A 901,724-nucleotide genomic window follows, 5' to 3' on the forward strand; every position below is an offset into this window, starting at 1 on the left:
GCATGCGCGTGGTGTTCGCGACCAAGGACATCGCCTCGCCCACCGACCTGAAGGGCATGAAGCTGCGCATCAACCCCACGCCGGTGTACCGCGACTTCTACCAGTTGCTCGGCGCCGCGCCCACGCCCATTCCCACACCGGGCGTGTTCGACGCCATGTCCAACGGCCAGGTCGACGGGCTCGAAGCCGACATCGAGTTCTCGTGGAACCAGCGCTTCGACCGCGTCTCGAAAAGCCTGCTGCCGATGAATGCGCTGTTCATGCCCTTCGCCCCGCTGGTGTCGGGCCGCATCTGGCAGACGCTCGACGCGAAGGACAAGGCGCTCATCACCGACCTCGTGAAGCAGCAGCTCGACGCGCAGATCAAGGACATCGTGACCACCGAGCTGGGCCTCATCGACAAGTTCAAGGCCAGCGGCATTGCGATCAAGAGCGCCAGCAACTACAACCCCGCGCCGGTCATCGCCGAATTCGACAAGGTCTGGCTGCCCAAGGCGCCGCAGATTGCCGAGCTGCGCAAGATCGGCGCCGCACTCTGACGGCGGCCCGAGACCCCGATTCCCAGGCGCGGTGCACGCCGCACACGCCCTGGGCGCACCGCGCACCTCGGTGATTCACCGGAAGGGTTCGCACCAATCGCGTGCGGGCACCGTTTTTGCTTGAATGCCGAAGCATTCACCTTCACGGAACCCGCATGAACAAGCGTCAACTGATCCAGTCCTTCCTCGCCGCCTCGGCCCTCAGCTTCGGCCTGTCTTCGGCCATGGCCCAGAGCCCGACGCCGATCAAGTTCCAGCTCGACTGGCGTTTCGAAGGACCGGCCGCGCTGTTCCTGCACCCCGCGGCCAAGGGCTACTTCAAGGCCGCCGGCCTGGACGTGACCATCGACGCCGGCAACGGCTCGGGCGGCACCGTGACGCGCGTGGCCTCGGGCGCCTACGACATGGGCTTTGCCGACCTCGCGGCGCTGATGGAGTTCCACGCCAACAACCCCGACAGCCCGAACAAGCCGGTGGCCGTGATGATGGTCTACAACAACACACCGGCCTCGGTCATGGCGCTCAAGAAGAGCGGCATCACCAAGCCGGCCGACCTCGCCGGCAAGAAGCTGGGCGCGCCGGTGTTCGACGCGGGCCGCCGCGCGTTCCCCATCTTCGCCAAGGCCAACAACATCGGCGCCGTGAACTGGACCGCCATGGACCCGACGCTGCGCGAGACCATGCTGGTGCGCGGCGACATCGACGCCATCACGGGCTTCACCTTCACCTCGCTGCTCAACCTGGAGGCGCGCGGCGCCAAGGCGGCCGACGTGGTGATCCTGCCCTACCCCGACTACGGCGTGAAGCTGTACGGCAACGTGATCATCGCCTCGCCCAAGCTGCTCAAGGACAACCCGGCGGCGGTGAAGAAGTTCCTCTCGGCCTTCGCCAAGGGCGCCAAGGAAGTCATCGCCAACCCGGCGCTGGGCATCGAGTCGGTGAAGGCGCGCGACGGCATCATCGACAGCAAGCTCGAGACGCGCCGCCTGCAGCTGGCGATCGACACCGTCATCAACAGCGCCGACGCGCGCACCGACGGCTTCGGTGCCGTCAACGCGGGCCGCATGTCGCTCATGGCCTCGCAGGTCTCCGACGCCTTCAACACCAAGACGCGCGTGAGCCCCGATGCCGTGTGGACCGCGGCCATGCTCCCGCCCGCGGCCGAGCTCAGCGGAATCCTGCGCAAGTGATGGCGGCCGGCGCAACGACACCCGACGCGGCCGCCCCCTTCGTCGATTTCCAGGACGTCTGGCTCGCCTACAACGAAGAGCTGCTGCGCGCCAACCACTTCGCGGTCGAGGCCATCGACCTGAAAGTGACGCGCGGCGAGTTCATCGCCATCGTCGGCCCCTCGGGCTGCGGCAAGTCGACCTTCATGAAGCTCACCACGGGGCTGAAGATGCCCTCGATGGGCAAGATCCGCATCGACGGCCAGCCCGTGACCGGGCCGCTGAAGATCTCGGGCATGGCCTTCCAGGCGCCTTCGCTGCTGCCGTGGCGCACCACGGTCGACAACGTGCTGCTGCCGCTGGAAATCGTCGAGCCCTACCGCTCGAACTTCAAGGCCAAACGCAAGGAATACGAAGAGCGCGCCCGCCGCCTGCTGCAGAAGGTGGGCCTGGGCGGCTACGAGGACAAGTTTCCGTGGCAGCTCTCGGGCGGCATGCAGCAGCGCGCGAGCATCTGCCGTGCACTCATCCACGAGCCCAAGATGCTGCTGCTGGACGAGCCCTTCGGCGCGCTCGACGCGTTCACGCGCGAGGAGCTGTGGTGCATCCTGCGCGACCTGTGGACCGAGCAGCAGTTCAACGTGATCCTGGTCACGCACGACCTGCGCGAGTCGGTGTTCCTGGCCGACACGGTGTACGTGATGAGCAAGAGCCCCGGACGCTTCGTGGTCAAGCGCGAGATCGACCTGCCGCGCCCGCGCGAGCTGGAGCTGACCTACACCAAGGAGTTCACCGACATCGTGCTCGAGTTGCGCGGCCACATCGGCGCCATCCGCGGCAACGCCACCACAACCTCCGCCGCGGCGGCGGCAGCGCACTGAGGAGGCGGCGATGAAAAACACCAAACAACTCGAGCGCTGGTCGCCGTGGCTGCTGCTCGTGGCGGTGCTCCTGCTGTGGCAGGTGATCTGCGCGGGCTTCGGCGTGTCGGACTTCATTTTCCCGAGCCCGCTGCGCATCTGGGAGCAGTTCTGGGAGTTCAAGGAAATCATCGCGGGCCACGCGTGGCGCACCTTCTGGGTCACGATGGCGGGCTTCGGCCTGGCGATCGTGGTGGGCGTGTTGCTGGGCTTCGTGATCGGCAGCTCGCGCCTGGCCTATGCGGCGATCTACCCGCTGATGACGGCCTTCAACGCACTGCCCAAGGCGGCCTTCGTGCCGATCCTGGTCGTGTGGTTCGGCATCGGCATCGGACCGGCGATCCTCACGGCGTTTCTGATCAGCTTCTTCCCGATCATGGTGAACATCGCGACCGGCCTGGCCACGCTCGAGCCCGAGCTGGAAGACGTGCTGCGCGTGCTGGGCGCCAAGCGCTGGGACGTGCTCGTCAAGATCGGCCTGCCGCGCTCCATGCCCTACTTCTTCGGCTCGCTGAAGGTGGCGATCACGCTGGCCTTCGTCGGCACCACGGTGTCGGAGATGACGGCCGCCAACGAGGGCATCGGCTACCTGCTGATCTCGGCCGGCTCGGCCATGCAGATGGGCCTGGCCTTCGCGGGCCTGATGGTGGTGGGCGCGATGGCGATGGTCATGTACGAACTCTTCAGCCTCATCGAGAAGCACACCACCGGCTGGGCGCATCGCGGGTCTCAGAACCAATAAATAATCGGGGCATGACTCCCGAACAGATCACCCGCGCGCTGCGTCGCGCCGACGCCGTGGCGCGACGCGCCATGGCCATGGGCCGCCACCCCTTCGGCGCCGTGCTCGTCGCGCCCGACGGCGAGACCATCCTCGCCGAGCAGGGCAACATCGACACGGTGCATCACGCGGAGGCCACGCTCGCGCGCCACGCGGCGCAGAACTGGCCGGCCGAGTACCTGTGGCAATGCACGCTGGTGACCACCTTCGAGCCCTGCGCCATGTGCGCGGGCACGAGCTACTGGGCCAACATCGGGCGCGTGGTGTACGGCGCGGAAGAATCGGCGCTGCTCGCCCTCACCGGCGACCACCCCGAGAACCCGACGCTGAGCCTGCCCTGCCGCGAGGTCTTCACGCGCGGACAGAAACCCGTCGAGGTGATCGGCCCCGTGCCCGAGGTGGCCGACGAGATGATCGCCACGCACCGGGGGTTCTGGGAATCGCGCTAGTGGTTCCGCACGGCGTGTTCGCGCCTTACCTGCAACGCTGGCAGCTCACGCCCGACGGCGAGGCCTTCGCCTCGCTGAGCGGCACGCTGCTGCCCGTGCGCCAACAGGGCATTGCGGCCATGCTCAAGGTGTCGCACGAAGCCGAGGAACAGGCAGGCAGCCTGCTGATGGCCTGGTGGAACGGCGACGGCGCCGCGCCCGTGCTGGCCCATGACGGCGAAGCCCTGCTGATGGTGCGCGCGCAAGGCACTGGCTCGCTCGCGCAGCTGGTTCACGAAGGCCGCGACGACGAGGCCACGCGCATCCTGTGCGCCGCCGCCGCGCGCCTGCATGCCCCGCGCGACACGCCGCCGCCCCCGACGCTGGTGCCGCTCTCGCGCTGGTTCGAATCGCTGTGGGCCGGCGCGGCCACGCACGGCGGCATCTTCGACCACAGCGCACGCACCGCACGCGAGCTGCTGGCCGCGCCGCGCGAGGTGGTCGTGCTGCATGGCGACATCCACCACGGCAACGTGCTCGACTTCGGCCCGGCCGGTTGGCTCGCCATCGACCCCAAGGGCCTGCACGGCGAGCGCGGCTTCGACCACACGAACATCCTGTGCAACCCGGATGGCGAGAGCGCATTAGCGCCCGGGCGCTTCGCGCGCCGCATCGAGGTCATCGCGGAGGCCACGGGCATCGAGCAGCGGCGATTGCTGCAGTGGGTGCTGGCGTGGGCCGGGCTGTCGTCGGTGTGGATGCTGGAAGACGGCGAGGCACCCGGGAGCACGCTGGAGGTGGCGAAGCTGGCGGCTGCGGCGCTCGGGATCGCCGGCTAGATTCGGACGCATGTCTCGCCCTCACTCCTACCTCGATGTCCTCGCGCGGGTTCTGGCGCTGCCGGTGTCGGAAGGCCTTGCGTCTTCTGACGAGCGCTTTCATGCGGCATCGGCGGGTGCGGACACGCTGATCGTCGACGTCGAGAAGCGCCGCTACCACCGCGTGCCCGATGCGCGTCCTCTGAGCTTTGAAGACGCGACGCACGACGGCGTCGCGCAGGCCGCGCTGCAGCTTGAACACCGCGATGGCATCCGCACGATCGCGCTGGCCGCGCAGGACGACAGCTTCTGGACACCGCTGCCCGATCCGCGCGTGATCGGCCTGCCGCGCATCGTGCAGCGGCATGACACGGCGTGGGCGTCTCCAGCGCCGCCGCCTTCAGATGCTCCCCAACGGACCCGCATCACCGACTGGCTGGGGTCGCTGGTCGCGCTGGCGGTGCTGGCCTTCTTTGCCGCCTTCGGTTTCAACGCACTGCGCTGGTCGCTGGAGGGCGGTTGGAACCTGCTGTGGCTGCTGGTGGGGCTGCCGGTGTTTCCGGTCTTCACCGTGCTGACACTGTCGACCGCCTACGGCCTTTTCCGAACTGCGGTGCCACCGCGCCAGGCCCTGAACGCGATCGATGTCAGTCGCGACGAGCGCTTTCGCATCGGCGAACCCCTGGCGTTTCGCGTGGATGCCACGGTGCCAGCGTCAGTGGGCGATCAACCCGCGGAACCGCCGCCCCAAGTCTTCGCTCGCCTGATCGTCCAGACGGTGAACGACAAGGAGGATGGCAGTTGGTCGGTGAACGATTGGGCCTGGGACGCGGACCCCGCCGACTGCGTTTCATCGACGCTCACCGGCACAGGTGAACGCCACGTGCACTATGCCGGCACCGTGACGGCATCGCGCAACATGCCGCGCAAGGCACAGGAGCGCTGGCACCTGGCGTTGTCCGCCAACCAGGAAGCGGGAACCGAGCCGTTCTATGTCACCAGCCTCGCCACGCCGCCCTTGATCACGCCCCACCGGATGGTGCAACCGCCGGATCGCCTGGCACAACTCAATGCCCTGCTGCACGACGATGAGTTTGAGTTGGCCCGCACGGCCTACGGCAGAGAAGGCAGCAGGGCATTCTTCGACGACTTCACGCTGGAAGATATCCGGGCAGTGTTCACGGTCGACGCCGAGGCAGTGGTGGACCACGCGATGGCCACTGCTTGGTACGAAGGCAAGATCAAGACCGAGCGAGTCGGCGGCGACAGCTCCTACTACCTGCTGAAGGAAGGCTCTGCCTACAAGGTGATGTTCACCGAACGCTGGTGGACCGAGTCACTGTACGAGTCGACCGACCTGCGCAGCGCCGTGGCACGCTACCTCGTGGCAACCAACCTCTTTGTCCGACGCCTGCCGGGCGCGCAAGCGCTGGAGATTCCAGCGCCCTACAGCGACATGAGGTCCGACTCAGCCCCTTCGGTTTCCGCGACCGACGAAACGCCCCCTCAATCCAGCAGCAGCGACGCCTCATCCCGCCAATAGGCCACCGCCGCCAGCCACCCTTCCCACACGCACCCATTGCAGCCGCGCCCGCAGCAGGTGGTGGGCTCGGGCGGCGGCGCGCGCATCGCCACGCCTTCGGCATCGAGCATCGCCTGCACGCGCGCGATCAGCGCTTGCGCGCCGGCGAGGTTCGTGGGTTCGGGCAGCCGGTCGATGGCGTTCATGGTGGGCGGGTCTTCTTCAGGCCTCGAGGTTCATCAGTTCGAGCCGCATCTTCGCGCCGCCCGATTCGCTCGAGCCGATGCTCAGCTGGCCGCGGTGCAGCCGCGCCACCTCGGCCACGAGGTGCAGGCCCAGCCCGGCGCCGCGCCCGCGCGGCACGAGCCGGTGGAACGGCGCCACCACGCGCTCGCGGTCGGCCTCGGGGATGCCCGGGCCCGAGTCGCGCACCTCGATGCACGAGGGCTCGCACAGCCGCACCTGGATGTCGCAGCCCGGCCCGCCGTGCTCGATGGCGTTCTGGATCAGGTTGGTGAGCGCGCGTTCCAGCGAAGGCGCGTCGCCGCGCACCGTGAGCGGCTGCGGCGCATCGACCGACAGCGTGCAGCGGCTGCGGATGGCGAGCGGCGCGATGTCGGCCGCCACGCGCTCGCACAGCGACTTCAGCTCCACCTGCTGGTCCAGCGACAGGCCGTGGTCGAGCCGCTGCAGGTCGAGCAGCTGCTCGGCCAGCGTGGCCAGTCGCGCCGAGGCCTGCATGAGCTTCATCTTCAGCGGGTCGTTGGGCAGGCCTTCGAGGTGGATCTGCAGCGTGGTGATGGGCGTGCGCAGCTCGTGCGCGGCATCGGCCAGGAAGCGCTCCTGCCGGTCGTAGCCTTCGTTGAGCCGGTCGAAGGCGCGGTTGACCGCGTTGACCAGCGGGCGGATCTCGCTGGCCACGTTGGCCAGCGGCAGGCGCGTGGTGCGCTCGTGCACGTCGATGCCCTCGGCATGCTCCGCCGTGGCCACCACGCCCTTCAGGCCGCGCTTGACCACGAACGGCGTCGCCAGGATCACGCCCAGGCAGGTGACGAGCGCCATCGGCGCCACCAGGAACAGGAAGGCGATGCCGGTGCCCTTGAGCGTGTTCTCCACCGTGAGCGGACCGCCGGTCTGCGCCATCACGGCCACCGGGCCGGCGCGCGATTCGATGCGCTCGAAGCGGGCCTTGGGGCGGGTGCCGTCGCTCTCGGGGTCGATGGCCACGCGCTCGGTGTCGTCGAGCGCATCGAGCAGCCGCAGGTAGGCGGGCGGCACCTCGCCGTGGCGCAGCTGCACGCCGTTCGGGTCGCGCACGATGAACCAGAACTGCGGGTCGGCCTTCTGCAGCCGCCGCAGCGCGCTCGTGGGCTCGACCACCAACTGGCCGTCGGTGCCGCGCATCAAGGCGCGCTGGATGGCCGCCACCGTCTCGTGGCCGGTCTCGTCGACCACGCGGCCCAACGCCCACGCCAGCCCGAGGAAGCCGCCCATCACCAGCAGGCCGACCACCACCTGCAACAGGATCAGGCTCCAGATCAGTCGCCAGCGCAGCGAAAGCAAGCTGAGGCTCATGCGGACTGCGGCGCGCACATCAGGTAGCCCACGCCACGGATCGCATGGATCTCGACCTGCGCGCCCGCCTTGTCGAGCTTCGAGCGCAGGCGCGAGACGTGCGTGTCGAGCGCGTTCGACTGGATGTCGTCCTTGTGGCCGTACACGCGGTCTTGCAGCGCCTCGCGCAGCACGGTGCGGCCTCGGTGTTCGAGCAGCGTCTCGAGCACCAGCAGCTCGCGCCGCGGCAGCGTGAGGCAGGCCTCGCCCACATGGGCCTGGCGCGTGTGGTGGTCGAAGCGCAGCTGCCCGAGCGTCATGATGAAGTTGGCGCGCACCGCGGGACGGCGTGCCAGCGCGCGCACGCGGGCCAGCAGCTCGTCCATCGAGAAGGGCTTGGCCAGGTAGTCGTCGGCGCCGCCGTCCAGGCTCAGCACGCGCTCGGCCACGTCGGTCATGGCGGTGAGCACGAGCACGGCGCAGGCGATGTGGTTCTGCGCGAGGAACGCGACGAGCGAGAGGCCGTCGCCGTCGGGCAGCCCGCGGTCGAGCACGACCACGTCGTAGGGCGCGCCGAGCGCGGCCTCCTCGGCCGCGCGCAGCGAGCTCGCCACATCGACCACCGCCTGGTTCTGGCGCAGCGCCGACGCGAGCGCCTGCGCCAGGTCGGCTTCGTCTTCGACAAGCAGGATTCTCATGGGGGGATGGGGAGAGACCGGACAGGCGGGTGATTCTAGAGAGCCCCACATGAGGTAACGCAATGTTCACGCAATGCATGCGCCTACGCTGTGGCGCTTCCCTCTCCTGAAAGCGCACCGGTGACGCTGCCCTCCCGCCCGAACCCCGCCGCCCTCCCCGTCACGCCCTGGCACCTGGCGCTGGGGCAGCGCTTCGCCACGCTGTGGGTCGTGAAGATGATCGGCACCACGCTCGGCATCTCGGGCTTCTTCGTCCTGTACTTCTGGGTGATGCACCACCCGCCCTCGGTGCCCACGGTGATGCCGCTCACCCCCATCGACCACTGGGTGGACGTGAGCGACGACGCGATGCTGCTGTACAGCTCGCTGTGGTTCTACATCTCGCTCGCGCCGGCCTTCACGAAAAACAAGGCCGAGCTGTGGGCCTGCGCGCGTGGCGCCGCACTCATGGCGGCCACCGGCCTGGCGGTGTTCTGGTGCTTTCCGACGGTGGTGCCGAGCTTCGCGATCGACTGGTCGCAGTATCCGGCGCTGCAGTTCCTCAAGAGCGCCGATGCGGGCGGCAATGCCTTCCCGTCGCTGCATGTGGCCTTCGCCGTGTTCGCGGCCGTGTGGCTCGGCCGCCAGCTGCGCAGCGTGCAGGCGCCCGCGTGGACGCAATGGGTGAACGTGCTGTGGGCCGCGGGGATCGTCTACTCGACGCTGGCCACGCGCCAGCACGTGCTGCTCGACGTGCTCGGCGGTGTGCTGCTGGCGGGCCTGGTGTGCTGGCGTCGCACGCCGCGTGCCCGTTTGATACTGGCTGAGGCCTGAGCAGCGCTGTCAGGCTGGATCCTTCAAGAACCACCGCGGAACCGGCTTTGCCGGGCCGCCGGTGGTGCCCCCGGTAGGGGGTTGGCGCAGCGACACGAAGTGCGCGTAGCCTGGGGGCGAGCCTAGTTCACCAGAAGATCCAGAGCGCCAGGCCGCCGAAGATCGTCCACTTCACGAGGTAGTACGCGCGCTTGTCCCAGGCCTTCAGGCGCTTGCCGACCACGCGGATCTGGTAGATGTACTTGAAGGCGCGGTTCAGGCCGCCCGTCTTGTCGCCCGCGTCGTTGGGCGAGGCGGCGGCGGCCAGCAGGTTCTTGGCGAACCAGCGGTTCACGGCGCTGGCCCAGCGGTACTTCAGCGGACGCTCGATGTCGCAGAACAGGATCACGCGGTCGTGGTCGGTGGTGTTCTCGGCGTAGTGGATGTAGGTCTCGTCGAACACCACGGCCTCGCCGTCGCGCCAGTGGTAGCGCTGGCCGTCGACGTCGATGTAGCAGCCTTCGACGCCCGGCGTCCACAGGCCCAGGTGGTAGCGCAGCGAACCGGCGAACGGATCGCGGTGGCGCACGAGGCGGCTGCCCGGGGGCAGCTCGGCGAACATCGCGGCCTTGATGGTGCCGATGCCTTTGAGCAGCTCGGTGGTGCGCGGGCACAGCACGGCGGCCGAGGGGTGCGCCTCGTCGTACCACTTCAGGTAGAAGCGCTTCCAGCCGCTCTTGAAGAAGGAGTTGAAGCCCACGTCGTTGAACTGGCTCGAGGCCTTGATGCTGCCGCCGTTGCGCATGGCCAGCGCCTCTTCGCGGATCACTTCCCAGTTTTCCTCGAGGATGCGCATCTCGGGGAACTGCGCGGGCGACAGGTACGGCGTACCGGGCACCTTCGAGAAAAGGTACATGAAGACGTTCAGCGGCGCCAGGAAGGTCGAGTGATCAGAGAGCTGTCTGAAGAACTTGTGCCGGACCTGGCCGCGGAAGTGAACGTAGAGTGCGCTGAGCACGAAGATGGCAAGAATGACCCACTTCATTGGTGAAAGTGTCCTGTAGACGAGCGCCGGGGGAGCCGGCTAGTGTAAATCCTTGCCCCGAAACAAGCCCGGCCGGGGCCTTTTCCCCCGGGCTCAGGCGCCGACGAGCAAGGGCTGCGGCACATCGGCCTGCGCCAGCGGCAGCCGCACCGTGGCCAGCAGGCCGCCGCCCGGGGCCTCCCCCAGCACCGCGTCGCCGCCGTGCCGGTCAACCACCGACTTGACGATGGCCAGGCCCAGCCCGCTGCCGCTTTGCGTCTGGTCGGGGTTGCGGAAGAAGCGGTCGAACACGCGCTCGCGCAGCGCGGGCGGAATGCCCGGGCCCGTGTCGGCCACGGTCAGCAGCGCCCGCGCGCCCTCGCGCGCCACGTGCACCGTCACGGTGGCGCCGCAGGGGCTGTACTTGATCGCGTTGTCGATCAGGTTGTCGATCATCGAGACCAGGCTTTCGCGCTCGCCGAGCACCGGCACGGCGTCGTCGCACACCAGTTCGAGCTCCACGCCGCGCGCACGCGCCAGGCCCTCGATCATGGCCAGCCGGTCCTGCACCAGCCCGTCGAGCGACAGCATCACGGGCAGCGCGTTGGTGGCGACGGCGTCGCTGCGCATGAGCTGCAGCAGCTGCCCCACCAGCCGCGCCGCGCGGTCGTTGCTGCGCAGCAGGTTGGCCATGAGTTCGCGCTGGCCCTCGTCGCTGCTCTGCTCCTTCAGCGCCTCGACGTTCACGCGCATGGCCGCCAGCGGCGTGCGCAGCTCGTGCGCCGCATCGGCGATCAGGCTGCGCTCGCGCGTGGTGCTGTCGCGCACCCGCAGCAGCAGGCTGTTGATGCTCTGCACCATCGGCTTGAGCTCCTTGTGCGGCGGCGTGTACGACAGCGGCGTCAGGTCGTCGGGCCCGCGCTCGGCGGTCTCGCGGCTCACCTGGCGCCACGGACGCAGCGCCAGCCGCACCGACAGCCAGGCGGGAAAGACCAGGAACGGCAGGCTGATCACCAGCGGCAGCAGGTAGTAGCCGCGCGACAGCACGGTGACGGCCAGCCGCCACACGCTGGGCTCGGCCAGCACCACGCGGGTGTCGGCGATGGGCGAGGCCATCGTGCGCGCGCGCCACTCGCGGCCGCCCGCTACCACGGTCTCGTTGCGGTCGGGCACCGAGTTCAGCAGCACGGGCACACCGGCGCGCGAGTTGTAGATCAGCTTGCCGTGCTGCCACACCTGCATCACCGCCAGGGCTTCGTTGGTTTCGTCGCCGTCGCTGAGCGCCTCAATGAGCGCGGCGTCGAAGGCCTCGAGCGCTTCTCGCTGCCGCTCGGGTTGGTCCTCCAGCTTCTGCGCAATGGAGATCGCCGCCTTGAAGATGCTGGTGAACCGGAGCAGCCCCGGGTCCTTGTACGAGTCGTACAGCAGCAGCCCCACGGCCGAGGTCCACAGCAGTGCGACCACGGCCATCTGCGCCACCAGCAGGCGGCGCATCAGGGACGGCTGGTTCCAGTTCTTCCAGCCGCGCGCCAGCTGGCGCATCATTTGGACGGGCTCCGCACCAGCGACTGGGTGTCGATCACGTAGCCGATGCCGCGCACCGTGCGGATGTAGCCCTGCCCGATCTTCTTGCGCAGGTTGGAGATGTGTACCTCGAGCGAGTTGCTGCCGTTGGCCTGGCCGCCGGGCAGCACCTGCTCTTCCATCACGCGGCGCGTGACCACGCGGCCGGTGCGCTTGAGCAGCAACGCGAGCAGGTCGAACTCGCAGCGCGACAGCTCCACCGGCTCGCCATCGACGATCACGCCGCGCGTGGGCTCGTGCAGCGCCAGGCCGCGCATGCGGATGGTCTCGTCGTTGAAGCCGTAGCTGCGCCGTGCCAGGGCCCGCACGCGCGACAGCAGCTCGGCCAGCGCGAAAGGCTTCACGAGGTAGTCGTCGGCGCCGTCGTCCAGGCTGCGCAGGCGGTCGTTGAGCGCATCGCGCGCGCTCAGCACCAGCACCGGCAATATCTGGCGGGTGCGGCGCAGGCGCAGCAGCAGGTCGAGCCCGTCGCCGTCGGGCAGGCCGAGGTCGAGCAGCACCATGTCGAAGGCGCCGTTGTCGAGGGTGCGCAAGGCGTCGTCGAGCCGGCGGACCCACACCACGTCCAAGCCCTGGTTGGCGAGCGCAATGCGCACGCCGTTGCCAAGATCAAGATCGTCCTCAACAAGCAAAAGATTCATGGGAAGGATTCCAAGCGAACAAGCCCGGTTCCGGGAAGTGGCCGAAGTATCTGCCACACCCCGTCGCTGCGCTTCAGGAAGCCTTCATGAAGGCTGCAGGGCTTCTTCAGGCGGCGTGCCCACACTGCAAGGCTCCTGTTTTCTTCTTCATGCCTGGAGCCCCGACGTGCCTCGCCCCTGTCTTTCCACGGTCCGCCCGCACTGGGCGAACCCGCTTCACTTCCAGCGCCGCGACCTGCTGCGCGCCGTGCTCCTGGGCAGCGCGGCCGGGCTGGCCGCTTGCGGCGGCGGTGGTGGTGGTGGCGGCAACGCCGGCCCTGCCCCCATCGGCAACGACCTTCCCGTGGCGGCCACCGACCGCCGCGTGAAAGTGTCGACCACGCCCGACGTCTCGCTGCAAGTGCGCGACTGGCAGCGCAGCGACGACGGCGGTCCCGTGCTCGTGCTGCTCGCCGGCCTGGGCGGCAACGCGCGCTGCTTCGACAGCCTGGCGCCCGCGCTGGTCGCGGCCGGCGCCGCCTCGCGCGTGCTCGCCGTGAGCCGGCGCGGCTACGGCCTGTCGGACAAGCCGCTGCCGGTGAAGAGCGCCACGCAGCACTACGAGGTCGACACGCTGGTCGACGACCTGGCCGCGCTGTGCGATGCGCTCGGCCTCACGCGCGTGGTGCTCGGTGGCCATTCGATCGCCGGCAACGAACTCACGCGCTTCGCGGGCCGCTTTCCCGAGCGGGTGCGCGGCCTGGTGTACCTCGATACCACCTTCGACTACACGAAGGACGCCGACACCGGCGGCGAAGACCCGCCGCTGAACCGCCGGCTCGACGAGCCCGCGCCCACGCCCGACGACGGCCGCTCGATGAAGGCGGCCATTGCGTACCTGCGGCGAAAGTCCAAGAACTGGTGGCCGGCGCTCGAGGCCAACCTGCGCGACGCGCTCGACGCGCTGGCCGACGGCAGCGTGCGACCCAACACGCCCGACGCGGTGGAGACCGCGATGGACACCGCGGCCCACCGCTTCTCGCCCGACTACCGGCCGGTGCGCGCGCCAGCGCTGGTGGTGACCGCGCTGCCGTTCGACCAGCGCGACCTGTTCCCCTGGCTCGAACGGCCGCTCGACGCGCAGACCGGCCAGGACGCCGCCGACTTCCTGCGCATCTTCCGCCGCGTGCGCCGCGCCGACGCCGACCGCCTGGCTGCCGCGCTGCAGACCTCGCACCGGCTCACGCTGGACCACTGCAACCACACCGACTTCTTCATGGAACGCGAGGCCGAGGTGGTGCGCGCGATCCAGTCGATGCGCTGGGCCTGATCCTTACTTGCGCAGCAGCTTGATCAGCGCCGCCAGTTCCTCGCCGCCGAGCCCCGCCGCATCGGCGCGCCGGAACAGGCCCGCGGCAAAGGCCGGGAACTCGGTGTTGATGCCCGCCTCCTTCGCGGTCTGCAGGATGCGCTGCGTGGCCTCGACCGAGATGCGCATCGGGCTCTGCGTGATCGCGAAGTCGCCCGACTGGATCACCGCGCCCTCGTGCTGGAGAAAGCCCGCGAAGGTCGGCATGATGCCGGCCACGATGCGGCCGTACTCGGCCACGTCGAAGCCTTCGTGCTCGGCGATGCGCGCGCCGTGCAAAAAGCCGAGCATCGTGCCGTAGATGCTGGACAGCGTGGCCAGGTCCATGGCCGCGGCCGCACTGGCCTTGTCGCCGAGGTAGACGATGCCGCCGGCCAGCACCTTCAGCAAGGGCTCGGCCTCGGCGAACACGGCCTGCGCACCCGACACCAGCAGCGGCGTGTCGGGCCGGCCCATCTGGTCCGGTGCGGCCTGGATCGCGCCTTCGAGGTAGGCGGCGCCGTGGCGGTGCGCCCAGGCCTCGGCCTCGCGCGCGTCCTTCGGGCTGCCCGTGGTGAGCTGCGCGAGCAAGCGGCCGTCCATGGCGGCGGCCACGCCGTCCATCGCGAAGATCGCGTCGGCGGCGCGGTAGTCGTACACGCACATCACGGCCATGCGGCTCGCGCGCAATGCCTCGGCCGCGCTGCGCGCCAGCACGGCGCCGCGGGCGACCAGCGCGTCGGCCTTGTCGGCCGTGCGGTTCCACAGCGTGACCTTGTAGCCCTGGTCGAGAAAGAGCCGCGCGATGACGACGCCCATGGCGCCCAGGCCCAGAACCGAAACTTCCTTGTTGGTGTTGCTCATGGCAATCCGATGCAGTGGTGGTTGATGACGCCTGCATGGTAGAAATTACACTTCCACATGGTCAAGTACCTACGATAAAGTAAGGTACTTACCAAATGGAAAGTATTGGAATCGCAAGGAGCAAGAGATGGCAGCGAAGAAGCCCTACAACTGCGGCATCGGCCCCGCGTTCGAGGTCATCGGCGGCAAGTGGAAAGCCGTCATCCTGTGGGAGCTGCACCTGCAGCCCTACCGCTTCGGCGAGCTGAAGCGGCTGCTGCCCGAGATCAGCGAGAAGATGCTGATCCAGCAGCTACGCGAGATGGAAACCGACGGCCTCGTGCACCGCGAGGTGTTTCACGAAGTGCCGCCGCGCGTCGAGTATTCCGAGACCTCGCTGGGCGCCACGCTCAATGCGGCGCTGGGGCCGCTGGCCGATTGGGGCGACCGCTATGCCAAGCGCGTGGCGGCGGCGCGCAAGCAGGCCGAAGCGGCGAAGTAGGAACGCAGCGCGTTCAGTCGGCCCAGCCGGTTTCGATCTCGGTCTTGACCTCGGTCATCAGCTTGTGCACCGGGCACTTGCCCGCCACGCGCAGCAGCTCATCGCGCTGCGCCTCGCTCAGATCGCCCGTCAGGCGCAGGCCCGACTTCAGGCGGTAGATGCCCTTGCGTTCCTCGCTGTCGTCGCGGTCGACCACGACCTCGATGTCTTCCACCGGAATGCCCTTGCGGCGCGCGTAGAGCAGCACCGTGAGCGCCTTGCAGGCCGCCAGCGACGCGTCGTACAGGTCGTGCGGCTCGGCGCCACCGTCGCTGCCGCCGCCCGCGGGCGAGGCATCGACGGGGATCTCGTGGTTGCGGATCTTGAGGATGTGGCGCGTGCCGGTGGTGCCGTCGCGGCGGATCGAGAGGGTCATGCCGATGTCCTTGAAGGGGTGAAAAGAAAGCTCAGGCCAAGTCTTTCACATACAGGATGGTCGTGAATCCGCTGTGCCATTCGAGGTCGGGGTAGCGGCCGGCCTCGCGGTAGCCGAGCGCGCGATACAGGCCCTGGCTCTGCGTGTTGAAGGTGTCGGTCTCGAGCCGCGCCTGCGCCACGCCGTCGGCGCGCATGCCGGCTTCGGCAAAGGCCATGAGCGCGCGGGCGATGCCCTTGCGCTGGTGCGCGGCGGGCACGTGCAGGGCCTGCACGAAGTCGTGTTCCCAATGGACCATGCCGACCACCTCGCCGTCGAGTTCCGCCACGAAGAAGGCCGGGCCGCTCTCGTCGATGTAGCCCACGGGCTCACCGCTGTCGGCATAGGCCTTGGCGGCCTCGGGCGTGAGCTGCGGCAGCCAGGTGCTCGCGAAGGTGTCGTCGAGGATGGCCTTCACGGCGTCGAAGTCGGCCAGGCGCCAAGGCCGGATGACGATAGCGGCCCCGCTCACCGGTCCACCGCCAACATCAGCGTTTCCTTGATCTCTTCCATCACCACGTAGCTGTGCGACTCGGCCGCCACCGGCAGCTTCTTGAGGATGTCGCCCAGCAGGTGCCGGTACTCGCTCATGCCGCTCAGGCGCGCCTTCACGAGGTAGTCGAAGCTGCCCGACACCAGGTGGCATTCGAGCACCTCGGGCATGTGCAGCAGCTCCTGCTTCACCTTGTCGAACACGTCGCCCGACTTGGCCGAGAGCTTGATCTCCACGAACACCAGCAGCGTCTTGCCCAGCGCCTCGGGCGACACGTGCGCGTGGTAGCCGGTGATGACGCCGTCGCGCTCCATGCGCTTGACGCGCTCGGCGCAGGGCGAGGCCGACAGGCCGATGCGCTCGGCCAGTTCGGTCATGGAAATGCGCCCCTGGCGCTGCAGCAGGTCGAGGATCTTGCGGTCGATTCGGTCGAGTTCGGGCATTTCACTCCGCGCGGGGCCTTGGACGGTTTTCGACAGCGATTTTCACTGCCAAAGACCTAAGAACAATGGAATCCACTGCATTGTGCACTTTAGATTCACATCATTCCATTCAGATCAGCGGATACACCATGAAAGTCATCGTTCTCGGCGGCGGCGTGATCGGCACCACCACGGCGTACTACCTCGCGCGCTCCGGCGCCGAAGTCACCTTGCTCGACCGGCAGGCCGGCCCGGCCGAGGAAACGAGCTTCGGCAACGCCGGCCAGGTGTCGCCCGGCTACTCGACGCCGTGGGCCGCGCCCGGCATTCCGCTGAAGGCGATCAAGTGGATGTTCCAGAAGCACGCGCCGCTGTCGATCCGACCCGACGGCACGCTGTTCCAGCTGCGCTGGATGGCCGCGATGCTGCGCAACTGCTCGCCCGAGCGCTATGCGGTCAACAAGGAACGCATGATGCGCGTGGCCGAATACAGCCGCGGCTGCCTGCAGCAGCTGCGCGCCGACACCGGCCTGCAGTACGAGCACCGCACCGGCGGCACGCTGCAGCTGTTCCGTACGCAGGCGCAGCTCGACGCGGTGCAGCGCGACATCGCCGTGCTCGAGGAATGCGGCGTGCCTTATGAACTGCTCGACCGCGACGCCCTGGCGCGCGTCGAACCCGGCCTGGCCGGCGCGCGCGAGCGCCTCACGGGCGGCCTGCGCCTGCCCAACGACGAAACCGGCGACTGCCACCTGTTCACGCGCGGCCTCGCCGAGATCGCGCGCGGCCTGGGCGTGGACTTCCGATTCGGCCAGACCATCGACGGCCTGGAGACCGACGGCGGCCGCATCACCGGCGTGCGCACGCGTGCCGGCAAGATCCTCACGGCCGATCGCTATGTGATGGCCTTCGGCAGCTACTCGCGCGCCGCCATCGCCTCGCTGGGCCTGGACATCCCCGTGTACCCGGTCAAGGGCTACTCGCTCACGGTGCCGCTGCTCGACGAATCGCTCGCACCGCAATCGACGGTGCTCGACGAAACCTACAAGGTGGCCGTCACGCGCTTCGACAACCGCATCCGCGTGGGCGGCATGGCCGAGCTCGGCGGCTTCGACCTGCGCCTGAACCCGGCGCGCCGTGCCACGCTCGAGAAAGTGGTGAGCGACCTGTTCCCGGGTGGCGACCTGCCCAACGCCAGCTTCTGGACCGGCCTGCGCCCGATGACGCCCGACAGCACGCCCATCGTCGGCGCCACGCGCTACCCCAACCTGTTCCTGAACACCGGCCACGGCACGCTGGGCTGGACCATGGCCTGCGGCTCGGGCAAGCTGATCTCGGACCTGGTGACGGGCCAGCGGCCGGAGATCCGCACGGACGGGTTGGCGATGGACCGCTACACGCAAGGGCCGTCGCGTTCGGCGCGCCCGAACCCGACGACGGCGCCGGCCTGAGCGACGCCTGGGATGCGACGGGCCGCCCGAGCCCGCGCTGACCTACTCGTCGCTCGCGTCGTTGCCCGTCATCGCGAGCACCTCTTCGACAAAGGCCTCGAAGCGCGGCAACGCGGCAGGCAGCCCGTCGGGCGAAGCGGCCTCGCCCGCATCGAAGAAATGCGGCGCATCGGCGGGCATGGCGACCCACTCCCCGCCCTCGACCAACAGCCCCAGATACCCCTCCGCCGTCGGCAGGTAGAACAGCCCCGCGCTGTCGAGCACGCGCTGGCCGTCGGCCTCGCCGCGCCCCCAGCGCACGCCGTGGCGCGCGAGGTGGTCGCTGATCCAGCCGTCGCACACGTGCGTGTCGCGCCAATTGGCCTGGCCATCGAACACGGCGAGCACGGGCATGGGGCGTCCTTCGCTGAAGCGTGGTGGATTACTGCAGGAAGCTGGGCTTGGCGTAGCCCTGGAACTTGCTGTCGACCACCGTCTTGAATTCCTTCGAGCGGTAGGCCTCGGCGATGTCCTTGGCCCAGGCGGCGTTTTTGTCGGCGCTCTTCACGGCGACCACATTCAGGTAGTAGTCGGGCGTCTTCTCGAGCACCACGGCTTCGGTGAGCTTCAGGCCCGACGAGATCGCGAAGTTGCCGTTGACGATGGCGTACTCGGTGTCACCCAGCGAACGCGGCAGCTGCGCGGCCTCGAGCGGAATGAACTTGAGCTTCTTCGGGTTCTCGGCCACGTCCTTCTCGGACGCGCGCAGCGGATCGATGCCGGCCTTGATCGTGACCAGCTTGTTCTGCTCCAGCAGCACCAGCGCGCGCGCCAGGTTGCTCGGGTCGTTCGGCAGCGTCACGCGGTCGCCTTCCTTCACGTCGGCCAGCGTCTTGCGCTTGGTCGAGTACACGCCCATGGGCGCGATCGGGCCCTGCACCAGCTCGGCGAGGTCGAGCTTCTGGTCGGCCGAGAACTTCTGCAGGTAGACCCGATGCTGGAAGAAATTGGCGTCGAGCGAGCCCTGGGCCAGCGCGAGGTTGGGCTGCACGTAGTCGTTGAACTCGACCAGCTTTACCTTGTAGCCCTTCTTCTCGAGGATCGGAATGATGCCGGCCTTGAGCTGGTCGGCGTTGGAGCCGGCGGTGCCGCCGATCACGAGGTTCTTCTTGGCGTCCTGCGCCTGCGCCGACAGCGAGAGGCCGCCGAGCGACAGCGCGACGAGGGAAACGGCGAGGACGGAACGGCGCAGCAGTGCGGTTTTCATGGAATGAGCAGAAAGAAGGGAGAAGAAAAAGAAGAAAGAAAAATCAACGCTTGTCGAGCCGGCGCGCCGTGGTGTTGCCCACGAACTGCAGGATCTGCACCAACACCACGAGCAGCGCCACGGTAAGCACCATCACGTCGGTCTGGAAGCGGTAGTAGCCGTAGCGGATGGCCAGGTCGCCGATGCCGCCGCCGCCCACCACGCCGGCAATGGCCGAGTACGACAGGAAGCTCACGGCCAGCACAGTGAGCGCGAGCACCAGGCCCGAGCGCGCCTCGACGATCAGCACGCGCCAGACGATCTGCAGCTCCGAGGCGCCCATGGCATGCGCCGCCTCGATCACGCCGCGCGGCACCTCGCGCAGGCACTGGTCGACCAGCCGCGCGAAGTACGGAATGGCCGCGAACGACAGCGGCACCGCGGCCGCCAGCGGGCCGATGGAGGTGCCCGCGATGATCCGCGTGAACGGCACCAGCGCCACCAGCAGGATGATGAACGGGAAGGAACGCACCGTGTTCACGATCCAGTTGAGGATGTGGAACGCGGGCTTGTTCTCGAGCGACTGGCCCGGGCCGAGCAGGAACAGCAGGATGCCCAGCGGCCCGCCGATGAGCACCGCCGCCGACAGGCCGATGGCCAGCATCAGGAAGGTCTGGCCCGTGGCCGTCCACAGCTCGGGAAGGATGGGGGTGATGTTCTCAAACATAGGCCAGCTCCTGCGCGTTGCGCTGTGCGGTCGCCACGCGCGGCGCCACGGGTTCGCGCGCCTCGCGTTCGCGGCGGCGCACCAGTTCGTCGATCTCGCGGCCGAGCGCGGTCTTGCGTTCCTCGCTCGGCGCATCGACAGCGAACTGCTCGATGAGGCGGCCCTTTTCGAGGATGGCCACGTTGCGGCACAGCACCTCGACCACCGAGAGCTCGTGCGTGACGATCACGATGGTCACGCCGATCTTCTGGTTGATGTCGCGCAGCGTTTCGAGCAGCGCGCGGGTGGTTTCGGTGTCGAGCGCCGAGGTGGGCTCGTCGCACAGCAGCACCTGCGGGCGCGGCGCCAGCGCGCGGGCGATGGCCACGCGCTGCTTCTGGCCGCCCGAGAGCTGGGCCGGGTAGGTGTCGATCTTTTCAGCCAGGCCGACGAGGTCGAGGCATTCGCGCACCCGCTCGTTGATCTCGGCCTTGGAGTGGCGGCCATGGATCTTCAGCGGGAAGGCCACGTTGTCGAACACCGTGGCGTTCTGCAGCAGGTTGAACTGCTGGAAGATCATGCCGATGTTCTGGCGCGTGTCGCGCAGCTCGCGGCGCGAGAGCGTCGTGAGGTCGCGCCCGCCGACGAACACCCGGCCCGCGTCGGGCCGCTCCAGCAGGTTGATGAGGCGCAGCAAGGTCGACTTGCCGGCGCCGCTCTTGCCGATGAGGCCGAACACGTCGCCCTGCTGGATCTCGAGCGAGAGAGATTGCACGGCGTCGAACACCTCGCCGCTGGGCAAGGCAAACGACTTCTGCACCGATTGAAGACGGATGACCGGCGCCGCGTTGCCGCGTGCCGCATCAGGCGAAGGGAAGGTCATGAAAGAAGGCGCGGGCCGCACAGGCGCGACCGCGCAGGTTCGCAAAAAGGTGCCGAGTATGAAAAGAAACAAGCCGAAAGGGAACGAACAAATCGGCTCGTGCTTATATGAAAAATCAGATAAGAAAGACCACATGGAGCGAGTGGACGCCATATCGATATGAGGATTGGTTCGTTCCCGATCCGCGGCGGCAATGCCACATTCGGCGCCTTCATTTCTTCGATTTCGCGCCACCATGCATTCCACTTTCCGCCGCCGCGGCCTCATGCTCGCCACCCTCGTCACCGCCCTTTTCGCTGGCGGCACCGCCTTTGCGCAGGACAACAAGAACACCGTCAAGGTCGGCATTTCCGTCGGCAGCGCCGAGCAGGTGTTCGAGGTGGTCAAGAAGGTCGCAGCCAAGGACGGCCTGACCGTCCAGGTCGTGGTGTTCAACGACTACCAGCTGCCCAACGCGGCGCTGGCCGCCGGCGACCTGGACGCCAACGCCTTCCAGCACCAGCCCTTCCTGGACAACCAGATCAAGGCGCGCGGCTTCGACCTCGTGCCCGTGGGCCTGACCATCACCGCGCCGCTGGGCTTCTACTCGCGCAAGATCAAGTCGATCGACCAGCTGGCCGACGGCGCCTCGGTCGGCATCCAGAACGACCCGTCCAACGGCAACCGCGCCCTGCTGCTGCTGCAACAGGCCAAGCTCATCACCCTCAAACCCGAGGCCGTGAAGAACAACAACGCCACGCCGCTGGACGTGGTGACCAACCCCAAGAAGCTCAAGCTGGTGTCGCTGGACGCCGCCCAGCTGCCGCGCTCGCTCGACGACCTGGCCATTTCGGCCATCAACAACGACTACGCCGAGAAGGCCGGCCTGTCCTTCGGCAAGGACGCCGTCATCAAGGAATCGGCCCAGAGCCCCTACGCCAACCTGATCGCCGTGCGCCGCGCCGACAAGGACAAGCCCTGGGCCAAGCGCCTCGTGGCGGCCTACCAGTCGCCGGAGGTGCGCAGCTTCATCGAGACGCAGTTCAAGGGGTCGCTGATTCCGGCGTTCTGATTCCGGTGCCCGCGCCTTCCCCCCGAGAGGGAAGGCGCAATACAGGGGCGCTGCCTGGCGGGTTGGCGGACCGTGAGAAAATGACGGGTTCCCCCGAACACCAACCTCACACAGTCAGGACACCCCATGGACGCAGAACAGATCAACCAAATCGGCGCAATGCTCGCGGACCTGAGCGTCCGTACGGTCGATTTACGGAGGTATCTTTGACTACGATGCCAAAGCTGAACGACTGAGGACAGTCAACGCATCGCTCGAAGACCCGAACGTCTGGAACGACCCCAAGAAGGCCCAGGAACTGGGCAAGGAAAAGAAGTCGCTCGACGACGTGGTCGTCACGCTCGACCGGCTCACCAACGGGCTGTCGGACAACACCGAGCTCTTCGAGATGTCGAAGGAAGACGGCGACCTCGATGGCCTGCAGGCCATTGCCGATGACGCCGCCACGCTCGAAGCCGACATCAAGCAGCTCGAATTCCGCCGGATGTTCAACAACCCGGCCGACCCGCTGAACGCCTTTGTCGACATCCAGGCCGGCGCCGGTGGCACCGAGGCCTGCGACTGGGCCAGCATGCTGCTGCGCCAGTACCTGAAGTACGCCGAGCGCAAGGGCTTCAAGACGCAGATCGAAGACGAAACGCCCGGCGACACCGCCGGCATCAAGGGCGCGACCATCAAGGTCGAGGGCGACTACGCTTTCGGCCTGCTGCGCACCGAGACCGGCGTGCACCGCCTGGTGCGCAAGTCGCCGTTCGACTCGTCGGGCGGGCGCCACACCAGCTTCGCATCGATCTTCGTGTACCCCGAGATCGACGACTCGATCGAGATCGAGATCAACCCTTCGGACGTGCGCACCGACACCTTCCGCGCCTCGGGCGCCGGCGGCCAGCACATCAACAAGACCGACTCGGCCGTGCGCCTGACGCACATCCCGACCGGCATCGTCGTGCAGTGCCAGGACGGCCGCAGCCAGCACAGCAACCGCGACGTGGCGTGGAAGCGCCTGCGCTCGCGCCTGTACGACCATGAGATGCGCAAGCGCCAGGAAGAGCAGCAAAAGCTCGAGGACAGCAAGACCGACGTGGGCTGGGGCCACCAGATCCGCAGCTACGTGCTGGACAACAGCCGCATCAAGGACCTGCGCACCAACGTCGAAGTCTCGGCCACGCAGAAGGTGCTCGACGGCGACCTCGACGTGTTCATCGAAGCCTCGCTCAAGCAAGGCGTCTGACCGATGAGCCTGAACACCGGCAGGGTCGAAGCCCTGATCTTTGACATGGACGGCACCATGATCGACTCCATGCCCTGGCATGCGCGCTCGTGGGTGACCTTCGCGCAGCGCCACGGCGTGCAGCTCGACGTGAGCGAGATCCTCGCGCGCACCACGGGCCGCACCGGCACCGAGAGCATGCGCGAGCTGTTCGAGCGCGAGCTCTCCGATGCCGAGTGCCAGGCGATGGTCCACGAGAAGGAAGAGATCTACCGCGAGCTCTTCCACGACAACTTCACCGAAGTGGCGGGCTTCACCGCCTTTGCCAAGGCCGCGGTGGCACGCGGCCTGAAGGTGGCGGTGGGCACGGCCGGCGACCGGCACAACATTGCGTTCGCCATGTCACGCCTGAAGATGGACCCGCTGCCGCTGGCCATCGTCGGCGGCGACGAAGGCTTTTCGGGCAAGCCCACGCCCGCGATCTTCCTGGAAGCCGCGCGCCGCATCGGCGTGGCGCCCGAGCGCTGCATCGTCTTCGAAGACGCGCCCTTCGGCATCGAAGCCGCCCGCCGCGGCGGCATGCGCGCCGTGGCCGTGTGCAGCACCCATACGGCCGCCGAGCTGGCCGGCCCCCACGTGATCGCCGCCGTTCGCGACTACAACGAACTGGCCCATTCGAATTTTCTGGAGACCCTCGATGCTGCTTCAGCGTGACGCCCAAGGGCAACCCATTGCCATCCGCCGCGAAGACTATGCCGCGCCGGCGTTCTGGATCGACACCGTCGACCTGACCTTCGACCTCGACCCCGCCAAGACCCGCGTGCTCAACCGCATGCAGCTGCGCCGCAACCCCGAGGTGCCGGCCCAGCCGCTGCGCCTGGACGGCGACGAGCTCAACCTGGCGCGCGTGCTCGTGAACGGCCAGGGCGCCTCGTTCCGCATGGAAGGCGACCAGCTCGTCATCGACGGTCTGCCCGACGCGTTCGAGCTCGAAATCTTCACCACCTGCTGCCCCATCAAGAACACCAAGCTGATGGGCCTGTTCGTGAGCGAAGACACCTTCTTCACGCAGTGCGAGGCCGAGGGCTTCCGCCGCATCACCTACTTCCTCGACCGTCCCGACGTGATGGCGATGTACACCGTCACGCTGCGCGCCAGCAAGGCCGCCTACCCGGTGCTGCTGTCGAACGGCAACCTGGTCGACCAGGGCGAGCTGCCCGAGGGCCGCCACTTCGCCAAGTGGGTCGACCCCTTCAAGAAACCCAGCTACCTGTTCGCCCTGGTGGCGGGCAAGCTCGTGGCGCGCGAGCAGCGCATCACCGCGCGCAGCGGCAAGGAGCATCTGCTGCAGGTGTACGTGCGCGCCGGCGACCTCGACAAGACCGAGCACGCCATGAACTCGCTGGTCAACTCCGTGCTGTGGGACGAAGCCCGCTTCGGCCTGCCGCTCGACCTCGACCGCTTCATGATCGTGGCCACCAGCGACTTCAACATGGGCGCCATGGAGAACAAGGGCCTGAACATCTTCAACACGAAGTACGTTCTGGCCAACCAGGCCACCGCCACCGACGCCGACTACAGCAACATCGAAAGCGTGGTCGGCCACGAGTACTTCCACAACTGGAGCGGCGACCGCGTGACCTGCCGCGACTGGTTCCAGCTCTCGCTGAAAGAAGGCCTCACCGTCTTCCGCGACCAGGAGTTCAGCCAGGACCTGTGCGCCGATGCCTCGGCCCGCGCCGTCAAGCGCATCGAAGACGTGCGCGTGCTGCGCACCGCCCAGTTCCCCGAAGACGCCGGCCCCATGGCCCACCCGGTGCGGCCCGACAGCTACATCGAGATCAGCAACTTCTACACCGTCACCATCTACGAAAAGGGTGCCGAGGTCGTTCGCATGATGCAGACGCTGGTCGGCCGCAAGGGCTTCGAAAAGGGCATCACCCTGTACTTCGAACGCCACGACGGCCAGGCCGTGACCTGCGACGACTTCGCCCAGGCCATTGCCGACGCCAACCCCGATTCCGAACTGGCCCGCCTGCTGCCCCAGTTCAAGCGCTGGTACAGCCAGGCCGGCACGCCCCGCCTTGCGGCGCACGGCGTGTACGACGCGCAGAACCGCAGCTACACCCTGAGCGTGGTGCAAAGCTGCCCGCCCACGCCGGGCCAGCAGACCAAGGAACCCTTCGTCATCCCGCTGAACATCGGCCTGCTCGACGCCGCCACCGGCCGCGAGCTGCCCATGCAGCTCGAGGGCGAAAGCGACGTCGCACGCGGCACCCGCACCATCGTGCTGTCGCGCGCCGGCGAGCAGATCACCTTCGTGGGCCTGGACGCCGAGCCCGTGCCGTCGATCTTGCGCGGCTTCAGCGCGCCGGTGATCCTCGACTTTGCGTACACCGACGCCCAGCTGCTCACCCTGCTGGCCAACGACCCCGACCCGTTCAACCGCTGGGAAGCCGGCCAGCGCCTGGGCCTGCGCGCCGCACTGCAAGCCATTGCCGCGCACGCCACCGACACCACGCCGGTGCTGAACGACGCCTACCTCGACGCCATGCGCGGCGTGCTGCGCCACCCGCAGCTCGACGCCGCCTTCAAGGAACTGGTGCTCACGCTGCCGTCGGAAACCTACATCGCCGAGCAGCTCGACGTGGTCGATCCGCAGCGCGTGCACCTCGTGCGCGAAGCCATGCGCGCCCAACTCGCCACCACCCTCTTCGCCGACTGGGAACAGGCCTACGAAGACAACAAGGACACCGGCGCCTACACGCCCGACCCGACCTCGTCGGGCCGCCGCGCGCTGGCCGGCATGGCGCTCAACTTCCTGTGCCTGGCGGCGCGCGCCTCGGGCGACACCGTGTGGCCCGGCAAGACCCTGCAGCGCTTCAAGGACGCGGGCAACATGACCGACCGCTTCAACGCGCTCAACGCCCTCGTGTCGTCGGGCCACACCCTGGCGGCGCAGGCGCTCGCGCGCTTCCACGCCATGTTCAAGGACGAGGCGCTGGTCATCGACAAGTGGTTCTCGCTGCAGGCCGGCGCCAGCGACCGCGGCGGCGACATCCTGCCACTGGTGAAGCAGCTCATGAAGCACCCCGACTTCTCGCTGAAGAACCCCAACCGCGCGCGCAGCGTGATCTTCAGCTACTGCAGCGGCAACCCCGGCGCCTTCCACCGCGCCGACGCCGCCGGCTACGTGTTCTGGAGCGACCGCGTGATCGAGCTCGACGCCATCAACCCCCAGGTGGCCGCCCGCCTGGCGCGCGCGCTCGACCGTTGGAGCAAGCTGGCCGAGCCGTACCGCAGCGCCGCACGCGAAGCGATTGCCCGCGTGGCCGCCAAGCCCGACCTCAGCAAAGACACCCACGAAGTCGTCACCCGCGCCCTTGCCGGAAACTGAACCCACCGAACCCCACAAGATCCATGGCTCAACAAAAAATCTCCTTCACCCGCTACCTCGTCGAGCAGCAACGCGCCGACGGCCTCATTCCCGGCCAGCTGCGCCTGTTGCTCGAAGTGGTCGCCCGCGCCTGCAAGAGCATCAGCCAGGCCGTCAATAAGGGCGCGCTGGGTGGCGTGCTCGGCACCGCCGAGAGCGAGAACGTGCAGGGCGAAATCCAGAAGAAGCTGGACATCATCGCCAACGAAGTGCTCATTGAAGCCAACGAATGGGGCGGCCACCTCGCGGCCATGGCCAGCGAAGAGATGGAAACCATCCACGTGGTGCCCAACCGCTACCCGCAGGGCGAATACCTGCTCATGTTCGACCCGCTCGACGGCAGCAGCAACATCGACGTCAACGTGAGCATCGGCACCATCTTCAGCGTGCTGAAGAAGCCCGACGACACCCCCGGCGTGCAGGAAGCCGACTTTCTGCAACCCGGCAGCCAGCAGGTGGCTGCCGGTTACTGCATCTACGGCCCGCAGACCACCCTGGTGCTCACCGTGGGCAACGGCGTGGCCATGTTCACGCTCGACCGCGAGCAAGGAAGCTTCGTGCTCACGCAGGAAGACATCCAGATTCCGGCCGATACGAAAGAATTTGCCATCAACATGAGCAACATGCGCCACTGGGACGAGCCCGTGAAGCGCTACATCGACGAATGCCTGGCCGGCAAGGAAGGCCCGCGCGGCAAGGACTTCAACATGCGCTGGATTGCCAGCATGGTGGCCGACGTGCACCGCATCCTGATGCGCGGCGGCGTCTTCATGTACCCGTGGGACAAGCGCGAGCCCGAAAAGGCCGGCAAGCTGCGCCTGATGTACGAGGCCAACCCCATGAGCTGGCTCGTCGAGCAGGCCGGCGGCGCCGCCACCAACGGCAAGCAGCGCATCCTCGACCTGAAGCCCACCAAACTGCACGAGCGCGTGAGCGTGATGTTGGGTTCGCGTCACGAAGTGGAGCGTTTGACGCAGTACCACGCCGAGAAGCCTTGATTTCTTGGCTATAATCTGAGGCTTCGCCGGTGTAGCTCAGTCGGTAGAGCAGCTCATTCGTAATGAGAAGGTCGGGTGTTCGATTCATCTCTCCGGCACCAAATAAAAAGCCCCTGATTCGCAAGGATCAGGGGCTTTTTTCATTTGCGATAGACAAAGCTGCACTCACCGGCACGCATCTCTTGGCAAGTCGCGCAATCAGCGCACCGTGACGGCCGGCCTGTTGATTGCCGCCGAAATTTGACCCAGTTAACGCAGTAATTTCCGTCTAAGACTGACCCACGTAAAACCCTACCCTGCTGATTTTTAGAGCAGGGGATCCTAGGAGTGATAGACGTGGCGACATTGAGTGTCATCAGACGCTGGGCCCTGCGCGAGCAGATGTCCATTCGCGAGATAGCCAGGCGTACAGGCCTGTCTCGCAACACCGTAAAGAAGTACCTGCGAGCCGGCGATGAAGAGCCGCGCTACGCCAAGCGGACGAGTTCAAGCAAGCTCGATCCCTATGCCGAGAAGCTCGCAACCTGGCTCGCGATCGAGGCCACCAAATCGCGGAAACAGCGGCGCAATCTGCGGCAGATCCACACACTCAATCTAAAAAGGAGAACATCAAGCACTTATCCACACCGTGAAGCCGTCAGGCTCACAAAGCGGGTGGGTCAGTATTGAATGGAAATCTAGGGTCAGAGGTCGGCGGAATCCAACACGCATGGATCTGATTCATATCACCAGGGTATGAGTACTCAATGGCGGCCTCAAACAGGGCTGCTTCTCGTGCGGCCGCACCCTGATCGAGTGCCAAGAGTTCGCTGAACCGAACTTCGTCCATCGTCTTCAGCAAGATGAGATATGCGGAAACCCTCGGCCACTGATCAGTGCTCAAGATGGCTATCTGAGCAGCAAACTGGATTGCTTTTTGCAGAGCTCGGAGACTTGGATTCAAGACGCCACTTGCCTGAACCATGGCAGCGCGAAAGTCATGGCTGGCAGCCGCGCTCGGCAGGTGTATATCTGCAACCGCTCGAACGAAGTTCTCGTATCTGCCGCCGACCCCGTTAGTCCTAGATTCTCCTAACTGAAGCGGCACATTGAACGCGACGAACTTTGCGAGGTAGTTGGTTGCATCGGTACGACGGCCGTAAGTGTGCCGAATTGATTCGTGAATCGAGTGAGAATTCCAGAAGAGCATGAAGACGACGTTCTCTGCGCCGAAAAGGTGCTTGATCCGTTCAAGCACTTCTAACGCAAAAGATGGGCGGCATCTGTCAAGCTCGTCAACCAGCACGACCAACGGGTGATCCAGCTTACCGGTTAGCTCGCTGAGCATCTGCATGAAATTTTTCTGAACGCGCTCGGTGGCGGAGTAGGAATCGAAGAGCTTCTCGACGGCTTTTTCCGAGAACGACCCTGCGCTGTCTTTGAGCGCACCTACAGCGCCTTTGGTCAACTCGTCAGTGTCGTCCGCGGAGAGCCCGATGGCTCGGGCGCCAAGGGTAATTCCTGCCTTGGCCGCGACTGGAGCTGCGCTCTTGAGCACCGCTCCCGCCGCAGCTAGGAACTTCTTCTTCACGGCTGAGGTCGGCTTGAGTGCTTCATAGATCGCTGCCGCAATCACCGCGAATGGGTCATCGTGGTGGTCATATCGGAAGACATCAATTGAAACTACCGGCCGTGCCCCTTCGGGGCCACGAAGCCGCCGAGCCAGTTCGGTTGCGATCCAAGTCTTGCCGTCGCCCCATTGAGCATCGATCGCAATGACTCTGGGTGTGGCCAGGTGCTCCGAGGGCACCTTCGCGAGTACCTCGATGTTGCTCTCCAGCGCGGCCAGGAACGCCCCTCGATTGAGATGGTCGGGGGATTGCGGCTCTGAGGGGGGCGACATTCGTGGGCTCCAACTGAAAGCGGGAATCCTAGCGTTAGAGGGTAGGTTCATCACGACCGAAAAGCCCGTGTTCAAGCTTTCTGAGGATCAGCGCTAGAAAGGCGCATGCCTGAACCCCTCGGCCGCCGCCACCCTCTGTTCCTCCGGCTGACCAAGTCGATCGATCCGATCTACCCCGACGCAGTGACTCCCGTGGCTTGGGACGATGACGAAGCGCTGGAAGAGGTGGAGGGCGTGGTCTATATCGTCACGCGGCAGTGCGCTCGGATGCGAGCCTGGGCGCGACAATTACGCGCGCTGCACCAGGCCGACGAGACCTACAAGACGGAGGAGGGCATCAGCCCACTCAGTGCGGCGCCGTTGAGGGAGCCCGATTCGATGTTCCCGATCGAGCTTTGGGTAACGCCTGCCTCGTCGGCCAGTCGCACCTGGCTCCAGCCAATCGCGCATCTTGATTCTTTGATGCGGCTGCCAATGGACATGGGGTGCTATCGCTTCGCACCGTTGAGGCCGCGTGCCATCGTGAGCATTGCGACTTGGTGCCCATCGTTGAGCGAACGATAGATCTGGAGCAGCTCTGCTTCTTCAGGGCTGACGACAGCTTGAGCTGGAAACGACGTTGTGCCCGCATGCGGCTCGATGTCGCGCTCGATGCGGCTCGCTGCTTTCGTTCGAGCCACGCCGCGCTGGCCAGCCTCACGCTGCTGCTGCCCGTGCCCGAACCGGGGCTCGATTGGCAACTGGCCGGCGACGCCGATGCAGTCCGGATGCTGGTGGCCGCTGCAGCGGGCGCGTCGCCGTCCGCTGCAGGCCTTTGTGACTCGGTGACCCGGTTTTCCGGTGTCGGCCGGCTCCGGCGGCCAGCGGGGCGCCAACCGCTCGACCGCCGACGTGTACGCCGCGTGCGAATGGCCGCAGGAGCTTCAGGCCTTCAGGGCCTCGCTCGCCGCAGCGCGAATCCGGTCCGCCGATTGCCGCGCGCGCCGCATGATGCCGCGCGTGTCGTAGGCCAGCAACCGCCCGTTGCGCTTCACGATCCGCCCGTCGACCATCACGGTGTCGACGTTGGCCGCACTGCCGCTTTGCACGATGGCGGTCTCGACGTTGCCGACCGGGCCCATGTTCAGGTCCTGCGTGCGCACCAGGATGAGGTCGGCGCGCTTGCCTTCGGTGATCGAGCCGGTGACGTCGCCCAGCCCCATCGCGATGGCGCCGTTGAGGGTCGCCATCTCGATCGCCTCGGGCACGCCGATCGCCTTCGACTGCGCGCTGGGCGTGCCGGCCCACGGCACGCCCAGGTTCCAGGTGAAGCGCATGGCCTCGAACATGTCGGGTGGTGCGATGGAGGTCGCATCGCTCGACAACGAAATGGTCAGGCCCGCGTTGCGCATCGCGAAGAGCGCGGCGCGTGCATCGCCGGTGCTGCTGAGCCGCAGCTCGGAATGCGTGGCAAAGGACAGCGGCGTTTTCGTGCGTGCCATGGCCGCCAGGTCGGCCGTGCTGGCGGGCACGTAGTGCGCGAGCATGAAATCCGAGCCCAGGTAGCCGCGCCGTTCATAGTCGACGGCATCGACGTTGTTCGGTGCCTCCTGCGGTGCGTGGATCGCAACGGGCAATCCGCTGGCCTTGGCGGCCTTCATCTCTTCGTGGAACACGGCGTCGGTGCTTTGCTGCGGGCCGCGCAGGTTCAGCCCCAGGTGCACCAGCCCGTCGAAAGGCGAACGCTCGCCGAACCATTCGCGCCGCACGCGCGCCAGGTCCTCGTAGCGGTTGAGTTCGTCGGCGGGCATCTTGTCGACGTGGCCGTAGGCGTAGCGGGCGCGCAGCAGCGAGTGCTGGTGCGCACGCAGTTCGGCATCGGCATGGGCGGGGGAGCGGGTGTTGTGCGACCAGTTGTGCACGGTGGTGGTGCCGCCGTTCGCCAGCTCGGCGCAGCCCAGCATCACGCTGTTGTAGAAGTCGTCGGGCGTGTACAGGGTCGAGGTCGCGTTCTTGGCGGGGTAGTACGAGAAGCCGCCGTCGCGCGCGGTGAAGCTGCGGCCGATGGCGCTCCACATGTGATAGTGCGAATTGACGAAGCCCGGCATGACGATCATGTCGGTCGCATCGATGATCTCCGTGCCAGCCGGTGCGCTCAGGCCGCGCCCGATCTTCTCGATCACGCCGTTGCGGACCCATACGTCGGCGCGCGGCAGCACGCCCTTGCTGCGGTCGACCGTGATGACCGCGCCGTTGCGGATCAGGTAGCTGCCGCGCCGGATGGCGGGCGATGCGGGCGCACGCGCTGTGCGGGCCGACACCGACGCCGAGCCGACGAGCGCCGGCGCACCGGTGGCGGCGACCATCAAGGCGCCTGCAAAACGGGTGAAGTCTCTTTTGGTTGTTTGCATGTCCAGACCCAATAGTTGCCAGTGATTGAAGTGATGGAAAGAGGAGGCGAAAGCCCCGCTCAGTACGCCTTGAGAAGAAACGCCGCGGTCATCGCCAGCCCCGTCAGCACGACGAAGCCGCGCACCACCTCGGGCTTCAGTCGCCGTGCGAGCATGCCGCCGGCATAACCACCCACCGTGGCACCGAGGGCCATCCACAGCGCGTGCGTCCAGACGATCGCGCCGCTGGCCGCGTAGATGGCGACGGCGATCAGCGTCAGGATCGCGGAGACGAAGTTCTTGATGCCGTTCATGCGGCCCATGTCCGTGTGCCCCAGTGCACCAAGCACGGCGAGCAGCAGGATGCCGAGGCCGCCGTTGAAGTAGCCGCCATAGACGGCGACCGCGGCGATGCCCAAGTCGGCGATCCAACGGCCTCGCGGCTTGTGGTTGTTGTCGGCGGCGGCGAGCCTTCGGCGTACCAAGCCGGGCCCGATCGCGAAGAGCAGCGTCGCGGCCAGCAGAAGCCACGGCACGATGCGGGCAAAGGCATGGTTCGAGGTCGACAGCAGCAGCACCGCACCGGCCGCGCCGCCGAGCACCGACAGCACGCCCAGCCGCAGGAGCGAAGGCGACATCGGGCCCGACAGCTCCTTGCGCAATGCCCAGGCACCGGCCAGGTAGCCCGGCAGCAACGCGGCGGTTCCGGTGGCGTTGGCCGACACCAGCGGCACGCCGACCATCGCCAGTGCCGGCAGCGTCAGGAAGCTGCCGCCGCCCGCCACGGCATTGAGTGCGCCGGCCAGGGCCGCGGCGCCGCCGAGCAGCACCCCGTCGAGCAGCATCACGGCTTGCGTGCCGGCAGCGACATGCGGTCGGTGTGCAGCAGCAGCGTGAGCAGCACGCCGACAGCCGCCAGCAGCGTGATCTGCACCAGCCCGGCCGTGCTCCAGCCGAAGCGCGAGGCGATGCCGCCGATGACGAAGCCCGCGACCGCACCCGCGCCGTACAGCGTGGTGACGAACACGCCGGTGGCGCGGCTCGTGAGCGAGGCATGCACCGCCTTGATGTGATACCCCGCCAGGTTCACGTACAGCACGCCGCTCACCACGAAGCCCCACGCGAAGGAAAGCGCCGACTGCGCCACCATGTCGGTCGGGCCCGAGAACATCAGGAAGCCCAGCAGGCCGGTGCCCACGAAGCTCGCCGACAGCACGAGCTTGGGATGGAAACGGTCGCCGAGCCAGCCGCCGAAGATCGATGCGAACACACCGAAACCGAAGGTGCTCATCACGCGGCCGGTGTCCGACGGCGTGTAGTGCAGGTGCTCGCGCAGGAAGGTCGGGTACATGCCCAGGTAGCCGTAGATGCAGAGCCCGCCGATGACGCTCATGCCGGTCAGCAGGGCCGTGTTGCGGTTCCACAGGGTGGTGGCGCCGCGCTGGTCGACGCGCCCGCCGGTGGCCGCCACGTTCTCGGTCATGCGCTTGCTCACGGTGAGTGCGATCACCGCCATGGCCGCGAAGCCCGCGACGCCGAACACGATGAGCGGCAGGCGCCAATCGCGCTCGACGCCGATCAGGTGGCCGCCGAGCAGCGGCCCCAGGATCGCGCCCATGCCGAAAGAGAAGTTGATGGCGCCTACGGCGGTGGCCCGGTAGCGCGCGAAGTAGCTCGCGGCAATGGCGATCACTACCGTCAGTTGCATCGCTTCGCCGATGCCGGTGACGGCCCGGTAGACGATCATGTCGGCGAAGCCGTACGAGTAGGCCGCCAGCAGCGTACCCAGCGAGAAGATCGCAATGCCGATCTGCAGCACCGTCTTGCGCGACAGCCGCGCCAGCAGATAGCCGGTCGGAATTCCGGCCACGGCCATGCCCAGCGTGAAGATGGTCGACAGCAGGCCGGTGTCGGCCAGGCTGAAGCCGAACTCCTTGCGCACGTCCGCGGCGATGAGTGGAAAGATCTGCCGGTCCATCGCGTTGAGCGCGTACGAGGCGAGCAGCACCAGGAACATGCCGATCTCCAGCGCGGTGATGGGCGCCTCGCGGCGCGCGCCACCGGCCGGTGAAATGACCGAGGTTGAGGAATGCACGTGTTGTCTCCTTCTCGTCGAGCGAGAAATCTGTTTGTTGTTCGTTCGTTGCCCAGAGTCGCCGGCGCTGTGCCGGCGAAGGTTCACGCGGCGGTGCTAGCTGGGCTTGCCGCGCCGTACCAGTCGAGGATCTGCTCGCCGGTCATGAAGGCCACGCCGTCATGCGTCTGGATGTGCGCCAGCGCTTCTCGGAAGTAGCGCAGGCGGTGCGGCGCGCCCATGATGTAGGGGTGCACCACCAGCGCCATGACGCGGGCCGAGTCTTTCGCGTCTGCGTAGAGCTGTTCGAACTGGTCGATGGCGCGGTCGCGGTATTCGCTGGCCTTGTGGTGCTGGATCAGCATCATTGCCACGTCGTTGCATTCCTGCGTGTAGGGCACGTTCACGATCGTGCCGCCGTCGCGTGTCTTCAGCCGTACCGGCTGATCGTCGAGCACCCAGTCGCACACGTACTCGTAGCCCTGCTCGGCCAGGATGTCGGGCGTGTGCCAGGTCTCGGTGAGCCCCGGGCCGAGCCAGCCGCGCGGGCGCTTGCCGGTGTAGGCGCGAATGGCCTCGGTGGTCTTGGCGATGTCCTCGACCTCGTCGGGGACCTTTTGCATGTTGCGCTGCCCGAAGCCGTGGCCGATGAACTCCCACTGGCGTTCCTTCGCCGCCTTGGCGATGGGCTCGTAGGCGCCGATGGCCGAACCGTTGATGGCGAGCGTGGCGTTGATGCCGAGTGCGTCGATCACTTCGAGCATGCGCCAGAAGCCGACGCGGTTGCCGTACTCGTGCCAGGCCCAGTTCGGGATGTCGGGCATCGGCGAACCACCGGCCGGTGGTGTCAGCACGGTGCGGGGCATGGTCTCGTCGATGTTCCATTCCTCGACGTTGACGATCACCCAGACGGCCAGTCGTTTGCCGCCGGGCAACTTCAGTGCGGGGCGATCCGCGATGGACGAGTACGAGATGCGTTCGAGTGGTTTCATGGTGTCTCCGTGTGCTGTTGCGGGCTCAGACGATCTCGACCTGCAGGGGCGCGAGCCCGTCGATGCGGCCGGTGAGCTTGTCGCCGCGCTGCACCGGGCCGACCCCTTCGGGCGTCCCGGTGAAGATCAGGTCGCCGGGCAGCAGGCGGTATTGCTTGGACAGCTCGCTGACGATCTCGTGGACATTCCAGATCATCTTTTCGAGCACCGAGTCTTGCCGCACCGCGCCGTTGACCGAGAGGTTGAGTGTTCCCGAGCGGATGTGCCCGACCTTCGCCACCGGATGGATCGGGCCGCAGGGCGCCGAGTGGTCGAAAGATTTGCCCTGTTCCCATGGCAGGCCGCGCTTGTTGCATTCGCGCTGGCGGTCGCGCCGGGTCATGTCCAGGCCCGCAGCGTAGCCAAAGACGTGATCCAGCGCGTCCTCGGGCGTCACGTTCGACGCATGAGTGCCGATGGCCACGACGAGTTCGAACTCGAACTGGAAATCGTCCGTCAGCGTGGGGTAGGGCACGCGCCCGTCGGTCACCACCGAGTCGGACGGCTTCTGGAAGAAGAACGGCGGATCGCGCTCGTCGCCTTCCTTCATCTCCCGGATGTGGGCCAGGTAGTTGCGGCCCACGCAGTAGACGCGGCGCACCGGGAAGCGTTGGTCGCTGTCCACGATGTCGATGGACACGGGCAGGACTTGCAGGGCGTCGGTATTTGCGGGGACATCGGTCGCTTGCGCGAATTCGGCCGTCGGTTGGGGGGACATGGGTTTGTCTCTCTGGAAGGTTGGGAAAGGAGTGGCTAGAGTCTAGGAACGAGGCCTTCTCACCTCAACGCGCAGGCTTGCGCAAAGATATGCAATCCTTGCGATCTTGAGATCAGCTCTTCATGCCACCCACGCCTTCCCTCGACGAATTCGTGCCGCCGCCCCGCGCCGGTGCCGCGCGTGCCACCATCAGCAACTACACGATGGCGGCGCGGGCACAGCGCGCCTATTTCGGTATCCACGACCAGAGCAACTGCCTGCCGAACCCGGTGCCGCACCGGCATGAGTACTTCCAGATCTACGTCAACACGCGGGGCGAGACCACGCACTACATCGGCGGCAACCAGCGCGCCATCGGCGCCGGCACGGTGAGCTTCGTGCTGCCCTTCCTGGTTCATTACATTCCGAACGCGGCCGACGGCGTGTTCCATGTGATCAACATCAGCAAGGATTACCTGCTGCCGTCGCTGGACCTCGACGTGTTCGAGCTGTCGGAGGTGCCGTTGTCACGCGCGCCCGAGCTCGCGCCTTTCCGGTTCCAGCATTGCCTGGATTTCCGCTTCGATGAAACCGAGACCCACCAGCTCCAAGCGCTGTGCGAACACATGGCGCAGGAAGCGCAGCGGCCGCCGGGCGAAGACACCGCCAGCCACCTGCTGATTCGCAGCCATCTGCTTCACCTGATCGGCATGGTGTGGCGACGTTACGGCGAGGAGTTTCGCAACTGCGAGGCGCAGGGGATGGCCCTGCAGTCGTACCGGCCGGCGGTGCTGCGCTGCATCCGCTACATCAGCCGCAACCTCGCGCAGGAGCTGACGTTGGGCGATGCGGCGCATGCGAGCCATGTGTCGCCAACGCATCTGGCCCACCTGCTGAAGAGCGAAACGGGCAAGACCTTCCTGGAGCTGGTGACCGAACGCCGGATCGAGCGCGCCAAGACGCTGCTGGTCTTTACCGGCGCCTCTGCGGCGGAGATCGGCGAAAGCACCGGTTTCGGAGAGCCGACGCAGTTCGCGCGCCGTTTCGGGCAGATCGTGGGGGCGACGCCTTCTGCGTACCGGCGGCAATTTCAGCGAGGAGGGAATCGGACGTGGGACTGACGGCGCGATGCTCCCAGTAGCAATCAGGCTCTCGAGCTTGACGTCGGTGGCTGCGAGTCCGACGTGGGCATTCGTTGCATGGCAGTCCTTCGCGTACGGCGGCTCCAGACGGGTTGCTGACACTCAACGTAGCCCACCTGAGTCTCCGCTTCCACTTGTGTTGCAGCCCCAGCCTGGCTTCTTCAGAACGAGCGCGGCAGACCGAGCAGATGTTCCGCGACATACGCGAGGATCAGGTTGGTCGAGATCGGCGCCACCTGGTAGAGCCGGGTCTCACGGAATTTGCGTTCGACGTCGTACTCGTTGGCAAAGCCGAAACCGCCATGAAACTGCAGGCACGCATTGGCGGCCTCCCAGCTGGCCTTGGCGGCCAGGTACTTCGCCATGTTCGCTTCCGCGCCGCAAGGCTGCCGGGCGTCGAAAAGCTCGCAGGCACGCCAGCGCATGAGGTCGGCGGCTTCCACCTCGATGTGGCTCTCGGCAATCGGGAACTGCACGCCCTGGTTCTGACCGATCGGGCGGCCGAAGACGACACGGTCTTTCACGTACCCGGTCACGCGGTCAATGAACCACTTGCCGTCGCCGATGCATTCCGCGGCAATCAGCGTGCGCTCTGCGTTGAGTCCGTCGAGGATGTAGCGGAAGCCCTGGCCTTCCTCGCCGATCAGGTGGTCCGCCGGAATCTCCAGGTTTTCGATGAACAGCTCATTGGTCTCGTGGTTCACCATGTTCGCGATCGGCTGTACGGTCAGGCCGTTGCCGATGGCCTGGTGCAGGTCGACCAGAAAGATCGACATGCCTTCGGATTTCTTCTTCACCTCGGCCAGCGGCGTGGTGCGCGCCAAGAGGATCATCAGGTCGGAGTGCTGCACGCGCGAAATCCACACCTTCTGCCCGTTGACGACATAGGTGTCGCCCTTGCGCACGGCCGTGGTCTTGATCTTCGTGGTGTCGGTGCCGGTGGTGGGCTCGGTCACGCCCATCGACTGAAGCCGCAGCTCGCCGCTGGCGATCCTTGGCAGGTAGCGGCTTTTCTGCGCCTCGCTGCCGTGGCGCAGCAGCGTGCCCATGTTGTACATCTGGCCGTGGCAGGCGCCGGAGTTGCCGCCGCAGCGGTTGATCTCCTCCATGATCACCGAGGCTTCCGCGAGCCCGAGGCCGGAACCGCCGTAGGACTGCGGGATCAGCGCTGCCAGCCAGCCCGCGGCAGTCAGTGCATCGACGAAGGCTTCGGGATAGGCGCGTTGCTCGTCGATCTTGCGGTGGTAATCGTCGGGAAATTCGGCGCACAGCGCGCGCACGGCGTCACGGATGTCCTGGTAGTTGTCGGAAGAACGGTTCATGGTGTATCTCGATGGCAGGGTGAGTGGGGCATTGGCCGCGCGAGCGCGCGCATCCCTTGCGGCCACGAGGGCGCAATGAACGACCGATGCAGGGAACGGAAAGAAGCGAAAGGGGCCGAGCGGCCCCGGGGTGTCAGGCGGGCGCCGTCATAAGTGGGATGAGTTCGCGCACGTCAGGCAGTTCTTCGAGCCGGCGCAGTGCCGAATCCAGTGTTTCGGCCTGGGACGGCGGCAGCCGCGGCTTGGCCGAGGCGCAGCAGGCCATGAACTTGGCCTGCTGATCCGGTGCGGGCAGCGGCCGGCCGGGGCTGCCGAGAAAGTGCGGCACGGCCAGCCGCAGCGTGTCGCCCCGTTTGAGCACCACCTCGACCACTTGCGGACCCAGGGCGTTCGGATTGGGGTTGCCGTCGTCCAGCACCTCGACCCGGCGTGCCAGTTCGAAGGTGCGCGTGTCGTTCAACGCGGGCGGGTCGAAGGCCTCGATGCCCACCCGGCCCTTGCGCAGTGCCGTGGCCACCACGTAGCCCATGCTGAGCTTGGCGCTGGCCGAGTCCATGCCAGGCTGCGCCGGCCGCCCCACGAGTCGCGCGATCAGCGCCGAGGCATGCACGCGCACGGTTTCCACGTCGTCCGCTCCGAAGCCGTGCGTGGCCATGAGATCGACGACCGCATCGACGCCCGCATGGGTCGCGCGGCCGGTAGGGTAGGGCTTGTGGCTCATGCGCGCGATCTGGAAGACCTGGCCGACGTCGTTCGCCACGTCGGCCCAGCGCGACTGGCCGAAGTCATAGAGCGCGAAGTAGCCGAACGGGCCCTCCAGGATGTCTCGCGGTCCCGGGAAGCCGGCACGCGCCAGTTCGAAGGCGGTGACGGCTGCGCGTGCGTTCAGGCCCACCTGCAGGCCGACCGCGGGCGAGCCCTCGGCATGGGCCTGCATGGTGCCGGAGAGATGGCTGTACATGAGGCCGAGTGCGTTGTGCATCGTGTCGGCGTCCATGCCGGCGAGCTTGCACAGTGCGGCCGTGGCGCCGAGGCCGCCGCACATGGCAGGGCGGAAGAAGCGCATCGGCGCACGCTGCGCCAGCGCGACGTAGATGGCCACGTCGAGTCCCAGCGTCACCGCCGTGATCAACGCCTTGCCCGAGACGCCGCCTTCGCGTTGGGCATAGCCGAGCGCGGCCGGCACGATGCAGGCGAAGGCGTGGACCACGGCGACGTCGTGCACCGCATCGAACTCCTGGTTGAACACCTGGTAGGCGTTGAGCATCACGGCCGACGGAAAGGGCAGCTTCTCGCCGCTGCCCCAGACCGTGACAGCGTCGCCGTCGCCCAGGGACTGCGCGGCTTGCTTGAGGGCCGGCATGCGCGGATGGCGCGAGCCGGAGATGCCGACGCCGATGGTGTCGTAGATGAACATCCGTGCCGCATTCACCGCTTCGGGTGGCAGGGAGTCGAAATCGCGCGAGCGCACGTGGGCGATGAGGGTGTCGATGGCGTTCATTGAGGCATCGGGACAAAGGGGACGTCGCCGGACCGGGCAACGAGCGGCGCCGGCGCGGGGACCTGCGCGGCGTACCAGTCATGGAGGGATGAGCCCGTCACCACCCGCACCATCGGGTGCGCGAGCAGCAGGTCCAGCATGGCTTCGAAATCGCCGAAGCGGTGGGGCACGCCCATCAGGTGCGGATGCAGCCCGATGGCCAGCACCCGGGGCTGGCCCAGGCGGGCGACCTCGCGCGCAAAGACCTCCAGGGTGCGTTCGAGCCGCAGCTTCATCTCGGGCGACGAGTGCTTCTCGACCGCATAGATCACCGAATCGTTGACCTCCAGCATGTAGGGCAGGGCCATCAGCGAACGGTGCTCGGTTTGCATCCAGCACGGCAAGTCGTCCAGGCACCAGTCGAACACATGGTCGATGCCGGCGGCGGCGAGGATGTCGGGTGTGTCCGCCGCTTCGCGCAGCCCGGGCGAGAGCCAGCCGCGCGGACGAACGCCGGTGAAGGCGGCGATGCGGTCGAGCGACTTCACGATGGCTTCCGCCTGGGCGTGCCCGTCGAGTTGCGCCAGCGACTGCTGCTGCACCCCGTGGCCGATGAACTCCCAGCCGGCCTCCAGGATGGCCTGCGCGGCACTCGGGTGCGAGTCGATCACGGAGGCGTTGAGGCTGGCGGACGCGCGCAATCCGCGACTGCGCAGCGCCTCGATCATGCGCGGCAGCCCGCAGCGCAGGCCGTACTCGGCCCAGCTGAAGTTCGGCACGTCGGGCACCGTCTCCTTGCCGTGCGGCGGCGTCAGCAGCGTGCGCGGCATGGGGCGGTCGAAAGGCCAGTGCTCCACGTTCACGACGATGTGCGCGAGGATGTGGCCGCCGTCCAGCGGCATCAACGGCGGGCGCTCGGACGAGAGTTGAAAGGGGACGCGTGGATTGCTCATGACAGGTTCTCTTGCAGGGTGGCGGTCATCGGTTCAGCTCCCTTCGAAATGCGGCGCGCGCCGCTCGGCAAATGCAGCCTGGCCCTCGGCGTAGTCCCGGCTGGCGAAGCACTGGCGCACCATCGCGTCGATCGCTTCCCGGGCCTGCGCTGTCGGGGGCTCCAGCGTAGCGAGAATCGCGGCCTTTGCGGCCCGCAACGCCAGCGGCGCGTTCTGGGCGATCAGCGCCACGCGTGACGCCACTTCGGCGGCGAAGATCTCGGCGTCGATGCAGTCGTTGACCAGGCCCAGGCGCATCGCCTCGGGGGCGTGGAGGCTGCGCGCCGTGTAGAACAGGTCGAAGGTGGCCGGTGCGCCCAGCAATCTCACCAGCCGCTGCATGCCCTCGAACGCGTAGCCCAGGCCGATGCGCGCGGCCGGCATGCGAAAGCGCGCGTTCGATGCGGCGAAGCGAAGGTCGCAGGCGAGGGCGATGCCCATGCCGCCGCCCATGCAGATGCCCTGGATGCGCGCCACTGTCGGCTTGGCACATTCGGCCAGCACGCGCTGGGCGGTCGCCACCGCGTGGTCGTAGGCGGCGACGGCGTCGGTGCCACTGCGCTGTTGCGCAAACTCGCTGATGTCGGCGCCCGAGACGAAAGCGGCGTCGCCTTCACCGGTGACGACAATCACGCGCACGGCGCGGTCGTCGGCCAGCACCTGTACGGATTCGGCGAGCTGCTGCCACATGGCCAGCGTCATCGCGTTGTGTTTGCGCGCATGGCTGATCACCAGGGTTCCGACCCCCGCTGCGGTCTCGGTCCGGATGTGTCCTTCGCTCATACCGCGGCCTTCGCTTGCAGCTGTTCGATGTCGGAAGGCGTGTAGCCGATCTCGGTCAGCATCTCGGTGGTGTGCTCGCCCCAGGCCGGGGCGGCGTGCGCGATGCGCGCTGGCGTGCGCGCCAGCGTGATGGGCTGCGACACCAGCCGGTAGCGCCGGCCATTGCCCGCCTCCACATCCTGCGCGATGCCCAGGTGGTTCACCTGGGCGTCCTCGAAGACTTGCGGAATCGAATAGACGGGGCCCGCGGGCACGCCGGCGCGGTTCAGCAGTTCGACCCAGTGCGCAACTGTCTGGCTCTTGAAGACCTCGGCCAGGGCCTCGTTGAGTGCCAGCCGGTGTTCGACACGCAGCTTCTCGGTGGCGAATTCGGGCACCGCCCTCAGCTGCGGAGCCTGCAGGCATTCGCACAACCGCACCCAGTTGCCTTCGCCCGACGCGCCGAGATTGAACACGCCGTCGCTGGCCTGGAAGAGGCCCATCGGGCTGCTCGTCGGGTGGTCGTTGCCTGCCTGGGCGGGCACGTCGCCGTCGTTGAGGTAGCGCGCGGCCTGGAAGTCCATCAGCGCCACCTGCGTGTGCAGCAGCGAGCCGTGCACCCATTGCCCCTGCCCGGAACGCTCGCGCTCCAGCAGCGCGATCAGGATGCCCGCTGCCGCATAGACGCCGGTGCCCGAATCGGCCACCGCGAGGCCGGCGCGCACGGGGCCCTGTGCCGGGAATCCTGTGACCGACATCAACCCGCCCATGCCCTGGATGATCTGGTCGAAGCCCGGGCGCCAGGCATAGGGACCGTCCTGGCCGAAGCCCGAGATGCTCGCGAGGATGATCCGGGGATTGACCGCGCGCAGCGCCTCGTAGTCGATGCCCAGTCGCGCCTTGACGTCGGGGCGCCAGTTTTCCACCACCACGTCGGCTGTTTCCACCAGCCGCATGAAGGCCTCGAGCCCTTCCGGCTTCTTGAGGTTCAGCGTCATCGATCGCTTGTTGCGGTTGAGGTTCTGGAAGTCGCCGCCCCAGCGGTCGGCTGCGAACATCGCCTCGTTCGGGTCGACACCCGCCGGGGGCTCGATGCGGATCACGTCGGCGCCGAAATCCGCAAGGATGCGCACGCATGTGGGGCCGGCGCGAACGCGGGACAGGTCGAGCACGCGAAAGCGCGCGAGGGCAGGGGAGGCGTTGATCTTGGGCATGGTTTCTCCGTGGGAAGTCAATGAAGCGGGGTGCTGGCGCGATGGGCGGTGCGCGCCGCGGGAATGGAAGGAGCGCCCGTCGGTGCGGCGAACTGGTGTCCGAAGGCCAGCAGCTCGGCCTCGGTGCCCGGCGCACCGATGGCCTGGATGCAAACGGGCCGGCCGCGCGCATCGGTGCCGATCGGGAACGACAACGAAGGGAGCCCGAGGTAGTTCACGAAGGCGTGATAGTGGTGAAGCGCGACCAGTTCGCGCGGGTCGAAGCGGTCGGAGGTGGTGGTCACCGCTTGCGCGTCGGGCACGCCGCGCGGCAGCGAAGGCAACAGCAGCACGTCGGCTTGCGCAAGGTGCCTGGTGACGAAGGCGTCTCGCCAGCCCGCGCGGGCTTCGCAGGCGTGCCGGTACCAGGCGGCCGGAGCGGCCCAGCCCGGCAGGAGGATCGCCTGCGTGATCGGCGCCAGCGAGCCGAGTGCGTGGCGCACGCTGTGCGCATGCGTGGCCGCGGCCTCGACGTGCAGCACGATCTGGGCAAGACACGACAGTTCGTCGAGTCCACGCAAGGACGCGCGGTGCCATGCCACCGCGTGCGAGGTGGCGCGAGATTCGAAGGCCCCGAGCCGGCTTGCAACGTCGTCGCGCAGGTCGGGCTGGTCCAGTGCCGACGCCACACGCCAGCGGCGGTGGCGCGACAGGTCTTCCTCGATGCCTTCCAGGCTGAGCAGACGCTGCGCCATCGGCGCTTCGTCGGGCAGCAGCGCCGCGAACACATGGGCCGCATCCGACACCGAGCGCGCCACCACGCCGACGGTGTCCAGCGACGGCGCCAGCTGCGACACGCCATCCGCGTCGATCACGTCGGCGCCGGGCTTGAATCCGACCACGCCGCAGGTGGATGCGGGAATGCGCACCGACCCCGCGGTGTCCGTCCCCAGCGAGGCCCGGCACAAGCCGGCAGCCACCGCCACGGCCGAGCCGCTGGATGACCCGCCGACCGCCGCCGCCGGGTCCAGCGGATTCAGCGGTGCGGGAAAGTGCGGGTTCTCCGCGGTGGCGCCGCAAGCGTACTCCGCCATCACAAGGGCGCCGAGGTAGGTCGCGCCACGCTCGGAGAGGCGTCGCAACGGGGCGGAAGGAGGGCTGGTCACCGCATCGGCCGCAGCGCCTTCCGGTCGTCCTTGCCCTGCGGCGCGCAGCCCTGTGCCGAACACATCCTTGTGCGCCATCGCGATGCCGGAGAGCGGCGCATGTGCGACCGGCCGGCTGTGTGTCGCGCGCTGGACCACGCAGCGATGGACGGCAGCGCCGCGCTCGAAGGCGTCGCGCTGCAAAGCCAGCGCTTCGTCGGCCGAGCTGGCGCCCGTGGCAATCGACCGGCGCAGCGCGGCAATGGAGGGCGTGCCCGTATCACTCATGCGCGTGCTCCACGGGGCGGATATCGAACGGCGGTGTGGTGCCGGCGGCCAGACGACTCGCCATGGGCGCCAGCCGTGCCAACGTGCGCGCCGCGCGGACCTGAAGTCCGGGTGCGGCATCGATGCCATGCAACTGCAGGCTCAGCGTGACCCATGTCTTCCATGGCTCGAGGGTGGGGTCGGTCAAAGCGGTCTCCTGGCACCGTGCGCTCTCTCTGGAGCAGGTAAAATTAAAAGATGGATGAGGCCTATAAATATATTTATAACTCACAAAAATGTTTTATTCAATCGTTGTTTTACGGGAGCTCGCCCCATGAAAACCGCTGAACGCATCCGCCTTGCGGTCGAGGAGTCCATCCGCGACGGCACGCTCTTGCCTGGAGACACGGTGGACGAACAGGCGCTGATGACGGCCTACGAGGTCTCGCGCACGCCGGTGCGCGAGGCGCTGCTTCAGTTGCAGGCCCAGGGGCTGGTGGAAAGCCTGCCGCGTGGCGGCATGGTCGTCGCGAAGATGGACATGACCCAGCTGCTGGCCATGTGGGAGCTGCTGGCCGAGCTCGAGGGCCTGTGCGTGCGGCTGGCCTGTGAGCGCATGACGCCCGAAGAGCGGCTCGACCTCGCCAAGTCGCACGAGCGCGCCGCCGCCGCGGTCAAGAAAGAAGACGTCAAGGCCTGGCAGGAGCACAACAGGCGCTTCCACGAGGCGCTTTACCAGGGGGCGCGCAATCCCTACCTGCGCCAGGAAATCCTGCGGATGCGTTCGCAGACGGGCGCCTACAGGCGCCACGCCTTTGCCGCGTTCGGTCGCCTCAAGTCGTCATGGGAGCAGCATTCCAAGCTGCTCGACGCGATTCAGCGGCGCGATGCCAGGGCGGCGGCCGAACTGATGGTCGAGCACATGAGCCCCGGCCAGGGCTCGACCAACTTCGCGTCGTTCATGGCGGCGCTGCCGAAGGAACTGATGGGGTGAGCGGCGGCAACTGCTGCTTCAGGAAGGTGACCAGCGCGTGCACCTTCAGCATCAGGTGGTCGCGCGTCGGGTAGACCGCAAAGAGGCGCCGAGGCGGCGCCACGTAGGCGTCGAGCGCGGTCTGCAACGAGCCATCGGCCAGTGCATCCTTCACCATCACCGACGGCACCAGGCCCAGCCCGACGCCCCGGCGCATCGCGTCGATCAGCAGCAGGCTGTTGTCGGCGCGGAACGTGCCGCTCACCCGCACACGCGCGCGCCCGTCCGGTCCGTCGAACACCCATTCATCGCGGTCGTCGCCCAACAGGTACTGCAGGCAGTTGTGGCCCGACAGGTCGGCGGGTGTCGAGGGCCGGCCCTGGCGCTCCCAATAGGCGGGTGCGGCGCACACCACGCGGGCCAGGTCCATCAGCGGCATCGCGACCAGGCTCGAGTCTTCCAGCCGTGCCTGGCCGCGCAGCGCGACGTCGATGCCTTCACGCACCAGATCGACCGGCCGGTCGTTCAGCCGCATCTCGAGTTCGATGCCCGGGTGTTGCGCCTGGAACGCATGCAGATACTCGTGGAGATGCGACAGCGTGAGAGACACCGGCGCCGCCACGACCAGCCGCCCGGTCAACCCGCGGCTCACCGAGCGGACATCGGTCAGCGTGCGCTCGGTGTCTGCCAGCGTTCGCTGGCAGAAGCTGTAGAAGCGCTCGCCGGCTTCGGTGAGCTGCATGCTGCGCGTGGTTCGCGCGAGCAGGCGGCAATCGGTCCAGGCTTCCAGCGACTGGATGGCCTTCGTGACGACCGAGTTCGAGAGGTTCAGCGCGCGGGCGCCCGCGGCCAGGCTGCCCTGCTCGACGACGCGGCAAAAGTACTGCATGGCAGCGTAGCGATCCATGGCGCCGAGCGTACCAGCCGACGAGGCCAACGCAGCACGCGCGAGCGTCTCAGCGCCGCAGCGGGATGGCGATGGGGCGCATCGGTGCGGCGTCGCCGCCACGCAGCTTGAGCGACGCGCCGATGAACGCGAACTCGTAGACGCGGTCCTTGGCGAGCGCTTCCAGGTTGACCAGCTCGATGATCGGCGCGCCCTGCTGTGCGAGCAGGTAGGTGTGCACCGGCACGTAGTTGTCATCGGCATCGGGCGGGAAGGTTTCAAAGCTCAGGTTGTCGGCACCCACGACCATCGCGCCACCCGACTCCACGAGAAAGCGCGCGGCATCCACGCTCATGCCCGGTGGCGAATCCATGTAGGCATCGGCCTTGTCGTAGAGCTTCATGCGGCCGGTGCGGATCAGGACCACGTCGCCGGTCTCCAGCTTCACGCGCTGCTTGTCGAGCGTCTCCTGCAGATCGGCCCGGGTGACGCGGTAGCCGGGCGCCAGCATCTCGACGCCCTTGGCGGCTGCAACGTCGATCAGGACGCCGCGGGCCACGATCGGCGGGATGGTCTCGGCGCCGGTCTTCTTCCAGCCGCGGTCGCCCAGGTGTTCGCGCGCCTCGAAGCCGTTCCAGATCTTGCCGTCGAGGCCGAAATGGTTGAGCGCGTCGATGTGCGTGCCCATGTGGGTGTACATCGAGATGGCCGCGCCGGTGTAGCTCACGTGCTTGTTCTGCGTGTGGCCAACGCCCATGGGGTCATCGACCACGGTGCCGTGCGGCGTGTGCGTCATCCAGATCTGGTAGCGCGGATCGCCGATGCCGTGCCAGCTCGGCATGCCGACGAAGTACTCGACCGACAGGTCGTACACACGCGCACCGTCCGCGCGGGAAAGCACCTGGGCCTTGGTGCTCGCGGTCATGAGGTTGAGTCGGCCGAGTTCGTCGTTCGGGCCCCACGGGCTCTTGCCCACGACGGGGGCTGCGAAGGCGAGGGTGACGCCCATTGCACCCCATAGAGACGCTGCGGCGCCGATCTTGCGTATCCATTGCGACATTGAAAACTGCTCCATTTCGTTCGGTTGCTTGGTTGGCTAGGCACGCACTGCGCGGTGCCAGGTGCTGACCTTAGGAGGAACGAAGTCGCGCGGAAACCGCGCCGGCGGCAAAGGTCCTTTCTCGATTCGCGAACGATGAAACCGGCGGAGACAGATCCCACGGAGGGTAACTACCAATGTGCGATGGAATGCCTATAAATATATTTATAAACATTATGCGTACACCATGAAGGGCGACGCATTCCTGGAGTTCTGTCATTGAAGAAAAAGGAAACTGCTGTGGACGCTACCTCTGTCTCATCCCTCGCGCGGCCTTCGGCCGGCGCCCATTCCCTCTCGGACCACGACCGCATGCATCGCAAGATCGCATGGCGGTTGGTGCCGTTCCTGGTGTTCCTGTTCCTGCTGGCGTGGATCGACCGCGTCAACGTGGGCTTCGCCAAGCTGCAGATGCTGCAGGACCTGCAGTTCAGCGAAGCGGTCTACGGGCTGGGTGCCGGCATCTTCTTCATCGGTTACTTCCTGTTCGAGGTGCCGAGCAACCTGCTGCTGCAGAAGATCGGCGCGCGCAAGACGCTCGCGCGCATCACGATCCTCTGGGGCCTCACGTCGATGGCGATGATCTACGTGGAAACGCCCACGTCCTTCTATGTGCTGCGCTTCCTGCTCGGCGCATTCGAGGCCGGATTCTTCCCGGGCGTGATGCTGTACCTGACGTACTGGGTGCCGGCGCATCGCCGCGGCAAGATCAACGGGCTCTTCATGACCTCGTTTGCCATCGCGGGCGTCGTCGGTGGGCCGCTCGCAGGGCTGATCATGAGCGGCATGGAAGGCGTCGCGCCGTTTCGAAACTGGCAGTGGCTCTTCTTGCTCGAAGGCATTCCTTCGGTGCTTGCCGGCTTCGCGGTGCTGGCCTGGCTGCCGGACCGGCCCCAATCCGCACGCTGGCTGACCGAGGCCGAGAAGCACGCGCTGGCCGCCGAACTGCAGAAGGAGAACGCCGACGTCCCCAAGCAATCGAGCTTCGGCCGGGCGTTGCGCAACCCCATGCTGTGGCTGTGCACCGCCGCCTATTTCTGCATCGTGAGCGGCAACGCCACCATTGCGTTCTGGACGCCCTCGATCGTCAAGGAGCTGGGTGTGAAGGGCACGCTGAACATCGGCCTGCTGTCGGCCATTCCGTTCATTTTGGGAACGGTCGCGATGGTGCTCAACGGCATGCATTCGGATGCCACCGGTGAGCGGCGGCGGCACTGCGCCTATGCGACGCTGATCGCCGGCGTCGGGCTCGTGGCCACCGGCGTGTTGATCGAGCAACCTGTGTTCGCCATGGTCGCGTTGAGCTTCGCGACCATCGGCATCCTCGCCGCCTTTCCCGTGTTCTGGTCGATCCCCGCTTCCTTTCTCACGGGCACCGCTGCGGCGGGGGGTATCGCTTTCATCAACTCGGTCGGCAACCTGGCGGGGTTCGCTGCGCCCTTCACGATGGGGTGGCTGAAGACGTCGACGGGAAGCGTGGCCGCGGGCCTCTATGCGGTCGCGGGACTGGAGATCATCGCGACGCTCGTGCTGTTGTATGCGATGCGCAATCGAGCACGCTAGACAGTGATGCATCGCTCCTTCTGGATCCTTGCCGTTGCACCGCATGCGCCTTGTGAGTCAAGGAGCGTTGCCCTTCCGGGGCGGAAGAGACGGCCCCTGTGCGGGCCTTCTCTTTGCCCGGCAAGCGCGCAATGCCGCAGTACTCGAAAGTTCCGGGCCGACGACCGGAACCGTCCGCAGCGCGAGTCAGAGCCCTCAGAAGGCGTGCCGAATGCCCATGTCGTAGCCGGTGGTGCTCGAGGGGACATAAGGTGCGCTGATCCCGGCAACGCCGTTCGCAAACCTCACCCCGCCTCCGGGACTGATGGCCATCGCCGCATTCACGGACCCGTTCCACTTCATCTTGGTTCGCGCAACAGTGGCATAGAGCGCGGTGCGCTTTGACAGGTTGTGCACATAGCCGACGGCGAACTTCTCGATCCTGGCGTCGTTGTCTTGCAGCCATGTCGTGGGATTCAAGGCATTCACCGTACGGGGAGAGGCGTAGTTCACGCGCGAATAGGACGCACGGATCAATCCAGGCCCGACCGGGGCCGTGATGCCGATCAAGCCGCCGGTGTACTTCCCATTGCTCTCGTTCCTGAAGGGATGCGGAATGCCGCCGATGTTGGCTACGTTCATCTTGCTGCGCTCATCCCTGATCTGCGACAACTGGCCGAACAATTTGACGACATCGAAATCGTAGGAGACCCCAGCGTTGAGGATCTTCAAACGGTCCTTGTCGAATCCGCTGAGATCGTCCTTGGTGTCTTCCTGGTAGGCGATGGCCAGGTTGAGCGGTCCACGTTGATAGCCGAACCGCCCCCCGACGTTTCGCCCTCCCTTGCTCGGACTGTGGCTCACGCCACTCTGCTTCGGGTTCTCATGCAGCGAGTACATGACCTGGCCGTAGAACCCGCCAAGATGGCCCGGCAGGAAATAGCCGACGCTGTTGGAGGCGCGAACGTAGTTGTCAAAGGGCATCAGGTTCGCGGGCGACTTTCCGTGGCTGGTGGTGAGCCCCGTGCCGATCGGATTCCATAGGTTCGCGCCAACCCCGACCGTACCGAAGGGATCGAAGACCGTCAGATTCCAATAGGTCGGTACATAGTCCCGGCCCAGGCGCACTTCGCCGAACGGCCCCGACAGGCTGACCGTCGAGCGGCGGTCGAAAACGCCAAGCCCCTGGGCTCCGTCGTCCGGTGTGAGTGTGGATTCCAGCCAGAAGCCTGCAGCAAGCCCGCCGCCCAGATCCTCCTGTCCGCGAATGCCCAAGAGAGAAGGGGTGTGCGCGCCCGACGCGAGCTTCGTGGCGGCTTGCGAGATGGATGCCGGCGCTGCCAGCGACCACCAAGGCAGGCCTGCGGACAGCACGCTCTTGGTCTGGTAGTGGCTCACCGAGATGTCAATGACGCCGAAGAGCGTCACAGAAGACTGCGCCCAGCTCGAAGGCCCGATGAACAGCGATGCAAGTGAGATGGGAAGAAAAAGCTTACGCCCGCGGTTGTGCATGAATGTCTCCTTCGTTGTTGTTGATTGCGCAGGGGGAAAACGGCCTGCCGCCGCCTGCGCCCAGGTCTTGTGTCTAGGCTGAGGGCGCCTCGAACACGGTCGCGACCGTCCCGTCGCGCAGCCATTCCTCCAGAACCCGCGCCAACGGCTTTTCCGACGCGGTCTTGGGGATCGCTTCGATGGCCATCAGCCGTCCGGGAAGGGCGTTCTTCGACAGCGTCTCGCGCAAACGCGCATGGAGCACCGAAAGGTCCAGGTCGGCGCGATGCGGGACAACGGCTGCGACGACATCGCGTTCGCCAGGCGCCCCCGAGGCCGCTGCCGTGCCGAACACAAACGCATCGCGGACCAGTCCGGTGTCCGCGATGGCTTTCTCGATCTGCGCCGGGTCGATGAATTCGCCGTTGCGGCGAATGCCATGGCCGCGGCGGTGCTCGAAGTAGAGCCAGCCGTGCGCATCGGCGCGCACGATGTCGCCGGTCCAGAGCCAACCGTCCTTGCCTTTGCTCTGCGAGGCCTGCGGGTCTTCGAAGTACGCGATGTCGAAGGGCGCGCCGCTGGCCGGCCGGAACGCCAGTTCGCCCGGCGTGCCCGCAGGCGCATCGCTGCCGTCTTCGGCAACGATGCGGACGGAGAACGCCGGGTGCGGGCGGCCGATGCTGCCGATCGGACCTTTCCCGAAAGGGTTGACCGTCAGCCCGCCTTCGGCGGTGCCGTAGAACTCCAGAACATGGACGCCGAAGCGCTGCTCGAAGTCACGCCAGATGGCCTGCGGCATGCCCGCGGCGACGACGAAGCGCACGACATGATCCCGGTCGCTGGGCGACGGCGGCTCGCAATAGACGGCGGTGGTCATGCCGCCCAGCAGGGTGAAGGCGGTGCACCGGTGTCGACGCACGATCTCCCACAACCGCGATTTGGTGAAGCGGCGCGACATGACGCAGGCGATCCCGAGCCTCAGGGCTGCACCCAGCGTGACCAACTGGGCATTGGCGTGCGTCAGCGACAGGCCGGAGTAGAGGCGATCGTCGCCGGTGTAGCCGAAGGCGGACGCCGCAAGTGCCGCCGTGTCGACGAAGCGGCGGTGGGTGATCACGATCCCCTTCGGCTCTCCGGTCGTGCCGGAGGTGAAGAGAATCTGCATGGGGTCATCGGGATCGACGGGCGTGAAGTGCGCCGAGGGGAGGTCTGCCTGTGTGTGGCGGGCCAGCAGTTGCGCGTAGTCCAGCGCTTCGCAGGCGCGCGGCGCATCTGCCGCAAGTTCGCCCGAGACCACACGCACGACCCAGCGCAGGTGGGTGGCGCGCGATCGAATCTGCGCGACCGCAGCGGCGGCATAGTCCGCCGCGATCACACCCACGCAGTGCGTGCGATCGATCAGTGCGGCGAGCCTGTCGCCTTGCGCCCGCGCATCGATCGGTACCAGCACCGCCCCGAGGTGCGCGGCCGCCACCATGGCTTCGACGAACTCGGGGTGGTTCGCCATCACCAGCGCAATGGCGTCGCCACGTCGGATGCCCAGGCCTTGCAGGGCCCGGGCCAGCGCCAGGCCGTTCTCGTGCAGTTGCAGGAAGCTGCGCTGCTGCTCGGGCAAGGCCGGGCCCGCCTCGAACGTGAGGGCGATCGCATGGGGACGTGTGCGCGAATGGTGGCCGACGAGATCGGCCAGGGTCTTGAAATCCGTCATGTCAGTCCGCCTTGATGCCCGTCTTGTCGATCAGGGCCTTCCATTGCGCCGTCTCTTGCGCCGTCAGCGCAGCCAGTTCGGCCGGCGTCGAGCCCTCGGGTGTCAGGCCGAGTTGCAACAGATGGCTTCGGAATGCGTCGCTCTTCAGGATCTGCTGCACTTCGGCGTTGAGTCGCACGATGACCGGCGCGGGCGTGCCCGCCGGTGCCCACAAGGCGTTCCAGCCGCTCAGCTCGAATCCGGGCAGGGTCTCCCGGACCGTCGGCACTTGCGGCAGGACGGGGAGTCGCGTGGGTGTGGTCACCGCCAAGGCCTTGACGCGACCGCCGCGAACGAGCGCCAGCGCCGAGGCCTGGGGCTCGAGCCGGACCTGCACGCGCCCCGCCATCAGCTCGGTGTTGGCATTGGCGCCGCTGCGGTAGGGCACATGCAGCAGATCGATGCCGCACTGCGCCTTGATCAGCTCCATGCCCAGGTGGAATGCGCTGCCGTTGCCCGTGGAGGCATAGGCCAGCTTGCCGGGCTCGCGCTTGGCCAGGGCAATCAGCGACGGGAGATCGGAGGCCGGCAGGCCACTGTGAGCGAGCAGCACATACCCGCCGCGCGCGACCAGGCTGATCGGCGCCATGTCCCTGGCCGGGTTGTAGGGAAGCCGCGGGTAGAGGTGCGGGTTCATCGTCGCCACCTGGTTCATGGCGTAGAGCAGCGTGTGCCCGTCGGCGGGCGCCTTGAGCGCCTTGTCGGTGCCGATGATCCCCGAGGCCCCCGGCATGCCTTCCACATAGACGGGGTTCGACAGGCGTGCCGACAAAGCTTCGGCGATCAGACGAGCCACGATCTCGGGTGCGCTGCCGGTGGTTGCGGGCACGATGATCTGGATCGGCTTGGATGGCCAGGCCGCCGTGGCGGCTCTGGCAGCGTTGTCGGCAAGGCCGGACAAGCCCAAGGCGAGCGATCGCCCGAGGAGAGTGCGTCTGGAATACATGGTGGCGTGCTTCATGTGCGTTGTGCAGCCCGTTCAAGAATGGTGATGGTTGCGGCCGCTTCCTCGTGGCCCAGGAAGCCGCCGCCGTTCTCGGCGAGGGCCAGGCGCGCATTGGCCACCTGTCGCCCGCCGGCCTCGCCGCGCAATTGCAGGACGAGCTCATGGATCTGCATCAGGCCGGTGGCGCCGATGGGATGCCCCTTCGACTCCAGTCCTCCCGAGGGGTTGACCGGCCGACGGCCGCCCAGTGCGGTGTGGCCATGCTCCGCGAGCCATCCGCCCTGGCCGGGTTCGCACAAGCCCAGGTGTTCGCACTGGACGATTTCTCCGAAGGCCGTGGCGTCATGGACCTCGCTCACGTCGATGTGCTCAGGCCCGACGCCCGCATCAGCGTATGCGCGCAGTGCCGCGCGGCGGCTGATGGGCGTCTCGCTTCCGCCGGCGCGTGCCGACCCGCTGGCCAGAACGCTGGCCCGCACGCGCACCGCACGCTTCGCATCGAAGCGCTCCAGGGCGTCCTCGCGCACGATCAACGCTGCAGCCGCGCCATCGCCGATCGGCGCGCACATCGGCAGAGTCAGGGGCCAGGTGATGGCGCGCGCCGCGAGCACCTCGTCGACCGACATCGCGACGCGATGCTGGGCCAACGGGTTGTGCACGGAGTGGCTGTGGTTCTTGGCGGCCACATGGGCCAGCTGCCGCTGCGTGGTGCCGTGGCGTGCCATGTGCGCGCGGGCCAGGGCCGCATAGATGTCCATGAAGACGCTGCGTTGCTGTGCGACGGGGGCTTGTGTGGGGTCCTCACCAGCTTGTTGTGCGAGAAAGCGCAGCAGTGCCTCAGGCCTTTCGGCGTCATGGGCGCCATCGAAGATGGAAAAGGTGCGGGCCTTGTCCGGGTGCGACAGCTTCTCCGCCCCCACCGCCAATGCGACGTCACACAGTCCGGCGCGCAGATGGGCGCAGGCGAGGTAGAAGGCGGTCGACGCACTGGCACATGCGTTCTCGACGTTGATGATCGGAATGCCATCCAATCCTGCCTCGCGCAGCGCCACCTGACCACCGATCATGTGCTGTCCCTGCAGCAGCGACTGGCCGACGTTGGCAAAGAACGCGGCACCCACCTGGTCGGCCGTCGCACCAGCGTCGGCCAGGGCGAGATCGATGGCCTGGCGGGCCATCGTGCGCAGCGCAACGTCCGCGAAGCGGCCCGTGGGCGTGCTGCCCACGCCCACGATGTACAGCGGAACCGTCATCTCAGGCCTTCGCTGCCGCGGCGGGCGCTGCCGTGCGGCGGATCCGGTTGCGCAGCGTGCCGATGCCCTGCGCCTCGAGTTCGATGACATCGCCATCGCGCAGCAGCCGGCCGGTCTCCACGCCACAGCCACCTTCGAAGGTGCCCGAGGCGAATAGTTCGCCAGGGTGCAGCGTGCACGAGCGACTGGCATAGCTCACGATGTCCTCGAAGGTCAGCTGCATGTCGGCGGTGCTGCGGGTGGTCTGGACGAGGCCATTGAGCCTCGACTGCACCTGCAGCTGATAGAGGTCGGGGATCTCGTCCAGCGTGGCGATGCAGGGGCCGATGGCATAGGCGCCGTCGAAGTCCTTGCTCTTGCCGGCCGGACTGCCTTCAGCCACTTGCGTATCCCGCGCGGTGAAGTCGTTGAACAGCGTGACCCCGAAGATGTGGTCGCGTGCTCGCGACACGGGGATGTCCTTGCCACCCGCGCCGATGACGACGGCCAGTTCGAGTTCGTAGTCCAGCGATTCGGCGAAACCCGGCCAGGCGATCTCGGCATCCGGCCCGGTCATGTTGAGCGGATTGCCGGTGTAGAAGCGAGGCACGGTGAACCAGTTCGGGGGCAACTCGAGCGAGCCATCGGCTTGTGCGGCGGCCATGGCGGCCTCCGGGTCGGCTGTTCGGGCGGCCAGTTGCTCGGCGCGTCGCCGCAGGAAGAACCTGGGGTGCTCGATCATGGTTCCCCAGTCCCGGATCAGCGGCGGATTGGGCAGCGGGGGAAGCAACGCGGCGCCGGCCAGGGACTCTGCAGCGCCGCCGTGCTTGGCGACCTGCGCACGCGCAAGGTCCCAGGATGCAGGGCCTGCGCGCAGGAAAGCCAACGCAGAGCCGAAGGCCTCTTCGCCAGGGTGGCGAGCCGTGAGGTCCAGCACGCCGTCGACGCCGATGAGGGCACCGAGGCGAGATGCGTCAAAGCCCTCACGCACGAAAGTCACGATACGCATTGAAGTCGCTCCTCAGTTGGACAGGAAGGCCACGGCACGGGCGGGGGCGGCGCTGGCGCGTGCCAGCTTCAACGGGAAGAAGCCGACGTGGAAGCCGCGAAGCGGCAAGGCGCCGAGGTTGCACAGTTGCTGGACGATGAAGGCCTCCTTCTCGCGGATCGCCTTGTGGCCGTCCCACAGCTGCTGCTTGTCGCCCGTTTCCTTGAAGGCCTGGGCCATCACGGCGAAGGGACGATCCCATCCGACCGCGTCCGTGCCGAGCACGGTGGCGCCTTGCTCCGACAGGAACAGCGTGCCTTCGCGGCTCATCCCCGGGTACTGAAAGAAGGCCGGCTCGCCCAGGCGATATCGCTCTTGCCCGGTCCGGATCAGCACGGCGTCGCCGGGACGGATGGGCTCGCCCACTGCGGACAACGCCTGGCGAAGCGCATCGACCGGGATGGCCTGCCCAGGCTGCGCCCAAGGGCGCACATCGAGCACCTTGCCGGGGCAGAAGAGCTCGTTCAGTTCGACCTGGTCGATGGTGCGTGAGGTTCGTCCCTCGCAGGTCGATCCGCTGTGCAGCGGTGCGTCCACGTGCGTGCCGCAATGCGACGACATGTCGTTGAGCACCTCCGAACCCCAACCCTCGCCGTCGGGCAAGTCATCGTGGCTGCAGCCGAAGAAGTGGCAGAAGCGGTCGCGGCCGTCCGGCGTCGCCGGGTGGGAATAGTCCACCCGGGGCGCCACCACGCCCGCGGCGGCGGCCATGGCGGGAGGAAGCAGATCGCGGTCGTGCGGGTCCAGCGTCGAGGACAGATCGATCAATCTCATGAAGTCTCCTTTAAGTCATACGTACGTATAAATATACAACTGTATGATTTCAAGGATTGGCTGTCAACGAACTTCAATACCTCGCCACTTCCCCCATGCCCAAGCCCACCGCAGCGAAAACCGCCGTCTCTTCGAAGCGGCAGGCGCTTTCCGACACCACCGCAAACCAGATCCTCGACGCCGCCGAGGCCCTGTTTGCTGCACATGGCTACGGGGGCACCAGCATGCGAGCGATCGCGGAGCGGGCCAACGCCAACCTGGGAGCCTTCCACTACTACTGGGGATCGAAGCAGGCGCTGTGCAAGGCCGTGCTGGAGCGCCGCCTGGGGCCGGTGATGAAGGAGCGCAAGGAGCGCCTGGATGCATTCGAGGGTCGGAAGGTCCCGTTGCGAGACATCCTGCGGGCCTCCATGGCGCCCTCACTGCTTGTCGCGGGAGCCAGTGTCCAGGAGCGCGAGTCGTTCCGTGCGTTCTATGGCCGCATGTTGATGGACCCTGCCGATGAAGTGCATGCGCTGACAGCATCCATCGTGGACGACTTCGCGCGACGCTTCGTGGATGTCGTGAGCCACGAGCTTCCTCACTTGAGCAGCGAAGAGTTCTACTGGCGCGTCATCTTCGTCTACGGCGCCTTCTTCTATGCGCACAGCACGCACACGCGGGTGCAGGCGCTGTGGCCCGAGAAGCTGCAGCAGACCAGCATGGAGGCCGGCGTCGACTTCCTGGTGAACTTCATCGAGGCGGGCCTGAAGGCAAAGCCGGCGCCCAGGTCCGCGGGTTGACGGGCCACCTGACAGACAAGCGTCTGGGGGGGCAGCACTGAGATACGTGATTCGAATGTTCCGGTCGCGCTGGCGGCCATGGCACTGCTCGTCCGAAACAAGAGGCCGGAGCGCCAATAACAGGACCCTGCACGAACACCGGCCGCAGTGATCGAGATCGAAAGCGACCCGATCAAATGACGCTCAGGAAATGCGACTTCGCTCTCTACGCCGCGTATTCCGGCATGCCACCAGCACCAAATGCGACACCGCGCTCTTCCAGCTTCTCGCGCGCGGCGTGGTGCACCACGCCGCGTTTGCGCGTGTCGGACTCCAGCAGCCTGCGCAACGTGGCCTGGCTGACATTGGCATTGCGCACCACTTCCATGCGGACGCCCCAGAACTTGTCATTCGCAAAACGATCCAGGATCTCTTCGTCTGCATCCGAGTTCATGGCCGCCACGGCGCGTATGGCCTGATTGGGATCAGTCAAGAAGGGCTCGAGCTCAACCGCATTGGCCGCTCCACTGGCAGCGATGTAACGAAGCGCCTCTGCAGCTTTCTGTTCAGTTGTCTTTTTGACCATTGCGCTCTCAAAGTGATGAAGCTCACCGAGCTTCTCATGCGCAATGGTTGATGCATCCGAATTCCGGCTGCCCGGGTCGGATATGCGGCCATGAATCCCGCAACAATCTTCGCGAGCTGTGGGGGACGAAACGACTTTTCTCCAGCTTTCGGCTCAAGCCGGCGACGGGCGCGCAGCCAGTGCCAATGGGGCGGCAGGGATGCCGCCAGCATCGGGCCATGAGGCATGCCGGGAAAGGTGAGGTACTGCGCACGCACGCCTGCGCGGTCGAGTCGTCCCGCCAGGTCCCGGCCAGCCTGCGGTGGCACGGCGGCACGCTGGTGTCGCAGGCGTTCGGCGCGCGCCGCGCTGACACCTGCAGGAGATGGCGCGGCAGGACTCTCGCCTTCGGTCGAGGCGCCCTGCATGAACAACAGCATGGTCTCGCGTCCCGCCGGCAGGGGGCGGGGTGTTCGGCCTCGCGCAGGATGAAGCCGTCCTGCCACCACAACGAGGGGTCCGCCGCCGCGCAGCGCGAGAAGAACTGCGGCCGGCGCAACAACGCGTGCAGCGCGAACAAACCACCGTACGAGTGTCCCGCACAGCGTGCGGCGTCGCGGATCCAGCGGTGCGCGCGCCGCCAGGGCCGGCACCGCTTGGGCGACGATGAAGTCGAGAAAATGATCGGCGCCGCCGCCTGGTCGGCCAGGTTCCTCGTCGTCCCAGGTCGGACCGTCCGCGCGCACCGACGGCGTGTAGTCATCGGCGCGCATCGCCACGTCGAAACGCAGATCACTGTCGGGGCCGATGGCCAGGATCATCGGCGCGTCGCCGCGAGCGCTCAGTGCATCGAGTCGTGCATTGCCGAGCGAGCAGGCGGCAGTTGCTGCGATCGCACAGGAAATTTCAGGTCAAGGGGAGTTCCAATGCGGTCTACGACAGGCCGTTCTACGGACCTGCCTGTCGGGATCGTCCTTCAAGCAGGCATCGGCGGCCCCCGAGTCCGGCGGCGGAAATCGCTGCAAAGCAGACAAGCGCGACTGGCTACATGCAAAGAAGGCGGGATGAGAATGAGCTTCTCACAAGCCACACAGTCGATAGCTGAAAACGGTGGCCGATCAGTGCGCAGGATCCATGCGCAGCCGGTACGCCACGCCATCGCGGCCAGGGTCGGCGCCGCCATGCAGGCCGTCGGCCTGTACCTGCACGCCGTGCACCCAGCCGATGGTGTAGTTGTACGGGTTGCGGCCAATGGCGTAACCCTGCGCTTCCAGCGCGCGCGTGGTGGAGCGCGGAATGCGGTTGCACACGTCGATGGCGTTGCTGGTGGACGAGAAGCGAGGTGCCGACACGGCGGCCTGCATCTCCATGCCGTGATCGATCACGTTGAGCAGCACCTGCAGCACGCCCATGGCGATCTGCGTGCCCCCCGGGGCGCCGAGCACCACGTCGAGCTCGCCGTCTTTGAAGGTCATGGTGGGGCAGGACGAAGTGAAGCGGCTCTTGCCCGGCTGGATGCTGCCGGCGCGGCCCGGACGCGGGTCGAACACGCCCATGCAGCCGTTGTACAGAAAACCCATGCCCGGGGTGATGATGCCCGAGGGCATGGCCAGCGAGTGGGTCAGGGACACGGCGTTGCCGTCGGCGTCCACCACGCTCAGGTGGGTGGTGTCGCGCGGCACGGGTGCGCCAGGGTTCACGCGCTCCACGTTGAAGCGATGGCCCGTGCGGATCTGCTCGGCCACTTCCCAGGCCATGTCCTTGGACAGGAGCTGATCCAGCGGCACATCGAAGAAATTCGGGTCGCCGATGCAGCGGTCCTTGTCGATCGTCGCCTTCTTCATGGCCTCGCACACCCGCTGCAGGTAGGCGGGGCTGTTGTGCTCCAGGCTCGCCAGATCGAAGTGCTCGAGGATGTTGAGCATCTCCAGCAGCATGGCGCCGCCGCCCGGGGGCTGGTTGGTCGTGATGGTGCGGTCGCGGTAGCGGCCCACCAACGGCGGGTTGCGCTGCACCTGATACCGGGCCAGGTCGTCGAGCGTGATCAGCGCCCCCAGCGACTGCAGGTGCGTCACCATTTTTAGCGCCAGGTCACCCTGGTAGAACGGGCGCGCACCTTCTTCAGCAATTTGGCGCAGCACGGCGGCCATGCCTTCGTTGCGCAGTGGTGCGCCGATGGGCTTGGGGCGGCCATCGGGGCGGCAGTACAGCTGGCGGCTTTCCTCGCAGTACTGCAGCCGCTCCAGGTTGCCGACGCGGCCCATGGTGGGCTCGTCGATCCAGAAGGCGTGCATGCCGGGGCGCACAAAGTAGCCGTCCGCTGCCCAGCGGATGGCGGGCTCCACCACCTGCCGCCACGGCAGGCGGCCGTGCGCCTGGTGCATGGCCTCCAGGCCCTTGAGCGTGGCCGGCGTACCGATGGACTGGGGGCCGATGTCGTTGACGCGGCCCTTGAGGATGAAACCGAAGCCGTCCTTGGTCTCGCCCTCGAGCAGGTGCTCCCACATGTTTTCCTTGGCCGCCAGCGGCGCGGGCGAATGGAAGTCGAAATATTCATGCACCTGGGCGCCCGGCAGGTAGACGGCGGCGGTGCCGAAACCTGCGATGCCGCACATCAGCGGATCGACCACGGTCTGGGCCAGCGCGGTGGCCACGGCGGCATCCACCGCGTTACCGCCCGCGCGCAGGATGTCGATGCCGGATTCGGCGGCCTCCGGCTGCGGACAGACCACCATTGCTTCTTTTTTCATGAGGTGTGATGACGAGCCCCTTGCTGCATCGGCGATACGGCAAGGGGTGAAGATGGGAGAAAAAGGGGGCGGCGCTTGTGCGGTCGCCGGCTTACTTGGCGCTGAGGTTCAGTGCCCCGAGCGTGGGCCCCCAGGCCTTGGCGTCACGCGCCGCCGTTTCCATGACCAGCGCGGAAGGGCCGGACATGGGGATCACGCCCATGCTTTTGAGCTTGGCCTGCACGTCGGGACTCTGGTGGAAGGCCGTCGTCGCCTTGTTGAGCTTTTCCACAATGTCGGCCGGCGTGCCGGCGCGCGCCACCACGGCACTCCAGCCCATGTTGTCAAAGCCCTTCACGCCCAGCTCGCCCAGGGTGGGCACATCGGGCAGCTCAGGGGTGCGTTGCGGCGACAACACGGCCAGTGGATTGAGCTTGTGGTTCTTGATGTGGGGCAGGGCGGTGCCATACACCGGTGCCATCACCTCGGTTTGTCCGCCAATGGTGGCCAGGATGCCGTCGGCCTCACCCTTGTAAGGGATGTGGGTCATCGAAATGCCCAGGGCATTGGACACGAGCTCGACCGCCAGGTGGGTGGAGTTGCCCAAGCCGGCGGACGCGAAGTTCAGCTTGCCGGGTGCCGCCTTGGCTTTTTCCGTCAGATCCTTGAGCGTCTTGATGCCCGTGGCCGGGTTGGCCGACAGCACGAACGGCACCGTCGTCAGCATGGTCACGCCAACAAAATCCTTCTCGGGGTTGTAGGGCAGTGGCTTGTAGGTGAACTGATTGAGCACCATCAGCGACACGCTGCCCAGCAGCAAGGTGTAGCCATCGGCGGGCGCATTCAGCGCGTTCTGTGCGGCAATGAGGCCGCCCGCACCGGGCTTGTTCTCCACCACGATGGTGGCGCCAATGGCCTTGCCTGCGTGTTCAGCCCACATGCGCGCGATCGTGTCGCTGCTGCCGCCCGGGGCCTGCGACACGATCAGGCGCACGGGACGACTGGGGTAGGAGGCTTGCGCGAACACGGTGGTGGCCGTGGCGGCTGCGACTGCGACACCCATCAGGATCTTGTAGACGTTCGTGATTGCTTTGGGCACAGGGATTCCTCAGAGGGTCTGTCATGGAAGATGAAGTAATTTTCATGACAACCCCTGCCATCTGCCTAGTGAAAATGCAAAATAGATGCATGAAGGTTTACTCATGATCGAGCGTTCGGAAGGCCTGTCATGGGCACGGGGCATCAAGGTCCGGCATCTGGAGTCCTTTCTGGTGCTGGACGAGGCGGGCACGCTGACCGAAGCGGCGGCGCGGCTGCACATGACGCAATCTGCCATGTCGCACTGGCTGGCAGAGCTCGAACGCGTGGCGGGCACGCCGCTGGTGGTGCGCGGGCGCAAGGTGCAGCTGACGCCTGCCGGGCATCTGCTCAAACGCCTGGCCATCACGGTGCTGGGCGATATCGCCCGCACCGGCCTCGAAATGCATGCGGTGGCTGCGGGACGCGTGCCGCGACTGAACGTGGGCAGCGTCTGGGCAGGCATCGCCGGCGGCCTGCCCGAAGCCGTGACCGCGTTCCAGCAGCGCCATGCCGATGTGGCCGTGTCCATCCACGACGGCCTGTTCGACGACCTGCTCAAAGGCCTGGACACGCGTGCCATGGATGCCGTGATCGGCGTTCTGGATGCGCGGGCGCACCAGCCGCAACTGGCGCACCACGTGCTCTTTGACGACCGGGTGAGCATCGTCATCGGCCAGGGCAGCAAGCACTGGGACCGCAACCTGCCGCTGGGCTTTGCCGACGTGCTGCGCGAGCATTGGGTGATGCCACCCCTTGGCACGCTCACTCGCATCCAGATGGATGCCTACCTCATCGAGCAACAGGCATCGTGGCTGGTGCCCAAGGCAGAAACCGCCTCGTTGGCCATGATGCAGGCGCTGCTGCAAAAGGGCGACTATGTCGGCGTGTGTGCGGAATCCATGGCGGACTACATGGCCTCGCTGGGGCTGTTCCGGAAGGTCGCCATCGATTCGAACATCCGCTTCGGCCCCATCACTGTGGTGTGGAACCGCGAGCACGTCTCGGCCACGCTCATGGACTTCATTGCCTGCCTGAAGGCGCACGCGCGGGGCTTGCCTGCTGCACACGTGCAGGAGGCGCCCAGCGCTTAGCGGCTGGGCAAGGCAAGTGTCTCAGATCGAATCGGAAGCTTCGTAGACCACCACTGCCGCGGCCAGGTCCTCCAAGGCGGTGCCCACGGCCTTGAAGACGGTCCGCCCGTCACCATCGGCGCGTCCCTGGATCCGGCCCGCGGCCAGATCGGCCAACTCCCCTGCCACATCGTCGGCGGCGAACACGCCGCGCGACAGGGGCCCGAGCAATTCGCCACTCTTTTGCAGCGCTTCCTGCGTATCGACAAACAGACGCGCACCCGCAAAGCAGGCATCGTCGGCCTCGCGCATCTGTGGCGTGAAACTGCCGATCAGGTCGAGGTGGCTGCGAGGCCGCAGCCACGCGCCCTGCACCACCGGCTGCGTGGCGAGCGTGGCACAGCTCACGATGTCGACGTCGTTCACCGCCTTGGCGAGATCCGGCGCAACGGCCGCCTCGATGTCCTGCGCGCACAGCCGCGCAGCGAGTGCCTTCGCCGCAGATTCGTCGCGGTCCCACACCACCACGCGTTCGATCGGACGCACGGCGCGGTAGGCCTCGGGAATCAGACTGCCGACACGCCCGCAGCCGACGACCAGCAGGCTGCGCACATCGGCAGGCGCGAGATAGGACGCGGCCAGGGCCGAGGCCGCAGCGGTGCGGCGCGACGTGATCTCGTTGCCGTCGATCTGCGCCAGGGGCTCACCCGTGCTGGCGTCGTACAACACATAGGTCGAGAACAGTCCGGGCAGGCCGCGTTGCGCGTTGTCCGGGAAGATGGTCACTGTCTTGATGCCCAGGTAGCGGTCGTGCTGCCACGCCGGCATGACCAGCACGGTGCGGGGCGAGGTGTGCGTCCCGGCCTGCAGCGAATGCGTGTGTCGCAAGGGCACCTCGCAGCCAGCGATGAACATCTCCCTAAGCGCCGGGATCAGGCAGTCGAAGGGCAATGCACGGCGGGTGCTTTCGGTATTGATGATTTTCATGGGGTCACGGATGGAGTCAGTTGAGTGAAAGTGCCGGCCGTTATGCCTCGAGCACCACGTCTTCGAGCGGGATGGCCTGGCAGGCCAGGCACACGGCCGGGTCTTCCGGTTCGCTGCCGTGCAGATGGCGCACCTTGCCGCTCAACAGGCGCACGGCGCAGCTCTCGCACTGGCCCACACGGCAGCCGCTGGCCATCTGCACGCCGAGCGATTCGCCAAAGGTCAGTAACGTGCCCTGCTGGGACGTCCACGTTGCGGGGGCGCGGCCTGAGCGCGCAAAGCTGACGGTGAAACGCTGGTCGCCGTCGGTGGGCGGCGTGGTGGGCGAACGGAAGACCTCATTGAAGATGTCGAAGCGCGGAACGCCCCGCGCCACGAGGCCGGCGGTCACCGCGTCCATCATGGCCGGCGGTCCGCACAGGTAGAAACGGGCGCGCTGCGCGATCAACGCGTCGTCCACCACGCTCGCGTCGATGAAGCGGTCCGACTGGTAGTCGATGCCCTGGCGCTCCTGCGGCCGTGGTGCGTTGTAGTGATCGACAACCTGCAACTGCGGCAGCCGCGCGCGGTGCTGCGCGATGCGCTCGCGAAACGCGTGGGTCGTGCCGTTCTGGTTGGCGTAGTAGAGCCAGATGGCCGGCCCCTGCGCGCCGTCGGGCAGCGATTCGAGCAGGCTGATGAAGGGCGTGATGCCGATGCCTCCCGCGAAAAAGACCAGCGGCTGCGGCGAGTGGCGCGGCAGCACGAAGCCGCCGGACGGCGCCCGCAGCGAGAGGGTGTCACCGACCTTCAACGCGCGGTGCAGATGGCTCGACACGCGCCCCTCGTGCGGCGTGCCGTCGGCCGAGCGGCCGCGCTGGTGGCGCACGGCCACGCTGTAGCTGCGCCGGCCCGGCACCTCGGCCGCGCCCGTGAGCGAGTAGGCGCGCGTGACCTGCGTGCCATCGTCCAGATGCAATTGCATCTCGATGTGCTGACCGGGTCGGTAATCGGGCAGTTCGCCGCCGTCGACTGGCTCGAAGTGGATGCCCAGCACGCCGTCGGCCTCGGGCCGCAGCGCGCTGATGCGGAAGGGGCGGTAGCCGGACCACTTGCGCTGCCGCACCTCTGTGGCCGGGTCGCGTTCGATGTCGCAGAGAAACGAGCGATGCGGCACCGAGCCGCTCACCGGGTCGCAACTGTCGGCGGATATCAGCGCGTTGAAGTTGCTGCCCAACGCGCCTTCAATCGGCAGGCCGTCGCGGTCGAGCTCGGGGCAGCTCTGCCACCAGCCGAACTCGGCCACGATGACGTCGTCCGCCAGTTGGGGCGTGACGCAGGCGACGAAGCGGGCCTCGCCCACGCGCGTGCGGATGCGCATCCAGTCGTCGTCCACGATGCCCTTGGCGGCCGCGAGCGCGGGGCTCAATTCGGCCACCGGATCGGGCGCGCGCTTGCGCAGCGAGGCCAGACTGCGGTGCTGGCTGTGGCAATAGAAGCCGTTCTTGGCCGAACTCAGCACATAGGGAAAGCGGCCCTGGCGCGTGGCCTTCGCATCGCGCGGCGTGTCTGCCGGTTCGACGAAGGTGGCGACCGGCGGCTGGCCGTGGCGCAGCAGGGTTTCGGAATAGAGCTCGACGCGTCGCGTCGGGGTGTCGAAGCCGCGCACGCCGGTGGGCGTGGCGCGGGCGTACTTCTGCTCGCTCGCGTCGATGGCGCAGGCCATGCCTTCGGGCCGGGCACGCAACTGGTCGACCGTGAGGCCGAGCGGCTCGAGCATGTGGTTCCAGCCCGCGTCGAGGCTGCCGCCGAAGAAGTCGTCGCCCATGCCCAGGCGAACGGCCAGATCGAACAGCACGTCGTTGTCGGCGCGCGATTCACCGCGCGGCGTCACCATGCGCTGGCGCAACTGCACCCAGCCGGCCGCACGATCGTCGATCTCGAAGCCGATGCGCAGGCCTTCGCGCTCCCAGGGGGTGTTGACCGGCAGCAGGATGTCGGCGTACCGGGCGGCGGGTGTTTCGAACAAGTCACAGTGCACGTGGAATTCGAGCTGCGACAGCGCCCGGTGCGCGAGCGCCGTGTCGGCCTGCGATACGGGCAGGTTGGTGCCGAAGGCCATCATCGCGCGCACCTTGTAGGGCTCGCCTTCGAGAATCGCGCGGTAGGTGTCGCGCGCCGTCACCCAGCCGTGTGCGGGAGGGCCGATCGGGCGCTGCGCCAGGCCGAGCGCCTTGGCGCGCTGCGCGTCGGGCAGCAGTGAGAGCGAGTTGACGGCGTTGACGCGCGGACCGACGCGAACGCGGTTCGCGCCGATGCGGTCGAAGCTGCCGCACAACGCATACAGCGTGGCGACAGCGCGCTCGGCTTGCGTCGCGTTGGTGTGCTGGCCGATGCCAGTCCAGGCGTGATAGGCCACGCGGCGGCAAGTGCCGAAGAGGTCGGCGACTGCGTGCAACGAAGCTTCAGCAACGCCGGTGATGCGTTCGACATTCGACGGCGTGTAGTCGGTGCAACCCTGGGCCAGCAGTTCGAAAGCTGGCGCGCACGACACGCGATGTGCGCCCACATCGATCTCGACCGCGCCGCGCAGGCGGAAGTGGGCTGCGTCCTGGGATTTCGCTGCCTGCTCGGTGTCATAGGGCACCGCGCAGGCGAGCGCGTCGTTCCAAGCCATGAAGCGGTTGCCCTGGGCATCGGGCCACAGGTCCTGCTCGCGCAGGAAGTGTCCGTTGTCGCTGCGCACCAGCAACGGTGCGTTGGTCCACGCGCGCACGAAGCCTTCGTCGAAGCGCGCGTCCGCGATCAGCAGGTGGATCAGCCCCAGCGCTAATGCGGCATCGGTGCCCGGCCGCACAGGCAGCCAGGTGTCGGCCTGCCGCGCGAGCGCGGTAGGGCGCGGATCGATCACCACCATCTTCGCCCCGTTCGCGCGGCCACGGCCGATGGCGTTGGCCTGCGCCAGCCAGGTGTTCGCTGGGTTGTGCCCCCACAGCACGATCAGTTCGGCCTGCGCGTAGTCGGCCGCGGGCATGCCGCAGCCGAAGGTGAAGGCGTGCGCGAAGTCCTTGTGCCAGTTGCAGACCTCGGTCGCGTAGCAGATGTTGGGGCTGCCGAAGAGGCGCACGAAGCGCTCGATCCAATCGATGCTGTCCGTCAGCGGCGTGCCGCTGGGGGTGGTCACTGCGAACACCACCGACTCGGCACCGCTCTCGGCCTTGATGGCGCCCAGGCGCTGCGCGGTCTCAGCCAGTGCCTCGTCCCAACCGATGCGCACCCAGCCCGGATCCGCCTCGGTCTTGGGCCTGGTGCGGCGCATCGGGTAGCGCAGCCGGTGCGGGCTGTGCACCAGTTCGGGCGCGGCCTTGCCCTTCATGCACATCGCCTGGCCGGTGGGGTGCGAAGCGTCGGGCCTCACCGACACCAGCATGTCGTCACGCACCTCGTTGAGCGTGCCGCAGCGCGAACGGCAGAGCGTGCAGTAGCCCTGCTTGGTTTGCGTGGGCGCCGTCGTCGTCATCACTTGCATCCGGTATCTGCGTGACTCAAGGCATCACCGGCGCGACATAGCTCAGCGTGCGCCCGAAGGCCCAGAGCATGAAGAGCACCAGCGGTGCATGCACCAGCAATTGCAGGAAGGTAAAGCCCACGATGTCGCGTGCCTTCAGCGACAGCACGCCCAGCAGCGGCAGCATCCAGAACGGGTTGATCAGGTTGGGCAGCGCCTCGGCCGCGTTGTAGACCTGCACGGCCCAGCCCAGGTGGACCTTCAGGTCGTTGGCCGCTTGCATGACGTAGGGCGCCTCGATGATCCATTTGCCGCCACCCGAGGGAATGAAGAAGCCCAGCACGGCGGAATACGCGCCCATCACCACGGCGAAGCTGTCGACGCTGGAGATGCTCACGAACAGATGCGCGATGCGGTCCGACAGCGTGATGCCTGCGTCGCCCTTGGCGCCGGTCAGCATGGCCGCGATGGCGCCGTACAGAGGAAACTGGATGATCACGCCCGCCGTCGACGGCACCGAACGCGACACCGCGTCGAGAAAGCTGCGCGGGCGCCAGTGCAGCAGCAGCCCGATCATGAGGAACAGCAGGTTGTAGGTGTTGAGGCCCGAGATCGCGATCAGCGGGCTCTTGGCCATGAACTCCTGCGCCAGCCAGCCGAAACCCAGCGCGCACAGGAGCAGCGTGAGCAGCGGACTGCGCTCGAACCACTCGCCGGGGCGGCGCTCGGCGGACTCTGGGGAAGCGGGCTTGGCTTCCGTGAGGTCCACGCCCAGGTCCTGCGCCGTGACCGCGTGCTTCGCGTCGGGCGCCGACCACAGTGCGATGGCCACCGACACGACCATCAGCACCAGCGCCATGGCGACCGACTGCCACAGGAAGATGGTCTGACTGAACGGGATCACGCCGGTGATGTCAAGAATGCTCTTGGGCAGGCTGCTGGCGTTGGCCTGCAACTGCGCCGCCGACGAACTGAGCCCCAACGCCCAGGTCGCGCCCATGCCGAGGTAGGCCGCCGCGCCGCCGGCGCGGTAGTCCATGCGCAGGTCGAGGCGGCCGGCCAGCGCGCGCACATAGAGCGCGCTGAAGATCAGCGAGATGCCCCAGTTGAAGAGTGACAGGATCATGCTGATCGCCGCCACATACGCGATGGCCTGGCGCCCCGACACGGGCAGTGCGGCCAGCTTGCGGATGAGTCGCGCAGCCGGCGGCGAGGTCGCCACCACGTAGCCGCCGACGGCCACCAACGCCATCTGCATCGTGAAAACAATGAGGCTCCAGAAGCCGTCGCCGAAAGACTTGGCCACCGCTTGCGGGCTCGACCCGTTCAGGAGCGCGGCGCCCGCGACCACCACCACGGCGATGGCCGCGAACACGAAAGCGTCGGGAAACCAGCGCTCGGCCCAGGCGGTGAAGCGCAGGCCCAGGCGGCTCAACAGCCCGGCATCGGTCGAAGCCTCCTGGGGTACAGAAGGGTGGGCGCCGTGGCCGGCGGAAGTGTGTGATGTCGATGGCATGGGGGTCTCCTGCTACTGCTGCTGGAACGGTGGGCGTCCTCGTCACACGCCTGAAATGGCGTGCTGTCCGGATGTTAGGAATTGCCATCGACAATTCATAATCTCTATTTTCAATAGAGCGATATAGGATGTATCTATGTCGATAACGATCAAGCAGCTGCAGCACTTCGTGGCCGCAGCGCACACGGGGCAGGTGTCCCGCGCAGCCCAGCGCTGCTATGTGAGCCAGCCGTCGCTGACCACTTCGCTCAAGAACCTGGAGTCGACGCTGAAGGTGCAGCTCTTTACGAGACACTCCGACGGGCTGCGGCTCACGGTGCAGGGCGAGGGGTTCCTGCGGCATGCGGAGCACATGCTGCACACGCTCGATGCGGCGGTGGAGGAGACGCGCAACTCGGTGTCCTCGGTCGAGGGGCGGGTGCAGATCGCCATCACCGACACCGTGTCCGAATACATGCTGCCCAAGATCATCGGCGCGATGCGCAGGCAACTGCCGTTGGTCGAATTCGAGCCCGTGGAGCGCAACCGGCTCGAGATCGAGAACGGCTTGCGCAGCGGCGAATTCGACCTGGCTGTGGTCCTGGTGTCGAACCTCTCGCGCGCGCCGGACATCCGGCGCGAGAACCTGCTGAAGTCGGAGCGTCGTCTGTGGACTTCGTTCGACCATCCGCTGGTGGCGCAGAAGTCGGTGTCGCTGCGCGAGATCGCGCAGATGCCCTTCGTGCTGCTGGACATGGACGAGCACGTGGACACCGTGGGCCGCTACTGGAGCGCGATGAAGCTCAAGCCCAAGGTCGTGTTCCGCACCAAATCGATCGAGGCCGTGCGCAGCCTCGTCGCACAGAACGTGGGTGTGACCATCCTGTCGGACCTGGTGTTTCGCCCCTGGTCGCACGATGGGGGGCGCATTCGCAGGACGGTGGTGTCGAGTGCGGTGCCCTCGATGGACCTGGGGCTGGCCTATCGGCGTGGAGCCGTTCTTTCCGAGGCCACGGCAGCCTCTGCAAGCACCTTGCGGTTGTTGGCCAAGACGCTGACGAGAGAGTCACAGCCGCGGATGGATGACGAGCCGCTGTAGCTTTCGAGAAGGCCGCTTCAGTTGCAGGTCCAGTGCTCGCTGATGCACTTGAAGGTTGGCCGACTGTAGCCAGCCGGGCGGAAGCTTCGGCACCGCTTCACGGCCGCCGAGCCCGGTGCATCACGGTCACTCGGTGGCCATCCGACGTGATCAGCTCCACTGCCGCTCATAGGCTGCGACACGCATGGCAGGCGTGGGTTGAGCGACAGCTACCGGCAGTTGTCGCCCAGTCGCCGAAGGCGGGCTTATCGCAAGCCAGAAGAATCGCGTCCAGGACCGCGTCTCTGGCAGCCTCATCGGCATTGTCCCGGCAGGCCGCGCAATACGGGCAGCAGTTGCTGCGTTCGCACAGGATATTTCAGAACAGCCGGAATTGCGGTGCGTCACCCTGTTAAGAAGGCGGAAGGGGGCGGTTCGCACTGCGCCGACCGATCAGGCAGTTCCGGCTTCAGCCACGCGCAACCGGTAGAGGCCGACGTCGACGAGCCCCGCGTGGAAGCCGGCCTCGCAGTAGGAGAGGTAGTAGGTCCACAAGCGCTTGAACGCGGCGTCGAAGCCGAGTGGCTCGATCTGCGGCCAGGCGTCGAGGAATCGGCGACGCCACTCTGCCAGGGTTCGCGCGTAGTCCTTGCCGAAGCAGCGAGAAGCCTCGATCACCAACCCTGCGCGTTGCGCCTGTTCCCGCAGCACGCGCGGGCTGGGCAGCATGCCGCCGGGAAAGATGCAGTGCTGGATGAAATCGGTCCCCTGGCGGTAGCTGTCGAACTGCGCATCGGCGATCGTGATCGCCTGCAGCACCACGACGCCACCGGGCTTGAGGCGCTCGCGCAAGGTGGCGAAGTAGGTGGGCCAGTAGGCCTCGCCGACGGCCTCGATCATCTCGATGGACACGATGCGGTCGAACCGGCCCTGCACGTCGCGGTAGTCCTGCAGCCGCAGGTCGACCCGGTCGGCCACGCCCCAGTCCTGCGCGCGTTCGCGGGCGAAGGCCAGTTGCTCGCTCGACAGCGTGACGCCGGTGATGCGCGCTTCGTGCCGGTGGGCCAGGCTCGCGGCCAGCGTTCCCCAGCCGCAGCCGATCTCGAGCACGTCGCCCCCTTGCGGGGTGTCGAGCATGTCGGCGATGGCAGCGAGGCGACGCGCCTGGGCGGCTTCCAGCGTGTCGTCGTCGGCATCGCTGAACATCGCGCTCGAATACAGCATGCTGTCGTCCAGCCAGTGCCGGTAGAACGCGTTGCCCAGGTCGTAGTGGAACGCGATGTTGTGCCGGCTTCCGCGCCGGCTGTTGCCGTGGGTCAGGTGCCGCAGCCGCGCCGCCCAGCGCGCCAGCCCGCGCCCCTTGAGCAGCGATCCCCAGGCCGACTCGTTGGCCAGGCCGAATTCGAACAAGGCCAGCAGGTCCGGACTGTCCCACTCGCCATCGCGGAACGACAGGGCCAGGCCCAGATCGCCTTGCAGCGCCAGGCGCAGCAGAGGGCGCCAGCTCAGCAGGCGCAGGCTCGCGTGCGGCCCGGGTTCGCGGCCGGCCACCTCGATGCACCGGCCGCCCGGAAGGCTCAAGGACAGCCGGCCGAAACGCGTGCGGGCCAGCAGCCGGCGCAGCGGCGAGAAGACCGGCGCGGCATCGAGCGCGGGTGCGGAAGGTGTGGTCAGGCTCATGGGGTCTTGTTCGAAGGAACGATGGTGAGGTCGTGGTCGGGGGCAGCCGGTCGCGGATGCAGCGGCACGCGCTTGATCCACAGACGCAGGGCCTGCCAGTGGATGGCGGCCACCACCTTGAGGGTCAGCAACGGATGCGTGATGAACACGCGCAGCAGCGCCAGGTCGCTCAGGGGGGCGCGTTGGCCGTCGAGCCGCGCGTTGAGTACGGCGCCAGCCGCGTCGTGCACGCTGATGCCGACCGAGACCGCCTCGCCCGGCGGTGCGACGCGGAACCGGTAGTGCAGGTCCATGCCGTTGAAGGGAGAGACGTACATCTGCTTGTCGCAGTGCTGCTCGACGATGGACGCGCCGTCATCAGCGACGGGGATCAGGTAGCTGTGCCGTTGCCCGAAGGTGTTGTTGACCTCGTACAGCAGCGCCTGCAGCGCGCCGCCGGGTGCATGGCAGAACCAGACGCTGAGCGGGTTGAACACATGGCCGAGCAGCCGCGGCATGGCCAGCAGCCGGATCGCGCCGCCGGTCGGAAGGCCGGCCTCGCGCAGCCGCGCTTCCACCTGGGTCCGCAGGTCGCGGCCCGAACCGTCGCCGTGGTCGGCGGCATGGAAGCTGAACAGGTTGAACCGGTCCACCGAGAAGCAGCGCAACCGGGCGTGCAGTTGCGGCAGTTCGTCGATGTCGATCAGCAGGTTGTAGACCCGGTAGCTCAGCCGATGCCGCTTCGGCCGCAGCCGCTGGTGCATGACGCGCCCGATGTAGAGTGCCGAGCCTCCGTGCGCATTCATGAGGCGACGGTCTGTGCGCCTTGCGGCAGGTGGATGCGCCCGGACTCCTGCGCCACGCGCCAGGGTCGGCGCACGCCGCCGAGCGCTTCGGCGACGGCCAGGCCGGCCTGCAATCCGTCCTCGTGGAAGCCGGCGCCGAAGTAGGCGCCGCAGAACCAGGTGCGGCGCTGGCCCTGCAGCTGCCACAGCTGGCGCTGCGCGGCCATGGCCGCGGCATCGAACAGCGGGTGGTCGTAGACCTCTGTGCGGATCAGGTGCTCGGGCCGCGGGTCGATCGCCGGGTTCAGGGTCAGGAACAGCGGCTCGGCCGCCGCGCCCTGCGGCAGGTGGGGCTGCAGGCGGTTCATCCAGTAGGTCACCGTCGGGGCCGCCCCGCTGCCGCGCGTGCCGAGGTAGTTCCAGCTCGACCACACGGCGCGCCGCGTTGGCATCAGGGCGGGGTCGCGGTGCAGCACGGCCAGGTTGCGGCTGTAGGGCAGGGCACCGAGCAGGGCCCGTTCGGCACCGGTGGGCGCGTCAAGCAGCGCCAGCGAGCGGTCCGCATGGGTGGCCAGGACCACCTGGTCGAAGCGCTCGGGCCACCAGCCGGCGCTCGTGCGAAGCCGCACACCCGCCGGCTCGCGATGCAGTTCGAGCACGGCCCGGTCCAGCTGGATGCGGTCGGCGAAAGGCTGGCTGAGGCGCCGCACGTATTCGCGGCTGCCGCCCACCACCGTGCGCCAGATGGGGCGGCCGCTGATCTGCAGAAGCCCATGGTTCTCGCAGAACCGCACAAAGGCGGCAACCGGATAGCGCCCCACCTGCGCCGCTGGCGTGGACCAGATGGCCGCAGCCATGGGATAGAGGTGGTCGTCGCGAAACGCGCGGCCATAGCCGTGGGCATCCAGGTAGTCGTCGAGCGCCTGGTCGCCTGCGACCTGCGCATCGTGCGGAGCCTCGCGGTAGAACCGCAGCAGGTCGCGCAGCATGGCCCAGAAGCGGGGGCGCGCCAGGTTGCGCTTTTGCGCGAACAAGCCGCGCAGGTCGGTGCCGGCGTATTCGAGCCCGCCGGCGTCCAGGCTCACTGCGAACGACATGTCCGAGGCCGCCGTCGGCACGGCCAGGTGCTGGAACAACGCGGTGAGGTTCGGGTATGCGGGCTCGTTGTAGACGATGAAGCCGGTGTCCACCGGCACCGGGCCTTCCCGGCCCGGCGCGTCCACGGTATGGCTGTGGCCGCCCAGCCGGGGCTCGCTCTCGAACACCGTGACCTCGTGGCGCTGGGACAGCAGCCAGGCACAGGACAAGCCCGAGATGCCGGTGCCGACGACGGCGATGCGCTGCTCGGGAGGCACGGAGGCAGGCGTCGGCAAGGCGGCAGACGGGGCAAGAAGAGGCAGCATGGAGAGTCTCCGTCGGGTCGTGCTGCCTGTACGCAGGAAATGGCCGTTTGGATTACCGGCGTGTCGCTGCGATGATCCGAACGCGGCTTCCTTGCGTATGACAGCACATGACCGCGGCTCCTGATCCGTCCAACCCCTCTGCGGGCACTCCGGTGCCCCGCAGTCGTCGAGCGTCCCTCTTGACCGTTGTCTCCCCCGATTCCGAGCCATCTGCCTTGCCCGACGACCTCTGGGTCGAGGCGATGGCCGCCGTGGCGCAGCGACAGGACCGGGACGCGTTCGCGCAGCTGTTCTCGCATTTCGCGCCGCGCATCAAGCACTACCTGATGCACAGCGGCAGCCCGGCCATCCAGGCCGAAGAACTGGCCCAGGAAGCCCTGGTCACCGTCTGGCGCAAGGCCGCGCTGTTCGATCCGGCCCGGGCGGCCGCCACGACCTGGATCTTCGCCATCGCGCGGAACCTGCGTGTGGACGTGCTGCGGCGGCGCCAGGGTGTGCAGTCGTCTGAGGACGCGTTCGACTTCGACCTGCTCCCCTCGGATGACCCGGCCGTCGAAGACCAGCTGCACGACGCGCGCCTGAGCGAACGGCTGCGCGGCGCGCTGCGCCAGCTTCCGCCCGAGCAGCAGCAGGTGCTGCACCTTTCCTATTTTGAAGACGCGCCGCATGCCCGCATCGCGGCCCAGCTGTGCATTCCGCTGGGCACGGTGAAGTCGCGCGTGCGCCTGGCGGTCGCCCAACTGCGCCGCCTGCTGGAACATTGACGATGGACATCCGACACCACCCCGACGACGACCTGCTGCTGGCTGGGTCCTCCGGCCACTTGCCGGCTGGCATGCGACTGGTCCTGGCCAGCCACCTGGAACTGTGCCCGCTGTGCCGCGAGCGCGCGCGCGCACTCGATGCCGTGGGCGGCATCCTGCTCGATGACCTGGAAGCGGTCCCGCTTGCCGATGACGCGCTGTCGCGCACCTGGGCCCGGATCGATGCGCACGAAGGCGCTGAACCCGCCCCCGTGCGGGTCAGCGCGCCCCCACCGCTGCCGCCCGGTGCGCGCTGGCCGCGCGCGCTCGCTCATTGCAGTGCCACGCCCTGGCGCTGGATCGGCCCCGGCATGCGCTGGAGCCGTGTGACCGTGCCCGAGGCCCCGGAGGCCAACGTCTTTCTTCTGCGCATCGCGGCCGGCAAGTACCTGCCGCAGCACACGCACCAGGGGCAGGAGTTCACCCAGGTGCTGCACGGCCGCTTCCACGATGGCCGGGCCTTGTTCGGCGCCGGCGATTTCGATGCGGCCGATGCCGAGATCAACCACCAGCCGGTGGTCCAGGACGGCAGCGAGTGCATCTGCCTGGCCTCGCTGGACGGCCGGCTGCGCTTCGACGGGGCTATTGCGCGTTTCTTCGGCGCGCTGGTCGGGATGTGAGGCGCGCCGCGACCCACGCCGACACGCCGCTCACGGCCGTGCCCCATGCCAGGTCGGCGGCCGTGACGGCCCAGGGCCAGTCGCGCAGCGTGGCCTGGTTCGTCAGGTCATAGGTCGCGTAGGCCACGAGCCCGAGCAGCGCGCCGCGACGCAACGCCACGGCGGGCTCGCCAGCCTCCAGTGCCGGCGCGATCGCCAAGACGACCAGGCCGACCAGGTAGAGCGCATAGAACAGCGCCGCCGCCGTCCAGTCCACCTGCGGCGCCATCAGCGCACCGAGCGCGGGCTGGTACAGGCGCGGTCCCATGACCGACAGCCAGACGGCGTCCAGCACCAGAAAACACACGAGCGCCCACAGGTAGGCAGCGAGCAAGGTACGCGGGGATGGCTTCATGGGGTGCTCCGTGCAGGAGAGGTCAGTCGGTAGCTCAGTGGGCGATCGCCCTTGGTGTCGGCGTCGAGCCCGATCCAGCGTCCGCTGTCGGCGGCATACCAGATGCGGATGCGCTGCTGCGCCGCCTGCAGTCGCCAGCCGCGCGCCCGCACGGGCTGACCGCGGACCTCGAGGGTCGCATCGGGCAGCGGCTCGAAGCGGACCGGCTCGACCTTGCCCGTCTGGGGGTCGATCAGGCGCTGTTGTTTCACCAGCCGGGGATTCCAGTAGGCAAAGCTCATCGGGCAGTCGCCGTCGAAGCGCTGCGCGATCTGCTGGCGGGTGCCGTCGTCGTCGGTCTCGGCGCGCAGCTCACGCAGGCAGTCGCCGGCCCAGCGCTCCTCGGCCTGGTGCCGGTAGCGGTAGACCGGGATGCCGAGCATGCGCACGGTGAACAGGGCACGACTGTCGACGCTGCGCGTCGCCGCCGTGCCGCCGACGACAAAGCGATGGGTCCCGATCGGCTTGCCATCGAGCATGGCGGTGAAGTGCCATTCGCCCGCTTCCTCGTCGCCTTCCTGCGCCAGCGCCAGGCAGGTCACCAGTGCCAGCATCAGCCCCAAGGCGCGGTGCTTCATGGACGGGCGCCGCGCCGCGGCGGCCAGGGGATGAAGGCGCTGGTGCGTGCCGCGTAGCTGCGGTAGGCGGGCCGGCGCTCGGCGATGTCGTGCTCCAGCAGCGCCACGCCCGACACCTTGAGCAGCAGGACGGTCATCAGCAGCGGAGACACCAGGCACCACGCCATCGCCCATCCGCCCGCCGACAACGCTGCCAACCCGAGGCCCCACCAGACGCAGGCCTCGCCGAAGTAGTTGGGGTGGCGCGACCAGGCCCAGAGGCCGCGGTCCATCACCGCATCCTCGCGGCGCGGGTTGCGCAGGAAGCGGGCGAGCTGGGCGTCGGCCACGGCCTCGAAGACCACACCGCCGCCGGCCAGCAGCAGGGCCAGCACATCCAGCCAGGACAGGGGCGACGGGTGCGCGAACGCGGCCAGCAGCGGCCAACCGACGATCCATGCCAACACCGCCTGGAGCCCGAACACGAGGTAAAGGCTTTTCAGGCCGAAGTGTGGTTCGTTGCGCGCACGCATGGCTTGGTAGCGGCGGTCTTCGCCGTGGCCCCAGTTGCGACGCCCGATGTGCAGCGCCAGCCGGCAAGCCCATATCAGCAGCAGCCCGAGCATCCAGACGCTGCGGGCGTCGAGCGCGCGGGCATGGGCGCCGGCGTAGGCCAGGGCCGGCGCCGCGATCATCAGGGGCCAGATCCGGTCCGCCAGGCTGGCGTCGCGCACCACGACGCTGAACACCCAGACCGGCACCGCCAGGCCGAGGGCGATCGCCAGACCCAGGCATGCGAGCGACAGCATCACCGTTTCTCGAACAGGTAGTGACCGACCCACCACTGGCCGCCCTCGGCGTAGCCGAACAGCTCTTCCACCGAAATGAAGAAGAGCCGCCAGCGGGTCCACCACACCGGCGCGTCGCGCTCTCCGTAGACGGCGGCCAGCAGGGGCATGAGGGTGACCCGCTGGGCGTCCATGCGCGCCAGCCAGGCGGCCGAGGTCCGCGCGTAGTGGCGGCCATCCCAGCGCCAGCGGTGCAGCAGGCGCAAGTCGTCCTGGCAGCGCAGGGCGAGATCGTCGCTCGGCATCATGCCGCCGGAGAAAAAGTGGCGGCTCATCCAGTCGCTGGCATCGCGCGCCTCGAACGGGTAGGGCGCTTCGCGGTGAACGAAGACGTGCATGAAGAACCGCCCCTGCGGTTTCAACCAGCGGGCCACGTGCGAAAAGGCGCGCGGCCAGTTGCGCAGGTGCTCGAACATCTCCACCGACGCGACCCGGTCGAAGCGCTCGCCGGTCTCGAAATCATTGAAGTCGCAGGTGATCACCTCGAGGTTGTCTAGGCCGCGTGCGGCGGCCTCGGTCGTAATGAACAGCCGCTGCGAGTGCGAATTGGAGACCGCCGTGATGCGAGAGCGTGGGAAGTGTTCGGCCATCCACAGGCTCAGCGAGCCCCAGCCGCAGCCCAGCTCCAGAATGCGCAGCCCGTCTTCCAGGCCGGCGCGGGCGCAGGTCTCGGCCAGGGCCGCCGCCTCGGCCTGCTCGAGCGTCTGCACTCCTTCAGGCCACCAGCAGCAGCTGTACTTCCGGTGGGGCCCCAGCACGCCTGTGAAGAACTCGGCGGGCAACTCGTAGTGCTGCTCGTTGGCTTTTTCGGGCAGCAGGGCCAACGGTGCCTCCCGCAGTCCATCGAAAAATGCCTCCGAACGCAGGGCGACGGCTTCCGGGTCGCCGCTGTCCAGCTCGACCAGGCGCTGGCGCAGCAGCCGCCGCACGCCCAGCCGAACGGCGCCGTCGGGCACCAGGCCTTGTTCAACCCAATGGATGGCAGTGGAGGTGCTCGAGGCTTGGGGCATGGCGGTGGGTGCAGGAGGAGAGTCTCTTCTTCCTACGCCAGGCCGGCCGCAATGGATCACTGTTCGTCGACTTCAGCGCATGGGGACTGGGGCGACGGTGCGAAGTACGGCGGTCGGACACTTGGCGGCGCTACAGGCCAGGCCCACTATCTCTGGACAAACTGGACATGCACCGCAAGAGCTGCGAAGCGGACGTAGCTGTGCACACGGCTCCTGGCGTCAAGAGAGGGCTGAGCCCGCGCCTACGTTGATTTCACGAGGCTTGATGCATCGGCGCGTGGCGCGACCGGCCGACGATCCGGATCGCAGACGCAGGGGCCGTCTGAATCGCCGGATGGGCGGGCAGGTGCAAACCCTGGGTGAACGGCTAGACCACGCCCCGGAACAAGGGCAGGCAGGCCATTGCAAGCTGTTTGACGTGGCGGTCGTCGGTGCCGCAGCAACCGCCCATGACATTGAGGCGCTTCAACCGGTGCATCTTGAGCGCGGCATAGGCCTGCCCCAACTCCACCGGGTCGCCCGCATCCAGTTCGGGCGCCTCGTTCAACTCGGCATGGCTCATCCTGGAGGCGTTCGCGCGCAGACCGCGAATCCGCTCGGCCCACGGCGCGTCGCCATGCACTACCTGCTGGAAGTGGCTGGGGTGGGCGCAGTTGATCATGAAGTAGGTCGGATAGCCCGCGGTGGCGCCGTCCACCTGCTGGATGGCGTCCGCCAGGGACTGCCCCGTCGGCAGCCTGCCATCGGTCTCCACCGTGAAGGAAATGACGACGGGCATGCTCGCCTGCTTTGCGGCCAGCGCGATCCCCGACGCCTCTTCGACGTAGTTCATGGTGATGGCGGTCACCAGGTCGGCCGCGGTGCCGGCGAAGGTCTCGACCTGCGCACGATGGTAGTCCTGCGCTTCGCGCACCGACATGGCACGGTCCGGGACATAGCCGTCGCCGCGAGGTCCAAGGCATCCGCTGATGACGATCGGCGTCCGGCGGGTCTGGTAGGCATCGCGGATGTCCTCCAGCAGACCCACCAGCTGTCGGTTGACCGCCGCGAGCTCCTCGAGGCTGTAGCCCAGCCTGCTCCCCCAGTCTGGATTGGACCGCCAGGTTGCCGTTTCCAGAATCAGCCCGACGTCGAAGCTTCTGGCCAGCGCCGCGTAGGTCCGGAAATACTTCCGCAGCACTCTTTCGCCTTCCGGCGTCCGGAGCAGGTGAAAGGCGGCAAAGTCGGGAAGTTCCTGCCCCTCCAGAAAGATCAGGGTGGTCTCGATGCCGCCGTCGGTCATGAAGAAATCATCGCCGAGCTGCGGCAATGCGCTCCTGTAGGTTGCCATCGCTGACTCCTCTCATTCGGGTGTCCGAATGGCCGCGGCCGCCAAGGCGCCGGGCCCGCGAAGCGGATGATGACAGTGAGCGCCTCGCGGGCCAAGTGCTTGGCCAGCGGCGCGCCTTTTCCCCCTTCAGGCTTCGGCTGTCGTCGGCGGACACGCCGCAGGTGATTCTCGATGTTGCGTTCGGAAAGGCCCATGCTGGATGCCGGCTTCCGCCGGCCGCTTTCCGGCAGCCATCCAGCGCATGACCGTTTGTTCGCGCGGAGTCAGGCGATGCTCGAACCGCTGAGCCTTTCCGGTCGACGCCTGCACCCGGCGGCTCCGTGCAACGGCGTCAGCTCGTTCGGCGCTTCACATTCGGAACCAAGGCCTTGATCACCGCGTCAGCCATCCGATGCAGAGACGGCGCGTTCTGATAAACCCGCTCCATCACTGCCAGGCCTCGGGTGAATGTGATGACAACCTGCGCGGTTTCCTTGGGGGACAGCGAAAGCTGTGTCGACATGTCTTCCTTCGACATGGCGGCTGAGACGACGCCCTGGAGCTCGTCGAGCAACTGACGCAGCCGCTCCTGGATGCGCGGGCCTGCACCATCGACCTCCGTTGCCGTCTTCGTGGTGAGACAGCCCCGAGGCGGTACGCCTTGCGTCATGTTGGCGATCGCGACCTTGAAGAAGGCGCGCAACGCCGTCTCTGCACGGGGTTTGTCGAGGGCTGTGCGCGCGTTGTCCAGAAACCTGGTGGCGTAAGCCTCGAAGGCCAGCAAGAACAGCTCCTCCTTGCCGCCATAGGCGTGATAGAGCGAACCGCGCTGCACATCGGCGGCCTCTGCCAGATCGGCCATGGACGTGGCCCGCCAGCCTTTTTGCCAGAACACGTCCAGCACGGCGTCCAACACCTTGGCCTCATCGAACTGCCTGACTCCTGCCATGAGAAATCCTCGCGCTTTCTATTTTTGACAACAGCGTCAAACTTGACAATACTGTCAATGATAGTCCGTCCGCCACGCAGGCGATGCCCGCGGCGCCAGGCAAGACACTTCCATCGTTCTGAAGGAACCTCACTCGATGACTCGGCTTTCTGCCTCACCGCCAGTTTCCCAACTCGGCATCGATCGTCGATGGGTGGGTGTGCTGTTCGGACTCGCTTCGGCCCTGATCTGGGGCGCCTTCCCGGTCGTGACTCGCTTCGGGCTGACCCACACGGCCTTGGACGTCTACGACATCACCTGCATCCGGTACACGGTCTCGGGCGTGATGCTGCTGCCGTTTCTCGTACGACGAGGTCTCATGGGGCTGAGCTGGACAGCCATCGCATTCATGACCGCCGGCATTGGCGCGCCCTACATGCTGGTGGTCGCCTTCGGCCTCGGCATGGCGCCGGTGGAGCAGTTCGCCGTGGTCACGCCTGGCAGCATGATCCTGTTCTCCGCGCTCATCAGTGCTTGGGGACTCGGCGCCAGGCTCTCGCGCAGGGAGACGGCGGGCATTGCGCTGATCATCCTCGGGGTCGCGCTGGTCGGCTTCCACAATTTCAGCGCCGTCCGCTCCTCGCCGTGGGCCTACCTGATCTTCCTGCTGGGCGGGCTGCTGTGGGCCATCTACACGGTCTCGTCCAAGCAGTTCTCTGCGTCGGCGCTGCACGCCACCGCCATCGTTTCGGTGTTCTCGATGATCATCTACCTGCCCGCCTACCTCGCGACGCGCGGGGTGCACCTGTTGCAAGCGCCGCTGGGCGATATCGGTGTGCAGGCGTTCTATCAGGGGGTCATGGTCTCCACGGTGGCCTTGTTCTTTTTCAGCAAGTCCGTCCAAATTCTGGGCGCAGCCGTCGGTGCCACGTTCGCTGCACTCGTTCCCGGCGCAGCGACGCTGCTCGCCCTGCTGGTCCTTGACGAGCGGCCCAGTGCCACAGCCATTGCCGGGCTGGTCATCGTCACAGGCGGCATGACGGCGATGCTGATACAGCAACGTCGATCCTCGTCCCCCGTTGAATCCAGAGGACATTGAGTCCCTGAATCCGGCAATTTCCGTCGAGGCGTTTCTGCATTGAAGGGCGCAGCTTCCTCGGTGGTTCATTCATCGAACAGGCGGCGCAGCCGCGAGGCCGTGGAGCAGCACCGTCCAGTGCTGCAGTCGGGCCATGGCGGTCTCGCGGCCTTTCTGCGCCGCTTGTGGACCGCTGCCGTCGTCGGCCAGCGCGATCAGTTCATGGGCAGCCGTCGTCACGGCCCGCGCGAAGTCCTCGGTGCGGCCCTGCCACACCACGATGCGATGGTGCAGGCCCATTTGCGCGGCGCGCTGCGCATTGATCGCCTGCTCGGGCTGGTCGGTCAGCAGCAGCAAGATCGGCTTGCGGTACACCGCCGCGACCGACAGCGCCGCCATGCCGGGCGCGGAGACGATGAAGGCGCTGCGCGCAGCCCGCTCGATCCAGTGCTCGTCCTGCGCGTGCCAGCCCGCGCGCTGTGCATAGCCTTCGCCGACGAGATGCGCCGGCGTGCGCGCCTCGGCCAGCCCGCGCTCCAGGCCGTCGGCCAGTGCGGCTTCCTTGAAATGCGGGTTGAGGTACACGGCGGCCTGCGGTGCGAGGTCGTCGTGCGCTTCCGTGTCGACGCCCACTACGGCCACCGGCGTGGCGAGCCGGTGGCCGCCGCGTCCGTCGGCCTGCGGCTCGCCGTAGGCGAAATCGTGCGCGATGCGCGCGCGGCTGCGGTCGATCTGCCACGCGACGATGCGGCCGAAGATGTTCGCCATCCACGCCGGCATGCGCCCGCTGAAGTTGGTCTGCAGCGCGTGCCGCAGGCTCGCGCCGTACACATGCACCACCTTGCGCCGCCAGACCGGCATCCAGCCCATGAACAGCAGCGCGGGGTGGAAGGAGTCGTTCACCACCAGGTCCGCATCGCGGAACCACGCGCGCAGCCGAAGGATGTCGCGCAGCATGCGCTCCGGACGGAACACGTAGTGCGCCACGTTGCGGTCGGTTTCGCGGCGCAGCATGTTCTGCTCGCGGTCGAACTGCACCGCGTAGTGGCGCGAGAGCACCGGCGCCTCGATGCCGAAGCCGGCAAGAAAACGCGCGCCTTCGTCGGAGGTGGTGAGCACCTGCACGCTGGCGCCCGCGGCGCGCAGCGAATGCGTGAGCAGCTGCACGCGCATCAGGTGGCCGCGCGCGTCCGCAGTCGCGAGGTAGACGATGCGCGGCGGCATCGACGGACTCAGGCCGCCACCGGCCGCGCACGGCCGGGGCGCAGGCGCAAGGCCACGCCCGCGAGGTACATGCCCAGCGCGCCGGTGATGCCGAAGCCGCGCTCGGTGTCGCGCACCTCGCGCATCAGCTGTGCGAGCCTCGCTTCCTCATGCGGCGCCACGCAGCGCTGCAGCGTGTGGCTGCACAGGCGGATGTGGCGGTCTTCGTCGGCCAGCACGCGCGTGAGCAGTGGGTGCAGCGCGTGCCGTGCGCCGATCAGCGCGCAGTGGCGCTGCAGGATGCGCGAGGCCATCTGCTCGGCGGCGAGGCCGATCGCATACGCTGGCACGAGGCCACCGTGCGCGAAGTGCGGCGCATGGCGCTGGATGAGGCGCTGCCAGCGCGCGAGCTTGCGCTGGCTCAGCCAGTCGGGCTGCGGTGCCTCTTCCGGTGATGCGGCCGCCTGCGCGGTGCTGCCGCGCGCGACGATGGCGTCGGCGAAGAGCCGCGCATGCAGTTGCTCGTCGGCCAGGTGCTGGTCGAGCTGACGTGTGAGCCACTCGGGCGCGTTGGTGCGCAGCTCGCGCTGCAGCGCCTGCTCGGACGATTCCTCGCCGATCAGATAAAGGCGCAACAACATCACTTCACCGGCGCGGCTCGCATGCATCTGGCGCAGCGCGGCGCGCTTGATGTGGTGGACCAGCCGGGCCTGCAGCGCCGGCCAGCCACGCAGTTGCGGCGGTGCGAGGCAGTCGAATGCCGCGTTCGCCGGGGCAGTGTCAGCGTCCATCGGATTTTTTGGCCACCGGGGTTTGCGGCTGCAGTTGCTGCCAACCGAGCACGAGGCCGATGAAGCTGCCTTGAAGGAAGGCGCGCGCCGATGCATCGGCACCGGCGAACTCGCGCTGCTGGCCGTCGTAGCGCACGTAGCCCTTGCCGCCCGCGGCACCGAGCACCAGCTTCTCGTTCTTGTGGAAGCCACGCTGCATCAGCGGCAGCAGCAGCGACTGCGACTCGAGGCCATAGAGGAACAGGTCGCGCTGCACCACCTGGCGCGGAATCTGTCCGCTCAGCGCCTGCAGCTCGAGCGACCAGTCGCCTTGCCGCATCGTTTCGGACAGCTCGCTGCCCTTGGCCCCCGGCGCGTGGAAATGCGCGCGGGCCACCGACTTGGAGGCACGGCTCAACCCCAGCCCGACAGTGATGTCCGCATCGGTGGCGCCGCCTTTGCGGTTGTCCCGCACCTGCACGAACTCGTTGGCGAGCCGCGCGGCGATCGAGGGCCTGGAGAGCGTCTCGGCGATCTGCGCCGGCGTGAGCACCACGCGCTCGGCGCCGCCTTCGATCACCACGACCTGGTACGGGTCGATGCGGATGTCGCTGAACTCGCCACCGACGGGCGAGTGCGCATGGCTGCTCACCGACCACTCGTTGCCTGAGCGGCTCAGCAACGCATGGAAGGTCAGCGGCACGGGCTGGCCACTGTGGCGCGACTGGCCGGAGCCTTGCAGCAGCACGTCGCCCACGATGGTCTTGCGGCCGTAGCTGCGCGGGTTCGCAAAGCGCAGGGTGTGCGCCGTGCTGTCGAGTGCGGCGCGCGTGTCGGCGTCGTCGAGGGCGAGGCGGTTGCACTCGTTGGCGGGGCCCGCGAGCGCGGAGAAGGGGCAGCCGCTGTCGGACTTGAAGTTGAAGACGCCGCGCCCGGTGAAGTCGGCGGCGCCTGCCGTGGCGCATGCGCCGGCCAGCACGAGAAGGCTGAAGATGTTTTTCTTGTTCATGTCGGGCGATGGTAGGACAGCGCCTGCGCATCCGCGTTCGTGCGGCCCGTCGTGTGCAGGCCGATGCCGCGCGCGAGGGCGCCCAGCATGTCGATGGCCGAGAAGCCCACGATCAGCGCCACGCCCGCGAGCCAGCGCAGGCCGCGCAGGGGAGGCAGGTCCTGGTGGTTGAGCGCGCGCACGCTGAAACCCAGCCGCGTGAACAGCACGCACAGCGGCCCGATCGGCCCGCTCTTCGCGAGCCACTGCCAGCGCGCCGACACATAGCTGCGCAGGAGGTGCGGCGTGAGCGAGTACGTGTCCTGCCCGCGCATCCAGCGCAGCTTGAGCGCTTCGGCGCGCGTGTCGGGCAGGCGGTGCTCGGTGTGGGCCGCGGCCGCGTAGTGAATGGGAACGTTGGCCGCCTTCAGCCGCATGCCCAGCACCTGGCAGTGCGCGCGGTACACGCCATCGAGCGCCTGGTAGCTGTGCAGCTCGAACACGTCGCGGCGAAAGGCCACGTTGTTCGCGTAGAAGTTGCTCGTCGCGCCCGCGTGGTCGGCATTGGGAAAGTACATGAAGTCGATGGTCGTGAGCGCGGTGCCCACGATGTTGGCCACGTAGCTCGTGCGGCCGGCCACCACCGCGGGCGCGTCGGCGCCGCGCGTGAAGGGCGTGAGCATCTGCAGCAGCCAGTCGTCGTCGGGCAGGCAATCGGCATCGGCGAACACCACGTGGTCGCAGCGCGTCGCATCGGTGGCCGCGAAGCCGACGTTCTTGGCGTCGTAGTAGCCGGTGGCGGCGTCGATGCGCACGAAGTCGATGGGGCGGCCCGCCAGCGCCATGACGGCCTCGCACGACGCTGCGCTCAGTCCGTCGTGCGTGATGACCACCTGGGCCAGGGCCGTGAGCGGCAGCTTCTGCTTGGCCAACAGGGCGATCAGGCGCTGCAGGCTGGTGCTTGCGGCGGCTTCGGCATCCGCTCCGCCGCGCAGGTTGTTGGTCTCCAGGACCAGCGCGCAACGCGCGGCAACGTGATCGGGCATCATCGAATTTTCCTGTCGGGACATTGTTTTGAAGGCTTGCATCCTGCTTTTATCTCACAACCGCCGCGGCTGCCAGTGCCTGAAGGGAGGGGCTTACGCATGAAGCTCGCCATCTTCGGCGCCGGTTATGTGGGCCTCAGCTTCGCCGCCTGCATGGCCGAAGCGGGGCACGAGGTGCTGTGCGCGGATGCCGATGCCGGCCGCATCGAGGGGCTGCAGCAGGGCCGGATGCCGCTGCACGAGCCGGGGCTGGAGGCGCTGGTGTCCGCAGGTCTCTCGACGGGGAAGCTGCGCTTCACGGCCGACGAGCGCGCGGCGAGCCTGCACGGCGACGTGCTCTTCATCGTGGTCAACACGCCGGCCGATGCACAAGGCGATGTCGACCTGCGGCATGTGATGGCCGTGGCCCGCAGCATCGGGCAGCACCGGGACCGCGATGCCGTGGTCGTCTGCAAGTCCACCGCACCGGTTGGCACCGCGGAGCAGGTCGAGGCCGTGCTGCGCGCGGCGCTTTCGCAGCGCGGTGCGGCCCATCGCGTCGCGGTGGCGGTGAACCCCGAGTTCCTGCGCGAGGGCTCGGCCGTGCGCGATTGCCGGCAGCCCGACCGCGTGGTGATTGGTGCGACGGACCCCGCGGCCATCGACCTGCTGACACGGCTCTACGAACCCTTCGTGCGCGACCCGGCGAAGCAGCTGCTGGTGATGGACCGGCGCTCCGCCGAGCTCACCAAGTACGCCGCCAACGCGATGCTCGCGACCCGCATCAGCTTCATGAACGAGATGGCGCGCGTGGCCGAGCATGCGGGCGCCGACATCGAGATGGTGCGCCGCGGCATCGGTTCGGACCGGCGCATCGGCCCCGACTTCCTGCAAGCGGGCGTGGGCTATGGTGGTTCGTGCCTGGCGAAGGATGTGCGGGCGCTGCGGCATGCGGCCGATCGCGAAGGGCAGCCGCTGCGCCTCCTCGCGGCCGTCGAGACCGCGAACCACGAGCAGAAGGGGCGCCTCTTCGACCTGATGACGCATCACTTCGAAGGCCGCATCGCGAACAAGACCATCGCCCTCTGGGGCCTGGCCTTCAAGCCCGACACCGACGACATGCGCGATGCGCCGAGCCTCGTGCTGCTGGAGCGCTTGTGGGCGGCGGGCGCGCACGTGCGGGTGCACGACCCGGCGGCGATGCCGAATGCGCGCGCCATCGTCGGCGAGCGCGCCGATGTGCGCTGGTGCGACACGCCCGAAGACGCATTGCGGGGCGCCGACGTGCTGGCGCTCGTGACCGAATGGCCCGTGTTTCGTCGCCCCGATCTGGCGCGCATCGCCAGCACATTGAAGGCGCCCGCGATCTTCGACGGCCGCAACCTCTACAACGCCACCGAGGTCGAAGCTGCCGGCATCGCGTATTACGGCATCGGGCGCGGCCGGTCAGTGCGGCGCTGAATCGTCGTCCGCAGCGCATGCCGGTCACTCGCCGGCTTTTGATCCATTGAAAACGTCAACCCCATGTCGGAACGCATCGAACTGAAGCTTGATTGGACAAGAGAACAGGTCCGGCAACTGGCGGCAAACGGCGAGGTGTCCATCCTGCAATTTTCCGCCGCACTGGAGGTGCCGCCTTCGCTGCTGGAAATCCTGAACGAGGATCTCTTCAGGGATCGGCCGGACATCACATGGCGGATGTATGGAAGCTACGCGCGCGTGTGCGATCTCTCTTGCCTGAGGCTCATGCCCCATGTCGAAAGGTTGAGCCTTGACTGCCTCACTCGCGTCAGCAATGCGCATGCCATAGAGGCCTTGCCGAAGCTGAAGGAGTTCGTCTTTGATGTGTACGAAGCAGATTCACTGGGTGTGTTGAACGCAGTGCCCGCAGACCTGCAAAGACTCCGAATCGGCAAGACGAAAACGAAGAAGACCGATCTTTTCGGACTGGAGCGCTTTTCCCATCTGAGACAACTCGTGGTTGCCGGCCACACGCATGGCCTCGAGGTGATTGGAAAGCTGTCGACCTTGAATGAGGTGTCCCTCATGGGGATGCCTCTGTCGAACCTGGTCTTTCTACGGCATCTTCCCCACCTGCATGCGCTTCAACTGGGATTCGGAAGCGCGCAGAACCTGGACACGCTTGCGGGCCTGAACGCCCTGAGACACCTGGCACTGCTGCGGATCAAGGATTTGTCGGACCTGTCGGTCGTCAGCCAACTGGAGACACTGCAAAGGTTGACCGCGCAAGATCAGCCACACCTTGCCAGCTTGCCCTCGTTGGCTGCGCTCGAGGATCTGGCGCTGATCGTCCTCAACAACGTGGGGCTGAAGAACCTGAGGTGGGTGGCCTGTGCACCGGCGCTCGAAAGCCTGGCCATGTTTCAGATGCCAACGCTGGCGCACGGTGACATCCAGAGTCTCCTGCGTCAGCCCGGCCCCCTGAGGCGCCTGATGGTGGGGTTGAAAAGCGCCCGCGAGCACAAGCTCGCGCGGCAGGCGATCGAGGATTCAGGCCTGTGGGACGATGGCGGATGGTGGCGGTGACATCGCGACCCTTGGTGTGGTCGTCGCATTGAACTGCGAGGTGACGTCTGTACTCATCAATTCGGAGACGGCCTGCATGAGCATGGCCGCACTGACCGGCTTGGGCAGCCTCACTCGCATATTCGGGCCTACGCTCATTCTCGGCGCGCGTGGCTTTGGCACACGGCTTGCAGATACCCGTCCAATGCCAGCAGGACCTCCTGAACCATGACGTCCGCGCTCGGCAACACGGCGCTCACCAGCAGCGTCTGCTTCACCAAAGCATCGACGACGGTGTAGGCGCCGAAGGCCACGCGCGCATCGTGCAGCCCTTCGGGCCAGTCCACCGCGCTCGTCAGTGCCTTGCCGAAGAGGTTGACGTTGTGCTGGTACAGGCGGTTGTAGACGAGCTGCGGCGAGACGCGGCGCTCGATGGAGCTCAGCACCCGCCAGCGTCCGCCGCCCTCGAGCATCGTGTGCACCTGGGTCTGCGCCAGCAGACGCGTGATCTCGCGCAGCGTGCGTTGGCCTTCCGCCTGGACGACCTCGTCCACCGCGCTCGACAGCGCCGTCGAGAGCTTGCGCACCCAGGTGCGCACCGTCATGGCCGCGACCGCTTCCTTGCCGGGGAAGTATTGGTAGACGCTGCCGACGCTGACGCCGGCCACGTTGGCAATGTCGCGCATCGACGTCTTCTCGTAGCCCTTTTCCAGCAGCAGGAGCACGAACGCGTCCTGGATGGCGATGGAGGTCATCCATGCGCGTGACTGGGAGGGCTTGCGTCGGGGTTTGAGGGCGGTCGTCATGGCTGAAAAGCGAACACCGGGACGGCGCACGCAAGGAGGAGGGCCTCGTTGCAGAGGGAAATCGAGGCCTCGGGGTGCGTCCCGAAAACTGAACATGCCTGCCCGGTCGATTTCCTAGACTTCTTTCTTCCAACCCAAGGCAGCCGGTGGCCGCGAGCCCCGAACCTCACTTCAATCCAAGGCCAACGCGCGCACTCGTCATTCTTGCATGTCACCTCCTGCGACCTACAAAGCACCTCTGCGCGAACTGCGCTTCGTCCTGAACGATCTGCTCGGCATCGATGAAGAACTGACGACGCTTCGTCCCGCCGACGTCCCGCACCGCCTCGCGAGGGCGAAGGGAGACCCGACGCGAGGCGTTTGCCCCGCGCCATGACCACCATCTACATCGACGAAAGCGGCCACAGCGGCGACATGGTCGACAGCGGCACGGGCTACGACTTCAAGCGGCAACCCTACTTTGCATTGGCGGGCGTGGGGCTGCAGGACGAAGAGGAGTGGGATGCACGCCTCCAGGCCTTGCGCGATCGCCACCGCATTCCCTCGGGCGAACCCGGTGCCCGATCGCTGGCATCCAGGCCGGAGTTCTCCGCTGCGGTGATCCACGCCTTGCTCGACCGGCGAGCCCCGCTTTTCGTGGAGCTGGTCGACAAGCGCTACTTCATCTGCAGCTGCATCACGTCGTTCCAGCTGCTGCCGTCCTGCCTTGGCTACCCCGAGTCGATGCGGCTCGACTTCCTCAGGAACGCCGTCGCGGATTTCCTGCACGTCCATGCCGATGCGCAGGTGCTGGACAGCTTCGTCGCGTCCTGCCTGACGCCCGAGGCTGGAACACTTCACGCATCGTTTGCCAGCCTGCGCGACCTGGCCACGCAAACCGCCGAGGAGGAGGAAGAGGCCGCGGCGCAGGTCGCGAAAGGGTTCGGCCGCATCGTCGAAGCGGCGAACACCGAGTACCACGCGCTGAGCGAGGCCCAGCACCAGCCCTGGCTGGAGTTTCTTCCGCCTCCCGAGCTCAACACGTCGTCGACGCAGGCCTGGACGCTGCCGAACCTGACGTCGTTCATGCGCATCTACGCGCGGATCCACCTCTACTACCGGCACTGCCTGGCCGATGTCCGGCTGGTGCACGACCAGAATTTCGAGGTGCAACGCATCCTGGGCCAGGGGAAGGCCGCGGCCGAAGGAGCGGACCGTGCGATGGAACTGCTGTGCACGCCCCCGTCCGACCACCGCTTCGAGGACGTGGTCGCCCTCGATTTCAGGCAATCGCACGAAGCGGCTGGCGTGCAGATGGCCGAGGTGGTGGCGGGCGCCACGATGCGGTTCTTTCGTGACCTGCACGCAGGCACAGGCGTGTGCCCCGCGCTGCGCGAGGCCATGCTGCGGCTGATCTCCGAAGGGGACGAGCGCACGGGGTACGGCCTCAAGCAGGTGGTGCCGACCCGCCAGGTTCGCATCGGTGCCGAAGAGGCGTGGGCCTGAGCGGACGATCGCGTCTCGTCGACCGCCGACGCGGAACCTTCGGGCGAGCAGGGCCTCCTATCTGGCTTCTCCGCTTCTTTCCCCACCCCGTTTCGCCCGATGAATGAAATCCGCAATGCCGCCGCCGAGCTCGCTCTTTTTCGCCGCCGCGTGGTGGTGGTCGGCTGTGCGGTGCTGTTCGGATTCGGGCTGATCGGCGCGCGGCTGGTCTATCTGCAGGTAGTGCGCCATGAAACGCTGGCGGACCGGGCCGAGAGCAATCGCACCGCGATCGTTCCCGTGGTTCCCAACCGCGGCCAGATCCTGGACCGCAACGGCGTGGTGCTGGCGTCCAACTACGCGGCCTACACGCTGGAGATCACGCCGTCGAAGGTGGGCGACATGGCCACGGTCATCGACGAGCTGGGCGAGCTGCTCGAAGTGACGCCCAGGGACCGCCGTCGCTTCCAGCGCCTGCGCGAGGATTCGCGCAGCTTCGACTCCCTGCCCATCCGCACCCGCCTGAGCGACGAAGAGGTGGCGCGCTTCGCGGCGCAGCGCTACCGCTTCCCCGGCGTGGAAATCCGGGCGCGGCTGTTTCGCACCTACCCGCACGGCGAGGTGGGCGCGCACGTGATCGGCTACATCGGCCGCATCAACCAGCGCGAGAAGACCGCGATGGACGACTGGGAAGAAGACGAGCGCGCCAACTACCGGGGCACCGACTACATCGGCAAGGTCGGCATCGAGCAGAGCTACGAAAAGGCGCTGCACGGCCAGACCGGCGTGGAGCAGATGGAAACCTCGGCCGGCGGACACGCGGTGCGCCGCCTGTCGCGCCACCCCGCCAGGCCGGGCCAGACGGTGATGCTGTCGCTCGACATCAAGCTGCAGAAGCTCGTGGAAGACATGTTCGGCGAACGCCGGGGCGCGCTCGTGGCCATCGACCCGAAGACTGGCGAGGTGCTGGCCTTCGTGAGCAAGCCCACCTTCGATCCCAACCTGTTCGTCGAGGGCATCGACACCGAGAACTGGAAGGCGCTGACCGAGTCGCCCGACAACCCGTTGCTCAACCGCGCGCTGCGCGGCACCTACCCGCCGGGCTCCACCTACAAGCCCTTCATGGCAATGGCGGCGCTGCAGACCGGCAAGCGCAGCGCCGACAAGGTGGAGAACGACCCGGGCTTCTACAACTTCGGCGGGCGCACCTTCCGCAGCCACCGGGGCGGGCTGGGCGGCGTCGACATGCACCGCGCCATCCAGTTTTCAAGCAACACGTATTTCTATTCGCTGGCCGCCGAGATGGGCGTGGACCTGATCCACGACTTCATGGCGCCCCTGGGCTTCGGGCAGTTCACCGGCATCGACCTGCAGGGCGAGTCGCGCGGCGTGCTGCCCAGCAGGGCGTGGAAGCGCGCGGCCTACCGGCGTGCCGACATGAAGACCTGGCACCCGGGCGAGACGATTTCGCTGGGCATCGGCCAGGGCTACAACAGCTTCACGATGCTGCAGCTGGCCTCGGCCAACGCCACGCTGGCCAACGGCGGCGTGCGCTACCAGCCGCACCTGGTGCGGGCCATCCGCGATACGGCGACCGGCGAGGTGGTGCGGCAGGTCCAGCCGCCGGCGCAGGACCTGGGCTATGCGCGCAAGCACGTCGAGGTGGTGCGCGACGCGATGGTGGCGGTCACCAAGGGCGGCACCGGCACGCGCGTGTTCGCGGGCGCGGCGTACACCTCGGCCGGCAAGACCGGCACCTCGCAGGCCGTGGGCCTGAGCCCGAAGGCGCGCGCGAGCGGCAAGGCCCTGGAGGCGCGCCAGCGCGACCACGCGCTGTACATGGCGTTCGCCCCGGCCGAAGACCCGACCATCGCGGTGGCCGCGATCGTCGAGAACGCGGGCTTCGGCGCGGCGCACGCGGCACCGATCGTCCGGCGGGTGTTCGACTACTGGATTGCGGGGCAGTACCCGAACGATGCCGACATGGCGGCGGTCCAGGTGGGGAAGGCCGGCGCGCCCATCGGCAAGCCACTGGTGGCCAGCGAGGTGCCGGTGCTGGACGACGGTGTGCAGGGGGATGAGGCTGGGGTGCTTTGAGGGGCCGGGGGCGAAGCGTCAACCCGGCGCGAGCCGCTGGGCAAACCAGTCCGCAACAAAGGCGGTTCGTTCCGCAGAGTGGTTGTAGATCGTGTGTTCGCCGTCCTCCCACACGCGCAAGGTGACGTCGGAATTCGTCGCGGCGTCCAGGAAGGGTTGCTGGTCTTCCATTCGAACCAACGGATCGGCACCGCCATGCAGCACCAGCAAAGGACAGTCGATGCGGTCCCGCCCGGGGCGAAAGCGCATGCGCTCGAAGTTCTGCTGGATGGCTTGCTCGTCGTCGGTGCCCAGCATGGCCGCGGCCTGCTCCGCAAAGGTCCGGAAGGGCAGCAGCGTCGGCGCGGCCAGGCTGCCGTTGATGCAGCAGGCGCGAATGCGTGCATCGGCCGCGGCCGTGCGCGCGGCCCACAGGCCTCCGACGCTGTTGCCCCAGATGCCGGGCGCACCGAGCGAGGCGTCGTTCGCGATGAAGTTGACGAACTGGCTGTAGGCCGCTTCCATGTCCACATCGACATGGATGCCCTGATTCATGCGCGTCTCGCCCTGGCCCGGCCCTTCGGCCAGCAGGGTGGCCAGGCCGCGTCGCGCGAGCGCGCGGGCAATGGGCAGGTAGGCCACGCCCCAGCCGCTCTGGCCGCCGAACACCAGCACGGTGCCGCGCGCCGGCGTTGCATGCGGCCGCACCAGCCAGCCGACGAGATGGCTCGGGCCGAAGGGCACCTCGACCCGCGTCATGCGCCCTTCGGACCCCTCGCACAGCTGGCGCGTCGCCATGGCCAGCTGGTGGTAGAGGGCACGCTTGCGCGGGGTGTCGTGGTTGAAGGCCATCTGGGCGAACAACAGGTCGGCCAACGCCGCCGCCTGGGCCTCGGCCGCCGTCACGCGATGGCCGGCGGCCTCGGCCTGGCGGGCGCACTCCAGCTGCGCCTGCGCCAGTGCCTCGGCCACCTGGTCCCATGCCTCGCCGGCGCTGGTGCGCTGGAACAGGGCCTGGGCGTCGGCGAAGTCCATCCCGCAGTCCAGCAGCCGCGTCATCGGCATGGCCCGCTGGAAGGCCAGCGTGGCGGAAGAAGAGGGAGAAGAGGGCGCGCTGCTCATGCGGCCTGCTCCGCGGCAAGCGGGGCGGCCCGTGCGCCGGTGTCGTCGCTGTCGAGCCAGTGCAGCTTGTTGCGCAGGTCGTCCACCAGGGCCGCGAGCGCATCCATGCGGGGCACGGAGCCGAAGACGATGAAGTCGGGCCGGCCGATGTAGGCTTGGAGGCCGTGCTCGGCCATGAACCCGGACATCTCGCCGTCCAGCTCGACCACCGCACCGGGCACTCGCTCGTCCTGGGTCAGCACCACGACGTGGCAGCCGAGTTGATCCAGGAACGCCTTCTGGCCGGCGCCCAGGAACGGCGTCGGGTCCTCGTGCGCCACCAGCAGGAAACCATGGCCCACGACATCATCCAGCAGGCCTTCGGCCTCGCCACGGCGCACGAGCGCCTGCGGCCCCGGCACGCCGGTGGACGCCAGCAGGCTGCCGTCGGCCTCGCGGTGCAGCACGCCGTTCTCCACCTTCGGGAAGGGCGGCATCGGCGGCATGGTGTGGGTGCGGAAGGCTTCGTCGCGCGCAGCGGCTTTTTCCACGTCGTCCTCGTTGGTCACCTGGCCGAGGAACAGCGACATCTCCATGATCTGCTGGGCGTGCGGCCGGCGCTCGGCTTCGTAGCTGTCCAGCAGTGCGGGCGACGCGCGGCCGCTGAGCACCAGGTCGAGCTTCCAGGCCAGGTTGATGCCGTCGCGCATGCCCGAGCAGGCGCCCTGTCCCATGTAGGGCATCATGGCGTGAACCGCGTCGCCACCCAGCAGCACGTTGCCTTCGCGCCAGCGTTCGGCCATGCGCGTCTGGAAGGTGTAGACCACGTGGCGCAGGAACTTGAAGTCGCTCGGCCCGACGCCGTACTTCTCGCCCAGCCAGCGCCAGCCGTGAGCCGGGTTTTCCCACGCCTCGATGCTTTCGCCGTCCAGCAGGCGCACTTCGAAGCGCGTGCGGTTGTCGCCGATGGGCATGTACATGTGGCCGCGTGCCGGGTCGCAGAAGATGGTCAGACGCTTGAAGCGCTCGGCGGCGTCCGACAGGTTCTCGGAATCGAGGTTCAGCCAGCGGTGCTTGTGGCCGTAGTCGTTGCGCTCGATGCCCAGCGCGCGGCGCACGAAGCTGTTGGCACCGTCGGCACCGATCACGTAGCGGGCATTGAACGTGCGCGCAGGCTCGGCCCATTGCTCCTCGCGGGCCTCGGGCGCGCCGTCCTTTCCGCTGTTCGTGCGCTGGATGGCCACCGTCACCCCGTCGGCGCCCTGCTTGAGGAACACGGCCTCCCAGCCGCGCAGCAGCTCGACATTGGGCAGCGTGGCCACGCGGTCGTGAATGGCGTCCTCGATGTCGGGTTGGTAGATCGAGTTGTGCGCCGCGTAGCCGCACTGCTTGCCTTTCCACTCCAGCTCCAGCAGCAGTTCGCCGGTGGCATTGACGTAGTGGTAGGTGTGCAGCGGAAGCGAGTCGCGCATGGCCTGGTCGACATTGCCGCAGGCCTGGACGATGCGCGCCGCCTCGCCGTCGATGTGCGTCAGGCGCGGCAGGCCGTACATGGTGGGCCAGCGTTCGACGACCACGACCCGGTGGCCGGCCTGGCCCAGCAGCGAGGCCGCCACAAGGCCGGTGGGGCCGTAGCCGATCACGGCCACGTCGTAGGACGCGTTGGCGTCGGGTTGCGGATTCGCTTGAGGGGGATTCATTGTTTGTCTCCTGGAGATTTTTGAGGGGCGCAACCGGGCTGCGCCATGAACGAACGAGCGAAAGAAAAGAACGGGAAATTCAGTCCGGCCTGACGCCATCGAAGGCCGCCTGCAGCACGGCGCGCACGGCGGCCCGGTCGACTGGCCGCGGGTTCCAGTACGGGCGCTCGGTGGCGATGCCGGCGGCGCGGTCGAGATCACTCTCGGCCATGCCCAGCTGGCGCAGCGAGGTTGGCGCGCCGTTGCGATGGGCCAGCTCCCACACGCCGGCAGCGGCACTGCCGTGCGTGCCCAGTGCCTCGGCCATGCGGCGCATCGCTTCTTCGGCATGCGAGGCGTTGAATGCAAGCACATACGGCAGCACGACCGTGTGGGTCGGCGCATGCGGCAGGTTGAAGCTGCCACCCAGCGTGTGGCACAGCTTGTGGTGCAGCGCCATGCCGCCGTGGGCCAGCACCGTGCCGCACAGCCAGGCGCCGTACAGGGCCGAGCCGCGTGCCTCGAGGTCCGTCGGGTCGGCGTGGAGGGCCGGCAGCCCGGAGGCCAGCGCGCGGATGCCTTCCTGCGCCATCAGGCGCGTGACCGGATTGCCGTTGGCGGCATACAGGCCCTCGGCCGCGTGTGCGATGGCGTTGATGCCGCTGGTGACCGACAGGCCCACCGGCAGCGTCAGCGTCAGCTGCGGGTCGTAGATGACGGTGCGGGGCAGCACCCGCGCATCGGTGCCGGTGCGTTTCTCGCCGTCCTGCGTGATGCCGTAGATGGGCGTCATCTCGCTGCCGGCGTAGGTGGTCGGGATCGCCACGATCGGCAGGCCACTGTCGAGCGCGATCGCCTTGCCCAGGCCGATGGTGGAGCCGCCGCCGATGGCGATGGCGCAGTCGGCGTTGCGCTCGCGGGCCACCTCGCGTGCCTCGCGCGCCACCTCGAGCGGAACGTGCATGGTCGCCCGGTCGAACACGCCGGCGGCGCGGGCGCCGAGCCGCGCGGCGATCGCTTCGGCCGCGTGCCGCTGGTCGGGCGTGCACAGCACCAGCGCGCGCCGGACGCCGAGTGCGTCGAGTTCGGCTTCGAGTTGCTGCAGGGCGCCTGCGCCGAAGACGACGCGGCCCGGCAGCGCCTGGTAGACAAAGGATGAAGGCATGCGAGGCTCCTGTCTCAGCGCTGGTAGTCGACCTGGTGGCGCGACGTGCGCAGCGCACCGAGTTCCTGGCGCACCCGCAGGTGCTCGGGGTGGACCGCGTACGAGTCCAGTGCTTGCTGCGACTCGAAGTCGGCCACCAGCACGGCGTCGCAGGCATGGTCCACGTCGCTGCGGTCGATGCCCACCTCGATGTGGTGCAGGCCGGGAATGCGTCCGACTAGACTTTCGAAGGCCTGCTTGACGCGTTTGCGTGCCTGCGTCCTTTCTTCCGGCGACTCGCCTGCGACGCGCCACATGACGATGTGCCGGATCACGCCTGCACCTCGGCCTTGGGTGCCTTGGGGTTGAGCACGAAGTCGTACTGCAGCGTGTGGAACGGCACGTCGGAGTGCGTCCCGTCCGGCGCCGGGCCGGCCTCGTGGCGCACCCAATCGGCCACCAGCGTCGAGCGCACGCCGAAGACCGCATCCGAATCGAGGTAGCTGTCGCCCTCGCGGAAGATGTGGGTGATCAGCCGCTCGCAGCCGGGCGCGTCGATCATGAAATGCAGGTGCGCCGGGCGCCAGGGATGCCGGCCCAGCCCCGACAGCATGCGACCCACCGGGCCGTCGTGCGGAATCGGGTAGGGCACCGCCAGGATCGAGCGGAAGTGAAAGCGCCCATCGACCCCGCTGCGCAGTCGACCCCGCGCCCGGTGCTCGTGGGTGCCCGAAGCATCGGGAAGCTGCACGTCGTACAGGCCGTCCTCGTCCGATTGCCACACATCGATCCACGCGCCGGCGATGGGGCGACCTTCCAGGTCGCGCACCTGGCCGCTGACGTGGCAGGGCTCGCCGTGCGCGCCATTGGCGATGTCGGCGCCGTGCTCGTACACCGGCGCGTCTTCGACAAAGAAGGGGCCGAAGACCGTGGCCTCGGTGCAGGCCGGCGGCTTGGCGTTGTTCTGCGCCGTGACGAGCGTGGAGAGACCCAGGGTGTCCGACAGCAGGATGAACTCCTGGCGCTTGTCGTCCGTGATGTGTCCGACGTCGGTGAGGAAGCGGATCGCTTCCATCCACTCGGCCTCCGTCAGCCGGACCTCGCGTGCAAAGGAATGCAGGTGCTGCACGAGGCTCGTCATGACCGTCAGCAGCCGCGGATTCTCGCAGCGGCACATCGCGGCGATCACGGCCTGGGTGATGGTGTCTTCATTGATGTTGCGCACGGTGCTTTGCTCCTGGTGAACCAACCCTGGCCCTCGATGGGCGAATGATGTACCGTCAAAGAACGGAAAAAAAGAGCCAAATATGAAATGTCATTTCCTCAAAATGGAAGAATCCTTTGAGCATGGACCGCTGGGCGCAGATTGAACTTTTCGTGCAGGTCGCGGAGCTGGGCAGCCTCACCAAGGCGGCCGAGCGGCTCGGCCTGTCGAACGCGGCGGCAAGCCGCTACCTGACGGGGCTCGAGGAACGGCTGGGCGCGCGGCTGGTGGAGCGCACCACGCGCCGTATGTGGCTGACCGACGCCGGGCGCAGCTACCACCAGCGCTGCAGCGGCATGCTGGCCGAGATGGCGGAGGCCGAGGCCGAGGTCAATTCGGCCAGCACCAACCCCAGCGGGGTGCTGCGCATCACGAGCTCCGTGTCGTTTGCGATGATCCACCTGGCGCCGGCGCTGCCGGAGTTCCACCGGCGCTACCCCAAGCTCACCGTGCAGATCACCGCGGCCAACCGCTACCCCGGCTTCATCGAGGCGGGCATCGATGCGGCCATCCGCACCCGGGAGCACGAAGGCGACTCGGGCATCACCGTGCGCCGCCTCGCGCAGATGCGGCGCGTGCTGGCCGCATCGCCGGCCTACCTGTCCGCGCACGGCCAGCCCGCCTCGCCCCGGGAACTGCCCGCTCACCGGATGCTCGTGTACTCGCTGGCGAACGATCCCTACGTGCTGCACTTCAAGCGCGGCAAGGAGGCGCAGGCGATCGGCATCGCGCCGACCCTGGACGCCAACGAAGGCCAGGTCATCCGGGCCGCGGCCCTGGCGGGCCTGGGCATCCTGATCCAGCCGCAGTACATCATTCACGACGACATCGTGGCGGGCCGGCTGATCCCCGTGCTCCGGGACTGGGAGCTGCCGCAGCTGACGATCAACATCGCCTACCAGAGCCGCCGGCACCAGCCTGCGAAGCTGAAGGTCTTCACCGAGTTCCTGGTCGAGCGATTCGAGAAGCTCGACCTCGAGAGAAAGTGGGCCTCTTGGGCGAAGGCTTCGGGATGAAGCGCTCCGGCTCGCGCTGAGGCGCGGCCATCGGCTTCACCGACAAGGAGGCCGCCCTCGAATTCCCGAAGTCCGATCAATAGCTGGGAGGCGCCGGGGCGTCGGCGGGGATGGCGCCGGGTTGGAAAACCTGCGTGAAGTCGCAGCACTCCTGTGCAAGCAGCACCGTGGAGTCGATCAACGTGCTTCGCTGCTCGCTCCTGCTCATTGCGACGTAGGTGATGTCGGGGATTGCCGGCGTGACCTTGATGGGTTGCAGCAAACCCAGGTCGACCATCGGAGCGAGGCAATCACGAGGAAGGGGACTGATCCCTATGCCAGACACGGTCATGCCGATGATGGCAATGATGCTGTTGCTGGGCAGCGATTGCTTCGGGGTGAGGCCGAAGGACTTGAACCAGTTCTCCGAGGCGAGGCCCGCCCCCGAGCGACTGCCCTGGGTCAGGATGCGATGCGAGGCCAGTTCGTGGAGGCGCAACGTCCTGTCCGCAGGCAGCATGCCGGGCTTGCACATCCAGGCACTGACCACCTTGCCGATGGCTTTCTTGGTGATCCGGCTGTCGTCTTCCGCGTCGGGAACGATCGCAAGATCAATCTCGTCGGCCAGGAGTCTCTTGCGAATGGTCACGCTGCCGTCGACGTCGGGCTCCAGGACAACGCGGGGGTGATGGACCTGCATCATGCCCACCAGCCGCGGGAACCAGGTCATTGCGGTGAGTTCGGTGAGGCCGATCCGCAGTCTGCGCTCGACAACCTGTGCCTGTGCAAGCTGCTCCATCGCCTCGTCGCGCTGGGAAAGAAGCCGCTTTGCGATCGCAAAGGTCTGCTGCCCCTTCTCCGTCAATCGGGCGGCGCGTGAAGAGCGGTCAAACAGTGAAGTGTCCAGGAGGCTCTCCAGTTCCTGGACTCGCCGCGAGATCGCCGACTGCGTGGTGTGAAGCTTCTCAGCGGCCTGCGAGAAGCCGCCAAGCTTGACCACCCAATAGATCGCCTCAAGTTGCTTGAACGACATCATGTTCGTTCTGCCGGTGGGACTTCATGCACTGCGGGTTCCCCCTTGGTATATGTGTAAAACAGATGCAATTCTATAAAAATAAATCGTTTTTTTAAATTTTTCAAAGTCTCCAGAATGCGGGCTTCCACCTCATTTCTAGGCCTCTGGCATCAAGCCGCTTCAGGAGTTGCGCTCATGTTCCGATTGACTTTCACTCGCGTCATCGCCGTCGCTCTTTGCGTCTGCGCCACCACGGCACAGGCCGATCGCCTCAGCGACATCAAGGCGCGCTCCAAACTGGTGTGCGCCACGCTGACGGGGGCGGAACCCCTTGCGTTCCAGAACCCTGCCACCCGCGAGTACGTCGGCTTCGACGTGGATACGTGCAAGAGCCTCGCAAAGCACCTCCACGTTGAATTGGAGCACCGCCCGATTTCCGTCGAAGCTCGCATTCCCGAGTTGGCGCTGGGGCGCGTGGATGTGGTGGCGGCCTCCCTGGGCTACACGAAGGAGCGTGCCGAGCAGATCGCCTTTTCGGACATCTACTACCAGCTGCCCTTGAAGATCATCGTGGCGAGCAATTCGCCCATCCAGACGTTCGCCGACCTTGCGGGGAAGAAGATCGCCGCCAACAAGGGCTCGACCTCGGAGCTCAACGCTCGCAACAAGCTTGCGGGTTCCGAAGTGGTGACCTACCAGGACGGCACCATGGCCTTCCTGGCGCTCGCACAGGGAAAGGTTCAGGCCTATGCCATTTCTCAAGCACCCGGCGCGCGACTGCTCCACGAAAGCTCGGGCAAGTTCCGCTTCCTCGACGAGTCCCTCGTCTACGAGCCCACGGGCCTGGGTGTGAAGAAAGGCGAGAGCGAACTGCTCGATGCGGTGAACAAGGCGCTGCGCGACATGGAGTCGTCTGGGGAACTCGACGCGTTGTGGCGCAAGTGGTTCGGGCCCGACACGAAGCTGAAGATCGTTCGCGAGAAGAAGCTGACGCCGCTCAGTGCATTCTGATCAAGCTCGCAAATCAGAGCCACGAGCACATCCATGCTTGATCTGAATTTCGGGGCCGTGTTGAACGGCCGCTATCTGGACTGGTTGATCGCCGGTGCATGCAACACACTCGTGCTCTTCGCCGCTGCATGGGTGTCGGGCCTCCTTCTGGCACTTGTCGTCGTTTCCATGCGGCAGTCCGGGTTGACCGGACTCCATGCGGTCTCCAAAGGGTTCGTTGGCTATCACCGGAACGTGCCTGGCCTGGTCCAGATCTTCATCTGGTACTTCGGCGTGCCTCAGGTGTTGCCCGAGGCCTGGCAGGCGTGGATCAATGCCCATGGGAGCGAATTCATCTTCGTCTGGATCGCGCTGACGCTGAACGCGGCGGCCTTCATGTCGGAGGATCTGCGCAGTGGTGTGCGGTCCCTGTCGCCCACGCAGATGGAGGCGGCGCGAGCGCTGGGCTTGTCCTACGCCAAGGCGATGCGCTTCGTCGTTCTTCCGCAGGCACTTCGCGTCGCAGTGCCGCCTTTGACCAACCAGTCACTGGGGCTGTTCAAGGCGACGAGCTTGGCCATGGCGATCGGCCTCGCCGAACTGACCTACGCGGCCCACCAGATCGAGAGCGAGAGTTTTCGCACCTTCGAGGTCTACGCCATTGCGTCGATCTTCTACTGGGTCTGCTCGTTCGCGCTGATGGGCATCGGCCACGCCTGGAGCGTTCGCCTGGATCCGCTGCGAGGTGTCCGATGATCGACATCCTTCGTGACTATGGCCTTCTGCTCCTGGTCGGCCAATTTCCGAACGGTCCCGTTGGCGGCTTGGCGCTCACGCTGTTTCTCGCCGTGTCCGGGCTTGTGCTTTCGTTTCCCCTCGCCATCGTGATGGGGGTGGCCCGAACGTCCCCCATCAAGGTCGTTCAGTACCCGGCGACCGCTGTCGTTTACGCCGTGCGCGGCCTGCCTGTCCTGATGCTGATCTTCTGGGCCTACTTCATCGTGCCGATGGTCGTGGGGCACAGCATCTCCGGGATCACCACCTTGATCGTCGCACTTGTCGTCTACGAGCTCGCCTTCATGGGCGAGGTCGTGAAGGCGGGCATCGTGGCCGTCCCCAAGGGCCAGGTCGAGGCCGCTCGATCGTTGGGAATGACCTACTTTGCAACGATGCGCAAGGTGATCCTGCCGCAGGCACTCGTCAACATGATTCCGAGCATCCTGAACCAGTTGATCAACCTGATCAAGAACACATCGCTGGGCTACATCATCAGCGTCGGCGAACTGACCTATTCGGCCTCCTGATCGCTCGACCCACCTGAGTCGGCGATCCGCCATGCAACTCGTGACCGCCGGTCTGGCGGTGTGGACTGCAGGTGCATGGGCGGCGTCGGCGCAGAGCGATGCCTTTCCCGTGCGGCCCATTCGCATGGTCATTCCATTTCCTCCGTCGGGCGCCGCCGATCTCGTCGGCCGCGTGTATGCCAAGGCTCTGGCAGAGCTCTCGGGCCAGCCGGTGGTTCCTGACAACAGGCCTGGTGCGAGTGGCCTGATCGGTGCACAGAACGTGCTCGCCTCTGCGCGCGACGGATATTCGCTGCTGATCGGGAGTTCGTCGACGCTTGCAGTGAACGCCGCCATCGCCAAGAGCTTGCCCTACGATCCCCTGACCGACTTTATACCCGTGGGCGTCCTGGCAACGGGGCCCGTTGTGCTTGTGACGGGGGCATCCTCGGGAATCAAGAGCTTCGAAGACCTGGTCCAGAAAGCACAGGCCCGTCCCAAGACCCTGAACCTGGGCATCGGCTCCACGGCCTTGCAGCTGCAAGCCGAGTGGCTCAACGAGACGGTGGGCATCAAGACCACGACCATTCCGTACAAGGGTGGCAGTGAAGTGGCCTCCGCCTTGTTGGCAAACGCCGTCGACGTTGGAATGCTGGATGTGTCGGCAGCACATGCCCTCAGCGTGTCGCTCAATTGGCCACTGCGTTTCGAATGCAGACGATCGCGGTGAGTCGATCGCCCGGCGTCTCCCGCGAGCTGAACTGGTGGCGCGGCATGGAGGCTCTGCCGACCCTCCTTGCGCAGAGCGACTATGTTCTTCTGTGTGTACCGGGTGGCGCAGAAACGCTGAACCTGATCGACAAGGATGAGCTGTCTCGCATGAAGTCGAACGCCATCCTGATCAACGTCGCACGCGGGCCGGTCGTCAACGAGGCGTCACTTTTTGGAGCGCTTCAACGGCGCGAAATTCGTGGTGCCATCGTTGACACCTGGTACACGTATCCGCCGCCGTCTTCGATGATGGGCGCGCCCGGCAGCCTGGCGTTCGAAACCTTGGACAACCTGGTGATGACGCCGCATGCCGCGGGATGGACGGATGCGCTGGAAACGCGCCGGGTTGAAACTGTCGTGCGCAACGTGCACTGCTACCTGCATCGCAAGGCGCTCACCGACGTTGTCATCGACAAGCGCTCAGCGACGAGCGAATGCCTTTGATTTCCTGGAAACCGCTCACTGTGTCTGGAGAAGAACGATGCAATTGACAGCAGCCTGCCTGCCGCCGCCGGAGAACTATGCGGCCCCCGACTTTCAGGTCCCCGCGCGGGCGTGCGATTCTCATTGCCATGTCACGCCTGAAGATTTCTTGAACACGGTGACGGACGCGAGCTACGAGCCCGCACCGGCACCGCCTGCGGAACTGCGCCGCCTGCGCCGATCGATCAAGTTCGAGCGATCGGTGGTCGTTCAGGCCAGCGTGTATGGCAAGGACAACCGCGCCGTCGAGCAAGCGCTGCGCGCTGAGCCGCAGGTGCTGCGTGGCGTGGTCGTTGGTGATGCGGACACGACCGATGCACAGCTCGATGCCTGGCACGCCATGGGCGTCAGGGGAATGCGATTCATCATGTCGGGCCAGCTTGGCGGTACCGTCGATCTCCATGACCTGAAGGTCCTGGCGCCGAAACTGGCGGACCGTGGTTGGCATGCCGAGATTCTTCCCAGGGAGGATCAGTGGCCCTCGCTCAAGTCAACGCTGGAGCAGTTGCCCTGCACGCTGGTCGTCGACCATCTCGGCGGGTTGTCCTTGGGGGCGCAGTCCGGTGAGGCTGAGCGCGTCTTGTCGTCGCTGCTCTCGACGGGCCGCGTGTGGGTCAAGCTGATCGGCTATCGCCTGTCGGCCGACCTTCGAGATCCTCGCATCGCTCACCGCGCCCAGCGCTTGTACTCCGAAGCGCCAACTCGCATGGTCTGGGGAACCGACTGGCCCCATGTGGGCTTCTCGGTGGAGCAGGACGCTGGCATCTTGCTCAATGCTCTGGCGAGTTGGTTTGACCACGATGCAAGCGCCATCGAGAGGATCCTTGCCTCCAATCCTGAGGAGCTTTTCGACTTCCCGCGCGCTGCCGTTCGCATGGATCCCGTCGATCCGATCATCGTTACTGGAACCCCACAGCGCCGAACTTGACGCTCGGGGCGAGAACGGGGAAGGCGATTCGGCACGGTCAGCGCATCTGTTCAATCCGGTAGCCCCGCTCGGACGGGTTGCGATCACCGGGCGCCAGCTGGCCGGGCCGGGCGAGAATCCTCCGATTCCCCGTCCGCCTTCCCGCCCCACCCGAATCGCCCAGCGCCCGTGACCTCCACCGACCTCCAGGGCTTCATCCTCACGCGCCACTGGCGTGATGCACCGACCGGCACCGAGATCGAGTACTGGCTGGCCACCGAGGCAGGGCCGAGGAAAGTCGTCCTGACCTCCCGCAGCAGTGTCGCGTTCGTCGCCGCCCGGCACAGGGCGGCGGTGGAAGCCCACCTTGCGGCCATGTCGGGCGTGCAGCTGCGTGAGCTGGAACTCCAGAATTTCCAGCAGGAATCCGTGCTCGGCGTCTATGCGACGCACTTCCGCCAGATCGGCCGGTTGGCGCGCGCCCTGCAGGCGCAGGGCATTCCCTTGCTCGAAGCCGACGTGCGCCCGCACGACCGCTACTTGATGGAGCGCTTCATCACCGCCGGTGTGCGGGTGGAAGGCGGGCGCGGCGAGGGCGCCACGCTCGTCGACTGCAAGCTCAGCCCCGCGCCCGAATTCCGGCCGGTACTCAAGGTCGTGTCGCTGGACATCGAGACGAGCCAGCATGAAGGGCTCTATTCCATTGCGCTGGACGGCACGGCGGAGCGCGTCGTCTTCATGCTCGGCGAGCCGCCGCCCGAGCCGGGCGACCCCATGGACTTCTCGCTCGTCTACTGCCCGACCCGCAAGGCGATGATCGAGCAGCTCAACGACTGGTTCGAGCGCAACGACCCCGACGTCCTCATCGGCTGGAACGTGGTCCAGTTCGACCTGCGCGTGCTGCAGAAGACCGCAAACGACTGCGGCGTGCCGCTGCTGGTGGGGCGGGAGCGCCGGCCCATCGAGTGGCGCACGCACCCGGGCAAGCAGGGCTACCTGTTCGCACCCACGCCGGGGCGGATCGTCCTCGATGGCATCGAGGCGCTCCGGGCCGCGGTGTGGAGCTTTCCGTCGTTCAGCCTCGAGAACGTCTCGCAGACGCTGCTGGGCGAAGGCAAGGCCATCGGCGACGAGTACGACAAGATGGCCGAAATCGAACGGCGCTACCAGCACGACAAGCCCGCGCTCGCGCTGTACAACATCCGCGACTGCGAGCTGGTCCTGCGCATCTTCGACAAGGCAAAGCTGCTGCAGTTCATGATGGAGCGTGCCCAGGTCACCGGCCTGCAGGCCGACCACTTCGGCGGCTCCATCGCCGCGTTCAGCCACCACTACCTGCCGCGGATGCACCGCCTGGGCTACGTCGCGCCGAACGTGGGCGAGATCGCGAGCAAGGCCTATCCGGGCGGCTACGTGATGGACTCGAAGCCGGGCTTCTACGACTCCGTTGTGGTGCTGGACTACAAGAGCCTCTATCCCTCGATCATCCGCACCTTCCTGGTCGATCCGGTGGGCCTGGTCGAGGGCTCGAACGCCGCCGATCCGACCGGGCTCATCCACGGACCGCAGGAGACCGTCTTCTCTCGCGACAGGCACTGCCTGCCGCAGATCGTGACCACGCTCTGGCACGCGCGGGACGAGGCCAAGCGCGCGAAGAACGAGCCGCTGTCGCAGGCGCTGAAGCTGCTCATGAACTCCTTCGCCGGCGTGCTGGGCGCGTCCGAGTGCCGCTTCTTCAACCCGAAGCTGGTGTCCGCCGTGACCCTGCGCGGGCACGAGATGATGAAGCTCACGCGCGAGTTCGTGGAGCAGCGGGGCTACGAGGCGATCTATGGCGACACCGACTCGATCTTCATCTGGCTCCGGCGCACCCACACCAACGAGGAGGCGCATGCCGTCGCGGCGCGCCTGGCGGCCGACATCAACGAATGGTGGGTGCGCACGCTGCGCGAGGAACAGGGCCTGCAGAGCTTTCTCGAGATCGAAGTCGACACGCACTACAAGAAGTTCTTCATGCCCACCATTCGCGGCTCGGAGGTCGGCAGCAAGAAGCGCTACGCCGGTCTCAGCGTGGATGCGGCGGGCAGGGAGGAGATGGTGTACCGCGGCCTCGAGATGGCGCGCAGCGACTGGACCCCACTGGCGCGCCAGTTCCAGGAGGGCCTGCTGTCACGCATCTTCCAGGGCGAGCCCTACAAGGCCTTCGTGACCGACTATGCGAAGGCGACGCTGGCGGGCGCCAAGGACGACCTGCTCATCTACCGCAAGCGCCTGCGCCACCGGCTCGACGACTACCTGGTCAACGTGCCGCCGCAGGTGCGGGCCGCGCGCATCGCCGACGAGCACAACGCCCGGGTCGGCCGGACCCAGCAGTACCAGAAGGGCGGCTGGATCCAGTACGTCATGACCCGCAACGGGCCGGAGCCGCTGGAAACCCGCCACTCGCGCATCGACTACGAGCACTACCTCACCCGGCAGCTGCAGCCGATCGCCGACGCCATTCTTCAGCCCATGGGAGACAGCTTCGCGGCCTTGACGACGTCGCAGCGCGAGCTCTTCGAGCCAGGATCGCCGTGAAGCGACCGCAGGATCAGGTGCCGGGCCGCGGGTCCTTGTCCGTGATGGACAGGTCGACCGGCACTCGCGTCTCGTGCCGGATGTTCCCGGGCATCTCGAACACCACCGTGAGGTGCCCCTTGACGCGCTCGAAGGGCTTGTCCAGCTTCACGTAGAAGCCCCGCTGGCTGCTCAGGGCGTTGTCGTAGGTCCAGAGCGAGAAGTCCTGCAGCGACGGCGCGCCGCCGTCGTCCTTCAGGCGCAGCTTCTCGTTCTTCTCGTTCGTCAGCGCGTAGTCCTTGATCCGGTAGGTGGCGACGTCGGCGATGTCGTCGTTCGTGTTGACGATGTGGCCGTTGCGCTTGTATTCGTCGACCTTGGCCTTGGGCAGCGGGTAGTAGGTCAGCACGTCGAACGCGCTCGCCGGCTTCTTCTTGATCAGCGTCTGGTCGGAATTGATGACCATCACGTGCGCACCGAGTTGCGTGAGCAGCGCCCGCGCCTGGTCCGGGGTGTACGGCTGGCGCGGTGCGGCGTGGGCCTGGGAGGCGGGCAGAACGAACAGGGTGGACAGGACCAGTGGCAGCAGTTTCTTCATCGGGGAGCCCGTGCGGGATGAATGGCGGATGCGAGCCATTAGGCCATGGCGACGCCACGCCCCCGGGTGCTCCTAGTCGTCGTCGCGCACCCGGTACTGCCCCATCAGCGTGCGCTGCACGGTCGGCGGCACGGCCTCGTAGTGCGACAGCGCGATGGTGTAGCGGCCCTGGCCGCTGGTCATCGCGTTGAGGCGCGACTGGTAGTTGGCCAGCTCGACCTCGGGCACCTGTCCGCCGATGGCCACCGTGCCGGCCCCCAGGCCCGACGTGCCGGTGACCAGGCCGCGCCGCGCCGACAGGTCGCTCGTGACGTCGCCCACGGCATGCTCGGGCACGGCGATCTCGATCTGCACGATCGGCTCGAGCACGGCCGGTTGCGCCTCGCGGATCGCCGCCATGAAGGCCTTGCGGCCGGCGGTCGCGAAGGCGATGTCCTTGCTGTCCACACTGTGGTGCTTGCCGTCGTAGACCACCACGCGCACGTCGACCACGGGGTAGCCTGCGATCGCACCGTAGGCCAGCACCTCGCGCACGCCTTTCTCGACCGCGGGAATGAACTGGTTCGGAATGGCACCGCCCCGGACTTCGTCCGCGAACTCGAAGCCCGCGCCGCGCGCCAGCGGCTCGATGCGCAGGAAGACCTCGGCGAACTGGCCGGCGCCGCCGGTCTGCTTCTTGTGGCGGTGGTGGCCCTCGGCCGGCGCGGTCACGGTCTCGCGGTAGGCGATGCGCGGCGGCCGCGTCTGGACCTCGAAGCGGTACACCTCGCGCAGGCGTTCGAGCACGAGGCGCAGGTGCAGCTCGCCGAGGCCGTAGAGCACCGTCTCGTTGGTCGCGGCCACATGTTCGATGCGCAGGCACGGGTCTTCGGCCGCGAGCTTGCCCAGGATTTCCCAGGCGCGCTGCTCGTCGCCATGGCGCTTGGGCTCCACGGCCAGGCCGTACACCGGCACCGGGAACGGCAGCGGCGCGAGGTGCACATGGCTGTCTTCGGCCGCATCGTGCAGCACGGCATCGAAGTGGATCTCGTCGACCTTGGCCACCGCCACGATGTCGCCGGGCACCGCGTGCGACACCTCGACATGGTCCTTGCCCTGGAGCATGAACAGATGCCCCACCTTGAACGGCTTGCGGCCGTCGCCGATGTAGAGCTGGCTGTCGCGCGTGACCGTGCCCTGGTGCACGCGAAAGATGCCCATCTTGCCGACATAGGGGTCGATCGTGACCTTGAACACATGCGCCAGCACGTGCAGCGACGGGTCGGGCCGGGCCTGCATGGGCTGGGCCTGCGCGCCTTCGCCGACGAGGAACTCCGGCGGGTTGGCCTCGGTCGGGTCGGGCAGGAGCTTGACGATCACGTCCAGCAGCTCGGCCACGCCGGCGCCGCTGCGCGACGAGGTGAAGCACACCGGGATCAGGTGGCCTTCGCGCAGCGCCTGCTCGAGCGGCGCGTGCAGCTCCGACGGGTCCACGTCGCCTTCTTCGAGGTAGCGGTCGACGAAGGCCGCGTCGACCTCGACCACCTGCTCCACCAGCGCGCGGTGCGCCGCTTCGACGGGGCCGAAGTCGGAGCGCCCGAAGCGGTTGAAGAAGCAGTCGATCACCTGCCTGTTGACCCCGTCGGGCACGTTCAGCGGCAGGCATTCGCGGCCGAAGGTGGCCTGGATGTCGGCCAGCAGGCCTGACAGCGAGACGCCCTGCGAGTCGATCTTGTTGACGATGAGCATGCGGGCGAGGTGGCGCGAGGCCGCGTACTCCATCATGCGCACTGCCATCGGCTCGATGCCGGTGGCGGCATTGATGACCACCGCCACCGTTTCGACCGCCTCCAGCGCCGGCAGGCTCTGGCCGAGAAAGTCGGGGCCGCCGGGCGTGTCGATGAGGTGGATGCGCGTGGCGGCATGCGTGAGGTGCATCACCGAGGCGTTGAGCGAATGCAGCATGCGGCGCTCGAGCGGGTCGTGGTCGCTGACGGTGCTGCCGCGCTCGACGCTGCCGCACGCGCCGACGGCGCCCGCCTTGAACAACAGGGCCTCGGCCAGGGAGGTCTTGCCAGCGGCCGCCGCGCCCACCAGCGCCAGCGTTCGCACTGCTTCCATTTCGGCCGCGAGGCCGTTCGATCGGCTTGGCATGGCGGGACTCCTTTGCGCGTCCGCAAGGCCGGCCCGGCGGCCCGCAAGGGCTCGGGTGCTGCGCATCGACGCCGGGCCAGCGTACGGGATTGACCGTGCCGATGCAAGCCGGGGAGGGCGCGCCGGTCGGCCGCTCAGGGCTCCTGTGGCGCGGTGCCTTCGGATGGCGGCCGGTCGGCGGGCAACCTGCCCAGCCGCGACGAGGTTGCGCGCTCCGTGCGGATCTTTCGCAACGTGTTCGTCAACGCCTGCGGGCTCGTGTTGAGCTGCCTCGCCGCCTTGGCCGGGCGCATGCCCTCGACCAGCACCAGCCGCGCGGCGGCGAGGGACGGGGTGGCCTGCAGGTGCAGCAGCTCGGCCACCTGCCAGAACTCGGCCGAGGTGAAGGTGCCGAGGTCCGGCGGCAACGAGCGCGAAGGGACGGCCTGGCGTTTCTCGAAAACGCAGTGGGGCGCCGGGTCCATCTGCCCGACCCGCACGACCAGCGCCTCGAGGTAGGCCTGCGTGGCGGGGGTGTTGGAAACCCAGTTCGAATGGATGACCAGCTTCGTCCCGTCGTCGGGGAACGTGTGCTCCCAGCTGACCCTCAACTCCGTCATGGCTGGCTGCGGAACGGGCGCATCGTGGGGCGGCTCGTTTCCATGTGATTTTTTTGCATTCGTGCAGTATGTCGCGACATCTCGCGCATTCTTTTGTCGATGTCGCCAGTGTGACCGATGAAGGTGGGTTTTACCCCGTGCTTTCGGTGTAGGCGAATGGAAGGACGGGCCGCCTCGCGGCGATGTGGCACGCGAGGCCCGGCGGTCACCGGAGGCGAGCCAAGAAGGGCGCACGAACACGCGCCGCGCGCGGCCGGCGCGGCGAGGGCTGTTTTCCTTGCGGTCTGTCCGCCCTAGGCCGATGCGGCCGATGGCTGGGCGGATGCGGCCTGCGGTTGTTCCTGCGAGGTGCGAACCGGCGCGGGGGGACCGCAGTCGTCCGGCATCTTGCGCGAGGTGCCTCTCACGAGGTGGCGGGGCACGTGGTGTGTCTTGATGAAAAGCGCCAGCGCCTCGCTGCGCGCGGGCTCGGAGACCGGTAGAAACATGTGCAAAGCGCTCATGGTGTCGTTCCGTCGATGCCAGGCAGGAAGGCGGCGCACCCGCTTGTGCCGGGTGGCTGGCGACCCCTGGCATGGCCGCCCGCCGAGCATTATGAGCGTCTGGATCAACCCCGTTGGCGCTGATGTTTTCAGGCGTTCGGCCGCGCCAGAATGCTTGCTTGTCAACAGGAGCACACCCATGGGCCACACCGCAACGATCGTCTCCACCGAAGTCAATTTCAACCACCGCATCCAGGTCGGCAAGTTCCAGCTCGTGGCAGACGAGCCGGCGTCGCTGGGCGGGCAGGGCGCGGGGCCGGCGCCCTATGACTACTACCTGGCCGCGCTGTCCGCCTGCACCGCGATCACGCTGCGGATGTACGCCCAGCGCAAGGGCTGGGAGCTGGGCGAGTTCAAGGCCGAACTGAGCTTCACGAAAGACGCGGACGGCAAGGCGCACATCCACCGCGTGCTGCACGCCAGCGCACCGCTCACCGATGCGCAGTGGAGCCGGCTGCTCGAGGTGGTGGCCAACACGCCGGTCACGAAGACCATGCGAGAAGGTGCCGAGATCACGAGCGAGCGCGGGGTGGCGGCGGCCTGATCCAGGCCGCAGGCGCGGCGCTGTTCAGCGCCGCGAGATCACGCGAACGACCGGTTCGCTGTGCACGCGGAAGCCCATGCGCTCATAGATGCGTCGCGCGCCCGCGTTGCCCTGCATCACATGCAGCACCGGCACTTCGCCACGCTGCATCTGCTGCGCCACCAAGCGCGTGACGAGCCGCTTCGCATAGCCCTTGCCCTGCGCATCGGGGTGCGTGCAGACACCACTGATCTCGCGCAGCGTGCCGGCGGCCATGCGCTCGCCGGCCATTGCGACGAGGTGGCCATCGGCGTCGAAGCAGCCGACGTACTCACCGAGTTCGATGGTGCGCGTGGAGAAGGGACCGGGGCGCGTCAGGTCGGCCAGGGCCAGCACTTGTTCTACATCTGCCGCGCCGAGCCGGACCACATCAGGAAGCGTATCGGCCACGGGCGCAGGCGCGTCCCAGATCATCTTCACGATGACCGACTCCATGTCGACCTGCCAGGTGGACGGCGCGGGGCCCGACCAGCCGATGGCATAGAAGTGTTCGTCCGGCGTGCAGAAGGGCAGCAGCGCGTCGAGGTCGGGGTGCAGTGCGTCGGCAAAACCGACGATGGGGGAGAAGCCTGTGGCGTACCGGCGTGCGGTCGATGTACCGCTGGCATAGGGCGCATGCGGGCCCGAAAGGGCGTGCCAGGTGAGATTCGTGAGGAGGTCTGTCATGGGACTGGATTCTTTCGGCCTGACAGGGACCGTTTTGCGCCGACCGTTGTGGGGGCGGCGCCTCCTCGTCGGTGACGAGGAGGTGTGTCGCATCGCGCGGCGAGGACTGCGTCAGCAACCTCGCCGGCGTCAGCGACTCAGTGCATCAGCACTTCATGGCCGTGGCTTGTGCGGCGAAGGCGTCGGAAGCGGCCTTGCAGGCAGCGCCGAGTTGGGCGGCGTTGGCGCCGTAGCTGGCCCAGGTGGCCTTTGTCTGCTCGAGGCTGCCCTTGAGCGCGTCGGCGGCGGCACCGCTTTGCTTGCCCACGCAGGCGCTCACCTTGTCCAGGTACTCCTGGCATTCCTTGGGCACGTCGGCCGATGCCGTCGTGGTGGCTGCAGGCGCGGCAGCAGCCGGTGCGCTGGCGGCCGGTGCGGGTGCCGGCGTGGCCGGTGCGGTGGCAGCAGGTGCTGCGGGAGCGGCCGGCGCTGCGGGCGTGGACTCTTGCTTCGAGCAAGCGGTGATGGCGGCAGCCACGAAGATGAGTGCGAGCAGTTTGTTCATTTTTTCTTACATGAGCGAGTTGGATGATGTGCCACGCCTCGTGTCCTCCGGCGCGCAGTGCGCACACCAGGAACGCAAGATTCGGGGCCGGAACAGTATCACCGCGCCCTGTGCAACAGACCCTCGCGAAGGCAGGAATCGGGGGGCTGCAGATGCTCCAAAAACGTAACAATTATCTTGAATCGTTAAATATTGCCGGGTTAAGCAGTCGAAGCTGCGCGGGCGCACACAGGGGGCGTGATGGCCCGTCGAACCGGGTGCTCGACCGGTCTCGCATCTGCAAGCGGATGTTGTTGATTCTTTCGAATTACATCGAAGCGACGAGGCCGCGCGAAGTTTCCTGAAGGCGGGCGGCGGTCCATTTCCGGAGTCGGCCGAGCAGCCTGCCGTGCCTCTTCGGCGGTCACGCACATGGTTACAACCCCGTGCCGCAGACCCGCTCCTCGCAGCGCGCGGCAGCCGGCAGGACATGGCCGGACGGGGCCAGGTTCCCGGTCGATCGAATTGCGTCCGGACCCTCGGCTTGTGCATTGCATCAATTAATTCTTATGGCAAAGGTTCTCATTGCAGGATGGCATGCACATGCTCTTTCAGTTGTGAATCGGCTGCGATGAATTGAGGCGTTGGCGCGCCATTCATGACGAGCGATTTCTTTGCCATCAAGGAATAGGGAATTCCCGCCCCAATTTTCTACGGAATCCCGTAGTTGAAAATCGGAAATAAATCGGGTAATTAAATCGGGCGAAATTTGCAAAGGCTTCGATCGCCTTGCTGTCGAGAGAGGATCGCCTTGTGCGGAGAGGAATACGGCGATGGATATGCCTCGCATATGAGCCGGCGAATGGCTCACTATGAGCGGGTAACAATTAATTTCAAATTGAGGCGAAAAGCAAAGGAAGCCGTTGTTTTTGCGATTTTTTGACGGTATTGGCTCGAAAAGATAGAACGTTAATGGTGGACACATTTGCATATTTGTCGTCACACTTTGAGCCATGCCAAGGTCTCAATCGCCCCAATTCCTTCGCCCACGCGCTCATCGATTTGCGCTGGAAAGCCGGCAGCTATTTGATGGCGCCGCTTTTGTGGAGGCCGCCGCGGCGGCACCGGCGGACGCGCCGCAGGGCCCGCACGGGGATGCGCCGCATGCCGCCGACGCGGCGGCGCCCGTTGCCGTGCCGCACGGGCGCGAAAACACGCCCGAAGCGGACGCGCGATCAGGGCCCGGCCCGGCTCCGGCCTCGTCCAGCGAGGTCTACGTCGTCGACAAGAACGTTGCCAATTGGCAGCAGCTCGCGGCTTCGGTGCCGCAGGGCGCCGGCCTGATCCTGCTGGACACCGGCTCGTCCGGCGTCGAGCAGCTGCGCCAGGCGCTCGAGGGGCGCAGCGGCCTCACGGCGCTGCACATCCTCAGCCACGGCAGTGCGGGCGAGATCACGCTGGGCAACGAAACCCTCGACGTCGCCGGCCTGGCGCGCTCGGCCGGCGCCTGGCAGGCGATCGGCGCGAGCCTGGGCGCGGACGGCGACATCCTGCTCTACGGGTGCGACGTGGGCGCCGACGGGCAACGCTTCGTGCAGGCCCTGGGCCGCGCCACGGGCGCCGATGTGGCGGCGTCGAGCGACGCCACCGGCGCGGCGTCGCGCCAGGGCGACTGGTCGCTTGAAGTCGCGACGGGTCTCATCGAGTCGCGCGCCTTCGCCGCCGCCGACTACGACGGCCTGCTGGCCGCGCCCACCGTGTCGACGACCACGCCGCGCATCACGGTCAGCGAACCCAGCGCGCTCAACGCGCCGGGCGCCGACCGCGCCACGCTCAGCGGCTGGACGCTCACCGACGACGGCGCGGGCAATGTCACGGTCGACGTGACCGTCGAGAACCCCGCGCTGGGCGCGTTGTCCAGCGCCAGCATGAGCGGCGTCACCACCGTGCCCGGCGGCTACCGCTTCGTCGGCAGCGTGGCCGATGCCAACGCCTGGATCAACCAGCTGGTGTTCACCGCCGCCGACACCGAACTGGGCAACGCCACGGCCACCACGCGCATCCTGGTGTCGATCACCGATTCGGAAACGCCGGCGCTCACCGCCAACCGCGCGCTCGACGTGACGATCACGCCGTCGAACGACCCGACCACGGTGGCCGACGCGGCGCAGACGGTCTCCGAGGGCGGCACCACGCTGCTGACCGGCACCACGCTCGACGCCATCGACCCCGAGGTGACGATCGGCTCGCAGAACACCGGCCAGATCGTCTACGGCATCGCGACCAACACCACGCACGGCTACCTCACGCTCAACGGCGAACGCATCGGCGTGGGCTCGGTCTTCACGCAGGCCGACGTGCTCGCGGGCCGCGTCGCCTACGTGCACACGGCCACCGGTGCGGACCAGAACCTGGACGACAGCTTCGTCATCGTGGTCAACGACGGCGCCACGCCGCTGGCCGGCTCCGACCACGCCACCATCACGCTGAACGTCACGCCGCTGAACCAGCCGCCGGTGGTCTCGGGCGGGGGCAGCGTGTTCGAAGGGCAGCCGCCCAACGCCATCGACCCTGGCGGCAACCCGGCCTCGGTCGTGGGCAACTTCATCGTCGCCGATGGCGGTGGCGACGACGCCAGCGGCGACCTCACGGTGCGGCTGACCAGCCTGCCCACCGACGGCACGCTGTACTTCACGGGCACGGTGCTGATCGGCGGCGTGCCCCAGAACGTCACCAACCGCGCCATCACGCAGGCCGACATCGACGCCGGCTTCGTGTTCGGCTACGACGACCGCGGCGGCCTCACCTACGGCAACAACGGCCAGCGCGACAACAACGGCCAGAGCTACCCGTTCACCGACGGTTTCGGCGTCACGGTGAGCGACGCCGGCGGCGGCACGGGCACGCCGTCGTCCACCTCGGGCACCATCGCCATCAACGTGCGCCCGGCCAACGACGACCCGGTGCTCGACCCCGGCAGCACGCTGGAGGCGAGCGTCGATCCGGCGGGCGGCGGCTACACCGTCACGCTCACGCCCGGCATGCTCGGCGCGACCGACGTCGACTCGAGCGACGACAACCTGACCTTCGCCGTCACCTCGATGAACGGCCTGAACCAGGGCTACCTGCTGCTGGACGGAAAGATCCTGCCGCCAGGCGGCACCTTCACCATGGAAGACGTACGCTCGGGCCGCGTGCAGTACGTGCAGACGCAGGGCGCGGCGGCGGGCGACACCGATACCTTCAGCTTCCAGGTGGTCGACAACACGCTCGGGCCGACCTGGGACGCGAACGGCAACACCGTGATCCGCGAAGGCGCCGACCGCAACCCCGACGGCACGCTGAAGACCTACGAGTTCACGATCAACCTCGTCGAGACCCCGGCGGGCAACGGCGATCCGCTGCAGACCATCGACGGCACCGTCACCACCTCGGGCTCCAACCACGCGGGCACCGACCAGAACGGCGCCACGCGCGGCACGCTCAGCGAGGGCGGCTCGGTGGTGCTGGGCGGCACCGGCTCCGACTTCAACACCGTGCCGGGCCTGAGCTACGTGGTCGAAGGCGTGCCGCCGTCGCAGGTGATCTACACCGTCACCGACTACACCGGCACCACGGGGCCCGTGCGCAACGGCGTGCTGCAGCGCTTCGACGGTGCGGCCTGGGTCGACATCGACACCTACGAGACCTTCACGCAGGAAGACCTGAACGCCGGGCGCATCCGCTTCCAGCACGACGGCGACGTGGAAGACTTCGAATCGGCCGTGTCGCTCTCGGTGACGGCCGGCGTCGCCGTCGGCGGCGTGCGCAACGTCTGGAACACCAGCTTCTCGTTCTTCATCACGCCGGTCAACGACGTGCCCGTGGCCACCGGTTCGTCGAACACGGTCATCCGCGAAGGCGAGACCGCCTACCTCACGACCGGGCAGATCCGCGTGGTCGATGCGGACGATGCCGCCAGCGAAGGCTACCTCGAAGGCTCGGCCACGCTGCTGAACGGCGACCCGAACTACGCCTTCAACAACGCCGGCAGCGGGCCGGGCGCGATGCAGTTCGAGTTCGACAGCCTGCCCACGGGCGGCCAGCTGGAGTACTGGAACGGCGCCGCCTGGGTGGCCGTGGGGCAGCGCATCGACGCGTCGCTCATCACCGGCAGCGCCGGCACCACGGGCCTGCGCTTCGTGAGCGACGGTTCCGAGGTGCGCACCACCCAGTTCAACGTGCACGCCGTGGACCGCTGGGGCGCCGCGTCGAATCCCGTCACCGTCGGCATCCAGATCACCAACGTCAACGACGCACCGGTGATCGCGCCCGACCCGACGCAGCCCGACCCGCCCGGCACCGCCAACCAGCCGCTGACCGTGGCCGAGGGCGGGCGCGGCCAGATCACGCCGGGCATGCTCCGGGCCTTCGACCCCGACAGCACGCTCACGCAGCTGCAGTACACGATCACCTCCGTCACCACGCACGGGCGCATCATGTACTCGACCGACGGCGTCAACTTCGTGGCGCTGGGCGTGGGCTCCTCGTTCACGCAGGCCGACGTGAACGCCGGGCGCATCTACTACTTCAATTCGGGCGACGAATCCGACGGCCACACCGAAGCCAACGGCGATCCGCCGAGCGACCGCTTCACCTTCACGCTGAGCGACGGCGACAAGGAACAGGCCGGCGGCCAGTTCTGGATCTACGTCACGCCGCTGAACGACGCACCCACGGTGACGGCGCCGGCCGGGCCCATCGACATCGACAGCAGCAACCCGGCGCACAACCCCGTGCCCGGCTTCAATGTGGGCGACACCGACCTGGACGCGGTGATCCAGGGCGAGACCGACTTCGTCCAGGTGACGGTGCGGCTGCTGGACGCCAACGGCAACCCGTTGAATGCCGCGGCCTACACGGGCGCCACCATCGGCTCGACCTCGATGGGCGGCGTGACCGTCGACGCCGACAAGAACGGCAGCGGCGACTTCCTCACGCTGCGCGGCACGCGCGCGCAGGTGAACGCCGCGCTGGCGGGCCTCACGCTCACCTTCGACACCGACCGCGACCAGGCCTACCGGCTGCAGGTGATCGTGGACGACCGCCTGCGCGACACCGCCACCGGCGTGCTGCAGCCCGGCGCCAACGGCGGCCCGCAGAACGAGCCGAGCGTGCCGGGCGGGCCGAACATCGCGATCCCGGCCACCGAGTACGACTGGTACGCTGACACGGTGCCCACCACCGGCGACATCACGGGCAACATCGCGGCGGCCTCGGTGCTGGTGCGCGCGTCGAGCGAGAACGACCCGGGCGTGCTGGTCGTGCCGCCCGTGCACACCGTCTATGAAGACCAGCCGACCTACATCGGCACTGGCTTCGTGGTGTCCGACCCCGAGTCGGCCGCCTTCGGCACGCCCATCACGCTGCGGCTGACCGTGCCCAACGGCACGCTGGGCATCGGCGGCACCGGGGGGCAGACGAGTTTCACGCTACCCAGCGGGCGCGTCGTGACCATCGCCGGCGACAACACCGGCGCGCTCACGCTCACCGGGCGCGCCAGCGACATCCAGGAGCTGATCACCAGCGGCGCCGTCACGGGCCTGACCTACCGCAGCGCGACCCACGTCAACCACGACCTCAACGGCGCCGACGCTGGCGACGTGACACTCACCGTCTCCTTCGACGACACCGGCTCGCAGATCGGCGGCGACACCGGTGGGGGCAGCGTGTCGAACAACCCGCCCGACATGACGATGGCGCTGACCATCGTGGCGGTCAACGACGCGCCGACGGCCGGGCTCACACCGGGCACCAACCCGAACACGCCGCTGTACCTGACGGGCGGCAGCACGCCGTCGGCCGTGCCGGGCTTCGTCGTGCGCGACCTGGACATCGACGGCGACGGCGGCGGCATCGCGCCCGGCGAAGCCGATTTCCTGCAGGTCACCGTGCGCATCACCAGCGGCACGGGCGTGCCGCTGGGCGCGGCGCAGTACACGGACGGCGGCAGCGACGCCATCACCATCACCTCGGGCAATGCAGCCGGCTCGGGCGTGACCATCGACAGCACCTACGACGGCACCGGCAGCGCGCTCGTCATCCGCGGCACGCGCGCGCAGGTGCAGGCCTACCTCGATGGCCTGCAGGTGGCGCTGGGCGGCAGCCTGGCCAACACCGACCAGACCTACCGCGTGCAGGTCATCGTGGACGACCGCCTGCGCGAGAACAGCAGCGGCGCGCTGGCGGGCGGCGCCAACGGCGGCGAGAACAACAACGCGAACGGCGGCACCGTGGCGGTGCCCACCACCAACGTCAACCCCTACGCGCTGATCCCCGCGGGGCTGACGGCCAACGTGGCCTCGGCCTACCGCACGCTGTTCCCGTCGTCGATCAACGACCCGGCCCACATCGCGGCCGGCAACCCGACGGTGGACGAGGGCAACGGCAGCGTCACGCTGACCGGCCTCACGGTCACCGACCAGGACGCGGCCGCCACCGACGTGCTGACGGCCACGGTGTCGGTGCCCCCGGGCTTCGTCATCAACGGCGTGGGCGGCAGCGGCGGCTCGGTCGGCCCGTTGGGCGGCGGCAGCATCACCATCACCGGCACGCTGGCGCAGATCAACAGCCGCATCAACGCCATCTCGATCGCGCTGCCCGACGCCCCCGGCGCCGCGCTGCCGGCCGACTGGAACGGCGCCTTCACCGTGACCGTGGTGGTCAACGACGAGGGCCACACCGGCGGGCGTCCGGGCGTCCTGGCGCCCGGCGACAACAGCACGACCGGCACCTTCGCCTACGCGGACGGGGTCGGCAACCGCTTGGTCACCACGCGCACCTTCGTCTTCACGGTGGCGCCGGTCAACGACGCGCCGGTGGTGGTGGGCGGCACCACCCAGACGCTGCCGAACGTCACCGAAGACGTGGGCAACAACGCGGCCGGCACCCCCGTGGGCACCCTGTTCGGCTCGCACTTCGACGACGGAGCCGACCTGATCGACAACAGCGGCAACGGTGGCACCGGCGGCAGTTCGTCCGACACCTTCTTCGGCGTCGCGATCACGGGCCACGTTCCGGACCCCGCGCAGGGGGCTTGGCAGTACTCGCTGGACAACGGCGCCACCTGGCTTCCCGTCGGCGCACGCACCGACGGCACCGCCCTCGTGCTGGCCGCCGACGCGCAGCTGCGCTTCGTGCCGGCGGCCAACTTCCACGGCACGCCCACGACGCTGACCGTGCGGCTGGTCGAGACCGACACCAACAATGACAGCGCCACCGCCGACCCCACCTCGGGCAGCCAGGTCGACGTGTCCGGTGCCCGCAACGGCGGCACCACCGTCTACAGCGCCGGCACCATCGTGCTCAGCACCACGGTGATCAACGTGAACGACCGGCCGACGGCGACCGATGCGACCGTGCCCGCCGGCGTCGAGGACGTGACGGGTGCCGGCGTGCGCGTCGACACGCTGCTGGGCGGCGGCTACGGCGACGCGACCGACAACCAGACGTCCATCAGCGGCGGCGGCGATGCATCGACCTCGTTCGGCGGCATCGCCATCGTGGGCAACAACGCCAATGCCGCGCAGGGCGTGTGGGAGTACAGCCTGAACGGCACCGACTGGCTCGCCGTGCCGACGGGTGCCTCCGACACCAGCGCCTTGCTGCTGCCCACCAGCGCGCAGCTGCGCTTCGTGCCGGCGGCCGACTTCAACGGCACGCCCGGCGGGCTGGTCGTGCGCGTGTCCGATGCGCCGGTGGCGGCGGGCAGCGGCGACATCAGCGCCACCGTCAACGACGCCACCAGCCAGTGGTCGGTGCTGCGCAACGTGTCGACCACCATTGCGCCGCGCAACGACGCGCCGGTGATCGGCGGCACCACCGGCGCGACCGCGGTGGAGAACAACCAGACCGGCACCGGCGTCAGCATTCCGCCCGTGGCGCTGGTCAGCGGCGGCACGGTCGGCGACCTCGACCTGGCGACCACGCCCGGCCTGGCCGCCGGCGTGTTCGGCGCGGGCTCGCTCACCGTGAGCCTGGACGGCTACCAGCCGGGCGACCAGCTGTTCGTCAACGGCGCGCTGCCCCCGGGCGTCAGCGTCTCGGGCGGCAACGGCGCGCCGCTGGTGGTGCAGTTCGACGCCGACACCACCGTGGCCGAGGTGCGGGCGGTGCTCGACCAGCTGTCCTACCGCAGCAGCAGCGACAACCCGACGGCGTTCGGCACCGACAACGAGCGCGTCTACACCATCGTGCTCAACGACGGCAACAACGTGCAGCCCGGCGGCAACGCGGGCGGCCCGCAGCCGCTGAACAGCAACGTGCTCACCGGCACGCTCACGATCACGGCCGTGAACGACCCGCCGACCGCGGTCGACGACACGCACAGCATCGACGAAGACACGCCCTCGGTGGGCAGCAACGTCATCAGCGGCCGCATTCCCGGCGAGGCCGACCACGACCCCGACAGCACCACGCTCACGGTCACCGGCATCCGCACCGGCCCCGAGGCCGGCGCCGGCACGGCCGGCACGCTGGGCAGCCCGCTGACCGGCACCCACGGCAGCATCGTGCTGAACGCCGACGGCAGCTACACCTACACGCTGGACAACAGCGACCCGCGCGTGCAGGCGCTGATCGCCGGCGAGACGCTCACCGACCTGTTCACCTACGCCATCTCCGACGGCGCGGGCGGCACCGACATCGCGCAGATCACCATCACGATCCGCGGCGCCAGCAACGACGTGCCGGGCATCACGGTGACCGACGCCAACGGCAACGCGACCGGCCAGGTGACGGTGCACGAGTCAGGCCTGACGAGCGTCGGCGACACCAGCGAGACGGCGGGCGCGGGCTTCAACATCACGGCGGCCGACGGCGTGGCGAGCCTCAACGTGGGCGGCACGGTGGTGACGCTGGCGCAGCTGCAGGCCCTCACGCCGGGCGCACCGATCACGATCAACACGCCCGACGGCCAGATCCGCCTCACGGGCTTCAGCGGCACCACGCTGGCCAACGGCGTCGTGATCGGCGGCACGGTCAGCTACACCTACACGCTGACCTCGGCGCAGAACCACAGCGCGGGCGAAGTGACCGAGGCGGTGGCGCTGAGCGTGACCGACCGCGACGGCGACGTGGCCAGCGGCACGCTCACGGTGCTGATCGTGAACGACGTGCCCACCGCGAACCCCGACACGAACAGCGTCACGGAAGACACCGCGCCGAACCCCGTGAGCGGCAACGTGAAGACCAACGACCGCGAGGGCGCGGACACGGCCGTGCCGGTGACGGGCGTGAGCTTCGGCGGCGCGGCCGGCACGGTCGGCAGCGCGCTGGACACGGAATACGGTGCCATCGTGCTGAACGCCGACGGCAGCTACAGCTACACGCTGGACAACACCGACCCGCGCGTCAACGCGCTGAAGGACGGCGAGACGCTCACGGACACGGTGAGCTACACCCTCACCGACGCGGACGGCGACACCTCGACCACCACGCTGACGATCACCATCCACGGCCACTCCGACGCCAGCCCCGAGATCGTGCCCGTGGACGGCAACGGCGCGGCCACGGGCCAGACCGAGGTTTACGAGCGCGGCCTGGTCGACGGCCCGGGCGGTCCCGATGCGCGCGAGAACGGCAGCGGCGTCGTCACGGTGTCGGCGGCCGACGGTCTGCGGACCGTCACCGTGGGCGGGCGCACGCTGACGCTGGCCGAGCTGGCCAACCTGGGCACCACGCCGGTCGTCATCACGACGCCGCTGGGCACGCTCACGCTGACGGGCTTCACGGCCACCGCCTCGGTAGGCGGCGTGCCCACGGCGGGCAACCTGGCCTACACCTACACGCTGCGCGCGCAGGTGCCGCAGCCGGGCGCGACCGAGAGCACGGAAGCCATCGCCCTGCAAGTGACCGACGCCGGCGGCGCCACGGCCACGGGCACGCTCACCGTGCGCATCGTGGACGACGTGCCGCAGGCCACCGACGACGCGGCCGCCATCACCGAGGACGCCGCACCGAACACGGTGTCGGGCAACGTGGCGACCAACGACACCATCGGCGCGGACGACCGCAACGTCGCGCCGGTGACGGGCGTGAGCTTCGGCGGCGCGGCCGGCACGGTGGGCGCGTCGATCACCACGACCTACGGTTCCATCGTGCTGAACGCCGACGGCAGCTACACCTACACGCTGAACAACGCCGACGCGCGCGTGCAGGCGCTGTCGGTGGGCGAGACGCTGACCGAGCAGGTGCGCTACACGATCACCGATGCCGACGGCGACACCAGCACCGCCACGCTCACGATCACCATCCGCGGCGCCAACGACCTCCCGGGCATCGCCGTCACCGACGCCAACGGCGCGGCGACCGGGCAGGTCACGGTGTTCGAGTCGGGCCTGGTGAGCATCACCGACACCGGCGAGCGCGCCGCCAGCAGCTTCAACATCACGGCGGCGGACGGCGTGGCCAGCATCAACGTCGGCGGCACGGTGGTGACGCTGGCGCAATTGCAGGCGCTCACGCCGGGCGCGCCGATCACGATCACCACGCCCGACGGCCAGATCCAGCTGACGGGCTTCAGCGGCACCACGCTGCCCAACGGCATCGTGACCGGCGGCGCGGTCAGCTACACCTACGTGCTGGGCGCGCCGCAGAGCCACCGCTCCGGCGGCGTGTTGACCGAAGTGACCGAGCAGATCGCGCTGTCGGTGACCGACCGCGACGGGGACGTGGCCAACGGCACGCTCACCGTGCTCATCGTGAACGACACGCCGCAGGCCACCGACGACACGGCCGCCATCACCGAGGATGCGGTGCCCGACACGGTGAGCGGCAACGTGAAGGCCAACGACCGCGACGGTGCGGACAACGGCAACGGCGTGCCGGTGACGGGCGTGAGCTTCGGCGGCGCGGCCGGCACGGTGGGCGTGTCGCTCACGACCACGTATGGCGCCATCGTGCTGAACGCCGACGGCAGCTACACCTACACGCTGGACAACGACAACGCCGCCGTCAATGCGCTCAAGACCAACGAGCAGCTGACGGAGACGGTGCGCTACACGATCACCGATGCCGACGGCGATACCAGCACCGCCACGCTGACGATCACCATCCATGGCCGCCTGGACGGCGACCCGGCCATCGGCGCGGTGGACGGCAACGGCGCGGCCACGGGGCAGACCGAGGTGCACGAGCGCGGGCTGGTCGACGGCCCGGCCGGCCCCGACACCCGCGAGCACACCACCGGCACGATCGTGGTCTCGGCGAGCGACGGCATGCGCAGCGTCACCGTGGGCGGGCGCACGCTGACGCTGGCCGAGCTGGCGAACCTGGGCACGACGCCGGTCACCATCGACACGCCGCGCGGCACGCTGGTGCTCACCGGCTTCACGCCCACCAGTTCGGTGGGCGGCGTGCCGACGACGGGCGAACTGGCCTACACCTACACGCTGGACGGGCAGGTGGCGCAGCCGAACGCGACCGAGAGCACGGAAGACATCGCGCTGGTGGTGACCGACGCCGGCGGCGACACGGCCACGGGCACACTCACCGTGCGCATCGTGGACGACGTGCCCGAGGCCGTGAACGACACCCATGCCATCACCGAGGACGGCGTGCCGAACACGGTGGGCGGCGACGTGAAGGCGAACGACACCCTCGGCGCCGACGACGCCAACGGCGTGCCGGTGACGGGCGTGAGCTTCGGCGGCGTGGCCGGCACGGTGGGCGTGCCGATCACCACCACCTACGGCCGCATCGTGCTGAACGCCGACGGCAGCTACACCTACACGCTGAACAACGCCGACCCGCGCGTGCAGGCGCTGGTCGTGGGCGACACGCTGACCGAGGTGGTGAGCTACACGCTCACCGACAACGACGGCGACACCAGCACCGCCACGCTGACCCTCACCATCCACGGCGCCAACGACGGCGTGACACTGGTGATCGGCGACAACAACGGCCCCGACACGGCCGGGCAGGCCACCGTGTACGAGCGCGGCCTGGTCGAGCCGGGGGACGCGAGCGAGACGGTCTCGGGCAGCTTCTTCGTCACCGCGCCCGACGGCCTGGGCAGCATCGCGGTGCACGGCACCACGCTCACGCCGGCGCAGCTGGCCGCGCTCGGCACGAGCCCGGTCACCATCGCCACCGACCGCGGGCGCATCACGCTCACCGGCTTCGATGCGGCCACGGGCACCGTGCGCTACACCTACGTGCTGGGCGCCGCGCAGAGCCACGCGGGCGGGCAGGTCACCGACGACATTGCGCTGCAGGTGACCGACCGCGACGGCGACACCACGCAGGGCACGCTGCGCGTGCTGGTGATCGACGACGTGCCCACGGCACGCAACGACGTCACCTCGATCGGCACCACGCGCCCCGGCGCCACGGCCACCGGCAACGTGTTCGGCGGCAGCGGCATGGGCGCGAACGACGTGGCCGACCGCCTGGGCGCGGACGGCACGCCGACGCCGGTCACGGGCGTCTCGTTCGAGGGCGTGGCCGGCACCATCGGCGGCTCGACGGCAGGGCGCTACGGCAACCTGCGCCTGAACGCCGACGGCAGCTACAGCTACTCGGTGAACGCCAGCAATGTGCGCGTGGCCTCGCTGGGCGACGGCCAGACGCTGACCGAGGTGTTCGACTACGTCATCACCGACGCCGACGGCAGCACCAGCACGGCGAAGCTGGTCGTCACGATCAATGGCACTTCGCAGCACCGGCCGCTCACGGGCGACCAGGTGTTCCCGGCGGACTTCGGCGACACCAGCCGCCGCATCGACCAGTCGATGACGCCGGCGCTGTTCGTGCAGATCGCGGTGCAGGAATCGCAGCGCCTGAGCCAGATGCTGTCGGGCGCGATCGCCGCGCGCGCGCTGGGCGGCGACCGCCTCTTCGGCGAGGACCGTCCCACCGACCTGTGGGGCGAGCCGCAAGGCGTGGACTACGCCGAGCACGTGAGCCGCGACGGCGTGGCCTTCTCGCTGCGCATGGTGCGCGACGTGGAGCAGACGCTCGCGCTGCGCGGTGTCACGGCCGGCAAGCTGGCGGACGGCGCGAGCCCGCTGTTCGGCGACTTCGACGGCTTCTCGGCGCCGCAACAGCCGCCGCCCCCCGAAGTGCCCGAAGCACCCGCGCGCGAGGGCGGGCGCATCGTGGTGCCGCGCGCCGATGCGGCGCCGGCGGCCGGTGCCACTGCGCCTGTGGCCACCGACACGGCGCGCTCGTTCTCCAGCCGCGTGGCCGCGGCCGCCGCGGAGCGCGACGCGGTGCGCGAGCTGCTGCGGCATCCGCAGCGCGCCACGCCCACCGTGCGCGTGCCCACGAGTTGATCGACGCCAAAGAAACGCCTGCCGGAGCCATCGAACCATGTCCTATCCATCGAGCACCATGACCGACATTCACAAGCAACCCGCGTCGACCCTCCGTTTCCCCCTGTCGTGGACCGCCGCCGCGGCTGCGCTGATGCTGGCCGGCTGCAGCATGACGCCGGTGCAGCTCACGCGCGACGAGATCGTGGTGCGCGTGCGCCACGACCAGAAGCAGCTGTACAAGGACCAGGCCGCGGTCGCCACGCCGATGACCTATTCGGAGGTGCTGGCGCGTGCGCTCAAGTACAACGCCGACTACCGCCTGAAGCTCATGGAGTCGGCCCTGGCGCGCGGCCTGCTCGACGTGTCGGCCGCCGACATGCTGCCCAAGCTGGTGGCGGACGCGGGCTACAACGACCGCAGCAACGATTCGGGCGGCACCAGCATCGGCATCGAGGACCGCGTGGTGAGCCTGCGGCCCTCGACCTCGGAGCAGCGCTCGCACTACTACGGCCGCGCCACGCTGTCGTGGAACGCGCTCGACTTCGGCATCAGCTACTTCCGCGCCAAGCAGGCGGCCGACGAAGTCAACATCGCCGAGGAGCGCCGCCGCAAGATCCTGCAGAACATCGCGCAGGACGTGCGCAGCGCCTACTGGCGCGCCATCGGTGCGCAGCAGCTCATCGGCGATGCCGACCGGCTGGCCGTGCGCATCGAAGACGCCCTGAAGAAGTCGCGCGAGGCCGAGCGCGCCGGCGTGCTGCCGCCCGCGCAGGGCCTGGCCTACCAGCGCGCGCTGCTCGATGCGATGTCGCTGGTCAACGCCAAGCGCCAGGAAATGCAGTTCGCCAAGCGCGAGCTGGCCGCGCTCATGAGCCTGCCGCCGGGCGTCGACTTCACGCTGGTCGAAGGGCCGCAGGACGGGCGCGCGCCGGTCACGCTGGACATCGACAAGCTCGAGGTCGCCGCGCTGGAAAACCGCGCCGAGCTGCGCGAGGAAGACTACAAGGCGCGCATCGGCATCGCCGAGACCAAGAAGCAGATCGCCTCGCTGTTCCCCAGCCTGAACCTGTACGCCGGGGCGCGCTACGACTCCAACTCCTTCCTCTACAACAGCAACTGGAGCGACGCGGGCGTGAGCCTGTCGATGGACCTGTTCCGGCTGGCGGCCATCCCGGCCATCAACCGCACCAACGACGCGCGCAAGAAGACCGACGAGGCCCGCCGCCTGGCGCTGACCATGGCGGTGGTCACGCAGGTGCGCGTGTCGGCCGAGCGCTACAAGCTGGCGGTGGTCGACCAGGAGCTGGCGGCCGAATCCAGCCGCGTCGACCAGCGCATGGCCAGCGTGGCGCGCGCCGGTGCCAGCAACCAGCTCGAGAGCGAGCTCGAGGCGCTGCGCGTCGATGCGCGCGCGCTGGTGTCGCGCTTCCAGCTGGCCACGGCCTATGCGGCCACGCAGACCTCGTACGGCCGGGTGCTCAACTCGGTCGGCATCGACCTGATGCCGGCCACCGTGGCCAGCACCGACATCAAGACCGTCGCCAGGGCCATCGAGCAGAGCATGGCCGAAGGCGAGAAGGCGGTGTTCCTCGAGGCGGCGCTGATCCCGGTGCGCAACCGACCGGTGAGCGTGCGCGTGCGCGACCTGCCGTCGGGCGTGAGCGAAGCGGCGGTGCGCAGCGCGGTCGAGCGCATCGTCACGCGCAACGAGCTGGTGTCCTCGGGGTCGGCCGATGCCCTCGTGCTCACGCTGGCCTTCCAGCGCAACGTGCCGCAGCAGCGCGGCACCACGCGCGCCCAGTGGCGGCTCACGCTGGCCGAGCCGGGCGGGCGCGAGCTGCTGTCGCAGAACTACGCGAGCTACGTGCCGGCCGTGACCACGGAGAGTGCCGTGAGCGCCTTCGCCGAGGCGGCGACGCTGTCGGTGATCACGGACGTGCGGCGCCTCGCGCGCACGGGCGCCACGGTGACGCAGAAGTGAAAGCGAGCCTGCCCTTGAAACCGTCGTCCTTCTCCGTGCTTCGCATCGGCGTGCTCCTGGCCTGCGCCCTGGGCGGCGCCCTGCAGGCCGGCGCCCAGCCGGCCCCCGCGCCGCGCAGCGCCCCGGCGGGCGCGCCGGGCAACCTGGCGCCCGTGCGTTTTCTCGTGGTGGCCGCGCAGGAAAGCGTGCTCTCGGCCTCGGCACCGGGCCGCTTCGCGAAGGTGCCGGTGAGCCTGGGCGACACGGTGCGCGCGGGCCAGGTGCTGGCCGCCTACGAATGCGACGAGATCCAGGCGCGCCGCGCCGCCGCGCGGGCCGAGCACGAGGCCGCCAAGGTGCAGTACGTGGGCAAGCTGAAGCTGCAGGGCCTGCAGTCGGCGGCCGAGATCGAGGTCGAGCTGGCGGCAGCCAACGTGAACAAGGCGCAGAGCCAGGTCCGCATCTTCGATGCCCAGATCGCGCAGTGCAATTTCGTGGCGCCGTTCGCCGGCAAGGTGGCGCGCGTGCACGTGAAGGTGGGGCAGGGCGTGAACCCCGGCGCGCCGGTGGTCGAGCTGGTGGGCAACGGCCCGCTGAAGGCGCGCATGAACGTGCCCTCGCAATGGCTCGCGTGGCTGAAGACCGGCCAGCGCCTGGACGCCACGGTCGACGAGACCGGCGCCGCCGTGGTGCTGAAGGTCACGCGCGTGTCGGGCCGCGTGGACGCGGTGAGCCAGACCATCGAGATCGAGGCCGAACTCGCGGGCGACGCGGCCGGCCAGGTGCTGCCGGGCATGAGCGGGCAGGTGCGCGCGCCGGTCGGCAGGGGATGAGCGCCGCGCGCGGCAAGGGCGGAGCGTCGTGACCGATCTCGCGTTCCATGCGCTGGCTGCGAAGGTGCGCGCGGCGCAGCGTCCGGCCGACCTGGCCTTCCTGATCTGCAACGAGACCCACGCGATCGCGCCGTACCGGCAGGCCGCGCTGGTCGGCTTCTTCGGTGCGCGCCGCACGCGGCTGGTGGCGCATTCGGGGCTGGCCGATGTCGAGTCCGACTCGCCCTATGCGCTGTGGCTGGCCTCGGTGGCCGATCACCTGAGGGCGCGGCTGGACGAGCTGCCGGCCGCCGCGCGCGTGCTGGCGCTGTCGCCCGGGATGCTGCCGCCGGCGCTCGCCGCCTCGTGGGCCGACTGGCTGCCCGACCAGGTGTGGGTGCTGCCCATGGCCGACCCCGACGGCCGCGCGCGCGCCGCGCTGTTCCTGGCGCGCGAGGCGCCGTGGCCCACCGAGTTCGACGCCAAGGCGCCCGAGTTTTTGCTGCTCCAGGCCGCCGCGATGTACGGCCATGCGTGGTGGGCGCTGACCGGGCGCCGCCGCTCCATCGGAACGCTGCTGCACGACGCGTGGGCGCGCAAGCCGCTGCGCTGGGCGCTGGCGCTGCTGCCGCTCGCGCTGCTGGTGCCGGTGCGCGAGTACGCGTTGCTGCAGGCCGAGGTGATCTCCACGCGCAGCCAGGTGATCGCCTCGCCGCGCGACGGCGTGATCCGCCGCATGACCGTGCCGCCCAACACGCCGGTGGTGGCCGACCAGACCATCGCCGAGCTCGACGACACCACGCTGGACAACCGGCTGGCCGTGGCGCGCGCGGCGCTGTCGACCGCGCGGCTGGAGTTGCACCAGGCCTCGCAGCGCGCCATCGAGTCGCAGTCGGCCAAGGCCGAGCTGAGCCTGGCCGAAGGCAAGCTGCGCGAACGCGAGGTGGAGGTGGGTGCGCTGCAGCGCGAAGTGGCGCAGCTGCAGATCAAGGCGCCGGCCGCGGGCGTGTTCGTGTACTCCGACCCCGACGACTGGGCCGGCCGCCCGGTGCAGACCGGCGAGCGTGTCGGTCTGCTGGCCGACCCGGCCGTGCTCGGCGTGCAGGCCTGGGCGCCGGTGAGCGAGGCGGTCAACCTGGCGCCGGGCGCGCCCATGACCCTGTTCCTGCGCGTGGCGCCGCTGGACCCGGTGTCGGCCCGGCTCGACCACGCCGGCTACCAGGCGGTCGAGGCGCCCAACGGCGTGGCGAGCTACCAGCTGCGCGGCCACCTGAGCGAGCCCTCGGGCGTGGCGCGCATCGGCCTGCGCGGTACGGCGCGCGTGTCGGGCGAGTGGACCGTGCTCGGCTACCTGCTGCTGCGCCGGCCGTTCGCGGCGGCGCGGGAGTGGTGCGGGTGCTGAGCGGCACGGCGCCCGCAGGCCGCGGCGCTCCTGCGGGTGCTGCAGCGCCGCCGCCCTGGCCGGCGCTGCGCGAGGAACTGCAGATCCATCCGGCCGGCGCCAACGGCGACGGCTCGCCGGCCTGGCACGTGTGCGACCCGGTGCGCAACCTGTTCTTTCGCATCGGCTGGCTGGAGTTCGAGATCCTGCAGCGCTGGCCGATGGCCGATGCCGCGCGCATCGCGCAGGCGATCGAACGCGACACCCCGCTGGCACCGGACGCCGACGACGTGGCGCGCTTCCAGGGCTTTCTCGAACAGCACCAGCTGCTGCGCACCGTGCGCCGCAAGCCGCCGATGCCGGCGTGGCGCTGGCTGCTCAACAACTACCTGTTCGTGCGCATTCCGCTGGTGCGGCCGGCGCGCCTGCTCGAGAAGATGCTGCCCTGGGTCGAGTGGCTCTACAGCCGCTGGTTCGTGGCGCTCAGCGCGCTCGCCGCCGGCGTCGGCATGCTGCTGGCCGCGCGGCAGTGGGACACGGTGGCGGCCCAGCTGCGCGGCGCCATCAGCTGGGAGGGCGTGCTGGGCTTTGCGGGCGCGCTCGTGGTGTCGAAGCTGCTGCACGAGATGGGGCACGCGCTCATGTCCACGCGCCACGGCGTGCGCGTGGGGCACATGGGCGTCGCGTTGCTGGTGATGTGGCCGATGGCCTACACCGACACCGGCGAAAGCTGGAAGCTGGCGCGCTCGCGGCACCGCCTGGCGATTGCGTCGGCCGGCATCTGCGCCGAGCTGGTGCTGGCCGCGTGGTCGACGTTGTTGTGGGCCTTCATGCCCGACGGCGACCTGCGCAACGCGCTGTTCTTTCTGGCGACCACGGCCTGGGTGCTGACGCTCGCGGTGAACGCCAGCCCCTTCATGCGCTTCGACGGCTACTACATGCTGACCGACGCGCTCGATTTTCCGGGCCTGCACGAGCGCGCGGGACAGCAGGCCAAGCGCGCGCTGCGGCGCTGGCTGCTGGGCTTCGACGATCCGTCGCCCGAGATGCTGACGCCGGGCTTTCGCCGCTTTCTCATCGCCTTCGCTTTCGCCACCTGGGTCTACCGGCTGGTGCTGTTCATCGGCATCGCGGTGGTGGTCTATCACGCGTTCTTCAAGGCGCTGGGTGTGTTCCTTTTCATCGTCGAGATGGGCGTGTTCGTGGTGCGGCCGGTGATGGCCGAGCTGCGCGTGTGGCACGCGCGGCGCGGCGAGATCAAGCCGCGGCGGCGCGTCGTGGCCGTGCTGCTGCTCGCGCTCATCGCGGTCGTGCTGCTGGTGCCGTGGCACGGCGGCATCTCGGCGCCGGGCGTGATCCGGGCCGGCGTCGAACAGCCTGTGTTCTCGCCTTACGCGGCGCGGCTGGCGGCGATGGAAGCCAGCGACGGCGCGGCCGTGGCGGCGGGGCAGTCGCTGGTCACGCTCGAAGCGCCCGGCCAGACCGAGGAGCGCGAGAAGGCGCGCGTGATGTCCAGCGCCTACGCGCGCGCGGCGCGCGGCGCCATGGGCCTGGAGGAGCGACCGGCGGCGCAGCAGGTGCTGGCCGAGCAGCAGGCCAGCCGCTGGGACACCGAACGCCGCGCGCGCGACGCCGAGCTGCTGCGCCTGCGGCTGGTGGCGGCGCACGGGGGCACGCTGCGCGACGTCGATCCGCTGCTGCAGTCCGGCACGTGGGTGGCGCCGTCGCAACTGATGGCGATGGTGGTCGACGGGCGGCGCTGGCGCGTGGAAGCGCTGGTGCCCGAGCACGACCGCCAGCGCCTGGCGGCCGGCAGCCGCGCGGTGATCCTCGTCAAGGGCCGCACGCGCAAGCTCGAAGGGCAGGTGCGTGCCATCGACAACAGCCCGGTGCGCCGGCTGCCGCACCTGCTGCTGGCGCAGGACCACGGCGGCCCGATCGCGCTCAACCCGACCGCGCAGAAGAAAGACCTGCGCCCGGCCGAAGCCTGGTTTCGTGTGACGGTGGAGGGCGAAGACGACGCGCCGGTCGACGGGGTGCGCGAGGTGCGCGCGCATTTCGAAGGCACCCGCGAGAGCCTGGCCCGCCGCTGGGTCCATGCGGCGACCGCGGTGCTGATCGAGCAGTCGGGGTTCTGAACAAGCGCGCCCGCTTGCGCCGGCCGGCCACGGGCCGGCAGGCGATGCCCGCGGTCTGCCTTACAGCCGGGTGTGCTCGGAGCGCGGCAGGCGGTCCTGGTCGGAACGCAGGACCGCCAGCATGCTCATGAGCGTCACGCCCGCGGCAAGACCGACCAGGAAAGCAAGCACAACGAGGGAGGGGTCGGTTGTCATGCGGTTCTAACGCCGACCCATCCCGCAAGGTTTACGAGTGTTTACACTTATTTGTCATGTCTGCAGGTCCGGGGTAAACAGGCGTCCGCAAAAGGGTCCCTGTGCTTCGGCACCCACCTGCCACACGGCGTGGCTATAGTCGTTCGACCATGCAGAAACGGATCGAGGTTGTCTTTGTCTCGCGGCGCAATTCGCTGCGCAGCGTGCTGGCCGAGGCCTGTCTTGCCCACCTCGATGCGAAGCGCTTTTCGGTGCGCTCGTGCGGGCAGCCGGGGCGGCTGGCGGCGGACGTGCACCCCGCGGCCGTCGAGGCACTGGGCAGCGCCGGCATGGCCTTGCCGACCTCGCCGCCGCGCAGCTGGGACCTGCTGGCGCGCGCGGGATCGCACAACGCCGATGTCGTCATCACGCTCGACCCCTCGCTCGAACCGCTGCAGCCGCGCTGGCCCGGCCAGCCCGATGCGGCGCTGTGGCCTTACCCCGACGTGGCCGGCGCCAACACCGGCCCGGACGACGCGGCGCATGGCGCGCTCCAGGTGCTGTACTCGCTGCGCCGCCGGCTCGAATTGCTGGTCAACCTGCCGCTCGTGGGCGCCGACCGCAGCGCGCTGCGCTCTGACATCCGGGACATGGCGCACATGCGCTGACGCGCGCTAGGGAGCGGCGAGCCGCAGCACGAAGGTCTTGGTGTGCGGGTCGGTGAGAAACACCTGCGCCACCTGCCAGGCCTGCGCATGCGCGTCGCGCCAGGCGGTGGCGTACTTGATGTCCAGGCGGGTCATGGGCGGTTCGTCGAGCCGCTCGAGCCGGCGCCAGAGCCGGTAGCAGTGCGCGACCTGCCGGGGCGAGCCGAGCAGTTCCTCGAGCTTGATGCGGTAGGTGAATGCCGCCACCATCACGTCGCGCACCGTGACGTTGCGGCCCTCGACTTCGATGGTGTAGAGGTGCTCGGCGGAGTGGATCTCGTCCTTCATGCGGCGGCGCGGAAATCGGGGCGGACGGTGTCGACCTGCGGGGCAGGCCGGTCGGGAGGATGCGCAGAAAGAGGGAGACGGATCACGGCCGCTCCATCCTAGATGGCACGCTGTTTCGGCGCGAGTGCCGAAAGTCATGCGGATGTTCACACATGGTGTCCCTTTGCGCGAAGCGCGTGAAATTGTTATTAAACGAAATTAAATGCTAATACCTAGGAACTATGTCCTAGGGCGGCGCCGGCAGTAGCCCTAAGCTCCTCACTGACATGAGCGCCACACAGCAACATCTTTTCGTCGAACTTTCCGACGGTTGGTCCAGCGAGATCGACATCCGCCAGACCACCGGCGGCCGCTATGCCGGCGTGGCCGAACTCCGCCTGCGCGGGCTCAAGCGCGGCGTGCTCGTCTTCATGCAGCAGCCCTCGCTGGACGCCGCGGTCGCGCGCGTGCGCCTGCGAGCCAGCCAGTTCGCCCGCGAGCGCCTGTCGCTCGCCGAAGCCCGGACCGGCGCACGGGCGAGCTGAGCGGGTTCATCCGCACCCGCCGCACTCGCGCTTGAAGTTTTTCTATCCCGGCCATCGGGATTGCCAAACCCGCTGCGCCCGCAAGCGGCGCACCATCGAGGCTCACGGATCTCACCGATGGAGCACACGACATGTTGAAGACCTTCAGGAAAGCCGTGGGCGTCGCCATTTCGCTGGCCGGGTTCGTGGTGCTGGTGACCCAGCAACTCTGAACGCCCGGCCTCTTTTCCCGCATGCCGCCGCTCAGGGCCGGGGCGGCAGCAGCGGCGAGGTGTACACCGCCGGCGGCGGACGCTGCGGATACACCGAGGTGCCGAAGGTGTTGCCCATGCGATGCCCGGTCGCCGCGCGATTGAACAAGCCCAGCTGATTGCCCGGCCGCTGCGTGATCGCTTCCGAGGCCAGCCCGGGCGCCGCGTCGTCCGGCCCGCGTGCCGGCATCGTGGGTGCGAGCTTGCGGGTCAGGCAGTCGTAGGCGGGCGTGCGCTCGCCGTTCACCACCACTTCGACGCAGCTGCCGTCGGCCTCGCCGCCACCGGAGGGCGGCGTCTGCGCCGCCGCGCCAGTGCCGATCACCGAGAGCATCACGCCGAACAGCCACACACCGACGCGCATCGTTGCACCCCAGGAAAAAAAAGAAGAAGAAACGCCGTACCGCGATCACGGCCAACCCGGCAGTCTGGACCGCGCGCAAGTCAGGAAGAAGACGGAATCTCGCGAGCTCGGAAGTGTGAACGAAACGTCACATGTCGGTCATGCACGGTCGCTAGTCTCGCCCGCACGCTCACCCGGGCCGCACGGCGGACGGCCGCTTTCCAGACCCTTCGTTGCTGCTGTTCATCCTCCGTCACATGACACGTACATCCGCATCGGGCGGTGGCCTGACACTGTCCTGGTGCCTGGTCATGGCGCTGGTGATGTGCGCCGCCCACGCCGCGGCAGCCGACGGCATGGCGAGCGACGCGCCGGCGCTGCATTTCGATCTGCCGGCGCAGCCGCTGGCGCGCTCCCTCGCCGTCTTCGGCCACCTCACCGGGCATTCGGTGCTCGTCACCAGCCGCCTCACCGACGGCCGCGAGGCGTCGCCGGTGCAGGGCGACTTCGCGCCGCGCGACGCGCTGCAGCGGATGCTCGTGGGCACCGGGCTGGTGGCGCGCTACACCGGCGCCAGCGCGTTCACGCTCGTGCCGGCACCGTCGGCGACTGCCGTCCCCGACGAACGCGTGCCGGCGGGCGTCCCCACGGCCGGCAACGTCCCGGCCTTGCAGGCCTACGCGGCCGTGCTGCAGGGGGCGGTCACGCGCGTGCTGTGCATCGCGCAGCCCGACGCCTTCGGCCGCTACCGGCTCGCGGTCCAGCTGTGGATCGACCCGGCGGGCGCCGTCACCGAGGCCCGCCTGCTCGAGGGCAGCGGCGTGCCGGCGCGCGACGCCACCGTGCTCGCCAGCCTGCGCACGCTCGGCCTGGACACGCCGCCGCCGGCCGCGCTGCCGCAACCCGTCACGCTGCTGCTGACCCCGCGCCCCGACCCGGCGCGCGACTGCCGGCCGTACCTGCGCGCGCGCGCGGGCTGAGTCGCATGTCCGAATCGATCAAGGCCTCGCTGCGCGCGCTGTTCCTCGCGCGCTATGCGCAGTTCCGCAAGCACCTGCACCACCGCCTCGGGTCGGAAGACCTTGCCAACGACGCGCTGCAGGAGGCCTACCTGCGCGTGGAGAACTCGACCGTGCGCAGCGCCGTGCGCTACCCCTCGGCCTACCTGTTCCGCATCGCGCTCAACGTCGCGGAAGACCAGCGCAAGAGCAATTCGCGGCTGCTGAGCGTGGGCGAGGTCGAGGCGCTGTACGACATGGCCGACGAGGCCGCCGACCCCGCGCGCGGCGCCGAGGCGCGCAACGAACTCGAGGCGCTCGAGCGCGCGCTGGCCGAACTGCCGCGCCGCCGCCGCGCCATCGTGCTGGCCGCGCGTGTCGACGAGATGCCGCACAAGGACATCGCGGCGCGCTACGGTGTGTCGGCGCGCACCGTCGAGAAGGAATTGCGCGCCGGCCTGGAGCATTGCTGCGAGCGGCTCGGCCGGGATTTCATCCAGCGCTTCGGTCCTGGCGCCGGAAAACAGTCTCCCCATGATGACCGCTGAAGAACCCCAGGCGACCGAGGCCATGAAGCAGACCCTGCAACGCGAAGCGCAAGCCTGGGTGGTGCGGCTCGGCTCGCAACAGGCCACCGAAGACGACGCCCAGGCCTTCCGGCGCTGGTGCGCGCGCAGCCGCGAGCACGCGCAGGCCTTCGTGCAGGCACGCCAGGTGTGGCAGGCCATGGCGCCGGCCGCGCAGCGCGTGCGCCAGCAGGAAGCGCGCGAGGCGGCCCACCGCCGCCTGCCGTTGCCCGGACGCCGTGCCTTCCTGGGGGGCGCGGTCGCGGCGTCGGTCGCCTACCTCGCGGTGTCGCCGCCGCTGGCGCTGTGGCCCTCGGTCACCGAGTGGGGCGACGACTACCGCACCGCCACCGGCGAGCAGCGCGAGGTTGCCATGGGCGACGGCGTGGTGCTGCAGATGAACACGCAGACGCGCATCAACCTGCGCCGCGGCGCGACGGAGAGCGCGGGCGAAGCCATCGATCTGGTGTCCGGCGAGGCCGAAGTGCTGGCCGGCGGCCCGGCCTCGGCGCGCGTCACGGTCGCGGCGGGCGGCGGCACGGTGTCGGCGACGCGCGCGCGCTTCAACATCCGCCACCTGGACGGCGAGGTCTGCGTGACCTGCCTGGCGGGCCAGATCGACGTGGCGCAAGGCACGCAGCAGGCGCGGCTCGACGCAGGCCGGCAGCTGCGCTACGGCCCCGCGGGGCTCGGCGTCGTCACGGGCGTGGACACCGGCCCCGTCGTCGCGTGGCGCCGCCGCCAGCTGGTGTTCGACCAGGTGCCGCTGTCCGAGGTGGTGGCCGAGGTCAACCGCTATCGCCACGGCCGGCTCATCCTCACGAACGAGGCGCTGGGCCGCAGCCGCGTGCAGGCCAGCTTCTCCATCGACCGCCTGGACGACGTGGCCTTTCTCGTGCGCGACGTGTACGGCGCCGAACTCACGCAGTTGCCCGGCGGCATCGTGCTGCTGGGCGCCGCCAGCGCCTGAGGTGTGTTGCAGCGTGCCGATCCGCGTGTTCGTGAAGATTTCGTGACATGGTGCAGTCGCGCCGGACCTTCGCTGTCATAGCTCGGTAGTCCACGGGCCCTTGCGCTTCGTGGCCCCGATCGAGCAACGAAACACGAACCCATGGAAGTCCGCATGCAACGCAGCAGCCGCCGCACGGTGTCCCGGCGCAATCCGCCGAACGCGTCCTCTTCTTCTTATTCGTCTGCCGCATTCGCGCAGGTCCGGTTCACGCCGCTGGTGCGCGCCATCGCGCTGCTGCTGGCCGGCGGCGCCGCGTTCGATGGCGCGCAGGCGCAGCAGGCGTTCAGCGGCGCGTGGATGGCGCAGAAGAACATGGCGCAGAGCACCGCGCTCGCCACCGGCCGCCTGCCCAACGGCCTGCCCGCCGCGATGCTCGCGGGGCCGCAGGCGCAGCAGCAGCGTGCCAATGAACAGCTGCAGCAGTCCCTCGGCAACCTGAACCTGGCGGCGCGTGCCATCGCGGCGCAGCAGTCGGTGCAGGCCGCGGCGCGCGCCGCCGCGCAGCACGATCCGTCGGTGCCCGACGGCCTGGCCGAAGGCGGCCTGAAGGTCGACACGAACGCGCTCACCGCCGGCTGGCACAACGCGCGCCCGCTCACGCCCGATTCGCAGCGCCAGGCCGCGGGCCGCACGGTGGTCACGGTCGAGCAGACGGCCGACAAGGCGATCCTCAACTGGGAGACCTTCAACGTCGGGCGCAGCACCACGGTGAAGTTCGACCAGCAGGCCAGCTGGTCGGTGCTCAACCGCGTGAACGACCCGAAGGCACGGCCCTCGCAGATCCAGGGGCAGATCCAGGCCGACGGCACGGTGATGGTCGTGAACCGCAACGGCATCGTGTTCAGCGGCAGCAGCCAGGTCGACACGCGCAACCTCGTGGCCGCGGCCGTGGGCATGAGCGACGCGCAGTTCAGGCGCGGCCTGTACAGCGAAACGCGCGGCAGCACCCAGGTGCCGGTGCTGGCCAACGACCTGGTGCTCCACGCCACCGGCGCCACGCACGGCGCGGCCACCGCCGACGTGGTGGTGGAGCCCGGCGCGCGCATCGCCACGCGCCGGCCCACCAGCGTGACCGAGGGCGGCGGCTACGTGCTGCTGGCCGGGCGCGAGGCGCACAACCACGGCAGCATCGCGACCGCCAACGGCCAGACCGTGCTGGCCGCCGGCGACGCCTTCGTGATCCGCAAGGGCATGGGCACCGACGGCAACAGCGACTCGAGCACGCGCGGCAACGAGGTCGATCCGCTGCGCCTGGCCGGCAGCGCCGCCGGCCGCGTGCGCAACACCGGCCTGATCGCCGCGCCGACCGGCGACGTGACCCTGGTCGGCAAGACGGTGGAGCAGCAGGGCGTGCTGCTGTCCAGCAGCTCGGTCAACACGCGCGGCACGCTGCACCTGCGGGCGGTGGGCGAGGCCGGCGAGGCGCGCGTCACGCTGGCGCCGCAGAGCACCAGCGCGATCGTGCTGGAGAACGACAGCGCCACCGCGCTCGACGTGCAGCGCGACACCCTGCTGAAGGACTCGATGCGCCTGAGCGACGGCGGCTACAACCGCCGCGACCAGTCGCTGGTGAAGATCGACTCGGCCGGCGACATCGACTTCGACGGCGGCTCGCTCACCCTGGCCACCGGCGGCCAGGTGCAGGCGCGCGCCGAGCGCCGCACGCGCGTGGCCAGCGGCGCCGCCATCGACGTGGCCGGCGCGGTCGGCGTCGGCGTGGCCATGGCGTCCAACAACGTGAAGATCAACGTGCAGGGCAACGAGCAGCGCGACGCGCCGCTCAACCGCGACGGCAAGCGCCTGAACAACCTGGACATGTGGATCGACCGCCGCGACCTCGTGCGCGTGGCGGCCGGCGTCAACGGCTACGTCGGCGAGCGCTGGTACACCGGCGGCGGGCTGCTGGAGGTCGGCGGCTACCTCAACACCGACGGCCACACGGTCGGCGAATGGGCCGCGTCGGGCGGCACGGTGGCCTTCGCCGGCGGCGAGCTGGTCACGCAGCGCGGCTCGCGCATCAACGTGGCCGGCGGCACGCTCGACGTGCAGACCGGCCGGCTGCAGCAGAGTTGGCTCAAGGGCCCCGACGGGCGCCTGTACAACCTGTCGACCGCGCCGGCCGACATCGTCTACACCGGGCTGTACCGCGGCTTCGAGGACGAGCACGCGCGCTGGGGCAAGACCACCACCGGCTACTTCTACAACCCGCTGATCGCGCCGCGCGAACGGCTGGAAAACGGCTACACCGTGGGCCGCGATGCCGGCCAGGTGCAGGTCGGCACGCGCGCCGCAGTGCTCGAGGGCGACATCGACGCCACCGTGTTCCAGGGCGAGCGCCAGCAGCGCAAGCGCGATGCCGGCCTGGACAGCTACCGCCAGCTGCAGACCGCGGCCCCGCTGGCCGGGCGCCTGGTCATCGGCGGCGTGGCGCCGGTCTACGACGCCGCCACCGGCCTGCTGCGCGACAACCCTTCCGCGCGGGTCGACCGCGTCACCTTCGCCGAGGCGCCGATCTCGCCCGCCGCGCTGGCCGATGCGCTGGCCGCCGGCGAGGCGCTGCCGAAGGAGCTCGCGGGCCATGTGCGCATCGACAGCCAGTGGCTGCAGCGCCAGCGCCTGGGCGGCGTCGTCGCCTATGCGAACGACACGGTGGCGGTGACGTCGGCCCTTGCCGTCGCGCCCGGCGGCAGCATCGCGCTGCACGCACCTACGGTGGCGGTGGAGGCCGACCTCGTCGCGCGCGGCGGCAGCATCGCGCTGGGCGACCTGGTCAGCCGCTTCGCCAGCGCCAACGGCGGCAGTTGGGTCGACATCTCCATTGCCGACGTGCTGCCGGTCGGCTACGCGCCGCGTGTGGCGGTGGGCGAGGGCGTGCGGCTGGATGCGCGCGGGCTGTGGAGCCACATCGCGCAGTCGCCCGACCGCATCGAGGGCCTGCCCTATGTCGATGGCGGGCAGGTGACGCTGCGCAGCACCGGCGATGTGGTGCTCGGTGCGCGCAGCCTGGTCGACGTGTCGGGCGGCGCGGCGCTGCTGGCCGGCAACGAGCTGCGCGGCGGCCGTGGCGGCGACGTGACGCTGATGGCGGCCCAGCCCGGTAACGAAGGCGCGGGCCCCGGCACGCTGCGCATGGACGGCGAGGTGCGCGGCCACGGCGTGAAGGGCGGCGGCAAGCTGACGCTGGCCAACGGCGCGGCCATCGGCATCGGCGAACTGCCCGCCGGCGGCGACGGGCAGCTCGCGGCCGGGCGCAGCAGCACCGTGCACCTGCGGCTGGCCGGCGACTACGTGATCGCGGCCGGCAGCGAGATTCCGATGGACTTCGCCGTCACGGTGTCGCGTGCGCTGCCGGGCGAGGCGCTCAAGGAGAGCGTGCAACCCGGCGTCAGCAACGCGCGCACCGTCATCACCGGCGCCGACTGGGTGGTGCCGCCGGGCACGCAGGCGTTCCTGCTCGACGGCAAGGGCTACGAGCCGGGCCAGACGGTGCCGGCCGGCAGCGTGCTGGCGGCCATCACCCTGCTGGCCCAGGGCTACGTGCTGCCCAAGGACGTGTTCCCCTCGGGCCTGCCGATCCCGCCCAAGACCACGTCGTACAAGGCCGGCACGGTGGCCGCCGCCGACACCGTGATGCCCGCGGGCACGCCGATCGTCGCCGGCACCGCGCTGCCGCGCGCGGTCGCGGTGCAGCCGCTGCTGCGCCTGGACACCGGCTTGTTCCACAGCGGCTTCGCGCAGTACACGGTGCGCGGCCAGGACGGCGTGGCCGTGGCCGACGGCGCGCGCGTGGAGGTGCGCATGCCGGTGCAGCGCTTCGACCCGGTCGCCGGCGCGCTCGCGCCCACCGGCGCCGACCCGTCCGTCGCGCTGCCGCTGTGGATGCCGCCGGTGTACCAGGACGACCCGGTGAAGCAGAAGCTCACCCAGCGCGCCGGCGCCGACCTGACGCTGGAGGCCGGCACGCTCTACCAGCGTGCGCCGCTGGTGGTGGGCGAGGGCGCTCACATCGCGCTCGACCCCGGCCGCACGCTCACGCTGCGCGGCAACGACCAGATCACGGTCGATGGCACGCTCTCGGCCTGGGGCGGGCGCGTCTCGCTGCTGCCGGGCGAGCACGGCATGGGCAACGCACGCAATCTGGCCGACGGCATGCCCAACGCACGCTCGTACTGGATCGGCGAGCACGCGCTGATCGACGTCGCTGCGCGCCCGGTGGTGGCCACCGACGCGCGCGGCCACCGCTACGGCCAGGTGGCCAACGGCGGCACCATCGAGATCGGCGCGCGCCATGTGCTCGATGCCACGCAGGTGGACGCGGCCGATGCCTTCGTGGTGCTGCGCCCCGGTGCACGGCTGGAGGCCTCGGGCACGTCGGTGACGCTCGACCTGCCGGGCCGTGGCGCGAGCGAGGTCGCCAGCCACGGCGGCACCATCGCGCTGAGTTCTTTCCGCGGCCTGTTCCTGGACGGCGACATGCGCGCCGCCGCGGGCGGCGCGGGCGCGGCCGGCGGCATGCTGGCGCTGAACCTGGATACGCCCATCTACGGCACGGTGGCGCGCTACAACCTGAAGGGCGAGAACGTCGACGACGCGGTGCGCGTGCCGCGCGAGATGCTGCTGGCGCAGGTGCAGGGCCGCAGCGCGGTGGCCGACGCCGCCGGCCTGCGCCCCGGCCAGGCGCACGGCGCGCTGGCCTACGGCACGGCGCGCATCGGCGTCGACCGCATCCACGACGGTGGCTTCGACAACCTGTCGCTGCTCAGCCATGGCATGCTGTCCTTCGACGGCAGCGTCGATCTCTCGCTGGACCAGAGCCTGCGCCTGACCACCACCGCGCTGGCCCTGGCAGAGGCGTCCGCACCCGATGCGCGTGTGGCCCTGGCGGCGCCCTACATCCGCCTGGCCGCCAGCGGGCGCACCCAGATCGACGACTACATCCTGCCCAACCCGGTGCTCGGCTCGCGCAACGCGGGCGGGGGAGCCGGCACGCTGGGCGTGCCGCTGGTGTCGGCCGGCAGTTCGCTGCGGCTGGACGCGCAGCTCATCGACCTGGCGGGCATGGTGCAGCAGGGCGTGCGCGGCACCATCGTGCGCAACGTGCCCGAGGACCTGGTCGTGGAGCGCAACGCCTTCGACCGCACGCTGCTGCGCAGCAGCGGCGACCTGCGCTTCTCGAACAACGCCAGGTTCTACGTGCCGGGCGACCTCACGCTGGCGGCGGCGCAGATCTACCCGGCCACCGGCGACAGCGGGCTGGTGCAGGTCGGCCAGCGCAACGTCATCGACAAGTGGGGCACCCGCCAGGCCGAGATGGACATGAACCGCCGGCTGGTGATCGAGCGCGTGGGCGACACGCCGGCCATGCCGCAGTCGGCCTTCGGCTCGCTCACCTTCCACGCCGCCCACATCGAGCAGCGAGGCGTGCTGCGCGCGCCGCTGGGCGGCATCGCGCTGGGCAGCGTCTTCGGCGACACCTCCACCAGCACCGTGCAATTGCATGCGGGCAGCCTGACCTCGGTCAGCGCCGACGGGCTGCTGATGCCTTACGGCGGCACGCAGGACGGGCTGACCTATCTCTTCAACGGCAAGGACGTGGCCTACCGCGTGCCCGGCGTCGGCCCGGCCATCACGCTGTCCGGCCACGCGGTGGACGTGCGCGAGGGCGCGGTGCTCGACATGTCGGGCGGCGGCACGCTCACCGGCACCGCCTTCCTGGCCGGACGCGGCGGCTCCACCGACGCGCGCATGCACCCGCTGGTGCAGGTGGGCGCGCAGCGCAAGGGCTTCGTGCTGCCCGGCCTGGCCACCAACCCGGTCTATGCCATCGTGCCGGGCGTGCAGCCGCTGCAGGCGCCGCTCGGCGCCGAGAAGGGCGCGAGCGATCCGGCAGTGGGCCGGCAGATCACCATCGGCGCCGGCGTGCCCGGCCTGCCGCCGGGCCGCTACACGCTGATGCCCTCTACCTACGCGCTGCTGCCCGGCGCCTTCCGCGTCGAGCTCAACGGGCTGGCCGCGCAGGTCGGCGCGCCGGGCAGCGCGACGGCGATGCGCAACGGCTCCTACACCGCGCCCGCGCAATTGGGCGTGGCCGGCACCGGCATCCACGACGCGCTGCCGCTGCAGGCGGTGTTCACGCCGGGCGACGTGCTGCGCACCTACGCGCAGTACAACGAGACCGGCTATGCCGACTTCGCCGTGGCGCAGGCGCTGCGCGACGGCGTGCCGCGCCCGCTGCTGGAGCGCGACGCCAAGGCGCTGCGCTTCCAGTTCGGCCTGAAGGGCTCGGCGGGCGAGATGCCCGGCGAACCCGCGCTGCGCTTCGCCGGCACCGCGCGCTACGCCACGGTGGGCGACGGCATGGGCGGCACGGCGCTGGTGATCGGCGGAACGGCGCGCTCCTTCGAGGTGCTGGGCGACGGCGCCGCGCCCACGCCGGACTTCAAGGGCACCTCGCTGCATGCGCGCGACCTCAATGCCATCGGTGCCGCGCAGCTGGCCATCGGCGGCGCGCCGGCGGGCACCTTCGTGCAGGACGCCACCGCGGCCGACCGGCTGAGGGACGCCAACCGCCTGGGCTTCAGCAGCGCGGCCGAGGGCATCGTGCTGCGCGAGGGCGCGGTGTTGCGCGCGGGCGAGGTGTTCCTGGTCACCGACCGCCGCGACTCGGGCATCACCGTCGAGTCCGGTGCCGGCATCGACACGCTGGGCCGCGGGCCGGCGGCCTGGGACTCGCGCCGCGGCTACATCTACGAGCCGGGGCTGCGCAGCGTGCTGGCGGTGTCCAACGGCTGGATCGACATCCAGCCGCCGTCCGCATCGAGCGGCGGCCAAACGGGCCCCGGCCGCATCGACATCGGCGTGTGCACCCCCAGCGGCAGCTGCAGTGCCGGCGCGCGGCTGTATTCCGAAGGCACCATCACCGCCGCCACCGACCAGGCCTTCACGCTGGGCGAAAGCACGCGCTACGGCACGCGCAACCTGGTGCTGGCGCTGGGCGGCATCAACGTGGGCGGCGAACGCGCGCTGGGCGACGCCGCCGCGCGCGGCGCGCTGCCGCCGGGCCTGACGCTGAACCAGTCCGTGCTCGACCGCCTGCTGCGCGGCGACACCAGCACCGGCGCGCCGGCGCTGGAGAACCTGGTGTTCACCGTGCGCGACGCGGTCAACTTCTTCGGCTCCACGCAGCTGTCGACCATCGACCCCGCCACCGGCCGGTCGACGATCTCGCGCCTGATGCTGACCACGCCCGCGATCTACGGCTGGGGCGATGCCGACAGTGTGGCGCGCATCCACACCGACGTGCTGGTGTGGAACGGCACCCGCACGCCGCCCGGCCTGGTGGCCACCGGCGGCGCAGGCACCGGCAGCGGCCGGCTGCAGATCGACGCCCGGCACATCGAACTGGGCGCCGCGCGCGACATGCGCGTGGACACCGTGCACGACATGGACCGGCTGGTGCTGGGCTTCGGTGAGGTGCAACTCAACGCGAGCGAGCAGGTCACGGCGCGGCAGAAGGGCTCGCTCTCGGTCTACCAGTCGCAGGGCGCGTGGGACGAGGCGGCCAAGGGCTACGTGCGCACAGGCGGCTCGCTGCGCATCGACACGCCGCTCCTGACCGGCGAGGCCGGCTCGGTGATGCGCTACACCGCCGGCGGCGACGTGCGCGTGGCCGCGCCGCAAGGCATGCAGCCGGCCACGATGACCGACGCCGAAGCGTCGCGCGCGCTGGGCGCCGAGATCGCCATCGACGGACGCAGCGTGGCGCTCGACACCGCCGTGGTGCTGCCCAGCGGCAAGCTGGTGCTGCGCGCCGACGGCGACGTGCAGCTGCACGACGGCGCGCGGCTGGACCTGGCCGGGCGGCGCCTGCGCTTCTTCGACGTCGACAAGTACAGCTGGGGCGGCGACGTGGAAATCGAAAGCCGCACGGGCAACGTGCGCCAGGCGGCGAGCGCGCAGATCGACCTGTCGGCGCAGAACAACCGCGCCGGCCGGCTGGCCGTCACCGCGCTCGGCGCGGGCGCCGGCCAGGTCGAGCTGCTGGGCCGCATCGCGGGCGGCAGCAGCGGCGAGTACGACGCGGGCGGCACGGCGGTGCCCTACGCGGCCGGGCGCATCGACGTGCGCGCGCAGCGCCTGGCCGACTTCGCCGGCCTGAACCGCCGCCTGACCGACGGCGGCGTGGTCGGCGAGCGCAGCTTCCAGCTCAAGCAGGGCGACCTGGTGGTGGGCGACGAGCTGAAGGCGCGCGAGATCAACCTCTCGGTCGACGGCGGCCGCCTCACCGTGGCCGGCACCGTGGACGCCGGCGGCGTGCAGGTCGGCAGCATCCGGCTGGCGGCGCGCGACGGCGTCACCATTGCCGGCAACGCACTGCTCGACGCGCACGGCACGCGGCTGCGCGTGGACAGCTACGGCCAGGCCATCGAGGCGCCCAACCGGGCCACCATCGAGATCGACAGCGGCCAGGGCCGCCTGGTGCTGGAGAGCGGCGCGCGCATGGACCTGCGCGCCGGCACCGACGGCACGCCGCGTTCCTTCGGCACGGTGGAACTCAACGCACCGCGCCTGGGCGGCGCGCGCGGCAACGACATCGACATCGACGCCGGCAGCACGCAGCGCATCGAGGGCGCGCGCACGATCACCGTCAACGGCTTCTTCCGCTACGACGACGCGCCCACGGGCACCGACCCGGACATCAGCGGGCGGCCCTACCAGCGCATCGACCAGGCCTACCTGCAGGCCAAGCACGAGGACAGCACGGCCTTCATGCGCAACGTGCTGGCCAACGGCGCGCTGGTCGACGGCCGGCTGGCCGGCCTGCGCGCGTACGGCGATGCCTTCCACCTGCGCCCCGGCGTGCAGATCGTGAGCCGGACGCCCGACGGCGACCTGCAGATCGACGGCGACCTCGACCTTTCGGCCTTCCGCTACGACAGCCTCAATGCGCGCACGCAGCGCACCGGCGTCTACGGCTCGGGCGAGGCCGGCGCGCTGGTGATGCGCGCGGGCGGCAACCTGAAGATCCACGGCAGCATCAACGACGGCTTCGACACCTCGGCGCTGCCGGCCACGCGCGACGACGACGGCTGGGTGCTGCTGAAGGGGCGCGTGCCCTTCGGTGGCGACGTGGTGGTGCCGCGCGGCGGCGTGGTCACGTTGGCCGAGAACACCTTCCTGCAGCCCGGGCGCGCGCTCAACTTCCAGGCGCCGCTCAAGGCCATGAGCCTGGCCGCCGGCACCGTGCTGCCGGTGCGCGCGGTGCTCACCGAGGGCTACACGCTGCCCGCGGGCACCGTGCTCGGTGGCGCGGTGCGCGATGCGTCCGGCCAGGTCCTTCATGCGGCCGGCACCGTGCTGGCGCAGCCGCTCGTGCTGGGCGCGAACATGCAGCTGGACCCCGGCGTGCGGCTGGCGGGCGCGGCCAAGGTCGGCCCGATGCTGTGGCCGGTCGGCGTGCCGCTGCCGTTCCCCGACGGCGCCGTGCTGGACGTCAACCAGCCGCCGTTCTACCGCTACAACGGCCCGGTGCTGGCGCGCGAGGTGCCGCTGCAGCGCGGCGCCGTCATCCCGGCCGAGACGGTGGTCGTGCTGCCCGGCGGCGCGGCGTCGGTGCGGCTGCGCCTGGCCGATGGTGACGGCAACCAGGGCCGCAACTTCGCCATCGCGCCGATGCTGGCCGAGGGCTCGCAGTCGTGGTCGATGCGCCTGGTGGCCGGTGCCGACACGCAGGCCGCCGACAGCCGCGCGCTGCAGCCGCGCGGGCCGCAGCGCGACCTGCTGCTGGCCGACACGCACTACGGCAACGCCTTCACGAAGGAGCTGGTCTCCGGCGGCAAGGTGTGGGCCTGGAACCAGCAGGCGGCCGACGAAGGCTGGGGCAGCTTGGGCAGCATCCTCACGCCGGAGGAGGTGTCCTGGGGCATGTGCGACATCGGCTACTGCGACCTGGTCTCCGAGACCCCCGAGGTCTGGGACTTCAAGTCCTACCCCGTGCGCCAGCCGCTGTTCAGCGTGGTGCGCACCGGCACCGGCGACCTGGACCTGCTGGCCGGGAACGACTTCACGCAGCGCTCGCCCTACGGCATCTACACCGCCGGCACCCGCGCCGCGGCGCGCGCGGACGACGCCGACTTCCACCTGCCGCGCGCCAAGGGCCCGCAAGGCACGGTGCTCAACGGCGGCTACGACATCTTCGAGCAGTTCGTCGACAGCCAGAGCCTGTACCGCGCCTGGTACCCCGACCACGGCGGCAACCTGCGCATGCGCGTGCAGGGCGATGCGCGCGGCGACACCATCGGCGTGCGCGGCAACATGCGCCGCACGACCGACGAACTGGGCGTGTTCCGCAAGCAGATGCCCAGCGCCATGCTCGGCAACTGGCTGTGGCGCCAGGGCACCGGCAGCGTGGTGCCGGGTGCCGAGGGCGTGCCCACCGCGTGGTGGATCAACTTCGGCAGCTACGTCGCGGGCCACGAAGGCACGACCTACGACCTCGGCGGCCTCTGGCCCTACCTGGTCGGCTTCACCGGCATCGGCACGCTGGGCGGCGGCAACCTGGTGTTCGAGACCGGCGGCAACGCCGGGATGATGGAGCAGATGGGCGACCACAGCGCCACCTACGTGGCACGCAGCCAGGGCCTGCATCTCGCCGTGGGCAGCACCGGCCGCGTGACGCGCGCGGGCGAGCTGCTGCTGACCGGCGGCGGTGACCTGGACGTGCGCATCGGCGGCACGCTGAACCCGGCGCCCGAGGTGCGTGCCGTGCCCGCCAGCACCACCTGGCAGGCCGGCAGCCTCCAGCGCTACGACCGCATGCGACTGGACCTGAACGGGGTCTTCGCCAACCTGCGCGGCGCGCTGCGGCTGGAAAGCGGCGCGGTGGGCGGCATCGAGCTGGACTTCGGCACGCCCGGCCCGAAGGACTCGCGCGCGCTCAGCCCCTACGTCGCCGGTTCGTCGATCGCCTCGGGTGGCCCGGTGCTGATTCCCGGCGACGCCGGCGTGCGGCTCGATGCGCGCGGCGACCTGGTGCTGGGCGGCGTGGCCGATCCGGGGCGCGTGCCCACGCTCACGCACGGCACGCCCTTCAGCGCCAACGGCACGCAGCACCCGGGCGAGGGCTGGACCTGGTTCTCGCTGTGGACGCCTTCGACCGCGATCGACCTCTTCAGCGCCGGCGGCAACCTCACGCCGACGCTGGGCTGGACCGACCTGGGCGATCGCACCAACCACCAGGCGACCGACGGCCGCTTCGTCTACCCGGCCGTGCTGCGCGCGCTGGCGGCCAGTGGCAGCCTGTACTACGGCAGCGCGAGCTCGGGCGTGCGCGACGAATCGAGCAACGGGCCGGTGCTGTCGCCCTGGAGCCTCACGCTGGCGCCGTCGCCGGTCGGCCCGCAGTACGCGGTGAAGCGCACCGCGCAGCTGGAGCTGCTGGCGCGCGACTCCATTCATGCGGCGGGCTACACCATCACGCCCTCGGGCGCCGATCCGTCGCGGCTGGTGGACCCGTTCCAGCCGGGCTTCGCCGCGCTGGGCGGCGAACTCTGGTACGGCCGCGAGCTGATCCACAACACGGCCGCCGACGCGCTGCTGCCCTCCATTGCACTGGACGGCCAGAATTCGTGGCTGCGCTTTCCGCTGTTCACGCTCACCTCGCCCAGCGTGGCCGACGTGGCGCCGGCGGGCCAGCCGCCGTCGCGCTTCTATGCGCTGGAGGGCGACATCGTGGGCCTGCGCACCGGCTCGATCGTCTACCGCGGCTCCAACACCGGCGTGGCGACGCCGAACGGGCTCTGGTACGAAGGGGCGGGCCCGGTGGCGATCCGCGCCGGGCGCGACATCGTCGGTGCCGGCACCGCGCTGGGCGAGGTCGATCTCGTGCCGTCGGAGGGCGCGGGCTGGCACGGGCGCGACTTCCCCGGCCGACCGGAACTGCCGCCGCAGCCGCAGACGCTGAACGCCGCCTCGGCGCGCGGCAACCTGATCGTGCACCGCCACGCCGACGACGTGTCGGTGGTGGAGGCCGGGCGCGACATCCGCAACAGCAGCTTCCACATCGCCGGCCCCGGCGAGCTGGTACTGAGCGCCGGGCGCGAGCTGTACATGGCCGACAAGGGCGAGCTCAAGAGCCTGGGCGCCATCGTCAACGTGAAGCCGGGCGACCGCAGCAGCGGCGCCGGCATCTCGGTGGCGGTGGGCGTGGGCCGCGACGGGCCGGACTGGGCCGGCTTTGCCGCGCGTTATCTCGACCCCAAGCGCCGCGCCGCGAGCGGCCAGCCCTTCGCCGACCAGCCCGGCACCGCGCTGTACAGCTACGGCGGCGAGCTCACGCTGGCCGGCTGGCTGTCGCAGCAGTTCGGCTACGGCGGCGACGAGGCCGGTGCCGACGCCTACCTGAAGCGCAAGCAGGCCGAGATCGATGGCCAGCGCAGCGAAGGCGGCGGCAGCACGCGCCGCGACCTGGTGCGCGAGTTCGGCCTGGCCGAAGGCCTGCACCTGGTGAACTGGCTGCGCGATCGCTTCGGCGGCAGCAACAGCCAGGGCCGCCACTTCGACGCCGCCACCATGGACGCGCAGGCCTTCTTTGCCGCGCTGCCGCCCGAGCAGCAGCAGGTGTACCTGCGCAACGTGTACTTCGCCGAGCTGCGCGCCGGCGGGCGCGAGTACAACGAGGAGGGCGGCCCGCGCCGGGGCAGCTACCTGCGCGGGCGCGAGGCCATCGCCACGCTGTTCCCCGCGCAAGGCGCCGACGGCGGCGCGCGCCGCTACCAGGGCGACCTGACCATGTTCAGCAGCGCCAACTACTACGCGAGCAGCTCGGACCCGTTCACCAAGCGCCCGCAGGCCGGCAAGAGCTACCTGCGGCGCGACGCCTGGACGGCCGCCGGCCGGCCCAGCGACATCGGCGTGTACGACGCGCTCGATGCCGGCATCCACACCAACTTCGGCGGCAACGTGAACATCCTGGTGCCGGGCGGGCGCACGCTGGTGGGCGTGGACGGCGGCTTCGTGCCGGGCGAGGGCTCGGGCGTGCTGACGCAGGGCGCGGGCGAGGTGCAGATCTACTCGCTGGACAGCATCCTGCTGGGCCAGAGCCGCATCTTCACCACCTTCGGCGGCGGCATCCTGGCCTGGTCGGCGCAGGGCGACATCAACGCCGGTCGCGGCTCGAAGTCGACCGTGGTCTACACGCCGCAGCGGCGCCTGTACGACGACGCCGGCAACGTCAGCCTGTCGCCGACCACGCCCAACACCGGCGCCGGCATCGCGACGCTGAACCCGATCCCCGAGGTGCCGCCGGGCGACATCGACCTGATCGCGCCGCTGGGCACCATCGACGCCGGCGAGGCGGGCATCCGCGTGTCGGGCAACGTGAACCTGGCGGCGCTGCGCGTGGCCAATGCCGAGAACATCCAGGTGCAGGGCAAGTCCACCGGCGTTCCGGTGGTGGCGGCGGTGAACGTGGGCGCGCTCACCAACGCCAGCGCCGCCGCCTCGCAGGCCGCCACCGCGGCGCAGGACGCCGTGCAGCGCGACCGCGCGGCGCAGCGCCAGGCGCTGCCCTCGGTGTTCACCGTGCGCGTGCTCGGCTTCGGCAACGAACCCGCGGGCGGCGAGGGCGGTGGCGGCGGTGCCGGCCGCGAGCGCAGCGGCGCGGCCTACGACCCCAGGGGCGTGGTGCAGGTGCTCGGCGCGGGCGCGCTCACGACCGCGCAGATGCAGTCGCTCACGCCGGGCGAGCAGCGGGGGCTGAAACGCTGAGGCGCTGAACCTTTGCGCTACCCGCGCAGGCGGAAAAAACAGAAGGGCCTCCCATGCGGAGGCCCTTCTTCTTATGTGCGCGAAACCCACCGCGCCGGGCCTCGTGCCGATTTCTTGATGAAGTTTTCGTGACAAACGACAGTCGCCGCGCACGCCGTGCGTCTAGGTATCGGTACGCAGCAGCGACATGAAGGCTCTCCACCATGAGCCGCTGCCACGCGAGCTTCATCCTTGAGAACCGAGCTGTAAATGCATGACATGAAGAAGAACGCCCCACCGACCTGCTGGAGAGCGGTGTGGCTGGCGGTGATGGCGATCGGTGCCCCGGCGGCAGCGTTCGCACAAGCACCTGCCGCTGTCTCCACGCCGGCCGCGACCTCGGCCACCCCACCGGCCGCGCCCGCGGCCACCGAACCGGCCCGCAAGGTCGACATCGCCGAATACATCGTGCGCGGCAACACCGTGCTGGACGCCCGCGCCATCGAGAAGGCGGTCACGCCCTTTCTCGGCCCCGAGCGCACGCTCAAGGACGTGGAGGGCGCGCGCGACGCGCTGCTCGCGGCCTACCAGGCGGCGGGCTACCAGTCGGTGTACGTCGACCTGCCCGAACAGCAGGTCACGCAGGGCGTGGTGTTCCTGCAGGTCAACGAGACCCGCGTGGGCCGCGTGCGCGTGGTGGGCGCCGAGTACAACTCGCCGCTCGACGTGCGCGACCAGGTGCCGGCGCTGAAGGAGGGCGGCGTGCCCGACTTCAACAAGGCCCAGGCCGAGCTCACCGCGCTCAACCGCAGCCCCAAGCGTCAGGTGATGCCGCTGGTGCGCCCCGGCAGCATGCCGGGCACGATGGACGTCGACCTGAAGGTCGAGGACCAGAGCCCGTGGCGCGCCAGCGTCGGCCTGAACAACGACTACAGCGCCGACACGCGCAAGCTGCGCGCCAGCGCCTCGCTGGGCCACGACAACCTCTGGCAGATGGGCCACAGCGCCTCCATCAGCTTCTTCGGCGCGCCGCAGGACCTGAACCAGACGCAGGTGTTCTCGGCCTCGTACAACGCGCCGCTCAAGGGCACGAACTGGAGCCTGGAAGCCAACGCCTTCGTGTCCGACAGCAACGTGGCCACCGTGGGCGGCACCACCGTGCTGGGCAAGGGCCACTCGATCGGCCTGAAGGCCACCTACACCGTGCCCAACACCGGCAACTGGTGGCATGCCTTCAGCGTGGGCGTCGACTTCAAGAACAACAAGGAAGCGCTGACGCTCAAGGGCAGCGGCGACACCGTGCCGCTCAAGTACGCGCCGATCACGCTGTCGTACTCGGGCTTCCGCCAGACCGACAAGAGCCAGTACGGCGTGGGCGTGTCGCTGGTGGCGGGCACCAGCAGCTCGTTCAAGTACGGCAGCGACTGGGCGGCCTTCGACTACAAGCGCTACAAGGCCTCGCCCAGCTTCATGGTGCTGAAGACCGACCTCAACGGCGCGCACAGCTTCGAGGGCGGCACGCAGGTGGCCTTCCGCGTCAACGCGCAGATGACCGATTCGCCGCTCGTCTCGAGCGAGCAGATCGCCGCGGGCGGCATGAACTCGGTGCGCGGCTACCTCTCGGCCGAGGCCACCGGCGACTACGGCGTGGTCGGCTCGGTCGAGCTGCGCAGCAAGCCGCTCGCCTTCCTGGGCAGCACCGTCGAGAACTGGCGCGTGTACGCCTTCGCCGATGCCGCGCGGCTGCGCCTGAAGAGCCCGCTGCCCGAGCAGGCCGACCGCTTCTCGCTGTATTCGGTGGGCGTGGGCACGACCTTCAAGGTCGGCACGTATTTCTCGGGCCGCGTCGACATCGGCTATCCGCTGGTCGACGGGCCACGCACCAGGAAGCACGACACGCAGGTGAATTTCAGCATCACCGCGAGCTACTGACCGAACGAACGACCGACGGCAACAGCCATTCCTCTTTTCGATTTTTTTCTCATTCCACGAGCTTTCCGGAGAACCCTGTCATGCGACGACTTCTTTTCATCGCGCTCACGCTGCTGAGCACGCTCCTGCCGGGCCTGGCCCATGCCTGGTGGCAGGCCGAATGGGCCTACCGCAAACCCGTCACCATCGACGGCGGCCCGCAGGCCGGCGCCATCGGCAGCGACGCCGGCCGCGTGCCGGTGCTGGTGCGCCTGCACACGGGCAATTTCAAGTTCGAGGGGGTGAGCGAGACCGGCGCCGACCTGCGCTTTGTCGCGGGCGACGACAAGACCGTGCTCAACCACCAGATCGAGCAGTTCGATCCGCTGCTGGGTATCGCGCTGATCTGGGTCGACGTGCCCAACGTCTCGGCCGGCACGCCGCAGAAGCTCTGGATGTACTACGGCAATCCCAAGGCCCCGGCCTCGGGCAACGGCCAGCGCAGCTTCGATCCCGACTACACGCTGGTCTACCACTTCGCCGAAGGCGCAGTGCCGCCGCGCGACACCACCGCCTACGGCAACAACGGCCAGACCGCGGCGGTCCCCGTCGAAGGCACGGTCATCGGCAAGGGCGCCCAGCTCGGCAACGGCGCGCTGATGCTGCCCGCCACGCCCTCGCTGGCCGTGACGGCCGGCGGCACGCTGACCTTCTCGGCCTGGATCAAGCCCGACTCGCTCGGTGCGCGCCAGGCGATCTATGCGCGCCGCGACGGCGCCGGCGAGCTCGTGGTCGGCATCGACCAGGGCGTGCCCTTCGTGCAGGTGAACGGCCAGCGCAGCACGCCAGGCCAGCCAGTGCAGGCCGGCCAGTGGGCGCACCTCGCGGTGAAGGCCGAGGGCGACAGCGTCGCGCTGTATGTGGGCGGCCGTCCGGCCGTGTCGCTGGCCGCGAAGCTGCCCGCGCTGAACACCGCCGCCGCGCTCGGTGCCGATGCACCGACCACCGCACCCGCTGCACCGGGCGCTGCACCCGTCGCCGGCTTCGCTCCGTTCACCGGCGCGATCGACGAAGTGCGCCTGTCGAAGGTCGCACGCCCCGACGCGCTGCTGCTGGCCGATGCCGTGTCGCAAGGCGCCGAGTCGCGCCTGGCCGCTTTCGGTCCCGACGAGCAGCAGGCCGGCAAGAGCCACTTCGGCTTCATCCTGGCCGCGATGCCGCTGGACGCGTGGATTGTGGTCGGCCTGCTGGGCCTGATGATGGCGCTGTCGTGGGCCATCATGATCGGCAAGGGCCGCAACTTCGGCGCCACCTCGCGCGCCAACGCCACCTTCATCGAGCACTTCCGCGAAGCCGCCGGTGCGCCGCTGGACCGCCTGGCCACCAACAACACGGTGCCGCAGGAAGTGCGTGCCGATTCCTCGCTGTGGCGCCTGTACGAAGTGGCCATCGAGGAGATGCGCCGCCGCCATGACCGCGGCTACGACCTGAACGCCGTGTCGGCCTCCACCATCGGCGCCATCCGCGCCGCGATGGACGGCGTGATGGTGCGCGAGACCGAGCGCATGTCCAAGCGCATGAACTGGCTGTCGACCACCATCGAAGGCGCGCCGTACGTGGGCCTCTTCGGCACCGTGATCGGCATCATGCTGGTGTTCGTGGTGGCGGCCATGGCCGGCGCCGTGGACATCAACTCGGTGGCGCCCGGCATGGCCGCCGCGCTGCTGTGTACCGCCGCCGGCCTGGGCGTCGCGATCCCCGCGCTCTTTGGCTACAACTGGCTGGCCTCGCGCTCGGACGCCATCGGCGCCGACATGGCCGTGTTCGTCGACGAGTTCGTCACGCGCCTGGCCGAAGAGCAGGGCGAGGGCCGCTCGCTGCCGGTGGCCGTGCAGGCGCGCCGCGCCTGAGGACCGCGCACCATGGCAAACACAGCCGCGAAGTTCGCCGTGCGCAAGCGCACGGGCGGCATCAACATCACGCCCTTCGTCGACGTGCTGCTGGTGGTGCTGGTGATCTTCATCCTCACCAGCAACGCCAGCATCCCGGGCATCAAGGTCGACCTGCCCAAGGCCAGCGCCTCGGTGGCGCTGGAAAAGCCCAAGACCAAGGCCATCACGATCGACAACGCGGGCAACGTGTTCCTGGACGCCTACCCGGTCACGCTGCCCGAGCTCGAGGAGCGCCTGCGCACCGAGAAGGCGCTGTCGCCCGACTTTCCCGTGATCGTGCGCGGCGATGCCAGCGTGCAGTACGCGAAGGTGGTCGACGTGCTCGACCTGCTGCGCCGCATCGAGCTGAACCAGATCGGCCTCGTGACCGGCAAGCAGAAGTGAGGACCGGAGCGTGAACCCTCGCGACCCGATTTCTTCTGCCTCGCCCGCGTCGCGCTCCAGCGGCACGGGTGGAACGGCCGCGCTGTGGCGCCGCTGGGGCGGGGTGGTCATCGGCCTGGCGATCGTCGTGGCGCTGGCGCTGCTCGTGTGGCGGCTGCTGTCCGACACCGCGAGCCAGAAGCGCGTGGTGGCCGACGCGCCCACGCTGATGCTGCCGCCGCCCCCGCCACCGCCGCCCGAACCCGAGAAGCTGCCCGAGCCCGAGCCGGAAAAGATCAAGCCCGAAGTGGTCGAGCCCGAGCCCAAGCCGGTCGAGCCGCTGGAAGCGCCGAAGGACGACGCGCCGCCCAGCCCCTCGAAAGACCTGGGAGACCCGGTGACCATGGACAGCGCCGGCCAGGCCGGCAACGACGCCTTCGGCATCCAGGCCGGCAGCGGCGGCGGCATGAGCGGCACCGGCGCCGGCGGCGGCCTGGGCAGCGGCTCGTATGCGCGCTACGTGTCGAGCATGTTGCAGCAGGCGCTGTCGCGTGATCCGCGCACGCGCCAGCTGGTGTTCGACGACATCCAGATCGACCTGTGGCTCGGCGCCGACGGCAAGACCACGCGCGCCCAGCTGGTGCGCGGCACCGGCACCGAGGACATCGACGAGGCCGTGCTGGCGCTGGTGCGCGGGCTCGATCGCGTCGACGAACGTCCGCCGGCCTCGATGCGCTTTCCGATGCGCGTGTCGATGAAAGGCCGCCGGCCATGACTTTCCACACCTGTACGGCCGACGCCCGGCCCGACTCCTTTCCTCCAGTGAACGAAGCGATGAACACCCTGCACAACACCCTCCCGCGCCGGGGCGCGATGCCGGCCCTGCGCCAGTGCGCGCTCGCGGCGGCCGTGGCCTCCGCCTTCGTGCTGTCGGCCGGCACCGCCATGGCCCAGACCGCCGCCGCGCCCGCGGGCGAATCGGCCATGGTCAAGCTGATCCGCGGCCTCATTCAAAGCGGCACGCTCGCCAAGGACGTGGGCGAAGCGCTGCTGGCGCAGGCCCAGACCGAAGCCATCGCCGCGCAGCAGGCGCAGCGCCAGGCGGCCGTGTCGGCCACCGCTGCGTCGGCCACCGTCGCGGGCGGCATGCGCCTCGAAGCCGGCGACGTGCGCGTGCCCTACATCTCGCAGACCGTGCGCGACCAGATCCGCGACGAGGTCAAGGCGCAGGTCATGGCCCAGGCCAAGGACGAAGGCTGGGCCGCGCCCAACGAGACGCCCGAGTGGAGCAAACGCATCCGCTTCGAAGGCGACGTGCGCGTGCGCAACGAGTCGCGCAGCTACGCCGGCAACAACAGCGACATCGAGATCAACTGGCCCTCGCTCAACCAGGGCAGCGGCTACGACGTCAACCCGAACACCAACCTGTCGCTGCCGTCGATCCTGAACACGCGCCAGGACCGCCGCAACCTGTTCCGTGCCCGCGCACGCGTGGGCCTGCTGGCCGACCTGTCGGAGAACACCAAGGCCGGCGTGCGCCTGGCCTCGGGCAGCGACGAAAGCCCCGTCTCGACCACCACCACGCTGGGCGGTGGCCTGGGCAAGAAGAGCGTGTGGCTCGACCAGATGTGGATCTCGCACAAGCCGACCGACTGGCTCACCGTGACCGGCGGTCGCTTCGGCAACCCCTTCATGTCGACCGACCTGCTGTATTCGAGCGACCTGAACTTCGACGGCATTGCTGCGCAGTTCGACAAGAAGCTGGCTGCGAACCGCGACCTGTCGCTGTTCGGCACGCTGGGCCTCATTCCGCTCGAGTACACGGCGGACGGTTCGCCCACGCGCAGCCAGCGCAAGATGAAGAGCGAGAACAAGTGGCTGCTCGGCGCGCAGGTGGGCGCCGACTGGAAGATCAACGAAGACAACCGCGTGCGCGGCGCGCTGGCGTACTACAACTTCCGCAACGTCAGCGGCCAGGTCTCCGAGCCCTGCGCGCTGTACGCGGGCGCCGACGGCTGCAGCACCGACTGGTCGCGCCCGGCCTTCATGCAGAAGGGCAACACGCTCATGCTGCTGCGCGACATCTCGCTCGACCCGCTCAACCCGGCCGGCACGCCGCAGCCGCAGTACGTCGGCCTGGCCTCCAAGTTCCGCCTGATCGACCTGAACCTGCGCTGGGACACCCAGGTGGCCGGCAACAACCTGCGCCTGGACGCCAACTTCGTGCGCAACACCGCCTACGACGCCAACGACATCTGGAAGCGCGGCGGCATTCGCGGCGCCATCGTGAACAACTTCGGCCCGACCGGCGGCACCACCCAGTCCGACTTCAAGAGCGGCGGCAACGCCTACATGCTGCAGGCCACCTACGGCAAGCCGGCACCGGCCGCGCGCGGCGACTGGAACGTGCTCGCGGGCTACAAGCGCATCGAGCCCGACGCCATGCCCGACGGCTACAACGATTCGAGCTTCCACGGCGGCGGCACCAATGCGCGCGGCTACTTCCTGGGCGGCTCGTACGCGATCGACAAGAACATGTGGTTCACCGGCCGCTGGATCTCGACCAAGGAGGTCTACGGCCCGCCGCTGTCGATCGACACCCTGCAGCTCGAATTCAATGCGCGTTTCTAAGAAGGAGTCCGCCGTGTCCCGAACGATCTTCCCGGCGCTGGCCCTGGCCGCGCTGGCCGCCACGGCCGGCGTCGCGCAGGCCCAGCAGCCGCAGGGCCAGAGCATGGAGGAGCGGCTGCGCGCGCAGCTGCGCACCACCACCACCCAGCTGCAGCAGGCGCAGAACGAGCTGGCCGCGCTCAAGGCCGGCCAGCCCGCGGGCAAGGCGCCCGCGGCACCCGGCGCGCCGCCGCCCGCGTCCGAGCTCGAGACGCTGAAGAAGGAACTGGCCGCCAGCCAGGCCCAGCTCGCGTCCGAGCGCCACGCGCGTGGCCAGGCCAGCGCCGGCAATGCGCAGCTGCGCGAACAGGCACAGGCCGCCAGCGAGAAGGCGGGCGCGCAGATCGCGCAGTTCCGCGGCGCGTACGACGAGCTGCTGAAGATGGCGCGCTCTTCCGAGGCCGAACGCCAGCGCCTGGCCGGCGAGGCCGCGCTGCAGCGCACCGCGCTCACGCAGTGCGAGGCCAAGAACACGCAGCTGTATGCCGTCGGGCAGGAAGTGCTGCGCGCCTACGAAACCATGGACGTGGGCAGCGTGCTCGCCTCGCGCCAACCCTTCGCGGCGCAAAGCCGCGTCAAGTACGAACAGATCGCGCAGCAGTACGGCGACAAGCTCTACGAGAGCCGCTTCGACGTGCGCGCCGTGAGCGCGCCGGCGCCTGCGGCTGCTGCATCCGCTACGGAAGGAAAGCCCCAATGAACCCCGCACAAGCCACTCCCGCAGCCGGGCTCGGCCGCCGCCTGCGCGCGGCAGCCGGCGTGCTGCTCGTCTCGTCGGTCGGCGTCGCCGCCGCGCAGCAACCCGCCGCACCCGGCCCCGCCGTGGTCGCGCGCATCGGCGAAGTGACCATTGGCCAGGACGAGATCGAGAAGCTGCTGCAGACCCTGCCCGAGACCGAACGCGCCGCCGTCAAGGCCGACCGCGCGAGCCTCGACGGCTGGCTGCGCCAGCGCCTCGTGAGCGAAGCGCTGCTGCGCGACGCCCGCGCCAAGGGCTGGGCCGACCGGCCCGACGTGAAGGCCAAGATCGACGCCGCCACGCGCGAGATCACCGCGCGCATCGTCGCCACCAGCTACCTCGAATCCGTGAGCCAGGTGCCCGCGGGCTTCCCGTCGGACGCCGAGGTGAAGGCTGCCTACGACCAGGGCAAGACCGGCTTCAACCTGCCGGCCGCCTACCGCGTGGCGCAGATCTACCTGGCCACGCCCGAGCGCGACCCGGCCGCCATCGCCAAGGTGCGCGACGAAGCCAACCGCCTCGCCAAGCAGGCCCGCAGCGGCGACTTTGCCGCCGTGGCGCGCGCCAGCTCGCAGGACCGCCGCAGTGCGGAACGCGGCGGCGAGGTCGACACGCTGCCGCTCGCGCGCATCCTGCCCGAGCTGCGCGACACCGTGGCCAAGCTCAAGCAGGGCCAGGTCAGCGAACCGGTGCAGGCCGAAGCCGGCTTTCACATCGTCAAGCTGCTCGACACCCAGCCCGCGCGCACCGCCACCCTCGAGGAGATGAAGCCGCAACTGCAGGCCGCGCTGCGCCAGCAGCGGCAGCAGCAACTTGTGCAGGCCTACATGGCCCAGCTGGCGCCGCCGGCGCAACTGAGCATCGACAGTGCCGCGCTCGACGCCGCGCTCAAGAAGACCAACTGAACCCATTCCCCCTTTTCAGAAAGAAGAAGCACACCATGAACACCACCGCCACGACCCCGCAAGCCGACGACCAGGCCGCCACGCCTGTGCCTTTCGACATGCTCGACGCCGTCACGCCCGACCAGGTGTCGGACGCCATCAAGGCCGCCGGCGGCGCCGTCACCGCCATCGAACAGGATGGCGTGGTGCGCCTGCACAGCGCCAGCCACGGCATCGGCTTCCAGGTGCTGTGGGGCAACGCCGTCACCACCACCCAGTACACCGACTTCACCCTGAGCTGCCCGCTGCGCGTGCAGGGCGGCACGCTGCCCGAGGCCGTGCTCGCCGCCTGGCACCGCAGCAAGCGCTTTGCGCGCGTGGCGCAGCACGGCGACTTCGTCGTGCTCGAGATGGACGTGGTCGTGGCCGGCGGCGTCAGCCCCGCCTACCTGGCCTTCGCCGTGCGTCTGTGGATGCAGATGATGGGCGAGTTCTTCCTGCACCTGCGCAACTACGGCCCCGCCGCCGAGACGCGCGGCGATGCGGCGAATGCCGACGCCGCTGCTGCCACCGCCGCCGTCCAGGGTGTGCCCGCCGCCGCGTGATGCCACTGCCCATGCGCGCCGCATCCGGCCTGTCCGTGGACGACCACCACCATCCCTCGCACGACTCGCCCACGGGCCGCGCCATCCAGGCCGCGGCGCGCCAGGCCCAACGCGCACGCCGCGCCGAGACCGTGCGGCTGCGCCAGCGCGCCGCGCTGCTCGAGCTGCTGGTGCAGACCATGGCGGAGCTGCACATCTCGATGGCCGAGCTCAATGCGGCGCGCAAGGCGCTGGCGCCTGCTTGGCGGCAGGTGGGGGACGGGGGCGCTTCGCTCGATCACGATCTGGAGCGTTGACGCCATGCGGCGAGGCGGCGCAGGGTAGGGCAGAATCGCGCGCCCCACGCTCCCGAAAGGCCGCACCCGTGACGACGCCCGCCCGCTCTGCCCAGATCGCACAGACCACGCCCACGGGCGCCGCCATCGCGGAGAAGGTGGCGCAGGCCTACGACTTCGGCGAGGTCCGGTCGTGCGAGCTGCTGCGGCGCAGCTTCAACCATGTCTACGGCCTGCAGTTTGCCGACGGCCGCCACGCCGTCGCGCGCCTGAGCGCCGACCGCCCGCGCGGCGCCCCCAACATCGGCTACGAAACGGCACTGCTCGTGCACCTGAAGGCCAAGGGCGTTCCGGTGGCCGGCGCGCTGGCGGCACGCGACGGCGCACATGCCGTCGCGATGGACCTGCCCGAGGGCGAGCGTCCGCTGATCCTGTTCGAGCACCTCGACGGCGACGTGCCTGGCGACGTGCTGCCCGACGTCGAAGCCACCGGCCGCGGCCTGGCGCTGTTGCACGAAGCCGCGCAGGATTACCACGGCCCCGCCAGCCGCTACACCCTGGAACTGCCCGACCTGCTGCACGCATCGCTGGAGCGCCTGCACGCCGCGCCCACCATGACCGACGCGCTGCGCCCGGAGTTCAGCGCCATCGCGCGCGCGCTCGAAGCCCGCATCACCGCGATGCCGGCCCTGACGCGCGTTCACGGGCACGGCGATTGCCACGGCATGAACAACTTCGTGACGACTGGTCTTGAGGGCGCGCGTGTCGCCTCGTTCTTCGACTTCGACGATGCAGGCCCCGGCTGGCTGGCCTACGACCTGTGCGTGTACCTGTGGGCGATGCACCCGCGCACCGTGGGCGGATCGCTCGACGCGACGTCGCTGGCGCGTTGGCGCAGCTACCTGGCGGGCTACCGCAGCGCGCGTCCGTTGCCTTCGGCGGATGTCGACGCCATCGCCGCCTTCATGGCGGTGCGGCAGTTCTGGCTCATGGGCGAACACGCAGGCCGCATCGCGGTGTGGGGCACGCAGTCGATGCCGACGAGCTGGCTGCGCACGCAGGTGAAGATGTTGACGGCGTGGGCGGAATTGCAGACGCCGGAGTGAGGATTCGGCTCAGGCTTGCGCCACCCAGCCCCTGAAGGCCATGCCTGCATAGAACAGGCGGACGTTGATGAAACCCGTCTCTTCAAGCAATGCCTCTTCCTGCGCCGGGCTGAGCAGCGTCAGCGTGGAACCGATCGCGGAGGCCGCCTTGCGCGCGTTGTCCGGATCGACGCCGGAAGCCGCCGCGAAAGCGACATAGCGCGAGAGCCACAGCTCTCGTTCTTCATCGGACTGGGGAAAACTGAGATGCGCCATGACGAACGGCGCACCGGGCTTCAGGCGACGACGAATTTCCATCAACGTCGACTTGCGTTCATCGAGCGTCAGGAAGTGCATCGTCAACAGGCAGGTCGCCGCATCGAACGGGCCTTCGGGTGCGGTGTCGGTGTAGCCGTGGTGCAGCGCGACCCGCTCGGCGAGCGGGCCGAGCGTTTTCGCGGCGAGGTCGAGCATGGGCTGCGACGGATCGACGCCGACGAAATGCCATCGGGGATGCGCCTGCGCGAGCACCTTCAACTCCATGCCACCACCGGCGCCGATGACCAGCACGTGGGCCGCATCCGGCGCGCGTTCGGCGACGAGCAGGGCTGCCATCGTCTGCAGGTCGTGCAGGCCTGGCACCAGGCGGGCGGTTTTCTCGGCGTAGTTGTTGGTGGTGGACGACGTGCTGAAGGCGGGGGTGGGTTGGGACATTTCCACAGTCTATGTGGGCGTCGCGCGCTTCGCAGGCGCAGGGCTGCGGGAGGGCCCAACCAGCCTGCGACCGTCTCAGGCCAGCGTGGAAGCGCGCCCCGCCTGAGACACCCTCGCAAGCCGCCACGTCATCCCGATCCCCACAACCGTCGCGATCAACCCCACCAGGAACACACTGTCGTGACCGTAGTGGTCGGCAATCAGTCCCGCCATCGGGCCTGTGACGCCGTATGCCAGGTCCTGGAACGCCGCGAAACCGCCGATGGCCGTTCCGCGCAGGTGGGCGGGTACGCGCTTGACGGCCTCCAGTCCCATGGCGGGGAAGACCATCGAGCATCCCATGCCGGTCAGCAGTGCGCCCACCATCGCCACGACGGGATGGGGCGCGAGCCACAGCAGCGCTTGACCCACGGCCTCGATCGCCAGAGAGACCAGCGCGACCTTGGTGCCGCCGATGCGGTCGGGCAAGCGGCCCGCCAGCAGGCGCACCAGGACGAAGCCCAGGCCGAAGCACGTCAGTCCATAGCCGGCACCTTGCCAGCCATGGGCCAGGAAGTACAGGGGAAAGAACGCGCCCAAGGCGGCAAAGCCAACGCCTTGCAGGCCCACGACCGCGCCTTGCTTCCAGATGAGTCCCAGCACATCGGAGAAGGGCGCGCGGCGCCCCTGTGCGGACATGGCGGGCGCGATGGCCCACAGCATTGCACCGCTGACCAGCGGCAAGGCGATGCTGCCCGCCATCAGGCCGGCGAAGCCGAGCCGCTCCAGCAGCCAGAGGCCCAGCGGGCCGCCCACCGCGAAAGCGCCGTACATGCCGGTGCCGACGAGCGCCATGACCTGCCCGGAACGCGCGGGGCCCATGGCCGCCATCGCCCAGCCCAGCATGCCGACGAGCGCGAAGCTTTCGCCGAGGCCGAGCACGAGACGCCCGGTCAGCAGGACCAGGTACGCGCCGACGCCATGGCCCAGCACGGGCAGCGAGGACGCCCAGCACAGGAGCGAAGCCGCCGCATAAAGGACAAGGCCCCGGAACATGGCGAACTTGCCGCCGCGTTCGTCAGCGAGCCGACCCGCCCAGCCGCGACTCAGGATGGTGGACAAGAAAGCAATGCCGACGCCCAGGCCGGACGCGACATTGCCCATGCCCAGCGTCTGCGACACATGGAGCGTCACGGCCGACATCGACATGGCGACAGACAGGTAGGCGAGAAATAGCGCGAGGGTCATCCAGACCAACGTGCGCAGGGAGGAAGAGTTTGTTTGGACGTTCGTCATCGAGCGCCGCTCCTTGAGTTTTCAAAGGCGGCACCAGCCGGTCGAATGGGCGGGACGATGAGCACCGAAGCGACCAACGTACACCGCCAGTCGGCATGCAGGTGCCACTGGTGATGCGTTGGTTGACGTAAACGCTTACGGCTGGATGGAGCTCTGAACAGGTCAGAGTCGATTTTTGCAGCGGCGATTCTAGCAACGTGATCGAGACGGGATCGCACGTTCGCAGACGTCGGCCTCGGTCTTCAAGCGCCTGCCGCTCGCTGGCTCTCCCTGTCCGGCTACAGTCGGACGGCTCCATGTCCCTGACCCTATGAACAGCATCACTCCCTGCGATCCCGCCCGAACGGCGCGGCGCTTCGCTGCACTCCCTCTCCTGTCGACGCCCACCCTGACGATGGAGCGCACATAGCCATGCACGAAATCATCTGCCCCCATTGCAGCAAGGCATTCAAGATCGACGAAGCCGGTTACGCGGACATCCTGAAGCAGGTGCGCGACAGCGATTTCGAGAAGCAGTTGCACGAGCGGCTGGAACTGGCCGAGCGGGACAAGCGCGCCGCCGTCGAACTCGCCCAGACCCGGGCCGCCGGCGAACTGCAGAAGGCCGCCGCCGCCAAGGATGGCGAGATCCAGGAACTCAAGGCGAAGCTCGAGGCCGGCGATGTCGCGCGCAAGCTCGCCGTGAGCGAGGCCCTGGGCGCCGTGGAACGGGAGCGCGATGCGCTCGCGAACGAGCTTGAGAAGGCCAAACAGGACAAGCTGGCCGCCACCGCGCTTGCCGAAGCACGGCATGTGGGCGAGCTGCAGAAGAGCGCCGCCGCGAAGGACGTGGAAATCCAGGAACTGAAGGCCCGGCTCGATGCCATCGAGGTGGCGAAGAAGCTCGCGATCAGCGAGGCCGTCAGCGTGGTCGAGAAGGAACGGGATCAGTGGAAGAGCGGCCTCGAGCGGGCGGAGCTCGAGAAGCAACTCGCCGAGAAGTCGCTCAAGGATAAGTACGAAACGCAGATCAAGGACCGCGAAGGCGAGATCGAGCGGCTGCGCGACATGAAGGCGCGCCTGTCGACCAAGATGGTCGGCGAGACCCTGGAGTTGCACTGCGAAACCGAGTTCAACCGCATCCGGTCGATGGCGTTTCCCCGCGCCTATTTCGAGAAGGACAACGACGCGCGCACGGGCAGCAAGGGCGACTACATCTTCCGCGACGCGGACGAGGCCGGCACCGAGATCGTCTCGATCATGTTCGAGATGAAGAACGAGAACGACCGCACGGCCACGAAGAACAGGAACGAAGACTTCCTGAAGGAACTCGACAAAGACCGCACCGAGAAGGGCTGCGAGTACGCGGTGTTGGTGTCGCTGCTCGAGCCCGACAACGAGCTCTACAACACCGGCATCGTCGATGTGTTTCATCGCTACCCGAAGATGTATGTCGTGCGCCCGCAGTTCTTCTTGCCCATCATCACGCTGCTGCGCAATGCGGCGATGAACTCGCTCAAGTACAAGTCGGAGCTGGCGCTGGTGAAGGCGCAGAACATCGACATCACGAAGTTCGAGACCGAGCTGGAAACCTTCAAGGCCGCCTTCGGCAGGAACTACGACCTGGCCCACGGCCACTTCCAGAAGGCGATCGCGGAGATCGACAAGTCGATCGACCACCTGCAGAAGACCAAGGAAGCGCTGCTTGGCACCGACCGGAACCTGCGTCTTGCGAACGACAAGGCGCAGGACGTGACGATCAAGAAGCTGACACGCGGCAACCCGACGATGGCGGCCAAGTTCGCTGAACTCAAGAAGCTCGGGTCTTCCGAGACGGAATGAGCCTGGGAGCTACGCAAAGAAATTCATGAACAACATCACCATCGACTACCGCCAGGACGTGCCCCTGGACCCGGCCGACGTCGCCCGCGTCTTCGACCGTTCCGGCATCAAGCGCCCCACGAACGACCTCGCCCGCATCGCGCGGATGTTCGCCGCGCCCAGCCTCCTGCTGTCGGCCTGGGTCGACAACGAACTGGTGGGGCTGTCGCGGTCGCTGACCGACCACGCGTACTGCTGCTACCTGTCGGACCTGGCGGTGGACAAGAAGTACCAGGGCCATGGCATCGGCCGGGAACTCGTGCAGCGCACGCAGGCCATCATCGGCGACGAGGTGTCGCTGATCCTGCTCTCGGCACCCGACGCGATGTCTTACTACCCGACACTCGGCTTCGAGCTGGCGCAGAACGCGTACGTCATCCGGCGCAAACGCTAGAAGCCGCTACGGCGACCGCCGTGATCCCGCCAGCCCCGCTTTGGCATCCAATAAGTGCCCGAGCGGCAGTGCCGTCTCCGACTTGATCTCGCGCAGCACGATGCTCGAACGCACGTGCGTCACGCCGGGCAGGCTGAACAGCACCTCGTGCAGGAAGCGCTCGTAGTGCTTCATGTCGGGCACGGTCACGTTGAGGATGTAGTCCGCGGGGCCGGTGGCCGACACGCAGCGGATGATCTGCGGGCTCGCGGCCACGGCTTCTTCGAAGCGCTGCACCATCGCCTCGCTGTGGCGGTCGAGGTTCACCTCGGCCACGGCCGACACGTGCAGGCCCACGTGCTCGGGATCGACGAGCGCGGTGTAGCCGCGGATGACGCCGGCCGCCTCCATGTCCTTGATGCGCTTCCAGCAGGGCGTGGGTGACAGGCCCACGGCCTCGGAAATCTGCTGCACGGTCTGTCGGCCGTCATGCTGCAGTGCAGAAAGAATCTTGAGGCAATGCTCGTCAAGAGAAACAGAACCGACGTTCATCGTGATTTTTGAGTGAATTCTTCTTCAAACAAGGGTCTGCGCCAGTGTATTGAAGAAACACTTACTTGGGGGGGCGCAGAACAATTCCGGGCATGAACGCCCCACTTGACGCGACCGCACTCCGACGGCCCGACTACCAACTTTCCGACAACCTCTGGGCCGATGCCGGCTCGGTCTTCCTCACCGGCACGCAGGCGTTGATCCGCATCCTGGTGATGCAGAAACAGCGCGACGCGGCGCGCGGCCTGCACACGCAGGGCTTCGTGAGCGGCTACCGCGGCTCGCCGCTGGGCATGGTCGACCAGGCCATCTGGAAGGCCGGCGAGCGCTTCAAGAAGACCGGCATCCGCTTCGTTCCCGCCGTGAACGAGGAACTCGCGGCCACGCAGGTGTTGGGCACGCAGCGCGTCGAATCCGACCCCGAGCGCACGGTCGATGGCGTGTACGCCATGTGGTACGGCAAGGGCCCGGGCGTGGACCGCGCGGGCGACGCGCTCAAGCACGGCAATGCCTACGGCTCGTCGCCGCACGGCGGCGTGCTGGTGGTGGCGGGCGACGACCACGGCTGCGTGTCGTCGTCGATGCCGCACCAGAGCGACCACGCCTTCATGGCCTGGCGCATGCCCGTGATGCAGCCCGCCAGCGTGGCCGAGTACCTGGAGTTCGGGCTGTACGGCTACGAGCTGTCGCGCTATTCGGGCGCGTGGGTGGGCATGGCGGCGCTGTCCGAGATTGTCGAGAGCGCGGGCACTGTGGACCTCGATGCGGTGAATGCGCGCGTGGCCGCCTGGGAAGACGCCGACGCCGTGCGCGCCGCCACCGGCCACGCCGCGCCGCCCGACGGCCTGCACTACCGCTGGCCCGACCTGCCGTCGCTGCGCATCGAGTCGCGGCTGGAAGACAAGCTCGCGGCCGTGGCCGCCTTCACACAACGCAACAGCATCGACCGCCACGTCATCGTGAGCCCGCATGCCAAGGTGGGCATCGTCACCTGCGGCAAGGCGCACCACGATTTGATGGAGGTGCTGCGCCGGCTCGAACTCTCGCCCGATCAGCTCGCGCGCGCCGGTGTGCGGCTGTACAAGGTGGGCCTGAGCTTTCCGGTCGAGCAGACGCGCCTCAAGGAATTCGCGCGCGGGCTCGGCGAGATCCTCATCGTGGAAGAGAAGGGCGCGGTGGTCGAGACGCAGCTGCGCGACATCTTCTACAACGCGCCGCCCGATGCGCGTCCCGTGCTCGTGGGCAAGCACGACCACGCGGGCCAGCCGCTGGTGTCGGCGCTCGGCGAGCTGCGGCCTTCGCGCCTCATCGAACTGGTCGCGCACTGGCTGGCCGCGCACTTTCCCGAGAACCACGATCTGGGCGATCACCTGCAGCATGTGCGCGACTTCACGCCGCCCGAGCTGCTGGCCAATGCGAGCGATGCGGTCAAGCGCCTGCCGTACTTCTGCGCCGGCTGCCCGCACAACACCAGCACCAAGGTGCCCGAAGGCTCGACGGCGCGCGCGGGCATCGGCTGCCACTTCATGGCCAACTGGATGGACCGCAGCACGGCGGGCCTGATCCAGATGGGCGGCGAGGGCGTCGACTGGATCTCGCACGCGATGTTCACGAAGACGCCGCACGTGTTCCAGAACCTGGGCGACGGCACCTACTACCACTCGGGCTACCTCGCGATCCGCCAGGCCGTCGCGGCCAAGGCCACGCTCACCTACAAGATCCTGTTCAATGACGCGGTCGCGATGACCGGTGGCCAGCCGGTCGACGGCGTCATCAGCGTCGACGCCATTGCGCGGCAGGTGGAGTCGGAAGGCGTCACCAAGGTGGTGGTCGTGAGCGATGCCATCCATCACTACGACGCCATCAAGAACAAGTTTCCGGCGGGCACCGAGTTCCACGACCGCGCCGCGCTTGACGAGGTGCAGCGCCGCCTGCGCGAAATGCCCGGCGTGACCGTGCTCATCTACGAACAGACCTGCGCCGCCGAGAAGCGCCGCCGCCGCAAGAAGGGCGAGCTGGCCGATCCGCCCAAGCGCCTGTTCATCAACGAGGCCGTGTGCGAAGGCTGCGGCGACTGCACCGTGCAGAGCAACTGCGTGGCCGTGCTGCCGCACGAAACGCCGATGGGCCGCAAGCGCAAGATCGACCAGACCAGCTGCAACAAGGACTATTCCTGCGCCAAGGGCTTCTGCCCCAGCTTCGTGGGCGTCACGGGCGGCAAGCTGCGCCGCAAGAGCGGGGCGCTCGCGGCCGGGCGCGATGCCTTCCTGCACCGCGTGGGCGCGCTCGCGCATCCCGCGCCGCACGCATGGACCGGCCCCTACGACCTGCTCGTGACCGGCGTGGGTGGCACCGGCGTGGTGACGGTGGGCGCGGTCATCGCGATGGCCGCGCACCTCGAGGCCAAGTCGGCCAGCGTGCTCGACTTCATGGGCTTCGCGCAGAAGGGTGGCTCGGTGCTGAGCTTCGTGCGGCTGGCCGACACGCCCGAACGGCTGAACCAGGTGCGCATCGACACGCAGCAGGCCGACGCCATCCTCGCCTGCGACGTGGTGGTGGGCGCCTCGGCCGACGCACTGCAGACCGTGCGGCACGGGCGCACGCGCGTCCTTGCGAACATCCACGAGATTCCCGTGGCCGAGTCGCTGCGCAACCCCGATGCGGACCTGCATGTCGACCTGCTGCTGGAGAAGATGCGCTTCGTCGCCGGCGAAGAGCAGGTCGAGACCTTCGATGCGCAGAGCCTGGCCGAAGAGTTCCTGGGCGACACGCTGGCCGCGAACATCGTCGCGACCGGCTATGCGTGGCAGCGCGGCCTCGTGCCGCTGAGCCTCGAAGCGCTCATGCACGCGATCGAACTCAACGGCGTGGCCGTGGCGGCCAACCAGTCGGCGTTCTCGCTGGGGCGGCTCGCGGCCGGCGACCCGGCGGCGCTCGACCAGCTGCGCGCGGCACCGGTCGAGGCGGCGGCGCACCAGGTCGACGACCGCCCGCTGGAAACGCTGCTCGCCGATGCGCGCCGCCATCTCACCGGCTACCAGAACGCTGCATGGGCCGAGCGCTTCGATCAGCGCATTCGCGCACTGCAGGCGGTCGAGTCCCGCCTCCAGGGCGGCGATGCGAGCCTGCCTTTCACGCGCAACGCCGCGCGCAGCCTCTTGAAGCTCATGAGCTACAAGGACGAGTACGAGGTTGCGCGCCTGTACACCGACGGTGCGTTCCTGCAGAAGCTGGAGGACCAGTTCGAAGGCGATCTGAAGCTCGAGTTCCACATGGCGCCGCCACTGCTCTCGCGCCCCGCGCACGGACAGGCACCCGCCAAGGTGCGCCTCGGTGCATGGATGCTGCCGGCCATGAAGTGGCTGGCCCACGGCAAGCGCCTGCGCGGCACGCCCTTCGACCTGTTCGGCCACACGGCGGAGCGTCGCACCGAGCGCGCGTTGATCGAGCACTTCGACCGCCTGCTGCAGGAGATGGCCACCGCGCTGACCCCCGACAACCAGCCGACCGCCGCACGCATCGCGGCGCTGCCGCTGTCGGTGCGTGGCTTTGGCCATGTGAAGCTGGCGAACCTGGATTCGGCGCGCCTGCGCGAGGCCGAGCTGCTGCACCGCTTTGCGCCGTCGCGCTACGCGAAGCCGGTGGACGCGCCCAGCGCCGGGCAGATTCGGGGCATCGCCATCGTGGCCAGCGCCCGGTAGCGGGCGCGGGTGGCGCGCGTGAGTTGCTCGGCTACGATCCTTGCCGAAGCACTCACGCCCGCCACACCCCGACGATCACAGGACCCATGCGCGCCTTCCTCTACTACGCCCTGATGCTCCTGCTCGGATATGCCTGGTACAGGTACGGACAGAAGCTGCTGCGCAAGGGCTATCGCGATGAGAAGGGCGAACTCACCCAGGGGCTCGTAGGGCCCGTCGGATTCCTGCTGACCGCTGGCGTGACCTGCTACCTCTTCTTCGCCATGCTGCGCGCCCTGGTTCGCGGCGAGGTGCCCTGCGTCGGAAAGGGCTGCGTGGGGCAGGTCTACACGCTGGCGGCGCATGCGGGCGACTACTGGGCCAACCTGTTCTTCCTGGCGTGGTGCGTCCTGGGCCTGGGCTATGCGATGTACGTGACGCTCAGGATCTGGTTCCGGGCTTAGCCCGCGCAGTGCGCGCAGCCGGTTCCCGCGCCAGCATCTCGACGACCAAAGCAATGAACCACTGGTGCAGTGCCGAGGTCTCGTGCCGCTCGTGCCAGACCAGCTCGACGGTGCGCGCCGGCGCCGCCAGCGGTGGCGCCACGCGCTTCAGGCCTGTCATGCGCATCGTCTCCAGGCCCTCGGACCAGGGCAGCACGGCGATCAGGTCGGAGCGGCGCACGGCCTCGTAGGCTGCGGAGTAGTGACTCACCGTGCTGACGAGGTTGCGCTGCAGGCCGCGGCTTTGCAGCACGCGGTCGTAGATGCCGCCGACACGGCCCGCCAGGCTCACGTCGAGGTGGCGGGCGGCCAGGAATTTCTTCAGCGGAATCTTGTCCAGCTTCGCCAGCGGATGGTCGTTGCGCATGAAGCAGGCGAAGTCCACCGACCACAGCCGGCGTGAGCGCATGAAGCCGGGGCGCTGCACGTCGTCGTTGTAGGCGCCGATGGCGAAGTCGGCGCGGTTGTCGTCCAGCGACTGCCCGAAGTCCACGACCGTGCCGGGGTGGGTGTGTAAGCACATGCCCGGCGCGAGCTCGCCGAGCCGCTCGAGCAGGCGGGGGGCGACGATGCAGGCCACGTAGTCGGTCATCGAAACTGTCAGGCGGGCGTCGCTTTGCGAGGCATCGAAGCTCTCGCCCTCGAGCGTGCCCCGGATGGTGCGCAGCGACCGCGCCAGCGGTGCCCACAACTCCGTGGCGCGCCGCGTCGGGCGGATGCCCGCGCCGTTGCGCACGAACAGAGGGTCGCCGTAGGTCTCGCGCAGCCGGCGCAGCGCGTTGCTGACCGTGGGCTGTGTCAGCGACAGCTTGGACGCGGCACGCGTCACGTTGCCTTCGTTCATGAGGGCTTCGAAGACCTTCAGCAGGTTGAGATCGGCGTTGCGGTAGTTCATGGGCAGGGGAGGCTGAAACCATTCACACGGTCAATGGAGTGGATTCAGTATATAAATTTTTCGGAATTGTGACGCGATCCTACGATCCCGTCATTCCTCACCGCCCATGCCCTCGGAACCCGGCAAACAGACCCATGACTCAGATCCTCGTCAAGAACGCCCGCCTGCTCGATCCGCTGAAGCCCGAGCTGCAGGACCGCCACGACATCCTGATCGAGGGAGACACCATCCGCGAGGTGTCCGACCGGCCGATCGTGGCGCGCGATGCGCGGGTCATCGACGCCGCCGACAAGACCGTGATGCCCGGCCTGATCGACCTGCATGTGCACGTGGTGGCTGTCGACCTGAACCTGCAGCGCCAGGCGCTGATGCCCAATGTGTTGGCGACGCTGCGCAGTCTGCCGATCCTGCGCGGCATGCTGCGCCGCGGCTTCACGACCGTTCGCGACGCCGCCGGCGCGGGCGATGCCTTCAAGCAGGCGGTGCAGTCGGGGCTGGCGCAGGGGCCGCGCCTGTTCGTCTCGGGCCGCGCGCTGAGCCAGACCGGCGGCCATGGCGACGGCCGCGCGCGCTCCGACTATCTGGTGGCCAATGCCGTGTGCCCCAACTGCGCCCGTGTGGGCATGCTGGCCCGCGTGGCCGACGGCGTGGACGCCGTGCGCAAGGCCGTGCGCGAAGAACTGCAGATGGGCGCGGACCAGATCAAGATCATGGCCGGCGGCGGCGTGGCGTCGCCCACCGACCCGGTCGACGCCCTGGGCTACAGCGAGGACGAGATCCGCGCCATCGTCGGCGAAGCGGCGGCCCGCAACACCTACGTGCTGGCCCACGCCTACACCCCGGCCGCGATCCAGCGCGTGGTGCGCTGCGGCGTGCGCACGATCGAGCACGGCAATCTGGTCGATGCACCCACCGCCGCGCTCATGGCCGCGCACGGTGCCTATGTGGTGCCCACGCTGGTGACCTACGACGCCCTCGCCAACGAAGGCGCAGCGCTGGGGCTGCCACCGGCCAGCGTGGCCAAGGTGGAGGACGTGCGCGGCGCCGGGCTGCGCTCGCTCGAGATCTACAAGGCGGCCGGCGTGAAGATGGGCTTCGGCACCGACCTGCTGGGCGAATCGCATCGCCTGCAGAGCGACGAGTTCCGCCTGCGCGCGCAGGTGCTGTCGCCGGCCGAGATCATCGCCAGCGCCACGCTCGTCGGCGCCGAGGTGCTGGGCATGAGCGACCGGCTCGGCCGGCTGATCCCGGGTGCGCTGGCCGACCTGTTGCTGGTCGATGGCGACCCGATGCGCAACCTCGATTGCCTGCTGGGGCAGGGCGAGCGCATTCCCCTGGTGATGAAGGCCGGTGTGGTCGAGTTCGACGCGCTGTAGCCCGCCCCCCGAGCTGTTCAGACAACCCGCCGGATGCCTCCGGCCCCTTCAAGGAAACGACACATGCCCAAGCTGACGCAAGCCGTCTGGCGGTACCGCCACGACCAGATGGTCCGGTTGATGGACGAACTCGCCGTCGATGCGCTGGTGTTCACCACCGCGGATTTCTTTCAGTTCGCCACCAACTTCCACACCGACGTGCAGCCCTGGGAGCGGCCGATCTTCGCGGTCGTGCCGCGCCAGGGCGAGGGCTTCCTGGTCATGAACGAGCTGTCGACGAACCACATGCGCTTCTCGATGGAAGCCCACAAGGTGTGGATCACGGACGTCACGTTCTATGCCGAGCATCCGATGGTGAGCAACCGCCTGCCGCTCGTGTCGCAGCTCCCCGAGATCCTCGCCGAACGCCTGAGCCGCGCCGGCCTGCGCCGCTCGCGCATCGCGCTGGATGCCGGCAACGGCGTGATGGCGGCCGTGCAGCGCCTGCTGCCCGACCTGAACGTGCGCGTCGCCACCGCGGAAGTGCGCAGCCTGCGCTGGCAGAAGCACGCGGAGGAACTGGCCGTCATGCAGGCCATGGCCGGGCTGACGGACTGGCTGCAGGACCGCTACCGCGAAGCGATCAAGCCCGGCCGCCTGGTGCAGGAGATGGACTGCGCCATGGCCAGCCTGTTCGTGCAGGAGGCCGCCGAGCGCTTTCCCGGCGAGCAGTTCGAGGTCGTGCGCTGCTGGACGCTCAGCGGCCCGGCGTCGGCCTCGCCGCATGGCGACGGTGCCTCCTGCGGCGCGCGCATCCGCGAAGGCGACGTGCTGGTCAACATCGTGATTCCCCGGCTCAACGGCCTGACGATCGAGAACGAGCGCACCTGGTTCTGCGGGCGCCCCGACGACCAGAAGAAGGCGCTGTGGACGGCCGCGCGCGACGCGACCGATGCGGCCATCGGCGCGGCCGTGACAGGCCGGCCCGTGTGCGCGATCGACGCCGCGGCGCAGGCCGTGATCGAGCGCGCCGGCTTTGCCGACTGCATCCGCCACCGCACGGGCCACGCCATCGGCATCGTGCACCACGAGTACCCGGAGGACATGGCCTTCAGCCAGCGCCCGCTGCTCGACAACGAGGTCTATTCGGCCGAGCCCGGCCTGTACGTCTACGGCGTGGGGGGCTTTCGCATCGACGACACGGTCGTGGTGGGCGCGACGCCGCGCGTGCTCACCGCCACGCCCAAGTCGCTCGACTACGCCACCGTCGGTTGATACCGCTCACACCTTTCGCAACCACCGACCTTGACTTCATCATGACCACCCGCCGCACCATGCTTTCCGCGTTGGCCGTTGCAGCTTCGCTGCTCGCCGCACCCGCCTTCGCGCAGGGCTTTCCTTCCAAACCGATCAAGTTCGTGGTCCCGCAGCCGGCTGGCTCGGGGCCGGACACCTTGGCGCGCACGCTGGCCGACGTGCTCGCCAAGAGCATCGGGCAGAGCGTCGTGGTGGAGAACCGGCCCGGCGCGAACGGCACGCTGGCTGCGGCCTATGTGCTCTCGCAGCCTGCGGACGGCTACACGCTGTTCCTGGCCGGCGTCTCGAACATGTCGTGGAACCCGCACCTGTACAAGTCGCTGGGGCACCAGCCGGCCCGCGACTTCACCGGTGTCGCCGTCATTGCCAACACGCCGTTCGTGACCGTCGTGGCGCCGAGCCTGGGCGTGAAAACACTGCCCGACCTCATCAAGATGGCCAAGGCCGAGCCGCAGCGGCTCAGCTTTGCATCCGCCGGCATCGGCAACTCCACGCACCTCGCGAGCGAGCTGCTGAAGTCGCGCACCGGCATCCAGATGCAGCACGTGCCCATCAGCGGCGCGGGTGGCCCCAACGCGCTGACCAGCGTGATGGCGGGCGACACGCCGGTGATGACCACCGTCCCCGTTGGCGTCGTGCCGCTGGTCAAGAGCGGCAAGCTCGTGCCGCTGGCGGTCACCGGCGAACGGCGGTTGCCGCAACTGCCCGACGTGCCCACGTTCAAGGAGCTGGGCATCGACATGGAAGTGCCCGGCTGGTACTCCCTGGTGGCCCGTGCGGGCGCACCCGGCGACGCGGTCGCGCGGCTCAACGCCGAGATCAACAAGGCCCTGGACACGCCCGAGATGAAGGAACGCCTGGCCGGCCAGATGCTGATCGGCGTCAAGTCGACCCCGGCCGATGTCTTGAGGTTCACGCAGCGCGAGTCAGCCGCCTGGGGGCCCATCATCGATCGGCTGGGCATTGCGCAGTGAGAGCCATCGAGCCGGCTTCCTTCGAGGCCCTGGACCACGCGCTGCGGCGGTTTCCGGGGCACCGGCTGTTCACCGTGCTGGCGATCGACCCCAGCCTTGCGGCGTCCCGGCGCCTGTACACGAGCGACCCGGTGGCGTATCCGTGCGGCGGTACCAAGCCACTGCACCATGACAACGACTTCTTTCGCGAGGTGGTGCAGGGCGGTCGGGCGCGCATCTGCGTTGATCAGGAAGACTGCCGCCGCGCGTTCCCGGACCATGCGCTGATCGATGCGCTGGGCTGCCGGTCTGCCATCAACGTGCCGATCCGGCACGACGGCCGCACGATCGGTTCCCTGAACCTCCTGCATCAGGAACACTGGTATCAGTCCGACATGGTGCCCGCGTTGATGCGCGTCGCCGAACAGGCCGCATCCTTGCTTCTTCCGCTCAGATACGTTGAGATGCCTGCATGACGATCCATCGCCGAACCTTCGTGCTGAATGCTGCCGTGTCCCTGTGTGCGGCATCTCTCGCCACCGCGGCGCGTGCAGCCGGCCCAGGCTACCCCAGCAAGCCGATCACCATCGTGTTTCCTTATGCGGCAGGCGGTGCCACCGACGCCATGACGCGGCAGATCGCGGACCTCATGGCCAAGGCGCTCGGCCAGCCGGTCATCGTCGACGCGAAGCCGGGCGCCGGTGGATCGATGGCGCTGCAGCAGGCTGTGCGCGCCAACCCGGACGGGCACACGCTGGTGCTCATGGCCAGCGGAACGATGGCCGTCAACCCTTACCTGTACGACCTGAAGTACAAGCCGGTGGAAGACCTGGCGCCCATCACGATCCTGGTCGACATTCCCTTCGTGGTCGTGACAAGGCCGGACTTTCCCGCACGCACCCTCAAGGAATTCATCGCCCATGCCAAGGTGAATCCGGGAAAGATCTCGTTCGCGAATGCAGGCGTAGGCACGCAGGCCCACCTGACGCAGATGATGTTCATGAAGGAGGCCGGCATCTCGGCCAACGTCGTTCCCTACAAGGGCGGCACGGGCGCCATCGCCGACCTGCTCGGCGGGCACATCGACGCCATGATCGACAACGCCGCCGCGCAGGTTGCGAACGTGCAGGCCGGCAAGGTGCGCGCGCTGTTCGTCACCACGCGCGAGCGCAGCGAATCGCTGCCCGGCGTGCCCACGGCGCAGGAGGCGGGGTTGCCGGGCTTCGTGACCTCGGGATGGTTCGGGCTGGCCGCGCCCAAGGGCACGCCGCAGGCCGTCATCGACAGGCTCAACGCGGTGATCGTCCAGGGCATGGCGCGGCCCGAGGCGCACCAGCGCTTGATCGATGCGGGGTGGATGCCGGTTGGCAGTTCGCCCTCTGAGGCAGCGGCGCGGGCCCGGTCAGACCTTGCGCGGTTTGGGCAGATTGCGCTGCAGATCGGGCTGAAAAAGGAGTAAAGGTCTGCTGGTGAGTTGACTTTCGTCACTTTCGGCCGGCGGCGCATGACCCTAACATGCGCGCCATGAGCATTCCTGTGTCGACCCGGGCATCAGCCATCCTGATCGTGGACGACCACGACCTGGTGCGCCTGGGCGTGCGTGCCTTGCTCCAGGCGCAGGCCTCGCCCGACGGGCCTGCGGTCGAGGTCTTCGAAGCCAGCAGCATGGCGCAGGCACTGGCTGTGTATGAGCGCTCTCAGGCGAGCATCGGGTTGGTGTTGCTCGATCTGGCACTTCCTGACACACGAGGCCTGAGCGGCGTGTCCGTTTTTCTCCAGCGTTATCCGCAGGCCCGCGTGGTCGCGTTGTCGGGCGCCGGCGCCACCGCGCTGGCCCAGAACGCCATTGCGCAAAGTGCGTTGGCTCAGGGCGCCAGCGCGTTCTTGCCGAAGTCGGCCAACCTCAAGGAGGTGGTGAGCTTCATCCGTGCCTGCGGCCTGCTCGGGCGGGACGTTGTCGATGGCCTGCCAGGTACGTCCAGGTGGGTTGCGCGGGCACCCCGCCGTTGCGCCGGTGGCGCCCTGAGTTCGCTGACAGGAAGCCAGGCGCGTGTGCTGCAGATGATTCTCGAAGGCAAGTCCAACAAGGAGATCGCGCTGTTGGCCGAGTTGCGCGAAGGCACGGTGAAGAACTATGTCTCGACGATCCTCTTGCTGTTCGGTGTGCAATCGCGCGCGGAACTGATCAGCAGCCTGCGTTGATTCACCGCAGGAGGTGCAACGCGATCGTCGAAGAAACAAGAACGAAGGGCCAATTCATGAATGACGCTGCCCGGTCGATGCATCAGGCCCCGGCGGCCGCCGATCTGGACCATCGGGTGCTCCGCGAACACGTGGCCTCGGTGTATGCCGCGCACACGACGGCCACCTGTGCGCACATCGGCTTCGCCATTGCCATTGGCATCTTCGGCTACTTCAACATCGATTCGACCCACCACCTGCTGGTGATCGGCATGGTCGCCGCCGTCGTGTCGATGAATCTGTATGCCTTGCTTGCGCCGCGGTGGACGCCGGATGTCCCCTTGTCCGAAAGCCACCATTGGGCGCGCCGCTACACGTGGATCGTCACGCTGGTCAGCGTGACCACGGCGCTGCCATGCGCCTTGTTCCTCGTGCTCATCCAGAGCCCGGCAATGACGACCGTTGTGATCGTCGTGATCATGGTCAGTTGGACCCGGGCCATTCAGGCCCGTTGGCCGATCAAGGGGGCCATGTTCGGCTGCGGCATCCCCGTGATGGGCGGGCTGATTCTTGCCTTGATCTGGCACGGTGGCACGCTGCACTGGTTTCTGGCGCTCTTCAGTTTCGCCAATCTGGTACTGACACTGCACGAAGGGGTGAAGCAGAACAAGCGGCTGACAGCCTCCTTGATGTTGCAGTTCGAGAACGAGATGCTCGCCGCACAGTTGCGCGAACGCATCGCCGCCGTGGAGCGCGCCAGCGCGGAAAAGACCCGCTTTCTTGCCGCGGCCAGTCACGACCTGCGCCAGCCGATGCATGCCATTGCACTGTTCGGCGCGGCCATGGAAACCGCACTGCACGACCATCCTGAAAGAACGAATGCCAAACGCCTGATGCGCGCCGTCGACGCGCTCGGCGCGTCGCTGGACACCATGCTCGACGTGTCGCATCTGGATGCAGGCGTTGTCGTGTCCGAACCGCAGGCACTGGAACTCGATGCGCTGCTTCTTGTCCTCAACCAGACCTTCACCCCCTACGCTGAGCAGAAGGGTCTGCAATTGCGCATCCGTGCCAGTGGCATGTGGGTGCGCAGCGACATCCAGCTGCTGTTCCGCCTGCTTTCGAATCTGGTCGACAACGCCTTGAAGTACACCCACGAGGGCGGTGTGAGCGTGGTCGCGCGGCGGCGAGGCGACAAGGTGTGGCTGGAGGTTCGCGACACCGGCGTCGGCATTGCGCCTGAACAGTTGAGCCGCATCTTCGAAGAGTTCTATCAGATCGACAACCCGGGCCGCGACCGGGCACGCGGACTCGGGATCGGACTGTCGATCGTCCAGCGCCTGTCGCACCTGATGTCTCACCCGATCGAGGTGCACTCGCGACCGGGACGTGGCACGCATTTCCGCGTGGTCCTCCCGCAAGCCGATGCAACGATCACCGCGCCCGCTGAACTGCTGCTTGATGAACTGGAGATTCCCGCGCATCGCAGCCTTGCGCCGCCGAACCTGCACGGGCCCGTGCTGCTGATCGACGACGAAGCGGAGATTCGCCTGGCCATGGCGGCACTGCTGCGTGCGCACGCCGTCGATGTGGTGGCTGTGACGGACGAATCGCATGCGGTCGAAGCATTGACGCACCCGGATGCGAAAAGCCTTCCGTTCTCGATGCTCTTGTGCGACTACCGGCTGGCCGACGGGGGAGATGGACTCGAGGTCGGCCTGCGCTTGCTCGAGCGCTTTCAGCTCGACATTCCCCTGCTCCTGATCACGGGAGAGACGGCCCCGCATCAACTGCGGCGTGCACAGTCCTCGGGGGTGCCGATGCTGTTCAAGCCGGTGAGCGCCGCTGCGCTCCTGCAGGCGATGGCGGAACTGACATCCGTCACGGGGCAGACGCGGATTTTTTCTCCAGCGACCCGGTACTTCAGAGACCCGTCGCCGGTTACCTGATTGCCTTCCTCGCCATTGCCACGGCGCTGTTCGTGGGTCGATGCTGGTTTCAAATACGCCTTGCCAAGTCGTTCCTTTCAAAGTCAGGAGAGAAGAATAGATCGGGGAAGAAAATCCTCAATCATCACGTGCATCCTCTCGATATTGGAAAGAGAGGACGCCGTCTCTCTTCCGATCTCATGGTTCTCATTAGTCATAACTGCCTCACAAAAAAATATCAATTTCCCACAGCTTTCAGGTTGTGTGACTTTCGGCATGGGTAAATTTCTCCCGCCAGCCATACAAATGTCGACGGCGATATGACGGGCCATGCTGGGAGGCCCGATCGCCATGGACAACGTTGCCATATCGGCAGCATTGGCTTCGACAAAATTGAAAGGCAAGGGAATGAAATTCAGAGAATCTGCAGTGGCTGCTGCAACGGCAGTCGCCTTGATGCTTGCGGCATGTGGTGGTGGCGGAGGAGGAGGGGGCGGCGGTGGGTTCCCACCGGGGTCTTTCGGGCCTGGAACGGACGACTCCGGTACACAAGGGCCAGGAACACCAGGCCCTGGAACGCAAGGGCCCGGGACGCAGGGGCCTGGAACGCCAGGCCCAGGAACGCAGGAACCTGGAACCCAGGAACCCGGAACACCTGCACCCGCGCAATATGAGACGCTCCCGTCCGCCTGGGACGGGGACAAGGATTCCTACATTGCATCCGTGCCGGCCGTCGTGCAGCAACTGAACGACCAGGGCGCCAAGGGCAGTGTCCGCATGCGCCCCGTGGGAAGCAATTCGCTGTATGTCAATCCGCAAGCCACCAACCACAAATACAGCTACAAGGAATTCACGCTCACCTTCTCCGGTCGCGATGGCTGGGACGGAGCCAGCAACGCGCTGCTGCAGCGGTTGGAAGACGAGGGCGCCAAGGGCTATGTGCTGCACCACCTGGTGGGGGAGACGCACACCCTGGACGATTCCCTCAACGCCATCCGCAAGGCCAGCTTCATCCTGGTCAAGAACGAAAGTCAGCCCGTCACCTACACCTATCGGAAGTTCAGCTTCGATCTGATGATGCCGGCAGACTTCATCGCCCAGTTGAATGCGTGGGGACAGGAAGGCTATCGCTTCCTGAATACGGAGCTGGGTCTCAGCCCGAGCGTGAATGCGATCGTCGTCAAAAGCTCTGCAGCCGCAGGGGCGACCTACAGTTACGCGTTCGAACCCATCGTCTCCGATCCCAAGCCGCAACTCACCAGCCGCGGTCAAAGCGGATTCCGCTACAGGGGCTATTTCGAGTACTTTGCGAACCGCAGCGGACAGCCCGTCCGAGGCGTTTTCAATACCTACGAACTCGACAGCAGCAAGCCCGCGGCGGTGGCCTATCGCTTCTCGGATGAAATGCCTGGAGGCCCGGTCGATATCAATACGACCGAAGGACTCGCGCGACTTAATGACCAGGCGAGCCAAGGATTTTTCTACGCCGGCCTGAGTGTTCCTACCGGAGCGAGCGGGGGCGCCGCGATGTTCTTCGCCGACTATGCGGTCTATGTTCAGGGCGCATTGCTGGCGGACCTCAATCGCGGAGGCGCCGTTCTTTTCCCCTAGACATCTGGCATGGGGGCCGCCTGCCTGGGCAGGCGGCCATCCTGTCTAGAAGTTGCCGCGCAAGGTCACCATGGCGCTGCGCGGTTCGCCGTAGACATTGCCCCAGGCCGGCGCGCCGACGGTCTGGTAGTAGGTCTTGTCGAACAGGTTGTTCACGTTCAGTGCGGCCGACCAGTTGCGGTTGATCTGGTAGGCAACGCGCGCGCTCCAGACTGCGTACGAGGCCTGCTCCAGCTTGATCGCGCCCGTGGTGCGTGAACTCGCGGTCTGGAAGTTCACGCCGCCGCCCAGCGTCCAGGCGTTCAGCGCGCCGGGCAGTCGGTACTCGGTCCACACGCGCACCATGTGCTTGGGTGAATACGTGCTGGCGAAATCGATGCCGGCATTGGCCGTGTCGTTCAGGTACTTGAAGTGGTTGAACGTGTAGCCCGCGAACACCTGCCACCCGCGCGCCACTTCGCCGCTGATCTCCGCGTCGAGTCCCTCGCTGCGCACCTTGCCGGTGGACACGGAGCAGTAGGTGCTCCTCGTGCAGACATTGACCAGGTCTTCCTGCGCCCGGTTGTTCTGGTCGAGTCGGAACAGCGCCAGCGAAGCGTTGACCTTGCCGTCGAGCAGTTCGCCCTTCAGACCTGCCTCGTAGTTGCGGCCCTTGACGGGAGGCAGCATGTCGCCGGCGGCGGTCATCGCGTTCTGTGGCTGGAAGATGTCGGCATAGCTCACGTACGCCGACCATTGCGGAGTCAGGGCGTAGATGAGTCCGCCATAGGGCGTCAGAACGCCGTTTTCGCGATAGGGCGCGGTCGCCGGGTCGCCGGTGATGCGGTCGCGATCGCTGGCCCGGTAGCGCGTGACACGGGCGCCGGCGACCAGCGTCAACGGATCGCTGAGGCTCAGGCGTGCGACACCGTAGGCGCCCGATTGCGTGATGCGCGTCTCGGTGTCGCCGCCGCGGTAGCGCCTGGCGACGAAGGTCGCGTCGCTCGGCTCGGCGATCGCCGAGACCGGTGCGAAGACGTTGTTGGCAACGCCCGCCAATTGCATCAGCGAGAAGTCGCTGTGGTTGAACATGCGTCCGGTGTTGGCGCCGAAACTCACCGAGTGCCTTCTGCCGAAGGCGTCGAACTTGCCGTCGACGGCGAGGTCGAGCGTCTTGTTGTCGGTCTTGAAATCGAACAGGCCGCCGTACATCACGTTGCCCGCCAGGGTCACCGGATTCACGGCACCCAGCGGGAAGGCGTACTTGATGTCCTGCTGCTCGCGCACGTAGCCGGCGGTGACCTTGAGCGACCAGTCGGCATCGAAGCGGTGCGCGAGTTCGGCGAACGCCGAGGTCTGCGCGCTTTTCCAGCGGTTCCAGTCGGCCGCCAGGTAGGTCGACCGGCGCAGGCGCAGGTCGGCGCCGTTGCTGTAGCTCGGCAAGCCCTGGAAGAACGGGGTGGCGCGCAGTTTTTCGTGGCTGACGCCGAGGGTGAGCACGGTCTGCGGCCCGATGTCGGCGGCGAGCACGCCGTACAGCACGCCGGTGCGGCTCTTCGCGGTGTCGTAGAAGTAGTCGCGGTCGTTGCCGCTCGCGACGACGCGGCCGCGCAGCGTGCCGGCTTCGTTCAGGGGGCCGCTGGCATCGACCTCCGCGCGGTAGTTGTTCCATGAACCCGCGCTGGCCGAGAACTGCAATTGCTTGTCGGCCGTCGGACGCTTGCGCACCATGTTGATCGTGGCGCTGGGCGAGCCGGCCCCTTGCAGCAGGCCCGTGGCGCCGCGCACCACCTCCACGCGATCCAGCGTGGCGGCACTGCTCGTGAAGCTGTTGGCCTGGGGATAGTAGAAGGCGCGGTTCACCCCGTCGTACTGGTAGCTGTCCACGCGGAAGCCCCGGGAGTAGACATAGCGCCCGCCCATCGGGCTGTCGTACATCGTGATGCCCGTGGTCTGGGCCAGTACGTCGTCGATGGTGTGCAGGTTCTGGTCGTCCATCTTCTGGCGCGTGACCACCGTGACCGACTGGGGGATCTCCTTGAGCGTCTGCTCGCCCTTGCCGACGGTGACGATGCGGCTGGCATACGACCCCGAGCCCTCGGTGATCGCACTGCGCTCGGCCTGCGCCGTGACGCGCACTTCACTGAGCAGGTTGCTCTGCGCGTCCGCCGGTGCGGCCGATGGGGTCGCGCCGGGTGCCGGATGACGCAGCGTGTAGCCGCCGCCCGCGCGTGCGACCGCTTCGAGGCCGGTGCCCGCGAGCAGTCGCGAAAAGCCGTCGCCCACCGCATGGGTGCCGCGCAATCCACCGGTGCGGCGGCCTTCTGTCAGCGAGGGCTCGAAGGACAGCGTGACGCCGGCCTGTGCGGCGAAGCGAGACAGCGCCGGGCCCAGTGCGCCTGCGGGAATGTCGTAGGCCGCGGTGGCGGCTGCCGGCGGGTTCGCCTGTGCGGTCGCGGCGCCCGAAGCGGCGAGCGCGAAGGCCAAGCAGAGGGTTCTCACGCCGTGGGTCACGGCGCTCGGGCGCGCGGGCATGCAAAGGGAAAGTGGCCGCATGGGCGCGGTGCGGGAGGAGGGCAATGCCATGGTTCGGTGGTCCTGTTCTTGCCGTACTCACAGCACGGCTCCATGGCTTGCCCGACCAGGCTTCAAAAAGGGACAGGGATCAGCGAAAAAATTTTCGATCTCAGGCCGGCACCACCGTCACCCACCACCGCGTGCGCGTGAGCACCTGCACGGGCAGCGTGGTGGCCACCATCGAGAGCACGTAGTCGGTATCGCGCAGCTGGAACGCACCGGAGATGCGCAGGTTCGCCACCTCCGGGCTGCAGTGCAGAAGGCCGGGCCGGTAGCGCGACAGCTCGGCGCAGAAGTCGGCCAGGCGCATGTTCTCGGCGTAGAGCACGCCCTGTGTCCACGCCTGGCTCTCGGGCGAGACGGCGGTGAGGGCCGAGGCGCCCTGGGCGTTCAACACGGTCTGCCGGCCGGCCGCAACGATCCCCGCAGGCGACGACGCGCCGCGCAAGGTGACCTCGACCGCGCCTTCGGTGACGGCCAGACGCACATCGGGCGATGCGGTCTCGTGCGCGTCGTCGCCCAGGCGCACGGTGAAGCGCGTGCCGAGCGCGCGCAACTGGCCCTGCACCGTTTCCACGATGAAGGGCCGCGCGTCGGCCGCGGTCGTGACCCGGATGGCGCCCGCGCGCAGCCGTACCGTGCGTTGCGTGCCGTCGATGCGCACGTCGATCGCGCTGCCGGTGTCGAGCAGCACGCGGCTGCCGTCGGCCAGCCGCACCTCGCGCCGTTCACCGGTGGCGGTGGCGTGGTCGGCGGTCCAGCTGTCCCACGGCGCCAGGCGCCAGGCGAGCCAGGCGGTCGGCGCGGCAGTCGCCAGGACGGCCAGCGTGCGCAGTGCGGCCCTTCGGTTGCCGCGTGCCTGGCGCGCCAGCACCGGCACGCCGATGTTCGCCGGCACGGCGCCGAACTGTTGCGACAGGCGCTCGGCACGCTGCCACGCACGTTCGTGCGCCGGGTCCGCACGGCGCCAGGCCGCGCAGGCCGCGTGGTCCGCTTCGCCTGCCCGGCCGGAGTGCAGCCGCACCAGCCATTGAGCGGCCTCGCCCAGCGCGGCGCTGTCGGGTGCGGATGCGGGTGGCCGTGCGCTCATTCCACCAGCGCCAGGCAATGCGCGAAGCCCAGGGCCATGTGGCGCTTGACGGTGCGTTCGCTGATCGCCAGCCGCTGGGCGATCTGTGCGTAGGTCAGGCCTTCGAGCTGCGACAGCACGAAAGCCTCGCGCGCCTTGGGCGGCAGGCCGTCCAGCATCGCGTCGATGGCGTCCAGCGTCTGCAGCAGCTGCAGGCGGTCTTCGGGCGACAGCGCCAGCGCCTCGGGCACCTGCGCGAGCGCATCGATGTACGCGCGCTCCAGTGCCTGCCGGCGCCAGTGTTCGCTGACCACGCCCTTGGCCAGCGTCGTCAGGTAGGCGCGCGGCTCCCGCAACGTGGGCAGCACCTGCGGTCGCAGCAGGACGCGAACGAAGGTGTCCTGCGCCAGGTCGGCGGCGCTGTGCGCACAGCCCAGGCGCCGGCGCAGCCACGTGCTGAGCCAGCCGTGATGCTCGGTGTAGAGCGCGTGCACGGTGTGGGTGTCGGCGGAAGGCATGAAGAGGGAAGGCGATGCAATTGAGAATTACTCTCATTTTAAGAGCATCGCGGCCTGGCGCGCTGAGCGCAGCGTTCGGCATGCTGCGCAGCGCAGCCAGACGCCGTCCCGGTACAGATCACGAATCCCGCAATCCGCACGCCCTCACCGCAACCCCGACTGCCGGTCCGCCGCCTCCACCAGCTGCATCAACCCCGGCCCGATCGTGTCCAGCAGCTGCGCCTTCTTCCAGCGAAACCCTGGCACCGCGCAGTTGAACAGCAGCCGGCGCGGCCCGTAGCGGATGCGTGCGGCGGCGCCCGCAGCAAGCACGCCGAAGCCTGAATCGCCCAGGTTGATGGCGAAGCCGCGCTTGCCGTAGTGCGCCACGCTCTCGCGCACGCCTTCGAGGCAACGCGCGTGCTCGTCGGGCCGCTCGTGCTTCACGCGGGCCAGGAACTCCTGGCGCTCACCCGTAGGCAGCTGCGCGAGCCATGCACGCCCCATGGCGGTCTCGACGATGCCGCGCACGGCGCCCACGCCGGGGCGCTTGAGGGTGCCGCCCTCGTGGGCGCAGGTTTCCAGGTAGACCACGTCCAGGTCGCTGGTCACGCCGACCGACACCGCGCCCTCGACGCGGTCGGCCAGTTGCTGCATGGCCGGGCGCAGCAGGGCCAGCATGGGCGTGTTGATGACGTAGGGGTAGCACAGCGCCACGGCGGCGGGGCCGATGAAGTAGCGGTCCAGGCGTTCGTCGTGGTCCAGGAAACCCATGGTCAGCAGGGTGCGGCACAGGCGCGAGACGGTGGGGCGCGACAGGCCGAGCTTGGCCGCGAACTCGCTGTTGGCGTGCGCGCGCGGGTCGCCCACGAAGGTCTGCAGGATGAGCAGGCCCTTGGCCAGGGTGCCGGCGATGTACGGGTCTTCGTCCCGCACGCGGCGCAGGTCGTCGGAATGCTTCATGGGCTGGCGGCGATTCTGGACAGGGCGGGGCATGGGAGTGAATCGCAGTTTCAATGATTGAAATTCAGTGCCGGCAATTGTGGACCTGCTTCCTACAGTCGCGGCCACCATGATCCGAGACACCCCCCACTTCGAGGCCCTGCGGGCCGATATCCGCGCCTTCGTTCGCGAACGCTGGCATCCGCTGGAAGACCAGGTCAGCCGCGACAACGACATCCCGCCCGACGTGGTCGACGAGTTGCGGCGCAAGGGCTACTTCGGCTGGAGCATTCCCGAGGCGTACGGCGGCCTGGGCCTCACGACCGAGGAGCTGGTGCTGTGCGCGATGGAGCTGTCGCAGTCGTCGGTGGCGCTGCGCGCCCGCGTGGGCACCAACACGGGCATCGGCTCCGAAGCGCTGGTGGCCGACGGCACCGAGGCGCAGAAGCAGCGCTGGCTGCCACGCATGGCCACGGGCGAGCTCACCGGCTGCCTGGCGCTGACGGAGCCCGAAGCGGGCTCGGAGGCCAGCAACGTGCAGACCACCGCGCGCCGCGAGGGCGACCACTACGTGCTCAATGGCAGCAAGCGCTTCATCACCAACGCGCCGGTGGCCGATGTGTTCACCGTCATCGCCCGCACCGAAGACGGCTCGAAGGGCAGCAAGGGCGTGTCGGCGTTCCTGGTCGAGCGCGGGCCGGGCCTGACCACGGGCGCGCCCTATCGCATGATGGGCCAGGCCGGCTCCTTCGTGTCGGACGTGCACTTCGACGAGTGCCGCGTGCATGCCGACCAGCTCATCGGTGGGCGCGAGGGCATGGGCTTCCAGACGGTGATGAAGGTGCTCAACAAGCAGCGCCTGCATCTGGCAGCGCTGTGCACGGGCCCGGCCATCCGCATGCTGGACCTGGCCATGGCGCACACCAGCGGCCGCAACCAGTTCGGCCAGGCGGTGGCCGACTTCCAGCTGGTGCAGGCCATGATCGCCGACAGCCGCACCGAGATCTACGCGGCGCGTTCGATGATCCTCGAGGCGGCGCGTGCGCGCGATCGCGGCGAAGACGTGGCCCTGTCGGCGTCGATGTGCAAGTACTTCGCGTCGGAGATGTGCGGCCGCGTGGCCGACCGCGCGGTGCAGATGTTCGGCGGCTCGGGCTACGTGGCCGACTTCAGCCCCATCGAGCGCTACTACCGCGACGTGCGCCTGTTCCGCCTGTACGAGGGCACGAGCCAGATCCACCAGCTCAACATCGCCAAGCTGGCATTGCGCGAGGCGGGGGCGCGATGAACGTGCACGCGGACCTCGTTGCACGGGTGCGCGACTTCGTCGAGCGGCATTGCATCCCGCTCGAATCGAATGCCCACGTGCACGACCCGCTGGCGCTCGACGCCGCGCTGTCGCAGCTGCGCCCGGTCGCGCGCGAGCTGGGCCTGTACCTGCCGCAGATGCCGGCAGAGGAGGGTGGGCTGGGCCTGTCGTGGGTCGAGCGCGCGGCGGTGTTCGAGGAGGCCGGCCGCAGCTACCTGGGCCCGGCCGCGCTCAATTGCGCCGCGCCCGACCAGCCCAACATGATCAGCCTGCTGCGCCAGGGCACGCCCGCGCAACGGCAGCGCTACCTGCGGCCCTTGGCCGAGGGCCGCATCCGCTCGTGCTTCGCGATGACCGAGCCGGCGCCCGGCGCAGGCTCCGACCCGTCGATGCTGCGCACCACCGCGCGGCGCGAGGGTGATGGCTGGGTCATCGACGGTCACAAGTGGTTCATCACCGGGGCGGTGGGCGCGGCCTTCTGCATCGTGCTGGCGCAGACGGAAGAGGGGCCCACGCAGTTCATCGTGGACATGGAACACCCGGGCCTTTCGCTGGTGCGCGCCATCAAGGCCATCGACCCGTTCGCCGTCGGAGGTCATGGCGAGCTGCGCTTCACGGCCTGCCGCGTGGGCGCCGGCGCGGTGCTGGGCGAGGTGGGCTCGGGCTTCGTGGCGGCGCAGCAGCGGCTGGAGCCCGCGCGGCTGTCGCACTGCCTGCGGCTCATGGGCCGTGCGCGGCGCGCGCTCGAGATCGCGCAGGCCTACGTGTGCGAGCGCACGTCGTTCGGCGAGCGGTTGGCCGACCTGCAGCAGGTCCAGGCGATGGTGGCCGACTGCCACATCGACCTGCATGCCAGCCGGCTCATGAGCCTGGACTGCGCGCGCCGCATGGACGAGGGGCTGTCGGTGAAGACCGAGTCGGCGATGACGAAGGTCTTCGTGTCCGAGGCCCTGAACCGCGTGGCCGACCGCGCGGCGCAGATGTGCGGTGCGCTGGGCATGGCGGAAGACGCGCCCATCGCCCTCATCGTGCGCGAGCTGCGGCCGTTTCGCATCTACGACGGCGCCTCCGAGCTGCACCGCGCCACGCTCGGGCGCCGCTTCCTCACGCACTGAAACGCTGAACACACAGAGAAACTGGAGACTGACGATGACGTCCTTGATCAAGAAAATTTCGCACCTGGCTGCAGGCCTTGCATTCGGCCTGGCCGGCTCGCTGGCGATGGCGGCCTTCCCCGACCGCCCCGTGAAGCTGGTCGTGCCTTTCCCCGCCGGCGGCAGCACCGACCTGGTGGCGCGCGAGGTGGCGCTGGAACTGGGCCACGCGCTGGGCCAGCCGGTCATCGTGGAGAACAAGCCCGGCGCCGGCAGCCTCATCGGTTCGGAGCTCGTGGCCAAGTCCGCGCCCGACGGCTACACGCTGCTCATGGCGGGCCTGACCAACATCTTCCTGCCTTACGTGCACAAGGGCCTCACCTGGAACCCGGTGGACGACTTCGTGCCCGTGGGCCTGGTGGCCGACCTGCCCAACGTGATCGCGGTCAACGCGAAGACGCCGTACCAGAAGCTGCCCGAGCTCATCGCCGCCGACAAGGCCAAGCCGGGGCAACTCGCCTTCGGCTCCGCCGGCCCGAGCACACCGTCGCACCTGGTGTGCGAAATGATCAACCACCAGGCCGGCATCAAGATGCAGCACGTGCCCTACAAGGGGAACGCGCCGGCGGTGAACGACCTGATCGCCGGCCACATCCCGGTGATGTGCAACAACCTCGGCGGCACGCTGCCCTACATGAGCAGCGGGCAGATCCGCATCCTGGCGCAGACCGGCCGCACGCGTTCTCCCTCGGCGCCCGACGTGCCCACCTTCGCCGAGCTGGGCCTGCAGGGCTTCGACAGCGGCCTGTGGGTCGGCATCGTCGCGCCCAAGGGCACGCCCGATGCCGTGATGCGTCCGCTGCGCGCGGCATTGGCCAAGGCCTTGCCCGCGGTGAAGGACAAGCTGGCCAAGCTGGGCGCGGCCGCGCTCGACCCGTCGCAGCCCGCCTACGGCCAACGCATCGCCGCCGACCGCAAGCTGTGGGACCCCGTGCTCAAGCGCGTCGACCTGAAGGGCAACTGATGGGCCAGCCTGCCGACCACGCGCCCCTGCACGGGGTGCGCATCCTCGACATGGCGACCGTGCTCGCCGCGCCGTTCTCGGCCACGCTGTGCGGCGACATGGGCGCCGACGTCGTCAAGCTCGAACTGCCGGGCGGCGGCGATCCGCTGCGCGGGCTCACGCCGGTGCACGAGGGCCATCCGCTGTTCTGGAAGACGGCCAACCGCGGCAAGAAGGGCATCTCGCTGGACGTGCGCAAGCCCGAGGGCCGTGCGCTGTTCCTGCGGCTCATCGCCGGCTTCGACGTGCTGGTGGAAAACTTCCGCACCGGCACGCTCGACAGCTGGGGCCTGGACATCGCCACGCTGCACGCGGCCAACCCGCGCCTCATCGTGCTGCGCCTCACGGGCTTCGGCCAGACCGGCCCGTATGCGCGCCGGCCGGGCTTTGCCCGCATCTTCGAAGCGATGAGCGGGTTCACGCACCTGACCGGCGAGCCCGATGGTCCGCCGCAGCACATGAACTACCCGCTGGGCGATGTGGTGGCGGGCCTGTTCGGCGCTTTCGCCATCAGCACCGCGCTGGCCGAGCGCAATGCGTTGCCGCGCGATCGGCAGCGGGGCGCCGAGATCGACCTGTCGGCCACCGAGGCGATGTCGCGCCTGCTCGATCCGCTGGCGGCCGAGCACCGCATCGGCGGCGTGGTGCGCGAACGAACCGGTTCGCGCGCCACCTACACCGCGCCGTCCAACGTGTTCCGCGCGCTCGACGGCGTGTGGTTCACGCTGGTGGGTACGGGCGGGCCGATCTTCGCGCGCATCTGTCGCGCGATCGACCGGGAAGACCTGCTCACCGACGTGCGCTTTGCCGACAACGCCGCGCGCATCCGCCACCTCGAGGCGCTGGATCGCATCATTGCCGACTGGTGCGGCAGTCTTCCATTCGCGGAACTGGCCGTGCGGCTGGACCGCGAAGACGTGCCCTACAGCAAGGTGTATTCGATCGCCGACCTGCGGGCCGACCCGCACATGCAGGCACGCGGCGCCTTCATCGATGTGCCCGACGAACAGTTCGGCACCGTGCCCGCGCCGGCGGCCGTGCCGCGCTTCGTGGGGCGCGAAGGCGTTCGCCCGGCCGCCACGGGGCCGCGCACGGGGCAGCACAACGCCGAGGTGTATGGCGAGTTCGGCCTGGGCGAGGCACAGCTCGCAGCGCTGCGCGACGCGCAGGTGATCTGAAGCGCGCCTGCGCTTTCGCCTGCCCTGCGGGGTAGGCGTTTTGTCATGCCTGTCCCCGTGCCGTCGCGGGACACCTGACTCCCCCAGAAAAGGGCGCTCCGCTCATGTGCGAAGGCGGTGCGATTCCTACAGTCATCCCCATGCCGAACGCTTCTTCCCACACCGGGAAGGCCAGCGGCTTCGGCCGGCCACGATCACCGGGGACACCGCATGGAACCGCTCGAAGTTCTGCCGAGAACCGCCCTGAGCCTGCTGCGCGAAGACGCCGGCATGTCGTTCATGGAGGTTGCGTTGATCGGTGCGCTGGTGATGGTCGTGGCCATTTTGCTGGTGCTCGCCCTGCGGCGCAGTGCCTGAACACGGGGAGCCCGCCATGCAGGAATTCAACGCTGTTCTCGAACTGCTCGCGATGCTGGCGACCGACATCCGCATGCTGGCGCTCTTCGCGCTGCTCGGCGTGGCGGCTGTCAGCGACTGGCGCTCTTATCGCATTCCCAACTGGCTGACCTTCGGCGGCGCGTGCTTCGCCCTCATCTACGGAACGATGGCGGCACGCACGCCGACGTCGGGCGCGCTGAGTGCGTTCGGCGGCCTGGGCGTGGGCTTCGCCGCGATGCTGCCGTTCTATGTGCTCGGAATCATGGGCGCGGGCGACGTCAAGCTGATGGCCATGACCGGGGCCTTCCTGGGACCCCAGCAGACGCTGATGGCCTTGCTCTTCACTTTCATCGCGGGCGGCGTCGCGGCGCTGGCCTTCGCGATCCATCGCCGCCGCCTGGTCCACATGCTTGGCAACGTCAAGGCCACAGCGCAGGGCATGGTCATTTCCACCATCGCAGGCATGCGGCCCGACGGGCGCCTGCAGGCGGGCCAGTCCGTGGGCAAGTTGCCCTACGGCGTCTGCATCGCGGCGGGCACGGTGGTCCAAGTGCTGGCGCACCAGCTGGGCTTTGTCTAGCTCCTACATGTTTCACCCCTGGCGGAGGTTCGTATGAAGAACATCAAGGCGATCGGGCTGATCTTTCTGGCCCTGCTGTTCGGGCTGGCGGCCGCGGTCTACGCGACCGGCTGGATCTCCCGACAAAGTGGCATCGCGTCCAACAAGGTCGTGGTGGCCGCCGTCGACATCGACCTGGGCAGCCGCGTCAATGCGCAGATGCTGTCCACGGTCGACTGGCCCAGCGGCTCGGTGCCGAACGGCTCCTTCAGCGACATCAAGGCGCTGAACGACCGCGTGGTGAAGGTCGGCGTGCTGCGCGGCGAGGCGCTCATGGAGGGCAAGCTGGCGCCGGTGGGCACGCAGGGCGGGCTGTCGGCAGTGATCGCCAGCGGCAAGCGGGCCATGACGGTGCGCGTCAATGACGTCGTCGGCGTGGCGGGCTTCGCGCTGCCGGGCAACTACGTCGACGTGATGGTCAACGCCCAACAGGACAAAGGGCGCGGCGAAGACGCGCTGCAGATCAGCAAGACCGTGCTCGAGAAGGTGCTGGTGCTGGCGGTGGCCCAGGAGGCCAACCGCGACGACACCAAGCCGAAGGTCGTGAGCGCGGTGACGCTCGAGCTCTCGCTCGAAGACTCCGAGAAGCTCGACCTGGCGCGCAGCGTGGGCACCCTGTCGCTCGTGCTGCGCAACCAGATGGACAAGACCACGGTCGCCACCCTGGGCATCACCAAGGGGCAGCTGTTCGGCGAGAAGAAGGACATCGTGCCGGTCTCCACCGCGGCGGCTCCGGATCGCCCGCGGGTGCGGCTGGCAGGTCCCGCCACGCCGCGAGCCACCGAATGCGTGGAGGTGATCCAGAGCGCCGCCCGTTCGGTCACCTGTTTCTGATCGTCCATCAGGAGGAACACCAAGTGCGCCCACTCACAACAACCATCGCCCGTCTGCTGGCGACCCTCGCGACAGTGGCGACCCCCGCCATGGCCGCGGAGGTCGTGGCAGCCGCCCCGGCCACGGCCGTCGCCATGCCTGCGCCTGCTGCAACCGCTGCAGCAGCAACTGTTGCGGCAGCACCCGCAGCCCCGGCCAGCCGGCGCTGCACTGCCATCATCCCGGACTCCGAGCCGACCTATGCCGTGCTCGGCAAGTCGGTGGTCATTCCGTTGAAGGCGCGCGTGGTGCGCATCGTGTTCGGCGGACAGCCGCAGGGCCGGGCGACCGCGCCAGCAGCACCGGCGCAGCCCGGAGCAGCGATGCCGGCGCCCAATGCGAACGTGGGCGACGGCGTAGCTGACATCGAGGTCACGCTGCTGAGTCCGACCGACCTGTTCTTCCGCGGCCGCCAGGCCGGCTCGATGAACGTGGTGCTGCAAAGTGCCGACGGCACCTGCTACATCAAGGATGTGGTCGTTACCGTCGACCCCGGGGCGCTGCAGTCCAAGCTGGCGGAGTTGATGCCGGAAGAGAGCCGCATCCGAGTGCGCAGCGCGGAAAAATCCATTGTGCTCACCGGCGAGATCAGCGACGCGCTCAAGCTCGATGACGTGATGAGTCTGGCCTCGGCCTACGGCGCCGACGGCAAGAAGGTGGTGAACCTGCTGCGTGTCACTGCGCCACAGCAGGTCATGCTCGAAGTGAAGATCGCCGAGATCAGCAAGAACTTGCTGGACCGCCTTGGCGCACGCGTCGGGCTGGCCCGCTCCGGTAACGGTGGTCTCAACAGCTATTCGCTGATCTCCAATTTCCTGAGCGGCGGTGGCGGCCTGATCGAGGCGTTGAGGATCGGTCGCACGTCGATCTCCATCGACGGCCAGAAGGACGACGGCCTGGTGCGCATCCTGGCGGAGCCCAACATCATGGCCATCAGCGGCCAGCAGGCGAGCTTCCTGTCGGGCGGCAAGATCTTCATTCCGGTGGCGCAGAGCTCCTCCAGCGGCAATGGCACGAACATCACGCTGGAAGAAAAGGAGTTCGGCATCGGGGTCAAGTTCACCCCGACCGTGCTCAACGGCGGCCGCGTCAATCTCAAGATGGTCTCGGAGGTGTCGGACCTGTCGCAAACCGGCTCGCCTTTCACCACCATCGGCGGCGTGACCGCCGTGCTGCCATCGCTCACGGTGCGCCGTGCCGACACCACCGTGCAACTCAACGACGGGCAGAGCTTCGTCATCGCAGGGCTCATCAAGAGCAACGTCACGGAGTCCATCAAGCGCTATCCCGGATTGGGCGAAGTGCCGGTGATGGGGGCGTTGTTCCGCAGCACGGAGTTCCAGAACGACCAGACCGAGCTGATGTTCGTGATCACGCCCCGCCTGGTCCGGCCGCTGGCCGAGTCGCCTCGCCTGCCGACCGACAACCACGTCGTTCCCAGCCGTGCGGAGGTTTATCTGAACGGCAGCCTCGAAAGCGCCACCCCGGCACCGGCCGCACCGGCCACCAATACCCAGTGAGGAGCATCACCATGTTCATCAAGTCGACGACTCTCGCATTGACGCTGCTCCTGGGCACCGGATGCTCCCACGTCACTCCCAACTACGACGCGCGCTTCGGCGACGCGGTGCGCGACGCGAAAAGGAAGATGACGATCAATCCCGATGCCGGCAAGGACGGCAATCCGGTGGCGGGCATGGACGGCCGGGCGGCACGGGAGTCGATGGTGCAGTACCAGAAGTCCTACAAGGCGCCGCCGCCGGCGGTGAACGTCATCAACATCGGTGGCGGGATTGGTGGTGGAGATAACGGCGGCGGGGGTCGTTAGGCGGCCCTCGAACGATTCTTGAATTCGATCAGAAAGGAGTTGCCACGCAAAGATAGAAGTCAATCAACCCAAGAACCAACGCAAGATTTTTCTGTTTTCTTACTGCAATTCAAAGGTGAAAAAAATGAACCAACTTTTTGTCCGTGCCGGCAACTTCATGTCCTCGTTCGTCAAGGAAGAGGATGGTGCTCAAGTGATCGAGTACGCGCTCATCATCGCAGTCGTGTCGATCGCCCTGGTCATTGCACTGCAGGGCCTGACCACCGGAGGTTATTTCACAACCTTCATTAACCGCGTGGCCGCTTGCCTCCAGGGCAACATGGCCGTCTGCAACCCTTAAGCCCGGCAATCGCATCTATTGGAACGATGGCTATGGCGGTGGCGGTGGCGGGGCCGGCTTGTCCGTTGCCCGCCGCCGCCCAGTACAAAGCGAGGTACTCATCATGTTCAAGTCATTCTTGCGGGATGAGAGCGGCGCCCAAGTGATGGAGTACGCGCTGGTCATTGCCGTGATCTCGATCCTGCTGGCCATCGCGTTGCGGCCATTGGTGACGGACACCGACCTCAGCAATGTTGTCGATCTCGTCCGCACCTGCCTTGGCGGCGTGACATGTGGCTGAAGCACAGAGCTTTTTCGAACCGCCACCCACACTCAGGAAGCCGATCATGAAAGTCCACACTTCCGGCCACAGCCAAGGCGGAGCGGTAATCGTCACCGTCGCTCTGGTCCTGCTGTTCCTCCTCGGGTTCATGGGCATCGCACTGGACTTCGGTCGCCTCTTCATCGTGAAAACGGAGCTGCAAACCGCCATGGACAGCTGTGCCCTGTCTGCCGCGCAGGAGCTCGACGGCGCCAGCGATGCGTTGACGCGTGCCACCAGCGCAGGAAAGACCGCGGCCGATCTCAACAAGATCAATTTTCAAGGTGGGGCGACCGGCATCGCCCAGACCGATATCGTGTTCAGTGACTCGCTGATCGGCACCTACAGCCATACCTTTACGCCCGTAGCGAATGCCAGGTACGCCAAGTGCCTGCATACGAAGTCGGGCATCGCGCCTTGGATCCTCAATGCCCTGGGCGCGTTCAGCGGAAGTGCTACTTATGGGGCATCGCACAGCGTGGCCGCAGTCGCCGTTGCCACCAGGGCTCCGTCCCAGTCCAACTGCCTCATTCCAGTCGGTATCTGCCAAAAATCCACCGCCCCCGGCTGGGGGTTCACGCGGGGGGAATGGGTCGAGGGCGTGACCAATGACAACGACGATGTGGAGTCCGGTCAGTTCCACTGGGTGGATTTCACCGGCAGCGGCGGCGGGGCGCGCGAGATCAAGGATCTCCTGACCAGCAGTGGGCAATGCGGTCTTCCCGGTATGGATACAAACATCGGCAAGGCGGGCAAGACCAATGGAGCGGTTGCAGCGTGGAATACCCGCTTCGGCATCTATCAGGGCAGCCTCAACGCCGCGACTGCCATTCCCGATCAGACCGGGTACGCCTGGTATGCCGACAGCGCTGCCGCCGTGAATCCAGGCAGGTATGACGACCCCGGCTCGAACGGATTTGCTGCCAAGCGCAATTCATTCGCGCCTTACGAAGGGGACAACAAGAACCCCGACACCAAGAACCTCAAGACTCAGGGAAATTTCAATGCCACCGACTACACCAAGGGTGCCAATCGACGTGTGGTCACGACTGCGGTGGTCGACTGCCCGTCGATCACGCTCAAGGGTTTCGGCTGCATGCTGATGCTGCATCCGCTGGAAAAGAATGCGAGCGGAAAGAAGTCGAAGATGTGGCTCGAGTTCATTGGCGATGCGACGCTCGCCGGCAGTCCATGCGCCACCGCGGGATTGGCCGGCGGCACAAACGGACCCCGGGTCCCGACGCTCGTTCAGTAGGAGCTGGCATGAAAAAGAAACAGAACGGCGTGGCTCTGGTCGAATTCGCCCTGATTCTTCCCTTGCTGCTCATCCTGACGTTCATCACGACCGAATTCGGGCGGGCGCTGTACCAGTACAACACCATCGCGAAATCGCTGCGCGACGCCTCTCGCTATCTGTCCACCCAGGACCCGTCGATCGCAACCACGGATCCCTCCAAGATCACGACTGCCAGGAACCTGGTGGTCTATGGCAACCCGACCGGTGGCGGCTCGCCATTGGTCCTGGGCCTCGACACTTCTCACGTCCCCACCCCGACCTGGCAATTCAAGGGCAGTGGCCCGGCCATCAATACCGTGACCATCAAGGTCACGGGATACAAGTTCCGCCCGCTGCTCACCGGCGCGTTCGGGCTTGGTTTTGGTGATGCGAACGGAGAAATTCCCTTCGGAGATATCAGCGCCACCATGCGAGGTCAATCATGAATCGAACAAGACAGATGGGTGCGACTGCGGTGGAGTTCGCGCTGGTCCTGATGTTCTTCCTGACCTTCCTGCTGGGCATCATGGATTTCGTGCGCATGTTGTGGACGTGGAATGCAGCCGCCGAAGCGACGCGCTGGGGTGCGCGTGCGGCCGTCGTGTGCGACCGAAACGCCACGGTCGTGCTTTCCAACATGCAGAAATTCCTGCCCCAATTGACGGCAGCCAATGTCAGTGTCGACTGGTACGACGCGGCAGGCAGCATCAGCGCGACCTGTACTTCCGCCAATTGCAGCGGCGTGAACGTCCGCATCGTCGATCTCGACTACCGATGGATTTCGCCCATCGGATTCGGAACTCGTTCTCCGATCCCGATGCCGGGCTTTTCCACCTACCTGCCGCGCGAAATCATGGGGCAGGACCCGAACAGCAACGCCGTCTGCTCCTAGCAACACACCGGACACGACCATGACCATGAAGATCGCCATCGTTTCCCCCAATCCGAACCACCTGCAGGACATGCGCAAGGTGCTGGAGCCGCGCGGCCATGCCGTGTCGCTCTTCGAAGGCGGCAAGAGCCGCATGCAGGCGGTCGTCGACAAGGTCGGGCCCGACCTGCTGCTGGTCGACGGCATGTGCTGCGACCCGCAGGAGCTCTCGCTGGTCGAGGCCCTGACGCTTCGGCATCCGGCGGTGGCGGTGGTGCTGCTGTGCGCGATGCAGACACCCGAGTTCCTGATCCACGCGATGCGCGCAGGCGTGCGCGAGGTGCTGCCGTCGCCCGCCGACACCGCCGCGCTCGAGGCCACCGTCGATCGCATCGCGCTCAAGATGGCCGGTTCGCAGGCGCGCAGCCCCGGGCGGGTGGTGGCGTTCATGCCCTGCAAGGGCGGCAGCGGCGCGACCTTTCTCGCGACCAACATCGCGCACCAGCTGTCGCGCGAGCGCTCGGTGCTGCTGATCGACCTGAACCTGCAGTTCGGCGATGCGCTGTCGTATGTGAGCGACCTGCGCCCGACAGCGACGATGGCCGACGTGGCGCGCGACATCGGGCGCCTCGACGCCTCGCTGCTGGCGGCGAGCGTGGTGCGCGTGTCGCCGAGCTACAGCATCCTGCCCGCGCCCGAGGACCTGGCGCGCGCGATGGATGTCAAGGCCGAGCACATCGACGCCATCCTGCAGGTGGCGCTCGCGCAGTACGACTTCGTGATCTTCGACCTCGGCACGCGCATCGACACGCTCACGCTGCGCGTGCTCGACCGCGCGGAGCGCATCTTTCCCGTGATGCAGACCAGCCTGCCGCACATTCGCAACGTGACGCGCCTGATGCAGGTGTTCAAGTCGCTCGGCTACGCCACCGGCAAGGTCGAGCTGCTGGTGAACCGCAGCACCGGCGGCGGCGAGATCGGGTTGTCGGACATGCGCCGGTCGTTGCCCGGCGCGACATTCACGACGGTGCCGGACGGCGGCAAGGACGTCGACGCCTCCATCAACCGCGGCGTGCCGCTGGCGGAGATGTCGCGCGGCAGCGCACTCGCCAAGCGCCTCGACGAGATCGCCCACACACTCAGCCCGCGGCCGGAGGCGACGCCCGGCTTCATGGGGCGGCTGTTCCGCCGTGCCTGAGACAGGGCGGATTCCCATCAATACCCAGGCGGAGGTGCCAACATGTCATTCAGGGACCAACTCAATGCGATCGACAGCGATGCGGGCGCGCGGCCGGCGGGGCCGGCAGGGCCGGTCCTCGAGCTGACCACGTCGCCTTTCGCCTCTGACACCTACAAGCTGCTGAAGGAGCGCATGCACCTGAAGCTGCTGGACCGCTTCGACCTGGCGGCGCTCGAAACCCTCCAGCCCGACGCGCTGCGGCAGGAAATCTCGACCATGGTCGGGCGGCTGCTGCAGGAAGAGCCCGAGGCGCTCAACGACATCGAGCGGCGCACGCTGATCCGCGACATCCAGCACGAGATGCTGGGCTTCGGCCCCATCGAGCTGCTGATGGCCGACCCGACCGTCTCGGACATCCTGGTCAACTCGCCCACCAGCATCTACGTGGAGCGGCGGGGCCGGCTGGAGCTGACCAACGTGAGCTTCACCGACGAGAAGCACCTGCTGCGGATCATCGACAAGATCGTCTCGCTGGTCGGGCGCCGCATCGACGAGTCCAGCCCGATGGTCGATGCGCGGCTGCCCGACGGCTCACGGGTCAACGCCGTCATCGCACCGGTGGCGCTGGACGGGCCGATGATGTCGATCCGCCGTTTCGCGAAGATCCCGCTGCGCATGAACAACCTCGTGAACGATCTCAAGTCGCTCACGCCGCCGATGGCGCAGATGCTCGAAGGCCTGGCCCAGGCCAAGGTCAACATGCTGATCTCGGGCGGCACCGGGGCAGGGAAGACCACGCTGCTGAACATTCTCTCGGGCTTCATTCCGGAGTCCGAGCGCATCATTACCATCGAGGATGCGGCCGAACTCCAGCTGCAGCAGCCGCACGTTGCGCGCATGGAGACGCGGCCGACGAACATCGAAGGCAAGGGCGAGATCACGCAGCGTGCGCTGGTGCGCAACGCGCTGCGCATGCGGCCCGACCGCATCGTGATCGGCGAGGTGCGCGGCGCCGAGGCGGTCGACATGCTGCAGGCGATGAACACCGGCCACGAAGGCTCGCTCACCACCATCCACGCCAACACGCCGCGCGATGCGCTGGCCCGGCTGGAAAACATGATCGGCATGGCGAATCTGAACCTGCCCCACCGCACCGTGCGCCAGCAGATCGCCTCGGCGATCACGGTGGTGGTCCAGGTGCTGCGGCTGATCGACGGGCGGCGCAAGGTCACCAGCATCCAGGAGATCACCGGCATGGAGGGCGAGATCGTCACCATGCAGGAGATCTTCACCTTCCACCAGACGGGCATGAGCCCCGACGGCCAGGTGCGCGGCCATTTCCACGCGACCGGCGTGCGGCCGAAGTTCATGGAGCGGCTGCAAGCGTACGGCGTGGAGCTGACCGACAGCATCTTCGATCCCGAAAAGCACTACGAATAGGAGCACGCCATGTTCGACAACCTGGGTGGTGACACGCTGATCACGGTCGCGGTGCTGGTCTTCGTGACCGCGCTGCTCATGATCGAAGGGGTCTATCTGCTGTGGCGGTCCTACAAGGGGCCCGACGCGCGCAAGATCGAGAAGCGGTTGCAGGCGATGTCCGCCGCGGTCGACCGCACGCCGCAGGCCCATCTCGCGAAGGAGCGCATGCTCAGCGACGTGCCCTGGATGCAGCGCCAGTTGCTGGCGCTGCCGCGGGCGCACCGGCTGGACCGCTTCATCCTGCAGGCAGGGCTGGACTGGACGGTGTCCAGCTTTCTGCTGGCCTGCGGTGCGCTCGGCGTGTTCGCGTTCTGCGCCGTGTGGTTGGCGCACCAGCCCGCGTGGCTGGCGCTTCTGGCCGGGGCCGTGGCGGCGGTGCTTCCCGTGCTGTACCTGCAGCATCAGCGCAGCCGCCGGCTGGATCGCCTCGAAAAGCAGCTGCCGGACGCGCTGGACCTCGTGACACGCGCCCTGCGCGCGGGCCATTCCTTTGCCAGCGGCGTGCAGATGATCGGCGAGGAAATGCCCGACCCGATCGCGACCGAGTTCCGCCTGGTGGCCGACGAGGTGAATTTCGGCGTCTCGCTGCAGCAGGCGCTGACCAACCTCAGCGAGCGCGTGCCGCTCACCGATCTGCGCTACTTCGTGGTGTCGGTGCTGATCCAGCGTGACTCGGGCGGCAACCTGACCGAGGTGCTGGGCAACCTGAGCCGGCTCATCCGCGCGCGCTTCAAGTTGCTCGCGCGGGTGCGGGTGCTGTCGTCCGAAGGGCGGCTGTCGGCCTGGATCCTGGGCATCATGCCGTTCGCCCTGGCGGGGCTCATGAACATCTTCAATCCCGAGTTCATGTCGCCGCTGTGGACCGACCCGATCGGCCAGACGGTGCTGCGCTACATGCTGGTGCTGATGCTGGTGGGCATCGTGCTCCTGCGCAAGATCGTGAAGATTCGCGTCTGAAGGAGAAGCGTCATGGCCATGCTGTTCCCCATCCTGGTTTTTCTGTCCGTGTCGCTGACGGTCATCGGCCTGGCGGTGTGGTTCTCCCCATCGCGCACCGCGCAGCGGCTGCAGGCGGTGGCGCTGCCGTCCGACAAGTCGGCCTGGACCGAGACCGCCGTCAAGCTCGTCGGGCCGTTCGCGCAGCTGTCGTCGCCGACCGGCGACGCCGAACTGTCGCCGATGCGCGTGCGCTTTCTCAATGCCGGTATCCGCCATCCGGATGCGTACCTCATCTACTTCGGCCTGAAGACGCTGCTGCCGCTGGGCTTCGCGGCCGTCGTGTTCCTCATGCTGCGCGCGGCGGGGTCGGCGGGCGGCATGACGATGCTGCTGTGGCTCGCGCTGGCGGCGCTGGCCGGCTGTTACCTGCCCAACGCGCTGCTGTACCTTCGCATCCGCGCGCGGCGCCGCGAGATCTTCGAGAACTTTCCCGACGCCGCCGACCTCATGCTGGTGTGCGTGGAGGCGGGGCTCGGACTGGACGCCGGGCTGGCCAAGGTCACCGAGGAAATCCAGATCAAGAGCCGGGCGCTCGCGCAGGAGCTGCACTGGACCAACCTGGAAATGCGCGCCGGCGGCACGCGCGAGAAGTCGCTGCGCAACCTGGCGCTGCGCACCGGCGTGGAAGAAATAGGCACCTTCGCCACCATGCTGACCCAGGCGGACCGCTTCGGCACCAGCATCGGGGAGTCGCTGCGCGTGTTCTCGGACGACCTGCGCCACAAGCGCCAGGTGCGCGCCGAGGAGCTGGCGGCGAAGGTGCCGACCAAGATGCTGTTGCCGCTGGTGCTGTGCATCTTCCCGTGCATCTCGCTCGTGATCCTCACGCCGGCGGCGATCCGCGTGATCCGGATGATCGGGCCGATGCTGACCGGGCATCAGTGAGGAGGCGACCGGGCCGGAAGGCCGGCCGGGCGCCGCTGCAGCGGATCAGGCCGCCAGCGTGTCGAGCTGGTGCTTGATCGCGTAGATGTACAGCTCGAGCCGGTTCGTGACGCCCAGCTTCTGGTAGATCGCGCACAGGTGATTGCGCAGCGTGTGCTCGGTGACGAAGGCGCGCTCGGCGAGCGCCTTGTTGGAGGCGCCGCAGCCCGTCGCGACGATGCGGATGATCTCGCGCTCTTTGTGCGTCAGCGTGGCCTGGCGCGCCGTGTCGGGGTCGGCCTTCGGCGGCTTCCTGGCCGACGTGAGTTCGGAGAAGACACGGCCCATGGTCTGCGCGTCGACGCACAGCTCGCCACGGAACACGCGCTCGATGGCGTCGAGCAGCTGCTGCGCCGAGGCGTCCTTGCCCACCACGCCGCGCGCGCCGCGCAGCACGGCCAGATCGAGCGTGCGCTGTTCTTTCTCGGCCGTCAGCACCATCACGCGCGACACCTCGTTGGTCAGCAGCCGGGGCAGGATGTCCAGCGCGCTGTGGCCGTCCAGGTCGAGGTCGAGCACGATGACATCGGGTGCGAGGCTTTGCGCCGTGGCCACCGCCTCGTCGCAACAGCTGGCCGTGCCGACCACCTTCATGCGCGGCTGCTCGCCGTCGATCAGCTTCGACAGGCCCCACAGCATGGTCTTGTGGTCGTCCACGAGCAGCACGGCAATGGGATGGTCGGGATGGTCGAGGGTTTGCATGACGGACTCCTTCCTGTGTCTGCGGCGGGCGGTCAGATCGGGATTTCGATCCGTACCGCCGTGCCGCCATTTGCGCATCGGTCGACATGCGCCTGGCCGCCCAGGGCCGCGGCGCGCTCGGTGAGGGAGCGGGGGTGGAAGGCGGTGAAGCTTTCCTGGCAGGCGTCGTTCTCGATGCACAACGCCAGCTGGCCGTTCTTGCAGTCGATGCGCACGCTGCCGTGGCGCGCATGGGTGTGCTTGCAGATGTTGTTCAGCCCTTCGCTGACCATCTGCAGCAGCTCCGCGGTCACGCGGTCGTCCAGGTGCAGCGGGCCGTCGACGGCCATCACGATGTCGATGTCGATGCCGTACAGGCCCTTGATCCGCGCGGCCTGGCGTTCCAGGTGGGGCCGCACGAGCCCGCCGGAATCGTCGTTCGCACCGTGCCTGACTTCGCCGGCGTAGCGGCGCAGGTCGGCGATCACGCCGTCGGCCACGTCCGCGAGCTTGTCCAGGTCTTCGCGCAGCGGGTTGTCGGCGGCGGCCCGCTTGCGCAGCGCGCACAGGCCCATGCGCAGGCCGATGTAGGGCTGGATGGCGGTGTCGTGCAGGTCGAGCGCGATCTTCAGGCGCTCCGTCGACGCGGCTTCCGAGGCCATGCGGTCGAGCACCTCGATGGTCTCGATGACCGGGAAGATCTGTTCCATGAGGTGGGCAAGAAACAGCGCGTCGGACTTGCTCAGCCGCCCGTCGCGCGACGAGATGAACACCCGGCCTTCGCCCAGGCGCATCGGCAGCGGCGCGCTGATGAAGGCCCGCGCCTCCAGTAGCGCGGCGATGGTGGTGCAGTGCGCAGCGCCGGCTTCGTCGGCGCTGCGCCACGCGGTAGTGCCCGCTTCGAAGACACGGTGCTGCGCGCGCAGGTGGTTCAGCGGCCAGGGCAGGCGGTTGCTCAGCACGACGCTGTCGGGCGCCAGGGCCATGAGCGGCGATTCCGCGAGGCGGCCGATGGTCTCGATGCTCACCTGTTCGCAGGTGTCGTCCTCACGCAGCGTGCGCAACAGCCAGGTGCCGGTGGCGCGGTCGCGCGTCAGCAGGATGCAGTGGCTGGCCCGGAAGAAGGCCAGCGTGCGCTCCATCGTGCGGGCGATGGTGCGTCCGGCGCCGAAGCGCGGGTTCGACAGCTGGCTCACCTCGCCCAGCAGCGCAAGGCGCCGTTGCAGCGCCAGCTTGGAGCCGCCCCAGTAAACGATCATGTGCCCGAGCGCCAGCAGGAAGGCAGTGCGCATCAGCAGCTGCGGCGTGTCGTCCGTGCCCGTGGCCAGTCCGCAGGCGGCGAAGGAGGCGACCGAGGCGATCGTCACGCGGGCGCCTTCCTCGAAGCCCCAGCGGAACGACGAAGTGAGGATGGCGAAGAAGTAGAAAAGGAAGAACAGGCTGTGGGTGCCGTCGGTCACCGCCATGATCAGCGTGAACCACAGCACGTCGGACCAGTGGATGGTTCGGCCCAGGAAGTAGGGCCGCCCCATCGCCGTGCAGACGTGGATCAGCAGGCTGTGAAGGATGTAACCGAAGAAGGCCAGCCAGACCGCCGGGGGGACCTGCTGCCGGCTATCGGCGGCGTCGACCGTGATCGCCAGCAGGGCCGAGATCGACAGCACGAGCCGCATGCGTCCCACCATGAGCGCATCCGCCGCCAGGCTGGCGTCGAGGCTGGGGGCGGAGCCGTGCGCTCGCATGGGGATGCATCCGGTGCATGGACCATGTCAGGCACCGCGGGAGATCGCGGTACGGACGGGAGCGCTCGGCAGTGACAGTTTGGAATACATTTTTCTTGCCAGAGACCACAACGTGTGACGAGTTCACATTACTACTTTGGTGTTCAGATGCAATTGAAATCTCGTTCCATTAACGTTTGGTAACTATATTTGCATTGGATTGCATGCGGATAAATGAGGCCGCTGCACAGGGCGGCGAGAGGGCGTGGTGCCGGTTGGGGAGGCCTCGGAGAGGGCGAGGTACCTCAACGGGGCGTCCGCCTGCCTTGGCGAAGGCGCAGGCCGCGGGGTAACCCCGTTGCGCGGCCTCAGGGCAGGAACAGCAGCATCCCGTACACCGCAAACAGCATCAGGTGCATGAGCCCCTGGATCGGCGAGGTGCGCTGCCCGTTGAAGCTCAGCAGGCTCAGCACCGCCGTCACCGCGAACAGCAGGGTTTCGGCGCCCGAGATGCCCATGAGCACCTGCTTGCCCGTGACCAGCCCGATGACCAGCACGGCAGGCACCGTGAGCCCGACGGTGGAGACGAAGGCGCCCAGGCACAGGTTGATGGCGCGCTGCATCTCGTTGTTCATCGCGGCGCGCACGGCGGTGATCGACTCGGGCGTGAACACGATGATGGCGATGAGCACGCCGCCCACGGCCGCGGGCACGCCGGCCGCGGCAATGCCGTAATCGGTGACCACCGCGAGGTAGTGCGCGAGCAGCACGATGGGCAGGATCATCGCGAGCAACAGCAGCGAGCGAACGACCACGGCGCGTTTGTCCAGGCGGGCGTGATCGGCCTGCGCGGCAGGCGAGGGTGCGGTCGCCCGCACTGACATCCGCCCCGGCGCCGGCTGGATGAAGAAGCGCTGGTGGCTGCGCATCTGCATCCAGAGAAACGCGCCGTACAGCACGGCCGTGAGCACCGACATGCCGATCGCCTGCACCGGCGTGAACTCGCCCGCGCCCGAGCTGTGGTTGGGCAGCACAAGCGCCGTGCCGGTCAGCAGCAGGATCATCGACAGGTAGGCGCCGGCGCCCTGCGCGTTGTATTCCTGGTCGCCGTGGCGGGCTGCGCCCGCGATCAGGCAGATGCCGATGACGAGGTTCAGGATGATCATCATCACGGCGAAGATCGAGTCGCGGCCAATGGTCGGAAACTCGCCCGGGCCCAGCAGCACCGAGGCGATGAGGATCACCTCGATCGACACGATCGAGAGCGTCAGGATCAGCGTGCCGTACGGCTCGCCCAGCTGGTGCGCCAGGTGGTCCGCCTCGCGCACCACGCCGAACGAGGCGGCCAGGATGGTGACGAACAGCGCCAGGAAGACGCAGCCGGCCACCACGGGGCTGATCGGCGCGGCCAGCCAGCGGTCGCCGAAGGCGACGAAGAGTCCGACCACGAGCCAGGCGGCGGCGATCAAGGCCCAGGTGGCGGGCGGCACGAGGCGGGCGGGGGAGGGTGTTGTTGTCATGGGCGTTGTCACTCCGACATCAAGAGGGAAGCCAGGGCCAAGAGGCCGCTGCCGGCGAGGCTCAGCCCGCTGGCAGCCCACAGGGCCTTCACGTCGCGTAGCTCGCAGTCTTCGCGGCGCGCATGCCAGGCGGCATAGGCCAGGGCCACCGCCATGGTCAGCGCGGGCCAGTGCAGATCAAGACCGTTCATCGCGCGGCTCCCGATGCGGTGGGCGCGCGCGGGCATTCGGCGCGGTAGGACAGCCGCGTCGCGCCCGTGCGCACGTGCAGGCGCACGGCGCCGAGCGTCAGCCGGAAGGCATCCGGCACGGTGGCACGAGAAAGACGGAAACGGGAGAAGAAGCGTTGCGCGGCGAGGCGCCAGGAAGGAAGCAGTGCGGCCATGTCGAAACTTCGCGAGAAGTCAGGAAAGGGCCGTCCCTTGCAAGGTGGAGGTGCAAGACCGAGGTCGTCCTCGGCCCGGTTCGCGCAGGGCGCGCGAACGAAAAAATGATAGCAGGGAAATCGGGGGCGACGCCCTCAGCCTCCGCGTGCGCGCACCTGGGCCGCATGCAGGAGGCGGGCGCTGTCTACCTTCTGCTTGGACAGGAGCCGCATCCTGCTGCAGCTCGAGCAACGGTACAGGCGCAGCCAGGGCAACAGGCGCATCCACCCTCTGCGCGGCTGGCGGTCCATGTCCTGAAGGTGGCAGGGGCAGGCGGAAACCGAATGAGTCGACGACATTTGTCAGAGTGACCATGCTGTCCAGATCCCACCCTGACCAAGCTCTGCGGCTCTTCGGCTACTGGGAATTGAAAGTATTCATTCTTACGACAAATGTAAACAAGCACACTCACCTGATTTAGGTATTCGCGCCCCGATTTCCTCGGTTTCGGTCACACCCCGTTTCACTTCTCCCGCGCTTCCTGTGCACCAGTTCACAGAGGGAAAGCCGCCAGTTGACCGGTGTAAACTGCCCGGTTTTCTCCCTCTCTCGCGGTATGGTGCAAGTGTCACGGCGCACAGGCTTCACCGGCTCGGCGCTCACTCGCTTGCTCGCTCAACTGAGCGACATCGACGTTCCCGAATCCAGGCAAGCCCTCGCGGATCGTTTGAGTCAGTGGTTCAGTTGGACCGACGCCATCTCCTTGTCTGCAGCTTTGGATTCCGATCTGGGCGTCGCCGTGTCCGGCGTCCGGGCGTCCGAGGGTGCCGAGGAGGCGCAGGAGTGCGCGCGCCTGAAGGCCGCGCTGGCCAAGGGCAATGCCGATGGCGGCGTGGCCTCGGTGCTGCCGGGCGCGAACGACGACTTCCCGCCGTACCGCCGTCGCTACTTCGCGCGGCAGCAGGCCATGGAAACGGCCATCGAACCGCTGCGCGCCCGCCTGCGGGCCCGGCTTGCCACCCGCTCGCCCGAGCTGGCCCGGCTGGCCGCGGTGGACGCCATCCTGGAACAGGTGGTGGGCGCGCGCGAACGCAGCCTGCTGGCGACCGTGCCCACGCTGCTGGAGAAACATTTCAAGCGTTTGCGTGAGGCCCATCAGGCCGCGCAGGACGCCACCCCCGACAACCCCCAGCCGCCAGCGACCGCCGTCGCCGGCTGGCTGGACGTGTTCGGCCGCGACATGCAAAGCGTGCTGCGGGCCGAACTGGACATTCGCATGCAACCGGTCGAAGGCCTGCTCGAGGCCCTTCGCGACCGCTAGTCTGCCGCCCTACAAGAGACAACAAGCTTCCATGAACAGATTTTTCCATTACGCCGTCTTCCTCGTGGGCCTGGCCGTCGTGTGCTGGGTCGGTGCCAGCTATGTCGGCCACAACCCGCTGGCCCTGGTGATCACGGCGCTGATCGGCGCGTTCTACCTGATGGGCGCGCTGGAGCTGCACCGCTTCCACCAGGCCACCGGCACGCTCTCGCATGCGGTGAACGACCTGTCGGCGCCGCCGGCGAGCCTCGGCGACTGGCTCGCCGGCCTGCATCCCTCGCTGCGCAACGCGGTGCGCCTGCGCATCGAAGGCGAGCGCGTCGGCCTGCCGGGCCCGGCGCTCACGCCGTACCTCGCGGGCCTGCTGGTGCTGCTGGGCATGCTGGGCACCTTCCTGGGCATGGTGGTCACGCTCAACGGCACGGGGCTGGCGCTCGAAAGCGCGACCGACGTGCAGGCCATCCGTAACTCGCTGTCGGCGCCCGTGCGCGGCCTGGGCCTGGCCTTCGGCACCTCGGTGGCGGGTGTGGCCGCATCGGCCATGCTGGGCCTGGCCTCGGCGCTGTGCCGGCGCGAACGCCTGCTGGCCGGGCAGTCGCTCGACACGCTCATCGCCACGTCGCTGCGCGGCCATTCGCTGGCGCACCGCCGCGAAGAGTCGTTCAAGCTGATGCAGCAACAGGCTCACGCGATGCCCGCGCTGGTCGACCAGCTGCAGGCCATGGTGGCCGCGATGGACCGCCAGAGCCAGTCGATCAACGAACGCCTCGTCGCCAGCCAGGACCAGTTCCACCAGAAGACCGAAGCCGCCTACACGGGGCTCGCCGCCTCGGTCGACCGCTCGCTCAAGGACAGCCTGGCCGACAGCGCCCGCATCGCCGGCGAAACCATCCAGCCCGTGGCGAAGGTGATGCCCGAACTGGTCGGCCAGCTGCAGACCATGATGGCCGCGATGGAGCGCCAGACCCAGGCGCAGAACGACCGCCTCGTTGCCAGCCAGGACAGCTTCCACCAGAAGGCGGAAGCCGCGTACACAGGGCTCGCCGCCTCGGTCGATCGCTCGCTGAAGGACAGCCTGGCCGACAGCGCCCGCATCGCCGGCGAAACCATCCAGCCGGTGGCGAAGGTCATGCCCGAGCTGGTCGGCCAGTTGCAGACGATGATGGCCGCGCTGGAACGCCAGGGCCAGGCGCAGAACGAGCGCCTCGTCGCCAGCCAGGACAGCTTCCACCAGAAGGCCGAAGCCGCCTACAGCGGCTTGGCCGCCTCGGTCGATCGCTCGCTGAAGGACAGCCTCACCGACACTGCCCGCATCGCCGGCGCGACGATCCAGCCCGTGGTCGAGGCGGCCATGCTCGGCATCGCGCGCGAAGCGGCGTCGCTGCAGGGCGGCATGGCGCAGGCCGTCGAACGGCAGCTCGAAGGCCTCACGGGCCGCTTCGAGGCTTCGACCGCCGGCGTGGCCGACACCTGGAAGGCCGCGCTGGCCGAACACGAGCGCGCGAGCGGGGCGCTGTCGAGCGACCTGCGCGGCACGCTCGAACGCTTTGCCGAAACCTTCGAGCTGCGCTCGGCCGCGCTGGTCGACGGCGTGTCGGCCCGCCTCGAAAGCACCGTGGGCAGCGTGTCCGACACCTGGGGCAGCGCGCTCGCGCAGCACCAGCGCGTCAGCGAAAAACTGTCGGGCGATTCGCACCAGGCGCTCGCCGCCGCGGCCGCCACCTTCGAACAGCATTCGGTGTCGTTGCTGCGCACCGTGGGCGAAGCGCACACCAGCCTGCAGACCGAACTGGCGGCGCGCGATGCGCAGCGCCTGTCGGCCTGGAGCCAGTCGCTCGAAGCCATGGCCGCGTCGCTGCAGAAGGAATGGCAGCAGGCCGGCGCGCACACGCTGAGCCAGCAACAGCAACTGAGCGACACGCTGGCGCAGGCCGCGCGCGACGTGTCGGCGCAGGCCGAGGCGCACGCCAAGCAGACCGTTGCCGAAGTCGCGCAGTTGCTGCAGGCCGCGTCGGACGCACCCCGCGCCGCCGCCTCGCTGCTCGACACCGTGCGCGAGGCGCACGCCAACCTGCAGACCGAGCTCGCCACGCGCGACGCGCAGCGCCTCGCGGCCTGGAGCGGGTCGCTCGAGACCATGGCCGCGTCGCTGCAGAAAGAATGGCAGCAGGCCGGCGCGCACAGCCTGAGCCAGCAGCAGCAGATGAGCGAGACGCTGGCGCAGACCGTGCGCGACATGTCGGCGCAGGCCGAGGCCAATGCGAAGCAGACCGTGGCCGAAGTCGCGCAGCTGCTGCAGGTGGCCGCCGAAGCACCGAAGGCCGCGGCCGACGTGATCGCCGAGCTGCGCCAGAAATTGTCGGACGGCATGGCGCGCGACAACGACATGCTCGAAGAGCGCAGCCGCATCCTCGGCACGCTCGAGACCCTGCTGGGCGCGGTGAACCATGCTTCGACCGAACAGCGCAGCGCCATCGACGCGCTCGTCACGGCCTCGGCCGACATGATGGAACGCGTGGGCAGCCGCTTCACCGAGAAGGTCGAGAGCGAGACCGAGAAGATGGCCGGCATCGCCGCGCAGATCACCGGCGGTGCGGTCGAGGTGGCGAGCCTGGGCGAAGCCTTCGGCTTTGCCGTGCAGCGCTTCGGCGAATCGAACGACAAGCTGGTGGCGCACCTGCAGCGCATCGAAGGCGCGCTGGGCAAGTCGCTGGCGCGCAGCGACGAACAGCTGGCCTACTACGTGGCGCAGGCGCGCGAGGTGATCGACCTGAGCATCATGTCGCAAAAGCAGATCGTCGAAGACCTGCAGCAGTTCGCCAGCCGCCAGACCGCAGTGGGCAGCGAGGCCTGAGATGGTGCGCGACGAGATCGACCTCGACGCCGGCCTGGAGCCGACCGTCCCCGTGTGGGCGGTGTTCGGCGACCTGATGGCGGGCATGCTGGGCGCGTTCGTGCTGATCCTGGTGTGCGTGCTCGGCATGCAGCTGGACCTGGCGAGCCGCCTCGAAACCGAGGTGCAGCAGCGCCGCGCCGAATCGCAGCGCCGCGAGGCGCTCGAACAGGCGCTGGCCGGTCCGCTCGCGGCGGGCCGCGTGACGCTCAACAACGGCCGCATCGGCATCAGCGGCAGCGTGCTGTTCGCCTTCAACTCCGCCGACCTGCAACCCGGCGGCCGGCAACTGCTGAAAAGCCTGGCCGGTCCGTTGGGCGCCTACCTGAAGGCGCGCGACGAGATCCTGATGGTGAGCGGCTTCACCGACGACCGGCAGATGCGCGAGGGCGCGCGCCTGTTCGCCGACAACTGGGAGCTGTCAGCCCAGCGCGCGCTCACCGTGACGCGCGCGCTGATCGAAGAGGGCGTGCCCTCGTCGTCGGTGTTCGCCGCCGCCTTCGGCGCCGAGCAGGCCGTGGCCTCGAACAACGACGCCGAAGGCCGCGCGAAGAACCGCCGCGTGGAGATGGCGCCGACGCCCCGGCCCAAGAACGCACCCGACGCTGCGAAGCCCCGTGAGTAACGACGCCGCACCGGACGACCAGGTCGACCCCGTCGCGGCGCTCGACGCCTGGCGCGCGCGCGGCGACGACCGCTTCGACCCGGTGCGCTTCCGCTTCATCGAGGCGATGGCGCAGCGCGCGGCGGCGCACGAGGGCGAGGCGCGGCGCCTGCTCGATGCGCGGCTGGCCAGCCTCATGGCGACCTACCGCGCCGATCTGGAGAAGGTCGAACCCGAGGCTGAAGTGCCGGTCGATGCGCCGCTGCACACCGCGCTCGCCGAGCTGATGAACCACATCGCCCAGCTCGCGCCGCTGCCGCCGCCGCCCGACGCGGAGGCGACCGACGGTGACGCCGTGCCCAGCCTCTCGACCGCGCCTGAGCTCAAGACGCTGAGCTACTTCCGCGGCACCTGGTCCAGGCTCGCCGCCGACCAGCGCGTGACGCAGTCGCTCGCCAAGGTGCCGAAGAACGCCGGCCCGCTCAACACGCACCACCTGGTGCAGCGCGCGCTCACGCTGATGCGCGACCTGTCGCCGCAGTACCTGCAGCGCTTCATGGCGCACGTCGATGCGCTGCTGTGGATCGAGCAGGTGAACGCCGCCGCCGAGGCCGCGCGCGTGGCGCGCACCGAGAGCCCGCGCAAGAGTTCGCGCAGCCGCGCGAGCTAGAAGCTCAGCCCGCCGCGTCGTGGCACACGACGCACAGCTTGTTGCCGTCCGGGTCGCGGAAGTACGCGCCGTAGTAGTCGGGGTGGTAGTGCGTGCGCAGACCCGGCGGGCCTTCGCAGGTGCCGCCGTGCGCGAGCGCGATGCGATGCACCGCGTCGACCATCGCCCGCGTCCTGGCGGTGAACGCCGCCATCTGGCCGTTGCCCGCATCGTGCGGCCGTCCGTCGTGGGGCTTGCAGATCACGAAGAAGGGCCGTGCGCGCCCCGCGCTGTGCCAGCCCGCCCAGGGTTTCTCCGGCTCGCAGAAGCGGCGCTCCAGGCCGAGGCCGTCCATCACCGCGTCGTAGAAGGCCAGCGCGCGGTCGAAATCGGAGACGCTGAAGAAGACATGAGAGAACACGTCGGCTCCTTGTAAAGAGGATGAACTTCCAGCGGATTGTCGTCAGCGCGGCCAGAGCCACCAGGCCAATCCGGCCGCCACCAGCACCCAGATGCCGATGACCAGGGCCATGCCGGTTTTGCTCGTCGGCTTGCTGCCCGTGCGCGCCATCCATTCCTCGGCCCGCGCGCGGCCGCGCACGATGACCTCGGGCGGCAGCAGGCGCACCGCGAGCCAGATCAGCGCGGGCAGCAGCAGCACGTCGTCGAGGTAGCCGAGCACGGGAATGAAGTCGGGAATCAGGTCGATGGGGCTGAGCGCGTAGGCCACGGTGAACCAGCACAGCGCCTTCGGAAGCCATGGCGTGGCGGGGTCGCGGCAGGCGAACCAGAGGGTGACGGCGTCGCGCTTGATGCGGCGCGCCCAGTCGCGCAGGTTCATCGCGGCCACGCGCCTCAAGCCGCGCTGCGCGGCCCGAACATGATGATGCCCATGCCGACGAAGCACACGGCCACGCCGACCCAGTCGCTGGTGGACGGCGTCACCTTGTCCACGGCCCACAGCCACAGGATGGCCACGCCGATGTAGACCCCGCCGTAGGCCGCATACACGCGGCCGGCAGCCGTCGGGTGCAGCGAGAGCAGCCACGCGAAGAGCGCCAGGCTCAGCGCGGCGGGCAGCAGCAGCCAGGCCGACTGGCCTTGCTTGAGCCACAGGTAGGGCAGGTAGCAGCCGACGATTTCCGCGAGCGCGGTCGCGACGAAGAGGCCGAGGGTCTTGAGCAGGTCCATGGCCGCCATTGTGGCGGCCCGCTGCGGGGTATCAGGGCTGTCGGCCTGGGCCCGTGCCCGGGCGCGACGACGGCTCCCACACATCGGGCGTGGTGGCGACCAGCGACTTGAAGTCCTTCCATGGCCGCGCGCCCGGCACCGTGCGCCCGCCGACGATCACCACCTTGGCGTAGGCCACCATGCGCTCGCGCAGGTAGCGGCGCTCGGATTCGGGCCAGGTCTCGATGGCGTGCGGCCCGCGCGACAGCACGATCTCCTTCACGCCGCGGATGCGGTTGTAGGCGGCCACGGTGCCTTCGAGCGATTCGGCGCGGTCCCACAGGCCCTTGCCGAAGAAGGCCGCGGGCCAGCGGTCCATGCCCGCGAGCGTGGCGGAGTTCGGATAGAACAGGATGTGGTGCTCCGCCGCCATGCCGCCCAAAAACAGGTTGCGGTCGGCCAGGTCGGGCGCATCGGGCAGGTAGCCCGCGCCGCTGGCGAACGACGACAGCAGGATGGCCCCGCGGATGTTGCGCCAGCCGCGCGCCGGCGTGCAGTTGGGCACGGGCATGTCGAAGCTGCAGGCGGCCACGTAGTTGCGCGTCAGGGCCCAGGCGGTCGACATGGAGCCGCGCGAGTAGCCGCCCAGCACCAGCGGAATCTCGCTGGCCTTCTGGCCCGCCAGCAGCCGGCCGCGCGCGGCATTGCCTTCGAGCAATTGGCCCGAGGGCGTGAGCAGCCGCAGGCCCTGGCCGTGTTCGAGCTGGGCGAGCACGCGGAACACGTCCTCGCCTTGCTCCAGCGTGTTGGTGTCGCTCACGCCGCCCGACAGGCCTTCGCCGCGCCGGTCGTAGGCCAGCACGTCGAAGCCGGCCTGGTTCAGCGCATGCAGGTTCTCGCGCCACCAGCGCTGCCCCATGGCCTCGGTGGTGCCGTTGGGGAAGGACACCGGCACGGCCTTGCCGCTGGCGCCCTCGATGCGGTAGGCCACCTCGTCCGGGTGCTGGAGGGCCGTGAGCTGTCCGCCGCCGCCCGCCGCCATGACCGCGAGGGCGCGCACCTTGCGGCCGCGCCCGTCGTCCACGCCCGCGCCTTCGAGGTACCAGCCGCGCAGCTTGATCGGGTCGGTGAGCTTCAGGTCGAGCCGCTCGAAGGTGTCGCGCGGCACGGTGAACTCGACGATGTGGGTGCGCGCGTCGGCCTCGGCAATGCCTTCGCGGTAGGGCGCCTTCGCGAAGAAGGCGGGGCGGCGGATCTGCCTGAGGTCGACGTTCGGGCTGTCGGCATCGATGCGCCCGGCCGGATCGACCGCGCCCGTCACGCGCGTGGCGCGCGCCTTGTTGGGCGGCAGCCAGCGCTGCATCTGCGCGTTCACGCGATCGAAGCAGGCCGGTTCGGCCTTGCAGGTGCGCCAGCGCGCCTTGAGCTGGTCGTCGGTGAACGCGCCCACGTAGTAGTCGCCGCCTGCATAGTTGGTGGGCACGGGGTAGGCGCTCATGAGCACCGGCACGCACACGCGCGGACCGCCGGCGTTCACCGCGGTGCCGGCCTGCGGCAGCAGGTAGCCGCCCACCCGCGCGTTGCGGTCGGCGCCGACCCAGGCCATGCAGTCGGTGGGCGGCGGCTTGCTGGCGGCGGCCTGGCGCTGTTCGGCGGTGGTGCCGGTGGTGCAGGCGGACAGGCCCAGCAGGGCACCGAGCAGGGCGAGCGGAAGGGTGGCGCGGGAAGAACGCATGGGGCGGGAAACGCTCGCGGAATGAAGAACCATGTGATTGGAGCGCAGGCGGCGCGCAAAAAGGGATCGCGCAGGGCCAAGCGTGAACAAATGGATGCCGATACTGTTGCAGAAGGCATGCCAGCGCGGCGGGTGTGAACGCCGCGTTCTGGCGCAGGAGGGTTCCTACTGCTTGTGACCGGACGCGGCCTCCCGAAGCATCGGCTGGCGCGCCATCACCTCGTCGCGCGGGCCGTGGTCGCGCACATGGCCGGCTTCCATGAGGATCACGGTGTCGAAGCGCTCGAGCAGGCTCAGCCGGTGCACCGACGCGATCACGCAGGCCTGCGGGAACGCCGCTGCAATGCGCCCCAGCACGCGCGCCTCGGTGGCGGCGTCGAGCGCGCTGGTCGGCTCGTCGAGCAGCAGCAGCGAACTGCCTTCGGCCGCGAGCACGCCGCGCGCCAGGCACAGCCGCTGGCGTTGGCCGCCCGACAGGTTGAAGCCGCGTTCCGAGATCGCGCTGTCGAGGTCGCCGTGCGTGGCCTGCAGCACCTCGTCGAAGGTGCTGGTGTGCAGCGCGGCGCGCAGGCGCTCGTCGTCGCAGGGACGCCCGAAGGCCAGGTTCTCGCGCACGCTGGCCTCGAACAGCTCGGTCTCCTGCGGGATCAGCGTGGCGAGCTGGCGCAGCCGGGGCCAGTCGGTGGGCGCGCTGTCGAGCGAGAGCGTGCCGCCGTGCGGCGCATACAGGCCGGCCAGCACGCGCAGCAGCGTGCTCTTGCCACCGCCGCTGGGGCCCACGAGCGCCACGCGCTGGCCCCGGCGCAGCGAGAGCGCCACATCGTGCAGGCCGCTGCGCGCGGGCGCGGCCGGATCGTCGGCGACGGCGCCGCGCGGGGCATAGCGCCATTGCAGTTGCGCGACCTGCAACTGCGTCCACGGCGCCTGCACGTCGATGCGTTCGTGCGCCGGCACTTCCTCGGGCGGGGCCTCGAGCGTGGCACTCGTCGGCGCGTGCCAGATCGGTTCGGCGCTGCTGTAGTCGGTGTGCATGCGCGCAAAGAAACTGAAGTTGGCCGCCACCGAGGTGACCACGCCCGCCGCCTGCTGCGCGTACTGGTAGATCATGAACACCGCGCCCAGCATCACGGTCTGGCCCGGCGCGCGCGCCTGCCACACATAGATGACGACCAGGCCCCAGGTCAGCGCCAGCCCCATCAGGTCGACCGCGAACCACTTGCCCTCGTTGAGCACCACGGTGCGCTTCAGCGGCAGCGACACGGCCGCCATGCGACGGCGCAGCAACAGGCGCGACGCGCCCTGCAGCCGCAGGCCGATCACCGTGGAGGCATTGCCCAGGAAGTCGAGCAGCGCGGCCACGTAGCGCCGGTCGGCGTCGTTCTCGGCGCGTGCGAGCTTCATGAGCGCGCGGTCGATGCGCACGATCACCACGCCGATCAGCACATAGCCCGCGAGCGCCGTCACGCCGCTGGTGCGCGACAGCAGCGCCAGTGCCACCAGCGGCCCGACGAAGTTGACGGCGTTGGTGAGCCAGATGAACTGGTTCTGCGCGAAGTCGGCGAGCGCGCGGCTGGCCTGGTGCACGCGGTGCTGCAGCTCGCCCGAGTGGTGGCTGTCGTGCCAGGCGAGCGGCGCGGCGGCGATGCGCGCATAGAGCTGGTCGGCCAGCGTCTCGCGCACCTTCAGGCCCACGTTGCGCTCGAGGATGCGGCCCGGTCCGTGCAGCGCCCACGCGCCGACATACACGGCCGCGAGCGTGGCGATCCAGCGGCCCGCCGCGGGCAGGTCGCCGCGTTGCAGCGCGTTGATGGCCTGGCCGGCGAGGTAGGGCAGCGTGAGGCGGATCAGCTGCGAGCTCGCGAGCAGCGCGGTGGCGGCCAGCAGCTGCGCACGCGCGCCGGCCGCGAAGTGCCATAGCGCGGCGTAGAGCGCGCGGATGGCGCGGCCAGGGGATTCGGTGGAGGAGGTGGTCGAACTCGTCATGCGCGCATCAGCCCGCCTTGCGGAAGGTGAGGTTGATGCGCTGCGCGCCGAGCCGCGCCTGCAGCGGATGCGGTGCGTCCTTGAGCGGCAGCACGCCATGAAAGCGCAGCCGGTCCACGCCGCCCCACGCCACCACGTCGCCGTGCACCAGCGGAATGCGCACGGTCTTGTCGCCGCGCGCGAGCCCGCCGAACTGGAACACCGCCGGCATGCCCAGCGACACCGACACGATCGGCGCGCCGTGGTCGCGCTCGTCGCGGTCCTGGTGCAGCGAGAGCCGGCTGCCCGGCTGGTAGCGGTTGACCAGGCAGGCGTCGGGCGCAAAGCCGTCGAAGCCGGCCAGCGCCGCCGCGTCGCGCGCGAGCTGCGCAAAGGCCTCGGGCATCGCGGGCCAGGGCACGCCGCTGTCGGGGTCGACCGCGCTGTAGCGGTAGCCGCGCCGGTCGCTGGTCCAGCCGAGCGCGCCGCAGTTGGTGAGCGCGACCGACATGGTGAAGCCGCCCGGCGTGACCAGGTGGCGGAACGGCGCGCGTGCCGCCACGTCGTCGATGGCGTCGAGCAGCGCCTCGGCGCGCGGCAGCGCAAAGCCCGGCAACACGAAGGCGGCCGGGCCGATCGGCTCGCGCGCGGCGCGCGGCGGGGCGTCGAAGAGGTCGAACGTCATGGGGGCATTGTCGCCAGCGGCAGGGGCGCTTCGGACCGTGGCGGTGGCTGCGATGCATTCAAGCTGTCACAAAGCGTCACTAGCATTCCGAGCACCAAAGCAGTACGCGGCACCGGCCCGGCGCCTGCGATTCCTCCTTCGTCACAGGACCCGGCATGTCTCGCGTTGCTCGGTCACGGTGGGTGTGTGTCTTGACCCTGATCCTCGGAATTCTGTCCCTCGCGGCCGTGTCGCATGCCGGCGAACATGCGCCTTCGCCCGATGCGGCGGGGCGCATCGCCTTCGACCTGCCGGCCCAGCCGCTGGCCACCGCCGTGCAGGTCTACGCGCAGGCGACGGGGCAGTCCGTGTTCTTCGACGGGCAGCTCACCGCCGGCCTCGAATCCGCCGCGTTGCACGGCCTGTTCACCCCGCGCGAGGCGCTGCAGCGCCTGCTGGCCGGCACGCGGCTGGCCGCGCGCCACACCGACGCGCGCACCTTCACGCTGGTCGAGGCCGAGGCGCCGCCGCCCGTGGTTGCGACGGCGCCGGCCGCGCCCGCCGTTCCCGCCATGTCCCCGCGCGACGCGCGCGTGGTGCAGCAGGCGCTGGAGCGCACGCTGTGCCACTGGCCGCACGCGCGCCCCGGCACCTACCGCGCGCTCGTGCAGCTGTGGGTCGGGCCCGGCGGCCATGTGCGGCGCACGCGGCTGCTCAGTTCCACCGGTTTGGCGCAGCGCGACGCCGCGCTCGAAGCCGCGATGAACACGCTGGTGCTCGAGCGCCCGCCCGAAGGCGAGGCCGACCAGCCGCTGACCGTGCTGCTGCTGCCGCGCACCGGCGACCGTCCCGACGTCTGCGACACAGCGGTTTCTCCCTGAGCACGCCGTGGAACAGGACACCCCCGGCTTCCTGCGAAGTCTGCTGACCAGCCGCTACATCGACTTCCGCAACCGCCTGCGCCGCCGCCTGGGCTCGGAAGAGCAGGCCGACGACGTGCTGCACGAGACCTGGCTGCGCGTGCAGCGCATGAGCGACCCCGGCCCGGTGCAAAGCCCCATGGCCTACCTGCTGCGCATCGCGTCGAACGTGGCGGAAGACCGGCGCATTTCCCACAGGCGCCTGCTCGACTTCGTGGAGGTCGAGGAGCTGCTGCATTTTTCGGACGACAGCCACGACCCGGCCCGCCTCTCGGAGGCGCGCAGCGAGGTGCAGGCGCTGGAGCGCGCGCTCGAGGAGCTGCCGCGCCGCCGCCGCGACATCTTCATCGCCTCGCGCGTGGACGAGACGCCGCATGCCGACCTGGCGCGGCGCTACGGCGTGTCGGTGCGCATCGTCGAGCGCGAAGTGAAGGCCGCGCTGGTGCATTGCGCGGGTCGTTTGGGGCGCGATGTGATCCAGCGGTTCGGTCCCGGCGCGGGAAAACAGTCAGAGAAGGTGTGAACGAACCCGCCATGCCCGCTCATCCCGCCCAGACACGCCCCCTCCGCGTTGCAAATGCTCGCCATAGCCCTGGCTATGGCTGCGCTTTGCGCCTTGATGGGACGTGCCTGGACGGGCTGCTCGGCCACGGCGGATCCATTCACACCTTCTAAAGACATGATGGCCGCTCCCACCCCGACCGATCGCGAACGCGCCGCGCTGGAAACGCAGGCGCACGACTGGCTCGTGCGCCTGACCTCCGGCCGCGCCACCACCGGCGACGCGCAGGATTTCCGCCGCTGGTGCGCCCGCAGCCCGCAGCACGCGCAGGCCATGGCCGAGGCGACGCGCCTGTGGGACCTGACCCGGCCCGCTGCCGAAGCGGTGGCACAACGCATGCCCGCGATGGACACACCGCCGCGCGCGGCCATCGCCATGTCGCGCCCGCCGATGTTCGGCCGCCGCCAGTTCCTCGGCGCCGCGCTCGCGGCCGGGGCCGCCGCCTTCGTGGTGGTGCGCCCGCCGGCCGGCCTGTGGCCCGCGCTGTCCGACATGACGGCCGACTACCGCACCGGCACCGGCGAGCAGCGCCGCGTGGTGCTGGCCGATGCGGCGGCGGTGGTCGAGATGAACACGCAGACCAGCCTCAACCTCGCGCGCGGCGCCGAGGGCGAGCCGCCCGTGCTCGACATGCTCGGCGGCGAGGCGCAGGTGCAGCTCGACGCGGCGCGCCGCGCGCCCTTCACCATGACGGTGGGCGGCGCGCGCCTCGTGGCCGCGGCGGCCAGCCGCTTCAACGTGCGCGCCACCGGTGGCGAGGTGTGCGTGACCTGCTTCGCGGGCTCGGTCGAGCTGCGCGACGGCGAGCGCGTGCTGGTGGCGGGCGAGGCGCAGCAGATCCGCTACGGCGGCCGGCGCGAGGCCGAGGTGGCGCGCGCGTCCGACCTCGCGGCGGTGGCCGCCTGGCGCGAGCGCGTGCTGGTGTTCGACGACACGCCGCTGGCGGCCGTGGTCGACGAGATCAATCGCTACCGCCCGGGCCGCCTCATCGTTACGCGCGCCGAACTCGGCCGGCGCAAGGTGCAGGCGCGGCTGCGGCTGGACGAGTTGCCGCATGTCGAGACGCTGATCGCCGTGAGCTACGGCGCGAAGCTCACCAGCCTGCCTGCCGGCATCGTGCTGCTCGGATAGCCGCGCAGTGTGACGCGGCTGTGAAAAAAACAGTGCCGCGTCCGCGTTCGCAAATTCTCCCGAACTTTTGCAGCGCGCGTGTCGGTCGCATCCGGTGAGCCCGGTCTCTTCTCCAGAACGGTTTTTCTCTGGGGTATGACATGAGCAACAAGACATTCCGCCGCGCGCCGGTCGCGCACGCCGCCGCCCTCGCGCTGGCCATGGCGGGCCTGGCGGGCAATGCACAGGCGCAGCGCGCCTTCAGCGCCGCATGGATGGCGCAGAAGAACGTGGCGCAGGGCACCGCCGCCGCGACGGGCTACCTGCCCAACGGCACGCCGGCCTCGATGCTGACGAACCCGCTGGCGCAGCAGCAGAAGGCCAACGAGCAGCTGCGCCAGTCGCTCGGCAACCTAGGCCTCGCGGCGCAGGCGATCGCCGCGCAGCAGGCCGCGCAGGCTGCCGCACGCGCCGCCGCGCTGAACGAGCCCTCGGTGCCCGACGGCCTGGCCGACGGCGGCCTGAAGGTCGACACGAACTCGCTCAGCGCCGGCTGGCTCAACGCCCGCGCGCTGAACCGCGATTCGCAGAAGCAGGTCGACGGCCGCACCGTCGTCACCGTGGAGCAGACGGCAGACAAGGCCATCCTGAACTGGGAGACCTTCAACGTCGGGCGCAACACCACGGTCGATTTCAAGCAGCAGGCCGACTGGGCCGTGCTCAACCGCGTGAACGACCCGAAGGCGCGGCCCTCGCAGATCCAGGGCCAGATCAAGGCCGACGGCACGGTGCTCATCGCCAACCGCAACGGCATCGTGTTCAGCGGCACCAGCCAGACCGACACGCGCAACCTCGTGGCCGCCGCCGCCCACATCGGCGACGACCAGTTCAAGGCGCGCGGCATCTACTCGAACGACACCGCGCCGAGCTTCACCACGCGCAAGGAAGACCAGGGCAAGGTCGAGGTGCAGGCCGGCGCACGGCTGACCACCAAGGAGCCCGGCTCCGTCACGCAGGGCGGCGGCTACGTGCTGCTGCTGGGCAAGGAGGTGGCCAATGCCGGCGAGATCGCCGCGCGCAAGGGCCAGGCGCAGCTCGCGGCGGGTGACAGCTTCGTGATCCGCAAGGGCATGGGCACCGAGGCCAACGCTTTCTCGACCACGCGCGGCAACGAGATCGCGCCGCAGTTCGCGGCCGACAGCACGGCGGGCACGGTGCGCAACACCGGCCTCATCGTGGCGCGCGAAGGCGACATCACGCTGGCCGGCCGCGACGTGCGCCAGGACGGCGTGGCGCTGGCCACCTCCACCGTCGCCGTGCGCGGCACGGTGCACCTGCTGAACTCGGCGGCCGACACGCGCGGCAACGTGGCCGTCGGCAAGGGCGCGGTCACGGCCGTGCTGATCGAGGACGACGGCAAGGCCAGCGCGCTCGACAGCCAGCGCGACGCGCTCATCAAGGAATCGGCCGTGCAGGACGCCGCCCGCGCGCTCGTGCCGCCCGCGCTCTTCGACAACCTCTCGCGGCTGTCGGACCGGCGCGACCAGTCGCGCATCGAGATCGTCTCGGGCGGCGACATCCGCTTCGAGGGCGAGTCGCTCACGCTGGCCACCGGCGGGCAGATCGCGGCCAGCGCCACGCGCCGCAGCTTCGTGGCCGACAAGGCGCGCCTCGATGTGTCGGGCGCGGTGGGCGTGAACGTGACGATGGAATCGAACAACGTCAAGGTCAACGTGCAGGGCAACGAGATGCGCGACGCCCCGCGCAACCGCGAGAGCGGCAAGCTCTTCAACAACGACGTGTGGATCGACCGGCGCAAGCTCGTGCGCGTGGCGCCCGGCGTGGGCGGCTACGAGGGCGAGCGTTGGTACGCGGCGGGCGGCCTGCTGGAGGTTGGCGGCTACCTGGGCAACCAGGGCCACGGCATCGGCGAATGGGCCGCGCAGGGCGGCACGGTGGTGCTGGGCGGCAGCGAGGTGGTCACGCAGGCGGGCTCGACGGTCAACCTGTCGGGCGGTTCGCTCAACGTGCAGACCGGCAAGATCTACCAGACCTGGCTCAAGGGCAGTGACGGGCGGCTGTACAACCTGAACAGCGCGCCGTCGGACCTGCTGTACGACGGCGTCTACAAGGGCTTCGAGGCCGAGCACGTGCGCTGGGGCAAGGCGAACACCGACTATTTCTACAACCCGCTGATCGGGCCGCAGCGCAAGCTGGAGAACGGCTACACCGTCGGGCGTGACGCCGGCCGGCTGGTGGTGAGCGCGCCCACGGCGGTGCTCGAAGGCGACATCGTGGCCGAGGTGTTCAACGGCGCGCAGCAGACGCGCGCCCGCGACGCCGCGCTGGACGACGGTTACCGCCAGTCGCAGACGGCGGTGGCGCGCGGCGGCGTGCTGGCGGTGGGGCGCTACGGCGCACTGGGCCGCATCGACCTGTTCGACACCGACGTGCGCTTCGGCGACGTGGCACCGGTCACGCAGCAGATGGCCGCGGCCGACGCGCTGGCCGACGAGCGCATCGGCACGCTGTGGCTCGACGCGGCGCACCTGAATGCGCAGCGCCTGTCGGTGCTCGACATCGGCACGCGCGGCAGCATCAACGTCGAGAAGGCGCTCACGCTGGCCGACGGCGGGCGCATGGCCCTGCTCGGCGCGTTCATCGACATCGGCGCCGACGTCACGGTGCGCGGCGGCGCGCTGGAGGCCGGCAATGTCTTCATGTCGCCGGTGGCGGGCGCCCAGCCGCGCGTGCTGGCGAAGGACGCCGATTCGTCGCTCACCGTGCGCGACGGCGTCACGCTCGATCTGCGTGGACGCCGCGTCGACATCGGCACGGCGCCTGAAGACTCGGCCACGCTCGCGGTCATCGACGGCGGCACGGTGCGCCTCGAATCGACGCACGGCGTGACGATCGGGCAGGGCAGCCTGATCGACGTGTCGTCGGGCGCGGCGCTGCTGGCCAAGGGCAAGCAGAAGGGCGGCAAGGGCGGCAACGTGACGCTGGTGGCCGACTCGGCCGCGTCGCCCACCGATGCGAAGGGGCGCCTGTCGCTCGGCGGCGAGATCCGCGGCCATGGCGTGAACGGCGGCGGCACGCTGAAGATCGAAACGGGCCACGCGCTGCTCATCGGCCCCGACCCGGCGCTGTCGGACGCGACGCAGCTCGTGCTCGACGCGTCGCGCCTGCAGTCGGGCTTTTCCACCTACGACTTCAACGGCCATGCGGGCCTCACGGTCGCGCCGGGTGCGCAGCTCGACGTGCTCATGCCGGTCTACCGCATTGCGCCCGGGGCCGGTGCCGACCATGAAGGCGGCATCGCTTTGCCACTGTGGACGCCGCCGCTGCTGCAGCAGGACACGGTGAACCGCCAGGCCGTGCAGCGCCAGGGCGCCGACCTCGTGCTGCGTTCGCAGCGCCGCATCACCGAAGGCGGTAACCTCGCCATCGGCGCGGGCGCGGTGGTGACCGTCGATCCGGGCCGCTCGATCCAGCTGCTCGGCGGCGGCCTGAGCAGCTTCGTGGTCGATGGCCGGCTCAACGCCTGGGGCGGGCGCATCGCCATCGACATCGAGGCGCCGGCTTTCAACTCGCCGCTGAGCACGTCGTTGCAGCCGCACAACCGCTCGGTGTGGATCGGCGAGGGCGCGGTGCTCGACGTGGCGGCGCGCGCGCAGACCGGCATCGACGACGACGGCCGCCGCTACGGCAGCGTGCGCAACGGCGGCACCATCTCCATCGGCGGCGCGCTCGACTGGGAAGCCAAGGGCGCGGCGAACGCGCCCGACGTGGCGATCGTCATCCGCCCCGGCGCGCTGCTCGATGCCTCGGGCAGCCACGCGCGCATCGACGTGCCGGCCGTGGGCGGCCTGTGGCGCGAACTCGACGTGGCCAGCGACGGCGGCAGCATCGTGCTCAAGTCGGCGCACAGCCTGTACCTGGACGGCACGCTGCGTGCCCACGCGGGCGGCGCGAATGCGGCGGGCGGCACGCTCGCGGTGGCGCTCGAAGCGCCGGTGTTCTCGAAGATCTACACCGTCGACGACGCCGTGCGGCAGGCGCGCGAGCTGGTGATCTCGCAGGTGCAGCAGCCCAGCGGATTGCCGGCCACCCTCAAGCCGGGCCATGCCGATGCGGCGCTGGCCTACGGCAAGGGGCGCCTGAGCGCGGACCAGGTGCGCGACGGCGGCTTCGGCAACCTCTCGCTGCTGGTCAACGGCCTGCTGAGCTTCGACGGCCACGTCGACCTCACGACCGCGCAGAGCCTGCGCCTGTACGCCGGCAGCTTCGCGCTGGCCGATAGCGCGCCCACCGATTCGAGCGTGCGGCTCGCCTCGTCCTACCTGCGGCTGGCCGGCGTGACCGGTGCGCCCAAGCAGGACAACGAGGTGATCTACACCACCACCTGGCGCCACGGCGCATCGACCCGCACGAGCGAGGCCACCTTCACGGCCGAGGCCGACCTGATCGACATCCGCGACCGCGTGGGCTTCGGCGCGCACGGCGAGATCGCCATGAAGACCGGCCCCGCGCAGGTGGTGGACCGCCGCGGCTTCGACGCCGTGCACATGACCAGCCGCGGCGACCTGCGCCTGCTGGGCGGCACGCCCACGCTCGGCCTGCTCGGCGCGACCACGACCGAGCTGGCGACGCTGGGCGACCTCACGCTCACCGCCGCGCAGATCTATCCCGCCACCGGCGCCAACGCGCAGATCCGCGCGGGCTACGACGAGGGCCGCGTGCTGGACATCCGCCGCCAGGTCGAGGGCGACGTGGCGATGCCGCAGTCGGCATTCGGCACGCTCGCGCTCGGCGGCGGCACGGTGCGCCAGGGCGGCATCGTGCGCGCGCCGCTGGGCAACCTCATCGTGGGGCAGGACGGGCGCAGCACCTTCGAGGCGCGCGCCACCGTGGTCGACCTGCTGCCGGGCAGCATCACCTCGGTCAGCGGCGCAGGGCTGCTCATGCCCTACGGCGGCACGACCGACGGCATCGGCTACAGCGTCGCGGGCGCGCCCATCGACAAGCGCGCCATCGGCAGCAGCGGCATCCTGCTCACGGGCGACAGCGTGGTCGGGCACCAGGGCGCGCTGCTCGACCTGTCGGGCGGCGGCGAGCTCACGGGCGCGGGCTTCGTGAGCGGGCGTGGCGGTTCGGTGGACGTGCTGCGCACGCCGCTGGCCAATGCCAACCCGGCCAACACCTTCAGCAAGGCGGGCAACGGCGTGTACGCCATCGTGCCGGGCTTCCAGGGCGGCTACGCGCCGGTGTCGCCCGACATGGGCGCGGGCGAGCCGGTCATCGGCCGGCAGGTCACGCTCGATCACGACGTGGGCGGGCTCAAGGCCGGCACCTACACGCTGCTGCCTTCGACCTACGCGCTGCTGCCCGGTGCCTTCCGCGTGGAAGTGGGGGCGCAAAGCGCGCTGCCCGCGACGCCGCTGCCGGCGGGCTACGGCTCGTACATGGCGAGCGGCTACCTCGGCGTGGCGAACACGGCGGTGAAGTCGTCGCTGGCCAGCCAGCTGGTCGTCACGCCTGCGGCGCTGGTGAAGCAGCACGCCAGCTACAACGAGATGGGCTACGACGCCTTCGTGGTGGCCGACGCGGCACGCCGCGGCGGCGTGCGCGGCGAGATCGCGGCCGACGCCCGCAACCTGCTGCTGGACTACTTCTATTCCAAGCCGAAGGACGGCGTGTGGATGCTGCAGTTCGACGGCCAGGCGCTGTTCAACCCGGCGGCCGGCAGCGCGGGCTTCGGCGGCACGCTGTCGGCGAAGGGCATCGCCATCGAGGTGACGGCACCGGGTGCGCAGCGCACGGCCGGGTTCACGGGCGCGTCGCTGCAGGCCGACCAGCTCAACGCCTTCGGCGCGCCACGGATGATCCTGGGCGGCCAGATCGACCTGCCGTATGCCGACAACTACGCGACCTTCAAGTCGAACACCGGCCATGTCGTCGTGCGCAGCGGCGCGACCTTGCGCGGCGCCGAAATCTTCCTCGTGGCCGGCGGCTACGGCGACGGCATCCAGGTGGAGCAGGGCGCATCGCTGAACACGCTGGGCGCCGGTGCGCCGGCCTACGATTCCACCGACGGCGTGGTGTTCTCGGCGGGCCTGGGTGGGGTGCTGGGCCTGTCGAACGGCTGGATCAACCTGCTGCCGCCCGTCGCCGGAGGGATACCCGCCACGGTCCAGATCGGCGCGTGCCCCAGCGGCGCCTGCACCGGCCACACCACGCTGTACGGCGAGGGCACGCTGGCCGTGGCCACCAACCGCTCGTTCACGATGGCCGACAACGTGCGCTACGGCGCAAAGAACCTGCTGCTGGCGGTGTCCTCGGTCAACCTGGGCAGCGACGCGGCGCTGCAGCAGGCGGCGGCCAACGGCCAGCTGCCGTCGGGCCTGTCGATGAACCAGGTCATCCTGGCGAACCTGCTGGCCGGCAACAAGGGCGAAGGCGTGCCCGCGGTCGAGACGCTGGTGCTGAACGCGCGCGAGTCGGTGAACATCTACGGCGCGGTGTCGCTGGACACGCTCGACCCCGCCACCGGCGTGTCGTCGATCGAGCGGCTGGTGCTGGGCACGCCCGCCATCTACGGCTACGGCGGCGCGGGCGACACCGCGAAGATCACGACCGGCGAATTCATCTGGACCGGCCTCACGCCGCGCCCGCCCGGCAACGACGAGATCTTTCCCGGCGGGAACGCACCGGGCGGCGCCATCGGCAGCCTGCTGGGCCACGGCACGCTCGACGTGTCGGCCGCGCGCATCGTGCTGGGCCACGCGCCCAACACGCAACCCGACGCGGGCTACTCGGCGGACCGGCTCGCGCTGGGCTTCGGCACGGTCAACCTGAACGCGAGCGAGCGCATCACCGCCAACGGCAAGGGCACGCTGGGCGTGTACCACCAGCAGGGCGAGTTCGTGACGGGCAAGGGCTACGACCACACGGGCGGCCAGCTGAACCTGCGCACCCCGCTGCTCACCGGCGAGGCCGGCTCGAACAACCGCATCACGGCAGGCGGCGACATCGTCGTCAGCGCACCCGCAGGCGGCGCGCAGCCGGCCGGCGATGCGGCGCTGGGCGCGCAGCTGGCGCTCACCGGCCGCAACATCACCATCGACGGCACGGTGGGCCTGCCCTCGGGCAAGCTGCAGCTCACGGCCAGCGGCGACGTGACGCTGGGCGCCGCGTCGCGCATCGACCTCGCGGGCCGCGCCGTGAAGTTCTTCGAGCAGACGCGCTACAGCCGCGGCGGCGACCTGGAGGTGACGAGCACGGCCGGCAACATCGCGCAGGCGGCGGGTTCGGTGATCGACCTGTCGGCCACGCACAACCGCGGCGGCACGCTGCAGGCGACGGCGCTGGGCGCCGGCGCGGGGCGCATCGACCTGGGCGGACGCATCCTCGGCACCGCGAGCGGCACGTACGACGCGGGCGGCACCATCGTGCCCTACGACGCAGCCGAGATCAGCCTGCGCGGCCAGACCGTGGCCGACTTCGCGGGCCTGAACACGCGCCTGAACGAAGGCGGCGTGACCGGCGCGCGCCGCTTCCAGATCAAGCAGGGCGACCTCGCCATCGGCGACGAAGTGAAGGCGCGCGTGGTCGAGGTCACGCTCGACGGCGGCAGCCTCACGGTGAACGGCCGCATCGACGCCAGCGGCTTCCAGGTGGGCGCGATCCGCCTCGCGGCCAAGGGCGACCTCACGGTGAACGGAACGCTCGACGCGCACGCCACCGGCCTGCGCGTGGACAGCTACGGCAAGATCATCGACAGCCCGAACCGGGCCATCGTCGACCTCACGAGCACGCACGGCACGCTGACCCTGGGCGGCGGCGCGGCCATCGACCTGCGCGCGGGCACGGCCGTGAGCGCGGCGCAGGGCAACGACGGCATCGCGCGCGGCACGCTCGCACTGAACGCGCCGCGGCGCGGCGACAACGATGTGGCGGTGAATGTCGCCGGCACGCCCACCATCCAGGGCGCGAAGAGCATCGCGGTCAACGCCTTCCGCACCTACAGCGACGCACCGCTGGCCGACGCGCCCGACGTCACGGGCCACGTGCCGCAGCTCATCACGCAGAAGTACCTCGACGAGATCGACGGCCACAGCAGCGCCTTCATCGACAAGGCGCTGGCCAACACCTCGCTGTCGGCGCGCCTGGCGGGCCTGGGCAGCTACCACCTGCGCCCCGGCGTGGAAATCGTCAGCAGCACCAGCGAGGGCGACCTCAGCGTGGTCGGCGACATCGACCTCTCGGGCTACCGCTACGGCCCGGGCGCGAACCGCACCGACCCGGCGCGCCGCGGCTTCGGCGAGCCCGGCGTGCTGGTGATCCGCGCGGGCGGCAACCTCAACGTGTACGGCAGCATCAACGACGGCTTCGCGCCGCCGCCGGCCACGCCCGACGACAAGGGCTGGTACCTGACCGAGCAGCGCACGAAGTTCGGCACGCCGTTCACGCCCGACGGCGGCGACATCGTCGTGCCGATCGACGGCGTGGTGCTCGACAAGGGCACCGTGTTCCCGAAGGACGCGCTGCTCAACTACGACGTGCCAGCCGAAGCCATGGCGCTGCCGGCCGGCACGGTGCTGCCGGTGACCGTGACGCTGGGCGCGGCCTACACGCTGCCCGCCGGCACGGTGCTGCGTGCCAACGTCTACAACGCCGACGGCAGCGTGCGCCTGAAGGCCGGCACGGTGCTGGGCGAGGCCGTGGTGCTGGACAGCGGCATGAAGCTGGGCGCGGGCACCGCGCTGCGCGCCGAGGCCAGCGTGCAGGCGATGGTGTGGCCCAAGGGCGTGCGCCTGCCGGTCGCGATGAAGGCCGACGGCACCATCGCGCTGGCGCGCGGTGCGGTGATTCCGTCGCTGACCGATGTGCAGCTGCCGAACGACGCGGCCGTCAACCTGCGGCCCGAAGTCGACGGCGTGCAGGGCCGCAACTGGGCCGTGGCGCCGATGCTGGGGCAGGGCGCGACGAGCTGGAGCCTGCAGCTCACGGCCGGCGCCGACCTGGACTCGGCCGACCGCCGCGCGGTCGATCCGGCCAAGCACGGCGCGCTCATCCTGGCCGACAGCCACGCGATGTACAACGTCAAGCTCACGCCGGGCGGCAGCGGCTTCCTGTGGGGTCCGAACGGGCCCATGTGGGGCCACGACGAGGGAACGCCGATGGACCCGCTGGATTTCGAGGCGGGCTACTGCGACTGGGGCGGTGAGGGCACCTGCGTGGTCGACCCGGCGCGCCTTTCCTACTTCTGGGGCCCCAACGGCGACGACTGGGACCCGAGCTTCGTCGAGGGCACGCCGGTGCTGCCCGAATACGTCACGATCTGCGAGTGGGGGCCGGGCATCTGCACGACGGTCATCAACCCCGTCAAGGACGTCACCAAGTACACGCCGCTGTCGCCGATGTTCAGCGTGCTGCGCACCGGCACCGGCGACCTGGGCCTGGCGGCGGCCGGCAACTTCGTCATGGAGTCGCCGTTCGGCGTCTACACGGCCGGCACGCGCTCGGCGCCGCTGCTCGACGCCAACGGCCTGGACCCCTTCAACCTCGCACGCGGCAAGGCCGTCGGCGGCTCGGTGGTCGGCCCGCAGACGGCGGACTACAGCGCCGCGCTCGCGGCCTACCAGGCCTGGTACCCCGAGCAGGGCGGCAACCTCGACATCACGGTGGGCGGCAATGTCGTCGGCGACGTCTGGGGCCACTTCTCGGGCGACCGCGGACAGGCGCCGAGCGCCGCGGTGGGCAACTGGCTGTGGCGCCAGGGCTCGGGCACGGCCCTGGCCGGCAGCGACCGCATCGCGACCTCGTGGTGGATCAACTTCGGCGCCTACGCGCTGCCGGCCGGTGCGCAGTTCAGCACCGACAGCAGCCCCGAGCCCTTCCTGGTGGGCTTCACCGGCATGGGCACGCTGGGCGGCGGCAACCTCACGCTGCGCGCGGGCGGCGACGCGGGCCTCACCACGCGGCTGGGCAACGGCCAGGTCTGGCAGCGCAGCGAGGCCATCGTGGCGGCGGTCGGCAGCACGGGTCGCGTCGACGCGAACGGGCAACTGACGCTCACCGGCGGCGGCGACCTGCAGCTGCGCATCGGCGGCGTGGTCAATCCGAACCTGGCCGCGGCGCAGTACGGCAGCTCTGGCACCAATACGCAGTACCAGGACCTCAACGGCGCCCTGGTCAACCTGCGCGGCGCGGCCACCGTGTCGGCCTCCGCCATCGGCGGCGTCGAGGTGCGCTACCGCAAGTACGCGTTCTCGCTGCCGGGCCAGGAGGGCGATGTGAAGGACACGCGCCCCATCGACCCCTTCACCCCGACCATCGGCGTCGGCAATGCCGGCATCGTGCTCGTGCCGGGCGATTCGGCGATGTACCTGGACACGCCGGGCGACCTGGTGCTCACCAGCGTGGCCGACGCGGGCCGCGCGCGGGTGCCGAACAGCTCGGCGTTCAGGCTGGGCGGCACCGAGTACGGCATCGGCCAGGGCTGGTTCACGCTGTGGACCGAGCGCACCGCGATCAATCTGTTCAGCGCGGGCGGCAACCTCACGCCCGGCACCGACCTGGCGAACCGGGAGGCCGCCGGCCGGTACCTGGGCAGCATCAACATGAGCGACAACGTCACGGTCTACCCGTCGATCCTGCGCGCGACGGCGGCCTCGGGCAGCCTGTACTACGGCTTCTCGGCCACGCCCGCCACGCAGGCGCCCGGCCGTGCGCTGGTGCTCGCGCCGTCGCCCTCAGGCGCGCTCGAGTTCCTGGCGGGCAACTCGCTGTTCGGCGGCGGCTATCCGGTGGGGATGTCGGGCGCGGTCACGCCGCTGCCCACGCCCTGGGCGCCCGCCTTCGTGGGCTATGACCGCTTCCAGCGGCCGGTGGTCTACAACACCAGCCCGGAGGGCTCGATGGTCGGATCGCCCGGCGTGCCGAACTACGGGGTGGTCGACAACCACCCGCTGTTCGCCTTCGGACCGGACACGCTGGGCCCCCGCGCGCTGCACCCGGCCGATGCGCCGCCCTCGCTGTTCTACGCCGTGCGCGGCGACATCCTGGGCCTGGCCAGCGGCACGGCGCGCAAGGTGCAGGCCAGCGGCGAACCCGCGCCCGAGACCTGGTACCGCTCGGCCGCGCCGGCGCGCATCCGCGCCGGGCGCGACATCGTCGGCACCGAGGCGCTGATCGTGAACAACGACCCGCGCGACGTGTCGCTGGTGCAGGCCGGGCGCGACATCCTGTACGCGAACCTGCAGGTGGCGGGCCCCGGCACGCTGGAGGTGTCGGCCGGCCGCCACATCACGCAGGACGACCGCGCCAGCGTAATCAGCCGCGGCGCATTGGCCGAGGGCGACACGCGCCCCGGCGCGAGCATCGCGATGATGGCCGGCATGGGCCCGATGGGCGTGGGCGGGCCGGACTTCTCGGCCATCGCCGACCGCTACCTCGACCCCTCGAAGCGCGCCGAGTCGGGCCCTGGCCAGTCGCTGGCGAGCCAGCCGGGCCGCGTGGTGAAGACTTACGACGTCGAGCTGGCCGCATGGCTCAAGGAACGCTACGGCTTCGTGGCCACCAGCGCCGACGCGAAGGACCCGGGCAGCGCGCTCGCGTACTTCAAGGCGCTGGCGCCCGAGCAGCAGCGCGTGTTCCTGCGCGGCGTGTACTTCGCCGAGCTGCGCGCCGGGGGCCGCGAGTACAACGACGTGGACGGCCCGCGCTACGGCAGCTACCTGCGCGGGCGCGGCATGATCGCCACGCTGTTCCCCGACCTCGACGCGGCGGGCCAGGAGATCGTGCGCACCGGCGACATCATCCTGTACGGCCCTTCGGGCGTGCACACGGACTTCGGCGGCGACATCCAGATGCTCGCGCCGGGCGGGCAGATCGTGGTGGGCGTGCAGGGCGCGGTGCCGCCGGGCAGCGCGGGCGTGATCACGCAGGGCATGGGCCACATCCAGCTGTTCAGCGAAGGCAGCCTGCTGCTGGGCCTGTCGCGCGTGATGACCACCTTCGGCGGCGACGTGCTGGCCTGGTCGGAGCAGGGCGACATCAACGCCGGCCGGGGTTCCAAGACCACGCTGGTCTACACGCCGCCCAAGCGCGTGTACGACAACATCGGCAACGTGAAGCTGTCGTCGCAGGTGCCCAGCTCGGGCGCGGGCCTGGCCACGCTGGCGCCCATCGCCGAAGTGCCGGCGGGCGACATGGACCTGATCGCGCCGCTGGGCACCATCGACGCGGGCGAGGCGGGCATCCGCGTGTCGGGCAACGTGAACCTCGCGGCCCTGCAGGTGGTGAACGCGGCCAACATCCAGGTCAAGGGCGAGTCGGCCGGCCTGCCGGTGGTGGCTTCGGTGAACGTAGGCGCGCTCACCAACGCCAGCGCGGCGGCCTCGCAGGCCGTGGGCGCGGCGCAGGAGGCGATGCAGCGCGAACGCGCGGCGGCGCGCCAGGCGCTGCCGTCGGTGTTCTCGGTGCGCGTGCTGGGCTTCGGCAACGAGGCCGCCGACGGCGCCGCCGCGCCGGCCGATGCGGGCCGCGCCACGGCGCGCCCGGTGGGCTACGACGCGCACAGCCCGGTGCAGGTGCTGGGGCGCGGGCCGCTGGGCGACGCGCAGAAGACGAAGCTCACGGCGCAGGAGCGGCGTCTGCTGGGGCAGTGAGAGGGAAGGGCGGCAGATGAAATTTTTGTGACAAACGACATTCCGGGGCGCGCAGTTCCGTCTTTGTCTCAGAGCTTTCGTGACTGTCCGATGCCCCCTCTGCTGTTGTCTTCTGCCGGCCCGCGCCCGCGCCCGTGGGCGTCGTTCCTGCTGGCCATGGCGTTCATCGCCCTGGCCGGCGCGGCGCATGGCGCGCCGCCCGAGGCCAACGCCAGCGGCGTGTTCCTCAACGCCGCCGGCGACGTGCTGACCGCGCGCCATGCGGTGGCGGACTGCCGTTCGCTGTTCGCCCTCAAGGGTGCGCAGGTGGCGCAGGCCCGGGTGATCGCCGAGAGCGCCGAGCTCGACGTCGCGGTGCTGCGCACCACCCTCACGCCGTACCTGCACGCCACGCTCGCGGCGGACGCGCGCACGCAGGCCCCGGGCAGCGTGGGCGTGTTCACCGAGGCTTATGCGGTGCTGCAGCGCATGCCCGATCGCGCGGCGTTGCTCAGCAACGCTATGACCGTGCCCGGCGTGGAAGGCCTGCAGCTGCTGTCGGGCGTGCAACCCGGCGCCAGCGGCAGCGCGGTGCTGGGTGCCGACGGCCTGCTGCTCGGCGTGGTGGTCGAGCGTGTCGCCGCCGCGCCGCATGCGTCGGGCATGGTGCTCAGCCGCGCGGCCTCGGCCGCGGGCGTGGCGGGCGGCGTGACGCGCGTGCGCGCGGTGCCGGCGGCGCGCCTGCGCGATTTCCTGGATGCCCACGGCATCGCCTACACGGAAAGCCGCGAACCGCAGCTCGGCCCGCAGCAGTCGCCCGCCGCGCGGGCCTCGACCCTGTCGGTCGGCGTGCTGTGCGGCTGAGCGTCCTTCTTCGACTTTTCATTGGAACTCCCATGACCTTTTCTTTCGGCAAGACCCGCGGCTGGCGCCGCCTGCGCCTGGCGCTCGGCGGGCTCGGCCTCGGGCTGTCCGCCGCCGCCGCGCCCCTGGCCGCATCGGCGCAGGCCCAGCCGCAGGTGCCGCAGCACTGGATCAGCTACGCCAACCTCGCGAGCAACCAGCTGCAGTCGTCGCTCAGCGACCCGGCCAGCGACACCGTGGTGCGGCTGCACACGTGGATGCAGGACCGCATGCTGAAAGAAGGCCAGCCCGTGCCGCCCGCGCCGGTGGTGGTGCGCGTGTGGGTCGCGGGCAGCGGCAAGGTCGAGCGCGTGGCCTTCGATTCGCTGGGCGATGCGCAGGCCGACACCGACCTGCGCGCGCTGCTCACCGCGCAGCCGCTGGCCGAGCCGCCGCCGCGCGACATGCGCCAGCCGATGGTGCTGCAACTCACGCTGAGCTTTGTCGCGCGCACCTGACCGATCGCGCCGCCTCTGCGTGGCGCTGCTGGGCCTTGCGGCTGCAGTGCCGCTGCACGCCGCCATGCCCTGGCCCGTGCCGGGGCTCGCGGCGCTGGTGAAGGCCTTCGGGCCGGCCGTGGTCCACATCGGCGTGGAGCGGCCGTCGGCGCCGGCGCGCCGTTTCAGCGACCGCTGGCTGCTGCGCGCACCGCCGGCCGAGGCCGACGAGAGCAGCCTGGGCAGCGGCTTCCTCGTGAGCGCCGACGGGCTCATCCTCACCAACGCGCACGTGGTCGCGCACGGCACGCAGATCCGCGTGAAGCTGCCCGACCGGCGCGAGTTCCGGGCGCGGCTCATCGGCCTGGACGCACTGGCCGACGTGGCCTTGCTGAAGATCGACGCGACCGGCTTGCCCACGGTGCGCATCGGCGACCCGGCGGACGTGGAGCCCGGCGACGGCGTGGCCGCCATCGGCTCGCCCTACGGCTTCGGCAACTCGGTGACGGCCGGCATCGTCAGCGCCAAGGGGCGGTTGCTGCCGGGCGCGGAGTCGATGCAGTTTTTACAGACCGACGTGCCGATCAACCCCGGCAATTCGGGCGGGCCGCTGTTCAACCTGCGCGGCGAGGTGATCGGCATCAACTCGCGCATCTACAGCCGAAGCGGCGGTTACCAGGGGCTGTCGTTCGCCATTCCCATCGACGCCGCCATGCGCATCAAGGACCAGCTGCTGGCCACCGGCACCGTCACGCGCGGGCGCATCGGCGTGTCCGTGCAGGAGGTGGGGCAGGCGCTGGCCGACACCTTCCGCCTGCCGCGCCCGGCCGGCGCGCTGGTCACCGACGTGGAGTCGCGCGGCGCGGCGGCGCGGGGCGGGCTGAAGACCGGCGACGTGATCCTGTCGGTGCAGGGCCGCGAGGTGGTGCAGGCGGCCGACGCGCTGGGCTTCATCGCCGAGCAGGTGCCGGGGCAGCGCGCGCGCCTCATGGTGTGGCGCGACCGCGCCGAGCACGTGGTCGAGGTGAAGGTGGAGGGCTACGACACGCCGCGCCTGCAAGGCGATGCGGCGGCGGCGGCCTCGGTGCCTTCGCGCCTGGGCTTCGCGGTGCGCCCGCTGGCGCCGGCCGAGCGGCAGTTCCTGCGCGTGGAGGGCGGGCTGCTGGTGCAGCGCGTGAACGTGGCGGCGTCGCGCGCGGGCGTGCAGCCGGGCGACGTCATCCTGGCGCTCAACGGCCAGCCGATCGACAGCGCCGAAGCCCTGGCCCAGGCGCTGGAAGGGGCCGACGGCACGGCGGCGTTGCTGGTGCAGCGCGCGGGGGCGCGGATCTTCGTGCCGATCTGCGCGCAGGCCGGGTCGCCGAAGTGCTGAGAAGGCCTCGCGCTGACCGGCCAAGTCATCCGAACGTCATGCAGCGAACCTAGCATCCGCTTCGACATGCCCCCCGGGCCGTGGCTTTCGCCGGGCGTATCGAACTCATGCGGCATGCACCTCCTTCCTTTCCTCTCGTCTCCCTGGCCGGCATCGCGCTGGTCGCCTGCATGACCGGGCCGTGGATGAGCGCCCGCGCGCAGTCCGACGCGGCGCCGCTTCGGCCGCAGGCCGCGCGCATCGCCTTCGACATCGCGGCCCAGCCGCTGGCCGCCGCGCTGGAGCAGTACGGCCGCGCGACCGGACTGCCCGTGTTCTTCGATGCCGAACGCGTGGCCGGACGTCACGCCGCGCCCGTGCACGGCCTGTTCGATGCGCAGGCCGCCCTCGATGCGCTGCTCGCGGGCACGGGCCTGGTCGCCGACGACGCCGGCGTGGGGGCCACGACCGCCTTCGTGCTCCGACTCGCTCCGGCAGTGCCCGCGCCGGCACGCCCGGCTGATGCGGTGCAGGCCGCGCCCGCCACCCCGCACCGCGGCTACGACGGGCTGGTCCAGACCCGCGTCTGGGAAGCCCTGTGCGCCCACCCGCGCGCAGCACCGGGCGGCTACCGCGCCGCGATGCGCTTCGTGATCGACGGCACCGGCCGCATCGCCCATGCCTTCCTGCTGCACACCAGCGGCGAGCGCGCGCGCGACGACGCCATCCTCGACACGCTGCGTCAGCTGCGCATCGACCGCGCGCCGCCGCCGGACATGGCGCAGCCGCTCACGATGCTGATCCTGCCGCGCTCGCAGACGCCCGGGCTCGAGTGCCCGGTGCGCCACTGACGCCACCGCCATGCCCGAGAACGCGCTGCCCGCGTTGCGCGACTTCCTGGTCGCGCGCTACGACGAGCTCAAGCAGCGGCTTGCGCGGCGGCTGGGCAATGCCGAGCGCGCCGGCGATGCGCTGCAGGACACCTGGCTGCGCCTGGAAAGCCGCGACGACATCGACGGCGTGCACGACCCCGCCGCCTACCTGCTGCGCGTGGCCGTCAACCTGGCCTACGACCAGGTCGCGAAGCAGGGGCGCCTGGCCACGTCCGACGAGATCGAGGCGCTGCTCGACGAAACGCCCGACCCCGCGCCGGGGCCCGCGCAGATCGCGCAGGACCGCGCGGAGCTGGCCGCGCTGCGCGCGCTCATCGAGCGGCTGCCGCCACGGCGCCGGCAGGTGCTGGTGATGGTGCGCTGGCAGCACCTGCCGCAGCGCGAGGTGGCGGCGCGGCTGGGCATCTCGCTGCGCACGGTGGAGAAGGAACTCAAGGAAGCGCATGACCACATCGCCGCCCGCATGGGTCGAACGCCCGAAGCAAAGGAGCCGCATGAAAAATAAAGTGCGGTTCACCGCGTCGAGAGCCGTCTCATGGGTATGCGACATCTTTCAGCGCGCACGGGTTGAAGCCCCGATGACCCCGCCCGATGCACACGCCCAGGCCTTGCGCGAAGCGCAGGCCTGGCTGCGCCGGCTGTCGTCCGGCGCGGCCACGCAGCACGACGTCGAGGGCTTTCGCCGCTGGCGCGATGGCAACCCCCAGCACCAGCCCGCGCTGGCGCAGGCCCGACGCCTGTGGCAAGCGCTCGACCCGGCCATCGGCGGCATGCCGGCCGAGGTCCAGCGACCCCCTGTGCTGTCGGCGCGGCCGGTGGCTGCGCGCCGCGCGTTCCTCGGCGCGGCGGTGGGCGCGGCCGGCGCCGCGGGCGTGGCGGTGGTCTCTCCGCCGCTGGGCCTGTGGCCGTCGCTCGGCGAATGGAACGCCGACTACCGCACGGCCACTGGCGAGCAGCGCGCGGTGCAGGTGGCCGAGGGCGTGGACTTGGTGCTCAACACGCAGACCAGCGTGCAGCGTCGCAGCGTCGAGGGCCGCGTCGTCGGCATCGACCTGATCGCAGGCGAGGCGGCCCTCGACCTGGTGGCCGGGCCGCAGCCCTTCGGTGTGGTGGCGGGTGCGGCCCGCAGCGAGGCGCAGGCCGGTCGCTTCGAGGTGCGCTACCTCGCCGGCCGGGGCTGCGTGACCTGCCTCGAAGGGCGCGTGCGCGTCACGCACGCGAAGGGCACGCGCGATCTGCAGGCCGGCGAGCAGGTGCTGTACGACGCGGCTTCGCTCGGGCCGGTGGCGGCTGTGGCCACCCGCGAAGCCTCGGCCTGGCGCAGCGGCGTGCTGGTGTTCCGGCAGACGCCGCTGGCGCACGTGATCGAGGAGATCAACCGCTACCGGCCTGGCCGCGTGGTGCTGCTGGCGCAGCGCCTGGCCGGGCGCGAAGTCAGCGGGCGTTTCGCCATCGCTTCGCTCGACACGGTGCTGGTGCAGATCCAGCGCTCGTACGACCTCGAGGCGCGTGCGCTGCCGGGCGGCGTGCTGCTGCTTAGCTGATGAATGTGACAGCCTGATTGGCCCTCGCGTGCACTCAGGATTGGTCCAGAAACTTAGCGGTTTTGTTTGCGTCTGTCGGTCTGTCCAGTAAGGGGCACGGATTCCGTGCCGGTGCATTTCATTCTTTACTGGGCGTCAGATGAACACACACGAGGGACACCGCAGCCGCCGCCAGGGCGCTGCCGTGCAGGCGAGGAGCTTCCGGATTTCGCCGCTGGCACAGGCCATGGCGCTGGCACTGGCCGCCGGCGCGGCCACCGCGCCGGCGCATGCGCAGCGCGCCTTCAGCCCGACCTGGTTCAACGCCAAGGGCGCGGCGCAGGCCACGGCCACGGCCACCGGCCTGATGCCCAACGGGTCGCCGGCGGCGCAGCTCACGAGTCCGCTCGCGCAGCAGCAGCGCGCCAGCGAGCAGCTGCAGCAGTCGATCGGCAACCTGAACCTGGCGGCGCGCGGCATCGCGGCGCAGCAGGCGGCACAGGCGGCCGCGCGGCGCGCCGCGCAGAACGACCCCTCGGTGCCCGACGGCCTGACCGAAGGCGGCCTGAAGGTCGACACGAATTCGCTGACTGCCGGCTGGTCGAACGCGCGCGCACTGACCGGTGATTCGCAGCGGCAGGTCGACGGCCGCACGGTCGTCACCGTCGAGCAGACGGCCGACAAGGCGATCCTCAACTGGGAGACCTTCAACGTCGGGCGCAACACCACCGTGGCCTTCGCGCAGCAGAAAGACTGGGCGGTGCTCAACAAGGTGAACGACCCGCAGGCGCGACCTTCGCAGATCCAGGGGCGGATCAAGGCCGACGGCACGGTGATGGTCGCCAACCGCAACGGCATCGTGTTCAGCGGCAGCAGCCAGGTCGACACGCGCAACCTCGTGGCCGCGGCGGCGCAGATCGACGACGCGCAGTTCCAGGCCCACGGCGTCTACGCCAACGGCAGCGCGCCCAACTTCAAAAACGCGCAAGGCCGCGTCGAGGTGCAGGCCGGTGCCAGGCTTTCCACGCCCGCACCCGCTTCGGCCACGCAGGGCGGCGGCTATGTGCTGCTGCTGGGCGCCGAGGTGCACAACGCCGGCGAGATCGCCACGCCCGGCGGGCAGACGATGCTGGCGGCAGGCGATCACTTCACCATCCGCAAGGGCGTGGGCACCGACGGCAACCTGGGCTCGACCACGCGCGGCAACGAAGTCGCGGTGACGCTGGACACGAACAGCCCGGCGGGCACGGTGCGCAACACCGGGCTGATCCAGGCGACCACCGGCGACGTCACGCTGGCCGGGCGCGAAGTGGTGCAGGGCGGCGTCGTCCTTTCCAGCACTTCGGTCAACACACGCGGCACGGTGCACTTGAACGCGACCGGCGCTGCGGGCCAGGTCCGGTTCGGCGAAGGCAGCACCACGGCCATCGTGCTCGACACCGGCGGCGCGACCGCGCTCGACAGCCAGCGCGCCGGGCTCATGGCGCCGGCGGTCCAGCTGGGCACCGGCAGCATCGTGCTGGCGGGCAACGACCGCCGCGACCTGTCGCGCGTCGAAGTCGCCAGTGGCGGCACGGTCGAGTTCCAGGCCGGCTCGCTCACGCTGGCCACCGGCGGCCAGGTGGTGGTCGACGCGAAGCAGCGAAGCCTCGTGCGCGAGGGTGCGCGCATCGACGTGTCGGGCGCGGTGGGCGTGAAGCTCGCGATGGAGTCCAACAACATCAAGATCAACGTGCAGGGCAACGAGCAGCGCGATGCGCCGCTCAACCGCGACAGCAAGAACCTCAACAACAACGACCTGTGGATCGACCGGCGCTCGCTGGTCTTCGTGCCCGGCGGCACCGGCGGCTACCAGGGCGAACGCTGGTACACCGGCGGCGGCCTGCTCGAGGTGGGCGGCTACCTGGGCACGCAGGCGCACGGCGTCGGCGAGTGGATGGCGCAGGGCGGCGTGGTGGGCTTCAGCGGCGGCGAGCTGGTCACGCAGCGCGGCGCGAGCATCAACATTTCGGGCGGCACGCTCGACGTGCTCACGGGCAAGCTCAACCAGAGCTGGCTCAAGGGCGCCGACGGGCGGCTCTACGAAGTGTCGAAGGCGCCGGGCGACCTGCGCTACACGGGCGTCTACAAGGGCTTCGAAGACGAGCACGCGCGCTGGGGCAAGAAGACGACGGGCTTCTTCTACAACCCGCTGATCGGCCCGCAGACGCGGCTGGAAAGCGGCTACACCGTGGGCCGCGATGCCGGCCTGCTCATCGTCGGCACCCAGGCCGCGGTGCTCGAAGGCGCGATCGTCGGCGAGACCTTCCAGGGCGACCGGCAGACGCAGGCGCGGCAGGCGGGGCTCGACGGCTACCAGCAGTCGACCGGCGCGGTGGCGCAGCGCGGGCAGCTCGTCGTGGGCCGCTACGACGCGTACTACGACAAGACGGCCGGTGCGATCCACCGGCGGCTCGATGCAGCGGGCATCAAGAACGTGGTGCTCGGCGACACGGCCGAAGGCATTGCGGCCGGTCTCGACCTCGCGACGGTGTTGCCGGCGGAACGCCGCGACACGCTGGTGCTCGATGCGGCGCAGCTCAGCGGCTTCCGACTGGGCGCGGTGCGCATCGCGGCCACCGACAGCATCGCGGTCGACAAGGCGCTGCAGGTCGGCGACGGCGGCCACCTTGTGCTGTACAGCCCGAACGTGAAGGTCAACGCCGACCTCGTCGCGCGCGGCGGCGACATCCATCTGGGCAACGTGCTCGAACAGATCAGCCTCAACTACCTGAAGGACACCAGCACGCTCAACGCGCCCGACGGCGGCACGACCTCGGTGGTGCTCGCAGGTGGCGCGACGCTCGACACCCGCGGCCTGTGGACCAATCTGCCGAAGAACCCCGCAGACGCGGGCGGCGTGGCCTACCGCAACGGCGGCAGCGTGTCCGTGCGCAGCACCGGCGACGTGGTGCTGGGCACCGGCAGCGTCATCGACGTGTCGTCCGGCGCGGCGCTGTTGTCGAAGGCCAAGCCGCAAGGCGGCAAGGGCGGCAGCGTCACGCTCGAGGCGGACGGCTTCAACACGGGCAGCGGCCATGTCGCGCTCGACGGCGCGGTGCTGCGCGGCCACGGCGTGGACGGTGGCGGCACGCTGACCGTGCAGACGATGCGCGTCGCCATCGGCGACACCTCGGGCACGGCGCAGGCCGACACGTTGATGCTCGACGCCGGCTTCTTCGACAAGGGCTTCAGCCGCTACGCGCTCATCGGCAACCACGGCCTCACCGTGGCCGACGGTGCGCGGATCGACGTGACGATGCCGGTGTACCGCTTCGGCGCCCACGCGCAGGACGTCGCCACCGGCAGCCGTCCGGCCGACGCGCTCGAGGTGTGGACGCCGCCGCTCTACCAGGAAGACGCCACCAAGGCCGTACTCACGCAGCGCAAGGGCGCGAGCCTGTCGCTGCAGGCCGGCACGACGACCACGCTCGCCCAGGAACTGCCGACGGTGCAGGCCGTGGTGGGCAAGGGCTCCGCCATCCACGTCGACCCGGGCCAGGCCATCGAGGTGCGCAGCGCCGGCCAGCTCACGGTGGACGGCACGCTGCGCGCGAACAGCGGGCGCATCGTGCTGAAGACGGTGGACATCAGCGACCTCGAGGCCGACATTGCCAATGCAACGGCCCATGCCCGCTCGATCTGGATCGGCGGGCAGGCGGTGCTCGATGCGTCGGCGCACGCGGCCACCGCCACCGACACCACCGGCAAGCGCTACGGCCTGGTGCGCGACGGCGGCAGCATCGTGGTCGGTGGAGAGATCGATGCGGTGGGGAGCAAGGCCACCGCGTCGCAGAACTTCGTCGTCGTGCGTCCGGGCGCGCTGCTCGATGCCTCGGGCACGCACGCGGTGCTCGACGTGCCCGGCATGGGCGCCACCGACGTGGCGAGCAGTGGCGGCAGCATCTCGCTCGCGTCGTACAACGGGCTGCAACTGGACGGCACCCTGCGCGCCGTCGCGGGCGGCGAGCGCGCGGCCGGTGGCACGCTGGCCGTGGTGCTCGGCACACCGGGCCTGCGCCTGCACCTGGACCCGCTGCAGCAGGCGGAAGACCGCGTGCGCCAGCACCGCGTGCTGGTGCTGGGTGTGGAACAAGGCGCACCGCTCGCGCCCGACACCCTGCAGGCCGGCGTCGACGACGGTGCGCTCGCCTACGGTCAGGGTCGACTGGGCACCGACACGGTCCGGCGCGGCGGCTTCGACAGCCTCTCGCTGTTTGCCGGCTCCACGCTCGCCTTCGAAGACGGCGTTGACCTGCGCATGCGGCAGGGCCTGCAGATGTATGCCGGCGGCCTTGCGCTTGCCAAGGACGCACCCGACGACGCGCACGTGGCGCTGTCGGCCGCGCACGTGCGGCTGGCCGGCGCGATGCCGTCGTTCTCGCGTGAAGTCCTGAGGGCGCCCGTCGCCGAAGGCGGTGTGGTGCGCGTGCCGTCCGGCACCCGCCTCGATGTGGCCGGCGACCTGATCGACATCCGCGACGGCATGGGCTTCGGCGTCAACGGCAAGGTCCCCGTGCTCGACGGCGCGAGCGAAGCGCCCACGGTCGACCTGGCCGCCTTCGGCCATGTCACGCTGGCCAGCAGCGGCGACCTGCGCTTTCTGCAAGGCCGGCAGGACGTCGGCGTTTCCACGAGCCTCGTCGTGCCCGGCAGCCTGACCCTGCGCGCCGCGCAGATCTACCCGGCCACGGGCGTGGTGGCGCTGGTGTCCGCGGGCCTGGCGCCGGACGGCACCTACCGGCCCGACACGGCGCTGCGCATCGAGGGCACGGGTGCGAGCCCGGAGGTGCCGTACTCGGCCTTCGGTGACCTGTCGCTGCGCGCCGGCGTCATCGAGCAGGGAGGCGTGGTGCGGGTGCCGCTCGGGCAGCTGACGCTCGGCGATGCGCTCACCACGCAGGTCAGGCTGCTGCCCGGCAGCCTCACCTCGGTGAGCGGCGAGGGGCTGGACATGCCCTATGGCGGCACGGTCGACGGCATCAACTACCTGTACGACGGCAAGCAGGTCAAGCTCACCGGCGTGGGCGCGGGCGACACCTACAAGCGCAACCAGACGATCGGCCTCACGTTCATGGGGGCCAGCGTGCAAGGCCAGGAAGGCGCCACGCTCGACCTGTCGGGCGGCGGCAACCTCCGGGGCGCGGGCTTCGTGAGCGGACGCGGCGGCTCGACCGACGCGCGCTTCAGCCCGCTGATGCAGGTCGGCGCCCGCGGCGGCTTCACGCTGCCGGGGCTCGCGACGAACCCCGTGTATGCCATCGTGCCCGGCGTGCAGCCGGCGGTGGCACCCACCGGCGCGGAGAAGGGCGCGGTCGATCCGCTCGTGGGTCAGCACATCACCATCGGCGCCGGCGTGCCGGGCCTGCCCGCGGGCACCTACACGCTGATGCCCTCGACCTATGCGCTGCAGCAAGGCGCCTTCCGCGTGGAGCTGAACGGCGCGGCCGGCCTGGGCGCGCCCACCGGCACGCTGGCGATGCGCAACGGCTCGTGGCTCACGGCCGCGCAGCTGGGCGTGGGCCGCACCGGCATCGGCGACACGCTGTTCCGTCAGGCGATCGTGACTTCGGGCGAGGTGCTGCGCAGCTACTCGCAATACAACGAGATGGGCTACGGCGACTTCGTGCGCGCCGACGCGCTGCGCGTGGGCGTGCCGCGCGCCATGCTGCCGGCGGACGCGCGCAACCTGCACCTGAAGCTCGCGCCCGGCGCGGGCGCCGAGGCCTTGCGCTTCGACGGCACGGCGCGCTTCCAGGTGGGCGAGGGCGGGCGGGGCGGTTCCGTGGTGGCCACGAGCAGCGAGGAGCAATTGGGCCTCGAGATCGTCGCGGCCGGCGCGCCGGCGACGGCGGGCTTCCAGGGCGTCACGCTGGATGCGGGCGCGCTCAGTGGCATGGGCGCGTCGCGCCTGGTCATCGGCGGGTTGCAGGGCGCCGACTATGGGCAGAGCGGCAACGTCATCCAGACTGGCGACGGCGGGCAGAGCGTGGTGCTTCGCCAGGGGGCGGTGCTGTCCGCACCCGAGGTGTTCCTGGCCGCGGTGGGCGCGACCGAGGGCACGCCGCTCGGCGTGGTGGTCGAGCAGGGCGCGCGCATCCACACCCTGGGCCGTGGCAAGGCGGCCTACGATGCCGGCGACGGCTTCGTCTACGCCGCGACCGGCCAGATGCTGATGGTCTCCAACGGCCGGGTGAGCACGCTGCCGGTGCCACAGACCCAGGCCGCGTCGGACAACCGCAGCCTGCAGATCGGCGTGTGTGCCAGCGCGTCGTGCAGCGGGCAGACCGAGCTGTATTCCGAAGGCACCATCGCCATGGTGACGCCCGACCGCTTCGAGATGAACGAGGCGGTGCGCTATGGCACGCGCCACCTCACGCTGGCGGTGCGCGGCATCAACGTGGGCGACAGCGCCGCGCTGGCCGCCGCCGCACAGAACCACACGCTGCCGCCAGGACTGGCCATGAGCCAGGCCCTGCTCGACCGCCTGCTGCGCGGCGACCGGCAGTACGGCGCGCCCGCGCTCGAAACGCTGGAACTGAGCGCCAGCGGCGGCGTCAACTTCTTCGGCACCGCGGCGCTGGACACCATCGACCCCGCCACCGGCAAGGCGACGATGGCGCAGCTGGTGCTGGCCACGCCTGCCATCTATGGGCAGGGCGGCGCGGACGACGTGGCCACCATCCGCACCGGTCGCCTGGTGTGGCAGGGCGCGACCACGGCGCCTGCTGCCGTGGTGCGCGACGGCGCGGGCACCGGCAGCGGCACGCTGAACATCGAGGCCGAGCACATCGAGTTCGGCTACGGCCCCCACAGCCAGCCGAGCGGCCTGGAAGACGCGGGTCGCCTGGTGCTGGGCTTTGCCGACGTGAACCTCAAGGCGTCCGAGCGCGTGAGCGCCAACCACAAGGGCAGCCTCTCGGTCTACCAGTCGCAGGGCGCGTACGAAGCGGGCAAGGGCTACGCGTACAGCGGAGGCAACCTGAACATCGTCTCGCCGCTGCTGACGGGCGAGGCGGGCTCGGTGAACCGCATCACGGCGGGCGGCACGCTGCGCGTGGCCGCACCCGCGGGCGCGCCGGCGGCGGCCACCGGCGATGCGGCGCTGGGCGCCGAGCTGAGCCTGCGCGGACGCGATGTGACGCTCGACACCGCCGTGGCGCTGCCCAGCGGCAAGCTCACGCTGAGCGCCGAACGCGACCTCACGCTGACCGACCGCGCGGTGCTCGACCTGTCGGGCCGCGAGGTGGTGTTCAACGACGTGAGCAGGTACAGCGCCGGCGGCGACGTGGTGCTCGAAAGCCTGCACGGCAACCTGCGGCAGGCGGCGGGTTCGGTGATCGACATCTCGGCGAAGAACAACCGCGCCGGCACGCTGAAGGCGATGGCGCTCGACGATGCCGCCGGGGCAGTCGACTTGCAGGGCCGCATCCTCGGCGCGAGCAGCGGCCACTACGACGCGGGCGGCACGCGGGTGCCGTTCGCGGCGGGCAGCGTGGACGTGCGCGCGCGGCAGCTCGGCGATGCCGAATTCGCGGCGCTCAATCAGCGGCTGAACGACGGCGGTGTGTTCGGCGCGCGCAGCTTCCAGCTGCGCCAGGGCGACCTCGCCATCGGCGACGGCCTGAAGGCCGGCGAGGTGAACGTGTCGCTCGACAACGGCAGCCTCACCGTCACCGGCACCATCGACGCGAGTGGCGAGCGCGTGGGCCGCATCAGCCTCGCAGCGAAGAACAACCTCACGCTGGCCGGCAGCGCGGTGCTCGACGCGCACGGCCGCACGCTGCGCGTGGACAGCCACGGCCAGATCATCGATTCGCCGAACCGCGCGATGGTCGAACTCACGTCGAACGACGGGCAGCTCACGCTGGCCTCGGGTTCGCGCATCGACCTGCGCCACGGCACCGACGCCACGGTGGGCGGCGAACCGGGTCAGAACGATGGCAGGGCGCGCGGCACGCTGGAGCTCAACGCGGGCCGCACCGGCGAGACCGTGGGTGACATCCGCATCGACGCCAGCGGCACTCTCGCCATCGAGGGCGCGCGCTCCATCGCCGTGAACGGCATGTGGCGCTACGACGATGCGCGCTTCGGCACCGACGCCGCGGCCACCGGCCGGCCCTACCAGGTCATCGACCAGGCGTACCTCGACGCCAAGCACCTGCAGAGCACGGCCTTCATCGACCACGCGCTGGCCAACGGCGCGCTGATGAACGGCAAGCTCGCGGGCCTGAACAACGCCCGCTATGCCGATGCCTTCCACCTGCGCCCCGGCGTGCAGATCGTCAGCAAGACGCCCGACGGCGACATGGTGGTGCAGGGCGACATCGACCTGTCGGGCTACCGCTATGCGAGCGCCAACCCGCACACACCAAAGACCGGCGTGTACGGCTCGGGCGAGGTCGGCACGCTGGCCCTTCGCGCGGGCGGCAACCTCGACATCTTCGGCAGCCTCAACGACGGCTTTGCGCCGCCGCCCGCCACGCCGGACGACGGCGGCTGGCTGCTGCTGCCGGGCGTCAACCTGCTGCGCGGCGACACCGTGCTGCCGCGGGGCGGCGTGGTGCTGGCCGACGGCACGACCTTCGAGGGCGGCGCCGGCACGCTCAACTACGACCTGCCGATCAAGTCGACGGCCTTCGGGGCCGGGCAGGTGATGCCGGTGGCCAGCGTGCTGGCCAAGGCGCTCGAACTGAAGGTGGGCACGGTGCTGAGCGCCGACGTGCGCAACGCCTCGGGCGCGCTGCTGTTCGCGGCGGGCAGCATCGTGAGCGGCGCCAACGTGACGCTGCCGGTGGGCACGCGCCTGGGGGCCGGCATGCGCCTGCCGTCGGCAGCCACGCTGTCGGGCGTGGTGTGGCCCAAGGGCGTGCCGCTGCCCGGCGACGGCAAGAAGTTCGTGCTCAACGGCGCCCTCACGCTGCCGCTGGGCGCGCTGCTCCCGGCCGCGACCAACATCAAGCTGCCCGCCGGCGTGACCTCGGTGAATCTGCGCCCGGACGGCGCCGGCAGGCTGTGGGCCGCGGCGGCGATGCTGCCCGAAGGTTCGCAGTCGTGGTCGGTGCGGCTGGTGGCGGGGGCGGACCTGAACGCGGCCGACAACCGCATCGTGCAGGTGCATCCGGCGGCGGGCCGGGGCGACCTGCGGCTGGCGGACAGCCACTACGGCATGTTCGGCAAGCTGAAGCCCGGCGGCGAGGTGTGGAGCGTGGAAGGGTCCATCAACTTCGTGGGCGACGAGAGCATGGCTGGCAAGCCCATCGATTTCGCGGACATCCAGTACCCGGAGCTTTGCGTGGACCTTCCCAGCTATTGCGTCATCACCGCCCCGGAGTACAGCTACCTGCCGGGCAGCACGCGCTTCAGCGTGGTGCGCACCGGCGCGGCCGATCTCGACCTGCTGGCCGCTGGCAACCTGCGCATGGATTCGCTGTTCGGCGTGTACACCGCCGGCGCCTCGTCGCAGGCCACGCGGGCCGGCGACCCCTACAACCTGCCGCGCGCGGTGGGCGCCGAGGGCACGGTGCTCAACGACGCGAGCGGTGGCTACGAGAAGTTCGTCGATGGCGGCACGCAGAACCTGGCACGCGCCTGGTACCCCGCCTCCGGCGGCAACCTGACGCTGAAGGCCGGCGGCGACCTGACCGGCGACATGATGCTGGTCGCCGGGGGCAGCGGTGCGGGGCGGCCAAACCCCGCCGACAAGGGCTTCAGCAGCGGCGCCATCGGCAACTGGCTGTGGCGCCAGGGCACGGGCGACAGCTTCGGCGGCGCGCAGGACCAGCCCACGGCGTGGTGGATCAACTTCGGCTCCTATGTCGGCACGACCGGGGCGGCCGACAAGTTGCTCGGCTTCACCGGCTTCGGCACGCTGGGCGGCGGCGACCTGCGCGTGGACGTGGGCGGCAACGCGGGGCTGCAGGGACGGCGCGGCGCCAAGACAGATTCGTACGCCGACAGCCGGCGCAGCCAGGGCCTGGTGCTGGCGGTGGGCGGCACCGGCCGTGTGCTGGCCGACGGCAGCCTGAGCCTGACGGGCGGTGGCGACGTGCTCGTGCGCGTGGGAGGCGCCTTCAATCCGCTCCACACGCCCTACGTCGAGGGTGCCGGTGGCGACTCCGACGCCGGGCTCAACGGGGCCATCGTCAACCTTCGGGGCGACGTGCAGCTGCAGGCCGGCACCCTCGGCAGCCTGCCCCGGGTCTATGGGCTCTCCGAGCGGGCGCAGTCGCCCCGCGAGACCCGCGCCTACGACCTCTACACGGCAACCCGCGGCATGGCGCAAGGCGGCATCGTGCTGGCCCCGGGCGATGCGAACTACACGCTCGCCACGCGTGGCGACCTGGTGGTCAAGGGGGTGATCGATCCGACGCGCGTCGACCTCCCCAATGCCACGCCGTTCAGCGCCAACGGCCTGGAAGGACGGGGCCAGAGCTGGTTCACCCTGTGGACGCCGCACACGGCCATCCGCCTCTTTGGCGCAGGCGGCAACCTGGTGCCGGTGACGGGTGGCGCGGGCGTGCCCGTGACCGACTCGGCCTTCGTGTACCCCTCGATCCTGAGTGCGGTGGCCGCCAGCGGCAGCCTGTTCTATGGCGATGCGGCGACCTTCGACAACACCGGCACGGGCACGCCGCTGGTGCTGGCGCCCTCGGCCCACGGCACGCTGGAGTTCCTGGCCAGCGACTCGATCTATGCGGGAGGCAACACCGTGAGCCAGTCGGGCGCGGCGGCCTCTGCGCTGGCGACGCCGCGGCGTCCGGCGTTCCAGGGCACCGCCAGCAACGGCACGGTGCTCGGCAACCTGTCGGGTGGCAACAACCTGGACGGCGGCGGCGTGCGTCCGCTGTTCGCCTTCGGCCCCAACACGGTGTCGGGTGAAGCGGTGGGCACGCAGCCGGCGCGGTTCTACGCCGTGCACGGCGACCTGGTCGGCGTGAGCAGCGGGCGCATCCTGCGCTTCGGGCCTGACGATGCGACGCGTGCCGGCCAGACCTGGTACGAGGGCGCGCAACCGGTGTGGATGATGGCCGGGCGCGACATCGTCGCGAGCGGCACGCCCGTCGGGCAGACCGAGGCTTCGAGCGGCGTGGCGCAGACCTACTTCGAGAGCAGCGGCAACCTGTTCGCGCACGCAAGGCCGGGCGACATCTCGGTGATCTCGGCGGGCCGTGACATCCTGTTCAGCACCTTCAACGTGGCCGGCCCCGGCACGCTGGAGATCACGGCCGGGCGCGACATCCGCATGGAGAACAGGGCCTCGGTCAGCAGCCTCGGCGCTGTGGTGCCGGGCGACAGCCGGCCTGGTGCGGGCATCGCGATGTTGGCCGGCGTGGGCGCCCACGGGCCCGACTACGCGGGCTTCGCGCAGCGCTACCTCGATCCGGCCCACCTGATGCAGAGCGGCCAGCCGCTGGCCGACCAGGCCGGCAAGGTGGTGAAGAACTACAACCGCCAGCTCACGCTGGGCGACTGGCTGCGCGCCGAGCATGGCTACAGCGGCGACGACAACGACGCGGCGGCCTGGATGGCGCAGCAGCAAGCCCGTCTCGACGCGGACACCGGCACGCCGCGCCGCGTGCTCGCCAACGACTACCGGCAGGCGAGCCAGCTGTACCTGGTGAACTGGCTCGAAGCCTCGCAGGGCTACAGCGGCAAGGGCGGCGCACAGGAGGCGCTGGCCTTCTTCAACGCACTGCCGCCGGAACAGCAGCGCAGCTACCTGCGCGGCGTGTACTTCGCGGAGCTGAAGGAAGGCGGGCGCGAATACAACGACGAGAGCGGCGTGCGCTACGGCAGCTACCTGCGCGGGCGCAACGCCATCGCGTCGCTGTTCCCGGGAACGAGCTACAGGGGCGACATCACGATGTTCGGTGCGGCCGGCATCAACACGCTGTTCGGCGGCGACATCGCGCTGCTCACGCCGGGCGGACGCCAGGTGTTCGGCATCGAGGGCGCGGCGCCCAAGGCCGTGGGCACGCTGATTCCGGGCGTCATCACGCAAGGTGCGGGCGACATCTCGCTCTATGCGCTGGGCAGCATCCTGCTGGGCCAGAGCCGGATCATGACCACCTTCGGCGGCAGCGTGCTGGGCTGGTCGGCCGAGGGTGACATCAACGCGGGCCGGGGCTCGAAGACCACGGTGGTCTACACGCCGCCCAAGCGCGTGTACGACCGTTGGGGCAACGTGGTGCTGTCGTCGGACGTGCCGAGCACGGGCGCGGGCATCGCCACGCTGAACCCGATTCCCGAGGTGCCGGCCGGCGACATCGACCTGATCGCGCCGCTGGGCACCATCGACGCGGGCGAGGCGGGCATCCGCGTGTCGGGCAACGTGAACCTGGCGGCGCTGCAGATCGTGAATGCCGACAACATGGCGGTGCAGGGCAAGAGCACGGGGCTGCCGGTGGTGGCGTCGGTGAATGTCGGTGCCCTGACCAACGCCAGTGCAGCGGCGTCGCAGGCCACGGCGGCGGCGCAGGACGTGATGCAGCGCGAACGCGCGGCGGCGCGCCAGAGCCTGCCGTCGGTGTTCTCGGTGCGCGTGCTGGGCTTCGGCAACGAGCCCGCGTCGGGCGCGCTAGAGGCCCCCGAGATGCGGCGCAGGCCGGCGGAGCAGGCGAGCTACGACCCGTCGGGCTTCGTCCAGATGGTCGGGCACGGTGCGCTCACCGACGCGCAACTGGCGCGCCTGAGCGAGTCCGAGCGGCGCGGCCTGCCGCGCGGCCGCTAGCCGGCGACGCACCATGTCGCACGCCTGCCTGCTGCCCCGCGGCGATGCCGCGGGAGCCGCCCCTGCGCCGCCGGATGTCCAGCAACAGCTGGTGGCGCACTACGCGCAACTGCACCGGCGGCTGTCGCTGCACCTGGGGTGTGCCGATGCGGCCACCGAAAGCCTGCACGATGCCTGGCTGCGCCTGGGCGAGGCCGCCTTCACGGACACCTTGCAGCACCCCGTGGCCTACATCTTCCGCGTGGCGTGCAATGCCGCGATGGACCGCCTGCGCGCCGAGCGCCCCTGGCAGTACGCTGGCGAGGCGGAGGACACGCTGGCCCAGGTGGCCGATCACGCACCGGGGCCCGAGCTGATCGCCGAGGCGCGCTCCGACCTGAAGGCGGTCGAACGCGCGATGCAGGGGCTGCCGCACCGCCATCAAGACATCTTCGTGGCCTTGCGCGTGCACGAGCTGACGCGGCACGAGGTGGCGGTGCGGCACGGGCTGTCGCTGCGGCGGGTGGATTCCACGCTGCGCCAGGCGCTGCAGCGCCTGCCGACCGGTCGCCGCTCGGACATGCACGCCTGAGCCGTTGCTTTTGTATGCAATGTTTGCAAATGAAAACTAAAGGCCTATGATGAATTCATCATGGACTCCGCCCGACTCGACCTTCACGTGCCAGGTGGCTGGACGGGATGGTTCGAACTCACGCGCACCCCGAAGGGCACCTACGCCGGCATCGCGGCGCTGAGCCTGGACGGCATTCCGCGCTGCGCGCTGGTCATCACCCAGCAGTTGTCGTGGGACTCGGCCGTGGCGCGCGCGAACGTGCGCGCGGAGCACTTCGTGCGGCAGTGGTCCGAGCGCGCGCACTGACGAAGGCATTGGCTGCGCGCTCGCGCCGCGCGTGGTAGAAACCGCCACCCGTGGGCGCGGTCGTGCACCGCGCCGCGCGGCAGCGGCGTTTTTTCTCCTTCGCTCCCGTGCCCTTGCCCTCCCTCTTTTCTGTCGTTCATGCGCAACCTGTCCCCCCGGGCTGACGTGCCGCGCGCCCGGTGGTTCGCCTGGCTGCTGTGCAGCCTGGCGATGCTCGTGCTCGCCGGTTGCGCCGGCCTGCCGACCGAGGTGGTGCGCAAGCCCTCGAGCGCCATCACCGACGGCGCGGACACCGCGCTGGGCCGCCTCGTGCAGGCCGCCGCGCCGCCGGGCGAGCCGCTCAGCGGCTTCCGCCTGCTGCCGATGCCGCAGTTCTCGCTGCACGCGCGCATCGAGCTGGCGCGCCGCGCGCAGCGCTCCATCGACGTGCAGTACTACCTCGTGCAGAACGACGAGACCGGCCGCTACCTGCTGCGCACGCTGCGCGACGCGGCCGACCGCGGCGTGCGCGTGCGGCTGCTGGTGGACGACCTGTACACCGCGGGCGCCGACCCGCTGTTCACCAGCTTTGCCTCGCACCCGAACGTCGAGGTGCGCCTGTTCAACCCGTTCCCGGCCGGGCGTTCGCGCTTCGGCACGCGCTGGGCATGGTCGATCCTGGACTTCGACCGCGTGCACCGCCGCATGCACAACAAGCTGTTCGTGGTCGACAACACGATGGCGGTCATGGGCGGGCGCAACATCGCCAACGAGTACTTCCTGCGCGACGGCGGCTCCAACTTCATCGACATCGACACGCTGGTGGCCGGCGCCGTGGTGCCGCGGCTGTCCTCGCTGTTCGACATGTACTGGAACAGCCCCTACGTCTACCCCATCGAGTCGCTGGTGCCGCGCGGCGGCGAGTCGGCGCAGGCGCTGCGCGAGCGCTTCGACCGGCTCACCACGGGGCCCGAGACGCTGCACCCCGAAGAGCCCGAATCGACCGACCTGCTGGGCCACAACCCGCTGGCCAAGGACCTCAACGCCGGCAAGCTCGCGCTGAGCTGGGCGCGCGCCGAGGCGTACGCCGACGCGCCCGCCAAGGCGCTGGCGCCCACCGACGAAGGGCGCGGGCTGCCGGCCGACCAGGCCGCCGACAGCGTGCTCTACAACGTGCAGCGCTACCTGCGCGGCGCGCAGCACGGGGTGCTGCTGACCACGCCGTACCTGATCCCCGGGCGGGGCGGCATGGAGACGATGCAGATCGTGCGCGGCAACGGCGTGGGCTACACCATCGTCACCAACTCGCTGGCGGCCACCGACGAGTCGCTGGTGCACATCGGCTACCGGCGCTATCGCGCGCAGATGCTGCGCCTGGGCGTGGAGCTGTACGAGCTGAGCCCCAAGCGCGTGGAGCAGACCAAGCGCTTCGGCATCTACGGCTCGGCCAGCGGGCGGCTGCACGGCAAGTCGGCCGTGATCGACGGGCAGGTGGTGTTCGTCGGCTCGATGAACTTCGACCCGCGCTCGGCGCTGCACAACACCGAGATCGGCCTGTTCATCTTCAGCCCGCAGATCGCGCAGCAGCTGACCAGCCTGATCGGTTTCATGCGGCTGGACGGCGCCTACCAGCTGCAGCTGGGGCCGCGCGGCGGCATTGAGTGGGTGAGCCCGGCGTCGGGCGACGGGGCGGACACCATCCTGCACACCGAGCCCGAGACCCATTTCTGGGCCCGCTGGCGGCTGGAGCTGCTGGCGCCCCTGGTGCCCGAAAGCCTGCTGTAACGGCTTTTACGTTTACTGCTGCAAACGGCCGTTGAGGTACGGCTCGGGATCGACGGCGGTGCCGTTCTTGCGGATCTCGAAATGCAGCTTCACGCGGTCGGATTCGCTGTTGCCCATTTCGGCGATCTTCTGGCCCTGGCGCACCACGGCGCCTTCCTTCACCAGGATGGTCTTCGCGTGGGCGTAGGCCGTGAGGAAGGTTTCGTTGTGTTTCACGATGACCATGTTGCCGTAGGAGCGCAGTTCGCCGCCCACGTACACCACGCGGCCGTCGGCCGAGGCCACGATGGGGTCGCCCAGGTTGCCCGCGATGTCCAGGCCCTTGTTGCGCACGCCGTCGAAGCGGCCCACGGTGGTGCCGGCGGCGGGGCGGATGAAGAGGGCCTGGCGCGGTGGCGGCGGCGTGGCGCCTGGAACAGGCTGCTGCGGCGGCGTGGGGCCGGGCGTGGTGCAGGCGGCAATGCCCCCAGCCACGAGCAGCGTGGCGGCGGTTCGGAAAACAAAAGTCTGAAGGTGCATGACGCTGTTGGAACGGATTCGTTGCGGAGGGTTCCGTCGAAGGCCGACATCTCGGTGTCGGCCGCTCGGACGATGCTAGCAAACTCGCATCGCCGAGCCGTTCAGCAGCCCCTTCACTTGAGCGGAATCGGCGTGCCGCGATCGACCGGCACGGCCGTCACGCTGTTCTTGGGCGAGCCGTCGATCAGCAGGTCGGAGTAGGTCAGGTAGACCAGCGTGTTGCGCTTGGGATCGACCATGCGCACCACGCGCAGGCGCTTGAAGAGCACCGACAGGCGTTCGCTGTAGACCTCTTCGCGCTTGGGCAGCGGCTGCGTGATGCTCACCGGGCCGACCTGGCGGCAGGCGATGGAGGCCTCGGCCTTGTCCTCGGCCACGCCGAAGGCACCGGCGATACCGCCGGTCCGCGCGCGCGAGACATAGCAGGTGACGCCGCTGACCTTGGGGTCGTCGTAGGCCTCGACCACGATCTTGTGGTCGGGGCCGATGAGCTTGAAAGCGGTGTCGACCTCGCCGACCGTGTCGGCCTTGGCCGCCGAGGCCGCCAGGGCGAAGCCGAGGCTGGCGCCACAGAGGAGGGTGGCGCGCAGGGTCTTGAGCATGGGGAAATTTTTCAAACGATGCTGAGTTCGTGGACGCGGTCGAAGCTGCCGCGCTTGCGGTCTTCGAAGTAGTGTTCGAGCGCCTGGCGCACGGTGCGAAAGGCGATCTCGTCCCAGGGAATCTCGTCCTCGGTGAACAGGCGCGCCTCGATCGTCTCGTGGCCCGGGTCGAAGCGGTCGTCGAGCAGGCGGGCGCGGTAGAACATGTGGACCTGGCCCACGCGCACCACGCTGATCACGGCGAACAGGCCCTCGATCTCGAAGTTCGCGCCGGCCTCCTCGTCGGTCTCGCGGGCCGCGCCCTCGGCGGTGGTTTCCTCGAGCTCCATGAAGCCCGCGGGCAGCGTCCACTTGCCCCAGCGCGGCTCGATGTTGCGCTTGCACAGCAGCACCTTGTCGCCCAGCACGGGGATGGTGCCCACCACGTTCAGCGGGTTCTCGTAATGGATCGTGTGGCAGGCCGGGCACACCGCGCGCTGCTTGGTGTCGCCGTCGTCCGGCACGCGGTAGACCACCGCCGTGCCGCAGTTCTTGCAATGCTTGATGGGTACGCGAAGGAGCATGAAGCGGGACCGCGCGGGCGTCAGACGATCTTGACGGTCAGCGCGGGCAGGCCCGCGACCTGGCCCACCAGCGTGTCGCCGGCCACCACGGCCGCGACGCCTTCGGGCGTGCCCGTGAAGATCAGGTCGCCGGGCTGCAGCTCCCAGGCCGCCGACAGGTGCTCGATGGTCTCGGCCACGTTCCAGATCAGCTTGCTCACGGTGCTGCGCTGGCGGTCTTCGCCGTTCACCTGCAGCGAGATCTCGGCCTGCTCGGCGTTGCCGGCCTGCGCCACGGGCACGATCGGGCCGATGGGCGCGCTCTGCTCGAAGCTCTTGCCGATGTCCCAGGGGCGGCCCTGCTTCTTCATGTCGTTCTGCAGGTCGCGGCGCGTCATGTCCAGGCCCACGGCGTAGCCGTAGATGTGCTTGTGGGCGTCGGCGGCTTTGATGTTCTTGCCGCCGGTGCCGATGGCCACCACGAGTTCGATCTCGTGGTGCAGGTTCTTCGTGAGCGTGGGGTAGGCCATGGTGCCGGTCTGGCCCGCATCGACCGTCACCAGCGCATCGGCCGGCTTCATGAAGAAGAAGGGCGGCTCGCGGCCGGTGAAACCCATTTCCTTGGCGTGATCTTCGTAGTTGCGGCCCACGCAGTAGATGCGGTGCACCGGGAAGCGTGCGGGCTGACCGGCCACCGGCACCGAAACGGTGGCCGGCGGGGCGAAAACAAACTCGGAAGCCATGGGAAGGTGTCCTTTTTCAGCGAAGCGGGAGGGGAGACCGGCAGTGTGCCAGAGGCGGCACGGGCTTGCCGGCACGCCGGACTCGGGATTTTGCGGCGGCCCACAATAGGCGCTTCTGCGCGTTTCCCCGACCTCTTTTCTCTCTCGCTCCACCATGCCCATCCGACTCGGCAAAGCCGGCAAGGCCACCGCCTTCAACGAACTCGGCCGCGAACGCGACGAGGCCGGCGACCAGGACGGCGCCCTGGCCGCCTATGCGCAGGCCAGCGCCATCCATCCGTACTGGTCGGCGCCCTGGTACAACGCCGGGCTCATCCACAAGTACCGCGGCGACTGGGCCGCGTCGTTGCAGGCCAACGCCCGCGCCGTGCAGTGCGAGCCGGGCAACGAAGGCGCGCTGTGGAACCTGGGCATCGCGGCCACCGCGCTGGGCGACTGGCCCACGGCGCGGCGCGCATGGCGCCAGTACGGCATCGGCATCCCGGACGGTGAAGGGCCGGTCGACTATTTCGTCGGTCTCACGCCCATCCGCGTGCACGGCGACGAGGCCAGCGAGGTGGTCTGGGCCGACCGCATCGACCCGGCGCGCGCCATCCTGCGCAACGTGCCCACGCCCGCCAGCGGCCACCGCTACGGCGACCTGGTGCTGCACGACGGCGCTGCCAACGGCTACCGCCGCCGCGGCGAGCGCGAGGTGCCGGTGTTCGACGCGCTCGCGCTGATCGCGCCGTCGGACCACGCGACCTACGAAGTGTTCGTCGAAGAGGTGCAGGCCGAGGCGATCGATGCGCTGGTGCGCCGCTTCGAGGACGCGGGCCTCAGCGCCGAGAACTGGACCAGCAGCATGCAGGTGCTGTGCAAGGCCTGCTCCGAAGGCCGCCCCGACGACCAGCACAACCATGCGCCCGGCGAGCCACCCGCGGCCGAAGGGCCGTGGCACCTGGGCATCGCTGCACGCGAAGAAGCCGCGGCGCGCGGCCTGCTCGATGCGTGGCAGCAAGAACACCCCGAAGCCCGGCTGCGCGATTTCCGCTGCGCATTGCCGGCCACACCACGCTCCTGAGAGGGCGCTATCCTCGAGAAATCATGAAGCTGCATAACTATTTCCGCTCCTCCGCCTCGTTCCGTGTCCGCATTGCCCTGAACCTCAAGGGCCTGGACTACGACTACGTGCCCGTGCACATCGCGCGCGGCGAACACCGCACCGGTCCGTACTCGGCGATCTCGGCCGACATGCTCGTGCCGCTGCTCGAAGACGAAGGCGAGCGCTTCTCGCAGTCGATGGCCATCATCGAATACCTCGACGAAACGCACCCCGAGCCGGCGCTGCTGCCGACCGATCCCGTGGGCCGCGCCCATGTGCGTGCGCTGGCGCAGTCGATCGCCTGCGAGATCCATCCGCTGAACAACCTGCGCGTGCTCAAGTACCTCGTGAAGGAACTGAAGGTCGACGACGAAGCCAAGAACACCTGGTACCGCCACTGGGTGCGCGACGGCCTGCTGTCGTTCGAGCGCCAGCTCGCGCAGCACCCGGGCGGCACCTACTGCTGGGGCGACACGCCCACCATCGCCGACTGCTGTCTCGTGCCGCAGATATTCAACGGCCGTCGCTTCGACTGCGACTTCAGCGGCCTGCCGCGCACCATGGCCGCCTTCGACGCCTGCATGAAGCTCGACGCCTTCCAGCGCGCACAGCCCTCGCAGTCGCCCGACGCGGAACCCTGAGCCGGCACGTTGCGATGAATCCGCAATGGCTGGTGCCCGAGTGGCCCGCGCCGCCGAACGTGCGTGCGCTGTGCACCACGCGCGACGGCGGCGTGTCGACCGGGCGCTATGAGAGCCTGAACCTCGGCGACCACGTGGCCGACGACGCCGCGCTCGTCGCCGAGAACCGCCGGCGGTTGCAGCAGGCGATCGGCACGCGGCCGGTGTTCCTGCAGCAGGTGCATGGCACGGGGCTCGTGTCGCTCGACGATGCGGTGCACGACGGCACCGTCGCCGATGCCTGCGCGGCGACGACTTCCGCGCGCGCCTGCACGGTCATGGTGGCCGACTGCCTGCCCGTGCTCTTCACCGACGAGTGCGGCCACCGCGTGGCTGCCGCGCATGCGGGCTGGCGCGGGCTGGCCGGCGGCGTGCTCGAGCAGACCGTGCGCGCCTTCGCGCAGGATGAAGGCGCGCCGCGCCTGATGGCCTGGCTCGGCCCCTGCATCGGCCCGAAGGCCTTCGAGGTGGGGGCGGAGGTCAAGGCCGCCTTCGAGGCGCAGTCGCCCGAGGCGGCGTCGTGCTTCACGCCCGCGGCCGAAGGCAAGTGGCTGGCCGACCTGCCCGCGCTGGCGCGTCAGCGGCTGCGTGCGGTGGGAGTCGCGTCGCTTCACGGCAACGACAGCGGCGATGCGTGGTGCACCGTCGCGCAGCCGTCACGGTTCTTTTCGCACCGGCGCGACGGCGTCAGCGGGCGCTTCGCCGCGCTGGTCTGGAAGGTCTGAACCCGCAGCCTCCGCGGCGGCGCGGCGCGCGGCCTCCTGGGCCTGCGCCTCGCGTTCCTTGATCGCCCGCCGGCGCGCCGGCGTGGCCATCAGGTAGATCACCAGCGCCACCGGCGCGAGGCCGTAAAGAAGAAATGTGAAGATGGCGCCCAGCACCGTGCCCGTGGTGTTGGTGGCCTCGGCCACCGCCATCATCACGGCCACATAGAGCCAGCCGATCACGATCAAATGGATGAACACAGGCGCAGACGTTTTGTTTCAAGGGATTAGTGAAAGCGCGGCGTTGTGAGTGCCTTGCGAATGCAGCATACTCAAAACACGCAAGCCATCCGTTCGTATCGACCCAGGCCACGGCCAGGAGACATGATGAAGCAACAAGACACGGGGGCCGATGCGTTCGCGCCCTTTCAAAAAGCCCTCACGCAGGGCTGGACCCAGGCCATGGAGGCTTTCCAGAAAGCTGCAGGTCCAGGAGGTTCCGCCGCTTTCGACGTCGGCGGCACGCCGCTATGGCAATTGCCACAAATGGCGCAATTCCCGGGCGCAGCCGCCATGCCCGAGCTGCCCAAGTTCTCCATCGATCCCGAGCAGCTCCAGTCCATCCAGCAGCAGTACCTGAGCGACGCCACCGACCTGTGGCGCCGCGGCTTCGGTGCCCGGCCCGAGGGCGACAAGCGCTTTGCCGCCGAGGCCTGGGGCAGCAACCCGCTGGCGGCCTTCTCGGCCGCCGTCTATCTGCTCAACGGCCGCACCATGATGCGCATGGCCGAGGCCATCGACGCCGACGACAAGACCAAGGCGCGCCTGCGCTTCGCGGTCGAGCAGTGGATGGCCGCGGCCTCGCCCAGCAACTCGCTCGCCTTCAACGCCGAGGCGCAGAAGAAAGCCATCGACACGCAGGGCGAGAGCATCGCCAAGGGCATCCAGAACCTGCTGCACGACATGAAGCAGGGCCACGTCAGCATGACCGACGAGAGCGCCTTCGAAGTGGGGCGCAACGTGGCCACCACCGAAGGCGCCGTGGTGTTCGAGAACGACTATTTCCAGCTGCTCGAATACAAGCCGCTCACCGCCAAGGTGTACGAACGGCCGTTCCTGCTGGTGCCGCCGTGCATCAACAAGTTCTACATCCTCGACCTGCAGCCCGACAACTCGCTCATCCGCTATGCGAACGAGCAGGGCCACCGCGTGTTCGTGGTGAGCTGGCGCAACCCCGACGAGTCGCTGGCCCAGGCCACCTGGGACGACTACATCGAGAACGCGGCCATCAAGGCGATCCACACCGTGCAGGAGATCAGCGGCAGCAAGCAGATCAACACGCTGGGCTTCTGCGTGGGCGGCACCATCCTGAGCACTGCGCTGGCCGTGCTCGCGGCGCGCGGCGAGAAGCCGGCCGCGTCGGTCACGCTGCTGACCACCTTCCTCGACTTCAGCGACACCGGCATCCTGGACATCTTCGTGGACGAGCCCATGGTGCAGTACCGCGAGATGCAGCTGGGCAAGGGCGGCCTGCTGCCCGGCGGCGACCTGGCCTCGACCTTCAGCTTCCTGCGCCCGAACGACCTGGTGTGGAACTACGTGGTCGGCAACTACCTCAAGGGCGAGACGCCGCCGGCCTTCGACCTGCTGTACTGGAACAGCGACGCGACCAACCTGCCGGGCCCGTTCTACGCCTGGTACCTGCGCAACACGTACCACGAGAACAAGCTGGCCAAGCCGAATGCGCTCACCGTCTGCGGCGAGAAGGTCGACCTCGGCAAGATCGACATCCCGGCCTACATCTACGGCTCGCGCGAAGACCACATCGTGCCCATCGGCGGCGCCTACACCTCCACGCAACTGCTCACGGGCAAGAAGCGCTTCGTGATGGGCGCTTCGGGCCACATCGCCGGCGTGATCAACCCGCCCGCCAAGAACAAGCGCAGCCACTGGCTGCGCGAGGACGGCAAGTTTCCCAAGACCCAGCCCGAATGGCTGGCCGGCGCGCAGGAGCAGCCGGGCAGCTGGTGGACCGACTGGGCACAATGGCTCAAGGGCCACGCGGGCAAGCAGATCCCCGCGCCCAAGGGCTACGGCAACGGCAAGGCCTACAAGGCCATCGAACCGGCGCCGGGACGCTACGTGAAGGCCAAGGCCTGAACGGGCGCCAGCTCCCGCAAGATCGCAACCGATTTCAAATCACCTCAACGGAGAGAACCTCATGGAAGACATCGTCATCGTTTCGGCTGCGCGTACGGCGGTCGGCAAATTCGGCGGCTCGCTCGCCGGCATTCCCGCCACCGAGCTGGGCGCCCTCGTGATCAAGGAAGTGATCGCGCGCGCCAACCTCACGGCCGACCAGGTGGGCGAGGCCATCATGGGCCAGGTGCTCGCGGCCGGCGCTGGTCAGAACCCCGCGCGCCAGGCCTGGCTCAAGGGCGGCGGCACCAAGGAAACGCCGGCGCTCACCATCAACGCCGTGTGCGGCTCGGGCCTGAAGGCCGTGATGCTGGCGGCGCAGGCCGTGGCCACGGGTGACAGCGAAATCGTGATCGCCGGCGGCCAGGAAAACATGAGCATGGCGCCGCACGTGCTGCCCAACTCGCGCAACGGCCAGCGCATGGGCGACTGGAAGCTGGTCGACACCATGATCGTCGACGGCCTGTGGGACGTGTACAACCAGTACCACATGGGCATCACGGCCGAGAACGTGGCCAAGAAGTACAACATCGACCGCGCCTCGCAGGACGAACTGGCCCTTGCCAGCCAGACCAAGGCCGCCGCCGCGCAGGACGCCGGCAAGTTCAAGGACGAAATCGTCGGCGTGAGCATTCCGCAGAAGAAGGGTGACCCCATCGTCTTCAACCAGGACGAGTTCATCAACCGCAAGACCAACGCCGAAGTGCTGGCTGGCCTGCGTCCCGCCTTCGACAAGGCAGGCGGCGTGACCGCGGGCAATGCCTCGGGCCTGAACGACGGCGCCGCCGCCGTGATGGTCATGACGGCCAAGAAGGCCGCCGCCCTGGGCCTGAAGCCGCTGGGCCGCATCGCCAGCTACGCCACCGCCGGCCTGGACCCGACCATCATGGGCATGGGCCCCGTGCCGGCGTCGCAGAAGGCGCTGCAGCGCGCCGGCTGGAAGGCCGCCGACCTCGACCTGCTCGAGATCAACGAAGCCTTCGCCGCACAGGCCTGCGCCGTGAACCGCGAAATGGGCTGGGACGTGAACAAGGTGAACGTGAACGGCGGCGCCATCGCCATCGGCCACCCCATCGGCGCGTCGGGCTGCCGCATCCTGGTGACGCTGCTGCACGAAATGCAGCGCCAGAACGCCAAGAAGGGCATCGCCTCGCTGTGCATCGGCGGCGGCATGGGCGTGGCGCTGACGATCGAGCGCTGAGCCTGATCACCGGGTGAACCGGTACGGGGAGGGGAGGCAGGGGCTCTGCAAGGGCCGATGCCTCCCCTCCTTTTTTTGTGCGCGCTGTTTGCGGGTTTCGCCTGCGGCTTACTTCGACCGGTCCGAGTCCACGAGGTCCCAGGCCAGGCCCGCGAGCCAGCCGATGCCCACCAGCCACGCGCCGGCGTGCACCGTGTCGATGTCGGCCGGGGCCAGCCAGTGGACCCCCAGGGCGATCAGCAGCCCGGCGATGGCACCGAGGCAGGACCAGGGGGAGCTGAGCGCTTCGAGCATGTCAGGGCGACTGTAGCGGCCCTCTTTCGCGCCTCGCATCGACCCGATTCGGCGTGCTGAGAACCTTTGGGTTCATTTGGGCGACGGTCACCCGACTGGCTGACGCTCTTGTTCACCGCTCAAAAATTGAGCAAAGTGTGGAATCCCTTTGTAAAACAATAACTTGCATTCGTTTTACAAAGCTCCACCCGAGTTACCCCCAAAGTTGCCCACAGAAAGTGGGGATTGCAGCGGACTTCTTCACAACCCGCCGCAAGTCGTTGGTTTCAAAGGGCGGCCTAGCACAGGCAACCCCCTGTTTTTTCGCTTGACTTTCCTGTTTTCGAGCGATTTTCAGGCCCCTCGGCGGCCCGACTTGTGCACTGCAAGATTTTTAAGCAGACTAACTATTCCCTTTATAAAACAACGACTTGCGTTCGCTTTACAACGCTGCCCCTGACTTACCCCCAAAGTTGTGCACAGAAAATGGGGAAGACATCGGGTTTCTCACAAGCCGCGCGCAAGTGCCTGTTTTTGGCCGAAAAACCGGCCGTCAGGCGGTCTCGGCCTGCGCGTCGGCGTAGTGCTTGCACAAGGTCTCGACCAGCGCCTGGGCGTACACGGGCAGGGCGGCGCGGTCCCGCACGAGCAGGTAGCGCTCGCGCACGCACCACGGGTCGCTGAGCTCGACCAGCGCGAGCCGCATGCTCTCCTGGTTGCGCCGCGCGGCCGACTCCGGCACCACGCCGATGCCCACGCCGCTGCCGATCATCCGGCACATGGCGTCGAAGCTGCCGAGCTGGATGCGCAGCTTCTGGCGCTTGCCCAGGTGGTCGGTGATCTGCCCCAGGAAGGCCTGCAGTGTGCTGCCTTGCTGCATGCCGATGGCGTCTTCGTCGAGCGTCTCGGCGAACGAGATGCGGCGGCGTCGCGCAAAGCGGTGCTGGCGCGAGGTGACGAGCACCAGCCGGTCGGTGCTGAAGTGGATGGCGTCCAGGCCCAGCGTGTCCATCTGGCCCGCGACGATGCCGATGTCGGCGCGCCCGTCGCGCACGCCGCGCGGGATCTGAGCATTCGGTTTTTCCTGAAGGTCGACGTTGATGCGTGGGTTGGCGGCCAGGAAGCCGGGCAGGATCTCGGGCAGGAAATCGGTCACTGCCGTGGTGTTGGCGAACACGCGCAGGTGGCCGCGCAGGCCGCCGCCGTACTCGAGCAGGTCGGCGCGCAGCTGGTCGGCCTGGTGCAGCACCAGCCGGGCGTGGTGCAGGAAGGCTTCGCCCGGCGGCAGCAGCCGCACGCCGCGGGCCTCGCGCTGCAGCAGCTGCAGGCCGGCCTGGTTCTCGAGCGCCTTGATGCGCGCGCTGGCCGCGGCCAGCGACAGGTGCTGGCGCTCGGCCGCCCGCGTGAGGTTGCCGAGTTCGGCCGTGGCCACGAAGAGGCGCAGGTCGGTGAGGTCGAAGAGCATGGGGCGATGGTAGCCAAGCCTTCGGAATTTCAGAAGCCTGGCTTCCGAAATCGCAGATTGCGCCGGCGGGGTAGGCAGAAGACCATGCGGCGATGGAGACACAACACAAGCCAACCACCAGCGGATTGAAAGTCCGTTGCTCTGCCCCGATGAGATTCCGCGCCCGCGCGCTGTTCGCTTTCGGCCTCGCCGCCATCACCTTGCTGGCCACCAGCACCGCCACCGCCCAGACCTACCCCTCGCGCCCCATCACGCTCGTCGTGCCTCAGGCCGCGGGCGGTACCAACGACATCGTCGGCCGTCTCGTGGGCCAGAAGCTCGGCGAGGTGCTGAACAACGCCAGCGTGGTGGTCGACAACCGCCCCGGCGCGGGCGGCAACATCGGCACGCAGTTGGTCGCCAAGGGCCCGAAGGACGGCTACACGCTGCTCATGACGATCAGCAGCAGCCAGGCCATCAACCCCGCGCTCTACAAGAACCCTGGCTTCGACCCCGAGAAAGACTTCAAACCCGTGGGCCTGATCGGCGCCGTGCCCAACGTGCTGCTGGTGAACCCGTCGTTCCCCGCGAAGAACTTCGCCGAATTCTTGAAGCTGGCGCGCGAGAAGGGCGCCAACTACCAGTACGCCTCGGCCGGCAACGGCACGCTCAACCACCTGCTGGGCGAAATGCTCAACAGCATGGGCGGCATCTCTTTGCAGCACGTGCCGTACAAGGGCGTGGCACCTGCCATCAACGACGTGCTGGGCGGGCAATTGCCCATCGTGTTCGCGAGCCTGCCTTCGGCGCTGGCCCACATCAAGGCCGGCAAGCTGCGCGCGCTGGCCGTGAGCGGCGAAAAACGCTCGCCCGTGCTGCCCGACGTGCCCGCCATCGCCGAGCAGGTGCCGGGCTACAACGGCACGCTGTGGATCGGCCTGTTCGCGCCCGCGGGCGTGCCCGCCGACGTGCTCGCCACCCTGCAGGACGCCACGCGCAAGGCGCTCGCGGCCAAGGACCTGCGCGACAAGCTCGACCAGCAGGGCGTCGAGATCGCCGCGCCCACCTCGCCCGAGCAGTTCTCGGCGCTGCTGCATGCCGACCTCGCCAAGTGGGCGCGCATCGTCAAGGCCTCGGGCGCCGCGGTCGACTGACCTCGCCACTCATCCTTCTTCCCGACACACACGACATGACTTCTCCCCTGATCGACGCCGAAGCCCTCGCGCGCCTGCAGGCCTGGCAGGGCCGCACCGAAACGCTGCGCGACGACCTCACGGCCGCGCCCGTGCGCGGCCTGTCCGCCACGCTCGACCGCGACGACCCGCTGCCCGAGGCGGGCACGCGCCTGCCTGCGCTGTGGCACTGGCTCTACTTCCTGTCGCACCACCGCCAGTCGGAGATCGGCGAAGACGGCCATGCCAAGCGCGGCGGCTTCCTGCCGCCCGTGCCGCTGCCGCGCCGCATGTGGGCCGGCGGCCGGCTGACCTGGGAACCGGGCAATCCGCTGCAGGTGGGCGATGCAGTCGAGCGCACCTCGACCATCGCCTCGGTCACGCACAAGGCCGGCCGCACCGGCGAGCTGGTGTTCGTGCTGGTGCGCCACGAGGTGCGCAACGCGCGCGGGCTCGCACTCACCGAAGAGCACGACATCGTCTACCGCGCCGCCGCCGCACCAGGCGAAGCCACGCCGCCGCCCACGCCCGCACCGAAGGACGCCGCCTTCAGCCGCGACCTCGTGCCCGACGACGTGCTGCTGTTCCGCTACTCGGCGCTGACCTTCAACGGCCACCGCATCCACTACGACCGCCGCTACGTGACGCAGGTCGAGGGCTACCCGGGCCTCATCGTGCACGGGCCGCTCATCGCGACGCTGCTGGTCGACCTGTTGCGCCGCAACGCGCCGGCCGATGCGCAGCTCGCGCGCTTCGAGTTCCGCGCCGTGCGCCCGACCTTCGACATCGCGCCGTTCCGCGTGCACGGCAAACCCGCCGAAGGCAGCACCGACGGCAAGACCTTCAGCCTGTGGGGCGAAGACGCCGACGGCTGGCTCACGATGCAAGCGACCGCCGTGCTCGCCTGACGCAAGGAAAGAAAGAAGAAGCCCATGACCAGACCCCTGGACGGCATCACCGTCATCTCGCTCGAACACGCCATCGCGGCGCCGTTCTGCACCCGCCAGCTCGCCGACCTCGGCGCGCGCGTCATCAAGGTCGAGCGCCCCGGCGGCGGCGACTTTGCGCGCGCCTACGACGAGCGCGTGAACGGCGAGGCCTCGCACTTCGTGTGGGTCAACCGCTCGAAGGAAAGCCTCACGCTCGACCTGAAGCAACCCGCCGCGCTCGCCGTGCTGCAGGAGCTCGTGGCCGGCGCCGACGTGCTGGTACAGAACCTCGCGCCCGGCGCCGCCGCGCGCATGGGCCTGGGCGCGCAGGTGCTGCAGGAGAAGCACCCCGCGCTCATCGTCTGCGACATCTCGGGCTACGGCGAAGACGGCCCGTACCGCGACAAGAAGGCCTACGACCTGCTCATTCAGAGCGAGGCCGGTTTCCTCTCGGTGACGGGCACGCCCGACGACCCGTGCAAGTCGGGCAACTCCATCGCCGACATCGCGGCGGGCATGTACGCCTACACCGGCATCCTCGCGGCGCTGATGCAGCGCGGCAAGACGGGCAAGGGCTCGCACATCGACGTGTCGATGCTCGAATCGCTTGCCGAGTGGATGGGCTACCCGATGTACTACGCCTACGACGGCGCGCCGCCGCCGCCGCGCAGCGCCGCCTCGCACGCCACCATCTATCCCTACGGCCCGTTCCCCGCGGGCGACGGCGGCACCGTGATGCTCGGCCTGCAGAACGAGCGCGAGTGGCGCGCCTTCTGCGACAAGGTGCTGCTGCGCCCCGAGCTCGCGAGCGACCCGCGCTTCGACAGCAACGCGCGGCGCAACGAACACCGCGAGGCGCTGCGTGCGCTCATCGTCGACACCTTCGGCGCGCTCAGCGCGGCGCAGGTGCTCGAACGGCTCGACACCGCGCAGATCGCCAATGCGCGCATGAACGACATGGCCGGGCTGTGGGCGCACCCGCAGCTGCAGGCGCGCGAGCGCTGGCGCCAGGTGGGTTCGCCGGCCGGCGACATCCCGGCGCTGCTGCCGGCTGGTCGCCAGAGCGCGTTCGACTACCGCATGGACCCGGTGCCCGCGGTCGGCCAGCACACCGACGCCATCCTGCGCAGCCTGGGCCGTGGCGACGACGCGATCGCGGCGCTGCGCGTGGCCGGCGCGGTATGAGCGGGCCCGCGAACGCCGCGCTCGCCCTGGCGCGCGCCTTTCTCTTCGTGCCGGCCGACCGGCCCGAGCGCCATGCGCGCGCACTGGCGACGGGCGCGGGCGGCGTGATCATCGACCTCGAAGATGCCGTGGCGCCCGCGCGCAAGGCCGAGTCGCGCGATGCGCTCGGCGCCTCGTTGGCAGCGTTGCCCGCCGAAGGGCGAGGGCGGCTGCTCGTGCGCGTGAACGCGAGCGGCACGCCGTGGCATGACGACGACTGCGCGCGCGCTGCGGGCTGGATCGCCGACGGCCTGATCGCCGGCGTCGTGCTGCCCAAGGCCGAGCACGCCGACGAACTGCATCGGCTGGCCGCCACGGCCGGACCGACGGCCGTGCTGGTGCCGCTCATCGAATCGGCCGCGGGGCTCGCGGCGCTCGATGCCATCGCGGGCGCGCCGCAGGTGCTGCGGCTGGCTTTCGGCCACCTCGATTTCCAGGCCGACCTCGGCATGGCCTGCGACGCCGACGAGGCCGAGCTGGTGCCCGTGCGCCTCGCGCTCGTGCTGGCCTCGCGCCGCGCCGGGCTGGCCACGCCCATCGACGGCGTGTCGCCCGACTGGCGCGACGCGCAGCGGCTCGCCGCCGACACCGCGCGCGCGCGGCGCGGCGGCTTCGGCGCCAAGCTGTGCATCCATCCCGAGCAGGTCGCACCCGTGCAGGCCGCGCTCGGGCCCACGGCCGACGAGGTGGCCTGGGCGCACCGCGTCACCGAGGCCGTGCGCGCGGCCGGCGGCGGCGTCGTGAGCCTCGACGGCCGCATGGTCGACGGGCCCGTGGTGCGGCTGGCCGAGCGCTGGCTGGCGCTGGCCGCATCCCACGGCCCGGGCGATTCATCCGTGACGCACTGATCCACAGACAAACCACAAGGAGACAAAGAAGTGAACGCAACGAAGACCTGGAAACTGAAAGCCCTCATCGCCGCATCGGCGGGCGCCTGCCTGCTCGCCGCCGCATCGCCCGCCGCCGCGCAGGCCGCGTGGCCCGACAAGCCCATCGTGATGGTCGTGCCGTACTCGGCCGGCGGCCCCACCGACGTGGTGGCGCGCATGCTCGCCGTGCCCATGGGCAAGTCGCTCGGGCAGACCGTGGTGGTCGAGAACACCGTGGGCGCGGGCGGCACCATCGCGCCGACCCGCGTGGCCAAGGCGGCGCCCAACGGCTACACCATCCTCATCCACCACATGGGCATGGCCACCGCGCCCGCGCTGTACAAGAAGCTCAACTACGACCCGCTGAAAGACTTCGAGTACGTCGGCCAGGTCATGGACGTGCCGATGACCCTGCTGTCGCGCAAGGACTTCCCGGCCAACAACTTCAAGGAGCTGCTGGCCTACGTGAAGGCCAACAAGGACAAGGTCTCGCTTGCCAACGCCGGCATCGGCGCGGTGTCGCAGCTGTGCGGCATGCTCTTCGCGCACCAGATCGGCGTGCAGCTGACGACCGTGCCCTACAAGGGCGCAGGCCCGGCGCTCAACGACCTCATGGGCGGGCAGGTCGACCTGCTGTGCGACCAGACCACGCAGACCGCGCCCGTCATCAAGGACGGCCAGCGCGTGAAGGTCTTCGGCGTGACCACGCCCAAGCGCCTGTCGAGCATGCCCGACATTCCCACGCTCGACGAGCAGGGCCTCAAGGGCTTCGACGTGAAGGTGTGGCACGGCGTGTACGCGCCCAAGGGCACGCCGCCGGCCGTGATCGAGAAGCTCAACGTGGCCCTGCGCGCCGCGCTGCAGGACGACAACGTGAAGAAGCGCTTCGCCGAGCTGAGCACCGAGGCCGTGCCGATGGACAAGGTCACGCCCGAGGCGCTGCGCAGCCACCTGGCGGCGGAGATCGAGAAGTGGGGGAAGGTGATTCGGGCTGCGGGGGTGCAGGCGGATTGAGCGCGACAGCTTGAGAGGTTCGGGGTCGGGGGCCGCAATGCCCCGGGCTCAGAGCTTTTTCTTCATGTAGGCGAGGTAGTTGCCGCGCGCGTAGTTGTCGATGCGGGCGAACTCTTCGTAGCCCTGCTTCAGGTAGAAGCCTCGCGCCTGCCACTCGAAGGTTTCGAGTGCGGCATTCCCGGCACCCAGCGCCTTGCCGCGCGCTTCCGCCTCCGCGAGCAGGCGACGGCCCAGGCCGGTGCCCCGGGCTTCCTCCTCGACGAACAGCACGTCGATGCGCAGCCATTCGAGGAAGACGAAGCCACGCAGCCCGCCCATCAGGCGGCCCTGCGCGTCCTTCGCGTTCAGCCACACGGGTTGCGTATCGGGGTACTCGCCGACGAAGCCGTAGTTGAACTCGCGCAACCGGCGGCCCAGGACGCCGGAGCGGACCTCTTCTTCGGAAGCGGTCGAAATCACTGTTTCGGTCATGCGTCGCCGTTCGCCAGCAAGGTCTCTTCGAACAACTTCAGCAACAGCCGCGCGAACACATCCATGTTCCATGGCCGGTTGGTTGCCCCGGTCTCGATCGTGCGGCTGACCACGAGGCCGTCCGCGCCGGTCACGGCGATGCAGACGTGGCCCGGCGCATCGCCGTACGGGCTGCCCGACGGCCCCGCCGCGCCGCTCTCGCAGATGCCCCATTTCGAGCGGTGGGCATCGCGGATGCGGCCCGAGATGAAGCGCGCGTAGGGTTCGGTCTCGCCGCGCATGTCGCCCATGTCCTCGGGCGTGAGGCCGAGCAGGGCCTTGCCGGCGCGGCGCGAGTAGATGACCGCGCCGCCCAAGAAATAGGCCGAGGCGCCCGGCAGCGCGAGCAGGGCGGCCGAGACCAGGCCGCCGGCCGACGATTCGGCCACCGCCACCGTCTGGCGCCGCTCGCGCAGCGTCGCCCCCACGCGGGCGGCGAGCACGGAAAGCGGTTCGAGGTCGGTGAGGTCGGGCGTGGGCATGGAGGTCGAAAGAAGTAAGAAAGAAGAAATGACCGACCGTTCGATCGATCAAGGGAACGCGTGAACGGATGAACGAACGGTCAGGCGAGGCCCGCGCGCGAGCCCGGTCGCCGCACATACGACGGCGCGCGCTCGTGGCTCGAGGTGTGGCCGTACACCGTGTCGGCCGGGTAGTACTCGGCCTGCAGCTGCACCTTGGCCGCGGCCTCCTCGCCCGCCACATGGGCGATGAAGGCCAGCATCAGGTCGGTGCCGGCCGAGACGCCGGCCGAGGTCCAGACGTGGCCGTCCTGCACGAAGCGCTGCTCCACCACCTTCACGTCGCCGAGCGCGCGCAGGCGGTCGAGCGATCCCCAGTGCGTGGTCGCGGTGCGGCCCGAGAGCAGGCCGGCCGCATGCAGCACGAAGGCGCCGGTGCACACCGACAGCAGCGCCTTGCAGCCCGGTGCCTGCGCGGCCAGGAACTGCACCATGGCGGGGTTGTCGACCTCGCGCCGCGTGCCCATGCCGCCGGGCACGAGCACGAAATCGAGCGGCGGGCAGTCGGCAAACGAGACATGCGGGTTGATCGACAGCCCCTTGGCGCAGACGACCGGGCCGTGCGTTTGCGCCACCACGAGGCAGTTCGCGGGGCCGCCGGCCAGCTTGCTCCACATGGTGAGCATTTCCCAGGGACCGACGAAATCGAGCTCCTCGACCTCGGGGAAGACGACGATTGCGAAATTCATGCGTGCGAACTCCTGGTGGGGTGCCGGCAGGGGCCGTGTCACGGGCGCGAAGCCGCAAGCATATAGAGTGCCGCCGAGGTGATGTCCGTGACAGCTGGTTGCAAGCTTGGCTCAGTGTTCTCCCTCAGAGTTGTGTGGCCTGAAAATGGCTAGAGTGAAGGCGGCCGTTCAGGCTTTTTGCTAGCTTCAATCAAGGAAATCTCATGAGCAAGAAAGTTGCATATGTCACCGGAGGCATGGGTGGCATCGGAACAGCCATCTGCCAGCGTCTCTACAAAGACGGGTTCACCGTGGTCGCAGGTTGCGGCCCCACGCGGGACTACGCCAAGTGGCTGGCCGAACAGAAAGCCGAAGGCTTCGAGTTCCACGCGTCGGTCGGCAATGTCGGCGACTGGCAATCCACCGTCGAGGCCTTCTCCGCCGCCAAGGCGGCCCACGGGGCGATTGACGTGCTCGTCAACAACGCCGGCATCACGCGGGACCGCATGTTCCTCAAGATGACGCCAGAGGACTGGAGCGCGGTGATCGAAACCAACCTCAACAGCATGTTCAACGTCACCAAGCAGGTGGTGGGCGACATGGTCGAAAAGGGCTGGGGCCGCATCATCAACATCAGCTCGGTCAACGGCGCCAAGGGCCAGGCCGGCCAGACCAACTACTCGGCGGCCAAGGCCGGCATGCACGGCTTCACGATGGCGCTGGCGCAGGAGCTGGCCAACAAGGGCGTCACCGTGAACACGGTGAGCCCGGGCTACATCGGCACCGACATGGTTAAGGCCATCCGCCAGGAAGTGCTCGACAAGATCGTGGCCACGATCCCGGTCAAGCGCCTGGGCGAGCCGAGCGAAATCGCTTCCATCATCGCGTGGCTCGCCACCGACGAAGGCGGCTACAGCACCGGGGCCGACTTCTCGGTCAACGGCGGCCTCCACATGCACTGAGCATGCGCGCCACGCCCTGAAAACAAAAACCCGCTTCGGCGGGTTTTTTCATTTGGGCCGGAACCACACCCACAGGACACACGACTTCAACCATCGAAAGCAACCCGGCACGAACCCTTTCTTCTGCGTTTTCCTTCATCTTTTCAGGAGGCAGTCATGGCACATACAACAAGCACAGTACCCAGGAAGCTCCCCCTTTACCGTTCCCTGTACGTGCAGGTGATCACCGCGGTGATCGTCGGCGTGCTCCTGGGGTACTTCTACCCCTCGCTCGGCGAGTCGATGAAGCCCTTGGGCGACGGCTTCATCAAGCTCATCAAGATGATCATCGCGCCGATCATCTTCTGCACGGTGGTGGTCGGCATCGCCGGCATGGAAGACATGAAGAAGGTCGGCAAGACCGGCGGGCTGGCGCTTTTGTACTTCGAGATCGTGAGCAGCATCGCGCTGGTGGTCGGCCTCGTGCTGGTGAACCTGCTCAAGCCGGGCGCGGGCATGAACATCGACGCGTCCACGCTCGACACCAAGGCCATCGCGGCCTACACCGGCCCCGGCAAGATGACCGGCACGGTCGACTTTCTGCTCAACGTGATTCCCTCCACCGTGGTCGACGCCTTCGCCAAGGGCGAGATCCTGCAGGTGCTGCTGATCGCGGTGCTGTTCGGCTTTGCGCTGCACCGTTTCGGCGGGCGCGGCACGCTGGTGTTCGACGTGATCGAGAAGGGCTCGCACGTGCTGTTCGTGATCGTCAACTACATCATGAAGCTCGCGCCCATCGGCGCCTTCGGCGCCATGGCCTTCACCATCGGCAAGTACGGGCTGGGCAGCCTGCTGTCGCTGGGCAAGCTCATGGGCACCTTCTATCTGACCTGCCTGCTGTTCATCTTCGTGGTGCTGGGGCTCATTGCGCGCTTTCACGGCTTCAGCATCTGGAAGTTCATCAAGTACATCAAGGAAGAGCTGCTGATCGTGCTGGGCACCTCGTCCAGCGAATCGGTGCTGCCGCGCATGATGGAGAAGATGGAAAACCTGGGCGCCCACAAGACCTGCGTGGGCCTGGTGATTCCGACCGGTTACTCGTTCAACCTGGACGGCACCTCGATCTACCTGACGATGGCGGCGGTGTTCATCGCGCAGGCCACCAACACGCCGATGACGCTCACACAGGAGATCACGCTGCTGGCCGTGCTGCTGCTCACCTCGAAGGGGGCGGCCGGCGTCACGGGCAGCGGCTTCATCGTGCTGGCGGCCACGCTGTCGGCGGTGGGGCACGTGCCGGTGGCGGGGCTGGCGCTCATCCTGGGCATCGACCGCTTCATGTCGGAGGCGCGCGCGCTCACCAACCTGATCGGCAACGGCGTGGCCACCATCGTGGTCGCCAAGTGGACCAACGAACTGGACACCGAGCGGCTGCAGGCCGGGCTCAACAACGAGAGCTGGGTCGAGTCGCAGGAGCCCGAGGAGCTGGTGAACGCGCGCGAATCGAAGATGGCGCAGTAGCGGGAGCAGGGCGCCGGCCCGCGCGTTTCGGTGCGGTGCGGCGCGTTTCGGTGCGCTTCAGTGCGCGTCAGTGCACCAGGGCCACCGCGAGCAGCGGCTGCGCCCTGGCATCGAGCTCGCGTTCGTGCAGCGGGGCGGCCTTGGCGTAGGCGCCCTGGGCGCGATGGGCCGCAGCCAGGTTCTGCCGGCTGTACAGCACGGCGTGTGCGTCGGGGCGCCGCTGCTTCTCGTGGATCGCCAGGGCGCGTTCGTACAGCGCAATGGCCTGGTCGAAGGCCTCGCGGCGGTAGTGCAGGCCGGCCAGCGCGCTCAGCGTGAACGCCACCATCGGGCTGTCGGGTCCGGCGGTCTTTTCCTGGATGGCGAGCGCAGCCGTGTACGACTGCGCGGCCCGGGTCAGCTGCCCCTGTCGCTGGTGGACGTGGGCCAGCAGCACGAGGCTGAGGGCCGCGTCGGCGGACTCGACCCCGCCCGTGCGTCGCGCCGTCTGCAGCACCTGCTGCGCCAGCTCGAGCGTGCCGACGTCGTAGCAGTTGGCGTTGATGCGTTGCACGAGTTCCTGGCGCAGCGCGCGCCATTCGGGGTTGCCGTCCTGCGCGTGCAGCGCGCCGAACTGCGAGGCCGCCAGGACGACGCCGGCGGCAAGCCATGCCTTCGCGAATTTCATGGGGCCGAATCTAGTGGCCCGGCCCGAAAAACGAATACCTCGTTCATGGGAGTCCGCGCCCGCGGGGCAGGGCCCCGGGGCGTGGACGGCGCTGGCGCCCCGCCTCAGGCGAGATCGAAGCGGTCCAGGTTCATCACCTTGGTCCAGGCGGCCACGAAGTCGTCGATGAACTTCTGCTGGCTGTCGGAAGCGCCGTAGACCTCGGCGATGGCGCGCAGCTGCGCGTTGGAGCCGAACACCAGGTCGACGCGTGTGCCGGTCCACTTGAGGGTGCCGGTCTTGCGGTCGCGGCCTTCGTATTCCTCCTTGGCGTCCGACACAGCCTTCCACTCCGTGCCCATGTCGAGCAGGTTCACGAAGTAGTCGTTGCTCAGCGTGCCGGGCGTCTTCGTGAAGACGCCGTGGCGCGCCTGGCCGACGTTGGTGTCGAGCACGCGCAGGCCACCGACCAGCACCGTCATCTCGGGCGCCGTGAGCGTGAGCAACTGCGCCTTGTCGATCAGCAGCGCTTCGCCGGGCACGCTGTAGCGGCCCTTCAGGTAGTTGCGGAAGCCGTCGGCCGCGGGCTCCAGCGGCTCGAACGAGGGCACGTCGGTCTGTTCCTGCGAGGCGTCGGCACGGCCCGGCGAGAAGGGCACCTTCACTTCACGCCCGCCATTGCGCGCGGCCTGTTCCACGCCCGCACCGCCGGCCAGCACGATCAGGTCGGCCAGCGAGATCTTCTTGCCGCCGGTCTGTGCCGCGTTGAACTCGCTCTGGATGCCTTCGAGCACCTTCAGCACCTGGGCCAGCTGCGCGGGCTGGTTGACGGCCCAGTCCTTCTGCGGTGCCAGCCGCACGCGGGCACCGTTGGCACCGCCGCGCATGTCGGAGCCGCGGAAGGTGGAGGCCGAGGCCCACGCCGTCGACACCAGCTGTGCGGGCGTGAGGCCCGAGGCCAGCACCTTCTTCGTCAGCGCCGCGACGTCGTTGGCATCGACCAGCGGGTGGTCGACGGCCGGGATCGGGTCTTGCCAGATCAGCTCTTCGGCCGGCACCTCGGGCCCGAGGTAGCGGGCGCGCGGGCCCATGTCGCGGTGCGTGAGCTTGAACCAGGCGCGCGCGAAGGCGTCGGCGAGCTGGTCGGGGTTGGCCAGGAAGCGGCGCGAGATCTTTTCGTAGGCCGGGTCCAGGCGCAGCGACAGGTCGGTGGTGAGCATGGTCGGCGCGTGGCGCTTGGAGGCGTCGTGCGCGTCGGGGATGGTGCCGGCTCCGGCGCCGCCCTTGGCCACCCACTGGTGCGCGCCTGCGGGGCTCTTGGTCAGCTCCCATTCGAAGCCGAACAGGTTCTCGAAGAAGTTGTTGCTCCACTTCGTGGGCGTGGTGGTCCACGTCACTTCGAGGCCGCTGGTGATGGTGTCGCCGCCTTTGCCGGTGCCGAAGCTGTTCTTCCAGCCGAAGCCCTGGTCTTCGAGGCCGGCGGCTTCGGGTTCCTTGCCGACGTTCGAGGCCGGCCCCGCGCCGTGCGTCTTGCCGAAGGTGTGGCCGCCGGCGATGAGCGCCACGGTTTCCTCGTCGTTCATGGCCATGCGGGCGAAGGTGTCGCGGATGTCGTGGGCCGCGGCGATCGGGTCGGGGTTGCCGTCCGGGCCTTCGGGGTTCACGTAGATCAGGCCCATCTGCACGGCGCCCAGCGGGTTCTCGAGGTTGCGCGTGTGCGGCACCTTGCTGTCGTCGTCCTTCACGAGCACGCCGCGGTCTTTCTCGACGCCGGGCGAGCCCTGTGCGTATCGCACGTCGCCGCCGAGCCAGGTCTTCTCGCGGCCCCAGTACACGTCCTGGTCGGGCTCCCACACGTCGGGGCGGCCACCGCCGAAGCCGAAGGTCTTGAAGCCCATGGTCTCGAGCGCGACGTTGCCGGTGAGGATCAACAGGTCGGCCCAGGAAATCTTCTGGCCGTACTTCTGCTTGATCGGCCACAGCAGGCGGCGCGCCTTGTCCAGGCTCACGTTGTCGGGCCAGCTGTTGAGCGGCGCGAAGCGCTGCTGCCCGCGGCCGGCACCGCCGCGGCCGTCGCCGATGCGGTAGGTGCCGGCGCTGTGCCAGGCCATGCGGATGAAGAGCGGGCCGTAGTGGCCGAAGTCGGCGGGCCACCAGTCCTGCGAGTCGGTCATCAGTGCGGCGAGGTCTTTCTTCACCGCGGCGAGGTCGAGGCTCTGGAAGGCCTTGGCGTAGTCGAAACCGGCGCCCAGGGGATCGGATTTGGAGGAGTGCTGGTGCAGCAGGTCCAGGCGCAGCTGCTCGGGCCACCAGTCGCGGTTCGTGGTGCCGGCGCCGGTGGCCTGGCTGAACGGGCACTTCGCTTCGGTTTTCTCGTTGCTCATGGGGAGGCTCCTGTTGTTGGGGGGACGGGGGGACCGCTCAAATTCTGGATGAGAAAGGTGTCGATGCGAATAGAAGTGCTTTATGCCTACGATAGTTCGCGTCGCTTCCGTAGGGGTGTAGACGCAGGCCCGTAGAAGCCTGCGGGCTTCAAAGGTTGGGGGCCGTTCCTGCAAAATGGACCGATGCCCCACAGCGTCTCCCTCATCAATACGATTGCCGCCGGCCTGGGGTTGGCGCTGGTGTTCGGCTTTCTCGCGGCGCGGCTGCGATTGCCGGCGCTGGTGGGGTACCTCCTGGCGGGCGTGATCATCGGCCCGTTCACGCCCGGCTTCGTGGCCGACGCGGGCATTGCCGCGCAGCTGGCCGAGATCGGTGTGATGCTGCTGATGTTCGGCGTGGGCCTGCATTTTTCGCTGGCCGACCTGCTCGCGGTGCGCAAGATCGCGCTGCCCGGCGCCATCGCGCAGATCGTCGTCGCCACGCTGCTCGGCGGCGGCCTGGCGGTGTGGTGGGGTTGGAGCTGGGGCGCGGCGCTGGTGTTCGGGCTGGCGCTGTCGGTGGCGAGCACGGTGGTGCTGCTGCGCGCGCTCGAGAGCCTGGGCATCCTCGATTCCTTCACCGGTCGCATCGCGGTGGGCTGGCTGGTGGTCGAAGACCTCGCGATGGTGCTGGTGCTCGTGCTGCTGCCGCCGCTGGCGGGCGCGCTGGGCAGCACCAAGGTCGACACCAGCGGCGACCCCGTCTGGCAGACGCTGGGCCTCACGCTGCTGCAGGTTGGCGGCTTTGTGGTGCTGATGCTGGTGGTGGGGCGGCGCGTGTTCCCGTGGATCCTCTGGCAGGTCACGCGCACCGGCTCGCGCGAGCTGTTCACGCTGTGCGTGGTGGCGGCGGCCGTGAGCATCGCCTTTGCCTCGGCGGCGCTGTTCGGCGTGTCGTTCGCGCTGGGCGCCTTCTTCGCCGGCATGGTGATGCGCGAGTCGCAGTTCAGCCACCGCGCGGCGCAGGAGTCGCTGCCGCTGCGCGATGCCTTTGCCGTGCTGTTCTTCGTGTCGGTCGGCATGCTGTTCGACCCCTCGGTGCTGCTGGAGCGCCCGCTGCAGGTGCTGGCCGTGGTGCTGGTGATCGTGCTGGGCAAGTCGCTCGCGGCCTGCGCGCTGGTGCTGGTGTTCCGCTACCCGCTGGCCACGGCGCTCACCGTGAGCGCGAGCCTGGCGCAGATCGGCGAGTTCTCGTTCATCCTGGCCGGGCTGGGCGTGTCGCTCGGCCTGCTGCCGGTGGAAGGCCAGAGCCTGGTGCTGGCGGGCGCGCTGATCTCCATCGCCACCAACCCGCTGTGGTTCAGCCTCATCGCACCGCTGCAGAAATGGCTGCACGCGCATTCGAAGTTCGCACGCGAACTCGACGCGCGCAGCGACCCGCTGGCCGAACTGCCCATGACCACCGAGGCCAAGTACCTGTCGCGCCAGGTGGTGCTGGTCGGCTACGGCCGGGTGGGCCGGCGCATCGCCGCCGAGCTCGAGACCAACGACATCCCCTACGTTGTGGCCGAGCAGAACCGCGAGCTGGTCGAGAAGCTGCGAGAGGCCGGCATCCCCGCCGTGTGGGGCGACGCGGCCGACCCGGCGGTGCTGATCCAGGCGCACGTGGCGCGCGCCCGCGTGCTCGTGGTGGCCACGCCCGACGCCATGAACGTGCGCCAGATGATCGAAACCGCGCGCACGCTGAACCCCACCATCCAGACCGTGGTGCGCAGCCACAACGAGCAGGAAGCCCGCCTGCTGGCCGCCGAAACCGACGCGAAGGTGTTCCTGGGCGAACAGGAACTCGCCCAGGCCATGGCCCGCGATGTGGTGCAGCGCGCCGCCGCGATGGCGGTGCCGGCTTGACGATTCAAAGGTCCTCGATCACCAGCGTGCGATAGCGCTCGGCGATCGAGTAGGGCACGGTACGCACCAGTTCCATCACGCGCTCGGCGATGGCGCCGTCCTTGGTGCGGATCAGCAGGCCCGTGTGGCCTTCGTGGGCCAGCTGGATGAAGGCGCGCACCGTGTCGCCGTCGGTGCCGGCGGAGGGCAGGGGACTGTGCGAGGCATGCACGGTCGGCGCGATTTCCGCCAGGACGGTTTCGGCCGGTATCAGGTAGACCTCGTCGCCGCTCACGATGCCTTTCGCGATCAGCCCGTGGCCGATGCGGCTGGCGTCTTCGACGCTCGGAAACATCACCAGGGAGTAACCGGTCGGGTAGAACGCGCCACCGAAGGCGGCGCGCATGTTGGGTTCAAGCGTGAAATGTTTCATGCTGACTCCTTGTTCTGATGCAACTCCCCACCCCTAACATTAGGCCGCGCGGCGTCCATGCACTGTAGGAGAAGCCCTAGTACTGACAACCGCGCCGGCCCCTTGCCCGTTCAAAGGCGGGTTCATTTCCTGTTTCATTTCTCTGATCGTCATGCCTTCGCCGAGAGACATCGCACTCACCGTCCACGAACTGGAAGAAGGGGAGTTCTACTGGGTGCTGATGGAGGCCGTGGACGGCTCGCCCGGCGACTCCACCCATGTGTACGTGCCGCTCGAAGCCGCCCACGAGCCCTACGCCACGTATTCGAACGCACTGGTGGCCGGCGTGGCGGTGCTGCGGCGGCTGTTCGGGCCCGACGGCAAGCCCGTCTGACGGGGCCCGCAAGGGCGTTGCCGCAGGGCGCTCCCTATAATCCCGGCGGTTGGAAACATTGGTTCACACCGGTGTCGTCCAACACCCCACGGTTCGAAGGTGCCCTGCACGACCAGTCACAGGATTGGCGGCGGGGTTAAACGGGAAGCAGGTGCGAGGCGTCGTTTTTTCGAACGACCCTTCCATTCCTGCGCTGCCCCCGCAACGGTCAGCGGACATCGACACCCTCAGGTCCCGGCGATTCTTCGCCCGGGCAGCCACTGCGCTTCGGCGTGGGAAGGCGAGGGCTTCGGCGCCGAGGTGCATGCATTGCATCCCGACGCACTCCGCGAGCCCGGATACCGGCCTTCGCAACCGCCTTCGGATGCTGCGGGAGTGCGTGTCCGGGCCTGCCGCTTTTCCCTCGCGCGAAACGGCACCGCCCCTCGTCTCTTCTCCCTCGGCGTCCGCGATCGGTCAGGAGCCTGCGGGGACGCGGGCCGGAGGAGAAGTCGGATGAATCGCATTGCATCGCCGCCGCGCGATCGCTCGGGCCCGCCCCTGCAACGGGCGCGCCTTTCGGGTCTTTCAGGTCTTTCGCTGGGGCTCGGCCTCGCTTGCGGGCCAGTTCTCGCCCAGTCGGGCGACACGGCCGGTCGCCCCAGCCTCACCCCCGTGCAGGTCGAAGCCAGCCGCCACACGCCGCTGGCCCTGGACGAGCCCACGCAGACCGGCAGCCGCCTGGGCCTCACGCCGCTCGAAACGCCGGCCAGCATCGAGGTGCTCACTGGCGACGCGATCCGCGCGCGCGGCGATGTGTCGGTGGTCGAGGCCGCGAGCCGCGCCACGGGCATCACGGGCTCGCCCGCGCCGGGCAACGGCGGTTCGTCGCTGTCGGCGCGCGGCTTCAACGGTCATGGCTCGGTGATGCAGCTGTACGACGGCACGCGCCTGTACGTGGGCGCGGGCACCGTCACCTTCCCGTTCGACACCTGGTCGACCGACCGCATCGAGGTGCTGCGCGGCGCCGCCTCGGTGATGTTCGGCGAAGGCGCCATCGGCGGCGCGATCAACGTGGTGCCCAAGAAGCCCACGCGCGGCCCGATTCGCAACGAGGCGCTCGTGACCGTCGGCTCCGACGCCACGCGCCAGGTCGCCTTCGGCAGCGGCGGGGCGATCAACGGCATGCTCTCGTACCGCTTCGACATCAGCCACCGGAAAACCGACGGCTTCATGCGGCGCGGCGAGGCCGAGAGCCTGGCGGTGGGCGGCGCCGTGCGGCTCGACGTGTCGCCGCGGTTGCAGTTCACGCTCTCGCACGACGAGGGCCGCCAGACGCCGCAGCGCTACTTCGGCGTGCCGCTCGTCAACGGCCGCCTGAGCAGCCTGAACCGCGAACAGAACTACAACCTCGACGACGCCGAGGTCAAGTACCGCGACCGCTGGACCCGCCTCGATGCGCAGTGGACGCCCAACGACGCCGTCACCGTGCGCAACCAGCTCTATCGCCTGGACAGCAAGCGCCACTGGCGCGACAGCGAAACCTACACCTACAGCGCCACCACGAACCGCGTGACGCGCGGCGACTACCTGGAGATCGGCCACGACCAGGAGCAGATCGGCAACCGCACCGACGCCACCTTCAAGCACGCGCTGTTCGGCCTGAAGAACCAGGTGCTGGTGGGCTTCGATGTGAACCGCATCGACTTCCTGAACTCGAGCGACACGCCCTACGGCGGGCGCTCGGTGGTCGATGCCTTCGTCTTCAACCCCGGCACCTACGTTTCGCCCACGCCCTACCTGCCGCGCTACAAGACCAAGACCCGCACCTACGCCTTCTTCTCCGAAGACAAGCTGGCCTTCAACGAACACTGGTCGGTGGTCGGCAGCCTGCGCTGGGACCACGCGAAGATCGTGCGCACCGACCCGCAGAACCGCGCCCCGCGCCTGGACAAGACCTTCGAGTACGCCACCGGCCGCCTCGGCGTGGTCTATGCGCCCGACGCCGCGCAGTCGTTCTATGCGCAGGTGGCGCGCGCGGCCGATCCGCTCACCGGGCTCATCAGCACCTCGGCCACGCAGGTGCCGTTCGAGCTCAGCGTCGGCAAGCAGGTCGAGGTCGGCTACAAGCGCCAGCTGGCCGAGGGCCGCGGCGCCTGGAGCGTGGCCGCCTACCGCATCGAGAAGACCAAGCTGCTGTCGCGCGACGCGAACGACCCGACCGTCGTGCAGCAGATCGGCAAGCAGTCGTCCGAAGGCATCGAGGCCACGCTCGACCTGGCGCTCACTTCCACGCTGCGTCTCGAAGCCAACGCCGCGCGGCTGCGTGCGCGCTACGACGACTTCAACGAGGCGGTCGGCAAGTCGCTGGTCTCGCGTGCGGGCAACACACCGGCCGGCGTGCCCCAGGTGGCGGCCAACCTGTGGCTGCACTGGCGCTTCCTGCCGCAGTGGGAGGCCGAGCTCGGCGTGCGCCACGTCGGCGCGCGGCAGGTCGATGCGGCCAACACGCGGCAGATCGGTTCGTACACCGTGGCCGACGCGGGCGTGAGCTGGCAGGCGAACCCGTCGCTCAAGCTCGCGCTGCGCGCCTTCAACCTGGCCGACCGCAAGTACCCGGTCTCGTTCTCGAACGGCGGCAACCAGTGGTTGCTGGGCCGGCCGCGCTCGTTCGAGCTGTCGGCGTTCGTGACCTTCTGAACACGCACGGCCCCATGAGCACCACATGGCAACGCGCATGGCCCCCGCTGCGGCGGGCGCTGTACTGGACGCACCGATGGCTGGGCATCGGCGGCTGCCTGCTGTTCGTCATGTGGTTCGTCTCGGGCGTGGTCATGATGTACGTGGGGTACCCGAACCTCACGGACGAAGAGCGGCTCGCGGGGCTCGGCCCGGTGCGCTTCGCGCAGGCGGTGGTCACGCCGTCCGCCGCACTTGATGCGTTGCCGCCCGCGGTGCGCGCGCAGCAGCCCAGGCGCATGGCGCTGGAGATGCAGGCCGGCGCCGACGCGCAGCCCGTGTGGCGCATCGTCGATGCACGCGGCGGGCGGCATGTCGTGTCCGCGCGCGACGGCCGTGTGCTCGGCCCGGTCGATGCGGCGCAGGCCGAGGCCATCGCCCGCGACTTCTCCGCACAGCCCGGCGCACGCTGGGCCGAGACGCTGGAGCGCGACCAGTGGACCGTGCCGCAGGGCCTGAACCCGCTGCGCCCGCTGCACCGCATCGAAACCGGCGACGCGGCGGGCACCGAGCTGTATGTGTCCTCGCGCACCGGCGAGGTGGTGCGCGACACCACGCGCACCGAGCGCTTCTGGAACTGGCTGGGCGCCGTGCCGCACTGGATCTACTTCACGCCGCTGCGCGCCGATCCGCCGCTGTGGCACGACGTCGTCGTGTGGCTGTCGGCCGCGTGCATCGTCTCGGCCGTGACGGGCATCGTCATCGGCATCCTGCGCATCCGGCTGCGGCGGCGTTTTCGCAGCGGCGCGGTCACGCCGTACACCGGCTGGATGGCCTGGCACCACATCGCCGGGCTGATCGGCGGTTTCTTCGTGCTGACCTGGATCGTGAGCGGCTGGCTCTCGATGAACCCCAACGGCTGGTTCCAGCGCGCGCCCGCCGATGCGGCTGCGATGGCGCGCTACACGGGCGCCGGTGCATCGCCGTTCCCCTGGCCGCCGGCCGTGGTGCCGGCAGGCGAGGGCGCTGCCGCACCGCGCGAAGTCTTGCTGATGGGGTTCGACGGCAAGCCGCTGCTGCAGCTGCGCGATGCGCAGGCCCGCGTGCAGGTGGTCGATGCCGCCACCGGCGCACCAGCCGTCATCGCCCGCGAGGACATCGTGCGCGCCGCCGCCCGTCTGCGTCCCGGCGCGACGATCACGCAGGCCACCTTGCAGACGCACGAAGACTTCCACTGGTACGGCCACCACCGCACGCGCGTGCTGCCCGTGTGGCGGCTCGAGTTCGACGACGCCGCGCGCAGCTGGCTCTACATCGACCCGACGAGCGGCCAGGTGGCCGGCAGCAACGACCGCAACGCGCGGCTGCGCCGCTGGCTCTTCAACGCCGCGCACAGCCTCGACTTTCCCTGGCTCATCCAGTACCGGCCGGCCTGGGACTTCGTGGTGTGGTTCCTGTCGGTCATCGGCGTCGTCGCTTCGGCGAGCGGCGTGGTGATCGGCTGGCGGCGGCTGCGGCGCAAGCCAGGGCCTTCGCCTGTTCAACGGGGGCTGCAAGGCTCCCGGGTTTCATGACGGGGACTTGCGCAAGCCAGTCCATCCCCCAACAATCAACTTTCGCACTGCGGTGCATTTCAGGAGGTGCGCATGCACATCGAACCCGGACTCGTCGACGGATCCAAGATCTTCCTCAGCTATGCCACGGGGGCGGCTGCGCTGGCTTACACAGGCAAGGTCGCCTTCGACACCTTGCGCAAGGACGGCCCCATCGGCCTGCTGCTGCGCTCGGTCTTCACCGTGATGCTCGTGTTCTGCTTCTTCGAGGTGTTCCCGCACCATCCGGTGGGCGTGTCCGAGGTGCACCTGATTTTGGGCACCACGCTGATGCTCCTCTTCGGGCTCGCGCCCGCGGCCATCGGCCTGGCCGGCGGCTTGCTCATCCAGAGCCTGTTCTTCGCACCGCCTGACCTGCCGCAGTACGGCATGAACGTCACCACCTTGCTCGTGCCGCTGTTCGCCACCGCCGCGCTGGCCCGCCGCATCATTCCCGCGAACATGGCCTACGTGGACATCAGCTACCAGCAGGCCTTCAAGCTGTCGGTGGCCTACCAGGGCGGCATCGTGGTGTGGGTAGGCTTCTGGGCGCTCTACGGCCGCGGCACGGGCCTGGAAAACCTGGGCCAGATCGCCAGCTTCGGCGCGGCCTACATGACCGTCGTGCTGGTCGAGCCGCTGGTCGATCTGGGCGTGCTGGCCGCGGCCAAGGCCTGGCGCCGCCTGCAGGGCACGGCCCTGGTCGAGCGCCGCCTGTACAGCGCCGTCTGATTCGCGCCGGCAGCCCCTCGTTGAAGAGGGCGTGCCGTTCGCCGGCGCGTGCGCCACGCACGCGCCGCGCGCCCGATTCCCCGTGCGCCTTGCGCGCCTGAAAGCATTCACTCCATGACACAAAGCAACGCCAAGATCCCCGTCACCATCGTCACGGGCTTCCTCGGCAGCGGCAAGACCACGCTGCTGCGCCACATCCTCGGCAATGCCGAGGGCCGCCGCATCGCGGTGGTGGTCAACGAGTTCGGCGAACTCGGCATCGACGGCGACATCCTGCGCGGTTGCGGCATCGGCTGCGACGACGAGGGCAACGAGCGCGAAGGCGCGCTGTACGAGCTGGCCAACGGCTGCGTCTGCTGCACCGTGCAGGAAGAATTTTTGCCCGTGATGCTGCAGCTGGCAGAGCGCCGCGACCAGATCGACGCCGTGCTCATCGAGACCTCGGGCCTGGCGCTGCCCAAGCCGCTGGTGCAGGCCTTCCAGTGGCCCGACATCGCGAACATCTTCACCGTCGATTCGGTGGTCACCGTGGTCGACGGCCCCGCCGCCGCCTCGGGCCAGTTCGCGGCGAACCCCGCGCAGGTCGACGTGCAGCGCCGCGCCGACCCCAACCTGGACCACGAATCGCCGCTGCACGAGCTGTTCGAAGACCAGCTCTCGGCCGCCGACCTCGTGGTGCTCAACAAGACCGACCTCATGGACGCCGCCGCGCGCGCGCAGGTCGAGGCGCTGGTGCGCGAAGAGCTGCCGCCCGAGGTGAAGATCGTCGGCGCCACCGAAGGCAAGCTGCCGCTGGCGCTGCTGCTGGGCCAGGGCCGTGCCGCCGAAAGCACCATCCACCTGCGCGAGAGCCACCACGACCACGAGGAAGACCACGACCACGACGAGTTCGACTCGCTCGTGATCGAGCTGCCGCCCGTGGACCGCGACGGCCTCATCGCCGTGCTGACCACGTTGGTCGAGCAACACACCATCTACCGCGTGAAGGGCTTCGTCGCCGTGCCGAACAAGCCGATGCGCCTGCTGGTGCAGGGCGTGGGCCGCCGCTTCGACCACCACTTCGACCGCCGCTGGCGCGACGGCGAGGCGCAGCGCACGCGCCTCGTGTTCATCGGTGAAGACCTGGACGAAGGCGCGTTGCGCAAGGCACTGGAAGGCGTGGCGGCCGTTCCCGTCTGACCGCATGCACCTGCTGAGCACCCAGCCCGGCCGCTTCGTCGAGGACGATCCGAGCGTCGTCACCCGGCTCGACCAGACGCCGGGCGACATCGTGGTGCTCAGCTCGGCCGACACCACGCTCGCGCTGCTCGCCGCCGCACGCACGGCGCTGGCGGCCACCGACCCCGGCTACCCGTCGCTGCGGCTGGCCAATCTCATGCACCTGCGCCAGCCTGCGTCGCTCGACCTGTACGTCGACGAGGTGCTGCGGCATGCGCGCGTGGTGGTGGTCGACCACCTGGGGGCCGAATCGGCCTGGGCCTATGGGCTGCAGCAACTCGAGAAGCTTGCGAAGCGCCAGGGCCAGCAGCTCGCGATGTTCTCGGGCGACCTGCAGGAAGACGAAGACCTGCTCGCGCGCGGCACCGCGGCGCGCGGCGTGAGCCGGCAGCTGTGGCAGTACCTGCGCTCGGGCGGTGCGGGCAACGCGGCGCAGTTCCTGCGCGCGGTGGCCTTCCACGGACTGGGCCACGGCGAGGCGCCCTTGCCGCCGCGCAGCCTGCCGCAGGTGGCGCTGCATGTGCCGGGCGGCATGGACGCGACGCACACGGTCGCGGGCATCGACGACCTGCGCGCGGGCTGGCATGCGGATGCGCCCGTGGTGGCACTGGTGTTCTATCGCTCGCACCTGCTGTCGGGTAACACCGAAGCCTTCGACGCGCTGGCCGCCGCGCTGCATGCGCAAGGACTGAACCCGCTGCCCGTGGCGCTCGAATCGCTGAAAGACCCGCTGTGCCTCTCCGCACTGCGCGCCCTGTGCAGCGAACACGACGTGCAGCTGGTGCTCAACACCACCGCCTTCGCCGCGCTGGGGCAGGGCGCTTCGGACGAGAGCGGTGAACCCATGGCATTGGCCGGCGACGCCCCCGTGCTGCAGGTGATCGTGAGCGGCGGCAACCGCGAAGACTGGCTGGCCGACAGCCAGGGCCTGCGCCCGCGCGACATCGCGATGCAGATTGCCCTGCCCGAGATGGACGGGCGCATCGTCACGCGTGCCGTGAGCTTCAAGGGCCTGTCGCACCGCTGCGAACTCACGCAGACCGAGGTGGTCGGCTACCGGCCCGAGCCCGACCGCATCGCCTTCGTGGCCGAACTCGCGCGCCGCTGGTGCAGCCTGCGCCGCCTGCGCGCCGACGAGAAGCGCGTCGCGCTCATCCTGGCGAACTACCCCGGCAGCGAAGGCCGCATCGGCAGCGGCGTGGGGCTGGACACGCCGGCCTCGGTGATGGCCATCCTGCGCACGATGCAGGCCGAGGGCTACACGCTCGACACGCTGCCTGTGGACGGCGACGCGCTGATGCGCACGCTGCAGGAGGGCATCGCCAACGACCCCGCGCAGTGGGCCGCGCGGCCTGCGTGGCAGAGCTACGCGCTCGCCGACTACCGGGTCCGCCTCGCAGCGCTGCCCGAGGGCATGGCCGCCGCCATCGATGCGCAATGGGGCCCGCCCGAGCACGACCCGATGCTGCGCCAGGGCCGTTTCATGATCGCCGGGCTGCGGCTGGGCCGCGTGTTCGTGGGCATCCAGCCCGCGCGTGCGCTGGGACCGCTGGGCCTGGCCGACTATGCGAGTTACCACGACGCCGAGCTGGTGCCGCCGCACAGCTACCTCGCGTTCTACTTCTGGCTGCGCGATGTGTTCGCCATCGACGCGGTCGTCCACGTCGGCAAGCACGGCAACCTCGAATGGCTGCCGGGCAAGAGCCTCGCGCTGTCAGCCACCTGCTGGCCCGACGCCATCCTCGGGCCGCTGCCCAACGTGTACCCCTTCATCGTCAACGACCCCGGCGAGGGCGCGCAGGCCAAGCGCCGCACGCAGGCCGTGATCGTCGACCACCTGATGCCGCCGCTCACGCGCGCCGAGAACCACGGCCCGCTGCAGGACCTGGAGCGGCAGGTCGACGAGTACTACGACGCCCTGCTGGTCGACGCGCGCCGCGCCAAGGTGCTGCGCGCCCAGATCCTCGCGACCGTGCGCGCGCAGCACCTGGTCGAAGAACTGGGCCTGCCGGGTGCGGAAGACGATGCCGTGCTGGCGCGCGTCGATGCGTACCTGTGCGAGCTGAAAGAAACCCAGATCCGCGACGGCCTGCATGTGTTCGGCGATTCGCCGCGCGCGCGGCTGCGGCGTGACACGCTGCTCGCGCTCGCGCGCTTTCCGGCCGGCGACGGCGCAGGCGAGAACGCCGGGCTGCTCGGCGCGTTGGCGGCCGACCTGTTGCCCGGCGACGCCTTCGACCCGCTCGACATCGACGCGGCGAAGCCCTGGCAGGGCGCGCGGCCCGCGCTGCTGGCGGCCGTGAGCGACGAAGCGTGGCGCCACCAGGGCGACACGCGCGAGCGGCTGGAGCTGCTGGCGCAGCAGCTGCTCGAAGCGAACAGCTGTCCGCCCGGACTGCCGCGCACCGCCGCCGTGATGGGGCGCATCGCGCACCGTCTCGCGCCCGCGCTCGATGCGTGTGGCGGGGAAGAACTGCGTCAGCTGTCGCGCGCACTGCAAGGCCGCTTCGTGCCGCCGGGACCGAGCGGTTCGCCCTCGCGCGGCCGGCCCGACGTGCTGCCGACCGGGCGCAACTTCTACGCCGTCGACACGCGCGCCATCCCCACGCCCACGGCCTGGATGCTCGGGCTCAAGTCGGCCGCGCAGCTGGTCGAACGCCACCTGCAGGAGCATGGCGACTACCCCGTGGCGCTGGGCCTGTCGGTCTGGGGCACGGCCACCATGCGCACCGGCGGCGACGACCTGGCGCAGGCCTTCGCGCTCATCGGCGTGCGGCCCAAGTGGGCGCCGGGCAGCCAGCGCGTGGTCGATTTCGAGGTGCTGCCCACGGTCGGCATCGGTCGTCCGCGCATCGATGTCACGCTGCGCATCTCGGGCTTTTTCCGCGACGCCTTTCCCAATGCCGTGCAGATGTTCGACGCGGCCGTGCAGGCCGTGGCCGCGCAGGAGGACGAAGACGCCGAGCGCAACCCGATCCGCGCCCGCATCCTGCGCGAGGCCGCCGCGCTCGAAGCGCAGGGCCTGGCACCCGGCGAGGCACGCACGCAGGCCGGCTGGCGCGTGTTCGGTTCTGCGCCCGGCAGCTATGGCTCGGGCCTGCAGCCGCTGTTCGACCATGGCGACTGGCAGACCGACGACGACCTGTCGAAGGCCTACGTCGGCGGCAGCGCCCATGCCTACGGCCAGGGCAGCGACGGCGTGCCGGCGGGCGATGCGCTGGTGCGCCGGCTGCGCGCCATGAACGTCGTGCTGCAGAACCAGGACAGCCGCGAGCACGACCTGCTCGACTCCAACGACTACTACCAGTTCCAGGGCGGCATGGCCGCCGCCGTGCGCCACCTGAGCGGGCAGCAGCCTGCCATGTACCACGGCGACCACGGCAACCCGCAGGCCCCGCGCGTGCGCACGCTGAAGGAAGAAATCAGCCGCGTGATCCGCGCGCGCGTGGTCAACCCCAAGTGGATCGACGGCGTGAAGCGCCACGGCTACAAGGGCGCCTTCGAGATGGCCGCCACGGTCGACTACCTCTTCGGCTTCGACGCCACCGCGCGCGTGGTGGGCGACCACCAGTACGCGATGGTGGCCGACGCCTACGTGCTCGACGCCGCCACCCGCGACTTCGTGAACGCGCACAATCCGCGCGCGCTGCAGGACATGCTCAACCGCCTGCTCGAAGCCATGCAGCGCGGCCTCTGGCAGTCGCCCGGCGACTACAAGGACCAATTGGAAAACCTGCTGCTCGACCACGAGCAGCAGATGGAAGGAAGCCCCCGATGACCACAGCCGCCCCGATGCCGGTGCCGTTCCCCTTTGCCGCGATCGCCGGCCAGCCGCAACTGCGCCAGGCGCTCTTGCTGGCCGCGGTCGATCCCGCGCTGGGCGGCGTGCTCATCGAAGGCCCGCGCGGCACCGCCAAGACCACGGCCGCGCGCGCACTCGCCGAGCTGCTGCCCGGCGCGCCCTTCGTCACGCTGCCGCTGGGTGCGAGCCTCGAGAGCCTCGTGGGCACGCTCGACCTCGGGCAGGCGCTGGCCGGCCACGAACTCAAGTTTGCGCCCGGCCTGCTGGCGCGCGCGCACGGCGGCGTGCTGTACGTCGACGAGATCAACCTGCTGCCCGACGCGCTGATCGACTCGCTGCTCGACGCGGCGGCCAGCGGCGTCAACGTGGTGGAGCGCGACGGCATCTCGCATCGTCATGCCGCGCGCTTCGTGCTCGTGGGCACCATGAACCCGGAGGAGGGCACGCTGCGCCCTCAGCTGCTCGACCGCTTCGGCCTGTGCGTGCGGCTGCGCAACCTGCAGGACGCGGCCGAGCGCCAGGCCATCGTGCGTGCGCGGCTGGCCTTCGATGCCGATCCGCATGGCTTTCGCGCGGCGCATGCGAAGGAAGAGGCTGAACTCGCGGCGGCGCTGGTGCGTGCGCGCGCCCTCGTGGCGGACGCGGCGGCTCTGCCGTACGGCGATGCGGTGCACGAAGCCGTCGGCGCGCTGTGCATTGAGGCCGGCGTGGACGGCCTGCGCGCCGACCTCGTGATGCTGCGCTCGGCGCGTGCGCTCGCGGCGTGGGAAGGCGCGGCATCGATCACCGACGACCACGTGCAGCGCGTCGCCGAGGCGGTGCTGCTGCACCGGCGCCACCCGGCGGCTGATGCGGCGGTGGCGCCTCCCATGGCGTCCCCCGCACCTCACCGCAACCCGGGCGATGCGCCCGCACGCGATGCCGGCGACGGCGACTGGGGCGCGATGCCGCCCGAGCCCGTCGGCATCGAGCGCGTGAAGCCGCTGCGCCCGCTGATCTCCGCTTCCCAGGCCGCCCCAAAAAAAGCCTGAGCCTCCGGGACGCCGCACCCGCTGGCGCACGCCAGGGTGACCGGAGGCAGGGCACGCAACGGGACGCCTGGCACGGCGCCGCCGCGCCCGGCACCGCGTTCGACTGGCCGCGCACGCTCGTCGCCCGCGGCGCGGACCGCCTGCAGGCCGCGCACCTGCGCCACCGCCCGCAGGAGGCGCGCAGCGGTGCCTTGCATTGCTTCCTGCTCGACTGTTCGGCCTCGATGCGCCACGACGGCCAGCTCGCGCGCGCCAAGGGCCAGCTGCTCGCGCTGATGCAGGAGGCCTACCAGCGGCGCGACCATGTGGCGCTGCTGTGCTTTGCCGGCGACGTGGTCGAGCTGCGCCTGCCGCCGCGCCGCGCCAGCGCCTGGAACGACGACTGGGTCGCGCCCATCGTGGCCGGTGGGGGTACGCCGTTGGCGCTCGGCGTGCTGCGCGCGCAGCAGCTGCTGGCAAAGCACGAGAGCCGCCAGCGCTGGCTCTGGCTGCTGACGGACGGCCGCAGCAACGAAAGCCCTGCGCGCCCCGCCGCGGCGGACGTCGCCTGCGTGATGGACTTCGAGCGCGCCCGCACGCCGCTGCACCGGGCCCGGCAGCTGGCCGCACAGTGGGACGCGCGCTACCTGAGCGCCTGAATCACAGGATCGCGATGCGCGCCCCGGCGCTCGTGGATCGACTTGGGGCGAGAAGGGGCATCCGCCGCGCGGCGTACCGCTGCAGGCGGCGCCTTCGATACTGCGTCGCTCCCAACGAACCCCAGGAAACCCCATGTCCGTCACTCCCCGCCGCGTGGTGCGCGAAGGCGCGTTCAAGCACATCATTGCCGACGGTGTGGAGGTCGGTGACACGATCTATCTTTCGGGCCAGGTGAGCGTGGACGACGAGGGCCGCACCGTCGGCGCCGGCGACATCGCGGCGCAGGTGCGGCAGGCCTACGCCAACGTGCGCAGCGTGCTCGCATCCTTCGGCGCCTCGATGGCCGATGTGGTGGACGAAACCCTGTTCGTCACCGACATCGACGGCTTCCTCGGCCAGGCCGAGGCGCTCTTCGCCTTGCGCGCCGAGATGTTCGGCGGCGAGCCGCAGGTGTCGCAGACGCTGGTGCAGGTGGCGCGGCTCGGCAGCCCGGACTGGCTGATCGAGATCAAATGCATCGCCAGAACAGCTGCAGCCTGAAGGGCTGAAGGCCTGTTCCGCCAGGCAGTTCGGGTACCGTACGGCATGCGTCCGAAACCCCGTCTCCTGGCCCTTGCGTTGACCCTGGCCATGCCCGCCGCCTTTGCCCAAACCGAGGCGGCCGCGCAGCCGTTGAGTGCCGAAGAATGCAAGGCGCAGGAAGCCGTGCTGGAGCGCGACATGGCCCTGGCCCGTTCCCGCGGCCAGATGCTGCGCCGGCGCGAGCTGGCCGACACCTTGAGCGCGCTGCAGCTGCGCTGCCAGGCGTTGGCGCCGATGAGCCGCGAAGCGCGCATCGAGAAACTGGAACGCGAGATCCGCGCGCTGCGCACCGAGCTCGAACGCGCGGAGGCGCAACTGCGCAGCGTGAAGAGCGAGTCGCCCTGAGCCTTGGCGGCTCGCCGCTAGGTCACCAGGGCAGGTCGCTGAGTTGCCTGCGCGGGTCTGACGCAGCCGGCGCCACATCGGCCGCTGTGGCCGGCCCGTCTTTTTCCGCCACGGCCTCGACCGGCGCCAGCATCGTCCCGCGGCAGTTCGGCGAGCCGCAATGGCAGGGGTACTTCGATGGCGGCGAGCCGTCGTCGGCCGTGAGCGAGTAGTCGATGAAGAGCTCGTCGCCGGCCTCCACCGCCTCCATCGTCTGGAAGCGCAGCACCATCTCGCCCGCCTCGTCGTACTCCTCGACCGCCTCGCAGTTCGGCTCGCAGGAATGGTTCAGGTGGCGCGTGGCGTTGCCGCCCTTGGCGCCGTCGATGGTCTCGCCGGTCGTCAGCGTGAACAGGTAGGTGAGCTGGTCGTCCCAGAGCTTGGAGGCGACTTCCTGCTTGGTGTAGCGGCGGCCTTCGTACAGGCCCAGGAAGGCTTCGGCCGGCAGGTCGCGCGTGGCGAAGGCGCCCAGGCCATGCACGCCGCTGGGGCCCACGCGGATGAAAGGGGTGGACGAGGTTCGCTTGGGGGACTTCATGAACGGACGGGGCGCGAGGGATCGGAAGAAAAGGTGGGCTGGGGCTGGAGTGTCGCGGTCATCTCGATCTGGCGTATGACAACGGTGGCGCCGCGTGCGGTCAGAGCGCGGTGCAGCGCGCTGCCCTCGGGCTCGTCGACCAGCCGCCAGCGCGCACCGGGGCGGGCCTGCGCGAGCATGTCGAGCAAGGCGTGGGCCGAGGCTTCATCGGGCGCGGCGGCGTCCAGCAGCATGTGCAGCGGCAGGGCCGGCGGCAGGAGGATGGCGTAGCCGCCCGTGGCCCCGCCGAGGGCCACGGCGCCGTCGTGCGCGAGCGCGCCTTGCACGGTCGGCCACTCGCGGCGCCAGGTGGGGCGCGAGACGGCGGTGCAGGCCGCATGCAGGGCGGCGAGTGCGTCGGTGTCGGGCGCCGTCGAAGCTGCATCGGCGCGAGGTTCGAAGCTGCCTTCGAGCACCTCGAGCGTGCGGGTTTCGATGAAGCCCGCCTGCCGGTAGAGCTGCCGCGCCGGGTTCTGTTCGATGACTTCGAGCTGCACTTGCGCGATGCCGGCCGCCGACAGGTCGCGCAGCTGCGCCTCGATGAGCTGCTTCGCCAGCCCCCGGCGGCGCTGTGCGCTCGCGATGCCGAAGCCCGCGAGGTAGGCGCGCGGCCCGCGCCGGCCGACGAGCGAGAGGCCGCAGGCCTCGCCGTCGACGACGCTCACGCGCGAGAGGCCAAGGTCGGCCTGGGCGCGCCGCACGTGCCGCTCGAACATCGCGCGGTCGAATGCGATCGGCACGAAGTAGTCCTCGTAGGCGCGGTTCCAGAGGGCGGTGAGTTCGTCGGTGCCGAAGTTCGCGGCGGGAACGATGTCGAGATGCATGGCGTGCTTGCGGATCAGTTGCGCGGCGCGTCCAGCGACGCGAGGCAGTTCACGATGGCGTCGGCCGCCTCGTCGAGCCGGGGGCCGGGCCGCATCATCAGGTCGAAGCGCGCCGAGGCAAAGCTGCAGACGCGCCCGCGCTGGATGGCCGACATGGCCGACCAGCCGGGGCGCCCCGCCATGGCCGAGATTTCGCCCAGGGCCGAGACCATCAGCACGTCGGGGTTGGCGCGCACCACGAACTCGGGGTTCATTCGGGGGAAGGGGCCGAGCGAGCCCGGCACCGCGTTGGCCAGGCCCAGGCGCGCGAGGGTCTCGCCGATGAAGGAGCTTTCGCTCGCCGCCGCCACGCCGCCGTGCACCTCGAAGTACACGCGCCGCCCCTGCCAGTTCAGCGGCACGCGGGCGCGCGCTGCGTTCAGCCGGGCATCGAGGGTGCGCCAGAAGGCCTCGCCCGCGCCCGGCTTGCCGGTGGCGCGGGCCACGGTTTCCATCACGCGGCGCATGTCGGCATGGGTCTTGGCGTCGAGCGCCAGCACCTTGATGCCCAGGCGCTCCAGCGTCTCGGCGGCGCGGCTGCGCGGGCGCAGCAGCACGAGGTCGGGTTTGAGCGCGACGATGCGCTCGATGTTCGCGTCGTCCATGCCGCCCACCTGCGGCAGGCCCTTCACCGCCACCGGCCAGTTGGCGTGGCGGTCGATGCCCACGAGCCGGTCGCAGGCGTCGAGCGCGCAGACCGTCTCGGTGAGCGAGGGCATCAGCGACACGATGCGCCTGGCGGGCGCCTGCAGCTCGAGCACGCGGCCGCGGTCGTCTTCCAGCCGGATGGCGCCCGCGTGCGCGGCCGGGCCGAGGCCCAGTGCCACGAAGGCCGCGGCCCGGGCGATGTGGCGGAAGGCGGTTGAAAAGGGCGGGCGCTGGGGCAGGGCGTTGGAAGTCATCGGGGCGGGCGGAGTCAGCCCGCTATTGTCGCGGCGCTTGCATCCGCAGCTGGCGCGCCGCTTCTTCCGCCCGTGCGTCGTCCACTTCGCGCAGCACGTTGCTGAGGTCGACCGGGCCGGTCTCGCGCACGAAGGTGCCCGTGAGCTCGGTCTCGGGGCGCAGCAGGCCGCGCTCGTAGAGCTGCCAGATCTCGTCGCCGTAGTGCGTCTTCAGCAGCGCGGGCGCGTACTGCCCGAAGAAGTTGCGCAGGTTCTCCACGTCGCGCAGCAGCATGCGCTTGGCGTGGTTGTTGCCGGCCGCGTCCACGGCCTGCGGCAGGTCGATGATCACCGGGCCGTCTTCGGCCAGCAGCACGTTGAACTCCGACAGGTCGCCGTGCACGATGCCTGCGCAGAGCATGCGCATCACTTCCTTGAGCAGGCTCGCGTGGTGGCGCAGCGCGTCGTCGGGCGCGAAGGCCACGTCGTTCAGGCGCGGGGCGGCGTCGCCGTTCGCGTCGGTCACCAGGTCCATGAGCAGCACGCCTTCGAGGAAGTTGTGCGGCGTGGGCACGCGCACGCCGGCAGCGGCCAGGCGGTAGAGCGCATCGACCTCGGCGCTTTGCCAGATGGCTTCGGTCACCTTGCGGCCGAAGCGCGTGCCCTTGGCCATGGCGCGCGCCTCGCGGGTGTTCTTCACGCGGCGGTTCTCGGTGTAGTCGACGGCCTGGCGGAAGCTGCGCTTGTCGGCTTCCTTGTAGATCTTGGCGCAGCGCGTTTCCTCGCCGCAGCGCACGACGTAGACCATGGCCTCCTTGCCGCTCATGAGCTGGCGCACGACGCTGTCGATCAGCCCTTCGTCGACGAGGGATTGCAATCTTTGGGGTGTCTTCATGCGCGCGCCTCCGGCACAGCCAGGGGGCGGGTCGAGAGGAAGGCCCTCAGGCTTTCCGTGCCGATCTGGTAGGCGCCATCATGCCTGTGTGGGGCAAAGCCCAGCTGGCGGTTGATGGCGAGCATGGGCGCATTGACCTCCGCGTTCTGCGTGACGGCGATCACCACCTCGGGATGCCGTTCGCGCACGAGCTGCAGCATGATCGCCTTCACGCCCTTGGCCAGTCCCTTGCCGCGCCAATGGCGGGCAACCCCGGTGAGGCGCTGGAACATGCGGTCGGGGTACAGCTGGTTCCAGCTGGCGTCGCACACGGCGGCCACCTCGTCATTGGCATCGCGCAGCAGCACGAGAAAGTGCTCGCCACCGCGCCGGTCGATCTCGGCGTACCAGGCGTGGAAGCCTTCGAGCTCGAAGCGCAGGGGCGCGCGTTCCAGCGCGCTGGTGGGCGCGTCTTCGAGCAGCGCGGACAGCGGCGCCATCAGCGTGGCCAGCCGATCGAAGGGCACGCGGCCTGCGTGGATCTCCAGGCGCAGCCCGTGCGTGGGCGCGAGGGCGTCGGCGCGCCAGCGTGCGAGCGCCGCCCAGTCGAGGCCGGCGAAGGCCATGCGGTTCTCGATGCTGCGGTGCTTTTCGGTCGCGCCGATGGTCGCGAGAAACGCCCGGCCTTCCGGCAAGTGGGTCTTGAAGGTCGCAGTGGAGGGGCCACGCGCCTCCATCAGCGCCAGAAGCCGGTGCAGCAAGGTGCTGGCCACGCCCTGGCGCTGGTGCGATCGCAGCACGCCGCCCCACACGTCGATGAAAGGCGCGAAGGTCGCATAGTCGGGCGAGCCTTCGCGGCGCACGCCCATGTTGAGGCTGCCGACGATGCGCCCCTGTGCGTCCCGCGCGAAGGCGTGGTGCACCACATGCAGCGGCGTGTGCTGGCACACGTTCTGCTGGGTGTGGGCGTCCTCGGGCTGCGGCTCGCCCGGAAAGTCTTCGTCGTGGCGCTGGCGCCAGTAGGCCAGCGCCTGCGCCCACTCTTCAGCGGACGCCCGCTGCGGATCGAAAGAAGAAGTCGTGAACTGCCGCGCATCGGCGGCACGGGTTTCAAGCATGGTGAGCCTTGATTCGAAAAGGGAACGGACCGCGCGCGGCACTCATGTGCCGGCGTGGCGTTGTCTGAATCGGACGGCGTGTCGCGGCAGAACACCGCGAGGGTCGAACGGGCTGGCTGGTGGTGCCTTCAGCGGCACCTGGAGCGTGGAAAGCGCTTCAGCAGCAGTTCGGATGCGACCCGACGAACCGTACGTGGGAGGGAGAGTGAATAGCAGTGTCTTCCATCGCGCACCTCCAGTCCGGTTTGTTGATCGAGGCGTCGAATGTAGCGAGGTTCGCGCGGTCTGTGAAGTGCAAGGCGCCTGCGGCAGAATCCAAAAACCAACAGGGAGATGCCATGAATCCGAAGAAGATCTTCGACGCGGCGGGCGAAGCCGATGTCGACACGGTGCGCGCCTGCATCGCGGCCGGAGCCGACCTGGCCGCCGTGAACAAGCAGGGCTTCACCGCGTTGCAATGTGCCGCGGCGGGTACGAACGAAGCCGAGCTCGAACCGATCCTCGCCGTGCTGCAACTGCTGCTCGAGGCCGGCAGCCCGCTCGAATACACCGGCACCGGCGGCCGCACCGCGCTGTACCTCGCGGCCGAGTTCTCGCCGACCACAGAGCCGGTGCAACTGCTCATCGACGCGGGCGCCAACCCCGACGTGCGCGACAGCCACGGCAACCACATCACGGAGAACGCGATGGAGGAAGAGGTCGCCGAGTTGTTGTCGCGCATCACCGGCCACGCGCTGCCCGAACCGCCCCCGCCCGAGCCCGACCCGGTGAAGATGAGCGCCGCGCAGTGGCGCGCCGCCGAGGCACGCATCGCCGAGGTGTTCGCCGCGCTGACGCAGGCGGGCCTGGTCGCGCTGCAGGACGCGGGCGACACGCAGTCCGACGGCTTCTCCGATTGCTCCGAAGCGTTCCGCGAACGCGGCGGCAAGAAGGCCGGCGTGCACGGCTTCTGCTTCTACACGCGGCAGGACCAGAACCGCGCCAAGCGCACCAGCCAGCTCTCGCTCGCGTTCTGGGGCGCGCCCGAAGGCAGCGATGCCGACATGCAGCGCGTCGGCGAACTGGTGGTCGGCCAGTTCCGCGGCGCGGGCTTCGAGGTGCGCTGGAACGGCGCGTCGTCGATGCGGCCCGAAGTCGATCTGCGCGCCTGAGCCTCAGCCCAACGCCGCGCGCAGCCGGGTTGCGAGCTGTCGCACCTGGGCGGACGAGGCGACGTTGGTGAAGCCCATCAGCAGCCCCTGGCTTTCAACGGCCGTGGTGTCCCGGGCTGTCAGTGGCTGGCAGTTCAGACCGGCCGCCTGTGCGCGGCGCGCCAGCACCACGTCGCTGTCGCGGTGCCCTTCGAAGCGCGCGATCAGGTGCATGCCGCCGGCCTGCAGGTCGATGCGCACGCCGTCGCCGAAGGCCCTGTGCAAGGCCTCGACCAGCAGGGCGCGGCGGCGCGCGTAGAGCAGGCGCATCTTCTTCAGGTGGCGCGAGAAATGGCCGTCGCGCATGAAGTCGGCCACCGTGGCCTGCGTGATCTGCGGGCAGCCGTTGGACGCGATGCGCGCCGCGTCCTCGAAGCGTTCACGCAGCGATTCGGGCACCACCAAGTAGCCCAGCGCGAGGCCCGGGTAGAGCACCTTGGAGAAGCTGCCCGCGTACAGCACGCGGTCGTGTCCGTCGAGGCTCTTGAGCGCGGGCAGCGGTGCGCCGGCGTAGCGGTACTCGCCGTCGTAGTCGTCCTCGACGATCCAGGCCTTCGCACGCGAGGCCCAGTCGAGCAGCTGCAGTCGGCGCGCCAGCGACATCGACACCCCCAGCGGCGCCTGGTGCGAGGGCGTGACGACCGCCATGCGCGCCTTCGGCGAGCGGCGCACGCCGCGCGCGACCACCAGGCCTTCGTCGTCCACCGGCACGGGCACCACGCGGTGGCCGGCGCTGTGCAGCACGTTGCGCGTGGGCGCGTACCCGGGGTCTTCGATCCATACGCGGTCGTCCCTGGCGAGCAGCGTGCGCGCCACCAGCGCCAGCGACGCGCGGTAGCCGCCGGTGACGAAGACCTGCGCCGGCTGGCAGGCCACGCCGCGCGACACCCGCAGGTAGGCTGCGATGGCCTCGCGCAGCGGCGCATGGCCTGCGGGGTCGCCGTAGAACAGGTCGGCCGCGCCCATGGCGCGCGCACGGCGGGCCATCAGCCGCGCCCAGAGCTTGCGCGGAAAGGCGTCGAGTGCCGGGATGCCCAGTTGCAGCGGTGGCGGAACGGCGGGGCCGGCCAGTGCGGGCGCATCCGCGACGGGACGCGAACCCGCGCGCACCGGCCGCTGCTCCGGCAGTGACGGCGACACCACCGTGCCCGCCTGTCCCTGCGCGCAGAAATAGCCTTCGCCCGCGAGCTGGCTGTAGGCCGCTTCCACCGTGCCGCGCGCCACGCCCAGCTCGCTGGCCAGGCTGCGCGCCGAGGCCACGCGGTCGCCGGGGCGCAGCACGCCGTGCTCGATCGCCGTGCGAAAGCGCTCATAGACCTGGCGATGCAGCGGGGTCGCCGTGGAGCGGTCGATGCCGGGGAAGGCGTTGTCTGGCGGTTCGATCATGGCCCATTCATTTTGACGATTCTTGGTTCTTTCGTCTGGTGCATCCCGATCCTAAGCTCGTGGCTTCGAGCAGCCAGTAGGAAAGAAGGACACGCAATGGGCGAGAAGGTATTCGTGGCGGGCGCGACCGGGGCCGTGGGCTCGGCGCTGATCCCGCTGCTGCTCGAGGCCGGCCACACGGTGTACGGCGGCACCCGCCGCGCCGAGCGTGCGGCGGCGCTGGAGGCGCGCGGCGCCACGCCGGTCGTCGTCGACGTGTTCGACGCGCAGGCCTTGCGCGACGCGCTGGTGCGCATCGCGCCCACGGTCGTCATCCACCAGCTCACCGATCTGCCCCGGGACCTGGCTCCGGCGCTGATGGCCGAGGCGGTGGTGCGCAATGCGCGCGTGCGCATCGAGGGCACGCGGAACCTCGTGGCGGCGGCGCTGGCGGCCGGTGCGACGCAGCTGATTGCGCAGAGCATCGCCTGGGCCTATGCGCCCGGGCCGACGCCGCACACCGAGGGCGACCCGCTCGACCTCGGGGCTGAAGGCGGTCGCCGCATCAGCATCGACGGCGTGGCGGCGCTGGAGCGCAGCGTGCTGGGTGCCGTCGGCCTCACGGGCACGGTGCTGCGCTATGGGCAGCTGCATGGGCCGGGCACTGCGAACGCGGCACCGAAGGGCGCGAGCCCGGTGCATGTCGAGGCCGCGGGCTGGGCGGCGCTGCTCGCGATGCGGCATGCGCGCGGCGGCATCTTCAACATCGCGGAGGACAGCGCCGAGGTCAGCAGCGAGAAGGCAAAACGCGAACTGGGGTGGCATGCGGCGCTGCGGTTGTCGCAGGAGGTCGTGTCGTGAAGGCCGAACGCTGGCATCGCACGCCGTCGATCGGCGCGGGCCTCGCGGGGCTGTCGCTGGTGCTCGCCGCCGGCTGGGCGCTGATGCCGCGCACCGGCCAGCAGGAGGCCGTGCAGTGGTTCGCCGACGTGTGCAGCTCGGTGGCGCGGCCGATGTTCGCGTCCGCCCCCGTGCCCGCAGGCTCGGAGGCGACGGCGCGGCCGGCGACGCAGGTCAAGGTGCTGTCGTGCGAGGCGCTGCCGCATGTGCCCGGGAAGTCGGTGACGACGGTGCTGGTCGACTTTCCGCCGCTGGCCTATTCGCCCGCGCACCGTCACCCGGGCTCGGTGACCGCGATCATTGTCGAAGGCACCATCCGCTCGCAACTGGGCGGCGGCCCGGTGGGCACTTTCAAGAGCGGCGAGACCTTCTTCGAGCCGCCGAATACGCTGCACATGTTCGCGGAGAACCCCGACCCGGTGAAGCCCGCGAAGCTGATGGCGGTGTTCGTCACCGATACCAACTGCGGACCGTTGTTGCTGCCGCCCTGAAGCTTCTGGTGCTGTGCGCACAGCTTCGAGAGAGCGTCAAACGCACGCGTCTTCGGCCCCGGATCACGCAAGGCCACCGGGGCCGCACGGACTGCGCGCGATTAGAGTCCGGCGATGACCCTGACCTATGCATACCTCGCTGTCGCGATCGTCGTCGAAGTGCTCGCGACCAGCTTCCTCAAGGCCTCGGACAGCTTCACCCAGCTCTGGCCCAGCGTGGCCACGGTGGTGGGCTACGCCGTGTCGTTCTACTTTCTCTCGCTCGCGCTGCGCGTGCTGCCCACCGGCATCGCCTATGCGATCTGGTCGGGCGTGGGCATCGTGCTGATCTCGGTGGTGAGCTGGCTCTGGTTCGGCCAGACGCTCGATGCGCCGGCCATCGTCGGGCTGGGGCTGATCATCGCGGGCGTGGTGGTGGTCAACGTGTTCTCGAAGTCGGTGGGGCACTGAGGCATGAGCACTGTCGAACAGCTGCTGCCCCGGTTGCCCGCCGGCACGACGTGGACCCCGGCCAGCGAGGGCGAGTCGGGCGATGCGGTGTTCCGCCGCAGCGACGGCGCGGCCTTCGCGAAGGTGTCGCTCGGTGCGGGCGCCGCGCAGCTCGACGAAGAGCGTCGCCGCACCGAATGGCTCGCGCCGTACAACGTCGGCTCCGCGCGCGTGCTCGACTGGCGCGCGACGCCCGAAGGCGCCTGCCTGGTCACGGCCGCGGTGCCGGGCGTGCCGGCCAGCGACCTGCCGGCGGCCGAGTTGCTGCGTGCCTGGCCGTCGATGGCGCGGCGCCTGCGCGCGCTGCACGAGATCTCGGCGGGCGAGTGCCCCTTCGCGCGCCCGCTGTCATCCATGTTCGACCGCGCCGCCGATGTCGTCGCACGCGGCGCGGTGAACCCGGAGTTCCTCGACCCCGACCAGCAGGACGTGTCGCCGCCATTGCTGCTGGCGCGGCTGCACGCCGACCTGCAGCACCGGCTCGCGCAGGAAGCGCAAGACTGCGTCGTGTGCCACGGCGATGCCTGCCTGCCGAACTTCCTGGTCGATCCGCAGACGCTGCAATGCACGGGCCTCATCGACGTGGGGCGGCTGGGCACGGCGGACCGGTATGTCGACCTGTCGCTGCTGCTGGGCAATGCGCGCGAGAGCTGGCGCGATGCGGCCGACGCGCGCGCCGCGCATGCCTTGCTCTTCGCGCAGTTGGGCATCGACGCGCCCGACGACGGCCGGCTCGACTTTTATCTTCGGCTCGACCCGCTGACCTGGGGGTGATGGCGGCGCCGCCGCGCCGCATTGTTTCCTTTTCGGGAACGCCGTGGTTCTTTTTGCCGCGGGTTTTTACCTAGATCCCGCCGCACAATTCATCTCACGGACCGGCCCCCAAAACCGATCCGGATGAACAGGCCCCGAGCGAGTTGGCCGCCCTTCAAGAAGAGGGACGGTGACCCACCCAAGACCGGTTCAAACCATCCAAGCAAACACTTGTACTACTGAACTGAATTGAAGAAGGAAACCGCCATGAACGCCTCGAAGATCCTCTCCGCCGTTGCTGTTGCCCTGATGGCCGTCGCCGGTGCCGCCCACGCTGAAACCTACGAAGGCGTGCATCGCCTGACCTCGGCCGCCAGCCGCGCCGATGTCGCCGCACAAGCCGTCGTGGCCGCGCACAGCGCCGACCCCTATGCCACCGGCGCCGAGGCAGGCCCCGCACAGGTGTTCGTGTCGACCGTGAGCCGCGACGCCGTGCGCGCCCAGGCCGTGGTGGCCGCTCGCAGCGAGAACCCCTACAGCGAGGCCGTGACCTCCCGCGTGGCCCCGGTGCTGGCCAGCGGCCTGGACCGCGCCAGCGTGCGCGCCGAAGCCCGTGCCGCCGCACGCGGCGAAGCACTGCCGCTGTAATCGATCGGTCTGACAGGCAGGCACGCGCACTCGGCCCCACGGGGCGGGTGTCGGCGGGCCAGGGAAAGAAAAACCGGCCTTGCGAAAGCAAGGGCCGGTTTTTTCACGAACGGGGTGGAGCGGTCGTCAGAAGCAGCGTTCTTCGATCGTGCCCACGCGGTCCGGATAGAAGGCCACGTAGTCCTTGATCGGCGCGACCGATTCATAGGGTGACTCGTAGGTCCACACGGCATTCACCGAGCGCTCGCCGCCGGCTGGAATGCTGTAGTAGGCGCACTCGCCCTTGTACGGGCAGTAGGTCGCATGCGTGGTGCGCTCCAGCAGCGACATGCGCACGTCCTTGCGCGGAAGGTAATGCACCGTGCCGAAATGCGATTCACGCAAGGTCAGCGCTTCGCGCGAGCTGGCAATGACATGGCCTCCCACCGACACCACCACGCGCAACGGATTCGGCGTGATGGTGATCGCATGGTCGGGGCCCGGAATCTTGACGGTGCGTTCTGGCGTAGCGAACATGGACAAGCTCCTTCGGACGAATCGGCGGATGCGCATCTTGCTGCGTTGTCGCGACGATTTGAAGTCTCTTGCGAATCCACCTGTTCCCGGCGTGGTTAAAGGCGGCCGGGCTCGAAAACCAAAGTTTCAGATTCGCTGTTTTTGCGGTGCACACCGAAGCCCGCGCGGCCCGGCGCGATGTGTTCGCGCAGCGTGAGCGCCGGAATTTCGTAGTCGCCGCCGTTCTGCGGGCGGAACGCAATCGGGTCGGTGGTCCACAGCGTGTCGAGCCGCTCGCCCAGCTCGCCGGTGATGCGTGCATAGGCTGCGGCATCGACCTTGCCCGTGCGGTGCACCACGAAGGGCGGCAGCACGTCGAAGCCGGGGTAGTAGAGGATGCCGTGGTGAATGGGGAACAGCAGGTCGTCCATCGGCCCGTTGATGCCGCGCGGGGCGTAGTGCGAGGCCCAGCCGCCGGTCGTCACCACCAGCATCGCGCGCTTGCCGGCCAGCGTGCCTTCGCCGAAGCGGTCGCCCCAGTGTGTATCGGAATGTTCGCCCACGCCGTAGGCAAAGCCGTAGGCGTAGATGCGCTCGATCCAGCCCTTCAGGATGGCGGGCATCGAGTACCACCACAGCGGGAACTGCAGGATCACCGCGTCGGCCCACAGCAGCTTCTCCTGCTCGGCGGCGATGTCGGCGGTCTGCGTGCCGCCTTCGAAGGCGCGCAGCGAATCGAGCACGGGGTCGAAGGGCGCGGCGGTGTCGCGCGCGGGAAAGTCGTCGGCGTCGAGCGCGGGCTTCCAGCGCATCGCGTACAGGTCGGACACGCGCACGGAATGGCCCGCGCTCGTGAGGCGTTCGACCATGAAGCGATGAAGCGAGCCGTTCAGCGAGGCGGCTTCGGGATGGGCAATAACCAGCAGGATGTTCACGGTGTCAAAGGGTTCGAGTGAAGATGCCCTCAGGTTAGGTATTGCCAAGCTATATTGGAAATGAATAGTTTGAATGCCAGGTATCGCCATGAACAATTTCAGCCGCATTGACCTCAACCTGCTGGTCACGCTCGACACCTTGCTGGCCGAGCGCAACGTGACCCGCGCGGCCGAGCGCCTGAACCTCTCGCAGCCCTCGGTGAGCGTGCAGCTCGCCAAGCTGCGCGAGCTCTTCGATGACCCGCTGCTCGTGCCCGCGCAGCGCGGCATGCGGCCGACCGCGCGTGCGGACGAACTGCGCGAGCCGCTGCGCGAAGCGCTCGCATCGCTGGGCCGCGCGGTGGCGCCCAGCCAGCCCTTCGACCCGGCCAAGGCGACCACCACCTGGCGCGTGGCCGCTGCCGACTACGCCGAGTCGGCCATCCTGCTGCCCGCGCTGGCCGGCCTGCGCGCGGCCGCGCCGAACACCCGGCTGGCCGTGGTCGAGGCCGTGCCGACGCGCATGGCGCGCCAGCTCGAGCAGGCGGAAATCGACCTGTTCTTCCACACCAGCGTCGGTGCACCGCCCGGCTTGCACCGGCGCGTGCTGTTCCACGAGCGCTACGTGCTGGCCGGGCGGGCAGGGCACCCGCGCCTGAAGCGCCGGCCCACGCTGGCGCAGTTCTGCGCGCTGGAGCATGTGGTGGTGTCGCTCAGCGGCGGCGGCTTTGCCGGGCCGACCGACGAGGCGCTGGCGGCGCAGGGCCTCACGCGGCGCGTGGCGCTGTCGGTGCCGCACTTTCTTTTCATGATGTCCGTGCTGGCCAGCACCGACATGGTCGCGATGCTGCCCGAGCGCCTGGCGCGCGGCGCGCCGGGGCTGCGCGTGGTGGAAGCGCCGCTCGACGTGCCGGGCTACGAGATGGCGATGCTGTGGCACGAGCGCCGGCATCGCGACCCGGGGCATCGGTGGCTGCGCGAGCAGATCGCCCGCAGCTTGTAGCCTCAGCTGGCGCGCCAGCCGCCCCCTTCGCCGGCATCGGCTTTTCGCCATGACGACGCAGAGCTTGCCGCTGCGGGCGTACAGTCGAAGCGTGGGCCGTCGGGGCTCTCTCTGCACGAATGGAGGTCGAAGATGGCCCAGCACGCAATTACCGCTGTTCACTTCAAGGACGGAAAGGTGGACCTCGTCGCCATTCACCCGGTCGTGGAGAAGGAGTTCGGTTCGACGGAGTTTTCTCTTGGCACGGCACAGCGCGTCAGCGTCGGCGAATGCGTCAAGCTCCTTGCGGCCGGCGAGGAGGTGTGCCTGGCCCGGCGCACTGAAAACCACGGCTGGGAAGTCATTTGCGACGCCCGGCTCTTGCCGGGCGGGACCGCTTTCGCTGGCGTCGACATCCTGGACCGTCCCACGGATGCCTTGCTGCAGCTTCCTGCGTGGGACTAGGTCACCGGGCGCCCGCGCTGAATGCACCTGTGAAGGGCCGTCAACAAGTCGCCGACGATCGGTTCAGCCGGAGACGCTCTTTGTGTGACGGAAGAAGTTCTCGGGGTCGTACCTGCGCTTGAGTGCTGCGAGTTTGTCCAGGTTGGCCCGGCCGTACGCGGCTTCGATGCGGTCCTGACCCTCTTCCTCCGTCAGGAAGTTGATGTAGGCCCCGCCTGTCGAGCAGGCGCGCGTCGCTTCGAAGCAGTCCCGCGCCCACTGGATGTGGATGTCGTCGTCGCCCGGCTGCTCCCAGGAGCCCGCGATGTTCAGCACATAGGCCGCGTCCCGGTTGCCCGCTGGCGAATGCCCGGCAGGCAGCTCGCCCAGCGCACCCTGTATCTGGAACAGGAGGATGGCCGAATGGGGCGATTGAATCCGGCCCGCATGCGTCACGGCGAGGTCGATGCTCCGCTGATCAATGCCTGGCAGGTAGTGCGACTTCCAGTAGTAGCGCCGTCCCTTGGGCTGCGTGGCGTCGAGCAGGCTCTGCATCTGCGTGTAGGGCCGGCGCGTCACGATGTCGGCCACCGGCCGGCCAAGCGCGCGCAGCGGTGCGATCAATGCCTCTCCCTCTTCGACCTTGCCGGTGTAGCAGACGAAGATGGCCACGATCGGCTTGCCGTGCACCTCCTTCGGGAGCCAGGGGGCCGGCGGCGCGATCCGCAGAACCGCCACGCTGGTCAGTTCGCGCGGGGCCTCTGCGCTGAACGCACGGTAGGCGTCGAGAACCTGCCGGGCGTCGTCGCCGCTCCATGCGATCGCACCGCCCAGGATTTCGGGGCCGACGGGAAAGAGCCGGTACTCGAAGGAGGTGACGACGCCGAAGTTGCCGCTGCCACCACGCAGCGCCCAGAACAGGTCCTCGTTCTCGTCCGCAGACGCACGCAGGACCTCGCCGCTGGCCGTCACGACCTCCATCGAGACCACGTTGTCGCAGGTCCAGCCGTGGCGACGCGTGAGGTAGCCGAATCCGCCGCCGACGGTGAGGCCTGCAATCCCGGTGGCAGACACAAAACCGAGCACGGCGGCGAGCCCGTGCAGCTGCGTCTCGCGGTCGACGTCGCCCAGCGTGCAGCCCGCTTGCGCGCGCGCCGTGCGACGCGCCGGATCGACCCAGACACCTCGGAGCAGCGACATGTCGATCATGAGGCCGCCCTCGCAGACCGCGAGCCCTGCGATGTTGTGGCCGCCGCCGCGCACGGAACTCAGAAGCCCGTGCTGGCGCGCGAACCGGACAGCCTGCACGACATCGACCGTGCCGGTGCAGCGCGCCACCAGGCCCGGGCGGCGATCGATCATCGCGTTCCAGACCTTGCGCGACTCCTCGTAGGCCGGGTCCTCCGCGGTCAGCACTTGGCCTTTGAACGTGGCCTTGAACGACTGCAGGATCTCCGGCGAAAGGTCCACGGTCCCGCCGTCCATGCGTGTGAGTTGGATCGTCATGAGTCGTCTCCGAAAAGAGTGAGGAAGTCGGGGGCAGCTTGCGCGTGACCAGGCGAGCGAACAAGTCCAGAATCTGAAGCGTTGCCGCTCTGGAGACGAGGCGATGGAAAACACCTACGGTCAGTTCTGCACCGTCGCCAGGGGGGCCGAGGTGTTGTGCGAGCGATGGACGCCGCTGGTCGTGCGCGAATTGCTGTGCGGCAGCAAGCGCTTCAACGACCTGCATCGCGGGGTACCGCGAATGTCCACCAGCTTGCTGGCGCAGCGGCTTCACCGCCTCGAGGAATTCGGTGTCGTGCACCGCAACACCGTCGGCAAGGTGTGGGAATACAGCCTCACCGAGGCCGGCGAGGAACTTCGACCCATCGTCATGGCGCTGGGCCATTGGGGTGCGCAGTGGATCGGCAGCCGCCTGCGCGACGACGAACTGGATGCGGGCCTGCTCATGTGGGACATGCGCCGGTTCGCGTGCATCCAGGAGTTCCCGCCCCGGCCTGTGATCATCCACTTCCAGCTGCGCGACGCACGGACGCGCGAGCGCACGTGGTGGCTCGTGGTGGAGGACGGCGTGGCCGATCTGTGCCGCGACGACCCGGGGCGCGAGCTGACGCTCGTGGTGGATGCCTCCGTGCGCGCCTTGACCGAAGTGTGGACGGGCGATCGCACGCCTGCGCAAGCGCTTCAGTCGCGCGAGATCCGTGTCGATGGGGCGAGGTGCGACGCGCAAGACCTGTGGCGGTGGCTGGGCACCAGCGTGTTCGCCTCGACGCGTCGCGCTGCGGGACGGAAGTTGCCGGACGGCCAATCTTTGGCGCCGTAGCTGCTCACGGCGAGCCAGCTACGTCGGCGCAAGGTCCTCGTGGATGCACAGGAAGTTGCCTTCCGTGTCCTTGAACCACGCCGCCTTTTCCGAACCGAGCACGCAGACATGGTCGACCGTCTTCAGATCGGGAAAGTCGTAGTCCTCGAACACCACGCCGGCGCGCTTGAGCTTGTCGATGCTGGCGGCGATGTCCGGCACCTGGAAGCTGATCGCCGTGTGGTCGGCCTTGGTGCCTTCGGGCTTGGGGAACAGTGCGAGCGTGCTGCCGCCCACCGTGTAGACGAACTTGCCGTCGGGCCGCAAGCCACCGGCCTTCAGGCCCAGGCAGCCTTCGTAGAAGGCACGCGCGCGGTCCATGTCCTTCACGGGAAGCATGGTCGTGACAGACGAATCGGACAGCATGGTGGGTCCTTTCGCACAGTTCGGCGCAGCGGGTGCCGCTTGGCGGCATGGCCTTGGCTGGCCGGGCGGTGGTCAGCTTACGCCTGAGGCGGGTGCGATGCCAGTGCGGTGGGTAACCTGTTTGGTGACGCGAGGCCCTTCGCGAACTCGCCTTAGGTGTTCAGGAAGCATCGCGTCGTCGCCATCATCCGCACGTTCTTCGTCGAGTTGACGGAGGGCGTGTGCAAGAGGCGCAGGTCCATCAGGAAGACGTCACCGGCGCGTCCTGACATCTCGACGAGGTCGATGCCCAGCGGGTGAAGGCTTTGCGCCAGGTCGCCGGTCGTCTTCAGAAGCTGCCGCAGCTCGGAGGCAGCAACCCGCCCCGGCGCGCCGACGCGATGCGACCCGGCCAACGCCAGCGTCGCGCCGCCGCCGGGTGCCACGTCGTCGATCAGGAAGAAGGCCTGGATTCCCGGCAGCGGATCTTGCGGTCGGGTCGAGACGTCGACGTGCCAGTTCAGGCCCGTGAGGGTCGAGGCGCCTTGAAGGGGCGGGGACAGCAGCAGCTGCGTGCCCTGGATGGCGGTCGGGGCGCGCCCACCGAGTCGGGTGACGCAGTCGATCAGCGCGGGCGTCACCAGCGCTTCGTGCACGCCGGGCACCTTGGCGAGCGCGGACAGCTTGCCGATCTGCTGGAAGACGGGGAGTTTTTGCAGCGCGCCGGGCAGGCTCTTTCCACCGGACAAGGCTTTCAGGCGTTTGATCTCGTCGAGCAGTTTCTGCCGCAGGCCCGCGATCTGCTTTTGCGGATGGAAGCCTTCCAACCGCACATAGCCCTTGTCGGTGAAGAAGTCGGTGTGAGAGGGAGTCATGGCTTGAAGCGGCCGCGCAGTCGGTCAATGAATGCGGCGCGGCGTGGAAGCAAGAATACAAGAGCGGCTGCACAGGGCGGGCATGGCTAACATCGGCCGACAGCAGATCAGGGAGGACACAGGATGACGGTGGTGGGAGAGACTTTGCGGGTGGCGACACTGCAGCAGCTCGGCGCGTCCGCGCCCTTGGTGCAGCTGGCGATGGGCGAGTGCCTCCATGAAGTGTTCCGCACGGTCTGCCTGGGGCCGCCGTTCCTCGCGTACCACGGTGCCCGCACACCCGACGGGCCGCCATGGGTTCCGTTGTGGGATCGCAGCAGCCGGGTGACGGGTCTGCGCGCTCACTCGGACGGCCTGGAGTTCGTCGATTTCAGCGTGGAAGACCCTCGCGCGTTCGAGCGCATCGCGTTGACCGAGCAAGGCTTCTGGGTGACCCGGTTCGACGTGCTGTACGAAAACGATGTGCCCGAGAGCGTCCTGCACGAGGCCGCACGGCGGGTCGGGTTCCGGTATCTGGATCAGCACCTGGCTGCGAGGGAAGAGGCCGAGGAGCGATTGAGTACCTTCAGCGATCACCGCCTGTGGCTGCAAGGCCTTGTGGTGGGCATCGATCGACAGGCCAGCGAGGCCTGACCGCAGTGTTCACACGAAACCCATCCTTTCATTGGTGCATCGCCTTCGCAGCAGCTCTCATGCTCCACATGCCGGCGCACCCGGGCGAGGCCGAACCCGCGCGTGACACGACGTCCGCGCAAGCGCAGATCCCGTTCTTCGATGCCGTGGAGCGCGGTCGCCTGCGCGAGGTCGAGGCATTTCTTGCGCAGGGCTTTGGTGCCAACGATGTGCAGGGCTACGGTTTCAATGTGGGCGACTCCCCGCTGATGAAGGCTGCGCAGCAGGGCAACGCGCAGATGGTGAAGTTCCTGCAGCGTCGCCATGCCGATGTGAACTACCGCAACGCCAACGACGGCGAGACGGCACTGCTGCGCGCAGCCAAGTTCGCGGGCTCCGGCGGCATCAGCGACACGCACGCCATCGACTACCGCCAGACCCTGGCGCTGCTGCTGAAGGCGGGCGCGAACCCCGACACGCCCGATCGCAACGGCGGCCTTCCGTTGTTCTTCGCGCCCACGACCTGGGCCATCCAGGCGCTGCTGGCTGCGGGCGCGGACCCCAATGCTGCGACCAGTAACCCACCGCTGATCGAGCACGCGCACGACCCTGCGCGCGTGCGGCTGCTGCTGGCCGCCGGCGCGCGGCCGGATGTGCGTGATGCGCAGGGCGTGTCGGCCCTGGCGGTAGCGGCGGAGAAGGGCAGCCTGGAAAGCGTCCGGCAGCTCCTGGCGGTCATGTCGCCGGACGCGGTGCGGGGCGCCGATGCCGATGGGCACAACGCGCTCGATGCGGCGGCCGGGGGCGGCGATGCGGGGATCGTTCGCCTGCTGCTGGCGCAGGGCCTGCCGGCGACCGAGCGCGCCGTGCGCGCAGCGGCGACGCAGGGGCATCTGGAGGCCGCCCGCCTGCTGCATCGGGCCATGGACCCGCCGCAGTGGCCGTCGCTCGAAGCGGGTGCACCGGCCGAGGCACGGGTCTACCTGCTGATCCTGCAGCAGAAGCCGCAAGAAGCGTTGGCCGCCTACCGCGCCTTCGAGACGGTCGCTTGCGGACGCATGACGCCGTTGGCGTCGGCGGTCGATGCCGGCAACGTGGAGGCCGTGCGCGTCTTGCTGGCCCTGGGCGTCGACGTGAACCACCAGACCCCCGCGCCGCTGCGCAGCGAGCTGGTGCCGCAGCCGCAGACCTCGTCGGGGCTGCCCCGCCTAGTCCATGTGCTGCCGCCTCCTTGCGACAACGCTTCGCTCGCACCGCAGGCAGGTGCATCGACATCGCCGCAGGCCGCGCTACCTGTCGGCCGGTTGCCGTTCGCACCCGCGCCCGGCACTGAAAGCGCCTTGCCGCCAGCGGGGTTCTGGACGGGCAACGCCTTGATGCGCGCCGTGGAGCACGACCACCTCGAGATCGCGCGGCTGCTGGTGGCGGCCGGTGCCGATCCGGCGCTGCGAAGCCACTATCCGCCGCACGCATCGGCGCAGACATGGCTGCAGGCGCACCCGCCATCGCATGGCGCGTCGCTGGCCGCATGGAAGAAATTGCTGAAGCTGAGTCGGCCCTGAGATGCAAACCCTGTCGCTCGATATCCGAGGTTGGCTTTGGTAGATTCCGCCACTCCGATCTCCACTGACAGGAGCGCTTCATGAGTACGCAAAAAGAACTGCATCGCGGCCGCCTGATCGACCACATCGGACTGGTCGTTCGCGATCTGGCGGCCAGCAAGGCCTTCTACAGCGCCGTCTTCGAAGCGCTGAAGATCCCGATGGGCGGCTCCGACGCGCGCAACTTCTGGGCCGACGAACTATTCGTGTCGACGCGCGACAGCGACGAAGTGCAGGGCGAACTCACCGGGCGCCACCACATCGCATTCCAGGCGCAAGACCGGGCCATGGTGGACGCCTTCTACAAGGCCGCATTGGCGCACGGAGGCCGGGACAACGGCCCGCCGGGCGAACGCACCTACCACCCGGGCTACTACGCGGCCTTCGTGCTGGACCCGGATGGCAACAACATCGAGGCCGTGTTCCACGGCGAAGCCGATCGCAGTGCGGCTTCGGTGCGGATCAGGTTCTGATCCGTTCGAGGTACGTCGTGAAGGCGAGGGCGGTCGTCAGGCCCAGGGGTACTTTCCCTGCAGCGACGCCAGCTCGTCCTGTTCTGCCTGCGTAAGCAGGGCGCCGAGCCGCAGCTTTCGCTTGAGGCTGCGCAGGCGCTTCAGGTCGTGTCGGAGCCAGAAAACCGTGCCGCCCAGCAGGACCAGGAGGCCGATGGCACCCCATACGAAGTTCAGCTTTTCACTCATGCATGACGCGTCCAGCGTTCGCCCGTACCCACGCAGTCGTTTCGGGGTTACTCATCATCAGGAGGCGTTCGTTGTGTCTCTCGCTTCGGGGCCATGCACTGATCAAAGAGCCTGCGCGGAGCGAGGACGAGCCTTTTTGAACAGCACTGTCATTTCTTCGCTCGGGCTGCGATAGCCGCATGCCTCGAAGAATCGCTTCGCATTGCCCAGTGCCTTCACGTAGACAGGGACACCAGGAAACTCCGCTTCAACGGCGCTCAGTAGCGCCCGGCCGATGCCCGAGCCCTGGGCGTTCGGGTGGACAACCAGTTCACCGAGCATCGTCGTGAATGCCCCGTCGCTGAAGGCTGAGACATAGCCGAGAAGCGCGCCGCTGCCTGCACGTGCGTGGACGACGAGCGGGTAGGCCCGGTGGGAGCGTTCGAACGATGCTTCGTCGTACCCGCTGCCCCAACCGACCGACGCCATCAGATGGCCAAACTCCTGCCAGGTGACGGTTCGTTCGTTCGAAATCGTGTAGTTCATGCCGAGGCGATTTTCCGCGCTTTGGTAGCGAGAGACCGAAAAAGGGCCACGCCAACCGCGTGCCCCTTCTCCACAACTCACAGCTTCGGCGTGTACCTCACCGTGAACAGCACATTGCGCGGATCGCCATAGTTGTTGTTCCCGTTGGCCTCGCTGTAGGCCGGGATGTAGTAGCGCTTGTCGAAGATGTTGTTGATGTTGACGGCCAGCGCCACCTCCGGCGTCAGCTGGTAGGCCAGGCGTGCGCTCCACACGGCGAAGCCGGGCACCTTGTACGTGCGGTCGTAGCCCAGCGTGTGGCTCTGGATGCTGAAGCCGCCGCCCACGCTGAGCCGGCTCCAGTCGCCCGGTAGCTGGTAGTTGGTCCACACGCGCAGCATGTGCTTGGGCGTCCACTGGCTGAAGATCTTGCCCTTGTTGTCCGGGTCTTCGAGGAATCGGGTTGTGTTGTAGGTGTAGCCCGCCGTGAGCTGCAGCCGCAGCGCGACCTCGCCGCTGACCTCGGCTTCGAAGCCCTGGCTGCGCACCTTGCCCGACGACTTGGAGCAATACCAGCCGTCGCAGGCAAAGCCGCCGTCGCGGTCGGTCACGGCGCGGTTGGTGTGGTTGTAGCGGAACACGGCCAGCGAGGTGTTCAGGCGGCCGTCCATCAGCTCGCCCTTCAGGCCCACCTCGTAGTTGCTGCCGATGATGGGCTTGAGCCCGTCGCCCGAGACGGTGCGCTCGGTCTGCGGCTCGAACACGTCGGTGTAGCTCGCGTAGGCCGACCATTGCTTGTTGAGCGCGAACACGAGGCCGACATAGGGCGTCACTTCGCCCGACGTGCTGACGGTGCTCGTGAAGCCTGCGGACTGGCTCGAGTAGAGGTAGTCGTACCAGCTCAGGCGCGCGCCGACGATGGCCGTGAGCGGCTCGGCCAGTTGGGCCCGCCAGCTGCCGTAGATGCCCTTTTGCCGCACGTCGTAGTGCGTGTGGCTCTTTCCGCCGCCGGCGGCCATGATGGTGTCGTAGTTCTGCGCCGGGCGGTTGTGGTCGATGGCGAAGATGTTGCCGCCGCCGCTGAACCGGCGCGCATACCGGTCGGTCGACTCGAACTTCGAGTAGTTGGCGCCGATGGTCAGGTCGTGCTGCATCGCCAGTGCGTCGAAGCGTCCGCGCAGGTAGACGTCGAAGCCGAGCTTGCGCGAATCGAAGCGGGTGTCCCAGTCGGCGAAGTTCAGCCCGCTGCCGTCGGCTTGCACGTCGCCGTGCATGCGCTGGTGCTGCGCGCTGTTCTTCTCGTTCATGCCGAGCGCGGAGAACTTCAGCTTCCACTTGTCGTTGAAGCGGTGTTCGGCGTCGACATACACCGTGGTCTGCTCGATGTCGCTGTGGTTCCACAGGGCACCCGTGAACACGGAGCGCGGCAGGCCGATGTCAGTGCCGTCCGGGTAGCGCGGAAAACCGCGCAGCATCGGACGCCCCTTGGCGTGCGAGTGGCTCACGCCGAAACCGACGGTGGTGTCGGGCGAGATGTCGTAGTCGATGGCGCCGTAGAGCGAGCGCGTCTTGCGCCACACGTAGTCGGTGAACGAGTGGCTGCGGTCTTCGTCGACCACCACGCGGCCGCGCAGCGTGCCTTCGGCATTGAGCGGACCGCCGGCGTCGAGCTGCGCGCCGTAGTGGTCCCACGAGCCCGCCTTGCCCGTGAGCGTGAGCGTCTTCTCGGGCTGGCCGCGCTTGCGCACGAGGTTGATCGCGCCGCCCGGGCTGCCGGTGCCTTGCAGCAGGCCCGAGGCGCCGCGCAGCACTTCCACGCGGTCGAAGAACACGGTGTCTTCGGTGGCCCAGTTGCCCAGCGAGTACATGTTGCGCGGCACGGGCACGCCGTCGTACTGCCAGGCGTCGATCTGGAAGCCGCGCGACGTGAGGACCATGCCCGGCCCCACGCCCTTGACGCCCACCACGCCCGTGACGTTGTTGACCGCATCGCGCAGGTCGACGAGGCCCTGGTCGTCCATGCGCTGGCGCGTGATCACGCTCACCGATTGGGGAATGTCCTTGAGCGCCTGCTCGCCCTTGCCGAGCGTCAGCGCGCGCGCCGTGTACGAGCGCGTGCCTTCGGTGGTGGCGCTGCGTTCGGCCTCGGCCGTGACGGTGACGGGTGCGAGCGTGGTGCTGCCGTCGGCGCCGGTGTCTGCAGGGCCGCCGATGCTCGAGCGGCGCAGCGCATACGCGCCGCCCGCGCCGCCCGCCGCCTCGAGGCCCGAGCCGGCCAGCAGCCGCGCGAAGCCTTCGCCCACGGCGTGCTGGCCCTGCAGGCCGGGCGAGCGCTTGCCCTGCGCGAGGGCCGGCGGAATCGTGATGCTCACGCCGGCGGAGGCGGCGAAGCTCGACAGCGCCTCGTCGAGCGGGCCGGGCGCAATGTTGTAGGCCTTGCGTGCTTCGGCCTGCGTGGCCGGTGCGTTGGGCAAACCCGGTGTCTGCGCGGCGACCGTCCCGGCGGCGGCGCACGCCATGGCGAACAACGCGCCATGCACGGCGAGCGACAGCGCACGCAACGAGACGGCGTCGGAATCAAGGGGGGACGGTCGGCGACGGGCCATGGGTTTCTCTCTCTCCTACAAGGGTGTGAAGTTGCTGTTCCTCAAGGCTTCACACGCGAGGAAAGAAAAGGGGACAGGCCGCGACAGAAAAAATCGCAGCGGCCGAAATCGCCGCCGGCACCCGATGCCTCAACCGCCCGGCGCCACCACCGTGACCCAGTAGCGCGTGCGAAAGAGCACGTCCACCGGCAAGGCCTGCGGCAGGCTGTCGAGCACCGGACCGGTGTCGCGCAGCTGGAACACGCCCGACACGCGCAGGTCGGCCACGGCCGGATCGCAGCGCAGCACGCCGGGCCGGTAGCGGCCCAGCTCGGCGAGGAAGTCGTGCAGCCGCATGCTCCTGGCGCGCAGGACACCGCGCGACCAATCGTCGGCATCGGGCGCTGCTGCCGTGACCTCGCCGACGGCCGTCGAAGAAAACATGGCCTGCTCGCCGGCACGTACCACCGCCGCCAGGCTGCGTGCGCTGTCGGGGCGAACCTCGACCGCGCCGTCGAGCACCGTCAGCTGGCTGCGATCGCCTTCGTGCTGCCGGACCACGAAGCGCGTGCCCAGCGCACGCAGGCGCCCCTGCGCGGTCTCGACGATGAAGGGGCGGTAGGAGGCGTCGGAGGAGGGCACGGCATCGGGTGCCGTGTCGATGAGTATTTCGCCCGCATGCAGCCGTACCACGCGCTGCGTCGCGCCGTAGGCCACGTCGATGGCCGTTGCGGTGTTGAGCTGCAGGCGCGTGCCGTCGGCCAGTCGCAGTTCGCGGCGCTCGCCCGTGGCGGTGCGGTGGTCGGCCAGCCATTCGCGCGCCGGCGACGCGCGCCAGGCCAGCCAACCAGCGGGCGCCGCGGTCAGCAGCATGGCGAGTGCCTTGGCGGCCGTGCGGCGGTCGCTTCGCACCGCGCGGCCCAGCACCGGCATCGACAGCGCGCCCGGCAGCCTCCCGAACTTGCTGCTGACTTGCTCGGCGCGCTGCCAGGCCGCTTCGTGCGCGGGGTCGGCCGCCCGCCAGCGCGTCCATTGCGTGCGCTCGGCCGCCGTGGCCTCGCCCGACTGCAGCAGGACGAACCATTGCGCTGCCTGCAGGGCGACGGCCTTGTCGACCTCGACCGCCATCGTGCGTTGCACCGTCACGCGACCAGCAGGATGCAGCGGGCCATGGCCTCGGCCATGTAGCGCTTGACCGTGCGCTCGCTCACGCCCAGCTTCGCGGCGATCTCGGCATAGCCCAGCCCTTCGAGCTGCGCCATCAGGAAGGCCTGGCGCACCGGCGGCGCCAGGCCGTCGAGCATCGCGTCGATCTCCTGCAGGGTCTCGAGAATGATCGCCTGCTGCTCGGGCGAGGGCGCGAGCGGCTCGGGCAATGCGCTCAAAGCCTCGAGGTACGCCTGCTCCAGCGAACGCCGCCGGTACAGGTTGGCCAGCAGCCGCTTGGCAACGACCGTCAGGTAGGCGCGCGGCTCCCGCAATTGCCAGTCGCACTGCTTCTCGGGCGTGTGGTCTGGCGCGGTGAGGATGCGCAGGAAGGTGTCTTGTGCGAGGTCTGCCGCATCGAAGGCATTGCCGAGCTTCCTGCGCAACCAGCCCTGCAACCACCCGTGGTGCTCGCTATAGAGGGTGTGGATGTGCGGGTGCAGAGCGGGATCGGCGGCCATGGCGGACGTAGTGCGGTGGCCAGGCCATCCAAATAAGAATTATTCTCATTGTATGACGAGTGTGCACCAATGGCTACGTTCGGGGCTGCTGTACCAGTGGGAGCTCGTTGCCGGCGGGGATTTGCTTCGACACGTTCGACCGGCAAGCTCATTGCGGAACAAGCGTCCGTGCTGTTCAGTGAAGGGCGCCCGCAAGGCGCTCGAAGTGGCGCTGGTAGACATTCGCGTAGTTGTTGCCGACTTGGCAGCACGTGATGTCTCGGTAGCTCACCAGGGATGGGCTGCCTGCCCAGTTGCCGGCCCCCGTGAAATGCTCGATTTGCAGCGAATCGCCTTCGGTCTGAACAACTCGCCCGATCAAGAACTCGTTGATTTCGCCGGCCTCGCATTCCACGATCATCAGCGCGTGACGCAAGGTCAGTTGTGCAATCAACGTGCGCCAACTGCGCACGTCAAACTCGAAGCCAAAGGGAACCTGCTGCCCCAAGCCTTCTTCGAAGATCAGCTTCTTCTGGAGGCTGTGAGTGGCCGTCAATTCCACCTGTGTGATGTCTTCAGTTCGCAGCGCCATCAAGCCGTCCAACCGGAAGTCGTAGACGTACTGAATCAGGACCAGTTCTGACGATACCGCCAGCGCGAAGCCTTGGATCTGCGAATCGTCGATGCCCGTCCGATAGATCGAGACGAGATCACGGTTTTCCAAGTGCTGTTCGAGCTGCTGCTTCTGGGGTGTCATCGAGGAGCGGTCGGGCCCGTGCTACTTCTTCGCAAGAAACGCGGCCACCAAGGCATTCGCATGCCCGTGACCCATCTGGTGCTGGGTCTTGAGCTGGCTCACGAGCTCCATGTGCTTGAGGGGCCCCGCAGCCTGAAGAAGGTCCATCCAATGCGCGATCGGCTGGCCGTAGGTCTTCTCGATGGAGGGGAAGTACGAGGCGGGTCCTTTTACCTTGGCGGTCTCGGTCATGGGCGGTTCTTTCGCGGGTGGAGAGTGAGGTTCGTGCAACGGCGGGAGGGCATTCTTACAGCTGCCAGCTCCTGTTGCTGGCATTGGGCTGGATCAGGTCCCACATGTTTCCGCACAAGTCCTTGAAGACAGCCACGACCCCGTGCGGCTGCTCTTCGGGCGGGCGGACGAACTCGACGCCTGCAGCCTTGTACTTTTCGTAGTCGCGCCAGAAGTCATCCGTGTACAGGAACAGGAGCACACGGCCGCCGGCCTGGTCGCCGATGGCGCGTTGCTGTTCTGGCGCTGACGCCTGTGCCAGGAGAAGGCAGGCCCCTTGCCCGCCCTGCGGCTTGACGACGACCCACCGCTTTCCTTGTGCAGGCACGGGCGTGTCTTCGACGAGCTCGAAGCCGAGTGTGCCGACGAAGAATTCGAGTGCCTTGTCGTAGTCGGGCACCACGAGGGACACCAAGCCGAGTGATTGATGCATGGGGTGCGATCGCAAAAATCAGTGATGGTAAATCGCTGAGCCGCCGCACACGAGGCCTGGATTCAGTCCGTCACCCGCCGCATTCGGAATCCGTGTTCGGCACGCTCACCAGAAACCCGACGCCGCGGTCATCGAGGCCTGTGGTGAGTCTCGCATTGCCGCCCATGCTGCGTGCGGCTTGCTGCACGATGGACGGCGCGAAAGGGGCGCCTGAGCCGACGTACAGCTTCAACCGAGCTTCTTGAGCAGGCTGACGTATCCAGACTGCTTGTAGCCGAGGCCCTCATAGAATTTCCTCGCGGGAACCGATTCGCCTGTTTGAAGATTCGCACTCATGAATCCGCGCGCTTGAAGGTGTTCCTCGAAGCCCCGCATAAGCTTCGCGCCGAATCCCTGCCCTTGGTAACGTTCATGGATGCACATCTCTTTGATGTGAAAAACCCAGCCTTGCACCCAACGCTCGCCCCAGCCCAGAACAAGGCCAATGGCTTCTCCATGCATTGACAAGCCCATGCCTTGAAACGCGGGTGATTGCGCAAAACTTGCAAGCCGCTCTGCAGCGACTGCCTCCGTCCAGCCATCATTCCAAGGGGGTGCATTAAACACTGAGCGATACAGTGGCACGAACTCAGAAATGTTCTCCGGAGAAAGTGATCTGATGCTTTCCATTCGATGAGGGGAGGTTGCGAGTGGCTAGGTTGGACAAGGTACGTCGGAAGGTCCGCTTCTGGTCGGCTCTAAGCAAGCGAGCCAGTCGCAGGCTTGGTTCCGACCAAGACAGGCTGATAGAACGCGGCGTCGAGTCGCTTCACATTCTCGAAGCCAGCCTTTCGCATCAGCTCGCAAAGACGATCGACTGGGATTGCGTAGTACCTGGAGCGCATGACACGGGTCTTCACCAGCCCGGTGGCCAGTGCGTCTTCGACGACGAAGAAGGAAAGGTCGTAGTGGTCGCCGTCGAAATCCCAGACCTGGAACAGCACGTACCGCTTGCCGTCCTCAACCCGCGCGCCATAGTGCTTGACCAGGTTCGTCCCGCGCTCTTCCTTGTCGTAGTCCCTGACCGTGATGACGCATCCGCCGCCGGGGCGCAAGCATGCGAAGAACTGGCGCGACGCAAGCAGCAGGTCCTCGTCGGTCAGCAGGTGAGGGACCGAGTTGTCGCACGAAATGACGAGGTCGTATCCAGTACCGTGGTCCTCGTGGGCCGTGCGCATGTCTGCGACCTTGAAATCGATGGTCAAGCCACGAAGGTCTGCTTCGCGTCGCGCACGCTCGATTTCCCTGGTCGACAGGTCTGACCCGACGACGGAGTAGCTCCGTCCGGCAAGCGCGAGAGTCTGGGTGCCGATGCCGCAGGAGACATCGAGTACCGTGCGATGCCCGGGCCATTCTGATTGGATGACGCTGTCGAGCTGCTCGCCCTGCCGCCGGATGCTGTGGCTCCAGTCGGGGAAGATCAGGTGATACAGCGGGGCGAGGTCGTCGTAGAAGTCCATGGTTTGACGTCAGGCTGTGAAGGGAAACCAGTTTAGAAATGAGCGGCTTAGTGAGCGGCTGGTCTTGGCCGAATCGGGCTGGTCGGTGGTAGTCAACGCGTAGCGTTGGAACGGCCGCGTGGCGCGCTGCAAGCCGCGCAATAGTTTGCGGCGGGCGTCCGAAGTGGTTTCCCGCATTCAGCGCAAGGTGGCCCATAGAGGCTCAGGCGATGGTGGTAGAGAGCAAGGGGATTGGTTTCTTTGAAACCACTGATGCGCTCATAAGTCGCTAGCGCTCGCTCGCCAACGTCCGCCTGTGCCTGACGTAAATCAGCCCCGGTTTTTTCGCGATATTCCCGGATCTGCTCCATGAAACTCGTAGGGAGGACCTGTCGATATTCCTCCTCCGTGAGAATCGGCAGATCGATCTTGCATCGCCAGCAATACATGGTGGTGGCCACTCTTTGTTGATCCCTTCTAGGTGATACGCGATGGCCTACGCTGTCGCGCTCATCTTCGCTGGCGGACGTTCGTCGCCGCTAAACGCTTTGCAAGCTCCAATAGATTTCGGTTTCAGGAGCGCACACGAAACCTTCCAGGGTGGGGTGTCGGGCAAGGCGTTCGACGTTCAGTCTGGACGAACAAAAAATCGTGAAGTGGCTATCCCAATGGACAGTCCAGAGGTTGGCCTTGTCTGGGGTGAACACACTTCCGCTCAAGAGCGCGACCTTGGCGCTTGCGGGTTTTAGATCGTCGATCCAGCAGAGCTTACGTTCAGTACAGAACTCGTCACCCACCCAAAGCCATTCCTGCGCGAGTGACTGTATGAATGACAGGACTGGCTCCTGAATCAACTCTGGAAACAGACCTTCAACAGGAGGGAGCAATCTGTGCTGGCTCAGCGAATTCGCTAGTACATCGGCAAGCTCCTTGTCGGCACGGTCCTTTCTCAAACCTCCGATCATTGTCCTCAGTGCCACGTCGATTGACGCGATCGAAGGAAATCCACAGAGGTCACGCACCTGGGACCACCGGACTGATTCAAATGCTCGGTAAATCTCGTCCGCGCTTTGTTTTTCCGGCGCGGCATCGGTCAAGTCAAACGTGTCCGAATTGGGACGCATGAACGGATTAAGAAGCACATAGGCGGCTTCAAATGCACCGTCGTAGAAGGGCAAGACAGGGCCTTCCCGTGGGCAGATGGCGTATCGGTCCGGGTCGGGAAGCACGCGTTGATTCATGGGCCCAGTTTAGAGCGGTCGAACCTGCCCGGTTGGGTGCTCAGGTCCGCGAGATGGCGCGGCGGATTGCTCAGCCATTTGCAGTCAAGCCATCTTTCCCACGGAAGATTGCGGCCAGTGCTTCCTCAACATTCTGTCGGCTCCAGTTTCCTGGCAGAAACTCGATCTCATATTTGGAGTGGCCGTCGAGCAACGAAGCCGCCTGCGTGCTCAGCGTTGCGATAAGGCCCGACGCATGAAGGGCAACCTCCAACCGGTCGACACGATGCACTACTTGGTCGACAACCATCACCTCGATGTCGCCGGAGTCGACTCTACGAGTTAGCGAGAAACAATAGTCCTGCTTCGGGTCGTGGCAGTAGATGTATGCCATTCCATCGTAGGCATCGCTTTTTACCGAGGCACTGACAGTTGCAAGTAACCGCATTTGTTTGGTCGGAGCGAAGTATCGAAGTTGCCCGGAAGTATCGCCGAGCCTCCTGCGCGAGCATCCAGTTCGATGAACATGCCTGAAGATGGCGCTTCACGCTGTCGCCGCACAACCTTCAGGCTTGAAAACCCGCGTCGTCGAACCCGGAAACTTCTCAAGCTTGGCCGCCGGCCGCGACGGACGCGGAAGCAACTCGCCACCACAGTTCGGGCATGTGCCTGCAAGGCGTCCGCTTGCGCACTCGCTGCAGAACGTGCACTCGAAAGAACAGATGCGGGCATCGGCTGAATCCGGCGGCAAGTCTCGGTTGCAGCATTCACACCCGGGGCGCATTTGGAGCATGGCGAAACCTCAGAGAGAGTTTTGTCAGTTGAGCTTAAACGAAGGCAAGGCGGCCGATGGCGGAATTCAGTCCGTCGAGCCAACGGGCCCGAGTGCAAGGCTCATCGGCTGCACCATCAGATGCGAGTGTTCCCGCAGCGGCTCCAACGCACCATCGGGTCGGAAGCCGAACGCCATGTACAGGCGCATCGCGGGCGTGTCTGCGACAGTGGCACCCAGGCCCACGCGCTTCATCCCTGCGTGTGCGGCCCAGGAAACCGCCGCTTCGAGCAAAGCGCGACCGGCCCCCAGTCCTCGTGAGGCGGGGTCGACCCACATCTGAAACAGATGAGCGACAGCCGGTTCATCGCCGGACACCTTGCACCAGATCAGGCCGCAGGCGTCGTTGCGGTTGAACGCGAAAAGCACACGGTCTTTCCCGGACGAAGTCGCCGCGGCAACGCGGGCGGACCACATCGCATCGGTTCTCGTGGCCTCCGCCTCGTACGTGCTTCCGAAGGCGTCCGGGGAATCGAGCAACGCCCGCAGGCGCAGGTCTCGATAGGTCGTCCATTCATCGGGTTTCGCTGGTTGCACCGAGATATCTGCGGTCGGGTTCATGGACGATCGTTCATTCCTAAATTCATTGGCGGATGTCGCGACGCATGCGCTTCAAGCGGCTGCTCATGATCCACGCAACCACCGGCCCGAGCACCATGCCAGCCAGGCAGCTCCACACAACGACATGGCTTTTGAGTTCGAGCAGCCAGGTGAGCATCGGGTACTGCGCGGCCACGGCGTCCGGGAAGCTCCACCAATAGGAAGAGCCGCGGCTGGCGCCCGTGCGATGCTTGGTGCCGTCGAGCCAGTACGAGGCCAACGGTGCAAGGCCCAGATAGGCAAACATCGCGGCCCAAGGCCCGAGCACGATGGCGCGCAGGAAGGCGTCGATGAAACGGGAGCGCATCGATTTACCGCTCACGCATGCGCCGCCAGATCAGGTCCGCCGCCTCGCTCGCACTCACCAGCGCCGAGTCGATGACCAGCCGGCTCGTGCTCCAAGCCTCGTAGTCATGCCCAAGCACGGCCTCCCAGCTCGGCAGCGCAAAGCCCGCCATGTCGGCTTCCCGGCTCTCCACGCGTCGGCGGTGTTCAACAACGTCAGAGCACACGACCTCCACCTCCACCAGATGCGATGACGTCTCGGCCGCCACGGCCCGCCACGCCTCACGCGTGACCGACAGCGGGTTGACGCAATCAGCGACCACGGACATGCCGAGCGCAAGGTTGGACCGAGCCAGCGCGTAGGCCACGACGTAGCCCGCCGGGCCCACGTCGTCAGTGCGCCCGCTTGCGGTTTTCAATGCGTGCTCGATGGCGTCGATGCGCAGGTACACCGACGGGGCACGCGCCACGAGTTCGCGCGCGATGGTGGTCTTGCCTGTGCCAGGCAGTCCGCTCAGGACGATCAGGGTTCGAGGTTCCGAAGTCGATCTCATGGAAGGGGATGGCGGCTGCGAAGGGCCGTTCGTCGGCGATCGTACCCACCGTTCGGTCATGCGGGCCCGTCGATTCGTCAGATCAGCGGCACCGTCGCTTCCTTCAGCACCCGCAGCACGAAGTGCGACTTGCTATGGCGAATGCCGGGGATCTTGTAGAGCTTCTCGCGCAGCAGCCGCTCGTAGTCGCGCGTGTCGCGCACGGCGATGCGGATGTAGTAGTCGTAGTCGCCCGACACGAGGTAGGCCTCCTGGATCTCGGGAATGGTGGCGAGGGTGCGGCCGAAGTCGTACAGGGTTTCGTCGGTGTGGCTCTCGAGCGTGACCTGCACGATGACCGAATCGTGGTACCCGAGCTTGGCCGGGTCGACGTCGACGGTGTAGCGCTTGATGACGCCCGAGGCCTCGAGCTTCTTGATGCGCGTCCAGCAGCTGGTGGGCGACAGGCCGACCTCGTTGCCGATCTCCTGCAGGGTCTTGCGCGAGTCGAGCAGCAGCACCCGCAGGATCGCCAGATCGGTCTTGTCGAAAGATCCTTCGTTGTCTGTCGATGTTTGGCGATTGTTTTTCATGTTTCTAGCTTAAACGGCCAAAAGAAAGAAGCAAATTCTGCCTCAAGAGCGGAAGAATTGACGGCATGCGACTGCTCGACCTTCCCCCCACATCCTCGCCCTCCCTCTCGCCGGCCATGCCCGAGACCCCACCCCGCGTGCGCAACGGCGCCGAGGCGCTGCTCGACACGTTGGTCGAATGCGGCGTCGACACGATCTTCGGCTACCCCGGCGGCGCGGCGCTGCCGCTGTACGACGCGCTGCACGGCGAACCCCGGCTGCGCCATGTGCTGGTGCGCCACGAACAGGCGGCGGTGCATGCGGCCGAGGGCTATGCGCGCAGCACGGGCCGCGTCGGCGTGGTGCTGGTCACCTCGGGGCCGGGCGTGGGCAACACGATCACGGGGCTGCTCGACGCGATGAGTGATTCGGTGCCGGTGCTGTGCATCAGCGGGCAGGTGTCGACGGCGGTGATCGGCACGCAGGCTTTCCAGGAAAGCGACGCGCTGGGCATGTCGCGCCCGGTGACCAAGTGGAACCGGCAGGTGCGCGCGGCCGACGACGTGCCTGCGCTGGTGCGCCGCGCACTCGACATCGCCACCACCGGCCGCCCCGGCCCGGTGCTGCTCGACGTGCCGAAGGACATCCAGCTGATGCGCCTCACGCACGGCGCCGCACCGGCCCCGCTGCGCGCGCTGCGCACGGGCCGCGCGCCGCTGCCGCCGCGGGCGATGCTGCAGCGCGCCGCCGACCTGATCTCGACCGCGCGCCGGCCGGTGCTCTACGGCGGCGGCGGGCTCATCAACTCGGGGCCGGCGGCCTGCGAGGCGTTCACGCAGCTCGTGCATCGGCTGCACGCGCCGTGCACGCTCACGCTGATGGGGCTGGGCGCGTTCCCCGCGTCCGACCCGAAGTTCGTCGGCATGCTGGGCATGCACGGCATGCTCGAAGCCAACCTTGCGATGCACGAGGCCGACCTGGTGGTGTGCGTGGGCGCGCGTTTCGACGACCGCGTGACGGGCAAGCTCGACGAGTTCTGTCCGCACGCCCGCAAGATCCACATCGACATCGACCCCGGCAGCATCAACAAGGTGGTGCACGTCGACGTGCCGATGGTGGGCGACTGCGGAGCCATCGTCGAAGCGCTGTTGGGGCTGCTGCCCGACGAGTTTGCGCCCGAGCGGCTGGCGCCGTGGTGGGCGCGCATCGAGCGCTGGCGTGCCGAAGACTGCCTGGCCTTCACGCCGTCAACCGAAGAAATCCTGCCGCAGCAGCTCATGTCGTCGCTGCAGCGGGCCATCGCGGGCCGCGATGCGATCGTCTCGACCGACGTGGGCCAGCACCAGATGTGGGCCGCGCAGTACCTGCGCTTCGACAGCCCGCGCCACTGGCTCACCTCGGGCGGCGCCGGCACCATGGGCTACGGGCTGCCCGCGGCCATCGGCGCGCAGATCGGTCACCCCGACGCGCTCACGGTGTGCGTGAGCGGCGACGCCTCGGTGCTGATGAACATCCAGGAACTGTCGACTGCCATGCAGCACGGCACGGCGGTGAAGCTGGTGCTGAGCAACAACGGCTACATGGGCATGGTGCGCCAGTGGCAGGAGCTGAACCACGGCAACCGCCTGAGCCACAGCTGGAACGAGGCGCTGCCCGACTTCGTGGCGTTGGCGAAGGCTTTTGGTTGGGGGGCGCGGCGGGTGTCGGACCCGGCGGAGCTGGAAGAGGCGCTGGTCGAATGCCTGGAGAGCAAGGGGCCGTTTTTTCTCGACGTGCAGGTGGCGGCGCAGGAGAACTGCTTTCCGATGATGCCGTCGGGGTGCGGGCATCACAGGGTGATGCTGGCGAAGGACAGGTGGTACGAGGGGGAGTGAGGGCAGGGGCCTGACAACATCGCGCGGCCTCCATCGCCGCTCACCGCCGCAGACGGCGGCTGACGCGGCGACGCGCTCGGTGCACGTCGCCGCAGCATGCCTCAGGGCGCCCGAACCGGCGTGACCTTGCGGATCAAATTGCCGAAGGTGTCGGCGACATACAGCGTGCCCGCTGCGTTGATCGTGAGCCCCTGAGGCTGATTGAACGTGGCAGCCGCGCCGATGCCGTCTTGCCCACCCGTGACACCCTCTTGGCCGGCGAGCGTGGAGACCACCCCTGCCGGTGTGATCCTGCGCAACAGGCTGCTCCCGAAATCGGCCACGTAGACATTGCCGTCCGCATCGACGGCGACGCCGCGGGGATCGGAGAAAGTCGCGGAGTTCCCGGGTCCATCGGTGGCGCCGGGCGTTCCCGTCCCTGCAAGGGTTGTGACCACCCCGGTGGGGGTGATCTTGCGAATTCGATGGTTGCTGCTGTCGGCGACGTAGAGGTTGCCTGACGCGTCGATGGCCATGTTGTAGCCGAGCCCGAATTTCGCGGCGCTTCCCGTGCCGTCGGCAAAGCCCCGCGGGCTGCTGCCGGCCAGCGTGGTGACATCGCCGGTGGGGGTGATCTTGCGAATGACGCCGCCGAAATACTCCAGAACGTACAGATTGCCGGCAGCATCCACGGCCACCGAGATGGGCGTGTTGAAGGTGGCGGCGGTTCCGTTGCCATCGGTCGTGGTGTTCGTGCCATTGCCCGCCACCGTGGTCACATCGGCCGCCGGTGTGACCTTGCGGATTCGATGGCCTTGGGCGTCCGCGACGAAGGCGGTGTCGGTCGCGTCCACGGTGAAGCTGGCGAGGTCCTTGAACGAAGCGTTGAGGCCGTTGCCGTCCACCGACGCCAGGTTTCCGTTGCCGGCAAACGTGGTGACGTCGGCCTCGGGCGAAATCTTGCGCAAGAGGTTGTTTGACCAGTCGCCGATGAGCAGACCACCGTTCCTGGTGAGGGCGATGCCGTAAGGGAGATCGAACGATGCGGCCCTGCCCTTGCCGTCGGCGGTGCCCGAGACGCCGGTGCCGGCGAGCGTCTCGACCTTGGCGGCGGTGGCCGAGCAGGCCACCGTCACGTCGCTCACGTCGGTCGAGGCCTTGCCGGTGTCCTTGGTGACGGTGCAGAACTGCCACAGGGGTTGCGTACGGATGCTGACCTTGTAGTCCGAGCCCTCGACCAGGGTCGTTGCAAAGGTGAACTTGCCATCGGCCGACAGCTGGAGGTCGTCGCCGGCATTGTTTTGCAGCACCAGGCGGCCTTCAAGGCCGGTGACCGTGCCGCCGATGGAATGCTTCACGACGGGCGGCACTGTCGCCGGAGGGGGCGGTGCGACCATCGGCAGAAAAGCACCGCCACCTCCACCCCCGCCGCACGATGCCACCAACATGACCGCACCGGCCACGGCGCCGATTCGCGCGACCGAACTTGCTTGACTGAAAAGCATCTTGACTCCTCTTTATGGTTGTATGACTCAACAAAAAGAAGCCCCCTGCCGACGGGCGTGCAGGGGGTTTCTAAATGTCAATCATTGTTAAAAAAAGTGTCCGATGACATCCCTGGAACTGGGTATTTTTTGCGGTCGGCCCTCTCATCTGGCGCCAGCAATGGCTCCCTGGTCCGCCAGCCAGGGGGACCCGACAACATCGCGCGGCCTTCATCGCCGCTCACCTTCACCCCAACGCTCTCCCGCAAGCGGGAGAGGGAGTCATTCATTCGGGAGCCGTACGGGAGCCCCCTTCACGAATGCCCGTCCACCCGCATCTGGAACAGGAAGTAGGGCGGAATGCACGCCCCGCGTCCTTCGGGTTGGCCTTCGGCTTGCGCGCAGATGTAGTCCTCGCGGCAAGGCTGTTGCGCCGAGCAGCTGCGCAGGTTGCCGGGTCGCGTGTGCTTGCTCAGGCAATCGCCGAAGGGTTGCTTGGCTGCCAGGCACTGGTTGAAGTCGCTGAGGATGGCGATGCCACCGCAGGTGCCGTTCGGGTCTTTCGGATCGCAGCGGCCCGAGCACATGCCGCCGGGGAATCCGACCGAGGTTTTCTCGCAGACCGAATCCGCGCCTTCGCACGTCGTGGTGGCGGTGCGCGGCAGCTTCTGCGCGCGGTCGCGCCATGGGTCGGCCGAGGCTGTGATGCGCGTGGGCTCGCAGCTGGCGCCGACGGTGGCTTTCTCCGGCAAGGCGTTCGCATCGTCCGGCGAGGCCAGCGGGCGGAATGCGTCGGGCAGGGGCGTCGTCAGCGCGGCCTTCACATAGCGTTCGCGCCGCGCCAGCTCATCCTGCAAATGCGGCGAATGCGGCAGCGCGAGCGCGTTGCCGGTCGTGAAGGTGCGCGAGGCGCCGCGCCGGTCCACGCCCAGCAGGTGAAAGCCCGCGACCGCGCGACTCTGGTGGCAGCCGGCGCAGCTCAGGTCGTCGAGCCGGCGCAGCACGGCCTGCGGGGACTGCAGCGTGCGGCTGCCGGGCACGGGCTGCCAGTCGCCGGGCGCGAACAGCTGTTCGAAGGGGCGGTTCGCCAGGCGCTCGAGGCCGCGCGGCGCGACGGAGACCGACTCGGTCGCCAGGAAGCGATCGGGGATGCGCACGGTGGCGCTGTCGAGCGCGCGCAGCGTGTCGGGCTGTTGCAGCCACTGCAGCAGCGCCTTGCGCAGCGGGGCATCGGCCTTGAGCTTCACGACGTCGGGCGTGTTCTCGAGCGGGCCTGCGTCGAAGCGCTGCGTGCCCGCGTTCCAGCGGAAGGCGCGCAGCAGGTACTCGGCATGGCCGCCGAGGTCGGGCCGCACGGCCGAGGGCCAGCGCACGCTCTGCAGGTTGGTCGTCACCTGCACGATGCGGGCCTGCGCGAGCCGCGGCGGCGCGAGCGGGCCGTCGGCCGACACGAGCCAGCGGCCGAGCGCTTCGTCCTTCATCGACGCCTGCGGCGGCTGCCAGCGCCGCGCGGCGCCCGCGCAGCTGCCGTCGGCATCGGGTGCATCGCCGCGCAATTCGACGGCGACGGTCATCGGCAGGCGCGACTGCATCGCAGCTGATCGATACGCCAGCCGGTACACGAGCCGCGTCTCGCCGCAGGCGCCGGGTTGGAAGGGGCGGCGGTCCATGCGGTTGGCCACGCCGACCAGCTCGAAGAAGGCGTCGGGGCTGGCGAGCCAGCGCGCATCGAAGATACGGTGCGGGTAGCGCGCAATGCCGACACCGGCCTGCGGGTCGCGGCGTTGCAGGGCGGCGAGGCTGGTCTTCAGTGGGTCGGCAATCGACTGCCAGGCGGGCGAGCGTGCGAGTGCCTGGTTGGTGGTGGTACCGCTGGCCGCAGAGGGCACGTCGAACCAGCGGCCGAAACCGGCGCCGGCTTTCTCGGTGGCCTGCAGCGCGACAGGCGAGGTGACGAGCAGTACCGGGTCGGCCGCGTGGGCGAGGGAGGATGCGAGCGCGAGGCCGGCGGTCAGAAGGTGAAGTAGGCGTGGCACGCGGACGATTGTGCCGCCGCGATTCAGCACGCCACCGTCAACGCCATCTGCTGCCGCATGAGCCCCGCCACGGCCACGCCCTGCGGATCGCCCAGCCGCTCCAGCGCGGCGATCACGCCCTTGCGGTCTTCTTCCGAGCGGTCCTGGTTGAGCTTGAACTTGCCTTCGAGCACGCGCACCGGAATCTCGACCGCCGCGATCATGTCCAGGCGCGGCGCCACGAAGTCGAAGGGCATGGCGTCGAAGTCCCAGGTGCCGCCCAGCGGCGTGTCGTACAGCGCGACGGTGCGGCGCAGCACGGCGTGGATGGCCATGCGGTCCTCGATCACGCGGGGCGTGCCGCGCGCGTGGATCGCGGTGTAGTTCCAGGTCGGGAAGGTGCTCTGCTTCACGTACCAGCTGGGCGTGACGAAGGCATGCGGCCCCTGGAAGATGGCGAGCACTTCGGCGCCCGCGCGCAACTCGTCGAACTGCGGGTTCTTCTTCGACAGGTGCGTGGTGAGCAGGCCGGGGCCGTCGTCCGGTGCGTCGAGCAGGAAGGGCAGGTGCGTGGCGCTGGCGCCCGACGGGCCGACGGTGATGAGCGTGCCGAAGCTCCACGCGCGGATGCCGGCGTGCAGCGTCGCGAGGTCGTCTTCGATGTACGGCTTGGGCGTGTACATGGCGAGGGTTTCAGCGCGCGGCCAGCGCGTGCATCCAGCGGGCGGCATCGTCGAAGGCGCGGCCCGCCACGTCGGCGATCGACACCGCTTCGAGAAAACCGTGGATCGTGCCGGGGTAGAGCACATCGGTCACGGCCACGCCGGCCTCGCGCAGCCGCGCGGCCATGAGCACGCTGTCGTCGTGCAGCGGGTCGCACTCGGTGATCGCGAGGCACGCGGGCGGCAGGCCTTCGAGCCGCGCCGTGAGGCTGGCCAGGCGCGGGTCGCGAAAGTCTTCGGGCCGGCGCAGGTACAGGCCGTAGAACCACACCATCATGTGCAGCGACAGGCCGTACTCGCCCGCGCCGTAGCGCACCACCGACTCGCGGTACAGCTCGGTGCTGTAGGCGCCGTAGTTCAGCAGCATGCCCAACGGCAGGGCCTCGCCCGCGTCGCGCAGCACGAGGCAGGCACCCACCGACAGGTTCGCGCCCGCCGAGTCGCCGCCGATGAAGAGCTGCGCGGGGTCGATGTCGAGCGTGTCCGCATTCGCCGCGAGCCAGCGCATCACGTCGACGCACTCGTCGTGCGGCTGCGGAAACTGCGCCTCGGGCGCCCGCGTGTAGTCGATGCCGATGACGGCGATGCCCGCGCGGCCCGCGTACTCGCGCATCACGCGGTCGTGGGTGTCGAGGCTGAACAGCACGAAGCCGCCGCCGTGGATGTAGACCAGTGCGCCCTGCAGCCTGCGGTGCTGCGGATAGTGCACGCGGATGCGCACGTTGCCGTGGCGCGTGGGCACTTGCTGTTCGACCGTGCGTGCCATCGTCGGGCCGCCTTCGGTCCACGGCGCGCGCACCTTCTCGGCGTTGGCGCGGCCTTCGGCGATCGGGATGGTGTGGCGCTTCGGGTAGCGGCCGCCCTCGGCCGCCATGAGGCGCATGAACTCGACGATCTGCGGATCGAGCGGGGGCGGTGCGGTGGGGTTCAGCCAGGTGGCGGGCAAGGAGGAGGCGGTCACGCAAACACTTTCTCGGAAGGGCGGGAGACAGATTCGGCCAGCGACGCGAGCGGCCGCGGCGTGGCCGCCAGCAGCGCCTGCGTGTAGGCATGGCTCGGCTGGTCGAACACGGCGTCGCGCGGGCCTTGCTCGACGATGCGGCCGCGCTCCATCACGACGACGCGGTCGGCGATCTGCTCGACGGCCGCGAGGTCGTGGCTGATGAACAGGCACGCAAAGCCGTGGTGCGCCTGCAGGCTTTGAAAGAGCCGCAGCACCTGCGCCTGGATGGTCATGTCGAGCGCGGACACGGGCTCGTCGGCCACCACGAAGGCGGGCCGGCGCACCAGCGCGCGCGCAATCGCCACGCGCTGGCGCTGGCCGCCCGAGAGCTCGTGCGGGTAGCGCGCGCCCAGGCCGTCCAGGCCGACTTCGTCGAGCGTTTCGTGCACGCGCTTCACGCGCGCGGCGGCATCGAGTGCGGGCAGGTGGCGCAGCGGTTCGGCCACGATCTCCTGCACGCGCATGCGCGGGTCGAGCGACGAGAACGGGTCCTGGAACACGAGTTGGCAGGCGAGCCGGAAGCGGTGCAGCGCGGCGCGGTCGGCGCTGCGCACGTCGTCGCCGCGAAACAGAATCTGCCCCGCGTGCGACGGCGCGAGCCGCAGGATGGCGCGGCCCAGCGTGGTCTTGCCCGAGCCGCTGCCGCCCACCAGCGCGACCATCTCGCCGGGGTGGATGTCCAGGTCGAGCCGGTCGATGACCTGCACCGGCGCATGGCGCTTGAAGAAGCCCGCGCGTGGGCCGGGGTAGCTCACGCACAGGCCGCGCACCTGCACCAGCGGCTGCTGCGGCGTGGCCGGGGCCGGCTTCGCGGCCTGGCGGCGCGGCAGGGCGTCGACCAGCTTCCGGGTGTAGGGCTGCTTCGGGTCGACGAGGATGGCGGGCACGTCGCCCGTCTCCACGAGCTTGCCTTTTTCCAGCACGATGGCGCGCTGCGCATAGCGCCCGACCAGCCCGAGGTTGTGCGTGATGAGCAGCACGGCCGTGCCCTGGTCTTTCGCGAGGCCGACCATGAGGTCGAGCACTTCGCGCTGGCTCAGCGTGTCGAGCGCGGTGGTCGGCTCGTCGGCGATCAGCAGGCGGGGCTTGAGCAGCATCACGCTGGCCAGCATGATGCGTTGGCGCATGCCGCCCGAGAACTCGTGCGGGTAGGCGTGCAGGCAGCGCTCGGGGTCGGCGATCTGCACGCGGCGCAGCATGTCGAGGCAGCGCGCGCGAATCTCGGCGGCCGACAGCTTCGTGTGCATGCGCAGGCCCTCGGCCATCTGCTCGCCGATGCGGTGCACCGGGTTGAGCGAGACCATCGGCTCCTGGAACACCATGCCGATGCCGGGCCCGCGGATGGGGCGCATGGCCTTCACGTCGCGCGTGCTCAGGTCTTCGCCGTCGAACACGATCTGCCCGCCGCTTTGCGCGATGCCGGGCGGCAGCAGCTGCAGGATGGCGCGCGCGGCCATGGTCTTGCCGCTGCCCGATTCGCCCACCACGGCAAGGAACTCGCCGGGGCGCACGTCGAACGAGAGGTCGTGCACCAGCGTCTGGGCGCCGCCGTGCAGGTCGATCTTCAGGTGCCGCACCGAGAGCACGGGTGCTGCGGAAGTGGAGGGATGGGTCATGACTTCTCCGTGCGCGGGTCGAGCCGGTCGCGCAGCGATTCGCCCAGGAGGTTGATGCCCAGCAGCGTGAGCGCGATGCACAGGCCCGGCACCAGGCACAGCCACACGGCCGAGGCCATGTAGGGGCGTGCGCTGGAGAGCATGTTGCCCCAGGTGGGCGCGGGCGGCGGCACGCCCAGGCCGAGGAAGCTCAGGGCGCTTTCCGACAGCAGCACCCAGCCGAACATGCTGGTGGCCAGCACGGCGACGGGCGCCACGCAGTTGGGCAGGATGTGGCGCCACATGGTGTAGATCTCGCCGTTGCCGATCATGCGCGAGGCCTCGACGTACTCGCGCTCGCGCAGCGACAGCACGGTGCCGCGCACCACGCGCACCACCGAGGGCGCGTAGGCCATGCTCAGCGCGAGCACGATGCCCCACTGGTTGGCGCCCACGATCACCATCACGCCCAGCGCCAGCAGCAGGCCCGGAAAGGCCAGCAGCGTGTCGTTGAAGGCCATGAGCACGCGGTCGGTCCAGCCGCGCACGAAGCCGGCGAGCACGCCCACCACGAGGCCGACGGCGGTCGCCAGCGCCACCGTGAGCAGTGCGATGAGGCAGCTGGTGGAGGCCGCACGCATGGCGCGGCTGGCCACGTCGCGCCCGAACTCGTCGGTGCCCAGCCAGTGCGCGGCCGAGGGCGGCTGCAGCTTGCCGCGCAGGTCGATGCCCAGCGGGTTGTAGGGCGTCCACAGCGCGGCCACCAGCGCCAGGACCAGCAGCACGCCGATGAGCACGCCGCCCACGAGGGTATGGGTCTTGATCTTTTTCACTGCACCGACACCCGGGGATCGAAGAGGGGATAGCACATGTCCACGATCAGGTTGATGACCACGTAGATGCAGGCCGTGAACAGCAGGCAGCCCTGCAGCACCGGGTAGTCGCGCGCGAAGATCGAATCGATCATCAGGCGGCCCAGGCCGGGCAGGGTGAACACCGTTTCGAGCACCGCGATGCCGCTCAGCAGATGGCCCAGGATGAGGCCGATCATGGTGAGCGTGGGGTTGAAGGCGTTGGGCAGCACGTGGCGGCGCAGCACCTGCGACTCGGGCACGCCCTTGGCGCGCGCGTGCGTCACGTACTCGAGCCGCAGCACCTCGATGGTGCTGGCGCGCGACATGCGCGTGAGCACGCCGGTCTCGACCAGCACCAGCGTGACGATCGGCAGGATCACGTAGAGCAGGCCCTGCGAGAAGTCTTCCGACATGGGCACGTAGCCCACCACCGGCAGCCAGTGCAGGTACTGGCCGAAGAACATCAGCAGCAGCAGGCCGAGCCAGAAGCTCGGCACCGACAGCATCAGCGTGGCCGCGCCGATGATGGCGAGGTCGGTCGGCCGGTCCTTGCGCCAGGCGGCGACGAGGCCGGCGGGCACGGCGATCAGCGAGGCCAGCGCCACGGCGGTGAGCACGATCACGGCGCTCACGTGAAAGCGCTCCCAGATCAGCGGCAGCACGGCCAGGCCGTTGGTGGTCGACACGCCCAGGTCGCCGGTGAGCGCGTGACGCAGCCACACGACGTACTGGGTGACCAGGGGCTGGTCCAGCCCCATCTGCTGGCGGGCGAGTTCGAGCTGCGCGGGGTCGGCGCCTTCGCCGAGCATGAGCTGCACCGGGTCGCCCGGAATCAGCCGCATGAGCGTGAAGACGGCAATCGACACCAGCAGCAGCGTCGGGACCGTCATGGCGATCCGGCGCAAGAGGTAGGCAAGCATGGCGGCGGTGCCCCGTCAGCCGCGCGCGTCGAGCCGGACGTTCCAGAACCGCGGCTTGGCCGGCGCCCAGCCCTTGAAGCCGGTCACGCTCTTGCGCATGGCGGTGGCGTCGCTGGCGTTGAAGAGCACGACCATCGGCACGTCCTGCAGCATCTGCTTGTGCAGCTCGTCGAACAGCACCTGGCGGCGCGCCTTGTCGCGCGAGACCATGCTCTCAGTGAGCCGGGTCTGCGCGGCGGGGTTGTCCCACACCTTGCGCGGCTGCGCGGCCTTGTCGCCGGTGACCATCTCGTAGTTGAGCGAGGGGTCGATGCGCGCCGAGTACACGAAGGCCATGCTCTGGTACTGGCCCTTGGTGTAGCGGTCGAGCTGCGTGGCCCAGTCGAGCACTTCGAGTTCGACGTTGATGCCGGCCTCGGAGGCCATGGCCTGCACCAGCACGGCGGCCGAGTACAGCGCCTCGTAGCGCTTGTTGGCCACGAGCTTGATCGGCTGGCCGCGGTAGCCGGCTTCGGCCAGCAGCTTCTTGGCACCGGCGATGTCGCGCTTGTAGCCGCCGGCCTGCACGGCGCTGTAGAACGGGCTGGACGAAGGCACGACCGAGTTGTTGACGGCCGACAGGCCCTCGGTGACCGACTTGGCGATCTCGGGCGTGTCGAGCGCCAGTGCCAGCGCGCGGCGGATGCGCACGTCCTTCAGCAGCGGGTCGGTGGTCTGCAGCAGCAGCGCCACCATGGTCATCACCGGCGTGGTGTCGACGCGCACGTCGCTGCGCCCGCGCATCTCGACCACGTCGGCAGGGCTGGGGCTGATGAAGGCATCGATGCCGCCGCTGTAGAGCGCGGCCTTGGCCGCGGCCGAGTCGGGAATGACGACGAAGCGCAGGTTCTCGATCTCGGCCTTCTTGCCGCCTGTGAGGCCGTCGCGCGCTTCGGGGCGCGAGGTGTAGCCGTCGAAGCGCGTGAGCTCGATGTACTGGCCGCGCTTCCACTCCTTGATCCTGTAGGGGCCGGTGCCTACGGGCTCCTTCCACTGGCCGTCCGCGCCCAGCGAGCTGCGGTGCAGGATGGCGGCGCCGCCGCAGTCGGGGCGCGCCATCATCGTGAGGAACAGTGCGCTCGGGCGCTCGATCTTGAAGACCACGGTCTTCGGCGTGGGCGCTTCCACCGCGAGCACCTTGGTCATGCCCTTGCCGTCGAACTCGGGCAGGCAGCGCCAGCCGCTGGTGGGCTTGAGGTAGCGCTGCCAGCTCCACACCACGTCGTCGGCCGTGAGCACCGCGCCGTTCTGGAACTTCACGCCGTCGCGCAGGGTGAAGGTGTAGGTCAGGCCGTCGGCCGAGGTGTCGACCTTGCTCGCGAGCATCGGGCCGACCGAGGTGTCTTCGCGCAGCGCGACCAGGCCTTCGACGACGTGGATGAGCACGTTGTCGGTGTTGTCGTCGCGGTTGCCGCCGGGGTCGGTGGAGCGGATGTCGGAGTTGATCTGGATCCGCATCGTCTGGCCGGCACCGGCCGGGGCCGGGGTCTGGGCAAAGGCCGCGCTGGCGGCGAGGCCGAGACCGAGGGCCAGTGCGGCAGCGGCGCGCGCAGCGGGAGGGAGGGACGGGGGCGTGGGCAGGTTCATGGCAACACTCCTGGCGAAAGCTGGGCGGGGCGGGCGGATCAGAGGGAATACTCGGTGAAGCGGTGCGCCTTGAAGGGCGCCGGCGCGATGCGCATCTTTCGTGCCGCCGGGTCCATGACGATGGTCGCCACGGTGGCCGACGAGGCACCGCCGGGGCCCGCGCTCGGGCTGCGGCACACGGCGCGCGGCGCGCCGAAGCGGTCCTGCAGCGCGTCGAGCACGTCCTGCTCGGTGAGCAAACCTGCAGCGCGCCGGTTGTGCAGCGCCTCGGTCACGCGGCGGTCGCGGTAGAGCGAATCGGGCGTGGTCTCCAGGCTGCGGTCGACCACGCGCGCCAGCGCCGCCGGGGTCTTGAAGTGGTTGGCGTGCACCAGGATGCCGCCTTCGGGTTGCTGCCAGAACACCTGCTCGGGGCAGGTCTCCAGGCTCACGGCCTCGCCCTCGGCGTGCGTGATGATCATGTTGTTGGAGATCGAGCGCGCGCTGCGGCACACCACGCCCAGCGCGTTGGCGTACAGCGTCGACTGCAGGATGCCGCGGCGGATCAACGCCAGCGGCACGCCTTGCTGCTTGCCGTCGTTGTCGGCCTTGATGAAGTTGCCGGTGACGGCGATGCCCGCGCTGTTGAGCCCCGCGCGCGCCAGCGTGCCGGCCTCGGCGAAGGTGAGCATGGCCGGGCCTTCGTCCGGCTGGATGCGCAGCACCACGCCGAGTTCGAGGCTCTCGACGCGCCAGTCCCAGTTCTGCGCATGGATGAGCTTGCCGTCGCGCGCGGCCGAGGGCATGACGACCACGCCGGTGCAGCCGTCGGGCGGCTCGGTGGCTTCGAGCTGCTGGAAGGCGTAGAGCATTTCGCTGCGCGCGTTGAGCGCCACGATGTCCTCGGCCGGCACGCCCGCGCCTTCGCCCACGCCCTCGATCTCGCGCAGCATGCCGGCGTCGAAGGCCTCGACCATCGGCATGAAGCGGCGCGCCAGCGCGCGCGTGCGCTCCCAGCTCAGGCCCACGCGCTCGAAGGCGGCGCGGTAGGTGCGCAGGCTCAGGTCGATGCGGTCGCCGGCGGCGCGGCCGTACTGGCGCCCGCGCTGCTGCGCGTCGCCTTCGATGTCGTACAGGGGGAACGATTCGATGTCCATGGTGTGTCTTGTCTCCGGGGCTTGTCTCGTCGGTGCAGCGTGAGGGGCTCAGGCTGCGGTGTCGGTGGCTTGTGCGGTCTGCGCGATGGCGACGCGCAGGCTGTCGATGATCTGGTCGATGTGCCGGCGCTCCAGCGTGAACGGCGGCGACAGCGCGATGGTGTCGCCCACCGAGCGCACCAGCACGCCGCTTTCGTCCAGGCAATGTTGCGCCACGGCCTGCGCATGCGTGCCGGGGCCCGAGGCCCAGCCTTGCAGCTCGATGCCGGCCAGCAGGCCGACGTTGCGCACGTCGATCACGCCCGGCAGGCCGCGCAGGCTGTGCAGGCCGTCTTCGAAGTAGGGCGACAGCTCGGCGGCGCGGGCGATCAGGCCGTCTTCGGTGTAGGCGTCGAGCGTGGCCATGGCGGCGGCGCAGGCCAGCGGGTGGCCCGAGTAGGTGTAGCCGTGCGAGAGCTCGACCGCGCTCACGCTGCCTTGCATGAAGGCGTCGTGCACCGCGCCGCGCATGAGCACCGCGCCCATGGGCACGGCGCCGTTGGTCAGGCCCTTGGCGGTGGTGATGAGGTCGGGCGTCACGCCGAACAGGTCGGACGCGAAGTTGCTGCCCACGCGGCCGAAGCCGGTGATGACCTCGTCGAAGATCAGCAGGATGCCGTGCTTGTCGCAGATCTCGCGCAGGCGCTTCAGGTAGCCGCGCGGCGGCGGCAGCACGCCGGTGGAGCCGGCCACGGGCTCGACGATCACGGCGGCGATGGTCGAGGCGTCGTGCAGCGAGACCAGCGCTTCGAGCGCGTCGGCCTTGTCGATGCCGTGCGGCGGCTCGCCGCGCGAGAAGGCGTTGCGCGCCAGGTCGAGCGTGTGCGGCAGGTGGTCCACGCCATTGAGCAGCGGCCCGAAGGTGCTGCGCTGGCGCCCGATGCCGCCCACCGAGATGCCGCCGAAGCCCACGCCGTGGTACGAGCGCTCGCGCCCGATGAGCCGGTAGCGGCCTGCGTCGCCGCGCGCCCGGTGGTAGGCCACGGCGATCTTCAGCGCGGTGTCGACCGACTCGGAGCCCGAGTTGGTGAAGAACACGTGGTCCATGCCGGCCGGCGCCATCTGCGTGAGGCGCTGCGCCAGCGTGAAGGCGGCGGGGTGGCCGATCTGGAAATTGGAGGCGTAGTCGAGCACGTCGATCTGCGCCTTCATCGCCGCACTGACCCGTGGGTTGCGGTGCCCGGCATTCACGCACCACAGGCCGGCGATGGCGTCGAGCACGCGGCGGCCGTCGGCCAGGTCGTAGTACAGGCCCTCGCTGCCGACGATGAGGCGCGGCGCCTGCTTGAACTTGCGGTTGGGCGTGAAGGGCATCCAGAACGCGTCGAGCGAACCGGGTGGCGTTGTCAGGGTATCGGCGGAAGCCACGGTGTTTTTCTCCTTGGGAAACGACCCGTCGTCCGGGTCGGCGTGGGGCCGATCTTGAAATCCAAATTGTATTTTTGGCGTGAGATGTACATGGTTTTTTAGGGCCAAAAATACAAAGAACCCGCGATGATCGGCACCCAGCCCGTGTTTCCGGAGACCCATGGATGGCCCCGCAGCAGCAGATGCAGACGCAGATGGACAACAAGTCGGTCCCGCCGCTCACCCAGCGCGTGAGCCGCTACATCCTCGACCAGGCCTTGGCCGGCGGCTACGAGAACGGCCGCCACATGACCGAGACCGACCTCGCGGGTCGGCTCGGCATTTCGCGCACGCCGGTGCGCGCCGCGCTGCGCCTCTTGCACGAGCGTGCGCTGCTGGCGCACGTGCCCAACCGCGGCTACACGCTGGTGGCCGACCGCGAGGCGCTCGACCGCGCACGCCGCGAGATGCCGGAAGACGAGGAGAAGACGCTCTACTACCGCGTGCTGCGCGACCGCCTCGCGGGCAAGCTGCCGACGCGCGTCAACGAGCTCGAGCTGGCCCAGACCTACGGCGTGCCGCGCCCGCTGCTGCGCAACGTGATGACCACGCTGCTGCAGGACGGCGTGCTGCGCGGTCGCCACTACCAGCGCTGGGAGTTCACCGAAACCCTCGACTCGGTCGAGAGCGAGCGCGAGAGTTACCGCTTTCGCCTGGTGGTGGAATGCGCGGCGCTGCGTGAGCCGGGCTTCAAGGTCGAGCACGAGCGGCTGTTCGCTTGCCGCGAACAGCAGCAGACCTTGCTGACGCACGCCTCGCGCCATTCGTGGATGGAGTTCTTCGAGGCCAACGCGCAGTTCCACGAGCTGCTGGCCAGCGCCTCGGGCAACCGCTTCATCCTCGATGCGGTGAAGCAGCAGAACCGGCTGCGCCGCATCTCCGACCTGTCGGACTACCCGCTGGTGAACATCGACCTGCTGCGCAAGTCGTGTCGCGAGCATTTGCAGATCCTCGACGCGGTCGAGGAGAACAAGCTCGAAGTCGCCGCGAAGCACATGCACGCCCACCTGAGCCGTGCCAGCGACATCCTGGAGCGCCGCGTGATGGGCGACCTCGACGCGCTCGGCGAATGAGCCATCGCACCCCTATGACCACCCAAGAAACGACGGCTCCCGATGCCGCGCTGGCCGACGGCTGGCGCGATGGTTTTCCTACGGCCGGCACCGCGGTGCAGCGCCCGCGCGAACGCCCGATCTTCCAGGCCCCCGAGAACCGCTGGGCCTTCTCGCACCTGCGCGAGCTGCAGCCGACGCGCAACGTGTCGCGCGGTACTGGCCCGGTGTCGGTGCTGCCGCGCGCCGAGCGGCCCGAGCTCGACACGCTGGCCTTCACCTTGCCCGCCGACGGTTCGCGCACCGACTGGCTCAGCGCGCTCACAACGATCTGCGCCGATGGTGCGGTGGTGCTGCACCGCGGGCGCATCGTGTACGAGCGCTACTTCGGCGCGCTCGACGAACACGGGCAGCACATGGCGATGTCGGTCACCAAGTCGGTCGTCGGCACGGTCGGCGCGATGCTCGCGGCCGAGGGTGCGCTCGATGAACATGCGCAGGTGCGGCACTACATCCCCGAGCTGGCGGCCAGCGCCTTCGGCCACGCCACCGTGCGCCAGGTGATGGACATGACGACGGGCATCGACTACTCGGAGGACTACACCGACCCCGAGGCCGGCGTGTGGAAGCATGCGCGCGCGGGCCAGCTGCTGCCGCGCCCCGCGGGCTACGCGGGCGCCGAGGGCTACCGCCAGTTCCTGCAGACCGTGCAGGGGCAGGGCACGCACGGCGAGGCCTTTGCCTACCGCACCGTCAACACCGATGTGCTGGGCTGGCTCATCAGCCGCGTGGCAGGGCAGCCGCTGGCACGGGTGTTGAGTGAGCGCATCTGGTCGCGCCTGGGCGCCGAGCAGGACGCGGCCTTTGCCGTGGACGGGCAGGGCGCCGAGTTCGCGGGCGGCGGCCTGTGCACCGGCCTGCGCGACCTCGCGCGGCTGGGCGAAATGATGCGGCTGGGCGGCGCCTTCAACGGCGCGCAGATCGTGCCCGAAGCCGTGGTGGCCGACATCCGCCGCGGCGCCGATCCGGCGCGCTTCGCGCTCGCGGGCTACACGCGGCTGGCCGGCTGGAGCTACAGAAACATGTGGTGGGTGGCGCACGACGCGCGCAGCACCTTCACTGCGCAAGGCATCCACGGCCAGGCGCTGCACATCGACCCCGAGGCCGAGATGGTGGTGGCGCGCTTTGCCTCGCACCCGCTGGCCGCCAACGCACACCTGCCGACCTCGATGCACGCCTTTCGCGCGCTGGCCGAGCACCTGATGCGCGGCTGATTTCCGTCTCTTCTCTTTCTATTTTTTCTTCATGCTCACCCAAGTCACGACCAACGCGAGCCTGCAGGCCCGCAAGAACGCCGCCTGCGCGCAGGGCATCGGCACGCTCACGCCGCACTTCACCGCCCGCGCCGACAACGCCGAGCTGTGGGACGTGGAAGGCCGGCGCTTTGTCGACTTTGCCAGCGGCATCGCCACACTCGCCACCGGCCATCGGCACCCGCGCATCGTGGCCGCCGTGCGCGCGCAGCTCGACGACTTTCACCACACCTGCTTCCACGTCACGCCCTACGAGGAATACGTGGCGCTGTGCGAGCAGCTGAACCGCCTCGTGCCCGGCCCCAGCGCGAAGAAGAGCGCGCTCTTCACGACCGGCGCCGAGGCCATCGAGAACGCGATGAAGGTCGCGCGCGCCGCCACCGGCCGCAGCGGCGTGGTGGCGTTCTCAGGCGCGTTCCACGGCCGCACCTTCATGGGCATGGCGCTCACCGGCAAGGTCGCGCCATACAAGGCGGGCTTCGGCCCGATGCCGGGCGATGTGTGGCACGTGCCGTTTCCGGCCGCGCCGCTGGGCGTGACGGTGGACGACAGCATTGCAGCGCTCGACCGGCTGTTCAAGACCGACGTCGATCCGCAGCGCGTGGCCGCGATCGTCATCGAGCTGGTGCAGGGCGAGGGCGGCTTCTACGTGGCGCCGCCCGCACTCATGGAGCACCTGCGCGCGGAATGCGACCGCCACGGCATCCTGCTGGTCGTCGATGAAATCCAGACCGGCTTCGGGCGCACCGGCAAGCTCTTCGCGCTGGAGCACTACGGCATCGAGGCCGACCTGGTGACGACCGCCAAGAGCCTGGCCGGCGGCTTCCCGCTGTCGGCCCTCACGGGGCGCGCCGAACTCATGGACGCCACGCGCGTCGGCAGCCTCGGCGGCACCTACGCGGGCAATCCGCTGGCGGTGGCGGCAGCACTGGAGACGATGCGCGTGATCGAGGACGAAGGGCTGGTCGCACGCGCCCGCATGCTCGGCGAGCGGCTGACGGCGTGCCTCGCGGCACTGCGCATCGAGGTGCCGCGCATCTGCGATGTGCGCGGCCTGGGCGCGATGGTGGCGGTGGAGTTTCGCGATCCGCACAGCGGCGAGCCTGACGCCGAGTTCACGAAGCGCGTGCATGCGGCGGGGCTCGAGCGCGGTCTGCTGCTGCTGACCTGCGGCGTGCACGGCAACGTGGTGCGCTTCCTGTTTCCGCTCACCATTCCGGAGGCGGTTTTTGAAGAAGGGCTGGGGTTGCTGGCCGAATCGATTCGCGCGGCCAACGTCTGAACGACTAACGGCGCGGCGCAATGCCGAGCGTGCGGCAGAAGTCGTAGAAGTCTTCGAGCTGCAGCGACTTGTCGAACACCGCATCGACGCCCGCCGACAGCGCGCCTTCACGCACCTCGGAGGTCGCGTGGTTCATGAACACCACGGTGCGCTGCGCGGGCGACTTGCGTTCCCTCAGGTGGTTGGCCACGGTCAGGCCGTTGCCTTGCGCAAGGAACACGTCGATCACGGCGGCGTCCCAGGCGTCGGGGTTCGCGTCGAGCCAGTCGATGGCTTCGTCGCTGCTGCTGGCGGTGGCGACGACTTCGCATCCGGAGAATTCCCTCAGTCCATCGGTCAGGGTGGTGGCGATCAAGGGGTTGTCTTCTATGAGGTAGATGCGGGTCATCGGTGCGTAGCCTGGAAATGAAATGCGTCGGCTCGTCTGCGCTTGTGGCGCGGGTCTGCCGGGCCGGTCCATTGTCACGAGGCGAGGGCGGGGCGGAGTCGGACAACGCCGCCACATGGCGTCCCCCGTGCACGCGAAAGCGCTGTTTGTGCATTGCATCACTGGCGTACAAGACGCGGGCGCGGGGCGGAGGCTCCCGTGACGCTACAGACGCAGTAGGCAGCGTGCGCCTAGCCGATTGGCAAATCTGCGGCGGTGACGGACTCCGAGCTTCGGATCTCCAATAGAGGCCATGGATTCAGTGTTGAGTTTCTCGGGATGTCTGCTGACTCATGAAGTTTCCCGTTGGCCTCCGGGAGGGACACGCATGTCTAGAAAGCGGGGGTGACTCAGTCATCCCTCTTTCTTGATCCGTGTTAGGTGCTCCTTCAGGTCCTCAACGGTCATCAATGGCCTGATGCGATGGAGCATGCGATGGCAGTTTGAGCACACCAAGGCGAAATCCTTGACGCGTACTTGGACTGGCGCGTCGAGTGAGGCTACTGGTATCTTGTGGTGCGCTTCGATGAAGCCGTTGCCGCGCTCACCGTAGATCTTCCTAAAGTTGAAGTTGCACGCTTCGCATTCGAGCTTTCCGGTGGCCTTGAAACGCCTCAGCTTGGCGAGACCGACCACTTTTCGATTGCGTTCCCGGGTCTTGTGCTGCTTGAATTTCTCTGAGCCTTCAGGGTAGCTCTCGTCTTCGTCATCGCCCTCCATGCCTTCCGCAGGGCAAAGCTCCCCATGGGGCGCTTCGTCGTCCCATACCGTGCCGACGCGATTTCCTTGCGGCGGAACGCGATCTCCAAGAAAGTGTTTGACCTTCGAAAGGATCGAATCCAACCGATAAAAACGCTCGACTTGGAAGAGAGTCCCGCCTCCCTTGGTGGGGCGTTTGGGCGTTTCGCTCAAGACACCGCAAAACAGTTCTCGTGGATAGCCTCCGGCGCCCTGTCGGCTTGGCAAAAGAACAAACAGCGCATCACCTTGTTTGATACGCCCGTCCCGCAAGACCCAATATCCGGACTGGTTCCTCGCTAGAAGACGCCGATTTAGAGCGTCATGCTCTGGCTTACCTGTGACGAGGAATGCGCGCGAGCAGTCGATGAAGCGATCGTCGTCGCGATAGCGAAGAATACCCGCCTCGGACTCGATCGAAGAATTCGCCTTGTGTCGAATTTCGAAGCCTAAGCGTGTGAATTCGCTATGCCATTTCCCCTCCCAGGTTCCTGAAAAATCGCTGGGCCTCAAAACGCCGTTTCCAGCTATCTCATTTGCGAGCGATGCGATGGCTTTAGGAGGATAGGTTTTTCCATCGATCACAACGTCATATAGCCGACTCTTCTGAAAGCCTCCCCGGCCTGGTTGATCGCGCCAGAGCTTTGCGGCTTGTCGAACCTGTCTCTTATTAAGGATTGGAGCAGCGGGTCGGGGCATGGATTTTCAACGAGATTTGGCGAGTTCGAATGATCACTCAAAAGCAATCGATGCGGACGGGCGGCTAGCTGTGAGGTGGATGTTGACTGATGATCTTGATTTCGTCGAGTCTTCGGGTGTCGAGTGAGAATTCCGCTTCGCCTAAATAGAGTGAGTGCTTGGAGGGGCTCGCAATGATCGATGAAAGGGGGGCTGCGGTTCGCAACAACACACCTCCCTTTCCAACGGCATTAAGTCCCGTCGCGAACTGATGCGCCTTCTTCGAAATCTCCGTCCACGCCGTGCCGATTCTTCCCGCCTCATACCGGTCGATGTTTTCGCCGCGGTAGAGCACAAGACTCGGTCCCTCGTATCTCGGTAGCCAAACCCAGAGTGCATCCATTAGCAACTCGTCGTCGGCTACGAGCTCTCGAATGAGATGGTGTGAGGCATGCCACTGCGTATGGAAGCATTCGGCCATCGTCGCATCCTCTGGGGGACGGGATTTCAACGTTTTGAAGAGGCCCCGCCAGGCGGTTCGGTGCTGTTCGACCTCGGGACTGCTGAGAAGCGGGCGATAGTGCCCACCATCCAGGATGTGACTCAAAAGAGCGGGGTAAGGTACCGGTTTCATGGAACTCCGATTGCGGGTTTCCGATCGTATCCATGACTTGCTTCTCACCGAACTCGCCTTGCATGCTTGCGAACGACTCTGTCCATCGTTCTCTTGCCGACTTGCTCGTATGAGTGCCTAGCGGGTCTCATATTTTTCACTTGGGACGCTAAGTGCCGTCCGGGAGGCGGTAGGCGCTGGGGATTTTCTTGCATTACGAGCACGCCGACCATTTGCGGCACGCGACCGGGAACAGTCAACGTGATTCGTGGTGTCGGGGATGCGCTACCCTTCCAATTGCGCGCTTGTTTTTGGTAATGACGCCCAAGGGGCCCTGTACGGCGGTATGCGCCGTTCTTTCTCATGGGGGCATTGCTGAGACCAAAAAGTAGCGCTGAACTAGATCCAATGACACAAAACGAGAACCGCACAAACAATGGGCTGCAAGACGCGTTGCCTCGAAAGGCCACCGCGATTGAGGCTATGCGCCTGTCCGTCGCGCCCATGATGGACTGGACCGACAGGCATTGCCGCGTCTTCCACCGCCTCATGACGCGCCATGCGCTGCTCTACACGGAGATGGTGACCACCGGCGCGCTGATCCACGGCGACGTGCCGCGCCACCTGCGCTTTCATGAAGAAGAACACCCCGTCGCGCTGCAGCTCGGCGGCAGCGAGCCGCACGACCTGGCGCACTGCGCCAAGCTCGGCGAAGAGTGGGGCTACGACGAGATCAACCTGAACTGCGGCTGTCCGAGCGAGCGCGTGCAGCGCGGCGCGTTCGGGGCCTGCCTCATGAACGAGCCGCAGCTGGTGGCCGATTGCGTGAAGGCGATGGTCGACGTGGTCGATGTGCCGGTCACGGTGAAGCACCGCATCGGCATCGACAAGATCGAGAGCTACGAGTTCGTGCGCGACTTCGTCGGCGCGGTCAGCGAGGCCGGCTGCGGCACCTTCATCGTGCATGCGCGCAACGCCTGGCTGCAGGGCCTGAGCCCGAAGCAGAACCGCGAGATTCCGCCGCTGCGCTATGCGTTGGTGCACCGCCTGAAGCACGACTTTCCGGCGCTGCAGTTTTCGATCAACGGCGGCATCGCCACCAACGCGCAGGTGCACGAGCACCTGCGGCTGCTCGACGGCGCCATGATCGGCCGCGAGGCGTACCACAACCCCTGGTGGCTGGCCGAATGGGACGCCGAGTTCTACGGCGACGCCCCGCAGACGCTCACGCGCGAGGACATCGAGGCGCGGATGTGCGACTACATGGTCCGCGAGGCGGCCGAACACGGCACCAACTGGTGGTCGATCGCGCGTCACATGCTGGGTCTGCGCAACGGCCTGCCCGGCGCACGCCGCTGGCGCCAGGTCTGGAGCGACCACCGCCTGAAGACCCGCCCGCCGCACGAAGTGATGGCGCTGGCGCACGAACCTGCCGCCCAGGCCGCCTGAATTCCGGCCTCGCCGCCCCGACTTTGTAGACAGTCAACACAATTGAGCGAAGTTGACGCTCGATGGAACACAGTTTCATGACAATGCAACAACAAGTGTGAGCGAAGCACCTGTTTTTGCTCAAGAATAAGGCGGTCAGGGAAACAAGAAAAAGGTTCTGTCTTATGAGTGAAGCTGCAGGCAGCAAGGAAGAAGTCAGTGCGCTTGCCAGGGGGTTGTCGCTGCTGAAGGTCATCGGGATGGCGGCAGCGCCCGTCGGAAACCGGGAATTGGCCGACACCACCGGCATTCCGAAGGCCACGGTGTCGCGCCTCACGGCGACGTTGGTGGGGGCGGGGTATCTGCGGCAGTCGCAAGACAGCGAGCGTTTCAGCCTGGGGCCGGTGTTGCTCGACATGAGCAGCCGCTACCTGCGCAATTTCGACCTGAGGGCGCTGGCGCGCCCCCATCTGAGCAACCTGGCCGAACTGTCGGGCGCCAGCATCCACATGGCGGTGCGCGACGACCTGGACATGCTGGTCATCGATTCGCTGCGCCCGCGCTCGGCGCTCATCAGCTCCCGCATCGACGTCGGCTCGCGCATGTCCATCGCCACCTCCGCCTCCGGCCGCGCCTACATCGGCGCCTTGCCCGGGCCCGAGCAGTCGGCACTGCTGGAGCAGATCCGCCTCGAAACCGGCGAGAACTGGCACGCCATCGAGCCGCGCCTCATCGCCAGCCTCGAAGAGCACGCCCGCCTGGGCTACTGCACCTCCTTCGGCGAATGGAACCCCCAGATCCACGCCCTGGGCTTCGCACTCGAAGGCCCGCGCGGCGAACGCTACGGCGTGAGCTGCGGCGGCCCCGCCTACCTGCTGCCGAGGGAAGCCATGCTCAGCCGTGTCGCTCCGCGCATGCTGGAAATCGCCCAGCGCATCGCGACAGAGGCAGGGACCCTCACACTAGGCTGAACGAGGCCGCGCCCAGGGGCGCAGGCCCCTTCGTGAGACGCCGCGGAACCGGCTCTGCCGGGCCGCAGGCGTCGCCCCCGGAAGGGGGTTGGCGAAGCGACACGAAGTGCGCGAAGCCTGGGGGAGAGCCCTATACAGCGGCTTCTAGGCCGTTGAGGAAGTGCTCGCGCATGCGCGCCATGGCCGTGGCGGCGTCGCGCGCCTCGATGGCCGCCATCACCGCACGGTGCTCCGCCAGCGACTCGCCAATGCGCCCCGCCTTCAGCAGCGAGTTGTGGCGATTCAACTTCATCACCTTGCGCAGGTCGGCCACCATCTGGTCGCGCCACTTGTTGTTGGCAATGGCCAGCAGACTCATGTGGAAGCGCTCGTTCACCGCAAAGAAGTGCTCGCGATCTTCCTTGCCGGGGGCGGCGGCGGCTTCCAGCTCGGCGTGCAGCGCCTTCAGCTCGGCGCGCTGGGCGTCGGTGGCGCGCTCGGCCACCACGCCGGCGGCGTCGCTCTCGAGCAGGGAGAGCAGGTGGTACACGTCGGCCAGATCCTGCTCCGACACCTCGGTGACGTACGCGCCGCGCCGCACCTTCATCGTCACCAGGCCCTCGGCGGCCAACACCTTCAGCGCCTCGCGCAGGGGCGTGCGGCTGATGCCGTATTCCTCGGCCAGCTTGAGTTCGTCGATCCAGCTGCCGGGCTCCAGCTCGCGGCGGAAGATCCGTTGGCGCAGGAGCTCGGCCACCTCTTCATAGAGGGCGCGGGGGGTCAGGGTGACGGCGGACATGGGCTGCACTGTACTTCAAAAAATGCGTTTGAATTAATAATTACGGATGGGTTAGACTTGTGAACGGCTTGCAAATCCGTGCAAGCGACCTTGCGAATCCCGTCAGACCACCGCCTGGAGCGGCGCCTTCCATGAGCAGCAGCACACCCGAACCCACCTACAAGCCGGCCGACCTCGACGCCTGGGCCAAGTCCGCCGCCAAGTCGGCGCCCGGCGGCGACGTGAATGCGCTGAACTGGATCACGCCCGACGGCATCAGCGTGAAGCCGCTGTACACCGCGGCCGACCTGCAAGGCCTGAAGTACACCGACACGCTGCCCGGCTTCGAGCCCTACCTGCGCGGCCCGCAGGCCACCATGTATGCGGTGCGCCCCTGGACCATCCGCCAGTACGCCGGCTTCTCCACGGCCGAAGAATCGAACGCGTTCTACCGCAAGGCGCTGGCCGCCGGCGGGCAGGGCGTGAGCGTGGCCTTCGACCTGGCCACCCACCGCGGCTACGACAGCGACCATCCGCGCGTGACCGGCGACGTCGGCAAGGCCGGCGTGGCGATCGATTCGGTCGAGGACATGAAGATCCTGTTCGACCAGATCCCGCTCGACAAGGTGAGTGTCTCGATGACGATGAACGGCGCCGTGCTGCCGGTGCTCGCGGGCTACGTGGTCGCGGCCGAAGAGCAGGGCGTGGCGCAAGACCAATTGAGCGGAACCATCCAGAACGACATCCTCAAGGAGTTCATGGTCCGGAACACGTACATCTTTCCGCCGGCGCCGAGCATGCGGATCATTGGCGACATCATCGAGTACACGGCGCAGAAGATGCCGAAGTTCAACTCGATCTCGATCAGCGGCTATCACATGCAGGAAGCCGGCGCCAACCAGGCGCTGGAGCTCGCGTTCACGCTGGCCGACGGCAAGGAATACGTGAAGACCGCGCTGGCCAAGGGCCTCGACGTCGACGGCTTTGCCGGGCGCCTGAGCTTCTTCTGGGCCATCGGCATGAACTTCTACCTCGAAGTGGCCAAGATGCGCGCGGCGCGCCTCCTGTGGTGCCGCATCATGAAGGAGTTCAACCCCAAGAACCCCAAGAGCCTGATGCTGCGCACTCACTGCCAGACGTCTGGCTGGTCGCTCACCGAGCAGGACCCGTACAACAACGTGGTGCGCACCACCATCGAGGCGATGGCTGCGGTGTTCGGCGGCACGCAGTCGCTGCACACCAACGCGCTCGACGAAGCCATTGCGCTGCCCACCGAGTTCAGCGCCCGCATCGCGCGCAACACGCAGCTCATCATCCAGGAAGAGACGCACATCACGAACGTGATCGACCCCTGGGCCGGCAGCTACATGATGGAGAAGCTCACGCAGGACATGGCCGATGCCGCCTGGACCATCATCGAAGAGGTCGAGGCGATGGGCGGCATGACCAAGGCCGTGGACAGCGGCTGGGCCAAGCTCAAGATCGAGGCCGCCGCCGCCGAGAAGCAGGCGCGCATCGACTCGGGCAAGGACGTGATCGTCGGCGTCAACAAGTACAAGCTCAAGAACGAAGACGCGATCGACAGCCTGTCGATCGACAACGTCAAGGTGCGCGAGCAGCAGGTGGCGCGCCTGCAGAGCATCCGCGCTTCGCGCGACAACGCCAAGGTGCAGGCCGCGCTCGACGCGCTCACCGACGCCGCCGAGAACAACACCGGCAACCTGCTGGCGCTGAGCATCGACGCGGTGCGCGCCCGCGCCACCGTCGGCGAGATTTCCGACGCCCTCGAAAAATCCTTCGGCCGCCATCGCGCCGACACGCAAAAGGTGACCGGTGTGTACGCTGCCGCTTATGACTCGGCCGAAGGCTGGGAAGCGCTCAAGACCGAGATCAACGACTTCGCCGAAGCGCAAGGCCGCCGCCCGCGCGTGATGATTTCCAAGCTCGGCCAGGACGGGCACGACCGCGGCGCGAAGGTCGTCGCCACGGCGTTCGCCGACCTGGGCTTCGACGTCGACATGGGCCCGCTGTTCCAGACGCCCGAAGAGTGCGCGCGCCAGGCCATCGAGAACGACGTGCATGCCGTGGGCGTGAGCACGCTCGCCGCCGGCCATAAGACTCTTGTGCCGGCCATCATCGAAGAACTGCGCAAGCAGGGCGCGGACGACATCATCGTCTTCGTCGGCGGCGTGATTCCGCGCCAGGACTACGACTTCCTGTACGAAGCCGGCGTCAAGGGCATCTACGGCCCGGGCACGCCCATCCCGGCCAGCGCCAAGGACGTGCTGGAGCAGATCCGCGCGGCCGTCGCAGTCTGAGACGAATCGACGTGGGCGATCTCTTGTCGCGGCTGTCGCTGCAGCCCGTGGATTCCAGCGATTTCGAAGACATGCTGGCCGTGCGCATCGATGCGATGCGTCCGAGCCTGGAGCGCGTCGGCCGTTTCGACCTCACGCGCTCGCGCGAGCGCCTGTCGGCCGGTTTCGTGGTGCCGTACATGCACCACATCGTGCTCGACGGTGAGCAGCGCCTGGGCTTCATCACGCTCAAGCCTGAGGACGCGGATGCGCTGCGCCTCGATCACCTGTACCTGCGCACCGGCTTCCAGGGGCGCGGCATCGGCGAATGGGCGCTGCGCTGGGCCAAGGCGCAGGCGCGCGAACAGAAGCTGGACATCAAGCTCACCGCGCTCGTGCAGAGCGACGCCAACCGCTTCTACCAGCGGCACGGCTTCGTGCTCGAAGGCGAGGAGGGCGTCGACCTGCACTACCGCTGGCGCGTGGCGTCGGAGGCCGCGTGCTGAACACCGTCGGCGCGCTCGAACGCGCGCTCGCCGATGCGCCGGGCATGGCGCAGCGGCGTGCCATCGCCAAGGCGATCACGCTGCTCGAATCGACGCGCGCCGACCACCGCGCGCAGGCCGACGAACTGCTCACGGCGCTGCTGCCGCGCACCGGCGCATCGTTTCGCCTCGGCATCTCGGGCGTGCCCGGCGTGGGCAAGTCGACCTTCATCGAAACGCTGGGCCTGCTGCTGATCGGCAAGGGCCACCGCGTGGCGGTGCTCACCATCGACCCCTCGTCTACCGTGTCGGGCGGCTCCATCCTGGGAGACAAGACGCGTATGGAGCGCCTGTCGGTGCACGAGCGCGCCTACATCCGGCCCAGCCCCTCGAGCGGCACGCTCGGCGGCGTGGCCGAGAAGACGCGCGAGGCCATGCTGGTCTGCGAGGCCGCGGGCTACGACATCGTGATCGTCGAGACCGTGGGCGTGGGCCAGAGCGAAACCGCCGTGGCCGGCATGACCGACATGTTCGTGCTGCTGCAGCTGCCCAACGCGGGCGACGACCTGCAGGCGATCAAGAAGGGCGTGATGGAGCTGGCCGACCTGGTCGCCATCAACAAGGCCGACATCGACCGCGACGCCGCCACGCGCGCGCAGGCCCAGATCACCTCGGCGCTGCGCCTGTTCGGCCACCAGGGCAACCCCGACCATGCGCACGCCGTGCATGACGCCCACAGCGGCGTGGAGCGCCGCTTCTGGCTGCCCAAGGTGCTGCAGCTGAGCGCGCTCGCCGGCACCGGCGTCGACGCCTTCTGGGACGCCGTGCTCGAATTCAAGGCGCTGCAGACCGCCAACGGCAAGCTCGCCAAGCGCCGCGAAAAACAGGCCACCGCGTGGATGTGGGAACGCATCGACGCCGGGCTCAAGCAGGCGTTCCGCCAGCATGCGCAGGTGCGCGAACTGCTGCCGCAGCTCACGCAGCAGGTGGCCCAAGGCAGCCTGCCGGCCTCGACGGCGGCGCGCCAGCTGCTCGCCGCGGCCGCCATCACCGCCCGGGTGTGACACCCCGGCCCCCACAAGACTCTCCCAGCAATCCAGAACCACAGCTTCGGAAGCACACCATGCAAGAACTGATCGAACAACTCGAAAAGAAGCGCGCCCAGGCGCGACTCGGCGGCGGGCAGAAGCGCATCGACGCGCAGCACGCCAAGGGCAAGCTCACGGCGCGCGAGCGCATCGAGCTGCTGCTCGACGACGGCACGTTTGAAGAGTGGGACATGTTCGTCGAGCACCGCTCGGTCGATTTCGGCATGGCCGAGCAGAAGATCCCCGGCGACGGCGTGGTCACGGGCTACGGCATGATCAACGGCCGCCTCGTGTTCGTGTTCAGCCAGGACTTCACGGTCTTCGGCGGCGCGCTCAGCGAAGCCCACGCCGAGAAGATCTGCAAGGTGATGGACCAGGCCATGAAGGTCGGCGCACCGGTCATCGGCCTGAACGATTCGGGCGGCGCCCGCATCCAGGAAGGCGTGGCCTCGCTGGGCGGCTATGCCGACGTGTTCCAGCGCAACGTGATGGCCTCGGGCGTGGTGCCGCAGATCAGCATGATCATGGGCCCCTGTGCCGGCGGCGCCGTGTACTCGCCCGCCATGACGGACTTCATCTTCATGGTGAAGGACAGCAGCTACATGTTCGTCACCGGCCCCGAGGTGGTGAAGACCGTGACGCACGAGAGCGTGACGGCCGAAGAACTGGGCGGCGCCATCACCCACACCACGCGCAGCGGCGTGGCCGACATGGCGTTCGAGAACGACGTCGAGGCGCTGATGATGCTGCGCCGCCTGTACAACTACCTGCCGCTGAACAACCGCGAGAAGCCGCCGGTGCGCCTGGGCAACGACGGCCAGGGCGACCCGGCCGACCGGCCCGACTACTCGCTGGACACGTTGGTGCCCGACAACCCGAACAAGCCCTACGACATCAAGGAACTGATCCTGAAGGTGGTGGACGACGGCGACTTCTTCGAGCTGCAGCCCGACTACGCGAAGAACATCGTGATCGGCTTCGCGCGCATGGAAGGCCAGACCGTGGGCATCGTGGCCAACCAGCCGCTGGTGCTGGCGGGCTGCCTGGACATCAAGAGCAGCATCAAGGCGGCGCGCTTCGTGCGCTTTTGCGATGCCTTCAACATCCCCGTCATCACCTTCGTCGACGTGCCCGGCTTCATGCCCGGCACCGGCCAGGAGTACGGCGGCATCATCAAGCACGGCGCCAAGCTGCTGTATGCGTACGCGGAGTGCACGGTGCCCAAGATCACCGTCATCACGCGCAAGGCCTACGGCGGTGCATACGACGTGATGGCCTCCAAGCACCTGCGCGGCGACGTCAACCTGGCTTGGCCGCGCGCCGAGATCGCGGTGATGGGCGCCAAGGGCGCGGTGGAGATCATCTTCCGCGAAGACAAGAACGACCCCGAGAAGCTCGCCGCCCGCGAGGCCGAGTACAAGGCCCGCTTCGCCAACCCGTACGTGGCCGGCGCGCGCGGCTACATCGACGACGTGATCCTGCCGCACGAGACGCGCAAGCGCATCTGCCGCTCGCTCGTCATGCTGCGCGAGAAGAAGCTCGAGAACCCGTGGCGCAAGCACGGAAACATTCCGCTCTGAGCTGCACGGAGAAAGAAAAACATGTTCAAGAAGATCCTGATTGCGAACCGCGGTGAAATCGCCTGCCGCGTGATTCAAACGGCCAAGAAGATGGGCATCCTCACCGTCGCCGTCTACTCCGACGCCGACAAGGAAGCCCGCCACGTCGAGCTGGCCGACGAGGCCGTGCACATCGGCGCCGCGCCCAGCCGTGAGAGCTACCTGCAGGTCGACCGCATCATCGCGGCCTGCAAGAAGACCGGCGCCGAAGCCGTGCATCCGGGCTACGGCTTCCTGTCGGAGAACGAAGCCTTTGCGCGCAAGGTCGAGGAAGAGGGCATTGCCTTCATCGGCCCGAAGCACTATTCGATCGCGGCCATGGGCGACAAGATCGCCTCGAAGAAGCTCGCGAACGAAGCCCAGGTCAACACCATTCCCGGCTGGAACGACGCCATCGAGACGGCCGAGCGTGCCGTCGAGATCGCCAAGGACATCGGCTACCCGGTGATGATCAAGGCCTCGGCCGGCGGCGGCGGCAAGGGCCTGCGCGTGGCCTTCAACGACAAGGAAGCCTTCGAAGGCTTCACCTCGTGCCGCAACGAGGCGCGTAACAGCTTCGGCGACGACCGCGTGTTCATCGAGAAGTTCGTCGAGGAGCCGCGCCACATCGAGATCCAGGTGCTGGGCGATTCGCACGGCAACGTCATCTACCTGAACGAGCGCGAGTGCTCCATTCAGCGCCGCCACCAGAAGGTGATCGAGGAGGCGCCGTCGCCCTTCATCACCGATGCCACGCGCAAGGCGATGGGCGAGCAGGCGGTGGCGCTGGCCAAGGCCGTGAAGTACCAGAGCGCGGGGACGGTGGAGTTTGTGGTCGGCAAGGACCAGAGCTTCTACTTCCTGGAGATGAACACGCGCCTGCAGGTGGAGCACCCGGTGACGGAGTGCATCACCGGTCTCGATCTCGTCGAGCTGATGATCCGCGTGGCGGCCGGCGAGAAGCTGCCGCTGGCGCAGGCCGACGTGAAGCGCGACGGCTGGGCCATCGAGTGCCGCATCAATGCCGAAGACCCGTTCCGCAACTTCCTGCCCTCGACGGGCCGGCTGGTGAAGTTCCAGCCGCCGGCCGAGAGCATGTTCGCGAGCGACACCGGCCACCTGCACGGCGTGCGCGTGGACACCGGCGTGTACGACGGCGGCGAGATCCCGATGTACTACGACTCGATGATCGCCAAGCTCATCGTGCACGGCAAGGACCGCAACGAAGCCATCGCGCTCATGCGCGAGGCACTCAACGGTTTCGTGATCCGCGGCATCAGCAGCAACATCCCGTTCCAGGCCGCGCTGCTGGCGCATCCGAAGTTCGTGGCGGGCGATTTCAACACCGGCTTCATCGCCGAGCATTACGGCAAGGGCTTCCACGCGGAAGACGTGCCGCACGCTGATCCGGCGTTCCTGGTGGCGCTGGCCGCCTTCGTCAACCGCCGCTACCGCGCGCGCGCCTCGGGCATCAGCGGGCAGCTCGCGGGCCACGGCGTGAAGGTGGGCGAGCAGTTCGTGGTGGTCGAGCTGGGCCCCGAGGGAAAGCACGTGCACCACGCGGTGTCGGTGAGCGACTTCCAGGACAAGACCGGCGCCAGCGCCGTCACCGTGGGCGACAAGCGCTACCAGATCGAGAGCGACTTCGCGCTGGGCGCTGTGCGCGTGCAGGGCACGGCCAACGGCAAGCCCTTCACGGCGCAGGTGGAGCGCGGCGCGGGCAAGAACCCGCTGGCGCTGCGCGTGTCGCACGACGGCACGCAGATCGAGACCATGGTGCTGTCGCCGCTGGGTGCGCGCCTGCTCGAGCTGATGCCCTACAAGGCGCCGCCCGACCTGAGTAAGTTCCTGATGTCGCCGATGCCGGGCCTGCTGGTCGAGGTGTCGGTCCAGCCGGGGCAGCAGGTCCAGGCCGGCGAGAAGCTGGCTGTGATCGAGGCCATGAAGATGGAAAACGTGCTGTTCGCCACGCAGGACGGCGTGGTGGGCAAGATCTCGGCGGCCAAGGGCGAATCGCTCGCCGTCGACCAAATCATTCTGGAGTTCAACTGATGGGTGCCAACGACCTGCAACAAGCGGCAATCACGCTGCACCGCCCGGCCAAGGCCGTGGCGACGCCCCAGGGCCCCTGGTCCGTGGAGGCCATCCAGGCGCTGCTCGACAAGCCCTTCATGGAACTGCTGTTCGAGGCGCAGACCGTGCACCGCCGGCATTTCCCCGAAGGCGACATCGAACTGGCCACGCTGCTGTCGGTGAAGACCGGCGGTTGCCCCGAGAACTGCGGCTACTGCCCGCAGTCGGCCGAGTTCGACACCGGCGTGAAGGCGCAAAAGCTCATGGAGGTCGACGAGGTGGTGCGCGCCGCGCAGGCCGCCAAGGACGCCGGCGCCACGCGCTTTTGCATGGGCGCCGCCTGGCGCGCGCCCAAGGACCGCGACGTCGAGAAGGTGGCGGTGCTGGTCGAGGCCGTGAAGGGCCTGGGCCTGCAGACCTGCGCCACGCTGGGCATGCTGGAGCCGCACCACGCGCAGCAGCTCAAGGCCGCGGGCCTGGACTACTACAACCACAACCTGGACACCGCGCCCGAGTACTACACCGACGTGGTCGACACGCGCACCTACCAGGACCGCCTGGACACGCTGGCGGCCGTGCGCAGCGCCGGCATCAGCGTGTGCTGCGGCGGCATCGTGGGCATGGGCGAGCAGCCGGTGCACCGCGCCGGGCTGATCGCGCAGCTCGCGAACATGGACCCGTACCCCGAGTCGGTGCCGATCAACAGCCTGGTGCGCGTGCCCGGCACGCCGCTGGCCGACTCGGAGCCGGTCGATCCCTTCGACTTCGTGCGCATGATCGCCGTGGCGCGCATCACCATGCCGACCGCGCGCGTGCGCCTGTCGGCCGGCCGTCAGCAGATGGGCGAGGCGGTGCAGGCCCTGTGCTTCATGGCCGGCGCCAACTCGATCTTCTACGGCGACAAGCTGCTGGTCACCGGCAACCCCGACGTCGATGCCGACGTGCAGCTGCTGCGCAAGCTCGGCCTGCGCTCGCACCGCACGCAGGAGCAGGCGGAAGAAGGCGGCTGCGCATGACCACGCCCGCCACGCCGCGTCCCTTCAAGGTGCTGGGCATCCAGCAGATCGCCATCGGCGGCCCCGACAAGCTGCGCCTGCAGAAGCTGTGGGTCGACATGCTGGGGCTCGAGGTGACGGGCACCTTCCGCAGCGAGCGCGAGAACGTCGACGAAGATATTTGTTCGATGGGCAGCGGCCCGTTCAAGGTCGAGGTCGACCTGATGCAGCCGCTGGACCCCGAGAAGAAACCGGCGGTGCACACCACGCCGCTGAACCACGTCGGCCTGTGGATCGACGACCTGCCCAAGGCCGTCGAGTGGCTCACGGCGCAGGGCGTGCGCTTTGCGCCGGGCGGCATCCGCAAGGGCGCGGCCGGTTTCGACATCTGCTTCCTGCACCCCAAGGCCAACGACGAGTTCCCGATCTCGGGCGAGGGCGTGCTGGTCGAGATGGTGCAGGCGCCGCCCGAGGTGGTGACGGCCTTCAACGCGCTCGCCGCTACGCGCTGAGTGCCTTGCGCACCGGCGGCTTCACGTCGGCGCGCTGCGGCGGCAGCATCGGCTGGTGCTCGCGCGCCGGGTTCAAAATGATCGAGGTCGCGGTCTCGGTCAGGATGCAGAACTTGGCGAGCACCGCATCGAGGTGCGGCACGTCGATCACGGCGATCTCGAGGATCCAGCTGTCTTCGCCGGTCACGTTGTAGGCGTTGACGCATTCGGGCGTCTCCTGGACCAGCTTCACCACGAGGTCGTAGTCGGCACGACCGACGCGGATGATCCCGCGGATCCCGTAGCCCAGCCGCGTGAGGTTCACGGTGGCGCGGTAGCCGGTGATGACGCCGGCGGCTTCCAGCTTTTTCACGCGCTCGGTCACGGCCGGCTGGCTCAGGTGCACGCGGCGGCCCAGCTCGGCCATGCTCAGGCGCGCGTCGGCCTGCAGTTCGGCCAGGATGCGGGTGTCGTGGGCGTCCAGCGTGGGGGTCAAGGTGAAGTCCATGGAAGTCCTTTAATTCGACGGTGTGGTGCGAGCAGAACCATGAATTTCGCATGGCTGCCGGCCCATGGCTTTCATACCATGACGGGCATTCCATACCAAGAATAGACACCCTCGATATGTCGACACTCGCCACACCCGCGCAGGCTGCGCCTGCCGCTTCCTCCTCGCGCCCCCGGCTAACGCCGCTGCTGTGGCTGTGCCTGGCCGCCACCTGGGTGGTCTGGGGTTCGACCTACCTGGCCATCAAGTACGCGCTGATCAGCTTTCCGCCGTTCCTGCAGATGGGCTCGCGCTTCCTGGTTGCGGGCGTGCTGCTGGCGGCGTGGATGCGCTGGCGCGGCACGCCCTGGCCGTCGCGCCTGCAGTGGCGCAATGCGCTGGTCGTCGGCGCGCTGATGCTCGGCGGCGGCATGGGCGGCACGGCGCTGGCCGAGGTGTCGATCGGCTCGGGGCTGGTGGTGGCGTTCATTGCCGTCATCCCGTTGCTGATTGCGCTCTTGAACCTGATCTGGGGCGTGAAGCCGGCGCGGCTCGAAGCGGCGGGCATTGCGCTGGGGCTCGTCGGCGTGCTGATGCTCACGCAGGGCAGCGGCTTCAAGGCCTCGCCCGAGGGGCTGGTGGCGATCTGCGTGGCCTGCATCTGCTGGTCACTCGGCAGCGTGCTGAGCCAGCGCAAGCTGCCGCTGGCGCCCGGTGCGATGGGTTTTGCGAGCGAGATGCTGTGTGGCGGCGTGGTGCTGATGGTGCTGGCCGCGGTGTCGGGCGAAACGATGAGCTGGCCGCCGCAGCCGGTGGCGCTGGGGGCGTGGGTCTACCTCGTGGTGTTCGGCTCGCTGATCGCGTTCAACGCCTACATGGTGCTGCTCGCGCAGGCGCCGGCCGGGGTGGCGGCGAGCTACACCTTCGTCAATCCGGTGATCGCGATGCTGCTGGGCGTGTGGATCGCCCACGAGACGGTCACGCGCTTCGAGTGGTACGCCGTGGGCGTGGTGCTGGCGGGCGTGCTGCTGTTGCTGTTCAAGCGCCCGCAGAAGGGCTGAGTTCGACGAGGCTCAGGCGGGGCGGCGCCAGAATGCGAGGGTGGCGGCCAGCAGCCACATGCCGACGGCACAGCTGCGGTTGAGCGCCTTGAGGCCACGGCGCGAGAGCCAGCGCACGGCCTGCGTGCCGGCGCCGGCATAGGCCAGCATCACGCAGGTGTCGAGCACCACGAAGATCGCGCCCAGCACTAGGTACTGCATGCCCTGGGGCTTGGCCGTGTCGATGAACTGGGGCAGGAAGGCGGCGAAGAACAGCACCGTCTTCGGGTTGGACAGCGCCACCATCAGGCTGCGCACGAGCGCGATGCGACCGTGCGGACGGACCTCGATGGCCGACTTGGCCAGCGCGGTGCCCAGGTCGGTCGCTTCGCTGCGCCACAGCTTGATGCCGAGCCACACCAGGTAGGCCACGCCCGCGACACGGATCGCGTTGAAGAGCCATTCCGAGGCCGCGAGCAGCGAGCCCAGCCCGAGCGCCACGACCGCGATCAGCGAGACGCTGCCCAGCGACGCGCCCGCGATGCCCCAACTGGCGCGGCGCATGCCGCCGTCGATGCCGTTGGACAGCGCCAGCAGCATGGTCGGGCCGGGAATCACCGCCAGGGCGAGCGAGGCGACGGCATAGATCAGCAGGGTGTCGAGGGTCATGGTTTGGTGGCGGCCTGGCGTTGTTCGGCGGCAGCGCGGGCACGCGCCAGGGCAGCTTCGACGATGGAGCGCTTGCGCGTGTCGGCGGCTTGCGGTTCGGTGGCAGCGGGCGCCGGTTCGGCTTCGCGTTTTGCCGTGTCGCGATGTTGGGCGTGCAGCTTGTAGCGCTGCAGGGCGGCCTGCGCCTGTGCCTGCGACCACGCCTGCCAGCCGCTGCGGCCGGGCGTTTCGACTTCGAGCGAGATGCAATCGACCGGGCACACCGGAATGCACAGCTCGCAGCCCGTGCAGTGCGCCTCGATCACCGTGTGCATGCGCTTGTGGATGCCGATGATCGTGTCGGTCGGGCAGGCGTCGAGACAGAGCGTGCAGCCGATGCACCAGGCCTCGTCGATGACGGCCATGGCGCGTGGGCCTTCGGTGCCGAACTGCGGATCGAGTGGCAGCGTGGGGCGGCCCGTGAGCAGCGCGAGGCGCTCGATGCCCTCGGCGCCGCCGGGCGGGCACTGGTTGATGTCGGCCTCGCCGTCGGCGATGGCCTGCGCATAACCCGCGCAATCGGGGTAGCCGCACCGTGTGCACTGCGTTTGAGGCAGTGCGTCGTTGATGCGTGCGGCCAGCCCGTTCACGGTGGGTGATGCGCGCGGCTCAGCGCGCGGCGCTGGCGCGGGGCTTCTTTGCCGCTGCGACCGGCTTCTTGGCAGCCGGCGCGGCCTTCACGGCGACGGCCTTCTTGGCGGCGACCGGCGTCTTGCGGGCCGCAGCGGTGGCCACGGCCTTGAGCTTCTGGCCCGGCTTGATGCGGTCTTCGGCCGGCAGCTCTTCGCGCGCACCGGCGCGGCGCTGGGGCTCGTCGCTGGCTGCGATGAAGTTGCGCACCTTCGGGTAGACCAGATCGCGCCAGCGGCGGCCGCTGAAGATGCCGTAGTGGCCCGCGCCCTTGACCTCGTAGTGCTCGCGCTTGGCGTCGGCGATGCCGGTGCACAGGCTGTGCGCGGCCTGGGTCTGGCCCGAGCCGGAGATGTCGTCGAGCTCGCCTTCGACGGTGAGCAGGGCGGTGGCGTGGATGTCCTGCGGACGCACGCGCTCCACCTGGCCGGCGGGGCTCTTCACGTCCCAGGTGCCGTTGACCAGGTCGAAGTCCTGGAACACGGTGCGGATGGTCTCGAGGTAGTAGTCCGCGTCCATGTCGAGCACGGCGTTGTACTCGTCGTAGAACTTGCGATGGGCTTCGGCGCTGGCGTCGTCACCCTTGATCAGGTCCTTGAAGTAGTCGTAGTGGCTGCTGGCGTGGCGGTCGGGGTTCATGGCCACGAAGCCCGTGTGCTGCAGGAAGCCCGGATAGACCTTGCGGCCCGCGCCCGGGAAGCCTTGCGGCACGCGGTAGATCACGTTGTTCTCGAACCACTCGAAGCTCTTGTTGGTCGCGAGGTTGTTCACGGCCGTGGGCGATTTGCGCGCGTCGATCGGGCCGCCCATCATGGTCATCGTGAGAGGCAGCGGCTCGCCGCGGCTGGCCATGAGCGACACGGCAGCCAGCACCGGCACGGTGGGCTGGCACACGCTCACGACGTGGCAGTTGCCGTACTCGGCCTGCAGGCGGCGGATGAACTCCTGCACGTAGTTGATGTAGTCGTCCAGGTGGAACTCGCCGTCCGACAGCGGCACCAGGCGCGCGTTCTTCCAGTCGGTGATGTAGACCTTGTGGTCCTGCAGCATGGTGCGCACGGTGTCGCGCAGCAGTGTGGCGTAGTGGCCCGACAGCGGCGCCACGATCAGCACCACGGGCTGGCTCTTGAGCGTCTTGAGGATGTGCGGTTCGTCGGTGAAGCGCTTGAAGCGGCGCAGTTCGCAGAAGGGCTTGTCGAGCTCGACGGCCTCCTGGATCACGACCTCTTCGCCGTCGACCTTGACGGACTTGATGTTGAACTCGGGCTTTTCGTAGTCCTTGCCCAGCCGGTACAGCAGGTCATAGCCGGCGGCCATGCGCTGTGCCATCGGCAGTTGGCTCCAGACGGCGCCGGGGCCGTAGAGCTTGGAGGCGGCCTGGGCGAAGTCCGAAAAGGGCTCCATCAGGGAACGCTGGGCTTCGTAGAGTTGATAGAGCATCGCGGGTCTTTGAGTGGATGTTGCAGTGCAATATATCAGTGCATTTGCCGCGGCGCAGGGGGCCGAACCCTAGCCCGGAGCGGGCTGGATTCGGCTTCTGTGGCCGAATGTGAACGAATCGTCAAAAAGTCGATTCAGTCACACCCGGTTGTCACCTAGATGACCTTCGCAATCGACGCGCAGACGTAGTCGATGTTCTTGCTGTTGAGCGCGGCGACGCACATGCGGCCGGTGTCGGTGCCGTACACGCCGAACTCGTTGCGCAGGCGCACCATCTGGTCCTTGCTCAGGCCCGAGTAGCTGAACATGCCGATCTGGGTGGTGATGAAGCTCATGTCTTCCTTCACGCCGGCGGCCTTCAGGCCGTCGACCAGTTTCTGGCGCATGGCCTTGATGCGCACGCGCATCTCGCCCAGTTCCTTTTCCCACAGGGCGCGCAGCTCGGGGGTGCCGAGCACCGCGGCCACCACGGCGCCGCCGTGGATCGGCGGGTTGCTGTAGTTGGTGCGGATGGCGATCTTGAGTTGCGACAGCACGCGGCCGGCTTCTTCCTTGTTCTCGCACAGCACCGACAGGGCGCCGACGCGCTCGCCGTACAGGCTGAAGCTCTTGGAGAACGAGGTGGAGACGAAGAAGGTCAGGCCGGCGTCGACGAACTTGGCAACCGCCGCGCCGTCTTCCTTCAGGCCGTAGCCGAAGCCCTGGTAGGCCATGTCGAGGAAGGGCACGAGGCCCTTGGCCTTGACGGCGGCGACCACCTGGTCCCACTGCGCGGGCGTGATGTCGTAGCCGGTCGGGTTGTGGCAACAGGCGTGCAGCACGACGATGGTGCCGGCCGGTGCCGCGTTCAGGGCGGCCAGCATGCCGTCGAAGTTGATGCCGCGCTGGGCGGCGTCGTAGTAGGGGTAGCTCTCGACCGTGAAGCCGGCGTTGGTGAACAGCGCGCGGTGGTTTTCCCAGCTCGGGTCGCTGATCAGCACGGTGGCGTTGGGGTTGAGCTTCTTGAGGAAGTCGGCGCCGACCTTCAGGCCGCCGGTGCCGCCGATGGCCTGGATGGTGGCCACGCGGCTGGAGGTGACGGGCTCGCTCTCGGGGCCGAAGACCAGGCCCTTGACGGCGTTGTCGTAGGCCACGATGCCGTCGATCGGCAGGTAGCCGCGGGCCGAGGGGGCCTTCATCATGTTCTGCTCTGCGGCCTGCACGCACTGGAGCAGGGGCAGCTTGCCGTTGTCGTCGTAATACACGCCGACGCCGAGATTGACCTTGAGGGGGTTGGTGTCGGCTGCAAATTGCTCGTTGAGGCCGAGGATCGGGTCGCGCGGCGCCATTTCGACCGCGGTGAACATAGACATGGAAAGGTCCTTTGGGATGAAAGCTTCGCTGGCAACCGGAGGAGGCTTTATCCTTTCCGGTTGCCTTGAATTTTACCGGCGCCACGCCACCTGTCGGGAACAGCCATGCCAGAGAACACCGAAGCCATAGCAGACCTGAAGAAACTCGACCCCATCGGGCCGGCGAAGCAGGGCGAATTCATCCGCTACCCCGATTCGCCGTTCGAGCTGTTCCAGCCCTATCCGCCGGCGGGCGACCAGCCCGCAGCCATTGACGGCCTGGTGGCCGGGGTGCTCGACGGCGAGGTGTTCCAGACCCTGCTGGGCGTGACGGGCTCGGGCAAGACCTTCACCATGGCCAACGTGATCGCCCGGCTGGGGCGCCCGGCCATCGTGTTCGCGCCCAACAAGACACTGGCGGCGCAGCTGTACAGCGAATTCCGCGAGTTCTTCCCGAAGAACGCCGTCGAGTACTTCGTGAGCTACTACGACTACTACCAGCCCGAGGCCTACGTGCCGCAGCGCGATCTGTTCATCGAGAAGGACTCCTCGATCAACGAGCACATCGAGCAGATGCGCCTGTCGGCCACCAAGAGCGTGCTGGAGCGGCGCGACACGGTCATCGTGGCCACGGTGAGCGCCATCTACGGCATCGGCACGCCCGAGGACTACATGGAGATGCGGCTGATCGCCCGCGTGGGCGACAAGGTCGGCCAGCGCGACCTGATCTCGCGGCTCATCCGCATGCAGTACACGCGCAACGAGCAGGACTTTGCCCGCGGCACGTTCCGGGTGCGCGGCGACACCATCGACGTGTTTCCGGCCGAGCACAGCGAACTGGCGATCCGTTTCGAGCTGTTCGACGACGAGATCGAGTCGCTGCAGCTGTTCGACCCGCTCACCGGACGCATCCGCCAGAAGGTGCCGCGCTTCACGGTGTACCCGTCGAGCCACTACGTGACGCCGCGCGACAAGGTGCTGGCGGCCGTGGAGACCATCAAGATCGAACTGGCCGGCAGGCTCAAGGAACTGACCGGCTCCGGCAAGCTGGTCGAGGCGCAGCGGCTGGAGCAGCGCACGCGCTTCGACCTCGAGATGCTGGCCGAGATCGGCCACTGCAAGGGCATCGAGAACTACACGCGGCACCTCTCGGGCGCGCAGCCCGGCGACCCGCCGCCCACGCTCACCGACTACATGCCGAAGGACGCGCTGATGTTCCTCGACGAGAGCCACCAGATGGTCGGCCAGCTCAGCGCCATGTACAACGGCGACCGGGCGCGCAAGGTCACGCTGGTCGAGTACGGCTTTCGGCTACCGAGCGCGCTGGACAACCGGCCGCTCAAGCTTGAGGAGTTCGAGCAGCGGGTGCGCCAGTGCATCTTCGTGTCGGCCACGCCCGCGCAGTACGAGAAGGACCACGCCGGCAACGTCGTCGAGCAGCTGGTGCGGCCCACCGGGCTGATCGACCCCGAGGTCGAGGTGCGTCCCGCCACGCACCAGGTGGACGACGTGCTGGGCGAGATCCGCATCCGCGTCGACAAGAACGAGCGCGTGCTGATCACCACGCTGACCAAGCGCATGGCCGAGCAGCTCACCGACTACCTGGGCGACAACGGCGTGAAGGTGCGCTACCTGCACAGCGACGTCGATACGGTCGAGCGGGTCGAGATCCTGCGCGACCTGCGCCTGGGCACCTTCGACGTGCTGGTGGGCATCAACCTGCTGCGCGAGGGGCTGGACATTCCCGAGGTGTCGCTGGTGGCGATCCTCGATGCCGACAAGGAGGGCTTCCTGCGCGCGGAGCGCTCGCTGATCCAGACCATCGGCCGCGCGGCGCGCAACCTGAACGGCAAGGCCATTCTCTATGCCGACCGGATGACCGAGTCGATGAAGAAGGCCATGGGCGAGACCGAGCGCCGCCGCAACCGGCAGATCGCCCACAACGAGGCGAACGGCATCACGCCGCGCAGCATCGTGAAGCAGGTGCGCGACCTGATCGACGGCGTCTACAGCGAGAAGACGGGCAAGGAAATGGCCAAGCTCGACCTGGAACGCGCCAAGGTCGAGGACATGAGCGAGAAGGACATCGCCCGGGAGATCAAGCGGCTCGAGAAGCAGATGCTGGAGCACGCCCGCAACCTCGAGTTCGAAAAAGCGGCCCGGGTGCGCGACCAGCTGGCGCTGCTGCGCGAGCAGGCGTTTGGGGCGTCGGGCGGCGACAACATCGCCGGTTTGGCGTCCTGATTTCGGTTAGGTCATAAGTTCGCTTTCTTCAAGCGAGCCGCGCTGGGGTTTACCCGAGCAGATCTCAGGGGCTTCTGCTATACTTGACCGAAATACTCAACAACAAAGAACTTCGCGATGAAGGACCGACTCCTACCGGCTGGTTCACCAGCGTCGGGGTCGGGCAGGGCGGAGACGAAGTCACCGCGGCCCAAGGCTGTGGTGTCATTTCAACGGTAAGCACTTGAAGGAGCTTGCGATGCGTCTCACTACCAAAGGCCGTTTTGCGGTCACAGCAATGATCGATCTGGCGTTGCGTCAGAACACCGGTCCGGTCACGCTGGCTGCGATCAGCCAGCGGCAGCAGATTTCGTTGTCGTACCTCGAACAGCTGTTCGGCAAACTGCGCCGCCACGAGCTGGTCGAGTCGACCCGCGGTCCCGGCGGCGGCTACAGCCTCGGACGCAAGGCGGCGGACATCACGGTCGCCGACATCATCGTGTCCGTCGACGAGCCGATCGATGCCACCCAGTGCGGCGGCAAGGAAAACTGCCTCGGTGAGCAGGGTCGCTGCATGACGCACGAACTCTGGGCCTCGCTGAACCAGCGCATGGTCGAGTTCCTCGACTCCGTCACGCTGCAGAAGCTGGTCGACGACCAGATCGCCAAGGGCGTGCAGATCGAGAACAAGCCGGTCGTCAAGCGCGCCATCTCAGCCCAGCCGGTGGTCAAGCCCATCCGCGTGAACGCACCGAATTCGGTCTTCGCCCTCGGCAACGTCTTCGCGAAGTCCTGACCCCCGATGAGTCCGGCGATGCCTGCGGGCATCGCCCTGAGTTTGCCCTGATCCCAGAACACAACCCCCCACGCCAGCCCGAGCCAGCCATGGACGTCACTCCTCATTTCCCGATCTATCTCGATTACGGCGCCACCACGCCGGTCGACCCGCGTGTGGTCGACGCCATGATTCCCTGGTTGCGCGAACATTTCGGCAACCCGGCATCGCGCAGCCACGCCTGGGGCTGGGAAGCCGAAGAGGCGGTCGAGAAGGCGCGCGGCCAGGTGGCCGACCTGATCAACGCCGACCCGCGTGAAATCGTCTGGTCGTCGGGCGCCACCGAGTCGATCAACCTGGCGCTCAAGGGCGCGGCCCACTTCTACAAGGGCAAGGGCAAGCACCTGATCACCCTGAAGACCGAGCACAAGGCCGTGCTCGACACCATGCGCGAACTCGAGCGCCAGGGCTTCGAAGTGACCTACCTCGACGTCGAGGAAAACGGCCTCGTCGATCTCGAGAAGTTCAAGGCGGCCATCCGCCCCGACACCATCCTGGCCAGCGTGCTCTTCGTGAACAACGAAATCGGCGTGATCCAGGACGTGGTCGCGCTGGGCAATGCCTGCCGCGAAAAGGGCGTGATCTTCCACGTCGACTCGGCCCAGGCCACCGGCAAGATCGACATCGACATCACGAAGCTGCCCATCGACCTGATGAGCCTGGCGTCGCACAAGACCTACGGCCCCAAGGGCATCGGCGCGCTGTACGTGCGCCGCAAGCCGCGCATCCGCCTCGAAGCGCAGATGCACGGCGGTGGCCATGAGCGCGGCATGCGCTCGGGCACGCTGCCCACGCACCAGATCGTCGGCATGGGCGAGGCCTACCGCATCGCCAAGCTCGAGATGAAGGACGACATCGCCCATGCGGCGCGTCTGCAGAAGCGCTTGCTCGACGGCCTGAAGGATGTCGAACAGGTCTTCATCAACGGCGACCTCGAGCGCCGTGTGCCGCACAACCTGAACATGAGCTTCAACTACGTCGAAGGCGAGTCGCTGATCATGGGCATCAAGGGCCTGGCGGTGTCGTCGGGTTCGGCCTGCACCTCGGCCAGCCTGGAGCCCAGCTATGTGCTGCGCGCCCTGGGCCGCAGCGACGAGCTGGCCCACAGCAGCCTGCGCATGACCATCGGCCGCTTCACAACCGAAGAAGAAATCGACTACGCCATCTCGACCATCAAGCACAACGTCGCCAAGCTGCGCGAGCTGAGCCCCCTGTGGGAGATGTTCCAGGACGGCGTCGACATCAGCACGATCCAGTGGTCGGCCCACTGACCCAGGCCAGCCCAAGGCTCCACGATTGAACAAAGTTTGAGAGGTACACCATGGCATATTCTTCCAAGGTCATCGACCACTACGAAAATCCCCGCAACGTCGGCTCCTTCGAAAAGGGCGACGACTCGGTGGGCACCGGCATGGTCGGTGCACCGGCTTGCGGCGACGTGATGAAGCTGCAGATCAAGGTCAACCCCGAAACCGGCGTGATCGAAGACGCACGCTTCAAGACCTACGGCTGCGGCTCGGCCATCGCCTCGTCGTCGCTCGTGACCGAATGGGTCAAGGGCAAGACGCTCGACGAAGCGGCGGCCCTCAAGAACGCGCAGATCGCCGAAGAACTGGCGCTGCCGCCGGTCAAGATCCACTGCTCGATCCTCGCGGAAGACGCCATCAAGGCGGCCGTGAGCGACTACAAGGCGAAGCACGGCGCCAAGACCACCGAGTCGACCGCCGAAGCTGCTGTTCACTGAGATGGCCGTCACGCTGACCGAAGCCGCTGCGCGCCACGTCACCCGCTACCTCGGCAAACGGGGCAAGGGCGTGGGCGTGCGGCTGGGCGTGAAGACCACCGGCTGCTCGGGCCTGGCCTACAAGCTCGAGTACGTCGACGAGTTCACGCCTGAAGACGTGGTGTTCGAAGACCACGGCGTGAAGGTGCTGGTCGATCCGAAGAGCCTGGCCTACATCGATGGCACGCAGCTCGACTTCGTGCGCGAAGGCCTGAACGAGGGCTTCAAGTTCATCAACCCGAACGAACGCGACCGCTGCGGCTGCGGCGAAAGTTTTCGCATCTGATGCGTCGTCGCTGACCGCGACCACAGCCGCCACCATGTCATGTGCTGGCGGTTTTTTCTTGCCATGAATCTGAACGACACCGACTTCCAACTGTTCGCCGTCCCGGCGACCTTCGCGCAGGACCGCGCCGTGCTCGACGCGCGCTGGAAGGAGCTGCAGCGCGAGGCGCACCCGGACCGCTTTGCCGCGCAGGGCGCCGCCGCGCAGCGCGTGGCCATGCAGTGGTCGGTGCGCATCAACGAGGCCTACCAGCGGTTGAAAGACCCGATCCGCCGCGCGAGCTACATCTGCGAACTCAATGGCGCACCGCTGAATGCGGAGAACAACACGGCGATGCCGGGTGCCTTTCTCATGCAGCAGATGGAGTGGCGCGAAGCGCTTGATGACGCCCGCGACATCGCCGCTGTCGAGGTGCTACAGGAGGACGTCGAAACCACGCGCGCCCGCGCACTCTCGTCGCTCGACTGGCTGATCGACGAAAAGGGCGACTACCCCGGCGCCGTGCAGCAGGTGAGAGCCCTCATGTTCATTGAGCGCTTCGGCCAGGACGTCGAAACAAAACTCGATCAGTTGGGACAATAAGCCCTTATGGCTCTTCTTCAGATTTCCGAACCCGGCCAGGCGCCCGACCCGCACCAGCGCCGCATCGCCGTGGGCATCGACCTGGGCACCACGCATTCGCTGGTGGCCTCGGTGCGCAACGGCGTGGCCGAATGCCTGCCCGACGACCAGGGCCGCGTGCTGCTGCCCTCGGCCGTGCGCTACCTCGACGGCGATCGCCGCCAGATCGGCTTCGAGGCCGTGGCTGCACGCGCACAGGACCCCGCCAACACCATCACCTCGGTCAAGCGGCTCATGGGCCGCGGCTTGGCCGACATCGCGAACCGCGATGCCATGTCGTACCGCATCGGCGGTGACGACGGCGGCATGGTCAAGGTGCAGACCTCGGCCGGCGAGAAGTCGCCCGTCGAGATCAGCGCCGAGATCCTGGCCACGCTGCGCTACCGCGCCGAAGACACCTTCGACGACGAGCTCTACGGCGCTGTCATCACCGTGCCGGCCTACTTCGACGAAGGCCAGCGCCAGGCGACCAAGGACGCCGCGCAGCTCGCGGGATTGAACGTGCTGCGCCTCATCAGCGAGCCGACCGCCGCCGCCATTGCCTACGGCCTGGACAACGCCAGCGAAGGCGTCTATGCGGTCTACGACCTGGGCGGCGGCACTTTCGACATCTCGATCCTGCGGCTCACGCAGGGCGTGTTCGAAGTGATTGCCACGGGCGGCGATTCGGCCCTCGGCGGTGACGACTACGACCACGCGATCGCCGACTTCGTGCTCGCGCGGACTGGCCGTCAGGCCGGCAGCGACAACGACCGCGCGGCACTGCTCGTGGCCGCGCGCGCCGCGAAAGAAGCACTGACCGATGCCGACTCGACCCTCTTCAGCGCCGCGCTGGCGGGCGGCAATGCCGAGTTCACGCTGACCCGCGCGCAGTTCTTTGCCGCCACGCAGGCGCTCACCGACCGCACCCTCGCGGCCGTGCGCAAGGCACTGCGCGACGCCAAGCTCAAGCCTGAAGAGCTGCAGGGCATCGTGCTCGTCGGCGGCTCCACGCGCATGCCGCAGATCCGCAGTGCGGTGGCCGCCTATTTCGGGCGCGAGCCGCTGATCAACCTGAACCCCGATGAGGTCGTGGCGCTCGGCGCCGCCATCCAGGCCAACCAGCTGGCCGGCAACAACGGCGCGGGCGAACTGCTGCTGCTCGACGTGATCCCGCTGTCGCTCGGCATCGAGACCATGGGCGGCCTGGTCGAGCGCATCGTGCCGCGCAACCAGACCATCCCCACCGCGATGGCGCAGGACTTCACGACCTACCAGGACGGCCAGACCGCGTTGGCGCTGCACGTGGTGCAGGGCGAGCGCGACCTCGTGTCCGACTGCCGCAGCCTCGCGCGCTTCACGCTGCGCGGCATCCCGCCGATGGCGGCCGGTGCGGCGCGCATCCGCGTGACCTTCACCGTCGACGCCGACGGCCTGCTGAGCGTGAGCGCCAAGGAGCAGGGCAGCGGCGTCGAGGCCAGCGTGGCGGTCAAGCCGTCGTACGGCCTGTCGGACGACCAGATCGCGACCATGCTGCAGGAAAGCTTCTCCACCGCCCAGCAGGACATGCAGGCCCGCGCGCTGGTGGAATCGCGCGTCGATGCCGACCGCATGCTGCTGGCCACGCAGAGTGCGCTCGATGCCGACGGCGATCTGCTGAGCGCTGAAGAGCGCGCCGCCATCGACGCCTCGATGGCGCGGCTGCGCGAAACCGCCAAGAGCAGCAACGAAGCTGCCGCGATCGAAGCCGCCACGAAGGCGCTGGCCAACGACACCGAAGCCTTCGCCGCCCAGCGCATGAACGCGGGCATTGCACGCGCGCTCGCGGGCCGCAAGGTCGAATCCCTGTAGACAGAACCATTTCATGCCCACGATCAAGATCTACCCGCATCCCGAGTACTGCCCGCAAGGCGCCGAGATCACCGCGCCCGCCGGCACCTCGATCTGCGAGGCCCTGCTCGACCACGACATCAACATCGAGCACGCCTGCGAGATGAGCTGCGCCTGCACCACCTGCCACGTGATCGTGCGCGCGGGCTTCGACTCGCTGAACGAAGCGGAAGAGGGCGAAGAAGATTTGCTCGACCGTGCCTGGGGCCTGGAGCCGCAATCGCGCCTGAGTTGCCAGTCGATCCTGGCGCAGGAGAATGTGACGATCGAGATTCCGAAGTACTCGATTAACCACGCCAAGGAAAACCACTGATGTCGCGCCAGATCGTTCTCGATACGGAAACCACGGGGCTCTCTGCCGAAAATGGCGACCGCATCATCGAGCTGGGCTGCGTGGAGCTGTTCGCGCGCAAGCTCACAGGCAACGACCTGCACATCTACTTCAACCCGGAGCGCGAGAGCCACGAGGACGCGCTCAAGGTCCACGGCCTGACCACCGACTTCCTGCGCGACAAGCCGAAGTTCGCCACGCTGGGCAAGGACATCATCGAGTACCTGCGCGACGCCGAACTCATCATCCACAACGCGGCCTTCGACGTCGGCTTTCTCAACAAGGAATTCGAGCGCGCCGGCCTGCCGCCGCTCAAGACCTTCGTGAGCGAAGTGACCGACACGCTGGCCATGGCCAAGCTGGTCTACCCGGGCAAGCGCAATTCGCTCGACGCGCTGTGCGACCGCTTCGGCGTCGACCGCTCGAACCGCACCTTCCACGGCGCCAAGCTCGACGCGCAGCTGCTGGCCGACGTCTACATCAACCTCACGCGCGGGCAGGACGCCTTGCTGATCGACGTGGCCTCGAACGAGCCTGCGCAGGGCACCACCGTCGTGGCCATCGACCTGAGCCAGTTCGAGCTGCCGGTGATCGTGGCGGCCGAGCATGAGCTCAGCGCGCACGAGGCCGTGTTGTCGCAACTCGACAAATCCAGCGGCGGAAAAACTTTATTTCGCCAAAACGGCTGAAAAGCTATGGCATAATCTGAGGCTTCGCACAACGCGATACGTGTTCAAGACACTGAACTCAAAAGCAGTGTCTCAGGGCGGTTAGCTCAGGGGTAGAGCACAGCATTCACACTGCTGGGGTCGGAGGTTCGAAGCCTCCACCGCCCACCATTTCAGACCTACGACAGACGGCACCATCAGGTGCCGTTTTCGTTTCAGGCGGCACCTTCGGGTGCCGTTTTTGTTGGTCCCGCGCAAATCCCGATGCCATCAGGACGGGTCTGCCGCGCTCAGAAGGAGCGGCCTTCGCGGTTGCGCCGCAGATCGGCCTCCACCATCATCGCGCACAGCTCCTCCAGCGTCGTCCGGGGCTCCCAGCCCAGCGTCTTCCTGGCATGCGACGCATCGCCGATGAGCAGTTCCACCTCCGCCGGGCGATAGAACTTCGGATCGACCCTCACGAGGACCTTGCCGGTCTCGCGGTCGATGGCGACCTCTTCCTGCGCCGACCCTTCGAACCGGAGTTCGTAGCCCGCGGCCCTGAACGCCATGTCGACGAAATCCCGCACGGTTTCCGTGCGGTTGGTGGCGAGCACGTAGTTGTCCGGCTTGTCGGCCTGCAGCATGCGCCACATGCCATCGACGTATTCCTTCGCATAGCCCCAGTCGCGCTTGGCGTCCATGTTGCCCAGCGTGAGCACATCGAGCTTGCCGAGCCTGATCTTGGCCGCCGCGTCGGTGACCTTGCGCGTCACGAATTCGCGGCCGCGCAACGGGCTCTCGTGGTTGAAGAGGATGCCGCAGCAAGCGAAGAGCCCGTAGCTCTCGCGGTAGTTCATCGTCATCCAGTGGGCGAAGAGCTTGGAGACGCCGTACGGGCTGCGGGGATAGAAGGGCGTGTCTTCCTTCTGCGGAATGGCCTGCACGTTGCCGAACATCTCCGACGTCGAGGCCTGGTAGTACCTGATGCCGCGGTCCGTCAGGCGGATCGCGTCGAGCAGGTGGAGGGTGCCCAGTCCGTTGATGTTCGTGGTGGCTTCGGGCTGGTTGAAGCTCGCGCCCACGTAGCTCTGCGCCGCCAGGTTGTAGACCTCGTCGGGCTGCGCATCGCGAATGAGCGTGATCGAACTGCCCAGGTCCGTCAGGTCGTACTCCACGAGATGAAGCTCCGGATGGTCCTGGATGCCGAGCGACTCGATGCGCCAGAAGTTCACCGAACTGGTTCGGCGGAAGGTTCCGTAGACGGTGTATCCCTTGCCCAGCAGCAGCTCGGCCAGGTACGCCCCGTCCTGTCCGGTAATGCCAGTGACGACAGCACGTTTTTTCATGGCTTCAATGAGGTGAGAGGAAGGGAAGGGACGGGTCAGGCCGGCGCATCGACGCCACGTTCAGTCGTGGGCTGCAGGGCCGCTTGCAACGCGAGTGCCTCGCGCTTCTCGGCCGCGGGGCAGCGGCCGTAGGTGTCGTCGAAGCGCACGATGTCGTCTTCGCCGAGGTAGCTGCCGGTCTGCACCTCGATCACTTCCAGCATCGTCTTGCCGGGGTTTTCCAGCCGGTGGATGGTGCCCGAGGGCAGGTAGATCGACTCGTTCTCCCGCACCAGCAGCACTTCGCCGCCGCGCGTGGCCTTGGCCGTGCCCTTGACGACGATCCAGTGCTCGGCGCGGTGGTGGTGCATCTGCAGCGACAGCTTGCCGCCGGGCTTGACGGTCAGGTGCTTCACCTGGAAGCGCTCGCCGGTGTCGATGCTGTCGTAGGCGCCCCAGGGCCGCACCACGCGGCGATGCTCGGTGGCTTCGACCGTGCCCTCGCGCGCCAGCATGCGCACCACCTCGGCCACCTGTTCGGCGCAGTCCGCGCCCGCGACCAGCACGGCGTCCGGCGTGTCCACGATGATCAGGTCCTCGGTGCCCAGCGCCACCACCGGCCGGTGCGGCGCATGGACGAAGGTGTTGCGCGAGTTCAGCACGCTGCCCGCGCCGCTCACGCGGTTGCCCGCCTCGTCGGCCGGGTGCAGCTGGGCCACCGCGTTCCAGCTGCCTACGTCGCTCCAGGCGCCCTCGAAGCGCACCACCGCGACGTCGGCGTGCTTTTCGAGCACCGCGTAGTCGATGCTGTCGCTGCGGCAGCCTTCGAAGGCCTCGCGGTCCAGCCGCACGAAGCTGCCGTCGACCGACACCGCGGCGGTCGCGCGTTCGCAGGTGGCGAGGATGTCGGGCGCATGCGTGCGCAGGGCCGCGACCAGCGTGCGCGCCTGGACCAGGAAGATGCCCGCGTTCCAGCAGTAGTTGCCCTGCAGGATCAGCGTTTGCGCCACCGCCGCCGTCGGCTTCTCGACGAAGCGCGCCACCGCGTGGCTGGGGCCATGGCCCGTGGCCCCGGCCGCCTCGATGTACCCGTAGGCCGTGCTCGGAAAGCTGGGCGCGATGCCGAAGGTGACGATCTTGCCTGCCAGGGCTGCTTCGACGCCGCTGCGCATCGTGGCTTCGAACAGCGCCACGTCGGGAATGTGGTGGTCCGCGGGCGCAAAGAGCAGCAGGTCGTCGGGCTCGGCCAGCAGGGCCGCCGCGGCCATCGCGGCGGCCGTGTTGCGGGGCACGGGCTCGAGGATCTGGCGGCCCTGCGCGTGCGCGTTCTCGATCGCCTCGCGCACCAGGAAGCGATGCTCTTCCGACGCGACGCAGGTGATCGTCCGGTTCAGCGTCGCGAGCCGTTCGAGCGTGAGGTGCAGCAGGCTCTTGTTGCCCACGATCGGTGCGAACTGCTTGGGAAAGGCCTTGCGCGACAGCGGCCACAGCCGCGTGCCGCTGCCGCCGCACAGGACCACGGGATGAATGGTGGGGGTGTTCATGGTGACCAGCCTTTGTGTGTGCAGTGGGTGATGAACCGGATCGCTTCGAGGGCGTGCCGCTCAGATCAGGCCCGTGTGAACGGCGAGGTTCACCGCCTGGGCGCGCGAATGCACATGCAGCTTCTTGTAGATGCTCTTGATGTGCACGTTGACCGTCTGGCCGGTGATGCCGAGCTTGGCGCCGATCTCCGCCGAGACGTAGCCCGACGCCACGTGGCGAAGGACCTGGCTCTCGCGCGGTGTCAGCGTCGTGTCGCGCGGCGGTGATGCGTCGTCGGCGGGCTGCGGCTCGCGGGGCTGGTGGTTCAGGCGGTGCAGCAGGCGCCGCGCGAGCCGCGGCGTGATGACGGCGCCGCCGTTCACCACATGCAGCACGGCATCGGCAAAGCTCTGCAGCCAGGCGTTCTTCAGCAGGTAGCCCGTGGCGCCCAGCTCGAAGGCGCGCAGCACGTGGGCATCGTCCTCGAGCGCGGAGATCACGATGATCTCGCCGTTGCCATGGTGACGGCGCGCCTCGGCGATCAGCTCGAAGCCCATGCCGTCGCTGAGCCGCAGGTCGACCATCAGCACGTCGAACGCATGCGTGGCCAGCAGCTTGCGCCCCTCGCGGATGCTGTCGGCCTGGCCTTCGAGCTGGATGCGCAGGTCCGACAGCAACTCCTGGGCGATCACCCGGCGCATGTACTCGTCGTCGTCGATGAGCAGCACGCGCACCGGCGATTTTTCCTGGCCCGTCATGAAGTCCGGCCACAGCCTCGCGGCGGGCGCGCACACGGGGGCGGACGGGCCCGGGCGGCGCGGCGCCATCACGGCGGGGGTGGGGTCGCCAGAGGGTGTGAGCGTGTTTTCAGCCATGTTCTTGCCCCGGTTGAAGTGAGTGAGTGACGGCGGTCGGTGCGGTGCCGTCGGCGGCGCGGACCGGGAAGCCCGGCATCGGTTCGTCGAAGCCGCGCGGGTTCGCCAGCTGCCAGCGCCAGCTGTCGGCGCACATCTGGTCCAGGCTGCGCTGTGCGCGCCAGCCGAGCCGGTCCTGGGCGTGCTGCACGTCCGCCCAGTAGGCCGCGGCGTCGCCGGGACGGCGCGGACCGATGTGCACCGCGATGCGGTGCCCGCATGCGCGTTCGAAGGCCGCGATCACGTCGAGCACCGAGGCGCCGTGCCCCGTGCCCAGGTTCACCGTGAGCAGGCCCCGATGCAGCGTCGCGTACCGCAGGGCCGCCACATGGCCTTCGGCCACGTCCATCACGTGCACGTAGTCGCGCACGCCCGTGCCGTCGTGCGTCTCGTAGTCGTTGCCGTGCACGACGACGTGCCCGCGCTCGCCCACCGCGACCTGCGAGACATACGGCACCAGGTTGTCGGGCGGCCCCTGCGGGTGTTCGCCCAGCAGGCCGCTCTCGTGCGCGCCGATCGGGTTGAAGAAACGCAGGCATGCGATGCCCCAGCGCGGATCGGAGCGGGCGAGGTCCGCGAGCATGCGCTCCACCATCACCTTGGAGCGCCCGTAGGGGTTGACGGCCGCGTACGACGCGCTCTCCCGTATCGGCGAGCGGGGGATGTCGCCGTAGACCGTGGCCGAGGACGAGAAGATCAGCGTGCGCACGCCGGCGCGCTCCATGGCCCGCGCCAGCGCGAGGCTGCCCGCCACGTTGACGTCGTAGTAGCCGAGCGGGTCGCTCACCGAGCGGCTGACCGCCTTCAGCCCCGCGAGATGCAGCACCGCGTCGACCCCGTGCTCGGCGAACACGCGGTCGAGCACCGCCGCGTCGCGCACGTCGCCGCGCACCAGCTGCGGCTGCACACCGCAGATGCGTGCCACGCGCTCCAGCGAACGCGGGTCGCTGTTGACCAGCGTGTCCAGCACCACCGGCAGGTAGCCGGCCGCGATCAACGCCACGCAGGCGTGGCTTCCGACGAAGCCGGCGCCACCCGTCACCAGAATCTTTGAGTGGGTCATGGTTGGGACTCGCGCAGTGGGGATGGCGTGGCCGTGCCTCGGTCCGCCACGCAGCGAAGCAGCTCTTGTTCGAGGCGCGACTGGATGGCGTCCTGGTCGAGCTCCGCCAGCGCGAACGCGCGGCCCGCCGCACCGAGCGCTTGGCGCAGGCCCGGCGAGCACGCGAGCTGCGCGATCGCGTCGGCCAGCACGGCCGCATCGCCCGGGGGCACCACGAAGCCGCGGTCCGCGACCACGCGGGCGAGTTCGGTGCCGGGGTGCGCCGTGGCGATCACGGCCTTGCCGCTCGCGAACATGCCGGCCAGCTTCGAGGGCATCACGAGGTCGGCGGCATCGGCACGCTGCGGCAGCACGTGGATGTCGGCCATGCCCAACAATTCGTTGAGCCGTTCGGCGGGCTGCAGCTCGAGAAAGTGCACGCGGTCCAGGCCGGCGCAGGCCGACATCAGCGAGGCGCGGCTCGGGCCGTTGCCGCAGATGACGAAGTGAATGTTCCGCCGGTCGGCCAGCAGGCCCGCGGCCTCGGCCAGCAGCTCGATGCCCTGCTTGGCGCCCAGGCTGCCCGCATAGAGCACGACCACGGCATCGGGCGCAATGCCCAACTCGGCCCGGTAGCCATCGGTCGCGCGGGGAGCGGGGCGGATCGCCGAGACGTCTACCCAGTTCGGGAAGAGCACCAAGCGACCTTCACCGATGCCCTTGCTCCTGGCTTTGTCGACCATGGCCGCTGAAATGGTCGACACGCGGTCGAACCTCGTCAGCAGCCATCGCTCCAGCGACAGCGCGACGCGCCGCACGCCCGCGCCGCGCACGAGGCCCAGGCCGAACGCCGCATCGACTTCGAAGTCCTGGATGTGCAGCCACGACCTGATGCCGAGCAGCTTCGCGAAGCACAGCACCGCGGGCGCGCAGAAAAGCGGCGGCTCCACGACGAACACAAGGTCGGGCTTCCAGCGCGCCTGCGCCAGCAGCAGCGGCAGGCTCGACAGCATGAACGAGCACAGGTGTGCCACGCGCGCCAGCGCACGCGGCTGCGAAGGCACCCAGGTGGGCGCGCGCCAGACCGTGAGGCCGTTGCGCTCGGTGGTCCTGCGATAGGCCCAGGCCGAATGGCCCTCGAACACCGCCCAGTGCGGAAAGAAGGGCGGCGCCGCGATCACGCGCACGTCGTGGCCCCGGGCCTGAAGCCAGTCGGCCATCTCGCCCGAGTACTTGCCGATGCCGGCCAACTCGGGCGCGAAGTTCATCGAGTACAGCAGGATCTTCACGGCGAGCTCCCCAGGGCCGGGTGCAGCAGGCGCACGATCGGAAAGAAGCCGAACAGCGCGCGCATGCGCAGCTCGTACAGCACGAAGTCGGTGACGAAGGCAATGAAGAAGACGTAGTGCGGCTTGTCCGGAAAGAGCGAGATCACGACGCCATACGAAGCCAGCCGCAGCGCGAACTCCAGCAGCGTCCACCACCCGAGCGAGCCCATCGTGGCGTTCAGCGCGAGCATCGTTTCGTGATGGACCGTGTAGGTCCTCAGCAGGAAGTACGGCGCGATGCACACGAAGATGTCGCGCGCCTCGGGGCCGAGCTTGAGCAGTGGCGCGGCCACCGCCATCAGCCCCGCCAGCCCCACGAAGAGCACGCAGCCGAGCAGGAACGAATGCCGCGCCAGCCGCAGCTTCTCGATCGTTAGGTTGGTCGCGTTGGCGTCCAGCATCGCCGGCGTCTTCGTGACGAGAAAGGCCTGCACGAACTGCGAGGGCGCCTCCGCGAGAAGGAAGGCCAGCTTGAACGCGCCCACGTAGCCCAGCGGCATGAAGAGCGCCACCAGCAGCAGGTCCGACTTGCGCAGCAGGAAGGTCAGCAGCGCATACACCGTGGCGCTGGCCTGCGACGCGAGCGCCAGCACGGGCGGCCCGGCCGGCGGCGCCACGCCGTTCGCCGGCAGGAAGATGGCCGCGCCCACGAGCACCAAGGCCAGCAGATTGATGGCGAGCAGGTGCGCCACACCGATCTCCAGGCCGAGCGCAGCGAGCGTCGCCACGCCCAGCACCAGCACGGTTGCGCGCACGCCCGACTCCAGGTTGAGCAGGCCCGCATGGCCCAGGCCCCGGCTGTACGACAGGCGCAGGCTGTTGAAGGCGAAGACCGCGAGCGACAGCACGATCAGCACGAAGGGCGCGCCGGCCACCGGCAGGCGCTGCGCGCCCACGACGCCGGCCGCGAGCAGTGCGGCCAGCGGCAGCCCGATCGCCAGCGTGCGCACCAGGTCGCCGCGCGTCACCCGGGGCGGCACGCTCGCGGCATTGCGCGAGAACAGCAGCGAACTGCCCAGCGTGCCCACGACCAGCGCCACCTCGAGCACCGACTGGTAGACGGAGTACTCGCCGAAGCGCGCGGGCGCCACCTGCGCCGCGATCAGGAAGATCGCCAGGAAACCCGACAGGTACACATACAGCCGCGACGCGAGCGCTCCCAGCCCCAGGCGCTGCGCCAGGCGGATGCCGGGCAGGGCGAACGAGGTGCCGGCGGCGGGCTTCATGGCGTGCTCCCGTCCGCGGGGTGCTTCGGTGTTGGCGCATCCGCGAAGCCCAAGGTGTCGGCCATGCGGCGCGCGCGCGAGGCGATCCGGTGCGCGTTGTTCTTGGCCCGGCGCGCCATCTGCAGTGCCCAGGTCAGCGCCGCGACCGTGTACACGCGGCGATGCAGCGCGGGCTGCATCGCCAGCTTGGCGGCGCCCTGGAAGTGCAGCGCGAGCACGCGCACCGTGTCGCCCGCCGGCGTCTGCAGGCAGGGCTGGCCGTCGATGAAGGCAAGGCGCTTGGCGCCGCCGCGCACGCGGAACTCGCGCACGAAGTGGTTGGTGCCGCCGTTGACGTTGTGGTCGATCACCTGGCCGTCGAACACCCGGTTGATCGGCACGGTGTTGCCGCTGGCCTGCGCCCACAGGTACAGCAGCGTCATGTCGGACACCCCGCCGCGCACGCTGCGGGCCGCGAAGCGCTCGGCAATGTCGCGCAGCTGGTGCAGGCCCGCGGGCGTGCTGTACATGCGCAGGAGACAGGCGACGAAGTCCTGCAGGCCGGCCGCCGTCCAGTAGCTCACGTGCGGCGAGATCTGGCAGGGGTTCCAGCCGTCCGTGGGCAGGATGCTGGAGCCGGAGAAATCGGCGTGGCCCACCAGGCGCGCAATGTGGGCGCCGACGCCGTTGAACAGCAGCACGTCGCTGTCGATCAGCACGAAGGCGCGGCAATCGGGGTGCGCCGCGAGATGGTTCGCCAGGAGGAAGTAGCGCCGGAAGCAGATCTTCTCGAACGCCGGCGTGTTGCTCGACAGGTGCACGTAGGCCTGGCAGAAGCGTTCGTATGCTGGCCCGGCGTCGGTGTCCGACAGGACGACCAGCTGCTCCTGCGCCATGGCCGCGGATTCGCAGCACAGGCGCAGGGCCGTGTTCTGGCGGTCTTCCACAACGATGAAGGGGAGGGCGTGGTCCATGGTCGGGCAAGCGGGTTGGTACGGGTCAGGGCCGCGGCGCGGTGGCGCTGCGCACCAGCGCGACGTGGGCGGGAAGAAAGTGGAAGTCGGCGTCCAGCGGCATGTCGAGCGTGAGCATTCCGCCCCGGGCGCTCGCGTCGCCGATCCAGCTGCGCAGCTGCGCGGCCGAGAAGCGCGGCGCACTCGGCTGGGCCCAGGAGGCGCCCAGCGGTGTCAGCACATGCAACCGGAGTTCGGAGGGCGGCGAGGCCAGGCGTGCGGTGGGCTGCAGGTACTCGCCCGCCATGAGGTTCTGGCACGGCGCGCTCTTGAGGCTGAAGCGCGCCGCCCCCTCGCCGGCATTGAAGGCCAGCCACCGGGTGGGTGCGCCGCTGCGCGCGGCCGCGCAGAACCGGTCCCAGTCGCGCGTCGTCATGCCTGTCGTGTTGTAGACACCGTCGAACCACCAGCCCGTGGCGAGTGGGCCGTAGTGCTGCGACCAGCTGTCGATCACGGCCGACCAGGCCGCGATGAAGCGCTGCGGCGGTGGCTGCTGTTCGGAGACGTCGCCCAGGCATTCCATCAGGTAGGCATCCCCTTGCGGCGCGCGGAAGGGCAGGTAGAGGATCAGCGCGATGCCGTGGCGCCGCAGCGCGCGGCCGATCTCCATCGGCAGGTCGCGCGGCGAACGGTGCGCGGCGCTGCGCGGGCACAGTGCTTCGAGGGCGGCATTCGGTGCGATGAACTGGCCGTTGTTCTGCCCGAGCGTGAGGATGAGATGGCTGGCGCGCATCTCCGCGAGCGAGGCGGCGAAGGCGTCGACGTCGAAGCGCCCGATGCCGGCGATGGACTGCTTGTCGGGCAGGTAATGCACCATCACGCCGAAGCCCGGGACGCCCTGCGTTTCCGGCAGTGCGGCGGCGGTGGGCTGTGCCCAGCCGGTCAGCCCGAACGCCAGCACCGCGAGCGTGCGAAGCAGGGAGCGTGCGCGGTTCGTCATGGCGTGGCCCTCGCCAGCGACGCGTCGCCGCGCTTCAGCCTGAGGTAACTCGCGGCCACCGCGCCCGGCGTGCAGACCCGCGAGAGCGACCACGCGGGGCGCGTGCGCTGGTGCGCGGCCAGGTAGCGCTCGATGCCGCCGAGGCCGACGAATTCGTTGCCGATGAAGAACGCGTAGCCCGCGAAGAGCTCGCGGTGCACCGGAAGGTCCGAGAGCAGCAGCGGCACGCCCAGCGTGGCCGCCTCGGCGGCCGACAGGTTGAAGCCCTCGAAGGTGGACAGCGAGATGAAGGCCGTCGCGCCCCGGTACAGCCGCAGGAGTTCTTCCCGCGATACCAGCCCCCGGTGCCGCACGCAGCCGCGGAACGCGGGCGCCATGGCCGAGATCATGCGTTCGACCTCCTTGGCGCCGTTGCCGGTGATGTCGAGGTAGTCGACCAGGCCCTGGCGCTTCATGCGCACGAAGAGCTTCAGGATGCCCTCGAAGTTCTTGTGCGGGTAGTAGTGGTAGGCCGCGATCAGGTAGCGTCCGTCGGGTGCTGCCGTGCGGTCGGCGTTCGCGGCGACGGCGCCCGCATCCACGGGATTGAAGATCACCGCCGGGTGCTCGCAGCGCCTGAAGTGCCGCTCGAAATCTTCCTGGCTGCTGCGGCTGATGAAGACCACGTCGGCGGCGCTGCGTGCGACGCGGTGCAGGTTCCAGTCGAGCCAGAGGCGCTTGCGCGCGCTGAAGTACTGCGGGTACGACTTGTACTGCACGTCGTGCACCACCACGATCGAATCCCGATGGCGGCCGAAGGGCGCCAGCAGCGAGAAAGGCAGGAAGTAGTTCGGGAACAGCGAGTACACGCGCTCCCCGCGCAGCCACCCGCGCACCAGGTGGATGTTGTAGAGCAGCGTGTCGAGGATGAAGCGGCTGATCTTCAGCCGCCGTGCGGCCGCGTACAGGTGCGGATGGCGCTCGCTGATCGGCTGCACCTCGTGGCCCGGCGCGTCGCGCATGCTCTCGAGCAGCACCTCGGACACGTTCAGCACCCCGCCCGCCGACGCGTTGAGCCGGATCGTGTCGTAGAAGAGGTAGGTGGCCATGGTCGCTCCTGCGTGCGTTCTCATGCGGTCGGCAGGCTGGCGCGCGCCGGGCGGGGGGCCGGCCTGCGGAACCACGCCGCGAGGCTGCCGGCGACGACGGCCGCGACCAGCCCCGAGACCGCGAACGGTCCCCAGCCCAGGATCGGCCCGCGCAGGAACGGCACATAGGCCGCCAGCAGCACCAGCGCGCACAGGTAGCCGGCCGTCAGTGTGCGTTGCGGGTCGATGGCCTTGTCGACGAGGCGAAAGAGCGCCGAGACCGCGAAGCCCAGCAGGGCCGGGCCCGCCAGCCCGAAGTCGAAGTAGGCGGTGGTGAAGGGCGGCAGCGACAGGTTGCTCTGCGAGAAGTTGCCCAGCACCGCCGGCCAGCCGAGCGGGTCGTAGCCCGGGAACATCTTCAGTTCGCGCGGCAGGATGAAGGAGAAGGCCGAGAGCAGGTAGCGCCCGTAGCCGAGGTCGGGCGAGGGCGCGCGCTCCAGGATGCCCGCGACGACGAACATCGCGTCGAAGTCCTGGCTGAAGGGGTACGACGCCAGCTCCGCGCCCCACATGGCGTCCCGCGAGATCAGGTTCAGCACCGGCCCCAGGCCCGCGATGGCGCCGAAGATCACGGCGGCGAGCGTCCACCGGTGGCGCCGCCCCAGGGCGTGGATGAGCAGCGGCAGCAGCCCGATCAGGATGACCTGGCGCGCCGTGTTGACCGGGTTGGCGGCGATGGCGGCCAGCGCGAAGGCGAGGCCCGCGACGCACCAGGCCCACAGCGTGCGCTGGCGCGTGGCGTGGATCGCGAGCGCCACGCAGCACAGCAGCACCATGAGCTTGGGCAGCGTGGAATAGACGATGTACTGGACCGGCGCGGCCTCCTCTTCGGAAATCACGCCGCGCGCCGTGAAGTTCATGTCGGGGCGCAGGAAGAGCATGGCGAACGCCACCTCCAGGCAGGCCAACAGCAGGAAGGGGTGGGCGACGCCGGCACTGAGCGCGCGCTGCGCCGGCCGGGGCGTGGCGGGCGGCTCGGGCAGGCCCAGCCGGGCGGCTTCCACGCCGGCCATGTACAGCAGCACGAGCATCAGCCCCTGCGTGTGCGCGGCCTGGCCGACGATGCCGACCTCCCAGAAGTCGGTGTCGGTCGCGATCTGCATCGCCGGCGCCAGCGAGAAGTAGATGAGAACCGCCGTGTAGTGGATCAGCAGGAACACGCTGTCGCTGGCGGTGCCCAGCATCGACAGCTGCACCACCGTCAGCACGAACACCACCCCGTAGCCCCAGACAGGATCGATCAGCCCGCACAGCGCGGCGCAGACGATGCCGGACCAGAAGACGAGGGTTCTCATGGCGAGGTCCGTTTCTGCTTCAGGCGTGCTCGGCCTCTGCGGCGGTCCGGCGCGCCGTCTGGTAGTCCGCATAGGTGCGGCGCAGCCCTTCGGCCAGCGGCACCGTGGCGCGCCACCCGAAGCTGGCCGCGCGCGACACGTCCAGCAGCTTTCGCGGAGCGCCGTCGGGCTGGGCCAGGTCGTAGTGGATGCTGCCCTCGTAGCCCACGACCTCGCGGATGTGCTCCACCAGCTCGGCGATCGAGACGTCCTCGCCCGTGCCGAGGTTGATGTGGCCGCGCATCGGATCGGTGTGCTGGTCGTAGGCGGCGCGCGACAGGTTCATCACGTCCAGGCAGCCTTCGACCATGTCGTCCACGTACAGGAACTCGCGCCGCGCCCGGCCGCTGCCCCAGATCAGCACGCTCGGCGTGCGGCTGATCTTGGCCAGGTGAAAGCGCTGGATCAGCGCCGGCACCACGTGGCTGTTCTCCAGGTGGTAGTTGTCGCCGGGCCCGTAGAGGTTGCTCGGCATCACGCTGCGGAAGTCGACGCCGTGCGTGGCGCCGTACTGCCGGTTGTAGCTCTCGCACAGCTTGATGCCCGCGATCTTGGCGATCGCGTAGGGCTCGTTGGTGGGCTCGAGCTTGCCGGTGAGCAGGGCCTCTTCGCGGATCGGCTGCTCGGCCAGCCGCGGGTAGATGCAGCTCGAGCCGAGGAACAGCAGCCGCTTGACGCCGGCGAGAAAGGCCTGGTGCGTGAGGTTGGCCGCGATCAGCAGGTTCTCGTAGATGAACTGCGCGGGGTAGGTCATGTTGGCGTGGATGCCGCCGACCTTGGCCGCCGCCACGTAGACCTGGTCGATGCGCTCGGTCGCGAAGAAGCGCGCGACGGCGGCCTGGTCGAGCAGGTCGAGCTCGGCGTGGCTGCGCGTCACGACCTCGTGGCCGAGTTCGCCCAGGCGCCTCGTGAGCGTCTGGCCGACCATTCCGCGATGACCTGCAACATAGATTCGCATGGCGTTCTTTCAGTGAAGGGAGAGGGGGCTTCGGGTCTCAGCGCGAACCGCGCGCCCCGAGCACGACGCGGAAGGTCTTCAGCAGGATCACCACGTCGCGCAGCAGCGACAGCGTGGCGACGTACTCGGCGTCCATGGCCGCGCGGCGGCGGTAGCTCACCTCGTTGCGTCCGCTGATCTGCCACAGGCCCGTGATGCCCGGGCGCACGGCGCAGTAGTACGCCCAGTACGGGCCGTAGAGTTCCTTCTGCGCAAACATGCAGGGGCGCGGGCCGACCATGCTCATGTCGCCCTTGAGCACGTTCCAGAACTGCGGAAACTCGTCGATGCTGTAGCGGCGCAGGAAGGCGCCGAAGCGGGTGATCCGCGGGTCGTGCTCGAGCTTCTGGAACTTCTCCCATTCGCGCCGCGCCGCGTCGTTCTCGCGCAGGTGGCGGGCCAGCAGGGCATCGGCGTCGGGCGCCATGGTGCGGAACTTGTAGAAGCGGAAGATCCGCCCGTCGCGGCCGTAGCGCGGCTGCACGTAGATGGCCGGGCCGCCCGAGGTCAGCAGCACGCCGAGGGCGATCAGCGCGTAGGCCCAGCCCAGGAACAGGAAGAAGGCGCCCGCCAGGAGGATGTCCATGGTGCGCTTGGCGGCCTGCAGGAGCCGCGAGCCGCCCACCGGCACGGGGCGGGCGGCGGTGCGGTGCGGCGTGCGTGAAAGGTGCGTGCTCATGATGTCGCGCGCTCCGGTTCGGCGCGGGGGGTGTGCCCCAGCGCGGGCGGATAGATGTTCGGCGGCAGGCCGTAGGGCCCGTAGTCGTAGCCGTAGGCGTTGTGGCGTTGCCGCGCGTCCTGCGCGTTGAGCACCACGCCGTGGAACGCCGCGCCCACGTGCGCCAGCCGCTTCGCGCTCTCCACCAGGTCGCCCAGCTCGCTGTCGCCGGCGCGGGCCACGAGCATCAGGGTGCCCACGTCCGGTGACATCGCCACGGTCTCGGTCGCCAGCAGGATCGGCGGCGCATCGATGACCACGGCGTCGTACAGCGCCGAGAGGGTCTCCAGCAACCGCGTGAACGCAGTGGAACCCATCATCGTGGCCGGATCGAGCGGCAGCTTGCCGGTGGTGATCACGTCCAGGTGCGGCAGCACCTGCGCATGCACCGCTTGCGCGAGCGTGGCGGTGCCGGCGATCAGCTCCGACAGGCCGGTGGTCGCCTTGAGCCCGAACTGGCTCGCCAGCTTGCCGCGGCGCATGTCGGCGTCGATCAGCAGCACGCGCCTGCCGGAGGCCGCCAGCACGGCCGAGAAGTTCGCCGACAGGAAGGTCTTGCCCGCGCCCGGCGTGGCGCTGGTCAGCAGGATGCGGTTGTTCTGCGCGCCCGCCATCAGGAAGCCCAGCGCGGTGCGCAGCCTGCGCACGCCTTCGAGCGCCGGGTCGTCCGGGTGCGAGGCCGCCAGCAGCTTCACGCCGGGCTTGCCCTGGCGGATGGCGCGGTCGAGCGTGCCCTGCCGCGTGCTGAGTGCGATCGTGCTGTAGACGTTCAGGCCGGTGCGCATCTCGATCTCGTCGGGGGTGGCGACCGTGTTCTTGAGCACCTTGCGAAGCACCGACGTGACCGCGCCCAGGAACAGCCCCACGACCAGCGCCAGCGCCATCACGATCACCGCCTTGGGCCGCACCGGCTTCTCGGGCGACAGCGCCTGGTCGAGCACGCGCACGTTGCCGATGCGGCCTTCGCGGGCCAGGCGCATCTGCAGCGAGCTGTTCAAGAGCGACGAATAGAGCTCGGTGTTGACCTTGATGTCGCGCTGCATGCGCAGCGAGTTCTGCTGCAGCATCGGCATGCGGCGGATGCGGTTGTCCACGCCGCCCAGCTCCTTGCGCAACGAGGCGATCTGCGCGTCGAGCGTGATCAGCATCGGGTGCTGGCTGGTGAAGCGGCTCGCCAGGTCCAGGCGCTTCTGGCGCGCGTCGAGCAGCTTGGCCTGCAGGTCGACGTTCTGCGACAGCGCGTTGCGCGCCTCGTCGTCCAGGCTGATGGTTCCGTTCTGGTTGCGGTACTGGTTGTAGGCCTCTTCCGACTGTTCCAGCTGCTGCTTGAACTTGGGCAGCTCGGTGCCCAGGAAGTTCAGCGTGCGCTCGGCCTGCGCGGTCTTCTGGTCGATGTTCTGGCGCATGTACAGGCGCGCCACTTCGTTGAGCAGGTTCGCCAGATGCTCGCGATCGTCGGTCTGCCAGCTCACGTCGATCACGCTGGACTGCTTGCCTTTCTCGATCACGCGCAGCTCGCGCTGCAGCTCGAGCATGGTGAGCTGCGTGGAATGCCGCGTCAGCTCGAAGGCGCCGCCGGGCCGGGCGTCGATCGAGGCCACCAGCAGGTGGACCGTTCCGCCCGGCACCGAGCTGTCCTGCGGCTCGCCGACCCGGCCGTGCAGCGGGGTGTCGAGGTCGGGGTGGATCAGGGTGTAGGTGCCGTCCTTGCCGGCGGTCAGCAGGAACTTCTTGCCCTCGAGGGCCGGCGGCACGTCCATCTGCGCGACCGCGATCCGCTCGGTGCCCGACACATAGCCGCGCATGCCGAGGAAGCCCGGCCTGGACAGCGTCTTCGAATGCCGTGCGATGAAGGCGCCCACGACCGGGATGTAGTGCGGCCGTGCCTTGATGAACAGCTTGGTGTTCTCGATCGCCTGGCCGAGCACCATGCGCGACTTCAGGATCTCGGCCTCGCCCGAGGTCGGCGTCTTCACGCCCACGCCGTTGACCGCGGCATCGCCCGCGCCGCCGGGCGAGCGCTCGGCATCCTCGAGCTGGATCAGCACGTTCGCTTCGTACACGCGCGGCCCGAAGAGCGCGTAGCCCGCGCCCAGCACCAACACCGCGGCGGTGACCGAGGCGATCAGCCATCGGTTGTCCAGCATCAGGTCGACGTATTCCTTGAACCGCGAGTGCGGGCGCTCGGGTTCCGGGCTGTACGGTGCGGGAAGCGGGGGGTACCAACGCGCATTCATGGGCTTCACCTTCTTTGTCGTGTTCGGGCCGGGGCTGCGCGGCCTACCTGCTGCGGGCGGTGTCGCGCGCGAGGTTGATCACCTGGGCGGCGGGAAGGATCAGGTTGGCGACCCGGTTCCACGAGACCAGCGGCACGCGGTCGACATAGACGACGTCGCGCGGCCGCAGCTCGAAGCGGTCGGCCAGCGCGAGCGCGGCCGGGTTCTTCGCGTTCAGGCTGAAGATCTGCGGCGTGTCGGGCGTCTGCGGCGAGTTGCGGATCACGTAGATCTGCCCGGGGTCGGCCGTGAGCAGGTCGGGCCCGCCCGCATCGCCGAGGGCCTCGTTCAGGCTCATGCGGCCGTTGCGCATCAGCAGTGCCGAGGGCCGCAGGATCTCGCCCATCACGTAGATGCGGCTGTCGTCGCGGCTGCCGACGTACACGATGTCGCCGTTGCGCAGCGGGATGTTGTTGGCGTCGGCGCCGAAGCGCTTGAGCTGCATCAGGTCGATGACCACCGTGCGGTCGCCGCGCGTGAGCGTCACATGCGAACGGTCGCCCCCGGCGGTGATGCTGCCTGCCCGGTTGAGCGCCTCGGACAGCGTCATCGGGATGTCCGTGAAGATCTGCAGCCCGGGCGTTCGGACCTCGCCCTCGACATAGGCGCGCTGGCTGCGGAACGACTGGATGCGCACGCTCACCAGCGGTGCCTTGATGATGCTGCCGATGCGCTTGGCGATCAGCTCGGACGCACCGCTTTCCGTGAGGCCCTGCAGCCGGGTGCGGCCGATGTAGGGAAAGCTGATCTCGCCCGCGGCATCGACGATGAAGCCCGGTGCCACGGTGACGCCGGTCGGGTCGCTCTGCTGCGCGATCACCGCGCCCAGGTTGGGCTGCAGCTCGGGGTTGTTGTAGACGGTGATGCCCACCACGTCCCCCGGCCCGATGGTGTAGGGCGCGGGCCGGCCGAACAGCGCCTTCACCTCGGGCGGGATGCCCGTGTTGCCGGCGAGCTGCGCGCGGACCAGCTCCGGCGTGATGGCCGCGATCCGGCCGCCGGCCGTGCCGTCGGCCGACTGCAGCGGGCCTGGCGTGCCGAAGCCGGGTGCGCAGCCGCACAAGCCGAGCGACAGCAGAAGCGCCATGGCGCGCGACCGGAAGCGGCCACCGGGAAGGGCGCGGGCGCCCTCGGTGGCGAGGAGGCGCTCGCCGCGCGGGTTCGCTGGGGTTGCGGATGTCATGGCAATCTCCTTGGCTTCGGTTGTTGTTTCAGGGCGCGGCGAGCGTGGCCGGAATCGCGCGCGGGGTACCTGTCGCCGGACGGTCCTGCCGCTGCGGGCTGCCGGTGGCCAGACAGTGCTCGACGACCCAGTCGCCGACGGACTGCAGGAAGAGCTGCTGGCCCTTCACCGTGCAGACGGTGTGGTCCACGTCCCGCATGAACTCGTACTGCAGGCCCTGCATGAACGGTTCGCGGCGCAGGGCGCCGAGCTGGTCGCGGTCGCGGTCGCAGACATGCAGCGATCCCGAATACAGCAGCTGCACCGCCACCTCGCGTTCGACCAGCCGCTTCATCGTGGCTTCGAACCAGATCGCATTGACGTTGGGCGGCCGCCGGTCCACGAAGTAGCCCGGCAGCGGCTTGCCCACCGTGCTGCCCGGCAGATGGCGCAGCACCCAGCGCCGCGCCTTGCCGGGGAACGACGGGTGCAGCGGCGCCGCGAGCGCGCGGCGCACCGTGAGCTCCCAGCGCGTGCGCCGCTGGGGGAAGGCAAAGCCGTCGAACAGCGAGAGCGCCACCATGCGCGCGTCCACCGCGGCGGCCGACATGGCGTGCTCCACGCCCGAGCACATGGCCACGGTCGCGAACTGGCCGATGCCCTGCATGCGCTGCACGAGGTCCATGGCGGCCTGCAGGCTGTGCACCGCGCGCGTCTGCAGGTCGGGCCCGGTGTCCAGCGCCTCGCTGTCGCCGATGCCGCCCAGGTCGAAGCGCAGGCTGCCCACGCCGCGCGCGGCCAGCAGGTGCGCCAGCTTCACGTTGATGCGGCGCGGCCCGACGCGGTGGTTCGCGCCCATGTTGAACATCAGGCAGGCGACGGGGGCCGGCACGCGCTGCGCGGGGAGGGTGAGCATGCCCATCAGTGCGTTGCCGGGGCCGAAGCACACCGGGGTCTGCGTCATGTCATTCATGGATGGCTCCCTGCAGGCGGTTGAGCGCATCGGCCGGCACCATCGCGCTGTGGGGAAAGGGGTCGGACGTCCAGTCCAGCGGGTGGCTCAGGTAGGCCAGGCGCACCGGCATGTGGCGCGACTGCTGCTCGGCCGCCCATTGCGCGGTGGACGTGTCGTCGGGCGGGGCCAGCACCAGGGTGTCGTGCAGGGCCGTGAGCGGCAGGGACTGCGGCGTGAGGGCGCGCAGCTGCGCCTGCAGCGCCGGCGAGAGACGCACGCCCAGCGCCTCCTCGGGCAGCGCATCCGGTTCCCGCGCGAGGCTGCGGCGCCAGGACAGGTCGGGAATGCAGAAGGTCGTGTCGATCGCCTCGACGTGGCGTTCGCGCAGCAGGCGCGCGTAGCCAGGCCCGTCGATCACCGGCTCCCAGAGCACCAGCCGCGCCGGGTCGCAGCGTCCGTTGCGCGCGGCCAGCACGGCCAGGGTGGCGCCCAGGCGCGCGCCGATCCACACGATGGCGGCATGGGGTGCGTGCCGCCGCAGCTCCTCGTGCGCCGCGCACAGGTCGCGGCGCCAGCCGTCGAGCTCGCCCTCGCTCTCGTCGCCCGGCGAGTCGCCGGAGCCGTAGAAGTCGAAGCGCAGCGTGGCGATGCCGGCGCGCGCGAGGCGTTCGGCCAGCACCTTGAAGAAGCGGTGGGTGCGCAGGCCCTCCTGGCCGAAGGGCGGGCACAGGAGCACGGCGGTGGGCTCGCCCCGGTGGTCGTCGGCGGCGTGGAACGCGCCGAAGACCTGGCGCGAGGCCGGCCCGAACATGAGGGGCGTGAAGAGGGTCATGCGACCCCCCCTGCGCATCGCGCCTCGCTCATGCCCTTGCGCGGATTCAGGGGGCGCATGCGGCGGCCTTCGGGGTCGGCCTGCGAGGGCCGGGCGCGGGCTTCGGTATGGCGCCATTCGGCGAGCGAGCCCACGCTGTCCGCCCGCGCGGGCGCGGGCCCCAGCGCCAGCACCAGGATGCGTCCGGCCACCGGCAGCTCGACGCTGCGGCTGTCCGGTGCCAGGCCCACGTCGAAGCTCTGCGGCGACACCAGCAGGCCCACGCCGATGGCCTTCAGGCAGGCTTCCTTGCGGGTCCAGCAGGTCAGGAAGGCCTGGTCGCGTTCGTGCGCGGGCAGGGCGGCCAGCGCCTCCTGTTCGCGCCGCGTGAAATGCGCCGCCGCCAGGTCGGCCGCGTCCGGCATCGGGCGCAGCAGTTCGACGTCGGCGCCCAGCGGGCCGCGACCGCCGATGGCGATCAATGCCAGGCCCTGGCTGTGGCTCAGCGAGAACTGGGTGCGCGGATGCCCCGCCAGCGACGGCTTGCCGAAGGCGCCGGTGGCCAGCGTCAGTGCGTCGGGCGCCAGGCCCGTGTACGCGCACAGCGCCTGGCGCAGCGCGACATGGGCCGCCACGAAGCGCTGCCGGTCGACGGGAAAGCGCAGGTTCTCGGCGCGTGCGCGCTCTTCCTCCGACAGGACCTGCGCGGGCAGGGTGTCGGTGAAGTTGTCCAGCTCGACGTACCGGCAGACCGGTGCGTCGATGGACAGTGCGTTGGCGGCGCCGGTCATGGTCACCCCTTGCGCAGCCAGCTGCCGAGTGCGCCGAGCAGCCCGCCGCGCTGTGCATGCGCGGCCGTGCCGGCGGCCAGGTCGGCGAGGTCCGAGGGCACGCCGTGCGGCGTGCCGTGCGCCGAGGACGCGATCTGCCCGAGGTTCTCGAACAGGTAGCGGCGCGGCTCCACGCGGTGCCCCAGCGTCTGCGCCGCCTGCTGCACGGCGCGCAGCACCAGCAGCGAGTCGCCGCCGAGGTCGAAGAAGTTGTCGCTGGCGCGGATCTCGTCGACGTCGATGCCGATCACGTCGGCCCAGATCTGGGCCAGCTGGGCGTGCTCGGGGCTGAGCAGTCCGCGCTTCGCCTCGCGCGCGTCGCCGTTGAGGGGATCGGCCGGCGCACTCTTGTCCGCCTCGTCGGCCACCAGCTTGCGCAGATAGCGTGCGCTGGCCGAGCCTTCGGCGCTGGCGATCTCGGCGAGCGTGGCATTGGGGTGGTCGGCGACGCGGGCCAGCACCTCGAGATAACGCTCGCGCAGCTGGGCGCCGGTCTCGCGCAGGTACACGTCGGCGTTGTAGAGCAGCGCGCCTTCCAGGCCGTGCGGCTTGTCCATCAGCCACACGCCGACGTCGTCGGTGGCGCCGTGCTGCATCACGTGCACCTGGCGGGTCTGCAGGCTGCCGACGGTGCGCGCGCGTTCGCGGGCGTCCTGGAACGAGAACATCGCCTGGTAGGGCCCCGAGGCCTTGATCTGCCCCGCATAGCCGGGCTCGGCCATCAGGCGCTCGAACGGCACCTGCTGGTGGTTCATCATCGACAGCAGCTCCTGCTTCACGTAGCGCATGAAGTCGGGCAGCGGCAGCGCCATGTCGACCGCGAGCGAGACCGGCAGCACGTTGTTGAAGAAGCCCATGACGTCTTCCGTCTCGGCCTGCTGGCGCCCGCGCACCGGGTTCGCGATGACGATGGCGTCGTTGCCGGTCGCCTGGGCCATGGTCAGCGCGTAGATGCCGAAGGTCAGCATGCTGAGCGTCACGTCCATGTCGCGCGCCACCTCGCGCAGCCGCTGCGTGCTCTGCAGGTCGATGTGGATCCAGTGCGCGCCGCCCTGGCCGCTCTTGCCCGCGCGGCGCGGCATGTCGGTGCGGGGCGGGCGCACGGCCCTGGCGCTTGCGAGCCGGCCGCGCCAGAACGCGAGCTGCTCCTCGCAGGCGGGCTCGGTCAGCCATTTCTCGAGCCACTCGGCATAGTCGCCATGGGTGGTGGCGAGCGCGGGCAGGTTGTGCGGGCGGCCGCGTTCGGCGGCGTCGTAGAACGCGCCCAGTTCGCGCTGCATCAGGTCGAAGGACCAGCCGTCCCAGATCAGGTGATGCGGCACGAACAGGAAGACGTGTTCGTTGTCGTCGAGCTGGAACAGGGTCGCGCGCATCATCGGCGCGCTGTGGATGTCGAGCGGCCGGTCGGCCAGCTCCTGCATCTGCTCGACCAGCTCGGCCTCGCGCTGGTCAGCGGGCAGGCCGCGCAGGTCGACCAGCGGCAAGGCGAACTCCACCGACTCCGCGATCGATTGAATGGGCCGCCCCGTGTCCTCGTCGAAGCCGATGCGCGTGCGCAGCGACGGCTGGCGGCGGATCATTTCGCGCAGCGCACCTTCGAAGCGCGCGGCGTCGAGCTTGCCGGTGAGCCGCTGGGCCGAGGGCGCGTTGTAGACCGAACGGCCCGTGTACAGCTGCTCCATGAAGCGGATGCGTTCCTGCGAAGGCGTGAGCGGTGCGCTGCGGCGATCGGGGTGGCAGGCAATCGGCGCCTGCAGGCCGACGCCCGCGCCCTGCAGGGCCTCGATGACCGCGGTCAGCTTCTCGGCCGTGGGCGCTTCGAACAGCGCGCGCAGCGGCAGCGTGACCTGGAACTCGCGGCTCAGCAGCGTGGTGAGCCGCGCGGCCAGCAGCGAGTGGCCGCCCATGGTGAAGAAGTTGTCGTGCATGTCCAGGCCCGGCAGGCTCAGCACCTTCTCCATGACCGCGAGCACCTTGCGCTCGTGCGCGTTGCGCGGACCCGCGCCGCGCCGCACTTCGTTGCGCGCCACCGCCTGCGGCGGCGGCAGCGAGACGCGGTCGACCTTGCCGTTGGCCAGCGTGGGCAGGGCATCGAGCGTCACCACGTGCTGCGGCAGCATGAAGGCCGGCAGGTGCTTGCGCAGGTGCACCATCAGCGCATCGAGGTCGAAGCCGCCCTCGGGCGCCAGCGCCAGGTAGGCCACCAGGCGCACGTCGCCGGGGTTGTCCTCGCGGGCCACGACCACGCTGCGCGAGACACCGGCCACTTCGCAGCAGCGCACCTCGATCTCGCCGGGCTCGATGCGGTAGCCGCGCACCTTGACCTGGAAGTCGAGCCGGCCGAGGTGGTCGAGCAGCCCGTCGTTGCGCCAGCGGCCGCGGTCGCCGGAGCGGTAGACCTTCTTCGTGGCGCCGAAGATGCGCACCGTGACGAAGCGCTCGGCGGTCAGCGCGGGGCGGTCGAGGTAGCCCAGCGAGACGCCTTCGCCCGCGATGCAGATTTCGCCGGGCACGCCGATCGGGCAGGGCTGCAGGTCGGCATCGAGGATCCAGATCTCGGTGTTGTCGACGGGCCTGCCGATCGAGATGCCGCGCGAGGCGATCTCTTCGGGACGCACATGCCAGGCCGTGGAGTACACCGTCGTCTCGGTCGGGCCGTAGCCGTTCCACAGGCCTTCCATGCGCTCGCACAGCGCCAGCGCCATGCTCGGGCGCAGCGCCTCGCCGCCGGTCCAGCCGCGGAAACCGGGCGTGCCGCCGGCCCACTGGGCATCGAGCAGCAGCTGCCACATGCCGGGCGTGGCCTGCAGCAGCGTGATCTGTTCGTCGTCGAGCGCCTGCGACAGGCGGTTGCCGTCCATGGCGACCTCTCGCTGCACCATCACGAGTTCGGCGCCCGCCGCCAGCGGCAGCAGCAGGTCGGGCACGGCCATGTCGAACGACAGCGTGGTGACGGCGGCGATGCGATCGGACGGGCCGATGCCCGATTCGCGCTGCATCCACTGCAGCAGGTGCGCCACGCCCCGGTGGTGCGCGATGACGCCCTTGGGCAGGCCGGTCGAGCCGGAGGTGTAGATCACATAGGCCGCGTCTTCGGAGCCCGGGTCGTCGCTGCTCGGCGGCAGCGCGTCGCCCGAGAGCTGGCGCCAGGCGGTGTCGCGATCGATCTCGAAGACGCGCTGGTCGGCGTCGGCGCGCCAGTCGCGCGGCGCCACCGCGATGTCGGACGAGGTCAGCATCAGGCTGAGGGTGGCGTCGCTGGCGTAGTGGTCCAGCCGCGCCTGCGGAAATGAGGTGTCCATCGGCACGTAGGACGCCCCCGCCTTGAGGATGCCCAGCATGGCGACGACCATCTCCAGGCTGCGTTCCAGGCACAGCCCCACGCGCTGGCCGCGGCCCACGCCGCGCGCGCGCAATGCACGCGCCAGGCGGTTGGACAGCGCGTCGAGCTCGCCGTAGCTGCAGCTGCGCGCGCCGTCGCGCACCGCCGGGCGGTGCGGCTGCTGCGGCACGCGCGCCACGAAGCCGGCATGCGCCAGCGGCGCGCCGCGCAGCGGCACGCGTGCGGGCTGCAGCGCCAGCAGCGCACGCGCGGCACCGGCGGACAGCACGTCGAGCCCGCCGATGGTGTCGTCGGTCTTGTGCGCGGCCGACTGCAGCACGCACTCGAACATGTCGAGCCAGCGCTGCACGCTCACGTCGTCGAACAGGTCGGTGTTGTATTGCGCCTCGACCTGCAGGCTGCCGGCGTGCGGGCGCAGGTTCACGAAGAGTTCGAAGTTCTCGTAGCGCCGGGCGATGGTGTCCTGCACCACGTCGAGCGTGGTGAAGGCCTGCGCGCTGCTCGCCACGTCGGGGTCGACATTGAAGGTCACGCTCACCAGCGGCAGCCGGCTCGGGTCGCGCTCGAGCGACAGCTGGCCCAGCAGCGCGCCGTAGGTCAGGGCCTGGTGATCGAACGCGTCGAGCACGGCGGTGCTGCATTCGTCCATCAGCGCGTCGAAGCGCATGGCCGGGTGCGCGGCGATGCGCAGCGGCAGCAGGTTCACGCAATGGCCGACCAGGCCGGGCACGTCGTGCGCGAGCTGGCCCGAGGTCGGGATGCCGACGACGATGTCTTCCTGGCCCGTGAGGCGGTGCAGCGTCGCCACGAAGCCGCTGAGCAGGCCCGTGAACAGGCTGACGCCGGCCTTGGTGCTCGCGATGCGCACGGCGCCCACCACGCGCCGGTCGAGCAGGCGCTCGGCGCGGCGCGAGTTGAAGGTGCGCGCGGCCGGGCGGGGGCGGTCCAGCGGCAGGTCGAGCACGGGCTGCGTGTTGCCGGCAAAGCGCTCCAGCCAGTAGTCGATGTGCGCCTGCATGTCGGGGCTCGCGGCCGCGACGGCTTCCTCGGTGGCGAAGTCCGCGAAGAGCGGCGCGGCCTTGAGCTTGAGCCCGATGCCGGTTTCCTCGGCATAGAGGTGGCCCAGCTGCTCGGTGATGACCGCCCACGACCAGCCGTCGCAGACCACGTGGTGCGCGGACATCACGAGCTCGTGCTCGTCATCGCCCAGGCGGTACAGCACCGCCCGGAACAGCGGTCCGTGTTCGAGCGAGAACGGCGTGCAGACCGCCTCGTCGTGGGCCGCGTGCAGCGCCTGCGCGAGGGCTTCGGGCGCGAGCCCGCCCAGGTCGTGGCGGACCAGGTGGTTCCCGGCCGGCGGGCTGACCAGCATGAAGGTGCCGTCCGGCGAGATGGTGGCGCGCAGCGCCTGGTGGCGTTCGAGCAGCCGGTCGGTGGCGCGCGCCAAGGCGTCGCCGTCCAGCGCGCCGCGCAGGCGCAGCACGACCGACTCGTTGTAGGCCATCGAGGCCTCGGGGCTCAGCGTGGCGCCGAGCCAGATTTCGCGCTGCGACTCGGTGGTCGCAATGATGCATTCGACGAGGCCACCGCTCGCGGTGGGCTTGAGTGCGGCGTTCATGCTGCGGCCTTTCCGTTGATGAGGAGGCGCTCGTGCGAGGCGGCGTCTTCGGGTACGTACCAGTACGGCTGGCCGTCGCTGTCGCGGGCCAGCACGCTGCCGTCCTCGACGGGCTTGCGCGCGTCGAAGCGGGTGGGGGCGGGAGCGCGGCGCGGAAGGAAGCCGGATTCCTGCATCTCGGCGACCGATTCCTTGAAGGCGCGCTGCAGGAAGGCGATGTCCTCGGCGCTGTGCGCGCTCGTGAGGAAGCACGGGAAGTTGTCCAGGATGTGCACGCCGCGGCTGCGCATCATGGCGAACAGCAGGTCCTGCAGCGGCTGGTCTTCGAGCCAGCTCACGCGCCACAGCGACGCGAAATGGCGGATCTCGATCGGCGCGCCGACCTCCTGGCACCAGCCCGAGAGCTCCGTGGCCATGGCGGTCGTGCTCGCGTTGAGCCCGGCCTGCAGCGCGGGCCCGGCCTCCTTCAGGTGCGTGAGCGAGGCCTTGGCCGCGGCGAGCGCGAGCGGGTGGCGCACGAAGGTGCCGGCGAAGTAGGTCACGCCCACGCCCGGGATCGAGTCGTCGCCGTACTGCCAGGCGCCGCCGTCGAGCGCATCCATGAACTCGCGCTTGCCGGCGATCACGCCGACCGGAAAACCGCCGCCGATCACCTTGCCGTAGGTGGCCAGGTCGGCGCGCACGCCGAACAGTTCCTGCGCACCGCCCAGCGCGCTGCGAAAGCCGGTGATGACCTCGTCGAAGATGAGGCAGCAGCCGTTCTTCGCGGTGACGTCGCGCACGTCGTGCAGGAACTCGCGCGGCTGGAAGTCGGGGCGGCGGCTTTGCACCGGCTCGACCAGCACGGCCGCCAGGTCCGCGGCGTTGTCGCGGATGAAGGCCAGCGCCTCGGGCGTGCCGTAGTCGAGCACGCGGATGTCGCCGAACATGCCGCTCATCACGCCGGGCGCGGCCGACAGGCCCTTGCCGCCCTTGCCGGCGCGCACCAGCACTTCGTCGAAGGTGCCGTGGTAGGAGCCCGTGAAGGCCACCACCGTGCTGCGCCCGGTGACGGTGCGCGCGATGCGCAGCGCCGCCATCACGGCCTCGGAGCCGGTGTTGCACAGGCCGGCGCGCTCGCTGCCCGTGAGTTCGCAGATGAGGCGCGTCACGTCGGCCGCGAGCGGATGCTGCGGCCCGATCTCGTAGCCCGCATCGAGCTGGGCCCGCACGGCGTCCTGCACGAAGTCGGGTTGCCAGCCGAACAGGTTCAGCCCGAAGCCGTTGAGCGCGTCGACGTACTCGTTGCCGTCGAGGTCCCACAGCCTGGAACCCTTGGAGCGCTCGATCACGATCTGGTAGGTGATCTCCTTGGTCAGCGGACGGAAGCCGTTGACCACGCGCGGGTCCGCCATGTGGGCGCGGTTGTCCTCGGTGAAGCGCTTGCTTTTTGGCGTGCGCTCGACATAGCGCCGCACGAAGGTCGCCAGCCGCGCCTTCTGCCGCGCGCTGGGTTCGGCGGTGCGCTGGGTGTGGATGCGGGCGATGGCGCCGAAGGCCTTGTTGACGTCGTAGCGAAGCGGGGCTTCGGCGGGCGGCTGCGGCTGCGCGGCGGGTGCGGCCTCGGCCGACACGGGCATCGCTGCCACCGCCACTGGCGCGGCGGCGCCGGACAGGAGCGCGAGCTGCTGGCGCATCAGCTCCATCTGCTGCGCGATCACCTGGTTCAGCAGGCCGGTGGGCTGCGCAAGCCCTTGCGGTGGCGTTGGCATCGACACCTGCACGGCGGATGCCGCAGGCATGGAGGGCATGGCGGGCGTGGGGGGCGCGGCCACCGGCTCGGCCTCGGGCGGCAGGCTCTGCAGCAGGTACGCGGCCAGCGCGTCGAAGCTGCGGTAGTTCTCCATCAGCTGCCGGAAGCTCAGCTCGACCTTGAAGCGTTTCTTGATCTGCGTGGCGGCCTGGGTCAGCGTGAGCGAGTCCATCCCGATCTCGCCGAACGGGGCCTGGCCCTCGGCCTGGGCCATGTCGATGCCCGAGATGTCTTCGAACAGGGCCCGCAATCGGCTGTCGACCGACGCCGCGCGCGACGCCTCGGGCGGCGGGGAAGAAGGCAGAGGAAGGTCAGGCGAGGGCGCTGCAGCGGTCACGATCGGCTCCAATGAAACAGGCAGGACGGGCGCCAGGGCGGGCGACACCGGCGCGGCGGGCGCGATGTCGACCCAGAGGCGCTTGCGTTCGAACGGGTAGGTGGGCAGGCACACGCGCCGGGCGCCGGCGCGCGGTGCCAGCAGGGCGAGATCGACCTCGGCGCCGCAGGTCCACAGGCGCGCGGCGGCCAGGCGCAGGGTCCGGGTCTCGTCGGCCGGCTCGCCGTGCAGCAGCGACACCGCCACGGCGCCGGCCTTCGAGGCCGGGGCCAGGCCCGGCAGGCGGTGCTGGCGCACCAGCGCGGCCAGCGTGTTGCGGGGACCGACCTCCACGAACACCGGATGGGTGGCGTCGTCCGCCGCGCTTTGCAGGGCGGGCGAGAAGCGCACGGTGCCGCGCAGGTGCTGCGCCCAGTAGGTCGGGCTGGTGGCCTGTGCGTCTTCGAGCAGGCGACCGGTGAACGTGGAGTAGAGGGGGATCTGCGGTGCGTGCAGCGCCACCTGGCTCACGAGCGCCTCGAAGGGCGCCACCGCGGCGTCCATCATGGCGGAGTGAAACGCGTGCGAGGTCTGCAGCAGCCGGCAGGCGACGCCCTCGGCTTCGAGCGCGGCCTGGAGTTCGGCGATGGCCTCGGTGGGGCCGGCGGCCACGCAGGCGCCGGGTGCGTTCTCCGCGGCGAGCGAGACCTGGGGCGAGGACGCGAGCCGCGAGGCCAATGCGTCCGCGCCCAGGCGCACCGACAGCATCGTTCCTGCGGGCTGTGCCTGCATGAGCGCGCCGCGGCGGGCAATGAGCCGGGCGGCATCTTCCAGGCGCATCACGCCGGCGATCACGGCCGCGACGAATTCGCCGACGCTGTGGCCGATCAGCGCGTGCGGACGCAGGCCCAGCGACAGCAGCCGCCGTGCGAGCGCGTACTCGAGCGTGAAGAGCGCGGGCTGCGTGACGGCCGTCGGCGCGAGCGCCTGCGGGTCGTCTGCGAACAGGCGCTCGCGCAGGTCGAAGTCCAGCGCGCCCTCGAAGGCGCGCAGGCAGTTGTCGAACGCGGCCGCGAACACCGGGTCGCCCGCATGCAGCGCGCGGCCCATGCCCGGGTACTGCGCGCCCTGGCCCGGGAACATCAGCACGGGCTGCGGCGCGCGCTCGGCGATCCGGTCGCTCACGCGCCACGCCGTGTTCTCCGAGCGCAAGGCCTCGATGGCCTGCGCCGCATCGCCGGCCACCACGGCGCGGCGGAAGGCATGGGCCTTGCGGCCGACGCACAGGGTGAACGCCGCGTCGGCCAGGCAAAGCTCGGGCTGTTCCTCCAGGTGCGTTGCCAGCTGCTGCGTCGCGACCGCGAGCGCGGCCTCCGAGCGGGCCGACAGCGCCAGCACATGGACGCCCGGCTGCGTGGTGCGCGCCTGCCGCGCCGGCGCTTCCTCGAGCACGACGTGTGCGTTGGTGCCCCCGACACCGAAGGAGCTGACGCCCGCGCGGCGCGGCAGCGCGGCCCGCGGCCACGGCTGCAGCTGGTTGCTGACGTGGAACGGCGTGCGCGCGAAGTCGATCGCCGGGTTCGGTGCCGTGAAGTGCGCGGTGGGCGGAATCAGTTCGTGGTGCAGCGACAGCGCCGTCTTGATGAGGCCGGCGGCACCCGCGGCCGTGACCATGTGGCCCACGTTGCTCTTGAGCGAGCCCAGCGTGCAGTAGCCCCGCGCGTCGGTGTGTTCGGCGTACGCGACGGCCAGCGCTTCGACCTCGACCGGGTCGCCCATCGGCGTGGCGGTGCCGTGCGCTTCCACGTAGGAAATGCTGCGCGCGTCCACGTCCGCCGCGGCCAGCGCGGCGCGGATCACGGCCGCCTGGCCGTCCACGCTGGGCGCGGTGAAGCTGGCCTTGGCGCCGCCATCGTTGTTGACGCAGGCGCTGCGCAGCACGGCATAGACGGTGTCGCCGTCGGCCTGCGCGTCGGACAGCCGCTTGAGCAGCACCACGGCGGCGCCGTCGCTGAACACGGTGCCCTTGGCCTGCGCGTCGAAGCTGCGCGTGTGGCCGTCGGGCGAGAGCATCGAGCCCTCGTTGTAGAGGTAGCCGCTGCGCGGCGGGCAGGTGACCGAGGCGCCGCCCGCCAGCGCCATGTAGCACTGGCCCGTGCGCAGCGCGTGGAAGGCCTGGGCCACCGCGACCAGCGAGGTCGAGCACGCGGTGTTGACGCTCACCGCCGGCCCGCGCAGGTTGAGCCGGTTGGCCACGCGGGTGGTGATGTAGTCCTTCTCGTTGGCCAGCATCACCTGGAACTCGCCGACGGCCTCCACGAGGTCGGGCCGCGAGGCGACGTGGCGCTGGAAGTAGGTCGCGTTGTACGTGCCCGCATACACGCCCACCGGGCCCGGCGCTTCGTCGGGCACGTAGCCCGCGCGCTCCAGGCACTCCCAGCAGATCTCGAGGAACACGCGGTGCTGCGGGTCCATGAGCGCGGCTTCCTTCGGGCCGATGCCGAAGAAGGCGGCATCGAAGCCCTCGATGCCGTCGATCACGCCGCGTGCCCGCACGTAGGCCGGGTCGCGGCGCAGCGACTCGCTGACGCCGGCGTCCAGGCTGGCGTCGTCGAAGAAGCTGATGGTGTCGCGCCCGGCGACGAGGTTGTCCCAGAACTGCTCCACATCGCCCGCGCCGGGGAAGCGACCGGCGGTGGCGATGAGAGCGATGGGCTCGGGGACGCTGGCGGCGTCCTCGCGCACGGGCACGGGTTGTGGCGCCTGCGGCGCCTCGCCAGCGGACTGCAGTTGCGCCGCGATGGCGCCCGGCGTCGGGTGGCGGAAGAAGAGGTTGGTCGACAGCGGCGGCGCGCCTTCGCGCTGCAGGTCCGCCAGCACCTGCAGCACCAGCAGCGAGCTGCCGCCCAGGTCGAAGAAGTTGTCGTGACGCCCGGCCTTGTCGATGCCCAGGGCGCGTGCGAAGGCGTCGCACACCTGCTGCTCGAGCGCGTCGCGCGCGGCCTCGAAAGGCTGCGCGAGTTCGGGGCGCTGGGCGGCCGGCTCGGGCAGGGCGTTGCGGTCGAGCTTGCCGTTGGGCGTGACGGGGAGTTGCGCAAGCCACACCTGCGCCGACGGAAGCATCACCGCGGGCAGGCGGGCCGCCAGGTGCGCGCGCAGCGTGTCCCACGCCAGCTTCTGCGTGCGTGCGACCAGGTACGCGACCAGGCGCAGCTGGCCGTCGCGACCGGGCCGCGCGACCACCGCGCAAGACTGCACCGCGGGGTGCGCGAGGATGGCCGCCTCGACCTCGCCGGTCTCGATGCGGTGGCCGTGGATCTTGACCTGGCCGTCGATGCGGCCGATGAATTCGAGGGTGCCGTCGGGGAGCCAGCGGGCAAGGTCGCCGGTGCGGTAGAGCCGCTCGCCCGGCGCGCCGAAGGGGTCGGGCACGAAGCGCGCGGCCGTGAGTTCGGGCTGCCCCAGGTAACCGCGCGCCAGGCCGTGTCCGCCGATGCACAGCTCGCCCACGAGTCCGCTGGGCAGCAGCTCGAGCGTCGGGCTCAGCACGCGCAGCACGGTGTCCTTGATCGGGCGCCCGAGCGGTACCGAGCGCGGGCCCGCTGCGATCGCGGCGCGCTCGATGCGATGGGTCGCCGCGAAGGTCGTGCACTCGGTCGGCCCGTAGCCGTTGCTGAGCGTGAGCCCGGGGAGTGCGTCGAGCGCGCGCCGCACATGGGGTACCGACAGCGCTTCGCCGCCCGTGAACAGGTGCGCCAGGCCCGCGAGATGCTGCGGATCGCCGTCGACCACGGCGTTGAAGAGCGAGGCCGTGAGCCAGGCGGTGTGGACCTCGTGGCGGGCGATGGTGCGTGCGAGGCCGGCGCCGGTGGGTACCCGTTCGCCGTGGATCACGCAGCGCCCGCCGTTGAGCAACGGCCCCCAGACTTCGAGCGTCGAGGCGTCGAAGGCAAGCGGCGCCGCGTGCAGCATCGCGCGCCCGGGTGCCAGTTCGATGTAGTCGACATCGACGACGAGCCGAAGGATGGCGCGATGGCTGATCTCGATGCCCTTGGGTACGCCGGTCGAGCCCGAGGTGTACATGAGGTACGCCAGCGATTCGCCGTCGAAGGCCGGCGGCGTCCACGGCGTGGGGGCCGCGCTGTCTTCGGGCGCGTCGATCCGCACGGCGGTGCAGTGGGCCGGCACGAGAGAGGCCAGTGCCTCGATCGTCACGACCCGGGTCACGCCGGCCTGGTCGAACATCGTGGCGACGCGTTCGGGCGGAAAGTCGGTGGGTACCGGCACGTAGGCCGCGCCCGCCTTGAGGATGCCGAGCATGGCGACGATGGCGGCCATCGAGCGCTCGAACACCATCCCGACGGGGTCGCCTGCCTGCACGCCCGACTGCTGCAGGCGCTGTGCGAGCCGGTCGCTGCGCGCGTCGAGCTCGGCGTAGGTCATCGTTTCGTCGCCTTCCACCAGCGCCACCGCGTCGGGCGTGGCCGCGGCCCGGCGGCCGAACACGGCGGGCACGGTGAGCGACAGGTCGGGCGCGGCGGGCGGCGTGGCCCATGCGGCGAGCTGGTCGCGGCGGTCGGTGTCGGGCAGGGCGCGGATGTTGTGGAGCGCCGCACCGGGATGCGCCAGCAGATCGGCGGCGGTGTCGGCGATGGCTGCGAGCAGGCGGCTGGCGCAGGGCGCGTCCATCAGGCTCGCGTCGACGTCCAGATGCAGGCTGGCGGGGAGTTCTGTCCGGGCTTCGAGCCGCAGGGGTGACTGGGTGTCGGCGGTGTGCGGCGTGGCCCGCCGGTCGAGGTCGAGCTGGGTCAGCCACGCGCTGGCGGTGCCGGGCAGCGACGTCGGCATGCCGTGAGACCCCGGCAGGGCCGCGCCCAGCCAGCGCGATTGCAGCAGCAGCCAGGCACCCACGAAGAGCGTGTCCGGCAGGTACCCCGTGGTGCCCAGCGACGCGAGCCAGCGCTGCGCGAACCCGGCGTCGAGGGCCAGCGAGACGCCGAGCCGTTCGCCTGCCGCCGTGCGCGCGGGCGGCGACACGAACAGATCGCCCAGCGCGGCCAGCGAGGCCACGGCGGCCTCCGGCGACGAAGCAATGTGGGTTTCCATGCAATTACCCGGCTGCAGACTGTGAATGGAAAATTCAATTGAAGGAATCGAATTGATTTCAATTGGATTTGGTTCTTGGTTTGTCGCGATCCTATGAACTTGGTGAGCCTTCTGTTTGTCTCTTTTCTCCATGTTTACATTTTGATATAAATATTTCCGAATCGAACTACCTAAGCCATGACATTTGAGGTACCAAGGCCATTTGTAGTGGGCGTTTTGTCACCCCTGTAGGAAGCCATGATGGAACGTCGATTCAAAAAAATGGCCATTCTTCTTCGCTATGTCTGCAGACCTGCGAGTCTGAGTTTCGGCATCAATTTGATGAAAATTTCTAAAGTCAGACAAGTTTTGACGATTGACAAGAAACTTTTCGCGAACTGAGGCAGTTGGAAGGAATCGGCATTCGAGCGTTGAGCACTCAGAATGGGGTAGATATTTTTCTTCCGTGGAATGGATTTTTGTCTTTTGGGTAATTCGAGGGTGAATTTGAAAATTCTCAAAGGGCCTAAAAGATCTAATGAAAAATGTTACTTGTCATCTGATTTTTGGTGCCTGGGTTGCAATTTTTCGTGATTCTTGGCGATCATTGAAATTCAAATGATGTCCATTGTTTTAATGAAATAGAGAGCAATGGGGGTCGAGGTACTTTCCCCTCTGTCAGCGCGCGGAGCGCGGGGATGCATTGCGACAATCGCCGGCAAATTTCGGAAAGACGGTCGCGCCATGGGTACCGGCATTGATCCCGGTTGATTTCCGTCGCGCCGGCGGGAAGGCCTGAGCCGGGTCGGGGCATCGACGCAGCGGGCCCGTCATTTCGTCCGCAATTCACCGTCGGACCGCGGCGCGAGTGCTTTACGGGCACGGGTTTTTCAGGCCGGACGGACGGCGTTTTTCTCGACGCGACCGGCGGATCGTGGGGGCCGCGCCAGGTACCCGGTCCCAGGCAGGCGCTTTGTCACGCTCGCATGCACGCCGGGCAGGGCGCATGGCTCCCTCACCAAAGGGCGCTTCGCTCATGTGCGAAGGCGCGGCGATGCCTAGACTGGCCCTGCCATGCATCGTCCACTGTGATCCTCCCTGTGTGGTGTGGGAGGGGCGAGGACACAGCAGCGTGCGTGGCCCTGTTGCTGGAACGCCTGGGCGAGGGCCTGTTGTCGGTGCGCACCGACGACGCCTTCCGCCACGGGCCGCTTGCAGGCGCGTGAGAACGCGCTAGAACGAAGAGATGGAACGAAGGAGTGCAGCCATGGCCACCCAACCCGATCTTCCGTCTCCGATCACACCCGACCTGCCGGTCGAGCCCGACGAAGGGCCGGAGCACGCGCCCGACGAGCCCACCGACCCCGAGCCGCCGCCCAGCGCGAGGTAGGCCGAACGCCCGTCGCGCCGCGCTAAGCTCGCGCGATGGATGAAATCGATTGCGCCGTCATCGGTGCCGGCGTGGTGGGTCTGGCCGTGGCGCGCGCATTGGCGCTCGCGGGCCGGGAGGTGCTGGTGCTGGAGTCCGAAGGGGCCATCGGCACGGGAACGAGTTCGCGCAACAGCGAGGTGATCCACGCGGGCATCTATTACCCGCAGGGTTCGCTGAAGGCGACGCTGTGCGTCGAAGGACGCGACGCGCTGTACACCTACGCGCAGGCGCGCGGCGTGCCGCACAGCCGCTGCGGCAAGCTCATCGTGGCGACCTCGGCCGAACAGGTGGGGCAACTCGACGTGATCCGCGCCAAGGCCGCGGCCAACGGCGTGGACGATCTGGTGCTGCTCACCGCACAGCAAGCCAACGCCATGGAGCCGCAACTGCATTGCGTGGCCGCGCTGCATTCGCCGAGCACGGGCATCGTCGACAGCCACGCGCTGATGCTGGGCCTGCTCGGCGATCTCGAGAACGCGGGCGGCATGCTGGCGCTCAAGTCGCCCATCGAACGCGCCGAATGCGTGGATGGGGCCGTCGTGCTGATCGCCGCCGATGGCACGGCCCTGCGTTGCCGCACCGTGGTCAATGCCGCGGGGCTGGGCGCACCGGCGTTGGCGCGTCGCTTCGAAGGCATGCCGGCGTCGGTGGTGCCGCGCGAGTACTTCGCCAAGGGCAGCTACTTCACGCTCGCGGGCCGCGCGCCTTTCGGTCGGCTCATCTATCCCGTGCCGGAACCGGGCGGGCTCGGCGTGCACCTGACGCTCGACCTCGGTGGACAGGCCAAGTTTGGGCCCGACGTGCAATGGGTCGAGGCGGCCGACGATCTCGTGGTCGATCCGACGCGCGGCGAGCGCTTCTACGACGAGGTGCGCAGGTACTGGCCGGCCTTGCCCGACGGGGCGTTGATTCCCGGCTATGCGGGCATGCGCCCGAAGATCTCGGGGCCGGATGCGCCCGCGGCCGACTTCGTGATCGCGGGGCTCGCGTCGCATGGTGTGCCGGGGTTGGTCCATCTCTTCGGCATCGAGTCGCCCGGACTCACCAGTTGCCTGGCCATCGGACGGCACGTTGCGGACCTGCTCGCCGACGCCTGATGCATGCACTCGGGCACAACTGAGCACATCTGTCGCGCATGAGGGGCTTTCGAGCCTGTAACATGACAGCACGCCATATGCTGGCGTGAAGCCGCCGGCGCGGTGCCGGTGTCATCACGGAGGAAAGATTCCAATGAGTGCATCCAACAATCTTGAAGCAGCAGCCGAAGACATCGCAAGCGACGTGCGCGGCGTGCTGGCCAGCAAGGACCTGGATTCGGTTCCCCACATCAAGGCGCTGCGCCAACGCATCGACACCAAGCTCGCCATCGCGCGCGAGCTGGCTTCCGAAAAGAGCAAGCTGGCCGCCAAGAAGGCGCGCCAGGCGGCCACCGCCACCAACACCTACGCCCACGACGAACCTTGGCAGGTTGCCGGCGCCGCACTGGCCGTCGGCGTGCTGGTGGGCCTGTTGCTTGGCCGCCGCTGAGCGTCACTGCACCGGCCTGAGCGCGCACCGCCGTCCCTTCGTTCGCCGTTGCCACACTGTGGCCGGTGAGGGCGGAGGCGGCGCATGAGACTGCTGTCCCTGTTCGGGCTCGATGCCCGCATCCGCCGGTTGCGCATCGCCGCCGCCGAAGGTGCGCTGGCGGCCGAGGACCGGGTGCAGTTGCTGCGCATGGCCTGGGAGGACGAGAAGCAGCGCCTGAAGCTGACCCTCGTCCTGGTCGTCGCCGTGCTGGGGCTGACCACCGTCGCGGTGGCGTTGCTTTCGATGGCGGTGGTCGTGCATTACTGGGACACGCCGTACCGCGTCACCGCCGCCTGGGTGGTGGCCGGTGTCTGGGCGGTGCTGTGGCTGGCGGCCGTCATCGGCCTGATGCGCAGCCTGAGCAACGCTTCCAACAGCTTCGTTCCGACCTTTCAGGAGTTCGAGCGCGACTGGGCCTGGGTCCAGGACCGCTTCAACCTCGGCAAGGACCCGGAGCTGGACGACGAAGCGCCGCGTCCGCAGCGCCCCGCCACGCGCGAAGAGCTGCTGGCCCGCATGGACCGCCAGCGCGAGCGCATCGCCACCCTGCAGGGCGGTCGCGAGACGCAGCCGGCCTCGGGCGAGCACGTCAACGAATCGGCCGCGGCAACCGCGTTGCGCATTGCGCGCGAACACCCGGTGGCCGCGGGGGTGGTCGCTGCCGCTGCTGTGGCGGTGATCCGTCCGAAGCGGCTACTGCGCTGGGCCACGGTCATTGCACCGGTGCTCTGGCGCATGCGCTGAGCCACCGGCAGCAAAGAGAAGAACCGGCTCAGGCCTTGCGACGATCCCGTTGCAGCGCCTGGGCCGTTTCGCGGACCAGCCCGGGGCCGCGATAGATCAGGCCGGTGTAGATCTGCACCACGTCCGCGCCCGCGGCGATCTTGGCCTTGGCATCGGTCGCACTCAGGATGCCGCCCACCCCGATGATCGGAAAGTCCTTGCCCAGCGCCGCGCGCAGTTGCGCGATGACGCGGTTGCTGGCTTCGCGCACCGGCGCGCCCGAAAGGCCGCCGGCTTCCTGTGCGTGCGGCAGGCCGGCCACCGCGTCGCGCGCGAGCGTGGTGTTGGTGGCGATCACGCCGTCCATGCCGTGGCGCTGCAGCGTGGCGGCGATCACCGCGACCTGGGCGTCGTCGAGGTCGGGGGCGATCTTCACGAACAGCGGCGCGCGCTTGCCGTGGCGCGTGGCCAGCGCTTCACGCCGCTCGGCCACGGCGCCCAGCAGGGCGTCGAGCGCTTCGTCGCTCTGCAGCGAGCGCAGGTTGGCCGTGTTGGGGCTGGAGATGTTGATCGTCACGTAGTCCGCGTGCGGGTAGACGCCATCCAGGCAGGCCAGGTAGTCGTCCACCGCGCGCTCGATCGGCGTGGCCGCGTTCTTGCCGATGTTCAGGCCCAGCAGCATCGGCGACTTGCCGCCGCCGGCCTGCTTGCGAAAGCGCGCCTTCTGCACGTTGGCGAGGAAGGCATCGAGCCCTTCGTTGTTGAAGCCGAGCCGGTTGATCAGTGCATCGCGCTGCGGCAGGCGGAACATGCGCGGCTTCGGGTTGCCGGGCTGGCCCTTGGGCGTGACCGTGCCGACCTCGACGAAGCCGAAGCCCATGGCCGCGAAGGCGTCGATGCAGCGTGCGTTCTTGTCCAGCCCGGCGGCCAGGCCGACGCGGTTGGGGAAATTCAGGCCAGCCAGCTGGATCGGGTCTTCGACGCGCGTCGCCGCGTAGGCGCAGGCCAATGGCGTGTTCTGGGTGCGGGCCAGCCCGTCGAGGGTGATTTCATGGGCGTGCTCGGGGTCGAAACCGAACAGAAAAGGGCGGGCCAGGCCATAGAGCGAAGAGGGCAACAGCAGGGGCATCGGATAATTCTCGACTTCAATGAGCCAAGGATTCTCCGCGATGACCGCACCCGCCTCCCCAACCCCTCTTTCCCAGGATGAACTCAAGGCCCAGGTCGGCCTTGCCGCGCTGGCCTACGTGGTCAAGGGCGAGATCGTCGGCGTGGGCACCGGCTCCACGGTCAACAAGTTCATCGACGCACTGGCCACGATCAAGGACCAGATCAAAGGCGCCGTCTCCAGTTCGGTCGCGTCCACCGAGCGCCTGCGCGCACTGGGCATCCCGGTGTTCGACAGCAACGAGGTGGAAGAACTGGCCGTCTACATCGACGGCGCCGACGAGATCGACCACCGGGGCTTCATGGTGAAGGGCGGCGGCGCGGCGCTCACGCGCGAGAAGATCGTCGCGGCGCAGTCCAAGCGCTTCGTCTGCATCGCCGACGCCTCCAAGCTGGTCGAGACGCTCGGCGCGTTTCCGCTGCCGGTGGAAGTGATCCCGATGGCCGTGCGCCGCGTGATGCGCCAGTTCGCCGGCTTGGGCGGCATCGCCCAGGTGCGCGAAAAAGACGGCCTGCCGCTGGTGACCGACAACGGCCAGCACATCGTCGACGTGACCGGCCTGCGGATCACCGACCCGCGCGCCTTCGAATCCGAAGTGAGCCAGTGGCCCGGCGTGGTGACGGTGGGGGTCTTCGCCCACCAGAAGGCCGATGTGTGCCTGCTGGGCACGGCGTCGGGCGTGAAGACGTTGCAGTTCGCCGGCTGAACGGCGGCGATGCAGCACGGGGAGCACGGGGGCGGGGCCCCCGTCGTTCCTAGAACTTGATGCCGGCCGGGTTGTTCGGGCCTGGTGCGTTCGAGGGCGGTGCCGGCGCGGGATTCGGCGGCTGCAAGGGCGTGTCGGTCGCACGGGGTGCGGCCGCCGCCGGTGCCTGCTGCGCGACGAGCGGGCGCGCGGCCGGCGGCCGATAGCCTGGGGGCAGGCTGTTGCTCTTGGGATAGCCGGCCGCGTCGAGGTAGCGCGACCATTCCACATCCGAGAAGCCCTTGAGCTGCTGCGACCCGACGGTGAGCAGCGGCAGCGCGTTCTGTCCGCTCAGGCGCTGCAGGGCGTCGACGTCCTCGTTGCTCTTGATGGTGCGTTCCTCGAAGGGAATGCCGCGCGTGGTGAGCAGCGTGCGCGCCTCGTTGCAGGGGCCGCAGCCTTCGCCGCTGTACAGCGTGACGGGGTAGCGCTGTGCCACCTGGCGCAGTTCGTAGGGAAGCCCGCTGTTCGTCGGCGCGTTGACGCCAGCGGGCTGGGGCCCGCCCGTCGGTGCGTTGGTGACGACGGGGGGCTGGTCCGAGAACGTGACCTTGCCGTTCTTGTCGACCTGGCGGTAGACCGCCTGCGCCAGCACGCTGGCGGTCGACAGCACGAGGACCAGGCCGATCAGGCCGCGCATCGGGAGTTTGTAAAAAGTCGGATACATATCTCCCGAGTATCGCAAGCTTCAGCGCCGTATCAAGCGGGCTGGGCCTGAGCCATGCCCTGATGTCGCAGCAGCGCATCAAGCTGCGGCTCGCGGCCCCGGAAGGCCTTGAACGAATCCATGGCGCTGCGGCTGCCGCCGGCCTCCAGGATGGCCTGGCGGTATCGGCGGCCGGTCTCGATGTTGGGCTCGCCGTCGGCGCCCACGGTTTCCTCGAAAGCCGCGTAGGCGTCGGCGCTCAGCACCTCGGCCCACTTGTAGCTGTAGTAGCCGGCCGCGTAGCCGCCCGAGAAGATGTGGCTGAAGGTGTTCGGCGTTCGGCTGAAGGGCGGCGAGGGCATCACGGCCACTTCCGCGCGCACCTGGCCGAGCAGCGCCATCACGGCGCCCGGGGCGGCGGCGGCAGCCTGGTGCTCGGTGTGCAGCAGCATGTCGAACAGCGAGAACTCGATCTGGCGCAGCGTCTGCAGCCCGCTCTGGAAGTTCTTGGCGGCGGTCATCTTGTCGAACAGCGCGCGCGGCAGCGGCTCGCCGGTGTCGACGTGGGCCGTCATGTGGGCGAGCACGTCCCACTCCCAGCAGAAGTTTTCCATGAACTGGCTCGGCAGCTCGACCGCGTCCCACTCGACGCCGCTGATGCCAGACACGTCGCGCTCGTTCACCTGCGTGAGCATGTGGTGCAGGCCGTGGCCGAACTCGTGGAAGAGGGTGGTCACGTCGTCGTGCGTGAGCAGCGGCGGCTTGCCGTCGACGCCGCTGGCGAAGTTGCACACCAGCTGCGCCACCGGCGTCTGCAGCACGCCGTCGTCGGGGCGCAGCCAGCGGGCGCGCACGTCGTCCATCCAGGCGCCGCCGCGCTTGGCGGCGCGGGCGGAGGGGTCGAGGTAGAACTGGCCGACCTTCTGGCCGGCCCGCTCGATGCGGTAGAACTCGACGCTCGGGTGCCAGGTGGGCGCGTTGTCGCGGCGGATCGACACCTCGAACAGCGTTTCGACGATCTTGAACAGGCCGGCCATCACCTTCGGCGCCGGGAAGTACTGCTTCACCTCCTGCTCGCTGAAGGCGTAGCGCGCTTCCTTGAGCTTTTCGCCGACATAGGTCCAGTCCCAGGCTTGCGGGTCGACGAGGTTCAGCTGCTCGGCCGCGAAGGCGCGCAGGTCGGCCAGGTCGCGCTCGCCGTAGGGCTTGGCCTTGGCGGCGAGGTCGCGCAGAAACTTGACGACCTGCTCGGGCGATTCGGCCATTTTGGGCACGACCGAGAGTTCGCCGAAATTCTTGTAGCCCAGCAGCTTCGATTCTTCCTCGCGCAGCGCGAGGATCTCGGTGATGAGCGCGGTGTTGTCGAACTTCGGATCGCCGAGTTCGCTGGCGCGCGTGACGTAGGCGCGGTACAGGGTTTCGCGCAGTGCGCTGCTCTTGGCGAACTGCATCACCGGCAGGTAGCACGGCATCTTGAGCGTGAGCTTGTAGCCCTTCTTGCCTTCGGCCTCGGCGGCCGCGCGCGCGGCGCTCACCACGTCTTCGGGCACACCGTCGAGTTCACCCAGCTGCGCGTAGTGCGCGAAGGCGTCGGTGGCGTCGAGGGCGTTTTCGCTGAACTTCTGGCTCAGCTCGGCCTGGCGTTCCTGGATGTCGGCAAAGCGCTGCTTGGCCTCGCCCTGCAGCTCGGCGCCGCCGAGCACGAAGTTGCGCACGGCGTTCTTGTGCGCCTGGCGCTGCTCGGGGTTGAGCGTGGCCGGGTCGATGGCCTTGTACTTGGCGTACAGGCGCTCGTCGGAACCCAGGCGGGTCCAGAAGGCGGTGACGCGCGGCATGGCCTCGTTGTAGGCGGCGCGCAGCTCCGGCGTGTCGGCCACGGCGTTGAGGTGACCGACAGCGCCCCAGGCGCGGCTGAAGCGTTCGGAGGCCACGTCGAGCACCTTGGAGATCGCGATCCAGTCGGCCGGGAATTCGGGCGCCGTCACCGTCTGCAGCGCGGCCTCGGCATCGGCCAGCAGCGCGTCGACCGCGGGCGACACGTGTTCGGGCTTGATGCGGTCGAACAGGGGGAGGTCGGTGAAGTCGAGGAGCGGATTGGTCATGTGAAAGATCCTGGGCGAGCGTAGCGAAGCCATTTCGGGAACCACCGCGGAACCGGCTTTGCCGGGTCGCCGGTGGTGCCCCTTGAGGGGGAGGCGGCTACACGCAGTGAGCCAACAACGGGGTGGTTCTTATCTTGCGGCGCGTTCGGCCGCTTCAAGGGTGTTGACCAGAAGCATGGCGCGCGTCATCGGGCCGACGCCGCCGGGCACGGGGGTGATCCAGCCGGCCACTTCCTTCACGCCGTCGAAATCGACGTCGCCGGCCAGCTTGCCGTCGGCCTTGCGGTTCATGCCCACGTCGATGACGACGGCGCCGGGCTTCACCATGTCGGCGGTCAGCAGGTCGAGCTTGCCCACGGCGGCGACGACCACGTCGGCCTGGCGCGTGAGGGCGCCCAGGTCTTTCGTGGCGCTGTGGCAGATGGTCACGGTGGCGCTCTTGGCCAGCAGCATCATGGCCATCGGCTTGCCGACGATGTTGCTGCGGCCGATGACCACGGCGTGCTTGCCGCGCAGGTCGTAGCCGATCGATTCGAGCATCTTCATGCAGCCGTGCGGCGTGCAGGGCCAGAAGCCCGGGGCGCCGGTCATCAGCGCGCCGGCGCTGGCCACGTGGAAGCCGTCGACGTCCTTGGCGGGCGAGATGGTCTCGATGACCTTCTGGCTGTCCATGTGCTTGGGCAACGGCAATTGAACGAGGATGCCGTGCACCTTGGGGTCGTCGTTGAGGGCGCGGATGCGTGCCAGCAGGTCGGCCTCGCTCAGGTCGGCGGGGTAGGTCTCGAGCGTGGCCTGCAGGCCGGTTTCGGTGCTGTCGTTGACCTTGTGCTTGGTGTAGACCTGGCTCGCCGGATCGCTGCCCACCAAAATGATGGACAGGGCCGGGTTCACGCCGCGTGCCTTCAGCGCAGCGGTGCGGCCGGACACCTCGGCGCGGATGGTTTTGGCGAGGGCGTTGCCGTCGATCAGTTGGGCGGTCATCGGTTTTGATTTTCCAAGTAAAAACGCCCGCTTGCGCAGGCGTGGGGAAGGTGCGTGGCTATCGCAGGGATAGCTGCGGCTCAGGAGGCCTTGGCCGCGGGGGCCGCTTGCCCGAGCGCGATCTTGAGCAGATCGGCCACGGTGTTGGCGTTGAGCTTTTCCATGATGTTGGCGCGGTGCGCCTCCACCGTCTTGATGCTGATGCCCAGGTCGTCGGCGATCTGCTTGTTCAGGCGGCCGGCAACGATGCGCTCAAGCACCTGCGCCTCGCGGCCGGTGAGCTTGGACAGCAGCGCGTCGCGGCTGGCCGACTGCTGGTGCTGCGTGAAGGCGCCGCGTGCGTGTTCGAGCATGCGCTCGACCAACGACACGAGTTCTTCGTCGTTGAAGGGCTTCTGGATGAAATCCATCGCGCCCTTCTTCATGCTGTCGACCGCCATCGGCACGTCGCCGTGGCCGGTGATGACCACGATCGGCAACGGAGAACGCCGTTCGATCAGTCGATCCTGCAATTCGAGGCCGGTCATGCCGGCCATGCGGATATCGACGATCAGACAGGCGACTTCGCGCGGGTCGTATCGGGAGAGAAAGGATTCGGCGGACTCGAAACAGCGGACTCTGTAGTCCTTGCCTTCGAGCAGCCATTGCAGCGAATCGCGTACGGCTTCGTCGTCATCGACGACATAGACCGTGCCCTTCTTCGGAATCAAACTCATGCAGGTACCTTTGCCTCGTCGCTTGCTACGGAACTGATAGCGTCCAACACCGGAATCCAGAAGGAAAAACGGCATCCGATCACATCCGGGCCATTGTAGATGTTCTCCGCCTGCATCCGGCCGCGGTGCGACTCGACGATGGTGCGGCACAGGTTGAGCCCGATGCCCATGCCCTCGGGCTTGGTGGAGAAGAAGGCTTCGTAGAGCCGGTCCATGACCTCGGGGGAGAGCCCTTTGCCCGTGTCCTGCACCGAGAACTCGATGGCATTGTGCCCCTCGATCACCTTGGGCAGCACGCGCAGTTCGACGCTGCGGCGCGCCAGCGGGCGGTCGGCAATGTCGATGGATTCGGCCGCGTTCTTCAGCAGGTTGACCATCACCTGCTCGATGAGGATCGGGTCGACGCGCACCACCGGCAGCCGCGCGGCCACGTAGTGGTTCAGGCGCACGTTGCGCCGGCGCAGCTCGATGCCCGCGAGTTCGACCGCCTCGCTCACCATGGTGGCGACGTCGGCCGGCGTGCGGTTGGGTTCGCTGCGTTTCACGAAGGAGCGGATGCGCTGGATGATCTGGCCCGCGCGCTGTGCCTGCTTCGAGGTTTTTTCGAGCGCGGCGAGCAGGGCGTCGTTGTCGATCGTCTGCCCCTTGATGCGCGACATCATCCCGTTGCAGTAGTTGGCGATGGCGGTGAGCGGCTGGTTCAACTCGTGTGCCACGCTCGACGCCATTTCGCCCATGGTGATCAGGCGGCTCGCGGCCTGGGCCTTGTCGGCCTGCGCGGCGGCCTGCTCTTCGGCGTCGCGGCGCGGCGTGATGTCGGTGGCGATCACGAGCTGCGCCAGGCGCCCGTCGACCCAGGTCAGGTAGCGCGAGCGCACCTCGAGCCACTTGCCCAGGTGCGGCACGAAGATCTCGTTGTTCGCGGTCTGGGCGGCGGTGAGTGTGTCGATCGGCAGGCCGGCGTAGGGGTCGACGTCGTCCAGGCCTTCGTCGTGCGCGTTCGACGGCGGCACGCCGGCCTGCGCCACCATGCCCAGGTGGCCCACGGTGTCGGAGCCGAACCACAGGCGGTACAGCTTGTTGGCGAACAGCAGTTCCTCGCTGCCGATGGGTGCCACCGACACGGCAGCGTCGAGCGCCTCGAGCACGGTGGTGAAGCGTTCGTACGAGGCGGACAGCTGCTCGCGGATGCGCGTCGGTTCGGTGATGTCGGTCATCGACGTCATCCAGCCGGTCTGGTGGCCGCGCGCGTCGATCAGCGGCGACACATACAGGCGCGCGTTGAACACGCTGCCGTTCTTGCGCTTCACGCGCACCTGGAAGCCGCCGGGCAGGGCGCGGCCGTGCAGCTCTTCTTCGAGGCGCTCGTTCATCACCTCGCGGTCGGATTCGAGCCAGTAGGGGAAGGGCGGCGTCTGGCCGACCAGCTCGTCTTCGCTCCAGCCCGTCATGGCGCAGAACGCGGCGTTCACGTAGGTGATGCGGCCTTGCAGGTCGAGCACGCGCATGCCGGTGAGCATGGAGTTTTCCATCGCGCGGCGGAAGTTGGTCTCGGCGACCAGCCGCTGCTGCGCCTGCAGGCGGCGGCGCGTGTGGCGCCAGGTGCCGATCAGCATCCAGCTGGTCATCACGCTGAGGGCGCACACGAGCCAGAAGAGGCCGTTGCCCACCACCCCCTGCGAGGTGCGGTAGGCCTGCGCGCGCAGCATCAGCGCATTGCCCACGGGCGACACCGGCACTTCGTATTCGTTGGTGGCTTCGGTCCAGGGCAGCAGGCGGGTGCCGCTGTTCTTCAGCGGCGTGGTGTTGCCGGCGATGACGTTGCCCTTGGCGTCGAGCAACGAGACGGCGTAGCGCGCCTGCACCTCGGAGGGCATGCCGTAGCGCAGCAGGCCGTCGATGGAGAACTCGCCGAGCACGACGCCAGCGAACAGGCCCTGGTCGAACAGCGGGATGTGAAGCTGCAGCATCGCAGCGGGCTCGCCGCCGGCCACGGGCTGCGAGTACACCGGCTGGCGCAGCTCGCGCGCCAAGGCGTAGTTGCTTTCGATGTCGCCGGGGCGCAGCACGTCGCCGATCAGGTGCTGTTGCGCCGGATGCACGCTGGGCGCGGCATAGCCGGCCTTGAAGCGGCGGCGATCGTCGATCCAGCTGATGGTCTGCAGCTCGGGGAACTGGCTCACCAGCGACTCGGCGCGGCTCGTGAACTCGACCGGGTCGATCTCGCGGTTGGAGGCATCGCGCGCGATGCGCATCAGCTGTTCCTGCCGCTCCAGCAAACGCAGGCGCATGCGCTGTTGCGCGTACTCGACATCGCGTCGCACCGACTCCTGCTCGCGCTCGACTTCTTCGGAGCGCAGGTACCAGAACGCCGACACGATGGCCGCGAGAAACAGCAGCACGGCCGCCATCGGCGCGAGCATCGCGACGGCGTCCTGCAGCACGGGTGTCTGCTTGCGCCACCACGTGCGCCACCAGGACAGCGGCGAGGCTTTGACGGCACTGCGGGCGACCGCGAGCGGGGAGGAAAGGGGCATGGGCGGAGTTTAGGTGATGGCCCTCCCGGGCAAGAGGCCCTGCAGGGGACGTGCTTCCTTGATATTTCATAATAAGAAATCAACAAGCACTATTTGAAATAGGGAAACTTCTATGCGAAACTCCGGCGCGCTCGGTGCCCAGCGCACTAAATTACAGCCACAGCCCTAAAAGGAGAGACAAGCATGTCGGCAAATCCCGAGAACCTGTTCGGCTCGGCCGCAAACGATGCGGACGCCCAGGAGACGCGTGAATGGATGGATGCACTGTCTTCCGTCATCCAGAGCGAAGGGCCCGAGCGGGCGCACTTCCTGCTCGAACAACTGCTCGAACATGCGCGCCAGAACAGCGTCGACATGCCGTTCTCGGCCAACACCGGCTACGTGAACACCATCGAGCCGGGCGTGGAAGCCCGCAGCCCCGGCAACCTCGAGATCGAACAGCGCCTGCGCGCCTACATGCGCTGGAACGCCATGGCCATGGTGGTCAAGGCCAACCGCATCCACCCGCCCGAAGGCGGTGACCTGGGCGGCCACATCGGCTCCTTCGCCTCGCTGGCCAGCATGTTCGGCGCCGGCTTCAACCACTTCTGGCACGCCGAGAGCGAAAACCACGGCGGCGACCTGCTGTACATCCAGGGCCACGTGTCGCCCGGCATCTACGCCCGCGCCTACCTCGAAGGTCGCCTCTCCGAAGACCAGTTGCTCAACTTCCGCCAGGAAGTGGACGGCAAGGGCCTGTCGAGCTATCCGCATCCGAAGCTGATGCCCGAGTTCTGGCAGTTCCCCACGGTGTCGATGGGCCTGGGCCCGCTGATGGCGATCTACCAGGCGCGCTTCCTGAAGTACCTGCACGCCCGCGGCATCGCCAACACCGAGAACCGCAAGGTGTGGGTGTTCTGCGGCGACGGCGAAATGGACGAAGTCGAATCGCTCGGCGCCATCGGCCTGGCCGCGCGCGAGAACCTCGACAACCTGATCTTCGTCATCAACTGCAACCTGCAGCGCCTGGACGGCCCGGTGCGCGGCAATGGCAAGATCATCCAGGAGCTCGAAGGCGAGTTCCGCGGCGCCAACTGGAACGTCATCAAGCTCATCTGGGGCAAGGGCTGGGACGCCCTGCTCGAGAAGGACCATGACGGCGCGCTGCGCAAGATCATGATGGAGTGCAACGACGGCGACTACCAGTCGTTCAAGGCCAACGACGGCGCCTACGTGCGCAAGAACTTCTTCGGCCGCGATCCGCGCACGCTGAAGATGGTCGAGCACCTGACCGACGACGAGGTCTGGAACCTGCAGCGCGGCGGCCACGACTCGCAGAAGGTGTACGCCGCCTTCCACGCCGCCCAGAACCACAAGGGCCAGCCCTCGGTGCTGCTCGTCAAGACCGTCAAGGGCTTCGGCATGGGCAAGATCGGCGAAGGCAAGAACACGGTCCACCAGACCAAGAAGCTCGGCGACGAGGACATCAAGGCCTTCCGCGACCGCTTCAACATCCCGATTCCCGACAGCCAGATCGCCGAGCTGCCGTTCTACAAGCCGGCCGACGACACGCCGGAAATGCGCTACCTGCACGAGCGCCGCAAGGCCCTGGGCGGTTACCTGCCGCACCGCCGCGTCAAGGCCGACGAGAGCTTCACGGTGCCCTCACTCGACACCTTCAAGGCGGTGATGGAGCCCACGGCCGAAGGCCGCGAGATCTCGACCACGCAAGCCTACGTGCGCTTCCTCACGCAGCTGCTGCGCGACAAGGCCCTGGGCCCGCGCGTGGTGCCCATCCTGGTGGACGAGGCCCGCACCTTCGGCATGGAAGGCCTGTTCCGCCAGATCGGCATCTACAACCCGCACGGTCAGCAGTACACCCCGGTCGACAAGGACCAGGTCATGTACTACAAGGAAGACAAGGCCGGCCAGATCCTGCAAGAGGGCATCAACGAAGCCGGCGGCATGTCCAGCTGGATCGCGGCGGCCACGTCGTACAGCACGAACAACCGCATCATGGTGCCGTTCTACGTGTACTACTCGATGTTCGGCTTCCAGCGCATCGGCGACCTGGCCTGGGCGGCCGGCGACATGCAGGCCCGCGGCTTCCTGCTGGGCGGCACCTCGGGACGCACCACGCTGAACGGCGAAGGCCTGCAGCACGAAGACGGTCACAGCCACATCCTGGCCAACACCATCCCGAACTGCGTGAGCTACGACCCGACCTTCGCGCACGAAGTCGGCGTGATCCTGCACCACGGTTTGAAGCGCATGGTCGAGAAGCAGGACAACGTCTACTACTACCTGACGCTGCTCAACGAGAACTACGCGATGCCCGGCCTGCAGCCCGGCACCGAAGAGCAGATCATCAAGGGCATGTACCTGTCCAAGCAGGGCCCGGTGGTCAAGGCCGCCAAGGGCGCCAAGGAAGCACCGACCGTGCAACTGCTGGGCAGCGGCACCATCCTGCGCGAGAGCTTTGCCGCGCAGGAACTGCTCGAGAAGGAGTGGGGCGTGTCGGCTTCGGTGTGGAGCTGCCCGAGCTTCAACGAGCTGACCCGCGACGGCCAGGACGCCGACCGCTGGAACCTGCTGCACCCCGACCAGACGCCGCGCGTGCCCTTCGTGGCCGAGCAGCTCGGTGCCTCGACCGGCCCGGTGATCGCGTCGACCGACTACATGAAGGCCTACGCCGAGCAGATCCGTCCGTTCGTGCCCAAGGGCCGCAACTACAAGGTGCTGGGCACCGACGGTTTCGGTCGCAGCGACTTCCGCGCCAAGCTGCGCGAACACTTTGAGATCAATCGTCACTACATCGTCGTGGCCGCGCTCAAGGCGCTGAGCGAAGATGGCACCGTGCCGGTGGCCAAGGTGGTGGAAGCGATCAAGAAGTACGGCATCAATGTCGACAAGGTCAACCCGCTTTACGCTTGAACATCAACAACCAACGAACGAACGGCGCCTGACGGCGGGAGACAACGATATGGCAGCAGTGGAAGTGAAGGTGCCGGACATCGGCGATTTCGATGAAGTCGCGGTGATCGAGGTGCTCGTGAAGGTGGGCGACACGGTCAAGGCCGAACAGTCGCTCATCACGGTCGAATCGGACAAGGCGTCGATGGAAATCCCGTCGTCCACGGCCGGTGTGGTCAAGGAAATCAAGGTCGCCGTGGGCGACAAGGTCAAGGAAGGCTCGGTGGTGCTGGTGGTCGAGGCCGAGGGCGCGGCTGCCGCCGCCCCGGCACCGGCCGCTGCGCCTGCTGCCGCGGCACCCGCTGCGGCGGTTGCAGCGCCCGCGCCCGTCGCCGCCGCACCGGTTGCCTCTGGCCCGGTCGAAGTCAAGGTGCCGGACATCGGCGACTTCAAGGACGTTGCGGTCATCGAGCTGCTCGTGAAGGTGGGTGACACCATCGCCGCCGAGCAGTCGCTGATCACGGTGGAGTCGGACAAGGCCTCGATGGAAATCCCGTCGTCGGCCGCCGGCGTGCTGAAGGAACTCAAGGTCAAGGTCGGCGACACCGTCAACATCGGCGACCTGATCGCGGTGCTCGAAGGCGCCGCAGGGGCTGCCGCACCCGCATCGGCGCCCGCGCCGGCACAGGCTGCCGCTGCCGCGCCCGCCGCCGCAACCGCCAGCGCGCCGGCTGCCGCAGCGCCTGCTGCAGCCGCCCCGGCCCACCAGCCGACCTCGGCCCCCACCGGCAGCCTGCCGCACGCCTCGCCCTCGGTGCGCAAGTTCGCGCGCGAACTCGGCGTGCCGCTCGAAGAGGTCAAGGGTTCCGGCCTCAAGGGCCGCATCACGCAGGAAGACGTCCAGAACTTCACCAAGGCCGTGATGAGCGGCCAAGCCAGCACCAAGGCCTCGGCGGCCAAGGCGCCGGCCGGTGGTGGTGGCGACGGCGCGGCGCTGGGCCTCATCCCGTGGCCGAAGGTCGACTTCACGAAGTTCGGCACCGTCGAGCGCAAGGACCTGTCGCGCATCAAGAAGCTCAGCGGCGCGAACCTGCACCGCAACTGGGTGATGATCCCGCACGTCACCAACAACGACGAAGCCGACATCACCGAGCTCGAGGCCTTCCGCGTCTCCACCAACAAGGAGAACGAGAAGTCGGGCATCAAGGTCACGATGCTGGCCTTCGTGATCAAGGCGGTGGTCGCGGCGCTGAAGAAATTCCCCGACTTCAACACCAGCCTGGACGGCGACCAGCTCGTCTACAAGCAGTACTACAACATCGGCTTCGCGGCCGACACGCCCAACGGGCTCGTGGTGCCGGTGCTGAAGGATGCCGACAAGAAGGGCATCCTGCAGATCAGCGCCGAGATGGGCGAACTCGCCAAGAAGGCGCGCGACGGCAAGCTCGGTTCGGCCGACATGCAGGGCGGCTGCTTCTCGATCAGCTCGCTCGGCGGTATCGGCGGCACGCACTTCACGCCCATCATCAACGCCCCCGAAGTGGCCATCCTCGGCCTCTCCAAGGGTCAGATGAAGCCGGTGTGGGACGGCAAGCAGTTCGTGCCGCGCCTCACGCTGCCGCTGTCGCTGTCGTACGACCACCGCGTGATCGACGGCGCCCTGGCTGCGCGTTTCAACGCCTACCTGGGGCAAGTGCTCGCGGACTACCGTCGCATCCTGCTATGACCACCGTAGTGGCCGTCCGCAAAGGCGGCCAGGTCACGATGGCGGCAGACTCGCTGGTGACCTTCGGCGACACGCGCATGTCGCACAACGCCGAAGCGAACCAGAAGATCTTCACCGTCGAGGATGCCGCGGGCCAGAGCCTGTTCGCGGTGGCGGGCGCTGCTGCGCACCAGCTGGTGCTCCAGCATGCGCTGGCCGCCCAGCCGCGCGAGGCGCTGCAGTTCGGCAGCAAGCACGAGGTGTTCCACACCTTCACGCTGCTGCATCCGGTGCTGAAGGACTCGTTCTTCATGCAGACCAAGGAAGACGAGCACGAGCCCTACGAGTCCAGCCAGTTCACCATGCTGCTGGCCAACCCGAGTGGCATCTACGGCATCTACAGCTACCGCGAGGTGTTCGAGTTCAAGCAGTACTGGGCCATCGGCTCGGGACGCAGCTTTGCGCTCGGCGCCATGCACGCGGCCTATGACAACAAGTCGCGCAGCGCGCGCGACGTGGCGGAGGCGGGCATCGCCGCCGCCTGCGAATTCGATCGCAATTCGGCCCTGCCGGCCGACGTTCTCACACTCAAACTGAAAGTGTCCAAATGAGCGAACAACACATCAAGGTGCCGGACATCGGCGACTTCGACGAAGTCGCGGTGATCGAGGTGCTGGTCAACGTCGGCGACACGGTCAAGGCCGAGCAGTCGCTCATCACGGTCGAATCGGACAAGGCTTCGATGGAGATTCCCTCGTCGGCCGCCGGCGTGGTGAAGTCGCTGGCCGTGAAGGTGGGCGACAAGGTCAAGGAAGGCTCGGTCGTGCTGACGCTCGAGGTCGACGGGGCCGCTGCGCCCGCGCCGGCTGCTGCACCCGCACCGGCGGCAGCTGCGCCTGCGCCCAAGGCGGCCGCACCGGCCCCTGCTGCGGCGGCGCCCGTGGCGGCATCCAGCTACGGCGGCAAGGTCGATGTCGAGTGCGACGTGGTCGTGCTCGGCGCCGGCCCCGGCGGCTACTCGGCCGCCTTCCGCGCGGCCGACCTCGGCCTGAAGGTCGTGCTCATCGAACGCTACGCCACGCTCGGCGGCGTGTGCCTGAACGTCGGCTGCATTCCCTCGAAGGCGCTGCTGCACGTCGCGTCCGTCATGGACGAGGTCAAGCACTTCGCCGACCTGGGTGTGAGCTTCGCTGCGCCCACGGTCGACCGCGCCAAGCTGCTCGGCCACAAGAACAAGGTGGTGGGCAAGCTCACCGGCGGCCTCACGGCCATGGCCAAGATGCGCAAGGTGACGGTGCTGCGCGGCGTGGGCAACTTCATCGACCCGTACCATCTGGAAGTCGAAGAGACCTCCGGCACGAGCTGGGACACCACCGGCAAGAAGCAGACCGTCAAGTTCCGCAACGCGATCATCGCGGCCGGCTCGCAGTCGGTCAGCCTGCCCTTCATGCCGAAGGACCCGCGCGTGGTCGACTCGACCGGTGCGCTCGAGATGGGCACCGACCCCAAGCGCATGCTGGTGCTGGGCGGCGGCATCATCGGCCTCGAAATGGGCACGGTGTATTCGACGCTGGGTGCGCGCCTCGATGTGGTCGAGATGCTCGACGGCCTCATGCAGGGCGCCGACCGCGACCTCGTGAAGGTCTGGCAGAAGATGAACGCGCCGCGCTTCGACAACATCATGCTCAAGACCAAGACGGTCGGAGCCGAAGTCACGAAGGAAGGCATCAAGGTCACCTTCGAGGGCGAGAATGCGCCGAAGGAACCGCAGGTGTACGACCTCGTGCTGCAGGCCGTGGGTCGCAGCCCGAACGGCAAGAAGATCGGCGCCGAGAAGGCCGGCATCACGGTGAGCGATCGCGGCTTCATTCCGGTCGACATCCAGATGCGCACCAACGTGCCCCACATCTTCGCCATCGGCGACATCGTGGGCCAGCCCATGCTGGCGCACAAGGCGGTGCACGAGGCGCATGTGGCGGCCGAAGTGATCGCCGGCGAGCAGAAGGGCGACAAGGAGCTGTCCAGCGCCGCCTTCAACGCCCGCGTGATCCCCAGCGTGGCCTACACCGACCCCGAAGTGGCATGGGTCGGCCTCACGGAAGACCAAGCCAAGGCCGAAGGCATCAAGGTCAAGAAGGGCCACTTCCCGTGGACCGCATCGGGCCGCGCCATCGCCAACGGTCGCGACGAAGGCTTCACCAAGCTGCTGTTCGACGCCGAGACGCACCGCATCCTGGGTGGCGGCATCGTCGGCACGCACGCCGGCGACATGATCGGCGAGATCGCGCTGGCCATCGAGATGGGCGCGGACGAGATCGACATCGGCAAGACCATCCATCCGCACCCGACGTTGGGCGAGAGCATCGGCATGGCGGCGGAAGTGGCGCACGGCACCTGCACGGACCTGCCGCCGGCGAAGAAGGCGGCCTGATCGAGAGGCGCTACGGCGCCTGTCGAGCGCCCACAAAAAATCCCGCCGCGGCGGGATTTTTTTCGTCCTGGATTCGGTGTGCCGAATCAGTCGCTGGCGGTGCCCATGGCCGCGGCCTTGACCTCGTCGCCCTGGCCGCTGAGCACGCGGCGGGCACCGTCGAAGCGACGCTGCCAGTAGCTGCCGTTCATGTCTTCGACGCGGACCTGGGCGCCGGAGCGGGGGGAGTGGATGAACTTGCCTTCGCCGACGTAGATGCCGACGTGGCTGAAGGTGCGGCGCATGGTGTTGAAGAACACGAGGTCGCCGGGCTTGAGCTGGCTGCGGTCGATCTTCTCGGTGGCGGCGGCCTGTTCTTCGGCGCGGCGCGGGAGCACGTGGCCCACGGTCTGGTTGTACATGGCGCGGACGAAGCCGCTGCAATCGAAGCCGGATTCGGCGGTGTTGCCGCCACGGCGGTAGGGGACGCCGAGGAAGCCGATGGCGGTCACGACGAGGTCGGACGTGCGCTCTGCGACGGTCTGACGAACCTGATGGAACTGGCCGACCAGGCCGCGTTCGGCAAGGATTCGGTCCATCTCATCCGATCGATCCTGTTGAGGGGGGGCGGCGTGGACGGCCACGGCGAACAGGAGGGATACGGGTAGGACGAAAAAACGCATGGCGCGTAGGATATTGATGACGCGCAGTTATGTCAATTTAATCTGAATTGTTGAATGCGTGCGTAAGTCATTGATTTACATAAACTTTTTCGATCCGGCGGAAGAAAAAATGTAACGGTGAACGTTTATGCGGCATAAGGATTCGAATGTAAACACCTCGGCCGATATGACTTCGAAGTCTTAAAAGTCGATATGTGCATTCCATTTGTTGTCAAGACGGCCTCAAATTCAGGAAATCTTCATGAACCTGCGAAATCGTTCCTTTCTTCGCTCCCTGGGAAGCCTCTTGGTGCTCGCGGGGTGTGGCCTGGCTGGCGCGGCCACGGCGCAGGTGCGCACCGAAACCGTCGCTTCCGGTCTTGAAAACCCCTGGGGCGTGGCCTTCCTGCCGGAGGGGCGTTTCGTGGTCACCGAGAAGCCCGGCCGCCTGCGGCTGGTGGCGGCCGACGGCAAGCTGGGCGCGCCGATCCAGGGCCTGCCGCCCATCGCGGCGGGCGGGCAGGGCGGGTTGCTCGACGTGCTGGCCGACAGCGGCTTCGCGCAGAACCGCACCCTGTACTTCTGCTATTCGGAGCCCGAGGCGTCCGGCGGATCGGCCAACAGCACCGCGCTTGCACGCGCCCGCCTGTCGGCCGATGGCACGAAGCTGGAAGCGCTGAAGGTCATCTTCAGCCAGAAGCCCAAGGTCGCGAGCCGCGCGCACTTCGGCTGCCGCATCGTCGAAGCCCGCGACGGCAACCTGTTCCTCACGCTCGGCGACCGCTTCAGCCGCAAGGACGATGCGCAGACGCTCGACAACCACCACGGCAAGGTGGTGCGCATCGCCAAGGACGGCAGCGTGCCGAAAGACAACCCCTTCGTCGGCAAGCCGGGTGCGCTGCCCGAGATCTGGAGCTACGGCCATCGCAACAGCCAGGGCGCGACGCTCGCGCCCGATGGTCGCTTCTGGATGACGGAGCACGGCCCGCAGGGCGGCGACGAAATCAACATCCCGCGCGCCGGCGTCAACCACGGCTGGCCGGTGATCACCTACGGCGAGAACTACGGTGGCGGCAAGATCGGCGACGGCATCACCCGCAAGGACGGCATGGAACAGCCGCTGCATTACTGGGTGCCGTCGATTGCGCCTTCGGGCATGGCCTTCCTGACCAGTGACCGCTACGGCGCCGGCTGGAAGGGCAACCTGTTCGTGGGCTCGCTGAAGTTCGGGTACCTCGATCGCATCGAGCTGAAGGACGACAAGGTGGTCGCCGAGCACAAGCTGCTGGCCGACGGCCGAGCCCGCATCCGCGACGTGAAGCAGGGGCCGGATGGCCTGCTCTACGTGCTCACCGAGGAGTCCGACGGCAAGCTGCTGCGCCTGCGGCCGAACTGAAGGGCGCCTCAGCCGGGGCAGCCTGGCAGTGGCAGCGTTGGCAGCAGGCGGCGCCAGAGCCGCCGCCATTCAGGCCAGTCGTGCCCGCCTTCGGTCGTGACCACGCGTTCCGCCGGCAACGCCCCGACCAGCAACCGGTGGCTGAAGGCGAAGCGGTCGTCGAGCGCGTAGCCCAGGTACAGCGGCGGCCGGTCGCCGAAGGTGCGTGTGTGGCCGACGTAGCCGCGCAGCCATTGCCACAGCTGCGTGTCGCTGGGCGTGCGTGGGTCGCTGCCGGGTGGTGCTTCGAGCGGGCCGCGCCAGCGCGCCACGCCGCCGGCATTGGCGATGTCCTGGCTCAGCACGCGTTCGCCCAGGTAGGGCGCCAGCACGACCAGGCCCGCGAGATCGCCAGGGTGCGTCTGGGCATACAGCAGTCCGCCGAAGCCGCCGACCGAGATGCCCGCGATCCAGATCGCCTTGTAGCCTTGGCGGCGTGCCGGTGCGATCACGTCCCGATCCAGCCGGTCGAGGATGGTCTTGTTGCGGTAGTAGCCCATGTGGGCATCGACGCGCAGGGTGTCGACGGCGAGCCGGTTCTCGTTCAGCGCGTCGATGAAGCCTTCGCGCACGAACTCCTCGGGCGCCGAGTAGGCGCCGGGCAGCAGCACGATCAGCGTGTCGGCGTTGCGGGTGCAACTGCTCTTTTCCAGTGTGCTGGCCAGTGGTGCCTCGGCGGTGCGCAACCCGCCGCAGCCGGCGAGCAGCAGCAACGAGGCGGAGCCGAGGAGCAGGGCGAGGCGGCGGCGCAGGAGTGACAGGGTCTGCATCCGCCGGAGTCTAGGCGCGCGACACCGGAACCGGCAGGTCGACCATCACGGGTTGTCCCGGCACAGTGCAGCCGGTGTCGCAGCACTTGCCGGGCTGGCGGTTCTTCGTGATGGCGCGGCGCGGGTCGTGCGGCGCGGCGGCCGGCGTGCCGTCGGCCGCGATGCCGCGCTCGAGCAGGCGCTCGACCAGCTCGACCTTCGAGCCGACCGGGTAGTTGCGCCAGATCTCCTGCTTCATCGCCGCCGGCGAGCCGCCGCCATGCAGGCTGATCACGCTGTACCAGCCGCCCTGATAGCCGGCCGTGAGGTCTTCGATGAAGCGGGCCGTCTCGATGCGCTGCTCGTAGGGAATGGCGGGGTTGGCACGCAACACGTCGGACAGCCGCGCCGCGGTCTCGGGGTTGTGGTCTTCGTCGGGGCCGGGCAGGGTGACGATGAGGCCGCCGCTCACGTAGTGGGCGATGCGGTGCATGTCATAGATCTTCGTGGCCAGCAGCAGCTTGCCGATGTTGCTGAACACCGGGTCGGGCATGAAGACCTCACAGTGGTCGTCGGCCTTGCCGTAGACGCTGGCCGCCACGCCGCAGGCAAAGAAGCTCTCGGTGATGGTGATGAGCTCGACCATCTGCTCGCGCAGGTGGCTCTCCTTGCCGGGGTCGAAGCCGTTGGCCTCGCACATCAGCGCGCCGGCGCCGATCAGCAGGTCGCCGAAGCCGGCGCGGGCCGCGATGCAGCTGTGGCGGTGGTGCGTGGCGTAGCTGTAGGTCAGGTGGCCCGAGTGCTCCCATTCGCCGGCATAGAACACGCGCTCCCACGGCACGAACACCCGGTCGAACATGCACACGCCGGTGCTCTGGCCGTACTTGCGGCTGAAGAGAGCGTCGCCGTGTTCCAGCTTTTCGCCGGGGCGGCCCGCCGGGCGCGCGACGATGGTGAGGCCGGGCGCATCGAGCGGAACGGCGCAGCAGACGGCGAAGTCGGCGTCTTCCTTGCCCATGTTGCGGCAGGGCATGACCAGCAGCTCATGAACATACGGCGCGCCGGTCACGATGGCCTTGGTGCCCGAGATGACGATGCCGCGCGCGTTGCGCTCGACCACGTGCAGGTAGCTGTCGATGTTCGCCTGCTCGTGCGGCCGGCGGCTGCGGTCGCCCTTGGCGTCGGTCATGGCGACGCCCAGGGTCAGGTCCTGGTCCTGGATGCGGTGCAGGTAATTGTGGAAGCGCGCGGTGTGCTCGGTGCTGCCGCGCGCGTCGTCGATGCGCGCCGACACCTGCGCGATGGCGTTGAGCGCGTCGTGCGTCAGGTAGCGCTGGGCGCAGCCGGTTTCCTGGCACACCAGCCGCACGGCCTCGAGCTTGTTGAGCAGGTCGCCCGAGCTCGTGTTGATGTGCGAGAGCCGGTTCACCCGTTTGCCGCTGGTGTGCTGCACGGCGGTCATGAGCGGCGCGTACTCGGACTTCAGCGCGTGGTCGTAGGTGAGGGCGATGGCGTTGATGCCGGGCTGGAAGGCGGGCTCGTCGGCCACGCTGGCGACGCGGCGGCCGTCGACGAACACCGTGGGCGTGTAGCGGCGCAGCGATTCACGGTAGTCGGCGCCGGACATGAGAAGGGCGTCGGAAGGCGGGGCATTCATGCGTGTTGTCTCCAGGGGCTCGTGGGGGTTTTTGGACCGTTTGGCACGAAGATTTAAACACTGTTCAATTTTTAGATCAATGTTCGAAAAAGTGATCGGCGACCAGATCGAGGGCTATAGTCCCGCCCATGCACGCCAAGCTCCAACGCCGCCAGACCCTCACCGACGCCCGCCGCGCCCTGGTGCTCGACGCCGCTCGAACGGTGTTTGCCGAGGCGGGCATCGAGGGCGCGAGCATCCGGGAAATCGCGAAGAAAGCCGGCTACACGCCGGGCGCCATCTATTCGTACTTCGAGAGCAAGGAGGCGATCTACGCGGCCTTGCTCGACGAGTCGCTGCTGCGCCTGCAGGCCGCGGTGGCCGAGGTGGCGGTGTCTGAGCGCCGGCCCGACCAGACCCTGGCCGCCAAGGCCCAGGCCTGGTTCAACTTCTACGCGGCGAACCCGCGCGACCTCGACCTCGGCTTCTATCTGGTGCACGGCATGCGTCCCCGGGGACTGACGCACGCGCTCGATCACGAATTGAACGACCGCCTCTACGATGCCCTGCGCCCCTGCGAGGAGGCGCTGCTGGCGTTGGGCCTCGATGCCGACCTCGCGCAGCAGGAGAACACGGCGCTGTTCGCGCACGGCGTCGGCCTGCTGCTGATGCAGCACACGGGGCGCATCCGCATGTTCAGGCAGTCGGCCGATGCGCTGTTCAAGACCTACCTCGCGCAACTGGCACAGCGATCGACCCCTGTCGCAACAGCGGAAGACGCGGTGAAACCCGCGCTTTTCAGTGGTACGGTTCAGCCCAGTTCAACCGATACCTGAAAGAAGAAGTCCATGCTGCTCGACGCCACGCAATCCCAACTCGTCCTGGTCGATTACCAGGCGCGGCTGATGCCGGCGATCTTCGAAGGCGAAGCGGCGGCGCGCAACGCGGCGCGCCTGGGCCAGATGGCGCAATGGGTCGACGTGCCGGTCTGGGGCACCGAGCAGAACCCGTCCAAGCTGGGCGAGAACCTGCCCGAGATCCGCGCCTTCTGCCGCAAGACGCTGGCCAAGATGCATTTCAGCGGCGTGGAAGAGGGGCTCGGCGAATGGCTGCGTCCGCCCGCCAAGGCGGCACCGCAGGGCAACGCCCGCAGCCTGCCCAAGCACCTGCAGAAGCCCCCAGCCGCGGCCGAAGAGCGCAACACCATCGTCATCGCCGGTTGCGAAGCCCATGTCTGCCTGCTGCAGACCGCGCTCGACCTGCTCGAGGACGAGTTCGACGTGTGGGTCGTCACCGACGCCTGCAGTTCGCGCACCGAGCGCAACCGCGACGCGGCCTTCGACCGCCTGGCCGGCGCGGGCGCGGAGCTCGTGACCACCGAGATGGTCGGCTTCGAGTGGCTGCGCACCGCCGAGCATCCGGCGTTCCGCGACCTGCAGGCGCTGATCCGCTGATCTACTGAATTGCTGTCGAAGGGCGGCCCGGCAAGGGGGCGCCCGGATTGCCGCGGCTGTCAGCTTCCCGCAAGATCGGTCCCCATAATTATGAATTCAGTTTCGGCGCGAGTCCGGAACGGCATCCATAAAACAGGAGACAGATCCCGATGAGCCGCTATGAAGAGTTCTACCGCCAGTCCGTCGACGCGCCCGAGGCCTTCTGGGCCGAGCAGGCGAAGCTGATCGACTGGCACACGCCCGCGCAGCAGATCCTCGACGCCAGCCAGCCGCCGTTCGCGCGCTGGTTCGTCGGCGGCACCACCAACCTGTGCCACAACGCCGTCGACCGGCACCTGGCCGATCGGGGCGACCAGTCGGCGCTGATCTTCGTGTCGACCGAGACCGGCACCGAGAAAAGCTACAGCTTCGCCGAGCTGCATGCCGAGGTGCAGCGCACCGCCGCCAGCCTCGTCGAACTGGGCGTGGGCAAGGGCGATCGCGTGCTCATCTACATGCCGATGATTCCCGAGGCCGCCTTCGCGATGCTGGCCTGCGCGCGCATCGGCGCCATTCATTGCGTGGTGTTCGGCGGTTTCGCCAGCGGCTCGCTGGCCACGCGCATCGAGGACGCCGAGCCCAAGGTGGTCGTGAGTGCCGACGCCGGTTCGCGCGGTGGCAAGGTCATCGCGTACAAGCCGCTGCTCGACGAAGCCATCCGCCTGTCGAAGCACAAGCCCGAGGCCGTGCTGCTGACCGACCGCGGCCTGGCGCCGATGACGCTGGTGGCCGGTCGCGACCATCTGGCGGGCGAACTGAGGCACAGGCACCTGGATGCGCAGGTGCCCTGCACCTGGCTCGAATCGACCGAGATCAGCTACACCATCTATACCAGCGGCACCACCGGCAAGCCCAAGGGCGTGCAGCGCGACGTGGGCGGCTACGCCGTGGCGCTGGCCGCGAGCATGAAGCACATCTTCGACGGCCGCCCCGGCGAAACCTACTTCTCGACCAGCGACATCGGCTGGGTCGTGGGCCACAGCTACATCGTCTACGGCCCGCTGATCGCGGGCATGGCCACCATCATGTACGAGGGTCTGCCCACGCAGGGCCTCGACCAGCAGCCTGACGGCGGCATCTGGTGGCGCCTGGTCGAGAAGTACAAGGTGACGGTGATGTTCAGCGCGCCCACCGCGGTGCGCGTGCTCAAGAAGCAGGACCCCGCGCTGCTCAAGAAGTACGACCTGTCGACCTTGCGCGCGCTGTTCCTGGCCGGCGAACCGCTGGACGAACCGACCGCGCGCTGGATCAGCGACGGCCTGGGCGTGCCGATCATCGACAACTACTGGCAGACCGAGTCGGGCTGGCCGATGATCACCATCGCCAACGGCGTGGAGGCCAAGCCCAGCAAGTTCGGCAGCCCCGGCGTGCCGATGTACGGCTACCGCATCAAGATCCTGCACGAGTCGACCGGCGAGGAGCTCACCGGCGCGAACGAGAAGGGCGTGGTCGTGGTCGAGGGCCCGACGCCGCCCGGCTTCATGCAGACCGTGTGGAAGGACGACGCCCGCTTCGTCAACACCTATTGGAAGAGCGTGCCGGGCAAGATGGTCTATTCGACCTTCGACTGGGGCATCCGCGATGCCGACGGTTACTTCTACATCCTGGGCCGCACCGACGACGTGATCAACGTCGCCGGCCACCGCCTGGGCACGCGCGAGATCGAGGAGAGCATCTCGGGCCATGCCAACGTGGCCGAAGTGGCCGTGGTCGGCGTGGCCGACACGCTCAAGGGGCAGGTGGCGATGGCCTTCGTCGTGCCGAAGGACGGCCTGGCCGTGACCGACGCCGATGCGGCGCTCAAGCTCGAGGGCGAGATCATGAAGGTCGTGGCCGACCAGCTCGGCGCTCTGGCGCGGCCCGCGCGCGTGCGCTTCGTGAGCGGCCTGCCCAAGACCCGCAGCGGCAAGCTGCTGCGCCGGGCGATCCAGGCCGTCTGCGAGCAGCGCGACCCGGGCGACCTGACCACCATCGACGATCCGGCCACGCTGCAGCAGATCAAACAGTTACTGTCCGCCACCTGACCGCGGGCGCGAATCGGGGTAGGGTTGCGGGCCTTGCGCAGCCGCGTTCTGTCGTCATATGGTTGACGTGGCACAATGCCAAGGTACTCAGGCCCTTCCCCAGCCACAGTCGCATCCGCCAATCGGTCCAGCCGTGTCGCGGAAGGTTTCTTAACCAACTCGTGCTTCCTCCAGGGAAGCGAAGGTCAGCGGATCATGAGCGATTCCTCTACGCCCACGGCGTACACCGCCTATCAAGGCAACACCTACCTCTTCGGCGGCAATGCGCCCTATGTCGAGGAGATGTACGAAAACTACCTCGCCAACCCCGGCAGCGTTCCCGACAACTGGCGCACGTATTTCGACGCCCTGCAGAACGTTCCCGCCGCCGACGGCACCAGCGCCCGCGACGTCCCCCACCTGCCGGTCATCAACGCCTTTGCCGAACTGGCCAAGCAGGGCACGACCCGTGTCGTGCAGGCCAGCGGCGCCGACTCCGAACTCGGCCGCAAGCGCACGGCAGTCCAGCAGCTGATCGCCGCCTACCGCAACGTCGGCGCCCGCTGGGCCGACCTCGACCCGCTCAAGCGCGCCGAGCGTCCCGCCATTCCGGAACTCGAGCCCTCGTTCTACGGTTTTGCCGACGCCGACCTCGAGACGGTGTTCAACACCAGCAACACCTTCTTCGGCAAGGAGACCATGTCGCTGCGCGACCTGCTCAATGCCCTGCGTGAAACGTACTGCGGCACGATGGGTGCCGAGTACATGTACACCACCGACCAGAACCACAAGCGCTGGTGGCAGCAGAAGCTCGAAAGCGCCCGCACGAACCCCAAGCTCAGCGCCGAGCAGAAGAAGCACGTGCTGAACCGCCTGACGGCCGCCGAAGGCCTCGAGCGCTTCCTGCACACCAAGTACGTCGGCCAGAAGCGCTTCTCGCTCGAAGGCGGCGAAAGCTTCATCGTCGCGATGGACGAGCTGATCAACCAGGCCGGCGTCAAGGGCGTGCAGGAAATCGTGATCGGCATGGCCCACCGCGGCCGCCTGAACGTGCTGGTGAACTCGCTGGGCAAGATGCCCGCCGACCTGTTCGCCGAGTTCGACCACACCGCCCCCGAAGACCTGCCCAGCGGCGACGTCAAGTACCACCAGGGCTTCAGCTCGGACGTGACCACCCCCGGCGGCCCGGTCCACCTGAGCCTGGCGTTCAACCCCTCGCACCTGGAAATCGTGAACCCCGTGGTCGAAGGCTCGGTGCGTGCCCGCATGGACCGCCGCGGCGACCCGCTGGGCAAGCAGGTGCTGCCCGTGATCGTGCACGGCGATGCCGCCTTCGCAGGCCAGGGCGTCGTGATGGAAACGCTGGCACTGGCCGAAACCCGTGGTTATTCCACCGGCGGCACGGTGCACATCGTCATCAACAACCAGATCGGCTTCACCACCAGCGACCCGCGCGACAGCCGCTCGACGCTGTACTGCTCGGACATCGTCAAGATGATCGAAGCGCCGGTGCTGCACGTGAACGGCGACGACCCCGAAGCCGTGGTGCTCGCCACCCAGTTCGCTCTTGATTTCCGCATGGAATTCCAGAAGGACGTGGTCGTCGACATCATCTGTTTCCGCAAGCTGGGCCACAACGAGCAGGACACGCCTTCGCTCACCCAGCCGCTGATGTACAAGAAGATCGCGGCCCACCCTGGCACGCGCAAGCTGTACGCCGACAAGCTGGCCGCGCAAGGCCTGGGCGACACGCTCGGCGACGACATGGTCAAGGCGCAGCGCGCCGCCTTCGACGAAGGCAAGAACACCGTCGACCCCGTGCTCACCAACTTCAAGAGCAAGTACGCCGTCGACTGGAGCCCGTACCTCAACAAGAAGTGGACCGACGCCGGCGACACCGCCATTCCCTCCGCCGAGTGGAAGCGCCTGGCCGAGCGCATCACCAAGGCACCCGAGAACTTCACCGTGCACCCGCTCGTGAAGAAGGTGCTGGACGACCGCGCAGCCATGGGCCGTGGCGACGTCAACGTCGACTGGGGCATGGGCGAGCACATGGCCTTCGCCTCGCTGGTGGCCAGCGGCTACCCGGTGCGCCTGTCGGGTGAAGACTCGGGCCGCGGCACGTTCACGCACCGCCACGCGGTGCTGCACGACCAGAACCGCGAGAAGTTCGACACCGGCACCTACACGCCGCTGCAGAACGTGGCCGAGAACCAGGCCCCGTTCGTCGTCATCGACTCGATCCTGTCCGAAGAAGCCGTGCTGGCCTTCGAATACGGCTACGCCTCGAACGACCCCAACACGCTCGTCATCTGGGAAGCCCAGTTCGGCGACTTCGTGAACGGCGCGCAAGTGGTGATCGACCAGTTCATCGCCTCGGGCGAAGTGAAGTGGGGCCGCGTCAACGGCATCACGATGATGCTGCCGCACGGCTACGAAGGCCAGGGCCCCGAGCACAGCTCGGCACGCCTGGAGCGCTTCATGCAGCTGAGCGCCGACACCAACATGCAGGTGGTGCAGCCCACCACGGCCAGCCAGATCTTCCACATCTTGCGTCGCCAGATGGTGCGCAACCTGCGCAAGCCGCTGATCATCCTCACGCCCAAGTCGCTGCTGCGCAACAAGGACGCGACCTCGCCGCTGTCCGAGTTCACCAAGGGCAGCTTCCAGACCGTCATTCCCGACAGCAAGGGTCTGAAGGCCGAGAAGGTCAAGCGCCTGATCGCCTGCTCGGGCAAGGTCTACTACGACCTGGCCAAGAAGCGCGAAGAGCAGGGCAGCGACGACGTGGCGATCATCCGCGTCGAGCAGCTCTATCCGTTCCCGCACAAGGCGTTCGCCGCCGAGGTCAAGAAGTACCCCAACCTCGTGGACATCGTGTGGTGCCAGGACGAGCCGCAGAACCAGGGCGCCTGGTTCTTCGTGCAGCACTACATCCACGAAAACATGCAGGAAGGCCAGAAGCTCGGCTACTCCGGCCGTGCCGCTTCGGCATCGCCTGCCGTCGGCTACTCGCACCTGCACCAGGAACAGCAGAAGGCGCTGGTCGATGGCGCATTTGGCAAGCTCAAGGGCTTCGTGCTGACCAAGTAAGAACCGTCCCTTTTCACACGAACACCCTCAAGAACAAAACGGAGCTCACTCCAAATGTCTATCGTAGAAGTCAAAGTCCCCCAGCTTTCCGAATCCGTGGCCGAGGCCACCATGCTCACGTGGAAGAAGAAAGCCGGCGAAGCCGTCGCCGTCGATGAAATCCTGATCGAGATCGAAACCGACAAGGTCGTGCTCGAAGTGCCCGCACCCTCGGCTGGCGTGCTGGTCGAGATCGTTCAGCCCGACGGCGCCACCGTGGTGGCCGAGCAGCTGATCGCCAAGATCGACACCGACGGCAAGGCCGCCGCCGCACCCGCTGCTGCTGCAGCCCCCGCCGCCGCACCGGCCGCTGCTGCTCCCGCAGCGGCAGCCGCCGCCACCGGCGGTTCGAAGGCCGACGTGGCCATGCCCGCCGCCGCCAAGCTGCTGGCCGACAACAACCTGAAGACCAGCGACGTGGCTGGCACGGGCAAGGATGGCCGCGTGACCAAGGGCGACGTGCTCGGCGCCGTGGCTGCCGGCGCCAAGCCTGCCGCCACCATCGCCGCACCGGCTGCCAAGCCCGCGCTGCAACAGGTGGCTGCGCCTGCCGCGCCTGACCTGGGCGAGCGCCCGGAACAGCGCGTGCCGATGAGCCGCCTGCGCGCGCGCATCGCCGAGCGCCTGATCCAGTCGCAATCGACCAACGCCATCCTGACCACCTTCAACGAAGTGAACATGGCCCCGGTCATGGACCTGCGCAAGAAGTTCCAGGACGCGTTCACCAAGGAACACGGCGTGAAGCTCGGCTTCATGAGCTTCTTCGTGAAGGCCGCCGTGCACGCCCTGAAGAAGTACCCGGTGCTCAACGCCTCGGTCGACGGCAACGACATCCTGTACCACGGCTACTTCGACATCGGCATCGCCGTCGGTTCGCCGCGCGGCCTGGTGGTGCCCATCCTGCGCAATGCAGACCAGATGAGCTTCGCCGACATCGAGAAGAAGATCGCCGAGTACGGCAAGAAGGCACAGGACGGCAAGCTGGGCATTGAAGAAATGACCGGCGGCACGTTCTCCATCTCCAACGGCGGCACCTTCGGCTCGATGCTCTCGACCCCGATCATCAACCCGCCCCAGTCGGCCATCCTGGGCGTGCACGCCACCAAGGACCGCGCCGTGGTCGAAAACGGCCAGATCGTCGTTCGCCCGATGAACTACCTCGCCATGAGCTACGACCACCGCATCATCGACGGCCGCGAAGCCGTGCTGGGCCTGGTCGCCATGAAGGAAGCGCTGGAAGATCCGTCGCGCCTGCTGTTCGACATCTGATCCGGGGAGCAAGAACCAGATGGCAAACAAGCAATTCGACGTCGTCGTCATCGGCGGCGGTCCTGGCGGCTACATCGCGGCGATCCGCGCTGCGCAGCTCGGCTTTAACGTGGCCTGCATCGACGAGTGGAAGAACGGCAAGGGCGGCCCCGCACCGGGCGGCACCTGCACCAACGTCGGCTGCATCCCCTCGAAGGCGCTGCTGCAATCGTCGGAGCACTTCGAGCAGGCCGGTCACCACTTTGCGGACCACGGCATCAAGGTCGAAGGCCTCGGCCTGGACATCGACAAGATGCTGGCCCGCAAGGACCAGGTCGTGAAGCAGAACAACGACGGCATCCTGTACCTGTTCAAGAAGAACAAGATCAGCTTCTTCCACGGCCGCGGTTCGTTCGTGAAGGCGGACGACGCCGGCTACGAGATCAAGGTGGCGGGCGCCGCTGAAGAATCGATCAGCGGCAAGCACATCATCGTCGCCACGGGCTCCAACGCCCGCGCGCTGCCGGGCACGCCGTTCGACGAGGAAAACATCCTCTCGAACGACGGCGCGCTGCGCATCGGTGCGGTGCCGAAGAAGCTGGGCCTGATCGGCTCGGGCGTCATCGGCCTCGAAATGGGCTCGGTGTGGCGCCGCCTCGGTGCCGAGGTCACGGTGCTCGAAGCACTGCCGACCTTCCTGGGCGCCGTGGACGAGCAGATCGCCAAGGAAGCCAAGAAGGCCTTCGACAAGCAGAAGCTGAAGATCGAACTCGGCGTGAAGGTCGGCGAGATCAAGTCGTCGAAGAAGGGCGTGAGCGTCGCCTGGACCAACGCCAAGGGCGAAGCCCAGACGCTGGAAGTCGACAAGCTGATCGTCTCGATCGGCCGCGTGCCCAACACCATCGGCCTGAACGCCGAAGCCGTGGGCCTGAAGCTCGACGAGCGCGGCGCCATCGCCGTGGACGACGACTGCAAGACCAGCCTGCCCAACGTGTGGGCCATCGGCGACGTGGTGCGCGGCCCGATGCTGGCGCACAAGGCCGAGGAAGAAGGCGTGGCCGTGGCGGAGCGCATCGCGGGCCAGCACGGCCATGTGAACTTCAACACCGTGCCGTGGGTGATCTACACCAGCCCCGAGATCGCGTGGGTCGGCCAGACCGAGCAGCAACTCAAGGCCGCGGGCCGCGCCTACAAGGCCGGCACCTTCCCGTTCCTGGCGAACGGCCGCGCACGCGCGCTGGGCGACACGACCGGCATGGTCAAGTTCCTGGCCGACGCCGCCACGGACGAGATCCTGGGCGTGCACATCGTGGGCCCGCAGGCCAGCGAGCTGATCTCCGAAGCCGTGGTGGCGATGGAGTTCAAGGCCAGCGCCGAAGACATCGCGCGCATCTGCCATGCGCACCCGTCGCTGTCGGAAGCCACCAAGGAAGCGGCCCTGGCCGTGGACAAGCGCACGCTCAACTTCTGATCTCCGGTTCTTGAGCGAACCCGGCCCCGATCGACCCTCGCGGGGCGGTCGGGGCTCTCCATTTTTGAAGCGATCCGATCCCTTGAGCGTCAAACAGGCTTACGAAGCGGAACTCGCGGCACGCGGGTTCAAGAGCGATCCCGCACAACTGGCGGCCGTCGAGGCGCTCGACCGCTGCGCCACCGAGTGGGGCGAGTACAAGGCCCGGCGCTCCAACGCGCTGAAGAAGCTCATCAACCGGCCGGAGCTGCCGCGCGGCGTCTACATGTACGGCGGCGTGGGGCGCGGCAAGAGCTTCCTGATGGACCTGTTCTTCAACGCCGTGCCGCTGCGGCGCAAGACACGCCTGCACTTCCACGAGTTCATGCGCGAAGTGCACCGCGAGCTGCGCGACCTGCAGGGCACCGTGAACCCGCTCGACGAGCTGGGACTTCGCATCTCCAAGCGCTACAAGCTGATCTGCTTCGACGAGTTCCACGTCGCGGACATCACCGACGCGATGATCCTGCACCGGCTGCTCGTGGCGCTGTTCGACAACGGCGTGGGCTTTGTCACCACCTCGAACTTCAAGCCCGACGACCTGTATCCGGGCGGCCTGCACCGCGACCGCATCCTGCCCGCCATTGCATTGCTCAACCAGAAGCTCGAAGTGCTGAGCGTGGACAACGGCACCGACTACCGGCGCCGCACGCTGGAGCAACTGCGCATGTACCTCACGCCGAACGACGCGGCGGCCGAGAAGGAAATGCGCCACGCCTTCGACAAGCTGGCCGAGACGGCCGACGAAAACCCGATCCTGCACATCGAGCAGCGCGAGATCCGCGCGCTGCGCAAGGCCGGCGGCGTGGTGTGGTTCGACTTCAAGACGCTGTGCGGCGGCCCGCGTTCGCAGAACGACTACCTCGAGATCGCGAGCCAGTTCCACACCGTGCTGCTGTCCGACGTGCCGCACATGCCGGTGCGCATGGCCTCGGAAGCCCGGCGTTTCACCTGGCTGGTCGACGTCTTGTACGACCGGCGCTGCAAGCTCATCATGTCGGCCGAGGTTCCGCCCGAGGCGTTGTACACCGAGGGGCCGCTGGCGCACGAGTTTCCGCGCACGGTGTCCCGGCTCACCGAAATGCAGTCGAGCGAATTCCTCGCCCTGGAACGCCGCATCGTCGACACTCGACTCACATGAAAAAAACCGCTCTTGCCCTGTTTCTGGCCTTGGCCAGCCTGCCGCTGTGGGCCCAGTCCAATGCGGCGGCGGGCAACGCCGACCTCGAAGCCGAACGCAGCCGCCTGGCGGCCGAGCGGGAGGTCATCGAGTCGCGCTACGCGAAGGAGCGCGCGGCCTGCTACAAGAAGTTCGCGGTCGAAGACTGCCTGCGCGAAAGCCGCAGCCGCCGTCGCAAGGAAACCGACCACATCAAGCGACAGGAAACCGCGATCAACGACATCCAGCGCCAGCGCAGCGGCGCGGCCGAGCTGCAGAAGCTCGACCAGAAGGCCTCCACCCAGCGCCCGCAGGATTCGCGCGAACAGCGCGAGAAGTCGCAGGAAGACCAGAAGGCGCGCGAGCAGCGCGCCGCCGACCACGCCGCGAGCCGGGCCGCGACCGCGGCCGACGCGGCCGAGCGCCAGCGCCAGTTCGAGAACAAGCAGAAGGCCCATGCCGACGAGCAGGCCAAGGCGGCCCAGCGCCGCGCCGAAGCGCCGGCCGCGACCACGCGCTTCGAGGACAAGCAGAAGCGGGCGGCGGAACACCGCGCCAACCGCGAACGCCAGAACGCCGAGCGCACCAAGCCGCGCGGCGCACCGTTGCCACCGGCACCGGCGGCTTCCTCGCCCTGATCCTTGAAAGAGGGCGGGCGCTCAGGCCGCCGCGGGCAGCCGGTCGAGCTTGAGCACCGCGATCGAGATGTTGTCGCCCGTGCCGCGCGCACGGCGCCGCGCTTCTCCCACCAGGATTTCCACCGCATCGCGCGGCGGCTGCGCGTACAGCACGCTGGCCAGTTCCTCGGGCGAGAAGTAGTGCCACAGCCCGTCGCTGCAGGCCATGAGCAGGTCGCCCGGCTGCAGCTTGGCGATGTGGTGCGGATCGACGGGCGGCGGCGTGGTCGTCATGCCCAGGCAGCCCAGCAGGATGTTGCCCTGCGGATGGATGTTGGCCTCGGCCTCGCTGATCTGGCCGCGATCGACCAGCGCCTGCACGTACGAATGGTCGCGCGTGCGCTTGACCAGCGCGCCGTCGTTGAAGTGATAGATGCGCGAGTCGCCTGCGTGGATCCAGGCGCAGTCGCCTTTCGGGTTCATCAGGAAGGCGGCCAGCGTGCTGTGCGGTTCCTGCTCGCTCGACAGCGCCGTGAGCTTGATCACGGTGTGGGCGTCTTCGAGCAGCTGGCGCAGCACGACGGCGGGGTCGTCGCGCTCGGGGCTGTAGCGGGTGAAGAGCTGGCGCGCGGTCATGAGCACCTGGTCGGACGCCTTGCGCCCGCCGCTGCGTCCGCCCATGCCGTCGGCGATGACACCGAGCACGCAGCCCGGCGTGCGAGGGTGGCTCATCAACAGCACCTGGTCCTGCTGGTAGGGGCGATCCCCCTTGTGGAGGCCGGTGGCGGCGGCGAGTCGAAAGCCTTGGGTCATGAGCGCTGGGGCGCCAGAGGCGCGCTTTCTGTCTTCTCTGGGGTTCGTGTCAGGACGTATTATCGAATGAACACGCGCGGCCCCATGCGGCACGCGCACCCCCACCGTTGGACTCCAATCTTCATTCCCTTTCCCGTCAGCTGATCGAGCTGCGCATTGCGCATGCCGACCTCGACGCCACCATCGACCGGCTCTCGGAAGACGGCACGCCGCAGGACGAACTGCTGATGCGCCGCCTGAAAAAGCGCCGCCTCGCCCTGCGCGACCAGATCGCCCAGCTCGAGAACGCGCTCGACCCGAAAGAACCGGCGTGACGTCGCCGCTCGAAAACCAGGTGCGCGATGCGTTCGCGCAGGACGGGGTGCTGTCGCAGGCCGCCGAGCAGTTCCGCGAACGCGGCGGCCAGACCGAGATGGCGATGGCCGTGGCCCGCACCATTTCCGACGGCGGCATGCTCGTGGTCGAGGCCGGCACGGGCGTGGGCAAGACCTTCTCGTACCTCGTGCCGGCGCTGCTGAGCGGCGAGCGCGTGCTGCTCTCGACCGCCACCAAGACCCTGCAGGACCAGCTGTTCGGCCGCGACCTGCCGCGCCTTGTCGAGGCCTTCGCGCTGCCGATACGTACGGCGCTGCTGAAAGGGCGGGGCAGCTACCTGTGCCTGCATCGGCTCGACATGGCGCGCCACGACGCCTCGCTGCCCGAGCGCGGCAGCCTGCGCACGCTGGCAAAGATCGAGCAGTGGTCGAAAGCCACGCGCACCGGCGACCTCGCAGAGCTGCCGGGGCTCGACGAACGTTCGCCACTGATCCCGCTGATCACCTCCACGCGCGAGAACTGCCTGGGCGCGCAATGCCCGCAGTTCAAGGCCTGCCACGTCAACCTGGCGCGGCGCGAGGCGCTGGCGGCCGACATCGTGGTCATCAACCACCACCTGTTCTTTGCCGACCTCGCGGTGCGCGAGACAGGCATGGCCGAGCTGCTGCCGACCGTGAGCGTCGTCGTGTTCGACGAGGCGCACCAGCTCAACGAAACCGGCGTGCAGTTCCTGGGCGCACAGCTCGGCAGCGGGCAGGCGCTCGACTTCGCGCGCGACATGCTCGGCGCGGGCCTGCAGCATGCGCGCGGGCTGGTCGACTGGCAGCAGCTGGTGGCGGGCGTGGAACGCGCGGCGCGCGAGCTGCGGCTGGTGGTCGGCAAGCAATGGCCGGGCGCCAAGCTGCGCTGGATCGGCCCGGCCCCCGAGGGCGTGAATGCCGAGGCCTGGCAAGGCGCGCTCGACGACCTGCAGGACGCCTTCGTGCTGGCCGCCGACGGGCTGGACACGGTGAGCGAGATCTCGCCCGACTTCGTGCGCCTGCACGAGCGCGCGCGCCAGCTCGCCAAGCGCACGGCGCGTTTCGCGCAGCCGTGCGAGCTCGACTCCGTGCGCTGGGTCGATGTCGGCACGCAGCTGCGGCTGATCGAGTCGCCGCTCGACATCGCCGATGCGATGCGCAAGCGGGTGCTCAAGCTGGCCGACGAGCCTGTGGAGTCCGAGCTGCCCTACGGCGACGACGAGGAAGACCCCGAGCACGGCGCCGTCCCGCCGCCACCGCAGGAAGACAGCCGCCGCGCCTGGGTCTTCACCTCCGCCACGCTGGGCGACGACCCCACGCTGCGCTGGTTCACCGAGCCCTGCGGCCTGCGCGATGCCGAAGTGCTGCGCGTGCAAAGTCCGTTCGACTACGCCTCGCAGGCGGCGATCTATGTGCCGCGGGCCTTTCCGAAGCCCAACGATCCCACGCACAGCCAGCAGGTGGCCAAGCTGGCCGCGCACGGCGCCGCGGAGCTCGGCGGGCGCACGCTGGTGCTGACCACCACGCTGCGCGCGCTGCGCACCATCGGCGACGCGATGCGCCAGCAGTTCGAACTGCTCCAGACAGAAGCACGACCCGAGGTGCTGGTGCAGGGCGAGCTGCCCAAGCGCGTGCTCATGGACCGCTTCCGCGAAGGCGCGAGCAACGGGCGTGCGGGCTGCGTGCTGGTCGCATCGGCGTCGTTCTGGGAAGGCTTCGATGCGCCGGGCGACGCGCTGCAGTTCGTCGTGATCGACAAGCTGCCGTTCCCGCCGCCCAACGATCCGCTGGTGGAGGCCCGCTCGCAGCGGCTCGAAGCGCAGGGGCGCAGCTCGTTCAGCGACTATTCGCTGCCCGAAGCGGCCGTGGCATTGAAGCAGGGGGCGGGGCGCCTCATCCGCCGTGAAACCGACAGCGGCGTACTCGCGATCTGCGACACGCGCCTCGTGGCGATGGGCTATGGCCGGCGGCTGCTGGCGGCGTTGCCGCCGATGCGCCGGCTGGAAACCGAAGCGGATTTCGAGAGCGCGATCGACGCGCTCAGGAAATCGGACTGATATCTACCGGGTGGGGCGCTGGATTACCAGAGCTTCCACCAGGGGTCGGTGCTGCCCTTGAAGCCGTTCGCCAGGTAGGTGCTCTGCGGGTAGTTGGTGGTCAGCACGCGTTGTGCATCGTCGCGCAGGTCCTTCATGCCGAGCGCGTCGTACGACTTCACCATGATGTACAGGGCTTCTTCGAGCGCCGGCACTTCGCGGTAGTCGGACAGCGCGATCTGCGCCCGGTTGATGGCCGCCAGGTAGGCACCACGCGAGTAGTAATAGCGGGCCACGTGAACTTCGTACTGCGCGAGCGAGTTCACGATGTAGTTCATGCGCTGGCGCGCGTCGGGCGCATAGCGCGACTCGGGGAAGCGCGTCACGAGGTCGCGGAAGGACTCGAACGATTCCTTGGCGGCCTTCTGGTCGCGCTCGGACAGGTCCTGGCGCGTCAGGAACGCGAACATGCCCAGGTCGTCGTTGAAGTTGATCACGCCCTTCAGGTAGAGCGCGTAGTCGAACGCCGGGCTGGCCGGGTGCAGCTTCATGAAGCGGTCGAGCGTGGCGATGGCGTTGGCCTTTTCGCCGGCCTTGTGCTGGGCGTAGGCCTTCTCGAGCTGGGCCTGCTGGGCCAGCGGCGTGCCGGCGGCACGGCCTTCGAGCTTCTCGTACAGCGGCACGGCCTTGTCGTAGGCGCCGGAGCCGACTTCGTCCTTGGCTTCCGAGTAGATGCGGTTGGGGCTCCAGTTCGCGGTCTTGTCTTCCTTGGTGGTGGAACCGCAACCGGCGACGAGAAGGGCCGCCGCGCTGAGCGCGATCCAGGCAGGGACCGATAATTTGGCGCGAAACATCACATACGGCTTTCGTGAAACAGTTGCCCTCAATTATATCGACCGACCCCCTGACCGATCCCCCGGAAGGGCCTGAACCTGAAGAGGGCGCTGATCTCGCGGAGCCCAGCGAGCTGCGTCCCTTCGCCATCGACCAGGCGCAGCACGGGCAGCGGCTCGACCGCGCCCTGGCGGCGCTGGTGCCCGAGTTCTCGCGCAGTTACCTTCAGCAACTCATTGAGGCTGGCGCCGTCGAGCTGCAAGGGCGCACGCTCACCAAGGTCTCTGCCACGGTGCGCGCGGGCCAGTCGGGGCGCATCGAGCTGCGGCCGACGCCCCAGAGCCAGGCCTTCCGGCCCGAGGCGATGGCGCTGGTCACGGTCCACGAGGACGAGCACCTGCGGATCATCGACAAGCCGGCCGGCCTGGTGGTGCATCCGGCGCCGGGCCACTGGAGCGGCACGCTGCTGAACGGGCTGCTGGCGCTCGACCCGAAGGCCGTGCTGCTGCCGCGCGCGGGCATCGTGCACCGCCTCGACCGCGACACCAGCGGCCTGATGGTGGTAGCGCGCACGCGGGCCGCGATGGACGCCATGGTGGCGCTGATCGCCGCGCGCGAGGTGAAGCGCCAGTACCTGGCGATGGGGCACAAGGCCTGGGAAGGTGCGGCGGCGCGGCAGGTCGATGCGCCGATCGGTCGCGATCCGCGCAACCGGCTGCGCATGGCCGTGGTCGACCTGGAGCGCCACGCGGGCAAGACCGCGCGCACCCTGATCGAGCGGCTCGACAGCCACACCGAAGGCTGCGCGGTGCGCTGCACGCTCGAAACCGGCCGCACCCACCAGATCCGCGTGCACATGGCGTCGATCGGTCATCCGCTGGTCGGCGACGCTCTGTATGGCGGCGCGCCCGCAGCGGGTCTGTCGCGGCAGGCGCTGCATGCGTTCCGGCTGGCGTTCGTGCATCCCGTCACGCAGCAGGCGATGGAGTTTCGTTCGCCACCGCCGCCCGATCTGGCCCAGGCTTTGCAGACCTGGGGGCTGGATTACAATCGCGCCTGACGGCCCGAGGGCCGCGCCGGCCACCCGATGCCGGCCTTGCGTTGCACTCGCCGCGTGCCGGCAACGCCTACCCCTTCCATCCATCTGAACAAGCGTCGCCAGGCGCCTTTTTCCGGATAACGCGAACCATGAATACGGCGGATGCCAAGCGCATTCTCGAAACCGCCTTGATCTGTTCGAGCCAGCCGCTGCCGGTGCGCGACATGCGCGTGCTGTTCGACGACGAGCTGGGCGTGGACACGATCAAGGTGCTGTTGCTCGAACTGCAGGAAGACTGGGCGCAACGCGGCCTGGAGCTGGTGAGCGTCGGCAGCGGCTGGCGTTTCCAAAGCCGGCCCGAGATGCGCGATGCCCTCGATCGCCTGCATCCCGAGAAGCCGCCGCGCTACACGCGCGCCGCGCTCGAGACGCTGGCCATCATTGCCTACCGGCAGCCGGCCACGCGCGGCGACATGGAAGACATCCGCGGCGTCACGATCAACTCCCTGATCCTTAAGCAGCTCGAAGACCGCGGCTGGGTCGAGGTGATCGGCCACCGCGAAACGGTCGGCCGGCCCGCGCTCTATGCGACCACCCGCCAGTTCCTCGACGACCTGGGGCTGGCCTCTCTGGACCAGCTGCCGCTGGTGGAAACGCCCGCGCAGCAGGCGGCGCTGGTTGACGCACTGCAGCAGGCCGCGGGCGACCAGCCGGGGCTGCCGATCGACGGCGATGCGGCGGAAGAGGCCGTTGCGGAATCTGCAGAGCCCGCAGCGCTGGTGGATGGAGAAGAAGGTGTGCAGCCCGAACTCGCCATGGTCGATGCGCCGCCCGAGTCGGCTGAGTTGGCGGAAGTCGTCTCGACCGATGCGGCGGAGTTTGCCGAAGAGGTGGTGGCGATCGCCGAGGCCGTTGAGCCCGTCGATGAGGCGCTGCCTGTGCCCGAGCCAGAAACCGGCGAGCCGCCCGCCGAACCCGACGTGGCCGCCGCGCCCGAAGAACCCGAATCCGACGTCCCGTCCCCCGCAGCGGACGAGACCGACCCCCACGACCCCCACGCTGTTTCTCCCGGAAAAACCCCATGAGCTCATCCGACACCGACGACGCAGCGATGCTGCCGGTCGAACCCGAAGTCAAGAAGCGGAAGCGGGCCGCCACGCCCAAGAAGGTGACGGAAGTTGCTGTTGAATCCGTCGCTGCGCCCGCAGAGCCGGCAGGGGCCGAGGCCGGGGAAGCACCGAAGAAGCCGCGTGCGCCCCGCAAGAAGAAAGTGGTCGAGGCGCCTGCTGCGGATGAGCAATTGGTGAGTGCGGCGGAAGTCGCTCCTGCGGCCGAGGCTCCCTCGACGGTCCAGCCCGATGTGGCGCCCGTGGCTGCGGAAGTGGTGGCAGCCGAGGCAGACGAGCCGGCGCCGGTCGAAGCACAGCGTCTCCAGGCGTCCGACGAAGACCAAGACGACGACCGTGGGGACGACGAAGACGACGAGGAAGACGAGCCCGACGAAGAGGAAGACGACCTCGACCGCGCCCGTCGCGCCGCCGAGCGCGAGCAGCGCAATGCGCCGCCGACCGAGCCGATCCGTTTTGCCGACGTCATTTCCGGCCAGTTCGACGCCGACGAGGAAAGCCCCGAGGTGCCGCCGCTCAAGCGCGTGCTGCTGCCCGAGGCCGATTCGCCCAAGCTGCACAAGGTGCTGGCGCAGGCCGGTCTCGGTTCGCGCCTCGAGATGGAGCAACTCATCTTGCAGGGCCGCATCTCGGTCAACAACGAGCCGGCCCACATCGGCCAGCGCATCCAGTACGGCGACCAGGTCAAGATCAACGGCAAGCCGATCCGCTACCGCATCGCACCGCCGCCGCCGCGCGTGATCGCGTACCACAAGCCCGTGGGCGAGGTCGTCACGCACGACGATCCGCAGAACCGCCCGACCGTGTTCCGCAAGCTGCCGCGTCTGCAGCAGGGCAAGTGGCAGTCGGTCGGCCGGCTCGACCTGAACACCGAAGGCCTGCTGCTGTTCAGCAGCTCCGGCGACCTGGCCAACCAGCTCATGCACCCGCGCTTCGGCCTGGAGCGCGAGTACGCGGTGCGCGTGCTGGGCGCGCTCACCAGCGAAGAAAAGAAGAAGCTGCTCGAGGGCGTGCGACTGGACGACGGCATGGCGCAGTTCGGCACCATCGAAGACGGTGGCGGCGAAGGCTCCAACTGCTGGTACCGCGTGACCATTTCCGAAGGCCGCAACCGCGAGGTGCGCCGCCTGTTCGAGTCGGTGGGCCATGCGGTCAGCCGGCTGATCCGCATCCGCTACGGCGCGATGGTGCTGCCGCGCGGTCTCAAGCGCGGTGCCTGGATGGAGCTCGACGAGCGCGACATCCAGGCGCTGTTCCAGGCCTCGGGCGGTGCGCAGGCGCGACCGGCGGGTCCGTCGCAACGCGGTCCCGGCGGGCCGGAGGGTGGCGGTCGCAATGGGCGGAACAAGAAGCGCCGCGGCAACAACAACCGCAACGGCGGCATGGGCGGTGGCCAGCCGCGTGAAGCGCGCGGCGAAGCACCGATTCCGAGTCCGCTGGGGGACGGTCGTCCGCCGCGCGGCGAGCGCGGAGGGCGCGGTGGTCCCAACCGGGGCGGTGGCAACGGTGGCCCGCCACAGCAGGGGCGCCGCGGCAACGCCGGTCCCGGCAACCGTCAGGGCGGCCAGGGGCAAGGGCAGGGCGGCGGTGGCAACCGGTCGACGGGTGCTGGCGGTGGCGGCGGTGCCAACCAGCCCGATCCGATGAAGACCTCGCTCGGCTACATCGGTGCCGACAGCTTCTCGCGCCAGCGCAAGGAACAGCGCGGCGGTCCGGGACGTCGCGGCGGTGGTGGCGGCTCGCAAGGCGGCGGTGGTGGCTTTGGCGGTGGTGGCGGCGGACGCCGTCGCGGACGCTGAAAGCCAGCCGTCGGAGCGCGGCCTTTCGCGGGGTTTTCACCAATCCCGCAGGTCGCGCCGGTTAAAATCAGAGGCTTTGTCGACGTGCCACGAAACAAACTCGTTGCAGTTGTGACAAAACACTTCAAAATCAAAGCTCAGGAAGCATTTCAATGGCTATCGAACGTACCCTTTCCATCATCAAGCCCGACGCCGTCGCCAAGAACGTCATCGGCAAGATCGTTTCCCGCTTCGAGGCTGCTGGCCTCAAGATCGTCGCCGCCAAGCTGGTTCACCTGTCGCGCAACGAAGCCGAGCAGTTCTACTCGGTGCACAAGGAGCGTCCCTTCTTCAAGGACCTAGTCGAGTTCATGATCTCGGGCCCCGTGTTCGTGCAAGTGCTCGAAGGCGAGAACGCCATCGCCAAGAACCGTGACCTGATGGGCGCCACGGACCCCAAGAAGGCAGCCGCCGGCACCATCCGCGCCGACTTCGCCGACAGCATCGACGCCAACGCCGTTCACGGCTCGGACGCGCCCGAAACGGCTGCCAACGAAGTGTCGTTCTTCTTCGCCGGCCTCAACGTCTACGCACGCTGAAGCCGTTGCTCGCCTGAATTCATGACCACAGCCAATCTGCTCGAATTCGATCTCGACGGGCTGGCTGCGTTCTGCGAAAAACTCGGCGAGAAAAAATTCCGCGCCACGCAGCTGTTCCGCTGGATCCACCAGCGTGGCGCCAGCGACTTCACCCAGATGACCGATCTGGCGAAGTCGCTGCGCGAGAAACTCGCGACCACCGCGCGCGTGGAGGCCCTGTCGGTCCTCACGCAGCATGAATCCAAGGACGGCACGATCAAGTGGCTGTTCGACGTCGGCGGCGGCGATGCGGTCGAGGCCGTGTTCATTCCCGAAGACGATCGCGGCACGCTGTGCGTGTCGTCGCAGGCCGGTTGCGCTGTCGGCTGCCGCTTTTGCTCGACCGGGCATCAGGGCTTCAGCCGCAACCTCACCACGGGCGAAATCGTCGCCCAGCTCTGGTTCGCCGAGCACTTCCTGCGCAAGCACCTCAAGCGCGACGAGCGCGTCATCTCCAACGTGGTGATGATGGGCATGGGCGAGCCGCTGCAGAACTACTCGGCGCTGGTGCCCGCCTTGCGCACCATGCTCGACGACAACGCCTACGGGCTGTCGCGTCGCCGTGTCACCGTGTCGACCTCCGGCGTGGTGCCGATGATCGACCGCCTGGGCACCGATTGCGCCGTCGCCATGGCCGTCTCGCTGCATGCGCCCAACGATGCGCTGCGCGACGACCTCGTGCCGCTCAATCGCAAGTACCCGATCGCCGAACTGCTCGAGGCCTGCAAGCGCTACCTCGTGCATGCGCCGCGCGACTTCATCACCTTTGAATACTGCATGCTCGACGGCGTCAACGACCAGCCCGAGCATGCGCGGCAACTGATCGAACTCGTGCGCACCCATGGGGTCTCGTGCAAGTTCAACCTGATCCCGTTCAACCCCTTTCCGGCGTCGGGCCTGCTGCGCTCGCCGCAACCGCGCGTGCTGGCCTTTGCCCGCACGCTGAGCGAAGCGGGCCTCGTGACCACCGTGCGCAAGACGCGCGGTGACGACATCGATGCCGCCTGCGGACAGCTCGCCGGTGACGTGAAAGACCGCACCCGTGCGGCCGAGCGCATGGCCCAGCGCCGTGCGGCGGTGGCCGAGCGTCCCGTCGTTCTGCACCCGACCCGCGCCAAGACCCCCAAGACCACCGTTCCCCAGGAGCATTGACGCAATGAGCATGGCCTTTCCGACGACGACCGCGAGCGTGCAGCGAGTGCTGAGCGCAGGAATCGCGAGCGTCGCCGTGGCGCTTCTTCTCGCGGGCTGCGTCAACACGCGAACCACCACCACCGGGCTTGTCGGCAGTGGGGCCGACAGCGGCACCAGTGTCGTGACCGACGTCGACGAAAACAACCGTCGCCGTGCCCGCCTGCGGATGGAGCTGGCGGCCGGCTACTTCGAGCACGGCCAGCCCTCGGTCGCCCTCGAAGAGCTCAAGCAGGTGCTGGCCATCGACCCGAACTACGCCGACGCCTACAACCTGCGGGGCCTGGTCTACATGCGACTGGACGACGCCGGCCAGGCCGAAGACAGCTTCCGCCGCGCGATCGCAATCAATCCTCGCGACGCCAACACGCGCCACAACTATGGCTGGCTGCTGTGCCAGCAGAACCGCTACGGCGACGCCGCGCAGCAGTTCGCCGCGGCACTGGCCGTGCCCAGCTATGCCGACCGTGCCAAGACGCTCATGACTCAGGGGGTCTGCGAGCTCAAGGCCGGCCAGCGGCCGCAGGCCGAGCGCAGCCTCCTGCAGGCCTACGAGCTCGACGCCGGCAATCCGGTGGTCGGCTTCAACCTGGCCTCGGTGCTGGCGCAGCGCGAAGAATGGTCGCGCGCGCAGTTCTACGTCCGCCGTGTCAACAACAGCCCCTCGGCCAATGCCGAGACGCTCTGGCTCGGCATCAAGATCGAACGGAAGCTCAACAACCGCGAGGCTGTCGCGCAGCTGGGCGGTCAACTGCAACGACGTTTCCCTCAATCGCGGGAGGCAATGGCGTACGAGCGCGGGAATTTCAATGACTGAACGGGTTTCGGAGTTCGGGACGTCCGCGGCACTGCCGCTGGCAGAAGGCGACGTCGCGCACAAGACGGCCGGTGACATGCTGCGCGAGGCGCGCGAAGCGCATGGCCTGCACATCGAGATGGTGGCCGCGGCGCTCAAGGTGCCGCCGCAAAAGCTGATCGCGCTCGAGGCCGATGACATCGCCTCGCTGCCCGACCCGGTGTTCGCCCGGGCCCTGGCCAGCAGCGTGTGCCGCGCACTGCGCATCGATCCGGCGCCCGTGCTTGCCAAGCTGCCGGGCGCACAACGCGCACCACTGGCCGAAACCAATCGCACGTTGAATGCCCGCGTCGTGTCCGACACGCCGCGCTGGAACGGTGGACGCTCCGGCGGCCTGCCGTCGCGCGCGCTGCTGACGGTCGTGGTGCTGCTCTTGATCGGTGCCGGCGTGCTGTTCTGGATGCCGCAATCGGCGTTCGACCAGATCGGCGCCTCCGTCGCGCGGCTGACCGCAAAGAACGAGGGCGAGACCATGCCGCCGCCCGCCGATCCGGCCGATGTCTCGGAGCCCGTGCCGACGCAGGCCGTGGCGCCGACCGGCCCGGTGGGCGCCGCACCGGCCGCCGGCGTGGCGGCTGCTGCGCCAACCGCCCCGGCTTCCGCGCCCCTCGCGGCCGTCGCCAACACCAGCACCGCCAGCAGCCAGCAGCTCGTCTTTGTGGCGCGCGAGGAGTGCTGGATCACTGTGACCGAGGCCGGCGGCAAGCAGTTGCTGCGCCGCAGCCTGCAGGTTGGCGAGACCGTCGGGCTGTCCGGCACGCTGCCGCTGTCCGTGGTGGTGGGGCGTGCATCGGCCGTCGATGTGCAGGTGAACGGAAAGCCCTACGATCTGAAGCCTGTCACCCGCGGCGGCGGCGTGGCGCGTTTCGAGGTGAAATCGTGACAACCGACTGCACTCCCCAACCCATCGAATCGGCGGCGCCCAAGGCGCGCCGCTCGCGCCAGGCCAGCGTCGTCTGGGGCCCGCGCATCGTCACGGTGGGGGGCGACGCGCCCACGCGCGTGCAGTCGATGACCAACACCGACACGGTCGATGCCATCGGCACCGCGATCCAGGTCAAGGAGCTCGCCATTGCGGGCTCCGAGATGGTCCGCATCACCGTCAACACGCCCGAGGCCGCCGCGCAGGTGCCCTACATCCGCGAGCAGCTCGACCGCATGGGCATCGACGTGCCGCTGATCGGCGACTTCCACTACAACGGCCACCGCCTGCTCACCGACTATCCGGCCTGCGCCGAGGCGCTGAGCAAGTACCGCATCAACCCCGGCAACGTGGGCAAGGGCGACAAGAAGGACAAGCAGTTCGGCCAGATGATCGACGCGGCCATGCGCTGGAACAAGCCGGTGCGCATCGGTGTGAACTGGGGCAGCCTCGACCAGGAACTGCTCGCCAGCCTGATGGACACCAACAGCCAGCGCGCCGAGCCTTGGGACGCCAAGCAGGTGATGTACGAGGCGCTGATCACCTCGGCCATCGAGTCCGCCAAGCTGGCCGAATCGATGGGCATGGCCGGCAACCAAGTCATCCTGTCGTGCAAGGTGAGCGGCGTGCAGGACCTGATCTCGGTCTACCGCGAGCTTGCAAAGCGCTGCGACAACCCGCTGCACCTGGGCCTGACCGAAGCCGGCATGGGCACCAAGGGCACGGTGGCCTCGGCCACGGCGCTGTCGATCCTGCTGCAAGAGGGCATTGGCGACACGATCCGCGTGTCGCTCACGCCGCAGCCGGGCGAGTCGCGCACGCAGGAAGTGCTGATTGCCAACGAAATCCTCCAGGCCCTGGGCCTGCGCGTGTTCGTGCCGAGCGTCACGGCCTGCCCGGGCTGCGGCCGCACCACGAGCACCACCTTCCAGGAACTGGCCAAGCAGATCGACGACTACCTGCGCCTGCAGATGCCGGTCTGGCGCAAGAAATACCCCGGCGTCGAGACGTTGAAGGTGGCCGTCATGGGCTGCATCGTCAACGGCCCCGGCGAGAGCAAGCACGCCGACATCGGCATCAGCCTGCCCGGCACCGGCGAGGCACCGGCCGCGCCGGTCTTCATCGACGGCGAAAAGGCCCTCACGCTGCGCGGCGACAATATCGCCAACGAGTTCCACCAACTCGTCGAAACCTACATCGAAAAGCGCTTCGGCAGCGAACACGCTGTCCTGGCCTGACACCTCCGCAGACTCATGGCTGAAAAATTGAATGCCGTCAAAGGCATGAACGACATATTGCCGCCCGAATCGGCGCGCTGGGAGTGGCTCGAAGCCACCGTGCGCGAGCTGATGGGGCGCTATGCGTACCGCAACGTCCGCACCCCGATCCTGGAGCACACGGCGCTGTTCGTGCGCGGCATCGGCGAGGTGACGGACATCGTCGAGAAGGAGATGTACGCCTTCGAAGACCGTTCGGACAAGCATGGGCAGTCGGAGCACCTGGCGATGCGCCCCGAGAACACGGCCGGCCTCGTGCGTGCCGTGATCGAGCACAACATGCTCTACGAAGGTCCCAAGCGCCTCTGGTACACGGGCCCGATGTTCCGCCGCGAAAAGCCGCAGCGTGGGCGCTTCCGCCAGTTCCACCAGATCGGCGCCGAGGCGCTCGGCTTTGCCGGCCCCGATGTCGACGCCGAACTGATCCTGCTGGCCACCGCGTTGTGGAAGGCCATCGGCCTGACCGATGTGCGCCTGGAACTCAACAGCCTGGGCCAGCCGGCCGAGCGCGCGCTGCACCGCGCCCAGCTCATCGCCCACTTCGAACAGCACGCCGACAAGCTCGACGAGGACGGCAAGCGCCGCCTGCACAGCAACCCGCTGCGCATCCTCGACACGAAGAATCCGGCGATGAAAGAGGTGGTCGAGTCGGCCCCGAAGCTGATCGACTTCCTCGGTGCCGAATCGCTGGCGCACTTCGAGGGGCTGCAGGCCATCCTCAAAGCCAACGACATCGCCTTCACGATCAACCCGCGCCTCGTGCGCGGGCTCGACTACTACAACCTCACGGTGTTCGAGTTCGTGACCGACCGTCTCGGCGCGCAGGGCACGGTGTGCGCCGGCGGCCGCTACGACGATCTCATCGCGCAGATCGGCGGCAAGCCGGCGCCCGCCGTGGGTTGGGCCATCGGCGTCGAGCGCGTGCTCGACCTGCTGAAAGAGCAGGGCGCCGAAGTGCCGGCACCGGTGCCCGACGTCTATGCCATCGTGCCCGACGCCGCTTCGATGCCCGTCGTGCTGCGCGCCTTGCAGCAGCTGCGCGAAACCGGCGTGCGCGTGCAGATGCACGCCAGCACCGCCGAAGGCCTGGCGAGCTTCAAGGCGCAGATGCGCAAGGCGGACGCCAGCGGCGCCACCTGGGCCCTGATCTTCGGTGCCGATGAACTTGCACGCGGTGAAGTGACTCTCAAGGCCTTGCGCGACGCCAGCGTCGCGCAGTCCGCCCGTTCACTTGCTGAAGTGACCACCTGGGCCGCCACCCTACAATCGCCGGCTCCCAACCTCTGACAGCGCATGGCCACCCATCTCGACCTCGAAGAACAGGAACAGCTCGACCAGCTCAAGCATTTCTGGAACACCTACGGCACCCTCATCACCTGGGCCGTGCTGCTCGTCGCCGGCGCCTTCGTGGCCTGGAACGGCTGGCAGTACTACCAGCGCACCAAGGCTGCCCAGGCCGCGGCCCTTTATGACGAGGTCGAGCGCAGCACGCAGTCGGGCGACGTCGAGCGCATCCAGCGCGTGATGACCGACATGAAGGACCGCTTCGCAGGCACCGCCTACGCGCAGCAAGCCGGCCTGCTGGTCGCCAAGACGCTGTTCGACAAGGGCAATGCCGACGGCTCGCGCGCGGCGCTGGGCTGGGTCGCGCAGAACGCCGTCGACCCGGGCTACCAGGCCATCGCCAAGCTGCGTCTCGCGGCCGAACTGCTCGATGCCAAGTCCTACGACGACGCGCTCAAGCAGCTCGACGGCAAGGTGCCGACCGAATTCGAACCGCTGGTGGCCGACCGCAAGGGCGACATCTACATGGCGCAAGGCAAGCGCGACGAGGCGCAGGCCGAGTACCGCAAGGCCTGGACCGGCCTGGGCGCCGGCTCGGACTACCGCCGGCTGGTCGAGATCAAGCTCAACGCGGTCGGTGTCGACCCGAAGACCCTGGCGCCGACCGTCACCGTGACGCCCGCCGTCCCCAAGAACTCCTGATCGCACACCCTCATGAATTTCAAGCGTTTCATGCCTGAATCGACCGCCCTGCGCGCGGGTTCTGCTCTTGTTCTGGTAGCGCTCCTGGCCGCCTGCTCGGGCTCCGGCAAGCCCAAGCCCGCCGAGCTGCCGGCCAACCCGTCCCTGATGGGTGTGCGCCAGGCCTGGAACGTGCGGATTCCGGGCGTCGAATTCCCGCTCACCGCCGATGTCAGCGGCGACATCGTGACCGTGGCCGGCAGCGACGGCACGGTCGTCGCCATCGACGCCCGCGCCGGTCGCGAAACCTGGCGCGCCAGCGCCGGCGCGCCGCTGGCGGCCGGCGTCGGCAGCGACGGTTCGCTGACGGCCGTGGTCACCACCAACAACGAAGTGGTCGCCATCGAAAACGGCAAGGTGCTGTGGAAGCAGCGCCTGTCGGCCCAGGCCTTCACCGCACCGCTGGTGGCCGGCCGCCGCGTCTTCGTGCAAACCGCCGACCGCAGCGTCAGCGCCTGGGACGGCCAGAGCGGCCGTCGCCTATGGCAGCAGCAGCGCCCGGGCGAAAACCTCGTGCTGCGCAAGTCGGGCGTGCTGATCGCGGTGGGCGACACGCTGGTCGCCGGTCTGGGTGGCCGACTCGTCGGCATGAACCCCGGCAACGGCAGCTCGCGCTGGGAAGCCCCCATCGCTGCGCCGCGCGGCACCAACGACGTGGAACGCCTGGTCGACCTGACCGGCAGCGTGAGCCGCTACGGCGACACGGTCTGCGCACGCGCCTACTACGCCAGCGTCGGCTGCGTCGACACGCTGCGCGGCCAGCTTCTCTGGAGCAAGCCGGCTTCGGGCGCCGATGGCGTGAGCGGCGACGAGCGCTTTCTCTATGGCACCGAATCGGATGGCAGCGTTACCGCCTGGCGTCGCGCCGACGGCGAACGCGCCTGGCAGATGAGCCGCCTGAAGAACCGCGAACTGACCGCGCCGCTGGCCGTGGGCCGCTCGCTGATCATCGGCGAGAGCACCGGCACGCTGCACTTCGTGTCGCGCGAAGACGGTGCGCTGCTCAACCGCGTCACGCCCGATGGCTCGGCCATCACCGTGACGCCGGTCCTGGCCGGCAACACGGTGGTCGTCGTGACCGCCAAGGGTGGCGTGTTCGGCTACCGTCCTGAATAATCATTTTTTGTCTTTCTCTTACTTCCAAGGCCCGACCATGAAAACCGCGCCATCGAAAGGCCGGCCATGAAGCCGGTCGTGGCCCTGGTCGGCCGTCCCAACGTCGGCAAGTCGACGCTCTTCAACCGCCTGACCCAGACGCGCGACGCCATCGTCGCCGACTTCGCAGGCCTCACGCGCGACCGCCACTACGGCAACGGCCGCCTGGGCAAGCACGAGTTCATCGTGATCGACACCGGCGGCTTCGAGCCCGACGCCGGCAGCGGCATCTACAAGGAAATGGCCAAGCAGACGCGGCAGGCCGTGGCCGAGGCCGACGTCGTGATCTTCGTGGTCGATGCCCGCGAAGGCCTCTCGGCACAAGACCACGACATCGCCAACGAGCTGCGCCGGCTGGGCAAGCCCTGCGTGCTGGCGGCCAACAAGGCCGAAGGCATGCACGACGGCACCAAGCTGGTCGACTTCTACGAGCTGGGTTTCGGCGACGTGCACGGCGTGTCCGCAGCGCACGGGCAGGGCATGCGCGACCTGGTCGAGCTGGCGCTCGCGCCGCTGAACCTGGCCGACCCGGACGACGAGGAAGACGAAGACGACGTCAACAAGCCGATCAAGCTGGCCGTGGCCGGCCGGCCCAACGTCGGCAAGTCGACGCTGATCAATACCTGGCTGGGCGAAGAGCGTCTGGTGGCCTTCGACATGCCCGGCACGACGCGCGACGCGATCTCGGTGCCCTTCGAGCGCAACGGCCAGCGCTTCGAGCTGATCGACACCGCCGGCCTGCGCCGCAAGGGTCGGGTATTCGAGGCGATCGAGAAGTTCTCGGTGGTCAAGACGCTGCAGGCCATCGAGTCGGCCAACGTCGTGCTGCTGCTGCTCGACGCCACGCAGGGCGTGACCGACCAGGATGCGCACATCGCTGGCTACATCCTCGAAAGCGGACGGGCCGTGGTGATCGCCATCAACAAATGGGACGCGGTCGACAGCTACCAGCGCGAGCAGATCCAGCGGCAGATCGAAACCCGCCTGCCGTTCCTCAAGTTCGCGTCATTGCATTTCATCTCGGCCATCAAGCGCCAGGGCCTGGGCCCGGTGTGGCAGGCCATTGCGCAGGCCCACAAGTCGGCCACGCGCAAGATGTCGACGCCGGTGCTGACGCGCCTGCTGCTCGAGGCGGTGCAATTCCAGGCACCCCAGCGCGGCGGCATGTTCCGGCCCAAGCTGCGCTATGCGCACCAGGGCGGCATGAATCCGCCCGTGATCATCATCCACGGCAATTCGCTGGAGCATGTGACCGACGCCTACAAGCGTTTCCTGGAAGGGCGTTTCCGCAAGGAATTCGACCTGGTGGGCACGCCCTTGCGGATCCAGTTCAAAAGCTCGCAGAATCCGTTCGTGGACAAGGACAACTGAGGGCGCTTGGCTGCCGATGGCAGCCGTTGAGCCGCAGCAGGAGCGGAAGTTCCGTCTTTTGAGAACCGTTATTTTCTCAAGGCTTTTGACCCCGATTGCTGCGGCGCAGAAACCCTGTGTTAAGGTCATCTCTCCAACAACTACTCTTGAACACGGAGAATATCGTGAGCAATAAAGGGCAACTTCTGCAAGACCCGTTTCTGAACACCTTGCGTCGCGAGCATGTGCCGGTTTCCATTTATTTGGTGAACGGCATCAAGCTGCAAGGCCAGATCGAGTCCTTCGATCAATACGTCGTGTTGCTTCGCAATACAGTGACGCAAATGGTCTACAAGCACGCCATTTCCACCATCGTGCCGGGTCGTGCCGTCAACTTCTCGGCCAACGAGAACGACGACGCCGCCGCCTGATCGCGCGGAGCGCGGCGGCAACCCCGCCGCGCTTTTTCCATATCTGATTCCGCTTGTCTGATTCGATCCCCCGCCAGGAAGGCGCCGCCGTTCTCGTCGGTGTCGATTTCGGGCTGCCCCATTTCGACAGCGAGCTCGAAGAACTCGGCCTGCTCGCACAAACCGCGGGCCTCACGCCCGTCGCCCGCCTGGCCTGCAAGCGCAAGGCGCCCGATGCGGCGCTGTTCGTCGGCAGCGGCAAGGCTGAAGAGCTCAAGGAGCTCGCTGCGATGCACCGGGCGAGCGAGGTCATCTTCGACCAGTCCCTGAGCCCTGCGCAGCAGCGCAACCTCGAGCGCCAGCTCGATGTCGCGGTGTATGACCGCACCTTCCTCATCCTCGAGATCTTCGCCCAGCGTGCCCGCTCGCACGAAGGCAAGCTGCAGGTCGAGCTGGCTCGCCTGCAGTACCTGAGCACGCGGCTGGTCCGTCGTTGGTCCCACCTGGAGCGCCAGACCGGCGGTGCAGGTGTGCGCGGCGGCCCGGGTGAGAAGCAGATCGAGCTCGACCGCCGCATGATCAACGAGTCGATCAAGCGCACGCGCGAGCGCTTGGCCAAAGTGCAGAAGCAGCGCAGCACGCAGCGCCGCCAGCGCGAGCGCCGCGAGACCTTCAACATCTCGCTCGTCGGCTACACCAACGCGGGCAAATCGTCGATCTTCAATGCGATGGTCAAGGCGCGCGCCTATGCGGCCGACCAGCTGTTCGCCACGCTCGACACCACCACGCGTAACCTATACCTGGGCGATGCGCGCCGGCAGGTGTCGATCTCCGACACGGTGGGTTTCATCCGCGACCTGCCGCACGGCCTGGTCGATGCGTTCAAGGCCACCTTGCAGGAGGCGGTCGATGCCGACCTGCTGCTGCATGTGATCGACGCCTCCAACCCGCACTATCCCGAGCAGATGGCCGAGGTCCAGTCGGTGCTGCAGGACATCGGCGCAGGCGACGTGCCGCAACTGCTGGTGTTCAACAAGCTCGACGCCCTTGAAAGCGCGCAACATCCGCTGCATCTGCAGGACGAGATGGAAATCGACGGCGTGCAGGTTCCCCGCATCTTCCTCAGCGCCAAGACCGGCGAAGGCCTGCCGCTGCTGCGGGCCGAGCTGGCCCGGCAGTCGGGTTCCGTCGCCGATACGATGACCCCTGAGGCGGACGCTGAATTGCACGATGCGGCCCCTTGATTGGGCACAATCCCGCCACTGACACGAGAACGAAGCGAATGAATGCAAAGCCAGCGCGGAGAGGGTTTCTGGGCATGTTCAACCTGAACGATGGCCGATGGGGTCGCGGCGACGAGCCGTCCTCCAACGGCGACCGCCCGGCCGGCAACCGGCCGCCCGATGCCGATCCCCCCGGCGCCCCGATCCCGCCGCCTTCGAGCGGCAACCAGAACAACAACGGCAACGGCAATCGCCCGCGCGGCCAGGGTCCCAATCAGGGCCCACCCGACCTCGACGAACTCTGGCGCGACCTCAATCGCAAGCTCGGTGGTTTCTTCGGCGGCGGCAAGGGTGGCGGCAATCGCCCCAATGGCACCGGCGGCGGTGGCGGCAACGGCTACAAGCCCGACATGAAGAACGCCGGCTTCGGCATCGGCCTCGTGGCCGCCGTGGCGGTCCTGATCTGGCTCGGCACCGGCTTCTTCATCGTGAACGAAGGCCAGCAGGCCGTGGTCACGCAATTCGGTCGCTACAAGTCGACGGTGAACGCCGGCTTCAACTGGCGCCTGCCGTACCCCATTCAACGCCACGAAGTGGTGGTGACCACGCAGATCCGTTCCACCGACGTGGGCCGCGACGCCATCGTGCGTTCCACCGGCCTGCGCGAATCGGCCATGCTGACCGAAGACGAGAACATCGTCGAAATCAAGTTCGCCGTGCAGTACCGCCTGAGCGATGCGCGTGCCTGGCTCTACGAGAGCAAGTCGCCCGCTGAAACCATCGTGCAGGTGGCCGAGAGCTCCGTGCGCGAAGTGGTCGGCAAGATGAAGATGGACGCGGCGCTCGCCGAAGAGCGCGACCAGATCGCGCCCCGCGTGCGCGCGCTGATGCAGACCATCCTCGACCGCTACAAGGTCGGCGTCGAAGTCGTCGGCATCAACCTGCAGCAGGGCGGCGTGCGTCCGCCCGAGCAGGTGCAGGCCGCCTTCGACGACGTGCTCAAGGCCGGCCAGGAACGCGAACGCGCCAAGAACGACGCCGAGGCCTACGCCAACAACGTCGTGCCGCTGGCCACCGGTACCTCGTCGCGCCTGAAGGAAGAGTCCGAGGCCTACAAGGCCCGCATCGTGGCGCAGGCACAGGGTGACGCCGGTCGCTTCAGCTCGGTGCTGACCGAGTACCAGAAGGCGCCGCAGGTGACGCGCGACCGCATGTACACCGACGCCATGCAGCAGATCTACGCCAGCACGACCAAGGTGCTGGTCGACAGCAAGCAGGGCTCCAACCTGCTGTACCTGCCGCTCGACAAGCTGATGCAGCAAGGCGGCGGCAACACAGCCACGCCCGTGGATGCCGCCAGCCCCAGCGTGGCCGGCACCGCACCGACCCAGTCGTCGGTGATCCCGGTGGCGCCCGCCACCACCGACGTGCGCGCCCGTGACGGCCGCTCGCGTGACCGCGACGTGCGCTGAGAAAGGCCCGGAACAACATGAACAGAATCGGTTTCATCGCCACCTCGGTCCTCGTCCTGCTCGTGCTGCTGAGCTCGACCCTCTTCGTGGTCGACCAGCGCCAGTTCGGCGTGGTCTATGCCCTCGGCCAGATCAAGCAGGTCATCACCGAGCCCGGCCTCAACTTCAAGCTGCCGCCGCCGTTCCAGAACGTGTCGTACATCGACAAGCGCCTGCTGACGCTCTCGAGCCTCGACACCGAGCCCATGCTCACCGCTGAAAAGCAGCGCGTGGTGATCGACTGGTACGTGCGCTGGCGCATCTCCGACCCGCAGGCCTACATCCGCAACGTCGGCCTCGACGAGAACGCGGGTGCCATGCAGCTGAACCGCGTGGTGCGCAACGCCTTCCAGGAAAACATCAACAAGCGCACCGTGCGCGACCTGATCTCCGTGCGCCGCGAAGCCCTCATGGCCGACGTGCAGCGCGAAGTGCTGGCCGTGGTGAAGGGCGCCAAGCCCTGGGGCGTCGACGTGGTCGACGTGCGCATCACCCGCGTGGACTACGTGGAAGCCATCACCGAATCGGTCTACCGCCGCATGGAAGCCGAGCGCAAGCGCGTGGCCAACGAGCTGCGCTCCACCGGCACGGCCGAAGGCGAGAAGATCCGCGCCGACGCGGACCGCCAGCGTGAAGTGATCGTGGCCAACGCCTACCGCGACGCCCAGAAGATCAAGGGCGAGGGCGACGCCCAGGCTGCCGCGACCTACAGCGAGGCCTTCGGCCGCGATCCGCAGTTCGCCCAGTTCTATCGCAGCCTCGAGGCCTACAAGCAGAGCTTCAACAAGAAGAGCGACGTGATGGTGCTCGACCCGTCCTCGGACTTCTTCCGCGCCATGCAGAGCTCCGGCTCGGCGCGCAAGTAACAACAGGCCGTCCGTTTCCGCTGTCCTGCCTGGAGCCGTGAGCGCCGACACCTTCTGGAGCGCGTTGGCGCTGGTCCTGGTGATCGAAGGCATCCTGCCTTTCGTCTCGCCGGGCGGGTGGCGGCGCGGCTTCAGCCAACTGCTGCAGCTGCGCGACGGCCAACTGCGTTTCTTCGGTCTTTGCAGCATCCTGCTGGGTTTGGTACTGCTCTGGGTTCTGGGGTAGCTCGGGCCCGGTAGAATCCCGGTTTAACCACGCCCCCGATCCCCATGTCCGCCTGGGTCCTCCCGGATCACATTGCCGATGTGCTGCCCTCCGAGGCGCGCCACATCGAAGAACTTCGACGCCAGCTGCTCGATACCGCCCGTGGCTATGGCTACGAGCTGGTGATGCCGCCGCTGCTCGAGCACCTGGAGTCGCTGCTTTCGGGCACCGGCGAGGCGCTCGACCTCCAAACCTTCAAGCTCGTCGACCAGCTCTCCGGTCGCAGCATGGGCCTGCGTGCCGACACCACCCCCCAGGTGGCGCGCATCGATGCCCATCTGCTGAACCGCGACGGCGTGGCGCGCCTGTGCTACTGCGGCCCGGTGGTCCACACCCGGCCCGACCGCCCGCACGCCACCCGCGAGCCGCTGCAGTTCGGCGCCGAGATCTACGGCCACGCCGGCCTGGAAGCCGACACCGAAACCCTGTTGCTGGCGCTCGACTGCCTCGACGCCGCCGGCCTGCGCGACGGCGTGATCGTCGACCTGGCCGACGCCCGCATCGTGCGCGCGCTGTTCGCCGGCGTGCCGGTCGATGCCGCCGCGATCGCCCGCGTGCACGCCGCGCTGGCCGCCAAGGACGCGAGCGAGCTGCAGGCGCTCACCCAAGATTTCCCGGCTGCGTCACGCGACGGCCTGCGCGCCCTCGTGGGCCTGTACGGCGATGTGGCCGTGCTCGACGAGGCCGCCAAGGCCCTGAAGGGCACGCCCACCGTGGCCGCAGCGCTGGCCGATCTGAAGCAATTGGCCGCCGGTCTGAACGGCACGGCAGGGCGCCAGATCAGCTTCGACCTGGCCGACCTGCGCGGCTACGCCTACTACAGCGGCATGCGTTTCGGCATCTACGTGCCGGGCGCGGCCGACTCCCTGGTGCGCGGCGGCCGCTACGACGAAGTGGGCGCCGTGTTCGGCCGCAACCGTCCGGCCGTCGGCTTCAGCCTCGATGTGCGCGAACTCGTCGGCGTGCTGCCGGCGCGTCCGCTGCGCGCCGCCATCCGTGCGCCCTGGAGCGACGCGGCCGGCCTGCGCGAGGCCATCGCCCAACTGCGCAAGGCCGGTGAAACGGTTGTCTGCGTGCTGCCCGGACATGGCAGCGAAATCGATGAATTCCATTGCGACCGCGAGCTCGTCGAGCAGGCCGGCCAATGGAGTGTCCGAGCGATCTGAATTTTTAAGCAATGGAACGAGCATGAGCGTAACCACCGGAAGAAACGTGGTCGTCGTCGGGACCCAGTGGGGCGACGAAGGCAAGGGCAAGCTGGTTGACTGGCTGACGGAAAGCGCCCAGGGCGTGGTCCGTTTCCAGGGCGGCCACAACGCGGGCCACACGCTGGTCATCAACGGCGTGAAGACCGCGCTGCACCTGATCCCGAGCGGCATCATGCGGCCGGGCGTCAAGTGCTACATCGGCAACGGCGTGGTGCTGTCGGCGGCCAAGCTGTTCGAGGAAATCGAAGGCCTGGAGAAAGCCGGCGTCGAAGTGCGTTCGCGCCTGCGCATCAGCGAGGCCTGCCCGCTGATCCTGCCGTTCCACGCTGCGCTGGACATCGCGCGCGAGGCCTACCGTGAAAAGGGCGGCATCGAGAAGATCGGCACCACCGGCCGCGGGATCGGCCCGGCCTACGAAGACAAGATCGCCCGCCGCGCGCTGCGCGTGCAGGACCTGAAGCACCCCGAGCGTTTCGCCGCCAAGCTGCGCGTGCTGCTCGAGCTGCACAACCACGTGCTGACCCAGGTGCTGGGCGCGCCCGCCATCGACTACGACACCGTGTTCGACGAGGCCATGCGCCACGCTGCGCTGCTCAAGCCCATGATGGCCGACGTGTCGCGCGAGCTGAACGACGCCCACAAGGCCGGCGCCAACCTGCTGTTCGAAGGCGCGCAGGGCACGCTGCTCGACGTCGACCACGGCACCTACCCGTACGTCACCTCGAGCAACTGCGTGGCCGGCAACGCCGCCGCCGGTTCGGGCGTGGGCCCGGGCATGCTGCACTACGTGCTGGGCATCACCAAGGCCTACTGCACCCGCGTGGGCGGCGGTCCGTTCCCCACCGAGCTCGACTGGGCCACGCCGGGCACCCCCGGCTACCACATGAGCACCGTGGGCGCCGAAAAGGGCGTGACCACCGGCCGCAGCCGCCGTTGCGGCTGGTTCGACGCCGCGCTGCTCAAGCGTTCGGCGCAGGTCAACGGCCTGTCGGGCCTGTGCATCACCAAGCTGGACGTGCTCGACGGCCTCGAGAAGCTCGAGCTGTGCACCGGCTACGAACTCGACGGCGAAACCACCGACATCCTGCCGATGGGCGCGGACGAGATCGAGCGCTGCACGCCGATCTACGAAACCCTCGAGGGCTGGACCGAAAGCACCGTGGGCGTCACGCAGTACGACAAGCTGCCGGTCAATGCGCGGCTGTACCTGCAGCGCATCGAGCAGGTCACCGGCGTGCCGATCCACATGGTGTCCACGAGCCCTGACCGCGACCACACGATCATGATGCGCCATCCTTACTTGGCCGACTGAAGAGGAAGAAAAGACCCATGTTGACCGAAGACGGCAAACATCTCTACGTCAGCTACGACGAGTACCACAACCTGATCGAGAAGCTCGCGATCAAGGTGCACCAGTCGGGCTGGGAGTTCGACACCATCCTGTGCCTGGCGCGCGGCGGCATGCGCCCGGGCGATGTGCTCTCGCGCATCTTCGACAAGCCGCTGGCGATCATGTCGACCAGCTCCTACCGCGCCGACGCCGGCACGATCCAGGGCCATCTCGACATCGCCCGCTACATCACGACCCCCAAGGGCGAGATCGCCGGCAAGGTGCTGCTGGTGGACGACCTGGCCGATTCGGGCCACACGCTGCACGCCGTGATGGACATGCTGCGCAACAACTACCAGCCGATCACCGAGCTGCGCAGCGCGGTCATCTGGACCAAGGCACTGTCGACCTTCACGCCCGACTACTCGGTCGAGTTCCTGGCCACCAACCCGTGGATCCACCAGCCCTTCGAGGGCTACGACTCGCTCGGCGCCGAGAAGCTGATCGAGAAGTGGTCGGTCTGACGACCGGTCCTGGCACCACCGGCCGGCGCGCTCAGCTGCTGCTGCAGCTGCCGCCGCCGGGGGTGTCGAACATCGCGGTGTAGCGCCGCTGCATTTCCTCCGGCGTCAGCTTCTCGATGCTGTGCCCCACGTTCCACCGGTGACCGAAGGGGTCGCGGAAGACGCCGGAACGCTCCCCATAGAACTGATCCTGCGGTGCCATGTCCAGCGTGGCGCCGGCGGCGACCGCGCGCGCGACCAGCGCGTCGGCATCGTCCACATGCAGGTGCAGCGAGACCGCGCTGCCGCCGAGCGCCTTGGGCGAGCGGATGTTGAATTCGGCGAACTCGTCCGAGATCATCAGGATCGCACCGTTGTGAAAGTCCAGTTCGACGTGCCCGATGCGGCCGCTGGGCTCGGTCAGCCGAAAGATTTCCTTCACCTCGAACACGTGGCAATAGAAGTCGACGGCGGCAGCGGCGTTGTCGACGCAGAGGTACGGAAATAGTTCGTGGATGGCCATGGCGGGACCTGCCTTTCTTTTTCGAATCGGGTGTTGAAACGGGGGCTGTGGCGCCGATTCTGCGCAGCCTCGGCGCTAGCGTCTTGAAGGAATTTGACCTGCCGCGCCGACAGCCGGCACATGACGCGGCGACGTCGCACCTGTCTGTCGCCAGGCCTGCGGCGACAGGCCGGCCAGCGCGGAGAACTCGCGGCTCAGGTGCGCTTGGTCGCTGTAGCCCGCGGCGAGCGCGATGTCGGCCCAGGCGCGCGCAGGATCGTCGGCGGCCAGCGCCAGCACGCGGTCGAAGCGCATCACGCGGGCGTATTCCTTGGGCGCGAGCCCGACCGCCGTGCGGAACAGCGCGATGAAGCGCCGGTGGCTGTAGCCGCTGCGCGCCACCAGCGTGGCGATCGACGCGGGCGTGTCGCGCGTCATCTGCCCGAGCGAGGCGGCCACGGCCGGGTGCAGGCCGCGCGGGCTGGTGCGGGGCAGGGCGGCAGCGGCCAGGCGCCGGGTCAGCAGGGCCTCGAACACGTCCAGTTGCCGGGCCGGGTCGTCGGACGATGCATGCAGCTGTTCGAGCGCGTCGGCGGTCTGGCCTTCGCCCCACAGCGCGTCGAGCGGCGTGTGGCGACCACTCAGAGCGTCTTCAGGTGCGCCGAGCAGCAGCCGGGCCGCACCGGGGTGCAATTGCGCGCCGACCGAGCGTGTCGCCACCGACACATCGCGCAGGTAGAAAGCGGCGCGCGCGCCGCCGACGATGGCATGGCCGACCGTGTGGCCGCGCAGGTCGCGTGTGTCGTCGAAGAGTCGCAGCGGCGGCCCCGAAAGCCGGAACACCAGGTGCATGCCGCCCGTGGGCAGCACGTGCTCGCGGGCGCCGGTGCGTGTGTCGGGTGTGCCCTCGGGCGCCGAGGCCCACAGCAGCCGCAGGAAGGGCCGCAGATGAGGGGACGGGGGCCGCGTCAGCTGCATGGCGCGACGGGCCCCGGCAAGGGCGGGCGGGTGAGCATCGGCGCATTGTGCGCCGAGGAACCGCCTCGGCCCAGGCTGCTTACTTGCTCGTTGCGAGGCGCTTCTGGATGTTGGCCGCGCGGTCGCCGGAGGCCGGGTGCGAGCTGAGCATCGAGCTCTTGCCGCCGTCGAGCTTGGCCAGCTTCTGGAACGCGGTGACGAGGCCTTCGCGCTTGAGCTTCTGCGTGGTCAGCAGGTCGAAGGCGTAGTTGTCCGAGTCGGTTTCCTGCGATTGCGAGAACTGCGCGTTGACCAGCTTCTCGGCGAAGTCGCCGATCTGCGAGGACGACAGCTGCGTGATCGCCGCATTGCCGGTGGCGCCGGCCAGGCCGCGCGCGGCCGACACGGCGTAGGCGGTCTGCATGGCCTTCTTGCTGTGGCCCAGGGCGACGTGGCCGATCTCGTGGCCGATGATGCCGCGCAGCTCGTCGTCGTTCATGAGGTCCATGAGGCCGCTGTAGACGCGGATGCAGCCGTTGCCCATGGCCCAGGCGTTCACGTCCTTCGTGAGGTAGACCTTGTAGCTGGCAGGCTGGCCACCGATGGTGGTGGGCAGGCCCTGGCGCACGCGCTCCAGGCGCTTGCTGTAGGCATCGGCGGGGCCCGCGACCTTGGAGCTCTTGTCGAGCTCGGCGCAGGACTGGTTGGCCAGGGCCTGCACGTCGCCGTCGGTGAGCGACATAGCCTTGAAGGCGCTGCCGCCGGCGCCCGCGAGCGCGTTCGAATCCAGGTTCTTCATGCCGCCGCAGGCGGACAGGGCCGCAGCGGCCGTGATGGTGATGAGCAGATGACGCATCGAGAAAATCCTCCCTTTATTTTCGGAGGGGCAACTCTATCCGCAATGCGCGTGCGATCCGGCCAAGGCCGTCGACATCGAACGGAGAATGTCACGGCCGTCGAGGGTTCCTCGCGGGGCGCTAGCATCGGCACATGAGCAAGCCTTCCACGACCCTGATCCACCATCCCTACACGCCGCCGGCCACCTTCGCTGCGCCGCAGCCCGGCGTGTTCAAGGCCTCGACCGTGTTCTTCGCCGACGTCGCCGCCATGCGCGCGCGCGACTGGAAGACCAAGGCCGGCTACACCTACGGCCTGCACGGCACGCCCACCACCTTCACGCTCGAGGAGCGCCTGGCGACGCTCGAAGGCGGCACCGAATGCCTGCTCGTGCCGAGCGGGCTGGCCGCGATCTCGCTGGTCTCCTTCGCGTTCCTCAAGACCGGCGATGAAGTGCTGATTCCCGACAACGCCTACGGCCCCACCAAGGCGCTGGCCACGGGCGAGCTCGCCAACTTCGGCATCACGCACCGCCTGTACGACGCGATGAATCCGTCCGACCTCGAAGCCAAACTCTCGCACCGCACGCGGCTGGTGTGGCTCGAAGCGGCCGGCTCGGTGACGATGGAATTCCCCAACCTGCCGGCGTTGGCCGAAATCTGCCGCGAGCGCGGCGTGATGACGGCGCTGGACAACACCTGGGGCGCCGGCCTGGCCTTCGCGCCTTTCGATTTCAACGGCACGGGGCAAGGCGTAGACGTGTCGGTGCACGCGCTCACCAAGTACCCGAGCGGCGGTGGCGACGTGCTCATGGGCAGCGTCGTTACGCGCGACGAGCGCTTGCACCGCGCGCTCAAGCTCACCCACATGCGCACGGGTTTCGGCATCGGCGTGGGCGACGTCGAAACGCTGCTGCGTTCGCTGCCGAGCATGGCGCTGCGCTATGGCGCACATGACCGCGCCGCGCGCGAGCTGGCCGGCTGGCTCAACGGCTGCGAAGAGATTGCGCAGGTGCTGCACCCCGCGCTCGAGGATTCGCCGGGCCACGCCAACTGGCGCGCGCTGTGCGGTGCCACCGACCTGGCCGCGGGCCTGTTCTCGGTGGTGTTCGACGAGCGCTTCAGCACCGAGCAGGTCGATCGCTTCTGCGACAGCCTGAAGCTCTTCCGCCTCGGCTATTCGTGGGGAGGCCCGATCAGCCTCGTCGTGCCCTACGACATCGGCCTGATGCGCGACGCCAGCGTGGCCCGCTGGCCCTACAAGGGCACGCTGGTGCGTTTCTCGGTCGGCCTGGAGGATGTGGACGACCTGCGTGCCGACCTGCAGCAGGCGCTGCTGCAGATGTAGGCGCTGTTGCGCGCAGTGGGCAGGAAACACCGCAAGAGCCAGCGCGTCGCGCCGCCGGCTGCGCGCGATGCGGCGGCGCCCGCGTCACGGGCCGTCGCGTCGCGGGTGCTGGGCGTGCCCGCGCAGGTGCTGGAGGCGCTCGCGCAGTCCGGCCCGCTGGAAGGCGTGCCCGACCTGCGCGGTACGCGGCTCTTCATCGGTGGCTTCGTGGCGTTTTTCGCGTTGATCGCGGCAGGGCTCGTCGCTGCCGTGATGCTCGAGGAGGACTGGTCCAACGCGCGCGGCAACGAAGCGATCCTCCTGCTGCTCGGACTGTTGCTCTTCGGGGTGCTGGGCGGCGGCATCTGGTATTTGCTGCGCCAGTTTCCGCGCGTGGGCGAGGGGATGCTGCGGATCGACGCGGACGGCATGTGCTGGGGCGATCCGGCATCGCCGCAGGCGGTGCACTGGCGCGAGGTGTGCCGTGCGCACGTGGGTTTCCATGACGTGAAGACCGAGTTCGTATCGAGCCAAGCCATCGTCAAGCGGCTGGTGTTCCAGCAGGTGGCGCGGGGTGGCGAACCCACGGAGATCCGGCTGCCCCTGGCGCTGACCGTCGACACCGGCCGTGTCCTTCGCTTTCGCAACCGGGCCGTGCTGCTGCGTGCGCTGTTGCTGCACCTGGCCACCCAGCCGAGGCCACGCCTGCGCTTCGACGCCGAGGTGTTCATCGATGCCGGCATCGACCCGCAAACCTGGGCGCCCATGCCCGCCCCGAGGCGCTGGATGTGGCTGTCATCGCTCGCCGGGCTGTTGCCGGTGCTGGCCGTGATCGTTCTCTGGCCGATGGGCGAACACATCGGATGGATGGTGGCCGCGTCGGTCCTGGCCCTGGTGGCCGGCGCGGGGGCCATGGGCTGGTTCATGCACCAGCGTTACCTGGGTTTGCAAGGTGTGTTCGAGTTCGAAACGGCCGCCGGCGCCGCGTCTTGAGACTGCACCGTTATCGCTTACAGTAGGCTGAAGCGCAGTCACCCTGACTGCCTCGCCTGAAGGAGAAGCAGTGGCAACACCCAATTACGGCTACGAGAAGCGCCAGAAAGAGCTGGCCAAGAAGAAAAAGAAGGAAGAAAAGCTCCGGGAGAAGGCGAACCGCAAGCTCAATCCGAGCAGCGACGGGCTGGCCCCCGGAGACCCGGAGACCGACGTGGCATCGCTCGAACGCGATCCCCCCACGGCGCCCGAGTTGCCGACCAAGAACGGATGACCCCTCGTTCCTGGCACCCCTGAAAACAGAAAAGCCGCTGCAGGCGCAGGCCTGCGGCGGCTTTTTCTTTGGGGCGCGCGCAAGGAGGCGAGGCTACTTGGGCAGCAGCTTGCGCAGCTCCGGCCAGACGTTGTCCAGGATCTGCGGCTGCGCCGCGGCGGTCGGGTGGATGCGGTCGGACTGGAACAGCGTCATGGCGTCGGGCGCATCGGCCACGCCCTTGAGCAGGAACGGCACCAGCGCCGACTTGGTCGCGCCCGCCACCTTCGCGAACACGGCCTCGAAGCGCCGCGTGTAGTCGCCGCCGTAGTTCGGGGGCACCTGGATGCCGACGATCAGCACCCGCGCGCCCGCGGCCTGCGCAGCCTTGGTGATCTGCAGCAGGTTGTCTTCGGTGTTGGACAGCGGCAGGCCGCGCAGGGCATCGTTGGCGCCCAGCTCCAGCACCACGTGGCTGGGCTTGTGCTGCGCCAGCAGGGCGGGGAAGCGGGCGCGCCCGCCGGAGCTGGTGTCGCCGCTGATGCTGGCGTTGACCACCGAGGCCGCGATCTTCTGCTGCGCAAGCCTTTTTTCCAGCAAGGGTACCCAGCCTTCGCCGCGCTTGAGGCCGTACTCTGCGCTCAGCGAATCACCGAGCACCAGGATCACCTGCTTGCCGGCCGGAGCCTGGGCCGCCGCAGCCGTCCATGCCCCCGCGCTGCCGAGCGCGGCGGTGGTCAAGATAAAGTCACGTCGATTCAAAACGAAAAGCCTTTCATGTCCCAACCCCCGTCTGATGCCATTGTCGCCGTCGAGCATGTCTTCAAGTCCGTCACCGACTCGGCCGGCACGCTGGACATTCTGCAGGACATCCATTTCACCCTGGGCGCGCGGGAAACCGCCGCCATCGTCGGCGCCTCGGGCTCCGGCAAGAGCACCTTGCTGTCGATCATTGCCGGGCTGGACACGCCCACGCGCGGCACCGTGAAGCTGGCGGGCGACGACATCTTCGCCATCGACGAGGACGAGCGCGCCGCGCTGCGCGCCCAGCGCGTGGGCTTCGTGTTCCAGAGCTTCCAGCTCTTGGGCAACCTGAGCGCGCTCGAGAACGTCATGCTGCCGCTGGAGCTGGCCAACCGCAAGGACGCGCGCAAGGCCGCCACCGAGATGCTGGGCCGCGTCGGGCTGGGCCAGCGCCTGGGCCACTACCCCAAGGTACTGTCGGGCGGCGAGCAGCAGCGCGTGGCGCTGGCGCGGGCCTTCGTGGTGCAGCCGGCCCTGCTGCTGGCCGACGAGCCCACCGGCAGCCTCGACTTCGCCACCGGCGAGCAGGTCATGAAGCTCATGTTCGACCTGAACCGCGAGCTGGGAACCACGCTGGTGCTGGTCACGCACGACCGCAGCATCGCCTCGCAGTGCGAGCGGCGCATCACCATCGAGGCCGGGCGCGTGGCGCTCAACGAGACAACACCCGTATCGACGGTCGCGCAGGCGGCCTGAGCCCGCAAGAAAACAGATGGCGCCCGGCTCCCGCGGCGCTCCCCGAACACAGAGGAGAGTTCATGACCCAGCTTCCCCCCGAAGCCATCGCAGCGCTCGAGCGCGGCAACCTGATCGAGGCCATCAAGATCGTGCGCGACCGCACTGGCATGGACCTCAAGTCGTCCAAGGAGGCCGTCGAGCGCTATGCCAACAGCGGCGCGGTCGCCGCAGGCGCGCCTGCGGACTGGCAGGAAGGCGACTGGGGCCGGGGCGAGGCTGGGGCCGAGACTGGCAGCGGCATGCAAGGCAACGGCCCCGCCGCGGTGCCGGCCGCCGCGCTCGCGGCCCTGGCGCGGGGCCAGAAGGTCGAGGCCGTGCGCCTCACGCGCGAGGCCACCGGCCTGGGCCTGGCCGAGGCCAAGCAGCTGGTCGAGGCGCACCAGAACCCGGCCGCCGGCGACTTCGGCCACCTGCCGTCGAGCCCGGCGGTGAACCCGATGGCCGAGCCGGGCCGCGTGACGGGCGGCGGCTTCAAGTGGCTGCCGGTGATCGTCGTGCTGCTGATCGCGGCGGCGGCGTGGTCGTATTTCAAGGGCGCCTGAGGCCGTGATCGTTCCCCAGTTCTGGGCCGAAGGCCGCATCCAGGAGCGGGTGGCCGGCCGGCAGGTCACGGTGCGCCGCTTCGGCTGGTCCGACGACAGCCCGCTGGCCGCGCAGGCCCATGCCGACCAGCGCACGCGCGAGGCCTATGACCGCATCGTGGTCGACGGCGAAAAGCTGGAGCGCCGCGAACGCAAGCTGGCCTACAACGGCGCCAACGGCGTGCCGATCCGCGAGGAGATCGTCGAACGCCAGGGCGACAGCGTCGTCACCCGCAACGGCTACGGCGCGCGCTGCCTCAACACGCCCGACGTGCTGTTCGTCGACGTCGACTTCGAGGTCCAGGATTTGCGCGACAGTACGCGCGGATTGACGGTGATCGGCATGGCGTTCATTGGGGCGCTGGTTGCGGGTTACGGCACGCGTTCGGCGATGGCCGGAGTGGTCGCGTTCATTCTGGTGGCGGCCTTCGGCTTCTGGCGCGCCCGCTACGAGGGGCTACGCCTCACCGAGGACAAGAGCGATCCGCTGGAGGGCGCACGGGCGCGTGTCGAGCGCTTCATTCACCAGCATCCCGACTGGCACCTGCGGCTGTACCGCACGCCGGCCGGGCTGCGCGTGCTGGCCATGCACGATGTCTTCTCGCCGTCCGACGCCGCCGTGACCGACGTGTTCCAGACGCTGGGCGCCGACAAGGTCTACGCGCGCATGTGCCGCAACCAGAACTGCTTTCGCGCCCGCCTGAGCGCCAAGCCCTGGCGCGTGGGCATCGGCGAACACCTGCGCCCGCGCCCGGGCGTCTGGCCCGTGTCGCCCGACCGGCTGCCCGCGCGCGACGCCTGGGTGGCACGTTACGAAAAGGCCGCCGAAGGGTATGCCGCCTGCCAGTACCTGGGCAGCGTGGGCAACACGCTGAAGGTGCACATGAACGCCCTGGTGGTGCAGGAACTGCACGACGAACGCACCCGCGCGAACAGCGGCTTGCCGCTGGCCTGAGGGCGAGGGCGCCGCGCCCTCGATAATGAGGGGATGTCTTCCCCCAAAGTGATCTTCGGCTTCCATGCCGTGGGCGTGCGCATCAAGACCGCGCCGAAATCGGTGCTCGAAGTGATGTTCGACGCCAGCCGGCGCGATGCGCGCATGAAACAGTTCATTGCGCGTGCGCAAGAAGCCGGTGTGCGGCTGGTCGAAGCCGACGGCCTGCGGCTGTCCAAGCTCAGCGGCAGCCACGGCCACCAGGGCGTGGTCGCGCGGGTCGAGCCCGTGGCCCAGGTCCGCTCGCTCGACGAGCTGCTCGAAGGCCTCGAAGAGGCCGGCACCGTGCCGTTGCTGCTGGTGCTCGATGGCGTGACCGATCCGCACAACCTCGGCGCCTGCCTGCGCGTGGCCGACGGCGCCGGCGCCCATGCGGTGATCGCGCCCAAGGACCATGCGGCCGGCATCAACGCCACCGTCGCCAAGGTGGCGAGCGGCGCGGCCGAGACCGTGCCGTACTTCATGGTGACCAACCTCGCGCGCACGCTCAACGAGCTCAAGGAACGCAGCATCTGGTGCGTGGGCACCAGCGACGACGCGCCGGGCACGATCTACCAGAGCGACTTCAAGCGTCCGCTGGCGCTGGTGCTGGGCGCCGAGGGCGAGGGCATGCGCCAGCTCACGCGCAAGACCTGCGACGAGCTGGTGAGCATCCCGATGGCCGGCGCGGTCGAGAGCCTGAACGTGTCGGTGGCCAGCGGCGTGTGCCTCTACGAAGCGATGCGCCAGCGCGGCGGTTGAGAGGGGGCTAGCGGGCCACGGGCCCGCTGCCCTTGCGGTGGAAGTACACCAACTCCGCCGCACGCCGCATCGGCGCCGTGCCGAGCAGGCGGTTGAACATCCAGTCGCTCTGGAAGTGGTCGAAGGCCCAGCGCAGCGTGCGCTTCATCAGAAAGCGCGGGTAGCCGCGCACGAACCACGTCGCGGGGTCGTCCGCCTCGCCGCGCACGAAGCGCGCCACGGCCTCGCCGGCGCGCTCGCCGTGCTGCAGCGCCGTGTGGATGCCGCCGGCCGTCACCGGCGACACCATGCCCGCCGCATCGCCCACCAGCAGCGCCCGTTCGCGGGCCACCACCGGCAGCACGCCGCCGCAGGGGATCATCCCGGCGCGCACGGCGACCGGCGGCGCCTCGCCGGGCGACACCACGGCGGCGATCTTGCGCAAGAGCGGATCGAGGCGCAGCGCGCCCGTGTCGTGGCGGCCCATGCGGCGCGCCAGGCCGATCTGGCTCACGCCGACGCCGTCGAGCGCCCAGCCGATGTAGCCCGGCGCGAGCCGGCGGTCGATGAAGCAATGCAGCAAGTCGGGCGCCATGCGCGCGCCCTGGTACTCGTGCTCCACGCCGTAGAGAAAGCGCGTGTTGCGCGACAGGCCCAGCGCCTTGGCGACGCGCGAATGCGGACCGTCGGCGCCCACGAGGTAGGTCGCGCGGATGCACGGGCCCTGCGCCACCGGCACCTCCCAGCGGCCATTCGCCCACAGCGCCTGCTCGAACAGCGTGCCCAGGCGCACCTCGACGCCGCAGGCCCGGGTGGACTCCACCATCCAGTCGAGCAGCGCGGGCGCGTCGGTGGCCCAGAACCAGTAGCCGGGCGCGTGCAGGTCGACGTGGTGCATGTCGGGCGCGTACAGCCGCACGCCCTCGATGCGGCGCACCAGCGCGGGCGGCACGTCGGCCAGCCACGGCACGCTGTCGACCGCGTCCTTGACGATGATCCCGGTGGTGTGCAGCTTGGCGCCGGCGGCGGCCTTCTTCTCGAGCACCATCACGCGCAGGCCGGCCTTGGCGGCGGCGCGGGCGCAGGCCAGCCCGGCAAAGCTCGCGCCAATGACGAGCAGGTCGACCTGGGTGCAGGCCGTACCCGGGTCGCTCACGAAGGCCGGTGCGGGGCAGGGCGCGACCGACGAGGACGGTGCGTGGGGAGAAAAGAGACAGGAAGAAGAGGCGTGCATGGGAGGCTGACTTGCAAAGCGCACCACGGGGTGTGGTGCGCCTGCGAAGTTAGCGACGCCATGTGCGCCGGGCGTGAAGCCTGTGTGAACTGAGCTGTGAAGCGAACAGGCTCGTTCAGGACGGGTCTTTGCTGCGCGTGCGGGCCACGGCGCTGAAGACGCCGATGCCCAGCAGGATCAGCGCGCCGATGCCGATGTAGAGCGTGGGCACGCCGGCCACCGAGGCGCCCCAGGCGACCCCGGCCAGGAAGATCAGAAAGCCGATCATGTAAAGCGCAAAGGACATCGTGCGGCTCCGGTAGCTGAGATGCCTTGCAGTATCCCGACGCTCCCCGTGGCCCGGACCGGCCTGAGTCGTCTCTGCGTGTGGGAGCTTGCCTACCGCATCGGTCAGGCAATCGTTCAATCAATCAATCGGGAACGGCGACCAGCAGGTAGCGGCAGGCGGTGGGCCCCAGCGCCTTGAAGACCAGCGGCCGGTCGACGCCGAAGTCGAGGCAGTCGCCCGGGGCGAGTTCGAAGCGCTCGTCGCCGTAGTCGACCTGCAGCGCGCCTTCGAGCATCCACAGGCTCTGCCGGTACGGCGTGCCGCTCCATCGCGGGTAGCCGACCTGCGCGGCGCGCGGCAGTTCGACCTCGACCAGCTCCACGCCGCTGCCCGCGCCGCGCTCGGCGACCTGGCGGCGCACATAGCCGGCTTCGGGGTCGCGCCAGACCTCCTGCGCGGCCCGTTTGCGCAGCCGTTGCGGCTGGGCCTTGTCCTCGGTGAGAAGCTGCGCCAGCGAGACACCGAGGCCGGCGGCCAGCTTGCCCAGCAGCACAGCGGTGGGGCTGCTCTGCGCGCGCTCGACCTTGGAGATCATCGCCTTGCTCACGCCCGACAACCCGGCCAGGTCGGCGAGGCTGAGCCCCTGCGCCTGGCGCAGCGCCAGCAGCCGGGTGGCGATGAGCGCGTCGATGTGGCCATCGGCCGGCGCCGGCGAGGGGGTGGAAGGTGAAGTGTTTCCCATATGAGATTATTATTCTCTTATATTGAACGACAGAGAAACACCATGCGTCTCATCGCCTGCACCGAAGAAGCCCATTCAGGCGCCATCCTGGCGATCCTGAACGAGGCCATCGTCAACTCCACCGCGCTGTACGACTACAAGCCGCGCACGCCCGAGAACATGGTGACGTGGTTCGCCGCCAAGCGCGCCGGCGGCTTTCCCGTGATCGGCGCGGTGGACGACAACGGCAAGCTGCTGGGCTTCGCAAGCTACGGCACGTTCCGCGCCTTTCCAGCCTACAAGTACACGGTCGAGCACTCGGTGTACGTCGATGCCGCACACCGCGGCGAGGGCCTGGGCCGCACGCTGATGGAGGCGATCGTGGCCGAGGCGATCGCACGCGAGGTGCACGTGATGGTCGGCGCCATCGATGCGTCGAACGCCGGCAGCATCGCGCTGCACGAGCGCCTGGGCTTCACGCATGCAGGCACCGTGCAGCAGGCCGGCTTCAAGTTCGGCCGCTGGCTCGACGTGGCGTTCTACCAGCGCATCCTGGCGACGCCGTTGAACCCGGTCGACGGCTAGCCGAGGCTCAGGCCGGCGTCTCGGCGCTGGCCCGGTCGAGCATGTCGATGGTGCCCGCGTCCAGCTTGAGCTGCGTGGCCACTACCAGTTCTTCGAGCTGCGCCAGCGAGGTGGCGCTGGCGATCGGCGCCGTCACGCCGGGCCGTGCGATCTGCCAGGCAATGGCGACCTGGCCGGGCTTGGCGTTGTACTGCTGGGCCACCTTGTCGAGCGCATCGAGGATGCGCAGGCCGCGCGGGTTGAGGTACTTCTTCGTGGTGTTGGCGCCGCGTGCGCTCTTGGCCGCATCGGCCTCGGTGCGGTACTTGCCGGTGAGAAAGCCCGCCGCCAGCGCGTAGAAGTTGATCACGCCCACTTCGCGCTTGAGGCACAGCGGCTCCAGCGCGTCCTCGAACACCGCGCGGTCGTACAGGTTGTACAGCGGCTGCAGGCTCTCGTAGCGCGCGATGCCCAGGCGTTCCGACACGTCGAGCGCCTCGGCCAGCCGCGGCGCCGTGTGGTTCGAGGCGCCGATGGCGCGCACCTTGCCCTCCTTGATGAGCGCGTCGAAGGTGCCCAGCGTGCCTTCGAGCGGCGTGTTGGCATCGTCGTCGTGCGACTGGTACAGGTCGATGTAGTCGGTCTGCAGGCGCTTGAGCGACGCCTCGACGGCCTCGCGGATGTACTTGGGCGACAGGCCCACCTTGCCTTCGCCCATCGGCTTGCCGACCTTGGTGGCCAGCACCACGCGGTTGCGCTTGCCGCTGTGCTTGAGCCACTTGCCGATGATCGTCTCCGATTCGCCGCCCAGATGGCCCGGCACCCAGGCCGAGTAGACGTCGGCGGTGTCGACGAAGTTGAAGCCGGCGTCGAGCCAGGCGTCGAGCAGCTTGAACGAGGCCGCCTCGTCGACGGTCCAGCCGAACACGTTGCCACCGAAGGCGAGGGGAGACACCCGAAGGCTGGAACGGCCGAGCGGACGAAGTTGCGACATGGCAGAGGGCTCCTGAAAGAAAAAGTATGCAGAAAGGAAAAAGGCTCAAACGAAGCCTACCGCGCCCAGCGCCGCGCCGCAGCCCAGCAGCCACAGCAGGTGGATGCGCGTGCGCCAGACCACCAGCGCGGCCACGCCGCTGAGCAGCCACAGGTGCCAGGCCGGCACGCCGGTCGACTGGTTGCCGCCGGCCAGCACCCAGCCGGTGGCGATGAGCAGCCCGACCACCACCGGCGCCATGCCCTGCTTGAAGGCGCGCACTTCGCGGCGCGTGCGGTTGCGGTGGCCCCAGCGCGTGGCGACGTAGGTGAGGGTGGTGCTCGGCAGCATGATGCCGACCATCGTGACCATCAGGCCGAAGAAGCCCAGCAGCCAGGCCATGGGCCCGGCGCCGATGCCGCCGCCCGCGTTGAGCCCGACGTTCCAGCCCATCAGCGCGACGAACAGCACGTTGGGCCCGGGCGCGGCCTGGGCGATGGCGACCGAGGAGGTGAACTGCGCCTCGGTGAGCCAGCCGTGCTGCGCCACGAGGTAGCGGTGCATGTCGGGCACCGTGGTGATCGCGCCGCTGATCGACAGCAGCGACAGCAGCAGGTACTGGCCGAAGAGGGCCAGCCAGTCGTGCCATTGCATCGCGATGGTCATGGGGAAATCTTCTTCCAGGTCCACACGCAGGCCACGCCGCCCACCGCGAGCAGCACCCACCCCAGCGGAATCTTCAACAGCGCGATGGCCGCGAACACCAGCGCCACGAACGCCAGGCAGGTCGCAAAGCCCAGTGGGTGCTTGCGCAGCTGCGGGATCAGCTTGATGCCCGTGGCCGCAATGAGCCCGCCCGACACCGCGCCCATGCCGCGCAATGCGGCGGCCACCTGCGGGTTGGCGGCGTAGTGCGCGTAGAGCACGGCCAGTGCGAGGATCACGAACAGCGGCACGGTGAGCATGCCCGCCACCGCGGCCACGGCGCCGCGCAGGCCGAAGTAGCGGTCGCCGATCATCAGCGCGAGGTTGATCACGTTCGGCCCCGGCATCACCTGGGCCACGGCCCAGTCCTCGAGGAACTGGTCGGGCGTGAGCCATTTCTTCTTCTCGACCATCTCGCGCTGGACGATGGCGAGAACGCCGCCGAAGCCCTGCAGCGCGAGCCAGGTGAACGAAACAAAAAGGTCGCGTGGCGACGCGGGCTGCGGATGGTCGGGCGGCGATGCCGCGGCGGGGGCGGACGGATGCATGTGGAACGATTATCGTAGGCGCACTGCTTCACCGGGACCCGACGCCATGCTCATTCGACTTCGCGCACTCTTCGATCTCTGCCGGCGCGCCTTCGCTTCCTGGTCCAACGACTACGCACCGAGCATGGGCGCGGCGCTGGCCTACTACACGGTGTTCTCGATCGCGCCGCTGCTGCTGATCGTGATCGCGGTGGCCGGCCTGGTCTTCGGGCAGGAGGCCGCGCGCGGCGAAATTTTTGCGCAGCTCTCGGGACTCATGGGCGAGCAGGGCGCGGCGGCGGTGCAGGGCATGCTGAAGGCGGTCAACAAGCCGACCGAGGGCATCGTGGCCACGGTGGTCGGCATCGCGCTGCTGATCGTGGGCGCGACCACCGTCTTCGGCGAGCTGCAGGACGCGCTCGACCGCATCTGGCGTGCCCCCGCGCGCACCCGCAACAAGGGCGTCTTCAACATGCTGCGCGTGCGGCTGCTGTCGTTCAGCATGATCATGGGCATCGGCTTCCTGCTCATGGTGTCGCTGGTGGCGAGCGCGGCGCTGGCCGCGCTGGGCAAGTGGTGGTCGCCGATGTTCGGTGCCTGGGCCACGCTGGCGCAGGTGGTGAACTTCGTCTTCAGCTTCGCGATGGTCACGGTGATCTTCGCGATGATCTACAAGATCATGCCGCGCGCCAAGGTGCAGTGGCGCGACGTGTGGGTGGGCGCGGCGGTGACGGCGCTGCTGTTCACCGTCGGCAAGCACCTCATCGGCCTGTACATCGGCAAGAGCAGCGTGGCCTCGGGCTACGGCGCGGCCGGCTCGCTGGTGGTGGTGCTGGTGTGGGTGTACTACTCGGCGCAGATCTTCCTGCTGGGCGCCGAGTTCACCTGGGTCTATGCGCGCACCTACGGCTCGATGAAGGACGCCATCGGCGAGCCGGCGGGGCAGGCGTCGCCGACGCGCGACGTGCCGCTGCCGGCGCATGTCGACGCTGCTTAGCCTGCGAAGCCGCCTTCGTCGAGAAACTTCTGCTCCTCGGGCGTGGACGTGCGCCCGAGCATCCGGTTGCGGTGCGGAAATCGTCCGAAGCGCGCCACGATGTCGCGGTGCAGCACGGCGAAGTGCTGCGTGTTGGCGTCCTGCGTGGCGTTGAGTTCGACCGAACGCTCCTGCTCGGCCAGCACCTCCGAGTGCATGAAGGGCAGGTAGAAGAAGCGCTGCATCAGAGCGTCGGCCTGCCGGTCGAAGCCGGCCTCGACGGCGCGGCGCGCCACGGCCAGCGCGAGGCCGTCGGTGGCGAGCATGTGCGGGTTCTGGCGCCAGGCGTTGCGCGGGAACTGGTCGAGCAGCACGAGCAGGGCCAGGGCGCCTTCGCCGGTGTCGGCCCAGTGGTCGAGCCGGCCGCTGGCCGCGGCCTGGTGGGCGGCGGCCAACTGGTCGATGCAGGCGGCATCGAAGGCATCGCTTTTCGCGAACCAGCGCTCGGGGCCGGCATCGCGCCAGAAGGCGACCACGTCGTGTGCGGAGGGGAGTTTGTCGTCGGAAATCATCGTTGCATTCTCTTGCACAGGCGTGCGAAGAAGGGGCGCTGGCCGACAAGGCCGCAGGCGTCGTCTGCCTATGCTGAATGCTTTCATCCACAGGAGACCCCGACCATGAACAACACTCGCACACTCTGGCGCAGCACCCTCGTCGCGGGCCTGGCCGCCGTCGCACTGGCCGGCTGCGGAATGATGTCGAAGTCGAACGTCGCGAGCTTCAGCGGCGCGATGAACGCGGCCAGCCAGGTGCCGCCCAACATGACGCGCGGCAGCGGCATGGCCGAGGCCTGGCTCAACCGTGACACCAACGTGCTCAAGTACAAGATCACCTACGAAGGCCTGAGCGGCCCGGCCACGGCGGCCCACTTCCACGGGCCCGCCGCCGCGGGCGCGAATGCCGGCGTGGTGCTGCCCTTCGCGAGTCCGGCAAGCCCGATCGAGGGCCAGGCCACGCTCACGCCGGCGCAGGCGGCCGATCTCGTGGCCGGCAAGTGGTACGCCAACATCCACACGGCCGCCAACCCGGGCGGCGAGATCCGCGGGCAGATGCTGCCGAAGATGTGAGATTCGTCCGGGCTGAAGCCGCGAAAAGGCCCCTGGTCAGGTGGCTGTCGCGGGGCTGGTGTCCAATGACCGCATGACGACGACACCCAAGAAAAAGCCTCGCGCCGCCACCGCTGCTTCCTCTTCTTCGCACGCACCACCCCATCCCTTCATCGCCCGCCGCGAAGGCATGCGCGCCGCCCGCAAGGCGCTGGTGCTGCAGGGCGGCGGTGCGCTCGGCGCCTACCAGGCGGGCGTGTACGCCGCGCTCAGCGAGACCGACCTGCAGCCGCACTGGATCGCGGGCGTGTCGATCGGCGCCATCAACGCCGCGCTCATCGCCGGCAACGCGCCCGCGCAGCGGGTCGACCGGCTGCGCGAGTTCTGGCACCTGGTGTCCTCGGGGCCGGCGCAGCGCCTGCCGTCGTGGCTGGGCGACCGCGCCACGCAGAACCAGTGGAGCGCCACCATGGCCTCGCTGGTCGGCATTCCGGGTTTCTTCGAGCCGCGCTATTCGCCGGCCCTGCTGCTGGGCGGCGCCGCGCCGCTCTTGAGCTACTACGACACCTCGCCGCTGAAGGCCACGCTGGAGCGGCTCATCGACTTCGACCGCATCAACGCCTGCGAGGCGCGCTTCAGCGTCGGCGCCGTCAATGTGCGCACCGGCAACTCGGTGTACTTCGACAACACACGCCAGCGCATCGGCCCCGAGCACATCATGGCCAGCGGCGCGCTGCCGCCGGGCTTTGCGCCGGTGCACATCGACGGCGACGACTACTGGGACGGCGGCATCGTCTCGAACACGCCGCTGCAGTACGTGCTCGATACGCACCCGCGCTCCGAGGCGCTGGTGGTGCTGCAGGTCGACCTGTTCAATGCGCGCGGCGAGATGCCGCACACGCTGTCGGGCGTGATGGAACGCCAGAAGGACATCACCTACTCGAGCCGCACGCGCCTGAACACCGACGCGCTGGCGGCCAACATGAACCTGCAGCAGGCCATCGCCGACCTGATCGCCAAGCTGCCGCCCGGCCTGCGCAACGACCCGAGCGTGGTCGAGGTGCAGGCGCAGCTCACGCACGAGCCGATCGACATCTTTCACCTGATCTACCGCGACAAGTCGTACGAGCTTGAGTCGAAGGACTACGAGTTCTCGCGCGCCGCGGTCGAGGAGCACTGGGAATCGGGCGTGCGCGACATGGGCAAGACGCTCGCGCACCCCGAGACGCTGCGCGCCGACGCCACGGTGAACGGCGTGACCACCTTCGACCTCGGCGAGCCGGGCACCGGGCGCATCAAGCGGCCGGGGCTGTCGCGCTGAGGGAGGTCAGCCGGGCGCGTGCCCGGTTCTTGCTCGTTTTTTTTCCTATCCACCACTTCCAAGGACGCTTCACCATGCAACTCAAGGACAAGGTCGCCTACATCACCGGATCGGCCAGCGGCATCGGCAAGGAAATCGCCATCCTGTTCGCGCAGGAAGGCGCGAAGATCATCATTGCCGACCTCAACAAGGAAGCGGCCGACGCCACTGCCGCCGAACTGAAGGCCACGGGCGCGCAGGCCATCGGCGTGGGCGTCGACGTGACGAACGAAGACCAGGTCAATGCCTCGGTGGAAGAGGGCGCGAAGGCCTTCGGCGGCATCGACATCCTCATCAGCAACGCCGGCATCCAGATCGTGCATCCGGTCGACGAGTTCAGCTTCGCCGACTGGAAGAAGATGCTCGCCATTCACCTGGACGGTGCGTTCCTCACCACCAAAGCCTGCCTGAAGCACATGTACGCACAGGGCCGCGGCGGCAGCGTGATCTACATGGGCTCGGTGCACTCGAAGGAAGCGTCGCTGCTGAAGGCGCCGTACGTGACGGCCAAGCACGGGCTCATCGGCCTGGCCAAGACGGTCGCGAAAGAAGGCGCCAAGCACGGCGTGCGTGCCAACGTGATCTGCCCGGGCTTCGTGCGCACGCCGCTGGTCGAGAAGCAGATTCCCGAGCAGGCGAAGACGCTGGGCATCACCGAGGAGCAGGTCGTCAAGAACGTGATGCTCAAGGAGACGGTGGATGGCGAGTTCACCACCACCGACGATGTGGCGCGCGTGGCGCTGCTGTTCGCGGCCTTTCCGACCAACGCGTTGACCGGCCAGTCGCTCGTCGTGAGCCACGGCTGGTACATGCAGTAAGCGCTACAGCTTCAGCTCCCACGTCTCGCCCACCTGCGGCTGGCCGTAGCCCTCGTGCGGCTCCGTGTGCGTGAGCTGGAAGCCGCGCTTGGCATAGATGCTGCGCGCGGCCGTGAGGCAGCTGTTGGTCCACAGCGTCATCTTCTTGTAGCCCTTGCGGCGCGCGAAGGCGATGCACTCGTCCACGAGGCGTCCGCCCAGGCCCAGCCCGCGCGCGGCCGGCGTGAGGATCAGCATGCGCAGCTGCGCCACGGTGGCCGACTTGCGCACCACGAAGATCGCGCCGACGCGCTCGCCGTTGAGCTCGGCGATCCAGCAACGCTCCCATTCGGGCTGGAACTTGAGCAGGAACTCGCCCGCGATGCCCGCCACGAGCGCTTCGAAGCGGTGGTCCCAGCCGTATTCGCGCGCGTACAACTCGCCGTGCTGCTGCACCACCCAGCCGATGTCGCCGGGCGCCGGGTCGCGCAGCACGGCGGCCTGGGGCCGGGCCGGCGGCGCGACCGGTTCGAGCAGCGCCTGCACCGTGTCCATGGCCTGCACCAGCTGGTTCTGCTGCGCCGGCGGCAGTGCGGCGAGCAGGGCGGCGGCTTCGTCGCGCGATTTCTGTTGCAGCGGCGCAAATGCGGCATGGCCGGCCTCGGTCAGGCGCAGCACGCTCTGTCGCGCGTCGCGCGGGTGCGGCTCGCGCGTGAGCCAGCCGTGGGTTTCGAAGCGGCGCAGGATGCGGCTGAGGTAGCCGGCGTCGAAGCCCAGGTCGCGCCCGATCTCGCTGGCGACGGGGGTTTCGCGGTGCGCCAGCTCGTAGAGCACGCGCACGTCGGTCAGCGACAGGTCGCTGCCCAGGTAGGGGTCGAGGGCGCCGATGCGGCGCGTGTAGAAGCGGTTGAACCGGCGGATGGCCTTGACGGCGGACGGGTCGACGGAGGGCGTTGGCGTGGACATGATTGCCATTGTCATTCAAATTAATTGACTTTGGCAATCAAATAAGAGCCCTCTCATTCCGGGGCAAGGGATCTTCGGGGCGACAGAAATGCTGGAAAACCCTAAAATCGAGGGTTGCCCACACAGGCGGCGCCCCGGCGCTGTCCGCTCCCACCGATGAACGCCCCCGTCGACGTCTCCTTTTTTGCGCGTGCCGCCAAGCCGCTGACCAGCTACCGCAAGTACTGGGCGGCCCGTTTCGGCACGGCCAAGTTCCTGCCGACCTCGCGCAAGGAGATGGACGCGCTCGGCTGGGACAGCTGCGACATCATCGTGGTCACGGGCGACGCCTACGTCGACCACCCCAGCTTCGGCATGTCGGTCATCGGCCGCATGCTCGAGGCGCAGGGCTTTCGCGTGGGCATCATCGCGCAGCCCGACTGGCAAAGCGCCGAGCCCTTCAAGGTGCTGGGCAAGCCGAATCTGTTCTTCGGCGTCACGGCCGGCAACATGGATTCGATGATCAACCGCTACACGGCGGACCGCAAGATCCGCAGCGACGACGCCTACACCCCCGGCGACGTCGGCGGCTCGCGCCCCGACCGCGCGGCCATCGTGTATTCGCAGCGCTGCAAGGAAGCCTGGAACGACGTGCCGATCATCCTGGGCGGCATCGAAGGCAGCCTGCGCCGCATCGCGCATTACGACTACTGGTCGGACAAGGTGCGCCGCTCCATCGTCGTCGACGCCAAGTGCGACCTGCTGCTGTACGGCAACGCCGAGCGCGCCATCGTCGAGATCGCGCACCGCCTGGCCGCCAAGGAGCCGGTGCAGCAGATCACCGACGTGCGCGGCACCGCCTATGTGCGCCGCGAAACGCCCGAGGCCTGGTTCGAGATCAACTCCACCAGCGTCGACGAACCCGGCCGCGTCGAGGCGCACGTCAACCCGTACCTGATGGTCTCCGACCAGGCCAAGGCCAACGGCGCCACCTGCGCGAAGGAAGACGAGGCGCAAGCCGTCGCCAAGGCCGCCGAAGCCGCGGGCTCTGCCGCCGGCTCGGTCGTCAACCCCGCCATCAAGCCGCTGAACTTCGTGCCCAACCCGGCGCTGCAAGGCCGCGGCAAGATCGCCGTGCCGCCGCGCGACCGCTCGGTGATCCGCCTGCCGTCGTACGAGCAGGTGCGCAGCGACCCGGTGCTCTACGCCCACGCCAACCGCGTGCTGCACCTCGAGACCAACCCCGGCAACGCCCGCGCGCTCGTGCAGGCGCACGGCGAGGGCGCCACGGCGCGCGACGTGTGGATCAACCCGCCGCCCATTCCGCTCACCACGGCCGAGATGGACCACGTGTTCGACCTGCCGTATGCGCGCAGCCCGCACCCGCGCTACGCCGACGAGAACGGCAGCCACGACGGCGCGACCAAGATCCCCGCGTGGGAAATGATCCGCTTCAGCGTGAACATCATGCGCGGCTGCTTCGGCGGCTGCACCTTCTGCTCGATCACCGAGCACGAGGGCCGCATCATCCAGAGCCGCTCGGAAGACTCGATCATCAAGGAGGTCGAGGCCATCCGCGATTCGGTCAGCGGCTTCACCGGCACCATCTCCGACCTGGGCGGCCCCACGGCCAACATGTACCGCCTGGGCTGCAAGAGCCCCGCGATCGAGGCGGCGTGCCGCAAGCCCAGCTGCGTGTACCCGGGCATCTGCCCGAATCTGGGCACCAACCACGACCCGCTCATCAAGATCTACCGCCGCGCGCGGGCGCTCAAGGGCATCAAGAAGATCCTCATCGGTTCCGGCCTGCGCTACGACCTGGCCGTGCAGTCGCCCGAGTACGTGAAGGAGCTGGTGCAGCACCACGTCGGCGGCTACCTGAAGATCGCGCCCGAGCACACCGAGCAGGGCCCGCTCACGAAGATGATGAAGCCCGGCATCGGCAGCTACGACAAGTTCAAGCAGATGTTCGAGAAGTACTCGGCCGAGGCGGGCAAGAAGCAGTACCTCATTCCGTACTTCATCGCCGCGCACCCGGGCACCAGCGACGAGGACATGATGAACCTCGCAATCTGGCTCAAGAAGAACGGCTTCCGCGCCGACCAGGTGCAGACCTTCTACCCGTCGCCTATGGCCACCGCGACGACGATGTACCACACCAACAAGAACCCGCTGCGCAAGATCACGCGCGAGAGCGAGACGGTGGACATCGTGCGCGGCGACAAGCGCCGCCGCCTGCACAAGGCCTTCCTGCGCTACCACGACGCCAACAACTGGCCGCTGCTGCGCGAGGCGCTCAAGAGCATGGGCCGCGCCGACCTCATCGGCAACGGCAAGCACCACCTGATCCCGACGTGGCAGCCGCTGACCGATGGCGGCTACACGAGCGCACGCCGCAAGAACTCGACCTCCGCGCCGGTGGCCGCCAAGGCCGCGGCGCCGGTCAGGCTGTCGCCGGTGAAGCCCTCCAAGGGCCGCATCCTCACGCAGCACACGGGCCTGCCGCCGCGCGACAACGGCAGCGGAGGCAAGCCGCTCAACAAGCCTTCACGCAAGGTGCGTTGAGGCCTGGTCGAAGGCGCGGTCAGCCCAAGGCCGCGTGCTTCGACAGCCAGAACACCCACGCACCCAGCGCCGCGCAGTGCAGCGCGACCGTGACGTAGAACCTCCACAGGAAACTCTCCTTGCTCGACTTGTGCCGGAGCAGTTGCTGCGCGCACCACGCGCCCGGCCAGCCGCCTGCGAGGGCGAGCAGGTGCAGCGTGCTTTCCTGCGTGCGCCAGCGCCCGGCCTGCGCCGCGCTCTTGTCGAAGGCATAGGCCGCGAAGGTGAGCAGGCTCAGCCCCGCGACGACTGCCAGCGTGAGCAGCGGCAGGCGGCCGAGCCACACTGCGGCGCCCAGGCCGACGGCGTAGACCCCAATCAGCCAAGCGCCCCACGGCGTGCCGGCTGTGCTGCGCCCCGAAGGCCGGCGCGGCTGCGCGCGTGACGCTGCACGAGGCACGGCAGCCGCCGAGGCCGCAGCCGCTTCCACGGCCACCGCACGCGGCCCCTTGCCGCCGACATGGATCTCTTCGAAGTGCACCGCCATGCCGACCTGCGGCTTCAGCTGGCGGTCGCGAAAGTCGCGCAGGTGCACGAACACGTCGGCCGACACCTCCGGGCTGCGGATGAAACCGAAGCCGCGCTCGGCCTCCCAACGAACGAGTCGACCTTGGCGCTTCATGGCAGGCGGTGATAGAGAGCAGGGCACATGCCGGCGATTCTCTCTTGTGGGCGCGGGGCGCCGCTCCTATCATCGGCCGCTCATGCACCTGCATCACTCTCCCCCTTCCTCGACCTGCCGCTGACGTTCGCGCGCGCTTCGCGCCGCGCCCGTCAGGCCTGCAAGTGGTCGCTGCCGTCCGCCTTCTTCCGCTGAGCGAAGACAGGCCGGGCGGTGGCCGGATGGTCATGCCCGCCCCCGGCAATGCGTCGACGCGACGCCGAGGCGACGGGCCTCACGGAGAGTTTCAACATGAATGCAAGAACAACGGCCGCCCTGGCCTGGGGCGGCGTGCTGCTGGCCGGCGTGCTCTGGGGCGGCGGCGCCCTGGTGGCGCAATTCCTGATCGACGGCGGCATTGCGCCGCACAGCCTGTCGCTGGCGCGCTTCGCGCTGGGCATGCCGCTGCTGTGGTGGCTGCACTGGCAGGCGACGCGGCGCGCGCCGGCCACCGATGCCGGCTGGCGCCATCTGACGCGCCGCGAGCAGGGCCACGTCATCGGCACCGGCGCAGCGATGGCGCTGAACGTGAGCTGCTGGTTCGCCGGCATCGCGCACCTGGGCGCCGCGTTGCCGACGGTGATCTCGATCTGCTGCGCGCCGCTGATCGTGGCCTGCGTGTCGGTGCTGCGCGGCTACGAACCCTTCGGTGCGCGCCTGCTCGGCGGCCTCGTGCTGGCGCTGGCGGGCGTGCTGCTGCTGGTGATGCCGGCCGCTGGCTGGGGCGCCTTGCCGACGGGCTACGGCGCAGGGTTGGCGTGGTCCTTCGGCTCGGCCGTCTGCTACGCGCTGGCGGTGCTGGGCAACGCGCGCATGCCGGCGCGGGTGCCGGCCGTGACCGCGTCCGCCTGGGGCATGAGCGCCGCGGCGCTGTGCATGCTCGGCGTCGCGGTGGCGAACGGCATCACCTGGCCCGAGGGCACGGCGCAATGGACGGGCGCGGCCTACACCGGCGTGGCCACCACCTCGGTCGCCTACCTGGCCTTCGCCTGGGGCGCGCGCCGGCTCTCGCCGACGGCGGCGGTGGTCGGCACGCTGATCGAGCCGCTGGTGGCGGCCTGGCTCGCGGCGCTGTGGCTGGCGCAGCCGATGGCGCCGCGCCAATGGCTGGGCGCGGCGCTGCTGGCGGGGGCGATGCTGCTGCTGGTGCGGCGGAACCGGGGTATCGTGTAGCCCCATGATGAGCAGTTCGCCCCCCGTGCCGGTTTCGTGGAAGCGCATCCTGGCGGTGGCCGCCTGCTGCGGCGTGTCGCTGCTGGCGCAGGCGGCGGCCCCCGAGGCCTCCGCGCCCGCGGGGGCCCAGGCCCTGCGCGCCGAGCACCAGAAGCTCAGCGACAAGCTCGACCAGAGCCGCTTCGGGCGCCCCGTGCAGCTCGACTCCACCGAGACGCCCGGCGGCCTCGAGGGCGACATCTACGCCGTGGTCGAGCATCCGCTGTCGAAGGTCAGCGCGGCGCTCAAGGGCTCGGACCACTGGTGCGAACTGCTCACGCTGCACATCAACAACCGGCGCTGCCGCATCAGCACCTCGCCGCAGGGCAAGGAGACGCTCACGCTGTTCGTGGTGCGCCGCTACGACAAGCCGGTCGACCAGGCCTTCGAGCTGCCTTTTGCCTACCGCGTGGCCAGCGCCACGCCCGAGCACCTGCAGGTCGAGATGTCGGCCGACACCGGCCCGTTCGGCACCAGCAACTACCGCGTGCGGCTCGAAGCGGTGGCGCTCGACGAGCGCAAGACCTTCCTGCACTTCAGCTACGGCTACAACCACAACACGATGGTGCGGCTTGCCACGCAGGCCTACCTCGCCACCTTCGGCAGTTCCAAGGTGGGCTTCACCGTGGTGGGCAAGGGCGCCGACGGCCAGCCCGAGTACATCCGCGGCCTGCGCGGGCTGGTGGAGCGCAATGCGATGCGCTACTTCCTCACGCTCGATGCCTACCTGGCCACCGGCGCCAACGACCCGGCCGAGCGCCGGCAGCGCTACTGGTTCGCGGCGGCCGAGCGCTACCCGCGCCAGCTGCACGAGGTTGACCTGGACACCTACCTCGCGGTGAAGCGCGAAGACCGCCAGCGCGACGGCAGCGGTCGCTGAGCACCGCAACCTTTCGGTTGCAGTTTCACGGGCTTGTCATCTGCCTCGGCATTAATCGCCGGGGCTTGCGCCTTTGCGCGGGCGCATCACAAGGACAACAAGCAATGCGCAAGACAACAAGAGGATCGAGGATGGGATGGCTGGCGCTCGTGGGCGCTGGCGCGGTGCTGACCGCCTGCGGCGGCGGCAACGGCGGCGGGGGCGGCTGGTCGTTCCCGGTGGGCGGCGGCACGACCAATCCGCCCGCTGCACAGTCGAAGACCGGCACCTTCCTCGATGCCGCGGTGGAAGGCCTCGACTACGTGGCCGGCAGCGCCGCCAAGGCCGCCACCAACGCCAAGGGCGAGTTCACCTGCAAGGACGGCGAGACCGTCACCTTCAGCGCCGGCGCGCTGGCCCTGGGCAGCGCCGCATGCGGCGAAGCGATCACGCCGCTCACCCTGGCCGGCGGCAGTGACGTGAAGGCCGATGCCGTGGTCAACCGCCTGCTCGCGCTGCAGAGCTTCGACGAGGACCGCGACCCCGCCAACGGCATCCGCCTGACGCCCGCGCTCAAGGCTGCGCTGACGGCCGGCGCGCTCGATTTCAACGCCGCGCCCGACGCCTTCCACACCGCGCTCAACGCGGTGCTGGCCGCGTTGCCCGCTCCCTACAATGCCCGCATGGTCGACTCGAACCGCCGCATGCTGGCCCGCGAACACTTCGAGGACACGCTGGCCTCGCGCCTGGCCGCACCGGTCACCGAGGCGTCGACGCAGACGAACCAGCTCGGCACCATCGGCATCGCTGTCACGCGCTACCAGCTGCAGGCCGACACCCGCTTCCATGTGCCCTACGAGGGCGACAACCCGGACATCAAGGCCGACTTTCCGCAGGGCTTCCTGCCGGCCTACGGCTCGGGCCTGGCGTTCAAGGGCAAGGCCGACGACGGCGCGCTCGAGTTCTACGCCATCACCGACCGCGGCCCCAACGGCGACGGCCCGACCGCGCCCGTGCCCGGCGGCGGCGACGGTGTCACCAGCATCAGCAAGGTGTTCCCGGCGCCATCGTTCGCGCCGAGCTTCGGCATCGTGCGCGTGGGCAAGACCGGCGCGGTGCTCAGCACCAGCGTGCCGCTCAAGCGCGACGCGAACACCAAGATCACCGGCCTGCCGCCGCGCTCGGGCGTGGGCTCGACGGGCGAGACCCCGCTGACCGACCAGTACAAGTTCGACGAAGCCAAGGCCGGCTACGACGCCAACGGCCTCGACCCCGAGACCCTGGTGCTCGACAAGGCGCGCAACGTGCTGTGGACCAGCGACGAGTACGGCCCCTTCATCGCGCGCCTGAACATCGCCAGCGGCGTGGTCGAGAAGAAGTACGCGCCCGGCCCCGGCGCCACCGACCTGCCGGCGGTGCTGGCCCAGCGCCGCCCCAATCGCGGCATGGAAGGCCTGACGCTCGACGCGGCCAGCGGCGTGCTGCACGGCTTCCTGCAGAGCCCGATCGATCCGCGCGACGCCAACGGCAAGTCGATCAAGGCCAAGCCGCCGGGCGGCAGCAACACCGATGTGCGCCACATCGCGAAGTTCACGCGCTGGCTCGCGTTCGATCCGGCCACCGAGACCTCGAAGCTCTACGCCTACCCGATCGACGGCAGCCAGTACGACAAGGACCGCACCGGCAACGCCAAGCTCGGCGACATGGTGAGCCTGGGCAACGGCCGCTTCATCGTCATCGAGCAGGGCGCGCGCAAGGGCGACGGCAAGGTGTTCAACAAGCTGATGCTGGTGGAGCTGCCGGCCAACGCGACGAACATCGCCGCCCCGGAGTTCAACCACAACCTCGAGATCAGCAGCATCACGCAGGCCCCCTCGAATGGCGTCGACTATTCGACCGTGGTGACGATGCGCAAGACCGAGCTGCTCGACCTCAACGTGCTGGGCTGGCTGGCCGAGAAGGCCGAGGGCCTGACGGTCGTCGATGACCAGACGCTGGCGCTGGTGAACGACAACGACTTCGGCCTGGGCACCGTGCTGCTCGGCGCCGATGGAAAGACCGTGGCCGGCAGCGTCGAAGACTGCACGGTCGATGCCACCGGCAAGCTCTTCAGCGGCTGCCCCGCGGGCGCCACCAGCGCGCGCATCACGCGCGGCTCCGACCTGGAGCGGCCGACGCGCATCTGGCTCATCAAGCTCGACCGCAAGCTGAGCGACCTGCGCCTGCCGGCGTCCTGAGCGCCGTCAGTCGGCCAGCGTGAGCAGCGGCACGTCGCGCTCACGGCCCATGGCTTCCAGCTCGGCGCGCGTGCGCGTCGCGAGCCAGGCGGCCAGCGCCGCGTGCGTGGCCGGCGCCATCATGTCCGGCGGCGCCACGCCGGCCACGTCGCACAGGCGCGCCGCGAAGTGCGGTTCCAGCGCCGCCACCGCCACGCGGCCGTCGGCGCAGGGGTAGACCCGGTAGCCGGCGTGTGCGCCGCCCACCGCGCCGTCGGGCTTCGTCAGCCCCCAGGTGCGGGGCTGGGCGAGCCAGTCGGCCGAGGCGTTCAGCGCCACCTCGAGGTACATGCCGCCGCGCTGGCGGGTCTGTTGCAGCACGGCCTTCAGCACCGCCTCGCTCGCGAGCAGCGCGCCGCCCATGTCGGCGTACAGGGTGGGCGGCAGCGCGGTGCCGGTGACGAGGCCGCTCTCGGCGAGGTAGGTCAGGTCATGGCCCGGCTCCTCGGCGCGTTCGCCCGGTGCGCCGACGATGGCGACCTGCGACAGCGCCGGATGCCGCGCCTGCAGCGAGGCCCAGTCGAGCTTCAGCTTCTGCAGCGCCGACGGTCTGAACGAGGTCAGCAGCACGTCGGTGCGGGCCAGCTCGGCATGCAGCTGCGCCTGGCCGGCCTCGGTCTTCAGGTCGACCGTGCGGACCTCGACGCCCTCGTGCAGCGCGGTGTACGCGGGCCGGTTGTACAGCCCCATCGGATCGCCGCCGGGCGGCTCCAGCTTGAGGCAGGCCGCGCCCATCGTGCGGCAGCGAAGCAGCGCGGCGGGGCCTGGCAGGTTGAGCGCCAGGCTCAGCACGCGCACGCCGTCGAGCGGCAGGAAGGAAGCATCGGAGGAACGGGGCATGGGTCGTGTGTCCGGAAGGTCCAGGGGTGAAAGGGAAGGGGGCGCGGCCATTTTCACCCGCCGGCAGAGCCAGATTCCGCAAGCCATGGCGCCCTGGCAGTCGTAGCATGCGGCCGATGGCAGCACGCGCTCCTGCCGCTGCCGCAACGCCAAGGAGACCCCTCATGTTCGAAGCATCCCTGATGCGCGGCCAGCGCATCCTCGTCACCGGTGGCGGCACCGGCCTCGGCCGTGCCATGGCCGAGCGCTTTCTGAGCCTGGGCGCTGACGTCGCCATCTGCGGCCGGCGCCAGGCGGTCTGTGAAGAAACCGCCGCCGCCTGGCGCCAGCAGTTTCCCGATCGGCGCATCGATGCCTTCGGCGTCGACATCCGCATCGCGCAGCAGGTCGACGACATGGTCGAGAGCCTGTTCCAGAGCGGAGGGCTCACCGGCCTTGTCAACAACGCGGCGGGCAACTTCGTCTCGCCGACCGAGAGCCTCTCGCCGCGCGCCTTCGACGCCGTGGCCAACATCGTGTTCCACGGCAGCTTCTACGTGACGCAGGCGGTGGGCAAGCGCTGGGTGGCGCAGGCCAAGTCGGGCGCGTGGAAGCCGGGCGATGCCTTTCGCAGCGTGATGAGCATCATCGTCACCTGGGTCGACAACGGCAGCCCGTACGTCGTGCCTTCGGCCATGAGCAAGGCGGGCATCGAGGTCATGACCAAGTCGCTCGCGGTGGAGTGGGCGCGCCACGGCATCCGCCTGAACGCCGTGGGCCCCGGCGAGATCCCGACCGAAGGCATGAGCAAGCGCCTGAACCCCGGCGAGGAACCCGGCGCGCGCAGCATCAAGACCAACCCGATGGCGCGCGTGGGCCGCATGAGCGAGCTGCAGAACCTCGCGTCCTTCCTGATGGCGCCGGGCCAATGCGACTGGCTCACGGGCCAGAGCATCATGATGGACGGCGGCAATGCGCTGGCCACCGGCGGCAACTTCTACGAGCTGCGCGAGTGGAGCGACGCCGACTGGCTGGCCGCGCGCGAACGCATCGAGGCGCAGAACCAGAAGGACAAGGCGCAGCGCTGACGCTTACTTGCGCGGCGGCTTCGCGGCGCCCACGGTGACCTGCTTGCGCACGGGGCTCGACAGCACCAGCGAGGTGGTCACCGAACCATCGACCGCGAGTGCATCCACCACGCGCTCCAGGTCGGTCGGCTCGGCGATGGCGCAGCGCACGAAGAAGCAGTCGGCGCCGGTCACGCGGTCCACCGCGAGCACCTCGGGCATGGCCTCGAAGAGCGCGAGGTAGCGCGCAATGGCCGCGTGCGTGGTGTCGATGCGGATGATGGCCTCCAGCCCCACGCCCAGCGCGCGCAGGTTCACGCGCGCACCGTAGCCTTCGATCACGCCGGCGTGCTCCAGCTTGCGCACGCGCTCGCTCATCGCCGGCTGCGACAGGCCGATGCGCTTGCCGATCGCGGCCAGGCTCTGGCGCGCATCGGTCTGCAGGGCTTCGAGGATGAGGCGGTCTTTCTTGTCGAGGGTCATGGCGTGCGGCGAAAGAAGAGGGGACCGATGATCGATCGGTAAGGTGCGCCGATTTTCGATGGGTTGCCCTTCTGCGCGCGCGGCGCGGGCGCTATGGTGGCGGTCATCTTTTTCCAGGAGACCCCATGCAACTCGTCGGCATGCTCGACTCGCCCTTCGTTCGCCGCGCCGCGATCTCGCTGCGCCTGCTCGGCCTCGGTTTCGAGCACCGCTCGATCTCGGTCTTCAGCACCTTCGAGCAGTTCCGCGCGATCAACCCGGTGGTGAAGGCCCCGACGCTGGTGTGCGATGACGGCACGGTGCTGATGGACTCGACGCTCATCATCGACCACGCGCAAGCGGTCACCGGCCGCAGCCTGTGGCCTGCCGGCCCGGCGGGTCGGCTGCGCGACCTGCGCCTCACGGGGCTCGCGCTCGCGGCCTGCGAGAAGACGGTGCAGATCGTCTACGAGCGCAACCTGCGGCCCAGCGAGAAGCAGCACCAGCCGTGGGTCGACCGCGTGCAGGGCCAGCTGAACACGGCGTATGCGGAGCTGGAGCGCGAACTGGCCGCCGCACCGCTGGCGGCGCCGGACGAGCGCACGATCACGCAGGGCGGCATTTCGGCGGCGGTGGCCTGGACCTTCACGCAGTTCATCCTGCCCGACGCGGTGCGCCCGTCGGACTTTCCACTGCTCGCCGCCTACACGGCGCAGGCCGAGCAGCTGCCCGTGTTCGTCGGCGCACCGCTGGCCTGAGCGACCGCGCTCAGGCCGCGATGTCCGCGCCGCGCTCGGCCAGCAGGCCGCGCAGCAGTGAGCGGTGGCAGTGCGACTCGTCCTCGCAGTAGCAGCCGACCGCGAGCGCAGTGGTGTGCGAGAGCGCCGCGAGCAGGTCGAGGCTGCGGCTCGCGTCGGCCTCGGCCATCTCGGCCTTGTACTTGCGCATGAAGGCGTTCCATTGCGCCGGGGTCTCGGCTTCCTGCCCCAGCTTCATCGTCTCGGCCGACGGCGCGAGGTTGGGGTACCACACGTCGTACCAGTTCTGCGAGGCGAACTCGGTCTTCGGCACGCCGCGCGGCGGGCGGCGCACGGTGCCGATGCGCAGGCCCTCGCCGGGCGCGCGCGGGGTGCCGAGGCGGACGATGCGGATGCTCATGACGGGGATCTCCTGGGGCTGTTGTTGTGATGTGTTCGACTGTCAGGTGCCGACGATACCGCCGTCGCGTCGGCGGATCGCCAGCGTGGCCGAGCGCGGGCGCGCGCTGCCGGGTGCCGCGCCGTCGGGCCAGGCGCTGTTGTGCTTCGCGTCGCCGTCGTCGCGCGACTCGCCCGGGTGCTGGATGTTGACGAACAGCGTGCGCCGGTCGGGCGTGACCACGCAGCCCGTGATCTCGCAGCCGTTGGGCCCCGTGAGGAAGCGCTGGACGCGGCCCGTGGCCGGGTCGGCGCACAGCATCTGGTTGTTGCCGAGCGCGGCGTAAGGCGGCTTGCCCATGGACTGCCCGCTCATGTCGGTCTGGATCCACAGCAGCCCGCCGCTGTCGAAGTGCAGGCCGTCGGGGCAGCCGAAGACATCGGCGTGGTCGCCGGGGTAGCGTGTGCCGGCGCCGGGCTGCGCGGGGTCGCCTGCGAGCGCGTAGTGGTCCCAGGCGAAGGCGGTGCTCGCCGCGTCGCCACCGTCCTCGCGCCAGCGCAGGATGCCGCCGAAGAAGTTGGGCGCGCGCGGGTTGGCGGCATCGGCGCCGGGCTTGCCGAGGTCGCCGCGCTGCGAGTTGTTGGTGAGCGTGACGTACACCTCGCCGCTGTGCGGATGCACGGCGATCCATTCGGGGCGGTCCATCTTCGTGCCGCCGACGATGTCACCCGCCAGCCGCGCGTGGATCAGCACTTCGGCTTGGTTGGCGAAGCCGCTGGCGGAGTCGATGCCGTGGAGGCCGTGCACGAGCTCCACCCAGCGCCCGCGCCCATCGGCGTCGAAGCGCGCGACATGCAGCGCGCCCTCGTCGAGCAGGTGCCGGTTGGCCGCGCGTGCGGCGGCATCGGTGCCGGGGCGCACGGGGTCGCGGCTCACGAACTTGTAGATGTATTCGAAGCGCGCGTCGTCGCCCATGTAGACCACCACGCGGCCGTCCTTGGCCACGGTGCAGGTCGCGCTTTCCTGCCGCTTGCGGCCGAGCGCGGTGCGCTTGACGGGCACCGATTCGGGGTCGAAGGGATCGATCTCGACCACCCAGCCGAAACGGTGCGGCTCGTTCGGGTGGCGGCTCAGGTCGAAGCGTTCGTCGAAGCGCCAGTACTCGACCCACTGCGCGCCCGGCACCGTGCCGTAGCGGCGCTGCGCGGGTGTCGCGTGATTCGCTGCCTCCTTCGGGCCACCGAAATAGCCGTGGAAGTTCTCCTCGCAGGTCAGGTAGGTGCCCCAGGGCGTGACGCCCATCGCGCAGTTGGCGAAGGTGCCGAAGACGCCGGTGCCTGCCGGGTCGGCGGCGGTGCGCATCAGCGGCGTGCCCGCGGCGGGGCCGGCGATGCGCATCGGCGTGCGGCCGTGCACGCGGCGTGCGTAGGGCGAGGGCAGCACCTGGCGCCAGCCTTCTTGTGTGCGGCGGACCTCGATCACCGACACGCCCATCGCATGCAGCGACTTGCGGACCTTGTCGGCGTTCCAGGCCTTCACGCCGTCGGTGTGCAGCAGTTGCTCGTCGGTGTACTCGTGGTTCATCACGAGCAGGCCGCGTTCGCCGCGCGCGTCGAGCGCGAAGAAGTGCATGCCGTCGTGGTGCATGCCGGCCTGCAGGGCCTGCTCGTCGGCGCTGTTGCCGGCATCGGGCGCGAAGGCCGGCATGCGGCCCGCAACGCCCGTGGGCGCGCCCCAGGGGTAGAGCATCTGCCACTCGTACTCCGGCGGCACCACCACCGCGTCGCGTTGCGAAATGGGCACGCTGGTGAAGAAGCCCGCCGGGCTCGTCGCGCCCGTGGAAGGCGGCAGTTGCGAGCGCGCGCAGCCCTGGCCGAACAGCGCGACGACGGCGGCGGTGGCGCCCGATTGCAGGAGAAAGTGACGGCGGTCCAGGGGCATGGCGAGGCGGCGGAGGTGTTGGGTCGGCGACAGTGCGCATCATCGCCCAGCGGCCCAGTCGCGCGATACTGAGCCGATACCCCGACACCGACAGGAGACGTGCAATGAGCGACCGTATCGAATGGACCCGCCACGCCGACGGCGTGGTGGAACTGCAGCTGGCGCGCGCCGACAAGATGAACGCGCTCGACCCCGCGATGTTCGACGCGCTGGTCCAGGCGGGCGAGGCGCTGCGGGGCGACAAGAGCGTGCGCGCCGTGGTCATCGCGGGTCGCGGCAAGGCCTTCTGCGCGGGGCTCGACATGGCGTCGTTCGAACGCATGGGGCAGGGCGCCGCCAGCGACGTGCTGGGCGCCTCGGCCGGCGGCACCGACCTGGTCGCGCGCACGCACGGCCTCTCGAACGCCGCGCAGCAGGTGGCGATGGTGTGGCGCGAAGTGCCGGTGCCGGTCATCGCGGCCGTGCACGGCGTGGCCTTCGGCGGTGGGCTTCAGGTGGCGCTGGGCGCCGACATCCGGCTCGTGGCCGCCGACACCAAGCTGTCGGTGATGGAGATCAAGTGGGGCCTCGTGCCCGACATGGCCGGCATGGTGCTGATGCGCGAACTGGCGCGCACCGACGTCGTGCGCGAACTCACCTTCACCGGCCGCATCTTCTCGGGCGAAGAGGCCGTGCGCCTGGGCCTGGCCACGCGCGTGGCCGCCGACCCGCTGGCCGAGGCGCTGCAGATGGCGCACGAGATCGCCGCCAAGAGCCCCGACGCCATTCGCGCCGGCAAGCGGCTGCTGAACGCGTCGCTCGCGCACAGCGCCGCCGAGCTGCTGATCGCCGAGTCGGTCGAGCAGCAGGCGCTGATCGGCAGCCCGAACCAGCTCGAGGCCGTGAAGGCCAACATCGAGCGGCGGGCGCCGCAGTTCAGCGCGCCGGCCTGAGTTTCTTCTTCTCGTTTTTTCTTGCGTTCCTCGCGGTGCGGACACCGCGAGGCGCAGCTGTTTGCGCGCCTGTTTCGGTGGGCCGAAGGGGCGGTCGCAACATTTCGTATGCCAAAAATCGTACACAAAGCGCGCCATCCGTGTCTTTGTGTAAGAATTAAGTAGTTGTTTTCCCGAGTAATTCGGCGGAATTGACCGCACTTTGTGTGCAGAAGGTCACGTCTTGCCGTATGCCCTCGGTCGGGAAAATGACTATCGGAGTCACACTCGAAAACAATTAATCAACTTTTGCTTTGGCTAGCGACGGCGTTCCGCATGTCGACGAATACGTTTTTTTGCAATCTCAGCGTGCCCATCCTCGTGGGCGAGGACCGCTACAAGTACGTCCCGATCGTGGGGGTGTTTCGCAGCATCCCCATCGAGCAGGTCGACGAGTGGGTGATGCACCCCGACGGCCGTCCGCGCAGCGATCGCGAACTCGCCGCCGAAGTGCTGGTCGAAATCCGCAAGCCGCTCGGCACCAGCGGCCACACGGCGCCGAACGCCTTCGACGTCGCCGACATCCTGCAGCTCGATCGCGCGGCTGCCATCGTGGTGTCGACCTTTCTCGCAGCGCTGCCGCGGGTCTGAACACCGCCTCGCGGCGTCTTCCTTTTTCTTCCCGTCTCAGCTCGCGATGGCGCCGACCGCCCAGTAGAAGGTCGGCCGCGCACCGTTGAGCAGGTGGTCGCCCACCACGCGTCCCTTGTAGATCGTCGGGTTGTGCGACGCCAGCGTGCGCGCATTGCGCCAGTGCCGGTCGAGCCGCCGGTCTTCCTGCAGCGCCGAGGCGCCGCCGATGTCGAACAGCCGCGTGCCCGCCTGCAGCACCGCGTCGACGATGCCGGCCTGCGCCTTGGCGGTGTTCAGCTCCACCTCGAACAGCAGCTGCTCGGGCACGGCCTCGCCGCGCTGCAGGTGGCGGTCGACCTCGCCCAGGCCGCGCGCCACCGCCTGCACGGTCGACGCGGCCACGAAGGCCGTGCTCGCGAGCTGGCCGATCACCTGCTGCACCAACGGGTCTTCGCGCGGCGTGGCGCCGCTGCCGTGGCTGTAGACGCGCTTGCGCGGCTGCACGAAGGCCACGGCATCGCGCACGATGGCGCGTGCGATGCCCGCCAGCGTTGCCAGGTGCGTGAGCTGGAAATGCGCGGTGAGCGGCGTGGGCTGGTCGCGCACGTACAGCAGCACGTGCTCGGGCTTCACGCGCACCTGGCGAAAGCGCGTCGTGCCCGAGGCACTCAGGCGCTGGCCGAAGCCGCGCCAGTCGTCGACACGCTCGACGCCCGCCGCTTCCGCCGGCACGAGCGCGATCACGCGGTCGCTGCTGCCGTCGTCGTTCAGGCGCTGGGCCGCGACCGAGATCCAGTCGGCGTAGAGCGTGCCGGTGCTGTAGAACTTGTCGCCGTCCAGGCGCCACGTGTCGGCGCTCTGCGCGTCGCGCGTGAGCGTGGTCTGCAGCGCGCCGAGCGCGCCTTCGCCGAGCTCGGTGGTGGCGTTGCCGAAGATCACGCCGTCGGCCGCCAGGCGCATCCAGGGGCCGTGCAGCGCAGGATCGATCTCGGCGAACAGGCGTTCGATGAAGCCGAAGTGCGCGCGAAGGATCTGTGGCAGGTTGGAGTCGGCTTCGCCGAGTTCGATCAGCAGGTCGTACAGCTGCTCGACCGATGCGCCCAGCCCGCCGTGCGCGAGCGGCACGCGCAGTGCGCCGAAGCGGGCGGCCTTGAGCCAGGCCACCGGCGCGTAGGCCAGTTCGCGGTCGTTCTCGCGCTGCGCCGCGTGCTCGGCGATGCGCGCGAAGACGGGGCGGAAGCGCTCGGCGAGTTGCTGGGAAGAGGGGGCGAGCGTGGAAGGGCGGGCGGGGGCCGTGGGCGCGGCGGGGCGCGTCGGCGTGTCGTGGATGGATGCCATGGAGAGCCGGGCGGCCCCGAGGGCGCGCCGGAAAAAGAGCGATACAGGCGTGGGACTGTGCCCGCGCCATGCCGTCGCTGGGAAATACGTTTTTCGTGTTTTCTTATGCGCGGCGGGCGGGCTGCGCCGTCGCGTCAGAACTCGCCCTTGAGCCCCACGCGCACGCCCACCGATCCGTTCGACCCGCTGACCCCGGCGGAGAGCGCCAGCGGCATGTCCGTCGCGAGGCGGTGCACGACGCTGGCACCCATCGCGGAGTGGCCCTTGTAGTTCGCCAGCTGCGCGGCCCAGCTGGTCTTGCCCGGTGCGGACGGCATCGGCGCGTCGCCCATCGCCATCGCCGCGGCCACGCCCTTGGCCGCGAAGCTGCGCGCCTCCGACACCGCGGCCGCCGTCAGCTGCTGTGCCTGCTGCAGGTTGACCGCGTCGGTGGGCAGCACGCCGGGCGCCACGTTGGCGATGCTGCGCGTCTGGCCGGTGGCGGCATTGCCCACCGACACCGAGTTGTCGCGCGTGGCCACGGAGCCCTGGCCGAGGGCGACCGAGTTCGATCCCGCGGCCAGCGTGTTGGCGCCCAGTGCCACCGCGTTGTTGCCCGTGGCGACGGCGTCGTTGCCGACGGCGGTCGTCGGATCGGCCAGCGCCTTCGCGCCCGCGCCGATCGCCACCGAGCCCGCGTAGCGCGCCTGCGCCCCGTTGCCCATCGCCGTGGTGTTGTCGCCGTTAGCAGTGGCGTTGGTGCCCAGCGCCGTGGCGCCCGTGCCCGTGGCCTGCGTGCCGGTGCCGCAGGTCACGTTGCCGCCGCTGAAGCTGCACAGTCCGTTGGACAGCGCCTGGTTCATGACACCCTGCAAGGCGGCGATCTGCTGCATCGTGAAGGTATTGGCCGTGGTCAGCGCGCCTTGCTGCACCTGCTGCAGCTGGCCGACGTTGGCGGCATCGGTGGCGGCGACGCCCGCGCGCACGTTGCTCAGCGTGGTGCCGGCGCCGCCGTTGGCGTTCAGCGCGACCTGGGCACCGCCCGCGCCGTACTGCACGGAGTTGTTCGCCACGCCCAGTGCGGTGTTGGCCGTGCCTTGCGCAGCGACGGCGGTGGCCTTGGCATCCGTGGCGCTGGCTTGCGCACCTTGCGCCGCGCCGAGGGCCGTGTTGGCGGTGCCCTGGGCCGTGGCTGCGGCCGTGGTTGCGGTGTTGGCCGTGCCCTGGGCGGCCGCCGCCGCGGCCTGCGCGGTGGCGACGCCCGCCTGCGCGGTTTGCGCGGCGCCCAGGGCGGTGTTGGCGGTACCTTGCGCCGCGCTCGCGGCGTCCCTGGCGAGGACGGCCGTGCCATTGGCCGCGGAGGCCGCGGCCTGTGCGGTGTCCGCGGCCTGCCGCACGGTGTACAGCTGGCCGCCGTTGACGGCATCGGTGCTGGTGGCGTTCACCGCGCCGGCGCTCACGTTCACGAGGCCGCGCGTCTGTCCCGCGTTGCCGAAAGACACGGTGTTGGCCGATGTGGCGACCGAGTTCGCGCCGATGGCCACGCCGCCGTTCGCACCGTTCGCGACCCGGCTGCCCGAGCCGATCGCCACGCCGCCCGCGGCCAGTGCTGCGGCGCCCGAGGCTGTGTCGCTCGCGCCGCCGATGGCCGTGCTGCCGTTGCCGGAGGCCTGGGCGCCCTGTTGGGAGCCCAAGGCGCTGCCGATGGCGACGGCGGCGTTGCCCGATGCCTGTGCGCCGCTGCCGCCCGACGGGGGGGAAAAGCCGCAGCAACCGCTAGCGCCGGTGCCTCCCGCGCCGAGCGCGATGGCCCCGCTGGTCGATGCCTGTGCGCCACGTCCTCCGGCGCCGCCCGTGCCGCCTGCGCTGCCCTCTCCACCGGTGCCTCCGCCTCCGATGGCCGTCGTGCCGCTTGCGGTGGCGCTGGCGCCGGCCCCTCCTGTGCCGCCGGTCCCGCCGGACGTTCCCACGCCACCATCGCCGCCCGCACCCAGCGCTGTCGCACCGTCGCCGGAGGTCGAGGCGGCACCTCCGCCGACACCGCCGAATCCACCCGACTGCACCGCGCCCACATTGCCCACGTTGCCGTGGACCAGGCCGGCCGCATGGGCACTGCCGGCAACCAGCAAGGCCACGGCAGTCAGGTGCTGAAGTGCGCGGACGCGCGATGGTTGTCCATGGACACCGTGGATGTGGACGTGGATCGGCATGGACTCTTCCCCTGTGAAAGCAAACAAGACAAACGCGTCGAAGTGTGTCTTTTTGCCCTCGAGGGAGCCATCACCGAAAACTGGTACGAGCCCTCGCCAGGGTGCTAGATCGCCTTGACTTCGAAGTACGCCTCGTCGGTATCGCCCAGGTCGCGAAAGCCCGCCGTGCGCGCGGCGTCGTAGGCCTTGACCCAGCGCGCGGCCAGCGCGAGTTCGCCCTTGGTGAGGTCGGTGTCGCTCGACTCGCTGGCGTTCTGGAACGCGCGCATCGCCGGCAGCACGTCGGCGCCCAGCTGCTTTTCGAGTTCGCGCCGGAAGCGTTGCTCCGCGACCCTGACTGCGTCGGCCGACGAGTGGGGGTAGTCGATCAGCTTGGCGGAAAAGGCGTCACGCGGCTCGTCCTCGGTGTCTTCGAGCGCGACCGCAGCGGTGACGGGCTCGTGGAAGTGGAAGAGGGGCGAGGGCGGCGCTGCCGGCCGGGGGAAGAAGAGCTCAGCTTGGGTCATGGTTCACCCACGCGGTGGACTGGGATGCGTTCTTCGGCATGTGGATTCCTTGAGAATACTGTTTAAATATACAGTATTGAATCCAGAATTCAAATGACAGACGGCGCGCATCTGGCGCGTGGAGCCCTCTGCTTTAATGGCGCCTTGCCGGGGGAGGGCCCGGGCTTGTGTCACAGAGGAAGGCGACGTGCAGATGGATTGGATGACCGTCCTGGGGACCGTCGGAGTGATCGTCCTTCAAGGGCTGTCGTTCTGGTTCCTCTACTGGCTCTGGAAGAAGCTCCGTACGCCCAAGGCGCCCCGGGCGGGGGCTGCGCCCCTTGCAATCAAGGGCGGCGCGGTGCCCGTCGTGGCCACCTTCACCGGCCTGCGCGGACTGCCGTGGGTGGCGCTGGCGACCAACAGCCTGAACCCTGTCTTGCGCATCGAAAGCGAGCAGCTGGTGTACCGCGTGCTGCGCCAGCGCGAGCGGCCCTTCGCGGACATCCGCCAGGTCGATGTGCGCGAGGCCTATGGCACCTTCAACCTGATCTTCGAGTTCCACGACGCGCGGCGGACCTTCGTGGCCAATTTGGGCACTGCGGCGCGCGGGGCGCAGGCGCTGGCGCTGCTGCCCGAGCGCGTGCCGCTCTCCGCCCGTGCGCGAGAGGCGTTGCGTCCAGCGGGCGCCAAGGCCGGCGTGTGACGGGGGCGCGCGGTGCATCGGCGCGGCCGGCGTCGATGACCTGTGCACTGCGAGGCATCGCTACTACCATCGCGTCCATGCGCCTCACCTTCCTCGCCAGCCTTCTCCTGATCGCCAGCGGCATGGCCCATGCCCAGCAGGTCTATCGATGCGGCAACCAGTACAGCGGTGAGCCGTGTGGCGGCAGCGGTGGCCGCGTGGTCGACGTGTCGCCGCCGGTGCGCAATCTCGAGGCCGCAGGTGCGTCCCAGGTGTTTCTCTGCGTCAGCAACAGCGGAGGGCGTTTCTGGTCGCCGAATCACTGCCGCGAGCGGGGCGCGCTGGTCGAGCGCATCGAGCCGGTCCCGGCAGGATTGCCGTGGGAGCAGCAGGTGGAGATGGCCGACCGGCAAACCCGGCAGGGCTATGCGGTCCAGCAACAGGCCGCGCAACAACGCGGTGCGACGTCACCGGGCGTGACGGGCACCAGTGGCGACACGTCGCGCTGTGCGCACTTCAACGAGCGGGTGGCCCACTACGACCGTTTGGCGCGGCAACCGCAGAGTGGCGCGACGCAATCCTGGATTGCGGAGCAACGCAAGGAGGCCCGGGATCAGCAGTTCAGGGCAAGGTGCTGAGGCCCGCGAAAAGCGGCTGCGCGTGAGGCCGTGAGGCCTGCGCTCGCAGGCGTCAACGGCCGGGGCCGAAATGATTCTGCGCAACGCACCGGCGCCCCCCGGATTGCACGGCATTGCAGGCGTTCTCGGCGGCAGCGTATTGCTGCTGGCGCGTCTGGCGTTCCGCGGCGATCTGGGCGGGTGTCACGCCGGGCTCGGTGGGGCAGTTGGCGGCGATCATGTCCAGCACGGTCTTCGTCATGAACATCACCGTTTCCTGGCTGGCGGTGATCGAGGCATTGGGTGCGACCTTCGTCGCGATGACCGACTGCTTCATGGCTTCGCAGGTCTGGCTGGAAAGGCGCGTCCCGGCAGGGCGGCTGGCCGCGTTGGCCGTGCCCGCGGACGACGAGCCTCCACCCGCGGCCGTGCTGCCACCCGACTCACCCGTCATCTGCCGCGCCGTCGTGGCCGCCAGCGGATGGTCGGGGAAGCGGCTCATCAAGGTGCGCTGCACTTCGCGCGCGCGGGCGCGGTCGCCCTGGGCGTTCAGCTCGTCGGCGCGGGCGAACAGCTGGCCTGGGTTCATCGTCTGCAGGCTGGTTCGGAATTGCTGTTCGGCCTGGGCCGCCTGCTCGCGTTTGCGCTGCTGTTCGGCTTCGGCCGCGAGCCGGTTCTTTTCTGCTTCGGCGCGTGCGGCGGCCTCGCGGTCGCGCGGCAGGTTGACATCGATCCGGTTGCCCTCGGTGTCGATGCGCGCGCCTACCGACAGCACGCCCTTGTCGTAGCGGCCTTCCTCGGATAGCGACCCGTCGGCGCGGTACTCGCGGCCCTGCGCGGGCTTGCCGTCCACGCGCAGGCCTTCGAAGCGTGAGCCGTCGGCGCGCGTGAAGGTGCCCTGCACGGCGCCTGTGTCGGTCCAGCGGCCGACCAGGGTGGCGCCGTTCTTGAAGCCGTACGCGCCCGCGCCGACACGCTTGCCGTTCACATACTCGCCCACGAACCGGTCGCCGGTGGGGTGCAGGACGTCGAATGCCCCCTGCCTCTCGCCTTGCCGGTACTGGCCGCGCTGGATCTCGCCGCTGGAAAAGATCGTCGTGCCGGCGCCTTCTTCCTGGCCGTCCCGGGTCTGGCCGTAATAGACCCAGGTGGTGCCGTTCTTGCCATTGCCGCTCAGGGTATCGCCGGTGCCTGCATCGCGCACGCGGTTGCCGATGTCCTGTGCGCGGGGCTGGACGTCGGGTCGGGCGCCCAGCGCACGCTCGTTGCTGCGCTCCTCGCTGTTCAGCTCTGCCGTGAAGATGGCATCGGGTGTGACTTCCTTGCGATAGCCGAACAGCAGCGTGCGCGTGCCTTCGCCAATGGCCGCCTGCAGCCGCTCCAGGTAGCTCTTGGCGCGTGCGCAGGTCTTCTGCACGTTCAGCACGAAGCGGCAGCCGACATGCGCGGCGCAGAGATCGGCCTGGGTGACTGTGGCCTCGTCCTTGAGCTCGGCGCAGTTGGCGATCTCGGGATTGACTTGAGCCCGAGCGTCCGCAGGAACAGCCAGTACACAGGCCGAGAGGACGAGCACCGACAGGAAGTGGGTGGGGATCCGGATTGCGTGCAAGAGGCCATGCCGACCTCGGCGGTTGGAGGTGGCGTTAGGTTCTTGCGCGGTGGTCTTTATCGTCATGGCGTCATCCCCTCGATTTGAGACCAGTCGAATCTAGTCGCTCGATTTGCAAGCGAAATACCTCTTTTGTGGGAGTCCACGGAAACCGGTGGGCTGGGACTGCGCTGGCCAAGAAAAAGCCCGCACGAAGGCGGGCAAGGGTGGTCCTGAGGAGAGGAGAGAAAAATTGGGCCACTGAACTCAGTCTGGTGACCGATCTTCTCGATCAGCGCACCGAGGCATATTGGCTATTGCATGTTCCCCCGGTTGTATTGGTCAAGCCCACGCTGAAAAGCCGTTTTCCCGTTGTACGCCTGATCATTCTCCCGAAAATATTGGGCAGCAGTCTGAAAATCCTTGGCGCATTGCTTGTAATGGTTGGCCGCCATCGGTCGGCGATTCTTCTCAGCCTCGTGAGCGGCAGTTTCACATTTTCTTTTATTGTCCATGGATGTCGTCCAATTGCTGGCGAGTGCATGAGAAGAGACGAATGCCAGCAAGATAGCGAGAGAAAATCGAATCATGTGAACTCCTATAAAACCCTGTTTGGTCAATGATGAATTGAAAGATTTATTTCGCCTCAGGGTTCCCGCCGGATACGATTTGAGCGCTCCCTGGCTTCTTGAACGGATCCCGCTCCCCGGGTGTTGAATCGAACAAGGCACGAGGCGTGTGCGTCTTGGGCGCGCTTGAGCCTAGTGGCTGCGCAGTACTCTCTGTCGTCCTGTGTTCGCTCGCGCTGGCATTGCGCGCGCGTTGTCATGACGGCGCTGTCGAAGTCTCCGCACGCGCGTTGCGCTTCATTGGCGCCCGCAAGGGCGGCGTAAAGAAAAAGGCCGAATGCCAATAGCGGGCTCTTGTAATTCATCGACGTCTCCTCGTGGTGGAAGACCCGAATCTATCCATGCCATTTTGCAAACCAAATACCGCATTTGTGGGAGTCAACGGATACCGGTAGCACGGCAGCGATCACCTTTCGGAGGATGACTGGGCAGTCTTGGGAGAGATCGGAGGGGCTGTACCGCGAGGGAGTGAGCAGGCGACGGGCGGGTTAAACCTACCGCCGCATCCGTCGGCAGCAAGTGCGTCGACTGGACGGTAGCTCGCGCATGCGTGCTCTGTGCGTTGTCCTTCCGAGCGCAAGGACAGCGTGCGCCAGTCTGGCGATATGCCGAGGGTCATCGGGGAAGGCGATGGGGTAGACGACGCAGCAGACCATGGTGAGCCAGTCGCTGTCGACCAAATCCCCCGCCAGCTCTTCGGGGCCGGAGCAACTGCGCAAAAGTTGGAGAAACCCGTTGCGGTTAGAGACGCAAATGGCCCCGGAGGGGATTGAAGGTCGAGCTGCAGACCGCGCCAGCATTCGCTTCCCTTCGTTGGCGTTCGAAATGTTCCCCCGTCTGTTCCCCCGCATTGGATGCCCTTGTTTTTGATGCGATCGCAGGGCGAGTAGATGCGCTGCAAGAAGGCATCGAGGCCGAATGTGATCTGGCCTGAGGGAACCCAATTGCTTGTGGTCCGTTGCTGCAAAGAGCAGTGGCGCCTACGCCGCCGCACCTTGCTCGCGCAGCCAGGTCGTCACGTCGCCGGCGCGCCAGCGCGTGCATCGCGCACCGTTCTTGATCGGCTGCGGGAAGTTGGCTGTGGCCATCTTTCGGCGGATCGTCGACTCGCCGAGGCCGGTGAGATGTTCGACAACGTCGATGCGCAAGAGTGCGTCGGGTATGAGAGCCACCTGCAGGGTCTGGGCGGGTGGTCGACGGGGCCTTTGCGTCGGAATCGAGGATGGAAATTCACTGGGTTCATTCAGCTCGATGGCGGCTTGAATCTTTTCCCACAGCTCGGCCGGCACGTTCACGGTGACCCACTTTCCGGCGCCAGTGCGTCGGTGGTTGGGATCGCTATGGTTGCATTGCCGCAGCTCTTGGAGCAGGTGCTTCATGCTGGCACCTCCCTGCACTTGCGAATCGAAGTCCGAGAAGAAGCAGGATGAGGAAGGCGAGCTCGATCACGAGGCGTTCACTTGGATCGGTTCAGTGGGCCAGCCCATGCGCTTGCGAAGCGCCAGCCGCAGAGGGGTGTAGTGGGCTTCTGCGGCTTCCTCGTCGTCGCCGTATTCGGCCACTACCACGCCATCGACGCAGATCCAGAACGGCGCAAACATGCTGCGTGCCAAGACTGTGGGCGAGCCGTCGCGATCGGTGACGAGAGAGCCCAGGGCGAAGGGCGCTTCGGATTGAGGCGTGTCGGCAACCGCTCGTTGCGCTTTCGCGGCACCACCTCTGCACGATCGCGTGCAGCACCTCCGCTCAGTTGGGCCCGCTGCAAGTTTGCGGGCGGTGCTGCATGAACGAGCAAGGTCTTCCGGCGCTGCGCGCGCGTCGCATTGCTGCAGCGGTGCTGCAGGCGGCTCAGCGCGAGTCCACCCAGGCGGCCATTGCCGCGGCCATGGGCGTATCAGAAAGCACGATCTCGCGCCTCCTGAGTGACCACCTCGACAAGTTCGCCAACGTACTGGCGCATGCCGGTCTGAAGGTCGTGGATTCCAGTTTCCGATGCGTTGACGCCCGCACGTTCCAGGCGTTCGAGGTCTTGTTCGAAAAAGCGATGCGACAGACCACGCCCGCCCGATTGATTTTTGAGGATGCAGACTGATGAGCACGAACACCAAGCCGCGCAGCCCGGCTGCGCAATCCATCCTGGCAGCCCAGATTCCCGACGCGCTTCTCCGCATCGAGGTTGTGAAGACCATTACGGGCTTGGGCGAGTCGACGATCCGCAGGAAGATGGCAGCAGCCGGCTTCCCGCAGCCGATCAAAGATGGGGCCCGCTGTACACGGTGGCGTGCGGGCGACGTGACGGCCTGGTTGCGCGAACGGGCGGGTGCAGCATGAGCACTGCCACCGCAGTGCTCGTTTGCGCCAAGGCCTGCCAGGATGCGCAGAAGCTCATCACGCAGATCAAGACCGGCGACGCACTGCCGGATGCTCTTCATGCGGCGCTCCAAGCGATTCGTGCGACAGGTGACGGAGACAGGCTGCGTGCATTTACGCGCCAGATCGCCAAGGCAATTGAGGGCGCTCGTTGATGCCGCGCACTGCCATCGCTTCGAGCGTGACCGTGACGGACAGGATGTTCGAGCAGCTGCGCACGCGCGCGGCGCGCGCCGGCCACACGATCTACAAACGCTTCGAAGATGGCCGGGACTGCTATCTGGCTACGTGCTGGGGGCAGTGCCGCCGATTCGAGAGGCTCGACCACCTGCAGATATTCGTAGATCTGGTGACTGGCGCCATCGATGCCAAGGTGCATGCGCACGAAGGGATTCGATGAGCAACGCGGCTATCGATTGGGCAGAGAAGCAACCCACTGGCAGCAGTGGCGCGCGACAACTCTTGGTGACATTGGCCAACGTGGCCAGCGATCGCCCATCCGTTTCGAGGTTCGGCAAGGAGTGGCCGGCGCTACACGCCTATCTGTCGATCGCCAGCATGTGCGAGCGCACCCTCCAAGATCGCAAGACCGTCATCGCGAACATCAAACGCCTGAAGGAAGCAGGCTTTATCAGGGCTGTCGGTACCGATGGTGCAACCAATCAGACCATCGTCTTCGTGCTGTGCATGGAAGCAGTACCAGAAGCGGGACCGGTCCCGACTTTGGCACCGGTACCTGCTTTGGTACAGGTTCCAACTTCGGGACCGGTGCCAGAAACGGGACCGGGACAGGTGCCGCAACTGGAACTGGCACCAGAAGCGGGACCGGTCCCAAATTTCCCGAGTACCAGTACCGTTTTTCCCGGTGACCAGTACCGTTTTTCCCTGCCACCGGTACCAAAAACGGGACACGAAACCCAAGAGAACCCAATAGAACCCAAGGAAGAAACCAAGAGCGGTTTGGCAACACAGTTGCCTGCGTGTCCACACAAGCTCTTGATCGAACTCTGGAAGCAGAAGGCTCCGGTCAACCCGGCACCGATTGCGTCACTGTGGAAAGGTAAGTCAGCTGATGCGATGCGCGCGCGCTGGGATTGGTTGATGACAGAGACCGACGACGCCGGCGTGCGCCTCGCTAGCACGGAAGCCGAAGCAATCGCGTGGTTCGCGGATTTTTTTACTCGGGTGGGCAAGTCCTCGTTCCTGACCGGCCACAACGACCGGAAGTTTCAGGCGTCGCTGCAGTGGGTCCTGAAGGCTGAGAACTTCACGAAGACCTTGCAGGGCAACTACGACAACCGTGGTGCTGCGAAAGCTCGCTCCACGCACACCGGCTTCGCTGACATCGACTACACGGAGGGCATGAATGCCGACGGATCAATTCCAGCCTGAGACCTCCGGCGTGCGTGAGCCGCTCAATTGCGAGGTCCACGGCACGTATATGGCCGTGGAGCGCGCCGGCCGCTTGTGGAAGAGGTGCCCCGCATGTGCCGCGGAGGAGGAGCAGCTTCGTGTCGCGCGAGAAGCCGAGGAACAGCAGAGGCAAGCGGATGCGCGAGCGGTGGCAGACCTTGCTCGTCGTCTCAGTCTTAGCGGCTTGGTTGGCAGGTTCTCGCGCGCGACGTTTGACACCTATACCGCGGATTTTCCCGTGCAGGCCGCGGCGCTGCAGGCGTGCCGCGTGTTCGCCGAGACGTTCAACGCCGATGCTGGCGGCGGGCTCTGGCTGATCGGGCCGCCTGGCACTGGCAAGACGCACCTTGGCTCGGCCATCGTCTCGCACGTCATTCGTCAACGTCTGCGGAGCGCCAGCATTCACGCCGTTCACCAGGTCATGAAGATGCTTCGTGAGAGCTTTGGACGAAAAGAGGGCGCAGGCTGGAATGAGCCTGAAACCGCGGACGAGCTCCTATACCGGCTCAGCAATCAATCACTACTGGTGCTCGATGAGATCGGTGTGACGCGTGATAGCGAGTGGCAACGCGAGCAATTGTTCGCCATCGTCGACGAGCGGTACCGACTAGAGCGGCCGACCGTCGTCATTTCGAACCTCGCTGTCGCAGATTTGAAGGCGGTGTTGGGGGATCGCGCGTACGACAGATTGCGCGAGGGTTCTCGCATCGTGCCGATGAGCTGGCCGAGTCATCGCGGGAGCCGTGCATGAGAGTTTTGAGTTTGATCGGAAACCAATCCAACTAGGAGTTCCATATGGATAGAGTCATTAACTACCCCGGGCAGGTGCCGCTCGAAACGGACCTGCTGCTCACAAACCAGTCGGTCATGGTGGGGCTGGCTAAGCTGAGCCAAGCCATCTTCGGCACCGGTGGCATGGCCACAGGCTTCGGCACTACGCAGACGGTCGTGCCGTCGCTGAACGTGCTCGTTGCTCCAGGCGAGATCTACAGCCAGCAGAACCTGGAGGCGACGGCCGTCAGCTCGCTGCCTCAGGACACGGCGCACCTGATCGTGAAGCAGGGTATCTTGCTGGATGCTGCGACCATCGCCATCGCGCCGCCGGGCACGCCGGGCTTCAGCATCAACTACCTGATCCAGGTTGGCTACCAGGACAGCGATAGCGGCTCGACCGTGCTGGCGTACTACAACGCCAGCAACCCGTCGGTGGCCTATTCGGGCCCAGCCAACTCCGGTGCCGCGCAGCCGACCGTGCGCAAGGGCATCGCCGTGGTCAGCGCAAAGCCAGGCACCGCGGCAACGACCGGCACGCAGACCACGCCGGCGCCGGACGCCGGCAAGCTCGGACTCTTCGTGGTGACTGTCGCCAATGGTGCGTCGACCGTCGTGAACGCGAACATCAGCGTCTACCCGGCGGCGCCGCTGGTGGGCGCGCAGCCCATCACCAAGGGCCGCCTTCTTGGCGTGCAGGTCTTCACCGCGAGTGGAACCTACACGCCGACGCCTGGGATGACGTTCATCATCGGCGAAGCGCAGGCAGGCGGCGGCGCAGGGGGTGGTGCTGGCACGGCGTCCGCAGGCAATATCAGCTTGGGCGCGCCGGGTGGTGCCGGTGCCTATGGGCGCGGCCTTTTCACTGCCTCGGCGGTCGGAGCTTCGCAAGCGATCACGGTTGGCGCCAAGGGCGTGAAAGCGTCAGGCACCACAGGAGGCAATGGTAGTTCCAGTTCGATCGGTTCGCTCCTAACCGTGCCCGGCGGCATCGGTGGCGGCACGCTGAACAACCAGACGCCTCCAGCGGTGAACGGCAACGGCGTACCGACATCAGCGCCCACAGGCGCAAATCTCTATGGCGTGCGCGGCGCCGCTGGCAATCCGTCCTTTGGCGGCTCGGCTTCGGCTAACGGCGGCTTCGGAGGCAATGGCGGTGGCAGCCAGTTCGGTTTGGGCGCTGCAGGTCCCGCCGGGAATAACGCGGGCATCGACGCTGTCAACTATGGCGCCGGCGGCAGTGGCCTCGTGCTGAACAACTCTGGGGGGGCCGCTGCAGGCGGCGATGGCTTCGCCGGCATCGTGATTGTTTGGGAGTACGCATAAATGAAGACCTACGCACTGATGACGGCCGGCCGCGTCGTCGAAATCCTTCCCCCCGTGTTCAATGCGCTGGACAACGAGATCCCCATCCAGGAACGGTTTCATCCGGACTTCGTGGCAACGCTGGTGGAGTACGACCCTCTGAACCCGCCGGCCGAACCGCCGGAGCCGGAACCGGTGGTGGTTGTGCCCGCGGCAGTGACGATGCGGCAGGCCCGCCTGGCTCTGCTGGGCGCCGGAAAGCTGCAGGCCGTCAGCGACGCCATCGCCGCGCTGCCCAGCCCGCAAAAGGAGGCGGCCGAGATCGAGTGGGAGTTCGCCGCCTCGGTCGAGCGCGCATCGCCGTTCCTGGCCAGGCTTGCTGCACAGATCGATCTCGACGACGCCGCGCTCGACGCGCTGTTCGTTGCTGCGGCGCAGCTTTGACTTGGTGACCTCGATGCACATTGAAGGACAGGAAATGACATATGCACATATCGAAAGCGGCGTGGTCACTAACTTGATCGAACGCGAAGGCGATCTCAAATCATCGGGTACTTCAGCCGGGGCGACCATGGTTGAGGTCCCGGCGGGCGTGATGGTCGCGATCGGCTATCACTACGACGGCGAACACTTCACCGCACCTCGTGAGCTTTGCCTCATGTATGGATATGCAAGAGCCGCTGACTACCCGCCGGTGATCGAAAGGACGAGTGGTGTTTGAAGCATATTCTGTGGGCATCACGCTCCGGCTGAACAACCTTGTCTCCCCGCAGCTCGCGTTGCTGGCGCGCGACTTCGAGAAGATCGAAGCGCTGACGGTCGCCTACAAGAGCACGCTGCGCACCATCGGCGCAGAGGCGGCTGGTCTGCGCGCCATCGCGACTGCCTCGAACGCATCCGCCGTGGCCATGGACCGCGCCACGCGCAGCGCCTCGGTGCTGAATCAGCACATGGCGGCCCTGCGCGCCAACGCGGCGACCATGCCCCACTTGGCGGGCGCGGCTGCAGTTGGGGCCTCTGGAGGCGGCGGTGGGGCTGCTACGGCGGCTGCAGGCGCTGCAGCCGGTGGAGGCCGGCGCGATGGCCGCGGTGGTGGTGCTGGCGGCAACTGGAACAACACCGGGCTGCACGGCGGCAACATCCGCATGGGCCCCGGAGGCATCGGTGTTGGCTCCATGGGCTTCGGGGTGGGCGGTGCGATCGTGCCGCTGGCGACTACCGCAGCCACGGTGTACGTGGCGAATTCGATGTACCAGGCCGCAAAGGACTACGAAACCGCCTTCGTCCGCTTCAAGACCCTGAATCTTGGTGACGAGGTCAACAAGCAGGCCAGCGCCTTCGCGCGGGGCTCGCGCATTTTTGGTGTCTCCAGCAAGGACACCCTCGATACCGTGCGCGAGTCGGTCGGGATGCTGGGTTCTCTAGATTCAGCTAGGCAGGTCGCGCCGCTTATCGCTCAGCTCAACGCCGCGAACTCTGGGCTGTTCGCCGGAAAAATCGGAGTGATCGACAAGGGCGCTTCTCAAGCTATTTCACGTGTCAACGACATGCGCGGGCTGACCGATAGCCCGGCGGATTTCGCCAAGGGCTTGAACTTCGTGCAGCAACTCATCACCGGCTCTGGTGGTGCACTTGACTTTGCAGGGATTGAACAGTTCTATAAGAAGGGCGGAGCGGCTGCGAAGGGCCTCAGTGCTGAGGGCGTCATGCGCCTGATGACTGTGGCTCAAGAGCAGGGCGGTGCGACGACTGGTACTGCGATCATGTCCCTCTATCAGAACTTGGTAGCAGGTCGGACCACAAAGAAGACAATGGCGGCGCTGCAAGAGGCAGGGCTTGTGACTCTCGGAACGGTAGTCAGCGGTGCGGTCGGCTCGAAGCAAACTCGCTCGACACAGATCACCTCAATCAAAGATGAAAAGATGGCCCGGGAAGACCCTGGACTGTGGCTGATGACCTACGGCACCGCGGCAGCGAAGGCCGCGGGCGCGAAGACCGACTCTGAGGTCATCTCGTTCATGAACAGACTGTTGTCGAACCGAACCGGCAGCAACTTGGCCGCTACGTTTACGACGCAGCAAGGCCAAGTCATGCGCGATTTCAACATGGCTAACCGAGCAATGAATGGTGAGCAAACCATCGAAGCTTGGAAGAAGTCCCTCACTGGAAAAGAGTCCGAATTCATTGCTGCGTGGACAGACTTCAAGACCAATTTTGGCATCACGATGTTGCCTGCGTTCTCGAATATCTTGACGAACTCGAGCACATTCATGCGTGGCGTTTCCTCGTTCATTGCCGACAACGAGAAGGCGGTGAACACGTTGGTCTCCGGTGTTGGTTGGCTCTACAAGCACTCGCCGCTCAATCCCCTCGGAAACATGATCAGTGGCTTGATCGGAGAGAAGCCGGAGACGTGGGGTAACGAGGCCAGGCGCGGATCGAAGCCGATGAACCCCGTTGGTGAATTCGCGTCCAACGGTGGCGGCGCGGCATTCGGCAACCCGACCATCCGCGGCGCGGCCCCGCAAATGGTGCAGGTTGAAAGCACGACGGTGCTGGACGGCAAGGTGTTGGCCCGCACGGTGTCGAACTACCAGGCCAAGGAACTGAGCCGGCCGAGCACCGGGCCGCGCACCGCCGACGGCCGCATGTCTCTTCGCGCATTCGACGTGTCTACAGGAGGTTGAAGATGCAATACCGAACCGCCGTGGATCTTGTGCGGTTTCAAGCAACTGCAGCAGCCCTTCTCTGTGAGGTAGAAGATCAGAAAGGGCAGTTGGCGGACTTGGCAGCAAGTCTCGTGGTTCAGACGGCTAGGGGCGCCACAAGCGGTCTACAGGTGGGTGACGCGGCGGAGGCTTTGCGCGAGCGCATCAAGGCCCTTGTTATTCCGTACGAGGCCGCGGCCGTGCGCTTACTGGGCGAAGCGCGGTGGGTTGGAGAGTCCGACGTTGGCTACGTGCAAAGGATCGGCGGGTTGGACATCCAGTCAACCATGCGTCGCAACGGCCTTGTGCTGGTGTCATCGTAGATTTCTCACGCGCAGCGCTAGACGGTCCTCGCCGCCTTTCAGGTAGGCAACTCACGGCAGAGTCGTTCCTTCTACGAGCATTCGAGGAGGAGAAGGGCTATGAAAGTTAGACGAGTCATCGCGATCACATCGCTGATCGTAGGGAGCGCAGCCACATACGCCCAAGGGCAGATCGTCGGAGTCGGAAGTATGTCTTGTGGCCACTGGAGCGAGGCGCGCTCCAAGCAGATGCGCACGGGCGCGGATAGCTGGACTATCAACGAAACGGTTTGGATGCAGGGCTTCCTTTCTGGGATGAATGCAATGCAGCTTGCGATGCCCGGAGGCAAGACGATCAATCTTCCAGATGCCGCTGCAGTACGAACGATGGTCGACAGCGCGTGTCGTGACGACCCTGCGCAGAACCTTGCCGGCGCGGGGATAGCGGCGATGGCCAAACTGGTAAGGCGATGAGCAAGCAACGGCCGGCCCTGAAACGAAAAGGAGGAGGGTGGAGGAAGAAAGTTCTGGGCCGCTTCGGGAGCTGGCGTTGTAGATCAACTCGCGGCACCTGGTCAGGGGTCGAGGTCATCCGAGCGATCTCATAGTTTAAAAATCCTTCATAGCGTTTCTAAACTGTTCAGGTTGCGCTCGCCCCTCTGTAGAACCTCTTTGTGGGCACGTTCAAATGCCTCGTTTCGAAACGGTTTCCGGCTTGGCTTCACACCCTGCATGTCCGAGGGACGCCGGACGCGGCCCCCTCCTAGAATCTCGCGACACCAACCAAGGGGCCGCGATGTCTGCTGATCTCGAACTCGAGCTGTACCGCCACCATCGTGCTGGTCTGGAGAAGTACACATACTTCCTGCTCGCGGCCGTTGGCGCGTGCATTGGGTTCGCCGCGACGCAGACTAAAGACGCAACCCTTACGCCACTACAGGTGCCGCTGGCCTTCGCAGTGGCATGTTGGGCGGCGAGCTTTTGGTGCGGCTGCGTGCACATCAACAGGGTGGCGTCGGTTGCAAACGTCAACATGGGCCTTCTGAAGCTGCGAGATGGCCGCGACCCGCTTGTGGGGCGCCATCCGGAAGGCATCGCCATCGGCGTAGAAGCGCTTACTGACATTGCCGAGAAGCACAACCGACTAGCAGTGCAGGCCGCCTCGTGGCAGTTCAGGTTCCTCATTCTGGGCGTCACTGCGTACTTGGGTTGGCACGTTCTCGAAATGTGGGGACGGACCCCCCACTAACCTCGTTCGCACAGTCGTAGAAGCCGCCTCAGGGCGGCTTTTGCGCTTTTTGGACGATTGCCATGGGACGTCCCTCCAAGCTCAGCGACAAGCAGTGGGAGCAGATCGCGAAGCGTGTCCTCGAAGGTGAGAAGGCGCGAGCCCTCGCACGAGAGTTCGGCATCTCTGAATCTGCGCTGCGCGGAAAGCTATCCGCGCAGTTGGAATTGGTGAAAACCGTTGCGAATCAAATGGTTAGCACGCGCGAGCAACTGACCTAAATGCCTGTTTCCGCGCAGCTCGTCGTGTTTACGTTGGCCGACTACATCCTCGTTGCCAGGGCCTCCGATTTCAGCGCTCCGGGCCCGCTGAGCCCACTATGGCAACTCGCCTCCGACCAATGGCAGGAAGCGCGCCAAGCCTGGGAAGCCGATCCCACGCTGACCTTCGAAGGCCTCGCAAGAAGCTCGGCTGCTCGCGTCAGGTGGTGTTCAAGAAGGCCAACGGCGACAACTGGACGAAGGTTGATGCGCAGCGGAAAGTAGCAGAGAGAGCGCAACTGAAGGCGGACGGCAAAGTTGCGCAAGTTGCGGGCGCAACCCCTAAAAGCGCCGAAGACGCAACTTTCGAGGCGTCCAGAGGAACGCGTCGACCGCGCGGTGCAGCTCGCTGAAGTCCGCCTTTTCCATGCTGTCGAAGTCGAGCGAGCGCGGGATCGCGTTGGGCTGACCGTCGAAGCCGGGCACCAGGTCGAAGTAGCCGGCGCCCATCACCGCCCAGTAGCGCAGCTTGTCCAGGTCGGTCCATGCCTCGGCGCGGTCCAGTAGGGTACCGACTCGCTGCCCGGTGACTTTAGAACCCAGTCTCGAGTGCGATGGACACAATCTCCACGATTTTCTTTTCGTACGCGCTTGCTATCTTGTTGAAGACCTTGAATCGCACCCTGACAGTGGACAGTCGTGTATCCGCATGATTCGCATTTTCTACATGCGCCTCGTAGCGGGTATCTGCAAACACAACCTCAAGTTTTGGCGCCACCCGCATTGGAGCCGCGGCGATGCACGTCCACACGCCTTGCTGATTGGGTGGATAGACGAACGGCCCAAGTGCGATCATCGCTTCCACTGGCAATGCGTCGCTTTCTTCGGCGGACTGTGCTGAAGCAACGTTGCCGCTCAAATTGCTGGTGTACCTCGCCCGATGGAATCGGAGAAAAGCGACTTCTTCTGCAATCACTTGGGAAGGCAGCATCCCGGTTGGACGAACGGTTGTGAATCCACTTTCAGGGACTCCGCCTCCAAGCGGAACACCACCATTGCCTGAGGAGGCAATGCATGAGAGAGCGAACAGGCCTTCAACTCCGAATCGGCAAAGCTCCTGCTTTTCAGGCGGACTCACTGCCGGCAGGATATCGAAGCGGAAGCTCAATCTCCCGACTGCCTCACCGGGGATGACCTCAAGAAAATCTGCAGACTCTGGCTTTACCTGCTCGTCGAGCAGCGCGAGTGCTGGGATCGAATACATGACAACAGGCACGGGCCCTTCCAGATCCATCAAGCATGGCGCGTAGTTAGAGTGTTTGGGATGGAAGTGGTAGTTGATTCGCCCGGTGGTATGGATGGTGATCGACTTGGTCTTTCGCTCCTCGACCGCGAGGTGGTTTGTCGGGCCCGCATGCCCATTTACTCCCGTCCGAGTCCATTTCACGCTCCCTTGGCCATTGCGCACCAAGTCGAGCTTTATCGACCCGTCGTGTGTAACGTTGACCGAGGCAAGATGGCGCACAACGCCGTTCTGCTGCAACAAGATTCTGGGCACCTTGGGCCTTCCAAGCTGAAATGGTGATCACACGAATTGTGGCCGGCAACCTTGGCGCTCGAACTGCCCGGCGCGGTCGTGAACACGCTAAAGGATCTGCTGGCGGGAAAGACCAGAGACTTCGGTGCGGAAGCCCGTGGCCACGGCGTCCAGCTTCAGTCCCTCTCACGGGGAATGGTCGCTCCTGATGGTGATCGGTCAGGCGGCCAAGCACAGTGCGCGCGCGGCCTTGCGTCACGACGCAGTAGCTTCATCAGCGCCGCACATAGCTCTTCGCGCCGGTGTCGCTCAAGCAGTACTGGCCACCACGTGGGCCCGTGCAGATGTTGTTCGAGCGGCATGAGCAATCGCCCCCGGCCGCTGCACGTTGAGGGGCGATCAGGTTGAGCGCCGGCGCGCCTAGCTCGGCCGAGCAGTTCTTCTTTGAGCCGCTGATCGATCCGTCATTGCAGATAAACAGCGCACCGTTGCACCGGGCGACTCCACCTTTCCCACCGGAACATGGATAATTCGCTGAAGAGACTCCGCTGACGATCAGTGCTGCTGCGGCCAGAAGCACTTGTAGGCATCGCGTGCAGCTTCGTGCTCGGCCGCGGCGGCTCATCAACGGAAGGTGCGATTGACGTGCTTGGTGGCCATGACAAGCCACACGCCCACGGCAGCAATGCCAATGCTCAAGGCGAAGCCAGCCGCGCTTTCAGGAATCCACCAGGTGGGTAACGCGGGGTAGGCATCGGCCAGACTGCGCGTGACGGCGTTGGTGCTTCGCAGCTTGGCCGGCACCGCAATTGCCCGGAGGGCGAGCACCCCCCAGATTCCCACTATCGTGGCAAGCCCCCCAGCATTGAAGAGCGCCTTGCCCCACCCCCTGACCGCCTTGGGCTTTTCGAGCATCAGGATCGTCAACCATTCCATTCTCCTACCCCTAAATTCATGAATCTCCGATGAACCTCATTCTTTGGGATTCGCGACATGGACGCAATGAGGGTTGCCTCGCGCACCGTGATCTCTGTTCACCGTGTTGTCGTTCGAGCGGAAGCTTTTGCAGTTGCCGCTGATAAACGTGCGTCGCCGGCATCATCTGCAAGTGACACGCCGACTGGGTGACCCATGCCCTGGCGCGGCTTCAGATTTCCGTCGTTGTTGGGCGTGGGCGGCGCTAACGTGTGCTGGGTGTTGCCGCCGTTGACAAAACCCGGGCTATAGGAAGACTTACGTCTATGAGCAGAATTCGTTACCACCACGTTCAGGACGCTGATCCGCGCGAAGCACGTATTGCGCACCTCGAGGCCCAACTTTCCGAAGTGCGCCATTTGGTCTTGGACATGACAACGGATCCGTTTCCGCGACTTTTGAATGGGTTCTACCTCTGCGACAGCCGAGAAGCGGGAAGGCGGTGGGCTCACGAGTTGGTCGAAGAGATCATCGAACTCGCGAAGCCCGTCGAGGGGGCGTCGGGCGGGTTGACAAGAAGTGCCTATTGCCCTCTCTGTGGTGACGGTTCGTCGAGCCCCTATGCCAGTGGCTATACGCTGCCAGAAGGGCTTCGACGGCATCTAACGGGGTGGGGCAACACTTGGAAGTGCCGGGTAATGGAAGTCTCCGCAACCATCGCTCGAGCGCATTTCAATGGCAAATTTGCCGAGGCTGAAGCGGCTGCCGAGAAGGCGAGCCAAGACCGGCATCAAGAACGCGTTGCTGTAGAGCCCCTGTATTTGATCGACCCCAATCTTCCCGCAGTTCTTATCGATGACTCGGAGCCAAGATGGCGTCCTCATCGCAGGGCCGACGGCGAGGGGCCGCTAGGCATTGAATGGGCAGTGGAGCGTCTAGCAGGCATGGGCTTCGAGCGGATCGTCGATGGACGCGTCCACTCGTTCGTAAAGCGGCACGAGAATTCCGCGGGTGTGTTCGTGGTGTATGCGGATCCACGTACGTCTGGCGATATCTGCTTGCGTGTCTTTGGCCTTACGCCAAAAGGGAACCCATCAAAGAAGCTGCACACGACGACAGCTATTCGGGATTCGTGGAAGAACGGTCTTGCCGTCAAGCTTACCAAGCGCCTTGATGAGGGGACGGGGGCCGCTTGAAAGCCCCGGCAGTTGGTCGAAGCCTGGTCACGCGGTTGTGTCCGTCATGCCGGACTCCTCGCCCGGGCCCTTGGCAACCCAGGTGTGCAGGGCGGCTCCGGCCACGCGCTCCGGCCATAGCGATCGGTCTTCGGGCAGTCTCGAGCTCGACGTCTTTCATGTAGACCAGGTCGGAGAATGCTTTCTTGGCGCGCTGCCCGAAGAGCCGCTTCTTCTTTCTTGGTCGGCTTGCGAGTTGCCATGCTCGCGAGTGTTCCGGGCGCATGGCGAGGGGTCGAACCCTATAGGGGGTGCAGAATCCCCGTCTGGAGCGCAGGGATGTTCCTGCGCGGGAAGTTAGATCAGGAAGCCGAACACCATGACTGACGAATCGCCTGAGGACCTAGCCGCGCGTGCGGTGCACAGTTCAGCGGAAGCGGCGACAGCAATCCTCAACAAGATGGGAGACCTTCCCCCATTCGGGATCGCCTTCTTCGCGGACGGAAGGCGCCAACTCGTTGCGCCATTCGAGGCGGCGGAAACAGCTGAGCAAGCCACGCACGAGTCGCTTCGAACCCAAGTCGCCAAACAGCTCGAAGCCGTTGTTCGCCAGCGTGATGACGTTGTCGCTGTGACTACCATCCTGGCCGACGATGGCCCTGCGAAGGTCTACATCCAGTTGGAAACGCGCGCATCGTTGGCCGCACCGTTCGCCTTTCCGGTCACATTGTGCGACGGGACACGCGACCTCGAGGACCCGCATGTCTTCGAACAGCTGATCGCCGCACCGATCTTTCCTCGATAAAAAAGCCCGCTCGGGCGAACCCGGCGGGCGAATCACCCGCAAGGTAGCAGGCGAGGAGACAACGGTCCGGCAAAGGCGCCGAGGGGAATGTTCTCGCAGGTCGGCCGAGTGGCGAATCCCTACAAGGGGATGGCGGCTGGCGTTCGACGCAAAGGCTCCCGCTCCTAGGCATGTAAAGTAAGAGACTGCGACACATTCAAGAACAGCGCCCGTGACCATCCACGTTTCCCCAGGCAAGCTTCATTGGAACTACTTCCTGGCGCTTGAGCGCGACCTAGAGGTCATGACGCGCTACGTGGAATTTGACGACAGGAATCAAGACGTCTTCTTCATCGAGTTGGCACACCTACTCTTTGCAGCGGCATCTGAGGTCGATGTGGTCGCAAAGCTGCTCTGTGAGGTCGTCCACCCCGGGGCCCGACCAGGCAATATCAACGACTACCGGGATATCTTGCTTGCGGCTCTTCCCGACCTGCCCAACGACCAAATAGTCATTGCGCGCTATGGGATGCGCTTCAAGCCGTGGGACAACTGGGGCCACCCTGGCCCATCTGCGCCTGGTCAACCTGTTCCGCCACCCGCCAACCCGTTCTGGTGGCGGAGCTACAACAATGTCAAACATCAGCGCGACGCACACTTTCACGAGGCGACTCTGAAGCATGCACTGAACGCCCTTGGGGCACTGCTCATTTTGATTTATCACTTGTACGCCAGGACGATCGACCCGTCCGTCAAGGTTGCGTCTGCGAAAGTCACGACAGGCGAAATGGTGCCGAAATCGACGCTACTGAAGCTTGACGGCGACTACTACTATGCGACTCTGGTCGCTTGATCTATAGGCAGACACATGGAGTACTTGGAGGCGGCCGGAAAGATACTCGCGCTGCCGGGTGCCTTAGCGACGATTGTGGGAATCGTTTGGCAGTTCAGGCGGTGGCAGCGGCCGCTCGACGTTGAGCCGAAATTTAGTGTCCGATTTGGCGAGGATGCGCACGAGACCATCGGTACGACCATCACCAACAGGAGCAAGGTGCCCGTCTACGTCGTGGAGTGCTATGCGAAGCAAGCGTACTCACGGCCTTATGTATGGCGACGGCATCTTGAGCACCCGTTGGCGCGACCCACGTTCTATCAGGTCTTTCGCTATCGAGCCGTCGTGTTTGACCTCATGAAGGACAAGCCGCTCAAGCTCGAGGCGTACCAGCCCGTTACGTTGAGCCACCGCGTTGGGAGCAATATGCTAAGCCGTTTCGATGGCCCGCTCCTTCAAGTCGAGGTCACTCTTTCAACGGGCAAGCGAATGCTAAGCAAGAAACTCCGGATTAGAGGAGGCGATATGCCCCATCTGAGAGATCGATCCCGTTGAGATGGCGAGCAAGTCCGTCCTACAGCGGGCTCGTGGCAACGGAGCATGCTTGTCGCTCGCGATAACATCATTCAACTCGCTTGGAAGCCCGATGATCTTGACCCTCGACATCCACAAAGATGTGCCTGGCATTTACACCGCTCGGCTGCTGAACGCCGGTGCACTGGTTACTGACCCGCGCGAGCACAACTCAATCGAGGCTGCCATAGCTGGCGAGGCAAGCGATGTACCGGACGGCCAACAACGATGGAGCGCCACCGGTAGCCCTTGCTGGGCATCGAGCAGGACACCCAGCAGGTTGTAGTGCGCGGCTTTTGAAATTGGGCGCGCAGTGGACAATGGGTTCATGCAATCCACTCGATACATTCTTCTGGCCGTCATGCTGGCTGCTACGGGCTTGGCTTGGGCCGAGTCGGCTATTGGCGGTATCGGTGTCGTGAAATGCGATGTCTGGCTACAGGTCCGGAAGACACCGCAGCAGGACAACGAGGTCCTCACGGAAGCGATGGTGCAGTCCTGGGTGCAGGGCTATCTGTCGAGCAGGAACTCGGATGGCTCCGAAGACAAGATGGTTTTAGCGGTGCCCAATCACAAGTTAATCAATAGGGTCTTGGACACGGTGTGTGCAAAAAATCCAGAGGCGCCAATCCACGCCGTCGCATACGACTTTGCGAACTCTGCGATGGAGTTGTACCAAAACAAGAAGCGCAAGTAACCAGATTTCATTGCAGCGGCACCTCGGTGTCATCCGCGGCCACCATCACGCCAGGCGTGTTCTCGGCCACTTCGATAGAAGCGCCCGTGTGCCTGATCAGTTCGAGAGATCGCGCACGCAGCGAGTGGGCTTGAGGTTGCTGCGTAGCGTCACATGGTTGACCCCGGAAACACTGTACGAATTGGCGGTCGTGACCGACGGCGGATTCCCCTGGGGTTGCGGGTCCGCCAGCCAATAGAAGATCGACGGGTCGTCGCTTCCAAAATACCGCGTCAGCAGCGTGCGGCCCATTGGCTGGCTGCAGTCCAACACTTCGCACAATCCCGGCAGATACCAATCCGAATAGCCGCCAGCGGAACTGCTGGTGCAGGTCTTCGCCGCCGAGGACTGGCCCTGAAACAGGGCGACGAGGGCCTGTGTCGTCGCCCGTCCGTCGCCGTAGGGCACGCCGGTGGTCGACCCATCCGGGCCCCATATTTCTCCGTTCGAGGCGGGCGACAGGGCCAGCACCTTGCCGCCAACGCTGCCGGTTGGAGCCGTGGTGTCGTCCAGGTTGAAGACATAGCCCGCTTGGTACACGCTTCCATAGCTCAGGATGTGGATGTCGGTGATCGAGAGGTTGGTGTTGTCGCCCGCGACACGCAGCGTGGACGGCGCGGGTGCCACGACCAGCGCCGCCGCCGTGGGCGTCAGGCCGGGCGACACGGTGACCTGGCAGCTGCCGCCGGATGGCAACACGCCGCCGCAGTTCGTGGAATACGAGGCTCCGGCGGGCAACGCCGGCGAGACAGCCGCCGTGAGCCCCTTGGCATCGTGGAGCCCCGTATTCGTGATGGTGATCGTGCGCATCGCGCCTGTAAGTGCTGCATTCAGTCGCGGGTTGTTTGCTGACAGCGCGAGCCTGTCGACGCTGGGCACGAGGGTCGTTGTTTGTGCTGCTGGCGGCGGAGTAACGGCCGGTGGCGGTGCAGCCGGCGGCTCAGGAGGCGGTGGGGGCGGCGGGATGTCTGGAGTAGGCGCCACGGCGATGGGGGCAAATGGCGCGCCCCCGCCACTACCGCCTCCGCAGGCGAAAAGGATTGCGGGCAGCATTGCGCTCAGCATGAGGCGCGATATTGGGTTGAGCTTGAGCTGCACCCGAAGGCTGAGGCCCGCGGCGCGGGAAGCAGATGACATGAGAAGACCCCTCCAAGGACGCGCGATCCTAGGTGGGCGTTCCATCGAGCGCATTGGACTAAAGTCCTATGTGGCTGCCTTCAGCTACTTGAGCGGAGTCGACCCGTTGTTGAAGGGCGAGACAACGAAGTGCAGCTTCTGCTCGGCACCGTGAAGAACGACCGGGCGCTGCTGGCTCAATAGCCGCCAACAACGACTTGACTTCCGTCAGCGCGTACTCGAGGCCGGCTCTGTTTTCAGGGTGCTGACAGTTCAATGCTCGCGGTGTGTCATTGAATCTTGTTGCGTATCGAGCCCGTCAGGCCATTGGGCGTCAGATTACGGTCCAGGCACTTCATGCTTTCCCCCGGATCAAAGCTGTTCACACAACGCATGTTCGATGAGGTCTTGTAGCAAGGCCGCCTATCGTCACACGCCTTATCGAAACCGGTGAGTGCCTGCAGCATGCTTTTAACTGGGCGGGTCGTGTACTGGGACATATAGGTCTCTGCAGCGTAGGAGCCAAATCGTCCGAACTCGGAATTGCCCATCTGATAGATTGCTGGATTCCAGGAGGTGCTGCCGCTCAGCACCAGCACGATGTCAACTTGAGATTGCCCACAGTCCTGGCCTTGGGGGGATCGCTGCCGACAAGCGATGTAAGCCCCTTCGATGGCTGCAGCCGGGGTGTTGGCGCAGGCGCCGCCCCACCAAGCGCTGTGTATTTGGACCACGGCGCCCCATGCCGGACCGATGCACTCGCGGCCTGCGAGGAGTTTGTAGCTACCAGCGGTCATAGAGCGGTCCTTCGCCCGAGCAGTTTGTACCCGCGCCACCGCCTCTTGTCCGCTAAGGGCAGAAACCATGATTGGCGCATACTCTTCTTGTCCGGTTCCGGTTTCAACAACGAAATAGACGTTGCCGGGTTCCATGTCGGACGGCCAGATAGGGCGCGCGCCGCTACTGGCATTTGTCGCAGGGCTCCCGGCCTTGAGGCGGTTTCTGCTGTTATCCGGGGGCACGGAATTGGCCCCGCTCGCCTGAACCGTTGGGCGTTCAAGAGCATTCAAAGGGTCGCAGTTTCTGCCTCTGGCTCGCTTGCACTCTGCTGAAAGTTGGCGATACGAGTCTAGAAATTCTTTCTTGTGGGCCTCGGTGGCTTTTCCGCAGCCTCGGTTGGCGTATGCGTACAACTTCGCCGCACGCTCGGTGTTTACCTCCAGGGTATTCGGAAGGCTGTTCATTCCTTCCAAATCTTTCGCCATGACTTCGCAGCCGTGAGGCGACGCAATGGAAGTGTCACTTGAGGGGGATGCGTGACCCGGTGAGCCGACCCAAAGCAAGACTGCGAGCGCAAAGAGGTGATTGACCCTCATCCTTATCTCCTCCAACTAGGAATGGCCAAATCTAGTGGAAGGTCTTGCAGACCCAATACCCCATTTGTGGGAGCCCACGGAACCCGGTGGCGACGGATCGGCGCCCACGAAAAAGCCGCCCAGAGACGGTGAGCTCCGAACAAGGTGTCGCAGATCATCCTGTATGGGCGGTGGTAGCGGGCCGGGAGGGCGCCGTGGATATAGTCGTACTGAACAAGCACTCAGCAAGGCACCATGGATCTCTCGCTCCTCAGCTTCATCGTCGGCACAATCATCGCGCTCGTCGGTCTTTCGATACCTATTGCCGCCCTTGAGGAGAGCAAGCGCGACAACCTGGTTCGTTTCTGGAAGCGATGGATAAAGATCGTCTTTTTGATCGTGCTCGTCGTCAACTCCACCTTCGGCATTTGGCTGTTCTGGCACTCCACCACTGGACCTACACGTGGTGAAGTGCTGGTCCTGTTGATGCACATATTCAACTTGTTCGGAGTGCCGTTCATTCTGTTCATGACAGCGATGGACAACGTGCTCGACGTGCGGAATGCAAAGAGGAGCGAGCTGGAGGAGAAGGTCAGGAACCTCGAGCTTCAGGTCCAAGCATTGACCTCGTTCAAAGCACTCCCTTCTGCGGCGACAAGCGTCAGCAAGCCAATCTGATTCCGACATCGGATCGCAGATCAACGAGTGCCCATGAAAAAGCCGCCTCAAGGGCGGCTGTGCGAGATCAGCTTCGAGTTGTTCGACACCGGGCCCGTCGAGGCCTGAGCTACCCGCGCTGCCGCCACGGACCCGGGCAGCGAGACTTCCATGGGCCGGACGCCTTCAGGTGGAGCGTTTGGGCGCGGGCCGCGTGCTGACGCTCCACGAACTCCGCGGGCTCGAACTTCAGGATGACGTGGGCGATCTGTGCCATGTGCTTCGGGTCGACGTTGCGCGCGAGCGGATAGAGCTCGTAGCAGATCATGGTCAGCCAGTCGCCATCGACTGCGCCGTTGCACAGGTCATAGAACTCGTCCATGAACTCGTGCCACCAAGCCTCCTCATCGTCCAGGGTTTGGCCTGCAATCACGATGGGGCTAGCGGGCTTCCACATGGGCGCATGCTACTTCGCGACCCGCGGCGATGACGGCAAGCTCGTGTGGAGCTTCACGAGCCGCATCGACCCAAAGGCCGGGGTGAAGGTCTACTTCTTCGTCCAAGGCTTGGCCAACCGCCGTGCGGACGAGACGCGGTACTGTCTTGGGAACCTGGAATGAGCCCCATCATCTGGGCGATGCTGGTGCGTTGGTGGAAGTGGTGACGTTCATTTTCCTTACGCAACAAAAAATCGATGCGCGCCGTGCGCTTTTCGTTCGCGGCCGATCGACGCGGATGCAGAGCGTCGCTGAAAATCAATTCACCAGAACGTAGCCTATTGTGTTTTGGTACGAGTAACCAGCATTCAAACCCTCTTGATAGTCGGTTGTATCTAGGTGATCGTGATCTGCCGCTTTGTAAAATCGATACAAGGCGGTGAAGCCTGTGCGAGGCGTGGGAGAAATGAAGCCGAAAGGGCCATCGAGATTTACGCCTTCGCAATTGGAGTCGCCTGAAATAAAGTGATCGCCGTCACCGGTGACGCAGCGATATATCTGCACCATCGTTCCATCAAAATTGGTGGAGTGGATCTTGAATGCTGTTGCCTCGAAGTTGTACCCCGCACCAGCACCCTCTCCATATGTGGATGTTAGAAGATGGTCTTTGCCGTTGTAAAATCGGAATACAGGCATCGGCAGGCTACCACTTGAATATAGAGAATTTTGCGCTGCCATAACCTCATCCACAGTACCAATTGCTACATAGCAGGTGTAGGTGTGCTTTCCTGCGGAAATAGCACCTTCGCGAAAAACGCAATTAAACTTACTTGTCTCTCCCGGAAATCGAAAGCGTCCATAAAATCGGCCGCGCGTGAAGGGTGACGAGGCTGTGTGAGGGAGATCGAAAGAGGTAACGCCCATCGCGTGGCGTCCATCTTTTGTGGCAACTATCACGGGCCACGCCTGTTCGCCCATTTGTTCGGAGGGAGTGGATAACGTACTGGACAATGTGCGTTTGACGGGGTCGTAAATCCGAAACTCTGTAAAGTCCGGCGGCATATAGCCTGCTACAGCTTCGAAGGTGGCTTGTTGATGCGCTTCGGGCACATTGAATGAAGCCTCATAACGCACAACGTTTGGAATGCCTTGATGGCCAATCGACACTGATTTTTCAAATATATGGCCCGAGACGATTGTGGTATTTTGCGATACTGTGGCCCCACTATCAGCACACCCTTCATTGGGTGTCGTGTTTGGCGCTAACCAGAACGCCATGTTGGTGCTTGTTTGCAGCACGTTGTTCGGATTCGAGTAATTTATTGGCACGCTTGAACTGGTCAGTCCAACGCCATCTGCATCACGGCCAGCTTCAGTAGGATTGAAGCATTCCCCAAATCTATCGAAAGACGATGCTGATTGCAATTCGCGCCCATGATCCTTGGAGTTTATGTATTCTTTCCCGCGAAAAGTCACCGAATAAATTGCTCCTGCAAAGCGATCTGTTGATGCCGTAATGCGCAAGTTGGAGTTAAAAACGTTCTTCTGAATTGCTATGTCACTGGCCCAGACAGATTGGACTAAGCCCAATATCGAGAGTGCTAGGCAGAGTTTGATTTTCATGTGAAGGGTTTAGGTTACAAGCGCAATGCTTGGATCAGCGGGGAAGGCTGGAGTCCGCCGAGCGGCTTTCGTGAAGTGATGGAAGACCGCCATCGGCGTCAAAGCCAGCTCGCGGTCGATTGTTAAGACTGTGGGCGATGGCGTCCAGCTCATTTCTGGCTGTAGATGTCGATGCTGCCAAGAACTGCAGGCTCCCGGCTGGGAGCGCTCTTGGCTTTCGGGAGGACGGAGCTGACGAGCACCCAAGAAAAAGCCCGCACGAAGGCGGGCAAGGCGATCCCCGGAGGAGGGAGGATAGAGAGATGGGGATCGCGATATAAGTCTAACGCCTTAATGTTCGAGCGACGGGCGCTCATGAAAAAGGCCCGCGCAAGGCGGGCCGGGCCCTAGTTGAAAAGGCCGTGAGGCGCCACAGCAATGTGAGGGGCGAGAACCGCCAAGCATTCGGCAAGCTCCTCCCGTTCGAGCCAGTCCAAATTTCTGGGGTCCACTACTGCTGGCGCAGGTACTGTTTCTGCTAGTTCCACAGCGAGTGCGACGATCGATGGTTTCATGAAAATTCTCCGAGTAGTTGCGAAGTTTTCATGGTGGCGCGCGTCTTCTGACGAAAGTCAAGACGGGAATCGTGTGGGGCGCCCATGAAAAAGCCGCCTCGAGGGCGGCTGATATGGGTAGAACCGGGAAATTGGACAAAGGGCGATGCTTGAAAGTGCTTCCGCCGCGTCCTCCTAAGCCTTCCCGTTATCAAACCTCTTCATATTTTTCCCTCTTCAATTGGCTCCGGCGTTCCTGCTATGTTAAATGAAGGGATTGCCTTTAGCTGGTTTAACAGCCTGTCTTGCCATGCTTTGGTAGGGCCTTCAATCATTGGGCGGGTGTTTGCTATTTGATTTAAAAGAACTACCGCCATGTCAATCAATGCAGTTGTGGGCATTATTAATTCGCATGCAATTTGCCTGGTTTCTGGCTGATCTCCATTCGCGGGCATGACCATCGAATGTAGAATGACTCGACTATTTGGAACGCCAACCAGTATTTGACTCAAGCCTTCCACATAAATAGTCGGTGTCGAGGCGCTTTTAACAAAGCGCGGCGGTGTGGGGTTTGATTTTTCAGGCATCAAAGTTCCTCAATGCAGTACTGAAGTTGGCCCATCGTCTGATGGAAGATAATGCTTTCCGCTGCGATGGGGAAAACTTCCAGAAGTAGTGGAGGAGGGCTTGATACCTCGATAGTCACAGGAGCATAGGACTTGTCTTCGTCGTAGAAATCAATATTCTTTGCTTCCTCTTCAAAGCTCTCGACAATTCTTACTTCTGGATTCGGAATAAAGGTCTCGCTGAACATTGATGCAAACGAGATAAATTGAACCTTCAATCCAGTATCAAAGGCTTTCATTAAATCGAATAGGGTTCCAAGCGTGTACTTTCCATATGAAGGGTCCTCCAAACGAGAAACCCCAGTTTGGGTTGTGCCAATGCGCTTTGCCAATTCTCTTTGAGTCCAACCTCGCTGCAGACGTATGGCCTTTATTTGATGTGCCAACCCTGTAACAATCTCTGCTTCTGCGTATGCATGGCGCGCGGAAGGCCTAGCCCTCATTCGGAGGAAACTCTTCTCCATCGATTTGGAGAATAGCTGACGTGGCAACTCCGATTTGAACTTGGCGAGCCCTCTTCTCTGCTGTACTGAGTGCGTCATGAGGCGAATAGATTTTTTGCTTATGATTGCAAATCAGGGTGATAAGAAATGTGGAATCGTCGCGGAAGCAGCCAATTGCGCGAGTTGCACACCGATTGGCTTGATACCTCACCTCATAAAGAGGGTGGCCATGAAGCTTCTTGGCATGAGGTTCGTTCCAGTGAGATTTATCGCTAACTGCCAGATGAGCTACCGCACGACTGAAGGCCTGCTGCGCATAGTCGTCATAGCGATCGATAGTGGCTTGAACATCGTTCCGTCCAGTCGAAGAGACGTAGGTCTCGAAGCGCCATAGTAGCATAGCAAATTTGCGATGATCGAGAGGAGGGCGCTGAGCTTTCGCGCACCCGGCTGATGTCGTTGAGCGTGGGCTGATAGGAGGGGGGAAACAACGAGTAACAAGGCTAACAGGGAATCCGCTTCATACCCTGACTGGGCCGCTGCCGAGGGGGCCGGGCTCGATCCTTCTAAGTGCTGACGAGAACCGTTCCATACCGCGCCGCCACGATAGCCCGTCCAACAGCCACGCACGGGTTCGGCCCTTCCTTCCACGGGCCACGGCCTTCCAGCAGTCGGCTGCTAGGCCCTTCAGGGAGCTGGCCGTCGAATCCCTTCCAAAATTACGCAGCCTTGAAAGCCAGGATCTTTGCCCCTTGGCGCAGCTCGTCGAGATGGTCGGCCCATAGCTGCATCATCTTGCGGCGCTTGACCACGAACTCTGCGCGATCGTAGGCGGCGCCGAGCGGGCCGCTCTTTCCGTGCGCGAGCTGCGCCTCGATGACCTCGGGCTCGACGTCCATCTGCTCGACCATGATCGTGCGCGCCATCGCTCGGAAGCCGTGGGCTGTCATCTCGGTGTTGTCGAAGCCCATTCGGCGCAGCGCTGTGTTCACGGTGTTGTCGCTCATCGGCCGCTCGCCGGTTAGCAGACTTGGGAACACGTACTGGCCGTGACCCGTGAGTGGCTTGAGGTCGACAAGGACGTCGACGGCCTGCTGTGGCAGCGGCACCAGGTGCGGGCGCCCGTTGATCTTTGCGGTCTTCGTGCGCTTCATGTCCGCTGCCGGGATGGTCCATAGCGCCTTCTCGAGGTCGAGGTCCGACCAGCGCATTTGCCGGATGTTGCCGGGCCGCTGAAAGAGCAGGGCGGAGAGGTGCAGTGCCGCGCGCGTCGCAGGTTGGCCAGCGTATGCGGCGATTGCGCGCATCAGCTCGCCGGCCTTCACTGGCTCCAGCACCGCGGCCATGTGCTTGACCTGCACCGGTACGAGCGCGCCTTGCAGGTCGGGTGCTGGGTTGCTGGTGCATCGGCCGGTGGCGATGCCGTGGCGGAACACTTGGCCGGACCATTGGCGCAACGTGTGGGCAGTCTCATGCGCGCCGCGGGCCTCGATGCGGCGCAGAACCTGCAGCAGCATTGGCGCGGTGATGCTGGACAGCGGCAGGCTGCCAAGCCAGGGGAAGGCGTCCTTCTCCATGATGGAGAGCCAGCGCTCCGCGTACCGCGGGCTCCATGCCGAACTCTTGGTCTTGTGATACTCGCGCGCCACCGCCTCGAAGCTGGCGTCGGTGTCGACCTTGCGCTCGAGCTTCTCGAGTTGCCGGCGCTGCGCGGGGTCGATGCCTTGCTGTTGAATCTTGCGGGCGTCGTCGCGGCCGGTGCGCGCTGCCTTGAGCGTCACCTCGGGATAGCTGCCCAGTGCCAGGCGCTTTTCCTTGCCATCGAAGCGGTACTTCCAGAACCATCGCCTCGAGCCGCTGGGCTCGATCTGCAGATAGAGGCCTCCGGAGTCAGCGAGGCGCAGCCGCAGCTTGTCGGCAGGGCAGAGGGTCTTCTTGCAGGCGGTGTCGGTGAGCATGGGGGAACAATTTCGGCGACTGGGGCTGAAACTGTACCCGTTCCCCCGTTTGTTCCCCCAAATTGGAGGAATCTCAGCGGTTTTTCGTGGTTGCTCGTGAAGCAATGCCGCTGGTCTCTACAGAGGGGAAATGGCTGTTCGCGGCTCTTTGTGGGGGAACGTGAAGCCAAGAAATGGCCTGCCCGGAGGGGATCGAACCCCCGACAACCTGCTTAGAAGGCAGGTGCTCTATCCAACTGAGCTACGGGCAGATTCCGGTCGAGAAGCGAGGGCCGGAGCCTTCGGTCCTCGGGCCGCCGGCGAGGCGGCAACAGACCCGAAAAATCAACGGTCTGGACGCTTCTGCCTCTGACCGGGGAAGCGCGGATTCTACCTACATCCCTCCATGCACGACGCCTTCGGCGGCGGTCGTTGAGAGGGCGAAAGGGCGGGGCTGGCGCCGGAGGACACCCTGGCGGTCTCGGCGGCCTGCTTCGACACGAGCTGCTTCTTGCCGCAGGTGCTGCACCGGTAGAACCTGAGGGCCGGCAGCATCCTCATCCAGGTTCGCCGCTCGATGCGGCGAAGGCCGGCCAGGCCGCAGGAACATCGGAGAAACAGATTCAGCAGCATCACAGAAGAGTTCAAACCGGGAAGGTGTCGACACTCTTTCCCCGACGCTGCTTCGCGGTTTGCGCAACCGTGAAGCACCCGCGTTCGATTCTGTGGGGGCGCAGGGCATGCAGCGAAAGGGCTGCACGCGCAACAGATTGCTAAGGACGGCGTTTCGACCGTCCGATGCCTTTGTTGATCGCTGGGGCCGAAGGGGCGTCAGACGTTTTCCGAGCGGTACTTCCAGACCGCGTCGTTCACCGCGCGTTCGGACGCCAGTTGCTTCTTTCCGCAGGCGCTGCATTGGTAGAAGCGCAGGCTCGAGAAGAGTCGCATCCATGGCCGGCGCTCGATGCGTGCGAGATGCCTGAGGCCGCAAGAACAGCGGGAAAAGTAATTCAGCATCGGAAAAGGGTCCAGGGGTGAGGGTTCTGTTGCGACGTCCATCCCTGACTCAGCTCTTCGGCTTTGTAAACGCGATTTCGCTTACTTTGTAAACACGATCACGATTGGCTCGATTCTGCGTGAGCGCCGAGGGCCTCGCGGGTAGTTCCTTAAGAAAAAGGTTGTCTTGACGGTGTAACAACAAGGCAGCGGCGTTGCCTGATGTACGGAAAACCGTGGGTCGTGCTACGAAACGTCTAAAGGGCGGTGAGATTCGCGGCGATCGCGACCGGCCCGGAAAAGAAAAAAGCCTGCAACGACTTTCATCGTTGCAGGCTTTCACTTTTCTTTTGGTCGGGGCGAAAGGATTCGAACCTTCGACCCTCTGGTCCCAAACCAGATGCGCTACCAGGCTGCGCTACACCCCGCCAAGCCTTCCATTCTAGCCCGAATAAGGGGCTGCTCAGCGCTTCTCGTACTGTGTCTTGCCAAAAAGGATCTCGCGCGCCTTGTCATCGGTGATGGGGCGGCGCAGGTCGGCCAGCACTTTCACGCCGCGCTGCACGGCGGGGCGCGCGGCGATGCCGTCGAACCAGGCCTTCAGGTGCGGGTAGTCGGTGAGGGTGATGCCCTGGTTCTCCCAGCTGCGCAGCCACGGGAAGATGGCAATGTCGGCAATCGAATAGCTCGTGCCGGCGATGAACTTGTGCTTGGACAGCTGCCGGTCGATCACGCCGTACAGGCGCCGGGCCTCGTTGGTGTAGCGGTCGACGGCATAAGCGATCTTCTCGGGCGCGTAGATGCGAAAGTGGTGCGCCTGGCCGAGCATCGGACCGACGCCGCCCATCTGGAACATGAGCCACTGCAGCACGTCGTAGCGCTCGCGGTCGCCCGTGGGCAGGAACTTGCCGGTCTTGCCCGCGAGGTACACGAGGATGGCGCCCGATTCGAACAGCGAGATCGGCTGGCCGTCCGGTCCGTCGGGATCGGTGATGGCAGGGATCTTGTTGTTCGGGCTGATCTTCAGGAACTCGGGCGCGAACTGGTCGCCGGTGCCGATGTTCACCGGGTGCGCGTGGTACGGCAGGCCGCACTCCTCGAGCATGATGTGAATCTTGTGGCCGTTCGGCGTGGGCCAGGAATAGACCTCGATGGGTGATGCAGGCATGTCGCGGACTCCGGATTTGAGAGGGTTGTGACGGGAGAGCGGCAGCATATACACGCCCCTGCGGTCGCGTGCGGGTGCGGGCATTGGCCGCACGGCCGTTCGCTTACCCCACCTGCCGCTCGTGCGCGTTGCACCACATCCAATGCTCGCCGGGCTCGATCGACTGGATCACCGGATGCCCTTCGGCCCGCGCATGTTTCGTGGCGTGGCGGTTCTTCGACGAGTCGCAGCAGCCGACGTGGCCGCAGTGCACGCACAGGCGCAGGTGCACCCAGGTGTCGCCGGTCTTCAGGCAGTCTTCGCAGCCGCGGGGCGCGTACGGTTGGGCGAGGTCGGCGGGAACGTGTTCGCAAGCGTGGATGGGCATGGGTGTTTCAGGACAAGAAGGGTTCAGGCCACGGCCGAGGCCGACGACAGGTGCTGGTGAATGAGCGCCACCACCGCGGCGCCTTCGCCGATCGCGCCGCCCACGCGCTTGACCGAGCCCGAGCGCACATCGCCCACCGCGAACACGCCCGACACGCTCGATTCAAGCGCTGTGGCGGGGCGTGCCGGAAAGCCGCTGCTCGCGGCCGCGCCGGTCAGCACGAAGCCGTGCTTGTCGACCGACACGCCGCAGCCTTCGAGCCATGAGGTCTCGGGCTCCGCGCCGACGAACAGGAAGATGTTGCGCGCCGGGCAGTCATGCTCCTGGCCCGAGGTGTGGCAGCGCCACGTGGCGCCGGTCAGGCCTTCTTCGGGCGCACCGTGCAGCCGCACGAGTTCGGTGTGTGGTTGCAGCGAGATGTTGGGCGTGGCCTCGATGCGGTCGATGAGGTAGCGCGACATGCTGGCCGCCAGCGACGGCCCGCGCACCAGCACGTTGACCTTGGCCGCATGGCGCGACAGGAACACCGCCGCCTGACCGGCCGAGTTGCCGCCGCCCACCAGCGCCACTTCCTGCTGCGCGCAGATCTTGGCTTCGATGGCCGAGGCCCAGTACCAGATGCCGCGGCCTTCGAATTCGGCCAGGCGGGGCACGCCGGGGCGGCGGTAGCGCGCGCCGCTCGCGATGACCACCGTGCGCGCGCTGATCGTGCGGCCGTCGGTGAGCTTCAGAGCGAGGCTGTCCAGCGCGTTCTCGCGCGAGCAGTCGAGCGCCGCCACCTGCGCCGGGATCAGCATCTCGACGCCGAACTTCTGCGCCTGCACGAACGCGCGGCCCGCCAGGGCCTGCCCCGAGATGCCGGTCGGAAAGCCCAGGTAGTTCTCGATGCGCGCACTGGCGCCGGCCTGTCCGCCGAAGGCGCGGCAGTCGAGCACGATCACGCGCAGCCCTTCGGAGGCCGCATACACCGCGGTCGCGAGGCCCGCCGGCCCGGCGCCGACCACGGCCACGTCGTACAGATCGTCGCGCGCCGCGGTGTCGACCATGCCCAGGCAGCGCGCCAGGCCCTCGTCGCTCGGGTTGACCAGTACCGAGCCGTCGGGGCAGACGGCCAGTAATTTGTCGGGACCGTATTGGGCGAGCAGGGCGGCGGCATCGGGGTCGGCGGCGGCATCGACCAGGTGATAAGGGTGGCCGTTGCGGCGCAGGAAGTTCTCCAGCCGCGCCATCTCGGGCGCATCGGGCCGTCCGATCAGTACCGGCCCGGCCGCGCCCGATTCGATCAGCGCCACGCGCCGCAGGATCAGCGCGCGGGTGATGCGCTCGCCCAGATCGGCCTCGGCCACCAGCAGCGCGCGCAAGCGGTCCGGCGGCACGACCAGCGCCTCGACCTCTTCGTCGGCATGCCCGTCGACCAGGGCAGGGCGTCCGCTGAGCTGGCCGACCTCGGCGAGGAATTCGCCCGGCCCCTGGCGTGCGATCGGCACCACATGGCCCAGGCCGTCGCGCTGCGTGACGGCGACCACGCCCTTGAGCAGCACGAACATGCCGGCGCCGGTCTCGCCGGCGGTGAACAGGCGCTCGCCGCGCGCAAAGCGCTGCACGCTGCCGAAGCTGGCGATGCGTGCCATCTCGGCGTCACTGAGGACGGGGAAAGTCTGGTGCAGGCGGCTGTTGGCGCCTGGTGCGTCGGTGGCCATGGGGTCGAACTCCGTGTCGCGAATGCCCCGCATTAGACGCCGAAGCGGCGCCAAAGCGACGCTGACGCGCGTTGTAACAACGTCATGTGTCTGCCACGCCGCTGACATGCCGGTTTCATTGCGCGTGTCCAGACTCGGTCAGCAGAAAGGGATTTCCCATGAAAGAACTGCCGAACCCGACGTTTCCGCTCTCGCAGCTCGGACTGCGCGCAGCCTTGTGGCCCGCACCCGCTGCCGGAACCCCCGCCGTTGCTGCTGCTGCCGCCGCCACCGTCGCCGCACTGGCCACCCGCACGGCGGTGCCCGAGGCGCCGCTGGCCGTCATCGTGCCGCCGGTGGTCGAGGCCAAGCCGGGCATCACGGTGAGCTGGGCGCGTCATCAGGACGACGTGCGCGCCGCGCAACGCCTGCGTCACGACGTGTTCGTCGGCGAGATGGGCGCACGTCTGACCACGCCGCTGGCCGGCCACGACATCGACCTGTTCGACGACTTCTGCGAACACCTGCTGGTGCGCGACGAACTCACGGGCCAGGTCATCGGCACCTATCGCGTGCTGACCCCCGCGCAAGCGCGCCGTGTCGGCAGCACCTACAGCGACACCGAATTCGACCTGACCCGCCTGCGCGACCTGCGCGAGCGCATGGTCGAGCTGGGCCGCAGCTGCGTGCACGCCGAGCACCGCCAGGGCGGCGTGATCCTCGCGCTGTGGGGCGCGCTGGCCGGCTTCATGCACCGCAACAAGCTCGACACGATGATCGGCTGCGCGAGCATTCCGATGTCGCACAACGGCGTGACCAGCGGCGACGCGGCGGCCAGCATCTGGCGCCAGCTCTCGGCCAGCCACCTGGCGCCGATCCAGTACCAGGTGCAGCCGCGCCTGCCGCTGCCGGTCGAGCGGCTCGACAGCGCGCTCGACGTGGAACCGCCCGCGCTCATCAAGGGTTACCTGCGCCTGGGCGCCAAGGTGCTCGGCGCGCCGGCCTGGGACCCGGACTTCAACACCGCCGACCTGCCGATGCTGATGCGCATCGATGACCTGCCGGCGCGCTACCGCAAGCACTTCCTCGGCGCATGAAGCCGGCGGCCATCCGGCCCGACGCCGGGCCGCACGCTGCTTCGCCGTCGCCGAATGTGTCAGGTTTGCTCTCTGTGGGGCAGGGTGCGTCACGCGAATGTCATGGAACTGTCACGGACGAAGTTGACACTGTCATATTTCAGCCGTCGTGTTCTCCCGTGCCGCTTGCTCCAGAATCAGTGCCCATGCCCTCCCTCTCCGCTGACCCGTCGCGCGCCGGCGAAGCGCCTTCGTTCGCGTTGCTGGACCGCGACCACAGCATCCTCTCGTTCAACGAGCGCGTGCTCGACTGGGCCCACCGGCCCGAAGTGCCGCTGATCGAACGGCTGCGCTACCTGTGCATCGTGTCGTCGAACCTCGACGAGTTCTTCGAGGTCCGCGCCGCACCGCACCTGAGCGCGGGCAGCGCCGGCGATCGCAAGGGCACCTACACGGTCGAGTCTTTCGAACGCCTGTCCGAAGCGGCGCATGCCCTCGTGGCGCGCCAGTACGCGCTGTACAACGACGAGCTGATGCCGACCTTTGCCACGCACGGCATCCACATCGTGTCGCACGGCGAACGCAACCCGGCCCAGCGCAAGTGGGTCAGCGAGTATTTCGAGCGCGAAGTGCGCCCGCTGCTGATCCCCGTGGGGCTCGATCCGGCGCACCCGTTCCCGCAGGTGGCGAACAAGTCGCTGAACTTCATCGTGCGCCTGGGCGGCAAGGACGCTTTCGGCCGCGAGAACCCGATCCAGATCGTCAAGCTGCCGCGCGTGCTGCCGCGCCTGATCAAGATGCCGGCCAAGGTGTCGGACGGCAAGACGCTGTTCGTGGCGCTGTCGAGCGTGGTGCGCGCGCACCTGGCCAGCATGTTCCCGGGGCGCGAGGTGGGCGACTTCTCGCAGTTCCGCGTGACGCGCCACTCCGACCTCGCGGTCGACGAGGAAGACGTCAAGAACCTGCGCACCGCGCTGCGCCAGGGCCTGCAGCACCGCCACTACGGCCAGGCCGTGCGACTCGAGGTGTCGGCCAGCTGCGCCGAATCGCTCGCGAGCTTCCTGCTGGCGCAGTTCAACCTGCCGCCGCAGGCGCTGTACCGCGTGCACGGGCCGGTGAACCTGGCGCGGCTCACGCAGCTCATCGACCTGATCGGCGAGCCGCAGCTGCGCTTTCCTCCGTACGCGCCGTCGTTCCCCGTCACGCTGTCGCCCGCCCAGTCGTTCTTCGAGCGGCTGCAGCGCGGCGACGTGCTGATCCACCAGCCCTTCGAGAGCTTCGACGGCGTGCTCGCGTTCCTGCGCGAGTCGGTGCTCGACCCGCAGGTGCTCGCTATCAAGCAGACCATCTACCGCACCGGCGCCGACTCCGAGCTCATGGACCTGCTGCGTGAAGCCGTGCGCCGCGGCAAGGAAGTGACGGTGGTGGTCGAGCTGAAGGCGCGCTTCGACGAAGAGGCCAACATCAACTGGGCCGAGATGCTCGAGTCGATCGGCGCGCAGGTGGTGTACGGCGTGGTGGGCCTGAAAACCCACGCCAAGATGCTGCTGGTGACGCGCCGCGAGGGCAAGCAACTGCGCCGCTACGGCCACCTGTCCACCGGCAACTACAACCCGCGCACGGCGCGGCTGTACACCGACATCAGCCACCTCACGGCCGACCCGGCGCTCACGGCCGACATGGAGGCCGTGTTCGTCCACATGGCCAGCCAGAGCCGCCTGCCCAAGCTCAACCGCATGTGGCTCGCGCCCTTCGACCTGCACAAGAACCTGGTCGCGCGCATCGATGCGCTGGGGCAGGCCGCCGCCAGCGGCGAGCCCACGCGCATCGTCGCCAAGATGAACGCGTTGACCGACGAAGAGATCATCGGCGCGCTCATCCGCGCGGGGCAGAAGGGCGTGAAGATCGACCTCATCGTGCGCGGCGCCTGCACGCTGCCGGCGCAGGTGCCGGGGCTCACCGACAACGTGCGCGTGCGCTCGGTGATCGGTCGCTTCCTCGAGCATTCGCGCGTGTTCTATTTCCGCCATGGCGAGGACGAGTCGCTGTACCTGTCGAGCGCCGACTGGATGAACCGCAACATGATGCGGCGCATCGAGCTGGCCTGGCCCGTGACTGACCCCAACCTGCGCCAGCGCCTCATCGACGAGTGCCTGGTGGCTTACCTGCACGATGGGCGCGACGCCTGGGACCTGGGCGGCGACGGCATCTACCGGCGTGTCGACCATGACACCCACCCCGGCGAGGCGGGTGCGTCCCCCGCGATCGAAGCGCATGGCGCCCAGGCCGCCTTGATGGGCCGCTATGCATCACGAGGAAACCACCGTGATGCGTCCGGCAATTGAAATTGAAGAAGAAGTTCGAAAGACGATGAGCATGGACTTGATCTTCTGGCGTCACGCCGAAGCCGAGGACTGGACCGAAGGGTGTGACGACATGCAGCGCTCGCTCACCCCGCGCGGCGAAAAGCAGGCCAAGCGCATGGCCATCTGGCTCGACCGGCAGCTGCCCGACGGCACGCGCATCGTGTGCAGCCCGGCGCGCCGCTGCGAGCAGACCGCGCTCGCGCTGGGCCGCAAGTACAAGCTGCGCTCCGAGCTGTCGCCCGACACCACCCCCGACGCACTGCTGGCCGCCACGGGCTGGCCCAACGGCAAGTCGGTGGTGCTGGTGATCGGCCACCAGCCCTCGCTGGGCCAGGCCATCTCGATGCTGCTCGGCCTGAAGCAGGACAGCTGCCCGGTGCGCAAGGGCTCGCTGTGGTGGATCCGCACCCGCGAGCGCGACGGCGACGTGCAGACCGTCGTCGTGACGGTGCAGGCGCCCGAGCTTCTCTAGCTGCTACAGCGGTCCTCCGCGGCGAATACCCCTGCCTGGCGCTTGCGGACAGGCGCTTTGTCACGGTCGCGGGCAGAGGTGGCAGGGCGCTTGTCTCCCGGAAAAAGGGGCGAAGCACTCATGCGCGAGCGCGGCGTAATTTCTACAGTGTGACTCCACGGCAGCGTGCTTTTGACGCCGATGCGGGAAAGAAGCGGTGCCGGTCGACCACATCACTGGGGAAGACGCATGAAACCGCTCAACACACTGCCAGGAAGCTTCATGAACATGCTGCGTGCAGACGCGGACATGCGGTTGAAGGCGCTGATTTTTCTGCTTGTTGCCGCAGCCCTGCTGTCGGGGTGCGCGACGAACACCGCCGCGCCTGTGGCGCCGACCCGTCACGATGTCGCCCGGTCGATCGAGAAGGTCGAGCTCATCTACAACCAGGAAGACCAACTGATCGTCACGGATGGCGGCGGGTCGGGGCTGACGGGCTTCGCAGGGTTTCTGGGACCCCTCGCTGCACTGGTGGCCATCTCCGTCGATACCAACAGCCGACTGACGATGGCCGCCCGGACCGACCAGCGCAGCAAGGAGTTCACGGCCGCAGTGAAGAACAGCGGAGTGACCATGGGGCTGAACAGGCAGTTCGCAGAGCGACTGGCGGCGCGCCTGCGGGACAGTGGCCGCGAGGTGAAGCTGACGCCTTTCTTCCGCGCGACCGGAGAGCACGCGCAGATGCAGGTGCAGGAACTCCAGCCGACGCCCGGCTACAGCACATTGATCTTGCGGATCACGACGTCTTATGGCGCGGCCGATGCGACATCGAGCTTCAAGCCGTACGTCTGGGTGGAGCAGTTGCTCAGGGACGAGAAGCAGTCCGTCGTGGGCCAGACGTTGCAGGTCGCCGACGTGAGCGAGCCGACCTATCTCCTGTACGACGGCCTGCTCAAGGACACCGCAGGCGCTCGCGAAGGGTTGAAGCGCGGGCTCGACCAGATCGTGCAGCCGGCCTATGTCAGCCTGTTCGGGGAAGACGAGCCGCGCAAGGCCAGCGCTGCGGCAGTCACGCAGACGGCCGGCATCGACACGAAGTGAAACGGCTCAGGCGCCGCTGAGTTCCACGCGCCAGTTGCCGGTCTTTTGCCAGGCCAGCACTTCCTCGCGCAGGAGGTGCGCCGACTGCGGGTACATCTCGGCCCAGTCGGGCGCGCAGGCGATCGTGAAGGCCCTGGCGCCGAGTGCCGCGAGGTTCAGCGCCTGCGGCTCGGGATCGCGGCGCGCGTGGCACAGGATCACCGCCAGGCGCAGCGCCAGCAGCTGCATCACGAAGGTCTCGTCGTCCAGCGAGGCTTCGAGCTTGCGCAGCTTGCCGCGCTGGCCCAGCACCAGCTGGCCGAGGGCATGCAGTTCGTTCACTGCAAAGCCCGGCGCATCGGTGTTGTCGAGGATGTAGGCGCCGTGCTTGTGGTAGTCGCTGTGCGAGACCAGCGCGCCGATCTCGTGCAGCTGTGCGGCCCAGCCGAGCTTGCGCAGTGCGCGCCCGGCGCGGCTCGAGGTGCTGCCGCCGCGCGCGGCGGGGGCGAGCTGCACGAACAGCGCGGCGGCGGTGTCGCTCACGCGCTTGGCCTGCGCCGGGTCGACCGCGAAGCGGGTGGCGAGCCGCGCCACGGTGGCGCTGCGCATGTCGGCCACGCTCTCGTCGCGTTCGAGCAACTCGTAGAGCACGCCGTGGCGCAGGGCGCCCTGGGCGACCTTCATTTCCTGGATGTCGAGCAGGTCGAACACCGCGCGCAGCACGCTCAGGCCGCCGCCGATCACGGCCTTGCGGTCTTCGCGCATGCCGTCGATGCGCAGCTTGTCGATGCTGCCGGCCTTGAGCAGGCGGTCGAGCAGCCAGTCGAGGCCCTCGCGCGTGACCAGGCCAGCCTCGCCGCCGGCGGCAGCGAGCACGTCGCCCACCGCGCCGATGGTGCCGGAGGCGCCGTAGGCCACGTCCCACTGGTCGCGGGTGTAGCTGGAGAGCGCGTCGTCCAGCACGGCCTTGGCCGCGACTTCGGCGGCGCGGAAGGCGGGGGCGGTGAACTGGCCTTCGCCGAAATGCTTCATCGACCAGGCGACGCTGCCCACGCGGTACGACTCCATGCGCTCGGCCTCGAGGGCGTGGCCGATGATCATTTCGGTGGAGCGCCCGCCGATGTCGATGACGAGGCGGCGTTCCTGGTCGGAGGCGTCGGTGTGCGGCAGGTGGTGTGCCACGCCCTGGTAGATCAGGCGGGCTTCTTCCCGGCCCGGGATCACGTCGATGCCGAAGCCCAGGATGGTGCGCGCGCGCAACAGGAACTCTTCGCGGTTGCGCGCTTCGCGCAGGGTCTGGGTGGCCACGGCGCGCACCTGCGAGCGCTTGAAGCCGGCCAGCCGCTCCCCGAAGCGGGCGAGGGCGTCCCAGCCGCGCTGCATGGCTTCGGTCGTGAGGTTGCGGGCGCTGTCCAGGCCGTTGCCCTGGCGCACGGTTTCCTTGAGGTACTCGGTGCGGTGGATCTGTCCGTGGTCGACCTGGCCGATTTCCAGCCTGAAGCTGTTCGAGCCGAGATCGACCGCTGCGAGGCGGGTGCCGTTTTGCATGTTGTAGTGAAGAGGGCGGTTCTCTGATCGTAGCGCCGTGACAGCAGGCGCCGCCTCCCAAGTCACGTCACGGCGAGGGCTGGAGGTTAGGCGGGGTGAATGACGGTTGTGTGACAGCGTCACACACAACAGGGGTGGCGCAGCGGCATTTTCCCTCGACAGAAGGGGTGTCACATCGATGTCACAAAAGCTTTTTAGAGTCCGTTCGAGCCCCCAAAGGGACTACTTCTTACTTCTCAAGGAAGCTTTATGAAAACGACGTTCAAATTTGCAACCGCCGGCCTCGTGACCGCGCTGTTCTCCATTTCCGCCTTCGCACAAGACGTGACCGGCGCCGGCGCCAGCTTCCCCGCACCGCTGTACGCCAAGTGGGCTTCCGACTTCAACAAGGCCACCGGCGTCAAGATCAACTACCAGTCGGTCGGCTCGGGTGCCGGCCTCAAGCAGATCGAAGCCAAGACCGTCGATTTCGGCGCTTCGGACGCTCCCCTGAAGGACGACGAACTGCAAGCCAAGGGCCTGATGCAGTTCCCCACCGTCATCGGCGGCGTGATCCCCGTGGTGAACATCCCCGGCATCAAGCCGGGCGAGCTGAAGCTCAACGGCCAGGTGCTGGGCGACATCTACCTGGGCAAGATCACCAAGTGGAACGACCCCGCCATCAAGGCACTGAACGCGTCGCTGGCCCTGCCTGACGCCGCCATCGCCCCGGTTCGCCGCGCCGACGGTTCGGGCACCAGCTTCCTGTTCACCAACTACCTGAGCAAGGTCAACGCCGAGTGGAAGAGCAAGGTCGGCGAAGGCACGGCCGTGAACTGGCCCACCGGCGCGGGTGGCAAGGGCAACGAAGGCGTCGCCGCTTTCGTGAACCGCCTGCCCAACTCGATCGGCTACGTCGAGTACGCCTACGTCAAGCAGAACAAGATGACCTACGCCCAGCTGCAGAACGCCGCCGGCACGTTCGTCTCGCCCGACGACAGCGCCTTCAAGGCCGCCGCCGCCGGTGCCGACTGGAACAAGAGCTTCTACCAGGTGCTGACCAACCAGGCCGGTAAGGATTCGTGGCCCATCACCGGCGCCACCTTCATCCTGATGCACAAGGTGCAGGACAAGCCCGCCAGCGCCACCACCGTGCTGAAGTTCTTCGACTGGGCCTACAAGGGCGGCGACAAGACGGCCGACGAGCTGGACTACGTGCCGATGCCCGACGCCGTGAAGGCCACCATTGCCAAGGCATGGGGTGAAGTGAAGGACGCATCGGGCAAGCCGGTCGCGTTCAAGTAAGAAGCAACCCTTCATCCACCCTCCAGGACGGCGCGCCCATGAGCAACTCTTCGCTCCAGGACGCGCCGCTTTCGTCTTTGCCGGAGCGACCCGTGTCATCCACCCTCCCTGCTGCCGCCTCCCTCGACCTCGCGGCCGAGCGCGCGCGCACCTCCGCCGCTCCTCCGCCGCCCGTCAAGGCGGCACGTTCCGGCCCCATGGCCGACCGCCTCTTCGGCTGGGCCGCCAAGGGCGCCGCGCTGCTGACGCTCGCGATGCTGATCGGCATCCTGCTGTCGCTCGTCGCCGGCGCCTGGCCCGCCATTTCGAAGTACGGCCTCGGCTTCCTCACGAGCAGCGTGTGGGACCCGGTGAAGGACGAGTACGGCGGCCTCGTGATGATCTACGGCACGCTGGCCACCTCGTTCATCGCACTGGTGATCGCCGTGCCGGTGAGCTTCGGCATCGCGCTGTTCCTGACCGAACTCTCGCCCAACTGGCTCAAGCGCCCGCTGGGCACCGCCATCGAACTGCTGGCTGCCGTGCCGTCCATCGTGTACGGCATGTGGGGCCTGCTGGTCTTCGGCCCCATTCTTTCCACGTGGGTGCAGCAGCCGCTGCAAAAGCTGCTGGCCGGCGTGCCGTACCTCGGTGCCCTGGTGTCCGGCCCGCCCGTGGGCATCGGCATTTTGTCGGCCGGCATCATCCTGGCCATCATGATCATTCCGTTCATCGCCTCGGTGATGCGCGACGTGTTCGAAGTGACGCCCGCGCTGCTCAAGGAGTCGGCCTACGGCCTGGGCTCCACCACCTGGGAAGTCGTCTCCAAGGTCGTGCTGCCCTACACCAAGGCCGGCGTGATCGGCGGCATCATGCTCGGCCTGGGCCGCGCACTGGGCGAGACCATGGCCGTCACGTTCGTGATCGGCAACATGAACCAGCTCAACTCCCTGTCCGTGTTCGAGGCGGCCAACAGCATCACCTCGGCCCTGGCCAATGAATTCGCCGAAGCCGGCGCGGGCCTGCACCAGGCCGCGCTGATGTACCTCGGCCTCGTGCTGTTCTTCATCACCTTCGTCGTGCTGTCGCTCTCGAAGATGCTGCTGGCCCAGATGAAGAAGAGCGAAGGAACCAAGTCGTGAGCACCGCGCAAAACCTGATCAACGCCAAGACCCTGGCAGAGACGCGCCAGGCGAAGTTCGCCGCGCGCAATCGCGTCAACAAGATCGCGCTCACGCTGTCGCTCGCCGCGATGGCGTTCGGCGTGTTCTGGCTCGTGTGGATCCTCTGGGAAACGCTGCGCCAGGGCGTGGGCGGCCTGGCGCTCGCCACCTTCACCGAGATGACGCCGCCGCCGAACGAGGCGGGCGGCATCGCCAACGCCATCTTCGGTTCGTTCGTGATGGTGATGCTGGCGACCTTCGTGGGCACGCCCATCGGCATCATGGCCGGCATCTACCTGGCCGAGTACAACCCCAAGGGCCTGCTGGCCTCGATCACGCGCTTCGTCAACGACATCCTGCTGTCGGCGCCCTCGATCGTGATCGGCCTGTTCGTCTACGCCGTGGTGGTGGCCTACTTCAAGACCTTCTCGGGCCTGGCTGGCGCACTGTCGCTGGCGCTCATCGTGATTCCGGTGGTGATCCGCACCACCGAGAACATGCTGCAGCTGGTGCCGCCGGGCCTGCGCGAAGCGGCCTACGCTTTGGGCACGCCGAAGTGGAAGGTCATTCTGAGCATCACGCTGCGCGCCGCGCGCGCCGGTGTGGTCACAGGTGTGCTGCTGGCCGTGGCCCGCATCGCCGGCGAGACCGCGCCGCTGCTCTTCACCGCGCTGAACAACCAGTTCTGGACCGCCGACGTGAGCCAGCCGATGGCCAGCCTGCCGGTCACGATCTTCAAGTTCGCCATGAGCCCGTACGAGAACTGGCAACAACTGGCCTGGGCCGGTGTGTTCCTGATCACCGTCGCCGTGCTTGCCCTCAACATCCTGGCGCGCGTGCTGACGCGCAACAAACACTAAATCAAGAAGGCGCCAACATGCCAAACACCGTCGCACAACAACAACCGTCGCGCTCGAAGATCTCGGTCAAGGACCTGAACTTCTACTACGGCAAGTTCCACGCGCTCAAGGGCATCAACCTCGAGATCCCCGAGAACAAGGTCACGGCCTTCATCGGCCCGTCGGGCTGCGGCAAGTCGACCCTGCTGCGCACCTTCAACCGCATGTTCGAGCTGTACCCCGAGCAGCGCGCCGAAGGCACCATTGCGCTGGACGGCGAGAACCTGCTCACGTCCAAGCAGGATGTGGCGCTGATCCGCGCCAAGGTCGGCATGGTGTTCCAGAAGCCCACGCCGTTCCCGATGTCGATCTACGACAACATCGCCTTCGGCGTGAAGCTGTTCGAAAATCTCTCGGCCAGCGAAATGGACGACCGCGTCGAGTGGGCCCTGAAGAAGGCCGCCCTGTGGACCGAAGTGCGCGACAAGCTGCAGCAAAGCGGCTCGGGTCTCTCCGGCGGCCAGCAGCAGCGTCTGTGCATTGCACGCGGCATCGCGATCAAGCCCGAAGTGCTGCTGCTCGACGAACCGTGCTCCGCACTCGACCCGATCTCGACAGCGAAGATCGAAGAGTTGATCGCCGAGCTGAAAAACGAGTACACCGTGGTCATCGTGACCCACAACATGCAGCAAGCCGCCCGCTGCAGCGACTACACCGCCTACATGTACCTCGGCGACCTGATCGAGTTCGGTGCCACCGAACAGATGTTCTTCAAGCCGCAGCGCAAGGAGACCGAGGACTACATCACCGGCCGCTTCGGTTGAAGTCAAAGGAAACACCATGACCGAGAAACACCTTTCCAGCCAGTTCGACAGCGAACTCAACGGCGTCTCGTCGCGCGTGATGGAGCTCGGCGGCATGGTCGAGTCGCAGATTCACCAGGCCGTGTACGCCCTGCTGCAGTTCGACGCCGAAGCCGCCGACCGCGTGATGGAGACCGAGCACCGCGTCAACGCGATGGAGATCGAGATCGACCGCGAGCTGTCGTCGATCATCGCCCGTCGCCAGCCCACGGCACGCGACCTGCGCCTCTTGATCGCCATCAGCAAGACCACCGCCAATCTGGAGCGCGTGGGCGACGAGGCCAACAAGATCGCGCGCATGGTCAAGTCGATCATCGAGAGCGGATCGGCCCGCCAGCTGCCCACCACCGAGCTGCGCATTGCCGCCGACCTGGCCTCGAACCTGCTGCGCACCGCGCTGGACGCCTTCGCGCGCCTGGACACGGCCGCCGCGCTGTCGATCCTCAAGGACGACGACCTCATCGACAAGGAGTTCGACGGCTTCGTGCGCAAGCTGGTCACCTACATGATGGAAGACCCGCGCACCATCTCCGCCAGCCTGGACCTGCTGTTCCTGGCCAAGGCCATCGAACGCATCGGCGACCACGCCAAGAACATCGCCGAGTTCATCATCTACATCGTCAAGGGCGCCGATGTGCGGCACACTTCGATGGAGGAAATCGAGTCGGCATTGCAGTGACGACCGTCGCCGCAAAGACTCCCCATAACGCATGAAGAAACCAAGAGTCCTGATCGTCGAAGACGAATCCTCGATCGCCGAGCTGATCGCCGTCAACCTGCGCCACAACGGCTTCGAGCCGATCTGGTCCGAAGACGGTGCTGCTGCCCAGCGTGAAATCGACGCCTTCCTGCCGGACCTGATCCTGCTCGACTGGATGCTGCCGGGCCAGAGCGGCCTGCAGCTCGCGCGCCAGTGGCGCAAAGACCCGCGCACCAAGGCCATCCCGATCCTGATGCTCACGGCGCGCGGCGATGAGCCCGACAAGGTCGCCGGCCTCGATGCCGGTGCCGACGACTACATCACCAAGCCGTTCTCCACCCAGGAAATGCTGGCGCGCATCCGCGCCGTGCTGCGCCGCCGTGCGCCCGAGGTGGTGACCGAGCGTGTCGAGATCGGCGAACTGGCCCTCGACACCTCCACCCACCGCGTCACTTGGCAGGGCGGGGCGCTGAAGGTCGGCCCGACCGAGTTCAAGCTGCTGGCCTACCTGATGCAGCATGCCGAGCGCGTGCACAGCCGCGCGCAGCTGCTGGACAAGGTGTGGGGCGACCACGTCTACATCGAGGAACGCACGGTCGACGTGCACGTCAAGCGCCTGCGTGAGTCGCTGGGCGTGGCCGCGCCGATGGTGGAAACCGTTCGCGGAGCGGGTTACCGGCTGACGGCCCAAGTCACGGTGTGAGCAGCGCCGTGAGCCTCGGCGGCGGGCGCGGATAATCGCCCGCCATGCCTTTTCGTATTGCTACGTTTTTAATAGCGTCCCTCGTAATTGCGGCGGGCGCTGTCGGCCTTTTCGGCTGGAAGTACGGCTGGCTGGGCGCCTGGCTGGGCGCGGTGCTCTGGCTGGGCTTCGATGCCTGGCGCGCCGAACGCCTGCTGCGCGTGCTGCGCAACGACGCGGCCGGGCTGCCGTCGCGCGGGCCGGGCGTGTGGGGCGAGCTTTCGGAGCGCATCCGCAAGCTGCTGCGCGACCGCGAACAACAGACCCGGCAGGCCGAAGACCGGCTGCAGGAGTTCCTGGCCGCGATCCAGGCGTCGCCCAACGGCGTTGTGCTGCTCGACGAGCAGGGCCGCATCGAGTGGTGCAACCAGACGGCGGCGGGCCAGTTCGGCATCGATGCCGAGCGCGACCTGCTGCAGCACCTGGCGAACCTCGTGCGCGACCCGGCGTTCGTGGCCTACCTGGCCTCGTGGAACTACAGCCGCGACGTCGTCATCGATGCGCCCGGTCTCGTGCATGCACAGCATCGCGGCCATCCGGTGCGGCTGTCGGTGCAGGTGCATCCCTACGCCGGCAACCGGCGCATGCTGCTCACGCGTGACATCACGGCGCTGGAGCAGGCCGAGGCGATGCGGCGCGACTTCGTGGCCAACGTGTCGCACGAGATCCGCACGCCGCTCACGGTGCTGGCGGGCTTTGTCGAGACGCTGCAGAACCTGCCGCTGGATGCCGACGAGCGCACGCGCTACCTGTCGCTGATGGGGCAGCAGTCGCATCGCATGGAAACGCTGGTGAACGACCTGCTGACGCTGTCGCGGCTGGAAGGCAGCGCGGCGCCGTCGGGCAACCAGTGGGTGCGCATGCGCGCGCTGCTGGCGCAGTGCGAAGACGAGGGGCGTGGCCTGTCGGGCCGGCTCACGCCGCAGGGGCACCGGCTCACGTTCACGTCCGAGGCCGAGTCCGAGCTGTCGGGCGCGCCGACCGAACTGCAGAGCGCGATGTCGAACCTCGTGAGCAACGCCATCCGCTACACGCCCGGCGGCGGTGAGGTGGTGGTGACCTGGCGGGTGCTGCCTGACGGGCGCGGCGAATACGCCGTGCGCGACACGGGGCCGGGCATTGCCGCCGAGCACATTCCGCGGCTCACCGAGCGCTTCTATCGCATCGACCGCAGCCGCTCGCGCGAAACCGGCGGCACGGGGCTCGGGCTGGCGATCGTGAAGCACATCGCGCAGCGCCACGGTACCGAGCTGCGCATCGAAAGCACCGTGGGCAAGGGCAGCCGCTTCGCGCTGCTGTTCCCGGCGACGCGCGTGCGCGAAGCGCGCGTGATGACCAAGTAAGCGAGTCGCGTGGCCTTCAGCGGGCCCGCGCCTTCATCGTCCAGCGCAGCAGCGCGACGAACAACAGCGCGGTGAGCGCCAGCGCCGCGGCGCTCATGAGCCAGAAGGCCAGTGGCGACTGCATGGCCGGCCACGGCCCCAGGCCGCGGTAGGCCAGCAGGTAGCTGCCGCCCAGGCCCATGCCCCAGAGCATCGCGCAGTAGATGACCAGCGGCGCCAGCGTCACGCGGTAGCAGCGCAGCACGAAGACGCACAGCGTCTGGAACGCATCGGCGATGTGATACAGCGCCACGGTGGTCAGCAGCGCCGCCGCCATCGCGATCACGGCGGGGTTGTCGGAGTACACGTTGGCGAGTTGCGTGCGGAACACGGCCATCGCGCCGGCATAGAGCAGCGCGAACAGCGCGGTGAGCTCGAAGCCCAGCCGGCAGGCATGGCGCGCCCGGACGGTGTCGCCGGCACCGAGCCAGAAGCTCACGCGCGCGCTGGTTGCGATGGCGAGCGACAGCGGCGTCATGTAGGCCACGGCCAGCAGGTTCGAGGCGATCTGGTGCGCGGCCGCGGCCGCGGTGCCCAGGCGCGCGATGAAGAGCGCCATCAGCGTGAACGAGGTCACTTCCACCAGCACCGCGAGGCCGCCGGGCACGCCCAGCCGCGCGAACAGTCGGATCTGGCGCCAGTCGGGCGCCTCGATGCGCTCCCACAGCTGGTAGCCGCGGTAGAACGCGCCGTGGCGCAGCAGCCAGACCGCGCAGCCGAGCATGGCCCAGTTCACGCACAGCGTGGCCCAGGCGCAGCCCACCAGCCCCATCGCCGGCAGGCCGGCGCCGCCGAAGGTGAACCAGACCGACAGCGGCAGCTTCACGAGCAGCGAAGCCAGCTGCAGCCAGGTCACGAGCTTGGGCTTGCCCAGGCTCTGGTTCAGCGTGCTGAAGAGACGAAAGAGCAGGGCGGGCGCCAGCGCAAAGGCCAGCACCGCGAGGTAGGCCTCGACCTCGCCGCGCATGTCGGCGGGCACCTGCGTCCAGCGCAGCGCGGCGCCGGGCAGCAGCAGCACGGTCATGCCGACCACGACGGCGATGGCTGCGAGGTAGAGCGACTGGCGCACCGAGCGGCCGATCTCGCTGCCCCGGTTGGCGCCGTGCAGTTCGGCCCACACCGGCAGCAGCGCCTGCAGCACGCCCATCAGCGAGACATACACGCTGACGAAGATGGCGGCGCCCACCGACAGCGCGGCCAGTGCGCCTTCGGAATAGCGGCCCGCGATGATGGTGTCGGCCACGCCGAAGGCCATCACGGCCAGCTGGCCGATCAGCACCGTGCCGGCGTGCCGTGCGATGAGTCCGCGTTCGTTCCCGTGCGTGCTGCTGCTCACGGGTCAGCGCACGATCTTTTCGTAGAGCAGCAGGTCGTCCGCGGGGCTGCTGGGACGGCGCAGGGTGCCGCTGAAGCGCCACTGTTCCAGCGGGATGATGGTGTGCAGCCGCTCGATGGTGTCGGGGCTCACGAGCAGCCACGGGCAGTCGTTGCCCAGCAGCAGCGGCTGCAGGTTGAGGTTGCCGTGGTGGCGCAGCGCCGCGACGTGCGGCCGGCTCAGCGCCAGCTCGGCGACGCAGCGCGGATGGCCGATGCGCTCGGTCACGGCGCGCACCTGCGGGACGTAGCTGCGCGCGTAGTCGATGGACGGCAGCCACAGCGTCATCAGCAGCATCCAGCACAGCGCGGTGCCGCCGGCCGGCAGCACCAACGTCTTCCAGAGCGCGGCGCGATGGCGCCCGGTGCGCCAGCGCACCAGCCAGCACCAGGCCAGCGTGGCGGCCAGGGCGAGCACGAAGGCGACCGGCGAGAACTCGGCCACGAAGCCCGGCACCAGCCGCGCCACGCTGGCGGCCGGCTTGCGCGGCGCGCCGGTCAGCATGGCGATCCAGTACATCCAGCCGAGCACGGCCAGGCCGCTGAAGAACAGCACGTTGAACCAGTCGATCAGCGCCGCGGCGCTGCGCCGGAAGGTCGGCAGCGCGAAGGCCGCCAGCGTGGCGAAGGCGGGCAGGGCCAGCAGCAGCGAGCGGTCGGAGAAGTCGGTGGTCCAGGTGGCGGCCAGCGGCACCAGCGCGAACCACAGCGGCAGCGCCACGTGGCGCTCGAGCCACTGGCGGCGCCAGCGCCAGAGGGTCCAGATCGCGAGCGGCCAGACCGGCCAGGTGAACCACAGCAGCAGCTTGGCCTGGCTGCGCACGTCGGACAGCAGCGAGTGGCCCAGCGTGATCTTCCATTGCGCCAGGCCCAGGCCGAAGACCAGCGCGGCGGCCAGCACGGTGATGCCGAGCATCGTCAGCAGGGCGGGCAGGGTGAAGCCGGGGCTCTCGTCGTCGCTGTAGCCTTCCGCTGCACGGGTGGCGCGCTGGTGGCGTTCGTAGGCCATGTACACGGCGCTGCCGATCGCCAGCGCGAGGCCGACCGTCGGCCCGCCGCTCAGCGTCATGCCGAGGGTGCCGACCACGAGTGCGATCACCGGGCCGACGCGGCGGTAGGGCAGTGCGGCGACGCCATAGAACAGGTGCGAGGCGAAGTACAGCTGCGCCAGCGCGGGCGTGGTTTCATGCCCCAGCTGGGCCAGGCCCAGCGAGGCGATCAGCGCCAGCAGGCCGCCATCGGCGATGGCGCGGGCGTAGTCGGTCGGGCGCGCCTCGCCGCCGAAGGCAAAGGCCACGGGCTGCGCGCGCGGGGTGCGGGCGAGGTAATAGACGGCGTACCAGGTCGCGGTGAAGGTGCCCCACAGCATCAGCGCGAACACGAAGCGCACGGCCAGGTCGGGGTTGACCCACGACGGGGCGAGCTGGATCGCCCAGGCGCCGATCCAGTACGGGATCAGCGCGGGGGTCTCGGGGCGCATGCCCAGAAGCAGCGGGTCGAACCAGCGGGCGATGCCCTCGGTGCTGCGGGCCAGCTCGGCCATGTAGCCGAAGGCCGTGATGTCGGCGCTCTTCCAGGGGCCCCGGCCGAGCAGGCCCGGCAGCAGGTAGGCTGCGCACAGCAGCAGCAACGCGACGCGCGGCAGCCGGCGTACGGCATTCTGGGCAACGATCGCGGGGGTCGGCTGGTTCAAGGGCGAGGCGGAAGAGGCGAAGGGGTGATTGGAAAGAAAAAGGGCAGCGCGGTAAACCGGGCTGCCCTCGACGCCAGAGCGCGTGCCTGATTACTTGGCAGCGGTCTTGCCGAAGCGGTTGCGGAACTTCTCGACGCGACCACCCATGTTGTCCACCGACTTTTGCGTGCCGGTGTAGAAGGGGTGCGATTCGCTCGTGGTGTCGAGCTTGAACAGGGGCAGCTCGCGGCCGTCGTCGGTCTTGCCCATTTCCTTGGTGTTCGCGCACGAACGGGTCACGAACTTGAAGCCGTTCGACATGTCGACGAACAGAACTTCGCGGTAATTCGGGTGGATGCCTTCTTTTGCCATGGTGTTTCCTTTTGCGCTGTTGGAATCAATGCGCGGTCGATGCGAGAGCCACCAGCGTGCCAGCAATCTGGCGCGCCGCCCTGAGGTCTTGACGTGAAGTGAAGGCCAAGGAAGCCGGGCGACGTGCCCAGCCGCACTTTTCGCGGAGCCCATGATTATCGCATACTGCCCCAATTGCGAGCAAACCGGGCCCTCCCATGACTTCTACACCCCTTCGCGCCGGCCTTGTCGGCTACGGTTTCGCCGGCCAGACCTTCCACGCGCCGGTGCTCTCGGCCGTTCCGGGACTCGAACTGGCGGCCGTGGCGAGCTCGCAGCCGCACAAGGTGCATGCCGACTGGCCCAGCGTGGCCGTGGTGCCCGACGTGGCGGCGCTGGTGGCCCGGGCGGACATCGACCTCGTGGTGGTGGCGACGCCCAATGCCCAGCATCATCCCGTGGCCAAAGCGGCGCTGGAGGCGGGCAAGCACGTGGTGGTCGACAAGCCTTTCACGCTCGACGTGGCCGAAGCGCGAGAGCTCGAGTTGTTGTCATATCGCAACAATCGCGTGCTCTCGGTCTACCAGAACCGGCGTTTCGACGCCGATTTCCTGACGCTCCAGCAGGTCCTGGCGTCTGGCGATCTGGGGCGCCCGGTGTACCTGGAGTCGCATTTCGACCGCTTCCGTCCCGAGGTTCGCGAGCGCTGGCGGGAGCAGCCTGTGCCGGGCGCGGGCCTGTGGGTGGACCTGGGTTCGCACCTGCTCGACCAGGCCGTGCAGCTGTTCGGTCGGCCCGACACGCTGCAGCTCGACACGGCCGCTTTGCGCGACGGCGCGCGGGTCGAAGACTATTTCCACGCCGTGCTGCGCTACGAGAGCGGCCCTCATGCGCCTTTGCGCGTGGTGCTGCACGCCACGACGCTCGCGGCCCATGCGGCGCCGCGCTACATCGTGCACGGCACGCGCGGGAGCTACGTCAAGCACGGCGTCGACACGCAGGAAGACGCGCTGCGCGCCGGCCAGCGGCCGCCGGCGGAAGGGTGGGGGGGCGATCCGCTCGACGGCGAACTCACGCTGACGGGCAGCGACGGCGCCCCGCACTTTCGCGCGGTGCCGATGCAGGCCGGCAACTACGTCGCCTACTACGCGGCGGTCCGCGATGCGATCCTCGGCAAGGGGCCCAATCCCGTGCCACCCGCGCAGGCCGTCGCGCTGATGGAACTGCTCGACATCGGCCGCCAGAGCGCCGCCGAAGGCCGCGCCATCCGCATCGAGCGCCCATGAAAAAAGCGCGTTGACCCGTGAGGGCCAACGCGCTTTTGCGGAAGGGCCTGACGCTCAGCCGCCGCGACGCATCATGTCGAAGAACTCGACATTGGTCTTGGTCGCCTTCATGTTCTTGAGCATCAGCTCCATCGACTCGATCTCGTCCATGTTGTACATGAGCTGGCGCAGGATGCGGGTCTTCTGCAGGATCTCGGGGGCCAGCAGCAGTTCCTCGCGGCGCGTGCCGCTGCGGTTGAGCTGGATCGAGGGGAACACGCGCTTTTCGTACAGGCGGCGGTCCAGGTGGATTTCGGAGTTGCCGGTGCCCTTGAACTCTTCGAAGATCACTTCGTCCATGCGGCTGCCGGTGTCGATCAGCGCGGTGCCGATGATGGTCAGCGAGCCGCCTTCTTCCACGTTGCGCGCGGCGCCCAGGAAGCGCTTGGGACGCTGCAGCGCGTTGGAGTCGACACCGCCGGTCAGCACCTTGCCCGACGAGGGTACGACGTTGTTGTAGGCGCGGGCCAGGCGCGTGATCGAGTCCAGCAGGATCACCACGTCCTTCTTGAGTTCGACCAGGCGCTTGGCGCGCTCGATCACCATTTCGGCGACGTGCACGTGGCGCGCTGCGGGCTCGTCGAAGGTCGAAGCAATGACTTCGCCCTTCACCGTGCGCTGCATTTCGGTCACTTCTTCAGGGCGCTCGTCCACGAGCAGCACCATCATGTGCACGTCGGGGTAGTTGGCGCTGATCGCGTGGGCGATGTGCTGCATCATCACCGTCTTGCCGCTCTTGGGCGGCGCCACGAGCAGGGCGCGCTGGCCTTTGCCGATGGGGGCGATGATGTCGATGATGCGGCCGGTGAGGTTCTCTTCGCCCTTGACGCCTTCGCGTTCCAGCTTCATCTGTTCCTTGGGGAACAGCGGCGTCAGGTTCTCGAACATCACCTTGTGCTTGTTGGCTTCGGGTGCGCCGTCGTTGACCTTGTCCAGCTTGGTCAGTGCGAAGTAGCGCTCGCCGTCCTTGGGCGTGCGCACTTCGCCTTCGATCATGTCGCCGGTGTGCAGGTTGAAGCGCCGCACCTGGCTGGGCGAGATGTAGATGTCGTCGGTGCTGGCCGTGAAGCTGGTGTCGGGGCTGCGCAGGAAGCCGAAGCCGTCGGGCAGGATTTCGAGCACACCGTCGGCGAAGACCTGTTCGCCGGCCTTGGCGCGCTTCTTGATGATCGCGAACATCAGCTCTTGCTTGCGCATGCGGCCGATGTTTTCGATCTCAAGCGCCTCAGCCTGCTTGAAGACTTCAGACACGTGGAGTGCCTTGAGTTCGTTTAAGTGCATGGAACGACCCCTGGAGGGGTAATCGAATCGGGAACGGGGGGAGGTTTGATGTGGGGCAAGAACTGCCTCACGAACCGGGGAACTCGAACCGGTTGCCTGATGAAAGGCCCGGTGAACTGAGGGCGATTATGACAGGAAAATCGCCCCGGCCAACGCATTGCGCGCTGGCCGGAAGAAATGCATCAGGCGAGTTGCTGGTCGATGAAGGCCGTGAGTTGCGCCTTGCTCATGGCGCCGACCTTGGTGGCGGCCAGCTGGCCGTCCTTGAACAGCATCAGCGTGGGGATGCCGCGAATGCCGAACTTGGCGGGGATGTCGCGGTTCTCGTCGACGTTGAGCTTGGCGATCTGCAGCTTGCCTTCGTAGGTGGCCGAGACTTCGTCCAGGATCGGGGCGATCATCTTGCAGGGACCGCACCATTCGGCCCAGTAGTCGACCAGAACCGGCTGGCTGGACTTGAGCACGTCGGCCTCGAAGGAAGAATCGGAGATGTGTTTGATCAGTTCGCTGGCCATGTGATGTGTCCTTGTGCGCAGAGAGAGTTTCGGTGCAGCTAAAGTGCTGGTCATTGTGACAGAAACCAAGGGGTGACGTGCCATGCGGCCCGGCTATGGCGGCGATAGCCAAAGCCCTTTGCGGCCCTGCCGCCGACCCCCTCAACCCCCTCGATAGAACATGAACGAAGGCCACCCCGTCCAGGCCCTGTGGTGCGATCCCGCCGACGGCGTCGTCGCGCGGATCGTGCGCGCGCTCGGCGAACGGCAGCTGCATGCGGCGCGCACCGTGGTGCTGGTGCCGTATGCGCAGCTGATGGCGGTCGCGCGCGGCATGTGGGCGCGCTGCGGCAGCCCGGGCTTCGTGCCGCGGTTCGAGACCACGCACAACTGGGCGCGCAGCGCGGGTGGGTTCCTGCCGTCCGGCTACGACATCGCCTTCGACATGGCGCGCGACCTGGTCACGGCCCAGGGCCTGCTCGCGCAATCGGGCTTCCAGGCCGAACGCTTCGCGCTCGCGGGGCGCGTGGTCGAGCTGGCCTACCAGCTGGCGCCGCTGGCATCCGCCGTGGCGCCTGAGGTGCGGGGCGGCGACTGGGCCCAGGGGGCGTCCAAGGTGGCCGATGCAGGCAGCGAGTCGGAGTGGTTCCGCATCGAGAGCGCGCTGATCCGCGTCGCCGTGGCCTGGGCCGCGAACTCGGGCTACGCCACCGACGTGCTGCTGCGCGACGCGGCGCGCACGCAGGCCGATGCGCTGATCGTGCTCGAAGGCTTCCAAACCGATCCGCTCACGCAGGCCCTGTGCGCGCTGTGGGGCGACCGCGCGATCCGCATTCCGCTCGTGCCCGCCGATGCCCCGCCGTCTGCGGCCCACGCGCACGTGGCGCTCGACCCCGAGGACGAGGCCCAGCTGGCCGCCGCCTGCGTGCTGCAGCATCTGGCCGAGGGTCGCGCGCCGGTCGCGCTCGTCGCCACCGACCGCGCGCTCACCCGCCGCATCAGTGCGCAGCTGAGCACCCAGGGCATCGTCACGCACGACGAAACCGGCTGGAAGCTGTCCACCACGCGCGCCGCCGCCACGCTGATGAGTGCCTTGCGCGCTTGCGCGCACGACGCAGCCACCGACCAGGTGCTCGAATGGCTCAAGAGCGGCGCCGAGGTCGATGGGTTCGCCGTGCAGTCGCTCGAAATGCGCCTGCGGCGCGAAGGCGTGCGCGACTGGCAGGCCTGGTGCGCGTTGATCGCGCGCAGCGACAAGCCGCAGGACGAAGGCCTGCGCACGTTCACCGCCACCATCGAAGCCCGCCGCGCCCCGATGGCGCGCGCGCGCTCCCTGGCCGAGTGGCACCGCGCACTGCGCGAGCTGCTGACGGCCGGCGAGCAGTGGGACGCGCTCGCCGCCGACTTCGCGGGCGCCAAGGTGATCGCCGCCCTCTGGCTCGATGCCGACGCGCATGGCGAGGAAGACGAATTTCCCGGCGGGCGCCACAGCCTGGCCGAGTTCACGGCCTGGGCGCGCGACGTGCTCGAAGACGCCAGCTTCGTGCCGCCCGCCGGCGACGAGGCGCCCAAGGTGTCCGTGCTGCCGATGTACCAGCTGCTGGGCCGCGTCTTCGGCGCCGTCGTCATTCCCGGCTGCGACGACCGCCGCATGCCCGCGTCGCCCGAGCCGCCGGGCAACTGGAGCGCGGCGCAGCGCCTCGACTTGGGGCTGGCCTCGCGCGAGGTGCTGGAGACCGCGCAGCGCGCGGCCTGGGCCATGGCCACGCGCAACCCGAACTGCGACCTGGTCTGGCGCCATTCCGACGCCAGCGGCGAGCCCGTGCGGCCGAGCCCGCTGGTGCAGGCCCTGCAGCTCGCCCACGCGCTGCAGCCGGGCGTCGATCCGCGCACGCCGCGCGACGTCGCCGTCACACCGACCCTGCGGCCCACGCCCTCGGGCGCGCTGCTGCCGCTCACGAATGTGTCGACCAGCGTCTACGAAGACCTGCGCCGCTGTCCCTATCGCTTCTTCGCGCTGCGCCAGCTGGGCCTGCGCACCGCCGATGAGCTCGATGCCGAGGTCGACAAGCGCGACTTCGGCAACTGGCTGCACGCGGTGCTCGGGCAGTTCCACGAGACCTTGCGCGACGCGCCGACAAGCGATGCGCAAGCGCGCGCCACGCTGCTCGCCGACACTGCGCGCGATGTCACGCAGACGCTCGGCTACTCCGACGCCGAGTTCCTGCCCTTCGCCGCCGCGTGGCCGGCGGTGCGCGACGGCTACCTCGACTGGCTCGCGAAACATGAAGCAGACGGGGCGGTCTTCGTCGAGGCCGAGCCCTGGAAAGAGCAGCCCCTGGGCACCCTGCGGCTGGTCGGCCGGCTCGACCGCGTCGACCGCACGGCCGACGGCCAGCCCTTCGTGATCGACTACAAGACCGAGACCGCCTCCGTCACCAAGGAGCGCGTGAAGGACCCGACCGAGGACACGCAGCTCGCCTTCTACGCCGCGCTGGTGGCCGACGACACCTTGCGCGCGGCCTACGTCAACGTGGGCGAGAAGTCGTCCGGCACGCAGACCGTCGAGCAGCCCGCCGTGGTCGAGGCGCGCGATGCGCTGGTGGCCGGCATCATCGACGACTTCGCGCGTATCGCGCAGGGCGCGCCGCTGCCGCCACTGGGCGAGGGCAGCGTCTGCGACTTCTGCGCCGCGCGCGGCCTGTGCCGCAAGGATTTCTGGGAGGTCACGCCATGAACGGCGCTGCCTACGAACACAACGGCCGGCACGTCGCGCGCGAGGCCTTCTACACCGTCGCCTGCGATCCGCGGCGCTCGGTCGCGGTCGAAGCCTGCGCGGGCGCCGGCAAGACCTGGATGCTGGTGTCGCGCATCGTGCGCGCGCTGCTCGAAGAGGGCGATTCCGCCTGCGAGCCGCACGAGATCCTGGCCATCACCTTCACCAAGAAGGCCGCCGGCGAGATGCGCGAGCGGCTCGACCAGTGGCTCGCGCTGTTCGCCGAGCTCGATCCGGCGGCGTCGCAGCGCGAGCTCGTGATGCGCGGCATGACACCCGAAGCCGCGCAGGCGGCCGTGCCGCGGCTGCAGGGGCTCTACCGGCGCCTGCTCGAAGGCGGGCGCCCGGTGCAGTTCCGCACCTTCCACGCGTGGTTCGCGGGCCTGCTGCGCAATGCGCCGCTCGCCGTGCTGCGCGAGCTGGGACTGCCCGCGAACTACGAGCTGCTCGAAGACGATGCCGAGGCGCGCAACCACACCTGGCGGCCGTTCTTCGAGGCTGTGACCGGCGACGCGCGCGCGCTGGCCGACTACTACGCGGTCGTCGCCACGCACGGCCGCTCTCAGACGGCGAAGGCGTTGGGCGAAGCGCTGTCGAAGCGGGTCGAGTTCTCGCTGTCCGACCCCCAGGATGCGGTGACGCCGTTCGACGTGCTGTACCCGGCCCTGCAGGGGTTGGAGGTGCCGACCGACGCGTTGCGCGGCGAGGCCGTGCGCCGCCGTTGGCTCGACCGCGCCGCCGCCCTCGGCCGCGAGGCCAACAAGACACCGCAGAAGGCGGCCGAAGCCATCATCGACGTGTTCGGCACCAGTGAGCCCGCGACCGATGCGCTGACCGATGCGCTTGCCGTGCTGCGCAAGACCTTCTTCGTCGCCACCGAAGACCGGCTCACCAAGAACCTGCAGAAATTCCCCGCCGCGCAAGAGGCCGAGACCGAACTGCAGCTGCTGTGCGCCGCGCAGGCCCAGCACGCGGCATGGCTGTACCAGCAGCGCATGACGCGGCTCACGCGCCTGCTGATCACCGCGTTCGGCGAGGTCAAGCGCGCGCACGGCTGGGTCGACATGAACGACGTCGAGCAGGCCGCGCAGCTGCTGCTGGGCCAGTCGGCCCTGTCGGGCTGGGTGCAGGAGCGGCTCGACGCGCGCGTCGCGCACCTGCTGATCGACGAGTTCCAGGACACCAACCCGCTGCAGTGGCAGGCGCTCTACGGCTGGCTCAGTGCCTACACCGGCGCGGGCGGCAGTGCGCCGCGCGTGTTCATCGTGGGCGACCCCAAGCAGAGCATCTACCGTTTTCGCCGCGCCGAGCCGCAGGTGTTCATCGCCGCCAAGAAGTTCGTGCGCGAAGGGCTCGGCGGCGAACTGCTCAACTGCGACCACACGCACCGCAACGCGCGCGCCGTGGTGGGCCTCGTCAACAGCGCGATGCTGGCCGCGCAGGCGGTCGGCGAGTTTGACGGCTACCGCGCCCACACCACCGAGCGCGGCGACGACGGCGAGCTGCTGAAGTTGCCCGCCATCGACCGCGATGCGCTCGACACCACGGTGGCCGCCGCGCCGGCCGACGACGGCATGCTGCACTGGCGCGACAGCCTCGTCACGCCGCGCGTGCTGCCCGAAGAACAGCTGCTGCAGAAGGAATGCGAACAGGCCGCGCGCTGGGTTGCGCAGCGCATCGCCGACGGCACGCCGCCGCGCCAGATCATGGTGCTGGCGCGCCGCCGCAGCCGGCTGTCGGCCATGCAGGACGCGCTGCGCCGTCGCCACATCCCCGTGCAGCAGCCCGAGAAGAACGACCTGAACGATGCACCCGAAGTGCAGGACGTGGTCGCGCTGCTCGACGCGCTGGTGTCGCCCGCGCACGACCTGTCGCTGGCGCGCGCACTCAAGTCGCCGCTGTTCGGCATCGACGACGACACGCTGGTGCAGCTGGCGCGCTGCCAGCGCGAGACGCCGGTCGCCAGCTGGTTCTCGCTGATCCAGAAGGGCGAAGGCCTGCCGCCCGTGCTGACCGAGGCGGGCGTGCAGCTGCGCCGCTGGCAGCGCTGGCTGATGGCAATGCCGCCGCACGACGCGCTGGACGCGATCTTTCACGACGGCGACGTGCTCGCGAAGTTCGGCGCCGCGGTGCCGGCGGCCTTGCGCCAGAGCGCGCTGGCCAACCTGCGGGGGCTGGTCGCCGCCTCGCTCGACATCGACGGTGCGCGCTTCGCGACGCCTTATGCCCTGGTGCGAGCCTTGCGCGCGGGCGGTGTGCGCGCGCCCACCGTGGCCGCGCCCGAGGCCGTGCAGCTGCTGACCGTGCACGGAGCCAAAGGCCTTGAAGCCGACACCGTGCTGATGCTCGACTGCGACGCGCCGCCGCCGCGCGCGCAGACCATGGGCGTGCTGGTCGAGTGGAAGGGCAGCGACAGCGCGCCGACGCGCTTCGTGTTCCTGGCCAGCGAGAAGACCCCTCCGGCCTGCGCCGCCGCGCTGCTCGAAGAGGAGCAGCGCGCGCGTCACCGCGAAGAACTCAACGGGCTCTACGTGGCGACCACGCGGGCGCGCGAGCGGCTGGTGCTCTCGTCGGTGAAGCCGTCGCGTGCCAACGAGGGCAGTTGGTGGGCGCGGCTGGAGCCGCTGTGCGAGCCGACCGAGGCCGATGAGCCGCTGGTCGAAGCCTCCGCCGCCGGCGAGACCGGAGTGGGCACCTTCGCGATGAAGCGCCTGCCCGCACCGCTCGTGGCTGCAACCGGTGCGCCGCCCGAAAAGAAAAAGGCACAAGACGCCACGGTCGACGCACGCGCCGCCGCGTTCGGCCAGGCCATGCACCGGCTGCTCGAATGGGCGGTGCCCGGCGAAGCCTTGCCACCGGCCCATGTGCGGGCGGCTGCGCGCGAATTCATGCTCGATCCGCAGCAGGCACGTGGCGCCGCGGCGCTGGCCCAGCGTATCCGCGCGGGCGCCGGGGCCTGGGTGTGGGACGATCGCAGCATCGACTGGCATGGCAATGAAGTCACGCTGGTCCACGAGGGCGATACCTTGCGCATCGACCGGCTGGTGCGCGAGCGCGCCACCGGCGCATGGTGGATCCTCGACTACAAATCGGCCGCGCGCCCCGAACGGGACGCGGCCCTGATCGCACAGATGCAGCGCTACCGCGCTGCCGTGCAACATGCCTACCCCGGTGCCACGGTGCGCGCCGCGTTCCTGACCGGGCAGGGCGAACTGGTGAATCTCGAATGACTGTTTCTTCTACCGTCGCCGTCATCGGCGGCGGACCTGCCGGCCTGATGGCGGCCGAAGTGCTGAGCGCGTCCGGCGCGCAGGTGCATGTGTACGACGCGATGCCCTCGGTGGGCCGCAAGTTTTTGCTGGCCGGCCGCGGCGGCCTCAACCTCACGCACTCCGAGCCCTTCGACGTGTTCGTGACCCGCTTCGGCGAGCGCCGCGCGCAGCTCGAGCCGCTGCTCGCCAAATTCGGTCCGCAACAGGCGCGCGAGTGGGCGGCCGGACTGGGCATCGAGACCTTCGTCGGCACCTCGGGCCGCGTGTTCCCGACCGACATGAAGGCCGCGCCCTTGCTGCGCGCCTGGCTGCATCGTTTGCGCGCTGCGGGCGTGCAGTTCCACATGCGTCATCGCTGGGTGGGTGGCGGGGCCTTCGATGCGAACGCGCTGCGCTTCGCAACGCCGGCGGGCGAGGTCACCGCCAGGGCCGATGCCGTGGTGCTGGCCCTGGGCGGCGCGAGCTGGGCGCGCCTGGGCTCCGACGGCGCGTGGGCACCGTGGCTGCAAGCGCAGGGCGTGGTGGTGGCGCCGCTGCTGCCCGCCAATTGCGGCTTCGACGGCGCAGGCTGGAGCGAGCATTTTTCGAGCCGCTTCGCGGGGCAGCCCTTCAAGTCGGTCGCGATCGCCTTCACCGACAGCCAGGGGCGTCACTTTGCGCGCAAGGGCGAGTTCGTCGCGACGGCCACGGGCATCGAAGGCAGCCTGGTCTATGCGGCGTCGGCGCTGCTGCGCGACGAGATTGCAGCGAACGGCAGTGCGACGCTGCTGCTCGACCTGCTGCCTGACCGCAGCGCCGAACAGGTGCTCGCCGCGGTGAAGCATCCGCGCGGCGCGCGTTCGCTGAGCAGCCATCTCAAGAGCCGTCTCGGCATCGAGGGCATCAAGGCGGGCGTGCTGCACGAAGCGCTGAGCAAGGAAGCGATGCAGGACCCGGCGCAGCTGGCGGCCACCATCAAGGCGGTGCCGCTGAAACTCGTCGCGACGCGGCCGGTCGACGAGGCGATCAGCACGGCGGGCGGCGTGCGCTTCGACGCGCTCGATCCGGCTTTGATGGCGACGGCGCTGCCCGGCGTGTTCGCGGCAGGGGAAATGCTCGATTGGGAAGCGCCGACCGGCGGCTACCTGCTCACGGCGGCGATGGCCAGCGGCGCGGCTGCGGCGCGCGGCGCGATCCAGCGGCTGGGGCTTTGAGCGAAGGCGCGCTCAACGCGAGCGCACGCACGGCCAGAAGAACACCTGCTCGGGGTCGTCCGCATCAAGGTTCTCGATGTGGCCGCTCTCCCTGAATCCGGCTTCTTTCAGCAGCGCGTGCATCGCCGTGTTGGAGCGGTTCGTGGAGGTGAAGAGCTTGGGGCGTTCGCAGATCGACTGGAAGTGATCGACGAGCCGCAGACCAAGTCGCCTGCGACGAAATCTTTCGCCGACCATGAGCATCTCGATGAAGCCGCAGTCGAAGAAGTGGTGGTGCAGCACGCCGTAGGCGGCGACCTCGCCATCCACCTCGATCACATGGCAGAAGCGATCCTCGATCCAGCCTTTGATCTGCACGGCGCGGCGCGCATCGTGCGCGGCCACGGTGTCGAGGCGCACCAACGCTTCGAGATCGCTGAGGCGGGCGGGCCGGATGTCCAAGTTCATGGATGGCTGCGCGAAGTTCTGGGAGTTTGAGGTGTCCGGGGTTGGTAACCCCTGGACACGGCGCGTAAGTTCTCTGCAAAGGAACTCACGGCTTCTGGATGTTAGGTTGACGAGCCTTACCCCTGGCACTGACTACGCAGTTAGGGCTGCTTGGTTCCCCACCTGACCCGGTTGGCCACTTCACCATGCAGGGAGGCCCGTCAGCCTGCATTCTAACCGCGCGGATTTGCCCCCTTGGCCGGGGCGTGAATCATTTCGACGGCGGATGGGAAACAAGCGTGAAGTGACCCCCGCCGCGCCTTTTAGAATGCCCGCAATGTCTTATCTCGTGCTCGCTCGCAAGTTCCGTCCGAAAACCTTCGGTGAGATGGTCGGTCAGGGGCATGTGGTCCAGGCGCTGGAAAACGCGCTGACGACGCAGCGCCTGCACCACGCCTATCTGTTCACCGGGACGCGGGGCGTGGGCAAGACCACGGTGTCGCGCATCCTGGCCAAGTCGCTCAACTGCCAGGGCCCGGACGGGCAGGGCGGCATCACGGCCACGCCCTGCGGCGTGTGCCAGGCCTGCCAGGACATCGATTCGGGTCGCTTCGTCGACTACACCGAGCTCGACGCGGCCTCCAACCGCGGCGTCGACGAAGTGCAGTCGCTGCTCGAACAGGCGGTCTACAAGCCGGTGCAGGGGCGCTTCAAGGTCTTCATGATCGACGAAGTGCACATGCTCACGAACACCGCGTTCAACGCGATGCTCAAGACGCTCGAGGAGCCGCCCGAGTACCTCAAGTTCGTGCTGGCCACGACCGATCCGCAGAAAGTGCCGGTGACGGTGCTGTCGCGCTGCCTGCAGTTCAACCTGCGGCCGATGGCGCCCGAGACGGTGCTCGAACACCTCACCAGCGTGCTGCAGACCGAACAGGTGCCGGCCGAGCCGCAGGCGCTGCGCCTGCTGGCGCGCGCGGCGCGCGGCTCGATGCGCGACGCGCTCTCGCTCACCGACCAGGCCATCGCCTTCGGCAACGGCGAGCTGCTCGAGACCGGTGTGCGCCAGATGCTCGGCAGCGTCGATCGCGGCCATGTGTTCCGCCTCATCGAAGCGCTGGCACAAGGCGACGGCAAGACCGTGGTCGACACCTCCGAGGCGCTGCGCCGCGACGGCATGTCCGCCGCGTCCACACTCGAAGAAATGACGTCTGTGCTGCAGGCCATGGCCGTGCTGCAGGCCGTGCCTTCGCGCGCCGAATCGGCCGACGCGGCCACCGATCCCGACGCGGCCGACACGGCGCGCCTGGCGTCGCTGATGCCCGCCGACGAGACGCAGCTGCTGTACAGCCTGTGCCTGCATGGGCGCGGCGAGCTGGGCCTGGCGCCCGACGAGTACGCGGCGCTGACCATGGTGCTGTTGCGGCTGCTGGCCTTCAAGCCCTCCCACGCGGCCGCCTCGACGGCCTCCACGGAAAAAAAAACTCTGAATGACGCCGGTGGCGCCGCGCCGCGGGCTCCCGCGCGCGAAGCTGCCCCGGTTTCCCGGCCTTCGGTGCCCGATTCGGCACCTGCCGCTGCGCCTTCGCAACCGCCCGCGCAACCCGCGCCGGCCGGCCAGCGGCTCGCGGTGGTCGATGCCCCGCAGCGCCAGCCCATGCCCCGGCCTGCCCCGCAGGAGGCGTCCGACGCCCCCGCGGCCCATGTGGTCGGCGTGCCGATCCGCGTGCAGCCGCCGCCCGGCCAGCGCGACGTGCCGCGCGAAGAAGAACAGCGCAGCACCTACACCCCGATTCCGCCGAGCGAAGAGGGCGACTTCTGGCATGCCACGGTCATGCAGCTGGTCGCCGCCGAAAGCGTGGCGGCGCTGGCGCGCGAGCTCGCGCTGCAGTCGCAGCTGGTGGCGCGCGACACCGACCAGTGGATGCTGCGCATCGAGCGCGAAACCCTCAACCAGCCGTCCAGCCGCGAGAAGCTCACGGCGGCGCTGCAGGGCCTCGGCCACAATGTGAGGCTGGCCATCGAGATCGGCGGCGTGGTCGACAGCCCGGCGCGCCGCAACAAGCAGGCGGCCGACGAGCGCCAGCGGGTGGCCGAGGAAGCCATCCGCAGCGACCCCGAGGTGCAGATGCTGATGCGCGACTTCGATGCGAAGATTGTTCCCGGATCGCTGAAGCCCCTCTGAAGCCGGCGCCGCAGTCGCCGCATTTTTCGACCGTATTCTTTCCATCACCAACCCATCACAGACAGGACCAACGATGTTCAACAAAGGACAACTGGCCGGCCTCATGAAGCAGGCGCAGGCAATGCAGGACAACCTCAAGAAGGCCCAGGAAGAACTGGCGCACATCGAGGTCGAAGGCGAGTCGGGCGCCGGTCTCGTCAAGGTCGTCATGACCTGCAAGCACGACGTCAAGCGCATCACCATCGACCCCAGCCTGCTGGCCGACGACAAGGACATGCTCGAAGACCTCGTGGCTGCCGCCTTCAACGCCGCCGTGCGCAAGGCTGAAGAAACCAGCGAGCAGAAGATGGGCAAGCTGACGGCCGGCATGCCCGGCCTGCCGCCCGGCATGAAGCTCCCGTTCTAAGCGACGCATGGCAGACGCCAGTTCGCTCGATGCGCTGGTCGATGCGCTGCGCCGGTTGCCCGGTGTCGGCGTCAAGTCGGCCTCGCGCATGGCCTTCCACCTGCTGCAGCACGACCGCGAGGGCGCGCAGTTGCTCGCGCGCGCGTTGCAGCAGGCGGCAGGCCAGGTGCGGCACTGCGAGCTGTGCAACACCTTCACCGAAGCGCCGATCTGCCATGTCTGCATGGACTCGCGGCGCGACGGCACCAAGCTGTGCGTGGTCGAGACGCCGGCCGACCAGGCCGCGCTCGAACGCACGGGCGCCTTTCGCGGCTATTACTTCGTGCTCATGGGCAAGCTCAGTCCGCTCGACGGCATCGGGCCGAAGGACATCGGCCTGCAGAAGCTGTTCGACCGCGCACGCGACGGCACGGTGAGCGAGGTCATCCTCGCGACCAACTTCACCGCCGAAGGCGAGGCCACGGCGCACGTGATCGGCGAGGCGCTCAAGCAGCACGGGCTCACCGTGACGCGTCTGGCGCGCGGCGTGCCGGCCGGCAGCGAGCTCGAGTACGTCGACCTCGGCACGATCGCGCACGCGCTGGTCGATCGCCGCTGACGCGCGGCCTGTTCAAGGCCGCGTTCGTTCTTTCCTTTTGTTGTCGTCACCATGACCTTCTCACTGCTCACCGTCGCCTACTGGTGCGTGTTCATCGCCTGCGGGCTGCCGTACCTCGCGGCATGGATCGCGAAGGCGGGCAGCTTCGGCGTGCGCGACAACATGCATCCGCGCGACTGGGCCGCCAAGCAAAGTGGCTGGCGCGCACGCGCCAACAGCGCGCAGGCCAACAGCTTCGAAGGCCTGCCGTTCTTCATCGGCGCGGTGCTCATCGCGCACCAGCTCGGCGTGGCGCAGGCGCGGCTCGACATGCTCGCGGTGGCCTACGTGGTGCTGCGGGTGATCTATCTCGCGCTCTACATCCGCGGCGCGCCGAGCGCGCGCAGCGCGGTCTGGGCACTCGCGTTCCTGGTCAATATCGCGATACTTTTTCTGGCGCGATAGCGCCTTGGCGAAGGCTTCTCCAGGAGGCCTTCGTGCTTACGTGAAAACCCGCACGGGATGACCCCGATGCAGGCCCACAGGGCGCACGCCTAAGCTCGATTCAGTTCACCAGAATCACAGAGCCCGCAGGACCGCGCCATGCTTCATCGCAGAACCCTCATCTCCGCCTCCGCAGTCGCTGCCGCAGCGATTGCATTGCCGCGGGTCTTTGCGCAGCAGGCCAAGCTGGAGAAAACCAAGGTCTCCATCGCGGTGGGCGGCAAGGCGGCGTTCTACTACCTGCCGCTCACCATTTCCGAGCAGCTGGGCTACTTCAAGGCCGAAGGGCTCGAGGTGGAAATCTCCGACTTCGCCGGCGGTGCGCGTGCATTGCAAGCGGTGGTGGGTGGCTCGGCCGACGTCTGCTCGGGCGCCTACGAACACACGATCAACCTGCAGGCCAAGAACCAGTTCTTCCAGGCCTTCGTGCTGCAGGGCCGCGCACCGCAGATCGCGGTGGGTGTGTCGACGAAGAACATGGCGGGCTACACCGGCATCCAGGACCTGCGCGGCAAGAAGATCGGTGTCTCGGCGCCGGGCTCGTCGACCAACATGGTGGCCAACCTCGTGCTCTCGCGCGGCGGCCTCAAGGCCAGCGACGTGAGCTTCATCGGCGTGGGTGTGGCGGCCGGTGCGCTCACCGCGCTGCGCTCGGGCCAGATCGACGCCATCAGCAACACCGACCCGGTGATGACGATGCTGGAGCAGAAGGGCGACGTGAAGATCATCAGCGACACGCGCACGCTCAAGGGCACCGAGCAGGTGTTCGGCGGGCCGATGCCCGCGGCCTGCCTCTACGCGCCGATCGATTTCATCCAGAAGCATCCCAACACCTGCCAGGCGCTGGCCAACGCGATCGTGCGCGGCCTCAAGTGGCTGCAGACGGCGGGGCCGGGCGACATCATCAAGACGGTGCCCGAGACCTACCTGCTGGGCGACCGCGCGCTGTACCTCGCGTCGTTCGACAAGGTGCGCGAGTCCATCGCCACCGACGGCCTCGTGCCGGCCGAGGGACCGAAGACGGCGCTCAACGCCATCGCGAGCTTCGACACCTCGGTCAAGGCCGACAAGATCGACCTCGCCAGGACCTACACCAACGATTTTGCAAAGCGTGCGAAAGACAGGTTCAAAGCCTGATTGCGAACGTTCAGCAACCCGGCTTCGGCCGGGTTTTTTCTTCCGGAGCGCCATGTCCGACTACGCCCTCGAACTCCTTTCCATCCGCTGCACCTTCCATTCGAAGGACGACCCGGGCCAGCGCTACACGGCGGTGGACGACACCACGCTGCGCATCGGCGCGGGTGAGTTCGTCTCGGTGGTCGGGCCCACCGGCTGCGGCAAGTCGACGCTGCTGAACGTGGGCGCGGGCTTGCTCGAGCCATCGTCGGGCGGGGTGAAGGTGTTCGGCCAGCCGCTCACGGGCGTGAACAGGCGCGCGGGCTACATGTTCCAGACCGAGGCGCTGATGCCGTGGCGAAGCGCCATCGACAACGTGAAGGTGGGACTGCAGTACCGCGGCGTGCCCGACGCCGAGGCGCACGCGCAGGCCGAGGCGTGGCTGTCGCGCGTGGGCCTCACGGGCTTCGGCGACCGCTACCCGCACCAGCTCTCGGGCGGCATGCGCAAGCGCGTGGCGCTGGCGCAGACGCTGGTGCTCGACCCCGACATCATCCTCATGGATGAGCCCTTCAGCGCGCTCGACGTGCAGACGCGGCAGCTGATGGAAAACGAAGTGCTCGAACTCTGGAGCGCGAAGAAGAAGGCCGTGCTCTTCATCACGCACGACCTTGACGAGGCGATTGCGATGAGCGACCGCGTGGTGGTGCTGTCGGCCGGCCCGGCGACGCGGCCGATCGGCGAGTTCGTGATCGACCTGCCGCGTCCGCGCGACGTGGCCGAGGTGCGCACGCAGCCGCGCTTCGTGGAGCTGCACCGCCAGATCTGGGAGGTGCTGCGCGACGAGGTGCTCAAGGGCTACGCGCAGCAACTGAGGAAGGCCGCATGATGCCGCGCCTCGATGCACGCCATGCGCGCTTCTGGCAGCTCGCGCTGCTCGCCGTGATTCTTGTGCTGTGGCACGTGGCCTCGCGCAACGACCAGATCGCGTTCTTCCTCGGCCAGCCGATCGTGGTGGCGGGGCGCATCTGGAGCTGGTTCCTGCCCTTCGAGGTGCCGCCGAACCTGCTGTTTCCCGAAGGCCTGAAGGGCAACGCCGACATCTACCGCCATCTGGGCACGACGCTGCTCGAAACGGTGCTGGCCTTCGGCATCGGCACGGCGCTCGGGTTGGGTTGCGGCCTGTGGCTGGCGCTGGCGCCCACGGCGAGCCTGATCCTCGATCCGTACATCAAGGCCGCCAACTCGATGCCGCGCGTGATCCTCGCGCCGATCTTCGCGCTGTGGTTCGGCCTGGGCATCTGGAGCAAGGTGGCGCTGGCCGTCACGCTGGTGTTCTTCATCGTGTTCTTCAACGTCTACCAGGGCGTGCGCGAAGTGAGCCCGGTGGTGCTGGCCAACGCGAAGATGCTGGGCGCCAACCAGCGGCAGCTGCTGCGCACGGTGTACCTGCCCAGCGCCACGAGCTGGGTGTTCTCCAGCCTGCACACCTCCGTGGGCCTGGCCTTCGTCGGTGCGGTGGTGGGGGAGTACCTGGGCTCGGCGCGCGGCGTGGGCTACCTGATCCTGCAGGCCGAGGGCACCTTCGACGTGAACACGGTCTTTGCCGGCATCGTGGTGCTCACGGCCTTTGCGCTGGCGCTCGACGGGCTCGTGGGGCTGATCGAGAAGCGGCTCATGAAGTGGCAGCCGCGCAGCGGGGAGACCGAGAAGCTCTGAGCCGCGCGCCCAATACCTTCAGTGGGTCTGGCGCGTCTCGGTGTTGACCTGCACCAGCGCGCGTCCCGCGAAGAGGCCGCCGGACATCTCGAGCACCAGCCGTTCCTTGTCGCGGCGGCGCAGGTCGTCGATCACTTCGTCGGCTTCCTCAGGCGTGGCGCCCAGCGCGACCACGCCTTGCCGGCCGAAGGCCATCGCCGATTCGAAGGTCTCGCGGATCTGGTAGTCGACGTCGAGCTTCACGAGCTCCACCGCATGCTCGCGGTCGAAGGCGCGCACCATCAGGTGCGCATGCGGGAACTCGGCCTTCACGTGTTCGGCGATGCGCGTGGCCACGGCGCGGTTGTCGATGCACACCATGATCGCGCGGGCGTTGTGCGCGCCCGCCGCGTGCAGCACGTCGGCGCGTGCGCCGTCGCCGTAGTACACCTTGAAGCCGAAGTCGGCGGCGTCGCGGATCACCTGCGTGTCGTTGTCGATGATCGAGATGGACGCACCGCGCGCCAGCGCGCCCTGGATCGCGATCTGCCCGAAGCGGCCGAAGCCGATCACGAGCACGTTGCCGGCCAGTTCCTCGGCTTTCTCCACGCCCTCCATCGAGGCCTGCGCGGTGGGCGCGAAGCGGCGATGCACCAGCACCACCAACGGCGTGAGCGCCATCGACAGCACGACCACCGCCGTCATGTTGGCGTTGACCGTCGGGCTGATGACCTTGGCGGCGAGCGCCGACGAGAACAGCACGAAGGCGAACTCGCCGCCCTGCGCCATCAGCACGGCGCGGTCGAGCGCATCGGCGGGCGAACTCTTGGCGAGCCGCGCCACGCCGTAGATGCACAGCGCCTTGACCACCATCATCGAGATCACGCCCGCGACGATGAGCTGCCAGTTCTGCGCCACCACCGCGAGGTCGAGCGACATGCCCACGCCGATGAAGAACAGGCCCAGCAGCAGCCCGCGGAAGGGTTCGATATCGGCTTCGAGTTGGTGGCGGAAGGTCGATTCGGACAGCAGCACGCCGGCCAGGAAGGCGCCCATGGCCATCGACAGGCCTCCGACCTGCATCAGCAGCGCCGCGCCCAGCACCACGAGCAGTGCCGCGGCCGTCATCACCTCGCGCGCCTTGGAGTTGGCGAGCACGCGGAACAGCGGATTGAGCAGCCAGATGCCCGCCGCCACCAGCGCCGCGAGCGCACCCACGGCAATGCCGATGCCGATCCAGCGCGAAGGTGCAATGGCCTGCTGCGCCGCATCGACCGGTGCGATGAAGGCGACGATGGCCAGCAGCGGCACGATCAGCAGGTCTTCGAAGAGCAGCACGGCGACGATCTTCTGGCCGCGCGGCGCGGCGATGTCGCCGCGCTCGCCAAGCAGCTGCATCACGATGGCCGTGGAGGTGAGCACGAAGCCCATCGCGCACACGAACGAGACGGCGAGCGGGAAGCCGAAGGCCATGCCCACGCCGGTCAGCAGGATGCCGCACACCACCACCTGCAGGCTGCCCAGTCCGAAGATGTCCCGCCGCATGCTCCACAGGTGCGACGGGCGCATCTCGAGCCCGATCACGAAGAGGAACATCACGACGCCGAGTTCGGCCGTGTGAAGGATGGTCTGCGGGTCGGTGAAGAGCCCGAAGCCGAAGGGCCCGATGGCCAGGCCCGCCGCCAGGTAGCCGAGCACGGAGCCCAGCCCGAGCCGCTTGAACAGCGGCACGGCCACGACGGCGGCCCCCAACAGCGTGACGACCTTGATGAGATCGCCCGCGCTTCCTTCGACTGCCATGGCCTGTCCTCCTGATGTCGCTTTTTTCGTCCGGGCCCGGCACCACCCGCCGGCAGGGCAGGGGTCAGCGCTTGCGCTTGGACGGCGTGCCGCCGCGCGGCTGGCGCACCACCGCCTGCTTGGCGCTGCTGCTGCCGCGTGCGGCGGCCTTCACCGGTGCGCCGCCGCGCTTGGACGTGACCACCGCCGCGCCCCGGCCGCGCGCGGGTGCCGCGCCCGAGCCGACACGCGCCGCGGGCGTGGCGCGCACCGGCAGGTACACGACCACGCTGTAGCCGCGCTTGAAGGCGTGGTTCGTATTGACGTCGTTCCAGTCGGCCACGGCCGCGGGCTTGAGGTTGTAGCGGCGCGCGATGCTCGCCACGTTGTCCGAGCGGCCGGCCTTGACGGTGGTGCGGCGCGTGATGATCTCGGGCTGGAAGCTCAGGTGGCCGCCGTCGGCCACGACCGCCGCCACGTCTTCCTTCACGCGCGCGCCGCGCGGCACGATCAGCGTGGAGCCGGCCTTGATGAGCATGCGCGGCGGCACGTTGTTGAGTGCGCGCAGGTCCGACTCGCTCATGCCTGAGCGCTGGGCGGCGTCGGCCACCGTCATGGTGGTGGGCACGACCCAGGCGGTCCAGCTGGCGTACTGGCCCTGCGTGTAGGCGTCGAAGTTGCGCTTGAAGACCGCCGCGTTGTCCCAGGGCAGCAGGATCTCGGAGGTGCCGGCCGCGATCAGCACGGGCTTGTGGGCGGCGGGGTTGAGCGCGCGGAAGTCCTCGATGCGCACGTCGGCCAGCTTGGCCGCCAGTTCCACGTCGAGGTCGCGCGTGAGCGGCACGGTCTGGAAGTAGGGGTGGTTGGCGATCAGCGGCAGCTCGGCGTTGAAGGCCTGCGGATTGGCCACGATGTTCTTCACGGCCTGCAGCTTGGGCACGTACAGCCGGGTCTCGGCCGGCATGGACAGGTCGCTGTAGGTGGTGGGCAGGCCCAGGCGCTGGTTCTTGGCGATGGCGCGTCCCACGCTGCCTTCGCCCCAGTTGTAGGCGGCCAGCGCGAGCTGCCAGTCGCCGAACATGCCGTAGAGCTTTTGCAGGTAGTCGAGCGCGGCGCGGGTGGAGGCCACCACGTCGCGGCGGTCGTCGCGGAAGATGTTCTGCTTGAGGTCGAAGTCGGTGCCGGTGGCGGGCATGAACTGCCACATGCCGGCGGCGCGCGCGCTGGAGACGGCCTGCGGGTTGAAGGCGCTCTCGATGTACGGCAGCAGCGCCAGCTCGGTCGGCATGTTGCGGCGCTCGAGCTCCTCGACGATGTGGAAGATGTACTTGTTCGAGCGCTCGGTCATGCGCTGGATGTAGTCGGGCCGGCTGGCGTACCACTGCTCGCGGTCGCGCACCAGGTCGCTCTCGAGGTTGGGCATCTTGAAGCCGCGGCGGATGCGGTCCCACATGTCGGCCGGCGGTGCCAGCGTGACCACGCTCTGCGAACGCGCCTGGCCGCTGGTCAGCGGGCTGAGGTTGCTGTCGCGCGGATAGATGGGCGTGGCGCTGCCCGAGGGGCGGGCGCCCGTGCCGCCGGCGGAGGCGCCAGCCTTGGCGGAGGTGGAGGAAGAAGCGCTGTTGTCCGTGCCCGCGCAGCCCGCGAGTACCAGGGAGCCTGCAAGGCAGGTGGCAACGATAAATTTCATCGGAAGTCGTTTTTCCATTGGCGCAGGGCGGCGAACACCTCGGCTTCGGCGGCATCCGCGGAAAGCTCGGCATGGGCCCGCACTGCTCGAAAGACGGTGGCTTCGCGGCTGCGAAGAAAGGGGTTGATCCGGCGTTCGATCGCCAGTTGTGAGGGCAGCGTGGGCTGCCCCTGTGCGCGCAGGCTTTCGCAATGCGCGTTGTAGTGAGTGAGTTCGTCGTTGCCGGGTTCCACGGCGCGGGCGAACTTCAGGTTAGCAAGTGTGTATTCGTGCGCACAGCACACGCGCGTGTCGTCGGGCAGCGCCGCCAGGGCGTCGAGCGAGGCGAGCATCTGCGCGGGCGTGCCTTCGAACAGGCGGCCGCAGCCGCCGGAGAAAAGGGTGTCGCCGCAGAACAGCACGGGGGCCTGCGCGGCCGAGGCCGGCAGGAAGTACGCGATGTGCCCGGCCGTGTGGCCCGGCACGTCGATGACCTCGAAGCGCAGGCCCAGGGCCTGCGCGATGTCGCCCTGCACCAGTGGCGTGAAGGGCTCGGGGATGCGCTCGCGCGCCGGGCCCCACACCTTCGCGCCTGTGGCCGCATGCAGCGCGGCCACGCCGCCCGTGTGATCGGGGTGGTGGTGCGTGACTAGAATCGCGGCCAGCTGCAGCTTGTGGTGCGCCAACGCATCGAACACCGGTTGGGCATCGCCCGGGTCCACCACGATGGCGTGGTGCCCGTCGTGCAGCATCCAGATGTAGTTGTCAGCAAAAGCGGGCAGCGGAACAAGGGTCATGAGCGGTCAAATTATAGGTTTGCAGGATTGGTTCGCGACCCCCCCCGGCCGCTACCTCCTGGCCTGGGAGCAGGCCCAGTTCGACGAGGCGGTGGCCGATGTTTTCGGTTACCACGCCTTGCAGCTCGGGGCCGCCGAGGTCGATGGGCTGCGCGCCAACCGCATGCCGCACCGCTGGCTGGCCCTGACCGACCCGGTGCGGGCTGGCAAGGCGACGCTGGTGACCGATTTCGCCGCCTTGCCGTTCGCGGCCAACAGCCTCGATCTGGTGGTGCTGCCGCACGCTTTGGAACTCAGTCCCGATCCGCACGCCACGCTGCGCGAGGTCGAGCGGGTGCTGGTGCCCGAGGGCCGGGTGGTGATCTGCGGCCTGAACCCGACCAGCCTGTGGGGCCTGCGGCAGCGCCGCGGGCACCTGTACCGCCGGCTGGGCCTGGGCGAGACCTTCCTGCCCGAGGCCGGCGAGTTCATCGGCTACTGGCGCATGCGCGACTGGCTGCGCCTGCTGAGCTTCGAGGTGGAGTCGGGCCGTTTCGGCATCTACCGGCCGGCGGTGCGCAGCGACGCCTGGCTGGAGCGCTCGCGCTGGATGGACGCCGCCGGCGAGCGCTGGTGGCCGATCTTCGGCGCCGCCTACTTCCTGGTGGCGGTGAAGCGCGTGCGCGGCATGCGCCTGCTGAGCGCCGACTGGCGCCGCAGCGGCGCGCGGGCGACGGCGCCGGTGCCCATCGCGGGCAAGGTGCACCGCAGCAAGCAGTGAACGAACGAATCCATGGACGCGGGCGGCATCGCCCGCATGACGCTAGAGAAAAAAGGAACAGTCAGTTTGAACGAAGTCGTGATCTACACCGATGGCGCGTGCAAGGGCAACCCGGGACCGGGCGGCTGGGGCGCGTGGCTCAAGTCGGGCCCCACCGAGAAGGAACTGTTCGGCGGTGAACTCAACACCACCAACAACCGCATGGAACTCACGGCGGTGATCGAGGGCCTGGCCGCGCTCAAGCGGCCCTGCAAGGTGCTGCTGTACCTGGACAGCCAGTACGTGCGCATGGGCATCACCGAGTGGATTCGCGGCTGGAAAGCCAAGGGCTGGCTTACCTCGACCAAGCAGCCCGTGAAGAACGTCGAGCTCTGGCAGAAGCTCGACAAGCTGGTGTCCGAGGGCGGCCACCAGATCGAGTGGCGCTGGGTCAAGGGGCACTCGGGCGATCCGGGCAACGAGCGGGCCGACATGCTGGCCAACAAGGGCGTGGACAAGGCCTTGGGCCGGATCTGACCCTCAGCGGCAGGGCCAGGGGCTAGATCAGCCCTTCGAAGACCATCACGTCGACCTCTTGCCCGGCGTCGACATGGCCCTGCTCGTGAGGCAGCACCACGAGCCCGTTGGCCTCGAGCATCGAACTCAGCACGCCCGACCCCTGGTGCGCCGCCACCCGCACCTCGGGCAATGACCCCGGCACCTGGCGCACGACGCCGCGCTGGTACTCGGTGCGCCCCGGCTTCTTGCGGATGGGCCCCGCGCTGCGCGCGCGCAGCAGCGGCGGCGGGGCGCAGGCTTCGTCGTGGCAGCCCATCAGCCGCAGCAGCGCCGGGCGCACGAAGGCCAGGAAGGCGACCATCGCCGCCACCGGATTGCCCGGCAGGCCGAACAGCACGGCCGACGTGGCCGTGGCCTCGCGCGGACGCGGAATCAGCCCCACCGCCAGCGGCCGCCCGGGCCGCATCGCGACCCGCCAGAAGGCCATGTCGCCCAGTTGCTGCATCACGTCGCGTGTGTGGTCGGCCGCGCCCGCGCTCACGCCGCCGCTGGTGACGATGGCGTCGGCCTCGCGCGCCGCGCGCTGCAGCGCGGCCGCGAGCGTGGCGGGATCGTCGTGCACCAGGCCGAGGTCGACCACCTCGCAGCCCAGCCGCGTGAGCAGGCCGAACAGGGTGTAGCGGTTGCTGTCGTACACGGCGCCTTCGCGCGGCGTGTCGCCCAGGCAGAGGATTTCGTCGCCGGTCGAGAAGTACGCCACGCGCAGCCGCCGCCGCACGGTCACGCGCGCCAGGCCGAGGCTGGCGACCATGCCGAGCGCGGCCGGCGACAGGCGCTCGCCGCGCCGCAGCGCCGCCTGGCCCTGCATCAGGTCTTCGCCGGCGAGGCGGCGGTTGTCGCCGCGGCCCAGCACGCGCGCCGGAAAGCAGACCTGGTCGCCGTCGACCTTGCAGAACTCCTGCGGGATCACGGTGTCCAGGCCGGCCGGCATCATCGCGCCGGTCATGATGCGCACCGCGTCGTTCGGCCCGAGCGCGCCGCGCCAGGTCGAGCCGGCCAGCGCCGTGCCCGCCACGCGCAGCGTGAGCGAATGGTCGATGGGCGCATCGGCCGGCAGCAGCGCGCCGTCGAAGGCGTAGCCGTCCATGGCCGAGTTGTCGTGCGGCGGCACGCTCACCGGCGAAACGAGGTCGTCGGCCAGCACGCGGCCGAGCGCGTCGCGCAGCGCGACCTCTTCGGTGTCGGCCACGGCCAGCGGCGCGACGAGGCGCGCGAGAAAGGCGGCGACGGTGTCGACGTCGAGGTCGCCCGCGTCGTAGTCCGCGAGGTCGGCGGCGATGGCGGCGATGCGGCTCATGGCTGTTCGAGCGTCTGCAGATCGGCCAGCGTGTTCGCGTTGAAGAAGGCGTCGGGCGCGTCGCCGGGGCGGTCGAAGGGAACGGTCAGGGCGTTGTGCTGCGCGGTCCAGGCGCCGACCTTGCGGCCGCCTTCCTCGACAAAGCGGCGCAGGCTGTCGCGCAGTTCGATGTGCAGCAGGCAGAACACCGGCTGACGACGCAGCACCGTGCGGCCGTCGGCCTCGGTTTCAGGCGCGGCGGCCATGGCGATGCGCGCGTGGGCGCCCTCGGCGGCCAGGGCTTCGGCCAGCCGCGCCGCCAGGTCGGGCGGAAAGCGCGGCGTGTCGCAGGGCACGGTGAGCAGCCAGGGCGTGGGGCAGTGCTCGAGTCCGCTCAGCATGCCGGCCAGCGGGCCGGGGTGGTCGGGCACGCTGTCGGCGAACACCGGCACGCCCAGCGCTTCGTAGGCCGCGAAATTCCGGTTGGCATTGACCAGCACGCCGCCGACCTGCGGGCGCAGCCGCCGCACGGCATGTGCGGCGAGCACTTCGCCCTGGAGCAGTTGCAGGCCCTTGTCGACTCCGCCCATGCGGGTGCCGCGCCCGCCGGCGAGCACGAGGCCCGTGATGTCGGCCGCTGCGATGGCCGGTGCGGTACCCATGGCTGGCGGCCTCATCCGCCGATGTAGCTCATCTCGACGCGCCGGGGCGCTGCCGCGTCGGGGGGGCTGTCGTCGGGGCCGCGCAGCGCGCGCAGCTCGGAATAGCGGTCGGCGCGGCCCTGCCAGATGTGGCCGATGGCGGAGGCGATGTCGCCGTCGCTCGCGCCGTCGCGCAGCATCGGACGCAGGTCGTGGCCCTGGCTTGCGAACAGGCACAGGTACAGCTTGCCCTCGGTCGACAGGCGCGCGCGGCTGCAGTCGTGGCAGAAGGCCTGGGTCACGCTGCTGATCACGCCGATCTCGCCGCCGCCGTCGGCATAGGCCCAACGCTGGGCGGTCTCGCCGGGCGTGGTGGCTTCGAGCGGCACGAGCGGAAACTCGGCCGCGATGCGGGCGATGACCTCGGCCGAGGGCAGCACCTCGTCCATGCGCCAGCCGTTGGTGGCGCCCACGTCCATGTACTCGATGAAGCGCAGCACGACCTTGCCGCCGTGGTGCTCGCGGAAGTAGCGCGCCATCGGCAAGATTTCCTGCTCGTTGGTGCCGCGCTTGACCACCATGTTGACCTTGATCGGGCCCAGGCCCGCGGCCAGGGCGGCGTCGATGCCGGCCAGCACGTCGGCCACCGGAAAGTCGACGTCGTTCATGTGGCGGAACACGGCGTCGTCCAGGCTGTCCAGGCTCACGGTCACGCGCTGCAGGCCGGCGGCTTTCAGCGCGGCGGCCTTGCGTTTCAGCAGCGAACCGTTGGTGGTGAGCGTGAGTTCGAGCGGGTCGCCGTCGGGCGTGCGCAGCTCGGCCAGTTGGGCGATGAGCCCCTCGATGTGCTTGCGCAGCAGCGGCTCGCCGCCGGTCAGGCGGATCTTGTGCACGCCGTGCGAGGCGAACAGGCGCGCCAGGCGCGTGATTTCCTCGAAGCTCAGCAGGGCGCTGTGCGGCAGGTACTGGTAGTCCTTGTCGAACACGTCCTTGGGCATGCAGTAGCTGCAACGGAAGTTGCAGCGGTCGGTCACGCTGATGCGCAGGTCGGTCAGCGGGCGGCCCAGCCGGTCGGCCAGCAGGCCGGTGGCGGGCACGGCGATGTCCGGCGCGGCCACGACGGCGTGGCCGGCCTGAGCGATCGGAATGACGGTGCTGCTGCTTTTCTTCATGGGGCGATGCCGATTTTGCGCCATGGCCCGCGACCGCGCGCCATGCGGGCTACTTCAGCACCGCGGCATAGACCATGTTGCGCGCGAGGCTTCGGTAGTGGGTGCGGTACTTGGGCGACTGCAGCATCAGCACGACGAACATCTCGTTCTTCGGATCGACCCACATGTAGGTGCCGCCCGCGCCGCCCCAGTTGTACTCGCCGCCGCCGGACGGGTAGGGCGCCTCGCCGTCGTTGCGGCGCACCGCGAAGCCCAGGCCGAAGCCGTAGCCCGGGCCCGGCAGGTACAGCGGGCCGGGCACGATGCCGGCGCCGGCGTTCGAATGGTCGGTCGTCATCAGCGCCAGCGTGCGCGGGCCGAGGTAGCGCGTGCCGTCGAGCGTGCCGCCGTTGAGCAGCATCTGCAGGAAGCGCGCGTAGTCGGATGCGGTCGACACCAGCCCGCCGCCGCCCGATTCGAACTTGCGCACGATGCGCGGGTCGTTCAGGTCGGCGCCCACGCCGAAGCTGCGATCGCTCGGCAGCGGCTCGGCGATGCGCGGCTGGCGCGCCGGCTCGGGCACGTAGTACGTGGTGTCCTTCATGCCCAGAGGGTCGAACAGGCGCGTCTTTTCGAACTGGTACAGCGACTGGCCCGACACCACCTCGACCACGCGGCCCAGGATGTCGGTGGAGTAGCTGTAGTCCCAGGTCGTGCCGGGCTGGTAGGCCAGCGGCAGCTTGGCCAGGCGCTGCGAGAACTCGGCGCTGGTCGGATCGCCGTCCGCCAGGTTGGCGGCGTTGTAGGCCTGCTTCACCAGCCCCGGCCCGAAGAAGCCGTAGGTCAGGCCCGAGGTGTGGCGCATGAGGTCCTGCACGGTGATCGGGCGGCGCGCGGGCACGGTCTCGAGCACCGGCTTGCCGTCGGTGCCGGGCTTCTCGATGCCGACCGTCATGCGGGCGTACTCGGGCAGGTACATCGCGACCGGGTCGTCCAGCTTCATGCGGCCGTCTTCCACCAGCATCATCGCGGCGACCGTGGTGATGGGCTTGCTCATCGAGTAGATGCGGAAGATGCCGTCGCGCGGCATCGGCGTGCCGGCGGTGGCGTCGAGCTTGCCGACCGGTTCGAACCACGCGACCTTGCCCTGGCGCGCGACCAGCAGCACCGCGCCGGGGATCTTGCCGGCGGCCACATCGGCCTTGAGCACGTCGGTGAGCTTCTGCAGGCGTTCGCTCGAGAGGCCCACCGACTCGGGCCGGGCGGTGGGCAGCGACTGGGCGGTGGCGAGCAGCGGCAGGGCGAGGCTCAGGCCGAGCAGGGCCGTGCGCACCAGGGCGCGGCGCTTCAGGAAGGTCATGCGTGTTGTCTCCGTCGGTGGTGGAAGGATGGAACCGGCAGGACGGTCTTGGCGCCGTCCGTTCGAACCGGTCGCGGGGCAGTGTATCGGTGGATGGGCCATAGGGCGGCACGCGACCAGCTGGCCGATTGGCGGCATCTATGGCGCCGATATCTTGACGCAGACAATGAGAATTACTATCATTTGAGCGCCTGAGTACGCAGCACAAGCACCACGCAAAGGGCTCTTTTCCAACAAGGAGCTTCCGAACCGTGCCGTACACCCTGCCAGCCTTGCCCTATGCCTTCGACGCGCTCGAACCCCACATCGACGCGCAGACGATGGAGATCCACCACGGCAAGCACCACCAGACCTACGTGAACAACCTGAATGCGGCGTTGAAAGACACGCCGCATGCGGACACGCCGGTCGAAGCCCTCATCGCCGGTGTCGAGGAACTGCCCGAGGCGCTGCGCGCCCCCGTACGCAACAACGGCGGCGGCCACGCCAACCACAGCCTGTTCTGGACCGTCATGGCCCCGGTGGGCGAGGGTGGCGGCGGGGCGCCTTCGGGCGCGCTCGCGCAGGCCATCGACGCCGACCTGGGCGGCTTCGACGCCTTCAAGGACGCCTTCACCAAGGCCGCGCTCACGCGCTTCGGCAGCGGCTGGGCCTGGCTGGTCGTCGGTGCCGACGGCAAGCTGACCGTGGAAAGCAGCGGCAACCAGGACAGCCCGCTGATGCGCGGCACCGGCTCGGGCAAGACCCCGATCCTGGGCCTGGACGTGTGGGAGCACGCCTACTACCTGAAGTACCAGAACCGCCGCCCCGAGTACATCGCGGCCTTCTACAACGTGGTGAACTGGGCCGAGGTGGCCCGACGCCATGCCGCCGCGACCGGCGGCCGATGAGCCGAAGAGGAGCCCGCCCATGAACGACACGCAGCTGCAGGGCACGGTGGCCGCAGCGCCGCCGCCCAGGTCGCCGCGCTCGGTGCGCGAATGGATCGGCTTTGCCATCGTCGCGGCCGGCGTGCTGGCGCTGGCGTCGCAGTTCTGGTCCTTCGTGCGCGCCGACCCGCTGGTGTGGCACGCGCTGCGCGGCGGCTCGGTGGCGGCGCTGGCGACCGCGCTGGGCACGCTGCCGGTGCTGTTCTCGCAGAAGCTGCCGGACCGGCTGCAGGACACGCTGTTCGGCTTCGGCGCCGGCGTGATGCTCGCGGCCTGCGCCTTCTCGTTGATCATTCCCGGGCTGGATGCCGCCAAGTCGATCGGCGTCTTCGGCGGCGGCGACTGGGCGGCCGGCGGCGTGATCGGCGCGGCCATCCTGCTGGGCGGCCTGGTGCTCATGACCATGGACCGCGTGCTGCCGCACGAGCATTTCATCAAGGGTCGCGAAGGACAGAGCGGGCGGCAGCTGCGCCGCACCTGGCTCTTCGTGTTCGCGATCGCGCTGCACAACGTGCCCGAGGGCCTGGCCATCGGTGTCGGCTACGCGGCCAACAACGGCGTGCGCGCCGATGCGCTCGCCACCGGCATCGCGATCCAGGATGTGCCCGAGGGGCTGGTGGTGGCCGTGGCGCTGCTGGCGGCGGGCTACAGCCGCCTGTTCGCGGTGCTGATCGGCATGGCCTCAGGGCTGGTCGAGCCGCTGGGTGCCGTGCTCGGCGCTGCGGTGGTGGGGCATTCGGCGATGCTGCTGCCCTGGGGGCTGGGCTTCGCGGCGGGTGCAATGCTGTTCGTGATCAGCCACGAGATCATTCCCGAATCGCACCGCAAGGGGCACGAGGCCTATGCGACCAGCGGGCTGATGATCGGCTTCGTGCTGATGATGCTGCTGGACACCGCGCTGGGCTGACGCCCGGAGCGCGGCGTCGTCAGCCTCAGCCGTGCTTGACGGCGATGGTCTTCAGGGTCGTGAAGCCGTACAGTGCCTCGAAACCCTTTTCGCGCCCGTAGCCCGACGACTTCACGCCACCGAACGGCAGTTCCACGCCGCCGCCCGCGCCGTAGTTGTTGATGAACACCTGGCCGCTCTTCACGCGCCGGGCCATGCGGAATTGGCGCGCGCCGTCGGCCGTCCAGACGCCGGCCACGAGGCCGAACTGGGTGGCGTTGGCCAGGGCCACGGCTTCGTCCTCGTCGGCGAACTGCATCGCGGCGAGCACAGGGCCGAACACTTCTTCCTGCGCCAGGCGATGGCCCACGGGCACGTCGCGCAGCAGGGTCGGGGCCTGGTAGAAGCCGGTCTCGGGCGCTTCCTCGACCACCACGCCCTGCGCCACCATCGGGATGCCGGCGTGCTGCGCGTCGCTCAGGAAGTCCCACACGCGCTGTTGCTGCGTCTGGCGGATCAGCGGGCCGACGTCGAGGTCCATCGCGGCGGGGCCGACGCGCAGGGCTTCGAAGGCGTGGCCCAGGCGCTCGAGCAGGGGCTCGTAGATGTCGCGCTGGATCAGCACGCGCGAACCCGCCGAGCAGGTCTGGCCGGCGTTCTGCACGATGGCGTTGATCACCACGGGAATCACCGCGTCCAGGTCGGCGTCGGCGAACACGATCTGCGGGCTCTTGCCGCCCAGTTCGAGCGTGACCGGGCAGTGCCGCTCGGCCGCCACCTGCTGGATCAGCGTGCCGATCTTCGGGCTGCCCGTGAAGCTGATGTGGTCGATGCCTTCGTGCCGCGCGAGCGCGTCGCCGACCTCGTGGCCGTAGCCCGTCACGATGTTGAGCGCGCCGGCCGGAAAGCCCACCTCGGCCGCCAGTTGCGCCACGCGGATCAGCGACAGGCAGGCGTCTTCGGCGGGCTTCACCACGCACACGTTGCCCGCCGCCAGGGCGCCGCCCACGCTGCGCCCGAAGATCTGCATCGGGTAGTTCCACGGAATGATGTGGCCCGTGACGCCGTGCGGCTCGCGCCAGGTGAAGACGCTGTAGCCGTCCTGGTAGGGAATGGTCTCGCCGTGCAGCTTGTCGCAGGCGCCGGCGTAGAACTCGAAGTAGCGCACCAGCGCCACGGCGTCGGCGCGGGCCTGCTTCACGGGCTTGCCGCAGTCGCGCTGCTCGATGAGCGCGAGCTCGTCGACGTGCTCGGCGATCTTCTGCGAGAGCTTGAAGAGCAGGCGGCCGCGGTCGGCCGCACTGACCTTGTGCCACACGCCCTCGAAGCAGTCGCGCGCGGCGCGCACGGCGGCGTCGATGTCGGCAGCGTTGCTGCGCTGGATCTCGTCGAAGGGCTGGCCGTCCGACGGGTCGATGACGGGGAGGGTGCGGCCGGAGGCGGAGGGAACGTCCGCGTTGGCGATGTAGTTGAGCTGCATGGGGCGAGATTTTGCGCGAAGCCCGCCCCGCGCGTGGCGCCCCGGCCGGCCCGCCTTACTTCGCCGCGGTGGCTTTGGGCAGCGCGCGCACGGCGTTCAGCATGCGCTCGACGTGCTTGTCGGGGTTGAGGTTCTGGTAGTAGTAGGCGACCTTGCCGTCGGTCGCGATCACGTAGGACAGGCGGTTGGCGAAGTCGGGCCGGGTCTGCATCAGCGCGTCGAAGCCCTGGATCACGGTCTTGCCCTGGTCGGAGGCCACCGGAAAGCGGCTCTGGCAGGACTTGACCGAGAACTTGGAGAGCGTGTCGATGTCGTCGGCCGACACGCCGATCACCGAGGCGCCCAGCGCGGCGAACTGGTCGACCGCCTCGGCGAAGGCGTGGGCCTCGATGGAGCAGTCGTTGGAGTCGGCCGCCGGAAAGAAGTACAGCACCACCGGCCCCTTGGCCAGCGCCTCGGCCAGCGAGTAGCGGAAGGTCTTGCCGCCGAGCGCGGCCGTGGCCGTGAACTTGGGCACCGGGTCGCCGATGTCGAGTGCGGCGTGGGCATGGGGTACCCCGGCGGCGAGGGCCGCGGCCCACAAAGCGGTGCGCAAAAGGAGCGATCGGGCCATGATGTAACTCCGAAGCGAAGTGAATCGAATTCTAGGACGACGCTTCGCCAAATGGGCCCCGTTGAAACCGCCGCGGGAGGACTGGCGTACATCAGGGCAGTGGCATCCACAACGACAAGAGGAACCCGACCATGAACGCCTGGGCCCGATCTCTTCTGCGCACGGCGCTGGCCGGCGTGCTGCTGGCATTGCTCGGCGCGTGCGGCTCGCTGCCGCCGGCGCGCGAACGCCCGGCCGAACACGCCGCCGCGGCCGATCCGGGCACCGCGCTCGCGAAGATCGTCGCGGCCTCCACGCCGCCCGGCGAGCATTCGGGCTTCCGGCTGATGCCGCTGGGCGTGTACTCGCTCGACGCGCGCCTGCAGCTTGCGCAGCGCGCCGAGCGCTCGCTGGTGGTGCAGTACTACCAGCTCGAGAACGACGCCACCGGCCGGCTGCTGCTGCGCACGCTGCGCGAGGCGGCGGCGCGCGGCGTGAAGGTGCGGGTGCTGGTGGACGACCTGTACACGGTGAAGAGCCAGCAGCTGTTGCTGGCGCTGTCCGAGACGCCCAATGTGTCGGTGCGCCTGTTCAACCCGTTCTGCTGCGCGCGCGACGGGTTCCTGTCGCGCTTCGTGGTGTCGATCTTCGACATCCACCGGCTCAACCACCGCATGCACAACAAGCTCTTCATTGCCGACGGCGCGATGGCGGTGGTGGGCGGGCGCAACATCGCCGACGAGTATTTCGTGCTGAGCGAGGCGCAGAACTTCATCGACATGGACGCGCTGGTGGTCGGCAAGGTGGTGCCGCAGCTCGAGAGCATCTTCGACGCCTACTGGAACAGCGACCAGATCTGGCCCATTGCCGAGATCGTGCGCAAAGAGGCCGGCGCCGCCACCTTCGATGCCGAGATCGGCATGTCGGGCCCGCCGCCGAAGGTCGTGCTGCCGCCTTCCGACATCCTCGGTTACGGCCCCATCGCCGAAGAGCTCGACGGCGGCCGCATGGGCCTGCTGTGGGGCGAGGCCCGCGCCATCGCCGACCCGCCCTCCAAGCCCACGACGTTGACGGCCGAAGATGCCATTGCCACCAGCGTGACGATGAAGGTCTGGGCGCTGCTGCTCGACGCCAAGACCGAGGTCGACCTGACCTCGCCCTACCTCGTGCCGGGCGAGCGCGGCATGGCGGCCTTCGAGGACCTGGCCAAGCGCAAGGTCAAGCTCACGCTGCTGACCAATTCGCTGGCCGCCAACGACGAGCCGCTGGTGCACACCGGCTATGCGCGCTACCGCGAGCGCCTGCTGAAAGGCGGCGCCGACCTGTACGAGCTGAGTCCGCAGCGCACCACCGCGAGCATGCGCTTCGGCAGCTTCGGCAACTCGCTGGGCCGGCTGCACGCCAAGACCGCCGCCATCGACAAGACGCGCATCTTCATCGGCTCGATGAACCTCGATCCGCGCTCGGCCAGCCAGAACACCGAGATGGGCGTGGTGGTCGACAACCCGCAGCTGGCGCGCGAGATGCTGCGCATCATCCATGTGAGCAAGCTGCAGAACTCGTACCGGCTGCGCCTGTCGAAGGAGGGCGGCACGCTCGAATGGCTCACGAACGACGGCGAGAAAGAGGTGATCCTCACTTCGGAACCCGAGTCGGGTTTCTTCCAGCGCCTGTACAACACCCTGATCTCCCCGCTGGTGCCCGAGATGCTGTTGTAGCCTCGGGGGATGGCGCAGACCTTCACTTCTCTTTCGGCCCCGCAGGTCATGCTGTGGGGCCTGCTGTTCTTCGGGGGCATCTACCTGGGGTTCGGCGCGCTCACCTGGCTGCTCACGAAGCGGGTGCTGCCGGCGCTGGGCATCGGGCGCGCGCTCGACCCGCGACCGCTGCAGCCCGGCCAGCTGCGACGCGAGCTCACGCAGTCGGGCATCTCGGTGCTGATCTTCGGGCTGGGCATGGTGTTTCCGTGGGGGCTGCTGCAGCTGGGCTGGGCGCGGCTGGAGCCCGACGCGGGCTGGCGCCGCATCGGCATCGAGATCCTCGTGCTCGCGGTGTGGAACGACGTGCATTTCTGGCTCAACCACCGGCTGCTGCACACGCGCTGGCTGCGGCGTTTTCATGGGCCGCACCATCGCTCGTTCGTGACCACGCCGTGGGCCACCTACAGCTTTCACCCGATCGAGGCGCTGATGCTCGGCAACGTGATCCTGCTGCCGATGGTGTTGCACGATTTCAGCTTCTGGTCGCTGGCGTCGGTACCGGTGTTCAGCCTGTTCTTCAACTGCGTCGGGCATTCGAACTACGACTTCGTGCCCGGCGTGTCGTACAGCCACTGGTTCGCCGCGAGCCGCCGGCACCACCTGCACCATGCCGTGCACAACGGCAACTACGGCTTCCAGTTCACCTTCATGGATCGGTTGTTCCGCACGCGCATCGCGGCCGACGCGGCCGAGCCGCTGTTCCAGGCGTTTCGAAAGAAGCATGGCGCCACGACGGCCTGACGCGCGCCATCGGCTGCCGCGGCTGCGCCACTGGCGCGACTGGCAAAGCCTCGCGTACCTCGTCGCCTTGCCCGCGCTGGCGGCGTGGCAGTGGGTGCACGGCTTCCAGGTGGTGCTGTATGCGCTGATGCTGTTCCTCACGCTCGGCATCGGCGTGATCCACCACAACCACGTGCACCTGCGCATGTGGTGCGGTCGGCGCATGAACCGGTTCACCGACTTCTGGATCACGCTGCTGCAAGGCCACCCGACCTTCGTCTTCTGGCCCGCGCATGTGGCCAACCACCATCGCCATCGTCATGGACCGAAGGACGTGGCGCGCACCTACCGCTTCGGCGGCGACACCAACCACCTGTGGGGCTACCTGCTGCATCCGTTCCAGGCCGTGTGGGTGCTGATGCCGCTGTTTTTCGGCTGGCTCGCGCGGCTGCACCAGCATCACCGCGGTGCCTGGCGCTACTGCATGGCGCAGTACGCGCTGTGGCTGGTCAGCTGGACCGTGCTGCTGGCGATCGACTGGCGCAAGGCGTTGCTCTTCGTGATCGTGCCGCAGCTGCACGGCCTGCACTGGCTGCTGGCCACCAACTACCTGCAGCACGCGCATGCCGACGGCCGCAAGACGCCGCGCAAGGGGGCTCCCGGCGATACCCGCGGTAGCCAGCTGAACTACGCGCGCAATTTCGAGGGGCTGGTGAACCCCTTGCTGTTCAACATCGGCCTGCACACCGCACACCACGAGAACCCGCATGCCCATTGGTCCGAGCTCACGCACCTGCATCACACGCGCTACCGCGCGCAGGTGGCACCCGCGCTCAACGAGGGCGGGCTGGTGCCGTACATGGTGCGCGTCTTCGTGCTGGGGACCGTGTGGCCGCGTTTTCGCAGCCGCTCGCTGATGCCTCCCGATTCACCCATCTCCTGAACCCATGCCCGTTTCATTCCAACGCGTGTACCTCGAAAGCGCCGGCTACTTCATGCCCGGCGAGCCTGTTCCCAACGACCGCATGGACGCGTACATCGCGCCGCTCAACCGCATGTCGGAGCGCATCAAGCGCCGCATCCTGGCCGAGAACGGCATCCTCACGCGGCACTACGCGATCGACGAAGAAGGCGTGACGCGCCACACCAACGCGCAGCTGGCGGCGGGCGCGATCCGCGACTGCCTGCAGCGTGGCGGGGCCGAGCTGTCGCGCGTGTCGCTGCTGGCCAGCGGCTCCTCGGGCGGCGACACGCTGATGCCCGGCTTCGCCAACATGATCCAGGGCGAGCTGGCGGCGCAGCCGATGGAAACGCATTCGGTGCACGGCATCTGCGCGGCCGGCGTGTCGGCGATCCAGACGGCGGCGCAGGGCATCGAGCTGGGCGCGCACCGTTCGGCTCTGGCGGTGGCGAGCGAAATGCCGTCGCGCCTGTTCAAGCGTTCGCGCTTTGCCGCGCGCGGCTACGAGACCGACTTCGACTCGCACTTCCTGCGCTGGATGCTGTCCGATGGCGCAGGCGCGCTGCTGCTGTCCGACGGCACGCCCGCGCTGGCCGGCAAGCCGGGGCTGCGCCTGAAGCTGAAGTGGGTGCACCAGCGCGCCTTCTCGGGCGACTATCCGGTGTGCATGCAGCTGGGCCTGACCGAAGACCGCGCGCGCGGACACCTCGATTTCGGCTCGTGGGCCGAGGCCGAGGCGGCCGGCGCGCTGTCGCTGCGCCAGGACATCCGGCTCTTGCCGCACCTGTTCGACATCGGCATCCACGAGTACGCGGGGCTGGTGCGCGACGGCTGGGTCGATCCGAAGCGGGTCGACCATTTCCTGTGCCACTACTCGTCCGAAAAATTCATCCCGGTGGTCGAAGACCTGATGGCCAAGGCCGACCTGGCGATTCCGCGCGAGCGCTGGTGGAGCAACCTGGCGTGGCGCGGCAACACCGGCGCGGCGTCGATCCTCGTGATGCTGGCCGAGTTCCTGCACACCAAGACACTGAAGCCGGGCGAGCAGATCTTCTGCTACGTGCCGGAGTCGGGGCGCTTCATGGCGGCGTACATGCTGCTCGAGGTCGAGGCCGTCGATGCGGCGCCTGTCGTGATCGCGCCCCGCGCGGCGGCGGTGGCGCCCGACGACGACCTCGTCATCGCGCCCCCGCACGACCCGGCCGCCGCGCCCGAGGGCCTGGGCGCCTTGCTGACCGAGCTGGCCGCCATCTGGCACGACTACCGCTCGCGCGTGTGGCGCACGCCGCTGATCCGCCAGATCCGCGAGCGCCGTTTCGCCGTGCCCGACTACCTGAACTGGATGGAACAGTGGGTGCCGCAGGTGCGCGAAGGCAGCCTGTGGATGCGCGAAGGCGCTGCCTCGCTGAGCGAGCCGTACCGCATGCTGTCGTCGCTGATCGACGTGCACGCGGGTGAGGAGCAGAACGACTTCAACATCCTCTTCAGCGACTACCGCAAGGCCGGCGGCACGGTCGAATCGGTCGACGAACTGCGCCGCAACCCCGGCGGCGAGGCGCTCAACGCCTACCTGCACGGCCTGGCCGCCACGCGCGACCCGATCGGCCTCCTGGGCGCGATCTACATCATCGAAGGCACGGGTCAGCGCATCGTGCCGGCGCTGCTGCCGCTGCTCAAGGCCAGCCTGAAGCTGCCGCCCGACGCGTTCCGTTTCCTCGAGTACCACGGCCACAACGACGAGCACCACCTGAATCGCTGGCTCGCCGCGGTCGAGATGGTGATGGCCGTGGAAGGGCAGGCCCGCGCCGCCCGCCAGATTGCCGACACCGCGCGCCATACGGCGGCGCTGTACCTGATGCAGTTCCAGCACATCACCGAACGAATGCCCCATGGATCGAACCCCTGAATTCCTGAAGCAGGCGCACGACGAGCGCGACCCCAGCCCCTGGCTGGCGCTGTACCTCGACCAGAGCACGCCGCTGCCCGACGACGTGAAGGCCGCGTGGCTGGCCGATTCGAGCTCGGCCTCGCGCCAGTACCTGCTGCCGTTCCTGCGGCCGATCGCACGGCTGACGATCATCCTGATCCAGATCGTGAAGGTGTTCGTGCCCCGCAACTGGTCGCATTCGGTGCTGCTGCACCGCTTCCTGGCGTGGGGGCTCAAGCGCTTCGTGTCGCCCGAGGCGAACTGGCTGATCCTGCGGCACTTTCACCTGGGCTCGCAGGTGCTGGCCTTCATCGGGCGCAACTCGCCCGCGCCCGTGGGCACGTCGCCGCTGGAGCCGGCCGACATCGACGCGCTGAAGGACGAGATGTTCCTGAAGCACGACCTGAACTTGTTCAACTTCGTGATCCGGCTGAACACGGCGTTGCGCGACAAGGGGCTGGCGCTGTGCAAGGCCGAGCAGGTCGATTTCTCGATGATCCAGCCGCCGGCATTGCGGCTGGAAGACATGCCCCAGGGCAAGCTCAATTTTCTCGACCTGCAAAGCGCCATCGAGCTGTTCACGCCGCTGTACCAGCTGATGCTGACCGACAACGATTTCTGGCGCGCCGCCAACTCCTTGCAACTGGACGAAACCATCGGCATCTACGCGGCGACGATCCTGAACGCGCCGGAGCACCTGATCCTGGTCAACAACAAGCATCCGTTGGTGCCGCTGTCGACTTTGCGGGCCGGGCACCGGCTGGTGATCCACGGCCTGTCGACCGAAATGCTTCACAGCCTGCTCCAGCGCATGCGCGCGGCGCAGGAAGCCATGTCGGCAGAGACACTTCCGCGCGACCCGCCCCTTGCATAGGGGTATGCTGTCCCCACATGCAAACCATGAACACGACCCGAAATCCGTCTCCCAAGACCGATCTGGCAGTGACCCACGTGCTGGCTCAACTGCTGGAGAGGCTTGAGCACAGCGCCGTGCCGGTTGGTGCCGAGCAGTACCGCTCGGTGGTCGAGCACCTGGTGCATGAATTCGAAGACGTCGAGCCCGGTGCCGAATTGGGGCAGTTGCTCGATGCCTATCCGGCCGCCTCCGAGGTCTACGAAAATATGAATTACCAGCACGCCGGCCTTTGCCGCTCGGCGCTGGACGTTTCCCTGGCCGCCGAAGGCGCAGCCAGGGAAGCCATTGCCCGCGCCATGCGCGGTGACGAATCGAACAAGGACAAGATGCATGGCCAAGGGTGAAGTGAAAACGGCAGTGGTGGCGGACGGGCTGCGCTACAAATCGAAGGCGCCGGGCTCTCCGTTCCGCGCCTCGGCGTCGTTCAGCGGGGCCACGATGTCCTGCTTCATGTGCGGCAAGCACCGCGTGCGTTCGCAGCTGCGCACGCGTCAGGTGCTGGGCAAGTCGCAGACCGTCTGCGCGCCTTCGTGCAAGGCGCTCGACGAGGCCCTCGAGGCCGAAGCATCGTCGAGCTGAGCGCCTAGCACGGCGCCGCGTCGCGTTGGCGACATGGCCTCATCGGCATGTCGTCGATTGCCTTCCATCCCGGTCGCAATCGATATACAGTTGGACACAAATGATGCAAGTAATTGCATTTAATCTAAAGTTCTAATTTGTAGCCGATGACCACTCAAATCCAGCAAGAAGGCGATCGGTGCCCCGCAGCGGGCGTGGATTTTTCTCTGCGTGGAGGGCCTGAGCTGTGAACAAGCCACGTCACGTCGTCATGCAGGTCGTCAAGCGCTCGTCCGGCAGCGCCACGCACCATGTCGAATTCCTCATGGACGACAACTTCGCCGAGCGCCTGCGCCAATTGCGCTCGCTGGTGCCGCCGCTGGGTGCCCTCAACAAGCAACGCGACCTCGTGATCGACAAGGTGCGCGTGCGCCTGCCCAACGCCATCTGGCGCTCGGGCAACGAGATCGCCATCGACGGCGGGGTGGACGGCTCCTGCATCGTGATCGCGGCCGAGGGCTCGTTCAACTGCGGCGGCAAGGACCGCCGCACGCGCGAAAAGCTCGTGACCTACAACTTCTCGATCGCACGCCTGATCGAGCTGCACGGCGAACGCCCCGAAGGCGAAACGCTCTACATCCGCGACGGCGTGTTCGCCAACGACGAACCGGCCGAATCACCGGCCGGCCGCTGGGTGGCCTCCATGCACGAACTCGAAGTGGTGATGCGCGTGCCCGATGCGCCGTCCGATTTCGACACGCTGCACGACCTCACGTTGCGCGCCGACGGGCAGCCGACGCAGGCGGGCGCGTTGAGCCCGCACCGCGCCAGCATCTACTGACGAACTCAGGCCGACGTGGCTGCAGGCGCGCCCACGGGCGTGAACTGCGCGCCGTTGTCGGCCAGCCAGCGCGCCGAGAGGCTGCTGTCCTGCTGGTCGGGGTGGAAGTCGCTGCGCAGGTACTGGCGCCAGCCCGCGAGATTGCCCCGCAGCAGGCCGCCGCGACCCAGCAGGATGCGCGCGGCGCTCTTCCAGGTGGCCCATTTCCACAATTGCTTTTCATGCCGCAGGTTGTCGACCGTCTGGCGCATCAGGTCGCCGAGGAACATCACCGTCACGCGGCGGAACCAGCGCGTGCGCCATTCGTCGGAGCCGCCCGCGGCCTTGTAGATGTCGAAGGCCACGCTCTTGTGCTCCAGCTCTTCGGCGCTGTGCCACAGCCACATCGTGCGCAGCCGGGGCTCGGCGCCGTCGAGGATCTCGGGGCGGGCCAGCAGCCACTCGGCGAACATGGCAGTGAAGTGCTCGGTGGCCGCCGTCACGGCCAGCGCGTGGCGCGGATCGGCGCCGTCCATCAGTTCCATGCGCTGGCTGGCGCGCGCGGTCCAGCGATCGACCAAGCCTTGTTGCTCGAGATGCGCGTTGAACAGCGAATGGATGCGCCGGTGCGTCGCCTCCTGGCCGATGAAGCCGCGCACGTCGGCGCGGTGGCGTTCCTGCACCTCGGGCGGCAGCGTGGCCATGGCGTCGCGCACGGCGTCGATGAAGAACTGCTCGCCGAAGGGGAAGCTCATCGACAGGGCGTTGAAGAAAGCGGTCGAGAAGGCATCGCCGCCGCACCAGTCGCGCGAGAAGGGCGGTTGCAGGTCGATCAGCAGGCGGCGGACTACGAGTTCGGTCATGGGGTGGCAATTCCTGGGTTCGTGGGTAAAAGTTGGTACAACTCCGTACCGCGTGCCGCCATGGTGCAATTGTGAACTGGTACTGTCAAGTACCAAGGCGTAGGAAAATGAATCGCACATGACTGCCACCATCGACAAAACCGCCACGCCCGATGCCGCCGAAGGCGCGCCCAGCGAGCACTACGCGCGGCTGCTCCAGGGCATGGCGCATGCCGTGGCGGCCAAGGGCTACGCCGACACCACCATCGCCGACATCGTGCGCGAGGCCGCCGTGTCGCGGCGCACGTTCTACGAGCACTTCAGCACCAAGACCGAGTGCCTGATCGCGCTGTACGAAACGGCCAGCCGGCTCGGCCTGCAGGCCGTGAGCGAGGCCTTCGACCCGGCCCAGCCCTGGCACACGCAGGTGGAGCAGGCGATGACCGCCTACATGGACTACCTCGCCCAAGACCCGGTGCTGCTGCGCACGCTGTTCGTCGAGATCCTCGGGCTGGGCCTGCCGGGCCTGGCGGCGCGGCGGCGCGTGAACGGCGAGATCGCCAACTTCATCCAGGTGGCGATCAACAGCAGCGATTCAGGCGAGGTGCCCGCGGCGCACATGAGCAGCCAGATGGCGATGACGGTGGTGGGCGGCATCAACGAACTGGTGCTGCAGGCCATCGAGCAGGACCGCGTGGGCGACCTGCGCGAGCTGGTGGCGCCGGCCACGCGGCTGGTGCGCGCGGTCGCGGCCGACAGTCGACGCTAGGCCTGTTCGGCCTTGCGGGGCGTGGCCGCAGCCCACAGCACGAGCAGCCCCGCCACCACCATCGCCGCCAGTGCCCCGAGGTACGGCAGCACGTCGTGCAGCGGTGCGCCCATCTGGTTGAGCCGCAACGAAGCCTGGATGCCCGCCGTGCTCGGGAACAGCCAGCGCAGCGCCTGCAGCGGCGCGGGCAGGGCCTCGACGGGCCATGAGAAGCCCGAGAGAAAAGCCATCGGCAGCGCAGTGAAGAGCAGCACCTGCAGTGCGCGCTCGCGGTCGCGGAACCAGCAGCCCAGCAGCAGTCCGAGCACGCAGATCGCCGGCACGTAGAACATCAGCAGCACCAGCGCTCCGAACGGATTGCCGCCGCGCGGGTAGTCCTGCAGGAAGAACACCCAGCCGAAATAGAACAGGCCGCTCAGCACGCCGAAGCCCGACAGCGCGCCCAGCCGCCCCAGCCACGCGCCCATGCCGGCGCGCAGCCGGCCGGCTTCGGCCCAGGTGCCGGCCAGCATCGCGGCGTCCATCAGCAGCGTCTGCTGCAGGATCAGCAGCGCCACCGCCGGCACCACGTAGCTGCCGTAGCCCTCGGTCGGGTTGAACAGCGCCACCAGCTGCGTGTTGAGCGGGCTGCGGCTGCGCGCGGCCTGGACCGCGCTTTGGCCGCCGGCCTGCAGCTTGCGGATCTCGACGCCGGCCGACACCGTGCCCACCGCCTCGGAGAAGCCGTACAGCACCGCCTTGTTCAGCAGCGCGTAGGCGCCGTTGCCCTCGATGCTCACCACCGCCGGCGTGCCGCGCAGCACGTTGCGCTTGAGGTCCTGCGGCAGCAGGGCGTAGCCCTCGATCTCGCCGCGCCACAGCGCCTGCTGCGCCTCGTGCACGTCGGACGTGACCATGCGCACATCGAGCCGCGGGCTGGCCATGGCGAAGCGCGCGATCTGCCGCGACAGCCCGCTGTGGTCCTGGTCGACCACCGCCACCGGCACCCGCGTGACGGCCTGCGTGCCGTAGGGCCATGGGTAGAAGAAGCCGTAGATGATGGGTGCGAGCAGCATGATCAGCAGCACGCCCTTGTCGCGCAGCACGCCGAATGCGGTGTCGCGCCAGGCGTCGGCGAAGCCTGGGATGCGCGCACTCATCAGCGGCCTCCCCACGTCTCGGGCGCCGCGGCGGCGCGCACCAGCAGCGTGGCCGACACGGCCAGCAGCACCGCGGTGCCCACCACCATCCACAGCGGCGTGGCGGCCGAGTAGGCCAGGGGTGCGCCCATCTGCAGCTGCTCCATCTGCACGCGGATGTAGTGCGTGTAGGGCAGCAGGCCGGCCCACAGCTGCGCGAGCACCGGCATGGCGACCAGCGGAAAGCCCACGCCGCCGAACGCGAAGGCCGGCGCGGTGATGAAACCGGTGGCCGACAGCGCCGTGCGCAGCGAGCGTGTGAGGCTGGCCGCGAAGGCGCCGAGCGCGATCGACAGCGCCAGGAACACCATCAGCGCGAACAGCGTACATCCCACCGAGCCGACCGGGTGCCAGCCGCGGCCGGCCGTGATCCACAGCATGGCGGCCAGGCCCACCGCCGACAGGCTCGCGAACGGCAACACCAGCTTGCCCGTGAGCGCGGCCAGTGCCTCGGGCCAGCGCGGCGCCGCGCCGAGCCAGCCGCCCAGGCTGCGGTCGCGCAGCTCGCGGCCCACGGCCCAGGCGCCGGCCGTCATCGCGAGGATGTGCAGCAGCGCCGGAATGAGCGCGGCGCCGAGAAACTGCTCGTAGTCGGTCGAGGTGTTGAACAGCGCCACCATGCTGGCCTTGACCGGGTCCATGCTCACGCGCGCGGCCTTCATCGACTCGCCGCGCTTGTTGCGCACCGCGAGCTCGACGCCGGCCGACACCGTGGCGATGGCGGTGCGCACGTCGCGCTGGATCAGGCTCGAATGCGTGCCCAGCTGCGCGTTGTGCAGCAGCACGACCTGCCCGACGCGGCCCTGCTTGACGTCGCGGCTCAGCTCGCGCGGCAGCTGCACCGCCGCATCGACGGCGCCGCTGGTGAGCGCGCGCTGCATCTCGCCTTCGTCGGCGTACTGCTGCGCCACGCGCAGGCCCGGCGTGGCGTCCAGGAAGCGCACCAGCTGGCGCGAGAGGGCGGAGTGGTCCTGGTCGAGCACGCCGATCGGCAGGCGCTCGGGCAGGCCGGCCGAGAAGATCCACCAGATCAGGAACACCGCGAGCAGCGGCACCCACGAGATCATGGCCAGGTCCCACGGGCGCGTGCGCAGCAGCGCGAATTCGCGCCGGGCGCTGGCGGTGGAAAAGCCGCGCAGGCTCATGGCGGGTGCGGCCTCAGTCGACCAGAACGCTCATGCCGGGGCGCGTGCCTTCGATCGGCTTGAGCGGCCGGGCGCGGACCTCGAAGGTGCGCACGTCGAAGCCGGCACCGCCGCGCGTGGCGCGCCAGGTGGCGAAGTCGGGCAGCACGCCGCTGTAGTAGACCTTGAAGCGGGCCGTGCGCCGGTCCTCGGGCAGGGCGGGCAGGCGGGCGTCGAATTCCTTGTCGAGCGCGAAGCGGGCCAGCCGGTCTTCGCGCACGTTGAGCACCACCCACTGGTCGTTCAGGTCGACCACCGTGACCACGGCCACGCCCTGCGGCGAGAGTTCGCCGACCTTGGCGAGCACCTTGGCCACTTCGCCGGCGACCGGGCTGCGCAGCTCGGTCTCGGCCTTGGCGGCTTCCACCTCGGCGACCACGCCGGCCACCTGCCGTGCCTGCGCGCTGGCGGCGGCCTTGTCTTCGGGACGGGCGCCGGTGCGCGCCATGTCGTACTGCGCCTTGGCGGCCACGGCGGCGTCGCGCGAGGCCTTCCAGTTGGCCTCGGCCTCGTCGCGCTTCTGGTCGGCCACGAGGCCGTCGCGCGCCAGGCCGTCGACACGGCGGAACGAGGTCTGCGCGAGCTGCGCGGCGGTCTCGGCGCGCTGCCACTGCATGCGCGCCATTTCGATCTCCTGCGGGCGGGCGCCGTTCTGCGCCTTGTCGGCCACGGCCTGCGCGGCCTGTTCGGCGGCGGTGGCCTGCGCCAGCTTGGCGCGCACCTCGGGGCTGTCCATGCGCACCAGCAGGGCGCCAGCCTGGATGCGGTCGCCTTCCTTCACGGCCACTTCGGCGATGCGGGCCGTGACCTTGCCGGCCACGTCGGTCTCGCGCGCCTCCATCTGGCCCTGGAACACCTCGGGCGCCGGCTGCGCGGCGCGCCAGAAGCCCCAGACGAGCAGCACCAGCACGAGCAGTGCGGCGGCGATGGCGATCAGTCGGCGGGTCTTGGCACTCATCATGGTCAGTTCACCTTCACGTCGGCGCGCGCGATGTAGTCGGAAAAAGTCTCGGACAGGCCCGCGCTCTCGAGCAGCTGCGCGAGCGCCTGCACGTAGTCGTTGGCGGCCTGCGCGCGTTCGGTCAGCACCTTGGCCTGGTTGGTCTCGGCATCGATCAGGTCGAGCGTGGTGCTGGTTCCTTCGCGCAGCCCGGCGGTGCGCAGCTTGACCACCTCTTGCGCGAGCTCGACCGAGACCTTCATCTCGAGGTACTGGCGGCGCGCGTTGTCCAGCGCGCGCCAGTTGCGTTCGACCAGCAGCGAGATGTCGCTGCGCGCCTGCAGGTCGGTGCGCTCGGCCTGTTCGACCTGCTTGTGCGAGGCGGCCGACAGCGCGTTGCGGTCGACCGAGTCGTACAGCGTCCAGCGCACGCCGAGGCCGGCCACCCAGTCGGCGTTGCCGCTCTTGATTTCGCGCGTACCGAAGGCAATCACCTGCGGCCGGCGCAAGGCTTCTTCGCCTTCGTGCAGCTGCTCGGCCTGTGCCTTCTTGGCTGCGACCTTGCCCAGGCCCGGATGCCGCGTGAGCGCCGCATCGATGAAGTGGCCGAGCGGTTCGATCGGCGCGCTGATGAGAAACAGCGGCGTCTGCGGCGTGACGCTGCCCTCGGCGCGCACCGTGCGCGCCAGGGCCACGCCCGCCAGCGCGGCGTCGTTCTCGGCCTTGCGGGCGTTGCGGCGCGCTTCTTCGTACGCGGCGCTGGCTTGCAGCCGCTCGACGCGGGAAATGACGCCGGCCGCGAGCATCTTCTGCGCGGCCGCGTCGTGTTGTGCGATGGTGCGCTCGGCCTGCAGGCGCAGCGTGGCGGCGCGCTGCGCGAGCTGGGCGCCGAAGTAGCGCTGCACCAGCAGCGTATCGACCTCGTGGCCGGCCTGTTCGGCATCGGCCTGGGCTTCGCGCGCCTGCGCCGAGACGAAGCCGCGCACCGCGTCGGTCGCGCCGCCCAGGTAGAGCGGCCACACGGCCGACACCGAGGCGTTGGCGCCGGTGTCGTGGCGATTCAGCGTGTAGCTGTTGGGCAGCTGCGGAATCGGCACGCGCGAGACGAAGCTCTGGATCGACGGCGGCAGCGACGAGCCGATCTGGCCGAGCTTCTGGTTGAGCGGGTCGAGGTCGAGGTTCAGGTTCGCGTTGTACGCATAGGCCAGCCCCGAGATGCTGACCACCGGCCCGCCCAGGCGCTTGACGCCTTCGCTCTGCAGTTCCTTGGCCTCGACGGCCATGCGCGCGGCGGCCAGCTTGTCGGAGCGCTCGACCATGCGCTGGCGCGCGGCATCGAAGCTCAGTGCCAGCGTGGAGGTGGTGTCGCCGCGGGCCTGCTGCTGCGCGAAAGCCGCGCCGCCGAGGAAGGCCGGCAACAGCAGCAGGGACGGAAGAAGGGCGAGGCGAGGTCGTGTCATCGGCATCAGGCGGTCTTGTGCAGCAGGGCGTCGAGCTCCTGCTGCAGGATCACGGGAAAGGCGGCCTGCACCGCCCCGGTGGCCAGCGGCCGTGCTTTCTCGAGCAGCTGCGCGGCGCGGCCGGCATCGAGGGTGTCGCCGGAAAGCAGGCTGTCGGCCAGCGTGCGCAGCCAGCGCCGCGCCACGGTGCGCAGCGTGCGGACCATGGTTTCCTGCATGCCGATCACCGCTTCGAGCGGCAGGCCCAGCGCGGCCAGTTGCTCGGCGACCTGACCGAGCGCCGGGCTCAGCACCTGCACCTGGCCGTCGGGCAGTTCGCGCATGAGGCCGGCGCGGGTGGCGCGGCCGAGCAGGGCGGGTGTCATCTGGCCCTGCCACTTGGTGGCCAGCGCCTGGGCCGACACCACCACGGGCGTTTCTTCGGCGAACAGGCTGCCCGACACCGAGCGGGCCACGGCCAGCAGGTCGGGCCAGGTGGAGGCCGGCGCGCGCGTGAAGATGCGGCGGATCGCCTCGATGCCGAAGCCCTGTTCACGCAGTTCGCGGATCAGCGCCAGGCGTTGGACGTGGTCGGCGCCGTACAGGCCGAGCCGGCCCTGCAGCCGCGGCGGCGGCAGCAGGCCGCCCGTGGTGTAGGCGCGAATGTTGCGCACCGTGACACCCGTGCGCGCCGCCAGGGCCTCGATGGAGAGGTCCTGCGGGGCCGTGGAATCGGGTGTGGCGGTGGATGCGTTCATGTGACAGTTTCAATGTTACATCGAAAATGTTGCATAAAACCAGCCCGGATCGCGCGATCCGGGCGGGGCATCCTCAGCCCGGCTTGCGCTGCGCCGGGTCGTAGAAGAACTGTTCTTCGGCGATGCGCTCGCCGTCCCAGCGCTGCCAGGCGATCTCTTCCATGCGCATGCGCCCGCCGCCTTTGAACGTGAACTCGAAGATCCAGTGAATGCCGACGTGGTCGCCGTTCACCAGCACTGGCCGCACGCAGGTCGATGCTACCGACTCGGTGCGTGCGAGCACGGCGCTTTCCTGCGCGACCAGCGTGCTGCGCCCGCGCCGCGGCTCGGCCTGGTTCTCGCGCATGGTGGCGTCTTCGGTGTAGAAATCTTCGATGACCTGGGCATGCGCGCCGCCTTCGACGGCGGCAATGAAGGCTTCGAGCCGGGCGGGCGTGGGCATGTCAGGACTTCACTTTCACTTCGACGCGGCGCGCTTCCGAGGCCGGCCCGACGGCCTGCGACTGCTCGGGCTTGGCGAGTTCGATCTTGTCTTCGGGCGCGCCCGCCGCCTTGATGGCGTCGCGCACGGCCATGGCGCGCTGCTTGGCCAGCTCGGCGTTCTTGGCCGCGTCGCCGCTGGCGTCGTGGTAGCCGCTCACCAGCACGGTGCTGCCGCTCTGCACGGCCTTGATGACATCGGACAGCGCCTCCTTGGCATTGGGTGCGACCTCGGCGCTGGCGCTCGCGAAGTAGAACTTGACGATGCCGTTCTCGACCTTCACGGCGGCGGCTTCGGTGGCCCCGACGGCCGCCGAGGCGAGGGTGGCGGCCGGCGTGGCCGCCGGCGCCATCGCGGCGGGAGCGGTGGCAGCAGGCGGCGTCTCGACCTTGGTCGGCACGGCCGCTGCCGCATCGCCGGCGTGGAACTTGACCACCAGCGGCACGATCAGCAGCGCCACGATGTTGATGATCTTGATCAGCGGGTTCACCGCCGGGCCGGCCGTGTCCTTGTAGGGGTCGCCCACGGTGTCGCCGGTGACGGCCGCCTTGTGCGCCTCGGAGCCCTTGCCGCCGTGGTGGCCGTCTTCGATGTACTTCTTGGCGTTGTCCCAGGCGCCGCCGCCCGTGCACATGCTGATGGCGACGAACAGGCCGGTGACGATGGTGCCCATCAGCAGGCCGCCCAGCGCCTTCGGTCCCAGTACCAGGCCGACCAGGATCGGCACCACCACCGGCAGCAGCGACGGGATCATCATTTCCTTGATGGCCGCGCCGGTCAGCATGCCCACGGCCTTGCCGTACTCGGGCTTGCCGGTGCCTTCCATGATGCCGGGGATCTCGCGGAACTGACGGCGCACTTCCTCCACCACTGCACCGGCCGCGCGGCCTACCGCCTCCATGGCCATCGCGCCGAAGAGGTAGGGGATCAGGCCGCCGATGAACAGGCCGACGATCACCATCGGGTCGCTCAGGTTGAAGCTGATGTTCAGCCCGAAGCTCTCCAGCTTGTGGGTGTAGTCGGCAAAGAGCACCAGCGAGGCCAGGCCAGCCGAGCCGATGGCGTAGCCCTTGGTCACGGCCTTGGTGGTGTTGCCCACCGCGTCCAGCGGGTCGGTGATGTCGCGCACGCTGGCGGGCAGCTCGCTCATCTCGGCGATGCCGCCGGCGTTGTCGGTGATGGGACCGTAGGCGTCCAGCGCCACCACGATGCCGGCCATGCTCAGCATCGACGTCGCGGCCACCGCGATGCCGTACAGGCCCGCGAGGGCGTAGGAGGCCAGGATCGCGATGCACACGAAGATCACCGGCCAGGCCGTCGAACGCATCGACACGCCCAGGCCCGCGATGATGTTGGTGCCGTGGCCGGTGGTCGAGGCCTGCGCGATGTGCTGCACGGGCTTGTACTGCGTGCCGGTGTAGTACTCGGTGACCCACACCAGCGCGGCCGTGAGCGCCAGGCCCACGAAGCAGGCGCCGAACAGCTTCAGCTGGCTGCCGCTGGCGGCAATGGCGTTGTCCGGAATGATCCAGCTCGTGACGAACCAGAACGCGATCAGCGACAGGATGCCCGCCACCGCCAGGCCCTTGTAGAGCGCCGGCATCACGTTGACCATGCCCGGCGAGGCCTTCACGAAGAAGCAGCCGATGATCGACGCGATGATCGACACGCCGCCCAGCGCCAGCGGGTACAGCACCGCGTCTAGTGGTGCCGCCGTGACCATCAGCGCGCCCAGCACCATGGTGGCGATGAGCGTCACCGCGTAGGTCTCGAACAGGTCGGCCGCCATGCCGGCGCAGTCGCCGACGTTGTCGCCCACGTTGTCTGCGATCACCGCCGGGTTGCGCGGGTCGTCTTCCGGAATGCCCGCCTCGACCTTGCCCACCAGATCGGCGCCGACGTCAGCGCCCTTGGTGAAGATGCCGCCGCCCAGGCGCGCGAAGATCGAGATCAGCGAGGAGCCGAAGGCAAAGCCGATCAGCGGATTGAGGATGGCCGCCAGGCTGTGGTCCGCCTTCGGCGCACTGCCGGCCAGGAACCAGTAGAAGCCCGTCACGCCCAAGAGGCCCAGGCCCACCACCAGCATGCCGGTGATGGCGCCGCCGCGAAACGCCACGTCGAGCGCCGGGCCGATGCCCTTGGTCGCGGCTTGCGCGGTGCGCACGTTGGCGCGCACCGACACGTTCATGCCGATGAAGCCGCAGGCGCCCGAGAGCACCGCGCCGACCACGAAGCCGGCGGCCGTGGTCAGGTCGAGGAAGAGGGCGATGAGCACCGCGAGCACCACGCCCACCACCGCGATGGTGGTGTACTGCTTGGCGAGGTAGGCCGAGGCGCCGGCCTGGATGGCCGCGGCGATTTCCTGCATCCGGGCGTTGCCCGGGTCCTTGGCGAGAATCCAACTTCGGGCCCAGAAACCGTAGCCTACGGCCACCAGGCCGCAGACGATGGCAAGAATCAGGGGGGTGTTGCCGCTCATGCTTTGCTTCTCCATTCGTTCGTTGTGACTTGTGGAGACGGACAGCCTGGGCCCTGCGCGCAACGCGTACGGGACCATGTTCTCCGCCGCGTTGCTTCCTCGAAGCTCGCTGCACCGAAGGTGCGGAGCCGATTGGCCAACGCTTGCAATTTACAGGCAAAAACACACACGCGTACGACCGGCCCGTGACACGGAAAGTAAACTCCGGGTTTGTCCCCATCCGTCTCATACTTTTCAACTACTCGAAAAACGTCATGTCCTTCGACAAAGTCTCCCCCGGCAAGAACGTCCCCGACGCCTTCAATGTCGTGATCGAAATCCCGATGAACGCCGACCCGATCAAGTACGAAGTCGACAAGGAATCGGGCGCGATCTTCGTGGACCGCTTCATGACGACGGCCATGTACTACCCCGCCAACTACGGCTACGTGCCGCAGACCCTGTCGGGCGACGGCGACCCGGTCGACGTGCTGGTGATCGCCCCGTACCCGCTGCTGCCGGGCGTGGTCGTGCCCTGCCGCCCCCTGGGCATCCTGATGATGGAAGACGAAGCCGGCGTCGACGGCAAGGTGCTGGCCGTGCCCACCGACAAGGTGCTGCCGATCTACAGCCACTGGAAGTCGGTCGACGACGTGAACCCGATGCGCCTGAAGGCCATCAGCCACTTCTTCGAGCACTACAAGGACCTGGAAGCCGGCAAGTGGGTCAAGGTGCTGGGCTGGGAAGGCATCGACGCCGCCAAGAAGGAAGTTCTCGACGGCATCGCCGCGTACAAGAAGTAATTTCTTTCGCTTGAAAGAAACGGCCTGGAGGCTCCGGGCCGTCAGCCCCGGACCGCATCCCCGGCCAGCCGCATCCATTCGCGGTTGACGCCTCGCGCATGCGCGTTCCAGTGGCGCGCTGCCTGCTGCAGCTCGTTCCAATGGCGCTGCGCACCGGCTGTGTCGCCTTGCTGCGCCAGCCACGCGATGTAGCGGGCACGCGTTTCCACCGTGTTGTAGGTGCTCAGCGCCGCCTCGAAGGCTTCGCGCGCTTCCGACGTGCGGCCCTCGGCGGCCAGCGCGCGGGCGTTCAGCACGGCGACCTCGTCCTTGCGGTAGTCGTCGCGCGTGGCGCGCAGGCTCTGCAGCGCCTGCGAGGCGTCGCGGGCCGAGGCCGGGCTGCCTTCGGCGATCAGCGCACTGGCCAGGCCGAACTGCAGCTCGGGGTCGGAAGCGAAGGGGCCTTTCAGCGCGTCGCGGTAGTGCCCGACGGCATCGGCCGCCTGGCCGCGGTCCAGCGCCGCCTTGGCCAGGCGCAGCTTGTTCTGCGCCGTGGGCGCCAGGTCGTAAGCCTCGGCGGCGGCGCGGTACTCGCGCTCGGGGTCGATGAAGCCGATGGCCGCGTTCGCCACCTTGCCCGCGGTGCGCTGCATGCGCGAGGCCGGCAGGTACTCGACCACGAAGTACACGATGCTGCCGAGCAGCGGAAAGCTGAAGAGGATGATGAGCCAGTACATCTGCTTGCCGTGGCGCATGGCATGCACGGCGAAGTACAGCGCGATGAGGATGTGCAGTCCCAGTCCGACGAATGGCATCGGTGCTCCCTGTGTGTTGTGTGTGGTTGTTTGAGTGCCGGGCGGCTTTATAGCAGCCCCCGGCGCTCCCGCGCCGCTCAGGTCGCCTTGAACGGGCTGCGTTCGCCGAGGTGGTCCATGTAGTTCTCGATGCCCGCACCTTCGCGCTCGAGGAAGCGCTCGACGGCATCGGCGAACGACGGGTGCGCGAGCCAGTGGGCGCTGGTGGTGCGCACCGGCATCAGCGCGCGGGCCATCTTGTGCTCGCCCTGCGCGCCGCCTTCGAAGCGCACCGCGCCGTGCGCGATGCACCAGGCGATGGGCTGGTAGTAGCAGGCCTCGAAGTGCAGGCAGTCGACGCGCTCCAGCGCGCCCCAGTAGCGGCCGTAGGCCACCAGCGGCTGGGCCTCGTCGGTAGAGAGTGCGATCAGGCTGGTCGCGACGGGGCGCCCGTCGCGCTCCGCCACGAACAGCAGCCACGCCTCGGGCAGCGTGTCGGCCATGCGCTGGAAGAAATCGCGCGTGAGGTAGGGCGGGTTGCCGTGCTCGCGGTAGGTGCGTTCGTAGCAGCGGTAGAAGAAATCCCAGTCGGCGGCGGCGATGTCGGTGCCGCGCGACCAGCGGAAGCTGACGCCGGCCTCGGCGACCTTGCGGCGCTCCTGACGGATCTTCTTGCGCTTGTCGTGCGAGAGGCTTGCCAGGAAGGCGTCGAAGTCGGTGTAGCCGGGCTGCGTGTTCGTCCAGTGAAACTGCACCGTATGGCGCCGCATGAGCCCGGCTTCGGTGCACGCGGCGATGTCGGCGTCGGCGCCGAACAGCAGATGCAAAGACGAAAGTTCCTGTTCCTTGCAGACCGCCACCAGCGCCTGCACCAGCAGCGTGCGGCTTGGCGCGTCGCGTGCCAGCAGCCGGGCGCCCGGCACGGGCGTGAAGGGCGCCGCCACCACGGCCTTCGGGTAGTAGGCGAGCCCGTGCTGCTCGTAGGCGTTGGCCCAGGCCCAGTCGAACACGTACTCGCCGTAGGAATGGTCCTTGAGGTAGAGCGCGCAGGCGGCTTCGAGCACGTCGCCGCGCCACAGCGTGACGAACTGCGGCGTCCATCCGCGCTCGGGCGAGGCGCTGCCGCTGTCGTGCATCGCGGCGAGGTACTCGTGGCTCATGAAGGGCGAGGGCTCGGGCTGCGCGGCGAGCAGGGCGTTCCAGGCTTGCGGGTCGATGTCCGACGGCGACGCCAGAACCCGAATGACATAATCGTTCAAGCCTTTTTCTTCCTTCTGTATGACGCTCAAGCTCGCCATCGCGCAACTCAATTTTGTGGTGGGCGACCTCGTCGGCAATACGCAGAAGATCGTCGGCGCCGCACGCGAGGCCTACGCGCAAGGCGCGCGCCTTCTGCTGACACCCGAACTCTCGATTGCCGGCTATGCAGCGGAGGACCTGTTCCTCCGTCCCGCCTTCACCGAAGCCTGTGATGATGCCGTGAAAGGCATCGCCGCCGCGCTGGCTGACCTCAAAGACATGGTCGTGGTGGTGGGGCATCCCAGCGGCGGCAGCCTGCGCAGCCGGTCTGTGGCCGTGCAGCTGCGTCACAACGCGGCCAGCGTCATCAAGGAAGGCCGCATCCTCGAGACCTACGCCAAGCGCGAGCTGCCGAACTACCAGGTGTTCGACGAGCGCCGCTACTTCACGCCGGGGCAGGGCACCTGCGTGTTCGAGGCGGGCGGCGTGTCGGTCGGCCTGCTGATCTGCGAAGACGCCTGGTTCGACGCGCCGGCCGAGCTGGCGCGCGCCGGCGGCGCCGAGGTGCTGGCGGTGATCAACGCCTCGCCGTACCACGTCGGCAAGGAAGGCGAGCGCGTGGCGCGCATGGCCGACCGCGCACGCGCCGTGGGCCTGCCGCTGGTCTACGCGCACCTGGTGGGCGGGCAGGACGAGGTGGTGTTCGACGGCGCCTCCTTCGCGCTGCAGGCCGATGGCACGCTGGCCGCGCAAGCCGAGAGCTTTCGCGAGCGGCTGGTCTTCATGGAGCTCGCGCGCGGGGCGCAGGGCGGCGTCGCCGTCGTGGCCGACCCGTCGGCCATCGCCGCGCCGCGCGACGCCGAGGCGCAGCTGTGGGACGCGCTGGTGCTCGGCGTGCGCGACTACATCGGCAAGAACGGTTTTCCGGGCGCGATCCTGGGGCTGTCGGGCGGCATCGACTCGGCGCTGGTGCTCGCGATCGCGGTCGACGCGCTGGGCAAGGACAAGGTCCGCGCGGTGATGATGCCGTCGCCCTACACGGCCGACATCAGCTGGATCGACGCGCGCGACATGGCCGGCCGGCTGGGCGTGCGCTACGACGAGATTTCGATCCGGCACACCTTCGAGTCCTTCAAGGCCGCGCTGGCCGGGGAGTTCGCGGGCCGGCCGGAAGACACGGCCGAGGAGAACATCCAGGCCCGCATCCGCGGCACGCTGCTCATGGGGCTGTCGAACAAGTTCGGCGCCATCGTGCTGACCACCGGCAACAAGAGCGAGATGGCCACCGGCTACTGCACGCTCTACGGCGACATGGCGGGCGGCTTCGCGGTCATCAAGGACCTGCTCAAGACCACGGTGTTCGCGCTGGCGCGCTGGCGCAATGCCCATGATCCGTACGGCACCGGGGCGGCGCCGATTCCCGAGCGCATCATCACGCGGCCCCCGAGTGCCGAGCTGCGCCCCGACCAGACCGACCAGGACAGCCTGCCGCCGTACGACGTGCTGGACGGCATCCTGGCACGCTACATGCAGGACGATGAAGGCATCGATGAGATCATTGCCGCGGGCTACGACCGGGCGGTGGTCGAGCGGGTTGCGCGGCTCATCAGGATCAACGAATACAAGCGGCGCCAGGCGCCCGTAGGCATCCGGGTCACCCACCGAAGCTTCGGCAAGGATTGGCGTTACCCTATCACCAGCAAGTTCAACGAAACCGCCGGAGCACAAAAACCATGAAGCAGATCACCGCCATCGTCAAACCCTTCAAGCTCGAGGACGTGCGCGAAGCCCTCGCCGAGGTGGGTGTCACCGGCCTCACGGTGACCGAGGTCAAGGGCTTCGGCCGCCAGAAGGGCCACACCGAGCTGTACCGCGGCGCCGAGTACGTGGTCGACTTCCTGCCCAAGATGAAGGTCGAAGTGGTCGTCAACGAGAGCGACGTGGAGCGCTGCATCGAGGCCATCGTGAGCTCTGCGCGCACCGGCAAGATCGGCGACGGCAAGATCTTCGTGACCGAGGTGGAGCGCATCGTGCGCATCCGCACCGGCGAAGAAAACGAAAACGCAGTTTAGGCTCGCCCCCAGGCTACGCGCACTTCGTGTCGCTTCGCCAACCCCCTGCCGGGGGCAACACCTGCGGCCCGGCAAAGCCGGTTCCGCGGTGTTCGCTGGAATGGGACCCCGAGGCTCTTGGGGCTTTCGGGTCAGAGGTTTTCTGAAAGCTTGTCGTCGCGGGGGTGCAGGGGGACTTCGGCGCGCAGTGCTGTCAGCAGTTCGGGCACGTCGGTGCCGGTGCGCACCAGGTCCATCTGCCATTCACCCATGAAGCCCTCGCGCACGCTGTGCGCCAGAAAGCTCAGCAGGCCGTCGTAGTAGCCGGCGGTGTTGAGAATGCCGGTCGGCTTGTCGTGGTAGCCGAGCTGGCGCCAGGTCCAGATCTCGAACAGTTCTTCGAAGGTACCGATGCCGCCCGCCATCGCGAGGAAGGCGTCGGCGCGCTCGCCCATCATGGCCTTGCGCTCGTGCATGGTGTCCACCACGTGCAGCTCGTCGCATAGGGGATTGGCCAGTTCCTTGTCGACCAGGGCCTTGGGGATGATGCCGACGACGCGGCCGCCGGCCTGGCGGGTGGCCTCGGCCACCGTGCCCATCAGGCCGGTGCGGCCGCCGCCGTAGACGAGCTGGCCGCCGTGGCTGCCGATCCACTGGCCCACGGCCTGGGCGGCCTGGGAAAACTCGGGGCGCTCGCCGGGGCGCGAGCCGCAATACACGCAAATCGAAAATTCAGGGGTCATCCTGCGATCATGCCGCAGGCGGCGGACCTGCTCATGACACGAAGCGTTGCCACAGGGCCGCGGCCCAGATGCCGCCGCACAGCGTGAGCGACAGCAGGACAGCGGCGCTGCCCATGTCCTTCGCGCGCTTGGAGAGGTCGTGCCATTCGGGGCCGATGCGGTCGATGGCGGCTTCCACTGCCGTGTTGAGCAGCTCCACGATCATCACGAGGACGGCGCTTCCGGCGAGCAACGCCACCTCGACCCAGCTGCGCCCGAGCCAGAAGGCGGCCGGGATCATCAGCATCGACAGGATGGCTTCCTGACGGAACGCCGGCTCGCTCCAGCCGGCGCGCAGGCCGTGCAGCGAGATCAGGGTGGCATGCCAGACGCGCTCGAAGCCCTTGCGGGCCTTCTGCGGATTCACGGCGGGGTCGGGCAGGGCACTCATTGGCGGCTCATCGGCTTGGAGGTGATGAGCCGCGTACCGGCCCAGGCGTCGTGCCAGAACTGGCGCTCGGGGTGAAAACGGGCCAGCAGCGCCCAGATGGCGACCCAGCCGAAGATCAGGACGGTCGATTCGCCGCCCGACAGCTTGAATGGGGCGATGGCGGCCAGCGGCGGCAGGAACCACACCCAGCTCAGCAGGTAGCGCGCGAGTGCGCGGCCCTGGCTGACGGGGCGGCCGTTGCGGTCGACGATGCGGATGTTCCAGGTCTTCATGGCCAGCGTCTGGCCTTTGGTCCAGAACCAGACGAAGTAGACGCCGAACACCACGAAGAGGAAGGCCTGCAGCAGGTGCCGCCGCTCGTCCATGGCGTCGCGCATCTGGCCCAGCGTGCTGAACAGCCAGCCGGACACGAACACGACCGCGAACAGCAACATGCCCTCATAGAGCCAGCAGGCCATGCGCCGCCACAGGCCGGGCACCGCGGGAGCGTTGGGGGTGGATGAAGAGGGCGAGGCGGACTGGCCGGGTCCCGAGGCCTCGGGCGAACTGGAAACCATCGAAACCTTCGGTCAGGGGGCGGAGGACGAGGCCGCGGGTGCCGTGGCCGCGGACGGCGCCGGCACCTGGGCCTCGGCGGGCACTGGCGGCGGCGTGAGGCTGCTCGGTGCCGACGCCGCTGGAGCGACGACGGTGCTGGCCGGCATGGCAGGGCGTTCCACGGCGGCAGGTGGCGTCGCCGGCGAACTCACCACGATGGCCGCCGGCGGCAGCACGGGCGTGGGGGGCGTGGCCGGCACGATGCGGGGCGTGTGCTGCCCGGGCGGCGTGACGGCCGGCACGGGCACGAGCTTCTGCGACGAGACCGGGCGCACCGGCAGGGCGGCGCCGCGGGGCTTGGGCGGGGCACTCTCGGCGAGCTTGCGTTTTTCTTCTTCGCTCAGCGCCTGGTACTGCTCCCACTTGAGCTTGCGCTCGTCGGCAGGCACGCGCTTGACCTCGGCGAAATTCAGGCGGGCCTGGGCGCGCTGCTGGTTACTCAGCGCCGCCCATTCGATCATGCGGCTGTGCAGCGTGACCTGGTCGTCGGCGGGCATGTTCGCGTAGTTGCGCGACAAGGCCAGCCACTTGCGCTTCTGGCCGGCGTTCAGCGTGTTCCAGTGCGAAGCCAGCGGCTTCAGGGCGTGCTGCTGCTCATTGCTCAGTTCGTTCCACAGGGGCTTGGTCGTGGCAACGGCCTTGGGGCTTGCCGCGCCATTGGTGGCTGCGGCGTGCGTGGCGGGCTTGGCGGTTTCGGGCAGCGTCTGTGCATCGGCCAGCGTCAGGCCGAAGGCAGCGGCTGCCAGCGCACCCGCCCAAACGACGGCGCCCGCCGGGAGCGGGCGCAACGGAAGCAGGGCTTTCGCACGGGAAACGGAGCGGCGTCGCATTCGGTCGGGCAAGGTGTTCAGTCGGAGGCGCTGTCGGACTTCAGGAATTGGGCGAAGCCGGGGTCGGTGTAGGCGGCGGGCGGCAGGTCGCCCGTCAGCAGGGCCGAGTCGACCTCGGCGAGTTCGCTGGCGCGGTCGTCGTCCTGCAACACGCTGATGGTGATCAGGCCGGCCACCAGGGCGATCAGGGGCACCACGGAACCGATGCGGGTCCACCAGCTGCCGCCCAGTGTGACCGTGTGGCCCGATTGGACCGCCACGGGCGCCGTGCGCAGCTGCGGCGCCTGCTTGCGCGCGGCCACGGCCTGCGAACGGGCAACGCGCAGACGCTCGCTGATGTCGTGCGGCAACGCTTGATTGCCGTCCGACAGCCGGGCCGCCAGCCGTTGGCCGAAGCGGTCTTCTGCTGCGCTGGATTGAGAGGTTGGAACCTTAGTGTTCATAGCGATATTCCCTTGGCCTTGAGCGCCTTGCTCAGAGCGTGGACAGCTCGCGAACAATGGGTTTTGACGCTGCCCTCGGAGCAGCCCATTGCGGCGGCCGTCTCTGCGACGTCCATTTCCTCCCAGTAACGCATCAGGAAAGCCTCGCGTTGACGGCCGGGCAAAGCCGCGATCTGTTCTTCGATTTCGTGAAAGACCTGGCTTCGTCGCGTGGTGTCTTCGGCGCTCTCCGATTCTCTGGAGTCGGTTGGCGAGACGAAGTTCTCCAGCAGGTCGAAATCTTCGCCGTTGTCGGCCGGTTCGAAGTCGCTCAGGTTGGAAAAAAGGGCGCGGCGGGTCTTCTGGCGGCGGAACCAGTCGAGCGTGCAGTTCGACAGGATGCGCTGGAACAGCATCGGCAGTTCCTCGGCAGGCTTGTCGCCGTAGTGCTGGGCCAGCTTCATCATGCTGTCCTGCACGATGTCCAAGGCCGCTTCTTCGTCCCGCACGTGATAGACCGAGCGCTTGAAGGCCCGTCGTTCGACGTTTTTCAGGAAGTCGGAGAGTTCGTGTTCAGTAGCCAAATGAGAGGGGGCGGCGGGACGCGCCGCGTGGGGAGGATGTTTGGCGAACGCTCATGTTTTTATGCCGCGGATTATGCCTTTGTGCCAAGACAGGGCACCTGAAGCGAGTCTGAACGCGCCGGTAGTGTCATAATCCGCCTTGCAAGTCAAAAGGCAAACGGGTCACGGTCCGGCGGAACATCAGTCCGCTCATGGCTTTGGCCTCAAGTCCTGGCGCGGCCCCACAAGGGCTGGCAAGGGGCACCCAAGGTTTTTCGTTCCCGAAAAAACACAAAGGTTGATCATGGAAATCTCGAAGGCGGAACTCGCTTCCGCAGCAGCCGCGTCCTCTGGCGCCGGCAACACCACGCAAGAACTCATGGGCGCTGAAGTGCTGGTCAAGGCACTGCAGGCCGAAGGCGTCCAGTACATCTGGGGCTACCCGGGCGGCGCGGTTCTCTACATCTACGACGCGTTCTACAAGCAGGACACCATCCAGCACGTGCTGGTGCGCCACGAACAGGCCGCCGTGCACGCAGCCGACGGCTATGCGCGCGCCACCGGCGAAGTCGGCGTGGCACTGGTCACTTCCGGTCCCGGCCTGACCAATGCGGTCACCGGCATCGCGACGGCGTACATGGACTCGATCCCGATGGTGATCATTTCCGGCCAGGTGCCGACGGCCGCCATCGGCCTGGACGCCTTCCAGGAATGCGACACGGTCGGCATCACGCGCCCCATCGTCAAGCACAACTTCCTCGTCAAGGATCCGAAGGATCTGGCCATGACGATGAAGAAGGCCTTCCACATCGCACGCAGCGGCCGTCCCGGCCCCGTGGTGGTGGACGTGCCGAAGGACGTCTCCTTCAAGAAGATCCCGTACAGCGGCTATCCCGACAAGGTCGAGATGCGCTCGTACAACCCGGTGCGCAAGGGCCACGGCGGGCAGATCCGCAAGGCGCTGCAACTGCTGCTGGCGGCCAAGCGCCCCTACATCTACACCGGCGGCGGCGTGCTCCTGGGCAACGCCACGAACGAGCTGCGCACGCTGGTCGACATGCTGGGGTACCCCGTCACGAACACGCTGATGGGCCTGGGCGCCTATCCGGCGAGCGACCGCAAGTTCCTGGGCATGCTGGGCATGCACGGCACCATCGAAGCCAACAACGCGATGCAGAACTGCGACGTGCTGCTGGCCGTGGGTGCGCGCTTCGACGACCGCGTGATCGGCAATCCGAAGCACTTCGCGCAGAACGAACGCAAGATCATCCACGTCGACATCGACCCGTCGAGCATCTCCAAGCGCGTGAAGGTCGACATCCCGATCGTCGGCGACGTGAAGGACGTGCTCACCGAGCTCATCTCGATGATCCGCGAGAGCACCACCAAGCCCGACGCCGGTGCGCTGGCCGACTGGTGGAAGACCATCGAAGGCTGGCGCTCGCGCGACTGCCTCAAGTACGACCGCGACAACAAGGACGTGATCAAGCCGCAGTTCGTGGTCGAGACCCTCTGGAACATGACCAAGGACGCCGACACCTACATCACGTCGGACGTCGGCCAGCACCAGATGTGGGCCGCCCAGTACTACCGCTTCGACGAGCCGCGCCGCTGGATCAATTCGGGCGGCCTGGGCACCATGGGCGTGGGCATTCCCTACGCCATGGGCATCAAGCTCGCCAAGCCCGACTCGGAAGTGTTCACCATCACCGGCGAAGGCTCGGTGCAGATGTGCATCCAGGAGCTCTCGACCTGCCTGCAGTACAACACGCCGATCAAGATCTGCTCGCTCAACAACCGCTACCTGGGCATGGTGCGCCAGTGGCAGGAGATCGAATACTCCGGCCGCTACAGCCACAGCTACATGGACGCGCTGCCCAACTTCGTGAAGCTCGCCGAGGCCTATGGCCACGTCGGCATGCTGATCGAGCGTCCACAAGACGTGGAGCCGGCGCTGCGCGAGGCGCGCAAGCTCAAGGACCGCACGGTGTTCATGGATTTCCGTACCGACCCCACCGAGAACGTGTTCCCGATGGTCAAGGCCGGCATGGGCATCACCGAGATGTTGCTGGGTTCCGAAGATCTCTGATCCGGAACATTCGTTCGTTCAACCTTTACTGACGAATCTATTGCCCGCCAAGCCCGCGCATTACCGTGCACGGGGGAGGGCGGCGAAAGCGAAAGCTTCCGCGTAGGCGAAAAGAGGAGTCACGCCAACATGAAACACATCATTGCAGTGCTGCTGGAAAACGAGCCGGGTGCTCTTTCCCGCGTGGTGGGCCTGTTCTCGGCCCGTGGCTACAACATCGAATCGCTGACCGTGGCGCCGACCGAGGACGCAAGTCTCTCGCGCATGACCATCGTCACCAACGGCTCGGACGACGTGATTGAGCAGATCACCAAGCACCTGAACCGCCTCATCGAGGTCGTGAAGGTGGTCGACCTGACCGAAGGCGCCTACACCGAGCGCGAGCTCATGATGGTGAAGGTGCGCGCGGTGGGCAAGGAACGCGAGGAAATGATGCGCATGGCGGAAATCTTCCGTGGCCGCATCATCGACGTGACCGACAAGAGCTACACCATCGAGCTGACTGGCGATCACGGCAAGAACGACGCTTTCCTGGAAGCGATCGACCGCGGCGCCATCCTCGAGACGGTGCGCACCGGCGCCAGCGGCATCGGGCGCGGCGAACGCATCCTGCGGGTCTGACACCATGATTCGGAGCTCAGTCGCTGCCCGTTCGGGCTGAGCTTGTCGAAGCCCTCGCGCGAGCGGGGACTGCATTGAGCCCTTCGACAGGCTCAGGACGAACGGCACAACAACACACTGCAACTCGCTTATCTATCTGGAGAACATCATGAAGGTTTATTACGACAAGGACGCGGACCTCAGCCTCATCAAGGGCAAGACGGTTGCCATCATCGGCTACGGCTCGCAAGGTCACGCACACGCGCAGAACCTGAACGACAGCGGCGTCAAGGTCGTGGTCGGCCTGCGCAAGGGCGGCGCTTCGTGGGACAAGGTCGGCAAGGCCGGCCTGCAGGTCGCTGAAGTCGCTGATGCCGTGAAGTCGGCCGACGTCGTCATGATCCTGCTGCCCGATGAGCAGATCGCCGCCGTCTACAAGAACGACGTGGCCCCGAACATCAAGGAAGGCGCTTCGCTCGTCTTCGCGCACGGCTTCAACGTGCACTACGGTTTCGTGCAGCCGCGCGCCGACCTCGACGTGTGGATGGTCGCTCCCAAGGCTCCGGGTCACACCGTGCGCGGCACGTACACGCAAGGTGGCGGCGTGCCGCACCTGATCGCGGTGCACCAGGACAAGAGCGGCAAGGCGCGTGACCTCGCGCTGAGCTACGCCACCGCCAACGGCGGCGGCAAGGCCGGCATCATCGAGACCAACTTCCGCGAAGAAACCGAGACCGACCTGTTCGGCGAGCAAGCGGTTCTGTGCGGCGGCACGGTCGAGCTGATCAAGGCTGGTTTCGAAACGCTGGTGGAAGCCGGCTACGCGCCCGAAATGGCGTACTTCGAATGCCTGCACGAGCTGAAGCTGATCGTCGACCTGATCTACGAAGGCGGCATCGCCAACATGAACTACTCGATCTCGAACAACGCCGAATACGGCGAGTACGTCACGGGCCCGCGCATCGTGACCGACGAGACCAAGAAGGCCATGAAGAAGGTCCTGCAGGACATCCAGACCGGCGAATACGCCAAGAGCTTCGTGCTCGAAGCCGCTGCCGGCCAGCCGGTGCTGATCAGCCGCCGTCGCCTGAACGCTGAGCATCAGATCGAAGTCGTCGGCGAAAAGCTGCGCGCGATGATGCCCTGGATCAAGAAGAACAAGCTGGTCGACCAGACCCGCAACTGATCTTCAGAGGCAAGAGCCAACAGGGTGCTTCGGCACCCTGTTTCGGAGGGCCACCCGTCGCGGTGGCCCTTTTGTTTGAAGGGGAGTGCACGGGTCCCCTGAACTACACTGCGAAGCATGCGATTCACAGACCAAGATGCTATCGAATGGATAGCTGATCGGGCAGTTCCCACGAGGGACGGAGGCTATTTCAATGCATGACGACACCGTCCCCGACGACGCGCAGCCGCGTAAGCGTCGCAAGGGCATCTACATCCTGCCGAACCTGTTCACGCTGGCGGCGTTGTTCGGCGGCTTCTACTCGGTCGTGATGGCCATGAACGCGCGTTTCGACCTGGCCGCGCTCGGCGTGTTCGCCGCGATGGTGCTCGACAGCCTCGACGGGCGCGTGGCCCGCATGACTAACACGCAAAGCGCGTTCGGCGAGCAGATGGACTCGCTGTCCGACATGGTGTCCTTTGGCGCCGCGCCCGCGCTCATCGCCTACGAGTGGTCGCTCAAGGGCCTCGGACGCTGGGGCTGGATCGCCGCCTTCGTGTACTGCGCCTGCGCCGCGTTGCGGCTCGCACGCTTCAACGTCAACACGGGCGTGGTCGACAAGCGCTGGTTTCAGGGCCTGCCGTCGCCGGCGGCCGCGGCGCTCGTGGCGGGCTTCATCTGGCTCGTCAACGAATGGGGCAAGCGTGGTGGCGAGGTGCTGTACCTCTCGTGGACGCAGATCACCTGGGTCACTTTTGCCTTCACGCTGTACGCGGGCCTCACCATGGTGACCAATGCGCCGTTCTACAGCTTCAAGGACATCCAGATGAAGAAGAGCGTGCCCTTCGTCGTGATCGTGCTGATCGCGCTGGGCATCGCAGTCATCAACATCCATCCGCCGACGGTGCTGTTCAGCCTCTTCGTGGCCTATGGATTGAGCGGCTACGTGGTGTACGCGTGGCGCAAGGCCAAGGGCCAGCCGGTGAGCGTGATCAGCACCTCGACCGAAGAGCCCGACGAGCGGGGGCTGCACAACTGAAGAAGCCCCGGGCCTTCACAGGCCCGCGAAGGCTGTGCTACATTCGCAACCCTCATGACCAAGATTTCGCTGCTGGCCCTACTAGCCCTCCCTCACGGGCGGAGACGGTAGCGCACGCGCTAATCCCTCATCACGGCCCGTTCGCACCAGCAACGGGCCGTTTGTCTTTTGGGGTTGCTGGTTGAGTTCCAACCATCACAGAGAAATCGACATGCTCAAGCAACCTCAAGCCAAATACCGCGCATTCGCCCCGATCGGTCTCAAGGACCGCACCTGGCCCGATGCCGTGCTGACCAAGGCCCCGATCTGGCTGTCGACGGACCTGCGCGATGGCAACCAGGCCCTGGTCGAACCCATGGACATCGCGCGCAAGATGCGCATGTTTGAAACCCTCGTGACCATCGGCTTCAAGGAAATCGAAGTCGGCTTTCCCTCGGCGTCGCAGGTCGAATTCGACTTCGTGCGCAAGCTCATCGAGGAAGACCGCATTCCCGACGACGTGACGATCCAGGTGCTCACGCAGGCGCGCGACCACCTCATCGAACGCACCTTCGAAGCGTTGCAGGGCGCACCGCGCGCCATCGTCCACCTCTACAACGCGGTGGCCCCCGTGATGCGCCGCGTGGTGCTCGGCATGGACGAAGACCAGATCGTCGAACTCGCGAGCAGCCACGCCCGCATGTTCAACGACTTCGCCGCAAAGCAGCCGAACACGAAGTGGACCTTCCAGTACTCGCCCGAAATGTTCTCGGGCACCGACGTGGTCTTCTCCAAGCGCGTGGTCGATGCGGTCACCGAAGTCTGGGCGCCGACGCCCGAGCGCAAGTGCATCGTCAACCTGCCCACCACGGTCGAGCATTCCACGCCGAACATCTTCGCGGACATGATCGAGTGGATGCACCGCAACCTCGCGCGCCGTGACTCGATCGTGCTGTGCGTGCACCCGCACAACGACCGCGGCACCGGCACCGCAGCCGGCGAACTGGCCTTGATGGCCGGCGCCGAGCGCATCGAAGGCTGCCTCTTCGGCAATGGCGAGCGCACCGGCAACCTCGACCTCGTGAACGTCGCACTCAACCTCTACACGCAGGGCGTCTCGCCCGAACTCGACTTCTCGAACATCGACGAGATTCGCGCCACGGTCGAGCACTGCAACCAGATTCCCGTGCACCCGCGCCATCCGTACGTCGGTGACCTCGTCTACACCTCGTTCTCGGGCTCGCACCAGGATGCGATCAAGAAGGCCTTCGCCGCGCGCAAGGACGGCGACATCTGGGACATTCCGTACCTCCCCATCGACCCGAAGGACGTGGGCCGCAGCTACGAAGCCGTGATCCGCGTGAACAGCCAGTCGGGCAAGGGCGGCATGGCCTACCTGCTCGAGAGCGAGTACGGCCTTGAGATGCCGCGCCGCCTGCAGATGGAATTCATGCAGGTCGTGCAGCGCGTGATGGACGTGGGCGGCAAGGAACTCACCGCCGCCGACCTCTGGCAGATCTTCGTGAACGAATACGGCATCGAGACCGCCAAGGCCTTGCAACACCGCGTGATCCAGGAAGAAGGCGAAGGCGCCGAGGCCACGGTGGTGCTGCGCGGCGACCTGCCGTGGGACGGTGAAACGCGCGCCATCGAAGGCCGCGGCAACGGCCCGATCGACGCCTTCACGCAGGCACTGAGCCAGGCCACCGGCCACACGGTGCGCGTCATGGATTACCACCAGCACGCCATCGGCGCGGGCGCCGACGCCAAGTCGGTGGCCTACCTCGAACTGCGCGTCGACGAGTCGCAGACCCTGTTCGGCGTCGGCATCGATGCGAACGTGATCTCGGCCTCGCTGAAGGCGATCGTGTCGGGGGTGCAGCGGGCCAGGGGCCGGGGCGCGCGCAGCGCACAATCGGTGGCTGAAGTCGCCTGACGCACCGGCACCAGCCGCACGCGCAAGGTGGGAACGAACCAAGGAGATCCACGATGACCGACCAACTCATTATTTTCGACACCACCTTGCGCGACGGCGAACAGTCGCCCGGCGCCTCGATGACGCGCGACGAAAAGTTGCGCATCGCCAAGCTGCTGGAGCGGCTCAGGGTCGACGTCATCGAAGCCGGCTTTCCGGCCAGTTCGAACGGCGACTTCGAGGCCGTGAAGGCCATCGCCAATGCGATCAAGGACTCGACGGTGTGCGGCCTCTCGCGCGCCAACGACCGCGACATCGCGCGCGCGGCCGAGGCCCTGAAGGGTGCGGCGCGCGGGCGCATCCACACCTTCATCGCGACCTCGCCGCTGCACATGGAAAAGAAGCTGCGCATGTCGCCCGACGAGGTGCATGAGCAGGCCAAGCTGGCCGTGCGCTTCGCGCGCAACCAGATCGCCGACGTGGAGTTCAGCCCCGAAGACGGCTACCGCAGCGACCCCGACTTCCTGTGCCGCGTGCTCGAGACCGTGATCAACGAGGGCGCCACCACCATCAACGTGCCCGACACCGTCGGCTACGCCATTCCTGAGCTGTACGGCAACTTCATCAAGATGCTGCGCGAGCGCATTCCCAACAGCGACAAGGCGATCTGGTCGGTGCATTGCCACAACGACCTGGGCATGGCCGTGGCGAACTCGCTGGCCGGCGTGAAGATCGGCGGCGCGCGCCAGGTCGAGTGCACGATCAACGGCCTGGGCGAGCGCGCGGGCAACTGTTCGCTCGAAGAAGTGGTCATGGCCGTGAAGACGCGCAGGGACTACTTCGGGCTCGACCTGAACATCGACACCCAGCACATCGTGGCCGCCAGCCGCATGGTCAGCCAGACCACCGGCTTCGTGGTGCAGCCCAACAAGGCGGTGGTGGGCGCCAACGCGTTCGCGCACGCCTCGGGCATCCACCAGGACGGCGTGCTCAAGGCGCGCGACACCTACGAGATCATGCGCGCCGAAGACGTGGGCTGGACCGCCAACAAGATCGTGCTGGGCAAGCTCAGCGGCCGCAACGCCTTCAAGCAGCGCCTGCAGGACCTGGGCGTGACGATGGAAAGTGAAACCGAGGTCAACGCCGCGTTCGCGCGCTTCAAGGAGCTGGCCGACCGCAAGTCCGAAATTTTCGACGAAGACATCCTGGCGCTGGTCAGCGCGGAAGAGCTTTCGCACGTTGGTGAACAGTTTGCTTTCGTCTCTCTCTCCCAGCACAGCGAAACCGGCGAACGGCCTCAAGCCAAGATCGTGTTCACGGTCCAGGGCAAGGAAGTCACCAGCGAATCCGACGGCAACGGGCCGGTCGATGCGTCCCTCAAGGCCATCGAGGCCCACGTCAAGAGCGGCGCCGAGATGGTTCTTTACTCTGTAAACGCCATCAGCGGCTCGACGGAAAGCCAGGGAGAAGTTACAGTCCGGTTACAAAACGCAGGGCGGGTGGTCAACGGTGTGGGTGCAGACCCCGACATCGTGGTCGCTTCGGCAAAGGCTTATTTGAGTGCGCTCAACAAGTTACAGAGCCAAGCTGAGAGAGTGGCGGCACAAGGTTAGGTTTTCAGGCGTTCCTTGGTATTCGAATGAAGAAGAGGATGCAAGTAACTGATATTGCGTGTCTTTTTTGATTTCGATACACTGCGGTCCTCGTTTGTTGCCGCTGGAGATTTATTGATGCCTGAAACCCGTCTACGTCGAGTTTCCATCCAGCGGTTCCTACCCGCCTTCAAGTTCCTCGCCGTGGCGCTGTGCGCCTCGGCGTTTTTGCTGCCTGGCGCCCAGGCCGCGAAGAAGGAAAAACCCGCTGCCGCCAAGTCCGCCGTCGCCAAGAAGGCGAAGGCCCCCGCCGAAACCAAGCAGCGCAATGCGTCCGCTTCCAAGGTGGCACGCGGCGGTCGCGCCGAGCAGGCCGACAAGGTCGTGCGCGGCGGTCGCAATGTTGTGGCCACCATCCACAAGAAGAACGGCAAGACCGTCGTTGCCGTGCAGCGCCGTTCGGTGGTGCGCGTCGAGACGCCAGCCCGCCAGTCCTTCGGCCAGATGGCCGGCCTGCACAGCACCGACGACGCACTCGACCTGAAGTCGAGCGTCGCCCTGGTGATCGATCAGGACACCCACGAGGTGCTGTTCAGCAAGAACGACCACGCCGTGCTGCCGATCGCTTCGCTCACCAAGCTCATGACCGGCCTGCTGATCAGCGAAGCCCACCTGCCGAACGACGAGCTCATCACCATCACGCAGGACGACGTCGACACCGAAAAGGGCAGCCGTTCGCGCCTGACCGTCGGCACCACGCTGTCGCGCGGCGAGCTGCTGCACCTGGCGCTGATGTCGAGTGAAAACCGCGCGGCGCACGCGCTGGGCCGCACCTACCCGGGCGGTCTCACGACCTTCGTGAGCATCATGAATGCCAAGGCCCGCATGCTCGGCATGAAGGACACGCGCTACGTGGAGCCCACGGGCCTGTCCAGCCGCAACCAGTCGAGCGCGCAAGACCTGGCGCTGCTGGTCAATGCCGCCTATTCGGACGCCACCGTGCGTTCGCTGTCCACGTCGCCGGAATACCAGGTCGAAGTCGGCAACCGCGTGCTGCAGTTCAACACCACCAACCGCCTTGTGAAGAGCCCGGAATGGGACATCGGCCTGCAGAAGACCGGCTACATCTCCGAAGCCGGCCAGTGCCTCGTGATGCAGGCCAAGGTGGCCGGGCGCAAGCTAATCATGGTGTTCCTGGATTCGGCCGGCAAGTTCAGCCGCATCGCCGACGCCGAGCGGGTTCGCCGCTGGGTCGAGGCCACGCACGCCGTGTCGGGTCCGCGCGGCTTCCAGGTTGCCGGCTGAGATCGATTGAGCGGGGAGGCCGTTAGCGGCCTGCCTGCTGCCCTCGTGGAGGGCTTACCGGCCGGCTCGCTGGAAAGAAGAAGAGTCGAAAGCAATCGGGCGCTCAGGCGCCCGTTGTCACGTTCGTGCCCGACGCAGGCGTCGCGGCCATTCCGTCCTTGAAGCCCAGCGCGCCCGAGATTTCATTGGCGGTCGCCTGCAGCTTGGGCAGCCAGCCTTCGTCGAGGCGATCGGCCGGGGCCGAGATCGACAGGCCCGCCACCAGCTTGCCCTGGTCGTCGTAGATGCCGGCGGCCATGCAGCGCACGCCCAACTCCAGTTCTTCGTTGTCGCGGGCGATGCCGTACTGGCGCGCCTTCGACAGCTCGCGCTCGAGCGCGGGCAGCTGGGTGATGCTGTTGCGGGTGTGGCCGGCCAGGCCGGTGCGCGTGGCGTAGCTGCGCACGCGCTGCGGATCGTCGGCGGCCAGGAACAGCTTGCCGGTCGAGGTCAGGTGCAGGGCGGCACGGCCGCCGATGGCGCGCACCACCTGCATGCCCGAACGTTCGCTGTAGGCGCGCTCGATGTACACGATCTCGTCGCCCTGGCGCATGCTGAGATTGACCGGCTGCTGCGTGAGCTTGTGCAGCTCGCGCATCGGCCCCAGGGCCGCGTCGCGCACGTTCAGCCGGCCCTTGACCAGGTTGCCCAGCTCCAGCAGGCGCATGCCGAGGCGGTAGCTGCCGGCTTCGGGTCGGTCGACGAAGCGGCCGACCGCGAGGTCATTGAGGATGCGGTGCGTGGTCGACGGGTGAAGCCCCGTCTTTTCGCTGATTTCCTTCAGCGAGATCGCTTCTTCGCGCGAGGCCAGGACGTCGATCAGCGAGAACATGCGCTCGATGACCTGGATGACGGGAGTGGCGGGAACGTCGGATAGGTTTTTTCTCATGGCGCAATGCGGTGATGACCGTGCGCCATTTTACCTTGTGAAATCGCTCGGTGCCTGCCAGTGGCCGTCCACCAACACTTCGTGCGGGGAAAAGCGGGCCTTGTAGTGCATCTTGGGGCTGCGCTCGATCCAGTAGCCCAGGTAGACGTGCGGCAGCCCCAGCTTGCGGGCCTGCTCGATCTGCCACAGCACGCTGTAGGTGCCGTAGCCGGCGCCGTCCTCGGGTTCGTAGAAGGTGTAGACGGCCGAGATGCCGTCGCTGAGCACATCGAGGATCGACACCATCTTCAGTGCGCCGGGGCTGCCGTCGGGCAGGGTTTCGCGGAACTCAACCAGCCGCGAGTTGACGCGGCTTTGCAGCAGGAACTGGGTGTACTGGTCGATGCTGTCGTGGTCCATGCCGCCGCCCGAGTGGCGGCCGGTCTGGTAGCGCAGGTAGAGCTGGTAGTGCTCGGGCACGAAGCACAGCTTGAGCACGCGCGCCTGCAGGTCGGCGTGCTGTTTGGCGGTGCGGCGCTGGCTGCGGTTCGGCTTGAAGCTGTGCGCCAGCACGCGCAGCGGGATGCAGGCGCGGCAGCCGTCGCAATAGGGCCGGTAGGTGAACATGCCGCTGCGCCGGAAGCCGCTGAGCACCAGGTCGGAGTAGGCGTCGTTGTGGATCAGGTGGCTGGGCGTGGCCACCTGCGAGCGGGCCTGGCGATCCGGCAGGTAGCTGCAGGGATAGGGCGCCGTCGCGTAGAACTGCAGCGTGTGAAGCGGGAGATCCTTGAGGTGCGTCACGTCACGTCACGTCGAAAGAGGAGGTCGCTCGGAAAGGAGTTCGGACCAGTATACGGGGTCGAATTGCCACTGCGGGTCCTCCTGTTTTCGGGCCTGGGCCACGTGCGCGACGAAGCGTGCGCGCGGCATTTCGCGGGCGCCGAGGCTGGCCAGGTGCGCGGTGTTCTGCTGGCAGTCGATCATTTGGATGTCGGCGCGGCGGCACAGCGCGACCAGGCCGGCCAGCGCGATCTTCGAGGCGTCCGGGCGGCGCGTGAACATCGATTCGCCGAACACGGCCCGGCCCAGCGCCACGCAGTAGAGCCCGCCCGCCAACTCGCCGTCGATCCAGGTTTCGACGCTGTGCGCGTGCCCGGCGTGGTGCAATTGCGTATAGGCCTTGACCATGTCCGGCACGATCCAGGTGCCCGACTGGCCGGCCCGCGCCGACTGCGAACAGGCCTGGATCACCGTTCCAAAATCGTGATCGATGCGCAGCTCGCAGCCGGGCGTCGCGGCAAAACGGCTCAGGGTCTTGCGCAGCGAGCGATGCAGCCGGAAGTCGTCCACCCGCAGCACCATGCGCGGGTCGGGGCTCCACCACAGGATGGGCTGGTCGTCGCTGAACCAGGGGAAGACGCAGCGGCTGTAGGCCTGCATCAGAGTATCGACATCGAGGGAGCCGCCGGCCGCCAGCAGGCCGGGCACCGGGTCCCGTTCGTCCCACGCCGAAGCGGGGTCGGGCAGTGCATCTCCGGGTTCGAGCCAAGGCAGTTGTCGCATGGATGCAGGTATACACGGCTTCTCGAAAACGCAAGCCAGTTGAGGGAAAATCCCGCTCACACGGGAACAGTCCACAAGGCTGCGGCCCTGGTGCCACCGCCGATGGCACGCGAGACAACCCCACAAGACCCGTCGAAAAACCTATAGTGCACAGCTTGCTTTCGCAGTACCACAGCGGATCCGGCAGGCATGTGCAGGGCGCCGGGGATCAGCACAAGAGGACCACGTTGACCACTGAACCCAACCCCACGCGCTTCGGCAGCGGCCAGGCGGTGCGCCGCCTCGAGGACGAAAGCCTGCTCGCAGGCGCCGGCCGTTACACCGACGACGTCACGCTCTCCGAGCAGGCGCATCTCGTCTTCCTTCGCTCCCCCTATCCGCATGCGCGCATCGTGTCCATCGACACGTCCGCGGCCGTCGGCATGCCCGGCGTGCTGCGCGTGATCACCGGGGCCGACCTGGCCGAGGCCGGCGTCAAGCCGATGCCCGGCGCCGCCGGCTTCAAGCGCGCGGACGGCAGCGACAGCGCCAGCCCGCCGCGCCGCGCCCTGGCGCACGAGCGCGCGCGCTTCGTCGGCGAACCGGTGGCGGCCGTCATTGCCGACACCGTGCAGCAGGCGCGCGATGCGGTCGAGGCCGTCATGGTCGACTACGAAGAGCTGCCGATGGTGGTCGACCTGCCGGGCGCGACCGCCGATGGCGCGCCGCTCCTGTGCGAGGAGGCCACGGGCAACATCGCCGCCGAGATGCGCCACGGCAGCAGCGAAGCCGCCACCGCCGCCTTCGAGCGCGCCGCCCACGTGATCGCCCTGGACGTCAACAACCAGCGCGTGGTCGCGCTCACCATCGAGCCGCGCGCCGTGCTCGCCACGCACGACAGCAAGACCGACCGCCTCACGATCCGCATGAGCACCCAGATGCCGTCCGGCGTGCGCGATTCGGTCTGCGCGGCCATCGGCCTCGCCAAGGAAAAAGTGCGCGTGGTCGTGGGCGACGTCGGCGGCGGCTTCGGCATGAAGACCGGCGCCTACCCCGAGGACATCGCGGTCGCCTACGCCGCACTGCAGGTGGGCCGGCCCGTGAAGTGGGTGGCCGACCGCAGCGAAGAGTTCCTCTCGAGCGCGCATGGCCGCGACATCGAGGCGCGTGCCGAAATGGCCCTGGACGCCGACGGCAAGATCCTGGCCCTGCGCATCAAGACGCTCGCCAATGTGGGCGCCTACGCCACCGGCACTGGCGTCGCGATCCAGCTGCTGATCGGCCCCTGGGTGCAGACCAGCGTCTACGACATCCAGACCATCGACTTCCATTTCAAGGCGGTGCTCACCAACACCGCGCCCACCGGCGCCTACCGCGGCGCGGGCCGGCCCGAGGCCATCTTCACCATCGAGCGCCTGATGGACGAGGCCGCGCGCCAGACCGGCATCGATCGCATCGCGCTGCGCCGGCGCAACTTCATCCGCCCTGAGCAGATGCCCTACAAGAACCCGATGGCGCAGACCTACGACACCGGCCAGTTCGAGTCGGTGATGGACCAGGCGCTGCAGCTGGCCGACTGGCAGGGCTTCGAGGCCCGCGCGGCCGAGTCCGCGGCGCGCGGCAAGCAACGCGGCCTGGGCATTGCCACGTTCCTCGAATGGACCGGCGGCAACGTGTTCGAAGAGCGCGTGACCGTCTCGGTGCAGGCCGATGGCGTGATCGAGGTGTTCTCGGCCGTCAACGCCATGGGGCAGGGCATCGCGACCTCGCTCGCGCAGCTGGCCGTCGATGCCTTCGGCGTGCCCATCGAGAAGGTGCGCGTGGTGCTCGGCGACACCGACCGCGGCGACGGTTTCGGCAGCGCCGGCTCGCGCTCGCTCTTCACCGGCGGCTCGGCCGTTCGCATCGGCGCCGAGCGCACCATCGACAAGGCGCGCGAACTCGCGGCGCAGGAGTTCGAGGCGTCCATCGACGACATCGTCTACAGCCGCGGCACCTTCATCGTGGCCGGCACCGACCTCGAACTCGACCTGTTCACCCTGGCCGCCAAGCAGCCGGGGCGCGAGATTTTCGTCGACTCCACCAGCACCGTGGCCGGCCCCAGCTGGCCCAACGGCTGCCACATCTGCGAGATCGAGCTCGACCCGCCCACCGGCGAGATCAGCGTCGTGGCCTACAGCTCGGTCAACGACGTGGGCCGCGTGGTCAACCCGATGATCGTGCGCGGCCAGCTCGAAGGCGGCGCGGTGCAGGGCATCGGCCAGGCGCTGTACGAACAGGTGGTGTACGACAGCGAAACCGGCCAGCCCGTCACCGGCAGCCTCATGGACTACGCCGCGCCGCGCGCCGACATCGTCGACACCATGTTCCAGATGGAAATGGACGAATCGACGCCCTGCAAGAACAACCCGCTGGGCGTGAAGGGCGTGGGCGAACTGGGCACCATCGGCGCCACGCCGGCCATCGTCAACGCGGTGGCGGACGCCTTCGCCCGCAACGGCCTCGGGGCCCGCGCGCCCCGACTGCACATGCCGCTGAGCCCGTCGCGGGTCTGGCAGGCGATGCAAACGATCGACTGAGCGCCGCCGGCCGGTGATCGAAGGGCGACGAAAGTCATCATGCGCGTCACCACCGAACTGCAGACCGACGCAATCCGCGTCTCGACCTACCGCTGCGACGCGGGCGTCGGCGCGGCGCCGTTCACCGAGATGCACGAGACGCACTCGGTCTCGTACGTGCGCAAGGGCAGCTTCGGCTGCCGCGCGCTCGGCCGCGATTACGAGCTGGTGGCCGGCGCGGTGCTGGTCGGCGCACCGGGCGACGACTACGTCTGCACCCACGAGCACTTCGCCTGTGGCGACGAGTGCCTGTCGTTCCACTTCTCGCCGGGCTTCGTCGACCTGATCGGTGCCGACCGGCGCAGTTGGCATGCCTCGGCGTTGCCGCCGCTGCCCGAACTCATGGTGCTGGGCGAACTCGCGCAGGTCGCGGTCGAAGGCGGCAGCGACGTGGGCCTGGACGAGCTGGGCATGGGCTTCGCCAGCCGTTTCCTCGATGTGGTGAAGGGGCGCGGCAAGCCGGCAGCACCGCCGTCGGCCACGCCGCGCGACCGCCGCCGCGCGGTCGAGGCCGCGACCTGGATCGAGGCCCACGCCGCAGGCGAGATCGGCCTGGAAGACGCGGCCGCCCAGGCGGGCCTGAGCGCTTTCCATTTCCTGCGATTGTTCTCCCAGGTGCTGGGCGTCACGCCGCACCAGTACCTCGTGCGCTCCCGGCTGCGCCGCGCGGCGCGCCTGCTGGCGGACAGCGACCTTGCCGTGACCGACGTCGCCCTCGAGGCCGGTTTTGCCGACCTGAGCAACTTCGTGCGCACCTTCCACCGTGCGGCCGGCGTGTCGCCGCGCGGTTTCCGGCTTGCTGCCAAGGGCGACCGCAAGATTTTCCAAGACCGCCTGGCCGCGCTGCTTCACGATGACCGCTTGATCCACCCTTCAAGCAGGAAGTCATCGCCATGTACGACCACATCGGACTGAAAGTCAAAGACCTCGCCGCGAGCCGGCGCTTCTACGAAGCCGCGCTCGCGCCGCTCGGCCACGTGCTGGGCTCCCACGACGACAGCTACGCGGGCCTCGGCCCGGCCGGCGAACCGGCGCTGTGGCTCTATGCCGCGAAAGGTGCGAAAGGCCCGGGCACGCACATCGCGTTCCGCGCGCCCGACCACGCGGCCGTTGCCGCCTTTCACCAGGCCGGCTTGAAGGCCGGCGGCACCGACAACGGCGGCGCAGGGCCGCGCGCCGACTACAGCCCGACCTACTACGCGGCCTTCCTCATCGACCCCGACGGCAACAACGTCGAGGCCGTCTGTCCCTGACACGAAAGGCACCGACCCCATGGCCACCGTCTACAAGGAATTCATCGTCGAGCGTGATGTGGCGCAGGTGTGGGACGCGCTGCGCGACTTCGGCGCGGTGCATACGCGCCTCGCGCCGGGCTTTCTCACCGGCTGCGAACTCGACGGGCAGGGCGCCCGCATCGTCCACTTTGCCAACGGCCTCGTGGCGCGCGAGCTGCTCGTGGCCCTCGACGAAGAGAACCGGCGGCTGGCCTACACCGTGACCGACGGCAAGGCCACGCACCACCACGCTTCGGCCCAGGTGTTCGCACACGGCGAAGGCCGGTCGCGCTTCGTCTGGATTACCGACGTGCTGCCCGACGGGCTCGCGGCGTACGTCGAACCCATGATGGCGCAGGGCGGCGCCGCGATGAAGAAGACGCTGGAGAAAGCCAGCGAACGATGAACACGCCGACAACACCGGCTTCGAGCGAGATCCGGGCGGTCGTGCAGCGCTACGCACAGGCCTGGGCCGCCAACGACCTCAAGGCCATCGTCGACTGCTACCACGACGAAGTCGTCTTTCACTACTTCGGTCGCAGCCCGCTCGCGGGCACGCACCGGGGCAAGGCGGCCTGCCTCGCGGTGCTCAAGCAGGTGAAGGAACGAACGAATCGCCGGCTGGTCGCGATCCGCGATGTGCTGGCCGGCGAGCATTTCGGGCTGATCGTCGCCGTCGAGCAGTTCGAGCATCAGGGGCGCCCGGTCGAACTCGAGCGCCAGCTGCGCTACGCCGTGAAGGACGGCAAGCTCAGCGAATGCTGGATCTACGACGAAGACCAGCGATGGGTCGACGAGGTGTTGTCGTCGCCCGCCGCTCAGAAGTCCTCGAGCGGCAGCCCCACGTAGTTTTCCGCCAGCGCGGTGGACGCCGCGCGCGAGTGCACGAGGTAGTCGAGTTCGGCTTCCTGGATCTTCTGGCCGAAGGCGCCCGTCTCGGGAAAGCGGTGCATCAGCGAGGTGAACCACCACGAGAAGCGCTCGGCCTTCCAGACGCGGCGCAGGCACAGGTCGGAGTAGCGGTCCAGCGCCGAGGCCGATTTTTCGTTGTAGAAAATCTCCAAGGCGCGCGACAGGTACCCCACGTCGGCCGTCGCAAGGTTGAGCCCCTTGGCGCCGGTCGGCGGCACGATGTGCGCGGCGTCGCCGGCCAGGAACAGCGAGCCGAAGCGCATCGGCTCGGCCACGAAGCTGCGCAGCGGCGCAATGCTCTTTTCGAGCGACGGGCCCGTTACCAGCCGTTCGCGCGCTTCGGGGTCGAGGCGTGCGCGCAGCTCGTTCCAGAAGGCCTCGTCGCTCCAGTTTTCCACTTTCTCTTCGGTCGGCACCTGCACGTAGTAGCGCGAGCGCGTGGCGCTGCGCATGCTGCACAGCGCAAAGCCGCGCTCGGTGTTGGCGTAGATGAGTTCGTGCGACACCGGCGGCACGTCGGCCAGCACGCCGAGCCAGCCGAAGGGGTAGACCTTCTCGTAGGTCTGGATCGCGTCGGCCGGCACGCTGGCGCGGCTCACGCCGTGGTAGCCGTCGCAGCCGGCGATGAAGTCGCACTCGATCTCGTGCGTCTGGCCGTCTTTCTCGTAGCGAACGCGCGGCTTGGCCGAATCGAAGTCGTGCAGGCTGACGTTGGCTGCGCTGTAGATCGTCGTGAGGCCTTCGGCCGTGCGCGCTTCCATCAGGTCGCGCGTCACCTCGGTCTGGCCGTACACCGTGACCTGCTTGCCGCCCGTGAGGCCGTGCATGTCGATGCGATGGCGCGCGCCCTTGAACAGCAGCTCGATGCCGTCGTGCGGCAAGCCCTCGGCCTTGGCGCGGGTGTCGACGCCCGCGCGCGCCAGCAGGTCCATCGTGACCTGCTCGAGCACGCCGGCGCGGATGCGGCCCAGCACGTAGTCGCCGCTCTGGCGCTCCACGATGACGTTGTCGATGCCTGCCTTGTGCAGCAGCTGGCCGAGCAGAAGGCCGGCGGGGCCTGCGCCGATGATGGCGACCTGGGTGCGCATGTTCGTGTCTCCGAAAGGGTTTTGCCAAGCGTAGGGCGCGGGCGGCCGGTTGGGGCGGCGGCTGGAGAGGCTCTGTGCGATCATGCGAACGCGTGCGCGATGATCGCGCAACACTTCATCAGCCGACCGATCCACGACGAACTCCCGACGACGAATGACCATCGCCCGCGCCGACTTCATCGAGGGCATCGCCAAGGGGATGGCGGTGCTCGAAAGCTTCGACACCGAGCGCCAGCGCCTGAACGCCACGCTGGCGGCCGAGCGTGCCGGCCTCACGCGCGCCGCCGCCCGGCGCCACCTGCTCACGCTGGCCCACCTGGGCTACCTGGAAACCGACGGCAGCTACTTCTGGATGGCGCCGAAGGTGCTGCGCTTCTCGGGCAGCTACCTGGCCTCGTCGCGCCTGCCGCGCGCGCTGCAGCCCACGCTGAACCGGCTCGCGGCGCAGACGGGCGAGTCGTTCTCGGCCGTGGTGCTCGACGGCGAAGAGGTGGTCATCGTCGCGCGCAGCGGCAGCTACGGCACGCCCACGCGCGTGCTGGCCTACGGCCTGCACCTGGGCGCGCGCCTGCCGGCCCACGCCACCTCGACCGGGCGCGTGCTGCTGGCCGCCATGGCCGCCACGCAGCTCACGCAGTGGCTCAAGGGCCGGCACCTGGCGCGGCTCACGCCACACACCATCACCCAGGCACGCGCGCTGCGCCAGCGCATCGCGCAGGTGCGCAAGGACGACTACTGCTTCGCCAGCGAAGAGCACGAACTCGGCGTGCAGGCGCTGGCGGTGCCGCTGCGCGACATGCAAGGCCACACGGTGGCGGCGCTCAACGTGGTGCTGTCGGGCACGCGCTACCAGGAAGAGACCTTGCAGCGCGAGATGCTGCCGCTGCTGTTCGAAGCGGCGCGCGAGGTGCGCTCCCTCCTGTGAACGCAGGCGCGCTGAACTTTCGGCGCCGGCGCGGCCTCGAACCCCCGAAACGGACACCACCATGCGACTCCTGCTTCTCGAAGACGACGTGATGATCGGCGAGGCCGTGCTCGACCTGTTGCGGGCCGAACAGTACGCGGTCGATTGGGTGAAGGACGGCGACGCCGCCGAATCCGCATTGCGCACCCAGCAGTACGACCTCGTGCTGCTCGACCTGGGCGTGCCGCGCCGCGACGGCCTGGAAGTGCTGCGCGCCTTGCGTGCGCGCAAGCAACGCATGCCGGTGCTGATCGCCACCGCGCGCGACTCGGTGCAGCAGCGCATCGAAGGGCTCGATGCCGGCGCCGACGACTACGTGCTCAAGCCCTACGACCTCGACGAGCTGCTGGCCCGCATCCGCGCCTTGCTGCGGCGCGCATCCGGACGTGCCGAGCCGGTCTACGAGCACATGGGCGTGAGCATCAACCCCGCCACGCGCGAGGTCGCGGTGAACGGCGAGCCCGTGGTGCTGTCGGCGCGTGAGTGGGCGGTGCTCGAGCCGCTGCTGGCCCGCCCGGGCATGGTGCTCTCACGCGCCCAACTGGAAGAAAAGCTCTACGGCTGGAAGGACGAGATCAGCAGCAACGCGGTCGAGGTCTACGTGCACGGCCTGCGCAAGAAGCTGGGCGCGGAGCTGATCCGCAACGTTCGCGGCGTCGGCTACATGGTGCCCAAGGCATGATGCGCCGCGTGATGCGATGGACCGGATCGCTGCGCGCGCGGCTGCTGGTGTTTCTGCTCGCGGCCATCGTGCTCGCGGCCGGCGCGCAGGCGCTGGTGGCCTACCGCACGGTGCTGAAAGAGGCCGACGACATCTTCGACTACCACATGCAGCAGATGGCGCTGTCGCTGCGCGCGGGCCTGCCGCCGAGTGCGGCCGTGGGCGGGCTCGGCGGCGCGGAGCAGAACTTCGATTTCGTGGTGCAGGTGTGGACGGTCGACGGCGTGCGCATCTTCGAATCGGCCGAAGAAGCCGCGCTGCCGCAGCTCGCGGTGCTGGGCTTTGCCGACGTGCGCGCCCGTGGCACGACCTACCGCGTGTTCTCGATGCAGACGCGCGGGCTGGTGATCCAGGTGGCGCAGGACATGGCGGCGCGGCGCCACATGGCGGGCTCGCTCGCGCTGCGCACCATCGTGCCCGTGGCGCTGATGGCGCCGCTGTTGATGCTGGTCGTGTGGTGGGTGGTGAGCCTGTCGCTGGCGCCCGTGGCGCGCGTGCGCCGGCAGGTGGCATCGCGGCAGGCCGACGACCTCTCGCCCGTGAGCGAAGAGAACCTGCCCGAAGAAGTGCGCCCGCTGGTGCAGGAACTCAACCTGCTGTTCGGCCGCGTGCGCCATGCCTTCGATGCGCAGAAGCACTTCGTGGCCGATGCCGCGCATGAACTGCGATCGCCGCTGGCGGCGCTCAAACTGCAGGTGCAGGGCCTGCAGCGCGCCCCCGACGACGCGGCGCGCGCGCTGGCCGTGAGCCGGCTGTCGGCCGGCATCGACCGCGCCACGCGCCTCGTCGAGCAGATGCTGGCGCTGGCCCGTCACGAGGCCAGCGTGGCTGCGGGCGCGAAGCCCGAGGCGGTCGACCTGGCCGAGGTGGCGCGCCTGGCGATCTCCGATGCGGTGGCGGCCGCGCAGGCGCGCCGCATAGACATCGGCGTGGCGCAAGCCGACGCGGGCGCCACTGTGAGCGGTCAGCCCGAGGCGCTGCGCATGCTGCTGCGCAACCTGATCGACAACGCCGTGAAGTACACGCCCGAAGGCGGGCGGGTCGATGTCGGCCTCGTGAAGCGCGCCGACGCGGTGGAGCTGCGCGTGGACGACAGCGGCCCCGGCCTGCCCGAGGCCGAGCGTGCGCGCGTGCTCGATCGCTTCTACCGCTCGGGTGAGCCGCAGGCGCCGGGCAGCGGGCTGGGGCTGGCCATCGTGAAGTCGATTGCCGACCTGCACGGCGCCACGGTGGCGTTGGAAAAATCCGCAAGCCTCGGTGGGCTGTGCGTGCGCGTGGTGTTCGCTCCCCCAGAGAAAGTAAATTCCGTTTAAGCGACGCCTAAGTCAAGGCCGCGACATTCCTTTCACCGTGTTTGCGCTCCGGCGCAGGATTGAAAGGAATCGAAGAATGAAAACCGCCCTGACTTCCCCCCGTGCCCTCGTGATCGCGCTGGCCGCAGCCGGTGTGATCGGTGCCGTCGGCGCCGGTGCCTACACCAGCGCCCGCGCCGTGGGTGCGCCGGCCACCACCGCCGCCGTGGCAGCGCCGGCCGCGATGGTCACCTTGCCCGACTTCTCGACCATCACCTCGCGCGATGGCCCGGCCGTGGTCAACATCAGCGTGACCGGCACCGAGAAGGCCCCGGACGACGACACCATGGCACAGCTGCAGGGCATCGATCCGGACGATCCGATGTTCCAGTTCTTCCGCCACTTCCAGGGGCAGATGGGACCGCGAGGCCAACAGCAGCAACAGCAGCGCGCCGTGCCGGTGCGCTCGCAGGGCTCGGGCTTCATCGTCGACCCGAGCGGGATCATCATGACCAACGCCCACGTCGTGAAGGACGCGAAGGAAGTCACCGTCAAGCTGACCGACCGCCGCGAGTACCGCGCCAAGGTGCTGGGCGCCGATGCCAAGACCGACATCGCGGTGCTCAAGATCGACGCCAAGAACCTGCCGGTGCTCGCGCTGGGCAACACCAAGGACCTGAAGGTCGGCGAATGGGTGCTGGCCATCGGCTCGCCCTTCGGCTTCGAGAACACCGTGACGGCCGGCGTGGTGAGCGCCAAGGGCCGCTCGCTGCCCGACGACAGCTACGTGCCCTTCATCCAGACCGACGTGGCCGTGAACCCCGGCAACTCGGGCGGGCCGCTGCTCAATGCGCGCGGCGAGGTGGTCGGCATCAACTCGCAGATCTACAGCCGCAGCGGCGGCTACCAGGGCGTGTCGTTCGCCATTCCGATCGACGTGGCGGTGCAGGTGAAGGACCAGATCGTCGCCACCGGCAAGGCCACGCACGCGCGCCTGGGCGTGGCGGTGCAGGAGGTGAACCAGGCCTTCGCCGATTCGTTCAAGCTCGACAAGCCCGAGGGCGCGCTGGTCTCGAACATCGAGAAGGGCGGCCCCGGCGACCATGCCGGCCTGAAGGCGGGCGACGTGATCCGCAAGGTCGACGGCCAGGCCATCGTGTCGTCGGGCGACCTGCCGGCCGTCATCGGCCAGCAGGCGCCGGGCAAGAAGGTCACGCTCGAGGTGTGGCGCCAGGGCGAGCGCCAGGAGCTGCAGGCCAAGCTCGGCGATGCCAGCGACAAGCCGGCGCAGGTCGCCAAGGCCGACAACACGGCGGGGCAGGGCAAGCTCGGCCTGGCGCTGCGCCCGCTGCAGCCGCAGGAACAGCGCGCGGCCTCGGTCGACGGCGGTCTGCTGATCGAGGACGTGGCCGGCCCGTCGGCGATGGCCGGGGTGCAGGCCGGCGACGTGCTGCTGGCCATCAACGGCACGCCGGCCAAGAGCCTGGAGCAGGTGCGCCAGGCGGTGGCCAAGGCCGACAAGTCGGTGGCGCTCTTGATCCAGCGCGGCGAGGACAAGATCTTCGTGCCGGTGCGCCTGGGCTGACCGGCCCGGCCGGGCTCAGGGCAGCGCGCAGGGCCAGTCGAGCGACACGCGCGTGCCGCCGGCCTGCGCGTCGGCCCGCTCGATCTGCAGCCGCGCCCCGATGGCCTGCGCCCGCGAACGCATGTTCGCGAGGCCGTGGCCACCGGGGCGTTCGTTCGCCGGCAGCCCGCGGCCGTTGTCGGTGAGCACGATGCGCACCAGAGGCGGCGTCTGCTCGCCGTGCCAGCCGACGTGCATCACGATGCGCGTGGCGCCCGCATGCTTCAGCACGTTGGTGAAGGCCTCCAGCAGGATGCGTTGCAACTGCAGTGCAGCCTGCGCGGCAAATGGCGCGAGCGTGGGGATGAGGGCGACGTCCCACACCAGTTCGATGCCGGCCGCGTCCAGCCGGGGCTGCAGGCGGTAGCGCAGCGTGGCCAGCACGGTGGTCAGGTCGTCGTGCATGGGCTGCAGCGAATCGACCGCCATGCGCATCTCGTCGAGCGCCAGCTTCACGTGCTCCTCGACCACGTCGCGGTCGGGCGCAGGCTGGTTCACCACGTTGAGCAGGCCCACGAGCTGCGAGCCCACGCCGTCGTGGATCTCCCGCATGATGCGCTGGCGCTCCAGCAGCACGGCCTGTTCCTCCTGCTGCTTGCGCACGGTTTCGAAGGCGCCGCGCAACTGCTCTTCGCGCTCGGCCACGCGCGCGGCGAGGTTGGCGTTGAGTGAGCGGTAGTCGGCCACGGTGCGGCTGTAGCGCTCCACCACGAGGCCGGCCAGGATCATCACGAAGAAGAAGATCGCGTGCGAGGTGAGCGTGTAGTAGGCGCCGCCGAACAGGCCCATGCGCACCAGCAGGAGGTCGTGCGCGCCCGCCAGGATGGCCAGCGTGCCCGCCGCCATCAGCACGCCCGCGATGCGCCGCCGCGCCACCAGCGCGCCGTGCACCACGTAGGGCAAGCAGATGGTGCTCGTGACCTGCAAGATCGCCAGCCCCGTGGTCCACAGCGCCGGCAGCGCGAAGGCGAAGGAGGCACAGGCCAGCACCACCGACAGCGCCAGCGCCCCGTAGATGGAGCGCACCAGCCAGGGCGGGTTGCGGTCGAGCACCAGCAGCACGAAGCGCGCGATCAGCCCGATGTGGCAGGCATAGCAGACCGCCACCACGGCGCCCCACAGCGGCCAGGGCACGGGCCCTTCGGTCAGCACGCGGTCGAGGTTGCGCGCCACGCCCGAGAGCGCGGCCAGTGCGAAGCAGCCGTAGAGCGCGTCGCGCTGGCGCAGCCACAGCCCGGCGGCCAGGCCGCCCATCAGCAGCAGGCTCACGGCGTAGACGATGGCCGAGGTGTTGCGCCAGTTCTGCTGCGAGCGGTGCAGCGGGGCCAGGGAGGCCTCGGGGCCGTAGAGCACGCTGGCCAGCCCGCCGCCACGCTGGCGCTGGATGGTGGCCTGGATGAGCAGCTCCTGCGGCTGGCCATCGCCGCGCCGCAGCGCGGCGGCCAGCGGGATCAGCAGGTTGGCCTTGCCGGCGTCGTAGGCCGGGTCGCCGAGCACGCCGTAGTTGGCGACCAGCGCGCCGTTGAACCACACGGCGGCCTGGTTGCCCAGGCCCGACATCAGGAGCGCCTGGGCGTCGTCCGCGCGGGCGGCGTCCGGGGGCAGCACGATGCGGTAGCTGGCCTTGCCGCCGCGCCCCGGAAACTCGTGGTCCCAGCGAAAGGGCAGCGCCACCTGCCGCACCTGCAGCGGCAGGCCGTCGGGTTCGAGGCTGGCTTCGGCCCAGTCCACATCGGTGGTGCCCGGGGGGGTGGCCGCATGGGCGAAGGGGGCTGCGAGCACCAGCCACAGCAGCAGTTGCAGCACGGCTTGCATGCGGGAAAAGAAGGGGCGGCTCACGCGGCTAGGAAAGCCGGCCTGGAGGGCGGGTCGCCAACACGGCGTCCGAGGGTGGGGGCGCATCCAGCTTGCCGTAGATGTTTCTGATATGGGTTTGAACCGTCGATGCGGAGACTCCCATCTGCGCGCCGATTTCGGCATAGGTGAAACCACGAGACACCCGGTCGAGCACGTCAGCCTCGCGCGACGAGAGCTGCCCGGGCGCACTGTCTGTGGCCTGCCAGCGCCGCAGCAGCTGCCGCGCGATGCCCGGCGGCAGCGGCGAGCCGCCGGCGCCCAGGTGGCGCAGGTGTGCGGCCAGGTCGGCCTCGGTGCCGTCCTTGAGCAGGTAGCCGCGCGCACCGGCCTCGAAGGCCTGCACCATGTGGGTCTCGTCGCCGAAGATCGTGAGCACCATCACCGCGCAGGCCGGCTGCATGCGGCGGCACTGGCGGATCACCTGCAGGCCGGGGTGGTCGGGCAGGCCGAGGTCGACCAGCAGCACGTCGACCGGGTTGTCCGTGAGCCAGTTCAGGATGTCGACCGCGTTCGAGGCGCTGAAGGCCAGCGCCAGCGCGGGGTCGGCGCCGATCACGCGGGCGATGCGCTCGCGCATGCCGCTGTCGTCCTCGACCACGGCGACCTGGGTGGCGGTCAGGGGCATGGCGGGCTTCCGCAGGCGAGACCGGGGCCGAGGCGCATGGGCAGATCCGTTTCCGTTCGGAGGTTGCAGGTGCCGCAAGCCTATCGGCCGGTATCGGGCGAGCCCATCCTATAGACGGGGGATGGGGGTACCCTGCCGGCGCGCGATGGTGTCCAGCCGTGTCGCGACGCGCGCCACGTGCTGCACCAGTTCGGGAGGCGACTCGATTTCGATGTCGTGGCCCAGGCAGCCCAGCCACACGGCCAGCGCGTCGAGCGAGCTGGCGCCGGTGACGACGCGTGTGCGGTCCGCGTCGAGGGCTTCGGGCACGCCGCCCACCCAGCCCAGGTGCGGTTCCAGCGCCGCGAGCGGGGCATGCACGATCACGCGTGCGTGGTGCAGGTAGGGCGAAACCTTGAGCGCGTGTTCCATGTAGGCCTCGACGTCGCCCAGCGGCAGGTGGCGCGCAGTGAAGCGTGCGCCCGTCGGTTCGGCGTCGACGATGCGGTCGAGACGGAAGGTGCGCCAGTCCTGGCGCGCCGTGTCCCAGGCCAGCAGGTACCAGCGCTGGCCGGTCTGCACCACGCGATGCGGCTCCACGGTGCGCGCCGTGGCGGTCTGATGGTGGTCCTGGTAGCCGAAGCGCAGTTCGCGCCGCTCGGTGCAGGCCTCGGCGAACATCGACACCGCCTTCACGCGCACGCCCGACTTGCTGCGCATCACCGGCACCACCGAGGCGCGCACGCTGCCCAGGCGGCGCTGCAGGCGCGGCGGCATCAGCTGGTCGAGCTTGGCGAGGGCGCGCATCGAGGCGTTGCCGATGTCGCCTTCGCCCGTGCCGGCATGGCCGAGCGCCAGCGCCACCGCAATGGCTTCTTCGTCTTCCAGCAGCAGCGGCGGCAGGGCACTGCCCGCACCCAGTCGGTAGCCGCCGGCCACGCCCGAGGTGGAGTCGACCGTGTAGCCGAGGCTGCGCAGCCGGTCGACGTCGCGGCGCAGCGTGCGCTCGGTGATCTCCAGGCGCTCGGCCAGGGCGGCGCCGGTCCAGGCGCGCTGGGCCTGGAACAGCGCGAGCAGGCGAAGCAGGCGGGCGGAAGCGGACAGCATGGGCCGCATCATGCCTGCGATCGAGGACAGCACCTGTCCGCAATAGGTCGTAGCCTTGGGTTTCCTCCACTCGTTTCCACGGACACCGACCATGAAGAAGACCTATCACGGCAGCTGCCACTGCGGCAAGGTGCGCTTCCAGGCGCTCATCGACCTCGCCGCGGGCACCGGCAAGTGCAACTGCTCGATCTGCATGAAGTCGCGCGGCTGGGGCGCCATCGTCAAGCCGGACGACTTCACGCTGCTGTCGGGCGAGAACGACCTGTCGAGCTACCAGTTCGGCTCGTTCAGCGCCGAGCACCTGTTCTGCCGCCATTGCGGCGTCAAGTCCTTCGGGCGCGGCAACGTGCCGGAGATCGGCGGCGCGTACGTCAGCGTGAACGTCTCCTGCCTGGACGACGCGACGCTCGAAGAGCTGTCCACCGCGCCGGTGCGCTACATGGACGGTCGCCACAACAACTGGTTCGAGGTGCCGGCGGAGGTGCGCTACCTCTGAGCGGGTCAAGGGCAGGGGCACGCTTTCGGATGAGAATGTCCGTTGCTTCACCTGCTGCGAACGAAACCAATGAACGACGAACTCGAAGCCCGCATCCGTTCGGGCCAGGCGCTGTCCGAATCGATGGGCAACTTCCACGTGACCGGCTGGGACGCCGAGCACAAGACGCTGAAGGCCGCCTTCACCGTGCGGCGCGAGTACTGCCACACGAACGGCACGATCGCCCAGGGCGGCTTCATCACCGCCTGGCTCGACGCCGCCATGGCCCATGCGGTCATGCACGACACCGAGCAGGCGCAGACGGTCTTCAGCCTGGAGATCAAGGTGAGCTTCTACGAGAAGGTCGGCCCTGGCGAAGGCCGGGTCGAGGGGCGCGTGATCCGGCGCGGGAAGCGCGTGGCGTTTCTCGAAGCGGCGCTCTACAACCCCGATGGGAAGTTGGCCGCAGAGGCCACGTCGACCGGGATACTGGCGAGCCTCTAGGCTAGGCCCGCCCGACCTGGGCCTGTATCTCGCGGATCACCGCTTCCTTTTCCCGGTTGTAGACATGCGGGTTGGCCGGGTCGATGCTGTGGGCGCGGTCCTTGGCTTCTTCGTACTTCCTGCGCAGGTCCGGGCGCCGGTCGAGCACTGCCATGAATGCCAGCGAGTCCACGTGCACCGGGTCGCCGCGATGGCAGATGTGCAGGTTGACATTGAACCTGCGCCCGTCGTGCAGCACGGACGCGCAGACGTAGGGCTTCTCGTCCGTGTCGACCCACACGGGGCGGCGGTGAAACCCGAGGGCTTCGAATTCCGCCTGAGCCATGCGCAGGTCGTCATGAAGCATGATCGCCGCGATGTCGACCATCGGCTTTCCTCGCAGGCCGACGATGGCCGTGCTCCCGATGTGCACGAGTTCCACGCCCTCGAGCTGCGCTTGCACATGGCGCTGCACCTGCGCGAACACCTCGGCGTACGCCGGGTCGTAGGGCAGGATGTGGCGCTGGTCCAGGCTCTCGTCGAAGGCGAGGAGCTTCATCGCACGATGCGCGCGAGCCAGGCCAGCAGCACGGCCACGACTTCGTCGCGGTTGGTCTCGTTGAGCGTCTCGTGGCGCGCGCCGCCGAACACATGGCACGACACGTCGCGCAGGCCGGCCTCGCGGTAGCGCTGCACCAGCGGGTAGAACCACTCGGCCTTGTTGCTGACCGGGTCCTGGTCGCCGGTGAACAGGTACAGCGGCAACTCGGCCCGGATGCGCGTCTGCATTGCGGCGGGCGTGAGTTCGTCGAGGTTCGCGAACATGGAACCCATGCCTTCGGCCGACACGGTGAAGCCGCACAGCGGGTCGGCGATGTAGGCATCGACCTGGGCCGGGTCGCGGCTGAGCCAGTCGAAGGGCGTGCGCACGTCGGGCAATGCGGCGTTCATGTCCTCGAGCCGGAAGCCGCTTTGCAGCGCGCCGCCCAGCAGGTCGAGCGCCGTGGTGCCCGACAGCACCGCGCCCGACAGCAGCTCGCTGTGTCGCACCAGGTAGTACTGCGTGGCGAACGAGCCCATGCTATGGCCGACGAGGACCAGCGGCAGCCCGGGGTGCTCGGCGCGTGCGTGGCGGCTGAGCAGCGCCATGTCGTCCACGAGGCCGGCGAATCCGCGCGGGCCGAACTCGCCGAGTTCGTCGCGCGCGGCGGCGCCGGGGCCGTGGCCGCGGTGCTCGTTCGCGTAGACGACGTAGCCGGCCTGCGTGAGCGCATCGGCCAGCGGCCGGTAGCGCAGCGAATGCTCGCCCATGCCATGCGCCAGCTGCACGATGGCGCGCGGCGCGGTGCCCTGCCAGCGGTGGGCCTCCACCGGATGGCCGTCGTTGGCGGTCAGTTCGAAGTGGGTCTCGGTGCTCGGCATGCGGGGTCCTCCAGGGAAGTGGACTTGCATCCTAATCGTTGACGGCCCGCAGCATGGCCTTGCGCAGCCACGCCTGCGCCGGGTCCTTGTCGGTCACTGCGCGCCAGGCCATCCGCAGCGGATAGCTGGGGCTGTCGAAGGGCAGGGGCTCGCAGCGCAGGCCGGTCTGCGCCGACAGCGCCAGCGCCACATGCTCGGGCACCGTGGCCAGCAGGTCGGTGCCGGCGAGCACGGCGGGCAGGCTGCCGAACTGCGGCACCGAGAAGAGCACGTCGCGCTGGCGTCCGAGTTCGCCCAGCGTTTCGTCGACGGTGCCGCACAGGTCGCCGGCATAGGTCACGAGCAGGTGGCGCCGGCGGCAGTAGTCGTCGAGCGACAGCCTGCCGGGCGCGGTGTCGGCCCGGAGCACGGCAAAGCGCGCGGTGCGGACCTTGCGCACCTTCGCATCGGCGGGCAGGTCTTTCAGGAACGACATCACCGCGCTGACACGGCCCTGGTCGAGGTAGCGCATGGCGTTGCGGTAGCAGACCGTGAGCGTCACCAGCTTGGCGCCGGGCACTTCGGTGCTCAGGGCGCGCAGCAGGCGGGGCAGCATCGCGATCTGCAGGTCGTCGGTCAGGCCGATGCGGAACACCGGCGCGGCGCGTGCCGGTTCGAAGTCGGCCTGCGCGCGGAACGTGGCCTCGATCTGCGCGAGCGCGGGGCCCAGGCCCTGCATCAGGGCGAGCGCCCGTGCGGTGGGTTCCATCACGCGGCCCTGGCGCACCAGCAGCGGATCGCCCGTGAGATCGCGCAGTCGCGCGAGCGCATGGCTCACCGCGGGCTGGCCGAGGTTCAGCCGCTCGGCAGCGCGGCTGACATGGCGCTCGCGCATGAGCGCGGCCAGCACGGTGAGCAGGTTCAGGTCGATGCGGTTGAGTTCGATGGGTTTCATCGGGGTCCTGGCGTTATCGATGGTGCGCATAGCGACTATCCCGCGAATCGATTTCCTTGATGACGCCGCGGCCTCTAGATTGAAGCCATCGGTCATTCAAGAAAGAAGGAGAGTTGTCATGAGCAGGATGGTTCGCTTCCACGCATTCGGTGGTGCCGAGGTTCTGAGGCTCGAAGAGGTCGCGGTGCCCGCGCCGGGCATTGGCGAGGTGCGCATCGCGGTGCAGGCCATCGGCCTGAACCGGGCCGACGCGTTGTGGCGCGAGAACCTGTACATCGAAGACGCGACGTTGCCGGCGGGGCTGGGCAACGAAGCCGCCGGCGTCATCGAGGCCGTGGGCGAGGGCGTCGAAGGGCTGGGCGTGGGCGACCGGGTCGCGGTGCTGCCGGGGGCGAGCCAGGGGCTGTATCCGACCTACGGCGACCGCATCCTCTTTCCGGCCGCGCATGTGGTGCGGCATCCCGCCAACCTGTCGGCCGTGCAGGCTGCGGGCGCCTACATGGCGTATCTCACGGGCTACTTCCCGATGTTCGAGATCGCACGGCTGCAGCGCGGCCAGGTCATGCTGGTCACCGGGGCGTCATCGGGCACCGGCATCGCGGCGCTGCAGATGGCGCGCGTGGCGGGCATCGTCGCCATCGCGGTCACGCGCACGGCGGCCAAGCGCGACGCGCTGCGGGAAGCGGGCGCTGCGCACGTGGTCGTGACGGACGAAGAAGACGTGGTCGAGCGCGTGCTGGCGCTCACCGAGGGCCGCGGTGTCGACCTGGTGTACGACGGCGTAGGTGGCGCGCAGGTCGAGCGGCTCGGCGACGTGGTCGCGCATGGCGGCTGGTATGTGCTGTATGGCTTGTCGGGCGGCGCCGAATTCAAGTTTCCGGTAGTTGCGCAGTTCCGCAAGAGCTGGCGCTTCCACGTCTACAAGGTGCTGGAGCACACGGGTGCCGCCACCATGGGGTTGCCGCGCGACGCGGCCGCATTGGGTCGCGCGCTGGCCTTCATCGATGCAGGCCTTGCCGATGGCACGCTGCATGTGCGCATCGACCGCAGCTTCGCGCTCGACGACGTGGTGCAGGCCCATCGCTACCTCGAGCGCGCCGGGCATATCGGCAAGGTCGTGCTTGAGGTCTGAGCGGCGCTCAGGCGGCGGACGTCAGTCGGTACCAGGCCACCCCGTCGTCGGCAATGTCGCACGCGATCTCGCCGCGGTGGCGCAGGTAGTTGAGGCAGGCGAGGCTTTCACCGGTCGCCATGCCCAGCAACGGCACGTCGGATTCGGCGATGCTGCGCGCGAACAGGCTCGTGAACACATCGACCGCGCGCTTCGGCGTCTTCAATGCGTTGCGCAAGCGGTCGAGCGAGCGCTCCTGCCCGTGCTGCAGCCGGTCGATGCGCGCATGCAGGCCGCGGAAGCACTCGTTGTGCGACGGCAGCACCAGCACGTCGTCGGGCACTTCGCGCTTGAGCTTGGCGAGCGACGCGAGCCAGTCGGCCATCGGGTCGGCATCGGGTTCGACGGGCGAGACCGAGACGTTCGACGAGATGCGCGGCAGGATCTGGTCGCCCGAGATCAGCACCTTCAGGTCGGGGCAGTACAGGCACGCATGCTCGGGCGAGTGGCCGTTGCCGGTGACGACGCGCCAGTCGTGCGCGCCGATGCGCAACACCTCGCCATCGCGCAGGCGCCGGAAGCTGTCGGGCAGCGGGTGGATGTGCTTGCCGAAGTTGCCGAAGCGCGTGCGGTAGGTCTCGATGGCCGCCTCGCCCCAGCCGGCGCGCCGATAGAAGGCGATGGCGTCGTCGGGCGCTTCGCGGCCGGTGTCGGACACCATCACGCGGCACATGAGGTATTCGGAGCGGGTCATCCAAAGCCGCACGCCGAACTTGCGCGTGAGCCAGCCGGCCATGCCGACGTGGTCGGGGTGCATGTGCGTCACGAAGACGCGGGTGAGGCCGCGCGTGTCGGGCGAATTGGCGAACAGCTCGCGCCAGACCGCCACCGTTTCCTCGGTGCGCACGCCGGTGTCGACCACGGCCCAGCCGTCGCCGTCGTCCAGCGCCCACAGGTTGATGTGGTCGAGCGAATAGGGCAGCGGCATGCGGATCCAGTGGACCCCGTCGGCGACCTCGATCGACTTGCCGCGTGGCGGAAGCTCCGCAAAGGGATAAACAAGCTTGCCCTTGGCTGCTTCCGCCGACTCTTCCAAACCATCCATCGTGTTTCACCTCCAGAGGGATGAATTGTGAACCCGACCGGCATTCGGCCCGGGTCACATCGAAGACGATGGACGGCCGCGCTTACTTGCGGCGCGGGCGGGCGGCGCCCGGCGCCGAGGTCTGCGACGGGGCGGCACCGCCGTCCACGCCCAGCCGGCCGCCGCCGCCCAGGCCCTGGCCGCGCACCGTCTGCGCCTTGTAGTTGCGCAGCGAACGGACCATCTGGTTGAAGGCGTCCATGAAGGCCGCGGCGATCACCTTGCCTTGTGCGGTATTGGTGTAGCCGCCGATGCCGCCCGCACCGCCGCGGCCACCGAGGCCGCCGAAGCCTGCGAAGTCGGTCTTGGAGGCACTGCCTTCGGCCGCAGCCACCTGCACGCCCGAGCGGTTGTCGATGAGCGTCAGCAGCGCGCTGGCTTCCTTGGTCTGCAGGCTGGCGCCGACAGCCGCGATGGCACGGCCACGGCCGCCGCCCACGAGGCCGCCGAGCGCGCCGCCGATGCCGCCGGCGTCGTTGTTGCTGAACACGATCTCGGGCGACAGGCCGTAGTCGGAGGCCACCATCTGGCCGCGGCCGAAGTTGCTGCCGCCGCGCATCTCGCCCGATTGCATCAGCGCGCGTTCGCGCGTCATGGCGTTCATGCCGGCCGCGCCGCGCTCGACCACCACGAAGCAGTTCGACTGCTGCACCAGCAGGCGCAGCAGGTTGGCCGTGGGCGGCAGGCGGTATTCACCGGTGAGGATGGTGTACCAGCCGGCATTGACGTTCTCGATCAGCGAGACGGTACCGAGCGGCGAGTCGCAGCGTTCGAGCTGGCTGCTCTCGCCCGAGGTGGCGCCGCCGGCGGCGCTGCCCGTGGCCGTGGTCTTGGCCGCCGGAGCGCCCATCTGCATGTCCATGGTCTGGCAACCGGAAAGCGCGAGCAGGCCCGCGAGTGCGCTGGCGAGAGAGAGTTTGGAAAAAGGCATGTCCCTGTCCGTCAAATGAAAACAATGTGGCGTCCGCCCCACCGGCGGGCGCCGCGCCCGCGCGACGATACGGGCCGCCCGATGCGCGGGCCAGTGTCGAAAGTCACACGGTCAGGAACATTTGTGGCGCTTGTCGGGGCTTGGTTACAGTCCGAACTCCATTCGCAGGAGTTTTCAGATGGCCACAAAGAAGAGGAATATCGTGGGAGAAGCCGCCGTCGAACTGACGACGCAGCAGGTGGCGCAGGCCCTGGCCATTGCCGGGGCGTCGGGCTACAGCGGCAGCGCCGATCCGTCGTTCGTGGGGGCGGTGCTGGTGGCGCTGGCGGTCAACACGAGTTCCGTCAGCGCGACCATCGACAGTGCGAAGAGCAGGGGCCCCGGCGTCGCCGGCGTGCTGCAGCACTGACCGGCCGGCGGGGCGCCGGCCTCCGGCCTTAACCGGCGCACTTTCAGGTCGTGTAGTCGCCGCTGGCTTCCGGCTGGAACAGCACGGCGATCACGCGCGCGCTGTGTTCGCCGCCGCCGGGCGTCTTCCAGCGCGCGACCGCGCCGGTCTTCTGGCCCAGCAGGCCGATGCCGACGGGCGAGAACACCGAGATGAAGCCCGTGGTCGGGTTCGCGTCGGCGGGATAGCAGATCACGATCTTCTGCCGCTGTCCGGCGGGCAGGTCTTCGATTTCCACCTGGGTGTACATCGTCACGATGTCCGAGGGCATTTCCCGTGACGGAAGGATGTCGGCCGTGTCGAGCAGATCGACCAGGGCCGGGGGAAGAGGCGTGTCCGCGAATTTGCTGAGGCGGACGTAATCGAGTTCGGTGAGCGTGCGCTCCCCGTGAACGGTTGAAAGCATGAAGCACTCCAGATGAACGCAACCCGCCTTTCCAACAGACAGGGTCGCTACCGCGCGGTGTGGTGCCCGGCGGTCAAGGTGTGCGCATCAAGAAGAAGGTAGCGGACCGCCGGGCTCAGGAATGTGCGGACGTGCGTCGGAGGACCGACGTGGCCGCCGCGACGACGGCGCCCACACGACGACCGGCCGCTGCCATGGGCAGGGCTGCGCGCGCAGGGTGTCGACGGGGCGAGAGGAGAGCCATGGGGCGCGAGTGTAGGGGATTCTGGCCAGATTGGCCAATTATGGCCCTACGGGTGCAGCGAGGAATTGCCGTGGAATCTCTGGATTCAATCAGTAGAACGCCTGAATTGAAATCAAGAGCCTGTGATTCGAGATGACGTGAATGAGTGATGGGAAAAGGGTGGGCAAGCGCTCATATTTACCGGATTCTTTGCGAGTTCGATATTTTCCTGACCACCGGGATTTCTCTGTAATTCATCGATGAATAATTTCTTGTGCCGCATTGAATGAGTGATTTCAAATTAATCTTATGGGTTCGAATTCATTGAGAATATTATTTGGTGCATAAGGGGTACGCCTGGGGTTGCTGTTGTTGTCATTCGATCTCAATTGTTTTGACTCTCCCAGAAGCTTGAAAGCTTCAATTGAGGGGGCTTCAGGTCGAACGAAATGGTGGATGCATTTTGTTTGTTCAATATGTCTCATTTGCGCATCCTCTGTTCTTTTGTTTGATTGCCATAAAAGCCCCGAGACATAAGAATTCAGTACGCAAAAATCTAAGTGGCCGATTGCCTTCAATTGCAAGCAATGTTGGCTATTTGTTTGCAATAAGAGGTTGATTGCAAATTTTGCGACGTGAATTTCAAATATTGTTAATTGGGGTTTGAATGACAGCATCCACATGGGACTTGTTCTTGTCGTCGTCGCGAGGCTGCGCAGGGGCGGTCCACCCGCTGATCCGCGCAGGCTTGGTCCTGCTTGCCGCAGGCGCCGCGACCGTCGCGTTCGCGCAACCCACCGCTTCGCTGGAGGCGCCGCGCGCACCTGTCGCGGCCCAGGCCGTGACCGTCGTCCTCGCCCAGTCGAAGGTGGTCAAGGGGCCCGACGGCAATGAACAGTTCCAGGACGCGGCCACCATCAAGCCGGGCGACGTCATCGAATACAAGGCCACCTACACCAACAACACCGGCAAGCCCGTCAAGGGCCTCGTGGCCGATCTGCCGATCCCCGAGGGGCTGGAATACCTGCCGCGCAGCGCCAAGCCAGGCGCCAGCCTCGTGAAAGCCGCCACCAAGACCGCCGTCTTCGAGCCCGAGCCGCTCGTTCGCAAACTGCCCGGCGGCAAGACCGAACCCGTTCCCTACAGCGAGTACCGCATGCTGCGCTGGAGCCTGGGCCAGTTGCCCGCCAACGGCAGCCTCGCCGTGAGCGCGCGCGCCAAGGTCGAAACCGTCGCGCCGCCAACGGCTGTGCCTCCCACGCCCGCCACGCCGCCCCCGCGCGGCAAGTAAAGGCCGCGCCGGCCCTCGCGCGCTGCGCGAGGCGAGGGCGCCCGCCTTTTCCATCGATCTCTTGTTTCCGAGTGCCAGTCGGCAGGTACGCGTTCGCCCGTCGAAACGTACCGGCCAGGTTCTTTCGTGTTTCCGTTCATCGACAACAGAGGAGAAAACTACGTGATTCCCACCCAGCCAACCCAACGCGCCAGCGGCTGCAAGCCGTGCGCGCCCTGGGCAGGCGCCGCAGCGTTGACGCTGGGCTTCCTTTTCGGAAGCCCGGCGGCACTTGCCGCGTCGCCGCCCGCCAACACCGTCATCGGCAACCAGGCGTCCGCCAGCTATTCGGACGCCGCCGGGACGACCCAGGTCGCCACCTCCAACCTGGTGCAGACCACCGTTCTCCAGGTGGGCTCGTTCACGCTCGACAGCGTCAACCAGGTGACGACGACCATCGTCAACACCAAGTCCGGCGCGGCCGGCGCCACGGTCTATGCGCCTCACGTGCTGACCAACACCGGCAACGGCGTCGACACCTTCGCCCTCACGGTCAAGGCCGATGCGGGCAAGTTCTCGCGTGTCGAGGTCTTTGCCGATGCCGACGGCAACGGGCTGCCCGACAGCACGACGGCGCTGTGCTCGGCCACCGATGCGAACGTCTGCACGGTGACCCCGGCGCAGAGCGTGCCCGGCAACAACGGCGCGTTCCGCTTCGTCGTGGCCTACACGATCCCGGGCTCAGCCACCGGCACCGGCAACTTCGATGCCGCAACGATCACCGCCACCCCGGGCACTCCGGCGCTGTACACCGCGCCGAACACCTCGGCGGCCGACAAGGACGAGGTCAAGCTGGCCACCGATGCGGTGTTCAACCTCACCAAGGTCATCGGCACTCCGTCGGTCGCAGCACCGGACAACGGCGTCTGGCCGACCGCGCCGACCAGTGGGCCGCGCTCTTCCGCCGCCTGCACGGCCACGAGCTGGACAGCCGGTCTCGCGTCGAACGCGAACTGCCAGTACTCGGTCTACACCCTCACGTTCAACAACACGGGCGGCGCACCGGGCAAGTTCGCGCTGTCCGACGTGTTGCCGGCAGGGTTGACCTACGTCACGGGTTCGGCAGTGTGGAGCGGTGCGTCGGGTACGGCGCTGGGTGACGGTGCGGGCGGCGATCCGTCGGGCATCGACTTCCAGGCGACCGGCAACACGCTGAATGCCGTGGTGGCTTCGCTGAATCCGAACGTGACGCAAACGCTGAGCTTCGTGGTGCTCGTGAACAGCACCGCGGCGGTCGGTACGTCCACCACCACCAACGTGGCCCGCTACAACCCCGCGAACGCGCCGGCTGGCGTGACCGCAGCGTTGATCGGCACCGTCGGTTCGACCTCCAACCCGTCGGCGTACACCGTCCTGGCGCGTTTCGGCATCGTGGTGGGTTCCAACCCGTCCACGGCTGCAACGGCGCTCGACGCGACACCCGGCACGCCCAACCCCGCCGGGCAAGACCTGACCACGAGGCAGTTGGCCGTGGCAGGCAGCAGCGTCCGGTTCCCGCAAACCGTGTTCAACACGGGCGGCGCGACCGATGCCGTGAACCTGTCGATCTCCGCCAACACCTTCCCGGCCGGCACGAGCTTCCAGTTCTTCGCGGCGGACACCGGCGCACCGCTGCTGGACACGAACGGTGACGGCGTGCCCGACACCGGTCCGATCCCGGCTGGCGCGAGCTTCAACATCGTGACGCAGGTGCAACTGCCGCCGGCCACCGTGGGCGGCGCCTACGTGGCCACCGTGCTCGGTCGTTCCGTGGGCGACAACACGAAGATCGATGCGACCGAAGACCGCCTCGAACGCGTGATCGAGACCCTGGTCGACCTGACCAATACGAAGATCGGTACAGGTACCGGCAGTGTCGCCAACGGTGACCTCGGCGCGGGCCCCAGCCCGTTGCCAACGCAGGTTCATGACACGGGCGCCGGCACCGGCACGGTCTTCACGCTGTGGGTGAAGAACCATGACGTGATCGACGCGACCTACAACCTTGCCGCCAGCCAGACGACCGGTTTCCCGGGCGCGCTGCCGGCAGGCTGGACGGTCAAGTTCGTGGCGTTTGGCGGCACCTGTGCATCGCCGGCCATCTCGAACCTCGCGGTCATCGCCGGGGGGCAGCAGGCGGTCGAAGCGTGCGTCACGCCGCCTTCCTCGCAAGCCGCAGTCACTGCAGTGAAGATCTACTTCAAGGTGCAATCCACTGCGGTGGCCTCGACCGGCGGCATCGCTTCCGACGTCAAGACCGACGCCGTGACGGTGACCTCGACGGCCCTTCAGCTGGGCGCCTCGCTCACGCCGAACAACAACGGCCAGGTCGCACCCGGCGGCACCGTGGTGTATGCCCACACGCTGACCAACATCGGCGCCCAGAGCTGCGGCGCGTACACGCTGACAGCCAAGGTGCCTGCGGCAGATGAGGCGCAAGGCTGGACCACCGCGGTCTACCTCGACGTCAACGGCGACGGACAGATCGACGCTGGCGACACGCCGGTGAACGGTCCGCTGGCAAGCCTGCCGGCAGGCGCGGCGCAGAAGCTGCTGGTGCGTGTGTTCGCGCCGGGGGGCGTGAGCGCGGGTGTCAGCAACACCACGACGGTGACGGCCACCTTCACCGACCCGGCCCCCAACTGCGGTACGCCTTCGGCCACCGACATCACGGCCGTGATCACCGGCCAGATCCGCGTCCTCAAGACGCAGGCGGCCGATGCGACCTGTGACGGCGTGGCGGACACCGCGTTCGCGGCAACGTCACTGCAGTTGAAGCCGGGCCAGTGCATCGTCTACCAGGTCGTTGCCACCAACGAAGGCATCGTGCCGGTGACCAACATCGCCATCAACGACGCACTGCCGGCGTACACCGTCCTGAGCGCGAAGCAGCCTGCATTGCAGTGCGAAGCCCCGGGCATTGGCGGTACGGCGCCGGCCTTCGCATCGACCGCCACCGCGGTCAGCTGCGGCAGCGCGGCCAACACCGTGGCCCCAGGTGGAAAGGTCACGCTGACCTTCGCCGTGCAGATCAACCCCTGATCTGACATCGGCGCCGCCGACGGTTCCGCAAGGGCCGTCGGCCGTTTCCCGCGAGGCCTGGGTTCGCCCCGGTGCCTCGCCTGTTTCCCCTGCTGCTTTCGCGCACATCGCTGCATGCAAGCCGTGCCTTGCCGGCCTTCGAGGCGGCAGAGGAAAGAGTTCTTCGACTGTTTGACGTGTCTCCCGCAGCGGGAGGTGCGAGGGAAGGTTCACCGCGTGCCATTTCTTCTTTCTTCTTCGCGTGCCGGCTTGCCTCGAAGGTGGGGCTGCGCGGCGCCTGCGCGCAGCGCGATGGCAGTCTTCGGCCTCGCACTTGCATTCGCCATGTTGTTCGCACCGGTCGCGCAAGCGGCGCCCGCTCCCGGCGGCGTCGTGATCCGCAGCATCGCGACGGGCACCTACGTCCCGGCCGGCCTCGGGCACAGCGAGACGGCCATCTCCAATGCCGTGACCGCCAGCGTGCTGCCCGTGGAGGCGCTGTCGCTCACGCAGGACCAGCGCGTGAACCGTCCGCCCGGCACCGTCGTCACGCTGAGCCACCTGCTCACCAACACCGGCAACGTGGCTTCGCGCTACACCCTGGGGCTCGTCAACGACGGCGCGGGGTGCCCGGCCGACGGGCTCGACCTGTCGGCGTTGCGCGTGGCGCGCGACGGCAACCACAACGGCGTCGTCGACGCCTCCGATCTCGTGCTGTTGCCCGGTGCCGCCAGCACGCTCGCGCTGGAGCCGGGCCAGACGGCCGAACTGCTGGTGCAGGGCACCATTCCCGCCGCGGCCAGCGGCAGCGCCTGCGTGGTGCTGAGCGCGACCACCGCCCTGCAGGGTGCGAGCGCGAGCAATCGCGACACGGTCGACGTGGGCAGCGTCGCCGTGCTCGCTCTGGTCAAGTCGGCCAGCCATGCGGGTGCCGTCGTGCCCGGCAGCACGCGCATCGACTTCAGCATCTCGGGCACCAACACCGGCGCGCGCGACGCGCAGCCCGGCGGCGCGGCCGCGCCCACCGGCACGCAGGTGCTGGTCAACGGCAGCCCGCGCAGCCTGCTGCTGCTGCGCGACCTCGTGCCCACCGGCACGCGCTACCTCGCTGGTAGCCTGCAGAGCACGGCGGCCGGCGCGGTGCGCCTGTTCCGCATGCCCGGCGACGCCGACTTCAGCTACCGCACCGCCGAAGACGGCGCGGCGATCGAAGTGGCCATCGGCGTGCCCACCGCGCTCGCGCGCAACGCTTCCATCGCCATGCAGTTCGCGGTGCAGGTCAAGGCCGATCACACCGGCGATATCCGCAACACCGCGCACAGCCAGTACAACGACGGCGTCGCACCTGCCGCGTCGCCGTCGAACACGGTGGTGATCGCGATGGCGCCGCCGCAAGGCCAGGGCCGCATCGGCGTCGCCAAGGCCGCCTCCACGCCGCGCATGCACCGCGGTGCGGACGGCCAACCCGACGGCACGGCCACCGTCACCTTCGACGTCAACGTGCGCAACTACGGCACGACCGCGCTGCACGGCGTGCAACTGGCCGACGTGCTCGAAGGGCAGGGCGCCACGCAGTTCGGCACCCGCACGACCGCTGCGGTGCCGGGCGCGCGCCAGTACGCCGTGGTGCCCGGGACCCTGACCATCGTCGGTGGTTCGGACAATGGCGTGGCGGGCACGGTGGCGGCCGTCAACGCCGCATTCAACGGCACGGCCTCCGCGCAGGACCTGCTCGCACCCGGTGCGGTGCTGCCCGTGGGCGGCCAGTTCACGGTGCGTTTCGACGTGCGCTTTCACGTGTCGGGCCGCGTGGGCACGCTGCTCAACACCGTGCGCGCACAGGCCGCGCTCGCTGCCGGTGGCCCGCCCACGGTCTTCGACGACTCCGTCAACGGCAGCAACCCCGACGCCGACGGCGACGGCAACCCCGGCAACGACACCTCGCCCACGCCGGTGCAGCTGCAGCAGCCCGTGCTCTCGCTCGTGAAGAGGGTCTCGCAGCCGCGCCGCGTGGCAGAGGGCGTCTACGAGCTCGACTACCGTTTCAAGGTCGGCAACACCGGCGCGGCCCCGGCCCCGAACGTGCGCGTGATCGACAACCTCGATTGCACCTTCGACATGGACAAGCCCGAAGGCCTCGTCGCCGCCTGGGAACTCGTCGGCGCGCCGAAGGTGCGCAACGGCGTGCTGCAGATCGCATCCGGCTTCACCGGCCGCGCAGCCTGCGACCGCGAGGCCGCCGCCAGCGCCGATCCCTTCCGGCTGCCGATGCAGGCCGCGCTCGGCCTCACCGACGGCAGCCGCGCCCTCGCACCGGGCCAGAGCGAGGACATCGAATTCACCGTGCGCGTCACCCGCAAGCCGTCGAGCAACGGCGCCCGCGTGCCGTTCACCAACAAGGCCTGGGCGGCCGCCTTCGAGCAGAACACCGCTTCTGCGTCGTCGGCCGCGCTCGTCACCGCGAGCGCCAGCAGCGCGCCCTCGATGCTGGCCGACCCGCAGGGCGTGGTCTACAACGCCGTCACGCGCCAACCGGTGGCCGGCGCCGTCGTCACCTTCACCCGCCAGTCCTGCAGCGACGGCGCTGCCCGGCCGATGGCCCTGGCCGAGGTGTTCGGCGGCGACAGCGGCGTCTACCGCGCCAATGCCGACGGCAGCCTGTCGATGACCACCGGCGCCGACGGCGGCTACCAGTTCTATTTCCTGTCGCCGCCGGTCACCGGCAGCTGCACCTATGCGCTGGGTGTGGCGCCGCCCGCGGGCAGTGCCTACGCGGCGCCTTCGCAGCTCATCCCCGCCACGCCCGGCACCTTCGACCGCTGCGGCGCCATCGTCCCGAACGCTGCGTCGCCGCAGGGCGCGGAGCCCACCACGCACCACTTCTCGCTCAAGGCCGGTTTCGAGCCCTCGGGCGCGGCCTGCGACGTGGTGCACAACCACATCCCGCTCGACCCGGGCAACGTGCTCGGCCTCGTGCTGCGCAAGGAAGGCAGCAAGCGCCAGGTCGAGTTCGGCGATTTCCTCGACTACGCGCTGGTCGCCACCAACAAGACCGGCTTTCCCGTCACCGGCCTTAGCCTCTCCGACCAGTTGCCGCCGGGCTTCGCCTACGTGGCCGGCAGTGCGCGGCTCAACGGTGCGGCCACGGCCGATCCCGTGGGCGGGGCCGGTCCGCGGCTGGTCTTCAACCATCCCGGCCTCGCGCTCGGCATCGACCAGTCCGCAACGGTGCGCTACCGCGTGCGCGTCGGTGTCGGCGCGCCCACCAACGGCGACGCCGTCAACCGTGCCCGCGCCAGTTCCGGCCCCATGCAGTCGAACCTCGCCCAATGGACTGTGCGCGTGACCGGCGGCGTGTTTTCCGACGATGCCTTCCTCTTCGGCAAGGTCTACATGGACTGCCGCCGCGACGGCCGCCAGCAGGGCGTCGACGAAATCGGCGTGCCCGGCGTGCGCCTGTACATGGAAGACGGTACGCACGTCATCACCGACGTCGAAGGCAAGTGGAGCCTGTACGGCCTCAAACCGGTGACCCATGTGCTGCGGCTCGATGCCACCACGCTGCCCGCCGGCGCGCGGCTCGAAGCGCTCGACAACCGCAATGCCGGGCGCCCCGACAGCCGCTTCGTCGATCTCAAGAAGGGCGAATTCCACAAGGCCAACTTCGTCGTCACCAACTGCGACTCACCGGCGGTGATGAGCGACGTCATCGCGCGGCGCGAGGCCATCGCCGCCGTGCCCGACACCGAGGCCGAAGCCCAGGTGCGCATGCGCCTGGACCCGGAGGGCCGGATCGTCCCCGTGGGCGACCGGCGTGCGCTGCCTGCCAGCGGCGAGGTGCGCGCGGGCGGCAGCACCGGCACCAGCACCACGCAGGCCAGCTCGGCGCCGCTGATCGCGATGCCCGCCGCATCGGCGTCGCCCAGCAGCTTCATCGGCGGCGCGTCGGGCAGCCAGGGCAGCACGCTCGGCGCGGTGACCGGCGGCGCCGCGGTGGATGGCGCATCCCCCGTGGGCAGTCTTTTCTCCGGCATGCGCGTGTCCCGCGGTATTGCGCAGCCGACCACCGCGGTGGCGCCGCCGCAGGCCGTCCCCAGCCCCATCGACCTCGAGGCCCTGCTGCCCCGCATCGAAAGCAACGCCCTCGGCTTCATCGACCTGCGCGATGGCGACACCTTGCCCTCGACCTCGCTCAACGTGCGCGTCAAGGGCGAAGCCGGCCTGGCGCTGCGCCTGAGCGTCAACGGCCAAGGCGTCGAGGAGCGCCGCGTCGGCAAGAAGACCGAGCAGGCCAGCCGCCGGATCGGCGCCTGGGAGTACATCGGCATCGTGCTGCGGCCCGGCGTCAACCGCCTCGTGCTCGAAGCTGTCGATCCGTTCGGCAACGTGCGCGGCGCCGCGCAGCAGATCAGCGTCACCGCGCCCGACAAGCTCGGCGCCATCCACATCGACGTGCCCGCCTCGGCGCAAGCCGACCTGCGCACGCCCGTCGTCGTGAAGGTGCGCCTGACCGACGCGGCCGGCGTGCCAGTGACCGCGCGCACGCAGCTCACGCTCGAGACCGACCGCGGCCGCTGGCTCGACGAAGACCTGAACCCCGCCGAGCCCGGCACCCAGGTCTTCATGGACGGTGGCGTGGCCGACTTCCGCCTGCTGCCGCCCGGCGAACCCGGCGATGCCCGCCTGCGCGTGACGGCCGCGAGCTTCACGAGCGAGGCGCGGCTGGCGCTGCTGCCCGAGCTGCGCCCGATGATCGGCGTCGGCATCGTCGAAGGCGTGCTCGACTTCACCAAGCGCGGCCAGGTGCCGCTGGGTGCGATGCCCGCGGGCGCGGCCTTCGAGGCCGAGCTGTCCGGCCTGGCCGACGAGGGCAACGACAAGCGCCGCGCGGCTGCGCGCGCTGCCTTCTTCTTCAAGGGCGCCGTCAAGGGCGAGTACCTGCTCACCGCCGCCTACGATTCCGACAAGACGCGCAAGGACCGCCTGTTCCGCGACATCCGCCCCGACGAGTTCTACCCCGTGTACGGCGACTCGTCCGCGAAGGGCTTCGACGCCCAGAGCACGCGGAAGCTCTACGTGCGCATCGACAAGAACCGCTCCTACCTGCTGTACGGCGACTTCAGTACCGCCAGCAGCACCGAGGTGCGCAGCCTGAGCCAGGTCAGCCGCTCGCTCACCGGCCTCAAGCACGTCTACGACGATGGCGAGGTGCGCACCACCACCTACGCCTCGCGCACCGCGCAGACCCAGCAGGTGGAAGAATTCCGCGCGGTCGGCACCTCGGGCCCGTACTACCTGGGCGCCCGGGGCGGCGAGTTCGTCGAGAACAGCGAGCAGGTCGAGATCGTCGTGCGCGACCGCAACCAGCCCGACCTCGTGCTGCAGCGTTCGACCGTGACGCGTTTCGTCGACTACACCGTCGAGCCGCTCACGCGCCGCCTGCTGTTCACGCGCGCCATCGCGTCGGTCGATGTGAACCTCAACCCGCAGTCGATCCGCGTGACCTACGAGGTCGACGCGGGCGGCCCCAAGTTCACCGTGGCCGGTGCCGACGTGCAGCTCAAGGTGGCCAAGAACCTGCAGGTCGGTGTGGTCGCGGCCATCGACGAGAACCCCGAGAACTGCCGCAAGCTCGGCGCCGTCACCGCCCTGGCGCGCCTGGGTGATCACACCACCGTCGCCGGCGAATGGGTGCAGACCGACTCCGACCGCAACGGCAAGGGCAGCGGCGCCCGCGTCGAGTTGCGCCACCAGGGCGAAGACCTGGCCGTGGCCGCGCTCGCAAGCAAGACCAGCACCGGCTTCGACAACCCCGGCGCGAGCTTCTCGGCCGGGCGCACCGAAGCCTCGGCGCGCGCCGAGTACCGGCTCGACGCCGCCACCGCGCTGCGCGGCGAACTGCTCTACGGCCAGGACGCCCTGCGCGAAGGCACCCGCCGCGGCATCACCGCCAGCGTGCAGCGAAAGTTCGGCGAGCAACTGGTGGGCGAGTTCGGCCTGCGCCACGGCCACAACGGCACCGGCCTGGGCAGTGGCTCGGGTTTCGACTACGGCCAGGTCTCCACCTACAGCGGCAACCTCGGCAGCGGCGTGGCCGCCAACAACGTCACCGCGCTCGGCGCGGCGGCCAACGCCGGTACCCAGGCCAACGCCAACGACGACAACCTGACCACCGTGCGCGCCCGCCTGTCGGCGCAGGTGCCGGGCGTGCCGCAGGCCCACGTGTTCGTCGAGGGCGAGCAGGACATCCGCAAGTCCGACCGCCACGTGCTCGCGGTGGGCGGCAACTACGCCGTCACCGACAAGACGCGCCTGTACGGCCGCTACGAGCTGGTCTCCAGCCTCTACGGGCCGTACGAGCTGAACGCGGGGCAGTCGAACAACGTGGGCATCCTCGGCATCGAGAGCGCCTACATGGAGGGCGGGCGCGTGTACAGCGAGTACCGCCTGGCCGACAGCCTCGACGGGCGCGCCGCGCAGGCCGCCACGGGCGTGCGCAACACCTTCAGGGTCGACGACCACTGGCGCCTGACGGGCGGCGTCGAGCACACGCGCCAGATCGGCGGGCTGCGCAACAGCGGCAACAACGGCACCGGCCACGCCAGCGGCCTGACGGGCGACTCCACCGCCATCACCGGCGGCGTGGAATACACCGACGCGCGCATCAAGGCCAGCGGCATCCTCGAAGGCCGCCACGGCGACGACGCCGACACGCGCCTGTTCAGCGCGGGCTTCGGCTTCAAGATCGATGCGTCATGGAGCCTGCTGGCGCGCAGCGTGATGAGCGCCAGCGAAGGGCAGGGAGCCAACGCCGGCAACGCGCACCACCTGGCGCGCCACCAGATCGGCCTGGCCTACCGTCCGGTGGACACCGACAGCTGGAACGCGCTCCTGCGCTACGAGCGCCGTTCCGAGCGCGTCACCGGCACCGGCAGTTCGACCGGCGCACTCGACGGCGCCAGCGTCTTCGGTGCGGGCAACGGCAGCGCAGCGCTGCCCGGGCGCACCAGCGCCGACATCGTCTCGGCCCACCTCAACTACAACCCGCGCCCCGGCACCGTGATCAACGGGCGCTACGCCGCCAAGTGGTCGCGCGCCGACGACGGCCTGCTGCGCAGTACCTACTGGGCGCACCTGCTGCAGGCGCGCTACACGCAAGACCTCAACGACAGCTGGGACCTCGGCGTGCAGGCCGGCCTGCTGCGCGGCAAGGGCGGCGGCCTGCAGAAGACCTTGGGCATCGAAGTCGGCTACCAGGTCATGAAGGACCTGTGGGTGTCGGCGGGCTACAACTTCGTGGGCCTGAAAGACCGCGACCTGGCGGCCAACGACTACACGAGCAAGGGCGCGTACATCCGGCTGCGTTTCAAGTTCGACGAGACGGCGCTGGGTGCCGCGTCGGCGAGCGCAGTTGCCCCCGTGAAAGACGACCGGACCGATCGATGAAGTCGCGGATGAATGGCCAATGAAAATGCAAAAAACTGATTCGATGCACTGCGCGACGGCGCTTCGCTGCCTACCCGTGCGGACGCGTGCGATGTCACTTGCGAGAAGCGTGGCGCACTTCTTTCATGCCTTGCGCGGCGTCGTCTTTCTGGCACTGACCTCGCTCCTGATCGGCACGCAGGCCACGGCTGCAGATCTATGTCTATGGAAGAGCGGGACCTACGGGGGCGTCGCTGTCACCACGGAGGGCGAATGCGGGGTGGAGGACAAGTTCGCATGGGGTACTTATCTCTGGCTGGGAAGGCCCAACGTGCGGCAGGCATGCACGTTCAATTTTTCTGTGCCGGTGAAGAACCTGAGCGTTCGAACCTACGTGCTCAACTGCAACCCAGCAGATGGGTGCGAGAAGATGGTGGTGTCCGTCAACGGAAATCACTATCCGTTCACTGCGGCGGAGGTCAAGACGCCTGCCGCCGAGCAAGTGGCCGCACAGATAGGTGGCCTTACGCCGGTAAAAATCGATGCAGACGGCAATCTTGAGGGGGCAACACCCAGTTCTGGGGGCTCTGCATGGGCCGTTGTTTCGAGAACATCCGCGTCTTCCGTCACGCTCTCGCTCGAGCCAAGCTACGGTCAGCCGAATGGGTCGTACAACGTGCTGTGCTTCTTCGTGCCAGACCCCCCAGCCCCCCAGTTGGCGCTCAAGAAGGAAGCCAGCACGGCCCCATGGGTAGTGGCCCAGCCTGCCAGCTACACACTCACGCTGACGAACACGACTGGCGCCGCGACCACTGCCGATACGGTGGTGACCGACAGAGTGCCGCCTTCGCTGACCATCGGCGACCTTCCCCCGGGGTGCAGCCGAGTGGGCCAGAACGTCAGTTGCCTGGTGCCCCCAGGGTTCACATCGTCCGCGTCCTTCGTCATTCCGGTGACGCCCCAGCCTTCGGCCGTGCCCGGCGTGACCAACACGGCCACGGCATCGGGGGGGGGAGACGCCACTTGCAACGGCACGGGGGCGTGCACGAGCACGGTGACCACGCCGGTGGCCCTTCCGCCTCTGCCCGTCATCACCTCGACCAAGACGGTCAGCGCCAGCCCGCTGGTGGTGGGGGCGCCCGACCAGTTCTACTCCCTGTTCATCACCGTGGCCAACGGGACGACCACGGCGCCCATTGGGCTGACGGACTTCTTGCCCGCGGGCATGAACCTGCGTGGCGGGCCGACGCTGATTCCGGGAACGACCACCGGCACGCTGGTCGGGTGCCCGACGATCGGCGGCGGCGTCTTCTGCAACGTGGCGGCCGGTGTTGCACCGGGCACCTTCGAAATCAGGATTCCCGTCAGCGTCAGCACACCGGCCGCGGGCCTGAACAAGGGCACCAACATGGCGAACCTGAGCGGTGGGGGAGACCTGGCATGCACGACGGCGGTCAACGAGGCCTGCGACTCGACCACGCCGCCCACATCGGTCGACATGATGCAACTGAAGCTCCAGAAGACGGCCAGCGTCGCCAAATTCTTCGTCGGCGTGCCGGCCAGCTACACCCTGAAGCTCAGCAGCAACGGCAGCCCGACCACGGCGCCGGCCGAGATCACCGACGCCATTTCATCGTCCCTGCGCATCGGCACGCTGCCCGCGGGCTGCACGGCCGTCCAGCAGAACGTGACCTGCACGGTGCCCCCCGGCCTGATGACCTCCCATTCGTTCGTCATTCCCGTGACGCCGCTGCCGTCTGCCGTGACCGTGGGGGCCCCGGTGTCGTACATCGTCAATGTCGCGATGGCCTCCAAGGGCGGGGATCCGTATTGCGCCGGAATCGGCGTGTGCCGGAGCACGACGAATACGCCCGTGGCCTTTCCGCTGGCCATCACCTCGACGAAGACCGCGAGTGCGAATCCGTTGATCGTCGGCGCGGCGGGCCAGTTCTACACGGTCGCCGTGAAGGTGGAGCATGAACCGACCACGGCGCCGCTGTTCGTGGAAGACATGCTGCCCACCGGCATCACGCTGGCCGGGCCGCCCGTGCTGATCGCCAGGACCACCACCGGCGTCCTGAGCGGCTGCCCTGCGGCAGGCTCGCTGATTTCCAATTGCAGCGTGGCCGCCGGTGTGGCGCCGGGCACCTTCGACATCCGCATTCCCGTCGAGGTCGACAAGACGGCCGTGGGCGCGCAGTCCGGCACGAACACGGTGAACCTGAGCGGCGGCGGCGATGCGCTCTGCACCCCGCTGGTGACCGATCCCTGCGATGCCACGACGCTGCCCATCGGGGTCCGGCTGGGTGACCCGAAGGTCCGCATCGTCAAGGCGGCGTACGTCGGTTCGGGCACCCACCGCTTTCGCTTTGCGCTGTCGGGCCTCAGCGTGAGCAGCGACACCATCACGCTCACCGTGCCGGGGGAGGAGTTTGGCGCGCAGACCATCACCGGCAGGGTCGGCGTCCCGGTCACCATCACCGAGACGTCGCCCGCCGGCTGGCCCGTGAACCCGGTGAGCGCCAGCTGCTACGACGTGAAGGACGCCATTGCGCCGTCGCCCATCCCCGGGGTGTCCGCTTCGAGGCGGGCGGCAGCGGCTGCAGCGGCGTCGCTGCCGCCGGTGGTGCTGGCCGGCAACGTGCTGACGATTCCCGCCGAATGGATGGTGGGCGGCGCGGACATCGTATGCACCTTCGTCAACAGCGACGCCTACGCCATCACCGGCCGCGTCTTCAGCGACAACGGCAGCGGCGCGGGCGTGCCGAACGACGGCGTGGCCAACGGCGGCGAAGCGGGGCTCGTGGGCGTGCAGATGCGGCTCACCAACTGTGCGGCGGGCGTGTGGTCCACGGCCGTGACCGACGGCTCGGGCCACTACCGCCTGGAGGTGCCGTCGCAGCCTTCGTCGCCGTCCAACGGCGATCCGCTGTGCGTCGAAGAGAGCACGCCGGCGGGTCATCTGTCCACGGGGGCGTCGGCCGGCAGCACGCCGCTGCCTTCCGGCACGGGCGTGGCCGTGGGCGGGCGGACCTACACCTACACGCGCACCGCCGCGGGGGCGCCGGATCACATCGCCTTTGCATGGAACGACGCCCGGGTTGGCGAACTGAACTTCGGCGACGTGGCCCTCAACCGCTTCGGCGCCGACAGCGCCCGCACCGGCTCGCCCGGCAGCAGCGTGAGCCACGCGCACACCTTCGTGGCGCAGACCGGCGGAACGGTGAGCTTCGGCGTGGCCGGCGCGGTGGCCACGCCGGCAATCGACGGCTGGAGCGCAAAAATCTACGAAGACCCGGGCTGCACCGGTGCCTTGCAGGCCGGCGCCTCTGTGCTCTATCCGCCGGCGGTGCCCAGGCCTGTGACCACAGGGCAGAACCTGTGCGTGGTGGTGCAGGAGTTCATTCCGGCCGGCGCGCTCGCCGGCTACAACGACAAGCGCTCGGTGCAGGCGAGCTTCGTGTTCACGAACGCATCGCCCGCGTTGAGCGCGAGCTACCTCGTGCTCGACACCACGACCGCGTCGAGCACGGCGCTGGAGCTCAAGAAGGAAGTGCGCAACCTGACGAAGAACGGCAACTTCGGGCTCAACAACGAAGCCAAGTCGGGCGAGACGCTCGAGTACCGCATCACATACACCAACAACGGCGCGACTCCGATCAGCGGCCTGACGGTGAGCGACGTCACGCCGGTCTACACCAGCTTCGTCGCCTCGCAGGAAGGTTCGACCCCGGCGACGCTGACCGCATGCACGAAGCGCACACCGGCCAATGCATTGCCTGCGCCGGCCGTGGCATGCGCGGCCGCACAAGCGCCGGGCGGAACGGGGCCATTGGACTGGAAGTTCACCGGGCAACTCGCGCCCGGCGGTACGGGCAGCGTGCGATTCAGGGTGACGGTGAACTGACGGCTTGCGCGTCAGCAGGCGCGCAAGCTGCTCCTGCTGCTGCTATCAGCAGCGTCCCTTTTTCGCCTGGCCGGGCGGGCAGTGGCCGCCGCCGCGGTGGTCGTCGTCATGGTCGTAGCGGTCGTGGTCGCGGTCATGGCGGCGGTGGTGGCGGTCTTCGCGGCGTTCTTCACGACGCTCGGCGCGGCGCCAGTCGCCTTCGCGCCAGCGCCAGCCGCCGTCGGCGCGCACCCAGCCGCCCGGGGCGTAGGCGTAGTCGGGGCGGGCCGCCACGTAGTAGCCGGGGCGCCATGCGTAGGCGCGGTCGTTCCACTGCCAATGGCCGGGCACCCAGACCTGGCCGCTGCGCGGCCGTGGCGCGGGCTCGTAGCGCGGTGCGGGCGGCGCGACCTGGATCAGGCCGGGCACGTTGATGTTGACGGACACCTGCGCCACGGCGGGCAAGGTGGCGGCGGCCACGGCGGCGGCCAGAAGAATTCTTGTGAGTTTCATCGTGATGCCCTTGATGGTTGTTATTTGTGAATGACTGAGCTCAAACAACGCCTGAGCGGCGTGTCGCGTGCACGGGTTTGCCCGGGGCAGGGCAGCACAAGTCATTAACAAAGAGGGAGTTTTGCACGCAGGGCGGGGCCTGCGTGTCGGACAGGCCCGCGAGCGGGCAGGTGGCGGCCGATGTGTGGCGCCAAAGCAAAAGGGCCGCAAAGCGAAAAGGCCCCCGCAAAGCGAAAAGGCCCCCGCAAAGCGAAAAGGCCCCCGCAAAGCGAAAAGGCCCCCGCAAAGCGAAAAGGCCCGTTACCTTGTGAGTAACGGGCCTTCAGCAAATGGTGGCTCCTCGACCTGGGCTCGAACCAGGGACCTACGGATTAACAGTCCGGCGCTCTACCAACTGAGCTATCGAGGAACAAGCCTTCAATTATATTCAATGGAATCGCCGTTCTGAACGGCGACCCTCAATTTTTGCCAATCGAAGTGCGTGGGGCGATTTCTTTCCATCGCTTGGCACACGTCTTCGTTCGACGGTCGTCTCACAAATGAAAAGGCCCGCTACCTTGTGAGTAGCGGGCCTTCCAGAGGCCTTGCGGCTTTGTGATGGCTCCTCGACCTGGGCTCGAACCAGGGACCTACGGATTAACAGTCCGGCGCTCTACCAACTGAGCTATCGAGGAACAAGCCTTAGATTATAGCGTGATTTTTGGGGCTTCCAAAACAACGCGGCGCCGGTGCAACGAATTCGTGGCAACGACGCCGCGATGACGAAGACGAAGCACCCCACTCATGTCGTCACATCGCGATGCTCACGCCCAGGCGCAGCGTGCGCGGCGCACCTGGGAACAGGTAGACGTGGCTGAACTGGTAGGGCGATTCCTTCCAGTAGCGGCGGTCGAACAGGTTGTCGACGGCCAGCGTCCAGCTCGTGGCCATGCCGGCCAGCTTGGTGTCGTAGCGCAGCACCGCATCCAGGCGCGTCCACGACGGCAGCCGGATGGAGCCATCGGGCAGCACGTTGCGGCGGCCTTCGTACGACAGCTGTCCCGCGAGCTCGAGGCCCGGCACCGACGCGAAGCGGTACGCGGCCTGCGCGCGCAGCACCTGCTTGGGCACGTTGGTGGGCGCCTGTCCGTTGAGTTCGGGCGCGGTCGTGCTGCCGCGCCGCTTGGCGTCGATGAGCGCCACGCTGCCGCCCAGGCGCCAAGGGCCGCCGGCCCATTGCGCGCCGGCCTCGAGGCCGCGATGCACCGCGCGGCCGTCGTTGCGCACCGTGCAGAACGCGCCGCACAGGTCGAGGTTGGTCATCGGGCGCGAGATGTCGAACCACGCGAGCTGCCAGTTGAACGCCGCGTCGCCGCCCTTCAGGCCGAGCTCCCATTGGCGCGATTGCAGCGCGGGCAGCGCCTCGCCCGCGTTCGCGTACTGCGAGCTCTTGTTCGGCACGACCTGCGATTCGACGCCCTTGCCCCAGCTCGCATAGGCGAGCAACCCGGGCTGGATCGTGTAGCTGGCCGCGATCCACGGCGTGGTGATGCTGTCGCTGTAGCCGGTGGGGCGCGAGCCGTCGGTGCGGATGCTGTCGCGTGACAGCCGCGTGTGCCGCGCGCCGATCCAGGTCGTGAAGCGGTCGTTCCAGCGGATCGCGTCCTGCACCGACAGCTCGGTCGAGCGCTCGTTGCGGTTGGTGTTGGCGTCGGTCAGGCGCGGGTCGGCCGGCGTCATCGCGGTGGCCCAGATGTTGCCGGTGCCGACGTAGTTGTAGGCCTGGTCCTGGAAGCGGTTGCGCACGCGGCTTTGCAGCAGGCCGAAGCCCAGCTCGTGGCGCACGCTGCCCGTCATCACGTTGCCCTTGAGGTTCAGGCTGCCCGCGGTCTGCGTGCGGCGCTCGTTCTCGCTGCGGAAGTCGTACACGTCGAAGGTGCCGTCGGAACAGTAGCGGTCGTAGTTGCCTTCGGCGCCGCAACCGAAGGCGTAGGCCAGCCGGTCGTCGGTCTTCAGGCGCTGCTGGCCGATCTGCGCGCTCCAGCGCCAGTCGGCATTCAGTGCCTGGCTGAAGCGCACCGTGCCGGTCAGTGCCTTGAACACCGAGGGCTGCGACCACGGCTGGTTGTTCAGATTGATGCGCGGATCGACCGGCCGGGGCAGCGTGTTGCCCAGCAGGCTGTAGCCGTTCTGGCTCGGCTGCTGCTTGTGGCTTTGCTCCACCTCGAACTCGAGCACCGAGTCGCGCGTGATGCGCCAGTCGGCCGCGAGCGAGAAGAGACGGCGGCTGCCGTCGAGGTTGTGCGTGAGCGGTTTGAGCTTTTCGCCGGCCACGTTGAGTCGGTAGCCGAACTGGCGGTTCTCGCCGAAGCGCCCGCCGAAGTCGAGCGCGCTGAGCACGCTGCCGCGGCTCGTAGTTTCGAGGCGGATGGTGCGCAGCTCCTGCTCGGTCGGGCGTTTGACGACGTAGTTGACGAGCCCGCCCGGCGCACTGGTGCCGGCCTGGATGCCGCTGGTGCCGCGCAGGATCTCGATGCGCTCCTTGTTGTCCAGCGGAATCGCCGTCTCGGCGCTGATCGGCAGGCCCTCGCGCCGGTAGTTGAAGCGGTTGTCGAGCACGAAGCCGCGCACCGTGAGGTAGTCCCAGTAGCCGGCCGAGTTGTAGGCGTCGGTGACCGAGGCGTCGAACTGCGTCAGGTCGGCGAGGCGGCGTGCGCCGCTGCTGCGCAGCTGCTGGCTGTCGATGATGGTGGCCGACAGCGGCAGCTCACGCAGCGGCACGTCGCCGAAGCCGCTGATCTCGGCCTGCGGCGCGGCGGCGCCGTCGTTCACGGTGACCTCGGGCAAGGCCTGCGACTGCGATTGCGCATGCGCGCCGCAAGCACCGAAAGTGAGAAGGGCGGCGGCAAGCGCGCGCGAAAGCGGGGAGTGCGAGAAAAGTCGAGCGTTCATTCTGTGCGTTCAGGGGAACCGGGGGCGGCGTGCATCGCCGTCATCCATTGCGCGGCCGTGGCCTCGGGGTCGTCGGCGGCGACCAGCGCGCGCACCACGGCGACCGAGCCGACGCCGGTGGCGAGCACCTCGGGCAGCCGCACGGCATCGACGCCGCCGATGCCCACCTGCGGGTAGCCGCGCAGCAGCCGCGCGTAAGCCGCGAGCCGCGCCACGCCCTGCGGCGCGGTCGCCATCTTCTTGAGCGTGGTCGGGTAGATGGCGCCCATCGCGATGTAGCTCGGGCTCACCGCGTCGGCACGCACCATCTCGGCATAGCCATGGGTGCTCACGCCGAGCCGCAGGCCCGAGGCGCGCAGCTGCTGCAGTTCATCGGGCGACAGCGCGTCGAGGTCTTCCTGTCCGAGGTGGATGCCGTAGGCGCCGGCCGCGATGGCGACCTGCCAGTGGTCGTTGATGAACAGCAGCGCATCGGTGCCGCGCACCGCGTCGACGGCGGCCTGCACTTCGCGCGCGACGGCCTCGGCGTCGTCCGACTTGAAGCGCAGCTGCACCGTCGGCACGCCGGCGCGCGCCATGCGGCCGACCCATGCCGCGTCGGGCAGCACGGCGTAGAGGCCGAGCCGTTCGGGGCAGGGCGGAAAGGCGTCGGCGCGCACGGTCGGCGGAAACGGGCCCATGCCGAAATCGACCGGCGCATCGGGCCATGCCGATGCGTCGAACTGGCTGAGCCGTTCGGTCTGCGCACGCCACGCATGAGCGAGGCATTCGGCATCGATCTCGATGAAGCCGAGTGCGGTGCAGGCCTGCTTCGCGCCGCGGTAGATGGCGTCGTCAGACGTAAAGCGCGGCGAGCCGCTCACGGGCGCGGACGTGGCGGCGCCGAAGCGCAAGCCGTGGGCCGCGACGATGGCTTGCGCTACGGCGCGGGCGTTGGCGGTATCGATGTTGTTCATGGTGCGTGGTGCCAGAAGGGCGTGCCGAGCACGGGCGTGCTGGGCTGCGCGGCGTCCTGCGCGGCCATCGCGCCGGCGCGGTAGGCGGCGCGGCCGGCCTGTACCGCATCGGCGAACGCGCCGGCCATGGCGACCGGCTCCTGTGCGAGCGCGACGGCGGTGTTGAGCAGCACGCCGTCGTAGCCCCACTCCATCACCTGGCACGCATGCGAGGGCAGGCCGAGGCCCGCGTCGACCAGCATCGGCACCTGCAGCCGCTCGCGCAGCAGGCGCAGCGCATACGGGTTGACCGGCCCGCGCCCCGTGCCGATGGGCGCGGCCCAGGGCATCACGGCCTGGCAGCCGACATCGACGAGGCGCTGGCACAGCACCAGGTCTTCGGTGCAGTACGGCAGCACGTGGAAGCCGTCGCGGATCAGCTGCGATGCCGCATCGACGAGGTTCAGCGTGTCGGGCTGCAGCGTGTAGTCGTCGCCGATGAGCTCGAGCTTGATCCACGGCGTGTCGAACAGCTCGCGCGCCATCTGCGCGGTGGCGATCACTTCCTGCACGCTGTGGCAGCCGGCGGTGTTGGGCAGCACCGGCACGGCCAGCTTGCGCAGCAGCTCCCAGAAGCCGTTGCCGAGGTCGCTGTTGCCGGAGCCCTGGCTGGCGGTCTGGCGGCGCAGCGAGGCGGTCAGCATCGCGGGCTTCGCGCGCTGTACAGCCGCTTCGAGCACGTCGGGCGACGGGTAGCGCGCGGTGCCGAGCAGGAGGCGGCTGTGGAAGGTCTGGCCGTAGAGGACCAGGGGATCGGCAGGGGTGGTCATGGTTGTCGTCTCCATCGTCTTGTCTCTGTGGTGTCGTTCAGCCGCCGGTCACCGGGCGGATCACCTCGACGCGGTCGTCGGCGTGCAGCGGGTGCGTGGCATAGGCCGAGCGCGGCACGAACTCGCGGTTCACCGCCACCGCGAAAGGCGGCACGGCCTGCAGCACGGCGAGCGCATCGGCGAGCAGCGCGCCCTCGGGCAGCGTGCAGGGCTTGTCGTTGATCAGGATGTTCATCGGGGTCGTCGTTGTCGTCATGCGTCGGGCACGTCCATGCCGAAGCCGCGTGCGATCGTGGAGCTGCCTTGCGCCAGCAGTTCCATCGCCGCGTCGAGCAGGGCGGGCGCGATCATGAAACCGTGGCGGTACAGGCCGTTGATCTGCAGCACGCGCGGCTGCGGCTGGCGAATGGCGGGAAGGTTGTCGGGCAGCGTGGGCCGGCATTGCGTCGCGATCTCGACGATGCGCGCCTCGGCAAAGCCGCTGTGCACCGCGTAGGCCGCGCTCAGCAGCTCGAGCGTGGAGCGCACGCTGGCGGGCGACAGGTCGTCCGACTCGATCTCGGTCGCGCCGATCACGAACAGGTGGTCGGGCTTGGGCGCGATGTACAGCGGGTAGCGCGGATGCACAAGGCGCGTGGGGCGCTGCAGCGTGACCTCGGGTGCATGCACGCGGATCACCTCGCCGCGCACGCCGCGCAGCGCGTTCCATTGCGGCTTGGCGCCGAGGCCGCGGCAGTCGATCACCCAGTCGGGCTGGCCTGGCGTGCCGGGCGAAAAGTCGGAGGGCGCACGCGGCGACTGCCAGTGCAGCGTCACGCGCGCATCGGCTTCGAGCGTGGCGCGCAGCGACGCCAGTAGCGCACGGTTGTCGAGCTGGCCTTCGCCCGGCAGGTACAGGCCACGGGCGAAGCGCGTGCCCAGCGAGGGCTCCAGCGCGGCGATGGCGGCGGGCGTGTCGAGCGCCTGCATCGGCGCGAGTTCGGGCACCTGCGCGCCGGTGCGCGCCAGCACGCCCGCGAGCCGCGTGGCCTCGGCGGCGTCCTGCCGGTGCCACAGCACCAGCGTGCCTTCGCGCTGGAAGAACACGGGCTGCGCCAGCGGCGCCAGCAGCTCGGGCCAGCGCGACAGCGCGTGCTGGCCCATGCGCACGACCGACACCGGCGCCACGGCCGATTCGGCCAGCGGCGCGAGCATGGCCGCGGCCACGCGCGCGGCCGCGCCTTCGGCTTCGGGGCTGCCGGCTTCGTACAGGTCGACGCGGCAGCCGGCGCGCGCCAGCTCGACCGCGAGCAGGCGGCCCATCAGGCCCGCGCCGAGGATCGCCGCCGAGCCGAAAGGCAGGGGATGCGGTGTGCTCATGCGGCACCTCCGTCGGCTCGCCGATAATTTTCGACATGACCCAAGCACCCACCCAGCGCTACGCACGCGTGCTCTCCATCGCCGGCTCGGACAGCGGCGGCGGCGCCGGCATCCAGGCCGACCTCAAGACCTTTGCGGCCCTCGGCTGCTACGGCATGACGGCCATCACCGCGCTCACCGCGCAGAACACGGTGGGTGTCTCGGGCATCCACGGCGTGCCGCCCGATTTCCTGAAAGCGCAGATCCAGGCCGTGGTGGAAGACATCGGCGTCGACGCCGTCAAGCTCGGCATGCTGCACGCGCCGGAGGTGGTCGAGGTGGTGGCCTGGGCCATCGACCGCTACCAGCTGAAGAACGTGGTGCTCGACCCCGTGATGATCGCCACCAGCGGCGACCGCCTGATCGCGGCCGAGACCGTGCAGGTGCTGGTGCGCGAGCTGTTTCCGCGCGCCGTGGTGGTCACGCCCAACCTCGACGAAGCCGCCTTGCTGGTCGGCCATGCCATCGGCGGCATCGACGCGCTCGACGGCGCGGCCGACGAATTGCTCGCGCTCGGCGCCAAGGCCGTGCTGCTCAAGGGCGGCCACCTGCCGGGCGACGAGGTGGTCGACGTGCTGCTGGAGCGCAGCGGCGCGCGCAAGCGGCTCGCGTCGCAACGCATCGCCAGCCGCAACCTGCACGGCACCGGCTGCACGCTCTCGTCGGCCATCGCCGCGCACCTGGCATTGGGTTTGGCGCTGCCCGAGGCGGTCGAGCGCGCACGCGCGTACATCCTCGGCGCGATGAGCGCCGGTGCGGATGTGTTGGTCGGCGCGGGCCACGGTCCGCTCAACCACGGCTTTGCGCCAGTGCCGACCCACCGCGTGCCGCTGTCGGCCGGCTGAGCCAGGCCAGCACGAAGGTCGCCGCCAGCGTCGGCAGCGCCGAGCCGAACTGCGGCGCCCACTTGGCCAGCACGTGGTAGGCCGCGATGCCCGCGAGCCAGATCAGCGCCGCGCCCCAGTCGATGGTGCGCGTGCCGCTTGCCGACACGGCGTGGCCGCTGCCCAGCCGCCCCAGGATCACGCCATACAGCGGCACGAACACCGAGCTCAGCAGCAGCAGGAAGGGTTCGAGCGTGTGCATCGGCAGCACCAGCGCGAGGCCGATGCACAGCACCGCCAGCAGCAGGCCCCAGCGCTTCACGCTCCAGCGCGGCAGCAGGCTGTGCGTGGACACCGAGCCCGAGTACACGTCGCCATAGGCGTTGTCGAGTTCGTCGATGAGGATCAGGCCCAGCGCCACCAGCCCGCCCTGCGCCAGCAGCAGCGCCATGACCAGGCTGGTGCCCGGCTCGGCCACGCTCACCACCATCACGCCCAGCGCGTAGCACCAGATGTTGGCCAGTGCGTAGCCGATCCAGGTGCCGCTGAACGCGCTGCCCAGACCACCGGCGGCACTGCGCTTGCCGTGGCGCGCGTAGTCGGCCACCAGCGGCAGCCATGACACCGGCATCGCAATGACCAGGTCGAGCGCGCTGAACATGCCCATGCTGCCGTTGCCCGGCCGTGCCCAGAAGGCGTCGAGGCCCTTGGCGTGAAGCTGCGTGGCGAACTGCCAGCTGAGCCACAGCAGCGACAGCACCACCAGCGGCAGGCCGAAGCGGCTCACGAAGCGGCGCACCAGCTTCACCATCGAACCGGCCAGCAGCGCCAGCAGCACCGCGCCCCACAGCAGCGTGGTCAGCACGCCGCCCCAGGCCGTGCCCAGCGCGGGGCCGAAGGCCTGCTGCCCGATGGCCTGCGTGCCTTCTCGCATGATCACGAGCTCGAAGGTGGTCCAGCCCACCAGCTGCACGATGTTGAGCAGCACCGGCAGCCGCGCGAAGGCGCTGCCGTAGGTGGCGTGCATCAGTCCGGCGCTGGCCAGCCCGGTTTCGCAGCCCAGCCGCGCCGTCCAGGCCAGCAGCCCGGCGCCGAGCAGCGAGCCCAGCACGATCGCCAGCGCCGCGTCGCGCGTGCCCACGGCCGGCACCAGGTAGGCGCCGATCTGCATCACCAGCAGCCCGACGCCGAGGCTGAACCACAGCGAGGCGTGGTCGTGCCAGCCGAAGACGCGCCGGGCGGCGGGCAGGGGCGTGAGCGCTTCGTTGCCGGACGAAGCGGAACTGTCGTTGTCGTTGTGTGCCATCCGTTTGCTCCAGTGCAAAAGGTTTGGCAGGTGGGCGAGGCTCCAGTGGCGTGGCCGTCGCGCGAGACAACGCGACAGGCCACCGGACCAGCTTCCCTGCGCGAGGATTACCTCAGTCAGGTTCAAAGGGACTTTCTCAGCCACACCGGTCGAAACCGGCGCAGCACCCCTAGCGAAATGTCATTTTAGGCGCGTGTGTCGCAGACGCACCGAAAAGTTCCTGCGCACGGAAGAATCCGGCCACGGCGGGCCTTGCACCCGCCGCACCGATGGCGTGCCGGGGCCGAGGGCCTATTCCTCGTGCTTTCCCGCGCCCTCGGCGGAAAAATTCTCGACCACCGATTCGAGCCACCGGCCGACGATTGCCATCTCTTCGTCGCTGAAACCCTGGGTCAGCCGTGCGTTCAACGCGCCGAGCCCGGCCTTTGCACGCTGTCCGGCAAGCCGTCCTTCCTCGGTCTGGTACAGGCGGAATGCGCGCCCGTCGTTCGGGTCTTGCGCGCGGGTCACGTAGCCGGCCTTTTCGAGCCGGGCGGCAAGGCCGGACATGGCCGGGGCACCGATGTTCAGTGCCTGCGCGACTTCTCCCGTCAGGGCGCCATCGTTGGCCGACAGGAAAAACATCGTACCGGCCTGGGCTGCCGACAGCGCGGGCAGGGCGTCGCCGCGGGTTTCTTTCCAGCGCTGCACCGCCCGCTGGGCGACGTTCAGAAGAAACACCAGCCTGTATTTTTTTTGAGCTTTCATCGGATTCCTGTGGCCTGGGCGAAGGCGCTGCAGGTTACATCTTATCCGTATTTATTTCGCAAGCGAAGCATATACTTCGCATACGAATTAAATGCCATCCCTCTCGCACGGTGCGAGAGGGCAACCAGGAGAATCTATGACCGAATACGTGACCGTCGAATCCACCCAGGGTGTCCTGACCCTCACGCTGGCCAGGCCGGAGAAGATGAACGCTCTGACCAATGCGATGTATGGCCGCCTGGCCGATGCCATCGCAGGCGCCGAGAGCGACCCGTCCGTGCGGGCCATCGTGATTCGAGGCGAAGGCGGCATGTTCACCTCGGGCAACGACCTGGGCGAATTCGCTGCCGTGGCTGCCGGCAAGGCCGACAACGAAGAACGCCATGTCGCTCGCTTCCTGCGTGCACTGGTGAGTTCGACACGCCCGCTGATCGCGGCGGTCAACGGGCGCGCAGTCGGCGTGGGGACCACCTTGCTGTTGCATTGCGACTTCGTGGTGCTTGCTGAAGATGCGCTGCTGTCCACGCCGTTCGTCAATCTGGCGCTGGTCCCCGAGGCGGCGTCGAGCCTGCTGCTGCCTGCCCGCATCGGCCATGTTCGCGCCTACGAGATGTTCGCGCTGGGCATGCCGGTGTCCGCTGCGCAGGCCCTGGCCTGGGGCATCGCGAACCGGGTCGTGCCCGTGTCGGACCTGCACGGCGAGGCGCAAAAGGTTGCCGAGCTGCTCGCCAGCCGTGCCGCGGGCTCGTTGAAGCTGACGAAGGGCCTGATGAAGCAAGGCGCCGCCGTTGCAGCCCAGATGGACCTCGAAGGCGCACAGTTCGTGGAGCGCCTTCAGAGTCCCGAAGCGCGCGAAGCCTTCACGGCGTTCGCCGAGAAGCGGGCCCCTGATTTCTCAAAGACTGCGGCGTAGCGGCAAGCGGGCCGGTCATCGTCCAGATGTCGGCCGACCCGTGATGCGCCGGTCCGCGGGCCCACGGCCCGGGTGAGAATCTCCGCCACGAGGGCGCCTTCGAATGCCCTGGAGGCTCCCCGCACATGACAGACGACCGCAAGCACCCGGAACCACCGGCCTCATCGCCCGCACCCCACGCGCGGCTGAGGCGCTTCCGCGTCGACGTCGGCACCATCATCTGCGCGGTCGCGCTGCTGCAGTCGCTGCTGCTGGTGGCCTTCGGCTACTGGGGCGCGGAGAAGCTGGTGTCGAAAGTGGGCGAGTCGGCGCACAAGGTCAATCATGACCGGGTTGAAGACAACATCCTCGCCTTCCTGGCCAAGACCGAGGGCCTGGTGCGCGCCATCGCCCACACGCCCGACCTGCATCCGGCGGGCCACGACGGCGAGCAGACCGCCGAGCTGCTCTGGGCCGCGCTGGAACAGACACCCGAAATCGACAGCATCGGCGTGGGCAGCGACGACGGCCATTTCTTGATGGCCATGCGCCACCCCGTGTCGGTGGTGCGGCAGGTGCTGCGCGAGAAAGACTTCACCACCGAGACCTGGGAGTACAAGTCGCCGCCCGACAGCGACGACGACGAAGACCCGCGGCGGCGCTACGAGACCACGCGCATCGAGGCCTTTCGCAGCGAAGACGACCCGGTGCACCAGGACTGGTTCACGCAGGCCGAGAAAGCGCAGCGCGCCGTGTGGACCGCGCCCTTCGTGCTGCCCTCAATGAAGGAGCTCGGCGTGAGCCACGCGCGGCCGAGCCGGCGGCAGGACGAGGAGGGCGTCACGCAGACGATCGTGGCGGTCGCCAGCGTGTCGCTCGGGCATCTCTCCAACCTCGTGCGCCTGTTCGGTGGCACGGGCCACGGCCACAGCGCGCTGTTGAGCGCCGACCACCACGTGATCGCGCGCAGCGACCATCCGCATTCCGTGCGCGTGCTCGAAGACCCGGACGAGGGCGTGCTCGGTGCGCTGCACACCCACATGCTGGCCAACGGCAGCCGCGGCTGGACCGAGGACATGGCCTTTGCCCTCGTGCACGAGGGCACCCACTACCAGGTGCAGACCTCGCGCATTCCGGCCACCGACTGGCATCTGGTCAGCTGGGAGCCCGAAGAGGCGCTGCTGGGTGCGCTGCATCGCAACGTGCTGTGGTCGCTGCTGCTGGTGCTGGCGTTCCTGGCGATCGCGCTCTTCATTTCGCTGCGCCTGTCGAAGCTGGTGACCGCGCCCATCGAAAGTCTCTCGCGCACGGCGCGGCGCATCGGGCGGCTGGAGCTCGACGACCTGCCGCGCGAGTCGAGCCGCGTGCTCGAGATCCAGCACCTGAACCAGGCGCTGGACGAATCCGCGCGCAGCCTGCAGGCCTTTCGCAAGTTCGTGCCGGTGGACGTGATCCGCCAGCTCATCGCCGAAGGGCATGCCCTCGAACCCAACGGGTCGCCGCGTCGCATCACCGCGATGTTCACCGACGTGGAAGGATTCACGGCCATCGCGGAATCGATGCCGGCCGATGTGCTGATGCGGCAGCTCACCGACTACTTCAACCTCGCCACCCGCGTGTTCGCGCGCCACGGCGGCGTGATCGACAAGTTCATGGGCGACGGCATCATGGTGCTGTGGGGCGCGCCCACCGACCTGCCCGACGCGGAGTACCGCGCCTGCGCGGCCTCGCTCGAACTGCACGCCGAGATGACCGAGCTCAACCGCCGCTGGCAGGCCGAGGGCCTGCAGCCCTTTCGCACGCGCATCGGCATGCACACCGGCGTCGTGATTGCCGGGGTGCTCGGCTCGAGCGACCGGCTGTCCTACACGGCGCTGGGCGACGTGATCAACGCGGCCAGCCGCATCGAGGGCACCAACAAGCAGCTGGGCACGCGCACACTGATGTCCGAGGCGACCTTCGAAGGCCTGGGCGGGCGCCTCGCCACGCGGCGCATCGAGGAGCAGATCGAACTGCGGGGGCGGCAGACGCGGATGGTGCTCTACGAGCTGCTAGAGGTCGAGCACCAACCTCGGTGAGCGGGCCCGCGAGCAGCAGGGCAGGAAGCAGTCGTTGGCCGCCTGCTCGGCGGGTGTCAGGTAGAGGTCGTGGTGCGCGACCTCGCCTGCGAGCACACGCGTGAGACAGGTGCCGCAGACGCCCTGCGCGCACGAGACCGGGATCTCGATGCCCTCGGCGGCGAGCGCGTCCAGCACCGTCATCGTCGCGGGGATGCGGACGACGCGGCGGGAGCGGTGCAGTTCGACCTCGAAGCTGCCTTGTCCATCGGCCGGCGGTGCGGCGCCGGAGAACGATTCGAAGTGCACCTGCGCGTCCGTCCAGTGCAGGGCGCGCGCTGTCGTGCGCACGGCCTCGAGAAAGCCCGAGGGGCCGCAGACATAGACGTGCTTGCCCGGAGCCGGACTGCCGAGGGTGGTGGCGAGGTCGAGGTGCTGCGCGGGCGGGCCGTCGTCGTGGTGAAAGAACACCTTGTCCGCGAACGTGCTGTCTTCGAGCCGACGCCGGTAGGGCGCGCGCGCCGCCGAGCGGCTGCAGTAGTGCAGCGCGAAGTCGGCCCCCAGCGTGGCCAGTCTCTGCGCCATCGACAGCAGCGGCGTCACGCCGATGCCGCCGGCCAGCAGCAGGCTGTGCGTTGCGCTTTCGTCGAGCGCGAAGAGGTTGCGCGGTAGGCCGATCTGCAACACCGAGCCTTCATGGACGGCGTCGTGCATCGCCCGCGAACCGCCGCGCGAGGCGGCGCCGCGCAACACGCCGATTTCGTAGTGCCCCTCGTCGCCAGGGGCCGATGCGTTGCACAGCGAATATTGGCGCACCAGCCCGCCGGGCAATGAGACGTCGATGTGCGCGCCTGGCGTGAAGGCCGGCAAGCGCTCGCCATCGACGGGTACCAGCCTGAAGCCGGCCACGCCTTCGGCCTCGACCGTCTTGCGCGCCACCCGCACCGCGATGCCTGCGCCGCTCGACACGCCATTCATTCCTTGGGCACGAGGAAGTTGCCGGCCTCGAACTGCACCGGCGGCGCCGCGGGGTCGAAGCTCACGCCGGCCGGGTCGCGGCCTTCGCGCAGCGCGTCGAGCTGGCGTTGCAGCAGCCGGCGCAGCATCACGATGCCGCGATCGGACGAGGCCAGGTGCTCTTCCGAATGCGCCGTGATGGCGCCCTGGCTCACCTGCGCCTCGTAGTCGCCGGGGAAGGCGCGGTGCTCGGCCTCGCTCAGCTCTTCCCACAGCTTGCCGTTCAGGCGCGAGCGCACGCGGGCGAGATCGCCCGGGGTTTTCACGCGGCCGACGGTGTAGATGCGAAAGCTGTGGTCGTCGATCGGCAGCACCCAGCCGATCGATTCGACGCGCCCGTAGGCGGCCACGCGCGGGTTGGGCACCACGCGCAGCGTCGGCAGCACGGGGCCGGCCACGCGGCGGAAGGTGCTGCCGTCCTCGAGCGTGCGGATCGAGGTGATCGTCACGCCGGTCTCGGTGCTCTCGAAGCTCACGTCGGGCATCTGACCCATGAGCGCCACGAACTGCGTGCCGCTGAAGCTGCCGTGCAGCACGGGCACGTGGAAGGGGTCGGCCACGTTCTCGTAGTGCTGCAGCCAGTTGCACGGAATGACCTGCGGCCCGCCGCCGCCGATGCTGTTGCCGTCGGCTTCCAGGGTCTCGCCGTCGTCCATGGTTTCGAGGCAGTCGTAGCGCGGCAGCACGGGCTTCTTGTCGGCCGGGCCGAGGTAGGCCCAGACCAGGCCGTATTGCTCCTGCACCGGGTACCAGGGCTGGCGCACGCGGCCGCGGCTGCGCGCACCGCCGTCGGGTTCGCAGGGCTGCTCGACGCAGTGGCCCTGCACGTCGAACATCCAGCCGTGGTAGCAGCAGCGGATGCCTTCTTCTTCCACGCGCCCGTAGTAGAGCGAGGCCCCGCGGTGCGCGCAGCGCCAGTGCACAAGGCCCGCGTGACCTTTCTTGTCGCGGAACAGGATGAGGTCTTCGCCCAGCACGCGCACCTGGCGCGGCGTGTCGGTGGCGTCGGCGGCCAGGCCGATGGGATGCCAGTAGCGGCGCAGCAACTCGCCCATGGGCGTGCCCGCGCCGACCTCGGTCAGCTCGGGTTTGTGGCTCGGCGCCTTGCGGCCGTAGGCGGTGCCGGTGTCGAAGGCGATGGGTTGCCACTCGGACGTGGCGGAAGGGGGGGCGACGGCGCTCATTCGGGGGTGACTCCTGCGGCCTTGATCAGGTCCGCCACGCGGGGAAAGTCGGCCTTGTAGCCGGCACGGAATTCGGCGGGCGTGCTGCCCAGCGGCTCGAAGCCGTAGCCGGCCAGCCGCTCCTGGATGTCGGGCAGCTTCGTGATCTCGCGCAGCGCGAGCGACCATTCGTCGAGCACGGGCTGCGGCGTGCGGGCGGGCGCATACACGCCGATCCAGCTGTCGAGGTCGAAACCTGCAAAGCCCTGTTCGGTGAAGGTCGGCACGTTGGGCATCGAGCGCACGCGCTGGCGGCCCGTGATGCCCAGCACCTTGATGCGCCCGGCCTGTGCGAGGCCGCGTGCGGTCGCGGGGTTGGCCCAGGCCACGCCCAGCGCTTCGCCGAACATGTCGTTGTGCGCGGCGGCCTCGGCCTTGTAGGGCACGTGCACCAGGTCGATGTGGTTCTGGCGCGCCAGCAGTTCGCCGAAGAGGTGCGCGTTGGAGCCGTTGCCCCAGGTGCCGTACGAAACGCCGGGATGCGCCTTGGCGTAGGCCACGAATTCGCGCACGGTGGAGAAGGGCGCCGAGGCACGGGCGATCAGCATCGGGCCGCCCGTGGCCAGCTGCGACAGCGGCTCGAAGTCTTTCACCGGGTCGTAGGGCAGCTTGGGCTGCAGCACCACGTTGTTGATGTGCGTGAGCGGCAGCGTGAGCAGCACGGTGTAGCCGTCGGGCGCGGCCTTGGCGACGGCGTCGGCCGCGATGGTGCCGCTGGCGCCGGGACGGGCCTCGACGATCACCGGCTGGTTCCAGCGCGCCTTGAGCTTCTCGGCATAGACGCGGGCGATGGCGTCCATCGGTCCGCCGGGCGAGCCGAAGGGCACGATGCGCACCACGCGGTTGGGAAAGGGCGCGGGTTGCGCGAAGGCGGGGCCGGCGGCGAGGGCCGCGATGCCGGCACCGAGCACACCGAGTGCATGGCGGCGCGCGGTGCACTTCTTGTCCGCCGCATGTGCTTCGGGCGGCGAGGGTCTGAACCGATTCATCGTGTCTCCAGTCGTGTTGTACTTGTGCGCTGGACGATACGGACAGCCTGCCCCGCGGGCAATTCGAAGCTTTGAATATGAGATATGGCCCAACGTGATATCCGCAGCCTCGACGTCGGCATGCTGCGGACCTTCGATGCCCTGATGCGCGAACGCAGCGTGTCGCGTGCGGCGACCCGGCTCTTCCTGAGCCAGCCGGCGGTGAGCGCTTCGCTCAACCGGCTGCGCGACACCTTCGGCGATCCGCTGTTCACGCGCACGGCCCACGGCGTGGAGCCCACCGCGCGCGCCCATGCGCTGGCCGGTCAGGTCGAGCGCGTGCTGGCCGACCTGTCGGCGATGCTGGAGCCCGGCGAGGGCTTCGAGCCGGCGGCGTCGCAGCGCATCTTTCGCATCTCGGGCAGCGACTACGCCAGCCACCTGCTGTTGCCCACGCTCGCCAACGAACTCGCGGCCTGCGGCTCGCGCATCCGCCTGCACTGGGAGACCAGCTCCTTCCTCACGCTCACCGAGCGCCTGCGCAAGGGCGACTTCGACGTGGCCGTGCTGCCGCGCCTGCAGCCGCCGAGCGATTGCGAATCGGCGCTGCTGTACGAGGACCGCTACGTGGTCGCGGTGCGCCGCGGCCATCCGACGCTGGGCGAGGCCGCCACGCTCGATGCCTTCTGCGAAGCACCGCACGTGTTCCTGGGCTACGGCAGCTCGGCGCTGGACGACCTCATCGATCAGGTGCTGGCGCGGCAAGGGCGCACGCGCAGCATGCGCGTGGCGATGACCAGCTTCGGCCAGATCGTCGACCTGCTGGCGCAGACCGACCATGTGGCCGTGCTGCCGCTGCGCGTGGCCGAGCGCTTTCGCGATCGCCTCGCGGTGCACCCGCTGCCCTTCGAGCTGCCGGGCTACCGCTCGGTCGTCTGCTGGAACCGGCGCTCGAATTCCGACGCGGGCGTGCTGTGGCTGAAAGACGCGCTGCTGCGCATCGCGCTCACTGCGCCGGCTTGAGCCTGCGCGCGAAAGCCTCCAACCCGTCGATCGTGATCTGGATGTGCCGCTCGAAGCTGCTGTCGAGCGGCACGGTGGTGCCGTTGTCCCAGCGCAGGATGAAGGCCTTGTTGGCCAGCTGCGGCAGGTGGTGCGAAAGCACGGGATGGTCGAGCGGGCGGATCGTGTGGACGCGCTCGCGCAGCTCTTCGGCCCAGGCCTGCGTGTTGTCGGCAGGCAGGGGCGAAAACTCCATTGTCAGGAAGCCCAGCATCGCGGCGATCACGCAGTTGTAGGCCTCGCGCAGCGGCTCGCCGTCGAAGCCGGCCTCGGTCAGCGCCGCCAGCACGCCTTCGACCAGCTCGGTCGGCAGGCTGCCGTTGGACACCAGCTGCGCCCCGAGCAGCTGCGCCACGTTGGGGTGCTGCCGCACCGCGGCGCGGCAGCGGTGGAACAACTCAGTGATCCAGTCCTGCCAGGCGAGCGTGCCCTTGGGCGGCGTGACCTGCGCCATGACCGTGGCGGCGACTTCGGCCAGCAGGGCCTCGCGCGTGCTGACATGCCAGTGCACCGTGGCCGGGTACACGCCGAGCTGCGCCGCGATCTCGCGCATGCTGAAGGCGCCGAGGCCGAAGGCGTCGATGTGTGCCAGCGCGGCTTCGGCGATGCGCTGCTTCGACAGTGCCGCACCGCCGGCAGGGCGGCCGGCCGTCCGGGGGCGAGGCTCGGGGGCTTTTTTCTTCATGGATGCGGCCATTGTGCAGCGGGTGAATTGATTGTATAAATATTATTAATTGAGCATTGATCAATTAAACGGGCCGGGCGCTCCCGGCACGTTCCACTCCCAAAGGATGTCTCCCATGACGACCGCCATCGACCAGGCCCTGGCCCAGGCCCATCAACGCTTCACCGACGGCAACCCGGAAAGCCTGCGCCGCTTCGAAGCACAGACGCGCTACATGCCCGGCGCCAACAGCCGCTCGGTGCTGTTCTATGCGCCGTTCCCGCTCACCATCGCCAAAGGTGAAGGCGCGGCGCTCTGGGACGCGGACGGCCATCGCTACACCGACTTCATCGCGGAGTACACGGCCGGCGTCTACGGCCATTCGGCCCCCGAGATCCGCGAGGCGGTCATCGAGGCGATGCAGGGCGGCATCAACCTCACGGGTCACAACCTGCTCGAAGGCCGGCTCGCGCAGACGATCTGCGAACGCTTCCCGCAGGTCGAGCAGCTGCGCTTCACCAACTCGGGCACCGAGGCGAACCTGATGGCGCTCACGGCCGCGCTGCGCTTCACGGGGCGGCGCAAGATCGTGGTGTTCTCGGGCGGTTATCACGGCGGCGTGCTTGGCTTCGGCGACCAGCCGTCACCGACGACCGTGCCCTTCGACTTCCTCGTGCTGCCCTACAACGACGCGGACACGGCGCGCGCGCAGATCGACGCGCACGGCGCGGACATCGCCGCCATCCTGGTCGAGCCGATGCAGGGCGCGAGCGGCTGCATTCCGGGGCGGCGCGATTTCCTTCAGGCATTGCGCGACGGGGCCACGCGGGTCGGCGCGCTGCTGGTCTTCGACGAGGTGATGACGTCGCGGCTCGGGCCGCACGGGCTGGCGAACGGGCTGGGCATTCGCTCCGACCTCACGACGCTGGGCAAGTACATCGGTGGTGGCATGTCCTTCGGCGCCTTCGGTGGGCGGGCCGACGTGATGGCGCAGTTCGATCCGCGCACCGGCGCGCTCGCGCACTCGGGCACCTTCAACAACAACGTGATGACGATGGCGGCCGGCTACGCGGGCCTCACGCAGCTGTTCACGCCCGAGGCGGCGGGGGCGCTGGCCGAGCGCGGCGAGGCGATGCGGTCACGGCTCAACGTGCTGTGCGAACGCGAAGGTGTCGCGATGCAGTTCACCGGCGTGGGCTCGCTCATGAATGCGCATTTCCTGCGGGGCGAGGTGCGGCGCGTGGCCGACCTGGCGGCGGTGGACGGGCGCTTGCGGCAGCTGCTGTTCTTCCACCTGCTGAGTGAGGGGGTCTACACCTCGCCGCGCGGATTCGTCGTGCTCTCGCTGCCGTTGTCGGCGCAGGATATCGACCGCTACGTCGCCGCCGTGGGCAGCTTCATCGAGGCCTACCGGCCGTTGCTGCTCAGCGCGGGGTAGTGCCCGCCACGCCCAGCAGCTCGTGCAGGCGCGTGCTGGTGGTCGTGTACTGCAGCGGGATCGCCTTGCCGGGAAACACCCGCGCGGCAGCGCCCCAGGCGGCCAGCGTCGCCTCGTGGAAGCCGCAGACGATGAGCTTCTTCTTGCCCGGGTAGGTGTTGATGTCGCCCACCGCGAACACGCCGGGCTCGCGGGTCTCGTACTTCTCGGTGTCGACCGGCACCTGCTTGCGCTCCAGCTCCAGGCCCCAGTCGGCGATGGGGCCCAGGCGCGGCGAAATGCCCAGGCAGGCGATCAGCGCATCGAGCGGAAGCTCGACCGTGGTGGCGTTGGGCGTGGTGATCTGCAGTTGCTTGCCGTCGAAGGCGCTCGGCTGGCCGACCCGGAAGGCCAGCTTGCCGTCGGCCACGAGGGCGCGCATGGCGGCTACGTTCGCCTCGTCGGCCTGGAAGCCGTCGCGCCGGTGGACCAGCGTGACCTGCCTGGCCAGGGCCGTGAGGGCGATGGCGGTTTCCAGCGCGATGTCGTCGCCGCCGTTGACCACGACCGTCTGGCCGGCGAAGCGGTCGAGCGAATCGGGGTGATAGAACAGCGTCGAGCCTTCGAACTGCCCGATGCCGTCGACTGCGATGCGCTTGGGCACGAAGGCGCCGACGCCGGCCGCGATGAACACGGTCTTCGCGAGGAAGGCGGTGCCGGCCGAGGTGGTCAGCAGCAGGCGGTCATCGGCCTGGCGGGCCAGCGTAGAAACCTGCTCGCCGAAGTGGAATTGCGGCTTGAATGGCGCCACCTGCTGCAACAGCGACTGCGCCAGATCGCGCCCGCTGGTGACCGGGGTGCCGGGAATGTCGTAGATCGGCTTGTGGCCGTACAACGCCACGCACTGGCCGCCCGCGGCGGGCAGCGCATCGACGATGTGGCAGGAAATCTCGAGCAGGCCCAGCTGGAAGGCCTGGAACAGGCCGACCGGACCGGCGCCGATGATCAGCGCGTCGGTCTCGATCGGTGCGGGCGCCTGGCTCAGCGCACCAGCTCCGAGATCTTGCCCGTCTTGTCCTTCCACTCCTCGGCTTCGGGCAGGGCGGGCTTGCGCTTGGTGATGCTCTTCCAGCCGTCGGCCAGGGCCAGCTCGGCGTTCAGCTTGATGAAGGCGATCTGGTCGGCCGGCAGGTCTTCCTCGGCGTAGATCGCATTGACCGGGCATTCGGGGATGCAGACGGCGCAGTCGATGCATTCATCCGGGTCGATCACCAGCATGTTGGGACCTTCGCGGAAACAGTCGACGGGGCAAACGTCCACGCAGTCGGTGTATTTGCAACGGATGCAGGCTTCGGAGACGACGTGGGTCATTTGTCTTTTAGCGTCAGGAGAAGGGGCTGGAAAACCCTAGATTTTAGGCCTTTGCGGCGGGCGGCTGCACGAGCACGGCGGCGGAGGTGCGATGAGAGGCCGTATCGACCAGCACCAGCGACCCCAGGGCACGCGATTGGGCGAAGGGCAGCACGGCCAGCGGCTGCTGCAGCGCGAGCACCACATCGCCGATGGAATTGGCCTCCAGCTGGGTCGCCGGCTCGGATTCGAGGGTCGTGATGTTCACGCGATCGACGATGCGCGCCACCTTGGCCTTGACCCAGCGGTGGCCCTGCAGCGCCCAGTACACGCGGCCCGCAACCAGCGGCTCGTCGTCGAGCCAGGCCACGGTGGCGGTGATCTCGCGCACGGGCTCGAAGGCCTCGGGTGCCAGCAGCCAGTCGCCGCGCGACACGTCGAGTTCGCGGTCGAGCACGATGCCGGCGCTGTGGCCCGCATGCACGGTCTTGGGCTGGCGCGTGTGGCTCAGCACCTGCGCCACGGTGGCGGTCTGGTTGCTGGGCAGCACCGTGACGCGCTGGCCGGGTTCCACATGGCCCGAGGCGACGCGGCCCCAGAACACGCGGCGGCCCTGCGTGGTGTCGGCCGAGGCCGAGAATTTCTCGACCCACTGCACCGGGAAAGCGAAGGGCACGGCTTCGTCCTGCGCGGTCACGGGCAGGTCTTCGAGCAGCTCGAGCAGGCTCGGGCCTTCGTAGCCGACCCAGTCGGCATGGCGCGTGGCCACGTTCCAGCCCTTGAGGGCCGAGATCGGCACGATGGCCGCGACCTTCACGCCGGCCGCTTCGGCAAAGGCGTTCAGCGCGGTCGAGATGCGCTCGAAGGCGAGGGCGGCGTCGTCGATGGCGTCGAGCTTGTTGACCGCGAACACGATCGACTGCACGCGCAGCAGGTTGGCGAGCAGCGTGTGGCGGCGCGTCTGCGGCAGCAGCTCGCGCTTGACCACGGTGCCGTCTTCGACCTCGGCGGCCCAGGCCAGCTTGGTGGCATCGACCAGCACGACGGCCGCGTCGGCGGCCGAGACGGCCGTGACCATGTTGCGCGTGTACTGCTCGTGGCCCGGCGCGTCGCCGATGATGAACTTGCGCTTGGCGGTCGAGAAGTAGCGGTAGGCCACGTCGATCGTGATGCCTTGCTCGCGCTCGGCCGAGAGGCCGTCGGTCAGCAGGGCCAGGTCGGTTTCGCCGCCGCGCTGCACGCCAGCCAGCTGGTCCTGCAGCACGGTCTTGCTGTCGACCAGCAGGCGGCCGATGAGCGTGCTCTTGCCGTCATCGACCGAGCCGCAGGTGATGAAGCGCAGGGCGGTGCCGGTGTCGCCGTGGACGTCGGACGTGGCGGGGGTTGCGATCGTTGCGCTCATCAGAAGTAACCGTCTTTCTTGCGTTTTTCCATCGAAGCTTCGGAGGTCATGTCGTCCATGCGCGTGGCGCCGCGCTCGCTGACGTCGACCGACAGCGTCTCCAGCACCACGTCGCCCGCACCCGCAGCCAGGCTCTCGACCGGGCAGGTGGTCGTGATGTCGCCCACGGTGCGAAAGCGCACGTCGCGCACCTGCACGGTCTCGCCGTCGCGCGGCGGCGTGAGTTCGGTCACGGGCACCAGCAGGCCGCGGCGCTCGACCACTTCGCGCTTGTGCGTGTAGTAGATCGACGGCAGGCCGACGTTCTCGCGCTCGATGTATTGCCACACGTCGAGCTCGGTCCAGTTCGAGATCGGGAACACGCGGAAGTGCTCGCCAGGAGCCAGGCGCGTGTTGAACAGCGTCCACAGCTCGGGGCGCTGGTCCTTGGGTTGCCACTGGCCGAAGCTGTCGCGGTGCGAAAAGATGCGCTCCTTGGCGCGGGCCTTTTCCTCGTCGCGGCGGGCGCCGCCGATCAGCGCGTCGAAGCGGAATTCTTCGATCGCCTCGAGCAGCGTCACCGACTGGTGCGCGTTGCGCGACTCGCCGGGATGGGCCAGGCGCACGGTGCCGCGCTTCATCGAGTCTTCGACGCTGCGCACGATGAGTTCGGCGCCCAGCTCCTGTGCGCGCTGGTCGCGGTAGGCCGTCACTTCGGGGAAGTTGTGGCCGGTGTCGATCATCAGCAGCGGGTAGGGAATGCGGCCGACGCCGAAGGCTTTTTCAGCGCACTTGAGCAGCACCAGCGAGTCCTTGCCGCCCGAGAACAGCAGGGTGGGGCGCTCGAAGGCGGCAGCCACTTCGCGCAGGATGAAAATGGTTTCTTCTTCCAGCGCGTCGAGGTGCGTGTTGGACAGGTTCGCGGGTGAATGCATGGGCGGCTGCAGCAGGTCGGCTTCGGTACGGGCGTTCATCGGATGGGGTCCTGGAGGCGGAGAGCGATCGTTCAGTGCGACAGGTGCAAGCCGCATTCGCGGTTGTCCTCGCCCTTGGTCGGGTCCACGTAGTCGAAGTTGTTGGGCAGGCCGTTGGCTTCGCAGTATTCGTACAGGTCCTTGGACGACCAGTGCAGCAGCGGCGCGACCTTGATCAGGCCGTCCGGGTTCACGCTGACCGGGTCCATCTGCGCGCGCACGGCCGTGTCGGTGGCCCGCAGCGCGGTGAACCAGACCTTGGGCGCGGTTTCGCGCAGGGCGCGAGCAAAGGGCTCCAGCTTCACTTCTTCGGTGAAGGCGGCGTGGCGCGGATCGTCCAGCGCCGGCGTGGCGCCTTCGACCGCTTCGCGGTGCGCGCGCGAGCGGCGCGGCAGGTAGATGTGCAGGTCCAGGCCCAGGAGCTTCGTCACCTCGTCGGCAAAACGGTAGGTGGCCTCGGTGTTGTAGCCGTTGTCCATCCAGACCACCGGCACGTCCCGCTTGGCGCGCGTGACCATGTGCAGGATCACCGCCTCGAAAGGGCGGAAGTTGGTGGTGATGATCGCGGGCTGGCCCAGGCCGACGGCCCAGTCCACCAGGCCCTCGGCGTTGCGGCCGAGTTCGGTGTTGATGCGTGCGAAGTCGATGTCGGTGGCGATGCTCATGGGGCTCTCTTGTCTGCTCAGGCGCCGGCGACGAAGTGCGGCGCGGTCTTCACCGCATCGCCCTGGTAGAACGTGGCGAAGCGGTCGAACTGGCGCTGTGCGTCGGAGGCGTCCACGCCTTCCTTGAGCACGGCGCTGGAGAAGCCGGTGCGTTCCATCTGCACCAGCTGGTCGATCAGCACGTCGCCCGTGGCGCGGATGTCGCCCGTGAAGCCGAGGCGGCGGCGCAGCAGGAAGGCCTGGCTGTAGGCGCGGCCGTCGGTGAACTTCGGAAAGTTCAGGTCGATGCGCTCGATGTCGGCCAGGCACACCTCGATGGCGAGCGGGTCGGCGTCGTTGGCCAGTTGCAGGACCTTCGGGTCGCCGTCGTCGATGTGTTCTTCGGCCGAAAGGATGTTCAGAGTCTTCTTCATGCTGCTTCCTCCACCTTGAATCGCGCACCGTTGGCTGCGGCCTTGAACGGGTCGTGACCCACGCGGCGCAGGGTGTCGATGAAGGTTTCGCCGTTTTCACGGGTGTCGCGGTACGTGGTGAGCACAGCCTCGATCACGCCCGGCACTTCGGCCGCCGAGAACGAGGGACCGACCACCTTGCCCGCCTGCGGCGCGCCGCTGAGCGCGGAGCCGTCGGAACCGCCGAGGGTGACCTGGTACCACTCCTTGCCGTCCTTGTCGACGCCCAGGATGCCGATGTGGCCGCTGTGGTGGTGGCCGCACGAGTTGATGCAGCCGCTGATGTGCAGGTCGATCTCGCCCAGGTCGTCGAGCTCGTCGAGGTCCTGGTAGCGCTCGGTGATGGCTTCGGCGATGGGAATGGAGCGGGCGTTGGCCAGCGCGCAGAAGTCGCCGCCGGGGCAGGCGATCATGTCTGTCAGCAGCTGCACGTTGGCGCTCGCGAAGCCGGCGGCGCGGGCGGCGAGCCACAGCGCGTGCAGGTCTTCGGCGTGCACCCAGGGCAGCACCACGTTCTGGTCGTGCGTCACGCGGGCTTCACCGGCCGAGAAGCGGTCGGCCAGCTCGGCGATGGTGTCCAGCTGGTCGCCCGAGGCGTCGCCGGGCGCCTGCTTCAGGCGCTTGAACGACAGTGTCACGGCGCGCAGCGCGGGGTTTTTGTGGGCGTCGACGTTGCGGGCCAGCCAGCGCGCGAACATGACGTCGTCGGCGGCGTGGGCACGCAGCTCGGCGTCGGTCTTCTCGGCGCTTTGCAGCACGCGGGTGGCCAGCGTCGGCGGCACGAAGGAGGCGGCCACGCGGTCGTACTCTTCCTGCGTGATGGTGTGCGGTGCGCCGTCGTGCTCGAGGATCTGCTTGTACTCGGCCTCGACGTCGTCGATGTAGCGCTGGCCTTCGGCCTTCACCAGGATCTTGATGCGCGCCTTGTAGATGTTGTCGCGGCGGCCGTAGCGGTTGTAGACCCGGATCACCGCTTCGAGGTAATTCATGATCTGCTGCCAGGGCAGGAAATCGCGCAGCACGGTGCCGATGATGGGGGTGCGGCCCATGCCGCCGCCCACCTGCACGCGAAAGCCGATGTCGCCGGCGTCGTTCTTCACCACGTGCAGGCCCACGTCGTGCCAGCCGGTGGCGGCGCGGTCTTCGGTGGCGCCGGTGATGGCGATCTTGAACTTGCGCGGCAGGAAGGCGAACTCGGGGTGCAGCGTGCTCCACTGGCGCATGATTTCCGCGAAGGGGCGCGGGTCGGCGATCTCGTCGACGGCAATGCCGGCGCGCTCGTCGCTCGTGATGTTGCGGATGCAGTTGCCGCTGGTCTGGATGCCGTGCATGTCGACCGAAGCCAGCAGGTCCATCACGTCGGCCGACTTGGCCAGCGGAATCCAGTTGTACTGGACGTTCTGGCGCGTCGTGAAGTGGGCGTAGTGGGTGGGCAGCTTGTGGCTGCCGAGCAGGCCCTGGGTCTCGATGGCCTTGCGGTAGACCTCGGCTTCGGGCTCGTCGTATTCGCGGGCGATGCGGGCCAGCACGCGCAGCTGCTTGCTCGACAGCTCGCCGTACGGCACGGCCACGCGCAGCATCGGCGCGTAGCGCTGCACGTACCAGCCGTTTTGCAGGCGCAGGGGGCGGAACTCGTCCTCGTGCAGGCGGCCCTTTTGCCAGCGCTCGAGCTGGTCTCGGAACTGGGCAGCGCGTTGGTGAACGAACTGGCGGTCGAATTCTGTGTATTGGTACATCGTGCGTATGTGTCTTGAAGAAGTGCGGTGCCGCACGTACAACGGGGCGCCCCAGCAAGAAGCCCCGGATTCTGAAAGCCCGCCTTATGGAAACAAACTATTTTTTGGTTCGCGTCTTATGCGGATAAGCTTATTCACCAGCATCCATGCGGGTTGCGAGGCGGTTGGTTGCTTATTCCGGATAAGGCGCGACGGCCGGCGCGGGGTCGCCGGACGCTGGATTCTAGGAACCCGGGGGCGCCCGCGCAGCGCGGCGCGGGCGATCCTGGCTATCGCAGCTTGAAGTCGAAGCCCAGGGTCTGCGGCGAGCTCAGCAGCTGCCGGGCGGCCTTGTCGGCCTGGTGCTGCGCATTGAGCCATTCCCGGGCCAGCCGGGCTTCGGTCCGGTTCAGGTGCTCGATGCCGTGGTGGCGCTCCTTCGACCAGGCCTGGAAGCACTTCACCACCCGCAGCGGATCGCCGATCTGCTCCTCGATCCGCAGCCGATAGATGTCCGCGGCCACCATGACATCCTTCAAAGTGAAGTTCTGGCCTTTGACGTGGACCACGTAGGGGACCACATAAGAAGTTGTCCTGGCGAGATCGCTCATGCCTTCATCCGTGCCTCAAGTCGCTGCCTGTGCCGCAGATTAGCGGTGGGTATCGAAATGAAACTGAGCGTTTCTGAGCGCCGAAGCGGCGCCCGGACAGCGCCGGGCTAGCGCCGGATGAGCGTCTTGGCGTGGAAGCGGTAGCCGGCGTTGCGCGCCGTGTTGATCGGCAGCACCAGCCCCGTGGCCTCGCTGACCTTGCGCCGCAGGCGGCGGATCTGCGTGTCGAGGCGGCGCTGGTCGTAGCTCAGGTAGTGCTCGCCCAGCGCCTGCACGATCTGCTGGCGGCTGGCGATCTCGCCGGCGCTGCGCATCAGCTCGTGCAGCACCGTGAGGTCCTGTTCCGACAGCGCAATGGGCGCGAAGCCCGGCGGCGACAGCCGGCGCGGGCCCAGTTCCAGCACCCAGGCGTCGGCCGGCAGCGCGGCGGGCGAATCGCCCAGGCGCCGCGACAGTGCCGCCAGCGTGGCGGCCAGTTCATCGAGGTCGGTGGTCTTGGACAGGTAGTAGTCGGCGCCGATGTCCAGCCCCGTCACGCGGTCGCGGGCGCCGCCGCGTGCCGTCAGCACGACGATGCCCAGGCGCTCGCCGCGTTCGCGCAGCTCGCGGATCAGCGACAGGCCGTCGCCATCGGGCAGCCCGAGGTCGACCAGCGCGATGCCGTGGCGGGCCGGGTCGTAGGTGCGGTGGAAGCCCTCGAGCGACGCCTCGGCATCGACCCGGTAGCCGCTGCCGGTCAGGAACTCGCTCAACTCTTCGCGCAGCACGGCTTCATCTTCCAGCAGGATCACATCACGCATGGGAACAGGGTAGGGGCTGGTGGCCGAGGGAATCTGAGCGTTTCTAAGCACGATGAAAGGCGCGCGGATTGTAGGGGCGCCCTCGATAATCCGCGCCCATGAAACGCCTTGCTCGGTGCCTGTGGCGGTGCGGTTGTTTTGCCGTGCTGGGCCTTCTCTTTTCCACCGCGGCCGCCGCCGGCGTGCTGCGGCTGAATCCGCTGGCCAGCGTCGACAGCCACGGCCAGTTGTCGATGCTGCGCGACCCCGAGGGCCGCCTCAGCGCCGACGAGGCCGCCGCCGCACCGGGCTGGAAGGCCTTGCCCGGGGCCGTGAATGCGGGCTTCACGCGCGACGCCGTGTGGATCAGGCTCGAGGTGCAGCGCCCGGCCGACGCACCGCAGCAGCGCTGGCTGGCGCAGTTCAGGAATGCGCTGCTCGACGACGTGCGGCTGTACCGCCGGGACGACACCGGCCGCTGGCAGCTGGCCGTGCACTCGGGAGAAGACATCGGCCGCGAGCACTGGCCGGTGGACGCGCGCAACGTGCAATTGCCGCTCACGCTGGAGAGCACCGAACCCACGCCGCTGCTGCTGCGCCTGCAGTCGCGCAACGCCATGTCGACCACCATCGGCTTCGCCGCGCCCGAGGTCTATGCGGGCACCGCGCGGCGCGAGTACCTCTTCTACGGCCTGGGCTTCGGATTCGGCCTGATGCTGCTCGCCTTTCACACGCTGTTCTGGCAGATGACGCGCGAGCGCCTGAGCGCGTGGTACCTGGTCTATGTGGCGAACGCGCTGCTGGTCGAGTTCCTGACGGCCGGGCTGCCGCAGCAGCTGCTGGCCATGCCCGCGCGGCTGTCCGACCTGCTGCTGAGCCTGTCGATCTGCGCCGGCGTGGCCATCGGCATCCGCTTCGCCGGCATGCAGCTGGGCACCGACCTGCAGTGGCCGCGCTTCACCCGCGTGGCGGTGCGCGTGGTGGGCCTCGTGAGTGCCATCGCGGTGGCGCTGGTGCTGGCTGGTGCCAACGGCCTGGCCATGCAGGCCGTGCAGGGGACGGCGATGCTGTGCATCGTCTACCTGATCGGCGCCGCGCTGTGGCTGCTGCCGCGCGACCAGGGCCAGGCGCGGGCCTTTCTAGTCATCTTCGGCATCTACTACGCGGGCGTGATGGTGAGCTTCCTGCGCAACCAGGGCTGGCTGCCGGCCGGCGCCTGGACCGACAACGCGACCGCCGTGGGCACGCTGCTGCACCTGCTGCTCATGAGCATGCGGCTGAACCGCCGCTACGACCAGCTGCGCCGCGAGAAGGAAGCCGCGCAGGCGCGCCTGGTGCACGTGGTCGGGCGCCAGAACGACCGGCTGGAAGACGAGGTGCGCAAGCGCACGGCCGACCTGCGCGGCGAGATCGAGCAGCGCCAGCGCCTCGAGGTCGACCTGCGCGCGGCGCTGGAGACCGAGCGCCGCGCCAAGCAGTCGCAGGTGGACTTCGTCGCGATGGTGTCGCACGAGTTCCGCACGCCGCTGGCCATCATCCACACCACCGCGCAGCAGATCGCCAAGAACCTCGACGCCGCGCGCGAGAAGACCCTCGCGCGCTGCCTGAACCTGCGCGCCGCCGCGCAGCGCATGACGGCGCTGGTCGACGAGTACCTGACCTCCGATCGCATGGAAGCCGGCCAGACGCCATTCCAGCCGCGCCCTTGCGAGCGCGACGAGTTGCTGGAGCTGTTCGAGGACCTGGTGGCCGACTGGCCCGACGGCCGCGTCGTGTGGCAGGGCAGCCACCTGCCGCCGCAGCTGGTGTGTGACCCCGGCCTGCTGCGCGTGGCGCTGCGCAACCTGCTGGCCAACGCCGACCGCCACACGCCGGCCGGCCGCGCCATCGTGCTCGACGTGGTGCCGGCGGAAGCGGGCGGGTTGGACATCCGCGTGAGCAATCCCGGCGACGCGATTCCGCACGACGAGGTGCCGCGGCTGTTCGAGAAGTACTTTCGTGGCCGGCAGGCGGCGCGCTCACCGGGCGCCGGGCTGGGCCTGTACCTCGTGCATCAGATTGCGGAGTTGCACCGCGGACACGCCCGGCTCGACAGCGCCGGGCAGGACGGTCAAGTGCGCTTCAGCCTCGCACTGCCTTGAGAAGAGACCGCAGCTTCAGCGCAGCATCGATGACATCGCCGAACAGCAGTTCAGCATGCGCACCGCCGACTCCACTGTTTCAGCGGTGAAGCGCAGCGTCACGCCGTCGACGCGCTCGAAGCTCGGCCACTGGCAGAACAGGTCGGCCATCATCGGCGACTGGGTGCGCAGCGTGACCACCTGCGGACCCTGGAAGACCAGCGGGCGTGCGTTGGCGTGCGCGGCCAGCCCTTCGATCACGCCGGCGCGGATCGCCTGGCGCGACTGCTCCGGCGACAGCGACACGCCGCTGTTGAAACCGGTCGCCTTCTTGGTCTGCACGAAGCTCGCATGCGGAAAGAGCGCCTGGTTCTCGGAGATGAACACGTCGTCGCCGCTGGCCATCACGACGGGCACGCCGTACTCGCCGGCCAGTGCGCCGTAGAGCCCGGCTTCGCCCAGTTCCTGGTTGCCGAGCGAGATGCTCGCGAAGGCGAAACTGTTGATCGTGTGCGCGAGGATGCCGCGGCCCTGCGCGCGCGAGTGGTAGCCCACCATGCACAGCGCGTCCACGCCTTCTTCCACGCCGGCCACCATGCTGAGGTAGCGCGGCTTGCCCTGCAGCACGCGCGCGCGTGCATCGAGCACATCGGGCGGCATGTTGCGAAAGCCGCCGTGCGAGTCGTTCACCAGCACCTCGGTGGCGCCGGCGTCGAAGGCGCCGGCAATCGCGGCGTTGGCCTCCTGCGCCATCAGCACGCGGGCACGTTCGTACTCGGGGTTGCCCTGACGCGCCTGCTCGTGGTGATAGACGCCTGCAACGCCTTCGATGTCGGTGGAGATCAGGACTTTCATGGACGTGTGTTTCAGGCGAGATGTGAAAGGGAAGACGCCGGCAGCAGTTCGCCGAGCGCGGCGCGGTGGTTGCCGTCGCGGCCTGTGACCGGCGTGGCGCGCCACAGCGCATGAAGTATGGCCTGCTCGGTGCTGTCGGCCGCGGCCTGGAACAGCCCGTCGAGCCGCGTGTCGTGCAGCATCGCCACGGCCGGCATGGGCCGGTCCGCGCGGTCGGGGATCGTGTAGGCGGTCGAGAAGGCCAGCACCAGGTCGCCGCTGCCGTGGCCGTAGACCGAGCCGGTGCGGGCCAGCCCCGCGCCCGCGCGCAGTGCCAGGCGGCGCAGCTGGCGCGCATCGAGCGGCGCATCGGTGGCGACGACGATGATGATCGAGCCCTTCTCGGGCTCCGCCGCTTCCTTCGCTGCCTGCAGTGCCGCGAGCCGTTCGCCCACCGCGTGCCCGGCCAGCACCAGCTGCGGCTGGCGCCCGTAGTTCGCCAGCACCAGCGTGCCCACCGTGTGGGTCGTGCCGTCGGCCATCGCCACGCGGCGCGACGCGCTGCCGATGCCGCCCTTGAGCTGGAAGCTCGACATGCCGCGTCCCGCGCCGACCGAGCCCTGTTCGAAATCGACCCCGGCGGCGTCGAGCGCCTGCAGGTAGTCGGCCTCGGTCACGGCCAGCCGCTGGATGTCGTTGAGAAAACCGTCGTTGCACTCGAAGACCAGCGGGTTCACCGTGGGCAGCGCGCGGCCGGTCTCGGGGTTGGCCGCCGCGCAGTGGCGGATCTGCGCCGTCGCCACGGTGCCGACCGAGAAGGTGTTGGTCAGCGCGATCGGCGTTTCCAGCACGCCGAGTTCGGCCAGCTGCACCAGCCCCACGCTCTTGCCGAAGCCGTTGAGCACCACAGCCGCGGCCGGCACCTTGTCGCGGAACGGGTCGCCGGCGTGCGGGCGGATCACGGTCACGCCGGTCTGCACCGGGCCGTCGGCCAGCGTGCGGTGGCCGACCGTGACGCCCGCGACGTCCGTGATGGCGTCGCGCGTGCCCGCAGGCAGGGTGCCGATGAAGGGCAGGGAGGTCGTCAGGGCCATGAAGAGAAAAGAAGAACTTACTGGCGATCGATCTTCGGATCGAGCGCGTCGCGCAGCGCATCGCCCAGCAGGTTGAAGGCCAGCACGGTGAAGAAGATGGCCAGGCTGGGGAACAGCGCCACGTGCGGGGAGGTCACCATGTCGGCGCGCGCTTCGTTGAGCATCGCGCCCCACTCGGGCGTCGGTGGCTGCGCGCCCATGCCCAGGAACGACAGGCTGGCCGCCGTGATGATCGAGGTGCCCACGCGCATCGAGAAGTACACGACGATCGACGAGATCGTGCCCGGCAGGATGTGCCGCACGATGATGGTCCAGTCGGACGCGCCGATGCTGCGCTCGGCCTCGATGTAGGTCTGCTGCTTGAGCACCAGCGTGTTGCCGCGCACCAGGCGCGCAAAGGCCGGCACGCTGAACACCGACACCGCCACCACCACGTTGGTCATGCTGCTGCCCAGGATGGCCACCACGCCCAGCGCCAGCAGGATGCCGGGGAAGGCGAACAGCACGTCCGAGATGCGCATCACGATGCGGTCCCACCAGCCTTCGTAGTAGCCGGCCAGCAGGCCGAAGGCCGTGCCGATGATGCCGCCCACCAGCACCGACAAGAAGCCGGCCGCCAGCGAGATGCGCGTGCCCGCCAGGATGCGGCTGAAGATGTCGCGGCCCAGCGGATCGACGCCGAACCAGTGCGTGGCCGAGGGCCCGCTGTTCAGCATGTCGTAGTCGAAGAAGTTTTCGGGGTCGAAGGGCACGATCCACGGTGCGAACACCGCGATCACCACCAGCAGCAGCACGAAGATGGCCGCCACGATGCCCACGGGCTGCTTCTTGAAACGGCGCCAGCATTCACCCCAGGGCGTGCGGACCTTGCCGGCGGTCAGCGCAACGGCAACGGGGGACAGTGGAACGATGGATTCGGCAGACACGCCGGTAGCTTGCGTCATGGCTGCGTGCTCACTTGTAGCGGATGGTCGGGTTGATGTAGCCATAGAGCACATCGACCACGAGGTTGATCAGGATGAATTCGAGCGAGAACAGCAGCACCAGCGTCTGGATCACGGGGTAGTCGCGCATCTGCACGGCATCGACCAGCAGGCGGCCCAGGCCGGGCCAGTTGAACACCGCCTCCACAAGAATGGAGCCGCCCAGCAGGAAGCCGAACTGCAGGCCCATCATCGTGACCACCGGAATCAGCGCGTTGCGCAGCGTGTGCTTGAACACCACGCTGGTTTCGTGCACGCCCTTGGCGCGCGCGGTGCGCACGAAGTCTTCCTGGATCACTTCGACGAAGGAAGCGCGCGTGAAGCGGGCCATCACGGCGGCCACGGCCGCGCCCAGCGTGATCGAGGGCAGGATGTAGTGCTGCCAGGTCGCGGCGCCCACCGTGGGCAGCCAGCCCAGCTGCACCGAGAAGATCTGCATGAGCAGCATGCCCAATGCAAATGCGGGGAATGAGATGCCCGACACCGCCAGCGTCATGCCGATGCGGTCGGGCCATTTGTTGCGGTACACCGCCGACACGATGCCGATCCCCATGCCGAAGATCACCGCCCACACCATGCTGGTGATGGTCAGCATCACCGTCGGGAAGAAGCGCTCGGCAATCTCCGTCGACACCGGCCGCCGCGTGCGGATCGAGGTGCCGAAGTCGCCTTGCACCATGTGGGTGAAGAAGCTCACGAACTGCTGCGGCAGCGGCTTGTCCAGCCCGAGCTCCGCGCGCACCATGGCCACGGTCTGCTCGTCGGCATCCTGGCCGGCGGCAAGGCGCGCCGGGTCGCCGGGGAGCATGTGGACGAACAGGAACACCAGCACTGCCACGATGAGCAGCGTGGGGATCAGGCCCAACAGTCGTTTGAGGAAGTAATTCAGCATGGGATACGGTTGTCGCGAACGGGCGATGGCGCGGTGCCATCGCCCGCCGGACAGTCAGTCAGGAAAACGAAGGAGCCGCGATCAGTTCGACACGGACATCGCGTCGATGTTGATGTTCGCGTCGGGCATCACGAACACACCCGACAGGCGCTTGGCGTGCGCCGACAGGTTCTGCTCGGTGACCAGCGGCACGCGCGGCAGGTCCTTGCGGATCTCTTCCTGCGCGGTCTTGTACAGCGCGGCCTTTTCCTTGTCGTCCACGGTCACGAGCGCCTTGGCGATCGCGGCGTCGACCACGTCGCTCTTGTAGAACGACATGTTGTTGAGCTTGGGCGCCCACGACTCGGAAGCGAACAGCGGACGCAGGCCCCAGTCGGCTTCACCGGTCGACGACGACCAGCCCGTGTAGTACATGCGGACCTTGGCCGTCTTCGGATCGGGCCAGGCATCGACCTGCTCGGTGCGCTGGCCCACTTCGAGTGCCTGCACCTGCAGCTTGATCCCCACCTGTGCGAGCTGCTGCTGCACGAACTGGATCGTCTTCTGGCTGGTCGTGTTGTTGTAGGCGCTCCACAGCACCGACTCGAAGCCGTTGGGGTAGCCGGCCTCAGTCAGCAGCTGCTTGGCCTTCTTCACGTCGTAGGGAATGGGCGCCATCTTCTCGGCGAACTTCACGCCCTGGGGCATCACGCCTTGTGCAGGGAAGGCGTAGCCGCCGAAGGCGACCTTCGACAGCGCTTCCTTGTTGATGGCGTAGCCGATGGCTTCGCGCACCTTCGGGTTGTCATACGGCTTTTGCAGCATGTTGAAGGCCAGGAAGCGCGTGATGATCGAGGGCGAGGCCACCACTTCGAGCTTGTCGCTCTTCTTCAGCAGCTCGGCCTGCTCGTAGGGAATGGGGAAGGCGAAGTCGGCTTCGCCGGTCTGCAGCATCGCGGCGCGCGTGTTGTTCTCGAGCACCGGCTTCCATTGCAGGTTGTCGACCTTCGGGAAGCCCTTCTTCCAGTAGCCGTCGAACTTCTTGGCCTTCACGGCGTCGGTCTGCTTCCACTCGACGAACTCGAAGGGGCCCGTGCCCACGGGGTGGAAGGCGATGTCCTTGTTGCCCCACTTCTTCAGCGCGGTGGGCGAAATCATCGCGGCCGAGGCGTGGGCCAGCGAGTTGATGAAGGGGCCGAAGGGCTCCTTCAGCGTGATGCGCACGGTGGTCGGGTTCACGGCCTCGACCTTGCCGACGCGGTTGAACTGGTTGTAGCGCAGCAGCTTGTTGTCCTGGTTCAGCACGCGGTCGAGCGTGACCTTCACGGCTTCGGCGTTGAAGTCGGTGCCGTCGTGGAACTTGACGCCGCTGCGCAGCTTGATGGTGTAGACCAGGCCGTCCTTGGACACGTCGTAGCTCTCGGCGAGCACGTTCTGCACCTTCAGGTCCTTGTCGAACTGGAACAGGCCTTCATAGAAGGTCTTGGTCACGGCCGTGGTGATGGTCGTGTTGGTGTTGTACGGGTCCAGCGTTTCCGGCTGGTAGCCGATGGCCAGCACCACGTCTTTGGCAGCCAGTGCCGAGCCCGAGGCGGCGAGCGCGGCCAGGCCCAGCAGTGCGGATGCCCAGCGCAGGGAGGAAGAAGATTGCTTCATGGAAGAACTCCAGTCGGTTCGTGGAAAAAATGCAGGGGGCCTGCGGGTGAAAAAACGGTTCGGATTCAGAAGGCGCCGCCGATGGCATGCCGTGCCACGAAGTGACCGGGCGCAACCTGCACCAGCGGCGGCACGTCGGGCTCGTCGCCCACGGCGCGGATCGGGCTGGGAATCTCGCCTTCGAGCAGCGCGCGCGGCTTGTGGCGGCGCGACGGGTCGGCCACCGGCACGGCCGCCATCAGCTTGCGCGTGTAGGGGTGCTGCGGCGCTTCGAACACCGCGCGGCGCGGGCCGATCTCGACGATCTGGCCCAGGTACATCACGGCCACGCGGTGGCTGATGCGCTCGACCACGGCCATGTCGTGCGAGATGAAGAGAAAGGCCACGCCCAGCTCGCGCTGCAGGTCGAGCATGAGGTTGACGATCTGCGCCTGGATGGACACGTCGAGTGCCGACACCGATTCGTCGGCCACCACCACCTTCGGATTCAGCGCGAGCGCACGCGCGATCGCGATGCGCTGGCGCTGGCCGCCCGAGAACTCGTGCGGATAGCGCTGCGCCACCTCGGGCGGCAGGCCCACCTTCTGCAGTAGCCAGTCGACGCGCTGCTGCGCCTCGGCACCCTTGGCGATGCCGTGGATGAGCAGCGGCTCCATGATCGAGAAGCCCACCGTCACGCGCGGATCGAGCGACGCGAACGGGTCCTGGAAGATGAACTGGATGTTGCGGCGCAGCGCCTGCAGCTCGCGCGTGGGAAGCTCGCGGATGTTCTTGCCGCCGAACTCGATCGCGCCGCTCTGGCTCTCGACCAGGCGCAGCAGCGAGCGGCCCGTGGTCGACTTGCCGCAACCCGATTCGCCGACCAGCGCCAGCGTTTCGCCGGGGTAGAGGTCGAAGCTGATCTTTTCCACCGCATGCACGCGGCGCTTGACGCGGCCGAAGATGCCGCTGCGCACGTCGAAGCGCGTCACGAGGTCGCGCACGCGCAGGATCGGGCCGGCGTCTGCGCGCACGGTGGTCTGCGGCGTGGTGTCGGTGCAGGGCACGGTGTCGGTGCTGTCTTCGGTGCCGGACTCGGTACGAAGGAGCTCGAACTTGGCCGGCAGGTCGGTGCCCTGCATCGCGCCGAGCTTGGGCACGGCCGATAGCAGCGCCCGGGTGTAGGGGTGCTGCGGCGAGGCGAACACGGTGTCGGAACTGCCGGCTTCGACCTTGTCGCCGCGGTACATCACGAGCACGCGGTCGGCGATTTCGGCCACCACGCCCATGTCGTGCGTGATGAAGAGCACGCCCATGCGCATCTCTTTCTGCAGCTCGCGGATGAGCTGCAGGATCTGCGCCTGGATCGTCACGTCGAGCGCGGTGGTGGGCTCGTCGGCAATCAGCAGCTGCGGCTTGCACGACAGCGCCATCGCGATCATCACGCGCTGGCGCATGCCGCCCGACAGCTGGTGCGGAAAGCGGTCGAGCACGTTGCGCGCTTCAGGGATGCGCACGAGTTCGAGCATGCGCAGCGCCTCGGCGCGCGCGGCCGCATTGCTCTTGCCCTGGTGGATGCGGATGGCCTCGGCGATCTGGTCGCCGGCGGTGAACACCGGGTTCAGCGAGGTCATCGGCTCCTGGAAGATCATCGCGATGTCGGCGCCGCGGATGCCGCGCATCGTGCCGTCGCGCGCCTGCGCCAGGTCGAGCACCTCGCCGTTGCGCCGGCGGAAGGCCATGCTGCCGCCGAGGATGCGGCCACCGCCATGCTCCACCAGCCGCATCAGCGCGAGCGAGGTGACCGACTTGCCCGACCCCGATTCACCCACCACCGCGAGCGTTTCGCCGTGGTCGACGTGGAAGGACAGCTTCTTGACGGCATCGACCGTGCGCTCGGAGGTCGAGAAGCGCACGGTGAGGTCGTCGACGGCGAGGACGCGGCCGTCGGGCAGGTTCAGGGCAGGGGAGGACATGGCGGATGCGAGGGAAAAAGGGGCAGGGCGTCAGGCGAAGATGGCCGTCACGGGAGCTTCGTCGCCGCGCGCGTGGCCGCGGTACATGCCTTCGGTGTTGAAGGCCAGGCTCAGGTTGCCGTGGCGGTCGACGGCGATCAGGCCGCCGGTGCCGCCGATGGCGGGCAGCGACTCGTGCACCACGGCGTGCGTGGCCGCTTCGAGCGTGGCGCCGCCGTAGGCCATGCGCGCGCAGATGTCGTACGCGGCTGCGACGCGGATGAACATCTCGCCGCTGCCGGTGCACGAGATGGCAGCGGTGCGGTCGTCGGCGTAGGTGCCGGAGCCGATGAGCGGCGTGTCGCCGACGCGGCCCACGCGCTTGTTGGTCATGCCGCCGGTCGAGGTGGCGGCGGCCAGGTGGCCGTGCATGTCGAGGGCCACGGCGCCGACCGTGCCGAACTTCTTGTCTTCGTCCAGCGGCGGCTTGGTCATGGCGGCGCCTTCGTGGTCGGTGACCACGCGGCCCGTGTCGCGCACGCGGTACAGCTGCTGGCGGCGCGCGTCGGTCGAGAAGAAGAAGGGCTCGACCATCTCCAGGCCGCGGTCGCGCGCGAAGGCCTCGGCGCCCGCGCCGGCCAGCAGCACGTGAGCGCCGTCCTCGAGCACGGCGCGCGCGGCGCGCACCGGGCGGCGCACGTGGCTCACGCCGGCGATGGCGCCGGCCGCGAGCGTGGCGCCGTCCATCACGGCGGCGTCGAGCTCGTGTGTTTCCTCGTGCGTGAACACCGCGCCGTAGCCGGCGTTGAAGAGCGGGCAGTCTTCGAGCATCTCGACTGCCAGGCAGGTGGCGTCGAGCGCGGACATGCCCTTGCGCAGCGCGGCCTGCGCGGCGCGCACGATGGCCTGTAGCGCGTCGTGATACGCCTGCGCCTGCTCGGGGTTGGTCGTCGAGGCGCTGATGGTGCCGGCGCCGCCGTGGATGGCGATGACGGGCGTGACGTTCTTCATCGGGAAGCTTTCTTCTTTTTCTTGCCGGCGTCGGAAGCGACGGCGGCGGGGAGGGGGGGCATGGAGACTTCGCCGCGCGCATGGCCCTGGCCCAGACCGCCGTGCAGCCACGGACGCACCGCCTGCAGGATGCGGCCGGCCGACTGCGCCGCGCCGGGCGCGCGCAGGGCGACGGCGCTGGTCAGTGCCTCGATCAGCGCGAGCACGCTGGTCTCGCAGTTGGGGCGGTAGCTGGTTTCGGTCTGGCCGTACAGCACCACGTCGGCCAGCGGCGCGATGGGCGAGCTGGGCCGGTCGGTCAGCGCGAGCACCGCGCAGCCCTGGCCGCGCGCGATCTGCGCCAGCGCCACCGTGTCGGTGAGGTAGCGCGGAAAGGTCAGGCCGATGAACAGGTCCTGCGGCCCCGCATGCATCAGCGTGCGCGCCGAGTGCGTCACGCCGCTCACGCTGGAGAGCATGCGCACGTCGCTGCAGGAACCATCGAGCCCGTGCTGCAGCAGGCCCGCGAGCCAGGCGCTGGCGCCGAAGCCGCCGATGTAGATCGAGCGCGCCTTCAGGATGCGCTGCACCGCGGCCTCGCAGGCGGCGTAGTCCAGCGACTGGCGTGTGGCTTCGATGTTGCGGCGGCTCTCGTCGAGCGCGGTGGCGAACACCTCGGCCACCGTGGTCGGGTGCTCCAGGTTGCCGCGCAGCCGCTCGACCGGTGCCACCAGCGGCTCGAAGCCGCGCACGAGCTCGGCGCGGAAAGCGGCGTAGCCGTCGAAGTCCAGCGCGCGCGCAAAACGGTTGGCTGTGGCGACCGACACGCCGGCCGCGGCGGCGAGCTCGTCGATGGGCAGCGTCGCGACCTGCAGCGGATGCCCGAGCACGAAGTCGGCCACCTGCCGGTGCGAACGCGTCAGCCGCGGCAGCGCCTGCGCAATGCGCTGGGCCACGGTGGTGCCTGGGGTGTCGACGTTGGTGCTCATGGGGCGGGCGATGCACCGGGAAGGGTGCGAGTGATGTAAATCAGTTTACAAATATATGTCAGTTATGAAAATTTTCTGTCATTCCCGAGCGATATCGCAAGTAGCGGGCCAGCCGCGAGGGGCTTTGGCGAGGGGCGGAAAGGGCGTGTTTCCCTTGTGGGGCGGCGTGTTCCGGGCCGTTGGGGCGCGGTCTTCAGGGATTTCCCTGATGCTGTCGTTTCATCCCCACGGGTGGGGGATCGGGGGCTTTGGAAACGAACGAATTAACGGCGATGGCCGGGTCGCATGGCGACATTGACGGCCTTCAGGCCAGCCCTGAGTATCCCGAGCGGTGCGATTGGCACCGGGGAACGAGGAACCAAAAAATGAGACAGGAATGGCTTCGCCGCGCGTGCGCGGTGATGGGTGGCTTTGTGCTGATTGCGGCCGTGACCGCATGCGGCGGCGGTGGGGGCGGAGGAGGTGGCGGGGGCGGTGTGCCGCTGATCCTGCCGCCGACGGGCACGGCGCCCGTGCAGCCGGCGCCTTCGGCCAATGGCCGGGTGGTGTCGGACACCGTGACGTCGAGCGTCAATGGCGTGCGCTACCCGATCGAGGTGTTCATCCCGGCCGCCTACGACAGCAGCAGCGATGCCGTGCCGATCATCTACGCCTTCGACGGCGACGCGACCAACGGCCTGCCCGACACGCGCTTCACGAACCTCAAGAACGTGCTGCTCAAGCGCGGCACCAAGGCCATCCTCGTGGGCATCGGCTACACCGCGCGCCGGCAGGAGGACTACAACTTTCCGGGCGCCAACGCGTACCACACCTTCCTCACGAAGGACCTGGTGCCGTTCATCGAATCGAAATACCGCGCGGACCCGAAGAAACGCATGCTCACGGGCCTTTCGACCAGCGGCAACCTCGCGGCCACGGCACTGTTCCTGGAGGCGCCGGACAACCTCGTGTTCTCGTACTTCATTTCCATCGAGGCGGCCTTCTGGCAGCAGGAGGCCGAGAACAACGCGCTCGAAAAGAAGATGTTCGACGCGCTCGCGGGCCGGCCGCTGCCTGTCACGCTGATCCTGGCGCACTGCGCCAGCGGCTGCAACGAAGTGCCGGTGAAGGCGATGTACAAGCGGATGTCCGAGCGGGGCTACGTGGGGCTGCAGCTCATCGACACGGAGTTCAACTCCACGCACGTCGGAACGGACGTGCTCGCGTTCGACGACGCGATCGTGCGGATCTTCAAGTAAGGCCTTGCGGCGAACCGGGCAACCCGGTTCGCGCCACATGCTCAGTTGGCGGAAGGACTCGGCGGGTAGCCGGCCTCCGTCAACGCCGCCACCAGCGAGGGGCGGTCTTCGGTGGTGTCGATGCGCACCGTTCTTTGCTTCACATCCACTTCGAGCCTGGCCTGCGGGTCCAGGTCCTTGATGGCCCGGGTGATGCGACCGGCGCAACTGCCGCAGGTCATCGACTGGATTTCAAACGCTTGCATGGGGTGAGTCCTTTCAAAAGAGTGACTCGCAGTGTCAAGCTTGGCATCGTGTGAAGGTCAAGCGCGGCGAAGGCCTGACCCCTGGCGTGCCAAGGTCATGCGCCGTTTGCGTTTGACTCTCTCATGGTGTGAAGGTTGAGACTTCGCGCTTTGGCTCGAAGGAGAACCCCATGGAACATCCCACGGCGCCGGCCGCTGCTGCGGCGCGCTTGTCCCTTGCCGATGTCGTTGCGCGCTCCGGCGCGTCCGCGCAATTGCTGAGCGATTGCGAATCGCTCGGACTGCTCGACGACACGGCGCACGCCGGCCGCTACGACGAGCGCGCCGTGTCGACACTGCGCTTCGTGCGACGCGCACACACGCTGGGTTTCGACACGCCGGAAGTCGTCGAGCTGCACGCCCTGTGGCAAGACGGTCGTCGTGCAAGCTTCGACGTGAAGCGCGTTGCGCTCGAACGTGCCGACGACCTCGCCCAGCGGATCGAAGAGCTCGCGCACATGAAGCGCCTGCTGGAGCGCCTGGCCCACTGCTGCGAAGGCGACGAGCGCCCGGAGTGCCCGATCCTCGATGAGCTGGCCGGGCTCAAGGGCTTCGCCGGCTGCGAAGCGCGGCGCGCCTGAAGCCGATCCTCAGCCCGGAATGTTCGGCTCGACCAGCTGCGCCAGCGCGACCAGCGATTCCTGCCAGCCCAGGTAGCACATCTCGACGGGAATCACCTCGGGGATGCCTTCCTGCACGACGGACATGTCCGTGCCGCACGAGACCGCGGTCAGGACCACCGTGGTCTTCATCGTGCCCGGCAGGTGGGGATCGTCGAAGCTCGCGTCGTAGGCAATGCGCTGGCCGGGCACGAGTTCCAGGTACTTGCCGCCGAACGAATGGCCGTGGCCGGTGCCGAAGTTGGTGAAGGACATGCGCCACGCGCCGCCCACCACCGGCTCCATGGTGTGGACCTTGCCGGTGAAGCCGAAGGGCGGCAGCCAGCGCTCGAAGGCGCCGGGCTCCACGAAGGCGCGGTAGAGCTTGTCGGGGGTGGTGCGCAGCACGCGGTGCAGGCGAACGGTGTTGGTGGCCATGGTTGCTTTCTCCTGATGAAGTACAGAGGACGCCCCTCTGTGATGACGTCGGATGAGCCCGTTGCGATTCGACAGGTGCAGGATCAGGAAAAACCCTGAGCCTACACCCCGCGCCTCAATCGATGAACCGCGCCACGATGTCCTGGAACGACGGCAAGTCCATCTGCGTGTGGCCGCCTTCGTAGCCCTTCAGGCTCAGCTGCAGCCCCTTGTAGTTGCGCGCGGCGATCTGGTCGCGCAGCGCGGTGATCTCCGGACCGCCGACGTTGCCGATGGCATAGCCCAGCAGCAGGGTCACGGGAATGTCGCGCGTGCTGCTGTTGGCGTACATCTGGCTTTCGAGCGGATCGAGCTGGCCGCGCGCGCCGGCGGCGGGCGGATCGGACGCGAAGAAATGCTGGAAGGTGAACGTGCCCGCCGCGCCTTCGGTGAAGAAGGCGATGAGCGTGAAGACGCCGCCGTTCGACAGGCCCGAGAGCATGCGTCTGGCGGGGTTCGCGCGGTAGTTCGATTCGACGTGCGGCACCAGCTGGCCGGTGAGGAAGTTGTGATACGCCTTGGCGCCCGGCATCAGGTAGTCGGTGTTGCGGCGCGAGGTGCCGCCGATGCCGACCACGATGGCTTTCTTGCCGGCCTTCTCGAGGGTGTCAGTGAAATTCTGGAAGCGCGTCACGCTCAGGTTGTAGACGGCGTCGCCATCGGTGATGTAGACCGTGGGGTAGCTCGCCGTGGCGCCGTCGTAGCCGGCCGGCAGGTAGACCTGGATCGGGTAGGTCGCGTCCGTGGCGGTCGACTTCATCGAGCTGCTGACCACCCGCCCGCGCCCGGTGTCCGCGGGCGGTGGCGTCGGCGTGCTGCCGGCCGGTGGCAGCGGCAGCATCGCCACACCGCCTCCGCCGCCCCCACCACCCCCTCCGCCGCCGCACCCTGAGAGCCCCAGCAGCAGGGCGCAGCCCGCTGTGAACATGAGCCGGCGAAGAATCCCTCTTGTCTGCATGTGGTGTTCCTTGTTGGTGAGAACCGTGGTGGCGGAAGCCGGGGCGATCTTAGGGGGGAGGGGGTGCGGCTGTCGCGGTTGTTTTCTGCATGAACACACTCAACGGATCGTCCGGGTAGTCGCCAAAGCGCTCGCGCCGCGCATACCCCGCACGCGCATAGAAGGCCAGCGCCTCGGGCTGGCTCACGCCCGTCTCCAGCCGGAACATCGCGCATCCGCGCGCCGCTGCTTCGCCTTCGAGAAAGCCCAGCACCTTCGCCGCGACGCCTTGCCCGCGGTTCTGCGGGCGCACGTACATGCGCTTGAGTTCGCCGTAGCCGGGGTTCATGACGACGGCACCGCAGCCGATGGCCGTGCCGGCCGCATCGCGCGCGACGGCGAACAGCACATGGGCCGCCGACAGCGCGGCGATGTCGATGCCGTAATGGCTCTCGGGCGGGTACAGCGGCTTCTGGTAAGCATCGAGGTCGTCGATGAGCTGGACGACGTCGGGCTGGTTCGGGTTTTCGATCGAGATCTGCATCGTTCGATCGTAGCGAGCCGAAGCGCTGCAAAGCCCGACGCGCGACGGGGTTCTACGCGGCGGCCAACAATGGCCGCGTCATTCATCTGGTTCGTCTGTTCGTTCGATTCAAGGAGTAGAACTTTGGAATACCGTCATCTGGGCAAATCAGGCCTCAAGGTCCCCGTGCTGAGCTTCGGCACCGGCACCTTCGGCGGCAAGGGCGAGTTTTTCAGCGCATGGGGCAGCACCGACGTGGCCGAGGCGCGCACGCTCATCGACATCTGCATGGACGCCGGCGTGAACATGTTCGACAGCGCCGACATCTACTCGGGCGGCGCCGCCGAATCGGTGCTGGGCGAGGCGATCAAAGGCCGGCCGCGCGATCGGCTGCTGATCTCGACCAAGGCCACCTTCCGCAGCGGCGAGGGGCCGAACGACGTGGGCTCGTCGCGTCACCACCTCGTGCAGGCGGTCGATGCGTCGCTGAAACGGCTGGGCACCGACTACATCGACCTGTTCCAGCTGCACGGCTTCGACGCCAGCACGCCGGTGGAAGAAACGCTCTCCACGCTCGACGACCTCGTGCGGGCGGGCAAGCTGCGCTATGTGGGCGCGTCGAACTTCTCGGGCTGGCACCTCATGAAGTCGCTGGCGGTGTCGGAGCAGCGCGGCTATGCGCGCTACGTGGCGCACCAGGCCTACTACTCGCTGGTCGGGCGCGAGTACGAGTGGGAGCTGATGCCGCTGGCGCAAGACCAGGGCGTGGGCGCGGTGGTCTGGAGCCCGCTGGGCTGGGGCCGGCTCACGGGCAAGATCCGCCGCGGCCAGCCGCTGCCCGCCAACAGCCGCCTGCACGTGACGGCCGACATGGGCCCGCCCGTGCCCGACGAGCTGCTGTACCGCGTGGTGGAGGCACTCGAAAAAGTCGGCGCCGAAGTCGGCAAGACGGTGCCGCAGGTCGCGCTCAACTGGCTGCTGCAACGCCCGACGGTGTCCAGCGTGGTGGTCGGCGCGCGCGACGAAGCGCAGCTGCGCCAGAACCTCGGTGCGGTGGGCTGGAACCTCACGCCGGCGCAGGTGGCCGAGCTCGACGCGGCCAGCGCGACGACGCGCACCTACCCGTACTGGCACCAGCAGGGCTTCAAGGAACGCAACCCGAACCCCGTCTGACCGGGTTCAGTCGGGTGTCAGCCCCAGCACCCACTGCTTGAAGTGCTCCAGCGCCCCGGAAGCCGGCCGGCCTTCGGGGTACGCGAAGTAGTAGCCCTGGTGCACGTCCAGGTGCCGGTCCACCGGGATCACGAGTTCGCCGGTGCGCAGTTCCTGCTCGACCAGGATGCGCGGCGCCAGCCCCACGCCCATGCCCGCCGCCGCGGCGGCCACCACCATGGTGAACAGTTCGTAGCGCGGCCCGCGCGAGGCGTGCACCGTGTATTCCCATTCCTGCTGCGCGTACCAGTCGCGCCAGGCATGGGCGCGCGTGCTCAGGTGCACGTGGCGGCAGCGCTCGAAGCCGGCTTCGTCCCACCGGGCCTGCGCGTCGCGGAACGCGGGGCTGCAGATGGGCACCATCTCGCCTTCGGAAAAGATCAGCCCGCCGCGCGTGTTCGGCCAGAACTGGTCGCCGAAGTAGATCGCCGCGTCGTAGGCGTTTTCCTGGAACGAGAAGGGCTGCGAGCGCGCCGACAGGTTCACCGTGATGTTCGGGTGCAGCCGGCTGAAATCGGGCAGCCGCGGAATGAGCCATTGCGTGGCGAAGGTCGGCACCACGGCCAGTTCGAGCACGAAGCCCATCTCGTGGCCGGCGCTGATCTCCAGCGTGTCGCGGCGGATCTGGTCGAGGTGGCGGCGGATGCGCGCGGCGTACTCGCGGCCCACGTCGGTGAGCGTCAGCCGCTTGCGCACGCGCGAGAACAGCGGCACGCCCAGGCGCTGCTCCAGCATCGCCACCTGGCGCCCGACGGCGCTTTGCGTGAGCGCCAGCTCGGTCGCCGCGCGGGTGAAGCTCCCCAGGCGCGCCGAGGCCTCGAAGGCCTGCAGCGCGCCGAGGTTGGGAATGTCTTTTCTCATCGCGCTATTCTGGCGGGAGCGTGCGCGGCCCGGGCAACGAACCGGGCCCGCACATCGAAGACACGGAAAGGCATTACATGCGGCGTGTGGCGATCATCGGCGGCGGGGCCATCGGCTCGGCCATCGCGTACTTCCTGGGCGCCGACCCGACGGGCGAGGCCTTCGACATCACGGTGGTGGAGCGCGACTTCTCGTACCGGCAGGCCTCGTCGGCGCTGTCGGCCAGCTCGATCCGGCAGCAGTTCTCCACCGCCATCAACATCGAGATGTCGCTCTACGGCATCGACTTTTTCCGCACGCTGGGCGCGACCCTGCGCGTGGGCGATGGCGTGCCGGACATCGGCCTGGTCGAGCCGGGCTACCTGTACCTGGCCTCGCCGGCAGGCGTCGACGTGCTGCGCGAGAACCACGCGATGCAGAAGGCGCATGCGGTGGACGTGGCGCTGCTGACGCCCGAGGAGCTGAAGGCGCGCTTCCCGTGGCTCTCGACCGAGGGCATCGCGCTGGCATCGCTCGGCCTTTCGGGCGAGGGCTGGTACGACGGCTACAGCCTGCTGCAGGCCTTTCGCAAGAAGGCGGTGTCGCAAGGCGTGCGCTATGTGCAGGCGCAGGCGACGGGCCTGCAGCGCGAAGGCCGCCGCGTCACCGGCGTGCAGCTCGACGGCGCCGACACGCTGCATGCGGACATCGTCGTCAACGCGGCGGGCGCGTGGGCGGCGCCGGTCGCGCAGTGGGCGGGTATCGCGCTGCCGGTGCACGGGCGACGGCGCAGCGTGTTCAGCTTTTCATGCCCGAGCGCCTTGCCCGGTTGCCCGCTGGTGATCGACACCTCCGGCATCTGGCTGCGGCCCGAAGGTCGCCAGTTCATCTGCGGCTTTGCGCCGCCCGAAGACCGGGACCCCGACGACGCGCCGCTCGAAGTCGACCACGAGGCCTTCGAGAATTTCATCTGGCCGGCGCTGGCCGAACGCATCCCAGCCTTCGAAGCCGTCCGCATGACGGGCGCCTGGGCCGGCTACTACGAGATGAACCTGTTCGACCACAACGCGATCCTCGGCCTGCACCCGGACTGCGACAACCTCTACTTCGCGAACGGCTTCTCGGGCCACGGGCTGCAGCAGTGCCCGGCGGCGGGGCGCGGCATCGCGGAGCTGATCCGCTTCGGCGGCTACCGCAGCCTCGACCTGTCGCCGCTGTCGTTTGCGCGCATCCTCGAGAACCGGCCGCTGCGCGAGAAGAACATCATCTAGGGTTGCTGCTCCGCCGGCTTGATGTCCCCCACGGGCGACAGCAGCGCCGGGTCGAAGGCGGCGAGCGTGCGGCCTTCCTTCAACCGCTTCGGCCAGTCGGGGTTCGACAGCGCGCCGCGTCCCAGCGCCACGAAGTCGGCGCCGTCCGCAAGCGCCGCTTCGGCGCGCCCCGGGTCGTGCAGGCCGCCGTTGGCGACGATTGCGAGGCCGGGCGCATGGCGGCGCGCAAGCTGCAGCAGGCTCGGCCCCGCATCGCCGAAGGCCGGTCGCCAGGCTTCGAACTCGGTGACGTGCAGGTAGTCGATGCCGCTGTGCGCCAAAGCCCCGAACACCGTCGACGCGCCGGCTTCAGCCTCCGGCCACTTGTGGCCGAAGTCGTTGACCTTGCCTTGCGAGATGCGCACGCCGAGCGGCGCCGATGCGCCCAGCATCTGCCGCACGGCACGCGCCACCTCGACCGTGAGCTGCACGCGCTGCGCGAGGGCGCCGCCCCAGCGGTCGGTGCGCGTGTTGGTGTGGCCGCTCAGGAACTGGTCGAGCAGGTAGCCGTTCGCGCCGTGGATCTCCACGCCGTCGAAGCCCGCCACTTCCATCGCCAGCACCGCGGCCCGGGCGAAGCCGCGAATCGCCTCGGCGATGTCGGCATCGGTCATCGCGCGGGGCACCGGGTATTCGCCTTCGCCGCGGTAGGCCGTCATCTGCGTGCCCAGCGGGCGAACGGCCGACGGCCCCGCCGTGTGGTCGCGAAAGCGGTTGAACTGCGACAGCGCACCCGCATGCATGAGCTGCGCGATGGCGCGCCCGCCCGCGCCCTGGATCGCCTTCACCACCGGGCGCCATGCGCGGGCTTGCTCGCCGTCGCTCAGGCCGGGCTGGCGGGCATAGCCTTGCGCGTACGCCGTGTCGGTGTAGATGCCTTCGGTGATGACGAGCCCGAAGCCGCCCCGCGCAAAGCGCTCGTAGTAGCGGGCCATGGTGCCGTTGGCGTGGCCCTCGGGCGAGGCGCTGACGCGCGTCATCGGCGCCACGGCGAGCCGGTTGGGCAGCTGCAGGCCGTGCAGCTTCGCTGGCGCGAGCAGCGGCGTGCTCATCGGGCGTCTCCGGGCGCGACGGCGATGGCCTCGATCTCGATCATCGCGTCGGGCGAGTACAGGCCCGAGACCTCGACGATGGTGTCGGCCGGGTAGGGCGTGGAGAACCACTGGCGGCGCAGTTCGACGATCTTCGGAAAGTTCGCCATCGAGGTCAGGAAGATCGTCACCTTGACCACGTTGCCCAGGCCCGTGCCGGCGGCCCGCAGCACGCGGTCGAGGTTCTTGAAGGCCTGCTCGGCCTGGCGGTCGAAGTCGCCCTTGCCGACGATCTCGCCGTCGTCGCCGATCGCGGCCTGGCCGGACACGAAGACCAGGTTGCCGAGCTGGATGGCCTGCGACAGCAGAAAGGGCGCGTAGGGGTCAGGCTGCGTGTGGATTTGCTTGGGTTGGAGTTGCATGACAGGTGCCTTTGATGGTGAATTTCAGATCAGCCGTGGAAGTGGTTTTTTCCCGCGACCCCTGAAATTTAGGGATGAAGAGGGCGCCCGACAAAGGCTGATTTTTCAGTCAATGGATGAGTTGAGCTAATCTGTCTGCATGCGAAGACTTCCTCCCCTGGGCGCACTGCGCGTGTTCGAGGCCGCGGCCCGCCGGTTGAGCTTCAAGGCCGCCGCCGACGAACTGCACGTCACGCCCACCGCCGTCAGCCACCAGATCAAGCAGCTCGAGGAAACGCTCGAGGTGCGCCTGTTCGAACGCGGCACGCGGCAGGTGCACCTGACGGCCGCCGGGCACCAGCTGTTTCCCGCGCTGCGCGACGGCTTCGACAGCTTCGAGCGCGCCGTCGACGGCGTGCGCCGCCTGAAGGGCACGCGCATCGCCACGCTGTCGTCCACCGTCGGTTTCATGGCCCGGCGGCTGGCGCCGCGCGCGGGCACCTTCCGCGACCTGCACCCCGAATGGACGCTGCGGCTGGACGCCACCAACCAGGTCGTCGACCTCGACACCGAGGCCGACGCGGCGATTCGTTATGGCAACGGCCGCTACGCCGACCTGGTCGTCGAGCCGCTGTTCCAGGACCACTACGCGCCGGTCTGCAGCCCCGCGCTGGCGGTCGCCGCGCGGCAGGACCTGAAGGCCGTCTCGCTGATCCATTTCGAATGGGGGCGTGCGGGGCGCGACGAAACGCTGGCGCCGGTGTGGCGCACCTGGCTCGCGCGCGCGGGCCGCACCGACGTCGATGCGCAGGCCGGCCTGTCGTTCACCGAAGAGATCCACGCGGTGCAGGCCACGGTCGCGGGGCAGGGCGTCGGCCTGCTGAGCCTGGCGCTGGTGGCCGACGAGCTGGCGTCGGGCCTGTTGGTGCAGCCCTTCGAACTGTCGGTGGAGAGCTACCGCTACGACCTGGTCTACAGCCCGCGCGCAGCCACCCGGCCCGCCACGGCCGTGCTGCGCGACTGGGTGCACCGCGAGTTCGGCGGCGGCGAAAAGAAGGCATAGTGGCAGGCATGACTGCCCAGACCCTGTACGCGCAAAAGCGCGTTTCCGCCGCCGATGCCGTGCGCCAGGTGCGCAACGGCGACATGATCATCGTGCCCACGGGCGTCGGCGAGCCGCCCTCGCTGCTCACGGCCTTGTCCGAGCAGCGCCGCGACTTCCGCGACGTGAAGGTGGCGCAGATTTTGGCGATGCGCAAGTACGCCTACATCGACCCCGAGACGGTCGAGCACGTGCGCCACGTCGCGCTGTTCTTCGGCGGTGCCACGCGCGCGGGCGGGCAGGCCGGCTGGATCGACTTCATTCCCAACTACTTCTCCGAGATCCCGGCGCAGATCGAGCGCGGGCAGATCGCGGCCGATGTGGTGTTCAGCATGGCCTCGCCGATGGACGCGCACGGCTACTTCGCGCTGAGCCTGGGCCCCGACTACACGATGGCCGCCGTGGCGAAGGCCCGCGCGGTCGTGCTCGAGGTGAACCCCAACGTGCCCTATGCGCACGGCAACTGCCACGTGCACATCTCGCAGGTGGCGGCATTGGTCGAGAGCAGCGAGCCGGTGATGGAAGTCGGCCTGCCGAAGATCGGCCCGGTGCAGGAAGCCATCGGCAAGCACGTGGCCGACCTGATCGACGACGGCGCCACCTTGCAGATCGGCTACGGCGGCATTCCCGACGCGGTGGTGATGCAGCTCACGGGCAAGCGCGACCTGGGCATCCACACCGAGATGATCGGTGACGGCATCCTTACGCTGGTGGAAAGCGGCGCGGTCACCAACCGCCGCAAGAACTACCTGCCCGGCAAGTCGGTCGCGACCTTCGCGCTGGGATCGAACAAGCTGTACCGCTTCATGGACCGCAACCCGGGGCTGGAGATGCATCCGGTCAATTTCACCAACGACCCGGCGCTGGCGGGGCTGAACGACAACCTCATCGCCATCAACGCCACCATGCAGATCGACCTGCTGGGCCAGTGCGGCTCCGAGAGCCTGGGCCACGCGCCGTACTCGGGCACGGGCGGGCAGTCGGACTTCGTGCGCGCGGCCAACCGCTCGCGCGGCGGCAAGGCCTTCATCGTGCTGCCTTCGACGGCCAAGGACGACACCATCTCGCGCATCGTGCCCTCGCTGTCGCCCGGCACGCATGTGAGCACGAGCAAGAACGACATCAACTACGTCGTCACCGAGTACGGCGTGGCGCAGTTGCGCGGCAAGTCGGCCAAGCAGCGCGCGCAGGAGCTGATCGCGATTGCGCACCCGAACTTCCGGGCGGAGCTGACGGAGCAGGCGAAGCAGGCCAAACTGCTTTGAGTTTTGCAGGGGGCAGGGCGTGACTTAGGGCACTCCTGTGCGGTCCGGGCGGCGGCTACATTCGCTGCGATGAGCATCTCCTTGCGATATCTTTTCCTGCTCGGCGCGGCCTGCGTGCTGTCCGGCCAGGCGTTCGCCTGCAGCGGCCCGGGCCAGCCGGGATGCCCGCCACCGAACGCGCCGGGCTGGCCCCACAACAGCCGGCCGCCGCCCCGGGACACCGTGCCTGTGATGCCCGGCGGCACGGGCCGCTACAGCGACCCCGACGAGTACCTGGCGCCGCCGCCGCCCGACCCCACCTTCTCGTACAAATGGGGCGCGTACGTCATCGACAAGTCGAAGGGCGCCTTCGGCGGGGTCGACAACCGGGCGACCCAGGCCGATGCCGAAAACAACGCCATCGCCCAGTGCGTGGGCAACGGCGGCACCGCCACCGGCTGCCGCAGCATGACGCTGACCTGGCAGGAAGGATGCGGCGTGGTCGTGATGGGCCGCAACGTGCTGTCGATGAAGGCCAACAAGCTGCAAAGCGCGGCGCAGGCGGAAGCGATGGCGGAGTGCTCCGCGCACGCGAAGGACTGCAAGGTCGTTACCGCGCGCTGCAACGCGCTGGTCGTCAATCGCTGATCAGCTGGCCTTGGCCGCCCGCACCAGCGACGGCGTGGCCTTGTAGCTCTCGGGGAACAGCTTCTTCAGGTCGTCGATCTTCGGCAGGTCGTGGATCGCGATGTAGGGCTGGTTCGGGTGCAGCGTGAGGTAGTCCTGGTGGTAGTCCTCCGCCGCATAGAAGGGCTTGGACACCTCGACCGTGGTCGCCAGCGGCTTGTTGCCGAAGGTCTTGGCCTGGTTCAGCTGGGCGATGTAGGCGTTGGCGATGCGGGCCTGGTCGGCGTTTTCGGCGAACACGGTGGAGCGGTACTGCGGGCCGGTGTCGGGGCCCTGGCGGTTGAGCTGGGTCGGGTCGTGCGCCACCGAGAAATAGATCTGCAGCAGCTTGCCGTAGCTGACCTTGCGTGGGTCGTAGCTGATGCGCACGGCTTCGGCATGGCCGGTGCGGCCCGAGCCGACCTCGTTGTAGCGTGCGGTGCGGGCCTCGCCGCCCGCGTAGCCCGAGAGCGCATTGCTCACGCCCTCGACGCGCTGGAACACGCCCTGCACACCCCAGAAGCAGCCGCCTGCGAACACGGCGGTGGCGGTGGTGGCGCCTGCGGGTGCGGTGAGGTCGACCGTGGGCGCGGGCACGCGGCGCGCGGTCTCGGCGAAGGAGGGGGCCGCGTGCCAGGCGAAAGCGGCGGCGGCGAGCGTGCCGGCGGCGATGGCGAAGGATTTCATGGCGGTCTTTCGTAGGGAGCGCAGGAAAGGGACAGTGATCCCGATCCCGCCGGCCGTCAATGGCGGCGGGCCGGGCAGAGAAAGAGGCTTACTTCTTCATCTCGTCCTTGCCCATCGCGTCCTTCTTCATTTCGTCCTTGGCCATGGTGTCTTTCTTCATGCCATCTTTGGCCATGCCGTCCTTCTTCATGGCGTCCTTGCCCATGGCGTCTTTCTTCATCCCGTCCTTGGCCATGCTGTCCTTCTTCATGCCGTCCTTGGCCATGTCGTCCGCGGCCAAGGCCGAGGCGCCGGCGAAGGCCATGCAGGTGGCGAGGAGGGTGGCGGTGAGCTTGTTCATTTCGGTCTTCCTGAGTTGAGGTTGGGTCTTGTTGTCGAGATCGGCCTGGTTCCCTGTCGGAATTCGGCCTCGCGCTTTCTTCGGCAGTCGAGCGGCTGTGGCAGCCCTTCAGCTCCCTCCGAACCAGTTGTAGCCCTGGTCTTCCCAGTAGCCACCGGGATAGGTGTTGGTCACGTACATCGCCTGGATGTGCTTCGGGTTCTTGTAGCCAAGCTTGGTCGGCATGCGCAGCTTCATCGGGAAGCCGTACTTCGGCGGCAGCGGCTGGCCGTCGTAGCTCAGCGTCAGCAGCGTCTGCGGGTGCAGCGCGGTGGGCATGTCGATGCTGGTGTGGTAGTCGTCCGCGCACTGGAAGCCGACGTACTTCGCGCTCAGGTCCGCGCCGACGTGGCGCAGGAAATCGGCAAAGCGCACGCCGCCCCACTTGCCGATGGCGCTCCAGCCTTCGACGCAGATGTGGCGCGTGATCTGGTCCTGCTGTGGCAGGGCGCGCAGCTCGGCGAGTGTCCAGCGGCGCTTGTCGGCGACCATGCCGCTCACTTCGAGGCGGTAGGTGGCTTCGTCGACCTCGCGGACCTCGTCCTCGCCGTAGTAGGCGTTGAACGGAAAGGGGCGCGTGATCTCGGCTTCGGTGTAGGTCGGCGCCAGCCGCGTCGGGCTGAAGAGCCAGCCCTGCACCTCGTCGTTGAAGCGCGAGACCTTCGAGAGCGCCGCTTCCACGTGGCTGTCGTCGCTGATGCTGCAGCCGGTGAGCATCGACAGGCCGCCCAGCGTCAGCGAACGGCGCAGGAACAGGCGGCGCGAGGGGGCGTCGAGCCGGCGCTCGATGAGGGCGCGGGCTTCGCGCACCACGGCGTCGCCGTCGACACCAACCAGGGGAGGGCGTTTGAAAAGGAAGCTCATGGGGTGTGGGGCGCGCGACCGCGCAGCATGGTGAGCAGGGTGCGGGGCACGAGCGCCACCATCACGAGGTGCACGGCAACGAAAGCCACCAGGGCGGCCATCGCCACGAAGTGGACGCGGCGCGCGGCTTCGTAGCCGCCCAGCAGCTCGCGCAGCAGTGGAAACTGCACCGACTTCCACAGCACCAGCCCCGACAGCACGATCGCGACCAGATCGACGATCACGAACAGGTAGGCGAGCTTCTGCACATGGTTGTAGTGGCGCGGGTCGGCATGCGAGAGCTTGCCGCCGAGCGCGGCCCGCGCATCGCGCCAGAGGCCGGCCGGCGTGAGCGGGAAGAACTTGCGCGCGAAGCGCCCGCTGGCCAGGTTCAGCACCAGGTAGACGAGCCCGTTGAACACCAGCAGCCACATCGCCGCGAAGTGCCACTGCAGCGCGCCGCCGAGCCAGCCGCCCAGCGTGATCGAGGCCGGAAAGCGAAAGGCAAGGAAGGGCGCCGCGTTGTAGATGCGCCAGCCGCTGGTCACCAGCACCAGCACGGCCAGCGCGTTGAGCCAGTGCGTGACGCGCATCCACAGCGGGTGGATCGGTCGGTGGTCGGGAGCGGCGCGTGTCTGCATGGGCCGGATTGTTGGGCGCACCCCCTCGCCGATTCATCACGCAAAGTTCAAAGATTCGTGATAACTCCGAGGGGCGTCTCGCGGGACAATCGCGGCCATGGACACCGCCAAACGCGTGCTGATCGTCGAGGACGACGCCCACATTGCCGAGCTGCTGCGCATGCACCTGCGCGACGAGGGCTATGCGGTCGAACACGCCGCCGACGGCAACGCGGGCCTGCGCGCGCTGGAGCGCGGCCAGTGGGACGCGCTGGTGCTCGACCTCATGCTGCCCGGCATCGACGGCCTCGAAATCTGCCGCCGCGCCCGTGCCATGGCGCGCTACACGCCCATCATCATCGTGAGCGCGCGCTCGAGCGAGGTGCACCGCATCCTCGGGCTCGAACTGGGCGCCGACGACTACCTGGCCAAGCCCTTCTCGGTGCTGGAACTGGTGGCGCGCGTGAAGGCGCTGCTGCGGCGCACCGACGCGCTGGCGCGCAACGCGCGGCTGGAGTCAGGCAGCCTCACGCTGGGCAACCTCGACATCGAGCCGCTGGCGCGCGAGGTGCGCGTCGACGGCAAGCCGATCGAGCTCACGCCGCGCGAGTTCGACCTGCTGTATTTCTTTGCGCGCCATCCCGGCAAGGTGTTCTCGCGCCTCGATCTGCTCAACCAGGTCTGGGGCTACCAGCACGACGGCTACGAACACACGGTCAACACGCACATCAACCGGCTGCGCACCAAGGTCGAGGCCGACCCGGCCGCGCCGCGGCGCATCCTCACGGTGTGGGGGCGCGGCTACAAGCTCGCGGCGGACGATGCTGCACCGAAGGACGACCTTCCATGATGGCCTGGGCCACGCTCTCGCGGCGGCTGTCGATCGCGTTCGCGGTGCTGCTGCTGGCCTGCTGCGGCGCCTCGGCGTGGCTGCAGATGCGCGCCGGCGCGCAGCACGCGCAAGAGGTGACGCAGCGCCTGTCGCTGGGGCTCGCGGCCCACATCGCGCAGAACACCGAACTCATGAAGCCGAGCGGCCTCGACCCGGTGGCGGTGAAAGACCTGTTCGACAAGCTCATGACCGTCAACCCCAGCGTCGAGGTCTACGTGCTGGGGCCCGACGGCCACATCGAGGCCCAGGCCGCACCGCCCGGGCACCTCAAGCGCGACAAGGTGGCGCTCGGCCCCATCCGCCGGCTGCTGGCCGGTGAGCGCCTGCCCATCGCGGGCGACGACCCGCGCAGCCCCGACGGCGCCAAGGTCTTCAGCGCCGCGCCGCTGCGCATGGGCGGGCGCGATGCCGGCTACGTGTACGTGGTGCTGCAAGGCGAAGACCACGACGCACTGGCCGCCAACCTGTCGACCGACACCGTGCTGCGCACCACGCTGTGGTCGATGGCCTTGGTGGCGCTGCTGGGGCTCATCGCCGGGCTGGTGGCGTTCCGCCTCATCACGCGGCCGCTGCGCGAGCTGACGGCGGCGGTGCGGCGTTTCGAGGCCGAGGGCATCGCGGCGCTGGAGCGCGAGGCGCCCATGCCCGCGCCGCCGCGCCACGCCGACGACGAGATCGCGCAGCTGCAGCAGGCCTTTGCGCAGATGACGCGCCGCATCGCCGAGCAGTGGCGCGAACTCAGCCTGCAGGACCGCCAGCGCCGCGAACTCTTCGCCAACATCTCGCACGACCTGCGCACGCCGCTCACATCGCTGCACGGCTACCTCGAGACGCTGCTGCTCAAGGCCGGCACGCTCAGCGAAGAAGAGCGCCGCCGCTACCTGGAGATCGCGCTCGGCCAGAGCCGCAAGGTGGGCCGGCTCGCGCAGGAGGTGTTCGAGCTGGCGCGGCTCGAGTACGGCGTGGTCAAGCCCGAGAAAGAAAACTTCGCGCTCGCCGACCTCGTGCAGGACGTGTTCCAGAAGTTCGAACTCGCGGCCGAGGCGCGGCACCAGCAGCTCAAGCCCGACATCGCGCCGAACCTGCCCGTGGTGTCGGCCGACCTCGGCATGATCGAGCGCGTGCTGACCAACCTGCTGGACAACGCCATCCGCCACACGCCGGCCGGCGGCGAGATCGAGGTGCGCCTGCGCCCATCCGACGCCGGCGTGGCGGTGCAGGTGAGCGACACCGGCCCGGGCATTCCGGGCGAGCTGCAGAAGGGGCTGTTCACGCGGCCGGCCTTTGCCGATGGCGGTGCGCGCGGCGGCGGGCTGGGGCTGATGATCGTGCAGCGCATCCTGCAGCTGCACGGCAGCGACATCCGGCTCGTGCCGCAGCCGGGCAAGGGCGCGGTGTTCCTGTTCCGGCTTGGGGGCGCCACAGCGCGCTGAAGGCGTTGAAGCCGACGGTCGGCGGGTTTGCCAGCGGGCGGCGGGCGATGCTACAAGCGAAGCGGCATCACCCCCCAAGAACAGAAGGAGACCACCGACCATGCCCGCTTTCGAGACCGTCCTGATCGACAAGGACCCGCAGCACCCGCGCATCGCGCGCCTCGTGCTCAACCGCCCCGAGAAGCTCAATGCCATCGGTGACAGCACGCCGACCGACATCCGCCGCGCGGTCGAATGGGCCGAGGCCGACGACGAGGTGCATGTGATCGTGGTCGAGGGGGCGGGCCGCGCCTTCTGCGCCGGCTACGACCTGGGCGACTATGCCGAAGGCCACGGCCGCGAAGGCCAGGGCGACCATCCCTGCCGGCAGGAGAAAACGCCGTGGGACCCGATGCTCGACTACGCCGCCATGAAGCGCAACACCGAAGACTTCATGTCGCTGTGGCGCTGCCGCAAGCCGACCATCGCCAAGGTGCACGGCTACGCGGTGGCCGGCGGCAGCGACATCGCGCTGTGCTGCGACCTGCTCACCATGGCCGACGACGCGCGCATCGGCTACATGCCCACGCGCGTGTGGGGTTGCCCGACCACCGCGATGTGGACCTACCGCCTCGGCGCATTGCGCGCCAAGCAGCTCATGTTCACCGGCGACACCATCACCGGCACGCAGGCGGCCGACTGGGGCCTGGCCAACTTCGCGGTGCCCGCGGCGCAGCTCGATGAGGCCACGCTGGCGCTCGCGCAGCGCATCGCGGGCGTGCCCAGTTCGCACCTCATGATGCACAAGATGGTCGTCAACCAGGTCTGGCACTCGATGGGGCTGGAGCAGACCCAGATGTTCGCCACCGTGTTCGACGGCATCACGCGCCACAACCCCGAAGGCATGTGGTTCCGTCGCCAGGCCGAGGCCGAAGGCTTCAAGAGCGCGGTGCAGTGGCGCGACAGCGGCCGGCCGATTCCCGAAGGCGACGAGGCGAGGGCGCGCATCGCCGAGCTCGAGGCGAAGCTGGCTGCGCGTGGCTGAGCAAGGCTGATCGCGCGGTGGCTCAGCCGCCCTTGCGGCGCTTCACCACCACCGTGGCCTCGAGGCCTTCGTAGGCCTCGGCGTCGCCGTACCAGCTGCCCGAGATGGGCGCCGCCAGCGCGGGGTCGCGCGCCACGCCCACGCGGATCAACTGGCCGCTGCCCATGAGGTTGTTGGTGGGGTCGAAGGCCAGCCAGCCCGCGCCCGGCAGGTAGGCCTGCAGCCACGCGTGCGTGCTGCCGGCGCCGGTGACCGATTCGCCGGGCGCCTGCCCGGTGGCGTCGTTGTCCAGCGACGCGTCGTAGAGGTAGCCCGAGACGAAGCGCGTCGCGATACCGAGGCGGCGCGTGGCTTCCATCATCAGCAGCGCGTAGTCGCGGCAGCTGCCGCTGCCCAGCGCCAGCGTCTCCAGCGGCGTCTGCGTGCCTTCCTCGTCGCGCGCCTTGTATTCGAAGCTCTGGCCGATGTGCGCGTTCATGCGCGTGAGCACGTCGCGCGTGCTGTTGGGCTGGTCGGTGTGCAGGAACTGGTGCGCCCAGCGGATCAACGTGCCGTTGGCGTCGTCGTTGTGGTGCGGGCGCAGGTAGTGCTCCAGGTCCAGGCGCTCCTGCACCGAATAGGCAAAGGGCAGGAACTCGGCCGACGGGTCGAGCGTGAGCAGGTCGCGCTGCGACGGCGGCACGTGCTCGATGGTGAAGGAGCACACGATGCGCAGCTCGGTCGCCTCGCCAAGCGGCTGCACCAGCGCGACGGAGTTGGAGTACGGGTCTTGAATGAGCCGCGTGAGGGCCTGCGGGCTCACCTGCAGGTCGGTGGCGAGCACCCGCAGGTCGTGGCTGTCGCGCGGACGGAACATCACGCGGTGCAAGCCGAAGGTCACCGGCTTGTTGTAGCGGTAGACGGTGGTGTGGGTGATGTCGTACTGGATGGCCATGGCGCGCATTGTGCGGTGCGCGCGTGACCTCGGGTGACGGGAAACCCAGAACGCGCCGATTCAGTCCGATCCGGGCCAGAGCCGCTGCGTGCCCAGCGCCTTGGCGAGCGTCGCGGGCAAGGGCAGCGGCTCGCCATGCCACTGCGCCGCCAACAGCTCGGCGCACAGGGTGGCAAAGCTCAGGCCGCGCGAGCCCAGCGCGGTGCAGGCCCAGAGGCTGTCGTCGGCGCCCGGGGCCAGCGGGCCGACCAGCGGCCGGCGGTCGCCCGAGGCGCAGCGCACGCCGACCCAGGCGTGGGTGTCTCCACGTTCGAAGGCGGGCGCCAGCGCCGCGGCGGCACTGGGGTGCAGGCGCGCGAGCCGTTCGCGGTTGGCGAGGCTGTCTGCGTCGGTGGGGGCGAGATCGGTGCTGTCGCGGTCGAAGGTGGCGCCGATCAGCCACAGCGGCTGCGGCGCCTGGCCGTCGGGCACGCCGGCGATCAGGTGGCCGTCGCCGTTGATGGGGGTGACGGGCAGGGCGGCGGGGTCTGCGCGGCCCCAGGCGACCTGGCCGCGCACGGGTTGCAGTGGCAGATCGGGTGCGAAGTGGTGCGATGCGAAGCCCGCGGCCACGACCACGCGGTCGGCTTCGGCGAGCAAGGCGCCGGCGTCGTCGAACAGCTGCCAACCGCCGTCCGTGCGTGCGAGGCGCGCCACGTGGCAGTTGCCCCGGAATTCGACGCCCGGTCGGCCCAGCCACGCGGAGATCAGCCGGTGCGGCCGCACCCAGGCCGCGCGCGCATGCCAGAGCGCAGGCGTGTCGGGCGGCAGGCCGGCTGCTGCGAGCTGGTCGGGCTGTGCGGGCCAGGATTCGTTCGGGCCCTGAGCGCTCCAGCCGGGCGGCACGCGCACGTCGCCGTCGGGCCGGCGTTCGAGCGAGCCGTGAGCGCCCCAATCGCGGCCGGCGTCGAGCCGCAGCGCCAGTTCGGTCCAGGTGGCGCGGATGCCGGCGCGCGTGAGCCGCGACAGCAAGGCGTCGTCGGACGACACATGCGGCGCAAGCAGCCCGACCGGCAGGCCCGAGGCGCCCGAGGCCGGCGTGTCGGCCGCATCGAGCACCGTGACCCGCCAGCCGCGCCGCGCAAGGCTGGCCGCGACCGCTGCGCCCGCGAGCCCAGCGCCGATCACCACGCAATGGCCCGGCGCGTCGACGCCTTCGCGCACCGGCTGGCGGCGCCGGACGGTCCAGGCGGGCGCGAACACGCCGCGCAGGCTGCCGGGGCGCGGGTCGAGCTGGAAGCCGTTCTGCGCCAGCGCATCGCGCACCCCGTCGTCGTCGGTGCGGGCCGCGAGGCCGGTGCCCTGGCGGGCGAAGCGCGACACCGCCTTGAGCGTGTCAGGTGAGGCCATCACCGCGCCGAAACTGTCGAGGAAGAGGCTGTCGGCCTCGAAGCGCTGAGCGCGGAGCATCGGCTGCAGCTCGCCCACGCACAACGTAAGCAGCACGCGGCCGTCGTCGAAGGCCAGCCGGTGGAAGCCCGGCAGCAGTCCGGCCCACTGGCGGGCCAGTTCCGCAGCGAGCGGCGCCAGCGCCGGATCGGCCGCAGCCGCGCGCAGCAGATCGCCGACCGGTGCCGGATGGGCGTCGACCGCGACGTAATGCAGCAGGCGCGGCCGGTGCGGGTCGGCGCGCCAGGCCTGCCAGGTTGTCAGGAAATGAAGGCCCGGCCCGAAGCCGGTTTCGAGAATCCGCCATTGCGGGCGCCCGGACCACGCGGCGGGCAGGCCGCAGCCGTCCAAAAACACACGGCGCGAAAGCGCCGGTGTGTCGTTGTCGAGGGGGGAGGTGTCGTCGCCGGAGCGCGCGCCGAGCGGGGTGCCGTCGGCGGCCACGCCGGACTCAGGCCGCGGGAGGGGGAACGTAGCCTTGCGCCACGTCGGCGCCTTCGCCGAAGAAGTGCTTTTCCATCTGGCGCGCCAGGTACTGGCGGGCGCGCAGGTCGGCCAGGTTCAGCCGGTTTTCATTGACCAGCATCGTTTGTTGCTTGAGCCAGGCGGCCCAGGCTTCCTTGCTGACGTTTTCCCACAGGCGCTTGCCCAGGTCGCCGGGGTACGGCGGAAAGTCGAGTCCTTCGGCCTCTTTGCCGAGCTTGATGCACTGAACCATGCGTGCCATTTGATTGCCTCTTGTGGGGGAAAGCGGTTGCTTAGTTGATTTGGCTATTAAGAACTGAAAACTTGGTCGTTCCAGTTCCTATATGTCGTATTCAGAATACGTGGCTTCATTGATATGCCTTTTTAAGAGCAAGACACCATGAGCCTTCGCCGCGACTTTATCAAGCTTTCCCTGGGTGCCGGCGTGGCCGGTGCCTTGGCCCTGTCGGCATTGCCGTCGTTTTCGCAGGGCGCGGCGGGGGCCAAGGGCCCCGTGACGCTGCTGAACGTGTCGTACGACCCGACCCGCGAGCTGTACGTGGACTACAACCAGGCCTTCGCCAAGTACTGGAAGGCCAAGACCGGCCAGGACGTGAGCGTCAAGCAGTCGCACGGCGGCTCGGGCAAGCAGGCCCGCTCGATCATCGACGGCATCGATTCCGACGTGGCCACGCTGGCGCTGGGCGGCGACATCGACGCCCTGGCGACGCATGGCGGCCTCGTCAAGGCCGACTGGCAAAAGCGCCTGCCGCACAACTCCGCCCCCTACACCTCGACCATCGTGTTCCTGGTGAAGAAGGGCAACCCCAAGGGCCTGAAGGACTGGGACGACCTGGTCAAGCCCGGCGTGCAGGTGATCACCCCCAACCCCAAGACCTCGGGCGGCGCCCGCTGGAACTACCTGGCCGCCTGGGAATTCGCCAAGCGCAAGTACGGCGGTGAAGCGAAGGCCAAGGAATTCGTCGGCAACCTGTACAAGAACGTGCCCGTGCTCGACACCGGCGCGCGCGGCTCGACCATCACCTTCGTGCAGCGCGGCGTGGGCGACGTGCTGCTGGCCTGGGAAAACGAAGCCTTCCTGGCGCTGAAGGAATTCGGCCCCGAGAAGTTCGAGATCGTCGTGCCGTCGATTTCCATCCTGGCCGAGCCCAGCGTGGCGGTGGTCGACAAGGTGGTCGACAAGAAGGGCACGCGCGCCGTGGCCGAGGAGTACCTGAAGTACCTGTACTCCGACGAAGGCCAGGACATCGCGGGCCGCAACTTCTACCGCCCGACCTCGGACAAGGCCAAGGCCAAGTACGACAAGCAGTTCCCCAAGCTCACGCTGGTGACCATCGACCAGGCCTTCGGCGGCTGGGCGAAGGCCGACAAGGAGCACTTTGCCGACGGCGGCTCCTTCGATCAAATTTACGCGCCCAAGCAGAAGTAAGCGCAGCCGTTCCGGATTCGATCGCTGGTGGCACCCCATGGGAGGGCGCCGGGGATCGCTTCGCCCTGAATTTCTCCTGAAGCCCAACGAAAGTTTCTCGTGTCCGTTCTCCTGATTGCCGGCAGCCCCTCGGCCCCGTCCCGCTCAACCGCCTTGCTCGACGCGGTGGGCGAGCGGCTGGCCCAACGCCATGCGCGCATCGAGCGGCTCGCGATCCGTGACCTGCCGGCGCAGGCGCTGCTGCTGGCCGAGTGGGCGCACCCGGCCATCGAGCGTGCCATTGCCCAGGTGGCGGCGGCCCGTGTGATCGTGGTGGCCACGCCGGTCTACAAGGCGGCCTACAGCGGCGTGCTGAAGGTCTTTCTCGACCTGCTCTCGCAGAACGCGCTCAAGGGCAAGACGGTGCTGCCGCTGGCCACCGGCGGCAGCCCGCACCACATGCTTGCGCTCGACTACGCACTGCGGCCCGTGCTGCAGTCGCTGTCGGCGCGCCACATCCTGCCGGGCGTCTACGCGAGCGATTCGCAGATCGCGTTGACGCCCGAGAACGCCTACCAGGTGCACCACGACCTGGCGGAGCGACTGAACGAGGCCGTCGAGGTGCTCGCGACCGAAGGCCTCAAGTTGCCAGCCACTCACGGCTTCGAGCCGGTGCCATTTTCCCGTGTGCGATGTAGCGTCTGACGACCGGGTTCCCCGCTGAACCCGGCCCCGGCCAGACCTTTTTCCGTTCCCCGTTTTTCGAAACCGCCTGCGCGCGGCCGGGGGATCGCTTTGCCTCACGTTTTTGCACCAAGGAATTCCGCATGAACCCCGTCGCTCCCGAAGACTCCGTGTTCGAAGTCGCGCCGCGCTCCTTCTGGCAGGCGCTGCGCGACCTGGCCATCAGCGCCGTCGTCGTCACCGCCATCGCGCTCATCGTGAGCTTCATCTCCGCCGCCTCGGCGCATGCGCAAGGCAAGCCCAAGGGCGAGCTGCGCATCGGCTACCAGAAGTCGGCCAGCCTGTTCGTGCTGCAGAAAGCGCAGGGCACGCTCGAGAAGAAGCTCTCGCCGCTGGGCTTCGGCGTGAAGTGGGTCGAGTTCCCGGCCGGCCCGCAGCTGCTCGAAGGGCTGAACGTGGGCGCGGTCGACGTGGGCTATGTCGGCGAGGCGCCGCCCATCTTCGCGCAGGCCGCGGGGGCGAAGTTCGTCTACTTCGGCTACGACCCGGCCGCGCCGCGCGCCGAGGCCATCCTGGTCACCAAGGATTCGCCCATCCGCTCCGTGGCCGACCTCAAGGGCAAGAAGGTCGCGCTCAACAAGGGCAGCAACGTGCACTACCTGCTCGTGAAGCAGCTCGAGAAAAACGGCCTGAAGCTCTCCGACATCCAGCCCGTGTACCTCGCACCCGCCGACGGCCGCGCCGCCTTCGAGAGCAAGAACGTCGATGCCTGGGTGATCTGGGACCCGTTCCAGGCCGCCGCCGAGAAAGCCACCGGCGCCCGCGTGCTGGCCGATGGCGCGCCGGACGTGGTCAAAAACTACCAGTACTACCTGGGTGAGCGCGGCTTCGTGAAGAAGCACCCGCAGGTGATCGATGCGCTGTTCGCCGATTCGGTGGAGCAGGGCATCTGGCTCAAGAAGAACCTGCGCCAGGCCGCCGAGCTGATCGCGCCACTGCAGGGCCTGCCCGTCGATGTGGTGGAACTGGCGCTGCGCCGCTACGAATTCAACGTGAAGCCGATCACCGCCGCCGTTGCGGCCGACCAGCAGCAGATCGCCGACACCTTCTTCGCGCTGAAGCTCATTCCCAAGCCCATCAAGGTCAGCGACGCGGTCGTCACGGCCCAGCCCTGAACAGATTCGAAGGACCCCATTCCATGACCCGCATTGCCATTCCCCGCCGTCGCCTGCTCCAGGGCGCGGCCGTCGCCCTCGCGCTGCCGTCGTCGTTCGCCGCCCTGGCGCAGAGCCCCGCGCGCCAGTTGCGCATCGGCCACCAGAAGGGCTACCTGAGCGTGCTCAAGGCCCGCGGCACGCTCGAGAAGCGGCTCGCGCCGTTGGGCGCCACCGTGAAGTGGACCGAGTTCACGGCCGGCCCGGTGCAGCTCGAGGCGCTGAACGTCGGCTCGATCGACTTCGGCGACGTCGGCGAAGCGCCGCCCATCTTCGCGCAGGCCGCCGGCGCGCCGCTGGCCTACGTGGGCGCCACGGTGCCGCGCCCGAAGACCGAGGCGGTGCTGGTGCCCAAGGGCTCGGCCATCCAGACCGTGGCCGACCTCAAGGGCAAGAAGATCGCGCTCAACAAGGGCTCGAACGTCCACTACTTCATCGTCAAGCTGTTCGAGAAGCATGGCCTGGCCTACAGCGACCTGAACCTGGTCTACCTGCCGCCGGCCGACGCGCGCGCCGCCTTCGAAAAAGGCTCGGTCGACGCCTGGGTGATCTGGGACCCGTTCCTGGCCGCCGCGCAGCAGTCGCTCGACGCGCGCATCCTGGCCGACGCCGTGGGCGTGGTCGGCAACCGCGCCTACTACTTCTCGTCGCTCGACTACGTGGCGAAGAACGCCGACGTGCTGGCCATCGCGATCGAAGAGGTCAACAAGATCGACCAGTGGGGCGCCGCCCACCGCAACGAACTGGCGACCGAGCTGTCGGCCATCTGGGGCCTGCCCAAGGCCGTGGCCGACCTGTCGCAGGGCCGCACCGCCTACGGCACGGGCCCGATCACCAAGGCCATCCTGGCCGAGCAGCAGCAGATCGCCGACACCTTCTTCGCGCTCAAGCTGATCCCCAGAAAGATCAACGTGCTCGAAGCCGCCGGCGCGGGGATCGCGTGATGGCCGCCGTGTTGTCGACTGCGCTGCACGAACGCGCCGGCCAGGTGCTGGCCATCACGGCGCGCGCCTGGGGCGTCGTGGCTGCGGCGCGCCGCCTTCCTTTCCTGCTTGCCGTCTGAACGGGCAAGCCAACGAACGATCGAGAGTTTCCGATGCAGATCTTCTGGTTCCTCCCCACGCACGGCGACAGCCGTTACCTCGGCACGAGCGAAGGCGCGCGCGCCGTCGACCTGCCGTACCTGCAGCAGATCGCCGGCGCGGCCGACCACCTCGGCTATGAAGGCGTGCTGATTCCCACCGGCCGCTCCTGCGAAGACCCGTGGGTGATCGCGTCCAGCCTGATCGGCGCGACGAAGAAGCTCAAGTTTCTGGTGGCGGTGCGCCCGGGCCTGCACCAGCCCAGCCTGGCCGCGCGCATGGCCGCGACCTTCGACCGGCTCTCGGGCGGGCGCCTGCTCGTGAACCTCGTCACCGGCGGCGACCAGGCCGAGCTGGAAGGCGACGGCGTGTACCTCGACCATGCGGCGCGCTACGAGCAGTCGGCCGAGTTCATCCGCATCTGGCGCGAGATCATCGCGCGCAGCCACGAGACCGGCACCTACGACTACGAAGGCAAGCACCTGAGCGTGAAGGGCGCGCGGCTGCTGTTCCCGCCGGTGCAGAAACCGTATCCGCCCGTGTGGTTCGGCGGCTCGTCGGCCGCAGCGCACGACCTCGCGGCCGAGCAGGTCGATGCCTACCTGACCTGGGGCGAGCCGCCCGCGGAAGTGTCGAAGAAGATCGCCGACGTGCGCGCCCGCGCCGAACGCCAGGGCCGCAGCGTGCAGTTCGGCATCCGCCTGCACGTGATCGTGCGCGAGACCGAAGACGCCGCCTGGAAAGCTGCCGAAGAACTCATCAGCCGTGTCGATGACGAGACCGTCGCGCGCGCCCAGGCCGCCTTTGCGCGCATGGACTCCGAAGGCCAGCGCCGCATGGCCGCGCTGCACGCCGGCGGCGCCAAGCGCGGGCGCGCCGACCTGGAGATTGCGCCCAACCTCTGGGCCGGCGTGGGCCTGGTGCGCGGTGGCGCGGGCACGGCGCTGGTCGGCGACGCCAAGACCGTGGCAGCGCGCATCGAGGAGTACGCGGCGCTGGGCATCGACAAGTTCATCTTCTCGGGCTACCCGCACCTCGAAGAGGCGTACCGCTTCGCCGAGCTGGTGTTCCCGCTGCTCTCGCGCAAGGCCAAGACGCAACTCGCGGGCGGCTCGTTGAGCGGCCCCTTCGGCGAAGTCGTCGCCAACCTCGACGCGCCTTCCCGACTCGTCTCGCAAAGCTGAGGACACGCATGACCGAACAAGTACAGGAACTGCCGGCGGTGGCGCCGGCATCGAACACAAGCGACGCAGGCAGCGCGCTGCGAGGCTTCGGCCTCAACGTCGCGAAGCGGCTCATCCCGTGGCTGGTGCCGGTGGGGCTGATCGTCGTCTGGCAGATCGCCTCGTCGCTGGGCTGGCTCTCGACGCGCGTGCTGCCGGCGCCGCTGGACGTGGTCAAGGCCGCGTGGTCGCTCACCGTGTCCGGCGAGCTCTGGACGCACGTGAAGGTCAGCGCGGGCCGTGCGCTCGCGGGGCTGGCCATCGGCGGCGGCGCGGGGCTGGCGCTGGGCCTGCTCACGGGCTCGGTGAAGTTCTTCGAGACGCTGCTCGACTCCACCATCCAGATGGTGCGCAACATCCCGGCGCTGGCACTCATTCCGCTGGTGATCCTGTGGTTCGGCATCGACGAATCGGCCAAGCTCTTCCTGATCTCGGTGTCGGTGTTCTTCCCGATCTACCTGAACACCTTCCACGGCATCCGCAACGTCGACCCGCAGCTCATCGAGATGGGCCGCACCTACGGCCTGTCGCGCTGGCAGCTGTACCGCGAGGTGATCCTGCCGGGCGCGCTGTCGTCGATCCTGGTGGGGCTGCGTTTCTCGCTGGGCCTGATGTGGGTGATTCTCATCGTGGCCGAGACCATCTCGGCGCAGGCCGGCATCGGCTACCTCACGATGAACGCCCGCGAGTTCCTGCAGACCGACATCGTGCTGGTGGGCATCCTGCTGTACGCGCTGCTCGGCAAGCTGGCCGACCTGTTCGCACGCGGCCTGGAGCAGTGGTGGCTGCGCTGGCACCCGGGCTACCAGAAGAAGCCGGCGAAATGAGGGCAGGGCACATGAACCACCTCATCAATCGACGTACCGCCATTGCGACGCTGGGTGCGCTCAGCGCAGGTGCCGTGCTGGCACAGCAGCAACGGCCCGCCACGGTGCGCTTCGGCTACCAGAAGTCGTCCACGCTGATCGCGCTCTTGAAAGTGCAGGGCACGCTCGAGAAGCAGCTCGCACCGCTCAATGTGACGCTGAGCTGGCACGAGTTCACCAGCGGCCTGCCGCTGCTCGAAGCGCTGAACCTCGACAACCTGGACATCAGCGCCGACGTGGCCGACACCGTGCCCGTGTTCGCCCAAGCGGCCGGCGCCGACCTGACCTTTCTGGCGCAGGAAGCCCCGTCGCCGGCCGCGCAGGCCATCGTCGTGCGCGACGATTCGCCGCTCAAGACCGTGGCCGATCTCAAGGGCAAGAAGGTCGGTTTCGCGAAAGCGGCCGGTGCGCACTACCTGCTGATCGCCGCACTCGAAAAAGCCGGCCTCTCGTTCAAGGACATCGAGCCCGCCTACCTGACGCCCGCCGACGGCCGCGCCGCCTTCGAGCGCGGCGCCATCGACGCCTGGGTGGTGTGGGACCCGTTCCTGGCCGCCGCCCAGCGCCAGTCGAAGGTGCGCATCCTGGCCGACGGCACGGGCATCGCGTCGTACCAGCGCTATTACCTGGCGAGCACCAAGTTCGCGAAGGCGCGGCCCGACGTGCTGCGCGTGGTCTACGCCGAGCTGGAGAAGACCGGCAAGTGGGTCAAGCAGAACCCGAAAGAGGCTGCTGCCTTGCTGGCGCCCGTGTGGGGGCTCGACGCCCCGACCATCGAGCAGGCCAACAGCCGCCGCAGCTACGCGGTGCGGCCCGTGGTGGCCGGCGGGCTGGCCGAACAGCAGCGCATCGCCGATGCCTTCTTCGCCGAGAAGCTGCTGCCCAGAAAAATCGATGCGCTGAAGGTGGCGCTGTTCAACCCCGGGGCCTGAATTCATGAGTGCCGTTCTCAAAGACATCCAACCCCAAGCCATCGCCGGTGGCGTGCGCCTCGAGGCGCGCGGCCTGCACAAGCGCTATGGCGCGCGCGAGGTGCTGCGCAACACGCAGTTGACCATCGAGCCGGGCCAGTTCATCGCCATCGTGGGGCGCAGCGGCTGCGGCAAGAGCACGCTGCTGCGGCTCATCGCGGGCCTCGAAGAAGCCACCTCTGGTGGTCTGTACACCGACGGCAAGGCCGTGAGCGGCCTGCACGACGACACGCGCATCATGTTCCAAGAGGCGCGCCTGTTGCCCTGGCGCCGCGTGCTCGACAACGTGACGCTGGGCCTGCCGAACGACGCCAAGGCGCGCGGCAAGGAAGTGCTGGCGCAGGTCGGCCTGGCCGACCGCGAGAACGAATGGCCGGCGCGCCTGTCGGGCGGGCAGCGCCAGCGCGTGGCCCTGGCGCGTGCGCTGGTGCACCACCCGCGCCTGCTGCTGCTCGACGAGCCGCTGGGCGCGCTCGACGCGCTCACGCGCATCGAGATGCACCGCCTCATCGAGAACCTGTGGCAGCGCCACCGCTTCACCGCGCTGCTGGTGACGCACGACGTGCAGGAAGCCGTGGCGTTGGCCGATCGCGTGATCCTCATCGAGGACGGCCGCATCGCGCTCGACGAGAACATCGCGCTGGCGCGCCCGCGCTCGCAGGGCGACCCGGCCTTTGCCGCGATCGAAAAACGAATCCTCGACCGGGTGCTGCAGAAGTCCGAAGAGACCGATGTGGAAAGCACCGATGCCAGCTGGCTCACGCCCCAGGCCCATGCCCTGCGCTGGGCGATCTGAGTCGTTTCATCCATTCCCCCTTTGAAAGGCAGTCGCATGTCGCAGAACTGGAAATTCGAAACCCTGTCGGTCCACGCCGGCTATTCGCCCGACCCGACCACCCGCGCCGTCGCGCCGCCGATCTACCAGACCGTGGCCTATGCCTTCGACAGCGCGCAGCACGGCGCCGACCTGTTCGACCTGAAGGTGCCGGGCAACATCTACACCCGCATCAACAACCCGACGCAGGACGTGCTGGAGCAGCGCGTGGCCGCGCTCGAAGGCGGCATCGCCGCGCTGGCGCTGGCCTCGGGCCAGACGGCCGTGACCTACGCGATCCAGACGATTGCCGAGGCCGGTGACAACATCATCAGCAGCACCGCGCTGTACGGCGGCACCTACAACCTGTTCGCGCACACGCTGCCGCAGTTCGGCATCACCACGCGCTTCGCGGACCACCGCGATCCGAGCAGTTTCGAGAAGCTGTTCGACGAGCGCACCAAGGCGGTGTTCGTCGAGTCGCTGGGCAACCCGGCGGGCAACGTGACCGACATCGCGGCCATCGCCGAAATCGCGCACCGCCACGGCGTGCCGCTCATCGTCGACAACACCGTGCCCTCGCCGTACCTGAGCCGGCCCATCGAGCATGGCGCCGACATCGTGGTGCACTCGCTCACCAAGTACCTGGGCGGCCACGGCACCAGCATCGGCGGCGCCATCGTCGATTCGGGCAAGTTCCCGTGGGCCGAGCACAAGCAGCGCTTCAAGCGCCTGAACGAGCCCGACGTGAGCTACCACGGCGTGGTCTACACCGAGGCGCTGGGCCCGGCCGCCTACATCGGCCGTGCGCGCGTGGTGCCGCTGCGGAACACGGGCGCGGCCATCTCGCCGTTCAACGCCTTCCTGATCCTGCAGGGCATCGAGACGCTGGCGCTGCGCATGGACCGCATCAGCAGCAACGCGCTGGCGGTGGCGCAGCACCTGAAGCAGAGCAAGGCCGTCAACTGGGTGAACTACGCCGCGCTCGAGGACCATGCCGACTACCCGCTGGCGAAGAAGTACTTCGGCGGCAAGTCCAGCGGCGTGCTGACCTTTGGCATCGGCGCCGGCCGCGAGGGCGGGGCGAAGTTCCTCGATGCGCTGAAGCTCTTCACGCGCCTCGTGAACATCGGCGACGTGCGCTCGCTGGCGACGCACCCCGCATCGACCACGCACCGGCAGCTGTCGCCCGCAGAACTGGCCCGGGCCGGCGTCACGGAAGACACCGTGCGCCTGTCGGTGGGCATCGAGCACATCGACGACCTGATTGCCGACCTCGACCAGGCGCTGGCCGCCGCATCGAACTGACACAGCGTTCCAAGAAATGACCACATTGCAAGCCATCCCCGACGCCGCGCTGGACCAGCTGTTCCGCAAGGCGCGCACCGTGCACGCCTTCAAGCCGGTGCCCGTGACCGACGCGCTGATCCACCAGCTCTACGACCTCGTGAAGTGGGGCCCGACCGCCTACAACGCCCAGCCCGCGCGCTACGTGTTCGTGCGCAGCGAAGAAGCCAAGGCGAAGCTGAAGCCGGCCGTGTCGGCGGGCAACACCGCGCAGACGCTGCAGGCCGGCGTGACGGTGATCGTGGCGCACGACACGCGCTTCTACGAGCACCTGCCCACGCAGTTCCCGGCCTACGACGCCAAACCCTTCTTCGAGAAGAGCGCCGACGCCGCGCAGGCCACGGCCTTTCGCAACAGCAGCCTGCAGGGCGCCTACCTGATCCTGGCGGCACGCGCGCTCGGGCTCGATGCGGGGCCGCAGTCGGGCTTCAACGCCGACCTCGTCGACAAGGCCTTCTTCCCCGACGGCCGCTATCGCGCGAACTTCCTCGTCAACCTCGGCGTGGCCGACCACGCCGGCACCTTCGAACGCGGCCCCCGGCTGGCGTTCGACGACGTGGCCGAGATCGTCTGACCGCCGGCCGTTTCATTCACAACCCCTGTCAACCCTGAAAGAGAAATCACCATGTCCATCCAAGCCATCAACGTCCGCAACCAGTTCAAGGGCAAGGTCCGCGAGATCATCCGCGGCGACGTCGTCTCCGAAGTCGATGTCGAAACCGCCTGGGGCATCGTCACCTCCGTCATCACCACGCGCTCGGTCGACGAGCTGCAGCTGAAGGTGGGTTCCGACGTGGTCGCCCTCGTGAAGTCGACCGAAGTTTCGATCGCCAAGCTCTGACGGACCCTCGGGCTTTGCGATTCCCCGGTGCTGTTTTGGTGCCGGGGTTTTTCGTTTCAGCGCTGCTGGTTCGGGGCGTGTGCGCAGGCCACCGGGTACTTCCCTCCGCGAATGTCCTCCGGCCTGCGGCCTCCCCCTTAATTTCGCTGCGGGAAGCACCCGGTGTCCTGCGCACGGGACGCGGCGGTGGTGTGCAGCCGATCAACGACTGCACTGAACACGCTCACGTCGATGGGGTGCCTTGCGCAGCGAAATCAAGGAGGAGCCCGAAGGGCGGGGGACATTCGCGGAGCAAGGTACCCCGTCGGCGTGAGCGCGCCCTGAAGCACCACCCATAGATCACAAGGTTGTTAAGAATCGACTTTTGAGTCGTTTGACCTTGGCCTTCGCACTCCTACAGTGGTGGTTATCGCCATCAAGGAAGATGGAATGACCAACGTACAACAGGAGCCGAACCGCATGTCCGTGGAAGTTGAAGATGTCATCGCCTTGCCGCCCGCTCTCGAACAGGCGCGCGCGCAAGCCATCGAAAAGAACTGGCCCTACGCCGGCGGCGTGACGCCCCCCGTGGCGTGGCAGCTGGTGCAGGACGGCCAGGCCCTGATCGTGGACGTGCGCTCCGGCGAAGAACGCAAGTTCGTCGGTCACGTGCCCGACAGCCTGCACGTGGCGTGGGCCACAGGCACCGCGCTCACCCGCAACCCGCGCTTCGTGCGAGAACTCGAAGCCAAGCTGGCGAAGGACGGCGGCAAGGAGGCCGTGGTGCTGCTGCTGTGCCGCAGCGGCAAGCGCTCGGCGCTGGCGGCCGAAGCCGCGGCCAAGGCCGGCTTCACGCAGGTATTCAACGTGCTCGAAGGCTTCGAGGGCGAGATCGATGCGCGGCAGCACCGGGGCGGTTCCGACGGCTGGCGCTTCCATGGCCTGCCTTGGGTGCAGGACTGAACCCCCATCGATAGAAACACACGGGAGGAAAACACACATGGCTCAATTCGAAGTGGGCGACATCGTGCGTGCACTGCACGAGGTGCGCGACGAGTGGCGCGATTCGCAGCGCCGTTCGCGCGAGCCCGGGGCGCGCGAGTTTCCGTCGCGCGATGCGCTGGCGCAGATCGTCGAATCGCTCAAGGGCGCGCTCTTTCCGATGCGGCTGGGTCCGCCGGACTTGCGCCACGAGAGCGAGGATTTCTACGTGGGCCACACGCTCGACGCCGCCTTGCAGGCGCTGCTGGTGCAGGCCCGGCTCGAGCTGAACTTCAACGCACGGCTGGCGCCGCGACCCGCGAGCGAGATCGACGCAGCGGCCACCGAAGCGGTGCGGCAGTTCGCGAACGCGCTGCCTGGTCTGCGCCGGCTGCTCGACAGCGACGTGCTCGCGGCCTACCAGGGCGACCCCGCGGCGCGCAGCGTCGACGAGGTGCTGCTGTGCTATCCGGGCGTGCTCGCGATGATCCATCACCGCCTCGCGCACCGGCTCTACGAGCTCGGCCTGCCGCTGCTCGCGCGCATCGTGGCCGAGCTGGCGCATGCGCAGACCGGCATCGACATCCACCCGGGCGCGACGATCGACGCGGGCTTCTTCATGGACCACGGCACGGGCGTCGTGATCGGCGAGACGGCCGTCATCGGCAAGCGCGTGCGGCTGTACCAGGCCGTCACGCTCGGTGCCAAGCGCTTCCCCACCGACGCCGAAGGCAACCTGCAGAAGGGTTTGCCGCGCCACCCGGTGGTGGAGGACGACGTGGTCATCTACGCGGGCGCCACCATCCTGGGCCGCGTAACGCTCGGCAAGGGCGCCGTCATCGGCGGCAACGTGTGGATCACCGACGACGTGAAGCCCGGTGCCAGCGTCACGCAGGCCAGCCTGCAGAACAACAGCGCACCGAAGGCGGGCAGCGTATGAAAGCCTTTGTCGAAGACTTCGGCGTCACCGTGCGCCAGTTGCGCGAAGGGCAGGGTTGGTCGCAGGAAGAGCTGGCCGAGCGTTCCGATCTGAACCGCTCGTACGTGGGCGAGATCGAGCGTGGGCGCGTGATCCCGTCGATCGTCACGGCGCAGAAGCTGGCCACCGCGCTGGGCATCAACATCGTCAACCTGCTCGCGCGTTGCGAGCAACTGGAGCAGTCGCGCCTTGCACGGCGGATCAACTTGGCGGCTATAGCCTGTTGAGGGGAAACCCGTGGTCGCCAGACACTGGCGATCACTTTTTCCTCAACCCACGGAGCCTTGATCCATGAGTGCAACAGTCGGTGGTACCACCGCCCTTGGCGACAACGCCGCCCGCCAGCTAGCCAACGCCACCAAGACCGTTCCCCAACTCGAGACCATCAGCCCGCGCTGGCTGACGCACCTGCTGCAATGGGTGCCGGTCGAAGCGGGCATCTACCGCGTCAACAAGGTCAAGAACCCCGAGTCGATCAAGGTCACCTGCACCTCGCGCGAAGAAGAGAACCAGCTGCCGCGCACCTTCGTCGACTACGAAGAGAACCCGCGCGAGCACTACCTGAATGCCGTGAGCACCGTGCTCGACGTGCACACCCGCATCTCCGACCTGTACAGCAGCCCGCACGACCAGATCAAGGAGCAGCTGCGCCTGACGATCGAGACGATCAAGGAGAACCAGGAGAGCGAGCTCATCAACAACCCCGACTACGGCCTGCTGGCCCAGGTGAGCGAAGAGCAGCGCATCTTCCCGCTGACCGGCGCGCCCACGCCCGACGACCTGGACGAGCTGCTGACCAAGGTGTGGAAGGAGCCCGCGTTCTTCCTCACGCACCCGCTGGCCATTGCCGCGTTCGGACGCGAAGCCACGCGCCGCGGCACGCCGCCGCCCACAGTGAGCCTGTTCGGTTCGCAGTTCATCACCTGGCGCGGCATTCCGCTGATTCCGTCGAACAAGGTGCCGGTGGCCGACGGCAAGAGCAAGATCCTGCTGCTGCGCGTGGGCGACAAGCGCCAGGGCGTGGTGGGCCTGTTCCAGCCGGGCCTGTCGGGCGAGCAGAGCCCGGGGCTGTCGGTGCGCTTCATGGGCATCAACAATCACGCGATCGCGTCGTACCTGATCTCGCTGTACTGCTCGCTCGCGGTGCTGACCACCGACGCGCTGGCCGTGCTCGACGACGTCGAGATCGGCAAGTACCACGACTATCCCGACACCTACAAGTAAGCCGCGGTGAGCAGCACACCCACGTTCCCGGGCGAGGCGCCGTTCGATCCGGCCGTTCTCGCGCGCATGGCCAGCGCCATGTTCTCCGCGCCGCCGGGCGCGCAGTTTCCCGCCAACATCGCACCGCCGGGCTCGCCGCTGGTGAGCCCCGCCGGCTTCGGGCCGAGCGTGCCGGGCACGCCGATCCCGCAGGGGCAGATTCCGGGCGCCAATGTGCTGCCGGCATCGCCCACGCAGTTGCCGTCGCTCGCGAACCGCGCGCCGGCCTTGCTGCCGCATGCGGTGGCGGGCAACGGCGTGCCGGACACCGTGCTGTCGGTGGCGCCGGCCTTCGAGCCGCGTTCGGGCGGCGTGGTGCAGGGCGTGCCGCAGCAGGTGGGGGCGCCTGCGTCGCCGCAGGCCGCCTCCGCATCGCCGTTCTACTTCCTGAACCACAGCTACGGACATCCGACGGCAGGCACCGCCAGCGATGGCTTTGCGATCCACGATCCGTTCGCGGGCCTTGCCGCGCCGACGGCGCAGCCCGCATTACCGCCGAGCCCACCTGCGGCACCGGCCGGACGCGACGCGCAGTTCTACTTCGTCGATGCGGTGCGCCTGCCCAGCGGCTTCGTCACGCCGGCCAAGCCCGATCCACGTGGCCCCGACGCAGTGCCGCAGGCCGGCAGCGGCCAACATCCGCCGTTCGACGTGCACGCCGTGCGCCGCGATTTCCCGATCCTGCAGGAGCGCGTGAACGGCAAGCAGCTCGTGTGGTTCGACAACGCCGCCACCACGCACAAGCCGCAGTCGGTCATCGACCGCATCGCGTACTTCTACGAGCACGAGAACTCGAACATCCATCGCGCGGCGCATGAACTCGCCGCGCGCGCGACCGATGCGTACGAAGGCGCGCGGGAGCGTGTGCGCAAGTTCATCAACGCCCCCGAAGTCGAAGAGGTGATCTTCGTGCGCGGCACCACCGAGGCCATCAACCTCGTGGCCAAGAGCTGGGGCGGCCAGCACGTGGGCGAGGGCGACGAGATCATCGTGTCGAACCTCGAGCATCACGCCAACATCGTGCCGTGGCAGCAGCTCGCCGCCGCCAAGGGCGCGAAGCTGCGTGTGATCCCGGTGGACGATTCGGGCCAGGTGCTGCTCGACGAGTATCGCAAGCTGCTCAACGACCGCACGAAGATCGTCGCGGTCACGCAGGTCTCGAACGCGCTGGGCACCGTGGTGCCGGTGAAGGAGATCGTCGAGCTGGCGCACCGCGCGGGTGCCAAGGCGCTGGTCGATGGCGCTCAGTCGGTCTCGCACATGCGGGTCGACGTGCAGGACATCGGCGCCGACTTCTTCGTGTTCTCCGGCCACAAGGTGTTCGGGCCGACCGGCATCGGCGTGGTGTGGGGCAAGCGCGAGGTGCTCGAAGACATGCCCCCGTGGCAGGGCGGCGGCAACATGATTGCCGACGTGACCTTCGAGAAGACCGTGTTCCAGCCGATCCCGAACAAGTTCGAGGCCGGCACCGGCAACATCGCCGATGCCGTGGGCCTGGGCGCGGCCATCGACTACGTGAACAAGGTCGGCATCGAGAACATCGCGCGCTACGAGCACGACCTGCTGGTGTACGGCATGGCGAAACTGGGCGCGATCCCCGGCGTGCGGCTGATCGGCACGGCGGCCGACAAGGCGAGCGTGATGTCCTTCGTGCTCGACGGCTACACCACCGAAGAGGTGGGCCACGCGCTCAACGACGAAGGCATCGCGGTGCGCACGGGCCACCACTGCGCGCAGCCGATCCTGCGGCGCTTCGGCGTCGAGACCACGGTGCGGCCGTCGCTGGCGTTTTACAACACCTTCGACGAGATCGACCGGCTGGTGACGGTGGTGCGGCGGCTCGCCGGCCAGCGGCGCACGCGCTGAGCCGGGTCAGGGCTTCGATGCCAGGTGCTGCCTGAAGAAGGCGAGCACCTTGGCATTGAAGTCGGCGTGGAAGGCGACGCGGTCGAAGCCGCCGGCATCGCTGCAGATCTCCGGCAAGGCCTTGGCCATGGCCGGCGCGCAGGGCGCCAGGAAGGCGAAGTGCGCGGTGTTCGCGGGCACGTACCAGGCGGGCGCGGAAGGCAGGTTGCGGCGAACCGCTTCGACGTCGTCCAGCGTCACCCCGTCGCCGCCGCGCGCGGAGGCCCAGAGCTGGACGGGCACCGTGACCTGCTTCAGCCCCTCGGCATCGAAAAAGCTCAACGGGTCGACGATCACTGCCGCCTTGATGCGCGCATCGCGCACCGGCGGCGCGGGCAGTTCCTTGCGCTGGATCTGGCCGCAGAACGGAATCTTCGATGCCGGCGTGCAAAAGCGCAGGCCGAGCTTGAAGTCGGGCACCGCGCCCGTCGCGACGAGGCCGGTGTAGCCGCCGCGCGAGAAGCCGAAGAAGCCGACCTGGTCGGCGGCGATCTTCGTGTGGCCGGGCCACGTCTTGAGCATGTGATCCGCCAGCCGGCGCATATCGACGGGCCGCGCGGCAAATGTCGAGAGATGGCCCCGGCGTTCCATGTCCTGGAAGTTGTCGTTCGGATGGCTGATGGCGGCGACCACGAAGCCCGCGTCGGCCAGCGCCGCCGCCGTGTCGTGGTGCCCGAGGAACGAGCCGCCCGAGCCGTGCGACATCAGCACCAGCGGCAGGCCCGTGCCGGCAATGGGGCAGTCCTTGGTGGCCGAAATGGCGATCAGGCCGAACGCGATCTCGCCGGGGGCTGCCTCGCAAGGCGTCCACACCGCGCCGCGCAAGGCCGGCCCGTCCTTGTCGGCCGGCACCTCGATGAAGCTGAAGCCCGCGGCATGGCTCCATGCGGCAGACACGCAGAGGGCGGCGAGCAGGGCAAGGCGATGCAGGGTCATGGTGCGCAAGGGGTAGGGGGCTGAACGGGTCGCCAGTGTGCCGCCTCCGGCCCCGCGCCGCCAGCCCGTTTTGCGTCGTGCGATGCGGGCGCGCTATGCTCTGTCGCTGTCCATCACGCTGCTTGTCTTCGCATGTCCCAGCCTCAGGTTTCTTCTTCCGGTGCTCCTTCTTCTGTCAGCGATTCCTGCGATGTGTTCGTGATCGGCGGCGGCCCCGCGGGTTCGACCGTCGCGGCGCTGCTGGCGCAGCAGGGGCGCAGGGTGGTGCTGGTCGAGAAAGAGCACCACCCGCGTTTTCACATCGGCGAATCGCTGCTGCCCGCGAACGTCGAGCTGTTCGACAAGCTCGGCGTGCGCGACCAGGTCGAGAAGATCGGCATGCCGAAGTTCGGCATCGAGTTCGTCTCGCCCGAGCACGAGCACCGCAGCTACGTGGAGTTCGCCGAAGGCTGGGACAAGTCGCTCGACTCCGCCTGGCAGGTGCGCCGCTCCGAGCTCGACGAGCTGCTGTTCCGCAACGCCGCCACGCGCGGCGCCCAGGCCTTCGAAGGCTGCAAGGTGCGCGACGTGGCCTTCGACGCCGACGGCGCCACCGTGCAGGCCGTGATGGACGACGGCGCCAAGCGCAGCTGGCGCGCGCGCTTCGTGGTCGACGCCACGGGCCGCGACACGCTGCTGGCCAACAAATTCCGCTGCAAGCAGAAGAACCCCGACCACAACAGCACCGCGCTGTTCGGTCACTTCACGAACGCCGAGCGGCTCGAGGGCAAGAAGGAAGGCAACATCAGCATCTGCTGGTTTCCGCACGGCTGGTTCTGGTTCATTCCGCTGGCCGACGGCACGACCAGCGTGGGCGCGGTGTGCTGGCCCTACTACCTGAAGACGCGCGAAAAATCGCTGAAGGAATTCTTCTACGACACCATCGCCCTGTGCCCGGTGCTGGCCGACCGCCTGAAGAACGCCACCCTGGTCGACGACGCCGTGCACGCCACGGGCAACTTCTCGTACTCGAGCACGCACGCCACCGGCGACAACTACCTGCTGCTGGGCGACGCTTTCACCTTCATCGACCCGATGTTCTCCTCGGGCGTGTACCTGGCGATGCACAGCGCCTTCGACGGCGCCGAACTGGTGGCCACCGCGCTCGACCAGCCGGCCGAGCTGGCCCGCGCCCGCGAAGGCTTCGAGGCCATGATGCGCAAGGGCCCGCGCGAGTACTCGTGGTTCATCTACCGCGTGACCAACCCGACCATCCGCGACATGTTCATGTACCCCGGCAACCCGTTCCGGGTGAAGGAGGCGCTGATGTCGCTGCTGGCCGGCGACATCTACAAGGGCACGCCGATGTGGGGCGCGCTGCGCATGTTCAAGGTGCTGTACTACGGCATCTCCCTCGCCAACTTCCGCCGCACCTGGGCGGGCTGGAAGCGTCACCGCTTCAACATCCGCGACATGGGGGCGTTGAAGGGGGAGACGATCCTCAAGTCGGACTAGGCGCGCCCAGAGGCGGGTTCGCGCCGCGGGGCTACCAGCCCGTCAGACCGGTACGGGCGGACGCCCACGCGGTGTTCGACGCGCGCAACGTCGCCACCGCATGCGCCACCCCCAGTTGCGGGCTGCTGAGCACATCGACCCCCAGGTCCGCCAGCAACCCCGTCACCGGCGCCATCGACGCCTGCGCCAGCACGATCACGTCGGTGCCGTCGGCCGCGGCGCGGATCGATTCGGCCAGCGTGGCCACGTAGCGCGCGGTATCGCCGGACTGGAAGTGCACCCAGGCATCGTCGACCAGCAGCGTGCTGGCGCGGATGCCGACGCCGGCTTGCCGCGCGGCTGAAAGCACGAGCGACAGGGTCGGGTCGATGGTGCTTTCGACGGCACCGACGATCAGCACGCGCGGGCCGTTGCGCACGGCGCGGTCGGCCATGGCGCGGTCGATGCGCAGGGCCGCAAAGGCGCCGCCGGTGGCGGTCTTTTCGGCGATGCCGCCGATGGTCGAGCAGGTGCACACGACGACGGAGGCGCCGTCCGAGGCGGCGTCGCGCATGGCCTCGTGGACGCGCGCCACCAGGCCGGCGTGGTCGACGCCCAGGGTGCGCGCATCGGCGAGCAGTTCTTCCATCACCAGGTGCTGCACGCGCAGCTCGGGCGCGATCTCGCGGGCCAGACTGCCGAAGGTCTGCACATGCACCTGCGCGGTATGGAGGAAGGCGAGCGTGTCGGCCATGAGCTTGCTGCCGTTCAACCGGCCTCGCGGGCGCGACGGAACTCGTAGGCCTTCAGGTGCACGTAGGCCGTGCGCAGCACCGACGGCGTGGCCGATGCGGTGCGCGGTGCGCGGGCCAGCAGGTCGCCCAGGATGTGGTCGGCCTCGACGCGCGCGCCGCGGGCCATGTCCTTGTACATGGAGGCGGTCATGGGCGAGCCGGCGGTCGTGACCACCGCGCGGCCGCGCGCGACGGCGCCGGGCCGTGGGGCAAAGCCGTTGTGGGCGGCGATGGCGCAGCACTCGTCGAAGATCGCAAGCGCCACGTCTTCGCCGCCGGCCGCCACGATGTCGCCGATGGAGGCGTGCATGAGGCTGGTGAGGCCTGCGGCCGAGGCGATGAAGACCCACTTCTCCCACATGTCCTGCGCGATGGTCTCGCTCGCGGTGGCCGTGAAGTTCGCGCCGGCGAACTGGGCCGCGATGGCGTCGATGCGCGGCGAGCGGCCACCGGCCCGTTCGCCGTAGCTCAGGCTGTGCATGTCGTTCAGGTGCTGCACGCGGCCCTCGTCGTCCAGCGTGGCGGAGATCATGCACAGGCCACCGAGCACGCGCGCCTCGCCGAAGCGCGCGACCAGCCGGTCGATGTGGCCCAGGCCGTTGAGCAGCGGAAGGATGACGGTGTCGGGCCCGACGGCGGGCGCGAACGAATCCATGGTGGCGTCGAGGTCGTAGGCCTTGCAGCCGACCACGACCACGTCGTACGGCCCGCCGATCTGCTCGGCCAGCACGTGCTTCGGCGTGGGCAGGTCGAGGTCGCCGAACGGGCTGCGCACCACGAGCCCGGTCGTGGCCAGCTGGGCCGCGCGGCCGGGACGCAGTAGAAAGGTCACATCGTGGCCTGCCGCGAGCAGGCGTGCGCCGAAGTAACCACCGAGTGCTCCCGCACCCACCATCAGGAATCGCATCGCGCGCTGCCTCCGAAGAAACTGAAGATCGGAAGCGATGATGCCCCGGATCGCGCGCGGGCGCCTCAGGGGTGTTGCGAGGTCGCCAGCCGCTCGCGGGCAAAGGGCCGCAGGTCGAGGCCGTGCGCGCTCTCGCGGCCCAGCACCCGGTCGGCGATGGCGTCGCCCAGCCCGGCCGAGTGCTTGAAGCCGTGGCCGGAGCAGGCCGAGACGATCAGCACGTTGGGCAGGCCGTCGAGCGCGTCGATCACGAAGCGGCGGTCGGGCGTGACGGTGTACATGCAGGCGCGGGCCTTGAGCGCATGCCCCCCGATCTGCGGAAAGCGCCCGGCCACGCGGTCGCGGTACATGGCGGCGGTTTCCTCGGCGCTCACCTCGCGGTCGAGCGCGTCGGGCGTGGTGGCGTCGACGTACTGCTCGGTGGCGACCTTCAGCGCGGGCTGCGACGGGTCGGAGGCCGGAAAACCGTACATGTAGTCCTCCTGCGCGTCGCCGAACATCCAGATGAAGATGGGAAAACGCCCGGGCGCGAAGTCGGCCGCGGCGGTGGGGCCGGTGTCGAACCAGTGCATCACCTGGCGGTGCACCGAGAAGTGGGCCTGCCAGTCGGTGCGCGCCTGCCGGCCAAGGAATTCGGGCAGCCAGGCGCCGGCCGCGACCACGACCTGGTCGGCGGCGAAGCTCGCGGTCTCGGTGCGCACGCGCACGGTGTCGCCGTTGCCCACGGGCTCGACGCCCAGCACGCGCTCGCCGGTGCGGGTCTGTGCGCCGTCGGCGCGGGCCACGGCGAGCTGGGCGGCGATGGCGTCTTCGGGGCGCACGAAGCCGGCGTCGCGCTCGAGGTAGCCGATCTCGTCGCCCTGCAGGTGGAACTGCGGGTAGCGCGCGCGGATGCCGGCCGCGTCGAGCACCTCGTGCACGATGTCGAAGCGCTCGGCGCAGGCGATGGTGCGGCGCACGAAGTCGGACTTGCCGTGGTGTTCGGCCACGCGGTCGCGCGGCGCGAGGATGAGGCCGCCGGTGGTGGTCATCAGCGGGCGGCCGGTGCGCGCCTCGAGCTCGCGCCAGATGGCGTGCGAGCGGTGCACCAGCGGCACGTACTCGTCGCCTTCGCCGACGGCCAGCCGCGTGATGCGCGAGTCGCCGTGCGAGGAGCCGCGGTCGTGCGGCGGCGCGAACTGGTCGATGCCGAGCACGCGCGCGCCGCGTTGCGAGAGCTGGTAGAGGGTGGCCGCGCCGAGGGCGCCCAAGCCGATGACGATCGCGTCGTAGTGAGTAGGGGAACGGGTCACGGGGCGAGAGGTTTCGTCGTCACACAAGGTTCAGGTCGAGAAACGCATCCTTCACCGCGATGGGCTGGGGAATGAGCTTCAGCTGCGCGAACACGTCGGCCAGGCCCTGCTGTTCGCGGGCGATGGCGGGCGTGAGCGCCACGACGCCATAGTGCCGCCGTTCGGTCGCCAGCGCCAGCACCTTGGGTTCGACCTTCAGCTGCGGCGCGAGCGTGGCCACCACGTCGCCGGGGTGGGCCTGGGCCCAGTCGTTGGCCTTGCGCAGTTCGGCGAACACGGTGCGCAGCGTGTCAGCGTTGGCGCGCGCGAAGGCGGGTTGGGCGAAGTGGTAGGTGCGGTTGCCGCTCAGGCCGGTGCCGTCGAACAGCAGGCGCGACTCGGTCGCCACCTGCGCGCCGGCCAGGAACGGGTCCCACAGGCCGATGGCCGCGACGCTGCCCGACTGGTAGGCCGCCACGGTGTCGGAGGCCGTGACGATGTAGACCGGCTCGATGTCTTCGTAGCGCAGGCCGGCCGCTTCGAGTGCGCGGATCAGCACGTACTGCGTGTTGTAGCCGCGGCCGGTGACGACCTTCTTGCCCTTGAGGTCGCGCACGCTGCGGATCGGCGAGTCGCGCGGCACCAGGAAGCCGACGCCGCCGGGGTAGGGGCTTTCGGCCGCGAGGTAGACCAGGCCCTTGCCGCTGGCCTGCTGGAACACGCCGATCCCGTCGGAGGCATGGCCGAAATCGATGGCGCCGGCCGACAGCGCTTCCGACAGCTGGCTGCCGCCGAGGAACTCGCGCCACTCGACGTTCACGCCGGCCGGCGCCAGCGCCTTCTCGAGCTGGCCCGTGCCCTTGAGGATGTTGAGCGTGTTGAACTTCTGGTAGCCGATGCGCAGCGTGCGGGCGCGCGTCTGGGCGAACAGCGGAGCCGATGCGGCCACGGCGGCGGCACCGACACCGGCGCGAAGCAGGAGGCGCCGGGAGACGGCGGGCGAGGAAGTGCTTGGGAAGTGCATGAGAAGAGCGGGGCCGCGTCGCGTGGCCGAAGAAGAAAAAAGCAGTCAGACGGAAGGCAGAGGCTGGCCACTCTAGGGACCGATGCCTGCGTGCGCCACGAAGCTTTTGTCATTTGTTCATGCGCAACTCATCGCTGCATATGCAAGCGGAAATTGCTTCGTTGGCGCCGCACGCAGCGCTGCCTAGAGTCGCGCTCTCTTTTTCCACTTCCAGCGAAGCGCAGGCATGACCCGCAACACCCACTCTTTCACCGTTTCCAGCCTGGCCCTGGCAATCGGCGCCTTCACCACCCTGGGCAACATCGCCTGGGCCGACAAGCTCGACGACATCCGCAAGGCCGGCGTGCTGCGCGTGGCCGCGTTCGACGGCAACCCGCCCTTCGGCTACATCGACCCGGCCAGCAAGAAGCAGGTGGGCCATGACATCGACCTGGCGACCGAGTTCGCGAAAAGCCTGGGCGTGAAGATCGAACTGGTGCCGACCAATCCGGCCAACCGCATTCCGCTGCTCACCTCGGGCAAGGCCGACGTGGTGTTCGCCAGCTTCACCATCACCGACGAGCGTGCCAAGGCGGTGGACTTCACCACGCCGTACTTCCTGGTCGGCCAGCAGTTCCTGGCGAAGAAGGGCGTGCTGAAGGAGGCCGCGCAGATCAAGGACATCCGCATCGGCACCGAGAAGGGCACGACGATGGAGTCGAACCTGCGCAAGAACTACCCCGACGCCAAGGTCGTGCTCTACGACGATTCGCCCTTTGCGCTGGCCGCGCTGCGCAACGGCAACGTGCAGGCCATCACCAACGACGGCGTGAAGCTCACGGCGCAGTGGAACGCGATTCCCGACAAGGAGAAGTACGAGATCCCGGCGATCACGGTGTCGAAGGAGTACCTCGGCGCGGCCGTGGCCAAGGGCGAGACGCGCCTGCTCGAGACACTCAACGCCTGGCTGGTCGACAGCGAGAAGAACGGCCGCGCCGTGGCGATCTACGACACCTGGTTCGGTCCGAACAGCAAGGCGCCGCTGCCGCGCCTGCTGAAGATCGGCGACCAGCGCGTGGCCGCCAACTGATGGGGCGCGCAACGACCGGATCGATGCGGCCTTGAGCGATCTCTTGCGCGAGCACCTGCTCGCGCCCCATTACCTCGGCTGGCTGCTCGACGGCTGGCTCGTGACCGTGGGCGCCTCGCTGCTGGTGGCGGCGGGCGCCACGCTGCTGGGCGTCGTCGTGGCGGCGGGGCGCTCGTCGAGCCGGCCCGCGTGGCTGCGCGCGAGCGGCGCGTACGTTTCGCTGTTTCGCAACACGCCGCTGCTGGTGCAGCTCTTCTTCTGGTACTTCGGCGCGCCCAGTTTGTTGCCCGAGGCGCTGCGCGAAGGGCTCCTGGCGGGGCGCTTCATTTCCTTCGAACTTCTGTCGGCGCTGCTCGGGCTCACGCTGTATGCGGCGGCCTACGTGGGTGAGGACATCCGCTCGGGCATACGCGGCGTGCCCGAGGGGCAGACGCTGGCGGCGCAGGCGCTGGGCTTCACGCGCGCACAGGTGCTGGCGCAGGTGGTGCTGCCGCAGGCGCTGCGCATCGCGCTGCCGCCGCTGCTGGGGCAGTACATGAACATCGTCAAGAACACCTCGCTCGCGATGGCCGTGGGGCTGGTCGAGCTGTCGTACGCCTCGCGCCAGGTCGAGGCCGAGACCTTCAAGACCTTCCAGGCCTTCGGCGTGGCGACGCTGCTCTACATCGTGACCATCGGCGCGATCGAGCTGCTGGCGGCGTGGGCTGCGCGTCGGCAGTCGGCGGTGCCGGGGAGGGCGGCGGCATGAGCGATGCGCTGCACATGCTGTGGGACAGCCTGCCGTACCTGCTGTGGGGCGCCTTTCCGCAGGGCGAGCTGGGCGGTGCGGCGCTCACGGTGCTGCTCAGCGCGGGCTCGGGCATTGCGTCGGCGCTGCTGGGGCTGGCGTGGGGCATCGGGCTGGCCATGGCGCGAGGCCCGCTGAAGCGCGTGCTGACGCTGGGGTTGGCATTCCTGCGCGCGATCCCGGTGCTGATGCTGATCTTCTGGACCTACTTCCTGCTGCCGTTCGCGCTCGGCGTGAGCGTGCCGGGCGTGATGTCGGTGATGTGCGCGCTGTCGCTGGTGGGCGGCGCCTACCTGGCGCACGCGGTGCATGCGGGCATCCGCGGCATCGGGGCGGGGCAGTGGGCGGCGGGGCTGTCGCTCGGGCTCACGCGCTGGGGCACGCTGCGCCACGTCGTGCTGCCGCAGGCGCTGCGGATGATGCTGCCGTCGTTCGTCAACCAATGGGTCACGCTCGTGAAGGACAGCTCGCTGGCGTACGTGGTGGGCGTGGGCGAGCTGTCGTTTGTGGCCTCGCAGGTGAACGCGCGCACCATGGTCTATCCGGCGGAGATCTTCGTGCTGGTGGGCGCGATCTACTGGCTGCTGTGCACCGGGCTGGACCGGCTGGCCCACGGGGTCGTGCGCCGCGCGCAGGCGGGTGCGCCGGTTGTCATGAACTTTTCTGGAAAAGGTCTTGAGCGCTTCGCATAATCGTCCCGGTCATTCCGACAGCCTTTCTTATTTCAAGGAGTTCCACCTCATGGCACAGACCCGGATCGCCGTCATCGTCGGCAGCCTGCGCAAGGATTCGTTCAACCACAAGCTGGCCCTGGCGCTGGCGCATCTCGCGCCGTCGGACTTCACGTTCGAGACCCTGCGCATCGACGACCTGCCGCTGTACAACCAGGACGACGACGGCAACCAGGCCGCGCAGGTGAAGCGCCTCAAGAGCGAAGTGGCCGCCGCGCAGGGCGTGCTGTTCGTCACGCCCGAATACAACCGCTCGATCCCCGGCGTGCTGAAGAACGCCATCGACCACGCTTCGCGCCCCTATGGCCAGAGCGTGTGGGCCGGCAAGCCGACCGGCGTGCTCGGCATCTCGGTGGGCGCCATCGGCACCGCGCTGGCGCAGCAGCACCTGCGCAACATCCTGGCGTATCTCGACGCGCCGACGATGGGCGGCCCCGAGGTGTTCCTGCAGGCCAAGGAAGGCCTGTTCGACGACAAGGGCCATATCGGCAACGAAGGCACGCAGAAATTCCTGCAGGGCTGGATGGACAAGTACGTGGCCTGGGTCAAGGCCCATTCCGCGGCCTGATCGCAAGGCCATCGCCCATGAAAAAAGCCGCCCCACGGGGCGGCTTTTTCGTTCCGGCGGCGGAAGACTCAGGCGGCTTGCGCGACGTTCTTCTGGTTGGCAGCTTCGGTCGTGGCCACGAGGATGTCGGCACGGGCGGCGGCCAGCGCGGCGGCCTTGGGCGCGTCACCCATCGCGATGCCTTCGGCGCGCACGAAGCGCACGTCGGTGATGCCGAAGAAGCCGAAGATCACCTTCAGGTAGCTCTCCTGGTGCTCGGCCGCCTGGCCGCCTTCGGAGGTCGAGTAGATGCCGCCGCGGCTGGACGCCACGATCACCGTCTTGCCGCCGGCCAGGCCCACGGGGCCCTTCTCGGTGTACTTGAAGGTGCGGCCGGCTTGCGCAAGCCGGTCGATCCAGGCCTTGAGCTGGGTCGGGATGGTGAAGTTGTACAGCGGGGCGCCGAGCACCACGACGTCGGCGGCCAGGAACTGGCTCACCAGCTTTTCCGACAGGGCGTTCTCGCGCAGTTGCGCTTCGGTCGGCTGGGCCTGCACGCCGGTCTTGATGCCGAGGGCGTCGACGCCGAAGTGGGAGGGCGCGTCCACGGCGAGGTCGAGGTACTCGACTTGGGTGTCGGGGTGGGCGGCGCGCCATGCGGCGACGGTTTCGGCGGTCAGCTGGCGCGAGGTGGAGCCGGCGGCGAGGATGCTGGAGTCGATGTGGAGCAGCTTCATGTCAATCAATCACTTTCTGTGCAAGGTGTCGGCGCTGAGAAGTGGCCGGCGTTGGGAGAATTCTATTTTTGATGTGAGTGGCTGATAAGTAGCCAAAATTTGATCAGATCGTTCTGTTTGCAGGACAATGAAGCCATGCAAGACCTCAACGACATGGTGTTCTTCGCCGAGGTGGCCGAGCGGGGCGGCTTTGCCGCCGCCAGCCGGGCGCTGGGCATTCCCAAATCGCGCCTGTCGCGCCGCGTGGCCGAGCTCGAGGAGCGGCTGGGCGTGCAGCTGATGCAGCGCAGCACGCGCCGCCTGTCGCTCACGCCGGCCGGCGAGATCTACTTGCGGCATGCCTCGGCGATGCGCGACGCGGCCCAGGCGGCGGCCGAGGCGGTGGCGCAGGTGCAGACCGAGCCGAGCGGGCTGGTGCGGCTGACCTGCCCGGTCACCATCTCGCACAGCGGGCTGGCGCAGCTGATGCCGGTGTTCATGGCGCGCCACCCGGCGGTGCGCGTCGACATGCGCGTCATCAACCGGCCGGTGGACCTGATCGAGGAGGGCATCGACATCGCGCTGCGCGTGCGCCCGACCATCGAGGACAGCACGGTGCTGGTGGCCAAGACCTTCGGCCACAGCCGCGGCGTGCTGGTCGCGAGCCCGACGCTGCTGGCCAGCCAGGGCCCGGTCGACACGCCCGCCGACCTCGCGAAGCTGCCGACGGCGGCCATGTCGGTCAACGGGGAAGGGCGCTCGGAGTGGCGGCTCGAAGGCCCGGAAGGCCGCAGCCACGTGCATGTGCACATACCGCGCTACGTGGCCGACGACCTGGCCACGCTGCAGTTCGGCGCGCTGGGCGGCGTCGGCGTGACCCTGCTGCCCGACTACATGTGCAGCGCCGACATCGAGGCGGGCCGGCTGGTGCGGGTGCTGCCCGGCTGGGGGCCATCGCCGGTGGTGGCGCACATGGTGTTTCCGGCGCGGCGGGCGCTGGTGCCGGCGGTGCGGCGGCTGATCGACTTCCTGTCCGAGCACCTGCAAAGCGAGCAGATGCGGATGTTCTGAGGCCGGTTTGCTATCCAAAAGATAGCGCTGCGGCAGGGCTTTTCAGATTCCATATGCGAAAAACGTCATATCCAAACAAACAGATATTCGTTTGCCATTGAAGCAGCGGTTCGCACAATCCAGGGCTTCACCCCCTCCTTGGAGCGACCATGGCAACCCTGCGACTCGGCGACACCGCCCCCAATTTCACCCAGGACTCCAGCGAAGGCCCGATCGACTTCTATCAGTGGGCCGGCGATTCGTGGATCGTGTTCTTCTCGCACCCGGCCGATTTCACGCCCGTGTGCACCACCGAACTCGGCAAGACGGCAGCGCTGTCGGGCGAGTTCGCCAAGCGCGGCGTGAAGCCCATCGCACTGAGCGTCGACCCGGCCACCAAGCACAAGGAGTGGATCGGCGACATCAACGAGACGCAGAACACCACCGTCAACTTCCCGATCATTGCGGACGCCGACCGCAAGGTGGCCGACCTGTACGACCTGATCCACCCGAACGCCTCGACCACGGCCACGGTGCGCAGCGTCTACATCATCGACCCCAAGAAGGTCATCCGCACCACCATCACCTACCCCGCGTCGACCGGCCGCAACTTCGACGAGATCCTGCGCGTGATCGACTCGCTGCAGCTCACCGACAGCCACAAGGTCGCCACGCCCGTGAACTGGAAGGACGGCGACGACGTCGTCATCGTGCCGAGCATCCAGGACCCGGCCGAACTGGCCGAGCGCTTCCCCAAGGGCTTCAAGGCCGTCAAGCCTTACCTGCGCATCACGCCGCAGCCCAACAAGTAAGAAGCCGCAGGACCGCGCCGTCATGCAGACTCGTGTCGTCATCGTGCCCGGTTGGCGCGACTCCGGGCCCGGCCATTGGCAGAGCCTGTGGGAAGAACGCATTCCGGGCGCGGCGCGGGTGGCGCAGGACGACTGGGCCTCGCCCAAGCGCGACGCCTGGGTGCCCGCGCTGGCCAAGCTGGTGCTCGAAAGCGAAGGCCCCGTGGTCATCGCGGCGCACAGCCTGGGCTGCATCGCCACGGCGCACCTGCCACCCGAGGCCGCCGCCCGCATCCAGGGTGCGCTGCTGGTGGCGCCGGCCGACCCCGAGCGCCGCGCGGTGCTGTCCGACTTCGCACCCGTGCCCTACGCGGCACTGCCGTACCGCAGCATCGTGGTGGCGAGCAGCAACGATCCCTATTGCCCGATCCGCCTGGCGGGCGCCTATTCGCGCGCCTGGGGCAGCGAATTCGTGCGCATGCAGAATGCGGGGCACATCAACATCGATTCGGGGCACGGAGACTGGCCGCTCGGCCTGGCCCTGCTGCAATCGTTGACCGACGAACCCGCCGCCTGGTCGGCGGGACGTGAATTTTCAGAAAACCTGGCAACCACATGACTTCCAGAATCAAGACCTTCGTCGCCGTGCTCGCGCTGGCGTCCTCCGCACTCGCCGGCAGCACCGCCTTCGCACAAGGCACCGGGCTGCTGAACGCCTCGTACGACGTGGCCCGCGAGTTCTACAAGGACTACAACGCGGCCTTCGTGGCGAACTACAAGAAGGCCACGGGCAAGGACGTCAAGATCGACCAGTCGCACGGCGGCTCCAGCGCCCAGGCGCGCGCCGTGGCCGACGGCCTCGATGCCGACGTGGTGACCATGAACACCTCGACCGACATCGACTTCCTGGCCAACGCCGGCGTGGTCGCCAAGGACTGGAACAAGAAGTTCCCCGAGAACGCATCGCCGACCACCTCGACCATGCTGCTGCTGGTGCGCAACGGCAACCCCAAGGGCATCAAGGACTGGGACGACCTGGTCAAGCCCGGCGTGCAGGTCGTGATCGTCAACCCCAAGACCGGCGGCAACGGCCGCTATGCCTACCTGGCCGCCTGGGGCTACATCAAGAAGAAGGGCGGCACCGACGCCCAGGCTGCCGAGTTCGTCGGCAAGCTGTTCAAGAACGTGCCGGTGCTGGCACGCGGCGGCCGCGACGCGACCACCGCCTTCCTGCAACGCAACATCGGCGACGCGCTGATCACCTTCGAATCCGAAGTGGTCTCGATCGACCGCGAATTCGGCACCGGCAAGGTCGACTCGGTCTACCCGTCGATCTCCATCGTGGCCGAGAACCCGGTCGCCATCGTTGAGCGCACCGTCAAGAAGAAGGGCACGGGCGAGCTGGCCAAGGCCTACCTCGACTGGCTGTACTCCGAAGAAGCACAGGAAATCGCCGCCAAGCATGCGCTGCGCCCGCGTTCGCAGACCGTGCTCAAGAAGTACGCATCGACCTTCAAGCCGCTGCAGCTGTTCACGGTGCAGGAACTGTTCGGCAGCCTGAGCGAAGCACAGAAGGTGCACTTCAATGACGGCGGCCAGTTCGACAAGCTCTACACGCCCGGCGCGAAGTAAATGAGCGGCGCTGCTTCTTCGGCGCTCCCGGCAGCGGGAGCGCCTTTTTCACGTGCCAACCGGGCAGGGGGCGCCAAGCGCGTGCTGCCCGGTTTCCACATCACGCTCGGCTTCACGGTCTTCTATCTGTGCCTGATCGTGCTGATCCCGCTGTCGGCGCTGGTCTTCAAGACTTTCACGATGACCTGGGAGCACTTCTGGGTGTCGGTGACCGCGCCGCGCGTGATGGCCTCGTACCGCCTGACCTTCGGCGCCTCGCTGATCGCGGCGATGGTGAACGCGGTGTTCGGCCTGCTCGTGGCCTGGGTGCTGGTGCGCTACAAGTTCCCGGGCAAGCGCATCGTCGATGCGCTGGTCGACCTGCCGTTCGCGCTGCCCACGGCCGTGGCCGGCATCTCGCTCACGGCGCTGCTCGCGGGCAACGGCTGGATCGGGCAACTGCTCGAGCCGCACGGCATCAAGCTGGCGTTCACGCCGGCGGGCATCGTGATCGCGCTGATCTTCATCGGACTGCCCTTCGTGGTGCGCACGGTGCAGCCGGTGCTCGAAGACGCCGAGAAGGAACTCGAAGAAGCCGCCACCTCGCTGGGCGCCACGCGCCTGCAGACCTTCACGAAGGTGATCTTCCCGTCGATCGCGCCCGCGCTGCTGACGGGCTTTGCGATGGCCTTCGCACGCGCCATCGGCGAGTACGGCTCCGTGATCTTCATCGCCGGCAACATGCCGATGATTTCCGAGATCACGCCGCTCATCATCATCGGCAAGCTGGAGCAGTACGACTACACGGGCGCCACCGCGGTCGCGCTGGTGATGCTGGTGCTGTCGTTCATCCTGCTGCTGGTCATCAACGGCCTGCAAGCCTGGCAGCGCAAGCGCGCGGGGGCATGACATGAGTGCACCTTCGAAAATCATCCGCCGCGCACAGGCCGGCACCACCGAGTCGGCCTGGGTCCGCTGGACGCTGATCGGCATCGCCCTGGCGTTCATGTTCCTGTTCCTCGTGCTGCCGCTGGCGGCCGTGGCGGTCGAGGCGCTGCGCAAGGGCCTCAATGCCTACCTCGAGGCGCTGAAGGAACCCGATGCGTGGAGCGCCATCCGCCTCACGCTGATCACCGCCGCCATCGCGGTGCCGATGAACCTCGTGTTCGGCGTGGCCGCGGCCTGGGCCATTGCCAAGTTCGAGTTCCGCGGCAAGGCCTTTCTCACCACGCTGATCGACCTGCCGTTCGCGGTGTCGCCGGTGGTGGCGGGCCTGATCTACGTGTTGGTGTTCGGCGCGCAGGGCTGGTTCGGCCCGTGGCTGGCGGAGCACGACATCAAGATCATCTTCGCCGTGCCCGGCATCGTGCTGGCCACCGTGTTCGTGACCTTTCCCTTCATTGCGCGCGAACTCATTCCTCTGATGCAGGCGCAGGGCACCGACGAGGAGCAGGCCGCCATCGTGCTCGGCGCGACCGGCTGGCAGACCTTCCGGCGTGTGACCTTGCCCAACATCAAGTGGGGCCTGCTGTACGGCGTGATCCTGTGCAACGCGCGCGCCATGGGCGAGTTCGGCGCGGTGTCGGTGGTGTCGGGCCACATCCGCGGCCAGACCAACACGATGCCGCTGCACGTCGAGGTGCTCTACAACGAATACCAGTCGGTGGCCGCCTTCGCGGTGGCCTCGCTGCTGGCGATCCTGGCGCTGGTCACCCTGGTGATCAAGTCGGTCATCGAGTGGCGCCATGAGCGCGAAATGAAAGCCATCGCCGAGCTGCCGCCCGAGCGTCCCCCCGAGCCTTCGGCGGCCTGAGAAGACGAGAGAACAAGACCATGAGCATCGAAATCCGCAACATCAGCAAGCAGTTCGGCGACTTCCGCGCGCTGAACAACGTGAACCTCGACGTCGAGTCGGGCGAACTGGTCGCGCTGCTCGGCCCCTCGGGCTGCGGCAAGACCACGCTGCTGCGCATCATCGCGGGCCTGGAAACGGCCGACACCGGCAGCATCCACTTCTCGGGCGAAGACACGACCGACGTGCACGTGCGCGAACGCCAGGTCGGCTTCGTGTTCCAGCACTACGCGCTGTTCCGACACATGACCGTGTTCGAGAACGTGGCCTTCGGCCTGCGTGTGAAGCCGCGCAAGGAGCGCCCGAGCGACGCGCAGATCAAGGCCAAGGTGACCGACCTGCTCAAGCTGGTGCAGCTCGACTGGCTGGCCGACCGCTACCCGTCGCAGCTGTCCGGCGGCCAGCGCCAGCGCATCGCGCTGGCCCGCGCGCTGGCGGTGGAGCCCAAGGTGCTGCTGCTGGACGAACCCTTCGGCGCACTCGACGCCAAGGTGCGCAAGGAACTGCGCCGCTGGCTGCGCCGGCTGCACGACGAGCTGCACGTCACCTCGATCTTCGTCACGCACGACCAGGAAGAAGCACTCGAGGTGGCCGACCGCGTGGTGGTCATCAACAAGGGCCGCATCGAGCAGGTCGGCTCGCCGCAAGATGTGTGGGACAAGCCCGCGAGCCCGTTCGTCTACGGCTTCCTGGGCGACGTGAACCTGTTCCACGGCCGGGCCGACAACGGCGCCGTGCAACTGGACGGCATGCGCATCGACTCGCCCGAGCACAGCAGCGCGCGCGACGCCAAGGCGCTGGCCTACGTGCGCCCGCATGACCTGGATGTGACACGCTACGTGTCAGGCGCCACGGGCATCGTCGCCACGCTGTCGCGTGCGATCGTGGTCGGACCGATCGCGCGGCTGGAACTTGAGCCCACCGAAACGAATCCAGATAATCCGGGCTCCGGAACCATCATCGAAGCGCAACTCCCTGCGCAACAGTTCCGCGACCTGGGCTTGAAGGAAGGCGACACCGTCGTCGCCAACCCCCGCAAGGCCAGGGTGTTCGTAGAAGAAGATTGGGTATCTCCTTGATCCATTGGTACTTCGGCGCGCCGCGCCGCGCGCTCGGGCTGATCTGCCTGGCCTGTGTCCTCATGCTGGCCTTCGGGCTGTATCTGCAGCACGTGGTCGGGCTCGAACCCTGCCCGATGTGCATCGTGCAGCGCTATGCGCTGATGCTGGTGGCGCTGTTCACCGGCCTGGCGGCGCTGTTCAACAGCCGCGGCCTGCAGGTGACGGGCGGGGTGCTGGCACTGGCGGCGGCGGTGGGCGGTGCCTACACGGCGGCGCAGCAGAGCTGGCTGCAGTGGTATCCGCCCGAGGTCGTCTCGTGCGGGCGCGACCTGTACGGGATGATCGAGACCTTCCCGCTCAAGCGCGCGCTGCCGATGATCTTCCGCGGCGGCGGCGACTGCTCCAAGATCGACTGGTCGCTGTTCGGCCTGACGCTGGCGAACTGGTCGTTCATCGCGTTCACGGTGCTGGCGCTGTTGCTCCTCACCTTGCTCTTGCGCCGGCGCACCGCGCGCTGAGTTCTTTTTCAGTAGTTGTTGCGGCGTGGCCCGCTGTCCTTCGAGGGCAGCGGGCCACGCCGTTTTTCATGGGTCGCTGCGCAGGCCCGTGCAAAAAAGCCCGCCGAAACGCATGCTTTAGCAGGTCTTCAGCAACCGGGGCTAGGATGAACCGCATCCTTTCCCGGGCCTCGCCGCCCGTTCCATCCCACTTCTTCACTGCATGCCCACCACTCCTTCGCGACGATCGCGCAAGCTCCTTGTCGGCCTGGCCTTGCTCGTCGCGCTGGCCATCGCGGCCTTCTTCTGGCTGAGCCCGCCGAAGAAAAGCGACTACCTCACCGCCACCGTGCAGCGCAGCGACCTGGAGAACGCGGTGCTCGCTACCGGCGTGCTGCAGGCTCTCAAGCAGGTCGAGGTGGGCGCGCAGGTGTCCGGCCAGCTCAAGTCGCTGAAGGTGGTGCTCGGCCAGACGGTGAAGAAGGGCGACTGGCTGGCCGAGATCGACCCCGTCATTTCGCAGAACACGCTCGCGCAGGAGCAGGCCAAGCTGGAGAACCTGCAGGCCCAGAAGCTCGCGAAGGAAGTGCGCGTGAAGCAGGCCGAGCTCACCTGGGCGCGCCAGCGCGAGATGCTGGCGCAGGACGCCGCCGCGCGCCAGGACCTGGAAGGCGCCGACACCGAGCTGCGCGCGCTGCGCGCCGACGCCGTCTCGCTCGACGCGCAGATCCGCCAGCAGAAGCTGGCCCTGGCCTCGGCGCAGACCAACCTGTCGTACACGCGCATCGTCGCGCCCATCGACGGCGACGTGGTGTCGATCAGCACGCTCGAAGGCCAGACCGTGGTGGCCTCGTTCCAGGTGCCCACGCTCATGAAGCTGGCCGACCTGTCGACCATGACCGTGAAGGCCCAGGTGTCCGAGGCCGACGTGGTGCGCGTGAAGGCGGGCCAGCCGGTCTACTTCACCATCCTGGGCGACCCCGACACGCGCTACCACGGCACGCTGCGCGCGGTGCAGCCTTCGCCCGAGAAGATCAACAACGCCGTGTTCTTCAACGCGCTGTTCGACGTGCCCAATCCCGAGCGCACGCTGCGCGTCGACATGACGGCGCAGGTCGCCATCCTGCTGGGCGAGGCCAAGCAGGCGCTGACCGTGCCGCTCACCGCGCTCGGCACGCGCGACAAGGACGGCCGCCACGAAGTGCGCGTGCTCCTGCCCGACCAGCGCGTGGAAAAGCGGCAGGTGCGCGTGGGCATCAGCAACAACTTCCAGGCCCAGGTGCTCGAAGGCCTGAAGGAGGGCGACAGCGTCATCACCGGCGATGCCTCGGCGCTGGAGAAGACCGACGGCAATGACAGCGGCAACCGGAGGCCCCGCCAGTGACGCAGCCGCTGCTGACCCTGCGCGGTATCGGCCGCAGCTTTCCCTCGGGCGAGCAGGAGGTCCAGGTGCTGAAAGATGTCGACCTGGACATCGGCCACGGCGAAATGCTGGCCATCGTCGGCGCCTCGGGCTCGGGCAAGTCGACGCTGATGAATATCCTCGGCTGCCTCGACCGGCCGAGCACCGGCACCTACACCGTGTCGGGCCAGGACGTCGGCACGCTCGACAGCGACGCGCTCGCCGCGCTGCGGCGCGAGCACTTCGGCTTCATCTTCCAGCGCTACCACCTCATGCAGCATCTAACGGCCACCGGCAACGTCGAGGTGCCCGCCGTGTATGCCGGCACCGAGGGCTCGGCGCGCGACGCGCGGGCGCGGCAACTGCTCGCGCGCCTGGGCCTGGAAGACCGCACCGAACACCGGCCGAGCCAGCTCTCGGGCGGCCAGCAGCAGCGCGTGAGCATCGCGCGCGCACTCATGAACGGCGGGCAGGTCATCCTGGCCGACGAGCCCACCGGCGCGCTCGACAGCAAGAGCGGCCAGGAGGTCATCGGCATCCTGCGCGAGCTGCATGCGCAGGGGCACACGATCATCATCGTGACGCACGACATGCAGGTGGCGCGCTGCACCGAACGCATCATCGAGATCGCCGACGGCGCGATCGTGGGCGACCGGCCGAACGTGCCGACCGTGGCTGCGCCCGCGCAGACGGTCGGCGACGACACCCCCACGCCGCCCGCCATGACGCGCCCCATGCTGGGCATCGCGCGCTTCAGCACCGGCTGGGCGCGTTTCTCCGAAGCCTTCCGCATGGCCTGGCGCTCGATGATGGCGCACCGCATGCGCACGGCGCTGACCATGCTGGGCATCATCATCGGCATCACCTCGGTGGTGTCGATCGTGGCCATCGGGGAGGGCGCCAAGCGCTTCGTGCTCGCCGACATCAAGGCCATCGGCACCAACACGCTCGACATCTACCCGGGCCACGACTTCGGCGACGACAAGGCCGCGAGCATCCGCACGCTGCTGCCGGCGGACCTGCAGGCCATTGCCGCGCAGCCCTACGTGCACAGCGTCACACCGACCACCATGCGCAGCCTGCGATTGCGCTACCGCAGCGCCGACGTCAACGGCAACGTGAACGGCGTCAGCGACAACTTCTTCAGCGTGCGCGACATCCAGATGGCCAGCGGCACGGACTTCGACGCCAACGACGTGCGGCACCAGTCGCAGGTGGTGGTGATCGACCAGAACACGCGGCGCAAGCTCTTTCCAGACGGCACCGACCCCGTGGGCAAGATCATCCTGGTGGGCAGCCTGCCATGCACCGTGATCGGCGTGGCGCAGGAAAAGAAGAGCATGTTCGGCGAGAACAAGTCGCTCAACATCTGGCTGCCCTACAGCACCGGTGCAAGCCGCCTCTTCGGCCAGCAGCACTTCGACAGCATCACCGTGCGCATCCGCGACGACCAGCCCACCAAGGCGGCCGAAGAGAGCATCGTGCGGCTGCTCACGCTGCGCCACGGCGGCAAGGACTTCTTCACCTTCAACATGGACAGCATCGTGAAGACGGCCGAGCGCACGAGCCAGTCGCTCACGCTGCTGCTGTCGCTGATCGCGGTGATCTCGCTCGTGGTGGGCGGCATCGGCGTGATGAACATCATGCTGGTGTCGGTGACCGAGCGCACCCGCGAGATCGGCATCCGCATGGCCGTGGGCGCGCGCCAGAGCGACGTGCTGCAGCAGTTCCTGACCGAGGCCGTGCTCGTGTGCCTGGTCGGCGGTTTCATCGGCGTGATGCTGTCGTACGGCATCAGCTTTGTGTTCTCGCTGTTCGTGAAGCAATGGCAAATGATCTTTTCGCTGGGGGCCGTGGTGTCGGCCTTTTTGTGCGCGTCGCTCATCGGCGTGCTGTTCGGGTACCTGCCGGCGCGCAACGCCGCGCGGCTCGACCCCATCGAGGCGCTGGCGCGTGAGTAGCGCGCGACCGACCCTGGGGGCGCTCGCCATCGCACTGGCGCTCGGCGGCTGCACGTTGTTCGCGCCGGAGCGGCGCGAACAACGGCCGCTCGGCGTGCCGCAGGCCTGGCAGCAGCAACAGCCTCTGCCGCAGAACGCAGCGGCCGTGCCGCAGGCCCGCTGGTGGACCGCCTTCCACGACGCGCGGCTCGACACCCTCATCGACAGCGCCCTGCGCACCAACAACAACCTGGCCGCTGCCGGCATCCGCGTGCAGCGGGCGCAGCTGCAGGCCGGCCTGGCGAACACCAACCTCACGCCGGGCGTGACGGGGCAACTGGGCACCCAACGCAGCTTCGACCTGAAGCGCGGCGGCGTGGCCGCATCGAGCGCGAACTCTTCACTGAGCCTGAGCTACGAAGTCGACCTGTGGGGCCGCCTGTCGGCGCAGCGCAGCGTCGCCGACTGGGAGCTGCAGGCCACCCAGTCCGACCGCGAGGCCACGGCGCTGGCGCTGGTGGGCACCACGGCCGGGCTGTATTGGCAGACCGGCTACCTGAACCACCGCATCGCGCTGAGCGAAGCCGGCATGGCCGATGCACGGCGTATCCAGGCGCTGGTGCGCGTCAAGTACGCGGCAGGTGCCGTGTCCGGCCTCGATGTCGCGCAGGCCGACCAGAACCTTGCGAGCCAGGAGGCGGCCCACACGCAGTTGCTGCAGCAGCGCGTCGAGGCGCGCAACGCGCTGGCGATCATGTTCGACATGCCGCCCGACGCCCCGAGGGAAGAGCCCTCGCAGCTGCCGGACACCGCTTTGCCCGTGATCGATGCCGGCCTGCCTGCCAGCCTGCTGGGCCGCCGGCCCGACCTGCGTGCTGCGGAGCAGCGCCTGCGGTCCTCGCTGGCGAACGTCGATGCCACGCGCACCAGCTTCTATCCGGTGCTGAGCCTCACGGGTTCGCTGGGCGCGGGGAGCAATGCCCTGGGCGAGGTGCTGAAGAACCCGGTCGCGACCCTCGGTGCCGGCCTGGTGCTGCCTTTCCTGCAATGGAACACCGCGCGGCTGACCGTCGCCGTGTCCCAGACGCGTTATGAAGAAGCGGTCGTCGGTTTCCGCCAGTCGCTGTACACCGCGCTGTCCGAGGTCGAGAACACGCTGTCGTCGCGCACCCAGCTGCAAAACGAAAGCCTGAAGCTGGCCCTGGCGCTGCAACAGGCGCAACGCGCGGAGGCCTTGTCGGAAGTGCGCTACCGTGCCGGCGCCACCGCGTTGCAGCCCGTGCTCGATGCCAAGGACAAGCGGCGCGCCGCGGAGGTGTCGGTGGCGCAGAACCGGTTGAACCAGCTCAACGCCACGATGACGCTGTACAAGGCGTTGGGCGGCGCGGCCATCGTCGAGTAGGGAGAGAGGAAAGAGCTCTCACACCACAGCAGGTGCCCGGCAGGCGGTGCGGTGTGGGCGGCCCCTCTGTGCCGCCGAGGAGCGCAGCGTTTCGCGGATCAGGGCTCGCAGCTGTTTGAGCCGCAGGCGAGTTCTGCGAGACCCCGCGAAACGCGAGCACCGCAGGGCAGCCGCGAAGCGGCCGGCACAGTGGGGCCGACCGCGCCGCCTGCCGGGCGCCCCTCAAAAGAAGACTAAGCCTGAAACGGCGGCGCCCCCCGCACCTTCCGAATCAACAACCCAGGCAGCCGCAAAACGAACTCGATCATCAACCGCGTGTGCATCCAGGTCAGCAGCACGTTGTCCCGCCCATAGCGAAAGTGCGACACCCCGCCTTCCTCCGCCGTCAGGTACTTCACAGGCGCATCGATGTTCACCGGCTTGACCCCGCGCCAGGCCAGCCGCACGACCGCCTCGGTATCGAAGTCGAAGCGCCGCATCCATGGTTGCCGCGCCATCACAGCGATCAGGTCGACCACCGGGTACACGCGAAAGCCGTAGAGCGAATCGCCCACGCCCGCGAACAGGGTTTCGAGCTGCGTCCAGCCGTTCGACACCCGCCGCCCGCGCACCCGCAAAAGCGGCGCGCTTGCATCGAACACCGGCCGGCCCAGCACCATCGTCTCGGGCCGCGCCAGCGAGGCGTTCATGAAAGAGGGGATCAGGTCCGCCGGATGCTGCCCGTCGGAATCCATCGTGAGCGCATGCGTGAAGCCGGCGTCCTTCGCGGCCCGCAAGCCGTGCAGCACCGCCGAGCCCTTGCCCTGGTTCTGCGGCAGCACCCACACGCGCAGGCCGGGGTCACTGGCCGCCATCTGCTGCAGCCGCTCCCCCGTGCCGTCGTCGCTGCCGTCGATCACCACCCACACCGGGTTCCATTGGGCCCGCGCGGCCGCGACCGTCGAGAACAGGCGCTCGCCCGTGTTGTAGCTGGGGATCAGGACAAGGTGGGTGCGCGAGGCGTCTGCTGGCATTCGGGGGACGCGTCGGTGGCGCGCTGCTCCATGTGTTGACGGAAATAGTGTTCCAGCTCGACCTGCAACGCATCGCTGTCCTGCGTCGGCGCAAAGCGCTTGCCCAGCCGCAGCGTGAAGACGATGGGCAGCGGCGGCACGCGCCACAGCGGCCAGCCCTTGCCGAGGTAGGGCGAGTCGGTGTCGATGAACACGGTCTGGATCGGCGCCTGCGCCAGCTTGGCGATCAGCGTGGTGCCGGGGCGGAAGGGGTTCAGCGGCGGCGACACCGTGCGCGTGCCTTCGGGAAAGATCACGAGCTGGCCGCCCTGGCGCAGGTCGTTGACCGCCAGGCGCACCATCGTGCGGGCCGACTTGTTGCTGATGTAGCGCGCCAGCCGCGCTCCGGCGCCGAGGAAGATGTTGCCCATCAGCTCAGCCTTCATGATGCAGGCGCTGCGCGGCAGCCGCGCCACCAGCAGCAGCGCATCGAGCATCGTCGGGTGGTTGGCCACGAAGATCACACCGGGCTCGTTGCGCATCGGGTCCAGGCACGAGGCGTCGATGCGCATCATGCCGGTGACCGAGGCGAGCCACCAGAACATCCGGTAGGCAAAGGCGATGGTCATGCGGCCCAGCGCGCGCGCCGGCGCGGCCGGCATCACCGGGTACAGCAGCATGGCGACGAAGTTCCAGACCAGCGAGATCAGGCCGAGGAACAGCAGCAGCGCATAGAGCATCAGCGCGAGCGGGATCGACGTGAGAAGACGCAGCACGTTCATGGGTGGTGTCGGTCGAGCAGGCGAACGGCGAGCCGCTCAGGCGGCCTGCAGCCGGCCGGCGGCGACCGTGTGGGCCTCGATCTCGACCAGCAGATCGCTGCGGCAGATGTCGGCTTCCAGGTACACCGCATGGCGGGCCATCGGCGACTGGGCGCCGAGCGCGGCTTCGATCACCTCGCGCACGGCCTCGGTGTCCGACGGATGCCGCACGTACACCACGCAGTCGAGCGCATCGAGCGAGAAGCGCGCCGTGGTCTGCGCATGGGCAGAGGCGATCACGGCCTCGAGGTTGCGCAGCGTTTCGCGGGCCTGCTCACGCACGTCGCCGTGGTGCACCGTTTCGTGCCCGACGATGCTCGCCGTGCCCGAAATGAAGAGCGCGACCTGGCCGTCGCCGATGTCCGCCAGCGCGGCGCGCGAGAAGGTCGGCGAGCGCGGGCCGTAGGTTTCGGGATAGCGGTAGGCCGACACCTGCCGCGGGTTCTCGACCGGCAGCGGTGCGGCGCGTCCCGCGAGAAAACGGATCGACAGCGCGCCCTGGCGGATGCCCAGCGCGCAGGCGGCCGGGGCACCCTCGAAGGCGGCGCGGCCAGCTTCGAAGAAGGCCTCTTGCCGGCCGAGGTTGAACTGGCGGTAGCGCTCCAACCCGCCGCCGTCCGCGTTGATGCGCGGCAGGTAGTTCCAGATGCGCTGCAGGTGCGGCGTGCCCGCCTGCTCGAGCGTGCGGAACAGGTCGCGGTAGGCACGCTGCGCGAGTTCGGTCAGGCCCTGGCCTTCGACGGCTTCATCGAGGTCGATGGCGCCGAGCAGCCAGTGCCCGTCGGTGCGCCAGCGCGCGATGCCGGTGGTGCCCGACCGGACCTGGGTGCCGTCACCCGCGTGCCCCACGTGCCACACATCGGCCATCGCGCCTTGCGGCGACAGCACGCGCGCGTTGACCGTGGGCATCCAGGCGACACCGTGCGGCGTGCCGTAGCCGAGCGCGGCGAAGGGCGCATGGCTGTGCGTGGCCAGCGCAAGGCTGTCCGGCAGCGAGAGGCGCTCCACGCGCAGGGGGGAATGAAGGCGGTCGTCCTGGGGGCGCACGTTCAGCGAACCTCGTCGGCGGTGGATTCGGGTTTGCGGCCGGTGTAGGCCGAGAAGACCCCGAGGCTCGCATGCCGGCGCACGTCGCTGAAGCCGGCGGCGCCCAGGGCCTGCATGACGCGCTCGGGCGGGATGCAGGCCTCGATCGTGTCCCAGTAATAGCGCCACAGCTCCGAGGTGTCGCTGCGGCGGCCGACCACGCGGGCGATCAGCGGCACCACGGCGCGCATGTAGCCCTTGAGCAGTGCGGTGGCGATGCGGCCCTCGGGCTTGGTGATCTCGAGCACCACCACGCGCCCGCCGGGGCGCAGCACGCGATGGAACTCGGAAAAGGCGGCGGCCACGTCGCTGATGTGGCGCATGGCGTAACCCATGCTCACGAAATCGCAGCTGGCGTCGGGCCGGGGCAGGGCCTCGGCGACGCCTTGAATCAATTCGACGCCGGGCAGCCGGACCTGGCCCATCATGCCCACGCTGGGGTCGACGCCGGTGAGCTTGCCGGTGGAGCCGATGAGCTTCAGGGCTTCGCGGGCGACGAGCCCGGTGCCGATGCCCACGTCGAGCACCTGGGCGCCCGCCGTGAGGCCGGCCTGCTTCAGCGCGTCACGGCGGTACGAGGGACCGGTGCCGAAGGCCAGCACGGCTTCGATGCGGTCGTAGTCCGCGGCCGTGCTGTCGAAGATGCGCCGCAGGAACGCCTGGTGCTCCGCTTCGGTGTTGTAGTACAGCGGCAGCGGGGCGTGCGGCGGCAGGGCGTCGGGATTTCCCGTACCGGCAATGGGCGATGGCGTCATCGAACAATTATCACCAAAAGGTCCGGGCCGAAATCCCGGGCGCCGGGGGAGCGTTGTGTGCGCCGGACAGTAAACTCCACACTTGCTTTGAAAACACACGACAGCGAGAGAGAAAGCCATGGCCGGACATAGCAAGTGGGCAAATATTCAGCACCGCAAGGGCCGCCAGGACGAGAAACGCGGCAAGCTCTGGACCCGCGCCATCCGTGAAATCACGGTGGCGGCACGCGCCGGCGGCGCTGACCTCAGCGCAAACCCCCGGCTGCGGCTGGCGGTCGAAAAGGCCAAGGCGGTCAACCTGCCCATCGACACCGTCAAGCGCAACATCGACAAGGCCACGGGCAACCTCGAAGGCGTCAATTACGAAGAAATTCGTTACGAAGGGTACGGCATCGGCGGCGCGGCGATCATCGTCGACACCATGACCGACAACCGCGTGCGCACCGTGGCCGAAGTGCGCCACGCCTTCTCCAAGCACGGCGGCAACATGGGCACTGAAGGCTCGGTGGCCTTCCAGTTCAAGCACTGCGGCCAGATCATCTTCGCGCCCGGCACCAGCGAGGACAAGGTCATGGAAGTGGCCCTCGAAGCCGGCGCCGAGGACGTGATCACCGACGACGACGGCGCCATCGAGGTGCTCACCGCCATCGGCGACTTCGAGGCCGTGAAGAACGCGCTCGAAGCCGCGGGCCTGAAGCCCGACGCCGCCGAAATCACGATGCGCGCCGAGAACACCGTGGACGTGACCGGCGAAGACGCCGCCAGGATGCAGAAGCTCCTCGACGTGCTCGAGGACCTGGACGACGTGCAGGACGTTTATCACAACGCCGCACTGTCCGACTGAACGAATGAATGATGGATCCACAGCGACAAACGAAAGCCCGCGAATGAAGGTACTGGTGATTGGAGGAGGGGGCCGCGAGCACGCACTGGCGTGGCGGCTGGCGCAGGGCAACCGGGTCAGCCGCGTCTACGTGGCGCCCGGCAACGGCGGCACCGTGAGCGACGAACGCTACGACTGCATCGACATCACCGAACCCGCCGCGCTGCGCGAGTGGGCGATGGCCGAGAAAATCGCGCTGACCGTGGTCGGCCCCGAGGGGCCGCTGGCGGCCGGCGTGGTGGACGAGTTCCGCGCGCACGGCCTGCGCATCTTCGGCCCGACGCAGGCGGCTGCGCAGCTCGAAAGCTCCAAGGCCTTCTCGAAGGCCTTCATGAAGCGCCACAAGATCCCGACGGCCGAATACGAGGCCTTCACCGACGCCGCCGCGGCCCATGCGTACATCGACGCCAAGGGCGCACCGATCGTCGTCAAGGCCGACGGCCTGGCCGCCGGCAAGGGCGTGGTGGTTGCCATGACGGCGCAGGAAGCCCACGAAGCTGTCGACTTCATGCTGGTCGACAACAAGTTTGGCGTGTCGCACAACGAAGGCGGCGCACGCGTCGTCATCGAAGAATTCTTGCAAGGCGAAGAAGCCAGCTTCATCGTGATGTGCGACGGCAAGAACGTTGCCGCGCTGGCCACCAGCCAGGACCACAAGCGCCTGCTCGACGGCGACGAAGGCCCGAACACCGGCGGCATGGGCGCGTACTCGCCCGCACCGGTGGTCACGGCCGAGGTGCATGCGCGCGCCATGCGCGAGATCATCCTGCCGACCATCCGCGGCATGGAAAAGGACGGCATTCCGTTCACCGGCTTCCTCTATGCCGGTCTCATGATCGACGCGGCCGGCCAGCCCAAGACGCTCGAATTCAACTGCCGCATGGGCGACCCCGAGACGCAGCCGATCATGATGCGCCTCAAGTCCGACCTGTTCGAGGTGTTCTGGCACGCCACCGACGGCACGCTCGACCAGGTCGAGCTGCAATGGGACCGCCGCGTGGCACTGGGCGTGGTGATGGCCGCGCACGGCTACCCGCTGTCGCCGCGCAAGGGCGACCGCATCAGCGGCATCCCGGCCGAGGCGCCCGATGCTGTCGTGTTCCACGCCGGGACCACGCTGGAAAACGGCGAGCTCAAGACCAGCGGCGGCCGCGTCCTCTGCGTGACCGTGCTGGCCGACAGCGTCAAGCAGGCGCAGCAGCGTGCCTACGAGGTCGCGGCGCGCGTGCAGTTCGACGGTGCGCAGTACCGCAAGGACATCGGCTACCGCGCCGTCAACGCGCGCAACACGCCCCACGCCTGATGCCAGCCACCCAGCCGAAGGCGGTCGGCGACTACCTGCGCGGACTGCAGCAATCGATCATCTCGGCGGTCGAGGCGGCGGACGGCGGCAGCGCGGTGCGCGACGCCTGGCAGAAAGAGCCTGGCGAGCCGCTGCAGGGCAACGGCCTGACCTGCATCCTCGAAGGCGGCACGCTGTTCGAGCGCGCCGGTGTCGGCTTCTCGCAGGTGCGCGGCGCCAAGCTGCCGCCCTCGGCCACGCAGAACCGCCCCGAGCTCTCGGGCGCACCGTTCGAGGCCATGGGCGTGTCGCTGGTGTTCCATCCTCGCAATCCTTACGTGCCGATCGTCCACATGAACGTGCGCATGCTGGCCGCGCAGCCCGCGGGCGGCGGCGAGCCCGTGTGCTGGTTCGGCGGCGGCATGGACCTCACGCCGTGCTACGGCTTCGAAGAAGACGCGGTGCATTTCCACACCGTGTGCCGCGACGCGCTCGCACCCTTCGGCGCCGACAAGTACTCGCGCTTCAAGACGTGGTGCGACGAGTACTTCTTCCTCAAGCACCGCAACGAGCAGCGCGGCATCGGCGGCATCTTTTTCGACGACTTCGCCGAGGGCGGCATCGAGAACGGCTTTGCGCTGATCCGCTCGGTCGGCGATGCCTTCCTGCAGGCCTACCTGCCGATCGTCGAGCGCCGCCGCGGCATGCCGTACGGCGAGCGCGAACGCGAGTTCCAGCTGTACCGGCGCGGGCGCTATGTCGAGTTCAACCTCGTGTGGGACCGCGGCACGCACTTCGGCCTGCAGTCGGGCGGACGCACCGAATCGATCCTGCTGTCGATGCCGCCGCTCGCGAGCTGGGCCTACCGGCAACAGCCCGCAGCGGGCAGCCCCGAAGCCGCGCTGTACAGCGACTTCATCGTGCGCCGGGACTGGGTGTGAGCCCCACCGGTTCCGCTTTGCGCATCGGCGTCTTCGGCGGGGCCTTCGACCCGCCGCACAACGCGCACGTCGCCCTGGCTGAGGCTGCATTGGCGCAGCTCGACCTGACGGAGTTGCACGTCATTCCCACGGGGCAGGCCTGGCACAAGAGCCGCACGCTCACGCCGAAGGAAGATCGCCTGGCGATGGCGCGGCTGGCCTTCGGCAACCTGCAAGGCAAGGTCGTCATCGACAGCCGCGAGGTGTTGCGCGACGGCCCGACCTACACGCTCGACACGCTGCATGAATTGCAGAAAGAGCAGCCCGGCGCACAGCTCGTGCTGGTGATGGGCGCGGACCAGGCGGCGGCCTTGCCGACCTGGCACGGCTGGCAGGATATACTCGGCATTGCTATCGTTTCTGTAGCGTATCGCGCACTATCGACGGGTGACGTCACTCGTTTTGATCCGAAACAGCTGCCCGGCCTCCCGGCTGGCGCGCGTTTCGAGGCGCTTGAACTGCCTGCCGCCATGGACACCAGCGCCACCGATATCCGGCGGCGTGTGGCGTCGGGTGTGGACATTTCCTCGCTGGTTCCGCCCACGGTTGCACGCTATATTGACCAACACCACCTCTACCGCTCTGCCTGATGACCACTGAAGCCGCCGCCAAAAAAGACATCCAAAAACTCCAGCGAGCCATCATCGATGGTCTCGAAGACGTCAAGGCGCAGGACATCCAGGTATTCGACACGGAGCACCTCTCGCCGCTGTTCGAGCGCGTGATCGTGGCGTCGGGCACCTCCAACCGCCAGACCAAGGCGCTCGCCTCGAGCGTGCGCGACGCCGTGCGTGAAGCCGGCTTTGCCAAGCCGCGCACCGAGGGCGAGGAAAACGGCGAGTGGATCATCGTGGACTGCGGCGCGGCCGTGGCGCACATCATGCAGCCCGCCATCCGCCAGTACTACCACCTCGAAGAGATCTGGGGCGACAAGCCGGTGCGCGCCAAGCTCGGTGCCACCAAGCCCGCGCTGGCCACCGCCTCGTCCGTCGTCAAGGGCGCCGAAGAGAAGAAGACGGCCGCCGCCAAGACGCCGAGCCTGCGCCGTTCGAGCGCCGCCAAGACCGCGATCCGCGCAGCCGAGCAGGAAGCCAAGGCCGCCAAGGCCCCGGCGAAGAAGGCCGCATCGAAGACCGCGGGCAAGACCGCCGCCAAGAAGGCGCCCGCGAAGAAGTCCGCCACGGGCACCGCACGCGTGCCGGTGAAGGTCGTCGGCAAGCCGGCCGCCAAGAAGACCGCTGCGAAGAAGGCGCCGGCCAAGAAGGCGCCAGCCCGCCGCGCATGAAGCTGCTGGTGGTCGCCGTCGGGCAGCGCATGCCCGACTGGGCGCAGACTGCCTGGGACGACTACGCCAAGCGCTTCCCGCCCGAGCTCAAGCTCGAGTTGCGCGCCGTCAAGACCGAGCCGCGCGGCTCCAAGACCCTCGAAACGCTGTATGCCGCCGAGCGCGAGCGCATCGAAGGTGCCATCGCCCGCGGCATGCGCATCGTCGTGCTCGACGAGCGCGGCACCGCGCTCACTACCAAGGCGCTGGCTGCAAGGCTGCAAACCTGGCAGGGCGAGGGCGACGACGTCGCGCTGGTCATCGGCGGCCCCGACGGGCTCGACCCGGCCTTCAAGGCCGCGGCGCACGAACGCATCCGCCTGTCCGACCTGACCCTGCCGCATGCCATGGCGCGCGTGCTGCTGGTCGAACAGCTCTACCGGGCGTGGTCGGTCAACGCGGGCCATCCGTACCACCGGGAATGATCACGGGGCCGGCGGTGGGGCCCACCTCGGAGACCTGAACTTGCCTGACTTCATCTACCTCGCGTCGCAAAGCCCGCGCCGCGCCCAATTGCTCGGCCAGCTCGGCGTGCGCCACGAACTGCTGCTGGCCGGTGCCGACGAAGACGCCGAGGCGCTCGAAGCCTTGCTGCCGAACGAGTCACCGACCGCCTACGTGCAGCGCGTGACCGCCCTCAAGCTCGACGCCGCCGTCGCGCGCCGCAAGCGCCTGGGCCTGGCCGATGCGCCGGTGCTCTGCGCCGACACCACGGTCGCGCTCGCCCGCACCATCCTTGGCAAGCCCGAGGACGCACGCGATGCCGAGCGCATGCTCGCGCACCTGTCCGGCGCCACGCACCGCGTGCTCACGGCGGTCGCGCTGCAGAACGGCCGTCGACGCCATGCGGCGCTCAGCGTGTCGCGCGTGCGCTTCGCCACGCTCACGAAGAAGCAGGTCGCGGCCTACGCCGCCAGCGGCGAGCCGCTCGGCAAGGCTGGCGCCTATGCCATCCAGGGCGCGGCCGCTGCGTTCGTGGAGCACATCAGCGGCTCCTATTCGGGCATCATGGGACTCCCCATGTTCGAGACCGCGCAGCTGCTTCGAGGCGTCGGTTTCAATACTTAAGACATCCATGCAAGACATCCTGATCAACTGGTCTCCGCAGGAGACCCGTGTGGCGCTGGTCGAGCACGGCGCGGTGCAAGAGCTGCACGTCGAGCGCACGCTCGAGCGCGGGCTGGTCGGCAACATCTACCTGGGCAAGGTCTCGCGCGTGCTGCCGGGCATGCAGTCGGCCTTCATCGACATCGGCCTGGAGCGCACCGCCTTCCTGCACGTGGCCGACATCGTCTCGCCGTTCACGCCGGGCTCGCGCCCGAGCGCCGCGCCGCCCGAGCGCGACCACCGCAACGGCGGGCCGATGGTGCCCATCGAGAAGCAGGTGTTCGAAGGCCAGTCGCTGCTGGTGCAGGTCATCAAGGACCCGATCGGCACCAAGGGCGCGCGGCTGTCCACGCAGATCAGCATCGCGGGCCGGCTGCTGGTGTTCCTGCCACAGGACAACCACATCGGCGTGTCGCAGAAGATCCCGCCCGATCAGCGCGAGTCGCTGCGCAACCGTATGCTGGCGCTCATCGAAGCGGCCGCGGCTGCCGAGAGCGGTGGCGTGGTGCCGGTCAACACCGGCGGCTTCATCCTGCGCACCAACGGCGAAGACGCGGCCGATGCCGAACTGGCCGAAGACATCGCCTACCTGCGCAAGACCTGGACGCGCATCCGCGAGGCCTCGAGCCGGATGCCGGCCATGTCGCTGCTGCACCAGGACCTGAGCCTGCTGCAGCGCGTGCTGCGCGACATGACGAGCGAAGACACGCAGACCATCCGCATCGACTCGCGCGAGCAGTTCGAGGTGCTGCTGAAATTCGGCCTCGAATTCATGCCGCAGGCGGCCGGCAAGCTGCAGCACTACAAGGGCGAGCGGCCGATCTTCGACCTGTACTCGGTGGACGAGGAAATCGCGAAGGCACTGGGCCGGCGCGTCGACCTGAAATCGGGCGGCTACCTCGTGGTCGACCAGACCGAGGCGCTGACCACGGTCGACGTGAACACCGGCGGCTTCGTCGGTGCGCGCAACTTCGACGACACCATCTTCAAGACCAACCTGGAGGCCGCGCAGGCGATTGCGCGGCAGCTGCGCCTGCGCAACCTGGGCGGGATCATCATCGTCGACTTCATCGACATGGCACGCGACGACCACCGCGAGCAGGTGCTGGCCGAGTTCCGCAAGCAGCTCGCACGCGACCGCGTGAAGACCACGGCCGGCGGTTTCTCGCAGCTCGGCCTGGTCGAGATGACCCGCAAGCGCACGCGCGAATCGCTGGCCCACATGCTGTGCGAGCCCTGCGTGGCCTGCGGCGGGCAGGGCATCGTGAAGACCGCGCGCAGCGTGGCCTACGACGTGATGCGCGAGATCCTGCGCGAGGCGCGGCAGTTCACGCCGCGCGAGTTCCGCATCGTCTCGTCGCCGCAAGTCATCGAGCTGTTCCTCGACGAGGAGAGTCAGCACCTCGCCGGGTTGAGCGACTTCATCGGCAAGCCGATCTCGCTGCAGTCGGAGCCGGCGATCGGGCAGGGGCAGTACGACATCGTGCTGCTCTGACGACAGGAGCGCGCGGCCCGTTGCAACGACGGGTCAGCGCTTCGATTCCTGGCCTTGGCGCATCCAGACGCTGGCCAGCGCGGCGGCCACCAGCATCCCGGCGATCAGCAACAGCCCGTTCTTCGTGCTGCCGGTGCTCTGCTCGATCCAGCCCATCACCGACGGGCCGATGAAGCCGCCCACGAGGCCGCAGGTGTTGACGAGCGCCAGCCCGCCTGCGAGCGCCACGCCGGCCAGCCGTGACGAGGCGAACAGGAAGATCACGGACTGCACCACGAAGAACATCGAGCCCGTGAGGCAGAAGCCGGCCAGCGCGACGGCCGGGCTTGCGAAGGCCGCGATCAGCAGGCCCACCGCCATCGAGACCAGCCCGACCAGCAGCAGTAGCCGACCGCGCTGCGGCGTGACCGCGAGCCGCGGCAGCGCAATGGCGCCGACCGCGGCGGCCACCCAGGGCAGCGAGTTGAGCGCGCCGATTTCCAGCGGCGAGAGCTTGCCGTAGGTGCCGATGATGCTCGGCAGAAAGAAGATCACCGTGTAGATGCTGATCTGGTGGCAGAAGTAGACAAAGATCGCCAGCCAGATCTGCCGGTCGACCAGGCAGGCGCGAAACGACTCGCCGACCTGTCCGTTGGCCACGTCCTCGGCGCGTTCGGCGGCGAGCTGGCGTTCGATGGCCTGCGCCTGTGGGCGCGTGAGCCATCTGGCGCTGGAGGGCCCGTCGGGCAGCTTGCGCCAGACCACGAAGGCCAGCGCCACGGCGGGCAGGCCTTCGAGCACGAACATCCATTGCCAGCCGTGCCAGCCCCACAGGCCGTCCATCTGCAGCAGCGCGCCGCCGACCGGGCCGCTGAGGATGTTCGCGATGCACACGCCGAGCAGGAAGTAGCCCGTGGCGCGTGCGCGGTCCTTGCGACCGAACCAGTAGTTCAGGTACAGCATCACGCCCGGGAACAGGCCGGCTTCCGCCGCGCCGAGCAGGATGCGCATCACGTAGAACGAGGTCTCGCCCGTGACGAAGGCCATGCCGGCCGACAGCAGGCCCCAGGTGATCATGATGCGCGCGATCCACCAGCGGGCCCCTACGCGGTGCATCACCAGGTTGCTGGGCACTTCGAGCAGTGCGTAGCTCAGAAAGAACAGCCCGGCGCCCAGCCCGTAGGCGGCCGCCGAGATGCCGATATCCACGGCCATGTGGCTCTTGGCCAGCGCGATGTTGGTGCGGTCGATGAAGCTGATCACATAGGCCAGCACCAGCAGCGGCATGAGCTTGCGGAAGATCAGCGCATTGAGCGAGGCCTGTTCGTCGACGGCCTGGCGGGCGCGCAGGCCCGGCGGCGTGGCGGGGATGGATGGGTGTTGCATGGGATGTCTCTCTCCTGTCCTGTCGTGTTCTGGCGGAAGGTCGTCGGCGGGAGCCGGCGGGCGTGCAGATGCGGCCCGGTCGTGGGCCGGGCCGAGTCGGGTCAGTGGTTCTGGCGCAGGGCTAGAAGTCGACGTTCGCCGCGCCCTTGAGGCCGAGGATCTCGCGCGCCTCGGCGGGTGTCGCGATGTCGATGTTCAGTGCCTCCAGCACGGCGCGGATGCGCAGCACCTGCTCGGCGCTCGACGCTGCGAGCCGGCCCGGGCCGATCCACAGCGAGTCTTCGAGCCCGACGCGCACGTGCGCGCCCATGGCGGCGCCGATGGTGGCCAGCGGCAGCTGGTTGCGGCCGGTGCCGAGGATCGACCACTCGAAGCGGTCGCCGAACAGCCGCGCGGCGGTGCGGCGCATGTGCATCAGGTCCTCGGGGTCGGCACCGATGCCGCCCAGGATGCCGAAGACCGTCTGCACGAAGACCGGCGCCTGCACCAGCCCGCGGTCCAGGAAGTGCCGCAGGTTGTTGAGATGGCTCACGTCGTAGCACTCGAACTCGAAGCGCGTGCCGTTGGCGTTGCCGAGCTTCAGGATGTTCTCGATGTCGGCGAAGGTGTTCTTGAAGATCAAGTTGCGGCTGTTCTCCAGGTGCTCGCGCTCCCATTCATGCTCGAAGGACTTGAAGCGCTCCAGCATCGGAAAGAGGCCGAAGTTCATCGAGCCCATGTTGAGCGAGGCGAGCTCGGGCTTGAAGGTGGTGGCCGGGCGCATGCGCTCCTCGACGCTCATGTGCGGGCTGCCGCCGGTGGTGATGTTGATCACCGCATCGGTTGCGGCCTTGATCTTCGAGAGGAAGGGGCGGAACAGGTCCGGGTCTTGAGACGGACGGCCGTCCTTCGGGTCGCGGGCGTGCAGGTGCAGGATCGCGGCGCCCGCGCGGGCGGCTTCGATGGACGCGTGCGCAATCTCGTCGGCCGTCACGGGAAGGTGCGGCGACATGCTGGGCGTGTGGATGGCGCCCGTGGGGGCGCAGGTGATGATGGCTTTGGGGCGTTGGGCCATGAGGTGTCCGGAAAGAAGAAGAGGGAAGGAAAGGGCGTGCGAGCGGATCAGCTCAGCGCCTGCGTGTGGCCGTCCACCACGAGCTCCTGGCCCGTGACGCTGGCGGCCAGGTCGCTGGCGGCGAACAGCACCATGTTCGCGATGTCCGGGGCCGTCACCATGCGGCCCAGCGCGGCCTGCGCGGTGTAGGCGCGCGTCACTTCGTCGAGCGGCTTGCCCAGCGCCTCGGCCTTGGCGGCGATGACCGCACGGATGCGTGGACCGTCGACCGCGCCCGGCAGGATCGCGTTGACGCGGATGCCGTCGGCCCCGAGCTCGAGCGCCAGCGTTTTCGTGAAGCCGATGACGGCCCACTTCGAGGCGGAGTAGGGCGAGCGCCCCGGCATGCCCAGGTGCCCGGCGGCCGAGGACAGGTTGATGATGGCGGGCAGGCGGCCCTTGCGCAGCCGCGGCACGGCCAGCCGCACGCAGAGGAACTGGCCGGTGACATTGACGGCCATCGTGCGCTCCCAGTCGGCGAGCGAGACGGTCTCGACCGGGCCGGTGGGGCCGGCCACGCCGGCGTTGTTCACCAGCACGTCGAGGCCGCCGAGTTCGCGGTCGACGGCCTCGAAGAGGCGGGCCACGTCGTCCTCGTTCGACACGTCGGCGACGCAGCGGCCCACCTCGGGCAGTTCACGCGCCAGCTGGTCGAGGCTGGCAGCCTGCACATCGCAGACGAAGACCTTGGCACCCGCCGCCGCGAAGCTGCGCACGATGTCCAGGCCGATGCCGTTGGCACCGGCGGTGACGAGCACGCGCCGGCCGGCGAGGGAGTTGTTGTTCCACATGCTGAAGAGATCCTTGAGGTCGATTTTTGGAATGACGGGGATCGTATATCTGTGATCACAGATAATTCATAGGGAATACCCCGGCCATATACTTCGACGCATGAGCCTCACCGATCTCGTCACCCCCCTGAAGCGCCAGACGCTCAGCGCCAACGTCTACGACCAGTTGCGCGACCTCGTGATGAGCGGGCAGATGATGCCGGGCGAGCAGATTTCATTGCGCAGCGCGGCCGAGGCGCTGGGCGTGAGCGTGATGCCGGTGCGCGAGGCGATGCAGCGCCTGGTGGCCGAGCAGGCGCTCGAACTCACGCCCAGCCGCACCTTGCGCGTGCCCCGGATGACGGCGGCGCAGTTCAAGGAGATCACCACCATCCGCACCAACCTCGAAGGCCTGGCCACGGAGCTGGCGGCCTCGGCGTCGGGCGCGGTGGCGCTGCGCGACATCACGCGCTGGCACGACGAGTTCGCGGCCGAGATGAATGCGACCAGCCCCGACGGCTCGAAGCTCGTCACCTTCAACAAGGAGTTCCACTTCGCGGTCTACGCCGCCGCCGACATGCCGGTGTTGTTGCAGATGATCGAGGCGCTGTGGCTGCGCATCGGCCCCATCCTCAACTACGACCTGCGGGCCGGCTCGCGCCGCGTGGGGGACAAGGTGGCGATGTCGCACCATGCGGCCTTGCTGGCCGCGCTGAAGCGCCGCGACGGCGCCAAGGCCCGGGCCGCGCTGCAGGGCGACATCGAAAGCGCCGCGGAATTCATCCTGTCGACGGGCGTGCTGGTGTCCGATGGCACGCTGCCGCCGCAGAACGCCGCACCGGCGGCGAAGAAGGCGCGCAGCGCGGCAGGCACTGCGCGCTGAGGGTCAGAGCGTTGGGTCCTGCCCCGGCGCCGCGCTGCGCACCGCCAGCGTCTGCAGTCGCGCGTAGAGCCCGTCGCTCGCCATGAGTTGCTCGTGGCTGCCCTGCTCGGCGATGCGGCCTTGCTCCATCACGATGATGCGGTCGGCATGCTGGATGGTCGACAGGCGGTGCGCCACGATCAGCGTGGTGCGGCCCTGCATCAGGCGCTGCAGGGCGTCCTGCACCAGCCGTTCCGATTCGGTGTCGAGCGCCGACGTGGCTTCGTCGAGCAGCAGCACGGGCGCGTTCTTGTAGAGCGCGCGGGCAATCGCCAGCCGCTGGCGCTGGCCGCCCGACAGCTGCGTGGCGTTGTGGCCCAGCACGGTGTCGATGCCCTGCGGCAGGGTTTCGACGTGCCCGCTCAGGTTGGCCGCCTCGAGGGAGGACTGCACGCGCGCGATGTCGATGTCGCCGCCCAGCGCCACGTTGGCGGCGAGCGTGTCGTTGAGCATCACCACGTCCTGGCTCACCATCGCGAACTGGGCGCGCAGGCTCTTGAGCTGCCATTCGCTGGTGTCGTGGCCGTCGAGCAGCACCTGGCCGCCGCTGGGCTGCACGAAGCGCGGCAGCAGGTTGACCAGCGTGGTCTTGCCCGAGCCCGAGGGGCCGACGAAGGCCACCACCTGGCCCGGCTCGATGACGAGGTTCACGCCGTCGAGCGCGCGCTGTTCGTCGTCGCCGCGGTAGCTGACCTGCACGTTGCGCAGCTCGATGTGGCCTTGCGCGTGCGCGATGCTGAAGGTGCCCTGCGATTCGGGCGCCACTTCGTCGATGAGGATCAGCCCACGCTCCAGCGCTGCGAGGCCGCGCGTGATCGGCCCGGCCACTTCGGCCAGGCGGCGGATCGGTGCGATCAGCATCAGCATGGCCGTGATGTAGGCGACGAAGCCGCCCACCGTGAAGCCCTGCTTGCCGCTTTGCCACAGCGCGATCATCACCACCACCGACAGCGCCAGCGAGGCCATCATCTGCGTCAGCGGCGTGGTGGCGGCCTGGGCGATGGTCGATTTCACGGCCAGGCGGTTCAGGCGCTGGCTCAGTTGTTCGAAGCGGCGCTCCTGCGCCTGCTCCGCGCCGTGCAACCGCACCACGCGGTGGGCCAGCACGTTTTCCTCGACCACGTAGGCCAGCTCGTCGGTGGCCTGCTGGCCTTGCTGCGTGAGCTTGTACAGGCGCTTGGAGAACACCTTCATGATCCAGGAGATGCTGGGCACCAGGAAGGCGACGATGAGCGTGAGCTTCCAGTTCAGGTAGACCAGGTAGCCCAGCAGCGCGATCAGCGTGAAGCCGTCGCGCGACAGGCCGAGCAGTGCCTGCACCAGCAGCATGGCGCCGGTCTGCACCTCGTACACGACGGTGTTCGACAGCGCACTGGCCGACTGCCGCGCGAACAGCGCCAGCTCGGCGCCGAGCAGCCGTTCGAACAGCACGCGGCGCAGCTTCTGCATGCCTTCGTTGGCGATGCGCGAGAGCGCGTACTGCGAAATGAATTGGGCGATGCCGCGCACCGCGAACAGCAGCAGCACGGCGGCCGGAATGAACCACAGCGGCATCTCGCCGCGCGTGAAGCCCCGGTCGAGCAGCGGCTTGAGCAGGGCGGCCATGAGCGGCTCGGTGAGCGCGGCCAGCAGGGCGCCGATCAGCCCCACGGCCCACCATTGGCGCGAACTGCCGAACCAGGTCATGAGTCGCGCCAGCCGGCGCATGAGGGGAGGGCGGGCGCTCTCGCTGCCGGGGGATGCTTGCATATGGCGGCGGATTTTACGGGGCGGCTCCGACCGCCTTTTTGAGGGGCTGTAGGACCATTTCGCCGGATAAACGTTTTGTGACGGCGGGTTCAACCCAGTGTGTAACATGTGGCCCGTGAAACGCCGGGGAGAAACTTTTTACCCGGAAACCTCTCCGAACCGCATGAACAAGCCGTTGCCAGATCTTTCCCCAACTCCTTCTTCATCGTTGATTGCACGCCGCAGCCTCATCGCGGCCCTTGCTGCCTCTCCCATGCTTCCCGCCATGGCCCAGTTCCGGGTCGAGGTCTCGGGCGTGGGGTTGACGCAGCTGCCGATCGCGCTCGTGCCCTTCAAGGGGCAGGACGCCTCGCCGCAAAAGATTTCCGACATCGTCCAGGCCGACCTCGAACGCAGCGGCCAGTTCCGCGGCGTCGATGCCTCGGGCCAGGCGCTCGACGAGTCCTCGCGCCCCGACCTCGCCCTGTGGCGCCAGCGCACCGCCGACTCGCTCGTGGTGGGCAGCGTCAGCCGGTTGGGCGACGGCCGCTACGACGTGCGCTTTCGCCTGTGGGACGTCGTGAAAGACCGCGACCTCGGCGGCCAGAGCTACACCGTGCCGCAGGGCGACCTGCGCCTGGCGGCGCACCGCATCGCCGACTACGTGTACGAGAAGCTGACCGGCGAGAAGGGCATCTTCTCGACCCGCATCGCCTACGTCACCAAGGGCGGCAGCCGCTACTCGCTGTGGGTGGCCGATGCCGACGGCGAGAACGCGCAGGCCGCGCTCGCCAGCCCCGAGCCGATCATCTCGCCCTGCTGGTCGTCCAACGGCCAGCAGCTGGCGTATGTGTCCTTCGAGTCGCGCAAGCCCGTGGTCTACGTGCACAACGTGGCCAGCGGCCAGCGCCGTCTGCTCGCCAACTTCAAGGGTTCCAACAGCGCCCCGGCGTGGGCGCCCGACGGCGGCTCGCTGGCCGTCACGCTCAGCCGCGACGGCGGCTCGCAGCTGTACACCATCCCGGCCAGCGGTGGCGAACCGCGCCGCCTCACCCAGAGCTCGAGCATCGACACCGAGCCGGTGTACTCGGCCGACGGCAGCACGATCTACTTCGTGAGCGACCGCGGCGGTGCGCCCCAGATCTACAAGATGAGCGCCAGCGGTGGCAACCCGACGCGGGTCACCTTCAGCGGCACCTACAACATTTCTCCATCTGTCAGCGGCGATGGCCGGTGGTTGGCCTACATCTCGCGGGTCGGCGGTGCGTTCAAACTCCACGTGATGGAGTTGGCCAGCGGCAATGTCGCCGCGATCACCGACACCACGGCCGACGAGAGCCCGAGCTTCGCACCCAACAGCAAGCTGATCGTCTATGCCACGCACCTGCAGGGTCGCGAGGCGCTCATGACGACCACGCTGGACGGAAAGATCAAGGCCCGCCTCGCGGGCCAGGCGGGAGACATCCGTGAACCGGACTGGGGTCCGTTTCAGAAGCAATAAGCATTGACCAGATAAATTTACTTGAGGAGTTCGCAAATGTTGAAACGTACGATCTATTCGCTCGCCATCGTGGCGCTCATCGCCGGTTGCTCGTCGGGCACCAAGCTCAACGAAACGCCGGTCACCGACCGCAGCGGCACGGCCGGCGGCCAGCAAGGCGGCGCAACCGCCGTGGCCCCGGTGACCATCGACCCCAACGCCAACACGGCGCAAGGTCCGGTCGGCGTGGCACGCATCGTGTACTTCGACTACGACAGCTACACGGTCAAGCCCGAGTTCCAGTCGGTGATCGACGGCCACGCGCGCTTCCTCAAGGGCGCCACGCAACGTCGCATCTCGATCGAAGGCCACACCGACGAGCGCGGCGGCCGCGAGTACAACCTGGCCCTCGGCCAGAAACGTTCCGAAGCCGTGCGCCGCGCGCTCACGCTGCTGGGCGTGAACGACAGCCAGATCGAAGCCGTGAGCTTCGGCAAGGAAAAGCCCGCGGCCCAAGGCTCGGGTGAAGAAGTGTGGGCGCAGAACCGCCGCGCTGAAATCCGCTACACCCGGTGATGCAACCACGTGCCCTGTGGCGAGGCGCGGCCCTCGCCGCCGCCTTGTTCTGCGCGTCGGCCGGTTCGCAGGCTGCGCTGTTCGAGGACGACGAGGCGCGCCGCGCCATCCTCGACCTGCGCCAGCGCGTCGAAGCCATGCGCCAGCAGACCGACCAGCGCCTGGCCGACGAAAACGGCCAGCTGCGTCGCAGCCTGCTCGACCTGCAAAGCCAGATCGAGCAGATGCGCGGCGAACTGGCACGCATGACCGGCCAGAACGAGCAGCTCACGCGCACGCTGAGCGAAATGCAGTCGCGCCAGACCACGATCGACGACAAGCTCAAGCAGAACGAGCCTTCCAAGGTCTCGATCGACGGCCGCGAGTTCAACGCCGATCCGAAGGAAAAGGCCGACTTCGAAGCAGCCCTGGGCGTCTTCCGCTCGGGCCAGTTCGCACAGGCCCAGACCGCCTTCGCCGAGTTCGTGAAGCGCTACCCGCAAAGCGGCTACAACGCGTCCGCGCTGTTCTGGCTCGGCAATGCGCAGTACGCCACGCGCAACTACAACGAAGCCATCGCCAATTTCCGCTCGATGCTCTCGCTCGCGCCCGACCATGCAAAGGCGCCCGAAGCCGTGCTGTCGATCGCGAACTGCCAGATCGAACTGAAGGACACGCGCGCCGCACGCCGCACGCTGGAAGACCTGACCAAGGCCTACCCGCAGTCGGAAGCCGCACAGGCCGGCCGCGAGCGTCTGTCGCGCCTGCGTTGATGCAATGACCGTTTCGGCGGAGTGTTCCGCTTGAGAGTGCTTCGATGATGCCTTCGGCTGAAGAAGCCTCGTCCCTCCCCATGGCCGCCGCGGATGTCCTCACCGACACCGCGGCGCCTGACTTTGCGCGCCGCTTCGGCGGCCTCGAGCGCCTGTACGGCGTGGCCGGTGCCGCGCGCATCCGCCACGCGCATGTGCTGGTCGTCGGCATCGGCGGCGTGGGTTCGTGGGCGGTGGAGGCGCTGGCGCGTAGCGGGGTGGGGCGCCTGACGCTCATCGACCTCGACCACGTGTCGGAGTCGAACATCAATCGCCAGATCCACGCGCTCGACTCGACCGTTGGGCAGGCCAAGGTCGAGGCCATGCGCGAGCGCATCGCGCAGATCAACCCCGACTGCCAGGTGCTCGCCATCGACGAGTTCGTCGAACCCGACAACTGGGCCTCGCTGCTCGAGGCCGCACAGGCCGCCCACGGGCCGGTCCACGCCGTCATCGATGCCTGCGACCAGGTGAAGGCCAAGCTCGCCATGGCCGCCTGGGCACGCACCGTGTCGCGCGGCACCGCGTTCATCACGGTCGGTGCGGCGGGCGGCAAGCGGCAGGCGCACAAGGTCGACATCGACGACCTGTCGCTCGTCACCCACGACCCGCTGCTGGCCCAGCTTCGCCAGCGGCTGCGCAAACTGCACGGCGCGCCGCGCGAAGGCCGCAAGATCGGCCTCGCCTGCGTGTTCAGCCGCGAGAGCGTGGCACCGCCCGATGCGTCCTGCCAGATCGATGCGGGCGACGGTTCGCTCAACTGCCACGGCTACGGATCGGTGGTCAGCGTGACCGCCACCTTCGGACAATGTGCGGCAGGGTGGGTGCTCGACGAAATTGCGAGAAACACCACGCTATAATCCAAGGCTTTGCTGGATTCAACGTCGGCAAGAAGCAAGAAAAATGGTTCCGGGACGTTAGCTCAGTTGGTAGAGCAGCGGACTTTTAATCCGTTGGTCACTGGTTCGAATCCAGTACGTCCTACCAGAATCTTCAATAGCACCAAGGGGTTGTTCGAATCCCTGAAGTGAATCACTGACAATGATTTGCTGCGGTGTGGGGGAAATTGTGGGTGGGTTGCCATGCAGCCGCTCCATCACCTCCAAAGCCTCCTCATGTAGTGCACCGTCCGCGAGATGCGCGTAACGCGCGGTCATCGCAATTGACGCATGTCCCAGCAGCTTGGAGACCTTCGCCAAGCTCACCCCCGCCTGAAGCAGCCGAGACGCAAACGTATGCCGTAGTGCATGGGGTGTGGCGCGATCACCGTCAAGGCCGTCTAGGTGCCGCTGGATGCTGGCCGTCGCATGTCCTCGGCTCACGTCCTCGCCATCCCACGCGCGGCCCCTGAGCTTCGGGAAGATCACGGAGAAGCCATGGCCTTTCATCATCTCGTGTCGCTCTTTGAGCATCGCCCAGGAGCGGGAGGGTAGGCGTAGCGCTGACTCGTTGTCCACCTTGGTCCGGTAAAGGTTGATCGTCCCGTTCTCCAGGTCCACCACGTCCCACGTCAGAGCAGCAATCTCCTTGTATCGGGCCCCGGTATCCAGAAGGAATTGGCATAGATGCCATGAGTCCCGGGCGGCCATGTCCCCCGGGCGTTGTTCGGCTTCGAGCATGAGTCCGTCCAGGACCTTGCGCTCCTCCGCAACGGTTAGCCAACGCATGCGGCCCTTGGTCTCCGGGAGCTTCAGCGAAGCTGCGCGGTTGTTCCGGGAATGCCACCTGATGGGCGGGGAGGGCATAGGGGCACCGATGGATTCTGCGAACCCAAGGAGCGATTGAACGAGAGACATCTCGCGGTTGATCGTGCCCGGCTTGCAGCCTTCTTCCAGGCGCTTTCTTTTCAGCGTCGAGAGCATGGCCTGAGTGATCTCGTGCGTCCTTAGGTCTCGGGGGATTCCATAGCGAGCATTGGGCACTTTGACCCACTCTCGGCCTCGCTGCTGAAGTTCCGTCCCGAAGAGTTTCCGCACGCGGCCCTCGTTGTTTCGATAGTCTTTGTGAGTCGCGCGGGATGCGGTCAACCAAGCCTCCGAGACTTCCTCCATGGTCATGAAGTTGATGCCTTGCTCTTTGGCTGCGAGGGCCTGCTGGACCTTCGCGCGTTCCTTCATCTCGAACGCGCGCGCCTTGCCTTTATCGGCCTCGCCAGTTGAGCCCCGATGGCGCTCCCCATTCGCGACAAATTCGAATTGATAGACCCCGGAGCCGGGCCGCAGGTAGACGGTCATGGCTTCTTTGCTTCCTTGGTAACTTGGGCGATCAGCCGCCCTGGTGTTGGTCGGGCTTGGCTCGCTTGAGGGCCTTCTTGAGCCACGCGATTCCAAGGAGGTCGAACTTCGCCCACTCCGATGGGGTGAGCCGGATAGAACGAGGAACACTTACTTCCCCCTCGGGCAACTTGGGTCGCCCCCGGGATCGCTTTTCATCTTTCATGGCTTTGATTATGCGTAACCGGAAAAATGTTGCAAGCAAATAATAAAGAGGTTACGATAAATATCGATCTGATGCGGTGGTCGCATCGGTGAATCAACCAAGGAAAGTAGTCAATGTCAGCATCCGCCTTCACCCCTGCCCACCGCGCCGCTATCGATGCTTTGTGCAAGGAAATCACCCGCAGGGTTCGCAGGGCAGTGACGGCGGACTACGGGGCAACCGACGATGGCCGGTTCTACGATGCAGCGCTGTGCGTCGAGAGTCTTCCCTGGGGTGCCGTGGGGCAGTCCGGCCCTCTTGTGTCGATCCTCACTGGCCCCGGGATCGGTGGCGATGGCTTCGCGGTAATGGGGGCCGATGGCTCTGCGCTGGCAGACGGGGTGGACCTCAAGGAAGCACTCAAGGGGGCAAGACTGGAAGGGGTCCGTGAATATCGCAGGATGAGCCAAGGGAGCCTGCGGTCCGTCTGACGCGGCCTGCGATTGCTTCACTCAGCCCGAGCGTCGGGGTTTCTCGATATGGGCTGAACCGTCCTCATCGCGCTATCCTTTACGACTTGTCACAAGCAAAACTCGATAGGAGGCTCAGTGATTCTTAGTTCCGCAAAGGTTGGACCCTTCAGGTCAATGAATACCGCCCAAACCGTGGCGATTGACCCCGCCGCGACTGTATTCGTCGGTATGAATGAAGCCGGGAAGACGGTGCTCTTGAAGGCCCTGCAGAAATCGTCGGACGCCCTCGGGACCGATTCTTTCGATCCGGTGGAAGACTATCCGCGCAAGGATTTGTCCGCGTATCTGAGGACTCACAAGACCCAACCAGCGGTCGCGACTGAACTGACCTATTCACTGAGCGAGACGGAGGTAGCGGAGGTAAACAGCGCCGTTGGCTGTAACCTCAAGGCTGGGCAGGCCGTAGTCCTAACGTACAAGTACGACAACAAATGGACCATTTCTCTGTCTGTAGATCAGACCTCCCAGATCAAGGCATTTGCCAAAACGCTCGGTACAGATGCCTCTGCGGCGCTCAAGGATTGCAGGGCGCTTCGAGATATCCCGTCGCTCCTTGCAGATGTCAGCCTGACTGAAGCCGATCAGGCCGCGCTTGACGCCATGAATGCGCGGATTGCCGCGGCAGATAAGGTGGGCTGGGGCAATGTAGCCAGTTGGGAGGTCTGGTGCGCGATAAGGTCGAAGGTCCCAAAATTCCTCTACTTCAGCGACTATGACCTCTTGCCGGGAAAGATGAATCTTGCGGACCTCGCGGCGCGGGTGGAGCAAGCCGAGGATGACCCGAAGCAACTCAAGCCGAGTCACAGGGCCGTGCTGGCACTTCTGAGAATGGCTGACGTTTCCTTTGCTGACCTTGCGACCCCTGGGGGGTACGAGGAACTTAAGGCAAAGATTGAAGGCGTGTCCATTACTCTGACTGACCAAGTAATGGAGTTCTGGAAGCAGAACGAGGACCTTGAGGTTGAGGTCGATATCAAGGCCGATGCGACCGATGAAGTCCCGTTCAACAACGGGCCGAATCTATATCTACGCATCAGGAACCGACGCCATCGTGGCGTGAGCACTCCTTTCGATCAGCGCAGTCGCGGATTCATTTGGTTCTTCAGTTTTCTGGTCTGGTTCGACAGCGTCCAGCATCAGATCGACCCTTCAGGTCACTCTATTGGGAAGAAACTCATCCTGCTTTTAGACGAGCCCGGTCTGGCCCTTCATGCCTTGGCCCAGGCCGACTTCCTTCGCTACATTGATCGACTGGCGAACGATCACCAAGTCCTCTATACAACACATTCGCCATTCATGGTGAATTCAGACCGGCTCCATCAGGTGCGGCTCGTTGAGGACCAGCTAAAGCTCGGGACAGTCATTTCTGACAACTTGAATGGTTCTGACCCCCGCACCATCTTCCCCTTGCAAGCGGCGCTCGGCTGGACCATCGCGCAGAACCTTTTCATCTCCGAGCGCAACCTGCTCGTGGAAGGACCCTCGGAACTGATCTACCTACAGTTCGTTTCGGGCTACCTTGAGGCAAACGGAGGCGGGGGGTTGCGAGACGATGTCACTATCGTTCCAACGGGCGGCCTGGATAACTTAGCGACCTTTGTGTCGCTCCTTGGTGCGAGCGGTCTGAAGCTGGCTGTGCTCCACGACTATCGCGGTTCGCCCGAGCAAAAGATGACTGGACTGGTCCGGGACAAGCTCTTGGCAGCAAAGGCGCTGTTCAATGTCTCACAATTCCGTGATCCCGTTAAGACCCCGCAGAGCGGTCTAGCGAGCGACATCGAAGATTTGTTTTCGGTCGCTATGTACCTCAAGTACTTCAACGCCGCGTTCGCTACGCAACTCGGCAGCGTCACAGTGGCCGAAGGCGACTTGCCCCCAGGAGACAGGATCGTTCACCGTCTCGAACAGTTCATCAAAGACAAGGGCCTGCAAATTCGACCCTCTGGCGGCTTCAATCACTATGCGGTCGCCGCCAAGCTGATTTCCGGTCCTCCCAAGTCACTTGATCCTGCAACTGTTGCTCGATTCAAGGCGCTGTTCTCTGCGATCAACGCGGTCTACATTTGATTGCCGCACTCGCTGTCACGCCGAGATAGTTCCGCGCGGTGACGCGCGCGGATCGTCTCCAGGTCCGTGAAATCTTGAACTGGCCTGCGGAATTCCTTCGGCTCCTCGGGACTGCTGCGGCGGCGCTGGAAGTACATCTCCACCCGTGCCCGAATCAATGCCTTGATACCGTCTGGACGCGGGCCATAGCGTTTCAGCATCTGGCGCTTCAGCTTGGCATTCCGCTGCTTACGAGCGTGTTCCTCGGCTTGCCTAGCAGCCTCAGCGAGTCTTCGGGCCTCCATACGGGCGGGGCCACCTGCGGCTCTGATGTTGGCTTGGGCTATACGGCGAGCCTCAACGCTGCGGGCATTCCGCTTGGCCCTGTTCGCCCTGTAGTACTCGCGCACTCGGGCCCTGTCGCATTCGATGCAGTAGGGCATGAAGCGCGAAAGCTGCCATTCGTAGGCCGCCCGCTTCACGTAGAAGTGATCGTCATCGAGCGGCTTCACTTCAAGGCATTTCGAACATTGGCGGTGTGGGGGTAGGGCGTCGTCTCGGGGGCGACGCAATCGAGGGTCGAGGGGTATGGTCATGATCGTTCTTGGCTGGCGGAGGTGGGAGGGCTTTCGGCGCGCGCCCCATGGTTGGGGTGGTGGAGTTAATCACTCCACTCGAAACCATAGGGTCGAAGCGGCACGCAAGTGCGCGCGCGGGCTCCAGCAGGGAAGGTCGATAGAGCGCCGTAGGGGCCCTCCGCAGGCCGCGCACCCGACGCGATGACCCTGGGCCTCCGTTCCCCCCATCGCGCCTTGTAGGCCGGTTTGCGGGCGCCTCGCGTTGCAGGTCACCTGTCATCGTGGGCAGACGGATACGCTATCCGATGGTTGCTTGGGCGTTTTCAGAGGAGAAACGCGGTTCAAACAGGGCCACTGTGGGTGGCTACTGTGGGGGATTGGGTCCCGGGGTGCCTCGGATTGGTGGGGGGCGCTGGTGCCATGCGGTGGCATGCGCTTCGAGCGACGAAATGGGCATCCCCACCCACCCCCTGCGGTCTTCGGCGCCCTGAGCGGGCCAGGGGGCCTACGGGGGTAATCGCCTGCGCGGCGGGACGGAGGAGTGGTCACGCATTTTTGGGAGAAATTTGAGCCGTTCTCGCCGGACCCAGGGCCTCCTTGGGATACCCTCGGACTCCATGAAAATCCTTAGGTACCTGCTGATTTTGGTGGAGCCCATTTGCCCCAGTGTTCCTCGGGTTCATGGGTCTCCTGTGGTTCGCGTGGGGACTGGGGAAACCCAAAGAGGTCCCAGGGGCCGCGCAATCGCCCCAGGCGGGCCCGTTGGAGGGGCAGTGATGCCTAGGGTGCCCAAGCTCCTCGGAGCGCTCCTAGCCCTTGCGGTGGTCTCCGGAACTGTCCAGGCCAACACCAGCGGGAATGAACTCATGGCATGGCTCACCGGTTCAAACGTGGAAAGGGCATACGCGCTGCGCTACATCGACGGGGTCGTTGATGGGATCGCTGTCGGCTCGCAGACCGCTGGCAAGGAGACCGTCTGCCTACCGGCAAGGGTCAACCTGGGGCAGATTGCCGATCTCGTCGCACAAGACCTTCAAAGGGTTCCGGCTAGTCGGCACCTTGATGCCTACGCGCTCATCTACGCATCGCTCGTTACCGCTTGGCCGTGCGAGCCATCGAAATGACTCACACCTCCACGCTCAGGACCTCGTAGTCGTCGTAGTCCTCGAACTGTTCCCAGCCGGCCCCATAGACCCTACGGTCCCCTGAGGCCGAGTGCTCGTGTTGACGGAGCCACGCCTCGATGGCCGTGTCCTCAGCCTTTTTTCTGGTCGTATGTTCTTGACAGTGAAAGCGCCCCGTAGCGCTTGAGCAGATTTCCAGGCGGCCCGGGAACGGGGACCACGACAGGGGCCGCGCCTGTCTCGCGCTTGGCACGGCGCCGGGCGTTCCGACAGGCAGTGCATGTGCTGCGGTAGCCCGACGAGGTCCTAGAGGACGGGAAGACGATCTCAGGTAGGTCCCGCTTGCAGCCGTTGCAGGGCTTGATTGGTACTCGTAGCATTTCCTCCAGGGAAAGCGCATGGAGGTTTCCGGTCGAGGGCTTCACGGCGTGGAGCGCGTCGTCCTCTACTACGTGGATGCGGGATAGGTCCAGGTCAGGCCATGCGCAGAGCTTCGTGTGGTCAGCCACATCTAACTCGATTTCATGTCCCTCGACTGTGGGCAGCTTGATTGTTGTCATGGTGTTTCGGTGAGGAGGACAGGCCGCACCCAGATGGCTCTTAGGTCCGCTCCGTCCCGGCGTGCGCGAAGGCATCAGGAGCAGACCCAAGGCATTCCATCTTTGCGGGTACGGAAGTACCCCCCAGTGGCTTGACCTTAGGTCCTGAGGTAAGCGGGGTATTGAAGAAATGGCGAGGTGCCTGGACTCATTGGCGGCTGCCTTGCAGCCTCGGGGCTGTGCCCCTCGGTGGCTTCGCGGGATGCAAGGCGTTCCCAATGTGGCGCCGTCCGGCTCAGGGGGCCGAGCCTCATGTCACCCTAGTATTCGGGGAAACAGCGGAAACCCAGTATTCATGCGGGTTGCGAGCTAGTCGAAGTGAGGAAATCCTCAGTTCTTCTGGGGAACTGTGTGAACCACGCGATCCGCTCGGCTTCCATCTCCGCGTCCAATCGAGTGACCTCAGCGGCCACAAGGTCAGGGTCTGCGGGCGTACCCCTCCTTTCGGGGGACAAGGAAAATCCTCGGTGCCGCATCCTTAAGTACAGGGCGCTAGCGTGCTCGTATTCGCTCAGGTGGTCGTGCGTCATCCCGCCCGTCCGCTGGAAGGCCGGCCCCAAGAGGCTGTCATGCATCACGACCTTGGCGTCCACAAGGGGCCGGACGTACCTGCGGACGTTGTCAGGTCGCTTTGCGTTGAGGTCGGCATACCAGTTGACCAGGGTATCGATCCCCGGAGTGATTCCCCTTCGCTTATTTGCAAACTTCAGGACGAATTCGGCAAATCGCAGGACCTCGGGGCGAAGGCTTCGTAGGATGGCTGTCCGCTTCTCCACCTTGGAACCGAGGTCGAGTGAGGGGACTTTGTCCGTGTTGACGATTTCCCCGGTACGCGTGACGCACTCGCATGCCCTTTTGATCTTCCCTGTCTTACTGAAACTCACCGACAGGATGGCTATGGGGGCATCGTCGTTCTCGGCGCGATCAATGGGGGGCGCTGGCATTGAAGAAATGGATGATGTTCATGGGGAGACTTGTGTTCGTGACTGACGGTCGATGACCGGCAAAGAAAAACCCGCCGAGGACCTTGCGGACCAGGGCGGGCTTTGGGGCTCAGGCGTTTCGGGTGTCAGGCAGCTATCGCCATGCCTGCGTCCGTGTGGCCGCACGGCCCGCAATTCGACCAGCGAGGCGGGCCGCCTTTCGGCGCTGCTCCTCCGCGTGTATCAGAGCCTTCGACGCGATGCGCGCGGCATGGATTTGCGCGGCTGCGGCACTGTCTACAGGTGCCCCGTGGCCCATGCATTTAGTGGGGTCGCCAATCGAGTCCTGATCGCAATAACGATGGCACTTGGCGCATAGCATCCTGCCCGACGTGGACCAGTAGACCTGCCCGCCCGGTCTGGGCTTGCCGGTGTGCGTCGCCACACGGCCCGCCTCGCGCTCGCTGGCGCGTAGAGTCTCACGAGCGGCGCATTCGTCGCGGACTGCCTGGACGAAGGCTGCAGATGCTGCGATTTCCTCAGGGGTCCGGGGAGGCACCGGGAGGATCTTTGGGCGCCGCCTAACCTTGGGCTTGGGCTCGATAACCTCTGGGAGGCAGTCAGGGCCTTCAAGCCTTTCCAGTTCGTCAGGAATTTCCATCATCAGGTTCCAATGCGTGGAGCAGCAGTAGCCAGGGCAGGGCGTAGATGAGGACCGGCTTCCCATTCACGATCCGCTCGGCTTGCGAGAGCATCGCAGCGCGATTAGCCGGCGACAGGACCATGCCGCCCATCAGTCGCCAAAGTCCACCGGCTTGCCGAAGGCGCCCAGGACCGTGACGTTGTCCATGACGAAGTTCGCCTTCTTGTCGGCGGCGTCGTAACGGCGCTGATACTGCGTTGGGGTTTCGAGGTCCTGCCAAGTCACACTCACGCGGCCCGCGCGGTCCACAGTTCCACGCGGGGCCATGGCGGCTCGCTCCTCGCGTTCGGTGCGGGTCTTATGAGCTTCAGCGGCGAGCGCGGCGGCTTGTGTAGCGGACATGAGTCGGCCATTCACGCTGATCCACTTTTCCATCAGCCGCCAACCTTGCGATTGGGGCCGACATCCATGGCGGATTGATGAAGCGCGGCAGGGCCGGACCAACTAGCGGGAGGGCCACTCCGTCTTTCCGCATTCGATGGGTATACGGTGTTCGCGTCAGGAGCCCGAATAGCGTCGATCAACACAAAGCCCAGATAAGTCCGCGCGTCCGTGGTCGTCGCCTCAACCGCTTGCAGCAGGCGTGCGGTGGATTGACCGGCTTCAAGGGCCTCAGCCAAGCTCCGCAAGTGGGAGTATCGGCTCGCGTGGATAGTCGTGCGCAGCTCGCTGATGGCGCGGAGTTCCGCAATGAAATCAGCGCGTGCCAGCGAGCCGTTGTCATAGCTAGCCAGGGCGGCGTCAAGGCGTGCGAACTGGCTGCGCTCCTCAAGATAGCGATCAATAGCTGGACCCGCATAGAAGCGGCCGCTGCCTTCAATCTCTACGACCGCCGCAGCGCCCGCGGAGGTGATCGACGGCTGAGCTTTGGGGGCCTTGCCGCTTGCCTTCGTAACTCGTGATGCAGCCGCGGCGATGCGGTCTTTTAGATTCGTGGTGGTCATGGAGTGGAATGTGTTGGTTGTCGGGGATTCACTTGCTACGTGCGGCTTCTAGGCGGTCCAAGGTCACCCAGGGGCTACCAGGGCCATCAACCTGAACGATAGGTGCGCCGGAGAGGTCTCGCGTGATTCCAGCGGCCTCGTCGGCTGCAATTTGCTCTCTCACAGCGATCTGTCGTTTGACCGACTCGACGCCTTCCCACTGGCAACGCTGCAGAAGGATTCGGTCTTCGTCGCTACCCGCGGACGCGGCAATGATTGCTTCGTGTCCCGCGAGTTGTTGGAGGGACGCGAAGGGAGCAATCCAGCCGGACAGTTTTGCGCCGCCAGTCTTATTTCCAGACCACACGGAATCGGGAGTGACGACCCCGGTTAGGTCAACATTTCGCAAGCTTCCCCCTGTGACGTTCACGCCAGCCATGAAGGCGCCAGCGAATACGCTTCCATCCAAAGTGCATGCCTGGAATCCTGCCCCCTGCATGTTCGTAGCGTCGTCCGCCTGAATGGTCAGAGCGCAGAGTTCAATGAGGGCGCCGGACACATTGGCGCCGCGCACATCCAAGGCGCCAGCGCATTCGGTCAACCTGAGGCCGGACAGGTCCAAGCCATTGGCATCAGTGGCGCCAAGGTCCAACCTGTGCAGATGCATCCCCGACCGCGCTGCGTACTGCAAGGCGATGCCGCGGTCCCGCGCTTCGTCGCCTGTGGTGTCGGAAAGGTCGAAAGAGATTGGCGAGCCGAGGCCCGCGTACCGCGGATTGAAAGAGATACGTTTCATGTGTTCGTTCGGTTAGTTCGCATTTGCTGGCCCGTCAGGCCCGCGGGCAATCAATCGGGCTGACCAGTGATGGCGTTGCGGCGCAGTTCGATGCCGGGGCAGGGTTCGCCAATGGCTGGCTCGACGCCTTCGGGAACGTTGTGAATCTGGCCCAGCGTCTGGTCCAGCGGTTCTGCGTTGTGCCCGATGGCGCGGACGCGGCCGGTGGTGCGGTCCAGCACGACACGCATGGAAGTCACAGGCGCGTGTACGTGGTTTACGCCATATGTGTTTGCGGCCAAGTTGCCGCGCTTGCTCAAGTTGCTCATTGAGGCTTTCAAATTGATTCGCCGCCCTGAATCGGACGGCAGGAAATAGGCGCGGCCCGTATCTATCAGGCAGGCGGAGGGCTATCAGTCCGCGGCCAGTACCTCGACCTCTGGTAGAGGCCTGGATGCGGTGCGGGCTAGTTGTTTGTTGTGGATCGCGACCATCTCAGCAGTGGGCCGGATGGTGGTTACGCGAGTGGTGCCATCCTTGAAGGTCAGCAGCCACTGCCCGGCTGCGTGGTAGCCACAAGAAGCCAAAGGAGACCCGGCAGTGTTGAGATATTTGCGCGGTGGAGCTTTCGACGGCGCAGGCTTGCGCCACCTCGTTGCAAAGTTGGTCATGGGGAGCGGAAAAGAAAGGAGCGACTAGCCCAATGGGCTCATCGTGCGGCACTTAAAAAAGATCAGTGGACAAGAAGATGGCGCAAGACGCATACGGTCTGCACCCTCAGTCCACGCACTCAACTTCAAGCCACCAGAACTTAGACCGCCTCGTATTCCAAAGATGTGCGGTGCGCTCTGCGCTCTGCGGTCTCGGCCAGGAGAATCAGGCGAGCGTTAGTCACCGATTCGGTTCTTGGTGAAGTCGAAACCGATCTTTTGGCCATTTTTCATGTAAGGGTCCGGCGCAAAATTCTGCGCAGCATTCCTCTGGCTTTCTCGATCTTTGTTGCTCACGTAGGCGTTTGCCGCGGCGCCACCTACATCGGAGAAGAACTTGATCTGATTGCCCTTGAAGGCTGTCTGTGCGCTCAGGAGCGCATCGGTGTTCCCCGCGTGCAGCGCAGCCATCTGGTCGCGCACAGTGGACTTCTGATTGCTCAGTCCCGCGTCGATGCGCGAGTAGTCCTCATCGCCAGCCGCTGCAATGTTGATTGCGTTCGCAGCAAACGAACCACCACCTTGGGCCGCTATGACGCGAGCCATGGAGAGTTGGCGGCTTGTCTGCCGCATGCGGTCGGTCTGCTGCTCGAACGCCTGGGCGGACGCATTTCGCTCCTGCTGCTGGGCGACTCGGTAGCCTTCCGCGGTGTTGCGATTCGCGACCTCGGCTTGGTTGTAGACGGCAGCGTTGGATGCTTGGTTCTGCGCCACAGCGCCGACAACGGCCATGCCGAGCATGGCGATGGTTGTGGGCTCACACATGGGGGGAAGCCGGGGTCACCTGAGGTTGCGGAAGCCCGAAGGCTTCAGCTATAGACCTATTGATGCCCTCCAATAGATCGCAGGCCTCCAGCGCAGCAGAGAAATACTCCTGTGATGCGTTGACATAGGCTGCAAACGCTTCTGGGTCGAGTGGTTCGCTGCGGGAGTTGCGTTCGGCTATCTCTGCGGCCTCACAGGCCTGTGCACGCTGGTCCCTTAGTGCAGCGATGTGCGGAAGGTCGTGGATTTCGTAGTCACTAATCATTTCTTTTCCAGCGCTCTCCAGCGCTCTCGGGTGATAGGTTTCGTCTCAAATTGGACGGGCCGGTTAGTCGCGCGGATGTTCGCGATCTCGCCTTCCCTTCGCTGCATGTTTTGATTGAAGATTTCCTCGCCAGTCGTGCGCAAGCGATAGCCGTACTGGACGCGGAAGTAGCCTCCAGCACCTTCCAACGGGAAGAAGCCCTTGGGTAGCTTGGAACTCAAGAAGTCGAAGGCGGCCTTACGGTCCATGGGAATCTCCAGGTCTTCCAGTTCTCCCTTCGCATTGCGGAAGATGACCGTAGTACCTGGAACGAACATCAGCGGTTCACCGCCCGGCTTCATGACCGGATGCAGACCGCTGCGAGCGTCCGGGGGAAGTAGGTAGATAGACTCCGCGGACCCCGGGTCCGCGTCGGGGCCGAGCGTGCCGAGAAGCGTGAAGCGCTCCCAGTTCAGAGGTGCCCGTTTACCGCCAAGAAACCCGGGGAGTGCCTCGTGAAGCGCCTTGCGATCGATCTTCATGAACGTCTCCAGCGGGTCCTCCTCGCGGCCCCCGACGTACATGCGGGCACCGGAGTACACCTTGACGCCGTTGTAGGTCGCAATCTCCTGCTCTGGGGCTCGGCCCCGTCCCCCGTAAGGGTCCTTGACCAGCGCCATCGTGTTTCCCTGGAGGGGCAGGGGGACGAAGCTCTCATAGGTCTTCTTCACCGCGAACTCGACGGCCGCGTTCAGGTCAGGCTTGGTGCCCCCCTTGAGGGTGCGGGCCTGCTCGCGCAGATGGTCAGCCACGCTCAGGTTCAATGACCGGAGGGCAGCGCCTGAGATGTTCGTGTTCAGCTCGCCGAACCAGTCGTCCCGCCCGATTCGTTCTTTGAGGCGTTCGCCGGCCAGGGACTGGATGTCGTTCTCGATGTCCGTGGCCTTGCGCTCGGGGTCCCTAAGGAGCCTGGAGAAGTTCACGGAGCCTGACTCCTGTTCCTTCGCCATCTCGTTCTCGACCACCGGGTCCGACACCGTGGCCCGCACAGCGGTCTCGATGTCTCGCGTGGCGGCCATGCGGCGGATCACGTCGAAGCGGGCTTGCTCCTTGTCGCCCAGCAGGCCCTTGAGCATCAGCTCGGAGTTGGGACCGTTGGCGACCTCGTGGAGCAGCGTCGCGGCCTTGATGGTCTCGCCTACGTCAGAGCCCATGAGGCCCGATGTGATGATCCCTTTGGTCGTGTCGTCCACGGTGTACGCGAATGCGCTCTGCTCCTTGGGAGACGCAAGCATGCGGCCGTATTCCTTGGCGGTCGCGGTGTCAGCCAACGGCTGAGGGAGACCATGGGAGGTCAAGGTCCGATTGAGGTTGGGGAAGCGCCTAGGGTTCTGAGCGATCCACTGAGCGGTCGCAGCCACGTAGTTCTTTTTGATTTCCGTCCCGATCTCAGCTCCGGTCTCATTCACGGACTGTCGAAGGTCCCCTGTGGCTTGGTGGCCGTTTAGGGTGCTCAGGATCGTGTTGACCTTGGCCTGCTTCTCTAACGATTGCCGCCACGCCCCCGTGTTTCGCCACGGGAATGCACCCTGGCCCACGCCGTGGTTGCTGTCGATCCGCTCGGCACGATGCATGAACCCGAGAAATACTCCGGGGGGCATTGGGAGCCCGGCATTGCGATACTCGGCATCTACGGCGGCGTACTCTCCGTTGAGTGTCTGGACTTCTTCGCCGGCCCTGAAAGACTTGATCTTGTTGGTTTGGTGGAATGCTTGCTCGCTTAAGCGAAGGTAGCTGTCCGGGTTTCGCTTGGAGTAGCCTGACTCGCGCAACGCCGCAAGAGTAGATCGTGCGTGCCCATCATTCTGGATGGCGTTGCCGAGAGCAGCCTCGAACATCCTGTCCGCGGTCTTGAGGTTCCCCTTCGCAATTGCGAGAAACTGCCCGTACCAAGCCTCAGTCTGCCCAGTAGTGACCCCTTGCTGGGTCATCATCTTCCCCGTCACATCCTTGACGACGGCTTGCGTGATGTTGGACTCAACTGTCTGCGCAATGACCTCAGTCTTCTGGGCCACCAGCATGTCGGCCTTCTGCTTCGCGGCCCACACCATGCGGCCGTCTACCGCTGCATCGCCAGTGCCCGCGCCAATCGCGGACTTCAGAAACTCTGTAGCGGCCGCTCGGGGGTCCACGCTCCCGTCGTTCGGGAGGTCGCGCAGGTTCACTGCGAGGTCCCGCGTCAGTTCGTTGGCAGTGGAGTCGGCCAGCGCAACGTCGTAGGCGCCCTTGTAGGCTTGGTATCTGCTGAGTTCTGGATCGCGTGGTCGATCCATGGCCTTGTCGGCCAAGGCCTGCTCAGCTCGTGCCTTGTTCTGTCGATCGATCTCCACGAGCCCTTCGCGGTGCTCGATCTCGGCGATCTGTTCCGCGGTCTTCGCGGCGGTCCCGAAGAAACCCGAGAGGGCTGCGCCTACGGCGCTCAGTGCGGAGCCCTGGCCCTGGCCCTGGACCTGTGCCGCGATGGCTTCGGTCTGATTGGTCCGCACGGTGGCGGCTGGGCTGATTTCAGGCTGGCTGAATTTTGGGGTGTTGTTGAACTGGCGTGTTTGCTGTCCGCTCATGTCGAGCTTTCTTCAGTAGATGGGGCGGTGGAAAGGTCCGCGTGTACCGGCGTAAAAAAGCCCGCAGGGAAAACCATGCGGGCCGGCTGGAATGAACAAAAAGTGCACCTTGCGGCGCGGAATCATTCGGGCCGCTGAGGGGCTTTCGAGAGGCAGAGGAGGGCCCCGCGTCGCTGATGCTGTTCTTGTCGGCGTCTATGCGCCGCTGCATTCAGCGCCTTCCAGCAAGCCTTGCAGACTGTCCGGTAGGCGGCCGTAGTTGCGCCGCAGCGATAGAACGATGAGACCGGAAGAATTGCGCCGCAAGTGCCGCGGCATTGCCGGGTCTTCCGAGAATTTTGAGATTCTGTGAGCATGAGATGGGGCCGACGTGGTCGGTAGAGCTAATGAGAAAAAAGGGAGGCCGCCAGCGGCTCAATAGATAGCGCTGCACAGGGCGCGCCCCATGAGCAATTCGGTTTCTTGGCGCAAAGGTCTCACCTGACGCATCTAATCGTGTCGAGCCTCATAGGGTCTACACCCTCAGTCCATTTACTCTGCGAGACGTCGGTTGGTCCAAGGGTCGCCGATGGGGCCGCTTAGGGTCATCACCCTCCGTCGAGTTAATCGAATCGGCCGGTTGCCGCTTAGGGGCATCACCCTCCGTTGAGTTATTCGGCCTAGGCTGTCTCTCGATGGACTGAGCCTGCCCGGGTACCCACTGACGGGTGCATGTCGGGCGGGTCAGCGCTGTATCCCCGTGAGACAACGATGCCGCCTTCTCAATCCGCGCCAGCTTGTGGCCTGTGGGCGTTGAGAGGCCTAGGTCAGGGCAGGGGGCTGGGGTCGCGTCTCGGAGGGGCGTTCAGAGGTTCATTGGGCGGGCCTCCGTCTTGCATTCGCTGCAAGACTCCATGGCCTCGCAGTTCTGGGCCCGCCGCATGGCGTTGCTTCGCACAACTGGGACCGCGACGCGGCCCACGTCTGCAACGTGGGTAGCCGACTTCTTGACCTCGGCGACGATGGGCGTTGATCTCTTCGAACGGGCAGAATCGCGGTTAGCTGTAGCTATGACCAGCTACGATTCGGTAATTGAAGTTTTGGAGCGCAAAGTGCCGCAGTTAGACGAAGTATTTGGGGTCACATCAAAACCCGTGCTGTCCTATGTGGAGCGCGCCCAAGTGGACGACAGCTTCAAGGAAGCCCTTGGGTCTCACAAGCAAATCATCGTCTACGGGTCATCTAAGCAAGGAAAAACGGCGTTGGTTTCCAAGCATTTGCCCTATAAAGATCATCTGCTGGTCAGTCTCACGCCTAAAACCCAACTGATTGACGTTTACCAGACCATCTTGCATCAAGCTGGCGCAAAGATTGTTGCAGCGGTCACGGAGAAATCTGGTACAGAAAGCAGCGTCTCTGTAGTTACGAAATTCAAAGCTTTGATTCCGCTATTTGGCGGCGCCGAAGCAGAGGCGGGAGGGAATATCAAAGGCTCATCCGGGTCTGAAACAAAATATGAAGAGGTCCCGGTAAATTTGGAGTTGCCTCAAACTGTTTCTGATCTGCTAAAGCGAATGGGGGTTCACAAATGGGTGATTTTGGAAAATTTTCACTATCTACCCGACGAAGTTCAGCAGCAATTTGCCTTTGACCTCCGCGCTTTCCAGGAATTGGGATTGCAGTTTGTTATCTTGGGTGTTTGGCGACAGCGAAACCGAATGGCTCAGTTCAACGGTGATTTGCTAGATCGTGTTATTGAAATTCCGGTTGAACCTTGGCTTGAGGCGGATTTTCGGAGGCTGGCTGTAACCGGTGCTGGTTACTTAAACATCGACTTCTCTGCCGAATTGCTCTCAGCGATCATCGATGCGTCGTTTTCTAGCGTCGGTGTCTTTCAGGAACTAATTCGACAGATATGCATGAGTGCTGGGGTAAAAGGGACGGTCGGGGATAAATTGACAATCGCAGACCTAAATTACCTCGCGGATGCAATTCAGGTAAAAACGGGCGACTATGGCTCCCGCCATGAGCGGGCTCTTGAGGCTATCGCGGCAGGTCACAATTCAGGCGGCGCCAAAGGAGATCAAACCCCACTTTTCTTGCCTTACTACCTTGTTCGCACGATCGTTGAGCACGGGTTTGATGGGATAGCGAGTGGCGCAAGAAAGCAAACTTTGTGGGATTGGATTCGAGCGATTCACCATAGAGGTCAAGACGTCCGCAGCAACGATATGACGAACTTGCTTGGCGGTATTGCAAACCTTCAGTCTGTGAAATCAATTTCGCCTCCCATCTTTGCCTATGACGCGCAACAGCGCATGCTGCAAGTTGTTGATTCGACCTTCTATTTTTTCATCAAAAATGCGAAGGCATCTGACGTCATTGACAACATTCAGGACCCATTGGAGCAATAGGGCGACCGAATTGCCAGCCTTTTGGGGCCTTGGCGATGCGCTCCAGGCTGGTATCGGTGGGCTCGGCGGCGGTGGCCTTGATCCGGCCCCAGGTGCGTTGGCCTCGAAGGACTGTGGGTGGGTAGGGTGACTGTGGGGATTTATGTGGGGACTTCGCGGCCCCGTCATCCGCTGTGGGTGGGTATCGGGATGACGGTAGCTCGCTTCACTGTGGGAGAAACTGTGGGACCAAGATTTGTCAGTCCGATGGTCCCCAGGATCGCTGTCAGTCCAACATCGTCGGGTCTATCGAGGGAAACTCCAGCGAATCTAGGCCCTCATCCTCTGAAGGCTGGGTTCTTTTAATCCGTTGGTCACTGGTTCGAATCCAGTACGTCCTACCACCGAGCCATGCGAAATATGAAAAGCCAGCTGTCAGTCGACAGCTGGCTTTTTTCTTGGGTCCGACGCCAGGCAGGCGGTCAGGACGCCGGCTGTTGCCTGAGCCGCTTGAGCAGCTCGCGGCCCACGCCAAGCGCAGACGCCGGGTTCTGCCCGGTGATGAGCTCGCGGTCCATCACCACGTTCGGCGTGAACGGCGCCTGGTTGCTGCTGTAGGCGCCGCCGGCCTGCTGCAGCGCGGTCTGCGGATAGAACTTCATCGTGCCGCCCTGCAGTGCCGCCTTGGCAAGCTCCTCCTCCTGGTTGCTGATCACGGTCATGCGGTAGCCGGCGTAGATCCAGTCCGGCCGCTGCTCGACCGTGCCGCCCGCCGCGAGCCGGTTCGTGAAGCCCTGTGCATCGGGCAAGGTCGAGAGCAGTGCGATCGGGCCGTGGCACACGAGGGCCGTGGTCTTGTGGCGCGCATGAAAGTCCGCGAGCAGCCGGCCCAGCGCGGGGCTGGTCAGCAGGTCCTGCATGGGCGCATGGCCGCCCGGCACGTAGACGGCATCGAAGCGGGCGTAGCCGATCTGCGCCACGCGCGACAGGCTGATCACCGGCGAGTCCGTGCGCGAGGTGAGCTTCAATTTGTCGAGCAGCGCCTTGTGCTGCTTGAGGGCGGCTTCGTCGCCATCGAAATACATCTTGTCGACCGACGATGCGTCCACGGTGGGCGCGTTGCCCAGGGGCGTGGCGAAGGTCAGCTGGTGACCGGCGTCGAGCAGCAGCTTCACCGGCTGCATCAGCTCGTTCAGATAGAAGCCGGTGGCGAAGACCTTGCCGTCCTTCAGGTCGAGGTGGTCGGCATCCGAGAGCACGACCAGCACGTTGGCGGCCTGCGCGCCGAGCGCGGCCAGGCCGAGGGTCGCGATGGCGGCGAGTTTAGGGAGAGCGTTCATGGACGTTCTTTCCCTTCAGTTCTGGCGCAGCAGCAGTTCGCGCATCGCCGCGCCGACGCCGGCTGCCGACTGCGGGTTCTGCCCCGTGACGAGCCGCCCGTCGACCACGACCTGTGCCGTCCAGTCGGGCGCCGGATGGTGGTGCGCGCCGCGGTGCACGAGCGTGGTGGCCAGCAGGAAGGGCACGGTCTGCGCGAGGCCGACGGCGCGTTCTTCGTCGTCGGTGAAGGCGCTGAGGTTCTTGCCCGCGACCAGGTAGGCGCCGTTGCCGAGCGTCACGTTGACCAGCGCCGCGGGGCCGTGGCACACCGCGCCCACCACGCCGCCCGCTTCGTAGACCTCGCGGGTCACGCGCGCCGCGTCGGGGCTGGTCGGAAAGTCCCACATCGCGCCGTGTCCGCCGGCAAAGAAGATCGCGCTGTATTTCGAGGCGTCGACATCGCCCAGGCGCTGCGTGTGGCGCAGGGCCTCGCGAAAGCCGCTGTCGTTCCAGTAGCGCGCACTGACCGCATCGCCGAGGTCCAGGCCATCGACCGGCGGTTCGCCGCCCTGGATGGACGCGAGTTCGAAGGGGACGCCGGCCGCCTCGAGCTCGGCCAGCGGGTGGGTCAGTTCGCCGAGGTAGAAGCCCGTCGGCTCGCCGCCGGTAGCGCCCTTGGTGCCATGGCTGGTGAGCACCATGAGCACGGGGCGGATCGACGGGGCGGTGGTGGTGGAAGTCATCTGTAGCTCCTGGAAAAGGGTGAAGAGGCCGGGCCCTGTGGCCCTTGAGATCGAATGTATTGATTGCCACGCCGGCGATAAACTGGCCGGTAAGGAAAATATTTGTTCTTCAGGAGACAAGATGAGCCGGCGATTCGATCACCTCGGGGATGTGGAAACCTTCGTCACCGTGGTCGAGAAGGGCTCGATGACGGCCGGCGCCGTGGCGCTGGCGACGACGCCCTCGGTGCTCAGCCGCGCGATCACGCGCCTGGAGGCGCGGCTGGGCGTGCAGTTGCTGCGCCGCACGACGCGGCGCCTGAGCCTCACCGAGCAGGGGCGGCTGTACCTGGAGCAGTCGCGCGCGGCCTTCGCGCTCATCGACGATGCCGAGCGCGCGATGCAGGGGCAGGGCGACGAGCTCACCGGCAGCGTGCGCCTGAGCGTGCCCACCACCTATGCCCATCACCGGCTGCCGGCGCTGTTGCAGCCTTTCTGCACCCGCCACCCGCAGGTGCGCGTCGAGCTGAACATCACCAACCGCAACGTCGACCTCGTGGCCGAGGGTTATGACCTCGCGATCCGCATGGGCCCGCTGCCCGACAGCGGCCTGGTCGGGCGCAAGCTCGAGGACGCGCCGATGTGCCTGCTGGCCGGGCCGGACTACATCGCGCGCGCAGGCATGCCGGCGCGCATCGGCGACCTCGCGCAGCACGCCTGCCTGCCTTTCGTGATGCCCAGCACCGGTCGCGTGGCGCCGTGGATTCTGCAGGAGGGCGGGCGGGACGTGGACTGGACGCCGCACGGCAGCCTCCAGGTGTCGGACGATGTGCTGGGCGTGGTTGCGCTCGCGCTGAGCGGGCTCGGGATCTGCCAGACCTACGACTTCATCGCGCGCCCGCTGTTCGCGCAGGGCCGCGCGGTGGAGGTGCTGGCGCCAGCGTGCGGGCGTTCGCGGCCGGTGTCGGTGATCTATGCGCCGCACCGGCGGCTGTCGTCCGCCTCGCGTGCCCTGATCGATGCGTTGGCCGGCGCGCCGGCCTGACGCGGTGCGCGGGGCTCAGCGGTCGAACGCGGCCTGCAGCTCGGCCTTGCTCGTGACGCCGCGGTGCAGCTGGAGCATGAGCAGCAGGCGCGCCTTCTGCGGGCTCAGGTCACCGGCCATCACGGCGCCGGCCTCGTCGCTGGTCTTGCCGCCGCCCACGAAGCCGTAGACCGGGCGCGTGCGGCCGTTGTGCACGCGCGTGGAGACGACCACCGGCACGCCCTTGGACAGCGCGTACTTGAGCGCCTCGAACATCGAGACGTTCATGTTGCCCATGCCCACCGCCTGCACCACGATGCCCTTGGCGCCCTGGTCGACGGCGTAGCGCATCAGCGAGCCGTCGGCGCCGCCGAACATGGCGACGATTTCCACGCGCGGCATCTCGGCGCTGCCGATGTCGATGTGCTGGCGGCGCAGCGGCGCGCGGGTGAAGACGACCTTGTCGTCCCACACCTCGCCCAGGAAGCCGAAGTCGCCCGAATTGAAGGTCTCGACGTTGGCGGTGTGCGTCTTGGTGACGTTGCGTGCCGCGTTGATCTGGTTGTTCATTGCCAGCATCACGCCCTTGCCGCGCGCCTCGGGCGTGGTGGCGATGCGGATGGCGTTGAGCAGGTTGCGCGGGCCGTCGAAGTCGGGCGACGAGGCATTGCGCTGCGCACCGATCAGGATCACCGGCTTGTCGGACTTGACGGTCAGGTCCAGCCAGTAGGCCGTTTCTTCCATGGTGTCGGTGCCGTGCGCAATGACCACGCCGGCCACCTCGGGGCGCGCGAGGGCGTCGTCGACGGCCTTGGTCAGGCGCGTCCACCATTTCGCCTCGATGTAGTTGGACGACATGGCCGAGAAGTTGTTGACCTCGATGGTGGCGTACTTGCCGGCATCGGGCACCGTCTGCATCAGGTCGTCGCCCGAGATCGCGGGCACCACGCCCTTGGTGACGGGGTCGATCTTCATCGCGATGGTGCCGCCCGTGGCGATGAACTGCACGACGGGTCGCGCTTGCGTCTGCGCCTGCGCCGACGTGGCCACTGCTGCCAGGCCGATCGTCGCGAGTGCCAGTGTCCTCTTCAGTGTCTTCATGGGTTTCCTTGGCGGTGTGAGGGTGCGCGCCGATGCTACGCGACGGCTGCGCCACACCGTGGACGCCAAGGAAGATGTGCCCCGTCGGGCACGCAGGCAGGGCTACGCCGGGGCGTGCCAGTCTTGCGTGGTCTGCGCCGCGAGGTTCACGGCGCCTTCGTGGCAGGGCTGAACCTCCAGGGGATCGCACGGGCTGCTGATCTGGCGCCCATCGAACTTGATGCGGATGTGCGAATTGCTCGCGCCGGCGACGGTGCCGAGCCGGCCGCCGCAGATGACGCGGGCTCCTCTTTCGAAGCTGACGCCGTAGCGTTCGCGGATGTCCCTGAGGCTCATGTGATTCCCTTTGTTCCCTGTGCTGACAGTGAACGAATCGTCTCTTGGGCCCGCGTGGTACTGCGTAGGTCGCATTCCGTTACACCGTGTAGGAAAAAAGAGGGGTTGACGGAAGGCGGACGCCTCGGGGGCACTGGCGCGCAGAAATGAAAAAGCCCTCGCGAGGAGGGCTTTTGTCGGAATGTGGTCGTGAACTCTTACGCGGTCCACGCTACGGCAAAGATTCGTTTGCGGAAGTCATTGTTGTTTTTCTCGTCGCTATGACTTCGACGCGCTGGTATGAGATTCAGCTTGCCTGGCCAGGCAAATGCCCGATGATTTCGGGCAACCGCGAATTATATACCAGAATGAACCGACCCCATCAAAAGCCGCCGCCCGGCGCGCAGCGGTGCAGGCAAAAAAAACAGCCCGCACGAGGGCGGGCTGGAAGGTGACTTGCTGGAGGAGGGAGGATCAGAGGTGCAAGCCACCGGGAGAAACCTCACTGTGCCCGGCGAATCTGTACGCAACCTGACCTCGCGAAAAGAGGCCCTTTGGGCCTTCAGTCTTCGTCTTCCCACTTGCCGATCACGGTGCCCAGCACGGTGAAGGGCACGCGCACGGCCTCGTGCGCGGGGTTCAGCGGCAGCAGCCAGCGGCGGCCCGCGTCTTCCTTGTAGACCTTGAAGGTGACTTCGCCGCGAATGTCGTCGTCGAGCTTGGCGACCACGCGCTCGCCGTCGTCGGGCGTGGTGTGCTGCGGGTCGACGAAGACGATCGATCCGGCCGGGTAGCTCTTCAGGTGCCCGTGCGGCGAGGTCATGCTGTCGCCGCGCACGCGCAGCGCGTAGGTGCCGGCGCTGTGGTGCGCGATGCAGGGAATCCAGCGCTCGGCCAGCGTGGGCCGGGGCGGCGATTCGGCGCCGCGCCATTCGCCGGCCTGCTCCCACGAGATCAGCGGCACGGTGCCGGGCGTCTGGGGCGCGAAGGCCGGGCCGATGGGCGCGATGCGGGTGACGCGGTAGGGGCCGGGCGGCTCGTGGGCGTTGTCGCGCGCCAGGCGGATCTGCACCTCGTCCCACGGGGCCGGGCCGTCGCCGGTGTCGAGCCAGTTGGGGTCGGCGCGGTAGGCGCGTGCCAGGGCGAGCACGCTCATCGACCGGCTGGTGTCGCCACGCTCGATCTTCGAGATGCTCGACTGCTTGACGCCCGAAGCGGCCTCGGCCTGCTTCTGCGTCATCTTGGCGAATTTGCGTGCGGCCAGGGCACGTGAAGCAATAGTCTCCATGGGGTGGAGATTCAAGCGCAGATGAATATTCGTATTGGACTCTAAAATAGGAAAAAAAGGGAGGATCGATATGAAGCCACGCGAATTGGTGCAGGCGCTGCGAGCGCTCGGATTGACGCAAAAGCAGATCCAGGAACGCACGGGCATTCCGCAGCCCACGGTCAGCAAGATCGGGCTGGGGCGGGTGAGCGACGTGATGTCGCGCCACTACGTCGCGCTGCTGGCCGCCTACGAGCAGCGCATGAAGGAAGAGGCGCTGCGGCCGGCCCCGCACTACGGACCGCCGCCAGCCGGCGACTGAGCCGGCAACCGAGCCGGAAGTGGCCGAATCAGGCCGGCTTGAGCCGTTCGGCGGGCTCGGGCGGCGTCAGGGCCAGCGTGGTGCTCACGCGCACGCAGTCCTTGATGTGCTGTTCGCCCAGCGCGCGCAGCGCGGCATAGCCGAGCGCGGCCGACACGACCTGCCCGGCGATGGGCACGTACTTGGTGGCCTGCTTGGCGGTGAGGCGGATGCCGGCGTGGCGGGCCAGCTTCATGAGCAGCTCGCGCGTGACGAGCCGCCCCACGAGCAGGGCGCCGAGCGTGGTCGCGGCCTTCTGGATGCGCTCGCGCTGGTGCGGCGCAAGCTTTTCGACCTGGGTGACCGAGAGGCCGAACTCGGCGCTGATCTGCGGCACGAGGCGCGACAGCAGCGCCGCGTCGGCCATCCAGTCGACGCCGGGCAGTGGCACGGCGCTGGCAGCGGCGGCCATGAGGGCCTTGCGGCCGATCAGGCGCCGGCTGCGGTGGATGGCCGCGATGAGTTTTTCATCGCCCCGGGCGAGTTCGATCGAAGAAGGCATGCAGCGTGGCTCCTTGGCGGGTTCCCTGACCTTGCCATGCTACCCGGCCCGCGCAGGCTGGCTGATTGCCAGCCGCGCGCGGCCAAAGGGTTTAGGCGGCCAGCGCTTCGAGCTGGTCGGACAGCGCCAGCCAGCGCTCCTCGAGCTGCGCGATCTCGTCGTTGAGCGCCTTCAGCCGCTTGCCGGCATCGGCGATCTCGGCGGGCGGCAGCGGTTCGGCCAGCCGGGCTTCGAGCGTGCTGCGCTCGGTGCTGGCCGCGGCCATGCGCTCGTCGATCTTGGCGATCTCCTTCTTCAGCGGCTTGGCCTGCTCGCTGCGCTGCTGGCGCTCCTGGGCGTCCTGCTTGCGCTGCTCGGGGGTGTTGCTGCTCTTCACTGGCGCTGCAGCTGCGGCGGCCGCAGCTGCAGCCGCCACGGCGTCCGCCTCGCGCACGGCCACCTTGGCCTCTTCGCGCAGGCGCTTGGACTCGTCGAGCAGGTAGCGCTGGTAGTCGTCCAGGTCGCCGTCGAAGTCGGCAACGACGCCGCGGCCCACGAGCCAGAACTCGTCGCACACCGAACGCAGCAGTGCACGGTCGTGGCTCACCAGCATCAGCGTGCCTTCGAACTCGTTGAGCGCCACGGCCAGGGCTTCGCGGGTGGCGAGGTCCAGGTGGTTGGTGGGCTCGTCCAGCAGCAGCAGGTTGGGGCGCTGCCAGACCATCATCGCGAGCACGAGGCGGGCTTTTTCGCCGCCGCTCATGGTGCCCACGGGCTGCTTGACCATGTCGCCGCTGAAATTGAAGCTGCCCAGGAAGCCGCGCAGGGCCTGCTCGCCGGTGGCTTCCTTGGCATTGCTGCCGAGTTCGCGCGCCATGCGCACCATGTGCTCCAGCGGGTTGTCCTGCGGGCGCAGCACGTCGAGTTCCTGCTGCGCGAAGTAGCCGATGTTCAGGCCCTTGCCTTCGGTGACCTGGCCGGCCAGCGCGCCCATTTCGCGCGCGATGGTCTTCACCAGCGTCGACTTGCCCTGGCCGTTGGCGCCCAGGATGCCGATGCGCTGGCCCGCCAGCACCGAGCGGCTCACGCCGCGCAGGATGGTCTTGGGCGCTTCGCCTTCAACCTCGTAGCCGAAGCTCGCGTTGTCGATCGAGAGCATCGGGTTCGGGATGTTGCCCGGCTCCTTGAACTCGAAGGTGAAGTCGGCCTCGGCCAGCAGCGGCGCCACCTTTTCCATGCGCTCCAGCGCCTTGACACGGCTTTGCGCCTGCTTGGCCTTGCTGGCCTTGGCCTTGAAGCGGTCGATGAACTTCTGCAGGTGGGCGATCTTGTCCTGCTGCTTGCTGAAGGCCACCTGCTGCTGCTCCATCTGCAGCGCGCGCATGTCCTCGAACTTGCTGTAGTTGCCGCCGTAGCGCGTGAGCTGGGCGTTGGCGATGTGCAGCGTGACGTCGGTCACGGCGTCGAGAAACTCGCGGTCGTGGCTGATGACGATCATGGTGCCGGCGTACTTCTGCAGCCAGGCTTCGAGCCAGACGAGCGCGTCCAAGTCCAGGTGGTTGGTCGGTTCGTCGAGCAACAGCAGGTCGCTCGGGCACATCAGCGCGCGCGCCAGCTGCAGGCGCATGCGCCAGCCGCCCGAGAAGCTGTTGACGGGCTCGTCGAGCTCGTGCGACTTGAAGCCCAGCCCGAGCACCAGCGCCTGCGCGCGCGGCACGGCGTCGTGCTCGCCGGCATCGGCCAGGTCGGTGTAGGCGTGGGCCAGCTCCATGCCGATGTCGGCGTCGTCGGGGTTCTCGGCGTAGGCCGCCTCGATGGCGGCCAGCGTGGCGCGCAGTTCGGTCAGGCGAGTGTCGCCGCCGACCACGAAGTCGGTGGCCGACTCCTCGGTCTCGGGCATGTCCTGCGCGACCTGGGCCATGCGCCACTGCTTGGGAATGTAGAAATCGCCGCCGTCTTCGTGCAGCGTGCCGTTGAACAGAGCGAACAGCGACGACTTGCCGGCGCCGTTTCGTCCCACCAGGCCGACCTTTTCGCCGGGGTTGAGATTGACGGTGGCGCCGTCCAGCAGTTTCTTGGCGCTGCGGCGAAGAATGACGTTTTTGAGAGTAATCATGAAATAGGAACCGTAGGGGGGATTATCCCGCCCGGCCTTCGGCGACCCGGCGCGAAGGGGCAAAGGCGGACATCGCCCGATGAAAGGGGGCGCAGCCCGGAGGCTGCGTGCAAGGCGGTGAAGCGGGGGCGGCGGGCGTCGCTAACGCGCGCCGGCGCCGGCCAGCAGCGCCGTCCGGGTGACCAGCAACACCTGGTCTTCACCGGCCGAGGTTTCGAGCCAGACCACCTCGAGCTGCGGAAACGCGGCCTCGAAGTAGTCGCGCTCGTTGCCGATTTCCAATACCAGCACGGCCTGCTCGCTCATGCGGGCGGGCGCGTCGGCGAACAGCTGGCGCACGAAATCCATGCCGTCGGTGCCGCCGGCCAGCGCCAGTTCGGGCTCGGCGCGGTATTCGGCGGGCAGCGCGGCCATGCTGGCGCTGTTCACGTAGGGCGGGTTGCACAGCACGAGGTCGTACGTGCCGGGCACGTTCTTCAGGCCGTCCGATTCGATCAGCGTGATGCGGGCGTCGAGCGCGTGGCGCGTGACGTTGATGGCGGCCACTTCGAGTGCTTCGGTCGACAAGTCGGCCGCATCCACCGTCACATCCGGGTAAGTGAGCGCCGCAAGCACCGCGAGGCTGCCGTTGCCTGTGCACAGGTCGAGCACGCGCTGCGTGTGTTCGCCCAGCCAGTAGTCGATGCTGCCATCGGCGATGAGCTCGGCAATGAAGCTGCGCGGCACGATGGCGCGCTCGTCCACGTAGAACGGCACGCCCTGCAGCCAGGCTTCTTTCGTGAGGTAGGCGGCGGGCTTGCGCGTGGCGATGCGCTCGTCGATGAGGGCGGCTACCTTGGCGGCGTCGGCCGGCGACACGGGGGTGTCGGCCACGGCATCGATGTCGTCCAGCGGCTGCTTCAAGCGCCACAGCACGAGCCAGGCGGCTTCGTCGAAAGCGTTGGCGGTGCCGTGGCCGAAGGCCACGCCGGCCTCTTCGAGCCGCTTCGCGCCGGCTTCGATCAGTTCGATGACCGTGCTCATCGCGCGCCTTGCGCAAGCGCCGCGTCGAGCCCGCGCAGCGTGCGCAGGTAGATGTTCTTCAGCGTCTCGATCTCGGCCACCTCGATGTGCTCGTCGATCTTGTGGATGCTGGCGTTCACCGGGCCGCACTCGACCACCTGCTTGCAGATCTTGGCAATGAAGCGCGCGTCGCTGGTGCCGCCACTGGTCGACAGCTCGGTGTCCAGACCGGTTTCTTCGCGGATCGCCGCCTGCACCGCCGTGACGAGTTCGCCCGGCGTGGTCAGGAAGGGCAGGCCGCCGACGGTCCAGGCCAGCGTGCAGTCGACGCCGTGCGCGTCGAGCACGGCGTGCACGCGCTGCTGCAGCGATTCGGGCGTGGACTCTGTCGAGAAGCGGAAGTTGAAGTCGATCACCGCGCTGCCCGGAATGACGTTGCTCGCGCCGGTGCCCGCATGGAAATTGCTGATCTGCCAGCTGGTGGGCTGGAAGTAGGGGTTGCTTTGCGCGTCCCAGCCACCGGCGGCGTTGATCGCCACGAGTTCGGCCAGCGCAGGCGCCACCGTATGCACCGGGTTCTTCGCCAGGTGCGGGTAGGCGATGTGGCCCTGCACGCCGTTCACCGTGAGCTTGCCGCTCATGGTGCCGCGGCGGCCGTTCTTGATCATGTCGCCGCAGCGCGTGACCGAGGTGGGCTCGCCGACGATGCAGTAGTCGATGGTTTCACCGCGTGCGGCCAGCGCGTTGCAGACGATCACGGTGCCGTCGACGCCGGGGCCTTCCTCGTCGCTGGTCAGCAGCAGCGCCAGCGTGAGCGTCGGGTCGGGCTCGCCCTGCAGGAACTCTTCGATGGAGGTCACGAAGGCCGCGACCGAGGTCTTCATGTCGCAGGCGCCGCGGCCGTAGAGTTTGCCGTCGCGGTGCGTGGGCGTGAACGGGTGGCTGCTCCACTGGTCGAGCGGGCCGGTGGGCACCACGTCGGTGTGGCCGGCGAAGACCAGCGTCTTGGTCGCCTTGCCGTTCGTGGGACGGCGCACGGCCCAGAGGTTGGTGACCCGGAAATCGGCCGGGCCGCTCTCGATGGTTTCCAGCGTGAAGCCCAGCGCGGCGAGGCGTTCGCCCAGGATCTGTTGGCAACCCGCGTCGTCGGGGGTGACGGAAGGGCGCGAGATCAGTTGTTCGGCGAGCTGGAGCGTACGGGACATCGAGGGAGCGGGATTAGGGGGCGGTCAGAACTTCACGTCTAGCGTGATGTCGGTGAAGGTGGGTTCGTCGAGCTGGTCGGTCAGGTCGCGATCCTCGGCCTGCTTCTTGGGCGCGTCGCGGTTCTGCAGGCGCCACATCAGGTTGGTGGGCGAGTCGGCGTTGGCCAGGCCTTCTTCGCGGGTCACGCGTTCCTCGGTGATGAGGCGGGCGATGTCTTCCTCGAAGGTCTGCGAGCCTTCGGCCATCGATTGCTCCATGGCCTCCTTGACGCCGGAGAAGTCGCCCTTTTCGATCAGGTCGGCCACCAGCGCGGTGTTCAGCATCACTTCGAGCGCGGGCACACGCCCGCCGGCCGGCGTGCGCAGCAGGCGCTGCGACACCACGGCGCGCAGCGCCGAGCCCAGGTCGCCCAGCAGGGTGGGGCGCACCTCGACCGGGAAGAAGCTCAGGATGCGGTTCAGCGCGCGGTAGCTGTTGTTGGCGTGCAGCGTGGCCACGCACAGGTGGCCCGACTGCGCGTAGGCAATGGCGGCCGTCATGGTGTCGCGGTCGCGGATTTCGCCGATCTGGATCACGTCGGGCGCCTGGCGCAGCGCGTTTTTCAGGGCCACCTGCAGCGAGGTGGTGTCGCTGCCCACGTCGCGCTGGTTCACCAGCGATTTCTTGTTGGTGTAGGTGAACTCGATCGGCTCTTCGACCGTGAGGATGTGGCCGCTGGCGTGCTCGTTGCGGTAGTCGAGCATCGAGGCCAGCGTGGTCGTCTTGCCCGCGCCGGTGGCGCCCACCATCAGGATCAGCCCGCGCTTTTCCATGATGAGCGACTTCAGGATGTCGGGCAGGTTCAGGTCGTCGAAGCTGGGGATGACCGAGGCGATGTGCCGCACCACCACGGCGTAGCTGCCGCGCTGGCGCATGGCGCTGATGCGGTAGTTGCCGGCGCCTTCGAGGGCGACCGCCATGTTGAGTTCGCCCGTGTTTTCCAGTTCCTGGATGCGGGCTTCGGGCACCACTTCCGACAGCAGCGCCAGCGGCGCGGTCGGCGGCAGCACCTGCGCATTGATGGGCAGGCAGTTGCCGTTGATGCGGATCATCACCGGGGAGTGGGCCGAGAGGTAGATGTCGGAGGCCTTGCGCTCGGCCATCAAACGAAGAATCCGTTCCATCATGTTCATCGGTCTCTCTCCTCGGTGCTGTTTTTTTCTCAGGGAAGAAGCGAACCGGCCGCGCGGTGAAGCAGGCGGCCGGTGGTGGGTGCGTTTTTTTTAGTCGCGCAGCAGGTCGTTCAGGCTGGTCTTGGAGCGCGTCTGCGCGTCGACCGTCTTGACGATGACCGCGGCGTAGGTGCTGTAGTCCTGGCCCGACTTGGTCTTCTTGGGCAGGCTGCCGCTGATGACCACGCTGCCGGCGGGCACGCGGCCGTACGAGATCTCGCCGGTGTCGCGGTTGAAGATCGGGGTGCTCTGGCCCAGGTACACGCCCATGCCCAGCACCGAGTTCTCTTCGACGATCACGCCTTCGACGACTTCGGAGCGCGCGCCGATGAAGCAGTTGTCTTCGATGATGGTCGGGTTGGCTTGCAGCGGCTCGAGCACGCCGCCCAGGCCCACGCCGCCCGACAGGTGCACGTTGGCACCGACTTGCGCGCACGAACCCACGGTGGCCCAGGTGTCGACCATGGAGCCTTCGCCCACGTAGGCGCCGATGTTCACGTACGAGGGCATCAGGATCGCACCCTTGGCGATGAAGCTGCCGCGGCGGGCCACGGCCGGCGGCACGATGCGCACGCCCGATTCCTTCAGCTCGGCGGCCGACAGGTGCGAGAACTTGGTCGGCACCTTGTCGTAGAAGCCCAGCGAGCCGGCCTGGATCTGCTCGTTGTCCTTCAGGCGGAACGACAGCAGCACGGCCTTCTTGATCCACTGGTGCACGGTCCACTGGCCCACGCCCTGGCGGGTGGCGACGCGCAGCTTGCCGTTGTTCAGCTCGGTGATCACGTGCTCGACGGCGTCACGCACTTCGGCGGGGGCGGCGTTGATCGAGATGTTGGCGCGGTCTTCCCACGCGGCGTCGATGATTTGTTGCAGTTGCTGTGTCATGGAGAGAGTCTCGGGTGAAAAAGGGGCAGGGAAGCGGGGCGACAGGGGGTCAGCGGCGGCCGTCTTTGACGAACCGGACGATGCGCTGGGCGGCCTCGACGCACTCGGCCGTTTCGGCCACCAGCGCCATGCGGATGCGACCGCGGCCCGGGTTGGCGCTGTGGTCGGTGTCGCGCGCCAGATAGCTCCCCGGCAGAACCGTGACATTGTATTGAGCGTAGAGCGCGCGGGCGAAGGCTTCGTCGTCGCCAGCCCACACTTCGGGCACGCCGGCCCAGAGGTAGAAGCTGGCGTCGGGCAGGCGCACGTCGAGCACGGGTTCGAGCAGCGGCGTGACGGCGGCGAACTTGGCGCGGTACTGGGCGCGGTTGTCGACCACGTGCGACTCGTCGCCCCAGGCCGCGATGCTGGCGGCGGCCACGGCGCCGCTCATGGCGCTGCCGTGGTAGGTGCGGTAGAGCAGAAAGCCCTTGATGAGCGCCGCATCGCCGGCCACGAAGCCGCTGCGCAGGCCGGGCACGTTGCTGCGCTTGGAAAGCGAGGTGAGCGCGATCAGGTTCTTGAAATCGGGCCGACCGAGCTTCATCGAGGCTTCCAGGCCGCTCAGCGGGGGCTCGTCGCGGAAGTAGATCTCGCTGTAGCACTCGTCGGCGGCGATCACGAAGCCGTGGCGGTCGGACAGCGCGAAGAGCTTCTTCCACTCGTCCAGAGACATCACCGCGCCCGTGGGATTGCCCGGCGAGCAGACGAACACGAGCTGGGTGCGGGCCCAGACCTCGTCCGGCACGCTGTCCCATTCGACCGCGAAGTTGCGCGCGGGCACGCTGGGCACGTAGTACGGCTCGGCGCCCGAGAGCAGGGCCGCGCCCTCGTAGATTTGATAGAACGGGTTGGGCGACATCACCACCGGCTTCGGGTGGGCGCTGGCGTCGACCACGGTCTGGGCGAGCGAGAACAGCGCCTCGCGCGAGCCGTTGACCGGCAGCACCTGGGTGGCCGGATCGAGCGTCAGGCTGTAGCGGCGATGCAGCCAATGGGTGAAGGCGGTGCGCAGTTTCAGCTCGCCGGCGGTGGCCGGGTAGGCGGCGAGGGCGCCGAGGCCGGCGCTCAGCGCATCCTTGATGAAGGCCGGCGTGGCGTGCTTGGGCTCGCCGATGCCCAGGCTGATGGGGGCGAATTCGGGGGCGGGCGTGACGCCCGCGAACAGTTGCTTCAGCCGCTCGAACGGGTACGGCTGCAATTTGGCAAGCAAGGGATTCATGCCCCGGATTATCGGCGACGGGCAGGGCGGCCCGCACGCCCCGCGCCCCTTGGCCCGCTCAGCAAAGCGGGCGGTTGAACTGGCCGATCATGTTGGCGAAGTTCTGGTTGTAGCGGTTGGCCGCGTCGACGATGGCCGAGCGGCCCATGCGGGCCATCGCACCGGTTTCCTTGCGCTTGAACACGCCGTCCTTGGTGTCCTTGATCACCGAGCGCGACTGGCCGATGAACTCGTTGATCTGCAGCATGCCGCCGCTGCAGCTCTTGCCGTTCTGGGTCGACTGCTCGCTGGTTTTCTTGCTCCAACCTGCGGCCGAGTCGGCCACCAGCGCCAGCGAGGCCTCGAAGGCGGCCAGGGCCTGCGGGTCGTTGGGCGCGGCGAACAGCGCCATGGCGTCGGCGTGGTTGAGCTTGCCGTGGTAGATCAGGCCGGCGCGGTAGTAGGCGGCGGTGTCCTTGGGCGCTTTCTCGAAGGCTTCCCTGGTGAGCGCCCGGTCGCGGGCGCTCAGGCCCTTGTCGAAGGCCGCTTCGGCCTGCGCGACGGTGGTGAGCGCGGCCAGGTAGTCGGCGCTCATCTGGCGGGCCTTGTCGCCGTTGTCGGCGAGGTAACCCTTGGAATTGGCGTAGTCGTTCAGCTCGCGGCTCAGGGGCGACAGCACCTTGAGCGCGGCCGAGAAGGCTTTGGCCGATTCGTCGATCTCGGGCAGCGGCGCGGCGATGGCGGCGGCGGCATCGAGCTTCTTGGCCGAGCGGTCGACCAGGATGTCGTTCTGGATGCGCAGGCTGGTGAGCGGCGCCTTGGCCTGCAACAGCGGCACCTGGCCGGTCACATAGCTCTCGCGGGCTTCCTGGAACGAGGTGCGCAGGTTGTTCGACACGTCGACGTAGAGGTTGTACTTCTCGACGAGCTGCTGCTGGTCGTTGCCGGCCGGGGCGGCGGGCTTGGCTTCGGCGGAAGCGGGCGGGGCCGTCTTGTCCGCCTTGTCGCCGCAGCCCGCGACGAGCGCCGAGACGGCGACGAGGGCGGCACCCAGCAGGGCTTGGTAGTTCTTCATTCTTTCATTTCCTCCGTTGAAAAAAACAGCACGGGCAGGCCGCGGGATGGCGGCTTGCCGGAAAAACATCGTGGGGAGGAGCGCCGCTGCCTGAGGACAGCGGTCGAGGGGCGGGATGGGTCAGACGGCGGTGGCCGCGCTGCGCCGGTAGAAAGCGAGCGAGCCCGCCAGCGCCAGCAGCATGCCGCCGCAGGCGCGGTCGATCCAGCGCGTGGCCGACACCGTGAGCAGCCGGATCGCGCGGGCGCCGACGAAGGCGTAGGCCAGCATCACCGCCATGTCCAGCCCCGCGAAGATCAGCGCAATGATCAGGTACTGCGGCGCCTGCGCGGCGGTCGGGTCGATGAACTGCGGCAGCAGCGCCGAGCAGAAGATGTAGCCCTTGGGGTTGGTCACCGCCACCAGGAACGACTTGAAGAAGATGCGCCGGCTTTCGACCGCCGTGATGGTGGCCGCGGCGTCCGCGCTCGGCAGCTGGAAACCGCCCTGGGAGCGCAGCATGCGCAGCCCGAGCCAGGCCAGGTAGACCGCGCCCACCCACTTCAGCATCGAGAACCAGAACTCCGAAGCCGCGAGCAGCGCGCCCAGGCCCAGCGCCACGGCGCCGACCAGCACGAAGTCGGACAGCACCGCGCCGAGCATGCCCGGCAGCGCCCGCCGCACGCCGTGGCGCGAGCCGTTGCTCAGGGCCAGCAGCACGGTAGGGCCGGGCGTGGCGATGGCGGCGAAGGCCACGATGGCGAACAGCAGGGCGGTGGCGAGCGTCATCGGGGCGTCTTTCTTCGGATGGGTTTCTTCTTCAGATCTTCTTGACCAGCACCTGGCTCTTGCGGTCCCAGTTGTACTTGCGCTTGCGCGCCTCGGGCAGCCAGTCGGGGTTGACCTGCTGGAAGCCGCGCTTGAGGAACCAATGCATCGTGACGGTGGTGAGCACGAAGATGCTTTCCAGGCCCATGGCCTTGGCGCGGTGCTCGATGCGCTTGAGGATGCGTTCGCCGTCGCCCTGCGACTGCGACTGCGGCGACACCGTGAGCGCGGCCATCTCGGCGGTTTTCGCCTCGGGGTACGGGTACAGCGCCGCGCAGCCGAAGATCACGCCGTCGTGCTCGATCACCGTGTAGTGGCCCACGTCGCGCTCGATCTCGGTGCGGTCGCGCTTGACCAGCGTGCCGTCGCGTTCGAAGGGTTCGATGAGCTGCAGGATGCCGCCGATGTCGTCCACCGTGGCTTCGCGCAGGCTCTCGAGCTTCTCGTCGATCACCATGGTGCCGACGCCGTCGTGCACGTAGATCTCGAGCAGCAGCGAACCGTCGAGCGCGAACGGAAGGATGTGATTGCGCTCCACGCCGCCCTTGCAGGCCTTCACGCAGTGCTGCAGGTAGAAGGCGGTGTCGGTCGGCTTCTGCGCGGGCGGCAGCGAGGCCAGCAGCTTCTCGGCGGCGGCCAGCGGCAGTTCGGTGTCGATCGGGTTGTCCTCGCTCTCGGGCAGTTCGCTGTCCACGCGGATGCCCGGCACTTCGGTCAGGAAGATCAGCTTGTCGGCCTGGATCGAGATGGCCACGCTGGTCGCCACTTCTTCCATCGTCAGGTTGAAGGCCTCGCCGGTCGGCGAGAAGCCGAAGGGCGACATGAGCACCATCGCGCCGAAGTCGAGCGTGCGGCGGATGCCGGCCGCGTCCACCTTGCGCACCAGGCCCGAATGCTTGAAGTCCACCCCGTCGACCACGCCCACGGGGCGCGCGGTGATGAAGTTGCCCGAGATCACGCGCACCGTCGAGCCGGCCATGGGCGTGTTGGGCAGGCCCTGGCTGAAGGCGGCTTCGATCTCGTAGCGCAGCTGGCCCGCGGCCTCCTGCGCCGAGTCCAGCGCCACGGCGTCGGTGATGCGGATGCCGTGCGAGTACTTCGCCTCGTGGCCCTTGGCCGCCAGCTGCTCGTTGACCTGCGGGCGGAAGCCGTGCACCAGCACGATCTTGACGCCCATGCTCTGGATCAGGGCCAGGTCCTGCGCGATGTTCTGCAGCTTGCCCGCCGCGATGGCCTCACCCGCCAGCGCGACCACGAAGGTCTTGCCGCGGTGCGTGTGGATGTAGGGCGCGACCGAGCGGAACCAGGGCACGAAGGTGAAATTGAAGACGGTGGACATGGGGCGTGATTGTGCATTCTTGGCAAGGTTTTGGTGCAGCGCGTCATGCCAGGGCGCGCAGCAGCCGGCCGGCCCCGGCCGCGGCGGGCGTGCCGCGGGCCTTGAAGGCCTCGAGCTGGTCGGCGTAGGCGTCCAGCGGCTCCACCGCCGCCTCGGCCGCACCCGCCGGCGCGGCCGGTGCCAGCGGCAGGCCGAGCAGTCCGGCGAGCTCGTCCGGCGCGATCGAACCGTGCGCCATCAGCGCATCGACCACCGCCATGAAGGCGGTGGCGTGCGCTTCGAGCATGCCCAGCGCGCGGGTGTGTTCGCGCGCCAGGATGGCCTCGATCTCGCGGTTGGTGGCGGCCACGTCGGTGTTGAGGTTGTCGTTCGAATCGGTCGTCACGTCGGTGCGGCTCCAGCGCGTGCCGAAGCCCAGGTGGCGCACGTGGCGCGCCGCCGTTGCGGTCGCCTGCATCAGGTCGCGCTCGGCGCCGGTGGTGCAGCCCGATTCGCCGAACACCAGCCGCTCGGCCGCGCGGCCGGCCAGGCTCACGCACACGCTGTCCAGCAGGTTGCGCTTGGACCAGGCCTTGCGTTTCACGTAGCTGTTGTAGCCGCCCTCGAACGAGGCCACGTTGATGCGGATCTCCTGCGGCGCGCGGCCGAAGAGCAGGGCGTACACCAGGCCGTGGCCGGCTTCGTGCACCGCGAGCAGCGCACGGAAGTCGGCGTTGGCGCGCTGCTTGAGCCGGTTCAGCTCCAGCGCCACCGGGAACTCGCGCCGCGCCAGCCGGAAACGCGCGACCAGGCGCGGGCCGCCGGGCGTGACCTCGCCGGGGTCGAGCATCAGCCACACGGGCTCGCTGCCGTGCGCGCCCTGTTCGAGCGCCCACAGCGCGGCATTGACCAGCGTCGCGCTCAGGATCGCGTGGATCGACGAGAACAGCGGCCGCGTGCCCTGCGCCGGGAACACGGCGTTGGCGTAGATCTGCTCGTACACGCTCGCGTCGAGCACGAAGCGCACGCCCGAGCTTTCCTGGATCTCGCCCACGTAGCGGTCGCAGATCGACAGGATCAGGCGCACGTAGGTGGCGCGGCTGAACGACGGGTAGATCACGTGGTTGTTGCCCAGCCGCGCGACCTGCTCGGGCTTGAAGCGTTCGGCCAGTGCCTTCTTCACGTCGATGAGCGAGAGCTTCTTGGTCAGCGCGTGGAAGATGTCGGCGTCGGTGTCGCAGTCTTCCACCCGCTTGGCGGTCTCGGCGTACATCTCGTCGAGGTTGCCCGAGACGAAGACCAGCAGCTTGGAGTAGTCGGTTTCCCAGTTGTCCTGGGAGGCGCGGAAGGCACGCAGCCGCGCCTGGATCTCGTCGGGCTTCCAGGTCATGATTTCGAGCAGCGACTCGCGCAGCTTCAGGCAACGCTTGAACTCCTGCGCCTCCCAGGGCGAGAGCTGCAGGCGGCGCTTGCGCTTGGTCTTGCCGGCCTTGGCACCGTCCTCTTCGTCTTCCTCGTCGTCATCATCGGTGCGGCGGTCCTGGTCGTACTCGGCCCAGGCCAGCGACGACTCGATCTCGCTGAGCACCGACAGCGACGGCGGCAGGCGGCCGTCCGAGAGCAACGCCCACACGTCCTGGTAGCGCTCCACGCGCGCTTCCTTGCCGCTGGCGTCCACGGTGCGAAAGCGCTGGAACTCGTCGAGCACGAGGATGCCGGGCGCACCCTCGGCGATGCCCGACTCGGCCAGCATGGCCGAGATCGAGCCGGCGGTGCGGTGGCCCGAGCCGTGGCTGAAGCCGTCCATCTGCACTTCGATGAAGCGGTCGTAGAAGCCCAGGTGCTGCGCCAGGCGCCGCACGAGTTGGGTCTTGCCGGTGCCGGTCAGGCCCCACAGGCAGATGACGACCGGGCGGCTGATGAGCTGCGGCAGCACGTACCAGGCGCGCAGCGAATCGATCACGCGATCGATGATCTCGTCGATGCCGAACAGCTCGGCCTTCAGCGAATGGGCGATGGCCTGCAGGTGGCGCGTGCGCTCGGCCAGCGTGGTGTGCAGGTCGCGGGAAATGTCTGGATGCGACATGAGGTTCTTTTCTTCTTCGAATGATTCGGGACACGGAAACAGGAATGCGGCCGCCGCTCCACGCGAGATGCGGGGAGGGCGGTGGTGCAGGCGCTGTGCGGGTCAGGCTGGCGCGCTTCGACCGAAGTGAAGCGCGAGCGGTGGGCGTTCAGTTCCGCGAAGGAAGCTGAAGCCGGCGCGCGGGCTTCGTCAGGCCGGGCGGGTCGCCTTGACCCCGCCGCGTGCAAGGACGCGGCTTGCGCAGCGGATGCGCATCGAAAGGGGGGCAAGGAAGGAGGTCATGGCCGCGATCGTAACGGTGGCATGCGGTAGAGTAAAGAGTCTTTACGAAATTTTCTGCGCCACCTGCTGCATGCGGCCTCGCTGTGGATGCCATGCAACAGCGCCGGGGCCCCGCGATAATTGGCGGTTTGCCCGCCTGCCGCCGCGCGCAACGACCGACGACTGCCTTGCCTTGACGACCCTCACACCTCCCGCCCCCCTGCGCATCGAGTTTCCCGAATCGCTCCCGGTCTCCGGCCGGCGCGAGGAGATCATGGCCGCCATTGCGGCGCACCAGGTCGTGATCGTCTGCGGCGAAACGGGCTCGGGCAAGACCACGCAGCTGCCGAAGATCGCGCTGGCGCTCGGGCGCGGCAAGCTCAATGCCGAGCCTGGCAAGGGCCGCCTCATCGGCCACACGCAGCCGCGCCGCATTGCCGCGAGTTCGGTCGCCAAGCGCATCGCCGAAGAGTTGAAGACGCCGCTGGGCGACGTGGTCGGCTTCAAGGTGCGCTTTCAGGACCGCCTGAGCCGCGACGCCTCGGTGAAGCTGATGACCGACGGCATCCTGCTGGCCGAGACGCAGACCGACCCGCTGCTCAAGGCCTACGACACGCTGATCATCGACGAGGCCCACGAGCGCTCGCTGAACATCGACTTCCTGCTGGGCTACCTGCGCGAGATTCTTCCGCGTCGGCCCGACCTGAAGATCATCGTCACCTCGGCCACCATCGATGCCGACCGCTTCGCGCAGCACTTCGCTTCGGCCAAAGGGCCGGCGCCGACCATCGTGGTGTCGGGCCGCACCTTCCCCGTCGAGCAGCGCTACCGCCCGTTCGAGGAGTCGCGCGAACACGACCTGAACGACGCCATCGCGGATGCGGTCGACGAGCTCTGGCGTGACCCGCACAACGCAGGCGACATCCTGATCTTCCTGCCCGGCGAACGCGAAATTCGCGAGGCGGCCGATCACCTGCGCCGCCACGTCAGCCACCAGCCGCTGTTCCGCAATGCCGAGGTGCTGCCGCTGTTCGCGCGGCTGTCGGGCCCCGAGCAGGACCGCATCTTCGAAAGCCACCACGGCCGCCGCATCGTGCTGGCCACCAACGTGGCCGAGACCTCGCTCACCGTGCCGGGCATCCGCTACGTGATCGACACCGGCACGGCGCGCGTCAAGCGCTACAGCTTCCGCAGCAAGGTCGAGCAGTTGCTGGTCGAGCCGATCAGCCAGGCCGCGGCCAACCAGCGCGCAGGCCGATGCGGCCGCGTGGCGAACGGCATCTGCATCCGCCTGTACGACGAGAAGGACTTTGCGGGCCGCCCGCGCTTCACCGATCCGGAAATCCTGCGCTCGTCGCTCGCGGGCGTGATCCTGCGCATGAAGTCGCTGCGACTGGGCGACGTGGCGCGTTTCCCGTTCCTCGAAGCGCCATCGCCGCGCGCCATTGCCGACGGCTACCAGTTGCTGAACGAGCTGGGCGCGGTCGACGACGCCAACGAGCTCACGGCCACCGGCGCCGAGCTGGCGAAGCTGCCGCTCGATCCGCGCGTGGGCCGCATGATTCTCGAAGCCCGCACGCGCGGTTCGCTCGAAGAAGTGCTCATCATCGCCTCGGCGCTCAGCGTGCAGGACGTGCGCGACCGCCCGATGGACGCGCAGCAGCAGGCCGACCAGGCGCACTCGAAGTTCGACGACGAAAAGAGTGAGTTCAGCGGCTACCTGCGCCTGTGGAAGTGGATCGCCGACGCGCGCGGCGGCCACGGTGACACGCACAAGCTGAGCAACCGCCAGTACGAGCAGCTGCTACGCCAGAACTTCATCAACATCCGCCGCGTGCGCGAATGGCGCGACATCCATTCGCAGCTGCTCACGGTGGTTACCGAGCACAAGTGGCGCATCAACGCCACGCCGGCCGGCTACGAGCCGCTGCACCTGTCGATGCTCGCGGGCCTGCTCGGCAACGTGGGCTGGAAGCTGGAAGACGACGAGGCGTATCTCGGCGCGCGTGGCATCAAGTTCTACAAGCACCCCGGCGCGCACCTGAAGAAGAAGCCCGGTCGCTGGATCGTCGCGGCCGAACTGGTCGAGACCACGCGCCTGTTCGGACGCGGCATCGCCAACATCGAGCCGCAGTGGCTCGAGCAGGTGGCGGAGCATCTGCTGAAGAAACAGCTGCTCGATCCGCACTGGGAGAAGAAGGGCGCGCAGGTCTCGGCGCTGGAGCGCGCGACGCTGTACGGCCTCGTGGTCTACAGCGGGCGGCGCGTCGATTTCACCAAGGTCGATCCGGTGTCGGCGCGCGAGATCTTCATCCGCGAAGCGCTGGTCGGCGGTCAGTGGGAAAGCAAGTTCCCGTTCCTCACGGCCAACCGCAAGCTGGTGCGCGAGGTCGAAGGCCTGGAGCACAAGGCGCGCCGGCAGGACGTGCTGGTCGACGATGAACTGATCTTCGCCTTCTACGACGCGCAGCTGCCGCCCGACGTGGCCAGCGGCATCACCTTCGAGAACTGGTACCGCCATGCCTCGAAAGACCAGCCGCGCCTGCTGTACCTCACACGCGACGAGCTCATGCGCCACCAGGCGGCCGGCATCACGACGCAGTCGTTCCCGCCCACGCTGCGCCTGGGCGGTGTCGATTGCGCCGCGAGCTACCTGCACGAACCAGGCGACGCGAAAGACGGCCTCACGGTCAGCGTGCCGCTGTTCGTGCTCAACCAGGTGAACGAAGAGCGCTGCGAGTGGCTGGTGACCGGCATGCTCAAGGACAAGATCCAGGCGCTGCTCAAGAGCCTGCCGCAGCGCCCGCGCTCGCGGCTGGTGCCGCTGCCCGAGTCGGCCTCGAAGCTGGCCGAGGAGCTGTCGGCGCCCGAACTCTTCGGCACCGGCTCGCTCACCGACGTGCTGCTCAAGCGCGTGCGCGACCTGACCAGCATCGACGTGAAGCGGGCCGACTTCAAGCTCGACATGCTCGCGCCGCACTTGTTCATGAACCTGCGCATCGTCGACGAGCACGGCCGCCAGCTGGGCATGGGCCGCAACCTCGGCGCGCTGAAGGCGGAGCTGGGCGCGCAGGCGCGTGGCGCGTTCCAGGCGCTCGCGGGGCTCAACGTGAAGGCGTCGCCGGCGCCCAAGGCCACGCCTGCGAACGGGGGGCAGGCCCCGGCGAAGAGCGCCACGCCCGAGAAGGCCGCACCCACGCTGCCCGCCGGCCAACGCTACACGAGCTGGACTTTCGGCGAGCTGCCCGAGCTGATGGAAGTGCGGCGCGGTTCGCAGTCGCTCATCGGCTTCCCGGCCCTGCGCGACGAGGGCGATGCCGTGACCATCGAGGTGTTCGACGAGCCCGCCGTAGCCGCCGCCAAGCACCGCGCGGGCCTGCGCCGCCTGTTCGCGCTGCAGCTGAAGGACGCGCTCAAGTACCTCGAGAAGAACATCCCCGACCTGCAGAAGATGTCGGTCGCCTACATGCCGCTGGGCACGTCGGAAGAACTGCGCACGCAGATCATCGACGTGGCGATCGACCGCGCGTTCCTGCAGGAGCCGCTGCCCACCGACGAGTTCGCCTTCAAGAAGCGGCTCGAAGAAGGGCGCGGGCGGCTCACGCTGATCGCTAACGAGGTGGCGCGGCTCGCGGGCATCATCCTCGTGGAGTACGCGGCGGCGGCGCGCAAGATCAAGGACACGAAGGTCCAGCCCGACGCGGTGCAGGACGCGGTGCAGCAGCTGCAGAAGCTCGTCGGCAAGCGCTTCATCGCCGATGCGCCGTGGACGCAGCTGCAGCACTTCGCGCGCTACCTCAAGGCCATCGTGCTGCGGCTGGACAAGCTGCGCACCGACCCCGCGCGCGACACGGCCAAGCTGGCCGAGCTGAAGCCGCAGGAGCAGCGCTACTGGCGCCTCGTGGCCGAGCGCAAGGGCGTGGTGGACGAGCGCATGCTCGAATTCCGCTGGCTGCTCGAGGAGCTGCGCGTGAGCTTCTTCGCGCAGGAACTGCGCACGCCGCAACCGGTGAGCGTGAAGCGGCTCGACAAGGCCTGGGCGCAGCTTCAGGCGTAAAAAAAAGCCCGCGGCGACGCGGGCTTTTTTCATGATGGCGCGGGCGCTATATGCGGCCCATGAGCACGAGGATCACCAGGATCAGCACCACGAGCCCGAGGCCGCCGCTGGGCCCGTAGCCCCAGGACCGGCTGTAACCCCAGCTCGGCAGCGCGCCGATCAGCAGCAGGATCAGGACGATCAGCAGAATGAACGAGAGGGACATGTTTTTTCTCCTGGGACGTTGTTGTCACGAGCCTCCATGCTCATCGTCCTGGGGCGCCGCGAGCGCCGGAGAGCCGCCCCTGACGCGGTCAGGGCTGTCCTACCGTGGGCGTCGGCGCTTTACCGGTGCGCCTGCCAGCAGGAAGTGCATGGCCACGCCCACCGCCAGGAAGATGCCGCCCAGCCCGCCGACGATGGCGGCACCGCCCCACAGGTCGAAGAAGCCGTCGAGCCGGGCGTCCTGCGGGTTCGCGGGGTTGAAGAACACGCCCACGATCTCGCCCTTGTCGTAGGCCGGCGGGTTGCTGCTGCTCGACGGCGAGAACTCGACGATCGCGCCCGAGGGCAGCGTGAAGCGCACCAGCGGGCGCCACGTCGGCGAATTGCTGCGGCTCGAACTTCCCGCGGACTGCAACGCGATCACCTCGCCCTGCGCCTTGCCGGCCGATGCGATGAACTTCGTGGTGTTCTGGTAGAGCAGCCAGCCGCCGAGGAGCATGAGCGCGCCGACGAGCGTGAAGATGCGCGTGATGAGGCGGGTGGGGTTCATTCGGGCGGCTTTCAGCTGCGCATCCACTCGACCGACAAGGTGCCCACCGCGGCCAGCACGAGGCTCGACACCAGGAAGGCCACGGCCCCCAGCGTGGCCAGCAGGGCCCGTCGCCAGGGGCGCGTGCGGAAGAAATAGACCGGGATGCCCAGCAGTGGAAACACCCCCGCGAGCAGCGCCGAGCGACCGGGCGCGGGCACGCCGCGCACGAGGCCGTCGGCCCGGCACCACGTGTAGCACAGCGCCGAGATGAGGAACACATGCGCCACGTCCAGCGCGGTGTAGTCCTTGCCGCGCAGCGGCGGCAGGAACGCGTCGGCGATGCCCACCACGAGGAACGAGAGGGCCAGGGCCAGCAGGATCCAGCGCGGCCGGTTCATCGTCATCGCGGTGCCTGGATAGCGGCCGCCGGCGTCAGAGCTTCGCGAGGCGGTCGAGCGCGGCGAGCAGCGTCTCGTCCTTCTTGGCGAAGCAGAAGCGCACCACGCGCTGGTCGAAGCCGTCGCCGTAGAAGGCCGACAGCGGGATCGCCGCGACGCCGATCTCGCGCGTGAGCCAGAGGCAGAAGTCGGCCTCCGACAGGTCGCTCACGGCCGAGATGTCCACGCACTGGAAGTAGCTGCCTTCGCTGCGCAGCAGCTTGAAGCGGGTCTTCTCGGCCAGGCCGGCCGCGAACAGGTCGCGCTTGCGCTGGTAGAAGGCCGGCAGCTCCAGGTAGGGCTCGGGCCGCGCCATGTACTGCGCCAGCGCGTGCTGCATCGGCGTGTTCACGGTGAACACGTTGAACTGGTGCACCTTGCGGAACTCGGCCATCAGCGGCGCGGGCGCGGCCACGAAGCCGACCTTCCAGCCGGTGACGTGGTAGGTCTTGCCGAAGCTGCTGACGATGAAGCTGCGCGCCGCCAGGCCGGGGAAGCGCGCCACGCTTTCATGGCGTGCATCGTCGAACACCATGTGCTCGTAGACCTCGTCGCTGATCACGAACACGTCGGTGGGCGCAAGCAGCTCTTCGAGCTGGCGCATCTCGGCCTCGGTCCAGACCGTGGCGCTCGGGTTGTGCGGCGTGTTGATGATGATCGCGCGCGTCTTCGGCGTGAGCGCGGCGGCGATCTTGTCGAAGTCGGGGCGGAAGGTGCCGGGCACGAGCGGCACGCGCACGACCTTGCCACCGGCCAGGTCGATGTTGGGCACGTAGCTGTCGTAGCAGGGCTCCAGCACGATCACTTCGTCGCCGGGGCGCACGATGGCCAGGATGGCGGTGATGATCGCCTGCGTGGCGCCGGCCGTGACCGTGATCTCGGTCGCGGCGCTGTAGCTGCGGCCGTAGAGCGCTTCGATCTTGGCGGCGATGGCGTCGCGCAGCGACGGGATGCCCGGCATCGGCGGGTACTGGTTGTGGCCGGCCGCCATGGCGGCGGTCACGTCTTCGAGCAGCTTCGGATCGCAGTGGAAATCGGGGAAGCCCTGGCCGAGATTCACGGCGTTCTTCTCGGCCGCGAGCGTGGACATCACGGTGAAGATGGTGGTGCCGACTGCCGGCAGCTTGGTGGTGATCTCGGGCGTGCGGGGAGAAGACGAAGGGGTGGCGGTGCTCATGGTCGGTCGTCGCGGGGGAAAAAGCGAAAGGTCAGAGTTCGTAGTCTTGTTGATGGCCGCTGAGGGCCTTCGCGATCAGGTTGCGGTCGAGGCGGTCGGAGAGCAGCTCGGCGAACTTGAAGACGAAGTTGCGCAGGTAGGCGCTGCGCTTGAAGGCGACGCGCGCGATGTTCTGGCCGAACACGTGGCCCATCGGGCGCACCACGAGGTCGGCGTTCGACTCGTCGCGCACGGCCATCTCGGCCACGATGCCCACGCCCAAGCCCAGGCGCACGTAGGTCTTGATCACGTCGGAGTCGATGGCTTCGAGCGCGATGCGCGGCGTGAGCTTCTTCTGGGCAAACGCATGGTCGATGCGCGTGCGGCCGGTGAACGACGGGTGGTACGTGATGATCGGCTCGCTCGCGAGGTCTTCGAGCGAGACGCGCTCCTTGGCCGCCAGCGGGTGGTCCTTGGGCAGCACCAGCACGTGCTGCCACTCGTAGCAGGGCAGCGTGACCAGCTCGGCATAGCCGTCGAGCGATTCGGTGGCGATGCCGATCTCGGCGATCTCGTCGATCACCATGCGCGCCACCTGGTCGGGCGAGCCCTGGTGCAGGCTCACGTTGACCTTCGGGTAGGCCTCGCGCAGGTTGGCCACGGGCACCGGCAGCACATAGCGCGCCTGGGTGTGGGTGGTGGCGATGGAAAGGGTGCCGCTGTCCTGTGCGCTGAACTGCTCGCCGATGCGCTTGAGGTTACCGACCTCGCGCATGATGAGTTCGATGCTGGCGATGACGTGCTGGCCGGGTTCAGTGATGCGCTTCAGGCGCTTGCCGTGGCGGGCGAAGATCTCGACGCCGAGCTCTTCCTCGAGTTCGATGATCGCCTTGGAGACGCCGGGCTGCGAGGTGTGGAGCGCCTTGGCCGCCTCGGTGAGGTTCAGGTTGCGCCGCACGGCTTCCTGAACAAACTTGAACTGGTGCAGATTCATATCAAATTCCGTCTGATTGCGGAATTCATTATGCCTTTGAAGTCTATAAAAATGACCGGGACTTCAGGATTTGATGGCAATCCGGGCCAGCAAAGCGACCAGTTCGGGCGATTCGCCCACGATCGGGGCCAGCGAGAACGCCACGTCGGGCCAGCGCTGGCGCAAGGCGTCCAGTTGCAGCGGCAGGTCTTCGCGGGCGTGCTTGCCCATGCCCAGGAAGAGCGGCACGACATGCACCGCGGTGGCGCCGTCGGCGATCAGCGCGGCGGCGGCCGTGGGCAGGTCGGGGGCTGCCAGTTCCATGTAGGCGCAGCTCACGCGCACCGTGGGGTCATCTTCGCGCATGCGGGCGGCGACCGCCTCGATGGGCTCGCGCCAGCGCGCGTCGCGCGAGCCGTGCGCGAGCAGCACCGTGCCCGGCACCTGCACGGTCGTCATCGCCTCAGGACCAGCCAGCTGAAGGCTGTGAGCGACAGCACTGAATAGATGAGCCCCGGCGCCGCCGCCGTGAGCCAGGGCGACCAGTTGCTGAGGTTGCCCAGGTAGCCGAACACGTTGTTCAGCAGGAAGAAGCTGATGCCGATCATCACGCCGCCGAACACGTAGGTCGTGATGCCGGCCTGGCGGAAGTGCAGGTAGGCGAAGGGCAGGGCGAGCACCACCATCACCAGGCACGACAGCGGGTAGAACACCTTGCGCCAGAACTCGATCTCGTAGCGCTGCGCGGTCTGGCCGTTGGCGTTCAGGTGCCGGATGTAGTCGAACAGGTCGATGGTGCTCATGCGATCGGGCCGCAGCAGGGCGACCGAGACCATTTCGGCGGTGAGCGAGGTGGGCCAGTCCATCTTCTCGACATGGGTGGTCGTGATGCGGGCCTTGTCGGCGGTGCGGGTTTCGTAGTCCTGCTGCTCGACCTCGGAGAGCACCCACTTCTCGTCGAGGATGCGGGCCGACTTGGCCATGAGCTGCTTGCTCACGTAGCCGTTGCCGTCGAACTCGAAGATGCGGGTGTTCTGCAGCGAGCCGTCGCGCGAAATCGACAGCACATTGACCGCATACGACGTGTCGCCGCGCTTTTCCTTCAGCCAGGCGCCGGTGTTGCCGACCAGCGAGTAGGTGCCCTGGTAGCGCGACTTGAGCAGCTGGCCGGTGCGTCCCGACAGCGGTGCGATGTAGTCGCCGATGGCAAAGGTGAGCACCACGAAGCCCAGCCCCAGCAGCAGCAGCGTGCGCAGCGCACGCCACGGGCCCAGGCCGCTGGTGCGCAGGATGGTGTATTCGGAGCTTTGCGCCAGCCGCGCCATCACGAAGATGCAGCCGATCAGCACCGTGATCGGCAGCAGCTCGTACAGGTGGCTGGGCACCAGCAGCAGCACGTAGATCAGCGCCTGCACCGGACCGTAGGCCAGGCTTTCGGGCTTGCCCACGGACTGCAGCTCGTCGACGAAGTCGAAGAAGAAGAACAGGCTCAGAAAGCCGAGCGTCACGAAGGCCACGGCCTTCAGTGCCTCGACGTAGATCAGTCGGCGGATGGTTTTCACGAGGTCGGGTCGATCCGGGAAGGCGGTACGGCCGGCAGGGCGCCGGCCGTGGCGGCGCTGGCGCGGGCCTGGCGGCGGGCCGACCAGTTGTTGTTGCGCAGCGTGAGCCAGGCCGTGGCGAAGAGGAAGACGCCGCCATGCAGCAGCAGCATGAAGGAGCCCATGCCGTAGCGGCCCGAGCTGATCCAGCTCTGGCCCAGGTTCAGCAGGTTGTAGTAGACGACGAAGGCGAACAGCGCGAACACCAGGTTGCCGCTGCGCCCCACGCGCGGGTTGACGCTGGATACCGTCAGCGCCAGCAGCACGAAGTTGATGGCGGCCAAGAGCATGCCGAAGCGCCAGCCCAGCTCACCCAGGCTGGCATCGCTGCGGTCGCGCAGCAGCGAGAGTGTGGAGCGCGCGCGCGTGGGCGTGCTGTCGCCGGTGGCGTTCGAGCTGCCGCCAGCACGCGTGCCGTAGGTCTTGAACTCGCTGATCTTCAGGCCCGATTCCGTGAACAGCGGGCGCTCCAGGCGCTGGCCGTTGCTCAGCAGCAGGAAGCGGTGGTTGTCGATGTCCTCGATGCGGCCGCTGCGCGCCGACGTGGTGATCTGCAGGCCGCGCTCGACGGCCCAGATGAACACGTTGGTGGCGGTGGCGCCGTCGGGCGTGTCCTTGTCGATGAAGAACACGCGCAGCCGGCCCGAGGACTCGCGGAACTCACCCGGCGTGACGCGCTCGATGTCGCTGCGCTGCTCGTACTGCTGGCGCATGCCGATGGTCTGCGAGTTGGCCCAGGGCCAGCCCACCAGCGCCATGGCCGCGATGAGCAGCAGCACAGGCCAGGCGAATCGGAACAGCGGCTGGACGAAATCGGCCAGGCCGCGCCCGCTGGAGAACCAGATCACCATTTCGCTGTCGCGGTACATGCGCGAGAGCGTGCCGACGATGGCGATGAACAAGCTCAGGCTCAGGATGGTCGGCATGTAGCCGAGCACCGTGTACGCCATCACGAGGAAGACCTCCTGCGGGTTCACGCTGCCCTTGGACGCCAGCCCGAGCGTACGGATGAGCATCATGGTCATCACGATGGTGACCAGGACGACGAGGGTCGCTCCGAAGCTGCGCGACAGCTCCTTGCGTAGGGAAGAATGGAATAACATCGTTCGAGGAAAAAAAGGATTATGGACTTTCAACTCAAGACCCTCACCGTCGCCCAGGCCGCCGCCGAGAAATCCGACCTCCTCATCGTGCTCGTCGGCAGCGCTCTCCCCACCGCCAAAGACCCCGTTTCCGTGCTCGCCGCCAGCGCCCGCAAGGCCGGCGACCTGCCCGACAAGGCCGGCAAGCTGCTTGCGCTGTACCGCCCCGAGACCGTGGTGCCCTCGCGCGTGCTGCTGGCCGCCATCGGCGACGGCAAGGCCACCTCGGTGCGCAGCGCCGTGAGCGCGGCGGTTGCCGCCGCCAAGGCCAATGGCCCCAAGCGCGTCGTGATCGTCTTCGCGCAGCCAGCCGACGCCGCCGCGGTGGCCGCCGCCGTCACGGCCGCGGCCGATGCCAGCTATGTCTACACCACGACCAAGTCGAAGGCCGAGCCGCGTAGCATCCGCCACCTGACGCTGGGCGTGGCCGAGGCCGCCAGCCCCGCCGTCACCAAGGCCTTCGACGACGCCCGCGCCACGGTCGCCGGTATCGAGTTGGCCAAGGAGTGGGGCAACCGTCCCGCCAACCACGCCACGCCCACGCTGTTGGCCGAGGCCGCCAAGGGGCTGGCGAAGCTGCCGCGCATCAAGTGCGAAGTGCTGGGCCCGAAGGAAGTCGACAAGCTCGGCATGGGCGCGTTCGCCGCCGTGGCCCAGGGCTCGGCCGAACCGCTGCGCTTCATCGTGTTGCGCTACCAGGGCGGCGCCAAGGACGAGGCTCCCGTGGTGCTCGTGGGCAAGGGCATCACCTTCGACACCGGCGGCGTCTCGCTCAAGCCCGCGGCCGAGATGGACGAGATGAAGTTCGACATGTGCGGCGCCGCCAGCGTGCTCGGCACCTTCCGCGCGCTGGGCGCGATCCAGCCGGCGATCAACGTGGTCGGCCTGATTCCGTCGTGCGAGAACATGAACGACGGCAAGGCCGTCAAGCCCGGCGACGTGGTCACCAGCATGAGCGGGCAGACCATCGAGATACTGAACACCGACGCCGAAGGCCGGCTCATCCTGTGCGACGCGCTCACGTACGCCAAGCGCTTCGACCCGGCCGCCGTGATCGACATCGCGACGCTCACAGGCGCCTGCGTGGTGGCTCTGGGCGGCGTGCGCAGCGGCCTGTTCGCCAGCGACGAGTCGCTGGCCTCCGCGCTCGAATCGGCCGGCGAGGCCTCGCAGGACCGCTGCTGGCGCCTGCCGCTGGACGACGATTACGCCGAAGGCCTCAAGAGCAACTTCGCCGACGTGGCCAACATCGCCGGGCGTGCCGGCGGCGCGATCACCGCGGCCAAGTTTTTGCAGCGCTTCACGGCCGACTACGCCTGGGCGCACCTGGACATCGCGGGCACGGCCTGGAAGAGCGGGGCGGCCAAGGGCTCGACCGGCCGGCCCGTCGGCCTGCTGGTGTCGTACCTGACGAACCGCGCGGGCAGCAGCAACGCCGCTGCCGCCGCGCCGAAGGCCGGCAAGGCTGCCAAGCCCGTGAAGAAGGCCGCGTCGCCCAAGGCCCCGGCCAAGCCGGCCCGAAAGGCCCGGTCCGCGCAGTGACCGACATCGGCTTTCACTACAACGCGCCCGACAAGCTCACCTACGCTTGCCGGCTGGTTCGCAAGGCCGTGAACACACGCGGCCTGCGCGTGGTGGTGGTGGGCGATGCGCGCGCGCTCGACACGGTCGATGCCGCGCTCTGGCAGCTGTCGCCGGTCGACTTCGTCGCGCACTGCCGCGCCGATGCGCCGGCCCATGTGGTGGCGCGTTCGCCCGTGATCCTGTGCGCCGAAGGTTCGGACGCAGCCTCGCTGCCGCACCGCGAGATTCTGGTCAACCTGGGCCTCGAGGTGCCGGCCGGCTTCGAGCGCTTCGAACGCATGATCGACATCGTGAGCGACGAGGCGAACGACCGGCAGGTCGGCCGCACCCGCTGGCGCCATTACGCCGACCGGGGCTACACGATCCAGCCGCACGATTTCGCAAGGAGCGCTTCCTGATGGCCAGCACGCTGCGCACGCCGCCCCGGTTCGTCCCGACGCTGACGACCGTGCTCGAGATCCCGGCCGAGCCCGTGCCGGTCGCCGAGACGGTGCGACCCACGGGTGCTCCGGTGTCGCAGCCCCCGCCGCCGGACCCTGCGAGCGCCGTGGCGTTGCCGCCGTCGGTGTCGCTCACGCCGGCCGAAATCGTCAGCCTCGAAGAGCAATTGCTGCACCGCGTGCTGCAGCGCGTCGACCTGTCGCTGGAGGAGCGATTGAGCGACGCCGTGTCAGCTGCCGTTCAGCATCAGCTCGACGAAATGGTGCCGCGTCTGCGCGGCGAAATCGAGGCCGTGCTGCGCGCGCTCGTCATCGAATCCATGGCCGCTGAACTCTGTGAAAACACAGGGGAAAACACAGGGTCTACGCCAACTTCCGGCGCATAAATCCTCGGCTAAACTGCGCCGCAGGTCGGAATGGCGTGAGGGTGCCGCTGGTCTGCGGCGCGAAACTTGCGAGGTCTGAACGCCCGGATCGAACGACCGGTTTTTATATCTTTTCATCCAAGTTCTGGAGGTTCTCATGCAATTGAAATGGACTGCGGTCGCACTGGCTGCACTCACGCTCGTGGCTTGCGGCAAGAAGGAAGAAGCTGCTGCTCCGGCGGCACCGGCACCCACGGCTGCGGCTCCGGCCCCTGCTGCGCCTCCGGCTGATGCCCTGGTCGTCAAGATCGGCCACGTCGGCCCGACCAGCGGTCCCATTGCCCACCTCGGCAAGGACAACGAGCTCGGTGCCAAGATGGCCATCGAAGACCTGAATGCAAAGGGCTTCAAGATCGGCGACAAGGTTGCCAAGTTCGTGCTGGTTCCCGAAGACGACGCTGGCGACCCGAAGCAAGGCACCGCCGTCGCCCAGAAGCTGGTCGATGAAAAGGTCAACGGCATCGTCGGTCACCTGAACTCGGGCACCACGATCCCCGCTTCCAAGCTGTACAGCGACGCCGGCATTCCGCAGGTCTCGCCGTCGGCCACCAACCCCAAGTACACCCGCCAGGGCTTCAAGACCACGTTCCGCGTGGTGGCCGATGACACGCAGCTGGGCGGCACGCTGGGCAAGTACGCCGTCGAAACGCTCAAGGGCAAGAACATTGCCGTGATCGACGACCGCACGGCCTACGGCCAGGGCGTTGCCGAAGAGTTCGAGAAGGCTGCCAAGGCGGCCGGCGCGACCATCGTGGGCCACGAGTTCACGACCGACAAGTCGACCGACTTCAACGCCATCCTGACCAAGCTGAAGGCTGCCAAGCCCGACGTGCTGTTCTTCGGCGGCATGGACGCCGTGGGCGGCCCGATGCTCAAGCAGGTCAAGCAGCTCGGCCTGAACGTCAAGTTCATGGGCGGCGACGGCCTGTGCACCGGCGAACTGCCGAAGCTGGCAGGCGACGCCATCGGTGAAGACATGGTGGTCTGCGCCGAAGCCGGCGGTGTCGACGGCGACTTCAAGCAGCCGCTGGAAGACTTCAAGGCCAAGTTCAAGACCAAGAACGGCGTCGAAGTGCAGATCTACGCACCGTACGTGTACGACGCGGTCAACGTGCTGGCCGAAGCCATGGCCAAGGCCGGCTCGTCCGACCCGGAAAAGTACCTGGCTGAAGTCGGCAAGGTGCAATACAAGGGCGTGACCGGCCCGATCGCCTTCGACGAAAAGGGCGACATCAAGAACGGCGCCCTGACGCTCTTCACCTACAAGGGTGGCGTGCGCACGCAGATCGCCGTGGTGCGCTGATCGCATTGCAGCCAACGACCCTTCACCGGGTCGTTCCATGACAAAAGGGCCTTCGGGCCCTTTTGTCATTCAGGGGGGCGCGCCGCCGTGGCGCGGGCCGGCCTTCAGAGCGCGGCCATGCCCGAGGGGCGGTCGGCGTTGCAGTATTCGATGAAGGCGTCCAGGTCGCGCGACTTGTCGAACACCGCGTCGGCGCCCAGGGCCTGGCAGCGCGTGCGGATGTCCGGGGTGACGTAGTTGCTCAGCACCACGACCCGCTGGTGCGGGCCGCGCTCGCGGCAGCCCGACAGCACGCCCAGACCGGAGCCTTCCTTGAGGAACAGGTCGACGATGAGCAGCTGCCAGGCATCGGGGTGGGCGGCGAGCCAGGCGAGGGCGCCCGATTCGGTTTCGGCATAGCCGACGACATGGCCGTTGACGAGGTCCTCGAGGGCCGGGACCAGGTTGTCCCTGATGGTCTTGTTGTCCTCGACGAGGAACGTGATGAGGGCCATGCCGCGGTTTTGATGTGTGAACCAATAGCGTAGCGTGGCGCAAGCGGTCTCCGCGTAGGAGAAGGGAGAACGACGCACGCAAACCGTGCGGAAACAACGGCGATCAGCGCTTGTCCGACGTCGCCTGGGTGCGGATGCGCGCCTTGAGCTGCTCGGCCAGCGCCTGGCTCTCGTCGCGCTCGGCGGTCACTTCGAGGCGCTTCTCGATTTCCTCGCTCAGCGCCGCATTCACTTCAGCCAGTTTCTCGGCCGACTGGGCGAGTTTTTCCTCGAGCTGGCTGGTGTGCTCGATGGCCTGCGCCACCTCGCCGACCTGGACCTCGTCCGGCAGTTCCTGTTCCAGCACGGTGCTCACGACGGCGAGGTTGTCCGAGGCGCGCTGCACATCGGCGGCCACCTGTTCGCTCTTTTTCAGGGTCTTGTCCAGCGAGGTGGTGCCGCGCGTCAAGGTGGGGGAAGGTCCGGCCATCGAGGCTCCTTTGCGGCAGGCGAAGTGGGGTGGAATGTCGGTCGATTCGATTCCGCGCATCGTACCGCCAGATGCGGCCTTGCTCAGGATTGGCAACGGTTGCTGCGGGGCAACAGGGTTCAGCCGAAGTCCTACGGAATCGGCCGCGAGTTTCGGACTGGGCCGATGGGGGATTTTTGCCGCCCCCGGGAAGATGCAGAACATCCTCTTCCCCCTCCAAGGCTCGCCATGATCAGACACGCACTCGTGATCGACCAGGTCGAACGCACCGGCCTCGCACTGGCCACCTTCATGCGCCACGCCGGGATCCCCCGCGTGGACGTCACGCGCAGCGGCCATGGCTTTGTCGAAGCAGTGCAGCGCCGCCGCCACGACCTGCTGGTGGTGGACATCGACACGCCCGAGGTCACGGGCCTGCAGATGATCGACGCGGTGGTCGAGGCCGGCAGCCCCGCGGCGCTGGTGCTCATGAGCGCCCAGCCGCCGCGCATCCTGCAGGCGGCGCAAGACTACGCCCGGGCCCGCGGCGCGCGCGTGCTCTCGGCCATCGCCAAGCCGCGCACCATGGTCACGATGGCGTCGGCGGCGCAGGCCATGGCGCGCGAACGGCGCCACCGGGCCGGGCTGCGGCGCGGGAGCGCCCCACCTGCGAACGACGCACCGGCCTTCACAGAATCGGCCCTGCGCGAGGCGTTGGCCACATGCCAGATCGCCGCCCACTTCCAGCCCCGACACTGCGCGCGCACGGGCGTGCTGCGCGGCGCCGAACTGCAGCCGGGCTGGTACCGGCCCGACGACACCTGGCTGCCCGCGGCCAACTTCCTGCCCGCCATCGCGCAGGCCGGCCTGCACGACGCGCTGGTGCAACGCATGCTCGAGTGCGCCTTCGAACTGCTCGGCTACATGCACAAGGACCACGGCCTGCGCCTGGGCGTGCGCGTGCCCGCGTCGGTGGCCGCCTCGGTGTCCTGGGCGCAGGGCGTGGCCGAACAGGCCGAACGCGCCGGCATCGCCGCCGACCAGCTCGTGCTGGAGATTGCCGAAGACGGCGGCGCGCACTGCAACGAGGTGCTGGCCGGCGCGGTCGCGCACCTGCGGCTGCGCGGGTTCCACTGCGCCATCGACCGTTTCGGCCAGGGCGACTCGACCCTGAGCCGCTGGTTCAAGGTGCCGTTCAGCGAGCTCCAGATCGACGCGCGCCAGCTGACGCAGGCGCGCGAGAACCCGCATGCCCGCCACATCCTGGCGAGCGTGATCGCCATGGCACGCGAACAGCACGCGACGCTGCTCGTGAAGGGCGTCGACGGCGAGCGTGACCTCGCGTTGGCCCGCAGTCTCGGGTGCCACTTCACGCAGGGCGCGCAGCACGCCGCGCCGATGGCCGAGTCGGCCTTCGTGCAGTACGCAGCGCTGCTGCGGTATGCGGCGGGGCGCCCGCAGGCGCAGCGGAACGCCGATTGACGATCGGGCGACGCGCGCTCAGGCCGCGCGTCGCGCCAGCACCGCTTCGGCGGCCGCCTGTAGCGCGGTCCAGCCGGGGGCGATCACCGCCATGTTCTCCTGCTTCACCACAGCGCTGAGCCGGCCGCACATCGCGGCGATGGCCGGCTCGCCGATCATGGCGAAGGCGCCGCGCACCGCATGCAACTCGTCGCCGATGACGCGCCGGTCGCCGGTCGCCAGGGCCTCGCGGACCTGCTGCGCGGAAGATGCCAGCGACGAGACCATCGCGTCGTGCAGGCGCGCGTCGAGCGGCGCGTGCGGCGCTTGCGCAGGCGCGACCGGGGCGCTGGCCATCCGTGGCGGCGCGGCCGCGCCCAGCGTCTTGAGGATCGCCTGCTCCAGCGCCGGCAACAGCACGGGCTTGAGCAGCACCCCCGCGAAGCCCGCCAGCGAGCATTGCTGGTAGCCCTCCTGCTCCAGGTGCGCCGTGATGGCGACGAGCGGGATCGACGGCATGCGCTCGCGCAGCCGCCGGGCCAGCGTGTAGCCGTCCATGCCGGGCATGTTCAGGTCGGTCAGCACGAGGTCGTAGCGCTGCGCGGCGAACAGGGCCAGCGCGGCGTTGCCGTCGGGTGCCACGTCGGCGGCGACGCCGAGCGCGTCGAGCTGGTCGCTGATGAGGGCCCGGTTGGCCGGATGGTCGTCCACGACCAGCAGGCGCACGGGACGCAAGGGCAGGGCCGCGCTGCCAGCACCGGTGTCCGATGGCGCGACCGCCTCGGGCGCCAGCGCCACCAGCGGCAAGGTCACCGTGAAGCACGAGCCCGCACCGGGCTGGCTGTGCACGGCGATCGTGCCGCCCATCTTGCGCGCCAGCCGCTGGCAGATCGACAGCCCCAGCCCCGAGCCGCCGAACTCGCGTGCGGTCGAGGGCGAGGCCTGCATGTAGATGTCGAACAGCTGAGGAATCTGCTCGGGCGGCACGCCCATGCCGGTGTCGGTCACGCGGATCGCCACCGGCGAAGCCTGCCCCGGCGACAGCGGCCCGACCTCCAGCGTCACCGTGCCCGCGGCCGTGAACTTGATCGCGTTGCTCAGCAGGTTGACGACGATCTGGCGGATGCGTGTTGGGTCGCCTTCATAGCCGGCGGCCAGGCCCGGGTGCACGACGCAATCGAGCCGCAGCCCCTTGGCATGCGCCGAGGGCTCGAACATTTCCGCGCAGGTGCGCACGAGCTCGGGCAGCGCCACGCGCGTGGCCTCGAGCTTGAGGTGACCCGATTCCATCTTCGACAGGTCGAGGATGTTGTTGACGATCTCCAGCAGGGTGCGCGAGGCCTGGCGCACCGACTGCAGGCGCCGGGCCTGCACCTCGGGCGGCGCGCCCTGGCCGAGCAGCTCGAGGTTGCCCAGCACCGCGTTCAGCGGCGTGCGGATTTCGTGGCTCATGGTGGCGATGAACACCGACTTGGCGCGGTTGGCCGCCTCGGCCGCTTCGCGGGCTTCTTCGCGCTTCTTGTCGAGTTCATTGCGCTCGGTGGTGTCGGCAAAGCTGCACAGCAGGGCGTCCGCGCCCTGGTAGCGCGTGCGCGTGCATTGCAGCAGCAGCTCGCAGGCCTGGCCGTTCTTCAGGGCCAGTGGCATGCCGGCGTCATGCAGCGTGCCGCCCTGGGCACGTTCGCGGTAGAGCGCGGCCATCTGGCGGTGCAGCGGCTCGGGCGGTGCGGTGGCCGCCGCATAGTGTTCCATCAGGGTGTTCTGCAGCAGCACGCGCTCGTCGTCGAGCGCGATGAGGCAGACGCCGAACGACGAGGTGGCGATGATCGCGCGGTTGAGCTGCTCGCTTTCGAACACCCGCTGCGAGCGGCGGTAGGCGGGCTCCAGCAGCTTGCGCCTGAAGAGCAGCAGCAGGCCCCAGAGCGTGCCCAGCACCACCAGCGTGGCGCCGCCGTAGCGCAGCAGCTGCGGCTTCAGCGTGGTGAAGACCGTGCGCCACGAGTAGGCGTACACCAGCGACCAGCCGGTGCCGGCCAGCGGCGTCGAGAGGCTGAACACGCCTGCGCGGTAGGTTTCGCGCGGCAGCGTGGGGCTGGCTTGGCGCAGGCTGTGGGCCAGCGCGGTGGCCATCAGCGCGGCGCCGTCGATGGCGTCGCCCGTGCGGTCGGCCGAGAGCAGCACCCGGCCCTGCGCGTCGACCAGCAGGGCGGCCGTGTCTTGCGGCGTGTGGCGCAGGCGGTCCTGCAGCACGTTCGAGGGCAGGTTGCTCACGAACACCATGAACGGGCGGCCCTGGGCGTCGAAGCCGGGCTGCACCAGCTTGAAGGGCGAGGCCCCCGGTGCGAGCAGGTCGGGCGCCGGCGGCTGCCAGGCCACGCGCCGCTGCATGCGCCACTGCGCGGCGAGTGCCGGGTCGCCGGCGAGATCGCCGATGTCGTAGCTCAGGCGCGCGATGAGCGCGACGGTGTCCGGCAGGCCGGTGCGAGCCAGCGCGCCCTGCAGGCCGCCTTCGGGCGCGGGCATCAGCGTGAGCAGGCGGTGGTCGGGGGTGTAGGCGTAGGCGCCCAGTGGCGAATTGCGCAGCTGCGCGACGGCGGTGACGCTGTAGGCCTGCATTTCGAGCATGCCCAGGTAGGGCGCGAATTCGTGCAGGTCAGGGGTGCCGGCGGTGTCGACCGCGGCGATGGCTGGCGTCAGGTGTGCCCCGGCCTGCAGGACCACCTGGCCTCCGTCGCGCACGAAGGCCTCCAGCGTGCCGGCGGCCGGCGGCGTCTGGCTGTTCCAGAGCAGCTCGGCATTCACCACGCCGCGGCGCATCGCTGCCTGCTTTTCCTCGATGTCGAGCTGCATCTGCGCGCTGTGCGTGGCCAGCGTGGTGCGCAGGTTCGCGAGCGCATTGGCGGCGGCGTTGTACAGCACGAGCCCTGCGGCCAGCACGATCAGCAGCGACAGCAGTGCGCCGCCGCCGTAGAGCAGGGCGTGCTGGTAGCGGCGCAGCAGGTCCAGCTCCTGCGCTTGCCGGGCAGGCGTCGGGGCAGGGTGGGCGCTGGCGGGGAAGGCTGGCGGAGACATGGCGAAAAAAATGGCGAAAAAGACGTGAATTAAAAAAATCAACAGGAATGGTAGGGCGAATTGCGCGTGAATTTCCATGAATTCCAGGAGTGCTTCTGTTTATAGGACGGGTCCTATACAGGTCTTTCTTTTTCAGGATTCGGCTGAGCCTGTGAGCGAGGCGGGGCTTCTGGAATTTCAATCTGTATTCCGCAGTCGCAGGCGTCGATGAAAAATAAATCATCTGTTCGGGTGGATTCGATCTCCTGTGAACAGATCGCTGGGGCGGCAAGGCTGCCCTGCAAATCGACAGTGAAGAGCGGCAGCGCCAATGGCCGCGCAATCTTCACGATGAACTGCCAATAGGCAAGCACCGTGCGAGCGATTTTCAGACGGGTCCGATTGGATTTTCGAGGCTGAAAACATAGGATTGAAAAATTACCTTTGTCGCCTCTTAGGCATCTGTGCAAGGGCGCTGGATTGAATATTTTTTAGAGGGCGTCGATGACGAATATCTTGTGGATCAAGAAATTGTGGGAATTCCTGCGTGGCAAGCGAATGCAGGCAACCGGTTGCACGCGGCGAAGCGCGTTGTTCGGCGCTTTGGTGCTGGCAAAAAAGCCATCGGCCACGGCCCGGAACGACAATTTCTTTTGAGCAGGCGGTCGCATTTGGCCTTGATCAAGATCGCAGGCGGATGGGGCCTCGACCCTTCATGGGGAGCGCGCTCATGCGGATGATCGGACACCGCCTGTCCATGGAGCGCGCCAGGCTCGGCCTGAGCGCCGCCGCCTTCGCGGTGCTCGGCGGCGTCGATGCGTCCGTGCAGGAGGCTTTCGAAAAAGGCGCGCGCCATCCCGACGCGGCCTACCTGGCCACCATGGCCGTCATCGGCATCGACGTGCTCTATGTCGTGACCGGCATGCCCACCTGCACCGAAGACCTGTCGGTGAGCCGCGAGGAGGTGTCGCTGCTGCGCGCCTACCGGACCTCGGACGACGCCGGCAAGAAAGCCGCGCATGCAGCACTCCAGGCCATCGCGCAGGCCTTCCCGGGCGACATGCTGTCGGCCTCGGGCGCGCGCGCTTCGCAGCCCGCTGCCGCGGCGCCTCCCACCGAAACGGCCTGAGCCGTTCACCTGCGCGCCGCGGCCCCGCCTGCGCAAGACCGGCGGGTAAGATGCCCCGGCGCAGCGCCCGGACCCTCGTCCGCCGGCCACGCCGGCAAGCGAAAGGGAAAAAACAATGGCAATGGACCGCTTCGAAATCCGCGTCGTTCTGGCCGACGACCATCCCGGCATGCTGGCCGGGGTCCGGCACGAGCTGGCGTCGGTCGAGACCCTCACGCTGGTGGGCGAGGTGGCCAATTCGACTGGGCTCATGGCGCTGCTGGAGACCACGCCCTGCGATGTGCTGGTGTCCGACTACGCGATGCCGGCCGGCGAGTTCGGCGACGGCGTGCCGCTGTTCAAGCTGGTGAAGCGGCGCTTTCCCGACACGCAGATCGTGGTGATGACCATGCTCGACAACCCGGCGGTGCTGCACTCGCTGGTGTCCAGCGGCATCCGCTGCATCGTGAGCAAATCGGATGCGGTGGCGCACCTCATCCCCGCCATCCACGCCGCCCGCACCGGCGGCACGTACTACTCGCCGACCATGGACGCGGTGGTGCGCACCATCGACTGGGAGGTGCGCAGCCGCAACGCCGCGGGCGTGCTGAGCCAGCGCGAGTCGGAGGTGGTGCGGCTGTATGCGTCGGGGCTCACGATCAACGAGATCGCCGAGCAGCTGCACCGCAGCAAGAAGACCATCAGCACGCAAAAGACCAAGGCGATGGAAAAGCTGGGCATCGAGCGCGATGTCGACCTGCTGCGCTACGCGCTCGAAAACGGCCTGACGGCCACGGTGACGGGCGCGCCGCAGGGCTGACCCGTGTGTGGCCTCAGGGCCAGGGCAGCGCCGGCAGGCCCGGTGGTGGCGGCGGCGGGGCCGCCGACGTGCTCATGAGCCCCGTCTCTATGCCGTAGCGCACGAGGTCCATGTCGCGCAGGATGCCGAGCTTGGCCATGGCCGAGCCCTTCTGCGTGCTGATGGTCTTCTTGCTGCGGTGCAGCCGCTCGGCGATCTCCGTCACTGTGAGGCCCGACACGAACATGCGCACCACCTCGAGCTCGCGCTTGGAGAGCATGGCGTGCGGCTGGGTGTCGGTGCGGTGCGGCGCGGTGCGCGCGGCGATCTCCGCCATGCTGGGCGACAGGTAGCGTCCGCTCGCGTAGGCCGCATGCACGGCCGGCAGCAGGTGGCTCACCGAGTCGGCCTTGTTCAGGATGCAGGGCACGCCGATGTCCAGCAGTGAATGGATGATGCCGGGGTTGTCCAGCATGGTCATCACCACGATCTTCAGCCGCGGGTAGCGCTGGCGCACCAGCGCGAACAGCGCGATGCCGTCGCCGTGCAGGCCGCCGGGCATGGCGTAGTCGGACACGAGGATCTGGCAGTCGTGCTGCTTGAGCATCTCCATCATCTCGGTGGAGTCGCGCGCGGCGCCCACGACGGTGACCGCCTGGCTTTCGCGCAGCGTGCTCTCGATGCCGATGCGAACGGCGGGATGGTCGTCCGCGATCAGGACGCGGAGATTGAATGGCTTCATGGCGGACCTGTGGAACACAGAGGGGTCGGACCTGCGCGCGCCGCGTGCAGGAAGGGCTGCTGTCGAACGCCCGGCCCCCGGCGTCGGGGACGTCTAAAAAAGGGGCCGGTGGCGGGTGCCTCGGGCGGTGCCAGCAGGGGATGACTGGACTTTAGGAGGACGTCGGTCCTGCGTTAAGCGGCCTGATCCGATAGCGGGCCGCCATTGCATAGGACCCGTCCTAATTTGTAAGACGCGGGGTGCCCGGGGCTAGGACCGGGAGCATTGGCGGATCGGATCGGGTCCGAAAACGGGTTCGGACCCGGGCGGCTTCAGGGCGCGGCCGCGCCCTCGGGCGCTCGGCGTGCGAGCGCGGCGCGCGCCGCCGGTTCGAAGCGTTCGAAGGCCTGCGCCAGCGCGTGCAGGTCGGCGTCGCGCAGCTGCGTTTCCATGGCGACGCAGTCGGCGGCGAGCCCGGCTTCGTGGATCAGCGCGAAGGCGCCGCGCAGCGAATGCAGCCCGGCACCGAGCGCGGCGCTGTCGCCGGCGTCCAGCGCCGCGCGGATGGCCGCCGCGGTGTCGGCCAGCGACTGCGCGAGCGGCCGGTGCACCGATGCGGGCAGGGTGCCCTGCGCGATGTCCTGTCGCCGGGCGCCGGCCGATGGCGCGGCCTCGGGGTCGCGCAGGGTCAGCTGCCGCACGGTCTGGTCGAGCGTGTCCAGCAGGATGGGCTTGATCAGCGCGGTGTCGATGCCCGCCGATTCGCAGCGCTCGCGTTCGCGCACCGCGACGTCGGCCGTGAGCGCCACGATGGGCACGCGCGAGCCCTGCGCGCGCAGCGCGCGTGCCAGCGTGTAGCCGTCCATGCCCGGCATGTTGATGTCGGTGATGATGAGGTCGTGCCGCCGCCGGGCGAACAGGTCGAGCGCCTGCAGGCCGCCCGAGGCCTGGTCGGAGGTGTAGCCCAGCGCCTCGAGCTGCATCTTCACCAGCTCGCGGTTGGCCGGATGGTCGTCCACCACGAGGATGTGCGCCGCCGGCGCGGCCGTGTCGGCGCCGGCCGCCGACGAGGCAGGCACTGCGGGCGCGCGCGGGGGCAGGGCGGGCGCGGCAGGCAGCGGCAGCGTGACCAGGAAGGTGCTGCCCTTGCCCGGCGAGCTCACCACCTGGATGTCGCCACCCATGAGCCCGGCCAGCCGGCGGCACAGCGCCAGCCCCAGGCCGGTGCCGCCGAAGCGGCGCGCGATGCTGCTGTCGGCCTGCGTGAAGGGCTCGAACAGCGCCTTCTGCTGCGCCGCCGTCATGCCGATGCCGGTGTCGCTCACGCCGATCACCACCGGCGAGGCGGGGGCGGCGTCGTCCTTCAGGTAGACCTCGAGCAGTACGTCGCCGGTGTCGGTGAACTTGATGGCGTTGCTCAGCAGGTTCATGAGCAGCTGGCGGATGCGCGTCGGGTCGCCGAGGTGGTGCGGGGCGAGGGCGTCGTCGATCACGCAGTCGAGCGCCAGGCGCTTGGCCTGCGCCAGCGGCGTGAAGACCGCGATCACCTGCCGCGCCGTGTCCGCGAGGTCGAAGCGGATCGACTCCAGCCGCATCTGGTCCGACTCGATCTTCGAGAAGTCGAGGATGTCGTTGATGCTGCCCAGCAGCGCGGTCGACGACGACGTCACGGCGCCGAGCCGCTCGTTCTGCGCGGCCGACAGCGGCGAGCGCTGCAGCAGCTCGAGGTTGCCCATGATGGCGTTCAGCGGCGTGCGGATCTCGTGGCTCATCATGGCCAGGAAGGCCGACTTCGCATGGTTGGCCTGATGCGCGGCCTCGCGCGCGCTTTCGAGTGCACGCTCGGCGTTCTTGCGCGTCGTGATGTCGGAGAAGTTGCACAGCAGCACGTCGCTGCCCTGGTACTTGGTGCGCACCACGCTCACGAGCAGCTCGGTGACCTCGCCACTGGCCAGCGTCACCGGCAGCTCCAGGTCGGGCAGCCATTCGGGAGCGCCGGGGGCATCGTCGTACAGGCGCAGCAGGCGCTGCGGCAGCGGTGGATCTTCGGGGCGCGCGTTGTCGGTGCAGGCCTGCATCACCTGGTTCTGCAGCAGCACCTCGCCCGAGGGGTAGCGCAGCAGCGCCAGGCCCGAGGGCGTGGTCGCGACCATGGTGCGGTTGAGGTTCTCGCTCTCCACGATGCGCTGGGAGCGCGCATAGCCGGGCCGGAACACCTTGCGGTCGAGCAGGAGCAGCGCGGCCCAGACGAAGGCGATGAGCAGCAGCATGGCGCCCGCATAGAGCGCCAGCCGCAGGCCCAGCTCGGACGCGATGGTGCGCCACGAGAAGGCGTAGAGGTAGGTCCAGTTGGCGTCGGCGATCGGGGCGCGCAGCGTGAAGAGGCCGTCGCGGTACTGCAGCGTGGCGCCGTTGGCGGCCAGCGACGGCTGCGAGAGCTGCAGCGCGCGCGCCTGCAGGCCCTCGGTGCCGCTGGGGCCGTGCGTCTCGGCGATCACGCGGCCCGACGGGTCCACGAACATCGAGGCCTCGTCGTGGCGCTCGTTCGACAGGTGCGCGGTGATGATGTCCAGCGGGTAGTCGTTCACCAGCACGACGAAGGGCTTGCCGTCGTGGAAGCCGGGCTGCGCCAGCCGCAGCACCGTCTCGCCGGTGAAGGGGCTCACGGCCGGCGGCAGCCACACGGCCGTGCCGCTGTCGCGCAGGCGGGCGACGACGGCCGGGTCGTTCAGGTCGCCGAGTTCGGGGGGCGCGATGCGTTTGAGCAGGTCTTCGGTGGTGCGCGCGCCGTGGCGCTCGAACAGGTCGGCCGCGGCGGGGGCCGGCACCACGGCCAAAAAGCGCAGGTCGGGCGCGTAGAAGTAGCTGGAGTGCAGCGTCAGCGTCTTCGTGTAGGCCGCCGAGCGGTAGCCGACCTCTTCGGCCAGCCCGAGGTACTGCGCGAAGCTGTCGGCCGGGCGCTGCGCCGAGAGGTCGCCCAGCAGCAGCATCGGCGGGAAGTCCTTGTTGCTGGGCAGCACCAGCCGGCCGTCGTGCGCGGCGAAGGCGTCGACCAGCGACTGCGGCGCGCGCGCGCGCCGTTCCCAGGCGCCCTCCTCGTGAAAGATGTTGATCCGCGCCGAGCCCTGGCGCACGAAGAGTTCGAGGTGCAGCAGCGCCTTGCGCGCATTGAACTCGGCCTGCCGCTCGGCCACGTAGTCGCGCACCTGCGAAGAGAGCATCACGCCGGTGGCGGCCAGCAGCACGAGCGAGGTCACTGCGCCGCCCACGTACAGCAGCGCGCGCTGGTAGCGGTTCAGCAGGCTGATCACACCGCGTGGGGTGGCGCGCGAAGCGCCGAAGCCGAAGAAACGCGGGAGATCGCTGGGCATCATGGCATCCGGGTGATCGGAGCGGGCAGGAAGAAGATGCCCGCGATGGTAGGGCACCGCCGCGCGCGCGGGCGAACCGCGGGGGCGAGCGTGATGCACGCCTGCGGGGCGCATCGGGTGATCGCTGCATCAAGAAATGTCGACATTGGTGCAAACACCGTGGTTGACAGATCGTTTGTCGCAGACCATCGGCGGCCAGATCGCGTGCCGGACGGGCAGGCCGGATGGCACGCAATTTGCACAAGGCACGCCATGACAGCCAGCTCGCCGCGCACCTCCGCCAAGGCCCCCAAGGTCACCCGCATCGACCGCGACAACGACAGCACCGTGCAGTCGCTCACGCGCGCCATGCAGCTGCTCGAACTTCTGGCCGAGGACGACGAAGGCTTCCGGCTGGTCGACATCGCGGCGCACACGGGGCTGTCGTCGTCCACCGCGCACCGGCTGCTCACCACGCTCGAGCAGCGGCGCTTCGTGCAGTTCGATCGCGAGACGAACCTCTGGTACGTGGGCGTGCGCTGCTTCTCGGTGGGCGCCGCCTTCGGGCGCCGCCGCCGCATCGCGCACCTGGCGCTGCCGGTGATGCGCCGGCTGCGCGACAGCACGGGCGAGAGCATCAACCTGGGCATCGCCGACCTGGGCGACATCGTGTTCGTCACGCAGGTCGAGAGCCGCGAACTCATGCGCGCCATCGGCAAGCCGGGCTTTCGTGCGCCGCTGCATGGCACCGCGATGGGGCAGGCGATTCTGGCGGCGATGTCGGAAGACGACGTGCTGCAGTACCTGCGCACCTACGGCCTGCCCAAGCTCACCAACAACACGATCGCGCGCGCCTCGCGGCTGCACGAAACGCTGGGCGAAGTGCGCCGCGCGGGCCATGCGATCGACGACGAGCAGAACGCCGTCGGCCTGCGCTGCATTGCCGCGGCCATCCGCGACGAGCATGGCCAGCCCTTCGGGGCGATCTCGCTGGTCGGCCCGACGCAGCGCATCAAGAGCACCGACTTCCCGCACCTGGGCGCCACCGTGCGCGCCGCCGCCGACGAGATCACCGCCGCCTACGGCGGGCGCGCCCGCTGAGGCGCGCGCATTCCACTGGCGCAGCGCGCCAAGTGCTTGATTCCTAAGCCGTTTTTCCGACCGTCCCGCGCAGCGGGATAGTCCGCTGCGCGCGTGCGGCGCGCGCTCCAATGGCTTGCCCTTCAACCGCACCTCCTTGCACAAAACCATGAAAACATTGCTTCCACAGCACGGCATCAGCCGAACGCTGACGCGGGTTTGCGACTGGACCGTGATCGCCTGCGGCTGGTGGCTGATCGCGCTGTCCGTCATGACCTGCGTCGAAATGCTCGGCCGCAAGGTGTTCTCGTTCAGCCTGCAGGGCATCGACGAGATCGGCTCGTATACCTACGGCATCGTCGGCGCCTTCGGCTTCGCCTACACGCTGATCACGCGCAGCCACACGCGGGTCGACTTCCTGCTGTCGCGCTTCTCGGTCGGCACGCGCGCGCTGCTCAACATGCTCGCGATGGTGAGCCTCGCGCTGCTGTCGGTGCTGTGCCTCTGGCGCGGCTACAACGTCGTGGTCGAGAGCATCGAACTGCAAAGCACGGCCGCCACGCCGCTCGCCACGCCGATGTGGATTCCGCAATCGATCTGGCTCGGCGGCTACCTGATGTTCGCGCTGGTCGCGGCCTGGGCGGCCTTCGATGCGCTGCGCCTGTTCGTGCGGCGCCGCACGGGCGAGCTCAACGAGCGCTTCGGTCCGCAGACGCTCGAGGAAGAGATCGAGGCCGAGACCGAGGTCCAGATCAAGGCCCCGGCGCAGGCGTCGACCGCGCATGCCGCCGCCGCCAGCGTCACCAGCGCCACCGGAGTCGCCTCGTGATCGGGCCGCTCGAAATCCTGGCCGGCCTGGCGATCATGCTGGGCCTGATGTTCCTGGGCTTCCATGTCGCGACCACGATGCTGGTCGTCGGCCTGCTCGGGTCGCTGATCCACTTCGGCATGCCCGCCATCAACGCCGTCGGCGAGCAGCTCTGGGCGGCCGGCGAAGACTATCTGCTGCTGTCGATCCCGCTGTACATCCTGCTGGGCGAGATCCTGATGCGCGGCGGCGCCACCGACAAGATGTACCAGTCGCTGGGCCAGTGGCTCAACCGCATGCCGGGCGGGCTGCTGCACACCAACATCGGTGCATCGGCGCTGTTCTCCGCAGTGTCGGGCTCGTCGGTGGCCACCGCGGCCACCATCTCGACGGTTGCGCTGCCCGCCTTCAAGAACCGCAACTACGACCAGCGCATGGTGCTGGGCACCATCGCCGCCGGCGCCAGCCTGGGCAACCTGATTCCGCCCGGGGTGGCTTTCATCATCTATGGCTCGATGACCAACACCTCGGCGGCGCGGCTGTACATGGCCGGCATCCTGCCCGGCGCGATCATGACAGTGCTGTTCCTGCTCACGATCCTGGCGATCTGCGTGTGGCGCCCGTCGGTGGCGGGCATCCGCGAGGGCCGCACCGCGCTGGCGGAGAAGCTGCGCCACTCGGTGCACCTGTTGGGCCCGCTGGCCGTGTTCGCGGTGGTGATGGGCGGCATCTACACGGGCTGGGCCACTGTCACCGAAAGCGCGGCGCTGGGCGTGATCGTCTGCCTGCCCATCGCGGCGGGCTACCGCAAGCTGAACGTGTCGATGCTGCACGAGTGCTTCCGCTCGACCATGCGGCTCACCGCGATGACGGCGTTGATTCTGGTGGCGGCGCTGTACCTGAACTTCGTGCTCTCGATGCTGGGCGTGCCGCAGGCGCTGGCCAGCCTCATCAAGTCGGCCGACGTGTCGCCCATCATGCTGCTGTGGATGCTGGCGGCGCTGTACCTCGTGCTGGGCATCGCGCTGGAGACGATGCCGATGCTGGTCGGCACGCTGCCGGTGGTGTTCCCCATCGTGCAGGCCGCGGGCATCGACCCGGTGTTCTTCGGCGTCTTCATGGTGCTGATGTGCGAGATCTCGCTGATCAGCCCGCCGATCGGCATGACGCTCTACGTGATCCAGGGCGTGCGCGGCGAAGGCTCGATCAACGACGTGTTCCAGGGCACCTTGCCCTTCTTCGTCGCCATGGTCGTGATGACCGCGATCCTGATCCACAACCCCTGGATCGCGACCTACCTGCCGAACCTGCTGTTCGGCAAGTGACGGCACTTTTTTCTCCCGCTCTCGAACCACCTTTCAACCTTTCAAGGAGTCAGGCATGCAACTGAAATTCGTTCTCCCGCTGATCGCGGCCACCCTGGCGCTGGCACTGCCGGCGCATGCGGACAACGCCCGCCTGCGCGTGGCCGGCAACCTGGTGGCCACCGGGCTGATCCAGCAGACCAAGGAGCAGCCCTTCTTCGAGAACTTCGCGAAGAACACGGGGCTGCCGATCGACGCCGACTACAAGCCGATGGACGTGCTGGGCGTGAAAGACGCCGACGGCCTGCGCGTGCTGAAGTCGGGCCTGTTCGACATCGTCACCCTGCGCCTGGCGCAGGTGTCGCGCGACGAGCCTTTCTTCCTGGGGCCTGACATCGTGGGGCTGTCGACCGACTACGAGGTGGCGCGCAAGGTGGTCGATGCCTACCGCGACGCCTTCGACAAGCGGCTGCAGGAGCGCCACGGCGGCAAGCTGCTGGGCATCTATCCCTTCGGCCCGCAGGTGGTGTTCTGCAAGGTGGCGATCGGCGGCCTGGCGGACCTGAAGGGCAAGAAGGTGCGTGTGTACGACCAGTCGCTCGCCAAGTTCATCGAGAAGCTCGGCGGCATCCCCGTGACCATTCCCTTCGGCGAGACGCAGCAGGCGCTGGAGCGCGGCGTGACCGACTGCGCCATCACCGGCCCGAGCTCGGCCAACTCGGCGGGCTGGCCCGAGGTCACCACGCACTTCATGCCGATCGGCTTCCAGATCGCGCTGAACGCGTACGCGATCAACCTGCAGAAGTGGAACGCGCTGAGCGCCGAGCAGAAGACGAAGCTCACCGACGCCTTCCGCAAGTTCGAGACCGAGGTGTGGGGCTACTCGAAGGAGCTGTTCGACGACGCCTCGCGCTGCAATGTCGGCAAGGAGCCGTGCAAGACCGTCAAGAAATTCGCGATGAAGGACGTGCCGGTGAAGCCGGGCGACCAGCAGATGATCCGCGACGCGCTGACCACGGTGTCGCTGCCGATCTGGAGCGAACTCTGCGACAAGTCCTACGACAAGTGCTCGGCCACCTGGAAGCAGGTCGTCGGCCCGGTGGTCGGTCTCAAGTAGCCCGGTATGCCATCGCTCTGGCAACTCACCGCGACCGAGCTCGCCGCAGGCTTTCGCGATGCGGCGTTCACCCCGACCGATGCGCTGCATGCCTGCCTGCAGCGCAGCGCCGAGGTCAACCCGCGGCTGAACGCGCTCATCACGCTCGACAGCGAAGGCGCCACGCACGCGGCCGAGCAGAGCACCGCGCGCTGGCGCAGCGGCCGAGCGCTGGGCGCGCTCGACGGCGTGCCCGTCACCATCAAGGACAACCTGCAGGTGCGCGGCCTGCCGACGCACTGGGGCAGCCGCGCGCTGGCCGGTGTGCTGGCCGAGCGCGACGAGCTGCCGGTGGCCAGGCTGCGCGAAGCCGGCGCCGTGATCTTCGGCAAGACCAACGTGCCCGAGTTCACGATGCAGGGCTACACCGACAACCCGGTGTTCGGCCCCACTGGCAACCCGTGGGACCCGGCGCTCACGCCCGGCGGTTCGTCGGGTGGCGCGGTGGCGCTGGTGGCCGCGGGCGGCTGCCCCATTGCGCTGGGCACCGACGGCGGCGGCTCGATCCGCCGGCCGGCCTCGCACACCAACCTCGTGGGCTTCAAGCCCTCGCGCGCTCGCGTGCCGCGCGGCGACGGGCTGCCGCCGATCTTCCTGGGCTTCGAGGTCGCGGGCCCGATCGCGCGCAGCGTGGCCGACGTGGCGGCGGTGATGCAGGTGATCGGCGACCGGCCGGTGGAGGAGGGCGCGGGCCCGCGACGCGCGCGCATTCTCTTCATTCCGCGCTTCGGCGATCACCCGGTCGATCCGCAGATCGCGGCGCTGACGGAAACGGCCGCGCGCCACATGGCTGAACTCGGCCACGAGGTCACCACGGCGCAGGACTTCGGCATCGCCGAGGCGGTCAACCAGCGCTGGCCGCTGCTGGCGCAGGTCGGTCTGGCCTGGCTGGTGGCGCATCCGCAGGAGTTGTCGAGCCGGCCTTTCGACGCATCGCTGTTCGGCCCCGCGATGCAGGCGAACGCCGAGAACGGCCGCAAGGCCAGCGCGAGCGAGCTGTTCGAGCTGCTGTACGAGGCCGAGCGGCTGCGCAACACGCTGGCGCAGCTGTTCGACCGCTACGACTTCCTGCTCACGCCCGCCGCCGCCGCGTTGCCCTGGCCCGCCGGCGAGACGCATCCCACGCGTATCGACGGGCGCGAGGTCGGCCCGCGCGGCCATGCGGTGTTCGCCGGCTTCGCGAACGCCGTGGGCCTGCCCGCCATCGCGCTGCCCTGCGGCTTTGCGGGGCCGCTGCCGGTCGGCGTGCAGCTCGTGGCACGCGAAGGGGCGGACGATGCCTTGCTCGCGCTCGCGCGTTCGTTCGAACAGGCCCATCCGTGGCGGCGCTTCCCCGCGTTGTGACGCTGGCCGAGGCCGTGGTGGCGCAGCTCGCGCCGGCCGAGGCCGCGCAGGCGCTGTGCCGCGCGCGGCGCGACGGGCGGCGCGTGATGTCCTCGCTGCTGCCGTCGCACGATCGGCACGCCGCCTACGCCATCCAGGACGCGACGCTGGTGGCGCTCGGTGCGGTCGGCGGCTGGAAGGTCGGCGCGAGCGCGCCGGGCCGCGAGCCCGTGTGCGCGCCGCTGCCGGCCGAGGGGCTGGTGCCCGGCGGTGCGTCGCTGGTCGGCGGGGCATGGCATCTGCGCGGCGTCGAGGCCGAACTCGCGTTCCGCCTCGGCGCCGACCTGCCGCCGCGCGCGTTGCCCTACACGCGCGACGAGGTGGCCGGTGCCATCGCGGAAGTGCTGCCCGTGATCGAGGTGGCGGAGACCCGGCTGATCGACTGGCTCGACGCCAGCCCCTCGGCGCTGCTGGCCGACCTGCTGTGCCACGGCGGCCTCGTGCTCGGCGAGCCCGCGCCTTTCGAGCGTGCGTGGCTCGACCTCGCACAGACCGAGGTCGTGATGCATTTCGACGCGCAGGTCGTCGCCCACACGGTCGGGGAGCACACGCACCCCGACGTCGGTGCGCTGCTCGTGTGGCTCGCCAACGAGGGCGCGGCGCGTGGCCAGGGCCTGCGGGCCGGCCAGGTCGTGACGACCGGTTCGTGCACCGGCATGTTGTTCGCCTCGCAGGGCACGGCCGTGCGGGCGGAAGTGAAGGGGCTCGCGCCGTTGCACGCGCGCTTCTGATTTCTTTCCTGGGATCACTGGAGGAACCCGATATGTCCCATTCAACGATCGACGCGGTCGCGCAGGCGCTGGTGCGTGCGCGCGGCGCGCACGTCGCGAGCCCGGCGGCAGAGGTGGCCGGAGGGCTCGCGCGGGCCGACGAGGCCTACGCCGTGCAGCAGCAGGTGGCGCAGGCGCTCGGCTGGTTCGGTGCGGCGCCGCCCCGGTACTGGAAGGCCGGCGGCCCGTCGCGCGATGCCGTGCTGACGCATGCGCCGCTGCCGCCGCGCGGCGTCTGGACCAGCCCGGCCACGGCCGGCGACTGGCCGTTTCACCTGCGGGGCATCGAGGCCGAGATCGCGTTGCGCCTCGGGCGCGATGTCGATGCGGCGTCGCCGGCGACGCTCGACGTCGACAGCGCACGCGCGCTGGTCGATGCGATGACGGTCTCGATCGAGATCGTCGATTCCCGCTGGCAGGAGGCCCTCGACGCGCCCGCGCTGTGCAAGCTGGCCGACCTGCAATCGCACGGCGCGTTGGTGCTCGGCGAGTGGGTGCCATTCGTTGCCCGCGACTGGGCCGCGCAAGCGTGCGAGGTGCGGATCGGCGCGCGCGCGAGCGTGGTGCGCCGCGGCACGCATTCGCTCGGCGACCCCGCCTGGCTGCTGCCCGCGTGGCTGCGCCATGCCACGCGCCACGGCCAGACCGTCGCGGCCGGCACCGTGGTCACGACCGGCACCTGGGTCGGCATTCTCGAAGCGGGCGAGGGCGACCTCGTCACCGCCGAATTCCCCGGCATCGGCCACGCGTCGGTGCAGCTCTAGCCCTTTCCACAACCCATCCAGAACGGAGACAACCCCCATGATCGCGCTCGACAACCACCCCAGCGGCCGCCACTTCCTGCAGATCCCGGGCCCCAGCCCCGTGCCCGACCGCATCCTGCGGGCCATCAGCCTGCCGACCATCGACCACCGCGGGCCCGAGTTCGCCACGCTGGGCAAGAAGGTCATCGCCGGGCTGCAGCAGGTGTTCCAGACCCGGCACCCGGTCGTCGTCTATCCCGCGTCGGGCACCGGCGCGTGGGAGGCGGCGCTGGTCAACGTGATGAGCCCGGGCGACCACGTGCTGATGTTCGAGACCGGCCACTTCGCGACGCTGTGGCAGAAGATGGCGCGCCGGCTCGGCCTGGAGCCCGAGTTCCTCGCGCTCGAAGGCACCGACGAGACCGGCCTGCCGCGCAGCTGGCGCCACGGTGTGCAGGCCGACCTCATCGAGCAGCGCCTGCGCCAGGACACCACGCACCACATCAAGGCCGTGTGCGTGGTGCACAACGAGACCTCGACCGGCGTCACCTCCGACATCGCCGCGGTGCGCCGCGCGATCGATGCGGCGGGTCATCCGGCGCTGCTGATGGTCGACACCATCTCGGGCCTGGCGAGCGCCGACTACCGGCACGACGAGTGGGGCGTGGACGTCACCGTCAGCGGCTCGCAGAAGGGCCTCATGCTGCCGCCGGGCATCAGCTTCAACGCCGTGTCGCCCAAGGCGCTCGAGGTGGCGAAGACCGCGCGCCTGCCCAAGGCCTTCTGGGCCTGGGACGAGATCATCGAGATGAACCAGGGCGGCTACTGGCCCTACACGCCGAGCACGAACCTGCTGTACGGCCTGAGCGAGGCGCTGGACATGGTGCTCGAGCAGGGCCTGCCCGTGATCTTCGCGCGCCACCAGCGCTGGGGCCGGGGCGTGCGCGCCGCCGTACAGGCCTGGGGCCTGCCGACGCAGTGCGCCGACGAGCGCGTGCACTCGCCCGTGCTGACCGGCGTCATCACGCCGCAGGGCGTCGATGCCGATGCGCTGCGCCGCCTCATCCACCAGCGCTTCGACCTCTCGCTGGGCGCGGGGCTGGGCAAGCTGCGGGGCCGCATGTTCCGCATCGGCCACCTGGGCGACTGCAACGACCTGACGCTGATGGCCGCATTGACCGGCATCGAGATGGGTTTCAAGCTGGCCGGCGTGCCGGTGGCCGGCAGCGGGGTGCTGGCGGCCATGGCGTACTTTGCGGAAACACCGGCCGCCAACGCCGCCTGATCCCTCGGGAAGGGGCTGCGGTCTAGGTGTTTGCCATTACCGTCAACAAGATTGTCAACATTGATGTTGACGTTGATTTCGACAAAGCCTAAATTCCGCCCCACAGCCTCGGTGGTGCACTGGACCGGACCAGCCCGACCCGCGACTGCAAAGTTCGCCAGCGTGCCGGGTCGTTTCCTTGCAAGCTGGCATCCGTGCCACTGCAAGGAGACAAACCGATGCAAAACACCATGACGGACGGCGCCAAGGCGACCGCCGCAGCACCCGACGCCGCCCTCCAGCCCACCAAGGTGCGCTGGAAGATCTTCCTGATGATGTTGTTCCTGATCTCGATCAACTACATCGACCGGGCCTCGCTCTCGGTGGCCATGCCGCTGATCGCCAAGGAGTTCGACATCGGCCCGGCCGTGCAGGGCCTGCTGCTCAGCTCGTTCTTCTGGACCTATGCGCTGATGCAGATTCCGGGCGGCATGCTGGCCGACCGCTTCGGCCCGCGCGTCGTCATTGCCGGCGCCACCGTGGGCTGGGGCTTCTTCCAGGCCATCGCTGCGGCCTGCACCGGCTGGGTGCCCCTGCTGCTGACGCGCCTGGGCCTGGGCGCCGCCGAGGCGCCGATCTATCCGGCGGGCGGCAAGCTCAACGGCATCTGGATGACGCAGACCGAACGCGGGCGCGGCGCCACCTTGCTCGACGGCGGTGCGCCCCTGGGCGCGGCGCTGGGCGCGATCCTGATCTCGGCGCTGATCGCCGTGCTCGGCTCGTGGCGCCTGGCCTTCGTGATCGCCGGCGTCGGCACCGTCATCGCCGGCTACTTCGCCTGGCGCTACATCCGCAACCATCCGCGCCAGCATCCCGACGTGAACGAAGCCGAGGCGCGCTACATCGAGGCCAGCCACGCCGCCGACGCCGCCAAGGAATCGGCCAATGCCAGCGGCCGCGTGCTCGACTTCTTCCGCTACCGCTCGGTGTGGGGCATGTTCTTCGGCTGGATGTGCTTCAACGCGCTGTTCTACGGCCTGCTCACCTGGATGCCCAACTACCTGTCGAAGGTGCACGGCTTCGACATCAAGCAGATGGGTGGCGCGGTGTTCATCATGTTCTTCTCGGGCTTCGTCGGCGAAATGTTCGGCGGCTGGCTGGCCGACAAGTGGATGGCGGCCGGCGCCTCGCAGAGCAAGGTGCTGCGCACGCTGTTCGGCATCTCGTCGATCATCGCGACCATCGCCATCTTCATGGTGACGCGGATCACGGACCCGGTCGCGGTGGTCGTGCTGCTGTCGGTCACGCTGTTCTTCCTGCGCTGGTGCGGCCTGTTCTGGTGCGTGCCGTCGATCCTCGGCACGCGTGCCCGGGTCGGCTTCCTGGGCGGCACGATGAACCTGGGCGGCAACGTGGCGGGCATCGGCGTGCCGATCGTGGTCGGCCTGATCGTGCAGGCCACCGGCTCGTACTTCATGGCGCTGATGCTGTTCACCGCAGCCGGTGCGGGCCTGTTCGTCTGCTCGACGATGCTGATCGACTACAGCAAGAAGCTGCCGGTCTGATGCCAACCACCCCGACTTCCATCCCATGACCTCTCGCAAACTCATCGGCGTGCTCACGCCGTCCTCGAACACCGCGCTCGAGCCGCTGACCAGCGCGATGGTCGCGGCCGTGCCCGGCGTCTCGGCGCACTTCTCGCGCTTCACCGTCACCGAGATCTCGATGCGCGATGCGTCGCTGAACCAGTTCGACGACAGCAAGATCCTCGAGGCCGCGCGGCTGCTGGCCGACGCACGCGTCGACACCATCTGCTGGAGCGGAACCTCGGCCAGCTGGCTCGGCTTCGAGAAAGACCAGGCGCTGTGCGCGCGCATCACCGAGGCCACCGGCATCCCGGCGACCACCTCGGTGCTGGCGCTCAACGAACTGCTGGCCGCGCAGGGCGCGCGCACGCTGGGGCTAGTGTCGCCGTACGTCGAGGACGTGCAGCGGCGCATCGTCGCCAACTACGCGGGCATCGGCATCGATTGCGTGGCCGAGCGCCACCTGGACCTCACGGTGAACTTCTCGTTCAGCGAGGTCGAGCCCGACACGCTGCGCCGCATGCTGCGCGAAGTGGCGCAGCAGCGCCCCGACGCGATCACCATCATGTGCACCAACCTCAGCGGTGCGCAGCTGGTCGAGGAGATGGAGCGTGAGCTCGGCATCCCGATCTACGACTCGGTGGCCACCGTGGTCTGGCGCGCTCTGAAGACGGTCGGCGTCGCGCCGGGCGCGGTGAAGGGCTGGGGCCGGCTGTTCGACGCAACAGCCTGAGCGTTCGCCACCGCCCCCGAAACAGACAGAAAAGCAAAGAAAGACCATGACCTTCCGCGACCTCGATCTCGTGGTGCGCAACGCCCGCGTTGCCACCGCCAGCGACACCTTCGATTCGGACATCGGCATCGCCGGCGGCCGCATCGTGCAGCTCGGCCTCGGCCTGCCGCCCGGCCGGCAGGAGATCGACGCCGCCGGCCGCTACGTGACGCCGGGCGGCGTCGACGCCCACTGCCACCTCGACCAGCCGATGGAGCCACCCGTGCGCATGGCCGACGACTTCGGCTCCGGCACCCGCGCCGCCGCCTGCGGCGGCACGACCACCGTGATTCCGTTCGCGGCGCAGCAGAAGGGCCAGTCGCTGCGCGCCGCCGTGCAGGACTACCACCAGCGCGCGGAGGGCCGCGCCCACGTCGACCACGCCTTCCACCTGATCGTGAGCGATCCGACCGAGGAAGTGCTCAAGCACGAGCTGCCGCAGCTCATCGCCGAGGGCTACACCTCGTTCAAGATCTACATGACCTACGACGATCTGAAGCTGGACGACGGCCAGATCCTCGACGTGCTGTCGGTGGCGAGAGAGCAGGGCGCGATGGCCATGATCCATGCCGAGAACGCCGACTGCATCGAGTGGCTGACCAAGCGGCTCGAAGCCAGCGGGCGCACCGCGCCGCGCTTTCATGCGCATTCGCGGCCGATGCTGGTCGAGCGCGAGGCGACGCACCGCGCCATCGCGCTGTCGGAGCTGGTCGACGTGCCGATCATGATCGTGCACGTGTCGGGGCGCGAAGCCGTCGAGCAGATCCGCTGGGCGCGCGCGCACGGCCTGAGCGTGTTCGCCGAAACCTGTCCGCAGTATTTGTTCCTGACCGCCGAAGACCTGGGCATCGACGACAGTTACCAGGGCGCGCGCTGTGTCTGCAGCCCGCCGCCGCGCAACCGCGAGAACCAGCAGGTGATCTGGAACGGGCTGTCCGACGGGCTGTTCACGATCTTCTCGTCGGACCATGCGCCGTTCCGCTACGACGCGCCCGAGGGCAAGAAGCCCGGCGGCGAAGAGGTCGCGTTCCGCCACATCCCGAACGGCATTCCGGGCATCGAGACGCGGCTGCCGCTCCTGTTCTCGCACGGCGTGCTCGACGGGCGCATCACCATCAACAAGTTCGTCGAGCTGACGTCCACCAACCCCGCCAAGGCCTACGGGCTGCACCCGCGCAAGGGCACGATCGCCGTCGGTGCCGATGCCGACCTCGTGGTCTGGGGCACCACGCCGCGCGCCATCCGCAACGCCGACCTGCACCACGACGTCGACTACACGCCCTACGAGGGCATCGAGGTGAAGGCCTGGCCGGCGCTGACGCTGGCGCGCGGCGAGGTCGTGTGGGACGGCGAACGCTTCCATCCGCGCGCCGGACGCGGAGAATTCCTGCGCCGGGGCGAGCCCACCTTGCTGCCGAGCCGCCGACCCGCCTGAACCTGGAGCCATCGCCATGAACCTGCTGCTCATCAACCCCAACACCTCGCAAAGCGTCTCCGACCTGATCGCGGCCGAGGCCCGGCGTGCAGCCGCGAGCGACACGCACATCGAGGTGCTCACGGCGCCCTTCGGCGTGGCCTACATCGAGACCCGCTTCGAATCGCTGATCGGCGCCTACGCGGCCGCCACGCTCGCGGCCGAGCACCACACGCGGCACGACGCCATCGTGGTCGCGGCCTTCGGCGACCCCGGCATCGACGGCCTGCGCGAGGCGCTCGACATCCCCGTGGTCGGCCTCACCGAAGCCGCGCTCATGAGTGCGTGCCTGCTGGGCAAGCGCTTCTCGATCGTCGCGATCTCGCGGCGCATCACGGCGTGGTACCGGGAGTGCGTGCAGGCCAACGGCCTCATCGACCGGTTGGCGAGCATCCGCAGCCTGGACGGTCCGCTCAAGGACATCGGCCATGTGCAGGACGACCACGGCCAGCGCCTGGAGGCCCTGTGCATGTCGGCCATCGAGGACGACGGCGCGGACGTGATCATCATTGCCGGCGCGCCGCTGGCGGGGCTGGCGCGCTCCATCAAGGACCGCATTCCGGTGCCCGTGGTCGACGGCGTGTCGAGCGCCGTGTGCCATGCGCAGACGCTCGTGTCGCTGGCACCCGCGCCGGCGCGCCTGGGCAGTTTTGCGCCGCCGCCGATCAAGCCGAACCACGGGCTGCCCGAGGCGCTGGCGCGGCTCCTGGCACGCGACGGCGCCCGCGCGCCAGGCTGAGGCGGTGGGCCCCGTGGCGCTCTGCAGCCTCGAGGGGGCGTCGATAGAATCGGCGCCGATGCCCACCAAAGCCCCAGCCCGCAAGACCAGCGCGAACGGCGCGACTGGCGCCACCGGCACGACCGGTGCCACCCCTGTCCGCGAACACAGCGTCGATGAGATCGCCGAGAAGATCTCGGCCGCCATCCTGGAACACCGTCTCGCGCCGGGCACGAAGCTGGGCGAAGACCGGCTGGCCACGATCTTCGCGACCAGCCGCGCCAAGGTGCGCGAGGTGCTGGCCCGGCTGGCGCACGAGCAGATCGTCGAGCTGGTGCCGCAGCGCGGCGCCTTCGTCGCCAAGCCCACCATCGAGCAGGCGCAGGACGTGTTCGAGGCCCGCCGCCTCATCGAGCCCGGCGTGCTGCGCCGCCTCATCCGCACGCTCGACGACGCCAAGCGGGAGCGCCTGCAACGCCACATCGAGCTCGAGGCCGATGCACGGCGCCGCGACGACAAGCGTGCCATCGTGCGGCTGTCGGGCGAGTTCCATGTGCTGCTGGCCGAGCTGGCCGGCAATTCGGCGCTGGCGCGTTCGATGCGCGAGCTGTCGGTGCTGACCTGCCTGATCATCTCGCTGTACGACGCCCCCACGGCCACCAGCTGCCGCGCCGACGAGCACGAGGAGATCGTCGCCGCCGTGAACCGCGGCGACGCCGCGCGGGCCGAGAAGCTGATGCTGCATCACCTCGACCACATCGAGCAGAGCCTGAAGCTGGACGACAGCGCGGAAGAGGTCGATCTCGAAAGCGTGTTCAGCTGAACCGGAGGAGGTCGGGCAACGGCATGCCCGATGTCCGCAAGGCACAGGCAGACCCATTGCGGGTGCCCAACAAACAAAAAGCCCCAGCAGCTTGGCAGCTACTGGGGCATCGTTTTGGCGGAGCAGGCGGGATTCGAACCCGCGGAGGGCTATTAACCCTCACACGCTTTCCAGGCGTGCGACTTAAACCGCTCATCCACCGCTCCTGAGCCCACGATTGTAGCGCGGGTTTTCAGCCGTTTTCAGGTCGGGCCAGAGCTTTTACCGGTTTGGATCATGCGCATGGCCGACGAGATCAGCGCGGCCGTCTCGGTCATGTTGCTCGGCACGATGAGCGTGGTCTTGGAGTCGGCAGCCACCTTGCCGTAGGCATCGACGGCGCGCTCGGCCACCTTCAGCTGCACGGCCTGTTCGCCGCCCGGCTGGCGGATGGCGGCGGCCACGCGCTCGATGGCGTCTGCGGTGGCGGTGGCCACGGCCGTGATGGCAGCGGCTTCACCTTGCGCGTTGTTGATCTGCGCCTGCTTCTCGCCCTCGGAGCGGGCAATGAAGGCTTCGCGTTCGCCGGTGGCGATGTTGATCTGTTCCTGGCGACGGCCTTCCGAGGCGGCGATGAGCGCACGCTTGCCGCGTTCGGCGGTGATCTGCGCCTGCATGGCCAGCAGAATTTCCTTCGGCGGCGTCAGGTCCTTGATTTCGTAGCGCAGCACCTTCACGCCCCAGTTGAGTGCGGCCTCGTCGATGGCGGCCACGACCTGGGCGTTGATCACGTCGCGTTCTTCGAAGGTCTTGTCGAGCTCGAGCTTGCCGATCACGCTGCGCAGCGAGGTCTGTGCCAGCTGCGTCACGGCCACGATGTAGTTCGACGAGCCGTAGCTCGCGCGCATCGGGTCGGTCACCTGGAAGTACAGGATGCCGTCGACCTGCAGCTGCGTGTTGTCGCGCGTGATGCAGATCTGGCTGGGCACGTCGAGCGGGATTTCCTTCAGGCTGTGCTTGTAGGCCACGCGGTCGATGAACGGGATCAGGAAGTTCGGGCCGGGCGTCATGGTGCCGTGGTACTTGCCCAGGCGCTCGCGCACCCATGCGTTCTGCTGCGGCACGAACTTGACCGACTGGCTGATGAAGATGATCGCGATGACCAGGATGATGAGAGGAACTGAAAATTCCATGGTGTTGCTTCCTTTTCGAATGCGTTTTTCTGACTGACCGATTGAACTGTTAGATCTGCTAGATCTTGTCGACCACGAGGCGACTGCCGACCACCTCGACCACGCGATGCTCGCCGGTGGAGGGCGCATGGCCCGCGCGCAGCACGACGGTCCATTGCGAGCCGCGGTAGCGCACGGTGGCGGTGCCGTCGAGGTTCCAGGCATCGACGTACACGCTCTCGCCGATGTCCAGGTTGAGGTCGCGGTTGGCCTCGCTGGAGGGCTCGGCAGGGCGGTTGCGGCGGATCAGGTACCAGGTCACGACCGCGCCCACGCCGACCACGGCGGCCACCAGCAGCTGCGTGACGAGGCTGAAGCCCAGGTGCGCGGCGATGGCTGCGGCGGCGAAGCCGGCGGCCAGCAGCAGCAGGTACACCGTGCCGGACAACAACTCGGCCACGATGGCCGCGCCGGCGATCAACCACCAGAAGGTGGGATTTCCCATGGCAACTCCTCTCTTCTTTTGTTACTTGGACCTTCGCCATTCTGCGGCATGGCGCGCCATGCGCCTGTGTCGCGTAGGGATATGGCGCCCGCTGGGGCTGCTCGGGCCGGCGTGCCCGGCGGGGCTTGCAGGCGCCTGACGCAATCCGTCATCCGAATTCCGTACACTTCGCGCCTCGCTCATTGCCTGTCTGACTGCCTGTCCGGAGCCCCGCTCATGAAATTTCGCTTTCCCATCGTCATCATCGACGAGGACTTCCGCTCCGAAAACACTTCGGGCCTCGGCATCCGCGCGCTCGCGCAGGCCTTCGAAAGCGAGGGCTTCGAGGTGCTGGGCGTCACGAGCTACGGCGACCTGAGCCAGTTCGCGCAGCAGCAAAGCCGCGCCAGCGCCTTCATCCTGTCGATCGACGACGAAGAGTTCTCGGTCGGCCCCGACCTCGACCCGGCCGTGCTGAGCCTGCGCAGCTTCATCGGCGAGGTGCGTCGCAAGAACGCCGACGTGCCGATCTACATCTACGGCGAGACCAAGACCTCGCGCCACATCCCGAACGACATCCTGCGCGAGCTGCACGGCTTCATCCACATGTTCGAGGACACCCCCGAATTCGTGGCGCGCCACATCATCCGCGAGGCCAAGAGCTACCTGGAAGGCGTGCAGCCGCCGTTCTTCAAGGCTCTGATCGACTACGCCGAAGATGGCTCGTACTCGTGGCACTGCCCGGGCCACTCGGGCGGCGTGGCGTTCCTGAAGAGCCCGGTGGGCCAGATGTTCCACCAGTTCTTCGGCGAGAACATGCTGCGCGCCGACGTCTGCAACGCGGTGGAAGAACTGGGCCAGCTGCTCGACCACACCGGCCCGGTGGCGGCCAGCGAGCGCAATGCGGCGCGCATCTTCAATGCCGACCACTGCTTCTTCGTGACCAACGGCACCAGCACCAGCAACAAGATGGTGTGGCACCACACGGTGGCGCCCGACGACGTGGTGGTGGTGGACCGCAACTGCCACAAGTCGATCCTGCACGCGATCATCATGACCGGCGCGATTCCGGTGTTCATGAAGCCCACGCGCAACCACTTCGGCATCATCGGCCCGATCCCGAAGAGCGAGTTCGAGCAGAGCGCCATCAAGGCCAAGATCAAGGCCAACCCGCTGCTGGCCGACGTCGATCCGAACAAGGTCAAGCCGCGCGTGATGACGCTCACCCAGTCGACCTACGACGGCGTGATCTACAACACCGAGACCATCAAGAACATGCTCGACGGCTACGTCGACACGCTGCACTTCGACGAGGCCTGGCTGCCGCACGCTGCCTTCCACCCGTTCTACGGCGCCTACCACGCGATGGGCAAGCGCCGCGTGCGCCCGAAGGAATCGCTGGTGTTCGCCACGCAGTCCACGCACAAGCTGCTGGCCGGCATCAGCCAGGCCAGCCACGTGCTGGTGCAGGACTCGCAGAACCGCGCGCTCGACCGCGACCTCTTCAACGAGGCCTACCTGATGCACTCGTCGACCAGCCCGCAGTACGCGATCATCGCGAGTTGCGACGTGGCCGCCGCCATGATGGAGCCGCCCGGCGGCACCGCCCTAGTGGAAGAGAGCATCCTGGAAGCGCTCGATTTCCGCCGCGCCATGCGCAAGGTCGAGGAAGAGTTCGGCAAGGACGAGTGGTGGTTCAAGGTCTGGGGCCCCGAGAAGCTCGTCGACGAAGGCATCGGCCGTGCCGAAGACTGGATCATGCACGGCGAGAAGAACGGCAAGCCCAAGAGCAAGAAGTCGCCGCGCAACTGGCACGGCTTCGGCGAGCTGGCCGACGGCTTCAACATGCTCGACCCGATCAAGTCGACCATCGTGACGCCGGGCCTGGACCTGGAAGGCAACTTTGCCGAGACCGGCATCCCCGCCAGCGTGGTGACCAAGTTCCTGGCCGAGCACGGCGTGATCGTGGAGAAGACGGGCCTCTACAGCTTCTTCATCATGTTCACCATCGGCATCACCAAGGGCCGCTGGAACACGCTGCTCACGGCGCTGCAGCAGTTCAAGGACGACTACGCGCGCAACCAGCCGATGTGGCGCATCCTGCCCGAGTTCTGCCAGCAGCACCCGGGCTACGAGCGCCTGGGCCTGCGCGACCTGTGCCAGCACATCCACCAGCTGTACGCGCGCTACGACGTGGCTCGCCTCACGACCGAGATGTACCTGAGCGACCTGACGCCGGCCATGAAGCCCAGCGACGCCTTCGCCCACATCGCGCACCGCAAGACCGAGCGCGTGGAGATCGACGAGCTCGAAGGCCGCATCACCACCAGCCTGATCACGCCGTACCCGCCGGGCATTCCGCTGCTGATCCCGGGCGAAGTGTTCAACAAGAAGATCGTCGACTACCTGAAGTTCTCGCGCGAGTTCAACCTGCAGTGCCCGGGCTTCGAGACCGACATCCACGGCCTGGTGGCGCGCATCGACGAGACGGGCAAGAAGCGGTACTACGCGGACTGCGTGCGCAAGGCAAGCTGAGAGAGGAGCGTGCCCCGGTGAGGGGCACGGTCTGCGAAGGCGAGGCTAGCCTTCGCGTACGCGCATGAAGCGGGCGAATTTGGGCAACCCGCTCGGGTGCGTGCCGTTGTAGCGGTAGGTCACCAGGCTGCCGATCGGCGGCGGCTGGTCGCGCTCGGCGTCGGTCAGGCCGGTGCCGAGGCGGAAGCGCTGGCCGTCGGGCATCTCGACCATCAACGCGCCGAGCCGGCCGTGGTGCTTGCCCTTGCCGGGCAGGTGCGCGACCACGCGGGCCTCGGCGTCCTCGAAGGGCTTGACCTTGAGCAGGTCGTTGTTGCGCTCACCGCGGTACATCGACGCGCCCCGGTGCAGCATCAGGCCTTCGCCGCCCATCTTCACGGTCTTGTCGAGCAGCGCCTGCAGGTCCTCGTGCGTGGTGGCGGGCTGCTGCGGCACGGCCACCACCCAGGGCGCGTCGGTGATCGGCAGCAGTTTGCGCAGCGCCGCGAGGCGGGTGTTGAAGTCGCCGCCCTGGGCGGGCAGGTCGAACACCATGAAACGGATCTCGTGCCAGGCGGTGTCGCTGGGCGTCTGGCTGCGCACGGTCGACATCGTGTGGTTGAAGCGGCCACGTCCCGCCCACAGTTCGCCGTCGAGCGGCTGCTTGGGCAGCGAGGCGGTGAACCACGCCGGTGCCATGACGGGCTCGCCGCCACGGGTCCAGAGCTTCTGGCCGTCCCAGTAGCCGCGCACGCCGTCGAACTTCTCGCTGACCCAGTAGCCCGCGAGCGACATGCCGGGGCGGTACACCTCGGCCAGCATCAGGGCGGGCGCGGCGGCGCGTGCGAACGCGGCGCGGCCCGAGAGGGCTGCGCCCAGTCCCGCGAACAGGAGGAGGGTGCGTCGGTTCAACACGGTGGCAGGCGCTGGGAGCCGAGAGGGGAAATTACTCCGCCATGCCTCCGACCACGTTGCTGAAGCCGCCGTCCACGTAGGTGATCTCGGCGGTCACGCCGCTGGCCAGATCGCTCAGCAGGAAGGCAGCCACGTTGCCGACTTCCTCGATGGTCACGTTGCGGCGGATGGGCGAGGCGTCGGCCACGGCCGTGAGGATCTTGCTGAAGCTCTTGATGCCGCTGGCGGCGAGCGTCTTGATGGGGCCGGCGCTGATGCCGTTCACGCGCATGCCCTTCGGGCCGAGCGAGGCGGCTGTGTAGCGCACCGACGCCTCGAGCGAGGCCTTGGCCAGGCCCATGGTGTTGTAGTTGGGCAGCGCGCGCTCGGCACCCAGGTAGGTCAGCGTGAGCAGGGCCGACTTGTCGTTGAGGTAGGGCAGGGCCGCCTTGGCCATGGCCGGGAAGCTGTACGCACTGATGTCGTGCGCGATCTTGAAGCCTTCGCGCGAGAGGCCTTCCAGGAAGTCGCCGGCGATCGATTCGCGCGTGGCGAAGCCGATGCTGTGCACGAAGCCGTCGAATTTGGGCCAGGTCTGCGCGAGGTCGGTGAAGAGCTTGTCGATCTGCGCGTCGTCGCCCACGTCGCAGTCGAAAATCAGTTTCGAGCCGAAGTCTGCGGCATATTCGGTGATACGGTCCTTGAATCGCTCGCCGACATAACTGAAGGCGAGTTCCGCGCCCTGGTCGTGACAGGCCTTGGCAATGCCATATGCAATGGAGCGATTGCTCAACACACCGGTGATCAACAGTTTCTTGCCGGAAAGAAAGCCCATGAAGTTGCCTCGTGAAAATCTTGGGCAGAATTCTCGCATGCGAGGTTGGCTGCTCTGGATGTTGGCGCTCCTGGCGCTGCCCTCGTGGGCGGCGCACGGGCTGGGCATGGGTTACGAGCCCAAGTACCCGGCGTCGTTCACGCATTTCGACTACGTGAACCCCAACGCCCCGAAGGGCGGCGACCTGACCCTGTCGGCCGCCGGCAGCTTCGACAAGCTCAACCCCTTCACCTTGCGCGGCGTGCCCCCGGTGGGCATGGGCTACAGCGCCAACGGCTTCGTGTTCTCCGAGTACGGCCTGCTCTTCGACTCACTGACCACGCCGAGCGAGGACGAGCCTTTCTCGCAGTACGGCCTGCTGGCCGAAGACATCCAGCTCGCGCCCGACCGCTTGAGCGTCACGTTCCGGCTGAACCCCAAGGCGCGGTTTTCCGACGGCTCGCCGGTGCTGGCGAAGGACGTGAAGTACTCCTTCGATACCTTGCGCAGCAAGGCGGCCGGGCCGACCTTCCGTTCGTACTGGGCCGACATCAAGGAGGCCGTGGTGACGGGCGAACGCACCATCCGCTTCGACTTCGTGCGCCAGAACGCCGAGCTGCACATGATCATCGGTGGGTTGCCGGTGTTCTCCAGCGCCTGGGGCAAGGGCAAGCCCTTCGACCAGATCGTGACCGAGGCGCCGATCGCGAGCGGGCCGTACGTGGTGGACAGGGTCGATTTCGGCAAGTTCATCTCCTACCGCCGGCGCCCGGACTACTGGGCCGCCAACCTGCCGGTGCGCAAGGGGATGTTCAACTACGACACGGTGTCGTACCAGTATTTCAAGGACTCGCTCGGCGAAGAAGAGTCGCTCAAGGCCGGCGCGCTCGACGCGATGGAAGAGCGCTCGATCATCGCGTGGGTGCGCCGCTACAAGGGCCGCCGCTTCGACTCCGGCGAGCTGGTCAAGGAAGAGATCGCGCACCGCCGCTTCACCGGCATGCAGGGCCTGGCGCCCAACCTGCGGCAGCCGCGCTTCGCCGACATGCGCGTGCGCAGGGCGCTGGCGCTGGCTTTCGACTTCGACTGGCTCAACGCCCACCTGTTCTACGGCCGCCGCGGGCGCACCCAGAGCTATTTCCAGAACAGTGACGACCTCATGGCCCAGCCCGAGGTCAGCCCCGAGGAGCAGGCGCTGATCGACAAGCTCAAGACCCGGCAGCGCTACCTCGACAACACGAAGGGCGAGTTGCCGCGCCCCGACAGCAGCGGCGACACCGCCGAAGGCCTGCGGCGTAATCTCGTGAAGGCGCAGGAACTGCTCAAGGAGGCCGGCTGGACCTACCGCGACGGCGCGCTGCGCGACAAGGCCGGCACGCCGTTCGTGATCACCATCGACATCGCCGACCGCAGCTCGGGCGTGGTGCTCGCGCCGTATGCGCGCAACCTCGGCAAGCTGGGCATCCGGCTGGACTACCGCCTGCGCGACCCGAGCCTGCTGAAGAAGAAGCTGGACGACTTCGATTTCGACATGGCCATCAGCCTCGTCGGTGGCTCGTCGAGTCCGGGCAATGAGCTGTACGACGACTTCGGCTCGAAATCGGCGAGCGAGAAGGGCAGCCAGAACCTGAGCGGCATCAGCGACCCGGTGGTCGACGAGATCGTCGAGGTGATCGTCAACAGCCACGACCGCGCCTCGCTTGCCGCAGCTGCCCGGTTGCTGGACCGCTACTTGCTCCACCAGCACTACATGACCCCGATGTACTACGGCAAGCAGTATTTCATTGCCCACAAGCGAAAGCTGCGTCGCCCGGACGCGCCCTTGCCGCAGCGCCTGCTGGCGGGGTCGGCGATGCTGACGATGTGGTGGATCGAGCCGAGCGCCAAGTAAGAGAACAAGAACACGCATGGCCGCCTACCTGATCCGACGCCTCCTGCTGATCGTTCCCACGCTGTTCGGCGTGCTGCTGCTCAACTTCGCCATCGTGCAGTTCGTGCCCGGCGGTCCGGCCGAGCAGCTGCTCTCGCAACTCACCAACAAGGAGAACCGCATCTCGGGCGGTCCCACCGGCCGCACGCTCGACGCCAAGCAGGTGGCCGAGATCAAGGCGCTCTACGGTTTCGACAAGCCGGCCCCCGAGCGCTTCTGGCAGATGCTCAAGCAGTTCGCCCGCTTCGACCTGGGCAAGAGCTTCTTCCAGAGCAAGGACGTGTGGCAGCTCATCAAGGAGAAGCTGCCGGTGTCGATCAGCCTGGGGCTGTGGACCTTCTTCATCAGCTACCTCATCGCGGTACCGCTGGGCGTGGCCAAGGCCGTGCGGGCGGGCTCGCGCTTCGACTTCTTCACGACGCTGTTGGTGCTCGTCGGCTACGCCATCCCGGGCTTCGTGCTGGGCGTGGCGCTGCTGGTGATCTTCGGCGGCCAGCTGCAGTGGTTCCCGCTGCGCGGGCTGACCTCGCCGAACTGGGAGTCGCTGAGCTGGGGCGCGCGCATCGTCGACTACCTGTGGCACATCACCTTGCCGGTGACCGCCATGGTGCTGGGCAGCTTCGCGATCACCGCGATGCTCACCAAGAACTCCTTCCTCGAGGAAATCCGCAAGCAGTACGTGCTGACGGCGCGCGCCAAGGGGCTGGCCGAGCGTCAGGTGCTGTGGAAGCATGTGTTCCGCAATGCGCTGATCCCGATCATCACGGGCTTTCCGACGGCGTTCATCGGCGCCTTCTTCTCGGGCGCGCTGCTGATCGAGACGCTGTTCTCGCTCGACGGCATGGGCCTGCTGAGCTACGAGAGCGTGCTGCGGCGCGACTACCCGGTGTTCCTGGGCACGTTGTATCTGTTCACGCTGATCGGGCTGGTGACCAAGCTCATCTCCGATCTTTGCTACGTCTGGGTCGATCCGAGGGTGAAGTTTGACTGAAGCCGCCGCCGTGTCCGTGAGCCCCGGGCGCCGTGCCTGGCGCCGTTTCCGCCGCAACCCGCTGGGGTTCTGGAGCCTGCTCGTCTTCTCGGCGCTGGTGGTGCTGAGCCTGTTCGCCGACGTGCTGTCCACCGACAAGCCGCTGGTGGTGCGCTACGAAGGCCAGACCTACTTCCCCGTGCTGCGCGACTATTCCGAGAAGACCTTCGGCGGCGATTTCGAAACGCCGGCCGACTACCTGGACCCCTTCATCGAGCAGCGCATCACGCAGGGCGACAACTGGGCGCTGTATGCGCCCAACCGCTACGGCCCGGCCACGCTCAACTATTTCTCGAAGCCGCCGAACCCCGCCGCACCCTCGCACGCGAACCTGCTGGGCACCGACGAGCGCGGGCGCGACCTGCTGGCCCAGCTGATCTACGGCTTTCGCGTGAGCGTGCTGTTCGCGCTGGCGCTCACGGTGGTCGGGGTGGTGCTGGGCATCGCGACCGGTGCCGTGCAGGGCTTCTTCGGCGGCAAGATCGACCTGACCTTCCAGCGCCTGATCGAGATCTGGAGCGCGATGCCCGAGCTGTACCTGCTGATCATCTTCAGCGCGATCTTCACGCCGAGCGTGTCGCTGCTCTTGATCCTGCTGAGCCTGTTCGGCTGGATGGGGCTGTCGGACTACGTGCGCGCGGAGTTCCTGCGCAACCGCCAGATGGACTACGTGCGCGCCGCGCGCGCGCTCGGCGTGGGCAACCTGCAGATCATGTGGCGCCACATCCTGCCCAACAGCATGGTGCCGGTCGTCACCTTCCTGCCGTTCCGCATGAGCGCGGCCATCCTGGCGCTGACCTCGCTCGATTTCCTCGGGCTGGGCGTTCCGCCCGGCACGCCGTCGCTCGGCGAACTGCTGAGCCAGGGCAAGGGGAACATCGACGCCTGGTGGATTTCGCTGTCCACCTTCTGCGTGCTGGTCGTCACGCTGATGCTGCTGACCTTCATGGGCGACGCGCTGCGCGATGCGCTCGACCCCCGCAAGGCCGACAAATGACGACGATGCGCGACACGACGAAGAACCAGCCCTTGCTCGACGTGAAGGGGCTGCGCGTCGCCTTCGGCGGCAAGCCGGTGGTGCATGGCATCGACCTGCAGATCGCGGCGGGCGAAAAGCTCGCGCTGGTCGGCGAGTCGGGCTCGGGCAAGACGGTCACGGCGCTGTCGCTGCTGCGGCTGGTGCAGAACGCCGACCTCGCCGGGGTGGCAACCCTGTCGGGGGCGCAGGCGCAGCGCGGTGCGCGCGACCTGCTGTCGATTCCGGAGCGCGAGCTGCGCGGCATCCGCGGCAAGGAGATCGCGATGATCTTCCAGGAGCCGATGACCGCGCTCAATGCGCTGTACACCGTGGGCGACCAGATCTCCGAGGTGCTCGAGCTGCACGAAGGGCTGTCGGCCCGTGCCGCGCAAGAGGCTTCCGTCCAGCTGCTGGCCGACACCGGAATTCCCGAGCCGGCGCGGCGGGCGAGGTCGTATCCGCATCAGCTGTCGGGCGGGCAGCGCCAGCGCGCCATGATCGCGATGGCCCTGGCCTGCAAGCCGCGCCTGCTGCTGGCCGATGAGCCGACCACGGCGCTCGACGTCACGGTGCGCGCACAGATCCTCGAGCTGCTGGCCGACCTGCAGCGCAAATACGGCATGGCCGTGCTGCTCATCACCCACGACCTGAATCTGGTGCGCCGTTTCGCCGACCGCGTGGCGGTGATGGAGCGCGGCCACATCGTCGAGCACGGTCCGGTGGGCACGGTGTTCGAGGCGCCGCAGCATGCCTACACCCGCAAGCTGATCGACAGCCATCCGGCGCGCGACGTGGCCGAGGCGGCCGCCGATGGCGCGGCGCCGCCGGTGCTCGAGGCCCGGGCGCTGCGCGTGAGCTATCCGGTGTCGCGCCCTGGTTTTGCGGGCTGGTTCCGCAAAGGCGAGTTCGTCGCGGTGCAGGGCGCCGATTTCCGGATTGCGCCGGGCGAAACGCTGGGCGTGGTCGGCGAATCGGGCTCGGGCAAGTCGACGCTGGCGCTGGCCGCGCTCGGCCTGCTCAAGCACCGGGGCGAGCTGCAGGTGACGGGGAAGGGCTGGGCGGTGGACCGCGCCTCCGACCTCGCGCTGCGCCGCACGATGCAGGTGGTGTTCCAGGACCCGTTCTCGTCGCTCTCGCCGCGCATGACGGTCGAGCAGATCGTGGGCGAGGGGCTGCGCGTGCATGCGCCCGAGCTCGACGCCGCGGCCCGCCGGGCGCGCGCGCTCACGGCGCTGGCCGACGTGGGGTTGAGCGAGGCGCAGTTTCCCGCGCTGCTCGACCGCTATCCGCACGAGTTCTCGGGTGGGCAACGCCAGCGGCTGGCGATCGCCCGGGCGCTGATCGTCGATCCGCGGCTGCTGGTGCTCGACGAGCCCACCAGCGCGCTCGACGTGACCATCCAGAAGCAGGTGCTCGGCCTGCTGCAGCGGCTGCAGCGCGAGCGGGGGCTGAGCTACCTCCTGATCACCCACGACGTCGAGGTGATCCGCGCCATGGCGCACCAGGTCATCGTGATGAAGGACGGTGCGATCCTCGAATCCGGGCCGGCCCTGCGCGTCCTCGACGCCCCCGAGCATCCCTACACACAGAAGCTGGTGGCAGCGGCGCTACTGGAATAAAAAACGGAGACGGGTGGAAATGTCGAATATCGGACACGACCGGCGCGGTGCCTGGCGCGCGGCGCTGGCCTGCATGGTCACGCTGGCGGTGGCCATGGGCCTGGGGCGCTTCGCCTTCACGCCCATGCTGCCCATCATGCTGAGCGAGGGAAAGCTCGAGCTGGCCGGCGGCGGTTTGCTGGCGTCTCTTAATTACCTGGGCTATTTCTTCGGCGCGGTCAGCTGCGCGGCCATCGGCATCAAGGCGTCGAGCATGGTGCGCGGCGGGTTGCTGGCCACGGCGGCCTTGCTGGTCGGCATGGGGCTGCTGCACAGCTTCATCGGCTGGGGCGTGCTGCGCGCGGCGGCCGGGGTGATGAGCGCCTGGGTCTTCGTGTTCGCCTCGGGCTGGGGGCTGCGCCGGCTGGCCGAGACGAACGCGCCCACGCTGGCCGGCGTGATCTACACCGGGCCGGGCATCGGGATCGCCATGACCGGGTTGCTGGGCGGTGCGCTCGGCCGCTGGGGTTCGGAAGCGGGCTGGATCGGCCTCGGGTTGCTGGCCGTGGTGCTGATCGCGGTGATCTGGCGGGTGTTCGATGACGGCGAGCGGGTGGGGGCGGTGGCTGGCGGGGCGGCGGCGAGTCCGGCTGTTGCTGCGGGCGGTGCTTCGGGATCGGCGTCAGCGCGCAGCGATGCGATCTGGCTGGTCGTGCTCTATGGGCTGGCAGGCTTTGGTTACATCATTACCGCCACCTTCCTGCCCGTGATCGCCCGGCAGGCGCTGCCGGGATCGCCGTGGCCGGATTTCTTCTGGCCGCTGTTCGGCGCAGCCATCATTCCGGGCGCATTGATCGGCGCCCGCGCCCCGGTGCATTGGGACAATCGGCTGCTGCTGGCCGCCGCTTATGCATTGCAGGCGCTCGGCGTTGTTTTTTCAGTGGCCTGGCCGACCATTGCGGGTTTTGCACTCGGCAGCCTGCTGCTCGGCATGCCTTTCACCGCCATCACGCTTTTCGCCATGCGGGAAGCTCGACGGCTGCGCGGGAATGCCGCGGCCGGGTTGATCGGCTATGCCACGGCGTCCTACGGGGTGGGGCAGATCATCGGGCCGCTGTTTGCGGCGCCATTGGCCCAGCGCACCGGTTCTTTCGAGCTGCCTTTGCTGGTGGCGGCGGCCGCATTGGCCCTGGGCGCGGTGCTGTTTGCCGTGGTCTGGTCGAAATACCGGCGCCCTGTGGCCGCCTGAATACCGATGTCCTTCATTTATGCACGCGAATAGCATATAATTCGAGGCTCACGACCAAACGGGCGGGTACCAACCGCCCGTTTTTTTTGGTCTATGCATTCTCAAGCAGCAATTATTTGGCGTCGTGGCATCCGTGGTGGGCGGGTGCTGCGGCTTGGGCATTGATTCAGAAGGCGCTTTCAAACACGTGGCATTGCAGCAAACAGTAGAACAAACCGTGGCCGGTCTCGGCTACGACCTGGTCGAGGTCGAACGCTCGGCCGGTGGATTGCTGCGCGTGACGATTGATTTGCCCTGGACGCCCCCCACCTCTGAAGAAGTGGCGGCCGGCGTGCCCGAACCCTTCGTGACGGTGGAAGACTGCGAGAAGGTCACGCGCCAGCTGCAATTCGCGCTGGAAGTCGATGCGGTCGATTACAAGCGGCTCGAGGTCTCCTCGCCCGGTATCGATCGCCCCTTGCGCAATGAACAGGATTTCGAGCGATTCGTGGGCGCGGTGATCGACATCACCCTCAAGGCTCCCATGGGTGCTGCCGCGGCGGGCCAGGTGTCGGCCAATCGCAAGAAGTTTCGCGGCACGCTGGAGCGTGCTGAAGGCGGTTCGGGTTGGCAGATCGTCTGGAGCGATGCGCCCGAGACCAAGCCGGGTCAAAAAGTGAGCAAGAAGCGCGCGCCTGCACCGTTGCATGCGCTGGGCTTCGTATTGGACGAGCTGCGCGATGCGCGGCTCGCGCCGATTGTGGATTTCAAGGGCCGCAAGGCCAAAACCCAACCGGGTTTTTCGGATATTGACGACGGAATGAACGTTCCGGACTGAACAAGAGGAGTGGTGGCATGAATCGCGAAATGTTGATGTTGGTGGATGCGATCTCGCGCGAGAAGAACGTCGAGCGCGACGTGGTCTTCGGCGCGGTCGAATCCGCACTGGCGCAAGCCACCAAGAAGCTCCATCAGGGTGACGTGGATATCCGCGTGGCGGTCGATCGCGACAGCGGCGACTACGAAACTTTCCGCCGCTGGCACGTGGTGCCCGATGAAGCCGGCCTGCAACTGCCCGACCAGGAGATCCTGCTCTTTGAGGCTCGTGAGGAGATGCCCGACATCGAGGTCGACGAATACATCGAGGAATCCGTCGATTCGGTGCCGATCGGGCGCATCGGTGCCATGGCTGCCAAGCAGGTGATCCTGCAGAAGATCCGCGACGCCGAGCGTGAGATGCTGCTCAACGACTTCATGTCGCGCGGCGACAAGATCTTCGTGGGCACCGTCAAGCGCCTGGACAAGGGCGACATCATCGTGGAAGCCGGGCGCGTCGAAGGCCGCCTGCGTCGCAGCGAGATGATCGCCAAGGAAAACCTGCGCAACGGCGACCGCGTGCGGGCCATGATCATGGAGGTCGACCTGACGCTGCGCGGCGCGCCGATCATCCTGTCGCGCTCGGCCCCCGAGTTCATGATCGAGCTGTTCCGCCAGGAAGTGCCCGAGATCGAACAAGGCCTGCTCGAAATCAAGAGCTGCGCCCGTGACCCCGGTTCGCGCGCCAAGATCGCCGTGCTCTCGCACGACAAGCGTGTCGACCCGATCGGCACCTGCGTCGGCGTGCGCGGCACCCGCGTCAACGCCGTCACGAACGAACTCGCCGGCGAACGCGTGGACATCGTGCTGTGGAGCGAAGACCCGGCCCAGTTCGTGATCGGCGCCCTGGCGCCGGCGAACGTCTCGTCGATCGTGGTCGACGAAGAAAAACACGCCATGGACGTGGTGGTGGACGAGGAAAACCTCGCGATCGCCATTGGCCGCGGCGGCCAGAACGTGCGCCTGGCTTCCGACCTCACCGGTTGGAAGATCAACATCATGGACGCGAACGAGTCGGCCCAGAAGCAGGCGACCGAGACCGATGCCAGCCGCAAGCTCTTCATGGAAAAGCTCGATGTCGACGAGGAAATCGCCGACATCCTGATTTCGGAAGGTTTCAACAGCCTCGAGGAGGTGGCCTACGTGCCGATCTCCGAGATGCTTGAGATCGAGGCCTTCGACGAAGACACCATCAATGAGCTGCGTGCCCGTGCAAAGGATGCGCTGCTGACCATGGAAATCGCCAAGGAAGAAGGTGTCGAAACCGTCTCGCAGAACCTGCGCGACCTCGAAGGCCTCAATCCCGACCTGATTCCGCAGCTGGCTGAAGCGGGTGTGAACACCCGTGACGACCTGGCCGACCTCGCGGTCGATGAACTCACCGAAATCACCGGCCTGAGCGCCGATGACGCCAAAGCCCTCATCTTGAAAGCCCGCGAACATTGGTTCGCCGGCCAAGAGTGACGGTATGGAGGCACGAAAGCAATATGTCCAGTACTACTGTCGCCGAGTTCGCGAACGAGCTCAAGAAGACTCCCGAAACCTTGCTTGACCAGCTCAAGAGCGCAGGCGTGCCCAAAGCGGCCGCCACCGATGCACTCACGGAGGCCGACAAGCAGCGCTTGCTCGGCTTCCTGAAGGCCAGCCACGGCACGGCCGAGCCCGAGCGCAAGAAGATCACGCTGACCAAGAAGTCGACCAGCGAGATCAAGCAGGCCGACGCCACCGGTCGCGCCCGCACCATCCAGGTCGAAGTGCGCAAGAAGCGCACCTTCATCCAGCGCGATGAAGGCCACCCGGCCACGGCCGAAGGCGCGCAGCAGCAGGCGGCCGAAACGTCCGCCGCACCGGCCGCGCCCCAGATCGACGAAGCCGAACTGGCCCGCCGCGAGGAAGACGCACGCCGCCAGGCCGAGCTGATCCGCCGCCAGGAAGAAGAGCTGGCCGAGAAGCGTCGCCAGCGCGAAGAAACCGAAGCCCGCGAACGCGAGCAGGCCGAAAAGGCCGAGCGCGCCGAACAGGCCGAGCAGGAAGCTGCGCGCATCGCCGCCGAGAAGAAGGCCGCTGAAGCCGCCGCCGCCTCGGCCAAGGAAGCCGCGAAGCAGCCGGTGGCTGCCCCGGCCGCGCCGGCCGCTGTGGCTGCCGCTGCTGCGGCTGCAGAAACCGCTGCCGTTGCCGAAAAGCAGGCCGCCGACACCAAGCTGGCCGCACAGAACGCCGCCACGCAAGCCAAGGAAGACGCCAAGGCCAAGGCCGCCGCCGAATCGAAGGCCCGTGCCGACGAAGAAGCCGCCCGCGCCAAGGATCTCGACGAGCGTCGCCGCAAGGCCCTGGCCGAAGCCGAAGCCATCCGCGCCATGATGAACGCACCGGCCCGCGTGCTGGTGCCGCATAAGGCGCCCGAGAAGCCGCAGCCTGAAAAGTCGACGGTCAAGGGCACGCTGCACAAGCCGGCCACGCCGCCGGGCCGCCCGGGCGCCCCTGCGGCCCCTGGCGCCGCAGCGCCCGCCGCTGCCGGTGCTGGCAAGGAAGTCAAATCCGCCAAGCTCTCGTCGAGCTGGGCCGGCGATCCTGCCAAGAAGAAGGAAATCAAGACCCGCGGCGATGCCAGCGGGGGTGTCAGCCGCGGCAACTGGCGCGGAGGCCCGCGCGGCCGTCGCGGCAACGACCGTGGCGGTCATGACGAGCAGCACGCACCGGCCGCACCGGTCGAGGCGCGCGTGCTCGAAGTGCACGTGCCCGAGACCATCACGGTCGCCGAGCTCGCGCACAAGATGGCCGTGAAGGCGCAGGAAGTCATCAAGCAATTGATGAAGCTGGGCATGATGGCGACCATCAACCAGTCGCTCGACCAGGACACCGCGATGATCATCGTGGAGGAAATGGGCCACAACGCGGTGGTTGCCGCGCTGGACGACCCCGAAGCCTTCACCGACGAGGACGTGTCGGCGCAACAGGCCGAAGCCCTGCCGCGCGCACCGGTCGTGACCGTCATGGGTCACGTCGACCACGGCAAGACCTCGCTGCTGGACTACATCCGCCGCGCCAAGGTCGCCGCGGGCGAAGCCGGCGGTATCACGCAGCATATCGGCGCCTACCATGTGGAAACCGAACGCGGCATGGTGTCGTTCCTCGACACCCCGGGTCACGAGGCGTTCACCGCCATGCGTGCCCGCGGTGCGCAGGCCACCGACATCGTGATCCTGGTGGTGGCGGCCGACGACGGCGTCATGCCCCAGACCAAGGAAGCCATCAAGCACGCGAAGGCGGCGGGTGTGCCGATCGTGGTTGCGATCAACAAGGTGGACAAGCCCGACGCCAACCTGGACCGTGTGAAGCAGGAACTGGTGGCCGAAGAGGTCGTGCCCGAAGAGTACGGCGGCGACGTGCCGTTCGTGCCGGTGTCGGCCAAGACCGGCCAGGGCATCGACGACCTGCTCGAGCAGGTGCTGCTGCAGGCCGAAGTGCTGGAACTGAAGGCGCCGGTGGATGCCGCCGCCAAGGGCCTGGTCATCGAAGCGCAGCTGGACAAGGGCCGCGGCCCGGTCGCGACCGTGCTGGTTCAGTCCGGCACGCTCAAGACCGGCGACGTGGTGCTGGCCGGCTCGACCTATGGCCGCGTGCGCGCCATGCTGGACGAAGACGGCAAGGCCACCAAGTCGGCAGGTCCGTCGATCCCGGTCGAAATCCAGGGTCTGACCGAAGTGCCGCAGGCGGGCGACGAGTTCATGGTGATGGCCGACGAGCGCCGTGCGCGCGAAATCGCCACCTACCGCGCGGGCAAGTTCCGCAACACCAAGCTGGCCAAGGCGCAAGCCGCGAACCTGCAGAACATGTTCACCGACCTGTCGGCCGGCGAAGTGCAGACGCTGCGCATCATCATCAAGGCCGACGTGCAGGGCTCGCAGGAAGCACTGGCTCAGTCGCTGCTCAAGCTGGCGACCGAAGAAGTCAAGGTGCAGATCGTGTACGCCGGCGTCGGCGGCATCAGCGAAAGCGACATCAACCTCGCGATCGCGTCGAAGGCAGTGGTCATCGGCTTCAACGTGCGTGCCGATGCCGGTGCGCGCAAGCTGGCCGAAGGCAATGGCGTTCAGCTGAACTACTACAGCATCATTTACGACGCCGTCGACGAGATCAAGGTCGCGATGTCGGGCATGCTGGCACCGGAGCGCCGCGAAGAGATCATCGGCTCGGCCGAGATCCGCACGGTGTTCGTGGCCTCGAAGATCGGCACCGTGGCCGGCTCGTACGTCACTTCGGGCTCGGTCAACCGCAGCGCGCATTTCCGCCTGCTGCGCGACAACGTGGTGATCTACACCGGCGAAGTCGACTCGATCAAGCGCATGAAGGACGATGTCCGCGAAGTCCGCGAAGGTTTTGAGTGCGGTATCAAGCTCAAGAACTACAACGACATCAAGGAAGGCGATCAGCTCGAATTCTTCGAGATCAAGGAAATCGCCCGGACGCTGTAAGCGTTCGACGCGAAAGAGTCCATGCCGAAAAGAAAAGCAGCCGCACCCAACCGCGCGTTCAAGGTCGCCGACCAGATCCAGCGCGATCTGACGGAGCTGATCGCGCGCGAGTTGAAGGACCCGCGCGTGGGCATGGTCACGATCCAGGCGGTCGAGGTCACGCCCGACTATGCGCATGCGAAGGTCTTCTTCAGCCTGCTCACGGGCGACGTGGCCGAGACCACCGAAGCGCTGAACCAGGCCGCGGGCTTCCTGCGCAACGGCCTGTTCAAGCGCCTGCACATCCACACCGTGCCGACGCTGCACTTCCTGTTCGACCGCACCACCGAGCGTGCGGCCGACATGAATGCGCTCATCGCACAGGCCGTTGCTTCGCGCTCGAAAGACGACTAGCGATGAACGCGCCACGCACACGGGTGCAGCGGCGCCCTGTGCATGGGGTGTTGCTGCTCGACAAGCCGCTGGGGTTTTCCAGCAACCAGGCCTTGCAAAAGGCCAAGTGGTTGCTGCGCGCCGAAAAAGCGGGCCACACCGGCACGCTCGATCCGCTCGCCACAGGCGTGCTGCCGCTGTGTTTCGGCGCCGCCACCAAATTCAGCCAACTGCACCTGGACGCCGACAAGACCTACGAGGCGGTCGCGCGCCTGGGCGTCAAGACCGCCACGGGTGACGCCGAAGGCGAGGTGATCGCCGAACGGCCGGTGCAGGTGTCGCCAGAAGACCTGGCCCGCGTCCAGGCCCAATTCACCGGCCCGATCCGCCAGGTGCCGCCGATGCACAGCGCGCTCAAGAAAGACGGCAAGGCGCTGTACGAGTACGCGCGCGAAGGCATCGAGATCGAGCGCGCACCGCGCGACGTCGTCATTCACCAGCTCACGCTGACCCGGCTGGATGACACCCGCATCCGCATCGTTGCGAGCGTGAGCAAGGGCACCTACATCCGCACGCTGGGCGAGGACATCGGCGAGGCGCTGGGTTGCGGCGCGCACCTCACCTCGCTGCGCCGCACGGCCACGGGCGGCTTCGGGCAGGCGCAATGCGTCACCATCGAAGCGCTCGAAGCCATGACCGAGGACGAGCGCCTGGCACGCCTGTTGCCTCCCGAAGCGCTGGTCGACGGCCACAGCCGCGTCACGCTCGCGGCCGAAGATGCCGCACGTTTTCTCTCGGGCCTGCGCCGCCGTGGCGGCTGGGCCGATGCCGAGGCGGTGGCCGTGTTCGGCACCGACCCGCAGGCGTTCCTGGGCACCGCCCACGTGAGCGCCGGCGAACTGATCCCGGGGCGCTTGCTGAACCCCATCGAAATTCAGCAAATTCTTTTGAACGCACCACAGACCGAAGCGACACCATGAGTACCAAGCAAATCCGCAATATCGCCATCATTGCCCACGTGGACCATGGCAAGACCACCATGGTCGACCAGCTGCTGCGCCAGTCGGGCACCTTCGCCGAGCACGAGAAGGTCGTCGACACGGTGATGGACAACAACGCGATCGAAAAGGAACGTGGCATCACGATCCTGGCCAAGAACTGCGCCGTGACCTGGGAAGGCACGCACATCAACATCGTCGACACCCCGGGCCACGCGGACTTCGGCGGTGAAGTGGAACGCGCGCTGTCGATGGTCGACGGCGTGGTGCTGCTGATCGACGCGCAGGAAGGCCCGATGCCCCAGACGCGCTTCGTGACCAAGAAGGCGCTGGCCCTGGGCCTGAAGCCGATCCTGGTCGTGAACAAGGTCGACAAGCCCGGCGCGAACCCCGACAAGGTGGTCAATGCCGCCTTCGACCTGTTCGACAAGCTCGGCGCGACCGACGAACAGCTCGACTTCCCCGTGGTGTACGCCTCGGGCATCAACGGCTGGTCGTCGCTCGAAGAAGGCGCGCCTGGCGAGCAGTGGGGCCCCGACATGTCGGCCCTGTTCAACACCATCCTGAAGCACGTGCCGTCGCAAAAGGGTGACCCGAACGCGCCGCTGCAGCTGCAGATTTCCGCGCTCGACTTCTCGACCTTCGTCGGCCGCATCGGCGTGGGCCGCATCAGCCAGGGCACGCTCAAGCCCATGTCCGACGTGCTGGTCATGGAAGGCCCGGACGGCAAGAGCATCAAGGGCCGCGTCAACCAGGTGCTGACCTTCCAGGGCCTGGACCGCGTGCAATCGACCGAAGCCGGCCCCGGCGAGATCGTGCTGATCAACGGCATCGCCGACATCGGCATCGGCGTTACCGTGACCGACAAGGACAACCCCGCGCCGCTGCCCATGCTCAAGGTCGACGAACCGACCCTGACCATGAACTTCTGCGTGAACACCAGCCCGCTGGCCGGCCGCGAAGGCAAGTTCGTGACCAGCCGCCAGATCTGGGACCGCCTGCAGAAGGAACTGCAGCACAACGTGGCGCTGCGCGTGAACGAGACCGACGAAGAAGGCATCTTCGAAGTCATGGGCCGCGGCGAACTGCACCTGACCATCCTGCTGGAAAACATGCGCCGCGAAGGCTATGAAATGGCCGTGTCCAAGCCGCGCGTGGTGTTCCGCACCGTGAACGGCGAGAAGCACGAGCCCATCGAAATGGTCACGGCCGACATCGAAGAAGGCCACCAGGGCGGCGTGATGCAAGCACTGGGCGAGCGCAAGGGCGAACTCGTCAACATGGAACCGGACGGCCGTGGCCGCGTGCGCCTGGAGTACCGCATTCCGGCGCGTGGCCTGATCGGCTTCACGAACGAATTCCTGAACCTGACGCGCGGCTCGGGCCTCATCAGCAACATCTTCGACAGCTACGAGCCGCACAAGGGCGACATCGGCGGCCGCAAGAACGGCGTGCTGATCTCGATGGACGACGGTGAAATCTTCACCTACGCCCTGGGCAAGCTGGACGACCGCGGCCGCATGTTCGTGAAGGCGAACGATCCGGTCTACGAAGGCATGATCGTGGGCATCCACAGCCGCGACAACGACCTCGTCGTGAACGCCACGCGCACCAAGCAGCTGACCAACTTCCGCGTGAGCGGCAAGGAAGACGCGATCAAGATCACGCCCCCGATCGACCTCACGCTGGAATACGGCGTCGAGTTCATCGAGGACGACGAGCTGGTCGAAATCACGCCCAAGAGCGTGCGCCTGCGCAAGCGTTTCCTGAAGGAAAACGAGCGCAAGCGCGCCGGCCGCGAAACGGCCGCCTGATCGCCGGCGCCGTCGTTTCATGCGCCTCACGCATGGCGCAGCCGTCGGGCTGATGGTCGCCGTGACCCTCATGTGGGGCACGGCGGGCGTTGTCACGCGGCACCTGGCGCAGGCGCACAGTTTCGAGATCACCTTCTGGCGCAGCCTCTTCACGATGCTGGCGCTGCTGGTGATCTTGCCGCTTTGGCGGGGGCGGGCGGTGTTCTCGCTGCTGCGCCGCGGCGGGCGCTCGCTGTGGATCTCGGGCGTCTGCTGGGCCGTGATGTTCACGGCCTTCATGGTGGCGCTGACCCTCACCTCCACCGCGAGCGTGCTGGTCACGATGTCGCTCGGGCCGCTGTTCACCGCACTGGCCGCGCGCCTCTTCATCGGGCACAAGCTTCCCGTGCGCACCTGGGCGGCCATCGTGGTCGCCGGGCTGGGCATCGGCTGGATGTACGGCACGCAGCTGCTGGGCGGTGGCGGTGGGTCGCTCGTCGGCACGCTGGTGGCGCTGTGCGTGCCGCTGGCCGGCGCGACGCAATGGACCGTGGTCCAGCATGCGCACGCCAAGGGGCAGGATGTCGACCTCGTGCCTGCGGTGCTGATCGGCGCGACCCTCTCCGCACTCGTCACCTTGCCGCTGGCCTGGCCGTTCCATGCCGGCCCCCATGACCTGGGCCTGCTGGCCTTCCTGGGTGTGTTTCAGCTGGCGATTCCCTGCGTGCTCTCGGTGCTGTGCGCGCAGGTGCTCAAGGCGCCCGAGGTGGCGTTGCTGGCGCTGCTCGAGGTGATTTTCGGCATCGCGCTGGCCTGGCTCGGCGCCGGCGAGACGCCCGCGGCCAGCGTGCTGACGGGCGGCGTGCTCGTGATTGGCGCGCTGGTGTTCAACGAGCTGCTCGCGCTGCGTGGGCGCCGCACCACGCTGGCGGACAGCGCGCTGCCGGGCGCGCACTGACCTTTCGCCGCCCTCAGCGGCCGAAGAGGTACCAGCCGATCACGATCACGACGGCCACCACGATCATTCCGAAGTTGCGCCAGCTGGCTCGTTGGCTGCGCGCGAACTCTTTGAGCATGTCGGCGGTCTCCTGCTCGTCGGCGGCGACGGTCGCCTGGGCTTCGTCGAGGATGCGTCGGTGGTCGGCTGCCGTCGCGAAGGCCGGCTCGGCGGCAACACGGGCGCGAAGCGCTTCGAACGGCGCCGTGTCGAGCAGGCCGTCGGTCACCAGCCAGCCCAGCGTGGGGCCCAGGGCGGCGGGCGCGCCGGTCAGGGGCGCCGCACGCAGCGCCAGGTCGCGGGTTTCGGTGTCGATCAGTCCTTCGTTGAACAGCGCGACCACGGCCTCGTGTGTGATGCCGGTCTTGCCGAGGTCCAGCAGGTCGTCCGCGTCGTAGGCAATGTCTTCCGCTTCGGTGAACGCCGCGACGGCCGGCGAGGCGGCTTCGAGGCGTTCCACAGCCGCATCCAGTTCTTCCTCGGCGATCAGATTCTTGAGGCGCATCCAGGCCAGCGCATGCGCGGGGCCGGGAATCGGTGGCAGGGCGGGGGCCTCGGGATGCGCGAGCGCGGCATCGTGCTGCGCGTCGGTGATGAGGCCATGGGACACGAGCGCGTGGAAGGCATCCGGGGTGGTGTCGGCAAAAGTCATCGGGCCATTCTGCCGTGCACCATGAAAAAAGCCCCGGCGCAGGCCGAGGCTTCGTGGGTGGGGGCACCGGTCAGGCCGGCGCCATCACATCGACCGCATCAGGGACGGGCAACCTTCCAGGCGCCGTTGGCCACGCCGTCACCGGTCTTGTCGCCGGCCTTGGTGTCCTTGGCCCAGTAGTACAGCGGCCAGCCCTTGTAGGCCCACTGCTTCTTGCCGTCTTCACGCACGATGATGGTGTAGCCTCCCATGGGCTTGGCGGCGTCGGCCACGGCGAGCGGCGGCCAGTTGGTGGCGCATTGGCCGTTGCAGGCGGAGGTCCCGGCATTGGCGGTGTCGCGGGCGAAGGTGTAGAGCGTCATGCCGTTCGGGCCGACCAGCACGCCGTCGGCGGTGCGGGTGGGCGTGTCGGGCGCTCCAGCGGTCTTGGTGGACATGCCGCCGCAGCCGGCGAGCAGTGCCGCTGCGAGGATCGAGGCGCTGAGCAATTTCATGCAGTTTCTCCTTCAGTTGAAAAATCAATCGCGAAAACAAGCCAGGTGAATGCGCGAACCGGCAGTTTATGCCGTCGCTACGATAACTCGCGGTAGGCCAGGGTCGCGAGTCTCAGTAGCGCATCGCGCGGCAGGCGACCGGCCACGGCATAGCCGAAACCCCGGTCGACCCAGTAGAAGCTCGGCACGGCGCTGTCCGAAGCAAAACGGAAGGCGGTTTCGCGCGAGGCAGCGGCGTCCGCGGCCTGCGCGTCGAGCGTGCCGATGTACAGCGTGATGCGTTCACCCGCCGCGTCCTCGAACATGAACTGCGCGCGCGCGCCGGTTTCGCCGGGCAGCAGGCGTCCGCCGACCAGCGTGTAGCCGAGCGAGGACAGATCGGGCACCTTGAGCGGGTGGTCGAGGCGCTTGGACAGCCACTGCACCAGGTGCTGCTGTTCGGCGGCGGCCACTTCGACGGGGTGCCGTTTCTCGGGGGTGTAGACGACGTGGGCCACCGAGGCGTCGCGCACGAACTCGCGCACGGCCGGTGCGCGTGCCAAAGAGGCACCGGCCGCGCGCGGCGCGCTCGACCACTGGGCATTGCCGAGCCAGCCGGCCGCGAAGGCGACCAGCAGGCCGGCGGCCATGCCGCCCCAGCGCAGCCAGGGGGTCGAGCGACCGGCCTCGGCACGGCGCCGCTCGAGCACGCCCATCAGCGGCGCAGGCACAGGTTCGTCGAGCAGGCCACCGTGCAACCGGCGCAACGCGTCGCGCTGGGCATGCCAGGCCGCCACGCGGGCCGCCACGGCCGGATCGCGCGCCAGCGTATCCTCGACCGCCTCGCGGCGTTCGGGCGGCAATTGGCCGTCGACCCAGGCGTGCAGCTCGTCGTCGGTGGGGGGCAGGGGGGGGCGGTTCATGGCGGGGTGCTTCACGTCACTTGAGGCGGCGCAGGCCGGGGCGGCTGGACGCGGCGGCGCCGTCCATCAGTTCCTGCAGGCGAAGGCGGGCGCGCGAGAGGCGCGACATCACGGTGCCGATCGGAATGCCGAGCACCTTCGCCACCTCGGCGTAGGACAGGTCTTCGAGCGTCACCAGCAGCAGCACGGCGCGTTGCTCTTCGGGCAGTTGCATCAGGCAGCGCTGCAGATCGAGGCCGAGGCTCGGATCGGCGCCGCCTTGCAGTTGTTCGGGCGCTACCTCCTCCAGCGGCACGACCGCATGCGGCGGCGGCCGGCGCCGCACCTGGCTGGCGAAGAGGTTGTGCATGACCGTGAAGAGCCAGGCGCGCAGGTCGGTGCCCACCACCCAGAGCCGCCACTTGCCGCAGGCCCGCTCGAGCGTGTCCTGCACCAGGTCGTCGGCCGCCCAGGCATTGCCCGTGAGCGCACGCGCATAGCGGCGCAGGCTCGGGATGTGCTCGACCAGCAGGCGGGCGTCCATGGGTAGGCCGGGAGCCTGTTCGACTCAGGGCTTGGCGATTTTCCAGGTGCCGTTGACGCCGTCGCCGGTCTTGTCGCCCGGCTTGGTGTCCTTCACCCAGTAGTACAGCGGCCAGCCCTTGGCGGCCCATTGCTTCTTGCCGTCGTCGCGCGTGACGATGGTGAAGTCGCCGCTGGGCTTGTCGCTGTCGGCCGCCATGAAGGGCGGCCAGTTGGTGGCGCAGCCGCCGTTGCAGGCCGACTTGCCGCTGCCGGCCGTGTCCTTGTCGAAGGTGTAGAGCGTCATGCCGTTCGCACCGACCAGCGCGCCATCGGCGGCCTTGGGCTGGGCGAACGCGGGGAGGGCGAGCAGGCTGCCGAGCAGTGCGGCGGCGATGCCGACGGAGGACATGCGGATAGGTGACATGGAAAGACTCCTGGGTTGATGGCATCGACGATCGATGACACCGCACAAACGCCCGCAGCGCGCGTTTTATTCCATGCCGCCCAAAAAAAGAAAAATCAGCGGTTGCGGCTCTTCATCGCGCGCTCGACTTCGCGCTTGCCTTCGCGGTCCTTGATGGTGTCGCGCTTGTCGTGCTCGGCCTTGCCCTTGGCGAGCGCGATCTCGCACTTCACCTTGCCGGCCTTCCAGTGCAGGTTCAGCGGCACCAGCGTGTAGCCCTTTTGTTCGACCTTGCCGACGAGGCGCTTGATCTCTTCCTTGTGCAGCAGCAACTTCTTGGTGCGGACCGAATCAGGATTGACGTGCGTCGAGGCGCTCTTGAGCGGGTTGATCTGGCAGCCGACCACGAACAGCTCGCCGTCGCGGATCACCACGTAGCCGTCAGTCAGCTGCACCTTGCCTTCACGCAGCGACTTGACTTCCCACCCCTCGAGGACCATGCCGGCCTCGAAGCGTTCTTCGAAGAAATAGTTGTAGGCGGCCTTCTTGTTGTCGGCGATGCGGGAGGAGGTGTCTTGTTTCTTGGTGGCCATGGCTCGAGAAGTTGGGGGCGCATGGCTTCAATACAATCCGTCGCGCACGCTGTGCCGATTCTATGAAAACAGTCCACAAGTCCGTCCTCATCTGGTACAGCGCCGAAGAAATGTACGCGCTCGTCACCGATGTGGCGAAGTACCCGCAGTTCCTGCCCTGGTGCGACAAGTCGCGCGTCATCGAGCAGGACGAGGGCGGCATGACCGCCGAAGTCGGCCTGGCCTTCGCCGGGCTGCACCAGAGTTTCACCACCCGCAACACGCACATCGCGGGCCGCGAGGTGCAACTGAAGCTGGTCGACGGGCCGTTCTCCAACCTCGACGGCACCTGGAAATTCCACCCCGTGGGCGAGCAGGGCGAACGCGCCTGCCGCGTCGAGCTGCAGATGAGCTACGGCTTCAGCAACTTCGCGCTGCAGGCCCTGGTGGGGCCGGTGTTCGACACCATCGCCTCGAGCCTGGTCGAAGCCTTCGTCAAGCGCGCCGAACAGGTCTACGGCGAAGGCTGATGGCCGATCGCCGCATCGAAGTCACGCTGAGCTGTTCGCCGGCGGCGCGCGAGGTGTTCGAGCAGGTCCTGCAACTCGCGCCCGGCACCGCGGTGGCCGAGGCGGTGAAGGCCAGCGATCTCATGCAGCGCTTTCCCGACCTGGACTGGCGGCATGCCATGACGCCGGGCATCTGGGGCCGGGCGGTGGCGTGGGAGCAGCCGTTGAAGGACGGCGACCGCATCGAGTTGTGCCGGCCGCTCACGGTCGATCCGAAGGTGGCGCGCCGTGAACGCTTCCAGCGGCAAGGCGCGCGCGGCACGGGCCTGTTCGCGAACAAGCGCAAGGGCGGCAAGGACGGCTACTGAGCCGCCGCCGCCGGCTTACTTGCAGTCGCTGTCGATGACCGACTGAACCCGCTTCTGCTCGGCTGCGCGCGCAGCGTCGTCCATGATTTCGCGCTCGCCCTTGGCGTTGACCTTGGCGAGGCGGATGCCACTGTCGATCGTAGCCTTGCCTTCGCGTGCGCGGGCGCAGCTCTCGGCCTTGGCCTTGGCGATCTTGGCCGCTTCAGCCGCTTCCTTGGCCTTCTGCTCAGCCTCGGCCTTCTTGGTCTTTTCCTCGAGTTCCTTGTCCACGCCCGTGGGCTTGGGCGGCGGCGCGGCCTTGGGGGCTGCGGCCGTCTCGCTGCTTCCCTCGGGGGCCGGCGTGACCGGGGCGGGCGCACGGGCCGACGGCGAGGGGCCGGCGCGGCGCAGGATGTTCTTTTCGGGGATGTCGGTGGGCGGCGGCTGGTCGCTGAAGACCTTCTTGCCGCTGTTGTCGACCCATTGCCATTGCGCGCTCGCCGAGAGCGGCAGCGCGCACGCGCAACCCAGTACCAGCCAATGCAGGAGATTCATGCGCGGAGTTTAGCCGGGCCTTACTTTTTGCAACATCCGGAATAGGCGGTTTTGCAACGGTCAAAAAGAACCCGCGCCGGCGAAGCGGGCGAGGGCCTCGTTACAATCCGTCTTTTGGAGCCTCACCCATGCGCCTTCTCGGCAAAGCGCTCACCTTCGACGACGTGTTGTTGGTGCCAGCATTCTCCCAAGTCCTGCCCAAGGACACGTCTCTCGCCACCAAGTTCTCCCGCAACATCACGCTGAACCTGCCGCTCGTCTCGGCGGCCATGGACACCGTGACCGAAGCCCGCCTCGCGATCGCCATCGCGCAGGAGGGCGGTATCGGCATCGTGCACAAGAACCTCACCGCGCAGCAGCAGGCCGCCGAAGTGGCCCGCGTCAAGCGCTACGAGTCCGGTGTTTTGCGCGACCCGGTGGTGATCACGCCGACGCACTCCGTGCGCCAGGTGATGGCACTGTCCGACCAGCTCGGCATCTCGGGCTTCCCGGTGATCGACGGCGGCAAGGTCGTCGGCATCGTCACGGGGCGCGACCTGCGCTTCGAGAACCGCTACGACGTGCCCGTCAGCGAAATCATGACGCAGCGCGACCGGCTCATCACCGTGCCCGACGGCACCACGCTGGCCGAGGCCAAGGCGCTGCTGAACAAGCACAAGCTCGAGCGCCTGCTGGTCATCAACGGCGACTGGGAGCTCAAGGGCCTCATCACCGTCAAGGACATCACCAAGCAGACCAGCTTCCCCAATGCCGCACGCGACGCCAACGGCCGCCTGCGCGTGGGCGCGGCGGTCGGCGTGGGTGACGGCACCGAAGAGCGCGTCGAAGCCCTGGTGAAGGCCGGCGTCGATGCCATCGTGGTCGACACCGCCCACGGCCACAGCGCCGGCGTGATCGAGCGCGTGCGCTGGGTCAAGAAGAACTATCCGCAGGTCGACGTCATCGGCGGCAACATCGCCACCGGCGACGCAGCGCGCGCGCTGGCCGACGCCGGCGCCGACGCGGTCAAGGTCGGCATCGGCCCGGGTTCCATCTGCACCACCCGTATCGTGGCCGGCGTGGGCGTGCCGCAGATCATGGCGGTCGACAGCGTCGCCACCGCGCTGCAGGGCACGGGCATTCCGCTGATCTCCGACGGCGGCGTGCGCTACTCAGGCGACATCGCCAAGGCGATCGCCGCCGGCGCGAGCACCGTGATGATGGGCAGCATGTTCGCCGGCACCGAAGAGGCGCCGGGCGAAATCGTGCTGTACCAGGGTCGCAGCTACAAGAGCTACCGCGGCATGGGCTCCATCGGCGCGATGCAGCAGGGCAGTGCCGACCGGTACTTCCAGGAGTCGACCACCGGCAACCCCAACACCGACAAGCTCGTGCCCGAAGGCATCGAAGGCCGCGTGCCCTACAAGGGCTCGATCGTCTCCATCGTCTACCAGATGGCCGGCGGCGTGCGCGCCAGCATGGGCTACTGCGGCTGCGCGACCATCGAGGACATGCAGAACAAGGCCGAGTTCGTCGAGATCACCACGGCCGGCATCCGTGAGAGTCACGTCCACGACGTGCAGATCACGAAGGAAGCCCCGAACTACCGCGCTGAGTAAGCCCAATCTGGCCAGACCTTGAAAGTCAGGCCAGACTCGGCTTAAAATTTGGGCCAGATTCAAATTTTCTGGCCCAAATGCAATCCATCGGCATCGCTGAAGCCAAGAACAACTTCTCGGCCCTGATCGACCTGGTCGAAAAGGGCGAGGAGGTTCGCATCACCCGCCACGGCAAGGAAGTCGTGCGCATGCTGCCGGTGCGCCGCAAACCCGTCATCACCGACGAGCAGATCGCCCGCGAGCTCGGGCAGATCGACGCGCTGCACGCCACCATCCAGCCCGGCCCCACGACCCGCGAGCTCCTGGACCAGGGACGCCAGCCATGACCGCCTTCGTCATGGACGCCTCGGTCACCGCCGCCTGGCTGCTGCCCGACCAGGCCAGCGAACACACCCGCAGGCTCTACGCCGCCATTCGCCGCGACGAGGTCGAGCCGCAGGCGCCCAACGCCTGGCAATGGGAGTGCGCCAACATCCTTGCCAACGGCGTGCGCAGCGGCCGCATCCCGGCATCGGCCGTCGAGGGCCTGTGGAGCGTGCTCGACGCCATCCGCCACCGCGTGGAACTGCACGACCTCGCGCCGGCCCAGCACAAGGCCGTGCTCGCCGTGGCCATCGACGCGGGCGTCTCGCTCTACGATGCGGGCTACCTCTGGCTCGCCAAATCGCTCAACCTTCCGCTCGCCACCTTCGACGAGCACCTCATCCAGGCGGCGCCGCACGCGGGCGTCAAGCTGTTCGACATTTCAACGCTCTGAGTCCTTTCGCCATGCAACACGACAAGATCCTCATCCTCGACTTCGGCTCGCAAGTCACCCAGCTCATCGCACGCCGCGTGCGCGAAGCGCATGTGCTCAGCGAAGTGCATCCCTGCGACGTCACCGACGAGTGGGTGCGCGAATACGCCGCCGACGGCCACCTCAAGGGCGTGATCCTCTCGGGCAGCCACGCCAGCGTGTACGAAGAGACCACCGACAAGTGCCCGCAAGCCGTGTTCGACCTCGGCATTCCGGTGCTCGGCATCTGCTACGGCATGCAGACCATGGCGCACCAGCTCGGCGGCAAGGTCGAGGGCGGCCACAAGCGCGAGTTCGGCTTCGCCGCCGTGCGCGCCCATGGCCACACTGCACTGCTGAAGGACATCGCCGACTTCACCACGCCCGAGGGCTTCGGCATGCTCAACGTGTGGATGAGCCACGGCGACAAGGTCACCGAGCTGCCGCCGGGCTTCAAGCTCATGGCCAGCACCGACAGCTGCCCCATCGCCGGCATGGCCGACGAGGCGCGCCGCTACTACGCGCTGCAGTTCCATCCTGAAGTCACGCACACGGTGCAGGGCAAGGCCATCATCGACCGCTTCGTGCTCGGCATCTGCGAAGCCAAGCCCGACTGGGTCATGCGCGACCACATCGCCGAAGCCGTGCAGAAGATCCGCGAGCAGGTGGGCGACGAAGAAGTCATCCTGGGCCTGTCGGGCGGTGTCGATTCGAGCGTGGCCGCTGCGCTCATCCACCGCGCCATCGGCGACCAGCTGACCTGCGTGTTCGTCGACCACGGCCTGCTGCGCCTGAATGAAGGCGACATGGTCATGGAGATGTTCGAAGGCAAGCTGCACGCGAAGGTCATCCGCGTCGATGCCAGCGACCTGTTCCTGGGCAAGCTCGCCGGCGTGAGCGACCCCGAAGCCAAGCGCAAGATCATCGGCGGCGAGTTCGTCACCGTGTTCAAGCAGGAAGCCGCCAAGCTCAAGGCGGGTGACGGCGGCCACAAGGGCGCGACCTTCCTGGCGCAAGGCACCATCTACCCCGACGTCATCGAGTCGGGCGGCGCCAAGAGCAAGAAGGCCGTCACCATCAAGAGCCACCACAACGTGGGCGGCCTGCCCGAGCAGCTCGGCCTGAAGCTGCTCGAACCGCTGCGCGACCTGTTCAAGGACGAAGTGCGCGAACTCGGCGTGGCCCTGGGCCTGCCGCCCGAGATGGTCTACCGCCATCCGTTCCCCGGCCCCGGCCTGGGCGTGCGCATCCTGGGCGAAGTGAAGAAGGAATACGCCGACCTGCTGCGCCGCGCCGACGCGATCTTCATCGAAGAGCTGCGCAACTTCACCGACGCTGAAACTGGCAAGACCTGGTACGACCTCACGAGCCAGGCCTTCACCGTGTTCCTGCCCGTGAAGAGCGTGGGCGTGATGGGCGACGGCCGCACCTACGACTACGTCGTCGCGCTGCGCGCCGTGCAGACCAGCGACTTCATGACCGCCGACTGGGCCGAGCTGCCGTACGCGCTGCTCAAGAAAGTGTCGGGCCGCATCATCAACGAGGTGCGCGGCATCAACCGCGTGACCTACGACGTGTCGAGCAAGCCGCCGGCGACGATCGAGTGGGAGTGATGTCCCGAACTACCAAAGGCGCCGTGAGGCGCCTTTTCTTTGTCCCGATGCAGGCTTGAGGGCGGACGGCGTGAGATTTGCCGGAGGGGGGTCAATGAAACGAAGAAATAGCCAGGCATCTGCAACTACTGCTCTGCCTGCTGCAATGGACCGTCAGAGCGAGACGGCGAGCGTCCCTGGGCGGAGCCTGACGGTCTTGCGAACGATTGCGGACGGCTATCCATGGAAGACGGTCGGATTCATTGCGTTCCTCGTCGGCTGCGGAGCTCTCTATGGCTATTTCGTTTCGATCGACTACGTTCCGCCGGACCTGATGGGCATCATGGCATTGGGGTCCATTGCAGCTCTGTGGCTCTTTCTCATCTGGTCATGCATGACCATCGTGCTGTTCGGAACTGCGGCTGTCATCGCGGCCTACGAAGTAAAGAGGCTCAGTCGGTTGACGATTTTTATCGGACAGTGGGCGTCCACCTTGTGTCTGGCCGCATGGGTGTTTCGTACATTTGATTGGTGGGGACTCGTTGCCGTCGCGGGTGGAGTGGCGGCAGCAGGCACCATCTATCGGCTGTTTCGAGAGAAGCCGAGACGATCTCCGTTGGATTTCTTCATGGCGGCCGCCGCAATTTTTCTCGGAGCCTCTTTCCTGCCCATGGGCGCGTACTTGGCGATCGACACCACTGGCGTCTTCAGGAACCCGCCCGACAGTTGGATCGACTGGCGCTTCGTCGCCTTTCCTGTGCTACTTGTTGCCTTGATGCTGGCGAACACCTTCGCAGCGAATGCCAATGCGCACGTCAACGCGATAGTCGTTTGGGGCGGTTGTCTTTTGGCGACCGCTGCAGTCTTCCTTGCACTCGGCGGACCTGCATACATCGGCACTGTGATCGCAGAAAGGGTCGGCTTGCGTTTGCCAGGCGTTTCAACCCTCAGTGTCTCGAAAGAAACTTGCTTGCGCGTGGTTGCAGCGATTCAACCCAAGGTCGTTCCCTCGGGCGGAAGTGATGTGCTGCCATGCGATGAGGTCTTGAATCTGATTCGTGCGGAAGTGCAACTGAGGTGGAGTGGCCGGTGGCTATTGGCAGTGAAAGAGATCAAGGGAACAAGAGTCCGAGTGGATGCGCCTCGAGTGACTATTCCTGATGATGGCACTCAACTTGTCATTCGATCGAAATCGGCGGCCTCATGACGCTGCTGACTCCTGAAGCAGAAAAGCGCCGCACGGCGCTTTTCTGTTTGCTTCGGTAGACCTCTGGAAATCAGAAGTTCGCCTTCAAACCCACCGTGAACATCCCGCCCTTGGCCTGCTTCGACAGCTTGCCGAAGTAGTCGTAGTCGGCGGTGATCGCGAGGTTCTGCGTCATGCGGTACTCGGCGCCGACACCCACCATCAGGCCCGTGCCGCTGCCCGAAATGCGCTGGTTGGCCGGGGCCCACTTGTTGTCGCCGGAGATGCGTCCGCGTGCCACGCCGAGGCGGCCGTTGAGGGCGAAGGCGTCGCCCAGGGGCATGCGGGCGGTGGCGGCGGCGTAGAAGACCTGGCCGGTGCCGGTCTGCAGCCTGGAGCCGCCGTAGGCCGAGCTCCATTGGCTCACGCTGCCGAGGCGGGCGTAGCCGGCTTCCACGCCGAAGTGCTCGGTCAGGCGGTAGCCGCCATACAGCTTGTACGACGTGCCGCTCTTGTCGGCCTTCTTGCCGCCCCATGGCACGGGCACGGGGGCGTTTTTCGAGGACGACAGGCTGTAGCTGGAGCGGCCGATGGCGCCGCCGACATACAGCCCGGTGTCCTTGTCGAGACCGGCGGCGAAGGCGCCGACGGAGGCGGTGCCGAGCCAGAGGGCTGCGAGTGCGAGGCGGGCTTGCGTTTTCGTCAAGATGAAATCCTGTTGGTTGATTGATCGATTGAATGAATGCGTGGATGGGCGGCGTGTCGTTGTTCGCCTTGCCGCCACCGTCCGACGATTCTCAAAAACCAAGCTGAAGACGAGCTTCGCGTTTGCTGAAGGCCTCATGAAGGGCCCTTGCCATGGGCGATGATCGACACATGTCAGCTCAGCTTCTTCTTCCCGGAATCGATCCCCCGCCGCGGCCCCTGCCGCGGCCTCGCGGCACCCAGGCCCCTCGCAAGGCGCCGCTGCCGCACTCGCTTTTCTTCGCACTGCTTCCCACCCCGCAAGACGCCGAAACCATCGCCGCGCTCGGCGCGCGCATGAACTCCCAGCACGCCCTGAAGGGCACAGTGGTCGAGGCGCAGCGCCTGCACGTCACGCTGTTCGACCTCGGCAACCACGACCAGGTGCCGGCCGACAAGGTGGCCCAAGCATCGACCGCGGCCGCCGCGGTGCCCGTGCCGGCGCTCGACGTCGTTTTCGAAAAATCCATGAGCTACGCGAAAGGCGCGCTGGTGCTGTGCGCCGACGACGAGGCCAACGTCGCGGCCCTGCGCGCGTTCAGGCAGCGCCTGGGCGAGGCGCTGGCCGATGTCGGCCTGAAGCCCTCGCGCGCGTTCACGCCACACATGACCGTCGCCTATGCGCGGCGCAAGCTCGAAAAGCACGCGCTCGAAGCGCCGGCGCGGTGGGCCGCCCATTCGCTGGTGCTCATCGACAGCCACGTGGGCGAGGGCGTGCACGAGGTGCTGGGCCGCTGGCCCGCCTAGGCGCCGTCCTGATCCGCAAAGGTGTCGAACAGCAGCCCGCGCAGCCACTGGTTGCCCGGGTCGCGGTGCACCTTCGCGTGCCAGAACAGGTTGATCGCGATCTGCGGCAGCGCCACCGGGTGCGGTCGCCACACCAGGCCGAAGGGCTCGGCGATGCTGCGCGCCAGCCGCTCGGGCACGGTCGCGATCATCTCGCTCGACTGCAGGATGTGGCCGATGGCCACGAAGTGCGGCACCTTGAGCCGGATGCGGCGCTGGATGCCTTGCGCCGCCATCACGTCGTCGGCCTTGCCGTGGCCCGTGCCGGCGGCCTGCACCTGCACGTGGTCGGCGGCGCTGAAGTCCTTCAGTGACACGCTGCGCTTGCGCGCCAGCGGGTGCGTGCCCGCGAACAGGCACACATAGCGCTGCAGGAACAGCCGGCGCTGGAACACGCCCGACTTGAGCTGCGGCAGCAGGCCGATGGCGATGTCGACATGGCCGGCCTCCAGGTCGTCGCGCAGGTGGGTCGCGGTGTTGTTGCGCAGCGTGCTGATGGTCACGCCCGGCGCGGCGGCCGAGAGCGTTTCCATGAGGCGCGGCGTGAAGTAGATCTCGCCGATGTCGGTCATGGCGAGCGTGAAGCTGCGCGTGCTCGTGGCGGGGTCGAACACCACCTGCTGGTTGAGCGCCGTGTGCAGCGCGCCCATGGCGTAGGCCACCGGCTCGGCCAGCTGCAGCGCGAAGGGCGTGGGCTCCATGCCGCGCGCGGTGCGCAGAAAAAGCTCGTCGCCCAGCAGCTTGCGCAGGCGCGCCAGCGCGTTGCTGATGGCGGGCTGCGACAGGCCCAGCGACTCGGCCACGGCCGACACGCGCTTCTCGGCCAGCATGCGGTCGAACACCAGCAACAGGTTGAGGTCGATGTCCTTGAGTTGCATGGCGCACCTTTATTCATGCCGGTGATACAGCCGATTCACCAGATTCTATTGGTCAATCGGAAGAGGCCGCGCATCATCCGTGCCCAGAGACAAGCCGGCCCCGCCGCCGGCGCCAGAAAAAGAGAGCCCGACGATGGACCTGCACATTCACCCCCTTGCCCGCACCCTCGAGGTCCGCCCCGGCGCGAACCTGCTCGAGGTGCTGCGCGAGCACCAGGTGCCGGTGTCGTACAGCTGCATGTCGGGGCGCTGCGGCACCTGCCGCTGCAAGGTGGTGTCGGGCCAGCTGCTCGACGGCGGCCAGGACGCGATCCGGCCCGACGGGCAGGGCGAGCGCTACGTGCTGGCCTGCCAGAGCACGCTGACCGAAAGCTGCACCATCGAGATTCCCGAGCCCGACGAGGTCGTGGTGCACCCGGCGCGCGTGCTCAAGGCCACGGTCACGGGCATCGACGTGCTCACGCACGACATCCGCCGCCTGCGCCTCAAACCCAACAAGCCGCTGGCGTTCTCGCCGGGCCAGTACGCCCAGCTGCAGTTCGGCCCCGAGCTGGCTCGGCCGTATTCGATGGCCGGGCTGAGCCGCGACGCGGAGCTCGAATTTCACGTGCGCCGCGTGCCGGGCGGCCGCGTCACCGCCCACATCTTCGAGCAGCTGCGCGTGGGCGACACCGTGCGCGTGAGCGGCCCGCTGGGCACCGCCTACCTGCGCACCAAGCACCGCGGGCCGATGCTCTGCGCGGCGGGCGGCACGGGGCTCGCGCCCATCCTGTCGATCGTGCGCGGCGCGGTCGCGGCGGGGCTGACGCAGCCGATCCATCTCTACCTCGGCGTGCGTTCCGACGCCGACGTGTACGGCCTGCCCGAGCTGCGTGAATTGCAGGCGCAGCACCCCGGCCTGAAGGTGCACGTCGTGGTGGTCGCCGGCCCCGCGCGCGACGGCCAGCGGCTGGGGCTCATCACCGACGCGATCCGCGCCGACCTGCCCGCGGGGCTCGACGGCTGGCGCGCCTACCTGTGCGGCTCGCCACCGATGGTGGAGGCCGCGAGCCGGCTGGTGCAGACGCACGGCCTGGCGCCCGAGCAGACGCATGCCGATGCCTTCTACCTGCAAGGCACCTGAAGAACCGAACAAGAGAAAAGGAGACCCGATGACCACGCAAGCCGTTTTCCCCATCGAGCTGCACTGGGAGAGCGAGAAGACCAGCCGCATTCCCTTCATGGCCTACACCGACGAGGCCCTGCACAAGAAGGAGCTGCAGCGCTTCTTCTACGACAAGCACTGGTGCTATGTCGGCCTGGAGGCCGAGATTCCGAACCCGGGCGACTTCAAGCGCACCACCATCGGCGAGCGCTCGGTCATCCTGTCGCGCGACGAAGAAGGCGCGATTCACGTGTTCGAGAACGTCTGCGCGCACCGCGGCATGCAGTTCTGCCGCGAGCGGCACGGCAACAAGAAGGAGTTCGTCTGCCCCTACCACCAGTGGAACTACACGCTCAAGGGCGACCTGCAGGGCGTGCCGTTCCGCCGTGGCGTGAAGCAGGACGGCAAGGTGCACGGCGGCATGCCGGCCGACTTCAAGACCGAAGACCACGGCCTGAACAAGCTCAAGGTCGCGTCGCGCGGCGGCGTGGTGTTCGCGTCGTTCGACCACGACATCGAATCGTTCGAAGACTTTCTCGGCCCCGACATCCTTCACTACTTCGACCGCCTGTTCGACGGCCGCAAGCTCACCATCCTGGGCTACAGCCGCCAGCGCATACCGGGCAACTGGAAGCTCATGCAGGAGAACATCAAGGACCCGTACCACCCGGGCCTGCTGCACACCTGGTTCGTGACCTTCGGGCTCTGGCGTGCCGACAACAAGTCGGAGCTGAAGATGGACGCGCGCGGGCGCCACGCCGCCATGATCTCCACGCGTGGCAGCGCCGGCAAGGCCGCGCAGGTGACGCAGGTGTCGAGCTTCAAGGAAAGCATGCAGCTGAAAGACCCGCGCTTTCTCGACATCGTGCCCGAGCCCTGGTGGGGCGGGCCGACAGCGGTGATGATGACGCTGTTCCCCAGCCTCATCCTGCAGCAGCAGGTCAACAGCGTGTCGACGCGCCACATCCAACCCGTGGGCCATGACGCCTTCGATTTCGTCTGGACGCATTTCGGCTTCGAGGACGACACGCCCGAGATGACGCAGCGCCGCCTGCGCCAGGCCAACCTGTTCGGGCCGGCGGGCTTCGTGTCGGCCGACGACGGCGAGGTGATCGAGTTCTCGCAGGAAGGCTTCGAGCAGAAGCCCTACCACCGCACGCTGGCCGAGCTCGGCGGGCGCGAGGTGGAGAACACCGACCACATGGTGACCGAGACGCTGATCCGCGGCATGTACCGCTACTGGCGTGAAGTGATGGAGGCCGCATGAGCACGCTCGACACCGCCACCTACCTCGACCTGTCGCGCCTGTATGCGGCGTACGCGCACGCCGTCGATTCGGGCGACTGGGATCTGTGGCCCGCGTTCTTCACCGAGCAGTGCAGCTATCGCCTGCAGCCGCGCGAGAACCACGAACGCGGCCTGCCGCTGGCCACGCTCTCGTTCGAAAGCCGGGGCATGCTCGAAGACCGCGTCTACGGCATCAAGGAGACGCTGTTCCACGACCCGTACTACCAGCGCCACGTGGTGGGCCTGCCGCTGGTGCACCGCGTCGACGACGACGGCACCATCCACAGCGAGGCCAACTACGCGGTGTTCCGCACCAAGCTCGACGGGTCGTCGACCGTGTTCAATGTCGGTCGCTACATCGACAAGGTCGTGCAGACCCCCGAGGGCTTGAAATTCGCGGCGCGCCTGTGCGTGTTCGACAGCGAAATGATCCCGAACTCCATCATTTACCCCATCTGAAATAGAGCCATGCCAGAAAAAGAACCAGAGACCCACGGTGCCCCTTTGCGCCGCTTCACCGACCCGGCCTACGTGCCGCTGTGCGCCAACCTCGCTGAAGTGCGCGAGAACATCGACCGGCTCGACCGCCAGATCGTCGCGCTGCTGGCCGAGCGCGGCCGCTACGTGAGGGACGCCGCGCGCTTCAAGCGCGACGCCTTCCAGGTGTCGGCGCCGCAGCGCCAGCAGGAAGTGATCGACAAGGTGAAGGCGCTCGCCGAGAAGGAGGGCGCCTACCCGGAGGTGGTCGAGGCCGCCTACCGCGCGCTCATCGCGGGCTTCATCGCGCGCGAGCAGCAGGATCACTTGGGCATGGTCGACGTGGAGGGGCAGCCATGACGCGCGCACGCCTCTTCGTCGCCTTCACCGCCGTGGCCCTGGCCGCGGCTGCCCATGCGCAGGACTGGCCGCAGCGCCCCGTGCGCATCGTCGTGCCGTTCGCGGCAGGCTCGTCGCCCGACATCCTGGCGCGCATCGTCAACGACAAGCTCGCGGCGCGCATCGGCCAGCCGCTGATCGTCGAGAACAAGCCCGGCGCGGGCGGCAACAGCGGCACCGATGCGGTCTCGAAGGCGCAGCCCGACGGCTACACCTTCCTGCTGTCGGTGAACGCGCCGCTGGTCTACAACACCATCCTCTACAAGAACCTGCCGTACGACCCGTTCAAGGACCTCGTGCCGGTGTCGCTGGCCGCGACCACGCCGAACGTCTGCGCGGTCTCGAATTCGATGGGCGTCGATTCGGTCAAGGGCTGGCTGGCGGCGATGAAGAAGAACCCCGGCAAGTTCAACTTCGCCTCGACCGGCAACGGCTCGATCTCGCACCTGGGCGTGGAGCTCATCAAGGCCAAGACGCAGTCGTTCGCTGTGCACATTCCGTACGCGTCGTCGGGCCAGGCCGTGACGGCCATCGTGCAGGGCGACGTGCAGTACGCCTGCCTGCCGCCGGTCACGGTGATGCCGCAGGCCAAGGCCGGGCGTCTCAAGGCGCTGGCCGTCACTTCGGCCGAGCGTTCGGCATTGCTGCCCGACCTGCCGACGTTGCGTGAGTCAGGCCTGCCCGACATCCAGGCCGTGCCATGGTTCGCCTACATGGCGCCCAAGGGCACGCCGAACGACGTGGTGCAGCGCATGAGCCGCGAGATCGCTGCCGCGCTGAAGGACCCCGAAACCGTCAAGCGCCTGCAGACCGCGTACTTCGACCCCGTGGGCAGCACGCCCGAGGGCCTGTCGAAATTCATGGACGAGGAACTGCGCCGCTGGAAGCCGGTGATCGACCGCGCCGGCCTCAAGCCCGATTGAGACAAAGGGAGCACACGATGAGCACGATGACCTGGGTCGACGCCGCGGCGGTCGACGACGTTCCCGCCGACGACGTGGTCGGCATCGAGGTGCAGGGGCGCGACATCGCGCTGTACGGCACCGACGACGGCATCCACGCCACCGACAACATCTGCACGCACGGCCATGCGCGGCTGTGCGACGGTTTCCTCGAAGGCCACGAGATCGAATGCCCGCTGCACCAGGGCCGCTTCGACGTGCGCAGCGGCAAGGCCATGTGCGCGCCACTCACCGAAGACCTGCGCACCTACCCGGTGAAGATCGAAGGCGGGCGGGTGTTCCTGGCGTTCGAGGGCTGAACTGTTCTGCCTGCGGCGGGGCCGATCTGTATCGGTTCGCGCCCGACCGGTTAGCGACAATGGCGGTCCGTTTTCCTGGACATCCGATGACAGAACCACACAGCCGCGACCAGATCGCCGACCTGATTGCCGCCGAACTGGGCCACCGCTTCGACGGCGAGATCCTGGCCGGTGGCCATTACGTGCCGCTGGTGCGCGACGGCCGCACCGTCTACCTCAGCGGCCAGGTGCCGCGCGTGGGCACCACGGTGGTCGTCACCGGCCGTGTGGGCGATGCGGTGTCGCTCGACACCGCGCGCGAAGGCGCCCAGATCTGCGCGCTGCGCAGTCTCGCGCTGCTTCGGCGCGCACTCGGCTCGCTCGATGCGGTCGAGAAGGTGTTGCGCGTCGGCGTGTTTGTGCAGTGCACCGCCGACTTCACGCAGCAAAGCGAGGTGGCCGATGCCGCGTCCGACCTGCTGCACCGCGTGTTCGGCGAAGCCGGCGTGCATGTGCGCACGGCGGTTGGCGTCTATGCGCTGCCGAAGAACGCGACGGTCGAGGTCGAGATGACGGTCGCCACGACCCACGCCGCCTGACCTAGGAGCGTTCGCGGCGCGCGGGTTCGCTGCGGTGCAGGTGCACCGCCAGCGTGTCGCGCGGCGGGCGCACCGCGCATTGCGCCAGCAGCCGGCCGGCTTCGCCCCGGTGGTAGCCGTTGTGCGTCACGACGTGGGCCAGCATTTCTTCGCGTGTCATCCGGCCCTTGTCGCCGTCGGTGAACACGAAGGGCAGCGCCTCGGCCAGCAGCGCCGGCGTGAGCGTGTCGAGATACGCCAGATACCAGCGGTCGGACTCGGCCACGGCCGCGCGCAGGTCGGCCAGCGTGGGCGTTTCGGGCGTGTTGTCGTCGGTGAAGCCGTGCGGCGTGCCCGTGAGGTGGCCCGCGAAGATCCGGTTCACCACATGGGCATGGTTGACCACGCGGATCGCGGCATGCCGGGCGTCGGCGTGCTGCACGGGGTCGAGGCTGGCCATGCGGTCCAGCAGCTCGTCGTTGGCCCACGCGTGGTACTGGAACAGCGTGCGCAGCAGGGGTGGGGCGCTCATGTCGGGTGTCCTTGTCATCGGGGAACCCGGATGTTCGCGGCAGGTGCGGCGCCTGTCCACCCGAAACAGGATCAGCGCTCGCCGAGCATCCAGCGCGTGCGGTCGCCGCGTCCCGGCAGGTGCAGCGCGGCGGTGGCCGCGGGCGTCTCGGCCAGCAGCCGGCCCTTGCGGAACACCTTGAGCCGCGTCGCGCGCAGTCGGATGGCCTCGACCGGGTCGCGCGCCTGCAGCAGCACGAAGCTGGCGTCGCAGCCGGCTTCCAGGCCGTAGCCGTCCAGGTGCATCACGCGCGCCGCGCGCGTGGTCACGGCCTCGAAGCACTGGTGGATGCCGGCCTGGCCGGTCATCTGCGCCACGTGCAGGCCCATGTGGGCCACCTCGAGCATGTCGCCCGAGCCCATGCCGTACCACGGGTCCATCACGCAGTCGTGGCCGAAGGCGACGTTCACGCCGGCCGCCAGCAGCTCGGGCACGCGCGTCATGCCGCGGCGCTTGGGGTAGCTGTCGTGGCGGCCCTGCAGCGTGATGTTGATGAGCGGATTCGACACCACGCTCACGCCGCTCTCAGCGATCAGCGGCAGCAGCTTGCTCACGTAGTAGTTGTCCATCGAGTGCATCGAGGTGCAGTGCGAGCCCGTCACGCGGCCCTGCAGGCCCAGGCGCAGCGTTTCGGCGGCCAGGGTCTCGATGTGGCGCGAGAGCGGGTCGTCCGACTCGTCGCAGTGCATGTCGACCAGCTTGCCGCGCCCGGCGGCCAGCTCGCACAGCAGCTTCACGCTGGCCGCGCCGTCGGCCATGGTGCGCTCGAAGTGCGGAATGCCGCCGACCACGTCCACGCCCTTGTCGAGCGCGCGCGTGAGGTTGTCGACGCCGCCCGGCGAACGCAGCACGCCATCCTGCGGAAAGGCCACCAGCTGCAGGTCGATGTAGGGCGCCACCTGGCGCTTCACCTCGAGCAGCGCATCGACCGCGAGCAGGCTGGGGTCGCTCGTGTCCACGTGCGAGCGGATCGCCAGCAGGCCCTTGGCCACGGCCCAGTCGCAATACGCGAGCGCGCGTTCGATGAGCGCATCGGCCGTGAGCAGCGGCTTGAGCTCGCCCCACAGCGCGATGCCTTCGAGCAGCGTGCCGCTCTGGTTGACGCGCGGCTGGCCGTAGCTCAGCGTGGCGTCCATGTGGAAATGCGGGTCGACGAAGTGCGGCGCGAGCAGCAGGCCCTGGGCGTCGAGCGTCTCGTGCGCGGGCGCGGCCAGGCCGGGCGTGACCTCGGCGATGCGGCCGTCCTGCACGGCGACCGACATGCCGGTGCGGCCGTCGGGGAGGGTGGCGTTGGTGATGAGGAGGTCGAGCATCGGTGGGGTGTCTTTTTTCGAAGGGCGCTCAGCGCGTGCGCTGCGCGCGGAAGCGGTATTGCCCTGCGGCCGGCCCGACCTCGATGGTCACGCGGCGCAGCTTGTCGTCGTGGCCCGAGTCGGCCTTGGCCGTCACCACGATGCCGCGCGGCGTGGCGCGACAGGTGAGTTCGCTCAGGGAAATCTCCGCGTGGTCGTTGTCGAGCTCGGCGATGGCGGTCGTGTGTACGGCGTAGAGGCTGTAGCTGCGGTCGGCTTCGCCGCGCGCCATCCACTGCACGTAGAGGAACGACTGCGCGAAGGCTTCGGCGTGGATCACGCGGTAGGTGCCGTGGTGGTCGGGGCCCCAGGTGCCGCAGGTCTGCACCCAGGTGACGGCGTCGTGGGTGGCGAAGCGCTCGGGGCCGTAGTCGGCACCCAATGCATGAGCGCCATTGCCGGCCAGGGCGAGCAGCGCGGTGGCCAGCAGGCGACAAAGGCGGGGCCGCGTCATCGGCATGTCAGCGTTCTCCCTTGCGGTAGGGTTTCATCAGCGCCTGCGGGTAGCTGGCCTTGCGCGCCACCAGCACCAGCGCCAGGATCGACAGCAGGTAGGGCAGCATCAGGTACAGCTGGTAAGGCAGCACGGCATCGCCCGATTGTTGCAGCCGCAGCTGCAGCGCGTCGAAGAAGGCGAACAGCAACGCGCCGAGCAGGGCCTTGCCGGGCCGCCACGAGGCGAACACCACCAGCGCCACGCAGATCCAGCCGCGCCCGTTCACCATGTTGAAGAAGAAGGCGTTGAAGGCCGACAGCGTGAGGAACGCGCCGGCCACGCCCATCAGCGCCGAGCCCGCCACGATGGCGCCGGTGCGCGTGGCCGCGACCGACACGCCCTGGCTTTCGGCCGCCTGCGGGTTCTCGCCCACCATGCGCAGCGCCAGGCCCAGCGGCGTGCGGTACAGCACCCAGGCCACCGCCGGCACCAGCAGCAGCGCGAACAGCGTGAGCGCGGTCTGCGCGCCGAGGATCGGCACGGGCAGCCAGTCCATCGGCGCGAAGGGCGTGATGGTCGGCGGCGTGTTCACCTTCGGAAAGCTCACGCGGTAGCCGAAGTAGCTCAGCGCCGTGGCCAAGAGCGTGATGCCCAGCCCCGAGACGTGCTGCGACAGCGCGAGCCCGACGGTCAGGAAGGCGTGCAGCAATCCGAACACCATGCCCGTGAGCGCGGCCACGCCGACGCCGGCCCACAGCGGCGCGCCGGCATACACCGCGAGCCAGCCGGTGAAGGCGCCCGCGACCATGATCCCCTCGATGCCCAGGTTGAGCACGCCCGCGCGCTCGCACAGCAGCACGCCCAGCGTGCCCAGGATGAGCGGCGTGGCGATGCGCAGCACCGCGACCCAGAAGGCGGGGTTGGAAAGAATGTCGAGCAGATCGGTCATTTCGTCACTCGCACGCGGTACTGCGTGAGCAGCGTGGCCACCAGCACCGCGATCAGCGAGGCCGCGACGATCACGTCGGCGATGTAGGTCGGCACGCCCACGGCGCGGCTCATGGTGTCGGCGCCGACCAGCACGCCGGCCACGAACACGCCGGCAGCGATCACGCCCAGCGGGTGCAGGCCGGCGAGCATCGCGATCACGATGCCCGTGTAGCCGTAGCCCGGCGACATGTCGAGCGTGACGTAGCTGGTGCGGCCCGCCACCTCGATGGCGCCGGCCAGCCCGGCCAGCGCGCCCGAGAGCAGCGCCACCATCACCACGGTGCGCGTGACCGGCACGCCGGCGAAGGCGGCGGCGCGGGCATTGGCGCCCACCGCGCGGATGTCGAAACCCAGCACCGTGTACTTGAAGATCGCCCACACGATCACCGCGAGCGACACGGCCCACAGCAGCCCGGTGTGCACGCGCGTCTGCGCGATGAGCTTGCCCAGCTCCAGGTCGGACTGCAGCGACACGCTCTGCGGCCAGCCCATGGCCGTCGGGTCTTTCATCGGCCCGTCGAGCAGCGCCGACACGCCCAGCAGCACGATGAAGTTGATGAGCAGCGTGGTGACCACTTCGTCGACGCCGAGCTTGTTCTTCATGAGCGCCGGGCCCAGCAGCATCAGCGCGCCGGCCACCGCTGCGGCCAGCATCATCAGCGGGAACAGCACCCAGGGCGACAGCTCGAAGCCCGTGCCGCCGTGCATGCCGCCCACGGCCACGGCAGCGAGCGCGCCCGCGAACAGCTGCCCCTCGGCGCCGATGTTGAAGAGCCGCGCCTTGAACGCGACCGTCGCGGCCAGGCCGGTGAGGATCAGTGGAATGGCCCGCGTCAGCGTCTCGCTCCACGCGAATACCGAGCCGAAGCCGCCCTGCAGCAGCAGCGCGTAAGTGCGCCCGACCGGCGCGCCGGCCCAGCGCACGAGCAGCGCGCTCACCAGCAGCGTGAACACGACCGCGCCGATGGGGGCCAGCACCAGCGCGGCGCGCGAGCTTTCGTGGCGTCGTTCGAGGCGCATCATGCGGCGGCTCCCGGGCGTTGCGGCGCCGTGGCGCCGGCCATCGCCAAGCCGATGGCCTCGCGCGTCCAGGCTGCGGCCGGGCGCGCTTCGCCGAGGTGGCCGCCGTGCATCACGGTCACGCGGTCGCCGAGCGCGAGCACTTCGTCGAGGTCGTCCGAAATCACCAGCACCGCCGCACCGGCATCGCGCGCGGCAATGAGCTGCTGCTGCACATAGGCGACCGCGCCGATGTCCAGGCCCCAGGTCGGCTGGTGCGCGACGATGAGGCGCGGAGCGCGGTTCGGGTATTTCTTGTTGTCGGTGTCTTGTTCCACTTGCTCGGGCGCCAGCAGCGCCCGCCCCAGGATCAGTTTCTGCATGTTGCCGCCCGAGAGCGAACGGGCCGGCGACATCAGGCCGGCACCGCGCACGTCGAAGGCTTTCTCGATGCGCCGGGCGTGCAGCCGCGCCGCGGCGCGCCGGACGATGAACGACCAGCGCGAGAACACCGGGCTGCGCAGCCGCTCGGACACGGCGTTCTCCCACACCGGCAGGTCGCCGACCACGCCGACCGCGTGTCGGTCTTCGGGGATGCGCGCCACGCCGCGCTGCACCAGCCGGGCGGGCGAGGGCGGCAGCGCGCGGCCCATGAACTGCGCGCTGCCGGAGACGGCGCGGCGCGTGCCGCTCAGCAGCTCGGCCAGCGCGACCTGGCCGTTGCCGGAGACGCCCGCGATGGCGGTGATCTCGCCCGCGCGCAGCGTGAGCGACACCTCGCGCAGGCGGTCCTGCCCGCCGTCTTTGGTCGATGCGGTGCTCACGTGGTCGAGCACGCACACCGCGTCGCCCACCGACTTGGCGGGCCGGCGCTGCGGCGCCTCGACAGCATGGCCGACCATCCACAGCGCGAGCTGCGCCTGCGTGGTGTCGGCCGTGCGCGCTTCGGCGACCAGCTTGCCGCCGCGCAGCACCGCGATGCGCTGCGACACGCGCAGCACCTCGCCGAGCTTGTGGCTGATGAAGATCACCGACAGGCCCTGCGCCACCATCTGCGCGAGCGTGGCGAAGAGCGCCTCGCTCTCCTGCGGCGTGAGCACGGCCGTGGGCTCATCGAGGATCAGGATGCGCGCGCCGCGGTACAGCGCCTTGAGGATTTCGACGCGCTGGCGCTCGCCGACCGAGAGGCTGCCGATGGTCGCGTCGGGCTGCACCGGCAGGCCGAAGCGCTGGGCCACCTCGAGCAGCCGCGCGCGGGCCGCCGCACGGCGCGAGACCGGGCGCCACAGCGGCTCGGTGCCCATCGTCACGTTGTCGAGCACGCTGAGGTTGTCGGCCAGCGTGAAGTGCTGGTGCACCATGCCGACGCCGGCGGCCAGCGCGGCCTTGGGGTTGCCGGGCGGCAGGGGCGAGCCGAAGACTTCGATGCGGCCTTCGTCGGCGACGTAGTGGCCGAACAGGATCGACATCAGCGTCGACTTGCCAGCGCCGTTCTCGCCGAGCAGCGCGAGCACTTCGCCGGCCTGCAGGTCGAGGGAGATGGCGTCGTTGGCCACGAGCGGGCCGAAGCGCTTGGTGATGCCCTGGAGGCGGAGCACGGTGGGGTTCATGGGCAGACAGGTGGCGACGGCAGGTCGCGGCAGAAATTCTCGATGGCCCGGGCGGAGGCGGCGGGCGAGGCCTGCAGCAGGCCGTGGGGGCCGTCGAGCTGCACCAGGTGCAACGCCGACAACCCGCGCTGAATGGCGGCCACCGCGCGGCGCGGCACCACGCGGTCCTGCAGCGCCTGCAGGTACATCGCCGGCACACGCACCAACGGCAGCTTGTCGCGCACGTCCACGCGCTGCACTTCCTTCATGCGGTGGGTCATGACGGCGACCGACACCTGCTTCAGCGAAGCCTGGAGCATGTCCGACAGGTGCGGCGACGCCGAGCCGCCCAGCAGCAGGTGCCGCATCGGCGCGCGCATGAACTTCGAATGCAGCAGGCGCATCGACAGGTCGAGCAGGCCCGCGCGCATCAGCGCCAGGCCGGGCGCGGGCCGGCGCGCGAAGCTGCAGCACAGGATGAGGCCGCGCAGCCCCGGCGGGCGCGAGGCCGCGAGGGAGATGGCCAGCGGCCCGGAAAACGATTCGCCGAGCAGCACAAAAGGCTGCTGCGTCGGCAGTTGCGCACGCACCAGCGGCTCGAGTTCGTCGTAGCCCAGCACCTGGCGGCCCGGGTAGCGCACGACGTCGATGGTGGCCTGCGGCCCCAGGGCCTGCGCCAGCGGCGCGAAGAGATCGCCGGTGCCGTCCATGCCCGGCAGCAAGACAAGACGAGGCAGGCGCCCGGGCGCCACCGTCACTTCCACGCGGCCAGGAAGGCCAGCATGACCTTGGCCGAGTTGTCGGCCGCGATGCTCATGAAGGTGCCCATCTCGTTCTCGCCGTCGCCGCCGCCCGCGAGGTCGCTGAGCGAGCGGAAGGCGATGTAGGGCACGCCGTTGCTGTAGGCGACCATGCCCACGGCGGCGGTTTCCATGTCGAGCACGTTGGCCTGGAAGGTCTTGTAGGTGTATTCGCGGTACGCCTTGTTGTCCATGAAGGCCTGGCCCGACACGCCGTTGCCGCCCACCATCAGCTGCGGCTTGCGCGGCAGGCACTTGCCCGCGCCGCAGTTCGCCAGCTCGACGTTGCGGATGCTGCGCGCCACCTCGAGCATCTTCGGATCGGCCGCGAACCAGAACTTGCGCTCGATGCCCGGCTTGGCGGCCGAGCGCACCTCGACCGGGCGCGGGAAGTTCATGCCGAAGTTGGGCAGCGTGGCGTCGGTGATGAAGGGCGGCGCGCTGTACTTGCCGGGCGCGGTCTCGCGCGCCATGAGCACCTCGAGGTACTGGCCCCACTGGGCCGGCACCGTCACGTCGCCCACGTGCAGCGACGGGTTCACGCCGCCCGCGATGCCGCTGAACACGATGCCGGTGATGCGAAAGCGGTTGAGCACGAGCTGCGTGTTCATGGTCGCGTTCGTCATGCTGATGCCCGAGAGAAACAGCACCACGGGCTTGCCTTCGAGCGTGCCGGTGGTGAACTCGACACCGTTCACGCTGTGTTTGCGGGGGCCCTGCAGGCGCGTGAGCAGCAGCTTGAGCTCGGGCTCGAAGGCCGAGATCACGGCCAGGCGCGGCGTGTCGTCCAGCCGCGTGCTGCTGTTGATGCTGACGACGTCCGACTTGTAGACGCCGACGCAGCCCGTCAGCACGAGGCCGAGCGCGGCGGCCAGGACCGGGCCGCGCAGGCGCTGGAGAAGCGAGGAAGTGTTCGTCATGGTCATCAGGAGTTGGTGGGCGGGAGTGAGGGGCGGTGTGCGGCGTCGGGCGTGGCGATCCAGGCTTGCAGCGCGGCGACGCGCGCGTGCTTCGGTGCCAGGCCGACGAAGGTGGTGTAGGCGGCGAGCGCCTTGGCGTCGTTGCCGGCCTGCAGGTAGGCGTCGCCCAGGTTCAGGTAGGCGAGGGCGCGGCTGCCGTCCATGTCGATGGCCTGCTCGAACCAGCGCGCGGCCTCGACCGGCTTGCCGCGCTTGAAGTACACGAAGCCCAGGTTGTTGGCCGCCAGTGCAAAGCGCGGCTGCAGCTTCAGCGCCTCGGTGAAGGCGGCTTCGGCCTCGTCGTAGCGGCGCTCGCGGTACAGCTGCAGGCCGCGGTCGTTGGCGCGCTGCGCGGCCACGCGCGGCGTGAGCGGCGCGGCGGCCGGCATGGTCAGCTTGGTGTCGGCGCCTTCGAGGTTCTTCACCACCACTTCGACGGCAGCCGGGCCGGCCTTGGCCGCCTTGGCCGCCTTGGGTGTGGCCGCCGCATGCACGGCCTGCTCGTTGGCCTGGTCGATGCGCTTGTTGACCTGGCTGGCGGCGGCGTCGAGCTGCAGGCTGTCGCCGCTGAGGCCTTCGCGCTCGACGGGCAGCGCGAACACGAACTCGCCGCCCTCCGAGCCCGGCAGGCTGCCGAAGGCCGGCGTCTGCCGCGCGATGGCCGAGACCGCCGGCGCGACGTAGGCCGCGAGTTCGGTGCCGGTGATGACGTTGTCGCCGTTCAGGTCGGCCTTGCCCGACAGCGCCTGCAGCATCGTCCAGGTGAAGACCGAGTGGCCGCCGGGGCCGTCGTCGGCCACCTGCTGGTCGGCGCCGCCGGCGGTGAGCATCTGGCGGCCGATGCGGCGCGCGTTGTCGGTCAGGAAGTTCCTGTTGCCCTGCGCCGCGCCGCCGCGCGTGAGGCCCAGGCCCGAGTAGCAGGCGTCCACGAGGAACAGCACGTGCTTGGCCGACAGCGCCTCGGCCACTTCCTGCAGCTGCGGCATCGAGATGGCGTCGGACGGCAGGTTGTCCAGCGTGGCGTCGACCGGCACGATGTAGCCGACGTCGCGCCCGCTCGCGAGCTTGCGGGTGCTGCCGTGGCCGGCAAAGAACACCAGCACGCGGTCGTCGCGCTTCACGCGCTTGCCGTCGGTCAGTTTTTCGTTCAGCGCGCGCAGGATGTTGGCGCGCGTGGCCTGGTCGTCGTACAGCGCCGTGATGTTCTCGGGCTTGAAGCCGAAGCGCGTCATGAGCAGCTGCTCCATGGCCTTGGCGTCGGGCACCGCGTGGTGCAGGCCGGGCCATTTGGCGTACTTGTCGATGCCGATCACCAGCGCGTGGCTCTCGCGGTAGAGCGTGTCGCCCGAGGTGGCGGCCACGCCGTCGTCGGGCGCGGTCTTTTTCGAGGCGCTCACGACGAACTTGCCGTCGCGCCAGGTGGCGAAGCGGTAGCCGTCGGCCACCAGCTGGTCGAGCACCGTGGGCAGGGCCTGCACGGTGCGGCCCTGGATGTCGTGGAACAGGATGACGCCGCGCTTGGCCTTGTCGACTTCGGCCAGCACGCGGTCGGCGATCGACTTGGGCACCGGGTCGGCCCAGTCCATCGAGTCGACGGTCCACATCATGGAGCGCAGCTTGAGCGCCTCGACCGTGCTCAGCTTGGCCTCGTTGCGTGCGCCGTACGGAAAGCGAAAGAGGGTGGACTGCGGCCGGCCGGTGGCGTCGAGCAGCGCCTCGGTTTCGCTGGCTTCCACGCGCACCGCGTCGTCCGTCATCTTGGCCATCATGCCGTGGCTGAAGCTGTGGTTGGCGAGCACGTGGCCGGCGGCCAGCACGCGCTTGGCCGCCGCGCCGGTGGCGCTGAGCTGGGCCTTGCCCTGCGCGTCGAGCTTGCCCAGGTTGCGCCCGAGCTGGAAGAAAATGGCGGGCGCGTCGTAGCGCTTCAATATCTCCAGGATCTCGTCGGTGTGTTTGGCGTGCGGGCCGTCGTCGAAGGTCAGCACGACGGTCTTGGCGGGCAGCGAGGTGCCGAAGATCTCGCGTGCGTCCGCGCTCTCTTTTTCCTTGGCGCCGCCCGGGGGCTGCGTGTAGGGGACGATGGCGCCGAAGTCCTTCAGGATCTGCTCGCGCGAATACAGGCCCTGCAGCTTGGCCACGTAGTCGGCCCACTTCTCGCGCTTGGGCTCGATGCCGCGCTGGGCGAATCGGCCGAACACGTCTTTCAGCTCGCGGTCGTAGGCCTGCTCGATCTCGGCGAGCACGGCCAGGTCTTCGCTGGCGCGCCGGCCGAGCTTGAGCCCGGACAGCGACTGCGCCTGGCTGTAGCGCGTGCTCAGCTCGAACAGGAACTCCTTGAACGCCAGCCGGTCGGCATCGAACCAGCTCGGCTCGCTCTCGATGCGGTCGAGCAGCGCGTTCAGGCCCGCCACCGCGGCGGGGTCCGTCATGTCCGCGGCCTGGGCGATCAGCGCCTGCTGGCGCTCCTGCATCTCGTGGAACAGCTGCTGCCCGACGGCGCTGACGGCGCGCTTCTCGGCCGCCTCGAGCGCACGCTCGCCGGTCATCAGCACGATCATCTGGCGGTGCGCGGCGAGCAGGGCGTCGGCGCGCGCCTGCAGCGCGGCTGGAATGCCGACCGGCGCTGCGACCACCGGCGGTGCGACGGCAGCGGGTGCCGAGGCGGCCGATGCAGGCACCTCGGCCGCCGGGGCCGGGGCCGCCGGCTCAGGTTGACAGGCGGCGAGCCCGGCGGCCAACGCCGCGATGGCCACGCCATGGATTGCGGTCTGCCATCGCGCACGCTTCATGGGTTCGGGTCTGCTCGCTTGTCTGTCTGCTGGTTACTTGGCGGTGGACTTCGGCTGGGCGTCGTCCACCTTCACGGTGAACTTGCCGGCCAGGATGTCGGCCTGCTTCGCCTTCACCTTCGCCACGACGTCGGCCGGCACCTTCTTCTCGAAGGTGCCCAGCGGCGCGAGCTCGGAGCCCTTGTGCTTCATGTGCGAGTACACGCCGTAGTCTTCGGCGGCGAACTTGCCTTCCTTCACCAGCTTGATGGCGCGGTCAGCCGAGGGCTCGAAGTTCCACAGCGCCGAGGCCACCACCGTGTCGGGGTACTGGGCCTGCGTGTCGATCACGTTGCCGATGGCGAGCTTGCCCTTTTCCTTGGCCGCGTCCGACACGCCGAAGCGCTCGGCGTACATGATGTCGGCGCCCTTGTCGATCATCGCGAAGGCCGCTTCCTTGGCCTTCGGCGGGTCGAACCAGCTGTTGATGAAGCTCACGCTGAACTCCACCTTCGGGTTCGTTTCCTTCGCGCCCGCCATGAACGCGTTCATGAGCCGGTTCACCTCGGGAATCGGGAAGCCGCCGACCATGCCGATGCGGTTGCTCTTGGTCATGCCGCCCGCGACCATGCCGCTGAGGTAGGCCGGTTCCTGGATGTAGTTGTCGAACACCGAGAAGTTGGGCGCCTGCGGCTTCAGCGACGAGCCCATGAGGAACGCCACCTTGGGGAAGTCCTTCGCGACCTTGCGCGCCGCCGCTTCCACACCGAACACCTCGCCCAGGATCAGCTGGTTGCCGCCCGTGGCGTACTCGCGCATCACGCGCTCGTAGTCCGCATTGCTCACGTTCTCGGTGGCCTTGTATTCGATCTCCCCACGCGCCTCGGCCGCCTTCAGCGCCTTGTGGATGCGGCCCACCCATTGCTGCTCGAACGGCACCGTGTACACGGCAGCCACCTTGAGCTTGGCCTGCGCGAGCGCAAGGCCCGGGGCGCCCGCCGCAAGCGCTGCGGCAACGGCGATGGAACGAACGATCAATTGACGGCGTGCTGTCACGGTCTTCTCCTCGATGAAATGAAAGAACCACCCTGCAATCCCCATGCCCACCAACAGAGCCCGCCCTCGCGGCGGGCTCCCTTCCAGCAAACACCGAGGAACCGGCTCCGCCGGGCCTCAGGTGTTGCCCCCGGTAGGGGGAAGGAGCAGCGACACGAAGTGCGCGAAGCCTGGGGGCGAGCCTTACTTCGTGCCGAAGATGCGGTCGCCGGCGTCGCCGAGGCCGGGCAGGATGTAGCCATGGCTGTCCAGCTCGCGGTCGATGGCGGCGGTGTAGATCGGCACGTCGGGGTGCGCGGTCTGCATCGTCTTCACGCCCTCGGGGCAGGTCAGCAGGCAGACGAACTTGATCGACTTGGGGTTGAGTTCCTTCAGCCGCTCCACCGCGGCCACGGCCGAGTTGCCAGTGGCCAGCATGGGGTCGACCACGATCACGTCGCGGTTCTCCATTTCACCGGGCATCTTGAAGTAGTACTCGACGGCCGTGAGCGTCTTGGGGTCGCGGTACAGGCCGATGTGGCCGACGCGCGCGCCCGGCACCACCGTGAGCATGCCGTCCAGGATGCCGGTGCCGGCCCGCAGGATCGACACCAGCACCACCTTCTTGCCGTCGATGACCTTGGCCTGCATGGTCTCCAGCGGGGTCTCGACCTCGATGTCCTGCATCGGCATGTCGCGCGTGACCTCGTAGGCCATCAGCATGCTGATTTCGTTCAAGAGCCGGCGAAAGCTGTTGGTGGAGGCGTCCTTGCGGCGCATCAGTGTGAGCTTGTGCTGGACGAGGGGGTGGTCGACGAGGTGGACGTTGCTCATTGGAGTCTTCTTTTGGTGTGCCGTTGCGGAAAACAGGAGAGTCTAAAAGACTAGAAGACGGTGCCGTCGCTCTCGATCTGCAGCGGTGGCGCACCGTTTCGCAAGCGCTGTGCCAGCACCCGGCCCGCGGCCCAGGTGCCGCCTTCGAGCACGCAGGCCAGGGGCAGCTCTTCCTCGGTGCAGTCGAGCACCTTGCGCACGCGCGGGGCGATTTCGTCGAGCAGCGCCACGGTGAGGGCGCGCCATTCGACGATGAACTCGTCGCCGGCCTTCCAGCGGCGGGTGAGAAAGGCCGGCTCGCGCGGCACGATCACGCCGCTGTCGATCAGCAGGCCGCCGTTGCGGTACTCGGGCAGGGCGGTGAGCGCGTCGAGGTGGCGCACCTTCACACCGGCCCATTCGAAGGGTTCGAGCAGCGAATACGTGAGCCACTGCGACAGCTTGTGGAACGGCATCCAGCCGTTGGTGAGCCCGGGGCCGGCGACGGCGCTGTGGCGCCAGCAGTCGCCCAGCGCGAAGGCCGGGTCGCCCGAGCCGATGCCGCCCGCGTTGTCGCTGCCGTCGGCCGCCAGGCTGTCGATGGCGTTGGCCGAGGGCCAGATGTGGGAGAGGGTGTCGAGCAGCAGCGACAGGATCTGGTGCGCCGTGATCTCGGCCGTGGGCGGCGAGGCCGCGCCCAGCGGGGCCACGAGCGCGTCGAAAAGGCCGGCGGGCCGGCCGTCGTCGCCAAAGGTCTCGGGCTGTTCGCTCATGGCCTCGCCGAGGCGGCGCAGCAGCACCGCGCGCCCGGCCAGGCCGACCAGCGGATTGACCTCGCTCACCTGGAAGGCGTCGCCCAGGCGCTCGGTCACGAGGCCGCGCAGGCCGGCCGCGTCGGCCTGCAGCGGGTGGTTCGGGTCGGACGAGAAGAGCCCGCTGGTGAACGCATGGAAGCACGCCACGCCCAGGCCTTCGGAGCGCGTGAAGCGCAGCCCGGTGGCCGGTTCGGTGTAGTGCCAGGTCGGGCCGGCGCCGGCGTCGAGCAGCACGCTCACCAGCGTCAGGTCGATGTGGGCGCGGGCGCGCTGGCGGGCGTCGAGGCCTTTGCCGAGCAGCGCGTCGAGCTGCAGGCGGCGGTCGACGCCGCCGGCCTCGAAGTGGCGCCAGCGGCTGTGATACGGGATGGTGTCCCAGGGGTAGCGCTCGCGCGTGACCTCGGCCACGGTGCGCGCCGCGTCTTCGAGCGCGTCGTCGCTGCCGATGCGGAACCACTGCGATTCGCCGCGGCGCGCCCGCGCCAGCAGGGCGCCCGCGCGCTGGCGGATGGCGGTGGTGGTGCGCAGCAAGGTGGCGGCGCCGGCCGGGTGGGCGGTGTCGGGCGCGAACTCGATCGACGGATCGACAGCGCCCGCGCCGCCGGGGCGCAGGCTGCCGGAACCGTCGGCGGGCAGGTCGATGTCGGTGCTTCGGCTCATTCGCTCAATCCCCGGCCCTTGGCCTTTTTCAGTTCCTCTGCGTCCGGCACCGGGCCGGGGGTGAAGTAGCCGGCCGCCATCTTGGCGTCCATCTCGACGCGGGCGTCGGCCGGGATCAGTTCGTCGGGAATGTTCACGCGTTCGCCGATCTCGATGCCCGAGCCGGTGATGGCGTCGAACTTCATGTTGCTCATCGACACGAGGCGGTGGATCTTCTTGATGCCCAGCCAGTGGAAGACGTCGGGCATCAGCTCCTGGAAGCGCATGTCCTGCACGCCGGCCACGCACTCGGTGCGCGCGAAATACTGGTCGGCCGTGTCGCCGCCGACCTGGCGCTTGCGGGCGTTGTAGACCAGGAACTTGGTCACCTCGCCGAGCGCGCGGCCTTCCTTGCGCGAGTAGGCGATGAGCCCCACGCCGCCGCGTTGCGCGCCCTGGATGCACTCTTCAATCGCGTGCGTGAGGTAGGGGCGACAGGTGCAGATGTCGGAGCCGAACACGTCGGAGCCGTTGCACTCGTCGTGGATGCGGGCGGTGAGTTCCACGTCGGGGTTGGCCAGGTCGCGCGGGTTGCCGAAGATGTAGAGCGTCTGCCCGCCGATGGGCGGCAGGAACACCTCGAGATCGGAGCGCGTGACCAGCTCGGGGTACATGCCGCCAGTCTCTTCGAAGAGCGTGCGGCGCAGGTCGGTTTCCGAGCAGCCGAAGCGGCGTGCCACCTCGGGCAGGTACCACACGGGTTCGATGGCCGCCTTGGTCACCATCGCCGCACCGCCCGTGGTGAGGAAATGGCCGTCAGCCTTGAGGCGGCCGCTTTGCAGCGCCTCGATCACCTCGGGCAGGATCACGTGGGCCTTGGTGATCGCGATGGTCGGGCGGATGTCGTAGCCGGCCGCGAGTTCGGTGGAAAACACGTCGGCCACGAGCGCGCCCCAGGGGTCGAGCGAGACGATGCGCCCCGGCTCGCTCCACTGCGGATAGGGGCCGATGACGTCGGTGGGCGCGGTGTTGGTGAGGTCGGCCTTGTGTTCGCGCTTCAGGGCGCCGGCCGCCACGGCGAGCGCGCGGTACACGCTGTACGAGCCGCTGTGCGTGCCGATGACGTTGCGGTGCGCGCGCTTGGTGGTGGTGCCGACCACGGGGCCACGCTCGGTGGCGGTGGCCGCGCCCCAGTGGATGGGCAGGGCGCCGAAGCCGCCGGCATGCGAGGTCAGGCGGATGTGGCCGGTCGAGGACGAGGGGTGGAGCGGAGGGCTCTGCGCCGGGCTGGCACCGGTCGCGGTCGGCAAGGCGGAAGGGAGCGCGGTACTGTCTGCAGACATTTGAGGCCCTCAAAAAATGCAATGTACCGAGCACTTGTGCGGCTGGCAAGCGAGGGCCCGCACGGCCTGGCCGCACTGGCATTCATGCAGGCGAGGAGCGCAGGCCGTAGGTCTTGCCGTGCACGAACAGGTACTCGGCGCGCAGTACCGCGTCGCCTTTCTCGCCGGTGAAGGTGAAGCCCAGCACGGCCACCGGCGTGCCGGGCTTGATCTCCTCGACGCCCCAGGCCTGTAGCCGCGTGAGCGGGGCCAGCTCGATCTGCCACTTGCGGTCGCGCCGCGTCGGCAACTGCGCCTTGGCCAGCAGCGCCGCGCCGTCGACCGTTGCGCTTTGCTTCGGCAGGGGCCGCTGCTTCAGGTCGGGCGGCAGCGCGAGGTTCTCGGGCAGCTCGATCTCCAGCTCGCCGTGCGGATTGCGCCAGCTCACCTTGGTGGCGCGGCCTTCCAGGTACAGCGGGCGCTCCTGGTCAAAACTGCTCCAACCGTGGTGGGCCCAGGCGGGCAGGGCCAGTGCGATCGAACCGGTCACGAACATGCGTCGAGGCAGCATCGCGTTCTCCTTGGTCAGACATAGGCAATCCAGCGCCCGCAGATGATGACAGCGAGCCAAAACCCCAAAGACAGGAGGCATTGAAACCTGGCGAATCCGCTCTGCCCGCCGAGGTCGCCGCGCAGGTGGAACCAGGCGGCGTTGAGGCCGGCCAGCAGGATCAGCAGCAGCTTCACGCGAAAGGCCGTGTTGTTCAGCAACTCGCCCGGCTGGCTTGCGAACATGGTCAGGCCGGTCAGCGCGCACAGGCCGAAGCCCAGCAGGGCGGGGCGCAACGTGAGGCGCGCCAGCAGCGGCGCCGGCAGCTCGCGGGCCAGGCCGAGGGCGCGCAGCTCGAACATCAGCAGGCCGCCGAACAGCAGCGCGATGCCCACGATGTGCGCCGCCTCCAGCGCCGGGTAGGCCCAGGGGTGCGAGACGAGTCCGGCCAGCATCGGGGCAGCTTAGCGCAAGCCTCGCCCCGGGGGGCGCGGCACAATCCCTTGCAATCTTTTTTCACCAGGCTGTAACCGGCCGGCCCGATGGCACGAAACACCGTAGGCAGCAGGACGACACCGAGCGACGCGGAAGCGGCCTTGCGCCGCCTGTTCCTTCGCGGCCTCGATGGCGACGCCGGCGCGTACCGCGAGTTCCTGCAGAAACTGAGCGCGCACCTGCGCGCTTTTCTGGGCAAGCGCCTGTTCGGCTGGCCCGATGAAGTGGAAGACCTCGTCCAGGAATGCCTGCTCGCCATGCACAACCAGCGCCACACCTACCAGAGCGACCAGCCGCTGACGGCCTGGGTGCATGCCATTGCGCGCTACAAGATGATCGACCTGCTGCGCGCCAAATCGGTCCGCGAAGACCTGCATGACCCGCTGGACGACGACCTGGCCGTGTTCGCCGCGTCGGCCACCGAGGCCAGCGACGCGAAGCGCGACCTCGGCGGATTGCTGCAGACCCTGCCCGAACGCCAGCGCCTGCCCATCGTGCACGTGAAGATCGAAGGCCTCTCGGTGGCCGAGACGGCCAGCCTCACGGGCATGTCGGAGTCGGCGGTGAAGGTCGGCATCCACCGGGGCCTGAAGGCCCTGGCCGCGAAGTTCGGGGGAGGCGCCGCGCCATGAAGACCGACGACCTCGTGAACCTGCTGGCCGCCGGCGAGGTGGCGGTGCCGCGGCGCAGCGCCAGTGGGCGGATCGGGCTGGCGGTGCTGGCCGCGCTGCCGGTGTCCTTCGTGATCCTGTTCGGCGAGTACGGGCTGCGGCCCGACCTGGTGCAGGCGATGTTCTGGCCGATGTTCTGGGTCAAGGTGCTGTTTCCGCTGTGCATCGCGGCGGCGGCCTTCGTGACGGTGCAGCGGCTGGCCCGGCCCGGCGTGCGGATGCGCCACGCGTGGTGGGGCGGGGTGCTGCCCGTGCTGGGGATCTGGGGGCTGGCGGCGTTCGTCTGGTTCTCGGTGCCGATCGAGGAGCGCATGCCCTTGCTGATGGGCCAGTCGTGGCGCATCTGCGCCCTGAGCATCGGCTTCATGGCGCTGCCGGTGTTTGCGGCCACCTTCGTGGCGCTGCGCGGGCTGGCGCCGACGCGGCCCGCGCTGGCCGGGGCCGCGGCCGGCGCAC

The 901,724-nt window shown here is 68.0% G+C and carries 824 protein-coding genes, 8 tRNA genes, 1 other RNA gene, 2 pseudogenes and 2 riboswitches (2 of these 837 only partly in view); of the genes and pseudogenes, 433 read left to right on the top strand and 402 right to left on the bottom strand.

Annotated elements, in window-relative coordinates; translation table 11 throughout:
• From AC07O4_RS01315 to AC07O4_RS01345, 7 genes are all read left to right on the top strand, one after another.
• Nucleotides 1-539, top strand: partial view of a TRAP transporter substrate-binding protein gene (locus AC07O4_RS01315; RefSeq protein ID WP_495303520.1) — the 3' portion only. The gene continues 460 nt to the left of window position 1, outside the view; the window shows 539 of its 999 coding nt (coding positions 461-999); the start codon falls outside the window, past its left edge; the stop codon is at nt 537-539.
• A gap of 155 nt (nt 540-694) precedes the next feature.
• Nucleotides 695-1,729, top strand: coding sequence for an ABC transporter substrate-binding protein (locus AC07O4_RS01320; RefSeq protein WP_062473355.1), 1,035 nt, complete (start codon nt 695-697; stop codon nt 1,727-1,729).
• Nucleotides 1,729-2,589 (top strand): ABC transporter ATP-binding protein, encoded by an 861-nt coding sequence (locus tag AC07O4_RS01325; RefSeq protein WP_095950868.1) that lies wholly within the window; start codon nt 1,729-1,731, stop codon nt 2,587-2,589. Before AC07O4_RS01320 ends, AC07O4_RS01325 begins: the two co-directional genes overlap by 1 nt.
• 10 nt (nt 2,590-2,599) lie before the next feature.
• Nucleotides 2,600-3,370 (top strand): ABC transporter permease, encoded by a 771-nt coding sequence (locus AC07O4_RS01330; protein WP_495303521.1) that lies wholly within the window; start codon nt 2,600-2,602, stop codon nt 3,368-3,370.
• Nucleotides 3,371-3,381: 11 nt separating this feature from the next.
• Entirely contained in the window at nt 3,382-3,858 is a 477-nt protein-coding gene (locus AC07O4_RS01335) for a nucleoside deaminase (RefSeq protein WP_495303522.1), read from the top strand.
• Between the two features lie 14 nt (nt 3,859-3,872).
• Entirely contained in the window at nt 3,873-4,676 is an 804-nt protein-coding gene (locus AC07O4_RS01340; protein ID WP_495303523.1) for an aminoglycoside phosphotransferase family protein, read from the top strand.
• Between the two features lie 10 nt (nt 4,677-4,686).
• Nucleotides 4,687-6,198, top strand: coding sequence for a hypothetical protein (locus AC07O4_RS01345; protein ID WP_495303524.1), 1,512 nt, complete (start codon nt 4,687-4,689; stop codon nt 6,196-6,198).
• Here the strand turns inward: AC07O4_RS01345 and AC07O4_RS01350 are convergent.
• The 3 genes from AC07O4_RS01350 to AC07O4_RS01360 are packed head-to-tail and all read right to left on the bottom strand — an operon-like array spanning nt 6,162 to nt 8,429.
• On the bottom strand, nt 6,162-6,383 hold the full coding sequence (locus tag AC07O4_RS01350) for an oxidoreductase-like domain-containing protein (RefSeq protein WP_307588791.1): 222 nt from the start codon (nt 6,381-6,383) through the stop codon (nt 6,162-6,164). The two genes, AC07O4_RS01345 and AC07O4_RS01350, sit on opposite strands and share 37 nt — an antisense overlap.
• Nucleotides 6,384-6,399: 16 nt before the next feature.
• Nucleotides 6,400-7,752 carry a sensor histidine kinase gene (locus AC07O4_RS01355; RefSeq protein WP_495303525.1) on the bottom strand — a complete coding sequence of 451 codons (1,353 nt, stop codon included), beginning with the start codon at nt 7,750-7,752 and terminating at the stop codon, nt 6,400-6,402.
• The gene (locus AC07O4_RS01360) at nt 7,749-8,429 is read right to left on the bottom strand and encodes a response regulator (protein ID WP_062473345.1); all 681 of its coding nucleotides are present in this window, start codon (nt 8,427-8,429) and stop codon (nt 7,749-7,751) included. The genes AC07O4_RS01355 and AC07O4_RS01360 overlap by 4 nt, the downstream gene beginning before the upstream one ends.
• A gap of 120 nt (nt 8,430-8,549) precedes the next feature.
• On the opposite strand from AC07O4_RS01360, the gene AC07O4_RS01365 reads away from it, so the two are divergent.
• Nucleotides 8,550-9,242, top strand: a complete 693-nt coding sequence (locus tag AC07O4_RS01365; RefSeq protein ID WP_495303526.1) for a phosphatase PAP2 family protein — start codon at nt 8,550-8,552, stop codon at nt 9,240-9,242.
• 127 nt (nt 9,243-9,369) lie between these two features.
• Here AC07O4_RS01365 and lpxO read toward each other — a convergent pair whose 3' ends face one another.
• The 3 genes from lpxO to AC07O4_RS01380 all read right to left on the bottom strand — a co-directional run bounded on the left by lpxO (nt 9,370) and on the right by AC07O4_RS01380 (nt 12,470).
• The gene (gene lpxO, locus AC07O4_RS01370; protein WP_062473341.1) at nt 9,370-10,266 is read right to left on the bottom strand and encodes a lipid A hydroxylase LpxO; all 897 of its coding nucleotides are present in this window, start codon (nt 10,264-10,266) and stop codon (nt 9,370-9,372) included.
• Nucleotides 10,267-10,359: 93 nt separating this feature from the next.
• The gene (locus AC07O4_RS01375) at nt 10,360-11,790 is read right to left on the bottom strand and encodes a sensor histidine kinase (protein ID WP_070062381.1); all 1,431 of its coding nucleotides are present in this window, start codon (nt 11,788-11,790) and stop codon (nt 10,360-10,362) included.
• Complete coding sequence (locus tag AC07O4_RS01380) at nt 11,787-12,470, bottom strand: response regulator (RefSeq protein ID WP_062473337.1); 684 nt, start codon at nt 12,468-12,470, stop codon at nt 11,787-11,789. Before AC07O4_RS01380 ends, AC07O4_RS01375 begins: the two co-directional genes overlap by 4 nt.
• Before the next feature lie 166 nt (nt 12,471-12,636).
• On the opposite strand from AC07O4_RS01380, the gene AC07O4_RS01385 reads away from it, so the two are divergent.
• A complete protein-coding gene (locus AC07O4_RS01385) occupies nt 12,637-13,779 on the top strand; it encodes an alpha/beta hydrolase (protein ID WP_495303527.1) in 1,143 nt (380 codons plus the stop codon).
• A gap of 3 nt (nt 13,780-13,782) precedes the next feature.
• On the opposite strand, the gene AC07O4_RS01390 is transcribed toward AC07O4_RS01385, so the two are convergent.
• On the bottom strand, nt 13,783-14,661 hold the full coding sequence (locus tag AC07O4_RS01390; protein ID WP_495303528.1) for an NAD(P)-dependent oxidoreductase: 879 nt from the start codon (nt 14,659-14,661) through the stop codon (nt 13,783-13,785).
• 127 nt (nt 14,662-14,788) lie between these two features.
• On the opposite strand from AC07O4_RS01390, the gene AC07O4_RS01395 reads away from it, so the two are divergent.
• Nucleotides 14,789-15,142, top strand: a complete 354-nt coding sequence (locus AC07O4_RS01395) for a winged helix-turn-helix transcriptional regulator (RefSeq protein WP_095950514.1) — start codon at nt 14,789-14,791, stop codon at nt 15,140-15,142.
• 13 nt (nt 15,143-15,155) lie between these two features.
• On the opposite strand, the gene AC07O4_RS01400 is transcribed toward AC07O4_RS01395, so the two are convergent.
• From AC07O4_RS01400 to AC07O4_RS01410, 3 genes are read right to left on the bottom strand one after another with little or no spacing between them, the layout of a single operon-like run.
• Nucleotides 15,156-15,557 (bottom strand): OsmC family protein, encoded by a 402-nt coding sequence (locus tag AC07O4_RS01400; RefSeq protein WP_095746356.1) that lies wholly within the window; start codon nt 15,555-15,557, stop codon nt 15,156-15,158.
• 31 nt (nt 15,558-15,588) lie between these two features.
• Nucleotides 15,589-16,068, bottom strand: a complete 480-nt coding sequence (locus AC07O4_RS01405) for a GNAT family N-acetyltransferase (RefSeq protein ID WP_495303529.1) — start codon at nt 16,066-16,068, stop codon at nt 15,589-15,591.
• A complete protein-coding gene (locus AC07O4_RS01410) occupies nt 16,065-16,532 on the bottom strand; it encodes an Lrp/AsnC ligand binding domain-containing protein (protein ID WP_062473326.1) in 468 nt (155 codons plus the stop codon). The genes AC07O4_RS01405 and AC07O4_RS01410 overlap by 4 nt, the downstream gene beginning before the upstream one ends.
• A 128-nt stretch (nt 16,533-16,660) precedes the next feature.
• On the opposite strand from AC07O4_RS01410, the gene AC07O4_RS01415 reads away from it, so the two are divergent.
• The gene (locus tag AC07O4_RS01415; protein ID WP_495303530.1) at nt 16,661-17,962 is read left to right on the top strand and encodes a D-amino acid dehydrogenase; all 1,302 of its coding nucleotides are present in this window, start codon (nt 16,661-16,663) and stop codon (nt 17,960-17,962) included.
• A gap of 42 nt (nt 17,963-18,004) precedes the next feature.
• Here AC07O4_RS01415 and AC07O4_RS01420 read toward each other — a convergent pair whose 3' ends face one another.
• Genes AC07O4_RS01420 through AC07O4_RS01435 form a run of 4 tightly spaced genes read right to left on the bottom strand, consistent with a single transcriptional unit; the run spans nt 18,005 to nt 20,776 of the window.
• Nucleotides 18,005-18,355 carry a hypothetical protein gene (locus tag AC07O4_RS01420; protein WP_495303531.1) on the bottom strand — a complete coding sequence of 117 codons (351 nt, stop codon included), beginning with the start codon at nt 18,353-18,355 and terminating at the stop codon, nt 18,005-18,007.
• Between the two features lie 28 nt (nt 18,356-18,383).
• Complete coding sequence (locus AC07O4_RS01425) at nt 18,384-19,208, bottom strand: MetQ/NlpA family ABC transporter substrate-binding protein (RefSeq protein WP_062473320.1); 825 nt, start codon at nt 19,206-19,208, stop codon at nt 18,384-18,386.
• Between the two features lie 43 nt (nt 19,209-19,251).
• A complete protein-coding gene (locus AC07O4_RS01430; protein WP_062473319.1) occupies nt 19,252-19,914 on the bottom strand; it encodes a methionine ABC transporter permease in 663 nt (220 codons plus the stop codon).
• The gene (locus AC07O4_RS01435; protein WP_070062373.1) at nt 19,907-20,776 is read right to left on the bottom strand and encodes a methionine ABC transporter ATP-binding protein; all 870 of its coding nucleotides are present in this window, start codon (nt 20,774-20,776) and stop codon (nt 19,907-19,909) included. Before AC07O4_RS01435 ends, AC07O4_RS01430 begins: the two co-directional genes overlap by 8 nt.
• 235 nt (nt 20,777-21,011) lie before the next feature.
• On the opposite strand from AC07O4_RS01435, the gene AC07O4_RS01440 reads away from it, so the two are divergent.
• From AC07O4_RS01440 to AC07O4_RS01470, 7 genes and pseudogenes are all read left to right on the top strand, one after another.
• Nucleotides 21,012-21,827, top strand: coding sequence for a MetQ/NlpA family ABC transporter substrate-binding protein (locus AC07O4_RS01440; protein WP_495303532.1), 816 nt, complete (start codon nt 21,012-21,014; stop codon nt 21,825-21,827).
• 126 nt (nt 21,828-21,953) lie between these two features.
• Nucleotides 21,954-23,058 (top strand): peptide chain release factor 2 gene (gene prfB, locus AC07O4_RS01445; protein ID WP_095950518.1). Its coding sequence is split into 2 segments (ribosomal slippage): nt 21,954-22,034 and nt 22,036-23,058, totalling 1,104 coding nucleotides; the frame shifts between segments, so codons are not numbered across the junction.
• 3 nt (nt 23,059-23,061) lie between these two features.
• The gene (locus tag AC07O4_RS01450) at nt 23,062-23,751 is read left to right on the top strand and encodes an HAD family hydrolase (RefSeq protein ID WP_070062371.1); all 690 of its coding nucleotides are present in this window, start codon (nt 23,062-23,064) and stop codon (nt 23,749-23,751) included.
• Nucleotides 23,735-26,434, top strand: a complete 2,700-nt coding sequence (gene pepN / locus AC07O4_RS01455) for an aminopeptidase N (protein ID WP_495303533.1) — start codon at nt 23,735-23,737, stop codon at nt 26,432-26,434. The genes AC07O4_RS01450 and pepN overlap by 17 nt, the downstream gene beginning before the upstream one ends.
• A gap of 23 nt (nt 26,435-26,457) precedes the next feature.
• The gene (locus AC07O4_RS01460; RefSeq protein WP_070062369.1) at nt 26,458-27,471 is read left to right on the top strand and encodes a class 1 fructose-bisphosphatase; all 1,014 of its coding nucleotides are present in this window, start codon (nt 26,458-26,460) and stop codon (nt 27,469-27,471) included.
• 25 nt (nt 27,472-27,496) lie between these two features.
• Nucleotides 27,497-27,572: transfer RNA gene (locus AC07O4_RS01465), tRNA-Thr, on the top strand.
• Nucleotides 27,573-27,798: 226 nt separating this feature from the next.
• Nucleotides 27,799-28,056 (top strand): annotated as a pseudogene (locus AC07O4_RS01470) (helix-turn-helix domain-containing protein); the annotation flags it as partial.
• Nucleotides 28,057-28,114: 58 nt separating this feature from the next.
• On the opposite strand, the gene AC07O4_RS01475 reads toward AC07O4_RS01470, so the two are convergent.
• Nucleotides 28,115-29,353 carry a KAP family P-loop NTPase fold protein gene (locus AC07O4_RS01475; RefSeq protein ID WP_495303534.1) on the bottom strand — a complete coding sequence of 413 codons (1,239 nt, stop codon included), beginning with the start codon at nt 29,351-29,353 and terminating at the stop codon, nt 28,115-28,117.
• A gap of 105 nt (nt 29,354-29,458) precedes the next feature.
• Here AC07O4_RS01475 and AC07O4_RS01480 point away from each other — a divergent pair, with 105 nt between their 5' ends.
• Nucleotides 29,459-29,917 carry a hypothetical protein gene (locus AC07O4_RS01480; protein WP_495303535.1) on the top strand — a complete coding sequence of 153 codons (459 nt, stop codon included), beginning with the start codon at nt 29,459-29,461 and terminating at the stop codon, nt 29,915-29,917.
• A gap of 359 nt (nt 29,918-30,276) precedes the next feature.
• On the opposite strand, the gene AC07O4_RS01485 is transcribed toward AC07O4_RS01480, so the two are convergent.
• The 5 genes from AC07O4_RS01485 to AC07O4_RS01505 all read right to left on the bottom strand — a co-directional run bounded on the left by AC07O4_RS01485 (nt 30,277) and on the right by AC07O4_RS01505 (nt 35,545).
• The gene (locus AC07O4_RS01485) at nt 30,277-31,743 is read right to left on the bottom strand and encodes an amidohydrolase family protein (protein ID WP_495303536.1); all 1,467 of its coding nucleotides are present in this window, start codon (nt 31,741-31,743) and stop codon (nt 30,277-30,279) included.
• Between the two features lie 59 nt (nt 31,744-31,802).
• Nucleotides 31,803-32,564 (bottom strand): sulfite exporter TauE/SafE family protein, encoded by a 762-nt coding sequence (locus AC07O4_RS01490; protein ID WP_495304020.1) that lies wholly within the window; start codon nt 32,562-32,564, stop codon nt 31,803-31,805.
• Nucleotides 32,565-32,566: 2 nt separating this feature from the next.
• Nucleotides 32,567-33,817, bottom strand: a complete 1,251-nt coding sequence (locus AC07O4_RS01495; RefSeq protein WP_495303537.1) for an MFS transporter — start codon at nt 33,815-33,817, stop codon at nt 32,567-32,569.
• Nucleotides 33,818-33,900: 83 nt separating this feature from the next.
• On the bottom strand, nt 33,901-34,788 hold the full coding sequence (locus tag AC07O4_RS01500) for a polysaccharide deacetylase family protein (protein WP_495303538.1): 888 nt from the start codon (nt 34,786-34,788) through the stop codon (nt 33,901-33,903).
• Between the two features lie 25 nt (nt 34,789-34,813).
• On the bottom strand, nt 34,814-35,545 hold the full coding sequence (locus AC07O4_RS01505; RefSeq protein WP_495303539.1) for a fumarylacetoacetate hydrolase family protein: 732 nt from the start codon (nt 35,543-35,545) through the stop codon (nt 34,814-34,816).
• A 122-nt stretch (nt 35,546-35,667) separates the two neighbouring features.
• On the opposite strand from AC07O4_RS01505, the gene AC07O4_RS01510 reads away from it, so the two are divergent.
• Nucleotides 35,668-36,645 (top strand): helix-turn-helix domain-containing protein, encoded by a 978-nt coding sequence (locus AC07O4_RS01510; protein ID WP_495303540.1) that lies wholly within the window; start codon nt 35,668-35,670, stop codon nt 36,643-36,645.
• A gap of 182 nt (nt 36,646-36,827) precedes the next feature.
• On the opposite strand, the gene AC07O4_RS01515 is transcribed toward AC07O4_RS01510, so the two are convergent.
• The 7 genes from AC07O4_RS01515 to AC07O4_RS01545 all read right to left on the bottom strand — a co-directional run bounded on the left by AC07O4_RS01515 (nt 36,828) and on the right by AC07O4_RS01545 (nt 44,035).
• A complete protein-coding gene (locus AC07O4_RS01515) occupies nt 36,828-37,988 on the bottom strand; it encodes an acyl-CoA dehydrogenase family protein (RefSeq protein ID WP_495303541.1) in 1,161 nt (386 codons plus the stop codon).
• A gap of 133 nt (nt 37,989-38,121) precedes the next feature.
• Nucleotides 38,122-39,489: an MmgE/PrpD family protein gene (locus AC07O4_RS01520; RefSeq protein ID WP_495303542.1), complete on the bottom strand. Its 1,368-nt coding sequence runs from the start codon at nt 39,487-39,489 to the stop codon at nt 38,122-38,124.
• On the bottom strand, nt 39,486-40,421 hold the full coding sequence (locus AC07O4_RS01525; RefSeq protein WP_070061253.1) for a polysaccharide deacetylase family protein: 936 nt from the start codon (nt 40,419-40,421) through the stop codon (nt 39,486-39,488). The genes AC07O4_RS01520 and AC07O4_RS01525 overlap by 4 nt, the downstream gene beginning before the upstream one ends.
• Before the next feature lie 33 nt (nt 40,422-40,454).
• Nucleotides 40,455-41,243, bottom strand: a complete 789-nt coding sequence (locus AC07O4_RS01530) for an enoyl-CoA hydratase (RefSeq protein WP_495303543.1) — start codon at nt 41,241-41,243, stop codon at nt 40,455-40,457.
• Entirely contained in the window at nt 41,240-42,436 is a 1,197-nt protein-coding gene (locus AC07O4_RS01535) for a CaiB/BaiF CoA transferase family protein (protein WP_095745974.1), read from the bottom strand. The genes AC07O4_RS01530 and AC07O4_RS01535 overlap by 4 nt, the downstream gene beginning before the upstream one ends.
• Before the next feature lie 17 nt (nt 42,437-42,453).
• Entirely contained in the window at nt 42,454-43,848 is a 1,395-nt protein-coding gene (locus AC07O4_RS01540) for an amidase (protein WP_495303544.1), read from the bottom strand.
• Complete coding sequence (locus AC07O4_RS01545; protein WP_070061249.1) at nt 43,841-44,035, bottom strand: hypothetical protein; 195 nt, start codon at nt 44,033-44,035, stop codon at nt 43,841-43,843. Before AC07O4_RS01545 ends, AC07O4_RS01540 begins: the two co-directional genes overlap by 8 nt.
• Nucleotides 44,036-44,161: 126 nt before the next feature.
• On the opposite strand from AC07O4_RS01545, the gene AC07O4_RS01550 reads away from it, so the two are divergent.
• The gene (locus AC07O4_RS01550; protein WP_062469590.1) at nt 44,162-44,821 is read left to right on the top strand and encodes a GntR family transcriptional regulator; all 660 of its coding nucleotides are present in this window, start codon (nt 44,162-44,164) and stop codon (nt 44,819-44,821) included.
• Here the strand turns inward: AC07O4_RS01550 and AC07O4_RS01555 are convergent.
• Entirely contained in the window at nt 44,787-45,707 is a 921-nt protein-coding gene (locus AC07O4_RS01555) for a LysR family transcriptional regulator (RefSeq protein WP_495303545.1), read from the bottom strand. The genes AC07O4_RS01550 and AC07O4_RS01555 overlap by 35 nt on opposite strands.
• Nucleotides 45,708-45,756: 49 nt before the next feature.
• On the bottom strand, nt 45,757-46,695 hold the full coding sequence (locus AC07O4_RS01560) for a cyclase family protein (protein ID WP_495270505.1): 939 nt from the start codon (nt 46,693-46,695) through the stop codon (nt 45,757-45,759).
• Between the two features lie 402 nt (nt 46,696-47,097).
• On the opposite strand from AC07O4_RS01560, the gene AC07O4_RS01565 reads away from it, so the two are divergent.
• Nucleotides 47,098-48,348 carry an MFS transporter gene (locus AC07O4_RS01565; RefSeq protein WP_095745969.1) on the top strand — a complete coding sequence of 417 codons (1,251 nt, stop codon included), beginning with the start codon at nt 47,098-47,100 and terminating at the stop codon, nt 48,346-48,348.
• A 195-nt stretch (nt 48,349-48,543) separates the two neighbouring features.
• On the opposite strand, the gene AC07O4_RS01570 is transcribed toward AC07O4_RS01565, so the two are convergent.
• From AC07O4_RS01570 to AC07O4_RS01595, 6 genes are all read right to left on the bottom strand, one after another.
• Nucleotides 48,544-49,839, bottom strand: a complete 1,296-nt coding sequence (locus tag AC07O4_RS01570) for a porin (RefSeq protein WP_495303546.1) — start codon at nt 49,837-49,839, stop codon at nt 48,544-48,546.
• A 73-nt stretch (nt 49,840-49,912) separates the two neighbouring features.
• Nucleotides 49,913-51,526, bottom strand: a complete 1,614-nt coding sequence (locus AC07O4_RS01575) for an AMP-binding protein (protein WP_495303547.1) — start codon at nt 51,524-51,526, stop codon at nt 49,913-49,915.
• 1 nt (nt 51,527) lies between these two features.
• On the bottom strand, nt 51,528-52,526 hold the full coding sequence (locus tag AC07O4_RS01580; RefSeq protein ID WP_495303548.1) for a Bug family tripartite tricarboxylate transporter substrate binding protein: 999 nt from the start codon (nt 52,524-52,526) through the stop codon (nt 51,528-51,530).
• Nucleotides 52,523-53,764, bottom strand: a complete 1,242-nt coding sequence (locus AC07O4_RS01585; protein ID WP_495303549.1) for a thiolase family protein — start codon at nt 53,762-53,764, stop codon at nt 52,523-52,525. The genes AC07O4_RS01580 and AC07O4_RS01585 overlap by 4 nt, the downstream gene beginning before the upstream one ends.
• Nucleotide 53,765: 1 nt before the next feature.
• On the bottom strand, nt 53,766-54,752 hold the full coding sequence (locus AC07O4_RS01590) for a fumarylacetoacetate hydrolase family protein (RefSeq protein WP_495303550.1): 987 nt from the start codon (nt 54,750-54,752) through the stop codon (nt 53,766-53,768).
• A 12-nt stretch (nt 54,753-54,764) separates the two neighbouring features.
• Nucleotides 54,765-55,559 (bottom strand): cyclase family protein, encoded by a 795-nt coding sequence (locus AC07O4_RS01595; RefSeq protein ID WP_062469561.1) that lies wholly within the window; start codon nt 55,557-55,559, stop codon nt 54,765-54,767.
• A gap of 101 nt (nt 55,560-55,660) precedes the next feature.
• Here AC07O4_RS01595 and AC07O4_RS01600 point away from each other — a divergent pair, with 101 nt between their 5' ends.
• Nucleotides 55,661-56,347 (top strand): TetR/AcrR family transcriptional regulator, encoded by a 687-nt coding sequence (locus tag AC07O4_RS01600; protein WP_492735139.1) that lies wholly within the window; start codon nt 55,661-55,663, stop codon nt 56,345-56,347.
• A 205-nt stretch (nt 56,348-56,552) separates the two neighbouring features.
• Here AC07O4_RS01600 and AC07O4_RS01605 read toward each other — a convergent pair whose 3' ends face one another.
• From AC07O4_RS01605 to AC07O4_RS01620, 4 genes are all read right to left on the bottom strand, one after another.
• On the bottom strand, nt 56,553-56,912 hold the full coding sequence (locus AC07O4_RS01605) for a hypothetical protein (RefSeq protein ID WP_495303551.1): 360 nt from the start codon (nt 56,910-56,912) through the stop codon (nt 56,553-56,555).
• A gap of 34 nt (nt 56,913-56,946) precedes the next feature.
• Nucleotides 56,947-57,654: an alpha/beta hydrolase-fold protein gene (locus AC07O4_RS01610; RefSeq protein WP_495303552.1), complete on the bottom strand. Its 708-nt coding sequence runs from the start codon at nt 57,652-57,654 to the stop codon at nt 56,947-56,949.
• A 355-nt stretch (nt 57,655-58,009) separates the two neighbouring features.
• On the bottom strand, nt 58,010-59,641 hold the full coding sequence (ggt, locus tag AC07O4_RS01615) for a gamma-glutamyltransferase (protein ID WP_495303553.1): 1,632 nt from the start codon (nt 59,639-59,641) through the stop codon (nt 58,010-58,012).
• Between the two features lie 91 nt (nt 59,642-59,732).
• Nucleotides 59,733-60,719: a Bug family tripartite tricarboxylate transporter substrate binding protein gene (locus tag AC07O4_RS01620; protein WP_082818001.1), complete on the bottom strand. Its 987-nt coding sequence runs from the start codon at nt 60,717-60,719 to the stop codon at nt 59,733-59,735.
• A gap of 103 nt (nt 60,720-60,822) precedes the next feature.
• Between AC07O4_RS01620 and AC07O4_RS01625 the strand changes: the two genes are divergently transcribed.
• Nucleotides 60,823-61,791 (top strand): LysR family transcriptional regulator, encoded by a 969-nt coding sequence (locus tag AC07O4_RS01625; protein ID WP_495303554.1) that lies wholly within the window; start codon nt 60,823-60,825, stop codon nt 61,789-61,791.
• Between the two features lie 21 nt (nt 61,792-61,812).
• Here the strand turns inward: AC07O4_RS01625 and lhpI are convergent, their stop codons facing one another.
• Genes lhpI through AC07O4_RS01640 form a run of 3 tightly spaced genes read right to left on the bottom strand, consistent with a single transcriptional unit; the run spans nt 61,813 to nt 67,760 of the window.
• The gene (gene lhpI / locus AC07O4_RS01630; RefSeq protein WP_495303555.1) at nt 61,813-62,757 is read right to left on the bottom strand and encodes a bifunctional Delta(1)-pyrroline-2-carboxylate/Delta(1)-piperideine-2-carboxylate reductase; all 945 of its coding nucleotides are present in this window, start codon (nt 62,755-62,757) and stop codon (nt 61,813-61,815) included.
• Nucleotides 62,758-62,797: 40 nt separating this feature from the next.
• A complete protein-coding gene (locus AC07O4_RS01635; protein WP_495303556.1) occupies nt 62,798-66,265 on the bottom strand; it encodes a molybdopterin-dependent oxidoreductase in 3,468 nt (1,155 codons plus the stop codon).
• A 16-nt stretch (nt 66,266-66,281) separates the two neighbouring features.
• Nucleotides 66,282-67,760 (bottom strand): short-chain fatty acid transporter, encoded by a 1,479-nt coding sequence (locus AC07O4_RS01640; RefSeq protein ID WP_082818002.1) that lies wholly within the window; start codon nt 67,758-67,760, stop codon nt 66,282-66,284.
• Between the two features lie 136 nt (nt 67,761-67,896).
• Here AC07O4_RS01640 and AC07O4_RS01645 point away from each other — a divergent pair, with 136 nt between their 5' ends.
• On the top strand, nt 67,897-68,838 hold the full coding sequence (locus AC07O4_RS01645; protein ID WP_062471895.1) for a LysR family transcriptional regulator: 942 nt from the start codon (nt 67,897-67,899) through the stop codon (nt 68,836-68,838).
• A 432-nt stretch (nt 68,839-69,270) separates the two neighbouring features.
• Here AC07O4_RS01645 and AC07O4_RS01650 read toward each other — a convergent pair whose 3' ends face one another.
• From AC07O4_RS01650 to AC07O4_RS01660, 3 genes are read right to left on the bottom strand one after another with little or no spacing between them, the layout of a single operon-like run.
• Nucleotides 69,271-70,497 (bottom strand): class I SAM-dependent methyltransferase, encoded by a 1,227-nt coding sequence (locus AC07O4_RS01650; protein ID WP_495303557.1) that lies wholly within the window; start codon nt 70,495-70,497, stop codon nt 69,271-69,273.
• Nucleotides 70,494-71,282: a DUF1365 domain-containing protein gene (locus tag AC07O4_RS01655; RefSeq protein WP_495303558.1), complete on the bottom strand. Its 789-nt coding sequence runs from the start codon at nt 71,280-71,282 to the stop codon at nt 70,494-70,496. The genes AC07O4_RS01650 and AC07O4_RS01655 overlap by 4 nt, the downstream gene beginning before the upstream one ends.
• Nucleotides 71,279-72,664: an NAD(P)/FAD-dependent oxidoreductase gene (locus tag AC07O4_RS01660; RefSeq protein ID WP_495303559.1), complete on the bottom strand. Its 1,386-nt coding sequence runs from the start codon at nt 72,662-72,664 to the stop codon at nt 71,279-71,281. The genes AC07O4_RS01655 and AC07O4_RS01660 overlap by 4 nt, the downstream gene beginning before the upstream one ends.
• Before the next feature lie 215 nt (nt 72,665-72,879).
• On the opposite strand from AC07O4_RS01660, the gene AC07O4_RS01665 reads away from it, so the two are divergent.
• Both AC07O4_RS01665 and AC07O4_RS01670 read left to right on the top strand, forming a co-directional pair.
• Nucleotides 72,880-73,428 (top strand): sigma-70 family RNA polymerase sigma factor, encoded by a 549-nt coding sequence (locus tag AC07O4_RS01665; RefSeq protein ID WP_495303560.1) that lies wholly within the window; start codon nt 72,880-72,882, stop codon nt 73,426-73,428.
• 2 nt (nt 73,429-73,430) lie between these two features.
• Nucleotides 73,431-74,087 (top strand): ChrR family anti-sigma-E factor, encoded by a 657-nt coding sequence (locus AC07O4_RS01670; RefSeq protein ID WP_139702325.1) that lies wholly within the window; start codon nt 73,431-73,433, stop codon nt 74,085-74,087.
• Here AC07O4_RS01670 and AC07O4_RS01675 read toward each other — a convergent pair.
• From AC07O4_RS01675 to AC07O4_RS01700, 6 genes are all read right to left on the bottom strand, one after another.
• Nucleotides 74,050-74,481 carry a DUF2177 family protein gene (locus AC07O4_RS01675; protein WP_095745918.1) on the bottom strand — a complete coding sequence of 144 codons (432 nt, stop codon included), beginning with the start codon at nt 74,479-74,481 and terminating at the stop codon, nt 74,050-74,052. The genes AC07O4_RS01670 and AC07O4_RS01675 overlap by 38 nt on opposite strands.
• Complete coding sequence (locus AC07O4_RS01680; RefSeq protein ID WP_495303561.1) at nt 74,478-75,098, bottom strand: DUF6134 family protein; 621 nt, start codon at nt 75,096-75,098, stop codon at nt 74,478-74,480. The genes AC07O4_RS01675 and AC07O4_RS01680 overlap by 4 nt, the downstream gene beginning before the upstream one ends.
• Entirely contained in the window at nt 75,095-75,886 is a 792-nt protein-coding gene (locus AC07O4_RS01685) for a DUF1295 domain-containing protein (protein ID WP_495303562.1), read from the bottom strand. Before AC07O4_RS01685 ends, AC07O4_RS01680 begins: the two co-directional genes overlap by 4 nt.
• Nucleotides 75,886-76,935: an SAM-dependent methyltransferase gene (locus tag AC07O4_RS01690; protein ID WP_495303563.1), complete on the bottom strand. Its 1,050-nt coding sequence runs from the start codon at nt 76,933-76,935 to the stop codon at nt 75,886-75,888. Before AC07O4_RS01690 ends, AC07O4_RS01685 begins: the two co-directional genes overlap by 1 nt.
• A gap of 367 nt (nt 76,936-77,302) precedes the next feature.
• Nucleotides 77,303-78,265: a homocysteine S-methyltransferase family protein gene (locus tag AC07O4_RS01695; RefSeq protein ID WP_495303564.1), complete on the bottom strand. Its 963-nt coding sequence runs from the start codon at nt 78,263-78,265 to the stop codon at nt 77,303-77,305.
• Nucleotides 78,266-78,596: 331 nt separating this feature from the next.
• The gene (locus tag AC07O4_RS01700; protein WP_495303565.1) at nt 78,597-79,193 is read right to left on the bottom strand and encodes a TetR/AcrR family transcriptional regulator; all 597 of its coding nucleotides are present in this window, start codon (nt 79,191-79,193) and stop codon (nt 78,597-78,599) included.
• 136 nt (nt 79,194-79,329) lie between these two features.
• Between AC07O4_RS01700 and AC07O4_RS01705 the strand changes: the two genes are divergently transcribed.
• On the top strand, nt 79,330-80,271 hold the full coding sequence (locus AC07O4_RS01705; protein ID WP_495303566.1) for a DMT family transporter: 942 nt from the start codon (nt 79,330-79,332) through the stop codon (nt 80,269-80,271).
• Nucleotides 80,272-80,340: 69 nt separating this feature from the next.
• Here the strand turns inward: AC07O4_RS01705 and AC07O4_RS01710 are convergent, their stop codons facing one another.
• The 4 genes from AC07O4_RS01710 to AC07O4_RS01725 are packed head-to-tail and all read right to left on the bottom strand — an operon-like array spanning nt 80,341 to nt 84,260.
• Nucleotides 80,341-81,474, bottom strand: coding sequence for a glycosyltransferase family protein (locus AC07O4_RS01710; RefSeq protein ID WP_495303567.1), 1,134 nt, complete (start codon nt 81,472-81,474; stop codon nt 80,341-80,343).
• An 8-nt stretch (nt 81,475-81,482) separates the two neighbouring features.
• Nucleotides 81,483-82,244 carry a hypothetical protein gene (locus AC07O4_RS01715; RefSeq protein ID WP_495303568.1) on the bottom strand — a complete coding sequence of 254 codons (762 nt, stop codon included), beginning with the start codon at nt 82,242-82,244 and terminating at the stop codon, nt 81,483-81,485.
• A complete protein-coding gene (locus AC07O4_RS01720; protein ID WP_495303569.1) occupies nt 82,234-83,232 on the bottom strand; it encodes a hypothetical protein in 999 nt (332 codons plus the stop codon). Before AC07O4_RS01720 ends, AC07O4_RS01715 begins: the two co-directional genes overlap by 11 nt.
• Complete coding sequence (locus AC07O4_RS01725; protein ID WP_495303570.1) at nt 83,229-84,260, bottom strand: glycosyltransferase family 2 protein; 1,032 nt, start codon at nt 84,258-84,260, stop codon at nt 83,229-83,231. The genes AC07O4_RS01720 and AC07O4_RS01725 overlap by 4 nt, the downstream gene beginning before the upstream one ends.
• Before the next feature lie 96 nt (nt 84,261-84,356).
• Here AC07O4_RS01725 and AC07O4_RS01730 point away from each other — a divergent pair, with 96 nt between their 5' ends.
• Entirely contained in the window at nt 84,357-85,697 is a 1,341-nt protein-coding gene (locus AC07O4_RS01730) for a UDP-glucose dehydrogenase family protein (RefSeq protein ID WP_495303571.1), read from the top strand.
• A 63-nt stretch (nt 85,698-85,760) separates the two neighbouring features.
• On the top strand, nt 85,761-86,783 hold the full coding sequence (locus tag AC07O4_RS01735; protein ID WP_495303572.1) for a leucine-rich repeat domain-containing protein: 1,023 nt from the start codon (nt 85,761-85,763) through the stop codon (nt 86,781-86,783).
• 134 nt (nt 86,784-86,917) lie between these two features.
• Here the strand turns inward: AC07O4_RS01735 and AC07O4_RS01740 are convergent, their stop codons facing one another.
• Entirely contained in the window at nt 86,918-87,568 is a 651-nt protein-coding gene (locus AC07O4_RS01740; protein WP_495303573.1) for a TetR/AcrR family transcriptional regulator, read from the bottom strand.
• A gap of 372 nt (nt 87,569-87,940) precedes the next feature.
• Between AC07O4_RS01740 and AC07O4_RS01745 the strand changes: the two genes are divergently transcribed.
• Nucleotides 87,941-89,053, top strand: coding sequence for a DUF3800 domain-containing protein (locus AC07O4_RS01745; protein ID WP_495303574.1), 1,113 nt, complete (start codon nt 87,941-87,943; stop codon nt 89,051-89,053).
• A gap of 99 nt (nt 89,054-89,152) precedes the next feature.
• A complete protein-coding gene (gene mrdA / locus AC07O4_RS01750; protein WP_495303575.1) occupies nt 89,153-91,129 on the top strand; it encodes a penicillin-binding protein 2 in 1,977 nt (658 codons plus the stop codon).
• An 18-nt stretch (nt 91,130-91,147) separates the two neighbouring features.
• On the opposite strand, the gene AC07O4_RS01755 is transcribed toward mrdA, so the two are convergent.
• The 5 genes from AC07O4_RS01755 to AC07O4_RS01775 form a co-directional block, all read right to left on the bottom strand.
• Nucleotides 91,148-92,230 carry an alpha/beta hydrolase family protein gene (locus tag AC07O4_RS01755; protein WP_495303576.1) on the bottom strand — a complete coding sequence of 361 codons (1,083 nt, stop codon included), beginning with the start codon at nt 92,228-92,230 and terminating at the stop codon, nt 91,148-91,150.
• On the bottom strand, nt 92,227-93,909 hold the full coding sequence (mhpA, locus tag AC07O4_RS01760) for a bifunctional 3-(3-hydroxy-phenyl)propionate/3-hydroxycinnamic acid hydroxylase MhpA (RefSeq protein WP_495303577.1): 1,683 nt from the start codon (nt 93,907-93,909) through the stop codon (nt 92,227-92,229). The genes AC07O4_RS01755 and mhpA overlap by 4 nt, the downstream gene beginning before the upstream one ends.
• 79 nt (nt 93,910-93,988) lie before the next feature.
• Complete coding sequence (locus AC07O4_RS01765) at nt 93,989-95,053, bottom strand: maleylacetate reductase (protein ID WP_495303578.1); 1,065 nt, start codon at nt 95,051-95,053, stop codon at nt 93,989-93,991.
• 14 nt (nt 95,054-95,067) lie between these two features.
• Nucleotides 95,068-95,367: a Dabb family protein gene (locus AC07O4_RS01770; RefSeq protein ID WP_495303579.1), complete on the bottom strand. Its 300-nt coding sequence runs from the start codon at nt 95,365-95,367 to the stop codon at nt 95,068-95,070.
• Nucleotides 95,364-96,257: an intradiol ring-cleavage dioxygenase gene (locus AC07O4_RS01775; RefSeq protein ID WP_495303580.1), complete on the bottom strand. Its 894-nt coding sequence runs from the start codon at nt 96,255-96,257 to the stop codon at nt 95,364-95,366. Before AC07O4_RS01775 ends, AC07O4_RS01770 begins: the two co-directional genes overlap by 4 nt.
• 122 nt (nt 96,258-96,379) lie before the next feature.
• Between AC07O4_RS01775 and AC07O4_RS01780 the strand changes: the two genes are divergently transcribed.
• The gene (locus AC07O4_RS01780; RefSeq protein WP_493196260.1) at nt 96,380-97,312 is read left to right on the top strand and encodes a LysR family transcriptional regulator; all 933 of its coding nucleotides are present in this window, start codon (nt 96,380-96,382) and stop codon (nt 97,310-97,312) included.
• A 76-nt stretch (nt 97,313-97,388) separates the two neighbouring features.
• Here AC07O4_RS01780 and AC07O4_RS01785 read toward each other — a convergent pair whose 3' ends face one another.
• Complete coding sequence (locus tag AC07O4_RS01785) at nt 97,389-98,327, bottom strand: LysR family transcriptional regulator (RefSeq protein ID WP_495303581.1); 939 nt, start codon at nt 98,325-98,327, stop codon at nt 97,389-97,391.
• A gap of 174 nt (nt 98,328-98,501) precedes the next feature.
• On the opposite strand from AC07O4_RS01785, the gene AC07O4_RS01790 reads away from it, so the two are divergent.
• From AC07O4_RS01790 to AC07O4_RS01820, 7 genes are all read left to right on the top strand, one after another.
• Nucleotides 98,502-99,317, top strand: a complete 816-nt coding sequence (locus AC07O4_RS01790) for an ABC transporter substrate-binding protein (protein WP_495300705.1) — start codon at nt 98,502-98,504, stop codon at nt 99,315-99,317.
• A 33-nt stretch (nt 99,318-99,350) separates the two neighbouring features.
• A complete protein-coding gene (locus AC07O4_RS01795; RefSeq protein ID WP_495303582.1) occupies nt 99,351-100,052 on the top strand; it encodes an amino acid ABC transporter permease in 702 nt (233 codons plus the stop codon).
• Nucleotides 100,049-100,600 carry an amino acid ABC transporter permease gene (locus AC07O4_RS01800; RefSeq protein WP_495303583.1) on the top strand — a complete coding sequence of 184 codons (552 nt, stop codon included), beginning with the start codon at nt 100,049-100,051 and terminating at the stop codon, nt 100,598-100,600. Before AC07O4_RS01795 ends, AC07O4_RS01800 begins: the two co-directional genes overlap by 4 nt.
• Before the next feature lie 31 nt (nt 100,601-100,631).
• Nucleotides 100,632-101,309 carry a Bug family tripartite tricarboxylate transporter substrate binding protein gene (locus AC07O4_RS01805; RefSeq protein ID WP_495303584.1) on the top strand — a complete coding sequence of 226 codons (678 nt, stop codon included), beginning with the start codon at nt 100,632-100,634 and terminating at the stop codon, nt 101,307-101,309.
• Complete coding sequence (locus tag AC07O4_RS01810; RefSeq protein ID WP_495303585.1) at nt 101,291-101,794, top strand: NAD(P)-dependent oxidoreductase; 504 nt, start codon at nt 101,291-101,293, stop codon at nt 101,792-101,794. The genes AC07O4_RS01805 and AC07O4_RS01810 overlap by 19 nt, the downstream gene beginning before the upstream one ends.
• 37 nt (nt 101,795-101,831) lie before the next feature.
• On the top strand, nt 101,832-102,761 hold the full coding sequence (locus tag AC07O4_RS01815; RefSeq protein ID WP_495303586.1) for an amidohydrolase family protein: 930 nt from the start codon (nt 101,832-101,834) through the stop codon (nt 102,759-102,761).
• 168 nt (nt 102,762-102,929) lie between these two features.
• On the top strand, nt 102,930-105,317 hold the full coding sequence (locus tag AC07O4_RS01820) for a DNA polymerase II (protein ID WP_495303587.1): 2,388 nt from the start codon (nt 102,930-102,932) through the stop codon (nt 105,315-105,317).
• 13 nt (nt 105,318-105,330) lie between these two features.
• Here the strand turns inward: AC07O4_RS01820 and AC07O4_RS01825 are convergent, their stop codons facing one another.
• From AC07O4_RS01825 to AC07O4_RS01840, 4 genes are all read right to left on the bottom strand, one after another.
• Nucleotides 105,331-105,894 carry a hypothetical protein gene (locus AC07O4_RS01825; RefSeq protein WP_495303588.1) on the bottom strand — a complete coding sequence of 188 codons (564 nt, stop codon included), beginning with the start codon at nt 105,892-105,894 and terminating at the stop codon, nt 105,331-105,333.
• 72 nt (nt 105,895-105,966) lie between these two features.
• Nucleotides 105,967-108,027: an elongation factor G gene (fusA, locus tag AC07O4_RS01830; protein ID WP_495303589.1), complete on the bottom strand. Its 2,061-nt coding sequence runs from the start codon at nt 108,025-108,027 to the stop codon at nt 105,967-105,969.
• Nucleotides 108,028-108,161: 134 nt separating this feature from the next.
• On the bottom strand, nt 108,162-108,626 hold the full coding sequence (locus AC07O4_RS01835; RefSeq protein WP_495303590.1) for a hypothetical protein: 465 nt from the start codon (nt 108,624-108,626) through the stop codon (nt 108,162-108,164).
• Between the two features lie 293 nt (nt 108,627-108,919).
• Nucleotides 108,920-109,129 (bottom strand): hypothetical protein, encoded by a 210-nt coding sequence (locus AC07O4_RS01840; RefSeq protein WP_139702348.1) that lies wholly within the window; start codon nt 109,127-109,129, stop codon nt 108,920-108,922.
• A gap of 178 nt (nt 109,130-109,307) precedes the next feature.
• On the opposite strand from AC07O4_RS01840, the gene AC07O4_RS01845 reads away from it, so the two are divergent.
• Nucleotides 109,308-109,712 (top strand): OsmC family protein, encoded by a 405-nt coding sequence (locus AC07O4_RS01845; RefSeq protein WP_495303591.1) that lies wholly within the window; start codon nt 109,308-109,310, stop codon nt 109,710-109,712.
• Nucleotides 109,713-109,736: 24 nt separating this feature from the next.
• On the opposite strand, the gene AC07O4_RS01850 is transcribed toward AC07O4_RS01845, so the two are convergent.
• The 3 genes from AC07O4_RS01850 to AC07O4_RS01860 form a co-directional block, all read right to left on the bottom strand.
• Nucleotides 109,737-110,417: a GNAT family N-acetyltransferase gene (locus AC07O4_RS01850; protein ID WP_495303592.1), complete on the bottom strand. Its 681-nt coding sequence runs from the start codon at nt 110,415-110,417 to the stop codon at nt 109,737-109,739.
• 145 nt (nt 110,418-110,562) lie between these two features.
• The gene (locus AC07O4_RS01855; RefSeq protein ID WP_062472018.1) at nt 110,563-110,961 is read right to left on the bottom strand and encodes a hypothetical protein; all 399 of its coding nucleotides are present in this window, start codon (nt 110,959-110,961) and stop codon (nt 110,563-110,565) included.
• A 535-nt stretch (nt 110,962-111,496) separates the two neighbouring features.
• Nucleotides 111,497-111,955 carry a hypothetical protein gene (locus AC07O4_RS01860; protein ID WP_495303593.1) on the bottom strand — a complete coding sequence of 153 codons (459 nt, stop codon included), beginning with the start codon at nt 111,953-111,955 and terminating at the stop codon, nt 111,497-111,499.
• Between the two features lie 88 nt (nt 111,956-112,043).
• On the opposite strand from AC07O4_RS01860, the gene AC07O4_RS01865 reads away from it, so the two are divergent.
• From AC07O4_RS01865 to AC07O4_RS01885, 5 genes are read left to right on the top strand one after another with little or no spacing between them, the layout of a single operon-like run.
• Nucleotides 112,044-124,253, top strand: coding sequence for a cadherin-like domain-containing protein (locus tag AC07O4_RS01865; RefSeq protein WP_495303594.1), 12,210 nt, complete (start codon nt 112,044-112,046; stop codon nt 124,251-124,253).
• A 37-nt stretch (nt 124,254-124,290) separates the two neighbouring features.
• Complete coding sequence (locus AC07O4_RS01870) at nt 124,291-126,216, top strand: TolC family protein (protein WP_495303595.1); 1,926 nt, start codon at nt 124,291-124,293, stop codon at nt 126,214-126,216.
• Nucleotides 126,217-126,230: 14 nt separating this feature from the next.
• On the top strand, nt 126,231-127,028 hold the full coding sequence (locus AC07O4_RS01875) for an efflux RND transporter periplasmic adaptor subunit (RefSeq protein ID WP_159276240.1): 798 nt from the start codon (nt 126,231-126,233) through the stop codon (nt 127,026-127,028).
• Between the two features lie 28 nt (nt 127,029-127,056).
• Nucleotides 127,057-128,409 carry an efflux RND transporter periplasmic adaptor subunit gene (locus AC07O4_RS01880; RefSeq protein WP_495303596.1) on the top strand — a complete coding sequence of 451 codons (1,353 nt, stop codon included), beginning with the start codon at nt 127,057-127,059 and terminating at the stop codon, nt 128,407-128,409.
• Nucleotides 128,403-130,526, top strand: a complete 2,124-nt coding sequence (locus AC07O4_RS01885; protein WP_495303597.1) for a site-2 protease family protein — start codon at nt 128,403-128,405, stop codon at nt 130,524-130,526. Before AC07O4_RS01880 ends, AC07O4_RS01885 begins: the two co-directional genes overlap by 7 nt.
• Nucleotides 130,527-130,586: 60 nt before the next feature.
• On the opposite strand, the gene AC07O4_RS01890 is transcribed toward AC07O4_RS01885, so the two are convergent.
• On the bottom strand, nt 130,587-130,721 hold the full coding sequence (locus AC07O4_RS01890; protein WP_260684871.1) for a hypothetical protein: 135 nt from the start codon (nt 130,719-130,721) through the stop codon (nt 130,587-130,589).
• Nucleotides 130,722-130,870: 149 nt separating this feature from the next.
• Between AC07O4_RS01890 and AC07O4_RS01895 the strand changes: the two genes are divergently transcribed.
• Nucleotides 130,871-131,368: an arsenate-mycothiol transferase ArsC gene (locus AC07O4_RS01895; RefSeq protein ID WP_070061203.1), complete on the top strand. Its 498-nt coding sequence runs from the start codon at nt 130,871-130,873 to the stop codon at nt 131,366-131,368.
• 6 nt (nt 131,369-131,374) lie between these two features.
• On the opposite strand, the gene AC07O4_RS01900 is transcribed toward AC07O4_RS01895, so the two are convergent.
• Nucleotides 131,375-131,695, bottom strand: a complete 321-nt coding sequence (locus AC07O4_RS01900) for a hypothetical protein (protein WP_062482657.1) — start codon at nt 131,693-131,695, stop codon at nt 131,375-131,377.
• A gap of 266 nt (nt 131,696-131,961) precedes the next feature.
• Here AC07O4_RS01900 and AC07O4_RS01905 point away from each other — a divergent pair, with 266 nt between their 5' ends.
• Complete coding sequence (locus tag AC07O4_RS01905) at nt 131,962-132,219, top strand: hypothetical protein (protein WP_062482654.1); 258 nt, start codon at nt 131,962-131,964, stop codon at nt 132,217-132,219.
• A 243-nt stretch (nt 132,220-132,462) separates the two neighbouring features.
• Here AC07O4_RS01905 and AC07O4_RS01910 read toward each other — a convergent pair whose 3' ends face one another.
• Entirely contained in the window at nt 132,463-132,834 is a 372-nt protein-coding gene (locus AC07O4_RS01910; RefSeq protein ID WP_095745878.1) for a hypothetical protein, read from the bottom strand.
• Between the two features lie 236 nt (nt 132,835-133,070).
• On the opposite strand from AC07O4_RS01910, the gene AC07O4_RS01915 reads away from it, so the two are divergent.
• From AC07O4_RS01915 to AC07O4_RS01980, 14 genes are all read left to right on the top strand, one after another.
• Nucleotides 133,071-133,793, top strand: coding sequence for a secretin and TonB N-terminal domain-containing protein (locus AC07O4_RS01915; protein ID WP_495303598.1), 723 nt, complete (start codon nt 133,071-133,073; stop codon nt 133,791-133,793).
• 5 nt (nt 133,794-133,798) lie between these two features.
• Nucleotides 133,799-134,359, top strand: a complete 561-nt coding sequence (locus AC07O4_RS01920; RefSeq protein WP_095745876.1) for an RNA polymerase sigma factor — start codon at nt 133,799-133,801, stop codon at nt 134,357-134,359.
• Complete coding sequence (locus tag AC07O4_RS01925) at nt 134,346-135,347, top strand: FecR family protein (protein WP_495303599.1); 1,002 nt, start codon at nt 134,346-134,348, stop codon at nt 135,345-135,347. Before AC07O4_RS01920 ends, AC07O4_RS01925 begins: the two co-directional genes overlap by 14 nt.
• A gap of 153 nt (nt 135,348-135,500) precedes the next feature.
• A complete protein-coding gene (locus AC07O4_RS01930; RefSeq protein ID WP_495303600.1) occupies nt 135,501-149,156 on the top strand; it encodes a filamentous hemagglutinin family protein in 13,656 nt (4,551 codons plus the stop codon).
• Nucleotides 149,157-149,414: 258 nt separating this feature from the next.
• A complete protein-coding gene (locus AC07O4_RS01935; RefSeq protein WP_495303601.1) occupies nt 149,415-151,067 on the top strand; it encodes a ShlB/FhaC/HecB family hemolysin secretion/activation protein in 1,653 nt (550 codons plus the stop codon).
• 80 nt (nt 151,068-151,147) lie between these two features.
• On the top strand, nt 151,148-152,956 hold the full coding sequence (locus tag AC07O4_RS01940) for a DUF2341 domain-containing protein (protein ID WP_495303602.1): 1,809 nt from the start codon (nt 151,148-151,150) through the stop codon (nt 152,954-152,956).
• A 12-nt stretch (nt 152,957-152,968) separates the two neighbouring features.
• Entirely contained in the window at nt 152,969-153,382 is a 414-nt protein-coding gene (locus AC07O4_RS01945; RefSeq protein WP_062474100.1) for an ExbD/TolR family protein, read from the top strand.
• Between the two features lie 10 nt (nt 153,383-153,392).
• Nucleotides 153,393-154,136 (top strand): energy transducer TonB, encoded by a 744-nt coding sequence (locus AC07O4_RS01950; protein WP_495303603.1) that lies wholly within the window; start codon nt 153,393-153,395, stop codon nt 154,134-154,136.
• Nucleotides 154,133-155,992 carry a putative porin gene (locus AC07O4_RS01955; RefSeq protein ID WP_495303604.1) on the top strand — a complete coding sequence of 620 codons (1,860 nt, stop codon included), beginning with the start codon at nt 154,133-154,135 and terminating at the stop codon, nt 155,990-155,992. Before AC07O4_RS01950 ends, AC07O4_RS01955 begins: the two co-directional genes overlap by 4 nt.
• 13 nt (nt 155,993-156,005) lie before the next feature.
• Complete coding sequence (locus AC07O4_RS01960; RefSeq protein ID WP_495303605.1) at nt 156,006-156,731, top strand: hypothetical protein; 726 nt, start codon at nt 156,006-156,008, stop codon at nt 156,729-156,731.
• A complete protein-coding gene (locus tag AC07O4_RS01965) occupies nt 156,728-157,675 on the top strand; it encodes a peptidylprolyl isomerase (protein ID WP_390343087.1) in 948 nt (315 codons plus the stop codon). The genes AC07O4_RS01960 and AC07O4_RS01965 overlap by 4 nt, the downstream gene beginning before the upstream one ends.
• A gap of 35 nt (nt 157,676-157,710) precedes the next feature.
• Nucleotides 157,711-158,259: a YbjN domain-containing protein gene (locus AC07O4_RS01970; protein WP_082818097.1), complete on the top strand. Its 549-nt coding sequence runs from the start codon at nt 157,711-157,713 to the stop codon at nt 158,257-158,259.
• An 11-nt stretch (nt 158,260-158,270) separates the two neighbouring features.
• Nucleotides 158,271-158,555, top strand: coding sequence for a hypothetical protein (locus AC07O4_RS01975; RefSeq protein WP_240531141.1), 285 nt, complete (start codon nt 158,271-158,273; stop codon nt 158,553-158,555).
• Between the two features lie 68 nt (nt 158,556-158,623).
• Nucleotides 158,624-159,640 (top strand): phosphotransferase enzyme family protein, encoded by a 1,017-nt coding sequence (locus AC07O4_RS01980; RefSeq protein WP_495303606.1) that lies wholly within the window; start codon nt 158,624-158,626, stop codon nt 159,638-159,640.
• A 9-nt stretch (nt 159,641-159,649) separates the two neighbouring features.
• Here AC07O4_RS01980 and AC07O4_RS01985 read toward each other — a convergent pair whose 3' ends face one another.
• Complete coding sequence (locus tag AC07O4_RS01985) at nt 159,650-160,333, bottom strand: class I SAM-dependent methyltransferase (protein ID WP_495303607.1); 684 nt, start codon at nt 160,331-160,333, stop codon at nt 159,650-159,652.
• A gap of 75 nt (nt 160,334-160,408) precedes the next feature.
• Nucleotides 160,409-161,608 (bottom strand): MFS transporter, encoded by a 1,200-nt coding sequence (locus tag AC07O4_RS01990; protein WP_495303608.1) that lies wholly within the window; start codon nt 161,606-161,608, stop codon nt 160,409-160,411.
• A 411-nt stretch (nt 161,609-162,019) separates the two neighbouring features.
• Here AC07O4_RS01990 and AC07O4_RS01995 point away from each other — a divergent pair, with 411 nt between their 5' ends.
• Both AC07O4_RS01995 and AC07O4_RS02000 read left to right on the top strand, forming a co-directional pair.
• Nucleotides 162,020-163,429: a DUF2130 domain-containing protein gene (locus tag AC07O4_RS01995; RefSeq protein ID WP_495303609.1), complete on the top strand. Its 1,410-nt coding sequence runs from the start codon at nt 162,020-162,022 to the stop codon at nt 163,427-163,429.
• A 25-nt stretch (nt 163,430-163,454) separates the two neighbouring features.
• On the top strand, nt 163,455-163,862 hold the full coding sequence (locus AC07O4_RS02000; protein ID WP_492740922.1) for a GNAT family N-acetyltransferase: 408 nt from the start codon (nt 163,455-163,457) through the stop codon (nt 163,860-163,862).
• A gap of 6 nt (nt 163,863-163,868) precedes the next feature.
• Here AC07O4_RS02000 and AC07O4_RS02005 read toward each other — a convergent pair whose 3' ends face one another.
• Complete coding sequence (locus AC07O4_RS02005; protein ID WP_062474115.1) at nt 163,869-164,393, bottom strand: Lrp/AsnC family transcriptional regulator; 525 nt, start codon at nt 164,391-164,393, stop codon at nt 163,869-163,871.
• Between the two features lie 92 nt (nt 164,394-164,485).
• On the opposite strand from AC07O4_RS02005, the gene AC07O4_RS02010 reads away from it, so the two are divergent.
• Together AC07O4_RS02010 and AC07O4_RS02015 are read left to right on the top strand one after the other, a co-directional pair.
• On the top strand, nt 164,486-168,094 hold the full coding sequence (locus tag AC07O4_RS02010) for an indolepyruvate ferredoxin oxidoreductase family protein (protein ID WP_495303610.1): 3,609 nt from the start codon (nt 164,486-164,488) through the stop codon (nt 168,092-168,094).
• An 86-nt stretch (nt 168,095-168,180) separates the two neighbouring features.
• The gene (locus AC07O4_RS02015) at nt 168,181-168,537 is read left to right on the top strand and encodes a hypothetical protein (RefSeq protein WP_159271376.1); all 357 of its coding nucleotides are present in this window, start codon (nt 168,181-168,183) and stop codon (nt 168,535-168,537) included.
• Here AC07O4_RS02015 and AC07O4_RS02020 read toward each other — a convergent pair.
• Complete coding sequence (locus AC07O4_RS02020; protein WP_495303611.1) at nt 168,515-169,471, bottom strand: LysR family transcriptional regulator; 957 nt, start codon at nt 169,469-169,471, stop codon at nt 168,515-168,517. The genes AC07O4_RS02015 and AC07O4_RS02020 overlap by 23 nt on opposite strands.
• 134 nt (nt 169,472-169,605) lie before the next feature.
• Between AC07O4_RS02020 and AC07O4_RS02025 the strand changes: the two genes are divergently transcribed.
• The 7 genes from AC07O4_RS02025 to AC07O4_RS02055 all read left to right on the top strand — a co-directional run bounded on the left by AC07O4_RS02025 (nt 169,606) and on the right by AC07O4_RS02055 (nt 177,226).
• Entirely contained in the window at nt 169,606-170,847 is a 1,242-nt protein-coding gene (locus AC07O4_RS02025; protein ID WP_495303612.1) for a metal-dependent hydrolase family protein, read from the top strand.
• 63 nt (nt 170,848-170,910) lie between these two features.
• Entirely contained in the window at nt 170,911-172,101 is a 1,191-nt protein-coding gene (locus tag AC07O4_RS02030) for a M24 family metallopeptidase (RefSeq protein ID WP_495303613.1), read from the top strand.
• A gap of 41 nt (nt 172,102-172,142) precedes the next feature.
• Nucleotides 172,143-173,117: a Bug family tripartite tricarboxylate transporter substrate binding protein gene (locus tag AC07O4_RS02035; RefSeq protein WP_495303614.1), complete on the top strand. Its 975-nt coding sequence runs from the start codon at nt 172,143-172,145 to the stop codon at nt 173,115-173,117.
• On the top strand, nt 173,114-173,572 hold the full coding sequence (locus tag AC07O4_RS02040) for a GAF domain-containing protein (protein WP_495303615.1): 459 nt from the start codon (nt 173,114-173,116) through the stop codon (nt 173,570-173,572). The genes AC07O4_RS02035 and AC07O4_RS02040 overlap by 4 nt, the downstream gene beginning before the upstream one ends.
• On the top strand, nt 173,569-174,555 hold the full coding sequence (locus tag AC07O4_RS02045) for a Bug family tripartite tricarboxylate transporter substrate binding protein (RefSeq protein WP_493191945.1): 987 nt from the start codon (nt 173,569-173,571) through the stop codon (nt 174,553-174,555). The genes AC07O4_RS02040 and AC07O4_RS02045 overlap by 4 nt, the downstream gene beginning before the upstream one ends.
• 65 nt (nt 174,556-174,620) lie before the next feature.
• On the top strand, nt 174,621-175,298 hold the full coding sequence (locus tag AC07O4_RS02050) for a response regulator transcription factor (RefSeq protein WP_369646560.1): 678 nt from the start codon (nt 174,621-174,623) through the stop codon (nt 175,296-175,298).
• A 56-nt stretch (nt 175,299-175,354) separates the two neighbouring features.
• Nucleotides 175,355-177,226 (top strand): ATP-binding response regulator, encoded by a 1,872-nt coding sequence (locus AC07O4_RS02055; protein ID WP_495303616.1) that lies wholly within the window; start codon nt 175,355-175,357, stop codon nt 177,224-177,226.
• 83 nt (nt 177,227-177,309) lie between these two features.
• Here AC07O4_RS02055 and AC07O4_RS02060 read toward each other — a convergent pair whose 3' ends face one another.
• Complete coding sequence (locus tag AC07O4_RS02060) at nt 177,310-177,609, bottom strand: hypothetical protein (RefSeq protein WP_495303617.1); 300 nt, start codon at nt 177,607-177,609, stop codon at nt 177,310-177,312.
• 319 nt (nt 177,610-177,928) lie between these two features.
• Here AC07O4_RS02060 and AC07O4_RS02065 point away from each other — a divergent pair, with 319 nt between their 5' ends.
• A complete protein-coding gene (locus AC07O4_RS02065; RefSeq protein ID WP_369629297.1) occupies nt 177,929-178,816 on the top strand; it encodes a hypothetical protein in 888 nt (295 codons plus the stop codon).
• Nucleotides 178,817-178,861: 45 nt separating this feature from the next.
• Here AC07O4_RS02065 and AC07O4_RS02070 read toward each other — a convergent pair whose 3' ends face one another.
• The 4 genes from AC07O4_RS02070 to AC07O4_RS02085 all read right to left on the bottom strand — a co-directional run bounded on the left by AC07O4_RS02070 (nt 178,862) and on the right by AC07O4_RS02085 (nt 183,901).
• Nucleotides 178,862-181,297 (bottom strand): TonB-dependent siderophore receptor, encoded by a 2,436-nt coding sequence (locus AC07O4_RS02070; protein ID WP_495303618.1) that lies wholly within the window; start codon nt 181,295-181,297, stop codon nt 178,862-178,864.
• Between the two features lie 184 nt (nt 181,298-181,481).
• Nucleotides 181,482-182,462 carry a FecR domain-containing protein gene (locus AC07O4_RS02075; RefSeq protein ID WP_495303619.1) on the bottom strand — a complete coding sequence of 327 codons (981 nt, stop codon included), beginning with the start codon at nt 182,460-182,462 and terminating at the stop codon, nt 181,482-181,484.
• Nucleotides 182,459-182,959: a sigma-70 family RNA polymerase sigma factor gene (locus tag AC07O4_RS02080; protein ID WP_307693269.1), complete on the bottom strand. Its 501-nt coding sequence runs from the start codon at nt 182,957-182,959 to the stop codon at nt 182,459-182,461. The genes AC07O4_RS02075 and AC07O4_RS02080 overlap by 4 nt, the downstream gene beginning before the upstream one ends.
• Before the next feature lie 144 nt (nt 182,960-183,103).
• The gene (locus AC07O4_RS02085) at nt 183,104-183,901 is read right to left on the bottom strand and encodes an IclR family transcriptional regulator (RefSeq protein WP_493191950.1); all 798 of its coding nucleotides are present in this window, start codon (nt 183,899-183,901) and stop codon (nt 183,104-183,106) included.
• A 109-nt stretch (nt 183,902-184,010) separates the two neighbouring features.
• Between AC07O4_RS02085 and AC07O4_RS02090 the strand changes: the two genes are divergently transcribed.
• The 18 genes from AC07O4_RS02090 to AC07O4_RS02175 all read left to right on the top strand — a co-directional run bounded on the left by AC07O4_RS02090 (nt 184,011) and on the right by AC07O4_RS02175 (nt 199,556).
• Nucleotides 184,011-185,168, top strand: coding sequence for an acyl-CoA dehydrogenase family protein (locus AC07O4_RS02090; RefSeq protein ID WP_495303620.1), 1,158 nt, complete (start codon nt 184,011-184,013; stop codon nt 185,166-185,168).
• Nucleotides 185,165-186,304 carry an acyl-CoA dehydrogenase family protein gene (locus AC07O4_RS02095; protein ID WP_495303621.1) on the top strand — a complete coding sequence of 380 codons (1,140 nt, stop codon included), beginning with the start codon at nt 185,165-185,167 and terminating at the stop codon, nt 186,302-186,304. Before AC07O4_RS02090 ends, AC07O4_RS02095 begins: the two co-directional genes overlap by 4 nt.
• A 34-nt stretch (nt 186,305-186,338) precedes the next feature.
• Entirely contained in the window at nt 186,339-187,307 is a 969-nt protein-coding gene (locus AC07O4_RS02100; RefSeq protein WP_495303622.1) for a Bug family tripartite tricarboxylate transporter substrate binding protein, read from the top strand.
• A complete protein-coding gene (locus AC07O4_RS02105) occupies nt 187,307-188,524 on the top strand; it encodes a CaiB/BaiF CoA transferase family protein (RefSeq protein ID WP_495303623.1) in 1,218 nt (405 codons plus the stop codon). The genes AC07O4_RS02100 and AC07O4_RS02105 overlap by 1 nt, the downstream gene beginning before the upstream one ends.
• Nucleotides 188,525-188,734: 210 nt before the next feature.
• On the top strand, nt 188,735-188,881 hold the full coding sequence (locus tag AC07O4_RS02110; protein WP_167395048.1) for a hypothetical protein: 147 nt from the start codon (nt 188,735-188,737) through the stop codon (nt 188,879-188,881).
• A 16-nt stretch (nt 188,882-188,897) separates the two neighbouring features.
• Nucleotides 188,898-189,482, top strand: a complete 585-nt coding sequence (locus AC07O4_RS02115) for an A24 family peptidase (RefSeq protein WP_495303624.1) — start codon at nt 188,898-188,900, stop codon at nt 189,480-189,482.
• 33 nt (nt 189,483-189,515) lie between these two features.
• Nucleotides 189,516-190,355 (top strand): Flp pilus assembly protein CpaB, encoded by an 840-nt coding sequence (cpaB, locus tag AC07O4_RS02120; RefSeq protein ID WP_139702494.1) that lies wholly within the window; start codon nt 189,516-189,518, stop codon nt 190,353-190,355.
• Between the two features lie 89 nt (nt 190,356-190,444).
• The gene (locus tag AC07O4_RS02125) at nt 190,445-191,914 is read left to right on the top strand and encodes a type II and III secretion system protein family protein (RefSeq protein ID WP_260685014.1); all 1,470 of its coding nucleotides are present in this window, start codon (nt 190,445-190,447) and stop codon (nt 191,912-191,914) included.
• 11 nt (nt 191,915-191,925) lie between these two features.
• Nucleotides 191,926-192,222: a hypothetical protein gene (locus AC07O4_RS02130; protein ID WP_062474152.1), complete on the top strand. Its 297-nt coding sequence runs from the start codon at nt 191,926-191,928 to the stop codon at nt 192,220-192,222.
• 124 nt (nt 192,223-192,346) lie between these two features.
• Nucleotides 192,347-192,562, top strand: a complete 216-nt coding sequence (locus tag AC07O4_RS02135; protein ID WP_139702492.1) for a Flp family type IVb pilin — start codon at nt 192,347-192,349, stop codon at nt 192,560-192,562.
• Between the two features lie 103 nt (nt 192,563-192,665).
• Entirely contained in the window at nt 192,666-192,842 is a 177-nt protein-coding gene (locus AC07O4_RS02140) for a Flp family type IVb pilin (protein WP_139702491.1), read from the top strand.
• A 46-nt stretch (nt 192,843-192,888) separates the two neighbouring features.
• Entirely contained in the window at nt 192,889-194,118 is a 1,230-nt protein-coding gene (locus tag AC07O4_RS02145; RefSeq protein WP_495303625.1) for a pilus assembly protein TadG-related protein, read from the top strand.
• An 8-nt stretch (nt 194,119-194,126) separates the two neighbouring features.
• On the top strand, nt 194,127-194,585 hold the full coding sequence (locus AC07O4_RS02150) for a TadE/TadG family type IV pilus assembly protein (protein WP_492740901.1): 459 nt from the start codon (nt 194,127-194,129) through the stop codon (nt 194,583-194,585).
• A complete protein-coding gene (locus AC07O4_RS02155) occupies nt 194,582-195,031 on the top strand; it encodes a TadE/TadG family type IV pilus assembly protein (protein ID WP_369629274.1) in 450 nt (149 codons plus the stop codon). The genes AC07O4_RS02150 and AC07O4_RS02155 overlap by 4 nt, the downstream gene beginning before the upstream one ends.
• Nucleotides 195,032-195,050: 19 nt before the next feature.
• Nucleotides 195,051-196,208 (top strand): CpaE/TadZ family protein, encoded by a 1,158-nt coding sequence (locus AC07O4_RS02160; RefSeq protein WP_495303626.1) that lies wholly within the window; start codon nt 195,051-195,053, stop codon nt 196,206-196,208.
• 42 nt (nt 196,209-196,250) lie between these two features.
• Entirely contained in the window at nt 196,251-197,630 is a 1,380-nt protein-coding gene (locus tag AC07O4_RS02165; RefSeq protein WP_495303627.1) for a TadA family conjugal transfer-associated ATPase, read from the top strand.
• A 9-nt stretch (nt 197,631-197,639) separates the two neighbouring features.
• On the top strand, nt 197,640-198,629 hold the full coding sequence (locus AC07O4_RS02170) for a type II secretion system F family protein (RefSeq protein ID WP_495270585.1): 990 nt from the start codon (nt 197,640-197,642) through the stop codon (nt 198,627-198,629).
• A gap of 12 nt (nt 198,630-198,641) precedes the next feature.
• The gene (locus tag AC07O4_RS02175; protein WP_495270586.1) at nt 198,642-199,556 is read left to right on the top strand and encodes a type II secretion system F family protein; all 915 of its coding nucleotides are present in this window, start codon (nt 198,642-198,644) and stop codon (nt 199,554-199,556) included.
• A gap of 45 nt (nt 199,557-199,601) precedes the next feature.
• Here AC07O4_RS02175 and AC07O4_RS02180 read toward each other — a convergent pair whose 3' ends face one another.
• From AC07O4_RS02180 to AC07O4_RS02200, 5 genes are all read right to left on the bottom strand, one after another.
• Nucleotides 199,602-200,297, bottom strand: a complete 696-nt coding sequence (locus AC07O4_RS02180) for a response regulator (protein WP_095947069.1) — start codon at nt 200,295-200,297, stop codon at nt 199,602-199,604.
• Nucleotides 200,298-200,329: 32 nt separating this feature from the next.
• The gene (locus AC07O4_RS02185; protein WP_495303628.1) at nt 200,330-202,018 is read right to left on the bottom strand and encodes a sensor histidine kinase; all 1,689 of its coding nucleotides are present in this window, start codon (nt 202,016-202,018) and stop codon (nt 200,330-200,332) included.
• Nucleotides 202,019-202,365: 347 nt separating this feature from the next.
• Nucleotides 202,366-203,517, bottom strand: coding sequence for a calcium:cation antiporter (locus AC07O4_RS02190; protein WP_095947071.1), 1,152 nt, complete (start codon nt 203,515-203,517; stop codon nt 202,366-202,368).
• An 8-nt stretch (nt 203,518-203,525) separates the two neighbouring features.
• On the bottom strand, nt 203,526-203,708 hold the full coding sequence (locus AC07O4_RS02195; RefSeq protein ID WP_495303629.1) for a hypothetical protein: 183 nt from the start codon (nt 203,706-203,708) through the stop codon (nt 203,526-203,528).
• On the bottom strand, nt 203,705-203,902 hold the full coding sequence (locus tag AC07O4_RS02200) for a hypothetical protein (RefSeq protein WP_495303630.1): 198 nt from the start codon (nt 203,900-203,902) through the stop codon (nt 203,705-203,707). The genes AC07O4_RS02195 and AC07O4_RS02200 overlap by 4 nt, the downstream gene beginning before the upstream one ends.
• Before the next feature lie 596 nt (nt 203,903-204,498).
• On the opposite strand from AC07O4_RS02200, the gene AC07O4_RS02205 reads away from it, so the two are divergent.
• The 4 genes from AC07O4_RS02205 to AC07O4_RS02220 are packed head-to-tail and all read left to right on the top strand — an operon-like array spanning nt 204,499 to nt 209,370.
• Nucleotides 204,499-205,203 (top strand): DUF3348 domain-containing protein, encoded by a 705-nt coding sequence (locus tag AC07O4_RS02205; RefSeq protein WP_495303631.1) that lies wholly within the window; start codon nt 204,499-204,501, stop codon nt 205,201-205,203.
• Between the two features lie 31 nt (nt 205,204-205,234).
• Nucleotides 205,235-208,057, top strand: a complete 2,823-nt coding sequence (locus AC07O4_RS02210) for a DUF802 domain-containing protein (protein WP_495303632.1) — start codon at nt 205,235-205,237, stop codon at nt 208,055-208,057.
• Between the two features lies 1 nt (nt 208,058).
• On the top strand, nt 208,059-208,721 hold the full coding sequence (locus AC07O4_RS02215; protein WP_493191971.1) for an OmpA family protein: 663 nt from the start codon (nt 208,059-208,061) through the stop codon (nt 208,719-208,721).
• Nucleotides 208,714-209,370 (top strand): DUF2894 domain-containing protein, encoded by a 657-nt coding sequence (locus tag AC07O4_RS02220; protein WP_495303633.1) that lies wholly within the window; start codon nt 208,714-208,716, stop codon nt 209,368-209,370. Before AC07O4_RS02215 ends, AC07O4_RS02220 begins: the two co-directional genes overlap by 8 nt.
• 4 nt (nt 209,371-209,374) lie before the next feature.
• On the opposite strand, the gene AC07O4_RS02225 is transcribed toward AC07O4_RS02220, so the two are convergent.
• The 6 genes from AC07O4_RS02225 to alkB all read right to left on the bottom strand — a co-directional run bounded on the left by AC07O4_RS02225 (nt 209,375) and on the right by alkB (nt 214,901).
• A complete protein-coding gene (locus AC07O4_RS02225) occupies nt 209,375-209,770 on the bottom strand; it encodes a VOC family protein (protein WP_495303634.1) in 396 nt (131 codons plus the stop codon).
• A gap of 42 nt (nt 209,771-209,812) precedes the next feature.
• Nucleotides 209,813-210,190, bottom strand: coding sequence for a YkvA family protein (locus AC07O4_RS02230; protein WP_159278294.1), 378 nt, complete (start codon nt 210,188-210,190; stop codon nt 209,813-209,815).
• A 14-nt stretch (nt 210,191-210,204) separates the two neighbouring features.
• The gene (locus tag AC07O4_RS02235; protein WP_495303635.1) at nt 210,205-210,540 is read right to left on the bottom strand and encodes a YnfA family protein; all 336 of its coding nucleotides are present in this window, start codon (nt 210,538-210,540) and stop codon (nt 210,205-210,207) included.
• Between the two features lie 31 nt (nt 210,541-210,571).
• Nucleotides 210,572-212,254 carry an alpha/beta hydrolase gene (locus AC07O4_RS02240; RefSeq protein WP_495303636.1) on the bottom strand — a complete coding sequence of 561 codons (1,683 nt, stop codon included), beginning with the start codon at nt 212,252-212,254 and terminating at the stop codon, nt 210,572-210,574.
• A gap of 165 nt (nt 212,255-212,419) precedes the next feature.
• Nucleotides 212,420-214,237: an ABC transporter ATP-binding protein gene (locus AC07O4_RS02245; protein WP_495303637.1), complete on the bottom strand. Its 1,818-nt coding sequence runs from the start codon at nt 214,235-214,237 to the stop codon at nt 212,420-212,422.
• Between the two features lie 7 nt (nt 214,238-214,244).
• Entirely contained in the window at nt 214,245-214,901 is a 657-nt protein-coding gene (alkB, locus tag AC07O4_RS02250; RefSeq protein ID WP_495303638.1) for a DNA oxidative demethylase AlkB, read from the bottom strand.
• 191 nt (nt 214,902-215,092) lie between these two features.
• On the opposite strand from alkB, the gene AC07O4_RS02255 reads away from it, so the two are divergent.
• The 14 genes from AC07O4_RS02255 to AC07O4_RS02320 all read left to right on the top strand — a co-directional run bounded on the left by AC07O4_RS02255 (nt 215,093) and on the right by AC07O4_RS02320 (nt 250,627).
• On the top strand, nt 215,093-215,761 hold the full coding sequence (locus tag AC07O4_RS02255; RefSeq protein WP_495303639.1) for an STN domain-containing protein: 669 nt from the start codon (nt 215,093-215,095) through the stop codon (nt 215,759-215,761).
• 7 nt (nt 215,762-215,768) lie between these two features.
• Nucleotides 215,769-216,323: an RNA polymerase sigma factor gene (locus AC07O4_RS02260; RefSeq protein ID WP_495303640.1), complete on the top strand. Its 555-nt coding sequence runs from the start codon at nt 215,769-215,771 to the stop codon at nt 216,321-216,323.
• A gap of 159 nt (nt 216,324-216,482) precedes the next feature.
• The gene (locus tag AC07O4_RS02265) at nt 216,483-217,493 is read left to right on the top strand and encodes a FecR family protein (protein ID WP_495303641.1); all 1,011 of its coding nucleotides are present in this window, start codon (nt 216,483-216,485) and stop codon (nt 217,491-217,493) included.
• 140 nt (nt 217,494-217,633) lie between these two features.
• Complete coding sequence (locus tag AC07O4_RS02270; RefSeq protein WP_495303642.1) at nt 217,634-230,146, top strand: filamentous hemagglutinin family protein; 12,513 nt, start codon at nt 217,634-217,636, stop codon at nt 230,144-230,146.
• Between the two features lie 90 nt (nt 230,147-230,236).
• Entirely contained in the window at nt 230,237-230,989 is a 753-nt protein-coding gene (locus AC07O4_RS02275; protein WP_495303643.1) for a S1 family peptidase, read from the top strand.
• A gap of 32 nt (nt 230,990-231,021) precedes the next feature.
• On the top strand, nt 231,022-231,486 hold the full coding sequence (locus AC07O4_RS02280; protein ID WP_495303644.1) for a YbaB/EbfC family DNA-binding protein: 465 nt from the start codon (nt 231,022-231,024) through the stop codon (nt 231,484-231,486).
• Complete coding sequence (locus AC07O4_RS02285; protein WP_495303645.1) at nt 231,470-232,837, top strand: trypsin-like peptidase domain-containing protein; 1,368 nt, start codon at nt 231,470-231,472, stop codon at nt 232,835-232,837. The genes AC07O4_RS02280 and AC07O4_RS02285 overlap by 17 nt, the downstream gene beginning before the upstream one ends.
• Before the next feature lie 107 nt (nt 232,838-232,944).
• A complete protein-coding gene (locus AC07O4_RS02290) occupies nt 232,945-233,667 on the top strand; it encodes a TonB C-terminal domain-containing protein (RefSeq protein WP_159276308.1) in 723 nt (240 codons plus the stop codon).
• A gap of 10 nt (nt 233,668-233,677) precedes the next feature.
• Entirely contained in the window at nt 233,678-234,214 is a 537-nt protein-coding gene (locus tag AC07O4_RS02295) for an RNA polymerase sigma factor (RefSeq protein WP_492684144.1), read from the top strand.
• 73 nt (nt 234,215-234,287) lie between these two features.
• Nucleotides 234,288-235,253 carry a FecR family protein gene (locus AC07O4_RS02300; protein ID WP_495303646.1) on the top strand — a complete coding sequence of 322 codons (966 nt, stop codon included), beginning with the start codon at nt 234,288-234,290 and terminating at the stop codon, nt 235,251-235,253.
• Nucleotides 235,254-235,392: 139 nt separating this feature from the next.
• Nucleotides 235,393-248,004, top strand: a complete 12,612-nt coding sequence (locus tag AC07O4_RS02305) for a filamentous hemagglutinin family protein (RefSeq protein WP_495303647.1) — start codon at nt 235,393-235,395, stop codon at nt 248,002-248,004.
• A 13-nt stretch (nt 248,005-248,017) separates the two neighbouring features.
• The gene (locus tag AC07O4_RS02310; protein ID WP_495303648.1) at nt 248,018-248,575 is read left to right on the top strand and encodes an RNA polymerase sigma factor; all 558 of its coding nucleotides are present in this window, start codon (nt 248,018-248,020) and stop codon (nt 248,573-248,575) included.
• Between the two features lie 60 nt (nt 248,576-248,635).
• The gene (locus AC07O4_RS02315) at nt 248,636-248,863 is read left to right on the top strand and encodes a hypothetical protein (RefSeq protein ID WP_070061133.1); all 228 of its coding nucleotides are present in this window, start codon (nt 248,636-248,638) and stop codon (nt 248,861-248,863) included.
• Nucleotides 248,864-249,001: 138 nt separating this feature from the next.
• Nucleotides 249,002-250,627, top strand: a complete 1,626-nt coding sequence (locus AC07O4_RS02320; RefSeq protein WP_495303649.1) for a phospholipase D family protein — start codon at nt 249,002-249,004, stop codon at nt 250,625-250,627.
• Nucleotides 250,628-250,639: 12 nt separating this feature from the next.
• Here AC07O4_RS02320 and AC07O4_RS02325 read toward each other — a convergent pair whose 3' ends face one another.
• The 4 genes from AC07O4_RS02325 to AC07O4_RS02340 form a co-directional block, all read right to left on the bottom strand.
• On the bottom strand, nt 250,640-251,146 hold the full coding sequence (locus AC07O4_RS02325; RefSeq protein WP_062480281.1) for a murein hydrolase activator EnvC family protein: 507 nt from the start codon (nt 251,144-251,146) through the stop codon (nt 250,640-250,642).
• Between the two features lie 113 nt (nt 251,147-251,259).
• Nucleotides 251,260-251,748 (bottom strand): CreA family protein, encoded by a 489-nt coding sequence (locus AC07O4_RS02330; RefSeq protein ID WP_062480278.1) that lies wholly within the window; start codon nt 251,746-251,748, stop codon nt 251,260-251,262.
• Nucleotides 251,749-251,759: 11 nt separating this feature from the next.
• The gene (locus tag AC07O4_RS02335; protein WP_062480276.1) at nt 251,760-252,311 is read right to left on the bottom strand and encodes an NUDIX hydrolase; all 552 of its coding nucleotides are present in this window, start codon (nt 252,309-252,311) and stop codon (nt 251,760-251,762) included.
• Between the two features lie 20 nt (nt 252,312-252,331).
• The gene (locus AC07O4_RS02340) at nt 252,332-253,033 is read right to left on the bottom strand and encodes a fumarylacetoacetate hydrolase family protein (protein WP_070061132.1); all 702 of its coding nucleotides are present in this window, start codon (nt 253,031-253,033) and stop codon (nt 252,332-252,334) included.
• 154 nt (nt 253,034-253,187) lie between these two features.
• Here AC07O4_RS02340 and AC07O4_RS02345 point away from each other — a divergent pair, with 154 nt between their 5' ends.
• The 3 genes from AC07O4_RS02345 to pgeF are packed head-to-tail and all read left to right on the top strand — an operon-like array spanning nt 253,188 to nt 255,522.
• Nucleotides 253,188-254,096 (top strand): tetratricopeptide repeat protein, encoded by a 909-nt coding sequence (locus tag AC07O4_RS02345; protein ID WP_095947101.1) that lies wholly within the window; start codon nt 253,188-253,190, stop codon nt 254,094-254,096.
• 23 nt (nt 254,097-254,119) lie between these two features.
• The gene (gene maiA, locus AC07O4_RS02350; protein ID WP_095745808.1) at nt 254,120-254,758 is read left to right on the top strand and encodes a maleylacetoacetate isomerase; all 639 of its coding nucleotides are present in this window, start codon (nt 254,120-254,122) and stop codon (nt 254,756-254,758) included.
• A 14-nt stretch (nt 254,759-254,772) separates the two neighbouring features.
• Nucleotides 254,773-255,522, top strand: a complete 750-nt coding sequence (gene pgeF / locus AC07O4_RS02355) for a peptidoglycan editing factor PgeF (protein ID WP_495303650.1) — start codon at nt 254,773-254,775, stop codon at nt 255,520-255,522.
• Here pgeF and AC07O4_RS02360 read toward each other — a convergent pair.
• Nucleotides 255,454-255,762 (bottom strand): hypothetical protein, encoded by a 309-nt coding sequence (locus tag AC07O4_RS02360; RefSeq protein WP_083259164.1) that lies wholly within the window; start codon nt 255,760-255,762, stop codon nt 255,454-255,456. The genes pgeF and AC07O4_RS02360 overlap by 69 nt on opposite strands.
• Before the next feature lie 126 nt (nt 255,763-255,888).
• Here AC07O4_RS02360 and phaC point away from each other — a divergent pair, with 126 nt between their 5' ends.
• Together phaC and AC07O4_RS02370 are read left to right on the top strand one after the other, a co-directional pair.
• The gene (phaC, locus tag AC07O4_RS02365) at nt 255,889-257,661 is read left to right on the top strand and encodes a class I poly(R)-hydroxyalkanoic acid synthase (protein WP_139703097.1); all 1,773 of its coding nucleotides are present in this window, start codon (nt 255,889-255,891) and stop codon (nt 257,659-257,661) included.
• Nucleotides 257,662-257,722: 61 nt separating this feature from the next.
• Entirely contained in the window at nt 257,723-258,901 is a 1,179-nt protein-coding gene (locus tag AC07O4_RS02370) for an acetyl-CoA C-acetyltransferase (protein WP_062480264.1), read from the top strand.
• Nucleotides 258,902-259,009: 108 nt separating this feature from the next.
• On the opposite strand, the gene AC07O4_RS02375 is transcribed toward AC07O4_RS02370, so the two are convergent.
• Together AC07O4_RS02375 and AC07O4_RS02380 are read right to left on the bottom strand one after the other, a co-directional pair.
• Nucleotides 259,010-259,234 carry a hypothetical protein gene (locus AC07O4_RS02375; protein WP_492696808.1) on the bottom strand — a complete coding sequence of 75 codons (225 nt, stop codon included), beginning with the start codon at nt 259,232-259,234 and terminating at the stop codon, nt 259,010-259,012.
• A gap of 493 nt (nt 259,235-259,727) precedes the next feature.
• Complete coding sequence (locus AC07O4_RS02380; protein ID WP_495303651.1) at nt 259,728-260,639, bottom strand: LysR family transcriptional regulator; 912 nt, start codon at nt 260,637-260,639, stop codon at nt 259,728-259,730.
• 149 nt (nt 260,640-260,788) lie between these two features.
• Here AC07O4_RS02380 and AC07O4_RS02385 point away from each other — a divergent pair, with 149 nt between their 5' ends.
• From AC07O4_RS02385 to AC07O4_RS02405, 5 genes are read left to right on the top strand one after another with little or no spacing between them, the layout of a single operon-like run.
• Complete coding sequence (locus tag AC07O4_RS02385) at nt 260,789-261,772, top strand: Bug family tripartite tricarboxylate transporter substrate binding protein (protein ID WP_495303652.1); 984 nt, start codon at nt 260,789-260,791, stop codon at nt 261,770-261,772.
• Between the two features lie 35 nt (nt 261,773-261,807).
• Nucleotides 261,808-262,698 (top strand): HTD2 family dehydratase, encoded by an 891-nt coding sequence (locus AC07O4_RS02390; protein ID WP_495303653.1) that lies wholly within the window; start codon nt 261,808-261,810, stop codon nt 262,696-262,698.
• Nucleotides 262,699-262,722: 24 nt separating this feature from the next.
• On the top strand, nt 262,723-263,904 hold the full coding sequence (locus tag AC07O4_RS02395) for a CaiB/BaiF CoA transferase family protein (RefSeq protein ID WP_495303654.1): 1,182 nt from the start codon (nt 262,723-262,725) through the stop codon (nt 263,902-263,904).
• Nucleotides 263,901-264,791: an HpcH/HpaI aldolase/citrate lyase family protein gene (locus AC07O4_RS02400; RefSeq protein ID WP_495303655.1), complete on the top strand. Its 891-nt coding sequence runs from the start codon at nt 263,901-263,903 to the stop codon at nt 264,789-264,791. The genes AC07O4_RS02395 and AC07O4_RS02400 overlap by 4 nt, the downstream gene beginning before the upstream one ends.
• 30 nt (nt 264,792-264,821) lie before the next feature.
• Nucleotides 264,822-265,826 (top strand): tripartite tricarboxylate transporter substrate binding protein BugD, encoded by a 1,005-nt coding sequence (locus tag AC07O4_RS02405; protein ID WP_062480864.1) that lies wholly within the window; start codon nt 264,822-264,824, stop codon nt 265,824-265,826.
• 48 nt (nt 265,827-265,874) lie between these two features.
• Here the strand turns inward: AC07O4_RS02405 and AC07O4_RS02410 are convergent, their stop codons facing one another.
• The 3 genes from AC07O4_RS02410 to AC07O4_RS02420 all read right to left on the bottom strand — a co-directional run bounded on the left by AC07O4_RS02410 (nt 265,875) and on the right by AC07O4_RS02420 (nt 267,546).
• The gene (locus AC07O4_RS02410; protein ID WP_095947110.1) at nt 265,875-266,297 is read right to left on the bottom strand and encodes a GNAT family N-acetyltransferase; all 423 of its coding nucleotides are present in this window, start codon (nt 266,295-266,297) and stop codon (nt 265,875-265,877) included.
• Complete coding sequence (locus tag AC07O4_RS02415; protein WP_495303656.1) at nt 266,294-266,818, bottom strand: CinA family protein; 525 nt, start codon at nt 266,816-266,818, stop codon at nt 266,294-266,296. The genes AC07O4_RS02410 and AC07O4_RS02415 overlap by 4 nt, the downstream gene beginning before the upstream one ends.
• A gap of 80 nt (nt 266,819-266,898) precedes the next feature.
• Complete coding sequence (locus AC07O4_RS02420) at nt 266,899-267,546, bottom strand: DJ-1/PfpI family protein (RefSeq protein WP_070061119.1); 648 nt, start codon at nt 267,544-267,546, stop codon at nt 266,899-266,901.
• A gap of 203 nt (nt 267,547-267,749) precedes the next feature.
• Between AC07O4_RS02420 and phbB the strand changes: the two genes are divergently transcribed.
• Nucleotides 267,750-268,487, top strand: a complete 738-nt coding sequence (gene phbB / locus AC07O4_RS02425) for an acetoacetyl-CoA reductase (RefSeq protein ID WP_062480872.1) — start codon at nt 267,750-267,752, stop codon at nt 268,485-268,487.
• Nucleotides 268,488-268,643: 156 nt separating this feature from the next.
• Nucleotides 268,644-269,987 (top strand): dicarboxylate/amino acid:cation symporter, encoded by a 1,344-nt coding sequence (locus tag AC07O4_RS02430; protein ID WP_062480874.1) that lies wholly within the window; start codon nt 268,644-268,646, stop codon nt 269,985-269,987.
• Nucleotides 269,988-270,054: 67 nt separating this feature from the next.
• Here the strand turns inward: AC07O4_RS02430 and AC07O4_RS02435 are convergent, their stop codons facing one another.
• The gene (locus tag AC07O4_RS02435; protein ID WP_495303657.1) at nt 270,055-270,654 is read right to left on the bottom strand and encodes a tetratricopeptide repeat protein; all 600 of its coding nucleotides are present in this window, start codon (nt 270,652-270,654) and stop codon (nt 270,055-270,057) included.
• A 104-nt stretch (nt 270,655-270,758) separates the two neighbouring features.
• Nucleotides 270,759-273,017, bottom strand: coding sequence for a catalase/peroxidase HPI (gene katG, locus AC07O4_RS02440; protein WP_495303658.1), 2,259 nt, complete (start codon nt 273,015-273,017; stop codon nt 270,759-270,761).
• 183 nt (nt 273,018-273,200) lie between these two features.
• Between katG and AC07O4_RS02445 the strand changes: the two genes are divergently transcribed.
• A complete protein-coding gene (locus AC07O4_RS02445; RefSeq protein ID WP_495270617.1) occupies nt 273,201-274,904 on the top strand; it encodes a cation:proton antiporter domain-containing protein in 1,704 nt (567 codons plus the stop codon).
• 4 nt (nt 274,905-274,908) lie between these two features.
• On the opposite strand, the gene AC07O4_RS02450 is transcribed toward AC07O4_RS02445, so the two are convergent.
• Nucleotides 274,909-275,316 (bottom strand): hypothetical protein, encoded by a 408-nt coding sequence (locus tag AC07O4_RS02450; RefSeq protein ID WP_070061115.1) that lies wholly within the window; start codon nt 275,314-275,316, stop codon nt 274,909-274,911.
• A 151-nt stretch (nt 275,317-275,467) separates the two neighbouring features.
• Here AC07O4_RS02450 and AC07O4_RS02455 point away from each other — a divergent pair, with 151 nt between their 5' ends.
• The 10 genes from AC07O4_RS02455 to AC07O4_RS02500 all read left to right on the top strand — a co-directional run bounded on the left by AC07O4_RS02455 (nt 275,468) and on the right by AC07O4_RS02500 (nt 288,288).
• Nucleotides 275,468-275,689: a hypothetical protein gene (locus AC07O4_RS02455; protein WP_062480886.1), complete on the top strand. Its 222-nt coding sequence runs from the start codon at nt 275,468-275,470 to the stop codon at nt 275,687-275,689.
• Between the two features lie 81 nt (nt 275,690-275,770).
• Nucleotides 275,771-276,053: riboswitch (cobalamin riboswitch) on the top strand.
• Nucleotides 276,054-276,343: 290 nt separating this feature from the next.
• Nucleotides 276,344-278,368: a TonB-dependent receptor gene (locus AC07O4_RS02460; protein ID WP_495303659.1), complete on the top strand. Its 2,025-nt coding sequence runs from the start codon at nt 276,344-276,346 to the stop codon at nt 278,366-278,368.
• Nucleotides 278,369-278,382: 14 nt separating this feature from the next.
• Entirely contained in the window at nt 278,383-279,921 is a 1,539-nt protein-coding gene (locus AC07O4_RS02465; RefSeq protein ID WP_495303660.1) for a PepSY domain-containing protein, read from the top strand.
• 72 nt (nt 279,922-279,993) lie between these two features.
• Complete coding sequence (locus AC07O4_RS02470) at nt 279,994-280,671, top strand: energy-coupling factor ABC transporter permease (protein WP_062480892.1); 678 nt, start codon at nt 279,994-279,996, stop codon at nt 280,669-280,671.
• Between the two features lie 114 nt (nt 280,672-280,785).
• Complete coding sequence (cobW, locus tag AC07O4_RS02475) at nt 280,786-281,850, top strand: cobalamin biosynthesis protein CobW (protein WP_495303661.1); 1,065 nt, start codon at nt 280,786-280,788, stop codon at nt 281,848-281,850.
• Between the two features lie 4 nt (nt 281,851-281,854).
• Complete coding sequence (gene cobN / locus AC07O4_RS02480) at nt 281,855-285,667, top strand: cobaltochelatase subunit CobN (protein ID WP_495303662.1); 3,813 nt, start codon at nt 281,855-281,857, stop codon at nt 285,665-285,667.
• Nucleotides 285,664-286,722 carry a magnesium chelatase ATPase subunit I gene (locus AC07O4_RS02485; protein WP_495303663.1) on the top strand — a complete coding sequence of 353 codons (1,059 nt, stop codon included), beginning with the start codon at nt 285,664-285,666 and terminating at the stop codon, nt 286,720-286,722. Before cobN ends, AC07O4_RS02485 begins: the two co-directional genes overlap by 4 nt.
• A gap of 191 nt (nt 286,723-286,913) precedes the next feature.
• Complete coding sequence (locus AC07O4_RS02490; RefSeq protein WP_495303664.1) at nt 286,914-287,360, top strand: vWA domain-containing protein; 447 nt, start codon at nt 286,914-286,916, stop codon at nt 287,358-287,360.
• A 133-nt stretch (nt 287,361-287,493) separates the two neighbouring features.
• Entirely contained in the window at nt 287,494-287,901 is a 408-nt protein-coding gene (locus AC07O4_RS02495) for a RidA family protein (protein WP_495303665.1), read from the top strand.
• A 90-nt stretch (nt 287,902-287,991) separates the two neighbouring features.
• Nucleotides 287,992-288,288: a DUF1090 family protein gene (locus AC07O4_RS02500; protein ID WP_495303666.1), complete on the top strand. Its 297-nt coding sequence runs from the start codon at nt 287,992-287,994 to the stop codon at nt 288,286-288,288.
• A 22-nt stretch (nt 288,289-288,310) separates the two neighbouring features.
• On the opposite strand, the gene AC07O4_RS02505 is transcribed toward AC07O4_RS02500, so the two are convergent.
• From AC07O4_RS02505 to AC07O4_RS02525, 5 genes are read right to left on the bottom strand one after another with little or no spacing between them, the layout of a single operon-like run.
• On the bottom strand, nt 288,311-288,865 hold the full coding sequence (locus AC07O4_RS02505; RefSeq protein WP_307693206.1) for an SET domain-containing protein: 555 nt from the start codon (nt 288,863-288,865) through the stop codon (nt 288,311-288,313).
• Nucleotides 288,862-289,728, bottom strand: coding sequence for a GNAT family N-acetyltransferase (locus AC07O4_RS02510; protein ID WP_495303667.1), 867 nt, complete (start codon nt 289,726-289,728; stop codon nt 288,862-288,864). Before AC07O4_RS02510 ends, AC07O4_RS02505 begins: the two co-directional genes overlap by 4 nt.
• A gap of 14 nt (nt 289,729-289,742) precedes the next feature.
• Nucleotides 289,743-290,669: an ABC transporter substrate-binding protein gene (locus AC07O4_RS02515; RefSeq protein WP_495303668.1), complete on the bottom strand. Its 927-nt coding sequence runs from the start codon at nt 290,667-290,669 to the stop codon at nt 289,743-289,745.
• Nucleotides 290,670-290,691: 22 nt separating this feature from the next.
• Nucleotides 290,692-291,543 carry a PA4780 family RIO1-like protein kinase gene (locus tag AC07O4_RS02520; protein WP_495303669.1) on the bottom strand — a complete coding sequence of 284 codons (852 nt, stop codon included), beginning with the start codon at nt 291,541-291,543 and terminating at the stop codon, nt 290,692-290,694.
• Complete coding sequence (locus AC07O4_RS02525; RefSeq protein WP_495303670.1) at nt 291,540-292,640, bottom strand: GNAT family N-acetyltransferase; 1,101 nt, start codon at nt 292,638-292,640, stop codon at nt 291,540-291,542. Before AC07O4_RS02525 ends, AC07O4_RS02520 begins: the two co-directional genes overlap by 4 nt.
• Before the next feature lie 338 nt (nt 292,641-292,978).
• Between AC07O4_RS02525 and AC07O4_RS02530 the strand changes: the two genes are divergently transcribed.
• A complete protein-coding gene (locus AC07O4_RS02530) occupies nt 292,979-293,791 on the top strand; it encodes an ankyrin repeat domain-containing protein (protein WP_495303671.1) in 813 nt (270 codons plus the stop codon).
• A gap of 3 nt (nt 293,792-293,794) precedes the next feature.
• Here AC07O4_RS02530 and pdxR read toward each other — a convergent pair whose 3' ends face one another.
• The gene (gene pdxR, locus AC07O4_RS02535) at nt 293,795-295,216 is read right to left on the bottom strand and encodes a MocR-like pyridoxine biosynthesis transcription factor PdxR (protein ID WP_495303672.1); all 1,422 of its coding nucleotides are present in this window, start codon (nt 295,214-295,216) and stop codon (nt 293,795-293,797) included.
• Between the two features lie 96 nt (nt 295,217-295,312).
• On the opposite strand from pdxR, the gene AC07O4_RS02540 reads away from it, so the two are divergent.
• The 5 genes from AC07O4_RS02540 (at nt 295,313) to AC07O4_RS02560 (ending at nt 298,476) form a co-directional block, all read left to right on the top strand.
• Nucleotides 295,313-296,056: an NAD-dependent epimerase/dehydratase family protein gene (locus AC07O4_RS02540; protein WP_495303673.1), complete on the top strand. Its 744-nt coding sequence runs from the start codon at nt 295,313-295,315 to the stop codon at nt 296,054-296,056.
• A complete protein-coding gene (locus AC07O4_RS02545; protein ID WP_495303674.1) occupies nt 296,053-296,586 on the top strand; it encodes a cupin domain-containing protein in 534 nt (177 codons plus the stop codon). The genes AC07O4_RS02540 and AC07O4_RS02545 overlap by 4 nt, the downstream gene beginning before the upstream one ends.
• Nucleotides 296,587-296,700: 114 nt before the next feature.
• Complete coding sequence (locus AC07O4_RS02550) at nt 296,701-297,036, top strand: SMR family transporter (protein WP_062481473.1); 336 nt, start codon at nt 296,701-296,703, stop codon at nt 297,034-297,036.
• Between the two features lie 3 nt (nt 297,037-297,039).
• Nucleotides 297,040-297,849 carry an APH(3'') family aminoglycoside O-phosphotransferase gene (locus tag AC07O4_RS02555; RefSeq protein ID WP_495303675.1) on the top strand — a complete coding sequence of 270 codons (810 nt, stop codon included), beginning with the start codon at nt 297,040-297,042 and terminating at the stop codon, nt 297,847-297,849.
• Between the two features lie 246 nt (nt 297,850-298,095).
• Nucleotides 298,096-298,476: a helicase SNF2 gene (locus AC07O4_RS02560; RefSeq protein ID WP_095947133.1), complete on the top strand. Its 381-nt coding sequence runs from the start codon at nt 298,096-298,098 to the stop codon at nt 298,474-298,476.
• A 126-nt stretch (nt 298,477-298,602) separates the two neighbouring features.
• On the opposite strand, the gene AC07O4_RS02565 is transcribed toward AC07O4_RS02560, so the two are convergent.
• Nucleotides 298,603-298,992 carry a DUF427 domain-containing protein gene (locus tag AC07O4_RS02565; protein WP_062481469.1) on the bottom strand — a complete coding sequence of 130 codons (390 nt, stop codon included), beginning with the start codon at nt 298,990-298,992 and terminating at the stop codon, nt 298,603-298,605.
• 95 nt (nt 298,993-299,087) lie between these two features.
• Complete coding sequence (locus AC07O4_RS02570; protein ID WP_495303676.1) at nt 299,088-299,906, bottom strand: NAD(P)H-dependent oxidoreductase; 819 nt, start codon at nt 299,904-299,906, stop codon at nt 299,088-299,090.
• Nucleotides 299,907-299,994: 88 nt separating this feature from the next.
• Between AC07O4_RS02570 and AC07O4_RS02575 the strand changes: the two genes are divergently transcribed.
• Both AC07O4_RS02575 and AC07O4_RS02580 read left to right on the top strand, forming a co-directional pair.
• On the top strand, nt 299,995-300,888 hold the full coding sequence (locus AC07O4_RS02575) for a LysR family transcriptional regulator (RefSeq protein WP_495303677.1): 894 nt from the start codon (nt 299,995-299,997) through the stop codon (nt 300,886-300,888).
• A 132-nt stretch (nt 300,889-301,020) separates the two neighbouring features.
• On the top strand, nt 301,021-301,332 hold the full coding sequence (locus AC07O4_RS02580; RefSeq protein ID WP_095747647.1) for a hypothetical protein: 312 nt from the start codon (nt 301,021-301,023) through the stop codon (nt 301,330-301,332).
• A gap of 63 nt (nt 301,333-301,395) precedes the next feature.
• Here the strand turns inward: AC07O4_RS02580 and AC07O4_RS02585 are convergent, their stop codons facing one another.
• The gene (locus AC07O4_RS02585; protein ID WP_495303678.1) at nt 301,396-302,817 is read right to left on the bottom strand and encodes an FAD-binding oxidoreductase; all 1,422 of its coding nucleotides are present in this window, start codon (nt 302,815-302,817) and stop codon (nt 301,396-301,398) included.
• 103 nt (nt 302,818-302,920) lie between these two features.
• On the opposite strand from AC07O4_RS02585, the gene AC07O4_RS02590 reads away from it, so the two are divergent.
• A complete protein-coding gene (locus AC07O4_RS02590; RefSeq protein ID WP_495303679.1) occupies nt 302,921-303,637 on the top strand; it encodes a winged helix-turn-helix transcriptional regulator in 717 nt (238 codons plus the stop codon).
• A gap of 18 nt (nt 303,638-303,655) precedes the next feature.
• On the opposite strand, the gene AC07O4_RS02595 is transcribed toward AC07O4_RS02590, so the two are convergent.
• Both AC07O4_RS02595 and AC07O4_RS02600 read right to left on the bottom strand, forming a co-directional pair.
• Entirely contained in the window at nt 303,656-304,042 is a 387-nt protein-coding gene (locus tag AC07O4_RS02595) for a VOC family protein (RefSeq protein WP_307693193.1), read from the bottom strand.
• Nucleotides 304,043-304,194: 152 nt separating this feature from the next.
• Nucleotides 304,195-304,896, bottom strand: a complete 702-nt coding sequence (locus AC07O4_RS02600; RefSeq protein ID WP_495303680.1) for a phytanoyl-CoA dioxygenase family protein — start codon at nt 304,894-304,896, stop codon at nt 304,195-304,197.
• 123 nt (nt 304,897-305,019) lie between these two features.
• On the opposite strand from AC07O4_RS02600, the gene AC07O4_RS02605 reads away from it, so the two are divergent.
• The 3 genes from AC07O4_RS02605 to AC07O4_RS02615 all read left to right on the top strand — a co-directional run bounded on the left by AC07O4_RS02605 (nt 305,020) and on the right by AC07O4_RS02615 (nt 307,582).
• Nucleotides 305,020-305,529 (top strand): hypothetical protein, encoded by a 510-nt coding sequence (locus AC07O4_RS02605; RefSeq protein WP_495303681.1) that lies wholly within the window; start codon nt 305,020-305,022, stop codon nt 305,527-305,529.
• 59 nt (nt 305,530-305,588) lie between these two features.
• Entirely contained in the window at nt 305,589-307,070 is a 1,482-nt protein-coding gene (locus AC07O4_RS02610) for an ankyrin repeat domain-containing protein (RefSeq protein ID WP_495303682.1), read from the top strand.
• 80 nt (nt 307,071-307,150) lie between these two features.
• Nucleotides 307,151-307,582: a VOC family protein gene (locus tag AC07O4_RS02615; protein WP_390343276.1), complete on the top strand. Its 432-nt coding sequence runs from the start codon at nt 307,151-307,153 to the stop codon at nt 307,580-307,582.
• Between the two features lie 36 nt (nt 307,583-307,618).
• On the opposite strand, the gene AC07O4_RS02620 is transcribed toward AC07O4_RS02615, so the two are convergent.
• The 19 genes from AC07O4_RS02620 to AC07O4_RS02710 form a co-directional block, all read right to left on the bottom strand.
• Nucleotides 307,619-307,810, bottom strand: a complete 192-nt coding sequence (locus tag AC07O4_RS02620; protein ID WP_487849408.1) for a hypothetical protein — start codon at nt 307,808-307,810, stop codon at nt 307,619-307,621.
• Nucleotides 307,811-307,912: 102 nt separating this feature from the next.
• A complete protein-coding gene (locus AC07O4_RS02625; RefSeq protein ID WP_495303683.1) occupies nt 307,913-308,335 on the bottom strand; it encodes a GNAT family N-acetyltransferase in 423 nt (140 codons plus the stop codon).
• 77 nt (nt 308,336-308,412) lie between these two features.
• Nucleotides 308,413-310,920, bottom strand: a complete 2,508-nt coding sequence (locus AC07O4_RS02630) for a TonB-dependent siderophore receptor (RefSeq protein ID WP_495303684.1) — start codon at nt 310,918-310,920, stop codon at nt 308,413-308,415.
• A 129-nt stretch (nt 310,921-311,049) separates the two neighbouring features.
• On the bottom strand, nt 311,050-312,045 hold the full coding sequence (locus tag AC07O4_RS02635; protein ID WP_495303685.1) for a FecR domain-containing protein: 996 nt from the start codon (nt 312,043-312,045) through the stop codon (nt 311,050-311,052).
• Entirely contained in the window at nt 312,042-312,566 is a 525-nt protein-coding gene (locus tag AC07O4_RS02640; protein WP_070061085.1) for a sigma-70 family RNA polymerase sigma factor, read from the bottom strand. Before AC07O4_RS02640 ends, AC07O4_RS02635 begins: the two co-directional genes overlap by 4 nt.
• 175 nt (nt 312,567-312,741) lie before the next feature.
• Nucleotides 312,742-313,302, bottom strand: coding sequence for a hypothetical protein (locus AC07O4_RS02645; protein ID WP_495303686.1), 561 nt, complete (start codon nt 313,300-313,302; stop codon nt 312,742-312,744).
• A gap of 21 nt (nt 313,303-313,323) precedes the next feature.
• Nucleotides 313,324-313,533: a DUF4287 domain-containing protein gene (locus AC07O4_RS02650; protein ID WP_369629195.1), complete on the bottom strand. Its 210-nt coding sequence runs from the start codon at nt 313,531-313,533 to the stop codon at nt 313,324-313,326.
• Nucleotides 313,534-313,588: 55 nt separating this feature from the next.
• Nucleotides 313,589-314,005, bottom strand: coding sequence for a VOC family protein (locus AC07O4_RS02655; protein ID WP_495303687.1), 417 nt, complete (start codon nt 314,003-314,005; stop codon nt 313,589-313,591).
• A 70-nt stretch (nt 314,006-314,075) separates the two neighbouring features.
• Nucleotides 314,076-314,237 (bottom strand): hypothetical protein, encoded by a 162-nt coding sequence (locus AC07O4_RS02660; RefSeq protein ID WP_307693181.1) that lies wholly within the window; start codon nt 314,235-314,237, stop codon nt 314,076-314,078.
• Nucleotides 314,234-314,674 carry a GNAT family N-acetyltransferase gene (locus AC07O4_RS02665; protein WP_495303688.1) on the bottom strand — a complete coding sequence of 147 codons (441 nt, stop codon included), beginning with the start codon at nt 314,672-314,674 and terminating at the stop codon, nt 314,234-314,236. The genes AC07O4_RS02660 and AC07O4_RS02665 overlap by 4 nt, the downstream gene beginning before the upstream one ends.
• A gap of 68 nt (nt 314,675-314,742) precedes the next feature.
• A complete protein-coding gene (locus AC07O4_RS02670) occupies nt 314,743-315,504 on the bottom strand; it encodes a class I SAM-dependent methyltransferase (RefSeq protein ID WP_495303689.1) in 762 nt (253 codons plus the stop codon).
• A gap of 92 nt (nt 315,505-315,596) precedes the next feature.
• On the bottom strand, nt 315,597-315,944 hold the full coding sequence (locus AC07O4_RS02675) for a hypothetical protein (protein ID WP_495303690.1): 348 nt from the start codon (nt 315,942-315,944) through the stop codon (nt 315,597-315,599).
• 78 nt (nt 315,945-316,022) lie between these two features.
• Nucleotides 316,023-316,724 (bottom strand): DUF2711 family protein, encoded by a 702-nt coding sequence (locus AC07O4_RS02680; protein WP_495303691.1) that lies wholly within the window; start codon nt 316,722-316,724, stop codon nt 316,023-316,025.
• Between the two features lie 70 nt (nt 316,725-316,794).
• Nucleotides 316,795-317,097 carry a hypothetical protein gene (locus tag AC07O4_RS02685; protein ID WP_307585043.1) on the bottom strand — a complete coding sequence of 101 codons (303 nt, stop codon included), beginning with the start codon at nt 317,095-317,097 and terminating at the stop codon, nt 316,795-316,797.
• A 150-nt stretch (nt 317,098-317,247) separates the two neighbouring features.
• On the bottom strand, nt 317,248-317,496 hold the full coding sequence (locus tag AC07O4_RS02690; protein WP_307585041.1) for a DUF1272 domain-containing protein: 249 nt from the start codon (nt 317,494-317,496) through the stop codon (nt 317,248-317,250).
• A 66-nt stretch (nt 317,497-317,562) separates the two neighbouring features.
• A complete protein-coding gene (locus AC07O4_RS02695; RefSeq protein ID WP_495303692.1) occupies nt 317,563-318,096 on the bottom strand; it encodes a GNAT family N-acetyltransferase in 534 nt (177 codons plus the stop codon).
• Between the two features lie 22 nt (nt 318,097-318,118).
• Nucleotides 318,119-318,442 carry a hypothetical protein gene (locus tag AC07O4_RS02700; RefSeq protein ID WP_495303693.1) on the bottom strand — a complete coding sequence of 108 codons (324 nt, stop codon included), beginning with the start codon at nt 318,440-318,442 and terminating at the stop codon, nt 318,119-318,121.
• 4 nt (nt 318,443-318,446) lie between these two features.
• A complete protein-coding gene (locus tag AC07O4_RS02705) occupies nt 318,447-318,974 on the bottom strand; it encodes a P-loop nucleotide/nucleoside kinase family protein (RefSeq protein ID WP_495303694.1) in 528 nt (175 codons plus the stop codon).
• A 77-nt stretch (nt 318,975-319,051) separates the two neighbouring features.
• Complete coding sequence (locus AC07O4_RS02710) at nt 319,052-319,546, bottom strand: Lrp/AsnC family transcriptional regulator (RefSeq protein ID WP_495303695.1); 495 nt, start codon at nt 319,544-319,546, stop codon at nt 319,052-319,054.
• A gap of 65 nt (nt 319,547-319,611) precedes the next feature.
• Between AC07O4_RS02710 and ilvB the strand changes: the two genes are divergently transcribed.
• Complete coding sequence (ilvB, locus tag AC07O4_RS02715) at nt 319,612-321,399, top strand: biosynthetic-type acetolactate synthase large subunit (RefSeq protein WP_495303696.1); 1,788 nt, start codon at nt 319,612-319,614, stop codon at nt 321,397-321,399.
• Nucleotides 321,400-321,500: 101 nt separating this feature from the next.
• Here ilvB and AC07O4_RS02720 read toward each other — a convergent pair whose 3' ends face one another.
• The 10 genes from AC07O4_RS02720 to aptA all read right to left on the bottom strand — a co-directional run bounded on the left by AC07O4_RS02720 (nt 321,501) and on the right by aptA (nt 334,140).
• Nucleotides 321,501-322,883 carry an NHL repeat-containing protein gene (locus tag AC07O4_RS02720; RefSeq protein ID WP_495303697.1) on the bottom strand — a complete coding sequence of 461 codons (1,383 nt, stop codon included), beginning with the start codon at nt 322,881-322,883 and terminating at the stop codon, nt 321,501-321,503.
• 293 nt (nt 322,884-323,176) lie between these two features.
• Nucleotides 323,177-324,898: a hypothetical protein gene (locus AC07O4_RS02725; protein ID WP_495303698.1), complete on the bottom strand. Its 1,722-nt coding sequence runs from the start codon at nt 324,896-324,898 to the stop codon at nt 323,177-323,179.
• 23 nt (nt 324,899-324,921) lie between these two features.
• A complete protein-coding gene (locus AC07O4_RS02730; RefSeq protein WP_495303699.1) occupies nt 324,922-325,560 on the bottom strand; it encodes an FMN-binding negative transcriptional regulator in 639 nt (212 codons plus the stop codon).
• Nucleotides 325,561-325,570: 10 nt separating this feature from the next.
• Complete coding sequence (locus AC07O4_RS02735; RefSeq protein WP_495303700.1) at nt 325,571-326,560, bottom strand: alpha/beta hydrolase fold domain-containing protein; 990 nt, start codon at nt 326,558-326,560, stop codon at nt 325,571-325,573.
• Nucleotides 326,557-328,218 carry an ABC transporter ATP-binding protein gene (locus tag AC07O4_RS02740; RefSeq protein WP_495303701.1) on the bottom strand — a complete coding sequence of 554 codons (1,662 nt, stop codon included), beginning with the start codon at nt 328,216-328,218 and terminating at the stop codon, nt 326,557-326,559. Before AC07O4_RS02740 ends, AC07O4_RS02735 begins: the two co-directional genes overlap by 4 nt.
• Nucleotides 328,215-329,030 (bottom strand): ABC transporter permease, encoded by an 816-nt coding sequence (locus AC07O4_RS02745; protein ID WP_062473185.1) that lies wholly within the window; start codon nt 329,028-329,030, stop codon nt 328,215-328,217. Before AC07O4_RS02745 ends, AC07O4_RS02740 begins: the two co-directional genes overlap by 4 nt.
• Nucleotides 329,027-329,971 (bottom strand): ABC transporter permease, encoded by a 945-nt coding sequence (locus tag AC07O4_RS02750; protein ID WP_062473187.1) that lies wholly within the window; start codon nt 329,969-329,971, stop codon nt 329,027-329,029. Before AC07O4_RS02750 ends, AC07O4_RS02745 begins: the two co-directional genes overlap by 4 nt.
• Nucleotides 329,972-329,986: 15 nt before the next feature.
• Nucleotides 329,987-331,597 (bottom strand): ABC transporter substrate-binding protein, encoded by a 1,611-nt coding sequence (locus AC07O4_RS02755; RefSeq protein ID WP_495303702.1) that lies wholly within the window; start codon nt 331,595-331,597, stop codon nt 329,987-329,989.
• A gap of 38 nt (nt 331,598-331,635) precedes the next feature.
• Nucleotides 331,636-332,733 (bottom strand): C45 family autoproteolytic acyltransferase/hydrolase, encoded by a 1,098-nt coding sequence (locus tag AC07O4_RS02760; RefSeq protein ID WP_062473189.1) that lies wholly within the window; start codon nt 332,731-332,733, stop codon nt 331,636-331,638.
• Nucleotides 332,734-332,781: 48 nt separating this feature from the next.
• Nucleotides 332,782-334,140 (bottom strand): omega-aminotransferase AptA, encoded by a 1,359-nt coding sequence (gene aptA, locus AC07O4_RS02765; RefSeq protein ID WP_495303703.1) that lies wholly within the window; start codon nt 334,138-334,140, stop codon nt 332,782-332,784.
• Nucleotides 334,141-334,304: 164 nt separating this feature from the next.
• Here aptA and AC07O4_RS02770 point away from each other — a divergent pair, with 164 nt between their 5' ends.
• From AC07O4_RS02770 to gabT, 3 genes are read left to right on the top strand one after another with little or no spacing between them, the layout of a single operon-like run.
• Nucleotides 334,305-335,252, top strand: coding sequence for a GntR family transcriptional regulator (locus AC07O4_RS02770; RefSeq protein ID WP_495303704.1), 948 nt, complete (start codon nt 334,305-334,307; stop codon nt 335,250-335,252).
• 14 nt (nt 335,253-335,266) lie between these two features.
• On the top strand, nt 335,267-336,505 hold the full coding sequence (locus AC07O4_RS02775; RefSeq protein ID WP_495303705.1) for a serine hydrolase domain-containing protein: 1,239 nt from the start codon (nt 335,267-335,269) through the stop codon (nt 336,503-336,505).
• Nucleotides 336,506-336,536: 31 nt separating this feature from the next.
• The gene (gene gabT, locus AC07O4_RS02780; protein ID WP_495303706.1) at nt 336,537-337,826 is read left to right on the top strand and encodes a 4-aminobutyrate--2-oxoglutarate transaminase; all 1,290 of its coding nucleotides are present in this window, start codon (nt 336,537-336,539) and stop codon (nt 337,824-337,826) included.
• A gap of 4 nt (nt 337,827-337,830) precedes the next feature.
• On the opposite strand, the gene AC07O4_RS02785 is transcribed toward gabT, so the two are convergent.
• The 3 genes from AC07O4_RS02785 to AC07O4_RS02795 form a co-directional block, all read right to left on the bottom strand.
• Nucleotides 337,831-338,181 carry a response regulator gene (locus AC07O4_RS02785; RefSeq protein ID WP_495303707.1) on the bottom strand — a complete coding sequence of 117 codons (351 nt, stop codon included), beginning with the start codon at nt 338,179-338,181 and terminating at the stop codon, nt 337,831-337,833.
• A 426-nt stretch (nt 338,182-338,607) separates the two neighbouring features.
• Nucleotides 338,608-339,690, bottom strand: a complete 1,083-nt coding sequence (locus AC07O4_RS02790) for an HNH endonuclease (protein WP_495303708.1) — start codon at nt 339,688-339,690, stop codon at nt 338,608-338,610.
• Between the two features lie 64 nt (nt 339,691-339,754).
• Nucleotides 339,755-340,150 carry a hypothetical protein gene (locus AC07O4_RS02795; protein ID WP_495303709.1) on the bottom strand — a complete coding sequence of 132 codons (396 nt, stop codon included), beginning with the start codon at nt 340,148-340,150 and terminating at the stop codon, nt 339,755-339,757.
• A 540-nt stretch (nt 340,151-340,690) separates the two neighbouring features.
• On the opposite strand from AC07O4_RS02795, the gene dusA reads away from it, so the two are divergent.
• The gene (dusA, locus tag AC07O4_RS02800; RefSeq protein ID WP_495303710.1) at nt 340,691-341,731 is read left to right on the top strand and encodes a tRNA dihydrouridine(20/20a) synthase DusA; all 1,041 of its coding nucleotides are present in this window, start codon (nt 340,691-340,693) and stop codon (nt 341,729-341,731) included.
• 164 nt (nt 341,732-341,895) lie between these two features.
• Nucleotides 341,896-342,681 (top strand): IclR family transcriptional regulator, encoded by a 786-nt coding sequence (locus AC07O4_RS02805; protein WP_062473201.1) that lies wholly within the window; start codon nt 341,896-341,898, stop codon nt 342,679-342,681.
• Between the two features lie 130 nt (nt 342,682-342,811).
• Here the strand turns inward: AC07O4_RS02805 and AC07O4_RS02810 are convergent, their stop codons facing one another.
• Nucleotides 342,812-343,459: a GntR family transcriptional regulator gene (locus tag AC07O4_RS02810; protein WP_062473203.1), complete on the bottom strand. Its 648-nt coding sequence runs from the start codon at nt 343,457-343,459 to the stop codon at nt 342,812-342,814.
• A gap of 131 nt (nt 343,460-343,590) precedes the next feature.
• On the opposite strand from AC07O4_RS02810, the gene scpA reads away from it, so the two are divergent.
• Genes scpA through AC07O4_RS02845 form a run of 7 tightly spaced genes read left to right on the top strand, consistent with a single transcriptional unit; the run spans nt 343,591 to nt 352,486 of the window.
• Entirely contained in the window at nt 343,591-345,756 is a 2,166-nt protein-coding gene (gene scpA, locus AC07O4_RS02815) for a methylmalonyl-CoA mutase (protein WP_062473205.1), read from the top strand.
• Between the two features lie 11 nt (nt 345,757-345,767).
• Nucleotides 345,768-346,241, top strand: coding sequence for a GNAT family N-acetyltransferase (locus AC07O4_RS02820; RefSeq protein WP_062473207.1), 474 nt, complete (start codon nt 345,768-345,770; stop codon nt 346,239-346,241).
• Complete coding sequence (meaB, locus tag AC07O4_RS02825) at nt 346,235-347,284, top strand: methylmalonyl Co-A mutase-associated GTPase MeaB (protein WP_307693158.1); 1,050 nt, start codon at nt 346,235-346,237, stop codon at nt 347,282-347,284. The genes AC07O4_RS02820 and meaB overlap by 7 nt, the downstream gene beginning before the upstream one ends.
• A gap of 59 nt (nt 347,285-347,343) precedes the next feature.
• Nucleotides 347,344-348,888, top strand: coding sequence for an acyl-CoA carboxylase subunit beta (locus tag AC07O4_RS02830; protein WP_062473211.1), 1,545 nt, complete (start codon nt 347,344-347,346; stop codon nt 348,886-348,888).
• 21 nt (nt 348,889-348,909) lie between these two features.
• Nucleotides 348,910-350,958: an acetyl-CoA carboxylase biotin carboxylase subunit gene (accC, locus tag AC07O4_RS02835; protein ID WP_495303711.1), complete on the top strand. Its 2,049-nt coding sequence runs from the start codon at nt 348,910-348,912 to the stop codon at nt 350,956-350,958.
• Nucleotides 350,958-351,995 (top strand): biotin synthase BioB, encoded by a 1,038-nt coding sequence (bioB, locus tag AC07O4_RS02840; protein ID WP_062473215.1) that lies wholly within the window; start codon nt 350,958-350,960, stop codon nt 351,993-351,995. Before accC ends, bioB begins: the two co-directional genes overlap by 1 nt.
• On the top strand, nt 351,992-352,486 hold the full coding sequence (locus AC07O4_RS02845; RefSeq protein WP_495303712.1) for a VOC family protein: 495 nt from the start codon (nt 351,992-351,994) through the stop codon (nt 352,484-352,486). Before bioB ends, AC07O4_RS02845 begins: the two co-directional genes overlap by 4 nt.
• On the opposite strand, the gene AC07O4_RS02850 is transcribed toward AC07O4_RS02845, so the two are convergent.
• Nucleotides 352,476-352,973: an Lrp/AsnC family transcriptional regulator gene (locus AC07O4_RS02850; protein ID WP_062473217.1), complete on the bottom strand. Its 498-nt coding sequence runs from the start codon at nt 352,971-352,973 to the stop codon at nt 352,476-352,478. The two genes, AC07O4_RS02845 and AC07O4_RS02850, sit on opposite strands and share 11 nt — an antisense overlap.
• Nucleotides 352,974-353,089: 116 nt before the next feature.
• Between AC07O4_RS02850 and yedA the strand changes: the two genes are divergently transcribed.
• Nucleotides 353,090-354,013, top strand: a complete 924-nt coding sequence (gene yedA, locus AC07O4_RS02855) for a drug/metabolite exporter YedA (protein WP_495303713.1) — start codon at nt 353,090-353,092, stop codon at nt 354,011-354,013.
• Between the two features lie 12 nt (nt 354,014-354,025).
• On the opposite strand, the gene AC07O4_RS02860 is transcribed toward yedA, so the two are convergent.
• The 4 genes from AC07O4_RS02860 to AC07O4_RS02875 form a co-directional block, all read right to left on the bottom strand.
• Nucleotides 354,026-354,661, bottom strand: a complete 636-nt coding sequence (locus AC07O4_RS02860) for a LysE family translocator (protein ID WP_495303714.1) — start codon at nt 354,659-354,661, stop codon at nt 354,026-354,028.
• Nucleotides 354,658-355,290, bottom strand: coding sequence for an RnfABCDGE type electron transport complex subunit B (locus AC07O4_RS02865; protein WP_495303715.1), 633 nt, complete (start codon nt 355,288-355,290; stop codon nt 354,658-354,660). Before AC07O4_RS02865 ends, AC07O4_RS02860 begins: the two co-directional genes overlap by 4 nt.
• Before the next feature lie 19 nt (nt 355,291-355,309).
• Complete coding sequence (locus tag AC07O4_RS02870) at nt 355,310-356,770, bottom strand: polyhydroxyalkanoate depolymerase (protein ID WP_495259849.1); 1,461 nt, start codon at nt 356,768-356,770, stop codon at nt 355,310-355,312.
• Between the two features lie 155 nt (nt 356,771-356,925).
• Complete coding sequence (locus tag AC07O4_RS02875) at nt 356,926-358,122, bottom strand: amino acid aminotransferase (RefSeq protein WP_495303716.1); 1,197 nt, start codon at nt 358,120-358,122, stop codon at nt 356,926-356,928.
• A gap of 105 nt (nt 358,123-358,227) precedes the next feature.
• On the opposite strand from AC07O4_RS02875, the gene uvrB reads away from it, so the two are divergent.
• The 10 genes from uvrB to AC07O4_RS02925 all read left to right on the top strand — a co-directional run bounded on the left by uvrB (nt 358,228) and on the right by AC07O4_RS02925 (nt 366,888).
• Entirely contained in the window at nt 358,228-360,345 is a 2,118-nt protein-coding gene (gene uvrB / locus AC07O4_RS02880; RefSeq protein ID WP_492742929.1) for an excinuclease ABC subunit UvrB, read from the top strand.
• 238 nt (nt 360,346-360,583) lie between these two features.
• Nucleotides 360,584-361,120, top strand: a complete 537-nt coding sequence (gene iscR / locus AC07O4_RS02885) for a Fe-S cluster assembly transcriptional regulator IscR (RefSeq protein ID WP_056580055.1) — start codon at nt 360,584-360,586, stop codon at nt 361,118-361,120.
• A gap of 89 nt (nt 361,121-361,209) precedes the next feature.
• Nucleotides 361,210-362,430 (top strand): IscS subfamily cysteine desulfurase, encoded by a 1,221-nt coding sequence (locus tag AC07O4_RS02890; RefSeq protein WP_062473230.1) that lies wholly within the window; start codon nt 361,210-361,212, stop codon nt 362,428-362,430.
• Between the two features lie 50 nt (nt 362,431-362,480).
• Nucleotides 362,481-362,903 (top strand): Fe-S cluster assembly scaffold IscU, encoded by a 423-nt coding sequence (iscU, locus tag AC07O4_RS02895; protein ID WP_070061054.1) that lies wholly within the window; start codon nt 362,481-362,483, stop codon nt 362,901-362,903.
• 1 nt (nt 362,904) lies between these two features.
• Entirely contained in the window at nt 362,905-363,228 is a 324-nt protein-coding gene (iscA, locus tag AC07O4_RS02900) for an iron-sulfur cluster assembly protein IscA (RefSeq protein WP_007828190.1), read from the top strand.
• Nucleotides 363,229-363,291: 63 nt separating this feature from the next.
• Nucleotides 363,292-363,810, top strand: coding sequence for a Fe-S protein assembly co-chaperone HscB (gene hscB, locus AC07O4_RS02905; protein ID WP_495303717.1), 519 nt, complete (start codon nt 363,292-363,294; stop codon nt 363,808-363,810).
• Nucleotides 363,811-363,816: 6 nt separating this feature from the next.
• Nucleotides 363,817-365,679 carry a Fe-S protein assembly chaperone HscA gene (gene hscA, locus AC07O4_RS02910; protein WP_495303718.1) on the top strand — a complete coding sequence of 621 codons (1,863 nt, stop codon included), beginning with the start codon at nt 363,817-363,819 and terminating at the stop codon, nt 365,677-365,679.
• A gap of 13 nt (nt 365,680-365,692) precedes the next feature.
• Nucleotides 365,693-366,031, top strand: coding sequence for an ISC system 2Fe-2S type ferredoxin (gene fdx, locus AC07O4_RS02915; RefSeq protein ID WP_070061051.1), 339 nt, complete (start codon nt 365,693-365,695; stop codon nt 366,029-366,031).
• Nucleotides 366,031-366,738: a DNA polymerase III subunit epsilon gene (gene dnaQ / locus AC07O4_RS02920; protein ID WP_369629161.1), complete on the top strand. Its 708-nt coding sequence runs from the start codon at nt 366,031-366,033 to the stop codon at nt 366,736-366,738. Before fdx ends, dnaQ begins: the two co-directional genes overlap by 1 nt.
• Before the next feature lie 75 nt (nt 366,739-366,813).
• Nucleotides 366,814-366,888, top strand: a tRNA-Val gene (locus AC07O4_RS02925).
• A gap of 119 nt (nt 366,889-367,007) precedes the next feature.
• Here the strand turns inward: AC07O4_RS02925 and gmd are convergent.
• From gmd to AC07O4_RS03020, 19 genes are read right to left on the bottom strand one after another with little or no spacing between them, the layout of a single operon-like run.
• A complete protein-coding gene (gene gmd / locus AC07O4_RS02930) occupies nt 367,008-368,045 on the bottom strand; it encodes a GDP-mannose 4,6-dehydratase (protein WP_495303719.1) in 1,038 nt (345 codons plus the stop codon).
• A 35-nt stretch (nt 368,046-368,080) separates the two neighbouring features.
• Nucleotides 368,081-369,568: a mannose-1-phosphate guanylyltransferase/mannose-6-phosphate isomerase gene (locus AC07O4_RS02935; protein WP_495303720.1), complete on the bottom strand. Its 1,488-nt coding sequence runs from the start codon at nt 369,566-369,568 to the stop codon at nt 368,081-368,083.
• Nucleotides 369,569-369,628: 60 nt separating this feature from the next.
• The gene (locus AC07O4_RS02940) at nt 369,629-370,375 is read right to left on the bottom strand and encodes a LuxR C-terminal-related transcriptional regulator (protein ID WP_070061303.1); all 747 of its coding nucleotides are present in this window, start codon (nt 370,373-370,375) and stop codon (nt 369,629-369,631) included.
• Nucleotides 370,376-370,415: 40 nt separating this feature from the next.
• On the bottom strand, nt 370,416-371,525 hold the full coding sequence (gene galE, locus AC07O4_RS02945; protein ID WP_495303721.1) for a UDP-glucose 4-epimerase GalE: 1,110 nt from the start codon (nt 371,523-371,525) through the stop codon (nt 370,416-370,418).
• Nucleotides 371,522-372,793: a glycosyltransferase WbuB gene (locus tag AC07O4_RS02950; protein WP_495303722.1), complete on the bottom strand. Its 1,272-nt coding sequence runs from the start codon at nt 372,791-372,793 to the stop codon at nt 371,522-371,524. The genes galE and AC07O4_RS02950 overlap by 4 nt, the downstream gene beginning before the upstream one ends.
• Entirely contained in the window at nt 372,790-374,058 is a 1,269-nt protein-coding gene (locus AC07O4_RS02955; RefSeq protein ID WP_495303723.1) for a polysaccharide biosynthesis protein, read from the bottom strand. Before AC07O4_RS02955 ends, AC07O4_RS02950 begins: the two co-directional genes overlap by 4 nt.
• Complete coding sequence (locus AC07O4_RS02960) at nt 374,055-375,011, bottom strand: hypothetical protein (protein ID WP_495303724.1); 957 nt, start codon at nt 375,009-375,011, stop codon at nt 374,055-374,057. Before AC07O4_RS02960 ends, AC07O4_RS02955 begins: the two co-directional genes overlap by 4 nt.
• A gap of 25 nt (nt 375,012-375,036) precedes the next feature.
• Nucleotides 375,037-375,990: a hypothetical protein gene (locus AC07O4_RS02965; protein ID WP_495303725.1), complete on the bottom strand. Its 954-nt coding sequence runs from the start codon at nt 375,988-375,990 to the stop codon at nt 375,037-375,039.
• Nucleotides 375,987-377,078 (bottom strand): glycosyltransferase, encoded by a 1,092-nt coding sequence (locus AC07O4_RS02970; RefSeq protein WP_495303726.1) that lies wholly within the window; start codon nt 377,076-377,078, stop codon nt 375,987-375,989. The genes AC07O4_RS02965 and AC07O4_RS02970 overlap by 4 nt, the downstream gene beginning before the upstream one ends.
• Before the next feature lie 20 nt (nt 377,079-377,098).
• Nucleotides 377,099-378,412: a hypothetical protein gene (locus tag AC07O4_RS02975; protein ID WP_070061041.1), complete on the bottom strand. Its 1,314-nt coding sequence runs from the start codon at nt 378,410-378,412 to the stop codon at nt 377,099-377,101.
• 19 nt (nt 378,413-378,431) lie between these two features.
• Entirely contained in the window at nt 378,432-379,409 is a 978-nt protein-coding gene (locus AC07O4_RS02980; RefSeq protein ID WP_139704932.1) for a GDP-L-fucose synthase family protein, read from the bottom strand.
• A gap of 37 nt (nt 379,410-379,446) precedes the next feature.
• Nucleotides 379,447-380,127 carry a sugar transferase gene (locus AC07O4_RS02985; RefSeq protein WP_487849448.1) on the bottom strand — a complete coding sequence of 227 codons (681 nt, stop codon included), beginning with the start codon at nt 380,125-380,127 and terminating at the stop codon, nt 379,447-379,449.
• Nucleotides 380,124-382,403 (bottom strand): polysaccharide biosynthesis tyrosine autokinase, encoded by a 2,280-nt coding sequence (locus AC07O4_RS02990; RefSeq protein ID WP_495303727.1) that lies wholly within the window; start codon nt 382,401-382,403, stop codon nt 380,124-380,126. Before AC07O4_RS02990 ends, AC07O4_RS02985 begins: the two co-directional genes overlap by 4 nt.
• A 43-nt stretch (nt 382,404-382,446) precedes the next feature.
• Complete coding sequence (locus AC07O4_RS02995) at nt 382,447-383,625, bottom strand: polysaccharide biosynthesis/export family protein (protein WP_495303728.1); 1,179 nt, start codon at nt 383,623-383,625, stop codon at nt 382,447-382,449.
• A 28-nt stretch (nt 383,626-383,653) separates the two neighbouring features.
• The gene (locus tag AC07O4_RS03000; RefSeq protein WP_062473263.1) at nt 383,654-384,577 is read right to left on the bottom strand and encodes an alpha/beta hydrolase family protein; all 924 of its coding nucleotides are present in this window, start codon (nt 384,575-384,577) and stop codon (nt 383,654-383,656) included.
• Nucleotides 384,570-385,391 (bottom strand): serine aminopeptidase domain-containing protein, encoded by an 822-nt coding sequence (locus tag AC07O4_RS03005; protein WP_369629150.1) that lies wholly within the window; start codon nt 385,389-385,391, stop codon nt 384,570-384,572. Before AC07O4_RS03005 ends, AC07O4_RS03000 begins: the two co-directional genes overlap by 8 nt.
• Nucleotides 385,388-386,161, bottom strand: a complete 774-nt coding sequence (locus AC07O4_RS03010; protein ID WP_495303729.1) for a 4'-phosphopantetheinyl transferase family protein — start codon at nt 386,159-386,161, stop codon at nt 385,388-385,390. Before AC07O4_RS03010 ends, AC07O4_RS03005 begins: the two co-directional genes overlap by 4 nt.
• A gap of 2 nt (nt 386,162-386,163) precedes the next feature.
• Complete coding sequence (locus AC07O4_RS03015; protein WP_495303730.1) at nt 386,164-391,161, bottom strand: amino acid adenylation domain-containing protein; 4,998 nt, start codon at nt 391,159-391,161, stop codon at nt 386,164-386,166.
• Complete coding sequence (locus AC07O4_RS03020; RefSeq protein WP_495303731.1) at nt 391,158-398,375, bottom strand: amino acid adenylation domain-containing protein; 7,218 nt, start codon at nt 398,373-398,375, stop codon at nt 391,158-391,160. Before AC07O4_RS03020 ends, AC07O4_RS03015 begins: the two co-directional genes overlap by 4 nt.
• Nucleotides 398,376-399,621: 1,246 nt before the next feature.
• On the opposite strand from AC07O4_RS03020, the gene AC07O4_RS03025 reads away from it, so the two are divergent.
• The 4 genes from AC07O4_RS03025 (at nt 399,622) to AC07O4_RS03040 (ending at nt 402,099) form a co-directional block, all read left to right on the top strand.
• Entirely contained in the window at nt 399,622-399,744 is a 123-nt protein-coding gene (locus tag AC07O4_RS03025; RefSeq protein ID WP_062479916.1) for a hypothetical protein, read from the top strand.
• 35 nt (nt 399,745-399,779) lie between these two features.
• The gene (locus AC07O4_RS03030; RefSeq protein WP_495303732.1) at nt 399,780-400,883 is read left to right on the top strand and encodes an NAD(P)/FAD-dependent oxidoreductase; all 1,104 of its coding nucleotides are present in this window, start codon (nt 399,780-399,782) and stop codon (nt 400,881-400,883) included.
• Between the two features lie 133 nt (nt 400,884-401,016).
• Nucleotides 401,017-401,313, top strand: coding sequence for a glycine zipper domain-containing protein (locus AC07O4_RS03035; protein ID WP_056580064.1), 297 nt, complete (start codon nt 401,017-401,019; stop codon nt 401,311-401,313).
• Nucleotides 401,314-401,397: 84 nt separating this feature from the next.
• Nucleotides 401,398-402,099 (top strand): phage holin family protein, encoded by a 702-nt coding sequence (locus AC07O4_RS03040; RefSeq protein WP_495303733.1) that lies wholly within the window; start codon nt 401,398-401,400, stop codon nt 402,097-402,099.
• A gap of 28 nt (nt 402,100-402,127) precedes the next feature.
• Here AC07O4_RS03040 and AC07O4_RS03045 read toward each other — a convergent pair whose 3' ends face one another.
• Nucleotides 402,128-403,207: a quinone-dependent dihydroorotate dehydrogenase gene (locus AC07O4_RS03045; protein ID WP_495303734.1), complete on the bottom strand. Its 1,080-nt coding sequence runs from the start codon at nt 403,205-403,207 to the stop codon at nt 402,128-402,130.
• A gap of 40 nt (nt 403,208-403,247) precedes the next feature.
• Between AC07O4_RS03045 and rpiA the strand changes: the two genes are divergently transcribed.
• A complete protein-coding gene (rpiA, locus tag AC07O4_RS03050) occupies nt 403,248-403,952 on the top strand; it encodes a ribose-5-phosphate isomerase RpiA (protein ID WP_307586937.1) in 705 nt (234 codons plus the stop codon).
• A 49-nt stretch (nt 403,953-404,001) separates the two neighbouring features.
• Here the strand turns inward: rpiA and AC07O4_RS03055 are convergent, their stop codons facing one another.
• The 5 genes from AC07O4_RS03055 to AC07O4_RS03075 form a co-directional block, all read right to left on the bottom strand.
• Entirely contained in the window at nt 404,002-404,631 is a 630-nt protein-coding gene (locus AC07O4_RS03055; RefSeq protein WP_307693132.1) for a glutaredoxin family protein, read from the bottom strand.
• Between the two features lie 59 nt (nt 404,632-404,690).
• Nucleotides 404,691-406,739 (bottom strand): M3 family metallopeptidase, encoded by a 2,049-nt coding sequence (locus AC07O4_RS03060; protein ID WP_495303735.1) that lies wholly within the window; start codon nt 406,737-406,739, stop codon nt 404,691-404,693.
• Nucleotides 406,740-406,868: 129 nt separating this feature from the next.
• Nucleotides 406,869-407,720, bottom strand: a complete 852-nt coding sequence (gene folD / locus AC07O4_RS03065) for a bifunctional methylenetetrahydrofolate dehydrogenase/methenyltetrahydrofolate cyclohydrolase FolD (protein WP_495303736.1) — start codon at nt 407,718-407,720, stop codon at nt 406,869-406,871.
• A gap of 80 nt (nt 407,721-407,800) precedes the next feature.
• A complete protein-coding gene (locus tag AC07O4_RS03070) occupies nt 407,801-408,436 on the bottom strand; it encodes a response regulator transcription factor (protein ID WP_056580071.1) in 636 nt (211 codons plus the stop codon).
• Nucleotides 408,433-410,973, bottom strand: a complete 2,541-nt coding sequence (locus AC07O4_RS03075) for a PAS domain-containing sensor histidine kinase (RefSeq protein ID WP_062479933.1) — start codon at nt 410,971-410,973, stop codon at nt 408,433-408,435. Before AC07O4_RS03075 ends, AC07O4_RS03070 begins: the two co-directional genes overlap by 4 nt.
• Before the next feature lie 183 nt (nt 410,974-411,156).
• Here AC07O4_RS03075 and aceE point away from each other — a divergent pair, with 183 nt between their 5' ends.
• Genes aceE through lpdA (AC07O4_RS03095) form a run of 4 tightly spaced genes read left to right on the top strand, consistent with a single transcriptional unit; the run spans nt 411,157 to nt 418,001 of the window.
• Entirely contained in the window at nt 411,157-413,886 is a 2,730-nt protein-coding gene (aceE, locus tag AC07O4_RS03080) for a pyruvate dehydrogenase (acetyl-transferring), homodimeric type (protein WP_062479935.1), read from the top strand.
• A 49-nt stretch (nt 413,887-413,935) separates the two neighbouring features.
• On the top strand, nt 413,936-415,591 hold the full coding sequence (gene aceF / locus AC07O4_RS03085) for a dihydrolipoyllysine-residue acetyltransferase (protein ID WP_495303737.1): 1,656 nt from the start codon (nt 413,936-413,938) through the stop codon (nt 415,589-415,591).
• Complete coding sequence (locus AC07O4_RS03090; protein ID WP_495303738.1) at nt 415,588-416,181, top strand: MFS transporter; 594 nt, start codon at nt 415,588-415,590, stop codon at nt 416,179-416,181. The genes aceF and AC07O4_RS03090 overlap by 4 nt, the downstream gene beginning before the upstream one ends.
• Complete coding sequence (gene lpdA / locus AC07O4_RS03095; protein ID WP_495303739.1) at nt 416,178-418,001, top strand: dihydrolipoyl dehydrogenase; 1,824 nt, start codon at nt 416,178-416,180, stop codon at nt 417,999-418,001. Before AC07O4_RS03090 ends, lpdA (AC07O4_RS03095) begins: the two co-directional genes overlap by 4 nt.
• 86 nt (nt 418,002-418,087) lie before the next feature.
• Here lpdA (AC07O4_RS03095) and AC07O4_RS03100 read toward each other — a convergent pair whose 3' ends face one another.
• Nucleotides 418,088-418,663 (bottom strand): C40 family peptidase, encoded by a 576-nt coding sequence (locus tag AC07O4_RS03100; RefSeq protein WP_062480809.1) that lies wholly within the window; start codon nt 418,661-418,663, stop codon nt 418,088-418,090.
• 241 nt (nt 418,664-418,904) lie between these two features.
• Between AC07O4_RS03100 and AC07O4_RS03105 the strand changes: the two genes are divergently transcribed.
• The gene (locus AC07O4_RS03105; RefSeq protein ID WP_495303740.1) at nt 418,905-420,038 is read left to right on the top strand and encodes a PQQ-dependent sugar dehydrogenase; all 1,134 of its coding nucleotides are present in this window, start codon (nt 418,905-418,907) and stop codon (nt 420,036-420,038) included.
• 8 nt (nt 420,039-420,046) lie between these two features.
• Here the strand turns inward: AC07O4_RS03105 and AC07O4_RS03110 are convergent, their stop codons facing one another.
• Nucleotides 420,047-420,847 (bottom strand): alpha/beta hydrolase, encoded by an 801-nt coding sequence (locus tag AC07O4_RS03110; RefSeq protein ID WP_495303741.1) that lies wholly within the window; start codon nt 420,845-420,847, stop codon nt 420,047-420,049.
• A 10-nt stretch (nt 420,848-420,857) separates the two neighbouring features.
• Complete coding sequence (locus AC07O4_RS03115) at nt 420,858-422,483, bottom strand: 4-hydroxyphenylacetate 3-hydroxylase family protein (RefSeq protein ID WP_495303742.1); 1,626 nt, start codon at nt 422,481-422,483, stop codon at nt 420,858-420,860.
• 128 nt (nt 422,484-422,611) lie between these two features.
• Here AC07O4_RS03115 and AC07O4_RS03120 point away from each other — a divergent pair, with 128 nt between their 5' ends.
• The 8 genes from AC07O4_RS03120 (at nt 422,612) to AC07O4_RS03155 (ending at nt 433,645) form a co-directional block, all read left to right on the top strand.
• A complete protein-coding gene (locus tag AC07O4_RS03120) occupies nt 422,612-423,298 on the top strand; it encodes a TetR/AcrR family transcriptional regulator (RefSeq protein ID WP_495303743.1) in 687 nt (228 codons plus the stop codon).
• A gap of 12 nt (nt 423,299-423,310) precedes the next feature.
• A complete protein-coding gene (locus AC07O4_RS03125; protein WP_062480816.1) occupies nt 423,311-423,916 on the top strand; it encodes an isochorismatase family protein in 606 nt (201 codons plus the stop codon).
• A 149-nt stretch (nt 423,917-424,065) separates the two neighbouring features.
• Nucleotides 424,066-425,979, top strand: a complete 1,914-nt coding sequence (locus tag AC07O4_RS03130) for a propionate--CoA ligase (RefSeq protein ID WP_492743839.1) — start codon at nt 424,066-424,068, stop codon at nt 425,977-425,979.
• A 195-nt stretch (nt 425,980-426,174) separates the two neighbouring features.
• Complete coding sequence (locus tag AC07O4_RS03135) at nt 426,175-429,051, top strand: 2-oxoglutarate dehydrogenase E1 component (protein WP_062480820.1); 2,877 nt, start codon at nt 426,175-426,177, stop codon at nt 429,049-429,051.
• A gap of 54 nt (nt 429,052-429,105) precedes the next feature.
• Entirely contained in the window at nt 429,106-430,359 is a 1,254-nt protein-coding gene (gene odhB, locus AC07O4_RS03140; protein WP_492743837.1) for a 2-oxoglutarate dehydrogenase complex dihydrolipoyllysine-residue succinyltransferase, read from the top strand.
• A gap of 19 nt (nt 430,360-430,378) precedes the next feature.
• The gene (gene lpdA / locus AC07O4_RS03145; RefSeq protein WP_056580084.1) at nt 430,379-431,809 is read left to right on the top strand and encodes a dihydrolipoyl dehydrogenase; all 1,431 of its coding nucleotides are present in this window, start codon (nt 430,379-430,381) and stop codon (nt 431,807-431,809) included.
• An 82-nt stretch (nt 431,810-431,891) separates the two neighbouring features.
• Nucleotides 431,892-432,989, top strand: a complete 1,098-nt coding sequence (zapE, locus tag AC07O4_RS03150; protein WP_062480826.1) for a cell division protein ZapE — start codon at nt 431,892-431,894, stop codon at nt 432,987-432,989.
• A complete protein-coding gene (locus AC07O4_RS03155; protein ID WP_495303744.1) occupies nt 432,986-433,645 on the top strand; it encodes a hypothetical protein in 660 nt (219 codons plus the stop codon). Before zapE ends, AC07O4_RS03155 begins: the two co-directional genes overlap by 4 nt.
• Nucleotides 433,646-433,666: 21 nt before the next feature.
• On the opposite strand, the gene AC07O4_RS03160 is transcribed toward AC07O4_RS03155, so the two are convergent.
• The gene (locus AC07O4_RS03160) at nt 433,667-434,437 is read right to left on the bottom strand and encodes a PP2C family protein-serine/threonine phosphatase (protein ID WP_095745659.1); all 771 of its coding nucleotides are present in this window, start codon (nt 434,435-434,437) and stop codon (nt 433,667-433,669) included.
• Nucleotides 434,438-434,544: 107 nt separating this feature from the next.
• On the opposite strand from AC07O4_RS03160, the gene AC07O4_RS03165 reads away from it, so the two are divergent.
• Together AC07O4_RS03165 and yoaA are read left to right on the top strand one after the other, a co-directional pair.
• Nucleotides 434,545-434,751 (top strand): HP1242/YdcH family protein, encoded by a 207-nt coding sequence (locus AC07O4_RS03165; protein ID WP_062481953.1) that lies wholly within the window; start codon nt 434,545-434,547, stop codon nt 434,749-434,751.
• Nucleotides 434,748-436,829 carry a DNA repair helicase YoaA gene (gene yoaA, locus AC07O4_RS03170; RefSeq protein ID WP_495303745.1) on the top strand — a complete coding sequence of 694 codons (2,082 nt, stop codon included), beginning with the start codon at nt 434,748-434,750 and terminating at the stop codon, nt 436,827-436,829. The genes AC07O4_RS03165 and yoaA overlap by 4 nt, the downstream gene beginning before the upstream one ends.
• Before the next feature lie 23 nt (nt 436,830-436,852).
• On the opposite strand, the gene AC07O4_RS03175 is transcribed toward yoaA, so the two are convergent.
• The gene (locus AC07O4_RS03175; RefSeq protein ID WP_070061014.1) at nt 436,853-437,662 is read right to left on the bottom strand and encodes an outer membrane protein assembly factor BamD; all 810 of its coding nucleotides are present in this window, start codon (nt 437,660-437,662) and stop codon (nt 436,853-436,855) included.
• A gap of 14 nt (nt 437,663-437,676) precedes the next feature.
• Between AC07O4_RS03175 and AC07O4_RS03180 the strand changes: the two genes are divergently transcribed.
• The 20 genes from AC07O4_RS03180 to AC07O4_RS03275 all read left to right on the top strand — a co-directional run bounded on the left by AC07O4_RS03180 (nt 437,677) and on the right by AC07O4_RS03275 (nt 458,337).
• On the top strand, nt 437,677-438,702 hold the full coding sequence (locus AC07O4_RS03180) for an RluA family pseudouridine synthase (protein WP_495303746.1): 1,026 nt from the start codon (nt 437,677-437,679) through the stop codon (nt 438,700-438,702).
• A 128-nt stretch (nt 438,703-438,830) separates the two neighbouring features.
• Entirely contained in the window at nt 438,831-439,766 is a 936-nt protein-coding gene (scpB, locus tag AC07O4_RS03185) for an SMC-Scp complex subunit ScpB (protein ID WP_495303747.1), read from the top strand.
• Nucleotides 439,763-441,607 (top strand): pseudouridine synthase, encoded by a 1,845-nt coding sequence (locus AC07O4_RS03190; RefSeq protein WP_495303748.1) that lies wholly within the window; start codon nt 439,763-439,765, stop codon nt 441,605-441,607. Before scpB ends, AC07O4_RS03190 begins: the two co-directional genes overlap by 4 nt.
• 152 nt (nt 441,608-441,759) lie before the next feature.
• Nucleotides 441,760-442,185, top strand: coding sequence for a nucleoside-diphosphate kinase (gene ndk / locus AC07O4_RS03195; protein WP_013542117.1), 426 nt, complete (start codon nt 441,760-441,762; stop codon nt 442,183-442,185).
• 21 nt (nt 442,186-442,206) lie between these two features.
• Nucleotides 442,207-443,376, top strand: coding sequence for a dual-specificity RNA methyltransferase RlmN (gene rlmN / locus AC07O4_RS03200; protein WP_159271535.1), 1,170 nt, complete (start codon nt 442,207-442,209; stop codon nt 443,374-443,376).
• Between the two features lie 4 nt (nt 443,377-443,380).
• Nucleotides 443,381-444,232 (top strand): type IV pilus biogenesis/stability protein PilW, encoded by an 852-nt coding sequence (gene pilW / locus AC07O4_RS03205; RefSeq protein ID WP_495303749.1) that lies wholly within the window; start codon nt 443,381-443,383, stop codon nt 444,230-444,232.
• Nucleotides 444,225-445,154: a helix-turn-helix domain-containing protein gene (locus AC07O4_RS03210; protein ID WP_369646703.1), complete on the top strand. Its 930-nt coding sequence runs from the start codon at nt 444,225-444,227 to the stop codon at nt 445,152-445,154. The genes pilW and AC07O4_RS03210 overlap by 8 nt, the downstream gene beginning before the upstream one ends.
• Complete coding sequence (ispG, locus tag AC07O4_RS03215) at nt 445,151-446,431, top strand: flavodoxin-dependent (E)-4-hydroxy-3-methylbut-2-enyl-diphosphate synthase (protein ID WP_070061008.1); 1,281 nt, start codon at nt 445,151-445,153, stop codon at nt 446,429-446,431. Before AC07O4_RS03210 ends, ispG begins: the two co-directional genes overlap by 4 nt.
• 15 nt (nt 446,432-446,446) lie before the next feature.
• On the top strand, nt 446,447-447,757 hold the full coding sequence (gene hisS, locus AC07O4_RS03220) for a histidine--tRNA ligase (RefSeq protein ID WP_495303750.1): 1,311 nt from the start codon (nt 446,447-446,449) through the stop codon (nt 447,755-447,757).
• 6 nt (nt 447,758-447,763) lie between these two features.
• Entirely contained in the window at nt 447,764-448,456 is a 693-nt protein-coding gene (locus AC07O4_RS03225) for a YfgM family protein (RefSeq protein ID WP_062480767.1), read from the top strand.
• Nucleotides 448,457-448,468: 12 nt separating this feature from the next.
• On the top strand, nt 448,469-449,611 hold the full coding sequence (bamB, locus tag AC07O4_RS03230; protein WP_062480765.1) for an outer membrane protein assembly factor BamB: 1,143 nt from the start codon (nt 448,469-448,471) through the stop codon (nt 449,609-449,611).
• Between the two features lie 66 nt (nt 449,612-449,677).
• Nucleotides 449,678-451,021, top strand: a complete 1,344-nt coding sequence (gene der / locus AC07O4_RS03235; protein WP_062480763.1) for a ribosome biogenesis GTPase Der — start codon at nt 449,678-449,680, stop codon at nt 451,019-451,021.
• 164 nt (nt 451,022-451,185) lie between these two features.
• Nucleotides 451,186-451,431 carry an RNA chaperone Hfq gene (gene hfq, locus AC07O4_RS03240; RefSeq protein ID WP_056582504.1) on the top strand — a complete coding sequence of 82 codons (246 nt, stop codon included), beginning with the start codon at nt 451,186-451,188 and terminating at the stop codon, nt 451,429-451,431.
• A gap of 53 nt (nt 451,432-451,484) precedes the next feature.
• Entirely contained in the window at nt 451,485-452,654 is a 1,170-nt protein-coding gene (hflX, locus tag AC07O4_RS03245; protein ID WP_495303751.1) for a GTPase HflX, read from the top strand.
• Nucleotides 452,655-452,728: 74 nt separating this feature from the next.
• Complete coding sequence (gene hflK / locus AC07O4_RS03250; RefSeq protein WP_070061003.1) at nt 452,729-454,105, top strand: FtsH protease activity modulator HflK; 1,377 nt, start codon at nt 452,729-452,731, stop codon at nt 454,103-454,105.
• 17 nt (nt 454,106-454,122) lie between these two features.
• A complete protein-coding gene (hflC, locus tag AC07O4_RS03255) occupies nt 454,123-455,010 on the top strand; it encodes a protease modulator HflC (RefSeq protein WP_062480758.1) in 888 nt (295 codons plus the stop codon).
• Between the two features lie 37 nt (nt 455,011-455,047).
• On the top strand, nt 455,048-455,236 hold the full coding sequence (locus tag AC07O4_RS03260; RefSeq protein WP_062480756.1) for a DUF2065 domain-containing protein: 189 nt from the start codon (nt 455,048-455,050) through the stop codon (nt 455,234-455,236).
• Nucleotides 455,237-455,280: 44 nt separating this feature from the next.
• Complete coding sequence (locus AC07O4_RS03265; protein WP_492727334.1) at nt 455,281-456,441, top strand: ATP phosphoribosyltransferase regulatory subunit; 1,161 nt, start codon at nt 455,281-455,283, stop codon at nt 456,439-456,441.
• 22 nt (nt 456,442-456,463) lie between these two features.
• The gene (locus tag AC07O4_RS03270; RefSeq protein WP_062480752.1) at nt 456,464-457,795 is read left to right on the top strand and encodes an adenylosuccinate synthase; all 1,332 of its coding nucleotides are present in this window, start codon (nt 456,464-456,466) and stop codon (nt 457,793-457,795) included.
• Between the two features lie 17 nt (nt 457,796-457,812).
• Complete coding sequence (locus tag AC07O4_RS03275; RefSeq protein ID WP_062480750.1) at nt 457,813-458,337, top strand: phosphoribosyltransferase; 525 nt, start codon at nt 457,813-457,815, stop codon at nt 458,335-458,337.
• A 31-nt stretch (nt 458,338-458,368) separates the two neighbouring features.
• On the opposite strand, the gene AC07O4_RS03280 is transcribed toward AC07O4_RS03275, so the two are convergent.
• From AC07O4_RS03280 to AC07O4_RS03290, 3 genes are all read right to left on the bottom strand, one after another.
• A complete protein-coding gene (locus AC07O4_RS03280) occupies nt 458,369-458,839 on the bottom strand; it encodes a VOC family protein (RefSeq protein ID WP_062480749.1) in 471 nt (156 codons plus the stop codon).
• Between the two features lie 75 nt (nt 458,840-458,914).
• Nucleotides 458,915-459,796: a helix-turn-helix domain-containing protein gene (locus AC07O4_RS03285; RefSeq protein WP_495303752.1), complete on the bottom strand. Its 882-nt coding sequence runs from the start codon at nt 459,794-459,796 to the stop codon at nt 458,915-458,917.
• A 79-nt stretch (nt 459,797-459,875) separates the two neighbouring features.
• Nucleotides 459,876-460,631 carry a M48 family metallopeptidase gene (locus AC07O4_RS03290; RefSeq protein WP_062480745.1) on the bottom strand — a complete coding sequence of 252 codons (756 nt, stop codon included), beginning with the start codon at nt 460,629-460,631 and terminating at the stop codon, nt 459,876-459,878.
• Nucleotides 460,632-460,765: 134 nt separating this feature from the next.
• On the opposite strand from AC07O4_RS03290, the gene AC07O4_RS03295 reads away from it, so the two are divergent.
• The 3 genes from AC07O4_RS03295 (at nt 460,766) to AC07O4_RS03305 (ending at nt 463,205) form a co-directional block, all read left to right on the top strand.
• Nucleotides 460,766-461,959: a PLP-dependent transferase gene (locus AC07O4_RS03295; protein ID WP_492743810.1), complete on the top strand. Its 1,194-nt coding sequence runs from the start codon at nt 460,766-460,768 to the stop codon at nt 461,957-461,959.
• A gap of 15 nt (nt 461,960-461,974) precedes the next feature.
• On the top strand, nt 461,975-462,931 hold the full coding sequence (locus AC07O4_RS03300; protein ID WP_495303753.1) for a hypothetical protein: 957 nt from the start codon (nt 461,975-461,977) through the stop codon (nt 462,929-462,931).
• Nucleotides 462,932-463,001: 70 nt separating this feature from the next.
• Nucleotides 463,002-463,205: a hypothetical protein gene (locus AC07O4_RS03305; protein WP_062480739.1), complete on the top strand. Its 204-nt coding sequence runs from the start codon at nt 463,002-463,004 to the stop codon at nt 463,203-463,205.
• A 93-nt stretch (nt 463,206-463,298) separates the two neighbouring features.
• Here AC07O4_RS03305 and AC07O4_RS03310 read toward each other — a convergent pair whose 3' ends face one another.
• Entirely contained in the window at nt 463,299-463,925 is a 627-nt protein-coding gene (locus tag AC07O4_RS03310) for an arylesterase (RefSeq protein ID WP_495303754.1), read from the bottom strand.
• Between the two features lie 36 nt (nt 463,926-463,961).
• Here AC07O4_RS03310 and AC07O4_RS03315 point away from each other — a divergent pair, with 36 nt between their 5' ends.
• The 4 genes from AC07O4_RS03315 (at nt 463,962) to rlmB (ending at nt 467,042) form a co-directional block, all read left to right on the top strand.
• Nucleotides 463,962-464,684, top strand: coding sequence for an ABC transporter ATP-binding protein (locus AC07O4_RS03315; protein ID WP_390343429.1), 723 nt, complete (start codon nt 463,962-463,964; stop codon nt 464,682-464,684).
• 62 nt (nt 464,685-464,746) lie between these two features.
• Entirely contained in the window at nt 464,747-465,268 is a 522-nt protein-coding gene (locus AC07O4_RS03320; protein ID WP_095947227.1) for a ribosomal protein L7/L12, read from the top strand.
• A 4-nt stretch (nt 465,269-465,272) separates the two neighbouring features.
• The gene (locus AC07O4_RS03325; RefSeq protein ID WP_495303755.1) at nt 465,273-466,262 is read left to right on the top strand and encodes a hypothetical protein; all 990 of its coding nucleotides are present in this window, start codon (nt 465,273-465,275) and stop codon (nt 466,260-466,262) included.
• 33 nt (nt 466,263-466,295) lie between these two features.
• Nucleotides 466,296-467,042 carry a 23S rRNA (guanosine(2251)-2'-O)-methyltransferase RlmB gene (rlmB, locus tag AC07O4_RS03330; protein WP_070060993.1) on the top strand — a complete coding sequence of 249 codons (747 nt, stop codon included), beginning with the start codon at nt 466,296-466,298 and terminating at the stop codon, nt 467,040-467,042.
• A 7-nt stretch (nt 467,043-467,049) separates the two neighbouring features.
• Here rlmB and AC07O4_RS03335 read toward each other — a convergent pair whose 3' ends face one another.
• From AC07O4_RS03335 to AC07O4_RS03345, 3 genes are all read right to left on the bottom strand, one after another.
• On the bottom strand, nt 467,050-468,255 hold the full coding sequence (locus AC07O4_RS03335) for an NAD(P)/FAD-dependent oxidoreductase (RefSeq protein ID WP_492696909.1): 1,206 nt from the start codon (nt 468,253-468,255) through the stop codon (nt 467,050-467,052).
• A gap of 115 nt (nt 468,256-468,370) precedes the next feature.
• Nucleotides 468,371-468,541: a hypothetical protein gene (locus tag AC07O4_RS03340; RefSeq protein ID WP_167395039.1), complete on the bottom strand. Its 171-nt coding sequence runs from the start codon at nt 468,539-468,541 to the stop codon at nt 468,371-468,373.
• Between the two features lie 124 nt (nt 468,542-468,665).
• Nucleotides 468,666-469,265 carry a helix-turn-helix domain-containing protein gene (locus AC07O4_RS03345; RefSeq protein WP_495259798.1) on the bottom strand — a complete coding sequence of 200 codons (600 nt, stop codon included), beginning with the start codon at nt 469,263-469,265 and terminating at the stop codon, nt 468,666-468,668.
• Nucleotides 469,266-469,307: 42 nt separating this feature from the next.
• Here AC07O4_RS03345 and AC07O4_RS03350 point away from each other — a divergent pair, with 42 nt between their 5' ends.
• Nucleotides 469,308-469,829 (top strand): GNAT family N-acetyltransferase, encoded by a 522-nt coding sequence (locus AC07O4_RS03350; RefSeq protein WP_159271550.1) that lies wholly within the window; start codon nt 469,308-469,310, stop codon nt 469,827-469,829.
• 7 nt (nt 469,830-469,836) lie between these two features.
• On the opposite strand, the gene AC07O4_RS03355 is transcribed toward AC07O4_RS03350, so the two are convergent.
• Genes AC07O4_RS03355 through AC07O4_RS03365 form a run of 3 tightly spaced genes read right to left on the bottom strand, consistent with a single transcriptional unit; the run spans nt 469,837 to nt 472,034 of the window.
• Complete coding sequence (locus tag AC07O4_RS03355) at nt 469,837-470,802, bottom strand: aldo/keto reductase (protein ID WP_495303756.1); 966 nt, start codon at nt 470,800-470,802, stop codon at nt 469,837-469,839.
• 45 nt (nt 470,803-470,847) lie between these two features.
• Complete coding sequence (locus tag AC07O4_RS03360; protein ID WP_307693104.1) at nt 470,848-471,447, bottom strand: chromate transporter; 600 nt, start codon at nt 471,445-471,447, stop codon at nt 470,848-470,850.
• Nucleotides 471,444-472,034 carry a chromate transporter gene (locus AC07O4_RS03365; RefSeq protein ID WP_070060987.1) on the bottom strand — a complete coding sequence of 197 codons (591 nt, stop codon included), beginning with the start codon at nt 472,032-472,034 and terminating at the stop codon, nt 471,444-471,446. The genes AC07O4_RS03360 and AC07O4_RS03365 overlap by 4 nt, the downstream gene beginning before the upstream one ends.
• Nucleotides 472,035-472,080: 46 nt before the next feature.
• Here AC07O4_RS03365 and AC07O4_RS03370 point away from each other — a divergent pair, with 46 nt between their 5' ends.
• On the top strand, nt 472,081-473,010 hold the full coding sequence (locus AC07O4_RS03370) for a YihY/virulence factor BrkB family protein (RefSeq protein WP_495303757.1): 930 nt from the start codon (nt 472,081-472,083) through the stop codon (nt 473,008-473,010).
• Here the strand turns inward: AC07O4_RS03370 and AC07O4_RS03375 are convergent.
• Nucleotides 473,007-473,561 carry a DUF924 family protein gene (locus tag AC07O4_RS03375; protein WP_495303758.1) on the bottom strand — a complete coding sequence of 185 codons (555 nt, stop codon included), beginning with the start codon at nt 473,559-473,561 and terminating at the stop codon, nt 473,007-473,009. The two genes, AC07O4_RS03370 and AC07O4_RS03375, sit on opposite strands and share 4 nt — an antisense overlap.
• Nucleotides 473,562-473,666: 105 nt before the next feature.
• Here AC07O4_RS03375 and AC07O4_RS03380 point away from each other — a divergent pair, with 105 nt between their 5' ends.
• The 3 genes from AC07O4_RS03380 (at nt 473,667) to AC07O4_RS03390 (ending at nt 476,273) form a co-directional block, all read left to right on the top strand.
• Entirely contained in the window at nt 473,667-474,116 is a 450-nt protein-coding gene (locus AC07O4_RS03380) for a CHRD domain-containing protein (protein ID WP_070060984.1), read from the top strand.
• Between the two features lie 73 nt (nt 474,117-474,189).
• A complete protein-coding gene (locus AC07O4_RS03385; protein ID WP_495303759.1) occupies nt 474,190-475,416 on the top strand; it encodes a patatin-like phospholipase family protein in 1,227 nt (408 codons plus the stop codon).
• A gap of 74 nt (nt 475,417-475,490) precedes the next feature.
• Nucleotides 475,491-476,273, top strand: coding sequence for a 3-hydroxybutyrate dehydrogenase (locus AC07O4_RS03390; protein ID WP_062481077.1), 783 nt, complete (start codon nt 475,491-475,493; stop codon nt 476,271-476,273).
• Between the two features lie 3 nt (nt 476,274-476,276).
• On the opposite strand, the gene AC07O4_RS03395 is transcribed toward AC07O4_RS03390, so the two are convergent.
• Nucleotides 476,277-477,227, bottom strand: a complete 951-nt coding sequence (locus tag AC07O4_RS03395) for a bifunctional helix-turn-helix transcriptional regulator/GNAT family N-acetyltransferase (protein ID WP_495303760.1) — start codon at nt 477,225-477,227, stop codon at nt 476,277-476,279.
• A 147-nt stretch (nt 477,228-477,374) separates the two neighbouring features.
• On the opposite strand from AC07O4_RS03395, the gene AC07O4_RS03400 reads away from it, so the two are divergent.
• Entirely contained in the window at nt 477,375-479,762 is a 2,388-nt protein-coding gene (locus AC07O4_RS03400; RefSeq protein WP_495303761.1) for a YgiQ family radical SAM protein, read from the top strand.
• A gap of 19 nt (nt 479,763-479,781) precedes the next feature.
• On the opposite strand, the gene AC07O4_RS03405 is transcribed toward AC07O4_RS03400, so the two are convergent.
• Nucleotides 479,782-480,423, bottom strand: coding sequence for a DUF1294 domain-containing protein (locus AC07O4_RS03405; protein ID WP_495303762.1), 642 nt, complete (start codon nt 480,421-480,423; stop codon nt 479,782-479,784).
• A gap of 291 nt (nt 480,424-480,714) precedes the next feature.
• Between AC07O4_RS03405 and AC07O4_RS03410 the strand changes: the two genes are divergently transcribed.
• The 3 genes from AC07O4_RS03410 to AC07O4_RS03420 all read left to right on the top strand — a co-directional run bounded on the left by AC07O4_RS03410 (nt 480,715) and on the right by AC07O4_RS03420 (nt 484,770).
• Entirely contained in the window at nt 480,715-481,635 is a 921-nt protein-coding gene (locus AC07O4_RS03410; RefSeq protein WP_495303763.1) for a DMT family transporter, read from the top strand.
• 7 nt (nt 481,636-481,642) lie between these two features.
• Nucleotides 481,643-482,554 (top strand): hypothetical protein, encoded by a 912-nt coding sequence (locus AC07O4_RS03415; RefSeq protein ID WP_062481616.1) that lies wholly within the window; start codon nt 481,643-481,645, stop codon nt 482,552-482,554.
• Between the two features lie 131 nt (nt 482,555-482,685).
• Entirely contained in the window at nt 482,686-484,770 is a 2,085-nt protein-coding gene (locus tag AC07O4_RS03420; RefSeq protein WP_495303764.1) for an esterase-like activity of phytase family protein, read from the top strand.
• Between the two features lie 6 nt (nt 484,771-484,776).
• On the opposite strand, the gene AC07O4_RS03425 is transcribed toward AC07O4_RS03420, so the two are convergent.
• Nucleotides 484,777-485,649, bottom strand: a complete 873-nt coding sequence (locus AC07O4_RS03425) for a CoA transferase (protein ID WP_495303765.1) — start codon at nt 485,647-485,649, stop codon at nt 484,777-484,779.
• Between the two features lie 164 nt (nt 485,650-485,813).
• On the opposite strand from AC07O4_RS03425, the gene AC07O4_RS03430 reads away from it, so the two are divergent.
• Nucleotides 485,814-486,716, top strand: a complete 903-nt coding sequence (locus tag AC07O4_RS03430) for an SDR family oxidoreductase (RefSeq protein ID WP_095745627.1) — start codon at nt 485,814-485,816, stop codon at nt 486,714-486,716.
• Between the two features lie 3 nt (nt 486,717-486,719).
• Here AC07O4_RS03430 and AC07O4_RS03435 read toward each other — a convergent pair whose 3' ends face one another.
• Complete coding sequence (locus AC07O4_RS03435) at nt 486,720-487,178, bottom strand: Lrp/AsnC family transcriptional regulator (RefSeq protein ID WP_139704551.1); 459 nt, start codon at nt 487,176-487,178, stop codon at nt 486,720-486,722.
• A gap of 125 nt (nt 487,179-487,303) precedes the next feature.
• Here AC07O4_RS03435 and AC07O4_RS03440 point away from each other — a divergent pair, with 125 nt between their 5' ends.
• Complete coding sequence (locus AC07O4_RS03440) at nt 487,304-487,915, top strand: glutathione S-transferase (protein WP_495303766.1); 612 nt, start codon at nt 487,304-487,306, stop codon at nt 487,913-487,915.
• A gap of 10 nt (nt 487,916-487,925) precedes the next feature.
• Here AC07O4_RS03440 and AC07O4_RS03445 read toward each other — a convergent pair whose 3' ends face one another.
• Nucleotides 487,926-488,315 carry a DUF488 domain-containing protein gene (locus AC07O4_RS03445; protein WP_495303767.1) on the bottom strand — a complete coding sequence of 130 codons (390 nt, stop codon included), beginning with the start codon at nt 488,313-488,315 and terminating at the stop codon, nt 487,926-487,928.
• A gap of 42 nt (nt 488,316-488,357) precedes the next feature.
• Nucleotides 488,358-490,235, bottom strand: coding sequence for a PhoX family protein (locus tag AC07O4_RS03450; RefSeq protein WP_495303768.1), 1,878 nt, complete (start codon nt 490,233-490,235; stop codon nt 488,358-488,360).
• Between the two features lie 104 nt (nt 490,236-490,339).
• Here AC07O4_RS03450 and AC07O4_RS03455 point away from each other — a divergent pair, with 104 nt between their 5' ends.
• Together AC07O4_RS03455 and AC07O4_RS03460 are read left to right on the top strand one after the other, a co-directional pair.
• Nucleotides 490,340-491,167, top strand: a complete 828-nt coding sequence (locus AC07O4_RS03455; RefSeq protein ID WP_159276569.1) for a crotonase/enoyl-CoA hydratase family protein — start codon at nt 490,340-490,342, stop codon at nt 491,165-491,167.
• Between the two features lie 315 nt (nt 491,168-491,482).
• A complete protein-coding gene (locus tag AC07O4_RS03460) occupies nt 491,483-491,797 on the top strand; it encodes a hypothetical protein (RefSeq protein WP_070060970.1) in 315 nt (104 codons plus the stop codon).
• Between the two features lie 36 nt (nt 491,798-491,833).
• On the opposite strand, the gene AC07O4_RS03465 is transcribed toward AC07O4_RS03460, so the two are convergent.
• The 3 genes from AC07O4_RS03465 to AC07O4_RS03475 all read right to left on the bottom strand — a co-directional run bounded on the left by AC07O4_RS03465 (nt 491,834) and on the right by AC07O4_RS03475 (nt 495,812).
• Nucleotides 491,834-493,117: an acyl-CoA dehydrogenase family protein gene (locus AC07O4_RS03465; protein ID WP_307693091.1), complete on the bottom strand. Its 1,284-nt coding sequence runs from the start codon at nt 493,115-493,117 to the stop codon at nt 491,834-491,836.
• Between the two features lie 134 nt (nt 493,118-493,251).
• Nucleotides 493,252-495,306: a YadA family autotransporter adhesin gene (locus tag AC07O4_RS03470; RefSeq protein ID WP_495303769.1), complete on the bottom strand. Its 2,055-nt coding sequence runs from the start codon at nt 495,304-495,306 to the stop codon at nt 493,252-493,254.
• A 104-nt stretch (nt 495,307-495,410) separates the two neighbouring features.
• The gene (locus AC07O4_RS03475; RefSeq protein WP_492741467.1) at nt 495,411-495,812 is read right to left on the bottom strand and encodes a hypothetical protein; all 402 of its coding nucleotides are present in this window, start codon (nt 495,810-495,812) and stop codon (nt 495,411-495,413) included.
• A gap of 226 nt (nt 495,813-496,038) precedes the next feature.
• On the opposite strand from AC07O4_RS03475, the gene AC07O4_RS03480 reads away from it, so the two are divergent.
• Both AC07O4_RS03480 and AC07O4_RS03485 read left to right on the top strand, forming a co-directional pair.
• A complete protein-coding gene (locus tag AC07O4_RS03480) occupies nt 496,039-496,497 on the top strand; it encodes a hypothetical protein (protein ID WP_492741468.1) in 459 nt (152 codons plus the stop codon).
• 77 nt (nt 496,498-496,574) lie between these two features.
• Complete coding sequence (locus AC07O4_RS03485; protein ID WP_492734803.1) at nt 496,575-497,114, top strand: hypothetical protein; 540 nt, start codon at nt 496,575-496,577, stop codon at nt 497,112-497,114.
• A 52-nt stretch (nt 497,115-497,166) separates the two neighbouring features.
• Here the strand turns inward: AC07O4_RS03485 and AC07O4_RS03490 are convergent, their stop codons facing one another.
• Nucleotides 497,167-498,768 carry an MORN repeat-containing protein gene (locus AC07O4_RS03490; RefSeq protein ID WP_495303770.1) on the bottom strand — a complete coding sequence of 534 codons (1,602 nt, stop codon included), beginning with the start codon at nt 498,766-498,768 and terminating at the stop codon, nt 497,167-497,169.
• 188 nt (nt 498,769-498,956) lie between these two features.
• Here AC07O4_RS03490 and AC07O4_RS03495 point away from each other — a divergent pair, with 188 nt between their 5' ends.
• Nucleotides 498,957-499,304, top strand: a complete 348-nt coding sequence (locus tag AC07O4_RS03495) for a hypothetical protein (RefSeq protein ID WP_495303771.1) — start codon at nt 498,957-498,959, stop codon at nt 499,302-499,304.
• A 23-nt stretch (nt 499,305-499,327) separates the two neighbouring features.
• Here AC07O4_RS03495 and AC07O4_RS03500 read toward each other — a convergent pair whose 3' ends face one another.
• The 3 genes from AC07O4_RS03500 to AC07O4_RS03510 all read right to left on the bottom strand — a co-directional run bounded on the left by AC07O4_RS03500 (nt 499,328) and on the right by AC07O4_RS03510 (nt 500,911).
• The gene (locus tag AC07O4_RS03500; protein WP_157627316.1) at nt 499,328-499,615 is read right to left on the bottom strand and encodes a hypothetical protein; all 288 of its coding nucleotides are present in this window, start codon (nt 499,613-499,615) and stop codon (nt 499,328-499,330) included.
• 675 nt (nt 499,616-500,290) lie between these two features.
• A complete protein-coding gene (locus tag AC07O4_RS03505) occupies nt 500,291-500,689 on the bottom strand; it encodes a helix-turn-helix transcriptional regulator (protein ID WP_495303772.1) in 399 nt (132 codons plus the stop codon).
• A gap of 66 nt (nt 500,690-500,755) precedes the next feature.
• A complete protein-coding gene (locus tag AC07O4_RS03510; RefSeq protein WP_495303773.1) occupies nt 500,756-500,911 on the bottom strand; it encodes a hypothetical protein in 156 nt (51 codons plus the stop codon).
• 182 nt (nt 500,912-501,093) lie between these two features.
• Between AC07O4_RS03510 and AC07O4_RS03515 the strand changes: the two genes are divergently transcribed.
• From AC07O4_RS03515 to AC07O4_RS03580, 14 genes are all read left to right on the top strand, one after another.
• Nucleotides 501,094-501,402: a helix-turn-helix domain-containing protein gene (locus AC07O4_RS03515; RefSeq protein WP_492734791.1), complete on the top strand. Its 309-nt coding sequence runs from the start codon at nt 501,094-501,096 to the stop codon at nt 501,400-501,402.
• Entirely contained in the window at nt 501,402-501,641 is a 240-nt protein-coding gene (locus tag AC07O4_RS03520; RefSeq protein WP_492734790.1) for a helix-turn-helix transcriptional regulator, read from the top strand. Before AC07O4_RS03515 ends, AC07O4_RS03520 begins: the two co-directional genes overlap by 1 nt.
• The gene (locus AC07O4_RS03525; protein WP_492734789.1) at nt 501,638-501,835 is read left to right on the top strand and encodes a hypothetical protein; all 198 of its coding nucleotides are present in this window, start codon (nt 501,638-501,640) and stop codon (nt 501,833-501,835) included. The genes AC07O4_RS03520 and AC07O4_RS03525 overlap by 4 nt, the downstream gene beginning before the upstream one ends.
• Before the next feature lie 26 nt (nt 501,836-501,861).
• Entirely contained in the window at nt 501,862-502,080 is a 219-nt protein-coding gene (locus AC07O4_RS03530; RefSeq protein ID WP_495303774.1) for a hypothetical protein, read from the top strand.
• A complete protein-coding gene (locus AC07O4_RS03535) occupies nt 502,077-503,072 on the top strand; it encodes a hypothetical protein (protein ID WP_492734787.1) in 996 nt (331 codons plus the stop codon). Before AC07O4_RS03530 ends, AC07O4_RS03535 begins: the two co-directional genes overlap by 4 nt.
• Nucleotides 503,047-503,844 carry an ATP-binding protein gene (locus tag AC07O4_RS03540; RefSeq protein ID WP_492734786.1) on the top strand — a complete coding sequence of 266 codons (798 nt, stop codon included), beginning with the start codon at nt 503,047-503,049 and terminating at the stop codon, nt 503,842-503,844. Before AC07O4_RS03535 ends, AC07O4_RS03540 begins: the two co-directional genes overlap by 26 nt.
• 44 nt (nt 503,845-503,888) lie before the next feature.
• Complete coding sequence (locus AC07O4_RS03545; protein WP_492734785.1) at nt 503,889-505,190, top strand: hypothetical protein; 1,302 nt, start codon at nt 503,889-503,891, stop codon at nt 505,188-505,190.
• Nucleotides 505,191-505,613 (top strand): hypothetical protein, encoded by a 423-nt coding sequence (locus AC07O4_RS03550; protein WP_492734784.1) that lies wholly within the window; start codon nt 505,191-505,193, stop codon nt 505,611-505,613. It abuts the gene before it with no gap.
• Nucleotides 505,614-505,647: 34 nt separating this feature from the next.
• On the top strand, nt 505,648-505,890 hold the full coding sequence (locus AC07O4_RS03555) for a hypothetical protein (RefSeq protein ID WP_495303775.1): 243 nt from the start codon (nt 505,648-505,650) through the stop codon (nt 505,888-505,890).
• Between the two features lie 10 nt (nt 505,891-505,900).
• Nucleotides 505,901-507,856: a hypothetical protein gene (locus AC07O4_RS03560; protein WP_495303776.1), complete on the top strand. Its 1,956-nt coding sequence runs from the start codon at nt 505,901-505,903 to the stop codon at nt 507,854-507,856.
• Nucleotides 507,857-507,858: 2 nt separating this feature from the next.
• On the top strand, nt 507,859-508,200 hold the full coding sequence (locus AC07O4_RS03565) for a hypothetical protein (RefSeq protein ID WP_495303777.1): 342 nt from the start codon (nt 507,859-507,861) through the stop codon (nt 508,198-508,200).
• A gap of 99 nt (nt 508,201-508,299) precedes the next feature.
• Nucleotides 508,300-508,653 (top strand): hypothetical protein, encoded by a 354-nt coding sequence (locus tag AC07O4_RS03570; protein ID WP_492734780.1) that lies wholly within the window; start codon nt 508,300-508,302, stop codon nt 508,651-508,653.
• 322 nt (nt 508,654-508,975) lie between these two features.
• Nucleotides 508,976-509,428: a hypothetical protein gene (locus AC07O4_RS03575; protein WP_492734779.1), complete on the top strand. Its 453-nt coding sequence runs from the start codon at nt 508,976-508,978 to the stop codon at nt 509,426-509,428.
• A 62-nt stretch (nt 509,429-509,490) separates the two neighbouring features.
• Nucleotides 509,491-509,688, top strand: coding sequence for a helix-turn-helix domain-containing protein (locus tag AC07O4_RS03580; RefSeq protein ID WP_495303778.1), 198 nt, complete (start codon nt 509,491-509,493; stop codon nt 509,686-509,688).
• Nucleotides 509,689-510,009: 321 nt separating this feature from the next.
• On the opposite strand, the gene AC07O4_RS03585 is transcribed toward AC07O4_RS03580, so the two are convergent.
• The 4 genes from AC07O4_RS03585 to AC07O4_RS03600 all read right to left on the bottom strand — a co-directional run bounded on the left by AC07O4_RS03585 (nt 510,010) and on the right by AC07O4_RS03600 (nt 512,131).
• Nucleotides 510,010-510,291, bottom strand: coding sequence for a DUF1367 family protein (locus AC07O4_RS03585; protein ID WP_492734778.1), 282 nt, complete (start codon nt 510,289-510,291; stop codon nt 510,010-510,012).
• Nucleotides 510,260-511,213 carry a hypothetical protein gene (locus AC07O4_RS03590; RefSeq protein ID WP_492734777.1) on the bottom strand — a complete coding sequence of 318 codons (954 nt, stop codon included), beginning with the start codon at nt 511,211-511,213 and terminating at the stop codon, nt 510,260-510,262. Before AC07O4_RS03590 ends, AC07O4_RS03585 begins: the two co-directional genes overlap by 32 nt.
• Before the next feature lie 265 nt (nt 511,214-511,478).
• Entirely contained in the window at nt 511,479-511,829 is a 351-nt protein-coding gene (locus AC07O4_RS03595) for a YdcA family protein (RefSeq protein ID WP_492734776.1), read from the bottom strand.
• Entirely contained in the window at nt 511,829-512,131 is a 303-nt protein-coding gene (locus AC07O4_RS03600; protein ID WP_492734775.1) for a hypothetical protein, read from the bottom strand. The genes AC07O4_RS03595 and AC07O4_RS03600 overlap by 1 nt, the downstream gene beginning before the upstream one ends.
• Nucleotides 512,132-512,445: 314 nt before the next feature.
• Here AC07O4_RS03600 and AC07O4_RS03605 point away from each other — a divergent pair, with 314 nt between their 5' ends.
• From AC07O4_RS03605 to AC07O4_RS03620, 4 genes are all read left to right on the top strand, one after another.
• Nucleotides 512,446-513,315 carry a hypothetical protein gene (locus AC07O4_RS03605; RefSeq protein ID WP_492734774.1) on the top strand — a complete coding sequence of 290 codons (870 nt, stop codon included), beginning with the start codon at nt 512,446-512,448 and terminating at the stop codon, nt 513,313-513,315.
• A 358-nt stretch (nt 513,316-513,673) separates the two neighbouring features.
• Nucleotides 513,674-514,099, top strand: coding sequence for a hypothetical protein (locus AC07O4_RS03610; protein ID WP_492734773.1), 426 nt, complete (start codon nt 513,674-513,676; stop codon nt 514,097-514,099).
• 211 nt (nt 514,100-514,310) lie between these two features.
• On the top strand, nt 514,311-514,931 hold the full coding sequence (locus AC07O4_RS03615) for a hypothetical protein (protein WP_495303779.1): 621 nt from the start codon (nt 514,311-514,313) through the stop codon (nt 514,929-514,931).
• A gap of 880 nt (nt 514,932-515,811) precedes the next feature.
• The gene (locus tag AC07O4_RS03620; protein WP_492734771.1) at nt 515,812-516,180 is read left to right on the top strand and encodes a hypothetical protein; all 369 of its coding nucleotides are present in this window, start codon (nt 515,812-515,814) and stop codon (nt 516,178-516,180) included.
• A gap of 96 nt (nt 516,181-516,276) precedes the next feature.
• Here AC07O4_RS03620 and AC07O4_RS03625 read toward each other — a convergent pair whose 3' ends face one another.
• Together AC07O4_RS03625 and AC07O4_RS03630 are read right to left on the bottom strand one after the other, a co-directional pair.
• Entirely contained in the window at nt 516,277-517,098 is an 822-nt protein-coding gene (locus AC07O4_RS03625) for a hypothetical protein (RefSeq protein WP_495303780.1), read from the bottom strand.
• 527 nt (nt 517,099-517,625) lie between these two features.
• Complete coding sequence (locus AC07O4_RS03630; protein ID WP_495303781.1) at nt 517,626-518,600, bottom strand: hypothetical protein; 975 nt, start codon at nt 518,598-518,600, stop codon at nt 517,626-517,628.
• A gap of 345 nt (nt 518,601-518,945) precedes the next feature.
• Here AC07O4_RS03630 and AC07O4_RS03635 point away from each other — a divergent pair, with 345 nt between their 5' ends.
• Complete coding sequence (locus AC07O4_RS03635; protein WP_492734768.1) at nt 518,946-519,368, top strand: hypothetical protein; 423 nt, start codon at nt 518,946-518,948, stop codon at nt 519,366-519,368.
• 109 nt (nt 519,369-519,477) lie between these two features.
• Here AC07O4_RS03635 and AC07O4_RS03640 read toward each other — a convergent pair whose 3' ends face one another.
• From AC07O4_RS03640 to AC07O4_RS03695, 12 genes are all read right to left on the bottom strand, one after another.
• Nucleotides 519,478-519,804, bottom strand: a complete 327-nt coding sequence (locus AC07O4_RS03640; protein WP_495303782.1) for a hypothetical protein — start codon at nt 519,802-519,804, stop codon at nt 519,478-519,480.
• A gap of 298 nt (nt 519,805-520,102) precedes the next feature.
• Nucleotides 520,103-521,407 carry a hypothetical protein gene (locus AC07O4_RS03645; RefSeq protein ID WP_495303783.1) on the bottom strand — a complete coding sequence of 435 codons (1,305 nt, stop codon included), beginning with the start codon at nt 521,405-521,407 and terminating at the stop codon, nt 520,103-520,105.
• A 754-nt stretch (nt 521,408-522,161) separates the two neighbouring features.
• Complete coding sequence (locus AC07O4_RS03650; protein ID WP_495303784.1) at nt 522,162-522,527, bottom strand: hypothetical protein; 366 nt, start codon at nt 522,525-522,527, stop codon at nt 522,162-522,164.
• Nucleotides 522,527-523,108: a helix-turn-helix domain-containing protein gene (locus AC07O4_RS03655; protein WP_495303785.1), complete on the bottom strand. Its 582-nt coding sequence runs from the start codon at nt 523,106-523,108 to the stop codon at nt 522,527-522,529. The genes AC07O4_RS03650 and AC07O4_RS03655 overlap by 1 nt, the downstream gene beginning before the upstream one ends.
• Nucleotides 522,999-523,409 carry a type II toxin-antitoxin system RelE/ParE family toxin gene (locus AC07O4_RS03660; RefSeq protein WP_495303786.1) on the bottom strand — a complete coding sequence of 137 codons (411 nt, stop codon included), beginning with the start codon at nt 523,407-523,409 and terminating at the stop codon, nt 522,999-523,001. Before AC07O4_RS03660 ends, AC07O4_RS03655 begins: the two co-directional genes overlap by 110 nt.
• A 319-nt stretch (nt 523,410-523,728) precedes the next feature.
• On the bottom strand, nt 523,729-524,967 hold the full coding sequence (locus AC07O4_RS03665) for a tyrosine-type recombinase/integrase (protein WP_495303787.1): 1,239 nt from the start codon (nt 524,965-524,967) through the stop codon (nt 523,729-523,731).
• Between the two features lie 174 nt (nt 524,968-525,141).
• A tRNA-Arg gene (locus AC07O4_RS03670) sits at nt 525,142-525,218 on the bottom strand.
• A gap of 559 nt (nt 525,219-525,777) precedes the next feature.
• Nucleotides 525,778-525,963: a hypothetical protein gene (locus AC07O4_RS03675; RefSeq protein WP_139140528.1), complete on the bottom strand. Its 186-nt coding sequence runs from the start codon at nt 525,961-525,963 to the stop codon at nt 525,778-525,780.
• 330 nt (nt 525,964-526,293) lie between these two features.
• Nucleotides 526,294-526,370: transfer RNA gene (locus tag AC07O4_RS03680), tRNA-Pro, on the bottom strand.
• A gap of 35 nt (nt 526,371-526,405) precedes the next feature.
• Nucleotides 526,406-527,110 carry a glutathione binding-like protein gene (locus AC07O4_RS03685; protein ID WP_095745562.1) on the bottom strand — a complete coding sequence of 235 codons (705 nt, stop codon included), beginning with the start codon at nt 527,108-527,110 and terminating at the stop codon, nt 526,406-526,408.
• 103 nt (nt 527,111-527,213) lie between these two features.
• The gene (locus AC07O4_RS03690; protein ID WP_492727261.1) at nt 527,214-527,477 is read right to left on the bottom strand and encodes a UBP-type zinc finger domain-containing protein; all 264 of its coding nucleotides are present in this window, start codon (nt 527,475-527,477) and stop codon (nt 527,214-527,216) included.
• 23 nt (nt 527,478-527,500) lie between these two features.
• Nucleotides 527,501-529,177 (bottom strand): FAD-dependent oxidoreductase, encoded by a 1,677-nt coding sequence (locus tag AC07O4_RS03695; protein WP_495303788.1) that lies wholly within the window; start codon nt 529,175-529,177, stop codon nt 527,501-527,503.
• 158 nt (nt 529,178-529,335) lie between these two features.
• On the opposite strand from AC07O4_RS03695, the gene AC07O4_RS03700 reads away from it, so the two are divergent.
• From AC07O4_RS03700 to AC07O4_RS03715, 4 genes are all read left to right on the top strand, one after another.
• Entirely contained in the window at nt 529,336-530,253 is a 918-nt protein-coding gene (locus AC07O4_RS03700; RefSeq protein WP_495303789.1) for a GNAT family N-acetyltransferase, read from the top strand.
• On the top strand, nt 530,250-532,577 hold the full coding sequence (ppk1, locus tag AC07O4_RS03705) for a polyphosphate kinase 1 (RefSeq protein ID WP_495303790.1): 2,328 nt from the start codon (nt 530,250-530,252) through the stop codon (nt 532,575-532,577). The genes AC07O4_RS03700 and ppk1 overlap by 4 nt, the downstream gene beginning before the upstream one ends.
• 31 nt (nt 532,578-532,608) lie before the next feature.
• Complete coding sequence (locus AC07O4_RS03710) at nt 532,609-533,070, top strand: SixA phosphatase family protein (protein WP_492741559.1); 462 nt, start codon at nt 532,609-532,611, stop codon at nt 533,068-533,070.
• 228 nt (nt 533,071-533,298) lie between these two features.
• Nucleotides 533,299-534,150 (top strand): hypothetical protein, encoded by an 852-nt coding sequence (locus tag AC07O4_RS03715; RefSeq protein WP_492741475.1) that lies wholly within the window; start codon nt 533,299-533,301, stop codon nt 534,148-534,150.
• A 6-nt stretch (nt 534,151-534,156) separates the two neighbouring features.
• Here the strand turns inward: AC07O4_RS03715 and AC07O4_RS03720 are convergent, their stop codons facing one another.
• Entirely contained in the window at nt 534,157-535,677 is a 1,521-nt protein-coding gene (locus AC07O4_RS03720; RefSeq protein WP_095745557.1) for a Ppx/GppA phosphatase family protein, read from the bottom strand.
• Nucleotides 535,678-535,926: 249 nt separating this feature from the next.
• Here AC07O4_RS03720 and pstS point away from each other — a divergent pair, with 249 nt between their 5' ends.
• From pstS to phoR, 7 genes are read left to right on the top strand one after another with little or no spacing between them, the layout of a single operon-like run.
• On the top strand, nt 535,927-536,961 hold the full coding sequence (gene pstS, locus AC07O4_RS03725) for a phosphate ABC transporter substrate-binding protein PstS (protein WP_062473144.1): 1,035 nt from the start codon (nt 535,927-535,929) through the stop codon (nt 536,959-536,961).
• 38 nt (nt 536,962-536,999) lie between these two features.
• Complete coding sequence (gene pstC, locus AC07O4_RS03730) at nt 537,000-538,082, top strand: phosphate ABC transporter permease subunit PstC (RefSeq protein ID WP_307586803.1); 1,083 nt, start codon at nt 537,000-537,002, stop codon at nt 538,080-538,082.
• Nucleotides 538,079-538,963, top strand: a complete 885-nt coding sequence (pstA, locus tag AC07O4_RS03735) for a phosphate ABC transporter permease PstA (RefSeq protein WP_095950235.1) — start codon at nt 538,079-538,081, stop codon at nt 538,961-538,963. Before pstC ends, pstA begins: the two co-directional genes overlap by 4 nt.
• A 17-nt stretch (nt 538,964-538,980) precedes the next feature.
• The gene (gene pstB / locus AC07O4_RS03740; protein ID WP_056580144.1) at nt 538,981-539,766 is read left to right on the top strand and encodes a phosphate ABC transporter ATP-binding protein PstB; all 786 of its coding nucleotides are present in this window, start codon (nt 538,981-538,983) and stop codon (nt 539,764-539,766) included.
• 16 nt (nt 539,767-539,782) lie between these two features.
• Nucleotides 539,783-540,484 carry a phosphate signaling complex protein PhoU gene (gene phoU / locus AC07O4_RS03745; protein WP_062473142.1) on the top strand — a complete coding sequence of 234 codons (702 nt, stop codon included), beginning with the start codon at nt 539,783-539,785 and terminating at the stop codon, nt 540,482-540,484.
• A 31-nt stretch (nt 540,485-540,515) separates the two neighbouring features.
• Nucleotides 540,516-541,208, top strand: coding sequence for a phosphate regulon transcriptional regulator PhoB (gene phoB, locus AC07O4_RS03750; RefSeq protein WP_062473140.1), 693 nt, complete (start codon nt 540,516-540,518; stop codon nt 541,206-541,208).
• Nucleotides 541,209-541,252: 44 nt separating this feature from the next.
• Nucleotides 541,253-542,590: a phosphate regulon sensor histidine kinase PhoR gene (gene phoR, locus AC07O4_RS03755; RefSeq protein ID WP_185993558.1), complete on the top strand. Its 1,338-nt coding sequence runs from the start codon at nt 541,253-541,255 to the stop codon at nt 542,588-542,590.
• A 16-nt stretch (nt 542,591-542,606) separates the two neighbouring features.
• On the opposite strand, the gene AC07O4_RS03760 is transcribed toward phoR, so the two are convergent.
• The 3 genes from AC07O4_RS03760 to AC07O4_RS03770 form a co-directional block, all read right to left on the bottom strand.
• The gene (locus AC07O4_RS03760) at nt 542,607-543,965 is read right to left on the bottom strand and encodes an MATE family efflux transporter (protein WP_492727247.1); all 1,359 of its coding nucleotides are present in this window, start codon (nt 543,963-543,965) and stop codon (nt 542,607-542,609) included.
• Between the two features lie 3 nt (nt 543,966-543,968).
• Complete coding sequence (locus AC07O4_RS03765) at nt 543,969-545,696, bottom strand: hypothetical protein (RefSeq protein ID WP_492741478.1); 1,728 nt, start codon at nt 545,694-545,696, stop codon at nt 543,969-543,971.
• Between the two features lie 90 nt (nt 545,697-545,786).
• Nucleotides 545,787-546,047: a type B 50S ribosomal protein L31 gene (locus AC07O4_RS03770; RefSeq protein WP_056580149.1), complete on the bottom strand. Its 261-nt coding sequence runs from the start codon at nt 546,045-546,047 to the stop codon at nt 545,787-545,789.
• Between the two features lie 197 nt (nt 546,048-546,244).
• Here AC07O4_RS03770 and AC07O4_RS03775 point away from each other — a divergent pair, with 197 nt between their 5' ends.
• Entirely contained in the window at nt 546,245-547,312 is a 1,068-nt protein-coding gene (locus tag AC07O4_RS03775; RefSeq protein WP_492741479.1) for an oxidoreductase, read from the top strand.
• Nucleotides 547,313-547,366: 54 nt separating this feature from the next.
• Here the strand turns inward: AC07O4_RS03775 and rho are convergent, their stop codons facing one another.
• Nucleotides 547,367-548,632 carry a transcription termination factor Rho gene (gene rho, locus AC07O4_RS03780; protein WP_062473130.1) on the bottom strand — a complete coding sequence of 422 codons (1,266 nt, stop codon included), beginning with the start codon at nt 548,630-548,632 and terminating at the stop codon, nt 547,367-547,369.
• 182 nt (nt 548,633-548,814) lie between these two features.
• Nucleotides 548,815-549,147 (bottom strand): thioredoxin TrxA, encoded by a 333-nt coding sequence (trxA, locus tag AC07O4_RS03785; protein ID WP_042578306.1) that lies wholly within the window; start codon nt 549,145-549,147, stop codon nt 548,815-548,817.
• A gap of 160 nt (nt 549,148-549,307) precedes the next feature.
• Here trxA and AC07O4_RS03790 point away from each other — a divergent pair, with 160 nt between their 5' ends.
• Genes AC07O4_RS03790 through AC07O4_RS03800 form a run of 3 tightly spaced genes read left to right on the top strand, consistent with a single transcriptional unit; the run spans nt 549,308 to nt 556,367 of the window.
• A complete protein-coding gene (locus AC07O4_RS03790) occupies nt 549,308-551,863 on the top strand; it encodes a PD-(D/E)XK nuclease family protein (RefSeq protein WP_495303791.1) in 2,556 nt (851 codons plus the stop codon).
• Nucleotides 551,860-555,132, top strand: a complete 3,273-nt coding sequence (locus AC07O4_RS03795; RefSeq protein ID WP_495303792.1) for a UvrD-helicase domain-containing protein — start codon at nt 551,860-551,862, stop codon at nt 555,130-555,132. Before AC07O4_RS03790 ends, AC07O4_RS03795 begins: the two co-directional genes overlap by 4 nt.
• Nucleotides 555,129-556,367, top strand: a complete 1,239-nt coding sequence (locus AC07O4_RS03800) for a TIGR03862 family flavoprotein (protein ID WP_495303793.1) — start codon at nt 555,129-555,131, stop codon at nt 556,365-556,367. Before AC07O4_RS03795 ends, AC07O4_RS03800 begins: the two co-directional genes overlap by 4 nt.
• A gap of 12 nt (nt 556,368-556,379) precedes the next feature.
• Here the strand turns inward: AC07O4_RS03800 and AC07O4_RS03805 are convergent, their stop codons facing one another.
• Nucleotides 556,380-556,808, bottom strand: a complete 429-nt coding sequence (locus AC07O4_RS03805; protein ID WP_495303794.1) for a GNAT family N-acetyltransferase — start codon at nt 556,806-556,808, stop codon at nt 556,380-556,382.
• 111 nt (nt 556,809-556,919) lie between these two features.
• An RNA gene (ffs, locus tag AC07O4_RS03810) (signal recognition particle sRNA small type) lies at nt 556,920-557,016 on the bottom strand.
• Between the two features lie 114 nt (nt 557,017-557,130).
• Between ffs and dnaX the strand changes: the two genes are divergently transcribed.
• The 7 genes from dnaX to AC07O4_RS03845 all read left to right on the top strand — a co-directional run bounded on the left by dnaX (nt 557,131) and on the right by AC07O4_RS03845 (nt 563,300).
• Nucleotides 557,131-558,978 (top strand): DNA polymerase III subunit gamma/tau, encoded by a 1,848-nt coding sequence (dnaX, locus tag AC07O4_RS03815; protein WP_495303795.1) that lies wholly within the window; start codon nt 557,131-557,133, stop codon nt 558,976-558,978.
• Nucleotides 558,979-559,051: 73 nt separating this feature from the next.
• Complete coding sequence (locus AC07O4_RS03820) at nt 559,052-559,384, top strand: YbaB/EbfC family nucleoid-associated protein (RefSeq protein ID WP_007836669.1); 333 nt, start codon at nt 559,052-559,054, stop codon at nt 559,382-559,384.
• A gap of 7 nt (nt 559,385-559,391) precedes the next feature.
• Entirely contained in the window at nt 559,392-559,982 is a 591-nt protein-coding gene (gene recR, locus AC07O4_RS03825) for a recombination mediator RecR (protein ID WP_062473120.1), read from the top strand.
• 51 nt (nt 559,983-560,033) lie between these two features.
• The gene (locus AC07O4_RS03830) at nt 560,034-560,426 is read left to right on the top strand and encodes an MAPEG family protein (RefSeq protein WP_062473118.1); all 393 of its coding nucleotides are present in this window, start codon (nt 560,034-560,036) and stop codon (nt 560,424-560,426) included.
• A 138-nt stretch (nt 560,427-560,564) separates the two neighbouring features.
• Nucleotides 560,565-561,602: an ABC transporter substrate-binding protein gene (locus tag AC07O4_RS03835; protein ID WP_159271585.1), complete on the top strand. Its 1,038-nt coding sequence runs from the start codon at nt 560,565-560,567 to the stop codon at nt 561,600-561,602.
• A gap of 52 nt (nt 561,603-561,654) precedes the next feature.
• Nucleotides 561,655-562,470 (top strand): ABC transporter ATP-binding protein, encoded by an 816-nt coding sequence (locus AC07O4_RS03840; RefSeq protein WP_495303796.1) that lies wholly within the window; start codon nt 561,655-561,657, stop codon nt 562,468-562,470.
• Nucleotides 562,467-563,300, top strand: a complete 834-nt coding sequence (locus AC07O4_RS03845; RefSeq protein WP_062473112.1) for an ABC transporter permease — start codon at nt 562,467-562,469, stop codon at nt 563,298-563,300. Before AC07O4_RS03840 ends, AC07O4_RS03845 begins: the two co-directional genes overlap by 4 nt.
• 18 nt (nt 563,301-563,318) lie before the next feature.
• Here the strand turns inward: AC07O4_RS03845 and AC07O4_RS03850 are convergent, their stop codons facing one another.
• The 3 genes from AC07O4_RS03850 to gloB form a co-directional block, all read right to left on the bottom strand.
• The gene (locus tag AC07O4_RS03850; RefSeq protein ID WP_062473110.1) at nt 563,319-565,079 is read right to left on the bottom strand and encodes a monovalent cation:proton antiporter-2 (CPA2) family protein; all 1,761 of its coding nucleotides are present in this window, start codon (nt 565,077-565,079) and stop codon (nt 563,319-563,321) included.
• 64 nt (nt 565,080-565,143) lie between these two features.
• The gene (locus AC07O4_RS03855; protein WP_495303797.1) at nt 565,144-566,748 is read right to left on the bottom strand and encodes a transglycosylase SLT domain-containing protein; all 1,605 of its coding nucleotides are present in this window, start codon (nt 566,746-566,748) and stop codon (nt 565,144-565,146) included.
• Nucleotides 566,745-567,524, bottom strand: a complete 780-nt coding sequence (gene gloB / locus AC07O4_RS03860; RefSeq protein WP_495303798.1) for a hydroxyacylglutathione hydrolase — start codon at nt 567,522-567,524, stop codon at nt 566,745-566,747. Before gloB ends, AC07O4_RS03855 begins: the two co-directional genes overlap by 4 nt.
• On the opposite strand from gloB, the gene AC07O4_RS03865 reads away from it, so the two are divergent.
• Both AC07O4_RS03865 and rnhA read left to right on the top strand, forming a co-directional pair.
• Nucleotides 567,523-568,284: a class I SAM-dependent methyltransferase gene (locus AC07O4_RS03865; RefSeq protein ID WP_223301333.1), complete on the top strand. Its 762-nt coding sequence runs from the start codon at nt 567,523-567,525 to the stop codon at nt 568,282-568,284. The genes gloB and AC07O4_RS03865 overlap by 2 nt on opposite strands.
• A gap of 66 nt (nt 568,285-568,350) precedes the next feature.
• Nucleotides 568,351-568,800 carry a ribonuclease HI gene (gene rnhA / locus AC07O4_RS03870; protein WP_095745544.1) on the top strand — a complete coding sequence of 150 codons (450 nt, stop codon included), beginning with the start codon at nt 568,351-568,353 and terminating at the stop codon, nt 568,798-568,800.
• Between the two features lie 22 nt (nt 568,801-568,822).
• Here the strand turns inward: rnhA and moeA are convergent, their stop codons facing one another.
• Genes moeA through AC07O4_RS03890 form a run of 4 tightly spaced genes read right to left on the bottom strand, consistent with a single transcriptional unit; the run spans nt 568,823 to nt 573,270 of the window.
• The gene (gene moeA / locus AC07O4_RS03875; RefSeq protein WP_369629081.1) at nt 568,823-570,139 is read right to left on the bottom strand and encodes a molybdopterin molybdotransferase MoeA; all 1,317 of its coding nucleotides are present in this window, start codon (nt 570,137-570,139) and stop codon (nt 568,823-568,825) included.
• Complete coding sequence (gene mobA, locus AC07O4_RS03880) at nt 570,136-570,780, bottom strand: molybdenum cofactor guanylyltransferase MobA (protein ID WP_495303799.1); 645 nt, start codon at nt 570,778-570,780, stop codon at nt 570,136-570,138. The genes moeA and mobA overlap by 4 nt, the downstream gene beginning before the upstream one ends.
• An 11-nt stretch (nt 570,781-570,791) precedes the next feature.
• The gene (gene moaA / locus AC07O4_RS03885; RefSeq protein WP_495303800.1) at nt 570,792-571,931 is read right to left on the bottom strand and encodes a GTP 3',8-cyclase MoaA; all 1,140 of its coding nucleotides are present in this window, start codon (nt 571,929-571,931) and stop codon (nt 570,792-570,794) included.
• Nucleotides 571,932-571,980: 49 nt separating this feature from the next.
• Nucleotides 571,981-573,270 carry a serine hydrolase domain-containing protein gene (locus AC07O4_RS03890; RefSeq protein ID WP_495303801.1) on the bottom strand — a complete coding sequence of 430 codons (1,290 nt, stop codon included), beginning with the start codon at nt 573,268-573,270 and terminating at the stop codon, nt 571,981-571,983.
• A gap of 251 nt (nt 573,271-573,521) precedes the next feature.
• Here AC07O4_RS03890 and AC07O4_RS03895 point away from each other — a divergent pair, with 251 nt between their 5' ends.
• Nucleotides 573,522-574,160 (top strand): superoxide dismutase, encoded by a 639-nt coding sequence (locus AC07O4_RS03895; protein WP_492727219.1) that lies wholly within the window; start codon nt 573,522-573,524, stop codon nt 574,158-574,160.
• Between the two features lie 19 nt (nt 574,161-574,179).
• Nucleotides 574,180-575,106 carry a ZIP family metal transporter gene (locus AC07O4_RS03900; protein WP_495303802.1) on the top strand — a complete coding sequence of 309 codons (927 nt, stop codon included), beginning with the start codon at nt 574,180-574,182 and terminating at the stop codon, nt 575,104-575,106.
• A gap of 25 nt (nt 575,107-575,131) precedes the next feature.
• On the opposite strand, the gene AC07O4_RS03905 is transcribed toward AC07O4_RS03900, so the two are convergent.
• Both AC07O4_RS03905 and AC07O4_RS03910 read right to left on the bottom strand, forming a co-directional pair.
• Nucleotides 575,132-576,565: an aldehyde dehydrogenase family protein gene (locus AC07O4_RS03905; RefSeq protein ID WP_062473096.1), complete on the bottom strand. Its 1,434-nt coding sequence runs from the start codon at nt 576,563-576,565 to the stop codon at nt 575,132-575,134.
• Nucleotides 576,566-576,620: 55 nt separating this feature from the next.
• Complete coding sequence (locus AC07O4_RS03910; RefSeq protein WP_307588537.1) at nt 576,621-577,178, bottom strand: peroxiredoxin; 558 nt, start codon at nt 577,176-577,178, stop codon at nt 576,621-576,623.
• A gap of 131 nt (nt 577,179-577,309) precedes the next feature.
• On the opposite strand from AC07O4_RS03910, the gene AC07O4_RS03915 reads away from it, so the two are divergent.
• The 8 genes from AC07O4_RS03915 to AC07O4_RS03950 all read left to right on the top strand — a co-directional run bounded on the left by AC07O4_RS03915 (nt 577,310) and on the right by AC07O4_RS03950 (nt 584,840).
• Entirely contained in the window at nt 577,310-578,875 is a 1,566-nt protein-coding gene (locus tag AC07O4_RS03915) for a phospholipase D family protein (RefSeq protein WP_062473093.1), read from the top strand.
• A gap of 9 nt (nt 578,876-578,884) precedes the next feature.
• Nucleotides 578,885-579,658, top strand: coding sequence for a sterol desaturase family protein (locus tag AC07O4_RS03920; protein WP_095950217.1), 774 nt, complete (start codon nt 578,885-578,887; stop codon nt 579,656-579,658).
• Complete coding sequence (locus AC07O4_RS03925) at nt 579,639-580,580, top strand: fatty acid desaturase family protein (RefSeq protein ID WP_495303803.1); 942 nt, start codon at nt 579,639-579,641, stop codon at nt 580,578-580,580. The genes AC07O4_RS03920 and AC07O4_RS03925 overlap by 20 nt, the downstream gene beginning before the upstream one ends.
• Nucleotides 580,581-580,584: 4 nt before the next feature.
• Nucleotides 580,585-582,504: an iron-containing redox enzyme family protein gene (locus AC07O4_RS03930; RefSeq protein WP_495303804.1), complete on the top strand. Its 1,920-nt coding sequence runs from the start codon at nt 580,585-580,587 to the stop codon at nt 582,502-582,504.
• Nucleotides 582,488-583,399: a DUF6999 family protein gene (locus tag AC07O4_RS03935; RefSeq protein WP_062473081.1), complete on the top strand. Its 912-nt coding sequence runs from the start codon at nt 582,488-582,490 to the stop codon at nt 583,397-583,399. Before AC07O4_RS03930 ends, AC07O4_RS03935 begins: the two co-directional genes overlap by 17 nt.
• A gap of 26 nt (nt 583,400-583,425) precedes the next feature.
• Nucleotides 583,426-583,785: a hypothetical protein gene (locus AC07O4_RS03940; RefSeq protein ID WP_370680636.1), complete on the top strand. Its 360-nt coding sequence runs from the start codon at nt 583,426-583,428 to the stop codon at nt 583,783-583,785.
• Nucleotides 583,772-584,020, top strand: a complete 249-nt coding sequence (locus tag AC07O4_RS03945; RefSeq protein WP_056580179.1) for a hypothetical protein — start codon at nt 583,772-583,774, stop codon at nt 584,018-584,020. Before AC07O4_RS03940 ends, AC07O4_RS03945 begins: the two co-directional genes overlap by 14 nt.
• 226 nt (nt 584,021-584,246) lie before the next feature.
• Nucleotides 584,247-584,840 carry a hypothetical protein gene (locus tag AC07O4_RS03950; protein ID WP_070060930.1) on the top strand — a complete coding sequence of 198 codons (594 nt, stop codon included), beginning with the start codon at nt 584,247-584,249 and terminating at the stop codon, nt 584,838-584,840.
• A gap of 5 nt (nt 584,841-584,845) precedes the next feature.
• Here the strand turns inward: AC07O4_RS03950 and AC07O4_RS03955 are convergent, their stop codons facing one another.
• Nucleotides 584,846-585,682, bottom strand: coding sequence for a metal-dependent hydrolase (locus tag AC07O4_RS03955; RefSeq protein ID WP_070060929.1), 837 nt, complete (start codon nt 585,680-585,682; stop codon nt 584,846-584,848).
• A gap of 118 nt (nt 585,683-585,800) precedes the next feature.
• Between AC07O4_RS03955 and AC07O4_RS03960 the strand changes: the two genes are divergently transcribed.
• A complete protein-coding gene (locus AC07O4_RS03960) occupies nt 585,801-586,430 on the top strand; it encodes a TetR/AcrR family transcriptional regulator (protein ID WP_062473073.1) in 630 nt (209 codons plus the stop codon).
• Here AC07O4_RS03960 and AC07O4_RS03965 read toward each other — a convergent pair.
• The 7 genes from AC07O4_RS03965 to AC07O4_RS03995 all read right to left on the bottom strand — a co-directional run bounded on the left by AC07O4_RS03965 (nt 586,427) and on the right by AC07O4_RS03995 (nt 594,889).
• Entirely contained in the window at nt 586,427-587,569 is a 1,143-nt protein-coding gene (locus AC07O4_RS03965) for an ABC transporter permease (RefSeq protein WP_495303805.1), read from the bottom strand. The genes AC07O4_RS03960 and AC07O4_RS03965 overlap by 4 nt on opposite strands.
• Nucleotides 587,569-588,753: an ABC transporter permease gene (locus tag AC07O4_RS03970; protein ID WP_495303806.1), complete on the bottom strand. Its 1,185-nt coding sequence runs from the start codon at nt 588,751-588,753 to the stop codon at nt 587,569-587,571. The genes AC07O4_RS03965 and AC07O4_RS03970 overlap by 1 nt, the downstream gene beginning before the upstream one ends.
• 13 nt (nt 588,754-588,766) lie before the next feature.
• A complete protein-coding gene (locus AC07O4_RS03975; protein WP_495303807.1) occupies nt 588,767-589,753 on the bottom strand; it encodes an HlyD family secretion protein in 987 nt (328 codons plus the stop codon).
• A gap of 2 nt (nt 589,754-589,755) precedes the next feature.
• Nucleotides 589,756-591,192, bottom strand: a complete 1,437-nt coding sequence (locus tag AC07O4_RS03980; RefSeq protein ID WP_235926518.1) for a TolC family protein — start codon at nt 591,190-591,192, stop codon at nt 589,756-589,758.
• Between the two features lie 5 nt (nt 591,193-591,197).
• A complete protein-coding gene (locus tag AC07O4_RS03985; protein WP_159271604.1) occupies nt 591,198-591,929 on the bottom strand; it encodes a MerR family transcriptional regulator in 732 nt (243 codons plus the stop codon).
• Nucleotides 591,930-592,002: 73 nt separating this feature from the next.
• Nucleotides 592,003-592,371, bottom strand: coding sequence for a nuclear transport factor 2 family protein (locus AC07O4_RS03990; protein WP_062481424.1), 369 nt, complete (start codon nt 592,369-592,371; stop codon nt 592,003-592,005).
• 1 nt (nt 592,372) lies between these two features.
• On the bottom strand, nt 592,373-594,889 hold the full coding sequence (locus tag AC07O4_RS03995; protein WP_495303808.1) for a sodium-translocating pyrophosphatase: 2,517 nt from the start codon (nt 594,887-594,889) through the stop codon (nt 592,373-592,375).
• Between the two features lie 254 nt (nt 594,890-595,143).
• Here AC07O4_RS03995 and ppa point away from each other — a divergent pair, with 254 nt between their 5' ends.
• Complete coding sequence (gene ppa, locus AC07O4_RS04000; RefSeq protein ID WP_007834256.1) at nt 595,144-595,671, top strand: inorganic diphosphatase; 528 nt, start codon at nt 595,144-595,146, stop codon at nt 595,669-595,671.
• 41 nt (nt 595,672-595,712) lie between these two features.
• Here the strand turns inward: ppa and AC07O4_RS04005 are convergent, their stop codons facing one another.
• On the bottom strand, nt 595,713-596,465 hold the full coding sequence (locus tag AC07O4_RS04005; protein ID WP_495303809.1) for a hypothetical protein: 753 nt from the start codon (nt 596,463-596,465) through the stop codon (nt 595,713-595,715).
• Nucleotides 596,466-596,542: 77 nt separating this feature from the next.
• Entirely contained in the window at nt 596,543-597,703 is a 1,161-nt protein-coding gene (locus AC07O4_RS04010) for a GNAT family N-acetyltransferase (protein ID WP_495303810.1), read from the bottom strand.
• A gap of 19 nt (nt 597,704-597,722) precedes the next feature.
• On the opposite strand from AC07O4_RS04010, the gene AC07O4_RS04015 reads away from it, so the two are divergent.
• The gene (locus AC07O4_RS04015; RefSeq protein ID WP_495303811.1) at nt 597,723-599,420 is read left to right on the top strand and encodes an NAD+ synthase; all 1,698 of its coding nucleotides are present in this window, start codon (nt 597,723-597,725) and stop codon (nt 599,418-599,420) included.
• Nucleotides 599,417-599,755 carry a P-II family nitrogen regulator gene (locus tag AC07O4_RS04020; protein WP_056580191.1) on the top strand — a complete coding sequence of 113 codons (339 nt, stop codon included), beginning with the start codon at nt 599,417-599,419 and terminating at the stop codon, nt 599,753-599,755. Before AC07O4_RS04015 ends, AC07O4_RS04020 begins: the two co-directional genes overlap by 4 nt.
• Before the next feature lie 131 nt (nt 599,756-599,886).
• On the opposite strand, the gene AC07O4_RS04025 is transcribed toward AC07O4_RS04020, so the two are convergent.
• The 6 genes from AC07O4_RS04025 to AC07O4_RS04050 are packed head-to-tail and all read right to left on the bottom strand — an operon-like array spanning nt 599,887 to nt 603,340.
• Nucleotides 599,887-600,477, bottom strand: a complete 591-nt coding sequence (locus AC07O4_RS04025) for an LOG family protein (RefSeq protein ID WP_095950203.1) — start codon at nt 600,475-600,477, stop codon at nt 599,887-599,889.
• 31 nt (nt 600,478-600,508) lie between these two features.
• Nucleotides 600,509-600,907, bottom strand: a complete 399-nt coding sequence (locus AC07O4_RS04030) for a diacylglycerol kinase (protein ID WP_119552011.1) — start codon at nt 600,905-600,907, stop codon at nt 600,509-600,511.
• Nucleotides 600,904-601,464, bottom strand: coding sequence for an RDD family protein (locus tag AC07O4_RS04035; RefSeq protein ID WP_492741516.1), 561 nt, complete (start codon nt 601,462-601,464; stop codon nt 600,904-600,906). Before AC07O4_RS04035 ends, AC07O4_RS04030 begins: the two co-directional genes overlap by 4 nt.
• Before the next feature lie 12 nt (nt 601,465-601,476).
• On the bottom strand, nt 601,477-602,292 hold the full coding sequence (locus AC07O4_RS04040) for a DUF3106 domain-containing protein (RefSeq protein ID WP_495303812.1): 816 nt from the start codon (nt 602,290-602,292) through the stop codon (nt 601,477-601,479).
• Between the two features lie 59 nt (nt 602,293-602,351).
• Nucleotides 602,352-602,777 (bottom strand): DUF3619 family protein, encoded by a 426-nt coding sequence (locus AC07O4_RS04045; RefSeq protein ID WP_062478060.1) that lies wholly within the window; start codon nt 602,775-602,777, stop codon nt 602,352-602,354.
• Entirely contained in the window at nt 602,774-603,340 is a 567-nt protein-coding gene (locus AC07O4_RS04050; protein WP_062478063.1) for an RNA polymerase sigma factor, read from the bottom strand. The genes AC07O4_RS04045 and AC07O4_RS04050 overlap by 4 nt, the downstream gene beginning before the upstream one ends.
• Before the next feature lie 283 nt (nt 603,341-603,623).
• On the opposite strand from AC07O4_RS04050, the gene AC07O4_RS04055 reads away from it, so the two are divergent.
• The 7 genes from AC07O4_RS04055 (at nt 603,624) to AC07O4_RS04085 (ending at nt 613,003) form a co-directional block, all read left to right on the top strand.
• On the top strand, nt 603,624-605,408 hold the full coding sequence (locus AC07O4_RS04055) for an acetolactate synthase 3 catalytic subunit (protein WP_095745524.1): 1,785 nt from the start codon (nt 603,624-603,626) through the stop codon (nt 605,406-605,408).
• A gap of 129 nt (nt 605,409-605,537) precedes the next feature.
• A complete protein-coding gene (gene ilvN / locus AC07O4_RS04060; protein ID WP_062478068.1) occupies nt 605,538-606,029 on the top strand; it encodes an acetolactate synthase small subunit in 492 nt (163 codons plus the stop codon).
• 148 nt (nt 606,030-606,177) lie between these two features.
• The gene (gene ilvC / locus AC07O4_RS04065) at nt 606,178-607,194 is read left to right on the top strand and encodes a ketol-acid reductoisomerase (protein ID WP_062478069.1); all 1,017 of its coding nucleotides are present in this window, start codon (nt 606,178-606,180) and stop codon (nt 607,192-607,194) included.
• 193 nt (nt 607,195-607,387) lie between these two features.
• Entirely contained in the window at nt 607,388-608,212 is an 825-nt protein-coding gene (gene pssA / locus AC07O4_RS04070) for a CDP-diacylglycerol--serine O-phosphatidyltransferase (protein ID WP_062478071.1), read from the top strand.
• A 211-nt stretch (nt 608,213-608,423) separates the two neighbouring features.
• A complete protein-coding gene (gene leuA, locus AC07O4_RS04075) occupies nt 608,424-610,127 on the top strand; it encodes a 2-isopropylmalate synthase (protein ID WP_495303813.1) in 1,704 nt (567 codons plus the stop codon).
• A gap of 53 nt (nt 610,128-610,180) precedes the next feature.
• A complete protein-coding gene (locus AC07O4_RS04080) occupies nt 610,181-611,719 on the top strand; it encodes a 2-isopropylmalate synthase (RefSeq protein WP_070060915.1) in 1,539 nt (512 codons plus the stop codon).
• 117 nt (nt 611,720-611,836) lie between these two features.
• Nucleotides 611,837-613,003: a serine hydrolase gene (locus AC07O4_RS04085; protein ID WP_062478078.1), complete on the top strand. Its 1,167-nt coding sequence runs from the start codon at nt 611,837-611,839 to the stop codon at nt 613,001-613,003.
• Nucleotides 613,004-613,106: 103 nt separating this feature from the next.
• Here AC07O4_RS04085 and AC07O4_RS04090 read toward each other — a convergent pair whose 3' ends face one another.
• The 3 genes from AC07O4_RS04090 to aat are packed head-to-tail and all read right to left on the bottom strand — an operon-like array spanning nt 613,107 to nt 615,473.
• Nucleotides 613,107-613,931 (bottom strand): IclR family transcriptional regulator, encoded by an 825-nt coding sequence (locus AC07O4_RS04090; RefSeq protein WP_159271612.1) that lies wholly within the window; start codon nt 613,929-613,931, stop codon nt 613,107-613,109.
• A 30-nt stretch (nt 613,932-613,961) separates the two neighbouring features.
• Nucleotides 613,962-614,711, bottom strand: a complete 750-nt coding sequence (locus AC07O4_RS04095) for an arginyltransferase (protein ID WP_062478083.1) — start codon at nt 614,709-614,711, stop codon at nt 613,962-613,964.
• A gap of 6 nt (nt 614,712-614,717) precedes the next feature.
• Nucleotides 614,718-615,473, bottom strand: a complete 756-nt coding sequence (aat, locus tag AC07O4_RS04100) for a leucyl/phenylalanyl-tRNA--protein transferase (protein ID WP_495303814.1) — start codon at nt 615,471-615,473, stop codon at nt 614,718-614,720.
• A gap of 227 nt (nt 615,474-615,700) precedes the next feature.
• On the opposite strand from aat, the gene AC07O4_RS04105 reads away from it, so the two are divergent.
• From AC07O4_RS04105 to AC07O4_RS04125, 5 genes are read left to right on the top strand one after another with little or no spacing between them, the layout of a single operon-like run.
• Nucleotides 615,701-618,031 (top strand): xanthine dehydrogenase family protein molybdopterin-binding subunit, encoded by a 2,331-nt coding sequence (locus tag AC07O4_RS04105; protein ID WP_495303815.1) that lies wholly within the window; start codon nt 615,701-615,703, stop codon nt 618,029-618,031.
• Nucleotides 618,032-618,070: 39 nt separating this feature from the next.
• Nucleotides 618,071-618,985: a helix-turn-helix domain-containing protein gene (locus AC07O4_RS04110; protein ID WP_495303816.1), complete on the top strand. Its 915-nt coding sequence runs from the start codon at nt 618,071-618,073 to the stop codon at nt 618,983-618,985.
• On the top strand, nt 618,964-619,323 hold the full coding sequence (locus tag AC07O4_RS04115) for a VOC family protein (protein WP_495303817.1): 360 nt from the start codon (nt 618,964-618,966) through the stop codon (nt 619,321-619,323). The genes AC07O4_RS04110 and AC07O4_RS04115 overlap by 22 nt, the downstream gene beginning before the upstream one ends.
• Nucleotides 619,324-619,342: 19 nt before the next feature.
• Nucleotides 619,343-619,750, top strand: coding sequence for an SRPBCC family protein (locus tag AC07O4_RS04120; protein WP_495303818.1), 408 nt, complete (start codon nt 619,343-619,345; stop codon nt 619,748-619,750).
• Nucleotides 619,747-620,193 (top strand): nuclear transport factor 2 family protein, encoded by a 447-nt coding sequence (locus tag AC07O4_RS04125; RefSeq protein WP_495303819.1) that lies wholly within the window; start codon nt 619,747-619,749, stop codon nt 620,191-620,193. The genes AC07O4_RS04120 and AC07O4_RS04125 overlap by 4 nt, the downstream gene beginning before the upstream one ends.
• Here AC07O4_RS04125 and pobA read toward each other — a convergent pair.
• Nucleotides 620,163-621,344 carry a 4-hydroxybenzoate 3-monooxygenase gene (gene pobA, locus AC07O4_RS04130; protein WP_062478138.1) on the bottom strand — a complete coding sequence of 394 codons (1,182 nt, stop codon included), beginning with the start codon at nt 621,342-621,344 and terminating at the stop codon, nt 620,163-620,165. The genes AC07O4_RS04125 and pobA overlap by 31 nt on opposite strands.
• A 154-nt stretch (nt 621,345-621,498) precedes the next feature.
• Between pobA and AC07O4_RS04135 the strand changes: the two genes are divergently transcribed.
• The 4 genes from AC07O4_RS04135 (at nt 621,499) to AC07O4_RS04150 (ending at nt 625,906) form a co-directional block, all read left to right on the top strand.
• On the top strand, nt 621,499-622,269 hold the full coding sequence (locus tag AC07O4_RS04135; RefSeq protein ID WP_070060906.1) for an IclR family transcriptional regulator domain-containing protein: 771 nt from the start codon (nt 621,499-621,501) through the stop codon (nt 622,267-622,269).
• A 61-nt stretch (nt 622,270-622,330) separates the two neighbouring features.
• Nucleotides 622,331-622,990, top strand: coding sequence for a response regulator (locus tag AC07O4_RS04140; RefSeq protein WP_062478105.1), 660 nt, complete (start codon nt 622,331-622,333; stop codon nt 622,988-622,990).
• Between the two features lie 11 nt (nt 622,991-623,001).
• On the top strand, nt 623,002-624,342 hold the full coding sequence (locus tag AC07O4_RS04145) for an ATP-binding protein (RefSeq protein ID WP_495303820.1): 1,341 nt from the start codon (nt 623,002-623,004) through the stop codon (nt 624,340-624,342).
• Between the two features lie 76 nt (nt 624,343-624,418).
• Nucleotides 624,419-625,906 carry a Do family serine endopeptidase gene (locus tag AC07O4_RS04150; RefSeq protein WP_095745516.1) on the top strand — a complete coding sequence of 496 codons (1,488 nt, stop codon included), beginning with the start codon at nt 624,419-624,421 and terminating at the stop codon, nt 625,904-625,906.
• Between the two features lie 15 nt (nt 625,907-625,921).
• Here AC07O4_RS04150 and AC07O4_RS04155 read toward each other — a convergent pair whose 3' ends face one another.
• From AC07O4_RS04155 to AC07O4_RS04165, 3 genes are all read right to left on the bottom strand, one after another.
• Complete coding sequence (locus tag AC07O4_RS04155) at nt 625,922-627,760, bottom strand: sensor histidine kinase (RefSeq protein WP_095950186.1); 1,839 nt, start codon at nt 627,758-627,760, stop codon at nt 625,922-625,924.
• A 28-nt stretch (nt 627,761-627,788) separates the two neighbouring features.
• Nucleotides 627,789-628,427: a response regulator gene (locus AC07O4_RS04160; protein WP_495303821.1), complete on the bottom strand. Its 639-nt coding sequence runs from the start codon at nt 628,425-628,427 to the stop codon at nt 627,789-627,791.
• 108 nt (nt 628,428-628,535) lie between these two features.
• The gene (locus tag AC07O4_RS04165) at nt 628,536-629,513 is read right to left on the bottom strand and encodes a helix-turn-helix transcriptional regulator (protein WP_495303822.1); all 978 of its coding nucleotides are present in this window, start codon (nt 629,511-629,513) and stop codon (nt 628,536-628,538) included.
• Nucleotides 629,514-629,604: 91 nt separating this feature from the next.
• Here AC07O4_RS04165 and AC07O4_RS04170 point away from each other — a divergent pair, with 91 nt between their 5' ends.
• Both AC07O4_RS04170 and AC07O4_RS04175 read left to right on the top strand, forming a co-directional pair.
• Entirely contained in the window at nt 629,605-630,009 is a 405-nt protein-coding gene (locus tag AC07O4_RS04170; protein WP_139704153.1) for a GFA family protein, read from the top strand.
• Between the two features lie 69 nt (nt 630,010-630,078).
• Nucleotides 630,079-630,492, top strand: coding sequence for a PaaI family thioesterase (locus AC07O4_RS04175; protein ID WP_062478117.1), 414 nt, complete (start codon nt 630,079-630,081; stop codon nt 630,490-630,492).
• A 1-nt stretch (nt 630,493) separates the two neighbouring features.
• Here AC07O4_RS04175 and AC07O4_RS04180 read toward each other — a convergent pair whose 3' ends face one another.
• Genes AC07O4_RS04180 through AC07O4_RS04190 form a run of 3 tightly spaced genes read right to left on the bottom strand, consistent with a single transcriptional unit; the run spans nt 630,494 to nt 632,827 of the window.
• Complete coding sequence (locus AC07O4_RS04180; RefSeq protein WP_495303823.1) at nt 630,494-631,030, bottom strand: GrpB family protein; 537 nt, start codon at nt 631,028-631,030, stop codon at nt 630,494-630,496.
• Nucleotides 631,027-631,893, bottom strand: a complete 867-nt coding sequence (locus AC07O4_RS04185) for an alpha/beta fold hydrolase (protein WP_495303824.1) — start codon at nt 631,891-631,893, stop codon at nt 631,027-631,029. The genes AC07O4_RS04180 and AC07O4_RS04185 overlap by 4 nt, the downstream gene beginning before the upstream one ends.
• Before the next feature lie 31 nt (nt 631,894-631,924).
• The gene (locus AC07O4_RS04190; RefSeq protein ID WP_495303825.1) at nt 631,925-632,827 is read right to left on the bottom strand and encodes a LysR family transcriptional regulator; all 903 of its coding nucleotides are present in this window, start codon (nt 632,825-632,827) and stop codon (nt 631,925-631,927) included.
• Nucleotides 632,828-632,945: 118 nt separating this feature from the next.
• Between AC07O4_RS04190 and AC07O4_RS04195 the strand changes: the two genes are divergently transcribed.
• Nucleotides 632,946-633,959, top strand: coding sequence for a zinc-dependent alcohol dehydrogenase family protein (locus tag AC07O4_RS04195; protein ID WP_495303826.1), 1,014 nt, complete (start codon nt 632,946-632,948; stop codon nt 633,957-633,959).
• A gap of 7 nt (nt 633,960-633,966) precedes the next feature.
• Here the strand turns inward: AC07O4_RS04195 and AC07O4_RS04200 are convergent, their stop codons facing one another.
• Both AC07O4_RS04200 and AC07O4_RS04205 read right to left on the bottom strand, forming a co-directional pair.
• Nucleotides 633,967-635,043, bottom strand: coding sequence for an MBL fold metallo-hydrolase (locus AC07O4_RS04200; protein ID WP_095745508.1), 1,077 nt, complete (start codon nt 635,041-635,043; stop codon nt 633,967-633,969).
• A gap of 82 nt (nt 635,044-635,125) precedes the next feature.
• Nucleotides 635,126-636,013 (bottom strand): CsgG/HfaB family protein, encoded by an 888-nt coding sequence (locus AC07O4_RS04205; RefSeq protein WP_095950180.1) that lies wholly within the window; start codon nt 636,011-636,013, stop codon nt 635,126-635,128.
• Nucleotides 636,014-636,191: 178 nt separating this feature from the next.
• Between AC07O4_RS04205 and AC07O4_RS04210 the strand changes: the two genes are divergently transcribed.
• Nucleotides 636,192-636,422 (top strand): hypothetical protein, encoded by a 231-nt coding sequence (locus tag AC07O4_RS04210; protein WP_062472430.1) that lies wholly within the window; start codon nt 636,192-636,194, stop codon nt 636,420-636,422.
• Between the two features lie 43 nt (nt 636,423-636,465).
• Here AC07O4_RS04210 and AC07O4_RS04215 read toward each other — a convergent pair whose 3' ends face one another.
• Together AC07O4_RS04215 and AC07O4_RS04220 are read right to left on the bottom strand one after the other, a co-directional pair.
• Nucleotides 636,466-636,867 (bottom strand): GreA/GreB family elongation factor, encoded by a 402-nt coding sequence (locus AC07O4_RS04215; RefSeq protein WP_062472433.1) that lies wholly within the window; start codon nt 636,865-636,867, stop codon nt 636,466-636,468.
• Nucleotides 636,868-637,386: 519 nt separating this feature from the next.
• Nucleotides 637,387-637,773, bottom strand: coding sequence for a hypothetical protein (locus AC07O4_RS04220; protein WP_307588615.1), 387 nt, complete (start codon nt 637,771-637,773; stop codon nt 637,387-637,389).
• A 65-nt stretch (nt 637,774-637,838) separates the two neighbouring features.
• Here AC07O4_RS04220 and AC07O4_RS04225 point away from each other — a divergent pair, with 65 nt between their 5' ends.
• From AC07O4_RS04225 to AC07O4_RS04240, 4 genes are all read left to right on the top strand, one after another.
• Nucleotides 637,839-638,381, top strand: coding sequence for a hypothetical protein (locus AC07O4_RS04225; protein WP_307588617.1), 543 nt, complete (start codon nt 637,839-637,841; stop codon nt 638,379-638,381).
• A 162-nt stretch (nt 638,382-638,543) separates the two neighbouring features.
• On the top strand, nt 638,544-641,441 hold the full coding sequence (locus AC07O4_RS04230) for a beta strand repeat-containing protein (RefSeq protein ID WP_495303827.1): 2,898 nt from the start codon (nt 638,544-638,546) through the stop codon (nt 641,439-641,441).
• Between the two features lie 324 nt (nt 641,442-641,765).
• Nucleotides 641,766-648,866 (top strand): hypothetical protein, encoded by a 7,101-nt coding sequence (locus AC07O4_RS04235; RefSeq protein WP_495303828.1) that lies wholly within the window; start codon nt 641,766-641,768, stop codon nt 648,864-648,866.
• A gap of 1,045 nt (nt 648,867-649,911) precedes the next feature.
• Complete coding sequence (locus tag AC07O4_RS04240; protein ID WP_495303829.1) at nt 649,912-652,752, top strand: prealbumin-like fold domain-containing protein; 2,841 nt, start codon at nt 649,912-649,914, stop codon at nt 652,750-652,752.
• Between the two features lie 45 nt (nt 652,753-652,797).
• On the opposite strand, the gene AC07O4_RS04245 is transcribed toward AC07O4_RS04240, so the two are convergent.
• From AC07O4_RS04245 to AC07O4_RS04280, 8 genes are all read right to left on the bottom strand, one after another.
• Nucleotides 652,798-653,244 (bottom strand): hypothetical protein, encoded by a 447-nt coding sequence (locus AC07O4_RS04245; protein WP_390343608.1) that lies wholly within the window; start codon nt 653,242-653,244, stop codon nt 652,798-652,800.
• A gap of 333 nt (nt 653,245-653,577) precedes the next feature.
• Nucleotides 653,578-653,653, bottom strand: a tRNA-Asn gene (locus AC07O4_RS04250).
• Between the two features lie 189 nt (nt 653,654-653,842).
• A tRNA-Asn gene (locus AC07O4_RS04255) sits at nt 653,843-653,918 on the bottom strand.
• Between the two features lie 115 nt (nt 653,919-654,033).
• Nucleotides 654,034-656,175, bottom strand: coding sequence for a TonB-dependent siderophore receptor (locus AC07O4_RS04260; protein WP_495303830.1), 2,142 nt, complete (start codon nt 656,173-656,175; stop codon nt 654,034-654,036).
• Nucleotides 656,172-657,131, bottom strand: a complete 960-nt coding sequence (thiE, locus tag AC07O4_RS04265; RefSeq protein ID WP_495303831.1) for a thiamine phosphate synthase — start codon at nt 657,129-657,131, stop codon at nt 656,172-656,174. Before thiE ends, AC07O4_RS04260 begins: the two co-directional genes overlap by 4 nt.
• A complete protein-coding gene (locus AC07O4_RS04270; RefSeq protein ID WP_495303832.1) occupies nt 657,128-657,940 on the bottom strand; it encodes a thiazole synthase in 813 nt (270 codons plus the stop codon). The genes thiE and AC07O4_RS04270 overlap by 4 nt, the downstream gene beginning before the upstream one ends.
• 37 nt (nt 657,941-657,977) lie before the next feature.
• Nucleotides 657,978-658,175 carry a sulfur carrier protein ThiS gene (gene thiS, locus AC07O4_RS04275; RefSeq protein WP_062472460.1) on the bottom strand — a complete coding sequence of 66 codons (198 nt, stop codon included), beginning with the start codon at nt 658,173-658,175 and terminating at the stop codon, nt 657,978-657,980.
• 17 nt (nt 658,176-658,192) lie between these two features.
• On the bottom strand, nt 658,193-659,299 hold the full coding sequence (locus tag AC07O4_RS04280) for an FAD-dependent oxidoreductase (protein WP_495303833.1): 1,107 nt from the start codon (nt 659,297-659,299) through the stop codon (nt 658,193-658,195).
• A 35-nt stretch (nt 659,300-659,334) separates the two neighbouring features.
• Here AC07O4_RS04280 and thiD point away from each other — a divergent pair, with 35 nt between their 5' ends.
• Nucleotides 659,335-660,183, top strand: coding sequence for a bifunctional hydroxymethylpyrimidine kinase/phosphomethylpyrimidine kinase (gene thiD, locus AC07O4_RS04285; protein ID WP_495303834.1), 849 nt, complete (start codon nt 659,335-659,337; stop codon nt 660,181-660,183).
• On the opposite strand, the gene AC07O4_RS04290 is transcribed toward thiD, so the two are convergent.
• Nucleotides 660,128-661,468, bottom strand: a complete 1,341-nt coding sequence (locus AC07O4_RS04290; protein WP_495303835.1) for a purine-cytosine permease family protein — start codon at nt 661,466-661,468, stop codon at nt 660,128-660,130. The genes thiD and AC07O4_RS04290 overlap by 56 nt on opposite strands.
• A 76-nt stretch (nt 661,469-661,544) precedes the next feature.
• Nucleotides 661,545-661,649, bottom strand: a riboswitch (TPP riboswitch).
• A 110-nt stretch (nt 661,650-661,759) separates the two neighbouring features.
• Nucleotides 661,760-662,215, bottom strand: a complete 456-nt coding sequence (locus AC07O4_RS04295; protein WP_495303836.1) for a MarR family winged helix-turn-helix transcriptional regulator — start codon at nt 662,213-662,215, stop codon at nt 661,760-661,762.
• A 136-nt stretch (nt 662,216-662,351) separates the two neighbouring features.
• On the opposite strand from AC07O4_RS04295, the gene AC07O4_RS04300 reads away from it, so the two are divergent.
• Nucleotides 662,352-663,128: an enoyl-CoA hydratase gene (locus AC07O4_RS04300; RefSeq protein WP_495303837.1), complete on the top strand. Its 777-nt coding sequence runs from the start codon at nt 662,352-662,354 to the stop codon at nt 663,126-663,128.
• Nucleotides 663,129-664,624: 1,496 nt separating this feature from the next.
• Nucleotides 664,625-665,185, top strand: a complete 561-nt coding sequence (locus AC07O4_RS04305) for an adenylate/guanylate cyclase domain-containing protein (protein WP_495304021.1) — start codon at nt 664,625-664,627, stop codon at nt 665,183-665,185.
• Here the strand turns inward: AC07O4_RS04305 and AC07O4_RS04310 are convergent.
• Genes AC07O4_RS04310 through AC07O4_RS04320 form a run of 3 tightly spaced genes read right to left on the bottom strand, consistent with a single transcriptional unit; the run spans nt 665,159 to nt 668,393 of the window.
• Complete coding sequence (locus AC07O4_RS04310) at nt 665,159-666,133, bottom strand: PDR/VanB family oxidoreductase (protein WP_495303838.1); 975 nt, start codon at nt 666,131-666,133, stop codon at nt 665,159-665,161. The two genes, AC07O4_RS04305 and AC07O4_RS04310, sit on opposite strands and share 27 nt — an antisense overlap.
• A 5-nt stretch (nt 666,134-666,138) precedes the next feature.
• Complete coding sequence (locus tag AC07O4_RS04315) at nt 666,139-667,365, bottom strand: Rieske 2Fe-2S domain-containing protein (RefSeq protein WP_495303839.1); 1,227 nt, start codon at nt 667,363-667,365, stop codon at nt 666,139-666,141.
• Complete coding sequence (locus tag AC07O4_RS04320) at nt 667,362-668,393, bottom strand: Bug family tripartite tricarboxylate transporter substrate binding protein (protein ID WP_495267522.1); 1,032 nt, start codon at nt 668,391-668,393, stop codon at nt 667,362-667,364. Before AC07O4_RS04320 ends, AC07O4_RS04315 begins: the two co-directional genes overlap by 4 nt.
• 84 nt (nt 668,394-668,477) lie before the next feature.
• On the opposite strand from AC07O4_RS04320, the gene AC07O4_RS04325 reads away from it, so the two are divergent.
• Nucleotides 668,478-669,395 carry a LysR family transcriptional regulator gene (locus AC07O4_RS04325; RefSeq protein WP_062472484.1) on the top strand — a complete coding sequence of 306 codons (918 nt, stop codon included), beginning with the start codon at nt 668,478-668,480 and terminating at the stop codon, nt 669,393-669,395.
• On the opposite strand, the gene AC07O4_RS04330 is transcribed toward AC07O4_RS04325, so the two are convergent.
• Nucleotides 669,379-670,119: a TetR/AcrR family transcriptional regulator gene (locus AC07O4_RS04330; protein ID WP_495303840.1), complete on the bottom strand. Its 741-nt coding sequence runs from the start codon at nt 670,117-670,119 to the stop codon at nt 669,379-669,381. The genes AC07O4_RS04325 and AC07O4_RS04330 overlap by 17 nt on opposite strands.
• A 115-nt stretch (nt 670,120-670,234) precedes the next feature.
• Here AC07O4_RS04330 and AC07O4_RS04335 point away from each other — a divergent pair, with 115 nt between their 5' ends.
• Entirely contained in the window at nt 670,235-671,536 is a 1,302-nt protein-coding gene (locus tag AC07O4_RS04335) for an aspartate aminotransferase family protein (RefSeq protein ID WP_495303841.1), read from the top strand.
• Here the strand turns inward: AC07O4_RS04335 and AC07O4_RS04340 are convergent.
• The 9 genes from AC07O4_RS04340 to AC07O4_RS04380 all read right to left on the bottom strand — a co-directional run bounded on the left by AC07O4_RS04340 (nt 671,523) and on the right by AC07O4_RS04380 (nt 679,463).
• Entirely contained in the window at nt 671,523-672,599 is a 1,077-nt protein-coding gene (locus tag AC07O4_RS04340; protein ID WP_495303842.1) for an NAD(P)/FAD-dependent oxidoreductase, read from the bottom strand. The two genes, AC07O4_RS04335 and AC07O4_RS04340, sit on opposite strands and share 14 nt — an antisense overlap.
• Nucleotides 672,557-672,886, bottom strand: a complete 330-nt coding sequence (gene fdxA / locus AC07O4_RS04345; RefSeq protein WP_062472491.1) for a ferredoxin FdxA — start codon at nt 672,884-672,886, stop codon at nt 672,557-672,559. The genes AC07O4_RS04340 and fdxA overlap by 43 nt, the downstream gene beginning before the upstream one ends.
• 43 nt (nt 672,887-672,929) lie before the next feature.
• Nucleotides 672,930-674,267: a sulfate adenylyltransferase subunit 1 gene (locus tag AC07O4_RS04350; protein WP_495303843.1), complete on the bottom strand. Its 1,338-nt coding sequence runs from the start codon at nt 674,265-674,267 to the stop codon at nt 672,930-672,932.
• Nucleotides 674,267-675,220, bottom strand: a complete 954-nt coding sequence (cysD, locus tag AC07O4_RS04355) for a sulfate adenylyltransferase subunit CysD (RefSeq protein WP_307588654.1) — start codon at nt 675,218-675,220, stop codon at nt 674,267-674,269. Before cysD ends, AC07O4_RS04350 begins: the two co-directional genes overlap by 1 nt.
• Before the next feature lie 32 nt (nt 675,221-675,252).
• Nucleotides 675,253-675,885: a phosphoadenosine phosphosulfate reductase domain-containing protein gene (locus tag AC07O4_RS04360; protein ID WP_139706772.1), complete on the bottom strand. Its 633-nt coding sequence runs from the start codon at nt 675,883-675,885 to the stop codon at nt 675,253-675,255.
• A 17-nt stretch (nt 675,886-675,902) separates the two neighbouring features.
• Nucleotides 675,903-676,298, bottom strand: a complete 396-nt coding sequence (locus AC07O4_RS04365; protein ID WP_062472499.1) for a DUF934 domain-containing protein — start codon at nt 676,296-676,298, stop codon at nt 675,903-675,905.
• Nucleotides 676,295-678,073: a nitrite/sulfite reductase gene (locus tag AC07O4_RS04370; protein ID WP_495303844.1), complete on the bottom strand. Its 1,779-nt coding sequence runs from the start codon at nt 678,071-678,073 to the stop codon at nt 676,295-676,297. The genes AC07O4_RS04365 and AC07O4_RS04370 overlap by 4 nt, the downstream gene beginning before the upstream one ends.
• 269 nt (nt 678,074-678,342) lie before the next feature.
• On the bottom strand, nt 678,343-678,663 hold the full coding sequence (locus AC07O4_RS04375) for a hypothetical protein (RefSeq protein ID WP_139705889.1): 321 nt from the start codon (nt 678,661-678,663) through the stop codon (nt 678,343-678,345).
• 107 nt (nt 678,664-678,770) lie between these two features.
• Nucleotides 678,771-679,463, bottom strand: a complete 693-nt coding sequence (locus AC07O4_RS04380) for a response regulator transcription factor (RefSeq protein WP_062472505.1) — start codon at nt 679,461-679,463, stop codon at nt 678,771-678,773.
• Between the two features lie 98 nt (nt 679,464-679,561).
• Here AC07O4_RS04380 and AC07O4_RS04385 point away from each other — a divergent pair, with 98 nt between their 5' ends.
• Complete coding sequence (locus tag AC07O4_RS04385; protein WP_495303845.1) at nt 679,562-681,583, top strand: sensor histidine kinase; 2,022 nt, start codon at nt 679,562-679,564, stop codon at nt 681,581-681,583.
• Nucleotides 681,584-681,598: 15 nt separating this feature from the next.
• Here AC07O4_RS04385 and AC07O4_RS04390 read toward each other — a convergent pair whose 3' ends face one another.
• From AC07O4_RS04390 to AC07O4_RS04425, 8 genes are all read right to left on the bottom strand, one after another.
• Nucleotides 681,599-682,417: a M55 family metallopeptidase gene (locus AC07O4_RS04390; RefSeq protein WP_495303846.1), complete on the bottom strand. Its 819-nt coding sequence runs from the start codon at nt 682,415-682,417 to the stop codon at nt 681,599-681,601.
• A gap of 11 nt (nt 682,418-682,428) precedes the next feature.
• Nucleotides 682,429-683,490, bottom strand: coding sequence for a DmpA family aminopeptidase (locus AC07O4_RS04395; protein ID WP_495303847.1), 1,062 nt, complete (start codon nt 683,488-683,490; stop codon nt 682,429-682,431).
• A gap of 17 nt (nt 683,491-683,507) precedes the next feature.
• Nucleotides 683,508-684,434, bottom strand: a complete 927-nt coding sequence (gene gsiD, locus AC07O4_RS04400; protein ID WP_070060869.1) for a glutathione ABC transporter permease GsiD — start codon at nt 684,432-684,434, stop codon at nt 683,508-683,510.
• 10 nt (nt 684,435-684,444) lie between these two features.
• Nucleotides 684,445-685,365, bottom strand: coding sequence for a glutathione ABC transporter permease GsiC (gene gsiC / locus AC07O4_RS04405; RefSeq protein WP_062472516.1), 921 nt, complete (start codon nt 685,363-685,365; stop codon nt 684,445-684,447).
• A gap of 81 nt (nt 685,366-685,446) precedes the next feature.
• Nucleotides 685,447-687,000: a glutathione ABC transporter substrate-binding protein GsiB gene (gene gsiB / locus AC07O4_RS04410; protein ID WP_095950157.1), complete on the bottom strand. Its 1,554-nt coding sequence runs from the start codon at nt 686,998-687,000 to the stop codon at nt 685,447-685,449.
• A 65-nt stretch (nt 687,001-687,065) separates the two neighbouring features.
• Nucleotides 687,066-688,955: a dipeptide ABC transporter ATP-binding protein gene (locus AC07O4_RS04415; protein WP_495303848.1), complete on the bottom strand. Its 1,890-nt coding sequence runs from the start codon at nt 688,953-688,955 to the stop codon at nt 687,066-687,068.
• A gap of 30 nt (nt 688,956-688,985) precedes the next feature.
• Nucleotides 688,986-689,945, bottom strand: a complete 960-nt coding sequence (locus AC07O4_RS04420; RefSeq protein ID WP_495303849.1) for an isoaspartyl peptidase/L-asparaginase family protein — start codon at nt 689,943-689,945, stop codon at nt 688,986-688,988.
• Nucleotides 689,942-690,913, bottom strand: coding sequence for a MurR/RpiR family transcriptional regulator (locus AC07O4_RS04425; protein ID WP_159271651.1), 972 nt, complete (start codon nt 690,911-690,913; stop codon nt 689,942-689,944). The genes AC07O4_RS04420 and AC07O4_RS04425 overlap by 4 nt, the downstream gene beginning before the upstream one ends.
• A 365-nt stretch (nt 690,914-691,278) precedes the next feature.
• On the opposite strand from AC07O4_RS04425, the gene AC07O4_RS04430 reads away from it, so the two are divergent.
• On the top strand, nt 691,279-692,151 hold the full coding sequence (locus AC07O4_RS04430) for an alpha/beta hydrolase (protein ID WP_495303850.1): 873 nt from the start codon (nt 691,279-691,281) through the stop codon (nt 692,149-692,151).
• Nucleotides 692,152-692,192: 41 nt separating this feature from the next.
• Here the strand turns inward: AC07O4_RS04430 and AC07O4_RS04435 are convergent, their stop codons facing one another.
• Complete coding sequence (locus tag AC07O4_RS04435) at nt 692,193-692,396, bottom strand: heavy-metal-associated domain-containing protein (RefSeq protein ID WP_062472532.1); 204 nt, start codon at nt 692,394-692,396, stop codon at nt 692,193-692,195.
• Between the two features lie 170 nt (nt 692,397-692,566).
• Between AC07O4_RS04435 and AC07O4_RS04440 the strand changes: the two genes are divergently transcribed.
• Nucleotides 692,567-693,016, top strand: coding sequence for a MerR family DNA-binding protein (locus tag AC07O4_RS04440; protein WP_159276743.1), 450 nt, complete (start codon nt 692,567-692,569; stop codon nt 693,014-693,016).
• Between the two features lie 9 nt (nt 693,017-693,025).
• Here AC07O4_RS04440 and AC07O4_RS04445 read toward each other — a convergent pair whose 3' ends face one another.
• The 3 genes from AC07O4_RS04445 to AC07O4_RS04455 all read right to left on the bottom strand — a co-directional run bounded on the left by AC07O4_RS04445 (nt 693,026) and on the right by AC07O4_RS04455 (nt 694,992).
• Nucleotides 693,026-693,472: an SRPBCC family protein gene (locus tag AC07O4_RS04445; protein ID WP_159276745.1), complete on the bottom strand. Its 447-nt coding sequence runs from the start codon at nt 693,470-693,472 to the stop codon at nt 693,026-693,028.
• A 115-nt stretch (nt 693,473-693,587) separates the two neighbouring features.
• Entirely contained in the window at nt 693,588-694,469 is an 882-nt protein-coding gene (locus AC07O4_RS04450; RefSeq protein WP_495303851.1) for an alpha/beta hydrolase, read from the bottom strand.
• Nucleotides 694,470-694,518: 49 nt separating this feature from the next.
• Nucleotides 694,519-694,992 (bottom strand): GNAT family N-acetyltransferase, encoded by a 474-nt coding sequence (locus AC07O4_RS04455; RefSeq protein ID WP_495303852.1) that lies wholly within the window; start codon nt 694,990-694,992, stop codon nt 694,519-694,521.
• 123 nt (nt 694,993-695,115) lie between these two features.
• Here AC07O4_RS04455 and AC07O4_RS04460 point away from each other — a divergent pair, with 123 nt between their 5' ends.
• Nucleotides 695,116-696,144, top strand: a complete 1,029-nt coding sequence (locus tag AC07O4_RS04460; protein WP_070060858.1) for an aldo/keto reductase — start codon at nt 695,116-695,118, stop codon at nt 696,142-696,144.
• Nucleotides 696,145-696,150: 6 nt separating this feature from the next.
• On the opposite strand, the gene AC07O4_RS04465 is transcribed toward AC07O4_RS04460, so the two are convergent.
• Entirely contained in the window at nt 696,151-697,044 is an 894-nt protein-coding gene (locus AC07O4_RS04465) for a LysR substrate-binding domain-containing protein (protein WP_095745476.1), read from the bottom strand.
• Nucleotides 697,045-697,121: 77 nt separating this feature from the next.
• Between AC07O4_RS04465 and AC07O4_RS04470 the strand changes: the two genes are divergently transcribed.
• Nucleotides 697,122-698,294: an NAD(P)/FAD-dependent oxidoreductase gene (locus tag AC07O4_RS04470; RefSeq protein WP_495303853.1), complete on the top strand. Its 1,173-nt coding sequence runs from the start codon at nt 697,122-697,124 to the stop codon at nt 698,292-698,294.
• Here the strand turns inward: AC07O4_RS04470 and AC07O4_RS04475 are convergent.
• Complete coding sequence (locus AC07O4_RS04475; protein ID WP_495303854.1) at nt 698,291-699,385, bottom strand: oxidoreductase; 1,095 nt, start codon at nt 699,383-699,385, stop codon at nt 698,291-698,293. The genes AC07O4_RS04470 and AC07O4_RS04475 overlap by 4 nt on opposite strands.
• Nucleotides 699,382-699,786 (bottom strand): RidA family protein, encoded by a 405-nt coding sequence (locus tag AC07O4_RS04480; RefSeq protein WP_495303855.1) that lies wholly within the window; start codon nt 699,784-699,786, stop codon nt 699,382-699,384. Before AC07O4_RS04480 ends, AC07O4_RS04475 begins: the two co-directional genes overlap by 4 nt.
• Before the next feature lie 139 nt (nt 699,787-699,925).
• Between AC07O4_RS04480 and AC07O4_RS04485 the strand changes: the two genes are divergently transcribed.
• From AC07O4_RS04485 to AC07O4_RS04495, 3 genes are all read left to right on the top strand, one after another.
• Nucleotides 699,926-700,828: a LysR substrate-binding domain-containing protein gene (locus AC07O4_RS04485; protein ID WP_062472551.1), complete on the top strand. Its 903-nt coding sequence runs from the start codon at nt 699,926-699,928 to the stop codon at nt 700,826-700,828.
• Nucleotides 700,829-700,836: 8 nt separating this feature from the next.
• On the top strand, nt 700,837-702,132 hold the full coding sequence (locus AC07O4_RS04490) for an acetyl-CoA hydrolase/transferase family protein (RefSeq protein ID WP_070060853.1): 1,296 nt from the start codon (nt 700,837-700,839) through the stop codon (nt 702,130-702,132).
• Nucleotides 702,133-702,201: 69 nt separating this feature from the next.
• Entirely contained in the window at nt 702,202-702,759 is a 558-nt protein-coding gene (locus AC07O4_RS04495) for a DUF4189 domain-containing protein (RefSeq protein WP_495303856.1), read from the top strand.
• Here the strand turns inward: AC07O4_RS04495 and msrA are convergent, their stop codons facing one another.
• The 4 genes from msrA to AC07O4_RS04515 form a co-directional block, all read right to left on the bottom strand.
• On the bottom strand, nt 702,760-703,464 hold the full coding sequence (gene msrA, locus AC07O4_RS04500; RefSeq protein WP_495303857.1) for a peptide-methionine (S)-S-oxide reductase MsrA: 705 nt from the start codon (nt 703,462-703,464) through the stop codon (nt 702,760-702,762). It abuts the gene before it with no gap.
• Between the two features lie 88 nt (nt 703,465-703,552).
• Nucleotides 703,553-703,804 carry a pentapeptide MXKDX repeat protein gene (locus AC07O4_RS04505; protein WP_495303858.1) on the bottom strand — a complete coding sequence of 84 codons (252 nt, stop codon included), beginning with the start codon at nt 703,802-703,804 and terminating at the stop codon, nt 703,553-703,555.
• A 108-nt stretch (nt 703,805-703,912) separates the two neighbouring features.
• The gene (locus AC07O4_RS04510; RefSeq protein WP_495303859.1) at nt 703,913-704,707 is read right to left on the bottom strand and encodes a molybdopterin-dependent oxidoreductase; all 795 of its coding nucleotides are present in this window, start codon (nt 704,705-704,707) and stop codon (nt 703,913-703,915) included.
• Complete coding sequence (locus AC07O4_RS04515; protein ID WP_495303860.1) at nt 704,704-705,327, bottom strand: cytochrome b/b6 domain-containing protein; 624 nt, start codon at nt 705,325-705,327, stop codon at nt 704,704-704,706. Before AC07O4_RS04515 ends, AC07O4_RS04510 begins: the two co-directional genes overlap by 4 nt.
• A gap of 97 nt (nt 705,328-705,424) precedes the next feature.
• On the opposite strand from AC07O4_RS04515, the gene AC07O4_RS04520 reads away from it, so the two are divergent.
• From AC07O4_RS04520 to AC07O4_RS04530, 3 genes are all read left to right on the top strand, one after another.
• On the top strand, nt 705,425-706,156 hold the full coding sequence (locus AC07O4_RS04520; RefSeq protein WP_495303861.1) for a response regulator transcription factor: 732 nt from the start codon (nt 705,425-705,427) through the stop codon (nt 706,154-706,156).
• On the top strand, nt 706,156-707,631 hold the full coding sequence (locus AC07O4_RS04525; RefSeq protein ID WP_495304022.1) for a sensor histidine kinase: 1,476 nt from the start codon (nt 706,156-706,158) through the stop codon (nt 707,629-707,631). The genes AC07O4_RS04520 and AC07O4_RS04525 overlap by 1 nt, the downstream gene beginning before the upstream one ends.
• Before the next feature lie 100 nt (nt 707,632-707,731).
• Nucleotides 707,732-708,655: a crotonase/enoyl-CoA hydratase family protein gene (locus tag AC07O4_RS04530; RefSeq protein ID WP_095948677.1), complete on the top strand. Its 924-nt coding sequence runs from the start codon at nt 707,732-707,734 to the stop codon at nt 708,653-708,655.
• 22 nt (nt 708,656-708,677) lie between these two features.
• On the opposite strand, the gene AC07O4_RS04535 is transcribed toward AC07O4_RS04530, so the two are convergent.
• The 3 genes from AC07O4_RS04535 to AC07O4_RS04545 are packed head-to-tail and all read right to left on the bottom strand — an operon-like array spanning nt 708,678 to nt 711,744.
• Nucleotides 708,678-709,589 (bottom strand): transglutaminase family protein, encoded by a 912-nt coding sequence (locus tag AC07O4_RS04535; protein ID WP_223301327.1) that lies wholly within the window; start codon nt 709,587-709,589, stop codon nt 708,678-708,680.
• A 60-nt stretch (nt 709,590-709,649) separates the two neighbouring features.
• The gene (gene mnmC1, locus AC07O4_RS04540; protein ID WP_495303862.1) at nt 709,650-711,461 is read right to left on the bottom strand and encodes an FAD-dependent 5-carboxymethylaminomethyl-2-thiouridine(34) oxidoreductase MnmC1; all 1,812 of its coding nucleotides are present in this window, start codon (nt 711,459-711,461) and stop codon (nt 709,650-709,652) included.
• A gap of 7 nt (nt 711,462-711,468) precedes the next feature.
• Nucleotides 711,469-711,744 carry an oxidative damage protection protein gene (locus AC07O4_RS04545; RefSeq protein ID WP_013541095.1) on the bottom strand — a complete coding sequence of 92 codons (276 nt, stop codon included), beginning with the start codon at nt 711,742-711,744 and terminating at the stop codon, nt 711,469-711,471.
• 138 nt (nt 711,745-711,882) lie between these two features.
• On the opposite strand from AC07O4_RS04545, the gene AC07O4_RS04550 reads away from it, so the two are divergent.
• The 16 genes from AC07O4_RS04550 to AC07O4_RS04625 all read left to right on the top strand — a co-directional run bounded on the left by AC07O4_RS04550 (nt 711,883) and on the right by AC07O4_RS04625 (nt 727,021).
• Nucleotides 711,883-712,932: a sulfate ABC transporter substrate-binding protein gene (locus tag AC07O4_RS04550; RefSeq protein ID WP_095948675.1), complete on the top strand. Its 1,050-nt coding sequence runs from the start codon at nt 711,883-711,885 to the stop codon at nt 712,930-712,932.
• Between the two features lie 99 nt (nt 712,933-713,031).
• The gene (ssuE, locus tag AC07O4_RS04555; RefSeq protein ID WP_070060842.1) at nt 713,032-713,616 is read left to right on the top strand and encodes an NADPH-dependent FMN reductase; all 585 of its coding nucleotides are present in this window, start codon (nt 713,032-713,034) and stop codon (nt 713,614-713,616) included.
• A gap of 122 nt (nt 713,617-713,738) precedes the next feature.
• Nucleotides 713,739-714,770, top strand: coding sequence for a sulfonate ABC transporter substrate-binding protein (locus AC07O4_RS04560; RefSeq protein WP_495303863.1), 1,032 nt, complete (start codon nt 713,739-713,741; stop codon nt 714,768-714,770).
• Nucleotides 714,771-714,793: 23 nt separating this feature from the next.
• On the top strand, nt 714,794-715,753 hold the full coding sequence (locus AC07O4_RS04565) for a sulfonate ABC transporter substrate-binding protein (RefSeq protein ID WP_495303864.1): 960 nt from the start codon (nt 714,794-714,796) through the stop codon (nt 715,751-715,753).
• Nucleotides 715,754-715,905: 152 nt separating this feature from the next.
• Nucleotides 715,906-717,075 carry an FMNH2-dependent alkanesulfonate monooxygenase gene (gene ssuD, locus AC07O4_RS04570; RefSeq protein ID WP_070060840.1) on the top strand — a complete coding sequence of 390 codons (1,170 nt, stop codon included), beginning with the start codon at nt 715,906-715,908 and terminating at the stop codon, nt 717,073-717,075.
• An 8-nt stretch (nt 717,076-717,083) separates the two neighbouring features.
• Nucleotides 717,084-717,941 carry an aliphatic sulfonate ABC transporter permease SsuC gene (gene ssuC / locus AC07O4_RS04575; protein WP_159271671.1) on the top strand — a complete coding sequence of 286 codons (858 nt, stop codon included), beginning with the start codon at nt 717,084-717,086 and terminating at the stop codon, nt 717,939-717,941.
• A gap of 11 nt (nt 717,942-717,952) precedes the next feature.
• The gene (locus tag AC07O4_RS04580) at nt 717,953-718,912 is read left to right on the top strand and encodes an aliphatic sulfonate ABC transporter substrate-binding protein (RefSeq protein WP_495303865.1); all 960 of its coding nucleotides are present in this window, start codon (nt 717,953-717,955) and stop codon (nt 718,910-718,912) included.
• Nucleotides 718,913-718,916: 4 nt separating this feature from the next.
• On the top strand, nt 718,917-719,747 hold the full coding sequence (locus AC07O4_RS04585; RefSeq protein ID WP_095745458.1) for an ATP-binding cassette domain-containing protein: 831 nt from the start codon (nt 718,917-718,919) through the stop codon (nt 719,745-719,747).
• Nucleotides 719,748-719,783: 36 nt separating this feature from the next.
• Nucleotides 719,784-721,073, top strand: a complete 1,290-nt coding sequence (locus tag AC07O4_RS04590) for an O-acetylhomoserine aminocarboxypropyltransferase/cysteine synthase family protein (RefSeq protein ID WP_495303866.1) — start codon at nt 719,784-719,786, stop codon at nt 721,071-721,073.
• A gap of 16 nt (nt 721,074-721,089) precedes the next feature.
• Nucleotides 721,090-721,686, top strand: coding sequence for a malonic semialdehyde reductase (locus tag AC07O4_RS04595; protein WP_062470026.1), 597 nt, complete (start codon nt 721,090-721,092; stop codon nt 721,684-721,686).
• Between the two features lie 51 nt (nt 721,687-721,737).
• Complete coding sequence (locus tag AC07O4_RS04600) at nt 721,738-721,953, top strand: TOBE domain-containing protein (protein WP_007829250.1); 216 nt, start codon at nt 721,738-721,740, stop codon at nt 721,951-721,953.
• A 459-nt stretch (nt 721,954-722,412) separates the two neighbouring features.
• Nucleotides 722,413-722,895: a rhodanese-like domain-containing protein gene (locus tag AC07O4_RS04605; protein ID WP_369632785.1), complete on the top strand. Its 483-nt coding sequence runs from the start codon at nt 722,413-722,415 to the stop codon at nt 722,893-722,895.
• Between the two features lie 37 nt (nt 722,896-722,932).
• Nucleotides 722,933-723,853 carry a serine O-acetyltransferase EpsC gene (gene epsC / locus AC07O4_RS04610; protein WP_095745455.1) on the top strand — a complete coding sequence of 307 codons (921 nt, stop codon included), beginning with the start codon at nt 722,933-722,935 and terminating at the stop codon, nt 723,851-723,853.
• A complete protein-coding gene (locus AC07O4_RS04615) occupies nt 723,850-724,119 on the top strand; it encodes a helix-turn-helix domain-containing protein (RefSeq protein ID WP_062470032.1) in 270 nt (89 codons plus the stop codon). The genes epsC and AC07O4_RS04615 overlap by 4 nt, the downstream gene beginning before the upstream one ends.
• 64 nt (nt 724,120-724,183) lie before the next feature.
• Nucleotides 724,184-725,116: a family 2A encapsulin nanocompartment shell protein gene (locus tag AC07O4_RS04620; protein WP_042579703.1), complete on the top strand. Its 933-nt coding sequence runs from the start codon at nt 724,184-724,186 to the stop codon at nt 725,114-725,116.
• A gap of 66 nt (nt 725,117-725,182) precedes the next feature.
• Complete coding sequence (locus AC07O4_RS04625) at nt 725,183-727,021, top strand: family 2A encapsulin nanocompartment cargo protein cysteine desulfurase (protein ID WP_495304024.1); 1,839 nt, start codon at nt 725,183-725,185, stop codon at nt 727,019-727,021.
• Nucleotides 727,022-727,027: 6 nt separating this feature from the next.
• On the opposite strand, the gene AC07O4_RS04630 is transcribed toward AC07O4_RS04625, so the two are convergent.
• Nucleotides 727,028-727,996: an alpha/beta hydrolase family protein gene (locus AC07O4_RS04630; RefSeq protein ID WP_495303867.1), complete on the bottom strand. Its 969-nt coding sequence runs from the start codon at nt 727,994-727,996 to the stop codon at nt 727,028-727,030.
• Between the two features lie 132 nt (nt 727,997-728,128).
• Here AC07O4_RS04630 and AC07O4_RS04635 point away from each other — a divergent pair, with 132 nt between their 5' ends.
• Nucleotides 728,129-729,490: an NAD(P)/FAD-dependent oxidoreductase gene (locus tag AC07O4_RS04635; RefSeq protein ID WP_493192200.1), complete on the top strand. Its 1,362-nt coding sequence runs from the start codon at nt 728,129-728,131 to the stop codon at nt 729,488-729,490.
• Between the two features lie 31 nt (nt 729,491-729,521).
• Here the strand turns inward: AC07O4_RS04635 and AC07O4_RS04640 are convergent, their stop codons facing one another.
• The 4 genes from AC07O4_RS04640 to AC07O4_RS04655 all read right to left on the bottom strand — a co-directional run bounded on the left by AC07O4_RS04640 (nt 729,522) and on the right by AC07O4_RS04655 (nt 733,390).
• Entirely contained in the window at nt 729,522-730,223 is a 702-nt protein-coding gene (locus AC07O4_RS04640; RefSeq protein WP_495303868.1) for an aspartate/glutamate racemase family protein, read from the bottom strand.
• A 14-nt stretch (nt 730,224-730,237) separates the two neighbouring features.
• Nucleotides 730,238-731,170: a 2-dehydropantoate 2-reductase gene (gene panE, locus AC07O4_RS04645; protein WP_495303869.1), complete on the bottom strand. Its 933-nt coding sequence runs from the start codon at nt 731,168-731,170 to the stop codon at nt 730,238-730,240.
• 65 nt (nt 731,171-731,235) lie between these two features.
• Nucleotides 731,236-732,462, bottom strand: a complete 1,227-nt coding sequence (solA, locus tag AC07O4_RS04650; RefSeq protein ID WP_495303870.1) for an N-methyl-L-tryptophan oxidase — start codon at nt 732,460-732,462, stop codon at nt 731,236-731,238.
• A gap of 19 nt (nt 732,463-732,481) precedes the next feature.
• Nucleotides 732,482-733,390, bottom strand: coding sequence for an aliphatic sulfonate ABC transporter substrate-binding protein (locus tag AC07O4_RS04655; RefSeq protein ID WP_495303871.1), 909 nt, complete (start codon nt 733,388-733,390; stop codon nt 732,482-732,484).
• A gap of 301 nt (nt 733,391-733,691) precedes the next feature.
• Here AC07O4_RS04655 and AC07O4_RS04660 point away from each other — a divergent pair, with 301 nt between their 5' ends.
• The 4 genes from AC07O4_RS04660 to AC07O4_RS04675 are packed head-to-tail and all read left to right on the top strand — an operon-like array spanning nt 733,692 to nt 736,620.
• Complete coding sequence (locus AC07O4_RS04660; protein ID WP_070060828.1) at nt 733,692-734,534, top strand: transporter substrate-binding domain-containing protein; 843 nt, start codon at nt 733,692-733,694, stop codon at nt 734,532-734,534.
• Nucleotides 734,535-734,565: 31 nt separating this feature from the next.
• Nucleotides 734,566-735,282 (top strand): amino acid ABC transporter permease, encoded by a 717-nt coding sequence (locus tag AC07O4_RS04665; protein ID WP_495303872.1) that lies wholly within the window; start codon nt 734,566-734,568, stop codon nt 735,280-735,282.
• Nucleotides 735,279-736,013: an amino acid ABC transporter permease gene (locus AC07O4_RS04670; RefSeq protein WP_495303873.1), complete on the top strand. Its 735-nt coding sequence runs from the start codon at nt 735,279-735,281 to the stop codon at nt 736,011-736,013. The genes AC07O4_RS04665 and AC07O4_RS04670 overlap by 4 nt, the downstream gene beginning before the upstream one ends.
• Before the next feature lie 49 nt (nt 736,014-736,062).
• Nucleotides 736,063-736,620, top strand: coding sequence for an NADPH-dependent FMN reductase (locus tag AC07O4_RS04675; RefSeq protein ID WP_062470062.1), 558 nt, complete (start codon nt 736,063-736,065; stop codon nt 736,618-736,620).
• 68 nt (nt 736,621-736,688) lie between these two features.
• Here AC07O4_RS04675 and AC07O4_RS04680 read toward each other — a convergent pair whose 3' ends face one another.
• A complete protein-coding gene (locus AC07O4_RS04680; RefSeq protein ID WP_095745444.1) occupies nt 736,689-737,336 on the bottom strand; it encodes an FMN-dependent NADH-azoreductase in 648 nt (215 codons plus the stop codon).
• Between the two features lie 135 nt (nt 737,337-737,471).
• On the opposite strand from AC07O4_RS04680, the gene AC07O4_RS04685 reads away from it, so the two are divergent.
• The 11 genes from AC07O4_RS04685 to AC07O4_RS04735 all read left to right on the top strand — a co-directional run bounded on the left by AC07O4_RS04685 (nt 737,472) and on the right by AC07O4_RS04735 (nt 748,921).
• Nucleotides 737,472-738,386, top strand: coding sequence for a LysR family transcriptional regulator (locus tag AC07O4_RS04685; protein ID WP_495303874.1), 915 nt, complete (start codon nt 737,472-737,474; stop codon nt 738,384-738,386).
• 149 nt (nt 738,387-738,535) lie between these two features.
• Nucleotides 738,536-739,177 (top strand): peroxiredoxin, encoded by a 642-nt coding sequence (locus tag AC07O4_RS04690; RefSeq protein ID WP_062470070.1) that lies wholly within the window; start codon nt 738,536-738,538, stop codon nt 739,175-739,177.
• A 22-nt stretch (nt 739,178-739,199) separates the two neighbouring features.
• The gene (locus tag AC07O4_RS04695; RefSeq protein ID WP_056580397.1) at nt 739,200-739,775 is read left to right on the top strand and encodes an RBBP9/YdeN family alpha/beta hydrolase; all 576 of its coding nucleotides are present in this window, start codon (nt 739,200-739,202) and stop codon (nt 739,773-739,775) included.
• On the top strand, nt 739,772-740,788 hold the full coding sequence (locus tag AC07O4_RS04700; RefSeq protein ID WP_062470072.1) for a sulfate ABC transporter substrate-binding protein: 1,017 nt from the start codon (nt 739,772-739,774) through the stop codon (nt 740,786-740,788). The genes AC07O4_RS04695 and AC07O4_RS04700 overlap by 4 nt, the downstream gene beginning before the upstream one ends.
• The gene (cysT, locus tag AC07O4_RS04705; protein ID WP_062470075.1) at nt 740,789-741,676 is read left to right on the top strand and encodes a sulfate ABC transporter permease subunit CysT; all 888 of its coding nucleotides are present in this window, start codon (nt 740,789-740,791) and stop codon (nt 741,674-741,676) included.
• Nucleotide 741,677: 1 nt separating this feature from the next.
• Entirely contained in the window at nt 741,678-742,580 is a 903-nt protein-coding gene (gene cysW, locus AC07O4_RS04710) for a sulfate ABC transporter permease subunit CysW (RefSeq protein ID WP_062470078.1), read from the top strand.
• 20 nt (nt 742,581-742,600) lie between these two features.
• On the top strand, nt 742,601-743,698 hold the full coding sequence (locus AC07O4_RS04715) for a sulfate/molybdate ABC transporter ATP-binding protein (RefSeq protein WP_062470081.1): 1,098 nt from the start codon (nt 742,601-742,603) through the stop codon (nt 743,696-743,698).
• Nucleotides 743,695-744,198 (top strand): disulfide bond formation protein B, encoded by a 504-nt coding sequence (locus AC07O4_RS04720; RefSeq protein WP_062470083.1) that lies wholly within the window; start codon nt 743,695-743,697, stop codon nt 744,196-744,198. The genes AC07O4_RS04715 and AC07O4_RS04720 overlap by 4 nt, the downstream gene beginning before the upstream one ends.
• 202 nt (nt 744,199-744,400) lie before the next feature.
• The gene (macA, locus tag AC07O4_RS04725) at nt 744,401-745,561 is read left to right on the top strand and encodes a macrolide transporter subunit MacA (protein ID WP_492727022.1); all 1,161 of its coding nucleotides are present in this window, start codon (nt 744,401-744,403) and stop codon (nt 745,559-745,561) included.
• Nucleotides 745,558-747,540, top strand: a complete 1,983-nt coding sequence (gene macB / locus AC07O4_RS04730) for a macrolide ABC transporter ATP-binding protein/permease MacB (protein ID WP_492734659.1) — start codon at nt 745,558-745,560, stop codon at nt 747,538-747,540. Before macA ends, macB begins: the two co-directional genes overlap by 4 nt.
• Nucleotides 747,533-748,921 carry an efflux transporter outer membrane subunit gene (locus AC07O4_RS04735; protein WP_495303875.1) on the top strand — a complete coding sequence of 463 codons (1,389 nt, stop codon included), beginning with the start codon at nt 747,533-747,535 and terminating at the stop codon, nt 748,919-748,921. The genes macB and AC07O4_RS04735 overlap by 8 nt, the downstream gene beginning before the upstream one ends.
• Before the next feature lie 233 nt (nt 748,922-749,154).
• On the opposite strand, the gene AC07O4_RS04740 is transcribed toward AC07O4_RS04735, so the two are convergent.
• The 4 genes from AC07O4_RS04740 to AC07O4_RS04755 are packed head-to-tail and all read right to left on the bottom strand — an operon-like array spanning nt 749,155 to nt 752,575.
• On the bottom strand, nt 749,155-749,934 hold the full coding sequence (locus AC07O4_RS04740) for a glycosyltransferase family 2 protein (protein WP_495265557.1): 780 nt from the start codon (nt 749,932-749,934) through the stop codon (nt 749,155-749,157).
• A complete protein-coding gene (locus AC07O4_RS04745; RefSeq protein ID WP_495303876.1) occupies nt 749,898-750,695 on the bottom strand; it encodes a lysophospholipid acyltransferase family protein in 798 nt (265 codons plus the stop codon). The genes AC07O4_RS04740 and AC07O4_RS04745 overlap by 37 nt, the downstream gene beginning before the upstream one ends.
• A gap of 36 nt (nt 750,696-750,731) precedes the next feature.
• Nucleotides 750,732-751,781: a chorismate transformation FkbO/Hyg5 family protein gene (locus AC07O4_RS04750; protein ID WP_062470100.1), complete on the bottom strand. Its 1,050-nt coding sequence runs from the start codon at nt 751,779-751,781 to the stop codon at nt 750,732-750,734.
• A 2-nt stretch (nt 751,782-751,783) separates the two neighbouring features.
• Nucleotides 751,784-752,575, bottom strand: coding sequence for a class I SAM-dependent methyltransferase (locus AC07O4_RS04755; protein WP_062470103.1), 792 nt, complete (start codon nt 752,573-752,575; stop codon nt 751,784-751,786).
• Between the two features lie 118 nt (nt 752,576-752,693).
• On the opposite strand from AC07O4_RS04755, the gene AC07O4_RS04760 reads away from it, so the two are divergent.
• Genes AC07O4_RS04760 through rng form a run of 8 tightly spaced genes read left to right on the top strand, consistent with a single transcriptional unit; the run spans nt 752,694 to nt 759,646 of the window.
• The gene (locus tag AC07O4_RS04760) at nt 752,694-753,419 is read left to right on the top strand and encodes a YebC/PmpR family DNA-binding transcriptional regulator (protein WP_056580425.1); all 726 of its coding nucleotides are present in this window, start codon (nt 752,694-752,696) and stop codon (nt 753,417-753,419) included.
• A gap of 43 nt (nt 753,420-753,462) precedes the next feature.
• Nucleotides 753,463-754,761, top strand: coding sequence for a phosphoribosylamine--glycine ligase (gene purD / locus AC07O4_RS04765; RefSeq protein ID WP_062470106.1), 1,299 nt, complete (start codon nt 753,463-753,465; stop codon nt 754,759-754,761).
• Nucleotides 754,761-755,681, top strand: coding sequence for an oxygen-dependent coproporphyrinogen oxidase (gene hemF / locus AC07O4_RS04770; protein WP_495303877.1), 921 nt, complete (start codon nt 754,761-754,763; stop codon nt 755,679-755,681). Before purD ends, hemF begins: the two co-directional genes overlap by 1 nt.
• Nucleotides 755,678-756,310 (top strand): nicotinate (nicotinamide) nucleotide adenylyltransferase, encoded by a 633-nt coding sequence (nadD, locus tag AC07O4_RS04775; protein ID WP_095948654.1) that lies wholly within the window; start codon nt 755,678-755,680, stop codon nt 756,308-756,310. The genes hemF and nadD overlap by 4 nt, the downstream gene beginning before the upstream one ends.
• Nucleotides 756,310-757,005, top strand: a complete 696-nt coding sequence (gene rsfS, locus AC07O4_RS04780; RefSeq protein WP_062470113.1) for a ribosome silencing factor — start codon at nt 756,310-756,312, stop codon at nt 757,003-757,005. The genes nadD and rsfS overlap by 1 nt, the downstream gene beginning before the upstream one ends.
• Nucleotides 757,002-757,469, top strand: coding sequence for a 23S rRNA (pseudouridine(1915)-N(3))-methyltransferase RlmH (rlmH, locus tag AC07O4_RS04785; RefSeq protein ID WP_070060813.1), 468 nt, complete (start codon nt 757,002-757,004; stop codon nt 757,467-757,469). The genes rsfS and rlmH overlap by 4 nt, the downstream gene beginning before the upstream one ends.
• Nucleotides 757,470-757,509: 40 nt before the next feature.
• Nucleotides 757,510-758,112, top strand: a complete 603-nt coding sequence (locus tag AC07O4_RS04790) for a Maf family protein (protein ID WP_495303878.1) — start codon at nt 757,510-757,512, stop codon at nt 758,110-758,112.
• A 7-nt stretch (nt 758,113-758,119) separates the two neighbouring features.
• Nucleotides 758,120-759,646: a ribonuclease G gene (rng, locus tag AC07O4_RS04795; protein ID WP_062470121.1), complete on the top strand. Its 1,527-nt coding sequence runs from the start codon at nt 758,120-758,122 to the stop codon at nt 759,644-759,646.
• Nucleotides 759,647-759,679: 33 nt separating this feature from the next.
• On the opposite strand, the gene AC07O4_RS04800 is transcribed toward rng, so the two are convergent.
• The 3 genes from AC07O4_RS04800 to AC07O4_RS04810 all read right to left on the bottom strand — a co-directional run bounded on the left by AC07O4_RS04800 (nt 759,680) and on the right by AC07O4_RS04810 (nt 762,895).
• Nucleotides 759,680-761,011, bottom strand: a complete 1,332-nt coding sequence (locus AC07O4_RS04800; RefSeq protein WP_495303879.1) for an MFS transporter — start codon at nt 761,009-761,011, stop codon at nt 759,680-759,682.
• Between the two features lie 121 nt (nt 761,012-761,132).
• Complete coding sequence (gene kce / locus AC07O4_RS04805; protein WP_062470127.1) at nt 761,133-762,065, bottom strand: 3,5-dioxohexanoate:acetyl-CoA acetone transferase; 933 nt, start codon at nt 762,063-762,065, stop codon at nt 761,133-761,135.
• Nucleotides 762,066-762,112: 47 nt separating this feature from the next.
• Nucleotides 762,113-762,895 carry an SDR family oxidoreductase gene (locus AC07O4_RS04810; protein ID WP_495303880.1) on the bottom strand — a complete coding sequence of 261 codons (783 nt, stop codon included), beginning with the start codon at nt 762,893-762,895 and terminating at the stop codon, nt 762,113-762,115.
• 100 nt (nt 762,896-762,995) lie between these two features.
• Here AC07O4_RS04810 and AC07O4_RS04815 point away from each other — a divergent pair, with 100 nt between their 5' ends.
• On the top strand, nt 762,996-763,757 hold the full coding sequence (locus AC07O4_RS04815) for a GntR family transcriptional regulator (protein WP_495303881.1): 762 nt from the start codon (nt 762,996-762,998) through the stop codon (nt 763,755-763,757).
• 3 nt (nt 763,758-763,760) lie between these two features.
• Here the strand turns inward: AC07O4_RS04815 and msbA are convergent, their stop codons facing one another.
• Complete coding sequence (msbA, locus tag AC07O4_RS04820) at nt 763,761-765,545, bottom strand: lipid A export permease/ATP-binding protein MsbA (RefSeq protein ID WP_495303882.1); 1,785 nt, start codon at nt 765,543-765,545, stop codon at nt 763,761-763,763.
• Between the two features lie 163 nt (nt 765,546-765,708).
• Here msbA and tolB point away from each other — a divergent pair, with 163 nt between their 5' ends.
• From tolB to AC07O4_RS04845, 5 genes are all read left to right on the top strand, one after another.
• On the top strand, nt 765,709-767,025 hold the full coding sequence (gene tolB / locus AC07O4_RS04825) for a Tol-Pal system beta propeller repeat protein TolB (RefSeq protein WP_495303883.1): 1,317 nt from the start codon (nt 765,709-765,711) through the stop codon (nt 767,023-767,025).
• Between the two features lie 36 nt (nt 767,026-767,061).
• Nucleotides 767,062-767,580, top strand: coding sequence for a peptidoglycan-associated lipoprotein Pal (gene pal, locus AC07O4_RS04830; protein ID WP_062470142.1), 519 nt, complete (start codon nt 767,062-767,064; stop codon nt 767,578-767,580).
• Nucleotides 767,580-768,332, top strand: coding sequence for a tol-pal system protein YbgF (gene ybgF, locus AC07O4_RS04835; RefSeq protein ID WP_062470144.1), 753 nt, complete (start codon nt 767,580-767,582; stop codon nt 768,330-768,332). Before pal ends, ybgF begins: the two co-directional genes overlap by 1 nt.
• An 80-nt stretch (nt 768,333-768,412) precedes the next feature.
• Nucleotides 768,413-769,231, top strand: a complete 819-nt coding sequence (locus AC07O4_RS04840; RefSeq protein ID WP_369646928.1) for a tRNA threonylcarbamoyladenosine dehydratase — start codon at nt 768,413-768,415, stop codon at nt 769,229-769,231.
• 51 nt (nt 769,232-769,282) lie between these two features.
• A tRNA-Lys gene (locus AC07O4_RS04845) sits at nt 769,283-769,358 on the top strand.
• A gap of 152 nt (nt 769,359-769,510) precedes the next feature.
• On the opposite strand, the pseudogene AC07O4_RS04850 reads toward AC07O4_RS04845, so the two are convergent.
• Nucleotides 769,511-770,605: pseudogene (locus tag AC07O4_RS04850) on the bottom strand (tyrosine-type recombinase/integrase); the annotation flags it as partial.
• A gap of 318 nt (nt 770,606-770,923) precedes the next feature.
• Between AC07O4_RS04850 and AC07O4_RS04855 the strand changes: the two are divergent.
• Nucleotides 770,924-771,280, top strand: coding sequence for a hypothetical protein (locus AC07O4_RS04855; protein ID WP_495303884.1), 357 nt, complete (start codon nt 770,924-770,926; stop codon nt 771,278-771,280).
• A 156-nt stretch (nt 771,281-771,436) separates the two neighbouring features.
• Nucleotides 771,437-773,389, top strand: a complete 1,953-nt coding sequence (locus AC07O4_RS04860; protein WP_495303885.1) for an AAA family ATPase — start codon at nt 771,437-771,439, stop codon at nt 773,387-773,389.
• Here the strand turns inward: AC07O4_RS04860 and AC07O4_RS04865 are convergent.
• Entirely contained in the window at nt 773,380-773,880 is a 501-nt protein-coding gene (locus AC07O4_RS04865) for a hypothetical protein (protein WP_495303886.1), read from the bottom strand. The two genes, AC07O4_RS04860 and AC07O4_RS04865, sit on opposite strands and share 10 nt — an antisense overlap.
• 932 nt (nt 773,881-774,812) lie before the next feature.
• On the opposite strand from AC07O4_RS04865, the gene AC07O4_RS04870 reads away from it, so the two are divergent.
• Nucleotides 774,813-775,070 (top strand): Rap1a/Tai family immunity protein, encoded by a 258-nt coding sequence (locus AC07O4_RS04870; RefSeq protein WP_495303887.1) that lies wholly within the window; start codon nt 774,813-774,815, stop codon nt 775,068-775,070.
• An 892-nt stretch (nt 775,071-775,962) separates the two neighbouring features.
• Here the strand turns inward: AC07O4_RS04870 and AC07O4_RS04875 are convergent.
• The 9 genes from AC07O4_RS04875 to AC07O4_RS04915 form a co-directional block, all read right to left on the bottom strand.
• Complete coding sequence (locus AC07O4_RS04875; RefSeq protein ID WP_495303888.1) at nt 775,963-776,613, bottom strand: hypothetical protein; 651 nt, start codon at nt 776,611-776,613, stop codon at nt 775,963-775,965.
• Nucleotides 776,614-777,385: 772 nt separating this feature from the next.
• A complete protein-coding gene (locus AC07O4_RS04880; RefSeq protein ID WP_495303889.1) occupies nt 777,386-777,670 on the bottom strand; it encodes a hypothetical protein in 285 nt (94 codons plus the stop codon).
• Nucleotides 777,670-778,239, bottom strand: coding sequence for a hypothetical protein (locus AC07O4_RS04885; RefSeq protein ID WP_495303890.1), 570 nt, complete (start codon nt 778,237-778,239; stop codon nt 777,670-777,672). Before AC07O4_RS04885 ends, AC07O4_RS04880 begins: the two co-directional genes overlap by 1 nt.
• Before the next feature lie 28 nt (nt 778,240-778,267).
• Nucleotides 778,268-779,014, bottom strand: a complete 747-nt coding sequence (locus AC07O4_RS04890) for a pentapeptide repeat-containing protein (RefSeq protein WP_495303891.1) — start codon at nt 779,012-779,014, stop codon at nt 778,268-778,270.
• A 50-nt stretch (nt 779,015-779,064) separates the two neighbouring features.
• Nucleotides 779,065-779,244 carry a hypothetical protein gene (locus tag AC07O4_RS04895; protein ID WP_495303892.1) on the bottom strand — a complete coding sequence of 60 codons (180 nt, stop codon included), beginning with the start codon at nt 779,242-779,244 and terminating at the stop codon, nt 779,065-779,067.
• A 162-nt stretch (nt 779,245-779,406) separates the two neighbouring features.
• Complete coding sequence (locus AC07O4_RS04900; RefSeq protein WP_495303893.1) at nt 779,407-779,664, bottom strand: hypothetical protein; 258 nt, start codon at nt 779,662-779,664, stop codon at nt 779,407-779,409.
• 216 nt (nt 779,665-779,880) lie between these two features.
• Nucleotides 779,881-780,444, bottom strand: a complete 564-nt coding sequence (locus tag AC07O4_RS04905; RefSeq protein WP_495303894.1) for a virion core protein, T7 gp14 family — start codon at nt 780,442-780,444, stop codon at nt 779,881-779,883.
• Between the two features lie 16 nt (nt 780,445-780,460).
• Nucleotides 780,461-780,733, bottom strand: a complete 273-nt coding sequence (locus AC07O4_RS04910; RefSeq protein WP_495303895.1) for a hypothetical protein — start codon at nt 780,731-780,733, stop codon at nt 780,461-780,463.
• Nucleotides 780,730-783,333, bottom strand: coding sequence for a hypothetical protein (locus AC07O4_RS04915; protein ID WP_495303896.1), 2,604 nt, complete (start codon nt 783,331-783,333; stop codon nt 780,730-780,732). Before AC07O4_RS04915 ends, AC07O4_RS04910 begins: the two co-directional genes overlap by 4 nt.
• 893 nt (nt 783,334-784,226) lie before the next feature.
• On the opposite strand from AC07O4_RS04915, the gene AC07O4_RS04920 reads away from it, so the two are divergent.
• On the top strand, nt 784,227-785,726 hold the full coding sequence (locus tag AC07O4_RS04920; RefSeq protein ID WP_495303897.1) for a hypothetical protein: 1,500 nt from the start codon (nt 784,227-784,229) through the stop codon (nt 785,724-785,726).
• Nucleotides 785,727-786,187: 461 nt separating this feature from the next.
• On the opposite strand, the gene AC07O4_RS04925 is transcribed toward AC07O4_RS04920, so the two are convergent.
• Both AC07O4_RS04925 and AC07O4_RS04930 read right to left on the bottom strand, forming a co-directional pair.
• Nucleotides 786,188-787,045 (bottom strand): type 1 glutamine amidotransferase domain-containing protein, encoded by an 858-nt coding sequence (locus AC07O4_RS04925; protein WP_495303898.1) that lies wholly within the window; start codon nt 787,043-787,045, stop codon nt 786,188-786,190.
• A gap of 15 nt (nt 787,046-787,060) precedes the next feature.
• Nucleotides 787,061-787,768, bottom strand: coding sequence for a type 1 glutamine amidotransferase domain-containing protein (locus AC07O4_RS04930; protein WP_495303899.1), 708 nt, complete (start codon nt 787,766-787,768; stop codon nt 787,061-787,063).
• Between the two features lie 121 nt (nt 787,769-787,889).
• Here AC07O4_RS04930 and AC07O4_RS04935 point away from each other — a divergent pair, with 121 nt between their 5' ends.
• A complete protein-coding gene (locus AC07O4_RS04935) occupies nt 787,890-788,792 on the top strand; it encodes a LysR family transcriptional regulator (RefSeq protein WP_495303900.1) in 903 nt (300 codons plus the stop codon).
• Between the two features lie 15 nt (nt 788,793-788,807).
• Here the strand turns inward: AC07O4_RS04935 and AC07O4_RS04940 are convergent, their stop codons facing one another.
• From AC07O4_RS04940 to AC07O4_RS04950, 3 genes are all read right to left on the bottom strand, one after another.
• Entirely contained in the window at nt 788,808-789,872 is a 1,065-nt protein-coding gene (locus AC07O4_RS04940) for an asparaginase (RefSeq protein WP_159271705.1), read from the bottom strand.
• A gap of 102 nt (nt 789,873-789,974) precedes the next feature.
• Nucleotides 789,975-790,208: a hypothetical protein gene (locus AC07O4_RS04945; protein WP_369628980.1), complete on the bottom strand. Its 234-nt coding sequence runs from the start codon at nt 790,206-790,208 to the stop codon at nt 789,975-789,977.
• Nucleotides 790,209-790,749: 541 nt separating this feature from the next.
• On the bottom strand, nt 790,750-791,475 hold the full coding sequence (locus AC07O4_RS04950; RefSeq protein WP_095745425.1) for a helix-turn-helix domain-containing protein: 726 nt from the start codon (nt 791,473-791,475) through the stop codon (nt 790,750-790,752).
• A 70-nt stretch (nt 791,476-791,545) separates the two neighbouring features.
• On the opposite strand from AC07O4_RS04950, the gene AC07O4_RS04955 reads away from it, so the two are divergent.
• Nucleotides 791,546-791,776, top strand: coding sequence for a helix-turn-helix domain-containing protein (locus tag AC07O4_RS04955; protein WP_062470169.1), 231 nt, complete (start codon nt 791,546-791,548; stop codon nt 791,774-791,776).
• A gap of 28 nt (nt 791,777-791,804) precedes the next feature.
• Here the strand turns inward: AC07O4_RS04955 and AC07O4_RS04960 are convergent, their stop codons facing one another.
• The 11 genes from AC07O4_RS04960 to AC07O4_RS05010 all read right to left on the bottom strand — a co-directional run bounded on the left by AC07O4_RS04960 (nt 791,805) and on the right by AC07O4_RS05010 (nt 805,242).
• Nucleotides 791,805-792,317 carry a hypothetical protein gene (locus AC07O4_RS04960; RefSeq protein ID WP_139701662.1) on the bottom strand — a complete coding sequence of 171 codons (513 nt, stop codon included), beginning with the start codon at nt 792,315-792,317 and terminating at the stop codon, nt 791,805-791,807.
• A gap of 91 nt (nt 792,318-792,408) precedes the next feature.
• The gene (locus AC07O4_RS04965; protein ID WP_095745423.1) at nt 792,409-794,412 is read right to left on the bottom strand and encodes an ABC-F family ATP-binding cassette domain-containing protein; all 2,004 of its coding nucleotides are present in this window, start codon (nt 794,410-794,412) and stop codon (nt 792,409-792,411) included.
• A 141-nt stretch (nt 794,413-794,553) separates the two neighbouring features.
• Nucleotides 794,554-795,435 (bottom strand): 50S ribosomal protein L3 N(5)-glutamine methyltransferase, encoded by an 882-nt coding sequence (prmB, locus tag AC07O4_RS04970; protein WP_495303901.1) that lies wholly within the window; start codon nt 795,433-795,435, stop codon nt 794,554-794,556.
• Nucleotides 795,432-796,619: a succinyl-diaminopimelate desuccinylase gene (dapE, locus tag AC07O4_RS04975; RefSeq protein ID WP_495303902.1), complete on the bottom strand. Its 1,188-nt coding sequence runs from the start codon at nt 796,617-796,619 to the stop codon at nt 795,432-795,434. Before dapE ends, prmB begins: the two co-directional genes overlap by 4 nt.
• A gap of 24 nt (nt 796,620-796,643) precedes the next feature.
• Complete coding sequence (locus AC07O4_RS04980) at nt 796,644-797,792, bottom strand: PilT/PilU family type 4a pilus ATPase (protein ID WP_062470184.1); 1,149 nt, start codon at nt 797,790-797,792, stop codon at nt 796,644-796,646.
• 90 nt (nt 797,793-797,882) lie between these two features.
• Nucleotides 797,883-798,716 carry a 2,3,4,5-tetrahydropyridine-2,6-dicarboxylate N-succinyltransferase gene (dapD, locus tag AC07O4_RS04985; RefSeq protein WP_062470187.1) on the bottom strand — a complete coding sequence of 278 codons (834 nt, stop codon included), beginning with the start codon at nt 798,714-798,716 and terminating at the stop codon, nt 797,883-797,885.
• Nucleotides 798,717-798,765: 49 nt separating this feature from the next.
• On the bottom strand, nt 798,766-799,977 hold the full coding sequence (gene dapC / locus AC07O4_RS04990) for a succinyldiaminopimelate transaminase (protein WP_495303903.1): 1,212 nt from the start codon (nt 799,975-799,977) through the stop codon (nt 798,766-798,768).
• Between the two features lie 58 nt (nt 799,978-800,035).
• On the bottom strand, nt 800,036-801,031 hold the full coding sequence (locus AC07O4_RS04995; RefSeq protein ID WP_495303904.1) for a DUF3829 domain-containing protein: 996 nt from the start codon (nt 801,029-801,031) through the stop codon (nt 800,036-800,038).
• 120 nt (nt 801,032-801,151) lie between these two features.
• Nucleotides 801,152-801,799, bottom strand: a complete 648-nt coding sequence (locus AC07O4_RS05000) for a LysE family translocator (protein WP_495303905.1) — start codon at nt 801,797-801,799, stop codon at nt 801,152-801,154.
• Nucleotides 801,800-801,830: 31 nt separating this feature from the next.
• The gene (argA, locus tag AC07O4_RS05005; RefSeq protein WP_062470199.1) at nt 801,831-803,177 is read right to left on the bottom strand and encodes an amino-acid N-acetyltransferase; all 1,347 of its coding nucleotides are present in this window, start codon (nt 803,175-803,177) and stop codon (nt 801,831-801,833) included.
• A 43-nt stretch (nt 803,178-803,220) separates the two neighbouring features.
• Nucleotides 803,221-805,242 carry an AAA family ATPase gene (locus AC07O4_RS05010; RefSeq protein WP_495303906.1) on the bottom strand — a complete coding sequence of 674 codons (2,022 nt, stop codon included), beginning with the start codon at nt 805,240-805,242 and terminating at the stop codon, nt 803,221-803,223.
• 352 nt (nt 805,243-805,594) lie between these two features.
• Between AC07O4_RS05010 and hrpA the strand changes: the two genes are divergently transcribed.
• Nucleotides 805,595-809,560 carry an ATP-dependent RNA helicase HrpA gene (gene hrpA, locus AC07O4_RS05015; RefSeq protein WP_495303907.1) on the top strand — a complete coding sequence of 1,322 codons (3,966 nt, stop codon included), beginning with the start codon at nt 805,595-805,597 and terminating at the stop codon, nt 809,558-809,560.
• A gap of 46 nt (nt 809,561-809,606) precedes the next feature.
• Here the strand turns inward: hrpA and AC07O4_RS05020 are convergent, their stop codons facing one another.
• From AC07O4_RS05020 to lptF, 8 genes are all read right to left on the bottom strand, one after another.
• Nucleotides 809,607-809,765: a DUF3309 family protein gene (locus AC07O4_RS05020; protein WP_070060790.1), complete on the bottom strand. Its 159-nt coding sequence runs from the start codon at nt 809,763-809,765 to the stop codon at nt 809,607-809,609.
• Nucleotides 809,766-809,864: 99 nt separating this feature from the next.
• On the bottom strand, nt 809,865-810,314 hold the full coding sequence (locus AC07O4_RS05025; RefSeq protein WP_495303908.1) for a DUF3592 domain-containing protein: 450 nt from the start codon (nt 810,312-810,314) through the stop codon (nt 809,865-809,867).
• An 11-nt stretch (nt 810,315-810,325) separates the two neighbouring features.
• Nucleotides 810,326-810,700, bottom strand: coding sequence for a rard protein (locus AC07O4_RS05030; protein WP_139701653.1), 375 nt, complete (start codon nt 810,698-810,700; stop codon nt 810,326-810,328).
• A gap of 28 nt (nt 810,701-810,728) precedes the next feature.
• Entirely contained in the window at nt 810,729-811,910 is a 1,182-nt protein-coding gene (locus tag AC07O4_RS05035) for a pyridoxal phosphate-dependent aminotransferase (RefSeq protein ID WP_139701652.1), read from the bottom strand.
• Nucleotides 811,911-811,941: 31 nt separating this feature from the next.
• Nucleotides 811,942-812,883, bottom strand: coding sequence for a CysB family HTH-type transcriptional regulator (locus tag AC07O4_RS05040; protein WP_062470216.1), 942 nt, complete (start codon nt 812,881-812,883; stop codon nt 811,942-811,944).
• A gap of 63 nt (nt 812,884-812,946) precedes the next feature.
• On the bottom strand, nt 812,947-813,321 hold the full coding sequence (locus AC07O4_RS05045; RefSeq protein WP_495303909.1) for a sirohydrochlorin chelatase: 375 nt from the start codon (nt 813,319-813,321) through the stop codon (nt 812,947-812,949).
• Nucleotides 813,318-814,424 (bottom strand): LPS export ABC transporter permease LptG, encoded by a 1,107-nt coding sequence (gene lptG / locus AC07O4_RS05050; RefSeq protein ID WP_062470221.1) that lies wholly within the window; start codon nt 814,422-814,424, stop codon nt 813,318-813,320. The genes AC07O4_RS05045 and lptG overlap by 4 nt, the downstream gene beginning before the upstream one ends.
• Nucleotides 814,421-815,566 (bottom strand): LPS export ABC transporter permease LptF, encoded by a 1,146-nt coding sequence (gene lptF / locus AC07O4_RS05055; protein WP_062470224.1) that lies wholly within the window; start codon nt 815,564-815,566, stop codon nt 814,421-814,423. Before lptF ends, lptG begins: the two co-directional genes overlap by 4 nt.
• Nucleotides 815,567-815,587: 21 nt before the next feature.
• On the opposite strand from lptF, the gene AC07O4_RS05060 reads away from it, so the two are divergent.
• From AC07O4_RS05060 to AC07O4_RS05075, 4 genes are all read left to right on the top strand, one after another.
• The gene (locus tag AC07O4_RS05060) at nt 815,588-817,147 is read left to right on the top strand and encodes a leucyl aminopeptidase (protein ID WP_495303910.1); all 1,560 of its coding nucleotides are present in this window, start codon (nt 815,588-815,590) and stop codon (nt 817,145-817,147) included.
• Nucleotides 817,144-817,587: a DNA polymerase III subunit chi gene (locus AC07O4_RS05065; RefSeq protein ID WP_495303911.1), complete on the top strand. Its 444-nt coding sequence runs from the start codon at nt 817,144-817,146 to the stop codon at nt 817,585-817,587. The genes AC07O4_RS05060 and AC07O4_RS05065 overlap by 4 nt, the downstream gene beginning before the upstream one ends.
• On the top strand, nt 817,587-818,015 hold the full coding sequence (locus AC07O4_RS05070; protein ID WP_139701649.1) for a hypothetical protein: 429 nt from the start codon (nt 817,587-817,589) through the stop codon (nt 818,013-818,015). The genes AC07O4_RS05065 and AC07O4_RS05070 overlap by 1 nt, the downstream gene beginning before the upstream one ends.
• Nucleotides 818,016-818,151: 136 nt before the next feature.
• Nucleotides 818,152-819,357, top strand: coding sequence for a branched-chain amino acid ABC transporter substrate-binding protein (locus AC07O4_RS05075; RefSeq protein ID WP_062470234.1), 1,206 nt, complete (start codon nt 818,152-818,154; stop codon nt 819,355-819,357).
• Nucleotides 819,358-819,461: 104 nt separating this feature from the next.
• Here AC07O4_RS05075 and AC07O4_RS05080 read toward each other — a convergent pair whose 3' ends face one another.
• Both AC07O4_RS05080 and AC07O4_RS05085 read right to left on the bottom strand, forming a co-directional pair.
• A complete protein-coding gene (locus tag AC07O4_RS05080; RefSeq protein ID WP_070060783.1) occupies nt 819,462-819,851 on the bottom strand; it encodes a response regulator in 390 nt (129 codons plus the stop codon).
• A gap of 103 nt (nt 819,852-819,954) precedes the next feature.
• Entirely contained in the window at nt 819,955-820,320 is a 366-nt protein-coding gene (locus AC07O4_RS05085) for a hypothetical protein (protein WP_070060782.1), read from the bottom strand.
• A 228-nt stretch (nt 820,321-820,548) separates the two neighbouring features.
• On the opposite strand from AC07O4_RS05085, the gene AC07O4_RS05090 reads away from it, so the two are divergent.
• A complete protein-coding gene (locus AC07O4_RS05090) occupies nt 820,549-821,781 on the top strand; it encodes an EAL domain-containing response regulator (RefSeq protein WP_495303912.1) in 1,233 nt (410 codons plus the stop codon).
• An 18-nt stretch (nt 821,782-821,799) separates the two neighbouring features.
• On the opposite strand, the gene AC07O4_RS05095 is transcribed toward AC07O4_RS05090, so the two are convergent.
• Both AC07O4_RS05095 and AC07O4_RS05100 read right to left on the bottom strand, forming a co-directional pair.
• Nucleotides 821,800-824,832, bottom strand: a complete 3,033-nt coding sequence (locus AC07O4_RS05095; protein ID WP_495303913.1) for an ATP-binding protein — start codon at nt 824,830-824,832, stop codon at nt 821,800-821,802.
• Between the two features lie 113 nt (nt 824,833-824,945).
• The gene (locus tag AC07O4_RS05100) at nt 824,946-825,185 is read right to left on the bottom strand and encodes a hypothetical protein (RefSeq protein ID WP_495303914.1); all 240 of its coding nucleotides are present in this window, start codon (nt 825,183-825,185) and stop codon (nt 824,946-824,948) included.
• Between the two features lie 130 nt (nt 825,186-825,315).
• On the opposite strand from AC07O4_RS05100, the gene AC07O4_RS05105 reads away from it, so the two are divergent.
• From AC07O4_RS05105 to AC07O4_RS05115, 3 genes are all read left to right on the top strand, one after another.
• Complete coding sequence (locus tag AC07O4_RS05105; RefSeq protein WP_157627265.1) at nt 825,316-825,468, top strand: hypothetical protein; 153 nt, start codon at nt 825,316-825,318, stop codon at nt 825,466-825,468.
• A gap of 73 nt (nt 825,469-825,541) precedes the next feature.
• Nucleotides 825,542-825,940, top strand: coding sequence for a helix-turn-helix domain-containing protein (locus tag AC07O4_RS05110; RefSeq protein WP_070061282.1), 399 nt, complete (start codon nt 825,542-825,544; stop codon nt 825,938-825,940).
• Between the two features lie 121 nt (nt 825,941-826,061).
• Nucleotides 826,062-826,739: a LuxR C-terminal-related transcriptional regulator gene (locus AC07O4_RS05115; RefSeq protein WP_159276876.1), complete on the top strand. Its 678-nt coding sequence runs from the start codon at nt 826,062-826,064 to the stop codon at nt 826,737-826,739.
• 13 nt (nt 826,740-826,752) lie between these two features.
• On the opposite strand, the gene AC07O4_RS05120 is transcribed toward AC07O4_RS05115, so the two are convergent.
• A complete protein-coding gene (locus AC07O4_RS05120) occupies nt 826,753-827,460 on the bottom strand; it encodes a response regulator (RefSeq protein WP_495303915.1) in 708 nt (235 codons plus the stop codon).
• A 311-nt stretch (nt 827,461-827,771) separates the two neighbouring features.
• A complete protein-coding gene (locus AC07O4_RS05125) occupies nt 827,772-830,810 on the bottom strand; it encodes a hybrid sensor histidine kinase/response regulator (protein WP_495303916.1) in 3,039 nt (1,012 codons plus the stop codon).
• A 252-nt stretch (nt 830,811-831,062) separates the two neighbouring features.
• Between AC07O4_RS05125 and AC07O4_RS05130 the strand changes: the two genes are divergently transcribed.
• The 13 genes from AC07O4_RS05130 to AC07O4_RS05190 all read left to right on the top strand — a co-directional run bounded on the left by AC07O4_RS05130 (nt 831,063) and on the right by AC07O4_RS05190 (nt 844,670).
• Nucleotides 831,063-831,890 (top strand): IclR family transcriptional regulator, encoded by an 828-nt coding sequence (locus AC07O4_RS05130; protein WP_159271724.1) that lies wholly within the window; start codon nt 831,063-831,065, stop codon nt 831,888-831,890.
• Nucleotides 831,891-832,038: 148 nt separating this feature from the next.
• Nucleotides 832,039-832,698, top strand: a complete 660-nt coding sequence (locus AC07O4_RS05135) for a TRAP transporter small permease subunit (RefSeq protein ID WP_495303917.1) — start codon at nt 832,039-832,041, stop codon at nt 832,696-832,698.
• Complete coding sequence (locus tag AC07O4_RS05140; RefSeq protein WP_062482466.1) at nt 832,695-834,002, top strand: TRAP transporter large permease; 1,308 nt, start codon at nt 832,695-832,697, stop codon at nt 834,000-834,002. Before AC07O4_RS05135 ends, AC07O4_RS05140 begins: the two co-directional genes overlap by 4 nt.
• A 55-nt stretch (nt 834,003-834,057) precedes the next feature.
• Complete coding sequence (locus AC07O4_RS05145) at nt 834,058-835,098, top strand: TRAP transporter substrate-binding protein (RefSeq protein ID WP_492687168.1); 1,041 nt, start codon at nt 834,058-834,060, stop codon at nt 835,096-835,098.
• A gap of 6 nt (nt 835,099-835,104) precedes the next feature.
• Nucleotides 835,105-836,481 carry an amidase gene (locus AC07O4_RS05150; RefSeq protein WP_495303919.1) on the top strand — a complete coding sequence of 459 codons (1,377 nt, stop codon included), beginning with the start codon at nt 835,105-835,107 and terminating at the stop codon, nt 836,479-836,481.
• Nucleotides 836,457-837,251, top strand: a complete 795-nt coding sequence (locus AC07O4_RS05155; RefSeq protein ID WP_235944083.1) for a 2-keto-4-pentenoate hydratase — start codon at nt 836,457-836,459, stop codon at nt 837,249-837,251. Before AC07O4_RS05150 ends, AC07O4_RS05155 begins: the two co-directional genes overlap by 25 nt.
• 32 nt (nt 837,252-837,283) lie before the next feature.
• A complete protein-coding gene (locus AC07O4_RS05160) occupies nt 837,284-838,054 on the top strand; it encodes a fumarylacetoacetate hydrolase family protein (RefSeq protein ID WP_495303920.1) in 771 nt (256 codons plus the stop codon).
• Nucleotides 838,055-838,091: 37 nt separating this feature from the next.
• Nucleotides 838,092-839,318, top strand: a complete 1,227-nt coding sequence (locus AC07O4_RS05165) for a pyridoxal-phosphate-dependent aminotransferase family protein (RefSeq protein ID WP_495303921.1) — start codon at nt 838,092-838,094, stop codon at nt 839,316-839,318.
• Between the two features lie 218 nt (nt 839,319-839,536).
• Nucleotides 839,537-840,862, top strand: a complete 1,326-nt coding sequence (locus AC07O4_RS05170) for an MFS transporter (protein ID WP_062482552.1) — start codon at nt 839,537-839,539, stop codon at nt 840,860-840,862.
• Between the two features lie 25 nt (nt 840,863-840,887).
• On the top strand, nt 840,888-841,616 hold the full coding sequence (locus tag AC07O4_RS05175; protein ID WP_495303922.1) for a maleate cis-trans isomerase family protein: 729 nt from the start codon (nt 840,888-840,890) through the stop codon (nt 841,614-841,616).
• A 46-nt stretch (nt 841,617-841,662) separates the two neighbouring features.
• Entirely contained in the window at nt 841,663-843,090 is a 1,428-nt protein-coding gene (gene hydA / locus AC07O4_RS05180) for a dihydropyrimidinase (protein ID WP_307588420.1), read from the top strand.
• 16 nt (nt 843,091-843,106) lie between these two features.
• Nucleotides 843,107-843,868, top strand: a complete 762-nt coding sequence (locus AC07O4_RS05185) for an aspartate/glutamate racemase family protein (protein WP_159271731.1) — start codon at nt 843,107-843,109, stop codon at nt 843,866-843,868.
• Nucleotides 843,869-843,926: 58 nt separating this feature from the next.
• The gene (locus tag AC07O4_RS05190; RefSeq protein WP_447744332.1) at nt 843,927-844,670 is read left to right on the top strand and encodes a GntR family transcriptional regulator; all 744 of its coding nucleotides are present in this window, start codon (nt 843,927-843,929) and stop codon (nt 844,668-844,670) included.
• 115 nt (nt 844,671-844,785) lie between these two features.
• Here the strand turns inward: AC07O4_RS05190 and AC07O4_RS05195 are convergent.
• The 3 genes from AC07O4_RS05195 to AC07O4_RS05205 all read right to left on the bottom strand — a co-directional run bounded on the left by AC07O4_RS05195 (nt 844,786) and on the right by AC07O4_RS05205 (nt 846,326).
• Nucleotides 844,786-844,876 (bottom strand) — tRNA-Ser (locus AC07O4_RS05195).
• 36 nt (nt 844,877-844,912) lie between these two features.
• Nucleotides 844,913-845,842 carry an SPFH domain-containing protein gene (locus AC07O4_RS05200; RefSeq protein WP_093239542.1) on the bottom strand — a complete coding sequence of 310 codons (930 nt, stop codon included), beginning with the start codon at nt 845,840-845,842 and terminating at the stop codon, nt 844,913-844,915.
• Between the two features lie 58 nt (nt 845,843-845,900).
• Nucleotides 845,901-846,326: an NfeD family protein gene (locus AC07O4_RS05205; protein ID WP_139701638.1), complete on the bottom strand. Its 426-nt coding sequence runs from the start codon at nt 846,324-846,326 to the stop codon at nt 845,901-845,903.
• Nucleotides 846,327-846,542: 216 nt separating this feature from the next.
• Between AC07O4_RS05205 and AC07O4_RS05210 the strand changes: the two genes are divergently transcribed.
• Nucleotides 846,543-848,840 carry an arginine/lysine/ornithine decarboxylase gene (locus AC07O4_RS05210; RefSeq protein WP_139701637.1) on the top strand — a complete coding sequence of 766 codons (2,298 nt, stop codon included), beginning with the start codon at nt 846,543-846,545 and terminating at the stop codon, nt 848,838-848,840.
• 45 nt (nt 848,841-848,885) lie between these two features.
• Here AC07O4_RS05210 and AC07O4_RS05215 read toward each other — a convergent pair whose 3' ends face one another.
• Together AC07O4_RS05215 and fabI are read right to left on the bottom strand one after the other, a co-directional pair.
• Complete coding sequence (locus AC07O4_RS05215; protein WP_307588410.1) at nt 848,886-849,734, bottom strand: DNA ligase; 849 nt, start codon at nt 849,732-849,734, stop codon at nt 848,886-848,888.
• Between the two features lie 31 nt (nt 849,735-849,765).
• Nucleotides 849,766-850,548 carry an enoyl-ACP reductase FabI gene (gene fabI, locus AC07O4_RS05220; RefSeq protein ID WP_095745393.1) on the bottom strand — a complete coding sequence of 261 codons (783 nt, stop codon included), beginning with the start codon at nt 850,546-850,548 and terminating at the stop codon, nt 849,766-849,768.
• 37 nt (nt 850,549-850,585) lie between these two features.
• On the opposite strand from fabI, the gene AC07O4_RS05225 reads away from it, so the two are divergent.
• The 12 genes from AC07O4_RS05225 to AC07O4_RS05280 all read left to right on the top strand — a co-directional run bounded on the left by AC07O4_RS05225 (nt 850,586) and on the right by AC07O4_RS05280 (nt 866,803).
• Nucleotides 850,586-852,418 (top strand): extracellular solute-binding protein, encoded by a 1,833-nt coding sequence (locus AC07O4_RS05225; protein WP_495270877.1) that lies wholly within the window; start codon nt 850,586-850,588, stop codon nt 852,416-852,418.
• A 16-nt stretch (nt 852,419-852,434) separates the two neighbouring features.
• On the top strand, nt 852,435-853,448 hold the full coding sequence (locus AC07O4_RS05230; RefSeq protein ID WP_062479827.1) for a microcin C ABC transporter permease YejB: 1,014 nt from the start codon (nt 852,435-852,437) through the stop codon (nt 853,446-853,448).
• Nucleotides 853,441-854,484: an ABC transporter permease gene (locus AC07O4_RS05235; RefSeq protein WP_495303923.1), complete on the top strand. Its 1,044-nt coding sequence runs from the start codon at nt 853,441-853,443 to the stop codon at nt 854,482-854,484. Before AC07O4_RS05230 ends, AC07O4_RS05235 begins: the two co-directional genes overlap by 8 nt.
• Nucleotides 854,481-856,124, top strand: coding sequence for an ABC transporter ATP-binding protein (locus AC07O4_RS05240; RefSeq protein ID WP_495303924.1), 1,644 nt, complete (start codon nt 854,481-854,483; stop codon nt 856,122-856,124). Before AC07O4_RS05235 ends, AC07O4_RS05240 begins: the two co-directional genes overlap by 4 nt.
• Before the next feature lie 19 nt (nt 856,125-856,143).
• A complete protein-coding gene (locus tag AC07O4_RS05245; RefSeq protein ID WP_495303925.1) occupies nt 856,144-857,352 on the top strand; it encodes a YbfB/YjiJ family MFS transporter in 1,209 nt (402 codons plus the stop codon).
• A gap of 187 nt (nt 857,353-857,539) precedes the next feature.
• On the top strand, nt 857,540-858,169 hold the full coding sequence (gene rimP / locus AC07O4_RS05250; protein ID WP_495303926.1) for a ribosome maturation factor RimP: 630 nt from the start codon (nt 857,540-857,542) through the stop codon (nt 858,167-858,169).
• A gap of 17 nt (nt 858,170-858,186) precedes the next feature.
• A complete protein-coding gene (gene nusA, locus AC07O4_RS05255) occupies nt 858,187-859,671 on the top strand; it encodes a transcription termination factor NusA (protein ID WP_062479821.1) in 1,485 nt (494 codons plus the stop codon).
• Between the two features lie 23 nt (nt 859,672-859,694).
• Nucleotides 859,695-862,682 carry a translation initiation factor IF-2 gene (gene infB / locus AC07O4_RS05260; protein ID WP_062479820.1) on the top strand — a complete coding sequence of 996 codons (2,988 nt, stop codon included), beginning with the start codon at nt 859,695-859,697 and terminating at the stop codon, nt 862,680-862,682.
• 21 nt (nt 862,683-862,703) lie between these two features.
• Nucleotides 862,704-863,075, top strand: coding sequence for a 30S ribosome-binding factor RbfA (gene rbfA, locus AC07O4_RS05265; RefSeq protein WP_070060772.1), 372 nt, complete (start codon nt 862,704-862,706; stop codon nt 863,073-863,075).
• Between the two features lie 2 nt (nt 863,076-863,077).
• Nucleotides 863,078-864,034, top strand: a complete 957-nt coding sequence (truB, locus tag AC07O4_RS05270) for a tRNA pseudouridine(55) synthase TruB (RefSeq protein ID WP_495303927.1) — start codon at nt 863,078-863,080, stop codon at nt 864,032-864,034.
• Nucleotides 864,031-865,866: a translational GTPase TypA gene (gene typA / locus AC07O4_RS05275; protein WP_062479817.1), complete on the top strand. Its 1,836-nt coding sequence runs from the start codon at nt 864,031-864,033 to the stop codon at nt 865,864-865,866. The genes truB and typA overlap by 4 nt, the downstream gene beginning before the upstream one ends.
• Before the next feature lie 19 nt (nt 865,867-865,885).
• Nucleotides 865,886-866,803, top strand: a complete 918-nt coding sequence (locus tag AC07O4_RS05280) for a DMT family transporter (protein WP_369628953.1) — start codon at nt 865,886-865,888, stop codon at nt 866,801-866,803.
• Between the two features lie 13 nt (nt 866,804-866,816).
• Here AC07O4_RS05280 and AC07O4_RS05285 read toward each other — a convergent pair whose 3' ends face one another.
• From AC07O4_RS05285 to smpB, 6 genes are all read right to left on the bottom strand, one after another.
• A complete protein-coding gene (locus AC07O4_RS05285; RefSeq protein WP_495303928.1) occupies nt 866,817-867,494 on the bottom strand; it encodes a hypothetical protein in 678 nt (225 codons plus the stop codon).
• 98 nt (nt 867,495-867,592) lie between these two features.
• A complete protein-coding gene (locus AC07O4_RS05290; RefSeq protein WP_062479812.1) occupies nt 867,593-867,988 on the bottom strand; it encodes a COG4315 family predicted lipoprotein in 396 nt (131 codons plus the stop codon).
• A gap of 77 nt (nt 867,989-868,065) precedes the next feature.
• Nucleotides 868,066-868,890, bottom strand: coding sequence for an anti-sigma factor family protein (locus AC07O4_RS05295; protein WP_495303929.1), 825 nt, complete (start codon nt 868,888-868,890; stop codon nt 868,066-868,068).
• A 16-nt stretch (nt 868,891-868,906) separates the two neighbouring features.
• Entirely contained in the window at nt 868,907-869,413 is a 507-nt protein-coding gene (locus tag AC07O4_RS05300) for a sigma-70 family RNA polymerase sigma factor (protein WP_492734614.1), read from the bottom strand.
• Nucleotides 869,414-869,437: 24 nt separating this feature from the next.
• Nucleotides 869,438-869,818: a COG4315 family predicted lipoprotein gene (locus tag AC07O4_RS05305; RefSeq protein ID WP_495303930.1), complete on the bottom strand. Its 381-nt coding sequence runs from the start codon at nt 869,816-869,818 to the stop codon at nt 869,438-869,440.
• Between the two features lie 95 nt (nt 869,819-869,913).
• Complete coding sequence (gene smpB, locus AC07O4_RS05310) at nt 869,914-870,390, bottom strand: SsrA-binding protein SmpB (RefSeq protein WP_062477854.1); 477 nt, start codon at nt 870,388-870,390, stop codon at nt 869,914-869,916.
• A 62-nt stretch (nt 870,391-870,452) separates the two neighbouring features.
• Between smpB and AC07O4_RS05315 the strand changes: the two genes are divergently transcribed.
• Both AC07O4_RS05315 and AC07O4_RS05320 read left to right on the top strand, forming a co-directional pair.
• Complete coding sequence (locus tag AC07O4_RS05315) at nt 870,453-870,899, top strand: type II toxin-antitoxin system RatA family toxin (protein WP_062477851.1); 447 nt, start codon at nt 870,453-870,455, stop codon at nt 870,897-870,899.
• Nucleotides 870,899-871,246 carry an RnfH family protein gene (locus tag AC07O4_RS05320; protein ID WP_062477848.1) on the top strand — a complete coding sequence of 116 codons (348 nt, stop codon included), beginning with the start codon at nt 870,899-870,901 and terminating at the stop codon, nt 871,244-871,246. Before AC07O4_RS05315 ends, AC07O4_RS05320 begins: the two co-directional genes overlap by 1 nt.
• Nucleotides 871,247-871,261: 15 nt before the next feature.
• Here AC07O4_RS05320 and AC07O4_RS05325 read toward each other — a convergent pair whose 3' ends face one another.
• On the bottom strand, nt 871,262-871,780 hold the full coding sequence (locus tag AC07O4_RS05325) for a DUF4124 domain-containing protein (protein ID WP_095948612.1): 519 nt from the start codon (nt 871,778-871,780) through the stop codon (nt 871,262-871,264).
• A 128-nt stretch (nt 871,781-871,908) separates the two neighbouring features.
• Here AC07O4_RS05325 and guaB point away from each other — a divergent pair, with 128 nt between their 5' ends.
• From guaB to AC07O4_RS05350, 5 genes are all read left to right on the top strand, one after another.
• A complete protein-coding gene (gene guaB / locus AC07O4_RS05330; protein WP_062477841.1) occupies nt 871,909-873,378 on the top strand; it encodes an IMP dehydrogenase in 1,470 nt (489 codons plus the stop codon).
• A gap of 77 nt (nt 873,379-873,455) precedes the next feature.
• The gene (locus tag AC07O4_RS05335; protein ID WP_070060762.1) at nt 873,456-873,704 is read left to right on the top strand and encodes a type II toxin-antitoxin system Phd/YefM family antitoxin; all 249 of its coding nucleotides are present in this window, start codon (nt 873,456-873,458) and stop codon (nt 873,702-873,704) included.
• Nucleotides 873,701-874,135: a type II toxin-antitoxin system VapC family toxin gene (locus AC07O4_RS05340; protein WP_070060761.1), complete on the top strand. Its 435-nt coding sequence runs from the start codon at nt 873,701-873,703 to the stop codon at nt 874,133-874,135. Before AC07O4_RS05335 ends, AC07O4_RS05340 begins: the two co-directional genes overlap by 4 nt.
• A gap of 11 nt (nt 874,136-874,146) precedes the next feature.
• The gene (gene guaA / locus AC07O4_RS05345; protein ID WP_062477832.1) at nt 874,147-875,766 is read left to right on the top strand and encodes a glutamine-hydrolyzing GMP synthase; all 1,620 of its coding nucleotides are present in this window, start codon (nt 874,147-874,149) and stop codon (nt 875,764-875,766) included.
• A 196-nt stretch (nt 875,767-875,962) separates the two neighbouring features.
• Nucleotides 875,963-876,952, top strand: coding sequence for a hypothetical protein (locus AC07O4_RS05350; RefSeq protein WP_492744982.1), 990 nt, complete (start codon nt 875,963-875,965; stop codon nt 876,950-876,952).
• A gap of 70 nt (nt 876,953-877,022) precedes the next feature.
• Here AC07O4_RS05350 and AC07O4_RS05355 read toward each other — a convergent pair whose 3' ends face one another.
• Nucleotides 877,023-877,637: a porin family protein gene (locus tag AC07O4_RS05355; protein WP_062477817.1), complete on the bottom strand. Its 615-nt coding sequence runs from the start codon at nt 877,635-877,637 to the stop codon at nt 877,023-877,025.
• Nucleotides 877,638-877,972: 335 nt separating this feature from the next.
• Here AC07O4_RS05355 and AC07O4_RS05360 point away from each other — a divergent pair, with 335 nt between their 5' ends.
• Complete coding sequence (locus AC07O4_RS05360; protein WP_369628946.1) at nt 877,973-878,422, top strand: 2'-5' RNA ligase family protein; 450 nt, start codon at nt 877,973-877,975, stop codon at nt 878,420-878,422.
• Here the strand turns inward: AC07O4_RS05360 and AC07O4_RS05365 are convergent.
• The gene (locus AC07O4_RS05365; protein ID WP_062477812.1) at nt 878,419-879,339 is read right to left on the bottom strand and encodes a LysR family transcriptional regulator; all 921 of its coding nucleotides are present in this window, start codon (nt 879,337-879,339) and stop codon (nt 878,419-878,421) included. The two genes, AC07O4_RS05360 and AC07O4_RS05365, sit on opposite strands and share 4 nt — an antisense overlap.
• 133 nt (nt 879,340-879,472) lie before the next feature.
• Here AC07O4_RS05365 and AC07O4_RS05370 point away from each other — a divergent pair, with 133 nt between their 5' ends.
• The 7 genes from AC07O4_RS05370 to AC07O4_RS05400 all read left to right on the top strand — a co-directional run bounded on the left by AC07O4_RS05370 (nt 879,473) and on the right by AC07O4_RS05400 (nt 884,485).
• Complete coding sequence (locus AC07O4_RS05370) at nt 879,473-880,462, top strand: 2Fe-2S iron-sulfur cluster-binding protein (RefSeq protein ID WP_495303931.1); 990 nt, start codon at nt 879,473-879,475, stop codon at nt 880,460-880,462.
• 28 nt (nt 880,463-880,490) lie between these two features.
• A complete protein-coding gene (locus AC07O4_RS05375; protein ID WP_495303932.1) occupies nt 880,491-881,750 on the top strand; it encodes an aromatic ring-hydroxylating dioxygenase subunit alpha in 1,260 nt (419 codons plus the stop codon).
• On the top strand, nt 881,747-882,229 hold the full coding sequence (locus AC07O4_RS05380) for an aromatic-ring-hydroxylating dioxygenase subunit beta (RefSeq protein ID WP_495303933.1): 483 nt from the start codon (nt 881,747-881,749) through the stop codon (nt 882,227-882,229). Before AC07O4_RS05375 ends, AC07O4_RS05380 begins: the two co-directional genes overlap by 4 nt.
• A 9-nt stretch (nt 882,230-882,238) precedes the next feature.
• Nucleotides 882,239-882,607, top strand: a complete 369-nt coding sequence (locus AC07O4_RS05385; RefSeq protein WP_495303934.1) for a chorismate mutase — start codon at nt 882,239-882,241, stop codon at nt 882,605-882,607.
• A complete protein-coding gene (locus AC07O4_RS05390; RefSeq protein WP_495303935.1) occupies nt 882,604-883,569 on the top strand; it encodes a Bug family tripartite tricarboxylate transporter substrate binding protein in 966 nt (321 codons plus the stop codon). The genes AC07O4_RS05385 and AC07O4_RS05390 overlap by 4 nt, the downstream gene beginning before the upstream one ends.
• Nucleotides 883,570-883,586: 17 nt before the next feature.
• On the top strand, nt 883,587-883,907 hold the full coding sequence (locus AC07O4_RS05395; RefSeq protein ID WP_056580656.1) for a non-heme iron oxygenase ferredoxin subunit: 321 nt from the start codon (nt 883,587-883,589) through the stop codon (nt 883,905-883,907).
• Between the two features lie 86 nt (nt 883,908-883,993).
• Nucleotides 883,994-884,485 (top strand): RidA family protein, encoded by a 492-nt coding sequence (locus AC07O4_RS05400; RefSeq protein ID WP_062477794.1) that lies wholly within the window; start codon nt 883,994-883,996, stop codon nt 884,483-884,485.
• 1 nt (nt 884,486) lies between these two features.
• Here the strand turns inward: AC07O4_RS05400 and AC07O4_RS05405 are convergent, their stop codons facing one another.
• From AC07O4_RS05405 to AC07O4_RS05475, 15 genes are all read right to left on the bottom strand, one after another.
• Nucleotides 884,487-884,996 (bottom strand): DinB family protein, encoded by a 510-nt coding sequence (locus tag AC07O4_RS05405; RefSeq protein WP_095948601.1) that lies wholly within the window; start codon nt 884,994-884,996, stop codon nt 884,487-884,489.
• A gap of 71 nt (nt 884,997-885,067) precedes the next feature.
• On the bottom strand, nt 885,068-886,348 hold the full coding sequence (locus AC07O4_RS05410; RefSeq protein ID WP_495303936.1) for an amidohydrolase family protein: 1,281 nt from the start codon (nt 886,346-886,348) through the stop codon (nt 885,068-885,070).
• Between the two features lie 28 nt (nt 886,349-886,376).
• The gene (locus AC07O4_RS05415) at nt 886,377-886,841 is read right to left on the bottom strand and encodes a hypothetical protein (protein ID WP_495303937.1); all 465 of its coding nucleotides are present in this window, start codon (nt 886,839-886,841) and stop codon (nt 886,377-886,379) included.
• Between the two features lie 7 nt (nt 886,842-886,848).
• Nucleotides 886,849-887,772: an ABC transporter permease gene (locus AC07O4_RS05420; protein ID WP_062477785.1), complete on the bottom strand. Its 924-nt coding sequence runs from the start codon at nt 887,770-887,772 to the stop codon at nt 886,849-886,851.
• Nucleotides 887,769-888,833: an ABC transporter permease gene (locus tag AC07O4_RS05425; protein ID WP_390349899.1), complete on the bottom strand. Its 1,065-nt coding sequence runs from the start codon at nt 888,831-888,833 to the stop codon at nt 887,769-887,771. Before AC07O4_RS05425 ends, AC07O4_RS05420 begins: the two co-directional genes overlap by 4 nt.
• Entirely contained in the window at nt 888,833-890,422 is a 1,590-nt protein-coding gene (locus AC07O4_RS05430; RefSeq protein WP_495303938.1) for an ABC transporter ATP-binding protein, read from the bottom strand. The genes AC07O4_RS05425 and AC07O4_RS05430 overlap by 1 nt, the downstream gene beginning before the upstream one ends.
• Nucleotides 890,419-891,165: an alpha/beta fold hydrolase gene (locus AC07O4_RS05435; protein WP_495303939.1), complete on the bottom strand. Its 747-nt coding sequence runs from the start codon at nt 891,163-891,165 to the stop codon at nt 890,419-890,421. Before AC07O4_RS05435 ends, AC07O4_RS05430 begins: the two co-directional genes overlap by 4 nt.
• Nucleotides 891,156-892,127: a 5'-methylthioadenosine/S-adenosylhomocysteine nucleosidase gene (locus tag AC07O4_RS05440; RefSeq protein WP_495303940.1), complete on the bottom strand. Its 972-nt coding sequence runs from the start codon at nt 892,125-892,127 to the stop codon at nt 891,156-891,158. Before AC07O4_RS05440 ends, AC07O4_RS05435 begins: the two co-directional genes overlap by 10 nt.
• Nucleotides 892,127-894,949, bottom strand: coding sequence for a polysaccharide deacetylase family protein (locus AC07O4_RS05445; RefSeq protein ID WP_495303941.1), 2,823 nt, complete (start codon nt 894,947-894,949; stop codon nt 892,127-892,129). The genes AC07O4_RS05440 and AC07O4_RS05445 overlap by 1 nt, the downstream gene beginning before the upstream one ends.
• 33 nt (nt 894,950-894,982) lie before the next feature.
• The gene (locus AC07O4_RS05450) at nt 894,983-895,984 is read right to left on the bottom strand and encodes a BMP family protein (RefSeq protein ID WP_056582550.1); all 1,002 of its coding nucleotides are present in this window, start codon (nt 895,982-895,984) and stop codon (nt 894,983-894,985) included.
• Between the two features lie 183 nt (nt 895,985-896,167).
• Nucleotides 896,168-896,797, bottom strand: coding sequence for a uracil phosphoribosyltransferase (gene upp / locus AC07O4_RS05455; RefSeq protein ID WP_062477764.1), 630 nt, complete (start codon nt 896,795-896,797; stop codon nt 896,168-896,170).
• A gap of 50 nt (nt 896,798-896,847) precedes the next feature.
• Entirely contained in the window at nt 896,848-898,251 is a 1,404-nt protein-coding gene (locus AC07O4_RS05460) for a URC4/urg3 family protein (RefSeq protein WP_495303942.1), read from the bottom strand.
• Complete coding sequence (locus AC07O4_RS05465) at nt 898,248-899,573, bottom strand: GTP cyclohydrolase II (RefSeq protein WP_062477758.1); 1,326 nt, start codon at nt 899,571-899,573, stop codon at nt 898,248-898,250. Before AC07O4_RS05465 ends, AC07O4_RS05460 begins: the two co-directional genes overlap by 4 nt.
• An 82-nt stretch (nt 899,574-899,655) precedes the next feature.
• Nucleotides 899,656-900,123 carry a DUF6152 family protein gene (locus AC07O4_RS05470; RefSeq protein WP_495303943.1) on the bottom strand — a complete coding sequence of 156 codons (468 nt, stop codon included), beginning with the start codon at nt 900,121-900,123 and terminating at the stop codon, nt 899,656-899,658.
• Between the two features lie 14 nt (nt 900,124-900,137).
• Complete coding sequence (locus AC07O4_RS05475) at nt 900,138-900,557, bottom strand: hypothetical protein (protein WP_495303944.1); 420 nt, start codon at nt 900,555-900,557, stop codon at nt 900,138-900,140.
• Between the two features lie 87 nt (nt 900,558-900,644).
• On the opposite strand from AC07O4_RS05475, the gene AC07O4_RS05480 reads away from it, so the two are divergent.
• Nucleotides 900,645-901,229 (top strand): sigma-70 family RNA polymerase sigma factor, encoded by a 585-nt coding sequence (locus tag AC07O4_RS05480; protein WP_062477750.1) that lies wholly within the window; start codon nt 900,645-900,647, stop codon nt 901,227-901,229.
• Nucleotides 901,226-901,724 carry the 5' portion of an NrsF family protein gene (locus AC07O4_RS05485; RefSeq protein WP_495303945.1) on the top strand. 143 nt of this gene lie beyond the right edge of the window, so the window shows 499 of its 642 coding nt (coding positions 1-499); its start codon is at nt 901,226-901,228; its stop codon lies beyond the right edge, outside the window. Before AC07O4_RS05480 ends, AC07O4_RS05485 begins: the two co-directional genes overlap by 4 nt.

This window comes from Variovorax sp. GW821-FHT09D04 (assembly GCF_059416405.1).

Excerpts from the sequence above, each read along its gene's own strand:
- AC07O4_RS05170 (WP_062482552.1), top strand. The coding sequence starts at position 839,537 with ATGCAAAACACCATGACGGACGGCGCCAAGGCGACCGCCGCAGCACCC.
- scpA (WP_062473205.1), top strand. The coding sequence starts at position 343,591 with ATGAGCAGCAGCACACCCGAACCCACCTACAAGCCGGCCGACCTCGAC.
- rlmH (WP_070060813.1), top strand. The coding sequence starts at position 757,002 with ATGAAGCTGCTGGTGGTCGCCGTCGGGCAGCGCATGCCCGACTGGGCG.
- AC07O4_RS04745 (WP_495303876.1), bottom strand. The coding sequence starts at position 750,695 with ATGAACGTGCTGCGTCTTCTCACGTCGATCCCGCTCGCGCTGATGCTC.
- AC07O4_RS02485 (WP_495303663.1), top strand. The coding sequence starts at position 285,664 with ATGACCACAGCCGCCCCGATGCCGGTGCCGTTCCCCTTTGCCGCGATC.
- AC07O4_RS03840 (WP_495303796.1), top strand. The coding sequence starts at position 561,655 with ATGTCCGACTACGCCCTCGAACTCCTTTCCATCCGCTGCACCTTCCAT.
- alkB (WP_495303638.1), bottom strand. The coding sequence starts at position 214,901 with ATGACGTTCGACCTCTTCGACGCCCCGCCGCGCGCCGCGCGCGAGCCG.
- AC07O4_RS03970 (WP_495303806.1), bottom strand. The coding sequence starts at position 588,753 with ATGAGCCTGCGCGGCTTTTCCACCGCCAGCGCCCGGCGCGAATTCGCG.
- AC07O4_RS01375 (WP_070062381.1), bottom strand. The coding sequence starts at position 11,790 with ATGATGCGCCAGCTGGCGCGCGGCTGGAAGAACTGGAACCAGCCGTCC.
- AC07O4_RS02600 (WP_495303680.1), bottom strand. The coding sequence starts at position 304,896 with ATGACTCCCTCTCACACCGACTTCTTCACCGACAAGGGCTATGTGCGG.
- AC07O4_RS03975 (WP_495303807.1), bottom strand. The coding sequence starts at position 589,753 with ATGATGAGTGCCAAGACCCGCCGACTGATCGCCATCGCCGCCGCACTG.
- AC07O4_RS02540 (WP_495303673.1), top strand. The coding sequence starts at position 295,313 with ATGGGCGAGAAGGTATTCGTGGCGGGCGCGACCGGGGCCGTGGGCTCG.
- AC07O4_RS04635 (WP_493192200.1), top strand. The coding sequence starts at position 728,129 with ATGTCCCAGCCTCAGGTTTCTTCTTCCGGTGCTCCTTCTTCTGTCAGC.
- AC07O4_RS02590 (WP_495303679.1), top strand. The coding sequence starts at position 302,921 with ATGGAAAACACCTACGGTCAGTTCTGCACCGTCGCCAGGGGGGCCGAG.
- AC07O4_RS04090 (WP_159271612.1), bottom strand. The coding sequence starts at position 613,931 with ATGAGAAAAAACCTATCCGACGTTCCCGCCACTCCCGTCATCCAGGTC.
- AC07O4_RS01345 (WP_495303524.1), top strand. The coding sequence starts at position 4,687 with ATGTCTCGCCCTCACTCCTACCTCGATGTCCTCGCGCGGGTTCTGGCG.
- AC07O4_RS02665 (WP_495303688.1), bottom strand. The coding sequence starts at position 314,674 with ATGGAAAGCATCAGATCACTTTCTCCGGAGAACATTTCTGAGTTCGTG.
- epsC (WP_095745455.1), top strand. The coding sequence starts at position 722,933 with ATGGCTCAATTCGAAGTGGGCGACATCGTGCGTGCACTGCACGAGGTG.
- AC07O4_RS02850 (WP_062473217.1), bottom strand. The coding sequence starts at position 352,973 with ATGGACTTCACCTTGACCCCCACGCTGGACGCCCACGACACCCGCATC.
- cysT (WP_062470075.1), top strand. The coding sequence starts at position 740,789 with ATGAGCGGCGCTGCTTCTTCGGCGCTCCCGGCAGCGGGAGCGCCTTTT.
- AC07O4_RS04425 (WP_159271651.1), bottom strand. The coding sequence starts at position 690,913 with ATGAGCACCAACGTCGACACCCCAGGCACCACCGTGGCCCAGCGCATT.
- AC07O4_RS05175 (WP_495303922.1), top strand. The coding sequence starts at position 840,888 with ATGACCTCTCGCAAACTCATCGGCGTGCTCACGCCGTCCTCGAACACC.
- AC07O4_RS04755 (WP_062470103.1), bottom strand. The coding sequence starts at position 752,575 with ATGACGCCATCGCCCATTGCCGGTACGGGAAATCCCGACGCCCTGCCG.
- AC07O4_RS02200 (WP_495303630.1), bottom strand. The coding sequence starts at position 203,902 with ATGGCCGCACTGCTTCCTTCCTGGCGCCTCGCCGCGCAACGCTTCTTC.
- AC07O4_RS03045 (WP_495303734.1), bottom strand. The coding sequence starts at position 403,207 with ATGCCCCTGCTGTTGCCCTCTTCGCTCTATGGCCTGGCCCGCCCTTTT.
- AC07O4_RS02430 (WP_062480874.1), top strand. The coding sequence starts at position 268,644 with ATGGCACATACAACAAGCACAGTACCCAGGAAGCTCCCCCTTTACCGT.
- AC07O4_RS04905 (WP_495303894.1), bottom strand. The coding sequence starts at position 780,444 with ATGCTCGGCATGGCCGTTGTCGGCGCTGTGGCGCAGAACCAAGCATCC.
- AC07O4_RS04455 (WP_495303852.1), bottom strand. The coding sequence starts at position 694,992 with ATGCAGATCTCGATCGAAAACCCGAACCAGCCCGACGTCGTCCAGCTC.
- ssuD (WP_070060840.1), top strand. The coding sequence starts at position 715,906 with ATGCAGATCTTCTGGTTCCTCCCCACGCACGGCGACAGCCGTTACCTC.
- AC07O4_RS01720 (WP_495303569.1), bottom strand. The coding sequence starts at position 83,232 with ATGAACAAGAAAAACATCTTCAGCCTTCTCGTGCTGGCCGGCGCATGC.
- AC07O4_RS05130 (WP_159271724.1), top strand. The coding sequence starts at position 831,063 with ATGACAGCCAGCTCGCCGCGCACCTCCGCCAAGGCCCCCAAGGTCACC.
- AC07O4_RS04890 (WP_495303891.1), bottom strand. The coding sequence starts at position 779,014 with ATGAAACGTATCTCTTTCAATCCGCGGTACGCGGGCCTCGGCTCGCCA.
- AC07O4_RS01860 (WP_495303593.1), bottom strand. The coding sequence starts at position 111,955 with ATGGCTCAAAGTGTGACGACAAATATGCAAATGTGTCCACCATTAACG.
- AC07O4_RS04450 (WP_495303851.1), bottom strand. The coding sequence starts at position 694,469 with ATGCAGACAAGAGGGATTCTTCGCCGGCTCATGTTCACAGCGGGCTGC.
- AC07O4_RS02185 (WP_495303628.1), bottom strand. The coding sequence starts at position 202,018 with ATGCGAGCGCACGGCTCCGCCCCCAGCCTCGACGCCAGCCTGGCGGCG.
- AC07O4_RS01670 (WP_139702325.1), top strand. The coding sequence starts at position 73,431 with ATGGACATCCGACACCACCCCGACGACGACCTGCTGCTGGCTGGGTCC.
- AC07O4_RS03930 (WP_495303804.1), top strand. The coding sequence starts at position 580,585 with ATGCCCGTTTCATTCCAACGCGTGTACCTCGAAAGCGCCGGCTACTTC.
- AC07O4_RS03570 (WP_492734780.1), top strand. The coding sequence starts at position 508,300 with ATGAAAGTTAGACGAGTCATCGCGATCACATCGCTGATCGTAGGGAGC.
- AC07O4_RS02935 (WP_495303720.1), bottom strand. The coding sequence starts at position 369,568 with ATGAACACCCCCACCATTCATCCCGTGGTCCTGTGCGGCGGCAGCGGC.
- AC07O4_RS03420 (WP_495303764.1), top strand. The coding sequence starts at position 482,686 with ATGGGATGGCTGGCGCTCGTGGGCGCTGGCGCGGTGCTGACCGCCTGC.
- AC07O4_RS04680 (WP_095745444.1), bottom strand. The coding sequence starts at position 737,336 with ATGAAGCTGCTCCACATCGACTCCAGCATCCTCGCCGCCGGCTCCACC.
- AC07O4_RS02875 (WP_495303716.1), bottom strand. The coding sequence starts at position 358,122 with ATGTCTATGTTCACCGCGGTCGAAATGGCGCCGCGCGACCCGATCCTC.
- AC07O4_RS04700 (WP_062470072.1), top strand. The coding sequence starts at position 739,772 with ATGACTTCCAGAATCAAGACCTTCGTCGCCGTGCTCGCGCTGGCGTCC.
- AC07O4_RS05080 (WP_070060783.1), bottom strand. The coding sequence starts at position 819,851 with ATGGCCCTCATCACGTTCCTCGTCGAGGACAACAAGACCATCAGGGAC.
- AC07O4_RS03280 (WP_062480749.1), bottom strand. The coding sequence starts at position 458,839 with ATGGCCATCCACGAACTATTTCCGTACCTCTGCGTCGACAACGCCGCT.
- thiE (WP_495303831.1), bottom strand. The coding sequence starts at position 657,131 with ATGAACAACATCGATACCGCCAACGCCCGCGCCGTAGCGCAAGCCATC.
- AC07O4_RS01985 (WP_495303607.1), bottom strand. The coding sequence starts at position 160,333 with ATGTCCCAACCCACCCCCGCCTTCAGCACGTCGTCCACCACCAACAAC.
- AC07O4_RS04380 (WP_062472505.1), bottom strand. The coding sequence starts at position 679,463 with ATGCGTGATGTGATCCTGCTGGAAGATGAAGCCGTGCTGCGCGAAGAG.
- galE (WP_495303721.1), bottom strand. The coding sequence starts at position 371,525 with ATGACCCACTCAAAGATTCTGGTGACGGGTGGCGCCGGCTTCGTCGGA.
- AC07O4_RS01520 (WP_495303542.1), bottom strand. The coding sequence starts at position 39,489 with ATGAACGCCATCGACACCCTCATCGCCCACGTGCGCTCGCGCGATTTC.
- AC07O4_RS01845 (WP_495303591.1), top strand. The coding sequence starts at position 109,308 with ATGGGCCACACCGCAACGATCGTCTCCACCGAAGTCAATTTCAACCAC.
- AC07O4_RS04435 (WP_062472532.1), bottom strand. The coding sequence starts at position 692,396 with ATGCAAGCGTTTGAAATCCAGTCGATGACCTGCGGCAGTTGCGCCGGT.
- AC07O4_RS03430 (WP_095745627.1), top strand. The coding sequence starts at position 485,814 with ATGTTCGAAGCATCCCTGATGCGCGGCCAGCGCATCCTCGTCACCGGT.
- AC07O4_RS01740 (WP_495303573.1), bottom strand. The coding sequence starts at position 87,568 with ATGACGACCGCCCTCAAACCCCGACGCAAGCCCTCCCAGTCACGCGCA.
- AC07O4_RS03545 (WP_492734785.1), top strand. The coding sequence starts at position 503,889 with ATGGATAGAGTCATTAACTACCCCGGGCAGGTGCCGCTCGAAACGGAC.
- AC07O4_RS03770 (WP_056580149.1), bottom strand. The coding sequence starts at position 546,047 with ATGGCAAAAGAAGGCATCCACCCGAATTACCGCGAAGTTCTGTTCGTC.
- AC07O4_RS04965 (WP_095745423.1), bottom strand. The coding sequence starts at position 794,412 with ATGATTACTCTCAAAAACGTCATTCTTCGCCGCAGCGCCAAGAAACTG.
- der (WP_062480763.1), top strand. The coding sequence starts at position 449,678 with ATGAAGCCGGTCGTGGCCCTGGTCGGCCGTCCCAACGTCGGCAAGTCG.
- AC07O4_RS03800 (WP_495303793.1), top strand. The coding sequence starts at position 555,129 with ATGACTGTTTCTTCTACCGTCGCCGTCATCGGCGGCGGACCTGCCGGC.
- AC07O4_RS05030 (WP_139701653.1), bottom strand. The coding sequence starts at position 810,700 with ATGACGATGAACCGGCCGCGCTGGATCCTGCTGGCCCTGGCCCTCTCG.
- AC07O4_RS01970 (WP_082818097.1), top strand. The coding sequence starts at position 157,711 with ATGAACACCACCGCCACGACCCCGCAAGCCGACGACCAGGCCGCCACG.
- AC07O4_RS04995 (WP_495303904.1), bottom strand. The coding sequence starts at position 801,031 with ATGAAGAACTACCAAGCCCTGCTGGGTGCCGCCCTCGTCGCCGTCTCG.
- AC07O4_RS02385 (WP_495303652.1), top strand. The coding sequence starts at position 260,789 with ATGAGATTCCGCGCCCGCGCGCTGTTCGCTTTCGGCCTCGCCGCCATC.
- AC07O4_RS04590 (WP_495303866.1), top strand. The coding sequence starts at position 719,784 with ATGTCGCAGAACTGGAAATTCGAAACCCTGTCGGTCCACGCCGGCTAT.
- AC07O4_RS05135 (WP_495303917.1), top strand. The coding sequence starts at position 832,039 with ATGAAAACATTGCTTCCACAGCACGGCATCAGCCGAACGCTGACGCGG.
- AC07O4_RS03470 (WP_495303769.1), bottom strand. The coding sequence starts at position 495,306 with ATGCCGATCCACGTCCACATCCACGGTGTCCATGGACAACCATCGCGC.
- AC07O4_RS04165 (WP_495303822.1), bottom strand. The coding sequence starts at position 629,513 with ATGCTGTCCGCTTCCGCCCGCCTGCTTCGCCTGCTCGCGCTGTTCCAG.
- AC07O4_RS05185 (WP_159271731.1), top strand. The coding sequence starts at position 843,107 with ATGAACCTGCTGCTCATCAACCCCAACACCTCGCAAAGCGTCTCCGAC.
- lpdA (WP_495303739.1), top strand. The coding sequence starts at position 416,178 with ATGAGCGAACAACACATCAAGGTGCCGGACATCGGCGACTTCGACGAA.
- AC07O4_RS03995 (WP_495303808.1), bottom strand. The coding sequence starts at position 594,889 with ATGAGCGGCAACACCCCCCTGATTCTTGCCATCGTCTGCGGCCTGGTG.
- AC07O4_RS03890 (WP_495303801.1), bottom strand. The coding sequence starts at position 573,270 with ATGACCTTCCTGAAGCGCCGCGCCCTGGTGCGCACGGCCCTGCTCGGC.
- AC07O4_RS04120 (WP_495303818.1), top strand. The coding sequence starts at position 619,343 with ATGGCCACCGTCTACAAGGAATTCATCGTCGAGCGTGATGTGGCGCAG.
- AC07O4_RS02625 (WP_495303683.1), bottom strand. The coding sequence starts at position 308,335 with ATGAACTACACGATTTCGAACGAACGAACCGTCACCTGGCAGGAGTTT.
- AC07O4_RS02370 (WP_062480264.1), top strand. The coding sequence starts at position 257,723 with ATGGAAGACATCGTCATCGTTTCGGCTGCGCGTACGGCGGTCGGCAAA.
- ilvN (WP_062478068.1), top strand. The coding sequence starts at position 605,538 with ATGAAACACATCATTGCAGTGCTGCTGGAAAACGAGCCGGGTGCTCTT.
- AC07O4_RS02575 (WP_495303677.1), top strand. The coding sequence starts at position 299,995 with ATGAACAATTTCAGCCGCATTGACCTCAACCTGCTGGTCACGCTCGAC.
- AC07O4_RS05110 (WP_070061282.1), top strand. The coding sequence starts at position 825,542 with ATGCGGATGATCGGACACCGCCTGTCCATGGAGCGCGCCAGGCTCGGC.
- AC07O4_RS05210 (WP_139701637.1), top strand. The coding sequence starts at position 846,543 with ATGAAATTTCGCTTTCCCATCGTCATCATCGACGAGGACTTCCGCTCC.
- AC07O4_RS05120 (WP_495303915.1), bottom strand. The coding sequence starts at position 827,460 with ATGAAGCCATTCAATCTCCGCGTCCTGATCGCGGACGACCATCCCGCC.
- AC07O4_RS03550 (WP_492734784.1), top strand. The coding sequence starts at position 505,191 with ATGAAGACCTACGCACTGATGACGGCCGGCCGCGTCGTCGAAATCCTT.
- AC07O4_RS01930 (WP_495303600.1), top strand. The coding sequence starts at position 135,501 with ATGCAACGCAGCAGCCGCCGCACGGTGTCCCGGCGCAATCCGCCGAAC.
- AC07O4_RS02305 (WP_495303647.1), top strand. The coding sequence starts at position 235,393 with ATGAACACACACGAGGGACACCGCAGCCGCCGCCAGGGCGCTGCCGTG.
- AC07O4_RS04430 (WP_495303850.1), top strand. The coding sequence starts at position 691,279 with ATGAGACAGGAATGGCTTCGCCGCGCGTGCGCGGTGATGGGTGGCTTT.
- AC07O4_RS02750 (WP_062473187.1), bottom strand. The coding sequence starts at position 329,971 with ATGCTTGCCTACCTCTTGCGCCGGATCGCCATGACGGTCCCGACGCTG.
- AC07O4_RS02755 (WP_495303702.1), bottom strand. The coding sequence starts at position 331,597 with ATGAACCTGCCCACGCCCCCGTCCCTCCCTCCCGCTGCGCGCGCCGCT.
- AC07O4_RS02435 (WP_495303657.1), bottom strand. The coding sequence starts at position 270,654 with ATGAAATTCGCGAAGGCATGGCTTGCCGCCGGCGTCGTCCTGGCGGCC.
- AC07O4_RS02980 (WP_139704932.1), bottom strand. The coding sequence starts at position 379,409 with ATGCGAATCTATGTTGCAGGTCATCGCGGAATGGTCGGCCAGACGCTC.
- AC07O4_RS01555 (WP_495303545.1), bottom strand. The coding sequence starts at position 45,707 with ATGGATCGCTACGCTGCCATGCAGTACTTTTGCCGCGTCGTCGAGCAG.
- AC07O4_RS04520 (WP_495303861.1), top strand. The coding sequence starts at position 705,425 with ATGGACACCGCCAAACGCGTGCTGATCGTCGAGGACGACGCCCACATT.
- mhpA (WP_495303577.1), bottom strand. The coding sequence starts at position 93,909 with ATGAATCCCCCTCAAGCGAATCCGCAACCCGACGCCAACGCGTCCTAC.
- AC07O4_RS01515 (WP_495303541.1), bottom strand. The coding sequence starts at position 37,988 with ATGAACCGTTCTTCCGACAACTACCAGGACATCCGTGACGCCGTGCGC.
- AC07O4_RS04015 (WP_495303811.1), top strand. The coding sequence starts at position 597,723 with ATGACGCTCAAGCTCGCCATCGCGCAACTCAATTTTGTGGTGGGCGAC.
- AC07O4_RS03035 (WP_056580064.1), top strand. The coding sequence starts at position 401,017 with ATGAGTGCATCCAACAATCTTGAAGCAGCAGCCGAAGACATCGCAAGC.
- trxA (WP_042578306.1), bottom strand. The coding sequence starts at position 549,147 with ATGGCCAGCGAACTGATCAAACACATCTCCGATTCTTCCTTCGAGGCC.
- AC07O4_RS04895 (WP_495303892.1), bottom strand. The coding sequence starts at position 779,244 with ATGCGTGTCGTGCTGGACCGCACCACCGGCCGCGTCCGCGCCATCGGG.
- AC07O4_RS04445 (WP_159276745.1), bottom strand. The coding sequence starts at position 693,472 with ATGGCCACCAACACCGTTCGCCTGCACCGCGTGCTGCGCACCACCCCC.
- AC07O4_RS03335 (WP_492696909.1), bottom strand. The coding sequence starts at position 468,255 with ATGCACGCCTCTTCTTCCTGTCTCTTTTCTCCCCACGCACCGTCCTCG.
- AC07O4_RS01660 (WP_495303559.1), bottom strand. The coding sequence starts at position 72,664 with ATGCTGCCTCTTCTTGCCCCGTCTGCCGCCTTGCCGACGCCTGCCTCC.
- guaA (WP_062477832.1), top strand. The coding sequence starts at position 874,147 with ATGCAACACGACAAGATCCTCATCCTCGACTTCGGCTCGCAAGTCACC.
- AC07O4_RS01550 (WP_062469590.1), top strand. The coding sequence starts at position 44,162 with ATGAAAACCGCTGAACGCATCCGCCTTGCGGTCGAGGAGTCCATCCGC.
- AC07O4_RS02870 (WP_495259849.1), bottom strand. The coding sequence starts at position 356,770 with ATGCTCTATCAACTCTACGAAGCCCAGCGTTCCCTGATGGAGCCCTTT.
- AC07O4_RS02500 (WP_495303666.1), top strand. The coding sequence starts at position 287,992 with ATGCCCGCCGCCTTTGCCCAAACCGAGGCGGCCGCGCAGCCGTTGAGT.
- AC07O4_RS02375 (WP_492696808.1), bottom strand. The coding sequence starts at position 259,234 with ATGCGAGGCGCGAAAGAGGGCCGCTACAGTCGCCCTGACATGCTCGAA.
- AC07O4_RS02100 (WP_495303622.1), top strand. The coding sequence starts at position 186,339 with ATGACGTCCTTGATCAAGAAAATTTCGCACCTGGCTGCAGGCCTTGCA.
- aceF (WP_495303737.1), top strand. The coding sequence starts at position 413,936 with ATGGCAGCAGTGGAAGTGAAGGTGCCGGACATCGGCGATTTCGATGAA.
- AC07O4_RS02055 (WP_495303616.1), top strand. The coding sequence starts at position 175,355 with ATGAATGACGCTGCCCGGTCGATGCATCAGGCCCCGGCGGCCGCCGAT.
- AC07O4_RS01815 (WP_495303586.1), top strand. The coding sequence starts at position 101,832 with ATGCAATTGACAGCAGCCTGCCTGCCGCCGCCGGAGAACTATGCGGCC.
- AC07O4_RS01500 (WP_495303538.1), bottom strand. The coding sequence starts at position 34,788 with ATGAAACCACTCGAACGCATCTCGTACTCGTCCATCGCGGATCGCCCC.
- AC07O4_RS03850 (WP_062473110.1), bottom strand. The coding sequence starts at position 565,079 with ATGGCAGTCGAAGGAAGCGCGGGCGATCTCATCAAGGTCGTCACGCTG.
- AC07O4_RS04085 (WP_062478078.1), top strand. The coding sequence starts at position 611,837 with ATGCCTGAAACCCGTCTACGTCGAGTTTCCATCCAGCGGTTCCTACCC.
- truB (WP_495303927.1), top strand. The coding sequence starts at position 863,078 with ATGAACGCGCCACGCACACGGGTGCAGCGGCGCCCTGTGCATGGGGTG.
- AC07O4_RS05165 (WP_495303921.1), top strand. The coding sequence starts at position 838,092 with ATGATCGCGCTCGACAACCACCCCAGCGGCCGCCACTTCCTGCAGATC.
- AC07O4_RS01320 (WP_062473355.1), top strand. The coding sequence starts at position 695 with ATGAACAAGCGTCAACTGATCCAGTCCTTCCTCGCCGCCTCGGCCCTC.
- AC07O4_RS04615 (WP_062470032.1), top strand. The coding sequence starts at position 723,850 with ATGAAAGCCTTTGTCGAAGACTTCGGCGTCACCGTGCGCCAGTTGCGC.
- AC07O4_RS02010 (WP_495303610.1), top strand. The coding sequence starts at position 164,486 with ATGAACGCCCCACTTGACGCGACCGCACTCCGACGGCCCGACTACCAA.
- cysW (WP_062470078.1), top strand. The coding sequence starts at position 741,678 with ATGAGTGCACCTTCGAAAATCATCCGCCGCGCACAGGCCGGCACCACC.
- AC07O4_RS04190 (WP_495303825.1), bottom strand. The coding sequence starts at position 632,827 with ATGAAACCCATCGAACTCAACCGCATCGACCTGAACCTGCTCACCGTG.
- AC07O4_RS05430 (WP_495303938.1), bottom strand. The coding sequence starts at position 890,422 with ATGAACCCCACCGTGCTCCGCCTCCAGGGCATCACCAAGCGCTTCGGC.
- AC07O4_RS03120 (WP_495303743.1), top strand. The coding sequence starts at position 422,612 with ATGCACGCCAAGCTCCAACGCCGCCAGACCCTCACCGACGCCCGCCGC.
- AC07O4_RS01415 (WP_495303530.1), top strand. The coding sequence starts at position 16,661 with ATGAAAGTCATCGTTCTCGGCGGCGGCGTGATCGGCACCACCACGGCG.
- AC07O4_RS03675 (WP_139140528.1), bottom strand. The coding sequence starts at position 525,963 with ATGCTGAATTACTTTTCCCGCTGTTCTTGCGGCCTCAGGCATCTCGCA.
- AC07O4_RS03535 (WP_492734787.1), top strand. The coding sequence starts at position 502,077 with ATGAGCAACGCGGCTATCGATTGGGCAGAGAAGCAACCCACTGGCAGC.
- AC07O4_RS01655 (WP_495303558.1), bottom strand. The coding sequence starts at position 71,282 with ATGAATGCGCACGGAGGCTCGGCACTCTACATCGGGCGCGTCATGCAC.
- AC07O4_RS02380 (WP_495303651.1), bottom strand. The coding sequence starts at position 260,639 with ATGCTCTTCGACCTCACCGACCTGCGCCTCTTCGTGGCCACGGCCGAA.
- AC07O4_RS04005 (WP_495303809.1), bottom strand. The coding sequence starts at position 596,465 with ATGCCATTCGTCGGACTGGGACTGCACATCCTCATCGCGCTGTACTTC.
- AC07O4_RS02470 (WP_062480892.1), top strand. The coding sequence starts at position 279,994 with ATGCACATCGAACCCGGACTCGTCGACGGATCCAAGATCTTCCTCAGC.
- AC07O4_RS01395 (WP_095950514.1), top strand. The coding sequence starts at position 14,789 with ATGGCAGCGAAGAAGCCCTACAACTGCGGCATCGGCCCCGCGTTCGAG.
- AC07O4_RS02230 (WP_159278294.1), bottom strand. The coding sequence starts at position 210,190 with ATGAACCTGCGCGACTGGGCGCGCCGCATCAAGCGCGACGCCGTCACC.
- pepN (WP_495303533.1), top strand. The coding sequence starts at position 23,735 with ATGCTGCTTCAGCGTGACGCCCAAGGGCAACCCATTGCCATCCGCCGC.
- AC07O4_RS02630 (WP_495303684.1), bottom strand. The coding sequence starts at position 310,920 with ATGGCCCGTCGCCGACCGTCCCCCCTTGATTCCGACGCCGTCTCGTTG.
- AC07O4_RS02685 (WP_307585043.1), bottom strand. The coding sequence starts at position 317,097 with ATGGCATACATCTACTGCCACGACCCGAAGCAGGACTATTGTTTCTCG.
- AC07O4_RS04375 (WP_139705889.1), bottom strand. The coding sequence starts at position 678,663 with ATGAGCGATCTCGCCAGGACAACTTCTTATGTGGTCCCCTACGTGGTC.
- hflK (WP_070061003.1), top strand. The coding sequence starts at position 452,729 with ATGTTCAACCTGAACGATGGCCGATGGGGTCGCGGCGACGAGCCGTCC.
- AC07O4_RS03405 (WP_495303762.1), bottom strand. The coding sequence starts at position 480,423 with ATGAAGCGCCAAGGTCGACTCGTTCGTTGGGAGGCCGAGCGCGGCTTC.
- AC07O4_RS05315 (WP_062477851.1), top strand. The coding sequence starts at position 870,453 with ATGAAAACAGTCCACAAGTCCGTCCTCATCTGGTACAGCGCCGAAGAA.
- AC07O4_RS02420 (WP_070061119.1), bottom strand. The coding sequence starts at position 267,546 with ATGAATTTCGCAATCGTCGTCTTCCCCGAGGTCGAGGAGCTCGATTTC.
- AC07O4_RS03630 (WP_495303781.1), bottom strand. The coding sequence starts at position 518,600 with ATGGCGAAAGATTTGGAAGGAATGAACAGCCTTCCGAATACCCTGGAG.
- AC07O4_RS02640 (WP_070061085.1), bottom strand. The coding sequence starts at position 312,566 with ATGGCCGCCGATCCCGCTCTGCACCCGCACATCCACACCCTCTATAGC.
- AC07O4_RS01990 (WP_495303608.1), bottom strand. The coding sequence starts at position 161,608 with ATGACGAACGTCCAAACAAACTCTTCCTCCCTGCGCACGTTGGTCTGG.
- AC07O4_RS01430 (WP_062473319.1), bottom strand. The coding sequence starts at position 19,914 with ATGTTTGAGAACATCACCCCCATCCTTCCCGAGCTGTGGACGGCCACG.
- AC07O4_RS05335 (WP_070060762.1), top strand. The coding sequence starts at position 873,456 with ATGCAATCCATCGGCATCGCTGAAGCCAAGAACAACTTCTCGGCCCTG.
- AC07O4_RS05445 (WP_495303941.1), bottom strand. The coding sequence starts at position 894,949 with ATGAAGCGTGCGCGATGGCAGACCGCAATCCATGGCGTGGCCATCGCG.
- AC07O4_RS04420 (WP_495303849.1), bottom strand. The coding sequence starts at position 689,945 with ATGAAGAACGTCACGCCCGTCATCGCCATCCACGGCGGCGCCGGCACC.
- AC07O4_RS05095 (WP_495303913.1), bottom strand. The coding sequence starts at position 824,832 with ATGTCTCCGCCAGCCTTCCCCGCCAGCGCCCACCCTGCCCCGACGCCT.
- upp (WP_062477764.1), bottom strand. The coding sequence starts at position 896,797 with ATGAGCAACGTCCACCTCGTCGACCACCCCCTCGTCCAGCACAAGCTC.
- AC07O4_RS05145 (WP_492687168.1), top strand. The coding sequence starts at position 834,058 with ATGCAACTGAAATTCGTTCTCCCGCTGATCGCGGCCACCCTGGCGCTG.
- AC07O4_RS02205 (WP_495303631.1), top strand. The coding sequence starts at position 204,499 with ATGGTGCAAGTGTCACGGCGCACAGGCTTCACCGGCTCGGCGCTCACT.
- AC07O4_RS02560 (WP_095947133.1), top strand. The coding sequence starts at position 298,096 with ATGAACGCCTCGAAGATCCTCTCCGCCGTTGCTGTTGCCCTGATGGCC.
- AC07O4_RS02585 (WP_495303678.1), bottom strand. The coding sequence starts at position 302,817 with ATGACGATCCAACTCACACGCATGGACGGCGGGACCGTGGACCTTTCG.
- AC07O4_RS04525 (WP_495304022.1), top strand. The coding sequence starts at position 706,156 with ATGGCCTGGGCCACGCTCTCGCGGCGGCTGTCGATCGCGTTCGCGGTG.
- dapE (WP_495303902.1), bottom strand. The coding sequence starts at position 796,619 with ATGTCCCGTACGCTCCAGCTCGCCGAACAACTGATCTCGCGCCCTTCC.
- AC07O4_RS04640 (WP_495303868.1), bottom strand. The coding sequence starts at position 730,223 with ATGGCCGACACGCTCGCCTTCCTCCATACCGCGCAGGTGCATGTGCAG.
- AC07O4_RS03000 (WP_062473263.1), bottom strand. The coding sequence starts at position 384,577 with ATGAATGACATGACGCAGACCCCGGTGTGCTTCGGCCCCGGCAACGCA.
- AC07O4_RS02190 (WP_095947071.1), bottom strand. The coding sequence starts at position 203,517 with ATGACAACAACACCCTCCCCCGCCCGCCTCGTGCCGCCCGCCACCTGG.
- AC07O4_RS04180 (WP_495303823.1), bottom strand. The coding sequence starts at position 631,030 with ATGAAGCTCCTCGCCTTCGACGAGAGCCTGGACCAGCGCCACATCCTG.
- AC07O4_RS04800 (WP_495303879.1), bottom strand. The coding sequence starts at position 761,011 with ATGCAACACCCATCCATCCCCGCCACGCCGCCGGGCCTGCGCGCCCGC.
- AC07O4_RS02320 (WP_495303649.1), top strand. The coding sequence starts at position 249,002 with ATGCGCAACCTGTCCCCCCGGGCTGACGTGCCGCGCGCCCGGTGGTTC.
- iscR (WP_056580055.1), top strand. The coding sequence starts at position 360,584 with ATGCGTCTCACTACCAAAGGCCGTTTTGCGGTCACAGCAATGATCGAT.
- AC07O4_RS01585 (WP_495303549.1), bottom strand. The coding sequence starts at position 53,764 with ATGACGGTTCCGCTGTACATCGTGGGCGTGGGCAGCACGCCCACGGGC.
- AC07O4_RS01475 (WP_495303534.1), bottom strand. The coding sequence starts at position 29,353 with ATGTCGCCCCCCTCAGAGCCGCAATCCCCCGACCATCTCAATCGAGGG.
- lpxO (WP_062473341.1), bottom strand. The coding sequence starts at position 10,266 with ATGAAGTGGGTCATTCTTGCCATCTTCGTGCTCAGCGCACTCTACGTT.
- cpaB (WP_139702494.1), top strand. The coding sequence starts at position 189,516 with ATGAAGAACATCAAGGCGATCGGGCTGATCTTTCTGGCCCTGCTGTTC.
- AC07O4_RS03210 (WP_369646703.1), top strand. The coding sequence starts at position 444,225 with ATGACTGAACGGGTTTCGGAGTTCGGGACGTCCGCGGCACTGCCGCTG.
- AC07O4_RS04020 (WP_056580191.1), top strand. The coding sequence starts at position 599,417 with ATGAAGCAGATCACCGCCATCGTCAAACCCTTCAAGCTCGAGGACGTG.
- AC07O4_RS02090 (WP_495303620.1), top strand. The coding sequence starts at position 184,011 with ATGATCCGAGACACCCCCCACTTCGAGGCCCTGCGGGCCGATATCCGC.
- AC07O4_RS05370 (WP_495303931.1), top strand. The coding sequence starts at position 879,473 with ATGGACCTGCACATTCACCCCCTTGCCCGCACCCTCGAGGTCCGCCCC.
- AC07O4_RS03580 (WP_495303778.1), top strand. The coding sequence starts at position 509,491 with ATGGGACGTCCCTCCAAGCTCAGCGACAAGCAGTGGGAGCAGATCGCG.
- rbfA (WP_070060772.1), top strand. The coding sequence starts at position 862,704 with ATGCCGAAAAGAAAAGCAGCCGCACCCAACCGCGCGTTCAAGGTCGCC.
- AC07O4_RS05150 (WP_495303919.1), top strand. The coding sequence starts at position 835,105 with ATGCCATCGCTCTGGCAACTCACCGCGACCGAGCTCGCCGCAGGCTTT.
- AC07O4_RS02300 (WP_495303646.1), top strand. The coding sequence starts at position 234,288 with ATGACCCCGCCCGATGCACACGCCCAGGCCTTGCGCGAAGCGCAGGCC.
- AC07O4_RS04175 (WP_062478117.1), top strand. The coding sequence starts at position 630,079 with ATGAACGACGAACTCGAAGCCCGCATCCGTTCGGGCCAGGCGCTGTCC.
- AC07O4_RS02270 (WP_495303642.1), top strand. The coding sequence starts at position 217,634 with ATGAGCAACAAGACATTCCGCCGCGCGCCGGTCGCGCACGCCGCCGCC.
- AC07O4_RS05205 (WP_139701638.1), bottom strand. The coding sequence starts at position 846,326 with ATGGGAAATCCCACCTTCTGGTGGTTGATCGCCGGCGCGGCCATCGTG.
- AC07O4_RS04955 (WP_062470169.1), top strand. The coding sequence starts at position 791,546 with ATGAAGCCACGCGAATTGGTGCAGGCGCTGCGAGCGCTCGGATTGACG.
- AC07O4_RS02325 (WP_062480281.1), bottom strand. The coding sequence starts at position 251,146 with ATGCACCTTCAGACTTTTGTTTTCCGAACCGCCGCCACGCTGCTCGTG.
- AC07O4_RS02580 (WP_095747647.1), top strand. The coding sequence starts at position 301,021 with ATGGCCCAGCACGCAATTACCGCTGTTCACTTCAAGGACGGAAAGGTG.
- AC07O4_RS01835 (WP_495303590.1), bottom strand. The coding sequence starts at position 108,626 with ATGACGGAGTTGAGGGTCAGCTGGGAGCACACGTTCCCCGACGACGGG.
- pal (WP_062470142.1), top strand. The coding sequence starts at position 767,062 with ATGTTGAAACGTACGATCTATTCGCTCGCCATCGTGGCGCTCATCGCC.
- AC07O4_RS01795 (WP_495303582.1), top strand. The coding sequence starts at position 99,351 with ATGCTTGATCTGAATTTCGGGGCCGTGTTGAACGGCCGCTATCTGGAC.
- AC07O4_RS02235 (WP_495303635.1), bottom strand. The coding sequence starts at position 210,540 with ATGGACCTGCTCAAGACCCTCGGCCTCTTCGTCGCGACCGCGCTCGCG.
- AC07O4_RS05440 (WP_495303940.1), bottom strand. The coding sequence starts at position 892,127 with ATGACCATGACGAACACTTCCTCGCTTCTCCAGCGCCTGCGCGGCCCG.
- rpiA (WP_307586937.1), top strand. The coding sequence starts at position 403,248 with ATGACCGCACCCGCCTCCCCAACCCCTCTTTCCCAGGATGAACTCAAG.
- phbB (WP_062480872.1), top strand. The coding sequence starts at position 267,750 with ATGAGCAAGAAAGTTGCATATGTCACCGGAGGCATGGGTGGCATCGGA.
- AC07O4_RS03855 (WP_495303797.1), bottom strand. The coding sequence starts at position 566,748 with ATGAAATTTATCGTTGCCACCTGCCTTGCAGGCTCCCTGGTACTCGCG.
- AC07O4_RS02030 (WP_495303613.1), top strand. The coding sequence starts at position 170,911 with ATGCCCAAGCTGACGCAAGCCGTCTGGCGGTACCGCCACGACCAGATG.
- AC07O4_RS02795 (WP_495303709.1), bottom strand. The coding sequence starts at position 340,150 with ATGGCCGAATGCTTCCATACGCAGTGGCATGCCTCACACCATCTCATT.
- AC07O4_RS05295 (WP_495303929.1), bottom strand. The coding sequence starts at position 868,890 with ATGAACCGCCCCCCCCTGCCCCCCACCGACGACGAGCTGCACGCCTGG.
- AC07O4_RS04030 (WP_119552011.1), bottom strand. The coding sequence starts at position 600,907 with ATGAGTGCCCTGCCCGACCCCGCCGTGAATCCGCAGAAGGCCCGCAAG.
- AC07O4_RS05225 (WP_495270877.1), top strand. The coding sequence starts at position 850,586 with ATGCGAGGTTGGCTGCTCTGGATGTTGGCGCTCCTGGCGCTGCCCTCG.
- fusA (WP_495303589.1), bottom strand. The coding sequence starts at position 108,027 with ATGCCAAGCCGATCGAACGGCCTCGCGGCCGAAATGGAAGCAGTGCGA.
- AC07O4_RS03320 (WP_095947227.1), top strand. The coding sequence starts at position 464,747 with ATGACCCAGCTTCCCCCCGAAGCCATCGCAGCGCTCGAGCGCGGCAAC.
- AC07O4_RS03655 (WP_495303785.1), bottom strand. The coding sequence starts at position 523,108 with ATGACGCACTCAGTACAGCAGAGAAGAGGGCTCGCCAAGTTCAAATCG.
- AC07O4_RS04885 (WP_495303890.1), bottom strand. The coding sequence starts at position 778,239 with ATGACCACCACGAATCTAAAAGACCGCATCGCCGCGGCTGCATCACGA.
- AC07O4_RS02770 (WP_495303704.1), top strand. The coding sequence starts at position 334,305 with ATGGCCCCGCAGCAGCAGATGCAGACGCAGATGGACAACAAGTCGGTC.
- AC07O4_RS02015 (WP_159271376.1), top strand. The coding sequence starts at position 168,181 with ATGCGCGCCTTCCTCTACTACGCCCTGATGCTCCTGCTCGGATATGCC.
- AC07O4_RS04185 (WP_495303824.1), bottom strand. The coding sequence starts at position 631,893 with ATGCCGAGCACCGAGACCCACTTCGAACTGACCGCCAACGACGGCCAT.
- iscA (WP_007828190.1), top strand. The coding sequence starts at position 362,905 with ATGGCCGTCACGCTGACCGAAGCCGCTGCGCGCCACGTCACCCGCTAC.
- AC07O4_RS05105 (WP_157627265.1), top strand. The coding sequence starts at position 825,316 with ATGACGAATATCTTGTGGATCAAGAAATTGTGGGAATTCCTGCGTGGC.
- AC07O4_RS01785 (WP_495303581.1), bottom strand. The coding sequence starts at position 98,327 with ATGATGTCGTTCAAGCAACTTGAGGCGATCTATTGGGTGGTCAAGCTT.
- AC07O4_RS02045 (WP_493191945.1), top strand. The coding sequence starts at position 173,569 with ATGACGATCCATCGCCGAACCTTCGTGCTGAATGCTGCCGTGTCCCTG.
- AC07O4_RS02645 (WP_495303686.1), bottom strand. The coding sequence starts at position 313,302 with ATGACACCCCAGAAGCAGCAGCTCGAACAGCACTTGGAAAACCGTGAT.
- AC07O4_RS04390 (WP_495303846.1), bottom strand. The coding sequence starts at position 682,417 with ATGAAAGTCCTGATCTCCACCGACATCGAAGGCGTTGCAGGCGTCTAT.
- AC07O4_RS02295 (WP_492684144.1), top strand. The coding sequence starts at position 233,678 with ATGCCCGAGAACGCGCTGCCCGCGTTGCGCGACTTCCTGGTCGCGCGC.
- AC07O4_RS03115 (WP_495303742.1), bottom strand. The coding sequence starts at position 422,483 with ATGAATGCCCCGCCTTCCGACGCCCTTCTCATGTCCGGCGCCGACTAC.
- ybgF (WP_062470144.1), top strand. The coding sequence starts at position 767,580 with ATGCAACCACGTGCCCTGTGGCGAGGCGCGGCCCTCGCCGCCGCCTTG.
- gmd (WP_495303719.1), bottom strand. The coding sequence starts at position 368,045 with ATGAAAAAACGTGCTGTCGTCACTGGCATTACCGGACAGGACGGGGCG.
- AC07O4_RS04325 (WP_062472484.1), top strand. The coding sequence starts at position 668,478 with ATGGCCCAACGTGATATCCGCAGCCTCGACGTCGGCATGCTGCGGACC.
- AC07O4_RS02085 (WP_493191950.1), bottom strand. The coding sequence starts at position 183,901 with ATGAAGCATTCCGACGACCTGCGCCGCGTGCGGGACGAAGACCCGTAC.
- AC07O4_RS03445 (WP_495303767.1), bottom strand. The coding sequence starts at position 488,315 with ATGAGCATCCGCATCGTCCGCCTCGGCACCCCGCGCGCGCCCGGCGAG.
- AC07O4_RS02960 (WP_495303724.1), bottom strand. The coding sequence starts at position 375,011 with ATGGACCACGCCCTCCCCTTCATCGTTGTGGAAGACCGCCAGAACACG.
- AC07O4_RS04840 (WP_369646928.1), top strand. The coding sequence starts at position 768,413 with ATGGCCGCCGCGGATGTCCTCACCGACACCGCGGCGCCTGACTTTGCG.
- AC07O4_RS04470 (WP_495303853.1), top strand. The coding sequence starts at position 697,122 with ATGCGGCGTGTGGCGATCATCGGCGGCGGGGCCATCGGCTCGGCCATC.
- pgeF (WP_495303650.1), top strand. The coding sequence starts at position 254,773 with ATGAATCCGCAATGGCTGGTGCCCGAGTGGCCCGCGCCGCCGAACGTG.
- AC07O4_RS03700 (WP_495303789.1), top strand. The coding sequence starts at position 529,336 with ATGAAAGAACTGCCGAACCCGACGTTTCCGCTCTCGCAGCTCGGACTG.
- AC07O4_RS02680 (WP_495303691.1), bottom strand. The coding sequence starts at position 316,724 with ATGAATCAACGCGTGCTTCCCGACCCGGACCGATACGCCATCTGCCCA.
- AC07O4_RS01825 (WP_495303588.1), bottom strand. The coding sequence starts at position 105,894 with ATGAAGAAACTGCTGCCACTGGTCCTGTCCACCCTGTTCGTTCTGCCC.
- AC07O4_RS04600 (WP_007829250.1), top strand. The coding sequence starts at position 721,738 with ATGTCCATCCAAGCCATCAACGTCCGCAACCAGTTCAAGGGCAAGGTC.
- AC07O4_RS03830 (WP_062473118.1), top strand. The coding sequence starts at position 560,034 with ATGACCTTCTCACTGCTCACCGTCGCCTACTGGTGCGTGTTCATCGCC.
- AC07O4_RS05470 (WP_495303943.1), bottom strand. The coding sequence starts at position 900,123 with ATGCTGCCTCGACGCATGTTCGTGACCGGTTCGATCGCACTGGCCCTG.
- AC07O4_RS02695 (WP_495303692.1), bottom strand. The coding sequence starts at position 318,096 with ATGAACCCGACCGCAGATATCTCGGTGCAACCAGCGAAACCCGATGAA.
- accC (WP_495303711.1), top strand. The coding sequence starts at position 348,910 with ATGTTCAAGAAGATCCTGATTGCGAACCGCGGTGAAATCGCCTGCCGC.
- AC07O4_RS03565 (WP_495303777.1), top strand. The coding sequence starts at position 507,859 with ATGCAATACCGAACCGCCGTGGATCTTGTGCGGTTTCAAGCAACTGCA.
- AC07O4_RS03370 (WP_495303757.1), top strand. The coding sequence starts at position 472,081 with ATGCTCATTCGACTTCGCGCACTCTTCGATCTCTGCCGGCGCGCCTTC.
- AC07O4_RS02515 (WP_495303668.1), bottom strand. The coding sequence starts at position 290,669 with ATGACTTCCAACGCCCTGCCCCAGCGCCCGCCCTTTTCAACCGCCTTC.
- AC07O4_RS05290 (WP_062479812.1), bottom strand. The coding sequence starts at position 867,988 with ATGAAATTGCTCAGCGCCTCGATCCTCGCAGCGGCACTGCTCGCCGGC.
- AC07O4_RS05325 (WP_095948612.1), bottom strand. The coding sequence starts at position 871,780 with ATGAATCTCCTGCATTGGCTGGTACTGGGTTGCGCGTGCGCGCTGCCG.
- AC07O4_RS02110 (WP_167395048.1), top strand. The coding sequence starts at position 188,735 with ATGGAACCGCTCGAAGTTCTGCCGAGAACCGCCCTGAGCCTGCTGCGC.
- AC07O4_RS02145 (WP_495303625.1), top strand. The coding sequence starts at position 192,889 with ATGAAAGTCCACACTTCCGGCCACAGCCAAGGCGGAGCGGTAATCGTC.
- AC07O4_RS02845 (WP_495303712.1), top strand. The coding sequence starts at position 351,992 with ATGACCACGCCCGCCACGCCGCGTCCCTTCAAGGTGCTGGGCATCCAG.
- AC07O4_RS02700 (WP_495303693.1), bottom strand. The coding sequence starts at position 318,442 with ATGCGCTCCCGTTTCATCGACGCCTTCCTGCGCGCCATCGTGCTCGGG.
- AC07O4_RS02395 (WP_495303654.1), top strand. The coding sequence starts at position 262,723 with ATGACCAGACCCCTGGACGGCATCACCGTCATCTCGCTCGAACACGCC.
- AC07O4_RS03910 (WP_307588537.1), bottom strand. The coding sequence starts at position 577,178 with ATGGCCCGATCGCTCCTTTTGCGCACCGCTTTGTGGGCCGCGGCCCTC.
- AC07O4_RS03710 (WP_492741559.1), top strand. The coding sequence starts at position 532,609 with ATGGACTTGATCTTCTGGCGTCACGCCGAAGCCGAGGACTGGACCGAA.
- AC07O4_RS05040 (WP_062470216.1), bottom strand. The coding sequence starts at position 812,883 with ATGAATCTGCACCAGTTCAAGTTTGTTCAGGAAGCCGTGCGGCGCAAC.
- cobN (WP_495303662.1), top strand. The coding sequence starts at position 281,855 with ATGCACCTGCTGAGCACCCAGCCCGGCCGCTTCGTCGAGGACGATCCG.
- AC07O4_RS01610 (WP_495303552.1), bottom strand. The coding sequence starts at position 57,654 with ATGACTACACGCCGTCGGTGCGCGCGGACGGTCCGACCTGGGACGACG.
- pstS (WP_062473144.1), top strand. The coding sequence starts at position 535,927 with ATGAAAACGACGTTCAAATTTGCAACCGCCGGCCTCGTGACCGCGCTG.
- AC07O4_RS04110 (WP_495303816.1), top strand. The coding sequence starts at position 618,071 with ATGCGCGTCACCACCGAACTGCAGACCGACGCAATCCGCGTCTCGACC.
- AC07O4_RS01510 (WP_495303540.1), top strand. The coding sequence starts at position 35,668 with ATGCCACCCACGCCTTCCCTCGACGAATTCGTGCCGCCGCCCCGCGCC.
- AC07O4_RS03090 (WP_495303738.1), top strand. The coding sequence starts at position 415,588 with ATGACCACCGTAGTGGCCGTCCGCAAAGGCGGCCAGGTCACGATGGCG.
- AC07O4_RS05200 (WP_093239542.1), bottom strand. The coding sequence starts at position 845,842 with ATGGAATTTTCAGTTCCTCTCATCATCCTGGTCATCGCGATCATCTTC.
- AC07O4_RS02020 (WP_495303611.1), bottom strand. The coding sequence starts at position 169,471 with ATGAACTACCGCAACGCCGATCTCAACCTGCTGAAGGTCTTCGAAGCC.
- hflC (WP_062480758.1), top strand. The coding sequence starts at position 454,123 with ATGAACAGAATCGGTTTCATCGCCACCTCGGTCCTCGTCCTGCTCGTG.
- AC07O4_RS01380 (WP_062473337.1), bottom strand. The coding sequence starts at position 12,470 with ATGAATCTTTTGCTTGTTGAGGACGATCTTGATCTTGGCAACGGCGTG.
- AC07O4_RS01625 (WP_495303554.1), top strand. The coding sequence starts at position 60,823 with ATGATCGAGCGTTCGGAAGGCCTGTCATGGGCACGGGGCATCAAGGTC.
- AC07O4_RS03415 (WP_062481616.1), top strand. The coding sequence starts at position 481,643 with ATGAGCAGTTCGCCCCCCGTGCCGGTTTCGTGGAAGCGCATCCTGGCG.
- AC07O4_RS05305 (WP_495303930.1), bottom strand. The coding sequence starts at position 869,818 with ATGTCACCTATCCGCATGTCCTCCGTCGGCATCGCCGCCGCACTGCTC.
- AC07O4_RS01540 (WP_495303544.1), bottom strand. The coding sequence starts at position 43,848 with ATGAGTGATACGGGCACGCCCTCCATTGCCGCGCTGCGCCGGTCGATT.
- AC07O4_RS04920 (WP_495303897.1), top strand. The coding sequence starts at position 784,227 with ATGGCCTCGCAGTTCTGGGCCCGCCGCATGGCGTTGCTTCGCACAACT.
- ppa (WP_007834256.1), top strand. The coding sequence starts at position 595,144 with ATGTCCTTCGACAAAGTCTCCCCCGGCAAGAACGTCCCCGACGCCTTC.
- AC07O4_RS05385 (WP_495303934.1), top strand. The coding sequence starts at position 882,239 with ATGCCAGAAAAAGAACCAGAGACCCACGGTGCCCCTTTGCGCCGCTTC.
- AC07O4_RS03925 (WP_495303803.1), top strand. The coding sequence starts at position 579,639 with ATGGCGCCACGACGGCCTGACGCGCGCCATCGGCTGCCGCGGCTGCGC.
- AC07O4_RS05280 (WP_369628953.1), top strand. The coding sequence starts at position 865,886 with ATGCGCCTCACGCATGGCGCAGCCGTCGGGCTGATGGTCGCCGTGACC.
- AC07O4_RS01780 (WP_493196260.1), top strand. The coding sequence starts at position 96,380 with ATGGACCGCTGGGCGCAGATTGAACTTTTCGTGCAGGTCGCGGAGCTG.
- AC07O4_RS02005 (WP_062474115.1), bottom strand. The coding sequence starts at position 164,393 with ATGAACGTCGGTTCTGTTTCTCTTGACGAGCATTGCCTCAAGATTCTT.
- AC07O4_RS05420 (WP_062477785.1), bottom strand. The coding sequence starts at position 887,772 with ATGACCGATCTGCTCGACATTCTTTCCAACCCCGCCTTCTGGGTCGCG.
- folD (WP_495303736.1), bottom strand. The coding sequence starts at position 407,720 with ATGACCGCCCAACTGATCGACGGCAACGCCCTCGCCAAAACCATCCGC.
- AC07O4_RS02340 (WP_070061132.1), bottom strand. The coding sequence starts at position 253,033 with ATGGCTTCCGAGTTTGTTTTCGCCCCGCCGGCCACCGTTTCGGTGCCG.
- AC07O4_RS05020 (WP_070060790.1), bottom strand. The coding sequence starts at position 809,765 with ATGTCCCTCTCGTTCATTCTGCTGATCGTCCTGATCCTGCTGCTGATC.
- AC07O4_RS02620 (WP_487849408.1), bottom strand. The coding sequence starts at position 307,810 with ATGAGTGAAAAGCTGAACTTCGTATGGGGTGCCATCGGCCTCCTGGTC.
- AC07O4_RS04595 (WP_062470026.1), top strand. The coding sequence starts at position 721,090 with ATGACCACATTGCAAGCCATCCCCGACGCCGCGCTGGACCAGCTGTTC.
- phaC (WP_139703097.1), top strand. The coding sequence starts at position 255,889 with ATGAAGCAACAAGACACGGGGGCCGATGCGTTCGCGCCCTTTCAAAAA.
- AC07O4_RS03005 (WP_369629150.1), bottom strand. The coding sequence starts at position 385,391 with ATGACCCTCTTCACGCCCCTCATGTTCGGGCCGGCCTCGCGCCAGGTC.
- ilvC (WP_062478069.1), top strand. The coding sequence starts at position 606,178 with ATGAAGGTTTATTACGACAAGGACGCGGACCTCAGCCTCATCAAGGGC.
- iscU (WP_070061054.1), top strand. The coding sequence starts at position 362,481 with ATGGCATATTCTTCCAAGGTCATCGACCACTACGAAAATCCCCGCAAC.
- AC07O4_RS02520 (WP_495303669.1), bottom strand. The coding sequence starts at position 291,543 with ATGAAGACACCCCAAAGATTGCAATCCCTCGTCGACGAAGGGCTGATC.
- AC07O4_RS02955 (WP_495303723.1), bottom strand. The coding sequence starts at position 374,058 with ATGAAGCCCGCCGCCGGCACCTCGTTCGCCCTGCCCGGCATCCGCCTG.
- AC07O4_RS03980 (WP_235926518.1), bottom strand. The coding sequence starts at position 591,192 with ATGACACGACCTCGCCTCGCCCTTCTTCCGTCCCTGCTGCTGTTGCCG.
- AC07O4_RS03365 (WP_070060987.1), bottom strand. The coding sequence starts at position 472,034 with ATGCATCCGTCCGCCCCCGCCGCGGCATCGCCGCCCGACCATCCGCAG.
- AC07O4_RS03450 (WP_495303768.1), bottom strand. The coding sequence starts at position 490,235 with ATGCCCCTGGACCGCCGTCACTTTCTCCTGCAATCGGGCGCCACCGCC.
- AC07O4_RS04475 (WP_495303854.1), bottom strand. The coding sequence starts at position 699,385 with ATGAGCACGCCGCTGCTCGCGCCAGCGAAGCTGCACGGCCTGCAGCTG.
- AC07O4_RS04315 (WP_495303839.1), bottom strand. The coding sequence starts at position 667,365 with ATGAGCGCCGTCGCCCCCCCTTCCGCCACGTCCGAGTGGCAACCCATC.
- AC07O4_RS02175 (WP_495270586.1), top strand. The coding sequence starts at position 198,642 with ATGGCCATGCTGTTCCCCATCCTGGTTTTTCTGTCCGTGTCGCTGACG.
- ssuC (WP_159271671.1), top strand. The coding sequence starts at position 717,084 with ATGACCGAACAAGTACAGGAACTGCCGGCGGTGGCGCCGGCATCGAAC.
- AC07O4_RS04925 (WP_495303898.1), bottom strand. The coding sequence starts at position 787,045 with ATGAACGCTCTCCCTAAACTCGCCGCCATCGCGACCCTCGGCCTGGCC.
- AC07O4_RS04280 (WP_495303833.1), bottom strand. The coding sequence starts at position 659,299 with ATGAGCACACCGCATCCCCTGCCTTTCGGCTCGGCGGCGATCCTCGGC.
- AC07O4_RS03965 (WP_495303805.1), bottom strand. The coding sequence starts at position 587,569 with ATGAGTGCGCGCATCCCAGGCTTCGCCGACGCCTGGCGCGACACCGCA.
- AC07O4_RS04935 (WP_495303900.1), top strand. The coding sequence starts at position 787,890 with ATGAGCCGGCGATTCGATCACCTCGGGGATGTGGAAACCTTCGTCACC.
- AC07O4_RS02510 (WP_495303667.1), bottom strand. The coding sequence starts at position 289,728 with ATGCATCTCGACATCGTTCCCGCCGCGAACTTCGGCACCGACGAACTC.
- AC07O4_RS02860 (WP_495303714.1), bottom strand. The coding sequence starts at position 354,661 with ATGACCCTCGACACCCTGCTGATCTATGCCGTCGCCTCGCTCGCCCTG.
- scpB (WP_495303747.1), top strand. The coding sequence starts at position 438,831 with ATGAATACGGCGGATGCCAAGCGCATTCTCGAAACCGCCTTGATCTGT.
- AC07O4_RS03945 (WP_056580179.1), top strand. The coding sequence starts at position 583,772 with ATGGCCAAGGGTGAAGTGAAAACGGCAGTGGTGGCGGACGGGCTGCGC.
- phoU (WP_062473142.1), top strand. The coding sequence starts at position 539,783 with ATGACCGAGAAACACCTTTCCAGCCAGTTCGACAGCGAACTCAACGGC.
- AC07O4_RS05125 (WP_495303916.1), bottom strand. The coding sequence starts at position 830,810 with ATGCCCAGCGATCTCCCGCGTTTCTTCGGCTTCGGCGCTTCGCGCGCC.
- dnaQ (WP_369629161.1), top strand. The coding sequence starts at position 366,031 with ATGTCGCGCCAGATCGTTCTCGATACGGAAACCACGGGGCTCTCTGCC.
- AC07O4_RS02565 (WP_062481469.1), bottom strand. The coding sequence starts at position 298,992 with ATGTTCGCTACGCCAGAACGCACCGTCAAGATTCCGGGCCCCGACCAT.
- AC07O4_RS03650 (WP_495303784.1), bottom strand. The coding sequence starts at position 522,527 with ATGCCTGAAAAATCAAACCCCACACCGCCGCGCTTTGTTAAAAGCGCC.
- AC07O4_RS02670 (WP_495303689.1), bottom strand. The coding sequence starts at position 315,504 with ATGGACTTCTACGACGACCTCGCCCCGCTGTATCACCTGATCTTCCCC.
- ggt (WP_495303553.1), bottom strand. The coding sequence starts at position 59,641 with ATGAAAAAAGAAGCAATGGTGGTCTGTCCGCAGCCGGAGGCCGCCGAA.
- ppk1 (WP_495303790.1), top strand. The coding sequence starts at position 530,250 with ATGAAGCCGGCGGCCATCCGGCCCGACGCCGGGCCGCACGCTGCTTCG.
- AC07O4_RS03030 (WP_495303732.1), top strand. The coding sequence starts at position 399,780 with ATGGATGAAATCGATTGCGCCGTCATCGGTGCCGGCGTGGTGGGTCTG.
- AC07O4_RS03055 (WP_307693132.1), bottom strand. The coding sequence starts at position 404,631 with ATGCGCGGCCTGATCGGCCTGGTCCTCGTGCTGTCGACCGCCAGCGTG.
- gsiB (WP_095950157.1), bottom strand. The coding sequence starts at position 687,000 with ATGAAGCAATCTTCTTCCTCCCTGCGCTGGGCATCCGCACTGCTGGGC.
- AC07O4_RS04515 (WP_495303860.1), bottom strand. The coding sequence starts at position 705,327 with ATGCAGACACGCGCCGCTCCCGACCACCGACCGATCCACCCGCTGTGG.
- pstC (WP_307586803.1), top strand. The coding sequence starts at position 537,000 with ATGAGCAACTCTTCGCTCCAGGACGCGCCGCTTTCGTCTTTGCCGGAG.
- AC07O4_RS03375 (WP_495303758.1), bottom strand. The coding sequence starts at position 473,561 with ATGATTTCCGACGACAAACTCCCCTCCGCACACGACGTGGTCGCCTTC.
- AC07O4_RS01695 (WP_495303564.1), bottom strand. The coding sequence starts at position 78,265 with ATGGCAACCTACAGGAGCGCATTGCCGCAGCTCGGCGATGATTTCTTC.
- AC07O4_RS02035 (WP_495303614.1), top strand. The coding sequence starts at position 172,143 with ATGACCACCCGCCGCACCATGCTTTCCGCGTTGGCCGTTGCAGCTTCG.
- hrpA (WP_495303907.1), top strand. The coding sequence starts at position 805,595 with ATGCGGCCTCGCTGTGGATGCCATGCAACAGCGCCGGGGCCCCGCGAT.
- AC07O4_RS01410 (WP_062473326.1), bottom strand. The coding sequence starts at position 16,532 with ATGCCCGAACTCGACCGAATCGACCGCAAGATCCTCGACCTGCTGCAG.
- gsiD (WP_070060869.1), bottom strand. The coding sequence starts at position 684,434 with ATGACGCAAGCTACCGGCGTGTCTGCCGAATCCATCGTTCCACTGTCC.
- AC07O4_RS03720 (WP_095745557.1), bottom strand. The coding sequence starts at position 535,677 with ATGCAAAACGGCACCCGCCTCGCAGCGGTCGATCTCGGCTCGAACAGC.
- AC07O4_RS01525 (WP_070061253.1), bottom strand. The coding sequence starts at position 40,421 with ATGAGCAATCCACGCGTCCCCTTTCAACTCTCGTCCGAGCGCCCGCCG.
- AC07O4_RS01955 (WP_495303604.1), top strand. The coding sequence starts at position 154,133 with ATGACTTTCCACACCTGTACGGCCGACGCCCGGCCCGACTCCTTTCCT.
- AC07O4_RS03920 (WP_095950217.1), top strand. The coding sequence starts at position 578,885 with ATGGCGCAGACCTTCACTTCTCTTTCGGCCCCGCAGGTCATGCTGTGG.
- AC07O4_RS05060 (WP_495303910.1), top strand. The coding sequence starts at position 815,588 with ATGGACTTTCAACTCAAGACCCTCACCGTCGCCCAGGCCGCCGCCGAG.
- AC07O4_RS05075 (WP_062470234.1), top strand. The coding sequence starts at position 818,152 with ATGCAATTGAAATGGACTGCGGTCGCACTGGCTGCACTCACGCTCGTG.
- AC07O4_RS03820 (WP_007836669.1), top strand. The coding sequence starts at position 559,052 with ATGTTCAACAAAGGACAACTGGCCGGCCTCATGAAGCAGGCGCAGGCA.
- AC07O4_RS02315 (WP_070061133.1), top strand. The coding sequence starts at position 248,636 with ATGGACTCCGCCCGACTCGACCTTCACGTGCCAGGTGGCTGGACGGGA.
- AC07O4_RS04335 (WP_495303841.1), top strand. The coding sequence starts at position 670,235 with ATGACGACCGCCATCGACCAGGCCCTGGCCCAGGCCCATCAACGCTTC.
- AC07O4_RS04880 (WP_495303889.1), bottom strand. The coding sequence starts at position 777,670 with ATGGAAAAGTGGATCAGCGTGAATGGCCGACTCATGTCCGCTACACAA.
- AC07O4_RS04160 (WP_495303821.1), bottom strand. The coding sequence starts at position 628,427 with ATGCCCCTGACCGCCACCCAGGTCGCCGTGGTCGAGGACGACAGCGGC.
- smpB (WP_062477854.1), bottom strand. The coding sequence starts at position 870,390 with ATGGCCACCAAGAAACAAGACACCTCCTCCCGCATCGCCGACAACAAG.
- AC07O4_RS01870 (WP_495303595.1), top strand. The coding sequence starts at position 124,291 with ATGTCCTATCCATCGAGCACCATGACCGACATTCACAAGCAACCCGCG.
- AC07O4_RS02555 (WP_495303675.1), top strand. The coding sequence starts at position 297,040 with ATGAGCACTGTCGAACAGCTGCTGCCCCGGTTGCCCGCCGGCACGACG.
- AC07O4_RS02280 (WP_495303644.1), top strand. The coding sequence starts at position 231,022 with ATGACCTTTTCTTTCGGCAAGACCCGCGGCTGGCGCCGCCTGCGCCTG.
- AC07O4_RS01330 (WP_495303521.1), top strand. The coding sequence starts at position 2,600 with ATGAAAAACACCAAACAACTCGAGCGCTGGTCGCCGTGGCTGCTGCTC.
- AC07O4_RS02265 (WP_495303641.1), top strand. The coding sequence starts at position 216,483 with ATGGCCGCTCCCACCCCGACCGATCGCGAACGCGCCGCGCTGGAAACG.
- AC07O4_RS02605 (WP_495303681.1), top strand. The coding sequence starts at position 305,020 with ATGACGGTGGTGGGAGAGACTTTGCGGGTGGCGACACTGCAGCAGCTC.
- pilW (WP_495303749.1), top strand. The coding sequence starts at position 443,381 with ATGAGCATGGCCTTTCCGACGACGACCGCGAGCGTGCAGCGAGTGCTG.
- kce (WP_062470127.1), bottom strand. The coding sequence starts at position 762,065 with ATGGCCCAACGCCCCAAAGCCATCATCACCTGCGCCCCCACGGGCGCC.
- AC07O4_RS01480 (WP_495303535.1), top strand. The coding sequence starts at position 29,459 with ATGCCTGAACCCCTCGGCCGCCGCCACCCTCTGTTCCTCCGGCTGACC.
- phoB (WP_062473140.1), top strand. The coding sequence starts at position 540,516 with ATGAAGAAACCAAGAGTCCTGATCGTCGAAGACGAATCCTCGATCGCC.
- AC07O4_RS02655 (WP_495303687.1), bottom strand. The coding sequence starts at position 314,005 with ATGCATCAATCACTCGGCTTGGTGTCCCTCGTGGTGCCCGACTACGAC.
- AC07O4_RS01995 (WP_495303609.1), top strand. The coding sequence starts at position 162,020 with ATGCACGAAATCATCTGCCCCCATTGCAGCAAGGCATTCAAGATCGAC.
- pstB (WP_056580144.1), top strand. The coding sequence starts at position 538,981 with ATGCCAAACACCGTCGCACAACAACAACCGTCGCGCTCGAAGATCTCG.
- AC07O4_RS02050 (WP_369646560.1), top strand. The coding sequence starts at position 174,621 with ATGAGCATTCCTGTGTCGACCCGGGCATCAGCCATCCTGATCGTGGAC.
- AC07O4_RS04760 (WP_056580425.1), top strand. The coding sequence starts at position 752,694 with ATGGCCGGACATAGCAAGTGGGCAAATATTCAGCACCGCAAGGGCCGC.
- hydA (WP_307588420.1), top strand. The coding sequence starts at position 841,663 with ATGACCTTCCGCGACCTCGATCTCGTGGTGCGCAACGCCCGCGTTGCC.
- AC07O4_RS04870 (WP_495303887.1), top strand. The coding sequence starts at position 774,813 with ATGGCATGGCTCACCGGTTCAAACGTGGAAAGGGCATACGCGCTGCGC.
- AC07O4_RS03515 (WP_492734791.1), top strand. The coding sequence starts at position 501,094 with ATGAACGAGCAAGGTCTTCCGGCGCTGCGCGCGCGTCGCATTGCTGCA.
- AC07O4_RS03485 (WP_492734803.1), top strand. The coding sequence starts at position 496,575 with ATGCGCCTCACCTTCCTCGCCAGCCTTCTCCTGATCGCCAGCGGCATG.
- AC07O4_RS03290 (WP_062480745.1), bottom strand. The coding sequence starts at position 460,631 with ATGCGTCATCTGCTCATCACCATCACGGCCGCTGCGGCCCTGTCCGCC.
- AC07O4_RS03270 (WP_062480752.1), top strand. The coding sequence starts at position 456,464 with ATGAGCGTAACCACCGGAAGAAACGTGGTCGTCGTCGGGACCCAGTGG.
- AC07O4_RS02275 (WP_495303643.1), top strand. The coding sequence starts at position 230,237 with ATGCCCCCTCTGCTGTTGTCTTCTGCCGGCCCGCGCCCGCGCCCGTGG.
- AC07O4_RS04305 (WP_495304021.1), top strand. The coding sequence starts at position 664,625 with ATGTTCACCGACGTGGAAGGATTCACGGCCATCGCGGAATCGATGCCG.
- moeA (WP_369629081.1), bottom strand. The coding sequence starts at position 570,139 with ATGAGCCGCATCGCCGCCATCGCCGCCGACCTCGCGGACTACGACGCG.
- AC07O4_RS01485 (WP_495303536.1), bottom strand. The coding sequence starts at position 31,743 with ATGCAAACAACCAAAAGAGACTTCACCCGTTTTGCAGGCGCCTTGATG.
- AC07O4_RS04370 (WP_495303844.1), bottom strand. The coding sequence starts at position 678,073 with ATGTACCAATACACAGAATTCGACCGCCAGTTCGTTCACCAACGCGCT.
- AC07O4_RS01650 (WP_495303557.1), bottom strand. The coding sequence starts at position 70,497 with ATGAGCCTGACCACACCTTCCGCACCCGCGCTCGATGCCGCGCCGGTC.
- AC07O4_RS02705 (WP_495303694.1), bottom strand. The coding sequence starts at position 318,974 with ATGAGATCGACTTCGGAACCTCGAACCCTGATCGTCCTGAGCGGACTG.
- dusA (WP_495303710.1), top strand. The coding sequence starts at position 340,691 with ATGACACAAAACGAGAACCGCACAAACAATGGGCTGCAAGACGCGTTG.
- AC07O4_RS03665 (WP_495303787.1), bottom strand. The coding sequence starts at position 524,967 with ATGCTCACCGACACCGCCTGCAAGAAGACCCTCTGCCCTGCCGACAAG.
- tolB (WP_495303883.1), top strand. The coding sequence starts at position 765,709 with ATGAACAAGCCGTTGCCAGATCTTTCCCCAACTCCTTCTTCATCGTTG.
- AC07O4_RS05320 (WP_062477848.1), top strand. The coding sequence starts at position 870,899 with ATGGCCGATCGCCGCATCGAAGTCACGCTGAGCTGTTCGCCGGCGGCG.
- AC07O4_RS03265 (WP_492727334.1), top strand. The coding sequence starts at position 455,281 with ATGTCCGCCTGGGTCCTCCCGGATCACATTGCCGATGTGCTGCCCTCC.
- AC07O4_RS04025 (WP_095950203.1), bottom strand. The coding sequence starts at position 600,477 with ATGACCCCTGAATTTTCGATTTGCGTGTATTGCGGCTCGCGCCCCGGC.
- argA (WP_062470199.1), bottom strand. The coding sequence starts at position 803,177 with ATGTCCACCGTCTTCAATTTCACCTTCGTGCCCTGGTTCCGCTCGGTC.
- rho (WP_062473130.1), bottom strand. The coding sequence starts at position 548,632 with ATGCACTTAAACGAACTCAAGGCACTCCACGTGTCTGAAGTCTTCAAG.
- AC07O4_RS03105 (WP_495303740.1), top strand. The coding sequence starts at position 418,905 with ATGAACCTGCGAAATCGTTCCTTTCTTCGCTCCCTGGGAAGCCTCTTG.
- AC07O4_RS02710 (WP_495303695.1), bottom strand. The coding sequence starts at position 319,546 with ATGAAAAACAATCGCCAAACATCGACAGACAACGAAGGATCTTTCGAC.
- AC07O4_RS02450 (WP_070061115.1), bottom strand. The coding sequence starts at position 275,316 with ATGAAACATTTCACGCTTGAACCCAACATGCGCGCCGCCTTCGGTGGC.
- AC07O4_RS03640 (WP_495303782.1), bottom strand. The coding sequence starts at position 519,804 with ATGTGGAAGCCCGCTAGCCCCATCGTGATTGCAGGCCAAACCCTGGAC.
- AC07O4_RS02615 (WP_390343276.1), top strand. The coding sequence starts at position 307,151 with ATGAGTACGCAAAAAGAACTGCATCGCGGCCGCCTGATCGACCACATC.
- AC07O4_RS02105 (WP_495303623.1), top strand. The coding sequence starts at position 187,307 with ATGGGCCAGCCTGCCGACCACGCGCCCCTGCACGGGGTGCGCATCCTC.
- pssA (WP_062478071.1), top strand. The coding sequence starts at position 607,388 with ATGCATGACGACACCGTCCCCGACGACGCGCAGCCGCGTAAGCGTCGC.
- AC07O4_RS04215 (WP_062472433.1), bottom strand. The coding sequence starts at position 636,867 with ATGCTTTCAACCGTTCACGGGGAGCGCACGCTCACCGAACTCGATTAC.
- AC07O4_RS04440 (WP_159276743.1), top strand. The coding sequence starts at position 692,567 with ATGGAACATCCCACGGCGCCGGCCGCTGCTGCGGCGCGCTTGTCCCTT.
- AC07O4_RS01850 (WP_495303592.1), bottom strand. The coding sequence starts at position 110,417 with ATGACAGACCTCCTCACGAATCTCACCTGGCACGCCCTTTCGGGCCCG.
- AC07O4_RS03505 (WP_495303772.1), bottom strand. The coding sequence starts at position 500,689 with ATGAAGCACCTGCTCCAAGAGCTGCGGCAATGCAACCATAGCGATCCC.
- AC07O4_RS03500 (WP_157627316.1), bottom strand. The coding sequence starts at position 499,615 with ATGAATTACAAGAGCCCGCTATTGGCATTCGGCCTTTTTCTTTACGCC.
- AC07O4_RS03940 (WP_370680636.1), top strand. The coding sequence starts at position 583,426 with ATGAACACGACCCGAAATCCGTCTCCCAAGACCGATCTGGCAGTGACC.
- AC07O4_RS05160 (WP_495303920.1), top strand. The coding sequence starts at position 837,284 with ATGTCCCATTCAACGATCGACGCGGTCGCGCAGGCGCTGGTGCGTGCG.
- AC07O4_RS01920 (WP_095745876.1), top strand. The coding sequence starts at position 133,799 with ATGTCCGAATCGATCAAGGCCTCGCTGCGCGCGCTGTTCCTCGCGCGC.
- AC07O4_RS03100 (WP_062480809.1), bottom strand. The coding sequence starts at position 418,663 with ATGCGTTTTTTCGTCCTACCCGTATCCCTCCTGTTCGCCGTGGCCGTC.
- cobW (WP_495303661.1), top strand. The coding sequence starts at position 280,786 with ATGACACAAAGCAACGCCAAGATCCCCGTCACCATCGTCACGGGCTTC.
- AC07O4_RS05425 (WP_390349899.1), bottom strand. The coding sequence starts at position 888,833 with ATGCGCCTCGAACGACGCCACGAAAGCTCGCGCGCCGCGCTGGTGCTG.
- AC07O4_RS02130 (WP_062474152.1), top strand. The coding sequence starts at position 191,926 with ATGTTCATCAAGTCGACGACTCTCGCATTGACGCTGCTCCTGGGCACC.
- AC07O4_RS02455 (WP_062480886.1), top strand. The coding sequence starts at position 275,468 with ATGCCTTCGCCGAGAGACATCGCACTCACCGTCCACGAACTGGAAGAA.
- AC07O4_RS02400 (WP_495303655.1), top strand. The coding sequence starts at position 263,901 with ATGAGCGGGCCCGCGAACGCCGCGCTCGCCCTGGCGCGCGCCTTTCTC.
- AC07O4_RS01580 (WP_495303548.1), bottom strand. The coding sequence starts at position 52,526 with ATGAAGCACGCCACCATGTATTCCAGACGCACTCTCCTCGGGCGATCG.
- AC07O4_RS04980 (WP_062470184.1), bottom strand. The coding sequence starts at position 797,792 with ATGAACATGATGGAACGGATTCTTCGTTTGATGGCCGAGCGCAAGGCC.
- AC07O4_RS04140 (WP_062478105.1), top strand. The coding sequence starts at position 622,331 with ATGCGACTCCTGCTTCTCGAAGACGACGTGATGATCGGCGAGGCCGTG.
- rlmB (WP_070060993.1), top strand. The coding sequence starts at position 466,296 with ATGTCTTCCCCCAAAGTGATCTTCGGCTTCCATGCCGTGGGCGTGCGC.
- AC07O4_RS02345 (WP_095947101.1), top strand. The coding sequence starts at position 253,188 with ATGCCCATCCGACTCGGCAAAGCCGGCAAGGCCACCGCCTTCAACGAA.
- AC07O4_RS01705 (WP_495303566.1), top strand. The coding sequence starts at position 79,330 with ATGACTCGGCTTTCTGCCTCACCGCCAGTTTCCCAACTCGGCATCGAT.
- AC07O4_RS05010 (WP_495303906.1), bottom strand. The coding sequence starts at position 805,242 with ATGTCGCATCCAGACATTTCCCGCGACCTGCACACCACGCTGGCCGAG.
- AC07O4_RS01940 (WP_495303602.1), top strand. The coding sequence starts at position 151,148 with ATGCGACGACTTCTTTTCATCGCGCTCACGCTGCTGAGCACGCTCCTG.
- AC07O4_RS03190 (WP_495303748.1), top strand. The coding sequence starts at position 439,763 with ATGAGCTCATCCGACACCGACGACGCAGCGATGCTGCCGGTCGAACCC.
- bamB (WP_062480765.1), top strand. The coding sequence starts at position 448,469 with ATGAATTTCAAGCGTTTCATGCCTGAATCGACCGCCCTGCGCGCGGGT.
- AC07O4_RS03510 (WP_495303773.1), bottom strand. The coding sequence starts at position 500,911 with ATGTTTGCGCCGTTCTGGATCTGCGTCGATGGCGTGGTAGTGGCCGAA.
- AC07O4_RS01915 (WP_495303598.1), top strand. The coding sequence starts at position 133,071 with ATGACACGTACATCCGCATCGGGCGGTGGCCTGACACTGTCCTGGTGC.
- AC07O4_RS02415 (WP_495303656.1), bottom strand. The coding sequence starts at position 266,818 with ATGCCCACGCCCGACCTCACCGACCTCGAACCGCTTTCCGTGCTCGCC.
- AC07O4_RS03635 (WP_492734768.1), top strand. The coding sequence starts at position 518,946 with ATGGATCTCTCGCTCCTCAGCTTCATCGTCGGCACAATCATCGCGCTC.
- AC07O4_RS03540 (WP_492734786.1), top strand. The coding sequence starts at position 503,047 with ATGCCGACGGATCAATTCCAGCCTGAGACCTCCGGCGTGCGTGAGCCG.
- AC07O4_RS04960 (WP_139701662.1), bottom strand. The coding sequence starts at position 792,317 with ATGCCTTCTTCGATCGAACTCGCCCGGGGCGATGAAAAACTCATCGCG.
- AC07O4_RS03520 (WP_492734790.1), top strand. The coding sequence starts at position 501,402 with ATGAGCACGAACACCAAGCCGCGCAGCCCGGCTGCGCAATCCATCCTG.
- AC07O4_RS01855 (WP_062472018.1), bottom strand. The coding sequence starts at position 110,961 with ATGAACAAACTGCTCGCACTCATCTTCGTGGCTGCCGCCATCACCGCT.
- moaA (WP_495303800.1), bottom strand. The coding sequence starts at position 571,931 with ATGAAGAAAAGCAGCAGCACCGTCATTCCGATCGCTCAGGCCGGCCAC.
- AC07O4_RS05025 (WP_495303908.1), bottom strand. The coding sequence starts at position 810,314 with ATGAACCCCACCCGCCTCATCACGCGCATCTTCACGCTCGTCGGCGCG.
- AC07O4_RS03905 (WP_062473096.1), bottom strand. The coding sequence starts at position 576,565 with ATGCAGCTCAACTACATCGCCAACGCGGACGTTCCCTCCGCCTCCGGC.
- AC07O4_RS05460 (WP_495303942.1), bottom strand. The coding sequence starts at position 898,251 with ATGAGCCGAAGCACCGACATCGACCTGCCCGCCGACGGTTCCGGCAGC.
- dapD (WP_062470187.1), bottom strand. The coding sequence starts at position 798,716 with ATGACACAGCAACTGCAACAAATCATCGACGCCGCGTGGGAAGACCGC.
- AC07O4_RS03130 (WP_492743839.1), top strand. The coding sequence starts at position 424,066 with ATGAGCCGCTATGAAGAGTTCTACCGCCAGTCCGTCGACGCGCCCGAG.
- AC07O4_RS05240 (WP_495303924.1), top strand. The coding sequence starts at position 854,481 with ATGACGACGATGCGCGACACGACGAAGAACCAGCCCTTGCTCGACGTG.
- AC07O4_RS03040 (WP_495303733.1), top strand. The coding sequence starts at position 401,398 with ATGAGACTGCTGTCCCTGTTCGGGCTCGATGCCCGCATCCGCCGGTTG.
- AC07O4_RS02595 (WP_307693193.1), bottom strand. The coding sequence starts at position 304,042 with ATGCTGTCCGATTCGTCTGTCACGACCATGCTTCCCGTGAAGGACATG.
- AC07O4_RS03225 (WP_062480767.1), top strand. The coding sequence starts at position 447,764 with ATGGCCACCCATCTCGACCTCGAAGAACAGGAACAGCTCGACCAGCTC.
- AC07O4_RS02135 (WP_139702492.1), top strand. The coding sequence starts at position 192,347 with ATGAACCAACTTTTTGTCCGTGCCGGCAACTTCATGTCCTCGTTCGTC.
- AC07O4_RS02245 (WP_495303637.1), bottom strand. The coding sequence starts at position 214,237 with ATGACGAGTTCGACCACCTCCTCCACCGAATCCCCTGGCCGCGCCATC.
- yedA (WP_495303713.1), top strand. The coding sequence starts at position 353,090 with ATGTCGACACTCGCCACACCCGCGCAGGCTGCGCCTGCCGCTTCCTCC.
- AC07O4_RS04510 (WP_495303859.1), bottom strand. The coding sequence starts at position 704,707 with ATGAGCTTCCTTTTCAAACGCCCTCCCCTGGTTGGTGTCGACGGCGAC.
- AC07O4_RS01900 (WP_062482657.1), bottom strand. The coding sequence starts at position 131,695 with ATGAAGGACGAGATCCACTCCGCCGAGCACCTCTACACCATCGAAGTC.
- AC07O4_RS01350 (WP_307588791.1), bottom strand. The coding sequence starts at position 6,383 with ATGAACGCCATCGACCGGCTGCCCGAACCCACGAACCTCGCCGGCGCG.
- AC07O4_RS01605 (WP_495303551.1), bottom strand. The coding sequence starts at position 56,912 with ATGGTCAAAAAGACAACTGAACAGAAAGCTGCAGAGGCGCTTCGTTAC.
- gabT (WP_495303706.1), top strand. The coding sequence starts at position 336,537 with ATGCTCACCCAAGTCACGACCAACGCGAGCCTGCAGGCCCGCAAGAAC.
- AC07O4_RS01840 (WP_139702348.1), bottom strand. The coding sequence starts at position 109,129 with ATGAGCGCTTTGCACATGTTTCTACCGGTCTCCGAGCCCGCGCGCAGC.
- AC07O4_RS03660 (WP_495303786.1), bottom strand. The coding sequence starts at position 523,409 with ATGCTACTATGGCGCTTCGAGACCTACGTCTCTTCGACTGGACGGAAC.
- AC07O4_RS01715 (WP_495303568.1), bottom strand. The coding sequence starts at position 82,244 with ATGGACGCTGACACTGCCCCGGCGAACGCGGCATTCGACTGCCTCGCA.
- AC07O4_RS04035 (WP_492741516.1), bottom strand. The coding sequence starts at position 601,464 with ATGGTTTCCAGTTCGCCCGAGGCCTCGGGACCCGGCCAGTCCGCCTCG.
- AC07O4_RS03110 (WP_495303741.1), bottom strand. The coding sequence starts at position 420,847 with ATGCAGACCCTGTCACTCCTGCGCCGCCGCCTCGCCCTGCTCCTCGGC.
- AC07O4_RS02150 (WP_492740901.1), top strand. The coding sequence starts at position 194,127 with ATGAAAAAGAAACAGAACGGCGTGGCTCTGGTCGAATTCGCCCTGATT.
- AC07O4_RS01390 (WP_495303528.1), bottom strand. The coding sequence starts at position 14,661 with ATGAGCAACACCAACAAGGAAGTTTCGGTTCTGGGCCTGGGCGCCATG.
- AC07O4_RS02170 (WP_495270585.1), top strand. The coding sequence starts at position 197,640 with ATGTTCGACAACCTGGGTGGTGACACGCTGATCACGGTCGCGGTGCTG.
- AC07O4_RS01790 (WP_495300705.1), top strand. The coding sequence starts at position 98,502 with ATGTTCCGATTGACTTTCACTCGCGTCATCGCCGTCGCTCTTTGCGTC.
- AC07O4_RS01560 (WP_495270505.1), bottom strand. The coding sequence starts at position 46,695 with ATGGGCGTCACCCTCGCCTTCGCAGCCCCCGTCGTGGGCAAGAGCCCG.
- AC07O4_RS05285 (WP_495303928.1), bottom strand. The coding sequence starts at position 867,494 with ATGACTTTTGCCGACACCACCCCGGATGCCTTCCACGCGCTCGTGTCC.
- AC07O4_RS01905 (WP_062482654.1), top strand. The coding sequence starts at position 131,962 with ATGAGCGCCACACAGCAACATCTTTTCGTCGAACTTTCCGACGGTTGG.
- AC07O4_RS02160 (WP_495303626.1), top strand. The coding sequence starts at position 195,051 with ATGACCATGAAGATCGCCATCGTTTCCCCCAATCCGAACCACCTGCAG.
- cysD (WP_307588654.1), bottom strand. The coding sequence starts at position 675,220 with ATGAACGCCCGTACCGAAGCCGACCTGCTGCAGCCGCCCATGCATTCA.
- AC07O4_RS02990 (WP_495303727.1), bottom strand. The coding sequence starts at position 382,403 with ATGAATGCGCGTTGGTACCCCCCGCTTCCCGCACCGTACAGCCCGGAA.
- AC07O4_RS03985 (WP_159271604.1), bottom strand. The coding sequence starts at position 591,929 with ATGAACGCATCCACCGCCACACCCGATTCCACGGCCCCGCAGGACCTC.
- AC07O4_RS04145 (WP_495303820.1), top strand. The coding sequence starts at position 623,002 with ATGCGATGGACCGGATCGCTGCGCGCGCGGCTGCTGGTGTTTCTGCTC.
- AC07O4_RS04295 (WP_495303836.1), bottom strand. The coding sequence starts at position 662,215 with ATGAAAGCTCAAAAAAAATACAGGCTGGTGTTTCTTCTGAACGTCGCC.
- AC07O4_RS02310 (WP_495303648.1), top strand. The coding sequence starts at position 248,018 with ATGTCGCACGCCTGCCTGCTGCCCCGCGGCGATGCCGCGGGAGCCGCC.
- AC07O4_RS03060 (WP_495303735.1), bottom strand. The coding sequence starts at position 406,739 with ATGACCAATCCGCTCCTCGACTTCACCGACCTCCCCCTGTTCGACCGC.
- AC07O4_RS02505 (WP_307693206.1), bottom strand. The coding sequence starts at position 288,865 with ATGAAGTCCCCCAAGCGAACCTCGTCCACCCCTTTCATCCGCGTGGGC.
- AC07O4_RS03395 (WP_495303760.1), bottom strand. The coding sequence starts at position 477,227 with ATGGCAATCATGTCCACGCCAACGCCCTCCGTCGACCCGTCCGCCGTC.
- AC07O4_RS01675 (WP_095745918.1), bottom strand. The coding sequence starts at position 74,481 with ATGAAGCCATCCCCGCGTACCTTGCTCGCTGCCTACCTGTGGGCGCTC.
- AC07O4_RS01600 (WP_492735139.1), top strand. The coding sequence starts at position 55,661 with ATGCCCAAGCCCACCGCAGCGAAAACCGCCGTCTCTTCGAAGCGGCAG.
- fdxA (WP_062472491.1), bottom strand. The coding sequence starts at position 672,886 with ATGACCCACGTCGTCTCCGAAGCCTGCATCCGTTGCAAATACACCGAC.
- AC07O4_RS04115 (WP_495303817.1), top strand. The coding sequence starts at position 618,964 with ATGTACGACCACATCGGACTGAAAGTCAAAGACCTCGCCGCGAGCCGG.
- AC07O4_RS04855 (WP_495303884.1), top strand. The coding sequence starts at position 770,924 with ATGTCAGCATCCGCCTTCACCCCTGCCCACCGCGCCGCTATCGATGCT.
- AC07O4_RS02995 (WP_495303728.1), bottom strand. The coding sequence starts at position 383,625 with ATGACATCCGCAACCCCAGCGAACCCGCGCGGCGAGCGCCTCCTCGCC.
- AC07O4_RS05340 (WP_070060761.1), top strand. The coding sequence starts at position 873,701 with ATGACCGCCTTCGTCATGGACGCCTCGGTCACCGCCGCCTGGCTGCTG.
- AC07O4_RS03285 (WP_495303752.1), bottom strand. The coding sequence starts at position 459,796 with ATGCAGCTGACGCGGCCCCCGTCCCCTCATCTGCGGCCCTTCCTGCGG.
- AC07O4_RS01420 (WP_495303531.1), bottom strand. The coding sequence starts at position 18,355 with ATGCCCGTGCTCGCCGTGTTCGATGGCCAGGCCAATTGGCGCGACACG.
- AC07O4_RS01895 (WP_070061203.1), top strand. The coding sequence starts at position 130,871 with ATGCAGAAACGGATCGAGGTTGTCTTTGTCTCGCGGCGCAATTCGCTG.
- AC07O4_RS04300 (WP_495303837.1), top strand. The coding sequence starts at position 662,352 with ATGACCGAATACGTGACCGTCGAATCCACCCAGGGTGTCCTGACCCTC.
- AC07O4_RS02495 (WP_495303665.1), top strand. The coding sequence starts at position 287,494 with ATGTCCGTCACTCCCCGCCGCGTGGTGCGCGAAGGCGCGTTCAAGCAC.
- AC07O4_RS04630 (WP_495303867.1), bottom strand. The coding sequence starts at position 727,996 with ATGACCCTGCATCGCCTTGCCCTGCTCGCCGCCCTCTGCGTGTCTGCC.
- bioB (WP_062473215.1), top strand. The coding sequence starts at position 350,958 with ATGGGTGCCAACGACCTGCAACAAGCGGCAATCACGCTGCACCGCCCG.
- AC07O4_RS04260 (WP_495303830.1), bottom strand. The coding sequence starts at position 656,175 with ATGAACGCTCGACTTTTCTCGCACTCCCCGCTTTCGCGCGCGCTTGCC.
- thiS (WP_062472460.1), bottom strand. The coding sequence starts at position 658,175 with ATGAACATCCTGATCAACGACAAGCCCTGCACGCTGCCCGAGGGCGCG.
- AC07O4_RS01690 (WP_495303563.1), bottom strand. The coding sequence starts at position 76,935 with ATGCCCCAAGCCTCGAGCACCTCCACTGCCATCCATTGGGTTGAACAA.
- AC07O4_RS01810 (WP_495303585.1), top strand. The coding sequence starts at position 101,291 with ATGCAGACGATCGCGGTGAGTCGATCGCCCGGCGTCTCCCGCGAGCTG.
- hisS (WP_495303750.1), top strand. The coding sequence starts at position 446,447 with ATGGCTGAAAAATTGAATGCCGTCAAAGGCATGAACGACATATTGCCG.
- AC07O4_RS02115 (WP_495303624.1), top strand. The coding sequence starts at position 188,898 with ATGCAGGAATTCAACGCTGTTCTCGAACTGCTCGCGATGCTGGCGACC.
- AC07O4_RS03595 (WP_492734776.1), bottom strand. The coding sequence starts at position 511,829 with ATGAGCCGCCGCGGCCGAGCACGAAGCTGCACGCGATGCCTACAAGTG.
- AC07O4_RS03390 (WP_062481077.1), top strand. The coding sequence starts at position 475,491 with ATGCAACTCAAGGACAAGGTCGCCTACATCACCGGATCGGCCAGCGGC.
- AC07O4_RS02095 (WP_495303621.1), top strand. The coding sequence starts at position 185,165 with ATGAACGTGCACGCGGACCTCGTTGCACGGGTGCGCGACTTCGTCGAG.
- AC07O4_RS02805 (WP_062473201.1), top strand. The coding sequence starts at position 341,896 with ATGAGTGAAGCTGCAGGCAGCAAGGAAGAAGTCAGTGCGCTTGCCAGG.
- AC07O4_RS03010 (WP_495303729.1), bottom strand. The coding sequence starts at position 386,161 with ATGACCGGCGCCGCCAACGCACTGTCCATCGACGCACCGGTCTGCCGG.
- AC07O4_RS02025 (WP_495303612.1), top strand. The coding sequence starts at position 169,606 with ATGACTCAGATCCTCGTCAAGAACGCCCGCCTGCTCGATCCGCTGAAG.
- mrdA (WP_495303575.1), top strand. The coding sequence starts at position 89,153 with ATGAATGAAATCCGCAATGCCGCCGCCGAGCTCGCTCTTTTTCGCCGC.
- AC07O4_RS04150 (WP_095745516.1), top strand. The coding sequence starts at position 624,419 with ATGAAAACCGCCCTGACTTCCCCCCGTGCCCTCGTGATCGCGCTGGCC.
- AC07O4_RS01965 (WP_390343087.1), top strand. The coding sequence starts at position 156,728 with ATGAACCCCGCACAAGCCACTCCCGCAGCCGGGCTCGGCCGCCGCCTG.
- AC07O4_RS04605 (WP_369632785.1), top strand. The coding sequence starts at position 722,413 with ATGTCCGTGGAAGTTGAAGATGTCATCGCCTTGCCGCCCGCTCTCGAA.
- gloB (WP_495303798.1), bottom strand. The coding sequence starts at position 567,524 with ATGACCCTTGTTCCGCTGCCCGCTTTTGCTGACAACTACATCTGGATG.
- AC07O4_RS01685 (WP_495303562.1), bottom strand. The coding sequence starts at position 75,886 with ATGCTGTCGCTCGCATGCCTGGGTCTGGCGATCGCCCTCGGCCTGGCG.
- gsiC (WP_062472516.1), bottom strand. The coding sequence starts at position 685,365 with ATGCTGAATTACTTCCTCAAACGACTGTTGGGCCTGATCCCCACGCTG.
- dnaX (WP_495303795.1), top strand. The coding sequence starts at position 557,131 with ATGTCTTATCTCGTGCTCGCTCGCAAGTTCCGTCCGAAAACCTTCGGT.
- AC07O4_RS02000 (WP_492740922.1), top strand. The coding sequence starts at position 163,455 with ATGAACAACATCACCATCGACTACCGCCAGGACGTGCCCCTGGACCCG.
- AC07O4_RS04930 (WP_495303899.1), bottom strand. The coding sequence starts at position 787,768 with ATGACTTCCACCACCACCGCCCCGTCGATCCGCCCCGTGCTCATGGTG.
- AC07O4_RS01745 (WP_495303574.1), top strand. The coding sequence starts at position 87,941 with ATGACCACCATCTACATCGACGAAAGCGGCCACAGCGGCGACATGGTC.
- AC07O4_RS04950 (WP_095745425.1), bottom strand. The coding sequence starts at position 791,475 with ATGGAGACTATTGCTTCACGTGCCCTGGCCGCACGCAAATTCGCCAAG.
- AC07O4_RS04385 (WP_495303845.1), top strand. The coding sequence starts at position 679,562 with ATGAAACGCCTTGCTCGGTGCCTGTGGCGGTGCGGTTGTTTTGCCGTG.
- AC07O4_RS04490 (WP_070060853.1), top strand. The coding sequence starts at position 700,837 with ATGACTGCCCAGACCCTGTACGCGCAAAAGCGCGTTTCCGCCGCCGAT.
- AC07O4_RS01945 (WP_062474100.1), top strand. The coding sequence starts at position 152,969 with ATGGCAAACACAGCCGCGAAGTTCGCCGTGCGCAAGCGCACGGGCGGC.
- AC07O4_RS04125 (WP_495303819.1), top strand. The coding sequence starts at position 619,747 with ATGAACACGCCGACAACACCGGCTTCGAGCGAGATCCGGGCGGTCGTG.
- thiD (WP_495303834.1), top strand. The coding sequence starts at position 659,335 with ATGACCCAAGCACCCACCCAGCGCTACGCACGCGTGCTCTCCATCGCC.
- AC07O4_RS02195 (WP_495303629.1), bottom strand. The coding sequence starts at position 203,708 with ATGAACGGTCTTGATCTGCACTGGCCCGCGCTGACCATGGCGGTGGCC.
- aceE (WP_062479935.1), top strand. The coding sequence starts at position 411,157 with ATGTCGGCAAATCCCGAGAACCTGTTCGGCTCGGCCGCAAACGATGCG.
- AC07O4_RS03605 (WP_492734774.1), top strand. The coding sequence starts at position 512,446 with ATGAGCAGAATTCGTTACCACCACGTTCAGGACGCTGATCCGCGCGAA.
- lhpI (WP_495303555.1), bottom strand. The coding sequence starts at position 62,757 with ATGAAAATCATCAATACCGAAAGCACCCGCCGTGCATTGCCCTTCGAC.
- AC07O4_RS01640 (WP_082818002.1), bottom strand. The coding sequence starts at position 67,760 with ATGCCATCGACATCACACACTTCCGCCGGCCACGGCGCCCACCCTTCT.
- AC07O4_RS02790 (WP_495303708.1), bottom strand. The coding sequence starts at position 339,690 with ATGCCCCGACCCGCTGCTCCAATCCTTAATAAGAGACAGGTTCGACAA.
- hscB (WP_495303717.1), top strand. The coding sequence starts at position 363,292 with ATGAATCTGAACGACACCGACTTCCAACTGTTCGCCGTCCCGGCGACC.
- AC07O4_RS04585 (WP_095745458.1), top strand. The coding sequence starts at position 718,917 with ATGAGTGCCGTTCTCAAAGACATCCAACCCCAAGCCATCGCCGGTGGC.
- AC07O4_RS05300 (WP_492734614.1), bottom strand. The coding sequence starts at position 869,413 with ATGGACGCCCGCCTGCTGGTCGAGCACATCCCGAGCCTGCGCCGCTAT.
- AC07O4_RS04415 (WP_495303848.1), bottom strand. The coding sequence starts at position 688,955 with ATGTCCTCCCCTGCCCTGAACCTGCCCGACGGCCGCGTCCTCGCCGTC.
- typA (WP_062479817.1), top strand. The coding sequence starts at position 864,031 with ATGAGTACCAAGCAAATCCGCAATATCGCCATCATTGCCCACGTGGAC.
- AC07O4_RS01725 (WP_495303570.1), bottom strand. The coding sequence starts at position 84,260 with ATGATGCCCGATCACGTTGCCGCGCGTTGCGCGCTGGTCCTGGAGACC.
- AC07O4_RS02390 (WP_495303653.1), top strand. The coding sequence starts at position 261,808 with ATGACTTCTCCCCTGATCGACGCCGAAGCCCTCGCGCGCCTGCAGGCC.
- pobA (WP_062478138.1), bottom strand. The coding sequence starts at position 621,344 with ATGCGCACCCAGGTCGCCATCATCGGCGCAGGCCCCGCCGGCCTTCTG.
- AC07O4_RS03610 (WP_492734773.1), top strand. The coding sequence starts at position 513,674 with ATGACTGACGAATCGCCTGAGGACCTAGCCGCGCGTGCGGTGCACAGT.
- AC07O4_RS01935 (WP_495303601.1), top strand. The coding sequence starts at position 149,415 with ATGAAGAAGAACGCCCCACCGACCTGCTGGAGAGCGGTGTGGCTGGCG.
- AC07O4_RS04055 (WP_095745524.1), top strand. The coding sequence starts at position 603,624 with ATGGAAATCTCGAAGGCGGAACTCGCTTCCGCAGCAGCCGCGTCCTCT.
- purD (WP_062470106.1), top strand. The coding sequence starts at position 753,463 with ATGAAGGTACTGGTGATTGGAGGAGGGGGCCGCGAGCACGCACTGGCG.
- AC07O4_RS04565 (WP_495303864.1), top strand. The coding sequence starts at position 714,794 with ATGACCCGCATTGCCATTCCCCGCCGTCGCCTGCTCCAGGGCGCGGCC.
- AC07O4_RS04290 (WP_495303835.1), bottom strand. The coding sequence starts at position 661,468 with ATGGCACACAACGACAACGACAGTTCCGCTTCGTCCGGCAACGAAGCG.
- AC07O4_RS02650 (WP_369629195.1), bottom strand. The coding sequence starts at position 313,533 with ATGACCGAGACCGCCAAGGTAAAAGGACCCGCCTCGTACTTCCCCTCC.
- hscA (WP_495303718.1), top strand. The coding sequence starts at position 363,817 with ATGGCTCTTCTTCAGATTTCCGAACCCGGCCAGGCGCCCGACCCGCAC.
- AC07O4_RS03175 (WP_070061014.1), bottom strand. The coding sequence starts at position 437,662 with ATGTTTCGCGCCAAATTATCGGTCCCTGCCTGGATCGCGCTCAGCGCG.
- AC07O4_RS01765 (WP_495303578.1), bottom strand. The coding sequence starts at position 95,053 with ATGCCTTCATCCTTTGTCTACCAGGCGCTGCCGGGCCGCGTCGTCTTC.
- AC07O4_RS05475 (WP_495303944.1), bottom strand. The coding sequence starts at position 900,557 with ATGCTGGCCGGACTCGTCTCGCACCCCTGGGCCTACCCGGCGCTGGAG.
- AC07O4_RS02140 (WP_139702491.1), top strand. The coding sequence starts at position 192,666 with ATGTTCAAGTCATTCTTGCGGGATGAGAGCGGCGCCCAAGTGATGGAG.
- AC07O4_RS03015 (WP_495303730.1), bottom strand. The coding sequence starts at position 391,161 with ATGAACGCCGCACTCAAGCCCACCGCGAGCGGTGGCCTCGTCGAATGC.
- AC07O4_RS05380 (WP_495303933.1), top strand. The coding sequence starts at position 881,747 with ATGAGCACGCTCGACACCGCCACCTACCTCGACCTGTCGCGCCTGTAT.
- msrA (WP_495303857.1), bottom strand. The coding sequence starts at position 703,464 with ATGAAATCCTTCGCCATCGCCGCCGGCACGCTCGCCGCCGCCGCTTTC.
- AC07O4_RS04320 (WP_495267522.1), bottom strand. The coding sequence starts at position 668,393 with ATGAATCGGTTCAGACCCTCGCCGCCCGAAGCACATGCGGCGGACAAG.
- AC07O4_RS04365 (WP_062472499.1), bottom strand. The coding sequence starts at position 676,298 with ATGAAGAAGACTCTGAACATCCTTTCGGCCGAAGAACACATCGACGAC.
- AC07O4_RS05230 (WP_062479827.1), top strand. The coding sequence starts at position 852,435 with ATGGCCGCCTACCTGATCCGACGCCTCCTGCTGATCGTTCCCACGCTG.
- AC07O4_RS02335 (WP_062480276.1), bottom strand. The coding sequence starts at position 252,311 with ATGCTCCTTCGCGTACCCATCAAGCATTGCAAGAACTGCGGCACGGCG.
- AC07O4_RS04810 (WP_495303880.1), bottom strand. The coding sequence starts at position 762,895 with ATGTGGAACAACAACTCCCTCGCCGGCCGGCGCGTGCTCGTCACCGCC.
- AC07O4_RS05415 (WP_495303937.1), bottom strand. The coding sequence starts at position 886,841 with ATGACGCGGCCCCGCCTTTGTCGCCTGCTGGCCACCGCGCTGCTCGCC.
- AC07O4_RS04395 (WP_495303847.1), bottom strand. The coding sequence starts at position 683,490 with ATGGCCCTGACGACCTCCCTGCCCTTCATCGGCACCCTGCCTGCGGGC.
- AC07O4_RS05395 (WP_056580656.1), top strand. The coding sequence starts at position 883,587 with ATGAGCACGATGACCTGGGTCGACGCCGCGGCGGTCGACGACGTTCCC.
- AC07O4_RS05035 (WP_139701652.1), bottom strand. The coding sequence starts at position 811,910 with ATGAGCACCGCCACCCCTTCGTCTTCTCCCCGCACGCCCGAGATCACC.
- AC07O4_RS04580 (WP_495303865.1), top strand. The coding sequence starts at position 717,953 with ATGAACCACCTCATCAATCGACGTACCGCCATTGCGACGCTGGGTGCG.
- AC07O4_RS04875 (WP_495303888.1), bottom strand. The coding sequence starts at position 776,613 with ATGCCAGCGCCCCCCATTGATCGCGCCGAGAACGACGATGCCCCCATA.
- AC07O4_RS04915 (WP_495303896.1), bottom strand. The coding sequence starts at position 783,333 with ATGAGCGGACAGCAAACACGCCAGTTCAACAACACCCCAAAATTCAGC.
- recR (WP_062473120.1), top strand. The coding sequence starts at position 559,392 with ATGGCAGACGCCAGTTCGCTCGATGCGCTGGTCGATGCGCTGCGCCGG.
- AC07O4_RS01355 (WP_495303525.1), bottom strand. The coding sequence starts at position 7,752 with ATGAGCCTCAGCTTGCTTTCGCTGCGCTGGCGACTGATCTGGAGCCTG.
- AC07O4_RS04715 (WP_062470081.1), top strand. The coding sequence starts at position 742,601 with ATGAGCATCGAAATCCGCAACATCAGCAAGCAGTTCGGCGACTTCCGC.
- AC07O4_RS04945 (WP_369628980.1), bottom strand. The coding sequence starts at position 790,208 with ATGAGCCTCAGGGACATCCGCGAACGCTACGGCGTCAGCTTCGAAAGA.
- AC07O4_RS04550 (WP_095948675.1), top strand. The coding sequence starts at position 711,883 with ATGAGCCTTCGCCGCGACTTTATCAAGCTTTCCCTGGGTGCCGGCGTG.
- AC07O4_RS05465 (WP_062477758.1), bottom strand. The coding sequence starts at position 899,573 with ATGTCTGCAGACAGTACCGCGCTCCCTTCCGCCTTGCCGACCGCGACC.
- AC07O4_RS04330 (WP_495303840.1), bottom strand. The coding sequence starts at position 670,119 with ATGAAGAAAAAAGCCCCCGAGCCTCGCCCCCGGACGGCCGGCCGCCCT.
- AC07O4_RS05190 (WP_447744332.1), top strand. The coding sequence starts at position 843,927 with ATGCCCACCAAAGCCCCAGCCCGCAAGACCAGCGCGAACGGCGCGACT.
- AC07O4_RS02125 (WP_260685014.1), top strand. The coding sequence starts at position 190,445 with ATGGCCGCGGAGGTCGTGGCAGCCGCCCCGGCCACGGCCGTCGCCATG.
- AC07O4_RS04235 (WP_495303828.1), top strand. The coding sequence starts at position 641,766 with ATGTTGTTCGCACCGGTCGCGCAAGCGGCGCCCGCTCCCGGCGGCGTC.
- AC07O4_RS01335 (WP_495303522.1), top strand. The coding sequence starts at position 3,382 with ATGACTCCCGAACAGATCACCCGCGCGCTGCGTCGCGCCGACGCCGTG.
- AC07O4_RS03865 (WP_223301333.1), top strand. The coding sequence starts at position 567,523 with ATGAGCGGTCAAATTATAGGTTTGCAGGATTGGTTCGCGACCCCCCCC.
- AC07O4_RS02210 (WP_495303632.1), top strand. The coding sequence starts at position 205,235 with ATGAACAGATTTTTCCATTACGCCGTCTTCCTCGTGGGCCTGGCCGTC.
- AC07O4_RS01590 (WP_495303550.1), bottom strand. The coding sequence starts at position 54,752 with ATGCGTATCGTGACTTTCGTGCGTGAGGGCTTTGACGCATCTCGCCTC.
- AC07O4_RS04940 (WP_159271705.1), bottom strand. The coding sequence starts at position 789,872 with ATGAAGACACTGAAGAGGACACTGGCACTCGCGACGATCGGCCTGGCA.
- AC07O4_RS03125 (WP_062480816.1), top strand. The coding sequence starts at position 423,311 with ATGCTGCTCGACGCCACGCAATCCCAACTCGTCCTGGTCGATTACCAG.
- AC07O4_RS05085 (WP_070060782.1), bottom strand. The coding sequence starts at position 820,320 with ATGGCCGGACCTTCCCCCACCTTGACGCGCGGCACCACCTCGCTGGAC.
- AC07O4_RS02530 (WP_495303671.1), top strand. The coding sequence starts at position 292,979 with ATGAATCCGAAGAAGATCTTCGACGCGGCGGGCGAAGCCGATGTCGAC.
- AC07O4_RS02830 (WP_062473211.1), top strand. The coding sequence starts at position 347,344 with ATGCAAGAACTGATCGAACAACTCGAAAAGAAGCGCGCCCAGGCGCGA.
- AC07O4_RS02970 (WP_495303726.1), bottom strand. The coding sequence starts at position 377,078 with ATGGCCACCTACCTCTTCTACGACACGATCCGGCTCAACGCGTCGGCG.
- AC07O4_RS04560 (WP_495303863.1), top strand. The coding sequence starts at position 713,739 with ATGAACCCCGTCGCTCCCGAAGACTCCGTGTTCGAAGTCGCGCCGCGC.
- AC07O4_RS03900 (WP_495303802.1), top strand. The coding sequence starts at position 574,180 with ATGAACGACACGCAGCTGCAGGGCACGGTGGCCGCAGCGCCGCCGCCC.
- infB (WP_062479820.1), top strand. The coding sequence starts at position 859,695 with ATGTCCAGTACTACTGTCGCCGAGTTCGCGAACGAGCTCAAGAAGACT.
- maiA (WP_095745808.1), top strand. The coding sequence starts at position 254,120 with ATGAAGCTGCATAACTATTTCCGCTCCTCCGCCTCGTTCCGTGTCCGC.
- AC07O4_RS03070 (WP_056580071.1), bottom strand. The coding sequence starts at position 408,436 with ATGAGTTTGATTCCGAAGAAGGGCACGGTCTATGTCGTCGATGACGAC.
- AC07O4_RS02890 (WP_062473230.1), top strand. The coding sequence starts at position 361,210 with ATGGACGTCACTCCTCATTTCCCGATCTATCTCGATTACGGCGCCACC.
- AC07O4_RS03845 (WP_062473112.1), top strand. The coding sequence starts at position 562,467 with ATGATGCCGCGCCTCGATGCACGCCATGCGCGCTTCTGGCAGCTCGCG.
- lpdA (WP_056580084.1), top strand. The coding sequence starts at position 430,379 with ATGGCAAACAAGCAATTCGACGTCGTCGTCATCGGCGGCGGTCCTGGC.
- AC07O4_RS02080 (WP_307693269.1), bottom strand. The coding sequence starts at position 182,959 with ATGCCTTCCGCCGACACCCACACCGTGCACGCGCTCTACACCGAGCAT.
- AC07O4_RS04080 (WP_070060915.1), top strand. The coding sequence starts at position 610,181 with ATGACCGACCAACTCATTATTTTCGACACCACCTTGCGCGACGGCGAA.
- nusA (WP_062479821.1), top strand. The coding sequence starts at position 858,187 with ATGAATCGCGAAATGTTGATGTTGGTGGATGCGATCTCGCGCGAGAAG.
- AC07O4_RS04685 (WP_495303874.1), top strand. The coding sequence starts at position 737,472 with ATGCAAGACCTCAACGACATGGTGTTCTTCGCCGAGGTGGCCGAGCGG.
- fdx (WP_070061051.1), top strand. The coding sequence starts at position 365,693 with ATGCCCACGATCAAGATCTACCCGCATCCCGAGTACTGCCCGCAAGGC.
- AC07O4_RS03685 (WP_095745562.1), bottom strand. The coding sequence starts at position 527,110 with ATGCCTGCATCACCCATCGAGGTCTATTCCTGGCCCACGCCGAACGGC.
- AC07O4_RS02720 (WP_495303697.1), bottom strand. The coding sequence starts at position 322,883 with ATGCTTTTCAGTCAAGCAAGTTCGGTCGCGCGAATCGGCGCCGTGGCC.
- AC07O4_RS03960 (WP_062473073.1), top strand. The coding sequence starts at position 585,801 with ATGACTGCCACCATCGACAAAACCGCCACGCCCGATGCCGCCGAAGGC.
- AC07O4_RS03790 (WP_495303791.1), top strand. The coding sequence starts at position 549,308 with ATGAACGAAGGCCACCCCGTCCAGGCCCTGTGGTGCGATCCCGCCGAC.
- AC07O4_RS05400 (WP_062477794.1), top strand. The coding sequence starts at position 883,994 with ATGACAGAACCACACAGCCGCGACCAGATCGCCGACCTGATTGCCGCC.
- odhB (WP_492743837.1), top strand. The coding sequence starts at position 429,106 with ATGTCTATCGTAGAAGTCAAAGTCCCCCAGCTTTCCGAATCCGTGGCC.
- AC07O4_RS03695 (WP_495303788.1), bottom strand. The coding sequence starts at position 529,177 with ATGGCCACCGACGCACCAGGCGCCAACAGCCGCCTGCACCAGACTTTC.
- AC07O4_RS03345 (WP_495259798.1), bottom strand. The coding sequence starts at position 469,265 with ATGGGAAACACTTCACCTTCCACCCCCTCGCCGGCGCCGGCCGATGGC.
- AC07O4_RS03355 (WP_495303756.1), bottom strand. The coding sequence starts at position 470,802 with ATGTCGCAACTTCGTCCGCTCGGCCGTTCCAGCCTTCGGGTGTCTCCC.
- AC07O4_RS01505 (WP_495303539.1), bottom strand. The coding sequence starts at position 35,545 with ATGTCCCCCCAACCGACGGCCGAATTCGCGCAAGCGACCGATGTCCCC.
- AC07O4_RS04625 (WP_495304024.1), top strand. The coding sequence starts at position 725,183 with ATGGCCAGCGCCATGTTCTCCGCGCCGCCGGGCGCGCAGTTTCCCGCC.
- mobA (WP_495303799.1), bottom strand. The coding sequence starts at position 570,780 with ATGGGTACCGCACCGGCCATCGCAGCGGCCGACATCACGGGCCTCGTG.
- AC07O4_RS04670 (WP_495303873.1), top strand. The coding sequence starts at position 735,279 with ATGAGCGATGCGCTGCACATGCTGTGGGACAGCCTGCCGTACCTGCTG.
- AC07O4_RS01755 (WP_495303576.1), bottom strand. The coding sequence starts at position 92,230 with ATGAGCAGCGCGCCCTCTTCTCCCTCTTCTTCCGCCACGCTGGCCTTC.
- AC07O4_RS04195 (WP_495303826.1), top strand. The coding sequence starts at position 632,946 with ATGAGCAGGATGGTTCGCTTCCACGCATTCGGTGGTGCCGAGGTTCTG.
- AC07O4_RS01570 (WP_495303546.1), bottom strand. The coding sequence starts at position 49,839 with ATGCACAACCGCGGGCGTAAGCTTTTTCTTCCCATCTCACTTGCATCG.
- AC07O4_RS04350 (WP_495303843.1), bottom strand. The coding sequence starts at position 674,267 with ATGAGCGCAACGATCGCAACCCCCGCCACGTCCGACGTCCACGGCGAC.
- rlmN (WP_159271535.1), top strand. The coding sequence starts at position 442,207 with ATGACCACAGCCAATCTGCTCGAATTCGATCTCGACGGGCTGGCTGCG.
- AC07O4_RS04480 (WP_495303855.1), bottom strand. The coding sequence starts at position 699,786 with ATGCAACTCCAACCCAAGCAAATCCACACGCAGCCTGACCCCTACGCG.
- AC07O4_RS04505 (WP_495303858.1), bottom strand. The coding sequence starts at position 703,804 with ATGAACAAGCTCACCGCCACCCTCCTCGCCACCTGCATGGCCTTCGCC.
- AC07O4_RS05405 (WP_095948601.1), bottom strand. The coding sequence starts at position 884,996 with ATGAGCGCCCCACCCCTGCTGCGCACGCTGTTCCAGTACCACGCGTGG.
- panE (WP_495303869.1), bottom strand. The coding sequence starts at position 731,170 with ATGCGATTCCTGATGGTGGGTGCGGGAGCACTCGGTGGTTACTTCGGC.
- AC07O4_RS01890 (WP_260684871.1), bottom strand. The coding sequence starts at position 130,721 with ATGACAACCGACCCCTCCCTCGTTGTGCTTGCTTTCCTGGTCGGTCTT.
- rsfS (WP_062470113.1), top strand. The coding sequence starts at position 756,310 with ATGACCACTGAAGCCGCCGCCAAAAAAGACATCCAAAAACTCCAGCGA.
- AC07O4_RS01800 (WP_495303583.1), top strand. The coding sequence starts at position 100,049 with ATGATCGACATCCTTCGTGACTATGGCCTTCTGCTCCTGGTCGGCCAA.
- AC07O4_RS03990 (WP_062481424.1), bottom strand. The coding sequence starts at position 592,371 with ATGCCCACGCCCGCCCGGCTCGAAGCCTTCATTGCCGCCGTCGAAGGC.
- fabI (WP_095745393.1), bottom strand. The coding sequence starts at position 850,548 with ATGGGCTTTCTTTCCGGCAAGAAACTGTTGATCACCGGTGTGTTGAGC.
- AC07O4_RS04860 (WP_495303885.1), top strand. The coding sequence starts at position 771,437 with ATGAATACCGCCCAAACCGTGGCGATTGACCCCGCCGCGACTGTATTC.
- AC07O4_RS04695 (WP_056580397.1), top strand. The coding sequence starts at position 739,200 with ATGCAGACTCGTGTCGTCATCGTGCCCGGTTGGCGCGACTCCGGGCCC.
- AC07O4_RS01360 (WP_062473345.1), bottom strand. The coding sequence starts at position 8,429 with ATGAGAATCCTGCTTGTCGAAGACGAAGCCGACCTGGCGCAGGCGCTC.
- AC07O4_RS03400 (WP_495303761.1), top strand. The coding sequence starts at position 477,375 with ATGAACGCCCCCGTCGACGTCTCCTTTTTTGCGCGTGCCGCCAAGCCG.
- AC07O4_RS02165 (WP_495303627.1), top strand. The coding sequence starts at position 196,251 with ATGTCATTCAGGGACCAACTCAATGCGATCGACAGCGATGCGGGCGCG.
- AC07O4_RS05410 (WP_495303936.1), bottom strand. The coding sequence starts at position 886,348 with ATGCTCGACCTCCTCATCACCAACGCCACCCTCCCCGACGGCCGCACC.
- AC07O4_RS04220 (WP_307588615.1), bottom strand. The coding sequence starts at position 637,773 with ATGTGGATGCTGTCATTCAAACCCCAATTAACAATATTTGAAATTCAC.
- ilvB (WP_495303696.1), top strand. The coding sequence starts at position 319,612 with ATGCGACTGCTCGACCTTCCCCCCACATCCTCGCCCTCCCTCTCGCCG.
- ndk (WP_013542117.1), top strand. The coding sequence starts at position 441,760 with ATGGCTATCGAACGTACCCTTTCCATCATCAAGCCCGACGCCGTCGCC.
- AC07O4_RS02965 (WP_495303725.1), bottom strand. The coding sequence starts at position 375,990 with ATGACGAACCGCGCACGCTCCCTGCTTCGCACGCTCGCGGTGCTGGCG.
- AC07O4_RS05365 (WP_062477812.1), bottom strand. The coding sequence starts at position 879,339 with ATGCAACTCAAGGACATCGACCTCAACCTGTTGCTGGTGTTCGACCGC.
- AC07O4_RS04495 (WP_495303856.1), top strand. The coding sequence starts at position 702,202 with ATGAGCATCTCCTTGCGATATCTTTTCCTGCTCGGCGCGGCCTGCGTG.
- AC07O4_RS02155 (WP_369629274.1), top strand. The coding sequence starts at position 194,582 with ATGAATCGAACAAGACAGATGGGTGCGACTGCGGTGGAGTTCGCGCTG.
- uvrB (WP_492742929.1), top strand. The coding sequence starts at position 358,228 with ATGCCAGAGAACACCGAAGCCATAGCAGACCTGAAGAAACTCGACCCC.
- AC07O4_RS04910 (WP_495303895.1), bottom strand. The coding sequence starts at position 780,733 with ATGATTAGTGACTACGAAATCCACGACCTTCCGCACATCGCTGCACTA.
- AC07O4_RS05360 (WP_369628946.1), top strand. The coding sequence starts at position 877,973 with ATGAACTCCCAGCACGCCCTGAAGGGCACAGTGGTCGAGGCGCAGCGC.
- aat (WP_495303814.1), bottom strand. The coding sequence starts at position 615,473 with ATGCGACAACTGCCTTGGCTCGAACCCGGAGATGCACTGCCCGACCCC.
- AC07O4_RS03025 (WP_062479916.1), top strand. The coding sequence starts at position 399,622 with ATGGCCACCCAACCCGATCTTCCGTCTCCGATCACACCCGACCTGCCG.
- AC07O4_RS02740 (WP_495303701.1), bottom strand. The coding sequence starts at position 328,218 with ATGACCCATCCCTCCACTTCCGCAGCACCCGTGCTCTCGGTGCGGCAC.
- AC07O4_RS05070 (WP_139701649.1), top strand. The coding sequence starts at position 817,587 with ATGGCCAGCACGCTGCGCACGCCGCCCCGGTTCGTCCCGACGCTGACG.
- AC07O4_RS02330 (WP_062480278.1), bottom strand. The coding sequence starts at position 251,748 with ATGCTCAAGACCCTGCGCGCCACCCTCCTCTGTGGCGCCAGCCTCGGC.
- AC07O4_RS03955 (WP_070060929.1), bottom strand. The coding sequence starts at position 585,682 with ATGACCGAACTCGTAGTCCGCCGCCTGCTGATCGACCTGCAACCGCCC.
- AC07O4_RS02410 (WP_095947110.1), bottom strand. The coding sequence starts at position 266,297 with ATGACCGAAACAGTGATTTCGACCGCTTCCGAAGAAGAGGTCCGCTCC.
- katG (WP_495303658.1), bottom strand. The coding sequence starts at position 273,017 with ATGAGCAACGAGAAAACCGAAGCGAAGTGCCCGTTCAGCCAGGCCACC.
- AC07O4_RS03490 (WP_495303770.1), bottom strand. The coding sequence starts at position 498,768 with ATGACGATAAAGACCACCGCGCAAGAACCTAACGCCACCTCCAACCGC.
- dapC (WP_495303903.1), bottom strand. The coding sequence starts at position 799,977 with ATGAATCCCTTGCTTGCCAAATTGCAGCCGTACCCGTTCGAGCGGCTG.
- AC07O4_RS01925 (WP_495303599.1), top strand. The coding sequence starts at position 134,346 with ATGATGACCGCTGAAGAACCCCAGGCGACCGAGGCCATGAAGCAGACC.
- AC07O4_RS03455 (WP_159276569.1), top strand. The coding sequence starts at position 490,340 with ATGAGCGACCGTATCGAATGGACCCGCCACGCCGACGGCGTGGTGGAA.
- AC07O4_RS01700 (WP_495303565.1), bottom strand. The coding sequence starts at position 79,193 with ATGGCAGGAGTCAGGCAGTTCGATGAGGCCAAGGTGTTGGACGCCGTG.
- AC07O4_RS02445 (WP_495270617.1), top strand. The coding sequence starts at position 273,201 with ATGCCCCACAGCGTCTCCCTCATCAATACGATTGCCGCCGGCCTGGGG.
- AC07O4_RS04360 (WP_139706772.1), bottom strand. The coding sequence starts at position 675,885 with ATGAGCATCGCCACCGACATCGACTTCGCACGCATCAACACCGAACTC.
- AC07O4_RS02180 (WP_095947069.1), bottom strand. The coding sequence starts at position 200,297 with ATGCAAACCCTCGACCATCCCGACCATCCCATTGCCGTGCTGCTCGTG.
- AC07O4_RS04545 (WP_013541095.1), bottom strand. The coding sequence starts at position 711,744 with ATGGCACGCATGGTTCAGTGCATCAAGCTCGGCAAAGAGGCCGAAGGA.
- AC07O4_RS01530 (WP_495303543.1), bottom strand. The coding sequence starts at position 41,243 with ATGAGCGAAGGACACATCCGGACCGAGACCGCAGCGGGGGTCGGAACC.
- AC07O4_RS03340 (WP_167395039.1), bottom strand. The coding sequence starts at position 468,541 with ATGTCCTTTGCGCTTTACATGATCGGCTTTCTGATCTTCCTGGCCGGG.
- AC07O4_RS04900 (WP_495303893.1), bottom strand. The coding sequence starts at position 779,664 with ATGACCAACTTTGCAACGAGGTGGCGCAAGCCTGCGCCGTCGAAAGCT.
- AC07O4_RS03440 (WP_495303766.1), top strand. The coding sequence starts at position 487,304 with ATGCAACTCGTCGGCATGCTCGACTCGCCCTTCGTTCGCCGCGCCGCG.
- AC07O4_RS03020 (WP_495303731.1), bottom strand. The coding sequence starts at position 398,375 with ATGGAAACCCACATTGCTTCGTCGCCGGAGGCCGCCGTGGCCTCGCTG.
- AC07O4_RS01635 (WP_495303556.1), bottom strand. The coding sequence starts at position 66,265 with ATGCAAGTGATGACGACGACGGCGCCCACGCAAACCAAGCAGGGCTAC.
- AC07O4_RS03275 (WP_062480750.1), top strand. The coding sequence starts at position 457,813 with ATGTTGACCGAAGACGGCAAACATCTCTACGTCAGCTACGACGAGTAC.
- msbA (WP_495303882.1), bottom strand. The coding sequence starts at position 765,545 with ATGCAAGCATCCCCCGGCAGCGAGAGCGCCCGCCCTCCCCTCATGCGC.
- AC07O4_RS04485 (WP_062472551.1), top strand. The coding sequence starts at position 699,926 with ATGCGAAGACTTCCTCCCCTGGGCGCACTGCGCGTGTTCGAGGCCGCG.
- AC07O4_RS04200 (WP_095745508.1), bottom strand. The coding sequence starts at position 635,043 with ATGGATGGTTTGGAAGAGTCGGCGGAAGCAGCCAAGGGCAAGCTTGTT.
- AC07O4_RS03555 (WP_495303775.1), top strand. The coding sequence starts at position 505,648 with ATGACATATGCACATATCGAAAGCGGCGTGGTCACTAACTTGATCGAA.
- AC07O4_RS04535 (WP_223301327.1), bottom strand. The coding sequence starts at position 709,589 with ATGGCCATCCAGTACGACATCACCCACACCACCGTCTACCGCTACAAC.
- AC07O4_RS02525 (WP_495303670.1), bottom strand. The coding sequence starts at position 292,640 with ATGCTTGAAACCCGTGCCGCCGATGCGCGGCAGTTCACGACTTCTTCT.
- AC07O4_RS03460 (WP_070060970.1), top strand. The coding sequence starts at position 491,483 with ATGTCGACGAATACGTTTTTTTGCAATCTCAGCGTGCCCATCCTCGTG.
- AC07O4_RS04675 (WP_062470062.1), top strand. The coding sequence starts at position 736,063 with ATGGCACAGACCCGGATCGCCGTCATCGTCGGCAGCCTGCGCAAGGAT.
- AC07O4_RS03380 (WP_070060984.1), top strand. The coding sequence starts at position 473,667 with ATGAACAACACTCGCACACTCTGGCGCAGCACCCTCGTCGCGGGCCTG.
- AC07O4_RS02775 (WP_495303705.1), top strand. The coding sequence starts at position 335,267 with ATGACCACCCAAGAAACGACGGCTCCCGATGCCGCGCTGGCCGACGGC.
- AC07O4_RS04815 (WP_495303881.1), top strand. The coding sequence starts at position 762,996 with ATGAGCCTCACCGATCTCGTCACCCCCCTGAAGCGCCAGACGCTCAGC.
- AC07O4_RS03475 (WP_492741467.1), bottom strand. The coding sequence starts at position 495,812 with ATGACCCAAGCTGAGCTCTTCTTCCCCCGGCCGGCAGCGCCGCCCTCG.
- AC07O4_RS03935 (WP_062473081.1), top strand. The coding sequence starts at position 582,488 with ATGGATCGAACCCCTGAATTCCTGAAGCAGGCGCACGACGAGCGCGAC.
- AC07O4_RS04270 (WP_495303832.1), bottom strand. The coding sequence starts at position 657,940 with ATGACCACCCCTGCCGATCCCCTGGTCCTCTACGGCCAGACCTTCCAC.
- AC07O4_RS03160 (WP_095745659.1), bottom strand. The coding sequence starts at position 434,437 with ATGACCCAAGGCTTTCGACTCGCCGCCGCCACCGGCCTCCACAAGGGG.
- prmB (WP_495303901.1), bottom strand. The coding sequence starts at position 795,435 with ATGAGCACGGTCATCGAACTGATCGAAGCCGGCGCGAAGCGGCTCGAA.
- AC07O4_RS01805 (WP_495303584.1), top strand. The coding sequence starts at position 100,632 with ATGCAACTCGTGACCGCCGGTCTGGCGGTGTGGACTGCAGGTGCATGG.
- AC07O4_RS01435 (WP_070062373.1), bottom strand. The coding sequence starts at position 20,776 with ATGACCTTCCCTTCGCCTGATGCGGCACGCGGCAACGCGGCGCCGGTC.
- AC07O4_RS05480 (WP_062477750.1), top strand. The coding sequence starts at position 900,645 with ATGGCACGAAACACCGTAGGCAGCAGGACGACACCGAGCGACGCGGAA.
- AC07O4_RS04135 (WP_070060906.1), top strand. The coding sequence starts at position 621,499 with ATGACCATCGCCCGCGCCGACTTCATCGAGGGCATCGCCAAGGGGATG.
- AC07O4_RS03360 (WP_307693104.1), bottom strand. The coding sequence starts at position 471,447 with ATGACCATCGCGATGCAATGGCACGACTGGCTGGCCCTCTTCGGCCAG.
- AC07O4_RS03465 (WP_307693091.1), bottom strand. The coding sequence starts at position 493,117 with ATGGCATCCATCCACGACACGCCGACGCGCCCCGCCGCGCCCACGGCC.
- AC07O4_RS02075 (WP_495303619.1), bottom strand. The coding sequence starts at position 182,462 with ATGAGCGCACGGCCACCCGCATCCGCACCCGACAGCGCCGCGCTGGGC.
- AC07O4_RS03645 (WP_495303783.1), bottom strand. The coding sequence starts at position 521,407 with ATGAAAATCAAACTCTGCCTAGCACTCTCGATATTGGGCTTAGTCCAA.
- AC07O4_RS03525 (WP_492734789.1), top strand. The coding sequence starts at position 501,638 with ATGAGCACTGCCACCGCAGTGCTCGTTTGCGCCAAGGCCTGCCAGGAT.
- AC07O4_RS05115 (WP_159276876.1), top strand. The coding sequence starts at position 826,062 with ATGGACCGCTTCGAAATCCGCGTCGTTCTGGCCGACGACCATCCCGGC.
- AC07O4_RS03385 (WP_495303759.1), top strand. The coding sequence starts at position 474,190 with ATGACGACGACACCCAAGAAAAAGCCTCGCGCCGCCACCGCTGCTTCC.
- AC07O4_RS03315 (WP_390343429.1), top strand. The coding sequence starts at position 463,962 with ATGTCCCAACCCCCGTCTGATGCCATTGTCGCCGTCGAGCATGTCTTC.
- AC07O4_RS02975 (WP_070061041.1), bottom strand. The coding sequence starts at position 378,412 with ATGAGAACCCTCGTCTTCTGGTCCGGCATCGTCTGCGCCGCGCTGTGC.
- AC07O4_RS01400 (WP_095746356.1), bottom strand. The coding sequence starts at position 15,557 with ATGACCCTCTCGATCCGCCGCGACGGCACCACCGGCACGCGCCACATC.
- hemF (WP_495303877.1), top strand. The coding sequence starts at position 754,761 with ATGCCAGCCACCCAGCCGAAGGCGGTCGGCGACTACCTGCGCGGACTG.
- guaB (WP_062477841.1), top strand. The coding sequence starts at position 871,909 with ATGCGCCTTCTCGGCAAAGCGCTCACCTTCGACGACGTGTTGTTGGTG.
- AC07O4_RS04740 (WP_495265557.1), bottom strand. The coding sequence starts at position 749,934 with ATGCCAGCAGACGCCTCGCGCACCCACCTTGTCCTGATCCCCAGCTAC.
- AC07O4_RS01535 (WP_095745974.1), bottom strand. The coding sequence starts at position 42,436 with ATGCCCAAGATCAACGCCTCCCCTGCCCTCGCGCGCTTTCGCGTGCTC.
- AC07O4_RS01425 (WP_062473320.1), bottom strand. The coding sequence starts at position 19,208 with ATGAAAACCGCACTGCTGCGCCGTTCCGTCCTCGCCGTTTCCCTCGTC.
- AC07O4_RS02610 (WP_495303682.1), top strand. The coding sequence starts at position 305,589 with ATGCTCCACATGCCGGCGCACCCGGGCGAGGCCGAACCCGCGCGTGAC.
- AC07O4_RS01680 (WP_495303561.1), bottom strand. The coding sequence starts at position 75,098 with ATGAAGCACCGCGCCTTGGGGCTGATGCTGGCACTGGTGACCTGCCTG.
- AC07O4_RS02690 (WP_307585041.1), bottom strand. The coding sequence starts at position 317,496 with ATGCTCCAAATGCGCCCCGGGTGTGAATGCTGCAACCGAGACTTGCCG.
- AC07O4_RS01710 (WP_495303567.1), bottom strand. The coding sequence starts at position 81,474 with ATGCCGCCGCGCATCGTCTACCTCGCGACTGCGGACGCGCGCGGCCAC.
- pdxR (WP_495303672.1), bottom strand. The coding sequence starts at position 295,216 with ATGATCGAACCGCCAGACAACGCCTTCCCCGGCATCGACCGCTCCACG.
- AC07O4_RS01440 (WP_495303532.1), top strand. The coding sequence starts at position 21,012 with ATGCATTCCACTTTCCGCCGCCGCGGCCTCATGCTCGCCACCCTCGTC.
- AC07O4_RS03715 (WP_492741475.1), top strand. The coding sequence starts at position 533,299 with ATGAAACCGCTCAACACACTGCCAGGAAGCTTCATGAACATGCTGCGT.
- AC07O4_RS05245 (WP_495303925.1), top strand. The coding sequence starts at position 856,144 with ATGTCGAATATCGGACACGACCGGCGCGGTGCCTGGCGCGCGGCGCTG.
- AC07O4_RS03295 (WP_492743810.1), top strand. The coding sequence starts at position 460,766 with ATGAGCAAGCCTTCCACGACCCTGATCCACCATCCCTACACGCCGCCG.
- AC07O4_RS03075 (WP_062479933.1), bottom strand. The coding sequence starts at position 410,973 with ATGCCCCTTTCCTCCCCGCTCGCGGTCGCCCGCAGTGCCGTCAAAGCC.
- AC07O4_RS02730 (WP_495303699.1), bottom strand. The coding sequence starts at position 325,560 with ATGTACACGCCCAAGCCGTACATCGAAGACGACCTCGCGACGCTGCAC.
- AC07O4_RS01325 (WP_095950868.1), top strand. The coding sequence starts at position 1,729 with ATGGCGGCCGGCGCAACGACACCCGACGCGGCCGCCCCCTTCGTCGAT.
- AC07O4_RS03690 (WP_492727261.1), bottom strand. The coding sequence starts at position 527,477 with ATGCCCATCCACGCTTGCGAACACGTTCCCGCCGACCTCGCCCAACCG.
- AC07O4_RS03155 (WP_495303744.1), top strand. The coding sequence starts at position 432,986 with ATGAAAAAAACCGCTCTTGCCCTGTTTCTGGCCTTGGCCAGCCTGCCG.
- AC07O4_RS02550 (WP_062481473.1), top strand. The coding sequence starts at position 296,701 with ATGACCCTGACCTATGCATACCTCGCTGTCGCGATCGTCGTCGAAGTG.
- AC07O4_RS05375 (WP_495303932.1), top strand. The coding sequence starts at position 880,491 with ATGACCACGCAAGCCGTTTTCCCCATCGAGCTGCACTGGGAGAGCGAG.
- AC07O4_RS01460 (WP_070062369.1), top strand. The coding sequence starts at position 26,458 with ATGGCTCAACAAAAAATCTCCTTCACCCGCTACCTCGTCGAGCAGCAA.
- AC07O4_RS05090 (WP_495303912.1), top strand. The coding sequence starts at position 820,549 with ATGATCAGACACGCACTCGTGATCGACCAGGTCGAACGCACCGGCCTC.
- macA (WP_492727022.1), top strand. The coding sequence starts at position 744,401 with ATGCCCACCACTCCTTCGCGACGATCGCGCAAGCTCCTTGTCGGCCTG.
- AC07O4_RS03795 (WP_495303792.1), top strand. The coding sequence starts at position 551,860 with ATGAACGGCGCTGCCTACGAACACAACGGCCGGCACGTCGCGCGCGAG.
- AC07O4_RS02760 (WP_062473189.1), bottom strand. The coding sequence starts at position 332,733 with ATGGACATCGAATCGTTCCCCCTGTACGACATCGAAGGCGACGCGCAG.
- AC07O4_RS04245 (WP_390343608.1), bottom strand. The coding sequence starts at position 653,244 with ATGAAACTCACAAGAATTCTTCTGGCCGCCGCCGTGGCCGCCGCCACC.
- AC07O4_RS04210 (WP_062472430.1), top strand. The coding sequence starts at position 636,192 with ATGGCCACAAAGAAGAGGAATATCGTGGGAGAAGCCGCCGTCGAACTG.
- AC07O4_RS03135 (WP_062480820.1), top strand. The coding sequence starts at position 426,175 with ATGAGCGATTCCTCTACGCCCACGGCGTACACCGCCTATCAAGGCAAC.
- AC07O4_RS05390 (WP_495303935.1), top strand. The coding sequence starts at position 882,604 with ATGACGCGCGCACGCCTCTTCGTCGCCTTCACCGCCGTGGCCCTGGCC.
- AC07O4_RS03350 (WP_159271550.1), top strand. The coding sequence starts at position 469,308 with ATGCGTCTCATCGCCTGCACCGAAGAAGCCCATTCAGGCGCCATCCTG.
- lptF (WP_062470224.1), bottom strand. The coding sequence starts at position 815,566 with ATGTTATTCCATTCTTCCCTACGCAAGGAGCTGTCGCGCAGCTTCGGA.
- AC07O4_RS03915 (WP_062473093.1), top strand. The coding sequence starts at position 577,310 with ATGAACGCCTGGGCCCGATCTCTTCTGCGCACGGCGCTGGCCGGCGTG.
- AC07O4_RS03425 (WP_495303765.1), bottom strand. The coding sequence starts at position 485,649 with ATGCCCCGTTCCTCCGATGCTTCCTTCCTGCCGCTCGACGGCGTGCGC.
- AC07O4_RS02940 (WP_070061303.1), bottom strand. The coding sequence starts at position 370,375 with ATGGCGCCGCGCCGCCCGGGCCCGTCCGCCCCCGTGTGCGCGCCCGCC.
- AC07O4_RS05045 (WP_495303909.1), bottom strand. The coding sequence starts at position 813,321 with ATGACGACCGTGCAGGTGCCGGGCACGGTGCTGCTCGCGCACGGCTCG.
- AC07O4_RS01975 (WP_240531141.1), top strand. The coding sequence starts at position 158,271 with ATGCGCGCCGCATCCGGCCTGTCCGTGGACGACCACCACCATCCCTCG.
- AC07O4_RS04690 (WP_062470070.1), top strand. The coding sequence starts at position 738,536 with ATGGCAACCCTGCGACTCGGCGACACCGCCCCCAATTTCACCCAGGAC.
- AC07O4_RS01575 (WP_495303547.1), bottom strand. The coding sequence starts at position 51,526 with ATGACGGATTTCAAGACCCTGGCCGATCTCGTCGGCCACCATTCGCGC.
- AC07O4_RS03435 (WP_139704551.1), bottom strand. The coding sequence starts at position 487,178 with ATGACCCTCGACAAGAAAGACCGCCTCATCCTCGAAGCCCTGCAGACC.
- AC07O4_RS03775 (WP_492741479.1), top strand. The coding sequence starts at position 546,245 with ATGACTTCTACACCCCTTCGCGCCGGCCTTGTCGGCTACGGTTTCGCC.
- AC07O4_RS03835 (WP_159271585.1), top strand. The coding sequence starts at position 560,565 with ATGCTTCATCGCAGAACCCTCATCTCCGCCTCCGCAGTCGCTGCCGCA.
- AC07O4_RS02240 (WP_495303636.1), bottom strand. The coding sequence starts at position 212,254 with ATGCGTTCTTCCCGCGCCACCCTTCCGCTCGCCCTGCTCGGTGCCCTG.
- AC07O4_RS04465 (WP_095745476.1), bottom strand. The coding sequence starts at position 697,044 with ATGAGAAAAGACATTCCCAACCTCGGCGCGCTGCAGGCCTTCGAGGCC.
- AC07O4_RS04045 (WP_062478060.1), bottom strand. The coding sequence starts at position 602,777 with ATGAACACTAAGGTTCCAACCTCTCAATCCAGCGCAGCAGAAGACCGC.
- AC07O4_RS04205 (WP_095950180.1), bottom strand. The coding sequence starts at position 636,013 with ATGCCTTTTTCCAAACTCTCTCTCGCCAGCGCACTCGCGGGCCTGCTC.
- AC07O4_RS04155 (WP_095950186.1), bottom strand. The coding sequence starts at position 627,760 with ATGCAAGCCGTGCTGCAACTGCTGCTGTGGCTGGTGCTCGCAGCCCCC.
- AC07O4_RS03620 (WP_492734771.1), top strand. The coding sequence starts at position 515,812 with ATGCAATCCACTCGATACATTCTTCTGGCCGTCATGCTGGCTGCTACG.
- rng (WP_062470121.1), top strand. The coding sequence starts at position 758,120 with ATGCAAGACATCCTGATCAACTGGTCTCCGCAGGAGACCCGTGTGGCG.
- AC07O4_RS02985 (WP_487849448.1), bottom strand. The coding sequence starts at position 380,127 with ATGAGCACGCACCTTTCACGCACGCCGCACCGCACCGCCGCCCGCCCC.
- AC07O4_RS02290 (WP_159276308.1), top strand. The coding sequence starts at position 232,945 with ATGCGGCATGCACCTCCTTCCTTTCCTCTCGTCTCCCTGGCCGGCATC.
- AC07O4_RS05000 (WP_495303905.1), bottom strand. The coding sequence starts at position 801,799 with ATGACGCTCGCCACCGCCCTGCTGTTCGCCATCGTGGCCTTCGCCGCC.
- AC07O4_RS04660 (WP_070060828.1), top strand. The coding sequence starts at position 733,692 with ATGACCCGCAACACCCACTCTTTCACCGTTTCCAGCCTGGCCCTGGCA.
- AC07O4_RS01735 (WP_495303572.1), top strand. The coding sequence starts at position 85,761 with ATGTCGGAACGCATCGAACTGAAGCTTGATTGGACAAGAGAACAGGTC.
- AC07O4_RS03410 (WP_495303763.1), top strand. The coding sequence starts at position 480,715 with ATGAATGCAAGAACAACGGCCGCCCTGGCCTGGGGCGGCGTGCTGCTG.
- AC07O4_RS01565 (WP_095745969.1), top strand. The coding sequence starts at position 47,098 with ATGCATCGCAAGATCGCATGGCGGTTGGTGCCGTTCCTGGTGTTCCTG.
- phoR (WP_185993558.1), top strand. The coding sequence starts at position 541,253 with ATGCCTTTTCGTATTGCTACGTTTTTAATAGCGTCCCTCGTAATTGCG.
- leuA (WP_495303813.1), top strand. The coding sequence starts at position 608,424 with ATGCTCAAGCAACCTCAAGCCAAATACCGCGCATTCGCCCCGATCGGT.
- AC07O4_RS01730 (WP_495303571.1), top strand. The coding sequence starts at position 84,357 with ATGAAGCTCGCCATCTTCGGCGCCGGTTATGTGGGCCTCAGCTTCGCC.
- AC07O4_RS03575 (WP_492734779.1), top strand. The coding sequence starts at position 508,976 with ATGTCTGCTGATCTCGAACTCGAGCTGTACCGCCACCATCGTGCTGGT.
- AC07O4_RS01910 (WP_095745878.1), bottom strand. The coding sequence starts at position 132,834 with ATGCGCGTCGGTGTGTGGCTGTTCGGCGTGATGCTCTCGGTGATCGGC.
- AC07O4_RS02810 (WP_062473203.1), bottom strand. The coding sequence starts at position 343,459 with ATGTCCGCCGTCACCCTGACCCCCCGCGCCCTCTATGAAGAGGTGGCC.
- AC07O4_RS04170 (WP_139704153.1), top strand. The coding sequence starts at position 629,605 with ATGAAGAAGACCTATCACGGCAGCTGCCACTGCGGCAAGGTGCGCTTC.
- AC07O4_RS02465 (WP_495303660.1), top strand. The coding sequence starts at position 278,383 with ATGAGCACCACATGGCAACGCGCATGGCCCCCGCTGCGGCGGGCGCTG.
- AC07O4_RS02215 (WP_493191971.1), top strand. The coding sequence starts at position 208,059 with ATGGTGCGCGACGAGATCGACCTCGACGCCGGCCTGGAGCCGACCGTC.
- AC07O4_RS01450 (WP_070062371.1), top strand. The coding sequence starts at position 23,062 with ATGAGCCTGAACACCGGCAGGGTCGAAGCCCTGATCTTTGACATGGAC.
- AC07O4_RS04620 (WP_042579703.1), top strand. The coding sequence starts at position 724,184 with ATGAGTGCAACAGTCGGTGGTACCACCGCCCTTGGCGACAACGCCGCC.
- AC07O4_RS04530 (WP_095948677.1), top strand. The coding sequence starts at position 707,732 with ATGCCCGCTTTCGAGACCGTCCTGATCGACAAGGACCCGCAGCACCCG.
- AC07O4_RS01645 (WP_062471895.1), top strand. The coding sequence starts at position 67,897 with ATGTCGATAACGATCAAGCAGCTGCAGCACTTCGTGGCCGCAGCGCAC.